This is a genomic window from Aliarcobacter faecis, assembly GCF_013201705.1.
Classification (GTDB): Bacteria; Campylobacterota; Campylobacteria; order Campylobacterales; family Arcobacteraceae; genus Aliarcobacter; species Aliarcobacter faecis.
The window spans coordinates 288,358-1,211,103 of the sequence record NZ_CP053837.1 but is presented as its reverse complement, the minus strand read 5'-3'; the positions used below and the strand labels follow the sequence as shown (position 1 = coordinate 1,211,103).

Annotated in this window: 894 protein-coding genes, 36 tRNA genes, 12 rRNA genes, 2 other RNA genes, 1 pseudogene and 2 riboswitches (2 of these 947 cut by a window edge); of the genes and pseudogenes, 331 read left to right on the top strand and 614 right to left on the bottom strand. The window is 27.3% G+C overall.

Going from position 1 to position 922,746, the window contains the following annotated elements; genetic code table 11:
* Nucleotides 1-1,935, top strand: partial view of a TonB-dependent siderophore receptor gene (locus AFAEC_RS06140; protein ID WP_172658633.1) — the 3' portion only. It extends 162 nt beyond the left edge of the window; only the last 1,935 of its 2,097 coding nucleotides appear in the window; its start codon lies beyond the left edge, outside the window; its stop codon occupies nucleotides 1,933-1,935.
* A gap of 39 nt (nucleotides 1,936-1,974) precedes the next feature.
* Here the strand turns inward: AFAEC_RS06140 and hemN are convergent, their stop codons facing one another.
* Both hemN and argF read right to left on the bottom strand, forming a co-directional pair.
* Nucleotides 1,975-3,342, bottom strand: a complete 1,368-nt coding sequence (hemN, locus tag AFAEC_RS06135; RefSeq protein ID WP_026805683.1) for an oxygen-independent coproporphyrinogen III oxidase — start codon at nucleotides 3,340-3,342, stop codon at nucleotides 1,975-1,977.
* Complete coding sequence (gene argF, locus AFAEC_RS06130; RefSeq protein WP_026805682.1) at nucleotides 3,342-4,268, bottom strand: ornithine carbamoyltransferase; 927 nt, start codon at nucleotides 4,266-4,268, stop codon at nucleotides 3,342-3,344. The genes hemN and argF overlap by 1 nt, the downstream gene beginning before the upstream one ends.
* Nucleotides 4,269-4,448: 180 nt before the next feature.
* Here argF and AFAEC_RS06125 point away from each other — a divergent pair, with 180 nt between their 5' ends.
* Genes AFAEC_RS06125 through AFAEC_RS06115 form a run of 3 tightly spaced genes read left to right on the top strand, consistent with a single transcriptional unit; the run spans nucleotide 4,449 to nucleotide 7,381 of the window.
* Nucleotides 4,449-6,584: a ribonucleoside triphosphate reductase gene (locus AFAEC_RS06125; RefSeq protein WP_026805681.1), complete on the top strand. Its 2,136-nt coding sequence runs from the start codon at nucleotides 4,449-4,451 to the stop codon at nucleotides 6,582-6,584.
* Nucleotides 6,562-6,726 carry an anaerobic ribonucleoside-triphosphate reductase gene (nrdD, locus tag AFAEC_RS12280; protein ID WP_119173160.1) on the top strand — a complete coding sequence of 55 codons (165 nt, stop codon included), beginning with the start codon at nucleotides 6,562-6,564 and terminating at the stop codon, nucleotides 6,724-6,726. Before AFAEC_RS06125 ends, nrdD begins: the two co-directional genes overlap by 23 nt.
* Entirely contained in the window at nucleotides 6,704-7,381 is a 678-nt protein-coding gene (locus AFAEC_RS06115; protein WP_026805680.1) for an anaerobic ribonucleoside-triphosphate reductase activating protein, read from the top strand. Before nrdD ends, AFAEC_RS06115 begins: the two co-directional genes overlap by 23 nt.
* On the opposite strand, the gene AFAEC_RS06110 is transcribed toward AFAEC_RS06115, so the two are convergent.
* The 5 genes from AFAEC_RS06110 to AFAEC_RS06090 all read right to left on the bottom strand — a co-directional run bounded on the left by AFAEC_RS06110 (nucleotide 7,382) and on the right by AFAEC_RS06090 (nucleotide 11,200).
* Nucleotides 7,382-7,765, bottom strand: coding sequence for a heat shock protein transcriptional repressor HspR (locus AFAEC_RS06110; RefSeq protein WP_026805679.1), 384 nt, complete (start codon nucleotides 7,763-7,765; stop codon nucleotides 7,382-7,384).
* 14 nt (nucleotides 7,766-7,779) lie between these two features.
* On the bottom strand, nucleotides 7,780-8,646 hold the full coding sequence (locus AFAEC_RS06105) for a DnaJ family protein (protein WP_026805678.1): 867 nt from the start codon (nucleotides 8,644-8,646) through the stop codon (nucleotides 7,780-7,782).
* Nucleotides 8,647-8,714: 68 nt separating this feature from the next.
* A complete protein-coding gene (locus AFAEC_RS06100) occupies nucleotides 8,715-10,214 on the bottom strand; it encodes a PAS domain-containing sensor histidine kinase (RefSeq protein ID WP_026805677.1) in 1,500 nt (499 codons plus the stop codon).
* On the bottom strand, nucleotides 10,211-10,828 hold the full coding sequence (locus AFAEC_RS06095) for a chemotaxis protein CheC (RefSeq protein ID WP_026805676.1): 618 nt from the start codon (nucleotides 10,826-10,828) through the stop codon (nucleotides 10,211-10,213). The genes AFAEC_RS06100 and AFAEC_RS06095 overlap by 4 nt, the downstream gene beginning before the upstream one ends.
* A gap of 9 nt (nucleotides 10,829-10,837) precedes the next feature.
* Nucleotides 10,838-11,200 carry a response regulator gene (locus tag AFAEC_RS06090; RefSeq protein WP_026805675.1) on the bottom strand — a complete coding sequence of 121 codons (363 nt, stop codon included), beginning with the start codon at nucleotides 11,198-11,200 and terminating at the stop codon, nucleotides 10,838-10,840.
* Between the two features lie 86 nt (nucleotides 11,201-11,286).
* On the opposite strand from AFAEC_RS06090, the gene AFAEC_RS06085 reads away from it, so the two are divergent.
* Genes AFAEC_RS06085 through AFAEC_RS06075 form a run of 3 tightly spaced genes read left to right on the top strand, consistent with a single transcriptional unit; the run spans nucleotide 11,287 to nucleotide 13,417 of the window.
* Nucleotides 11,287-12,459, top strand: coding sequence for an FAD-dependent oxidoreductase (locus tag AFAEC_RS06085; protein ID WP_026805674.1), 1,173 nt, complete (start codon nucleotides 11,287-11,289; stop codon nucleotides 12,457-12,459).
* Complete coding sequence (locus AFAEC_RS06080; protein WP_026805673.1) at nucleotides 12,456-13,016, top strand: hypothetical protein; 561 nt, start codon at nucleotides 12,456-12,458, stop codon at nucleotides 13,014-13,016. Before AFAEC_RS06085 ends, AFAEC_RS06080 begins: the two co-directional genes overlap by 4 nt.
* Nucleotides 13,013-13,417 (top strand): hypothetical protein, encoded by a 405-nt coding sequence (locus AFAEC_RS06075; RefSeq protein ID WP_172658632.1) that lies wholly within the window; start codon nucleotides 13,013-13,015, stop codon nucleotides 13,415-13,417. The genes AFAEC_RS06080 and AFAEC_RS06075 overlap by 4 nt, the downstream gene beginning before the upstream one ends.
* 30 nt (nucleotides 13,418-13,447) lie before the next feature.
* Here the strand turns inward: AFAEC_RS06075 and AFAEC_RS06070 are convergent, their stop codons facing one another.
* The 4 genes from AFAEC_RS06070 to mltG form a co-directional block, all read right to left on the bottom strand.
* Entirely contained in the window at nucleotides 13,448-13,726 is a 279-nt protein-coding gene (locus AFAEC_RS06070) for a c-type cytochrome (RefSeq protein ID WP_026805671.1), read from the bottom strand.
* Nucleotides 13,727-13,821: 95 nt separating this feature from the next.
* The gene (locus AFAEC_RS06065; RefSeq protein ID WP_026805670.1) at nucleotides 13,822-14,112 is read right to left on the bottom strand and encodes a heavy-metal-associated domain-containing protein; all 291 of its coding nucleotides are present in this window, start codon (nucleotides 14,110-14,112) and stop codon (nucleotides 13,822-13,824) included.
* 108 nt (nucleotides 14,113-14,220) lie between these two features.
* Nucleotides 14,221-16,413 (bottom strand): NADP-dependent isocitrate dehydrogenase, encoded by a 2,193-nt coding sequence (locus AFAEC_RS06060; protein ID WP_026805669.1) that lies wholly within the window; start codon nucleotides 16,411-16,413, stop codon nucleotides 14,221-14,223.
* Between the two features lie 118 nt (nucleotides 16,414-16,531).
* Nucleotides 16,532-17,656 (bottom strand): endolytic transglycosylase MltG, encoded by a 1,125-nt coding sequence (mltG, locus tag AFAEC_RS06055; RefSeq protein WP_081754505.1) that lies wholly within the window; start codon nucleotides 17,654-17,656, stop codon nucleotides 16,532-16,534.
* A gap of 52 nt (nucleotides 17,657-17,708) precedes the next feature.
* Here mltG and AFAEC_RS06050 point away from each other — a divergent pair, with 52 nt between their 5' ends.
* The 15 genes from AFAEC_RS06050 to AFAEC_RS05980 all read left to right on the top strand — a co-directional run bounded on the left by AFAEC_RS06050 (nucleotide 17,709) and on the right by AFAEC_RS05980 (nucleotide 36,986).
* Nucleotides 17,709-20,486 (top strand): YhdP family protein, encoded by a 2,778-nt coding sequence (locus AFAEC_RS06050; RefSeq protein ID WP_162148367.1) that lies wholly within the window; start codon nucleotides 17,709-17,711, stop codon nucleotides 20,484-20,486.
* Nucleotides 20,487-20,571: 85 nt separating this feature from the next.
* Complete coding sequence (gene hpf / locus AFAEC_RS06045; RefSeq protein WP_026805667.1) at nucleotides 20,572-21,114, top strand: ribosome hibernation-promoting factor, HPF/YfiA family; 543 nt, start codon at nucleotides 20,572-20,574, stop codon at nucleotides 21,112-21,114.
* Between the two features lie 77 nt (nucleotides 21,115-21,191).
* Nucleotides 21,192-22,655: a ribosome biogenesis GTPase Der gene (der, locus tag AFAEC_RS06040; protein WP_026805666.1), complete on the top strand. Its 1,464-nt coding sequence runs from the start codon at nucleotides 21,192-21,194 to the stop codon at nucleotides 22,653-22,655.
* A 7-nt stretch (nucleotides 22,656-22,662) separates the two neighbouring features.
* Nucleotides 22,663-24,243: a SulP family inorganic anion transporter gene (locus tag AFAEC_RS06035; protein WP_026805665.1), complete on the top strand. Its 1,581-nt coding sequence runs from the start codon at nucleotides 22,663-22,665 to the stop codon at nucleotides 24,241-24,243.
* On the top strand, nucleotides 24,218-24,859 hold the full coding sequence (locus AFAEC_RS06030; protein WP_026805664.1) for a uroporphyrinogen-III synthase: 642 nt from the start codon (nucleotides 24,218-24,220) through the stop codon (nucleotides 24,857-24,859). Before AFAEC_RS06035 ends, AFAEC_RS06030 begins: the two co-directional genes overlap by 26 nt.
* A gap of 243 nt (nucleotides 24,860-25,102) precedes the next feature.
* Nucleotides 25,103-26,371, top strand: coding sequence for a phosphoribosylamine--glycine ligase (gene purD, locus AFAEC_RS06025; protein ID WP_026805663.1), 1,269 nt, complete (start codon nucleotides 25,103-25,105; stop codon nucleotides 26,369-26,371).
* Between the two features lie 4 nt (nucleotides 26,372-26,375).
* On the top strand, nucleotides 26,376-26,819 hold the full coding sequence (locus AFAEC_RS06020) for an RDD family protein (protein ID WP_026805662.1): 444 nt from the start codon (nucleotides 26,376-26,378) through the stop codon (nucleotides 26,817-26,819).
* Nucleotides 26,812-29,004, top strand: a complete 2,193-nt coding sequence (locus tag AFAEC_RS06015; RefSeq protein ID WP_026805661.1) for an LPS-assembly protein LptD — start codon at nucleotides 26,812-26,814, stop codon at nucleotides 29,002-29,004. Before AFAEC_RS06020 ends, AFAEC_RS06015 begins: the two co-directional genes overlap by 8 nt.
* Nucleotides 28,991-29,644, top strand: a complete 654-nt coding sequence (locus AFAEC_RS06010; protein ID WP_026805660.1) for a phosphoribosyltransferase — start codon at nucleotides 28,991-28,993, stop codon at nucleotides 29,642-29,644. Before AFAEC_RS06015 ends, AFAEC_RS06010 begins: the two co-directional genes overlap by 14 nt.
* Before the next feature lie 6 nt (nucleotides 29,645-29,650).
* The gene (locus tag AFAEC_RS06005; RefSeq protein ID WP_026805659.1) at nucleotides 29,651-31,795 is read left to right on the top strand and encodes a polyribonucleotide nucleotidyltransferase; all 2,145 of its coding nucleotides are present in this window, start codon (nucleotides 29,651-29,653) and stop codon (nucleotides 31,793-31,795) included.
* Nucleotides 31,796-31,921: 126 nt separating this feature from the next.
* Nucleotides 31,922-32,290 carry a response regulator gene (locus tag AFAEC_RS06000; RefSeq protein WP_026805658.1) on the top strand — a complete coding sequence of 123 codons (369 nt, stop codon included), beginning with the start codon at nucleotides 31,922-31,924 and terminating at the stop codon, nucleotides 32,288-32,290.
* A 12-nt stretch (nucleotides 32,291-32,302) separates the two neighbouring features.
* Nucleotides 32,303-34,372, top strand: coding sequence for a chemotaxis protein CheA (locus AFAEC_RS05995; RefSeq protein ID WP_026805657.1), 2,070 nt, complete (start codon nucleotides 32,303-32,305; stop codon nucleotides 34,370-34,372).
* 3 nt (nucleotides 34,373-34,375) lie between these two features.
* The gene (locus tag AFAEC_RS05990) at nucleotides 34,376-35,221 is read left to right on the top strand and encodes a CheR family methyltransferase (RefSeq protein ID WP_026805656.1); all 846 of its coding nucleotides are present in this window, start codon (nucleotides 34,376-34,378) and stop codon (nucleotides 35,219-35,221) included.
* Entirely contained in the window at nucleotides 35,218-35,895 is a 678-nt protein-coding gene (locus AFAEC_RS05985; RefSeq protein WP_026805655.1) for a chemotaxis protein CheD, read from the top strand. The genes AFAEC_RS05990 and AFAEC_RS05985 overlap by 4 nt, the downstream gene beginning before the upstream one ends.
* A gap of 20 nt (nucleotides 35,896-35,915) precedes the next feature.
* Entirely contained in the window at nucleotides 35,916-36,986 is a 1,071-nt protein-coding gene (locus AFAEC_RS05980; RefSeq protein ID WP_026805654.1) for a protein-glutamate methylesterase/protein-glutamine glutaminase, read from the top strand.
* A gap of 77 nt (nucleotides 36,987-37,063) precedes the next feature.
* On the opposite strand, the gene pckA is transcribed toward AFAEC_RS05980, so the two are convergent.
* On the bottom strand, nucleotides 37,064-38,644 hold the full coding sequence (gene pckA / locus AFAEC_RS05975; protein WP_026805653.1) for a phosphoenolpyruvate carboxykinase (ATP): 1,581 nt from the start codon (nucleotides 38,642-38,644) through the stop codon (nucleotides 37,064-37,066).
* Between the two features lie 342 nt (nucleotides 38,645-38,986).
* Here pckA and AFAEC_RS05970 point away from each other — a divergent pair, with 342 nt between their 5' ends.
* Nucleotides 38,987-39,643 carry a S24 family peptidase gene (locus AFAEC_RS05970; RefSeq protein WP_026805652.1) on the top strand — a complete coding sequence of 219 codons (657 nt, stop codon included), beginning with the start codon at nucleotides 38,987-38,989 and terminating at the stop codon, nucleotides 39,641-39,643.
* On the opposite strand, the gene AFAEC_RS05965 is transcribed toward AFAEC_RS05970, so the two are convergent.
* Genes AFAEC_RS05965 through mobB form a run of 5 tightly spaced genes read right to left on the bottom strand, consistent with a single transcriptional unit; the run spans nucleotide 39,640 to nucleotide 44,141 of the window.
* Entirely contained in the window at nucleotides 39,640-40,638 is a 999-nt protein-coding gene (locus AFAEC_RS05965) for a hypothetical protein (RefSeq protein ID WP_026805651.1), read from the bottom strand. The two genes, AFAEC_RS05970 and AFAEC_RS05965, sit on opposite strands and share 4 nt — an antisense overlap.
* Nucleotides 40,638-42,590, bottom strand: coding sequence for a methionine--tRNA ligase (metG, locus tag AFAEC_RS05960; protein ID WP_026805650.1), 1,953 nt, complete (start codon nucleotides 42,588-42,590; stop codon nucleotides 40,638-40,640). Before metG ends, AFAEC_RS05965 begins: the two co-directional genes overlap by 1 nt.
* Nucleotides 42,591-42,604: 14 nt before the next feature.
* Complete coding sequence (locus AFAEC_RS05955) at nucleotides 42,605-42,808, bottom strand: hypothetical protein (RefSeq protein WP_026805649.1); 204 nt, start codon at nucleotides 42,806-42,808, stop codon at nucleotides 42,605-42,607.
* Nucleotides 42,801-43,643, bottom strand: a complete 843-nt coding sequence (locus AFAEC_RS05950; RefSeq protein ID WP_026805648.1) for a class 1 fructose-bisphosphatase — start codon at nucleotides 43,641-43,643, stop codon at nucleotides 42,801-42,803. Before AFAEC_RS05950 ends, AFAEC_RS05955 begins: the two co-directional genes overlap by 8 nt.
* Entirely contained in the window at nucleotides 43,644-44,141 is a 498-nt protein-coding gene (gene mobB, locus AFAEC_RS05945) for a molybdopterin-guanine dinucleotide biosynthesis protein B (protein ID WP_026805647.1), read from the bottom strand.
* Between the two features lie 101 nt (nucleotides 44,142-44,242).
* Between mobB and AFAEC_RS05940 the strand changes: the two genes are divergently transcribed.
* Nucleotides 44,243-44,725 carry a hypothetical protein gene (locus tag AFAEC_RS05940; RefSeq protein WP_026805646.1) on the top strand — a complete coding sequence of 161 codons (483 nt, stop codon included), beginning with the start codon at nucleotides 44,243-44,245 and terminating at the stop codon, nucleotides 44,723-44,725.
* On the opposite strand, the gene AFAEC_RS05935 is transcribed toward AFAEC_RS05940, so the two are convergent.
* The 6 genes from AFAEC_RS05935 to bamA are packed head-to-tail and all read right to left on the bottom strand — an operon-like array spanning nucleotide 44,694 to nucleotide 52,557.
* Entirely contained in the window at nucleotides 44,694-46,361 is a 1,668-nt protein-coding gene (locus AFAEC_RS05935) for a lytic transglycosylase domain-containing protein (protein ID WP_172658631.1), read from the bottom strand. The two genes, AFAEC_RS05940 and AFAEC_RS05935, sit on opposite strands and share 32 nt — an antisense overlap.
* Before the next feature lie 6 nt (nucleotides 46,362-46,367).
* Nucleotides 46,368-46,640 carry a YggT family protein gene (locus AFAEC_RS05930; protein WP_026805644.1) on the bottom strand — a complete coding sequence of 91 codons (273 nt, stop codon included), beginning with the start codon at nucleotides 46,638-46,640 and terminating at the stop codon, nucleotides 46,368-46,370.
* Entirely contained in the window at nucleotides 46,637-47,938 is a 1,302-nt protein-coding gene (gene gltX / locus AFAEC_RS05925) for a glutamate--tRNA ligase (RefSeq protein WP_026805643.1), read from the bottom strand. The genes AFAEC_RS05930 and gltX overlap by 4 nt, the downstream gene beginning before the upstream one ends.
* Nucleotides 47,939-47,941: 3 nt before the next feature.
* Complete coding sequence (locus AFAEC_RS05920) at nucleotides 47,942-49,180, bottom strand: M16 family metallopeptidase (RefSeq protein ID WP_026805642.1); 1,239 nt, start codon at nucleotides 49,178-49,180, stop codon at nucleotides 47,942-47,944.
* A gap of 57 nt (nucleotides 49,181-49,237) precedes the next feature.
* Nucleotides 49,238-50,311, bottom strand: coding sequence for a dehypoxanthine futalosine cyclase (locus tag AFAEC_RS05915; RefSeq protein ID WP_026805641.1), 1,074 nt, complete (start codon nucleotides 50,309-50,311; stop codon nucleotides 49,238-49,240).
* The gene (gene bamA / locus AFAEC_RS05910) at nucleotides 50,311-52,557 is read right to left on the bottom strand and encodes an outer membrane protein assembly factor BamA (protein WP_026805640.1); all 2,247 of its coding nucleotides are present in this window, start codon (nucleotides 52,555-52,557) and stop codon (nucleotides 50,311-50,313) included. The genes AFAEC_RS05915 and bamA overlap by 1 nt, the downstream gene beginning before the upstream one ends.
* Before the next feature lie 106 nt (nucleotides 52,558-52,663).
* On the opposite strand from bamA, the gene AFAEC_RS05905 reads away from it, so the two are divergent.
* Nucleotides 52,664-53,494, top strand: coding sequence for a prephenate dehydrogenase (locus tag AFAEC_RS05905; protein WP_026805639.1), 831 nt, complete (start codon nucleotides 52,664-52,666; stop codon nucleotides 53,492-53,494).
* A gap of 16 nt (nucleotides 53,495-53,510) precedes the next feature.
* On the opposite strand, the gene AFAEC_RS05900 is transcribed toward AFAEC_RS05905, so the two are convergent.
* Genes AFAEC_RS05900 through AFAEC_RS05890 form a run of 3 tightly spaced genes read right to left on the bottom strand, consistent with a single transcriptional unit; the run spans nucleotide 53,511 to nucleotide 56,023 of the window.
* Nucleotides 53,511-54,506 carry a GGDEF domain-containing protein gene (locus AFAEC_RS05900; protein WP_026805638.1) on the bottom strand — a complete coding sequence of 332 codons (996 nt, stop codon included), beginning with the start codon at nucleotides 54,504-54,506 and terminating at the stop codon, nucleotides 53,511-53,513.
* Nucleotides 54,507-54,513: 7 nt separating this feature from the next.
* Entirely contained in the window at nucleotides 54,514-55,419 is a 906-nt protein-coding gene (locus AFAEC_RS05895) for a GGDEF domain-containing protein (protein ID WP_026805637.1), read from the bottom strand.
* Between the two features lie 4 nt (nucleotides 55,420-55,423).
* Nucleotides 55,424-56,023, bottom strand: a complete 600-nt coding sequence (locus AFAEC_RS05890; RefSeq protein ID WP_026805636.1) for an MBL fold metallo-hydrolase — start codon at nucleotides 56,021-56,023, stop codon at nucleotides 55,424-55,426.
* Between the two features lie 54 nt (nucleotides 56,024-56,077).
* Between AFAEC_RS05890 and AFAEC_RS05885 the strand changes: the two genes are divergently transcribed.
* Nucleotides 56,078-56,896: a ferritin-like domain-containing protein gene (locus AFAEC_RS05885; protein ID WP_026805635.1), complete on the top strand. Its 819-nt coding sequence runs from the start codon at nucleotides 56,078-56,080 to the stop codon at nucleotides 56,894-56,896.
* Nucleotides 56,897-56,969: 73 nt separating this feature from the next.
* Complete coding sequence (locus AFAEC_RS05880; protein ID WP_026805634.1) at nucleotides 56,970-57,173, top strand: hypothetical protein; 204 nt, start codon at nucleotides 56,970-56,972, stop codon at nucleotides 57,171-57,173.
* 20 nt (nucleotides 57,174-57,193) lie between these two features.
* Here AFAEC_RS05880 and AFAEC_RS05875 read toward each other — a convergent pair whose 3' ends face one another.
* The gene (locus tag AFAEC_RS05875; RefSeq protein ID WP_026805633.1) at nucleotides 57,194-57,784 is read right to left on the bottom strand and encodes a hypothetical protein; all 591 of its coding nucleotides are present in this window, start codon (nucleotides 57,782-57,784) and stop codon (nucleotides 57,194-57,196) included.
* Nucleotides 57,785-57,804: 20 nt separating this feature from the next.
* A complete protein-coding gene (gene dnaJ, locus AFAEC_RS05870) occupies nucleotides 57,805-58,914 on the bottom strand; it encodes a molecular chaperone DnaJ (protein WP_026805632.1) in 1,110 nt (369 codons plus the stop codon).
* Between the two features lie 110 nt (nucleotides 58,915-59,024).
* On the opposite strand from dnaJ, the gene recR reads away from it, so the two are divergent.
* From recR to AFAEC_RS05810, 12 genes are all read left to right on the top strand, one after another.
* Nucleotides 59,025-59,597, top strand: coding sequence for a recombination mediator RecR (gene recR, locus AFAEC_RS05865; protein ID WP_026805631.1), 573 nt, complete (start codon nucleotides 59,025-59,027; stop codon nucleotides 59,595-59,597).
* Nucleotides 59,598-59,602: 5 nt separating this feature from the next.
* Nucleotides 59,603-59,779 carry a hypothetical protein gene (locus AFAEC_RS05860; RefSeq protein ID WP_026805630.1) on the top strand — a complete coding sequence of 59 codons (177 nt, stop codon included), beginning with the start codon at nucleotides 59,603-59,605 and terminating at the stop codon, nucleotides 59,777-59,779.
* Between the two features lies 1 nt (nucleotide 59,780).
* Nucleotides 59,781-61,271: a PAS domain-containing sensor histidine kinase gene (locus AFAEC_RS05855; RefSeq protein WP_051487520.1), complete on the top strand. Its 1,491-nt coding sequence runs from the start codon at nucleotides 59,781-59,783 to the stop codon at nucleotides 61,269-61,271.
* A gap of 1 nt (nucleotide 61,272) precedes the next feature.
* Nucleotides 61,273-62,199, top strand: coding sequence for a dUTP diphosphatase (locus tag AFAEC_RS05850; RefSeq protein WP_026805629.1), 927 nt, complete (start codon nucleotides 61,273-61,275; stop codon nucleotides 62,197-62,199).
* Nucleotides 62,200-62,475: 276 nt separating this feature from the next.
* Nucleotides 62,476-63,711: a hydrogenase small subunit gene (locus AFAEC_RS05845; protein ID WP_026805628.1), complete on the top strand. Its 1,236-nt coding sequence runs from the start codon at nucleotides 62,476-62,478 to the stop codon at nucleotides 63,709-63,711.
* Nucleotides 63,711-65,435, top strand: coding sequence for a nickel-dependent hydrogenase large subunit (locus AFAEC_RS05840; RefSeq protein ID WP_026805627.1), 1,725 nt, complete (start codon nucleotides 63,711-63,713; stop codon nucleotides 65,433-65,435). Before AFAEC_RS05845 ends, AFAEC_RS05840 begins: the two co-directional genes overlap by 1 nt.
* A gap of 9 nt (nucleotides 65,436-65,444) precedes the next feature.
* Nucleotides 65,445-66,146, top strand: a complete 702-nt coding sequence (locus AFAEC_RS05835; protein ID WP_026805626.1) for a cytochrome b/b6 domain-containing protein — start codon at nucleotides 65,445-65,447, stop codon at nucleotides 66,144-66,146.
* A 33-nt stretch (nucleotides 66,147-66,179) separates the two neighbouring features.
* Nucleotides 66,180-66,767, top strand: a complete 588-nt coding sequence (locus AFAEC_RS05830) for a HyaD/HybD family hydrogenase maturation endopeptidase (protein WP_026805625.1) — start codon at nucleotides 66,180-66,182, stop codon at nucleotides 66,765-66,767.
* Nucleotides 66,751-68,247, top strand: coding sequence for a Kae1-like domain-containing protein (locus tag AFAEC_RS05825; RefSeq protein ID WP_026805624.1), 1,497 nt, complete (start codon nucleotides 66,751-66,753; stop codon nucleotides 68,245-68,247). Before AFAEC_RS05830 ends, AFAEC_RS05825 begins: the two co-directional genes overlap by 17 nt.
* Nucleotides 68,248-68,319: 72 nt before the next feature.
* Entirely contained in the window at nucleotides 68,320-68,796 is a 477-nt protein-coding gene (locus AFAEC_RS05820; RefSeq protein WP_026805623.1) for an RNA polymerase sigma factor, read from the top strand.
* Nucleotide 68,797: 1 nt separating this feature from the next.
* Nucleotides 68,798-69,760 carry a FecR family protein gene (locus tag AFAEC_RS05815; protein ID WP_026805622.1) on the top strand — a complete coding sequence of 321 codons (963 nt, stop codon included), beginning with the start codon at nucleotides 68,798-68,800 and terminating at the stop codon, nucleotides 69,758-69,760.
* A 350-nt stretch (nucleotides 69,761-70,110) separates the two neighbouring features.
* A complete protein-coding gene (locus tag AFAEC_RS05810; protein WP_026805621.1) occupies nucleotides 70,111-70,728 on the top strand; it encodes a hypothetical protein in 618 nt (205 codons plus the stop codon).
* On the opposite strand, the gene AFAEC_RS05805 is transcribed toward AFAEC_RS05810, so the two are convergent.
* A complete protein-coding gene (locus tag AFAEC_RS05805; protein WP_026805620.1) occupies nucleotides 70,729-71,070 on the bottom strand; it encodes a winged helix-turn-helix transcriptional regulator in 342 nt (113 codons plus the stop codon). It abuts the gene before it with no gap.
* A gap of 124 nt (nucleotides 71,071-71,194) precedes the next feature.
* Here AFAEC_RS05805 and AFAEC_RS05800 point away from each other — a divergent pair, with 124 nt between their 5' ends.
* Both AFAEC_RS05800 and AFAEC_RS05795 read left to right on the top strand, forming a co-directional pair.
* Nucleotides 71,195-71,725, top strand: coding sequence for an NAD(P)H-dependent oxidoreductase (locus AFAEC_RS05800; protein ID WP_026805619.1), 531 nt, complete (start codon nucleotides 71,195-71,197; stop codon nucleotides 71,723-71,725).
* A gap of 76 nt (nucleotides 71,726-71,801) precedes the next feature.
* Nucleotides 71,802-74,009, top strand: coding sequence for an endonuclease MutS2 (locus AFAEC_RS05795; protein WP_026805618.1), 2,208 nt, complete (start codon nucleotides 71,802-71,804; stop codon nucleotides 74,007-74,009).
* Nucleotides 74,010-74,040: 31 nt separating this feature from the next.
* Here AFAEC_RS05795 and AFAEC_RS05790 read toward each other — a convergent pair whose 3' ends face one another.
* From AFAEC_RS05790 to ccsA, 6 genes are all read right to left on the bottom strand, one after another.
* Nucleotides 74,041-75,366 carry a CNNM domain-containing protein gene (locus AFAEC_RS05790; protein WP_026805617.1) on the bottom strand — a complete coding sequence of 442 codons (1,326 nt, stop codon included), beginning with the start codon at nucleotides 75,364-75,366 and terminating at the stop codon, nucleotides 74,041-74,043.
* 77 nt (nucleotides 75,367-75,443) lie between these two features.
* Nucleotides 75,444-75,980 (bottom strand): hypothetical protein, encoded by a 537-nt coding sequence (locus AFAEC_RS05785; RefSeq protein ID WP_026805616.1) that lies wholly within the window; start codon nucleotides 75,978-75,980, stop codon nucleotides 75,444-75,446.
* Between the two features lie 83 nt (nucleotides 75,981-76,063).
* Nucleotides 76,064-79,051: a DUF748 domain-containing protein gene (locus tag AFAEC_RS05780; RefSeq protein ID WP_026805615.1), complete on the bottom strand. Its 2,988-nt coding sequence runs from the start codon at nucleotides 79,049-79,051 to the stop codon at nucleotides 76,064-76,066.
* A 69-nt stretch (nucleotides 79,052-79,120) separates the two neighbouring features.
* Nucleotides 79,121-80,701: an EAL domain-containing protein gene (locus tag AFAEC_RS05775; RefSeq protein ID WP_051487519.1), complete on the bottom strand. Its 1,581-nt coding sequence runs from the start codon at nucleotides 80,699-80,701 to the stop codon at nucleotides 79,121-79,123.
* Nucleotides 80,702-80,770: 69 nt separating this feature from the next.
* A complete protein-coding gene (locus AFAEC_RS05770) occupies nucleotides 80,771-82,060 on the bottom strand; it encodes a zinc-binding metallopeptidase family protein (protein ID WP_026805614.1) in 1,290 nt (429 codons plus the stop codon).
* Between the two features lie 64 nt (nucleotides 82,061-82,124).
* Nucleotides 82,125-84,869, bottom strand: a complete 2,745-nt coding sequence (ccsA, locus tag AFAEC_RS05765) for a cytochrome c biogenesis protein CcsA (protein WP_026805613.1) — start codon at nucleotides 84,867-84,869, stop codon at nucleotides 82,125-82,127.
* Nucleotides 84,870-84,992: 123 nt separating this feature from the next.
* Between ccsA and cmoB the strand changes: the two genes are divergently transcribed.
* Complete coding sequence (cmoB, locus tag AFAEC_RS05760) at nucleotides 84,993-85,907, top strand: tRNA 5-methoxyuridine(34)/uridine 5-oxyacetic acid(34) synthase CmoB (RefSeq protein WP_026805612.1); 915 nt, start codon at nucleotides 84,993-84,995, stop codon at nucleotides 85,905-85,907.
* Between the two features lie 16 nt (nucleotides 85,908-85,923).
* On the opposite strand, the gene AFAEC_RS05755 is transcribed toward cmoB, so the two are convergent.
* The 3 genes from AFAEC_RS05755 to AFAEC_RS05745 form a co-directional block, all read right to left on the bottom strand.
* Nucleotides 85,924-86,910 carry a DUF438 domain-containing protein gene (locus AFAEC_RS05755; RefSeq protein WP_034216345.1) on the bottom strand — a complete coding sequence of 329 codons (987 nt, stop codon included), beginning with the start codon at nucleotides 86,908-86,910 and terminating at the stop codon, nucleotides 85,924-85,926.
* A gap of 79 nt (nucleotides 86,911-86,989) precedes the next feature.
* The gene (locus AFAEC_RS05750; protein WP_026805610.1) at nucleotides 86,990-87,778 is read right to left on the bottom strand and encodes an exodeoxyribonuclease III; all 789 of its coding nucleotides are present in this window, start codon (nucleotides 87,776-87,778) and stop codon (nucleotides 86,990-86,992) included.
* Nucleotides 87,778-88,023, bottom strand: a complete 246-nt coding sequence (locus AFAEC_RS05745; protein ID WP_026805609.1) for a hypothetical protein — start codon at nucleotides 88,021-88,023, stop codon at nucleotides 87,778-87,780. Before AFAEC_RS05745 ends, AFAEC_RS05750 begins: the two co-directional genes overlap by 1 nt.
* A 95-nt stretch (nucleotides 88,024-88,118) precedes the next feature.
* On the opposite strand from AFAEC_RS05745, the gene AFAEC_RS05740 reads away from it, so the two are divergent.
* Nucleotides 88,119-88,832 carry a sulfite exporter TauE/SafE family protein gene (locus AFAEC_RS05740; RefSeq protein ID WP_026805608.1) on the top strand — a complete coding sequence of 238 codons (714 nt, stop codon included), beginning with the start codon at nucleotides 88,119-88,121 and terminating at the stop codon, nucleotides 88,830-88,832.
* Here the strand turns inward: AFAEC_RS05740 and AFAEC_RS05735 are convergent.
* From AFAEC_RS05735 to AFAEC_RS05695, 9 genes are all read right to left on the bottom strand, one after another.
* Nucleotides 88,829-89,572, bottom strand: coding sequence for an AEC family transporter (locus AFAEC_RS05735; RefSeq protein ID WP_225442406.1), 744 nt, complete (start codon nucleotides 89,570-89,572; stop codon nucleotides 88,829-88,831). The two genes, AFAEC_RS05740 and AFAEC_RS05735, sit on opposite strands and share 4 nt — an antisense overlap.
* Before the next feature lie 175 nt (nucleotides 89,573-89,747).
* On the bottom strand, nucleotides 89,748-90,977 hold the full coding sequence (locus AFAEC_RS05730; RefSeq protein WP_026805606.1) for a glucose-6-phosphate isomerase: 1,230 nt from the start codon (nucleotides 90,975-90,977) through the stop codon (nucleotides 89,748-89,750).
* Nucleotides 90,977-91,834, bottom strand: coding sequence for a UTP--glucose-1-phosphate uridylyltransferase GalU (gene galU / locus AFAEC_RS05725; RefSeq protein WP_026805605.1), 858 nt, complete (start codon nucleotides 91,832-91,834; stop codon nucleotides 90,977-90,979). Before galU ends, AFAEC_RS05730 begins: the two co-directional genes overlap by 1 nt.
* 1 nt (nucleotide 91,835) lies before the next feature.
* Entirely contained in the window at nucleotides 91,836-93,212 is a 1,377-nt protein-coding gene (locus AFAEC_RS05720) for a phosphomannomutase/phosphoglucomutase (protein WP_026805604.1), read from the bottom strand.
* Nucleotides 93,213-93,293: 81 nt separating this feature from the next.
* Nucleotides 93,294-94,436, bottom strand: coding sequence for a dihydropteroate synthase (folP, locus tag AFAEC_RS05715; protein ID WP_026805603.1), 1,143 nt, complete (start codon nucleotides 94,434-94,436; stop codon nucleotides 93,294-93,296).
* A 2-nt stretch (nucleotides 94,437-94,438) separates the two neighbouring features.
* Nucleotides 94,439-95,062, bottom strand: a complete 624-nt coding sequence (locus tag AFAEC_RS05710; protein WP_026805602.1) for a DNA polymerase III subunit delta' — start codon at nucleotides 95,060-95,062, stop codon at nucleotides 94,439-94,441.
* Nucleotides 95,063-95,064: 2 nt separating this feature from the next.
* Nucleotides 95,065-95,616, bottom strand: coding sequence for a HobA family DNA replication regulator (locus AFAEC_RS05705; RefSeq protein ID WP_026805601.1), 552 nt, complete (start codon nucleotides 95,614-95,616; stop codon nucleotides 95,065-95,067).
* 1 nt (nucleotide 95,617) lies between these two features.
* A complete protein-coding gene (locus AFAEC_RS05700; RefSeq protein ID WP_026805600.1) occupies nucleotides 95,618-96,829 on the bottom strand; it encodes an aspartate kinase in 1,212 nt (403 codons plus the stop codon).
* Nucleotides 96,830-96,848: 19 nt separating this feature from the next.
* Nucleotides 96,849-97,343, bottom strand: a complete 495-nt coding sequence (locus AFAEC_RS05695) for an RNA pyrophosphohydrolase (RefSeq protein ID WP_034216344.1) — start codon at nucleotides 97,341-97,343, stop codon at nucleotides 96,849-96,851.
* Between the two features lie 55 nt (nucleotides 97,344-97,398).
* Between AFAEC_RS05695 and hemW the strand changes: the two genes are divergently transcribed.
* From hemW to AFAEC_RS05670, 5 genes are read left to right on the top strand one after another with little or no spacing between them, the layout of a single operon-like run.
* The gene (hemW, locus tag AFAEC_RS05690) at nucleotides 97,399-98,490 is read left to right on the top strand and encodes a radical SAM family heme chaperone HemW (RefSeq protein ID WP_026805598.1); all 1,092 of its coding nucleotides are present in this window, start codon (nucleotides 97,399-97,401) and stop codon (nucleotides 98,488-98,490) included.
* A 9-nt stretch (nucleotides 98,491-98,499) separates the two neighbouring features.
* The gene (gene prmC / locus AFAEC_RS05685; protein WP_026805597.1) at nucleotides 98,500-99,327 is read left to right on the top strand and encodes a peptide chain release factor N(5)-glutamine methyltransferase; all 828 of its coding nucleotides are present in this window, start codon (nucleotides 98,500-98,502) and stop codon (nucleotides 99,325-99,327) included.
* Between the two features lie 15 nt (nucleotides 99,328-99,342).
* A complete protein-coding gene (locus tag AFAEC_RS05680) occupies nucleotides 99,343-101,307 on the top strand; it encodes a M3 family metallopeptidase (protein WP_026805596.1) in 1,965 nt (654 codons plus the stop codon).
* Between the two features lie 55 nt (nucleotides 101,308-101,362).
* On the top strand, nucleotides 101,363-101,845 hold the full coding sequence (locus AFAEC_RS05675) for a hypothetical protein (protein ID WP_026805595.1): 483 nt from the start codon (nucleotides 101,363-101,365) through the stop codon (nucleotides 101,843-101,845).
* Between the two features lie 7 nt (nucleotides 101,846-101,852).
* On the top strand, nucleotides 101,853-102,131 hold the full coding sequence (locus AFAEC_RS05670) for a hypothetical protein (protein ID WP_026805594.1): 279 nt from the start codon (nucleotides 101,853-101,855) through the stop codon (nucleotides 102,129-102,131).
* Nucleotides 102,132-102,141: 10 nt separating this feature from the next.
* On the opposite strand, the gene AFAEC_RS05665 is transcribed toward AFAEC_RS05670, so the two are convergent.
* The 22 genes from AFAEC_RS05665 to AFAEC_RS05570 all read right to left on the bottom strand — a co-directional run bounded on the left by AFAEC_RS05665 (nucleotide 102,142) and on the right by AFAEC_RS05570 (nucleotide 115,188).
* A complete protein-coding gene (locus tag AFAEC_RS05665; protein ID WP_026805593.1) occupies nucleotides 102,142-103,194 on the bottom strand; it encodes a tyrosine-type recombinase/integrase in 1,053 nt (350 codons plus the stop codon).
* Nucleotides 103,195-103,391: 197 nt separating this feature from the next.
* A complete protein-coding gene (locus AFAEC_RS12275) occupies nucleotides 103,392-103,523 on the bottom strand; it encodes a hypothetical protein (RefSeq protein WP_258237465.1) in 132 nt (43 codons plus the stop codon).
* Nucleotides 103,524-105,029: a hypothetical protein gene (locus AFAEC_RS12185; protein WP_191996940.1), complete on the bottom strand. Its 1,506-nt coding sequence runs from the start codon at nucleotides 105,027-105,029 to the stop codon at nucleotides 103,524-103,526.
* Between the two features lie 94 nt (nucleotides 105,030-105,123).
* Nucleotides 105,124-105,522, bottom strand: a complete 399-nt coding sequence (locus AFAEC_RS05655; protein ID WP_026805592.1) for a hypothetical protein — start codon at nucleotides 105,520-105,522, stop codon at nucleotides 105,124-105,126.
* A gap of 266 nt (nucleotides 105,523-105,788) precedes the next feature.
* Nucleotides 105,789-106,163, bottom strand: a complete 375-nt coding sequence (locus AFAEC_RS05650) for a hypothetical protein (RefSeq protein ID WP_026806901.1) — start codon at nucleotides 106,161-106,163, stop codon at nucleotides 105,789-105,791.
* 13 nt (nucleotides 106,164-106,176) lie between these two features.
* Complete coding sequence (locus AFAEC_RS05645) at nucleotides 106,177-106,554, bottom strand: hypothetical protein (RefSeq protein ID WP_026806902.1); 378 nt, start codon at nucleotides 106,552-106,554, stop codon at nucleotides 106,177-106,179.
* A 50-nt stretch (nucleotides 106,555-106,604) separates the two neighbouring features.
* Nucleotides 106,605-107,345 carry a hypothetical protein gene (locus AFAEC_RS05640; RefSeq protein ID WP_026806903.1) on the bottom strand — a complete coding sequence of 247 codons (741 nt, stop codon included), beginning with the start codon at nucleotides 107,343-107,345 and terminating at the stop codon, nucleotides 106,605-106,607.
* Nucleotides 107,346-107,399: 54 nt separating this feature from the next.
* Nucleotides 107,400-108,158: a hypothetical protein gene (locus tag AFAEC_RS05635; RefSeq protein ID WP_172658630.1), complete on the bottom strand. Its 759-nt coding sequence runs from the start codon at nucleotides 108,156-108,158 to the stop codon at nucleotides 107,400-107,402.
* A 1-nt stretch (nucleotide 108,159) separates the two neighbouring features.
* A complete protein-coding gene (locus tag AFAEC_RS05630) occupies nucleotides 108,160-109,194 on the bottom strand; it encodes a hypothetical protein (RefSeq protein ID WP_026806895.1) in 1,035 nt (344 codons plus the stop codon).
* Nucleotides 109,184-109,306, bottom strand: a complete 123-nt coding sequence (locus AFAEC_RS12270) for a hypothetical protein (protein ID WP_257119377.1) — start codon at nucleotides 109,304-109,306, stop codon at nucleotides 109,184-109,186. The genes AFAEC_RS05630 and AFAEC_RS12270 overlap by 11 nt, the downstream gene beginning before the upstream one ends.
* A 4-nt stretch (nucleotides 109,307-109,310) precedes the next feature.
* Nucleotides 109,311-110,519 (bottom strand): hypothetical protein, encoded by a 1,209-nt coding sequence (locus tag AFAEC_RS05625; RefSeq protein ID WP_026806894.1) that lies wholly within the window; start codon nucleotides 110,517-110,519, stop codon nucleotides 109,311-109,313.
* A gap of 2 nt (nucleotides 110,520-110,521) precedes the next feature.
* Nucleotides 110,522-110,755, bottom strand: a complete 234-nt coding sequence (locus tag AFAEC_RS05620; RefSeq protein ID WP_026806872.1) for a hypothetical protein — start codon at nucleotides 110,753-110,755, stop codon at nucleotides 110,522-110,524.
* Nucleotides 110,755-111,204 carry a glycoside hydrolase family protein gene (locus AFAEC_RS05615; protein ID WP_026806873.1) on the bottom strand — a complete coding sequence of 150 codons (450 nt, stop codon included), beginning with the start codon at nucleotides 111,202-111,204 and terminating at the stop codon, nucleotides 110,755-110,757. The genes AFAEC_RS05620 and AFAEC_RS05615 overlap by 1 nt, the downstream gene beginning before the upstream one ends.
* A complete protein-coding gene (locus AFAEC_RS05610) occupies nucleotides 111,201-111,386 on the bottom strand; it encodes a hypothetical protein (protein ID WP_026806874.1) in 186 nt (61 codons plus the stop codon). The genes AFAEC_RS05615 and AFAEC_RS05610 overlap by 4 nt, the downstream gene beginning before the upstream one ends.
* Nucleotides 111,386-112,738 carry a hypothetical protein gene (locus AFAEC_RS05605; protein WP_026806875.1) on the bottom strand — a complete coding sequence of 451 codons (1,353 nt, stop codon included), beginning with the start codon at nucleotides 112,736-112,738 and terminating at the stop codon, nucleotides 111,386-111,388. The genes AFAEC_RS05610 and AFAEC_RS05605 overlap by 1 nt, the downstream gene beginning before the upstream one ends.
* Nucleotides 112,739-112,853: 115 nt before the next feature.
* The gene (locus AFAEC_RS05600) at nucleotides 112,854-113,249 is read right to left on the bottom strand and encodes a hypothetical protein (protein WP_172658629.1); all 396 of its coding nucleotides are present in this window, start codon (nucleotides 113,247-113,249) and stop codon (nucleotides 112,854-112,856) included.
* Nucleotides 113,250-113,409: 160 nt separating this feature from the next.
* The gene (locus AFAEC_RS05595) at nucleotides 113,410-113,622 is read right to left on the bottom strand and encodes a hypothetical protein (protein ID WP_026806877.1); all 213 of its coding nucleotides are present in this window, start codon (nucleotides 113,620-113,622) and stop codon (nucleotides 113,410-113,412) included.
* A 12-nt stretch (nucleotides 113,623-113,634) separates the two neighbouring features.
* Entirely contained in the window at nucleotides 113,635-113,940 is a 306-nt protein-coding gene (locus tag AFAEC_RS05590; RefSeq protein WP_026806878.1) for a hypothetical protein, read from the bottom strand.
* A 1-nt stretch (nucleotide 113,941) separates the two neighbouring features.
* Nucleotides 113,942-114,151: a hypothetical protein gene (locus AFAEC_RS05585; protein WP_026806879.1), complete on the bottom strand. Its 210-nt coding sequence runs from the start codon at nucleotides 114,149-114,151 to the stop codon at nucleotides 113,942-113,944.
* A gap of 1 nt (nucleotide 114,152) precedes the next feature.
* The gene (locus tag AFAEC_RS05580) at nucleotides 114,153-114,365 is read right to left on the bottom strand and encodes a hypothetical protein (RefSeq protein WP_026806880.1); all 213 of its coding nucleotides are present in this window, start codon (nucleotides 114,363-114,365) and stop codon (nucleotides 114,153-114,155) included.
* A 17-nt stretch (nucleotides 114,366-114,382) separates the two neighbouring features.
* Nucleotides 114,383-114,604 carry a hypothetical protein gene (locus tag AFAEC_RS05575; RefSeq protein WP_026806881.1) on the bottom strand — a complete coding sequence of 74 codons (222 nt, stop codon included), beginning with the start codon at nucleotides 114,602-114,604 and terminating at the stop codon, nucleotides 114,383-114,385.
* Between the two features lie 2 nt (nucleotides 114,605-114,606).
* Entirely contained in the window at nucleotides 114,607-115,188 is a 582-nt protein-coding gene (locus AFAEC_RS05570; RefSeq protein WP_026806883.1) for a MarR family transcriptional regulator, read from the bottom strand.
* A gap of 143 nt (nucleotides 115,189-115,331) precedes the next feature.
* Between AFAEC_RS05570 and AFAEC_RS05565 the strand changes: the two genes are divergently transcribed.
* From AFAEC_RS05565 to AFAEC_RS05475, 19 genes are all read left to right on the top strand, one after another.
* On the top strand, nucleotides 115,332-115,901 hold the full coding sequence (locus AFAEC_RS05565; protein ID WP_026806882.1) for a hypothetical protein: 570 nt from the start codon (nucleotides 115,332-115,334) through the stop codon (nucleotides 115,899-115,901).
* Nucleotides 115,902-115,903: 2 nt separating this feature from the next.
* Nucleotides 115,904-116,125, top strand: coding sequence for a hypothetical protein (locus tag AFAEC_RS05560; RefSeq protein WP_026806881.1), 222 nt, complete (start codon nucleotides 115,904-115,906; stop codon nucleotides 116,123-116,125).
* Between the two features lie 17 nt (nucleotides 116,126-116,142).
* Complete coding sequence (locus AFAEC_RS05555) at nucleotides 116,143-116,355, top strand: hypothetical protein (protein ID WP_026806880.1); 213 nt, start codon at nucleotides 116,143-116,145, stop codon at nucleotides 116,353-116,355.
* A 1-nt stretch (nucleotide 116,356) separates the two neighbouring features.
* Nucleotides 116,357-116,566, top strand: coding sequence for a hypothetical protein (locus AFAEC_RS05550; protein ID WP_026806879.1), 210 nt, complete (start codon nucleotides 116,357-116,359; stop codon nucleotides 116,564-116,566).
* 1 nt (nucleotide 116,567) lies between these two features.
* Nucleotides 116,568-116,873, top strand: coding sequence for a hypothetical protein (locus AFAEC_RS05545; RefSeq protein ID WP_026806878.1), 306 nt, complete (start codon nucleotides 116,568-116,570; stop codon nucleotides 116,871-116,873).
* 12 nt (nucleotides 116,874-116,885) lie between these two features.
* Complete coding sequence (locus AFAEC_RS05540) at nucleotides 116,886-117,098, top strand: hypothetical protein (RefSeq protein ID WP_026806877.1); 213 nt, start codon at nucleotides 116,886-116,888, stop codon at nucleotides 117,096-117,098.
* Between the two features lie 160 nt (nucleotides 117,099-117,258).
* Nucleotides 117,259-117,654 (top strand): hypothetical protein, encoded by a 396-nt coding sequence (locus AFAEC_RS05535; RefSeq protein ID WP_026806876.1) that lies wholly within the window; start codon nucleotides 117,259-117,261, stop codon nucleotides 117,652-117,654.
* A gap of 115 nt (nucleotides 117,655-117,769) precedes the next feature.
* Nucleotides 117,770-119,122 carry a hypothetical protein gene (locus tag AFAEC_RS05530; RefSeq protein WP_026806875.1) on the top strand — a complete coding sequence of 451 codons (1,353 nt, stop codon included), beginning with the start codon at nucleotides 117,770-117,772 and terminating at the stop codon, nucleotides 119,120-119,122.
* The gene (locus AFAEC_RS05525) at nucleotides 119,122-119,307 is read left to right on the top strand and encodes a hypothetical protein (protein ID WP_026806874.1); all 186 of its coding nucleotides are present in this window, start codon (nucleotides 119,122-119,124) and stop codon (nucleotides 119,305-119,307) included. Before AFAEC_RS05530 ends, AFAEC_RS05525 begins: the two co-directional genes overlap by 1 nt.
* Nucleotides 119,304-119,753: a glycoside hydrolase family protein gene (locus AFAEC_RS05520; RefSeq protein ID WP_026806873.1), complete on the top strand. Its 450-nt coding sequence runs from the start codon at nucleotides 119,304-119,306 to the stop codon at nucleotides 119,751-119,753. Before AFAEC_RS05525 ends, AFAEC_RS05520 begins: the two co-directional genes overlap by 4 nt.
* Nucleotides 119,753-119,986, top strand: a complete 234-nt coding sequence (locus AFAEC_RS05515) for a hypothetical protein (RefSeq protein WP_026806872.1) — start codon at nucleotides 119,753-119,755, stop codon at nucleotides 119,984-119,986. The genes AFAEC_RS05520 and AFAEC_RS05515 overlap by 1 nt, the downstream gene beginning before the upstream one ends.
* A 2-nt stretch (nucleotides 119,987-119,988) precedes the next feature.
* Nucleotides 119,989-121,197 (top strand): hypothetical protein, encoded by a 1,209-nt coding sequence (locus AFAEC_RS05510; protein WP_026806890.1) that lies wholly within the window; start codon nucleotides 119,989-119,991, stop codon nucleotides 121,195-121,197.
* 121 nt (nucleotides 121,198-121,318) lie between these two features.
* Nucleotides 121,319-122,353, top strand: coding sequence for a hypothetical protein (locus AFAEC_RS05505; RefSeq protein ID WP_026806891.1), 1,035 nt, complete (start codon nucleotides 121,319-121,321; stop codon nucleotides 122,351-122,353).
* Between the two features lies 1 nt (nucleotide 122,354).
* Complete coding sequence (locus AFAEC_RS05500; protein WP_172658628.1) at nucleotides 122,355-123,113, top strand: hypothetical protein; 759 nt, start codon at nucleotides 122,355-122,357, stop codon at nucleotides 123,111-123,113.
* 54 nt (nucleotides 123,114-123,167) lie between these two features.
* A complete protein-coding gene (locus tag AFAEC_RS05495; RefSeq protein WP_026806898.1) occupies nucleotides 123,168-123,908 on the top strand; it encodes a hypothetical protein in 741 nt (246 codons plus the stop codon).
* 404 nt (nucleotides 123,909-124,312) lie between these two features.
* Complete coding sequence (locus tag AFAEC_RS05490) at nucleotides 124,313-124,765, top strand: hypothetical protein (RefSeq protein ID WP_026806900.1); 453 nt, start codon at nucleotides 124,313-124,315, stop codon at nucleotides 124,763-124,765.
* Nucleotides 124,766-125,016: 251 nt separating this feature from the next.
* A complete protein-coding gene (locus AFAEC_RS05485; protein ID WP_026805592.1) occupies nucleotides 125,017-125,415 on the top strand; it encodes a hypothetical protein in 399 nt (132 codons plus the stop codon).
* Nucleotides 125,416-125,509: 94 nt separating this feature from the next.
* On the top strand, nucleotides 125,510-127,015 hold the full coding sequence (locus tag AFAEC_RS12180; RefSeq protein ID WP_051487517.1) for a hypothetical protein: 1,506 nt from the start codon (nucleotides 125,510-125,512) through the stop codon (nucleotides 127,013-127,015).
* A complete protein-coding gene (locus AFAEC_RS05475) occupies nucleotides 127,016-127,153 on the top strand; it encodes a hypothetical protein (protein WP_154656350.1) in 138 nt (45 codons plus the stop codon).
* A 164-nt stretch (nucleotides 127,154-127,317) separates the two neighbouring features.
* Here AFAEC_RS05475 and AFAEC_RS05470 read toward each other — a convergent pair whose 3' ends face one another.
* Genes AFAEC_RS05470 through AFAEC_RS05450 form a run of 5 tightly spaced genes read right to left on the bottom strand, consistent with a single transcriptional unit; the run spans nucleotide 127,318 to nucleotide 130,750 of the window.
* Nucleotides 127,318-128,349 (bottom strand): bifunctional 3,4-dihydroxy-2-butanone 4-phosphate synthase/GTP cyclohydrolase II, encoded by a 1,032-nt coding sequence (locus tag AFAEC_RS05470; RefSeq protein ID WP_026806974.1) that lies wholly within the window; start codon nucleotides 128,347-128,349, stop codon nucleotides 127,318-127,320.
* A gap of 31 nt (nucleotides 128,350-128,380) precedes the next feature.
* Entirely contained in the window at nucleotides 128,381-129,106 is a 726-nt protein-coding gene (lptB, locus tag AFAEC_RS05465; protein ID WP_026806975.1) for an LPS export ABC transporter ATP-binding protein, read from the bottom strand.
* The gene (gene tsaE / locus AFAEC_RS05460) at nucleotides 129,099-129,515 is read right to left on the bottom strand and encodes a tRNA (adenosine(37)-N6)-threonylcarbamoyltransferase complex ATPase subunit type 1 TsaE (RefSeq protein WP_026806976.1); all 417 of its coding nucleotides are present in this window, start codon (nucleotides 129,513-129,515) and stop codon (nucleotides 129,099-129,101) included. The genes lptB and tsaE overlap by 8 nt, the downstream gene beginning before the upstream one ends.
* A complete protein-coding gene (gene trpD / locus AFAEC_RS05455) occupies nucleotides 129,515-130,501 on the bottom strand; it encodes an anthranilate phosphoribosyltransferase (RefSeq protein ID WP_026806977.1) in 987 nt (328 codons plus the stop codon). Before trpD ends, tsaE begins: the two co-directional genes overlap by 1 nt.
* Entirely contained in the window at nucleotides 130,502-130,750 is a 249-nt protein-coding gene (locus tag AFAEC_RS05450) for a S4 domain-containing protein (RefSeq protein WP_026806978.1), read from the bottom strand. It lies immediately after the preceding gene.
* A gap of 98 nt (nucleotides 130,751-130,848) precedes the next feature.
* On the opposite strand from AFAEC_RS05450, the gene AFAEC_RS05445 reads away from it, so the two are divergent.
* Complete coding sequence (locus AFAEC_RS05445; RefSeq protein WP_026806979.1) at nucleotides 130,849-132,084, top strand: argininosuccinate synthase; 1,236 nt, start codon at nucleotides 130,849-130,851, stop codon at nucleotides 132,082-132,084.
* A gap of 34 nt (nucleotides 132,085-132,118) precedes the next feature.
* Here the strand turns inward: AFAEC_RS05445 and AFAEC_RS05440 are convergent, their stop codons facing one another.
* The 4 genes from AFAEC_RS05440 to AFAEC_RS05425 form a co-directional block, all read right to left on the bottom strand.
* Nucleotides 132,119-133,555, bottom strand: a complete 1,437-nt coding sequence (locus tag AFAEC_RS05440) for an AMP-binding protein (protein WP_026806980.1) — start codon at nucleotides 133,553-133,555, stop codon at nucleotides 132,119-132,121.
* A complete protein-coding gene (locus AFAEC_RS05435; protein WP_026806981.1) occupies nucleotides 133,552-134,691 on the bottom strand; it encodes an MBOAT family O-acyltransferase in 1,140 nt (379 codons plus the stop codon). The genes AFAEC_RS05440 and AFAEC_RS05435 overlap by 4 nt, the downstream gene beginning before the upstream one ends.
* A 151-nt stretch (nucleotides 134,692-134,842) precedes the next feature.
* Nucleotides 134,843-135,970 carry a D-alanyl-lipoteichoic acid biosynthesis protein DltD gene (locus AFAEC_RS05430; RefSeq protein WP_026806982.1) on the bottom strand — a complete coding sequence of 376 codons (1,128 nt, stop codon included), beginning with the start codon at nucleotides 135,968-135,970 and terminating at the stop codon, nucleotides 134,843-134,845.
* Entirely contained in the window at nucleotides 135,967-136,197 is a 231-nt protein-coding gene (locus AFAEC_RS05425; RefSeq protein ID WP_026806983.1) for an acyl carrier protein, read from the bottom strand. The genes AFAEC_RS05430 and AFAEC_RS05425 overlap by 4 nt, the downstream gene beginning before the upstream one ends.
* 139 nt (nucleotides 136,198-136,336) lie before the next feature.
* Here AFAEC_RS05425 and AFAEC_RS05420 point away from each other — a divergent pair, with 139 nt between their 5' ends.
* Nucleotides 136,337-136,837 carry a gamma carbonic anhydrase family protein gene (locus AFAEC_RS05420; protein WP_026806984.1) on the top strand — a complete coding sequence of 167 codons (501 nt, stop codon included), beginning with the start codon at nucleotides 136,337-136,339 and terminating at the stop codon, nucleotides 136,835-136,837.
* Here AFAEC_RS05420 and AFAEC_RS05415 read toward each other — a convergent pair.
* From AFAEC_RS05415 to hypB, 13 genes are all read right to left on the bottom strand, one after another.
* A complete protein-coding gene (locus AFAEC_RS05415; RefSeq protein WP_051487529.1) occupies nucleotides 136,788-137,486 on the bottom strand; it encodes an energy-coupling factor ABC transporter ATP-binding protein in 699 nt (232 codons plus the stop codon). The genes AFAEC_RS05420 and AFAEC_RS05415 overlap by 50 nt on opposite strands.
* A complete protein-coding gene (locus AFAEC_RS05410) occupies nucleotides 137,483-138,127 on the bottom strand; it encodes an energy-coupling factor transporter transmembrane component T (protein WP_026806985.1) in 645 nt (214 codons plus the stop codon). The genes AFAEC_RS05415 and AFAEC_RS05410 overlap by 4 nt, the downstream gene beginning before the upstream one ends.
* Complete coding sequence (locus AFAEC_RS05405) at nucleotides 138,124-138,582, bottom strand: hypothetical protein (RefSeq protein ID WP_034216904.1); 459 nt, start codon at nucleotides 138,580-138,582, stop codon at nucleotides 138,124-138,126. The genes AFAEC_RS05410 and AFAEC_RS05405 overlap by 4 nt, the downstream gene beginning before the upstream one ends.
* Nucleotides 138,579-139,181, bottom strand: a complete 603-nt coding sequence (locus tag AFAEC_RS05400) for a CbiM family transporter (protein ID WP_026806987.1) — start codon at nucleotides 139,179-139,181, stop codon at nucleotides 138,579-138,581. The genes AFAEC_RS05405 and AFAEC_RS05400 overlap by 4 nt, the downstream gene beginning before the upstream one ends.
* A gap of 3 nt (nucleotides 139,182-139,184) precedes the next feature.
* Nucleotides 139,185-139,910 (bottom strand): DUF4198 domain-containing protein, encoded by a 726-nt coding sequence (locus AFAEC_RS05395; protein ID WP_026806988.1) that lies wholly within the window; start codon nucleotides 139,908-139,910, stop codon nucleotides 139,185-139,187.
* Nucleotides 139,911-140,002: 92 nt separating this feature from the next.
* Nucleotides 140,003-140,344, bottom strand: coding sequence for a hydrogenase/urease nickel incorporation protein HypA (hypA, locus tag AFAEC_RS05390; RefSeq protein ID WP_026806989.1), 342 nt, complete (start codon nucleotides 140,342-140,344; stop codon nucleotides 140,003-140,005).
* Between the two features lie 104 nt (nucleotides 140,345-140,448).
* Nucleotides 140,449-141,444: a hydrogenase expression/formation protein HypE gene (gene hypE / locus AFAEC_RS05385; RefSeq protein WP_026806990.1), complete on the bottom strand. Its 996-nt coding sequence runs from the start codon at nucleotides 141,442-141,444 to the stop codon at nucleotides 140,449-140,451.
* Nucleotides 141,445-141,801, bottom strand: coding sequence for a nucleotide pyrophosphohydrolase (locus tag AFAEC_RS05380; protein WP_026806991.1), 357 nt, complete (start codon nucleotides 141,799-141,801; stop codon nucleotides 141,445-141,447).
* A 9-nt stretch (nucleotides 141,802-141,810) separates the two neighbouring features.
* Nucleotides 141,811-142,659 (bottom strand): NAD(P)-dependent oxidoreductase, encoded by an 849-nt coding sequence (locus AFAEC_RS05375; RefSeq protein WP_026806992.1) that lies wholly within the window; start codon nucleotides 142,657-142,659, stop codon nucleotides 141,811-141,813.
* Entirely contained in the window at nucleotides 142,656-143,366 is a 711-nt protein-coding gene (locus tag AFAEC_RS05370) for a hypothetical protein (protein WP_026806993.1), read from the bottom strand. Before AFAEC_RS05370 ends, AFAEC_RS05375 begins: the two co-directional genes overlap by 4 nt.
* Nucleotides 143,367-143,455: 89 nt before the next feature.
* The gene (hypD, locus tag AFAEC_RS05365; RefSeq protein ID WP_026806994.1) at nucleotides 143,456-144,580 is read right to left on the bottom strand and encodes a hydrogenase formation protein HypD; all 1,125 of its coding nucleotides are present in this window, start codon (nucleotides 144,578-144,580) and stop codon (nucleotides 143,456-143,458) included.
* Nucleotides 144,564-144,827 (bottom strand): HypC/HybG/HupF family hydrogenase formation chaperone, encoded by a 264-nt coding sequence (locus AFAEC_RS05360; protein ID WP_026806995.1) that lies wholly within the window; start codon nucleotides 144,825-144,827, stop codon nucleotides 144,564-144,566. Before AFAEC_RS05360 ends, hypD begins: the two co-directional genes overlap by 17 nt.
* 4 nt (nucleotides 144,828-144,831) lie before the next feature.
* Nucleotides 144,832-145,641: a hydrogenase nickel incorporation protein HypB gene (hypB, locus tag AFAEC_RS05355; RefSeq protein ID WP_026806996.1), complete on the bottom strand. Its 810-nt coding sequence runs from the start codon at nucleotides 145,639-145,641 to the stop codon at nucleotides 144,832-144,834.
* A gap of 110 nt (nucleotides 145,642-145,751) precedes the next feature.
* On the opposite strand from hypB, the gene AFAEC_RS05350 reads away from it, so the two are divergent.
* Nucleotides 145,752-146,393 (top strand): hypothetical protein, encoded by a 642-nt coding sequence (locus tag AFAEC_RS05350; protein WP_026806997.1) that lies wholly within the window; start codon nucleotides 145,752-145,754, stop codon nucleotides 146,391-146,393.
* Between the two features lie 3 nt (nucleotides 146,394-146,396).
* Here the strand turns inward: AFAEC_RS05350 and AFAEC_RS05345 are convergent, their stop codons facing one another.
* The 8 genes from AFAEC_RS05345 to AFAEC_RS05310 form a co-directional block, all read right to left on the bottom strand.
* Nucleotides 146,397-146,702, bottom strand: coding sequence for a TFIIB-type zinc ribbon-containing protein (locus AFAEC_RS05345; RefSeq protein WP_026806998.1), 306 nt, complete (start codon nucleotides 146,700-146,702; stop codon nucleotides 146,397-146,399).
* A gap of 15 nt (nucleotides 146,703-146,717) precedes the next feature.
* Nucleotides 146,718-148,964, bottom strand: a complete 2,247-nt coding sequence (hypF, locus tag AFAEC_RS05340) for a carbamoyltransferase HypF (RefSeq protein WP_026806999.1) — start codon at nucleotides 148,962-148,964, stop codon at nucleotides 146,718-146,720.
* 20 nt (nucleotides 148,965-148,984) lie between these two features.
* A complete protein-coding gene (locus AFAEC_RS05335; protein ID WP_026807000.1) occupies nucleotides 148,985-149,866 on the bottom strand; it encodes a VIT1/CCC1 transporter family protein in 882 nt (293 codons plus the stop codon).
* 198 nt (nucleotides 149,867-150,064) lie between these two features.
* On the bottom strand, nucleotides 150,065-152,413 hold the full coding sequence (locus AFAEC_RS05330) for a TonB-dependent siderophore receptor (protein WP_026807001.1): 2,349 nt from the start codon (nucleotides 152,411-152,413) through the stop codon (nucleotides 150,065-150,067).
* Nucleotides 152,414-152,578: 165 nt separating this feature from the next.
* The gene (locus AFAEC_RS05325) at nucleotides 152,579-153,514 is read right to left on the bottom strand and encodes a FecR family protein (RefSeq protein ID WP_026807002.1); all 936 of its coding nucleotides are present in this window, start codon (nucleotides 153,512-153,514) and stop codon (nucleotides 152,579-152,581) included.
* Nucleotides 153,511-153,993 (bottom strand): RNA polymerase sigma factor, encoded by a 483-nt coding sequence (locus tag AFAEC_RS05320; RefSeq protein WP_026807003.1) that lies wholly within the window; start codon nucleotides 153,991-153,993, stop codon nucleotides 153,511-153,513. The genes AFAEC_RS05325 and AFAEC_RS05320 overlap by 4 nt, the downstream gene beginning before the upstream one ends.
* Before the next feature lie 198 nt (nucleotides 153,994-154,191).
* Nucleotides 154,192-155,211, bottom strand: a complete 1,020-nt coding sequence (locus AFAEC_RS05315) for a GNAT family N-acetyltransferase (protein ID WP_081754554.1) — start codon at nucleotides 155,209-155,211, stop codon at nucleotides 154,192-154,194.
* 9 nt (nucleotides 155,212-155,220) lie between these two features.
* On the bottom strand, nucleotides 155,221-155,655 hold the full coding sequence (locus AFAEC_RS05310) for an SRPBCC domain-containing protein (protein ID WP_034216907.1): 435 nt from the start codon (nucleotides 155,653-155,655) through the stop codon (nucleotides 155,221-155,223).
* Between the two features lie 238 nt (nucleotides 155,656-155,893).
* Here AFAEC_RS05310 and AFAEC_RS05305 point away from each other — a divergent pair, with 238 nt between their 5' ends.
* Nucleotides 155,894-156,166 carry a DUF2798 domain-containing protein gene (locus AFAEC_RS05305; RefSeq protein ID WP_034216910.1) on the top strand — a complete coding sequence of 91 codons (273 nt, stop codon included), beginning with the start codon at nucleotides 155,894-155,896 and terminating at the stop codon, nucleotides 156,164-156,166.
* 34 nt (nucleotides 156,167-156,200) lie between these two features.
* A riboswitch (FMN riboswitch) is annotated at nucleotides 156,201-156,345 on the top strand.
* Between the two features lie 75 nt (nucleotides 156,346-156,420).
* On the top strand, nucleotides 156,421-157,050 hold the full coding sequence (ribB, locus tag AFAEC_RS05300; protein ID WP_026807006.1) for a 3,4-dihydroxy-2-butanone-4-phosphate synthase: 630 nt from the start codon (nucleotides 156,421-156,423) through the stop codon (nucleotides 157,048-157,050).
* Nucleotides 157,051-157,065: 15 nt separating this feature from the next.
* Here the strand turns inward: ribB and mog are convergent, their stop codons facing one another.
* From mog to aroB, 6 genes are read right to left on the bottom strand one after another with little or no spacing between them, the layout of a single operon-like run.
* The gene (mog, locus tag AFAEC_RS05295) at nucleotides 157,066-157,593 is read right to left on the bottom strand and encodes a molybdopterin adenylyltransferase (RefSeq protein WP_026807007.1); all 528 of its coding nucleotides are present in this window, start codon (nucleotides 157,591-157,593) and stop codon (nucleotides 157,066-157,068) included.
* Nucleotides 157,590-158,105 carry a pimelyl-ACP methyl ester esterase BioV gene (gene bioV, locus AFAEC_RS05290; RefSeq protein ID WP_026807008.1) on the bottom strand — a complete coding sequence of 172 codons (516 nt, stop codon included), beginning with the start codon at nucleotides 158,103-158,105 and terminating at the stop codon, nucleotides 157,590-157,592. Before bioV ends, mog begins: the two co-directional genes overlap by 4 nt.
* A complete protein-coding gene (locus AFAEC_RS05285) occupies nucleotides 158,095-159,558 on the bottom strand; it encodes an AAA family ATPase (RefSeq protein WP_026807009.1) in 1,464 nt (487 codons plus the stop codon). The genes bioV and AFAEC_RS05285 overlap by 11 nt, the downstream gene beginning before the upstream one ends.
* Nucleotides 159,539-160,807: a tRNA (N(6)-L-threonylcarbamoyladenosine(37)-C(2))-methylthiotransferase MtaB gene (gene mtaB, locus AFAEC_RS05280; protein WP_026807010.1), complete on the bottom strand. Its 1,269-nt coding sequence runs from the start codon at nucleotides 160,805-160,807 to the stop codon at nucleotides 159,539-159,541. Before mtaB ends, AFAEC_RS05285 begins: the two co-directional genes overlap by 20 nt.
* Nucleotides 160,808-160,823: 16 nt before the next feature.
* Entirely contained in the window at nucleotides 160,824-162,482 is a 1,659-nt protein-coding gene (locus tag AFAEC_RS05275) for a mechanosensitive ion channel domain-containing protein (RefSeq protein WP_026807011.1), read from the bottom strand.
* Nucleotides 162,483-163,517 carry a 3-dehydroquinate synthase gene (aroB, locus tag AFAEC_RS05270; RefSeq protein ID WP_026807012.1) on the bottom strand — a complete coding sequence of 345 codons (1,035 nt, stop codon included), beginning with the start codon at nucleotides 163,515-163,517 and terminating at the stop codon, nucleotides 162,483-162,485.
* Between the two features lie 195 nt (nucleotides 163,518-163,712).
* On the opposite strand from aroB, the gene AFAEC_RS05265 reads away from it, so the two are divergent.
* Complete coding sequence (locus tag AFAEC_RS05265) at nucleotides 163,713-165,470, top strand: GGDEF domain-containing protein (protein WP_026807013.1); 1,758 nt, start codon at nucleotides 163,713-163,715, stop codon at nucleotides 165,468-165,470.
* Nucleotides 165,471-165,485: 15 nt separating this feature from the next.
* Here the strand turns inward: AFAEC_RS05265 and AFAEC_RS05260 are convergent.
* The 7 genes from AFAEC_RS05260 to metX form a co-directional block, all read right to left on the bottom strand.
* Nucleotides 165,486-165,561, bottom strand: a tRNA-Glu gene (locus AFAEC_RS05260).
* Nucleotides 165,562-165,623: 62 nt separating this feature from the next.
* A complete protein-coding gene (locus tag AFAEC_RS05255; protein WP_026807014.1) occupies nucleotides 165,624-166,067 on the bottom strand; it encodes a Sua5 YciO YrdC YwlC family protein in 444 nt (147 codons plus the stop codon).
* A gap of 2 nt (nucleotides 166,068-166,069) precedes the next feature.
* Nucleotides 166,070-169,312, bottom strand: a complete 3,243-nt coding sequence (carB, locus tag AFAEC_RS05250; protein ID WP_026807015.1) for a carbamoyl-phosphate synthase large subunit — start codon at nucleotides 169,310-169,312, stop codon at nucleotides 166,070-166,072.
* A gap of 70 nt (nucleotides 169,313-169,382) precedes the next feature.
* Nucleotides 169,383-170,006 carry a LysE family translocator gene (locus tag AFAEC_RS05245; protein WP_026807016.1) on the bottom strand — a complete coding sequence of 208 codons (624 nt, stop codon included), beginning with the start codon at nucleotides 170,004-170,006 and terminating at the stop codon, nucleotides 169,383-169,385.
* Nucleotides 170,006-170,683 (bottom strand): HesA/MoeB/ThiF family protein, encoded by a 678-nt coding sequence (locus AFAEC_RS05240; protein ID WP_026807017.1) that lies wholly within the window; start codon nucleotides 170,681-170,683, stop codon nucleotides 170,006-170,008. Before AFAEC_RS05240 ends, AFAEC_RS05245 begins: the two co-directional genes overlap by 1 nt.
* Before the next feature lie 81 nt (nucleotides 170,684-170,764).
* Nucleotides 170,765-170,959: an exodeoxyribonuclease VII small subunit gene (xseB, locus tag AFAEC_RS05235; protein ID WP_026807018.1), complete on the bottom strand. Its 195-nt coding sequence runs from the start codon at nucleotides 170,957-170,959 to the stop codon at nucleotides 170,765-170,767.
* Between the two features lies 1 nt (nucleotide 170,960).
* Nucleotides 170,961-172,064, bottom strand: coding sequence for a homoserine O-acetyltransferase MetX (gene metX / locus AFAEC_RS05230; RefSeq protein ID WP_026807019.1), 1,104 nt, complete (start codon nucleotides 172,062-172,064; stop codon nucleotides 170,961-170,963).
* Between the two features lie 167 nt (nucleotides 172,065-172,231).
* Here metX and AFAEC_RS05225 point away from each other — a divergent pair, with 167 nt between their 5' ends.
* On the top strand, nucleotides 172,232-172,495 hold the full coding sequence (locus AFAEC_RS05225) for a hypothetical protein (protein ID WP_026807020.1): 264 nt from the start codon (nucleotides 172,232-172,234) through the stop codon (nucleotides 172,493-172,495).
* 2 nt (nucleotides 172,496-172,497) lie between these two features.
* Complete coding sequence (locus AFAEC_RS05220) at nucleotides 172,498-173,592, top strand: YeeE/YedE family protein (protein WP_026807021.1); 1,095 nt, start codon at nucleotides 172,498-172,500, stop codon at nucleotides 173,590-173,592.
* Between the two features lie 24 nt (nucleotides 173,593-173,616).
* On the opposite strand, the gene ftsZ is transcribed toward AFAEC_RS05220, so the two are convergent.
* The 7 genes from ftsZ to AFAEC_RS05185 all read right to left on the bottom strand — a co-directional run bounded on the left by ftsZ (nucleotide 173,617) and on the right by AFAEC_RS05185 (nucleotide 181,454).
* Nucleotides 173,617-174,711, bottom strand: coding sequence for a cell division protein FtsZ (ftsZ, locus tag AFAEC_RS05215; RefSeq protein ID WP_026807022.1), 1,095 nt, complete (start codon nucleotides 174,709-174,711; stop codon nucleotides 173,617-173,619).
* A 50-nt stretch (nucleotides 174,712-174,761) separates the two neighbouring features.
* Nucleotides 174,762-176,141 (bottom strand): cell division protein FtsA, encoded by a 1,380-nt coding sequence (gene ftsA / locus AFAEC_RS05210; protein ID WP_026807023.1) that lies wholly within the window; start codon nucleotides 176,139-176,141, stop codon nucleotides 174,762-174,764.
* Between the two features lie 2 nt (nucleotides 176,142-176,143).
* The gene (locus tag AFAEC_RS05205) at nucleotides 176,144-177,607 is read right to left on the bottom strand and encodes a peptidylprolyl isomerase (RefSeq protein WP_026807024.1); all 1,464 of its coding nucleotides are present in this window, start codon (nucleotides 177,605-177,607) and stop codon (nucleotides 176,144-176,146) included.
* A gap of 88 nt (nucleotides 177,608-177,695) precedes the next feature.
* On the bottom strand, nucleotides 177,696-179,996 hold the full coding sequence (locus tag AFAEC_RS05200) for an AAA family ATPase (protein WP_026807025.1): 2,301 nt from the start codon (nucleotides 179,994-179,996) through the stop codon (nucleotides 177,696-177,698).
* Nucleotides 179,983-180,348 (bottom strand): hypothetical protein, encoded by a 366-nt coding sequence (locus tag AFAEC_RS05195; protein WP_026807026.1) that lies wholly within the window; start codon nucleotides 180,346-180,348, stop codon nucleotides 179,983-179,985. Before AFAEC_RS05195 ends, AFAEC_RS05200 begins: the two co-directional genes overlap by 14 nt.
* Nucleotides 180,338-180,694, bottom strand: coding sequence for an arsenate reductase (glutaredoxin) (arsC, locus tag AFAEC_RS05190; protein ID WP_026807027.1), 357 nt, complete (start codon nucleotides 180,692-180,694; stop codon nucleotides 180,338-180,340). Before arsC ends, AFAEC_RS05195 begins: the two co-directional genes overlap by 11 nt.
* Before the next feature lie 61 nt (nucleotides 180,695-180,755).
* The gene (locus AFAEC_RS05185) at nucleotides 180,756-181,454 is read right to left on the bottom strand and encodes a pseudouridine synthase (RefSeq protein ID WP_306459126.1); all 699 of its coding nucleotides are present in this window, start codon (nucleotides 181,452-181,454) and stop codon (nucleotides 180,756-180,758) included.
* 61 nt (nucleotides 181,455-181,515) lie between these two features.
* Between AFAEC_RS05185 and aat the strand changes: the two genes are divergently transcribed.
* The 3 genes from aat (at nucleotide 181,516) to AFAEC_RS05170 (ending at nucleotide 183,988) form a co-directional block, all read left to right on the top strand.
* Nucleotides 181,516-182,184 carry a leucyl/phenylalanyl-tRNA--protein transferase gene (gene aat, locus AFAEC_RS05180; protein WP_026807029.1) on the top strand — a complete coding sequence of 223 codons (669 nt, stop codon included), beginning with the start codon at nucleotides 181,516-181,518 and terminating at the stop codon, nucleotides 182,182-182,184.
* 115 nt (nucleotides 182,185-182,299) lie between these two features.
* Entirely contained in the window at nucleotides 182,300-183,460 is a 1,161-nt protein-coding gene (locus AFAEC_RS05175; RefSeq protein WP_026807030.1) for a TsoY family (seleno)protein, read from the top strand.
* A 99-nt stretch (nucleotides 183,461-183,559) separates the two neighbouring features.
* Entirely contained in the window at nucleotides 183,560-183,988 is a 429-nt protein-coding gene (locus AFAEC_RS05170) for a DsrE family protein (RefSeq protein ID WP_026807031.1), read from the top strand.
* A 178-nt stretch (nucleotides 183,989-184,166) separates the two neighbouring features.
* Here AFAEC_RS05170 and AFAEC_RS05165 read toward each other — a convergent pair whose 3' ends face one another.
* The 5 genes from AFAEC_RS05165 to AFAEC_RS05145 form a co-directional block, all read right to left on the bottom strand.
* Nucleotides 184,167-184,961: a hypothetical protein gene (locus AFAEC_RS05165; RefSeq protein WP_026807032.1), complete on the bottom strand. Its 795-nt coding sequence runs from the start codon at nucleotides 184,959-184,961 to the stop codon at nucleotides 184,167-184,169.
* Nucleotides 184,958-188,305 (bottom strand): type VI secretion system tip protein TssI/VgrG, encoded by a 3,348-nt coding sequence (tssI, locus tag AFAEC_RS05160; protein WP_172658627.1) that lies wholly within the window; start codon nucleotides 188,303-188,305, stop codon nucleotides 184,958-184,960. The genes AFAEC_RS05165 and tssI overlap by 4 nt, the downstream gene beginning before the upstream one ends.
* Nucleotides 188,306-188,440: 135 nt before the next feature.
* Nucleotides 188,441-188,815 (bottom strand): S24 family peptidase, encoded by a 375-nt coding sequence (locus AFAEC_RS05155; RefSeq protein WP_026805486.1) that lies wholly within the window; start codon nucleotides 188,813-188,815, stop codon nucleotides 188,441-188,443.
* Nucleotides 188,812-189,675, bottom strand: coding sequence for a sensor histidine kinase (locus AFAEC_RS05150; RefSeq protein ID WP_026805485.1), 864 nt, complete (start codon nucleotides 189,673-189,675; stop codon nucleotides 188,812-188,814). Before AFAEC_RS05150 ends, AFAEC_RS05155 begins: the two co-directional genes overlap by 4 nt.
* On the bottom strand, nucleotides 189,665-190,327 hold the full coding sequence (locus tag AFAEC_RS05145) for a response regulator transcription factor (RefSeq protein ID WP_026805484.1): 663 nt from the start codon (nucleotides 190,325-190,327) through the stop codon (nucleotides 189,665-189,667). The genes AFAEC_RS05150 and AFAEC_RS05145 overlap by 11 nt, the downstream gene beginning before the upstream one ends.
* A gap of 110 nt (nucleotides 190,328-190,437) precedes the next feature.
* Between AFAEC_RS05145 and AFAEC_RS05140 the strand changes: the two genes are divergently transcribed.
* Together AFAEC_RS05140 and AFAEC_RS05135 are read left to right on the top strand one after the other, a co-directional pair.
* Nucleotides 190,438-192,201 (top strand): Na/Pi cotransporter family protein, encoded by a 1,764-nt coding sequence (locus AFAEC_RS05140; RefSeq protein WP_026805483.1) that lies wholly within the window; start codon nucleotides 190,438-190,440, stop codon nucleotides 192,199-192,201.
* On the top strand, nucleotides 192,188-192,433 hold the full coding sequence (locus AFAEC_RS05135) for a hypothetical protein (RefSeq protein ID WP_026805482.1): 246 nt from the start codon (nucleotides 192,188-192,190) through the stop codon (nucleotides 192,431-192,433). The genes AFAEC_RS05140 and AFAEC_RS05135 overlap by 14 nt, the downstream gene beginning before the upstream one ends.
* 3 nt (nucleotides 192,434-192,436) lie before the next feature.
* Here the strand turns inward: AFAEC_RS05135 and AFAEC_RS05130 are convergent, their stop codons facing one another.
* From AFAEC_RS05130 to pgeF, 3 genes are all read right to left on the bottom strand, one after another.
* Nucleotides 192,437-192,904, bottom strand: coding sequence for a tRNA (cytidine(34)-2'-O)-methyltransferase (locus AFAEC_RS05130; RefSeq protein ID WP_026805481.1), 468 nt, complete (start codon nucleotides 192,902-192,904; stop codon nucleotides 192,437-192,439).
* Nucleotides 192,904-193,737 (bottom strand): formyltetrahydrofolate deformylase, encoded by an 834-nt coding sequence (purU, locus tag AFAEC_RS05125; protein WP_026805480.1) that lies wholly within the window; start codon nucleotides 193,735-193,737, stop codon nucleotides 192,904-192,906. Before purU ends, AFAEC_RS05130 begins: the two co-directional genes overlap by 1 nt.
* Before the next feature lie 183 nt (nucleotides 193,738-193,920).
* Nucleotides 193,921-194,595, bottom strand: coding sequence for a peptidoglycan editing factor PgeF (pgeF, locus tag AFAEC_RS05120; RefSeq protein WP_026805479.1), 675 nt, complete (start codon nucleotides 194,593-194,595; stop codon nucleotides 193,921-193,923).
* Between the two features lie 60 nt (nucleotides 194,596-194,655).
* Here pgeF and AFAEC_RS05115 point away from each other — a divergent pair, with 60 nt between their 5' ends.
* Both AFAEC_RS05115 and AFAEC_RS05110 read left to right on the top strand, forming a co-directional pair.
* Nucleotides 194,656-195,273, top strand: a complete 618-nt coding sequence (locus tag AFAEC_RS05115; protein WP_026805478.1) for a class I SAM-dependent methyltransferase — start codon at nucleotides 194,656-194,658, stop codon at nucleotides 195,271-195,273.
* Complete coding sequence (locus AFAEC_RS05110) at nucleotides 195,270-196,067, top strand: shikimate dehydrogenase (protein ID WP_026805477.1); 798 nt, start codon at nucleotides 195,270-195,272, stop codon at nucleotides 196,065-196,067. Before AFAEC_RS05115 ends, AFAEC_RS05110 begins: the two co-directional genes overlap by 4 nt.
* An 18-nt stretch (nucleotides 196,068-196,085) precedes the next feature.
* On the opposite strand, the gene AFAEC_RS05105 is transcribed toward AFAEC_RS05110, so the two are convergent.
* The 11 genes from AFAEC_RS05105 to rpmJ form a co-directional block, all read right to left on the bottom strand.
* Entirely contained in the window at nucleotides 196,086-197,633 is a 1,548-nt protein-coding gene (locus tag AFAEC_RS05105) for a sensor domain-containing diguanylate cyclase (protein ID WP_026805476.1), read from the bottom strand.
* 102 nt (nucleotides 197,634-197,735) lie between these two features.
* Complete coding sequence (locus AFAEC_RS05100; protein ID WP_026805475.1) at nucleotides 197,736-198,716, bottom strand: diaminopimelate dehydrogenase; 981 nt, start codon at nucleotides 198,714-198,716, stop codon at nucleotides 197,736-197,738.
* 132 nt (nucleotides 198,717-198,848) lie between these two features.
* Nucleotides 198,849-201,380 (bottom strand): methyl-accepting chemotaxis protein, encoded by a 2,532-nt coding sequence (locus tag AFAEC_RS05095; RefSeq protein WP_225442404.1) that lies wholly within the window; start codon nucleotides 201,378-201,380, stop codon nucleotides 198,849-198,851.
* A gap of 184 nt (nucleotides 201,381-201,564) precedes the next feature.
* Nucleotides 201,565-203,010 carry an IMP dehydrogenase gene (gene guaB, locus AFAEC_RS05090; RefSeq protein WP_026805473.1) on the bottom strand — a complete coding sequence of 482 codons (1,446 nt, stop codon included), beginning with the start codon at nucleotides 203,008-203,010 and terminating at the stop codon, nucleotides 201,565-201,567.
* A 17-nt stretch (nucleotides 203,011-203,027) separates the two neighbouring features.
* Nucleotides 203,028-204,383, bottom strand: a complete 1,356-nt coding sequence (gene gatA, locus AFAEC_RS05085; protein ID WP_026805472.1) for an Asp-tRNA(Asn)/Glu-tRNA(Gln) amidotransferase subunit GatA — start codon at nucleotides 204,381-204,383, stop codon at nucleotides 203,028-203,030.
* A gap of 162 nt (nucleotides 204,384-204,545) precedes the next feature.
* A complete protein-coding gene (gene rplQ, locus AFAEC_RS05080) occupies nucleotides 204,546-204,896 on the bottom strand; it encodes a 50S ribosomal protein L17 (RefSeq protein ID WP_026805471.1) in 351 nt (116 codons plus the stop codon).
* A 14-nt stretch (nucleotides 204,897-204,910) separates the two neighbouring features.
* Complete coding sequence (locus AFAEC_RS05075; RefSeq protein ID WP_026805470.1) at nucleotides 204,911-205,909, bottom strand: DNA-directed RNA polymerase subunit alpha; 999 nt, start codon at nucleotides 205,907-205,909, stop codon at nucleotides 204,911-204,913.
* 17 nt (nucleotides 205,910-205,926) lie between these two features.
* Nucleotides 205,927-206,553: a 30S ribosomal protein S4 gene (gene rpsD / locus AFAEC_RS05070; RefSeq protein ID WP_026805469.1), complete on the bottom strand. Its 627-nt coding sequence runs from the start codon at nucleotides 206,551-206,553 to the stop codon at nucleotides 205,927-205,929.
* 10 nt (nucleotides 206,554-206,563) lie between these two features.
* Complete coding sequence (rpsK, locus tag AFAEC_RS05065) at nucleotides 206,564-206,956, bottom strand: 30S ribosomal protein S11 (RefSeq protein ID WP_024775315.1); 393 nt, start codon at nucleotides 206,954-206,956, stop codon at nucleotides 206,564-206,566.
* Between the two features lie 9 nt (nucleotides 206,957-206,965).
* The gene (gene rpsM, locus AFAEC_RS05060; RefSeq protein WP_026805468.1) at nucleotides 206,966-207,334 is read right to left on the bottom strand and encodes a 30S ribosomal protein S13; all 369 of its coding nucleotides are present in this window, start codon (nucleotides 207,332-207,334) and stop codon (nucleotides 206,966-206,968) included.
* Nucleotides 207,335-207,339: 5 nt separating this feature from the next.
* Complete coding sequence (gene rpmJ / locus AFAEC_RS05055; protein WP_004509205.1) at nucleotides 207,340-207,453, bottom strand: 50S ribosomal protein L36; 114 nt, start codon at nucleotides 207,451-207,453, stop codon at nucleotides 207,340-207,342.
* Between the two features lie 254 nt (nucleotides 207,454-207,707).
* On the opposite strand from rpmJ, the gene AFAEC_RS05050 reads away from it, so the two are divergent.
* The gene (locus AFAEC_RS05050; RefSeq protein ID WP_026805467.1) at nucleotides 207,708-208,067 is read left to right on the top strand and encodes a hydrolase; all 360 of its coding nucleotides are present in this window, start codon (nucleotides 207,708-207,710) and stop codon (nucleotides 208,065-208,067) included.
* 6 nt (nucleotides 208,068-208,073) lie between these two features.
* On the opposite strand, the gene AFAEC_RS05045 is transcribed toward AFAEC_RS05050, so the two are convergent.
* From AFAEC_RS05045 to AFAEC_RS05035, 3 genes are read right to left on the bottom strand one after another with little or no spacing between them, the layout of a single operon-like run.
* Nucleotides 208,074-209,003: an exopolyphosphatase gene (locus AFAEC_RS05045; protein ID WP_026805466.1), complete on the bottom strand. Its 930-nt coding sequence runs from the start codon at nucleotides 209,001-209,003 to the stop codon at nucleotides 208,074-208,076.
* A 21-nt stretch (nucleotides 209,004-209,024) separates the two neighbouring features.
* The gene (leuB, locus tag AFAEC_RS05040; protein ID WP_026805465.1) at nucleotides 209,025-210,092 is read right to left on the bottom strand and encodes a 3-isopropylmalate dehydrogenase; all 1,068 of its coding nucleotides are present in this window, start codon (nucleotides 210,090-210,092) and stop codon (nucleotides 209,025-209,027) included.
* A complete protein-coding gene (locus AFAEC_RS05035; protein WP_026805464.1) occupies nucleotides 210,092-210,592 on the bottom strand; it encodes a 3-isopropylmalate dehydratase small subunit in 501 nt (166 codons plus the stop codon). The genes leuB and AFAEC_RS05035 overlap by 1 nt, the downstream gene beginning before the upstream one ends.
* A 151-nt stretch (nucleotides 210,593-210,743) precedes the next feature.
* Here AFAEC_RS05035 and rpoD point away from each other — a divergent pair, with 151 nt between their 5' ends.
* The 3 genes from rpoD to AFAEC_RS12265 all read left to right on the top strand — a co-directional run bounded on the left by rpoD (nucleotide 210,744) and on the right by AFAEC_RS12265 (nucleotide 213,758).
* Complete coding sequence (gene rpoD / locus AFAEC_RS05030; protein WP_026805463.1) at nucleotides 210,744-212,615, top strand: RNA polymerase sigma factor RpoD; 1,872 nt, start codon at nucleotides 210,744-210,746, stop codon at nucleotides 212,613-212,615.
* Between the two features lie 56 nt (nucleotides 212,616-212,671).
* A complete protein-coding gene (locus AFAEC_RS05025) occupies nucleotides 212,672-213,550 on the top strand; it encodes a DUF234 domain-containing protein (protein ID WP_026805462.1) in 879 nt (292 codons plus the stop codon).
* 82 nt (nucleotides 213,551-213,632) lie between these two features.
* Entirely contained in the window at nucleotides 213,633-213,758 is a 126-nt protein-coding gene (locus AFAEC_RS12265) for a hypothetical protein (RefSeq protein WP_257119360.1), read from the top strand.
* 78 nt (nucleotides 213,759-213,836) lie between these two features.
* Here the strand turns inward: AFAEC_RS12265 and AFAEC_RS05020 are convergent, their stop codons facing one another.
* The 8 genes from AFAEC_RS05020 to AFAEC_RS04985 form a co-directional block, all read right to left on the bottom strand.
* A complete protein-coding gene (locus tag AFAEC_RS05020) occupies nucleotides 213,837-214,394 on the bottom strand; it encodes a response regulator transcription factor (RefSeq protein ID WP_162148365.1) in 558 nt (185 codons plus the stop codon).
* Between the two features lie 227 nt (nucleotides 214,395-214,621).
* The gene (locus AFAEC_RS05015) at nucleotides 214,622-221,956 is read right to left on the bottom strand and encodes an autotransporter-associated beta strand repeat-containing protein (RefSeq protein ID WP_026805461.1); all 7,335 of its coding nucleotides are present in this window, start codon (nucleotides 221,954-221,956) and stop codon (nucleotides 214,622-214,624) included.
* A 129-nt stretch (nucleotides 221,957-222,085) separates the two neighbouring features.
* Nucleotides 222,086-222,316 carry a hypothetical protein gene (locus AFAEC_RS05010; RefSeq protein ID WP_026805460.1) on the bottom strand — a complete coding sequence of 77 codons (231 nt, stop codon included), beginning with the start codon at nucleotides 222,314-222,316 and terminating at the stop codon, nucleotides 222,086-222,088.
* Nucleotides 222,317-222,326: 10 nt separating this feature from the next.
* On the bottom strand, nucleotides 222,327-223,067 hold the full coding sequence (locus AFAEC_RS05005; RefSeq protein WP_026805459.1) for a peptidylprolyl isomerase: 741 nt from the start codon (nucleotides 223,065-223,067) through the stop codon (nucleotides 222,327-222,329).
* 217 nt (nucleotides 223,068-223,284) lie between these two features.
* Entirely contained in the window at nucleotides 223,285-225,156 is a 1,872-nt protein-coding gene (locus AFAEC_RS05000) for a sensor histidine kinase (RefSeq protein WP_081754498.1), read from the bottom strand.
* On the bottom strand, nucleotides 225,153-225,386 hold the full coding sequence (locus AFAEC_RS04995) for a hypothetical protein (RefSeq protein WP_026805457.1): 234 nt from the start codon (nucleotides 225,384-225,386) through the stop codon (nucleotides 225,153-225,155). Before AFAEC_RS04995 ends, AFAEC_RS05000 begins: the two co-directional genes overlap by 4 nt.
* A 421-nt stretch (nucleotides 225,387-225,807) precedes the next feature.
* On the bottom strand, nucleotides 225,808-226,827 hold the full coding sequence (locus tag AFAEC_RS04990) for an aldo/keto reductase (protein ID WP_026805456.1): 1,020 nt from the start codon (nucleotides 226,825-226,827) through the stop codon (nucleotides 225,808-225,810).
* Between the two features lie 42 nt (nucleotides 226,828-226,869).
* A complete protein-coding gene (locus AFAEC_RS04985) occupies nucleotides 226,870-227,844 on the bottom strand; it encodes an SLAC1 anion channel family protein (protein WP_026805455.1) in 975 nt (324 codons plus the stop codon).
* Nucleotides 227,845-227,896: 52 nt separating this feature from the next.
* Here AFAEC_RS04985 and AFAEC_RS04980 point away from each other — a divergent pair, with 52 nt between their 5' ends.
* Entirely contained in the window at nucleotides 227,897-228,103 is a 207-nt protein-coding gene (locus AFAEC_RS04980; RefSeq protein WP_026805454.1) for a hypothetical protein, read from the top strand.
* 79 nt (nucleotides 228,104-228,182) lie between these two features.
* Entirely contained in the window at nucleotides 228,183-228,692 is a 510-nt protein-coding gene (locus AFAEC_RS04975) for a SixA phosphatase family protein (RefSeq protein WP_026805453.1), read from the top strand.
* On the opposite strand, the gene AFAEC_RS04970 is transcribed toward AFAEC_RS04975, so the two are convergent.
* Genes AFAEC_RS04970 through rpe form a run of 3 tightly spaced genes read right to left on the bottom strand, consistent with a single transcriptional unit; the run spans nucleotide 228,681 to nucleotide 230,717 of the window.
* Complete coding sequence (locus AFAEC_RS04970) at nucleotides 228,681-229,493, bottom strand: 3'-5' exonuclease (protein ID WP_026805452.1); 813 nt, start codon at nucleotides 229,491-229,493, stop codon at nucleotides 228,681-228,683. The genes AFAEC_RS04975 and AFAEC_RS04970 overlap by 12 nt on opposite strands.
* Complete coding sequence (locus tag AFAEC_RS04965; protein WP_026805451.1) at nucleotides 229,480-230,073, bottom strand: phosphoribosylanthranilate isomerase; 594 nt, start codon at nucleotides 230,071-230,073, stop codon at nucleotides 229,480-229,482. The genes AFAEC_RS04970 and AFAEC_RS04965 overlap by 14 nt, the downstream gene beginning before the upstream one ends.
* 2 nt (nucleotides 230,074-230,075) lie before the next feature.
* On the bottom strand, nucleotides 230,076-230,717 hold the full coding sequence (gene rpe, locus AFAEC_RS04960; RefSeq protein WP_026805450.1) for a ribulose-phosphate 3-epimerase: 642 nt from the start codon (nucleotides 230,715-230,717) through the stop codon (nucleotides 230,076-230,078).
* A 113-nt stretch (nucleotides 230,718-230,830) separates the two neighbouring features.
* Here rpe and AFAEC_RS04955 point away from each other — a divergent pair, with 113 nt between their 5' ends.
* Entirely contained in the window at nucleotides 230,831-231,835 is a 1,005-nt protein-coding gene (locus AFAEC_RS04955) for a phospholipase A (protein ID WP_026805449.1), read from the top strand.
* Here the strand turns inward: AFAEC_RS04955 and AFAEC_RS04950 are convergent, their stop codons facing one another.
* From AFAEC_RS04950 to AFAEC_RS04880, 15 genes are all read right to left on the bottom strand, one after another.
* Nucleotides 231,836-232,294: a cytochrome c family protein gene (locus tag AFAEC_RS04950; RefSeq protein WP_026805448.1), complete on the bottom strand. Its 459-nt coding sequence runs from the start codon at nucleotides 232,292-232,294 to the stop codon at nucleotides 231,836-231,838.
* Nucleotide 232,295: 1 nt separating this feature from the next.
* The gene (locus tag AFAEC_RS04945; RefSeq protein ID WP_026805447.1) at nucleotides 232,296-232,877 is read right to left on the bottom strand and encodes an NUDIX domain-containing protein; all 582 of its coding nucleotides are present in this window, start codon (nucleotides 232,875-232,877) and stop codon (nucleotides 232,296-232,298) included.
* Nucleotides 232,878-232,936: 59 nt separating this feature from the next.
* On the bottom strand, nucleotides 232,937-234,103 hold the full coding sequence (locus AFAEC_RS04940; RefSeq protein ID WP_026805446.1) for a sensor histidine kinase: 1,167 nt from the start codon (nucleotides 234,101-234,103) through the stop codon (nucleotides 232,937-232,939).
* Entirely contained in the window at nucleotides 234,096-234,752 is a 657-nt protein-coding gene (locus AFAEC_RS04935) for a response regulator transcription factor (protein WP_026805445.1), read from the bottom strand. The genes AFAEC_RS04940 and AFAEC_RS04935 overlap by 8 nt, the downstream gene beginning before the upstream one ends.
* A complete protein-coding gene (locus AFAEC_RS04930) occupies nucleotides 234,752-235,252 on the bottom strand; it encodes a YajQ family cyclic di-GMP-binding protein (protein WP_026805444.1) in 501 nt (166 codons plus the stop codon). The genes AFAEC_RS04935 and AFAEC_RS04930 overlap by 1 nt, the downstream gene beginning before the upstream one ends.
* Before the next feature lie 13 nt (nucleotides 235,253-235,265).
* A complete protein-coding gene (locus AFAEC_RS04925; RefSeq protein WP_026805443.1) occupies nucleotides 235,266-235,652 on the bottom strand; it encodes a DUF423 domain-containing protein in 387 nt (128 codons plus the stop codon).
* Complete coding sequence (locus AFAEC_RS04920) at nucleotides 235,649-236,110, bottom strand: phosphoribosyltransferase (RefSeq protein ID WP_026805442.1); 462 nt, start codon at nucleotides 236,108-236,110, stop codon at nucleotides 235,649-235,651. Before AFAEC_RS04920 ends, AFAEC_RS04925 begins: the two co-directional genes overlap by 4 nt.
* Nucleotides 236,111-236,827: 717 nt before the next feature.
* A 5S ribosomal RNA gene (gene rrf, locus AFAEC_RS04915) occupies nucleotides 236,828-236,943 on the bottom strand.
* A 202-nt stretch (nucleotides 236,944-237,145) separates the two neighbouring features.
* Nucleotides 237,146-240,058 (bottom strand): 23S ribosomal RNA (locus AFAEC_RS04910).
* Nucleotides 240,059-240,408: 350 nt separating this feature from the next.
* A tRNA-Ala gene (locus AFAEC_RS04905) sits at nucleotides 240,409-240,484 on the bottom strand.
* 25 nt (nucleotides 240,485-240,509) lie between these two features.
* Nucleotides 240,510-240,586 (bottom strand) — tRNA-Ile (locus AFAEC_RS04900).
* A 105-nt stretch (nucleotides 240,587-240,691) separates the two neighbouring features.
* Nucleotides 240,692-242,209 (bottom strand): 16S ribosomal RNA (locus tag AFAEC_RS04895).
* Together the 16S, 23S and 5S rRNA genes with 3 tRNA genes alongside form the textbook arrangement of a ribosomal RNA operon.
* Nucleotides 242,210-242,495: 286 nt before the next feature.
* Nucleotides 242,496-242,570, bottom strand: a tRNA-Asn gene (locus tag AFAEC_RS04890).
* Nucleotides 242,571-242,750: 180 nt separating this feature from the next.
* Nucleotides 242,751-243,425 carry a response regulator transcription factor gene (locus tag AFAEC_RS04885; protein WP_026805744.1) on the bottom strand — a complete coding sequence of 225 codons (675 nt, stop codon included), beginning with the start codon at nucleotides 243,423-243,425 and terminating at the stop codon, nucleotides 242,751-242,753.
* The gene (locus AFAEC_RS04880; protein WP_051487539.1) at nucleotides 243,422-244,717 is read right to left on the bottom strand and encodes a PAS domain-containing sensor histidine kinase; all 1,296 of its coding nucleotides are present in this window, start codon (nucleotides 244,715-244,717) and stop codon (nucleotides 243,422-243,424) included. Before AFAEC_RS04880 ends, AFAEC_RS04885 begins: the two co-directional genes overlap by 4 nt.
* 97 nt (nucleotides 244,718-244,814) lie before the next feature.
* Between AFAEC_RS04880 and AFAEC_RS04875 the strand changes: the two genes are divergently transcribed.
* Nucleotides 244,815-246,092, top strand: coding sequence for a DEAD/DEAH box helicase (locus tag AFAEC_RS04875; RefSeq protein ID WP_323848059.1), 1,278 nt, complete (start codon nucleotides 244,815-244,817; stop codon nucleotides 246,090-246,092).
* Nucleotides 246,093-246,100: 8 nt separating this feature from the next.
* Here the strand turns inward: AFAEC_RS04875 and AFAEC_RS04870 are convergent, their stop codons facing one another.
* Genes AFAEC_RS04870 through AFAEC_RS04835 form a run of 8 tightly spaced genes read right to left on the bottom strand, consistent with a single transcriptional unit; the run spans nucleotide 246,101 to nucleotide 252,770 of the window.
* Nucleotides 246,101-246,955 carry a hypothetical protein gene (locus AFAEC_RS04870; protein ID WP_026805746.1) on the bottom strand — a complete coding sequence of 285 codons (855 nt, stop codon included), beginning with the start codon at nucleotides 246,953-246,955 and terminating at the stop codon, nucleotides 246,101-246,103.
* 56 nt (nucleotides 246,956-247,011) lie between these two features.
* Nucleotides 247,012-247,968: a FecCD family ABC transporter permease gene (locus AFAEC_RS04865; protein ID WP_026805747.1), complete on the bottom strand. Its 957-nt coding sequence runs from the start codon at nucleotides 247,966-247,968 to the stop codon at nucleotides 247,012-247,014.
* Nucleotides 247,965-248,666 carry an ATP-binding cassette domain-containing protein gene (locus AFAEC_RS04860; RefSeq protein ID WP_026805748.1) on the bottom strand — a complete coding sequence of 234 codons (702 nt, stop codon included), beginning with the start codon at nucleotides 248,664-248,666 and terminating at the stop codon, nucleotides 247,965-247,967. Before AFAEC_RS04860 ends, AFAEC_RS04865 begins: the two co-directional genes overlap by 4 nt.
* A complete protein-coding gene (locus tag AFAEC_RS04855; RefSeq protein ID WP_026805749.1) occupies nucleotides 248,641-249,489 on the bottom strand; it encodes an ABC transporter substrate-binding protein in 849 nt (282 codons plus the stop codon). The genes AFAEC_RS04860 and AFAEC_RS04855 overlap by 26 nt, the downstream gene beginning before the upstream one ends.
* Before the next feature lies 1 nt (nucleotide 249,490).
* Complete coding sequence (locus tag AFAEC_RS04850; protein ID WP_026805750.1) at nucleotides 249,491-251,323, bottom strand: TonB-dependent receptor plug domain-containing protein; 1,833 nt, start codon at nucleotides 251,321-251,323, stop codon at nucleotides 249,491-249,493.
* A gap of 19 nt (nucleotides 251,324-251,342) precedes the next feature.
* Nucleotides 251,343-251,513 carry a hypothetical protein gene (locus AFAEC_RS04845; RefSeq protein WP_154656342.1) on the bottom strand — a complete coding sequence of 57 codons (171 nt, stop codon included), beginning with the start codon at nucleotides 251,511-251,513 and terminating at the stop codon, nucleotides 251,343-251,345.
* A 31-nt stretch (nucleotides 251,514-251,544) separates the two neighbouring features.
* On the bottom strand, nucleotides 251,545-252,255 hold the full coding sequence (locus AFAEC_RS04840) for a sulfite exporter TauE/SafE family protein (RefSeq protein WP_026805752.1): 711 nt from the start codon (nucleotides 252,253-252,255) through the stop codon (nucleotides 251,545-251,547).
* Nucleotides 252,255-252,770, bottom strand: a complete 516-nt coding sequence (locus AFAEC_RS04835; RefSeq protein WP_026805753.1) for a hypothetical protein — start codon at nucleotides 252,768-252,770, stop codon at nucleotides 252,255-252,257. Before AFAEC_RS04835 ends, AFAEC_RS04840 begins: the two co-directional genes overlap by 1 nt.
* 292 nt (nucleotides 252,771-253,062) lie before the next feature.
* Between AFAEC_RS04835 and AFAEC_RS04830 the strand changes: the two genes are divergently transcribed.
* A complete protein-coding gene (locus AFAEC_RS04830; RefSeq protein ID WP_026805754.1) occupies nucleotides 253,063-253,698 on the top strand; it encodes an HAD family hydrolase in 636 nt (211 codons plus the stop codon).
* On the opposite strand, the gene rnpB is transcribed toward AFAEC_RS04830, so the two are convergent.
* Together rnpB and lolA are read right to left on the bottom strand one after the other, a co-directional pair.
* Nucleotides 253,688-254,010, bottom strand: an RNA gene (gene rnpB, locus AFAEC_RS04825) — RNase P RNA component class A. The two genes, AFAEC_RS04830 and rnpB, sit on opposite strands and share 11 nt — an antisense overlap.
* Before the next feature lie 33 nt (nucleotides 254,011-254,043).
* A complete protein-coding gene (gene lolA / locus AFAEC_RS04820; RefSeq protein WP_026805755.1) occupies nucleotides 254,044-254,571 on the bottom strand; it encodes a LolA-like outer membrane lipoprotein chaperone in 528 nt (175 codons plus the stop codon).
* Between the two features lie 56 nt (nucleotides 254,572-254,627).
* Here lolA and secA point away from each other — a divergent pair, with 56 nt between their 5' ends.
* Nucleotides 254,628-257,246, top strand: coding sequence for a preprotein translocase subunit SecA (gene secA / locus AFAEC_RS04815; RefSeq protein WP_026805756.1), 2,619 nt, complete (start codon nucleotides 254,628-254,630; stop codon nucleotides 257,244-257,246).
* Between the two features lies 1 nt (nucleotide 257,247).
* The gene (locus AFAEC_RS04810; RefSeq protein WP_026805757.1) at nucleotides 257,248-258,453 is read left to right on the top strand and encodes an ABC transporter permease; all 1,206 of its coding nucleotides are present in this window, start codon (nucleotides 257,248-257,250) and stop codon (nucleotides 258,451-258,453) included.
* An 82-nt stretch (nucleotides 258,454-258,535) separates the two neighbouring features.
* On the opposite strand, the gene AFAEC_RS04805 is transcribed toward AFAEC_RS04810, so the two are convergent.
* From AFAEC_RS04805 to AFAEC_RS04775, 7 genes are all read right to left on the bottom strand, one after another.
* The gene (locus AFAEC_RS04805) at nucleotides 258,536-259,846 is read right to left on the bottom strand and encodes a hypothetical protein (protein ID WP_026805758.1); all 1,311 of its coding nucleotides are present in this window, start codon (nucleotides 259,844-259,846) and stop codon (nucleotides 258,536-258,538) included.
* 246 nt (nucleotides 259,847-260,092) lie between these two features.
* Complete coding sequence (locus tag AFAEC_RS04800; protein ID WP_026805759.1) at nucleotides 260,093-260,605, bottom strand: 3'-5' exonuclease; 513 nt, start codon at nucleotides 260,603-260,605, stop codon at nucleotides 260,093-260,095.
* A 42-nt stretch (nucleotides 260,606-260,647) separates the two neighbouring features.
* A complete protein-coding gene (locus tag AFAEC_RS04795) occupies nucleotides 260,648-261,151 on the bottom strand; it encodes a glycine zipper 2TM domain-containing protein (protein ID WP_026805760.1) in 504 nt (167 codons plus the stop codon).
* Nucleotides 261,152-261,214: 63 nt separating this feature from the next.
* The gene (locus AFAEC_RS04790; protein WP_026805761.1) at nucleotides 261,215-261,553 is read right to left on the bottom strand and encodes a hypothetical protein; all 339 of its coding nucleotides are present in this window, start codon (nucleotides 261,551-261,553) and stop codon (nucleotides 261,215-261,217) included.
* The gene (locus AFAEC_RS04785) at nucleotides 261,541-262,734 is read right to left on the bottom strand and encodes a sensor histidine kinase (protein WP_026805762.1); all 1,194 of its coding nucleotides are present in this window, start codon (nucleotides 262,732-262,734) and stop codon (nucleotides 261,541-261,543) included. The genes AFAEC_RS04790 and AFAEC_RS04785 overlap by 13 nt, the downstream gene beginning before the upstream one ends.
* Nucleotides 262,691-263,359, bottom strand: a complete 669-nt coding sequence (locus tag AFAEC_RS04780; protein WP_026805763.1) for a response regulator transcription factor — start codon at nucleotides 263,357-263,359, stop codon at nucleotides 262,691-262,693. Before AFAEC_RS04780 ends, AFAEC_RS04785 begins: the two co-directional genes overlap by 44 nt.
* Entirely contained in the window at nucleotides 263,349-263,591 is a 243-nt protein-coding gene (locus AFAEC_RS04775) for a DUF1104 domain-containing protein (RefSeq protein ID WP_026805764.1), read from the bottom strand. The genes AFAEC_RS04780 and AFAEC_RS04775 overlap by 11 nt, the downstream gene beginning before the upstream one ends.
* Nucleotides 263,592-263,675: 84 nt before the next feature.
* Between AFAEC_RS04775 and AFAEC_RS04770 the strand changes: the two genes are divergently transcribed.
* Nucleotides 263,676-265,445, top strand: a complete 1,770-nt coding sequence (locus AFAEC_RS04770; protein WP_026805765.1) for an ABC transporter ATP-binding protein — start codon at nucleotides 263,676-263,678, stop codon at nucleotides 265,443-265,445.
* 47 nt (nucleotides 265,446-265,492) lie between these two features.
* Here the strand turns inward: AFAEC_RS04770 and AFAEC_RS04765 are convergent, their stop codons facing one another.
* Nucleotides 265,493-266,011: a lipocalin family protein gene (locus AFAEC_RS04765; protein WP_026805766.1), complete on the bottom strand. Its 519-nt coding sequence runs from the start codon at nucleotides 266,009-266,011 to the stop codon at nucleotides 265,493-265,495.
* 201 nt (nucleotides 266,012-266,212) lie between these two features.
* Between AFAEC_RS04765 and AFAEC_RS04760 the strand changes: the two genes are divergently transcribed.
* Nucleotides 266,213-266,629, top strand: coding sequence for an Hsp20/alpha crystallin family protein (locus AFAEC_RS04760; protein ID WP_026805767.1), 417 nt, complete (start codon nucleotides 266,213-266,215; stop codon nucleotides 266,627-266,629).
* A gap of 63 nt (nucleotides 266,630-266,692) precedes the next feature.
* On the opposite strand, the gene AFAEC_RS04755 is transcribed toward AFAEC_RS04760, so the two are convergent.
* The 11 genes from AFAEC_RS04755 to hemL form a co-directional block, all read right to left on the bottom strand.
* Nucleotides 266,693-268,072 carry an ABC1 kinase family protein gene (locus tag AFAEC_RS04755; RefSeq protein WP_257119357.1) on the bottom strand — a complete coding sequence of 460 codons (1,380 nt, stop codon included), beginning with the start codon at nucleotides 268,070-268,072 and terminating at the stop codon, nucleotides 266,693-266,695.
* Between the two features lie 176 nt (nucleotides 268,073-268,248).
* Nucleotides 268,249-268,512: a hypothetical protein gene (locus AFAEC_RS04750; RefSeq protein WP_026805769.1), complete on the bottom strand. Its 264-nt coding sequence runs from the start codon at nucleotides 268,510-268,512 to the stop codon at nucleotides 268,249-268,251.
* A gap of 64 nt (nucleotides 268,513-268,576) precedes the next feature.
* Nucleotides 268,577-269,284, bottom strand: coding sequence for a LytR/AlgR family response regulator transcription factor (locus AFAEC_RS04745; RefSeq protein ID WP_026805770.1), 708 nt, complete (start codon nucleotides 269,282-269,284; stop codon nucleotides 268,577-268,579).
* Nucleotides 269,281-270,276 (bottom strand): sensor histidine kinase, encoded by a 996-nt coding sequence (locus AFAEC_RS04740; protein ID WP_026805771.1) that lies wholly within the window; start codon nucleotides 270,274-270,276, stop codon nucleotides 269,281-269,283. Before AFAEC_RS04740 ends, AFAEC_RS04745 begins: the two co-directional genes overlap by 4 nt.
* A gap of 40 nt (nucleotides 270,277-270,316) precedes the next feature.
* Complete coding sequence (locus tag AFAEC_RS04735; RefSeq protein WP_026805772.1) at nucleotides 270,317-271,669, bottom strand: cryptochrome/photolyase family protein; 1,353 nt, start codon at nucleotides 271,667-271,669, stop codon at nucleotides 270,317-270,319.
* Complete coding sequence (locus AFAEC_RS04730; protein WP_026805773.1) at nucleotides 271,666-272,388, bottom strand: DUF1722 domain-containing protein; 723 nt, start codon at nucleotides 272,386-272,388, stop codon at nucleotides 271,666-271,668. The genes AFAEC_RS04735 and AFAEC_RS04730 overlap by 4 nt, the downstream gene beginning before the upstream one ends.
* A gap of 70 nt (nucleotides 272,389-272,458) precedes the next feature.
* Complete coding sequence (locus AFAEC_RS04725) at nucleotides 272,459-273,313, bottom strand: TIGR01777 family oxidoreductase (RefSeq protein WP_026805774.1); 855 nt, start codon at nucleotides 273,311-273,313, stop codon at nucleotides 272,459-272,461.
* A gap of 86 nt (nucleotides 273,314-273,399) precedes the next feature.
* Nucleotides 273,400-273,945: a hypothetical protein gene (locus AFAEC_RS04720; RefSeq protein ID WP_026805775.1), complete on the bottom strand. Its 546-nt coding sequence runs from the start codon at nucleotides 273,943-273,945 to the stop codon at nucleotides 273,400-273,402.
* Nucleotides 273,932-274,249, bottom strand: a complete 318-nt coding sequence (locus tag AFAEC_RS04715; RefSeq protein WP_034216405.1) for an AtpZ/AtpI family protein — start codon at nucleotides 274,247-274,249, stop codon at nucleotides 273,932-273,934. Before AFAEC_RS04715 ends, AFAEC_RS04720 begins: the two co-directional genes overlap by 14 nt.
* 4 nt (nucleotides 274,250-274,253) lie before the next feature.
* The gene (gene ppnP, locus AFAEC_RS04710; RefSeq protein WP_026805777.1) at nucleotides 274,254-274,568 is read right to left on the bottom strand and encodes a pyrimidine/purine nucleoside phosphorylase; all 315 of its coding nucleotides are present in this window, start codon (nucleotides 274,566-274,568) and stop codon (nucleotides 274,254-274,256) included.
* A gap of 8 nt (nucleotides 274,569-274,576) precedes the next feature.
* On the bottom strand, nucleotides 274,577-275,860 hold the full coding sequence (gene hemL, locus AFAEC_RS04705; RefSeq protein WP_026805778.1) for a glutamate-1-semialdehyde 2,1-aminomutase: 1,284 nt from the start codon (nucleotides 275,858-275,860) through the stop codon (nucleotides 274,577-274,579).
* A 195-nt stretch (nucleotides 275,861-276,055) separates the two neighbouring features.
* On the opposite strand from hemL, the gene AFAEC_RS04700 reads away from it, so the two are divergent.
* Nucleotides 276,056-276,817, top strand: a complete 762-nt coding sequence (locus tag AFAEC_RS04700) for an energy transducer TonB (RefSeq protein WP_172658626.1) — start codon at nucleotides 276,056-276,058, stop codon at nucleotides 276,815-276,817.
* Nucleotides 276,818-276,822: 5 nt separating this feature from the next.
* Here AFAEC_RS04700 and AFAEC_RS04695 read toward each other — a convergent pair whose 3' ends face one another.
* Entirely contained in the window at nucleotides 276,823-277,932 is a 1,110-nt protein-coding gene (locus AFAEC_RS04695) for an FtsW/RodA/SpoVE family cell cycle protein (RefSeq protein WP_026805780.1), read from the bottom strand.
* Nucleotides 277,933-277,951: 19 nt separating this feature from the next.
* Here AFAEC_RS04695 and AFAEC_RS04690 point away from each other — a divergent pair, with 19 nt between their 5' ends.
* From AFAEC_RS04690 to AFAEC_RS04660, 7 genes are read left to right on the top strand one after another with little or no spacing between them, the layout of a single operon-like run.
* Complete coding sequence (locus AFAEC_RS04690; protein ID WP_026805781.1) at nucleotides 277,952-278,938, top strand: RluA family pseudouridine synthase; 987 nt, start codon at nucleotides 277,952-277,954, stop codon at nucleotides 278,936-278,938.
* Nucleotides 278,886-280,148 carry a fibronectin type III domain-containing protein gene (locus AFAEC_RS04685; RefSeq protein WP_026805782.1) on the top strand — a complete coding sequence of 421 codons (1,263 nt, stop codon included), beginning with the start codon at nucleotides 278,886-278,888 and terminating at the stop codon, nucleotides 280,146-280,148. Before AFAEC_RS04690 ends, AFAEC_RS04685 begins: the two co-directional genes overlap by 53 nt.
* A gap of 16 nt (nucleotides 280,149-280,164) precedes the next feature.
* Nucleotides 280,165-281,358, top strand: coding sequence for a tRNA (guanosine(46)-N7)-methyltransferase TrmB (gene trmB / locus AFAEC_RS04680; protein ID WP_026805783.1), 1,194 nt, complete (start codon nucleotides 280,165-280,167; stop codon nucleotides 281,356-281,358).
* On the top strand, nucleotides 281,355-282,017 hold the full coding sequence (locus AFAEC_RS04675) for a cell division ATP-binding protein FtsE (RefSeq protein WP_026805784.1): 663 nt from the start codon (nucleotides 281,355-281,357) through the stop codon (nucleotides 282,015-282,017). Before trmB ends, AFAEC_RS04675 begins: the two co-directional genes overlap by 4 nt.
* Nucleotides 282,004-282,822, top strand: coding sequence for an FtsX-like permease family protein (locus tag AFAEC_RS04670; protein WP_026805785.1), 819 nt, complete (start codon nucleotides 282,004-282,006; stop codon nucleotides 282,820-282,822). The genes AFAEC_RS04675 and AFAEC_RS04670 overlap by 14 nt, the downstream gene beginning before the upstream one ends.
* Nucleotides 282,815-284,149, top strand: coding sequence for a murein hydrolase activator EnvC family protein (locus AFAEC_RS04665; RefSeq protein ID WP_026805786.1), 1,335 nt, complete (start codon nucleotides 282,815-282,817; stop codon nucleotides 284,147-284,149). Before AFAEC_RS04670 ends, AFAEC_RS04665 begins: the two co-directional genes overlap by 8 nt.
* Complete coding sequence (locus tag AFAEC_RS04660; protein ID WP_026805787.1) at nucleotides 284,146-285,090, top strand: hypothetical protein; 945 nt, start codon at nucleotides 284,146-284,148, stop codon at nucleotides 285,088-285,090. Before AFAEC_RS04665 ends, AFAEC_RS04660 begins: the two co-directional genes overlap by 4 nt.
* 8 nt (nucleotides 285,091-285,098) lie before the next feature.
* Here the strand turns inward: AFAEC_RS04660 and AFAEC_RS04655 are convergent, their stop codons facing one another.
* Nucleotides 285,099-285,692, bottom strand: coding sequence for a M48 family metallopeptidase (locus tag AFAEC_RS04655; RefSeq protein ID WP_026805788.1), 594 nt, complete (start codon nucleotides 285,690-285,692; stop codon nucleotides 285,099-285,101).
* 82 nt (nucleotides 285,693-285,774) lie between these two features.
* Between AFAEC_RS04655 and AFAEC_RS04650 the strand changes: the two genes are divergently transcribed.
* Nucleotides 285,775-286,944 carry a pyridoxal phosphate-dependent aminotransferase gene (locus AFAEC_RS04650; RefSeq protein WP_026805789.1) on the top strand — a complete coding sequence of 390 codons (1,170 nt, stop codon included), beginning with the start codon at nucleotides 285,775-285,777 and terminating at the stop codon, nucleotides 286,942-286,944.
* On the top strand, nucleotides 286,944-287,825 hold the full coding sequence (locus AFAEC_RS04645; protein ID WP_026805790.1) for a cation diffusion facilitator family transporter: 882 nt from the start codon (nucleotides 286,944-286,946) through the stop codon (nucleotides 287,823-287,825). The genes AFAEC_RS04650 and AFAEC_RS04645 overlap by 1 nt, the downstream gene beginning before the upstream one ends.
* 73 nt (nucleotides 287,826-287,898) lie before the next feature.
* Here the strand turns inward: AFAEC_RS04645 and AFAEC_RS04640 are convergent, their stop codons facing one another.
* On the bottom strand, nucleotides 287,899-290,475 hold the full coding sequence (locus AFAEC_RS04640; RefSeq protein WP_026805791.1) for a bifunctional aconitate hydratase 2/2-methylisocitrate dehydratase: 2,577 nt from the start codon (nucleotides 290,473-290,475) through the stop codon (nucleotides 287,899-287,901).
* Nucleotides 290,476-290,765: 290 nt separating this feature from the next.
* Between AFAEC_RS04640 and AFAEC_RS04635 the strand changes: the two genes are divergently transcribed.
* Nucleotides 290,766-291,524: a M48 family metallopeptidase gene (locus tag AFAEC_RS04635; RefSeq protein WP_026805792.1), complete on the top strand. Its 759-nt coding sequence runs from the start codon at nucleotides 290,766-290,768 to the stop codon at nucleotides 291,522-291,524.
* Between the two features lie 5 nt (nucleotides 291,525-291,529).
* Here AFAEC_RS04635 and AFAEC_RS04630 read toward each other — a convergent pair whose 3' ends face one another.
* The 5 genes from AFAEC_RS04630 to AFAEC_RS04610 are packed head-to-tail and all read right to left on the bottom strand — an operon-like array spanning nucleotide 291,530 to nucleotide 296,216.
* Complete coding sequence (locus AFAEC_RS04630; protein ID WP_051487542.1) at nucleotides 291,530-292,753, bottom strand: sensor domain-containing diguanylate cyclase; 1,224 nt, start codon at nucleotides 292,751-292,753, stop codon at nucleotides 291,530-291,532.
* Entirely contained in the window at nucleotides 292,750-293,265 is a 516-nt protein-coding gene (locus tag AFAEC_RS04625; protein ID WP_026805793.1) for a Rab family GTPase, read from the bottom strand. The genes AFAEC_RS04630 and AFAEC_RS04625 overlap by 4 nt, the downstream gene beginning before the upstream one ends.
* A 6-nt stretch (nucleotides 293,266-293,271) precedes the next feature.
* On the bottom strand, nucleotides 293,272-294,900 hold the full coding sequence (locus AFAEC_RS04620; protein WP_026805794.1) for an OmpA family protein: 1,629 nt from the start codon (nucleotides 294,898-294,900) through the stop codon (nucleotides 293,272-293,274).
* 7 nt (nucleotides 294,901-294,907) lie between these two features.
* Nucleotides 294,908-295,486 carry a hypothetical protein gene (locus tag AFAEC_RS04615; RefSeq protein WP_026805795.1) on the bottom strand — a complete coding sequence of 193 codons (579 nt, stop codon included), beginning with the start codon at nucleotides 295,484-295,486 and terminating at the stop codon, nucleotides 294,908-294,910.
* Nucleotides 295,487-295,505: 19 nt separating this feature from the next.
* Nucleotides 295,506-296,216, bottom strand: coding sequence for a YebC/PmpR family DNA-binding transcriptional regulator (locus tag AFAEC_RS04610; RefSeq protein ID WP_026805796.1), 711 nt, complete (start codon nucleotides 296,214-296,216; stop codon nucleotides 295,506-295,508).
* Between the two features lie 150 nt (nucleotides 296,217-296,366).
* Here AFAEC_RS04610 and AFAEC_RS04605 point away from each other — a divergent pair, with 150 nt between their 5' ends.
* The 5 genes from AFAEC_RS04605 to AFAEC_RS04585 all read left to right on the top strand — a co-directional run bounded on the left by AFAEC_RS04605 (nucleotide 296,367) and on the right by AFAEC_RS04585 (nucleotide 301,549).
* Nucleotides 296,367-297,113, top strand: a complete 747-nt coding sequence (locus tag AFAEC_RS04605) for an MlaA family lipoprotein (protein WP_026805797.1) — start codon at nucleotides 296,367-296,369, stop codon at nucleotides 297,111-297,113.
* A 1-nt stretch (nucleotide 297,114) separates the two neighbouring features.
* On the top strand, nucleotides 297,115-297,696 hold the full coding sequence (locus AFAEC_RS04600) for a Tgt2/MlaC family protein (protein WP_026805798.1): 582 nt from the start codon (nucleotides 297,115-297,117) through the stop codon (nucleotides 297,694-297,696).
* A gap of 2 nt (nucleotides 297,697-297,698) precedes the next feature.
* Nucleotides 297,699-300,179 carry an efflux RND transporter permease subunit gene (locus AFAEC_RS04595; protein WP_026805799.1) on the top strand — a complete coding sequence of 827 codons (2,481 nt, stop codon included), beginning with the start codon at nucleotides 297,699-297,701 and terminating at the stop codon, nucleotides 300,177-300,179.
* Nucleotides 300,176-300,739 carry an LOG family protein gene (locus tag AFAEC_RS04590; protein ID WP_026805800.1) on the top strand — a complete coding sequence of 188 codons (564 nt, stop codon included), beginning with the start codon at nucleotides 300,176-300,178 and terminating at the stop codon, nucleotides 300,737-300,739. Before AFAEC_RS04595 ends, AFAEC_RS04590 begins: the two co-directional genes overlap by 4 nt.
* A gap of 171 nt (nucleotides 300,740-300,910) precedes the next feature.
* Nucleotides 300,911-301,549, top strand: a complete 639-nt coding sequence (locus AFAEC_RS04585) for an HAD family hydrolase (protein WP_034216409.1) — start codon at nucleotides 300,911-300,913, stop codon at nucleotides 301,547-301,549.
* Between the two features lie 31 nt (nucleotides 301,550-301,580).
* On the opposite strand, the gene AFAEC_RS04580 is transcribed toward AFAEC_RS04585, so the two are convergent.
* From AFAEC_RS04580 to AFAEC_RS04510, 15 genes are all read right to left on the bottom strand, one after another.
* The gene (locus AFAEC_RS04580; protein ID WP_026805802.1) at nucleotides 301,581-302,054 is read right to left on the bottom strand and encodes a nitrous oxide reductase accessory protein NosL; all 474 of its coding nucleotides are present in this window, start codon (nucleotides 302,052-302,054) and stop codon (nucleotides 301,581-301,583) included.
* Nucleotides 302,051-302,878 carry an ABC transporter permease gene (locus AFAEC_RS04575; protein WP_026805803.1) on the bottom strand — a complete coding sequence of 276 codons (828 nt, stop codon included), beginning with the start codon at nucleotides 302,876-302,878 and terminating at the stop codon, nucleotides 302,051-302,053. Before AFAEC_RS04575 ends, AFAEC_RS04580 begins: the two co-directional genes overlap by 4 nt.
* Nucleotides 302,875-303,309: a hypothetical protein gene (locus AFAEC_RS04570; protein WP_026805804.1), complete on the bottom strand. Its 435-nt coding sequence runs from the start codon at nucleotides 303,307-303,309 to the stop codon at nucleotides 302,875-302,877. The genes AFAEC_RS04575 and AFAEC_RS04570 overlap by 4 nt, the downstream gene beginning before the upstream one ends.
* Nucleotides 303,296-303,934: an ABC transporter ATP-binding protein gene (locus tag AFAEC_RS04565; protein WP_026805805.1), complete on the bottom strand. Its 639-nt coding sequence runs from the start codon at nucleotides 303,932-303,934 to the stop codon at nucleotides 303,296-303,298. The genes AFAEC_RS04570 and AFAEC_RS04565 overlap by 14 nt, the downstream gene beginning before the upstream one ends.
* Nucleotides 303,931-304,824, bottom strand: coding sequence for a NapH/MauN family ferredoxin-type protein (locus tag AFAEC_RS04560; RefSeq protein WP_026805806.1), 894 nt, complete (start codon nucleotides 304,822-304,824; stop codon nucleotides 303,931-303,933). The genes AFAEC_RS04565 and AFAEC_RS04560 overlap by 4 nt, the downstream gene beginning before the upstream one ends.
* An 8-nt stretch (nucleotides 304,825-304,832) precedes the next feature.
* A complete protein-coding gene (locus AFAEC_RS04555; RefSeq protein WP_026805807.1) occupies nucleotides 304,833-305,270 on the bottom strand; it encodes a c-type cytochrome in 438 nt (145 codons plus the stop codon).
* The gene (locus AFAEC_RS04550) at nucleotides 305,271-305,828 is read right to left on the bottom strand and encodes a c-type cytochrome (RefSeq protein WP_026805808.1); all 558 of its coding nucleotides are present in this window, start codon (nucleotides 305,826-305,828) and stop codon (nucleotides 305,271-305,273) included.
* Nucleotides 305,825-306,553 (bottom strand): 4Fe-4S dicluster domain-containing protein, encoded by a 729-nt coding sequence (locus AFAEC_RS04545; RefSeq protein WP_026805809.1) that lies wholly within the window; start codon nucleotides 306,551-306,553, stop codon nucleotides 305,825-305,827. Before AFAEC_RS04545 ends, AFAEC_RS04550 begins: the two co-directional genes overlap by 4 nt.
* On the bottom strand, nucleotides 306,543-307,763 hold the full coding sequence (nosD, locus tag AFAEC_RS04540) for a nitrous oxide reductase family maturation protein NosD (protein ID WP_026805810.1): 1,221 nt from the start codon (nucleotides 307,761-307,763) through the stop codon (nucleotides 306,543-306,545). Before nosD ends, AFAEC_RS04545 begins: the two co-directional genes overlap by 11 nt.
* On the bottom strand, nucleotides 307,764-308,525 hold the full coding sequence (locus tag AFAEC_RS04535) for a hypothetical protein (RefSeq protein ID WP_026805811.1): 762 nt from the start codon (nucleotides 308,523-308,525) through the stop codon (nucleotides 307,764-307,766). It lies immediately after the preceding gene.
* Between the two features lie 67 nt (nucleotides 308,526-308,592).
* Nucleotides 308,593-311,151, bottom strand: coding sequence for a Sec-dependent nitrous-oxide reductase (gene nosZ, locus AFAEC_RS04530; RefSeq protein WP_371317636.1), 2,559 nt, complete (start codon nucleotides 311,149-311,151; stop codon nucleotides 308,593-308,595).
* 154 nt (nucleotides 311,152-311,305) lie between these two features.
* The gene (locus AFAEC_RS04525; RefSeq protein ID WP_026805813.1) at nucleotides 311,306-311,875 is read right to left on the bottom strand and encodes a TlpA family protein disulfide reductase; all 570 of its coding nucleotides are present in this window, start codon (nucleotides 311,873-311,875) and stop codon (nucleotides 311,306-311,308) included.
* A complete protein-coding gene (locus tag AFAEC_RS04520) occupies nucleotides 311,872-312,171 on the bottom strand; it encodes a hypothetical protein (protein WP_026805814.1) in 300 nt (99 codons plus the stop codon). Before AFAEC_RS04520 ends, AFAEC_RS04525 begins: the two co-directional genes overlap by 4 nt.
* Nucleotides 312,171-312,806 (bottom strand): DsbA family protein, encoded by a 636-nt coding sequence (locus AFAEC_RS04515; protein WP_026805815.1) that lies wholly within the window; start codon nucleotides 312,804-312,806, stop codon nucleotides 312,171-312,173. Before AFAEC_RS04515 ends, AFAEC_RS04520 begins: the two co-directional genes overlap by 1 nt.
* A gap of 60 nt (nucleotides 312,807-312,866) precedes the next feature.
* Nucleotides 312,867-313,259: a disulfide oxidoreductase gene (locus AFAEC_RS04510; protein ID WP_225442401.1), complete on the bottom strand. Its 393-nt coding sequence runs from the start codon at nucleotides 313,257-313,259 to the stop codon at nucleotides 312,867-312,869.
* Nucleotides 313,260-313,348: 89 nt separating this feature from the next.
* On the opposite strand from AFAEC_RS04510, the gene AFAEC_RS04505 reads away from it, so the two are divergent.
* The 8 genes from AFAEC_RS04505 to AFAEC_RS04470 all read left to right on the top strand — a co-directional run bounded on the left by AFAEC_RS04505 (nucleotide 313,349) and on the right by AFAEC_RS04470 (nucleotide 322,892).
* Nucleotides 313,349-315,874 carry a glycosyltransferase family 2 protein gene (locus tag AFAEC_RS04505; RefSeq protein WP_026805817.1) on the top strand — a complete coding sequence of 842 codons (2,526 nt, stop codon included), beginning with the start codon at nucleotides 313,349-313,351 and terminating at the stop codon, nucleotides 315,872-315,874.
* A 63-nt stretch (nucleotides 315,875-315,937) separates the two neighbouring features.
* The gene (locus AFAEC_RS04500; RefSeq protein ID WP_026805818.1) at nucleotides 315,938-316,408 is read left to right on the top strand and encodes an RNA polymerase sigma factor; all 471 of its coding nucleotides are present in this window, start codon (nucleotides 315,938-315,940) and stop codon (nucleotides 316,406-316,408) included.
* Entirely contained in the window at nucleotides 316,408-317,361 is a 954-nt protein-coding gene (locus AFAEC_RS04495) for a FecR family protein (RefSeq protein ID WP_081754509.1), read from the top strand. Before AFAEC_RS04500 ends, AFAEC_RS04495 begins: the two co-directional genes overlap by 1 nt.
* A 100-nt stretch (nucleotides 317,362-317,461) precedes the next feature.
* Complete coding sequence (locus tag AFAEC_RS04490; RefSeq protein WP_026805820.1) at nucleotides 317,462-319,828, top strand: TonB-dependent receptor; 2,367 nt, start codon at nucleotides 317,462-317,464, stop codon at nucleotides 319,826-319,828.
* A 13-nt stretch (nucleotides 319,829-319,841) separates the two neighbouring features.
* Nucleotides 319,842-321,449: a PepSY-associated TM helix domain-containing protein gene (locus AFAEC_RS04485; RefSeq protein ID WP_026805821.1), complete on the top strand. Its 1,608-nt coding sequence runs from the start codon at nucleotides 319,842-319,844 to the stop codon at nucleotides 321,447-321,449.
* Nucleotides 321,446-321,724, top strand: a complete 279-nt coding sequence (locus AFAEC_RS04480; RefSeq protein WP_026804831.1) for a hypothetical protein — start codon at nucleotides 321,446-321,448, stop codon at nucleotides 321,722-321,724. Before AFAEC_RS04485 ends, AFAEC_RS04480 begins: the two co-directional genes overlap by 4 nt.
* Nucleotides 321,721-322,560: a DUF3325 family protein gene (locus AFAEC_RS04475; protein ID WP_172658625.1), complete on the top strand. Its 840-nt coding sequence runs from the start codon at nucleotides 321,721-321,723 to the stop codon at nucleotides 322,558-322,560. Before AFAEC_RS04480 ends, AFAEC_RS04475 begins: the two co-directional genes overlap by 4 nt.
* Entirely contained in the window at nucleotides 322,554-322,892 is a 339-nt protein-coding gene (locus tag AFAEC_RS04470) for a hypothetical protein (protein WP_172658624.1), read from the top strand. The genes AFAEC_RS04475 and AFAEC_RS04470 overlap by 7 nt, the downstream gene beginning before the upstream one ends.
* A 371-nt stretch (nucleotides 322,893-323,263) precedes the next feature.
* Here the strand turns inward: AFAEC_RS04470 and AFAEC_RS04465 are convergent, their stop codons facing one another.
* Both AFAEC_RS04465 and AFAEC_RS04460 read right to left on the bottom strand, forming a co-directional pair.
* Entirely contained in the window at nucleotides 323,264-326,365 is a 3,102-nt protein-coding gene (locus AFAEC_RS04465; RefSeq protein ID WP_051487546.1) for an AMP-binding protein, read from the bottom strand.
* Nucleotides 326,366-326,427: 62 nt separating this feature from the next.
* Nucleotides 326,428-329,385: an autotransporter family protein gene (locus AFAEC_RS04460; protein WP_026805822.1), complete on the bottom strand. Its 2,958-nt coding sequence runs from the start codon at nucleotides 329,383-329,385 to the stop codon at nucleotides 326,428-326,430.
* A gap of 128 nt (nucleotides 329,386-329,513) precedes the next feature.
* Between AFAEC_RS04460 and AFAEC_RS04455 the strand changes: the two genes are divergently transcribed.
* Together AFAEC_RS04455 and AFAEC_RS04450 are read left to right on the top strand one after the other, a co-directional pair.
* Nucleotides 329,514-331,088 carry a transporter substrate-binding domain-containing protein gene (locus tag AFAEC_RS04455; protein WP_051489022.1) on the top strand — a complete coding sequence of 525 codons (1,575 nt, stop codon included), beginning with the start codon at nucleotides 329,514-329,516 and terminating at the stop codon, nucleotides 331,086-331,088.
* A gap of 47 nt (nucleotides 331,089-331,135) precedes the next feature.
* The gene (locus AFAEC_RS04450; protein ID WP_026805823.1) at nucleotides 331,136-331,822 is read left to right on the top strand and encodes a response regulator transcription factor; all 687 of its coding nucleotides are present in this window, start codon (nucleotides 331,136-331,138) and stop codon (nucleotides 331,820-331,822) included.
* 12 nt (nucleotides 331,823-331,834) lie between these two features.
* Here the strand turns inward: AFAEC_RS04450 and AFAEC_RS04445 are convergent, their stop codons facing one another.
* Nucleotides 331,835-333,460: a cation:proton antiporter domain-containing protein gene (locus tag AFAEC_RS04445; protein ID WP_051487550.1), complete on the bottom strand. Its 1,626-nt coding sequence runs from the start codon at nucleotides 333,458-333,460 to the stop codon at nucleotides 331,835-331,837.
* A 113-nt stretch (nucleotides 333,461-333,573) separates the two neighbouring features.
* Between AFAEC_RS04445 and AFAEC_RS04440 the strand changes: the two genes are divergently transcribed.
* From AFAEC_RS04440 to AFAEC_RS04415, 6 genes are all read left to right on the top strand, one after another.
* Nucleotides 333,574-333,882: a DUF6172 family protein gene (locus AFAEC_RS04440; protein ID WP_026805824.1), complete on the top strand. Its 309-nt coding sequence runs from the start codon at nucleotides 333,574-333,576 to the stop codon at nucleotides 333,880-333,882.
* 76 nt (nucleotides 333,883-333,958) lie between these two features.
* Nucleotides 333,959-335,221, top strand: a complete 1,263-nt coding sequence (locus AFAEC_RS04435) for a serine hydroxymethyltransferase (RefSeq protein ID WP_172658623.1) — start codon at nucleotides 333,959-333,961, stop codon at nucleotides 335,219-335,221.
* A 12-nt stretch (nucleotides 335,222-335,233) separates the two neighbouring features.
* Nucleotides 335,234-336,061 (top strand): bifunctional helix-turn-helix domain-containing protein/methylated-DNA--[protein]-cysteine S-methyltransferase, encoded by an 828-nt coding sequence (locus AFAEC_RS04430; RefSeq protein WP_026805711.1) that lies wholly within the window; start codon nucleotides 335,234-335,236, stop codon nucleotides 336,059-336,061.
* Between the two features lies 1 nt (nucleotide 336,062).
* Nucleotides 336,063-336,740 (top strand): endonuclease III domain-containing protein, encoded by a 678-nt coding sequence (locus AFAEC_RS04425; protein WP_026805712.1) that lies wholly within the window; start codon nucleotides 336,063-336,065, stop codon nucleotides 336,738-336,740.
* Between the two features lie 94 nt (nucleotides 336,741-336,834).
* Nucleotides 336,835-338,007 carry an EAL domain-containing protein gene (locus AFAEC_RS04420; protein WP_051487533.1) on the top strand — a complete coding sequence of 391 codons (1,173 nt, stop codon included), beginning with the start codon at nucleotides 336,835-336,837 and terminating at the stop codon, nucleotides 338,005-338,007.
* Nucleotides 338,008-338,100: 93 nt separating this feature from the next.
* Nucleotides 338,101-339,705, top strand: coding sequence for a YcaO-like family protein (locus AFAEC_RS04415; RefSeq protein WP_026805713.1), 1,605 nt, complete (start codon nucleotides 338,101-338,103; stop codon nucleotides 339,703-339,705).
* 72 nt (nucleotides 339,706-339,777) lie between these two features.
* Here AFAEC_RS04415 and AFAEC_RS04410 read toward each other — a convergent pair whose 3' ends face one another.
* Complete coding sequence (locus tag AFAEC_RS04410) at nucleotides 339,778-340,083, bottom strand: MerR family transcriptional regulator (protein ID WP_026805714.1); 306 nt, start codon at nucleotides 340,081-340,083, stop codon at nucleotides 339,778-339,780.
* Nucleotides 340,084-340,199: 116 nt separating this feature from the next.
* Here AFAEC_RS04410 and AFAEC_RS04405 point away from each other — a divergent pair, with 116 nt between their 5' ends.
* Complete coding sequence (locus AFAEC_RS04405) at nucleotides 340,200-341,270, top strand: isochorismatase family protein (RefSeq protein WP_034216390.1); 1,071 nt, start codon at nucleotides 340,200-340,202, stop codon at nucleotides 341,268-341,270.
* Nucleotides 341,271-341,283: 13 nt separating this feature from the next.
* Here the strand turns inward: AFAEC_RS04405 and AFAEC_RS04400 are convergent, their stop codons facing one another.
* The 3 genes from AFAEC_RS04400 to AFAEC_RS04390 are packed head-to-tail and all read right to left on the bottom strand — an operon-like array spanning nucleotide 341,284 to nucleotide 343,787.
* Entirely contained in the window at nucleotides 341,284-341,886 is a 603-nt protein-coding gene (locus AFAEC_RS04400) for a pyridoxamine 5'-phosphate oxidase family protein (RefSeq protein WP_026805715.1), read from the bottom strand.
* The gene (locus AFAEC_RS04395) at nucleotides 341,883-343,076 is read right to left on the bottom strand and encodes an aminotransferase class III-fold pyridoxal phosphate-dependent enzyme (RefSeq protein WP_026805716.1); all 1,194 of its coding nucleotides are present in this window, start codon (nucleotides 343,074-343,076) and stop codon (nucleotides 341,883-341,885) included. Before AFAEC_RS04395 ends, AFAEC_RS04400 begins: the two co-directional genes overlap by 4 nt.
* Nucleotides 343,077-343,085: 9 nt before the next feature.
* Nucleotides 343,086-343,787 (bottom strand): MOSC domain-containing protein, encoded by a 702-nt coding sequence (locus tag AFAEC_RS04390; RefSeq protein WP_026805717.1) that lies wholly within the window; start codon nucleotides 343,785-343,787, stop codon nucleotides 343,086-343,088.
* A 222-nt stretch (nucleotides 343,788-344,009) separates the two neighbouring features.
* Here AFAEC_RS04390 and AFAEC_RS04385 point away from each other — a divergent pair, with 222 nt between their 5' ends.
* On the top strand, nucleotides 344,010-345,182 hold the full coding sequence (locus tag AFAEC_RS04385; protein WP_026805718.1) for a benzoate/H(+) symporter BenE family transporter: 1,173 nt from the start codon (nucleotides 344,010-344,012) through the stop codon (nucleotides 345,180-345,182).
* Between the two features lie 41 nt (nucleotides 345,183-345,223).
* Here AFAEC_RS04385 and AFAEC_RS04380 read toward each other — a convergent pair whose 3' ends face one another.
* Nucleotides 345,224-346,975 (bottom strand): ABC-F family ATP-binding cassette domain-containing protein, encoded by a 1,752-nt coding sequence (locus AFAEC_RS04380; RefSeq protein WP_026805719.1) that lies wholly within the window; start codon nucleotides 346,973-346,975, stop codon nucleotides 345,224-345,226.
* Between the two features lie 104 nt (nucleotides 346,976-347,079).
* Nucleotides 347,080-347,658, bottom strand: a complete 579-nt coding sequence (locus tag AFAEC_RS04375; RefSeq protein WP_026805720.1) for a hypothetical protein — start codon at nucleotides 347,656-347,658, stop codon at nucleotides 347,080-347,082.
* Nucleotides 347,659-347,932: 274 nt separating this feature from the next.
* Between AFAEC_RS04375 and AFAEC_RS04370 the strand changes: the two genes are divergently transcribed.
* Nucleotides 347,933-348,121: a helix-turn-helix domain-containing protein gene (locus AFAEC_RS04370; protein ID WP_026805721.1), complete on the top strand. Its 189-nt coding sequence runs from the start codon at nucleotides 347,933-347,935 to the stop codon at nucleotides 348,119-348,121.
* Nucleotides 348,122-348,163: 42 nt separating this feature from the next.
* On the opposite strand, the gene AFAEC_RS04365 is transcribed toward AFAEC_RS04370, so the two are convergent.
* The 8 genes and pseudogenes from AFAEC_RS04365 to AFAEC_RS04335 form a co-directional block, all read right to left on the bottom strand.
* Complete coding sequence (locus tag AFAEC_RS04365; protein ID WP_034216392.1) at nucleotides 348,164-348,856, bottom strand: tetrahydrodipicolinate N-succinyltransferase N-terminal domain-containing protein; 693 nt, start codon at nucleotides 348,854-348,856, stop codon at nucleotides 348,164-348,166.
* A gap of 37 nt (nucleotides 348,857-348,893) precedes the next feature.
* Nucleotides 348,894-350,741, bottom strand: coding sequence for a primosomal protein N' (locus AFAEC_RS04360; protein WP_026805722.1), 1,848 nt, complete (start codon nucleotides 350,739-350,741; stop codon nucleotides 348,894-348,896).
* A complete protein-coding gene (locus AFAEC_RS04355; protein WP_051487536.1) occupies nucleotides 350,738-351,058 on the bottom strand; it encodes a hypothetical protein in 321 nt (106 codons plus the stop codon). The genes AFAEC_RS04360 and AFAEC_RS04355 overlap by 4 nt, the downstream gene beginning before the upstream one ends.
* A 42-nt stretch (nucleotides 351,059-351,100) precedes the next feature.
* Nucleotides 351,101-351,166, bottom strand: a pseudogene (locus tag AFAEC_RS12385) (prepilin-type N-terminal cleavage/methylation domain-containing protein); the annotation flags it as partial.
* Nucleotide 351,167: 1 nt separating this feature from the next.
* The gene (locus tag AFAEC_RS04350; protein ID WP_026805724.1) at nucleotides 351,168-351,377 is read right to left on the bottom strand and encodes a hypothetical protein; all 210 of its coding nucleotides are present in this window, start codon (nucleotides 351,375-351,377) and stop codon (nucleotides 351,168-351,170) included.
* A complete protein-coding gene (locus AFAEC_RS04345) occupies nucleotides 351,370-351,570 on the bottom strand; it encodes a hypothetical protein (RefSeq protein ID WP_026805725.1) in 201 nt (66 codons plus the stop codon). Before AFAEC_RS04345 ends, AFAEC_RS04350 begins: the two co-directional genes overlap by 8 nt.
* A 17-nt stretch (nucleotides 351,571-351,587) precedes the next feature.
* Nucleotides 351,588-352,007, bottom strand: a complete 420-nt coding sequence (locus AFAEC_RS04340) for a hypothetical protein (protein WP_026805726.1) — start codon at nucleotides 352,005-352,007, stop codon at nucleotides 351,588-351,590.
* Between the two features lie 64 nt (nucleotides 352,008-352,071).
* Complete coding sequence (locus AFAEC_RS04335) at nucleotides 352,072-353,307, bottom strand: BaiN/RdsA family NAD(P)/FAD-dependent oxidoreductase (protein ID WP_026805727.1); 1,236 nt, start codon at nucleotides 353,305-353,307, stop codon at nucleotides 352,072-352,074.
* 66 nt (nucleotides 353,308-353,373) lie between these two features.
* Between AFAEC_RS04335 and AFAEC_RS04330 the strand changes: the two genes are divergently transcribed.
* The 3 genes from AFAEC_RS04330 (at nucleotide 353,374) to AFAEC_RS04320 (ending at nucleotide 356,638) form a co-directional block, all read left to right on the top strand.
* Nucleotides 353,374-354,426, top strand: coding sequence for a polysaccharide deacetylase family protein (locus tag AFAEC_RS04330; protein WP_026805728.1), 1,053 nt, complete (start codon nucleotides 353,374-353,376; stop codon nucleotides 354,424-354,426).
* Between the two features lie 165 nt (nucleotides 354,427-354,591).
* A complete protein-coding gene (locus AFAEC_RS04325; protein ID WP_026805729.1) occupies nucleotides 354,592-355,683 on the top strand; it encodes a DUF808 family protein in 1,092 nt (363 codons plus the stop codon).
* 97 nt (nucleotides 355,684-355,780) lie between these two features.
* On the top strand, nucleotides 355,781-356,638 hold the full coding sequence (locus tag AFAEC_RS04320) for a hypothetical protein (protein WP_026805730.1): 858 nt from the start codon (nucleotides 355,781-355,783) through the stop codon (nucleotides 356,636-356,638).
* A gap of 56 nt (nucleotides 356,639-356,694) precedes the next feature.
* On the opposite strand, the gene AFAEC_RS04315 is transcribed toward AFAEC_RS04320, so the two are convergent.
* Both AFAEC_RS04315 and AFAEC_RS04310 read right to left on the bottom strand, forming a co-directional pair.
* A complete protein-coding gene (locus tag AFAEC_RS04315; RefSeq protein WP_051487537.1) occupies nucleotides 356,695-357,390 on the bottom strand; it encodes a DUF481 domain-containing protein in 696 nt (231 codons plus the stop codon).
* Entirely contained in the window at nucleotides 357,383-358,909 is a 1,527-nt protein-coding gene (locus tag AFAEC_RS04310; protein WP_026805731.1) for a B12-binding domain-containing radical SAM protein, read from the bottom strand. Before AFAEC_RS04310 ends, AFAEC_RS04315 begins: the two co-directional genes overlap by 8 nt.
* Before the next feature lie 88 nt (nucleotides 358,910-358,997).
* Between AFAEC_RS04310 and AFAEC_RS04305 the strand changes: the two genes are divergently transcribed.
* On the top strand, nucleotides 358,998-359,297 hold the full coding sequence (locus tag AFAEC_RS04305) for a DUF3817 domain-containing protein (protein ID WP_026805732.1): 300 nt from the start codon (nucleotides 358,998-359,000) through the stop codon (nucleotides 359,295-359,297).
* 19 nt (nucleotides 359,298-359,316) lie between these two features.
* Here the strand turns inward: AFAEC_RS04305 and AFAEC_RS04300 are convergent, their stop codons facing one another.
* From AFAEC_RS04300 to thiI, 3 genes are read right to left on the bottom strand one after another with little or no spacing between them, the layout of a single operon-like run.
* On the bottom strand, nucleotides 359,317-361,215 hold the full coding sequence (locus tag AFAEC_RS04300; protein ID WP_026805733.1) for a YdgA family protein: 1,899 nt from the start codon (nucleotides 361,213-361,215) through the stop codon (nucleotides 359,317-359,319).
* An 11-nt stretch (nucleotides 361,216-361,226) separates the two neighbouring features.
* Nucleotides 361,227-363,137: a hypothetical protein gene (locus tag AFAEC_RS04295; protein ID WP_026805734.1), complete on the bottom strand. Its 1,911-nt coding sequence runs from the start codon at nucleotides 363,135-363,137 to the stop codon at nucleotides 361,227-361,229.
* A gap of 12 nt (nucleotides 363,138-363,149) precedes the next feature.
* Nucleotides 363,150-364,613, bottom strand: a complete 1,464-nt coding sequence (thiI, locus tag AFAEC_RS04290; RefSeq protein ID WP_026805735.1) for a tRNA uracil 4-sulfurtransferase ThiI — start codon at nucleotides 364,611-364,613, stop codon at nucleotides 363,150-363,152.
* An 86-nt stretch (nucleotides 364,614-364,699) separates the two neighbouring features.
* Here thiI and AFAEC_RS04285 point away from each other — a divergent pair, with 86 nt between their 5' ends.
* Complete coding sequence (locus AFAEC_RS04285) at nucleotides 364,700-364,957, top strand: hypothetical protein (protein ID WP_026805736.1); 258 nt, start codon at nucleotides 364,700-364,702, stop codon at nucleotides 364,955-364,957.
* Nucleotides 364,958-365,032: 75 nt separating this feature from the next.
* Here the strand turns inward: AFAEC_RS04285 and AFAEC_RS04280 are convergent, their stop codons facing one another.
* Nucleotides 365,033-365,521, bottom strand: coding sequence for a hypothetical protein (locus AFAEC_RS04280; protein ID WP_026805737.1), 489 nt, complete (start codon nucleotides 365,519-365,521; stop codon nucleotides 365,033-365,035).
* Nucleotides 365,522-365,533: 12 nt separating this feature from the next.
* The gene (locus AFAEC_RS04275; RefSeq protein WP_026805738.1) at nucleotides 365,534-366,793 is read right to left on the bottom strand and encodes a putative Na+/H+ antiporter; all 1,260 of its coding nucleotides are present in this window, start codon (nucleotides 366,791-366,793) and stop codon (nucleotides 365,534-365,536) included.
* Between the two features lie 441 nt (nucleotides 366,794-367,234).
* Between AFAEC_RS04275 and uvrA the strand changes: the two genes are divergently transcribed.
* On the top strand, nucleotides 367,235-370,051 hold the full coding sequence (gene uvrA, locus AFAEC_RS04270) for an excinuclease ABC subunit UvrA (RefSeq protein ID WP_026805739.1): 2,817 nt from the start codon (nucleotides 367,235-367,237) through the stop codon (nucleotides 370,049-370,051).
* Between the two features lie 35 nt (nucleotides 370,052-370,086).
* Here the strand turns inward: uvrA and dgt are convergent, their stop codons facing one another.
* The 3 genes from dgt to AFAEC_RS04255 form a co-directional block, all read right to left on the bottom strand.
* On the bottom strand, nucleotides 370,087-371,532 hold the full coding sequence (gene dgt / locus AFAEC_RS04265; protein WP_026805740.1) for a dGTPase: 1,446 nt from the start codon (nucleotides 371,530-371,532) through the stop codon (nucleotides 370,087-370,089).
* 248 nt (nucleotides 371,533-371,780) lie between these two features.
* Entirely contained in the window at nucleotides 371,781-373,436 is a 1,656-nt protein-coding gene (locus tag AFAEC_RS04260; RefSeq protein ID WP_026805741.1) for a GGDEF domain-containing protein, read from the bottom strand.
* Between the two features lie 100 nt (nucleotides 373,437-373,536).
* Nucleotides 373,537-373,911, bottom strand: coding sequence for a hypothetical protein (locus AFAEC_RS04255; protein WP_026805742.1), 375 nt, complete (start codon nucleotides 373,909-373,911; stop codon nucleotides 373,537-373,539).
* Nucleotides 373,912-374,022: 111 nt separating this feature from the next.
* On the opposite strand from AFAEC_RS04255, the gene AFAEC_RS04250 reads away from it, so the two are divergent.
* The 4 genes from AFAEC_RS04250 (at nucleotide 374,023) to AFAEC_RS04235 (ending at nucleotide 382,051) form a co-directional block, all read left to right on the top strand.
* Nucleotides 374,023-376,377 carry an ATP-binding protein gene (locus AFAEC_RS04250; RefSeq protein ID WP_026805743.1) on the top strand — a complete coding sequence of 785 codons (2,355 nt, stop codon included), beginning with the start codon at nucleotides 374,023-374,025 and terminating at the stop codon, nucleotides 376,375-376,377.
* A gap of 278 nt (nucleotides 376,378-376,655) precedes the next feature.
* Nucleotides 376,656-379,187, top strand: a complete 2,532-nt coding sequence (locus AFAEC_RS04245; protein ID WP_172658622.1) for a type VI secretion system Vgr family protein — start codon at nucleotides 376,656-376,658, stop codon at nucleotides 379,185-379,187.
* A 12-nt stretch (nucleotides 379,188-379,199) separates the two neighbouring features.
* Nucleotides 379,200-381,038, top strand: coding sequence for a lipase family protein (locus tag AFAEC_RS04240; protein WP_026805826.1), 1,839 nt, complete (start codon nucleotides 379,200-379,202; stop codon nucleotides 381,036-381,038).
* Complete coding sequence (locus AFAEC_RS04235) at nucleotides 381,035-382,051, top strand: leucine-rich repeat domain-containing protein (RefSeq protein WP_051487552.1); 1,017 nt, start codon at nucleotides 381,035-381,037, stop codon at nucleotides 382,049-382,051. Before AFAEC_RS04240 ends, AFAEC_RS04235 begins: the two co-directional genes overlap by 4 nt.
* 175 nt (nucleotides 382,052-382,226) lie before the next feature.
* Here AFAEC_RS04235 and AFAEC_RS04230 read toward each other — a convergent pair whose 3' ends face one another.
* The 4 genes from AFAEC_RS04230 to AFAEC_RS04215 all read right to left on the bottom strand — a co-directional run bounded on the left by AFAEC_RS04230 (nucleotide 382,227) and on the right by AFAEC_RS04215 (nucleotide 385,413).
* Nucleotides 382,227-383,288: an AI-2E family transporter gene (locus tag AFAEC_RS04230; protein WP_026805827.1), complete on the bottom strand. Its 1,062-nt coding sequence runs from the start codon at nucleotides 383,286-383,288 to the stop codon at nucleotides 382,227-382,229.
* A 10-nt stretch (nucleotides 383,289-383,298) separates the two neighbouring features.
* Complete coding sequence (locus AFAEC_RS04225) at nucleotides 383,299-384,345, bottom strand: CNNM domain-containing protein (RefSeq protein ID WP_026805828.1); 1,047 nt, start codon at nucleotides 384,343-384,345, stop codon at nucleotides 383,299-383,301.
* Between the two features lie 64 nt (nucleotides 384,346-384,409).
* On the bottom strand, nucleotides 384,410-385,006 hold the full coding sequence (locus tag AFAEC_RS04220) for a YiiX/YebB-like N1pC/P60 family cysteine hydrolase (protein WP_051487553.1): 597 nt from the start codon (nucleotides 385,004-385,006) through the stop codon (nucleotides 384,410-384,412).
* Nucleotides 385,006-385,413 (bottom strand): DUF4878 domain-containing protein, encoded by a 408-nt coding sequence (locus AFAEC_RS04215; protein ID WP_026805829.1) that lies wholly within the window; start codon nucleotides 385,411-385,413, stop codon nucleotides 385,006-385,008. The genes AFAEC_RS04220 and AFAEC_RS04215 overlap by 1 nt, the downstream gene beginning before the upstream one ends.
* A gap of 128 nt (nucleotides 385,414-385,541) precedes the next feature.
* On the opposite strand from AFAEC_RS04215, the gene AFAEC_RS04210 reads away from it, so the two are divergent.
* Nucleotides 385,542-387,281: a L,D-transpeptidase family protein gene (locus tag AFAEC_RS04210; RefSeq protein WP_051487556.1), complete on the top strand. Its 1,740-nt coding sequence runs from the start codon at nucleotides 385,542-385,544 to the stop codon at nucleotides 387,279-387,281.
* Nucleotides 387,282-387,292: 11 nt separating this feature from the next.
* Here the strand turns inward: AFAEC_RS04210 and AFAEC_RS04205 are convergent, their stop codons facing one another.
* Both AFAEC_RS04205 and AFAEC_RS04200 read right to left on the bottom strand, forming a co-directional pair.
* On the bottom strand, nucleotides 387,293-388,426 hold the full coding sequence (locus AFAEC_RS04205) for a hypothetical protein (protein ID WP_026805830.1): 1,134 nt from the start codon (nucleotides 388,424-388,426) through the stop codon (nucleotides 387,293-387,295).
* 36 nt (nucleotides 388,427-388,462) lie between these two features.
* Nucleotides 388,463-389,368 (bottom strand): class I SAM-dependent methyltransferase, encoded by a 906-nt coding sequence (locus AFAEC_RS04200; RefSeq protein WP_026805831.1) that lies wholly within the window; start codon nucleotides 389,366-389,368, stop codon nucleotides 388,463-388,465.
* 85 nt (nucleotides 389,369-389,453) lie between these two features.
* Here AFAEC_RS04200 and AFAEC_RS04195 point away from each other — a divergent pair, with 85 nt between their 5' ends.
* Nucleotides 389,454-390,836, top strand: a complete 1,383-nt coding sequence (locus AFAEC_RS04195; RefSeq protein ID WP_026805832.1) for an MBOAT family O-acyltransferase — start codon at nucleotides 389,454-389,456, stop codon at nucleotides 390,834-390,836.
* 9 nt (nucleotides 390,837-390,845) lie between these two features.
* Nucleotides 390,846-391,838: a hypothetical protein gene (locus AFAEC_RS04190; protein WP_026805833.1), complete on the top strand. Its 993-nt coding sequence runs from the start codon at nucleotides 390,846-390,848 to the stop codon at nucleotides 391,836-391,838.
* A 25-nt stretch (nucleotides 391,839-391,863) separates the two neighbouring features.
* Here AFAEC_RS04190 and AFAEC_RS04185 read toward each other — a convergent pair whose 3' ends face one another.
* Complete coding sequence (locus AFAEC_RS04185) at nucleotides 391,864-393,021, bottom strand: acyltransferase family protein (protein WP_225442400.1); 1,158 nt, start codon at nucleotides 393,019-393,021, stop codon at nucleotides 391,864-391,866.
* A gap of 78 nt (nucleotides 393,022-393,099) precedes the next feature.
* The gene (locus tag AFAEC_RS04180; RefSeq protein ID WP_026805835.1) at nucleotides 393,100-393,798 is read right to left on the bottom strand and encodes an alpha/beta fold hydrolase; all 699 of its coding nucleotides are present in this window, start codon (nucleotides 393,796-393,798) and stop codon (nucleotides 393,100-393,102) included.
* Nucleotides 393,799-393,943: 145 nt separating this feature from the next.
* Here AFAEC_RS04180 and AFAEC_RS04175 point away from each other — a divergent pair, with 145 nt between their 5' ends.
* Nucleotides 393,944-394,138 (top strand): YgaP family membrane protein, encoded by a 195-nt coding sequence (locus AFAEC_RS04175; RefSeq protein WP_026805836.1) that lies wholly within the window; start codon nucleotides 393,944-393,946, stop codon nucleotides 394,136-394,138.
* 16 nt (nucleotides 394,139-394,154) lie between these two features.
* Here the strand turns inward: AFAEC_RS04175 and AFAEC_RS04170 are convergent, their stop codons facing one another.
* On the bottom strand, nucleotides 394,155-395,453 hold the full coding sequence (locus tag AFAEC_RS04170) for a M99 family carboxypeptidase catalytic domain-containing protein (protein ID WP_026805837.1): 1,299 nt from the start codon (nucleotides 395,451-395,453) through the stop codon (nucleotides 394,155-394,157).
* 161 nt (nucleotides 395,454-395,614) lie between these two features.
* Here AFAEC_RS04170 and AFAEC_RS04165 point away from each other — a divergent pair, with 161 nt between their 5' ends.
* On the top strand, nucleotides 395,615-397,306 hold the full coding sequence (locus tag AFAEC_RS04165) for a protein adenylyltransferase SelO family protein (protein WP_034216434.1): 1,692 nt from the start codon (nucleotides 395,615-395,617) through the stop codon (nucleotides 397,304-397,306).
* Nucleotides 397,307-397,316: 10 nt separating this feature from the next.
* Here the strand turns inward: AFAEC_RS04165 and AFAEC_RS04160 are convergent, their stop codons facing one another.
* From AFAEC_RS04160 to AFAEC_RS04150, 3 genes are all read right to left on the bottom strand, one after another.
* Nucleotides 397,317-398,156, bottom strand: a complete 840-nt coding sequence (locus AFAEC_RS04160; protein WP_026805839.1) for a hypothetical protein — start codon at nucleotides 398,154-398,156, stop codon at nucleotides 397,317-397,319.
* A gap of 96 nt (nucleotides 398,157-398,252) precedes the next feature.
* A complete protein-coding gene (guaA, locus tag AFAEC_RS04155; RefSeq protein WP_026805840.1) occupies nucleotides 398,253-399,788 on the bottom strand; it encodes a glutamine-hydrolyzing GMP synthase in 1,536 nt (511 codons plus the stop codon).
* A gap of 60 nt (nucleotides 399,789-399,848) precedes the next feature.
* Nucleotides 399,849-401,300 carry an L-aspartate oxidase gene (locus AFAEC_RS04150; RefSeq protein ID WP_026805841.1) on the bottom strand — a complete coding sequence of 484 codons (1,452 nt, stop codon included), beginning with the start codon at nucleotides 401,298-401,300 and terminating at the stop codon, nucleotides 399,849-399,851.
* 98 nt (nucleotides 401,301-401,398) lie between these two features.
* Here AFAEC_RS04150 and AFAEC_RS04145 point away from each other — a divergent pair, with 98 nt between their 5' ends.
* Nucleotides 401,399-401,830 (top strand): hypothetical protein, encoded by a 432-nt coding sequence (locus AFAEC_RS04145; RefSeq protein WP_026805842.1) that lies wholly within the window; start codon nucleotides 401,399-401,401, stop codon nucleotides 401,828-401,830.
* 17 nt (nucleotides 401,831-401,847) lie between these two features.
* On the opposite strand, the gene lipA is transcribed toward AFAEC_RS04145, so the two are convergent.
* Nucleotides 401,848-402,735, bottom strand: a complete 888-nt coding sequence (gene lipA / locus AFAEC_RS04140; RefSeq protein WP_026805843.1) for a lipoyl synthase — start codon at nucleotides 402,733-402,735, stop codon at nucleotides 401,848-401,850.
* 1 nt (nucleotide 402,736) lies between these two features.
* Complete coding sequence (locus AFAEC_RS04135; protein WP_026805844.1) at nucleotides 402,737-403,453, bottom strand: lipoate--protein ligase family protein; 717 nt, start codon at nucleotides 403,451-403,453, stop codon at nucleotides 402,737-402,739.
* Between the two features lie 106 nt (nucleotides 403,454-403,559).
* On the opposite strand from AFAEC_RS04135, the gene aceE reads away from it, so the two are divergent.
* The 3 genes from aceE to lpdA are packed head-to-tail and all read left to right on the top strand — an operon-like array spanning nucleotide 403,560 to nucleotide 409,339.
* The gene (gene aceE, locus AFAEC_RS04130) at nucleotides 403,560-406,232 is read left to right on the top strand and encodes a pyruvate dehydrogenase (acetyl-transferring), homodimeric type (RefSeq protein WP_026805845.1); all 2,673 of its coding nucleotides are present in this window, start codon (nucleotides 403,560-403,562) and stop codon (nucleotides 406,230-406,232) included.
* 10 nt (nucleotides 406,233-406,242) lie between these two features.
* Entirely contained in the window at nucleotides 406,243-407,898 is a 1,656-nt protein-coding gene (locus tag AFAEC_RS04125) for a dihydrolipoyllysine-residue acetyltransferase (RefSeq protein WP_026805846.1), read from the top strand.
* 10 nt (nucleotides 407,899-407,908) lie between these two features.
* Nucleotides 407,909-409,339 carry a dihydrolipoyl dehydrogenase gene (lpdA, locus tag AFAEC_RS04120; protein ID WP_026805847.1) on the top strand — a complete coding sequence of 477 codons (1,431 nt, stop codon included), beginning with the start codon at nucleotides 407,909-407,911 and terminating at the stop codon, nucleotides 409,337-409,339.
* 53 nt (nucleotides 409,340-409,392) lie between these two features.
* Here lpdA and AFAEC_RS04115 read toward each other — a convergent pair whose 3' ends face one another.
* The 8 genes from AFAEC_RS04115 to AFAEC_RS04080 form a co-directional block, all read right to left on the bottom strand.
* On the bottom strand, nucleotides 409,393-412,251 hold the full coding sequence (locus AFAEC_RS04115; protein ID WP_026805848.1) for a type I restriction endonuclease subunit R: 2,859 nt from the start codon (nucleotides 412,249-412,251) through the stop codon (nucleotides 409,393-409,395).
* 123 nt (nucleotides 412,252-412,374) lie between these two features.
* Nucleotides 412,375-413,370 (bottom strand): DUF3800 domain-containing protein, encoded by a 996-nt coding sequence (locus AFAEC_RS04110; protein WP_026805849.1) that lies wholly within the window; start codon nucleotides 413,368-413,370, stop codon nucleotides 412,375-412,377.
* 19 nt (nucleotides 413,371-413,389) lie between these two features.
* Complete coding sequence (locus tag AFAEC_RS04105; protein ID WP_026805850.1) at nucleotides 413,390-414,556, bottom strand: restriction endonuclease subunit S; 1,167 nt, start codon at nucleotides 414,554-414,556, stop codon at nucleotides 413,390-413,392.
* The gene (locus AFAEC_RS04100) at nucleotides 414,553-415,947 is read right to left on the bottom strand and encodes a Fic family protein (RefSeq protein WP_051487558.1); all 1,395 of its coding nucleotides are present in this window, start codon (nucleotides 415,945-415,947) and stop codon (nucleotides 414,553-414,555) included. The genes AFAEC_RS04105 and AFAEC_RS04100 overlap by 4 nt, the downstream gene beginning before the upstream one ends.
* A 9-nt stretch (nucleotides 415,948-415,956) precedes the next feature.
* A complete protein-coding gene (locus AFAEC_RS04095; RefSeq protein WP_026805852.1) occupies nucleotides 415,957-417,516 on the bottom strand; it encodes a type I restriction-modification system subunit M in 1,560 nt (519 codons plus the stop codon).
* A gap of 61 nt (nucleotides 417,517-417,577) precedes the next feature.
* Nucleotides 417,578-418,426, bottom strand: coding sequence for an aldose 1-epimerase family protein (locus AFAEC_RS04090; protein ID WP_026805853.1), 849 nt, complete (start codon nucleotides 418,424-418,426; stop codon nucleotides 417,578-417,580).
* A gap of 11 nt (nucleotides 418,427-418,437) precedes the next feature.
* Nucleotides 418,438-420,516, bottom strand: a complete 2,079-nt coding sequence (locus AFAEC_RS04085; RefSeq protein WP_026805854.1) for a heavy metal translocating P-type ATPase — start codon at nucleotides 420,514-420,516, stop codon at nucleotides 418,438-418,440.
* A gap of 2 nt (nucleotides 420,517-420,518) precedes the next feature.
* Nucleotides 420,519-420,860 carry an ArsR/SmtB family transcription factor gene (locus tag AFAEC_RS04080; RefSeq protein WP_026805855.1) on the bottom strand — a complete coding sequence of 114 codons (342 nt, stop codon included), beginning with the start codon at nucleotides 420,858-420,860 and terminating at the stop codon, nucleotides 420,519-420,521.
* A 110-nt stretch (nucleotides 420,861-420,970) separates the two neighbouring features.
* Here AFAEC_RS04080 and AFAEC_RS04075 point away from each other — a divergent pair, with 110 nt between their 5' ends.
* Complete coding sequence (locus AFAEC_RS04075) at nucleotides 420,971-421,348, top strand: DUF302 domain-containing protein (RefSeq protein WP_026805856.1); 378 nt, start codon at nucleotides 420,971-420,973, stop codon at nucleotides 421,346-421,348.
* On the top strand, nucleotides 421,348-421,815 hold the full coding sequence (locus AFAEC_RS04070) for a DUF2721 domain-containing protein (RefSeq protein ID WP_225442399.1): 468 nt from the start codon (nucleotides 421,348-421,350) through the stop codon (nucleotides 421,813-421,815). The genes AFAEC_RS04075 and AFAEC_RS04070 overlap by 1 nt, the downstream gene beginning before the upstream one ends.
* Nucleotides 421,816-421,836: 21 nt before the next feature.
* On the opposite strand, the gene AFAEC_RS04065 is transcribed toward AFAEC_RS04070, so the two are convergent.
* Nucleotides 421,837-424,059 carry a methyl-accepting chemotaxis protein gene (locus AFAEC_RS04065; RefSeq protein WP_026805858.1) on the bottom strand — a complete coding sequence of 741 codons (2,223 nt, stop codon included), beginning with the start codon at nucleotides 424,057-424,059 and terminating at the stop codon, nucleotides 421,837-421,839.
* Nucleotides 424,060-424,180: 121 nt separating this feature from the next.
* Here AFAEC_RS04065 and AFAEC_RS04060 point away from each other — a divergent pair, with 121 nt between their 5' ends.
* Both AFAEC_RS04060 and AFAEC_RS04055 read left to right on the top strand, forming a co-directional pair.
* Nucleotides 424,181-425,005: a ribonuclease HI gene (locus tag AFAEC_RS04060; RefSeq protein WP_026805859.1), complete on the top strand. Its 825-nt coding sequence runs from the start codon at nucleotides 424,181-424,183 to the stop codon at nucleotides 425,003-425,005.
* Between the two features lie 55 nt (nucleotides 425,006-425,060).
* Nucleotides 425,061-426,032 (top strand): aldolase catalytic domain-containing protein, encoded by a 972-nt coding sequence (locus tag AFAEC_RS04055; protein ID WP_026805860.1) that lies wholly within the window; start codon nucleotides 425,061-425,063, stop codon nucleotides 426,030-426,032.
* Nucleotides 426,033-426,079: 47 nt separating this feature from the next.
* Here the strand turns inward: AFAEC_RS04055 and AFAEC_RS04050 are convergent, their stop codons facing one another.
* Complete coding sequence (locus AFAEC_RS04050) at nucleotides 426,080-426,388, bottom strand: monooxygenase (protein ID WP_026805861.1); 309 nt, start codon at nucleotides 426,386-426,388, stop codon at nucleotides 426,080-426,082.
* A gap of 175 nt (nucleotides 426,389-426,563) precedes the next feature.
* Here AFAEC_RS04050 and AFAEC_RS04045 point away from each other — a divergent pair, with 175 nt between their 5' ends.
* The gene (locus tag AFAEC_RS04045; RefSeq protein WP_034216436.1) at nucleotides 426,564-428,051 is read left to right on the top strand and encodes an inorganic phosphate transporter; all 1,488 of its coding nucleotides are present in this window, start codon (nucleotides 426,564-426,566) and stop codon (nucleotides 428,049-428,051) included.
* Nucleotides 428,052-428,092: 41 nt separating this feature from the next.
* Here the strand turns inward: AFAEC_RS04045 and AFAEC_RS04040 are convergent, their stop codons facing one another.
* Nucleotides 428,093-429,361 carry a DNA polymerase Y family protein gene (locus AFAEC_RS04040; protein ID WP_026805863.1) on the bottom strand — a complete coding sequence of 423 codons (1,269 nt, stop codon included), beginning with the start codon at nucleotides 429,359-429,361 and terminating at the stop codon, nucleotides 428,093-428,095.
* Nucleotides 429,362-429,574: 213 nt separating this feature from the next.
* Between AFAEC_RS04040 and AFAEC_RS04035 the strand changes: the two genes are divergently transcribed.
* Both AFAEC_RS04035 and AFAEC_RS04030 read left to right on the top strand, forming a co-directional pair.
* Nucleotides 429,575-429,871, top strand: a complete 297-nt coding sequence (locus AFAEC_RS04035) for a c-type cytochrome (RefSeq protein WP_081754511.1) — start codon at nucleotides 429,575-429,577, stop codon at nucleotides 429,869-429,871.
* 16 nt (nucleotides 429,872-429,887) lie between these two features.
* Entirely contained in the window at nucleotides 429,888-431,174 is a 1,287-nt protein-coding gene (locus AFAEC_RS04030) for an NAD(P)/FAD-dependent oxidoreductase (RefSeq protein ID WP_034216438.1), read from the top strand.
* Nucleotides 431,175-431,199: 25 nt separating this feature from the next.
* Here the strand turns inward: AFAEC_RS04030 and AFAEC_RS04025 are convergent, their stop codons facing one another.
* The 9 genes from AFAEC_RS04025 to AFAEC_RS03980 form a co-directional block, all read right to left on the bottom strand.
* Nucleotides 431,200-432,450, bottom strand: coding sequence for a molybdopterin molybdotransferase MoeA (locus tag AFAEC_RS04025; protein WP_026805865.1), 1,251 nt, complete (start codon nucleotides 432,448-432,450; stop codon nucleotides 431,200-431,202).
* 2 nt (nucleotides 432,451-432,452) lie between these two features.
* The gene (locus tag AFAEC_RS04020; protein WP_225442398.1) at nucleotides 432,453-433,424 is read right to left on the bottom strand and encodes a cysteine desulfurase; all 972 of its coding nucleotides are present in this window, start codon (nucleotides 433,422-433,424) and stop codon (nucleotides 432,453-432,455) included.
* Nucleotide 433,425: 1 nt separating this feature from the next.
* Nucleotides 433,426-434,262, bottom strand: coding sequence for a formate dehydrogenase accessory sulfurtransferase FdhD (gene fdhD / locus AFAEC_RS04015; protein ID WP_026805867.1), 837 nt, complete (start codon nucleotides 434,260-434,262; stop codon nucleotides 433,426-433,428).
* A complete protein-coding gene (locus tag AFAEC_RS04010; RefSeq protein ID WP_026805868.1) occupies nucleotides 434,259-435,218 on the bottom strand; it encodes a cytochrome b/b6 domain-containing protein in 960 nt (319 codons plus the stop codon). Before AFAEC_RS04010 ends, fdhD begins: the two co-directional genes overlap by 4 nt.
* A gap of 10 nt (nucleotides 435,219-435,228) precedes the next feature.
* Nucleotides 435,229-435,825 (bottom strand): formate dehydrogenase FDH3 subunit beta, encoded by a 597-nt coding sequence (gene fdh3B, locus AFAEC_RS04005; RefSeq protein ID WP_026805869.1) that lies wholly within the window; start codon nucleotides 435,823-435,825, stop codon nucleotides 435,229-435,231.
* 11 nt (nucleotides 435,826-435,836) lie between these two features.
* On the bottom strand, nucleotides 435,837-438,635 hold the full coding sequence (locus AFAEC_RS04000; RefSeq protein WP_081754512.1) for a molybdopterin-dependent oxidoreductase: 2,799 nt from the start codon (nucleotides 438,633-438,635) through the stop codon (nucleotides 435,837-435,839).
* A gap of 27 nt (nucleotides 438,636-438,662) precedes the next feature.
* A complete protein-coding gene (locus AFAEC_RS03990) occupies nucleotides 438,663-438,887 on the bottom strand; it encodes a hypothetical protein (protein ID WP_026805872.1) in 225 nt (74 codons plus the stop codon).
* 80 nt (nucleotides 438,888-438,967) lie between these two features.
* A complete protein-coding gene (locus AFAEC_RS03985; protein WP_026805873.1) occupies nucleotides 438,968-439,564 on the bottom strand; it encodes a TorD/DmsD family molecular chaperone in 597 nt (198 codons plus the stop codon).
* Nucleotides 439,545-441,230 (bottom strand): 4Fe-4S binding protein, encoded by a 1,686-nt coding sequence (locus AFAEC_RS03980; RefSeq protein ID WP_026805874.1) that lies wholly within the window; start codon nucleotides 441,228-441,230, stop codon nucleotides 439,545-439,547. Before AFAEC_RS03980 ends, AFAEC_RS03985 begins: the two co-directional genes overlap by 20 nt.
* A gap of 139 nt (nucleotides 441,231-441,369) precedes the next feature.
* On the opposite strand from AFAEC_RS03980, the gene AFAEC_RS03975 reads away from it, so the two are divergent.
* From AFAEC_RS03975 to AFAEC_RS03955, 5 genes are all read left to right on the top strand, one after another.
* Nucleotides 441,370-442,512: an ABC transporter substrate-binding protein gene (locus tag AFAEC_RS03975; protein ID WP_026805875.1), complete on the top strand. Its 1,143-nt coding sequence runs from the start codon at nucleotides 441,370-441,372 to the stop codon at nucleotides 442,510-442,512.
* Nucleotides 442,509-444,074 carry a sensor histidine kinase gene (locus AFAEC_RS03970; protein ID WP_026805876.1) on the top strand — a complete coding sequence of 522 codons (1,566 nt, stop codon included), beginning with the start codon at nucleotides 442,509-442,511 and terminating at the stop codon, nucleotides 444,072-444,074. The genes AFAEC_RS03975 and AFAEC_RS03970 overlap by 4 nt, the downstream gene beginning before the upstream one ends.
* Nucleotides 444,071-444,730, top strand: a complete 660-nt coding sequence (locus tag AFAEC_RS03965; RefSeq protein WP_026805877.1) for a response regulator — start codon at nucleotides 444,071-444,073, stop codon at nucleotides 444,728-444,730. Before AFAEC_RS03970 ends, AFAEC_RS03965 begins: the two co-directional genes overlap by 4 nt.
* A gap of 75 nt (nucleotides 444,731-444,805) precedes the next feature.
* Nucleotides 444,806-445,360, top strand: a complete 555-nt coding sequence (locus AFAEC_RS03960) for a TetR/AcrR family transcriptional regulator (protein ID WP_026805878.1) — start codon at nucleotides 444,806-444,808, stop codon at nucleotides 445,358-445,360.
* A gap of 55 nt (nucleotides 445,361-445,415) precedes the next feature.
* Nucleotides 445,416-445,928: an HPP family protein gene (locus AFAEC_RS03955; protein WP_026805879.1), complete on the top strand. Its 513-nt coding sequence runs from the start codon at nucleotides 445,416-445,418 to the stop codon at nucleotides 445,926-445,928.
* Nucleotides 445,929-446,023: 95 nt separating this feature from the next.
* Here the strand turns inward: AFAEC_RS03955 and AFAEC_RS03950 are convergent, their stop codons facing one another.
* From AFAEC_RS03950 to AFAEC_RS03930, 5 genes are all read right to left on the bottom strand, one after another.
* Nucleotides 446,024-446,782, bottom strand: coding sequence for a DUF4198 domain-containing protein (locus tag AFAEC_RS03950; protein WP_051487559.1), 759 nt, complete (start codon nucleotides 446,780-446,782; stop codon nucleotides 446,024-446,026).
* 16 nt (nucleotides 446,783-446,798) lie between these two features.
* Nucleotides 446,799-448,904 carry a TonB-dependent siderophore receptor gene (locus tag AFAEC_RS03945; protein WP_026805881.1) on the bottom strand — a complete coding sequence of 702 codons (2,106 nt, stop codon included), beginning with the start codon at nucleotides 448,902-448,904 and terminating at the stop codon, nucleotides 446,799-446,801.
* 251 nt (nucleotides 448,905-449,155) lie between these two features.
* Nucleotides 449,156-449,434, bottom strand: a complete 279-nt coding sequence (locus AFAEC_RS03940) for a heavy-metal-associated domain-containing protein (RefSeq protein WP_026805882.1) — start codon at nucleotides 449,432-449,434, stop codon at nucleotides 449,156-449,158.
* Between the two features lie 3 nt (nucleotides 449,435-449,437).
* Nucleotides 449,438-449,764 carry a transporter gene (locus tag AFAEC_RS03935; protein ID WP_026805883.1) on the bottom strand — a complete coding sequence of 109 codons (327 nt, stop codon included), beginning with the start codon at nucleotides 449,762-449,764 and terminating at the stop codon, nucleotides 449,438-449,440.
* Complete coding sequence (locus AFAEC_RS03930) at nucleotides 449,761-450,855, bottom strand: transglutaminase-like domain-containing protein (RefSeq protein ID WP_026805884.1); 1,095 nt, start codon at nucleotides 450,853-450,855, stop codon at nucleotides 449,761-449,763. The genes AFAEC_RS03935 and AFAEC_RS03930 overlap by 4 nt, the downstream gene beginning before the upstream one ends.
* Nucleotides 450,856-451,081: 226 nt before the next feature.
* Between AFAEC_RS03930 and selD the strand changes: the two genes are divergently transcribed.
* Together selD and AFAEC_RS03920 are read left to right on the top strand one after the other, a co-directional pair.
* Nucleotides 451,082-452,119 carry a selenide, water dikinase SelD gene (gene selD / locus AFAEC_RS03925; RefSeq protein WP_026805885.1) on the top strand — a complete coding sequence of 346 codons (1,038 nt, stop codon included), beginning with the start codon at nucleotides 451,082-451,084 and terminating at the stop codon, nucleotides 452,117-452,119.
* A gap of 143 nt (nucleotides 452,120-452,262) precedes the next feature.
* Complete coding sequence (locus tag AFAEC_RS03920; RefSeq protein WP_026805886.1) at nucleotides 452,263-452,745, top strand: glycoside hydrolase family protein; 483 nt, start codon at nucleotides 452,263-452,265, stop codon at nucleotides 452,743-452,745.
* Between the two features lie 45 nt (nucleotides 452,746-452,790).
* Here the strand turns inward: AFAEC_RS03920 and AFAEC_RS03915 are convergent, their stop codons facing one another.
* The 6 genes from AFAEC_RS03915 to AFAEC_RS03890 form a co-directional block, all read right to left on the bottom strand.
* The gene (locus AFAEC_RS03915) at nucleotides 452,791-455,136 is read right to left on the bottom strand and encodes a TonB-dependent siderophore receptor (RefSeq protein ID WP_026805887.1); all 2,346 of its coding nucleotides are present in this window, start codon (nucleotides 455,134-455,136) and stop codon (nucleotides 452,791-452,793) included.
* Nucleotides 455,137-455,319: 183 nt separating this feature from the next.
* The gene (locus tag AFAEC_RS03910) at nucleotides 455,320-455,829 is read right to left on the bottom strand and encodes a tetratricopeptide repeat protein (protein ID WP_026805888.1); all 510 of its coding nucleotides are present in this window, start codon (nucleotides 455,827-455,829) and stop codon (nucleotides 455,320-455,322) included.
* Nucleotides 455,826-456,644 (bottom strand): tetratricopeptide repeat protein, encoded by an 819-nt coding sequence (locus AFAEC_RS03905; RefSeq protein ID WP_026805889.1) that lies wholly within the window; start codon nucleotides 456,642-456,644, stop codon nucleotides 455,826-455,828. The genes AFAEC_RS03910 and AFAEC_RS03905 overlap by 4 nt, the downstream gene beginning before the upstream one ends.
* A 79-nt stretch (nucleotides 456,645-456,723) precedes the next feature.
* Nucleotides 456,724-458,217 carry an HD domain-containing protein gene (locus tag AFAEC_RS03900; protein WP_225442397.1) on the bottom strand — a complete coding sequence of 498 codons (1,494 nt, stop codon included), beginning with the start codon at nucleotides 458,215-458,217 and terminating at the stop codon, nucleotides 456,724-456,726.
* Nucleotides 458,218-458,416: 199 nt separating this feature from the next.
* Entirely contained in the window at nucleotides 458,417-459,697 is a 1,281-nt protein-coding gene (locus AFAEC_RS03895; RefSeq protein WP_257119348.1) for a PhoH family protein, read from the bottom strand.
* Between the two features lie 203 nt (nucleotides 459,698-459,900).
* Nucleotides 459,901-459,999, bottom strand: a tRNA-Sec gene (locus tag AFAEC_RS03890).
* A 53-nt stretch (nucleotides 460,000-460,052) separates the two neighbouring features.
* Between AFAEC_RS03890 and selA the strand changes: the two genes are divergently transcribed.
* The 13 genes from selA to AFAEC_RS12200 all read left to right on the top strand — a co-directional run bounded on the left by selA (nucleotide 460,053) and on the right by AFAEC_RS12200 (nucleotide 472,184).
* Nucleotides 460,053-461,405 carry an L-seryl-tRNA(Sec) selenium transferase gene (gene selA / locus AFAEC_RS03885; RefSeq protein WP_026805891.1) on the top strand — a complete coding sequence of 451 codons (1,353 nt, stop codon included), beginning with the start codon at nucleotides 460,053-460,055 and terminating at the stop codon, nucleotides 461,403-461,405.
* Nucleotides 461,398-463,227, top strand: a complete 1,830-nt coding sequence (gene selB, locus AFAEC_RS03880; RefSeq protein WP_026805892.1) for a selenocysteine-specific translation elongation factor — start codon at nucleotides 461,398-461,400, stop codon at nucleotides 463,225-463,227. The genes selA and selB overlap by 8 nt, the downstream gene beginning before the upstream one ends.
* Entirely contained in the window at nucleotides 463,228-464,709 is a 1,482-nt protein-coding gene (locus AFAEC_RS03875) for a UvrD-helicase domain-containing protein (RefSeq protein ID WP_026805893.1), read from the top strand.
* 3 nt (nucleotides 464,710-464,712) lie between these two features.
* The gene (locus AFAEC_RS03870) at nucleotides 464,713-465,678 is read left to right on the top strand and encodes a hypothetical protein (RefSeq protein WP_026805894.1); all 966 of its coding nucleotides are present in this window, start codon (nucleotides 464,713-464,715) and stop codon (nucleotides 465,676-465,678) included.
* Between the two features lie 7 nt (nucleotides 465,679-465,685).
* The gene (locus tag AFAEC_RS03865; RefSeq protein ID WP_026805895.1) at nucleotides 465,686-467,791 is read left to right on the top strand and encodes a hypothetical protein; all 2,106 of its coding nucleotides are present in this window, start codon (nucleotides 465,686-465,688) and stop codon (nucleotides 467,789-467,791) included.
* 9 nt (nucleotides 467,792-467,800) lie between these two features.
* Nucleotides 467,801-469,906: a hypothetical protein gene (locus AFAEC_RS03860; RefSeq protein ID WP_026805896.1), complete on the top strand. Its 2,106-nt coding sequence runs from the start codon at nucleotides 467,801-467,803 to the stop codon at nucleotides 469,904-469,906.
* A gap of 9 nt (nucleotides 469,907-469,915) precedes the next feature.
* Nucleotides 469,916-470,662 carry a hypothetical protein gene (locus AFAEC_RS03855; protein ID WP_026805897.1) on the top strand — a complete coding sequence of 249 codons (747 nt, stop codon included), beginning with the start codon at nucleotides 469,916-469,918 and terminating at the stop codon, nucleotides 470,660-470,662.
* A gap of 71 nt (nucleotides 470,663-470,733) precedes the next feature.
* Nucleotides 470,734-470,808, top strand: a tRNA-Gln gene (locus AFAEC_RS03850).
* A 22-nt stretch (nucleotides 470,809-470,830) separates the two neighbouring features.
* Nucleotides 470,831-470,915, top strand: a tRNA-Tyr gene (locus AFAEC_RS03845).
* A 21-nt stretch (nucleotides 470,916-470,936) separates the two neighbouring features.
* A tRNA-Phe gene (locus AFAEC_RS03840) sits at nucleotides 470,937-471,012 on the top strand.
* A gap of 22 nt (nucleotides 471,013-471,034) precedes the next feature.
* Nucleotides 471,035-471,121, top strand: a tRNA-Leu gene (locus AFAEC_RS03835).
* Nucleotides 471,122-471,487: 366 nt separating this feature from the next.
* On the top strand, nucleotides 471,488-471,685 hold the full coding sequence (locus AFAEC_RS03830) for a hypothetical protein (protein ID WP_148294537.1): 198 nt from the start codon (nucleotides 471,488-471,490) through the stop codon (nucleotides 471,683-471,685).
* A 358-nt stretch (nucleotides 471,686-472,043) separates the two neighbouring features.
* Nucleotides 472,044-472,184, top strand: coding sequence for a hypothetical protein (locus tag AFAEC_RS12200; protein ID WP_225442396.1), 141 nt, complete (start codon nucleotides 472,044-472,046; stop codon nucleotides 472,182-472,184).
* A gap of 100 nt (nucleotides 472,185-472,284) precedes the next feature.
* On the opposite strand, the gene AFAEC_RS03820 is transcribed toward AFAEC_RS12200, so the two are convergent.
* The 23 genes from AFAEC_RS03820 to AFAEC_RS03710 form a co-directional block, all read right to left on the bottom strand.
* Nucleotides 472,285-473,064: an alpha/beta hydrolase gene (locus AFAEC_RS03820; RefSeq protein ID WP_026805899.1), complete on the bottom strand. Its 780-nt coding sequence runs from the start codon at nucleotides 473,062-473,064 to the stop codon at nucleotides 472,285-472,287.
* A 12-nt stretch (nucleotides 473,065-473,076) separates the two neighbouring features.
* Nucleotides 473,077-473,517 carry a DsrE family protein gene (locus tag AFAEC_RS03815; RefSeq protein WP_026805900.1) on the bottom strand — a complete coding sequence of 147 codons (441 nt, stop codon included), beginning with the start codon at nucleotides 473,515-473,517 and terminating at the stop codon, nucleotides 473,077-473,079.
* Nucleotides 473,510-473,959 carry an MOSC domain-containing protein gene (locus AFAEC_RS03810; protein WP_026805901.1) on the bottom strand — a complete coding sequence of 150 codons (450 nt, stop codon included), beginning with the start codon at nucleotides 473,957-473,959 and terminating at the stop codon, nucleotides 473,510-473,512. Before AFAEC_RS03810 ends, AFAEC_RS03815 begins: the two co-directional genes overlap by 8 nt.
* Complete coding sequence (locus AFAEC_RS03805; RefSeq protein WP_026805902.1) at nucleotides 473,956-474,750, bottom strand: thioredoxin family protein; 795 nt, start codon at nucleotides 474,748-474,750, stop codon at nucleotides 473,956-473,958. Before AFAEC_RS03805 ends, AFAEC_RS03810 begins: the two co-directional genes overlap by 4 nt.
* Nucleotides 474,751-474,827: 77 nt before the next feature.
* The gene (gene soxB / locus AFAEC_RS03800) at nucleotides 474,828-476,594 is read right to left on the bottom strand and encodes a thiosulfohydrolase SoxB (protein ID WP_026805903.1); all 1,767 of its coding nucleotides are present in this window, start codon (nucleotides 476,592-476,594) and stop codon (nucleotides 474,828-474,830) included.
* Between the two features lie 72 nt (nucleotides 476,595-476,666).
* Nucleotides 476,667-477,089, bottom strand: coding sequence for a hypothetical protein (locus AFAEC_RS03795; protein ID WP_081754513.1), 423 nt, complete (start codon nucleotides 477,087-477,089; stop codon nucleotides 476,667-476,669).
* Between the two features lie 11 nt (nucleotides 477,090-477,100).
* Nucleotides 477,101-478,015, bottom strand: coding sequence for a sulfur oxidation c-type cytochrome SoxA (soxA, locus tag AFAEC_RS03790; protein ID WP_026805905.1), 915 nt, complete (start codon nucleotides 478,013-478,015; stop codon nucleotides 477,101-477,103).
* Nucleotides 478,016-478,048: 33 nt separating this feature from the next.
* Entirely contained in the window at nucleotides 478,049-478,357 is a 309-nt protein-coding gene (soxZ, locus tag AFAEC_RS03785; RefSeq protein ID WP_026805906.1) for a thiosulfate oxidation carrier complex protein SoxZ, read from the bottom strand.
* A gap of 66 nt (nucleotides 478,358-478,423) precedes the next feature.
* A complete protein-coding gene (gene soxY / locus AFAEC_RS03780; protein ID WP_026805907.1) occupies nucleotides 478,424-478,876 on the bottom strand; it encodes a thiosulfate oxidation carrier protein SoxY in 453 nt (150 codons plus the stop codon).
* Between the two features lie 15 nt (nucleotides 478,877-478,891).
* Nucleotides 478,892-479,242 (bottom strand): sulfur oxidation c-type cytochrome SoxX, encoded by a 351-nt coding sequence (soxX, locus tag AFAEC_RS03775; RefSeq protein WP_026805908.1) that lies wholly within the window; start codon nucleotides 479,240-479,242, stop codon nucleotides 478,892-478,894.
* A gap of 10 nt (nucleotides 479,243-479,252) precedes the next feature.
* Complete coding sequence (locus AFAEC_RS03770) at nucleotides 479,253-480,437, bottom strand: c-type cytochrome (protein WP_026805909.1); 1,185 nt, start codon at nucleotides 480,435-480,437, stop codon at nucleotides 479,253-479,255.
* Nucleotides 480,406-481,740, bottom strand: coding sequence for a sulfite dehydrogenase (gene soxC / locus AFAEC_RS03765; RefSeq protein ID WP_026805910.1), 1,335 nt, complete (start codon nucleotides 481,738-481,740; stop codon nucleotides 480,406-480,408). The genes AFAEC_RS03770 and soxC overlap by 32 nt, the downstream gene beginning before the upstream one ends.
* A 211-nt stretch (nucleotides 481,741-481,951) precedes the next feature.
* Nucleotides 481,952-483,136, bottom strand: coding sequence for a cation:proton antiporter (locus tag AFAEC_RS03760; protein ID WP_026805911.1), 1,185 nt, complete (start codon nucleotides 483,134-483,136; stop codon nucleotides 481,952-481,954).
* 12 nt (nucleotides 483,137-483,148) lie between these two features.
* On the bottom strand, nucleotides 483,149-485,194 hold the full coding sequence (locus AFAEC_RS03755; protein WP_026805912.1) for an ATP-dependent helicase: 2,046 nt from the start codon (nucleotides 485,192-485,194) through the stop codon (nucleotides 483,149-483,151).
* Between the two features lie 244 nt (nucleotides 485,195-485,438).
* Nucleotides 485,439-486,662, bottom strand: coding sequence for an NnrS family protein (locus tag AFAEC_RS03750; RefSeq protein WP_026805913.1), 1,224 nt, complete (start codon nucleotides 486,660-486,662; stop codon nucleotides 485,439-485,441).
* A gap of 125 nt (nucleotides 486,663-486,787) precedes the next feature.
* Entirely contained in the window at nucleotides 486,788-487,033 is a 246-nt protein-coding gene (locus tag AFAEC_RS03745) for a hypothetical protein (protein ID WP_026805914.1), read from the bottom strand.
* A gap of 14 nt (nucleotides 487,034-487,047) precedes the next feature.
* Nucleotides 487,048-488,445, bottom strand: a complete 1,398-nt coding sequence (fumC, locus tag AFAEC_RS03740) for a class II fumarate hydratase (RefSeq protein WP_026805915.1) — start codon at nucleotides 488,443-488,445, stop codon at nucleotides 487,048-487,050.
* Nucleotides 488,446-488,572: 127 nt separating this feature from the next.
* Entirely contained in the window at nucleotides 488,573-489,283 is a 711-nt protein-coding gene (locus AFAEC_RS03735) for a tetratricopeptide repeat protein (RefSeq protein ID WP_172658621.1), read from the bottom strand.
* Between the two features lie 100 nt (nucleotides 489,284-489,383).
* Nucleotides 489,384-489,923, bottom strand: a complete 540-nt coding sequence (gene prx-suh, locus AFAEC_RS03730) for a thiol peroxidase Prx-SUH (protein WP_026805917.1) — start codon at nucleotides 489,921-489,923, stop codon at nucleotides 489,384-489,386.
* Nucleotides 489,924-489,987: 64 nt separating this feature from the next.
* Nucleotides 489,988-490,815, bottom strand: a complete 828-nt coding sequence (locus AFAEC_RS03725) for a CvfB family protein (protein ID WP_026805918.1) — start codon at nucleotides 490,813-490,815, stop codon at nucleotides 489,988-489,990.
* An 88-nt stretch (nucleotides 490,816-490,903) separates the two neighbouring features.
* Nucleotides 490,904-491,701, bottom strand: a complete 798-nt coding sequence (locus AFAEC_RS03720; RefSeq protein ID WP_026805919.1) for a metal ABC transporter permease — start codon at nucleotides 491,699-491,701, stop codon at nucleotides 490,904-490,906.
* Between the two features lie 9 nt (nucleotides 491,702-491,710).
* On the bottom strand, nucleotides 491,711-492,451 hold the full coding sequence (locus tag AFAEC_RS03715; RefSeq protein ID WP_026805920.1) for a metal ABC transporter ATP-binding protein: 741 nt from the start codon (nucleotides 492,449-492,451) through the stop codon (nucleotides 491,711-491,713).
* A gap of 46 nt (nucleotides 492,452-492,497) precedes the next feature.
* A complete protein-coding gene (locus tag AFAEC_RS03710) occupies nucleotides 492,498-494,381 on the bottom strand; it encodes a sensor histidine kinase (protein WP_026805921.1) in 1,884 nt (627 codons plus the stop codon).
* Nucleotides 494,382-494,505: 124 nt separating this feature from the next.
* Between AFAEC_RS03710 and AFAEC_RS03705 the strand changes: the two genes are divergently transcribed.
* Together AFAEC_RS03705 and pdxH are read left to right on the top strand one after the other, a co-directional pair.
* Nucleotides 494,506-495,015 (top strand): NADPH-dependent FMN reductase, encoded by a 510-nt coding sequence (locus tag AFAEC_RS03705; RefSeq protein ID WP_026805922.1) that lies wholly within the window; start codon nucleotides 494,506-494,508, stop codon nucleotides 495,013-495,015.
* Between the two features lie 50 nt (nucleotides 495,016-495,065).
* Entirely contained in the window at nucleotides 495,066-495,704 is a 639-nt protein-coding gene (gene pdxH, locus AFAEC_RS03700) for a pyridoxamine 5'-phosphate oxidase (RefSeq protein ID WP_026805923.1), read from the top strand.
* Between the two features lie 4 nt (nucleotides 495,705-495,708).
* On the opposite strand, the gene AFAEC_RS03695 is transcribed toward pdxH, so the two are convergent.
* Genes AFAEC_RS03695 through AFAEC_RS03685 form a run of 3 tightly spaced genes read right to left on the bottom strand, consistent with a single transcriptional unit; the run spans nucleotide 495,709 to nucleotide 499,800 of the window.
* The gene (locus tag AFAEC_RS03695; protein ID WP_026805924.1) at nucleotides 495,709-497,835 is read right to left on the bottom strand and encodes a sensor domain-containing diguanylate cyclase; all 2,127 of its coding nucleotides are present in this window, start codon (nucleotides 497,833-497,835) and stop codon (nucleotides 495,709-495,711) included.
* Nucleotides 497,836-497,890: 55 nt separating this feature from the next.
* On the bottom strand, nucleotides 497,891-499,255 hold the full coding sequence (gene dbpA, locus AFAEC_RS03690; protein WP_026805925.1) for an ATP-dependent RNA helicase DbpA: 1,365 nt from the start codon (nucleotides 499,253-499,255) through the stop codon (nucleotides 497,891-497,893).
* Complete coding sequence (locus tag AFAEC_RS03685; protein ID WP_026805926.1) at nucleotides 499,252-499,800, bottom strand: DedA family protein; 549 nt, start codon at nucleotides 499,798-499,800, stop codon at nucleotides 499,252-499,254. The genes dbpA and AFAEC_RS03685 overlap by 4 nt, the downstream gene beginning before the upstream one ends.
* A 248-nt stretch (nucleotides 499,801-500,048) precedes the next feature.
* Here AFAEC_RS03685 and AFAEC_RS03680 point away from each other — a divergent pair, with 248 nt between their 5' ends.
* The 6 genes from AFAEC_RS03680 (at nucleotide 500,049) to thiC (ending at nucleotide 506,171) form a co-directional block, all read left to right on the top strand.
* A complete protein-coding gene (locus AFAEC_RS03680) occupies nucleotides 500,049-500,912 on the top strand; it encodes a PAS domain-containing protein (protein WP_051489023.1) in 864 nt (287 codons plus the stop codon).
* A complete protein-coding gene (locus tag AFAEC_RS03675) occupies nucleotides 500,896-502,134 on the top strand; it encodes an EAL domain-containing protein (protein ID WP_323848058.1) in 1,239 nt (412 codons plus the stop codon). The genes AFAEC_RS03680 and AFAEC_RS03675 overlap by 17 nt, the downstream gene beginning before the upstream one ends.
* Before the next feature lie 21 nt (nucleotides 502,135-502,155).
* Nucleotides 502,156-503,556: a methyl-accepting chemotaxis protein gene (locus AFAEC_RS03670; protein WP_026805927.1), complete on the top strand. Its 1,401-nt coding sequence runs from the start codon at nucleotides 502,156-502,158 to the stop codon at nucleotides 503,554-503,556.
* Nucleotides 503,557-503,565: 9 nt separating this feature from the next.
* Nucleotides 503,566-503,964 carry a PAS domain-containing protein gene (locus tag AFAEC_RS03665; protein ID WP_026805928.1) on the top strand — a complete coding sequence of 133 codons (399 nt, stop codon included), beginning with the start codon at nucleotides 503,566-503,568 and terminating at the stop codon, nucleotides 503,962-503,964.
* 58 nt (nucleotides 503,965-504,022) lie between these two features.
* A riboswitch (TPP riboswitch) is annotated at nucleotides 504,023-504,121 on the top strand.
* A gap of 130 nt (nucleotides 504,122-504,251) precedes the next feature.
* Nucleotides 504,252-504,800: a spermine/spermidine synthase domain-containing protein gene (locus AFAEC_RS03660; RefSeq protein WP_026805929.1), complete on the top strand. Its 549-nt coding sequence runs from the start codon at nucleotides 504,252-504,254 to the stop codon at nucleotides 504,798-504,800.
* 9 nt (nucleotides 504,801-504,809) lie between these two features.
* On the top strand, nucleotides 504,810-506,171 hold the full coding sequence (thiC, locus tag AFAEC_RS03655; protein WP_034216447.1) for a phosphomethylpyrimidine synthase ThiC: 1,362 nt from the start codon (nucleotides 504,810-504,812) through the stop codon (nucleotides 506,169-506,171).
* Between the two features lie 24 nt (nucleotides 506,172-506,195).
* Here the strand turns inward: thiC and AFAEC_RS03650 are convergent, their stop codons facing one another.
* From AFAEC_RS03650 to AFAEC_RS03635, 4 genes are all read right to left on the bottom strand, one after another.
* A complete protein-coding gene (locus AFAEC_RS03650; RefSeq protein ID WP_026805931.1) occupies nucleotides 506,196-506,777 on the bottom strand; it encodes a hypothetical protein in 582 nt (193 codons plus the stop codon).
* 69 nt (nucleotides 506,778-506,846) lie between these two features.
* A complete protein-coding gene (gene htpG, locus AFAEC_RS03645) occupies nucleotides 506,847-508,754 on the bottom strand; it encodes a molecular chaperone HtpG (protein ID WP_026805932.1) in 1,908 nt (635 codons plus the stop codon).
* A gap of 150 nt (nucleotides 508,755-508,904) precedes the next feature.
* A complete protein-coding gene (locus AFAEC_RS03640; protein WP_026805933.1) occupies nucleotides 508,905-509,645 on the bottom strand; it encodes a tetratricopeptide repeat protein in 741 nt (246 codons plus the stop codon).
* A 19-nt stretch (nucleotides 509,646-509,664) separates the two neighbouring features.
* Nucleotides 509,665-510,249: a tetratricopeptide repeat protein gene (locus AFAEC_RS03635; RefSeq protein ID WP_026805934.1), complete on the bottom strand. Its 585-nt coding sequence runs from the start codon at nucleotides 510,247-510,249 to the stop codon at nucleotides 509,665-509,667.
* A 176-nt stretch (nucleotides 510,250-510,425) separates the two neighbouring features.
* Between AFAEC_RS03635 and AFAEC_RS03630 the strand changes: the two genes are divergently transcribed.
* From AFAEC_RS03630 to AFAEC_RS03595, 8 genes are all read left to right on the top strand, one after another.
* Nucleotides 510,426-510,620 (top strand): hypothetical protein, encoded by a 195-nt coding sequence (locus AFAEC_RS03630; RefSeq protein ID WP_034216450.1) that lies wholly within the window; start codon nucleotides 510,426-510,428, stop codon nucleotides 510,618-510,620.
* A 64-nt stretch (nucleotides 510,621-510,684) separates the two neighbouring features.
* Nucleotides 510,685-511,038 (top strand): Ntn hydrolase family protein, encoded by a 354-nt coding sequence (locus AFAEC_RS03625; RefSeq protein WP_026805936.1) that lies wholly within the window; start codon nucleotides 510,685-510,687, stop codon nucleotides 511,036-511,038.
* An 8-nt stretch (nucleotides 511,039-511,046) separates the two neighbouring features.
* Nucleotides 511,047-511,238 (top strand): hypothetical protein, encoded by a 192-nt coding sequence (locus AFAEC_RS03620; protein WP_026805937.1) that lies wholly within the window; start codon nucleotides 511,047-511,049, stop codon nucleotides 511,236-511,238.
* Nucleotides 511,239-511,242: 4 nt separating this feature from the next.
* Nucleotides 511,243-512,367: a hypothetical protein gene (locus AFAEC_RS03615; protein WP_026805938.1), complete on the top strand. Its 1,125-nt coding sequence runs from the start codon at nucleotides 511,243-511,245 to the stop codon at nucleotides 512,365-512,367.
* Between the two features lie 80 nt (nucleotides 512,368-512,447).
* Nucleotides 512,448-514,334: an invasion protein CiaB gene (gene ciaB / locus AFAEC_RS03610; protein WP_026805939.1), complete on the top strand. Its 1,887-nt coding sequence runs from the start codon at nucleotides 512,448-512,450 to the stop codon at nucleotides 514,332-514,334.
* Between the two features lie 58 nt (nucleotides 514,335-514,392).
* Nucleotides 514,393-515,055, top strand: a complete 663-nt coding sequence (locus AFAEC_RS03605) for a response regulator (RefSeq protein ID WP_026805940.1) — start codon at nucleotides 514,393-514,395, stop codon at nucleotides 515,053-515,055.
* Complete coding sequence (locus AFAEC_RS03600; RefSeq protein ID WP_051487563.1) at nucleotides 515,052-516,386, top strand: ATP-binding protein; 1,335 nt, start codon at nucleotides 515,052-515,054, stop codon at nucleotides 516,384-516,386. The genes AFAEC_RS03605 and AFAEC_RS03600 overlap by 4 nt, the downstream gene beginning before the upstream one ends.
* A gap of 86 nt (nucleotides 516,387-516,472) precedes the next feature.
* Nucleotides 516,473-516,850, top strand: a complete 378-nt coding sequence (locus AFAEC_RS03595; protein WP_026805941.1) for a YgiW/YdeI family stress tolerance OB fold protein — start codon at nucleotides 516,473-516,475, stop codon at nucleotides 516,848-516,850.
* Between the two features lie 32 nt (nucleotides 516,851-516,882).
* On the opposite strand, the gene AFAEC_RS03590 is transcribed toward AFAEC_RS03595, so the two are convergent.
* From AFAEC_RS03590 to AFAEC_RS03570, 5 genes are all read right to left on the bottom strand, one after another.
* Entirely contained in the window at nucleotides 516,883-517,365 is a 483-nt protein-coding gene (locus tag AFAEC_RS03590) for an ankyrin repeat domain-containing protein (protein ID WP_026805942.1), read from the bottom strand.
* A gap of 11 nt (nucleotides 517,366-517,376) precedes the next feature.
* Nucleotides 517,377-518,804, bottom strand: a complete 1,428-nt coding sequence (locus tag AFAEC_RS03585) for a catalase (protein ID WP_026805943.1) — start codon at nucleotides 518,802-518,804, stop codon at nucleotides 517,377-517,379.
* Nucleotides 518,805-518,897: 93 nt separating this feature from the next.
* Complete coding sequence (locus AFAEC_RS03580) at nucleotides 518,898-521,567, bottom strand: MlaD family protein (RefSeq protein ID WP_026805944.1); 2,670 nt, start codon at nucleotides 521,565-521,567, stop codon at nucleotides 518,898-518,900.
* On the bottom strand, nucleotides 521,545-522,141 hold the full coding sequence (locus tag AFAEC_RS03575; protein WP_026805945.1) for a paraquat-inducible protein A: 597 nt from the start codon (nucleotides 522,139-522,141) through the stop codon (nucleotides 521,545-521,547). The genes AFAEC_RS03580 and AFAEC_RS03575 overlap by 23 nt, the downstream gene beginning before the upstream one ends.
* Nucleotides 522,142-522,735, bottom strand: coding sequence for a paraquat-inducible protein A (locus tag AFAEC_RS03570; protein WP_026805946.1), 594 nt, complete (start codon nucleotides 522,733-522,735; stop codon nucleotides 522,142-522,144). It lies immediately after the preceding gene.
* A gap of 110 nt (nucleotides 522,736-522,845) precedes the next feature.
* Between AFAEC_RS03570 and AFAEC_RS03565 the strand changes: the two genes are divergently transcribed.
* Nucleotides 522,846-523,280: a globin domain-containing protein gene (locus AFAEC_RS03565; protein ID WP_026805947.1), complete on the top strand. Its 435-nt coding sequence runs from the start codon at nucleotides 522,846-522,848 to the stop codon at nucleotides 523,278-523,280.
* A gap of 33 nt (nucleotides 523,281-523,313) precedes the next feature.
* Here AFAEC_RS03565 and AFAEC_RS03560 read toward each other — a convergent pair whose 3' ends face one another.
* Nucleotides 523,314-523,817 (bottom strand): porin family protein, encoded by a 504-nt coding sequence (locus AFAEC_RS03560; RefSeq protein ID WP_225442395.1) that lies wholly within the window; start codon nucleotides 523,815-523,817, stop codon nucleotides 523,314-523,316.
* A 102-nt stretch (nucleotides 523,818-523,919) separates the two neighbouring features.
* Here AFAEC_RS03560 and AFAEC_RS03555 point away from each other — a divergent pair, with 102 nt between their 5' ends.
* Nucleotides 523,920-524,813 (top strand): DMT family transporter, encoded by an 894-nt coding sequence (locus AFAEC_RS03555; protein WP_026805949.1) that lies wholly within the window; start codon nucleotides 523,920-523,922, stop codon nucleotides 524,811-524,813.
* A 6-nt stretch (nucleotides 524,814-524,819) separates the two neighbouring features.
* Here the strand turns inward: AFAEC_RS03555 and AFAEC_RS03550 are convergent, their stop codons facing one another.
* The 3 genes from AFAEC_RS03550 to AFAEC_RS03540 are packed head-to-tail and all read right to left on the bottom strand — an operon-like array spanning nucleotide 524,820 to nucleotide 526,571.
* Nucleotides 524,820-525,017 (bottom strand): hypothetical protein, encoded by a 198-nt coding sequence (locus AFAEC_RS03550; RefSeq protein ID WP_026805950.1) that lies wholly within the window; start codon nucleotides 525,015-525,017, stop codon nucleotides 524,820-524,822.
* Between the two features lie 17 nt (nucleotides 525,018-525,034).
* Nucleotides 525,035-525,502, bottom strand: coding sequence for a Cys-tRNA(Pro) deacylase (gene ybaK / locus AFAEC_RS03545; protein ID WP_026805951.1), 468 nt, complete (start codon nucleotides 525,500-525,502; stop codon nucleotides 525,035-525,037).
* Nucleotides 525,486-526,571, bottom strand: a complete 1,086-nt coding sequence (locus AFAEC_RS03540; protein WP_026805952.1) for a DNA alkylation repair protein — start codon at nucleotides 526,569-526,571, stop codon at nucleotides 525,486-525,488. The genes ybaK and AFAEC_RS03540 overlap by 17 nt, the downstream gene beginning before the upstream one ends.
* A 292-nt stretch (nucleotides 526,572-526,863) precedes the next feature.
* Between AFAEC_RS03540 and AFAEC_RS03535 the strand changes: the two genes are divergently transcribed.
* Both AFAEC_RS03535 and AFAEC_RS03530 read left to right on the top strand, forming a co-directional pair.
* Nucleotides 526,864-527,082 carry a cold-shock protein gene (locus AFAEC_RS03535; protein ID WP_026805953.1) on the top strand — a complete coding sequence of 73 codons (219 nt, stop codon included), beginning with the start codon at nucleotides 526,864-526,866 and terminating at the stop codon, nucleotides 527,080-527,082.
* A gap of 202 nt (nucleotides 527,083-527,284) precedes the next feature.
* Nucleotides 527,285-527,425 (top strand): hypothetical protein, encoded by a 141-nt coding sequence (locus AFAEC_RS03530; protein WP_164467005.1) that lies wholly within the window; start codon nucleotides 527,285-527,287, stop codon nucleotides 527,423-527,425.
* Nucleotides 527,426-527,435: 10 nt separating this feature from the next.
* On the opposite strand, the gene AFAEC_RS03525 is transcribed toward AFAEC_RS03530, so the two are convergent.
* The 7 genes from AFAEC_RS03525 to AFAEC_RS03495 all read right to left on the bottom strand — a co-directional run bounded on the left by AFAEC_RS03525 (nucleotide 527,436) and on the right by AFAEC_RS03495 (nucleotide 537,091).
* Nucleotides 527,436-528,794, bottom strand: coding sequence for an efflux transporter outer membrane subunit (locus tag AFAEC_RS03525; RefSeq protein ID WP_034216455.1), 1,359 nt, complete (start codon nucleotides 528,792-528,794; stop codon nucleotides 527,436-527,438).
* Nucleotide 528,795: 1 nt separating this feature from the next.
* Complete coding sequence (locus AFAEC_RS03520; RefSeq protein ID WP_034216457.1) at nucleotides 528,796-530,766, bottom strand: MacB family efflux pump subunit; 1,971 nt, start codon at nucleotides 530,764-530,766, stop codon at nucleotides 528,796-528,798.
* Complete coding sequence (locus tag AFAEC_RS03515) at nucleotides 530,760-531,941, bottom strand: efflux RND transporter periplasmic adaptor subunit (RefSeq protein ID WP_026805955.1); 1,182 nt, start codon at nucleotides 531,939-531,941, stop codon at nucleotides 530,760-530,762. Before AFAEC_RS03515 ends, AFAEC_RS03520 begins: the two co-directional genes overlap by 7 nt.
* A gap of 355 nt (nucleotides 531,942-532,296) precedes the next feature.
* The gene (locus AFAEC_RS03510; RefSeq protein ID WP_026805956.1) at nucleotides 532,297-532,794 is read right to left on the bottom strand and encodes a hypothetical protein; all 498 of its coding nucleotides are present in this window, start codon (nucleotides 532,792-532,794) and stop codon (nucleotides 532,297-532,299) included.
* Complete coding sequence (locus AFAEC_RS03505; protein WP_026805957.1) at nucleotides 532,791-534,407, bottom strand: PepSY-associated TM helix domain-containing protein; 1,617 nt, start codon at nucleotides 534,405-534,407, stop codon at nucleotides 532,791-532,793. Before AFAEC_RS03505 ends, AFAEC_RS03510 begins: the two co-directional genes overlap by 4 nt.
* An 8-nt stretch (nucleotides 534,408-534,415) precedes the next feature.
* Nucleotides 534,416-534,721 carry a hypothetical protein gene (locus tag AFAEC_RS03500; RefSeq protein WP_026805958.1) on the bottom strand — a complete coding sequence of 102 codons (306 nt, stop codon included), beginning with the start codon at nucleotides 534,719-534,721 and terminating at the stop codon, nucleotides 534,416-534,418.
* 36 nt (nucleotides 534,722-534,757) lie between these two features.
* Nucleotides 534,758-537,091, bottom strand: coding sequence for a TonB-dependent siderophore receptor (locus tag AFAEC_RS03495; RefSeq protein WP_026805959.1), 2,334 nt, complete (start codon nucleotides 537,089-537,091; stop codon nucleotides 534,758-534,760).
* 174 nt (nucleotides 537,092-537,265) lie between these two features.
* Here AFAEC_RS03495 and AFAEC_RS03490 point away from each other — a divergent pair, with 174 nt between their 5' ends.
* Nucleotides 537,266-537,565 (top strand): hypothetical protein, encoded by a 300-nt coding sequence (locus AFAEC_RS03490; protein ID WP_026805960.1) that lies wholly within the window; start codon nucleotides 537,266-537,268, stop codon nucleotides 537,563-537,565.
* On the top strand, nucleotides 537,562-537,981 hold the full coding sequence (locus AFAEC_RS03485) for a type II toxin-antitoxin system VapC family toxin (RefSeq protein WP_026805961.1): 420 nt from the start codon (nucleotides 537,562-537,564) through the stop codon (nucleotides 537,979-537,981). The genes AFAEC_RS03490 and AFAEC_RS03485 overlap by 4 nt, the downstream gene beginning before the upstream one ends.
* Before the next feature lie 37 nt (nucleotides 537,982-538,018).
* Here AFAEC_RS03485 and AFAEC_RS03480 read toward each other — a convergent pair whose 3' ends face one another.
* Together AFAEC_RS03480 and AFAEC_RS03475 are read right to left on the bottom strand one after the other, a co-directional pair.
* Nucleotides 538,019-538,996, bottom strand: a complete 978-nt coding sequence (locus AFAEC_RS03480) for a FecR family protein (protein WP_026805962.1) — start codon at nucleotides 538,994-538,996, stop codon at nucleotides 538,019-538,021.
* Nucleotides 538,997-539,536 (bottom strand): RNA polymerase sigma factor, encoded by a 540-nt coding sequence (locus tag AFAEC_RS03475; RefSeq protein ID WP_225442394.1) that lies wholly within the window; start codon nucleotides 539,534-539,536, stop codon nucleotides 538,997-538,999.
* 57 nt (nucleotides 539,537-539,593) lie between these two features.
* On the opposite strand from AFAEC_RS03475, the gene AFAEC_RS03470 reads away from it, so the two are divergent.
* Nucleotides 539,594-540,655 (top strand): agmatinase family protein, encoded by a 1,062-nt coding sequence (locus AFAEC_RS03470; RefSeq protein ID WP_026805964.1) that lies wholly within the window; start codon nucleotides 539,594-539,596, stop codon nucleotides 540,653-540,655.
* Nucleotides 540,656-540,715: 60 nt separating this feature from the next.
* Here the strand turns inward: AFAEC_RS03470 and AFAEC_RS03465 are convergent, their stop codons facing one another.
* Together AFAEC_RS03465 and AFAEC_RS03460 are read right to left on the bottom strand one after the other, a co-directional pair.
* Nucleotides 540,716-541,579, bottom strand: a complete 864-nt coding sequence (locus tag AFAEC_RS03465; protein WP_026805965.1) for a virulence RhuM family protein — start codon at nucleotides 541,577-541,579, stop codon at nucleotides 540,716-540,718.
* Nucleotides 541,580-541,809: 230 nt separating this feature from the next.
* Entirely contained in the window at nucleotides 541,810-544,185 is a 2,376-nt protein-coding gene (locus AFAEC_RS03460; RefSeq protein WP_026805966.1) for a TonB-dependent siderophore receptor, read from the bottom strand.
* Between the two features lie 153 nt (nucleotides 544,186-544,338).
* On the opposite strand from AFAEC_RS03460, the gene AFAEC_RS03455 reads away from it, so the two are divergent.
* Together AFAEC_RS03455 and AFAEC_RS03450 are read left to right on the top strand one after the other, a co-directional pair.
* On the top strand, nucleotides 544,339-544,587 hold the full coding sequence (locus AFAEC_RS03455) for a hypothetical protein (RefSeq protein ID WP_026805967.1): 249 nt from the start codon (nucleotides 544,339-544,341) through the stop codon (nucleotides 544,585-544,587).
* Complete coding sequence (locus AFAEC_RS03450; protein WP_026805968.1) at nucleotides 544,584-544,868, top strand: type II toxin-antitoxin system RelE/ParE family toxin; 285 nt, start codon at nucleotides 544,584-544,586, stop codon at nucleotides 544,866-544,868. The genes AFAEC_RS03455 and AFAEC_RS03450 overlap by 4 nt, the downstream gene beginning before the upstream one ends.
* A gap of 14 nt (nucleotides 544,869-544,882) precedes the next feature.
* On the opposite strand, the gene AFAEC_RS03445 is transcribed toward AFAEC_RS03450, so the two are convergent.
* The 4 genes from AFAEC_RS03445 to AFAEC_RS03430 form a co-directional block, all read right to left on the bottom strand.
* On the bottom strand, nucleotides 544,883-545,848 hold the full coding sequence (locus AFAEC_RS03445) for a FecR family protein (protein ID WP_026805969.1): 966 nt from the start codon (nucleotides 545,846-545,848) through the stop codon (nucleotides 544,883-544,885).
* Nucleotides 545,848-546,315, bottom strand: a complete 468-nt coding sequence (locus AFAEC_RS03440; protein WP_026805970.1) for an RNA polymerase sigma factor — start codon at nucleotides 546,313-546,315, stop codon at nucleotides 545,848-545,850. The genes AFAEC_RS03445 and AFAEC_RS03440 overlap by 1 nt, the downstream gene beginning before the upstream one ends.
* Before the next feature lie 66 nt (nucleotides 546,316-546,381).
* Nucleotides 546,382-547,683: a 2-isopropylmalate synthase gene (locus tag AFAEC_RS03435; RefSeq protein ID WP_034216518.1), complete on the bottom strand. Its 1,302-nt coding sequence runs from the start codon at nucleotides 547,681-547,683 to the stop codon at nucleotides 546,382-546,384.
* Nucleotides 547,684-547,867: 184 nt separating this feature from the next.
* A complete protein-coding gene (locus tag AFAEC_RS03430) occupies nucleotides 547,868-548,647 on the bottom strand; it encodes a helix-turn-helix transcriptional regulator (protein ID WP_026805972.1) in 780 nt (259 codons plus the stop codon).
* Nucleotides 548,648-548,796: 149 nt separating this feature from the next.
* Between AFAEC_RS03430 and AFAEC_RS03425 the strand changes: the two genes are divergently transcribed.
* Nucleotides 548,797-549,213, top strand: coding sequence for a DoxX family protein (locus tag AFAEC_RS03425; protein WP_026805973.1), 417 nt, complete (start codon nucleotides 548,797-548,799; stop codon nucleotides 549,211-549,213).
* A gap of 58 nt (nucleotides 549,214-549,271) precedes the next feature.
* Here the strand turns inward: AFAEC_RS03425 and AFAEC_RS03420 are convergent, their stop codons facing one another.
* The 5 genes from AFAEC_RS03420 to AFAEC_RS03400 form a co-directional block, all read right to left on the bottom strand.
* Nucleotides 549,272-549,841 (bottom strand): superoxide dismutase, encoded by a 570-nt coding sequence (locus AFAEC_RS03420; RefSeq protein ID WP_026805974.1) that lies wholly within the window; start codon nucleotides 549,839-549,841, stop codon nucleotides 549,272-549,274.
* Nucleotides 549,842-549,915: 74 nt separating this feature from the next.
* Nucleotides 549,916-551,121: a mechanosensitive ion channel family protein gene (locus AFAEC_RS03415; RefSeq protein ID WP_026805975.1), complete on the bottom strand. Its 1,206-nt coding sequence runs from the start codon at nucleotides 551,119-551,121 to the stop codon at nucleotides 549,916-549,918.
* A gap of 109 nt (nucleotides 551,122-551,230) precedes the next feature.
* On the bottom strand, nucleotides 551,231-552,151 hold the full coding sequence (locus AFAEC_RS03410; protein WP_026805976.1) for a manganese-dependent inorganic pyrophosphatase: 921 nt from the start codon (nucleotides 552,149-552,151) through the stop codon (nucleotides 551,231-551,233).
* 101 nt (nucleotides 552,152-552,252) lie between these two features.
* Complete coding sequence (hemH, locus tag AFAEC_RS03405; protein WP_026805977.1) at nucleotides 552,253-553,194, bottom strand: ferrochelatase; 942 nt, start codon at nucleotides 553,192-553,194, stop codon at nucleotides 552,253-552,255.
* Nucleotides 553,184-553,777, bottom strand: a complete 594-nt coding sequence (locus tag AFAEC_RS03400) for an ATP-binding cassette domain-containing protein (RefSeq protein ID WP_026805978.1) — start codon at nucleotides 553,775-553,777, stop codon at nucleotides 553,184-553,186. The genes hemH and AFAEC_RS03400 overlap by 11 nt, the downstream gene beginning before the upstream one ends.
* Before the next feature lie 535 nt (nucleotides 553,778-554,312).
* Here AFAEC_RS03400 and AFAEC_RS03395 point away from each other — a divergent pair.
* The gene (locus AFAEC_RS03395) at nucleotides 554,313-554,603 is read left to right on the top strand and encodes a c-type cytochrome (RefSeq protein WP_026805979.1); all 291 of its coding nucleotides are present in this window, start codon (nucleotides 554,313-554,315) and stop codon (nucleotides 554,601-554,603) included.
* A 36-nt stretch (nucleotides 554,604-554,639) separates the two neighbouring features.
* Here AFAEC_RS03395 and ccoS read toward each other — a convergent pair whose 3' ends face one another.
* Both ccoS and AFAEC_RS03385 read right to left on the bottom strand, forming a co-directional pair.
* Nucleotides 554,640-554,861, bottom strand: a complete 222-nt coding sequence (gene ccoS / locus AFAEC_RS03390; protein WP_026805980.1) for a cbb3-type cytochrome oxidase assembly protein CcoS — start codon at nucleotides 554,859-554,861, stop codon at nucleotides 554,640-554,642.
* A 15-nt stretch (nucleotides 554,862-554,876) separates the two neighbouring features.
* Nucleotides 554,877-557,300 carry a heavy metal translocating P-type ATPase gene (locus AFAEC_RS03385; RefSeq protein ID WP_026805981.1) on the bottom strand — a complete coding sequence of 808 codons (2,424 nt, stop codon included), beginning with the start codon at nucleotides 557,298-557,300 and terminating at the stop codon, nucleotides 554,877-554,879.
* 105 nt (nucleotides 557,301-557,405) lie between these two features.
* Here AFAEC_RS03385 and AFAEC_RS03380 point away from each other — a divergent pair, with 105 nt between their 5' ends.
* Nucleotides 557,406-559,025, top strand: coding sequence for an EAL domain-containing response regulator (locus AFAEC_RS03380; RefSeq protein WP_026805982.1), 1,620 nt, complete (start codon nucleotides 557,406-557,408; stop codon nucleotides 559,023-559,025).
* Here the strand turns inward: AFAEC_RS03380 and gmk are convergent.
* The 9 genes from gmk to ileS all read right to left on the bottom strand — a co-directional run bounded on the left by gmk (nucleotide 559,018) and on the right by ileS (nucleotide 568,222).
* Nucleotides 559,018-559,632 carry a guanylate kinase gene (gene gmk / locus AFAEC_RS03375; RefSeq protein ID WP_026805983.1) on the bottom strand — a complete coding sequence of 205 codons (615 nt, stop codon included), beginning with the start codon at nucleotides 559,630-559,632 and terminating at the stop codon, nucleotides 559,018-559,020. The two genes, AFAEC_RS03380 and gmk, sit on opposite strands and share 8 nt — an antisense overlap.
* Nucleotides 559,622-560,455 carry a hypothetical protein gene (locus tag AFAEC_RS03370; protein ID WP_026805984.1) on the bottom strand — a complete coding sequence of 278 codons (834 nt, stop codon included), beginning with the start codon at nucleotides 560,453-560,455 and terminating at the stop codon, nucleotides 559,622-559,624. The genes gmk and AFAEC_RS03370 overlap by 11 nt, the downstream gene beginning before the upstream one ends.
* Nucleotides 560,449-561,132 carry an ABC transporter ATP-binding protein gene (locus AFAEC_RS03365; RefSeq protein ID WP_034216463.1) on the bottom strand — a complete coding sequence of 228 codons (684 nt, stop codon included), beginning with the start codon at nucleotides 561,130-561,132 and terminating at the stop codon, nucleotides 560,449-560,451. Before AFAEC_RS03365 ends, AFAEC_RS03370 begins: the two co-directional genes overlap by 7 nt.
* A 40-nt stretch (nucleotides 561,133-561,172) precedes the next feature.
* Nucleotides 561,173-562,216: a translation elongation factor Ts gene (gene tsf / locus AFAEC_RS03360; RefSeq protein ID WP_026805986.1), complete on the bottom strand. Its 1,044-nt coding sequence runs from the start codon at nucleotides 562,214-562,216 to the stop codon at nucleotides 561,173-561,175.
* The gene (gene rpsB, locus AFAEC_RS03355; protein WP_026805987.1) at nucleotides 562,216-563,013 is read right to left on the bottom strand and encodes a 30S ribosomal protein S2; all 798 of its coding nucleotides are present in this window, start codon (nucleotides 563,011-563,013) and stop codon (nucleotides 562,216-562,218) included. The genes tsf and rpsB overlap by 1 nt, the downstream gene beginning before the upstream one ends.
* Before the next feature lie 229 nt (nucleotides 563,014-563,242).
* The gene (locus AFAEC_RS03350) at nucleotides 563,243-564,526 is read right to left on the bottom strand and encodes a UDP-N-acetylmuramoyl-L-alanyl-D-glutamate--2,6-diaminopimelate ligase (RefSeq protein ID WP_026805988.1); all 1,284 of its coding nucleotides are present in this window, start codon (nucleotides 564,524-564,526) and stop codon (nucleotides 563,243-563,245) included.
* Nucleotides 564,504-565,100, bottom strand: a complete 597-nt coding sequence (locus AFAEC_RS03345; protein WP_026805989.1) for a hypothetical protein — start codon at nucleotides 565,098-565,100, stop codon at nucleotides 564,504-564,506. Before AFAEC_RS03345 ends, AFAEC_RS03350 begins: the two co-directional genes overlap by 23 nt.
* Nucleotide 565,101: 1 nt before the next feature.
* Complete coding sequence (locus tag AFAEC_RS03340) at nucleotides 565,102-565,377, bottom strand: NifU family protein (protein WP_026805990.1); 276 nt, start codon at nucleotides 565,375-565,377, stop codon at nucleotides 565,102-565,104.
* A 115-nt stretch (nucleotides 565,378-565,492) separates the two neighbouring features.
* Entirely contained in the window at nucleotides 565,493-568,222 is a 2,730-nt protein-coding gene (gene ileS, locus AFAEC_RS03335; RefSeq protein WP_026805991.1) for an isoleucine--tRNA ligase, read from the bottom strand.
* A gap of 182 nt (nucleotides 568,223-568,404) precedes the next feature.
* Here ileS and AFAEC_RS03330 point away from each other — a divergent pair, with 182 nt between their 5' ends.
* From AFAEC_RS03330 to AFAEC_RS03210, 25 genes are all read left to right on the top strand, one after another.
* Nucleotides 568,405-569,763, top strand: coding sequence for an FAD-dependent oxidoreductase (locus tag AFAEC_RS03330; RefSeq protein ID WP_026805992.1), 1,359 nt, complete (start codon nucleotides 568,405-568,407; stop codon nucleotides 569,761-569,763).
* A gap of 101 nt (nucleotides 569,764-569,864) precedes the next feature.
* Complete coding sequence (locus AFAEC_RS03325; RefSeq protein WP_026805993.1) at nucleotides 569,865-570,371, top strand: CinA family protein; 507 nt, start codon at nucleotides 569,865-569,867, stop codon at nucleotides 570,369-570,371.
* 55 nt (nucleotides 570,372-570,426) lie between these two features.
* Nucleotides 570,427-570,502, top strand: a tRNA-Lys gene (locus AFAEC_RS03320).
* Between the two features lie 18 nt (nucleotides 570,503-570,520).
* Nucleotides 570,521-570,595 (top strand) — tRNA-Glu (locus tag AFAEC_RS03315).
* 18 nt (nucleotides 570,596-570,613) lie between these two features.
* A tRNA-Val gene (locus AFAEC_RS03310) sits at nucleotides 570,614-570,689 on the top strand.
* A gap of 12 nt (nucleotides 570,690-570,701) precedes the next feature.
* Nucleotides 570,702-570,778: transfer RNA gene (locus tag AFAEC_RS03305), tRNA-Asp, on the top strand.
* An 18-nt stretch (nucleotides 570,779-570,796) separates the two neighbouring features.
* A tRNA-Lys gene (locus tag AFAEC_RS03300) sits at nucleotides 570,797-570,872 on the top strand.
* Between the two features lie 20 nt (nucleotides 570,873-570,892).
* A tRNA-Glu gene (locus tag AFAEC_RS03295) sits at nucleotides 570,893-570,967 on the top strand.
* Nucleotides 570,968-570,992: 25 nt separating this feature from the next.
* Nucleotides 570,993-571,068, top strand: a tRNA-Val gene (locus tag AFAEC_RS03290).
* 12 nt (nucleotides 571,069-571,080) lie between these two features.
* Nucleotides 571,081-571,157: transfer RNA gene (locus AFAEC_RS03285), tRNA-Asp, on the top strand.
* Nucleotides 571,158-571,230: 73 nt separating this feature from the next.
* Nucleotides 571,231-572,814 carry a sensor histidine kinase gene (locus AFAEC_RS03280; RefSeq protein WP_026805994.1) on the top strand — a complete coding sequence of 528 codons (1,584 nt, stop codon included), beginning with the start codon at nucleotides 571,231-571,233 and terminating at the stop codon, nucleotides 572,812-572,814.
* Nucleotides 572,795-573,457 carry a response regulator transcription factor gene (locus AFAEC_RS03275; protein WP_026805995.1) on the top strand — a complete coding sequence of 221 codons (663 nt, stop codon included), beginning with the start codon at nucleotides 572,795-572,797 and terminating at the stop codon, nucleotides 573,455-573,457. The genes AFAEC_RS03280 and AFAEC_RS03275 overlap by 20 nt, the downstream gene beginning before the upstream one ends.
* Before the next feature lie 72 nt (nucleotides 573,458-573,529).
* Nucleotides 573,530-573,790 (top strand): DUF4212 domain-containing protein, encoded by a 261-nt coding sequence (locus AFAEC_RS03270; protein ID WP_026805996.1) that lies wholly within the window; start codon nucleotides 573,530-573,532, stop codon nucleotides 573,788-573,790.
* A gap of 1 nt (nucleotide 573,791) precedes the next feature.
* On the top strand, nucleotides 573,792-575,534 hold the full coding sequence (locus AFAEC_RS03265; protein WP_026805997.1) for a VC_2705 family sodium/solute symporter: 1,743 nt from the start codon (nucleotides 573,792-573,794) through the stop codon (nucleotides 575,532-575,534).
* Nucleotides 575,531-577,348, top strand: a complete 1,818-nt coding sequence (locus AFAEC_RS03260; protein WP_026805998.1) for a DUF294 nucleotidyltransferase-like domain-containing protein — start codon at nucleotides 575,531-575,533, stop codon at nucleotides 577,346-577,348. Before AFAEC_RS03265 ends, AFAEC_RS03260 begins: the two co-directional genes overlap by 4 nt.
* Complete coding sequence (locus AFAEC_RS03255; RefSeq protein WP_026805999.1) at nucleotides 577,348-577,959, top strand: 3'-5' exonuclease; 612 nt, start codon at nucleotides 577,348-577,350, stop codon at nucleotides 577,957-577,959. The genes AFAEC_RS03260 and AFAEC_RS03255 overlap by 1 nt, the downstream gene beginning before the upstream one ends.
* 136 nt (nucleotides 577,960-578,095) lie before the next feature.
* Complete coding sequence (locus AFAEC_RS03250) at nucleotides 578,096-578,407, top strand: DUF485 domain-containing protein (protein WP_026806000.1); 312 nt, start codon at nucleotides 578,096-578,098, stop codon at nucleotides 578,405-578,407.
* Complete coding sequence (locus AFAEC_RS03245; RefSeq protein WP_026806001.1) at nucleotides 578,407-580,053, top strand: cation acetate symporter; 1,647 nt, start codon at nucleotides 578,407-578,409, stop codon at nucleotides 580,051-580,053. Before AFAEC_RS03250 ends, AFAEC_RS03245 begins: the two co-directional genes overlap by 1 nt.
* A 235-nt stretch (nucleotides 580,054-580,288) precedes the next feature.
* Entirely contained in the window at nucleotides 580,289-580,606 is a 318-nt protein-coding gene (locus AFAEC_RS03240) for a DUF485 domain-containing protein (RefSeq protein ID WP_026806002.1), read from the top strand.
* Complete coding sequence (locus AFAEC_RS03235) at nucleotides 580,606-582,273, top strand: cation acetate symporter (protein ID WP_026806003.1); 1,668 nt, start codon at nucleotides 580,606-580,608, stop codon at nucleotides 582,271-582,273. Before AFAEC_RS03240 ends, AFAEC_RS03235 begins: the two co-directional genes overlap by 1 nt.
* Nucleotides 582,274-582,325: 52 nt before the next feature.
* Nucleotides 582,326-584,167: a putative nucleotidyltransferase substrate binding domain-containing protein gene (locus AFAEC_RS03230; RefSeq protein ID WP_026806004.1), complete on the top strand. Its 1,842-nt coding sequence runs from the start codon at nucleotides 582,326-582,328 to the stop codon at nucleotides 584,165-584,167.
* Nucleotides 584,160-584,783: a 3'-5' exonuclease gene (locus tag AFAEC_RS03225; RefSeq protein ID WP_026806005.1), complete on the top strand. Its 624-nt coding sequence runs from the start codon at nucleotides 584,160-584,162 to the stop codon at nucleotides 584,781-584,783. The genes AFAEC_RS03230 and AFAEC_RS03225 overlap by 8 nt, the downstream gene beginning before the upstream one ends.
* A gap of 79 nt (nucleotides 584,784-584,862) precedes the next feature.
* On the top strand, nucleotides 584,863-586,053 hold the full coding sequence (locus AFAEC_RS03220; protein ID WP_026806006.1) for an acetate/propionate family kinase: 1,191 nt from the start codon (nucleotides 584,863-584,865) through the stop codon (nucleotides 586,051-586,053).
* Between the two features lie 242 nt (nucleotides 586,054-586,295).
* On the top strand, nucleotides 586,296-587,291 hold the full coding sequence (pta, locus tag AFAEC_RS03215; protein WP_026806007.1) for a phosphate acetyltransferase: 996 nt from the start codon (nucleotides 586,296-586,298) through the stop codon (nucleotides 587,289-587,291).
* Between the two features lie 23 nt (nucleotides 587,292-587,314).
* A complete protein-coding gene (locus tag AFAEC_RS03210) occupies nucleotides 587,315-588,523 on the top strand; it encodes an acetate/propionate family kinase (RefSeq protein WP_026806008.1) in 1,209 nt (402 codons plus the stop codon).
* Nucleotides 588,524-588,758: 235 nt separating this feature from the next.
* Here AFAEC_RS03210 and sppA read toward each other — a convergent pair whose 3' ends face one another.
* Genes sppA through aroQ form a run of 3 tightly spaced genes read right to left on the bottom strand, consistent with a single transcriptional unit; the run spans nucleotide 588,759 to nucleotide 591,344 of the window.
* Nucleotides 588,759-589,643 (bottom strand): signal peptide peptidase SppA, encoded by an 885-nt coding sequence (sppA, locus tag AFAEC_RS03205; RefSeq protein WP_026806009.1) that lies wholly within the window; start codon nucleotides 589,641-589,643, stop codon nucleotides 588,759-588,761.
* On the bottom strand, nucleotides 589,636-590,859 hold the full coding sequence (mqnF, locus tag AFAEC_RS03200) for an aminofutalosine deaminase family hydrolase (RefSeq protein WP_026806010.1): 1,224 nt from the start codon (nucleotides 590,857-590,859) through the stop codon (nucleotides 589,636-589,638). Before mqnF ends, sppA begins: the two co-directional genes overlap by 8 nt.
* Nucleotides 590,859-591,344 carry a type II 3-dehydroquinate dehydratase gene (gene aroQ, locus AFAEC_RS03195; RefSeq protein WP_026806011.1) on the bottom strand — a complete coding sequence of 162 codons (486 nt, stop codon included), beginning with the start codon at nucleotides 591,342-591,344 and terminating at the stop codon, nucleotides 590,859-590,861. The genes mqnF and aroQ overlap by 1 nt, the downstream gene beginning before the upstream one ends.
* 76 nt (nucleotides 591,345-591,420) lie before the next feature.
* Here aroQ and AFAEC_RS03190 point away from each other — a divergent pair, with 76 nt between their 5' ends.
* From AFAEC_RS03190 to mnmA (AFAEC_RS03175), 4 genes are all read left to right on the top strand, one after another.
* A complete protein-coding gene (locus AFAEC_RS03190; protein WP_026806012.1) occupies nucleotides 591,421-592,446 on the top strand; it encodes a M24 family metallopeptidase in 1,026 nt (341 codons plus the stop codon).
* Nucleotides 592,447-592,517: 71 nt separating this feature from the next.
* Nucleotides 592,518-593,003, top strand: coding sequence for a 2-amino-4-hydroxy-6-hydroxymethyldihydropteridine diphosphokinase (gene folK / locus AFAEC_RS03185; RefSeq protein ID WP_026806013.1), 486 nt, complete (start codon nucleotides 592,518-592,520; stop codon nucleotides 593,001-593,003).
* A gap of 47 nt (nucleotides 593,004-593,050) precedes the next feature.
* A complete protein-coding gene (gene mnmA / locus AFAEC_RS03180) occupies nucleotides 593,051-594,154 on the top strand; it encodes a tRNA 2-thiouridine(34) synthase MnmA (RefSeq protein WP_026806014.1) in 1,104 nt (367 codons plus the stop codon).
* Nucleotides 594,155-594,165: 11 nt separating this feature from the next.
* A complete protein-coding gene (gene mnmA, locus AFAEC_RS03175; protein WP_026806015.1) occupies nucleotides 594,166-595,203 on the top strand; it encodes a tRNA 2-thiouridine(34) synthase MnmA in 1,038 nt (345 codons plus the stop codon).
* Between the two features lie 34 nt (nucleotides 595,204-595,237).
* Here mnmA (AFAEC_RS03175) and AFAEC_RS03170 read toward each other — a convergent pair whose 3' ends face one another.
* Nucleotides 595,238-596,350 (bottom strand): Opr family porin, encoded by a 1,113-nt coding sequence (locus AFAEC_RS03170; RefSeq protein WP_026806016.1) that lies wholly within the window; start codon nucleotides 596,348-596,350, stop codon nucleotides 595,238-595,240.
* A gap of 253 nt (nucleotides 596,351-596,603) precedes the next feature.
* Here AFAEC_RS03170 and AFAEC_RS03165 point away from each other — a divergent pair, with 253 nt between their 5' ends.
* The 5 genes from AFAEC_RS03165 (at nucleotide 596,604) to AFAEC_RS03145 (ending at nucleotide 602,567) form a co-directional block, all read left to right on the top strand.
* The gene (locus AFAEC_RS03165; RefSeq protein ID WP_026806017.1) at nucleotides 596,604-597,536 is read left to right on the top strand and encodes a ribose-phosphate pyrophosphokinase; all 933 of its coding nucleotides are present in this window, start codon (nucleotides 596,604-596,606) and stop codon (nucleotides 597,534-597,536) included.
* A gap of 65 nt (nucleotides 597,537-597,601) precedes the next feature.
* Entirely contained in the window at nucleotides 597,602-598,627 is a 1,026-nt protein-coding gene (locus tag AFAEC_RS03160; RefSeq protein ID WP_026806018.1) for an OmpA family protein, read from the top strand.
* A 134-nt stretch (nucleotides 598,628-598,761) separates the two neighbouring features.
* On the top strand, nucleotides 598,762-599,823 hold the full coding sequence (locus AFAEC_RS03155) for an OmpA family protein (RefSeq protein WP_026806019.1): 1,062 nt from the start codon (nucleotides 598,762-598,764) through the stop codon (nucleotides 599,821-599,823).
* A 120-nt stretch (nucleotides 599,824-599,943) separates the two neighbouring features.
* On the top strand, nucleotides 599,944-601,731 hold the full coding sequence (lepA, locus tag AFAEC_RS03150; RefSeq protein ID WP_026806020.1) for a translation elongation factor 4: 1,788 nt from the start codon (nucleotides 599,944-599,946) through the stop codon (nucleotides 601,729-601,731).
* Between the two features lie 263 nt (nucleotides 601,732-601,994).
* The gene (locus tag AFAEC_RS03145) at nucleotides 601,995-602,567 is read left to right on the top strand and encodes a ComF family protein (RefSeq protein WP_026806021.1); all 573 of its coding nucleotides are present in this window, start codon (nucleotides 601,995-601,997) and stop codon (nucleotides 602,565-602,567) included.
* Here AFAEC_RS03145 and AFAEC_RS03140 read toward each other — a convergent pair.
* The gene (locus AFAEC_RS03140; RefSeq protein ID WP_026806022.1) at nucleotides 602,542-602,805 is read right to left on the bottom strand and encodes a hypothetical protein; all 264 of its coding nucleotides are present in this window, start codon (nucleotides 602,803-602,805) and stop codon (nucleotides 602,542-602,544) included. The two genes, AFAEC_RS03145 and AFAEC_RS03140, sit on opposite strands and share 26 nt — an antisense overlap.
* Nucleotides 602,795-604,543, bottom strand: a complete 1,749-nt coding sequence (locus AFAEC_RS03135) for a Na/Pi cotransporter family protein (RefSeq protein WP_051487565.1) — start codon at nucleotides 604,541-604,543, stop codon at nucleotides 602,795-602,797. The genes AFAEC_RS03140 and AFAEC_RS03135 overlap by 11 nt, the downstream gene beginning before the upstream one ends.
* A gap of 126 nt (nucleotides 604,544-604,669) precedes the next feature.
* Here AFAEC_RS03135 and hisH point away from each other — a divergent pair, with 126 nt between their 5' ends.
* The 3 genes from hisH (at nucleotide 604,670) to AFAEC_RS03120 (ending at nucleotide 607,932) form a co-directional block, all read left to right on the top strand.
* Nucleotides 604,670-605,275: an imidazole glycerol phosphate synthase subunit HisH gene (gene hisH / locus AFAEC_RS03130; RefSeq protein WP_026806023.1), complete on the top strand. Its 606-nt coding sequence runs from the start codon at nucleotides 604,670-604,672 to the stop codon at nucleotides 605,273-605,275.
* A 21-nt stretch (nucleotides 605,276-605,296) separates the two neighbouring features.
* Entirely contained in the window at nucleotides 605,297-606,004 is a 708-nt protein-coding gene (hisA, locus tag AFAEC_RS03125; RefSeq protein ID WP_026806024.1) for a 1-(5-phosphoribosyl)-5-[(5-phosphoribosylamino)methylideneamino]imidazole-4-carboxamide isomerase, read from the top strand.
* Between the two features lie 74 nt (nucleotides 606,005-606,078).
* The gene (locus AFAEC_RS03120; RefSeq protein WP_026806025.1) at nucleotides 606,079-607,932 is read left to right on the top strand and encodes a GGDEF domain-containing protein; all 1,854 of its coding nucleotides are present in this window, start codon (nucleotides 606,079-606,081) and stop codon (nucleotides 607,930-607,932) included.
* An 18-nt stretch (nucleotides 607,933-607,950) separates the two neighbouring features.
* Here the strand turns inward: AFAEC_RS03120 and AFAEC_RS03115 are convergent, their stop codons facing one another.
* The 7 genes from AFAEC_RS03115 to AFAEC_RS03085 all read right to left on the bottom strand — a co-directional run bounded on the left by AFAEC_RS03115 (nucleotide 607,951) and on the right by AFAEC_RS03085 (nucleotide 617,323).
* Nucleotides 607,951-608,550 (bottom strand): MarC family protein, encoded by a 600-nt coding sequence (locus AFAEC_RS03115; RefSeq protein WP_026806026.1) that lies wholly within the window; start codon nucleotides 608,548-608,550, stop codon nucleotides 607,951-607,953.
* Between the two features lie 62 nt (nucleotides 608,551-608,612).
* A complete protein-coding gene (locus AFAEC_RS03110; protein WP_026806027.1) occupies nucleotides 608,613-610,073 on the bottom strand; it encodes a Wzz/FepE/Etk N-terminal domain-containing protein in 1,461 nt (486 codons plus the stop codon).
* A 211-nt stretch (nucleotides 610,074-610,284) separates the two neighbouring features.
* Entirely contained in the window at nucleotides 610,285-613,239 is a 2,955-nt protein-coding gene (locus AFAEC_RS03105; RefSeq protein ID WP_026806028.1) for a MutS-related protein, read from the bottom strand.
* Complete coding sequence (locus AFAEC_RS03100) at nucleotides 613,236-613,658, bottom strand: heme-binding domain-containing protein (RefSeq protein ID WP_026806029.1); 423 nt, start codon at nucleotides 613,656-613,658, stop codon at nucleotides 613,236-613,238. Before AFAEC_RS03100 ends, AFAEC_RS03105 begins: the two co-directional genes overlap by 4 nt.
* Entirely contained in the window at nucleotides 613,659-613,985 is a 327-nt protein-coding gene (locus AFAEC_RS03095; protein ID WP_026806030.1) for a thioredoxin family protein, read from the bottom strand.
* A gap of 32 nt (nucleotides 613,986-614,017) precedes the next feature.
* A complete protein-coding gene (locus AFAEC_RS03090) occupies nucleotides 614,018-615,568 on the bottom strand; it encodes a 2-isopropylmalate synthase (RefSeq protein ID WP_026806031.1) in 1,551 nt (516 codons plus the stop codon).
* A 243-nt stretch (nucleotides 615,569-615,811) separates the two neighbouring features.
* Complete coding sequence (locus AFAEC_RS03085; RefSeq protein ID WP_026806032.1) at nucleotides 615,812-617,323, bottom strand: YifB family Mg chelatase-like AAA ATPase; 1,512 nt, start codon at nucleotides 617,321-617,323, stop codon at nucleotides 615,812-615,814.
* A 116-nt stretch (nucleotides 617,324-617,439) separates the two neighbouring features.
* Here AFAEC_RS03085 and AFAEC_RS03080 point away from each other — a divergent pair, with 116 nt between their 5' ends.
* Nucleotides 617,440-617,814 (top strand): hypothetical protein, encoded by a 375-nt coding sequence (locus AFAEC_RS03080; RefSeq protein ID WP_026806033.1) that lies wholly within the window; start codon nucleotides 617,440-617,442, stop codon nucleotides 617,812-617,814.
* 9 nt (nucleotides 617,815-617,823) lie between these two features.
* On the opposite strand, the gene def is transcribed toward AFAEC_RS03080, so the two are convergent.
* The 7 genes from def to AFAEC_RS03045 all read right to left on the bottom strand — a co-directional run bounded on the left by def (nucleotide 617,824) and on the right by AFAEC_RS03045 (nucleotide 624,965).
* Nucleotides 617,824-618,339, bottom strand: a complete 516-nt coding sequence (def, locus tag AFAEC_RS03075) for a peptide deformylase (protein ID WP_026806034.1) — start codon at nucleotides 618,337-618,339, stop codon at nucleotides 617,824-617,826.
* Nucleotides 618,340-618,355: 16 nt separating this feature from the next.
* Entirely contained in the window at nucleotides 618,356-618,940 is a 585-nt protein-coding gene (gene clpP / locus AFAEC_RS03070; protein WP_026806035.1) for an ATP-dependent Clp endopeptidase proteolytic subunit ClpP, read from the bottom strand.
* Nucleotides 618,941-618,954: 14 nt separating this feature from the next.
* Complete coding sequence (gene tig, locus AFAEC_RS03065; RefSeq protein WP_026806036.1) at nucleotides 618,955-620,256, bottom strand: trigger factor; 1,302 nt, start codon at nucleotides 620,254-620,256, stop codon at nucleotides 618,955-618,957.
* A 104-nt stretch (nucleotides 620,257-620,360) separates the two neighbouring features.
* On the bottom strand, nucleotides 620,361-621,494 hold the full coding sequence (ppk2, locus tag AFAEC_RS03060; RefSeq protein WP_026806037.1) for a polyphosphate kinase 2: 1,134 nt from the start codon (nucleotides 621,492-621,494) through the stop codon (nucleotides 620,361-620,363).
* Nucleotides 621,491-622,441 carry a polyphosphate kinase 2 gene (gene ppk2, locus AFAEC_RS03055; RefSeq protein WP_026806038.1) on the bottom strand — a complete coding sequence of 317 codons (951 nt, stop codon included), beginning with the start codon at nucleotides 622,439-622,441 and terminating at the stop codon, nucleotides 621,491-621,493. Before ppk2 (AFAEC_RS03055) ends, ppk2 (AFAEC_RS03060) begins: the two co-directional genes overlap by 4 nt.
* Nucleotides 622,442-622,457: 16 nt before the next feature.
* A complete protein-coding gene (gene nspC / locus AFAEC_RS03050) occupies nucleotides 622,458-623,600 on the bottom strand; it encodes a carboxynorspermidine decarboxylase (RefSeq protein ID WP_026806039.1) in 1,143 nt (380 codons plus the stop codon).
* 171 nt (nucleotides 623,601-623,771) lie between these two features.
* Nucleotides 623,772-624,965: a saccharopine dehydrogenase family protein gene (locus AFAEC_RS03045; RefSeq protein WP_026806040.1), complete on the bottom strand. Its 1,194-nt coding sequence runs from the start codon at nucleotides 624,963-624,965 to the stop codon at nucleotides 623,772-623,774.
* Between the two features lie 151 nt (nucleotides 624,966-625,116).
* On the opposite strand from AFAEC_RS03045, the gene ssrA reads away from it, so the two are divergent.
* Together ssrA and AFAEC_RS03035 are read left to right on the top strand one after the other, a co-directional pair.
* Nucleotides 625,117-625,516, top strand: a transfer-messenger RNA (tmRNA) gene (gene ssrA, locus AFAEC_RS03040).
* A gap of 198 nt (nucleotides 625,517-625,714) precedes the next feature.
* Nucleotides 625,715-626,962: a tyrosine-type recombinase/integrase gene (locus AFAEC_RS03035; protein ID WP_026806041.1), complete on the top strand. Its 1,248-nt coding sequence runs from the start codon at nucleotides 625,715-625,717 to the stop codon at nucleotides 626,960-626,962.
* 64 nt (nucleotides 626,963-627,026) lie between these two features.
* Here the strand turns inward: AFAEC_RS03035 and AFAEC_RS03030 are convergent, their stop codons facing one another.
* The 21 genes from AFAEC_RS03030 to AFAEC_RS02930 all read right to left on the bottom strand — a co-directional run bounded on the left by AFAEC_RS03030 (nucleotide 627,027) and on the right by AFAEC_RS02930 (nucleotide 643,805).
* Nucleotides 627,027-627,605, bottom strand: coding sequence for a transglycosylase SLT domain-containing protein (locus AFAEC_RS03030; protein ID WP_051489025.1), 579 nt, complete (start codon nucleotides 627,603-627,605; stop codon nucleotides 627,027-627,029).
* Nucleotides 627,602-627,910, bottom strand: a complete 309-nt coding sequence (locus AFAEC_RS03025) for a hypothetical protein (protein WP_026806042.1) — start codon at nucleotides 627,908-627,910, stop codon at nucleotides 627,602-627,604. The genes AFAEC_RS03030 and AFAEC_RS03025 overlap by 4 nt, the downstream gene beginning before the upstream one ends.
* On the bottom strand, nucleotides 627,873-628,217 hold the full coding sequence (locus tag AFAEC_RS03020; protein ID WP_026806043.1) for a hypothetical protein: 345 nt from the start codon (nucleotides 628,215-628,217) through the stop codon (nucleotides 627,873-627,875). Before AFAEC_RS03020 ends, AFAEC_RS03025 begins: the two co-directional genes overlap by 38 nt.
* Complete coding sequence (locus AFAEC_RS03015; protein WP_026806044.1) at nucleotides 628,207-628,473, bottom strand: hypothetical protein; 267 nt, start codon at nucleotides 628,471-628,473, stop codon at nucleotides 628,207-628,209. The genes AFAEC_RS03020 and AFAEC_RS03015 overlap by 11 nt, the downstream gene beginning before the upstream one ends.
* A gap of 2 nt (nucleotides 628,474-628,475) precedes the next feature.
* Nucleotides 628,476-628,817 (bottom strand): hypothetical protein, encoded by a 342-nt coding sequence (locus tag AFAEC_RS03010; RefSeq protein WP_026806045.1) that lies wholly within the window; start codon nucleotides 628,815-628,817, stop codon nucleotides 628,476-628,478.
* 14 nt (nucleotides 628,818-628,831) lie between these two features.
* Nucleotides 628,832-629,284, bottom strand: a complete 453-nt coding sequence (locus AFAEC_RS03005; RefSeq protein ID WP_026806046.1) for a hypothetical protein — start codon at nucleotides 629,282-629,284, stop codon at nucleotides 628,832-628,834.
* Between the two features lie 12 nt (nucleotides 629,285-629,296).
* The gene (locus tag AFAEC_RS03000) at nucleotides 629,297-630,283 is read right to left on the bottom strand and encodes a hypothetical protein (RefSeq protein WP_026806047.1); all 987 of its coding nucleotides are present in this window, start codon (nucleotides 630,281-630,283) and stop codon (nucleotides 629,297-629,299) included.
* Nucleotides 630,284-634,195, bottom strand: a complete 3,912-nt coding sequence (locus AFAEC_RS02995; RefSeq protein ID WP_026806048.1) for a phage tail protein — start codon at nucleotides 634,193-634,195, stop codon at nucleotides 630,284-630,286. It abuts the gene before it with no gap.
* Nucleotides 634,183-634,572, bottom strand: coding sequence for an NlpC/P60 family protein (locus AFAEC_RS02990; protein WP_026806049.1), 390 nt, complete (start codon nucleotides 634,570-634,572; stop codon nucleotides 634,183-634,185). Before AFAEC_RS02990 ends, AFAEC_RS02995 begins: the two co-directional genes overlap by 13 nt.
* Nucleotides 634,569-635,195: a phage minor tail protein L gene (locus tag AFAEC_RS02985; protein WP_026806050.1), complete on the bottom strand. Its 627-nt coding sequence runs from the start codon at nucleotides 635,193-635,195 to the stop codon at nucleotides 634,569-634,571. Before AFAEC_RS02985 ends, AFAEC_RS02990 begins: the two co-directional genes overlap by 4 nt.
* 1 nt (nucleotide 635,196) lies before the next feature.
* Nucleotides 635,197-635,526: a hypothetical protein gene (locus AFAEC_RS02980; protein WP_026806051.1), complete on the bottom strand. Its 330-nt coding sequence runs from the start codon at nucleotides 635,524-635,526 to the stop codon at nucleotides 635,197-635,199.
* Between the two features lies 1 nt (nucleotide 635,527).
* Nucleotides 635,528-637,756, bottom strand: coding sequence for a phage tail tape measure C-terminal domain-containing protein (locus AFAEC_RS02975; RefSeq protein WP_051489026.1), 2,229 nt, complete (start codon nucleotides 637,754-637,756; stop codon nucleotides 635,528-635,530).
* A 2-nt stretch (nucleotides 637,757-637,758) separates the two neighbouring features.
* A complete protein-coding gene (locus AFAEC_RS02970) occupies nucleotides 637,759-637,971 on the bottom strand; it encodes a hypothetical protein (protein WP_026806052.1) in 213 nt (70 codons plus the stop codon).
* Nucleotides 637,972-638,063: 92 nt separating this feature from the next.
* A complete protein-coding gene (locus AFAEC_RS02965; protein ID WP_026806053.1) occupies nucleotides 638,064-638,357 on the bottom strand; it encodes a hypothetical protein in 294 nt (97 codons plus the stop codon).
* A 9-nt stretch (nucleotides 638,358-638,366) separates the two neighbouring features.
* Entirely contained in the window at nucleotides 638,367-639,290 is a 924-nt protein-coding gene (locus AFAEC_RS02960; protein ID WP_026806054.1) for a phage tail tube protein, read from the bottom strand.
* A gap of 8 nt (nucleotides 639,291-639,298) precedes the next feature.
* Nucleotides 639,299-639,583 carry a hypothetical protein gene (locus AFAEC_RS02955; RefSeq protein ID WP_026806055.1) on the bottom strand — a complete coding sequence of 95 codons (285 nt, stop codon included), beginning with the start codon at nucleotides 639,581-639,583 and terminating at the stop codon, nucleotides 639,299-639,301.
* Nucleotides 639,580-639,855: a hypothetical protein gene (locus AFAEC_RS02950; protein ID WP_026806056.1), complete on the bottom strand. Its 276-nt coding sequence runs from the start codon at nucleotides 639,853-639,855 to the stop codon at nucleotides 639,580-639,582. Before AFAEC_RS02950 ends, AFAEC_RS02955 begins: the two co-directional genes overlap by 4 nt.
* Complete coding sequence (locus AFAEC_RS02945) at nucleotides 639,852-640,193, bottom strand: DUF2190 family protein (protein WP_026806057.1); 342 nt, start codon at nucleotides 640,191-640,193, stop codon at nucleotides 639,852-639,854. The genes AFAEC_RS02950 and AFAEC_RS02945 overlap by 4 nt, the downstream gene beginning before the upstream one ends.
* Nucleotide 640,194: 1 nt before the next feature.
* The gene (locus AFAEC_RS02940) at nucleotides 640,195-642,087 is read right to left on the bottom strand and encodes a phage major capsid protein (RefSeq protein ID WP_026806058.1); all 1,893 of its coding nucleotides are present in this window, start codon (nucleotides 642,085-642,087) and stop codon (nucleotides 640,195-640,197) included.
* A gap of 36 nt (nucleotides 642,088-642,123) precedes the next feature.
* Nucleotides 642,124-643,572, bottom strand: a complete 1,449-nt coding sequence (locus tag AFAEC_RS02935) for a phage portal protein (protein ID WP_026806059.1) — start codon at nucleotides 643,570-643,572, stop codon at nucleotides 642,124-642,126.
* Nucleotides 643,572-643,805: a hypothetical protein gene (locus tag AFAEC_RS02930; protein ID WP_026806060.1), complete on the bottom strand. Its 234-nt coding sequence runs from the start codon at nucleotides 643,803-643,805 to the stop codon at nucleotides 643,572-643,574. Before AFAEC_RS02930 ends, AFAEC_RS02935 begins: the two co-directional genes overlap by 1 nt.
* Before the next feature lie 197 nt (nucleotides 643,806-644,002).
* Here AFAEC_RS02930 and AFAEC_RS02925 point away from each other — a divergent pair, with 197 nt between their 5' ends.
* Nucleotides 644,003-644,275, top strand: a complete 273-nt coding sequence (locus AFAEC_RS02925; RefSeq protein WP_026806061.1) for a hypothetical protein — start codon at nucleotides 644,003-644,005, stop codon at nucleotides 644,273-644,275.
* Nucleotides 644,276-644,298: 23 nt separating this feature from the next.
* Here AFAEC_RS02925 and AFAEC_RS02920 read toward each other — a convergent pair whose 3' ends face one another.
* Nucleotides 644,299-645,153, bottom strand: coding sequence for an antA/AntB antirepressor family protein (locus AFAEC_RS02920; RefSeq protein WP_026806062.1), 855 nt, complete (start codon nucleotides 645,151-645,153; stop codon nucleotides 644,299-644,301).
* 272 nt (nucleotides 645,154-645,425) lie between these two features.
* Here AFAEC_RS02920 and AFAEC_RS02915 point away from each other — a divergent pair, with 272 nt between their 5' ends.
* From AFAEC_RS02915 to AFAEC_RS02900, 4 genes are all read left to right on the top strand, one after another.
* Complete coding sequence (locus AFAEC_RS02915) at nucleotides 645,426-645,644, top strand: helix-turn-helix domain-containing protein (protein ID WP_026806063.1); 219 nt, start codon at nucleotides 645,426-645,428, stop codon at nucleotides 645,642-645,644.
* 119 nt (nucleotides 645,645-645,763) lie between these two features.
* Nucleotides 645,764-646,636 carry a hypothetical protein gene (locus tag AFAEC_RS02910; protein WP_051489027.1) on the top strand — a complete coding sequence of 291 codons (873 nt, stop codon included), beginning with the start codon at nucleotides 645,764-645,766 and terminating at the stop codon, nucleotides 646,634-646,636.
* Between the two features lie 110 nt (nucleotides 646,637-646,746).
* A complete protein-coding gene (locus AFAEC_RS02905; protein WP_026806064.1) occupies nucleotides 646,747-647,595 on the top strand; it encodes a hypothetical protein in 849 nt (282 codons plus the stop codon).
* Nucleotides 647,592-648,029, top strand: a complete 438-nt coding sequence (locus tag AFAEC_RS02900) for a hypothetical protein (protein WP_026806065.1) — start codon at nucleotides 647,592-647,594, stop codon at nucleotides 648,027-648,029. The genes AFAEC_RS02905 and AFAEC_RS02900 overlap by 4 nt, the downstream gene beginning before the upstream one ends.
* 83 nt (nucleotides 648,030-648,112) lie before the next feature.
* On the opposite strand, the gene AFAEC_RS02895 is transcribed toward AFAEC_RS02900, so the two are convergent.
* The 10 genes from AFAEC_RS02895 to AFAEC_RS02850 all read right to left on the bottom strand — a co-directional run bounded on the left by AFAEC_RS02895 (nucleotide 648,113) and on the right by AFAEC_RS02850 (nucleotide 655,351).
* Nucleotides 648,113-648,460: a hypothetical protein gene (locus tag AFAEC_RS02895; RefSeq protein ID WP_026806066.1), complete on the bottom strand. Its 348-nt coding sequence runs from the start codon at nucleotides 648,458-648,460 to the stop codon at nucleotides 648,113-648,115.
* A 74-nt stretch (nucleotides 648,461-648,534) separates the two neighbouring features.
* Nucleotides 648,535-648,753 (bottom strand): hypothetical protein, encoded by a 219-nt coding sequence (locus AFAEC_RS02890; protein WP_026806067.1) that lies wholly within the window; start codon nucleotides 648,751-648,753, stop codon nucleotides 648,535-648,537.
* Entirely contained in the window at nucleotides 648,753-650,633 is a 1,881-nt protein-coding gene (locus AFAEC_RS02885; RefSeq protein WP_026806068.1) for a phage terminase large subunit family protein, read from the bottom strand. The genes AFAEC_RS02890 and AFAEC_RS02885 overlap by 1 nt, the downstream gene beginning before the upstream one ends.
* A complete protein-coding gene (locus AFAEC_RS02880) occupies nucleotides 650,630-651,292 on the bottom strand; it encodes a hypothetical protein (RefSeq protein WP_026806069.1) in 663 nt (220 codons plus the stop codon). Before AFAEC_RS02880 ends, AFAEC_RS02885 begins: the two co-directional genes overlap by 4 nt.
* A gap of 129 nt (nucleotides 651,293-651,421) precedes the next feature.
* Entirely contained in the window at nucleotides 651,422-652,090 is a 669-nt protein-coding gene (locus tag AFAEC_RS02875; protein ID WP_026806070.1) for a phage tail protein, read from the bottom strand.
* Nucleotides 652,091-652,933 (bottom strand): hypothetical protein, encoded by an 843-nt coding sequence (locus AFAEC_RS02870; protein WP_148294538.1) that lies wholly within the window; start codon nucleotides 652,931-652,933, stop codon nucleotides 652,091-652,093.
* Nucleotides 652,934-653,110: 177 nt separating this feature from the next.
* Complete coding sequence (locus AFAEC_RS02865) at nucleotides 653,111-654,499, bottom strand: DnaB-like helicase C-terminal domain-containing protein (RefSeq protein WP_051489028.1); 1,389 nt, start codon at nucleotides 654,497-654,499, stop codon at nucleotides 653,111-653,113.
* Nucleotides 654,489-654,686: a helix-turn-helix domain-containing protein gene (locus tag AFAEC_RS02860; RefSeq protein WP_034216473.1), complete on the bottom strand. Its 198-nt coding sequence runs from the start codon at nucleotides 654,684-654,686 to the stop codon at nucleotides 654,489-654,491. The genes AFAEC_RS02865 and AFAEC_RS02860 overlap by 11 nt, the downstream gene beginning before the upstream one ends.
* Complete coding sequence (locus AFAEC_RS02855) at nucleotides 654,673-654,834, bottom strand: hypothetical protein (RefSeq protein WP_154656343.1); 162 nt, start codon at nucleotides 654,832-654,834, stop codon at nucleotides 654,673-654,675. The genes AFAEC_RS02860 and AFAEC_RS02855 overlap by 14 nt, the downstream gene beginning before the upstream one ends.
* Nucleotides 654,827-655,351: a phage regulatory CII family protein gene (locus AFAEC_RS02850; protein ID WP_026806073.1), complete on the bottom strand. Its 525-nt coding sequence runs from the start codon at nucleotides 655,349-655,351 to the stop codon at nucleotides 654,827-654,829. The genes AFAEC_RS02855 and AFAEC_RS02850 overlap by 8 nt, the downstream gene beginning before the upstream one ends.
* Nucleotides 655,352-655,443: 92 nt before the next feature.
* Here AFAEC_RS02850 and AFAEC_RS02845 point away from each other — a divergent pair, with 92 nt between their 5' ends.
* Entirely contained in the window at nucleotides 655,444-655,677 is a 234-nt protein-coding gene (locus AFAEC_RS02845; RefSeq protein ID WP_026806074.1) for a hypothetical protein, read from the top strand.
* 198 nt (nucleotides 655,678-655,875) lie between these two features.
* Here the strand turns inward: AFAEC_RS02845 and AFAEC_RS02840 are convergent, their stop codons facing one another.
* The gene (locus AFAEC_RS02840; protein WP_026806075.1) at nucleotides 655,876-656,109 is read right to left on the bottom strand and encodes a hypothetical protein; all 234 of its coding nucleotides are present in this window, start codon (nucleotides 656,107-656,109) and stop codon (nucleotides 655,876-655,878) included.
* A 108-nt stretch (nucleotides 656,110-656,217) separates the two neighbouring features.
* On the opposite strand from AFAEC_RS02840, the gene AFAEC_RS02835 reads away from it, so the two are divergent.
* The 4 genes from AFAEC_RS02835 to AFAEC_RS02820 all read left to right on the top strand — a co-directional run bounded on the left by AFAEC_RS02835 (nucleotide 656,218) and on the right by AFAEC_RS02820 (nucleotide 658,573).
* Nucleotides 656,218-656,895 (top strand): S24 family peptidase, encoded by a 678-nt coding sequence (locus AFAEC_RS02835; RefSeq protein ID WP_026806076.1) that lies wholly within the window; start codon nucleotides 656,218-656,220, stop codon nucleotides 656,893-656,895.
* Nucleotides 656,896-656,967: 72 nt separating this feature from the next.
* Entirely contained in the window at nucleotides 656,968-657,804 is an 837-nt protein-coding gene (locus AFAEC_RS02830) for a DUF6694 family lipoprotein (RefSeq protein WP_026806077.1), read from the top strand.
* Between the two features lie 97 nt (nucleotides 657,805-657,901).
* Nucleotides 657,902-658,201 (top strand): type II toxin-antitoxin system HigB family toxin, encoded by a 300-nt coding sequence (locus AFAEC_RS02825; RefSeq protein WP_026806078.1) that lies wholly within the window; start codon nucleotides 657,902-657,904, stop codon nucleotides 658,199-658,201.
* Nucleotides 658,202-658,210: 9 nt separating this feature from the next.
* On the top strand, nucleotides 658,211-658,573 hold the full coding sequence (locus AFAEC_RS02820) for a helix-turn-helix domain-containing protein (RefSeq protein WP_026806079.1): 363 nt from the start codon (nucleotides 658,211-658,213) through the stop codon (nucleotides 658,571-658,573).
* Nucleotides 658,574-658,663: 90 nt separating this feature from the next.
* Here the strand turns inward: AFAEC_RS02820 and AFAEC_RS02815 are convergent, their stop codons facing one another.
* From AFAEC_RS02815 to AFAEC_RS02810, 3 genes are all read right to left on the bottom strand, one after another.
* Nucleotides 658,664-659,110 carry a terminase gpA endonuclease subunit gene (locus AFAEC_RS02815; protein WP_026806080.1) on the bottom strand — a complete coding sequence of 149 codons (447 nt, stop codon included), beginning with the start codon at nucleotides 659,108-659,110 and terminating at the stop codon, nucleotides 658,664-658,666.
* Nucleotides 659,111-659,525: 415 nt separating this feature from the next.
* A complete protein-coding gene (locus tag AFAEC_RS12260) occupies nucleotides 659,526-659,651 on the bottom strand; it encodes a hypothetical protein (protein WP_257119346.1) in 126 nt (41 codons plus the stop codon).
* Nucleotides 659,652-659,663: 12 nt separating this feature from the next.
* On the bottom strand, nucleotides 659,664-660,170 hold the full coding sequence (locus tag AFAEC_RS02810; RefSeq protein WP_026806081.1) for a hypothetical protein: 507 nt from the start codon (nucleotides 660,168-660,170) through the stop codon (nucleotides 659,664-659,666).
* 702 nt (nucleotides 660,171-660,872) lie between these two features.
* Between AFAEC_RS02810 and AFAEC_RS02805 the strand changes: the two genes are divergently transcribed.
* The 9 genes from AFAEC_RS02805 to AFAEC_RS02765 all read left to right on the top strand — a co-directional run bounded on the left by AFAEC_RS02805 (nucleotide 660,873) and on the right by AFAEC_RS02765 (nucleotide 668,344).
* Nucleotides 660,873-661,472, top strand: coding sequence for a ParA family protein (locus AFAEC_RS02805; protein ID WP_026806082.1), 600 nt, complete (start codon nucleotides 660,873-660,875; stop codon nucleotides 661,470-661,472).
* Complete coding sequence (locus tag AFAEC_RS02800; protein WP_051489029.1) at nucleotides 661,466-662,653, top strand: DNA cytosine methyltransferase; 1,188 nt, start codon at nucleotides 661,466-661,468, stop codon at nucleotides 662,651-662,653. The genes AFAEC_RS02805 and AFAEC_RS02800 overlap by 7 nt, the downstream gene beginning before the upstream one ends.
* 11 nt (nucleotides 662,654-662,664) lie before the next feature.
* Nucleotides 662,665-664,470, top strand: coding sequence for a ParB/RepB/Spo0J family partition protein (locus tag AFAEC_RS02795; protein ID WP_051489030.1), 1,806 nt, complete (start codon nucleotides 662,665-662,667; stop codon nucleotides 664,468-664,470).
* Nucleotides 664,460-664,675, top strand: coding sequence for a hypothetical protein (locus AFAEC_RS02790; protein WP_026806083.1), 216 nt, complete (start codon nucleotides 664,460-664,462; stop codon nucleotides 664,673-664,675). The genes AFAEC_RS02795 and AFAEC_RS02790 overlap by 11 nt, the downstream gene beginning before the upstream one ends.
* Nucleotides 664,676-664,749: 74 nt before the next feature.
* Complete coding sequence (locus AFAEC_RS02785) at nucleotides 664,750-665,193, top strand: hypothetical protein (protein WP_026806084.1); 444 nt, start codon at nucleotides 664,750-664,752, stop codon at nucleotides 665,191-665,193.
* A 92-nt stretch (nucleotides 665,194-665,285) separates the two neighbouring features.
* Complete coding sequence (locus AFAEC_RS02780) at nucleotides 665,286-666,515, top strand: KAP family P-loop NTPase fold protein (RefSeq protein WP_026806085.1); 1,230 nt, start codon at nucleotides 665,286-665,288, stop codon at nucleotides 666,513-666,515.
* A 10-nt stretch (nucleotides 666,516-666,525) separates the two neighbouring features.
* Nucleotides 666,526-667,065, top strand: a complete 540-nt coding sequence (locus AFAEC_RS02775) for a hypothetical protein (protein WP_026806086.1) — start codon at nucleotides 666,526-666,528, stop codon at nucleotides 667,063-667,065.
* Between the two features lie 32 nt (nucleotides 667,066-667,097).
* The gene (locus AFAEC_RS02770) at nucleotides 667,098-667,853 is read left to right on the top strand and encodes a DUF2971 domain-containing protein (RefSeq protein WP_026806087.1); all 756 of its coding nucleotides are present in this window, start codon (nucleotides 667,098-667,100) and stop codon (nucleotides 667,851-667,853) included.
* A 284-nt stretch (nucleotides 667,854-668,137) separates the two neighbouring features.
* Complete coding sequence (locus tag AFAEC_RS02765; protein ID WP_034216477.1) at nucleotides 668,138-668,344, top strand: helix-turn-helix transcriptional regulator; 207 nt, start codon at nucleotides 668,138-668,140, stop codon at nucleotides 668,342-668,344.
* 426 nt (nucleotides 668,345-668,770) lie between these two features.
* On the opposite strand, the gene AFAEC_RS02760 is transcribed toward AFAEC_RS02765, so the two are convergent.
* The 4 genes from AFAEC_RS02760 to AFAEC_RS02745 all read right to left on the bottom strand — a co-directional run bounded on the left by AFAEC_RS02760 (nucleotide 668,771) and on the right by AFAEC_RS02745 (nucleotide 671,318).
* Nucleotides 668,771-669,295 carry an Hcp family type VI secretion system effector gene (locus AFAEC_RS02760; protein WP_026806088.1) on the bottom strand — a complete coding sequence of 175 codons (525 nt, stop codon included), beginning with the start codon at nucleotides 669,293-669,295 and terminating at the stop codon, nucleotides 668,771-668,773.
* Between the two features lie 83 nt (nucleotides 669,296-669,378).
* A complete protein-coding gene (locus AFAEC_RS02755; RefSeq protein WP_026806089.1) occupies nucleotides 669,379-669,915 on the bottom strand; it encodes a hypothetical protein in 537 nt (178 codons plus the stop codon).
* A gap of 14 nt (nucleotides 669,916-669,929) precedes the next feature.
* Nucleotides 669,930-670,709 carry a M23 family metallopeptidase gene (locus AFAEC_RS02750; protein ID WP_026806090.1) on the bottom strand — a complete coding sequence of 260 codons (780 nt, stop codon included), beginning with the start codon at nucleotides 670,707-670,709 and terminating at the stop codon, nucleotides 669,930-669,932.
* Between the two features lie 147 nt (nucleotides 670,710-670,856).
* Nucleotides 670,857-671,318 carry a hypothetical protein gene (locus AFAEC_RS02745; protein ID WP_026806091.1) on the bottom strand — a complete coding sequence of 154 codons (462 nt, stop codon included), beginning with the start codon at nucleotides 671,316-671,318 and terminating at the stop codon, nucleotides 670,857-670,859.
* Nucleotides 671,319-671,489: 171 nt separating this feature from the next.
* On the opposite strand from AFAEC_RS02745, the gene AFAEC_RS02740 reads away from it, so the two are divergent.
* Both AFAEC_RS02740 and AFAEC_RS02735 read left to right on the top strand, forming a co-directional pair.
* A complete protein-coding gene (locus tag AFAEC_RS02740) occupies nucleotides 671,490-671,924 on the top strand; it encodes a hypothetical protein (protein ID WP_051487567.1) in 435 nt (144 codons plus the stop codon).
* Entirely contained in the window at nucleotides 671,921-673,111 is a 1,191-nt protein-coding gene (locus AFAEC_RS02735) for a fibrobacter succinogenes major paralogous domain-containing protein (protein WP_026806092.1), read from the top strand. The genes AFAEC_RS02740 and AFAEC_RS02735 overlap by 4 nt, the downstream gene beginning before the upstream one ends.
* 27 nt (nucleotides 673,112-673,138) lie before the next feature.
* On the opposite strand, the gene AFAEC_RS02730 is transcribed toward AFAEC_RS02735, so the two are convergent.
* Nucleotides 673,139-673,774, bottom strand: a complete 636-nt coding sequence (locus AFAEC_RS02730; RefSeq protein ID WP_034216480.1) for a hypothetical protein — start codon at nucleotides 673,772-673,774, stop codon at nucleotides 673,139-673,141.
* A gap of 118 nt (nucleotides 673,775-673,892) precedes the next feature.
* On the opposite strand from AFAEC_RS02730, the gene ccoG reads away from it, so the two are divergent.
* Nucleotides 673,893-675,209 (top strand): cytochrome c oxidase accessory protein CcoG, encoded by a 1,317-nt coding sequence (gene ccoG, locus AFAEC_RS02725; RefSeq protein ID WP_026806094.1) that lies wholly within the window; start codon nucleotides 673,893-673,895, stop codon nucleotides 675,207-675,209.
* Here ccoG and AFAEC_RS02720 read toward each other — a convergent pair.
* Both AFAEC_RS02720 and AFAEC_RS02715 read right to left on the bottom strand, forming a co-directional pair.
* Nucleotides 675,206-676,525, bottom strand: a complete 1,320-nt coding sequence (locus tag AFAEC_RS02720) for a sensor histidine kinase (protein ID WP_026806095.1) — start codon at nucleotides 676,523-676,525, stop codon at nucleotides 675,206-675,208. The two genes, ccoG and AFAEC_RS02720, sit on opposite strands and share 4 nt — an antisense overlap.
* On the bottom strand, nucleotides 676,515-677,192 hold the full coding sequence (locus tag AFAEC_RS02715) for a response regulator transcription factor (protein WP_026806096.1): 678 nt from the start codon (nucleotides 677,190-677,192) through the stop codon (nucleotides 676,515-676,517). The genes AFAEC_RS02720 and AFAEC_RS02715 overlap by 11 nt, the downstream gene beginning before the upstream one ends.
* Nucleotides 677,193-677,234: 42 nt before the next feature.
* Here AFAEC_RS02715 and AFAEC_RS02710 point away from each other — a divergent pair, with 42 nt between their 5' ends.
* From AFAEC_RS02710 to AFAEC_RS02685, 6 genes are all read left to right on the top strand, one after another.
* Nucleotides 677,235-677,759 carry a methylated-DNA--[protein]-cysteine S-methyltransferase gene (locus tag AFAEC_RS02710; RefSeq protein ID WP_026806097.1) on the top strand — a complete coding sequence of 175 codons (525 nt, stop codon included), beginning with the start codon at nucleotides 677,235-677,237 and terminating at the stop codon, nucleotides 677,757-677,759.
* Nucleotides 677,756-678,472: a carbon-nitrogen hydrolase family protein gene (locus tag AFAEC_RS02705; RefSeq protein WP_026806098.1), complete on the top strand. Its 717-nt coding sequence runs from the start codon at nucleotides 677,756-677,758 to the stop codon at nucleotides 678,470-678,472. Before AFAEC_RS02710 ends, AFAEC_RS02705 begins: the two co-directional genes overlap by 4 nt.
* 79 nt (nucleotides 678,473-678,551) lie before the next feature.
* Nucleotides 678,552-679,049 (top strand): transglycosylase SLT domain-containing protein, encoded by a 498-nt coding sequence (locus AFAEC_RS02700; protein WP_026806099.1) that lies wholly within the window; start codon nucleotides 678,552-678,554, stop codon nucleotides 679,047-679,049.
* Nucleotides 679,050-679,187: 138 nt separating this feature from the next.
* Entirely contained in the window at nucleotides 679,188-679,523 is a 336-nt protein-coding gene (locus AFAEC_RS02695) for a DUF2325 domain-containing protein (protein ID WP_026806100.1), read from the top strand.
* Entirely contained in the window at nucleotides 679,523-680,278 is a 756-nt protein-coding gene (locus tag AFAEC_RS02690) for a hypothetical protein (RefSeq protein ID WP_026806101.1), read from the top strand. Before AFAEC_RS02695 ends, AFAEC_RS02690 begins: the two co-directional genes overlap by 1 nt.
* A 15-nt stretch (nucleotides 680,279-680,293) precedes the next feature.
* Complete coding sequence (locus AFAEC_RS02685) at nucleotides 680,294-680,791, top strand: flavodoxin (RefSeq protein ID WP_026806102.1); 498 nt, start codon at nucleotides 680,294-680,296, stop codon at nucleotides 680,789-680,791.
* A 22-nt stretch (nucleotides 680,792-680,813) separates the two neighbouring features.
* On the opposite strand, the gene AFAEC_RS02680 is transcribed toward AFAEC_RS02685, so the two are convergent.
* A complete protein-coding gene (locus AFAEC_RS02680) occupies nucleotides 680,814-681,257 on the bottom strand; it encodes a Fur family transcriptional regulator (RefSeq protein WP_026806103.1) in 444 nt (147 codons plus the stop codon).
* Between the two features lie 147 nt (nucleotides 681,258-681,404).
* Between AFAEC_RS02680 and AFAEC_RS02675 the strand changes: the two genes are divergently transcribed.
* Together AFAEC_RS02675 and feoB are read left to right on the top strand one after the other, a co-directional pair.
* Complete coding sequence (locus AFAEC_RS02675; protein ID WP_026806104.1) at nucleotides 681,405-681,629, top strand: FeoA family protein; 225 nt, start codon at nucleotides 681,405-681,407, stop codon at nucleotides 681,627-681,629.
* On the top strand, nucleotides 681,622-683,532 hold the full coding sequence (gene feoB, locus AFAEC_RS02670) for a ferrous iron transport protein B (RefSeq protein ID WP_026806105.1): 1,911 nt from the start codon (nucleotides 681,622-681,624) through the stop codon (nucleotides 683,530-683,532). The genes AFAEC_RS02675 and feoB overlap by 8 nt, the downstream gene beginning before the upstream one ends.
* 2 nt (nucleotides 683,533-683,534) lie before the next feature.
* On the opposite strand, the gene AFAEC_RS02665 is transcribed toward feoB, so the two are convergent.
* The 3 genes from AFAEC_RS02665 to trpA all read right to left on the bottom strand — a co-directional run bounded on the left by AFAEC_RS02665 (nucleotide 683,535) and on the right by trpA (nucleotide 685,465).
* Entirely contained in the window at nucleotides 683,535-683,900 is a 366-nt protein-coding gene (locus AFAEC_RS02665; RefSeq protein WP_026806106.1) for a hypothetical protein, read from the bottom strand.
* An 86-nt stretch (nucleotides 683,901-683,986) separates the two neighbouring features.
* Entirely contained in the window at nucleotides 683,987-684,724 is a 738-nt protein-coding gene (locus AFAEC_RS02660; RefSeq protein ID WP_026806107.1) for an arginyltransferase, read from the bottom strand.
* Nucleotides 684,725-685,465, bottom strand: coding sequence for a tryptophan synthase subunit alpha (gene trpA / locus AFAEC_RS02655; protein ID WP_026806108.1), 741 nt, complete (start codon nucleotides 685,463-685,465; stop codon nucleotides 684,725-684,727).
* A gap of 103 nt (nucleotides 685,466-685,568) precedes the next feature.
* Here trpA and panB point away from each other — a divergent pair, with 103 nt between their 5' ends.
* Genes panB through AFAEC_RS02640 form a run of 3 tightly spaced genes read left to right on the top strand, consistent with a single transcriptional unit; the run spans nucleotide 685,569 to nucleotide 688,432 of the window.
* Nucleotides 685,569-686,378, top strand: coding sequence for a 3-methyl-2-oxobutanoate hydroxymethyltransferase (gene panB, locus AFAEC_RS02650; protein WP_026806109.1), 810 nt, complete (start codon nucleotides 685,569-685,571; stop codon nucleotides 686,376-686,378).
* A gap of 3 nt (nucleotides 686,379-686,381) precedes the next feature.
* Entirely contained in the window at nucleotides 686,382-687,401 is a 1,020-nt protein-coding gene (gene ruvB, locus AFAEC_RS02645; RefSeq protein WP_026806110.1) for a Holliday junction branch migration DNA helicase RuvB, read from the top strand.
* Nucleotides 687,398-688,432 carry an AI-2E family transporter gene (locus AFAEC_RS02640; protein WP_026806111.1) on the top strand — a complete coding sequence of 345 codons (1,035 nt, stop codon included), beginning with the start codon at nucleotides 687,398-687,400 and terminating at the stop codon, nucleotides 688,430-688,432. The genes ruvB and AFAEC_RS02640 overlap by 4 nt, the downstream gene beginning before the upstream one ends.
* Nucleotides 688,433-688,479: 47 nt before the next feature.
* Here the strand turns inward: AFAEC_RS02640 and AFAEC_RS02635 are convergent, their stop codons facing one another.
* Entirely contained in the window at nucleotides 688,480-689,655 is a 1,176-nt protein-coding gene (locus tag AFAEC_RS02635) for a peptidoglycan-binding domain-containing protein (RefSeq protein ID WP_051487569.1), read from the bottom strand.
* A 117-nt stretch (nucleotides 689,656-689,772) separates the two neighbouring features.
* On the opposite strand from AFAEC_RS02635, the gene AFAEC_RS02630 reads away from it, so the two are divergent.
* On the top strand, nucleotides 689,773-690,252 hold the full coding sequence (locus tag AFAEC_RS02630; RefSeq protein ID WP_026806113.1) for an OmpA family protein: 480 nt from the start codon (nucleotides 689,773-689,775) through the stop codon (nucleotides 690,250-690,252).
* A gap of 42 nt (nucleotides 690,253-690,294) precedes the next feature.
* Here the strand turns inward: AFAEC_RS02630 and ftsH are convergent, their stop codons facing one another.
* The 12 genes from ftsH to AFAEC_RS02570 form a co-directional block, all read right to left on the bottom strand.
* Nucleotides 690,295-692,334 (bottom strand): ATP-dependent zinc metalloprotease FtsH, encoded by a 2,040-nt coding sequence (gene ftsH / locus AFAEC_RS02625; RefSeq protein WP_034216553.1) that lies wholly within the window; start codon nucleotides 692,332-692,334, stop codon nucleotides 690,295-690,297.
* 5 nt (nucleotides 692,335-692,339) lie between these two features.
* A complete protein-coding gene (locus AFAEC_RS02620; RefSeq protein ID WP_026806115.1) occupies nucleotides 692,340-693,155 on the bottom strand; it encodes a 50S ribosomal protein L11 methyltransferase in 816 nt (271 codons plus the stop codon).
* Between the two features lie 78 nt (nucleotides 693,156-693,233).
* The gene (locus tag AFAEC_RS02615) at nucleotides 693,234-694,166 is read right to left on the bottom strand and encodes a tRNA dihydrouridine synthase (RefSeq protein WP_026806116.1); all 933 of its coding nucleotides are present in this window, start codon (nucleotides 694,164-694,166) and stop codon (nucleotides 693,234-693,236) included.
* Nucleotides 694,166-695,179 (bottom strand): hypothetical protein, encoded by a 1,014-nt coding sequence (locus AFAEC_RS02610; RefSeq protein WP_026806117.1) that lies wholly within the window; start codon nucleotides 695,177-695,179, stop codon nucleotides 694,166-694,168. Before AFAEC_RS02610 ends, AFAEC_RS02615 begins: the two co-directional genes overlap by 1 nt.
* A 61-nt stretch (nucleotides 695,180-695,240) precedes the next feature.
* Complete coding sequence (locus AFAEC_RS02605; RefSeq protein WP_026806118.1) at nucleotides 695,241-695,696, bottom strand: 23S rRNA (pseudouridine(1915)-N(3))-methyltransferase RlmH; 456 nt, start codon at nucleotides 695,694-695,696, stop codon at nucleotides 695,241-695,243.
* Complete coding sequence (locus AFAEC_RS02600) at nucleotides 695,686-696,297, bottom strand: thiamine phosphate synthase (protein ID WP_026806119.1); 612 nt, start codon at nucleotides 696,295-696,297, stop codon at nucleotides 695,686-695,688. The genes AFAEC_RS02605 and AFAEC_RS02600 overlap by 11 nt, the downstream gene beginning before the upstream one ends.
* Nucleotides 696,298-697,167, bottom strand: a complete 870-nt coding sequence (accD, locus tag AFAEC_RS02595; protein ID WP_026806120.1) for an acetyl-CoA carboxylase, carboxyltransferase subunit beta — start codon at nucleotides 697,165-697,167, stop codon at nucleotides 696,298-696,300. It abuts the gene before it with no gap.
* 30 nt (nucleotides 697,168-697,197) lie between these two features.
* Nucleotides 697,198-698,403 (bottom strand): methionine adenosyltransferase, encoded by a 1,206-nt coding sequence (metK, locus tag AFAEC_RS02590; RefSeq protein WP_026806121.1) that lies wholly within the window; start codon nucleotides 698,401-698,403, stop codon nucleotides 697,198-697,200.
* A gap of 178 nt (nucleotides 698,404-698,581) precedes the next feature.
* Nucleotides 698,582-700,384 carry a glutamine--fructose-6-phosphate transaminase (isomerizing) gene (gene glmS / locus AFAEC_RS02585; protein WP_026806122.1) on the bottom strand — a complete coding sequence of 601 codons (1,803 nt, stop codon included), beginning with the start codon at nucleotides 700,382-700,384 and terminating at the stop codon, nucleotides 698,582-698,584.
* A 48-nt stretch (nucleotides 700,385-700,432) separates the two neighbouring features.
* Complete coding sequence (locus AFAEC_RS02580) at nucleotides 700,433-701,206, bottom strand: inositol monophosphatase family protein (protein ID WP_026806123.1); 774 nt, start codon at nucleotides 701,204-701,206, stop codon at nucleotides 700,433-700,435.
* A 206-nt stretch (nucleotides 701,207-701,412) separates the two neighbouring features.
* Entirely contained in the window at nucleotides 701,413-703,221 is a 1,809-nt protein-coding gene (locus tag AFAEC_RS02575; protein ID WP_026806124.1) for a sensor histidine kinase, read from the bottom strand.
* A gap of 3 nt (nucleotides 703,222-703,224) precedes the next feature.
* Nucleotides 703,225-703,953, bottom strand: coding sequence for a response regulator transcription factor (locus AFAEC_RS02570; protein ID WP_051487571.1), 729 nt, complete (start codon nucleotides 703,951-703,953; stop codon nucleotides 703,225-703,227).
* Nucleotides 703,954-704,009: 56 nt separating this feature from the next.
* Here AFAEC_RS02570 and AFAEC_RS02565 point away from each other — a divergent pair, with 56 nt between their 5' ends.
* Complete coding sequence (locus AFAEC_RS02565; protein WP_026806126.1) at nucleotides 704,010-704,573, top strand: YkgJ family cysteine cluster protein; 564 nt, start codon at nucleotides 704,010-704,012, stop codon at nucleotides 704,571-704,573.
* A gap of 42 nt (nucleotides 704,574-704,615) precedes the next feature.
* Here AFAEC_RS02565 and groL read toward each other — a convergent pair whose 3' ends face one another.
* From groL to panD, 5 genes are all read right to left on the bottom strand, one after another.
* Complete coding sequence (gene groL, locus AFAEC_RS02560) at nucleotides 704,616-706,247, bottom strand: chaperonin GroEL (protein WP_026806127.1); 1,632 nt, start codon at nucleotides 706,245-706,247, stop codon at nucleotides 704,616-704,618.
* Nucleotides 706,247-706,504 (bottom strand): co-chaperone GroES, encoded by a 258-nt coding sequence (groES, locus tag AFAEC_RS02555; protein WP_026806128.1) that lies wholly within the window; start codon nucleotides 706,502-706,504, stop codon nucleotides 706,247-706,249. Before groES ends, groL begins: the two co-directional genes overlap by 1 nt.
* A 122-nt stretch (nucleotides 706,505-706,626) precedes the next feature.
* Complete coding sequence (locus AFAEC_RS02550) at nucleotides 706,627-707,499, bottom strand: polyprenyl synthetase family protein (RefSeq protein ID WP_026806129.1); 873 nt, start codon at nucleotides 707,497-707,499, stop codon at nucleotides 706,627-706,629.
* Nucleotides 707,500-707,820 carry a YbaB/EbfC family nucleoid-associated protein gene (locus tag AFAEC_RS02545; RefSeq protein ID WP_026806130.1) on the bottom strand — a complete coding sequence of 107 codons (321 nt, stop codon included), beginning with the start codon at nucleotides 707,818-707,820 and terminating at the stop codon, nucleotides 707,500-707,502.
* Nucleotides 707,813-708,196 carry an aspartate 1-decarboxylase gene (gene panD, locus AFAEC_RS02540; RefSeq protein WP_026806131.1) on the bottom strand — a complete coding sequence of 128 codons (384 nt, stop codon included), beginning with the start codon at nucleotides 708,194-708,196 and terminating at the stop codon, nucleotides 707,813-707,815. The genes AFAEC_RS02545 and panD overlap by 8 nt, the downstream gene beginning before the upstream one ends.
* 78 nt (nucleotides 708,197-708,274) lie before the next feature.
* Here panD and AFAEC_RS02535 point away from each other — a divergent pair, with 78 nt between their 5' ends.
* Nucleotides 708,275-708,823 carry a peptidylprolyl isomerase gene (locus AFAEC_RS02535; RefSeq protein WP_026806132.1) on the top strand — a complete coding sequence of 183 codons (549 nt, stop codon included), beginning with the start codon at nucleotides 708,275-708,277 and terminating at the stop codon, nucleotides 708,821-708,823.
* A 10-nt stretch (nucleotides 708,824-708,833) separates the two neighbouring features.
* On the opposite strand, the gene AFAEC_RS02530 is transcribed toward AFAEC_RS02535, so the two are convergent.
* From AFAEC_RS02530 to AFAEC_RS02425, 22 genes are all read right to left on the bottom strand, one after another.
* Nucleotides 708,834-710,030, bottom strand: a complete 1,197-nt coding sequence (locus tag AFAEC_RS02530) for a response regulator (RefSeq protein ID WP_026806133.1) — start codon at nucleotides 710,028-710,030, stop codon at nucleotides 708,834-708,836.
* Between the two features lie 8 nt (nucleotides 710,031-710,038).
* On the bottom strand, nucleotides 710,039-710,518 hold the full coding sequence (locus AFAEC_RS02525; protein ID WP_026806134.1) for a chemotaxis protein CheW: 480 nt from the start codon (nucleotides 710,516-710,518) through the stop codon (nucleotides 710,039-710,041).
* A gap of 57 nt (nucleotides 710,519-710,575) precedes the next feature.
* Entirely contained in the window at nucleotides 710,576-711,763 is a 1,188-nt protein-coding gene (xseA, locus tag AFAEC_RS02520; RefSeq protein ID WP_026806135.1) for an exodeoxyribonuclease VII large subunit, read from the bottom strand.
* Nucleotides 711,764-712,474: a bifunctional demethylmenaquinone methyltransferase/2-methoxy-6-polyprenyl-1,4-benzoquinol methylase UbiE gene (gene ubiE / locus AFAEC_RS02515; RefSeq protein ID WP_026806136.1), complete on the bottom strand. Its 711-nt coding sequence runs from the start codon at nucleotides 712,472-712,474 to the stop codon at nucleotides 711,764-711,766.
* Nucleotides 712,475-712,500: 26 nt separating this feature from the next.
* Nucleotides 712,501-712,740 (bottom strand): hypothetical protein, encoded by a 240-nt coding sequence (locus tag AFAEC_RS02510; RefSeq protein ID WP_225442393.1) that lies wholly within the window; start codon nucleotides 712,738-712,740, stop codon nucleotides 712,501-712,503.
* Between the two features lie 5 nt (nucleotides 712,741-712,745).
* A complete protein-coding gene (locus AFAEC_RS02505) occupies nucleotides 712,746-713,537 on the bottom strand; it encodes a P-loop NTPase family protein (protein ID WP_026806138.1) in 792 nt (263 codons plus the stop codon).
* A 95-nt stretch (nucleotides 713,538-713,632) separates the two neighbouring features.
* On the bottom strand, nucleotides 713,633-714,367 hold the full coding sequence (locus AFAEC_RS02500) for a ferredoxin-thioredoxin reductase catalytic domain-containing protein (protein ID WP_026806139.1): 735 nt from the start codon (nucleotides 714,365-714,367) through the stop codon (nucleotides 713,633-713,635).
* A 646-nt stretch (nucleotides 714,368-715,013) separates the two neighbouring features.
* Nucleotides 715,014-715,129 (bottom strand): 5S ribosomal RNA (gene rrf, locus AFAEC_RS02495).
* Nucleotides 715,130-715,331: 202 nt separating this feature from the next.
* Nucleotides 715,332-718,244, bottom strand: a 23S ribosomal RNA gene (locus AFAEC_RS02490).
* Nucleotides 718,245-718,594: 350 nt separating this feature from the next.
* Nucleotides 718,595-718,670: transfer RNA gene (locus AFAEC_RS02485), tRNA-Ala, on the bottom strand.
* Nucleotides 718,671-718,695: 25 nt separating this feature from the next.
* Nucleotides 718,696-718,772: transfer RNA gene (locus tag AFAEC_RS02480), tRNA-Ile, on the bottom strand.
* Nucleotides 718,773-718,877: 105 nt separating this feature from the next.
* Nucleotides 718,878-720,395: ribosomal RNA gene (locus AFAEC_RS02475) — 16S ribosomal RNA — on the bottom strand.
* A 286-nt stretch (nucleotides 720,396-720,681) separates the two neighbouring features.
* Nucleotides 720,682-720,756, bottom strand: a tRNA-Asn gene (locus tag AFAEC_RS02470).
* A gap of 147 nt (nucleotides 720,757-720,903) precedes the next feature.
* Nucleotides 720,904-721,941 (bottom strand): uroporphyrinogen decarboxylase, encoded by a 1,038-nt coding sequence (gene hemE / locus AFAEC_RS02465; protein ID WP_026806351.1) that lies wholly within the window; start codon nucleotides 721,939-721,941, stop codon nucleotides 720,904-720,906.
* A 14-nt stretch (nucleotides 721,942-721,955) separates the two neighbouring features.
* The gene (locus tag AFAEC_RS02460; RefSeq protein ID WP_026806352.1) at nucleotides 721,956-722,468 is read right to left on the bottom strand and encodes a YqhA family protein; all 513 of its coding nucleotides are present in this window, start codon (nucleotides 722,466-722,468) and stop codon (nucleotides 721,956-721,958) included.
* Nucleotides 722,469-723,506, bottom strand: coding sequence for an aspartate-semialdehyde dehydrogenase (locus AFAEC_RS02455; protein ID WP_026806353.1), 1,038 nt, complete (start codon nucleotides 723,504-723,506; stop codon nucleotides 722,469-722,471). It lies immediately after the preceding gene.
* 1 nt (nucleotide 723,507) lies between these two features.
* Nucleotides 723,508-726,084 (bottom strand): DNA gyrase subunit A, encoded by a 2,577-nt coding sequence (gene gyrA / locus AFAEC_RS02450; protein ID WP_026806354.1) that lies wholly within the window; start codon nucleotides 726,082-726,084, stop codon nucleotides 723,508-723,510.
* Nucleotides 726,085-726,229: 145 nt separating this feature from the next.
* Nucleotides 726,230-726,445 carry a YdcH family protein gene (locus AFAEC_RS02445; RefSeq protein WP_026806355.1) on the bottom strand — a complete coding sequence of 72 codons (216 nt, stop codon included), beginning with the start codon at nucleotides 726,443-726,445 and terminating at the stop codon, nucleotides 726,230-726,232.
* Nucleotides 726,446-726,502: 57 nt separating this feature from the next.
* On the bottom strand, nucleotides 726,503-727,684 hold the full coding sequence (argJ, locus tag AFAEC_RS02440) for a bifunctional glutamate N-acetyltransferase/amino-acid acetyltransferase ArgJ (RefSeq protein ID WP_026806356.1): 1,182 nt from the start codon (nucleotides 727,682-727,684) through the stop codon (nucleotides 726,503-726,505).
* A complete protein-coding gene (locus tag AFAEC_RS02435; protein WP_026806357.1) occupies nucleotides 727,684-728,811 on the bottom strand; it encodes a potassium channel family protein in 1,128 nt (375 codons plus the stop codon). The genes argJ and AFAEC_RS02435 overlap by 1 nt, the downstream gene beginning before the upstream one ends.
* Before the next feature lie 22 nt (nucleotides 728,812-728,833).
* Nucleotides 728,834-729,022, bottom strand: coding sequence for a 50S ribosomal protein L28 (rpmB, locus tag AFAEC_RS02430; RefSeq protein WP_026806358.1), 189 nt, complete (start codon nucleotides 729,020-729,022; stop codon nucleotides 728,834-728,836).
* Nucleotides 729,023-729,086: 64 nt separating this feature from the next.
* The gene (locus AFAEC_RS02425) at nucleotides 729,087-729,959 is read right to left on the bottom strand and encodes a glycosyltransferase (RefSeq protein ID WP_026806359.1); all 873 of its coding nucleotides are present in this window, start codon (nucleotides 729,957-729,959) and stop codon (nucleotides 729,087-729,089) included.
* 90 nt (nucleotides 729,960-730,049) lie between these two features.
* Between AFAEC_RS02425 and gmhB the strand changes: the two genes are divergently transcribed.
* The 5 genes from gmhB to AFAEC_RS02400 all read left to right on the top strand — a co-directional run bounded on the left by gmhB (nucleotide 730,050) and on the right by AFAEC_RS02400 (nucleotide 735,588).
* Nucleotides 730,050-730,565: a D-glycero-beta-D-manno-heptose 1,7-bisphosphate 7-phosphatase gene (gene gmhB / locus AFAEC_RS02420; protein ID WP_026806360.1), complete on the top strand. Its 516-nt coding sequence runs from the start codon at nucleotides 730,050-730,052 to the stop codon at nucleotides 730,563-730,565.
* Between the two features lie 2 nt (nucleotides 730,566-730,567).
* A complete protein-coding gene (rfaD, locus tag AFAEC_RS02415) occupies nucleotides 730,568-731,575 on the top strand; it encodes an ADP-glyceromanno-heptose 6-epimerase (protein WP_026806361.1) in 1,008 nt (335 codons plus the stop codon).
* Nucleotides 731,572-733,002 (top strand): D-glycero-beta-D-manno-heptose-7-phosphate kinase, encoded by a 1,431-nt coding sequence (rfaE1, locus tag AFAEC_RS02410; protein WP_026806362.1) that lies wholly within the window; start codon nucleotides 731,572-731,574, stop codon nucleotides 733,000-733,002. Before rfaD ends, rfaE1 begins: the two co-directional genes overlap by 4 nt.
* On the top strand, nucleotides 732,992-733,594 hold the full coding sequence (gene gmhA, locus AFAEC_RS02405) for a D-sedoheptulose 7-phosphate isomerase (protein WP_051489044.1): 603 nt from the start codon (nucleotides 732,992-732,994) through the stop codon (nucleotides 733,592-733,594). The genes rfaE1 and gmhA overlap by 11 nt, the downstream gene beginning before the upstream one ends.
* A 95-nt stretch (nucleotides 733,595-733,689) precedes the next feature.
* Nucleotides 733,690-735,588, top strand: a complete 1,899-nt coding sequence (locus tag AFAEC_RS02400) for an LTA synthase family protein (protein ID WP_026806364.1) — start codon at nucleotides 733,690-733,692, stop codon at nucleotides 735,586-735,588.
* A gap of 9 nt (nucleotides 735,589-735,597) precedes the next feature.
* Here the strand turns inward: AFAEC_RS02400 and AFAEC_RS02395 are convergent, their stop codons facing one another.
* The 7 genes from AFAEC_RS02395 to AFAEC_RS02365 form a co-directional block, all read right to left on the bottom strand.
* Entirely contained in the window at nucleotides 735,598-736,290 is a 693-nt protein-coding gene (locus tag AFAEC_RS02395; protein ID WP_225442392.1) for a phosphatase PAP2 family protein, read from the bottom strand.
* Nucleotides 736,274-737,881: a phosphoethanolamine transferase gene (locus tag AFAEC_RS02390; protein WP_034216665.1), complete on the bottom strand. Its 1,608-nt coding sequence runs from the start codon at nucleotides 737,879-737,881 to the stop codon at nucleotides 736,274-736,276. Before AFAEC_RS02390 ends, AFAEC_RS02395 begins: the two co-directional genes overlap by 17 nt.
* Nucleotides 737,882-737,983: 102 nt before the next feature.
* Entirely contained in the window at nucleotides 737,984-738,934 is a 951-nt protein-coding gene (locus AFAEC_RS02385; protein ID WP_026806367.1) for a glycosyltransferase family 9 protein, read from the bottom strand.
* A 37-nt stretch (nucleotides 738,935-738,971) separates the two neighbouring features.
* Nucleotides 738,972-740,042 (bottom strand): hypothetical protein, encoded by a 1,071-nt coding sequence (locus tag AFAEC_RS02380; protein WP_026806368.1) that lies wholly within the window; start codon nucleotides 740,040-740,042, stop codon nucleotides 738,972-738,974.
* A complete protein-coding gene (locus AFAEC_RS02375; RefSeq protein WP_026806369.1) occupies nucleotides 740,035-740,955 on the bottom strand; it encodes a glycosyltransferase family 9 protein in 921 nt (306 codons plus the stop codon). The genes AFAEC_RS02380 and AFAEC_RS02375 overlap by 8 nt, the downstream gene beginning before the upstream one ends.
* A complete protein-coding gene (locus AFAEC_RS02370) occupies nucleotides 740,952-741,716 on the bottom strand; it encodes a glycosyltransferase family 2 protein (RefSeq protein WP_306459124.1) in 765 nt (254 codons plus the stop codon). Before AFAEC_RS02370 ends, AFAEC_RS02375 begins: the two co-directional genes overlap by 4 nt.
* Nucleotides 741,709-742,458 (bottom strand): lipopolysaccharide kinase InaA family protein, encoded by a 750-nt coding sequence (locus AFAEC_RS02365; protein WP_026806371.1) that lies wholly within the window; start codon nucleotides 742,456-742,458, stop codon nucleotides 741,709-741,711. The genes AFAEC_RS02370 and AFAEC_RS02365 overlap by 8 nt, the downstream gene beginning before the upstream one ends.
* A gap of 108 nt (nucleotides 742,459-742,566) precedes the next feature.
* Between AFAEC_RS02365 and AFAEC_RS02360 the strand changes: the two genes are divergently transcribed.
* Nucleotides 742,567-743,634, top strand: coding sequence for a glycosyltransferase family 4 protein (locus tag AFAEC_RS02360; protein ID WP_034216666.1), 1,068 nt, complete (start codon nucleotides 742,567-742,569; stop codon nucleotides 743,632-743,634).
* Nucleotides 743,628-744,248: an acyltransferase gene (locus AFAEC_RS02355; RefSeq protein WP_026806372.1), complete on the top strand. Its 621-nt coding sequence runs from the start codon at nucleotides 743,628-743,630 to the stop codon at nucleotides 744,246-744,248. The genes AFAEC_RS02360 and AFAEC_RS02355 overlap by 7 nt, the downstream gene beginning before the upstream one ends.
* A 382-nt stretch (nucleotides 744,249-744,630) precedes the next feature.
* Here the strand turns inward: AFAEC_RS02355 and AFAEC_RS02350 are convergent, their stop codons facing one another.
* The 22 genes from AFAEC_RS02350 to AFAEC_RS02245 form a co-directional block, all read right to left on the bottom strand.
* Nucleotides 744,631-745,794 carry a hypothetical protein gene (locus AFAEC_RS02350; RefSeq protein ID WP_026806373.1) on the bottom strand — a complete coding sequence of 388 codons (1,164 nt, stop codon included), beginning with the start codon at nucleotides 745,792-745,794 and terminating at the stop codon, nucleotides 744,631-744,633.
* A gap of 9 nt (nucleotides 745,795-745,803) precedes the next feature.
* Nucleotides 745,804-747,267 carry an MBOAT family O-acyltransferase gene (locus tag AFAEC_RS02345; protein WP_026806374.1) on the bottom strand — a complete coding sequence of 488 codons (1,464 nt, stop codon included), beginning with the start codon at nucleotides 747,265-747,267 and terminating at the stop codon, nucleotides 745,804-745,806.
* 35 nt (nucleotides 747,268-747,302) lie between these two features.
* Nucleotides 747,303-748,433, bottom strand: coding sequence for a hypothetical protein (locus tag AFAEC_RS02340; protein ID WP_172658619.1), 1,131 nt, complete (start codon nucleotides 748,431-748,433; stop codon nucleotides 747,303-747,305).
* A gap of 10 nt (nucleotides 748,434-748,443) precedes the next feature.
* Entirely contained in the window at nucleotides 748,444-749,904 is a 1,461-nt protein-coding gene (locus AFAEC_RS02335) for an MBOAT family O-acyltransferase (protein WP_026806377.1), read from the bottom strand.
* Nucleotides 749,905-749,909: 5 nt separating this feature from the next.
* Nucleotides 749,910-750,836 (bottom strand): glycosyltransferase family 2 protein, encoded by a 927-nt coding sequence (locus AFAEC_RS02330; protein WP_026806378.1) that lies wholly within the window; start codon nucleotides 750,834-750,836, stop codon nucleotides 749,910-749,912.
* A 7-nt stretch (nucleotides 750,837-750,843) separates the two neighbouring features.
* Nucleotides 750,844-751,806 carry a glycosyltransferase family 2 protein gene (locus tag AFAEC_RS02325; protein WP_051487617.1) on the bottom strand — a complete coding sequence of 321 codons (963 nt, stop codon included), beginning with the start codon at nucleotides 751,804-751,806 and terminating at the stop codon, nucleotides 750,844-750,846.
* The gene (locus AFAEC_RS02320) at nucleotides 751,799-752,689 is read right to left on the bottom strand and encodes an O-antigen ligase family protein (RefSeq protein WP_162148370.1); all 891 of its coding nucleotides are present in this window, start codon (nucleotides 752,687-752,689) and stop codon (nucleotides 751,799-751,801) included. Before AFAEC_RS02320 ends, AFAEC_RS02325 begins: the two co-directional genes overlap by 8 nt.
* A 370-nt stretch (nucleotides 752,690-753,059) precedes the next feature.
* Entirely contained in the window at nucleotides 753,060-753,905 is an 846-nt protein-coding gene (locus tag AFAEC_RS02315) for a glycosyltransferase (RefSeq protein ID WP_034216668.1), read from the bottom strand.
* Nucleotides 753,895-754,926 (bottom strand): dTDP-glucose 4,6-dehydratase, encoded by a 1,032-nt coding sequence (rfbB, locus tag AFAEC_RS02310; RefSeq protein WP_026806381.1) that lies wholly within the window; start codon nucleotides 754,924-754,926, stop codon nucleotides 753,895-753,897. Before rfbB ends, AFAEC_RS02315 begins: the two co-directional genes overlap by 11 nt.
* Nucleotides 754,916-755,803, bottom strand: a complete 888-nt coding sequence (gene rfbD, locus AFAEC_RS02305) for a dTDP-4-dehydrorhamnose reductase (RefSeq protein ID WP_026806382.1) — start codon at nucleotides 755,801-755,803, stop codon at nucleotides 754,916-754,918. Before rfbD ends, rfbB begins: the two co-directional genes overlap by 11 nt.
* The gene (gene rfbC / locus AFAEC_RS02300; protein ID WP_026806383.1) at nucleotides 755,796-756,371 is read right to left on the bottom strand and encodes a dTDP-4-dehydrorhamnose 3,5-epimerase; all 576 of its coding nucleotides are present in this window, start codon (nucleotides 756,369-756,371) and stop codon (nucleotides 755,796-755,798) included. Before rfbC ends, rfbD begins: the two co-directional genes overlap by 8 nt.
* Nucleotides 756,372-756,373: 2 nt before the next feature.
* Nucleotides 756,374-757,264: a glucose-1-phosphate thymidylyltransferase RfbA gene (rfbA, locus tag AFAEC_RS02295; RefSeq protein ID WP_026806384.1), complete on the bottom strand. Its 891-nt coding sequence runs from the start codon at nucleotides 757,262-757,264 to the stop codon at nucleotides 756,374-756,376.
* A gap of 37 nt (nucleotides 757,265-757,301) precedes the next feature.
* Entirely contained in the window at nucleotides 757,302-758,306 is a 1,005-nt protein-coding gene (locus tag AFAEC_RS02290) for a glycosyltransferase family 9 protein (protein ID WP_034216669.1), read from the bottom strand.
* A gap of 15 nt (nucleotides 758,307-758,321) precedes the next feature.
* Nucleotides 758,322-758,675, bottom strand: coding sequence for a diacylglycerol kinase (locus AFAEC_RS02285; protein WP_026806386.1), 354 nt, complete (start codon nucleotides 758,673-758,675; stop codon nucleotides 758,322-758,324).
* Nucleotides 758,665-759,450, bottom strand: coding sequence for an RIO1 family regulatory kinase/ATPase domain-containing protein (locus AFAEC_RS02280; protein ID WP_026806387.1), 786 nt, complete (start codon nucleotides 759,448-759,450; stop codon nucleotides 758,665-758,667). The genes AFAEC_RS02285 and AFAEC_RS02280 overlap by 11 nt, the downstream gene beginning before the upstream one ends.
* Complete coding sequence (locus AFAEC_RS02275; RefSeq protein WP_026806388.1) at nucleotides 759,447-760,361, bottom strand: LpxL/LpxP family acyltransferase; 915 nt, start codon at nucleotides 760,359-760,361, stop codon at nucleotides 759,447-759,449. Before AFAEC_RS02275 ends, AFAEC_RS02280 begins: the two co-directional genes overlap by 4 nt.
* Nucleotides 760,354-761,358, bottom strand: a complete 1,005-nt coding sequence (gene waaC, locus AFAEC_RS02270) for a lipopolysaccharide heptosyltransferase I (protein WP_026806389.1) — start codon at nucleotides 761,356-761,358, stop codon at nucleotides 760,354-760,356. Before waaC ends, AFAEC_RS02275 begins: the two co-directional genes overlap by 8 nt.
* Complete coding sequence (locus AFAEC_RS02265) at nucleotides 761,355-762,824, bottom strand: Ppx/GppA phosphatase family protein (protein ID WP_026806390.1); 1,470 nt, start codon at nucleotides 762,822-762,824, stop codon at nucleotides 761,355-761,357. Before AFAEC_RS02265 ends, waaC begins: the two co-directional genes overlap by 4 nt.
* A 1-nt stretch (nucleotide 762,825) precedes the next feature.
* On the bottom strand, nucleotides 762,826-763,080 hold the full coding sequence (locus AFAEC_RS02260) for a YfhL family 4Fe-4S dicluster ferredoxin (protein WP_024775455.1): 255 nt from the start codon (nucleotides 763,078-763,080) through the stop codon (nucleotides 762,826-762,828).
* A 38-nt stretch (nucleotides 763,081-763,118) separates the two neighbouring features.
* Nucleotides 763,119-763,847: an inositol monophosphatase family protein gene (locus AFAEC_RS02255; protein ID WP_172658618.1), complete on the bottom strand. Its 729-nt coding sequence runs from the start codon at nucleotides 763,845-763,847 to the stop codon at nucleotides 763,119-763,121.
* A 2-nt stretch (nucleotides 763,848-763,849) separates the two neighbouring features.
* The gene (locus AFAEC_RS02250; protein WP_026806392.1) at nucleotides 763,850-764,683 is read right to left on the bottom strand and encodes an EI24 domain-containing protein; all 834 of its coding nucleotides are present in this window, start codon (nucleotides 764,681-764,683) and stop codon (nucleotides 763,850-763,852) included.
* 43 nt (nucleotides 764,684-764,726) lie between these two features.
* On the bottom strand, nucleotides 764,727-765,578 hold the full coding sequence (locus AFAEC_RS02245; protein WP_267313854.1) for a radical SAM/SPASM domain-containing protein: 852 nt from the start codon (nucleotides 765,576-765,578) through the stop codon (nucleotides 764,727-764,729).
* 127 nt (nucleotides 765,579-765,705) lie between these two features.
* Here AFAEC_RS02245 and AFAEC_RS02240 point away from each other — a divergent pair, with 127 nt between their 5' ends.
* Nucleotides 765,706-766,029, top strand: a complete 324-nt coding sequence (locus AFAEC_RS02240; protein WP_026806394.1) for a hypothetical protein — start codon at nucleotides 765,706-765,708, stop codon at nucleotides 766,027-766,029.
* Here the strand turns inward: AFAEC_RS02240 and AFAEC_RS02235 are convergent.
* The 11 genes from AFAEC_RS02235 to ribH all read right to left on the bottom strand — a co-directional run bounded on the left by AFAEC_RS02235 (nucleotide 766,026) and on the right by ribH (nucleotide 769,153).
* Complete coding sequence (locus AFAEC_RS02235) at nucleotides 766,026-766,748, bottom strand: hypothetical protein (RefSeq protein ID WP_026806395.1); 723 nt, start codon at nucleotides 766,746-766,748, stop codon at nucleotides 766,026-766,028. The genes AFAEC_RS02240 and AFAEC_RS02235 overlap by 4 nt on opposite strands.
* A gap of 54 nt (nucleotides 766,749-766,802) precedes the next feature.
* Nucleotides 766,803-766,877 (bottom strand) — tRNA-Gln (locus AFAEC_RS02230).
* Between the two features lie 17 nt (nucleotides 766,878-766,894).
* Nucleotides 766,895-766,971: transfer RNA gene (locus AFAEC_RS02225), tRNA-Thr, on the bottom strand.
* A gap of 17 nt (nucleotides 766,972-766,988) precedes the next feature.
* Nucleotides 766,989-767,065, bottom strand: a tRNA-Met gene (locus AFAEC_RS02220).
* Between the two features lie 17 nt (nucleotides 767,066-767,082).
* Nucleotides 767,083-767,159 (bottom strand) — tRNA-Met (locus tag AFAEC_RS02215).
* Nucleotides 767,160-767,192: 33 nt separating this feature from the next.
* Nucleotides 767,193-767,269: transfer RNA gene (locus tag AFAEC_RS02210), tRNA-Gly, on the bottom strand.
* A gap of 71 nt (nucleotides 767,270-767,340) precedes the next feature.
* Nucleotides 767,341-767,417, bottom strand: a tRNA-Ile gene (locus AFAEC_RS02205).
* A gap of 2 nt (nucleotides 767,418-767,419) precedes the next feature.
* Nucleotides 767,420-767,509: transfer RNA gene (locus tag AFAEC_RS02200), tRNA-Ser, on the bottom strand.
* A 76-nt stretch (nucleotides 767,510-767,585) separates the two neighbouring features.
* On the bottom strand, nucleotides 767,586-768,284 hold the full coding sequence (gene pyrF, locus AFAEC_RS02195; protein WP_081754539.1) for an orotidine-5'-phosphate decarboxylase: 699 nt from the start codon (nucleotides 768,282-768,284) through the stop codon (nucleotides 767,586-767,588).
* Nucleotide 768,285: 1 nt separating this feature from the next.
* Entirely contained in the window at nucleotides 768,286-768,681 is a 396-nt protein-coding gene (nusB, locus tag AFAEC_RS02190; RefSeq protein WP_026806397.1) for a transcription antitermination factor NusB, read from the bottom strand.
* 1 nt (nucleotide 768,682) lies between these two features.
* Nucleotides 768,683-769,153 carry a 6,7-dimethyl-8-ribityllumazine synthase gene (gene ribH, locus AFAEC_RS02185; RefSeq protein ID WP_026806398.1) on the bottom strand — a complete coding sequence of 157 codons (471 nt, stop codon included), beginning with the start codon at nucleotides 769,151-769,153 and terminating at the stop codon, nucleotides 768,683-768,685.
* Nucleotides 769,154-769,280: 127 nt separating this feature from the next.
* On the opposite strand from ribH, the gene cas9 reads away from it, so the two are divergent.
* The 3 genes from cas9 (at nucleotide 769,281) to cas2 (ending at nucleotide 774,121) form a co-directional block, all read left to right on the top strand.
* A complete protein-coding gene (gene cas9, locus AFAEC_RS02180; protein WP_026806399.1) occupies nucleotides 769,281-772,793 on the top strand; it encodes a type II CRISPR RNA-guided endonuclease Cas9 in 3,513 nt (1,170 codons plus the stop codon).
* Nucleotides 772,794-772,897: 104 nt separating this feature from the next.
* Complete coding sequence (gene cas1, locus AFAEC_RS02175; RefSeq protein ID WP_026806400.1) at nucleotides 772,898-773,641, top strand: type II CRISPR-associated endonuclease Cas1; 744 nt, start codon at nucleotides 772,898-772,900, stop codon at nucleotides 773,639-773,641.
* 165 nt (nucleotides 773,642-773,806) lie between these two features.
* Nucleotides 773,807-774,121: a CRISPR-associated endonuclease Cas2 gene (gene cas2, locus AFAEC_RS02170; RefSeq protein ID WP_119173170.1), complete on the top strand. Its 315-nt coding sequence runs from the start codon at nucleotides 773,807-773,809 to the stop codon at nucleotides 774,119-774,121.
* A gap of 383 nt (nucleotides 774,122-774,504) precedes the next feature.
* Here the strand turns inward: cas2 and kdsA are convergent, their stop codons facing one another.
* Nucleotides 774,505-775,302, bottom strand: a complete 798-nt coding sequence (gene kdsA, locus AFAEC_RS02165; RefSeq protein WP_026806402.1) for a 3-deoxy-8-phosphooctulonate synthase — start codon at nucleotides 775,300-775,302, stop codon at nucleotides 774,505-774,507.
* 10 nt (nucleotides 775,303-775,312) lie between these two features.
* Nucleotides 775,313-776,191: a DMT family transporter gene (locus tag AFAEC_RS02160; protein WP_026806403.1), complete on the bottom strand. Its 879-nt coding sequence runs from the start codon at nucleotides 776,189-776,191 to the stop codon at nucleotides 775,313-775,315.
* 102 nt (nucleotides 776,192-776,293) lie between these two features.
* Between AFAEC_RS02160 and murA the strand changes: the two genes are divergently transcribed.
* The 3 genes from murA to AFAEC_RS02145 are packed head-to-tail and all read left to right on the top strand — an operon-like array spanning nucleotide 776,294 to nucleotide 779,232.
* Nucleotides 776,294-777,562: a UDP-N-acetylglucosamine 1-carboxyvinyltransferase gene (murA, locus tag AFAEC_RS02155; RefSeq protein ID WP_026806404.1), complete on the top strand. Its 1,269-nt coding sequence runs from the start codon at nucleotides 776,294-776,296 to the stop codon at nucleotides 777,560-777,562.
* Nucleotides 777,562-778,626 (top strand): HdrB C-terminal domain-containing protein, encoded by a 1,065-nt coding sequence (locus tag AFAEC_RS02150; protein ID WP_026806405.1) that lies wholly within the window; start codon nucleotides 777,562-777,564, stop codon nucleotides 778,624-778,626. Before murA ends, AFAEC_RS02150 begins: the two co-directional genes overlap by 1 nt.
* Nucleotides 778,627-779,232 carry an HNH endonuclease gene (locus tag AFAEC_RS02145; RefSeq protein WP_051487620.1) on the top strand — a complete coding sequence of 202 codons (606 nt, stop codon included), beginning with the start codon at nucleotides 778,627-778,629 and terminating at the stop codon, nucleotides 779,230-779,232.
* Here the strand turns inward: AFAEC_RS02145 and AFAEC_RS02140 are convergent.
* Nucleotides 779,219-780,715 carry a type II secretion system protein GspD gene (locus tag AFAEC_RS02140; RefSeq protein ID WP_081754540.1) on the bottom strand — a complete coding sequence of 499 codons (1,497 nt, stop codon included), beginning with the start codon at nucleotides 780,713-780,715 and terminating at the stop codon, nucleotides 779,219-779,221. The two genes, AFAEC_RS02145 and AFAEC_RS02140, sit on opposite strands and share 14 nt — an antisense overlap.
* A gap of 30 nt (nucleotides 780,716-780,745) precedes the next feature.
* Complete coding sequence (locus AFAEC_RS02135; RefSeq protein WP_026806407.1) at nucleotides 780,746-781,318, bottom strand: YigZ family protein; 573 nt, start codon at nucleotides 781,316-781,318, stop codon at nucleotides 780,746-780,748.
* Nucleotides 781,319-781,421: 103 nt separating this feature from the next.
* Here AFAEC_RS02135 and AFAEC_RS02130 point away from each other — a divergent pair, with 103 nt between their 5' ends.
* The 8 genes from AFAEC_RS02130 (at nucleotide 781,422) to AFAEC_RS02095 (ending at nucleotide 787,917) form a co-directional block, all read left to right on the top strand.
* Nucleotides 781,422-781,895 (top strand): hypothetical protein, encoded by a 474-nt coding sequence (locus AFAEC_RS02130; RefSeq protein ID WP_051487623.1) that lies wholly within the window; start codon nucleotides 781,422-781,424, stop codon nucleotides 781,893-781,895.
* Nucleotides 781,892-782,599 carry a 23S rRNA (cytidine-2'-O)-methyltransferase TlyA gene (gene tlyA, locus AFAEC_RS02125; protein WP_026806409.1) on the top strand — a complete coding sequence of 236 codons (708 nt, stop codon included), beginning with the start codon at nucleotides 781,892-781,894 and terminating at the stop codon, nucleotides 782,597-782,599. Before AFAEC_RS02130 ends, tlyA begins: the two co-directional genes overlap by 4 nt.
* A complete protein-coding gene (locus AFAEC_RS02120) occupies nucleotides 782,568-783,404 on the top strand; it encodes a bifunctional riboflavin kinase/FAD synthetase (protein ID WP_026806410.1) in 837 nt (278 codons plus the stop codon). Before tlyA ends, AFAEC_RS02120 begins: the two co-directional genes overlap by 32 nt.
* Nucleotides 783,405-783,424: 20 nt before the next feature.
* On the top strand, nucleotides 783,425-784,132 hold the full coding sequence (gene cmoA, locus AFAEC_RS02115) for a carboxy-S-adenosyl-L-methionine synthase CmoA (RefSeq protein WP_026806411.1): 708 nt from the start codon (nucleotides 783,425-783,427) through the stop codon (nucleotides 784,130-784,132).
* 122 nt (nucleotides 784,133-784,254) lie between these two features.
* Nucleotides 784,255-784,767 carry a thioredoxin-dependent thiol peroxidase gene (bcp, locus tag AFAEC_RS02110; protein WP_026806412.1) on the top strand — a complete coding sequence of 171 codons (513 nt, stop codon included), beginning with the start codon at nucleotides 784,255-784,257 and terminating at the stop codon, nucleotides 784,765-784,767.
* Entirely contained in the window at nucleotides 784,767-785,750 is a 984-nt protein-coding gene (locus AFAEC_RS02105) for a plasminogen-binding N-terminal domain-containing protein (protein WP_026806413.1), read from the top strand. Before bcp ends, AFAEC_RS02105 begins: the two co-directional genes overlap by 1 nt.
* Nucleotides 785,747-787,135, top strand: coding sequence for an FAD-binding oxidoreductase (locus AFAEC_RS02100; RefSeq protein WP_026806414.1), 1,389 nt, complete (start codon nucleotides 785,747-785,749; stop codon nucleotides 787,133-787,135). Before AFAEC_RS02105 ends, AFAEC_RS02100 begins: the two co-directional genes overlap by 4 nt.
* Before the next feature lie 2 nt (nucleotides 787,136-787,137).
* The gene (locus AFAEC_RS02095) at nucleotides 787,138-787,917 is read left to right on the top strand and encodes a YihY/virulence factor BrkB family protein (RefSeq protein WP_225442391.1); all 780 of its coding nucleotides are present in this window, start codon (nucleotides 787,138-787,140) and stop codon (nucleotides 787,915-787,917) included.
* 1 nt (nucleotide 787,918) lies between these two features.
* On the opposite strand, the gene AFAEC_RS02090 is transcribed toward AFAEC_RS02095, so the two are convergent.
* Nucleotides 787,919-789,622: a sensor histidine kinase gene (locus AFAEC_RS02090; RefSeq protein WP_026806416.1), complete on the bottom strand. Its 1,704-nt coding sequence runs from the start codon at nucleotides 789,620-789,622 to the stop codon at nucleotides 787,919-787,921.
* Nucleotides 789,623-789,699: 77 nt separating this feature from the next.
* Between AFAEC_RS02090 and AFAEC_RS02085 the strand changes: the two genes are divergently transcribed.
* From AFAEC_RS02085 to AFAEC_RS02065, 5 genes are all read left to right on the top strand, one after another.
* Nucleotides 789,700-790,383 carry a response regulator transcription factor gene (locus AFAEC_RS02085; protein WP_026806417.1) on the top strand — a complete coding sequence of 228 codons (684 nt, stop codon included), beginning with the start codon at nucleotides 789,700-789,702 and terminating at the stop codon, nucleotides 790,381-790,383.
* Nucleotides 790,384-790,469: 86 nt separating this feature from the next.
* The gene (locus tag AFAEC_RS02080) at nucleotides 790,470-792,599 is read left to right on the top strand and encodes a TonB-dependent siderophore receptor (protein ID WP_026806418.1); all 2,130 of its coding nucleotides are present in this window, start codon (nucleotides 790,470-790,472) and stop codon (nucleotides 792,597-792,599) included.
* A 53-nt stretch (nucleotides 792,600-792,652) separates the two neighbouring features.
* Complete coding sequence (locus AFAEC_RS02075; protein ID WP_026806419.1) at nucleotides 792,653-792,958, top strand: hypothetical protein; 306 nt, start codon at nucleotides 792,653-792,655, stop codon at nucleotides 792,956-792,958.
* Nucleotides 792,959-792,966: 8 nt separating this feature from the next.
* A complete protein-coding gene (locus tag AFAEC_RS02070; protein ID WP_026806420.1) occupies nucleotides 792,967-794,550 on the top strand; it encodes a PepSY-associated TM helix domain-containing protein in 1,584 nt (527 codons plus the stop codon).
* 13 nt (nucleotides 794,551-794,563) lie between these two features.
* On the top strand, nucleotides 794,564-795,058 hold the full coding sequence (locus AFAEC_RS02065; RefSeq protein ID WP_026806421.1) for a hypothetical protein: 495 nt from the start codon (nucleotides 794,564-794,566) through the stop codon (nucleotides 795,056-795,058).
* A gap of 965 nt (nucleotides 795,059-796,023) precedes the next feature.
* Here the strand turns inward: AFAEC_RS02065 and rrf (AFAEC_RS02060) are convergent.
* From rrf (AFAEC_RS02060) to AFAEC_RS02025, 8 genes are all read right to left on the bottom strand, one after another.
* Nucleotides 796,024-796,139: ribosomal RNA gene (gene rrf / locus AFAEC_RS02060) — 5S ribosomal RNA — on the bottom strand.
* Nucleotides 796,140-796,341: 202 nt separating this feature from the next.
* Nucleotides 796,342-799,254, bottom strand: a 23S ribosomal RNA gene (locus tag AFAEC_RS02055).
* Between the two features lie 350 nt (nucleotides 799,255-799,604).
* Nucleotides 799,605-799,680: transfer RNA gene (locus AFAEC_RS02050), tRNA-Ala, on the bottom strand.
* A 25-nt stretch (nucleotides 799,681-799,705) separates the two neighbouring features.
* A tRNA-Ile gene (locus AFAEC_RS02045) sits at nucleotides 799,706-799,782 on the bottom strand.
* 105 nt (nucleotides 799,783-799,887) lie between these two features.
* Nucleotides 799,888-801,405 (bottom strand): 16S ribosomal RNA (locus AFAEC_RS02040).
* A 571-nt stretch (nucleotides 801,406-801,976) separates the two neighbouring features.
* On the bottom strand, nucleotides 801,977-802,480 hold the full coding sequence (locus AFAEC_RS12195) for a c-type cytochrome (protein ID WP_026806520.1): 504 nt from the start codon (nucleotides 802,478-802,480) through the stop codon (nucleotides 801,977-801,979).
* Nucleotides 802,481-802,543: 63 nt separating this feature from the next.
* A complete protein-coding gene (gene clpA, locus AFAEC_RS02030; protein ID WP_026806519.1) occupies nucleotides 802,544-804,754 on the bottom strand; it encodes an ATP-dependent Clp protease ATP-binding subunit ClpA in 2,211 nt (736 codons plus the stop codon).
* 3 nt (nucleotides 804,755-804,757) lie between these two features.
* On the bottom strand, nucleotides 804,758-805,057 hold the full coding sequence (locus AFAEC_RS02025) for an ATP-dependent Clp protease adaptor ClpS (RefSeq protein ID WP_026806518.1): 300 nt from the start codon (nucleotides 805,055-805,057) through the stop codon (nucleotides 804,758-804,760).
* Between the two features lie 75 nt (nucleotides 805,058-805,132).
* On the opposite strand from AFAEC_RS02025, the gene bioD reads away from it, so the two are divergent.
* From bioD to AFAEC_RS01990, 7 genes are all read left to right on the top strand, one after another.
* Nucleotides 805,133-805,771 (top strand): dethiobiotin synthase, encoded by a 639-nt coding sequence (gene bioD, locus AFAEC_RS02020; RefSeq protein WP_026806517.1) that lies wholly within the window; start codon nucleotides 805,133-805,135, stop codon nucleotides 805,769-805,771.
* Nucleotides 805,772-806,038: 267 nt separating this feature from the next.
* A complete protein-coding gene (locus AFAEC_RS02015; RefSeq protein ID WP_225442390.1) occupies nucleotides 806,039-807,187 on the top strand; it encodes an HpcH/HpaI aldolase/citrate lyase family protein in 1,149 nt (382 codons plus the stop codon).
* 18 nt (nucleotides 807,188-807,205) lie between these two features.
* On the top strand, nucleotides 807,206-809,725 hold the full coding sequence (locus AFAEC_RS02010) for an aldolase/citrate lyase family protein (protein WP_026806515.1): 2,520 nt from the start codon (nucleotides 807,206-807,208) through the stop codon (nucleotides 809,723-809,725).
* 10 nt (nucleotides 809,726-809,735) lie between these two features.
* A complete protein-coding gene (locus AFAEC_RS02005; protein ID WP_026806514.1) occupies nucleotides 809,736-810,794 on the top strand; it encodes a MaoC family dehydratase in 1,059 nt (352 codons plus the stop codon).
* Between the two features lie 33 nt (nucleotides 810,795-810,827).
* Complete coding sequence (locus tag AFAEC_RS02000) at nucleotides 810,828-811,811, top strand: HpcH/HpaI aldolase/citrate lyase family protein (RefSeq protein WP_034216700.1); 984 nt, start codon at nucleotides 810,828-810,830, stop codon at nucleotides 811,809-811,811.
* Between the two features lie 175 nt (nucleotides 811,812-811,986).
* A complete protein-coding gene (locus AFAEC_RS01995) occupies nucleotides 811,987-813,486 on the top strand; it encodes a fumarate hydratase (protein WP_026806512.1) in 1,500 nt (499 codons plus the stop codon).
* A 143-nt stretch (nucleotides 813,487-813,629) separates the two neighbouring features.
* Nucleotides 813,630-814,466, top strand: coding sequence for a DUF5718 family protein (locus tag AFAEC_RS01990; protein ID WP_026806511.1), 837 nt, complete (start codon nucleotides 813,630-813,632; stop codon nucleotides 814,464-814,466).
* 12 nt (nucleotides 814,467-814,478) lie between these two features.
* Here the strand turns inward: AFAEC_RS01990 and AFAEC_RS01985 are convergent, their stop codons facing one another.
* The gene (locus AFAEC_RS01985; protein ID WP_026806510.1) at nucleotides 814,479-817,397 is read right to left on the bottom strand and encodes a methyl-accepting chemotaxis protein; all 2,919 of its coding nucleotides are present in this window, start codon (nucleotides 817,395-817,397) and stop codon (nucleotides 814,479-814,481) included.
* Nucleotides 817,398-817,605: 208 nt separating this feature from the next.
* On the opposite strand from AFAEC_RS01985, the gene mscL reads away from it, so the two are divergent.
* Nucleotides 817,606-818,034, top strand: a complete 429-nt coding sequence (gene mscL / locus AFAEC_RS01980) for a large conductance mechanosensitive channel protein MscL (protein ID WP_026806509.1) — start codon at nucleotides 817,606-817,608, stop codon at nucleotides 818,032-818,034.
* A gap of 8 nt (nucleotides 818,035-818,042) precedes the next feature.
* On the opposite strand, the gene AFAEC_RS01975 is transcribed toward mscL, so the two are convergent.
* From AFAEC_RS01975 to AFAEC_RS01815, 33 genes are all read right to left on the bottom strand, one after another.
* The gene (locus AFAEC_RS01975; protein ID WP_026806508.1) at nucleotides 818,043-818,240 is read right to left on the bottom strand and encodes a hypothetical protein; all 198 of its coding nucleotides are present in this window, start codon (nucleotides 818,238-818,240) and stop codon (nucleotides 818,043-818,045) included.
* 4 nt (nucleotides 818,241-818,244) lie between these two features.
* Nucleotides 818,245-818,808: a flavin reductase family protein gene (locus AFAEC_RS01970; RefSeq protein WP_225442389.1), complete on the bottom strand. Its 564-nt coding sequence runs from the start codon at nucleotides 818,806-818,808 to the stop codon at nucleotides 818,245-818,247.
* Nucleotides 818,809-818,887: 79 nt separating this feature from the next.
* Nucleotides 818,888-820,072 carry an MFS transporter gene (locus tag AFAEC_RS01965; RefSeq protein WP_026806506.1) on the bottom strand — a complete coding sequence of 395 codons (1,185 nt, stop codon included), beginning with the start codon at nucleotides 820,070-820,072 and terminating at the stop codon, nucleotides 818,888-818,890.
* 75 nt (nucleotides 820,073-820,147) lie between these two features.
* On the bottom strand, nucleotides 820,148-822,262 hold the full coding sequence (gene flhA / locus AFAEC_RS01960) for a flagellar biosynthesis protein FlhA (RefSeq protein ID WP_026806505.1): 2,115 nt from the start codon (nucleotides 822,260-822,262) through the stop codon (nucleotides 820,148-820,150).
* Nucleotides 822,263-822,282: 20 nt separating this feature from the next.
* A complete protein-coding gene (flgL, locus tag AFAEC_RS01955) occupies nucleotides 822,283-823,416 on the bottom strand; it encodes a flagellar hook-associated protein FlgL (protein ID WP_026806504.1) in 1,134 nt (377 codons plus the stop codon).
* Complete coding sequence (gene fliI, locus AFAEC_RS01950; RefSeq protein WP_026806503.1) at nucleotides 823,413-824,717, bottom strand: flagellar protein export ATPase FliI; 1,305 nt, start codon at nucleotides 824,715-824,717, stop codon at nucleotides 823,413-823,415. The genes flgL and fliI overlap by 4 nt, the downstream gene beginning before the upstream one ends.
* The gene (locus AFAEC_RS01945; RefSeq protein WP_026806502.1) at nucleotides 824,714-826,711 is read right to left on the bottom strand and encodes a tetratricopeptide repeat protein; all 1,998 of its coding nucleotides are present in this window, start codon (nucleotides 826,709-826,711) and stop codon (nucleotides 824,714-824,716) included. The genes fliI and AFAEC_RS01945 overlap by 4 nt, the downstream gene beginning before the upstream one ends.
* A gap of 4 nt (nucleotides 826,712-826,715) precedes the next feature.
* The gene (gene flhB / locus AFAEC_RS01940) at nucleotides 826,716-827,765 is read right to left on the bottom strand and encodes a flagellar biosynthesis protein FlhB (RefSeq protein ID WP_026806501.1); all 1,050 of its coding nucleotides are present in this window, start codon (nucleotides 827,763-827,765) and stop codon (nucleotides 826,716-826,718) included.
* A 10-nt stretch (nucleotides 827,766-827,775) separates the two neighbouring features.
* Nucleotides 827,776-828,525 carry a flagellar biosynthetic protein FliR gene (locus AFAEC_RS01935; protein WP_026806500.1) on the bottom strand — a complete coding sequence of 250 codons (750 nt, stop codon included), beginning with the start codon at nucleotides 828,523-828,525 and terminating at the stop codon, nucleotides 827,776-827,778.
* Complete coding sequence (locus tag AFAEC_RS01930) at nucleotides 828,525-830,606, bottom strand: flagellar hook-length control protein FliK (RefSeq protein ID WP_051487630.1); 2,082 nt, start codon at nucleotides 830,604-830,606, stop codon at nucleotides 828,525-828,527. The genes AFAEC_RS01935 and AFAEC_RS01930 overlap by 1 nt, the downstream gene beginning before the upstream one ends.
* Before the next feature lie 9 nt (nucleotides 830,607-830,615).
* The gene (gene flgC / locus AFAEC_RS01925; RefSeq protein ID WP_026806499.1) at nucleotides 830,616-831,080 is read right to left on the bottom strand and encodes a flagellar basal body rod protein FlgC; all 465 of its coding nucleotides are present in this window, start codon (nucleotides 831,078-831,080) and stop codon (nucleotides 830,616-830,618) included.
* A 15-nt stretch (nucleotides 831,081-831,095) separates the two neighbouring features.
* Nucleotides 831,096-831,401 (bottom strand): flagellar hook-basal body complex protein FliE, encoded by a 306-nt coding sequence (gene fliE, locus AFAEC_RS01920; protein ID WP_034216696.1) that lies wholly within the window; start codon nucleotides 831,399-831,401, stop codon nucleotides 831,096-831,098.
* 9 nt (nucleotides 831,402-831,410) lie between these two features.
* The gene (locus AFAEC_RS01915; protein ID WP_026806497.1) at nucleotides 831,411-831,740 is read right to left on the bottom strand and encodes a hypothetical protein; all 330 of its coding nucleotides are present in this window, start codon (nucleotides 831,738-831,740) and stop codon (nucleotides 831,411-831,413) included.
* Between the two features lie 53 nt (nucleotides 831,741-831,793).
* Entirely contained in the window at nucleotides 831,794-832,612 is an 819-nt protein-coding gene (locus AFAEC_RS01910) for a P-loop NTPase (protein WP_026806496.1), read from the bottom strand.
* Between the two features lie 3 nt (nucleotides 832,613-832,615).
* Nucleotides 832,616-833,761, bottom strand: coding sequence for a flagellar biosynthesis protein FlhF (gene flhF, locus AFAEC_RS01905; protein ID WP_026806495.1), 1,146 nt, complete (start codon nucleotides 833,759-833,761; stop codon nucleotides 832,616-832,618).
* On the bottom strand, nucleotides 833,758-834,153 hold the full coding sequence (locus AFAEC_RS01900; protein ID WP_026806494.1) for a hypothetical protein: 396 nt from the start codon (nucleotides 834,151-834,153) through the stop codon (nucleotides 833,758-833,760). The genes flhF and AFAEC_RS01900 overlap by 4 nt, the downstream gene beginning before the upstream one ends.
* Nucleotides 834,137-834,514, bottom strand: coding sequence for a hypothetical protein (locus AFAEC_RS01895; RefSeq protein ID WP_026806493.1), 378 nt, complete (start codon nucleotides 834,512-834,514; stop codon nucleotides 834,137-834,139). The genes AFAEC_RS01900 and AFAEC_RS01895 overlap by 17 nt, the downstream gene beginning before the upstream one ends.
* A gap of 8 nt (nucleotides 834,515-834,522) precedes the next feature.
* Nucleotides 834,523-834,822, bottom strand: coding sequence for a rod-binding protein (locus tag AFAEC_RS01890; protein ID WP_026806492.1), 300 nt, complete (start codon nucleotides 834,820-834,822; stop codon nucleotides 834,523-834,525).
* 1 nt (nucleotide 834,823) lies between these two features.
* On the bottom strand, nucleotides 834,824-835,690 hold the full coding sequence (locus AFAEC_RS01885) for a FliM/FliN family flagellar motor switch protein (RefSeq protein ID WP_026806491.1): 867 nt from the start codon (nucleotides 835,688-835,690) through the stop codon (nucleotides 834,824-834,826).
* A gap of 9 nt (nucleotides 835,691-835,699) precedes the next feature.
* Nucleotides 835,700-836,008 (bottom strand): flagellin, encoded by a 309-nt coding sequence (locus AFAEC_RS01880; protein ID WP_026806490.1) that lies wholly within the window; start codon nucleotides 836,006-836,008, stop codon nucleotides 835,700-835,702.
* Between the two features lie 67 nt (nucleotides 836,009-836,075).
* Entirely contained in the window at nucleotides 836,076-838,073 is a 1,998-nt protein-coding gene (locus tag AFAEC_RS01875; RefSeq protein WP_026806489.1) for a tetratricopeptide repeat protein, read from the bottom strand.
* 8 nt (nucleotides 838,074-838,081) lie between these two features.
* The gene (locus AFAEC_RS01870; RefSeq protein WP_026806488.1) at nucleotides 838,082-838,411 is read right to left on the bottom strand and encodes a hypothetical protein; all 330 of its coding nucleotides are present in this window, start codon (nucleotides 838,409-838,411) and stop codon (nucleotides 838,082-838,084) included.
* Between the two features lie 60 nt (nucleotides 838,412-838,471).
* Nucleotides 838,472-840,535, bottom strand: coding sequence for a flagellar hook-basal body complex protein (locus AFAEC_RS01865; protein WP_026806487.1), 2,064 nt, complete (start codon nucleotides 840,533-840,535; stop codon nucleotides 838,472-838,474).
* 78 nt (nucleotides 840,536-840,613) lie between these two features.
* Nucleotides 840,614-842,092 (bottom strand): flagellar hook-basal body complex protein, encoded by a 1,479-nt coding sequence (locus AFAEC_RS01860; RefSeq protein ID WP_026806486.1) that lies wholly within the window; start codon nucleotides 842,090-842,092, stop codon nucleotides 840,614-840,616.
* A 9-nt stretch (nucleotides 842,093-842,101) separates the two neighbouring features.
* Nucleotides 842,102-842,788, bottom strand: coding sequence for a flagellar hook assembly protein FlgD (locus AFAEC_RS01855; RefSeq protein WP_026806485.1), 687 nt, complete (start codon nucleotides 842,786-842,788; stop codon nucleotides 842,102-842,104).
* A 10-nt stretch (nucleotides 842,789-842,798) separates the two neighbouring features.
* Nucleotides 842,799-843,086: a FliM/FliN family flagellar motor switch protein gene (locus AFAEC_RS01850; RefSeq protein ID WP_026806484.1), complete on the bottom strand. Its 288-nt coding sequence runs from the start codon at nucleotides 843,084-843,086 to the stop codon at nucleotides 842,799-842,801.
* A 60-nt stretch (nucleotides 843,087-843,146) separates the two neighbouring features.
* Complete coding sequence (locus AFAEC_RS01845) at nucleotides 843,147-843,806, bottom strand: FliH/SctL family protein (protein ID WP_026806483.1); 660 nt, start codon at nucleotides 843,804-843,806, stop codon at nucleotides 843,147-843,149.
* On the bottom strand, nucleotides 843,806-844,810 hold the full coding sequence (gene fliG, locus AFAEC_RS01840; RefSeq protein WP_026806482.1) for a flagellar motor switch protein FliG: 1,005 nt from the start codon (nucleotides 844,808-844,810) through the stop codon (nucleotides 843,806-843,808). The genes AFAEC_RS01845 and fliG overlap by 1 nt, the downstream gene beginning before the upstream one ends.
* Nucleotides 844,811-844,813: 3 nt before the next feature.
* A complete protein-coding gene (gene fliF / locus AFAEC_RS01835) occupies nucleotides 844,814-846,559 on the bottom strand; it encodes a flagellar basal-body MS-ring/collar protein FliF (RefSeq protein WP_026806481.1) in 1,746 nt (581 codons plus the stop codon).
* Between the two features lie 12 nt (nucleotides 846,560-846,571).
* Nucleotides 846,572-846,976: a flagellar basal body rod protein FlgB gene (gene flgB / locus AFAEC_RS01830; RefSeq protein WP_026806480.1), complete on the bottom strand. Its 405-nt coding sequence runs from the start codon at nucleotides 846,974-846,976 to the stop codon at nucleotides 846,572-846,574.
* Nucleotides 846,976-847,695: a flagellar hook-basal body protein gene (locus AFAEC_RS01825; protein ID WP_026806479.1), complete on the bottom strand. Its 720-nt coding sequence runs from the start codon at nucleotides 847,693-847,695 to the stop codon at nucleotides 846,976-846,978. The genes flgB and AFAEC_RS01825 overlap by 1 nt, the downstream gene beginning before the upstream one ends.
* A gap of 15 nt (nucleotides 847,696-847,710) precedes the next feature.
* Entirely contained in the window at nucleotides 847,711-848,613 is a 903-nt protein-coding gene (locus AFAEC_RS01820; protein ID WP_172658617.1) for a hypothetical protein, read from the bottom strand.
* A 19-nt stretch (nucleotides 848,614-848,632) separates the two neighbouring features.
* A complete protein-coding gene (locus AFAEC_RS01815) occupies nucleotides 848,633-849,004 on the bottom strand; it encodes a response regulator (RefSeq protein ID WP_026806477.1) in 372 nt (123 codons plus the stop codon).
* A gap of 164 nt (nucleotides 849,005-849,168) precedes the next feature.
* On the opposite strand from AFAEC_RS01815, the gene flgG reads away from it, so the two are divergent.
* Genes flgG through AFAEC_RS01800 form a run of 3 tightly spaced genes read left to right on the top strand, consistent with a single transcriptional unit; the run spans nucleotide 849,169 to nucleotide 851,258 of the window.
* The gene (flgG, locus tag AFAEC_RS01810; protein ID WP_026806476.1) at nucleotides 849,169-849,957 is read left to right on the top strand and encodes a flagellar basal-body rod protein FlgG; all 789 of its coding nucleotides are present in this window, start codon (nucleotides 849,169-849,171) and stop codon (nucleotides 849,955-849,957) included.
* Nucleotides 849,958-849,973: 16 nt separating this feature from the next.
* Nucleotides 849,974-850,348 (top strand): hypothetical protein, encoded by a 375-nt coding sequence (locus AFAEC_RS01805; RefSeq protein ID WP_026806475.1) that lies wholly within the window; start codon nucleotides 849,974-849,976, stop codon nucleotides 850,346-850,348.
* Nucleotides 850,341-851,258: a hypothetical protein gene (locus tag AFAEC_RS01800; protein ID WP_026806474.1), complete on the top strand. Its 918-nt coding sequence runs from the start codon at nucleotides 850,341-850,343 to the stop codon at nucleotides 851,256-851,258. The genes AFAEC_RS01805 and AFAEC_RS01800 overlap by 8 nt, the downstream gene beginning before the upstream one ends.
* Before the next feature lie 4 nt (nucleotides 851,259-851,262).
* On the opposite strand, the gene rimM is transcribed toward AFAEC_RS01800, so the two are convergent.
* The 19 genes from rimM to rpsL all read right to left on the bottom strand — a co-directional run bounded on the left by rimM (nucleotide 851,263) and on the right by rpsL (nucleotide 869,987).
* On the bottom strand, nucleotides 851,263-851,790 hold the full coding sequence (rimM, locus tag AFAEC_RS01795; RefSeq protein WP_026806473.1) for a ribosome maturation factor RimM: 528 nt from the start codon (nucleotides 851,788-851,790) through the stop codon (nucleotides 851,263-851,265).
* Nucleotides 851,791-852,030 carry a KH domain-containing protein gene (locus AFAEC_RS01790; RefSeq protein WP_026806472.1) on the bottom strand — a complete coding sequence of 80 codons (240 nt, stop codon included), beginning with the start codon at nucleotides 852,028-852,030 and terminating at the stop codon, nucleotides 851,791-851,793.
* A gap of 16 nt (nucleotides 852,031-852,046) precedes the next feature.
* Nucleotides 852,047-852,274, bottom strand: a complete 228-nt coding sequence (gene rpsP, locus AFAEC_RS01785) for a 30S ribosomal protein S16 (RefSeq protein ID WP_024775527.1) — start codon at nucleotides 852,272-852,274, stop codon at nucleotides 852,047-852,049.
* Nucleotides 852,275-852,355: 81 nt separating this feature from the next.
* The gene (gene ffh / locus AFAEC_RS01780) at nucleotides 852,356-853,708 is read right to left on the bottom strand and encodes a signal recognition particle protein (RefSeq protein WP_026806471.1); all 1,353 of its coding nucleotides are present in this window, start codon (nucleotides 853,706-853,708) and stop codon (nucleotides 852,356-852,358) included.
* Between the two features lie 148 nt (nucleotides 853,709-853,856).
* Nucleotides 853,857-854,609: a pseudouridine synthase family protein gene (locus AFAEC_RS01775; RefSeq protein ID WP_026806470.1), complete on the bottom strand. Its 753-nt coding sequence runs from the start codon at nucleotides 854,607-854,609 to the stop codon at nucleotides 853,857-853,859.
* Nucleotides 854,600-855,748, bottom strand: a complete 1,149-nt coding sequence (gene waaA, locus AFAEC_RS01770; RefSeq protein WP_026806469.1) for a lipid IV(A) 3-deoxy-D-manno-octulosonic acid transferase — start codon at nucleotides 855,746-855,748, stop codon at nucleotides 854,600-854,602. The genes AFAEC_RS01775 and waaA overlap by 10 nt, the downstream gene beginning before the upstream one ends.
* Nucleotide 855,749: 1 nt before the next feature.
* On the bottom strand, nucleotides 855,750-856,478 hold the full coding sequence (locus AFAEC_RS01765; RefSeq protein WP_026806468.1) for a zinc ribbon domain-containing protein: 729 nt from the start codon (nucleotides 856,476-856,478) through the stop codon (nucleotides 855,750-855,752).
* Nucleotides 856,471-857,226, bottom strand: a complete 756-nt coding sequence (locus AFAEC_RS01760; protein ID WP_026806467.1) for a Nif3-like dinuclear metal center hexameric protein — start codon at nucleotides 857,224-857,226, stop codon at nucleotides 856,471-856,473. Before AFAEC_RS01760 ends, AFAEC_RS01765 begins: the two co-directional genes overlap by 8 nt.
* Nucleotide 857,227: 1 nt before the next feature.
* Nucleotides 857,228-858,112, bottom strand: a complete 885-nt coding sequence (glyQ, locus tag AFAEC_RS01755) for a glycine--tRNA ligase subunit alpha (protein ID WP_026806466.1) — start codon at nucleotides 858,110-858,112, stop codon at nucleotides 857,228-857,230.
* Between the two features lies 1 nt (nucleotide 858,113).
* Nucleotides 858,114-858,344, bottom strand: a complete 231-nt coding sequence (locus AFAEC_RS01750) for a glutaredoxin domain-containing protein (protein WP_026806465.1) — start codon at nucleotides 858,342-858,344, stop codon at nucleotides 858,114-858,116.
* The gene (gene purE / locus AFAEC_RS01745) at nucleotides 858,344-858,838 is read right to left on the bottom strand and encodes a 5-(carboxyamino)imidazole ribonucleotide mutase (protein ID WP_026806464.1); all 495 of its coding nucleotides are present in this window, start codon (nucleotides 858,836-858,838) and stop codon (nucleotides 858,344-858,346) included. The genes AFAEC_RS01750 and purE overlap by 1 nt, the downstream gene beginning before the upstream one ends.
* 39 nt (nucleotides 858,839-858,877) lie before the next feature.
* Nucleotides 858,878-860,134 carry a hypothetical protein gene (locus AFAEC_RS01740; RefSeq protein ID WP_026806463.1) on the bottom strand — a complete coding sequence of 419 codons (1,257 nt, stop codon included), beginning with the start codon at nucleotides 860,132-860,134 and terminating at the stop codon, nucleotides 858,878-858,880.
* An 11-nt stretch (nucleotides 860,135-860,145) separates the two neighbouring features.
* Complete coding sequence (locus AFAEC_RS01735; protein ID WP_026806462.1) at nucleotides 860,146-861,435, bottom strand: peptidase U32 family protein; 1,290 nt, start codon at nucleotides 861,433-861,435, stop codon at nucleotides 860,146-860,148.
* Between the two features lie 114 nt (nucleotides 861,436-861,549).
* Nucleotides 861,550-864,417 carry a methyl-accepting chemotaxis protein gene (locus tag AFAEC_RS01730; RefSeq protein ID WP_026806461.1) on the bottom strand — a complete coding sequence of 956 codons (2,868 nt, stop codon included), beginning with the start codon at nucleotides 864,415-864,417 and terminating at the stop codon, nucleotides 861,550-861,552.
* Nucleotides 864,418-864,485: 68 nt separating this feature from the next.
* The gene (locus AFAEC_RS01725; RefSeq protein WP_026806460.1) at nucleotides 864,486-866,015 is read right to left on the bottom strand and encodes an AAA family ATPase; all 1,530 of its coding nucleotides are present in this window, start codon (nucleotides 866,013-866,015) and stop codon (nucleotides 864,486-864,488) included.
* Nucleotide 866,016: 1 nt separating this feature from the next.
* Nucleotides 866,017-866,883, bottom strand: a complete 867-nt coding sequence (locus tag AFAEC_RS01720) for an NAD(+)/NADH kinase (RefSeq protein WP_026806459.1) — start codon at nucleotides 866,881-866,883, stop codon at nucleotides 866,017-866,019.
* Between the two features lie 122 nt (nucleotides 866,884-867,005).
* Nucleotides 867,006-869,114: an elongation factor G gene (gene fusA / locus AFAEC_RS01715; RefSeq protein ID WP_026806458.1), complete on the bottom strand. Its 2,109-nt coding sequence runs from the start codon at nucleotides 869,112-869,114 to the stop codon at nucleotides 867,006-867,008.
* A 9-nt stretch (nucleotides 869,115-869,123) separates the two neighbouring features.
* Nucleotides 869,124-869,591, bottom strand: coding sequence for a 30S ribosomal protein S7 (gene rpsG / locus AFAEC_RS01710; RefSeq protein WP_026806457.1), 468 nt, complete (start codon nucleotides 869,589-869,591; stop codon nucleotides 869,124-869,126).
* A 15-nt stretch (nucleotides 869,592-869,606) separates the two neighbouring features.
* The gene (gene rpsL / locus AFAEC_RS01705) at nucleotides 869,607-869,987 is read right to left on the bottom strand and encodes a 30S ribosomal protein S12 (RefSeq protein WP_024775543.1); all 381 of its coding nucleotides are present in this window, start codon (nucleotides 869,985-869,987) and stop codon (nucleotides 869,607-869,609) included.
* Between the two features lie 209 nt (nucleotides 869,988-870,196).
* Between rpsL and AFAEC_RS01700 the strand changes: the two genes are divergently transcribed.
* Together AFAEC_RS01700 and AFAEC_RS01695 are read left to right on the top strand one after the other, a co-directional pair.
* Nucleotides 870,197-870,952, top strand: a complete 756-nt coding sequence (locus AFAEC_RS01700; RefSeq protein WP_026806456.1) for an alpha/beta fold hydrolase — start codon at nucleotides 870,197-870,199, stop codon at nucleotides 870,950-870,952.
* A gap of 57 nt (nucleotides 870,953-871,009) precedes the next feature.
* Nucleotides 871,010-872,155 carry an MFS transporter gene (locus tag AFAEC_RS01695; protein WP_026806455.1) on the top strand — a complete coding sequence of 382 codons (1,146 nt, stop codon included), beginning with the start codon at nucleotides 871,010-871,012 and terminating at the stop codon, nucleotides 872,153-872,155.
* Nucleotides 872,156-872,188: 33 nt separating this feature from the next.
* On the opposite strand, the gene AFAEC_RS01690 is transcribed toward AFAEC_RS01695, so the two are convergent.
* The 26 genes from AFAEC_RS01690 to mraY all read right to left on the bottom strand — a co-directional run bounded on the left by AFAEC_RS01690 (nucleotide 872,189) and on the right by mraY (nucleotide 896,795).
* A complete protein-coding gene (locus AFAEC_RS01690; protein ID WP_026806454.1) occupies nucleotides 872,189-872,890 on the bottom strand; it encodes a peroxiredoxin in 702 nt (233 codons plus the stop codon).
* Nucleotides 872,891-873,034: 144 nt separating this feature from the next.
* Entirely contained in the window at nucleotides 873,035-873,436 is a 402-nt protein-coding gene (locus tag AFAEC_RS01685; RefSeq protein WP_026806453.1) for a hypothetical protein, read from the bottom strand.
* Between the two features lie 9 nt (nucleotides 873,437-873,445).
* A complete protein-coding gene (locus AFAEC_RS01680) occupies nucleotides 873,446-875,515 on the bottom strand; it encodes a TonB-dependent receptor plug domain-containing protein (protein WP_026806452.1) in 2,070 nt (689 codons plus the stop codon).
* Between the two features lie 135 nt (nucleotides 875,516-875,650).
* Complete coding sequence (locus AFAEC_RS01675) at nucleotides 875,651-876,619, bottom strand: ABC transporter substrate-binding protein (RefSeq protein WP_026806451.1); 969 nt, start codon at nucleotides 876,617-876,619, stop codon at nucleotides 875,651-875,653.
* Between the two features lie 24 nt (nucleotides 876,620-876,643).
* A complete protein-coding gene (locus AFAEC_RS01670; protein WP_026806450.1) occupies nucleotides 876,644-877,876 on the bottom strand; it encodes an NnrS family protein in 1,233 nt (410 codons plus the stop codon).
* Nucleotides 877,873-878,637 carry an ABC transporter ATP-binding protein gene (locus AFAEC_RS01665; protein ID WP_034216689.1) on the bottom strand — a complete coding sequence of 255 codons (765 nt, stop codon included), beginning with the start codon at nucleotides 878,635-878,637 and terminating at the stop codon, nucleotides 877,873-877,875. Before AFAEC_RS01665 ends, AFAEC_RS01670 begins: the two co-directional genes overlap by 4 nt.
* Nucleotides 878,625-879,407 carry an ABC transporter permease gene (locus AFAEC_RS01660; protein ID WP_026806448.1) on the bottom strand — a complete coding sequence of 261 codons (783 nt, stop codon included), beginning with the start codon at nucleotides 879,405-879,407 and terminating at the stop codon, nucleotides 878,625-878,627. The genes AFAEC_RS01665 and AFAEC_RS01660 overlap by 13 nt, the downstream gene beginning before the upstream one ends.
* Nucleotides 879,408-879,669: 262 nt before the next feature.
* Entirely contained in the window at nucleotides 879,670-879,957 is a 288-nt protein-coding gene (locus tag AFAEC_RS01655; RefSeq protein WP_026806447.1) for a YciI family protein, read from the bottom strand.
* A gap of 39 nt (nucleotides 879,958-879,996) precedes the next feature.
* A complete protein-coding gene (locus AFAEC_RS01650; protein WP_026806446.1) occupies nucleotides 879,997-880,380 on the bottom strand; it encodes a hypothetical protein in 384 nt (127 codons plus the stop codon).
* A 28-nt stretch (nucleotides 880,381-880,408) separates the two neighbouring features.
* Nucleotides 880,409-884,935 (bottom strand): DNA-directed RNA polymerase subunit beta', encoded by a 4,527-nt coding sequence (rpoC, locus tag AFAEC_RS01645; protein ID WP_026806445.1) that lies wholly within the window; start codon nucleotides 884,933-884,935, stop codon nucleotides 880,409-880,411.
* Nucleotides 884,928-889,073, bottom strand: a complete 4,146-nt coding sequence (rpoB, locus tag AFAEC_RS01640) for a DNA-directed RNA polymerase subunit beta (RefSeq protein ID WP_026806444.1) — start codon at nucleotides 889,071-889,073, stop codon at nucleotides 884,928-884,930. Before rpoB ends, rpoC begins: the two co-directional genes overlap by 8 nt.
* 167 nt (nucleotides 889,074-889,240) lie before the next feature.
* Nucleotides 889,241-889,609, bottom strand: a complete 369-nt coding sequence (gene rplL, locus AFAEC_RS01635; RefSeq protein WP_026806443.1) for a 50S ribosomal protein L7/L12 — start codon at nucleotides 889,607-889,609, stop codon at nucleotides 889,241-889,243.
* A 48-nt stretch (nucleotides 889,610-889,657) separates the two neighbouring features.
* Nucleotides 889,658-890,146, bottom strand: coding sequence for a 50S ribosomal protein L10 (gene rplJ / locus AFAEC_RS01630; RefSeq protein WP_026806442.1), 489 nt, complete (start codon nucleotides 890,144-890,146; stop codon nucleotides 889,658-889,660).
* Between the two features lie 163 nt (nucleotides 890,147-890,309).
* Nucleotides 890,310-891,008, bottom strand: a complete 699-nt coding sequence (gene rplA / locus AFAEC_RS01625; RefSeq protein ID WP_026806441.1) for a 50S ribosomal protein L1 — start codon at nucleotides 891,006-891,008, stop codon at nucleotides 890,310-890,312.
* 88 nt (nucleotides 891,009-891,096) lie between these two features.
* Nucleotides 891,097-891,522 (bottom strand): 50S ribosomal protein L11, encoded by a 426-nt coding sequence (rplK, locus tag AFAEC_RS01620; protein WP_026806440.1) that lies wholly within the window; start codon nucleotides 891,520-891,522, stop codon nucleotides 891,097-891,099.
* Between the two features lie 96 nt (nucleotides 891,523-891,618).
* Nucleotides 891,619-892,146, bottom strand: coding sequence for a transcription termination/antitermination protein NusG (gene nusG, locus AFAEC_RS01615; RefSeq protein ID WP_026806439.1), 528 nt, complete (start codon nucleotides 892,144-892,146; stop codon nucleotides 891,619-891,621).
* A gap of 9 nt (nucleotides 892,147-892,155) precedes the next feature.
* Nucleotides 892,156-892,338, bottom strand: a complete 183-nt coding sequence (secE, locus tag AFAEC_RS01610; RefSeq protein ID WP_026806438.1) for a preprotein translocase subunit SecE — start codon at nucleotides 892,336-892,338, stop codon at nucleotides 892,156-892,158.
* 78 nt (nucleotides 892,339-892,416) lie between these two features.
* Nucleotides 892,417-892,492, bottom strand: a tRNA-Trp gene (locus AFAEC_RS01605).
* Nucleotides 892,493-892,526: 34 nt separating this feature from the next.
* A complete protein-coding gene (rpmG, locus tag AFAEC_RS01600; RefSeq protein ID WP_024775591.1) occupies nucleotides 892,527-892,697 on the bottom strand; it encodes a 50S ribosomal protein L33 in 171 nt (56 codons plus the stop codon).
* An 8-nt stretch (nucleotides 892,698-892,705) separates the two neighbouring features.
* The gene (gene tuf / locus AFAEC_RS01595; protein WP_026806437.1) at nucleotides 892,706-893,914 is read right to left on the bottom strand and encodes an elongation factor Tu; all 1,209 of its coding nucleotides are present in this window, start codon (nucleotides 893,912-893,914) and stop codon (nucleotides 892,706-892,708) included.
* Nucleotides 893,915-894,125: 211 nt separating this feature from the next.
* Nucleotides 894,126-894,202 (bottom strand) — tRNA-Gly (locus AFAEC_RS01590).
* A 9-nt stretch (nucleotides 894,203-894,211) separates the two neighbouring features.
* A tRNA-Tyr gene (locus AFAEC_RS01585) sits at nucleotides 894,212-894,296 on the bottom strand.
* Nucleotides 894,297-894,353: 57 nt separating this feature from the next.
* Nucleotides 894,354-894,430, bottom strand: a tRNA-Thr gene (locus AFAEC_RS01580).
* Between the two features lie 12 nt (nucleotides 894,431-894,442).
* Nucleotides 894,443-894,518, bottom strand: a tRNA-Phe gene (locus tag AFAEC_RS01575).
* A 42-nt stretch (nucleotides 894,519-894,560) separates the two neighbouring features.
* A complete protein-coding gene (gene murD / locus AFAEC_RS01570) occupies nucleotides 894,561-895,730 on the bottom strand; it encodes a UDP-N-acetylmuramoyl-L-alanine--D-glutamate ligase (protein ID WP_026806436.1) in 1,170 nt (389 codons plus the stop codon).
* Nucleotides 895,731-895,733: 3 nt separating this feature from the next.
* Nucleotides 895,734-896,795 carry a phospho-N-acetylmuramoyl-pentapeptide-transferase gene (gene mraY / locus AFAEC_RS01565; RefSeq protein WP_034216686.1) on the bottom strand — a complete coding sequence of 354 codons (1,062 nt, stop codon included), beginning with the start codon at nucleotides 896,793-896,795 and terminating at the stop codon, nucleotides 895,734-895,736.
* A 69-nt stretch (nucleotides 896,796-896,864) separates the two neighbouring features.
* On the opposite strand from mraY, the gene gpmI reads away from it, so the two are divergent.
* The 3 genes from gpmI to AFAEC_RS01550 are packed head-to-tail and all read left to right on the top strand — an operon-like array spanning nucleotide 896,865 to nucleotide 901,020.
* Entirely contained in the window at nucleotides 896,865-898,340 is a 1,476-nt protein-coding gene (gene gpmI, locus AFAEC_RS01560; protein WP_026806434.1) for a 2,3-bisphosphoglycerate-independent phosphoglycerate mutase, read from the top strand.
* The gene (locus AFAEC_RS01555) at nucleotides 898,337-899,026 is read left to right on the top strand and encodes an ATP-binding cassette domain-containing protein (RefSeq protein WP_026806433.1); all 690 of its coding nucleotides are present in this window, start codon (nucleotides 898,337-898,339) and stop codon (nucleotides 899,024-899,026) included. The genes gpmI and AFAEC_RS01555 overlap by 4 nt, the downstream gene beginning before the upstream one ends.
* Nucleotides 899,027-899,031: 5 nt before the next feature.
* Nucleotides 899,032-901,020: a transglycosylase domain-containing protein gene (locus AFAEC_RS01550; protein WP_026806432.1), complete on the top strand. Its 1,989-nt coding sequence runs from the start codon at nucleotides 899,032-899,034 to the stop codon at nucleotides 901,018-901,020.
* A gap of 100 nt (nucleotides 901,021-901,120) precedes the next feature.
* On the opposite strand, the gene glnA is transcribed toward AFAEC_RS01550, so the two are convergent.
* From glnA to AFAEC_RS01530, 4 genes are all read right to left on the bottom strand, one after another.
* Nucleotides 901,121-902,548, bottom strand: a complete 1,428-nt coding sequence (glnA, locus tag AFAEC_RS01545) for a type I glutamate--ammonia ligase (protein ID WP_026806431.1) — start codon at nucleotides 902,546-902,548, stop codon at nucleotides 901,121-901,123.
* Between the two features lie 85 nt (nucleotides 902,549-902,633).
* Nucleotides 902,634-903,449: a histidinol-phosphatase HisJ gene (gene hisJ / locus AFAEC_RS01540; protein WP_026806430.1), complete on the bottom strand. Its 816-nt coding sequence runs from the start codon at nucleotides 903,447-903,449 to the stop codon at nucleotides 902,634-902,636.
* Nucleotides 903,446-903,895 (bottom strand): molybdopterin synthase catalytic subunit, encoded by a 450-nt coding sequence (locus tag AFAEC_RS01535; RefSeq protein WP_034216685.1) that lies wholly within the window; start codon nucleotides 903,893-903,895, stop codon nucleotides 903,446-903,448. Before AFAEC_RS01535 ends, hisJ begins: the two co-directional genes overlap by 4 nt.
* A 1-nt stretch (nucleotide 903,896) precedes the next feature.
* Complete coding sequence (locus AFAEC_RS01530; RefSeq protein WP_026806428.1) at nucleotides 903,897-904,118, bottom strand: MoaD/ThiS family protein; 222 nt, start codon at nucleotides 904,116-904,118, stop codon at nucleotides 903,897-903,899.
* A gap of 72 nt (nucleotides 904,119-904,190) precedes the next feature.
* Here AFAEC_RS01530 and AFAEC_RS01525 point away from each other — a divergent pair, with 72 nt between their 5' ends.
* The gene (locus AFAEC_RS01525) at nucleotides 904,191-904,865 is read left to right on the top strand and encodes an MqnA/MqnD/SBP family protein (protein WP_026806427.1); all 675 of its coding nucleotides are present in this window, start codon (nucleotides 904,191-904,193) and stop codon (nucleotides 904,863-904,865) included.
* Nucleotides 904,862-905,629, top strand: a complete 768-nt coding sequence (locus tag AFAEC_RS01520) for an undecaprenyl-diphosphate phosphatase (protein WP_026806426.1) — start codon at nucleotides 904,862-904,864, stop codon at nucleotides 905,627-905,629. The genes AFAEC_RS01525 and AFAEC_RS01520 overlap by 4 nt, the downstream gene beginning before the upstream one ends.
* Here the strand turns inward: AFAEC_RS01520 and AFAEC_RS01515 are convergent.
* Both AFAEC_RS01515 and AFAEC_RS01510 read right to left on the bottom strand, forming a co-directional pair.
* Entirely contained in the window at nucleotides 905,626-906,654 is a 1,029-nt protein-coding gene (locus tag AFAEC_RS01515; RefSeq protein WP_026806425.1) for a UDP-N-acetylglucosamine--N-acetylmuramyl-(pentapeptide) pyrophosphoryl-undecaprenol N-acetylglucosamine transferase, read from the bottom strand. The two genes, AFAEC_RS01520 and AFAEC_RS01515, sit on opposite strands and share 4 nt — an antisense overlap.
* A gap of 1 nt (nucleotide 906,655) precedes the next feature.
* The gene (locus AFAEC_RS01510; protein WP_034216684.1) at nucleotides 906,656-907,882 is read right to left on the bottom strand and encodes an FtsW/RodA/SpoVE family cell cycle protein; all 1,227 of its coding nucleotides are present in this window, start codon (nucleotides 907,880-907,882) and stop codon (nucleotides 906,656-906,658) included.
* 28 nt (nucleotides 907,883-907,910) lie between these two features.
* Between AFAEC_RS01510 and AFAEC_RS01505 the strand changes: the two genes are divergently transcribed.
* Both AFAEC_RS01505 and AFAEC_RS01500 read left to right on the top strand, forming a co-directional pair.
* Nucleotides 907,911-909,764: a peptidoglycan D,D-transpeptidase FtsI family protein gene (locus tag AFAEC_RS01505; protein WP_026806423.1), complete on the top strand. Its 1,854-nt coding sequence runs from the start codon at nucleotides 907,911-907,913 to the stop codon at nucleotides 909,762-909,764.
* 13 nt (nucleotides 909,765-909,777) lie between these two features.
* Nucleotides 909,778-910,284 carry a peptidylprolyl isomerase gene (locus AFAEC_RS01500; RefSeq protein WP_026806422.1) on the top strand — a complete coding sequence of 169 codons (507 nt, stop codon included), beginning with the start codon at nucleotides 909,778-909,780 and terminating at the stop codon, nucleotides 910,282-910,284.
* A 395-nt stretch (nucleotides 910,285-910,679) separates the two neighbouring features.
* On the opposite strand, the gene rrf (AFAEC_RS01495) is transcribed toward AFAEC_RS01500, so the two are convergent.
* The 8 genes from rrf (AFAEC_RS01495) to AFAEC_RS01460 all read right to left on the bottom strand — a co-directional run bounded on the left by rrf (AFAEC_RS01495) (nucleotide 910,680) and on the right by AFAEC_RS01460 (nucleotide 918,828).
* Nucleotides 910,680-910,795: ribosomal RNA gene (rrf, locus tag AFAEC_RS01495) — 5S ribosomal RNA — on the bottom strand.
* A gap of 202 nt (nucleotides 910,796-910,997) precedes the next feature.
* Nucleotides 910,998-913,910, bottom strand: a 23S ribosomal RNA gene (locus AFAEC_RS01490).
* 350 nt (nucleotides 913,911-914,260) lie between these two features.
* Nucleotides 914,261-914,336, bottom strand: a tRNA-Ala gene (locus tag AFAEC_RS01485).
* 25 nt (nucleotides 914,337-914,361) lie between these two features.
* A tRNA-Ile gene (locus AFAEC_RS01480) sits at nucleotides 914,362-914,438 on the bottom strand.
* 105 nt (nucleotides 914,439-914,543) lie between these two features.
* A 16S ribosomal RNA gene (locus AFAEC_RS01475) occupies nucleotides 914,544-916,061 on the bottom strand.
* Between the two features lie 385 nt (nucleotides 916,062-916,446).
* Nucleotides 916,447-917,061 carry a hypothetical protein gene (locus AFAEC_RS01470; RefSeq protein ID WP_026806591.1) on the bottom strand — a complete coding sequence of 205 codons (615 nt, stop codon included), beginning with the start codon at nucleotides 917,059-917,061 and terminating at the stop codon, nucleotides 916,447-916,449.
* Nucleotides 917,058-918,194, bottom strand: a complete 1,137-nt coding sequence (locus AFAEC_RS01465; RefSeq protein WP_225442388.1) for a hypothetical protein — start codon at nucleotides 918,192-918,194, stop codon at nucleotides 917,058-917,060. The genes AFAEC_RS01470 and AFAEC_RS01465 overlap by 4 nt, the downstream gene beginning before the upstream one ends.
* Before the next feature lie 64 nt (nucleotides 918,195-918,258).
* Nucleotides 918,259-918,828, bottom strand: coding sequence for an anthranilate synthase component II (locus AFAEC_RS01460; RefSeq protein WP_026806593.1), 570 nt, complete (start codon nucleotides 918,826-918,828; stop codon nucleotides 918,259-918,261).
* Between the two features lie 169 nt (nucleotides 918,829-918,997).
* Here AFAEC_RS01460 and AFAEC_RS01455 point away from each other — a divergent pair, with 169 nt between their 5' ends.
* The 4 genes from AFAEC_RS01455 to AFAEC_RS01440 form a co-directional block, all read left to right on the top strand.
* Nucleotides 918,998-920,005, top strand: coding sequence for a Fe(3+) ABC transporter substrate-binding protein (locus AFAEC_RS01455; RefSeq protein ID WP_026806594.1), 1,008 nt, complete (start codon nucleotides 918,998-919,000; stop codon nucleotides 920,003-920,005).
* 68 nt (nucleotides 920,006-920,073) lie between these two features.
* Nucleotides 920,074-921,564: an ABC transporter permease gene (locus AFAEC_RS01450; RefSeq protein ID WP_119173175.1), complete on the top strand. Its 1,491-nt coding sequence runs from the start codon at nucleotides 920,074-920,076 to the stop codon at nucleotides 921,562-921,564.
* On the top strand, nucleotides 921,561-922,493 hold the full coding sequence (locus tag AFAEC_RS01445; protein ID WP_026806596.1) for an ABC transporter ATP-binding protein: 933 nt from the start codon (nucleotides 921,561-921,563) through the stop codon (nucleotides 922,491-922,493). The genes AFAEC_RS01450 and AFAEC_RS01445 overlap by 4 nt, the downstream gene beginning before the upstream one ends.
* An 11-nt stretch (nucleotides 922,494-922,504) precedes the next feature.
* Nucleotides 922,505-922,746, top strand: partial view of a helix-turn-helix domain-containing protein gene (locus AFAEC_RS01440; RefSeq protein WP_026806597.1) — the 5' portion only. 730 nt of this gene lie beyond the right edge of the window; the window shows 242 of its 972 coding nt (coding positions 1-242); the start codon lies at nucleotides 922,505-922,507; the stop codon falls past the right edge of the window.

Below are 922,746 nucleotides of genomic sequence, written 5' to 3'. Positions count from 1 at the left end.
TGGGATAAAAGAAGTTTACAAGACACTCCATATCAAATGAGTGTAATATCACAAGAATTAATAGAAAATACAGCAAGTGGAATAGATCAAATTTTTAAAATGAATCCAGTTGTTCAAGTAACAAGAACTTCAACTACTTCAGGTAGCTGGAATACCCCAGAAATAAATATAAGAGGTTTTGGTGCTTCAGGGAATCATATTTTAGATGGTATTCCTTTTTCTTGGGTGGAAGGTATCACAACAGAGGAACTTGAAAGATTAGAGATATTAAATGGATTATCAGGATTCTTGTATGGTGTAGGATATGTTGGTGGAGCAGTAAACTATGTAACAAAAAGACCAACTCAAGAGAGACTTACAAATCTTACTATTGGAAGTACTGGTAATCAAGCTTTTTATGGGCATGTAGATTTAGGTGGAAAGATAGATGAAAAAGGAAAATTCTCTTATAGATTAAATGCTGTAAAACAAGATGGAGAAACTTCTATTCATGATCAAAATATAGATAGAGAATTAATTACGGGTGCATTAGATTGGAGAGTTAATGATAATTTAATTTTTACAATTGATGCTTCTCATAAAAAAAATAAAATAGATAAATTAACTGCTTCTGTTTTTAGTAATCAATCAGCAAGTATCTTAGACCCAAAACAAGGTTATGCTCCTGATTGGACATATTCTGATTCTTCTCAAGATAGATTAGGATTTAAGTCTTTATGGCAAATTAATGATAATGTAAAACTTAGAACAGGATATATTCATCTTGACCATGAAAATGATATGAATATGCCTTATGTATATGATAATTATGATGGAACATACAGTTTAAATTATTATAAAACATGGCCTCATACATCAAAAAGTGAAGGTGCTTATGTTTATACAGATATTGATTTTGAGACTTTTGGAATTGGTCATACTTTAACTATAGGTGGTTCTGGAAATAGAACTAAAAGTAAAAGTATAGATGGAGCTTGGGAATGGGTTAAAGTAGGAGATTTTACTTTAAATCAATTAAATAATGCACCCAAACCAATATATATAGGAAGTTCAAATAATAAAAGGTATGTATCTGGACGCAATGAGAAAACAAATCTTATGATAGGTGATGATATTAGATTTAATGAGCAATGGAGTTCTTTAGTTGGATTCAACTATGCAAAAGTTGAAGAAAAAAATTATAATTTAAATGGAGATAGAACAGGTGGTTATGATGCAGATAAAATAACTCCAAGTATATCTTTAATATATAAACCATTTGAAGATTTAACAACTTATGCAACATATATAGAGTCTTTAGAAAATGGTTTAAAAGTTGAGTGTGCAAATTGTAGTAATAATGGTGAAGTTCTTGATCCTTATGTAAGTAAACAGTATGAAGTTGGAGCAAAATATTCAGTTTCTGAAAATCTACTTTTAAGTTCAGCTCTATTTAGAATAGAAAAAGCACTTAGATATGATAAAAACCTTTTAAATGGAATGAAAGAAGTAACTCAAGATGGTTTAGAAATTCATCAGGGATTAGAATTAACAGCGACTGGAAAATTAACTGATAATTTTACAGTTATAGGTGGTGGAACAATTATGGATTTAAAAATAGATAAAGCTAAAGAAAATGTAGGAAAAAAACCAACTGATACAGCTTCTAAAATGGCAAAACTATATGCAGAGTATGATATTCCAATGTTAAAAGGTTTAACTATAACAGGTGGTGCATACTATACAGGTAAATCATATAGAGATGGTGAAAATACAGATGTTATTCCCTCTTATACAGTTTATGATGGTGGATTTAGATATAAAACAAAACTTGATAAATTTCCTACAACTTTTATAGTGAATGTTACAAATTTAACTAATAAGACATATTGGATTGGAAATTCAGCTTTTGGAGAGCCTAGAAATCTTGCATTTTCTATGAAAATGGAGTTTTAGAAAATTTATAGAAAGAGAGTTTTAACTCTCTTTTTATTTTTAAATTGTTTTAGAAAATCTTCTTTTATCTTCAGGTATTTTATTTAAATAAGCATCAAATGGCATACAAATATTTCTTATAAGCATAGTTCCAGTTTGAGAAACTTCTATCTTATCATTTGATATAGAGATTAATTCTGCTTCTTCAAACTCTTTTAAAGCTTCTAGTGCATCATTAAAATAGTTTTTAAATTCTATTTTAAACTCTTCTTCTACTTTTCTTATATTTAGTGAAAAATTACTCATAAGCTCCATAATTACATATTGTCTAAGTATATCATCATCACTTAATTTATACCCTTTAAATACTGGTAAATCGTTATTATCTATTGCCTTTTCCCATTCCTCTAAATCTTTATAATTTTGGGCATAGTAATCAACACCATTTCCTATAGATGTAACACCAATTCCTATTAAATCAGCTCCACCTTTTGTTGTATATCCTTGGAAATTTCTATGAAGTTCACCTTTTTCTATAGCCTTAAAAAGTTCATCTTCAGGTTTTGCAAAGTGGTCCATCCCAACCATTTTGTAGCCATTTGATGTAAAAAAGTCTATTGTAAACTTTAACATTTCTAGTTTTTCATGTGGAGTTGGAAATGTTGATTCATCAAACTTTCTCATAGTTTTCATAAGCCATGGAACATGAGCATAGTTAAATACTGCAAATCTATCTGGGCTTAAAGTTATCATTTTTTCTAAAGTTGTTTTAAAACTATCTTTTGTTTGATGTGGTAAACCATATATTAAATCGGTATTTATAGATTTTATTCCAGCATTTCTTGCTATATTTATAACATTTTGAGTTAATTCAAATGGTTGAACTCTATGAATTGTTTTTTGTACATTTTCATCTAAATCTTGTACCCCAAAACTTAGACGATTTACTCCACCAGCTTTAAGCACATCCATATGCTCTTTTGTAAAGTATCTAGGATCTACTTCACAAGAGATTTCAGCATCATTACTAAAGTTTGGAAAAGTCTCTTTGATTTTAAAGATTAACTCTTCTAATTGACTAGGTGAAAAAAATGTAGGAGTTCCTCCCCCAAAGTGCATTTGACTAACAACTCTTGAAGTGTCTAAATGCTTTTTTAAAATATCTAACTCTTTTTTTATATAGTTAATATATCGTACTTTTTTATCCTCTTTTGATGTAAAAATAGTATTACAACCACAAAAATAACAGGCACTTCTACAAAATGGAAGATGGAAATATAAAGATAAATTTCTATTACTATCTTGATTTTTAAAGTAGTTTTTTAAATCTTCTTGAGTAAAACTTTCACTAAACTCAGGAGCAGTTGGATATGAAGTATATCTTGGTCCTGGTTTTGAGTATTTTACAAATTTGGCAAAATCTATCATTATTTATCTCTTCTTTGATCTAACCAAACCATAATCCCTTTTTGTGCATGAAGTCTATTTTCAGCTTCATCAAATACACGGCTTTGAGCTCCTTCAAGTACAGCTTCACTTACTTCATAATCTCTATAAGCTGGTAAACAGTGTAAGAATATTGCTTTTTTATCTGCTAAACTCATTAAAGCTTCATCTACAATAAATCCTCTGAACTCTTTTATTCTCATATTTTTTTCAGCCTCTTGTCCCATTGATATCCAAGTATCAGTTGTAACAACTGTTGCATTTTTTACTGCCTCTTTTGGGTCAAATCCAACTGTTATTTTTGCTCCACTTTTTTTAGCTTCTTCTAAAGCTTTTTCTAAAATATCTTTATTTACTTGATAAGCTTTTGGAGTTGCAATTCTAAGTTCAAATCCTAATTTAGAAGCTAGATTTAACCAAGAGTGAGCCATATTATTTCCATCTCCAATATATGTAACAACTAAATCTTTATCTAATCCTTCTTCCATAATTGTTAGATAATCAGCCATTAATTGAACAGGGTGAAATTTATCTGTAAGACCATTTATAACAGGAACTTTTGAGTATTTTGCGAACTCTTCAAGTTTCTCTTGTTCATAAGTTCTAATCATTACCATATCAACCATTCTTGATATTACTCTAGCAGTATCTTTCATAGGTTCACCTCGACCTAGCTGAATATCATTTGATGATAAAAATAGTCCAACACCACCAAGCTCATAAATACCTGCTTCAAAAGATACTCTAGTTCTTGTTGAACTTTTTTCAAAAATCATTCCAAGTATTTTTTTAGGCATATAATCTTGGTGTTTTCTTGCTTTTGCATCATTTTTTATTTTTTTTGCAAGAGTTAAAATATCCAAAATCTCCTCTTTTGAGAAGTCCATTAAACTTAAGAAGTGTCTCATAATATTTCCTTTTTATGGATTAAAAGTGAACATTTTAGTTAATTTATCTTTATAAACACTTAAGTTTTAGCTTAAAGATTTTTTAAAAATTTTATAAAATGACACTTTAGTGACAATTCTCGTTATTTGCAATTAAGAGCATATTTCCTAAAATTTTGAGGTTTTAAAAAAGGACGAGAAATGCAAATAGATATTTTAAAAAGAGATGGAAAAAAAGAGAAATTTGAGGCTTTTAAAATAGAAGATGCTATTAAAAAGGCTTTTAAAAGTGTAAATGTTAAATATGATAAATCAATATTCTTTTCAGTTTTGTTTGAAATAAAATCTTCTTCATCACTCTCTTTGAGAAAAAATTTAAAGGCTGTTGAAGATATTCAAGATGTAATAGAAAAAGAGTTATTTAAAAGTGGATATTTTGATGTTATGAAAAGTTTTATGCTTTATAGACATCTTCATAAAATTCAAAGAGAGCAAATTTTAGGGTTAAATGATGATACAACTTATGTAAATTCAACTCAAACTATACAAGAGTATATTGATGGTGAGGATTGGAGAATAAAAGCAAACTCAAATACAGGCTACTCTCATGCAGGACTTATAAATAATAGTGCAGGGAAATTAATAGCAAACTATTGGTTAGATAAAATATATACAAAAGAGCAAGGATATGCTCATAGAAATGCAAATATCCATATTCATGATTTAGATTGTTTGAGTGCTTATTGTGCTGGTTGGAGTTTAAGAGTTCTTTTAGATGAAGGGTTTAATGAAGTAAGGGGAAGAGTAGAGAGTAAAGCTCCAAACCATTTTAGAGAAGCTTTAGGGCAAATGGCAAATTTTTTGGGAATTCTTCAAAGTGAATGGGCAGGAGCTCAAGCTTTTAGCTCTTTTGATACATATTTATCGCCTTATGTTTTTAAAGATAAATTGGAGTTTAGTGAGATAAAAAAAGCTATAAGAAGTTTTATTTATAACTTAAATGTTCCTGCAAGGTGGGGACAAAGTCCATTTACAAATATTACTATTGATTGGACAGTTCCAAGTGATTTAAAAGATCAAATTCCTACAAGAAATCAAAAACATCTTTTTTCTAATTTAAATGATGAAATACTTTTAGAAGAGGCTAAAAATAGGGGCGTAAACTCTTTTGAAGAGCTTACTTATAAACATTTTCAAAAAGAGATGAATGCTATAAATAAGGCATATTATGAGATTATGACAGAAGGTGATAAAACAGGGCAACCATTTACTTTTCCAATTCCAACAGTAAATATTACTGAAGATTTTGACTGGGATGGAGAAAATACAGATATTTTATTTGAAAACAGTGCAAAAATAGGAAGTAGTTATTTTCAAAACTTTATAGGAAGCCAATATAAAAAAGATGAAAAAGGGAATTTAATTGAAAATAAAGAGGCTTATAAACCAGGGCATGTAAGAAGTATGTGTTGTAGGCTACAATTAGATTTAAGAGAGCTTTTAAAAAGAGGTGGTGGGCTTTTTGGAAGTGCAGAGATGACAGGAAGTATAGGGGTTGTAACTATTAATATGGCAAGGCTTGGATATTTGTATAAAAATGATATAAAAGGCTTATATAGTAGGGTTGAAGAGCTTATGGATTTAGCAAAAGATAGTTTAGAACGAAAAAGAGTTTTTATACAAGAGATGTATGATAGAGGTCTTTATCCTTATACAAAAAGATATTTACCACACTTTAATAATCACTTTTCAACTATTGGTGTAAATGGAATGAATGAGATGCTTAAAAATCTTTTTGATGAAGATATAGATTTATCTACTCAAAAAGGAATTGATTTTACATTAGAGTTGTTAGATTTTATGAGAGCAAAGATGGTTGAGTATCAAGAAAGAACAGGAAATTTATATAATCTTGAAGCAACTCCTGCTGAAGGGACAACATATAGGTTTGCAAAAGAGGATATAAAAAGGTACAAAGATATTATTCAAGCAGGAGTTGATAAAAATATATACTATACAAACTCATCTCAACTTCCAGTAGATTATACAGATGACCCATTTGAAGCATTGAGCTTACAAGATGATTTGCAATGTAAATATACAGGTGGAACGGTTCTGCATTTATATATGAAAGAGAAACTTTCAAGCCGTGAAGCTTGTAAAAAACTAGTAAAAAATGTAATAACAAATTTTAGATTGCCATATATTACAATTACACCTTTATTTAGTGTATGTCCTATTCATGGCTATTTGGTGGGTGAACATGAGTATTGTCCAAAATGTGATGATGAAATTTTACAAGAGGAGTTAAAAGATGGAAAAAATAAAATTGCTTGAAAAAAATATGGAAAAAAGAAGTAAATGTATAGTATATACTAGAGTTATGGGTTACCATAGACCAGTTGAGAGTTTTAATATAGGAAAAAAAGGTGAGCATAGACAAAGAGTTAAATTTGTTGAGCCAAAAGATAGTTTATAATTATACAAAATTTACTACAACAGACTACATAGGAGAAATCTCTTGTGTGGTTTGGCATATCTCATGTAATTTAAGATGTAAATATTGTTATAATGATAATATAGTTTTTAGTAAACAAGGATTATATTCTCATAAGGATGTTTTAGAGTTTTTGAAAAGACGAAAAGGTTTATTAACTGCTGTTGTATTAAGTGGTGGAGAAGCTACAATGCACGATTTAAGACTCTTTTGTAAAGAGTTAAAAAAAATGGGTTTTAAGATAAAACTTGATTCTAATGGAGTGAATTTTGAAAAAATAAAAGAACTAATAGATGAGAATTTATTAGATTTTATTTCACTTGATTTTAAATCTACAAAAGAAAAATTTAAATTTATAACTTTAAAAAACTCTTATGATAAATTTTTAAAAACTTTAAAGTATCTAATAGAGATAAAATTTCCTTTTGAGTTAAGAACAACTGTAAATGCTGATTTATTAGATGAAAATGATATAAATTCTATGATAAATACAGCTTTTAGTATAGGTTATAAAGATATTCTTTATATACAAAATTTTCTACAAACAGATTCGAATATTGGAAATATCTCTCAAAAAGAAGTTTTAAATAGAAGTTTAATAAGAAAAGATTTACTAGATATTGAGTTTAGGAACTAACTATTTCTTTTCTAAAACTACTATTTCAAGTGAACTTTTTTGAATAACTAAAGCTTTTTTATCTGGAACTACAGATAGATTTGTTGTTGTTTGAATTCTACTTTTTAAATTAAGTACATCATTTTCTAGCTCTTCTATTTTTTGATTTAGTTGTAAAATAATATCTACACCAGCAAGATTAACACCTAACTCCCTTGTAAGTGTTAGTACATACTTTATATGATTTATATCTTTTTGAGAATATAGTCTTATTTTCCCATTTGTTCTTGAAGGTTTTATTAAACCTTCTCTTTCATATTGTCTTAGAGTTTGTGGATGAATATCTAAAATCTCTGCAACAGCAGAGATTAGATAAACAGGTTCTATATAGCTATTTTTTTGCATTTTTTAAACTCCTATTAATCTTTTAGCTCTTTTCCTAAAAGAGTTACTAATTCTGGGCTTAAATCTTCAAGTTTTGGTAGAATAATATTTGCTTCTAAATATAAATCTCCTCTTACTTTTGTTTTTCTATTTAGAACTCCTAACTCTTTTGCTCTAAATTTTTGATTTTGTTTTGTATTTTGTGGAACTTTTAGAGTAATATCTTTATGAATTGTTTTTATCTCTACTTTTCCACCAAATAAAGCAGTTTTTAAAGGTAAATCAAACTGTTTTGTAAGAGTTGAACCATCTCTTTTATATTCAGGGCTAGGAGCTATATTTATTTTTAAAATTAGATCACCTTTTTGTCCTTGATAAGATTTTCCTTTTCCTTTTGCTCTTATTTTCTGCCCATCTTCAATTCCTTCAGGAATTTTAATATCAAATGAATCATTGCTTAAAGAGATGTTTTGTTTTCCACCTAAAACTGCAACATCAAATGGAATAGTAACTTGAGCATTTGTATCTAAATCAGGTGTATCAAAACCAAATCCACCTCCAAAATTACTTCTTCCAAATCCACCTCCAAATCCTGCAGCTCCTCCACCAAACATCTGTCTTAAAATCTCATCTAAATCAACTCCACCACCTTGGCTTCTAGCAAAATCACTAAAATTTTGTCCACCAAACATAGAGTCACCATATTGATCATATTGCTGTTTTTTTGTAGCATCACTTAAAACTTCATAAGCTGCATTTATCTCTTTAAATTTATCTTCAGCTTTTGGGTCTTTATTAACATCTGGATGATATTTTCTTGCTAATTTTCTATATGCTTTTTTTATCTCTTCAGCTGTTGCATTTTCATTTACTTCTAGTGTTTCATATAAACTTTTTGCCATTTTTTGTCCTAAATTATAAAATATTTAAACTTTTTAATTATAATTATATCACAAACCTTGAGTCAAAGTCAATCAAGGTTTAAAGGAAGAGTTATTGTAAATTTTGCACCAAAATATTGAATACTATTATGTTTAAAGTAAGAATTTTCAGCATAAATTTCACCTTTCATACTAGTAGTAATAATTTGCCTAGTCATATAAAGCCCTAATCCTGTACCTTGATACTGATGTTTTGTAGTAAAATAAGGCTCAAATATTTTATTAATAATACTTTTTTCGATACCAAGAGCATTGTCTAAAATATTAATCTGAATATTTTTATTAGTTTTTTTAGTTTTTATTTTTATAAGTCTTAATTCATTATCTTCTATATTTTGAATTAAAGCATCTTTTGCATTATTTAGAATATTTATAAATGCTTGTGAAAACTCATTTGCTACACCAAAAATATAGATATCTTCTTCTAAATCCAATAAAACTTCTATATTAAACTCTTTAAAAAATGTATTAATCAATAAAATATTATTTTCTATATTCTCTTTTAAATTAAATAGAATTTTCTCTTTATTTTGTTTAAAAAAATCATTAAAAGTATCGATAGTATTTGATAAATACTCTGTTGTTTTTAAAATTAGTTTTAGAGATTCATCTAAATTTTTTTCATTTAGTTGTCCTAAATCTTTTTTTAGATTTAAATTTGATGCTGTGATTGATATAATATTTAATGGTTGTCTCCATTGATGAGCAATATTACCTATCATCTCTCCCATTGCTGCTAATTTTGATTGTTCGGCTAATAAAGACTCCTTTCTTTTTATCTCTTCTATATCAACGATAGTTAATATTTTAACAATTTGATTATTTATAAAAGTATCTTTTATATTTATAATTGCTTCAAATTTACTATTATCATCTCGATAAATTGTTGTTTCAATAGGATTATTACTTATAGTTTCGATAAATTTTCTATTATAAATAATTTCACTAAATTTTTTACCAAGTAGCTCATCTTTATTCTCTTTTTTAAATAAATCAAGAGCAATTTTATTGCAGTTTATTATTTTTTCATCTTTAAATACAATAATTGCTTCCATTGTTGTATCTAAAATTAGAGACATCTCTTCATTTCTTTCTAATAACTTATCTTTTGTATTTTGAAGCTTATAATTTATTTCACAAAGCATAGTTACATCGTAAACATATAAAATAACTAAACCATTTTCTATATCTAAAGGAGTAATAGTAATACTTTGTCTCATATGATCAAAAACTTTATTTACAATTTTTGATAACTCTATATTTATTAGAAAATTATTTGTTTGTGGGGTATAAAATGTTGGAGAGTTAAGTTTTAAAGCAGTAACTATTTTTCTATTTAATCTTTTTTCATCAATGTTTGTATAAAAATCAGCCAGTTTTTTTCCTACTATTTCAGTAGCCAAAATCCCTGTTCTAATCTCAAGCCATCTATTCCAAAATTCTACTTCTAAGTTTTTATTTAATAATATAATTCCATTATCTACAGTACTACAAATTGCATCAAATTTACTTAAGGATATATTACTCAAAGTTCATCCAAAATTTTATTTAATTTCTCTTTTATAAAAAGGATAGAGTTATCTGTTGTTAAAATAAATAGTTCACCACTTATATTTAAATCAATAAATTCAAGTTTTGTAGAGATAATTATTACTTTTTCATATTGGCTTATAAAAATATTATTTAATTCATCTATTGAATTAATGATTTTTATAGTTGGAGCAGAAAAAGATACATTCGTATCTATATCTTCAGCCAATTTACTAATAGTTGAAGATGATAAAATATTTGTAATTTCTAAAGTGATATCACAAATTTCATCTTGATTTATCTCATCATCTGTTAAACCAAATTTATGTGCCATATTTGTTGCAGATTTTTTATCTATTACAAACATATTTTCACCACTTAAAGTTCCATTTATTTGTTGTAATGCTACTAAATGTTCTTCATTTAGATTTAGTTCATTAGATAAATATGGTTTTAAATCTTCTGTATTTATTATTTGAATTTTAGGAATACTAAGTTTTGCAAAAGCATCTAAAATCTCTGTAATAGCTGCTGTTGCACTTCCATAAGCCATATTCATAAGTTCTTGAAGGCAATCTTTTTCATCTTCTGTTAATACTATTGTTTGACTCATTTTTACTCTTTATGAGATTATTTTATTTAATATTTGTTGCATTTTTATTGCATCAATTGGTTTTTTTATAAAATTAATGGCACCTAATTCTAAAGCTTTTTCTATGGCTTGTTTTTGTATATCAGCTGAAATTACAACAATATTTGCATCTTTTTCAAACTCTTTTATATGTTTTAGTGCTTCAAAACCATCCATTACTGGCATAGTTAAATCCATAAAAACTAAATTTGGTTTATGAATTTTATATAAATCAACTGCTTCTTGACCATTTGTTGCTTCGAAAACTTCATAATCTATATTTAAAGTATCTTCAAGCGTTTTTAAAACCATTTTTCTTGCCATTTTTGAATCGTCTGTTATTAAAAATTTCATTTTTAAGCCTTAGAGAAAAAGATAATGATTATTTTACCTATATTATTTTAAGAAAAACTTTTATTTAATAATAATATACTAATGTTATGAAAAAGTATGATTTTATAATAATTGGTGCAGGAATTTCTGGTTGTTCATTGGCATATTTTTTGAATAAAAATTCAAAAAATATTTTATTACTTGAAAAAAATTCTGATGTTGCTTTTGGAGCAAGTGGTGCAGCTGGGGCTTTTTTATCCCCACTTTTAGGAATTGAAAATAAATTTAAGAGTTTGGTTACTACATCTTTAAAATTTTCAATAGATTTTTATAAAAATAATTTTCCAAATTTATTAAATAATTGTGGAACAATAAGAATACCAAAAAATAGTATTGATGAAGAGAAATTTCAAAGTTATATGCCATTTATGGATTTTGATTTTGAAGAAAAAGAGAGAGGTTATTTTTTTCCTATTGGAAGTACAGTTAAACCTTATGAGATTTGTAAAGCTTTGAGTAATGATATTGAAAAAGTTTTTGATTATGAAGTTAAAAATATTGAGCAAATAGATGGTTATTGGAAAATAAATGATGATTTATTGGCTTCAAAACTATTTTTATGTACAGGTGCAAATATTAGTTTAGTAAAGGAAAGTTATTTTGATATAAGAGCAGTTTGGGGGCAAAAAATAGATATTCTAAGCTCTACAAAATTGGAATTTAATTATCATAAAGAGTGTTCTTTATCAAAAAGTGTTGAGCAAGCTGGAAAACAAAAAATCTCAATAGGAGCAACTCATAATAGATTTTCAGAAGATATGAGTGATACTTCTTATAATTTAAATCTAAAAAATATAAATCTTTTATCTCATAATGGTAAGAGTTTAAAGATTATAGAAGAAGATATAGAAAAGCTATTAAATAAAGCAAAAGATATAAAGAAGCTTGAAGATATTGAAGTTATTGATATAAAAATTGGTGCAAGAGCTTCTAGTATTGACTATTTTCCTATGGTTGGAAGTTTAGTAGATAGTAAAAGTAGTTTTTTTAAATATCCACATATAAAAAATGGAACTCATATAAAAAATGAAAATTTAGAATTAATTCCTAATTTATTTACTCTAAATGGAGTAGGGGGGCGAGGTTTTGTATTAGCCCCATATTTAGCAAATGTTTTAGTAGAATCTATAATAAATGGTAAAAAAATGCCAGAAGAGATAGAAAATTTTAGACTATTTTCTAGATGGGCTAAAAAATTAAATAATAGAGGTAAAGATTGAAAAATATTTTAAAAGTAGTTTTATTAGGAGCTATAGGATTTGGCTTTTTAGTCTATCTTACTATACCAAAAGAGAAAAGTCAAAATAAAAATATAGTAGAAAGAACAATAGTAAATCTTCCAAAACATTTTGAACTTATTGGAAAAGATATTAAAAAAGATGAGCTTTTTCAAAAAAATAGTTATATTGTTTTGTTAAATCATGATGCTTTAGTAGTTTTTAAGGATTTATATAAAAGAACTAATAAAAATATAGTTTTATTTGCAAATATTTCAAATACACCTTGGCTTATAAAAAATATAGCAGTTGATGGTGAACTAGAGAATTTATATAAAGAGTCAGAAATTCCTTTAATAAACGATTCAAATGGAAGTTTTAGAAGTTTTTTTGGGATAAATGATGATGCCCAAAATATATATATTGTCTATAAAATTTTAGAAAATGGTAAAATAGAGCAAATTTATCAAGGAAGTGTAAAAAAAGGTGCATTACAAGATGGAATTACACAGGCTCAACAAAATAGTAATTTAGAAGATTTTTTAGAAAATTTAAAATGAAAAAAATTATAAAACTTTCAATAAATAAAGAGATATTTGAAAAAATATTATCAAAAAATCTTTATTTTTTTGAAAAAGAAGCTACTAATTATTGGAAAAAAGAGCTTTTTGAAGCAAAAATAGATGAAAAAAATATAGTATATAATCTTTGTAAATTTGATAAAATTATTTTAACAAACGGTTTAGGCGATGATAAACCTCAAATAACAGTAGAATTAGAAAATTTAGAATATGATAAAACTAAAGGAGTTTTTGTATTTTATTTTGGGAAAATTTTAGAACAAAAAAATATATTAAACCTTGAAGATGATAAAGATATTTTAATTAAAAAATTATTAGATGAAAAAAAAGAGCTCATAAAAATAATAGATGAGATAAAAAAGATCAATATTTTAAGATAGCTAAGAGTATTCCTAGCTATCTTTAAAAAATTATTTTATGATAAGATCAGCAATCTCATTCATAGTTGCTTCATCCATACCTTTTACTTGACCAACCATTAAACCTTTTTGTGCTCCACCATAAGTTCCATCTTGATAACCTTTAAGTGCTGCAACAAAATCTGCTTTTGTCATATCTTTAATAATTTTAGATTTCCCTAATGCAACTTTTTCTCCATTTGCACCATGACAGCTAACACATTTTGCATATGGGTTAGCGAAAGCACATGTTGCTGCTAAAATCGTTGTTGCAATAATTATTTTTTTCATAAAATTCTCCTTTTGAAATGAATTGAACAATTCTAATATAAAGAATATTAATATATATTGATTTTAGTCAATAATATTTATTTATTCATAAAAATTTATTTATTTATAGCAACATCTATTTTTCCAATAGCACAAGATACAAAACTTTTTGCAGTTGTCGCCGCTTTTTCAAAACCACTTAACTCATCACTTGTTAGAGGATAACCTAAGCCTCTTAATTTTAATTTTAACTGTTCAATTTTATTATCTTCTATATTTAAAGTTATTTGTCTTGGATGAATATCTAAATTTACTTCTACTATCCCAAAATCATCTTTTAAAGATTTTATTAAAGTATTTGCACAACCTCCACATTTTACATTATGTACTTCAAATGTTTGTTTCATTTTTAGCTCCTATAAGATATTTATAGGGTATTTTATAATTAATTTTATTTAAAAGAGATTTTAATGACTTATTTTAAGAAACTAGGACTTTTAAGTCCTAGTTAAAAATTATGCAAGAATTTTATTAAGAGTTGCTGATGGTCTCATAGCAGCTGATGTTTTTGCATGATCTGGTAGGTAGTATCCACCCATATCAACAGGTTTACCTTGAACTTGCGTAAGCTCTTTTACTATTTGTGTTTCATTTTCATTCATAGCTTTTGCAATTGGAGTAAATTCAGCTTTAAGTTCAGCATCATCATTTTGTTTTGCTAACTCATTTGCCCAATACATTGCTAAATAGAAATGACTTCCTCTATTATCGATGCTTCCAATTTTTCTAGCTGGAGATTTATCATTAATAAGGAAAGTTCCTGTTGCATCATCTAAAGTTTTTGCTAAAACAGCAGCTTTTTTATTATTTTGAGTATTTGCTAAATGATCAAATGAAGCAGCTAAAGCCATAAATTCACCTAAACTATCCCATCTTAAGTAGTTCTCTTCTTGGAATTGTTGAACATGTTTAGGAGCAGAACCTCCAGCACCTGTTTCAAATAGTCCTCCACCATTCATAAGTGGAACAATTGAAAGCATTTTAGCACTTGTTCCTAATTCTAAAATAGGAAATAAGTCAGTGTTATAATCTCTAAATACATTTCCAGTAACTGAAATAGTATCTAAACCTTTTCTCATTCTATCAAGAGAGTATTGAATAGCATCATCAGGAGCTTGGATAGATATTTCTAAACCTGTTAAATCATACTCTTTTAAGTATTTTTCAACTTTTGCAATCATTTGAGCATCATGTCCTCTATTTTTATCTAACCAAAATACTGCAGGAGTATTTGATAATTTTGCTCTATTAACTGCTAGTTTTACCCAATCTTTAATTGGTTCATCTTTAGTTTGGCACATTCTGAAAATATCACCATTATCTACATCAAAGCTAAATACAGTCTCTCCTGCACTATTTGTAACTACGATTTTCCCATCAGCTTTAGCTTGGAAAGTTTTATCGTGGCTTCCATACTCTTCTGCTTTTTTAGCCATTAAACCAACATTTGGAACACTTCCCATAGTTTTTGGATCTAAAGCTCCATGTTTTTTACAATCTTCAATAACAACTTGATAAGTTGTCGCATAGCATCTATCTGGAATCATTGCTAAAGTATCTTCTTCTTTATCATCTTTATTCCACATTTTCCCACCACCTTTAATCATAGCAGGCATAGAAGCATCAATAATAATATCAGAAGGAACATGTAAGTTTGTAATACCTTTTGCAGAATTTACCATAGCAAGTCTTGGTTGTTTTGCATAAATTGCATCTATATCAGCTAAAATTTCAGCTTTTAAAGAAGCATCAACAGAATCAAGTTTAGAGTATAAATCTCCTAAACCATTATTGAAGTTTACACCTAATTTATCAAATGTACTACCATGTTTTGCTATTAAATCTTTAAAATATACTTTAACTGCAAATCCAAACATAATTGGATCAGAAACTTTCATCATTGTAGCTTTTAAATGTAAAGATAATAAAACATCTCTTTTTTTAGCTTCATCTATTGATTTTTGATAAAACTCTTGTAAAGCTTTTGCAGACATTTTAGTTGCATCAACAACTTCACCATTTTCTAAAGGTAAAGATGCTTTTAAAACTGTTTCTTTTCCATCTTTTCCTATAAAAGAGATTTTAAAATTATCCTCTTTATTTAAAGTTGTAGAAACTTCAGTACCATAAAAATCACCAGAATTCATAAAAGTAACATCAGTTTTAGAATCTTTTTTCCACTCTCCCATTTTATGAGGGTTGTTTTTTGCATAGTTTTTAACAGCTCCTGGAGCTCTTCTATCAGAATTTCCTTCTCTTAATACTGGATTTACAGCACTTCCTAAAATTTTAGAGTATCTAGCAATTGTATCATCACTCTCTTCATAATTTGGAACTTTATAACCTTTTGCTTGTAGTTCAGCAATAGCTGCTTTTAATTGAGGAATAGAAGCAGAAATATTAGGTAACTTAATAATATTTGCATTTGGATCTTGAGTCATCTCACCTAATTCAGCTAATGCATCACCAATTTTTTGTTCTGGTGTTAAGTTTTCAGGGAAAGCAGCAATAATTCTTCCTGCTAATGAAATATCTTTTTCTACCATTTTAATACCAGAGCTTTTTGTAAAAGCTTCAATAATTGGTAAAAAAGAGTATGTAGCTAAGGCTGGAGCCTCATCAACTTTTGTGTAAATAATTTGTGCCATGTTTTATCCTAAATTTTGAATTTTGATATGCGTGGATTGTAACTTTTATTTTATTTAAAATGATTGAAATTGTGTAATTTAAGTAGTGTGAATATTTGATTGTTTCAAATATTCACACCTAATTTATACTATTAAATAGGTCTTTTATTGAAGGAGTTTTCTGTTTTGTAATATCAGTTTTCATAATATCTTGAGCTTGAGTATCAATTTGTGTCTCTTCTTCTTTTAGTTTTGTATATGTTTTTTCTACGCCAATATTTGCATTAATATTTGCTTGATGTTTTTCATATGTATTTGAAAATTTATGAAGACCAGTTTTATTATCTCTTACAAAATATATATATTCACTTTTTACAGGGAATATTCCAGCTTTAATTGAATCAAGACTAACTGCACAAACTGGATCTTTGGGTAAGCCTTTATATTTATAAGTGTTATATGAGCTTTCATCATTTCTTATTCTTTCTGCTGTAATAACAGAGTTTGAATATTTACCATAGTTCAATGTTCCATCCATTTGTAAAGCCATATTTTTTTTGAGTCTATTATGAATTACACTTGCAACTATTGGCATTTCATTTGTTGTTGCAGCCTCTTTTTGAATAATAGAAGCTAAAGTTATATAGTTATACCACTTTTTTTTATCATAAGAACCAAATATTTTAGTTGAAAACTCCTCATATTTCTTATCTGTTTGTGAAAATAAGTATAAAATAATATAATCTTCATTCATTCCTATTGGTAAAGAGTAAGTATCAGCAAGAATATTTCCATCTAATTTATATGCAAATTCATTATAAACCTTAAGTAACTTTTGCTCATTTAAATCAAACTCTTTTGCTAATTTTTTTAAAAAGACATAATATGTTTCACCAGGAATTAAAGTTATACTTTTCATAGCAGCTTTTGAGTTTACTAATCTATTTATAAAATCCATTTTTGTAAGTTTTGTTTCACCTATATCAATCCAACCGCTTTGTATAAAGCCTGTTGCTTTTATTACTATTTCATCTAGTTTATTCATCTCATAACCAGTTTTATTTAAGTAACTTATGATATTATTGGTACTACCTTTTGGGATAAAAAGGATTTTTGATGATGTCATTGGTAGAGTCAAATAGTATAAAAGAACAATTGTAAAAATAAGGATACTTTCAATAATGCTAAAAGCTATAAAAGCTCTACTTCTTTTTCTATTTTTATCTATAATAATATTATTTTCAATTCTATTTTCAGGTATCAAAATAAACTCTTTTTCCTTTGCTAATTTTTTTGTCTCGCAATTCTATATAAAATTGGATAAAAAACTCATTGTTAGAATTGATAAGATAGATTTTACATCTAAAAAAAGTGAAGTTAAATCTTCAATAGAAGATATAAAAAAGAATATTGAGCTTTTCCCAAAATTAATAAACTTTTTTCAAGAAATTGATATAAAAAATCTAAAAATAGATGGAAATGAGTTCTCTATTTTCATAGATAATGATGATTTGTACTTAGACAATAAATTTGTAAATTTAGTCTCGACTATAAATAGAGCTTCAAAACAAGTAGAGTTTGATATAAAATCTCTATATTTAAAAGATTACAGTGTACTTTTTCAAGGTTTAGTTAAACTTGATTATTTTAAAAATGAAATTAAATATTTTGGAGATATCCATTATGAAAATTTAATTCTTAAAGCAAATATTGATATTTCAAAAGATAGATTGAAGTTTTTTACAAGAAGTGAATATTTTGAAAATCTTAATTTTCTAAAAGAAATTCTTGATTTACCACAAACAGCTAATGAGTGGATGTATGATAATGTAACAGGAAACTTTAAATTAGATTGGTTTTATGGAGAGTTTGATTTAGAAAAAAATGAAATTATTGAAAAATCCTTACAAGGAGAAGCCCATATAGAAGCTGCTAATATAAGGTTTCATAAAAATATCAATAAAATTATTACACAAAATGTAAAAGTAAAGTTTAAAAATGACACTTTACATTTTGAATTAGTTAATGCAAAATTTAAAAATAAAGAGCTTATAAATTCTTATATAACAATAAAAAATTTAACAGATGAGATAAATGGTGTTGTAGATGTAAATATTGAGACCAAAACAAAACTAGATAGTGATATCTTAGCTATTCTAAAGGCTTATGATATAGATTTACCAATTTTACAAAAAAGTGGAAATACTAATGCAAAACTTCTTTTAAGTTTTCCATATGATGAAAAAAAGAGCTTAACTACAAAAGGCGAGTTTATTGTAGAAAATAGTGAAATTTCAATAGATAGTTTTAATTTTAAAAGTAACAATGCAAAAGTTAAATTAGAAGATAATATGGTTTTTGTAGAAGATGCCAGTTTTCTATTTAATGATATGATAGATGCAACAGCTAATATAAAAATTGATACAAATACTCTAAAATCTTCTGGAATAACGCAAATAAATAGAATTTTTATAAAAGACAATGAAAATAATGAGATATTAGATATAAAAGATTTTACCACTTCTATAAATATGGATTTCTCAAAAAATATAGATATTGATATAGAGGCTTTACATACAAAAATTAAATTTGAAAATAATCTTTTTATAATAGTTGATGATTTAAGTAAAATTTATGATTACTCAAAACTTTTAAAAGATTACTCTATAAAATCAGGAAATTTAGTTTTAAAAATATTTGATGAGAAAAATATTGATTTTGAGGCTTTAATTGCTGGATTTGATTTTCCACTTTATAAAAATGAGGTTAAATTATCTGAGCTTTTTGTAGAAGGATTTATAAAAGAGAATGATATAGCAATTAGTTCAAAAGATAAAGATTTTAAAATTGAGATAAAAGATAACATAGATATTTTTCTAAAAGATTACAAAATTATTGATACTTTTTCAAATAATAAGAATAAAAATTTTGATAAAAATATAAATATAATTTTAGAAAACTGCTCTTTAGAGCAAGAAGATAATATTTATAGTTTTAAAAATGCAAAAGTCTTTATAAACAAAGATGAGACAAATTTTGAAGCATCTTTAAAAGAGCTCACTTTTCCTCTAAAAAAAGATGGTATGGATTTACAAGAGTTGGATATTAAAGGAAATATTAAAGATGATATTACAAAAATATCTAGTATTGATGATAATTTAAAAGTTGAGTTAAGAAATGATTCTTTAAAATTGGAAATTAAAAATTTAGATGTGGATTTAGATTTTAAAATAGCAAGTAAATTAAGCTATAAAAAATTACTTATAAATGCAATTAATTCAAATATAACTATAAATAATGAGTATAAAATTTTAGCAGAAAATTATATTTTAAATTTAAATGATAAAGAGAGGTTTGTTTATTTAAAATATAAAGATAGTGAACTTAGTTTTCGAGAGTATGAAGATGAAAAAATAGATATCTTTGCAGCAAATTTAAGTGAAGAGTTTTTAAATTCTCTTTTAGCTAAACAAATAATAAATGGTGGAACCATAAATTTATATGCAAATGGAAATTATAATCTATTTGGTGGAAAACTTTTAGTGAAAGATAGTAGTATTTCGAATTTATCAATATTAAGTAATCTTTTAGCTTTTGTTGAAACAACTCCTGCTTTAGCAACACAAATTATAACCTTGCCTTTTAATCCTCTCTTTGCATTACCAACGGCTGGAATTGGACTTAAAAATATTGGAGTCTATACTTTAAAAGAGGGAAATATGGAGTTTACATATAGTAAAGATGAAAATATTTTAAAAATAGATAATTTAAATACTATTGGAACTGGAATCGATTTTGAAGGTTTTGGAGTTATAAATTTAAATAATTTTACAATAGATGCAAAGATAAATTTGATATTTTTAAAGGATTATACAACATTTGTACGATTTATTCCATTGGTAAATTATATTTTATTAGGTAATGAAGAGAGAGTCGAAACTTTGGTTGATATTTATGGAGATTTAAGTAATCCAAAGATTTCTACAAATCTTTTAAAAGATAGTTTTTCTGCTCCAGTTAATATATTTAAAAGAGTTTTTACTGCTCCTGCAAATATTTTTAATGGTTTAAATTTGGATTATTCTACAAAGTGATTTGATAAAAGGTTGAAAAATATCGGTTATACTGATTTTATAATTTTTATGTTAGAATATCTTGATTACAATATAAGGAGTTATTATGAATACAAGTATCGTTGGAAGACACATTAAATTAACAGATGCTATAAAAGATTATGTAAATAGTTCTATTAGTGCATTTGAAAAATATAACTTAGATATTATCTCTGTGGCTTCAATAATTAGTGCAGATGAAAAACAGGGTAAAAATGTTTTTACATTTGAGTTTACATTAAATATTGCAAATATCGATACTGTTGTTGTAAAACAAAAAGATAAAGATTTATATGCTGCTATTGATATAGCTGTCGATAGGGTATCTAAAGTTTTAAGAAGACATCATGATAAAGTTGCAACTCACAAAGCTACAAAACTTAGTGAAGTTGAATTAAATGAAGTTGTAGATAATGTTGCAAAAGAGCTTGAAAAATTTGAAGATGAAATAATCCCACAAAGACTTACATCTTATAAACCAATTGATATTGAAGAAGCTTTAGAAGAGTTGAAAAATTCAACTGCTCAATTTAAGGTTTTTTACGATAAAGATGATAATATGAGAGTTCTTTATAAGGCAAATGCAGCTGGAAAATTTGGACTTTACTAGGAGTTTAGTAAAGTAGAAAAAAGGTATTAGCTTTAGGCTAATACCTTTTTTAATTTATATAATTAGGATAAATATTTATGGAAAATAATTTAAAAAAAGTTGCATTAATAGGGCAACCAAATGTTGGAAAATCATCACTGTTTAATAGACTTGCAAATAAAAGAATAGCAATTGTTTCAGATATTGCTGGGACTACAAGAGATATTAAAAAACATGAAATAGAGATTTTAGATAGATCAGCACTATTACTTGATACTGGTGGAATTGATGAAACAAATGATGAAATTTTTTCAAGTGTAAAAAATAAAGCTATAAAAACTGCAAAAGAGGCTGATATAATACTTTTTATGGTAGATGGAAAAAATATTCCTGATGATAATGATAAAGAACTATTTTATGAGCTTCAAAGACTAGGAAAAGAGCTTGCTTTAGTTGTAAATAAAATTGATAACGATAAAGAATTAGAGAGACTTTGGGAGTTTTTTGAGTTTGGAATAAGTGATGAAAATCTGTTTGGAATATCAGTTTCACATAATCGTGGAACGAAAATGCTTTATGAGTGGATTTATAAACAACTTCCAGAAAACCCAGAGACTGTTGCTAAACTTGAAGAGGAAAAAAGAAGAAAAGAGCTTGAAGATGAATTTTTTGATGAAGAGTTTGATGAGAATGAAGATTTTTCAACTGAAGGTTTAGAAAAACTAGAAAAGGAAGAGATTGTAGATGATACTTCTATAAATGTAGCCATTATAGGTAGAGTTAATGTTGGGAAATCTTCTATCCTAAATGCTCTTGTTGGAATGGAAAGATCTGTAGTATCATCAATAGCAGGAACAACAATTGACCCAGTTGATGAAAAATTTTCATATAAAGATAAAGATATAACTTTTGTAGATACAGCAGGGCTTAGAAGAAGAGGAAGTATTGAGGGAATAGAAAAATATGCTCTAATGAGAACAAAAGAGATGTTAGAAAAGGCAAATGTTGCTTTAGTTGTTCTTGATGCTTCAAGAGAGCTAACAGATTTAGATGAAAAAATAGCTGGGCTTGTAGATGAATATGGATTGGGAACAATTATTGTTTTAAATAAATGGGATGAGAATATGGATACTTTCCAAAAAATTGAAGAAGAGGTAAGAAGAAGATTTAGATTTTTATCTTATGCTCCAATTATTGCTGTTTCAGCTAAATCAGGAAGAAGTATAGATAGATTAAAAGATAAAATTGTAGAAATTTTTGATAACTATACTCAAAGAATTCCTACTTCTCAACTAAATAAAGTAATCGAAGAAGCAGTTATTAGACACTCTCTTCCTAGTCCAAATGGAGCATATTTAAGAATATATTATTCAACACAATTTAGTTCACGACCTCCAAGAATAGCTTTAGTTATGAATAAACCACAACTTTTACACTACTCTTATAAAAGATATTTAATTAACTTTTTAAGAGAAAAATTTAATTTTGAGGGGACACCTATTCATGTTATTGCAAGAGGTAAAAATGATAAAATGGGAGATGAAGAGTATTTAGAAAGGTAAGGTTTTTGTGAAGTTAGTTACCATAAAAAATGATATCTTAGCAGGAATTACAGTTGCAATAGTTGCTCTTCCTCTAGCTTTAGCTTTTGGAGTTGTAAGTGGTGCAGGTGCAATTTCTGGGCTTTATGGAGCAATAATTTTAGGTTTCTTTGCAGCTCTTTTAGGTGGTGTTTCTGTTCAAGTTTCAGGACCTACTGGTCCTATGACTGTTGTTACAGCTTCAGCTATTGCTGCTTTTCCAAATGATTTCCAATCTGTTATGGCAGTGGTATTTTTTGCAGGACTTATTCAAATATCTTTTGGTATTGTGGATTTAGGAAAATGGATAAAGTTTATTCCTTATCCAATTATCTCTGGTTTTATGTGTGGAATAGGTGTTATTATCATATTTTTACAAATAAATCCACTTTTGGGTGTTGAAACAAGTAGTTCAATTATTTTTATAGTTACAAATCTTTTAGATACTTTAAAGAATATAAATTATGAAGCACTTTTTGTTGGAGTTTTAACAATACTTATAATGTTTTTTACTCCAAAAAGAGTAACAAAAATTGTTCCTGCTGCTTTAATTGCACTATTTTTTGTAACAGTTTTATCATACTTTCTAAATTTAAATGTAGTAACAATAGGAGAAATTCCTTCTGAGTTACCAGATTTTGTTATTCCTTTACCTTTTGATATTTTACATTTAAGTACTATATTGACTTTTGCTATTACTTTAGCTGTTTTGGGTTCAGTAGATACTCAATTAACTTCTGTTTATGTTGATTCAAAGCTTAAAACAAATCATAATTCAAAAAAAGAGTTAATTGCTCAAGGTATAGGAAATACAATTTGCTCTTTTTTTGGTGCAATTCCAGGAGCAGGAGCAACTATGAGGACTGTTGTAAATATGAAAAATGGAGCAACAACAAGAATATCAGGAATAACACATGCTATTGTATTACTTTTAGTAGCTCTTGTTTTAGCACCAATAGCTTCTAAAATTCCCCTTGCTCTTCTTGCTGGAATATTAATTAAAGTAGGTTTTGATATTTTGGATTATAGATTTTTGCAAATTATAAGAAAAGTATCAAAAGATGAACTTTTAGTTATGGTAACTGTATTTTTAATGACGGTTTTTGTAGATTTAATTATGGCAGTTGCTGTTGGAGTTACTATTGCTTCTATTATGGCGGTTTATCAAATTTCAACAAAAATAAAAATGAAGCATTATAAAACAAAAATAAAAATAGATAATAATACAAAAAGTATTGATGTAATAAGAGTAAATGGGGCTCTATTTTTTGCAACAGCAACACTTCTTGAAAAAGTTCTAAATAGAGTAAAGTTTAGTGATAAAATAGTTATTGATTGTACCGAAGTAAACTATTTGGATATATCTGCTATATTTAAATTTGAGGATATTATAGAAAAATATCGAGATAAAGATATTGAAATTATATTGGTTATAAAATATAGTTTTAAAAGAAGGCTATTAAAAATAGCTAATATTTTTAATAGTATAAAAATATATAGAACATTTGAACATGCTAAAATACATATTAAAGAAGAGTTGAAAAATGGCAAAAATCTATCTTTTAAATAGTCAAAAATTTGATAAAGTTGTAAATCTTGAAGTTTTTAAAGTACAAAGTTTAAAATTTGAAGTAGATTTAAAACTTTATGATGCTTTAGTTTTTACCTCTAAAAGTGCTATTTATGCTCTAGAAGAGAATAAAATAGATTGGAAAAATATACCCTCTTATCTAATTGCAGAAGCTACTTCAAAAATAGCAAAAGATTTAGGTGCAAATATAGTTTATACAGGAAAAAGTGGACATGGAAATGATTTTGCAAATGAATTAATACATCTTTTAAAAGATAAAAAGGTTTTATATGTAAAAGCAAAAAAAACTGTATCAAATCTTCAAAATATTTTAAGAGAAAATCAAATTGATATTGATGAATTAATATCTTATGAAACAGTTTGCAATAGAAGTTTAAAAGAGGTTGATTTAGAAGAGGGATCAACTATCATTTTTACATCTCCTTCAAGTGTTGAGTGTTTTTTTAAAAAATTCTCTTGGAATAGTAGTTTTAAAGCTATTGTTATAGGAAAAACAACAGCTTCTTATCTACCAAAAGAGATAAAAAACTATAAAATTACTCAAACTACAAATGTAAAAGAGTGTGTATCTCTAGCTATGTTAGATTTTAATTAAACATAATTTTAAAGATAATTTAGATAAAATCTATCTTAATATACACCTAAGTAGTTCGGGATTTCCATTGACGCGGGTCCGATAATTTATTTTTGTAGGCAATTTGTAGTTATATAGTGTGCAGCGTTTCATTGCGTTTACGCTCCTAAAATATGCTCTTACCTACTGTCCTGACTTTTCAGGGCCATTTTTATGGTAACGGCTACTTGGGTCTTTTTATAAATTTTTTAAAAGGAAATAATCGTGAATATATTAATACTTGGAAGTGGTGGTAGAGAGTACTCTATTGGTTTAGCAATATCAAAAGAAAAAGCTCATAATTTATACTTTATGCCAGGAAATGGTGCAACTTCAAATTTGGGAACAAATATTAATATAAAAGATTATACAAAACTTGTAGAATTTGCAAAAGAAAATAAAATTGATTTAACAATAGTAGGACCAGAAGCTCCTTTAGTAGATGGTGTTGTTGATATATTTAGAGAGAATAATCTTACAATTTTTGGACCAACAAAAGCTGCGGCTAAACTTGAAGGTTCAAAAGCTTATATGAAAAATATTTTAAAAAAATATAATATACCAACAGCAGCGTTTATAGAAACATCAAATGAAAAAGAGGCACATAATTTTATTGAAAATATGAGTTCAACTCCAATAGTTGTAAAAGCAGATGGACTTTGTGCAGGAAAAGGTGTAATTATCGCTCAGAGTAAAGATGAAGCAAAAAAAGCTGTAAGCGATATGTTAAGTGGGGAGAGCTTTGGTGATGCAGGAGCAAATGTTGTAGTTGAAGAGTTTTTAGATGGTTATGAATTATCAGTATTTGCTATTTGCGATGGAGAAAATTATAAAATTTTACCTGCTGCTCAAGATCATAAAAGAGTAGGAGATGGTGATACTGGACCAAATACAGGCGGAATGGGTGCTTATGCTCCAACTCCTTTAGTAAATAATGATATTTATAAAAAAATAGAAGATAGAGTTATAAAACCAACTTTAAAAGGAATGCAACAAGAGAATGCTCCTTTTGAAGGTGTTTTATTTATAGGTGTTATGGTTGTAAAAGGTGAGCCAATTATTCTAGAGTACAATGTTAGATTTGGTGATCCAGAGTGTGAGATTTTAATGCCACTTTTAGAAACTCCTGTATCTGAATTATTTTATTATGGAGCTACAAAACAACTAGATAAATTAGATATTAAAATTAAAGATGAATTTGCAGTTGGTGTTGTAATGGCAAGTGAAAACTACCCTTATAGTTCGAGTAAACCAGCAGAGATTATAATAGATAAGATTGTAGATGAAGATTTGAAAAATAATTCTCATATCTCTTTTGCTGGAGTGGAAAATATAGATGGTAAACTTATGGCAACTGGAGGAAGAGTTCTTGTTTGTGTTGGAACTGGGAAATCTATAAAAGAGGCTAGAGATAGAGCTTATAATTTATGTGGTCAAGTTCATTTTGCTGGTAAAAAATGTAGAACTGATATAGCTTATCAGGCTTTAAAGTAATTTTATGCAAGAGCAAATAGATATATCAAAGCTTCAATTAGCATCTATGAGAAGTAGGGCTTTTGCTTTTGTAATAGATGATATAATAGTTACTCTTTTAATAATGTTTGCCTATTGGGATACTATTGTTGCAGCTAGTAATAGTAGTGAAGAGTTAATCTATTTAATGCAAACAAAATTAGTTGTTCCTTTAATGTTTTTAAAAGTTATTTACCATACTTTTTTTGTTTGGTATAGTGGACAAACTATTGGTAAAAGAGTTGTAAAAATAAGAGTGATTGATGCTGATAATTGGGGTTCAGTAAACTTTATACAAGCATTATTAAGAAGTTTTGGAAGAGTAGTTTCTGAGATGTTTTTTTATATTGGTTTCCTTATAGGATTTTTTAATGATGGAAGAAAAACATTCCATGATTTTACAGGTAAAACGTTGGTAGTAAATGCATAAAATAGTAGCCTCTTTAGTAATAACTTCATCAATATTGTTTGCAGCTGAAATAAATAATGAGAAATATCAGTTAATTGCCGAAAATGTAGATACAAAAGATAATATTATAACTGCAACAGGAAATGTTGTAATATATTCTCCAACTTATTATCTAAGTGCAGATAAGGTTGTCTTTCATCAAGATAGTGAACATTTTGAGTTATTTGATAATGTTTTAATAATTAAAGAAAATAATATCCAAACTCAAAGTAATTATGCTTATGTAGATTTGAAGAATGATATTTTTAATCAATCTCCAACTTTTTTAATGGAAAATACAAATAGTATTTGGACAAATGCAAAAGAGTCAAGAAAGAATAAAGAGATAGTAAAATTAGATGGTACAATAATCTCATCTTGTGATTGTATAGATCCTGATTGGAGTATTAGAACTTCAAGTGCTGATTATGATACAGAAAATATGTGGATAAATGCCTATAATCCAAGACTTTATTTTAAAGATGTACCTGTTTTTTATCTTCCTTATTGGGGATTTCCTACTGATACAACAAGAAGAACTGGATTATTACTTCCTTTAATTGGTTATTCAAAAGGAGAAGGACTTTATTATTCTCAACCAATATTTTTTGCACCTGCACATAATTATGATATAGAGTTAATTCCTCAAATCAGAACTTTAAGAGGAAGTGGAGCTTATTCATATTTCAGATATGCAGATTCTCCAGATTCTATACTTAAATTAAAGACAGGATATTTTAAAGAAAAACCTAAATATAAAGAAAAAGAGGGACTTGAAAATTCTGAACACTTTGGAGTAAATTTAGATTATGAAAGAAGAGGAATTTTAGCATCTAAAGAGAATCATGAAGATGGTTTATATGCCTCTTTAAAATATTTGAATGATGTTGAATTTATTACACTTGAAGATAATGATAATGAAATTACAACTGATAAGAAAGTTGAATCAAAATTAAACTATTTTTATAATACTCCAAACTATTATGGTGGAGCTTATGGAAAATATTATAAAAATGTAGGTACTATTAAAAATAATAATACTGATAGATATGAACAAATATCAAATAAAAATACTTTACAAGAGTTACCGCAACTTCATGGACATATTTATAATCAAGAGCTATTTTTAGATAGTTTAGTCTATTCATTAGATACTAAATTCTACAATTATACAAGAAGAGAAGGGATAACGGCTAATATTTATGAGTTAAATCTTCCTATTTCTTATAGTAAAAATATTTTAGATGATTATATGTATGTTGGAGTTGAAAATAGGTCAATTTTAACTCAATACAATTATGATAATTCAAAATATAAATATGATAATGGAACTCTTTTACAAAATACAACATCGTTTTTTATTGGAAGTGATTTAATAAGACCATATACAGACTATATTCATACAGTAAATTTAAAAGCAAGTTATAATATTCCAGAAAATATAAGAAAAGATGGAGATATTTATGGAGTTACAGTTAAAAAAATAGATAAACCAATAACAGTTGAAGAAAAAGAAAATAATGCTAGATATAATGAACTAAAAGATTTCCCAGCTATTCAAGATAATAAAACTATAAATTTAGATTTAAATCAATCTATTTATGGTAAAGAGAGTTTAAAACAAATTGTTAATCATAAAATGAGTCAATCTATAATTTATGATAGTTTAGATGATCCAAAAGCTCAAGATTATGAAAACTACTTAAAATTTAACCATGATTATGGTTCTATTTCTGGGAAAGTTGTATATAATATGCAAGATAAAACAATAGTTGAAAAAAGTGCTAGTAGTACATTTAATTATGAGAAGTTTACTTTAACTGCGAACTATAATAATACTAAGAAAACAGAGAATGAATTTAATAATAGAGATGATTTAGAGTCTTATGGATATTCAGTTTCATATGGATTTGCTAAAGATTATTCTATTAAATATCGTGAAAATTATAATTTAAAAGATAAGGTTAGAAGTAGACAAGGGATAGGATTAAATATTGATGATAGTTGTTGGAATTTAGATTTGTTAGTAGAAAAAGATATCCAACCACAAACAGGGAATAATCCAAATAAAGAACAAACTATACTTTATGCCTTCTTAACTTTAAAACCAGTTGGCGGGATTAGACAAAAATATAGAATTGATGATAACTCAAATGACTTTAGATAGAATTTATTTTAAAAATAGAACAGATGCAGCAAATAAACTAGCTGAAGTTTTACCAATTGATAGTATGAGGCTTGAAGAGTGGACGGTAATTGCAACTTCAAATGGTGGATATGAAATAGCAAAAATTATTGCTAAAGAATTAAATGCTAAGTTTGATATTATGTTTAATGAAAAAATATATGCTCCAAATAATGAAGAGTGTGAAATTGCTGTTGTTACTGAACTTGAAGAGGTTTTAATACATGAAGAGCTTATAAAATCTTTTGATATAGATTTAAATTATATCTATTCTAAGTCAAAGAGTATTTATGAAGATATTTTAAAACCAAAGATATCTTTATTTAGAGCTGGTAGGCGACTTGATAATTTAGCTGGTAAAAATATTTTAATTGTAGATGAAGATATCAATATTGGTTTAGTTATGATGGCTTGTATAAAAACTATTATAGATCAAAAAGTAAAATCTATAAGTGTTGCAACACCAATACTTTCAACTGCAAGTATTCCAGCAATTGATTCAATTACTGATGATTTGTTTTATATAAAGAGTTTAGACCATTTTGTTGAAGCAAATCACTATTATGAAGAACTCAATGAAATTAGTATGGAAGATTTAGAAAGAATTAAAAAAGAAGGATAAAAAAATATGTCAATAGTTTGTGAATTAACACTAAATAATAAAAAAGAAATTTTTGAGTTTGATAAGGTTGCAAAACAAGCAAATGGAGCTGTTTTAGCAAAAATGGGGAATGCTGTAATTTTAGCAACAGTTGCTTGTGAGTTCGATAATCCTGTAAGTGAAGATTTTACACCTTTAACTGTTCAATATATTGAAAAAACTTATGCTAGTGCAAAATTACCAGGTGGGTTTATAAAAAGAGAAGGAAAACCTAGTGATTTTGAAACATTAACTTCAAGAGTAATTGATAGAAGTTTAAGACCACTTTTCCCAAAAGGGTTTGTATATCCAACAACAATTACAGTTATGGTTCTAAGTGCTGATAAAGATATAGATTTACAAACAATGGCTTTAAATGCAGCAAATGCAGCTTTATATACATCAAATCTTCCAATAAAAAAATCAGTTTGTGGAGTAAGAGTTGGAAAAGTAGATGGACAATTAGTAATAAATCCAACAAGTGAAGAGTTAAATAATTCTATTTTAGATTTATATATAGCAGGTTCAAAAGATGAGCTTTTAATGATTGAGATGAAAACTATTTCATCTTTAAATGATTCTTGCCATTATGCAAATGAGATGGAAGAAGAAGTTTTAATAGAAGCTATTGCTTTTGGACAAGAAGCATTAAAAGAGGCAAATATAGCATATGAAAATAATTTTGAGAAAGCTTGTAAAGATATAATAAATATTGAGTTAGTTGAGTTTACAATTCCTAAAATAGTTATTGATTATGTAAGAGATAATTTTTCAAATGAGATTAAATTAGCTATTAAAAAATTAGCAAAAAGTGAAAGAGCAGTTGAATTAAAAGAGTTGTCAAAAGAGATATCAAAAAATGATTATTGTATTACAAATGAGATAGAACTTAGTACTATTTATGAAGCTGTTGGTATTATAAAAAGAGAATTAGTACGAGATATGATTGTAAATGAGAAAATAAGAGCTGATGGAAGAGGACTTAAAGATGTAAGACCTATATCAATAGAGACAAATCTTTTACCTTCAGCTCACTCTTCTTGTTTATTTACAAGGGGAGAGACTCAAGCCCTTGTTATTGGAACAATTGCAGGTGCAAAAGATGGACAAATGTATGAAGTTTTAACGGATAAATCAACATCAATGGAAAACTTTATGGTTCATTATAATTTCCCTGGTTTTAGTGTTGGGGAAGCAAAACCAATTTTTGGTGTAGGTAGAAGAGAGTTAGGACATGGAAATTTAGCTAAAAAAGCACTTGAAGCTACAATAGATAAAAACTATAAAGAGACTTTTAGAATAGTTTCGGAAATTTTAGAATCAAATGGTTCATCATCTATGGCTACTGTTTGTGGAGGCTCTATAGCACTTAAAGCTGCACGAATTCCTATTTCTAATTTAGTTGCTGGAGTTGCTATGGGAATGGTAGTAGAAGGTGATAAATATTCTATTTTAACAGATATTATGGGACTTGAGGATCATGATGGAGATATGGATTTTAAAGTTGCAGGAACAAAAGATGGAATTACAGCTTTACAAATGGATATTAAATTGGGTGGTATTGAGTTAAATGTTTTAAAAGAAGCATTAATACAAGCAAAAGAGGGTAGAGAACATATTTTAAATATTATGGAAGACGCTACTAAAGAGATTGTTTCTAGTCCTGCTTTACCAAAGTCTGAAGAGTTTGATATTGATAGTTCTAAAATGATGATAGTAATTGGAAAAGGTGGAGCTACAATTAAAGAGATTATTGAAAAATATAGTGTAAATATAGATTTAAATAGAGATAGTGGAGTTGTAAAAGTAAGTGGTGATGACTCAAATAAAATAACTGAAGCTAGTAATTTTATAAAAGATTTAGTAAATAGTTCAAATTCACAAAAAGCACCAACTAAAATAGATTTCGAAAAACTTTATAGTGTAGATGAAGTTGTATCAGGAAGAGTTGAAAGAGTAGTTGATTTTGGAGCATTTATTCTTCTTGAAAAAGGTGGAGAAGGTCTTTTACATATATCAAAACTTTCAAAACAAAGAGTAGAAAAAGTAAGTGATGTTTTATCTGTTGGACAAGAAATAGAGGTAAAAGTTCTTAAAGTTCAAAAAGATAAAATAGAATTAGGTTTAAATTAATCCTTTTGGATTAGTTTTTCTATTCCAATCTTAATAAAATAACTGACAAATCTAATCATAAATTAATATTTCTTACGATATTATAGTAAAAATAATTTTTTAAAATGTAAACTTTAAGGGGTTTTTATGGCCAAACTTTTAATAGTAGATGACTCTACAATGCTAAGAGATATGTTGAACTATGCTTTAAATGAAGGTGGTTATACTGATGTAGTTGAAGCAATTGATGGAGTCGATGGTTTAGCAAAAGCAAAAACAGCTGATTTTGATTTAGTAATTACTGATGTAAATATGCCAAATATGGATGGATTAACATTAATAACTGAATTAAGAAAATTATCAGCATATTCAAAAAAACCAATTTTAGTATTAACAACTGAAAGAAGTGATGAGATGAAAGCAAAAGGAAAAGCTGCAGGAGCGACAGGATGGATTGTTAAGCCATTTGTTCCAGATCAGTTATTAAAAGCCGTAAATATAGTATTAAGCAGATAAAAAGGATAAATCATGTCATTTGATATTTCTAAATATAGAGAGATGTTTTTAGAAGAGGCTTCAGAACTATTTGAATCAGCTGATAATGTATTACTTGAAGCTGAAAATAATGGTACATTAACTGATGATGAGATGGGTCAACTATTTCGTGATGTTCATACATTAAAAGGGAGTGGGGCTTCTGTTGAATTAGCTTTTTTTGCAGAGTTCACTCATGATGTAGAGAACTTAATGGATAAGTTAAGAAGTCATAAAATAGAGTTTATTCCTGAAATGGCAGAGACTCTATTGGATGGTCTTGATGTTATGAAAGAGATTTTAGATTTAGAAATTTCAAATAATATAAATAGAGAAAAATTTACAGAGATGACATCAGCTTTACTCGAAGAGATTAGAGCATACTCAAAAGGAGAAATTGTTATAAAACAAAAAGCAACTCCTGTTGTAGAGAAAAAAGTTGAAACTACAAAAGAGATAAATGAAGATTCAAAAGAACATTTTGGATTTTTTGATGATGATATGAATAGTATAAGAGATGAAGAAAATCCATCTTTTGGTTTATTTATGGATGATGAAATAAATGAAGAACATAAATCTTATGGATTTTTTGAAGATGATTTAGAAAAAATATCAAAGCTTGTTGAAGATGAACCAGAAGAGATAAAAGAAGAGAAAGAAAATTTTGGTTTCTTTGATGATGTTCCTTCTATTACTCCAAATTCTATAATGAAATCAAATGATGTAGAAGATGAAAAAGTAGTAATATCTTCTACAAAAGAGATAAATGAAGAGCCAACAAAAACGGTAACTAGAAAAGCAAAAGTATTAGAGCAAGATGAAGATGGTAAAAAATCAATAGCAAATAATAACAATAATAGTATTAGAGTTAATCTTGATAAAATTGATTTATTAATGAATAATGTTGGAGATTTAGTTATTACAAATGCTATGCTTACTCAATTCTCTTCTTCAATTGAAGAGACAAAAACAAGAGCTTCTGTATTAGAAAGATTAGAACTTCTTGAAAGACATATACGAGATATGCAAGATAGTATTATGAGTATTAGAATGGTTCCTATGGAGTCTATTTACTCTAAATTTCCAAAAGTTGTAAGAGATATTTCAAGAAAACTTAGTAAAAAAGTTGAGTTTAAACATTATGGAGATAATGTTGAAATTGATAAAGCAATGATTGAAGGATTAACAGATCCATTAATGCATATTATTAGAAACTCTTTAGATCATGGTATTGAGATGCCAACAGATAGAGAAGCAGTTGGAAAGCCTGAGACAGGATCTATCTCTATTAGTGCAGAACAAGCAAATGGTCAAATGATTATTACTATTGAAGATGATGGTAAAGGTATTGATTGTGAAAAAGTTGCTCTAAAAGCTTTAGAAAAAGGGCAAATAGATGAATACCAATATAGTAATATGACTGAAAACGAAAAAGCTATGCTAATTTTCGGTGCTGGAGTTTCAACTGCTGACCAAATTACAGATATTTCTGGACGAGGTGTAGGAATGGATGTTGTAAAAACAAATATCTATAAATTGGGTGGAGCAATTAAACTTGATAGTAAAATAGGTGTTGGTACAACAATTACAATTATGCTTCCTTTGACTCTTGCTATATTAGATGGGTTAGATATAAAAGTTGGAAATCAAAAATATATTTTACCACTTAGCTCTATTGTAGAATCACTTCAACCAACATCAGATATGATTAAAAAAATTGGTGATGGAAGTAGAGATTTATTGATGCTAAGAGAGGAGTTTATTCCTATAGTTAGACTTCATCAACTATTTGGATTAAAAGATAGTTTTGAACATTTAGAAGATGGTATGCTAATTGTTGTTAAATCTGGAAATACAAAAGTTGCATTATCTATTGATGAGTTTTTAAATCAACACCAAGTTGTTGTTAAACCTCTTGATAAAAACTTTAGAAGTGTTCAAGGAATTGGTGCTGCTACTGTAAGAGGAGATGGAAGTATAGGTCTTATTTTAGATGTTGTTGGTATTATAAATGCTCAAATAAAAATTGAAAAAGATATGCATTCAATAAAAAAGGCTTCGTAAGACATGTCTTATTCAGTAGATGATGTACATAATAGGGTAAAAAAAATTCTTTATTCTCTAACAGGAATTACACTTACAGAGAATAAAGAAATTATGATTTCAAATAGAATTGATAAGTTAAAACGAAATTGTAAATTTTATGGAGATATTATGGAGTTGCTCGACTTAGTTGAGCAAGGTAAATATGAAACAGATTTTATAAATACTTTTACTACAAATAAAACTCATTTTTTTAGAGAGGATTTTCATTTTGTAGATTTAAGAGATAGAGTTTTACCAAAGTTTGCTCAAAGTGGAGAAAAAATTTCTATGTGGTGTTCAGCCTCTTCAACAGGAGAAGAGCCATATTCTATGGCAATTACTGTATATGAAGCTATTGAAGATTGTGGAAGAAATATAAGTGCTTCTATAATAGCCACAGATATAGATACAAATGTTTTACAATACGCAGCAGATGGAATTTATAGGTATTCTAAATCATCTAAAGAGTTTCCTTCTTGGATAAAACCACAAAAATATTTTAAAAGAAGAGTTCAAAAAACACTATCTGGTGATGAAGTTTTAATAAAAGCAAATGATGAGTTGAAAAAAATGATCTCTTTTCGAGAGTTAAATTTAAATGATTCATCATATAGTTTTTCAAATAATCAGTTTGATGTAATATTTTGTAGAAATGTATTAATATATTTTTCAGTTGAAGATCAAAATAAAATTTTAAAGAAACTTTTTAGACATCTTAAAATTGGTGGAACACTATATCTTGGTCATTCTGAAAATCCTCAAGATTTGATTAATTATGTAAAAAGAGTTGGGCAAAATATCTTTATAAAAGAAAAAGAGATTATATGATTATAATTGGTCACAAAGATGGAAGTATCGAGAAGGTTTCATCTTCTAGATTCACACAACAAACTAAAGGATACAATACTCATACAGTTATTGGTGGAGAGTTTGCTGTTGGAAGAGATGAAGATGAAGTTGCTTTTAAAACACTTTTAGGCTCTTGTGTAGCTTTGATGTTTTATGATAAAGATAAAAAAATAAAAGCTATGAATCATTTTTTATTACCAAAAACAGAGAATACAATAGATGATATGAAGTATGGTCTTTATTCTGTTGAGGCTATGTTGAATGAGATGTATAAAATGGGTTGTAAAAAACAAAATATGGTCGCAAAAATATCAGGTGGTGCTGATATTATGCAACTAAATTTAACTAATACATCTATTGGACAAAGAAATGTAGAGTTTGCAAAAGAGTTTTGTAGATCAGAGGGATTTAAGGTATTATCAGAACATACACGAGGAGAGCATGGAAGATTAATTCTTTTAGCTGATGATTTTGATACATTTATTAAAGTTACTCAAAAATCTGATACAGATAGTAAAATTCTTTCTGATGAGAAGAAATTACAAACAGAGATTACAAAAGCTCCTGTTATCAAAGAATACAGTGGTGCTGTGGAGATTTTTGGATCTACTAATAAAGAAGTTGAACCACAAATGGAAATCGAACTTTTTTAAAATATATTTAGGGTTAAGATATGTATACTGTTTTGATTATTGATGATTCTGCTTCTATGAGAAGAGTTTTGAAAGATATGATAGGTTCTATTGATGAGTTTGAGGTTATAGGTGTTGCAAATGATGCTTATGAAGCAAGAGAAAAAATTAAAGAGTTTGAACCAGACCTTGTAACAATTGATATAAATATGCCTAAAATGGATGGAGTTACTTTTTTAAGAAATTTAATGAGACTTCATCCAATGCCTGCAGTAGTAATTTCGGGTGAAAGTGTAAGAGGAAATGATATTTTTGATGATGGTGCAGTTGGATTTATACCTAAACCTGAAATGGGTGAAGCTATGGACTCTTTTGCAGATAGAATCAAAGATACTCTTTTAAGTCTTACTTTTTTATTAAAAAGATATACTCTTAAAAAACCAAGAGCATTAAAACAACCTACTATTTCTTATAATGTTGATTATAAAGTTCATCCTGATGAAGTTATTCCACTTAGAGCTTCAAAATTTCCTGGCTCAAAAGTAGTAGCTATAGGTTCATCAACAGGTGGAGTTGAGTCTTTACTTAGAGTTTTTAAGAAATTACCAAATGACCTTCCTCCAATATTAATAACTCAACATATACCTTATGGTTTTTCCAACTCTTTTGCACAAAGATTAAATGATAATTCAGATGTAGAGGTTTGTGAAGCAAAAGATGGAATGATACTTGAAAAAGGAAATGCTTATTTAGCTCCAGGAAATATGCATTTAACTATTGAAAAATATGGAAATGAATTAAGAACAAAACTTCTTGATACAAAAAAGGTAAGTCAACATAAACCAAGTGTTGATGTTCTTTTTAGATCTGTAAATAATAGTGTAGGTGGTTCTGCTATGGCTGTTATGATGACAGGTATGGGAGATGATGGGACTATAGCTATGAAAGAGTTATTTGATAATGGTGCATATACTATTGCACAAAATGAAGCTACTTGTGTAGTTTTTGGAATGCCTATGAAAGCTATACAAGCAGGTGCAGTTAAAGATATAGTTTCTTTAGATGAAATTGCTGATTATATTATTGCTTTTTCAAGAGGTAAAATTAGATAATCTTTTTATTTATAAGTAATTAAAAAAGGGTAAGGATTTTTATATCCTTACCCTTTCTTTTATAAAAAGATTAATTTTTAATCTAATCTAGGTCCAGCAGCTGTAAAATCATATTCACTCTCTAAAGTCAAATATTTTTTAAAGTTTTCAATATACATTTCTGCTAATTTTCTTTTTGCTTTATCATATTCTAATGGATCTGACCATGTATATCTTGGAGTTAATACATGTGTATCTACACCTTTTAAAGTTTTTGGAATTTGAAGATTAAATATTGTCATATTTTGGAATTCTGAGTCATTAATAGAACCATCTAAAATAGCATTTATACATGCTCTTGTATTTTTAATACTCATTCTTTTTCCAACACCATAAGGACCACCAGTCCATCCAGTATTAACTAAGTATACATTTACATTGTGTTCATCTATTTTTTTACCTAAAAGTTCAGCATAAACAGTTGGGTTTAAAGGTAGGAAAGCTTCTCCAAAACAAGAAGAGAATGTTGCTATTGGTTCTGTAATTCCTCTTTCTGTTCCTGCAACTTTTGCTGTATATCCACTTAAGAAATAGTACATTGCTTGTTGTTTATCTAATTTTGCAACAGGAGGTAATACACCAAAAGCATCTGCACATAAGAAGATAATATTTTTTGGATGTCCACCTCTCATAGAAGGAGTATGGTTTTCTATATGGTCTATTGGATAAGAGACTCTTGTATTTTCTGTTTTTGATTTATCACTATAATCAACAACTCCATTTTCATCAGCAACAACATTTTCTAAAATAGCACCTTTTTTAATAGCACCATAAATTTCTGGCTCACTATCTGGATCAAGATTGATTACTTTCGCATAACAACCACCTTCAAAGTTGAATACTCCATTATCATCCCAACCATGCTCATCATCACCAATTAAAGCTCTATTTGGGTCTGTTGAAAGTGTAGTTTTTCCTGTCCCAGAAAGTCCAAAGAATAGAGCAGTATCTCCATCTTTCCCAATATTAGCTGAACAGTGCATTGGAAGTTTTCCTTCAAGTGGAAGCCAGTAATTCATCATAGAGAATACACCTTTTTTCATTTCACCAGCATACCAAGTACCACCAATAATAGCTTGATTCTCTTCAACATTGAATATTACATAAACTTCAGAATGTAAACCATGACTTACATATGCCATATCTACAGTTTTACAAGCATTTAATATTGTAAATTCTGGCTTAAAGTTATCTAATTCCTCTTTTGTAGGAATAATAAACATATTTTGAATAAAATGTGCTTGCCAAGCAACTTCAGTTATAAATCTTACAGCTCTTCTTGAATCCAATGATGAACCACAATAAACATCAGTTACAAAAACATCTTTATTACTTAGTTGTTTTTTTGAAGTTTTTAATAGATCTTCATAAACATCTTTAGAGACTTTTCTATTTATATCTCCCCAAGCAATATATTTATTTGATGGGTCTTGATTAACAAAAAATTTATCTTTAGGGCTTCTTCCTGTGAATATCCCAGTGTCAATCATTAAAGCACCTGTTGAAGATATTTTAGCACCTTCATTTTTAATTGCAAAATCGATTAAAAAATCAATATCCGAATTTCTAAATACCGTACCAACGTTTTCTAAACCTAATGAGTCTTTAATATTAGACATAATTTAAATTCCTATCCTAATTTTTAATGCGAAATTTTATCCAAAAAAATATAAAACTTTCTGAAATATGAGTAATTTTTACTAAAAAATTATATTTTCTTTGTTTTTTTAAAAAAATTACCACTAGATTATCTATTTTATAGTATCTTATCACCAATTTTATATATTAAACCATCAATTTTTCTTAAAAAATCAATAAAACTTTTTTTAGTTTCTACTATTCTTTTTGACATTTTTAAATCCTTAATAAAATTTCTAAAATCTTACAATATTTTTTAAAATTACTTGAAAAATATTGCAAATTGTAATATAATTTTAAAAATTGCTAAAAAAGGAACTATTATGTTTATTGTTGATGAAATTATTAACAAATTAAAAAATATATTAAATACAGATAATAATGGTAAAAAAATATTTGATAAAGATGTTGCAGAGTCTTTAGAACTATCTCAAGCAAATTTTGCAACTATGAAAAATAGAGGCAAAATTCCATATTCAAATATTTTAAATTTTTGTGCAAAGAGAAAAATATCTATAAATTGGCTTTTATATAATCAAAATCCCAACTCTTTAATAGATAGTACAGACAGATATTGGATAAAATATTATCCTAGTGTTAGTGTTAGTGCAGGAGGGGGTGCCTATGAAAATGAGGATAATTACGAAAGTTTAGAACTTCCAGATAGTTTTTTAGCTGTTTTAGGAGGAAAAGAGAATCTTAAAAATATAGAAGCTATAAATGTAATTGGCGATTCAATGGAACCTACATTAAATTCAAATAATATTATTTTTATAGATAAGACAAAGAGTGATATAAGTAAAGATGGAGTTTATGCTTTTACAACAAATTATGGACTCTTTGTAAAAAGAGTTCAAAAAAGAGTTGATGGGAAGTTAGATATTATTTCAGATAATAAGGATTATCCTGTACAAATTTTAAATAAAGATGAGTTAAATGTTTTAGGAAAAGTTATAAGCTCTTTTGGAAAGATATACTAAAAAAGAGTATTGGTATTTTGAGATTTTTGGAGATATTCAAAAATCTCTTTATGATTAAAGCCTATAATATAAGCACAATTAAAAGATGATTTTTTTAATATATTTCTTAATTCATTAATATTTTCAATAACTATTTGTTCAGCTCTTTTTAAATTATTAATATAATCTTTTGTTATAAAAATAGTTTTTGCATATTTAAACTCTTTCTTAAGATAATTTATCTCTTCTTCAATTAGATTTAGATTATTTTGACATATTATGAAACTATCACTTTTTCCAAACTCTATTGGTTCAAAATTTTTATCTATAAATATTGCTTTAAAATTTGAATAAAGTTTTAGTTTTGAAATATCTATTTGTCTATCAAAAAAATTAAATATATTTAAAAAACTATTTAAATATAAACTTGATAATTTAAGTCTTGAAAAATAGCTGTTTTCATAAGAGAAACTTAGTTCAAAAAGTGAGTGTTTTGTTAAATTTGTTAGTTTACTACTCTCTATATCTTTTTCAAAAATTTTATTATTTGGATAGATGCTATTTAGAAGCTCATAATTTTTTGAGATTATTATATCTTCATCTTTTATATCATCAATAAATTTAAAAATCTTTTCTATATTTTTAGGAATTAAAAATATAGGTTTAGTGTGATAATTTTGGTATAGTTTTATCATATCAAAACTTTCATCTTTACAAAAATAAGCCTCTAGTCTAAGACTTGATAATTTAAATCTAATTAATTTAATAATAGCTAAATATAAATTTTTTACTTTAATAAAGGCAATTTCATTATCAAAAACATCAATATTATCTTCAAAAATTATTGCATAAGCCCCATTTTGTACTGCTATTTCTAAATCTTCTTTATTTTTAGCAATAAATAAATCTGAGATTTTTACTTTTTTTGGGTCAGTTTTTATACCATTTATAAAAGAGATTGATGGAGAGTTTAAAAGTTCTCCATCTACTATATCAACTATTGAAGAGATTTTCACTAGCTTATTTTTGTTCCGATTTTTTTTGGTTTTTCAGGTCTTATTAGACTTAAACCATTTTCATCTTTTGCTGCAAGAAGCATACCTTCACTAACATATCCCATTAATTTAGCAGGTTTTAAATTTGCAACAACACAAGCTTGAGTTCCTATTAAATCAACTGCTGAATAGAACTCTTTTATTCCTGCTAAAATTTGTCTAGGTCTATTTTCTCCTAAATCAACTTTTAATAAAAGAAGTTTTCCTGATTTTGGAACCTCTTGAGCTTCAATAATTGTTCCAACTTTTATTGTAGTTTCAAAGAATTTATCAATAGTTATAAGATTATCTTCAATATCGAGTTTCTCTAATTCTACTTTACTATCACCATCTTCAGTTTTTGTAACATCACTAGTTTGTGGTTGAGCTAATAAAATATCTTCAACTCTAGGGAATAGGGCATCTACTTTTGTAATTTTTACATCATTTAAAAATTCTTTATTTAAAATTAGCTTATTATAGTTTTCTGTAGAAATCTCAACTCCTAAGCAATTAGCAATATCTTTTATTTTATGAGGCATAACAGAGTCTAAAAGTAATGCTACTTTTGCCATAATATTTGTTATTAAAGCTACAAGAGCCATAGCTTGATCATTTTTCCCATCTTTAATTAAATTCCAAGGCTCATAATCATTTATTGCTTTATTTGCTATTGTTAATATTTTCCAAATCTCTTCAAGATATCTATTTATTTGCATATTATAAATATAATTTTCAAGAGAATCAACTATAGAATTTACCTCTTCTATCTCTTTTTTGTGGAATTTTTCTACATCTTTTGAAGATACATTGTAGTCAAAATATTTTCCACTCATTCCTATAATTCTATTTAATAAATTTCCTAAATCATTTCCTAAATCAGAGTTTATTCTATCAATTAAAGCTTTTTGTGAAAAATCTCCATCTTGCCCAAATGGAACTTCTCTTAAAAGAAAATATCTAAAGGCATCAAGTCCATAAGCATCAGCTACCTCTTTTGGATTTACAACATTCCCTTTTGATTTACTCATTTTTTCACCATCTCTAGTCCACCAACCATGAGCTGCTATATGTTTTGGTAAAGGTAGATTTAAACTCATTAAAAATGCAGGCCAATATATTGCATGAAATCTTAAAATATCTTTTCCTACTAAATGAATATTTGCTGGCCAAAAATTCATATTTTTTTCATCAGTTCCATAACCTAAAGCAGTTGTATAGTTTAAAAGGGCATCTAGCCAAACATACATAACATGTTTTGGTTCATTCATCTCTTTTGGAAGTTTTACTCCCCAATCAAAAGATGTTCTTGAAATTGATAAATCTTTTAAACCATTTCTTACAAAATTTACAATCTCATTTTTTTTAGCTCTTGGTAAAATACAATCAGGATTTTCTTCATACCATTTTAAAAGTTTATCTTCATAAGAACTAAGTTTAAAAAAGTAGCTTTCTTCTTTTACGACTATTGTTGCTCTTCCACACTCAGGACAGAATTGTTCATCTATTAGTTGAGATTCAGGATAAAAAGTTTCACAAGGTACACAATAAAAACCTTCATATTCACCTTTATAAATATCACCATTTTCATACATTTTTAAAAAAGCTTTTTGAACACCAATTTTATGCTCTTCATCTGTCGTTCTAATAAATTTGTCATAAGTTATATCAAATTCATCCCATAAACTTCTAAATTTACCAGATATTTCATCTGCATACTCTTTTGGAGTTTTATTTCTAGCTTCTGCACTTTGAGCTATTTTTTGCCCATGTTCATCTGTTCCTGTTAATAAATAAGTGTTATGTCCAATAAGTCTTGAATATCTTGCTAGCATATCAGCAATAATTGTTGTATAAGCATGACCTATATGTGCCACATCATTTACATAATAAATTGGAGTTGTTATATAAACATTTTTACAAGAGTTTTGCATCTTTTCCCTTCTTTTTAAAATTCAAATCCACCGCCAGAGCCTTTATTCATTGACTCATAGACAGCAACTACATACTTTTTTCTTAAACTGCATTCAAAAAATTCACTACAAGGTTTACAAGAGTTTAAATTTTTTGAATTTTGGCAAGATTTAAGCTCTTTTAAGACCTCTTCAAGTTTTTCTTCCCACTTATCTAAAATTTTAGTTTCTTTAGACATTTTTACTATAAACTTCTAAAACTCTATTTATTTCACTATTTGAACCAAAAAAGCAAGGAGTTGTATCATGAATATGAGTAGTAGTTATATCTAAAACTCTTTGATATCCATCAATAGCCATTCCACCAGCTTTTTCAAAAGTTAATGCAAAAGGGAAAACTTCAAATAATTGTCTTAATTTTCCTTTTGGTTTATCACTTGTTCCTGGATATGAGAAAAGTCCACCACCTTTTAATAAAATTTGGTGTAAATCAGGGACCATACCACCACTATATCTTAATCTATATCCATCATTAAAAATATCATCAATTAATTGTTTATGAAATGGTGCCCAGCAGTTTTGAGTAGAACCAGGGGCATTTAATTTCCCTTTTTCATTTAGTTTAATATTTTGAATAAATTTAAATTCACTATCTAATAATCTATACATTTTTACATCATCTGTAGTTACAACCATTTCAACTCTTGGACCAAAAACGATATAGACTGAAGCTACTATATTTTGAGCATTAAATTCATTTTTATATATTCCGAAAATAGAACCTACACTTAAGTTTACATCAACTAAAGATGAACCATCAAGCGGGTCATAAGCTATCAAAAACTCTCCATCTTTATTTATATTTTTAATATTATCTTGCTCTTCACTAACTATTGCTTTAATAGTTGGAATTTTTGAAAAAATAGCTTCAATAATCTCATCACTTTGAATATCAAGTTTTAATTGAGTATCACCAGTGCTATTTTCACTTTGGCTTTTCTCTGTATCACCTGTTTGTATTAAATGTTTTATTTTTATTGCTGATTCTTCTATTGCTTTTATTATCTCTTGCATTTATACCCTTTTTGCATTTTTATCTATCCACTCTATAATCTCTTCTGGATTGTTTAAATCTAAAATATCTAAACTTTTAGGAATCTGTTTTTTATTAATACTATCATCAACTGCTAAAGCATTAGAAACAGTAAAATAGCTCTCATCAAGTTTATCTCTAAAAATAGAAATTCTAGGAAGTTCCAAAGTTTTTAACCCTTCAACTAACAAATAGTCAAAATCATTAAAAATAGAGATAAGCTCATTTACACTTGAAGTATCTTTTTTAAATATTGTTGTTTTATTTGGGCTTACAACAGCAACATCAGCTCCTGTTTGAGAGAATTTAAATGAGTCTTTTCCTTCTCTATCAAATATTGCTTTATCTTTTGGATCGTGTTTTATAATACACACCTTAAAATCACTATCTTGTAAAATACTTGCAACTTTAACAATAGCTGTTGTTTTTCCACTATTTGATGGACCTGAAAAGGCCACTACTAATCTTTTTTTATTCATAGGCTGGATTTTATCTAAAGAATTGTTAAACTCTATTTATATAAAAATATTTTTTAAAGGCTTTGTAATGTACAATATTCGGCAATTTCAAAGGAGAATTTATGTATAAATTTCTATTTTTATTAGCAATTCCACTTATATTTGTAGCTTGCACACCAAAAAATAGTGCTTTTAGATTTTTTGATAAGGGCTTAGAAGAGACTAAGGCAGTTAAATATACTAAAAAAGCTGATATTGTAAAAGATAAAGAAGTTGATGTTATTTTTATGGCAACATATTTAAATATGGTTGATAAAAAGTTAGATTTAGCAAAAAAAGAGCAGTTTTTAGTTTTTACATATTTTGCTAAAGAGCAATCACAAGATATGGAGAAAAATGGATATACTATATATTTAAATCAAAAAGAGCCTATACTTTTTGAAAAAATTGAAAAAGATGATGAAAAATATAAAGATTATATGCTTAAAAATCACTGGGGAACTTACTATTTAGTAGAATTTGAAAATTTAAATAATATTAAAAACTTCTCTTTGGTTTTACAAAACCAAGAGTCTAATAAGGCGACACTAAGCTTTGTAAAATAGTAGATAGTGAGATTTTATTCTCACTATTTAAATAGTTATTATAAATATAGTAGTTTGTTAAAACTTTTTTTCCATAATCTTTTGTTTCATTATATGAAATCATCTCCATACTTAAAAATGGCTCAAATCTATTTTTTTCTTTAAATAAGCCTTTTTTTAATTGAGTTCTTGTATAACCAGCTCCACCATTATAAGCATAAGCTACAAAAAGAGGATTATTATCAAATTGTCTATTTAATTTATCTAAATGATAACTTGCAAACTCTATATTTTTTCTAGGATTAAACTGTTCATAAATATTATAATTTTGACCTAGTTCTTTAGCTATATCTTTTGATAAAAAAGGCATTATTTGCATCATCCCTTGAGCACTTGAAAATGAGATTGCTGATGGAATAAATCTACTTTCTTGTCTTGCTATTGAATAGATTAAGACTTGTTTATCTATATCATAATTTTTTAAAATCTCTCTATAAGGAGTTATATAATATTGAGTTTTATATTTTTCAAATCTTTCTAAAATAAATGCCATATGTGGTTCTGTATCTTTAGAAGAAAAAATATTATAATATTTTTGAAGTTTAATTTCATCTAAATTTTTCTTTGTATCTTCTGTAACTTCATCCCACAAAAAAGGGTTATAAACATCATAAGAAGTTGCTTGATTTTTTAATTCTATACTATAAAAAACATTGTCAATTTTTACATTTAATAGCTCTTTAGCATATAATGAATAAATATTTATATCACTACTTTTTGCTAATTCATCTAAAAAAGAGTTATCATTTGAAGTTAAATATAACCAATATAAAGATTTGTCTTTATCGGATTTTAAATATGAATTATTATAAGATTTATTGAAAAAGTCTTTTGCTTTTAGTAAATCTTTATTATTTATTGCATTTATACCTAGCATAAATGATATTGTAGAAGATAGAGTTATATTTGTATTTAAATTATCTAAAGATCTTTGAATACTTTTTAAATCTTTACTATATATTACATATCGTAAAAATTTTTCAAAGTCTTTATTTTTGGATAGTTCATTTAAAAAATTTATATCTATATTTTTATTTAAATATTTATTTCTATAACTATCACTTACTTCAAAAAATATTTTTAAAAATCTTGTAGCTCCACTATCTCTTAACTCTTCATAAACTTTTGTTGAGGCAATTGTTTGTAAATCTTTTTTTAGTGTTGGATAGGAGTCTAATTTTGATATAAAAAAATTCAAATCATTTTTTGATAAATCAGAAGCTTTTTTTAAAGAGGCTAAACCTAAAGCAATACATTTAGAGCTTGAAGATTTTAGCTCTAAAATAGAGGCATTATAACAAAATCTATCTTCTGGACTTATCTTTTCACTAAATTTTTGTTTAAAGGCTCTATCTAAAGTAGCATTATTTCCTTTTCTCATATCATAAGCTTTTTTTGCTATCTCATAAGTTAAATTTTCGTCTTCTAAAAATTGTAAGATAAAAAAGTCTTTTGCACTTGATTTAGGTCTATTTTCTAACCAATCAAGGGTAACTTTAAAATCTTTTTGCATAAAATCAGCTTGTGGGTTTTCAAGAGCAAAAAGATTAAAAGATAGAGAAAAAATTAAAGTAAGTTTTAAAATACTTTTTATCATAACAACTTACATTAAAATTTTTTGTAAAAATGTCTCTAGGAATATAAGAGCAAAAATCAAAATAAGTGGAGCTAAATCCATTCCACCAAAAGTTGTTGGAATTACTCTTCTTATTCTTGCATAAACAGGCTCTGTTAATCTATAAAGCATTTGAACTATTGGATTATATGGGTCAGGTCTTACCCAGCTTAAAATTGCAGAGATTATCACAACCCATTTATAAAGGAAAATAATACTAAAAAAAACAGTTAAAATTGAGCTAAATAATGCATCTATCATCTTACAATCTCTCCTATATAATTTTTAATAAATGGATAAATATCAGCTAAATTTGGTCCATTTTCAACACCAGTTAATATATATCTAAGTGGTTTAAATAGATTTTTACCTTTTAAGTTTGTATTTTCAACTACATAATTTTTTAAATCTTCATAATTTTCAAAATATGGTGCATTTTGTAGAGTATCTTTGATTTTTTTACTCTCTTCTTCAAAACCTTCTAAAGTAGTTTTTAAACTAAAAATATCATCTAACTTAGCTTTTATATCTTTTATTGTACTAGCTTCTTCTAAATATAGTTTTGCTAATTTTCCTATACTTTCATCTGCAAAACCTAAAATCTTTGATAATCTCATATCTTCAAGTAGTTCTATATGTTTTCTATTTATAAATCTTAATTTATCAATATCAAATTTAGCTCCACTTTTTGAAATATTCTCTATTTTAAACCACTCTATGGCTTCTTCAAGAGTGAAAATTTCTGTTGGTGTCTTATTTCCAATTAAAACTAAATAGTTTGCTATTGCACTTGGTAAGAAACCTTGTTCAATTAACCATTTAACGCTACTAGCATCATCTCTTTTACTCATTTTTTTACCTGTAATTGCATTCAAAATGATTGGTAGATGAACATATTTTATCTCTTTTGTATATCCTAAACTTTCTCTAATATGTATTTGCTTTGGTGTATTTGAGATATGGTCTTCTCCCCTGATAACCATTGAAATATCCATTAACATATCATCAACACTACAAGCATAGTTATATGTTGGAGTTTTATCTTGTCTTAAAATAATAAAACTATCAACATCAAAAGGTGCATAATCAAAATCACCTTTTAGTAAATCTCTAAATTTTATATTGTGTTCAGGTTTTTTAAGCCTTACTGTAAAAGGAGCATTTGTATTTAAAACTGTTTCATCATTTAAAGTTTCACAAAATCCATCATATCTAAAAGGAATACCTTTTTTTATACTCTCTTCTTTTAACTCTTCAAGTTTTTCATCACTACAAAAACAAGCAAATGCCTTTTTTTGAGTCATTAATTGTAAAGCCATTTTTTGATGATATTTTAAATTTTCACTTTGATAAAAAACATTTTTATACTCAATTGAAAAAAGATTTAAAATCTCTAAAATCTCTTTATCTTTTCCTTCAATATTTCTAGCCTTATCTGTATCTTCAATTCTAATAATAAGACCTTCATTTAACTGCTTTGATACTAAATAGTTAAAAATTGCAACTCTTAGGTTACCTATATGCATATCTCCTGTTGGACTTGGTGCAAATCTTAGCATAAATTATTTCCTTACAATAAAAAATGTTAAATTATTTAACTCTGTATGAGTTTTTATGTAGTTGTTTAAATCTTCTAAAGTTAAATTTTGGATTTTTTCAAGTTCAATTTTTGGGTAATCTTGACTTAAACCTCTAAAATCTAGCATAAAAGCTCTATTTAATCTTTGAGCCAAAGTTTCTGTTCTAAGTGGTTCACTTCCACTTAAAAAGTTTTTAGCAGCATTTAATTCCTCTTTTGTTACTCCATTTTTTACAAACTCTTCAACCAAAGATATTACAATATCTTTTGCCTCTTTATAGCTTTCATTTTTTGTTTGTAAATAACCACTAAAGCTAGAATAAGACCTATTTATATTTATATTTGAGTAAGCACTATATGCTAAACCTCTTTTAACTCTTATTTCTTCCATAAGTCTTGAACCAAATCCAGAACCACCTAAAATAAATGAAGCAACTTTTGCTTTATAATTATCTTCATCTTGACTATTTGCATTAAAGTTTGAACCAAAATATATATAAGCTTGTTCTGTTGGTTTTAAAAGCTCTTTCTCTTGTTTTTGTGAGATAAACTCTATCTTAGAATTTTGCTCTTTTTCTCCAATCTTTAAACCTTTTAGAATAGGAGATATAGCTTTTTCAAGCTCTTCAAAAGCTATATCTCCTCCTGCTACAATAACTAAGTTATTTAAAACTAAAGAGTTAGATAAAAACTCTTCTATATTTTTTAAATTAATTTTAGAAATAGATTCAATTGTTCCACTAGCAGGATTTGCTAAAGGAGTTCCACTATAAAGTAGGGCATTTAAACCTTTACTAGCTACATCATCAAAATCATTCTCTTTTCTTTTAATACTTCCTGTAACTAAAGTTTTTACCTTGCTTAAAGCTTCATTTGAAAAATTTGGAGATTTTAAAAGAGTATTTAATAATTCAAGCGCTAAATTTGATTTCTCTTTTAAACTTGAAAGTTCTATAGTAAGAGTTTCTAAACCAATAGCACTATTAATAGTTATGGCATTATCATCTAGTTTTTCTGCAAACTTTGTAGCTCCTAACTCTTTTGTACCTTCATTTAAAATTTTTGAAGATAGATTTGCCAAACCTAAATTATTTTTATCTTTTATGTAACCAGCATTTTTGAAAATTAGTTGTAAATTTAAAATTGGTAGTGATTTTTGTTCTTCAAAAATTACTGGGATATCAATATTATTTATATTTATATGCTTTATCATTGCACTCATCAAACTTCCTTGTAATATTAAAAAAATATATAAAATATATCTTATTTTCATCTTTTATTAAAATCTCTCTATTATATTGTAAGCTGTGTCTCTTTTTGCTGGAAACTCATCTATATCTTTGATTAATCTTATCATTTCATCTTGATTCATTCTATTTACTGCTCCTGCTGCTTTTACAACATTCTCTTCCATCATTGTACTTCCCAAATCATTTGCACCAAATTTTAGAGCCATTTGACCAATATATGAACCTTGAGTAACCCAAGAGCTTTGAAGATTCTTAAAATTATCTAAATATAGTCTTGAAACTGCAAGAAGTCTTAAATACCTATTTGAAGATTGAGGTTTAATATCGGGAATTTCCTCTAAAAGTTCAGTATTTTCTCCTTGAAAACTCCACATAATAAATGCTCTAAAACCACCTGTCTCATCTTGCAATTTTCGTATTAAATCCCAATGTTCAATAATCTCTTCATCTGTTTCAACAGTTCCAAACATCATAGTTGCTGTTGTTTTCATACCAATACTATGTGCAGTTTTATGAACTTCTAGCCATTTTGCAGTATCAAGTTTTTTAGGAGCAATTATATCTCTTACTCTATCACTTAAAATTTCAGCTCCAGCACCTGGAACTGAACTTAAACCTTTTGCTTGAAGCCTTTTTAAAACTTCTAAAATAGATATTTTTGATACTTTTGCTATAAAATCAATTTCAATTGCTGAAAAACCATGAATTGTAATTTGTGGATATTTTGTATGAATGTGATTTACTAACTCTTCATAATAATCTATTTTTAAATTTGGATGAACTCCACCTTGAAAAAGAATTTGTGTTCCACCAATAGCAAGAAGTTCATCAATTTTTTTATCAATTTCATCAAATTTTAAAACATAGCTATCATCATCTTTTTTGTGTCTATAAAATGCACAAAATTTACAATCAACCCAACAAACATTTGTATAGTTTATATTTCTATCTACTATAAAAGTTGTTAGTTTTTCACTATGAAGTTCTAGTTTTTTTGCACTTGCAAGACGACTTAACTCTAATAAAGAAGTATTTTTGATTAAATCAAGAGCTTCTTCTTTACTTAATCTTTTATTTAAATTAACTTCTACTTTTTTTGTCATTAGAAGCTTGCTCCGAATGAGAACTCAAATGAAGATGTATCATCTCCTGGTTTTTTACCAATTGGTTTAGCAAAGATAAGTTGTAGAGGACCCATAGGTGAAACCCACTCTAAAAGTGCTCCTGTTCCTGATCTTTTTGTTTCATTAAAAGAATCTTGTCCTATCATACCATAATCATAAAATACTCCCCATCTCATTTTTGCACTAGGAACTAGAGGAAAACTAATTTCAAATTGGTTTGACCACATTTTTTTATATGGATCTGTTTTTTCTCCAGTTTCATTAGTAGGGAATGCATAAGACTTATACCCTCTTAGTGTTCTAGGACCCCCAAGATACAGTGAATCTCCTTGATTTATTTGACCATTATCTATTAAAATTCTAGCTTGTGTTTTAAATCTTAAAATCCAATCTAAATCAGTTAAATCCTCTAAAGAATAGAAATATCTAAAATTAGCACTTGGTTTTATATATTTTGAATCTCCACCAACTCCAGCATATTCAGCTGAAATATTTGATCTCCATCCCTCTCTTGGAAAATAAAAATCATCTGTATTATCAAAATTAACATAAGGAGTAATTGAACTGTTTATATAATCTTGGTCTGTAAATCTCTTTTGCTGAGAAACTATACTATCTATTGGATAATCATAATTTTCTTTAATAAAATCAAGTCCATATTTAGCTCCAACATAAGTATCTCTAATTACCTCTTTCCCTGCTCCAATAGAAAACCCTTTTGTTCTTACATCAGAGTCATATCTACTTCTTCTAATCTCATTTTTTGTCGAGTGAACTTCAACTTCTCCATTATAATCGCTATCTCTTATAGCTGGATTTTTAAGGCTAAGCTCAAATCTACTTGATCTTTTAGATAAGTCAGCACTTAGTCCAAGCGCGAGCCCTGAACCAAAAATATTTGCATCACTAATAGACCCATTTACCATAAATTTATCGTAAGAACCATATCCTCCACCTAGCATTAAACTTCCTGTTGGTGCTTCAGTTACTTTTACAACAATATCCATTTTATCATCACTAATTCTTTTCTCTTCAATTTGTACATCTTCAAAGAATCTTGATCTTTTTAGTTTATTTGTAGAGTCCTTAAAATCTGTCATATTATATAAATCACCAGGTGCTAAATAGACATCTCTTCTAATAACTCTATCTAAAGTTCTAGTATTTCCAGAAATTTTTACATCATTTATATATACTTTTTTTCCTGGAACTACACTAAATACAACATCAACAGTATGTTCAGCTTCATTTTTTTTCAAATCAAATTTAACATCAGCAAAGGCATAACCTTGATTTGCTACTTGAGTTTTAATATACTCTTGATCTTGTCTTAATTTTTTAATATTGAAAGTTTTATCAACTTTTAGCTTTAATTCTGGATAAATATCATTAGGATTAACAATTGAAGAGTCTAAAAATATTTTAATATCAGTAGTTGTATATTTTTCTCCCTCTTTTACAAAAAAATCTAATTTTGCTTGGTTTGATGCAAAATCAATATCTAAAAATGGCTCTTTAACATCTGCATCTAAATAACCTTTCTCAAAATATAGGTCATTTATTCTTCTTGCATCATATTTTAATTGATCTAGTTTTAATTCACCTGTATTTTGTCCAAACCACCAAGAAGCAAACTCTTTTTCTTTATTTGCAGTTACATCATCAAAATCACTTTGACCTAAATTTTTTGCTCCATGATATTGAGCATTATTAATTATAATCTCATCACCTTTATTTACATAAAAAGTAACTTTTTTTGCATTCTCACCTAAAGTTTCTACTTCTGTTTCAACAACTGAGTTTATAAAACCTTCACTCTCTAGCATACTTAAAAGCTTATTTTCAGCCTCTTTTACTCTTTTTTCAGTATACATAGACCCTTTTTTAAATTTAATAATATTTTTTATATTATCAATATCTTCACTTCTAGTCTTATACCCTTTAATATCAACACTAGCAACTGAAGGGTTTTCTTTAAATTTAAATAATAAATTTCCACCATTATTTGAAACTTCAACATCTTCAAAATAACCATATTTATAAAATTTTACAACAGCTTCATTTAGTTTATTTTCATCTAGTTTGTCTCCAACTTTCATATCTATTGTTTCAGCTAAAACCTGAGGAGATAATTTATTTACATCTTTATATTCAATAGATTTGATTGTTGTTGCACTAAGTAATGTTGCACAACTCAATGATAAAAGTATTACTTTGTTTTTCACAGGTGTCCTTAATTTGGATAATAAAGCAATAATATATCTAAAAATAGTTTATATAAATCTAAAGTAAGATATAATTTTGCCCAATTTATTTATAAAAGGTTTTATTTTGAATATAGGAATTATAGGTTTAGGACTTATGGGAGGCTCTTTAGCAAAAGCTGTAAAAAGATATGGAATTGCCCAAAAAGTATATGGATTTACAAATAGCGAAAAAAATAAAAAAGATATTTTGGAGTTAAATTTAGTTGATGAAGTAGTTGATTTAGAAACTTTAAAGAAAGTAAGTGATGTAATTATTTTATCTATACCTGTTGATGCAATTATTTCTATGTTTCCAAACTTTTTGGATATAGATGAAAAAACAACTATTATTGATATGGGCTCAACAAAAGAGTATATTGTTAAAAATATTCCAGCAAAAATAAGAAAGAATTTTATAGCTGCTCATCCTATGACGGGAACAGAGAAATCTGGACCAAAAGCTGCAATAGACAACCTTTATGAAGGGAAAACGGTAGTTTTATGTGATTTAGAAGATAATGCAAATATTCATGTAAATAAAGCATTTAAAATCTTTCAAGAAATTGGAATGAGAATTGTTGTTATGGATAGTAAAGAGCATGATATAAATGCTTGTTATATCTCTCATTTACCTCATTTGATCTCATTTTCATTAGCTAATACAGTTATGAGTCATCAAAACCCAAAAGAGATTATAGCTCTTGCTGCAGGTGGATTTAAAGATATGAGTAGAATTGCAAAATCAAGTCCACGAATGTGGGGGGATATTTTTAAACAAAATAGAGAGAATATGCTTCTTAGTATAAAATCTTTTGAAGAGCAGATGAGTATTGCTAAAAAAATGATTGAAGATGAAAAGTATGAAGATCTAGAAAATTGGATGAAAAAGGCAAATACTTTACATGAAATTTTATAAATTAAAAAATTAGAGCTTAGAAAAGCTCTATTGATTCATCGAAGATTTCAATTCCATCAGCTGCTGTTAAATCATTATATTTTAGAAATTGTGATCTTCCTTTATTTTTTGCTTCATAAAGTGCAATATCAGAGTGTTTTATTGAGTCATTTATTGTTTTTTCTGAATTTAAAACAAATTTATCCATTCCTATACAAATTGTTTTTTTCAAAACTTGTTTAGTCTGTTCATTTACAATAATATTAGTATCTGCAAAATCATCAATTATCTTTAGAGCTAAATTTTCTATATCATTTTCATTTGAGTTACTTAAAATAGATACTAAGAACTCATCAGTTCCAAGTCTTCCTACTAAATCAAAACTATCTATATTTGAATGTATAACTCTTGCAAGTTCAACTAAAACTTTATCAGCAGTATCATAGTCAAACTCATCAATTACAGCTTTAAATCGATCAATTCCTATCATTAAAAAGAAAATCTCTTCTTGATTTTTATTTGATAATCTAAGATGATTTGTAAGATTTTGAATTAGATAAGTTCTATTATAAACATTTGTAACTGAATCTAAAGAAGATGATTCTATAAAGTTTTTCTTTAAAATTAAGCTTTGAATAATAGGCGAAATTTGAAAAAAAGCAACTTGGATAGTCTCATAATGATCTTCTATCATTTTGTGATGGAGTTTAGAATTTGCACAAAAAGAGACTGTTGCATTTAAACTTATATGAGTGTTAATTATAAAAAAATGAGAAAGTTCATCATCTAAATAGAACTCTTCCCCCTTTGAAAAAATCTTATCTTTACTATTTTTATTTATATCAAATAAGCAAAATTCCATATTTGTAATCTTAAATTCATAGCTTAACCAGTTAAAAATATCTTCTGCTAATTGTTTTAAATTTGTAGAATAAGATAGTTGTTCCTGAAGAGAAAATATACTTTCCAAAGAGTGATATATAAACTCATTTGTAGTAGAAGATTTTATTAATTCCATCATTTTATATTTCATATGTTTCCTAAAATAGATCTATTTTATTTGTCTCTTTATCATTAAATAAAAAAACTTTTCCCCGACCTCTGTTTCTTGCCTCATAAAGTGCAATATCAGATTTTTTTATTATTTCATCTATTGTTGTTGCATTATCTGGAAAAATTGATATTCCTCCACAGATTGTTTTCATTAATATTTGTTTAGTATCTTCTTCTACAACAACACTCTCTTTACTAAAGTTATTTATTAATTTTTCAGCTATCATAATAGCATTTGTATTTGAAAGAATATTTAGTAAAATAACTAAAAATTCATCATTTGATATTTTTATTACAATATCAGATTCTCTAATACTATTTTTAAGAGAATTTGCCAATGCCTTTAATACTTTATCTCCAATTTCATAATCAAATTCATCAATTACAGCCTTAAATTGGTCAATTCCAATTTTTATAAAAGCTACTTTCTTTTGCTCTCTATTTGAAAGACTTAATAAATTTGAAACATAGTTATTCAAATAAGTTCTATTATATGTTCCTGTAACAGAGTCTATTAGAGATAAATCTTTTATAGCTTTTTCTATATATTTATTGTATAAAGATTGAGAAAATATATTTAAAGAAATTTTTATTTTATCTGATTGCTCTATAAGTTTATTTTTCTCATTTTCATTCGCTACCAGAAAAATAAATATAACTTTTGTATCAATATTTTGGGGGAAGTCTAAAGAAAACTCTAAATAATTTTTATCTAAATCAAATAAGGAGAATATATTTTCTTCATCACCATCTTGTTTTAAAATATTAATTTTAATAGCTTGAACATCATGATGTATTTTTAAATATTCAAAAATATTTAAGGCACTTTTATCTAAGTCTGAAACTTTTAATTTATCATTTTCATTCATTATTAATTCACAAGAGTAACTCATATTTTTATGCCTTTATCTGTCTTTCCCATAGTTTTAGTGTATCTATTTCGTTGTTTAAAGTAGTTTTGGAACCATGTCCTGGATATATATGATAATTATTTTTCCATGTTAATATTTTTTGAAGACTATTTTTCATATCTTTTGGATTTGACATAGGAAAATCAAATCTTCCTATTGTACCTTTAAAAATAAAATCTCCACTAAAAAGAGTTCCATTTATCTCAATCATACTACAACCTGGAGTATGCCCTGGAAAATGGTGAAATTTTATTTTAACTCCAAAAATATCTAGTTCTTCATCTGGATTTACTAAAATATCAGCATATGATGGAGGCATTCCTAAATTATAAGGGTTTAATGTTAACATAAATTCGTCATCTTTTGGAGTATAAAGTTTAATATTAAAAAACTCTTTTAGTTCTTGATTTGACCAAATATGGTCAAAATGACCATGAGTATTTAGTATTGCAACAGGATTTGTACTGTTTTGTTTAATCCAAGAAGTTGCACCAACACCTGGGTCTATTATAAAATCTTTTTCATCGATAGTCACAATATAACAATTTGTGGCATAATCCCCCATAGGATGAACTTTTATATCCATTTTAAACCTTACTTTGCTAAAATTTAATTCATTATATCAAAAAAAGGTTAATTTATGGATTATTTTTCTACCTTAGAAGCTATTTTACTAGAGAATTTACCAAAAAATAAGTTTAAAATGTTTGATAACTTTTATAAAAACTTTTTAGAAAACAGTATTAGTTTTGATAATAGTTATAAACCTTTAATATTAACTAGTCCCTCTTACGAAAGTTTTTTAAATATTGTAAAGCCAACTGCTTTACCGCCAATTAAAAACTTTAAATCAATAGAAGGTAAAAAATATCTAGTTCATACAATTTTACATATAGAATATAGTGCTATTGATTTAGCTTTAGATGCTGCTTTGAGATATCAAAATATGCCAATAAAATATTATAAAGATTGGCTTGAAGTTGCAAGTGATGAGATTAGGCATTTTTTAATGTTAGAAGAGTTATTAAAAGAGTTAGATGGATTTTATGGAGAGTTTGATGTTCATAAAAATCTTTTTGAAGTTATGCAACAAACACCAGATTTTTTAAGTAGAATGGCCTGTGTTCCTAGATATTTAGAAGCAAATGGTTTAGATCAAAATCCAAAAATAATGGAGAAACTAAATTCAAATAGAGATAAGTTTAATATAAAATTTGTCAAAGCCTTAGAAATAATATTAGAAGAAGAGGTTGATCATGTTAAAAAAGGTGATTTTTGGTTTAAATATGAGTGTGAAAGATTACAATTAGACCCAGTAAAAACCTATTTTGAAGTAATTGAAAGAGTTTTTCCTGGAAGTACAAAAAGGAAGATGGATTTAAATTTTATTGCTAGAAAAGAGGCTGGTTTTTCTTGTGATGAGTTGAAGTTTTTATCAAAAAAAGAGGATTGTTTTTAGTTGATTTAAGTTAAGTCTTAAATATTTTTGTTTTGCTAAAATTTAAATATAATTTTAAAGATTAGAGGAAAAAATGGAACTTACAAATATAACTCAAGTTGTAATTTTTTTTATTTTCGTTTTAGCACTTATGGCTTTTTCACTATCTCCTGCCATATATATTAGCGAAAAATTAGCATTGAAATCGACTTTTGTAGAGAAACACTCAACAAAATTTTCCATTATTTTTTCAATATTTTTTGCAACTCTTGCAACAATTTTTATATTTAAGTTTTAAATCTATAACCAAAATTTTGATTATAGACTTGTAGTAAATAGAAGGTGAATATTACCATCTTTTTCATATGTAGTAAGATTAGAATTCACTTTCTCAGCAGATAAAACACCTTGTAATGTTTTTAATGTATGCCAAAATTTTTCATTAAATGGAATATCTAATTTTTTTATTTTTTTATTTCTAATTAAATTTGCAATATTGTAAATAGCACTATAATAAAAAATTTTATTCTTTGCTCTATTTATTCTATAATCTTTCATATATTTAAGATTATTTAGATATATGTTTTTTTCTATTTCAGACAAGTTTTTTCTATTTTCTATCTCATTATGCTTTATTTCTATTTGTTTTTTATACTCTTCTAATTTAGAATTTATATCCTCTTTTAAATTTGGATTTAAAGCTAATAGTTCTTTATAAAGTTTATCAATATTTGATTTATCAATTTTAATAGAGTATGAGTGGCTTTTATTTACATCATAATCACTATTAACTGTATCTAAAAGCTCATAAGCATAGGGTAAATAAATATATTTATCATCTTTCCCTTGTTTAAAAGAGATACCTTTTTGGCTTATAATTGGTCTAAATCCTATATACTCAAATTTCATTTTTTCCCTTATTATTTAATTTATGAAAACCATTTTTTAACCTTATCAAACATTCCTTCAAATTTTGTTTCATGAGGAGTACTTTCTACGCCAAAGCTCTCTTGAAGTTTTAAAAGTAACTCTTTTTGTTCTTCTGTTAGAGTTTTTGGATATTCAATTTTTACTTGAATAATTAAATCACCTTTTCCATAACCTTGAGCTGATTTCACACCTTCGTTTCTAAAAGTAAACTGTTGTTTGTCTTTTGTTCCTTTTGGAATTTCAAGCTCTAATTCTCCTCTTAAAGAAGGAACTTTAATTTTAGCTCCCAATGCTACTTGAGTGAAGAAAATAGGGGCTTCAAAATATATATCATCATCATGTCTTACAAAATGAGAATCCTCTTTTACTTTTATTTGTAGATATAAATCTCCTCTTTGACCATTTGGTGCTATATTTCCTCTATTTGAAACTCTCATTCTCATTCCATCATTTATACCTTCAGGAATATCTACTTTAAAGTTATCTTTTTGTTCTTCATATCCAGAACCAGAACATGATTTACACTCATTAGTTTTTGCTTTTCCACTTCCAGCACAAGTAGGACAAGTTTGTGCAAATGTCATAAATCCTTGTCTTGAATGAACTTGCCCTTGACCACCACAAGTTCTACAATTTTCTAATTTACCATCTTTTGCACCTGTTCCACTACAAGATTTACAAGCTGTTTTATATTTATAGTTTATCTCTTTTTTACACCCAAAAACAGCTTCATTAAATTCTAAAGTTAAATCAACAACAATGTCAAGATTGTAACTATAAGTTTTTCTTTCTCTTTTTTGACTTCTTCCAAATCCAAACATCTCTTCAAAAATAGAACCTAAGTCATCAAAACCACCAAATCCGCTACCTCTTTGACCATGACCTTCAAGCCCAGCTTTCCCATATCTATCATAAATGGATCTTTTTTCATCATCACTTAAAACTTGATAAGCTTCGTTTATTGCTTTAAATTTCTCTTCAGCTTCAGAATCTCCTGGGTTTTTATCAGGATGATATTGCATAGCTAGTTTTCTATATGCTTTTTTTATAACTGTTTTGTCAGCACTTTTTTCTATCTCTAATAGCTCATAATAATCTATCTCTACCAAAATCAATTCTCCATAATAATAAATAATTAAATTTTTAAAGCCTGAATTCTATCTAAAAAGATAATAAATTTAAATTAATTGATTAATTTTTATTTAGATATAATCTTAAAATGAATAGAGGATTAGAAAAATTTTATGAATTAGTTGAGGCATTTGAGTCTCTTCCAACAATTGGAAAAAAATCAGCATTAAGATTGGCTTATCATATTGTAATGAATGATAACTATTGTGGAATAAAACTCTCACATAGTATAGAAAATGCTCTTAAAAATATTACAAAATGCAAAAGATGTGGTTCTATGAGTGAGCATGAAATTTGTGAATTTTGTTTAGATGAGAGTAGAGATAATGAAAAACTTTGTATAGTCCAAAGTGCAAAAGATATTTTTATTATAGAAGATTCAAAAACTTTTGATGGAAGATATTTTGTAATAGATGAATTGGAAATTGATAAAATTAATCTGCTTCAAAAATTTATAATAAATAATAGTGTTAAGAGTATACTGTTTGCTATAACACCATCTATTGCAAATGATGCTTTTATCCTTTTTATAGAGAGTAAATTAAAAGAGTATGATTTACAATTTACAAAAATAGCACAAGGTGTTCCAACTGGAGTTAGTTTGGAAAATGTAGATATATTATCACTATCAAAAGCTATACAAAGTAGGGTAGAGATTTAAAAGTTATGGAAAAAAGAGTTATTTGTCAAAAGTGCATCTACTATTATGTAACTTGGGAAGCAGGGCGTGGTCATGGTTGCAAAGCTTATGGTTTTAAATCAGGACAAATCCCATCAGTTGTTGTAAAAAGAAGTAGTGGACAGGATTGTAAATTTTATAGACTAAAAAATTTTGAGGAGTAAAATGGAAGAGTTTTTAAAACAGATAGAAAAAAATAAGATCTCATTAATTAGATTGTGGATCTCTTCAGCTAGTGTTTTAGAACTTATCAAAAAGTACTCTTTAGATGAGAATTTATTAATAAAAAGATATGCTTTTGCCTTACTTGAGTACTATATTTTAGTTGTAAGAAATAATGAAAAAAGTAAGAGTAATTACGCAATTATTGATTTTATTAAATATTTAAAAAAACATAATATTAAAATAAATGAGTTTTTCCTTCTATTTTTGGCTTTTAAAGATGCTTTAATAGATTTTGCAAATAATGAAAAAATAAAATCATCTTTTTTAGAAAAAAGAGTTGATTTTTATTTTAAGACTATACTTTCTGAACTTTTAGATATCTACTCAAAATCTATTGAGCAAGTTGAAAGTGCCTTAAATAAATCAATTGATATTGTTGATAAATATGTTTTAATGATTAGATGTGATATTGAAGGTAAAATTACATCTATTTCTACTGCTTTTTGTAAACTTACAGGATATGAAGCTTTTGAATTAGTAGGAGAGAATTTTGATATTTTAAACTATCCTAACTCTCAAAAAGAGAAGATAGAAGAGTTGAAAAATACTTTAAAATCAGGGCAAATGTGGAGTGGTGTTTTAAAAAATGTTAAAAAAGATGGAGAGATTTTTTGGCTAAAAACTACAATTCTTCCAACTTTTGACTCAAACTCAAATATTATAGGGTATGACTCTATAAATGAGGATATAACTTCTAGTATAGAGCTTAAAAATAAACAAAAAATATTAATAGAACAATCTAAATCGGCAGCTATGGGAGAGATGATTAGTATTATTGCTCATCAATGGAGGCAACCTTTACAAGCAATTTCTATACTAAATCAAAAGCTTCCTATGATAAAAATGTTAAAAGGTGAAATTAGTGATGATATTTTAGAAGATGTAACAAATGGAATAAATTTACAACTTGATTATATGTCAAAAACAATAGATGATTTTAGAGATTATTTTAAACCAAATAAGAGAAAAGAAGAGACAAATATTGAAAATATTTTAAATAAATCAATAGATTTTTTATCATATTTATTAAAATTAAACTCTATAAAAATAAATTTTATAAATAGCTCTAACTCAAAAATAGAGGTTTTTTTAAATGAAATAGTACAGGTATTTATAAATTTAATTAAAAACTCTTGTGATATTATGATTGAGAAAGATATTGAAAAAAAAGAGATTTTGATAAATAGTTTTGAAAAAGATGGGAAACTTTTTGTAGAATTTGAAGATAATGGTGGCGGAATAAATATTAAAATTATGGATAAAATATTTGACCCATATTTTTCAACAAAAAACAACAAAAATGGAACAGGTTTAGGTTTATATATGAGCAAAATTATTATTGAACAATATAGTTTTGGAAAAATATATGTAGAAAATAGTGAAAATGGAGCAAAATTCACTATAGAATTACCATTAAAAATAGGAGAATAATTTGATTTATAAAGATTTTAAAGAGGGCATTAAAAGTTTAGGTTTTATAACAATTGAAGATTTTATAAAATATTCTGGAGTTAGTTCTGATGATATTTTATCTTGGGAGACAAAAAATGAAGTTCCTTATACAATCTCTTTGTTACTACATATTTTAAAGGGAGAAAAAGATGTTCTTCCTACAAATTGGGCTTTACAAAATATAGTTGAAGAGTGTTTACCTTTAGCTACACTTTTGGAAGAGGCTTCATCTTTTCCACATAAATTAGAAGAGATGTTTTTACTTCAAAAACAGCTAAATGATTCAACAAATGGAAAAAATTGGGAGTTAGGTGTAAATAAGTTTGGTAAAGATATAAATTGGTTAAGATGTATACATATGGAAGTTTCAGAGCTTATTGAATCAACTCCTTGGAAGCATTGGAAAAATATAAATTCAAATCCAGATATGAATAATATTCATGTTGAATTAGTTGATATTTGGCACTTCTTAATGAGTTATATTCTTCAAGAAACAAATGTACCTAAAGCAGTATCTTTAGTAAATACTCATTGTATTTATGAAGCTTCTTCTGATATTGATATAAAGTTTATGGTAAAAGAGGCTGAAAAATTATCTTATATTGCTTTAGCAATTGATACGGGGAATATGCCATCATTTAGTGGTGTAGAGAGATTTATCGACCAATTTTTTAGATGTTGTAAAATTTCTGGTTTATCTTTTAATTGGCTTCAAAAATTGTATATTGGTAAAAATTGTTTAAATCAATTTAGACAAGATAATGGCTATAAAGAGGGAACTTACAAAAAAATATGGAATGGAAAAGAGGATAATGTTGTAATGGTTTCTCTTTTAGAAAAAATAGAAAATGTAAGTTTTGATGAATTATATAATAATCTAAAAATTGAATACTCCTTAGCAAAATAGTAGTTTAATACTACTTTTTTGTAGAAAATAATTTTTATAAACTATTAGATTTAGTGTAAAATCGTAACAAAATTAAAAAAAACTGAAATTACTTTACTCTTATATATTTTTAGAACAGTTTTTCAAAAAGACTCTCTAGAAAATCGTAAACTTTTTTTTACCTTTTTAAAAAACACTCTGAAATAATCGATTTTTATTAAAAAACTTTTATGCGATTATAAGCTTATTTGGAATACTTTTACTATGAATATTTACTTTTAAGTAGGAGGAGCAAATATGAATGATAATATAGAAAGAGTAAGAGAAGTTTTTACTCAAAAATCTATTAGAATTGATACAAATAAAGGTGATGAATTTTATAACTCTTTATTTGAACAATCAAAAGCAAGACTTAAATCTTTAAGAGAACAAGAACCTCTTAAAAATATTGATATGATGGATATTTTAGAGGGAGAGGGTATAAATAGAAGGGATTTTATGAAGTGGGTTAGTGCAACAACTGCTACACTTATGCTCCCTCCTATGTTTGCTCCACTTGTTGCCGAAGCAACTGAACTGATGAATAGAGTTCCAGTTATTTGGATAGAACTTCAAGATTGTGCTGGAAATTCTGAAGCACTTTTAAGAAGTTCTGCTCCAACTGTGGATGATTTACTATTTGATGTTTTAAGTTTAGAGTTCCAAGAGACTCTTCAAGCAGCAGCTGGTCACGATGCAGATAAACAATTGGAAGAAGCAGTTGAACATTTTAAAGGCAAATATCTTCTTTTTGTTGAAGGTGCAATTCCAATGGCAATGAATGGTCAATATGGAACTATTGGAGCTATGGGAGAGACTTTTTATGACCATTTAATAAGAATGTCAAAAGATGCTGCTGCTGTTGTTGCTGTTGGAACTTGTGCTACATTTGGTGGAGTTCCAGCAGCTGCTCCAAACCCAACTGGTGCAGTTGGAGTTATGGATTTAGTAAAAGGAAAACCAATAGTAAATATTCCAGCCTGTCCTGCAAATCCAGCAAATATGGTAGGAGTAATTTTACACTATGTTTTAACTGGACAAGTTCCAGAACTTGATTCGCTTTTAAGACCAAAATTTGCTTTTGGGTATAGAATTCATGATAATTGTGAAAGAAGAGCTCACTTTGATGCAGGAGAGTTTGTAGAAGAGTGGGGAGATGAAGGTGCTAAAAATAACTGGTGTTTATATAAAGTTGGCTGTAAAGGTCCTATGACATTTAATAACTGTTCAATTATTAGATATAACGAAGGTACAAACTGGCCAGTTGGTGTAGGAAGAGGCTGTATTGGCTGTAGTGAGCCTGATTTTTGGGATAAATATGCATATGAAAGACCTATGGCAAATGCTAGGATAAAAGCACCAACTGGTGGTGTTGAAAAAACAGTTGATGAGTTTGGTTTAGGACTTTTAACTGCAACTGCTGTTGGTATTGGAGTTCATGCAATTGCAAGTGTTGTTGCTGGTAAGAAATCAAATGAAAATGAGGAGAGATAATGACAAAGAAACATTTAGTAGTAGATCCAATCACAAGGATTGAAGGGCATCTTAGAATTGAAGCAATTATAGATGAAAACAATGTTATAACTGATGCTTTTTCATCTTCTACAATGTTTAGAGGAATAGAAGAAATTTTAAAAGGAAGAGACCCTAGAGATTGTGGATTACTTGCTATGAGAATTTGTGGAGTTTGTACAGGAACTCACTATCAAAGAAGTATTGAAGCTGTTGAAAATGCTTTTAATGTAACTATTCCCAAAAATGCAAGATTAGTTCGAAACCTTATTCAAGGTGCTTTATATCTACACGACCATGTGGTTCATTTTTATCATCTTCATGCTCTTGATTGGGTTGATATTACAAAAGCTTTAGAAGCTGACCCAAAAGCAACTGTTGCTGAAGCTCAAAAATGGGCTAGTGTAAGTGGACAAAGAGCTTGGAATGCAAGTGAAGATGTATATATTCAAGTAAAAGAGAGAGTTGTTAAATATATAAAACAAGGAAGACTTGGAATTTTTGGAAATGCTTATTGGGGAAGTGAAGGGTTTAAACTAACTCCTGAACAGAACTTAATAGGACTTTCTCACTATCTTGATGCTCTTGAACTTCAAAGAGAGTTAGCAAAAATGATGGCTATTTTTGGAGGGAAAAATCCTCATCCACAATCTTTTGTTGTTGGTGGAGTTACTTGTGTACAAGATATTAAAAATCCTGCAAGAATTGCTGAATTTAAACAACTCTTAAAAAAAGGAAGAAAATTTATAAAAGAGGCTTATCTAAGTGATATTTATATGGCTGGAACTATGTATGGTGAAGAGGCATTAAATGGAACTGGAGGAGGATTAGGAAACTATATGACTTATGGTGGATTTAATCTTGATGATTTACCATTTTATAAATCAAAAAAATTATTCCCTACAGGAATTGTAAAAAACAGAGATTTAAGTAAAGTTTATGAACTAGATGAGACAAAAATCACTGAAGATGTAACTCATGCTTGGTATGAGGGAAATACAAATCTTCACCCATTTGATGGAGTTACAAAACCAAACTATACTGGTTTTGGAAAAAAAGAGAATAATATTGCTTATTTAGATACACAAAATAAATACTCTTGGATTAAATCTCCACTTTACAATGATGAGAGAATGGAAGTAGGTCCACTAGCTAGAATGATTGTTGGGTTTGCAAGTAATGATGAGAGAATTAAAAAATACGTTACAAATTTTCTAACAAATGCAAATCTTCCAGCAACAGTTCTATTTTCAACAGTTGGAAGAACAGCAGCAAGAGCAATAGAGAGTGAATTAATGGCTGATATTATGATGGAGTGGGTAGATGAATTAGCTTTAAATGTTGCAAATGGAGATCTATCTACATGGACAGAGTTTGATTTTAATACAGTTGCAAAAGATACAAAAGGTTTTGGACTTGAAGAGGCTCCAAGAGGTGCATTAGGACATTGGGTAAAAATCAAAGATGGAAAAGTAGCAAACTATCAAACAGTTGTTCCTTCAACTTGGAATGCAGCACCAAGAGATTATAAAGGAAGAATGGGAGCTTATGAATCTGCTTTAATTGGTACAAAAGTAGCAAATGTTGAGCAACCTTTAGAAATTTTAAGAACTATTCATAGTTTTGATCCATGTATTGCTTGTGCAGTTCACCTAATTGATACAAATGGTAAAGAGCTTGGTGTTTATAAAGTAAATCCAATTTAAGGAAGAACCATGTCTAAAAATAGAGAAATAAAAAGAATGACTGCAACTATGAGAATAGTTCATTGGGTAACTTTCTTTAGTATGATTATTGCAGTAATTACAGGTTTATATATAGGACATCCATATTACCAAACATTTATAGCTGATCCAGCAGTAGATAAATATGTTATGGCTTGGAATAGATGGGCTCACTTTATAGTAGCAATTATTTTTGATGTAACTGCTATTTTAGTTGGGTATTTATACTTCTTTTCAAGATTTGAAAAACCATATAAAAAATTAATCCCTACAAAAACAAATCTTGTAGAGTTTTTTGAGGTATTTTTAAATCTAATTACACTTAATAGAAGAAAAAAGTTTGACTCAAGCCATAGTGATAGTTTTAATATTGTATTTTTTACAATATTTCACCTATTATTGATATTTATGCTCTTTACTGGACTTCAACTTTATGTTCATGGACTTGCAGCTGGGCTTAGTTCAATTGGAGCTTGGTGGCCAGCTATGCTTCACTTAGTAACTGATTGGACTTTATATCTTTTTGGTGGAAATATGGGAGTTAGAGTTGCTCATCACTATGCTATGTATTTTATATTAGTTTGGGTAATGTTTCATATTTACTATCAAATTTGGCGAACAGTTTTTTGGAAAGAGGGCGATATTGCCATTGTTTTTGGTGGAAGTAAGTTTGTAAAAGAAGAGGAGAAATAAGGTTTAAGCAAAAGCTTAAACCTTTAAATATTTATGAAAGATACAATTATTATTGGTGTTGGGAATATGCTCTTTAAAGATGAGGGTATAGGAATTTATGCAAGTGAATATATAAAACAAAACTATGAATTTAGTGATAATTTAGAGATAATTGATGGTGGAACATTGGGATTTAAACTAATGGCATATTTTCAAGAGTATAAAAATGTCATTATTTTAGATACTGTATCTATCAATGATGAGGCAGGAAGTATATTTAGACTTCCTAGTGATGTTTTATTGGGACTTGGAAAATATAGAAAAACAGCTCACGAAGTTGAAATTGTTGAGATGTTAGAGATAGTTTCAGTTTTAGACTCTCATGCAAATGTAACAATTATAGGAATAGTTCCACAAGATATACAAAGCGTTGAAATAGGGCTTACAAAACAAATGGAAGAGAAATTCCCACTTTTTATAAATACTGCTTTAAAAGAGATAGAAGATTTAGGCTTTAATCTTACTAAAAAAGATGATTTAAATGTTGAAAATATTGTAAAGAGTTTAATTGGAAGTTACAATGGCTCACATCTAACTAGAATTCCAAATGAAGAAGATTTTACTCATGAAACTAATCTATAAAATAGAGTATGATTCAACATCTTTTTATTTTAAAAGATTAATAGATGAGCTTATAATTACTTCAAAAATAGAAGCAAATACAAAACAATATTTTGGATTTATCTTAATTTTTATAGATGATGAACTAGAAAATATAGAAAAATTTTTCTTAAATTTAGAGAAAAATCTTCCATACTCTATGTTCTTAAAAAAGTCATATTTAATTGAAGAGTTAAATGAAGATATAAAAGAGCTTGAAGATAAAAATATAAAAGAGAGTTTTGAAATTTTAACAAATCAAAAAGTTAAAGAGATTTTACAAAACTCTAATTTTGATTTTTTAAGTCAAATTGTAAGCTTAAGTCGTGGGGAAATAGTTGATTTTGAAGAAAAAAATCTATTTTTACCAAATAAAACTTTACTAGAAGAGTTTGAAAATAGCGATTTAGAAGTAAAACTACTACTTACAAATAGTCAAATTTTAAGTGATTTTTTCATAATTGAAAATGAAGAGTTAAATCTTTTATGCTCAATAGAGCGACCATTAGTTAAATTAAAACTAAAAAATATAGATGAAAATATCTCAAAAAGTGGATATATTTTTACAAGACTTGTAAATTGTACAAAAGAGATTGAACTTTCTAAAGCCTTTAAAGAGCAAAAAATTGATTATATTTTATATACAACTAAAAAACAGGAGTTAAAAGCTTGTAGTTTTGAAGAAAATAGTATTATTATTTACGATGATAAAACTTTGTATCCAAAATATGATTATAGAAAAGATAAAATTTTTAACTCTTCAAAAGAGTATTTAGACTCCTTTTCAAATATTTATCAAGCAGTTTTATGCGAACATAATCTTTTAAATATAAACTCTATTGGAGTATATTTTTCACTAAATTCAAAAAATAGTTTTGTAGATATAAAAACTTTAAATGAAGAAAAAAGAGTTATTTATATTCCTGATATTCAAACAAATATAGACTCAATATTAGAAGATATCTCTTCTATGGATGAAAATTGTAAAAGATTAGTTGATAATTTTTTAAAGAAATTTCCTTATGCAAAAGAGATAAAACTATCTTCAACTAATGGTTTTGCAACAATTATAGAAGCAATAGCAAAACTTTTAAATCTATCAAATATAAAAGAGTTTGAAGAGTTAGCACTAAATAGTGGATATGTAAATGCTCTTCAAATAGATATGAAATTAATCAAAATTGATAATAAAAACTATTTGGATTATAGAAAAATTATTCAATCAATTATGTCATACAAAATGGCAAATGTAGATAATGAAACACTTAGTTTCTCTTTTTATGAGTTTTTAGCAGAGTTTTTAATAGATTATTTAAGAGAAATAGCAAGAAAAACTGAGGCAAAATATATTGTTTTTTGTGGAGATATATTTGTAAATAGACAACTCTTTCATAAGGTTTATAAAGAGCTTAGCAAAAAATATAAAATAATCCTACCAAAACAATACCCTATTGACTACTAAAAATAGGGTACTTGGGAATTCTTAAAACTAATTTTGATAGTATAAATCAAAAATAAGAGAAAAATTATTAAAATGTTAAGATACTATAAAGAGTTACTTTTATATGTTCAAAAAATGACAAAAGATAAACAACAAGCTTTAGAGATAATACAAGAAACTTATACAAAAACTTTAGAGGCACAAAAAAATATAGTTATAGAAAATGAAAGAGCTTTTTTATATAAAGTTGCTAAAAATTTGACTTTTAATGAATCAAGAAAGATAAAAAATAAAGAGTTTATCGAATATGAAGAAGAGAAGTTTTTTTGCTCAAAAGATGAACAACCAGATGAAATTTTATTAGAAGCCAAAAAAGAGGAGTTACTCTTAGAAGCTTTAGAGAGTTTACCAAAACATTTAAAAGAGGTTTTTGTTTTACATTTCTTTGATGGATATGATAAAAAACAAATAGCAACTATCTTAAATCTCAATTTAAATACAGTACAAAAATATGTTATAAATGCTACTACACAACTTACAAAGTATATAGAAGAGAAAGAGTGGAATTAAAATGAAAGAAAGTATAGAAGAAAAAGCAGCCTATTTTTTTACCTGTAAAAAAGATGGTTTTACTAAAAATCAAGAAAAAGAGTTTCTCTTTTGGATAGATGAAAATATTGAACACAAAAAAGCTTTTGAAAAGCTAGAAAGATTACAACTTTTATGCTCTTCTTTATCAAAAAGTACAAAAGAGAGAATCTCACAAGAGGTTCATCAAAGTATAAAAAGTAGAAAAGCTCTAAAAAAAACAAATCTTTTAAAAATTGTAGCTTCTGTTATTTTTATATTAGGAGCAACTCTATTTACTATAAATGAATACTTAAATTTTGGTATAAAACATATATATACAAGTAACAAAGAGCTAAGAGATATAGTTTTACCTGATGGTTCAAAAGTGATTTTAGATGCAAAAACAAAACTGGATATAAAATATTATAGTGATAAAAGAGAGGTAAATATCAGTGAAGGGAAAGCTCTTTTTGAAGTTTCTTCAAATCCAAATAAACCTTTTATAGTTAATGCAGATATGATAAAAGTAGAGGTTTTAGGTACAAATTTTGAAGTAAAAAATGAAAAAGATAAAATAGCTGTTGATGTAATAAGTGGAAAAGTAAAAGTAGAACAAAATAAAAATGATGAGTTTCAACAACTAGCAATTTTAACTCAAGGTAAACATATCTCTTTTGATAAACAAAGTAGCAAAACTGTATTGAAAGATATAGATATAAAAAATATTGCTTCATGGAAAGATGGAGTTCTATTTTTCCAAGACTACTCTTTACAAAAAGCTATAGATGAGTTTAAAAAATATAAAGACATAGATATCGTAATTCAAAAAGATATTCAAAAATATTCTATAAGTGGCTCTTTTGGAATAGATGATATAGATAAATTTATATTTGCTTTATCAAAAATATATCCTATAAAAGTCGATAAAAAAGGTAATTCTATCTATATTTATAAGAAGTTCTAAATATTCCTGTTTTATCCAAAATATCAAGATATAAATTTCACTATTTATACAAACAATATCTCAAAACAACTAAATTTAGATTTCCAAAAATATAAAATCCAATATAAAAATATAGAGTTAAAAACCTTTAAAAATTCTCATGATAGATTTATAATTATAGATAAAAAAGAGATATATCATATAGGAGCAAGTTTCTTGTGCTTTAGCACTCTCTTTGAGAAAGGATTTAGGTAAAAAATGGTTTGCTTTTTCTAAAATTAATTTAAATATAGATGAAATGCTAAATAAGTTGATTTAATAACTCTTTTTGTTAGAATGGAACACAATAATTCTGAATAAAAGGAAAACTTATGAATATAAAAAAACTAAAAGAGTTAGAAGAGAGTTTTTTTGAGTATTATCCTAAAGGTTTTGAAGATGAAAAATTAATAAAAACTTCAAAGCTATTTAATACACCAAAATTTCATAAGTTAGCTAAAAATAGTTTTGAACTTAAAAACTTTTCAAATATCGAACAAATTTGTGAGGATTTTTTTACAATTTTATTAAAATCTCCACTTATTTCATTTTATGAAGGTGATATTTTAAAAAAAGCTTTAAAATCTTTTACAAATTTTGAAAAAGATATGTTAAGTATATATTTACAGGATATTTTACATAATGATATAGAAAGTAGTTTTGAAGATTTTATAGAGTTACTCTCTTCTAAAAATCTTGCCAAATGGCAAATAATCACTCTAATTCCATACTATTTTGAGCCAAATAAAAACTACTTCTTAAAACCATCTACTACAAAAAATATTATAAAATATTTTGAAATAGAAGATTTAAAATATAACTCTAAACCATCTTTTGAATTTTATAAAAACTATATTAAGATTTTAGAGATTATGAAAAATAGTGTAAGAAGTGAACTAAGAGATGATAATGCAAGATTTACGGGATTTTTACGAATGGCAATGAAATAATTAATCTATTTTTGCTCCCATCTCTTTTGCATACTGTTCTCCCCACTTACTCATTATTTCAAATACTTCTAGCAATCTTTTTCCATGTATTGTTAAAGAATATTCAACTTTTGGTGGAACTTCAGCAAAGACAACTCTTTTTACTAAAGATACTTTTTCTAAATCTTTTAATTTTCTACTAAGTGTTCTTTGAGAAATATCACTTATTTTTTCAGCTAATTCACTTATTCTTAAATCTTTTGTTGATAAATTCCAAAGTATTAAAAATTTCCATTTATCATCAGCTAAATCCATTGGAATTTGACTTGGACATTCATATATTTTCCCATTTAATTCAATCATATTATTCCTTTTTTGAAGTATAACTAAAAATCTATAACAATACAATTATGACAAAAAAGTCTATACTTGACAAAAATGTCAATATTGTGTAGAATTTGACAAATTTAAATAAAAAGGTCAAAAAATGAAAAAAGTTTTAATCAACGTAGTTCATCCAAAATTAGAAGCAGAATCAAGAGTAAATAAAACTTTAATTGATTTCGTACAAAATGAATCTGAAATAACAGTAAATAATCTTTATAGTAAATATCCAGATTTTAAAATAGATGTTGAAGCTGAACAAAAGCTTTTATTAGAAAATGATATTATTATTTTTCAATTTCCAATGTATTGGTTAAGTTCACCATCACTTTTAAAAGAGTATTTTGATGTGGTTTTTACATATAATTTTGCATTTGGTGAAAATTATAAATTAGAAAATAAAACTTTTGTAGTAACAACAAGTGTTGGAAGTGGAACAGCACAATATAGTAAAACAGGAAGTAATAAATTTACAGTTGAAGAGATTTTAAACTCATTTGAAGCAACAGCAAATTATGTGAAAATGAACTATAAAAAACCATTTATTGTTTATGAATCTTTCGTAATAAGTGATGAAAAACTTCAAGAATCAGCAAAAGATTATTTAACTTATATTAAAGAATTATCAAAATAGTTAAAAAAGGTTAGAAATAACCTTTTTTTTATACAATTTTTATAAAATTAAAGCCCTTTAAGATATAATCCACCCCATGGAAAATTTAATAAAAAAACTAGACTTAAATGACTATATTACAAGCTTTTCTAAGCTTTTTGCAAGAGAGAAATCTATTATTCTTGAGGGTGATATAAATATTCACTATAAAATTATTAGTGAGTTATCAAACTACAATTTTAATCCTCCAAAAAATGTAATAACTCTAGATTCACAACTTATGCATATACAAAAACAGGGTGTTCTAAGAGTATATGAAATTTATGAATTTATAAAAATAATAAACTATTTTTTATATCTAAAGAGATTTAATTTTGAAGGAAAATTGCTTGAATGGATGGAAAAAATAGTAATTCCAAATGATATTATAAAAGTTTGTGACTATTTTGATGAATATTCAAAGTTGAAAAGTGGAATAAATGAAGATTATGACAATATAAAAGAGGCTATAAATAGGAATAAAGAAGAGATAAAACAAAACCTCTATAAACTTGTAAACTCTTCTAAATTAAAACCTTATTTAGTTGATATGCAAGTTCATTTTATAAACCAAGAAGAGTGTTTATTGGTTCGAGGTGGTTTTAATCATGCCTTAAATGCAAGTGTTATAGACCGTTCAAATGCAGGATTTTTCTATGTAGTTCCACATAGTATTAGTGAGTTAAAACAAAAAAGAAGTGATTTAGAAAATAAACAAGAGGAGATTTTATATAAGATTTGTAAAGACATTTCTCATATTTTTGAAAAAAATCTTCTATTTTTAAAGTTTATAAATAAAGAGTTTGATAAATTTGACCATTACCAAGCTAGAATATTTTTTGCTCAAATTGGTGATAAAAACTTTATTTTACCTTCAAAAGATAATATAAATAGGCTTGTAGATTTTTCTCATCCAGCCCTAGCAAATGCAAAACCAATAACAGTTGATTTTTCGAAAAAGGTTATTATGCTAACAGGTGTAAATGCTGGTGGAAAAACTATGATGTTAAAATCTATTTTGAGTGCTATTTTTTTATCAAAATATTTACTTCCTTATAAGGCACATAAATCTACAGTTGTAAGTAATTTTAAATCAATAAATGCTGTTTTAGATGACCCTCAAAGTGTTAAAAATGATATTTCAACTTTTGCAGGAAGAATGCTAGAGTTTTCTAAATTTTTTGAACTAAAAAATGCAATAGTTGGAGTTGATGAGATAGAACTTGGAACTGATTCAGATGAAGCTGCAAGTCTATTTAAAGTAATTATTGAAGATTTAATAAAAAATGATATAAAAATAATTATTACAACTCACCATAAAAGATTGGCAGCTTTAATGGCTGCAAATCCTGATGTAGAACTAATAGCAGCACTTTATGATGAAGAGAATCAAAGACCAACTTATGAGTTTTTACAAGGAACTATTGGAAAATCTTATGCTTTTGAGACTGCTTTAAGATACAAAATTCCAAAAGGAGTAGTTCAAAGAGCAAAAGAGGTTTATGGAGAAGATAAAGATAGATTAAATGAGTTAATCGAAAGAAGTAGTGAACTTGAAAGAGAGTATAAACAAAAAATTATAAAACTAAATAGTGAAATAGATACTTATCAAAGATTGTCAAATAATCTAAAAGAGCAAAAAGAAGAGCTTGATACTCATATTTTAAAAGAGAAATCAAAACTTCATAAAGAGTATAAAGATGCAAGAGATGAGGCAAAAAAAGCTATAAAAACAAAACTTATAGAAGATTCCCATAGACATTTAAATATTTCACATAAATTAGTTAGTCAAATTGAAGTTGAAAAAGTCGAAGATGATACTCTTGCTTTGGAGCTAAAAGTAGGAGATAGAGTAAAATATAGAAATACAAAAGGAAATATTTTATCAATTAAAGGTTCTAAAGCTTTTATACAAAATGATGATGGAATAAAAATGCAAGTGCTTTTAACTGATTTAAAAAGAAGTGGAAATCCTCCTCCAAAACCAAAGAAAAAGGTAAGTGTAAATATCTCAAAACCTCAAAGTGGTGATATAAAACTAGATTTACATGGGCAAAGAGTAGAAGAGGCTATGGAAAATCTTGATAAATTTTTAAGTGATGCTTTATTAGCTGGATTTGAAGAGGTCTTAGTTTATCATGGGATTGGAGCTGGAAAACTAGCTCTTGCAACTAAAGAGTTTTTGAAAAAGCATCCAAAAGTAAAAAGTTTTGAAGATGCTCATCCAAGTAGTGGTGGGTTTGGGGCAAAGGTTGTAAAACTTTAAAATAGTATGATTAAATAATTTAATCATACTATTAGCTATTTTCCTGATTTTCAACTACTTTTTTACTACATAAAATTTTTTTAATACGATTGTTATTAATCTCTAAAATTTTATAGATACAATCTTTATCTTCTATTGTCTCTCCAGCTACTGGTAACTGTCCTATAAGATTTAAAATCCTTCCACCAATTGTTATAGAAGTCTCATTTTCATCAAAGTTTATATCTAAAATCTCTTCAACTTTTTCAATATTTACCATACCATCTAGTTCATAACTATTATCATCAATTTTTAAAATAGACTCATTCTTTGGGTCATGTTCATCTGTTGTTTCCCCAATAATTTCTTCAATAATATCATCAAGAGTAATTAAACCAGAAGTTCCACCATACTCATCAACAACAAGAGCTAGATGTATTCTACTTTTATTCATTCTTGTTAAAATATTCGAAATAGAAGTATTTTCTGGAACCATAATAATTGGTCTAACAAATTTTGATATATCTATATCTTTTCCCTCTAAAGCATTATTTAATAAATCTCTAGTATGAATCATTCCTGTGATATTATCTTTCCCACCATGACAATATGGGTATCTTGTATGTCTTGTAGAAGTTAATCTTTGTATATTTTCTTCAAGACTTTTTTCAGAATTTATACAAACCATATCTTTTCTTGGAGTCATAATCTCTTTTGCAACAGTTTCCGAAAAATCAACTGCATTTTTGATAATTTCACTCTCAATTGAATCAATATGACCACCTTTAAAGCTCTCATTTACAATAATTCTAAGTTCTTCTTCAGAGTGAGCTAACTCATGTTCTGTTGCTGGTTTTACACCTAATACTCTAAGAACAGAAGCAGCAACAATATCAAAGAAACGAATTAATGGATAAAAAACTACCCAAAAAAGATATAAAGGTCTTGCAATATATAAAACCATAGATTCTGCTTTTGCAATAGCAATAGATTTAGGAACAATTTCACCAAAAACTACATGTAAAAATGTAACTATTGAAAAAGCAAATATAAAGCTAATAGAGTGTAATAAAACTGGATTATTTGCAAGAAAAGATACATTTGATTCTATAAGTTTTGCTAAAGCAGGCTCACCAATCCAACCTAAAGCAAGAGAAGAAAAAGTAATTCCTAATTGAGTAGCACTTAAGTAAGTATCAAGAGAATTAGACATTTTTAGAGCTAAAACAGCACTTTTTTTACCTTGTTTTACAAACTCTTCTAATTTAGTTTTTCTAACTTTTACAATTGCAAACTCAGAAAGAACGAAAAAACCATTCAAAAACACTAATAATAGTGCAACAATCAACATCAAAATGGATTGTATATCGGGATCCAAATATTTTCCTTTAAATTTAAATTTATTTTAGAGTGATAATATAAGAAATATTGACTTAATTTTTGCTTTTAATAATTTTATATTGATAAAAATGACTCTATAACACAATTTATTCTAGTTTTTATATCACTAAGATCTGTTTTCATATAATCTATTTGAATTTTATATAAAATTTCACCCTCAAATTTAAACTCAAAAACTAAGTAACCTGCATAAAGTAAAGCATCTTTATTCTTTTTACCTTTATCTTCTTTATCATTTTCATAAATATAATAAGAAATCATAAGTTTATTATCATATTTTTTATCACTATTTTTAAAGCTATTTAAAACTTCTATTAAAATTTTATCACTATCTTTTGAGCTAAAAACTCCTTCTAAATTACTTTTCATATTTTTAGAATACTCTATTTTTGACTCTATTTTATAATTTGAACTTAAAATAAACTCTTTTGTAAAATCTAAATCTTTTGTAAAAATCTTTTCAAAAGTTGTAACACTATTTTGACAAGCAACTCTTTTTGCTTTTGGGTCATAAGTTTTTTGCTTTATTGCTCCATAAACAATAAAGCCTATAAATAGAGCTATAAAAAGTAGATATATTTTTGTTTTCATTAGAAAATCCTAATAATATTTTAGCTATATTATCTAAAATATTATTAATATAAGTTATGTATAAATATAAGTTTAATTTATATTTATTTTATTACTTCAATATTTAAATTAATATTTGGAGATGATTTTTTAATATCTTTTTCTAAAATAATCTGTTTTGGATTTATACTTTTCTCTTTTAATAAATACTCTTTTATATTTTCAGCTCTTTGCTGTGCAACTTTTTCTTTCTCCTCTTTTTCATTAAAAGAAGGACCAAATTTTATAGCAATCTCCTCTTTTTTCCCTAAAATTAAGGCAATTTTATCTAAAGTCTCTTTTTGAATAGGAGTTATTTCACTCTCTTTTAAATCAAAGTTTACACTTTTTATCTCATCTTCACTAAAATTAAATAGACTTCCAATAAGTGAAAAAGGTGAAGTTATAGCTTTTGTTATTAAATTTACAAAGGCTTTCCAAATTATAGAACCAACAGAAAATTGAGGGTCATCAACATTTCCTGAAACAGGAAGATTGATATCAATAATATTTGAACTATCTTCTAATAAAGTAATAGCTAAATCTAAAGGTAACGATATAGCATCTGCACTTTCTACTTTTTCTCCCAATTCTAATTTTTTGATGATAATACTATTTTTTGCTTTTAAATTTGAATCACTAATATTGTAATTTAAATCAAGTTCAAGTTTTCCATCTTTTATTGCACGTCCAACAAATTTTGCTGTATAAGGTGTAAAACTTTTCATAGCAATATTTTGGAATTTCATATTAATATCTGTTAATATTTTTAAACTATTTGGATTTACAACACCTGTTATTTTTGCAACCCCATACTCATCAACAACACCTTTAATTTCAAGTTGAGATGTACTTTCTTCTTTATTTTTTATCTCTGAAACTTGACCATTTAATTTTGAAATTGTTGTTTTAAATGGAATTGGAAGATTTTTATCTTCAAAATCAAGTGTAAGATTTTTTATATCAACTGGTCCTAGATTTAATCTAAATTTATTTTCCTCTTTTTTAACAACTTGATTCTCTTCTATTTTATTTGTATGAATAGAGTCATTTTTTGGAAGAACTATTGATATATGAGGATTTAATAGATCTGTTTTTTCAATTCTAAAAAAGTTCTCTTTACTTATTAATTTTTTTAAAGCTAAATCAATATTTTTAGCATCAATTTTTAAATTTGATTGTGTATTTAAAATTTGTAATTCAGGCTCTAATAGTTTTATCGAACCTAAAATTATATTTCCTTTATTAAATTTAAAATTATTTAAATCCAAAGAAAAATTTTTAGCATCAATTTTTAAGTTATTTTGATTATCTAATAGATTTATTGTTGGTTTTGTTAATTTCAAACTTTCTAAAGAGATATTTGTATCTTTTGAAATTAATAGATTTTTTGAAGCTAGATTTATATCTTTTGTGTTTATTGATAATTTATTATTTAAATCTTCAAAATGAAGGTTTGGATTTTTTAGATTTATTGTCTTAAAAATAGTATTATTTTTACTATCAAATAAAAATCCAGTTGTATTTAACTCAATATTTTTTGTATCTATTTTTAACTTATTTATCTTATCATTAAAATTCATATCTTTTAGCTTTAAATTATTTAATTCATAAGAGATATTTTCTTTAATTTCAAGATTTTTTAAAGAACTTTCAACTTTTTTTGAGTTTATATCAAGATTTAAATTTCCCTCTTTAAAAGCTAAATTATCTTTAGCTAACTCAATATTTCCTATTTTTACTTCACTATTTATTACACTTAAATTATCCAGTTTTAGATTTGTATTTGTTGATTTTATATCTAAATTATTTTGTTTATCTAGATAAGTGATATTAGAAGTTTTAAGATTTGCATTATTTAAATATATACTTGAATCTACTATTTTTAAATCATCTGTATTTAAAATTATTGATTTTATATCAGTTTTACTATTTAAAGAGATATTATTAAAATTATAATTTGCATTTACATTTATATTTTTAAAATTAATTTTCCAAGGTTTTTCATCTTTAATATCACTTTTAATCTCTTCTTGAGTATTATTTGTATTTACTAAATTTGCAAAATTAACTCCAGATTTATCCATAATCATATTTATATTTAAACCATCTATATTTATATCATTTAAATCAATATTTTGCTCTTTTAAATCAAAATTAAATCTTTTTATATCAAGCTTTTTTAAATTTACAATTTTATTTTTATTTTGAATTAAATCAAGATTGTTTACTTCTAAAACTTCACTATTTAAATTTAATAAAAACTCATTTGAGTTATCAATATTATAATTTAAAGCAAGATTTATATTTGCATCTTCATTTATACTAAAATTAAAAAAACTTTTATCAAACTCTAAAAAATCTTTTACTCTTAAATCTTTAATTTCTACTTTCCCATAGGCTTTAAATGGGTTTATATTAAATGCTCCTTTTATAGTTACATCTGTATTTTTATTTATTTGAAAGTTTAAATTGTTCGAAGATAAGAAGTTTTTATAAGTTCCTAAATCATAAATTGTATAGTTTATATCTTTTAAATTTAGATTAAAAGGCTCTTTTTGTAGATAACTTGTAAAATTTAAATTTGTATTTTTTAAATCTAATTTTGCAATTAAAAATGCTAGTTCATTTGATGGTTTTTCTTCATTTTTTGGTTTCTCTTCTACACTAACATTTTGTTTTAAAAGTTGTGCTAAGTTTATATTTCCATTTTCTGTTTGAATTAAATTTACAAAAAGTTCATCAAGTAGAATATATTCTACTCTAAAATGGTTCTGTTCAAGAGATTTTAATATTCCAAGAGTAATTTGTAACTCTTTCAATTTTATAAGTTCTTCATTTTCTAATGAAATAAGTTTGAAATTATGGACTTTTAAATCAAAAGTTAGTGGATTAAACTCTATTTTCTCAATAGTTGATTTTGCATTTAAATTTTCATCAAGATTTTTTACAAGCTCTTTTTTTAAAATATATGGAACCAGTAAAAATCCAGCTAAAATATAAATAGAAATAAGTGATATAAAAGTATAAAAAAGTTTTTTAATAATCCCCATAATAAACCCCTTTTTTTAATAATATTAATTATATCATTAAAAAAATAAAAGCCTAAAAAATATTTAAAATTATTTAAAGTTTGGTTCAGCAATTGGAGGACTAAAGTAGTACCCTTGAGAGTAGTCAGCTCCTAACTCTTTTACAATATTGAAAATCTCTTCATTCTCTACATATTCGGCTATTGTCTTTAAGTTTAAACTTTTTGCAAACTCTATTATAGTTTTTGTAATTTTATATGAGTTCTCATCTTTTTCAATATTTTTAATTAAAGAAGCATCAATTTTTAAGTAATCTGCATTCATTTTTAAAATATGTTCAAAATTTGAGTATCCAGTTCCGAAATCATCTATTGCAACTTTACACCCTAAACTTTTTATCTCATCTATAAATGATATTAAATAGGTATAGTTTTTAATATTTTCATCTTCAAGAATTTCAAAAATAACTTTATTTTGTACATTATATTTTAAAAGCATCTCTTTAATAAAATCGAGGAAATCATCTTTTTCTATATCATCATAAGAGATATTTACTGAAAATTCATAAGGTAGATTTGAAAACTTTTTAAATGCCTTTTCTATTACAACTCTTGTTAATTTTGTATATTGATTTGACTTTTTTGATATCTCAAGAAAGAAAAAAGGTGAAATTACTTTTCCATCATCTTCAATCATTCTTACTAAACACTCATATTTATGAACTTCTTTTGTAATATTGTCAATTAGAGGTTGATAAAAGACTTCAATACTATCTTTTATAAAAGCATTTTTAAGTTTTCTTGTCCAAAGCATATTATTTTCATACTCTTGGAATTTATCTAACTCCTCATAGAAAATTTCATAATTTTTATTACTTTTTTTTGCCGTTTGAAGGGCTATATCAGCAGTTATTAATTTATTATTTTTATCTGAAAAAGATATTCCAGCTCTTATATTTACATCAATCTCATGATTTTCAAAATAGAAAACTGTATTATTAATATTTTTTATAATTTTCTCAACTAAGTTTATTAGATCCTCTTTTTTGTATTCTAAATTTAAAATACAGTAATTATCAGTTGGAAATTTATAAAATTTAATACCTTTCAAATCCTTTAGGTAATCATTTATTAAATTTGAAACAGAGATTAAAATTTGATCACCAGCTTTATGTCCATAAAAATCATTTATCTCTTTAAAAGAGTTTATATTTAATAAAACTATTGATTTTGGAATAAATTTTTCATTTTGTAAAGAGTCTATTAATTTTGTTCTATTTGAAAGTTTTGTTAAATTATCGGTAAAAAGAAGTTTGTTTAACTCTTTTTTATGCTCTAATTCATGACTAATATCATGTAAAATAATTGAAAATATATTATTATTTAACTCTAAAATTTGGATTTTAAAGTATCTATTATTTATATGAATTTTTATATCATTAGGCTCTTTAGAGCAAAGATTATCAAATTTTAAAGGATTTCCATCTAAACAAATAAAAATATCTTCAATATTTTGATACTTTTTTTGTAAATCTGAAATATCTCTACATAAAACTGTATCTAGGAAATATCTGTTTGCAAATATTATTTTCCTATCTTCTATTAAAAAGATAGGACAGTTTATACTACTTATAATCTCATTTGATAAATTATTTAGAAAATTGTTATCCACTAAGAACCTTTTACTACTTTAATATAAGTTATATCTAAAAATTGATTAAAAACTATTTGTTAAAAAGAATTAATTTATACTATAAGCTATTTTTTTAACTATTTCAAAAACTCTGTTTATTGAGTCTTTATAAACTATCTCTTTTTTTGAATGAGGAAATTTTATAGTTGGCCCAATAGAGGCTATTTTTAGATTTGGAAATTTCTCTTTAAAAATTGCACATTCAAGCCCAGCATGAATTGCTCTTAATGAAGCATTTTTATTTGTATTTTTATAAATATCTAAAATAGTATTAGTAAAACTATTTATATCAGGACTCCAAGCTGGATATTTTCCATAAGTAGTTACTTCAAAATTACTATTTTCTAAATCTTTTTTTGTTTTATCTTTTAAATTCTTTAAATTCTCATTACACATAGATCTAGCACTAAATTCAACTATAATTTTGTCTATTTTTGTATTTATTAAGGCTAAATTTATCGAGTCTTGAACTACATTTAACTCTTTATTTAGCTCTCTTACTCCATTTTCAAAATCATATAAAAAATCAATAAGCTTATTATCATAAACTGTTAAATGTTCACTTTTTGTATCAATCTTTTCTATTTTCATATTTGAAATTATTTCTTTTGGTACTAAGTTAGTAGCAATTATAGCTTTTACATTTGCAGGAATAGAGTTTATTCTCTCTCCACCATTTATATCTAAAATCTTTCCATTACACTCTTTTATTACTTGAATTAAAAGTTTTATAGCATTTGGAATATTTTTATCTATATCAACTCCACTATGTCCTCCAGCTAAATTTGAAATAGATATTTCGTAAAGTTCTAAATTCTCATTATTTGAAATGATTTTTTTATCTTTAAAAGAGGCTTTTATATCAACTCCACCAGCACAACCTATGCAAATTTCACCTTCTTCTTCACTATCAAGATTGAGCATAAATGAAGCATTTATAGGAAGGTTTAAGCCATTTGCACCAATAAGTCCTATCTCTTCATCACTTGTAAATAAAAACTCTCCATCAAAGTTTTCATACATTAAAGCTATCATATATGAACAGCCAATTCCATTATCTGCACCCAAAGTTGAATCAACTGCTTTTAAACTCTCATTATCTTCAATAATTTGTGGTACACAATTTTCACTTAAACAAACAATATCATAGTGAGATTGGAAAACTATTTTTGCTTTAGAATTCTCTTTTTTGCATAAAATATTAAAAACATCATCAATTAAACATATATATCCAAGCCTTTGACTTAAATCTTGCATATATTTTATAAATGCTTCATGATTTCCTGAACATCTTTGAAGTTTTGTAATCTCTTTAAATATCTCTAAAATTGTTGGCAATTTTTGTCCTTTTTAAATTTTTTATTCTAAATTAAAAAAGGGCTTGAAAATCAAGCCCTTTTTCCTAAAGTGTATCTTTTAAATCTCTATTTCTATAAGCTAAAATTATAGCAAGTAGGGCGGTTGCAACTGTTACATAAGCCCAAGTAGGAATAGGAACAGGATCTCCTGTTGCATAAGAGTGCATTCCTGATAAGTAGAAATTTACTCCTAGATATGTCATCATAATAGAACTAAACCCTAATAATGAAGCTGTTGCTAATACATAAGGAGTATTTAAAGCTTTTATAAATCTTAAGTGAAGAACTATTGCATAAACAACTATTGATACATAAGCCCAAGTCTCTTTTGGATCCCATCCCCAGTATCTTCCCCAAGACTCATTTGCCCAAACTCCTCCAAGAAAGTTTCCAATTGTAATAAATGCTAATCCAATTATTAAAGATATCTCATTAATTGCACTAACATGTTTTATAATATCATCTAAGTGAGCTCTATTTTTTCTAAAAATAAACATAACTAAAGTTAAGAAACCTAATATCGCACTAAGTCCAAAGAATCCATAAGAAGCTGTAAGTATCGAAACATGAATAGTTAGCCAATATGATTTTAAAACTGGAACTAGATTTGTAATTTGAGGATCCACATCTGTTAAGTGTGCTGTAAACATAAAAATTCCAGCAATAATTGTTGCAGCTCCTAAAGCTAATAAAGAGTTTCTAAAGAAGATAACTCCTGCAAAAACAGCAGACCAAGAGATATAAATTAGTGTTTCATAAATATCACTCCATGGTGCATGTCCAGATAAATACCATCTATATCCCATACCAAAAGTTTGAATTATAAAAAGTAGGGCTAAAATAGAAAATATTATTTTTGTTGTTTTCTCTGGTTTGAAGCTAGGTTTAAATATTACTACAAAAGCTAAAACAATCATAATAAAACCTAAAAGAACATAGGCTAGTGTAAGATTAAAGAAAATATCTAATTTATTGAAAATTATTTCAGCATTTACTTTATTCTTAGATGGTTTTATATCTGTTCCTACTTTATCTTGATATAAAGCTGTCATATCTATAAAATTATTTGCTGCTTCCCAGTTATGTTCTGCTAAAGCTGACATAAGTCCTTTTATAACACTTTGAATTGCTGCTTGATTTTGTCCTGTAAAATTTTGCATAGCATCAAGTGGAGAGTACCATTTAAAGTTATCATCCGCACTTTTTTGGTCATAAACTTTTGGAAAGATATTTAATAAAGAACCATTAAATACAGAGTAGATAATATTTAGTTTCTCATCAGTTTTTATAATATCTTTTTCGTAAGTTCCTCTTTCAATTGGTTTTGTTTGAAGAGCTTTTTCAGTTTCAGCTGCTAAAAGATACTCACCATTTTTATTAAATGCTTCAGAAAAAGATATATAATTCTCTTCTAAAGGAATATTTAAGAATTTTTTTAATTTTGGTGTCTGAATTTTTATAATTTTTACATCTTTCCAAACATCAGGATTTGATAACATTCCTAAAACTAATTGATTTGCATCCATTCCCAAAAATGTTGCTCTACCACTTAATTTTTGAATAATTTCTCTATTTAATGTTGCAAGAGGTTTCATTCTTCCACCATTACTTTGAACTATTAAATGCCCAAATTTATCAGCTGTAATTTTTGACTCATCTTTTAATTTATTTAAGTATTCAACAGTTTGCTCAACTTTATCAGTTTGTTCTACTTTTTGTTCATTAGCTTTTAAAGATGGACCAAAGCTAATACAGAGTGCTAAAATAAAAATTGCTAAATTTTTGTTACTTACAAATTTTATAAGCTTTCTAAATCTTGATTTTTTATCAAAAAAGTTTAATAATAATCCAAGAGTTAGTAAAAAGTATCCAAGATATGTTGGCCATTTACCAGGGTCATTATTTACTGATAATACAGTTCCACTCTCATCAGGGAAATATGAGCTTTGGAAAAATAAATAATTTCCTTCACTTAAAGTTCTATTCATAAAAATCCTATAATCATAAGTTTTATCATCTTTTATAACTGTAATTTCAGAAGCATATGATGAAGGACTCATACTTCCAGGGTATCTTTCTAATTGAAACTCATTTAATCTAATAGAAAAAGGAAGTTCCATATATTTTGAACCATATTCTAAAACAATAGTATATTTATCAAATTTAAGCTCTTTTGGAACTCCAATTTGTCCTCTTAATCCAGGAAGTCTTATATCCTCTTTTTGATCATTGTATTGAACTTCAAGAGTTAAAAGCCCCATACTTGCACTATCTTTTTTTGCAAACATAAAATCTTTATAGTATAAATTTAAAGTTTGATTATCGAAATTAAGAGTATATGAAAAGTGATTATAAATTGGAAATAAAGATGTAAACTCTTTTTGATACTCTTCATAGGCTATAACTTCATCACCATCTTTTACTGTAACTTGCAAATATGGCTCTAGTGATAGCATCTTATTTGTAGTTACACCTTGAGGAATTTGCATAATTCCCTCATAACCAATATATCTAGTAATTATCGCACCTATTAAAATCACAACAAATGAGAAGTGAAATAGAAATCTTGGTAGATTTTTCCACATTTTAAATTTATAGATTATACCTATAAGGTTGATTGTTGTTAAAACCATTACAACTTCATACCAAATATTATTATAAACCAAAACTCTAGCGCTTGATGTTCCAAAATCATTTTCTATAAATGTAGCAACACCTGCTCCTATAGCTAATAAAGCCAATAAGAATAGTGTAGTTTTAAAAGAAAACAAAAAATTATTAATTCTCAAAATAGTCCTTTTTATTTAATTAAGTTTTTTCGTCAGATTCTATTATTTAGAAATTAACCTATTGTTAATAGAGTGATATATTATCATAAGCTTGTTTAAGATTTAAACTCATATAATTCGCTTATGAATTTAGAAATATTACAAAAGAAAAAAGAAGAGTGCAGAACTTGGAAAAATGTTGAACCTTGGTTTTTACAACTAAAAGAGGCTTGTAAAATAGAAAAATCAAATTTAAAAATAGATTATGGAGATTGGTTTAGTGTTGGGAAAAAAGAAGATTTAAATGAAGCAGAGTATGAAATCATTGTAGAAACTGCTAAAAAACTAATACCTTGGAGAAAAGGACCATTTAAGATTTTTGATTTAGAAATTGATAGTGAATGGCAAAGTAACCTCAAATACAACCTTTTAAGACCATATTTTAATCTAAAAGATAAAGTTGTAGCTGATATTGGCTGTAATAATGGCTACTATATGTTTAGAATGCTAGAGGATAAACCAAGAAGATTAATTGGTTTTGACCCATCTCCTCTTACTCTTCATCAATTTGAGTTTATAAATCATTTTGTAAAATCTGATATTATTTATGAGATGTTAGGAGTAGAACATTTAGAGCTTTATAACCATAAATTTGATTTTATTTTTATGTTAGGAGTTTTATATCATAGAGCTGATCCAGTAGGAACTTTAAAATCTTTAAATAGAGGTTTAAATAGTAAAGGAGAGATTATAATTGATACTTTTATGATAGATGGAGATGATGAAATTTGTCTTACTCCAAATCAAAGATATTCAAAAATCCCAAATATCTATTTTATTCCTACAATTCCTGCTCTCAAAAATTGGCTAATTCGTGCGGGATTTGAAGATATTGAAGTATTGGCAACTGTTGTAACAACAAAAGATGAGCAAAGAGCTACAAAATGGTCTTTTGATGAGAGTTTAGAAGAGTTTTTAGACCCAAATGATAATTCAAAAACAGTTGAAGGATATCCAGCTCCCAAAAGAGTATATATAAAAGCTAAAAAAGTTCAATAATAGTAGAAATCTACTATTATTTCCAATCTAAAAGTCTTTTTTCTCCTTCTAAAGCTCTTATTTCAGTTACATCTTGAGACATTTCAATTACACCTTTATAGTTTCTTTTTTCATCTCTAATAGCAAAATATCTTATGTGTACAAATTTTCCTTTAAAATTTATCCAAAAATCAGCTACATCTTGTCGTCCTGCTTTAAACTCTTCAAGAATTTTCAAAACCTGATCAACACTTTTTGGAGGATGACAAAATTTTACCTCTCTTCCAATAATTCCTGCACTTCTAGGAAAAACTCTCTCATCACCACGGTTATAAAAAATAACTCTATCATTTTCATCTACATAAGTTATATCAACTGGTAAAAATTTAAAAATAAAATTAACTTGTTCAGGTGTTAAATAACCTTCATCATAGTGTGTTCTATCTTCTAAAGAGAATGGTAATTTTCTCTTTTTTTTATCCATACTAGGATGAATATACTCTTGCTCTTCCTCTTTTAATGCTGGATATCTTACTGGTGGAGTTATAAACATCCATCCAATTTCACTATCTCCTTCATACATCTCTTCCCAATCTTCAGGTTTTAAAAGTTGTAAGGCATTTGGAAAAAGTCTATTCTCTTCTACACTTATTAAATGAGTTAAACTATTGTAAACATTTATAGTTTTTTCTAAAATATTCTCAAAATCTCTATTTTCAACTACTACTCTTGTATCTTTTATTAAAGCTCTAATATCATCATGAAAAGACCACATTCCTTGAGATGGTCCAGTCCAACCATATTTTTCAAGATAAGGAAAAAGTTGATTCTCTTTTCTAGCAAAATGCTTTTCTACTTCACAAATTTGATTAAAAATATTATAAAATTTTTGAAAATCTTCTTTAGGATTTATACTAAAAGCCTCTTGGAAAAGTTGTTTTATTAAGATATTCTCTTCTAAATATACCCTTACTGGGTGACCTTTGGGAAATTGTTCTAAGTTATTTGATAGATTAGTAATCATAAAAATCCTTTTAAAATATAGGACAAAGTTTATCCTATATTAAAAAAATACAAAATGATATATATCAAGATATTAAAGGCTAAATCTCAATTTCTAAAGCAATAGGGCAGTGATCACTTCCAAAAATATTATCTAAAATGTAAGCATCTTTTACAAAATCTTTTAAATCTTCACTTATATAAAAATAATCTATTCTCCAGCCAACATTATTCTCTCTTGCATTTGCTCTATAACTCCACCAGCTATATTTATCTTTTATATCACCATTTATTAACCTAAAAGTATCTATAAACCCATGATTCAAGAATTTTGTTATCCAATCTCTTTCCATTTTTAAAAAACCACTAGTATTTTCATTTGCTTTAGGTCTTGCTATATCAATTTCAGTATGAGCTGTATTTACATCACCACAAACAATTATTGATTTATTCTCTTTTTTTAAATTTTCACAATGCTCTAAAAATCTATCATAAAACTCCATTTTATAATCTAGTCTCTCTTGAGAGCTTTGCCCATTTGGAAAATATACATTAAAAAAAGCTATATCTTTAGTTCCTAAGCTAAAATGAACTTCATTTATTCTTCCCTCATCTAAAATATCTACACTAGGGCAAGTACACTCAAAAGTTATATTAATATCTGTAAAAAGTGCTGTTCCACTTCTCCCTTTTATTTTCGATTCACTAGCTGTTGAAAAAGCAAACTCTTTATTAAATATTGATTTAGGGATTTGATTTTTTTGTGATTTTGTCTCTTGAACTCCAAGTAAATCAATATTTACATCATCTATCCATTTTAGAGCATCTTTTTTATCAACTGCTCTTATTCCATTTACATTCCAAGAAATAAATTTATATCTTTTTGTCATTATTTTTTATCTTCCTTTTTATTTTTTTGTTCATCTTTTATTAAGTTTTCTGGAGCTTTTGGAGGAGTTGGTTTTATTATTCCAATATCATTTAAACCTTTATTTGATAATGAATTACCTTTATTTATTAAATTTTCACCTTTTCCACCATGCATATCTATTTTTCCACTATTTTCACCTGTATAATTATAATTTGCGAACAAAAAATTTGTAAAAATAAGTGTTACAATTAGTAGTTTTTTCATAATTCTTCCTTTTTTTTAAAGTTAAATTATATTTAAACTTTAATAATAAAGCCTTTATTTGGTATTTTACACAATCTTTTTGAGGAAAAATATTTATGACAGAGTTAATTTTAGGGTTTATTACATTTTTTACTTCAGTTATCGCTGCGGTTGTTGGGATTGGAGGAGGAATGATGTTAATAGCTATTTTACCATCATTTTTACCAGTAAATGCACTTATTCCAGTTCATGGACTTACACAAGTTTCAAGTAATCTTAGTCGGGCTTTTTTTGGATATAAAGATATTCAATATGAAGTAATACCTAAATTTTTAATTGGCTCTGTTTTAGGAATAGCAATTTTTGCAGGGATTTTAACTTTTATATCTTTGGAATATGTACCACTTTTTATAGGAATTTATATTTTACTTTCACTTTGGAGTGAAAAATTTAATGAAAAAATAAAAAGGTATGAGAACTACTATTTAGCAGGATTTTTCCAAACAGGTTTATCTATGGTTGTTGGTGCCACAGGACCACTTACTATGACACTTTTATTTAAAGACTATAAAGATAAAGATAAAGTTGTATCAACTGGAGCTGCTTTAATGAGTATAACTCATTTACTAAAAGTTGTTGTATTTATCTACTTTGGATTTCTATTTTTTGATTATATTTGGATTATTAGTGCTATGATTTTTGGTGCCGTTTTAGGTAGTTTCGTAGGAACAAAAGCTAGAAATTTAGTTGATGGTAAGAAATTTGCAATTATTTTAAAAATTATGCTTACAATTTTAGCAATTAATTTAATATTAAAAATTATTTTTTAAAAATATATTTGTAAAAATATTATAAAAATTGGCATTGATACTAAAGTTTGAATAGTAATTATTGCTCCCATTAATTTAAAATCACCACCAAGTTGTCTTGCTAAAATAAAGGCACTTGTTGCTGTTGGCATTATTGAAAATAGAATTAAAATAGGAACAATTTTTTCATCTATATTTAAAATCTGACAAAAAAATAGAGTTAAAATAGGAAAAATAATAAACTTTGAAAAGCTTGCATTAAATATCTCTTTAAAATTACTTTTAAAATCATTTAAGACTAAACTAAATCCTATAGACAAAATACCAAAAGGAAGTGCTGCATTTGATAATATTTGTATACTCTTATTCAAAAAAATTGGAATAGAAATTTCAAATATATTTATAAAAATTCCTAAAAGAGAAGCTATTATTAAAGGATTTTTAAAAATAGATTTAAAAAAGTAATTAAAATCTATCTTTGATAAATCTTGATAAATTAAATAAAAAGTAATATTTAATATATTTAGGAAAATTATTGTAAAACTAAGTATTATTGAAGCAATTTCAAGACCAAAGCTACCATATAATGAGCTACATAAAGCCAGAAATATATAAGTATTAAATCTAGTAGCACCTTGCAAAATAGATGTAAAAGAGTTATTTTGTGTAGGAATAAACCTATTTAAAATTATTAAAAAAAATGATACAAAACAAATAGGTAAAATTAATGACAAAATAAGATTTATATCAAGAAGTTTCAAATTTGCATCTTTTAATGAAAGTACTAAAAGAGAAGGCATTAGTATAAAATAAGTTAGTTTATCAGCAAAAGGCCAAAAATTATTCGAAGGGAAGGATATTCTTTTGAAAAAATATCCTAATAAGATTAAAAAAAAGATAGGAATAATACTAGAATTTAGTAGTTCCATTACTCTATTATTTTTCTTGAAGCATTTTTTTAAGAATTATTTTACCACCTTCAACACCTGGTTGATCATAAGTATTTATTCTTAAAAACTTTCCAACTATTGAAGTTAATAATTCATAATAAAATAGTAATTTTCCTATTTCAAACTCACTTATCTCTTCAATTTCTATTAAATCTATTGGAATATCTTTTTTATACTCTTTAACTGAAGCAATTGTTGCATCTGCTTGAAGATTTATTAGCTCTTTAAAATTAAGACCATTTATATAATCTAATTCTTCTAATCCTTGTAAAGAGATAGGAGCTATTTTTGTATCATCTTTAAAATCTTTTATTTTTATAAATGTTACAGTTTTATCTCTTTTACCTTCAACGATTAGTTGTAAAAAAGAGTGCTGATCAACTGGTCCTAAAAGCCCAATTGGAGTTAAACCCTGATTTGTATGGTTTGCATCAATTTTTCCAAGACTCTCTCCCCAAAGTTGGATATACCATTTATTGAAACCTTCAAGTAGTTGAGAATATGAAAAAATAGCATTTATATTATAAACATCTTTATACTCATAATATGTTCTTGCTTTTTTTAGAAGTTGATTATATAACTCATTTTGTTCAAAAAACGAAGTTGATATCTTTCTAGCTCCTTTTAAAAGTTCATCAATATCAAAACCTGCTAAATATAGTGGAACTAAACCTACATTTGATAAAACAGAAAATCTTCCACCAACATTTTTAGGTATCTCAAAAGTAGAAATTCCATTTGTATAAGCAAAAGAGTTTAATTTACTATCATCTTCTGTGATTACTAAAAGATTTTGGCTATTCATCTTTACTAGAGAACTTAAATATTTAAAAATTGATACTGTTTCAATAGTAGTTCCTGATTTAGAGATAACTATAAATAAAGTATCTTCAAGATTTAACTGACTTATTGTTCCATTTAAATTTATTGGGTCTGTACTTTCAAAGAAAAAAAGCTCTTTTTTTAGAGTTTTATTTCTTTGTTTATTATATTTTAGAAAATTATAAATTGCAAAAGTACCCAAAGTACTTCCACCAATTCCAATAATTGCTATTTGTTTTTGTTTAAAATCAAGATTATCAAGTCTTGCTTTCATATTTGAAGTATCAGCATACGGCAAAGAGTAATATCCGATATCTTCTCTTTCTTTTTTTATTTCACTAAAAATATCTTCATCACTTAAAGATACAAAAGGGTAATAAAGGTTATTTTTCACTATTTTTTCCCACTAGCTTTTTTTTCTTCTTTTATTGATTTATCATAAAAGTAGTTCGTAGCTTTTACAAATCCATCAATACTTCCACAATCAAATCTTTGCCCTTCAAATTTATATGCTAAAACCATACCTTTTTTTGCTTGAGTTAAAAGTGCATCTGTAATTTGAATTTCTCCACCTTTTCCTGGTTTTGTATCTCTAATAATATTAAAAATATCTGGAGTTAAAATATATCTTCCTATAATTGCTAAGTTTGAAGGAGCAACTTCTGGTTCTGGTTTTTCAACCATATCTTTTACCATAAAAATTCCTGGTTCTATCTCATTTCCAGCAATAACTCCATATTTATTTGTATCCTCTTTAGGAATCTCTTCAATAGCAACTATTGAACAGTGATATTTTTTATATAAATCAACCATTTGAGATAAAACACCTTTTGAGTTTGAATCACATAAATCATCTGCTAAAAGTACAGCAAAAGGTTGATCACCAATTAAATTTTCACCACATAAAATAGCATGACCTAAACCTTTCATTTCAATTTGTCTAGTGTAAGAGAAAGTACATTTTGTAATAACACTTCTAATCTCAGTTAAATAGTGTTCTTTACTTGTACCTTTTATTTGGTGTTCAAGTTCATAAGATATATCAAAATGATCTTCAATTGCTCTTTTTCCACGCCCAGTTACAATAGCCATATTTTCAATACCAGCAGCTAATGCCTCTTCAACTCCATATTGAATTAGTGGTTTTGTAAGCACTGGTAACATCTCTTTTGGTGTTGCTTTTGTTGCAGGTAAGAATCTTGTACCATATCCAGCTGCTGGGAATAAACATTTTTTTATTGGATTATTCATATTATTTTCCTTTTAAAGTATTAAATAAATTTATTAGTGCATCTTCATAGATTTTTGCATTATCTTTTGTATTAGCTTCAAATCTTGTTACTAATTTTGGAGTCGTATTACTAGCTCGAACTAATCCCCAACCTTTTTCAAAAATAACTCTTACACCATCAACAGTGATAATATCTTTTATTTTTGGAAAATCTGAAGGAGGATTTTGTAAAGCCCCTTTTAAATCTTCAATAATTTTAAACTTTGTCTCTTCAGTTACAGTTATATTTATCTCAGGAGTCGAATAAACTTCTGGTAAAGCTTCATACTCTTTATCAAAATCAAAACCTTGATCAATTAACTCTAATGCTCTAAATGTCGCATAAATAGCATCATCATAACCAAAATATCTATCATTAAAGAACAGATGTCCAGAAACTTCAGCAGCAAAAGATGCATTTGTCTCTTTTATTTTTACTTTTAGATTAGAATGACCAGTTTTATACATAATAGCTTTACCATAAGAGTTTATAGTATCATACATAACTTGTGAACATTTAACTTCACCAATAACTGTTGGATTTTTTATATGCTTAGAGAAAAATATTGCTAAAATATCACCTTTAAAGTTATACTTTTGAGAAAGTAAAGCAATTCTGTCTGCATCTCCATCATAAGCAAACCCAAAATCAAACTCTTTAGTTGCTAACTCTTTTTTAATATCTTCTAAAGTGTGTTCATCACTTGGATCTGGATGGTGATTTGGGAAATTTCCATCTGGTTGTTCAAATAAAATTTTATGTTGAATGTTTAATTTTGTTAAAATTTCACTTAAAACAACTCCAGCTACACCATTTCCACAATCAAAAACAAACTTTTTATTTGTTAATTTTAAGTGTGAAAAATGGTTTACAATATAATCTATATATCTATTTTTACAATCTATCTTAATAGTTGTTTCATTATCTACTATAGTTGAATTATCAGCTAAAATTTCTCTTCCTAAAGCATAAATATCTTCACCAAAAAAAGGGTATTTATTTAAAGTAATTTTAAATCCATTATATTCTGGTGGATTGTGTGAACCTGTAATCATTACTGAACCATCACATTTTAAACCATCAAACTCTGTAAAGTTTGCAAAATAATTCGCTGGTGTTGGAACAAGTCCCATATCAAGAACTTTTAATCCAGCTTTATTTATTCCTGAACTTAACCAGTTCTTTAAAGTAGGGGAATGAAGTCTTGCATCATAACCAACTGCCATATAAATAGCATTTGGAACTCTTTTTAATAAAGCTTTTGCCAAATAAAAACCAATTTTTTTTACAATATTTTCATTTAACTCTTTTTGAAAAATTCCTCTAATATCGTACTCTCTGAATATAGATGCACTCATTTACATATATCTCCTACTGTATAATTAAAAAATTGTGAAATTTTATCTAAAAATTGTTGAATAATTGTAATAATGGGGATTTTATTTATAATCTTGATTTATAGCTTCAAAAACTTTAATAGCTTGAAAGTGTTCTTTTACATCATGACATCTAATAATACTTGCACCATTTCTTAAAGACTCTAAATGAATAGCCAAAGTTCCACTAAGTCTATCTTCAATAGCAGTTGGAGTTATCATATTTATCATAGATTTTCTACTAGCACCTATTAAAAGTTCATATCCAAAGTGTTTAAAATGTTCAAGATTTTTTATAAGTGTTAAATTATGCTCTAAATTTTTTCCAAAACCAATTCCAACATCTAAAATTAGATCTTCTATTCCAAAACTTTTAGCTTTTTCAACTCTTTTATTAAAAAAAGTATCAATTTCGAGCATAATATTTTCATATTTTGGCTCATTTTGCATAGTTTGTGGATCATTCTGCATATGCATAATTATAGCTTTTGCACTATATTTTTTAGCAAGTTTACAAACTTCATCATTTTCTAAACCTGTAATATCATTTACTATTTTAAATCCGCTATTTAAAGCATACTCAATAGTTTTTGGTGAATATGAATCAATAGAAAATTCTACTTTCTCAAAATATTTTCCCTTATAAATTAAATCAATAATATCTTTAACTCTTTTTAACTCTTCATCTTCTCCTACATAAATACTTCCAGGGCGACTTGAAACACCACCAATATCTATAATATTAGCCCCATCTTCTATCATCTTTTCAATTCTAATTAGAGCACTAGAGTTATCAAATCTACTATTTTTGAAAAAAGAGTCTTCATTTGCATTTAGAACACCCATTATTTTTGTAGGATAGTTTTGCTCTTTTATAAAATCTTTTAAATTTTTTGCTAACTCTTTTAGTCCAAAAGGTTGGGCTAACTCTTTTTTACTTAGAATCTCAATATGTTTTGTTGTTCCTATTAGTAATACATCTACATATTTATCTCTTGCAACTACAACACCTTCAGGAACAGCTAAATCAGCACCAATAGAAAGAGCATCTTGTTTTAGAATATTTGCAGCTCCAACATGAAGATTTTTTATAAATAGAGTATGAATTTTTGTCTTTTTAGACATTATTTTAACTCCACTTTTATCACAATTTAGTTTTGTTAAAAAATTATTAGCATCATTTAATGAAATTTTATAAATTTGCATAATTAAATCTTTTTATTAAATAAAGTTAAAAGAAGAAGGGTTAAAATATTTATAGGTTTTGAATTTAAATCAAGAAGTTTTACAGATTTTGAGAAAACTTCAAGTTCTTTCTCTTTTAACTCAATTTTTTCATTCTTTACTTTTATTAAAATCTCTTCAAGAACTATTTTTGTTTCATCTTTTGAAATTTTTTGATTATCTTTTAAAAAATTATAAATATCTTTTAAATCCAATCTTTTAATATCTAAAGATGATTCATTCTTTAATTCAAAACTTCTTAGATTTTTATATGGTAATCTTGAATAAATTGTTGGAAGCAGGGTGTTTTTTAAGTTTGTTAATATAATAAAAACAATATTTAATGGTGGCTCTTCTAAAATTTTAAGTAAAGCATTTTGTGCTTCAACTCTAAAAGTTGCTCCACACAAAAAAAGATATTTTATTTCACTTGTTGCAATATAAGCCTCTTTTATAGCCATTTGAGCTTGGGCTATTTGAAACTCATCTTTTTCCTCATTTTTAATAACTCTTATTGAGTGTTTTGGATAAAGAGTTATTTGTTTATTTAAACTCTCCTCTATATCATCTACAAGTAAAATATGAGATTTAAAAAAGAACTCTTGCAAGATTAATTTTCCACATTTATTTGTGCAAAAAGTGCAGCACTTAAAGTTTTATTATATAATCTAAACATTTGTAAAAGCTTCATATCTAAAGCTTCATCATTTGATTTTAGATTAAAAGCATCTTGTTTCTCTTCATCAAAAAGCCAAAGAAATGAATTTTTTGACATTTTAGCAATATTTGCTCTATTATCTTGGCTTTTACCTATATACCAAAAACTATATCCATTTGGAAAAGAGATATTTAACATATCTCTTATATTTGAGATATCATCATCAGATTTTACACCATCAATATATCTATAAAAAGATCTAAAATCATAAAATGGTAAAAAAGGTCTATTTAGTTTTGAAGAGTTTATATTTGACAAAATATAACTTAAAAACCACTCTCTCTCTTTATCAGTTATTACAATAATAGAGAAGTTTTTATCCAAAATATTTGTTATATTTCTAGCAACTATTGGAGTCCACTCAAATTTTTTCTCTTCCAACCAAGGAGATATAAGTCTATCTTCCCTGATTGTATCAACTGTCCAATTTAAAAATTCTTGCAAATTATTTATCCAGTTCGTATGCGTCGTGTAAAGCTCGTACAGCTAATTCAGCATATTTTTCTTCAATAATCATAGATATTTTAATCTCACTTGTAGAGATAATTCTTATATTTATATTTTCATTTGCTAAAGCAGTAAATGCTTTTGAAGCGACTCCTGTATGAGATTTCATACCAACACCAACTATTGAAACTTTACAAATTGCTTCATTATAGTCAATATTTTTTGCTTGTAGGCTAAACTGTTCCATAACTTTTTTACAAATTTCTAAATCAGTTGTTGGAACTGTAAAATCTAAATCAGTTGTTCCATCAAGTCCTCTTGTTTGAACTATCATATCTACATTTATATTTGCATCAGCAAGTGCTGTAAATATTGCACTAGCAACACCTGGTTTATCTATAACTCCATACATTCCAACTCTAACTTGATTTTTATCTAAAGCTATTCCACTTACTATTGGTTTTTCCATAATTTCCTCTTCATTTGTGATTAATGTTCCCTCTACATCAGGTGTAAAGCTACTTCTTGATACTAAATTTACATTCAATTTTTTTGCCATTTCAACAGATCTATTTTGTAAAACTTTTGCTCCTAAACTTGCAAGTTCTAGCATCTCATCATAAGAGATTTTTTCTAGTTTTTTTGCTTTTGGCTCAATTCGTGGATCTGTTGTATAAATACCATCAACATCTGTATAAATCTCACAAACATCAGCTTTTATAGCTCCTGCAATAGCAACAGCAGATAAATCACTTCCACCTCGACCCAAAGTTGTAATTCTTGAACCATCAAGAGTTACTCCTTGAAATCCTGCAACTATAATAGTATTTCCCTCTTTTAAAGCTTTTTGCATATTTGAAGTATCAATTTTTTCTATTCTTGCTTTTGTGTGAGAGTTATCTGTTAAAATTCCAGCTTCTCTTCCACTCATAGAGATAGTTTTATACCCCATACTATTTAATGCAATTGATAAAAGTGCAGAAGTTACTCTTTCCCCAGCACTTAAAAGCATATCCATCTCTTTGGGTTCAGGAGTTTTTGTATAATATTCAGCATACTCTATCAACTTATTTGTTTCACCACTCATTGCTGAAACAATAGCAATTACATCATGTCCTTCATCTTTCATTTTTTTGATGATATTTGCAACATTAGCAATTCTATCCAATGCTCCAACACTTGTTCCACCAAATTTAAGTACTTTTAACATCTAATTTTCTTTCCTTTTCTTAAATATATCCCTCATCTTTAAAATACTTTAAAACTTGTTTATAAACAGTTCTTTTAAAAAAAGTTATATATTCATAAATCTCTTTTGTTGGTACAAATTTATACTCACTAAACTCTGGAATTTCTGTGTTTATATTGATTTTTGCACCTTGTTTTAGTTTTACTAAATAGTATTTTTGTTTTTGCCCATCATAAGGGTACATTTTTTGAGCAATTACTGGAGGGAATTCATAAGAGACCCAAGTTGGATACTCTGCAATTATCTCAACATCTCTTGTTCCAATCTCCTCTTCAAGTTCTCTAAACAAAGCCTCTTTAGTACTTTCGCCCTTATCAATTCCACCTTGTGGGAATTGCCAAGCATTTGTTATATCTGTTCTTGAAGCTATGAAAATCTCACACTTAGCTGGATATTTAGATGATAATATAATAGCTGCAACATTTGGTCTAAAATTCTTTTTCTCTTTTTTAATAATCTCTTCTTTATCAGTCATAAATATACTTTTCCTTATAATTAGGTGGATATTTTAATAAATATAGGATTAAAAATTGCTTTTATACATACATATACCTTTTTGTGATAGTAAATGCTTCTATTGTGCTTTTAACTCATATACAACAAAATTTAAGTTAAAAGATGACTATATGGAAGCTTTAAAAAAGCAATTAGAAGAAAATTTAAAAAAACATATTATTAATAAAAATAGAAAGATAAAAACTGTTTTTATTGGTGGTGGAACTCCATCAACCATAAAAGCTTCAAGTTATAAAGATATTTTTACCTTAATAAGACCATATTTAGAAGAGAATGCTGAAATTACAACAGAAGCAAACCCAAATTCAGCTACTTTTTCTTGGCAAGAGGAGATGTTTAATCTTGGTGTAAATCGTATTAGTTTTGGAGTTCAAAGTTTTGATGAACAAAAATTAAAATTTTTAGGTCGAGCTCACAGTAGCCAAAGTGCAATCGAAGCTATAAATAGTGCAAAAAAAGTAGGATTCAAAAAAATAAGTTGTGATATTATTTATGGTACTATAAATGATAGTTTTGAGAGTTTAAAAAAAGATTTTGATATTGTAAAAAATTTAGAAATTAACCATATTAGTGCCTATTCACTTATAATTGAAGAGAATACAAAGTTTTATTTAGATGAAAAATCTCTTCAAAAAAGTAAAAAAAGTTTAAAAATAGATGATGAAGACTTAAGTTATGAAATTTTTGATTATTTAAATAAGTTAGGATTTAAGCAATATGAAATAGCAAATTTTGCTACTAATGAAGAGTTTGAATCAAAACATAACTATGGATATTGGGAATATAATGAATATATGGGGATAGGTTCTGGTGCAGTTGCTTGTATAAAAAATGTTAGAGAATATAGTCAGAAAAATATAGAGAAATATATAGAAAATCCTCTACTTGTCGAAAAAGAAGAGCTGAGTAGCGAAGATATAAAAGCTGAAAAAGTTCTTCTAGGATTTCGATGTAAGTTTGGTGTGGATTTAAAGCTTTTAAATGAAAATGAACTAAAAAAGGCAGATGATTTACTCTTTGAAAAAAAGCTAGAATTAAAAGAAGATAGACTTATTAATATTAACTATTTACTTGCTGATGAATTAGCTTTATATATACTAGATTAAGGAAAAAATTTGACAATAAAAGATTGTGTAAAAAAATATAGTAATGATTTAAAACTTGTAACTCATATTCCTGCAAAAGAGATTGAAATTTTAATAATGTTTTTACTTGATAAAAATCCAATTTGGCTTCACTTAAACTACAATAATGAGTTTGAGAAAGAAAATGAGCTACAAACATTGGTAAAAAAGAGAGCTACAAACTATCCACTTGAATATATTACTAAAAAAGCCTCATTTTATGGTGAACAATTTATTGTAAATGAAGGAGTTTTGATTCCACGACCAGAGACTGAATTTTTAGTAGAAAATGCTTTTAATATTTTAAAAGAGCAAAAAGAGTCTAAAACTGTAGTTGAAATTGGAACTGGAAGTGGAATAATTTCTGTTATGCTAGCACTTTTAATAGAAAATATTAAAATAATAGCCGTTGATATAAATCCTAAAGCTTTAGAGTTAGCAAAACAAAATGCCAAAAAATTTGGAGTTTTAGAAAAAATTGATTTTAGACTTAGTAATTTATTTGAAAATATTTTTGAAGAGAATATTTTTATGGTAGTTTCAAATCCACCATATATTGCAAATGATTATAAATTACCTAAAAATGTAAAGTTTGAACCATCAAACGCACTTTTTGGAGGAGTTCTTGGAGATGAGTTATTAAAAAATATCATTAAAGAAACAAATGATAAGAAAATTCAATATTTATTATGTGAAATAGGATTTGATCAAAAAAAATCACTAGAAGAGTATTTTAAAGAGTTTAATGTAGAATTTCACTCTTTTTATAAAGATTATGAAAATTTTGATAGAGGATTTACTCTAAAATTTAAAAAATAATAAAGGATTAAAAATATGTTTTGTGAATTTAATTTAGAAAATTTAGAAAATTCAAGTATTGAATTAGAAAAAATTTTAAATGATAGTAGAAAAAAAATAGAAGAACTTTTAACTATTGAAAATAAAACTTATAAAAATTTTGTGTTGCCATTTCAAGAAATAGGGGAGAGTATAAATGAATTTATAACTCCAATTTTTCATATTGACTCAGTTAAAAATTCAGAAATCACTTCAAAAGTTTATGAAGATTGTCTTCCTATAATCTCAAAATATGAGAGTGAAGTAAGTCAGAATGAAAATATATATAATGCTTTAAAATATATACAGTCTAATGAAAATAGTACTTTAAATGATATACAAAAAAAAGTATTAGAAAATGAGATAAGAGATTTTGAATTATCTGGTTGTAATTTAGAAAAAGATAAAAAACAAAGACTTGAAGAGTTAGATCTACTTTTGAGTGAGTTATCACACAAATTTTCACAAAATTTATTAAAAGCTACAAACTCTTACTCTTTAATAGTTGAAAATTTTGAAGATGTAAAAGATATTCCTCAATCAGATTTAGAACTTGCAAAGTTTGAAGAAGATGGAAAAACTAAATATAAATTCACTCTTCAAATGCCTTCTTATATAGCTTTTATGACATATTGTAAAAATAGAGAGTTAAGAGAAGAACTATATAAAGCTTATACAACAAGAGCTAGTGAGAATGGAAAAATCATTGAAGAGATTTTAACTTTAAAAGAGGAAAAGGTAAAAATATTGGGATTTGAAAACTTTGCACAATACTCACTTGCAACAAAAATGGCAAAAAGTGAAGATGAAGTTATTAATTTTCTAAAAGAGCTTGGATATAAAGCTAAACCAAAAGCTATAAAAGAGTTTGAAGAGTTAAAACAGATGGCTTTAGAAGATGGAATTAGAGATTTTAGGGCAAGTGATACAAGTTTTTATAGTGAAAAGCTTAAAAAAGCTCAATATGATTTAGATGAAGAGTATTATAGACCTTATTTTGAACAAAACTCTGTTCTTGAAGGTTTTTTTGATTTCTTATATAAAATGTTTAATATTAAGTTTGTAAAAACTGAAGCTAAAGCTTGGGATGACAAAGTTCAAGTTTATAATTTGAGTGAAAATGAAAAAATTATTGCTAGAATTTATATAGATTTAGAAGCAAGAGCTGATAAAAGAGGTGGGGCTTGGATGAATAACTGGCACTCATATTATAAAACTTCAAATGATGAGATAAAACTTCCAACAGCTTATATAGTTGGAAACTTCCCTCAATCTACAAAAGATATTCCATCACTTTTAAGACATAGTGATGTTGTAACACTTTTCCATGAAATGGGACATGCTTTACACCATCTTTTAAGTAAAGTTGATGAACCAAATGTAAGTGGGATAGCTGGAGTTGCTTGGGATGTTGTTGAGTTTCCATCACAATTTTTAGAGTATTTTTCTTATGATAAAGATGTTTTAAAATTATTTGCAAAACATTATCAAACAGGTGAAGTTCTTGATGATGAGGCTATAAATAGACTTATTAAAGCTAAAAATTTTCAATCTTCTATGGCAACTGTAAGACAAATTGAATTTGCATTGTTTGACTTTAAACTATATCAAGAGCTATACAAAAAAGAAGAAGATATTCAAAATTTACTAGATAGTATTAGAAAAGAGTTTGCGGTAATAATTCCACCTTCATATAACAAGTTTCAAAATGGATTCTCTCATATCTTTGCTGGTGGTTATAGTGCAGGGTATTACTCTTACAAATGGGCAGAAGTTTTAAGTGCAGACGCCTTTTATATGTTTATTGAGAGTGGAAATATTTTTAATCATGAACTAGGATTAAAATATAAAGAGTGTGTTTTAAGTAAAGGTGGTTCATACAATATGGATAAGCTTTTCTACGATTTTGCACAAAGAGAACCAAAAATTGATTCATTATTAAAAATTGATGGAATAATTTAGCAAAAATTTGTAATAATACTATATCAATTATATAATATTTAAGGATTTAATAACTATGACAAATGCAGAAACAATTACAAAATTAAATAATGCTTTACAAACGCTAATTAAAGCATACGAAGAGTTACAAGAAAAAAATAATAATTTAAAAGAGAGAGTTGCTGAACTAGAAGATGAAGTTTTAAACCTTGAATTGGCAAAAGAAGGCTTAGAAAAAGAGGTAGATAGCTTCAAATCAAATACTGAACAAGATAAAACAAATATTTACTCAATGCTTGGAAAAATTGAAGATATTTTAAATAAAAAAGATGCTAGCTTAGATTTTGTTTCACCTGTACCAAAAGTTGAAAAAATAGACAAAGTAGTTAAAGAAGAGATAAAGCAAGAATTAGAAGAAGATAACGCTATTAATGAAAGCGAAAATCTTCTTAGCTCTTTTGAAAATGTTTTAAATAAAAAAGAAGAAGAAAAAGAGCAAAAAGAGGATAATAAACTTGATCTTTCAAGAATGTCTTCTTTATTAAACGGCTTTAATTAAAAATAAAATGGTTTTCTCTTTAGATAAAGAGTCTATCTATAATCTTTTTGGTGCAGATGATTTTTTTTCACTAGAATCTATTATAGATAATATTGCTCCATCGTTACTTGATTACCATTTTAGCAATTTTTGTAACAATGCTCAAGAAGTGGAGTTTTTTAATAAAAGAGAGGTAGAAAATAGCTTTTATTCAGGGATATATAGCCTTTTTTTAGACTATAATCAAAATCTTTTTTTAGAAGTAGATGATGTAAAAGAAGATGATTCTACATCATCTTTTTGGTAAATAGAGTTAATTAAAAAATTTCTGTTGTTTTTCTAAGTCTATCTTTATCAAAATGAGTATAAATACGACTTGTATTTATATCTGCATGACCTAGTGCCTCTTGAACAAGTATCAAATCATGGTGTTTTGAATAAAGTAAAGTTGCAAAAGAGTGTCTTAGCATATGAGCACCGTTTTTCTCTTTTCTTATGCCTGCACTTATTAAAATATTTTCAACAATTCGGCTAACATAAGCTTGAGTTAATCTATCACCTTTTTGATTACAAACTAAAATATCACTATTACAAACTCTGATATTTAGCCAATTTTGTAAATCATTTTCTATAATAGATTTTTTTATCATTACAACTCTTGGTTTATTTCCTTTACCTCGAATTTGTAACATATAAACATCTTTTTCATTGAAAATATCTTTTAGTTTTAAATTCAACATTTCACTAACTCTAATACCAGTATAAAGAATGATTTTTATAATAAGCCTATTTCTATATGCTATATTATCTGTAAACTCATATTTGTCAATAGCTTCTAAAAATCTATTAACTTCATCTTGATTCATAAAAGAGGGGAGTTTAGTACCACTTTTCCCACTTAATCCACCCCAATTTTTTAACTCTATTTTAAACAAATATGAACTTCCATCTTCATTTTCATTTTGCTTATCTATATATGAGAATAAAGATAGTAGGGCAATACGATGGTTCTTTTTACTTGCATCAGATAAAGAGCTAGTTTCACTAGCTAAGAAATCACTTAAAAGCTCTTCATCTATCTCTTTCATTGATGCTAATCCTAAGTTTGAAGTATAATTGTATAGCTTTAAAAGAGGATTAAAATATGTATTTATTCCGTTCAAACCAATATTTCTTGCTTCTTTTACAAAAACTTCTAACTCTTCAATAGATTTTGTACCTTTTACTAATTGTTGAATTATAAAAGCTAGTTTGTTTTTATCTGATACTTGTCTATTTGATAAACTTGTTAATTTATTTCTTACAAATCTCTCTATCCAAAAAAGCATAGTAGTATCAAAACTATTTTTAAAATCTAAATTGTATCTCATAAAAATTCCTAAAAAAAGTATATATGGATTATATCAGAAGAGATATTAATAATAGTTTGAAAATTATAGTTGTCAGCACCATAAAATAGGGCTTTGTAAGCATTTTGTTATAAGTCTAACTTATTTAAAAGTTAGCCGAAATTAAACAATAAAAAAACTTAATAGAAGCTTAAATAAAACAATAAGATTAACTCTTACTATTTTTGTTTAGTTTCTAAAATTGTTAATCTTTTTTCTATTGCAAAGGCAAATTTAAAAACAGGGTACAAAACCAAAGTATTTAACAATATCAAAAATTGAGATATATTATTTATTATTTCTAAATTCATTTAATTAACCACTATATCTTTTTTAAAAAGATTTAAATGAGTTTCGTCTTTTGAAACAACAGTATTTGGCACAGTAATATACTTATTGTCTTTCATGATTGAAACTTGAAAAGTTTCAAATGGGTAAACCCTGTTTTGAGTTGTTTTATCTTTAAAATCAAGATAGAAAGCCACAACTAAATCATCATTTTTAATAACGGTTGCATATTCAACTTCAATATTCTCAGGCGGAGTACCATTATCATATTTAAAAACTAAACCATTATAGTAATCAGAAGCAACAGTAAGAACTAATGACCCCTTTAAGCCTTGTGCATTATAATATAGAATTGATATTACATCTCCAATATTAACAGAAAGACCAAAAACAAAATAAAATCTATTCTTTAACAAAGCTCCATCTTGATACAACAAATTCTTATTTTTTAAATATTCAAATTTGTACTCTATATTTGTATTTTCTCCACTATTATCTTCACCGCCTTGATTGTTTTCTCCATTATTGTTTTCGCCATTATCTTCACCACCTTGAGAAGAAGCAAGAACAAATACACCACTGTTTTTTATATTATTTTGTATAAGTTCAACAAAACCATCAAACCCAGTATAAATACCATTGTTTACTAAATATCCCAGAAAATCTAAATCATTCCCATTTTTACCTATTAATGAAGCAAGATACTCATGTTCCGTTCCTGAAAAACCATTTTTTAAAGCTAATTCATAAGCTGATAATCCATTTTGACCTTTTAAACTATCTTTTTGAGATTGTGTTAAATCTTCAAAATTCCCATTTTGTCCTTTTAAAGAGTCTAAATATTCCTGCTCTGTTCCTGAAAAACCATTTTTTAAAGCTAATTCATAAGCTGATAATCCATCTTGACCTTTTAAGCTATCTTTTTGAGATTGTGTTAAATCTTCAAAATTCCCATTTTCTCCTTTTAAAGAGTCTAAATATTGCTGCTCTGTTCCTGAAAAACCATTTTTTAGTGCAAGTTCATAAGCTGATAATCCATCTTTACCTTTTAAACTATCTTTTTTAGATTGTGTTAAATCTTCAAAATTTCCATCTTTTCCTTTTAAAGAATTTAAAAAATCTATTTCATTACCCTCAAACCCATATCTTTTAGCTAATTCATAAGCACCATCTCCTTTATCTCCCTTATCTCCTTTAACTTTTAAAAACTCTTTTTGTTCAGGTGTTAAAGTATCAAATTCTATTTTTAAAGTATTTATCTCTAAATTTGTTAAAACTGAATTTAATTGCTCTAATTTTTGATTAAAAGTAACTTTCAAGGCTTCAAGTTCTGCAACTGTGTAATTTATAGTTTTATTTGATAACTGATTTAAAACATTATTGATATCAGATATCTCTTTATCTATATCTTTTGCTTCACTTGGTGTCAAATCTGATGACTCTAATCTATCCAAAAAGTACTTGCTTTGTTTTTGTAAACCTAAAAGCAAATTTTGTAAGATTGATTGTTGTAATTCTGTATTATCCATACTTTATCCTTTTTTTTATTTTTTATGTAAATTAAAAAAGGCTAGATAAATCAATATCTAACCTTTGTATTTTTTTGTTATCTATAAATAGATATTAAAGTAAACCAAAGTTTGCAGTATCTAATGAAACATCTTTTGGTGTATCTGCACTATATGGAGCAGGGAATGGTTTGCAAGACATTAAATAAGCATAAACATTTGATATTGGAGTTTTAAACACTATAGGTCTTCTACTACTATTTGCTACATAAATAGGAACGTGTACACCGTGCTTAATAAGTACTCTATCACTAGCATTTACTGAACTTGTAGCAGTTGAAACACCTGTAACAGATAAAGTTAAATTTTGCTCATATACTTCAACCTCGCCTTCTAAAAGAGCGATATATCCAGCAATCTCAGACTCATCAAGTTGTATTGTTGATGTTCCTGATTTTTCTCCTCTTCCACCCCAGTTTGTTTTTTGTTTAATTATAAATTTTTTTTGAGCCATTTTATTTTTTTTCCTTTTAATTTTAATTTTGTTTTTTTTATAATCCTAGTTCTTTTAAAAATCTTCTTTTTTATTTTTTTGAGGTTTTGCAAGACTTAAAAGCTATTGATTGATGAAATTAAAGAGTTTTTTAAAAAGGTTGTCAATAGTTCCGTTTTTTTCTTATGAAGTTCGATTTTATAGGCATTTTAAAGAGAAAAACGGAAATAGGCAATTTTTTTGGGTTTTAAAAGTTGTTAAAAGTAGGGTAGTTTATAGTATTTTTTTTAATCACTACTTTTTTTAATAGATACTACATAACCTATAAAAGATTTTTGAGAAGTTAAAATATTTTTAATAAAATCTTCATTTGTCAAATAGTATTCAACAGAACAAATCAAAAAATCATTTATACTTTTTATTGCTTCATTTGAATAATCATTTGATTTATTTATTTTTAAATCATAATAAGATAATTTTTTATTATCAAAACCTATTTCAAAATTAAAATCTACTTCTAAATGTTCTTTTAATCTTTTTGAACAATGTTCATATATATATATTCCATTTTTCTCATTTTCTTTTGTTTTAATTCTAAAATATCCATCTTTAGCAAAAGATATATTTAAAAGTAATATCAAAACTATTATTATTTTTTTCATTTAATTTTCCTTATTAAATAAAAATTGTCATAATCAAATCTTTATAAGTAAAAAAAGTATCTCCAATATTTTTATCTTTTTTTAAATCTTCTAAAACTTTAATCAAAATATCTTCGTCAAACTTTGAAAGATTATTTTTTAAAATAAATTTTATATCATAGACATCATTAAAACTAACTATCAAATCTATTCTTTTTTCTTTTTGAATATTCATAGTATGATAATAAACAAGCGATTTAACTGCATCAAAAAAATATTTAGTTTTAAACCTTTCTAAATCATTTAAACCTTTTGGATAGCTTCTTGGAATATAATCTTTATTATATACAATATTTTCAGATGAAAAAAGCAAAGAGCTTAAAAACAATAATATTAATAATATTTTTTTCATTTAATTTTCCTTGTGTATTTATAAAAATTAAGTTTGAAGTATATATAAAATCATTTTAGATAAAACTTTATCTTATCTTTCTCTATTCTTTTATTTCTGAACTTTAGAGTTTCGATAATAGCATTTTGAATTACTTTAAAATCTTTATGCTTTTTGATATTTGGAATAAAGCTGACCATTTGTAAGTTACCATCATAAATCTTAAAGCTTAACCTTTTAAAATAGTTTCCATCATCTTTTTTAATTGCTACATTTACATATTCAAACTCTCTTATTTCTATTAATTGACCTGAAACAAATTTATCAAAAAAGTTTTTTAATTCTTGTACATTATTAGAATAAAAGTTTTCTGTATAAGTTCTACTATTATATTTATACACTACTTGGAAGAGATTTTGGTCAAGTATAGTTTCGTCTTTTATATCAACTCTTACATCATCATAAAAACCTATTATAGGCTCATCTACAATCAATTGAGTTTTTAAAAATTTTTCGATATCTTCTTTTGTAGTGGTAGGCTTTAGATTATATAAATCAATTTGCTTTGAATGATTATTTGAATAACAAAAAAATGACCATTTATAAATTCCATAATCTTCACTTGGGAATCTATCTATATTATCATTAGTACCTATTTTAAAATTTTTAGAATAGATAACTTTTTTAATATTTAATATTTCAGCTTCTGAAATTTCAGTAATTAAATTAAAACAATCGTTATAGTTATCAGCTTCAAGGAAGAAGCTATCAACCCTACCTAATTGAGTAGAGATATGGTATATATTTGACATAATTATCCTTTATTTTCTTTTTAGTACCATAACGGGCGAAGCCCTTATGGTTAATTACTTAACAACTCCCGAACGATTAACAACTTTAAGCAATGCTTCCGTTAGGTTAAATATTTCGCCCTCACTATTTTTTGCAAACTCTGAATATTGATTTAATTTTTCAACAAGTTTACTCCAACTTTCCGCACTACTATCTGTTATTTTTTCGCCCGTTACTCTCTCAAAAAGTTTCTTATCTACATTTGTATTTTTCCAAGTGCTAGTTTTAGTTTTATGAAGATATAGATTAAAATTCTCTTGACTTGAAACTCCTTTAATTTGTGAAGCTTTACCGCCCATATCTAAAAGCCTATTTTCCATATTCATACGAATATTTTTATCTTGATAAATCTTATTATCAATATGATTTAAATTATCATTTATTATTTTTGCTACTTGTATTCTTTCGCCAGTTTTATCAGCACCGATTACAGCAGTAGCAAGTCTTAATCCTTTTTTACCAATTTTCGAAGTAGGTTTAAGTTTTTTAATTTTTTCTTTCATTTTTCCAGCAACAATATAAGCCCAAAGCATAGTAAATCTAGTTCCTGCTTTTCTTATATATTCCATTATGTGCATATAAGCATATAATGTAAGACCCATTGATAAAGTTGTAATAAAGTTTTGTACAGCTCCATCGAAATCACTATCGCTTTCAAAATCTTTTTTTACGGGTTCTGTATATTCTCTCATTTTACGAAAAAGAAAAGATGATACAAAATCATCTATTCCATCTTCTACACTATTACCTAAAATATTTCCTAAGCTTTGCATATTAAATTTCTCCTACACTTTTAATATTATATTTAGTTTTTTTCTCTTTAAAATCTTCCGTAAACTCATCTTTTAATTTATTTAAAATGACTTCAAAAGGGTTATAATCTAAGTCAAAACCATCGCTAAAGATATCTTCTATAAAATCAACTATATCCTCCATATTAAATGAGTTTTCATCTTTAGAGCCTTTTAATTGCTCTACATTTTTAAAATTCTCTATCTCTTGTGGACTATAATCTTTCCCCTCAAAATTAACAGTTTTAGCAGTTAGATTTTTATAATAAGTATCTTGTGTTTTTAAAATATTATTAATACTTTCTAAAGTCTTATTTTGTTGCTCTAAAATGGGCTTTATACTATCAGATATTTTATTTCCTAAAACTTCCGCAAACTCTTTATCAAATGTATTTGTTATATTTGCAGTATTTTTAAATGTTGTTTCTTTTTTAGATATTTTTTCTTGAATAGCTAAATTTTTACTTTCAATTTCTAATTTTTGAGCTTCGATTTTTACTAAACCTGCATTTGATTGAAATATTTTTTTTAAAGTTTCTGTTTGTTCAATCATTTCTTTTGTTCTAGCCAGATTTAAAGAACTATCATATTTTATTTTTTCGTAATTTAAATCAGAATTATATTTATTAAGCAAATGAGAAAATTGAGAAGCCATAAGCAAATCAGTAGGAACAACAATATCTTTTTTTACATCTTTATATTTATCTTCTGGATAAGAGATTTTAGCACCTGGAACATTTGAAAATGAACTACTTAACTTTTCTTCTCTATCTTTTTCTGCGTCTAAAGAGAACGAAACATCTTTATCACTACTATCCATAACACCTTTTAATTTCTTAAAATCGTTAATTGTGCAGACAGAATTTATAATCATAAAACCCTTATTAGAACGAACTCCACGAACTAAAAAATCATTATGTAACCAATCCCCCGTTTCCATAAAATCATTATTTTTATTAGGGTGGCTTTCATCAGAACAATCACTGTAACAAACACCATATAATTGTTTATGAGCCATTTGCTCCCCCTAATATTTTTAAGATAGCTTTTAAAGTAGTATCAATGCTTTGTAATAGTGTTTTACAATCATCTATTACTACAATTTCCTCATATTCGTTTTCATTTTCCATTTTTTTAACCTTTATTTTTTAAGCAGTCTAAAAGACAACACTTATATTTTATTTTTACTTTATTACCTAAAAGTTCAAGAGCTCCATAAAATTTCTTAAACTTTTCACCTTGTTCAACACCTTTTAAAAATGCAATATGAATAGTTATCGTATCGCTAGATTTTATTTTTATTTGTTCCTCTTGTCTCTCATTTACATATATTCCGTCATAGATATGTTTTTGAGTATAAAAAAAATATGCAAAGTAATCTTGAATTACAAGAGTAGAAGAGAATAGGGGGAATTGAAAATTTTTATAATTTTCTTTTAAGTATTTACTTAAATGATATTGCCTTTGCCCTAATCCAGAAATTAGATAAGAGTTTGCATTACTTGAATTTATATTAAGTAGTTCAAAAAGTAGATTAAAATCTTCTTTTTTAATTTGTTTTGAATAAGAAAATATCTCTTTAAAATCAAACAAAAAAATATTTTCTTCGACATATGGACGATGAATACTTCCTAAATAGTCTATCACTTCAGTTTCGAGATATTGAATACCTTTATAAAAATTTAATTTACCAACATTTAAACTAAATTTATTTATAAAAGTAAAAAAATTTTTATTGTATTCCCAATTCAAAAAGTGTTCCATATATTCAACAATCTTTTTAAAATTACTATGATTTCTTCCATAATGCACATCAATATTAAAAAATATTCTTTCCATGTAATCGGGGATTATTTGAGTATGTAGTGCGATAGGAGAAATATAATCAGGATAAGTTGTAAAGGGCAAAGAATAAGATTTATAATAATCATATTCTTTTAAAATATAAAATTCATTTATTTGCTCTTGGCTAAAATATTTAGCAATATTTGGAGCTTCAGAATAAATTTTTATTTCATATTTTTCATTATCTAAAATAAATAGATTTTCTTTTGTGAAGCCTTTATAATTAACATTTAATTCTGTAACTGCTGAAAACTCATTAAAAAGATAATTTCGAGGGATATCAATATATGGAAAAGCTTCTAGTACTTCCGTTGTTTGACCATCATTATCTGTTTTAGAGACATATTGCTCATAATATGGAGCTATAAATTCAACATTAGGATAACTTAATTCTTTAAAATCACCTATAACAAAATCAAAATTATTACTATTAAATTTATAGATATCCAAAGGATAACGACCTCTTGGATAGTTTTCCAAATCTACAATTTGAGACATAATTAAGCCTTAGATTTTTGGCAAGTAATCATATTACAATTACTTAAAGCATTTGAAATCTCTTTTGTAATTGTATTATTACTTTGTTCGGCAAGATAATCAATAGCTAGTTTTGAAACTTCTAGCAATTTATCATCTTTTTTTGTATCAGTTGTTTTAATATATTCACTTATTGTTTTAGTTGCAACTGGAATAAGCAAATTTATAAAAACTTGTTTTAAAATTGTTAGTAACATTATATAAATTCTCCTTTTCGCATTTGTAAAGCTAATTTATAGCTTCTTGTTTCTTTTTCATTTTTATCTTTTCTTAGAGCCACAAAGTCTCTATGCCATTTACTATCTAACATTTCTTTTGAAGCGGTTTCATAATCCCTTTCATTTACCGCTTTAATCATTTTTTGAAACTTTTTAAATCCAGTTTCGCCAAGATTAAAAACCATTTGAATTAATACATTTTTAACGCAGTCATCCACGTAGTAAAAATGATCAAAAAAACCATATAAAAATAAATTACATCTTTCTATATCTTCATCTAACATTCTAAGGGCTTCATCTTTTGTTATTCCTCTTGTTTCTAAATTTCTACCCACTCCTATAGTTTGATATCCAGCTGGGCAAGTGTAAACCTTTAATTTTAAGCCCTCATTTTCAATAAGGCTTTGTTTTAATTTTTCATAATTCATTTTTTTAACTCCATTAATCTTTTAATATTTCTTCTTACAGCGTTGTAAGAAATCCCACATCTTTTAGCTATTGTAAAAGCTGATATATTTATTTTTTTCTCATTTTCTATATTATCTTGTACAAGTTCACACATAGCATTTAAAACAAGAATTTCATTTTGTTTAAAATATAATCTACTCATTAAGCTATCCTTTTTCTAAACTCTTTAAATGTTGTAATATTTGAGCTATCTGTATCTAAGAAAGTAAAAAGGCAATCAAGATTATTTTTTAAATCTTTTTTATATTTATGAATTTCAAGCACATCTATTCCTGAATGATTTAAGAAATCTTCCGCCCTTGTACAAAAATCAAGAGTTTTAAGTCTTGCATTATCAACTAAGCCTAAATGTTTAGTTTGTTGCAGTTCTTTATCGGCATTTAGTAAAATTTCTACGAGTTCAGAAGCATTAAAAGAGCCTCTTTTTAATTTAATAAATGTTGATAAAACAGCTTTGAAAGCATTTTTAACATACATCACAGCGGGTTTACTTACATCTCTTATTTTTTGTAGTTTCTCTACTATATTGCCTTTAAATTCAGACATAAAAAGCCACAAAGGGTGTATAACTGCTCTTTGAAATCTCTTTTTAATTGCTTCTTGACTTAAGATGATAATTTCATCATCATTGATTTTATATCCTGATTGTATCTCTTGACACTCTTTATTAGAGAAGTCTTTTAAAACAAAGGTATTTATTAAATAGTTCCAAATACTAGAGATTGATTTTAATAAGCTATCTAAGTTTTCAATAAGACCAAAAGAGCTACAAAGTTCTTTTAACTTTTCTCTTCTTAATTGAAATTCAATTCGCCAAACTGTTTTTGTATCATCATATTTTGGGTTCTGCTCCCACGATAGATATTTTACAAATGCAGTTTTTTTATCTTTTTCAATTTTGTGAGTTTTATTATAAATTCTCAACATTTCAGCACCTTTACCAATAGAAAAGCCCGTAAATTTTAAGCCACTAAAAAATAATTCTGTATCTTGATTATGAATTTTTCTAAGTTTTTTTAATGTTTTTAATCTATAAAAATCTAGTATGTTAAAGTTATAACCTTGTATATCCTTAGCCAAATGAAGTTCTGATACTTTAATGAAATAGTTTTTTAACAAAGAGCCTACATATTCAACAACTGTTTTAATGGCTCTTGTATAACCATTTCTTAAAAGAAATTCACTCCTAAATTCAGCTTTTACAACGGGGTTTTTATGTTCACTTATTTTTCTAAAAGATAGGGTAAAATCAGCATTTTGACAAACAACATTAAAACCATTTTGAGACGAAGCCATAACACGAAGCTTTATTCCATTAAGATTTACAGAGACATATCGCTCTTGACTATCTTCGTTTTTAATATCCATAGCTTTTCTTTTTGCTACTAGAAAGATATCTACAAAAGCATTAAATATCATTTTGTCCGCTTCTATATCAGCTGGATAAAATTGTAATTTTAAAGTATCTACTAAATCATTCAAACATACATACATTTTTTAAAGTTCCTTTTTTTCTACTATTTAGGGTAGGGGTGCTTATTTTGTCCCTTTTAGCCCCCCTTGTTAATCTAGCAGGGGACTAAGATTTTTTTTTCTTTTTTTTTAAGTTTTATAACTCCACAAATTGCGAGAAAATAGGCTTAATTAAAGTATTTCCAAACTCTTTAACTTCTCCTAATCTTCCTACAGCTAAATATCTACAATCTATTTTTAAATCTTCAAAATCTTTTTGCTTAATAGGAGTTTCTATCTCTCCACCAATAAATGATATTTTTGCAGTATATTTATTAGGGTAAAATGCAGGTATTCCGTTATTTTCTTTTTGTATTCCAGTTTCTTTATCCATTATTGGTTTACCTGGTATCTCTACAAGCTCAACAACCTTGCAACCTAAAGAGATTTTGTTTTCTTCTCTTTGTTTAAGTTTAAAATCAAACTCCTCTTGTTGTTTTTGAAGAGCAAGAGCTATTTTTTCATCTATACTTAATTCTTTATTTTTTTTCATTGGGGTAATCCTTTTTTTTATTTATTTTAAGTTCCTAAGAACTTAAAGAAGTTGTTAAAAAAAACAACTTTCTTAAATTCTCTCTTTTCAGCCTAACGGCTAAGAATAGCTCTCTTTAAGCCTTAACGGGCAAAGCCCTTAGGCTTAAGGCTTTTTTCTTTTATTTTAATTTCCAATAAATGCCCCCAAAATTGATATAAAATACCTTTCCCATATCTACGATTTTTTCAAAATCGTTAAGAGTGCTTTGCACTCCGCTTTTAGAGGTAAAATTATCAAGTTTACTAAGAAGTTCATCTTTAGTAACATATTGGACTTTTTCCATTTCTTCTATTGGAAGTTTATTTTTAAAGTAGATTTCACAAGCTGACATTTTTATCCTTTCCTATATTTCAACATCTAAAGCTAAAAGCTTTAAATCAAAATTCATTTCTGACTTAAGTTCTTTTTCTATTTGCATAACTTCTATTTTTGCTTTAAACAAATCAATAACTAACTTTAATCTTTTAATATCCATTCCTAAATCGAACTCTTTATCTATCAAATCATCATAATTAAATGAATTTGTTTTATTTTGCTTTTGTAAAAGTGTCATATTCTCAATTACTTTTAAAAGCTCTTGATTTTTCTCAAAAAGCTTATTTTGACAATCAATCATTTTTTTAGTTAAATTTTCTATTTCTATTTTCATTTTAAAACCCTTCTAATTCTTTAGAAATAGCAATTTTATTGCTCAAACTATTTTCTATTTTTATAATTTCTTCTTTTATTTTTTCTTTATCAAAAGAAGTTATAAGAATGGAATTTAATTCATTTATAAGCTTTAAATATTTTTTTGAAAGTTCTGATATTTCAACAACTATCATAAATTTATTTTGATTTTTAAATTGTTGTGGTGTCATATTAACACTCCGAAACAAGATTTTCTAAAGCTTTAAATCTGTTAGAAAATTTTTCTTCTATTGCTAAAATATCTTTATTCATTCTTTCTTTTTTAGAAACACTAAATAAATCAAGAGTTAAAAGATGTAACAAACTTCCATATTCTCTATCTAAATCATTACATTGATAGATAAGCTTTCTTTTTTTATTATTCTTTTTTATTTGTAAAATCATTTTATAAGCCTTTCTAATTATGAACATTTAAGATTATTTGCTAAAGAAAACAATCTACTTTTTAATCTATTTTGAGATTTATTCTCAAAGCCATTATTTTGTATTTTTTTTAATAATCTATTCTCAAAAGCTGAGAAAAATTTTTCTATCTCTTGGCACTCTAAACTACAATATTGTTTAGGGCGACCTTTTTTATTTTCTTCAATTTTTGAGAAACAAAGAGGGCAAATCAATTTCATTATTAAGCTCCTTTATTAATTCTAGTTAATGAAATTAACTCTTGAATATTTTTTCTTAAAAGGATAGGGCGGTTATATTTCTTCTTTAACTCTTCATTTTCTGAAATAAAATCAATGATTGTTTTAATTTGTTCAAAAGTAAATTTGTCATAATTAAGAAGTAAATCAACAGCTTTATAATTCTCAAAATAAGCTATTTTTTTAGAAGTAGGGATTAATTCAAAAAAGTAATTATAAAGGCTTGAAGTATCTTTAAAATATGAATTTATAGAGTTATTATGATTTTTATGTACATTCAAATTTTTAGTAAGTACAAGATAATTATAAGAACTAACATTTTTTATTTTTTTAGTATGCTTAGAAACTTTCTCAATATACTCAAGTTTTTCTAATTTCTTAAGTGAAGATATAACAACGCCAAGTGAAGAAATTTTTAAATCTTTACTTAGCTTTTGTTGTGTAAAATTATCATTAAAATACACATAACATAAGACTCGAAAGTCTTTTACATTTAAAGAAGTATCAAGAGTAGCAAATTCAAGAAGTTGAACAAAGTCTGAATAATCAAGCTTTAAATTTTCCATTTAAATAATCCTTTTTATAAGAAACAAAAAAGCAAAGATTAAAGATTTTTTATTTATAATTTAGTATTGAAAACTATAATTTTCAAACTGTTGTCATTATTATAAAAATTGGTCTTGTAGGTAAACATTTAAGGTGGTTATCTATGAACGACTCAATAAGTAAAGATTTTTTACAAACTATTCAAATTGCATTGATTGATAGTGAAATAAAATCTATTGATTTTAGAATATTATCTTATATAGCTCTAAAATCGGACTTCTTATTAAAAGATATGAAAGAAGAATTAAGTATCTCTTCTTTTAATACTCTTTCAAAATCTTTAAAAAATCTTTTAAAAAATGGTTATATTGTTAAGCAAAATAAAAATGTAAAAAGCGAAAAAAATATAAGTAGTTATCAATATTTAGTAACTGTTAAAAATAAGCAATTACTAAAAAGTGATAATAGCTTTGTAAATAGCCCTCTTTCATCTGCTTCGGAATTATATTGCTATTTTTTTGAGAAAATTCCTTCTAAAACTAAAGTTAGTAAATCTACTAATTTAAAATCTATTTTTTTAATGCTTGAAAACTATCAAGAGATATTAATAAGAAATATCATTGATTTTATTTCAGAAAATGAAGAGTTAAAGAAGAAATATAACCGCCCTATCCTTTTAAGAAAAAATATTCAAGAGTTAATTTCATTAACTAGAATTAATAAAGGAGCTTAATAATGAAATTGATTTGCCCTCTTTGTTTCTCAAAAATTGAAGAAAATAAAAAAGGTCGCCCTAAACAATATTGTAGTTTAGAGTGCCAAGAGATAGAAAAATTTTTCTCAGCTTTTGAGAATAGATTATTAAAAAAAATACAAAATAATGGCTTTGAGAATAAATCTCAAAATAGATTAAAAAGTAGATTGTTTTCTTTAGCAAATAATCTTAAATGTTCATAATTAGAAAGGCTTATAAAATGATTTTACAAATAAAAAAGAATAATAAAAAAAGAAAGCTTATCTATCAATGTAATGATTTAGATAGAGAATATGGAAGTTTGTTACATCTTTTAACTCTTGATTTATTTAGTGTTTCTAAAAAAGAAAGAATGAATAAAGATATTTTAGCAATAGAAGAAAAATTTTCTAACAGATTTAAAGCTTTAGAAAATCTTGTTTCGGAGTGTTAATATGACACCACAACAATTTAAAAATCAAAATAAATTTATGATAGTTGTTGAAATATCAGAACTTTCAAAAAAATATTTAAAGCTTATAAATGAATTAAATTCCATTCTTATAACTTCTTTTGATAAAGAAAAAATAAAAGAAGAAATTATAAAAATAGAAAATAGTTTGAGCAATAAAATTGCTATTTCTAAAGAATTAGAAGGGTTTTAAAATGAAAATAGAAATAGAAAATTTAACTAAAAAAATGATTGATTGTCAAAATAAGCTTTTTGAGAAAAATCAAGAGCTTTTAAAAGTAATTGAGAATATGACACTTTTACAAAAGCAAAATAAAACAAATTCATTTAATTATGATGATTTGATAGATAAAGAGTTCGATTTAGGAATGGATATTAAAAGATTAAAGTTAGTTATTGATTTGTTTAAAGCAAAAATAGAAGTTATGCAAATAGAAAAAGAACTTAAGTCAGAAATGAATTTTGATTTAAAGCTTTTAGCTTTAGATGTTGAAATATAGGAAAGGATAAAAATGTCAGCTTGTGAAATCTACTTTAAAAATAAACTTCCAATAGAAGAAATGGAAAAAGTCCAATATGTTACTAAAGATGAACTTCTTAGTAAACTTGATAATTTTACCTCTAAAAGCGGAGTGCAAAGCACTCTTAACGATTTTGAAAAAATCGTAGATATGGGAAAGGTATTTTATATCAATTTTGGGGGCATTTATTGGAAATTAAAATAAAAGAAAAAAGCCTTAAGCCTAAGGGCTTTGCCCGTTAAGGCTTAAAGAGAGCTATTCTTAGCCGTTAGGCTGAAAAGAGAGAATTTAAGAAAGTTGTTTTTTTTAACAACTTCTTTAAGTTCTTAGGAACTTAAAATAAATAAAAAAAAGGATTACCCCAATGGAAAAAAATAAAGAATTAAGTATAGATGAAAAAATAGCTCTTGCTCTTCAAAAACAACAAGAGGAGTTTGATTTTAAACTTAAACAAAGAGAAGAAAACAAAATCTCTTTAGGTTGCAAGGTTGTTGAGCTTGTAGAGATACCAGGTAAACCAATAATGGATAAAGAAACTGGAATACAAAAAGAAAATAACGGAATACCTGCATTTTACCCTAATAAATATACTGCAAAAATATCATTTATTGGTGGAGAGATAGAAACTCCTATTAAGCAAAAAGATTTTGAAGATTTAAAAATAGATTGTAGATATTTAGCTGTAGGAAGATTAGGAGAAGTTAAAGAGTTTGGAAATACTTTAATTAAGCCTATTTTCTCGCAATTTGTGGAGTTATAAAACTTAAAAAAAAAGAAAAAAAAATCTTAGTCCCCTGCTAGATTAACAAGGGGGGCTAAAAGGGACAAAATAAGCACCCCTACCCTAAATAGTAGAAAAAAAGGAACTTTAAAAAATGTATGTATGTTTGAATGATTTAGTAGATACTTTAAAATTACAATTTTATCCAGCTGATATAGAAGCGGACAAAATGATATTTAATGCTTTTGTAGATATCTTTCTAGTAGCAAAAAGAAAAGCTATGGATATTAAAAACGAAGATAGTCAAGAGCGATATGTCTCTGTAAATCTTAATGGAATAAAGCTTCGTGTTATGGCTTCGTCTCAAAATGGTTTTAATGTTGTTTGTCAAAATGCTGATTTTACCCTATCTTTTAGAAAAATAAGTGAACATAAAAACCCCGTTGTAAAAGCTGAATTTAGGAGTGAATTTCTTTTAAGAAATGGTTATACAAGAGCCATTAAAACAGTTGTTGAATATGTAGGCTCTTTGTTAAAAAACTATTTCATTAAAGTATCAGAACTTCATTTGGCTAAGGATATACAAGGTTATAACTTTAACATACTAGATTTTTATAGATTAAAAACATTAAAAAAACTTAGAAAAATTCATAATCAAGATACAGAATTATTTTTTAGTGGCTTAAAATTTACGGGCTTTTCTATTGGTAAAGGTGCTGAAATGTTGAGAATTTATAATAAAACTCACAAAATTGAAAAAGATAAAAAAACTGCATTTGTAAAATATCTATCGTGGGAGCAGAACCCAAAATATGATGATACAAAAACAGTTTGGCGAATTGAATTTCAATTAAGAAGAGAAAAGTTAAAAGAACTTTGTAGCTCTTTTGGTCTTATTGAAAACTTAGATAGCTTATTAAAATCAATCTCTAGTATTTGGAACTATTTAATAAATACCTTTGTTTTAAAAGACTTCTCTAATAAAGAGTGTCAAGAGATACAATCAGGATATAAAATCAATGATGATGAAATTATCATCTTAAGTCAAGAAGCAATTAAAAAGAGATTTCAAAGAGCAGTTATACACCCTTTGTGGCTTTTTATGTCTGAATTTAAAGGCAATATAGTAGAGAAACTACAAAAAATAAGAGATGTAAGTAAACCCGCTGTGATGTATGTTAAAAATGCTTTCAAAGCTGTTTTATCAACATTTATTAAATTAAAAAGAGGCTCTTTTAATGCTTCTGAACTCGTAGAAATTTTACTAAATGCCGATAAAGAACTGCAACAAACTAAACATTTAGGCTTAGTTGATAATGCAAGACTTAAAACTCTTGATTTTTGTACAAGGGCGGAAGATTTCTTAAATCATTCAGGAATAGATGTGCTTGAAATTCATAAATATAAAAAAGATTTAAAAAATAATCTTGATTGCCTTTTTACTTTCTTAGATACAGATAGCTCAAATATTACAACATTTAAAGAGTTTAGAAAAAGGATAGCTTAATGAGTAGATTATATTTTAAACAAAATGAAATTCTTGTTTTAAATGCTATGTGTGAACTTGTACAAGATAATATAGAAAATGAGAAAAAAATAAATATATCAGCTTTTACAATAGCTAAAAGATGTGGGATTTCTTACAACGCTGTAAGAAGAAATATTAAAAGATTAATGGAGTTAAAAAAATGAATTATGAAAAATTAAAACAAAGCCTTATTGAAAATGAGGGCTTAAAATTAAAGGTTTACACTTGCCCAGCTGGATATCAAACTATAGGAGTGGGTAGAAATTTAGAAACAAGAGGAATAACAAAAGATGAAGCCCTTAGAATGTTAGATGAAGATATAGAAAGATGTAATTTATTTTTATATGGTTTTTTTGATCATTTTTACTACGTGGATGACTGCGTTAAAAATGTATTAATTCAAATGGTTTTTAATCTTGGCGAAACTGGATTTAAAAAGTTTCAAAAAATGATTAAAGCGGTAAATGAAAGGGATTATGAAACCGCTTCAAAAGAAATGTTAGATAGTAAATGGCATAGAGACTTTGTGGCTCTAAGAAAAGATAAAAATGAAAAAGAAACAAGAAGCTATAAATTAGCTTTACAAATGCGAAAAGGAGAATTTATATAATGTTACTAACAATTTTAAAACAAGTTTTTATAAATTTGCTTATTCCAGTTGCAACTAAAACAATAAGTGAATATATTAAAACAACTGATACAAAAAAAGATGATAAATTGCTAGAAGTTTCAAAACTAGCTATTGATTATCTTGCCGAACAAAGTAATAATACAATTACAAAAGAGATTTCAAATGCTTTAAGTAATTGTAATATGATTACTTGCCAAAAATCTAAGGCTTAATTATGTCTCAAATTGTAGATTTGGAAAACTATCCAAGAGGTCGTTATCCTTTGGATATCTATAAATTTAATAGTAATAATTTTGATTTTGTTATAGGTGATTTTAAAGAATTAAGTTATCCTAATGTTGAATTTATAGCTCCATATTATGAGCAATATGTCTCTAAAATAGATAATTATGGTCAATCAACGGAAGTGCTAGAAGCTTTTCCATATATTGATATCCCTAGAAACTATCTTTTTAATGAGTTTTCAGCCGTTACAGAATTAAATGTTAATTATAAAGGCTTCACAAAAGAAAATCTATTTATTTTAGATAATAAAAAATATGAAATAAAAATTTATTCTGAAGCTCCAAATATTGCTAAATATTTTAACCAAGAGCAAATAAATGAATTTTATATTTTAAAAGAGTATGATTATTATAAATCTTATTCTTTGCCCTTTACAACTTATCCTGATTATGTTTCACCTATCGCACTACATACTCAAATAATCCCTGATTATATGGAAAGAATATTTTTTAATATTGATGTACATTATGGAAGAAATCATAGTAATTTTAAAAAGATTGTTGAATATATGGAACACTTTTTAAATTGGGAATACAATAAAAGATTTTTTACTTTTATAAATAAATTTAGTTTAAATGTTGATAAATTAAATTTTTATAAAGGCATTCAATATCTCGAAAGTGAAGTTATAGACTATTTAGGAAAAGTTCATCGTCCTTATATTGAAGGAGATATTTTTCTGTTTGATTTTAAAGAGATATTTTCTCATTCAATAGAAATTAAAAAAGAAGATTTTAATCTACTTTTTGAACTACTTAATATAAATTCAAGTAATGCAAATTCATACTTAATTGGTGGATTAGGGCAAAGGCAATATCATTTAAGTAAATACTTAAAAGAGAATTATAAAAATTTTCAATTCCCCCTATTCTCTTCTACTCTTGTAATTCAAGATTACTTTGCATATTTCTTTTATACTCAAAATCATATCTATAATGGAATATATGTAAATGAAAGAGAAGAGGAACAAATAAAAATAAAATCTAGCGATATGATAACTATTCATATTGCATTTTTAAAAGGTGTTGAAGAAAGTGAAAAGTTTAAGAAATTTTATGGAGCTCTTGAACTTTTAGGTAATAAAGTAAAAAAAAAATATAAGTGTTGTCTTTTAGACTGCTTAAAAAATAAAGGTTAAAAAAAATGGAAAATGAAAACGAATACGAGGAAATTGTAGTAATAGATGATTGTAAGACACTATTACAAAGCATTGATACTACTTTAAAAGCTATCTTAAAAATATTAGGGGGTAATTAAATATGGCTGTTCCTATTGCTCTTGCTGTTGGTTCTTATATTAGGTCTGCTATTCCCACAATATATAGTAAAGCATCTGCTTTTTTAGGTGTTGGTGTTACTGCTACTGCTATTGCTATAGATGAGCACAATAAATTAGATGTTGGGTTAGTAAAATATTATAAAACTGAAAGTGATATTTTTAATAAAAAATCTATTGAATTGGTTGAAGAACTTGAAGTTGGAGGAAAGTTTATAAGTGAAAAACTTATGGATTATTATGCTACTTTACCTAAAGCTGCAGATATTCCTATTGCTCCAACTGTTGTAAATACTACAAATTTATTATCTGTATTAAGCGAAAATTCTTTAAGAATTGAAAAACAATTAGAATTTTTAAATAAATCTATTATAGGGATAAATACTCATTTATCTTCTTTAGTTGAGTCTGTGTCTATTTCTGGTTTAAATTCTTTCGCAGAACAATCTAAACAAAATAATATTTTATCTTCAATTGCTGTTAATATTTCTGCTTTATCCAAAGTTTTTGAATATTCTAATGATTTAAGTTTCTCTAATATCGCAATGAATGGTGTAGTAGCTGAAAATATAGAAAATGTTGAAAAAGCCACAAAACAAGGATTTAAAGATTTAGCAAAATCTACCGAAGAAAGTGGAGATATTATTAGAACTGCGGTAAGAGGTGTAACTACTCAATTAACTAATTCCGATACTTCTAAAGGTTTAGAAGCAATTAATAAAACTTTAGAAAAAACTAATGCTATGGAAGACGAGAAAGATATAACATATAATGGAACTAAAGTAAATAAAAGAGAATTGGAAGTTATTAGATTAAAGGAAGAGATTGAAGCCTTAAAATCTGAAAACTCTTTTGATATGGACGATATAACTGATTTTGTTGAAGATATGGTTAGCGATGGTTTTGACTTAGATTATAACCCTTTTGAAGTCATTTTAAATAGATTAAAAGATGAGTTTACGGAAGATTTTAAAGAGAAAAAAACTAAATATAATATTAAAAGTGTAGGAGAAATTTAATATGCAAAGCTTAGGAAATATTTTAGGTAATAGTGTAGAAGATGGAATAGATGATTTTTTATCATCTTTTCTTTTTCGTAAAATGAGAGAATATACAGAACCCGTAAAAAAAGATTTTGAAAGTGATAGCGATTTCGATGGAGCTGTACAAAACTTTATTACAACTCTCTCAATGGGTCTTACATTATATGCTTATATGCACATAATGGAATATATAAGAAAAGCAGGAACTAGATTTACTATGCTTTGGGCTTATATAGTTGTTGGAAAAATGAAACAAAAAATTAGTAAATTAAAAACATCTTCAAAAATAGGCAAAAAAGGTCTTGCTTTAGCTTCCGCTGTTATTGGTGCTGATAAAACATCAGAAAGAATACAAGTAGCAAAAATAATAAATGATAATTTGAATCACATTGATAATAAAATCTATCAAGATAAAAATATTCGTATGAATATGGAAAATAGACTTTTAGATATGGGTGGTAAAGCTTCACAAATTAAAGGAGTTTCAAGTCAAGAAAACTTTAACTTGTATCTTCATAAAACGAAAACTAGCACTTGGAAAAATACAAATGTAGATAAAAAACTCTTTGAAAGAGTAACGGGCGAAAAAATAACAGATAGTAGTGCGGAAAGTTGGAGTAAACTTGTTGAAAAATTAAATCAATATTCAGAGTTTGCAAAAAATAGTGAGGGCGAAATATTTAACTTAACGGAAGCATTGCTTAAAGTTGTTAATCGTTCGGGAGTTGTTAAGTAATTAACCATAAGGGCTTCGCCCGTTATGGTACTAAAAAGAAAATAAAGGATAATTATGTCAAATATATACCATATCTCTACTCAATTAGGTAGGGTTGATAGCTTCTTCCTTGAAGCTGATAACTATAACGATTGTTTTAATTTAATTACTGAAATTTCAGAAGCTGAAATATTAAATATTAAAAAAGTTATCTATTCTAAAAATTTTAAAATAGGTACTAATGATAATATAGATAGATTCCCAAGTGAAGATTATGGAATTTATAAATGGTCATTTTTTTGTTATTCAAATAATCATTCAAAGCAAATTGATTTATATAATCTAAAGCCTACCACTACAAAAGAAGATATCGAAAAATTTTTAAAAACTCAATTGATTGTAGATGAGCCTATAATAGGTTTTTATGATGATGTAAGAGTTGATATAAAAGACGAAACTATACTTGACCAAAATCTCTTCCAAGTAGTGTATAAATATAATAGTAGAACTTATACAGAAAACTTTTATTCTAATAATGTACAAGAATTAAAAAACTTTTTTGATAAATTTGTTTCAGGTCAATTAATAGAAATAAGAGAGTTTGAATATGTAAATGTAGCAATTAAAAAAGATGATGGAAACTATTTTAAAAGAGTAAGCTTTAAAATTTATGATGGTAATTTTCAAATGGTTAGCTTTATTCCAAATATCAAAAAGTATAAAGATTTTAAAGTAATTCAAAATGTTATTACCGAAACTCTAAAGTTCAGAAATAAAAGAATAGATAAAGATAAAATAAAGTTTTATCTAAAATGATATATACTTCAAACTTAATTTTATAATATACAAGGAAAAAATTAAATGAAAAATGATGATTTAAAAAACTATTGGGAAGATGACAAAAAACTCAATAAAGCATTTAAAGAAATAAAAACAGAAAATGAACATTTAAGATTAAAGGAATATGAAAAAATAGAAAATTATAAATTTAATGTTAATTTGATAATCTTTTTTTCATCTTCTCTCTTTACTTTTTTACTTTTTAATATTTATAAAAGCGATTATCATCAATTTATTTATTTTAATTTTATTTTTTTCTTTTTAGCTGTCTATAGAGTTGTTAAAGATGATTATCCAGATAAGTTTATAAATATATTTCTTTGTTTAGTCCCTTTTCTTAATATTGTTATTTTTTTTTCAAAATTCGAGAATAAAATTAAATGAAAAATGATGATTTAAAAAACTATTGGAATGATGAAAAAAAAGTTTTAAAAGCTGAAAATGAAGCTTTAGAAGATGAAATAACATATAAGACAATTAAGTCAAAAAATAATACTAATATAAATAATCAAAAGATAGACTCTTTAAATTCTAAAACTTCTCAAAAAGTTATAAATATAAATTCAAATAATAATAAAGAAAATGAAATAGATTATTTATTTTTAAATATTCAAATTTTTCTTCATATTTTCGGTATTTTCTCTATTCTTATAAATGAAACATTATCTATTATTATGGGTTTATTTATAATATTGAATTTTTGCATTTTATGGATATATGGAATTTATAAAATTTTTACAAACACTAAAGATAAGACATTTTGGTTATTGTGCTTTATTTTTATTCCATTTATTGCTGTTTATGTTTATCCCTTAAAAAATCGTAATCTATAAACACCCTACTTTTAACAACTTTTAAAACCCCAAAAAATTACCTATTTCAATTTTTTTCTTTAAAACACCTATAAAATCGGACTTCATAAGAAAAAAATTGAACTATTGACAACCTTTTTAAAAAACTCTTTAATTTCATCAATCAATAGCTTTTAAGTCTTGCAAAACCTCAAAAAAATAAAAAAGAAGATTTTTAAAAGAACTAGGATTATAAAAAAAACAAAATTAAAATTAAAAGGAAAAAAAATAAAATGGCTCAAAAAAAATTTATAATTAAACAAAAAACAAACTGGGGTGGAAGAGGAGAAAAATCAGGAACATCAACAATACAACTTGATGAGTCTGAGATTGCTGGATATATCGCTCTTTTAGAAGGCGAGGTTGAAGTATATGAGCAAAATTTAACTTTATCTGTTACAGGTGTTTCAACTGCTACAAGTTCAGTAAATGCTAGTGATAGAGTACTTATTAAGCACGGTGTACACGTTCCTATTTATGTAGCAAATAGTAGTAGAAGACCTATAGTGTTTAAAACTCCAATATCAAATGTTTATGCTTATTTAATGTCTTGCAAACCATTCCCTGCTCCATATAGTGCAGATACACCAAAAGATGTTTCATTAGATACTGCAAACTTTGGTTTACTTTAATATCTATTTATAGATAACAAAAAAATACAAAGGTTAGATATTGATTTATCTAGCCTTTTTTAATTTACATAAAAAATAAAAAAAAGGATAAAGTATGGATAATACAGAATTACAACAATCAATCTTACAAAATTTGCTTTTAGGTTTACAAAAACAAAGCAAGTACTTTTTGGATAGATTAGAGTCATCAGATTTGACACCAAGTGAAGCAAAAGATATAGATAAAGAGATATCTGATATCAATAATGTTTTAAATCAGTTATCAAATAAAACTATAAATTACACAGTTGCAGAACTTGAAGCCTTGAAAGTTACTTTTAATCAAAAATTAGAGCAATTAAATTCAGTTTTAACAAATTTAGAGATAAATACTTTAAAAATAGAATTTGATACTTTAACACCTGAACAAAAAGAGTTTTTAAAAGTTAAAGGAGATAAGGGAGATAAAGGAGATGGTGCTTATGAATTAGCTAAAAGATATGGGTTTGAGGGTAATGAAATAGATTTTTTAAATTCTTTAAAAGGAAAAGATGGAAATTTTGAAGATTTAACACAATCTCAAAAAGATAGTTTAAAAGGTAAAGATGGATTATCAGCTTATGAACTTGCACTAAAAAATGGTTTTTCAGGAACAGAGCAGCAATATTTAGACTCTTTAAAAGGAGAAAATGGGAATTTTGAAGATTTAACACAATCTCAAAAAGATAGCTTAAAAGGTCAAGATGGATTATCAGCTTATGAATTAGCTTTAAAAAATGGTTTTTCAGGAACAGAGCAGGAATATTTAGACTCTTTAAAAGGACAAAATGGGAATTTTGAAGATTTAACACAATCTCAAAAAGATAGTTTAAAAGGTCAAAATGGATTATCAGCTTATGAATTAGCTTTAAAAAATGGTTTTTCAGGAACGGAACATGAGTATCTTGCTTCATTAATAGGTAAAAATGGGAATGATTTAGATTTTCTGGGATATTTAGTAAACAATGGTATTTATACTGGGTTTGATGGTTTTGTTGAACTTATACAAAATAATATAAAAAACAGTGGTGTATTTGTTCTTGCTTCTTCTCAAGGTGGTGAAGATAATGGCGAAAACAATAATGGAGAAAACAATCAAGGCGGTGAAGATAATAGTGGAGAAAATACAAATATAGAGTACAAATTTGAATATTTAAAAAATAAGAATTTGTTGTATCAAGATGGAGCTTTGTTAAAGAATAGATTTTATTTTGTTTTTGGTCTTTCTGTTAATATTGGAGATGTAATATCAATTCTATATTATAATGCACAAGGCTTAAAGGGGTCATTAGTTCTTACTGTTGCTTCTGATTACTATAATGGTTTAGTTTTTAAATATGATAATGGTACTCCGCCTGAGAATATTGAAGTTGAATATGCAACCGTTATTAAAAATGATGATTTAGTTGTGGCTTTCTATCTTGATTTTAAAGATAAAACAACTCAAAACAGGGTTTACCCATTTGAAACTTTTCAAGTTTCAATCATGAAAGACAATAAGTATATTACTGTGCCAAATACTGTTGTTTCAAAAGACGAAACTCATTTAAATCTTTTTAAAAAAGATATAGTGGTTAATTAAATGAATTTAGAAATAATAAATAATATATCTCAATTTTTGATATTGTTAAATACTTTGGTTTTGTACCCTGTTTTTAAATTTGCCTTTGCAATAGAAAAAAGATTAACAGTTTTAGAAACTAAAGATAAGTTAAAATAAGAACAATTAAAATTAATTGTTTTTTAAGTTTTATTTTGTTTTAATTACAAAATTAAAAAAATACTAGAAACAAAAAAAGCAAAATTTAAAGCTATATTTAAGTTTATATTGATTATTATAGTTTTCAATACTAAATTATAATGCTAGTAATTTAAAACTAGCTTTTAAGACTCTATTTGTATCTCTTCAATAATTTCTAATCCAAAACCATTTAATCCAACAAATGAGTGTTTTCCTCCACTTGTCATTAGTTTTACTTTTTTAATATTTAATGAATTTAATATTTGTGCACCAATACCATAATTTTTCTCTATCTCTTGGTTTTTATTTTCATTATTTAAAAATATTAAAACACCACCTTTACTTTGTAGAAAATTTATAGTTTTTAACATTGAATGAAGTTTATCATCATTTAAAAAGATTTTAATATCTGGTCTTATTGTATGAAATTTCACATGAGTTAAATCTTTTATCTCACCAAATATAATAGCTGTATGGATATTATTTAAATGGTCTTTAAACTCTTTTTTTAGGACTTCTTGCCCAAAAAACTTACTTTGAGTACTTGAAACATCATTTATTAGTTTTTCATGAGATAATCTATATTCAACCAAATCAGAGATGTAAATCTGTTTTAAATTATGTTTAGTAGCAAAAATATCTAAATCATCTCTTCTTGCCATTGTTCCATCTTCTTTTAAAATTTCACAAATAACTGCTTCACCTTTTAATCCAGCTAGTTTACATAGATCTATACTTCCTTCAGTATGTCCAGTTCTTACTAATACTCCACCATCTTTTGCAATAAGTGGAAAAATATGTCCAGGACGAACCAACTCAACAGCTTTTGATATAGGATTTGCTAGAATTTTTATAGTATTATCTCTTTCTACTGCACTAATACCTGTTGCTGCATTTGCATCATCAACAGAAACTGTAAATGCAGTCTCATAAGATGATGTATTTGTAGTAACCATTGGATAAAGTTCTAATCTTTTTGCAGTCTCATTTGAAACACTAACGCAAACTAAACCTTTTGCATGTGTTACCATAAAATTAACATGCCAAGGAGTACTAAGAGCTGCTGAGTAAACTAAATCACCCTCATTTTCTCTATCCTCATCATCAAGCATAATTACCATATTACCTTTTTTTATCTCTTCTATTGCTTCTTTAACTCTTATTATTGCATTCATTTTTTATCTTTCATAAATTATTTATATTTTATTAATTAAATTTAAAATCATCACCTAAATAGTGCTCTTTTACTCTAGGATCATTTTTAATCTCTTCAGAAGTTCCACTTGCTAGTAAACTACCACTTTTCATAACATAAGCACGATGACAAATTTGTAAAGTTTCTCTTACATTATGATCTGTTATTAAAATTCCTATTCCTATTTTTGTAAGTTCATTTATTAGGTCTTGAATGTCTTTCACTGCAATTGGATCAACTCCAGCAAAAGGTTCATCAAGAAGTAAAAATTTTGGTTTTGAAACCAAAGCTCTTGCTATTTCTGTTCTTCTTCTCTCTCCACCTGAAAGTGAAACACCTTTTCTTTGTCTTATTGGTTCAATATCAAGTAATTCTAAAAGCTCTTCTACTCTTCTATTTTGCTCATCTTTATCTTTAAACACAATTTCAGCTGCTAAAAGGAGGTTGTCTTCAACACTTAAATCTTTAAAAATAGATGATTCTTGAGGTAAATACCCTATTCCTTTTAAAGCTCTTTTATGTAAAGGTAAAGATGTTATATCTTCATTATCAAAAAAAACTTTTCCACTACTTGGTTTTACCAAACCACAAACTGTATAAAAAGTTGTAGTTTTCCCTGCTCCATTTGGTCCTAAAAGACCTACAATTTCACCAGAATTAACTTCAAGAGAGATACCATGTAAAATTTCAGTTTTTTTAATACTTTTTTTAATATCAACAATTTTCAATTTATTCATATATTTTATACAACCTTTTATCATCTTTTTTTAAAATATCTATAACTAAAACATCAAATCCATAATCACACAAGATATTTTCTAGTTTACTATTACCCCACTCTACAAAATGAAGTCCACTTTTCTCAAACTCTTCAAGCATTCCTAAAGCAATAAACTCTTCTAGGGATTTATTATATAAATCATAGTGAAAAATATTATCACCATAAACCACTTGAAGTGAAAAAGTTGGGGAATTTACTATATCTTCTAAACCAAGAGATTTTACAAAGTATTTTACAAGTGTTGTTTTCCCACTTGCTAAATCTCCTCTTAAAATAACTATACAATCTCTATCTTGTAAAATATTTCTAAGATAAGAAACTACAATATCTATTTGGGTCTCTTCTAGTAAAAACTCTTTACTCATCAACAACTAAGCCTTTGTGAAAATTTTACTATCTCTTCTAATTTTCTTTTTGCATTTCCACCATTTATAGCATCTCTTGCTATTTGTATGCCCTCTTTTAAATCTCTAGCTTTTTCATCTACAACCAAAGTTGCTGCTGCATTTATTAAAACAATATCTAACTTTGCACCTTTTTCTTTTCCAGTTAAGATATCTCTTGTAATTTGTGCATTAATTTCTGGTCCTTCTCCTACAATATCATCTTTTGAAGCTAATTTTAAACCATAATACTCTGGATTTATCTCTAAATCTGTTTGTTTCCCATTTTCTAAAAGTGTTGCATAAGTAATGCTAGAGATTGAAATCTCATCCATTCCATCTTTTGAAGATAAAACCATAGCTCTTTTACAATCTAATAAATCTAAGGCTGTTGCAATTTTATTTATAAAATCTTTATGAAAAACTCCAATTACTTGTTTTTTAACTCCAGCAGGGTTACATAAAGGTCCAATTATATTCATAATAGTTCTATGGTCTATTGTTTTTCTCACAGGTGTAATATATCTCATAGCAGGATGATGATTTGCTGCAAACATAAATCCAAAACCTGTCTCTTCTAGCATTTTAGCTGTATTTTCAAGACTAAGATTTAAGTTTATTCCCAAAGCTTCAAGCATATCTGCACTTCCACTTTTACTTGTAACACTTCTATTTCCATGTTTTGCTACAAAACATCCAACAGATGCTAAAAGAATAGAAACTGTACTTGAAATGTTAAAGCTATAACTTTTATCTCCACCAGTTCCAACTATATCAATAGCTTTTTCTCTTAACTCTTCACTTATTGGAAGAGGAATAACAAAATCTCTCATAGAACTAGCAGCTCCTGCAAGTTCTGAAGCTGTCTCCCCTCTTTCATAAAGAGCCAAAAAATAATCTCTTATTTCATCGTGAGATAGTTTATCTTCAAAAATTTCATCAAATTTTGCTTTTGTCTCTAAAAACATCTAATTTAACCTCTCTACATATTCATCTATTTTTGATTTTGGTGTTGATTTTGTTGTTGGAATTTGAAGAATTTTGAATTTTTCACTCTTTTCAAGATATTTTATCTCTATAATATCTCCAACTTTTACCTCTTTTGCTTTTTTTACTGCAATATCATTTAAAAACACAACTTTGTGTTCCAACATATCTTCAGCTACGGCTCTTCTTTTTGTAATATTTACTGCATTTAAAAATTTATCTATTCTCATAAGATTGATTATAACGAAAATTTTCTAAAAGTGCTTAAAATTCTTTATAGTAAAACTTAGGTAAAATCCACAATAATTTACTAAAAATAGGATATAAGATGAGCAAAAAAGATATTAAAAAAGTAGTTTTAGCTTATAGTGGAGGATTAGATACTTCTATTATTTTAAAATGGCTTCAAGATGAGTACAATGCAGAAGTTATCACTTTTACAGCTGATTTAGGACAAGGTGAAGAGGTTGAACCAGCACGAGCAAAAGCAATAGCTTGTGGAATTAAACCTGAAAATGTATATATTTTAGATGTAAAAGAGGAGTTTGTAAAAGATTATGTTTTCCCTATGTTTAGAGCAAATGCTATTTATGAAGGAGAGTATCTTTTAGGAACAAGTATAGCTAGACCTTTAATTGCAAAGAAATTAGTTGAAATTGCAAATGAAAAAGGTGCTGAAGCTGTATCTCATGGAGCAACAGGAAAAGGAAATGACCAAGTTAGATTTGAACTTGGAGCATTAGCACTAAATCCAGATTTAAAAGTAATTGCTCCTTGGAGAGAGTGGGAGTTAAATTCAAGAGAAAGTTTACTTGAATATGCTAAAAAACATGGTATAGAAATAGCTCAAAAACATGTTGATGAAAATGGAAATCCAAAAATCAGCCCTTACTCTATGGATGCAAATTTACTTCATATCTCTTATGAAGGTCTTCATTTAGAAAATCCAGCAAATGAGCCAGAAGAGTCTATGTGGTTATGGACAACATCTCCTGAAAAAGCTCCAGATAAAGCTGAAATTATTGAAATTGAGTACAAAAATGGAGATCCAATTGCACTAAATGGAGAAAAACTCACTCCTGCAAATCTTCTTTTAGCACTAAATAAACTTGGAAATAAACATGGAATTGGAAGAGTTGATATAGTTGAAAATAGATATGTTGGAATGAAAGCAAGAGGTTGTTATGAAACTCCAGGTGGAACTATTATGCTAAAAGCTCACAGAGCTATTGAATCTTTAACTTTAGATAGAGAAGCAGCTCATTTAAAAGATGAATTAATGCCAAGATATGCAAAACTAATTTATCAAGGGTATTGGTTCTCTCCTGAAAGAGAAATGCTTCAAGCTGCTATTGATGCAACTCAAAAAAATGTAGAAGGTAAAGTAAGATTAAAACTTTACAAAGGAAATGTTATGGTGATTGGAAGAGAGTCATCAAAATCTTTATATGATGATGCTTACTCTACTTTTGAAAAAGATGAGGTTTATAATCAAAAAGATGCAGAAGGGTTTATTAGATTAAATGCTTTAAGACTTGTAATTGCAGGTAAAAAACAGAAATAATCTAACTTTAAATTGGGCAAAACCTTTGCCCAATTTATAAACTCTTATATATATTAATTAACTCATTTTTATCGATTTTATGGTTTGCATTATATGGAAAACTCTTTACTGCTACAATATCAGAAGGCACCATATAATAAGGAAGATTTTTTGAGATACTATTTTTTAACTCTTCACTATTTATCTTATTTTTACAAATAACAAAAGAGATTAGTTTAACTACTTCTGTACCCCTTTTTAGAGCTATTGTAATAGTATCTTCTATATTTTTATTTGCTAAAATCTCTTTATCTATTTCACCTAACTCTATTCTATATCCATGAAGTTTTATAAGCTCATCTTTTCTATTGGCAAAAAAGAGTAGATTATCTTCAAAATATCCAAAATCTCCTGTTCTAAAACTTCGTTTAGAGTATTTTTTCTCAAATTTTTGGCTATTTAACTCATCATTTTTAAAATATCCAATAGATACATTATCTCCTACTATCTCCATTTCACCAATATTTTGTTCATCAATATTTAATAAATTTATAGTAGTTTTATCTTTTACATAACCAACTGGTAAACTTTTTGGGTATTTTTCTAAAATCTCTTCAGTAATTTCAACTAAAGTTGTTGCAACTGTTGCCTCAGTTGGTCCATAAGAGTTTAAAACCTTTGATGTTGGAAAACTATTTTTTATTCTTTTAACACTGTTTACTGGTAAAACTTCTCCACAAAATAGGAAAGTTTTTAAAGCTTTTAAATTATCTTCATTAAATAAATCAGATAATAAAAGTTTACTTATAAAAGATGGTGTTGATACCCAAACATCACAAGAGTATTTTTTTAATCTTTCAAAATATTCAATATGATTTTCTATTGTCTCTTTACTATTTAAAACAATAGTTCCTCCTAAACTCAAAAAACCTATTAGCTCATAAACTGATAAATCAAAACTAAAAGGTGCTTGATTCATAAAAACACTATTTTTAGAGAATCCAAAATCACTTTCAAGCCATTTTTGAAAATCTAAAATAGAATTTTGTGTGATTTGTACACCTTTTGGCTCTCCTGTACTTCCTGAAGTAAAGATTATATAAACTATTGGGTCAGGCAAAAAATATGTTGTAGAGAGATTTTTATCATTAAAATCTATTTTTTTCTCTATAGCATTTATAGTAATAGCTGATTTCACAATTTCTACTATTTTATCAACTCTTGATTTTGGATATATTGTATCAATAGGAATATATGGGAAACCTAAACTCATACTTGCAACTATACTTACAATAAAATCTGACTCTTTATGACCATAAATAACAATAGGATGACCTTTTGGAAGATTGTATTTTAGAAGTTTATCTTTATAAATTTCAACTTCATTTTTAAGTTCACTCCAAGTTAAATCTTTATCACTTCCACAAACTGCTAATTTATCGCTATCTTTCTCACACTCAACAAAATCCATAAGTTTTAAATCAAATCTCATAAAGGAACTCTCCCACTAAAAAAATATAAGGCAAAAACTGCACCATTAATCATCAAAAACCTTTTTATATTTATACTTAATCCTTGTGGAAATATAGAAAAATAATCAAATCCACCTTTTTTTACATATAAAACATAAGAGTTATGAATACTAGAATAAACTCCAAATAAAAACCCACTAAAGATAAAATACCAAGTTAGTCCATTCCACATTCCCATAAGTAAAAATGTAGAAGTTATAGCTAGATTTTGTATAAGTAATTTTCTACCTTTTAAAAAAGAAAAATTGTGAAGATATTTATATAGAGGTTTAAAGAAGTAATCATTTAACCAACTTCCTAATGTAATATGAAATCTTCTCCAAAAATCCTGTGGATTTGGTGCTAAATAAGGATGATTAAAATTCATAGGGATAAAAATTCCAATCATAATACTAAGACCAACAGCCATTGCACTATACCCAGCAAAATCAAAAAACAGATAAACCGTATAAGAGTAAGCACTATTTATCATATCCACTAAAGCTGTACTATTCTCATCAATTTTTGAAAGCCAAAACATATAAACAAGTTCTGCAAAAATAAATTTAAATAAAACTCCAACAACTAAAATTTCCCAACCTTTTAAAATATTTGAAAAAGTAAGATTTTCATACCCTTTTTGTAAATCTTCTTGAAATCTATATGATCTATCTATTGGACCAGCAAGAAGTGTTGTAGGGAATAGTAAAAATGAAGTAAATTCAAAAAAAGACAATTTCCCATAATTTTGGCTATCAACAATAGCTTGAATAGTTCTAAATGTAATATATGAGATACCTATTATTTTAAACATAGGATTAGCTATATCAATTTTATGTAATATCATAGGAAAAGCTATCACAATCATAGGGAAAATTGTCTCTTTATACTCATTTTTAACAAAAATATAGTAAACAATATAAACATATAAAAGTAGTAAAAAGAGTTCATAAGATTCTGGTATACAAAAGTATATATAAGTAACAACAACAATAAATATCAAAGTTTTATATGTTATAAATTTATTCAAAATATTTTTAAAAAGATGTAAAAAAAGAACAAAAGCAAAACTTATTATAAAAAAACCTAGTCCAGAAAAAGGTAAAAAGTCTTGCATTAAAACTCCTCATATACAAATTCAACAGTAGAATCCACATCATTTCCACTTAAATCGCTTATATTCTCATTAGCTAATATGTATATAAACCCAACGATTAGCATTAAATATATGAGAAAAAATTTAAAAAAGTATTTCAAGCAAATTTCCTTTATTTCATAAAATGTTCAATGATTTTTTCATTAACTTTAACCCAGCCTAACTCACCTAAATGTACAATGTCCGTTAGTGTACCCATCTCATAATCATCTTTTTTATATGTCCACATATCCATATACTCAAAATTATGCTCTAATACTTTTAATTTTATAAGTCCCATTAAATTATTTGCTTCTTCTCTATTTTTAGCAAAAACATAAGGATTTAAATCTTGCATTATAAAAAGTGGTTTTATTTTATAACTTTTTAGAAAATCAAGTAAAACTAAAAAATCTTGGAACTCTTGATTTTTATCAATTTCTGGAGGTATTATTATAGAGAATGGAAAATTGTTTTTCGCAATTTCAGGCTCAATATACTTTGAATAATATTCACTATTTACTCCAAAACTATTATTTGAAGTAGGAGTCTCTATAGTTTTTGCTTTGACTTTTAACTCATCATAGTTCAATACTGGTTTAATATAATTTACTAATTTTAAATCTATATTTTCATCATCAAAATTTTGAATTATAAACTTTTTAATTTCGTTATTTAAATAATCCTCTTCTAAAATATTTAAAGGATATTTATATACAAAAGTTGGGTCTTTAATTAAAGATATATTTTTTTGAATATAATCGCTTATTAAATATCTATATTTATCATTTGTATCACTTTCAAAATAGAGTTTATTCATCATTCCAGGATACATAAATTCTAAAAATTTTGGCATTGTTAGTCCATTATCACTACTTCCAGTAAACCAACTAGGAGATAAAAGTACAACAACTTTTGCATTTTCTCTTACTATTTGATTATCACAAGCAGCTAATTGAGACATTATTACAAAAGTTTGCTGACCTTCATTTCCTTGAGCTCTTAATGGTAATTTTAAATCATTGTTAAAATAATTTTGTGGTAAAAATTTTTGATTAGGATAAATTAGTAATTCAGAAGAGCCAAAGAGCACGATTTTTCCAGTTTCTAAATCACTTTGTAAACTTACCGTTTTTTGTTGAGTCTCTTTTAAAGAAGTTGTAAAATAGTCAAAAATTTCATCTTTGAGTAAAAATAAACTTATAAATATGACTAATAGTGCCAATAAAAGAGAGAATATATTTAAAAATAATCTATTCACTCAACTCTGCTTTTTATATAGTTTACCAATTTTTCAATACTATCAAAATTACTTTCTATAATATCTCTTGTATCTATTTTAATACCAAATTCTTCTTCTAACATCATAGCTAAATCAACCGTTCCCATACTATCAATCAAATTTGAAGTGTATAGTGGTTCATCAACTTCCACCTTTTTAAAAGCTATCTCTTCAACCAAAGGTTTTATTCTATTTATAATATCCATTTAACTATCCTAATTTTTATCTAAAAAACAAATAGAATTATATAAAATAATTTCGATTATTCATCAAAAAAATCAAAAATATTTGTAATTTTATTGCTATTTTTCTTAAGTATAATAAAAAAATAATTAAGGAGAGTATATGATACTAAAATTTAAAGAGTTTTATCCCGTAATTCATCCATCTGCTTGGATAGCTCCAAGTGCAGATTTAATAGGAAATATTGAAATTGGTCAAGATTCATCTGTTTGGTTTGGATGTGTAATCCGTTCTGATGTAAATGAGGTGAGAATTGGTAAAAATACAAATATTCAAGATTTATCATGTATTCATACAGATACAAATACAAAAACTATTATTGGAAACAATGTTACAGTTGGGCATAAAGTTATGCTTCATGGCTGTATTATTGAAGATAATTGCCTAATTGGAATGAGTGCAACTATTTTAGATAATGCAGTAATTGGGCAAGGAAGTATAGTAGGAGCAAATTCACTTGTAACTTCTGGTAAAGTTTTTCCACCTAGAAGTTTGATTATGGGGAGTCCTGCAAAAGTTGTAAAAGAGTTAAGCCTTGAAGATGAAGAGAAATTTATAGCTCATGCCAAACACTATGTTGAGTATAAGAATGAGTACCGATAGGTTCCTCTTTTAAAGTTTTATTCTCTAATTTATAGATTTTTGAAACTAATTTTTGTATGAAAGATTTATGATGAGAAACTATTATCATAGATTTTTCTATACTATTTAAAATATTTAAAACCTTTTTCTCACTTTCATCATCTAAAGCATTTGTTGGTTCATCTAAAAGCAATATTTTTGGCTCTTTTACTAAAATTCCTGCAAGAGCTACAATTTTTTGCTCCCCTCCACTTAATTCATAAATCACCCTATTCTCAAGGTGTAAAATATCTAAACTTTTTAATATCTCAAGACTTTTTTTGTAAGCTTCATCTTTTTTTATTCCTAAAGTTCTTAAAGAAAACATAATATCCTCTATTACAGTTATACAAAGAAAGAAACTACTTACATCTTGTGGTAAATATCCTATCTCATCTCTATATTTTTCAAAATCTTTTTTTGTTTTTATAGGATTATGAAAGAGTTCTATCTCTGCTGTTGTTGGATCTTTTAATCCAGCAATAATTTTAAGTAGAGTTGATTTTCCAACACCATTTTGACCAATAACTGCAATCTTTTCTTTATGACCTAAGTTTAAATTGATATTCTCAAATAGAAATTTATCATCTTTTTTATATGAAATATTTTTTAAATTTATTGAACAGCTCATAAAATAACCTTTAATAAAAATGTAAAACCTAAAAGAGTTAGTAAAATAAAATCAAAGATTTTAAAACTATTATTATAGTTTAAAAATATCTCATCTTTAAAACCTCTTAAAATAAAGCTCTCTTTTAAACTATTTGATTTTGTAATAGTTTTTAAAAATAGTATCCCAAAAATATTTCCATAGGTTTTATAGGTAAAGATATCTGTTTTTGGTTTAAAATTTCTTGCTTTTAGAGAAGTTTTTATATCTCTTAACTCAAGATTTAACTCAAATATTAGTTTGACACTAAAATATAAAGAGGAGACAAACTTTTTTGGAAATCTTAATATTTGAAATCCTTTTACTATATCAAAACCATTTGAAGAGAAAAACAGTAAAAGATTAAATAAAATAATCAAATTTATCTTAAAAGAAAGGTTTAGTGCTTCAATAAAATTTGTTTCAAAATAGAAAAATATAGATAAAACAACTATAAAAAAGTTTAGAAATAGTATTTTTTTTAGAATTTTTAATATATCTTTGGAATTTAAAAATATTAAAAAAACTACTGGTATTATAAAAAATAACTCAATTTGTGAAAAACTTAAAATTAAACTAAAAAAGAGTGCACTAAAAAGTGCAACAGCAGGATTTAGGCTCAATTTTTAACTCTTTTTATAAAAATAAAGATTAAAACTATTAAAAGTAATCCAAAAACAATTTTAAATAGTTCAAAATAGTTTAGTTGCTCTTCTAAAACTTCAATTTTATGCTTTAAAGCCCTATTTTCTTCTAATAAACTATTATCTTTAAACTCTTGTTTTTCATTTTCATTACTATTTTTTATCTCTTTACTTACAATATGCCCAGCTTGGGCATCAACAATAACTTTTAACTCTTTTAAAGAAGTTTTATAATTATATTCGCCATTTTTATCTAAAATATCTTCAAATAATACTTTATTATTTGATTCAATCTGAAATTTACAATTAATACAAGGTTTTGCATTTGCAAAATATGAGTTTATATATAAGTTTTCATCTTTTAAATCTAAAAAAAGATTAATTTTATGGGCAAATATAAGTATTGGTAAACAAAGTATTAAAAAAAATCTCATATATTTGATTCCTTTAGTAAATTTGGCATAGTTTTTTTGATATATAAAAATAGAAAAAGAGTTACTAAACCTTCTAAAATCATTGTTGGAATATTTACTATTAAAATTGAGTAAGCAACTTTTTTATACTCCTCTTTTGAAAAAATCAGAAGAAAAAATAGAATAAAACTAGAGATAAATACTCCACTAAAACCAATTAAAAAAAACTTTATTTTCTCATTTAATCTTTTAAAAATCTCTAACTTAAATAGTAAAAATACCAAATATGAACTAACTCCCATAACTAAAATATTTGCTCCAATAGAGCTAAGCCCTCCAAATCCCAATAGTAAAGCTTGTAAAATTAAAGCTAAAGATATAGAAAATATCGCAACACTTCCTAAAAACATCCCTATAAATCCTATTAGCATTAAATGAATTTGAGTTGGTCCAAAAGGAATATGAATAAAAGAAGTTACAAAAAATAGAGCACTAAAAGCAGAAGCTAATGCTATTTTTTCATTTGAAAGGTTTTTAAAAGAGTAAATAAAAAAGCTAAAAGCAACAATAGAGCTAACTATTGCTACTTCAAGACTTAAAATACCATCACTTATATGCATATTCTAATATGCCTTTAACCACAATAATGCACCATTTTCAATAGGATATTTTTTACCATTTAGCTCTTTTTCACCATCTTCAATTAATGCAGCAAATCCCCACCAACCTTTATGGTTCATAACAAAAGAGAAAACTCCATTTGAATCAGTTTTTACACTTTGAGTAATATGTGAGCTAGTAGCTGCTTTTAAACCAAACTCATTATATAGTTCAACTTCTACTTCAACATCACTTGCAGGTTTTCCATCTTTTAAAACTTTTCCTTGAAAGATATTATTTGAGTAAATAGCAAATGGTTTAGTAAGTGGCACAATCTCATATTTTAAGCCAATTGGCTCATCCCAACCATCTTCAACTCCAAAAGCACTAACTATTACTTTTGGAACATGACTTATAAATAGCTCTTCGCTAGCTTCAAAATATGGTTGTGGTTGGACAAAAAACTTATAAACTCCAGGTTTTTTTATCTCATAACTTGCACTCCAAGCTTTTTCATTAAACTTTTTTGTTTCAACTAAGTTTAATGATGTTTTTGTGTCATTTACATAAATACCTATTGGTTTTTCCATATTCATTCCAGTTTGTTCAAAAGGATGAATAAACATAGTATCTATTTTTAAATTTGCCTCTTTTTTATCTTCAATATTATCGCTACTTGGAAGTAGTGTTAAAAAGTGTGCATTTGCTAAAATTGCTGTACAACATAAGGTAAAAAGCGTTTTCTTCATAATAATCCTTATAATTTTTAGAAATTATATTTATCTTAAATTTAAGTAAAATAAATTTTACTAATTCTTATATATTTTTAGAACATATAAGCTTAATCCATCTCTAAACTCATCAAATACATATCTTCTCCATCGGTTACTTTTAAATTTATACTTTGACAGTTTGGACAAGAGAACTCATGCTTTTGTAAAGTTGATTTAATATTACAATCATTACATAAAATCTCTATTTCTTGAAGATTTATAATAAATTCTGCATCATGGCAAATGGTTTGTTCTTTAAAAGTATCAAAAGCCGTTTGAAGTAAATCAGGCTCAACTCCACTTAAAACTCCTATTTTTACAACTACTTTTGTAATTTTATTAGCTTCATTTTGACGGGCTTGTTCTTCACAACTTTCTAATAATGATTGAACAATCGAGTATTCATGCATAATAGTTTCCTTTTTCATATAAACTTTTCTTTTTTAAAATAGAAATAAATTCTATTAAAAAAAAGCAAAAATTCTAAAGAGTGCAACGAGTTGCACTTGATTAATCAACATATTCTAGGAAGTAATTCACCAGTTGGAGTATCTAAAAATCTTTTTGTACCAAAAGAGCTGTTTATTACTACTTTTTGTGGATATTGAGAAGTTACTTTTCCAATTATACAAGCATTTTTTGATTCAGAAAATCTTTGTAAAATTTCAATAGTTTTTTTTGCATCATCTTTATTTATAGCCAAAACAAATGTTCCTTCATTTGCTAAATTTGTTGCTTCAAAACCAAGCATTTCACAAACTCCTTTTACCTCATCAGATATTGGAATACTATCTTCATCTACTTCTATACAGATATTTGATTGTTTTGCCCACTCATTTAAAACAGCACTTAAACCACCTCTTGTAGCATCTCTTAGCGCTGTTATTTTGATATTTTCATCAATTAAAGCTTTTACAAGAGGAAATAAAGAGGCACAATCACTTTTTAAATTTGAATTTAACTCTATTCCCTCCCTTGCTGTATATATTGTAGCACCATGAGTTCCTATATCCCTACTTACAAGAATTAAATCATCTTGAGTAATACTGTTTGAGCTAATACCACGATAAAGCACTTCACCAATTCCCGTGGTATTTATAAAAAGTTTATCAACAGAGCCTTTAGGAACTACCTTTGTATCACCACTTACAATAATAGCTTCATTTTTAGCTAACTCTTCTTTCATAGAGTTTACTATGATTTCAAGCTCATCAAAAGAAAATCCCTCTTCAATTATAACACTACAAGTAAGATATTTTGGTTTTGCACCCATCATAGCTAAATCGTTACAAGTTCCACAAATTGCTAACTTTCCAATATTTGCACCATTAAAAAAAAGTGGACTAACAGTAAAACTATCTGTACTAAAAGCAAGTTTTCCATCTTCAATAATACTAGCATCTTCACTTTTTTCTAATATCTCATTTTTGAAAGCTTTATAAAATATTTTAGATATTAGTTCATTATTCTCTTGTCCACCATTTCCATGTGCTAAAGTTATACTCTTCATCTATTTATCTTCTCTACTTTTACTATATTTTTTATTTCCACCAAAAGAAGTTTCTACTGGATATTTTGCTTCATTTTTTGTCATTTTACTTAAAATGGCATCTTCAAGATTTATATCTAATTTCATACAAATTCGTATAAGATAAATAGCAATATCAGCAACTTCCTCTTTTGTATGAGTTAAAACATCATCAGGTAAGTTTAAAGACTCTTCAAAATTTAACCATTGAAATATCTCATTTAACTCTCCAACTTCTCCATTTAATGCCATAACTAGATTTTTTGGATTGTGAAACTCTCCCCAATTTCTATCATCGCTAAACTTTTGTATTCTATTTTTTATTTTTTCTATATCCATAAATAGCCTTTATTCATAATATTTGCAAATAGCTTGAGTTCCTAAATCACCATCGCCATTTTTTTCCAAAGTTTCATACATCTCTAAAACATCATTTAATACTTTTAGATTTGGAACTTCTTGGGAAGCAATTTTTAAATCTTTTATCATATGTTTTATATAAAAACCTGCTTCAAACTCTCTTTTTAGCATTTTAGGAGCATTGTTTGTAAGATGAAAACTTTGTGCTGCACCATTACTTATACTTTTTAGCATAGTAGGTAAATCAAGCCCTACTTTTTTACCATAAGCTATTGCTTCACTAACTCCTGCCATAACTCCTGCTATTGCTATTTGATTTGCCATTTTTGTATGTTGTCCACTTCCAGCAACTCCTTCATAAACAATAGTTGTTCCTAAACTTTCAAAAATAGTTTTACAAGAGTTAAAATCTTCTTGCTCTCCTCCAACCATTATAGATAAAGTTGTATTTTTTGCTCCAATATCTCCACCTGAAACTGGTGCATCTAAAGCTTTTAATCCTTTTTGTTTTGCAATTTTGTGGATTTTTATAGATAAACTTGGAGTGGTAGTTGTCATATCTATCAAATATGTACCTTTTGAAGCACTATTTATAATACCATCTGACGAGAAATATACCTCTTCTACATCTTTTGGATAACCAACTATTGTGATAACTGCATCTTTATTTTCTACACACTCTTTTATAGATTCACAAAAAATAGCACCCTCTTTTATAACTTCTTCTACTTTTTGTCTGTTTCGTGCATAGATACTTACTTCAAAACCTTTTTTTAAAAGATTTGAAACCATATATCTTCCCATAACCCCAACACCAATAAAAGCTATTCTTTTCATAAGTCTTCCTTTAATTTATTACTATGAATGATTCTTATTTTATTATTATCCTTATTAATTATTATAACTTTTGAAAAATCTTTTAATTCAAGAAAATCAAATTCATACTCTGTTAAATTATCATAGAATAAACAATCAATTAAGACAAGCCAATATTCACTAAAAATTGTCTTATCATTTAAAACATCAATTTTTTTTTGCTTATCTTTTATGCAAAATTGAATATCTTTTAAATACTGTTCTTCTATAAAAAAAAAGGGAAGTTGTATTGCATTAAATTTAAATTTCTTCTCACAATCAAATGAACCTTTTACAAGTGTCATATTTAAATTTTTATCTATATTATGGCTATTACTATTTGTATCACAAGTTTTCAAATAATTTTTTAGATTTTTGAATAATGATTTTTCATGGATAGTACTATTACTTTTTTTTATCTTAAAATCAATAAAATAAGTTACCTTAGTATCTTGTTGAATAGAATTTAAAATTTTATTTATTTCATTTTTATATTTACTATTTAAATTATCAACTTCTGGAATTTCATTTTCATATATATGATTTCTATTTAATCTTCTAACTTCCACACCTATTTCTCTATCTATCCCAAAATCAGGAAAAGTACTAAAACCTAAAGGTTCATAAGAAATATTATTAAAGCCTAATGAAGTTAAATATTCAAATACTATCTTTTCTTCTTTTTTCATTAATTCACTTTTTATTTACTCAATTAAATTTTTTAAAGAATACCTTTAATTAACAATTATTACTTTTAAATTAGAAATTTTTATCAATACTACAACAAATTCCCATATTTATAGTAAGCACTACAAGCACCTTCAGAGCTAACCATACAAGAACCTATTGGATTTGTAGGAGTACAAATTGTTCCAAAAAGTTTACAATCAAGAGGTTTTGCAACACCCTTTAAAATATCAGGACATCTACAAGCTTTATTCTCTTTTACCTCTTGAGTTGGTAATTTATCTTTAAAAACAATTTTTGCATTATATTTTGAGTATTCATCTTTTAACTCCCAACCACTATTTTCTACCTCTCCAACTCCTCTAAAGCTAAAAGGAACCTTTTTAAAATATCTATACATAAGCTCTTGAGCTTTTAAATTCCCTTCAAAACTAACAACTCTTTTATACTCAAGCTCTAAATCTGCTCTTTTTTCTTTAAACTGCTTAACTAACATATAAATAGACTCTATTACATCAACTGGCTCAAATCCACTTACAACAACGGGTTTATTATATTTTAAAGGAAACTCTTCATATATTTTACTTCCACTAATCACACTAACATGAGCTGGTCCTAAAAAAGCATCTATTTTTGATTCATTACTAGTTATTAAAACTCTCATAATTTCTGGAACAGTAATATGATTTATATGAAAAAGTATATTTTTTATATCTTGTTTAATCACTTGCTCCAATAAAGCACAAGTCATAGGAGTAGTTGTTTCAAAACCTATTGCAAAAAATATAACTGTTTTATTCTTATTTTCATCAGCAATTTTTAGACAATCAAGTGGAGAGTATACAAATCTTACATCAGCACCTTTTGCCCTTGCATCTTGTAAACTTCCACGGCTCCCTGGAACTTTTATCATATCACCCAAAGTTACTAAAATAACATCTTTTTGAAGGCTCAGTTCATAAGCACTATCAATTCTATTTTTTGGCATAACACAAACAGGACATCCAGGACCATGAATAAAATTTATCTTTTTATTTAAGATTTGAGGAAGCCCATATTTCATAATAGTATGAGTATGTCCACCACAAACCTCCATAATATTTATAAGCCCATCATAATCTTTTAACTCTTCATCAATTAAATTTTTAAAGGCTTTTATGGTTTTAGCATCACGAAAGCCATCATATAAATCTTTTAGCTCAAGTGTTTTTTTCATACTCTAAAGCCTCTTTCTCTTCTAATTTTTCTATTAATTCTGTATAGACTTTCAAAGACTCCAAAGCATCAACTTCATCTATTTTATTCATAGCAAAACCAATATGAATTAAAACATAATCTCCAACTTTTACCTCTTGATCTATTAAATCTAAACTAGCACTTCTTTCAACTCCCATAGTATCAACTATACAAGAGTTCATCTCTTTATCTATACTTTTTATTTTTGATGGTATTGATAGACACATATTTTTATCTCATTTTTCTTTTAAAATTTATCCAATCTACAACAGCTTGAAGGGAATCTTTATCTTTTGTAGAAACTTCCAAAATATCAACATTTGGTTTTAATTTTCTCAAAGATAGTTTCTCTTTTTCTAAATCATATTCAAAATATGGCAACAAATCGGTTTTAGTAAAAAGTACTAAATCAGCACTTCTAAACATAACTGGATATTTTGCAATTTTATCTTCCCCTTCAGGAATTGAAACAAGTACAATATTTAAATGAGTTCCTACATCATAAGAGGCTGGGCAAACTAAATTTCCAACATTTTCCACAAAACAGACATCAATCTCTTTTAAATCTATATTATGTAAAGCTTTATGTACCATAAAAGCATCCAAATGACAGGCACTTCCTGTTTGAATCTGAACTGCATTTATCCCTTTTGCTTTTAATCTATCAGCATCTTTTGAAGTCTCTAAATCACCCTCAATAACAGCAAATTTAAAACTACAAATATCTGCTAATTTTTCTAAAAGAGTAGTTTTTCCACTTCCTGGGCTTGACATTAGATTTATTCCTAAAACCTTATGAGAGTCAAAATGGCTTCTATTGTGAGAGGCTTCATGGTCATTTTTATCTAAGATTTTTTGAATAACCGAGATTGTTTTTGAATCATTTAACAAAGGATTGTTTTTTAAATTATCATTTACTGTTTTAAAAGTAGTTGTCTCATGATGATGGTGATGTCCATGATTGTGATGATCGTGGTCATGTGAGTGTTCATGATGGTGGTGTTCCATTCCTGCTATTGTACATCCGCAATCTTTACACATAGTAGTTCCTTATTTTAATTTTATTGAAGTCTAATCTAATTTCTTTTAAAACTCTTTGATATAAGCTAAACACCTATATAGTTTTAGAACCAATTTGCTAAAATCTTTTTATGATTTGTCCAAACTGTAAAAATATAGAGTTTTATACTCTTGCAAATAATTATATAAAATGTAAAAAGTGTACAAAAAAACTATCTTTAAAAAAGATTGAAAAAGATATTTTGATAACTCAAAAATTTTGTGAAAATAAAACTGCCTTTGAAGTCTCAAATGAACTTGATTTGAACTATAAAACTATAAAAGATAGATTTGATATTCTAAGACAAAAAATTGCAGTTTTTTCAGAAGATATTTATAATAGCTCAATCAAAGATAACACCGAATATGAAGAGTTTTACTATCTAAAAGAGAGAGAAAAGGCAAAAAAAAGAAAATCTTTAAGTGAAGCTATAAATATTATTGGTTTTTATTCAAATCAAAAAGTTTATACCCTTTTGATGCCCAAAATTGGTAATAGAGCTTTTGATGTAGAAGATGGTTTTATTCAATATCTAAGTTGGTATAAAATTCACTCACAAAATTCCCACCAAACAAAACTTAGTAAATTTTGGAAGTTTTTGGAAAAAAATCTAAAAAAACATAAAGGGGTAGATGAAGATAATTTCTTCTACTATTTAAAAGAGTATGAGTTTAAATTTAACTATAAAAAGTCTGAACAACTAGAGATTTTAAAATCTCTTAGTTTTTCATAAAAATTAGAAATCAAAATCAAAAATTTCAGATAAAAATCCCTCTTTTTTCTTTTTATAAGGAGTTTGCTGTTGTCTATTATCATAAGAGTTATATTGTTGATGATTATTGTACTTATTGTATGAATTTCTATCTTCATTTTTAGAGTAGTTTGATTGATTATTTGCTTGATAACTTGAGCTTTTTTCTATAATTTTATCCAACTCTCCTCTATCAAGCCAAACTCCTCTACAAGATGGGCAATAATCAATCTCAACACCTTGTCTTTCACTCATTATTAAATCTACATTTTTACATACTGGACATTTCATAATAATACCTTTAATTTAATTTTGTAATTGGAAATATACTTGACCTAAACTTATAGATTCATCATTTGGACTATATTTTTCTCCTAGATATATTTTTTTATTTGTTTTTTGAAACTCTTTTAGCAAAATTTCTACCAAAGTTTTGTTTTGAAAAACTCCACCACATAGAATTATCGGCATTTCTTTATGATTATTTGAAATATCAAAAACTATATTTGCAACTGTATTTATAAATTTTGAAGCGATTATTTTTCTATCTTTTTCTTTTACAATTTCTTTAATCATTGCTGAAAAATCAATAAGCTCATCAATAATTTTATAAGAGAAACTATCTTTGATATTTTCATCATATAAATTTTCAATATAAAGCCCTGTTTGCCCCTCATACTCTTGTATATGTAAAATATCTGATAAAGAAGAAATAGCATCAAAAACTCTTCCAAAAGAGCTAGTTAATGGAGCATTTAAACCTTTTTGCCAAAGATTATATAAAAGCTTTATTTGTGATTTCTCAAAAGATTTCAGACAAGCTAAATCTAAATTTAAAACCTCTTCTAGTGTAAAATTATCAAATAGTAAGGATAAAGCAACTCTTTTTGGCTCTTTTATAGCTAATTCTCCTCCTAAAAGTTTAAAATATTTTAGATGATAAGCTCTTTTGTACTCTTTAGAGTTTGCAATAAATACCTCTCCTCCCCAAATATTTGCATCATCTCCATAGCCTGTTCCATCAAAAACAAAAGCTAAAACCTCCTCTTTTAATGAATACTCAGCCATTACTCCCAAAATATGTGCATAGTGATGTTGTAATTGCACTAACTTTAGATTTGGATATTTATTTAAAAGTTCAAAAGCAAACTTCGTACTCTCATATTTTGGGTGTTTATCACAAACTATAATTTCAGGCGAAAAATCATAAAAAGAGAGAAAATTTTCTATTGTTTTTTTATAGTTTTCTATTGAAGAGATAGAGTCTAAATCTCCTAAATATGGAGCTGTAATAATCTTATTATCAAAAGCTATACTAAAAGTTGATTTTTGATTTGCCCCTAAACTTAAAATCTTTTTATCAAATCTTCCATCTATTTTTAAACTATTTGGAGCATATCCTCTACTATTTCGAAGTTTTATAATCTTATTATTTGCTACTTGTAGGATTGAATCATCACAACTATTTACTATATCTCTATTATAATCAAGCACAAAATCTATTAAACCATACAATTTTGAGAAAATATCCTCTTTTGTTGTAATTATTGGCTCTCCCTTTAAATTGGCACTTGTTGCGATAATTGGTTTAAACAAAGTTTTAAATAGCAAATAGTGTAAAGCACTATTTGGTAAAAAACAGCCAATCTTTTTGATATTTGCTGCAACAAAATTTGATAAATTTTCATTTTCTTTCTTATCCAATAAAACTATTGGTCTTTCCTTTGAAGTTAAAATTCTCTCTTCAAAAATATCTAATAAAGCATAATCTTTCAATGTTTTTATATCTCTAAACATAACTACAAAAGGTTTTGTAGCTCTTTTTTTAAACTCTCTTAATCTTTTTATAGCTTCATTGTTTAAAGCATCACAAACTATATGAAAACCTCCCATACTTTTTATTGCCAATATTTTTCCATCATTTATATATTGTGAAGCTAAATTTATAGCATCTATTTTTGTAGCAATTGGATTTTGTTTTATATCATATAAAAAAGTTGTTGGTCCACACTCTTCACATGATATTGCTTGAGCATGGTATCTTCTATTTGTTGGGTTTGTAAACTCTTTTTGACAATTTTTACAAAGTGGAAACTCTTTTAAAGAGGTATTAACTCTATCATAAGGAATAGTTTCTATAATAGAGTATCTAGGTCCACAATTTGTACAATTTGTCAAAGAGTAAGAAAATCTAAAATTATTTTCATCAAAAATATCATCTATACAATCTTGGCAAATTGCCATATCAGGAGAGATAGTTGTAGTTTTGTTTTTAGAACTAGAACTTTGTATAATTTGAAAATCTTTATACTCTTTTCTATTTTTATTTTCTATTTTTAAATCAGTTATTTTTGCTAAAATTGGTGGATTTGATTTGATTTCATCTATAAAATTTTGGATATTCTCTTTTGTGGAGTAAGCTTCTATTTCTACTCCATTTTCATCATTTTTAACCCAACCTTTTATATTATATTTAATAGCTAAATTATAAATATATGGACGAAACCCCACCCCTTGAACTGTTCCTAAAACAGATATTTTTTTACTTATCATTTTACTTCATTTATTTAAAACTATATCTCTATTCCAAAATAGTATTTCACTAAATACCCAATCAAAAATGAGATAATAGCAACTCCAAAAGTAATTGCCGACATTTGTAAAACTCTTTTTGTAAAACTCAAATCTTTTGCAACACTAATATAAAAATTATATGAAACAATAGCTATAAAAGCACAGATAAACATTAAAATAATAGAGCTAAAAATAGAACTAAATATAAAAAATGGTGCAACTAAAATAGCAGTTGTAAGAATATAAGAGACTCCAGTATAAAGTGAATATGTAACTGGTTTTACTAATTCATTTGGATTCTCTTTTGCTTCAAGATAAGCTGAACCAGCCATTGATAAAGAAGCAGCAATTCCCATAATAAGCCCTGTAAGTCCAACTACCAAACTTTTATCAAAAGCAAATGCAAGACCACTTAAAGTTCCTGTTAATTCTACTAAAGCATCATTCATTCCCAAAACTATAGCTCCAGCATAAACAAGCTTTTTATCATGTAACATATCTATTAAGGCAAATTCGTGTTCAGTCTCTTGTTCATATATTTTTTTTGCTTCTGGATAAAGATCAAAAAGCTCTTTATAGAACTCTTCTGCTCCCTCTTCTCTTTTTTCTAGTGTTTTTAAAGCAAAAGATGTACCAAATATTTTTACAAGAAAAATATAAAAAAGAACAACAAACTTTTGAGCTTTTAGTTGTTGGTTTGTTATTTTTACCCAAAAATCATAATGACTTTTCTCTTCAATTGCAATTTTTTCAAATATCTTTTTGTTATTCTCATCTTTTTGATAAAAAGCCAAAGATTGATAAATAGTATAGTCATTTATCTCATTTTGTTGCTGTTTTAAAGCTTTTTTTAAATTTGTTTTATTTGATGAAATATCCATTTTCTTCCTTTTTTATTCAACTAGGATTTTACTACAATAAATCTTTTATAATTTGAATAAAAACTTAAGTATGGATTTCAAAGTAAAAAAAGGAGAGTTTTTCTAGTTATTATTCGAAATTTTAATCATAATGAGAAAATACCTTGAAACCCATACTTAAATCTATAATAAAGAGAGAAAACTCTCTTTATTTTTTAATTAAAACTCCATTTTCATTGAAAATGCAACACTTCTTGGGTCTCCTAAGAAATTATTATTAGCCCAATAATCTTTTCCAGTTAGATTTGATACATTTATTAAAAATGTTGTTGGATATTTATCTAACTTAGTTTTATATCTAAGTCCTGCATCATATAAAGTATAACTTGCGATTTTATCAGTATTAAGTCTATTTCCATATTTCTCACCAGTGTAATATGCTCCACCAGTTACAGTTAATCCTTTAATCATAGGTATATTATACTCTGCATAAAGTTTTGCCATTTTAGTTGCTGCATTTGTCGGCTTTTTACCTTCAATTGCAGGATTATCTGCTTTTTCAACTTTGATATCCATCAAAGTTCCACCACCAAAAATAGTTAGATTATCTGTAACTTTTCCAGTTGCTGTAAGCTCAATTCCTTGATGGATTTGTTTACCATCTTGAGTTAATGTTGGTTTTGGTATTGTATCAACTTCATAAGAATTTGATTTTTCAATTCTAAATAAAGCACTAGTTAATAAAATATTCTCATTTAAGCTATATTTTGCTCCAACTTCATATTGTTTACTTTTATATGGATCTAAAATTTCACCTTCATTTTTATAATCCTCTCCTACAGGTTCTCCTGCTTCTAAACTTTCTATATAAGTTACATAAGTTGTTAAATCTTCAAAAGGTTTATACATCAAAGATAAAGTTGGTGTTAATTCTGATTTATCATATTTTGAATCTTTTACTCCATTATCATAACTTGTACTTATTGCAGTTGCATAATTTACTCCAACTAAAGTACTCCATTGGTCATTAAATACTATATCATCACCAATTAAAACATTTTTATACTGTGTTTTCCAATGAGCTAATCTTCCTCCATGTGGATTTGGATTTGCTGGAATAATAGTATTTTTTATTTCATCTAATGTTTTTCCAATTATCCAATAGTCACCAACATACCAATTTCTATCTCTTTTATATTTCATATAAGTTTCAGAATAACCTGTAGTTAAAAGATGATTTACTCCAAAAGTTTCAAATTTACTATCTAAATAAACATTTCCCGCATAACTATCAAATCCTTGCCCACCTTTTGGAAAACGATAAAGTAAAGCATTATATAAACCATCTGTTCTTGTATAAGCAAATGCATCACCAGTAATTTCTCTATCTGTTGTTTCATAAAGAAGTGAACTTCTAAGAGTAAAAATATCATTTATATCCCATTTTAAACTTGTCATCACTCTATCATTTTTTTCTTCACTTGATACATAATCTGGTGAATAATTTTTACTTACATCAAGCTTTGGACGAGCAGTATTTGAACTTACAGTAAAAGGAAGTTTTTGATTTGTTCTTTTCAAATCTCTATGAGCATAGTTTAAATCCATAGTAAAATTATCTGTTGGTTTATAGTCAAATGCTAAACTTACAAATTTTTGTTCTTTTCCTACATTTTCTACACTATCACCATCTTGATATAGGGCATTTATTCTATATCCAAAAACTTTTTTTTCATCTATTTGTCCACTTAAGTCAATATGTCCATAATATTGTTCTCCTCCATAGTTTCCTATTTTTATACTTCTTTTATCTTCTAAAGTTGGTTTTTTCATTACATAATTAACTGCTCCTCCAACTCTTCCACCACCATATAAAAATCCAGTTGCTCCACTTATAGTTTCAACTCTTTCTAAATCTTCCATAGTTGTAAAACTATAAAAATCAGCTAAAGGCATACCATTTACAACTGCGTTATTTGAAGAAAATCCACGAATAACTGTATTATAATTACCTGATGGCTGGTCTCCACCATCTTGTGTGATTGGATTCATCTTAAAAATAGGAGCCATATCATTAGCTTGTACATTTTCTATAAGTTCTTGAGAAATTACAGTCATAGAGTATGGAGTGTCTTGTAGGCTTCTTTGCCCCCAAATTCCAACACCAGTTATATCTTCTACTAAATATCCAGATTCTGCACTTCCATTTTTACTACTTTTACTATTTACAGAAACATCATCTAAAACATAAGTTCCATTGCTTAAAACTTTTACAGAAGGCACCTCTTTTATTAAAATTGTCCCATCTTCAATATCTGCTTTTAGATTTGTACCTTTTAAAATTTCATTTAGAGCATTTTGTACACCTTCTATATTTTTAATATTTGGTGCTTTTTTACCATCTAGTAGTTTTCCATCTACCATATATGGCATATTTGATTTTTTACTTATTTCCTCTATTGCTTCTTTTAAAGATAGATTTGAAACTGAAAATTGCTCTGCATTTAAACTTGTACTTAATAGTATTGCTAATGCTGGAGCAATTAGTGACGATTTAAATTTAGTCATTTTTTCTCCTTAAATATTAAGAACGATTATCGTAACCATTCTTTTGCTAATAAGACGTTTGAGTAAAAAAAATCAGACACTTTTTTTCAAAAAATTTTTAATTTTTTTAAATATTGGAATAAGAATTCTATTTTATTGTATTCTTTTAAACAATTTAATTTTCTATTATTTCTTTGAAAACTTCAAACTATTTTGATTTTTATCAACTGTTATAGAGTATATTTTTGGTAAAGCCAATAAAAATTTATCAAAATCATTTGTTGAAAACTTACCTGTAATTGGTATTTGAGCTACTTTAGAATTGTCATATTCTATATTTATATCTTCATATCTTGAAAACTCTTTTAAACTATCTTTTAAAGATGTTTTATCAAATACTAAAAAACCTTTCTCCCAACTTGCTATATTTTCAAGTTCAGTTTTTGCAAATTTTAGCTCTTTATTTTTATCTACAAATATTTTATCCCCTTGATTTAGATAAGTAACTTTTCTATCAAAAGATACTCTTACAGTTCCCTCTTTTACTGTTACACTTAAATTATCATCAAAATTTGAAACTTCAAAAGCTGTTCCTACTACTTCAATTTTTGCATCTTTTGTTTTTATGATAAATGGTCTTTCTTTATCTTTTGCTACATAAAAAACTGCTCTTCCATCTATAAAATCTACATTTCTACTACCTTTATAGTAGTTTATATTTAAGTTTGAATGTACATCTAAAACTATTTTTGAGTTATCAGGAAGAGTAAGAGTGTTTTGTAGCTGTTGAGCTGAAACAAAATTTTGTGAATAAACTGGAACAAAATAATAATCTGCTCCAAAACTAATACAGAGAAAAATAGAAGCAGCAATAGTAAACTTTTTAGTTCTTTCAATAAATTTAGTTTTTTTTGCCCCTTTATTTGCCTTTTCTAGTAATTTTTCTTTTGTACTATTTGATAAATTTGAAAATCTTTGTCTTAAAAGTTTATTTGTATCATAAGATTTTTTATGAGAAGGATTCTCTTCTAGCCAATATTCTAACTGCTCTTTTTCAATTTGGCTTAATCCCTCTTTCTCTTTTATAAGCCAAGATATAGCTTGTTCATCAATATTTTTCATAAATTATTTCCTTCAATACTATCTAACTTCTCTTTTATTTTTTCACTTGCACGAATAATGTGTTTTTCAACTGCAGCTACACTTATTCCCATTTTTAAAGCTATCTCTTTTCTACTTAAACCTTCAAAAATATGTAAAATAAATGCTTGTGCATTTTTGGGAGGAATTGTGTCTAATATTTGTAATAATAACTCTTGTTGATTTTCTTCTAAAAGTAGCTCTTCTGGTTGTTGATTTTTAGGGATACTATAACTCTCTTCTTCATATTCGATTGAAGCTGAATGTTTCTCTTTTCTTGATAAATCAAAAACAATATTTCTTGCTAATTTATACAAAAAAGCTCTCTCATTTTCTATTGGAGTAGCTATACTTACATCTAACATTCTGCTATAAGACTCTTGTACTATATCTTTAGCTTTATCCTTATCCCCTATCATTTTTTGTACATAATATACTAATTCTTGATAATATTGCACCATTAAAAAATAGCCCTTTAAAATATTTTGAGAAATAGTATCATAATTAAAATTGTGCTTATATTAAAATAATTTTACTTTTATAACTCATCTAAAGTAGGAATTCCAAAGTTTTGTTTAGTTTTAAACTCTATTTAAACTCATAATGATAAATTTACTTATCATTATGAAATATTTAGCTATAAATGTAAAGTAAATTTATCATTTTTCCATACTAAAATTTATTAACTCAATATTTTCTCTTAGCACTAGATTTTTTTTAACTTCTATAAATCCAAACTTTTCAAAAAATGGTTTAGCAGTGATACTTGTATCAACTTTGATTTTGTCTATATTTTCATTTTTTGCAAGTTCAAAAATATGATTTAAAAGTAATTTTCCTATACCACAATTTTGATATTTAAAATGAACATAAAAACAATCGATATATCCATCATAATACTCACAAAATCCTACAACTTCATCTTCTAAAATAGATAAATAAGGTTTTGATTTTTCAAATCTTTTTTCCCAAATCTCTAAATCAAAATTTGGATTTGCCCAAGCATTTAACTGCTTTTTTGTGTAATCTTTTTTATTTATATTATGAACTGTATTTGTAAATAGTTCAACTATCTGTTTTAAATATTTTTTATCATAATTAACTATCAAAAATGAAATATCAGGAAAAACATCCATCATTTCGTCATAAGTTTTATTTTTTTTCAAAGCTTCAATGACAACATCTAAAGGTTTAGAATAAATATTTGGTAAATCAAACTCATCTTTTTCTAGTTTAAAAGCAAGTTGTTCAAAAGGTGGATTAAACTGTGCATTCACACCTTTTTTATTTCCTCTTGCATCAACTTTATACCAACCAAATTCTTTTAAATAAATTGCATTTAATCCATGTAAACAATAAATATCTTTTTTATATTCACTGCAAGATAATCTTTGATAACAAAATCCAGTTGGAATACCGTTTGCTCTTAAAAGTGCTGCCAAAAGATGAGATTTTGCATAACACCAACCAGTTTTATATTTTAAAACATCACTTGCTTTATAAGTTGTAATTTCATCTTTAAAATCTCCACTATGATGAATATTATCTCTCACATACAAAAAACAGTTTTTTGCTATCTCTTCATCTGTTTTACAATTTTTTGCCAACTTTTTTGCAAGATTAAAAACCTCTTTATTTTTAAAGTCAATTATTTCTGTCTCTTCTAAAAACTCTTTCATTTTAAACTCTCAAACTCTTTCAACTCTTTTTCTTAACTCTTCATTCATAGCTTCAAAACCTTTTTTTGTCTTTAAAATCATCTTCCCAAAAAAAGGTATTAAAATTCCACTAAATTTTTCACCTTGAACAAATGTAGAAATTCCATCACTATTCTCTTTTATTAAGAAATAATGTTCTCCATCAAATATTCCACTAAATAGAAGTTTTCCAAGCCATCTTAGTTCTTTGTTTTCTTCACATTCTAAAACTATTGGTTTAAAAATCATAGTTTTTTCATCTATTTTTACTACTATTTTTATAGTTTTATTTTTTCCCAACTCTCCACTAATATCAATAATAGATGGATTCCAATTTTTATATTCATCAAAATTTGTAAGTTCTTTCCATATTTTATTTGCTGTTGAAGATATTTTTATAGAGGTCTCTATCTCATTTGTAAACATATTTTGTCCTATTAGATTTCAAAGATTTTAACAAGTATTTGCTAAATTAACTATTTTTATTTAAATTTAAGATAGTATCAAATAGAATTCCATCGCAAACTCATTTAGAGTGGCCGTGAGCATTAACGTCAATCAATGCGCTAAATTAAATATAGTACACTGGACAGAACTCCAGATATTTAACTATAAAATATAGATTAGCGTTTTGAAGCTGTTTAGTGTAGAAAAGGGTACTATTATGAGTAAAAATCTCAAAAAACAAACAATCTTATTCGGAATTCCAAAATTTCCTACAAAATCAAGTGCAGTTATTATGCCTTTTATTTTATCATCATTGATGACGCTTATTGTATCTTTTATAAGTACAATTAGAGTAATTGGTTTTCAAGAAACATTAATAACTTTATGGATGAGTTCATGGGTAATATCATGGTTGATTGCTTTTCCTGTTTTATTAATTATTCTTCCAATTGTAAGAAAATTAACAAACAGTTTAATAAAAAGTGAATAATAATTAAGAAAGTCTTAGTTACAATTTCACAAATTTATTTTCTCAGGGCAAGGTGAAATTCCTTACTGGTGGTAACTATTTTATAGAAGTCCACGAGCGCCTTATAAAATTATAAGGGACAAGCAGATTTGGTGAGAATCCAAAACCAACAGTTATAGTCTGGATGAAAGAGAAGATTAAACTTTATTATTTGTTAAAAAAATTAGGTTTATTGCCCTGATTCAATAAGTTTACTTTATAAAAAAAGGAAAACTATGAATCAACAAATGTCAAATTCACAAAAAAATATAGCAAATGCTATAAAAGCACTTCAAAATGGAACTGGTATTATTATCACTGATGATAAAAGTAGAGAAAATGAAGCAGATATTATCTTTCATGCAAATACAATCACAAATGAGCAAATGGCACTACTTATAAGAGAATGTAGTGGAATTGTATGCTTATGTTTAACTTCTCAAAAAGTAAAAGAGTTAAATCTTCCTATGATGGTACAATCTAATAACTCAAGATTTCAAACACCTTTTACAATCTCAATCGAAGCAAAAGAAGATATAACAACTGGAGTTAGTGCAAAAGATAGAGTAACAACTATAAAATCAGCACTAAAAAAAGATGGAATAAACCATATAATTTCTCCAGGTCATATATTTCCATTATGTGCAAAAGATGGTGGAGTTTTAGAAAGAAATGGGCATACAGAAGCTAGTATTGATATGATGAAGTTAGCAAACTTAGAACCAAATGCAGTTTTATGTGAGATAACAAATGAAGATGGAACAATGGCAAAAGGTGAACAAATAATAGATTTTGCAAAAAAATATTCAATGCCAATTATAAGTATAGAAGAGATTATTGAATATAGATTAAAAAATGAGAAATAAGAAGCTTAAAACTTCTTATTTTTTTGGTCTAAAAGCTTTTATAACTTCTTCATTTGTCTCTAAATATGGACCTTCCATCAAATCTATACAATATGGAATAGCAGGAAAAACTGCATCAAGACACTCCCTTATTGATTTTGGTTTACCTGGAAGATTTACTATTAAAGAAGTTCCTCTAAGTCCTGCTGTTTGTCTTGATAAAATCGCAGTTGGAACATATTGTAAACTTACACTTCTCATAAGTTCTCCAAAACCTGGCATCATTCTATCACATACAGCTTCAGTTGCTTCTGGAGTTACATCTCTAAGTGCTGGACCTGTTCCACCAGTAGTTACCACTAAACAACACTTTTCATTATCAATTAAATCTTTTAAAGTATCTTCAATAGTATCTTTATCATCACTAATACATCTATAAACTGGTTCAAAAGAAGATTTTAAATAATCTTTTAAAGTATCAATTATCGCTCGACCAGATAAATCTTCATATATTCCAGCACTTGCTCTATCACTTGTTGTTACAATTCCAATTTTTGCTATCACAGTAAGTGTCCTTTATCTTTAAAATAGTAAACCGTTGCAAAATCTTTAAAAAAATCTTTTGCTTCATTTGAGTCAATTATCAAATCTTTTGCACCTAAAAAAACCTCTATTTTTACACCTTTAGAGTTAAGTTTTTTTAAATCATCTTTACTCCAAACAAACTCTAAAAGCTCTTTTAACTCTTCAATATTACCTTTTTGAAAATATTTATCTATATCTTTATATATAGGTGATTTTACATTTCCTAAAAAGTTTTTTATATATTGTTCTTCATCTTTTTTAAAAAACATTAGTTGCATTTTTTTAAATTTTTCATCTTTAGTTTGAAAAAAAGCAGGTGAAAAGAGTTGAAGTTTATCAACTCTAGTTTCACTTTTTAAGGCTTTTTGAATAGCCTTTATAGCTCCATAAGAAAAACCACTTATTGTAAAATCATTTTTTTCTAAATAATCTAAAAAAAGTTCACACTCATTTGAAAAACAAAAACCACTAAAAAAGTTGTTACAAGTCATCTTTATTTATAACCTCATTTTTTAACATTAACTCTTTTAATCTATTTATCTCTTCAATATTTTGAGAAAACTCTAGTTTTAAACTCTCTTTTACACTAAAAATTATCTCATCAACACTTGTTGCCATTTTATATTTTTCTACCATTTCAAGAGCAATATTTTCAGCTCTTTTTATAGCATCTTCACCTATTGCAAACTTCTCTTTTTTAATTAATTCAAGTCCTACATTTCCTGCAAGTTCTCTTTTTATATTCTCTAACATTTCATTATATGATAGAAATACCTTATTTATTTTACTCACACTATCATCAAGAAGATTTACTTTTACTTTTGAGATATATGCCTTACAAGATTGATAGATAGCTAAAATCTCTTTTTGCTCCATATCAAGTATTTTATGCTGTTTTTTCCCAAATTCAAGTTTATTTTTTGCAACTTCCATATCACTTTCATCAAGAGTTGATTTTCTATTTTTAATCATATATAAAAGAGCCTCATTTACAAGAGTTGATAAACTAGCCGAGTTAAAACCAGCTGTAGTAATAGCCAATTTTTCTATATTTATATTATGATTTTTATCTTTTAAATATAGTTCTAAAATCTTTTTTCTATCTTCTATATTTGGTAATCCTACATACAATCTTCTATCAAATCTTCCTGCTCTTAAAAGAGCATCATCTAAAACCTCTATTTTATTTGTTGCAGCAATTACAATAACTCCACTATCACCTTCAAATCCATCCATTTGAGTAAGAAGTTCATTTAAAGTAGACTCTCTTTCATCATTTGATTTTCCACTTCTTGCTTTTCCAATAGCATCAATTTCATCTATAAAAACTATTGAAGGGGCATTTAACTTTGCACTATTAAATAACTCTCGAACCTTTTTTGCCCCCATTCCAACATAAATATGAACAAAACTAGCTCCACTTTGATAAAAAAATGGAACTTGGGCTTCACCTGCAACTGCTCTTGCAATCAAAGTTTTTCCAACACCTGGAGGACCTACTAAAAGGACACCTTTTGGAAGTTTCACATTAAATTTCTGAAAAATTGAAGGGTTATTTAAAAACTCAACAATCTCTTCAAGCTCCTCTTTAATCTCTTTTATTCCAGCAACATCTTTAAAACTAATATTCGATTTTACTGGTAAAATAGTAGAATCTAACTCATTTTTAGAAACTTTTGAAGAGCTTTTTGCTAATTCAGTATCAAAACTATTAATACCATCTTTATTTATAAGTTTTCTAATCTTCTCTTGCTTTAATTTTAAAACAAAAGCTAAAATCAAAAGAACAAATAAAAAACCAATCCCTAAATAATAAGTTGTTCCTTCAATTACAGTTTTACTTTTATAAATTGTATAAATAAATAAAATAACCAATACTAAAGCTGAAATAATCATCAGCTTAAAGTTTTTATCAATACTTTTGCTATTTAAATCTTGCTTCATTTTTTGTTATCCCTACTTTATAATCATCTAAATTTAACCAATCTCCAACCAAATCTTCTGAACTTGTTATTTCAATTTGATTAAAAAACTGATCAAAACCTAAATACTTTCCATTTTTCTCTTGCTCTACTAAAACTTCAAGTTTTGTTTTATTTTTCTTTCTAAACTCATAATTTTTTTGCTTTATTATCTCCACAAGTTCAATATATCTATCTTTTGCTATATCACCTTTTACAATATCTTTCATTGTTGCACTTGGTGTTCCATCTCTTTTTGAATATGTAAAAGCATGAATATGAGTAAGTGGAAAATTATGTAAATTGTTCATAGCTTCTTGCCAAAGTTGAGGAGTCTCTCCTGGATGACCTACAATAAAATCTGTTCCTAAAGCATAACCATTACTACTTAAAAATTCGAAAAGTTCTAAATCACTTAAAACTTTATTTCTTCTATTCATTATTCTTAACATATCTTTTGAAGTGTGTTGAAGTGCAATATGTAGATGTTTTGCCATAAAAGGCTCATTTATAAGCTCTTTAAATTCATCATCAATTTGTATAGGTTCAATACTCCCCATTCTAATTCTCTTCACACCTTTTATTTGTGCCATTTTTTTAAGAAGTTTTGCTAAAGAAGTGTGCATTTTTTTACCATAACTTCCTACATTTGTACCTGTTAAAATAAATTCACTAAATCCATTTTGTGCTAAAGTTTTAACCTGATTTAAAATAACACTCTCTTCATAACTTCTAGCATCTCCTCTTACATGAGGAATAATACAGTACGAACATCTAAAATCACACCCCTCTTGTATTTTTATAAATGCCCTACTCTTTCCTACAAACTCTTCTACAACAGTTTTATCAAGACTTTTTAAATCTCCTAATTTAAAAAACTTCTCATCTAACTTTAGAAGTTCATTTATATTCTCTTTTTCACTCGAACCAAAAAGTCCATCTATTTTTGACTCACCAAAAAGCTTTTCACCCTTTGTTCTTGTTCCACATCCTGTAAAAATTACTTTTGGTGAATTTGAAAGTTTTTTTAAACCATTTATATAGCTTCTTGCTGTTGTATCTGCACTATTTGTTACAGTACAAGAGTTAATTACTACAATAGAAGCATCTTTTTCATCTTGTGTTACTTCAAAATCTTTTAAATTACTCATCATAACTTGTGTATCAAAAATATTTGTTCTACAACCAAAAGTTTTAAAAAATACCTTTGGTTTATCTATACTAAAATTCATAAATTATCTATCCTAATTATCTTTTTGTAATGATATCTTCAATATCAACTTCCTCTTTTGGCATAGCTCTTGATGGTCCATAAGCGTTTGAAGTCTTATTTATATTTATTTGTTGAGTTGGATAAGCTATATGAATATCTTCTTCTTTCATCAAAGCTTCAATTATTTCAGCACAAATTGTACTTCTTAAAACTAAAGCAGCAAAAGAGTTTGTAAGATACCAACCAGAAACTACAACTCCATATGGCTCTATTAAAGTAAATACTCTTGGTTCTACTCCTGTTGCCCTTAGTTGGTACTTATTTCTCATTTTTGATAGCTGTTTTCTTGTAATATCACTATAACCTTTTGAGTAATGTTTTAAAATTTCACGAATTATTTTTTGAGCTTTTTTAAAGTTTGAATCAAATGTTAAAGTAATATCTATTCCATCCCAAACTGTTTTTAACTCAGAGTGGCTATAATTTGCAATAAGCTCAGAAAAAATATAGTTATTTGGAACAAAGAAAATTCTTCCAGCTCTTCTATTTTTCATATAAGAGACCATAGTTACATCTTCTTTTATAGTAATTTTAAATAGTGATATATCTAAAACATCTCCAACAGTTTCAACATCCCCTTTTGTAACTCTAATTCTATCTCCAACTTGAATAAACCCAGAAGTTACAATAACCATCCAACCAAAAAGTGACATAAACCAATCTTTTAAAGCAATCGCAATACCAGCAGATGCAAATCCAAGAATTGTTACAAGGTACGAAACATTGTCAATATATGAGAAAAGAAGAACCATTAAAATCAAAAATACTAAAGTAAAATTGATGATTTTATTTACCATATAATAGTTTTCATTTTGTGAAAAATATTTTTTAAGTGCTAATTTAACCAAAAATGAAATAGCAAACATAGTAAGTATTATTATAAAAATAGCCAACATTTTTTGAACTTGTTGAGTTATTTGGCTTTTTATTTCCAAAATAACTTGCTCTATTTTTCTACTATAAACCTCTTGTGTTGTAGTTACAATATCTAAAACTATCTCAAAATCTTTTTTTTGTTTTTCAAGATAAGTAATCTTCTCTTTATACTCATTTTTAGGCTCAATTTCATATAACTTTGTATAACTAATTAACTCTTCTTCTAACTTTTCTGTCAAAAAGACAATATCAGCTTCAACACTTGAAAACTGTTTTTTATTATTTTCTAGTTTTTTTATATTTGATAAAGCATTTATTATTCCAAATGGGTTTGTAATATTTTCAACTTTCTCTATTTCAGGAGGGTTCATTAAAGAACCAATAGCAGAACCTTTATACTCTGCAATTAACTCAAGCTCGTTTTCTTTTACTCTTATTTTATTTGAAAGTTGAAAACTCTCCTCTTCCCTTAAATTATTTTTTCTTTTTAAACTATCCTTTAAATTATCAAGTTCCGTAGAAATTTTTCCATAAGATAAATAGTTCGAATATCTTTTCAATAAAATATTATCTTTCAAACTAAGTTCTATTTTATTGATTTTCTCATTTAAAATATTTGCTTCAACAATATTTTCTATTTCAGAACTACTCTCTAAAGCTTTTTGTTCACTAATAACTTCATCTTTTTTTTCAACTTTATTTGCAGCATTCAAAAATAAAAAACTAACAAATATTAAAAGTAGAACTTTTTTAATCAATTAAAATCCTTTTAAAATTTCGCATACATCATCTTTTTTAATCTCATCAGTAATTTTACAATCCCCTATACCTAATGGTACTATGAACTTTATTTTACTATTACTTGATTTTTTATCTAGTAAAAAGTGTTCATAAAAATCTTCAATATCAGTTATTTTATAAGTTGTTGGGATATCATATTTTTCTAACAAATTTTTAACTCTTTGTTCATCTTGTTTAGTCATAAATCCGAGTTTAACAGCTAAAGCATTTGCCATACACATTCCAATTCCAACTGCTTCTCCATGAAGATAAGTTTTATAATTTGTAAGATTTTCTATTACATGTCCAAAAGTATGTCCATAATTAAGTGCCGCTCTAAGCCCTTGCTCTTTTTCATCAATACTTACAACATAAGCTTTTGTCTCAACTGATTTTTGTATAGCAATATCTATATTTTTTTCTTCTCTTAAATCATTATTTTCAAGCCAAATAAAAAACTCATTATTAAAACAAACAGCCATTTTTATAATTTCAGCAACTCCAGCTCCAAACTCTCTTTTTGGAAGAGTTTTTAAGAAACTAGAATCAATATATACAGCTTTTGGTTGATGGAAACTTCCTATTAAATTTTTACCAAATTTATTATTTATTCCTGTTTTCCCACCAACACTAGCATCAACTTGAGAAAGTAGAGTTGTTGGAATTTGAATAAAATCAATTCCTCTTTGATAAATTGAAGCAGCAAATCCAGTCATATCACCTATAACTCCTCCACCAAAAGCAACAAGCAAAGATTTCCTATCAAGTTTTGCCAAGAAACATGACTCTAAAATCTCTTCTAAAGTTTGCATATTTTTGTACTCTTCACCATCAGGAATAATACAAAAACTGAGCTCTTTTGCACTCAATTTAGATTTTAAATAATCTAAATGAAACCCTGAAATAGTAGGGTTTGTTACAACAACAACTTTTCTATCAAAGCTTAAACTTTGAAGCTTATCTATATAAATTTCATATGAGTTTTCATTTGAGAGGTCTATTTTTACAGTCATTTCTTATATCCAAAAAAGTTTTATTAAATTTATTGGATAATAGCTAAAAGTTACTGAAAAACTAAAATTTACTTTTTTAGAGTTTTTATATCATTTTCTAAAATAAAAATTACAATAAATTTTACTCCTAAAAATAGAGTTAATATTTTTAATATTATATTTGTTAGAATTCATTAACTATACACAAGGTAAAACATGAGCCAAGAAGTAATAAACAATAAAAAAATCTCTCTAAAGACTACAGTTTTATCTATCTTTACTTTTATGGCATTTTTATTAATAGCTATTTTAGGAGTTCAACTTTTTTATATAGATAAAGAGCTTTCTATAAAAAATATCGATTCAAAACTTAACTCAATCTCATATAGTGTTACAGCAGCAATTGAAAATAGTAAAAAGAATTATTTTAATACCATTGAGCTTTTAAGTATTGTAAATAAAAAAGATAAAAAAGATCAAGATGAAAACTTTAAACTATATATCAATACTTTAATGACACAAAATACTCTTTATGCAATTTATACAGGTTATAGTGATGGTAGTTTTTTTGAAATTATAAATTTAGATATTGACCCTAATTTAAGAAACTCCTACCAAGCTTCAAAAAATGACAGATGGTTACTAATAAAAATTAATGGAGAAAATATAAATAAAAGAGAGATTGTTTTATTTAATGAAAAACTACACATAACAAATGTAAGAGTTGAAAATAGTGACTACAATCCAACTTTAAGACCTTGGTATAAAGATGCGATTTCAAACAATGGGTCTATAAAAACTATCCCTTATAAATTTTCTCATATAGATACCTTTGGAATTACTTATGCAAAAGAGTTAGAAAATAGTAAAAATGTTGTATCTATTGATGTTTTAGTAGATGATTTTAGAAATATTTTTAATAATTTTATAGACAAAGAGTCTATGGATATATTTTTGTTTAAAAAAGATGGTTTTGCAATATCTTACATATCAAAAAAAGAGAAGTTACTTGAAACATTTTTAAAAAATAATAAGGATTTAAATGATTTTAAAAAAGCAAAAATTATTGATATAGAAGATAATAAGTATATTGTTCAAATTCAAAATCTAGAAAATCTATCAAATGATGATTTTTTAGTTCTTTTTGCTGATTATAAAAAGAGTATTGAACCATATAATGCCCAAACTTACAAACTAATCTCACTATTTTTACTTTCAGGGCTTATTATGATTCCAATAGTAATATATTTTTCGAGTATTATTGTAAAACCTATTTATAAACTAGCTATTCAAAGTAGAAAAATACAAAATAGAGAGTATGAAAAAATAGTCCAAATTGATAGCCCTATTTTAGAAGTCTCAATGCTTTCAAATGCTTTTAATGATATGTCAAAATCAATTTACGAGTATCAAACATCATTAGAAGATAAAGTAAATCAAAGAACAAAAGAGCTATCTTTAAAAAATAAAGAACTTTTAAAAATATCTATAACTGATAAATTAACAAATATCTATAATCGTGTAAAACTTGATAATTCCCTACAAGATGAGTTAAATAGAGCATTAAGATACAATAAAATATTCTCAATTATTTTAATAGATATTGATTTTTTTAAAAAAGTAAATGATAATTTTGGACATCAAATAGGTGATGATGTTCTAAAAGAGATTGCACAAATTTTAAGTAAAAATATTAGAGCAAGTGACATTTTAGGAAGATGGGGTGGGGAAGAATTCCTAATAATCTGTCCTGAAACTGATGTTCTAGAAGCTTATGAACTAGCAATTGAACTAAATCTTAAAATTAAGAATAATAAGTTTTGGACATATTTTGATACAGTAACTCTAAGTATGGGTATAGCTTCATATGAAAAAGGTATAAAAACATATGATACTATTATATCTAACGCTGATAAAGCTTTATATCAAGCAAAAGAGCAAGGCAGAGATAGAGTTATAATTTACTCTTCTTAATTATTTGAATTTATATGGCGACCCCAACAAGATTCGAACTTGTGTGTTTAGGAGGAAATCCTAACGTCCTTGGCCTCTAGACGACGGGGTCATAAAAAAGAATAACGATTATATTTAAATGTCTGTTTTGTTTTGCTTAAAATATGATAATATTTATCTTATTTTTTTTAATCTATTTTTACCTATTTTATAGATATTTGAAGAGTTAGTTTCAAAAAACCCTAAATGATTTACAACTTCAACATCTACATTTTTTATTGCAAATTGATAATCAAAGTTTTCTTTTGTTTTATTTGCAGATGTTGAAGATAAAACTTTAAATTTTCTTATAAATTCAAAAAAAGAAGAGTCTTGATTTATAATTCTAAAAGAGTACAAATTTGGATAGATAAATGTAGTTTTTTTACTATTTCTAACCATTTTTCTATGATTCTTCGGAACTCTTGAAAACTCTTTTAAAGTAGTAAAACTATCAACAGTTTTAAGAATCTTTTGATTTTTAGGTCTTTGTTTAATATTTGATAGCCTCTCATCATTTAATGATGAGAAACCAACAGTTGTATCTGTTTGTACCAAATATACTAAATTTGAGTTCATTTTTAGTAATTTAAATACTCTTGAATTGATTTTGGAGTTGAAACATCAGAAGTTTTTAACTCTTTTATAGCATCAGTAGCAGCAAAAGCAGCTGCAACAGTTGTAAAATAAGGGATACTCATTCTTAAAACAGCTCTTCTTATATCTTTTCCATCGTCTTTTGAAGACTCTTGCTCTCCACTTGTGTTTATAGCCATTGCAATATCACCATTTGTTAAAAGGTCAGTGATATTTGGTCTTCCTTCACTTACTTTTAAAACTTTTTCACAAGCTATTCCTGCTTCAGAGATAATTTTTTCTGTTCCACCTGTTGCTACTATACTAAATCCACTTTCAACTAAACTTTTAGCTATAGAGCTAGCAAATGGTTTATCTAAATCACATAGTGAAATAAATACTTTTCCAGCTTTTGGTAAAGAGTTTTTAGCAGCATTTTGTGATTTTGCAAATGCCATAGCAAAATTTGAAGCAATTCCCATAACTTCACCAGTAGATTTCATCTCAGGACTTAGAAGTAAATCAGCACCAGTTAATTTATTGAAAGGGAAAACAGACTCTTTAACTGCAACATGGTTTTTAAGTTTTGGTTTTAAAACTCCATTGTCTTCATAAACTATATCTCTATCATAAACTTTTAGAGCATCTCTTAAGCTATGTCCCCACATAACTCTAGTTGCAACTTTTGCTAGTGGAATTCCTGTTGCTTTACTTACAAATGGAACCGTTCTACTTGCTCTTGGATTTACTTCTATTAAGTAAATTTGCCCTTTATGAATAGCATACTGAACATTCATTAGTCCTACAACTCCAAGTCCTAAAGCCATCTCTTTTGTTTTTGTTTCAAGCTCTTTTATAAACTTATCTTCAATACTTATTGGAGGTAATGAACAAGCACTATCTCCTGAGTGAATACCTGCTTCTTCAATATGTTGCATAATTCCACCAATATAAGCCTCTTTTCCATCACTTATACAATCAACATCAAGTTCAATTGCTCTATCTAAAAACTTATCTATTAAAACTGGTGCATCATTTGAAACTGAAACTGCTTCATCCATATATTTTTTTAACTCTTCAGTTGAATAAACAATTTTCATTCCTCTTCCACCAAGAACAAAAGAAGGACGTACTAAAACTGGATACCCTATTCTTTCAGCTATTTTTATAGCTTCAATAAGTTCTACTGCTGTTCCATTTTCTGGTTGTAAAAGTCCAATTTTTTCAACAAATGCAGAGAATTTTTTTCTATCTTCAGCAAGATCAATTACATCTGCTGTTGTTCCAATAATTTTTGCTCCAGCTTTTGTTAAAACTTGTGCTAATTTTAATGGAGTTTGTCCACCAAAATGTACAATTACACCATCTGGTTGCTCTTTTTCAACTACACTTCTAACATGTTCAAAATCTATTGGTTCAAAATATAAAACATCTGAAGTATCATAATCTGTACTTACAGTTTCAGGATTACAATTATACATAATTGTTTTTACACCCATTTCTGCTAGTGCAAAACTTGCATGTACACAACAATAGTCAAACTCTATTCCTTGACCAATTCTATTTGGTCCACCACCAATTATCATAACTTTTTTATCATTTGATTTAGGAGTTTGCACTTTTGGAAGTTTTGAAACATTTGTAGTTGAATATAGATATTGATTTAAAGCTTTAAACTCTCCTGCACAAGTATCAACTTCATTGTATTCAAAATCTATATCTAAAGCTTTTCTAGCAGTATATACATCTTCTTCTGTTTTTCCTATAATATTTGCAATAAATTTATCACTAAATCCATTTGACTTAACTTTTCTTAAAAGTTCTTCATCCTTTAATATTGCTGGCGTCATAGCAAGTTCTAGTTCATACATCTCTCTAAATTTAGCTAAAAACCAAGGATCTATTTTTGATAGTTCAAATATATCTTCATTTGTAAGACCTTGTCTCATACCATCCATTAAGTATTGAAGTCTTTTATCATTTGGTCTTCTAATCTCTTTTTTAATTAATTCTAAATCTGTTGTAATACTATCAAAACCACAAATTCCAGTCTCTAATGAACAATAAGCTTTTTGAATACACTCATTAAAATTTCTTCCTATAGACATAACTTCACCAACAGATTTCATAGAAGTTGTTAAAGTTGAGTTTGCTTTTGGAAATTTTTCAAATGTAAATCTTGGAACTTTTGAAACAATATAATCAACTGCTGGTTCAAAACTAGCTAGTGTTCCTGTCATATCATTTGTAATTTCATCTAAAGTAAATCCAACTGCTAAAAGAGTAGAAACTTTTGCTATTGGATATCCTGTTGCTTTTGAAGCAAGTGCTGAACTTCTACTAACTCTTGGATTCATTTCAATAACTAGCATTCTTCCAGTATTTGGACACATAGCAAACTGAACATTTGATCCACCACTATTTACTCCAACTTCTCGCAAAATTGCAAAAGAAGCTTCTCTCATTTTTGCATACTCTTTATCTGTAAGTGTAAGAGCAGGAGCAATAGTAATACTATCTCCTGTATGAACTCCCATAGGGTCAAGATTTTCAATAGAACAAACAACTATACAATTATCATTTGTATCTCTAATAATCTCCATTTCATACTCTTTCCAACCTAAAACAGACTCTAAAATCTCAATTTCATTAATTGGAGAAGCATCAAGTCCAGCTTGAGCTAAAGCTTTAAACTCTTCCATATTATAAGCAACCCCACTTCCAGCACCTGCAAGGGTAAATGAAGCTCGGCTAATTACTGGAAAACCTATCTCTTTAGCCACTTTTAAAGCCTCTTCAAGATTATAAGCATTTTCACTTCTTGGTAGATCAAGACCAATTTTTTTCATAGACTCAGTAAAAAGATGTCTATCTTCACCTTTTTTAATAGATTCTGGATGAACTCCTAAAAATTTAATTCCCTCTAAAAGCCCTTTTGAATACATTGAAGTTGCAACATTTAATGCAGTTTGCCCACCCATAGTTGGTAAAATTGCATCAATATTCTCTTTTTTTATTATATTTAAAACAACCTCTTCCGTGATTGGTTCAATATAAGTTTTATCAGCAAATTCTGGATCTGTCATGATAGTTGCTGGATTTGAGTTTACTAATACAACTCTATATCCTAGCTCTTTTAAAGTTTTTGTTGCTTGAGTTCCTGAGTAGTCAAACTCGCACGCCTGCCCTATTACAATTGGTCCTGAACCAATTAACAAAATGTTTTTTATATCTTCTCTTTTTGGCATAACTTTCCTTTCGCTGATTTAAAAATTTGGCAAGTTTATCTAAAAAGTACTTAATTTTTTGTTATATAAATCATACACTAAAGAATAATTTAATAGCAATTAGCAAAAAAATAACTGCTACAAATTTATTTAAAACTGTTTGAAACTTTTGAGTTGATTTTAATCTTTTTGATAAAAATGATGCAAAAAGTACAATAGAGCTAAAAACCAAAATTGTTGAAACCAAAAATAAAAATGCCAAAATCAACATTTCTAAATTCTGATTTATCGAATTTTTGGATACAAATTGTGGTAAGAAGGCAAGAAAAAAAAGTGTTACTTTTGGATTTGTTACATTCATAAAAAGCCCTTTTAAATAAAGCTTTTTATAATTTATTTTTATTGATTTTTGTTCAATTTGATTAAAAATAGGAGCTTTATATATTTGAAATGCTAAATAAAATAAATAAATTGCTCCAATAGTTTTTAAAATAAAAAAAGCTGTTTGTGAAGATTGAATAAATAGTGCAACACCAAAAATAACTAAAAGAGTATGAAAAATCAAACCACTACATAATCCAAGAATCAAAGAGAATCCAGCTTTTTTGCCAAAATAAAAAGAGTTTGATAATAGATATATATTATCTGGTCCTGGAATTATGGCAAGTAAAGTAGAACTAAAAAAAAATATTATTAAAGTTTGTAATTCAATCATTATTTAGGTAAATTAAATTTTTTTATACCTAAAACACCATCTTTATCAAAAAATAAATAGTGTAAAATATCTTTTTGAACCTCTAATCCTGCCAAATATCGAATAGCAAAATTAGCTTGTAAAGAAGCTATATTCATAACAATTGGACAAGCTATTCCATTTGGTTTTCTATTTGTTATTTGAAAAACTGTTTCATAAGAAGCTTTTTCAAATAAGCAAACTTGTCCATGAAACTCTTCAACACTTCCATATAACCAAATTTGATTATTTTTTTGACACCAGCTATTTATAGCTGCTCTTGTAGGAAGATTATCTGTTGCATCAATTACTAAATCAAATTTCAAATCTCTTTTTATAAAATCATCAAAACTTTCAACATAAGCTGTGGCTTTTGTAAAAGGACAACGACTCTCAATTAACTCTTTTAAAACAACTGATTTATATTTTCCTTCATCGGCAACTTTAAAAGCTATTTGTCTATGTATATTACTAATACTAACTGTATCGAAATCTATTAAAGCAAACTCTCCAATTCCACTAGCTCCTAAAGCAAAGCCTAAACTACTTCCAAGCCCACCACTTCCAATTATTGCAACTTTTTTATTTTGAAGAGATTTTTGAATCTCTTCCCCCCAAAGATTTATTTGCCTATTAAAATATTCATTAAACTCTATCATATTTCCACCTTTATTATTACAAAAAATTATTATTTTTATTTGTAGAATTAATAATATCAGAAATTAAAAAAAAATGAGAAACTAAGACCTATTTTGTGTAGTAAAAATTAATTTTGCTTCTTCAAGTAATTTTTGTGCAACTTCTAGCTCTTTTAAGCCCTCATTATACAATTTTAGTGAATCACTTAAGGTAATATCACTTTTAGTTAGTTCTTCCAAAATCTCTTTTGCTTTTACTATTTTTTCTTCAAAATTTATATTTTCATTATCTTGCATTTTAATCCTTTAAAATCTCTTTTACATGCTCTTCAAACTTATCAACTTCAACGAAAAATGAGTCATGACCATTAGAACTATTTACTTGTAAATATGTAACTTGCTCTTTTTTCCCTATTTTTACCATAATATCTCGTATCTCTTCCATCTCTTGTGGAAAAAATAACATATCATCAGCAAAAGATATTAAGTGAAGTTTCCCCTCTATTTTCATAAAAGAGTCTTCTAATTTATCTTTGTTTCTTCCTGCATCAAAAATATTTATTGTTTTACAAATATATAAATATGATAAAGGATCAAAGAACTTTGGAAAGCTATACGAATTATGTTCAAGATATTTTTCTATCTCAAATCTTCCAAAAAGTTCATAAAGTCCATCTGTATCTACATAATCTCTTGCAAATTTTCTATTAAATAGTGCTGGAGTTAAATAAGCAATTAATCCAGCCATTCGTCCAACAGCAAGCCCAACTAAACCAGATACTTTTAAATCCTCTTTATCATACTCACCATTTTTAAAAGCTTTGTCATGTCTAATTGCTTCTATTCCTATTTTATTTAGGGCTATTACCCAAGGTCTTGTATAAGCTGTACATGCCATTGCAATATAATGTTTTGCAAAAGTTGGTTGCTCTATTGCATAACAAAGAGCTTGCATTCCACCCATACTTCCACCAATTACTGCAAGAGCATTTGTAATTCCTAACTTTTTATAAAGCTTCATTTGTGCATTTACAATATCAGATATTGTTAAAACTGGAAATTTTAATCTATACTCTTTTTTTGTTGAAGGATTAATACTAAGTGGACTTGTTGAACCATAAGAGCTTCCAATATTATTTGAACAGATTACAAAATATTTTTTAGTATCTATTGCTTTTCCATCTCCAATAAACTTATCCCACCAACCTGCTTTTGCTTCATTTTCATAACGACCTGCTGCATGATGACTTCCTGAAAGTGCATGGCAAATAATAATTACATTTGATTTATCTTCATTTAATGTCCCATAAGTTTCATAGATTATCTCAAACTCTTCAAGAAGCCTTCCACTCTCAAGATATAAAGGTTCATTAAATTTCTCTATTTTTGTCTCTATTTTCAAAATATTTTCCAAGTTCTCCAAATTTTTAAGTTTAAAGTTTATCTAAACTAAAATAAAAAAGCCTTTTAGTGACATAATTGTCTAAAAAATAATAGATTTAATTTATTATTTTAATAATTAAAAGTAATTTTTAATATAATAACTAAAATTTTAATAAAGGATATATTTTGAGTAAAATAAAAGAGCTTGAAACACTTTTAAAAACAGATGTTCTAATAGAAGTAGAAGAAGAGATAGTTGCAATAGAAAAACTCTTAGAAGAAAATAGCAACAATAAAAATCTAAAAATAGAGTTAGAATATATGCAAGATGTAAAAAAATTTTATAATGAAGCACTAAATCAAATAGATAAAAATTTATTAAGTGAAGAAGAGGCAAATAATATCTTACTTGATCTTGAAGATATGAGAGAAGATGAGGATGAAATATAGTTATGTTTGAATTAGAAACTTATTATTTGGTAAATATTCTAGGTCTAGCTTTAGGAGTTGTTTTTGGGTTTATCGCTCAACAAAAACAGTTTTGCTTTAGTGGAAGTATAAAAGATTTTTTACAAATAAAATCTACAAAAAGAGCTTCTAGTGTAATTATGGCAATGATTGTTGCTATTATATCAACTCAAGTTATATCAAATATTTTTGAATTAGATTTAACTCAAAGTGCATATTTTAAAAAAGATATTAATTATATTGCAATAATAATTGGTGGAGCTTTATTTGGTGCTGGAATGATGATAGCGGATGGATGTAGTAGTAGAAGTATAGTAAAATTTGCTCAAGGTGATTCAAATGCTTTAATTACTCTACTTTTTATAGCAATTTTTGCATATGCTACAACTAAAGGTATTTTATTCGAAATTGTAAATCCTTTTATAAACAATCCTACTTTAATAGAAGCCTCTAAAATAATAGATAATTTCCAATTAAATATCTATCTTGTTTTAACTATTTTATTTATACTTTTGTACATGTTTACAAAAAATTTAAAAAGAGTTTTTACTCTCTATGATGGTGCTATAATTGGACTTTTAATAGGTGCTTCTTGGTTTATTACTGGATATATTGGTTCAGAAAGTATGGAAAAAGAGATACCAATTCAGGCTATTAGTTTTGTATACCCTAGTGCAAAAACTTTAGAACTATTTACATACTATCAAGTAAATGAGTTTAGCTTTGGTGTTTGTCTAGTTATTGGAGCAATAATTGGAACTTTTATCTCAACTTTATTTAATAAAAAATATAGTTTTGGATGTACGGCAAATAAAAATATCAATAAAGTAAAATATAATATGATTGGTGGTGCTATGATGGGAGTTGGTGGAATTATGGCGATTGGATGTACTGTTGGTCAAGGATTAAGTGGACTTTCTACTTTAGTATTTAGTTCATTTTTAGCAATAATCTCTATTTTTGTATCTGGTTATTTTACAGGAAAATTCCTACTTAAAAGAGATAAACTAGCAATGTGTTTTATTTTTGAGTGGGAAGATAAAGAGAAAAAATCTAAAGAGATAGATTTTCAAATATAAAAAGGTTTTAAAACCTTTTTATATCTACTTTAAGATATATTGAATTTTATAATCTCTCATAAGAGGTGGTGTATCTAAATAGTTTTCACTATCAACAGGAACTGACTTTTGTTCATTCTCTTCACCATTTCCTTCTAATTGATCTCTATCTTCATTTTTTGAATCAAATCCAGTAGCAATAATAGTTACTTTAATCTCATCATTTTCTAAAGTTTTATCAGTAGTTGTTCCAAAAATAATATCTGCATTTTGATCTAACTTATCATGAATTGTACTCATAACACTTGAAATTGCAAAAAGTGTAATATTTGGACTCATACTAAAGTGAATTAATATTCCTTTAGCACCTTCAAGAGGAACTTTATCTAATAAAGGAGAGTTAATTGCATTATCAAGTGCATCTTGAACAGAATTTTCTCCTTTTCCTTTTCCAATTCCCATTAAAGCAATACCTTTATGCTTCATAATAGTTTTAACATCTGCAAAGTCTGTATTAATATCTGAATGTCCAGGATTTAAAATAACTTCACTCATTCCAATTACTGCTTGATATAAAACATTATCAACTATTTTAAATGAGTTTTTAAAAGTTAAACCAACATCAACAATCTCATTTAATTTCTCATTTGGAATAACAATTAAAGAATCACTTACTTTTTTAAGCTCTTCAAGTCCTAAATTTGCCAAACCTGCTCTTTTTTTACCTTCCCAAGCAAAAGGTTTTGTAACAACTGAAACAGTTAAAGCTCCAACATCTTTCGCAGCTTTTGCAATAATTGCGGCTGCTCCTGTTCCTGTTCCTCCACCTAATCCAGAAGCCACAAAAACAATCTCTGTTCCTTCTAGAACAGTTTTAATCTCTTCATAACTCTCAATAGCTGAATCTCTTCCAACTTCAGGATTCATTCCAGCACCAAAACCTTTTGTTAATTTTGGTCCTAACTCTATTTTTTTAGGTGCTTTAGAAGAGTGAAGAGACTGAAGGTCTGTATTTGCTACAATTAAATCTATCTTATGAGCCCCCTCTTCTATCATATGGTTTACCATATTACAACCACCTCCACCAACTCCAATTACTGCAATTTTTGGTTGATTGTTTGATAAAACTCTTGTTGGCATCTGCTCTGTTACTTTAATTTCAGCTGTTCCGAATAAGTTACTATTTTCCATTAAAACCACTCCGTTACTTTTTTAAATAATTTTCCAAGCCCCTCTTTTTTCTTCTCTTTTACAAGATGAGTCAAATCCATTCCTCCACTATCTTTTATAGAGTAAGAGTCTGCTTTTGGTTCTGCTATTTTATTTTGCATATTTTGCATATTTATCATATCAATAGCTCTCTCTTTTTGAAGAGGTCTTACAAGCTTTTTACTAGAATCTAATTGATAGCTTCTATTTTTTCCTAAAGAGTACTCTAAAAGACCAACAATAGTAGCCATATAGGCCTCATCAAAATTTACATCAAAACTATTTAAGATTGGTTTTGGTGCTGAAATACTAATAGGAATTCCTTCAAAAACCTTTCTCGTTAAATCTTTTATTCCATCAAGATAAGTCATACCACCAGTTAATACTATTCCAGAACCTGTACTATCCAAAAGTGCATTTTTTTTCAATTTTTTCTTAACTAAAACTAAAATCTCTTCAACTCTTGCATGAATTATAGTTTGAATAGAATCAAGTCCTATTTCAGAAGTGCTATTTTCATCACCAATTCTAGGAGTTTTTACTTTTCTATCTTCAAGCTCATTATTTTCTGAATAATTTTTAATTAAAGAACCATACTCTAGTTTTATATTCTCTGCAGCACTAGGTGGAGTATGAAGCATAATAGATAAATCTGTTGTAATATGATTTGAACCAACAGGAATAAATCCATTATAAACTATTGAATTTCCTTTAAAATAGACAAACTCTGTTGATGTTGACCCTAAATTTACAACAACTGCTCCAAATTTCTTTTGTTGCTCATCTAAAACGGCCAAAGCTGAAGCATAAGAATCTAAAACAAATTTTACATTATCTATTCCAGAAGTTTTCAAAGCAGATTTTATATTTGTTAGAGCTGTTCTTTTTGACATTACAATATTTACTGAAACTTCAAGTCTTGTTCCATTCATATTTAGTGGATTATCAACTTCAACACTATCATCAACTTTAAAAAACATAGGAATAACATGTACTACTTCATAATCTGGAACTATTGTCGCATTATAAAGGGCCATTTGCATAACTTGATTTATCTCTGTTTCAGAAATAAGTCCATTTGGAACATTAACAGAACCTGTACTTCTATGACTTTTTGAGTAAGCTCCTGAGATTGAAACAATAGTAGTATCAATTGGCTCATTTGTTGATTTTTTTGCCATATCAACGGCATCTCTTATACATTTTGAGGCATCTTCAATATTTATTATTAAACCTTTATTGATACCATTACTTACTTGTATTCCTGTTCCTAAAATATTTATATTATTTTCATTATCATGTTTTGCAATAACTGTAGTAATAGCGGAAGAGCCTAAATCAATTGCTAAAATATTATTCAATGTTACTCCTTTGTTTGTATTGATGTTTTGATTGTATACATAGTTTCTAATTTTTTCAATAAATTATTTATTAAATCACTCTCTTGAACTTGAATTGCTGCATTTTTTACTAATTCATCTTTTGATTTATCATAACTTGCCATTTTAGAGTCATTGATTCTATATAAAACAGCTTTATTTTCCAATCTAATAACACCCTCTTTTTTTGTCGAAGAGAATAATTGATTTAAAAAATTTGCTGCTTCTTGTTGCTCAAGATTAGTTATTTTTGAAATAGATTCTCTTGTAACATTATTAATATTATCTCCTGTAAATCCTTCTAAAGTACTATTTGCAATCTCATCAAGTTTTTTTGATTTTAACTCTTTTTCAAAATTAAGTGTAACTTTATCTTTTGCCTCTTCAAAACTAAGAGGAGCTGAAGGTTTTTTACCTACAAGTTTTACTATATAATAGTTCTTATTTTCAAAGAATGGTTTTGTAATATCTCCACTCTTTATTTCATTTATTTTCTCTATATTTTCAGCTAAAAAAGGAAGTTTTGATTGAACAAAATTCCCACTTTTATCAAACTTTTCTTCATCTTTTTTAAGTTTTAAATATAAGTTTAAAGCCTCTTTTTTTGTAAACTTTTCATCTAAGTCAGCAATTACTTGCTCTTTTGCTTCATCAAAAGATTTTATTCTTCCATCTTCAAATTTATAATCAGATTTAAATTTTTCATATTGTACTTTTATCTCATCTTCACTTGAATTTGAAGATATTAAAGGGATAGTTTTAATCTCTAAATCATAAGAAACTTCACTCATATAACTATTTTTATTTGCTTCATGATATGATTTTAACTCTTCAGGTTTAATCTCTACTTTCATATCATTTAGCGATAAAATTTTAATTGTAATATCATCTTCAATAAATAATAATTTACTTAAGTTTTCAATCTCTTTTAAACTAGGATTTAAAATAAATAAATTTTGAGTCTTTTGAAATAAAATCTCATTTTTTAAATTATCTTCAAAATCTTTTGGTGTCATTTTATTTTGATTTAAAACTTTTATATAAGTATCTTTATCAAACTTTCCATCTTTTTGAAAAACTTCATATTTTAAAAGCTCTTTTGCAACTTCTTCATCTGTTGCCATAAAACCAATAGAATCCCCATATGCCATAATTAGATTTTTTTCTAAAACTTTTTTAAATGCAATATCTTTTAATTTTAGTTGCTCTGCTAACTCTTTTGAAAACATTGGACCAAACATCCTAGCGTATTCACCATAAAGATTTGAGTACTCTTGTTGATACTCTTCAATAGTTACCTCTTTACTACCAACTTTAGCAACAACTCCACCTTTAGATCCATAATTATAAGACCCCCAACCTACAAATCCAGCTCCAACAAATGCTATTGTACTAATCCAAATAGTAATAACGAGCCATTTTTTATGCCTTTGCATCCAAGTTATCATAAAATAAAATCCTCTTAATTTTTTTAGAGGATATATTACAAAAAAATTGCTTTTATGTTATTTAAATAGTAACGATAGAACTATATGTTTACTCAATTTTATTATTTTTACTTAACAAATCATTTATAATTGATTCTCTTATTGTTACTTCTATTTTTTTACAAGCACTTTTAAAGGCTTCCTCTTCTCCAACAATAAAACACATTTTTTTAGCTCTTGTAATTGCTGTATATAAAAGTTTTGTATTATGCATAATATAGTGTGAAAAAGTCATAGGAATTAGAGCATTTTCATATTCCATTCCTTGAGTTTTGTGAATTGTTAGACAATATGCCAAATTTAAAAGATTATGAATATTATCAAAGTCATAAAATACAACCATATCATCATTTGGATATAAAACTATACATTTTTGCTCATCAAAATCAATCTTTATTATAAGTCCTAATTGTCCATTATAAACTCTTCTCTCCATAAATTCAGTGGAGTTTGATTTATACATACTCATAGTTTGGGCTTTCATATTTTCATTTTTTATATGAATTACTTTATCTGTTAATTTATACTCAAAATCTTTTATTTTTAAACTCTTTGTTTTTGTATGATTAAAGAGCCTTTGTAACTCTATATTTAAATTTTCAACTCCTAAAACACCACCTTTCATCGGTGTAATTACTTGAAAAAGAGTTAAAGCTTTACCAATATTTTTCTCTTTTATAAAATCATAATAGAGTTGAATATAATCACTTGCTATATTTAAAATATTATTTAAAATATATTCACTATTTTCACCTCTAATATTTGAAAATTCATTTTGACTCAACGAGTTTTTAATAGAATAATAATTTGAAATAGAGACATCAACAAATTTAAAATCCTCATAATCCTCTTTATAATTTGGTAATTCACCTTTTCTAATGTCATTTGCAATTATTGCAATTGCTTGATTTTCATTTTGTCTATAAATTTTTGTAAGTTTACATATTGGTGCAAGTTCAAATTTTATACTATCAGCTAATATATTTCCAGCTCCAATAGCTGGTAACTGGCCATCATCTCCGACAATTATAAAAATTGTATCATCACTTATTTTTGAGATAATTTGATAAAAAGTAACAGAATTTACCATAGATGCTTCATCAAGTAATATAACTTTATATGGGAAAAAATCTTTCTCTTTATGTTTTACAAGCAGACTTTGAATAGTACTTGAATTATAACCTGTTGTATCACTTATTCTTTGACTTGCAATTCCTGATAGTGCAATAGTTATAATATCATCATAACTCATTATCTCTTCCAAAAGTTCTAAAATAGCTCTACTTGATGTCGATTTTCCTGTTCCTGCATAACCTATTAAAAAGAGAGTTTTCTCTCCAGAGTTTATAAGTTCAACTGCTTTTTTTTGTTCATCACTTAAAGAAAAACCCAAACTTTCTTGTTTTTTACTTAAATATTCATCAAATTTTTCAATAATTTTTCTATTTTTATCATCTTTTCTTCTATTAAAAAACTCTAAAATATTTTTTTCTGCAAAATATAACATTGATAAAGCAACTCTATTTTGATTTGTGCTATAAATCTCCTCTTTTGCTAACATTTTTGTTAAAACATTTTCATAAAGTATCTCTTCATTTGAAAACCTCAAACTATCATCTAATAATTTATAAAGATGAAATTTATCTATAGATGAGTTTCCATTGTTATCACAAAATTCTCTTAAAGTATAATTTACACAAGCTCTTATTCTAAACTCTGATTTTAAGTCAATTCCTAAAGACTTTGCTATCTCATCAGCTCTTTTAAATCCTATTCCTTTTATATTTATTAGAATATATGGGTTTTGTTTAATTTTTTCTATTAAGTTATCAACTTCACTAAAAGTTGAATATATTTTTGTAATTAAATTTGAAGTTACACCAAATTTTCCTAAAAAAGCACCAAGTTCTCTTAAGTGTTTAAAAGAGTGCCAAGAGCTTAAAATTGTTTTTAATTTTTTCTCTTTTATTCCTTTAAAATTTAGTAGTTCATTTGGATTATTCTCTAAAATCTCTATCAATCCATCTTCACTATATTTATCTAAAATCTCATTTGCAAGTTTTTTAGTAAATCCTTTTACAATTTTTGTAAGAAAGAAAAAAAGTTCGTGCTCTTTTATTTGTAGAGTATCAAACTCAAATTGAACCCCATATTTATTATGAGTTGTCCAATCTCCACTCATTATTATCTCTTCACCTACTATTTTTTCAATATCAGCATCGAAATATGTTCCACAAATTTTTTGATTATTTTCTAAAACTGCAATAATATATTTTGTTTCATCATTTTTATAGAGAACTTTTTTCAAAACCCCACTTAAGTTATACTTTTTTTCACTAGTTTCCGTCATCAAATCTATCTTTTTTATGTTTATCTTTTTTATAAGTGCTCTTATTTTTCTCTTTTTGTAGTAAATTTGCATCTTTTAATAAAGTTGCTCTCTCATCTACAAAATCATCACTTGGATTTTTTATAAAATTGATAGTTTTTTCAATAAAACTATTTAAACCTGTATAATAATCTGAATAAAGATCTACTTTTGGAGTTTTATTTAGATCTTCATAGTTTTTAAATGTTCTTTTTATAAATAAATCTCTATTAAAATCATCTAATTTTAATAAAGATATAGTTCTTGTTAAAAATTTCTCAACTACTCTTATATATCTTATTCTTAACTGTTTTTCGTTTAGATTAAAGCTCATTTATTATATCTTCTATATTTTTTGGTGGTCTTGCTATAAAAGCTTTTTTATTGCCTATTAAAATAGGTCTTTGAATTAAAATTGGATTTTGTTCTATTATTTCTATAAGCTTATCTTCATCATCTATATTTTTTATATTTAGTTCAGAATATAAAGATTCACTCTCTCTAATTAAACTTTTTGCACTCATATTTAATTTTTTTAAAAGTTCCTTTATCTCATCTTTTGAAGGTGGATTCTCCAAATAATCCCTTATTTCAACTTGTACACCATTATCATCTAAAAAACATTTTGCACTATTTGATTTTGAACAAGCAATGTTATGCCACATTGTTATATTTTGCATTTTATCTCCAAAACTCTATTTTTTTAATTATAACCAAAACTTTTAAATTCTTATAAAAGCATTACAAATTGTAAGATTTTATATTGAAATCATCTATTATCTTAAAAGCACCTTCTTCCATCTCATCAACTCTAAAGCCTGAAAATTCCAATCTATGAAGTTTTATCACCCTATTTTTTGTATAAGCAAACATTCTTTTTACTTGATGATATTTTCCTTCAACTATTTCAAGATGAACTAAAGTAGGAGTAATCTCTTTTAAAATAGCTGGCTTTAGTGGCTTTTCTTCACCATTTAAAAGCACTTTTCCACTAGCAAATAGCTCTTTTTCATCTCCATTTAATGGTTTTTCTAAACTTACTTCATACACTTTTTTTACATCTTTTTTTGGACTTGTCAATTTATGATTTAACTCTCCATCATCTGTTAATAAAATAGCTCCTGTTGTATCAATATCAAGTCTTCCAATAGTTGATATTTTTGGATTTCTATTTTGATATCTTCTTGGAAGAAGTGAATATATAAGTTTTCCTGCATCATTATGTGAACATATATATCCACTTGGTTTATTTAATAAAATTAAAATTTTTTCACTATCAAGAGCTTCATTATTTACAAGAACATCACAATGATTTGCTTTAGAAGTAGGATTAAAAACTCTTTGATTTTTTATTAAAACTTCATTTTGTTTTAAAAATAACTTTGTCTCACTTCTGCTACAATATCCCAAATTTGATAAAAGTGCATCTAATCTTTTCATAAAATCTTTAATTCCTAATTAATTTTTTGGATATTAACATATTTTTAACTAAAATGCCAAAATGAAATTATTAGATAACAAACACAAAATATATTTACTTGATGATGATAGTTTTGATTTCCCAAATTTAGAACAAATGGGAGATGATTTAGTTGCTATTGGTGGAGATTTTCACCCACAAAGATTAGTAAATGCTTACTATAATGGTCTTTTCCCCTGGTTTATAGATGATTATGGTTATATAAACTGGTATAGTCCACAAAAAAGAATGGTTTTAAAACCTGATGAGATGAAAATATCAAAAAGCCTTAAAAAATCAATACTAAATAAAGGCTTTATTGTAAAATCAAATACAAATTTTCTTGAAGTTATAAAAAATTGTTCAAATGTAAAAAGAAAACATGAAAGTGATACTTGGATAAGTGATGAGTTTATTTATGCCTATACACAATTATATAATTTAGAAGTTGCAAATAGTATTGAAGTTTATCTCAATGATAAGCTTGTTGGTGGGCTTTATGGACTTATTATTGGAGATGTTTTTTGTGGAGAGAGTATGTTTAGCCTTGTAAATGATGCTTCAAAAGTTGCTTTTTACCATTTATGTCTTTGGGCTAAAGAGAATGAAATAAAACTTATAGATTGTCAAGTTTATAATTCTCATCTTGAAAGCTTGGGAGCTTATGAGATAAGTAGAGAAGAGTATTTTAAAATACTAAAAAACAATTAACTACTATTTTTAGGAGCAACTCTAATATTATTCATAATATTTACTTATTTATATTTCATAAGTTTTTAATATATTATTCCCTACAATATTTTAAAAATTTAACAAAGGATTATAAATGATTTTAAGAGAAAGATTTTCTCCAACTTGTTTTTTAAGTGCTTTAGGCGCAGGTGGACTTAGTGTCTCATTTTTTATGTATTTAATGTTTTTAGTTCCTCATCCAACTACTCCAATGGCAACTTTTGAATATATTTTTCAAGCCTTAGAAAAAGGTGATTATATTAGCTTTATAACTGCTTTTTCTTTAGTATTTATTTTTGCATTTGCTTTAATTCATTTTAAACTTCTTATTTGGAATACAAAACAGTTTTTATTATATAAAAAAAGTGAAAGTTATAAATCTTTAATAACATCAAATGGGCAAATTAGTCTTATGACTCTACCTTTAACTTATACAATGAGTATAAATGTAGCTTTTGTTTTAGGTGCAGTTTTTATACCAAAATTATGGAGTATAGTTGAATATCTATTCCCTTTTGCTCTTTTAGGATTTGCAATAAATGGCTATTTTGCTTTAAAAATATTCTTTGATTATTTTTCAAGATTAATTATAAAAGGTGATTTTGATTTTACAAAAAACAATAATCTTACACAAATGATTTCAATTTTTGCTTTATCTATGGTAGCAGTTGGATTTGCTGCTCCTGGTGCTATGAGTTCAAATATTATTGTAAATTCTATTGGAATATTTTTTGCAATTTTCTTTGCAAGTATTTCTATAGTTTTAATTTTTATAAAAATTATTTTGGGCTTCAAAAATATGTTTGAACAAGGAATTAATATTGAAACAGCTCCTTCACTTTGGATTATAATTCCTATTTTAACACTTCTAGGAATTACTTTTATAAGACTTACTTTTGGACTTGAACACAATTTAAATGCTACAAGTGATAAACCTTCTCTTTTTGTTTTAACTTCTACTATTTTAAGTTTACAGATAATTTTTGGAGTTTTAGGTTATCAAATTATGAAAAAACTTGGATATTTTGAGAAATTTATCAAATCAAATGAGAAATCAGCTCTAAGTTTTGCTCTTATTTGCCCTGGTGTTGCTTTTTTTGTTTTTGGAATGTTTTTTATAAACATTGGTCTTGTTCATAATAGTATTATTGATAAATATTCAATAATCTATTTTATACTTATGATTCCTTTTATCTATATTCAAGTAGTTACAATTAAACTATTTTTTAGGCTTTACAAAAAATTCTCATTCTAAAAAGAGCTTTTGCTCTTTTTATCTATAAATAAGTATTAATTATATAAAATCAATAACTTTTAATTATTAATTAAAAGAATTATATAAAAGGATTAATTTATGAAAAAAATATTATTAAGTTTAAGTGCCATTTTAATTTTAGGAACTACTGCAAATGCAAATGATAATAGTGCAAAAGGGTTAAATGTACTATTAACTTCAGAAAGTGCTGAAACACAGATGATGGGAATGGTTTTAAGTGCAATGACACTAAAAAAGGGGAAAGAGATAAACATGGTTTTATGCTCTCATGCAGCAAATCTTGCTTTAAAAGATAGCTCTAGTCCAAAATTAAAACCTCAAGATAAATCTCCCAAAATGATGTTAGAAGAGCTAATAAAAAATGGTGCGAAAGTTGAAGTTTGCCCACTATTTTTACCAAATGCTAGTAAAACAGAAGCTGATTTAATAGAAAATGTAAGTGTAGCAAAACCACCTGTTGTTGCTGATAGACTTTTAGATAAAGATTACCAAAATTTAAGCTACTAAACCTAAAAAAAGGAGCTATTTAGCTCCTTTTTTTCATAATTGGTTCTAAAATATAACTATAAAATTAATTTAATAAAAAAGTAATATTTTCAATAGTCTTACTAAATAAATATATTAACATAGTAAAAACTTTGTGCAAATATTACATAATATCAAACTTACCAATTTATTGAGTTTTCTATCTATTTTTATAATATTTATCTAGTATAGTTGGATTGCTATCTTTTTCTACATAATCCCAATCACTTATATAATAAGATTTTACATATAAAAGTGGTTTTGCACTATTTGCATCTATTACAAATGAGTTTATATAAAGGTATTTATCATTCTCTTCTTCTGTAAAAAAGTTTATTACATAAACTTGCATTGGGAACTTTAGATTATTTATATCATTTCCATAAAAATTATGCTCTTTTACAAGTTCTTCCCAAAAAATTTCTCGTACAGATAAACCATCAGCTATATCTTCAAGTCTATCTATTTTTTTTCTTTTTATATATGTTCCTTTTTTATCTTTCCAATATTTCCTATGTAAATCTATATTTGGAAACTCTTTTTTAAATATATCTAATACTTCACCTAATTGGATTTTATAATCATCATCTGCATTTATTGTTTTTACTATATTTCCCTCTTTATCAAAATGGAGTTCTTTTATAAAATACCCTCTTGCCCAAAGCTGATAACGTTTTATTTTTCCATTTTCATCATACTCTTTATATTCAGATAAAAATGAGGGTTTAGGATAAGTTCTCCTTTGGGCATACTCATTTTCATGTCGATATTGACTCCACTCTATTTTAAATCCATCTTTATCTGTAAAAAAGTAATCTTCTCCATTTGGACTTTTCTCTTTAAACTCTTTAATATTAAATACTTCAGACATCTTTTCTCCTTTTATCTCTTTATATAAATTATCTGCAAAGCTTATAGTAAAAAGTAAGCTTAGACTTATTAATAGTTTTATCATCTCTCTTTCCTTACTGATGAATTATTTTGCATAGTTCTCCATTGATAGTGCCAAGAGAAGTTTTTAGGTGTAGCATTAAAATAATCCATTATATTTAGTGTTAAATATTTTTTAAAATAGTATTTATTTTCTTCACTAAAAGTGTGATGTAATCCTAAAGCATGCATTAATTCATGACTTACTCTTCTATCACTCCCTCTTTTCCCAAATATTGTTGCACTTTTAACTCCAATTCCATCTGCTAATCCATAATATTCATTATGTAAAAGTTTAGCTTCTTCTTTTGTAAAAAATATCTTTATATGATTTTTATATTGTGGGTAGGCTTTATCAAATCTTGGTAAGATATAATCATTTGGGTCGGGAAGAATTTGAAAATATCTTTTATTGCTAGTAAAAGTATAATCTTCAAGCTCTTTATCATTATTAATAGTAAAAGAGTTTTCTAATATAGTAATATTTGCTTTTATATAGGCTTGTCCTAAATGTCTTTTTATCTCATCTTCTATATTTAATTTTTTTAAATAGTTTCCATCTATCTCTTTTTCTCCATTTAAAAAAGTTTTTAATCCTACAAATATAATATCAACTTCATATCTATTAGCTTTACTATTTGCTAAAAGCTGTACTTTCCCTACTGTTTTTCCATTTCGTTTTGCTACTATATATGCATCACTACTTATCTCCCCTTTTGTACCAAAAGATATAGTTTGATTACTATTCTTTTTTACTATTAAGTTAGGGTTTGTTGATTCAAACTCTACTTCTTCATAGTTATTACAATATATCTGTAAATCTGCTGGAGTTTTTGGGTAGAGTGTCATCTTTGGAATATAATACTCATAAGATTTCCCACTATCTAAGTTTATAATTTCATTATTATAATCTTCTTTCATTTTTTTATATTGGTCAGCTTTATTTATTCCTTCTTTATCTTCCAATATTTTTTCATAATCTCTTTCAAAAATACTTGAAGTTTCATTTTGTCTTAACCAATCAAAACCATATTCACCTATATAATTTTCTTTTGGTCTAAAAAATACTATTCCTACTGTATTCTCTTTAATTGTAGAGTTATTTGAGTAACTATCAGGGTCATTACTTTGCATATTTGCTGTGTTATTATCCATATCTACTTTTTCAACTTCATTAGCAAAAGCACCAAAGTAAATAGAGTTTGTATTTACCAAAGGAGCATTCATAAAAATACCATTTGGGTTTACTATTAGATTATTATTAGCACCTTTTAGGTTTACTTCTGTATCTGAAATTAACTCTATAGTTTGGGCTTCTATTTTAATTGTATTTGCTTTAGTGTGAAAGTTCTCTTTTACATCAATTCTAAAATCTTTATCTATTTGTTTAAAGAGATTTTGAAGGTATTTTAGTTTTACATCTTTTTCTACATGTTCTATTTTATTACCTTTTACTTTTTGTATAAAATCCTTTTCTATTAGTTGTTTTATTGTGTTTTTTACTCTTATATTTAAATCTTCATTAGCATAAATATTATAATCTTTATTTACAGTTGTTATTTTCTCTTCTTCTACACTTTGTGTTAGGTTTTTATTTACATTTATTGTATAGTCTGATTTTACATTTAAGTTTGAGTTATTATTTACATCTTCTTTTTTATCATTCTCTATTAGATTACTTTGATTATGTTTAACTATTTTTGTTTCATCATTTAGTATTAGAGTATTCATATCTTTTTGAGCTTGAATATTTAGTTTTTCATTTCCTTGAATATCATCAAAGAGTATTTCATTATATCCTTCATCATTTTCATATTGAGGAGTTGTATATGTTCTTATATAACTTTTTGTTTTATTAGCTGGAAGTGGGTAAGGTATTTTATTCTCACCATTATACAAAGTTCCTATTATTATTGGGCAATCTGGGTTACCATTTACAAAGCTTACTATTACTTCACTATTTACTCTTGGAATAAATTGTGAGCCATAATTATTTCCACTAGATAGATTTGATACTCTTAAGTAACAAGAGGTTGTTTTATTTCTTTCAAAATGAAACAGTACTCTTACTCTTCCTTCTTCATCTACATCTATACTATTTTGATTTTGGTTTATTGGTGAGTTATTTACATCTTGTGATGTTACTATTGCTGTTTGTACTCCATATATCTTTGGTTTTTTTATTGTAACTTTGGGTTTATATATTATATCTTTTGGGATTGCTTTAAACTCTACACTATATTGCATATTTGAGTTTATATCTTTTATATCATTTAGTTTTGAATACTCTTCTAAGGCATTTGGAAAGTATGCTTTATAGTTTACTTCTATTATTATTACATCTTCTTCTTTATTCTCTTTTTCACTTACTATTAAGGCATTTAAACTATCTTTTACTATTAATTCATTTGAAACTGCTTCTATTATATTTGATTGACTATACTCTTTATTTGTATCTATATTTGTGTATCTATTTAAATCTTCATACAAGCTTTCATTTAACAAGTTTAGTTTATCTCTAAAGCTCTCTTTTTCTATATCATTTCTTAATTGTTTACTACTTGCATTATCTTTTATCTTACTACTAGTTACTACCTTTGTTTTCTCTATTTTATACTCTTGGCTTGGATTATTCTTATCATAGTAATCTTCTATATGTTTACTTGCTTTAAACTCTATTTTATGATTATATGTACACAATATCTTACTATCTATTTTCTCTACATAATCATTTAATTCACACAATACTATTTTAAAGCTACTATTATCATCTTCTTTAAATATTAAAGAGTATCCCTCTTCTTCACAAAGCATTAAGATAAACTCTAAATCACTTTGATTATATTGGGTTGTATAATCTTTTATTGGATATTTTATATTATCTACTCTTATCTCTAATGAAATATTTAATAAGGCTCTATATCTTGTTACTATTTTATTTATAATATCTGTTGCACTTAGACTATGATATATCTCATATTTATTATTTAATCCCAAATAGTATATTGGATGTACTACTTCTATTTTATACATATATTTATTTGATACTATACTATCTTCACTAGCTTTATAAATCTTTCCAAAGATTGTTTTACAAGATTTTAAATTTACTAAATCCTCTAAAACTATCTCTACATCTGTATCTACTATATCTTCTACTTCTATTCTTTCATTACTTATAAAGGTTATCTCATATTCATATACTTTATTTACTCCACTTTTCCCTTCTAAATTATATATTGAATAATTCCCATCTGTATTTCCATATAAATCATTACTTTTATAGTTTAAAAGTTTTAACCTTCCTTTTATCTCTTGAACTTCTTTATTTATGTTTTTATTTATTAAGTCTATTGGAAAGTTATTCATGGAAAGCTCTTTATTTTAGTATTATCTATATATTTAATATTTCAAATTAGAAAATTAAATAACTAAAAATATTAGTATAAGATAATTTATAAAGATATTAAAGTTTGAGCTCTTTTTTATAATTTATTAAAAATATTAATTTGAAGTTTTAAAAGTTAAAAGAACTTTTGCTATAACTCTACAATCTTCAAGTTTATATTTAAGATGAGAATAGCTTGGATTTATAGAGACAAAATAGTTCTTATTTTCTATAATTTTTGCCTTTTTTATCCACATATTATTATCTTTATAAATCAAAAATATAGCATCAGCCAAAAAATCTTTTTGACTTAAATCAGCAACTACTAAAGAGCCATGTAAAATATCTGGTTCCATAGATTGCCCATCAACCATAGTTACAAAAAGAGAGTTTAAACTATATTTATCTTTTAGTAAATCTTTAGAAAACTCTAACTCTTTTTTTACAATCTTGCCATTAATATTTTGGTGATACTCTAATTTTAAACTCATAATTTCTCCTTTCTTAAAATATTTTTAAGATTAAGATTTATTTTTGTTCCATCTTTCAAGGTTTCAATATTTATTGATATTTTATACTTATCACAAAACTCTTTTACTATTGCTAAGCCCAAACCAAAGCCACTATTTTGTGAATCTTCTTGAAAATATCTATCAAAAACTAACATAATATTTTTCGTATCAATCTTCTCACCCTTATTAAATATTGATAAAATTGTATCATTTAGCTCAATTTTTATATATGGGTTTTCCTTATCATTATATTTTATTGCATTTGAAAAAAGATTATCAAAAGCCATCAAAAAACCATTATAATCACAATATAAAAGAGGATTTTGAATGTTTGTTTCAATTATTGTATCTTTTTTTATATCTTCAAATTTATCCAAAGATATTTTTATAATATCCTCTAAATAAAACTCCTCTAGCTCTATTTTATCAATCTCTTTTTTAAATTCATACTCCAAATTTTCATACAATTTTAAAAGATTTTCATTTGCTTTGCTTATTCTTTCAACTCTAACTAAATTTTTCTCCTCTTTTAAACTTTTTTTCAAAAGCTGAACATTCATTTTTATCGTTGAAACTGGTATATTTAACTCATGAATAGTATTTTTTATATCTTTTTCTAACTTTTCATCACTTTTGAAAGTATATTTTATCAAAGAGCTTGAGAAAAAAAGAAATATAAGAACTCCTATAAAAAGTAAAAAAAGTTCAAAAACTAAATATTGTTCATTTGTAAAATAGATTGTAGAAGTAAAATAATAGTTCAAATATAAAATAATTGATAAAGAAAAAATAAAAACTATAGAAATAGAGATTAAAAAATCAATTTTTTTAGAATTCAAGTTTATACCCTATTCCTTTTATATTTATTATTGCATCTTTATTATCAAATAATTTTTTGACTTGATTAATATAAACCCTAATTGAACCCTCACTATAACTTTGACTTGTACTCCAGAGTTTTCTTATTATCATATCTTTTGAGACAATTTCATTTCTATTTTCCAAAAATAACTCCAGTAACTCTAAAACTTTTATTGGTAAATTCATATCAATTTCTGATTCAAAAACTCTTTTTGAAATAGGATTAAAAACTATATTTTCTCTCAAAGTTATCAAATTAAACTCTTTTTTATTTCGTTTAAAAATAGCCTTTATTCGTAAACTCAACTCATCTAAATCAACTGGTTTTTTTATATAATCATCACAACCTTTTGAATAAGCATCTTTTAAAGTATCTTTATCTTTATATGATGTTAAAAATATAGTTGGTGTATTATCATTGTTTTCTCTAAGAGATTTTAGAAGTTCCAAACCATCTATTTTTGGAACATTTATATCAAATATATATAAATCATAGTTAAAATCATAATTTAAACTAAGAGCTTCTTCTCCATCTTTTGCAATATCTACATTAAAGCCCTCACTACTTAAAAAATCTTCTAAAGTTGAAGCAAAAAGTAAATCATCTTCTAAAACCAAAATTTTATACACAAAACTCTCCTAGAAATATAAGATTATAAGATATTATCTAAAATCTACTTATTAAATAAATATTAGTTATAATCTAATATTATATACATTAGATTTTGGGGGCATTTTCTGTGCAAAAAAATATTATTATTTTTATATGTTTATCTATTTTAGCATTTATAGTAGTAAAATATCAAAATTTTACCGTTATCTTAAGTGGAATTGCAATTTTTATAATTGGTATGTTCTTTATGCAAGATGGGTTTAAACAACTTTCTGGTGGGCTTTTAGAAAAACTTTTACAAAAATTTACACACAATAGTTTATACGCCATTATAACTGGTTTTGTTGCAACTTCAATAGTTCAAAGTTCAACTATTACAACACTTCTTACAATATCATTTGTTGGAGCTGAGTTAATTACACTTGTTCAAGGAATTGGAGTAATTTTTGGTTCAAACCTTGGAAGTACAACAACAGCTTGGATTGTTTCAAGCCTTGGAATAGATGTTAAAATCTCAACTTATGCCTTTCCTATGATTGTTTTTGGAGTAATTTTAAGATTTCTAAAAACAAATGCTATGAAAGGTAGTGGAAATGTCTTATTAGGGCTTGGTTTTATTTTTCTTGGAATTGCATATATGAAAGATGGATTTGATGTAATAAAAGATCAAATTGACCTTGCAAGTTATGCTATGGATGGATATACTGGAATATTACTTTATATTTTAATTGGTTTAGTTATTACAATAGTTATTCAATCAAGTGCAGCTACATTAGCTATTATTATTACAGCTTTAAATGTAGAAAGTATTACTTACATAAATGCTTTAGCTCTTGCTATTGGAGCAAATATTGGTACAGTTTTAACAGCTGTTTTAGCCTCACTTACATCAACTCAAGATGCAAAAAGGGTTGCTGGTTCACATGTTATTTTTAACTTTGTAACAGCTGCAATTATTACAATATTTATTTACCAATTTAAAGATTTTGTTGATTTCTTAGCTCCATATTTTGGGATTGCTGAAACAAATAGTGGAATGAAATTAGCACTTTTCCATACAATTTTTAGTTTAGTTGGAATTATTGTACTATTCCCTTTTATTCCTCTAATTGCTAAACTTTTGGAAAAAATTATTCCTCAAAAAATATCTTCTGCTTCAAAACCCAAATATCTATCTCCAGTTGTTTTAAATAGCCCGGATGCTGCACTTGTAGCTATTAGAAAAGAGACTATAAATTTGTATGAAAATTGTCAAAAAGCTATGCTACATGCATTAAATCTTCATACAACAGGTCTAACAAAAGAGACTTTAAAAGTACGATTAAATGATGAATTATCAATAATTGATACAAATATAGATGAAATTTATCAAAAAAATCTAAAATCTCTTTATAGTGATATTGTAAAATTCTCATCATTTGCTCAAGAGCATATGTTTGATTTTCAACATAAAGAAGCAGGTGAATTAAAAAGAGCTGCATCTATAATAGTAGAAGTTTTAAAAGATACAAGAGATATACAAAAAAATTTAAACTACTACTTAAAAAGTAGGAATGAGTTTATTAAAGAGGAGTATAATATATTAAGAAAAGAGTTAGCTGAAATTTTAATAGATATCAACACTCTTTCAACTTTGGAAAATGATGCAGACCAACTAACACAATTAGAGGTGATAAAATCTGAATTAGCTCAAAATGACCTAGCAAGTAGTGAAGAGATAGATGCACTAATTAGAGAAGATAAGATAAAAGCAACAATGGCAACATCATATATGAATGATAGTGCTACTGGTTATTCTATACAGAAAAAACTTGTAGAAGTTGCAAATATTTTATTTGTAAATAGTGATTTAAATAAAGATTTAGGAGAAGTAAAAAATGAAACTAAGTGAAATTATTGAAAAAATCCAAAAGTATCTAAAAAAAGACAAGCTAAAAGAGAAAAAAGAGCAAAAACTTCTAGCTCTTATTGAAGATTTAAAAGATAAAAAGATAAAAATAAAAAACGATATCAAAGAGCTTAAAAAAGCAGATATTGAAAAAAAATTATCTTTACAAAAAAAGTTAGTAGCTATAAATAAACTTATTAAAAAAAGTACAACTTTAGTAAAATCTAAAGATTAATCTTTAGATTTTAAAACTAGAGAAATTTTGTCTTAAAGCTTCATAACAAACAATTGAAACAGAGTTTGCAATATTTAGGCTTCTTGCATTGTTTGTCATAGGAATAGTAATGCAAGTTTTTTGACTTTTTTCTAAAATCTCTTTTGGTAAACCAGCATCTTCCCTTCCAAAATAAAAATAGTCCCCTACTTCAAATTTTGTCTCAAAATATAGCTGTTTTGTCTTTGTTGTAGCAAAAAAATGTCTATTAGAAAATGAATTTTTTGCCCAAAAATCATCTATATTTTCATACTCAAAAACTTCTAAATCATACCAATAATCAAGTCCTGCTCGACGAACCTCTTTTTCTGTTATCTCTCCAAATCCATAAGGTTTAATTAAATGAAGTTTACAATTTAGAGCAAAAGCCAATCTTCCAATAGTTCCTACATTTCCAGGAATTCTTGGTTCGTGTAAAACTATATTAAACATTATAAAATTACCGTTTTATTTCTATGAATAAAAACTCTATCATTTAAAAGTAGTTCAAAAGCATTTGAAAGCACTACTTTTTCAACATTTCGTCCAGCATTTCTCATATCTTCCCAAGAGTATGAGTGATCAACTCTTACAACATCTTGAAAAATAATTGGTCCTTCATCTAAATCATTTGTAACATAATGAGCAGTTGCTCCAATGATTTTCACACCTCTTTCATGAGCTTGTTTATATGGGTTTGCACCAATAAATGCTGGTAAAAATGAGTGATGAATATTTAAAACTTTTCCTTCATATTTTTCTACAAATTTTGGTGTTAAAATTCTCATATATTTTGCAAGAACTATTAATTCTGGGTTAAATTCATCTATTTTTTGAGAAACTAACTTTTCATGTTCATCTTTACTTAAATTTTCAGCACTTATACAAAAAAATGGAATATCAAATTTCTCAACTAAACCTTTTAAATCATTATGGTTTCCAATAACTGCTTTTATATTTGCATTTAACTCATTTGAAGTATATCTGATAAGTAAATCACCTAAAACATGAGACTCTTTAGTTACCAAAAGAATACAATCTTTTTTTGTTTTTTTATTTAATCTTATGTTTGCACCACTTGGTAAAACCTCTTTTAGCTCTTTTAACAAAATTGTTTGCATAACTTTTCCGCTAATTATAGTTCTCATAAAAAACTCTTTTGTATCAGGATCTACATATTCAGCATTTTGTTCAATATTTAAATTATTTGCAAAAAGAACTTTTGAAATATTATAAATAAGTCCTTTAGCATCTTGTGTAGAAATCTTTAGTATATATTCGTCCATTTTTTATCCATTTTTAAACTTTAAAGCCCAAATAATACCATTTTATATATTAAATACATTTTCTTAAATTTAATAAAATAGATTGCGTAAGTAACTCTAAATGCAACTATAGATAAAAGAGTTAAACTTGTTTCAAATTATCTTAAAATATAAGTAAGATTATAAAATTAAAAAATCACTAAACTATTTTAAAATTATAATTCCTGCAAATCTTCCAGTTTTTTTCTCTTTTCTATATGAAAAGTATGGTTGATTTGAACATTTTGTACAAATAGGAGAAACTTCTATATTTTTTACTCCTAAATCCTCTAATAATTTTTTGTTTATTCCTTGTAAATCTATATTTCTATTCTCTACAAACTCTTCTCCAAAAGAATTTTTAACTATATTTACTAATTCCAAACTCACTTCATAACAACATTTTTGTATAGACGGTCCTAAAATAGCTTTCATATCTTCTACTTTACAATCAAACTCTTCTATCATTTTTAAAGCAGTAATTTGAGCAATTTTTAAAAAAGTTGAGTTTCTTCCTGCATGAATTGCACAAATTACACCTTTTTTTTCATCAAACATTAAAACAGGAATACAATCAGCAACCATTACCATCAAAGGAAGATTTTTTCTATTTGTAATAATTGCATCACAATTATCTATCATTTTAGGAGAATTTTCATCTACAACTACAATATTTGCACTATGAATTTGATTCATATAGACTAAATTCTCATTTTTATATCCAATTTTTAGTGCTAAATTTTCTCTATTTTTTATAACATTCTTTTCATCATCACCAACATGAAAAGCCAAATTTCCATCATTTGTAGTTGTAAATGTATAAATTATCTCATTTTTCATCTTTTCTTCTTTTTATTTGCTTTTGATATAATTTAGCCAAAATTTCTTTAAGGATAAGATTTGAGTAGATTTGACGAAAGAGCAAAAGATTGGGATAAGAAGCAGTTAAGTTTGGAAAAAACAGAAGGTTGTATAAAACACTTAAAAGAGACTTTGGATTTCTCAAAAATAAAAGATATCCTTGATTATGGTTGTGGAACAGGTTTGATAGCTTTTGAACTTGTAGATGAAAACAGAGAAGTTTTAGGACTTGATAGCTCTACTGGAATGGTTGAAGAGTTCAATAAAAAATCCCTAGAAAAAGGTTTAAAAAATATAAAAGCCCAAAAACATGATATTTCAACTGATGATTTAGCTGAAAATAAATTTGATTTGATAGTTATTTCTATGTCACTTCATCATATAGAAAATCTTGAAGTTTTCTTTGAAAAAAGCTATAAAGCTTTAAAAAATGGTGGATATATCTGTGTAAATGATTTAGAAAAAGAGGATGGAACTTTTCATAAAAAACATAATAATGCTGGAGTTTATCATTTTGGATTTACAAAAGAAGAGTTAGAAAATATCTGCTCTAAAATTGGTTTTAAAAATTATATCTATGAAAGAGTATTTATTTACCAAAGAGATTATGGAGATTTTCCACTATTTAATTTCTATGCAAAAAAGGAAAGTAGATGAAGAAGTTTGTAATATTTGGAGACCCTGTTGTTCACTCAAAATCTCCTCAAATGCAAAATGCGGGATTTAAACATATAAATTTTGATGCAGTTTATGAAAAGTTTCATTTAATAAATGGAGATTTAATAAAAGATGAGTTTATTAAAAATGGTTTTAGTGGAGCAAACATAACAGTTCCACACAAAGAAAAAGCTTTTAAAAATGCAGATATAGTAAAAGGAATAGCACAAAAAATAGAGGCTGTAAATAGCTATATTTTAGAAGTTGATAAAGTTATAGCTTACAATACAGATGCACCTGGCTTTTTAAAAGCTATAGAAAGTTTTGGAAAAATAAATAGTGTTTTACTTTTAGGTGCTGGTGGAACAGCAAAGGCAATAGCTCTAGCTTTGCAAGAGAATAATATTGATGTAACAGTTTTAAATAGAAGTAAAGAGAAACTAGAATTTTTTAAAAATTATCAACTAAAAGCCTTTAGTTTTGATGATTTTGATTTTAAAGTAGCTAAATTTGATTTAGTTGTAAACTCTACAAGTGCAGGTTTAAAAGATGAATTTTTACCTGCACCAAAAGAGTTACTAGAAGAAGTTTTAAAAAATAGCTCTTTTGCTTTTGATTGTATTTATGGAAAAGTTACTCCATTTTTGGCTTTAGCTCAAAGCTTAAATAATAAAATTAAAGATGGTGAAGATATGCTTTTATATCAAGGTGTTTTAGCATTTGAACTTTTTACAAAGACAAAAGCCGATAATAGCTTAGTTGAAGCTATGAGAAAAGGGTTAAAAGGAGAATAATATTCTTCTTTTTTAATTTTATAACTCTATACTAACTCTATTTCTTCCAGATTTTTTAGATAAATAAAGAGCATTATCAGCTTTTCTTATCAAATCATTTTTCTCAATTTTTTCATTTGGAATGATACAAGAAAGCCCAATACTAATGGTAACAACATTTGAAGTTTTAGAATCTTCATGAAGAATTTTTAGATTCTCAACTTCCACTCTTAATCTTTCACAAATTATTTCTGCATTTTCAATATTAGTATTTGGTAAAATACAAATAAACTCTTCTCCACCATATCTTGCTACAAAATCATGAGAGCGATTTAAATTATCATCTAAAACTCTTGCAACCATTTTTAAACACTCATCACCAGTTTGATGACCATATTTATCATTATATAGTTTAAAATTATCAATATCTATTAAAGCTATAGATAAATTCATTTTATTTCTTTGACAATATCTCCACTCTTTATCTAAAAACTGCTCAAAATATCTTCTATTTGCAATTTCAGTTAAACTATCAATATAAGCATAATTTTCAAGTATTTTTCTCTTCTCTTCATCTTGTTCTATCTCTTGTAGTCTAGCAAAATATCTCTTTTTTTGAAGAAGAAATAGACCAAAAACTGAACTTAATATTAAAATTAACATCAAAACAACTACTATATAGTTTTCATTTTTTATATTTATATATAAAGCATTTAAATCTCTACTAACTGTTATATATAAAGGTGAATCAATATCAATATTTTGAGGTTTTACAGTATAAAAAGCGACTAATCTTTCATCATTTGATATATAAGATGTCCCTTTATAAACACTAGTTAATTTATTTCCTAGTTTATGTTTATATAAAAATGAATTTTCACTATCAATTTTTTTACCTAATGCTTCATCATTTTGTGGAGCCATTAAAAAGAGAGTTCCATCTCCATGAATTATAGAGCTTCTCATATCACTTGCATAAAAAACTGATTCTAAATTCTTCAAAAGTTCTAATGGTTCAAAAACTGCTAAAACTATACCATTAAAATTACCTTTTTCATCATTTAGCATTAAGGCTAAATTTATAGTCCAAGTTCCTAACATTGTTTTATAAGGAGTATTTATATAGATCTTAGTTCTAGAAGGGTTATTTTTAACATTTAAAAAATAATCCTTTGTTGAGTGGTTAAATTCAGAAATATCTGTTCTATTTGTAGCTGTAACCTTTCCATTTTTATCCAATACTACAAATGTTCTTAAAGTAGGAATTACTTTTATAAACATCTTTATATGCTCTTCTAGATGCTCTTTTGATTTTTTATCTTCTAAATCACCTCTTTCAACCCCTTCTCTTGTTAGTAAAAGGGCTTGGTTTATTGAGTTAATCTGATTTAATAAATTATCATTTAAAATTTTTGCTTGAGTTGATAATCTCTCTTCTTCTCTTTGTAAAATATTTTCATTTTTATTAAAGATAATAAATGATACAAAAATACCTAAAGCCAAAAGAAAAAATATAAGAAATATCCATTCAAGGAAAAAATTTCTTACATCAAGATTTAAAAGATAGTTTTTTGATTTGTTATACAATATTTTGCCTTATTAATATTGTAATATAATATCTAAAAATTATTTAAAACTTATAATAAAAATTATTAACAAGTAAAAAACTTCCCAAAAAGGGGAAGAATTTTATAAAATTTCAGTTATTAAATCTAAAGAAGTTTTAGAAGATAGTAAATTTGGGGCAACATCAAATATTGTTTTTGCTCCAAAATCACCTTTTAAAGCCATTTTATATGTAGCTCTAGCATAAGCAACTAAAACACTTGCTGTAAATTCTGGGTTACTATCAAGTTTTAAAGAATACTCAATTACTTGATTAACTCCCTTACTACTAACTCCACTTCTTATTACAAATCCACCATGAGGCATAGTATTATGATTTTTATTAAACTCATCTTCTGAAATAAAATTAACTGTTGTATCATAAGGTTCAAAGTAGTTTGGCATAGTTTTAATCTCATTCTCTACTTTTTTAGCATCTGCTCCATCTTTTAATACTACAAAACACTCTCTTTTATGTTTATCTTTTGTACTTAATTCTGGTCTTGCTCCACTTCTTACTTTCTCAATAGCTTCAGTTGATGGAATAGTATATTGAACACCATTTTTTACACCTTCAACTCTTCTAATTGCATCTGAGTGTCCTTGACTTAAACCTTTTCCCCAAAATGTATATGTATCTCCATCTGGTAATAAAGTTTCACCAAAAAGTCTATTTATAGAAAACATTCCTGGATCCCAACCAATAGAAATCATTCCGATTTTATTATTTTTTGAAGCTACTTTATCAACACTTGCAAAATACTCTGGAATTTGTGCGTGATTATCATAACTATCAACTATATTAAAATGTTCTACAAATTGTGGTCCTTGAATAGGTAAGTCATCTTTTGAACCACCACATAAAATTAAAACATCAACTTTGTCTTTAAATTCTAAAATATTATTTATTGAATAAACTGGAGTGTTTATCGTAGTTACACTTTGTGGATCTCTTCTTGAAAAAACCGCCACTAAACTCATATCAGGATTTTTTGAAATAGAAAGTTCAACACCTCTTCCTAAATTCCCATATCCAACAATCGCAACTTTTATTTGATTATTCATACTAAACGCTCCTTTTGAATTTAATATTTTTTGTATTTAACAAAAAAAATCGGGAACGATTTTACTCTTTTTTTTATTGTATACAACTTAAATCAATTTTTAAGCTATAGAAAGAATTTCTATAGCTTAATATTATAAGTTTCTGCAGTTTATCTCTCTTATTTTATTTAACATTGTAAATACAATATCAGTATTTTTTTCTATCTCATTTGTAACAGAGAAGATTTCACTATTTGGTTTTGAGTTTGAATATAAACTTATTGTATCTTGAACCAATTTATGTACTAAATCATGAGATGTTACTAACTCTTCCCACTCTTTAGTTTTTGCAAAATCTTTATTTGAATTTGAAATAATCCATTTTCCTAAATTACACTCTTTTGAACTAGTAACTGTACAAGTAGCCCCATCTTTACAAGCAGCAAAATTATAGTTTTTGAAATTTATATGATCTGATTTTAATTTATTTATCTCAATAATCATACTTCCATCACAAATTCTTTTATGTGCCTCTTTATCAAAGCTTGTTTGATGAATTGTCTCATCTAAATTAACTGCTAATTGTGAAGTTTTAGTTGCCATATCATTTATAGTTGTAGCTAAAACTGCATTTTTTTGTGTTGCTTGATCAAGACTATTTACTGTATCATTTATTTGACTCATAGCCTGTTGTTGCTCTTTACTTGCTGTTGCCACATCTTCTATTAGTTTAATTGTAGTATCAATATTCTCTTTTAATTCATTGAAACCTTCAATCATATTTGATGTTATTGTTTTCCCATTTTTAGCTTTTAGTGTTGCCATTTCAACTATTTTTTTAATCTCATTTGCAGCATCTGCACTTCTTGTTGCTAAATTTCTAACCTCTTGTGCTACAACCGCAAATCCTTTTCCAGCTTCTCCTGCTGTTGCTGCTTCAACTGCTGCATTAAGTGATAAAATATTTGTTTGGAATGCAATATTATCAATTATAGAAATTGCTTCATTTATTTGTATAACCTCTTTATTTATTTCATCCATAGAGATTGCTGTTTGTCTAGCTAATTCTATTCCTTGATTTGTAGATTCAGTAACATTTAGAGCATACTTAGCCATATTTGAAGCATTTTGACTACTTCTTGAAATAGTTGAACTAATCTCTTCTATTGCTGCTGCTGTCTCTTCAAGACTAGCTGCTTGAATATTTGAAGATTCACTTAAACTTCGTGAAGCTATTGCTAACTCTTTTGAGCTTCTTGTTAAATCTATTGTTGATTTCTCAATTAAACACATAATCTCATTTATACTTGATTGAGTAACTTTAATTCCACTTAAAAGAGAAGCTATAAGCCCTGTTACATTTGAGATAACAGGAACTTCATAATCAAACTTTGCATGAGAAAGAGCAATTAAAGAATCGCTAACTAAAGTTAAATTACTTTGAGTTTTTGCAATCATACTATTTATTTCAACAACTAAAGAAGCAACTCTTTTTGAGTTTGCTTTTCCTTTTATACTATCATTAAATAGTCCTGCATTCACTTTTTCAATAATATCTTTTGCTTCATCTATTACTATTTGATCTTGAATTAAACCTTTTTCTATTGAATCTAAATAGTTATTGAAACTTGTTACAACATCTCCTATCTCATCTTTTGATGTAACTTTTATTCTTGTAGCTTCTGATGATCTTTTTGTGATATCATCTATTGTATTTTTAAGATTTAAAATAGGATTTAATATCTCTCTTTTCATACTAAATAGAGTATTTATCATAGTAAAAAGTAAAGCTAAAGTTAAAATAATTAAAGCAGCATAGATAATATTTGATGCTTGTGAAATAGATTGTTCAACATTTGATATTGGTTCAGCAACAAGTGCGATACCAAGTTTTTTACCACTAAAATCTGTAACATTTATATATGTATAAAAATAATTCTGAGAGATCAAAAATTTATCTTTTAAGAGTTTAGAAAAATCTATAGTTTTAACATCTGCCATAAAATTGTCATTTCTAAATTTTTGAGAGATTAAATAGTTATTTAATTTATCTTCTTCTTTTATTTTAGCTGTTGCCAAGCTTGTATCCATTAAAAGTAAGAATCCTCTTTTCTCTTTATCAAAATCAATAGCAACAGAGTTTATTCCTTGCATAAATTCTAATGATCCAACATGATTTTTATCTTTAAATATAGGTACAACTGCTCTTAAACTTAAACCATCATTTCCTATTTCAAAACCATTTATAGCTTTTTTTTCACTATTTACTTTTACAACACTTGTTCTAAAAGAGCTTAAATCATCTCCAAAATCTGTTGGTTTCCATGATCTCAAGAAAGAGTGATTATTTAATGTATGAATATGAATTTGAATATTTTTAAATGGAGTTTGTTCTTTCATTGTAGAACTTAAACTACTAAGAGTTTTTATAGCTAAATCTCTATTATTAGAGCTTAATGCCTCTTGAATATTTGAATCATTTGCTATTGAAGTTGCATTTGATATACCAACATCTAGTTTTGAACCAATTCTAAGTTCACTAAGGGAATTTAAATTTAAAATAACATCATTATAAATTTCATCTCTTAAATCATTTTTATATTTATTTAATATAAAAAAACCAATAATCAAAACAACAATCGTAACAATAACATTTGTTAAAGTAAATTTTCTCCCAATAGTCATATTCTCCATCCTACTTTTTAAAAAAATAATATTTATTTTATTCAAAAAACTTATAATACTTTCTTAAATATAACAATTTATTTTATAAGATAAAAAATATAATTAAAATAATTGGTAATATCTGATTTTAAAAGAAAAAAATCAGATTAAATAAAAAACGGCGTAAATACCGTTTTTTATTTAATTATACATGATAGTTTGGTGCTTCATTTGTAATAGTTACATCGTGAACATGAGACTCTCTAAGTCCCGCACTTGTAATCTCTACAAACTCTGCTACTTCTTGGAATGTTTCTATATCTTTTGAGCCTAAATATCCCATAGAACTTCTAAGCCCCCCTACAAATTGATGAATAATATCTGATATACTTCCTCTATAAGCTACTCTTCCTTCAATTCCTTCAGGTACAAGTTTATCAGCAGCTGTTCCTTCTTGGAAATATCTATCTGTACTCCCTTTTGTCATAGCGCCAATACTTCCCATCCCTCTATAAGTTTTAAATTTTCTTCCTTGAAAAAGTACAACTTCACCTGGACTTTCATCAGTTCCAGCTAATGCACTTCCCATCATAACACAACTAGCCCCAACTGCTAAAGCTTTTGCTACATCACCAGAATATTTTATACCACCATCTGCAATAATTGGTATTCCAGTTTTTTTAGCTTCAATAGCACACTCATCAATAGCACTCATTTGAGGAACTCCAACCCCTGCAACAATTCTAGTTGTACAAATACTTCCTGGACCAATTCCAACTTTTACTCCATCAGCACCAGCAATAATTAAATCTCTTGTAGCTTCAGCAGTAGCAACATTTCCAGCAATAAGTTCAACTTTAAGTTCTGCTTTTATAGCTTTAACTGTATCTAAAATCCCTTTTGAGTGTCCATGTGCTGAATCAAGAACCAAAACATCAACTCCAACAGCAACTAAAGCTCTAGCTCTATCTAATTGATTTACACCAATAGCAGCTCCAACTCTTAATCTTCCAAACTCATCTTTACAAGCATTTGGATACTCTATTTTTTTATTTATATCTTTGATTGTAATAAGTCCAATTAGTTTATTATCATCATTTACAATAGGGAGTTTTTCTATTTTATTTTGGTGCATAATTTCTGCAGCTTGTTCAAGTGTTGTACCCTCTTTTGCAGTAACCAAAGGCATTTTCGTCATCTTTTCATAAGCTTTAAATCTATAATCTTTTGTAAATCTCATATCTCTATTTGTTAAAATACCAACTAAAATATTATTATCATCAACTACTGGAACTCCTGAAATCTTATATGTAGCCATAATATCTTCAGCATCTTGTAAAGTTTGATCTGGTTTAATAGTTATTGGATCAATTATCATCCCAGATTCAGATTTTTTTACTTTCTGACACTGTAAAACTTGAGATTCAATATCCATATTTTTATGAATTATTCCAATTCCACCAAGTCTTGCCATTGCAATTGCTGCTTGATATTCAGTTACAGTATCCATAGCAGCACTTACAAAAGGAATATTTAATTCAATGTTTTTAGTAACTTTAGTTTTTGTACAAACTGCTTTTGGTAAAATTTCTGATTTTGCAGGTACAAGTAACACATCTTCAAAAGTTAAAGCTCTTTTTCTTATTCTCATTTTAAAATCCTAATAAATTATATATATTTTACAGCTTTTTCCATAGATAAAGCACCATCAAATAAAGTTTGTTCTTCAAAACTATTTGCTATTAATTGAAGTCCTATTGGAAGTCCTGAACTATCTTTTGCAACTGGTAAACTAATAGCTGGAAGTCCTGCAAGATTTATAGAAATTGTATATAGATCTGATAAATACATCTCTAAAGCACTTGTATATGAACCAAATTTAGGAGCTGTTGTTGGAGCAACTGGTGATAAAATCAAATCGGCAGTTTCAAAAATTTTATCAAATTCAGCTTTTATAATAGATCTTACTTTTTGAGCTTTTATGTAATAAGCATCATAATAACCAGAACTTAGTACAAATGATCCTAACATAATTCTTTTTTTAACTTCATATCCAAACCCTTGAGTTTTTGTATCAATATACATATCCTTTAGTCCACTATTTGAAGCTCTAAAACCATATCTTACTCCATCATATCTAGCTAAGTTCGCACTAGCTTCAGCTGCTGAAATAATATAATATGTTGAAATTATTTTACTTGAATCAATCATATTTGTATGAATAATTTTATGTCCTTGCTCTTCTAAAAGTTTAATACTATTATTCAAAGCATCTTTTATATCTTGTGAAGCTTGTTCAACAAAATTATCAATTACGGCTATTGTAAATTTTCTATCACTAGTTAAATTTGGAGTAACTTTTGTATAATCTATATTTGCACTTGTAGAATCTTTTTCATCATATCCAGCTAAAATATCGTATAAAATTGCAGCATCTTCAACATTTTGTGTAATTGGTCCACATTGATCAAGAGAAGATGAATAAGCAGCTATTCCATATCTACTTACTCTTCCATAAGTTGGTTTCATTCCAACAACACCACAATAGGCAGCAGGTTGTCTAATACTTCCTCCTGTATCAGTTCCTAATGCAGCAATTGCTAAACCTGCAGCAACAGCAGCAGCACTTCCTCCACTACTTCCACCTGGAATTCTTGAGTTATCAACTGGATTTAATGTTTTTCCATGACAAGAAGATTCTGTACTACTTCCCATGGCAAACTCATCCATATTTGTAAGTCCAAATGGACTTAATCCTGCATTTTGTAATTTTTCAATAACAGTTGCATTAAAAGGAGCTATATAACCTTTTAAAATATTACTAGAACAAGTAAGCTCCCAGTTTTTTACATTTATATTATTTTTAATAGCTATTGGAATACCATTCCCACAACTATATACATCTTTATTTTCTAATTGCTCAATATAAGCACCAATATTGCTATTTTTAATCTTTGTATTTAAATCATCTCTTAATTTTTGTATATCATCACTATTTAGTTTTAGTGCTTCTTTTAGAGTCATAAATTAGGTTCTCCTATGTTTTGTAGGTATAGTAAACGGCTGATTATATCAAAAAGTTGTTTAAAAAAAGGGTAAGTAAATTTGATATGGGATTTTTTTAAAAAATTTAGAAAATAATTTTTAGGAATAAAAAAAGGGATAGTTTCCTATCCCTTGAAAGATTTAGATGAAAGAGATGAATGCCATTGGTGTAGCATCACCTTTTCTTATTCTTGTTTTAATTATTGAAGTATATCCACCATTTCTACCTTCGTATTTTGGGGCAATTTCATTAATTAATTTTTTAGTAGCCTCTTTACATTGTAAAGCAGCAAATACATATCTATGTGTATTTAAATCAGCATTTCTTGCAGATGTTACTAATTTTTCTATAAATCTTTTTAATTCTTTTGCTTTTGGAACAGTTGTTTCGATTTTCTCTCTTTCAATAATAGCAATTGCTAAATTTTTTAACAATGCTTTTCTATGAGCAGAAGTTCTATTTAACTTTCTATATCCGTGCTTATGTCTCATATTAAACCCTTAATTTATGCTTTAAGTTGCTCTAATTTTCTTCTTAATACAGAAGCAACATTCTCTGGAAGTGTATTTTCAACTGGGTATCCTAATGACTCTAGTTTTTCAGCTATTTCATCATAAGATTTTTTACCTAGATTTTTAATATTTTTAACTTCAACTTCACTCATAAGTACTAGTTCACCTAAATATTTAAGTCCCGCTCTATCTAAAGAGTTGAAACTTCTAGCACTTAAATTTAGTTCTTCAATTCTTTGAACTAACTCTTTAATCTCAACAGACTCTTCACCTGATTCACTTACAGTTATTTCTGATAAATCAAATACTTTATTAAATACTGACATTTGAGAATACATAACACTAACTGCTTCTTTAAATGCAGCTATTGGTGTAATTTGACCATTTGTCAATACTCTAAATACAGCTTTTTCAAAGTTAGGATTATCTTCAACTAACATTTTTTCAATATCGTAAACCACTTTTTTTACAGGTGTAAAGAATGCATCAATTGGTATATAATCAGGCCCAACAATATCTCTAATATCTTCAGAAGGCATATAACCAATACCTTTTTGAATAATAACAGAGAATGTTAAGTTACAATCGCTATTAATTGTTGCTAAATGTGCATCTTTTGAAACAACATCAACTTCAGAGTTAATTAAATCTTCACCCTTAATATCTCTTGGTCCATTAAATGTATATTCAACAACAACTTGTTTTTTATCACCATTAATTTTAAACTTTATGTTTTTTAAATTAATAACAAAAATAGCTACATCTTCTAACATACCCCTTAATGAGTCAAACTCATGAGTAGCACCCTCTATTTTCACAGCAATTGGAGCATATCCAACTGATGAGCTCAAAAGAAGTCTTCTTAAAGGGTGTGCCAAAGTAATTGCAAAACCATCTTCAAATGGGTATGCTGATATTTTAGCCTCATTTTCGCTGATAGCTTCTATCTCAACTTCAGTTGGTAAAAATGGAGTTTCTGCAAATTTTTTCATTAGCTACCTTTTATTTATTATTTAGAATATAACTCTACGATTAATCTCTCTTCAACAGGAATAACTATCTCTTCTCTAGCAGGTATTCTTGTGAAAATTCCAAATACTTTATCTTTATCTACATTAACCCAATCAACCATTCCAGTTTGATTTGTTAACTCTAAAGCTCTTTTAATTTGAGGATTATTTTTAGATCTCTCTTTAATCTCAATTTTTTGTCCAGCTTTTACTAAGTATGAAGGAATATCAACTTTTTTTCCATCTACTAAGATATGTCCGTGAGTTGTTATTTGTCTAGCAAATGCTCTAGTTGTAGCAAATCCCATTCTATAAATAACATTATCTAATCTTTGTTCAATTAATGAAATAAGAATAGCTCCTGTATTTCCTTCTCTTCTTACTGCTTCTTTGAAATAATTGCTAAATTGTTTTTCTGAAACACCATACATGAATTTAACTTTTTGTTTTTCTCTTAATTGTAATCCATATTCAGAAATTTTAGCTCTTCTTTGTCCATGTTGTCCTGGAGCAAATGGTCTTTTTTCTAAAGCACTTTTACCTGAAAGTCTTCTCTCACCTTTTAATCCAAGGTCTGCTTCAAGTCTTCTTTCGATTTTTTCTACTGGTCCTCTATATCTTGCCATATTTTACTCCTTACACTCTTCTTCTTTTAGGAGGTCTACAACCATTATGAGGTAATGGTGTAACATCTTTTAACCAAGTAACTCTAACTCCGTTTATAGCACCAACTGATTTAACAGCAGTATCTCTTCCAGAACCAGGACCTTGAATTTTAATTCCTACATTTTTAATACCATGCTCCATTGCTTTACTCATAGCATCTTCAACAGCAGCTTGCGCAGCAAATGGAGTTGATTTTTTAGAACCTTTAAACCCTAAGTTTCCAGCACTTGACCATGCAATAACATTTCCTGCATTATCTGTAACTGTAACTAACGTATTGTTAAAACTTGCAGCAATATGGATGATTCCATCAGCAATATTTTTTCTTACAATTTTTTTTCTAGTAACTTTTCTTTTTGCCATCATCTATCCTTATTTAGTCGCTGCACCGATAGTTTTCTTTTTACCTTTTCTAGTTCGTGCATTAGTTTTAGTCTTTTGCCCTCTACAAGGTAAACCTTTTCTATGTCTTAAACCTCTATATGAACCTAAATCCATTAAAGCTTTAATGTCCATTGCAACTTTTTTTCTTAAATCCCCTTCTACTAGGTAGTTTTCTTGGATCTCTTTTCTAATTAAAGCAGCTTCATCTTCTGTTAATTCAAATGCTCTTTTATTGAAATCAATTCCAGTTGCATTTAAAATAAGTCTTGAATTATGTAATCCAATTCCAAAGATGTATGTTAAAGCATACTCCATTCTTTTTTTATTTGGTAAATCAACACCCGCGATTCTTGCCATGTGTCTTATCCTTGTCTTTGTTTATGTTTTTTGTTTTCGCAGATTACTCTTACGATACCTCTTCTTTTGATAACTTTACATTTATCACACATTTTTTTAACTGAAGCTCTTACTTTCATAAGTCTCGTCCTTCTTATCATTTGTGTTTTAATTTCCACTTTCAACAGGAAAAAGCCTTAAAAAATAGTACTTTTATTTTTAAGCTTTTACCAACTCTTTATAAAATATCAATCTATTTTATAAAAACTTCTTCTATTGGTTGAAAAAATGGAACTGGATTATATTTAAAAATAGCTTAATTCTTGTTGAAAGTATAATATTTTATTTTATATACTTTATTGTACTATTGCAAAATATATTTTGGAGAATAAAAATGGAAATATTTAAAAATGAACTAATAAAAATAGAGATTGAAAAAAGTGAAATTCCTTGGCTTAAAATATTTACTATAGAAAATATTAAAGAGTTTTCAGAATGTAATTTTAAAACAAAACAAGAGATATGGAAATATCTTGACATCATAGAAAAATTTATGCTTGAATACTACAAACCTGAAAAAATAAATATAGCTTCATTTGGAAACTATGTTCCTTGGGTACATTTTCATATTATGGCAAGATTTAAAGAAGATAGTTATTTCCCAGAACCAATGTGGGGTGTAAAACAAAAAGAGAGTAATTTAAATCTACCCTCTTTTGAAACTTTTATAGATGAGTTAAAAAAGAGATTTTAATCTTTTTTAAGCATCTTGATTTATCTGTTTAATTAACTCTTCTAAAACTATATTTGATTTATCTGTATCAATTTGACAACCTCCAGCAGCCAAATGACCACCTCCTCCATATTTAAGCATTAGTTCACCAACATTTGTTTTTGAAGTTTTGTTAATAATAGATTTTCCTGTACTAAATACAACATTTTGTTTATCTTTTCCCCAAACAACATGAATAGAAATATTTTGTTCTGGGAAAAGTGCATAAACTAAAAACCTATTTCCAGGATAGATAATCTCTTCATCTTTATAATTTATTATTAAAAGGTTTTTCTCAACTTTTGTACATTTCAAAAGTTGTTTTTTAAACTCTTCTTCATACTTAAAATATAAATCCACTCTCTCTTTTATATCTGGAAGTTCTAGAATTTCATCAATACTTAAATTTACACAATGGTCAATTAAATCCATCATAAGAGTATAATTAGAAATTCTAAAATCTCTAAATCTTCCTAATCCAGTTCTTGAATCCATTAAAAAACTGAGCAATGCCCAACCTTTTGGCTCTAAAATATCTTCTATTGTAAAATCTGCACTATCGGCTTTATTTGCCCAAAGCATCATATCATCAAAAGTTGAAGGGAAAACTTCTTTTGCTCCATAATAATCATATACAACTTGAGCTGCACTTTTTGCATTTGGATCAATTATATGATTATCATATTTTTCATTTCTTAAAGTTTCAGAAAAGTGGTGATCAAAAGCAAGATTTACACCTTTTACATATGGTAAGTTTGTTGTAATATCATTTTGAGAAATCTCTATTTTTCCATCTTGCATATCTTTTGGATGAACAAAACTAATCTCATCTATAACATTTAAATACTTCAATAAAGTACCGCATACAAGACCATCCATATCACTTCGTGTAACTAATCTATACTTTTTTTCACTCATTTTAAAGCCTTATTTTACTATTTATCTATTAATATATTCTACTATTTTATCACCCATAGAAACGCAATTTAGAACCTCTTTTGCATCGAAAGAGGCTAAATCTTTTGTTCTATATCCATCTTTTAGAGCATCTTTTATCGCTTTTTCAATTAAAGCAGCAGCTTTTTCTTCATTTAAAGTATATTTTAGCATCATAGCAGCACTTAAAATTGTAGCTATTGGATTTGCTATTCCAAGTCCAGCAATATCAGGAGCACTTCCATGAATTGGTTCATAAATAGCTGTTTTATCTCCAGTTGAAGCACTTGGTAATAGACCAATTGAACCAACAACCATAGAAGCTGTATCTGAAAGAATATCTCCAAAGATATTTCCTGTAACAACTACATCAAACTGCTTTGGATTTCTAACTAACTGCATAGCTGCATTATCAACATACATATGAGAAAGCTCTACATCTGGATAATCTTTTGCCAATTCATTCATTGTATCTCTCCAAAGTTGAGATACTTCAAGAACATTTGCCTTATCAACAGAACAAACTCTTTTACCTCTTTTTCTAGCTAATTCAAAAGCTGTTTTACCAATTCTTACAATTTCTGGTTTTGTATAAACCATTGTATTAAATGCTTTAAATCCATCATTTTCTCTAGGTTTTCCAAAATAAATTCCACCTATAAGCTCTCTTACAACCATAATATCACAACCTTTGATAACTTCAGGTTTTAAAGTTGAGGCATTTACAAGTTCATCATAAACAATAGCTGGTCGTAAATTTGCATAAACACCCATTTTTTCTCTAAAAGTTAAAAGTCCAGTTTCTGGTCTTAACTCTCTTGGTAAAGTATCCCATTTTTCACCACCAATTGCACCAAATAAACAAGCATCAGAGTTTAAAACACCTTCAACTGTCTCTTCTGGAAGTGGAACTCCTGTTGTATCAATAGCAATTCCACCCATTAAATACTCTTTATAACTTAGTGTAAAATCACATTTTTTAGCAACTGCATTTAAAACTTTAATAGCTTCAGTCACAATTTCAGGACCAATTCCATCACCTTTTATTATCGAAATATTATAATTTTTCATTAGTTTACCTTTTTCATTTCATCTATTGCATAATTTATTAAACCGCCACTTGCTATTAACTCTTGCATAAAAGGAGGAATAGCTATAAATTTATAAGTTTTTTTAGTTGTATTATTTATAATCTCTCCATTATCTAAATCAATACTAATCTCTTCACCCTCTTTTATTTCAAGTGATTCTGGAAGTTCAAATATTGGTAATCCCATATTAAAAGCATTTCTATAAAAAATTCTTGCAAATGATGGTGCTACAACAGCAGCTATTCCAGCAGCTTTTAAAGCTATTGGAGCATGTTCTCTACTACTACCACAGCCAAAATTCTCTCCTGCAACAATAATATCACCTTTTTTTAATTTTTTTGGAAAATCTGGATCGGCATCTTCCATAACATATTTTGCTAAATGCTCAGGGTCTGAACTATTTAAATATCTAGCAGCTATAATAACATCTGTATCGATATTTGCTCCAAAATTCCAAACTTTACCTGTAATTTTACTCATATTTTTATCCTTGATATTTTTTAGACAATAATTAAGGAATTATTTTACCCTAATTTATAGTAAACTTTCTTTAAATAAAGCATTTTAAACTATTATTTAAACTATTTGGGTATAATATACCACTATTTAATGAGGAGGATTTCCTAAGGCAATGAGTACAAAAGATATAAATAAAGTAATTGAACAACTTATAAAAGAGTATAAAGACTCTGTTCTAACATATGAAAAAATTATTAAAATTTTTCCAAAAGCACCAACTGGCGCAACTATCAAAAAAATTCTAGCTCTCGTTCAACTATATAATGTAACAGTTATAAGTTCTCAAGAGCAAGCAAAACTTCTAAATGATGAAGAGGCTAAAAAAAGAAGAGAACAAAGAGAAAAGCTAATTGAAAGTGAAGATGATGAGTTTGATTTACTAAAAAACAAAGAGCTTCTTGAGTGGTCAAGATCAGATTCTCCTGTAAGAATGTATCTAAGAGAGATGGGGCAAATTCCTCTTTTAACAAAAGATGAAGAGGTTGAAATATCAAAAAGAATTGAAACAGGAGAAGATATTATTCTTGATGCTATTTGCTATGTTCCATATTTAATAGACTTCATTTTAGAGTATAAAGAACCTCTTGTAAATAGAGAAAGAAAAGTAAAAGAGCTCTTTAAAAACTTTGATGACGAAAATGAAGAGGATGAAGAAGAAGAAATTGATGAATATGAAGATGAAGAAGAGTATGATGGCGACGATGATGAGAAAAAATTATCTGGTGCAAAACAGAAAAAATTAGATAAAAGAGCTCAAACTATCATTGAAGCATTTAAAAATTTAGAAAAAGCAAAAAAAGAGTGGTTAAAATTTCAAACAAAAGAGACTGCAAAATCTGATGATGAAACAGACTTAATGACATTTAATCTTGCAACTGCATTTAAGAAAAAACAGTTAAAAGAAACTCTTTTAGATTTAGGACCAACTTCAAAATTAATAACTGAAATAGTAAAAGCTATGGAAACTTCACTAAAAAGTGAAGATGGATTTGAAGATGAATTAAAAAGATTAGAGTATAGATTACCTCTATTTAATGAGACTTTACAAAAAAATCACCAAAAGATTTTAGACAATATTGTAAATTTGTCAAAAGTTCAAATAACTGCAATGGTTCCTGAGGCTACAATGGTTTCAACTTATATGGAGATTAAAAAACTTTTCCAAACAGCAGAAGCATCTAAAGATGGTTTTGATTTAACTCCTGAAGAGTTAAAAGCAGTTTTAGAACAAATAAAAAGAGGTAAACAAATAACTGATACTTCAAAAACTAGAATGGCTCAATCAAACTTAAGACTTGTTGTATCTATTGCAAAAAGATATACAAATAGAGGTCTTCCTTTCTTAGATTTAATTCAAGAAGGAAATATTGGTCTAATGAAAGCTGTTGATAAGTTTGAATATAAAAAAGGTTATAAATTCTCAACTTATGCAACTTGGTGGATACGACAAGCCATCTCTAGAGCAATTGCTGACCAAGCAAGAACTATTAGAATTCCAATTCATATGATTGAAACTATTAATCGTATCAATAAAATTATACGAAAAGGTGTTCAAGAAAATGGGAAAGAGCCTGATGTTGAAGAGATTGCAAAAGAGGTTGGATTACCTGTTGATAAAGTAAAACAAGTAATTAAAATCACAAAAGAGCCAGTTTCACTTGAAGCTCCTATTGGAAGCGATGATGATGGTAAATTTGGGGATTTTGTACCAGATGAAAAAGCTCCAACTCCAATTGATAACATTATGAAAGAGGATTTACAAGGTCAAATTGATCAAATTCTTGGACAATTAAATGAAAGAGAACAAGCTGTTATTAGAATGAGATTTGGTCTTATGGATGATGCAAGTGATAGAACTCTTGAAGAAATAGGTAAAGAGCTTTCAGTTACGAGAGAAAGAGTAAGACAAATCGAATCAAGCGCTATTAAGAAATTAAAACACCCAAAAGTTGGGAAAAACCTTAAAAATTATGTAGAAAGTTAATCTTTCTACATAAATTCTTATAAAATTCTAGCTTTAAAAAAAGGCATAAATACAAAATGATTATATTAGATAAATCAATAAAAGAGCTATTTCAGATTTTTTGCAAAGAAAATAGTATAAGTGATATGCAAATAGCAATAAAATACTTTACAGTATTTGGTGGGCTTGATATAAAAGTAGATATAACAAAACCTATTTTAGAGCTAATAGAGATACATATTTTAAACAATTACTCATATCTAAAAAGTGAAATAAACTATCTAACGGGTGGTTACTCTGTACATCATGCCGTTCTTTCTGGGATTGCCTTAGGTGATAGAAAAACGACAAATGCTTTTAAAAGAGCTTTTATTAGCTTTGAAGAAGGAATGAAATGTGTTGATTTTTTATATGAAAAAGAGATTATTGATATAGATTCCTCTGAACACTTTTTACTAGGAAGAAGAAATGATTCAAAAGTAGCGAAAAAACTACTATTTATAAATCCTTTTCTTAGATTTTGGTTTGCTTTTGTCTCTCCTATTTATAAAGGAATAAAAGATGGAAATTATGAAGAGTTTAGAGTAAAATTTCAGAATAGAGAATCTGATTTTAGTGATTTTATATTTGAAGAGTTAGCTTTATCTTTTGTAAAAAATAGCTTTCTTGGTGAAGAGATAAAACAGCATGGACAATATTGGGATGAAAAAATTCAAATTCCAATAGTGGCAAAAACAGTATCAGGAAAAACCATAGTTGGCTTTTGTAAATATAGTGACAATAAAATCAAAAAAAGTGAATTAAATAAATTTTTAGAAGATTTAAAAAGTGAAAATATCTCTTATGATATTGTAGTTATTTTTACAAAAAATGGTTACTCAAATGAAATAAAAAATCTAAAAAGTGAATCACTAAAACTTTTTAATGCTAAGAGCTTAAAAGCTTTGATTTCTTAAGAAATCAAAGCTAACAGATTTACTTTATCACAAATTGAGTACAATAGAAAAATACTTGTTGTTGGAAATGAAAATTTTGAGGATGGAAAAATATATATCTTTAACAAAAATTAGTAAAGTTACAGCAGTTAGAGATATAACTCAACTTGTAGAATTTGGATGTATAGAGAGTACGAGTAGAGTAGTGAAGTTATGTAAAAATACATAAAATAATTAAAAGCTAACTCGTAAATTTACACCGTTTATTTTTCAGGCTCAGCCTAAATGAGAATATAAAGAATTATTTTCATTCAAATTGTTTTTTAAAGAAATATCCCAAATTATTATAATTTTGTATCACATCTTTTCCTATTTTTTTTCTTAATCTATATATTATATTTTTAATTGCTTGTTCACTTTTTATCTCATTTAAAGATAAATAAGATTGAATAGTTTCTATTGAAATAATAGCATTTGCATTTTTTATTAATAACTCAAATATAACTATTTCACTTTTAGATAATTTTCCTATTACATTTTTTTTATCATTAAATATTTCTTTAGTTAGAAAATTATAATTAATTTCAGAGTTAATTTCGAAATCATAAAGATTATACTTTTTATGTTTTTTTAACATTTTTTCCAAACAAATCATTAAATCTTTATAACTAATTGGTTTTAGAAGATAACTTGTCAATTCTAAATCAATTAATTTCATTAATTTTTCTTTTTCTGAAAAACTGCTTATAATAGATATAGGTATTTTATGGCAATCTATTCTTATTTGTCTAGAAAATTCTTCACCATCCATTAAAGGCATGACATAATCTGTAATAATCATATCAATTTTATTTTGTACTAACATTTCCATAGCTTCTATGCCATTTTTTGCAATAATCACTTTAAAAAAAAAATTGATAATGTCTGAGATAAGCTATCTCTTAATTCTTCATCATCTTCAACAAGAAGTATTGTTAATCTTTTAAGCAAACTCAAATCAGAAGTCACTTATTTCCCCTTCTTTTTATATCTAGATACAAAAAGATTTCTATATTTTTATGAAATCTTAATGTATCCAAAGTAGTTAATTATTTAAAATTTGTATGTAAATGATAAGTTTGTATTATATCCTACATTAGATTTACCTATTTCATTAACACCTGCATCAACTGATATACTCATATTGTCTTTAATTTTATATTTTGCTCCTGCATCTAATCCTAAAGAAGTTTGTCCCATTCCTGGATTTTCAACATTAAACATTGTTTCTTCTGATGATACTTTTGCTTTTACATTAAAATTATCCGCATCTGGCATATATAGTGCGTTTATACCTGTTTTTAATTCTAATTTCTCAGTAACATTTGAAGAAATTGATGCTTTTGCTTGATATGCCATTCCATTTTGTTTTTGTTTATCAACAGATAAAGCATCAAGTTTATTAGTATTACTCTCTTTAAATGAATCTACATTTACATTATAATATGAAGCATCAAGTGAAAAATCAAAAGTTAATGAATTGTGATCTTTTGTATAGCCTAATCCTAATCCACCAATTATTCCATCAGAGTTTACACTTGCACTTGAATCTGTTGTATAAGTTTCTCTTTTAGTATCATTTTCATCTTTCATATATCCAATATGACCTCTTAAGCTCAATCCTGGTGCTAAAACTTCTTTAGCTAAACCTATACTAACATCATATCCACTTCCATCTGCTGTTAGATAATCACTTTTAATTTTTCTATCATTTTTACCTACAGAAACAGCTAAAGCAGTATCTTTTGTTAAATGTAGATATTCCAATTTAACTGAAGTATTATCCATATCATATTTAGACCAATCACTACTATTACTTGTTGATTTAGAACCAAAATTTGTATTTACAGTTAATCCTTCTTTTGCTTCTTTAAAATTAACTGGAAGTTTTACGATACTATCAGTTACTGATAATCTAGCTTGATCAATTAAACTAGCATAAGCTTCTGGTGATGATAATCTAAAAATTCTATTAATTTCAGAATTATTTCCATATGCACCTGCTAATCTTGATACTAAATTACCTCCATAAAATTGAGATACTCCCCCATTATTTTCAACTTTTAAACTATTAAGCATTGATTTTTGATTTTTTGTTTTAGCAACATTATTTTCAAAATCAGTAGATGAAACACCACCTAAACCTACAACTTCACCACTTGCAAGATTTAAAATAACATCATCAGCATAAGTAGAAGTTACATTTCCAAAATTACCACTGATAGCTCCTGGTGTGAAATTAAATATTTTGATACTTTCTCCCATATTAAGTTCTCTTGCATTAATATCTGCTGTATATTTTGATATATTAAGATTACTTCCTTCTTTAATTGTAAAATTTCCTGTTGTAGTAATTTGGTCAAAATGAACACCTGCGATTCCTGATGTAACTATTTCCATATCAGTAATTGAACCAGATTGTAAATCTAATGAACCAAGTGTTAAAGTACCAGGAGAATTCCCAGGAGCAATTGTTCCTCCACTATAAACAGTAGTTGGACCATTTATAGTTCCTGTTCCATTTAACTTTCCATAAATTGAAACATTTGAAGTATTAACTACACCATCAATATTATTAGCTGCATCTCCTAAATGAAGTGTTCCATTTTTATCAACAAATAAACCATCAGAAGCAGAAGCTTTACCAATAATATCTAGAGTTCCACCTTCTTTTACATTAATTTTAGGGAAATTAAGCTCAGCATTATCAGCAATAGTTGTTGTAGCTCCTTGTGCAACATCAAAAGTTCCTGTTGTTGAAGTAATATTGTCAACAATATTAAATCTACCACTTCCAATATATAATGTTCCACTTCCTGTTACAGTTCCTGTAAATTCTCCACCATTATTTACATAAAGAATATTTGAACCTAAATCAATTAAACCTTTTCCACCTAAACTATCAATCGATTGATTTCCAGTAATAAGTTCCAATTCACCATCTTTAGATACAATTACATCTAAATCAGCATCAAATATATTATGACCATCTAGTCCTATTTTACCATTTTCAATAGTTAATACACCAGCAATATTAACTAATGCTCCATATAAAGTTAAAGTACCTGTGCCTGTTTTAACAAAATTCCCTGCTCCTAAAATCTTACCACTATATGTTGTATCTCCTGATTGATTCAACGTTAAAGTCGTACCTGTATTATTTACATTAATAGTACCTATTGTTGCACCAGATAATCCACTTTCTGTTGTTATTGTTCTATCTGCTGTTAAAGTTGTTGTTCCATTATTTACAAAATCAGTCCCTATCGTTAAATTTGCATTTAAAGCCAATGTTCCATTATTTATAAAATCACCTTGTGTTGTTATATTTTCATTCATTGTAAACAGACCTGCATTACTTCCTGTTCCTATAGAATCAACCAACACTGAACCTACTGTATCTTCTACTCCTGCTATAAATGTTGAATCTTTAGCTACATGTATTGCTAATATATCTGCTAATGTTCCACCAGGTAATGTTCCAGCAGCGGCTAATGTCTCAAATGTTCCACCTGTTACATTTAATCCACCTGTGAATGTTTGAGCATCTGATATTTTTAATGTACCTAATCCTGTTTTCTCTACTGAACCTGAACCTGCAATACTTCCATCAAATGTTGATATTCCACTTTGATTGATTTTTAGGTTATTTGAACCTAATGCTACAGTTGCATCACCTGTTAAAGTTTCTGTATTTAATACTCTTGTACCATCTACAACATTCCAATTTCCATTCATAATTGCATTTATTACTCTTATATCTGCATCTTGATTAAACTCTGCATATACATTATTTGTTAATATTCTAACTATAAGATTATCATCTAAGTTTACAATTCCACTATTTGTAATAGTATCTACACTTTGAGAACCTGTTTTAATATGTAATGTTCCATCTGTATTTACTGTAATATCTTGATCTGTAGCAAGTACATTTGCTAAAGTTGTTGTTAATGTTCCCTCATCTACAACTACTCCTTCATCTAAATCAATATTTCCAGCTGTTCCGTTTAATGTTAAATTACCTTTTCCTGTTTTAACAAAATTCCCTGCTCCTAAAATTTTACCACTATATGTTTCATCTCCTGATTGATCTAATGTTAAAGTTGTGTCTGCACCATTTACATTAATAGTACCTGTTCCAGATAATCCACCAGTTGTTGTTATTGTTCTATCATCTGTTAGATTTGTTATTCCATTATTTACAAAATTAGTACCAGTTGTTAAATCTGCATCTAAAGTCAATGTTCCATTATTTGTAAAATCTTCTTCAGTTGTTATATTTTTATTCATAGTAAACAGACCTTCATTATCCACAGAACCAACTGTATCTGCTATTCCTGCTATAAATTCTGAAGCTTCAGATATATATATTGCTAAATCATCTGCTAATGTTCCACCAGGTAATGTTACAGCAGCGGCTAATGTCTCAAATGTTCCACCTGTTACATTTAATCCACCTGTGAATGTTTGTGCATTTGATATTTCTAATTTACCATCTCCTGATTTTGTAAATACACCTTTACCAGTAATATCCCCTTCAAATTTTGAGTCTCCACTTTGTTCGATTTCTAAATCACCATTATCAATATTAAATGTTCCATTTCCAGTTAGTGTTACCAAAGAGATTGTATTTTTCACAGAATCTTCATAATTTACAAAACTAGCTACTCTATTCATAATTTGTTGTTGACCAGAATACCAAATTCCATCATTTGTTAATCTAGAAGTTAAAGTTATATTATCTTGTTGTTGCCAAGTACCATTATTTTTTATATTGTAAGCAGAAATTGTTCCTATTTGATTCCATAATGTAGTAGTTGAATCGATAATACTATCATTTATAATATCTGCATTTACTATAATATTTCCACCATTTGCAAATTGTCCATTATTTGTAATATCTTTTTCAAAAGTTCCTGTATTTACTACAAGTTGCCCATCATTTGTTATTGTATTATCTACACTTAAATCTTTATTACTAACAAATAAAGCACCTTGATTAATTGAGATACTATCTAAAGTTTCAGAATTTGATAAAATTAATTTTCCAGCATACATTTTAACAACAGTTTTTGAACTACTATCACTAATTTTTCCACTTCCTGATGTAGCTGTAGTTCCATCTAAAATAGTTAACTTATTTAATTTATTAGTTCCTGTTAATATCAAATTACCATCATAATTATCAGCTCCTACAAGTAGCTCATTTCCAATCCAATTACCAGATAAAATAGCACTACTTGAACCAAGATTATCTTCTAAGTTTGTATTATAAACAGCAACTCTTGCAATATTTGAACCAATATTTACACCATTTTGAAAATCAACAGAACCTAAAGAGTGTTCAGATCCAAAAGTTAAAACTTTATCAGAAGCTCCTGATTCAAAGAAACCATTACTTCCCCATACCAATGATTGTCCATTAGATGGAGTTATTTGACCAAAATTAACTACTATACCATCTTCAACTCCAGAAGCAATACCTCCTGAACCTTCCCATGAAACATCTATAGCTCTTTTTCCTACTCTTTTACTTGTTAAATCTTCAGAAAGTAATAAAGTTCCAACTGTTCCTAAATTTAAATTATCTGCATATACAGTTGGACTTGTTACAGATGATGTACCTGCTCCATTAAAAACAATTTTAGAATTATCATTTATCCCTATACCTAATGTAGCACTTAATGTAGCACCCTGTAAATATGTTTTCCCTGAATATGTATTTTCCCCATTAAATTCTACTAATCCACCATTACCTTTAATATATATATCAGCTCCAGCTCCAGAAGCATAAGATGCACCACCATAACTTGATGCACTATCATCAGCTATCGTGTCATTGAAAATAATAGTATTCCCTTTTCCTGGCATTAAATTAACCATAGATCCTTTCATAATAAAAAGTGCTGTTCCAGCACTTTCTCCTGCTGAACCACCATTATTACTTGACCCTGCCATAACACTATTTTCTTCAAATAAAGTATTACCAGTAATATTTAATGTAGCACCTTTTCTAACAAAAACAGCTCCACCAAATCCAGAACCACCATTTCCATATAGTCCATCTCCATCACTACCAGATCCTCCACCAAATCCAGCCTTTCCACCATCTCCGGCTTCACCATCTTCAGCTCCACCTGTTGAACCAGCTATTCCACCAGCTCCTCCAGCTCCTCCTCCAGCTCCAAATCCAGCATCACCACCAGCTCCTCCTTCTCCACCATTTCCTCCATCAGTATGGTCTAAAGCACCTTCTCCACCATTTCCACCAGTTCCACCAGCTCCTCCACCAAAGAATTCATCACCAGCTCCTCCTTTTCCACCAGCTCCTCCTTCTCCTCCCATTCCTGCAAGACCAGCATTCAGATTTTTTGCCCAAAATACTGTATTTGCTATTGCTGTTGCTAAATCAATACTTGCTGTAGTAACATTAATTATAGCACCAGGGATATCTGCAATTTCTGGCATAGGAATAGGTGCTCCTTCAGGAACAAAAGCCACTGCTAAATCATTAACAGCTTCCTGAAAGTCTCCCGTTGCTCCCCAAAGTTCAGTCATAAGTTGTGGATTTACAGCTAATCCATCAGAGCCGTTTCCTCCATTCCCTCCTTTTCCTCCAGCTGCTCCATCACCATCTTTAGCAGCATATCCTCTTGTTCCCTCTTTTCCTTCCCCTTCATTAAAAAATGAAGAATAATAATTTGCATCTATTCCATTTTTCCCATTAGCTCCTAATGTTCCTTTTGAAGCCAAATTATTCATAGAACCACCTGTTTCTAATGTATCAACAACAAAAATTTTTGAGTCACTTGATAATGAATCTGTAGAGCCAGAAAGTTTTAGAGTAATTTTTCCATTTGATGATGAAACCTCTTCAATAGTTAAATCCGTACCTTCAATTAGCATACCAGTTGAAAAATTTTGACCTTTATCTAATAAAGTTATAGAGTTACCTGAAAGAGAAACCGTATTAACTTTTAATGTTAATAACTCACCATCATCTTCAACTTTACTTTTTGATGCAGAATCAATAGCATTAGACAAGGTAATAACACCTGTTTCCTTATTATAATTAGAAATACCATAATCTGTTCCATTTATATTTATAGAACTTGCTCCAACTAAATCAGGATTCGGAGCTGATAGTTTAATTTGTGTATCTGATATAAAAGGAGAACTTTTCCCTGTAATTGATGTAGCACTTGTCAATTTAGAAGTTGTATTATCTACAGTTAGAGTATAAACTCCATTTTGCTCTGAAACAGCTGTAATTTTTGCACCTGTTGAATCTCCTTTTTCATCATAAAGAATCATTCCAGCTTTAAAACCTCTCGTAGCTCCAGTAACTATAATTGTATTACCAGCTATTTCATAAGGTTTTGTTTGAAATTTTGAAACTGGAATAACATCTAGTGATGTAGTAGCATTAACTGTAAAACTACCAATATCACTATCTAATTCAAATGATTTTATACTTCCATCAGTATTATAATCAACTTTTGATATTGTTTTTGTAGAGATATTTCCATTAGTATCTCTAAATGAAATTTGTCCACCATAAGTGATATTATCTTTAACTTGATTTACTAAAGCTGTATCAACATATGTAATAGTTGGATTTGAAGAATCTGTATAATTATAATTCAAAGTTACACTCTTCCCATCTACTGAGAAACCTGTATTTGTAGTTACATTAGTAGTTATTGTTTTAATATCTGAAGCATTTATGCTTATTTTATCAGCTAAAGTTACAGATGATTTATCAACTGAAGATATCTTTCTACTAGTATTATCTAATTCAGAAAATGTAATACTTGAACCTTCATTTAGTAATGTTGTTCCTGTAGCTATTTTTATAGTATCAAAAGAGTACTTACCATTGCTATAAGTTAAAGTTGGAGTAATTGATAATTGTTCAAATCCAGTTAATCCCAAACTAAGTTGATTTATATTTATAGTTGTATCTTCTATAACTTGGGCAGGTAAAGATCCTCCCTCTCCACCTTTTGAAGTATTAAATTTAAATACAGTATTATTTAAAGTCAATGTTGAACCCTTATCTACAAAGAATACTCCTCCTAGTCCAGCTCCTCCACCTGAACCAGCTCCTCCTTCTGTATAGTAATTTGTAAATACTGTTGTATCAGTTGAGTTACCTACTGTTAAATTTGTTTGTGAATTAGCTGTTGCATTAGTTAAAGAAGAGTAATTACCATAAATATTCCCAACAAAAATACCAGTATTTCCATTACCATCATAAGTCACTGTATTTGCACTCAAAGTTGATTGAAACATTACTCCAAACATCATTAAGGATGCTGCAAGTCCTATTTTCCCACCCTTCAAAATTCTAAATCTTAAATCTTTAATTCTAAATGAATTCATAATAATCCTTCTAATAATTTTAGTTATTTTACTCATTAGAAGTCACAAAAAAGTCCCATTTTTAATTTATTTGGTGATTATAAGAGCAAGGAGATTAAGAATTTTATATTTTGTAATATTAGTAGAAAATTATTTTTTTAGAAACTCCGTATAACATTCAATAAATTTATCCATTTCAAGATTCATACAATTATTTAAATCTAAAGCATAAAACTCAAAAATTCTATCTTTTGCATTAAATTTAAAATTAACATATTTATTTATAAAATCTTCATTTGTCAAATAGCCCTTTTTCTGGGCTATTTCCAAAATTATATGTGTACTATTAATATCTAAACACAATCCTGAAACAAATTCCACTTTACCCTCCCTATTTTAATAAACTATCAACCTTTTTTCTTAATTCTTGTTGTTTTGCCAATTTAGTTAAAAACTCTTTAGATTCTTTAAAACTCACTTCTTTTGCAGGTTTATAATCAGCTATTAATAATATTTGCCATCCAATATTTTCTAAAGGAGCTATTAATATATCATTTGTATTTTTATCTTTTATTTTTTCTTGAATATTTTTATCTAATTTTTGTATTTCTATCCAACCTATATTTCCATCTTTTTTATTAGAAATAAAATCTTGAGAATTAATTTTTACTTGTTTTTTAAATTCATTTAATCTTTCAGTTTTAGGAAGTTTTTCTATAGTATCAAATAAATTTTCAGCTTTTTCTTTATCTGTTATAAAAATATTATAAAGATTATAAGTTGGAACTGTTTTAGGTTTTTCTTTATTATATAACTCTTTTAATACTTCATCACTTATTTTTAAATTTTGCATATATTTTTGAGACCATACATTTACAGCTATTAAATTTTTTGCTGCTTTATAAGCTGCTTTATAATCTGTATCATTTTTTACATCATTAGAAATTAAAGCCACTAATCTAATTGTATCTTCATACTCTTTTTTTAATTTATCTTTATTTTCTTGAGTTTGAGTGTCGTAATCTACTTTATATTTTTGAGATACAAAAGAACTCAATTCATTTTGTAATAGAGTTGCTGCATTTAATGTCAGCATCGCTGGGATTATTAAAGAAAGTGCTATTTTTTTCATTATTATTTTCCTCTTAATTTTTGAATGTTTGATAAAGATATTAAATGTGCAGTTATTAATGGTATTACATTTTTATACATTTCTTACTCTTTAAAAATTTATCTTTGTATTATTTTATTAATAATAAATCTCAAAGAAGTTTCATTTATGAGAAAAATCATTTTTTATCACACTTTAAAGGAGTCTTTTTTTAATATTATTAATAAAATTTTAGTTTTTAAATAATTATCTTAAACAAGGCACCTTTATCTGTGTTTTTAACACTAATTGTTCCATTTAATTTCTCATTAATCAAAAGTTTAACAACAGCAAGACCTATACCTGAGCTTTTACTATCTTGTTTTGATGAGACAAAATAATCAAAAACTGCTTCAATAGGTTTGATTGTTATTCCACCTGCATTGTCTTCATAAGTTATTACTAATTTTTGATTTATATTTTTTACACAAATTTTTATACAATTATTATTTTCTGCTTTAAAAGCATCTAAAGAATTATTTATTAAAACTAAAAAAATATTTGAAATAATGTGTTCATAACTATGTACTTTTAAATTCTCTTCTATTTTATATTCAATATTTACTTTTCTCAAAATTATTTTAGAACTCAAAATTTCTATAATATTTGAAATAGTCTCTAGTAGTAAGAAATCTTCTTTTTCTAATTTTGTTTGATAAAAATTAGAAAATTCATCAATTGACTTTTTCATCAAATTTATTGATTTTGTCATTAATGGTAAATGTTTTTCAAAAGTTGAAATCAACTTTTTTGAATCATGGTTGTAAATTACTTCAAGTAAAGTTAAAGATGTACCTACACTAGTGAGTGGAGTTTTCCATTGATGAGAAATATGACCTATTGCTTGTCCAATAGAGTTAAATCTTGATTGTTCCATCAACATAAGTTGAGATTTTTTTAAAATTTCCTGCTCTTTTTTATTTTTTAAATATAATGCAATAACTAATAATAATAAATCAATCATATATGCAAATGGTATTGAGAATTTTAGAATATTTTCATAAGGTATAAAATTAAATAATCCTAAAGTATGAAGAAATATTATCAGAAAAAGTGTTCCTTCTCTTATAAAATAATAGACTGAACCTATCTCTTTTTTTAAAAGAGCATATAAACCAAATAAGAATAGATATAAAGTACTTACTAATATAACCACTGTAATAAATTGTGTATATTCAAAATAATCTTCATTAAAAAATTGAGCATAAATAGTAAATATTATTAACACAATATAACAGATAATAAAAAATATAGTAGCATAAGAAGCTTTTTTATACTTACTTTTTTGTTCAAAAAAGTAATAAACAAATAAAAGTAAAAATATTCCACCAAAAGAAGGAGCATTCCAAGTTATTGCAGTGATAAGTTCTAAATTTATATTTATATCAAGAAAATAGATAATCCCATGAAATCCATATTGATAAGCCCCTAAAGAAAAAGCAATTCCACAAATAATGAGATAAGATTTATTTTTGTATAAAATAAAATTTATGATATTATAAATACAAAATAGAAGAATTATTCCTCCTAATAACCCAGCAAAATAGGTTTTACTACTATCCATTTTAAAATATTCAGAAGTTTTTAATATATTCCAACCAATATTATAAACATAAAAATTTTCTATTTTAGAAATTATAGTAATTTCATCTTTTGGATTTAGTGTTAAATTAACATTTGAATAACTACTCAAACTTTCTCTTTTATCTTGACCTCTTAAATCTCCTAAGTAAAAAGTATTTAATAAATAATTATTTTTAAGTATATAAACATCAATTTTATTCATACCAGATAAGGGGTTATATAAAGTTATATTTTCAATTTTATCTGAATTATTAACCAATGTTAATTTTGTCCAGAATGGTCCTTTTGCAGCTCCAATATGCATAATTTTAAGTGTTTCTAAATCTGCTTTTGAGTCTATATCCTTATATGAATAGATATTATTTTTATCATTTATAAAATAGATATTATTCGTAACATTTACACCATTTAAATTCGATACATCAAGACTATTTGGAAAAAGATTTGAAGATAAAAATAACAAAAAGAATATAACTTTTATCATCATAAGCCATACTTTAAAATATATCCAATACCTTGTATATTACGTATTGTATTTTTTGCTAATTTTATTTTTAACCTATAAATTATATTTTTTATAACCTGTTCTCTTTTATATTCATTTATTTTATCATTTAAAATCTCTGATAAAAACTGTTTTGCCAAACTTGGAAATAGTGATTTTATACCACTAAAAATTGTAAAGTTTTTTATATCATCAAAATTTAGTTTTTCCAAAACATACTCTTTTTAAGAGTAATATTTCTGCACTTTTTTCATTGCTAAATAAAATAATCTTGTAAAATCTTGCTCCATTATTCTTGTTGATACTCCAAACTCTTCGGCTAAAGATTCAATAGTTGTTGATAATTTGTCATACTATAAAATTATTTTTATTGTCTATAATCAAAAGTATTTTAATATATTACCAATTACAAGATACTTAATTAAAGATAATAAGGATTATAAAATATTATTTTAAAATATAGTTGAGAATTTGATATTTATATCAATAATAAGGATAGATTGATTTCAAGTATTACAAAAGATTTAGGGTTAAATAAAGAGAGATTAACTTTGTGGGAAATGAATATAAATCTAAAAATAATTTGTTGCTTGTAATAGCTAATTATAGTTAAAAAAATTTAACTATAATTCATCACCCCATAGGATACAAAATATCTTTTTGAATTTCCTCTATTTTTTTAAGTAATTCTTCAGAAATTTTAAAATCAAAAGCTTTAAAACTATCTTCTAATTGTTCTAATTTTCTAGCTCCAATTATTGTAGAAGCTATAAAATCAAAATGTTTAGAGTAAGCAATAGCTAAAGTTACTGGTGAAACTTGATACTCTTTTGATAAATCTAAATATCTACTTGTAGCTTTTAATGTTTTTGAGTTTACAAATCTATGTGCCATTGCTTGAACTCTTTTATTTTTATCTTTTAAATATACGGCAAACCTTACATCTGGTGCTATAAAATCACCATTATACTTTCCACTTAAGACTCCACCAGCCATAGGAGAGTATGGAAGAAGTGAAATATTCTCTCTTCTACAAACATTTGCTAGCTCATCATGAAATCTTGGATTTAAAAGTGAGAAATTATTTTGAATAGATTCAAATCTTGCAAAATTTCTGTTTTTTGATATCTCATTTGCTTTTGTAAGCCCATAAGTACTATCATTTGAAGTTCCAATATATCGAACTTTTCCTTCACGAACTAACTCATCAAAAGCTTTTAAACTCTCTTCTATTGGTACAATAGTATCTGGCCAATGCATTTGGTACAAATCTATATAATCAGTTTCAAGCCTTTTTAAACTTCCTTCTATTGCTTTTTTTATATGAAAACTATCAATTGCAGTTAAACCATGTCTTACTGGTGGTACAAACCATCCAGATGCAGCTCCTGCTATTTTTGTAGCTAATATAATAGAGTCTCTAGGTTTTGTTTTGAGCCATTTTGCTACTATTTTTTCAGTTAATCCAAATGTCTCTTTTTTGGGACTTACTGGATAAAGTTCTGCTGTATCATAAAAATTTATTCCTCTATCATAAGCACAATCAAGTATTTTAAAAGCCTCTTTTTCATCTGTTGTACTTCCAAAAGTCATAGTACCCATACAAATAGAACTAACTCTAAGTCCACTTTTTCCAATATATCTAAATTCCATAAATAAAAATCCTTTTCAAATATTTAAAGAATCCATTATACCCTATTCCATAATACAAATCTCTTTTTTAAACATATGTTTTATAGTAGCAATTGCAACTAAAAGCACAATTAAAGTTGTAATTGTTGCTAAAATATAAGACAAATAAATATAAAAATCTTTTTTTGTAAGTTCATACATTAATATTGAACTTAAAGTTACTGCTGCCATAGGAAAGGTAAATGCCCACCAAGAGATAAAAAATTTAATTTTTACAAAATTTTTATACATAAAAGCTACAAGTATAGTAAAAAATAGAGCTAAGCTAAATAAAATTTGAGCAAAAAAGTCTAAATTTCCTGTTAATTTTATATAAGAGATAAACCCTATAGCAGGTGGTGCTATTAAAATAAACATTGTTGGCATAAATTTTGGTGCAAATGGATTATGAAAAATAACTCTATTTAAAATAATTGAAAATAGTATTATCCAAAAAAACATTCCTATAGAGAAATAGAAGATTAAAATTGAGTTATCCCAAAAACCAACTCCAGCAATAGGAACTATCAAATTTCCAACAATAGGAATAAACCAAGCTGGATTTGAGTGTACTATTTCTAAATTATTATTTATCCAAAATCGAATAGTATAATATGTTAAAAATAGATGTAAAATAGCCCCACAATAGAAAAATACCAAAGAAGTTTCTATACTATACTCTTTATAAGCAGCTGATAAAATAAGCATTGATATAGAACTTGCTGCAAAAAAATTAATTCTTATTGGATGTTTTAACTCTTTTTTTACTTCATCTATATATTTTATTATTTTAAATAAATAAGTCAGACATATTAGAAAAAACATAATAGTTGTAATAGTTATTAAACCTGTAGCAAAAAGACTAGGAAAATAAAAAAAATGGTTTAATCTTTCAAAAACTAAAGTTAAACCCCCTAGACCCATAATTGTAGCAAACATCATAATTGGAAAATATTGCAATCTATTTGAGGGAATTGCTTTTATACTCTCTTCATTCATACTTTTAATCCTATTTTAGTAAAATTATCGAAATATATTTTAGGATTTAATTTTGGCAAAGAAAAAATTAATAGATTTAAGAGACTCTAATCTTGAATTTATACAAAAAGATGAGACCATAAAGCTCTTAAGTTTTAATTTTGAAAAGATGAGTCTAGAAATAGCTATTTTTAAAAATAACTCTTTTATAAAAAATAGCACAATGGTCTTTGCACATCTTCCAAAAAATTTAAAGGCAAAATTAAATCCTAAAAAGTGATTATAGCAATATAATTTTTAAGAATTAATTGATAAAAAATAAGTTTTTATTATATTTAAAAATAAGGATACTTTATAATATGAAAGAATTAGTTTTAATTAGACATGCAAAATCTTCTTGGAAAGATACCTCTTTAAATGATTTTGATAGACCACTAAATAAAAGAGGCAAAAATGATGCACCCAAAATGGCAAAATTTTTAAGAAAAATGATAGTAAATAGTCCTGATTTAATTATCTCATCTCCTTCAAAAAGAACAAAATTAACACTAGACTTTTTTTTAAAAGAGTTTGATTTAGAAAAATCAAAAGATGATAATATAATTTTTGAAGAATCAATTTATGAAGCACCATATACTAATCTTTTAAAAGTTATTAAAAATATAAATGAAAATAAGAATATAGTTTTTCTCTTTGGACACAACCCTGGTTTAAATGATTTAACTAACTATTTAATAGGTAACTTTAAAGAAAATATCTCAACAAGCGGTATTTTAAAAATAAATTTTGATATTAATCTATGGAGTGAAATAGAAGAAAATAGTGGGAAATTAGAGTTCTTTAAATATCCTAAAATATTAGATATTTGATTTTATAATATTATTTGATTTTGAAAAAGCTATTAAATCTTCAGTAGATTTTATCTTTTCTAAATCAATATTTTTTAGACAATTTTCAAAAATAATTTTTGTAGTAAGAGCATCATAATATGCTCTATGATGATTTTCAACATCTATATTTAAAAGCTCTTTTAATGTACTAAGTCCATATTTAGAAGAGGGAATTGTTCTTCTTGCTAAATCAATAGTACAGATTTTTCTATTTAAAAGTTTTCCTAAATTATATTTTTCAAAGCTATCAGAGACAAAGGTATAATCAAATTTTATATCATGAGCCACAAAAACATCATCACCTAAAAACTCTTTAAAATCTTTTAGAACTTTTTCAAGTCTTGGAGCCGTTTCTAACATTTTTAAAGTTATATTTGTAACTTCTTGAATATATGGTGGTATCTCTTTTGCAAAAACTAAAGAGTCAAATTTATCAATTATTTGCCCATTTTTATATTTTACAGCTCCCAATTCTATAATCTGATAACCTTTTTTAGGACTTCCACCATTAGTTTCTATATCAACAAAACAAAATCCTTGCTCACTTAAAATATTTTGTGTTGTCTTTAAATATACAAAATTATTTTTAATATCTAAGGGCAAACCATTTATCAAAAGTAGTTCAAACTCCAATTCACTATTTTCATAAAATTTATCACTAATTTGTTCTAAAAGCTTTAAAAATTCATTAAACTCTATAGGCTCTTTTTTTAATCTTCTTAAAATATCTAAAAATGTTGGTTTAGGTTTTAATACATATCTTCTTTTAGGCGATTTCATGAGCTACTTTCACAAAATCTATCATTTTTTGCTTATCTTTTTTACCTTTTTCTTTCTCAACTGCACTACTTACATCAACTCCAAAAAAACCATATCCCTTTAACTCTTTTAAATTTTCACAACTTAATCCACCTGCAAGAATATACTTATAGCAATCCATATCATTAAACCACTCCAAAGCTACTCTTTTTCCAGCTCCACCAAACTCCTCTACAAAAGCGTCTATCAAATAGTATTCATCTTTTAAATTTTCTAAACTCTCTTTATTTTTTACTCTTAATACTTTTAAATATTTTATATTCAATTTAGAAAAATCAACTATATTTTCATCATCAATTATCTGAGCCAATTGCATTTTTGTTTTTTGACAAATTTCATTTATAAACTCTGTTGTTTCATTTACAAAAAGAGCTACAGTTTGTACAAAGGGTGGTAAATTTTCAACTATTTTTAAAGCTTCAATAGGGTTTATATATCTAGGAGATGGTTTATAAAAAACAAATCCTAAAGCACTTGCACCGGCATTTACAGCATCTAGTGCATCTTGTAAATTTGTAATTCCACAAATTTTTACTCTCAAAATTAAACCTTTAAACTATCTATTGCTTTTTTATAATCGCCACTTCCAAAAACATAACTACCTGCAACAACAATATCAACTCCTGCATCTTTTAACTCTTTTATATTTTTATCACTCACTCCACCATCAACTTCAATTAAACAGTTTGGATTTCTTTTATTTATAAGCTCTTTTAATTTTTTCACTCTTTCAATAACTGTTGGAATAAATTTCTGCCCACCAAATCCAGGGTTTACAGACATCAATAAAACCATATCTAAATCTTGTAGTAAATACTCTATATCTTCAACTTTTGTATGTGGGTTTAGTGTAATTGCTGGAGATATTTCTAAACTTCTAATTTTTTGAATAAGTCTATGAGGATGTTTTTCACTCTCTAAATGAAAAGATAAATATTTAGGTTTAAGAGGAGCAAATAAATCAACAAAAAAGTTGTTATTTTCTACCATCAAATGAATATCAAGTGGTTTTGTACTAGCCTTACTTACAGGTTCAACAACAACTGGTCCAATAGTAAGATTTGGTACAAAATGACCATCCATAACATCAACATGGACCAAATCACAACCAGCATCACAAATAGCTTTTATATCTCTTTCTAAATTCCCAAAATCAGCCGATAAAATAGATGGAGCAACTAACATTTCTTACCTTTTTTATAAAAATCAGGCAAAAGTATATCACTTTGAGGCTTTTATAAAGTATAAACCAATTTTTAGATAAGATTGACAAAAAATTTTATGGAACTATTTTATAAATGAAAAAATTTTTATCAATTTTAGCTTGTACTTTTTGCTTTGCTTCAACTGAACAAATACTTCTTGAAGCCCAAAAATTAGAGAATGAAGGTAATTTTAAAGAAGCTATGCTTTTATACAAAAAAGCTGCAACTATAAATAACAATAAAGAAGAAAAATATTTAAATGAAATAAATAAAACTTCACAAGAAAAAGGAAAAGAAACTAATTTAAAAAGAGCATTTTTTGAAAGACATATAGATAATGTTGATGATAATGAAACAGAAAAGAATTTAGAACAACTTGTAACAAAAGATTTTGGAATATATCCTTACAAAAAAAACTATATTCTTCCAACAACTTATACATTTAATAATATAGAAGATAGACATAATTTAGAAACCTCTTTTCAAATAAGTATAGAAAAACCTTTAGCTGAGAATTTTTTAGGACTAGATGAAACAGTTAGTATAGGATATACTCAAAAATCATTTTGGCAAACTACAAAACACTCATCTCCATTTAGAGAGACAAATTATGAACCTGAAATCTTTATTCAAATGCCTGTTAAAGACAATGACCATTTTAAACTTCTAAAAGCTTCATTTATGCACTCTTCAAATGGTAAAAAAGATGAGTTAAGTAGATCATTAAATAGAGTATATTTAGAAGGTTATTTTCAATTAGCAAATCTCTTTGTAGTTCCTAGAGTTTGGTACAGAATTCCTGAATCAAGTAAAGATGATGATAATCCTCATTTTACTAGATATTATGGATATGGTGACTTAAATTTTTTATATGCCTATAAACAACACACTTTTGAATTACTTTTAAGAAATAACCTAAGATTTGATAAAACAAATAAAGGTGCTGCTGAATTTAACTGGACTTTCCCCCTTCCAGAATTTATGGCATCAAAAAATAGTTATGGGCTTTTTCAAATTTTTCATGGATATGGACAAAGTTTAATTGATTATGATAGAGAGCTTACAAATGTAGGAATAGGTGTTGCTTTTTCAAGATAACTATTTTTTAGTTTTCATATTTTGAATATAGTAATAAATAGCCTCTATCTCATCTTCAACCAAAAAATATGTAGGCATAACATTTGCTTGATAAATAAGCTTATCACAAACCTGCTCTTTTTCAAATTTTAAATTTTCATTCTTTTTAGAGTTTATTTTTTTTGAAAAGATATCATATTCAACATATTTTATATCAGGGGCAACCAAACTACAATTAAACTCTTTTTTATTATTTGTTGTATGTTCATTTATTATATGTTTAAATTCAACTATTTTTTTCCCTCTAGCATCATCACCATGACAATTATTACAACCAATTCCTCTTGGATTATTAAATAACATTTTTCCATACTCATATTTAGTAATAAATGAGTTATTTATATCTAGTTCTTCTGGATTTATATTTTCTTCAGCAAATAAACTTAGAGATATTATTAAAATTATAAAATATTTTTTCATGTTACAAACCTAAATTATCTCTATTTTTTAAAAACCAATAAAGAGAGAAAATTAATCCTGGCGTCTTTGCCTTTGTCTCATCAAAAATAAACTCATCAACACTATTTGTATCAAGAAAAAACAACTCAATTTGCTCATCATTTACTCCACCACCACTATGAATTTTTTGGCTTTCATCAATAGTAGCAAAAAACAAATACTGTTTTGCTCCACTAATTCCAACATTTGTAAAAAATGATGTGATTTTTTTTAGATCTTGTAAATCAACCTTATATCCACACTCTTCATCAATCTCTTCAATAGCTATCTCTTCAATAGTTTTATCTTTATCAACAAGCCCTGCACAAAGTTCAAAGGTAAATTTAATATTTTCATCATTTAAATAAACAGGTATTCTAAACTGTTTTACAAGTAAAAAAGCTTTTTTTTGTGTATGATAAAGCAAAATTGATACACTATCATGACTTCTTACAGCTTCCCAAGTTTTTCTAACACCATTTTGAGTAAATTTAACCTTTATTGGTTTTATATAATTTGTCTCTTTTAATTCACAAATTTCTAAATTTTCTATTATATTTATCATCTATTTTCTTATATTTTTCTATATTCTAACAAAAAGTTTATTAAGGTAATTTTTTCAAGCTATTTACAAACATTTGAAAAATCCACAAAAAACTTACTTCCAACATCTTTTTTTGACTCTAAATTTAAAGTCAAACCATACTCTTGAGAAATACTTTTAACAATATCAAGCCCTATTCCAAAACCACCTTCACTATTTTCACCCCTCTTATATCGTTCAAAAATCTCTTTTACATCTTCTTCTTTTATACCTATACCAAAATCCTCAACTATTAAAATAGAATTTTGCAAAAAAATATTTATTTTAGACTCTTTTTTACTATATTTTATGGCATTTGAAATAATATTATTTACAACTCTTTGAGCTTTTGTTCTATCCATTTTTACAATACAACTACTAAGACTTTGAGTTATCTCTATATTCTTTAAAATTGCAATATCAGCAAAAAAATCTATACTTTCAATCAATAAATCTTTTAAATCAAACTCTACAATATGGTTATTTTTAAACTCATTAAAAGTTGCAAATTGAATATCATTATATATTTGTGAAATTTGTTTTGAACTACTTAAAATATATTTCATCATTTTATCACTATTTTTTCCACTCTTTAACATAGAAACAGAACTTAAAAGAACTGTTATTGGAGTATTTAACTCATGTGCTGAATCTTTTATAAATTTGTCCATATCCAAAACTCTTTTTTTTATAGGTTTTAAAAGTATTAAAGATAATAAATAACCAACAAAGGCTATAAATATAATTGATAAAAATAGAACTATAAAAATAATATATTTTAAATTTTTAATGTTATTATACTCTTGACAACTCTCCATAACTATATATTTTATTCCTATTTCATCTTCATTTATAGTTGTTATAAAATAGTTATATTTTAAGTTTGAAAAACTTTTTTTAGAAAAATCTATATTAAATTCTTCATCTAAATATGAAAAAACAATATTCTTATCCTTATCAAATAATGCATATTTTACATCTATATTTTCTAATTTTGAAGGATTAAATTTTTCATTTTTCATATATTTATCAACAATTCCACTCTTTATCTGCATGGAAGAGTTATAAAGTTCCATACTACAACTATTTTTCAAAGATTTAATCTCATTTGTATAATAAATATATAAAATTATACTTAATAAAAAAATAGTAGAAATTATATAAATAGCTAAAAACCCAAAAAGAGCTTTTTTCTCTTCTTTATTCAAATTTATAACCGACCCCTCTTATTGTAACTATTCTATTCTTTCCAATTATTTCTCTTAAACTCTTTATATATACTCTAATTGTAGCATCACTAGGAACTTCATCATAAGTCCAAATATTTGAAAACAACTCTTCATTTGAAATAACTCGCCCTTTATGGTTTATAAAATATCTTAAAATATCTCTCTCTTTTTGTGCAATATGTATTATCTTACCATCTTTGATTATTTGAGAAAGCTCTGGTTTAAAAATAAGAGTATTATCTAAAATAACACTATCTTCTTGAAGTAAAAATTCTCTTTTTAATTTAGAAATTCTAATATTTAACTCTTCAAGGTCAAAAGGTTTTCTAATATAATCATCAGCCCTATTTTCAAATGCTTTTTTTAAGTTATTTATATCTTGATATGCAGTTATTATGATAATTGGAATATTATTTTTATATCTATTTCGGAGTTCTATTAATACTTCAAGTCCTGATAAACTTGGAGTATTAATATCTAAAATTGCTAAATCAAATCTATTTTCTATAAGATTTTCTAAAGCATCTTGACCATTTTCACATAAAGTTACATTAAAGCCATTATCACTTAAAAAATCATTTAAAATATCACTTAAAGCAATATCATCTTCAAGAAGTAGAAGTTTCATTATTTAAAATTATCAAATACTAATGGTGCTTTTAAATCCAAAGTTCGTAAATGTTTCATTATTATTTGTAAATCATCAATATTTTTTCCAGTTATTCTTATAGTATCACCTTGATTTACTGCACTTACTTTTAGTTTTAAGTTTTTTATCTCTGTTTGAATTCTTTTTGCTTCATTTTTTTCAATACTATCAATTATTTTATAAGTATATTTTCTATTTCCTCCACTACTATCCTCTTTTTTTACCTCTTCTAGTGAATTTATACTTATTCCTCTTTTATTCATTTTTGAAATCATAATATCAAGCATTGCATCAATTTTATTATCACTTGCACTAACTAGGGTTATACTTTTAGCCCCAATATTCAGATCAATATCTTTTGTAATACCTTTAAAATCATATCTATTTTCAATCTCTTTTTGTGCTTGAATTACTGCATTTTTCATCTCTTGCATATCAAGTTTTGCTGAAATATCCAATGAATGTTCTTTTACTGCCATAATAACTTTCTCCTTAATCTTTTAAAATTCCAAAACATAATAACAAATAAGCAATAATTTGTAAAGTTCCACCAATTGGAGTAATTGCTCCTAAAACTGGCATATTTAATATTGTAAGTAAATATAGTGAGACACTAAATATTAAAGTTCCAATTACAATTAAATATAGACTTACTTTTATTTTTTTTGACTCTTTTTTCAATATATAAATCAATGTTGCAAAAAATAGCCCAAAAGTATTATAAAATTGATACTCTACACCTGTATGAAATATCTTTAACATCTCAGGTTCAAGTATTTTTTTAAGCCCATGAGCCCCAAAAGCCCCTAACATTATAGCAGTTGCCATAAATAAAGTAGCAAGTGATAAGAAATTCTTAGCTTTATTATCTATTATCAAAATTTATCCTTTATATCTAAATCCACTTCCCAAAAAAATTCTATCCAAATATCTGTTTTATTTATACTAAAATCTGGTTTTACTAAAGACTTATCTTTATAAAAAAGAGTTGCTATTTTAAACTCAACTTTTGGATATTTCTCTTTTAAAAGCTTTAAAACTTCTTGTAATGTTTTTCCACTATCAATAATATCATCAACTATTAAAACCTTTTTCAATCCATCCAAATTTGGAATATTAAAAATTTCAACACTATCTTTTTGTATTTTTCTATCATAAGAGATTGTGTTTATTGTAAAAAGATTTCTTTGATTAAGTACTTGTGACATAAAATGGGATAAAGTTAATCCACCTCTAGCTATACCTAAAATTGCATCTTCTTTAAAACCTTTAGATAAAGAGGTTAATTTTAAAGTATCATTTTTAAACATTTCATAACTATAATATAGTTTATTCAATAAATATTCCTTAATTATTTTAAAAATTAATTATACAAAAGCTTTTACTACAAATAGGTTAAATTGAGGGGGGAAAAGCTTTTAAGATATAAAAGACTAAAATAGATATATAAGAAGGGATAAAAGTTTAATAAAAGAATATATAAAAAAGCAAATTCAATTTAACTCAACTTTATAAGAATTAATAAATGTATTAAAGCTATTAACGCAAAGGGATAAAAGATTTATAAAAGAATAAAATGAAAAATAAATAAGAATAAAAGAGGTGGCTAAAAAGGATAAGAAACTAAAATAGCTATTACAGTAAAAAAGGAATAGATAGTAATTTAGGTAGATAAAATATATGAAATGTATTAATAACTCAAAAAGAAGATATAGTTTTTTAGATTTTATAAGTCCAAATAAAGATGGGAGAATCTAAATAATATGTAAAATAAGAAAAGAAAAATATAAAAAGAGAAAAAAGAAACCTAAAAAATAAAGTTAAAAACATAAGAATAAAGGGATCGAGAAGAATAGTTATGATAAGAATAAAAGAAGTTGAAAAGCTAAAAAAGGGGAAACAAGTAGGCAAGTAAAGCAAATACAGACTAAAGAGAAAAACAACAATAAAATAAGGAAAGGGAATGAGAGGGGAGTAGGTAAAAAAAGCTTAGCACGATATACTGATAATAGTATAAAGAGCTAAGCTTTTGTGTGTATGTAAAAACTCAAAAGAGCTGGCGGCGACCTACGTTTCCACAAGGGGACCCTGCAGTATTATCGGCGATGAAGTGCTTGACTGCCAGGTTCGGAATGGTACTGGGTATTTCCACTTCTCTTTAACCACCAACAAATTTGAGTAAAAAAAGTTAAAGTATAAATGCTTAAAGAATATTGTAATTCTAAAAGGATTAACTCTTTCTACTCAAATTGTGATATTTGAGAATCTAATGCTAAAGTCTTTATGCTTTCATATTTGTATAACTACATATAAATCAACAAATTAAACATAAGTAAAATATGCTTAATAAGATAGTAAACCAAAGAAATGATTAAAATAAGCCAAACGTTCTATTAGTACTGGTCAGCTAAAGGGCTTACACCCATTACACACCCAGCCTATCAACCAGCTAGTCTTGCTGGGAACTTCAGGGAAAGTTCATCTTAGAGTTGGCTTCGAGCTTAGATGCTTTCAGCTCTTATCACATCCCAACGTGGCTACCCAACGATGCTCTTGGCAGAACAATTGGTACACCAGTGGTTGGTTCATCCCGGTCCTCTCGTACTAGGGACAAATCTCTTCAACTTTCCTACGCCCACGGAAGATAGGGACCGAACTGTCTCACGACGTTCTGAACCCAGCTCGCGTACCGCTTTAAATGGCGAACAGCCATACCCTTGGGACCGACTACAGCCCCAGGATGCGATGAGCCGACATCGAGGTGCCAAACCTCCCCGTCGATGTGAGCTCTTGGGGGAGATCAGCCTGTTATCCCCGGCGTACCTTTTATCCTTTGAGCGATGGCCCTTCCACGCAGAACCACCGGATCACTATGACCGACTTTCGTCTCTGTTCGACTTGTTGGTCTCACAGTCAAGCTAGTTTATGCCATTATACTCAACAAGCGATTTCCAACCGCTTTGAACTAACCTTTGTAAGCCTCCGTTACTATTTAGGAGGCGACCGCCCCAGTCAAACTACCCACCAGACATTGTCCTGAAAGAGGATAACTCTTCGCAGTTAGTAACTCAAATATTCAAGGGTGGTATCTCAAGGATGGCTCCGACTCTACTGGCGTCTAGTCATCATAGCCTCCCACCTATCCTGCACATGAATATCCAAGCTACAGTGTCAAGCTGTAGTAAAGGTGCACGGGGTCTTTCCGTCTTTCCGCGGGTAGGAGGAATTTTCACCTCCACTACAATTTCACTGGATCCCTCTTTGAGACAGCTCCCATCTCGTTACGCCATTCATGCAGGTCAGTATTTAACTGACAAGGAATTTCGCTACCTTAGGACCGTTATAGTTACGGCCGCCGTTTACTCGGGCTTCGATCAAATGCTTCGCGTGAGCTGACATCATCAATTAACCTTCGAGCACCGGGCAGGCGTCACACCTTATACATCCACTTACGTGTTAGCAAAGTGCTGTGTTTTTGGTAAACAGTCGGGAGGGACTCTTTGTTGCAACCTCTTTAGCTTTTTGAAGCAAGTTCATATACCAAAGTAGGCACACCTTATACCGAAGATACGGTGCTAGTTTGCAGAGTTCCTTAAAGAGGGTTCTTCCACGCGCCTTAGAATACTCATCCCACCCACCTGTGTCGGTTTACGGTACGGGCAACATATAATATACTTAGTGGCTTTTCTTGGCACGACAGTATCATCGATTCTCCATCTCCTCCGAAGAGTGTCAAGAGCCTGTAAGATCTCGGTCTAACGTTAAGCGGATTTGCCTACTTAACAACCTACATCCTTCGAGCCACACTTCCATCCGTGACCTCGATTAACTCTATGCGTCCCCACATCGCGCTTATATGTTGGTATTGGAATATTAACCAATTTGCCATCGTCTACCCCTTTCGGACTCGACTTAGGACCCGACTAACCCTACGATGACGAGCATCGCGTAGGAAACCTTGGGTTTTCGGCGAAGGGGATTCTCACCCCTTTTAACGCTACTCATGCCTGCATGCTCACTTCTATCCGCTCCAGCACTCCTTACCGGTATACCTTCAACGCTGAATAGAACGCTCTCCTACCACTCAATTAAAATTGAATCTAAAGCTTCGGTGTACATCTTAGCCCCGTTATATTTTCCGCGCAGAATCACTAGACCAGTGAGCTGTTACGCTTTCTTTAAAGGATGGCTGCTTCTAAGCCAACCTCCTGGTTGTCACAGTAACTCCACATCGTTTTCCACTTAGATGTAACTTAGGGACCTTAGCTGTTAGTCTGGGTTGTTCCCCTCTCGACGACGGATTTTATCACCCACCGCCTGACTCCTGTGATTCCACATATAGTATTCATAGTTTGATAGGGTTTGGTACCGCGGTAAGCAGCCCTAGCCCATTCAGTGCTCTACCCCTATATGCTACAACACAAGGCTATACCTAAATATATTTCGGAGAGAACCAGCTATCACGAAGTTTGATTGGCCTTTCACCCCTATCCACAAGTCATCCCAAGACTTTTCAACGTCAGCGGGTTCGGTCCTCCACTGGCTCTTACACCAGCTTCAACCTGCTCATGGATAGATCACTTCGTTTCGGGTCTGCAGCATCTGACTATGTCGCCCTATTAAGACTCGCTTTCGCTACGGCTTCGCACTTGGCTTAACCTTGCCAGACACCACAACTCGCAGGCTCATTATGCAAAAGGCAGTCCATCACCCTGATAAATCATAGGGCTCTGAATGATTGTAAGCTAATGGTTTCAGGTTCTATTTCACTCTGCTCGCTGCAGTACTTTTCACCTTTCCCTCACGGTACTTGTTCACTATCGATCTGTAAGTAGTATTTAGGATTGGAGGGTGGTCCCCCCAGCTTCAGTCAAAATATCACGTGTTCCGACCTACTCAGGATACCATTAAAGTTATTGAGAATTTTAATTACAGGAGTTTCACCTTCTATGCTACACTTTTCCAAGTATTTCATCTATCCTCTTTAATCTTATATCATGGTCCTACAACCCCCAATGCAAGCATTGGGTTTGTCCTAATCCGCGTTCGCTCGCCGCTACTTACGGAATCTCTTTTGATTTCTCTTCCTCTAGCTACTGAGATGTTTCACTTCACTAGGTTTGCTCCCCGTAGGGTAATATAATTCTCATTATATTGGGTTGCCCCATTCAGAAATCCACGGATCAAAGCTCTTTGGCAGCTCCCCGTGGCTTATCGCAGCCTAATACGTCTTTCTTCGCCTCTTACAGTCTAGGCATCCACCATTAGCCCTTAATAGCTTATATACGGAGCCTAAAAAAATCTTACGATTTTATTCAGGTTCCTTTTTTCTTGCCTATAAATATAATTTCTTATATTTATAAATTTGATAATATTCTTTGGCTACTATCTTATTAAACATATATATCTCTATATACTCTAATAATCTAGTTGTGTTATCTATAGTTAATTTAATATCTCTATTAAATTTTAGATATGAAATTTTTTTGTTTTAAAATTAAATATTTCTATTTAACCTTACGAAAAAAATTAAAAGACTTTAACATTATATTTTTAAATATCTTTAGAAACTTCTATTTAAAGCTCTAATATAAATCTTATATCTCTATAAAACTTATATTAAATCTCTCTTTAGTGGTGGAGAATAGCGGGATCGAACCGCTGACCTCCTGCGTGCAAAGCAGGCGCTCTCCCAGCTGAGCTAATTCCCCACTCTAATCTTTTAAGATTATTTAATGGTGGGCCTATCAGGACTTGAACCTGAGACCTCACGATTATCAGTCGAGCGCTCTAGCCAGCTGAGCTATAGGCCCATTTCACCTATTTATCAAATAATCTTTATAAACCGAATATATTATCTTGATTTTCTTTTTTTCTCTTTTGAATCATTAAGAAACAAATCTTAATTCTATTCTCTGAAAGGAGGTGATCCAACCGCAGGTTCTCCTACGGTTACCTTGTTACGACTTCACCCCAGTCGCTGAATCCACTGTGGAAGGTAGCTATTTTAGCATCCCCGCTTCGAATGAGTTCAACTCCCATGGTGTGACGGGCGGTGAGTACAAGACCCGGGAACGTATTCACCGTAGCATAGCTGATCTACGATTACTAGCGATTCCAACTTCATGTAGTCGAGTTGCAGACTACAATCCGAACTGGGAGGTATTTTATAAGATTTGCTCCACATCACTGTATTGCCGCTCTTTGTATACCCCATTGTAGCACGTGTGTAGCCCTGGACGTAAGGGCCATGATGACTTGACGTCATCCTCACCTTCCTCCTACTTGCGTAGGCAGTCTCCTTAGAGTTCTCAGCCGAACTGTTAGCAACTAAGGACGAGGGTTGCGCTCGTTGCGGGACTTAACCCAACATCTCACGACACGAGCTGACGACAGCCGTGCAGCACCTGTATGCAAGTTTCTGCAAGCAGACACTAATCTATCTCTAAATCATTCTTACTATGTCAAGTCCAGGTAAGGTTCTTCGTGTATCGTCGAATTAAACCACATGCTCCACCGCTTGTGCGGGTCCCCGTCTATTCCTTTGAGTTTTAATCTTGCGACCGTACTCCCCAGGCGGTACACTTAATGTGTTAACTGCATTACTGCAAGATCTAGTCTCACAACAACTAGTGTACATCGTTTAGGGCGTGGACTACCAGGGTATCTAATCCTGTTTGCTCCCCACGCTTTCGCATCTCAGCGTCAATAATGTTCCAGTAGATCGCCTTCGCAATCGGTATTCCTTCTGATCTCTACGGATTTTACCCCTACACCAGAAATTCCATCTACCTCTCCCACATTCTAGATTAACAGTTTTCAAAGCAGTTCTATAGTTAAGCTATAGGATTTCACTTCAAACTTATCAATCCGCCTACATGCTCTTTACGCCCAGTGATTCCGAGTAACGCTTGCACCCCCCGTATTACCGCGGCTGCTGGCACGGAGTTAGCCGGTGCTTATTCATATAATACCGTCATTATCTTCTTATATAAAAGGAGTTTACGCACCGAAATGTGTCATCCTCCACGCGGCGTTGCTGCATCAGACTTTCGTCCATTGTGCAATATTCCCCACTGCTGCCTCCCGTAGGAGTCTGGACCGTGTCTCAGTTCCAGTGTGACTGATCATCCTCTCAAACCAGTTATGTGTCATTGTCTTGGTAGGCCATTACCCCACCAACTAACTGATACAATACAGGCCAATCTCTTACCGATAAATCTTTCCCTTATTAACTTATGTTAATAAGGAGTATAAGGTATTAGCAAACGTTTCCATTTGTTATCCCTTAGTAAGAGGCACATTACCTATACATTACTCACCCGTGCGCCACTTAGCTGACAACTATAGCAAGCTATAGCCCGTTCTCGTTCGACTTGCATGTGTTAAGCACGCCGCCAGCGTTCACTCTGAGCCAGGATCAAACTCTCCATAAATTTTTTATTCTATATTTAAAGTATGTATTTATATACATAAAAATTAAATATCTTTTATCTTTTTATAGTGTTTGAAACTGACATATTTTATAATTACTCTAAATTTCTCAATTTATTGTTAGTTACAAAATTATCACTCAAATTTATAGACAAGAATTTACTTCTTGTTCTTTTTTATTTTTTTTGAATATCAAGTTTAACATATTCGGTTTACAAAGATTACTTCACTTCTTCTTTACAAACTTACTTATCCTTTTAAAGATCGTAATTTTTAATAAAATTTAAATGGCTCCGGCACCTGGGATCGAACCAGGGACCAAATGATTAACAGTCATCTACTCTACCGCTGAGCTATGCCGGAATTTTTTCTATCCTCTTTAACCCTCTGGTCAAATTGGACGGGAATTATAGTAAATTTTTATCCTATTGTCAAGGGGTTTATTATTAAATTTAGCTTAAATTTATATTTTTCGATAATTTTAATATATTTGACTACCTTAGAGTAAAAAATTATCAATAATATTAGAGTTCCTATTTTATCTCAATTTAAATTTATTTTATAGCCAATACCAGAGATATTTAAAATTAAAACATCTTCAAACTTATTTCTAAGCCTTTTTATAAGATTTTTTAATCCATCTAAAGTAGATATATCTGTATAAACTAAAAGTTCATCATATAGACAAATTTTATTTCTATTTTTAACTAAATATTCAAATAGTAATTGTTCTTTTTGTGTTAAATTTATCTCTTGATTTTTAAATTTTAGAATTTTTGTAGAAAAAGAGTAACTATAAAACTCTCTTAATATTATCTCTTCATTTAAAATAACTTCAAATTTCTTCAACTCACTAATGGCTAATTCAAAAGCCTCCTTTAAATCTTTTCTATTTACAGGTTTAAGTAAATATTTTGTAAGTTTAAGTCCCATGGCTTCAAGTAAAAAAGATTTTTCACTATGAGCTGTTAAAACTATTATTTTTGTCATTAAATCTTTCTCTCTAATTTGCCTAGCTACTTCTAAACCACTAATCTTTGGTATATTTATATCAAGCAAAATAATATCAACTTTTTTTGTTCGATATATTTCCAAAGCTTCTTCTCCATCATTTGATTCAAAAACATTTTCATAAAACATTGATAAATATGAGACAAAATTCTCTCTGGCTTGATTTTCATCTTCCACTACTAAAACATTATATGTATATTTATTCATTCTTTAACCCCTAATTTTATTTTAAATTTTGCACCCTCTTTTCCATTTTCAACACTCAAATCTCCATTTAAACTATTTTGTAAAATCATTTTTGCTAAATAAAGCCCGACTCCTGTTCCTTTCGACTTATATTTTGTAGTAAAATATGGATCAAAAATTCTTTCAATAATTTTTTCATCTATTCCTAATGCATTATCTTCAACTATAATTATTACTTCATTATTTTTAGAAATCATATCAAAAATAATTTTAGAGTTTACTATATTATTCATATCAAAAGCATCTATTGCGTTATTTATTAATACTAATAAAACTTGTTGTAACTCTTCTCTTTGTCCATAAATTTCTAATTCACTTGATATATTATTTACAATCTCAATATTTTTTAAATTTATATGTCCTTGTACAATATTTAATGCTCTTTGTATAGCATCTGATATTTTAAAAAGAGTTCTTTGTTTATTTGGATTAAAAAAGTTTTGAAAATCATCTATAGTATGAGATAAATAGCTTGTAACATCTTCTATTTGAGATATTCCTTTTTCTATCTTTTCATCCATACAATTTTTTTCATTTAAATAAGCATCTAAAAGCATCAAAGTTGAATTTATTTGTGAGAGTGGTTGTCTCCATTGATGAGCAATATTTTGTATCATCTCTCCCATTTGTACTAATTTACTTTGTTGCATTAATAGAGCTTGTTGTTTTGTACTTTTTTCTATCTCTTTTTTAATCCTTTTTTCTAAACTATTATTTAATTCTTCTAATCTATTTTTTGCAAATCTTAAAGTTAAACCATTTTGTTTTAATAAACCTTCATTTTCTATTTGCTCTGTAATATCATGCCCTATATGAATAATATCTCCATTTGGAAGAGTAATATTTGTCCATTTAAGAACTAAAATTTTTCCATCTTTTCTTCTTGGATACAATACTTTATACTCATTTTTTTCCATTTTTGAAGCAAGTAACTCTTTTTGTATTTCTTCATTTGTATAAAATAAAGAAATTGGATTTTCATATTTTTGGAGTTCTTCTAAAGTCCAACCAAAAACCTTTTCACACTCTTTATTCCATAATACAACTTTTCCATTTTCATCAAAAGCATTTAATAAAACAGGAGCAATATCAAAAAGTTCTCTATATTTCTCTTCACTTAATTCAAGTTCTCTTTGAAAATCTTGTTTTTTCTTTGTCTCATCTCTTAATTTAATTATCCAATAAATAAAAATTATAACTATTCCAAAAAATATATAAAATAATATAGTTGATTTTAAAAATTCTTCTTGCATAATAAACTTTCTTATAAAATTTTTGTCATTATATTAAAATTCAAATCTAATTTCAAATTTGATACAATAAAATCTTATTTAAACCAAAGGATTTCGTATAAAAACTTTTCATAATTTAAAACTAAACGAAAATATTTTAAAAGCAATTGATGATTTAGGGTATAAAACTCCAACTCCTATTCAAGAAAAAGCTATTCCAATAGCTTTAAAAAATAGAGATATTATAGGCGTTGCAAAAAGCGGAACTGGGAAAAGTTGTGCATTTTTGCTCCCTATTTTAGAAAATTTAATAGAAAAAAAAGATGAAAATAGTGTTTTAAGAGCCTTAATCTTAGTTCCAACAAGAGAATTGGCAAAACAATTAGTAAATGCAATTGATGATTACTCAAAATATTTAGATATAAAAAGAGTTGCTATTTTTGGTGGAATTTCAAGTAAAGAACAAGAAAAAAAATTAACAAATGGAGTTGATATAGCTGTTGCAACAACAGGAAGATTACTTGAGCATATAAAAAATAATACTATAAACCTTTCTAGTGTAGAAAAAGTTGTTATTGATGAGCTTGATACTATGCTTGATATGGGATTTTTAGAAGAAGTTGAAAAAATCCTACCAAATATAGGAAAAAATAGACAAATTTCAATGTTTAGTGCAACAATAAACTCAACGGTTAAAAAACTTGCAAAAGAGTTTTTAAATAACCCTGTTGTAATTGAAGTTACAAACCAAAGAGAGCATGTTGAAAATATTGAACATCAAATAGTTCTTGTAGATGAAGAAAAAAAAGCTGAACTTTTATCATATTTGATTGGATCCAAAAATATAGCTCAAACTTTGGTTTTTGTAAATAAAAAGGCCCAAGCTGATAGTTTGGTAGAAAATCTAAATCTTGATGACTTAAAAGCCTCTTGTATTCATGGAGATATAAGACAAAGTAGTAGGGCTTTAGCTTTAAGAAAATTCAAAGAAAAAGAATTAAGAGTTTTAGTTTGTACAGATATTGCGGCAAGGGGAATTGATATAGAAAATCTTCCTTGTGTTATAAATTTTGCTCTACCTGAAACTGTAAATGACTTCACACATAGAGTTGGAAGAACAGCAAGAGCAGGAAATGATGGAGTTGCCATTACACTTTTAAGTGTAAAAGATTATAAAATAATGGCTGAAATTGAAAAAGAATTAATACTTAAAATTCCAAGAGTTGAGTTAAAAGGTTTTGAGACAACAGAAAAAAAACCAAGAGTAAAACAATCAAAGCCAAAATCTTTAAAAGAGAAAAAAATCAACTCTAAAAAAAGACAAATTGAAGATAAAACAAAATCTTCAAAATCTACTAAAACAAACAAAAAAAGAAAAATCACAAAAAGAGGTTAAACCTCTTTTTAAATTATTTTTAACTGAATTAAAGCTAATAAGAGTATACAAACAATAGCTAGAATAACTCCATAAATAGACCATTTTGAAAGATTTTCTTTAAAATAACATTTACCAATTATTACTCCACCAACTATTACTCCCAAATTCATAGTAATAAATACTAAAGTTGGAGTTTGTGCAAATATTTTATGTGCTTTGATATAAAAATAGATATTTGAAAAATTTAGAACTCCCAATAAAAGTCCAAATAACAGATATTTTATCTCTATTTTTCCTTTTAAAATCAAAATATATAAAAGTGAAATAAATGAAGATAAAACAAAAATTACAAAAAGTAACTCTACAAAGTTTATATCTTTATTTGTCGCAATTAACTTAAATAAAGTATCAATAATCCCATATCCTAAAAATACAGCTATTAAGTATAAAAAATTTGTTGATTTATTATTTGATTTTTTTCCTAAAATCAAAAAAATACTAAGAAAAGTTAAAAAAATAACAAAAGCTTTTATATATGTAAAATTCTCATTAAATATAAAAAAGCTAAAAATTATAGGAATAATCAACGATAATCTTTGAAAAATATCTGTTTTTGCAAGTCCAGAAATCTCTAAAGATTTGTGTAAAAAATAAAAAATTGTTGGAAGTAAAATAGCAACACAAATCACTAATTTATAATCAAAAATTGCAAAATTTATAGTTGAAATTGATAAATTAAAAAGATAATAGCTAAGAAAACTAGCCATTACATAATTTGCAAAAACCAAGACAAAAAGGCTTCGTTTTGTCTTGATTTTTAGATATTTTATATAAAATCCAACTAGTAAGGATGATATTAAACTAAGAATTAATACACTCATTTTTTATGATTTCCAATATTTTTTGGGATTATATTATAAGAAAGATAAATCTCAAACTAACTTTTACTCTTTTTTATGAGCAAATACACAAAAAAAGGAGCCCCAATAAAAGCAGTAACTACTCCTATTGGAAGAGCTGAAGCTGTTGGCAAAACCCTAGAAATCAAATCACAAAACACCAAAAAGACTCCACCAAAAAAGAGTGTTGGGAAAAATAGTTTTGTTGCACTTTGTTTATAGATTAGTTTTACAATATGAGGAATTACAAGTCCTACAAAACCAATTGGTCCAGTGAAACTAATACAAATACCTACACAAATTGTTATAAAAATTAGAAGTATTAGGATTATTTTATTTACATTCAAACCTTTTAAAAAAGCAGTATCATTTGAAATAAGAAGTAAATTTATACCATTTTTCATTTTATAAATAAAAATTATAAGACAAATAGAAGTAATTCCAACTATAAAAGTTGGAATAAATCCTACAGTATCAAGGCTACCTAAGGTAAATCTTACAATTGAATAATTCTCTTGTAAGTTGCTTATAAAAAATACAAGCATTAAAGCTGAACTATAAAAATATGATAAAGCAATTCCTATTAGAAGTATTGAGTTTGTAGAGTTTATAAGTCTTTTAGAGTTTAATTTTCTTGAAATTATAAACAAAATTAGAATTGTAACTAGTGAACCAAAAATACTAGAAAAAAATAGAGGTATAAATGGTAAAAAAACTATTGAAATAGCAGAAAAAAGAGTTGTTCCACTTGCAATTCCTAAAGTATAAGGAGTAATTAACTCATTTTTAAAAACTATTTGAAAAACTAATCCACTTAAAGCCAAAATTGAGCCAACAAAAAAAGCTAAAATAACTCTAGGAACTCTTAAATCCCAAAATACCATACTTAAACTATCATCTAAAAAGAAAATCTCTTTAAAATTTATTAAAATCTCTCCTACAAATGGAGCAAAAAATATTAAAAGAATAGAAAATAGATATAAAAAAATTTTCATAAATCTAGTACCAAATGAGAGTTTAAAAGCTTTATACTTTTTCCATAAAATCTATCTAAATTTTCTTGAGTAAAAAAATCTTTATGCGAACCAAAAAATTTCAAAGAGCCTTTTTCTAAAAATAGCACTTTAAAATCTTTTAAAGCATAGGCAAAATCAAGGTTATGAGTAATTATAATTTTTTGTTTTAATAAATCAGATTTTAAAATATTAAAAACATCTTTTACTCTATTTAAATCCAAATTTGCTGTTAATTCATCAAAAATTGTAATTTTTGCACTGTGTAAAATTGCACTTGCAAGAAGCAATATCTGCTGTTCACCTGAACTCAAAACCGAACAAGAGCTTAATTTAAGATTTTCAAGTTTTAATAAAAAAATAATATCTTCTAGTTCTTTTATATTTTTTTCTTCTATAATAGATAACTTTAAATACTCAAAAACTGTCATATATTCATCAAAAATCGAAAAAATACTAGGAATATAGTTTATAAACTTTGCTCTATCTAAAGCTTTTATATTTTTTACATTTTGATTTTCAAAAAATAGGTTTGAAGATGACAAAAGATTTGATAAAACTTTTGCTAAAGTAGATTTTCCTGCACCATTTTCCCCTAAAATAAGCAGGTTCTCACCTTGATTTAAAATAAAAGATATATCTTTTAAAATAAAATTATTGTAGTTTTTTAGCTCTAACATCTTCTAAAATACCTCTAAAATCATCTATAAAATTTTTAACTCTATGACTTGGAATACCAGAATATAATTTATCAATTATATAAATATTTTTCTCTTTACTTGCACTAACTGGCAGTTTTTCCCACATTTTTATATATTTTTCTTGAGTTATTTTATCATTTTCTAAAAATGGGGCTAAAAGCACAATAATATCAGGATTTAAAGTGATTATTTTTTCACTATTTATTACTGGTTGAGATTTTATGCTACTTTGATAAGCATTTTTATTTTGGCTTTTTTTAATAACATCCTCAAAATATACAAAATTTCCTGCTACAAAAATCTGATTTGATAGAGTGTTTTGAGGGCTAATTACTATTAAAATCTTTTGATTTTTAATAATATTTTCAAGTGATTTTAGACTACTATCTATTTCATCATTTAATCTTTTTGCTTCTTGTGTTTTTTGAAAAATATCTCCTAAATCCTTTATTGTATATTTTATATCTTCGATATTATCACTTTTATAAACCAAAGTTTTAAAGCCCAATTTTTCTAAATCAGAATTTAGTTTTTTATCATAACTTTGATTTATTAATACATTTGGATTTAGTTTTACGACTTTTTCCAAACTAACACTTCCATACCCCCCTACTTTTTGTACACTTTTTGAAATATCTGGATAATCGCAAAAATCTGTATTTGCTACAACTTTTCCCCCTAAACCCAAAGCAAAAACTATCTCATTTATTGCTGGGCTTAAAGTGATAATCCTCTCATTTGCTCCTAAAATATTTAAAAAAGAAAAATTAAAAAAGAGTAGAAAATATAGAAGTTTTTTCATCTTAGAAACTAGCCTTTAATCCAACAAATGCTGCTCTTTGACTTGTTGCATAACCATCAACTATTTGGTAATCTTTATTTAAAATATTATCAAGTTTTACATAAGTTGAGAAGTTTTTATTTATATCATAATCAACTAAAGTATTCCAAATTGTGTAGTTTCCAGTTTTTGCACCTTGCTTATTGTTAAAATCATATCTTTCTCCAATATATTCACCATTTATATTAAAGTGGAAATCTTTTAAACCATAATAATCAACTCCAAAACCAACTTTATCATTTGGTCTTCTTCCAAACTCTTGTTCATCTTTATTTTTTGCACTAAGTCTAGTGTAATTTAGATTTAAGAAGATGTCATCTATAATTGAGTTTTTATAAGCAACTTCAACACCTTTAAATCTACTTTTACCTTCTACATTTTGATTCATTCCATCATAAGAACCTGGTCCAGTCCATATCCAATTAATTAAATCCTCAATTTTTGTATTAAAATAAGTTACAGAGAAACCTTTATATTCAACTCCAACATCATAAGTTTTTGTTTTTTCAGGTTTTAAATTTATATTACCACTAGAAGCATCATACAATTGAAAAGTACTTGGAATATTATATCCAGTTCCATAGTTTGTACTAATATTCAAATCATCAACTATATATTGCTTTAAACCAATTTTTCCTGTTGTTTTATTGTCGAAATCACTATATTTATCATATCTTAAAGCTTCAGTTATAATTGTTTTATCATCAAAAAATTTATTTGTATTTGATATAAAAATAGCTTTATTATTGTACTCTTTATCTATATTTGCTTTATTTTCAAACTTTTTATAATCAGCCCCTAAAACTAAATTTGAAGTACTATTTAAATAATCAATATTTGTATTTACACCATACTCATTAATACTTCCTTTATACTTAGAAGTACCATCTGTATATTCTCTTTTAATATCTGTATAATTCGTATATACTTTTGAAAGAGCAATATCATTTCTATTTTCATAAGTTACATTTGCTAAATGAGTTTTTGTTTTAGCTGTATCTGTATTATTTGGGTCTGGATTATAAAAAGTGTCATATCCGTCAATATCAACTTTTGAATCTATAAACTCATAAGAAGTTGAAATTCTATTATTTTCATCAAAGTTATAACCTAACTTTGTATTTATAGTTGTATTTTCATAGCCATCTTTTTCATAATCTTTAGCTTTACTACTTTTTGGTGACATAGCAGAAAATCCACTTGTATCAACTCTTACAACTCCTAATTTCGCATCAAAATCATCTGTTTTATGTGAAATATTTGCTTTTGCAATTTTACTATCATATCTTCCATACTCAAAACTTGCACTTCCACTAGTTCCTTTTTGAGCCGATTTTGTGATGATATTTATAACTCCAGCACTAGCATCTGCTCCCCAAATACTACTTTGAGCACCTTTTATTACCTCAATTCTTTCAATATCATTTATCATCAAATGTTCAAAATTAGCACCATTTCCACTTGGATCATTATATCTTATACCATCAATTAAAACTAAAGTTTTATTTGAATCCATTCCTCTTAAAAAAACCGAAGTTTGTTGCCCTATTCCACCACTTGGTGAAACTTGAACCCCTGCAAGAGTTTGTAAAGCTTCAGCTACAGTTTTAAACTTTCGAGATTCTATATCTTCAGAAGTTATAACATCAACACTAGATGTAATATCTTTTAGTTTTTGTTGTGATTTTGTAGCACTTGTAATTACAATTTCATTTAAATTTGTAGTTTCATTTGAGTAAAGATTTGTTGCTAATAAAAGTCCAGCAACTAAGCTTGTAGTTATATTTTTTTTCATTTCTCTTCCTAAGTTTTATTTATAAATTATTTGTTGAATATTGTTTTATTGGCTTTAGCTCTGTTCTTTGTAAGCTATTTCTTATACTTGGTAATTTTTCTAAATAGTTTTTCTGTTTTGAGTAAAACTTATTTAATACAGCATTTGAACTTGCCATTAAAATACCAAAAAAGCTAAAATATCTTTTCATTTCCTCTCCTTTACAAAATTTGATTTTTTACTTATATATGACAATTTAGTATTGACATATTTGGATCACTAATATACATATAACCTTTATAAGCTATATATACTCCAAAAATGATTACTAAAATAGAAGCAATTTTTATAAATATATCTCTTAAATTTGATTGTTTGAATATTCCTATAAAAAAACCCAAGAAAAATAGTGCTGGAATTGTGCTAAGTCCAAAAATAAACATAACAATAGCACCCCAAAAAGCACTTCCTGTACTAGCTGCTGTAATTGCAAAAACATATACAAAACCACAAGGTAAAAGTCCATTTAACATACCTAAAAGATAAAAACTAAATAAAGAGTTTGATGTTAAAAGATTTTTGAAAGTTTTTTGATAAAGTGGTGATTTTGAACAACTATGTTCTAAAATAGTTAAAAATTTAATTTTCCCTAAAAGAGAAAAACCTACAATTACCATTAAAAGACCTGTTATTAATAAAAAAATTCCACTTGTAGTATTTGAAAAAGTTACAACTCCTCCAACAAAACCAAAAATAGCTCCTAAAATAGTATAAGTTGTAACTCTTCCCAAGGAGTATAAAAGATGTGCAAAACTTTGAGTAGTTTTTGAATATTCACTTTTTATTTTTGTACTTGTATAAGCAACAACAATACCACCACACATTCCAATACAATGTCCAAAAGAGCCAAGAAGTGCAATAGTTATAATAGAGATTAAGCTAATAGTTTCCACTATTTATGCTCACTATGGTTATGTTCTTTAAAATTTGGGTTTGATAAAATCTCTTTTCTTAAAACTCTTAAAAGAACTTCATCAAAACTAATAAAATTTTCATTACTTTGTTCATATGCTCCAAAACCATATCTCATTGGGGTCTCTTCATTTGTACTAAAAAAAGCATTTTTTGCCTCAATATATTTTTTACTATCTTTTGTCATAACAAAAATTTTAATATTATTTTTAAATTTTTCATCTTTTTGATTTAACCAATTAGCCATTCCCCCATGATCATGAAAAAACCAAGTTTTTCCATCATTTGATACAACTTGAGAAGCAAAAGTTAAATCATTTATAACCATACCACAATCACTATCTTGATACTTACCTAAAACTACCTCTAATGGAATTTGAGAAATATTTCCCTCTTTTATAACTACCATTTTTTGTTCTTTTGCCATAGATAAAAATATTATTACAACTATTGCAACTATTAAAATTACTGTTAAAATTTGTAAAAGTTTTTTCATAAATCTCCAAAATATATATTTGAAATAAAGGTAGATTGTATCTTTTTTGGCATAAAAAAAGGCTTTACAGAGGGAAAAACTGTAAAGCCTATATAATAAATTCATTTCAAAAAAAGTATAGGATACTATTAAAAATTGTATTTAGTAGTAGGAGGATTTAATACAAATATCCTATGAATGCAATTATAATACTCCTAATATTAAAATAAGATAAAATTTGTCCTATTTTAATTAAATTTTTACTAATTTTAAAACTATATAATACAAAACTTAATTTAAAAGGCAATTTTTTATGAATATGATTATTTTTGATATGGATGGAACTGTTATAAATAGTGGATTTGCAATAGCAAATACAGTTAATTATGTAAGAGAAAATTTAGGATTAGAAAGTTTAGAAAAAGATTTTATTTTAGAAAATATAAATGATATAAATATAAATAGTGCAGAATTTTTTTATAATGAAAAAGTTTTTACGCCACAAATTCAAGAGCTATTTGAAGACTATTATAGTAAAAATTGTTTAGTTGATTTACACATTTATGATGGTATAAAAAAACTTTTAGATAACTTCAAAAGTGATTTTAAATTTTGTATTGCTACAAATGCAAACTCAAATTATGCAAGAAAAATGTTAAATCATTTAGAAATAGATAAATATTTCTCTTCTATCTTAGGTTATAATGATGTAGAAAAACCAAAACCAAACCCAGATATGGTTAATGTTTTACTAGATAAATATAGTATAAAAAAAGAGAATGCTCAACTTGTAGGTGATTCAACAAAAGATACTATAGCTGCTTTTAATGCTGGAATAGACGGTATTTTAGTAAATTGGGGATTCTCAAACTATGACAATGAAAAAGGAGCATTAAATAGTGTTGAAGAACTTGAAAAAAAGATTATTGAAAAATTTTATAGTAGGTAAACAATAAGCCGCGTTTTGTCAAGGACAATAATTTATCTAGGTGTTAAATTACTTTAACACTCTTGCGAAGACCAAAAAATGTGAAGTAAATACCAGATCTTCTTGCTGCAGGTTGGGTTTACAAAGCCAAAAAAGTTACTTTTTTTGCTGGTAAGCTCTTACCTTACCGTTTCACCATCACCAATAAATTGGCTGTCTACTCTCTGTTGCACTATCCCTTAGATTACTCTAGCCATTATTTAAATGGAACCATACTTCACAGCAGCCCGGACTTTCCTCTTGAAAATTTCAAGTTATTGTCTTGTTTACCTATTCAAATTATAGCTATTTTTACTTAAAGTAATTCTACTTTCTAATCACATCATAATTACTAGGAATTATAAATTTAAAAATTTCATCAGAAATATCACCATTTTGAACAATATTTAAAAAGTTAATTGCCACAAGATTATCTAATTCATCTTTATATGCTATTTTTGAGATTTTATCACCACTTACTTTTATACTATATTTTATTCCATTTATTGTTGAAATATAATTTTCATTATCAACTTTTTTTGCTTCATTTAGAAGCTTTATAATATTTATCTCATTATCAAGTTTTGTAAAAATTGCTTGTTCTAATTCTGGTTCATCAACTATTGCCATACTATTATCTATATATACATTTTTCTTAATTGGTGTCTCATATTGCCACAAAATTTTTCCACTTTTTTTAATAAAAACTTTTCCATTATACTCAATAACACTTTTTGAATCAGAAGTAATTGTCTGTTTAAAATTTCCAAAAAAACTATCCAAATTTTTAATATCATTCGCATTTAAAAAAGATAATGTAAAAAAACCTAAAATAAAAAAAACTCTATAAAACATTTTTAACCTTTTTTTCTATATAATCTTCCTCATTATAACGAAAAGGAACTAATTTTATGTTAAATGTTTTTTCAAAAGTTTTTGGTACAAAAAATGATAGAGAAGTAAAGAAATATAGAAAAAGAGCGAATGATATAACTCTTTTAGAAAAAAAATATCAAGAGCTAAGTGATGATGAACTAAAAAGTGAATTTAATAAGTTAAAAACTGCTGTACAAAACGAAGAAAAAACACTAAATGATGTTTTAAATGACTCTTTTGCAATCACAAGAGAAGCTAGTAAAAGAGTTTTAAATATGAGACCTTATGATGTTCAACTTATTGGTGCTATGGTTTTAAATGATGGAAGAATTGCAGAGATGAAAACAGGAGAAGGAAAAACTCTTGTTGGTTCTATTGCTGTTTGCCTAAATGCACTTAGTAAAAAAGGTGTACATGTTGTAACTGTAAATGATTACCTAGCTAGCCGTGATGCAAATGAACTTAAACCTTTATATGAATTTTTAGGCTTTAGCGTAGGTGCTTTAACAGACTCAATAAAAGATGATTCTGAAAGAAGAGAACAATATAATTGTGATATTACTTATGCTACAAATAGCTCTTTAGGATTTGACTATCTAAGAGATAATATGGTTTATGACCTAAAAGATAAAGTTCAAAGAGGACACAATTTTGTTATTGTAGATGAAGTAGATTCAATCTTAATTGATGAAGCTAGAACTCCTTTAATTATCTCTGGTCCAACAAATCACAAAAACTCAAACTATGTAAAGGCAAATGAAATAGCTTTAAAACTAGTTCGTGGTGAATTAATAGAGCCAAAAAATCCAGCTGATAAGCCTATAACAACTGGTGATTTTATTGTAGATGAGAAAAATAGATCAGTTATTTTAACAGAGCAAGGACATGAACAAGCTGAACTTCTTTTTGGAGTTGAGAATTTATATTCAATTGAAAATGCAATGCTTTCTCATTCACTTGACCAAGCACTAAAAGCAAACTATATTTTTCAAAAAGATGTTGATTATGTTGTAAAAGATGATCAAATTATTATTGTTGATGAGTTTACAGGAAGACTTAGTGAAGGAAGAAGATTTAGTGAAGGACTTCATCAAGCACTTGAAGCAAAAGAGAAAGTTGCTATTCAAGATGAGAGCCAAACTTTGGCAGATACAACTTACCAAAACTACTTTAGAATGTATAAAAAACTTTCAGGAATGACAGGAACTGCTCAAACAGAAGCAACAGAATTTGCTCAAATTTATAATTTAGATGTTGTATCTATCCCTACAAATTTAAGAGTTCAAAGAGCTGATAAAAGCGATTTAATCTATAAAAGTGAGAGAGAAAAATTTGAAGCTGTTTGTAATAAAATCAAAGAGTATCATGAAAAAGGACAACCTGTTCTTGTAGGAACTGCAAGTATTGAAAAAAGTGAACTTCTTCATAAAATTTTAGCTGATAAAAAAATCCCTCACACTGTTTTAAATGCAAAACAACACGAAAAAGAAGGAAAAATTATCGCTGATGCAGGACAAAAAGGTGCAGTAACAATTGCTACAAATATGGCTGGAAGGGGAGTTGATATTAAATTAACAAATGAAATTTTAGCTCTTGGTGGATTAGCAATCATAGGAACAGAAAGACATGAAAGTAGAAGAATAGATAATCAGCTTCGAGGAAGAAGTGGAAGACAAGGAGATGTTGGAGAATCTCAATTTTACCTAAGTTTAGAAGATAATCTTTTAAGAATTTTTGGAAGCGATAAAATAAAAAGAATTATGGAAAGACTTGGAATTAAAGAGGGTGAATATATTGAGTCAAAAATGGTTACAAGAGCAGTTGAAAATGCTCAAAAGAAAGTTGAATCAATGCACTTTGAAAGTAGAAAACATCTTTTAGAATATGATGATGTTGCAAATGAACAAAGAAAAGTTATCTATGCTTTTAGAAATGATTTACTAAAAGAGGATTATGATATTGCTTCAAAAATAGATGAAAATAGAGTTGATTATGTAAAAAATCTTCTTGTAAGCTCAAATATTTTTCAAGGTATGAGTGAAGATGAGTTTGATTACTCACAAATTGTTGCAAGATTAAAAGATGAGCTTCACTTTATAATTGAAGAAAAAGATATAAAAAGTGAAGATTATGAATCTTTAGAAGATAGATTAATTACTATTTTAAAAGATGTTTATGAGAAAAAAATGAGTGTTGCTGACCCTAAACAAAAAAGTGAAATAGAAAGAATCTTATACCTTCAAATTTTAGATAATGCGTGGAGAGAACATTTATACTCAATGGATACTCTAAAAACTGGAATTGGACTTAGAGGTTACAATCAAAAAGACCCTCTTGTTGAGTATAAAAAAGAGTCTTATAATATGTTTATAGAGTTAGTTTCTAGCATAAAATTAGAGATTATCAAAATACTTTTTGCAGTACAACTACAAAGCAAAGAAGATAAAGAAAAAGAGCAAGAAGCACTAGAAAGAATGAAAGCTTCTATGGAAAAAGCAACAGAGCATCAAACTACAAATAAAGCAAGAGAAGCTGTTTTAGCTAGTGATAAAAAAATTGCAAGAAATGACCCTTGTCCATGCGGAAGTGGTCTTAAATATAAGCAATGTTGTGGGAAAAGTGGTCCAAAAATAGGACTTGCAGCAGGAAATTAATTTGAATAAAACTTTAGTAAATTTTATTGTAAAAAAATATTTAAGATTTGATAAAAAAAATCCATTTATCTCTATTAGTGCTATTTTGGCCTTTGTTGGAGTTGCTATTGGGGTTATGGTTCTAATTTTATCAATGGCAATTATGAATGGAACAGCAAAAGAGTTTGAAAGAAAACTCTTTACTATGAATTATCCTCTTACAATATATCCAAAAATGGCAAATAGTGTAAATGAAGAGCTTTTAAATAAACTTATAAAAGAGTACCCAAAACTTAAATTCTCTCCTTTTGTATCAACTCAAGCAATAGTTCAAAATGGTGATAATATGAGTGGAGGTATGATTTTTGGTGTAATTCCTCAAAATGAAGCCGAAATAAATCCCATTTATAAAGAGGCTGTAAAAGATCAACTTATAAATAAATTTGATTTAATAACAGGGATTGGAATAAGTGATAAACTTCTTCTAGCCTATGATAGTAAAGTAACTTTATATTTTACAGAATTAAATCCAGCTGGTTTTTCTTTAATGCCAAAAATGAAAAGATTTAACTATCTTAGTTCATTTCGTTCTGGTTTAAATGCCTATGATAAAGCATATATGTACACTACTATTGAAGCGTTACAAACATTACTTCAAAAAGAGCCAAATGTTTATGATGGAATTCATATCTTATCAGATGATGCATTTACAGATATAGAAAAATTAAGAGTTACATTAAAAGAAGATGGTGTAGGAGTTGTTGGTTGGTGGCAACAAAATGGAAACTTTTTTGCTGCTATGAAGATGGAAAAAACAGCACTATTTATAGTTTTAATGCTAATTATTTTAGTTGCTTCATTAAATATTATCTCATCACTTCTAATGACGGTAATGAGTAGAAGAAAAGAGATTGCCCTACTTTTATCAATGGGAGCTAGTTCAAAAGAGATTAAATCAATCTTCTTAAGGGTTGGTACAATTATTGGTTTTGGTGGGATTATTTTAGGAATTATTCTAGGATTTTTTGGTTACTTTTTACTAGATACTTTTGATATTGTATCTCTTCCAGCAGATGTTTATGGAAGTGCCAAATTACCTTTAGATTTAGCTCTTAGTGATTTTATCTCTATTATTGTTGGAGCTGTTATAATAGTTCTTTTATCATCTTATTATCCTGCTAGTCGTGCTACAAGAATAGATGTAATTGATGTATTAAGAAATGAGTAAACTTTTACTTATTTCTTAAAGTTTTAAATTAGTCAAATTAAAATTAATAAAACTACAATTTACATATAAATCATTTTTATATTCATTCTTTAGCATCATTAAATTCAATTGGTGTTTTAAATTCTAAAGTTACTATTTTAGGCTTTCCTTCGGGATCTCCATGGTGTATTGTCTGTTGGATAATTTGCTTTTTTGTAAGATAATTTGTACTTATCATTTCTCCAGTTCCATCAGCTCTACTATCATGAAACTCTTCTGTTCCTGCCAAAATCAATTTATTATTTCTATATATAAATTGATATCTCTTATTTCCCTGTCCCCAACCACCAGAACTACACCAATAATGAGTATATAAAAATAGGCTCCCTTTCTTTATCTCAATATTATCAAATGAATCATCACAATTTGTACTTTCATTTGAATATATTAAACTACTATTTTTAGCAACTAATTCATATTTATCATTACTATTTAAAAATACTAACCATACTCTTTCATTTATATTAGAAGAATCAAAATAATAGTTTCCAATTTCTATTTTATTTGGTTCAACAGTCTCAATAACTAAAGATATATCATCTAAACCATCTTTATTTAAATCACCTTGAGTTATATCTAAAACCTGATATTTTTCTTTTTGTAAATTGTTAAGTTCAATTAAAATATCTATGTACTTTGAGTATCTATACATCAACTCTTTTGGAATTTCTGAATCTCTTTTATCATATAGCATTTGAGCTATATAACTAAGATAATGTTTATCTATACTAGTTTCATTTATATAATATATATCCTTTTTATCTAAAAGCTTTTCCATACTTTTGGCAAGTTTATAGTGGTCTTTTGTACGATTAGTAAAATATTCTAAAATATCTACTAAAATTTCCATAGCTTGTTGATATTCATTTATCTCATAAAAATAATGTGCTATATTACTATAAATTTTAATATTTTTAATATTCATCCTAAATTGACTTTGTAAAGAATTTATAGGGAAATTATTATATTTTTCTATTGATTTTACATCTTTTAATAATACTTCAAAAGCTTCTAATGAAGTTATACGACTATATTTAACATCATTTTGATTAACTTCATCTTTCATAAAAAAGGAGTCTATATTTTCAACAACTGCCGTTTTTGTAAAGTTTACATTTTTTTCATCATCATTATAGTTAAATATAAGATATACTTTTTCATCTTTATTTAAAACCTCTATTTTGTTATCAGGTTTAGGATATTCAGACCTTATAAAAGTAAAATAACTCTTATCAACACTATTTCTTATCTCTATTACTACATCATCAAGTTCATTTATATAAAGCCCTTCATTTAATGGATATTTAGCAAATAGTGAAATTACTAAAAGTAATAACAATTGTAGAATTTTCATATTTTCTCTTTTATATTATTTAATTTATTAAAGCATTTTTTGGTATCCAAGATTTTATCTCTTTATTATCTTTTGAAATATATAAAATATAAATCCAATCTTCTTTTTCTTCAAGTATTTCTATAATCTTCTCTAAATTGTTATTTTAATTAACTGAATAAATTTTTGTCTACTTTTTTGGAATCATTCCATATTCATGGAAAGCTCTTTATTGAGATTAATATTATTTTTTAAGAAAATTCAAGCTTAGATTGATGATATTCTTTTTAAAACCTCATAAGTTTTACTAACATCATAGGTTGCACTATGATATTTTGAAGAGTCAAACTCTATTCCAAAATAGTTACAAGCCTCATCAAGTTTTGGATTTTTTAATCTTCCATCTTTTCCGTATGATTTTACAAGATTTTTACTCTTTTGCATAGTACAAATATGATTTTGAAAAATTACTCTACTATTTATATGCCTCAATTCAAAACTTATATTATGTGCTACTAAAGTAGAACTTCCTTTACAAAACTCTTCAAAGTCTAAATCTTCACTAAAATATGAACTATATGTTTTATCTTTTCTATAATCCATTATTAATTCGGGAGTTAATCTATGAACAGCATATGAGTAGAAATTTAAAGGGTATCTTGAAAGATAATATCTATGAAATTTATCTAAAATATTAAAATTTTTATCTATTTTAACAGCTGCAACTTCAAAAACATCACCTATATTATGTGTATTTGTCTCAAAATCTAAAATTATCATTTTTTATTTTACAATATTTTAACTCAAAGCAAAGGCTTTGAGTTATCTTGAATGTGAGAAACCACCATAAACAGTAGTCTTTCCATTATTAGGTCTATGATGTCCAGGTCCATAATGTGGTTTATAGTAAGGTCTTGGAGCAAAATGGGGAGGTCTATAATATCCTCTATCATAAAACCCTCCAACATAATTTATTGAAATTTGTGGATTTGCTCTATAATATGGGTCATTATAGTAGTAATTATTTATAACTGTATTAGTTTTTTCATATTCAGGATCATAATAACCATTATTATATTGAACATTATTTGGATTTCCATAATAGTTGTTTGAAACATAGTTCTCATTTGCTCTTGTACTATTTGCTACAACTGCACCCAAAATCCCACCTGTAACTTTAGCAGTATCTTTTCCACTTCCATGCCCTATTTGATTTCCAATAGCAACACCTAAAGTTGCACCTATTACAGTATCTAATCCTATAGAATTATTATTAGCAAAAAGAAAAGAACTTGAAATTAAAAATATTGATACAACTTTTTTCATAAATTATCCTTGAAATTTTAATTATGAAAGATTATCTTTGATTTGTGAATATATTGTGAAAAATTATTTTAATTTTCCAAAAAGATTATATTCATTCCAATAAATATCTAAAGCTTCTCTCAATGCTTCATCACTTAATTTTGTCTTCTTTTTTAAACCAAATCTTTTTATAAGTGATTCTGACATCAAACTCTTCTCTAAAGTGGGTTTTTTTATAAATTGGAACATTGCTTCTTTTACATCTTTTTCACTACTATATTCAAGCAAATATCTATAAAAATATTTATCTATACTAACAGGAATTCTATTATGACAAGCTACACAATTTTTTTCATAAATATTTTTCTGATTTGAAAAGCTAAAACTAACTATTAAACATAAAAAAACTACTACTCTTGCCATCTTATTTTTATCCTTGTTCCAACATTTAATTTTGAGATTACATCTATTTTAAAGTTATACTCTTTTGCTATCATCTGTACAATATTAAGCCCTATTCCAAAGCCACCTACACTTTTATCAAATCTTTTATACCTTGTAAATAGACTTTTCAAGTTCTCTTTACTAAGCCCTTTACCACTATCTTCAATAACTAAAAGATTATCTTTCAAACTAACTTTTATAAAACCTTGAAATTTATTATATTTTATTGCATTTGATAAAATATTATCTATTAATTTTGATAGTTTCTTAACATCACAAACTATAAAAATATCTTCTTTGATATCCAATTGAAACTCAACTTTTTTACTATTTGCTATGGCTTTAAAAAAATCAACTCTTTGTCTTAAAATCTGTGATAAATTCAATTCTTCATTATTTGAAATTATCTGATTATTTAAAGAGATAAATGTCAAATCTTCATAAATATTTGAAATAGTTTTTGCCCCTATTTCTATACGATTTATTTTTTTTGCCAATTTTTCATCAATACTATTTTTATCAATCATTTGTATATTTGATAAAATTGCTGCTACTGGAGTATTTAACTCATGAGTTGTATCTTTTATAAATCTATCTAGCATTAAAATAGATTCTCTCATTGGTCTTAAAAATAGTTTTGCAATAAAATAACCAATCAAAAGTAGAATAAAGAATGCTATAAAAAACCAGAAAATTATCTTATATTTGATTTTTATAAACCAAATATTATCATCTTCTATTTCAACAATTACATATTTTGAACCCAAATAGTATGATTCTGGCTCTTTTATTAGATGAATATAACCATCTTTTAAATATATAACTTCATCTAAATTTACATCATTCATAATCAAAGTTGAAAAAATCTTTTTTTTTGAACTATCAAAAATAGCCGAATTAAACTTTTCATCTCTTGGATAAATATTTGATTTATCAATATTTATATGTAACTCTTTTAAATTTGATATTTGATTATTTGAGTAATTTTGTAGAGTTTGTCTTTTATCTTGAAGCATTAAATCTTTTTTAAATTGATAATATAAAAAAGAGATAACTCCCAAAATAACCAAAACTAAAATTGAGTAGATTAAACTAAACCCAATAATAGTTCTAGTTTCACTCTTGGATAAATCTATACCCGAGTTTTTTAAGGCTAACAATTGTATCTTTTCCTAAAATTTTTCTAAGATTTTTTATATAAGTTCTTAAAGAGTTATCACTATACTCTTCATCATAATCCCATACAAAGTCATAAATTTTATCATGAGATAGAAGTTCATTTGGGTGTTGTAAAAATAGTTTTAAAAGTTTTAACTCTTTTAAATTTAATTTTATCTCTTCATTATCACATTTTAGTTCATTTGAGATAGAGTTAAATGTAATATTTGGGGCAATTTGGATTATTTCATTCTTTTTTGAAAACTCTTTTTTGATTAAAGTTTGAACTCTAAGTTGTAGTTCTTTTAATTCAAATGGTTTTCTAATATAGTCATCACAACCACTAGTAAACCCTTCTTCTAAAGAATCCATTGAGTTTAAAGATGTTATAAATATTGCTGGAGTTGTTTTACCATTTGCTCGTGCTTCTTTTAAAACTTCAAAGCCATTTTTATTTGGAACATTTACATCTAATAAAAATAGGTCAAAAGTTTGTTCATATATTTTAGCTATTGCTTCTTCGCCATCATATACACAAACTACATCAAAACCTTCATCAAGAAAGTACTCTGCAACAGTCTCACTTAGATTATAATCATCTTCTAATAATAAAATTTTACTCTTCATCTTCAATTATCTTTCTTTCTGGTATCTCTTGTAATCTCTTTTCATATTGAGCTTTTTCGTTTAGACTCATCTTTGGAAGCCTAAATTCAAGCTCTTTTTGAAAAGCAACTCTATCTTTTTCATCAACAAAACCAATAATCTCAATTAACTCTTGAGTACTCATTTGACTATAGTTCTCTTTTGCAAAAGTAAATCCAAATAATAATAAAAATAATAAAAAACCTCTTCCCATAAAACCCAACTTTTTTTATTTTAATACTATAAAAGAACTGTATAATAATTGTTGATTATAGCCAAAAATGGATATAATAAATCCATGAATGAAAAAATATCTTTAAAATCTATATATAAACTTCTATTAAATAACAAAAAATCTCTTATTTGGGGACAAATTTTTACTATTATTGGAATATTAATTAGTGTTCCAATTCCACTTTTACTTCCTTTATTAGTTGATGAAGTATTATTAAATAAACCAGATTTTTTTGTAAATAATATAGATAAATTTTTTGGAAGTGGTAGTGCTTTCTACTATGTTGCTATTGTTACAGTTGTTGTTATTGTTTTAAGAGCTTTACACTTTATTTTTGGAGTAATTAATACAAAAATATTTACAAAAATATCAAAAATAGTAATTTTTGATATTCGAGTAAAACTTTTAAATCATCTAAAAAAAGTAAATATGAATGAGTATGAAAGTATTGGTAGTGGGAAAATTGCAGCAAATCTAATAACTGATGTAAATACTTTAGATAGTTTTATTGTAAATGTTTCAAGTAAACTGATAACATCAACTTTAACTCTTTTAGCTGTTGGTTTTGTAATTATTAAAATAGATCTAATTTTAGGTTTAATGATACTTTTAACACAACCAACAATTGCAATAATTTCAAGAAGAATAGCAAAAAAAACAGGTGAACTAAAAAAAGAGGAAAATGCAGCAATTGAAACTTTTCAAAATAATATAAATGAAACTCTTGACCTATTTTCACAAATAAAAGCAAGTAACAAAGAAAAAAGTTTTTTTGATACTTCAATACAAAAAGCACAAGATATAAAAGTAGCTTCAAATGAGTTTAACTATAAAAGTGTAGCTTATGAAAAATTTTCTTACACTATTTTTCTTTTTGCTTTTGAAATATTTAGAGCAACTGGACTTTTATTGGTAGCTTATAGTGATTTATCTATTGGTCTTATGTTTGCTATGTTTGGATATATTTGGTTTATTATGACTCCTGTTCAAGAGATTTTATCTATTCAATACTCACTTGCTAGTGCAAAAGCTGCTATTACTAGAATAAATAAAGTTTTAGATTTACAAACTGAAAAAGATGGAAAATTAGAGATAAAAGATAAAAAAGTCGATATAACATTAAAAAATCTAAGCTTCTCTTATACAAAAGAGAAAACTACTTTAAAAGATATTAGTTTTTCTATAAAAAGTGGTGAGAAAGTAGCAATTATTGGAGCAAGTGGAAGTGGAAAAACAACCATTTCACAACTAATTGCTGGATTTTATGCAAAAAGTGATGGAGATATTTTATATAACAATATAAGTATAGATGAAATCTCAAAAAAAAGCTTAAGAGAGCATATCTTTTTAGTTCTTCAAATGCCAATATTATTTAATAACACTTTACGATTTAACCTTACAATGGGTGAAAATATAGAAGATGAAAAAATTATAGAAGCTTTAAAAATTGCTGAATTATCTACTATGCTTGAAAACTTACCAGATGGTTTAGATACTGTTGTTGGGAAAATGGGGATAAGATTAAGTGGAGGTCAAAGACAAAGATTATCTATTGCTAGAATGATTTTAGCAAATCCAAGTGTGGTTATTTTTGATGAATCAACTTCAGCACTTGATGTTCATACTGAGACAAAACTATTTAAAAATCTAGAAGAAATCTTAAAAGATAAAACAGTTATTACAATAGCTCATAGATTAAGTACAGTTAAAAATGCTTCAAAAATTTATGTTTTAGATGATGGAAAACTTGTACAAAGTGGAACTCATAATGAGCTAGAAGATAAAAAAGGTCATTATATGGAGTTTGTAAAACATCAACTTACAAATAATTAACCCTTAATTTAAATCGAGGGTTAATTTTACTTTTCAAAATATATAAACTATTCTTGTATTGTATATATAAGTTTAGATTTATCAAATCCTAAGCTCGTAATTTTTTCTAATAATTTATTTAAAAGCTCATCATTCATAATTTTTTCTCTTGAAAGTATCCATAAATACTCTTTTGATGGAGTCCCAATAATTACATATTTATAATCTTTATCTAAATCTAATATCCAATAATCACCATAAAATGGTCTAAAAAAACTAACTTTTAACTTACTATTTGTCTCATCAACACTATATGCAATAGCTTTTGCATCTTTAAACTCATTTGTAGAAATTTTTGTACAACTATTTACAACTTGGATTTTTTTATCCTCTCGTAAAGAGTAGTTTGCTTTTACATTTTTACAATCTTTTTGAAAAGAGTGTTCATATCTAGCTATTTCATACCAAGTACCAAGATATCTTTCTAAATCAACTTTCTCTACAGTTTTTAAATCAGTTTGTTTCGTACTGCAAGATGTAAAAAACAAAGATAAAAAAACAACTCCAAATAAACTAAATATTTTCATAAATTTTCCTTACATTTAATTTTAAATCTTTTTATTTATAAATTTATAGGAAACAAAAGATTTTTTGTAGTTATTTTTTGTTAGTTTATATATTTATACAAATATTAGCACTCTATCTTGACAAGTGCTAATATTTTTGATAATATTTCAATACTTGATATAAATACTATCAAGTTATACATATTTTAAAAGGAGTTCACAATGTTTTTAACAAAATTTGACCCATTTAAACAGTTAAAAGAGATAGAGAAAAATCTCTACAATCAAGTTAGTAATAATGAAGGAGTTACAGCTTTTGTACCTATTGTAAATACAAGAGAAGATGAAAAAGGATTCTATGTAGATGTTGATTTACCAGGTGTAAAAAAAGAGGATATTAAAGTTGATATAAATAAAGGTATCTTAACAATTAGTGGAGAAAGAAAAACAAAAGAGGAGATAAAACAAGAAGATTACTATAAAGTTGAAACATATTTCGGAAAATTCTCAAGAAGTTTTACACTACCTGATAATGCCGATATTGAAAATATAGAAGCAAAAAATGATAATGGAGTTTTAGAGATAGTCATTCCAAAATTAAAAGAGGATATCTCAAAAAAATCTATAGAGATTAAATAATAGCCTTTAGTTCAAATCTATGCACTCTTTACTTAAAATAAGCTTCTAAGTTTTCTTAGAAGCTTATTTAAAAAATATCACTCTTAAAAATCCAAAAGAGACTAAAAACAAAGCAATATTTTTCAAATTTTCATCATAAAAAATCAAAAACAGTCCAAATAAGATTAAAGCAAAAAGCTTAAAATAAGAGCCAAAATACTCTTTTAAATCTTTTTGTACAAACTCTAATTGCTCTTTATTTAGTAAAACTTCAAGTTCACCTTTTGAACTCTTAAGTACCATCTGTTTGAAAGATTTTATAAGCTTTGGAAAACTTTCAAGTTCATCAATAATATTTTCAGTAATTGTTGTTTTATAACCCAATGCTTTTGGAATATTATCTTTTAAAATTGGTAAAATATCTTTTACACCATTAAAATTTTCTATATAAGTTGTTCCCAGTCCTTCAATAATAGCGCTAACTCTTAATATATAAACAGCATCACTAGGAAGTTTAAAAGGTAAATCTCTTGTACTTTCTAAGACTTCAAAAGCTAGTTTTTGCATAGATTCACTAGATAAATTATCATTTGAAAATATATCAAACATTTTTTGGCTAAACTCTACCATCAAACTTTCTGGAGCCTCATAACTAATAGTTCCTAATCTCTTATTTGCTCTTACAAAAGTTTCAAAATCTGCTCTATTTGCACCATCAATTAACTCAATTATTGAGACTCTTGTATCATTTGAGATATTCTTTACCATTCCAAAATCAAGTAAAATCAGATCTCCATTTTGGTTTACAAGCAAGTTTCCAGGATGTGGGTCTGCGTGGAAATAACCATTTATTAGCATTTGTTCTGTATAAAAATTCACAAGTTTTGAAATAATTTCTTTAAAATCTATATCATATTTTTCTAAAGAGTTTTTATCATCAAATCTAAAACCTTCCATATAACTCATAACAATAGCATCACTACTACAAAACTCTTCATAGGGCTTGGGAAATAAAATTCCACTATTTTCATAAGTTTTAGAGAACTTCTTTAGATTTTCAAGCTCAATACTTAAATTCGTCTCATCTTTTATCATACTTGAAAACTCATTTATAACAGCATCTATTGAATTTTTTGTATAGTATGAAAAAAGTGGTCTAAAAACTCTATTAAAGAAATTTAATATTTTTATATCAACTCTTACTTGTTTTTCTATATGCTTTCTTCTAAGTTTTACAGCAACTTTTGTATTATCTTGTAAATATGCAATATGAACTTGTCCTATTGATGCACTTGCTATTGGTTCATTCTCAAATTTTTTAAAAAAGTGTTCTTTAAAAGAGTCTCTAAAAACTACTTCAAAATCATCTTTAGACATCTTTGGAAGCTTATCATGTAGCTCTTTTAGCTCATCTAAATACTCTTTTGAGAAAAAATCAGACCTAGTTGCCAATACTTGTGCCAATTTTATAAAACTAGCTCCCAAATAAAAAATAGTCTCTTTTAGTTTTTTTGGTTTTAAAGGTTTAATAAATAAAAAGCTATCCCTTTTTTTAATAAGTAAAAAAAGAGATAGTAAAAATCTAAATATTAAATAGACTCTAAGAGGTGAAAAAAGTTTTAGATATATAAAAAAAGTTTTTATTTTAAATCCTCTTTTAACTTCTCTAAATCTGCTTTTGTAGCAACTCCTAATTCATCTAAAACCTCTTTAAAGATATCTTTTATCTTTGCTTTAATTCTCTCATCTTCATCTTTTCCTTTTTGCTCTAATGACTCTAAAAAACTCTTTGCATCAGAAGTTTTGATTTTACCCTTTTCTTCAAGAGCTTTTAACTCCTCTTCTACTTTCTCTTTTAAAAGTAATGCTCCACCAAGTCCTGTATATATAATCTCTTTTAACATCTTTTCTCCTTTTTTTTAAATTTTATAAGAATTAATAAATATCTTGTATCTATTTTTTTCCAATTTATATACTTTTTTTATCCAAATACTCTCTAAACTCTTTTGCCCCATCTTTTGAACTAATGATAAACTCATCAACTCCACTAAAATATATCTCAAGTTTAGATTGCTCAATACTTTTTATAGATTTTATCTTATCAACATTTACAATATATGAACGATGAACTCTAAAAAAGTTTTTATCTTTTAAAATCTCTTCAACATCCCCTATTTTTTTCTTTGCATAGACAAAATTATCTTTAGTTCTAATAATAATCTCATCTAAATCAGCTTTAATATAAAAAATCTCATCAATTTGGACTAAATAAATTTTATCTGAAACTTTACCCAATATCTTTTTTGATACATTTTTCTCCTCTTTATAAAGAGAGATTTTTTCTAAACTTTTCTTTAATTCACTATTTTCAATAGGTTTTAGCAAATAACCCATGCCACCTTTTTTAAAGGCATCTAAAGCATACTCTTCATAAGCCGTTTGAAATACTATAAAAGTTTTTGGTTCAATATTTAGTATAAATTCTGCTAACTCTAAACCACTAAAATTTGGCATAGAAATATCTAAAAAAGCTACATCAAATTTTGTTTTCGATAACTCTTTTATAGCAAGAAGTGGGTCATTAAACTCCATAATATCAAAGATATTATTATCATTTAAAAGCCTTTTTAGTCTTGCTAGTGCTAAATTTTCATCATCTACTATTAATACTTTCAAATTTTATCCTTTAAAATAATACAAAAAGCCATATTTTCATCATCTACTAAAAATTCCAACTCCCCAATATTCAATAATCTCAATCTATTTTGTAAATTTAATAAACCTGTTTTAAATTTTATATTTAAACTTTTTTTACCATCATTTGAAACTTTTATAGAATTTTTACTAAATTTTATAAATATATTCAACTCTTTACCTAAATATCCATGTTTTATACCATTTTCTACTAAAAGTTGAATTGAGAATTTTGGTATTTTTACAAATTTCAAATCTTTAAACTCATCTATATGCAAAACTATTTTATCATCAAATCTAATATTTTCAATACTCACATAGGTTTGTACCATAAAAATCTCATTTTCAAGGGTAACTAAACTCTCCTTATTTATGGCATTTCTTAAAAATTTTGATAGCTGTAAAACTGCATTTTCAGCCTTTTGTTTATCAATATATATTAGTTGAGATACTGAATTTAAAGCATTAAATAAAAAATGAGGGTTTAACTCATTTTCTAAAGATTTTAGTTTTGATTCTAAAATCTCTTTTTCTATTTGACTATTTTTATTTTTCAAAAATACAAATTGATGCAGAATCAAAGCTATTAAAAGAGTTAAAAATCCAATAATAACTGCCAAATTTAACCAAAATGGAGTTACTAAAATTATGATTTCAAAATTTGAATCAAGAAAAATAAAAAAAACTAAAATAAATCCAAGAAATCCAGATAAAAAAGAGAAAAAAAGGCTAAAAATAGTCCAAAATCTTTTATCAATCTTTGGAAGAATATATCTATTTGAAAAGCTAATTAAAATTATTGCAAAAACTGTTATAAAAAAAGCTGTGCTAATACTAAAAATTGTTGTAGAAAAAGTTTGTAAATTTTTATTTAAAAAATAGAGTATCAAAGATTGAAAGAAACCAAATAATATTGCTATTATTAAAACATTTATCCAATCTTTATAAGATATTTTTAGTTCATTTTTAAGCATCTAAAACCTTTAAACATTTTTGTCCTATTCAAATTTGAGTTTAAAACTTTTCACTATTTGCTCTTTTAAACTCTAAAATAGCCCTATTTCTTGAAGTTGAGATTCCAATAATCTGTTTTGGGTAATCTAAAAAAATATTTTCTTGAACCCCATTTTCTATATGTATTAATTTTACTGGAATATCTTTTAACTCTTTTAAAATACTTTTTATAAAAACTGCATTAGCATCAAATTTTTTTGATTGTAAATAGGGATTAAAAACTCTAAAATATGGTACTGCATCAACTCCTGTACTTGCAGCCCATTGCCAAGAACCAATATTTGAACTTTTCTCATAATCTAAAAGTTTTTGTGCAAAATAGTTCTCACCTTTTTTCCAGTCTATTAACAAATTTTTAACTAAATATGAGGCTACTATCATTCTTAGACGATTGTGCATAAGTCCTGTATTATTAAAATATCTCATAGCAGCATCTATTATAGGAACTCCTGTTTTTCCTTCACACCATTTTTTAAAGTTTTCATCATTTTGACTCCAATTTACCTCTATCTTATTTAAGTTTTCAAACTCACTTTGTGGGAAATGGTACAAAATATAGTTATAAAACTCTCTCCAAATAAGCTCTCTTATAAAAAAATTTATCTCTTTTTTACTTACTTGTAGTTTTTTTACTCTATTAAAAATCATTTTAGGTGAAATTAATCCAAATCTTAGATGTACTGAGAGCTTTGAACCTGCATCTAAATATATATAATCTCTATTTTCTTGATAAGAGTTAAGTTTTTTTGAAAAATCCTCTATCAACTCATCTGCACTTTTATATAAAAAATCTGGTAATTTTTGTTCTATAAATCCCAAATCTTCTAAAGTTGGAATAAAGCTATAATCAAAATCTACTTTTTTTATATTTTTAGAGATTTCAAACTCTTTTATAGAATTTGATTGATGTAAAGGTTCTAAAGAGTTATAAAAAGGGGTAAAAACTTTATATGGTGTTTTATCACTTTTTAAAATATCTTTTGGATCAATCAAAAATGAATCTAAAAATCTTCTAAGAGGTAAAATCCTCTCTACTTCTTCATCTCTTTTTTTTGCATAAAAGTCAAAATCAATAGAGGTTAAAATTTCACTAAACCCCTCTTGTTTTAATTTTGTAAAGACATTTTTAGGTATATCAAAAAATATTGCTAAATCAAGCCCAATCTTTTTCAAACTCTCTTTTAGTTCATTAACACTTTTATAGATAAATGTAACTCTTTTATCTTCTTTTGAGAGTTTTTCTAAAATATTTTTATCAAAAATAAATATTGGTAGCACTTCACCTTTTGCATTTGCCAATATCTCACTATCAACTACTCTTAAATCTCTTCTAAACCATAAAATTTGTTTCATTTATAAGCCTTTAAATCACTTCTTAATGCAAGTTTTGCAGGATATGGGTTTAAAAATTTTTGATTCATTAGATAGGATATATTAAATCTATTTATATAAATATTGAAAATTTTTATTACACTAATTAATGGAATTACTCTATTTTTAAAGTCATAAATACTCTCTAAAATATCTGATTTTTCCTCTTTTGTTATATGTTTTTTGAAGTATCCAAAAATATGAAGCAAGATATTATAAGTTTTATTTAGAGTAGATTTTGTAGCTATTGCTTTTAAAAACTCCTCTTCATACTTTTTATATAACTCATCAATATCTTTTTTTCCCTCATTTGCTACTATTTTTCCTAAAATTTTATAAGAGGTATGAGATTTTGAGTAGATTAAATACTTATAAGAGGTATGAAACTTCACAAGAGTAGAGATTTTTTTCTCATTATTTAATAAAATTTTTAAATCATTATATGAATAAACTTGCATTAAAAAGTTCTCTCTAAGCCACGCATTATTTAATCTTTTCTCCTTTTCTAGTGGAAGATTTGGCATTTTTTCTTTTAATTTTTTTACAAAAATTCCTACACCATTTTTAATTGAGGGCTGATTTAAAGGTTCATAAAATTTAACCCTTTCCATTAAACTATCAAAGACAAACTCATCTTTTACACTATGACCATCATATCTACATAAATTACCCAATAAACAAGATGAAACTCCCAAAATCACAATAAAGCCTTTTTATCCCCATTTTATAATAGAAAAAAGCTTTTTTGTAGCTCTTTTTTATAACTTTATACTACTTTTTACAAATCTCTTTTAAACACTCTTCTATATTCTTATACTTAAACTCAAATCCACTATCTAAAAGTTTTTTAGGAACTGCACTTTGCCCATCACTTAAAACTTTTGCACCTTCACTAAATATTAGTTTTAAAACAAACTCTGGAACTGGAAAGATTGTTGGTCTATTTAGAATTTTTCCAAAAGTTTTTGTAAACTCAAAATTTGTTGTTGGAGTTGGAGCTGTAAGATTAAAAACTCCATCTAGCTCTTTTTCTATTACAAAAGAGTAAGCTTTAATTAAATCATCTATATGAATATAAGAAAAATATTGTTTTCCACTTCCGATAACTCCTCCAAGCCCTAGTTTAAATGGAAGCATCATTTTACTTATAGCTCCTCCATTTTTTCCTAAAACTATTCCAAATCTAAATATTGTAACTTTTGTAAAATCATTGTTTACTTTTTTTGCCTCTTTTTCCCACTCTTGGCAAAGAGTTGATAAAAAATCATTTGAATAAGAGCCATCTTCATCATAGGTTGTTTTATTATCATAAATCCCAACAGCTGAAGTTGAAATAAACATTTTTGGCTTATTTTGAACTCTATTTAAACTCTCTACTAAACTTTTAGTTGTATTGATTCTGCTACTATATAAAAGCTTTTTATACTCATCGCTCCATCTATTTATAATATTTGCACCACTTAGATTTATAAGTACATCACAACTTTGTATTTGCTCATCTAATTTTGAAGGCTTATTCAAAATCTCTCTTTTTATTTGTACTACTTTATAGTTTTGTTTAGAAAAAAACTCAACTAAACTTTGCCCAACAAATCCACTAGCTCCAGATATAACAATAGTTTTCATAAGTTTTCCTTCATAGTATTTTTTGATAGTTTATAATAGATAAATGTTTTCTTGTAGATATTCTTTGATAGTTTTATATAAAAATCTTATTTTTTTAAAAATTTAGTAATTAAAACTCCTAAAGGTACTATGCTAAGACCTATTATAAAAGCAAGAGGAAGAAATAATTTATTATTATTTAGTGCAAAAAATCCAAAAATCAGAAATCCATATCCCAAAACTCTATATATAGATACAAATCCCCCTGCACTAAAAAGTGTATTTTTAAAACTATTTTGTTTTACCTTTTTTTTCTCTTCATTTATTATCTCTCTTATTTTTTCAGGAGTCAATTCCTCTTCTGGTATCTCTTCATATTCACTATACAAATCATAAGGGTCATCAATCTCATCAATTTTATCTCTTTCATTACTACTTACTTTATTGAGTTCCAAATTTTCCAGTCTATTTTGAATATTTTTTCTATATGACAAAAAAGAGGCTAAAGTTACAAATAACGAAGCAAAAAATGCAACTTGTAAATTTAATAACCAAGTTGTATTTTGAAAAATTATTGCATAAAAGCTTAAACAAAGATTTATGGCTAAAAAAACCTTTGCAAAACTTAAAATATCTTTATCAATCTTCATCATCAAAAGCTTTATCACCATATTTTGCTCTATGTGCATATCGTGGGTCATTTTCCATACCTTCATACACCTTTTGAGCTCTTTTATAAGCCTTATAAACATTTAATCCTGCAGCTGCAATTCCCCAAAAAATACCAACCCAAAGAGTCCAAGTATATCCAGTAAGATATTTAAGTCCTAATCCTATACCAACTCCAATAATAATAGCAGCAACCATAGAAATACCAACAGATAAACTATCAAGGGCCTCTATTTTATCTCTATGTTTTGGCTTTGTTTCTTTTGTTTCTTCTATATTTTTTTCCATAAAACTACTTTATATAACTACAACAATAATCACTTATTGTTTTTACTTTTATATCAAAACTTGAATTGGAAGGAATAGAAAAAGAGCTTCCACTTTTATAAGTTTTCCACTCCTCTTCTCCTTTTAATTTAACCTCTACTTCACCTTCTATAATCTCCATAATTTCAGCTTCCACAGTACCAAAAAGATACTCTCCAACCATCATAATTCCAAGAGATTTTTTATCTCCATTAGAGTCTATAAAAGTTCTACTTGTAACATTTCCATCAAAGTAAATATTTGCTTTTTTTATTAGTTCTACATCTTTAAAGCTTTGCATTTTTAACCTTATTTTAAATTCTTCATAACAGTTGCAGCTGCTTTTATACAATCATCTATCATATCATTTGTAATTTTTGTACAAATAAATCCAGCCTCATATTGACTACAAGCAAAATAAAAGCCTCTTTTTAACATCTCATGGTGGAATGTTGCAAATCTTTTGAAATCACAAAGCCCTACTTCTTTAAAGTTTTTAGGCTCATTTTCACAAAAGAAAAATCCAAACATACTTCCTCTTGTATTTACTTGAAGAGCTATACCATTGTCTTGTGCGACTTTTTGAAGTCCATTTACCAATCTTTTTGCTTTTTTACTTAACTCATCATAAATTTTTGGATTTGCTTTTAATTTTCTAAGGCTTTCAAGACCAGCCGCCATAGCAACAGGATTTCCACTTAAAGTTCCAGCTTGATAGATTTTTCCTTCAGGAGAAAGTTGACTCATAATCTCTTTTGAAGAAGCAAAAGCACCAACTGGCATACCTGCACCAATTACTTTTCCAAATGTAAGAATATCAGCTTTAATATCTAATATCCCACTAGCACCTTTTAAACTTGCTCTAAATCCACTCATAACTTCATCAAATATTAATAAAGCTCCATATTTATCACAAAGCTCTCTACAAGCTATTAAAAATTCATTTGAAGCAGGAACTAATCCCATATTTCCAGCAATTGGTTCAATAATTATACAAGCAATATTACTACTTTGCTCAAAACATTTTTTAAGTTGCTCTACATTGTTATATTCACAAAGTAATGTATGTTTTGTCAAATCTTCAGGAACTCCTGGGCTACTTGGACTTCCAAAAGTTGCCATTCCAGAACCTGCTTGAACTAACAAAGAGTCAGAATGCCCATGATAACACCCCTCAAATTTTACAATATCATTTTTATTTGTAACACCTCGTGCTAATCTAATAGCACTCATAGTTGCTTCTGTTCCAGAGCTTACAAATCGTACTTTGTCAATATTGTCATACATTTCAACAATCTCTTGAGCTAATTTTGTCTCTAAAAGAGTCGGTGCTCCAAAACTTAAACCATCTTTTACAGTTTTAATAACTGCTTTCTCAATATCTTTATCACAATGTCCAAAAATTAGTGGTCCCCAGCTTTGTACAAAATCTAAATATCTATTTCCATCAATATCATACAAATATGCACCTTTTCCTTTTTTTATAAAAGGAGGTGTTCCACCTACACTTTTAAATGCTCGAACTGGTGAATCAACCCCACCAGGAATTACTTCACAAGCCTTTTTATAAGCTTTTATAGATTTTTTAAACATCTTTCATCCTAAAATTATTATTAAGTAAATATTCTACAATAAACTATATAAGCAAAAGGTTATTTTTATTTTAGTTATCCCAATTTTGATATATCAAATTAGACAAAAATCATATAAAATAGATGGCTACATATCTTAATTTTCAACAAACTTTACTATAATTCGCGAATGAAAAAAATATTTTTATCCTTACTTTTGTCACTGTTAATACATTTTTTATTTCTTTTAAACTATAAAACCGAACAAAAAAACCATAATAAACAAGATAACAAAAAAATAGAAAAAACAGATATCAAACTTGTAAAGCTAAAAGAGATAAAAGAGCAAAAAACTACCAAAATTGAAGAACCAAAACTTGAACAAAAAATAGAGAAAACAGTAGAAAAGAAAACTGAAAAAGTAGTAGAAAAAAAAGTTGAAAAAGTAATAGAAAATAAAATAGAAAAGCCAAAAAATATTGAGCAGAAACCAAAAAAAGATGAGATAAAAAAGGCAAAAGAGTTTCAAAACAGAGTTTTAAAAGAACAAATTGTGGAAAATAAACCAACAATCCAAGATAAAACTTTAGAAAATTTTTTAAATCAAAAAGAGCCAGTTGATAAAAAGATATTAACTGAACTTGAAAAACTTTATGGTCAAGAGTATGATACTTTCACAAAAGTTCAAAAGGCTTATTTAGAAAAAAATTTAAATAACTTTCAAGCAATTACTCAAAAAGTTTTAAATCGTATGGGTTACCCAAAATTAGCAGCAAAACTACAAATTGGTGGAGTAAATATTGTAGAGTTTATGTTTCATCCTGATGGAAGTATTACAGGACTTAAAATCACTAACTCATCAGGATATACAATACTTGATGATTATAGCTTAGAATTAATAGAAATAGCCTACAAAGACTATCCCAGACCTACTGAGAAGACAAAAATAAAGTTTCAAGTATTTTATAGGATGTATTAAAATAGCTACAATTTCCTATCATAACTATATAAATCCATATATCTAAATGCTATTAAGTTTTCTAAAATTGCAAAAGTTACTATAAAATTTATAAATGAACTTCCACCATAAGAAAATAGTGGTAAAGGAATCCCAACAACAGGTGCAAAACCAATAACCATTAAGATATTTACACTCATATTTAAAAATATTAGTAAGCCAAGCCCTGAAGCAAAAACTTTGACCACATAATCATCTTTAAAAAAATAGTTTATAGATAGAAGATGAAATATCAAAAGAAAATATATAACTATCAAGCCAATAGCGCCTATGAATCCATATCTTTCAACCAAATAAGCAAAAATAAAATCACTTGTAGAAATAGGTAAAAACTTTAGTTGAGTTTGAGTAGCTTCATCACTCTCTTTTCCCGAAAGACCTCCTGAACCAATTGCAATAATCGATTGTTGAACATGATAACTTGGTTTTTCAGCAACTATAAAATCATGAATTCTCTTTTTTTGATAATCTTTTATTCCATAAGTATAGATAAATGGTGAAGTAACTCCTAAAAAAATAATTATACTAGCCCATATTTTCCAATTTACTCCAACTAAAAATAAAATTCCATAACCAACCAAAAGTAAAACTAAAGCTGTTCCTAAATCTGGCTCTTTTGCGATTAAAACAAAGGGCAATAAAATATAAAAAGAGAAATATAAAAAATCTTTTAATCCATATCCATTTTCTGGTGGTTGCCTAAGTTGTATCAAATACCCTAGCATTAGAATAAATATTGGTTTTATAAGTTCTGATGGCTGAATTGTTGCATGAACAAATGGTAATTCTATCCATCTTTTAGCTCCGAGTTTTGAGACTCCAAAAATCTCAACTGCAACAAGCAAAATAATTCCAATCCAATATAACATAGGAATAATTCTAAGCCTTCTTCTAATTGGTAAAAAAAATACAATAAAAAAAACAACTAAAGAAAGGGAATAATACATAAGTTGCTTATTTGCTAGAAATTCGTTTGTTTCACTAATTAAATGGTATGATAAAATTATCAAAGGTAAAACAAATATTATTAACAAAAAATCAAAGTGTGAAATAATTCTTTTATCTAATAAACGCATAACAAAAGAGTATCATAATATGTATAAATATTTTATTGCAACAAACATAGAAAGAGTTGATAAATTTCTAGCTTCAAATATTGATGCTTCAAGAAATCAAATAGAGCAATTAATCAAAAAAGAGTTTGTAAAAATTGATGGGAAAATTGTAAATAAAACTGGATTTAAACTAAAAGAGAACCAAAAAATTGAAGTCTTTTTTCCTCAAATAGAGTTTTCAGAAATAAAAGATGAAAAGTTTATAAAAGAGTCTTTAAAAGATAAGAATATAGAAATAATCTATGAAGATGAAGATATTTTAGTATTAAACAAACCATACAATCTAACAGTTCACGATGCTCCTAGTGTAAAAGATGCAACACTTGTTGATTGGTTGAAGCTAAAAAAAATTTCACTTTCAACAATAAGTGGAGAAGAAAGACATGGTATTGTTCATAGACTTGATAAGGGAACAAGTGGTTTAATCGTAATTGCAAAAACAAATGAAGCACATACATCTTTAGCAAAACAATTAGAAGATAAAAGTATGGGAAGGTACTATCTTGCTATTATTGATATGCCTTTAAAAGATAATTTAATCATAGAAAAACCCATAGGAAGAAATCCAAACAATAGGCTAAAAATGGATATTATTGAAAATGCTAGATATGCAAAATCAGCTTTTTTAAAACTATCTTTAAGTAATAATGAGAAATATGAATTAATAGCTGCTAAACTTTTTACAGGTCGAACTCATCAAATAAGAGTTCATCTAAACTCAATAAATAGGCATATCTTGGGAGATACTTTATATGGATTTAAGGGCGAATTAAATAAAATAAATAGATTTTTTTTGCACGCTTATATCTTATATCTAACTCATCCAACAAAAAATATAAAGATGAGCTTTTGTGCAAACTTACCAGAGGATATGAGTAATTTTTTAAAAACTAATTTTTCTAAGGATTTTACAAATGAAGAAATTAATACAACTAACATCATTAACAATTTTGCTAATTTTTGCTAGTGGATGTAGTAATGTTTTAGACTCTCTTTCTACAACAACTACACCAAAAATAAATCAATCAGCACCAACTGTAAACTACTCTTCAATTAAATCTCTTCCAGATATGACATCTATTGGTTTTGAGTGGCAAAAGGTAGATGATCCAAGAGTTATTGGGTATAACTTTTATAGAACTGAAATAAGTAAAGGTGAAACTACTTTAAAACTTATTGCAAAAATTGATAGTAAACATGCAACGCACTATGTAGATAGAGAATTAGAACCAAAAACTAAATATGCTTATCAAATCTCTTCAAGATTAAGTGATGGAAGTGAATCTCCTACAACAGAGGCTTATATAGCTGAAACTCTTCCTAGAATAAAACCTGTTGCTTTTGCTCAAGCTATATCAAATCTTCCTAAAAAAATAAAACTTCTTTGGGAACCACATCCTGATCAAAGAGTAAGCTATTACAGAGTTGAAAAGTACAATACAACTTTAAATGAATGGATCTATTTAGCAACAATAAACCAAAGATTATCAGCTGAATATATTGATACAGGACTTAGTAATGCTTCAAAACATAAATATAGAGTAAAAGCTTTTACTTTTGATGATGTTGAATCAGCACCTACAAATGTTTTAGAAGCAGTTACAAAACCAGCTCCAAAAAGTGTAAGTGGAGTAAAAGCATCAAACAATATTCCAAAAAAGATATTTTTAACATGGAGTGCATCTCCAACAAGTGATGTTGTACAATATGAGATACATAGAAGTAGTTATGAATCTTTTGGCTATAAAAAAATAGCAACTATAAATGCCTCTATTTTAGAGTACACAGATGAGCTAAATGAAGATGGTTTAAAATACTATTATAAAATTATCCCTATTGATAAAGATGGTTTAGATGGAATTTTTGATATTCCTGCTATAAAAGGAGAAACTTTAGGAAAACCAACTAAACCAAATCTTACTCAAGCTTCTATTCAAGGTGGAGTTGCTGTTTTAAATTGGAGTAGTTCTCCTAGAGCTGTTTCATATATTGTGACTAAAAAAACTAAGCAAAACTTTTTTCAATATAAATCAACAAAATTTGAAAATATAAGTGGAACTAGTTTTCAAGATAGTGATGTTGTAAGTGGAATTGATTATAAATATAGTGTTCAATCAGTTGATGAATTTGGAGTAGTTTCAGAATCTTCAAATGAAGTAAGTTTAACTAGAAAATAATTACCTAAGAGGAATAATGCCACACATACTATTTGAAAAAAAAGAGTTAATAAGTACACCATCTTTTATTGATGGTGTAGATTTCAAGTTCATTGCACAATCTTATGATTTTTCACAAAACAATAGAAAAATAGAGTATAGAGTTGCTACAAAATATAAGGATAAAGAGTTTTTATTAGCAATAAAACCAAAAGATGAAAATTTTATGATTAAAGCAGATAAGGTTACAAGACTATCTCCTGTAAGCCTTATAAAAGATGGTCTAAATGCCTATGTTAAAGAAAATGGTGCAAAAGTTCTATTTTCAAATACAAATAGTTTTAAAATAGAAAAAGAGGAAAAACACAAATATTTAAAAGATATAAACTATTTTGTTGATGAGTTCAAAACACAAAATGAAATTCAAATAGAGATTGGTTTTGGAAGTGGAAGACACCTTTTATATCAAGCAAAAACAAATCCAAATATTCAATTTATTGGTCTTGAAATACACTATCCTTCAATAGAACAACTCTTAAAACAGTTAGAACTTCAAAATATAACAAATGTTTTAGTTGTAAATTATGATGCAAGACTTTTTATGGAGTTTATAGAGTCAAATCAAGTTGGAAAAATATTTGTACATTTTCCTGTTCCTTGGGATAAAAAACCACATAGAAGAATCTACTCAAATGAGTTCGTAAATGAAGCTTTAAGAGTTCTAAAAGTTGGTGGAACTTTAGAACTTAGAAGTGATAGCAGAAACTATTTTGATTTTTGCTTAGAACTTCTTACTAATTTACCAAAAGCAAATATCTCTATTGATATAAATAAAGATTTAGAAGTTACAAGTAAATATGAAGATAGATGGAAAAAACAGGGTAAAAATATTTATGATTTAGTTTTAACTTCATTAAATGAGGATAAAAACATAGATTTATCTTTTAATTTTTCATTTGAAGATTCTATTAATTTTGACGAAATAATCACAAAAATTCCACAAAAAGCTACTATATTCAAAAACTTTTTTGTACATATAGAAGAACTTTATACAATTTTAGGGAAAAATAACTCTGGTTTAATAAAAGTTACAATGGGAAATTTTGATAGACCAGTTACAAAATATATTATAATAGAAGAAGGAAAAGCATCATATTATCAAGGAAATCCACTTCCAACAAGTTCAAATATTGATGCACATAAAAATTTAAAAGAGATTTTATTTAAATGATTGAAGCAACAAATATCTATTTAACTTATGATGACAATAAATATATTATAAAAAAAGGGAATTTCTCTATAAAACCAAAAGAGTTTATCTTCATTGGTGGAAATTCTGGAAGTGGAAAATCTACACTTTTAAAATCTTTTTATGGAGAGATTCCTATAAAACATGGTAATTTAAGAATTGCAGGGCAAGAAGTTTTTGGAATTGGTGGAAAAAAGTTAAGACTTCTTAGAAAGAATATAGGAATAATTTTTCAAGATTATAAACTTGTAAATGAGTTTACAATTGAAGAGAATATAATGATTCCACTAAAGATAAATGGTTATTCAAATGAAGTTTCAAAAGAACAAGCAAATAAACTTTTAGCTCATGTAAGACTAAGCCATAGAGCTGGTTATTATCCAAATGAACTAAGTGGAGGAGAGCAACAAAGAGTTGCAGTTGCTAGAGCATTAGCTCACAATCCTAAAATTATTATTGCAGATGAACCAACTGGAAACCTTGATGATTATTCAGCTGATTTAGTTTGGAATTTACTAAAAGGGGCAAATGAACAATTAGGTATAACTGTTGTTGTAGTAACTCATAGAGTTCCAAGAAATTTGGGTATAAAATTTAGACAATTATCAATTGATGATGGAATTATTTATGAAGTCTCTTAAAAATATTTTTGCCTTTTTAATTCCTTTATTATCAATGTTAATTGCTTTTACAATATATTTATTAATTAATAATGTTGTTGCAAACTATCAAAGTAAAATATCAAAAGATTATTCTATTATAGTAGTATCCACTTCGGTTTTAAGTAAAGAGAATATGTCAAAACTTGCAGGTATAAATATTGAATCTATTCAAGCTTTACCAAATGATAAAATTATTGGAAATATAAAAACAAATCTTTCTGAAAACTCTATTGAGCTTTTAAAACAAAAACTCCCAAATTTTTACCAAATACATTTAGAGATATTTCCAACAAGCACTGAATTAGAAGAGATAAAAAATATACTTTTAAAAAATCCTGATATTAAAAAAGTAGAAGTTTTTTATAAAAACCATAATCAAATCTATCTTCTTTTACTTTTAATAAACAGTGTTTCTTTTATTCTATTTTTTATTATTACTATTTTTGCAATAATTATTATTGCTAAACAGATTAAACTTTGGTTTCACGAACACCATATTAGAATATCTATATTAAGGCTTCATGGAGCTTCTATAATATATAGTGCAACATCTATTTTAAATTATGCAATGCTTAGTGCTTTTTTATCTTTTATTATAAGTTCAATTTTTCTATACTATGTTTCACATAATATGGAGATTCTATTTCCTCAAGAGTTACACGAAATTGTTGATATACAAATTGATTTAGGTTTAGAGATTGTTAAGCTATTTTTATTATCTTTTTGTATATCAATCTTTACCATTTTTGGTGTTTTATTAAAGTATAAGATTAATAATGATTAAGATGATTTTGACTCTATTTTTAAGTTTTTATTTTATAGAAGCTTCAACTATTGATAAAAAAATACAACAAAATAAAAAACAACTCGACACTACAAAACAAGAAGAAGAGACAAAAAATATAAAAATAAAAGAATTAGCAGACAAAATAGAGGCTCAAAATAGTAATATATCAAATTTAGAAAAAGATATAATGCAAGTAAATAAAGATATAGATGAACATCAAAAACTACTTGAAGAATCAAAAAGTAAACTAACTGAATTAAAAACAAAATCAAATAAATTAATTCAAGAAAAAACAACAAATGAAAGCCAAATAGTAGATACGATTGTAGAAGAGTTTTCTATTTCAATTGCATTAAATCTTGCTTCTGAAAACTCTTTACAAGAGTTAATAGACAATGAAATATATACTCTTTTAGCTCAACACTCAAAAGATAAAGTTGCAAAAATAAACAATAACTACAACACAATCACAAATGACTCAACAACAAATCAAAAAGATATAGAAAAAATTTCATCATATATAAATGATAGACAAAAGACAAAAGATAAATTAACAACTCTAAAGAAACAGCACTCAAGCTCTTTAGGTGATTTAGAAAAACAACACAAAGCTTATCAAGAAGAGCTAAATAAAGTTGTAAAAAGCCAAGAAAACATAAAAAATCTTCTTTCTCAACTAAATATCCTAAAGCTAGAAGAGGTTAAAAAAGCTGAAGAACAAGCTAAGGCTAAAGAAGAAGCGGAAAGAAAGAAAAAACTCGAAACTTTAATGAGTAAGAAAAATGAAAACAATCAAAAAGATGAGAGTTCATCTTCAGATGAAAATGAAGTAGAAATGCAAACAGCAGATACAAGAAATCAAAAATTTGCAAAAAATTTAAACCTTGATGTAAAAAAAATTGGCTCTTCAACAGATGGAGTTACAATTACAAAATATAAAGGAGAAAAAACTATAGCTCCTTTAAAATCTTTTAAAATTGCAAAAAATTTTGGAACATATTATGACCCTGTTTATAAAATCAAACTATTTAACGAATCAATTGTTTTAAAAAGCACTGAACCGCAAGCAAAAGTTGTTTCAGTACTAAGTGGTAAAGTTGTTTATGCAAAAAAAAATGCAGGAATGCTTGATAATGTTGTGATAATTCAACATGAAGGTGGATTACATACAATTTACTCTCATTTAGATGATATAGCCCCTACTTTAGTGGTAGGAAAATGGGTACAAAAAGGTTCTGTTGTAGGAAGAGTAAATGAAAGTTTATCTTTTCAGGTTACAAAAGATTCATCACATATAGACCCAAAAGAGTTATTTAACATATGATTCTAAAAAAAATCATTATAAAAGACCAAAAAGAGCTTTATAGACATAAGAACTATCTTTTATCTTTAGATTTAGAGTTTAATAGTGTAAAAAAAGAGTACTCAAATAGTAGTCATTTAGAGTATGATATTGAGTTTGAATTAATTGAGTTTTTAAATAATCATGAGTTTAAATATAGTTTTGTTAATGAAGAGATTAAAGATTTTAAGAAAATTATTTTAGTTTCATATAAAACTATTTATATAGATGAAAACACTATTTTCATTGTAGAGAAAAAAAGTAATGAAAAGCTCTATCTTTTACATAAAGATAATAAAAATATTTTAATTATTGATTTAAAAAAACAACTTCTAAAATCTTATAAAATCCTATATAAAGATGAAAGAATTTCAAAATTAAATATTCAAGTTCTTGAAATTTTAGCTTCAAATCAAGATGATTTTAAAGAACTTTTTACTATTTTCTCTATCTTAGAAAACCAAAATAGCCAAGATTTACTTCTACAAGATAAACTAAAAAAATTTAAATATTTCTGTATTACTAAAGTAAAAGAGTTACAAAAAGATATGTTTTTATGTAACTGTGTACCTGGATTTTTTCCAGAAACAAATTTTTTTATAAAAGGTGATAGGATTTACTCTAGTTATACAGATTTCTTTTTATCTTTTGATTTAGAGATGAAAGTTTGGAAATATTTATATCACAATAGAGCTTTTATTGGAGTTTATAAAGAGCCTACTTTACAAGAGCTTTTCTTAGGAAGAAAAATATATACAATAGATGAATTTTCTCAAAAAGTTAAAAGATTGATTGTAAATGCTTATTATACAGAAAATAATAATATTCAAATTACACTTTCAAATGGAGTTACAACTCAAAAATTATCAAAAGAGTTCACAAAAGAAGAGCTTCTAAGAAGAGTTATAGAAGCTAGAGATTAGTTATTAACTTATAAAAGTAATTTAAAAGCTTTTTCTATCTCTTTGTAATTTGGACAAAACTTTTCAACTAAAGAGTAAAAACTTTTAGAGTGATTTTTATATTTTATATGAGCTAGTTCATGAACAACTATATACTCCATAATATAGAGTGGATAACGCATTAATAAGATATTAAAGTTCAACTCATTTTTATAGTTACATGAGCCCCAAGTTCTCTTATTTTTTCTATATGAAATTTTCGTAGGAAATAGTTGCATAAGATTTGAATATTTTTCTACTAAAGTTGGAATAAATTTATCTATCTCTTTTTTATAAAAACTATCTAAATTTTTTATTTTTAAATTTTCTAATTCTCTTTTCTCTCCCAAATATAAGAAATATCCATCTTCTAATATTTTATTTTCTACTCTTTTTATATTTTCTAAAATCCACTCTTTTTTTCTAATAATTAATTCTTTGGCATCATAAATTGTAAAATATCTATTTGCTTTTATTTGTAATAAATCTTTACTTAAAACTCTTAAATAGCAATGCTTTATATGTTTCTTATTTTCCAATTCAACATTTATTAAACTATCATTTAAACTAATTTGAAAATTCAAAAAAAACCTTTAAGTAAATTTTGGATAAAATCCGCCCGATTATACCATAAGTGTAATGATAATTTAATTGAGGAAAACTATTATGAAAATTGCAAATAGAATGGAGAAATTAGCTCCATCACTTACTTTATCTATAACAGCTTTAGCAAATGATTTAAAAGCTCAAGGTAAAGATATTCTAAGTTTTAGTGCAGGTGAACCAGATTTTGATACACCACAAATTGTAAAAGATGCAGCAATAAAAGCAATTAATGAAGGAAAGACTAAATACACAGCTGTTGAAGGTATTAAAGAGACTAAACAAGCAATTATTAATAAGTTAAAGAAAGACCACAATTTAGATTATACACTAGATAAAATAGTAATTAGTAATGGAGCAAAACACTCCTTATTTAATCTAGCTCAAGCACTAATTGATGAAGGTGATGAAGTTATTATTCCAAGCCCATATTGGGTTACATATCCAGAATTAGTTGTTTATAGTGGAGGGATACCTGTATTCATTGAAACAGATGAAAATACAGATTTTAAAATCACTCCGAAACAACTAAAAGAGAAGATAACTTCTAAAACAAAAATTTTAATGTTAAACTCTCCATCAAATCCAACTGGTTCTATATATTCAAGAGAGGAATTAGTAGCTATTGGTGAAGTTTTAAAAGGTACAAATATTATTGTTTTATCAGATGAAATGTATGAAAAACTGATCTACAAAGGTAAAAAATTTACTGCAACAGCTGAAGTTTCAGAAGATATGTACAATAGAACAGTTACTATTAATGGTTTAAGTAAATCAGTTGCCATGACAGGATGGAGATTTGGATATGTTGCTTGTCCTAATGCAAAATTAGCAAAAGCTATGTCAAAACTTCAAGGACAAGTTACATCAAATGTAAACTCTATGACTCAATATGCAGCTATTGTAGCTCTTGAAGGAGAAGCAAATAAAGATATTGAAATGATGAGAGTAGAGTTTGAAAAAAGAAAAGATTATGCAGTAAAAGCAATAAATGATATAGAGAAACTATCTTGTTTTGACCCAGATGGTGCTTTTTATCTATTTATAAATATCAAAAAATTCTCAAATGACTCTATGAAATTTTGTGCAAACTTACTTGAAAGTAAAGGAGTGGCTCTTGTTCCAGGTCTTGCTTTTGGTATGGAAGGATATGTAAGACTATCTTTTGCTACAAGTATGGAAGCAATTAAAGATGGAATAAATAGAATAAAAGAGTTTATAGAAAACAACTAATGTCTCCACAAAAGAAAGCAACTGCTGTATCATCTACCGTTGCAGCAGTTCTTACTCTTCTTAAATTAGTTATAGGGCTTTTTAGTGGTTCTGTCTCTGTATTAGCATCTGCTGTTGATTCTATTTTAGATATGTTTGTATCACTTTTTAACTATTTCGCAATTTCAAAATCAGAAAAACCAGCAAATAAAGCTTTTAACTATGGAAAAGGAAAAATTGAAGCATTAGCTTCTGTTATTGAAGGTGTAATTATTACACTTTCAGGGCTTTTCTTACTCTATCAAGCATTTTTAAAATTTAAAAGTGGTGAAACTTCAAATTATTTAAATATATCAATCTATGTGATGATTATCTCCTTAATAATTACTATTTTTTTAGTTTTATACCTTAATACAATTGCAAAAAAGACAAATAATATGGTAATAAAAGCTGATGCTCTTCACTATAAAACAGATATTTTTAGCACTTTTGCTGTTTTATTATCTCTTCTATTAGTATATTTTACAGGTTATGAGCTTTTTGATGTAATAATTGGAAGTTTAATAGCTTTATACATTATCTATTCCTCTTATAGTTTAATTTATGATGGAGTTATGGTTTTACTTGATAGAGCATTAGATGAAAAAACTGTAGAAAAAATAATTTCAATAATTTTAAAATATGAAGAAGTACATAGTTTTCATCAATTAAAAACAAGAGAAGCTGCAAATAAAGTTTTTATAGAAGTTCATCTAGTTTTTAAAGATATATCTATATCTTTAATAAAAGCTCATCAAATTAGTGATTTTATAGAAGAAGAAATAGAGAAATTAGACTCTAAAAAAAAGTGGTATATTACAATTCATCTTGACCCTTATAATGACTCAAAAGTTTTGATGTAATTTAAAATATTTAAATTTTTACTAAGAAAAAGCCCAAGAGATTTAAATCTCTTGGGCTTTTATATTATAGATATTATCTTGAAGTTAAAAGAGTACTTAAGTGATCAGAACTTACTTGGTGGAAGTTTAAGTATTTATAAACTCCATCTTTATTACTATCATTTATTTTTTTAGCAACAATTGTTAAATACTCTTCAACTGTTGGTAGTTTTCCTAAAAGTGCAGCAACTGCAGCAACTTCAGCAGAACCTAAATAAACTTTAGAGTTTTTACCAAGTCTATTATCAAAGTTTCTTGTAGATGTACTAAATACTGTTGAACCTTCACTAACTTGTGCTTGGTTACCCATACATAATGAACAACCTGGAATCTCTATTCTAGCACCAGCTGCTGCAAATGCTGCATAGTATCCCTCTTCAGTTAATTGAGCTTCATCCATTTTTGTTGGAGGTGCAACCCATAGTTTTGCTTTAGCAACACCCTCACCTTTTAATACTTCTCCTAAAGCTCTGAATAATCCAATATTTGTCATACAAGATCCAACAAATACTTCATCAATATTTTTTGGTCTATTATCATCTGCTAAAATTTCACTTAAAGTAGCAACATCATCTGGATCATTTGGACAAGCTAAGATTGGCTCTTTAATATCATCTAAATTAATCTCAATTGTTGCTAAATACTCAGCATCTGCATCTGGCTCTAAAAGTTTTGGATTTTTAATCCACTCTTTCATTTTATCAGCTCTTCTTTGAAGAGTTTTTGCATCTTCATAACCCTCTTCAATCATTTTTTCAATTAAAGCGATATTTGAAGATAGGTATTCAATAATTGGCTCTTTATTTAATTGAACTGAACAAGCTGCAGCACTTCTTTCAGCTGATGCATCAGATAATTCAAATGCTTGCTCTACTTTTAAGTCTGGTAACCCTTGAATTTCAATAATTGTTCCAGCAAAAATATTTTTCTTATTTTTCTTAGGAACTGTTAATAATCCTTGTTTAATTGCATAATATGGAATAGCATTTACTAAATCTCTTAAAGTAATTCCTGGTTGCATTTTTCCAGAGAATTTAACTAAAACAGACTCTGGCATAGTTAAAGGCATCATTCCTGTAACTCCAGCAAATGCAATAAGTCCTGATCCAGCTGGGAACGAAATACCAATTGGGAATCTTGTATGTGAATCTCCACCTGTTCCTACAGTATCAGGTAAACATAATCTATTTAACCATGAGTGAATAACACCATCACCTGGCTTAAGAGTAACTCCACCTCTTGAGTTAATAAAATCTGGTAAAGTGTGTCTTAATTTAATATCTGCTGGTTTTGGATAAGCAGCTGTGTGACAGAATGATTGCATAACCATATCAGCACCAAAAGATAATGCAGCAAGTTCTTTAATCTCATCTCTTGTCATTGGTCCTGTTGTATCTTGGCTTCCTACAGTTGTAGCGATTGGCTCAACATACATACCTGGTTTTACACCTTCAACACCACAAGCTTTTCCAACCATTTTTTGTGCTTGAGTATAACCTTTTCCATTGTTTGCTGGTTGCTCAGGAGCTATAAATTTATCACTAGCACTTAATTTTAAAGCTTCTCTAGCTTTAGCAGTTAAACCTTTTCCAATAATTAGTGGAATTCTTCCACCTGCTCTCATCTCATCTGTTAAAGTATTTGGGCTTAATTTAAATGTAGATACAACTTTTCCATCTTTTAAAATTTCACCAGCATAAGGTTTTAAAATAATAACATCTCCAGTATCAATACTATCAACATTTGCTTCAATTGGTAAACATCCTGAATCTTCTGCAGTGTTAAAGAAGATAGGTGCAATAATAGAACCAATTACAACTCCTCCTGTTCTTTTATTTGGAACACCAGCAATATCTCTTCCCATATGCCATTGAACAGAGTTGATACCTGATTTTCTTGATGAACCAGTTCCAACAACATCACCAACATAAGCTAAAGGATAACCTTTTTGTTTTAATTCAGCCATTTTTTCTAAAGGTTTTTCCATTCTTGATTGTAACATAGCAGTTGCGTGTAATGGAATATCTGCTCTTGTAAATGCAACAGTTGCAGGAGATAAATCATCTGTATTTGTCTCACCTGGGATTTTATAAACAGTTAAAGTAATCTCTTCTTCAAGTGCTGGTTTATTTGTAAACCACTCAGCATTTGCCCAAGACTCAATAACTTCTTTAGCTTTTGCATTTCCAGCATCCATTAAAGCTTTTACATCATTAAATGAGTTATATACTAGAATTGTATTTTTTAACTCTTTAGCAGCAGCATCAGCAACTTCAGCAATTTTTAAAGCTTCAACAAGTGGTGGTACATTATATCCACCCATCATTGTTCCAAGAATTTCAATAGCTTCAACTTTTGAAATTACAGAACATGCAACTTTACCTTGAACAATATCATTTAAAAAAGCAGCTTTAACATAAGCAGCATCATCAACACCTGGATTAATTTTATTTTTAAATAAATTTAATGCAAACTCTGCATCTTCTACTTTACTAGCTTTTAAAAGCTCTACTAAATCAGCAGTTTGAGCAGCTGTTAGTGCAAGACCTGGTAATCCACCTTCACTTGCTCTTTGTGCTTCATGTGCTTTATAATCTTGTAATAAACTCATTTTTTCTCCTATTAAATTTAAGAATTTGGAAAAATTATATCACAAAGAGTTTAATTATCTTGTACAGTTTCTGTAAAGATTTGTACAACTTTATTTTTTGTAAATAAAAGTTACATATCGCAACTAATAATGATTTTTAATTGGGTTTTAAACAAAAAATTATATTTACATCTTGTACAATTATTGTACAAATATTTATATTATAGTTCATCTATTTTTTCTAATAAATTAAGTACTTACTTATTAAAACTACAATAATATAATATAAATTATTACTAAAAAGGCTAGAAATGATTCGTTCAAAACAAACTATTTTATTACTATTAAGTACATTTATTTTTATAGGTTGTTCTAGTAAAACTCCTTATACAAATAGGTCTCAAATGATATTTGTTTCATCTAGTGAAGAGATGGCTCTTGGTGAAAAATCTTACAAAGAAGCTTTAAGTGAAGCAAAAGTTATAACTAATACAACAGATGCAAAAAGGGTAAAAAATATTGGACAAAAAATAGCACAAGTTGCTAATAAGCCTGATTTTAAATGGGAGTTTAATTTAATTGAAGATAATCAAGCAAATGCCTTTTGTTTACCTGGTGGAAAAGTTGTAGTATATACAGGAATTTTAAAATATGCTAAAAATGATGATCAACTTGCAACTGTAATTTCACATGAAATTGCTCATGCCCTTGCAAGACATGGAGCTGAAAGAATGAGTCAAAGTATGATTCAACAAGGTGTTGGTATGGTAGGAAATATTGTAATTGGAACAGCTGCTCCACAATATCAAAATGCTTTTAATCAAGCCTATGGTTTAGGATCAAATCTTGGAATTATGCTTCCTTATGGAAGAATGCAAGAGAGTGAAGCAGATGAAATTGGAATTCATTTAATGTATAAAGCTGGATTCAATATAAATGAAGCAATAAAATTTTGGCAAAATATGAGTGAAGGAAAAAGTGATGGAACAGATTTTTTTTCAACACATCCAAACTCAAATACAAGAGCTAGTGACATACAAAAGGTTATAAATAAAATAAATACTAAATAAAGAGCTTAAAAAGCTCTTTTTTTACTCTCATACATATTTTTATCTGCGATATCAATTAAAGTATCAATATCATTTCCATCATAAGGATAAACACTAATTCCAAAACTAAAAGATATTTCAATAGTTAATTTCTCATTATAGTGCATTGGACTATTTTTTGAAACCTCTTTTATTCTATTTATAGTTCTATCTAAATACTCTATAGAATCAAGATTTTTAAGAAGAATTATAAACTCATCTCCTCCTAGTCTTGCAACTACATCATTTTCTCTAACAACTCCTTGTAGCACATCAGCTAAATGTTTCAAAAGCATATCACCAACATGATGTCCATAAGTATCATTAACTTCTTTAAATTTATTTAAATCAATAAAACAAATAGCAAAAATCTCTTTGTCTTTATTATATCTTTCTATACAAGATTCAAGTTTTTTCTTTAAAAATAGTCTATTAGGTAACCCTGTTAAACTATCATGATTTACAGCATATTCGAGTTCTGTCTCTATTTTTTTTAAATATGTAATATCTTGACAAATTACAATCTTTTCGGATTTAGTTTTAGATGAAATTGGAATAATATCAGCATGAAAAAATATCTCTTTATTTGCAAAATTTATTGCTCTAAAAATATGGCTATTTGCACTTATATTTACTTTATTTTCTCTTGAAAAAAAATAATTAGAGAAATGCTTTCCGATTAAAGCTTGTTTATCTACTCCTAAAAAGAAAGAACAAGCATTATTTACTTTTGTAATATTTCCTAAATGGTTAATATTAAAACTAATTAATTTCTCATTAATAAGATTATAATACTTCTGTTTAGACTCCTCTTTATAATATTTTTCCAAATTATTTTGATTTATTTTTTGTATTGTTTTTAAATAATTTAAAGAGTTACTTAACTGTTTTGAGAACATTGCAATAAAAACTTTATTATTAGATATTTCACAAAGCTCTATATTTATATCATAAAAAAGAGAATTCCTTGATATTAATGGAATATGAATATATCTCTTTTTTAAATCTACCAAATTCTTCAAATCATTTTCTAACCCTACAAACTCCCAAAAAATATCTCTTATATCTGTATTTAACTCTATTTTTAAATCATCTTCAACAAACTCTCTCATATTTAAAGAAAAATCTAAAATTTTAAAATCTTCATCAAAAATAATATAAGAGAGATTATATTTTCTAGAAACTATTGGAAGTAAAATATCTTGTTTCATTTTATTGTCCCTTCAATAATTTTTAAATTTAATATCTCAAAAATATCATTTACTAATTTATCCTCTTTTGCTGAAGTTTTTAAAACATTAATTATATTAGGAGATAGATTTTTTATATTTTCTAAATTTATATCTATATGTTCTAAATCACACTTATTTAATGCAATAATTATTGGAGCATTTACAACAGTTTTTTCACAAAGTCTTATATGCTCTTCTATAGAATTTATACTATCCATTCTACTTAAATCTGCAACTATTATAAAAGCTTTAGCACCTACTAAATGATAAGAAAAAATTGATTTAAACTCTGTTTTTCCTTCTATATCCCAAATCATCATAGTAGAATCATAAATTTCATCATTTAACTCTTGCTTTAATAATTTTTTTGAAATAGATACACCTATACTACTTTTATACTCTTCACTAAAACTATTATCAACAAATCTTCTTACAAGACTTGTTTTCCCTGTACCAAAATCTCCAACTAATACTATTTTATAGCTAAACATTATTCCCTACTTTTTCCACTTGAATACTACTTTTCTACCTTGCTCTGGATACTCTTTTTCATCTATATCTTTTGGAACTTCATTTAAACCTATACTAACCAATTTTTGAGAAATATTTCCTTTTAATTTTAAATATTTCATAATAGTTTTTGCTCTTTCATTTACTAAAGCTTCATTTCTCTCTAAAGTTCCACTAAAATCTCTAAAACCATAAATTTCTAGAACTAAATCATCATCTAATTTATGAAGTAAATTTATAATATTTATAAGTTTATACTCTTGATTTGGCGAAATTTCAGAAGAGTTTAAATCAAAATGAATAACTTCATCTATATTAGGTGGAATAATCTTTATGTCAAAATCAATACTATCTAAACCTTCAATAAAAGAGAATTGACTCTCAACATATTTTTTCTCAGCCTTACTAATAACTGAACCAAATATTTTTAAATTTGGATAATTATAACTATACTCTATTTTATTTCCATCTTTTTGATTTAGTGCCATTCGTAAATATGTAACTTTGTCATAAATATCTTTTGGATTATTTATATAATCTATAACTTGAATATTGTTTTCTATATTTTTTACTTTATCCAATTTTTTTATCTCATTAAAGACCATATCTTTATAAATAGTGTTTGGAACAACTCCATTTATAAAAATATCTCGATTTTTAACCTCTGCTTCAAGCCTATAAATTGTTAGAGAAGGATTTTTAAAAAGTAGCTCATTTGCCTTTTTTTCTAAATTACTATCAATAATATAGTTATAAATAAAATAAGAGATTATAATTAATATAACTATTGGAAAAATATAAATTATTGGATGAATTTTTTCATTTTTCTCAATATACTCTTCATAACTCAAAAGTGGTAATAAAACTTTATTAATATTTTCTAATGGTAAATCATCTAAATTTCCATTAAAATCTCTTATTTTACTTCCATATTTAGAAACAATTGAAGCTAAAGCCTCTTCTATTTTTCTATAAGTATCTTTTGTAATAGCTCCATCAACAATAGTGGCTAAATAACAAGTTGTTGCCGTTTCAATAATAATCTTACTTCCACCATAATCAATAGTATTTAGCTCTTTATTCTCTTCATTTTGTTTAATCCAATCATTTACAAAACTTCTAATAGCTGTAAGCATCGAAGCAACCATTTCAGGTTCAATAATAGTGCTATTTTTATTCTCTAAAGTCGTTAAAACAACTCCACTATTTTTATCTATTAAAAAAACTGTTTTTATATATGCTTTACTATTCTCTTTTATTAAAAGCTCTGTTTCACTAATACCTTGTGCTTTTGCTCTTAATTTTCTACTAATTGCTTTAAAAGAGAATCTATTTCTAATTTGATTATTAATAGAGTTAATCATATCTTCAAATGTTCTTGATACATACTTTGTAATCATATTTCCTATAATAGGATATAAGCTATCAACAACATCATCTTTTGAGGATTTTATACTCTCTTTTATTGCTGTTGCAACAACAGGAGATATTTTTTCTTTTATATGCTCACTACTATTAAACTCAAAGTCTAATTTTTTTAATTGTTTTTTTAACTCATCAAAATCTTCAAGCTCATTTTTTAATAAAAGCTCTTTTAATTTTTCTAGTTCATTCATTCTTAAACTACTCTTGTAGCTGTGGCTCTTCAATTAAATTTAATTGACTTTGAATATTATTTCCTTTAATTCTTAAAGCTGCTTCCATAATAATTTCAGCTGCATCATCTCTTGAAAGTTTAATATTGTTCATTTGTGCTAATTTTTCTTCAATAAACTCAAAAACTTCTAATTTTAGAAAATTCAACTCTTCACTTAAAGATTTTTTACTATCATTTTGATCTTTAGTAAGTTGCTCTATTTTTACACCTATCTCTTCATTTAATAAATCAATATTGTGCTGAATTCTTTTCTCTTGTTTTAAGTTACTATCCTTTATATCTGCTAATTCATCTTGCTGAGTTGTTGTTAGATTTTTAATTCTTTTTGATATTAACTCAACTTCATTTTCAAGTTTTTGATTAAACTCTTTTTGACTAAATTCAATTTTTGATTTTAAATCATCAAAAGACCTTTTAATATCAACTTCCAGCTTTTCAAATCTTTTATTTAGCTCTCTTGATTGAGAACCAAATAAAATCTCTCTAATTTGATCAACATTTCCTAATTCACTAGTTTCATTTGACACTTTTTTATTCTCTTGCATATTTAATCTCCTTAAAAATCTAAGCTATATTTGTATAAACTGCTTGAACATCATCATCTTCTTCAAGCTTTTCTATTAATTTCCCAATATCTTCTTGTTGAGCTTCACTAAACTCTTGAGGATTATTTGGAATTCTTTTTAATTCAGCTTTTGTAAGTTCAATTCCTAACTCTTCAAATTTATTATTCATATTTCCAAAATCTGTGTAATTTGCATAAGCAAGAACAACTCCATCTTCCTCTTCAAGCTCTTCAAGTCCAGCATCAATTAACTCCATCTCTAAATCTTCAAGTTCATAATTATTTGGTTTATTAAATTCAAAAATAGCCTTTCTATCAAAGAAAAACTCTAAAGAACCTGTAGGTACAACTTGCCCCTGTGTTTTATTAAAATACATTTTAATATTTGCAACTGTTCTAGTATTATTATCTGTTGCTGTTTCAACAAAAATTAGAACACCATGTGGTCCTTTACCTTCAAAATTTACTTCAGAAAAGTTTGCTGCGTCTTTTCCTGTTGCCCTTTTTATTGCTGCATCTATATTTGCTTTTGGCATATTTTCAGCTTTTGCATTTAAAATTGCAGTTCTTAAAGCTGAATTCATTTCTGGATCAGGAACACCTGTTTTTGCAGCTACTTCTATAGCTCGTGCCAATTTCGGAAATACTCTTGACATATTTCCCCATCTTTTCATCTTTGCTGCTTTTCTATATTCAAAAGCTCTACCCATAAAACAACTCCAATATAATTTAGTAAAATTAGCTTTTATTATAGCAATATTTTAATAATTTTTTGGTAAATCAATTTTATAATAAATTTCTATTAAAGTTACTTTGTACCAATTTTATATATAATGTTTGTTTTATTTTAAAGGATTTTTATGAAAAAACTATTTTGTATAATACTTTTTATATCTTCTTTTGCTCTTTATAGCAATGCTTCGCAAGATGATTTTGCAGATGATATAGAGAGTGAATTTAAGCCAATGAATAGTGTAGTTTTTGACCCATTAAGTGGTTATAATAGAGCTATGACATCTTTTAATGACGGATTTTATACACATATTGCTTCTCCTGTTGCAAAAGGTTACGCCTATATTATGCCAGAAACTGCAAGAACAGGAATAAATAACTTTTTTACAAACTTAATGTTTCCTATTAGATTTGTAAATAATCTTTTACAATTTAAATTTCAAAATGCTAGTAAAGAACTAGGTAGATTTATGGTAAATACTGTTTTTGGACTTGGAGGCTTTATGGATCAAGCAACAAATACTTTAGGAATGAAAATTTATAGAGAAGATTTTGGACAAACTCTTGGATATTGGGGAGTTGGTCAAGGATTTCATATAGTTTTACCAATTCTAGGACCTTCAAATTTAAGAGATGTTGTAGGTCTTAGTGCTGACTTAGCTTTAGCACCAACAAGTCAATTAGCACATAATACAATACCTTATAAAATACCTCAAGATAGCCTACAAGAGCTAGGAATTGATATTTTATTTAAAACAAATGAGTACTCTTTCCATCCGGATTTCTATGAAAAAATCAAAGCAGATGCTATTGATTTATATCCATTTTTAAGAGATGCTTATACTCAAAAAAGAGAAAAAGAGATAAAGGAATAATATGTTAAAAAATAATTTACTAAAGATTTCAATACTTTTAACCATACTCTTTACAAATAGTTTTGCACTAAAAAAAGATGAAATAAAAAAAGAGATGGAAAACAAAATCGATAGTGTTTTAATCATTTTAAAAGATAAAAGTATCTCAAAAGATGATAAGAAAAAAGAGGTTATAAATATTGTAAGTGATAGTTTTGATTTTGAACTTATGGCAAAAATAGCTCTTGGAAAAGATATTTGGGCAAGTTTAAATGAAGAGAAACAAAAAGAGTTTATAAAAACTTTTGAAGAGAAATTAAAAAAATCTTATAGTGATAAATTGGAACTTTACAATGACCAAAAAGTTAAAATCATATCTTTAGAACCTTACAATAATACAAGACTCCAACTCAAAACCGAACTTGTAGGTAAAGAGGGAACTTATAGCATTAATTACAATTTCTATGAAAAAAATGATGAATGGTATATATATGATATTGATTTAATTGGTGTTAGCATTATTCAAACATATAGACAACAATTTGCAGGACTTTTAAAAGAGAAATCTTTTGATGAAATGTTTGCTCAATTTAAAAATCAATAAATATGTATAAAAAATTTTATGATACTTTAATTTTTAAGTATCCAGTACTATTTTTAATAATAGCCTCAATTTTTGTAGGCTATTTATCTTATAATGCAAAAAATATGCAAATTGATGCAAGTGCTGAAACATTACTTTTAGAAGATGATGAAGATTTAAAATTTTTTAGAGAAAGTTTTAAAAAATATGAAAATTCAAATTTTTTAATAGTTACTTTTTCTCCTAAAAAAAACCTTTTAGATAATGAAACTTTAGAAAGTATAAAAAGTATCTCTAATGATTTCTTAAAGGTAGAAAATATCGCTAAAGTTGATTCTATTCTTACAGTTCCTCTACTTCAATCGCCTATTCGTCCTATTTCTGATTTAGTTGCTGGAGTTGATAGCTTAAGTACAAAAGAGTTTGATAAGTCTTTAGTAGAAAAAGAGTTTTTAAACTCTCCACTATATCAAAATGCTCTTGTTAGTTCTGATTTTAAAACAACTGCTTTAATACTTCATTTAAAAGATGATACAGAATATTTCAAGTTTATTGATAAAAGAGATAAGCTTTTAGAGAAAGAAAAAAATGAAAATTTAAGCCAAGAAGAGAAAAAAGAGTTAGAAAAAAATAACTTAGAATTTAAGGAATATCGAGAAAAAGTAAGAGTAAATGATAGTAGAAATATAGAAGAGATTAGAGAGATTATAAAAAACTATGAAGGTGAAGCCAAAATATTTTTAGGTGGAGTTAATATGATTGCAAATGATGCTGTTCATTTTGTAAAAAACGATCTATTAATTTATGGTTTAAGCTTAATTGTCATCTTTATATTTGTTTTATACTATATTTTCAAAAGTATTAGATGGGTTTTTATAGTCCTTTTTATCTGTTTTATCTCTATTTTAAGTACTGCTGGAATTTTAGGTCTATTTAACTGGGAAGTAACAGTTATATCATCAAACTTTGTAGCACTTCAACTAATAATTACAATGTCTATGGTAGTTCATTTAGTTGAAAGATATAAAGAGTTATATTTTAAATATAAAAATGCTAGCCAATATAAACTTACGATAAATACTGTTTTATCAAAGTTAATTCCATCTTTTTTTGCAATTATTACAACTGTTGTTGGATTTTCTTCACTTGTTTTATCAAAAATAGAGCCTGTTATTAATTTAGGGCTGATGATGAGTGTCGGAATAATGGTATCTTTATTTTTAACTTTTATATATTTCCCAATTTTTTTAATATTTATTGGTAAAAAAGATGAAATAGAGAAAAAAGAAAAACTAATTTCTTTTATTCCAAAACTACCTAATATAGTTTTAAATCATGGTAAAAAAATAATTTTTATAGCAATATTAACTACAATTTTTTCTGTTGTTGGAAGCACTAAAATATTTGTAGAAAACTCTTTTATAAACTATTTTAAATCTAATACAGAAATTTATAAAGGTATGAAAGTAATTGATGAAAATTTAGGAGGGACAACTCCTCTTGATGTAATTATCAAATTTAAAGATATAGAACCTCAAACAAAAAGTGAACAAGCTTCTAATTTTGATGATTTTGAAGATGAATTTAAACTAAATAAAGATGATAAACAATATTGGTTCTCTCAAGATAAAATGCAACTTATCACAAAAATTCATGACTATTTAAATAATATCCCTGAAATAGGAAAAGTTCAATCTTTAGCAACACTTTTAAAAATAGGAAAAACCTTAAATAATAATCAAGATTTAGATGGGATAACTCTTGCTCTAATTTATAAACAACTCCCAGAAGATTATAAAAAACTTATTTTAAGCCCTTTTGTAAATATAGAAGCAAACGAAGCTAGAATTACTATGAGAATTATTGATTCAAATGATAATTTACGAAGAAATGAGCTAATCAAAAAAATAAATCATGATTTAGAAGAGATTATCACAAATAAAGATACAACTTTTAGACTTACAAATCTTATGGTTTTATATAATAATATGTTGCAATCTTTGTTTGATTCTCAAATATCAACTGCTGGTGCTTCTATTTTAGTTTTAGCTATTATGTTTTTAATACTATTTAGAAATTTTAAAATGGTGATTATAGCTTTAATTACAAACTTAATTCCAATTTCACTTGTTTTTGGGATTATGGGATGGCTTTCTATTCCACTTGATATTATGACAATTACAATAGCTGCTATTGCTCTTGGAATTGCAGTTGATGATACTATTCACTTTATGCACAGATTCGATTTTGAGTTTAAACAAAGCCATGGAAACTATGCAGTTTCTATAAATAAAGCTCTAAATACAGTTGGCCATCCTATGTATCATACAACTATAATAATAGTAATTGGGTTTTCAATTTTAATGCTATCAAATTTAGTTCCAACTATATATTTTGGACTTTTAACAGCTGTTGTAATGATAAGCGTATTAATAGCAAATTTACTACTTTTACCAAGATTATTAATTATTTTAAAACCATTTAAAAAGGAGAAAGCTTTATGAATGTAGCAATTTATTGTGGTTCTGCTTTTGGGAATAAAGATATTTATAAAGAACAAACTATAAAATTAGCAAAAAAACTTGCACTTAATAATATAAATATTGTTTATGGTGGAAGTAAACAAGGACTTATGGGAATAATCTCAAATGAATCTTTAAAACAAAATAATAGAGTAATTGGTGTAATAACTTATGATTTAGCATCAAAAGAACTTGAGAATATGGATATTACATCAATTTATAAGGTTGAAACTATAAACCAAAGAAAAGCAAAAATGGAGGAGCTAAGTGATGCTTTTATAGCACTTCCTGGTGGTTATGGAACTTTTGATGAGATTTTTGATGTAATATCTTCTGCTCAAATAGGTCATCATCAAAAACCATCTGTTTTTTTTAATATAAATGGTTACTATGATAAATTAATTGAGTTTTTATACTCTTGTGTTGAAAATGGATTTATTGCACAAAGATTTGTTGATATGCTAATAGTTAGTGATGACATAGATGAAATAATAGAAAAAATAAAAACTTATAAAGCTCCAAAAGCTAAATGGGAGAAATAAGACAAAAATTATCTTGTTTACTTTTGATTAATAGTTTATTTAAATAATATTAATCATAAACACTTATAATCACCTTGTAAGTTGATAATTTTTTAACTTAAACTCCTCCTATATTCTTAAGGAAGCTTTTAAAAAGCTTCCTTTTTTTTTACTCTATATTTAAGGATATTAATGAAAAATTTAAAAAAATATATTCTTTTTGATAATGATGGTGTTTTAGTAGAGACTGAAAAATGGTATTTTGAGGCAAATAAAAAGGCTCTTGCTCTATTAGGATTAAATCTTGAAATGGATTTTTATCAAAAAATTATGATAAAGGGTGGAAGTGCTTTTGAATTAGCACAAATTAATAATATAGAAAAAGATATCATAGAAAAACATAGAAGTATAAGAGATAACTTTTATCAAGAGTTTTTACAAACAAAAGATATAACAATTCCAAAAGTAAAAGATATTTTAAAAGAGTTATCAAAGAGATATAAAATGGCAATAGTAACAACTTCAAGAAGAGTTGATTTTGAACTAATTCATAAAAATCGACAAATTATAGATTTTATGGATTTTATTCTTTGTGTAGAAGATTATGAAAGAGCAAAACCACATCCTGAACCCTATTTAAAAGGCTTAGAAAAATTTAATGCAAAAGATTTTGAAGCAATAGTTGTAGAAGATTCTCAAAGAGGGTTACAAAGTGCAAAAAGTGCAAATATTGATTGTATAGTTATTAAAAATGAGTTTACTACTTCTCAAGATTTCAAAAAAGCTGATTTTTTCATAAATAGTTTTGAAGATTTAGAAAACTTACTTTAAAGTATCTCCAAAAAAAGGGATAAAATCCCTTTTATCTCATATCTAAATAGTTAATAAAATTCTCTGTCATTCTATCAAATCTATATATCTGTTTTCCATGTTTTGTATCAAAAAACTCTTTAGCATCAGACTCTAATTCAAAAGGGATAACATCATCTCCACCAACACTCATAAGATTACTCCCAAAAACATAATAAGCTGTTTTTGCATCAATTATCTTTTTTGTTTTAAAATCTGTTACATAAATAGCTTTAATATTCTCATTTTTATTATGATTTAACTCTTTTAAATAGTAAGCAAAACTATATTTAGGAGAGCTAAGAGCTATTATTTTTCCATCATTAAACTCTACATATCCCAACCAATCTTTATGTTTTTCAATAGGTACATTTTTTACGGGACACATATCTTGTTTAAGATTTAAATCTTTATACTCTTTTGATAAAATATCAGCACCAAAAATTGATACACAAATAAAAATAAGTAAAAAAAATATCTTTTTCACACTAAATCCTTTCTTTTAAAAATAAAATATCCAAAAATACTAAATAAAAATCCAACAATAGCTGGATAAAAAATACAATATATTGCTATTAGCTCTTTTCCAAACTCATCAAGAATAAAATAACTAGCTGGTCCAATAACAGATAACTCTGGGTCAAATAGAGTAATAGCACCTATTCTAAATACTTGTAATGGATTTATTAAAGCTATTGAGTAGATTAACTCTGGATTTGCTGTAGTTTTTATTAAAAATCCAATTAAAAGTAAATCTATTAAAGCAAGTAAAAATAACCAAACAAAAAAAGCAATTCCTAAGGCAACTTCTTGAGTTTTAACTATTGAAGATATAAAAAAACTAAGCCCTAAAAAGCAAATATTAACTGCAATAATCAATCCCATATAATAAAAAAATATCCCCCAAGGAACAGTTGCACCTTTAAAAAGACTCCAAACTAAAGCTAAAACTAAAGCACCAATTATTGGTAAAGTTACAACAAAAAGTTTTCCAAAAAACTTTCCAAAAAAATACTCTTTTAGTGAAATTGGAAAAGATAACATATACTCTAAAATATTACTATCTCTCTCACCTGCAATTGTTCGTACTGTATTTATCAAAATAAATATAGGAACAATTACTATACAAATTTCAATAAAAATTAGTAGTAATCTACTAAGACCACTAAAACCTTGAATTCTTGATTCAGTAATACCTGTTATAAAAAACAAAGCTATAATTCCACCAAAAACTAAAGTATAAACTAAAAACCATTTGGACCTTAAAGCTTCACTTATATCAGTTTTAAAAACTAAAAATAGATTTTTCATCTATTTTGTCCTAATATTTTTTCTCTAGTATAACTATAATCATAATTTTCTACACCATCTTGTCTTTGTTCATAAGCACTAAATCCAAAATCCATAGGAGTAGTTGCTCCAAAAGTCCAAAACGCTTTTTTTACATCAAGCCATTTTCCTGTTTTTGCATCTGTTACATAAATAATTGCCTCTTTTTCCCAAGTTATACCATTCTCTTTAAACCATAAAACTGCACAACCTATGTCATCATGATAGTACCTTTTACCATCATTTGGATTAATTATTTGAACTGCATAATTTCTATCACTAATAATCATCTTACATCTTTCACAAATCTCTCTATCAAATTTTACCTCTTTTGCTGTTGTATCAATTTGTGAATCACAAGCTGTAAAAAATAAACCTAAAACAAAAATTAACAAAAAACTAAATTTTTTCATCTAAAACAACCTTTCCTAAATCAAGTTCAATTCTTCTATTTACGATATTAGAAACCTCTTCTATACGATGGCTTATAAATATACTAAGTCTATCTTTTTTATACTCTTTTATTATCTCATAGAAACTCTCTCTTCCTTTTGGGTCAAGATTTGCTGTTGGTTCATCAAATATGAATATATCAGGATTTTTAGCTATTGCTATAGAGATTAGAAGTTTTTGTTTCATTCCACCAGAAAGTTTAAAAAAAACTTTTTTAAAATGCTCTTTTATATCCAAATCCATTTTGGAACAAAGAGTAATTACCTCATCTTTACTTATATTACTAGATTTTACTGCAAAATTTATAAGCTCATCTACAGTTAATTTAATTGGTGGTGGAAGTTGAGGAACAAAACCTATTTTAGAGATTGTATCAACTCTATTTTTAAAAGGGTTTATACCAACAACCTCTATTTTGCCACTTGTAGGAATATATTGTCCTAAAATACTTCTTATTAAAGTAGTTTTTCCTGCTCCATTTTGTCCCATAATTATAATACTATCCCCTTTTTTTAACTCTAAAGAGATATTATTTAAAGAGATTTGAGTTCCAAAAACTTTTGTAAGGTTTTCTATTTTTATCATATTAACTTCTTTAATTTAGTTTCAAATTTTAGTGAATCATTATGACACACCTCAACACATCTTCCACAAAGTGTACAATCTCCACTAATAACTGTCTGCTCTTTACTATTATTTATATTTGCATTTTTCTTTGTGATATCTAAAACATGTGGAACTAAACAAACATTTGCACAAACCCTACAATGATCACAACTATCATCCCAAACTATTTTTGTTGTACTTCCCCATCCAATAAAACTATATGTTGTTCCAATAGGACAAACATATCTACACCAAAATCTTTGAGAAAAAAATGTATCAACTAAAAAAACAGCTACTACAAAAGCTATTGCCACACTATAACCATATATTAATACTCTTGAAATTATTCCAACTACATTTATTATCTCAAATACCAAATATCCACTAATAAAAGAGAGAAATAAAAATATTGCCCAAAATATATATTTAATATTATGATTAAATTTATATGATTTTACAATCTTTCTCTTTTTTAAATATCTATGTAATTTTTCTGAGATTTCACCCAAAATAGTATAAGGACAAACCCAAGAGCAGTAAGCCCTTCCACCTATTAACATATATACTATTACAATAGTTAAAGTACCAATTATTAAATTTATTGGTATATGATGCGTACTAGCAAAAACTTGTAAGGCAATAAAAGGATCTGTTAAATGAAATCCTAAAAATCTAGAACCACTTAAATCTCCCTCCAACATTTGTAAATCTATATAATATGAAAGAATAAATAACAAATGTACAAAAATAACCACAAGCCATCTATAAAATCTAATTCCAAGCTTTTTTTTACCATCTTTTGTTGTAGTAATAAATGTATCAAAAAAGCCAGTATCTTCTATAGTAGCTCTTGTATTATACTTATCCATAATATCCTCTATTTAAAGTTTGCAATCTCTTTTGCTAAAATTTTTAAATCTTCATCACTTGTATTGTTCAATAAACCTTTCATTAAAGAGTTTACTACTCTATCATTTTTATAATCATCAAGTTTTTCTACAATATACTCATAAGATTTCCCAGCAATACTTGGAGCAACTTTTGTTCCTTCTCCAGATTTTCCATGACAAGAAGAACAGGCTGTTTTATAATATTTACTAACTTCATAATCAGTTTTTGCTCCAGCTTGTTTTTTTAAATCTTCTAAATATTTCTCCTCTTCACTTTTTTCCAATTTTGGCTCAACTTTAGAAACTTTTTCTTCCACTTTCTCTACAACTTCAACTTTTTTAGAGCTCTCTTGAGAAAGAACTAAAAACAGTAAAAACAGAATTACTACAATAAGGATTATCCCAACAATATTTTTTGCTTTCATCTATTTATTCTCCCTTACTTCTTTATTTAATTGTGCAATTTCACTAGCCAAACTTCTAATTTCACTATCTGGCATTTTTGAAATCAAATCTTTCATAAGCACATTTTTCTTTTCTCCCGTTTGATATACCTTTATAGCTTGGAATATCTCATCTTCACTTTTATCTAATAAAGATGGTCCAATAACTCCATTTGCATAGTTATCATGACAAGCTGAACATTTTTGCATATAGTTTTTGCTAAGTCTTTGAGAGAGTATTTTTGCATTTAATTTTTCATAACTATTTTTGATAGATATTAATGCTCCTAACTCTTTTGTAAGAGCTGTTTCCTCTCCATCAGGTGAAATTCTAACAACCCTATTCCCATCTAAATCATAAGAGATAAATGGATTCTCTTTTTCAATAGTAGTATTGTTTTCTGTTATAGTAATTTTTTGATTTGAAGTAGTTTTTACCTGCTCTTTTGTTTGTTCATTTTTAAGCTCTTTCTCTTTTTTATTATCACTACAAGCAATAAACAAAGATGCAATAAGTAAACTTATTAATATTTTTTTCATGAATATATCTCCTCATATTTAACTCTAGGTATAATTACAATAGCAGACTCACCACTTACAGGGCAAAGTTCTTCACAAACTCCACAACCAACACATTGATTTCTTACTTCTGGATAAAAATTACCTTTATTATCACTAACCATTGCTATTGCTTTATCTTTTTGTGGATATGGGCATAAATCAGCACAAATAGTACAAGGTTTACCTACATACTCTTGTAAATCATCAAGCACTTTTTGTTCTCTTTCATTTTTATTTGAATGAGTTAAAATAGAAGCTATATCCTCTTGTTTTACATTTTGTCCTAAAAGAGCTAAACATTTATTTGGGTTTTTAAGCATAGCAACTCCCATTTCTACTTGCTCCGCTTTTGTAATATCATGATTTAATGAACCACTAGGACAAGCTAATACACAAGGGAGTAAATCACATAAATAACACCCTCTAGCTCTTGCATCTACATAAGGTGTTCCTATGCTATTTCCATAAGTTATATCTAAAAGTGATAAAGTATGATAAGGACAAACTTGTACACATTGCCCACACTTTATACATGTAGATAAGAACTCTTTTTCATCTAAAGCACCAGGTGGTCTTAAAAGTCTCTCTCTTGCATTTAATCTTGGAGCTAAATACACTCCTGCTCCTATTAATGAGCCAAAAAATAGTGCACCTGCTCCCAGTTTTACAAAATCTCTTCTTTTTTCATCATTTTTACTTTGCAATTTTGTACTCCATCATTGGTTTATTATCAACTGCTAAAAGTTCTGGCTCTGAAAATGGAATAAATTTTGCTAAGAAATTTAATAAATCCATAATAACTGAACCATAAAAGAACTTTACATTTGGGTTATAAAGCCACAATTTATCAGCATAAACATAGTGTTTATATGGAATATCTCCATAACCATCTCCATTTTTATCAAATCCTTCATACATATCCCAGTAATTTGCATTCCAGTCATTTATTGAAAGATTATTTCTAGGAGTATCACTTACAACTGCTTCAATATTTCCTTTAATAACATTTTCATTAAAGATACTTCTCTCTCTTGATACTTGAAATTGAATCCCACTTGAATTGTATAAAATATTATTTCTTTCAAAAATATTTACAGTTCTTGGATGATAAGGAGATTGGTCAAGATACAATCCTCTTGGATTATAAATAAGATTATTTTCAAGAAGTGTAAAGTTTGAAGAGTCTTTCATACCAATTCCAACTCCAAATGCTCCCAAAGAGTTTTTTACAGTATTAGAAATAGCAATTGTTCCACTACTATACATAAAAAATATTCCTACTGAGTTATACTCAAAAAGGTTATTTCTAACCATATTTCTTCCAGCATACATAAAATGCAAAGAGTATCTATTGTAGCTTCCATAATTATTTTCTATATTATTTCCACTTGAATACCAAAGTACAAAATCTCTTGATTTATAAATTCTATTTGATAAAAGTTGATTATCATGAGAACTCCAAAGCCTAATTGCATCACCTCTAATACCCAATTCTAAATCTTTTGAAGTAATAAAATTATCTATGATTTTAGATCTATTTACTTGCTCAAAATTTACACCAAACAAACTATCCGAAATATGGTTATTTTCAATAGTAATATTATTTACCTCTTTTGCAAATATCGCACTATCTATATTTTCTACACTAAAACCACTATTAAGAATAGTTAAATTTTTAATAACAACATTTGAACTTTTTATAGTAATTACACTACTATTTCCATCACCAATTATTTTTGCTTTTTTATCTACTCCATCAATAGTAAGTGGTTTGTTTATTACCAAATTACCATGATATTCTCCTTGGGCTAAAGTTATTTTAGAGCCAATAGGAGCTTTATCTATTGCCTCTTGAAGTTCAAATGCAAAAATAAAATAGCTAGAAAAAAGTAAAAGTAAAATTAGTTTTTTCATCTAATTTTTTTGCTCTTTTCTTTTTGAAAATATAGCTAATAGACTTAAAACACTAACCGCAATTAAGATATAAAACCCTGTATGTGGATAAGAGTGAGTTGTAAATTGTGCAACTTTTCCATCACCAAATACTGTTGGCATAAATGGTTTTACTTTGAAAGCTCCCCAATCTTGCATATTATGTCCATACCAATATAGCCATCCTGAATAATCAATTAAAAAAGCAATTGGTAAAACAACAGGAATTATCATAAGTAACCATGAGGCTTTTCCATCATAATATAAAAATCCTATCATCATTAGTGTAAGAGCCAAAAAGAAATAAGGTACAACACTTCTTTCAAATTGACCACCATGCTCCATTGGATACATTCCAATATAATGGTTTATTGTATTCATCTCTTGTACATCTCCACTATAACCATCAAAATGAAAATATACGGGAATTCCATCAGGAAAAGCCTCTTTTGGATAATTTGGAGCTTCAAGTGAAACTCTCCATACAGGCATACTAGCAACGCCTATTTCAGCCTTTAATTCCATCATCTTTTCAAAAGACCCAACTGCACTTTTGGGAGTATTTGGACTTACATATTGAAAAGAGTGATAAAAATCCCAAATTTTTGCTACATAAGTTGGAATATCTTTTGTATCATGATTCTTTATTCTTTCCATTATCCCATTAAATCCAATAACTGGAATTGTATAACTAAAAGTTAATAGTAATAGAGCAACAATAGTAAAAATTTGATATTTTTTCATAATATATAGTCTCCTAATCTATAATAAGATTAAAGTAAGGAGAAAAACTCCTTACTTTATTTGCTAATTATTGTAAATCAGCGTTTTCATCAATCCATTTTAAATATTCAATAATATTTTTAACCTCTTCTGGTTTCATATTTTGATTTGGCATTCTTAGATTAAATGTTTTAATCATAGCATCTATATATGGTTCATTGTAGTATTTTGCTGGATCTAAAATAAAGTCATAAAGGAATTTTTCTCCATTTTCATGTCTTAACAAAGCTCCTGTTAAATCTGGTCCTGAACTCACCTGCCCAATTACGTGGCAACCATTACAACCACCTCTTAAATAAGCTTCTTCTCCAAGTCTTGCTTTTTCACTCATAGGAGTTGCCAGCTCTTTAGCCAATAGATTTTTAGCTCTTAAACCAACATCTGCTGTTTTAACCATATATTGCCAAACTTGGTTTTCCCAAAGAATTGCTGTATTTAAATCTCCAGCTTTAAATGCCTCATCTGCTTTTGCTTTTTCATGAGAAATTTTATTATATTGGTCTAGGGCATCAGTTACTAAAGATTTAACTTGAGGATATTTATCAAAACCTTTATCTTTTAAGAATTTAACAACACTTTGAATTACATCATCAGTTGCTTTATTTGTTGCAACAATCTTGTCATACTCTTTTTGTAACTCTTCAGGAGTCATTTTAGAAACTTTAGCAGCCTTATAATCTGGATACTGTTTTTTAGGGTCTTTAATTTTTAAATATCCCATCATCTCTAAGTGTAAAGCTGAACAAAACTCTGTACAATAATATGGATAAACTCCCTCTTCTTCAGCAGTAAATGTAACTGAAGCAGTTTTTCCAGGCTCAACTGAAGCATGAACATTTAATCCAGAAAGACCAAAAGCATGAGTCTCATCTTGAGCTCTTTCAAGGTTTGTAATATAAATTGTTACTTCATCACCTTTATTAACTGTAATATGTTCTGGATTTAAGTGGCTTCTTACAGCTGTCATATAAACTTTAACCTTATTCCCATCTCTTTCAACTCTCTCTTGACCTGCTAATGTTGCACCTTCGTGAGCATTACCAGTTCTACTATTTGTTCCCATTTGGTCATAAGTTTTTTTAGGTTTAATTTTACTTGCATGAATTGAAACAACATCATGTGGTTCACCTAAACCTATTGGCATATCATAAATTAACTCCATTTTATCGCCATTTAAATCAATTAATTGATGATTTTGAGGATGAAGTGGACCAACAGGTAAGAATCTATCAATAGATAGTTTATTTAAAGCAATTCCATATTTACCTTTTGGTTTAGTTGATTTCCCTTCCATTGAATCAAGATGTCCAATATTATAATGAACATTTACTCTATCAAGAAGTTTTAAATCTCTAAAATTCCATTTCACAACTTGTGAATCAACATAAAGTGAAGTATAAACTATCCCATCTTTTTCATCAAAAGTATTATGTAAAGGTCCTAGTCCCAACTCTAATTGACCATGAAGTGCTTTTTTGAAATCTAAAATAGGAATCCCATAAGGATCTTTTGAAGTAAACTCTTTTTTATCAATTTGCTCTTTAATTTTTGCAAAATCAAAAATTGTTACATGAGTATCAAGTTTTCCACCAATAATTATATATTTACCATCTGGAGTAACATCAACACCATGTGGAGATTTAGCTTCTGGCAATAAGAATAATGCTCCTGCTTTAACAGCAGCATCAATTGTTACAACTCTATGTCCATTTATAACTTTTGTATTTTTTGGATCTTTTGCAAGTTTTTCCAAAATTTGCCAGTTATAAATATGTAAAAAGTCCGTATCATTTCTACTCATACCTGCTTCAAATGGAGGAAGACCTTTTTCTATTCCACCTGTGTACATCTCTGAGTTAAAACTATTTGTAAATGCCCAACCATGAGATGGACCTTTTCCAGCATCACTTAAATCTTGCATATATGGAGGTAATTCTAATGTAAAAGACTCTTTTTCATTAATTAACCCTTTTTCATAATCAAATTTCCAAAGAGTAACCCCACCTCTATATTTCTCTTCATAAGCTTCAATAGGAACCCACTCATTTTCAAGTGGTGCAGCATATTGACAAGCATCTACAATATATTCAGTATTTGGAGTAACAAAACTTCCACCATGAGTACTTTTTAAGACTGGATTTACGACAATTTGAGTAGTTTCAAAGTCATGTAGATTAATAACAGCAACTCTAGGATTTGCTTTATCATTTATAAATAGGTAATCACCTGCATATTCACCATTTTTTTCACTAAAGTTAGGATGGTGAGTATCTCCCCATTTAACCTCTTGACCTCTTATCTTTCCACTATCAAGGATTTTTTTTGATTCATTATCAAATCCATACCCTTGCCATGGCTCTGGTGTAAATACACCAATGTATTTTAAAATTCTCATAGATGGAACACCATAAACAATTACTTGTCCTGATTGTCCACCTGAACTAAATACATAATATTCATCTTTCATACCTGTTGGAGTATAAGTTTTAGCAGCTGCCAAAACATCTCTTTCAGTAAGACCTCTATCTTTCATAACTTTTTGCAAATCAGTATTTGCTAATACTGATGTAACAGAAAAAAGAAGCATCGAACTTAAAATTGATACTTTTTTAAACATTTTAACCTCCTACAAAATTAAATGTAGGTTATGTTAACACATAATTAACAGTAGTTTATTGTCTTATATCAACATTATTAAAAAATTTGAAATTTTAATTATTACAATAAGTTATATTTAAAATTTAGTTTTGAATTGCTATTTCAAGGTATTTTTCAAGCTCTTCTTTAGAAACTTTACCAACAAATTTATGTACAAATTTCCCACTTTTTGAAAATAAAAACATCTCAGGAACTTTTTTTACACTTAATTCATCTGCTAGTTTTTGATTATCACTTCCCATTGTTATTGGATAATTTATTTGATGCTCTTTAATAAACTCTTTCATCTCTTCAACAGTTTTTGGATCTTGAAAAAGTACAGATACAATCTCTAAATTATCTTTATTATTCTCTTTTATCTCTTTAAGCATTGGTAAAGACTCTATACAAGGCGGACACCATGTTGCAAAGATATCAATAATAACTGCTTTTTTATTTTTAAATTCATCAAAGTCTAAGCCCTCTTCTGTACTTGTAAAACCTATAATTTTCTCATCTGTTGTAATTAAACTATAAGTTTGTGATTCAAACTTTGGTCTCTCTTCATTTATTTTCGTTTTTGAAACTGCATTTGCTGTTATTGGTGATTTTGAATCACAAGCCGTAAATCCTAAACCTAAAAAAGCTAAAGATATAAATAAAATTTTTCTCATATACACTCCATTTTTGATAAATTTTCTAAAATTTTTCTTGACTCTTCTTTGTCAAAAAATATATTCATTGCCAACTCTTGATTTACTCTTTTTAAGAATTGAACTTTTTTTTCTATTTGTAAAGCCCTATTTTCACCACAAGAGTTTAAAATCTCTTTTAACTCATCTTCATATGCTTTTATAATTTCATCTTTTTTCATAACCTTTGGTTTTGGTATAAAACTATTTTTATTTTTAAAGTAAAAATATAAAAAGGTAAAAATAGCACCAAAAATTAAAGCTAAAAAATATTCCATTATTTATAAATCTCTTTCTCAACTAAATCAAATAAAGCTTTATAACTTAAATTTTCAAGTTGAACTCCATTTACAAATATTGTTGGTGTTCCTCTAACTCCTAAAACAGTTGCATCTTCTCTATCTTGTTTAATAATTTGTGCTATTTTTGGATTTTTCATATCAACTTTTAATTTTTCAATATCCAAATTAGTAATCTGTTTTAAAAATTCCCATAAAAGTTCTGGTTTTTCATTATTATGTTCAGCCCAGTAAGGAAGTTTCTCAAAAATCACATCTAAAACTTCATTATAAAGATTTTGTTCTCTTGAAGCTTCAAGAATTTCAATAGCAAATTTTGAGTTTTTATGATTATCTAAATATTTTACAACAATTAAAATATCATCGCTATACTCTTTATAAAGCTTTTTCATAACAGGATTAAATATCCCACAAGATTCACACTCAGGGTCCAAAAACTCAACAATTGTTATATTTTTTTTATTTAATCCTTTTTTATAAGAGTAATCTTTTAATAACAACTCATCAATATTTGTTCTACTATTTGAAACACTATCTTTATAAAAATATACTGCTCCTATAAATAAAGCTAGAACAATAAAAATAGAGATAAAAACTAAATTTTTATTCCGCATAACATTCCTTTTGTAATTTTTTCGTACTTTAGCCAAAAAAGAATAATAGATAATTAAAGCCTATCTTCCCTTTTTATAGATGATTAAAGATATAAAGATAATAAAAAATGCTAAAAAAGATAAAAGTGGTATTGTAATAAATCCAAAATAATTCAAATAATCAACACTACAAGGAACACCACTAACACAAGGAGATAACTTTTCTGGAATTATTTTTAATATCAAAAGATTATGATAAATTGAGATAATTAAACCTACAACTACAAGAGGAAAACTATATTTAAATACGCTTTTATCGGGATATAAAAGATTTACTAAAAATATAAAAACTAGTGGATACATAAAGATTCTTTGATACCAACACAAACTACAAGGGACAAAATTCATTATTTCTGAAAAAAATAGACTACCAAGAGTAGCTACAAGAGAAGTTAAAAAAGCAAAAAAAAGCAAAACAATTATCCTTATACCGATATTTAATAAGTTTCATTGTAACAAAAAAATGTTAATATTCCCAATTATTTTTAAAAAAGGAAAACGAGTTGAGATATATTATCTTAGGTCTTATTATGGCTGGACTTTTTCAAGTCTTTTTTTGGATTACACAGGATAACTTTGTAACATTAAAAGATAGCTCTATGGACAAAATAGAGTCTCTTTCTTACTCTCCATACGAGGGTTATGAGAAAAAACTTTTGTCGAAACAACAAATTTCTGATGATGTAAATTTATTACAAAACTTTACAACAAAAATTAGAACTTATGCAACTAAAGAGGCCTATGAAATATTGGAAGCTTCAAAAGATAGCACTATGCCAATAGATTTAGGGCTTTGGATTAGTGGAGATCATCAAGAAAACTACTTAGAAATCCAAAGAGCTCTACAAATTTTGGAAAAATATCCTTCCAGAGTTGAAAATGTAATAGTAGGAAACGAGGTTTTACTAAGAGCTGATATAAATGAAGAGGAACTTTTTGCTTATGTTGATTTTATGAAAAGTCGTACAAATAAACCTATAACAGTTGCTGAAACTTGGGATGTTTGGGAAAGAGTTCCAGATCTTGCAAAACATGTTGATTTTTTAACAATTCACATTTTACCTTATTGGGAAAAAATCCCAATTGATAGATATAATGAGTTTTTACTAGAAAAATACTTAATAGTTGAAAAAATCCATCCAAATAGAAAGATAGTAATTGGGGAAACTGGTTGGCCTAGCCACGGATATAATAACAATAAAGCTGTTCCAAATATCAAAAATCAAGCACAAGCTATTAGAAGTTTTATAAATCTTGCACATGAAAAAGGTTGGCATTACAATATAATCGAAGCCTTTGACCAACCTTGGAAAGGATATGATGAGGGAAATGTTGGACAATATTGGGGAATATTTGATATAAATAGAGCTTTAAAATTCCAATTAATTGGTAAAGTTGAATTAAATCAATATTGGCTATATCAAATGATTGCTGCCATTTTAATTGGAGCATTACTTACAATTTTTGGACTTAGAAATCAAAAAGTAAATATTAGCCATGCTTTTGCTTATGCGATTGCTGCTCAAGGTATGGCATTTGGTATAGTAATGGCTGCTATATATCCATTTATAAACTATATGAATTTTGGTATGTGGGTTATGTGGGGAATGGGAAGCTTTTTGATGATTCCTCTTGTAATCATCACTTTAGCAAAAGCAAATGAGCTATTTCGTTCAACTATTGGTGTAACTCCAACTAGACTTGTTCCTCTTGATTTAAAATCACAAAATGCACCACTTGTATCAATTCATGTTCCTGCATATAAAGAGCAACCTCATGTTTTAGCTGAAACTTTAGAGAGTCTTTCAAAACTTACTTATCCAAATTTTGAAGTTTTAGTTATCATAAATAATACTCCAGAAGATTATTATAAAACTCCAATAAAAGAGCTCTGTGAAAAACTAGGAGATAAATTTAAATATCTTGATATAAAATGTACTGGATTTAAAGCAGGAGCTTTAAATACTGCTCTTGAATATACAGATAAAAATGCTGAAATTATTGCTGTTATTGATGCTGATTATAAAGTAGAATCTCCTTGGCTTGTTGATTTAGTTCCACTTTTTGATGACCCAAAAGTTGCAATCGTTCAAGCACCACAAGACCATAGAGATGGAGATGAAAGTATAATTAAAGCAGCTATGAATGCAGAATATGCTGGTTTCTTTGATATTGGAATGGTTGATAGAAATGAAGAAAATGCGATAGTTGTTCATGGAACTATGGTAATGGTAAGACTTAGTGCTATGATGGAAGTTGGTGGATGGGGAACTGACACTATTGTTGAAGATAGTGAATTAGGTTTAAGACTATTTGAAGCTGGATATATAGCTCATTATACAAATAGAAGATATGGATATGGACTACTTCCTGATACTGTTGAAGCATTTAAAACACAAAGACATAGATGGGCTTATGGTGCTATTCAAATTCTTAAAAAACATTGGAGAGAGTTTAAACCAAGTTCAACAAAACTTAGCCCTAGACAAAAAAATAAATTTGTTACTGGTTGGTTTTTCTGGTTAAGTGATGCTATGGGTCCAATTATGGCTGTTATGAATATTATTTGGGTTCCTGTTATCATTTTTGTTGGGGTTACAATTCCTACTATTCCTCTTACAATTCCTATTATAACAGCATTTATAGTAAATATTTTACATACTTTTATACTTTATCGAACAAAAGTAAAAGCTACTTTTAAAGATATTTTCTTAAGTTCTATAGCCTCTATGAGTTTACAACTAATCATTTTTAAAGCCGTATTTGATGGATTTATAAAAGATGGTTTACCATTTAAAAGAACTGAAAAGGGTGGAAAAGCTAAAAAAGGTTCAAGCCCTATAAAATATGAGATGATTTTAGGAGTTTTACTTTTAATTGCATTCTTTGCTCTAATATTTACAAACCATACAGGTATTACAGAAATCTATGTATTTGCAGCAACAATATTTATTCAAACAATTCCTTATATCTCTGCAATTATTATGAGAATGCTAGAACTTTACTCTTTAAAAAATCAGAAATCTTAAAAGGTTTCTGATTTTTTTTAAATTAGTTCATCAATTTATTTAAAATATAAAGAGAACAAAATAATGTTAGATTACTATAAAGAGTTACTTTTATACATAAAAAACAAAGTCTCAAACAAGGATAATGCTCAAGATATTGTTCAAGAAACTTATGAAAGAGTAATAGCTATAAGTAATACACAAAAAATTGAAAATGAGAGAGCTTTACTTTACAAAGTAGCAAAAAATCTTATTATAGATTTATCAAGAAAAAACAAAAATATAACTGAAATACCATTTGAAAAAGATACTCATATTGAAAAATATCTTACAGAAGATGAAGTTATAAAACAAAATCAACAAGATATCTTAATGCAAGAACTAAAAAAACTCCCTGCAAAAAGAAAAGAGGCTTTTGTACTACATATTATAGAAGGATATACAAAAGAAGAAGTAGCAAATATAATGAATATCTCATTTCAAGCAGTTGAAAAACATATCTCAAGAGCAACTATTGAACTAAAAGAAAAAATTAGAAAAAAAGAGGAACTCTAATGGCAAAAAATAATATACAAGAACAAGCAAGCCATTGGGTTAGTTTAGAAATAGATGGGAAAGAGTTAAAAAACAATAAAGAGTTTAATATTTGGATAGAAACTTTAGAAAATAAAACTGCTTTTGAAGAACAAAAAGATTTAATAAATGAGATAAAATCTCTACCTAAAGATTTTTTAGATGAATTAAAAAATGAGGTAAAACAAAATAGAGAGATTGAAAATAGAAGAAAAATATTTCTAAAAAGAGTTACTCCTTTAGTTGCAGCATCTATTTTAGCTATTTTTTATATATCATTTTTTGTAGAATTCCCAAAATATTCAAAAGAGTATTTAGTTTCAAATAAGATACAAAATAATATTTTACTACCTGATAACTCTAAAATTTCACTAGATGCAAATACAACTATAACTGTAAAATATTATAAAAACAGAAGAGTAGTAGAACTATCTAAAGGAAAAGCTATATTTGATGTAAGTTCAAACAAAGAGCAACCTTTTATAATAAATACAGAGAAAATAGATATTGAAGTTTTAGGTACAAAATTTGAAGTTGTAAATTTTGAAAATAAATTACAAGTAAATGTTTTAGAAGGAGTTGTAAAAGTATCTAAATCAAAAGAGAAAAATAAAGAGTTAGCTATTGTGGAAAAAGGGCAATCTTTACAACTTGATAATAATGCAAATATAATTAGCCAAAATAGTTTAAATATTGAAAAAATGTTGCAATGGAATGAAGGTAAATATAATTTTCAACAAACAAATTTAGAAGAAGTTTTTAATGAATTCTCAAAACATTTAGATATAAATATAATTTATGAAAAAGAGAAAGCAAAAAGATATCAAATAAGTGGAAATTTTGATGTAAAACATTTTGATAATTTTTTAAATGTTTTACCAATGATTCATCCAATAAAAATAGTAAAACAAGATAAAACAATTGTTGTAAAATAAAATTTATAAAAATTTTCAAAATTTAATGTCAGGAATAGTAAAATTTTTCGTCTTCTTTTATTAGAGAGTAATTCTCATAATTAAAATTTAAGGAGAAAAAGTGAGACTATTAAATAGAAAATCATTAATAGCACCTAGTTTAGCCCTACTTTTGGCTACAAATATCTATGCAGCTTCATATACAGTAGATACAACAAATGCTACTTTAGCTATAGAGAAGATTTCAGAACTTGTAAATATACCTTTTTTGGTGGATACAAATATTTTAAAAGGTAAAAAAACAAATAAAATAGAAAATTTGCAAAATTTAGAGGAAGCTTTAAAACAGATGTTTGAAGGAACTGGACTAGAAGCAATTATAAAAAACAATACTATTGTTATAAAAGAGATATCTTCTGTAAAAGTTTTAAGCAATGGAACTTATGTTTTAGATGATGTATCTGTAAGTGGTAAAGGTAGTAAAAATGGAAGTGCAGAATCTGGATATTTAGTAGAAGATGTAAAAACTCTTGGAGTTTGGGGAAATTTATCTCTTCAAGATACACCATATTCAATGAGTGTTATGTCATCTGACTTTTTAGAAAATACAATCACTTCAAATATGAACCAAGTTGCAAAAGTAAATCCAGTGATGAAGAATAATGAAAATGCTTCACAAAATGGAGAAATTTCATCAGCTATTAGAGGATTTGGTGTTTCGCAGGCTCTAATAGATGGAATACCACTTCCATATTCATTTTTTGGTACAAGTACAAATGAAGTAGATAGAATAGAGGTAATTTCTGGGCTTAGTGGGTTTTTATATGGTGGTGGAAATGTAGGTGGAACTATAAACTATGCTTTAAAATATCCTACTTTAAAGCCAATTACGAAAATATCCGTAGGAAATAATGGTGGGAAAAACTACTATACAAGTGTGGATACTTCTCAAAATATCAATGATAAATTAAGTGTGAGAGTATTTGGTAATTATCAAGGTGGCGATACAGCAATAGAGAACTATGAAGATAAAGAGAAACTAATAGGTGTATCATTTGCATATAAACCAACAGATAATCTTGATTTAGGACTATATTATGCTCATAGAGAATCAACAACAGGAACAAAACCTATGTGGAATATAACAGGGAAAAGACCTGATGCTTCTAGTTTTGATACAAAAAAAACTTATGCACCTGATTGGGCTAATGTAGATGTAGATTCTGATAAAGTAGAGTTAAAAGCAAATTATAGTTTTAGTGATAATTTAAGACTTAGAACAGCATATATTTATAAAGATGCCACTAGAGTAAGACCATATTTTTATAATTTGGTGAATACAAATACAAATAGTTTTCAAAGAGGTTTATATTGGTTTTATAAACAGCAAACTAAAAACGATGGAGCTTATGTTTACTTAGATGGAGATTTTAATACAGGTTCTGTTCATCACTCTTTAACATTTGGTGGTTCTTTTGGAAATGAAAAGTTTTATAGTCGAAGTGATCACAGTACTTGGGGTGATTCTCTTGGTAGTACAAATTTCTCTGATTATAACAACTGGAATTATACAATTCCTAGTGGTACAGTAAAAAAAGGTTTAGCTAGAAAACAATTTAAGTCAAATATTGTTTTAGGAGATAATATCACTTTTAATGAACAATGGAGTGCTCTAGTTGGAGCAAATTTAGCTAATGTTCAACAAGATACTTGGAATACAAGTACTAAAGCAAAAACAGGAAGTTATGATAAAGATGCTTTAACACCTACAATATCGCTTATTTATAAACCAATAGAAGATTTAACAACTTATATTACATATATAGAATCACTTGAAAATGGTTCAGTTATAGATGAACCTAAAGATACAAATGATGGAAAAGTTTTTGACCCACTTACAAGTAAACAGTATGAGGTTGGTGTAAAATACTCTATAAATAAAGATTTACTTTTAAGTACGGCACTATTTAGAATAGAAAAAGCAAATAATATGACTGAATATTTCGCTAATAATGGTAATGGTAAAACACAAACAACAACTCAAGATGGTGAACAGATAAATCAAGGAGTTGAAGTTTTAGTAACTGGAAAAGCAAGTGATAGTTTAACTTTAATGGGAGGAGTTACTTACCTTAGTCCAAAAGTAGAAAAAACTACAAATAAAACACTTCAAGGGAAAGAGTCTCAAAATGTAGCAAAATATCAAGCAAAAATATATGCAGAATATCGTCTTCCAGTAGAACCTAAAATCTTTCTAAATGGTGGAGTTTACTATACTGGAACTCAATGGGTTGATAATATGAATACTCAAAAACTAGATGCTTATAAAACATTAGATTTAGGGGCTAGATATGAGACAAAATTAGATGGATACGATACTACATTTAGAATTTATGCTTCAAATCTAACAAATGAAAAATATTGGGCAAATACTTCAACTTTAAGCGACCCACGAAGTGTTGCTTTTAATGTAACAGTTAAGTTTTAAGAGTTAATTGTAAATGAAAAGTGATTTTAATACAAGTATGAGTTTAACTCATACTTGGGTATCTTTGATAGTTGGCTGGGCAATATTTTTTATACTTGTTACTGGAACTCTATCTTTTTTTAATTATGACCTTACTAGATGGTTAGAGCCTGAGCGACCACTAGAAATAAACCTTTTACAAAAACCACAAGATAAACAAATTGAGGCTATGTTTGATTTTTTGAGTAAAGAATCACAAGAAGCAAAAGAGTGGTATATAAAACTTCCACATATAAAAAATCAGACTCCAAATGGTGCTAGTAGAACAGAAATTGTTGCAAGAAGCTCCACGAATTGGGCTAAATATTGGTATTTTGACCCATTGACTTTAGAAGAAGTAAAGCAAACAGAAGTTAGACAAACAGAGGGTGGAGAACTTTTTATAGATTTACACCATAAGTTTTACTATATAGATGAAACTTTAGGGATTATTCTTACTGGGTTTTTGGCATTTTTTACTTTGGTTGCTGTTGTAAGTGGAGTAATAATCCATAAAAAAGTGTTTAAAGACTTTTTTACTTTTAGAGCAAATAAAAAACAGAGGTCTTGGATAGATATGCATAATATCACAGGGATTATAACTTTGCCTTTTGTGTTGATGATATTTTATACTGGACTTGTTTATTATAGTCCACACTATGTAACTATTCCTTATAAAATGATAGAAGATAAAAAAGAGCAAAGAAAAGATGAGAAACAAGCTTTACTAGATAATAGTTCTCTTCCTATTATGGAGAAACCAACAGCAAATATAGAAAATATGATAAGAGAAGCTGAAAAAAAATATGGTATTGGAAATATAGCTTATATAGAAGTTGGTAAGAATAATACACAAGGTTTATATATAGAGTTAAAACCACCTTTTGGTAGCGAACTTACTCGTAGTGAATCAGATGATACAGTTATGAGATTTAGTGGAGTAAGTGGAGAAAAACTAGAAATTACAAACGAATATAGCACAGGAACAAAACTTTTTAGAAGTTTGGTTTCACTTCATGAAGCTTGGTTTGCTTCTTACCCATTAAGATGGCTATATTTTATCTGCGGAGTATTAGCTTGTATTATGACAGCAACAGGGATGATACTATATACAGTAAAAAGAAAAGAGAAGTTTGAAAGAGAGAGTGATAAAAAAAGTCTAGTTTTAGAAATAGTTGAAAGATTAAATATTGGTATGATAGTAGGACTTTTAGTAGGAATTTCAGCTTTTTTTATAGCAAATAGAACTCTTAGTGTGAATATGGCAGATAGAGCCGAATGGGAAGTAAATATACTATTTCTAACTTGGGCTTTTATGATTGCTTTTGCCTTTTTTAGACCAATTAAAAAAGCTTGGATTGAAAGTTTATATATAGCTAGTATATCTTTAGCTTTTATTCCAATACTAAACTATTTTACAACTAATAAACATTTAGGAGTTACTTTAAAAGAAGGAGATTTTGTATTAGCCTTTGTTGATATAACTATGCTTTTATTTGCTTTAGTTTTTGCTTTTCTTGGATTTAGACTTAAAAAGAAATGGAGTAGAAAAGATAAAGAAGATAATGAAAATAAAGAAGTTTTAATAGGAGAGAAATTATGAAAAATATGGATATGTTTTTTAGAATATTAGCTTCTACTTTTGGAATGTACTTTTTATCTTCTGCAATTACTACTTTTGTATTGGTTCTTTTAGAGATAAATCCTGAAATTCAAGAGATGGTTGAAGCTATAAAAATAGAGTTTATTTTAGGTATCTTTATAGTTCTTTGGGTTTTTTATACAAAAAATATAGCTAGAGCTTGGTTTTATATGATAGCTCTAACAGTAATATTTTTTGCTTTAAGTTTCTATTTACTTAAAGGAGGTGTTTTATGATGCCTAATGTTTCAATCCTTTGGTATGGTTTAGTAACTATTTTAGCCATAATTGGTTTTTTACTCTTAGCAATAACAAGAAAAAGAGAAGGTGTAGTTTTACTAAATAGAGAATTACAAGAGAAAGAGAAAACTATATTTAAAACCTTAGGTTCTCTTTTTTTAATAATCTCTTTTGTATTTTGTATATATCTTTGGAAATTTAGCTTTGGAATAGTTTTGTACTTTGGAATTTTAACTTTTGCTATTTTGTTTGTGATATTTCCAATATCTTATTTAGCTTATAAAAAAGCTAGAGTTAAAAATATAGTTTCTAAAAGTAAAGAAGAGATAAAAGATAAAGTACCATTTAAAAAACTCTATCTTCTTTTTATGATACTTATTCCTCTTTATGCTATTTATAGTTTAAATAATACTCCACCAAAATCAGTTTTAAGAGATGATGTAATCAAAGATAAAATAGGAGAGTTTGAGTTTGTTTTGGCTGAACACGATAGTGGAGAGTTTGAAATGGCAGATAATGGAATAGCTTTTATGACTTTTAATATTAGATTTTGTGAAGAGTGTGATTTAAAAATAGATGATGTTTTTATAACAATAAATAAACCTTTTATCCAAAATAACTTTGGTATGCCTTTTGGTGGAAATTATTGGGAAAGAATTGCTAGTGTTCAAATACCTTTTTCTTTAGATGAAAAGAGTGAACTATACTTAACTGTTGTAAGTAGAGATAAAAAAGTTTATCAAAAAACTTATAATATAAAAGAGAATTTCCAAACTACTTTTGAAGAGTTTGAAAAATATTCTAAAAATGCTAAATTGGAGATACAATGGTAATAAAATTTAAAAGATATTTTACTTTGATAACTTTGTCTCTTTTTCCAATAATGGCTTTTTCTCATGGTGCTACACCAACTGCTTTTTTAGTTTGTAAATATAAAAGTGAAAATATAGTTTGTGTTTCTGGATACTCAAATGGATCTCATGCAAAAGGAAATAAGATAAGCTTGGTAAAAGTAGAGAATAATGAAGTTTTAGAGAAAAAAGTGTTTGATAAAAGCTCTAAAGTTGTTTTTGAGAATATTCCTAAAGATGATTTTTATATCTTGATGCAAAGTGCAAATGGTAAAAGTAGTATTGAAGTTGGTAAAACTGAGATTTTAGAATAGGAATGGAATATATTGGAACTGGGACTCTCTTTTAGAGTACTAAAAGCATAAGTCCCAGTTCTAAAATAAGTTTAAGTATGGGTTTCAAGGTATTTTTCTCATTATGATTAAAATTTCGAATAATAACTAGAAAATCTCTCCTTTTTTATACTTTGAAATCCATACTTAAGGTTATAATAAATCAATAGGCTTTCAAAGATATTTTCTTAAGTTCTATTGCCTCTATGAGTTTACAACTAATCATTTTTAAAACCGTATTTGATGGATTTATAAAAGATGGTTTACCATTTAAAAGAACTAAAAAGGGTAGGAAAGCTAAAAAAGGTTTCTGATTTTTTTAAATTAGTTCATAAAAAAGTTTTAATAATTACTTAACTATAAGAAAAAAGAACTTCTGCTTCATTTAATGAAAAAATCACTATAGCATCTACATTTTTATTTAATAACAAAGCTTTTAATTTTTGTCCCAGAGTATAGTTTCTAAAGATAACTACTCTTTCTTCACTATCAAAAACATCTTCTTCACAAATCAAATAACACCTAACTTTATTTGAAATAAGCTCTTTTTGTTTATCTAAAGCCTCTTTTTTATTATTATATAATTCTATAGGGATTTTTCCATCACCTTTTAAAAGTAAATCTAAAAACTTCCCTATATTCTTTTTTGAGATATCTCCACCACCAAGCAGTGGAGCAAAGTTTACTTCATTTATAATTGCATTTGTTTCATACCAAGGCTTTGATATATCAGAAGTAATAATATCAATTCCTGCAACTTTAAGTTCAAAAAGCTTTGTAGCTTGTAGTGCAATTTTTATATTCTCAATATGAACTAACTTTGTTACATCTTCATCATATCCACCCCATTTTGTAGATTCAATATCTCTTAAAGGAATTAAAACTCCTTTTTTAGGTGTTGATTTAAGACTATATGAAGTATCTTTTATGAATTTTAAAGCTAATTCATCATTTGGAAAAAACTGTTTTGAACTATCCCAAGGTGTTTTTAAATCCTCTTTATCATTTGCTTTTTTTATTAACTCTTCAATAGAACTTTTACCATCTGCAAACACACAAATAGGCAATCTTTTTACACAATAAAGCAACTCCTTACCGACAATAAAAAGCCTATGGCATACACCAACTACTTGTTTTTCTATAATAACTTGCTTTTTCTTTGATAAATTATAAGCTAATTCAAATGCTTTGATTAAACTCTCTTCATCAAAAATATTTACACTAACCCCCTCTCCTCTATCTAAATCTATAGGTTTTACAACAAGTGGATATTTGAGTATTTTTGCCATTTGTAAAGCTTCATTTTTATCATTTGTTACACTATGAATTGGGGCTGGAAGTCCTGCTAATCTTAGTAAATTTGCAGTAAATAACTTATTTTGTGATAACTTAGAACCCATAGCACTATCACTATCTATAGTACTTCTATCAATTTTTCTACTTTTACTTCCCCAACCTAATTGGTAAACACCATCTCCTAAATGAAAAAATGGTATATTTTTTTTAGTAGCCTCTTTTAATATATGTATTGTAGATTTTCCAATTGGCATTTGAAATAAAATTTGATTTATTAAATTAAATATATTATCTAGTAAAAGTTTTTTATTCTCGAGTGTTATTTGATTTTGTGCCATAAATAAAACATAGTTAAAAGAGTTATCCAATATTTTTGTATAGTGTTGTATTGAAATAGAATCCACATATTCATAAGAAACAGTTAAGATAAATCTATTTTTTTGCACTTCATCTACACTTAAAGAGTTTATTTCAATATCTTTAAAAATAGGAATTTGACAAGCTTGGAATAAAGATGTAACTAATTTTATAACATATTTTGATATAAATAAAATATAATTCTTTTCTTTTATTTCCAAAATATCTAAATTTAAAACTTCTATAAACCATTGTCTTAAATAGTTTAGATTAATCTCTTTTTCTATTCTAAAATTAATATTATAGTTTCTAATATTTCTTCTTTCAATTTGTTTTAAAAATATTTTTTGCTTTAATTTGGATTTTATAACTTTTCCCTGTTCATTTTTAGGAATTTCATCTAAAAAAACAATATCCTTTGGACTTAAAAAACCCAATCTTTCTACACAATAGTTCATCAACTCTTCTTTTTTCACTTTTTTATCATCTTTTAATACAATAGCACATATTGGTATATCTTGATGGATTTTATGTTTAAAACCAACTACACAGAGATCTTTTACAGCTTTATGAGAGATTATTTGATTTTCTATTTGTGTAGAATAGATATTTATTCCATTCATTATCATCATATCATCAGATCTTCCACAATATATAAGCTCTTTTTCTTTTGTAAATTTACCCAAATCCAAAGGATAGTACCAACCATTTTTAAAAGCTTTTTTTGTAGCCTTTTCATCATTTAAGTATCCATCTATCATACCTAAATTTTTTACTCTTATATATCCAACTTCTCCTATTTTTAACTCTCTATCCTCTTCATCTACAATTTGTACTAAAACATTATTTAAAGCCTTACCAACGGTTTGAGATATATCAAATACACTTTCTTTATTCGCACAAGTTATACCACCAACTTCATTTGTTCCATAAGTAACATATAAATTTGAAGTTAGTTTCTCTTTTATTCTTTTTCTTAAATCATCACTTATATTTGAAGCTCCAATAGATAAAACTCTTAAAAAACTAAAACTCTCTTTTGATATATTTGGAAATGTTTTTAAAATACTCTCTATATGAAAAACTGTTGTAAAAAGTATGCTTATTTGATACTTTTTACAAAAACTTACAAAATCATTATCTTTTTTATCCCAAATCACATAAGAAGCACCACTATAAAGTGTCATAAGAAATCTTATTTTTGTACTATTATATAAAAGTTCAAGAAGAGAAAGCACTCTATCACTACTTATTGTCTCTATTGAACTTTGAGATATTTTAACTCTTTCAAACTCCAATTTATGACTTACTTCAAAAAACTTAGCTTTTCCTGTCGTTCCTGAACCAATAACAACTTGCCAAATTAAACTAGAATCAAACTCTTTTTCATCTTTGTAGATACTATTTTTTAAAGAGTTTAAAGTTTCGTTTGTAAAAATCAAACTTTTCACTTTAAAATCTAGTTTTATATCACTACTATTACTTAAAATATATTTGGGAGATAAAAGATTTTTTATCTCATTTAGTTCATTCTTTGGACTATTTTTTGAAATACTTACTAAACAAGCACCAATCTTTGCCAATGCCAACATAGTAACTGCAAGTAAAAACTCATCATCAAAATAGTGTAAAACTACATCTTTTGGTCTAATATCTTGACTTTTCAAATAATTTGCTATTTTACAAACAAACTTTTCTAGTTCAAGAAAAGTAATAGTTGAATTTTTTGTATATATTGCTATTTTGTTTGGATTGTTTTTTGCTTGAAAGCTTAAAATATCTGCTAAGTTTTTTATAAGCACTTTTTTCCTTAACTTCTAAAGTTTGATAAAATCTCAAGAATAAATCTTGAGATTCTAAGTTTTTAAAATTTCAATACATATTTAGCAGAAATTACATTATTACTGAAATCTGTCCCTTGACCTTGGTAATCATATGAAATATTAATATTATTTGTTTTATTAATATCTAGTTCATATCCTATTCCTGCTTCATATGACCATCTTCCATTATCTATTCCATTTGTATCAAAGCTTGTTCCTACATTTCCTTGATAAGATGAAGTCACCATTTGGTTTTTATCTTGTAAATCATAACCTACATTTAAGTTTCCTATTAGTTTTTGATTATCACTTATTTTATAGTGAGCAAGAGTTCCTAATCCTAGGATTAATTCACTTGTTGTAAATTTATCTACATTTAGATTTAAAGCTCCCGCACCATTTTCACTATAAGCAGGGTTTGTAAAATGTCTATAAGTAGCATTTACAATAGGTTGAAGTAATAATTTATCAGTTACATTTACATCTCTCATAAGTTTTAAATCCAAAGATGCAACTTTACTTGTATATTTTGACTCAGCTGTTTGCCCCGTGAATATATCTCTTTTCGTATCTGTTTTTTGCCAAGAGTATCCAGCTTGATATAAGAAATTTGTTTTATCATCAATTATTGGTACATTTCCATATACTAAAGTTGTAAATACATCTAAATCTGCTTTTTGACTAACATTATTTATATCAACATTTCCATTTGTATAGAAAAATGCCAATCCCAGTTTTGAATTGTTTTTTATTTCTGTATCAGCTCCAAATCCTAAACCATAAGTTTTTAAATCAAATCCATTTATTCCATCTTTATTATTTTGTTTACCAATACTTCCAAATGGTTTTATCCAAAGATTATTTTCACTAAACATTCCATCACCTGAGTTTAATCCACCTAAAATATTTGCATTTTGTCTTTGAGTTACGATAGTAGAAATACCATTTGATATTTGAGTACCTGCTGTTACAGTTCCGTTTGTTACTACTGGAGTTGTACTTTCTACTGCTTTTGCAACTGCACTATCTGTTGGAAGGTTATTAAAGGCACTTGCTACATTTGGATCTATATCATACAAGCTTTGTATAGCTTTTGCTGCATTTTGATCATTTTTATTTCCACCACCCAAAATAGTACTATCTACAATATTATTTTCAGAAGCTTTAACTACATTTAAATGAATTGCTCCATCTTCTCCATTTACCCAACCATCACTTGTTTCATACTCAAAATTAAGCAAGGCTGAATTATCTGTGATCTTTATCTTATCATCTATTGTTAAGCTATTAGCAGTAACAACATTTTCAAGTTTATTTCCAGCTAATGATGCTTGATTTGTAGAACTATTTAATACATTTACATCTATTGTTGAACCAGTTTTAAATGTAGTATTATTCGTTAAAAGTTGAGAATATTTTGTACCATCTATTGTCCCATCTGTTTTTAATCCAATAATTAATTGTCCAGTAGCTTCATTTGTAAAATTATTAATATACGCAACACTTTCTTCATCCATAACATTAATTTCTTCAACCATAGCATTGTGTGCTAACTCTATTTTCCCACTATTTGTTAGCGTTCCATCAACAAAAATATTTCCTTTTAGTATTCCACTATTATTTACATTATAACTTCCAGATTCACTACCTTTTTGCAAATGTAGAGAATAAGCATTTTTATCAAGTTCATTATTTATATAAGCTGCTATAACTCCATTTGCTTCATTTACTATTTCAAGTTCATTTGAATCATTATAAGTAGAAATACCAGCAGCCAGTGTAAGAGAATCTTCATAGTTAGATGTATCTATGTTTACCTTTATGTTTCCACTATTTGTAAGAACTGTAGGTATTTCATAAGCAGTTTCCATATCTAATTGGATACCTGCAGCCAAGACAGAACCTGTTCCAATACCATCTATTAAAATATTTCCACTATTTGTAATAGTCGAATCTGAAACATTACCTTCCGTAAATATACCAAATAAGCGCGTCTGACTGTATTCACCAGTTAGAGATGAATGCACCTTTATAGTTCCTGTATTTTGAATATTAGATCCGTGTAATTCATCAAAGCTCATACCTATAGCAGAAAACTCATTACCCATACTATAATTATTATAATTTTCAAAAGAACCTGATTCCCCTTCCAGTACAGCCTCAATTGTCCCACTATTTATAACATCACTATTATATGTTCCATATATGTTTATTCCTGTCGCATTTGCATAAGAATTATTGGTATTACCCGCACGAACATACATTGTTCCACTATTTGTAACTGTAGAATTATCCATATTACCTACAAAAATACCTGCACTTTGTGCATAATAATTACCTGATGATACAACTTCTAACTCACCACTATTCTCAATACTTGAATCTATAGAGTTCTCCATTAGTATAGCAAATGATTCTCCTTCTGAAGAAACATTTATTTTTCCACCATTTATTATACTTGCACTATCTTCTCCACTTTCCAGAAGAATACCATAAGCATATGAATTATTTTCTGATGAGTCTAATGATTTTACATCGATAAACCCATTATTTTGTATTGTTCCACCATCTAAATATGAAATAGCTATACCAAGGGCTCCTCTTTGAGAAGTTGATTCAATTTTATTTTGGTTAATTATATTTCCATATATATAATAATCCTTATCATAAATAGCATAAGCATCTTCTCCTCCAGAATTTGTAATTCTAATTAATCCTTCATTATCAATTTTCTTATCACTAGATAAGTTACCCATTATATAAATAGCTGCCTCAGAATCAGTAACATCAATACTTCCTGTATTAGAGATATCTAAATTTTCTGAATTACCACTATTAAAAGGATAAGTTGTAGTTTGATTATTTGTTATCACTACTGCATTAGAAGTATTTATTATACCTCCAACTAACATAGCACTAACAACTAGTGAAACTTTCCCTCCTTTTAAAATTCTAAATCTTGATTTAAAATCAAATTTATCTATATACCTACTAAACATTTTTTCCTCCAAATAAAAATTATTTTAAAATAATATACAACTAATATCATTTTAATATCACAATTTTATTTTTTTATTTTTAAACTATATTCTTATATAATAATATTAAGATAATCTTTTAGGATAATATGAAAATCATCTATTTATGTATTTGTTTATTATTTGTCTATTTATTTTTTACACCCTTACAAAATATTATTTTAAATGAAAAAGAGATCTCTTATTTAGAAACAAAAAAAATTATTACTATGTGTATAGATCCAAATTGGGAACCTTTTGAAAAGATTAATAAAGATGGAATACACGAAGGAATTTCAGCAGATTTAATAAAACTTATAAAAAATAAGCTACCTATAGATATAGAACTAATCCATACTAAAACTTGGGATGAAAGTATCCAATTTTCAAAAGAGAAGAAATGTGATATTTTAAGTTTTCTCAATAAAACTTCAACAAGAAATGAGTGGCTAATATTTACCAAGCCTATTTTTACAGATCCAAATGTACTTGTAGGAAGAAATGATAAAAGTTATATAGAAGATATCTCAAAAGTAAATTTATCTATTGCTCTTCAAACACAAACAGCAATGATTGAAAAATTCTCAAAAGATTTTCCAAACTTAACAATCATTCCAACTCAAACAGAAGATGAAGCATTTAAACTAGTAGAAGAGTATAAAGCTGATTTAACTTTGCGTTCTATGATTGTTACAGCTTATACTATTAAAAAAAATGGTTTATATAATCTAAAAATTATAGGGGAACCAAAAGGTTATGAAAATAATCTTAGAATTGGAATAAGAAATGATGAACCAATACTAAGAGATATTTTAGATAAAGCTATTCTTACTATTACTCAAAAAGATATTGATAATATAGTAAATAAATATATAACAATAGTTGTAGAGAAAAAAACTACTTTTACTATTGCACTTTGGATTTTAGTAGTTTTAATTTTTATTATTTTTATTATCCTTTTATGGAACTATTTACTAAATAAAAAAGTAAAAATAGAACTTAAAAAAAATAAAGAACAACAACTAAAACTAATTGAACAAAAAAGAAAAGCTCAAATAGGAGAGCTTTTAGGTAATATTTCTCATCAATGGAAAAATGGACTTACTCAAATATCATCTTTAAATCTTGAGATGATTTTAATGTATAAATTAAACCAAAATCTAAATAACAATAAAGAGTTTTATCAAAGACTAGAAGATACAGAAAATGCTATAAAATTTATGGTTGAAACTATGGATACTTTTTTGCAATACTACAAAGAAGAAAAAAAATATATCACCTTTAGAATTAAAGAAAATATAGAACAAGTTATGAGATTAATAGATATCGAAATAAAAAATTCTAATTTAAAAATAGATATTATAAATAATTTTGATCTAAAAATTAGTGCAAATAGTAATGAATGGATGCATATTTGGTTAAATCTAATAACAAATACAATCAAAGCTTCCAAAACTCACAATATTATTCCAAAAGTAAAAATAGTAATAAATGAAAATAATATTATTTACGCTGATAATTGTAAAGGTTTAGAAGAAAAAATCTTAAAAAAGATTAAAAATGGTACTCAAGACGGTTTAGGACTAAGAATGACTAAAAAAATTTTAGAAAAAAACAATTTATTATTTAATATTGAAAACTTTAATAATGGTATAAAAATTATATTTTATCAGGGAGTAATATAAATTGTATTACTATTTTATGTTTTTTATTATTAAAAAAAAGGCTTAAATTGTTAAAAAATTTAAATATATTAAAATCTCTAACTATACTTTATGCAGAAGATGATTTAATCATCCAAGAGAGTATTTCAAGAATTCTAAAAATATTTTTTAAAGAGGTATTCGTTGCAAATGATGGAAATGAAGCTATCAAGATTTTCAGAAATAATCAAATAGATATTTTAATATTAGATTATGTAATGCCAAATTTAAATGGATATGAAACTTCTAAAATAATTAGAAAAACTAATAAAAAAATCCCAATAATTATAACTAGTGCATATACAGATAAAGAAAAACTTCTTAATGCAATAGAGTTAAATCTTATAAAATATATAGAAAAACCTATTTTACGCGAAGATTTAGTAAAAGTTTTTGATACTATCATAAAATATATGGATGAAAATAATTTACTTCAAGTAAAGTTAGATGAAAATTTATACTACTCTTTTATTAACAAAAAAATTACAAAAAATAAAAAAGAGATAACTCTAACAAAAAATGAAGTTATATTTATAGAACTACTACTTAATACCCCAAACCAACTAGTCTCTAAAAATATTATTGAACATAACATTTTTAAAGGTCATGTTGATGAAAATACTCTTAGAAATATGGTTTATCGAATTCGTAAAAAACTTGATTTAGATATTATATATACAATTAAAAATCTAGGATATTCAATAAGTATCAAATAATAACTAGAAAAATTAATCATATCTATGTAAATTCAAATCACAACAATGTGTAGCTTCCTCAACTAACAATCTTCCAACTTCAGCATGAGCATGTACAAATTTCTTAATTTTCAAATCAATTAAAAGGTGTTTCTCTTCTAAAGATTCATATTTTAAAATAATATTTGCTTCAGGACAATATTTAAGTATAGCATCACAAATAAGGATTTTATCATGAGTTTCTGTAATAGTTACAATAACACTTGAACTCTTCTCAACTTTTAAAGCCTCTAAAACCGACCTCTTTTCTAAGTGTCCAAAAAAAGCTTTATATCCCATTTTTGTAGCAACTTGAATTTGTCTTAAATCATTTGAAACTACTACAAAAGGCATATTTCTATCTGCTAAATCTCTTGCAACAATTCTTCCTAAAATAGAAAAACCACAAATAATAATATGATTTTGTTCATCAATTGGTTGAATCTTATCTGATTCATATAAATCTTTTGCTAAAAGACTAGAGATTTTATAGATATTATTTAGAAAAAATGGTGTTAAAATCATAGACATTACTGAAATAAGTGTTAAAAAATTTGCAGTTTGCACTGGAATTACATGCTGACTTGAAGCCAAAGTAAATATGGCAAAGGAGAACTCTCCAACTTGACAAAGAGCTATTGCACTTTTTACAGAAGTGTTTTTATCTGATTTTCTTCTAATAATTAAAAATACCACTAAACCTTTGATTAACATTATTAGTAAAAATAGTCCAACAATAATATGAGTATTTTCTAAAAAATATATAATATCTATTTTAGTTCCAACAGTAAAAAAGAAAGTTCCTAAAAGTAAATCTTTAAAGTTTGAAATATCCGATTCAACTTTTATTCTAAATTTTGTATCAGCAATAATCATACCTGCTAAAAAAGCCCCTAAAGAGTATGTAAAGCCCAAATATTCTGCCATTAAAGAAGCACCAATAACTATAGAGAAAACTGCTCCAATAAATAACTCTTCAAGTCTAGTATTTGATGAGAATTGTAGTAACCAATCAATAATTCTTTTCCCGAAAACAAACATAAAAACAGTAATAATAACTGCTGATATAAAAGTATTCCAAATAACTTGACCAATAGATAAAGTCTCATTCGTTAAAAATGAGATTAAAAGTAAGATAGGAATTACTGCTAAATCTTGATAAATTAATATTGCAGTAGTCTTTTCACCATAAGGTGTATAAATATCTTTTGATGATTTTAAATATGGTAAAACAATCGCTGTTGAAGATAAAGAAAAGGCTAAAGATACTATTAATGATACTTCAATAGTTAAATGAAAAATAAAATATGTAACTAAAAATATTAATACTGCACTAATATGAACTTGTAAAAAACCATTTAAAAGTAAAATTTCTTTCATCTTTTTAATTTTATCAAAGCTTATTTCAAGACCTATTGTAAACATTAAAAAAACTATTCCAAACTCTGCTATTGCATCTAAAGAGGCTATATCTGCACCCTTAAAATGAAAACCGTAAGAGATTATTATTCCTGTTAATATATATCCAATAATTTGAGAAATACCAAATTTTTTAAGGATAATATTTATAACTGTAGCCAAAAAAATTGCTAAAAAAAGAGTTGATAAAAAGTGCTCCATAAATACTTCTTTGTGTAAGATTTGCGATTATAACAAAAAAAATCTTGATTTTTATAAATCAAATAATTTTTTATTTATCTTTGATATAATCAATTTTTTAAAAGGATAAAAAGATGAAAAAAATATTTCAAATTGATGTTTCAAATAAAACTAGAGAGAGACAAATCGATAGTATAAAAAATGAGATTAGAAAATATATAAAAAGAGAAAAGAGTAAAAAACTAGCAGATGGTTTTAACTCTTGGTTTTTTGATTGTAAATTTGGACAAACTCAAGAGGTTGCAAAAGAGATAAATTTTGCTGATATTATAAAAAGTGTAGATTTCGCACAAAGTGAAAATTTTGATAGTTTTTATATAGAGATTGTAGCAAGACCAGTTTTTAAAGATAAAAAATCTTTAAATGAAGATGAAATTTTATAAGATTAAAATAGCAATTTTTGGATTGTTTAAGATTTCAATTTTAGTTAATATTTACAAATAATTTTAAGGAGAAAAAATGAACTATATAACAAACGAAAGATTAGAAGAAGCAGATAAAGAGGTATTTGATATTGTAGAAGCAGAATTAGCTAGACAAACAAATCATCTTGAAATGATTGCTAGTGAAAACTTTACAAGTCCTGCAGTTATGCAAGCTATGGGTAGTGTATTTACAAACAAATATGCTGAAGGTTATCCTTATAAAAGATATTATGGTGGTTGTGAGCAAGCTGACAAAGTTGAGCAATTAGCTATTGATAGAGCTTGTCAAATTTTTAATTGTAAATTTGCAAATGTTCAACCACATAGTGGTAGTCAAGCTAATGGTGCAGTTTATGCAGCATTACTTAAAGCTGGTGATAAAATCTTAGGTATGGATTTATCTCATGGTGGACACTTAACTCATGGAAGTAAACCAAGTTTCTCTGGTCAAAACTACTCTGCTTTTTATTATGGTGTTGAACTTGATGGAAGAATTAATTATGATAAAGTTGAGCAAATTGCAAAAACTGTTCAACCAAAAATCATTGTTTGTGGAGCTAGCGCTTATGCTAGAGAGATTGATTTTAAAAGATTTAGAGAAATAGCTGATAGTGTTGGTGCTATTTTATTTGCTGATATCGCTCATATTGCTGGTCTTGTTGCTGCTAATGAACATCCTAGTCCATTCCCTCATGCTCATGTTGTAACTACTACTACTCATAAGACTTTAAGAGGTCCTAGAGGTGGTATGATTATGACTAATGATGAAGAGATTGCTAAAAAAGTAAATAGTGCTATTTTCCCTGGTCTTCAAGGTGGACCACTTGTTCATGTAATTGCTGCAAAAGCTGTTGCTTTTAAAGAAATCTTAGATCCTAAATGGAAAAATTATGCTGTACAAGTAAAAGCAAATGCTAGAGTATTAGGTGAAGTATTAATCAAACGAGGATATGATATAGTAAGTGGTGGAACAGATAATCACTTAGTATTAGTAAGCTTTTTAAATAAACCATTTAGTGGAAAAGATGCAGATGCAGCACTTGGAAATGCAGGGATAACTGTAAATAAAAATACAGTTCCAGGAGAGACAAGAAGTCCATTTGTAACATCAGGAATTAGAATAGGAAGTCCTGCATTAACTGCTAGAGGAATGAAAGAGAAAGAGTTTGAGTTTATTGCAAATAAAATTTGTGATGTATTAGATAATATTGAAAATACAGAGCTTCATGCTAAAATTAATAAAGAATTAGAAGAACTTGCTAGCAATTTTGTTATTTATAGTAGTTCGACTTATTAAGATAGGTTAAAAATGCCTACATCAAATACAACTTATAAGCAAATAGAAAAAGCTATAAAATATATTGATGAGAATTTCAAATCTCATCCAAGTATTGATGAAATAGCAAAAAATATAGGTATGAGTAAGTACCATTTTATAAGAGTATTTAAAGAGTATGTAGGTGTTACTCCTAAACAATTTTTGCATTGTGTAACTTTAAACTATGCAAAAGAGCATATAAAAGAGTCCAAATCCATTCTTGATAGTAGTTTGGATATTGGACTATCTAGCACTAGCAGACTTCATGAACTTTTTGTAAATTTAATAGGAGTTACTCCTAAAGAGTGGAAAGAAAAAGGTAAAGATGTACAAATCACTTATGGTTTTGGACAAACTCCTTTTGGTGAAGCACTTATAGGATTTACTGATAAAGGGATTTGTTATTTAGGTTTTATAGATAATAATAAAAAAGATATTTTCCAAAGATTTAATGAACTTTGGGAAAATGCAAATTTAATTTTTAATCAAAAATTAGCAAATGAGTATTTGGAAAATATCTTTGTAAAAAATAAAAAATATCCACTTTTAGTAAAAGGGACTAATCTTCAAATAAATGTTTGGAAAGCACTTTTAAACCTTCCAAATGGAGTAGTTGCAACATATAGTGATATAGCAAACTATTTAGATAAGCCAAAAGCTGTAAGAGCAATTGCAAGTGCAATAGGACAAAACCATATTGGGTATTTAATTCCTTGCCATAGAGTAATAGCAAAAAGTGGAGCTATGAGTGGTTATAGATGGGGAATTGAAAGAAAAAAGATTTTAATAGCTTACGAATCTATAAAAGAAAATAGCTAAAATGAATAAAATATTTAATATTTATAACAAGCTTTATGAAACTTATGGTCCTCAAGGTTGGTGGCCATTTATGGATTTAAAAGAGTATTATCACAAACTTGATTATAGTTATCCAAAAGATGAGAATCAAATTTTTGAAGTCTGTTTAGCCTCTATTTTAACTCAAAATAGAAGTTTTAAACAAGTTGTTCAAAGTTTAAATAACTTAAAGAATGCTAATGTTTTAAACTACAAAAAGATAAAAGCTTTACCAATAGATGTATTAAAAGAGCTCATAAAACCATCAGGTTATAGTAACCAAAAATCAGAATATATACTAAATTTTATTAAAGTTTTTGAAAAACTAAATGGTAAAATTCCCACTCGTGAAGAACTTTTAAGTATTAAAGGAGTTGGAGAAGAAACTGCTGATAGTATGCTTTTATATGGTTTTAAACAGCCTCATTTTAAAGTAGATGCTTACACAAAAAGATTACTTATTCATAATGGAATAATAGATGAAAAAGTAAAATATATAGACATTAAAAACTATTTTGAAAAAGAGTTACAAAAAAAGATTAAAGATAGAGAAGGACTAGTTATTATTTATCAAGAGTATCACGCTTTAATAGTTTGCCACTCAAAACTTTACTATTCAAAGCAACCATATGGAAATGGGTGTTTTATAAAAGAGCTTTAAATTCTAAAATAATCTATATTAATACTAATTATTAATATTTGGTTAAGTAAAATAATTCTAATATTTCCATAATTTATAGTTTAGGATTAAGTTTATGTCTTATCAGTTACATAGAGATGCTGTTAAAAATTTGGATTTTGCATATCAACCTATAATTGATTTTAAAGATGGTAGAACATTTGCATTTGAAGCATTACTTAGAAATTGTGAGAGTATAGATGATTTTTTTGATAAAGCTTATAATGATAAAACTCTATTTGGTATTGATATAGAACTAAGAAAAAAAGCTATGTCTAAACTTTTACCATTTTATGAAAAGAATCCAAATATCTTTCTATTTTATAATCTTGATAACCGAATTTTGGAAATGGATGATTACAAATCAGGAATTACAAATGCAATGCTTAATTGTTTTGGACTAGATAAACAATTTGTTACTTTTGAGATTTCTGAAAAACATCAATTTAGTTCAATAAAAGATGCTGAAGAAGTTTTAAATTCATACAAAAATCAAGGCTTTAGTATAGCAATTGACGATTTTGGAACAGGCTACTCAGGTTTAAAAATACTTTATCATCTATCTCCTGATTTTATAAAAATTGATAGATTCTTTATTTCAGATATTGTAAATGACAATAAAAAGAAATTGTTTGTTGCAAATGTTATAAATATAGCACATCAAATTAATATAAAAGTTATTGCTGAAGGTATAGAAACTTTGGAAGAGTATATGGCTTGTGTGGAAATAGGTTGTGACTTTGGACAAGGTTATTTTATACAAAGACCAACACAAAATATAGATGATTTAAGAAATTTTTATTTGATTGACTATAAGAAGAATCTTGATTCAAAAATTACAGATTTCAACCTAAATAATGTCTATTATACTTCAAATAACTATCTTGAACTTATAGATAAATATATAATTGCTTCTGCAACAAATGCTAAAGGAAAAATAACTAGTGTTTCGGAAGCTTTTTGTTATTTAAGTGGATATGAAAGGTATGAATTATTGGGGCAATCTCACAATATAGTTAAAAATCCACAAAATAGTAAGAAATTCTTTAGTAATCTATGGAAAACTATAAAAAATGGAAAAATATGGTCTGGTGAGATTAGTAATAGAAAAAAAGATGGTACAATTTATTGGATTTATGCAACTATAATTCCCAATTATTGTAATAATGGAGAATTACTTGGATTTACCTCTTTAGGGCAAAATATTACTGAAAAGAAATATTTAGAAAGTGTAATGATAAAAGATTAGATAATCTAAATTTTTCAGCAAACTCTTTATATAAAAGTTTAAATAATCAATCTTTTTGGCTATACTTTGCAAAATTTTTAAGAAAGAAATAATATGAACCTACTATCAAAAGATGCTCCACTAGAAATCTCAATAGCAAAAATGAAGAAAATACTAGATGATTTTGGATATAAAATAAAACTCTCAAAAGAGAAACATCCTGTAAAAAATACATTTTCTATAAATTTAAGTTTTGAAGGAGCAAACAATTTTATCTTTTCAAATGGAAAAGGAAGCCTTTTAAACTCTTGTTTAGCAAGTGCTTATGGTGAATTTATCGAAAGATTACAAACAAATCTATACTTTAATGATTTCTATTTAGAAGATAGAAAGTTTTTCTCTGATCAAAAAGAGTTTGATTTAAATGAAGATTTTTTAGGTGGTGAACTTAAAAAATATTATCGTATGGAAGGTCTTGAAAAAGAGGATTTCTTAGATTTTAATTCAGATAATTTTGAAAAGATAGTCTCTCTTCCTTTTATAAATCAGACTTCTCAAAAAGTTGTATATTTTCCAACAAGTATTTTATCAAATCTATATGCTAGCAATGGTTTATCAACAGGAAATACAAAAGATGAGGCAAAAGTTCAAGCCTTATGTGAAATTTTTGAAAGATATGTAAAACTAAAAGTAATAAAAGAGGGACTTGCTCTTCCAGAATTTCCAAAAGAGATATTAAAGAATTTTCCAAAAATAATTGAAGATATAAAGACTTTAGAGGAAAATGGCTTTAAACTAAAAGTTTATGATGCCTCTTTAGGTGGACTTTATCCAGTAACTGCAATAGCTTTTATAAATCCAAAAAACAATACACTATTTTTATCTTTTGGAAGCCATCCTATTTTAGAAGTTAGTATAGAAAGAACTTTAACTGAACTTTTACAAGGACGAGAAATAGATGAACTAGATAGTTTTGAAAGACCAACTTTTGACCTACTAGAGATTAGTTCATCATCAAATTTAGAATCACATTTTGTAGATTCAAATGCTAAAGTAGCTCTTCAATTTTTAAGTACAAAAAAATCATTTTCATATACTCCTTGGAAATTTAATATAGAAAATAGTTCTGAACAATTTATATTTTTAAAAGAGATTTTAGATAGAGAAAATAGAACAATATATTTAAGAGAGTATGACTATTTAGGTTTTTATTCTTGTCATATGATAGTTCCAAATTTCTCTGAAATTTACCCTCTTGAAGATATGATTTACAACAATAAAAATCAAGGAAAACTAATACGAAATTTTATTTTAAATAAAGATGACTATGATTTAGAAGAGTTACTTGATGAGTTAAATGGCTTTGATGATTCTGTAAATGTTGGTGCATTTATTGGGGTTATTTTCAAAAAAGATTTCTCTTTATTTGAATTTAAAGCAGATATTTTAATAAAACTAAAAGAGTATGAAGAAGCTATATTTTATCTTGAACAATCAAACAAACCTTTTAACTATATTTTGGCACAAGTTTTAAGAGTGTATGAAGAAAATTTAGATTTAGAAGATTATTTAGAAGCTCTTTATGAAGTTTTTGGAAAAGATGAAATAGAAAAAGCTATAAATATTGTACAAGGAAAATCATCTTTGATAAACTTAGAGTTTGCAGATGAATATAAAAATATTCTAGCTCTATTTGATTCTAAAATTGGAATGATTTAATTTCTAAAATTTAAGCTCCGAACACACTAAAATGAAATCTTTAAATATAGTGTGTTGGAGTTTATAGAAATTTTACTCTTGCTTCTCTTTTAGCTTATTAAAAGCATTTTGTAATTTTTCTACTCGTTCTTCTACTTTTTTAACTGAAGCTTCAAGAGTAAACCCCTCATCCATAAGCTCTTTAATCAAAAGTATTTTTTTAATATTTATATAGTCATATTTTCTTGTAGTTCCATCTTTTTGGCAAGATGATTGGATAATTCCTTTATCTTCCCAATATCTAAGTTTTCTTTGTGGAATTTGTGTAACTTCTGAAACATCACCAATGGTTACCAGTAGTTTTGATACTAAATTTGGATCAAACAACTCTTCAAACATTTTATCTCCTTAAATTGTAGTATATTGTACATATTTTGTAATTAATCTACAATTAAGGAAGATTATCTTAAATTTTCAGCAATTATTGTAACTAATCTACAAAAAAGGAAAATAAAATGACAAAAATAGTTCTACTAACACTATTATTAGTGATAAATCTATATTCAAAGGAGAATAAAATGCAAGAGATAGATATAAAAAATTCAGCTTTATTGCTAATAGAGTACCAAAATGAGTGGCTAGATGAAAAATCTAAACTATACAGTTTTATGAAAGATAAAAAACAGTTTGAAGAGTCAATAAAAAACTCTAAAGAGGCTTTAGAGTATGCAAGAAAAATAGGTATGAAGGTAGTTCATATACCTTTGGTTTTAAGCGATGATTATAAAGAGTTTGGAAATGGGCAATATGGCTTAAGAGCAGTTATTCCTCAAGTTAAGACTTGGAAAGGAGAAAACAAAGATTTTCATAAAGATTTTATACCAAAAGATGATGAATTTGTTATAACTGGAAGATTAGGAGCTAGTGGATTTGCTGGTTCAAATTTGGATACTGTTTTAAGAAATAATGATATAAAAACTCTATATATGATGGGATTTGCTACAAATGTTTGTGTAGAATCAACTTTTAGAGAAGCTCATGACAAAGGCTATAATGGAATAGTGATAAGTGATGCAACAAGTAGTTTTACAAAAGAAGAAAAAGAGTTCTTTCTCAAAAATATTGTCCATCATTTTGGAGAGAATATCTCTATAAAAGAGTTCTTAAATACTAAAGTGAATATCGATAAAAAAGAGATTGTAAAAGGGTTTTATAAAGCTTTGGGAGAAAAAGATATACAAAAGGCTTTAAGTTTTGTAAATGAAAATATAGAGTATTTAGCTGTAAAAGATTCTAGTCCTACTTTACCAGAGCTATATGGAAAATATCAAGGTAAAAAAGAGCTAATGAACTTTTTTTCTCATCTAAATGAGTATTATAAAACTTTGAATTTTGATATTCAAACTATTGGAGAAGATGAAAGTAAAGTTTTTGTAAAAGGTTACCTAAAATATGAGATATTGAAAAACAAAGAGATTTATGATACTGATTTTATGGCTTTTATAGAGATTGAAGATGGTTTGATTAAAAAATATCAGTTTTTTAAAGATACTGCACTTTTGGAATATTCATATAAAAAAGAGTAGAAGATAAAATCTTCTATTTATTGTAAAACTTCATCTGTTTTACAGTTTGCTTATCTACTTTTGAAGCCCTATTTTCAAGCTTTTCTAAAAGTTTTTCTCTCTTTTCATCATTTAAGTTTTGTCCAACTTTAATTTTACAAGATATATTTTGTGGTTTTAACTGAATTACAGTAACTTTATCTATCATTTTTGTATACATTGCTTTATCATAAACTATTTCTTCATAACCACCCTCTTTTTGTAGTTTTTGCATCAAAGCATTTAAAACTAGAGCTTTTCTATCTCCATTTTCTACAAAACTTAAAGTTCCTTCAAGAAAAACTGAAGCAAAAAATTGTGTTGCAGGACAAGCAGCAATCGTATCAAAAAAATGAGATGGAATAGTAGAATATGGTTGAACTACTAAAAAAGCACCATTTGGATTCTCTTTTATAGTATCTATTTTTTTACCCTCATTACTTCCATGAAAATAAATAGAACCTTCAAAATAGACAAAATTTAAAGCTGCACAATATGGTTTATTGTTACTTATAAGGCTTAAAGTTCCATATTCACAAATTCCTAAAACTTCATTTATACTTTTTTCATCTTTTACATCAAATTCTACTCTTCTCAAATTATCTCCTTTTTTATATAAGATAAGTTTAAAATCGCATCTTCAAATCTTTGAAAACCTTCTTTTATCTCTTTTTTTGAAATAATAATTGGTGGCAAAAATCTAATAATATTTTTTCCAGATTTCAAAACTAAAACACCTTTTTCTAGTGCAAAATTCACTATATCATTTAAATTCTTTTCATCTTTTAAAACAAGCCCTTGCATAAATCCAAAACCATTTTTTTGTAAAAAGATTTTTGGATATTTTTCTACAAAATATTGTAAACAACTATTGAAATAGCTTATATTCTCATCAAGTTTTCCACTATTTTGATATTCTTCTAAAATTTCTAAGACCTTATTACAAACTGCTGTTGATAGATGATTTCCACCAAAAGTTGAACCATGATCACCAAAAGAGAAAACATTTTTCAAATTTGTCATCATAACACCTATTGGAATACCACTTGCTAATCCTTTTGCTAAAGTTACAACCTCTGGCTTTATTCCAAAATATTGAGAAATTAGAAAATTTCCACTTCTATAAACTCCTGTTTGAACTTCATCTATTATTAAAAGTAGTTTTTTCTCTTTTAAGATTTTTTCTAGCTTTTGTACTTCAAAAATATCTTGCATAAAAATACCACCCTCACCTAAAACTAGCTCTAGCATAACTGCAACAGTAGTATCATCTATCATAGAAATAGCTTCATTTATATCATTTGCATAAATAAAACCATCAGGATATGGAGCAAAATATTTGTGTTTATCCTCTTGAGCTGTTGCTTTTAGGGTCGCAATTGTTCTTCCATGAAAAGAGTTTTTTATAGTAATAATCTTATATTTAGGAGTATTAAATGCTATATTTCCATACTTTCTAGCAAGTTTTATAGCACTCTCATTTGCTTCTGCTCCACTATTACAAAAGAAGCACTGCATATCATAATTACTTAATTCTACTATCTTTTTAGCACACTTCTCTTGTGGTCTTATATGATAGATATTTGAAGTGTGTACAACTTTTTTTGCTTGTTTTTTTATAGTTTTTACTATCTTTTTATTTGCATAACCAAGACTATTTACTCCAACTCCTGAAGCAAAATCTATATAATCTTTTCTATTTTCATCATATAAAATAGATTTTTTACCCTTTATAAATGCTATATCCAATCGATTATATAAAGGTAATATATATTCATCTGTTTTCATTTTTATTCCTTAAGTATGATAAGCTAAAAACTGCTCATCTTTATTGCCAAGTTCATATCTTTTTTCTAAAGAGTTCTTAAATTGATAACCTAAATCTTTACAGTTTAAAGCTTCCAAAGTTAAATTCTCATCAATCATTGGATTTAATATTAATTGATTTAATTTTTCAATAGTTAAGTTAAAATTTTTCCTACTTTCTAAAAAAACTTCATCATTCTTTGCTATTTCACCCTCTTTTAAAACTTTTGCATAAAATCCTGTAAATCCACTCTCAAAAATAAATTTGGTCATCTCTTGTTGATTTGTATTGATACTTAATTTATAACAAGGTTGCCTTGGTTGAGTTATTTGCACTTGAGTTTGCCCAATATTTAAAATATCTCCTATACAAATATCTTTTTCACAAATTTCATCAAGGATTAGATTCTCACCAAAATATGCCATATTTGACATATCAAAAATATTTCCAAAATGTAAATTTATCTTCTCATAAGTTAGTTTTGAAAATAAAAATAGTGCCTTATTCTCTCCACCATGATGAAGTAAATCAGCTTGGAAATCATTAGAAAAACCAGTTTTTGTAAGATAAGATTTTGAAACTGGATATTTTTTTATACCAGAAACCAACTCTTTTCTCTTTTGGTTTCCAACTTTTGTTGTTGTAACCACTCCAACTTTTAAATATAAAACTGTTGATATTTTTGTAGCCATTTTCTATACTTCCAATTTTAATTTTTTGAAAGTATAGAAAAATAAATTTTTTTTTACAATCCATAAATTGCTATTTACTATAAATATATAAAATAGTAATAAAGCCCCTTAAATACGAAACTGTATTCATACATTTATAATATTCTAAAATCAGCAATTATCAGATTGATTAAAAGCTTTTCATTTTTCTATACTTCACTATCTTATTTTAGGAGAAGAAAAATGGATAAGAAAGTATCAAATATTTTACCACCAATAATAGCGGGATTAATCTCGGTTATTGTTAATTATGGTGGTACCTTTATTTTAATCTTTCAAGCTGCAAAAATTGCTGGACTAAGTCCCGAACAAACTGCTTCTTGGGTTTGGTCTATCTCTATTGGAGTTGGGATTACTGGAATATTACTTAGTTGGCACACAAAAGAGCCAATTATAACTGCTTGGAGTACACCAGCTGCTGCATTTTTAATAACTGCTCTTGTAACAATTCCTTACAATGAAGCAATAGGTGCTTATTTACTATCAGCTCTTGCATTTATTATATTAGGAGTTACTGGATATTTTGAAAAATTAATTAAATTAATTCCTATTAGTATAGCTTCTGGTCTACTAGCAGGTATTTTATTGCAGTTTGGTATCTCTGCTTTTTTAAATATGACAATTGACCCATTATTGGCAGTTTCAATGTTCTTCGTCTACCTTCTAGCAAAGAAATTTTCTGCAAGATATGCTATTGTAAATGTTTTGATTTTTGGATTTATCTTTTTACTTCTTCAATCACAAATTGATTTTACAAATTTTGAGTTAAAATTAGCATTTCCAATTTTTACTGAACCTGCTTTCTCATTAAATGCAACTTTAAGTGTTGCTTTACCACTATTTTTAATCACACTAACTGGACAATATATGCCTGGTTTATTAATACTTAAAAATGATGGATTTAAAACTAATGCAAAACCTATTCTTGCAATTACTGGTTTAGGTTCACTTTTGATGGCACCTTTTGGATCTCATGCTTTTAATCTCGCAGCTATAACTGCAGCTATTTGTACAGGAAAAGAGTCTTGTGAAAATCCATCAAAAAGATATATTGCTGGTATTGCAGCGGGAATATTTTATATTATAGTTGGTATATTTGGAGTTACACTTGCAGCTTTATTTTCAGCTTTTCCAACAGCATTTATTAGTACATTAGCTGGACTTGCCCTAATAAGTACAATAGCTGGAAGCCTTTCAAATGCAATAAGTGATAGCAGTACTAGAGAAGCTGCTATGATTACATTTTTAGCAACTGCTGCAAATATAAATATGTTTGGTATTGGTGGAGCATTTTGGGGATTAGTTTTAGGATTGATTGCTTATTTTGTATTAAATTATAAATTAAAAAAAGGTTAAATCATTTAAATTTTCCAAGCCTTTAGCTTGGAAAATTTAGCTTAAAGCTCACTCATCTTCTCTTCAAATTCACTATTAATACTCTCTATTTTTTGCATAATCTCCAAAATAGAGTTTTCAACTTTTGTTTTATCAATTCCAAAGAGTGTAGAAGCTTTCTTTTCTAACTCTTCAAGCTCTGCTTTTAAAGGTTTTAAATCTTGGCTTTTTTTAGCCACAAGTTCAGCTCTTAGTTTTTTACTCTCTTTCTTATTTATCTTTGGTTTATCACTTTTAATCTCTTTTTTAGCTGGTTTTTTATCATCAATATCATCACCCCAACCTATTTTTTCTAAAAACTCATCATAAGTTCCATTAAAATAATCTGCACCATCATTTGTAAATACTATCAATCTATCACAAACAGCTCTTAATAATTCTTCACTGTGTGTTACAATAATACTTGAACCTTGGAACTCTTTTATAGCAGTTGTAAGTGCTTCTATTGACTCAATATCAAGGTGATTTGTAGGCTCATCAAGGAAAAGTAAATTTACATCTTTTGCAATAATTTTCCCTAACATTACTCTACTTTTTTCACCTCCAGATAAAAGTGATATTTTTTTCTTTGCATTATCTCCACTAAACATCATAATTCCACAAATATTTCGTATAACTGGCTCTGGAATTTTGTTATTTACACTTTGTATCTCTTCAATAATTGTATTATTTAGATTTAAATGATTTATATTTGTCTGTCCAAAATGTCCAAAAACTGTACTTGGATGATAATCTACACTACCACTTTGTGCTTTTAATTCTCCGGCAATTACATTTAAAAGTGTTGATTTTCCTTTACCATTTTTCCCAATAATTCCTAAAGTTTCACCTCTACTAAGTGCAAAAGTTATATCTTTAAATAGAGTATTATCTTTTGTATATCCAAAACTTAAATCTTTTACTTCAACTAAGAATTTAGCACTTGTATCTTTATAATTAAAATCAAAGCTTAAATCTTTGTCGTACTCAATATCTTCTAAAATATCCATTTTCTCTAAGATTTTTACTTTTGATTGAGCTAAAGTTGCTGTTGCTGCTCTTGCTTTATTTTTAGCTATAAACTCTTCAAGGTCTTTAATTTTTTTCTCTTGAGCTATTTTTTGTTTTTCATAATGCTCCTCATTTGCACTTAACTGCTCAAAAAACTTGCTCGTACTACCTTGAATAATAAAAGCATTTTTTCTAATAATCCCCATAGTATGGGTACAAACACTATTCATAAAATCTCTATCGTGAGTTATAAGTATAACTTCCCCGTCAAAACTTTTTAAAAACTCTCTAAGCCATCTTATAGATAAAATATCCAAGTAGTTTGTAGGCTCATCAAGAAGTAACATATTTGGTTCAGTTAAAAGTAGTTTTGCTAGATTTATTCTTATTTGGTAACCACCTGAAAAACTTTTTGGCTCTTTTTGTAAATCCTCTTCACTAAAACCAAGACCAAATAATATTTTCTCAGCTTTGTAAATATTGTACTTATCATCTTCACCAAGGGCTAATGCTGTTTCATCTACCAAAGTTTTTTCAGTGAAATCAAAATATTGCTTTAAAGCACCTATTTTATAGTTTTTTGGAAGTGCGATATCCCCACTATCAGCTTGTTCTTCACCAAGAATAAGTTTAAAAAGTGTTGATTTTCCTGTACCATTTCGCCCAACTAATCCAACCTTATCACCTTTATTTAACCGTAAGTTTAAATCTTGATATAAATCTTGTGTTGGATATGATTTTTTTATATTTATTAGCTCTATCATTTTTATTTATCTCTTTGCTCTTTTTCTGATTTTGTAAAATTAAAGGCGAGATTATAAGATATTTTGATTTATAGCTTGGTTATATTCAAATAATTTATAAATAATCAAAAAGATTTATACTCTTTTTTTATAAAATCTATCAAAAAAACTAAAAAAATGGACAGTACTAAACTTGAAATAAAAGTTACTAAAACTATAAGCTTTTTTTTAGGTTTATTAATTGCATCATCATCTATTTTAATATCTTCTATTTGTTTTGTCATAATAACATTTTCATAAAATAAAGTATCAGATTTATGTTTTTCTATAATATAATTTTTTATATTTGTTAAACTCTCTTTTATTTTATCTTTGTTTTCATTTTCTAAAACAATTTCTATAATTTTATTTTTTGTTTCTTTTGGAACAACTGCTTTTACATTAAACTTTAAATTTAATATATATGCCAAATCATTAGCATTTTCAATAATAGTTGGTTGAAAATTTCTATCTTGAATATGACCAATTTCAATAAAAAGTTTTCCTTTATAAATTGGTATTGGATTTTTTTGTATAACATAGATAATAGATAAGCTAGTAATAAAAGCTACAAATATAACTATAACTTTTTTATATATCAAAATAGTTTTAAAAAGTTCTCTTAAATCTATCTCATCTTCATAATTAACTCTTTTATCGTTCATTATCTATCCTAAAATAAATGATTATTAAAGATAAAATAGAGATATAGTATTAAAACTATAAATGTGATAAGAGCAGCTAAACCATTTGCAGAATTTCTTTTCATATACTTCCTTTAAAGAAAAATATTTTCCTTTTTTTATAAATTTCAGAAAGTATTTTATCCTTTTATTTTTAATACTAGTTAAATATTTTCTCTTTATTACATAAATAAGTTAATATTTAATTAGTTGAACTGTTAAATAATTTGAGTTAATTTCTTTAAAAAGGAATTTTATGACTCAAAGAGATATGGCTGGATATATTGGAGTAACTCCTGTAACATTAAGAAACTGGCGAAGAGAAAAACCAAAACTGTACGAAATTGTTATGAAAGGTTTTGCATTTGAAGAAGCAGTAAAAAAGGCACAAGAAAATGCAAATGAATTAAAAGCTTTGGAAGAGAAATTTAAAGTAAAAAAATGATATTAATAAATTGATTAAATAGCAAAAAATCTTGCTATTTAACTATTTTAATAAACTAGCCTTACAAGCAGTTTCATTATTTTCAGGGATTATATGTTTTAAGAATTTAGAATATTTTCCAACATAATCTATTTTTGGAAATTTATTAGCAACTTTTAACAAAATCTCATTCTTTCTTAACCATTCAAGTTCAACAGGAACACTATCAATCCAAGCACAATTTGTAAGAATATCTTCAATTCCTTCAAGATTTGGTTCATCTACTTTTTTACTATGTTTTGAAATAAGTTTTAAATAAATAGCTTCAACACTTTGTGGTTTCTTATCTTCAAAAATAAATACAACTCTAAAATCATCAGGATTTAATCCACTATCTATTGGTAAAGATGCTAAAGTTGATATTAATTGAAGATTTTTATGTTGCTCTTTCTCTTCATAAAAAGGTTTATAGGCTTCAATACAAAATGTCAAAAAAGTATCTGTCAAAGGAAAAATAGCTTCACTTTTACTTGTATCTATCTCAAATCCACTCTCTTTTATGGCTTTTAAAAAAATTGCTCCACTTCCACTATTTTCATTCCAATTTACAACTGGAAAACTAGCTTCAAGTATAAGATTTTTATCTAAAACTCCACAACTCAATCTTGCAATTCCAAAAGCTAAAGGTTTTTTATACCAATTTTGTTTCTCTATATCTAAAACAAGCTCTTTAAAATCCTCTTTTGTGTTTATCATTTTATCTTCCTTAGTTTTTTAAGATTTTACTAAATAATTAATAAATTGTATCCATATCTATTAAAATATGTGCTGATTTTATTGAGTGAAGTGCTTTTAAAAGCTCTTTTGAATTTTTTGAACGAATCAAAATTTCATACCTATATTTATTTGCTATTTTAAAAATTGCACACTCTCCAAAACCTACAACTTCAATATCTTTTATAGTTTTTAAATATTTTACAATTTGGCTTAACTCATCTTTTATTTTTAAACCATTTGTTGAAGAGAGTACCACTCTTGCCAATTTTACAAAAGGTGGATATAAATCCTTTCTAAACTCTAATTCACTTTGTAAAAACTCTAAATAATTTGACTCTTCTAAATAGTGTTTGAAAAAATCTTCATTTTTTGTCTCTATTAATACCTCTCCAAAACCATTTCTTCCACTTCTACCAGCTATTTGAATAAGTAAAGATAGAGCTTTTTCTCTTGCTTTGTAAGAGTTCATATTTAGTAAACTATCAATTCCTAAAACAACAGCTAATTTTACATTATGATAATCATGCCCTTTTGAAAGCATTTGAGTGCCAACTAAAACATCAATTTTATTCTCATTAAACTCTTCAAGTGTTGTTTTTAAAATTTTTTCATTTTTTATCGTATCTGTATCAAATCTTTTTATAACATTTTTAGGGAACTCTTCTTTTAAAATCTCTTCTATTTCTGCAGTTCCAACCCTATGATTTTTAATAATCCCAGTTTTACAAGATGGGCAAAATTCTGGAATTTTTTGGGCAAAACCACAATAATGACACTTTAAAGCTAAATCATTTTTATGTAAACTCATAGAAACACTACAAAACGGGCACTCAACACTTTTCCCACAATCAAAACAGATTTGATGCTTAAAATTTGCTCTTGTTGGTAAAAAAACTATTGTTTGATTACCATTTTTTATTGTATCTTCAATCTTTTTAAGTGTATTTTGTGAGATTTTTTGGCTTAAGTTTTCAAAAATATATCTTTTTTGTGTTTCATAAAAAGTTTTATCTAGTTCAAAATATGCTATCTTATGAAAACTATTTATAGAAGGTGTTGCACTTCCTAAAATGAGTTTTAAATCAAATTTTTTAGCTATAAAAATACTCAAATCTTTTGCATTATATCTTGGAGTTTGATCACTTTTATATGAATCATCATGCTCTTCATCAACTATAATTAACCCTAAATCTTTGTATGGTAAAAAAAGTGCTGATCTAGCTCCTGCGATTAATTTTATTGTTCCATTTTGAAGATTTTGTAAAATCTCTTTTCTCTTTTTAACTCCTACTTTTGAGTGCCAAATTGCAATACTGTTTCCAAAAACCTCTTCAAGTCTTTTTTGCATTTGAGGAGTAAGAGAGATTTCTGGCATCAAAAAAACAGCTTGTTTATCTAAACTTAAAATCTCTTTTATAGTTTTTATATATATTTCAGTCTTTCCAGCACCAGTTTTTGCAAAAAGTAAAGATTGTTTTTTACTATCTAAAAACTCTTTTGCTTCTTGCTGAAAACTTGATAAACTTATCTCTTTTTTAAACTCTATTTTTCTATTTTCATACTTGATATTTTTGTCAAAGTATTGAAAAATAGATAAACTTTGCCCCAAAGAACAAACATAATACTTACTTATAAAATCTGCTATTTCTAACATAAAAGAGCTATAATAGAAATCTGTTACTTTTAAAATATCACTACATTTAAACTCTGGTTTTTCTACTTTTTTTATAATAACAGCTTGATTTGAGTTTTTTCTATTTGCTAAAATAACTTCAACTAAGTCTCCCTCTTCTATAAAATCTTCACTTTGATAAGTAAGATTTTCTAAAGGAGATTTTAAAATAGCTACTTCATAATAGTTCATTCTATCTCTTTACATAAAATTTCATTACTAACACAAAGAAATTGGTTATTTTCAAAAATAAACTCAAAAGTTTTACTTTGTGTAAAAAATAGATACTTTTTATCTGATATTTTTGCCCAATGTCCATATTCTTTATCATTTATAGTTGTAGAAAGTATAGCTTTTGGCAAAATATTTTTAAAAAGTTCTTCATCTTCTATATTTATTTTTGCACTATCTAAAGAGTTGATATTTACTTGGTTTTGAAGTAAAATATCTCTATTTTTTGCCTTTGTAATTGCTGATTGTATTAGAGCATATTGTGATTTTAAGGTCAATATATTTGAGTTTTCATTAAGATTATTGAATTTAGGAATAGCAAAAGATAAGATTAAAGCTAGTAGAACTATAGCTATTATTATTTCAAGTAAAGAGAAAGCTTTTATTCTAAAATCCTGATAATTTTTCTGTTATTTCTTCAACATTTTTTCTAAATACTCTAAACTCTTGACTTAAATTTAAATATGCTATCAAAAGCTCTTTTGTATCATTATTTTTAGATAAATCTAAATATTTGCAAAGCTCTTTTTCCAACTCTTCATCAACATTTATAGTATAAGCTAAATTATTTATATGAAACGTTATATCTTTATTCAATATTTTTACCTCCAATTAATGCCAAAGTACTATTTATTTCCAAAATCATATCTTGATTATTTTTTATCAATTCATCATTTTCATTTTTAAGTTTATCTAACTCTTGTATCAAAGCAATATTTTCAAGTTTTAATTTTTCATATTCATATAATAATTTTTCAATTTTACTATCTAAATTATCTATTAGCTGCATTAGAATTTATCCTAAATCTATTCAAGATTTCTATCTCTATCATCAATGAAAACTTTTGCAACTTCATAAAGCATTGCAACAGATTTTCCCCATTGAGAATAATCATCTAAGTTTTCAAGCTCCAATCCAAAATTTCGAGAAATTTTATCTATTAAAATCTGTTCATTTATATTGAAACTTCTATCAATATGGATTAAAATCATAAGCTCTAAAATAACTATTTTCTTACTTCTTTCACTTTTAAAATTTTTTAAAGTATCTTCAAGACTAAAATTTTTCACATCAAAAGAGTCTAAGTTCTCGATTCCCATCTCAGCACAATACTCTAAAATAATCTCTTCTTCACTCTTCCCGAAATCATTATCAATTCTTGCTAAATAGTGTGCTAGTTGTAAAAAGGCAAATTTTTCTCTTGCTTGAAGTTTCATTAATAACATATTATAAATCCTATTTTTTTGATTAGTTTACTATTATATTATATTTTTGCTAATTTGTGCTAATTTAATTTCTCAATTTCCCAGCTAAATATCCACTTGAAAAAGACCATTGTAGATTATATCCACCACAAGGTCCATCAATATCTACAAGTTCTCCACAAAAATAAAGCCCTGATACAATTTTACTTTGCATAGTTTTTGAGTCTATCTCTTTAAGACTTACTCCACCTCTTGTTATCATAGCTTGTTTAAAACCATCATGCCCGATAATTGTAAAAGGTGTCCAAGCCAAAGTTTTTACAAGCTTTTCTCTTTTTACTCCCTCTATTTGTTTAAACCTAAGATTTTCATCAATTTGACAAATATTTAAAATCTCTTTTGCAACACTTGAAGCTAACAAAGTCTCAAGATTTTGCAAAATTGTATTTGTAGGATTTTTTGATATCTCATTTTTTATATGTTGAAAAATATCCTCTTCGTTTTTACCTTTTAAAAAATTTATAAGTAATGGAACCTCATCATAACTAGCCAATATAGGAGTTATCTCTCTTGCAAAATCTAAAATAACTGGTCCTCTAAGCCCCTCTTTTGTAAAAATCAAATCTCCAACAAGTTTTAAATTTTTATATTTTGGAATATTTACTTTTAATATTGCTTTTGCAATTGTATCAGCCTTACAAGAAGCAAAATTTTTCTCCTTCGTAAAAAGGGGCATCATAGCTGGATGTGTTTTTGTAATAATATGTCCCAAAGACGAAGCAAAAGTATAGCCATCTCCTGTCGCTCCTAAAGTTGGATAGCCTAAACCTCCAGTTGCTAGAACTAAATTTTTTGATTTAAACTCTTCATTTTCAGATTTTATATTAAAAATATTTTCAGATTTTTTAATTTCTTCTATCTTTATTGCTGTTTTTACTTCAACTTCCAATCTTATAAGTTCATTCAATAAAGAGTCTAAAATTATAGTTGAACTATGATTTATGGGGAAAATTCTAAAACCATCTCTTGCAATAGTTTCAACTCCAATAGAAGCAAAAAATTCCAATAAATCATCTCTTGTAAAACTTTCTAATGCATCTTTTATAAATCTTCCACTTTTACCAAATTTGGCTATAAAATCATCTTTTGATAAAGTATTTGTAAGATTACATTTTCCACCACCTGTTGCTTTTAATTTTAGTGCAATTTGTGGCATCTTTTCTAATAGTAAAACTTTCTTTTTATCTTTTGCAGCACTTATACTTGCCATTATTCCTGCTGGTCCTGCACCAATTACTATTAAATCATAAATTTTGTTCAATTTTTCGCTTCTTTTAATGAGTTTTTTGTATTATACCGAATTGAATTTAAGCCTTTAGGGAATTTTGTGTTTTACTTCTATCGTAATTTTTTAATTTTAATCTATTTATCAATAAATCTATTTTCAAATGATGAATTTTATACAATATCTATTTGTAGCAATCAATACTATAAAGATGCTGTTTATTGTAAAGATAGCTTACTAAAAGAGCATAAATATGATATTACTATTACAAAAGAAAAAGGGAATTTATATAGAACAAACTATGGAATCTTTAGTTCAAAACAAGAAGCTATTGATATAAAAGAGAGTTTAGATGATAATCTAAAAAAATATCATCCATTTATCTTAAAATTAGATAATCAAATTTCAAAATTTGAGTTATATGAGATTTATCCAATAAACCAAAAAGTAAAAAATATAAAACAAAAAATGCCAAAAGTGGCATTTTTAACTTTTGATGATGGTCCACTAAAAGCAACAAAAAATATTATTGAAGTTATAAATGAAGAGAATATTCCTATTACTATGTTTTTTATAGGTTCTCAAATAAATAGTTTTAAAACTATTTATGAAGAAGCTTTGAGTTTCTCAAATATAACTATTGCAAATCATACATATTCACATGCAAATAACAGATATAAAAAATTTTATAGTGATCCTATTTTAGTAGTAGAAGATATAAAAAATGCAAACTCTATAATATCAAAAGATAGAGTTTCAAAAACATCATCAGCTTTTTTACCTGTTAGGCTTGCAGGTCGAAATGTTTTTAGACTTCCAAATATACAAAGAGATGATAATATGATACCTTTTCCTCAAAGAGAAACAGAGATTATAGGTTATGATAATATTTTTAAAGAGGGTTACTACATCTATGGTTGGGATCTTGAATGGCCATATGAATCAAATGGAAAACCTATGCAAACAGCTGAAGAGATTTTTGAAAAGATGGAAAAAATATATAAAAACAACTCTTCAATTAAGGAGAATAAAGTAATTTTATTGATGCATGATTTTATGTTTTCTCAAAAATTTAATGGAAAAGAGAATTTACAAACATTAATCCAACTCTTAAAAGATAATGATTGGAGTTTTGAAAATATTGAAAATTACTAAATCTCAAAATCTATTTTATAAAATATGTATTAAACATATCAGCTAAAATATATAACACTAAAAGTGCAAAAATAATTTTACTATAATTCAAAAATTTTCCTTTTTATTATTTAATTAGTAAATCTTAAATAATATTCTAATTTAAAAACTATAAAAAGGAATTTAATGGCTGGAATCTTAGGCTATTTATCTATTTTAGCAGATGATATTGGTTCACTTGCTGGAAAAACTATGGCAACAACTGCAAAATCTCTTGCAACTTCTCTTGATGATATAGGATTACTTTTTGATGATATTGCAACATATACAAAACTCGCTAGTATTAAATCAAGTGGTCTTTTAGTTGATGACTTAGCAGCAATTGCAAACTTTACAAATGAAACAACTTCTGAAATTCTAAAAAAAGAGTTAGAAAAAGCAAAATCTCTTGAAGAGTTACAAGAAAATATAAAAAAATTAGATGAAAAAGCTCAAAAAGAGATTATTAAAGAGCTTGAACATATAAGAGAAGTAGCAATACTTGAAGCAAAGAGAAAAGCAGCTTTAAGAGAGTTACCAATAGTTTATAAAATTGCTAAAGGGAGTTTTATAAATAAATTTATCATTATTCCTATCGTTTTACTTTTAAGCTATCTTGCACCTTGGGCCATTGCACCTATTTTAATCATTGGTGGAGCATATTTAGCCTATGAGGGAGTTGAAAGTATTTTAGAAAAATTTGGGCATCATAGTGAAGATAGCCTAGATACTAATTCAAAAGAACTTTCAAACGAAAACTTCGAAAATGAAAAAGTAAAAAGTGCTGTAAAAACTGATTTTATCTTATCTTTTGAAATTATAGTAATAAGTTTAAGCCTACTTGATAATAGTGATTTTATAACTAAACTTATAGTTTTAATCTGTGTTGGAGTTTTAACTACAGTTTTTGTTTATGGAATTGTTGCTTTTATTATAAAACTTGATGATATTGGTTTTTATCTACAAGAGAAAAAAAGTTTGCTTCTAAAAAGAGTTGGGAATAGTTTTGTAAAATCTATGCCTTATATAATAAAAACTATTGGTATTTTAGGAACTATTGCTATGCTTGCAGTAGGTGGTGGGATAATTGCTCATGAAACACATATTTTACAATCTTTTGATGAAACTATAAAAATTATTCCTCTTGGTGGATTTTTTAGTGAAATATTATTAGGTGCAATTGTTGGTTATATTGTAGTTTTAATAGTACCAATATTTATTAAAATATTTAAAAAATAAAATTAAGTAAGTAATTTTACTTACTTAACAATCTAAATTAGAATTACTTATTTTTATGAAACCTTTTGCTACAATTTCAGGTTAAAAAGGATTTTATATGGAAGAATTTATAGACATATACAATAAAAATCAAAAAAATATAGAGATTTTTATAAAAGAGAGCATTTATAATATAGGTGATTTAAAATCCAAATCTGACAACAACTACCAACAACTTTTCAAGCTATTTCCATCTTTAGAATTGCTTTATATTTGTGATATATCTAGTTTAAATCAAATTTCACCAAATATCTTTAGAAATAAAATTGTGAATAAACCAATTGGTAGAAATAGACAATATCTACTAGATAATATCAATTTAGAAAATGAAAAAGTAGCTATCACACGACCTTATATAAGTAGTGCAACTGGTAAAACTTGTATCACAACTATAATAAAATTAAATGATGTTATTGTATTTTTAGATTTTAATTTAGAATCTCTTTTAAAGAAACTTGGCTTTTTAGAAATAAACAAAAATTTTAATTTCTTAAGTAAAAGTTTTTATATTATTGTCTGTTCAATAATGATTACTTTGGCACTTTTTACAATTTTTTACTCTCTATACGATTTTATAAGCTCTTTTATAAATCACAATTTATCAATAGACTATATTTTTAAGCCAATTATTGCTTTAACTTTAGGGTTAGCAATATTTGATTTAGCAAAAACCATTTTAGAACAAGAAGTTTTATTTAAAAGTTACTCTAAAAATGAGAAATCAGAATATAAAGTTTTAACAAAATTTATCATTACAATCATAATAGCCCTTTTTATAGAAGCTCTTCTTGTTGTATTTAAAATAGCAATAAATGATTATAATCAAATGATAAATGCCCTATATTTAATATTAGGTGTAGGATTTATAGTTTTATCTCTATCTATTTTTATTTATATAACAAAAAATAGAAATTGATATTTTCAATAAATAATATTTATAACTCAGACTCTTAAAAAAGTCCAAGTTATAAATTAAAAATCATATATTAAAGAAGTTAAGAATTTTCTATCTAATTTCTTTTTTTCAGTTTGATTTACATAATCCAATCTATAATTAGCACCCAAAGACAGATTCTCAACCATCTTTACAGCAACTCCTGTTTCACTCGTAAAGAAATACTTTTTACTATCTTCCATTGAGACCAAATAACTCAACATCTGTTTGAATTCAATATTTTCTTTAATCTTATATTTATAGTTAAGTTCTGTTCTTGGAGCAACATATTCATCTTTACTACCATCTTCAAACTTATCAACCGCATAATCAAGTCCACCTTGAATATCTAAAAGTTCATCATCTGTATAGATAAATTTATATCCAAGTCCAGGTCCAATATTTAATCTTGAATCATAATCAGAAAATTCATCATTTATATAATAAACTCCCATATAAGTATAAAGTCTATCTCCTATCATATGATTATAATCTACATCTAATTCATATTTATTTGCTGATTTTTCATTATTATCTTTACTTCTAAAGATATTAGCTTTTGCTTTTACCTCTCTATCACCAAAATTTACTTCAGTTAAAATAGATCCATTTAGAGAACTAGTATTTGTATTCCCACTACTATTTACATAAGATAGTTCTGCACGATTTTCTACTTTAGTTTCAGCATGTAAACTAGAATATAAAAGTGCAAAAATCAATATTTTTTTATTCATTATTTTCCTTTCTTAAAATTTGTCTTTTATTCGATTTATTCTGTTCTATTTGTATAAAATCTTTCTCATATTTTTTATACTTTTTCAAAAATGGTGGGATTTTTCTTCCATCTATTACCATAACATCATCTAAAATTGTTTTTATGATTAGCTCTTCATCATACATTTTACTTAAATACTCAAATAAGTATTCTGCAACTCTATCAAGTGAAATTTTATGTGTACTTTCACTTCTTTTATAAATCCATTTAGAAAAATCAAAGAAATTATCAAAAATCTTTCCATCTTTAAAAAGAAGTTTAGAAGTTTTTATAAAATTTCCACTATTGTAAACAATATCCCAAAACCTAGCAAATCTTTTCATATCTTGCATAAGTGAGAAATCTATAAGATTATTTCTCAAAATATCATAAGGTGGATTTGGATTATAAACCATTCCATAAATTTCATCATGCCTATTTAATGTAGTTCCTGAAAGTTTCTTTAAAATTCCTATTTGTATTTCACCACTACTTAATGTATAAAGTAAATCTAAATTTGCACTAAAACTCTCTATATTCTCACTAGGAAGTCCTACAATTAAATCTATATGAACATGTGCTTTTGTCTCTTTATCTAAAAAAGCAAGATTATCTTTTATTTTATCAATTCTTAAATTTCTATTTATATTTTTTGCAACCTCTAAATTTAAAGTTTGAATACCAACTTCAAGTTGTAAACTTCCAGCCTTAAACTGTTTTAAAAGCTCTCTTAGCTCTTGAGGGAAGTTATCAGGAATTACCTCAAAATGTAAAAAACAATCCTCATCTTTTGCTAAGAAATATTCTAAAATAGCTTTTGCATAAGATATTTTTAGATTAAAAGTTCTATCTATAAATTTATAGTTCCTTGCACCCCTATTCCATAATTTATCAATCTCATTTAGAAAAACATCAATGGGCAAATATCTCATAGTTGAATCAATAGAGGATAAACAAAACTCACAAGTAAAAGGACAACCTCTACTACTTTCTATATAAATATGTCTATTTTTTATATCAAAATCTGTATAGTAGTCATAAGGAAGTGCAATTTTATCAAACTCTACTGGTTTTGCCTGAATTATTTTATCTTTTGGTCTAATTCCACCTAAAATATTTTTACATAAATTATATAAAGATACTTCACCCTCTCCAAATATAAAATAGTCTGCACTTTCAAAATCAACTCTATGTGGAAGATGACTAATCTCTGGACCACCTAAAATTACAATAGTATTAGGACTAATCAATTTTATATATTTGACAATTTGTGCTACATCACTAGCATTCCAAATATATGTAGAAATTCCTACAATTTTTGGTTTATAAAGTAAAATCTCTTCAACTATTGTTTGGTTTTGACTATTTATTACAAACTCTAAGATTTTTGCACTATCTTTTAGCTCTTTTAAGTTTGCAAAAAGGTATCTTAAAGATAAACTTGAATGTGAAAATCTTGAGTTTAAGGTTGTTAAAATTATATTTTTCTCTTCTATCATAGGGCGGATTTTACTTAAAATGGTGTTATACTAAGCTTTTATATAGTTTTATTTACTATAATTTAGCAAAAAAATTATAAGGAATAAGATGCTTAGAACAAAATTTTCTCAATTTAGAACGATTTCCATTATTGAAGGATTATCATATTTGATATTGGTATTTTTTGCAATGCCCTTAAAATACTTTTTTGCTGAACCACAAGCTGTTAAGATTTTTGGAATGATGCATGGAATATTTTTTATTCTTTTTTGTATTGCATTATATGGAGCTATGAAAAGATATAAGTGGAGCTTTAGTTTTAGTTTAAAACTATTTATCTACTCTTTAATTCCATTTTTATTTATTTTAATAGAAAAAAATATTATGAAAAAAAGAGAAAATATTTAGGCAAAATGCCTAAATATCTCTATTTAAATTTAGCTTTCTCTTTTTGTAAATCTATATCAGCAATTTTTATATAGTATGCTTGTTGATCTTTTGTATCACTAAAATTTGGTAAAAGTTCATAATTTATTCCATCAGTAGCAGTTGAATATCCTCTTAAATTCATCTCTAAAAAATCATCCATTTTTGATACATCGATATCTAAAGTAAACTCTTTTTCTATATTTATATCTTTCCAGTTTTCATCAAAAGCTTCTATCATTAAATATTCAGCAACTATATTTTTATTTAATAAACCACTATAAAGAGTATCTCCTTTTTTAAAAACATCTAATTTTTTAAAGTTTTGAACTGTTTTTGTCTTTATATTAGAATCATCATTAAATTGTGGGAAAGATACAGATATTCCACCATTTGAAATAGAAGGTAAAGAAGTTTTATATTTAAAATTTACTCTTAAAGTATCTTTATCAATCATTTTATAGTCATAAGAGATATTTGAATCATCTTCAATAACTTGTGGATAATCTTCTGCTTCAAGATCATCTACATAAGAGTTTTCTATCTCTTTTTTTGGAAATTTCAAAACAGCTTTTGGCAAAGTTAAACTATTATTTACATAAATTCCATCTTCTTTTAATTCGGCTTTAAAAACTTTAAATTTTTTATCTTCTGAATCAACTAAATTTATATTTGCTTGATTTAATCCTAACTCTTTATAGATAGTCTCAGCTGAATTATTATCAACTTTTAACTCTATACCTATAGTTTCAAAAATATCATCAAGACCTTCAAACTTCATATTTGATAAATTTTTATTTAAATTAAAGTTTGATTTTAAATCAATCTCTTTAAACCACTCTTTATGAAGTGCACTAAACCCTTTTGAATTCGCATTTATTTTTATCTCAATACCAGCTTTTGAAATATCTTGAAAAAACTCTTGTGCTTTTTTTGAGAAGTTATCTAAATTCTCCTGATTATCAGATAGCGAATAGTAAGTATCAAGAAACTCTTCATATTTTGTAAATGGAATTTTACTTAAACTCAATTCAATAAAAGAGTTTTCTATAGTTGTATTTAAATTATCAAAATTTTTAAAAGATAAAGAGTCAAAAGCTATTTTTGTATCAGCTTCAAGTAAGTCATTTAGTACTTTTTGAGTAGATAAAGTTTTTAAACCCTTCATATCAAAATTAAATTTACTATCAATAACCTTTATGTTTTCTATATTAAATTTTGAATCAATAGCTTTATTTGGTTTTTCTTCATAAAAACTTTTTATTCCTTCAAAAGAAAATATAAAGTTATCTTTTTTAGCATCAAATTTGATTAAATCTATATTTAAATTCTTTTTATCTCCTCTCATTCCTTGAAAACTAATAGTCCCTTCCGCCGGAACAACATAATTTATATCTTTTATTTTATAGTTTGAGTTTTCATCAACATTTATCTGAAAATCTCTATTTTTTAACATAGCTGATAAACCTTTTGTCTGGTCTTCTGATGATAAAACTTGCATTAAACTATTTGAGAATTTTGTTAAATATAGATTTAAATCAAGTTTTGAGCTTAAAAGATTTATATTAAAATCATAATCAAAACTAACTCCTAGTAAAGCTTGTTCAATCATCTGCTTATCTATAACTTTTACAACTTTTTCAAAGCTCTTTTTAAACTCTCCTTCATCTTGAATTTTAATCAAATAATCAAGTGCTTTTTGAGAATCAGAAATCTCTATTTTTCCTTCAGCTTCTATTTTTAGTGGAACATCTTTTTTATTATATGTTACACTAAAACCATTTGTTTTAAGCTCCTCTATCTTTGCATCTATTTTACCATTCACATTACTTCTAAGAGTAAAACAAACAGCAAGTATAATTAAAACAATAGCAACAAGCCCTAATAATATTTTTTTCATATATTTCCTTTTTATTTTTTATTTTTCAGTGTATATAAATCTATATCTGCAATTTTTATATAATATGATTGTTGATCTTTTGTACCACTATTTTGTTCTGTTGGTAAAAGCTCATAATCTATCTTATTTGCAGCAGTTGAATACCCTCTTAAATTTATCTCCAAATAATCATCCATTTTTGATACATCAATATCTAAACTAATCTCTTTTTCAATATTTGTATCTGTCCAATTTTCATCAAAACCTTCTATCATTAAATATGTTGCTTGTAAATTTTTATCTAATAAACCACTATAAATAGTATCTCCTTTTTTATATACATCTAACTTAGCAAAATTTTTACTTGTTTTTGCTTTTATTTTAGAGTCATCAGTTAATTGAGGAAAAGATATTGCTATTCCTCCACTAGAAAGAGTTTCAAGAGAAGTTTTATATTTAAAATTAACTCTTAGAGTATTTTTATCCAACATCTCATAATTATAAGAAATTTTTGAATCATCTGTATAAACACTTGGTGAATAAGCTGTATCAAAAGAGTTTTTTGGGAATTTAAGTTTATCTTTTGTAAATGTTAAAACATCATTTACATAAAGCCCATCCTCTTTTAATTCAGCTTTAAAAAGTTTAAAATCTTTATTTTGAGAATCTACAAATTTAATTTTATCCTTCATTTCATCAATACCATTTTCTAAAGCCTTTTGTGCAGATTCACTATCTACTTCAACATCAAACTTTAAAACACTCAAAATATCATTTAAAGTATCAAACTGCATAGATGCTAAATTTTTACTTAATTCAAAATTTGAACTAATTTTTAATTTTTTATACCAACTATTATTTTGAATACCTAAATTCTCAGATTCCCCAAATAGAGTTAAACTCATATTTGATTTTGAAAGAGCCTCTAAAAACTCTTTTGTTTTTTCTAAAGATTTATCAAAATCTAAATTAAAAGATTTTATAAACTCTTTATATTTTTCATAAGGTAATTTATCATACTCAAAAGCTAATGAAGTATTTTTAACATTTATAAAATCTTTTTTATTTTTATTAGTTGAACTATATGAGTAATCAAACTTTTTACTATTTAACTCTTCAAAAGATATTTTTGTATCACCTTTTAAATCATCTCCAACAGGTATAGAGTAAGAAGATATTTTTAAATTCTTTATATTAAATTCTTCATCAAGATTTTCATAATAAAAAGTCCCTATATCTAACTTAGAATCAATCTTCTTATTTTTATCTTCTTTATAGTAAAAAGTTGTATTTTCAACTAATATTTTATTATCTAAATAACCTGAATTTGCAAATTCAACTTTCATAAAAGGGATATTTACTCGATTTATATCTCCATTTATACCTCTAAGAACAAATATCCCACCAGCCGAGATAAAACTAATATTATCAACTTTAAAGTTACCTTTTTCATCTATATTAATCTTTAACTCTCTATTTTTTAATATATCATTAAAATTTATAGTGCTATATCCATAATTGTATTTTGTTAGTTCTTCATATCTATATTTATCTGATAAGCTAACCAAATATAAATTTAAATCTAATTTAGAGCTAATATTAGACAAACTAAAATCATATTCAAAAGTCAATCCATCTAATAAATCATATTTTGAATCATTTGGCATAATTTTTAAAAGTTCTTCAAACTGTTTTTTAAATTCACTATCATCTTTTTTACCAAGTAGATACTCAATAACTTTTAAAGGGTATGCAACTTCAATCTTCCCTTTTCCTTGCGTATTTAAAAACTTATTGTTTTTTTCAATATTTACATAAAACCCATTTTTATTTAATTCATCAATTTTTGAATCAATTTTTGAATTAATAGTAGATTTTAAGCCAAAGCAAGTAGCAATTAATATTAGAATTACTACTAAAATACCAATAACTATTTTTTTCATTTTTTTCCTTTTTTAATTTGGTCTATAAACTTTTATATTTGTAAATTTCTGCTCATCTTTTAGATATTGTCCATGTAATTGACTCATTACACCTTTATCACAATATAAAAGATAAGTTTTCTCTTGATTTAGCTTTTTGAACTCTTTTTTTAAATCATAAAATGGTATTTTTAAAACTGTACAAGGAGCTTTTAAAGTATCACTACTTTGTCTAATGTCAATTATAACAGAATCATCTTTTAAATTATTTACAATCTCTAAAGTTCCGACTTCACAAATATCATCTAAAACTTCATCAATATTTTTTATCTTTGCATTTTTAATAGCTTCATCTAAAACTCTATAATCAAAAGCTTTAGCCTCTTTTTCAACTCTATCAAAACTTCCAGCAGTTACTGGATTTTGAGATATTACTCCACAATATTCTGGCATTGCTTCAGCAAACTTTTTTGTACCAATTTTTGTTGCAATATCTATAATTTCAGGCTTAGACATAAAAGCAAGTGGTCTTAAAATCAAAATATCACTTGCCTTATCTATTAAACTAAGATTTCTTAAAGTTTGACTTGAAACTTGTGCTACACTCTCTCCTGTAATTATTGCATCTATTTTTAACTCTTTTGCAACTCTTTGAGCAGCTTGAATCATCAATCTTTTTAACATAACTCCCATATATGATGGGCTTATATCTTTAAATATTTGTCCTACAACATCTTCAAAAGGAATAGTAATAAATGAAACTCTATGAGAAGTAGCAAATTTATTCCACAAATACCAAGATACCTGTTTTACACCAATTTCATGTGCTACTCCACCTAAATTAAAGAAAATATAATGCGTTTTTAAACCTCTTTTTATAGCTAAATATGAAGCGACTGTTGAATCAAATCCACCAGACATTAAAGATAAAATTTCTCCTTGTGTTCCTAGAGGAAATCCTCCTAAACCATAATGTTTTTTCGTAATAATATTTAATTTTGCATGCTCTAACTCTAAATTTATAGTAACTTCTGCTGTTCGTAAATCAACACCTTTTGTTTTTGGATTACAAGCAAGCATATATCCACCAACAGTTTGTTCAATGTTTGTAGATTTAAAATCTTGAGTTCCTACTCTTTTTGCTCGTACTACAAAAGTTTTATCTACTATTGTATGAGCCATATATCTATTAACTTCTACTTTTATATCATCTAAAGTATACATATTATCTATTTGAATTGCTTCTAAAACTTGTTCAATTCCAGAAGTTTGAAGTAGTTTTTCTCTTAAAGCATCTGCAAATTCTTGTGGACAAACCAATTCAATCTTATCAAAAAACTTTTTAATTTTTATATCATTTGAGATTTGATTTGATATTTTTTGAAGATTAAAATAGAGTTGATTTATCATCTGTTTTTTAGCACTATCTCCTTTTATCATTATCTCTGTAAAATATTTAACTATAAATTTCTGGCTTTTTATATTATTTTCTTCCATTTTTTTACTACCTGTTTATTTTTTAAGTCGGAATTATATCATTTTTTGAGATAATATAGCTTTCACAAAATTTTAAAAGGTAACAAATGAAGATAGAGACTTTGGAGGATTTAGCTAAAGAGTTAAAAAATGACAAAAACAAAAATGTTTATAAGATTTTTGACGATTATGCTAAAAAAAACAATTTAAGTGATGAAGAATTGGAGCAAAAATTATCAAAAGAGTATGATTGCTTTAAATGTGATAGCTGTGAAAAGTTTTACTGCTATGATGAATATTCATTCTTTGATGAAGAGTGTATCTACTGTTTTGATAGTGAAAGCGATGATGAAGAGGAGTACTAAAACTCCTTATCATTTATACTATCTTTGAAAATTTACTACTATAATTGCTCTATATCATTAAAAAAACTTAAAATCTTATTCATCAAAATTTGATTCTAACTCATCTTGAATTATTAAAGCATCTATTGCTCTTGTTTTTAAATTTAAGACTTTTGAACCACCTTGACAATCAACAACAATATTATTTCCAACTTTATTAAATATAACTTCTCCAGCACTTTGAATAATATAGTCTGAAAAAAGCCTATTTGCAACTCTTTTAAAAGAGAATTTTTTAGGAAATATAACAAACTTTGAAGAGGTCATTATATATCTAGATTCTGTTTTGAAAATTTCAAGTAATCTATTTTTTATATCTTCATTTGTTTTACCTGATACTAAATCGCACTTCAAATCTTCATGTAAAAGACAAATTCTATCATCATTTATTTTTACAAAACCAAACTCATTTGGTTTTACTCTAGTATTATAGAAATGTTTAAAAACCTCTATATGATCTAAAGAGTTTGAAAAAACTATCAAACTTTTATTTGTTCTTGCAAATTTCGCAAAATTTGAAACCATTTTTTTATATCCTTATAAAATTATAAAACATAAACTTGCTATTAATGTAGGCACTAAGGCACCTAAAAACAGATATCTAGGATCTATTGAATTATCTTCAAAATGACTTTTAAGAATTGCAGCTCCTGCTGGGTTTGGTGCATTTGCAATAATAGTTAATCCACCACCACAAACTGCTCCTGCAACTAAATAGTATTTAAACTCTGCACTTAAGCCTTCAACTAAAGATCCTAAATATGTAATTGCTGCATTATCTGTAAATGCTCCCAATGTTATAGCTCCAACAAAAGCTTCAGCATTACTCATACTTGAAATAATACCTTTAAGCCACCACTCTTGCTGACCTCCTAAAATAACTAATCCTCCTAAGAAAAAAGCAACTAAAAGCCCTTCTCTTAACATCAATCTATCTTGATACTGCTGATAAGCATAAGTAACTCCTAAAAATAGTAAAAAAATACTCATAAAAAATGCTGGATAATGTCCAAAATATACAACTAAAAAAAGAAAAATAAAGTGACTCAAAACAATTGCAAATGGAATTTTTTCTCTATCACTTACTGTTGTTCTAATAGTTATTGCTGATAACTCTTTATAGAAAAGTAAGATTATCAAACTTGTATTTATAAATATAGCAATCATAGCTTTCCAACCAAAAGTTGTAAACATAAAAGTACTACTCCAATCCCAAGTTTGAGCAACCATTAATATTGGCGGTGCTGCAAAATTTGTTAAAGTTCCACCTATAGAGACATTTATAAATAAAGTTCCCAAAGTCATATATTTGAGTTTTTTTGAAATTCCTTGAGAGAACAGCTTATCACCTAAAATTAAAGCTGCTAGTGTCATAGCTGCTGGTTCAGTAATAAGTGAACCAAAAAGAGGAACAATAGCCATAACAACAAAATAAAAACCAATTGCACCTTTTTTAGGTAAAGCATTTGATAATTTTTTTACAAGTGAAATAACACTTTGTAAAATAGGTCTAGTTCCAGCTATTACCATAATTACAAAAACAAACATAGTTTCAATATAGCTTCTTGAATTTACATAGTCAACAGTTTCATGTTTCCCTAAAAAAATAAACATAAAAAGAACTAAAATCATAGCCCAAATTCCAAAAACAACCTCAATTTCTCCTAAAAGATGGAAAACTCCAGAATGTTTTTCACTTCTATGTGCTAAGTGTTCAAAGTATTTAACTGAAAATATATGAATAATTGCAATTGCAAAAATAATAGCTGCAATAATCTGTAAAGTAGTAGGTGGCATAAATGCTCCTTAATATTAAAATTTTATTATAAATAATATTCATTTTACAAAATTCGTGCTTAATTTATTAAAATCTATTTTTAAGCAATCTCAACTCTCTTGATTTTATTTATAAACTACTATTTATTTAATTATATTGTATAATCTTTAATTAAATCATAACAATATATAAATTTTAAATAGTATTAAATGTTATAAATATATAGAATGAAAGTATTATTTGATATTTTAAGATTCCATTTTATATAAGATATTAATAATATTAAGATATATACATATAAAGTTTTAAAAAGCTTATAAAGTTTTAAATATATCTGATTGTTTCTTATTTATATTATTTAAAATTATACAATAGATAAAAAATATTAGCTAAAAATTTACTTTACTAACTTATTATTAAAATTATCATATAATCTATACTTTAATTTTAAAGGTAATTTAATGAGTGATACAATAAAAATATTTAATGCAAAAGAGAATAATTTAAAAAATATAAATTTAGAAATCCCTAAAAACAAGTTAATTGTTTTTACAGGACTTAGTGGTAGTGGAAAATCAACATTAGCTTTTGATACACTATATGCAGAAGGTCAAAGAAGATATATTGAGTCTTTATCTTCTTATGCTAGACAATTTTTAGATAAGGTTGGAAAGCCTGATGTTGAAAGAATTGAAGGTTTAACTCCTGCAATCGCAATAGACCAAAAAACAACTTCAAAAAATCCTCGTTCAACAGTAGGAACTATTACTGAAGTTTATGACTACTTTAGGTTACTTTTTGCAAGAGTTGGAAAGCAACATTGTCATCAATGCCATAAACCAATATCTCAAATGAGTGCTTCAGATATTATTAATCAGGTTTTATCTTTACCAAATGAATCTAAACTTGTAATTTTATCTCCCTTAATTAATCGTAAAAAAGGTAGTTTTGCAGATCTTCTAGAGAGCCTTAGAGCAAAAGGTTATGTAAGAGCTATAATTGATGGTGTTATGGTAAGACTTGATGAAGATATAGAATTATCCAAAACACAAATGCATACAATAAAAGTGGTAATAGACAGAGTTACAGTAAATGAAGCAAATAAAGATAGAATTGCTCAAGATGTTGAAAAAGGTCTAAAAGAGAGCTTTGGAGAACTTGAAATAGAAATAGCAAATTACGAAGAATTAGGAGTAGAAAAACTTATACACTATTCGGAACATATGGCTTGTTTTGATTGTAAAATATCTTTTGAGCCATTAGAACCTCTTAGCTTCTCTTTTAATTCACCAAAAGGTGCTTGTAGCTCTTGTGATGGACTTGGTATTAGATATGCTCTTGATATGAAAAAGATTATAAATGAAGATTTGGATATTGAAAATGGGGCTATAAAGATTATATATGGGTTTAATAAAGGTTACTATTTTAAAATGCTTATGGCATTTTGTGAAAGTGCAGGAATTAGTGTAAAAGTACCTTTTAATGAATTAGAAGATCATCATAAAAAAGCAATACTTCATGGAAGTATTGATGAGTTCTCATTTTTTTGGAAAAAACACAAACTTACAAGAAAATGGGAAGGAATAGTAAAATTAGCCTATGATATGATAAAAGATGAAAAAGAGATGGCTGAATATATGACAGAAAAGAGATGTGATTCTTGTAATGGTAATAGATTAAAACCATCTAGCCAAGCTGTATTTGTAGCACAAAAAACAATTCCTGATATTTTAAATATCCCTATTGAAGAGGCTCATAAATTTTTCCAAGATGAAAATAATTTCTCTTACTTAAGTGAACAAAATAAGATGATTGCAGCTCCAATTTTAAAAGAGATTAAAGAGAGAATTTTCTTCTTATATGATGTTGGTTTAGGATATATAACTCTAGGAAGAGATGCAAGAACTATAAGTGGTGGAGAAGCCCAAAGAATAAGAGTCGCTTCTCAAATTGGTAGTGGTTTAACAGGGGTTATGTATGTACTAGATGAGCCATCTATTGGGTTACATGAGAGAGATACAAGTAAACTAATAAAGACTTTAAGAGCATTACAAGAGAAAGGAAACAGTGTTATAGTAGTTGAACATGATAAAGAGACTATTATGGCAAGTGATTTTATAGTTGATATTGGACCAAATGCCGGTAAATTTGGGGGAGAAGTTGTATTTGCTGGAACTTTAAAAGAGATGAAAAAGGCAAAAACTTTAACTGCTTTATATATAACGGAAGCTAAAAAAATAGATTATCTACATAACAGACCACAAGAAGATTTTATTGAAATAAAAAATGTAAATATAAATAATATAAAAAATCTTGATGTAAAAATCCCACTTAGAAATCTAGTTTCAATTACAGGAGTTAGTGGAAGTGGTAAATCTTCACTTATACTTCAAACACTACTTCCTGTTGCTCAAGAGCTTTTAAATCGTGCAAGAAAAGTAAAAAAAGTAGATGGAGTAGAAATTGATGGTTTAGAAAAACTTGATAAAGTTATCTATCTTGACCAAAGCCCAATTGGTCGAACTCCAAGAAGTAATCCAGCAACATATACAGGATTAATGGATGAAATAAGAGACCTTTTTAGTAAGACAAAAGAGGCTAGTCTTAGAGGGTATAAGATTGGACGGTTCTCGTTTAATGTAAAAGGTGGAAGATGTGAAAAGTGTCAAGGAGAAGGAGAGATAAAAATCGAAATGCACTTCTTACCAGATATTATGGTTAAATGTGATGATTGTCACGGACATAGATACAATGCTCAAACTTTAGAGATTTTATATAGAGGTAAAAATATCTCTGATGTTTTAAATATGAGTGTAGATGAAGCTTTAGAATTTTTTTCAAAAGTACCAAAACTTCATGCAAAACTAAAAACTCTAAGTGAGGTAGGGCTTGGATATATAACTTTAGGACAAAATGCTGTAACTTTAAGTGGTGGAGAAGCCCAAAGAATAAAACTAAGTAAAGAGCTAAGTAAAAAAGATACTGGAAATACTCTATATATCTTAGATGAGCCTACAACAGGACTTCATTTTGCTGATGTTGATAGACTTACAAAAGTATTGCATCATCTTGTAGAGCTTGGAAACTCTGTACTTGTAATTGAACATAATCTTGATGTTATTAAAAACTCTGATTTTGTAATAGATATTGGTCCAGAAGGTGGAGATAAGGGTGGAAAAATTGTAGATATGGGAACACCTGAATTTTTAGCAAAAAATCACAAAAATTCTGGTTCATACACTGGATATTATTTAGATAAAGAGATAAATAGTAAGTAAATTTACTATTTATCTTAAAAAATAAAAATACATTTCTATTTTATAGCAGATAAAATTTTATACTCTTCCAAAGCAAAATCATCAGTCATTCCACTAATATAGTCAATTATCAGTCTAACTCTATAATAAAACTCTAAAATATTAAATTCTTCAATATTATTGATATCTAGTTTTTCAACATCATTTTTATAAGCTACTATTTGTTTTGAAGAGACTCTTTTTATCAATCTTTTTGAGATAAAGCACTCTATTTTTTCATCTTTTAAAAGTTTCGAGAAATCATCTGTTTTCAGTTCTAAAAGTGGTTTATAAATATCAAATAAAAAGTTTAAAATAGTATAAGCTTGAAGTTCCAAAGTTTGCACTTCTTTGTTTTGATAAATATATTTAATTGAAATATCTTTTAAGACTTTTAAAGCTTTATAGTATTTACTCTGTTTATCATACTCTAAAAGTGCATAGTTGAAGCTTCCTTCAAATATCTCTTTATGATTTTGTATAAACACACTTGATACATGTCTTACAAAACTTGTAACCAAACCAACTCTTAGAAATGTAAAAAACATATTAAATTGATATGGTTCTTCATCTTTTTTTGCTTTTTCATACTGTTTTTCAATAATTTCTAAAAGAAACTCTTCATTTTGTTTTTCACACTCTGTTTTAATAATATTATAAACTTCATCTAAAGACAAAATACCTTTTTCAACACTATCTTCCAAATCAGCAGTCAAATATGAGATATCATCTGCTGCTTCCATAATATAGGTTATAGGGAATCTATGCCCTACTTTTATATTTAAAGTATCTTGAATTTTTTCAACTAACTCTTTTTCACTATAATAAAATCCTGGTTTTTTCTTAAGATAATTCAAACTATCATCATCTTTTGGTTTATCTTCAAAAGCTCCTCTTGTATATTTTAAAACAGCAATTATTTGAAAGTATGAGAGGTTTAATCTTTGGAGCTTTGTGATAATTCTTATAGCTTGAGCATTTCCATCATAGTTACAAATATCTTTTGATAAAAGCTCTTTTAAATCTTCCAATTCTTTTGTTGTAACCTGGAAACTAGCTAATTTTGGTAAAACATTTATTTTTAGCCATTTGTTTATTGTCTCTTCTGCAAAATGTCCAAATGGTGGATTTCCTATATCATGAATCAAACTTGTCATCTCAGAAGTAGAAATAAAAGCATTTTCCAAGCCATCTAAACCATAAGTTTCGAGTCCCTCTTTTTTTAATTCATCTAAGATAGTTCTAGCAATATATCTTGCATTTTGCCCTACTTCAAGAGAATGAGTAAGCCTTGAACGAATAGAAGCATTAAGTTCCAAAGCAAAAACTTGAGTCCTTTTTTGTAACCTTCTAAATGCAGCTGATGAAAAAATCCTTCCTCTATCACTTTCAACTGTTATTTCAATATCTTTTGATGGATTAAGCTCTCTATCTAAAGTAAATTTTTCTTTATAATCTATCATATATGTTCCTTTAAATTTTCCTAAAATATTCAAAATCAATAATATATAAAGTTTACAATAATAGTATCTAAAAGCCAATATAGAAGCTTAATTTGGTTTAGAACTTTTATACTTCTCTGGAAATAGTGTAGAAAAGAATATAGAAATATCAAAAAGTTGGTTTAAAAAAGCTTGTGATTAGCTTGAGAATTTAAATCATTTAAAATAAAATAATATCAATTTATAATTTTAAACTTTATAAATTAACTCTAAACTACATATTCAACTCTATTTTTACCTTTTGACTTGGCACTATACAAAGTATCATCTGCCCTTGATAAAAGCTCTGTTATAGAGTCATTCTCTTTAAAACCTGTTACACCAAAACTTGCTGTTTTTTTACCAATTATTCCAAAATCAAGATTTGATATTTTATCTCTTAAATTCTGCGCTAATTTTACAGCATCTTCAACTTTTGTTTTAGGACAGATTATAATAAACTCTTCACCACCCCATCTTCCGACTACATCTGTTTGCCTTGTAAATTTTGTAAGAATAGAAGCTATTTCAATAAGTAACTTATCACCTTCAAGATGCCCATAAGTATCATTAACCAATTTAAAATCATCTAAATCTATTAAAATTATGGAAAAAGCATCTTTATATCTTAAAAAAATACTCTCATTAAAATTTAAAACTGTATCTATCTCTTTTCTATTATTTAACTTTGTTAAATGGTCTATTTTACTTAATTTAAGTAGCTCCTCTTTTGCTTCTTCTAACTCTTTTGTATAATTTAACCTATCTTGTATAGAGTAAGCTAATAGTAATAAACATATAAATACTACTATATCACTTGGATACTCTTCCCACGAAACTACTCCATAAGCTATCAAACTTGAATATAACCAATATAAAGAGATAAGAAAAAAACTAAAAGTTATTATCTTGGTTTGTCTATCTCCTTTAAAAAAAAGATAAATAATAAAAATTGTCAAAATTGGTAAAGTTATAAAATTATAAACTATATCAAAATATTCATAAGCTAAAGGCAAAGTAAGAATACCCAAAATAGAACCTAAAAATGCAACAACTAAATATATTAAATGAAACTGCCAAACTCTTTTTATAATATTAAAAGGTGATTTAAAAGCTATAGATTTATCAATAAAATAAGCAATTCCTAAAGGAAAAAAGAAAAATGAGAAAGCTAGAATATATTGATTTAGTAGTGGAAAACTAAAATATAAAGTGATAATTTTTACTGAACAAAATACATTTAAACCTTGAGATAAAAATAGTAAACCTAAAATAGATAACTCTTTACTTCTAAATTTTGATATAAATGCTAATAAAAATAAAATAGATACAAAAATCGATATTGAACCAACAATAATTTTAGGAATATCATAATTCAAAAGTCTTTCATAAATATTACCTTTTGAATCAATTAACACCTCTCCCCATAAACCTATATCTGTATAGTCTGAATATATTCTAAAATATAAATATTTACCTGCACTATTAGAATCTAAAGAAATAAGATGCCAAGGCCAACCTTCAAATTTACCTTTTCCTTTTTCATCAAAAGTTCCAAATTGATATATTTTTTTACCATCAAGATAAGTTTCAAAAATAAAATCTATACTAAAAATATATAAATTTGGGTCATCTGGTAATATATCAGGAAGTTTTACCCTATACCAAACATTTGTTTGCTCATCTCTATTTGGAGGATTACTTGGAAAGAGTATCTCTTTCCATTGGGTATTATCATCTTCCAATGCCCATAAAGGAGTATTGTTAGAAAAAGGAGAATCTCCCCATCGATACTCCCATTTTTCATTTGATAAATTTATTGTTTTTGGTTCAGAGGCAAATAAAAAGCTTATCAGAAATATAAGAAGAGTAAATAGTTTTAACATAGGTTACTTTTGGATAATTTTTATTAATTAAATTATTCTATCTAACTTATAGTTAATACAAAATTATAGTATAAATTAAAATTAAATTCCCTATTATTAATCAACTATTGCTATTTAAAGCTGCTTCTTGCATACTCAACATATAAGCTTTTACTCTCATCATATCTTCAGTTGGGTATTGATTTTCAATATTTCCCCTCTCAACTTTTACATAAAAATCCTTAGATTCTCTGTTATAACCAAAATTCAAATTAGAAATTAAAACTTCAAATTTAGCTGCTAATTTTACAGCATCTACCTTTACTTCCGAAGTTTCTTCCCCTTTTTTTGCTTTTTCAATTATAGTTTGTTGAATTTGTTCTAAATCTTTTTTATTATTAATCGATGCCGAATCTGAAGTAGATTTCACTTGTTGCATCTCTACATTTTTATTATCTTTGTATTGATCCATTCGTGGAATGATTCCTATTTCCATATCTGACCTCCCTTAGAATTTTACTATCCTTATTATACCCAAATAAAATAATTTTTGTATTCATCTTTTTTTTGATATAATCGAAATTATTTTCAATTTAGAGGTCAAAAAATGAATAAATTTGATTATGAGAGCTTAAAACTTTTTTACATAGGAAAACAAAAAGTAGAGGGGCAAACTATCCCTTTAGTTTATCAAAATAAAGATTTACTAACTCATGCAGCAATTATAGGGATGACAGGAAGTGGTAAAACAGGACTTGGAATAACTCTACTTGAAGAAGCAGCAATAGATAATATTCCTTCAATAATAATCGACCCAAAAGGTGATATGACAAACCTACTTCTTACTTTTCCAAATTTAGAAACTAGTGATTTTGAACCTTGGATTGAAGAGCAAGAAGCTATTAATAGCGGAAAAACGATTCAAGAGTTTGCACAAAGCCGTGCAGAACTTTGGAAAAAAGGATTAGAACAAGACTTTCAAGAAGTTTCAAGAATAGAAAAATTAAAAAATTCTGCTGATTTTACAATCTATACTCCAGGAAGTGATGCAGGAGTTCAAATATCAATTCTTAGCTCTTTTAAAGCCCCTAGTAAAGAAGTTTTAGAAGACAATGAACTTTTAGTCTCTCTCATAAACTCAACTGTAAGTTCAATTTTAGCACTAATTGAAGAGAAAGCTGACTCAAACTCAAAAGAGTCCATTTTACTATCTTCGATATTTTTAAATCTATTTAAAGAACAAAAAGATTTAACTCTTGAAGAGTTAATAAATTTAATAGTAACTCCACCATTTTCAAAAATTGGAGTTTTTGATTTGGAGACATTTTTCTCTCAAAGTGATAGATTAAAATTAGCATTAAAACTAAATGGTATAATAGCAAATCCAGCATTTTCAACTTGGATAGAGGGAGAGACTTTAGAAATCTCAAAACTACTTTATGATGAAAATGGGAAAGCAAAAGTAAGTATTTTTTCAATTGCTCATTTAAATGATAATCAAAGAATGTTTTTTGTAACTATTTTACTAAATCAAATGGTAGCTTGGATGAGAAGACAAGAGGGAACAACATCATTAAAAGCCCTACTTTATATGGATGAAATTTTTGGATATTTTCCACCATCTTCAAACCCACCATCTAAACAACCAATGCTAACACTTTTGAAACAAGCAAGAAGTTTTGGAATAGGAATAGTTCTTTCAACTCAAAATCCAGTTGATATTGACTACAAAGGTTTAGCAAATATTGGAACTTGGTTTTTAGGAAGGCTTCAAACAAAACAAGATATTGATAGAGTAATAGATGGCTTAAGTAGTGCTAGTGAGGGTATAAATAAAGCTCAAATTAGTAATCTTTTATCAAATTTAGAGAAAAGAAACTTTATTTTAAATAATATAAATAATGATGGAATAAAAGTTTTTGAGACAAGATGGGCATTATCATATCTAAAAGGTCCTATTCCAAAAGAAGGAATAAAAAGATTGATGAGTGAAAAAAAATCTGCTAAAAATCTACAAAAATCAGTTTCTACTCAAGATAATACAAATATTAATATAACAAAAAGTATTTCAAAACCAATTTTAACAAGTAATATAAATGAACTTTATATCTACAATTCACAAAATAGCAACTACTATTTGCAACCTTATCTTTTATGCTCAGGTTCAATTAGATTTGTAAATACAAGTAAAGCTATTGATGTTGAAGAGAGTATAAAATATAAGTTTTATCTTGATGAAAATATGAAAGAGATAAATTTTGATGAAAAAGAGGAACTACTACTTGAAACAAAATTTGAAATAAAAGAGAAAGCTAATTCAAACTACTATGAAGTTCCTAACTTTATTAAAAATGAGAAAGATTTAAAACAAATAGAGAAAGATTTTACAGACTATTTATATAGAAATTCAAAACTCTCTTTATATAAAATTGACTCTTTAAAACTATCATCAAAACAAGATGAAACTCTACAAGATTTTAGAATTAGAGTTCAAGATAGATTAAATGAAAAAGTTGATTTAGAACTAGAAAAAATAAAAGCAAAATATCAAAAAGAGAATGATTCTTTAGATTTAAAACTATCAAAACTATATGAAAGACTAGACAAAGAGAAAAGAGAAGCAAATGCTTCAACTACTGATACTATTTTAAATATAGGAACTTCTATTTTAGGTGCATTTTTTGGAAAAGGAACAGTATCTTCAAATTTAGGTAAAGTAGCAAGTGGAGCAAAAGGTGCAAATAAAATCTTAAAAGAGAGAGGTGATGTAAAAGTAGTAGAAAATGAGATAGCTTTTTTAATAGAGCAAAAAAATTCACTTCAAACTACTTTGGAAAACGAAGTTTCAAAAATAAAAGAGCAAAATAGTATCTCAAATCTTCAAATTGAAGAGATTTTTATCAATCCAAAAAGATCTGATATTTTTAATGTAAAACTAGAACTTCTTTGGCAAGAGCAATGATTTAGAAACTGAGACTAAAGTCTCAGTGTAACAAATATTCATAATCTTAAACTATCTTAAGAATGAGTTTAAACTCTTTTTTGTAAAAGAAAACTGATTTATAAAGTAAATATTATTCGCCATATAAATCATTTATTTAATAAAATATATAATATTTCTAATAAAAAGTAAAAATATCTCAACTTTAATATCTTTATAAATTATCTTATACTAATATTTTTAGTTATTTAATTTTCTAATTTGAATCATTAAATCATAATCCAAACTAAGAGTAACATATGCAAAATCTAAATTTTCTAAAAGATCAAATAAAAGATATCAAAGATACGATAATGAATAATCAAAAAGAGATTCAAGAGATAAAAGGAAGGTTAAAACTTTTAAACTATAAAAGTAATGATTTATATGGGAATACAGATGGGAATTATTCAATCTATAATTTAGAAGGGAAAAGTGGAGTAAATAAAGTATATGAATATGAGATAACCTTTATAAGTAATGAAAGAATAGAAGTAGAAGATATAGTAGATACAGATGTAGAGATAGTTTTAGAGGATTTAGTAAATTTAAAATCTTGTAAAACAATCTTTGGAAAGATTTATAAAGCTAGTGAAGATAGTATAGTATCAAATAAATATATGTATAAAATAGAAGTGGTACATCCAATATACTATTTGGGATTAAATAATAAATATGAGATATATCATAGTCTAAGTGCAACAGATATTATAAATAAAATAGTAACAAGATATAGAGCCTTATTAAATATTTCATTAGAGATAAGAGTAGATAATATAAAATATCCAATAAAAGATTATACAACCCAATATAATCAAAGTGATTTAGAGTTTATCTTAATGCTTTGTGAAGAAGAGGGATACTCTTTAATATTTAAAGAAGATGATAATAGTAGCTTTAAAATAGTATTGTGTGAATTAAATGATTATGTAGAGAAAATAGATAGTAAGATATTGTGTACATATAATCATAAAATAGAGTTTAAAGCAAGTAAACATATAGAAGATTACTATGATAAGAATAATCCAAGCCAAGAGTATAAAATAGAGAAAACAAAGGTAGTAACTAGTAGTAAGATAAAAGATAATGCAAGTAGTAAACAATTAAGAAATGATATAGAAAAAGAGAGCTTTAGAGATAAACTAAACTTGTTAAATGAAAGCTTGTATGAAGATTTAAATAGATACACAAATATAGATACAAATAAAGAGTATAGTCAATCAAATATAATAGAAGCAGTTTCAAATGAATTAATAGTAAAAGATAGTTTAAATGCCTTAATAGTAAGTGAAAAAGAGAATAAAGAAGAAGATGTAATAATAATAGAAGTAAACTATAAAGCATACTTTCCAAATGCCTTAGAAGAGTATTCAAAACTAAATGATATAAAAGATATAAACTCAAATATGCAATATAGTGTAGAGTTTAAAGCAATCCCAAAAGATATAATATATAAACCCAAAGTTACAATAAAAAAACCAAAGATATATGGAGTACAAACAGCAATAGTAAGCTCTCAAGATGTAAATAACTCACCAATAAACCAAAATCAAAATAGTATAGATGTAGATGAAGAAGGAAGAGTAAGAGTTCTGTTTCATTTTGAAAGAAATAAAACAACCTCTTGTTACTTAAGAGTATCAAATCTATCTAGTGGAAATAATTATGGCTCACAATTTATTCCAAGAGTAAATAGTGAAGTAATAGTAAGCTTTGTAAATGGTAACCCAGATTGCCCAATAATAATAGGAACTTTGTATAATGGTGAGAATAAAATACCTTACCCACTCCCAGCTAATAAAACAAAAAGCTATATAAGAACATATACAACTCCTCAATATGAAAATGAGGAAGGATATAATGAAATACTCTTTGAAGATAAACAAGGAAATGAAGAGTTAAATATAAAAGCTCAAAAAGATATGAATACTCTAATACTAAATGATGAGACAAAAATAGTTAAACATAATCAAAGTAATCTAATAGAGAATGATAAAAAAGAAGATGTAAATAATAACTCAAACTTAAATGTAAAATCAGACTATACAATAAATGTAAATAAAAACCTAATACAAACTGTAGAAGAAGAGAAAATAACAACTGTAAATAAAGATTATAATATCTATGCTAATAAAGATTTTAATATTTTAGTAAAAGATAATCTAAATATCTTTGTAGAAGAAAATATAACAACTACAATAAAAAATATACTACATACTTATGTAGAAAAAAATAAACAAGATAAGTTTTTGCAAAACCTATACCTAGAGATATTAGAAGATTATGGATTGGAAATAAGTAATAGTCTTCATATAACATCAAATCATGTTAAATACGAAGCAAAAGAAGAACTAGACCTAGATGCTTATAATGAAGTGGTATTAAGATGTGGAAACCATTCACTTTCAATAAATAGTAGTGGAGTACATTTTCATACTTCAAACTACAATAGTAATAGTCCTTATAGTGGGGTGGTGGCTAATGAGGTTGGAGTTGAAGGAGAAGTTATAAATTTAAGATTGAATAATGAAGAAGATGAATTTATTTCAAAATATATTAAAGATAGTGGTAAAGTAAAATTAAATGCAGATACTACATTAAAAGAAGGAAGAAATGTACAAACTACTTTATTTATATTAGACAATAATAAAAATATATTAGCAAAAGAGACTCTTTTGGCAACTGTAAAAAATACAAAAATTAGTAAAGATTTTGATATAGAATCTCTTATAAAATCACATAATATTGACTTTAAAGATATAGATAAAATTTATGGAGAAATAGAATGGTAAAAAGGGCTTATAATGGCAAAAAGTGATAGTAATAATCTTGGAGCAATAGACAATTCTTTACATATTTTAGTATTAGTTGCAGGAACAACAGACCCCATAAATGCAACTACTTCAACTAGTAGTCGAGCTATAAGTTATGGTACATCTTCGCAAGATATGGCTTTACAAAAAGATAGAAGCTATACTCAAATTCCTGTAAATTATTGGGATAAAAGATTTAAAATAGACATTGAAGCTTTTGATAAAAAATATGTAAATTTAGTTTTATTCCCTTTTCATGGATGGACAGGAGATAATAGTATAGAAAATAGAGAGATTGCTGGACAATATTTAGTAAATAGACTTTGTGGTGCAAATGGTGAAAAACCTTACTATGAAAAGACTTGGCAAAATAAAGAGATAACTTTTCATCTATTAGGACACTCTCATGGTGGAAATGTAGTAAATGAGATGACTAAACAAATAAGTCGTCTTGGTTCAAAATGGCCAGAAAAATGGAAGATAAAATCTTTGATATATCTTTCAACACCATTTTTCAAAAAGATTCATCAAGTAAAAGTTGATAAAAGCTTTTTCCATGATGAGGCAGAGGTTTTTCATATGTTTAATAAATATGATTTAACTCAAAGAATGTTGGCTGATTTTTCACTAGAATCATTAGCTGAAGCTTTAGAAAATTTAGGAACGAAAGAGCTAAAAGATGCAATAGAAAACACTGTAAAACTAGCAAATGAGATACCATTTGGTAATTTAAAAGAGTTTCATTTTGAATATGCTGGAGCTAGATTTATGAGTCATGAAAATGGTTTGGCACTATATCAAAGTACCATTAATTTTTTTAAAATGCTAGATGATAAAGGAACAAACGGATTAATAAAAATATTTGAAGAGTTAATAGTTTTATGCGATAAGTTAAATCAAGATTACACTTTTGATAATATAGAGTCAAAAATAAAAGGAAACTCTCAGACCAAACCAATAAATCAAAGAAAGATATTAAGTGATGCAAATCATCAAAGATTAACAAATATATTTAAACTACTAATATCTGATATAAATATTGTAATAAGTACTTTAACTAGAACTTTAAATAGAAAAATAGAAGGGGGTTCTTCTTCAAAATTTGATAAAGCAGATTACTTCTCAGATTTATTTAGTCTTGACTCTTTTGTAAATCATTTAATTGATTTATTAGATATAAACAGTAAATTCTTAATCTCATATAATCCAAGTTTATCTTTATGGGATAGTTTATATTTGGTATTACAAGATAATATAAAAATGTTTGATAATACATATGTAAATCCAGATATACAATTTAAAGGAACATTTTTAGAGAGTAAAATAAGCTATAAAGATGTAACAAAAGATGATTTATATAACAGTGCCTTTAATAGTAAAAATTATGATAGATTTATAAATAGAATAGAAAATATAGAAAATAGATTTGAAACAAGCCCAAGTAAAACAAACCTTTTAGATTTACTATTTACCCTTTTAGCAAATGATAAAGCAATTTATACTTTGATTAAAGAACTTGCTTCTTGGAATAAGTGGATAAATATAGGTGAAGTTGCTGTTACAGGTAAATTAGATACAAATCTAAAAAGAGTAAGAAATCTTTTTAGTAATCTTGAAAAGATTTTTGATGATAGACATTTTGATTTATTAGATAGTTCACATAAATTAAGTAAAGAACAAATACAAAATAATAGTGATGACAATCCATATAATGACACTTTACAAAGAGGAAGTTTGATGTATTTTTTAGTTGAATCTCACTCAACAAGTAGAAGATATATGCATAAAGAGTTAAAAGAATTTTTAGAGAAAGTAGGAACAAATAGATGAAAAAGATACTTTTATTGTTAAGTTTTTTATCAAGCTTTTTATTTGCACAAAGTGATTTTATGAAGATTTGTGAAAATCCCACTCTTGAACAAGCTATTGTATTAGATAGAATTATGGGGGAGAAACATAACTTAGAAAATTGTCTTAAGTTTGAAAAAGAAAATAAATTAAATAAAAATAATCAATATAAAACTAGAGGTTTTGCAAGATATAAACATGAAGAAAGTAAAAAAGTTCTTTCTGACATATCACCATTTGTAGTATTTGTTAATCTTGAAGAACTAACTATCCAAAATAATAATATCAAAGATATAAACCCCCTAAAAAATCTAAAAAACTTAAAAAAACTAGATATCACATATAATCCAATAGATAATATAGATGATTTAAGTAATTTAACAAATTTAGAAGAGTTAAGTTTAGACCAAAATAATTTAAAAGATTTAAAACCTTTGGAAAATTTAATTAATTTAAAGAATTTAAATATTTTAAGTTATAAAACTAATGAAGAATTAGATATATCAGCTATTTCAAAACTATCAAATCTAAAAAGCTTATTTTTTACAGTAGCACCTAAAGATATTTGTGTCTTAAATAATTTAACTCAATTAGAAGAATTAATAATTCAAAATAAAAAAATTACTGATATATCTTGCTTAGATAAATTGACAAATTTAAAAAGTTTAGAATTATATTCTAATTCAATAGAAAATATAGATATATTAAAAAATTATAAGAAATTAGAAACCCTAAAAATTGAAGATTCTCAAATCAAAAATATTGATGCACTAAAAGATTTAGAAAATCTTCATACTGTATATGTAAAAAGAAATCCAAAACTTGAAGATACAAGTGCAATTAGTTATAAAGATTTAGGTAACTATGAAGCATTTGATAATCCAAAACTAAACTGGTGTTCTCCAAAAACATATGAAGATATGGTAAAACATAAATCTTGTTATGAAAAAGATGGAACACTAAAACCACTTTGGAAAAGAGTATTAGGGATTTAAAAAGAGGAAGTTTGATCTATTTTTTAGTTGAATCTCACTCAACAAGTAGAAGATATATGCATAAAGAGTTAAGAGAATTTTTAGAAAAAGTAGGAACAAATAGATGAAAAAGATATTTTTATTATTACTTAATACAAAGTTATTAAGATAATAGATAAATCCTAGATTTCAAGATTTACTTATTTCTTACAATATCTCCATTTTCAGAAATTAAAATAGCTAATTTTTTTGTACTTTCAAATTGTGATAGAATAATCAATAAAATCATCATTATAGGAATAGCCAAAAACATTCCAATAGTTCCCCACATAGCGCCCCAAACAACTAAAGATAAAATTACCACAAATTGAGAAATATTTAATCTATTTCCCATTAGTTTTGGATAGATAATATTTCCTATTACGAATTGTATTATTACTAAAGCCATAAATATAGATAAAATATCTCCTAAATTATCTAACTGAATAAAAGCAAAAACAGTAGGAATTAAAACAGCAATAATAGTCCCTATTGTAGGAATAAAATTTAAGATAAAGGCAACAAAACCCCATAAAATAGAACCTTGTAATCCAAAATATTGACATATAACAAAAGTTAAAACCCCTGTTACTAAACTTACAACTGTTGTGATTAAAATATAAGTTCTAATACTTTGAGATATTGTTGATAAAATATTTTGTGCTTTATCTTTATTCTCTTTTTTTGGAAAAAGTGCATTTAATTTCAAATTAAAAAATCTCTGGTCAATCAATAAAAAAAGAATATATAAAAAAATTTGCATCATATTACTTAAAATTGAACTAAAAGCCATAAAAATTCTATTTAACAAAGTTCCAACATTAAACTCTTGAAAAAATTTGCTTAAAGGTTCTTTTAAATCTATTGAAGTTAATGTAGATATTTTATCTATAACTATATTTATTCTTGAGTCAAGTTGTGAAACAACAGAGCTTAACTCCATCATACTTGAAGTTATGAAAGTCCCTATTTTTATCATTGAGTAGATAATTATGATTAAAGATAATGGAGTTGCTATAAAATCTAGCACTTTTTTATTTATAAATGGAATTTTTTTAATCTCATTTGCAAAAGCATTTATCAAAAACCAGATAAAAAAAGCTATTGCAATAGGAGTTAAAATAGAACTTAAACTATTAAAAGTAAAAACTACCAAAAACATAAAAGCAAGAAAATAAAATGCACTAGCAAAATACATATCTTTATTTAAATTCTGCAAAACAACTCCTTTATACTGTTGTAATATTCTTCAATTTTTTACTTTTAATCTTTGCAAACTCTTGCATATCTGTAACTTCATCCATTTCATCAACAATTTCAACACCCAAAAGTGTCTCTAAAGCATCTTCAAGTGTTACAACACCACTTGTTTGTCCATAACTATCTTGAACAATAAATAAATGTGATTTTCTTCGTAAAAAAGAGTCTATTAAAACTGATACTGATAAACTTTCTGAAACCTTATGAACAGGTATCATAATCTCATCTAAAGTCTTATTTTTCTTCTTTTTTAATCTCTGTTCTAAAATAGTTTGACTAAAAACAACTCCTACAATATCATCTATTGTCTCATTAAAAACTGGAATTCTTGAGTGAATATATAACTTTTCATTATCTACTGCTTCTTTTATTGTAGTTTGAGAATCAAAGGCAAAAACTACACTTCTTGGAGTCATAATATCTTCTGTCTTTATACTTTTTAACTTAAATAAATTCTCTATAAAATCACTCTCTTTTGCTTGAATACTCCCCTCTTTTTCACTTAGAGTGACTAATGCCATAATTTCATCTTTAGAGAAGTTTATCTCATCTTTTTTATTTTTTTGAATATAGTTTGTAATTTTTGTTCCAAACCAAATAAATGGATATGTTACTTTTATTAAAAATGAGATTATATAAGCTGTAGGAACTAAAAATCTTTTCCAATACAATGCTGCGTAAGTTTTTGGATATATTTCAGTTATATATAAAACCAAAAGTGTAAGAATAAATGCAACTAAACTTTGCCACTGTTCACCAAACACAATAGCAGCTTGAGCACCAACACCCGCTGCTCCCATAGTATGAGCAAAAGTATTTAAAGTCAAAATTGCAGCTATTGATTTATCAATATCACCTTTCATCTCTTTTACCAAATTTATACTTTTTTGACTATAACTATCTTTGTCCATACTCTCAATATATGAGTGAGTAGAAGATAAAACTGTTGCTTCTAAAATAGAGCAAAGAGTTGAAAAAAATAGTGCTAAAAACAGATATAAAAATAGTAATGTCATCTCTTATTAGTTCCTTAAATATATGTATTTGTTGTTTTATAATACCACAATCTATCCCAAATTCTTAAAACTGCAATTCATATCTTTTTTCTAAATTTGTATTTTTCAAAATACTATTTATAGATATTCCTTGAAACCCTTGAAAATCAAATAAATATGTATATAAGTTTTCATTAAAAAGTTTAAAATATATCTCATTTATAAACTCTGTACAGTATAAAGTATCATTATCTAGCATAAAATAGTAATCAAATTTAATCTTAGATTTTTCATAATCCTCTAATATTTTTTTTAAATTTTCCTCTTCAAAACTATTTTTAACTCGATATACTGCGATTTTTTTTGCATTTTTTGTGAAATCTAAAACAGATTGTATCTTTAAATCATCACTTTGTTCATCTGCTTCCATATGATAAATTAAAGTTTTTTCATCAACTTTTAAAACAATCCCTATATGAGAGTAAGGAGAATTATCAATATTTGAGAACATATCACTTAAAATATTTGCCTCTTTTCTAAAAATAATATCCCCACTTTTTAGTTCAACTAGAGTTCTAATATTTTCACTGCTTAAATCATTTTTATTTTTATCTAAAAATTTCATTACCTCATAATAAGCAAAAAATAGTAAAAATATTAATGCTATAAACCTAATTTTCATTATTTTTTAATACTAACTTTCCATTGTTCATCTAATTTTTGAAGTTCAAGAGTATTATTTTTTACACCATCTTTTGTTTTTTCTTCAACTATTACAGTTGCACTTACTTTATTATTATCCTTCACATCAAGCACTTTAAAACTACTCATATCTTTAAAAATATCTTTCATACAAGCTGATAATTCACTCTCTTGTTTTAAATCTTTATTAAAACATCCCATAGTAAAAGTTAATCCCATTAATCTTTGAGTTGTTTCTGTAGAATATTTTTTATATGTCGCTACATCTCCATTTTTTAAAGATGTATAAAATTTTTCTGTTGCTTCTTTTGGACTTTCTGTTCCACAAGCTGTAAATAAAACAGTACTTGCAACTGCTAAAATTGAAGCTTTTAAACCCCTTCTCATATTTTGCCTTTTTGTTTATTTATAGAACAATATCAAAAATTTACTTACATTTAAAATTTTATCTATAAATAAAAGTAGTTTTTAATTATTTTTTTGATATTTTATCACTTTATTTTAATGGAGATATAATGTTAAACTATAAATTTATGATACCTATTTTGTTATTAAATAGTTATCTTTTTTCTTCAAATATCAATTTAGAGCTAAAAAACTCTCTAAATAAAAGTGTGAATTCAACTTTAATAAAAGCAGATAGGCTAAAAAATTATTATTCAAATAATGATATTAAAAGTTACTGGGTAGATGAGAATGGCTTAAAAAAAATATCTTTGGAATTTATAAATTTAGTAAAAAATGATCCTGTTTATAAGCCAAAAGTAAATGAACTTTTTAAAATAAATGAACTTGAAACAAAAATTTCTAATTTAGATAAATCTCTATCTTCTTATAATAAGGATTTATTATATATTGAATTATTATTGACTGAAATTTATGATAAATATACAAATTTCTTATTAAAAGGTTCAATTAATTGGGAAGAATTTAAAGAAAAATTAAAAGAGTTAAAATTAAAAGATATTGATGCTCAATGGGATAGAGTATTTATAAAAAAAGATAATAAACAGATATTAAAAGAGATGATAGATACAAATAACATTTCAGTAATTACAGAAAAAGTAGATACAAATTATCCAGGTAAAAAAGAGTTAATTGAGGCTATTTCAAATTTAGAAAAAGTTATAGAAAATGGTGATTATAAAAAACTTCCTAAATTTAAAACTCTAAGAGCTGGAGATTATGGAGAAAATGTAAAATCTCTAAGAGATAGATTAATTCAAAGTAATGATTTAGCAAAAGCCTGTCAAAGCGTTGTGAATGTTGAAACTTTAGTTACAAATAGTATAAAAGATGAACAAAATCCAGATATACAAGAGATAATAGAAGAGAAAGTTTCTAAAGAGATTCCTTGTGAAGAGTATTTTGATGAAGATTTAAAAAATGCTGTTATTAATTTTCAAAAACAGCATGGTCTAATGGCTGATGGAATAGTTGGTTATTCAACACAAATATTTTTAAATAAAAGTGCAAAAGATAAAATAAAACAGATTAGATTAAATATAGAGAGAATGAGATGGCTTCCTAGAGATTTTGGAGAAAAATATCTATTGATAAATATTCCTGAATATAATCTAAAAATGATTGAAGATAATCAAATAAAACTTGATATGGCTGTAATTGTAGGAGATGTAAAATTCCCTACTCCTGTTTTCTCAGATAAAATGTCTTATGTTGTATTAAATCCAACTTGGAATATACCTACAAGTATAGTAAAAAAAGAGGTAATTCCAAAATTAATAAAAGATCCAAACTATCTAAATAGTAAAGAAATTAGTGCATTTGGTAATTGGAGAGATGAAAGTGAAGCTATTAGCAATAAAGATTTAATAGATAGTATAATATTAGAAAATCCAGAGGCCCTAGAAGGGTTAAGATTAGCTCAAGCTCCAGGAACTCAAAATCCACTTGGAAGAATGAAGTTTATGTTCCCAAATAAACATGCTGTATATTTACATGATACTCCAAATAAATATCTATTTGCAAATGCAAGAAGAGCTTATTCTCATGGTTGTGTAAGACTTTCTAAACCTAATGAGCTTTTAAATTTACTTTCAGAAAATAATCAAAATATAGACCAAAATAAAGTTACAGAAATCTTAAAAGAGAATAAAGAAAAAGCAATAAATTTAAATCAAAAACTTCCAATTCATATTATATACCTTACTTCTTGGATTGATAAAGATGGTACTTTGCAGTTTAGAGAAGATATTTATAACTATGATAAATTACAAAGAGAGCTACTTTTTTAAGCTCTCTTCTCTCACTTTATAATAGAAATATTTTTTAATATATGTTTTATATTATCTACTGTTAATCTATGACTCTCATCTAAAACTTTCATAAAAAATCTCACTTCAGCATTTGTAAAACCATCTGGTTCTTTCTCTTTTATAGATACTTCATCATTACCACAAAGTCTTACTCTTTGTAATTTTTCATTTGTCTCTTTTACATAATATACTATATCTATTTCTGATTGATTTATTTTTTCTAAAGTTACAATTACTTTATCCTCTTTTACAATATAACAAAAATCACTAAATAACTCTTTAAAGTCACTACTATTTATATATCCTATATAAAGCTTTGTATAAATATCAAAATAAAGAGACATTTTAGGGCTTGAAAAAAATCTTAAATCAACTTCAAATTTTGGGTGCTTTCTTGCTACATTTAAAATCCACTCCAAAGTTGGGAAATATGGGAATTTCTTATATTTTATACTATAAGCTTCTATAAATTTACTATTTTCTGGAGCTTTTAGTGTTTGAAGCTCATTTTTTACCTTTTTTGCAAATATTATTTTTTCTATCAAATCATTATCAGTTAAATCATTTGTTAGCCAAATAGTTGCATATGATGGAAAATTTTTAACTCCTGTTGAACCTTTTGTTAAAACTATTAAGGACTTAATCTCTAAAGTAGGAAAAATAATTTTTAAGAGTGCATATTTCTTTGCCAATCTTTTATTTAAACTTGCAGTTTTTTTTGATGTACTCATCTCTACAAAATATAAACTATCTTCTGTAAAAAACAGTGCATCAAATTCACTGATATCTTTATATGCAGATTTATAAACTATTTGTGAACTTCTATCTATTAAAAGTCCACTTTTTATAAATTGGTTCTCTTTTGCTTGATATGGTCCTTTTAGAACAAAACTTTTTATCTCATCTTGCTCTTGTACATATTTTAAAAGTAACTCATAAATAATATTTTCATAAATCTCCCCAACAAAACTACTATATGCTGTTATATATGAAACTTCCTCTTTTGAAATATTATTTTTAACTAAAGCTTTTAGAGTTTTACTATCATAAGAGTAGTGTAAAAGGTTATCTTTTATATCATCTATTTCTAAATTTTTTATCTTTTCTGTAATCTTAAATTGCATTTCTTAAATCTTTTTTTTATAATTTACTTAATTATACTAAATCTTTTCAAAAATTAATACTTTTAATCCGTTTTCATCGCTACTTGAAATAAACTCTTTTGGATTTTCTACTCTTTTTATAAATTTAAAATTTAAAGCAAACTCTTTAAATATATCTTTTAAATAAGAACTAGTTAAAAATGGGTCATTTAAACAAGCAACAACAAAACTTCCTTTTTGTGTAAAAGAGTCTAATCTTTTTATAATTTTTGCATAATCATTTGTTGCAATAAAAGAGCCTTTCTGAAAAGATGGTGGGTCAATTATCACAATATCAAAAGGGGATTGCTGTTTTATTTTTCCAAAAGATTTTAAAATGTTATGCGGGAAAAATTTTACATTTTTTGTATCTAAATTGTTCAAATGATGATTTAATCTTCCAATATTTAAACTATTTTTTCCCATATCAATATTTACAACCCTAGAAGCACCTCCAAAAATAGAGACAACAGAAAAAGCACAAGTATAAGAAAAAAGATTTAATACACTTCTATTTTTTGAAATAGATTTTATATACTCTCTTGTATTTTTCATATCAAAAAATAGCCCAATATTTTTATTTCTAAAATCAATTTTATATTTTAGACCATTTTCAATAACAAAAAAATCTTCAGGAATATCTCCCAAAATAGCTTCAAAGAAATCACTATTTTTATATTTTCTCTGTAAAATAAGATTTCTAAAATCATTTTTTATTGCAATATTTTTTAAAATTTTAATTATCTCTACTTCAAGACTATTTTCTTCATAAAAAGTTGTAAAAAGAGTGTCATTTAAACTATCAATAGTTAAAAATGATAAATTTTCATAAAAATTTCCACGACCATGAAATACTCTTTTTACTTCAATAGTTTTATCTTTTAAATTATTAATTATTATATTTTCTAATTTTTCTAAATTCATAGAGCTGATTATAGCCAATTTTACACAATTATTTCATAATTTTTTTATAAGTTCCGCCCAATTTATCATATTAAAAAAGGTTCGCATGCTTTTTAATAGTTATGAGTTTTTACTCATATTTTTACCAATTACTTTAATCTTATATTTTTACCTAAACTCTATAAGAATGGTAACACTAAGTAAACTAATGCTCGTACTTGCTAGTTTATTTTTCTACTCATGGTGGAATCCTATTTATTTGATTCTAATTTTAGGAAGTATGATTTTCAACTTTTTAGTTGGAAAATCTTTAGGAAAAAGTGCTTCAAAATCTATACTTACCTTTGGAATTATTGGAAATGTTGCACTTTTAGCATATTTTAAATATGCAGATTTTTTTATAGAAAACTTTAATTGGGCATTTAATAGTGAAACACCTTTACTTCATCTAGCCCTACCATTAGCAATTAGTTATTTTACTTTTCAGCAAATTGCCTTTTTAGTTGATAATTATAGAGGAGAAGTAAGAGAGTTTAGTTTTTTAAACTATTCACTATTTATAACTTTCTTTCCACAACTTCTTATGGGTCCAATAGTTCACCACAAAGAGATGATGCCACAATTTGCTCTAAAATGGAGAAGCATTTTAAGATGGGAAAATATATCCTTAGGACTATTTATTTTTGCAATAGGATTAGCAAAAAAGACTTTAATAGGTGATCCACTAACTGATTATGCACAATATGCTTTTGATAATGCCCAAAAATTAACTATGATTGAAGCTTGGTATGCTTCAACTTCTTATGTTTTATCATACTATTTTGACCTTTCAGGATATGCTGATATGGCTATAGGTATTGCAAAAATGTTTAATATTGATTTACCAAAGAACTTTAACTCTCCATATAAAGCAAGAAATTTTGCTGATTATTGGAGAAGATGGCATATGACACTAAGTCGATTTTTAGGGGACTATATCTACAAAAGTTTAGGTGGAAATAAAAATATCGTTTGGATTATATACTTAAATATTATGATTACATTTTTTATATCTGGATTTTGGCATGGAGCTGGTTGGACATTTATTGTTTGGGGATTATTAAATGGTATTTTTGTAGTAATGGCTCATATTATGAAAAAAGCAAACCTTCAGATGAACTTCTATGTAGCTTGGTTTTTAATGTTTATTGGATTGATTATAACTAGAACTCTATTTGTTGCAAAAGATTTTAATGATGCTTGGTATGTAACAAAAACTATGTTTAATCCTATGAATCTAAAATTTGAATCTCTATATCATATTGACCCAATTTATCAAAGTTTTTATATAGTTGTAGCTTTGATTTTAGCTTTAGGATTTAAAAATAGTGGTGAAATTGCTGAAAATTTCAAACCAAATTTAAAATATACTCTTTATACAATAGTGCTTTTAAGTGCTAGTTTATTCACTTTTTCAAGTGCAAAAGAGTTTTTATACTTTCAATTTTAGGAAAAAAAGATGAAAAAACATAAAATTTATATCTTTGCTTCAATATTTTTCTCTTTTTTAATCTTTTGTTTGGGAATTGGTATAAAATATATTATTGACCCTGTTGGATTAAATAATAGGTTTGATACAGGGCTTTATAAAGATGTTGCTTTAGCGTATAGAACTCAAAAATTTGTAGAACTAAACAATTTTAAACCAGATACTTTAATAATTGGTGGGAGTAGAGTTCACTATTTAGATAATAATGACTTAGAAAAATATACTCAAGATAGAGTTTATAATTTGGGTTTTAGTTTTTCAACTTTGGAAGAGCAATACTACTATTTAAAATACTCTTTGGAACATTTTCCTATAAAAAATATTGTAATTGGGCTAAATTTATATCCATTTAGTCAAAGATTAGAGGATAATAATAGCGATTTTGACAAAGATTTGCTTGAAGATGGTTTTACGATATTTAAACAAATAAAACACTATGTTGAAGTACCACTTTTTAAATACCTTAAATATGTTTTAAATAATAAAAATATAGAAGCAACCTATAAAGATGGTGGAATAACAGCATATCACCAAAGTATAGTTATAAAAAATAATCCTAAAGAGCCTATGTGGGAAAATACTTTAAAAGGTTATAAAGAGAAATATGAAAACTTTTTAGAGTGGGGAGAGGATAGTTTAACTTACTATAAAATGATAGTTGAACTTTGTGAAAAATATGATGTAAATCTAAAAGTTTTTACAACAGCTGTTCAGTCTGATTTATTAAAACTTCTTCAAGAAACAGATAAAATGGATGTTTTCTATATTTGGAAAGAGGAGTTAGCAAAAATCTATCCTTATTGGGATTTTATGTATGAAAATAGTATTACAAATAATAAAGATGCTTATATTGACCCATCTCATTTAAAACAAGAGTATGGATATTTATATTTTGCAAGATTATTTAATGATAAAAATGTGGAAGTTCCAAAAGATTTTGGAGTATATATAAAGAAAAAGTAGAGAAAATCTCTACTATTTCATATAACTATTTTGTAATTTTATCTATAAAATTACTTACAGGTGTTACTAATTTTTGTAAAAGCATACTTACAAGAATAAATACAACCATCCAAACAATTACAGCTGCCCAAGAAGGTAAATAATCAAAGAAAATATCATATCTTCCCATTAAAGGCCAATGGATTAAATAAACTTCATATGAAAATGCTCCATAAATAGCTAAAAATCTACTCTCAACTTTTTTAAGTACAAAAATCACAACAAATGCCATCATAATAACTATACAAGCTAATTGTTCAACTAAATAGTTTTCTTTAAAAATAGATTTTAACATAGGCCAATCTTTTCCACTTGTATGTTGAGAAACATAAGCTACAACAACTGCCATAATCAAAATAACTATATATCTAGGAATATTTGTATTATCTCTAAAATTTTTAATAGACTCAACTAATTTATTTGTCTCATTTGGTTTTATAGCTAAAAAATAAGCCATTAAAATACCAATAGAAAATGCTACTGAGTGGAGTCTATGAAGCCAATTACTTCCTAAATCTAGTGGATTTGTTCCACCAATAATTAAAGCAATAACAGCTAAGATAATAGCAGTTAGCCAAGGTGCTTTTTTGATAAAAAATAGTGGAAAAAGAATATAAAACATCATCATCCAAGTAATATACCAAAATGGTGAGTTTACATCAGCAAAACCATCAGCAGTTGGGAAAAACCCTAAAGCAGATTTTAACATATACATAAATCCATAATTTTTATCTAAGAAAATAAAATCAGCAATAAACATAATAATTAAAGCTATCCAAAATGGAATAAAAATTTTAATTACTCTTTTTTTATAAAACTCCAAAGTTCCCATTGGTCTTTTCATCATTCCAACAGTTAATCCAAATCCAGACATAAGTAAGAATAGGTCAACCCCAACTCCAGCTATTGTAGAAAGAGGATATAAAAATTCCCAATTATTTACTTTCATATAAGTAAAATGAGCAAAAACGACGGTTAAAATCCCCAAACCTTTTAACTCATTTGTAACACTAATTGGAAAAACATCATTGTGAGAAGTTCTTCTTAAAGTCAAAAATGTAACAAGCAAAAATGCAACAATTACAATCTGAGTCGCTAATTGAACATCATCTGTAATCTTAAATGTAACCTGCCCCAAAGCCATTGGCTGTCTCCTTTTGAAATAAATATTTTAATATAATATCTTAAATATATTTATTTATAACTTTGTTAAATAAATAGTTTAGTTATCCATCCATTTTTTTATATTTATTATCAGTTCATTTGGAAATTCAAGCGAAATATTATGACTACTACCTACTCTTTTTATCAAATTTATATTATGTTTTTCATTCTCTAATTTCACAATAGCTTCTTTATCTAGCAATCTATCATCACTACTATAAAACATTGTTACAGGAACTTTTAACTCTTTTAACTCTTTACTTAAATCAACTCTATAAAAAGTACTTTCAAGTTGTGATATAAACTCATCTTTACCCATTTCATTGAACATTTCAACTATAGTTTGTAACAAATCTAAATCATCTATATTTTGTTCTTCAACTAAAGTTTTTGCCTTTTGCAAATCTAAACTTATCTCATTATTTACTTTAGCAAATTCTAACTTCTCTTTTCTTCTAGCTAACTCTAAATCTGAAGTTTTTGCAGGAGTTGCACTTAACATAAAAAGTTTTTTTACTCTTTGTGGAAACTTTATTGTAAAATATGAGGCTATGTAACCACCCAAAGAAAAGCCTAAAAGATTGATTTTCTCATCTTTTATCTGTTCACATAAAATCCTATTAATCTCATCAAAATTAGTACTTCTTGGAATTTTTATATGAATAATCTCATAATCTTTTTCCAATTCTGGCAAAACTCTTTTCCATAATTTTTCATTTGTCATAAGCCCTGGTATAAAATATATTTTTTCTTTCATTTTATAAAACCTTTTAAATTTTTACAAATTTTACACAAAGCCAACTTAATGAGCTAATATTATATATACAAATAATAAGTTTTACTTATTTATATAAAATTAAGTAATCTTATATAATAATCTCAAAAAATTTATGGAGAAAGATATGAATACATTTGATAAAATAAGAGCTTTTTGTAGACCATTTAGAATTATTATAGGATTAGTTTTGATAGCTATTGGATATTTTACATCAAATAGTTGGTTTTATTTAGGGGTAATTCCATTGATAGCTGGGATTATGAACTTTTGTCCACTTTGTAGAATTAGTGGAAAATGTACACCAAAAATTAAAAAATAGAGTTTAAGAAGTAAAATTACTTCTTAAATTTAATTGTTAGCATTCCACAAAATTTATTATCTTTATAAAATTCTGTTCTATATTCACTATTTTTTGTATCTATTGAATAAGAGTTTTGTATATCATCTTTTCTTAATAAAATATCATCTTCACTATCAACTCCATCTTTACTAAAACCTATGATATTTACTCTATAAGGAGATTTTTCTATCTTAAAACTATTTTCTACTTCTATAATCTGCCCTAATTTTGTTTCAACTATTTTTCCATCAACCTCTAGTTTTATCTTATCTTTTGGCTCATAAATTTCAAAAATTTGTGGTGTTAAAGTAGTAACCCTTTGATTCCCAATATAAACTTCAAAACCATTTTTTACACTTTTTACATTTCCTATACTATGTTCAAAATCAAAACTATTTTTTGAAGCTTTCATAGGAACAAATCTAAGTTCATTTTTTATATCTGATAAATCAAATTTTATATTGTTATTTATTGTTAAAGTTCCAAATTCAAATAGTAATTTTTGAACAGTATCATAACTATTTAAGTCAAAATCTCTTTCAAATTCAATTTCCATAACATTCATAAACTCTTCAATTGATTTTAATTGATAAATTACTTTATGAACAAGATCTGTTATATTTTTACTTGTTTCTATTGCAAAGGCTGGTTTATTATTTGTTACGGCAAAATATGTAAGTGATAATTGTTGCTCTTCATCTTTTGCTTTTGTTTCAGTATTTTTTACACCAAAATAGTGAAAATCTTGAAATAACTTATCATTATTTAAAGAGTCTCTTACTTTTGAAGCTATCTCATCTAAATTTCCAAACTTCTCTAAAGAGTGTATTTTTTCTTGATCAATAATTGTTGCTTGTCCCCAAGCATTTGGATTAAAAATTGAATTTTCATACTCTTTTCTATAAAAACCGTGTCCATCATGTAAATTTAAAACCAATTCAACTTTTTTATCTGTAATTATATTTTTAATTTTTTGAATATTTACAAAATCTGGATCATTTTTATCAATAGTACTAAATTTCCTATTCATATCTTTATAAAGACCTCTTGTATTTGCAACCATACTATCAATATTAACACTAGGTGCCACCCAAACACTACCTTTTATTATTTTATAATGTTTTTGAAAAAATGCTGGTGCAAAGTAACCACCTGGCTCATCTCCATGAATTCCACCAATAATTAAAAGAGTGTGACCTTTTTCTACTCCATCTTTTTTATATAAAGTAAAATCTTTGTTTGTATCTGCATAAATATTTGTTATAAAAAATAGAATAAAAATAAAAAACTTCATATTTCTCCTAGATTGTGCTAAAAATTATAAAAAATGGTTTGTATAATATCTAAAGAGTTGTTAGAGATGAATTAAGATTATATTTTATTTAGTTTCTATATTTAAGTACAAATTTACTATATTAAAATATTAATAAATAAAAAATATGGATAAAGAAAATAATGAATAAAAAAACTATAAAAATATTTGATGAACTTATACAATTAAGCAATTATTCTTTTGTAAATAATCTAAATAGTGACCCCGATGCAAAATATAATGGAGATAATAAATTTTCAAGAGAAGTTTTTAGTGGGCATTATATTCCTGTACAGCCAACTGCTATAAAAGAGCCTATATATATTTCTCACAGTAAAAACTTTTTTGAAGAATTAGGTTTTAGTGAAGAATTAATAAAATTGAGCGATTTTATAAAACTATTTTCAGGAGATATGGAAAATATTTCTAATTTAAAGCAAAATATAGGTTGGGCAACTGGATATGCACTATCTATCTATGGTACAGAGTATTATGCCCAATGCCCTTTTCAAACTGGAAATGGCTATGGAGATGGTAGAGCAATTTCTGTTTTAGAAGCAATAATAAACGGTAAAAGATGGGAGTTTCAATTAAAAGGTGCAGGAAAAACTCCATATTGCAGAGGTGCAGATGGAAGGGCAGTTTTAAGGTCAAGTATTAGAGAGTTTTTAGCTCAAGAGCATATGTATTCCCTTGGAGTTCCAACATCTAGGTCTTTGACTCTATTTACTTCTAAAAAAGAGCAAGTAACTAGACCTTGGTTTAGAGATAATTCTTACTCAAAAGACCCTGAAATTAGCATTGAAGAAGATGTTGCCATCACTACTAGGGTTGCATCCTCATTTATAAGAGTTGGGCAACTTGAACTTTTTGGAAGACGAGCTAGAAAAAATGAACATAAAGATGCTTTAAAAGAGTTAGAAATGATTGTTTTGCATTTGATTGATAGAGAGTATAGTGAAGAAATCAATCAAGATTTAAGTTTAGATGAAAAAATAATATTACTTGCAATTGAGTTCCAAAATCGTCTTACTTCACTAGTAGCTAACTGGATACGAGTTGGATACTGTCAAGGAAATTTTAATAGTGATAATTGTGCAGCTGGAGGTTTTACTCTTGATTATGGGCCATTTGGATTTATAGAAATGTTTGAGCCAAAATATCAATCTTGGACAAATGGAGGAATGCACTTTTCATTTTTTAATCAGCCAATTGCTGCACAAAAAAACTTTAAATCATTTTGTAGTTCTCTAAAACCATTAATTAATTTAAATAAAGAGGCTTTAGAAGAACTAGAAAAAATTGAAAATAACTTTTTAAATGTTATGCAAGAAAAGATGCAAAATATGTGGGCTAGTAAGTTGGGATTAGAAAATTTTGATTTTGAACTTTTTGAGGAGCTTATAAATCTTATGATTTATACGAAGGTGGATTATACAATCTTTTTTAGAGAGTTATCAAATATTCCTGATGATGTTAGCGGTCTTGAAAAAAGCTTTTATGGAAGTTTGGAAGATGAAACTATAAAAGCTAGATGGAATAGTTGGCTTGAAAATTGGAAATCACAAATAAATGTAAATGATAAAGAAACTAAAGAAAAACTTTCAACGAAAATGAAACTAACTAATCCAAAATATACTTTAAGAGAATGGCATCTTGTTCGCGCATATCAAGAAGCACAAAATGAAAACTATGAACCAGTAAATGAACTACAAGAGATAATGACAAATCCATATGAAGAACAAAGTAAAGAGATAGAAGAGAAATACTATGCTAAAAAACCAAAAGACTTTTTTGGAATAGCTGGTATTTCACATGTTAGTTGTTCGTCTTAAATAATTATAATTAATTTGATTGAATATTTTTAGGTATTAACTTTTTTGGAAATCTGTTTCTACTTTTCCATAATATTGAAGAAAAAATGATAGGAATTAAAGTATAAACAATACCAACTATTATAAATATTTTTTTTATATTTTCACTGCTATTTATTAAATCATTATAAGGCTTAAATATATTAAATATATTTTCATTAATTCCAATTAAAATTATAAAAATACCAAATAAAAACATTAAAAAATTTACTAAGTATTCTTTTTTCTGAAATAAAAAGCACTTGAATTTATTTTCACAATTGCTAATATTTGTAAAATTGAAATTTCCATAATTTTGTATCCCTTCTGGTATGCCTTTTATACTTCCTTTTATAGTAGGATATACATTTTCTCCAGTATGAATTATTTCAAAAATCATACCATCATGGTTATCTAAATAATCAAATCCAAAATAAGCTATATTTTGGTTATCTTCTGAAATTTTTATAAATGATTGATTAATTTCTCTAGTTTTACTAATAATTTGTGCATTTAAAATAATGGTATCTTCAGAAAATTCAAACCTTAATAAATCCTTACTAACTATATTTTCTTTTTTTAAAGTATCTTTCCCTTCATTCCAAAAAACAATTTCAATTTTAGTCAGGTTATCAACTGCTTTGTCGTTGTAAAGTATTTTAATATCTTTTGATAATTCTAATTTATTTTTTCTAATAATTTCCAAAAAATGTATTTGATAAGCTGGTATAGTTTTTCTAATAGAAATTTTGTATAATAAAAAAGACATAACAATACCTATTATTATACCAACCCAACCTTGATTAATGAAAATTAAAAATGCATCTATCATTTTAAAATATCCTTGTGTTTATTTATAAAAATAGTTGAAAATTTTAAAGTTGTTTAATGTAATAAAATATTTTAAACAACTTCATTTGAGATTAAATTATTCCCACTCAATAGTTGCAGGTGGTTTTGATGATATATCATAAACTACACGATTAATTCCATCAACTTCATTTATTATTCTTCTACTAATTGTTTCAAGTATTTCGTGTGAAATATGAGAAAAAGTTGCTGTCATACCATCTGTTGCATCTACTATTCTTACACAAACTGTATTATCATAAGTTCTATTATCTCCCATAACACCAACAGATTTTACATTTAATAAAACTGTAAATGCTTGCCAAGTTTTTTCATAGTAACCAGTTGAGTGTAAAACATCTAGTAAAATTACATCAGCTTTTCTTAAAAGATCTAAATCTGGTTTATTTACATCTCCCATAACTCTAATTGCAAGTCCAGGTCCAGGGAAAGGATGTCTATTTATCATATTTCTTGGTAGCCCTAATTCTAATCCTAAAGCTCTTACCTCATCTTTAAAAATCTCTCTTAAAGGCTCAACCAGTTCAAATTTCATCCAATCAGGAAGCCCACCAACATTATGATGAGATTTTATAGTTTTAGAAGGTCCTTTAACCGAAACAGATTCAATAACATCTGTATAAAGTGTTCCTTGTGCTAAGAACTCAACACCTGAGTGTTTTTTTGCTTCTTTATCAAATACTTCTATAAAAGTTTCTCCAATAATTTTTCTTTTTCTCTCAGGATCAGTTACACCAGCAAGTTTACTTAAAAACTCTTCACTTGCATCAATAGTTATTAAATCTATTCCTCTACTTTTAAAAATAGTCTCAACTTGCTCTCTTTCATTTGCTCTTAAAAGACCATTATCAACAAATACTGGAATTACTTGATTTCCAATTGCTTCAAAAAGTAGTGTTGCAACAACAGAGCTATCAACTCCACCTGAAACAGCACATAAAACTTTTTTATCTCCAACTTGTTTTTTTACTCTAGCTATTTGCTCTTTTGCAAAACTTCCCATATTCCAAGTGCTTTCACAACCACAAATATATTTTGCAAAGTTTTTAAGAAGTTTTGCTCCTTCTTCAGAGTGATAAACTTCTGGATGAAATTGAAAAGCATAGATATTTCTACTAGTATTTGCAATAGCAGCATATGGTGAATTTTCACTTATTGCTATTTTTTCAAATCCTGTTGGAATCTCTTCAACTCTATCTCCATGGCTCATCCAAACAATTTGCCCATTAGAAGTATCTTTAAAAATCTCATTTTCACCAACAAAATCTAATTTTGCTTTTCCATATTCATGGCTACTTGCAGGAACTACTTTTCCACCAAAATGTTGAGCAATTAGTTGCATTCCATAACAAATTCCTAAAATTGGAAGTCCTAAATCAAATATTGTACTATCTGGATGATATGAGTCAGTAGCATATACAGAAGCTGGTCCACCTGAAAGAATAATTCCTTTTGGAGTTCTTGCCATAATATCTTCAATCGATTCATTATAAGGAACAATTTCAGAATAAACTCCACTCTCTCTTAATTTTCTAGCAATAATTTGTGTATATTGACTACCGAAATCTAAAACAACTATTGGTACATGTTTCATAAAGTTTTTTACCTTTCTTTTACGCTTTTTTTAATTATTTATTCTATCTAAAAACTCTTTTTAATCTTCTTTTATAAAATGTGCACCCAAAGATTTTTCCCTTTTTAAACTAGCTTTTAATATAGTTCTTGCAGTTAAAAGCCTTAAATATAGTAGTCTTCCAACATCAAGTTTTAAATAACTCTCTATTTTTTCTAAAGCCTCTTTTAACTCATTTTTAGTTCTTACAATTCCTGCATTTTCCCACATTATTTTTCGTAAATCATCTTTTATCTCTTTATCTATACTTTTATTTCTAATATAGTTTTTTATCTCTTTTTTATAGTTATCTATCTCTATTTTAAAATTTGTTTTTAAAGATTTAGAAACTGCAATTTTTGAAAAAACGAGCCCTTCTAATAAAGAGTTTGAAGCCAATCTATTTGCTCCATGAACCCCATTACAAGCAACTTCTCCAATAGCATAAAGATTTTTAAAACCTTTTACTAAACCATCTAAATCAACTTCAACTCCACCCATACAGTAGTGAAAAGCAGGACTTATTGGAACATTTTCAAAAGGGAGTTCATATCCTAAATCTTTTATATTTTCATAAATATTTGGAAATCTTTGTTTAAATGCTCTTTTTTCAAAATTTTCAAAAGATAAAAATACCCCTAGTCCAGTTTTTTTATTGTAATCAAAAATAGCACGACTTACAATATCTCTTGGTGCTAATTCTCCATCTTCATGATAATCAAACAGAAATCTTTTACCATTTTCATCTACAACAAAAGCTCCTTCGCCCCTTAAAGCTTCAGATAAAAGTGGTTTTCTCGCAAAAGTTGTACCTTTTAAAACTGTTGGATGAAACTGAGTCATCTCCATATCTTTTAAAGTAATATTTTTTTCTGTAATAATTCCATGAATCTCTCCAGCATTTGCTGTTGAGTTTGTATGATATCTATATATTGATCCAACTCCTCCACTTGCAATAATTGTATTGTGAGAATAAGCTACTTTTTGTTTATATTCACTTGTAAAATATTGAACTCCATAACAAATATCATCTTGTATTAATAAATCACAAACCACAGCTTGAGTCACTATTTCATGAGGACAATGTTCAAGTAAAAATATATGAATCTCTCTTCCTGTTGCATCTCCACTTGCATGTAAAATTCTATTTCTACTATGAGCTGCTTCTTTTGTATATGCTAGTGTTCCATCAGCTTTTTTATCAAAATTCATACCTGCATTTATAATCTCTTTTATTGTAGGAATTGACTCTTTACTTAAAAGTTCAACGGCTTGAAGATTATTATAGTTTGCACCAGCTTCAAGTGTATCTTTTATATGTAGAGGAATATCGCTCTCATCAACAGCACTTGCAATTCCACCTTGAGCCCAAAAAGTGTTTGAATTCCAAGTAGACATCTTGCATAAAATCAAAACTCTTTTATCTTTTGGTAGAAGTCTAGCAGCATTAAGCCCTGCTATTCCAGCTCCAACTATAATATAATCGTATATCATTGTTGTGTCGTTTGTTGTTTATCATTTGGTTTATAAACTGGATCAGCTTTATAACCACAACCACTAAAACTAAATAAAACTCCTGCTATAATTAGCGTATGAAAAAAGTTAATGACATTCTTACTCATCTTAAAGATAACTCCTCTTTTGAAAAAATTGATACTTTTTTAGAAATAAAAAGATTTATAAATATACTACCTTTAAAATTAAAAAGTGGAATAAAATTTGCATATATAAAAAACAATACACTAATTTTTATGCTAAAACACCCGCAGTTTAAGGCAGAGTTTAAATATTCTAATAATATTTCTGATTTAAAAGCCCTACTTAAAATGTCAAACTTAAAGCACATTCAAAACTTTGAATTTTATGTATCAAACAGTATAGATAAAGTACAAGAAAGTGATGAAATTAACGATATAAAATACAAAGAACGCTCTTTAGGAATCTTTGAAAATAGTATAAAAGATGAAAAACTTTTTTTAAAATTTGAGAATATTAGAAAGATTATAAAAGAGTTAAGAGATTAAATCTTAACTCTTTTTATTTACAATGCACTTGCCATATTTAAGTAGTGATGAGCCATATATGAGCTTCTTGCATATGGACTTGCTTTAACAAACTCAAAGCCCATTTTATAAGCTATCTCCTCATATTTTTTGAACTGTTCTGGTTTTACATACTCTATAACTTTTTCAAAATCACCACTAGGTGCAAGATATTGCCCTATACTTAAAAACTTACAACCAACATCAAGTAAATCTTGAAAAACTTGTATCATCTCATCTTCAGTCTCACCAAGACCTACCATTAGAGCACTTTTTGTCTGTACTTTATCTCCACCTAGTTCTTTTAATCTTCTTAAAACTTCCAAACTTCTTCCATAAGTTCCATTTCTTCTAATTCTATATAGGCTTGGAACTGTCTCTACATTGTGTCCAATAATTGTAGCTCCTGATTCTATAACTCTTTTTAAGCTATCATCATTTCCTTTAAAATCAGGGATTAAAATCTCAACTTTTGTTTGTGGAGATTTTTCTATGATATCTCTTGTTACTTTATAAAACTGCTCTGCTCCACCATCTTTTAAATCATCTCTTGCAGGACTTGTAATAACCACAAATTTTAAACCCAAAGTTAAAACTGAAGTTGTAACTTTTTTTATCTCACTCTCATCTACTTTATGTGGCATTCCTGTTGTTACATTACAATATGTACATCTTCTTGTACAAATATTTCCTAAAATCAAAAATGTAGCATTTTTATTTGAAAAACATTCACTTATATTTGGACATTTTGCCTCTTGACAAATAGTATGAAGCCCTCCAACATCTTTTAATAAAGTCTCCATTTCTACTTGAGCATGTGGAGTTAATTTTTTTCTTAACCATTCAGGTTTTTTATAATTTATTGTTGTATCTAATGCTTGTGTCATCTTAATTTTCCTCTTCAAATTTTTTTAAAATATTTTTCTCTTCTTCATTTAAATCATCATTTATAAAATCTACTTCAAAAACCTCTTTAAAAGCTTTTATTAAACCATCTTTTGCCTCTTCAAAACTTAAACCTATTCCAAAATCTTGTAATGAACTTCCAAAAACTTCATCATTTGATTTAGTAAAAAGTGGAATAGAACCATGTTGTAAAATACAATTTTTTGCTCTTTTTTGTGCATTTCCACCTATTTTTTTACCATTTATTATAATATCATAAGCTTCAAAACCAACTTGACAAAATGGGCTTTTACTTAAAACTATCTCTTTATCATCCTTTGCAAAATGTGGTTTTAAGCCCAAATTCTCATAAAATTTTATTAAAAATTGGCAAATTAAAAAATATGTCTCTTTGACATCACAATTTTCTATTGTTTTTGGGTTTACTAAAATAGTATATGAAATATCATGTCCATGAAACAAAACTCCACCACCTGTTACTCTTTTTCCTACATTATCTTTATACTCTTTTAGTAAATTTGAATAATCTTCTATATTTTGCCCTGCCCCAAAAGTGATACCATCTTCCCAAGAATAGAGCCTTAAAATAGCTAGACTATTGTTATTAAAAGTTTTAAATAATGCTTTATCAATATTTGAATTAACTTTTGCGTTAAGCTTTTGTGTTATAATCAATCTAAATTTATTGTTAAACTTCATCGATTTTTATCCTAAAAAATATTTTATATAAGTGAATTATAATTCAACTTATATTAAAATTGCAAATTAATTTTAAAAATTAAGAAAACTTTTATAAAGGAGATTTATGACAAAGTTAAATTTAGAAGATATTAACCCTCTTGAAACAAAAGAGTGGATGGAAGCTTTAGAGGCTGTTATAGAAGAAGAAGGAGTTGAGAGAGCTCATTTTCTACTAGAAAAATTAATAGATAAATCAAGAAGAAGTGGAGCTCATTTACCTTATAGTGCAACAACTGCATATATAAATACAATTTCTCCTTCTGAAGAACCAAAAATGCCAGCAAATATGGATTTAGAAAGAAAAATAAGATCAATTATTAGATGGAATGCACAAATTATGGTTCAAAGAGCTTCAAATAAGCATTTAGAACTTGGTGGTCATATAGCATCATTTCAATCATCAGCAACACTTTATGATGTAGCTTTTAATCACTTTTTTAGAGCACCAAATGAGAAAGATGGTGGAGATTTAATATTTTTCCAAGGACACATTAGTCCAGGTATCTATGCAAGAAGCTTTTTAGAAGGAAGATTTACACAAGATCAAATGGATAATTTTAGACAAGAAGCATTCAATGATGGATTATCTTCATATCCTCACCCAAAATTAATGCCTTCATATTGGCAATTCCCAACAGTTTCTATGGGACTTGGACCTTTACAAGCAATCTATCAAGCAAGATTTTTAAAATACCTTACAAATAGAGGAATAAAAGATTGTAGTGAGCAAAAAGTATATTGCTTTATGGGAGATGGAGAGACAGATGAACCTGAATCTTTAGGTGCTATTGGAATGGCTGCAAGAGAAGGTTTAGACAATCTTATTTTTGTAATCAATTGTAATTTACAAAGATTAGATGGTCCAGTAAGAGGAAATGGAAAAATTATCCAAGAGCTTGAAGGTGAGTTTAGAGGAGCTGGTTGGGAAGTAATCAAAGTTATTTGGGGAGGTCTATGGGATAGTTTACTAGAGAAAGATACTTCTGGAAAACTTCTTGAGTTAATGGAACAAACAGTTGATGGAGAATACCAAAACTTCAAACAAAAAGGTGGAGCATATACAAGAGAGAATTTCTTTAATAAATTCCCAGAGACTGCAAAATTAGTTGAAAATTTAAGTGACAACGATATTTGGAAATTAAATAGAGGTGGTCATGACCCTGTAAAAGTTTATGCAGCTTACAAAAAAGCAAATGAGACAAAAGGAAGACCTTCTGTTATTTTAGCAAAAACTGTAAAAGGTTACGGTATGGGAAGTGCTGCTGAAGGTATGAATATCGCTCACCAAGTTAAAAAAGTAGATGTAAATCATCTAAAACAGTTTAGAGATAGATTTGATTTACCAATAAGTGATGAAGAAGTTGAGTCTTACTCTTATTATAAACCAGATGAAAATTCACCTGAAATTAAATATTTAAAAGAAAGACGAGCAGCTCTTGGTGGATTTGTACCTCAAAGACTTGAGAAATTTACAAACAAACTACAAATTCCAGCTTTAAGTGATTTTGAAGCAATAACAGCAGGAAGTGGAGATAGAGAAATCTCTACAACAATGGCATTTGTAAGAGTTTTAAATGCTTTATTAAAAGATAAAAATATAGGTAAAAATATTGTTCCAATAGTTCCTGATGAAGCTAGAACATTTGGTATGGAAGGTATGTTTAGACAATTTGGTATCTACTCAAGTGCTGGGCAAAAATATATTCCACAAGATAAAGACCAAGTTGCATTCTATAAAGAGGATATTAAAGGGCAAGTTTTACAAGAAGGAATTAATGAACTAGGAGCTATGAGTTCATGGATAGCAGCTGCTACATCATATTCAATAAATGACTATCCAATGATTCCATTTTATATTTTCTACTCTATGTTTGGATTCCAAAGAACTGGTGACTTATGTTACGCAGCAGGTGACCAAAAAGCTAGAGGTTTCTTAGTTGGTGGAACAAGTGGTAGAACTACACTAAATGGAGAAGGTTTACAACACGAAGATGGGCACTCTCATATTTTAGCAAATACAGTTCCAAATTGTATTACTTATGACCCAACTTATGGATATGAAGTTGCTGTTATAGTACAAGATGGTATTAATAGAATGTATGGAGAAAAACAAGAAGATATTTTCTACTATATTACAACTTTAAATGAAAATTATGCTCAACCAGCAATGCCACAAGGTGTTGAAGAGGGAATTATAAAAGGAATTTACAAAGTAAAAACTTTTGAAGCAAAAAATGATTTTAAAGTTAAACTTTTAGGTTCTGGATCAATCTTCCAAGAAGCAATAAAAGCAGCTGAAATTTTAGCTAGTGAATATAATATAAAAGTAGATATTTACTCTGTTACTTCATACAATGAATTAACAAGAGAAGCACAAGATATCGAAAGAGAAAATTTACTAAATCTTGATAAAACTCCTCTTATACCTTATGTAGAAAAAGTTTTAGGAAGCAATGAAGATAATATAATAATTAGTGCAACTGATTATATAAAAGCATATTCAGAGCAACTAATCCCTTATGTAAAAGGAAGTTTCAAAGCTTTAGGAACTGACGGTTTTGGAAGAAGTGATAGTAGAGCAAATTTAAGAAAATTCTTTGAAGTTGATACAAACTTTATAGTTTATACAACTTTAGCTCAACTAGCAAAAAATGGGAAAATAGACAAAAAAGTAGCTATTGAAGCTAAAAATAAATATGAGATTGATTCAAATAGAATCACTCCAAGAAATGCTTAAGGAGTAAAAAATGGCAAAAATATATGAAGTTTTTATTCCTGATTTAGGTGCAGATAAAGATGTTGATTTAATTGACATAATGGTAAAAGTTGGTGATGTTGTAGAAGTTGAAGATGGTCTTATTACTTTAGAGACTGAAAAAGCTTCTATGGATGTTCCAACTCCTTATAAAGGAAAAATTGTTGAGATTTTAGTAAAAGTTGGAGACAAGGTAAATAGTGGAGATTTAATAGTAAAAGTTGAAGCTAGTGATGAAATATCAATAGATGAGCCAAAAGTTGAAGTACCAACTACTCCAAAAGCAGAAGAGAAAAAAGTTGAAGAATCAGTTATACAAACTCCAACACAATTTGTAAAAGAGCAAACTATAAAATCTGTTCTTGAAGAGGTAAGAGTTCCTGATTTAGGTGCTGAAAAAGATGTAGATTTAATAGATGTTATGATTCATGTAGGAGATATTATTGTAAAAGATTATAGTATTATCACTCTTGAAACTGAAAAAGCATCTATGGATGTACCAGCACCATTTGGAGGGGAAGTTATTGAGATTCTTGTACAAAAAGGACAAAAAATCAATAGTGGAGATTTAATAGCAAAAGTTATAAAAACTGTTGTTATTGAAGATAAAGTTCCAACTCCTTTAGCAAAAACTACACAAGAACCAAAAATAGTTGAAAAAGTAGCAAACTCAACACCAACTATTCAAGAAGTAGCTGCTAGACAAGTTGAAATTGAAGATAGTAAAGTACTATCAAAAAAAGCAACAAAAGTTTATGCAAGTCCTAGTGTAAGAAAAGTTGCTAGAGAGTTTGGTGTTGATTTAGGTTTTGTAAAAGGTAGTGGAAATAAAGGAAGAATTTTAGTTGAAGATATTAAAGCTTATGTAAAAGAACAACTAAATAAACCTGCAAGTGCTACTGGTGTAGGATTTGGATTTAACTTACCTGAATCAAAAGAGATAGATTTCTCACAATTTGGAAAAATTCAAAGAGTTGAACTTAGTCGTGTTCAAAAAGTTTCTGGACCATTTTTACATAAAAACTATCTATCAGCACCTCATGTTACACAATTTGATGAAGCTGATATTACAGAGCTTGAAGAGTTTAGAAAAGAGCAAAATAGTATTGCAAAAGATTTCAAACTTTCACCACTAGTGTTTATCATAAAAGCAGTTGAAAAAGCTTTAAAACTTCACCCTAAATTTAACTCTAGCTTAAGTTCTGATGGGCAAGAGTTAATTATGAAAGAGTATTTCAATATTGGAGTTGCAGTTGATACTCCAAATGGGCTTTTAGTTCCAGTTATAAAAGATGTTGATAAAAAAGGTTTCAAAGATATTGCTATTGAATTAGCAGAGCTGTCTAAAAAAGCAAGAGATGGAAAACTAACTAGCTCTGATATGAGTGGTGGTTGCTTTACAATTTCAAGCCTAGGTGGAATTGGTGGAACATATTTCACTCCAATTATAAATGCTCCTGAAGTTGCAATTTTAGGTGTTTCAAAATCTTCTATTAAACCTGTGTTTGAAGCAAATGAGTTTAAACCAAGACTAATTTTACCACTAAGTTTGTCTTATGACCATAAAGTAATAGATGGTGCTGATGGTGCTAGATTTACAACAACTTTATCACAACTTTTAAGTGATATTAGATTGTTAAGTTTATAAGGAGTTATTTATGAATGAAGTAAAAACTCAAGTTTTAGTAATAGGAGCAGGTCCTGGTGGATATTCTGCTGCCTTTAGATGTGCAGATTTAGGTTTAGAGACAGTTATAGTTGAACGACACCCTACTTTGGGTGGAGTTTGCCTAAATGTTGGGTGTATTCCTTCAAAAGCTTTACTTCATGTAGCTAAAGTAGTTGAAGAGGCAAAACATATAGAAAAAGCTGGTATTTTTTATGAAAGCCCAAAAATAGATATTAAAAAAATAGCTGAGTATAAAAGTGGTGTTGTAAAAAAACTAACTGGTGGTTTAGATGCAATGGCTAAAATGAGAAAAGTACAACATATTCAAGGTGTTGCAAAATTCTTAGATGAGCATAGTGTTGAAGTTGATTTAGCAAATGGCGAAAAAACAAAAGTTACTTTTGATTATTGTATTATTGCAGCTGGAAGTCAAAGCTCAAAAATGTCGTTTATACCTCATGAAGACCCAAGAATTTGGGATTCTACAAATGCACTAGAAGTAAAAGAAGTACCAAAAAAACTTTTAATCTTAGGTGGTGGAATAATTGGACTTGAAATGGGTACAGTTTATTCAACATTAGGAAGTCAAGTTGATGTTGCAATCAGAGGTGAACAACTAATGACTGGAACTGATAGCGATATAATCAAACTTTATACAAAAGCAAATTCAAATAGATTTAATATTATGACAAAAACTCAAACTCAAAGCATAATTCCAAAAAATGAAGGAATTTATGTAGAGTTTAAAGGAGACAATGCTCCAAAAGAGGGAATTTTATATGATGCTGTTTTAGTAGCTCTTGGAAGAAGTGCAAATGGGAATAAACTTGGACTTGAAAATACAAATGTAGAGGTAAATGAGCAAGGACTTATCAAAGTTGATAATCAACTACGAACAAAAGTTCCTCATATTTTTGCTATTGGAGATATTATTGGTCAACCTATGCTTGCTCACAAAGCTGTTCATGAAGGTCATGTAGCTGCTGAAGTTATTGCAGGACATAAAGTATTCTTTGAACCAAAACAAATTCCATCTATTGCCTATACATTCCCAGAGATTGCTTGGGCTGGAATGACTGAAATTGAAGCTAAAAAAGCTGGAATCAACTATGAAGTTTCAACTTTTCCATGGAGTGCAAGTGGTAGAGCATTAGCAAGTGATGTTGCCTCTACTGGTATGACAAAACTAATTTTTGACAAAGATACACACCAATTAATTGGTGGTGCAATAGTTGGAGAAAATGCTGGAGAACTTTTAGGAGAAATCTCACTAGCTCTTGAAATGGATTGTGATGCTGAAGATATAGGTCTTACAATTCATGCTCACCCAACATTGCATGAGTCTATTGGTATGGCTGCTGAAATTTTCGAAGGAACAATCACAGATTTACCAAATGCAAAAGCTATAAAGAGAAAATAATTTCTCTTTTAGCTTTAATTTACACAGTTTCTACATTATTATATAAAAATAGATTAACTAAAATTATAAAACTTATCCACAAACTCCACGATTCTATCCAAAACCCTAGGTATTATTTTTTTTCTCTCCAATAGTTTTGGTTTTACTAAAAGAATATTTACAATATCATCACTTAATGGTTTTCTACTATCATAAAGATAGTTTTCTATCAAACTTTTTGTTTTTTCAATCTCTAGTTTCTCTTCTTCACACAAAATATGAAAAGCTTTCTCTTTTTTAACATCTATAAATTTAAAAAACTCATCTTCAATATTTTCAATATCAATTCCACTTAAAGCACTATTTATAAACTCATCAATAAGCTCTTTTTTACTTCTTAAAATTGGGTTTGAATTTATAAGATTGTTTATATTCTCTTTTTGTTTTGTTTTGTCTTTTGTTTTTGATTGGCTATATTTTGCTAATAATTTTAAAATATATGAAACATTTATCTCATCTTTATGAATTAGCTCTAGTTCAAAATCAACATCTTTTAAAATAGACACTTTCCCCTCATTTTGGCTATTTTCTCTTTTTATCTTGTCATATAAATCTAAATATTTTGATTTATAATCCTCAAATTGTTGTTCACTCATAGATAAATCAAACCATTTAAAATCACTAAATCCTTCCAAAATATTTTTAACTCGAATCAACTCTCTAAAAGTTTTTATAAACTCTAGCTGTATATTTTCATCTATTATACTATCCACACTACTTACACTAGGAGCTATTTGTAAAAGTTTTATAAAAATCTCATTAAACTTTTCTACATAATACTCATAAGACTCCATCAAAACTTTATCTTCATTCTCTTGATTTGAAAAAAGTGCTATTGCTTCATCTGTTTCATTTTTTAAGTTCCTAAAACAAACTATATTTCCTTGAGATTTTTTCTCATTTAAAATCCTATTTGTTCGTGAAAAAGCTTGTATAAGCCCGTGATATTTTAAATTTTTATCTACATATAAAGTGTTTAAAATAGGTGCATCAAAACCAGTTAAAAACATATTTACAACAAGTAAAATATCTATCTCTTTTTTCTTCGTTCTTCTTGAAATATCATCATAATATAAATAAAAACTTTTTGTATCTTTTGTAGTGTAATTTGTATCAAATAGTTTATTATAATTGCTTATATACATTTCTAGTTTATCTCTTGAGTGCTGATTTATATTTGCTTCATCAATCAAAATATCACTATCATCTAAAGCATAAATTCCATTTGCATCTTTGTCCTCTTCATTTGCACTATATGAAAATATTGTTGCGATTTTTAAATCTTGATTTTTCTTTTTAAAAGCTTCATAATATTTACATAAAACCTCAACACTACTAACAGCAAAAATAGAGTTAAACTCTTTTGAATGAGTTTTTCTATCGTGATTTGCCAAAATATAATCAACTATTTTTTCAATTCGCTCATTGCTTTCAAGCAACTCTTTTGTATCAATTCCCTCAACTTCAATATCTATCTCATTTGCACTATCTTTTTTCTTATATCTTCCTACATATTCAACTGAAAATTTCAATACATTTTCATCTTTTATTGCATTTGTTATGATATATTTGTGAAGTCTTTCCCCAAAAAGTTCTGCTGTTGTTCTTTTACCAAACTTATTTCCCAAAGCATTATCTTCAAATATAGGAGTTCCTGTAAAACCAATGAGCTGTGTATTTGTAAAAAACTTAACAATATTTTTGTGTGTTTCTCCAAACTGGCTTCTATGACACTCATCAAAAATAAATACTATTTTTTTATTTTTTAGACTTTGCATATCTTTTAAATATCTTTGATTATTTATAGCATTGTTTAGTTTTTGTATAGTTGTGATGATAAGTTTGCTATTTTTTAGCTCTCCTTTTTTATCTTTGTAAACTCCTAAAAACTGCTTTACTAAAGTTTTTGTATTGTCTGTACCATCTACACTTCCTTCACTAAAACTATTGAACTCTTTTGTAGTTTGTGAGTCTAAATCTTTTCTATCTACAACAAAAACCACTTTTTCAACTTCACTAAAGTTTGTAAGTATTTGTGAAGCTTTAAAAGATGTCAAAGTTTTTCCACTTCCTGTTGTGTGCCAAATATAGCCATTTTTATTTGTATTTTTTACTCTATTTATGATAGCTTCAACAGCCCAAAACTGATAAGGTCGTAAAACCATAAGTATCTTTGAAGTTTGGGCTAAAACTATATATCTACATATCATTTTAGATATATGGCATTTTTCTAAAAATAGTTTTGTAAACTCTCTTAGTTCTGTGATATTGTTATTGCTTTCATCTGCCCAAAAAAATGTTTGTTTAAATGACTGTTTTTTATTGTTTGAGTAATATTTTGTATTTACTCCATTTGAGATTACAAAGATTTGAATATATGAAAATAAAGCACTATTAAAACTATATGAGTGTCTTTGGTAGCGATTTATCTGATTGAAAGCCTCTTTTAACTCTAAACCTCTTCTTTTTAACTCTATTTGCACAAGTGGTAAACCGTTTATAAGAAGTGTTACATCATATCTATTTTTATATTTTCCTTCAATTGTTACTTGAGAAGTAACCTGAAAGATATTTTGACACCAATTTATACTATCTAAAAACTCAATATATACGGTTGTTTTATTATCATCTTTTAAAAGTGCATATTTATCTCTTAAAATCTTCGCTTTTTCAAATATATCGCCTTTGTTTAGATGATTTAACACTCTTTGAAACTCTGCTTGGCTTAAAGTTGTTTTATTATGAATTTCAAGCTGTTTTTTTAGATTTTCTAAAAGCTCTTTTTCATCTTTTATATAAACTCTTTCATAATCCAAACTCTCTAATTGTTTGATTAAATTTTCTTCTAGTGTTGCTTCATCTTGTGTGTTCATATTTCTACCTTAAAATTTAATTAATCCGTATTTTTTAAAAAATTATGTTATAATTCTCTTGCAAAGGTTCCCATCTACCAATAAGACTCCAAGGGAGGCTTCCGTAAGGATAGGTAGAATGGGTCATTTTTCATAATAGACTTCTTTTCTATCTTTTGTCATTTCATCAACTTTTATCAAATATTTTTCAATTCTTTTATAGTAAGTTTCATCATTTCTTTCAAACTTTCTAAATATAGCCCAACAAATATAATCAGCAATTTGTAAATTTGTACTTGAAGCACTACAATGATGAAAAATATCATATCTAAGTTGCTTATCTAAATTTTTACTTTTTAAATACTCTTTAATCCCTTTTTTCAAAGCACCTATTTGTTTATTTTTATTACTTTGAACAGGAAGTCTATCTGTAATAATTATAAAGTTCTTATTTATATTTAACTCGCCTAAAAGCTTTTGTATTGCAAAACTTAAATTATCTATATAAAACCTATCTTTGTGATTTCTTTTTTCTGGATTAACTTTTGGTTTTTCCAAAATATAGGAATATGCTTTTACACTATTTTCATCAAAAGTTGAAATTATATTAAAAAGTTCATTTTTAATATAATTATTGTCTTCACAAGCATGAAAAGCTTCAATATCTAATCTTTTTTCCACAAGTGGGTCTAAATTTCTTTCAAGCAAAGAATATCTATAACTTGCAATATATTCGTGTAAATTAAAAGGTCTTTTTTTAACTAAAAAAGTAAATAGATAATGTTTAGAACCATTTGATGAAAAATCAAAATCTCCTGCTTCATCAACAAAAATATAAATAGTATCACTTATAGTTTCAATATTTACTTGAGTGTTAATAGAAAATCTTATTGAATTTATTTCATAATAATCATGAGGTAAAGCATTAAAAAGTTTTATTAACATATTTCTTGAATCATCATCAATTGTTTCTAACTCTAAAAAATAATTAGGATTAATAGAAATTTCAATCTCTCCTATACCACCATTCCAACCATCAATTAAATGATCTTTATAAACTGCATTTTCAAGCTTAATAGCTAAATCATATTTATTTTGTTTTTTTAAGATATTTTGAATTATTTTTATATTTTCAGTCATAATTTTTCCTCATACAATATTACACAAACATCTGTTGTAAAAGAGCTTTTTTGAACTCTTTTGCTTTTTCTAACAGTTTTTGATTTTCTTCTATTTTATCATCTATACTAGATAAAAAGTTTGCTATTTTATCTTGTTCTTCAATGCAAGGTAATAAAATTTCAAAATTAACAATATCACTTTTTTGGATATTTGGAAGTCCCGAACCAACTCTTAAATTCATAATTTGACTTTCATTATATTTTAAATATTGAAACAAATATCTATTTTCTATATTTTCTTTTAAATTTTGTAAAGAATAATTATGTCCACCTGACCAAAAATTTGTTTTAATAAAATTCACATATCCACAAGAGTTTCCACCCTCACTTATTGTTATTGTATTTTTTAAAGTATTCCATTTATCAGTAAAACCTGATGGATTTATTCCGCCATTTATAGCTGGATAATCTCCTATTTCTGTTAAATTATCTTTATTTAATTGCTCTCCTTTGATGACATCACAAATATTTTTTAACTTTTTTTCTTCCCACTTTGGAAACTCATTTTCTTTATCATCTTTAAATCTAATCTCTTGAGAAAATATTTTTTGCATAATAGATTTTTTATATTGTTGTAAAAGTTCATCTTTTTTTGTAAGTTTTTCTATTTTCTCATCAATACTACTTAAAAATATAGCAATTTTTTCTTGTTCTTCTTTTTGTGGAATTTTTATTTTTAATGTTGAAATATCATTTTTAGTAAATCCTTTTATTGAAGTACCTTGATTAAAACTCTCTAAAATACTTTTTTTAGATTGAAATAAATAACCTAAATAATAGCTATTTGTATCTTTTGAAATAAAATTTGTAAAATCTTGACTTGTGCATAATTCATCTTGATTAATAGCCAATTTACCAACTCCAACTCTTGAAACAAATAATATACTATTTTTAGGAATAAGTTTTGTAGCTGATTCTTTTATAGATATAGGATTAATAAATCTACTTATATTTATTTTGTGTATATTATCTTCTAAAATATCAGAACTAGAAATCCAAGGAATATTACCTCCCCAATAAGATTCATTACTTTTACTAGGAGTACCTCCACCTAAAAAAGTACCTAAATCATTTAGTGTTTTTTCTTCCCACTCCCCACTAAACTCTTTAAATCTTAAATTTGGTACATTTATATTTTTATTCATTTTAGTTTCCCTAACTCCAGTAAAATATTTTTCCCAAGTTCTGTTAATCTATACTTTTGTTTTGAGCTTGTTGGTTTATCTGGAATAGTTAAAGCTACAAGTTCATCTTTTATAACAGGTTTTAAATACATTTGCATAAAATTTTTTCTATCATTAAGCCCTAAAATTTCCATAATTTCATCTCTTGACATCTCTTTTTTTAGTATACTTAATATATTTTTAACTTGTGGGGTAACTTGTGGGGTAACTTGTGGGGTAACTTGTGGGCTTAAGTCCTTATGTTTTTTTGCATAAAATACAATATCAAAACCACTTGTAATACTAATCGTTGGCACTTTTCCACTATATTTTTTTGAATTTTCTATAATAGTATCTATTCCTCTTCCCCAACTTTCTATATATCCAGCTTTAAAAAAAGCATTTGCAATATCTGGATTGTGTGGCTCAGAACGATGAGAACTCAAAAGTTTATCTATATCCAAATTATTTGGCAAAATAGCAGAGTTGTAAATATAAAGTTTATCTTGAAAAACTCCTATTTGTATTGGTGTACCACTTGAATAATCTTTGTGTACTATTGCATTATGAATAGCTTCTCTAAGAGCATTTTCATCATAATCAAAATTCTCAACCCTACTTACTCCAACATAAGAGATAATTGCTTTTAAATATTTTGTGAAAAGCAAATCAACTGTTTTTTCTACTTGATTAAAAAGGTTTCCTTCTATTACATCTTGATATAAAATATTGCTAGGAGAAGAAAAATATCCTATTTTTATATAAGCACCCGAAGTTGGTATTTTATTTGATTTCCCAAAAAGCAATAAAGCAGCTCTTTTTATATACCCATTTTCAATAAGTCGTAGTTTATCAAGTAGTTCTTTATAATCTTTTGGAATATCATTTTTATCTATTCTTTTAGAGTTTAAAGCTTTTTCTTTAAAAAGTTCAAAAGTAATTGGGTCTAAATCATCGATTGTAGAATGTGGCATTTCTACACTATCCCAAGTTTTTCCATAGTGTTTTAATAAAAAACTATTTAACTCACTTCCCTTTAAAAGTTGATTTGTAGCACCACTTCTTTTATAGTAGTAACCTTTGTAATTTATTGGATTTGTTTGATAAGGTACGACTATTTTTATAATCTCTTTTTCTTCAAATTTCTCTAAAAAAATATCTGGAATAATTCCTAAAATATCATTTATCTTATTTGGTAAATCTTCAAGAAGTTTTTTAGCATTTGATACTCCTACAATATTGCTATTGTCATCAACTCCTATAAAAATAGTTCCACCATTTGAGTTTGCAAAACCACAAATTTGTTTAAGATATTCATCTTTCCAAATCTCTTTAAACTCAATGTTTTGTGATTCTTTAATTTGTAATTTCATAATTTTCTCCTAAAACGGTGTAGAAATACCAAGTTCTTTACAAAAAGTTGCTATTGTTTCATCTGTTTTTTTTATACTTTTTTCTAGCTCTTTTAATTCATAGCAAACTTTGTCTAAATCAATAATCTCTTCTTCTTCAAATGTATCTACATATCGTGGGATATTTAGATTGTAGTCGTTTTCTTTTATCTCTTGTAAACTTGCAAGATGAGAATATTTTTCTATTTGTTTTCTATTTCTATAAGTATCTATTATTTTTTGTATATCTTGTTCTCTTAAAAAATTTTGATTTTTTGCCTTTTCAAAATCTTTTGAAGCATCAATAAAAAGTATATTATCACTATGAACTCTACACTTTTTAAATACCAAAATACAAGTAGGTATTGAAGTACCATAAAAAATATTTGAAGGAAGCCCAATAACAGCATCAAGATAGTTCCTATTTTCTATTAAATATTTTCTTATATGTCCTTCACTAGCTCCTCTAAATAAAACTCCGTGTGGTAACACAACAGCCATAGCTCCATTATCATCAAGATGGTGTATCATATGAGTTACAAAAGCAAAATCAGCCTTGCTACTTGGTGCTAATTTCCCATATTGGCTAAATCTATCATCATTTAAGTGAATTGGATTTGCAGACCAATTTGCACTAAAGGGAGGATTTGCTACTATTGCTTCAAACTTCATATCAAAATGTTGTGGGCGTTCTAGTGTATCTTCTTGTTTTATATCAAACTTTCGATAATGAATATCGTGCATTATCATATTCATTCTTGCAAGATTATATGTAGTTCTATTTAACTCTTGTCCATAAAAGTTTGATACATCTTTTACCTCTTTTGATACTCGTAAAAGTAAAGAGCCACTTCCACAAGTTGGGTCATACACAGATTTCAGTCTATCTTTTCCAACAGTTACAAGTTTTGCTAAGATTTTAGAAACTTCTTGTGGAGTATAAAACTCTCCTGCTTTTTTTCCTGCACCTGCAGCAAATTGTCCTATTAAATACTCATAAGCATCACCTAAAACATCTCTATCGTGGTTTTTTAGTTCAAAATTTACTTTCTCTAAATGAGATAAAACTTTAGATATTAAACTATTTCTTTGCTCAACAGTTCGCCCTAATTTTGTACTAGTTAAATCCAAATCTTCAAAAAGATGAATAAAATCATCTTCACTTTCAGTTCCCATAGTTGAAGACTCTATATTTCTTAATATTTTTGTTAAATCATCTAATATAAAATTATTTGTTTCTTCATTTCCTCTTTTTGCAATAGAAGAAAATAGTTCATCAGGTTTTAAAAAATATCCAAGCTTTTCTATTGCTTCACTTTTTATATCTTCTAAATACTCATCTTTATCTTTTAAGTTAAGAATATCAAGATAAGTTATATTATCATTTTGTAAAATCTCATTTGCATAATCAACCATTTTTTCAGATAGATATTTATAAAAAATAAATCCTAAAATATAATCCCTAAACTCATCTGCATCCATCTTCCCTCTTAGGGCATTTGCTATATTCCAAAGTTGCTGTTCTAATATCTTCTTTTGTTCTTCACTCATTATTTTCTCTATATTTATATATTATGTAGATATTTTATCTAAAACTATATAAATGCTATTATCAAACTTCAACACTATAAAAACACTCAAACTTTTCATCTTTTTGTAAAGATAAAATTCCTTCTTTTTCTTCTATTTTTTGATTTGTATTTTTGTCATCAGCTATCCCAAACCAAGGTTCAATACAAATAAATGAAGATCCATTTGATTTAGACCAAATACCTAAATATGGAAAATTATCAAATTTTACTTTTACCCTACTTTTATTTTCTATATTTTTTAAAGTAACTTGTTTTATATTTTTATCATTGAAAACTAAAGCATCATCAATAAAAAGTTTCTCATCTAAAAATAGCTTACTATCTTCAAAATTCAAATCTTCATTTTTATAAATTAAACCTTTATCATCTAAAAAGTATCTTTTTGTAGTTTTTATATCTTCAAATTCTAAAAAATCACCATTTAAAGTATTAAAAGCAGGATGAGCACCTATTGAAAAAAACATCTTTTCATCACTTTTATTTTTAACTTTATACGCGATAATCAACTTTGATTCTTCTAGTTTATAACTAATATTTAACTCAAAAAAGAAAGGATAAACTTCTAAGCTTTTTTCATCATTTTTTAGTCTAAATTCTATATAGTCTATTTCATTTTTTACAATCTCAAACTCTTTGTCTCTTGCAAAACCATGCTGAGACATACCATATTTCTGGTTTTTATAAATATAACTATCATTTTTTAATCTACCAACTATTGGAAATAAAATGGGTGAATGCCTAGCCCAATATTTACTATTTGCTTGCCAAATATACTCAAAATCTTCATCACACTTTTTTAAGCTATTAAGTTCTGCTCCAAGAGATTTTATTTGTGCTTTTATAAAATCATTTTTTATCTTATAGTTCAAAATATTTTTCCTTATTTTTTTATCTCTCTTAAAATCCTCATAGAGTTAAATATTGCCAAAAGTGCCACTCCCATATCTGCAAAAATTGCCTCTTTCATTCCAATTAAAGCATCTGCCCCTAAAACTAAAAATATAACTTTTATAGCCATAATAAAAATGATATTTTGATATACAATAACTTTTGTTTTTTTAGCAATTTTTATAGCATCACTTATTGCATTTAAATTATCATTTAAAACTATTACATCAGCAGATTTTATAGCTAAATCACTCCCTATTCCACCCATAGCAAAACCTATATCTGAGTTTGCCAAAGTTGGAGCATCATTTATTCCATCTCCTACAAATGCTGTAACTTTTCCTGTTTTATATTTTATCTCTTCATATATTTTTAGTTTATCTTGTGGTAAAAGTTCATATTTTACTTCATCAATTCCTATATCTTTTGCTACTTGTAAAGCAACCTCTTTTTTATCTCCTGTAAGCATATAAGTTTTAAATATATTTAACTTTTTAAGCTCATTTATAAACTCTTTTGCTTCAGGTTTTATAATATCACTTAAAACAATATATCCAGCAAATTTAGAATCAATTGAAATATATACAATATTTAAATTTTTCTCCATATTTTGTATTTCTACACCAAATTTGTTAAGTAATCTTTCATTTCCAACTAAAATATCTTTTCCATATATTTTAGCTTTTATTCCTAAACCACCAAACTCTTCACAAGAAGTTACATCTTTTGGATTTAACTCATTTTTATAAGCTTTCACTATTGCTTTTGCTATTGGATGTATTGAAAAACTCTCTACTAAAGCAGCATATTTTAGAAGTTCATCTTCATTGATAGAAAAACTCTTCACCTTTGTAACTTCAAAAACAGCTTTAGTTAAAGTTCCTGTTTTATCAAAAACAATATTTTCTATCTGCGTTAATTTTTCTATATAGTTTTCACCTTTTACTAAAACACCTCTTTTTGAAACTGCTCCAATAGCACTAAAAAAAGATAGTGGTACAGAAATAACCAAAGCACAAGGGCAAGAGATAACCAAAAATACTAAAGCTCTCTCAATCCAATCAGAAAATATTGCACCTTCAATAATTAGTGGTGGTAAAAATGCTAAAACTAAAGCTAAGAAAACAACTATTGGTGTATAAACTGTAGCAAATTTTGTAATAAACTTTTCTGCATTTGCTTTTTTTAAACTAGCATTTTCAATTAATTCTATAATTTTTGCAATTGTTGAATCTTTATAAAGTGATGTTACTTTTATATATGAAGCATTTGAAATATTTATAAAACCACTTAAAATTTCATCATCTTTTTTTAAACTTTTTGGTTTAAACTCTCCTGTGATAGCACTTGTATCAAAAAAACTATTATCTAATAAGACTCCATCAACAGGTACTTTTTCACCAACTTTTACTAAAATAGTATCTCCTATTTTTACCTCTTCAGGAGTTTTTTGAACTATTTTTTCACCCTCTTTTACAAAAGCAAACTCAGGCTTTATATTTACCAATTCATTTATACTATCTCTTGAGTTATTAACTGCAACTTTTTGGAACATTTCACCTATTTGATAAAAAACCATAACGGCAATACCTTCAACAAAATCGCCTAAAGCAAAAGCTCCAATAGTTGCTATTGACATCAAAAAATTTTCATCAAACAGTTTTCCATTTACCATATTTCTAAAAGCTTTATTTAAAACATCAAAACCAACTAATAAATAAGCTATTAAAAAACCTGCAAATTTTAAATAACTATTTTCTATATAGTTATAAGAAATATAGGTTAAAACGAGAGAAATTATAGTAATATGTAAAAGTTTTTTATCTAAATTTTGCCAAAATGTTTTTTTAACTTTTATCTCATCTTTTACAATAATTACATCTTTTTCTATTTTTTGAATCTCTTTTTCTATCTTTTCTAAAATATCTTTTTTGGTATTTTGCTCAAAAGTTAAAGTTGAAGTTGAAAAATTTAACTTTACATTTGATAACTCTTCTAAATTATTTAAACTTTTTTCAATTTTTAAGGCACAAGATGCACAATCTAAATTTTGTAGTTTTACTTTTTTCATATTTAACCTTTTGTGATATGCTCTAAGCCCATATCAAAAATCTTTTTAATATGTTCATCATCAAGTGAATAATAAACCATTTTCCCTACTTTTTTTGACTTCAATATTTTTGCATTCTTTAGTACTTTTAATTGATGAGAAATAGCTGATTGACTTATATTTAAAAGCTCACTAATAGCTCCAACACAAAGCTTCTCCTCTTTTAAAGCAGAGATGATTTTTATTCTAGTCGTATCAGCAAAAGCTTTAAAAAGCTCTGCTACATCATATAATATTTCATCATCTATTAAACTCTCTTTTACTTTATCAAACTCTTTTGAGTAGTCACAACATCTAGTAATCATCTATTATCCTTTATATGAATATATGAATGAATAATCATATAAATAAATATATTAAAGTTTTATAAAAATTAATTCGTTATAATCAAGAAAATATTAAAAGGAAAAAAAATATGCAGTATATTGAAGTTTCAAACAAAAGTGTTCAAGAAGTAGTTGATAGTATCAAAGAGATTGCACCAAACCATAAATTTGGAGTATTACATATACATAATATAAAGGAGACTTTACAATCTAAAGGGAAAAAATTAAATGAAGATTGTCAGGTTTTAGATATTTGCAGTCCAAATGTAGCCGAAGCTTTTTTAAATGAAGATATAACTTTATCTTGTATTATGCCTTGTAAAATTGCTGTTTATACTCAAGATGGAAAAACAAATATAGCTTTAAACTCTGTTGCTCAATTAGTTGATGATATAAATCCAGATTTAATTGAATTAGCTCAAACAACTCAAGAAGATCTTTTAAAAATTATTGATGAAGCGAAATAGTGATAACTATAAATGAAATAAACTCAATTTCAAGTATGATTCAACTCTCTGTTGCACCTGTTTTTTTATTAGCAGGTGTAGCTGGACTTTTAAATGTTTTTACAGGAAGATTAGTTCGAATTATAGATAAAGTTGATAAACTAGATAAATTTGAAAGCGATAAAAAAGAACAAGGATTAATAGATAACGAACTCTCAGCTATGATAAAATCAAGAAGAAATTTCTTAACTATGAGAATGAATAATACAAATCGTGCTATATTTTTTGGAACAACAACAGGACTTTTAGTGGCTCTTGTAATTATCACAATATTTTTTAGCTCATTTTTCCATTTTGAATATACTTTTTTAATAGCAATTCTATTTATTTTAGCTATGAGTTGTTTGGTTATTTCATTAGTTTTATTTTTAAGAGAACTTTTTTATACAACAAAATTTATAAACAATAAAGAGAGTTATATTCCATAAAATCAACTCTCTTTTTTTTAACTATTTTCCTTCAAACTCTTTTGAATTTACTTGCTCAATAATCTCTTTAGATATTTTTAGTGTTTGTTGTGCAATATCATTTGCAACTCCTGCATTTTGTGCATTTCTTTGAGTTATTTGATCAAGATTATTAACAGCATCATTTATTTGAACCATTCCAGCTGATTGCTCCTTAGAAGCAAGAGTTACATTTTGAATTAAATCTATTGTTGTTGAAATATTTTCATTTAAATTTTCATATCCACTAATCATCTCATTTGCAATAAGACTCCCCTCTTTTGTTTTAGTTGTTGCTAATTCAACTATCCTTTTTATCTCATTTGCAGCTTCAGCACTTCTACTTGCTAAATTTCTCACTTCTTGGGCAACAACTGCAAATCCTTTTCCTGCTTCTCCTGCTGTTGCTGCTTCTACTGCTGCATTTAAAGATAAAATATTTGTTTGGAATGCTATTTGGTCAATTACTGTAATTGCTTCACTAATTGATAAAGCTTGTTTATTTATATCTTCCATAGAAGCAACAGTTCTATTTGCCAAATCTTGACCAATTTTTATAGCCTCTTTAACTTTCTCTCCATAACTTGCCATTTTTGAAGTTGTTTGAGTATTATTTGTAATATTTGAAGTTATCTCTTCTAAACTTGCTGCTGTCTCTTCAAGGCTAGCTGCTTGAGAGTTTGCAGCAGTTGCAATATTTTGCATATTTGAACTTAATGTCAAAGCATTTTGACTTAATGTCAATCCAATATTTTTGTTTTCTACTAACATTTGAGTAATTACATCTCTTAGAACATTAATATCTTTTTCAAGTTCTTCTATAATTCCTTCTAAATCATTATCAGCCAATTTTGGTCTAAAATCAAATTTTGAGTAAGAAGTTAAAACTTTTAAAATATTAGAGATATTTGTATTTAAAGTTCCTAACATTTCATTTATAATATCTTTTAAATCATTTAGTGCTGGATTATTTGAACCTAACTCTATTTTAACATTCAAATGACCTTTATTTATCTCATTTGCAACTCTAATAGTATCAGCTATTAAAGCTCTATCTTTTTGAATATTTGCTTTAGTATTTTCAATATTTTCATTAATAATTCTTGACATCATTCCTAATTCATCTTTTGAATCAACATTAATTAATTTAATATCATCTTTCTCAAAATTAATAAATGCAAAGAAATTTTCAACTCCACTTCTAACACTAGCAACATCAATTAAAATTGTAAAAGCTATAGTTCTTGCAAGAATCATTGTAATTCCTATACCAAAAATACTTAAAAGACCAAAAATAATCATATTCTTATTTGCAATTGCAAGCTCTTTTTCAATCTCAACTACCAAATGATTTGATACAAAATCTTCAACTTGTTTGAGTAAATTAATTTTTAAAGTTATTTCATTAAACCATAAATTTGGATCTACATTAAAATTCTCTTCTATATTTTGATAAAGTGCCACTTTTCTCATCTCTTGAACAGCTTCTATAGATTTCCCAACAACAGTTTTATCATAAAAATCTGTTGATTCTTTACTACTTATTTTAAAAAACTGGTTTGTATATACATTTTGTTCTGCTATAACTGTATAAAATTTTGCTTTTAAACCTTCTGTAAACTTATTTTGTGCAAAAGTATTTGTTCCAACAGCTCTTTCAATTCCAGTTTGCTCTTTTGCTTGTAAAATACTCATATAAGAGATTAACTCTTTTGAGATATTTGCATTATCTGAAATTTTTATAACAGAACTTAAAATATTTAATAAATAGGCATTTGTAGTTGTATAATACTCAATAGCAACAGGAGCTTTTATAGAAAAACTATTTACATTTTTTCTAATCTCTTCTATCTTTTCTAAATTCTTTAAACTATTTTCCAAATTACTTATAAAATCACTTTTATAGTTTGTTTTATCAAATATAGATAAAAAATTATTCAAATCTTTTAATCTCTCATCAACTAAAGTTCTTTGAGCAGGAAGTTCTGTTTTAAATTTTTCACCTTTACTTCCAATAAATCCTGCTGTCATTCCTCTCTCCTTTTGAGTTTCATGAACTAATGCACCAACTTTTGTGGATAAAACAACAACATCATCTAAAGCTTTAAGATTTTTTGCACTTAAATAAGAATCTAGTGATAGTTTTGCAGCTAATAAAATAACTACAACAAGAGGAATTAGCATAATTAAAATTAGCTTCTGTTTTATAGAGAGTTTTGACAACATTTTTTCTTCCTATATTTTGTTTTGTTTAATATATTAACTAAATTAAATCTATTTAGAAAGCCAAAAATATGCAAATTTTTTGTAGAATAATTTTTAAAAATTTATTATAAGAAACATTATTATGAAATTAGACAAAAACTTTTTAGACCTTATCGAAAATAACGGTACTTTAACACAAAGTCAATTTGAGATTTTAGAAATCTTTGGTGAAGATATAAAAAACTGGAAAAATATAGCTTTACAAAAAGATGTTACAAAAAATAACAAAAATCTTCTTATGCTTTTAAAAAGTATTGAAAATATTGAAATATGCAATAAAATAATCAATAACTATCATATGGTTTTAGAATACAACAACATAAATGCAAAAGTTTTTACACCCAAAAATATTAAAAATAACGAAATAAAAGATGAAAATAAAAACTTAGAAGATGAAGAAACTTTACATATTTATTGTGATGGAGCTTGTAGTGGAAATCCTGGACCTGCTGGAAGTGGAATAGCTATTTATTCAAATAAAAATAGACCTGTTTTACTCTATGGTGCTTATGTAGAAAATGGAACAAACAATATAGCAGAATTAAATGCCTTATATCAGGCTTTAATTATAGCTTCACAAAGTGGATTTAAAGAGCAAATTTATATTTTTAGTGACTCTAAATATGCCATAGATTGTATCTCTACTTGGGCATACTCTTGGAAAAAAAATAATTGGAGTAAAAAAGGTGGAGAGATAAAAAATCTTGAGTTGATTATTGAAGCTCACACTCTATATGAAAAACTAAAAAAACAGCTTATTTTAGAGCATGTAAAAGGGCATAATGGAGTAGAAGGAAATGAACTAGCAGATAGAATGGCTGTAAATGCTATAAATGAGAGAGTAGCTGATTTTCATATTTATAGTTATGAAAAAATAGAAGATGTTTTAAAGCTTAAATCATATTAATAAAAATTTTTGTTACATTAGGATAAAATTTATCATTAAAAATTTAAGGAAAGATATGCTAGAAAAAAAAGGGACAATTTTAAGCGTAAGAGAAGATTTAAAAGTTTTTGACTGTACTATTAGAGATGGTGGACTTGTAAATAATTTTCATTTTACCGATGAATTTGTAAAAGCACACTATGAAATGTGTGTTGCTAGTGGTGTTGATTACATGGAGATTGGTAAAAATGTATCTCCTACACTTATGAGTGAAGATGAGTATGGTCCTTGGAACTTCTGTAAAGAGCAAGATATTAGAAGAATTGTTGGAGAAAACAATACAAATTTAAAAATTGCTGTTATGAGTGATATTGGAAGAAGCCTAAAAGAGGAGCTTCGACCAAAGAGTGAGAGTGTTGTAGATATGATTAGAATTGCTACATATATTCATCAAATCCCAGCAGCTATTGAATTAATAGAAGATGCTCATGCAAAAGGCTATGAAACAACTGTAAATATTATGGCTATTTCAAAATCTTTTGATGATGAACTTGATGAAGTTTTAGAGCAACTTGCAAAAACACCTGTTGATGTTATATATATTGCTGATAGTTTTGGTTCATTTTACCCTGAACAAATTAGAAAACTAACTGAAAAATATCTAAGTTTTGCAGAAAAATCAGGAAAAAAAGTTGGAATTCATGCTCATAACAATCTTCAACTAGCTTATGCAAATACTTTAGAAGCCATGATTTATGGTGCAAGTTTTCTTGATGTTACAGTTTCAGGATTAGGAAGAGGTGCTGGTAATTGTCCACTAGAACTTCTTTTAGGATTTTTAAAAAATCCAAAATATAAACAGATGCCTGTTTTAGAGTTTATAGAAAATTATATAGTTGATTTAGAAAAAAAACTTGATTGGGGATATAGTATTCCATATATGATAACAGGTCAGCTAAATGAACACCCAAGAGCTGCTATGAAAGCTAGAGATGAAGGGGATACAAAATATAGAGAGTTTTATAAAACTATCTCTTTTATGGAGTAGTTTTAATTCTATTTTGTCAAAGGATATGTTTTAAACATATCCTTTTTTTATTTAATAAAATCTGCCTTACAAATTTTACTTAAAGATAAATTCACATCAAAAATTTTTGCTCTTATATCTTTATATCCAAAATCTTCTAATCTAGCTTTATGTTTATCCAAATATCTTTTTGCATCATTTTTATTTGAAAAAAGATATATTCCACCTGCACTCTTTTCATCTTTATTTTCAGTCCAAATTTTCCATAAAAGTCCTTCCTCTTTTGCAATGTCATTTGCCAAATCTATAAATGCTTTTGAAAATTCTTCACCAAAAATTCCATCATGTGGAAAATCTACTTGTAAAATATATGCCATAATTTTTCCTTTATCTTTTTATGTTTAATTTTAGAGTTTATAAGCTTTATATTTAGTTATTATACAAATAAAATCAAAAAATGAAAGATTTAAAAGTTAAACTAGAATATAATATTGTTCTTTTAGTTTTTTAATTAAAACTAAACATATTTTTACTTAAATTGGGGATATCCAAATGTCTGTCTTGTGGGATGCTTTAAATAATATTGATAACTTTGCAATAGTTTTATTACTCTTGTCCTTGAGTATCGCATTATTTTATGAAATGATTAATGGTTTTCATGATACAGCAAACGCTGTTGCAATGATTATATATACTAATTCTATGAAAGCTGGATACTCTGTTATTATGGCTGGAATTATGAACTTTTTGGGAGTTGTTTTAGGGGGAATTGGTGTTGCTTATGTCATTGTACATTTATTACCACTTGATATAATGGTATCTTCAAATCAAAATGCTACTTTAGTAATGATTTTTTCATTATTAATATCTGCTGTTATTTGGAATTTAGGAACATGGTATTTTGGTTTACCAGTTTCTAGTTCACACTCACTAATTGGTTCAATAGTAGGTGTTAGTATTGCTTTTGGTATGATGAATGGATTTACTTTTTCTCAAAGTGTAAATTGGAAAGTTGTTTATGGTATTTTAACTGCTTTAGCTCTTTCTCCTTTATTAGGTTTTGGATTTGCTTTCTTAATTATGAAACTTTCTAGAAAGATTGTTAAACATCCAAAGTTTTTCAAAACACCTAGTGCAGATAAAAAAAAGAAACCAAATTTTTGGATGAGAACTGGAATTATAGCAACTGGTGCAGGAGTTAGTTTTGCACATGGTTCTAATGATGGGCAAAAAGGGATAGGTCTTATTATGATTATTCTTATTGGAATTTTGCCAACTTATTATGCTTTAAATATGGAAGCTCACCAATACAAAATTATGCAAACTAGAGATAGTGCAGCAAATCTAGCAAAATTTTATGCAGATAATAATGACACTCTTACAAAACTTTTAGATGAAAAACGACTTATTAGTGCATTAAAAATAAAAAATAAAATTGCAGAGTGTAATGTTAATCAAGTATATAACACAACACTAGAAATTTCTAAAAAATTAGATGGATTAAAATCATATTCTGAACTTTCAAAAGAAGATAGATGGAAAATGCATACAGCAGTTTTATGTTCTGATAACTTCTTTGGGCAAGTTGAAAGAGCTTATAAATTAATAGATAAAGACAAATCTGATTATATTGCAGATCAAAGAAAACAGATGATTACTTCAACTGAATATGTACCATTTTGGGTAATTTTTGCAGTTGCATTAATGCTAGGAATTGGAACTATGATAGGTTATAAAAGAGTAGTTCTTACTATTGGAGAAAAAATTGGTTCTAAACCAATCAATCATATGCAAGGTGCAGTATCTCAAGCAATGGCAATGGTAACTATTTTATTAGCAAACTTTGCTCATGCCCCTGTTAGTACAACACATATTGTTTCTAGTGCTGTTGCTGGAACTATGGTTGCTGAACCAGATGGCGGAGTACAAAAAAAGACTATTAAGACAATTTTAATGGCATGGATTTTTACTTTACCTGTTACAGCTTTAATGGGAGCAGGTATTTATATAGTTCTGAGTTATATTACAAAAGTTGGTTAATTTCAAATAAAATATTTGAAGGATTTTATCTTTCAAATATTTTACTTTCTAAGTTCATAAGCACTTTTTACAATATCTACACCAAATTTTTCTCTAAGATTTTGCATCTTTTGTCCTAAAACATCTTTTTTTAAATCATCTTCATATTCAAAAAGATTAAAAGTATGTTCATTTTTCTTTGTAAAATTAAAAACTGTTATATAAAGCTGTATTATTCCATGATTTTTATGTTTATCAGCCTCTTTAAATAATCTAAGCATTGAAGATTTAAAATCAAATTCATTAAAAATCTTATTTGTATTTTCTTGAGCTTTTAACAAAATATTTGAATCATATCTTATTTGAATTTGATATGAAAGTGGATTTTGTCTCTCCTTTTTTACTATAAAACTCAAATATCTACTTAAAATAATAACTCTTCTTTTAATCTCTTCTCTATTGGAAATAGTATCAAAACTTCGCCCTATTCCTAAAGATTTTCTCTCTTTATTTATAGTTAATTTATTATCTCTAATTCCACAAACTCGATTATAAGTATCCATTCCTATTTTTCCAAAAGAGTAAAGAAGCTTTTGATTCTTTCTAATATCTCCTAAAGTTTTAATATTATAACCTCTTAATTTTTCACATAAAGATTTTCCAATCCCTGTAAAATTTTCTATTAAAATATCTTTTGTAAAATCTTCAATATTATCTTTTTTTAAAAGTTTTACACCATTTGGCTTAGCAAAATTTGTCATTAACTTTGATAAATATTTAGTCGGAGCAACTCCAATTGAAGCTGGTAATCCTAATTTCTCAAAAATTTTCTCTTTTAAAACTTTCGCAAACTCTAAAGCTTCATCTTCTTCTACAAAACCACTTAAATCTCCAAAAAATTCATCTATTGAAAATTGTTCAATTAGAGGTATTTCAAACTCTAATAACTCTTTTAATTTATTTGATAAATTATCATATAACTCATAATTTGGAGCTATCATTTTTAGATGTGGACAAATTCTTAAAGCTTCATTTACACTCATAGCAGTTTTTACACCAAAAGCTCTTGCTTCATAAGATGCTGTAGTTATTATTCCTCTAATTCTTCCATTTTCATCAATAAAATAATCTTTATCATTTTTTATATTTGAACTAATTATTTTACTTGAAAAACTAGCTCTATTTATTGAAACTTTTCGGTTTAATCTCTCAGTTGAAAAAATATCATTTCCATTTCTTCCTCCAACAGCAACTGCAATATTTAAAAGAGTTTTATCAAGTATTCTATGAGCTGATACAAAGTAGCAATCTAAATCTATATGGATAAACATAGTAAAATTATATTATAAAATTTTATAATTTATCAAAAATATTACAGAATGTAATATAATAATTTTTCTATAATCTTATATATAAAAAATGAGTAATTTTGTTACATAAAAATAGTTTAGTTTTTCTTATTATTTTTCAATTATTTTATTAAATAGCGATTAAGTTTATACTTCTTAATATAAATTCTAGGAAATTATTTTAGGAGAGAAAAGATGAAAAAACTCGCATTTTTATTTGTTTGTTTATCTAGCTTATCTTTTGCAGTAGATTATAATCCTGTAAGAGGTGAGATGTTATCACTATCATGTGCAAATTGTCATGGAACAGATGGAAAATCAACAAGTGCAATTCCAGTTATTGCAGGACTTGATAAAAACTATATGTATCAAACACTGCTTGATTATAAAGCTGGAAAAAGAGTTGATACTTATATGATGCAAAAGCACACAAAAGGTTTCACTGATGAAGAGCTTGAGCAACTATCTTACTACTTTTCAAAAGTTAAATAAGTAAAAAGGATAAATTATGTTAAATAGAAGAGATTTTGGAAAAATAGTTTTAGGAGCAACTGCTCTATCTTTTGCTGCTTGTAGTGGTTTATCAAATAGTTTAGCAACAATTCCAGCTAATAAACAAAGAGTTGTTATTGTTGGTGGTGGTTTTGGTGGAGCAGCTGCTGCACGATATTTAAGAAGATTTGATACAAATGTAGAGATTGTTTTAATCGAACAAAATAAAGAGTATTACACTTGTCCATTCTCAAATGCTGTAATAGCTGGTATGGAAAAAATAGATTTTATAAAACAAGATTTATCAACTTTAGAAAAAAAACATAATATAAAAGTTATATATGCAAAAGTTAAAAAGATTGATGGAGCAACAAACAGTGTAATTTTAGAAAATGGTTCAATTATCAGCTATACAAGAGCTATTGTAAGCCCTGGAATTGATTTTAAATTTGAAAAAGGTTACACAGAACAAAATCAAAAATTAGCACCACATGCAGTAAAAGCTGGAGAGCAAACAATAATTTTACAAAAACAACTTGAAAATATGAAAGATGGTGGAACTTTTGTAATGGTTGCTCCTGCTGATCCATTTAGATGCCCTCCTGGACCATATGAGAGAGTTTCACTTGTAGCTTATTATCTAAAAACACATAAACCAAACTCTAAAATTATCATTTTAGATCAAAAAGATAAATTCTCTAAACAAGTTCTATTTACAAATGGTTGGAAAGAACTTTATGGAGATATGATTGAGTGGAGAGCAGCTCAATTTGGTGGAAAAGTAATTAGTGTTGATCCAGCTAAAAAAGTTGTTGTAACAGAAGATGAAGAAGTTGTTGCAGATGTTTTAAACTATATTCCAAATCAAAAAGCATCTCAATTAGCATTTGATTCTGGATTAGTTGAAGGTGATTGGTGTCCAATTCATCCAAAAACATTTGAATCAAAACTTGTAAAAAATGTACATGTTATTGGAGATGCTTCAAATGCAGCACCAATGCCAAAATCTGCATTTAGTGCAAGTACACAAGGGAAAGTTGTAGCAATGCAAATAGCAAGAATTTTAGCAAATAAAGAGATAGTAAACCCTCCAAAACTTGCAAATACTTGTTATAGTTTATTAAGTCCAAATTATGGAATTTCTATAGCTGCTGTTTACAATGCTCACGATGATAAAATAGAGAGTGTAAATGGAGCTGGAGGAGTAAGTCCTGAACAAGATCCAGATGGACATATAAGACTTCTTGAAGCAAAATATGCTTATGCTTGGTATGAGAGCCAAACAAAAGATGTATATAAATAGAAATTAGGAGATTTTCTCCTAATTTTTAATTTAGAAAATTGATTTTCTCACCTACAAACTTTTTATTAAACTCTAAAACTTTTATAAATTCACTCTCTTGTATTTCACTTTTAGCTCCACTTGATAGCATTAAAGCATTACTTTCATATATTGCACTTATCATTGCTGAACCATATTTATTATCTCTTGTAACTTCAAAAACTCCATTTGTTACTCTTCCTAAAATAGATTCAACTCTTTGCTCTTTTACTTTAAAACTTTTTTTGTTTTTACACTCTATAAAATCGTGATAAATATTTGTTTCACCTTGAAGTTTTTTTAGTAGAGGAAGAAGAAAAATATAGGCATTTATAATGCTGGCTAGTGGATTTCCAGGAAGTGCCACAACCAAACTTTTTCCCATAATTCCAGTCATCATAGCACGACCTGGTTTTATATTTACTCCATGATAAGCAATTTTTAAACCACACTCTAAAAAAGCATTTGCAAGAAAATCTGCATCTCCCATAGATATCCCACCACTTGTAATAATCACATCAAAATCTTTTAAACTCTCTATAAAATCAACACTTTTAGAAAAATCATCTGGTACAACTCCACAATAATTTGAACTAAAATGGTGCTCTTGTAAAAATGATTTTAGAAAAAAAGCATTTATATTATAAATCTCATCTTCATTTGTCATTTCCCAAGGCTCTTTTAACTCATTTCCACTTGAAATAATAGCTATTTGAATTTTTCTATAAACTTCTATTGCCATAATTCCTTGCGAAGCCAACATTGCAATATGAGAAGATGTGATTTTTTCACCTTTTTTTAAAAGAGTACTACCCTTTTTTTGCTCTTCTCCTTTTAATCTAATATTTGAACCAATTTTGATATTTTCTGGTATTTTTACACTATCTTCTAAAGTTTCACAAATTTCAAAAGGAGCAATTAAATCAACATTTTTAGGAACTTTTGCTCCTGTCATTATTTTATAGCACTCCCCACTTTTAAGCTCTTCTAACTCTTTTTTATCTCCTGCAAAAATAGTATCTTTTATCTTTAAAAATTTTCCAAGATCTTCTATCCTACAAGCAAATCCATCCATAGCAGAGTTATCAAAAGATGGAAGATTTTTTATACAAACAATATCTTTATATAAAACTCTTCCCAAAGAGTCTAAACTAGAAATTATTTCACTTTTTTCTACAGACTTTTCTATACTACTGCAAAGTTCTAAGCTACTTTTACAAGCTTCGCTAAAATCGACATAATTTAATCTCTTTTTCATATTCACTCCTCAAAACTTCTTATTTGTAGATATTTTTTATATATTGTATCTACTATAAAATCTATTTTTTCTTCACTAAAATTTTCATTAAAACTAAAACTTAGAGCATTTCTACTTTGAGGTTCATCATATCCCATCTCCAAAATAACTCTTGAAGGTTTTGAAACTCCTAAACTACACCCTTCCCCATTTGATAAAAAAATATTTTCAAAAGCTAAAGTTCTTATTAAATCTCTTGCTTTTATACTTTTTAAAGCTATATGAAAAGAGTTATTTAAAGTTTTACTATTATCTACAAAAAAATAGATATTCTCTTTAAATTTCTCTTTTAGTTTATTTAGAAAAATATCTTTTATATTAATATCTTTTTCTATATTTTTATATGACTTAAAACAAGAATAAATTGCCAAGCTATCTGTGAAACCTATAAACTCTTGAGTAAAACTATCATCATTAAAAAATAGAATTGAACTCAAAGAATAACCACTTAATTTATAATTATCAAAATATATAATATCACTCAAAGGGCTAAAATCTGCACTCGCATTTGAAATAATTTTTGCATTTGAAATATTTTTTACTTCATTTAAATCTATTTTTAAAAATGTATCCATAATATATGAAGAGATAAAAATATAGTCAAAGTCATCATTTTTAAGCTCATTTAAATCTATACTTCCATCTTTTTTTAAATTTAGATATGTAAGATTAAATCCTAAATCTTCATATAATTTAGCTGCTTGAATTAAAGCTTCACTTTCACCTCTGCAAATAGCAATTCTTTTATCTCTTAAAGATAGAAGTAGAGTTAAAAATCCCTCTTTTGAAAAAGAGAAAGTTTTTAATTTTTTAAAGCCAAAATGGTTTAAAAAATCTTTACAAAGAGCTTCAAATTCTAAATTTGAAACTAAACTATCCAAACTTAGATTTTGATTTAAATCCAGTTTTATTGGATTATATTGTAAAAAATTCAACCTAATCAATCAAAACTCTTCCACTATGAGTATAGACATTCATTCTATGCTCTCTTGCAAATCCTATAAGTGTAACTCCATGCTCAGAAGCTGCTTTTATACCTTCAAAAGTAACAGCTGCTTTTGATACAACTATTGGAATTTTGTGCATAACACACTTTACAACCATCTCATTTGATAATCTTCCAGTTACATATAAAACACTCTTTTTTAAATCTTTTTTACTTAAAGTTACAAGACCAATAACCTTATCAATAGCATTATGTCGTCCTATATCTTCTGTTTCAAAATAAGTTCCATCTTCTAAAACAATTCTTGCTTTGTGCACACATCCTGTATCATCAAAGAGCTTTGAAGATTTATTAAATTCACTCATTTGCTTTAAAATTTGAGTAGATTTTAGACTATATTGTGTTGATATAAAAGAACAATCAAAAGCTTTTTCAGCATTTCCAGTAACTCCTACACAACAACCTGAAGTCAATGTTTTTTGTTTAAATAAGTTTTCATAAGCGATATTTGAAATATCTGCTTTAACAAAAACACTCAAACCATCTTCACTAATTTTTAATGATTTAATATCTTCAAAGCTAGAAATTACTGCTTCACTTAATAAAAATCCTATAATATGAGCATCTTGATGCTCTTTTATACTCATTACTGAAATTAGCTTTTCACCATTTAAATAAAAATCTATCTTCTCATCTTTTATAACAAAATCTTCAAAACTCTCAAAACTATCTTCAAAAAATTTCTCAACAATAACTTTTTTTGTATTGTTATTCTCTTTTTTCAAAAAGGCTGAGGCTAAGGCCTCAGTTCTTAAAAGAGCAGTCATCTATTTTCCTTCTCTTTTTTTTCTATATCTTCTAATACATCAGGTGCTAGTTGTTCTAAAAACTCTCTTGGATATTTTCCTGTAATTAAACCTTTTAAATTACCTTTTATGGCAACTAAAGTTGAATATACAAAATCCATTAAAAAGAACATAATTAAAACACTAGAACCAAAATGAACATATAATAAAGCTCTTTTAAACTGAATATAGTGGGCATTTGTATAAGCATCTGGATGAATAAACCAAATTAAAAACCCACTAAACAGTAATCCAGCTCCCATAGCAACAAATACTATGTATATAATTCTCTTCATAGGTTTATATTTCCCTGGAAGAACTATTTTAGCTATTAAACTATTTCTTGATAAAATTTTTAAATCTTTAAATGCAATAATAGTCATTAATAACCAAATTGGAAACCATAAAAGACCAGTTACTTCATGTGTTCCTCTTAAAATAAAAGGAATATATCCACCCTCACTTCTTAAACTCCAAGTTATATTAAAACCTGTAATAATTAAAGCTATGATAATAAGTACATTTAACCAAATTATAGCTCTATGTACAACTGTAAATACTTGAACCTCATCATTTGGTTTAGTAATAATTGCCTCTTTTCTTCCATAAACTGCATACATATAACAAAATATTGCAATTTCAGCAACAAAAACCCACCAAATATAAAGTTGTCTTTCATTACTAGCTCTTATAATTTCAGGAGCAATTGCCCTATATTCTGGTCCAAATGCTTTATTTACCATCTCTTTATAGTGAGTATCTGCTGGAACTATAATACCATCAATACTTCCACCTGTTAAAACATGAATTGTGTACTTAAATAAGTATCCCCAATCCATAATCATCATAAAATTTACAAATACAAACCCTACAAGTCCAAGACCTAAAAGAGTATATATATACGCTCCATTTCTTTTCATAAATGAGCTTTTTTCCATAAATTATTCCTTACCAACCATATGAAGGAGTAGCTAATCCTTTTCCTTTTGATACTGCTCTATATGTTTTAATTTTAGCAATTTCATTGGCATCACCAACAAGTAAAGCTTTTGTTGAACACATTGAAGCACACATAGGAACTTTTCCTTCACTAATTCTATTTTGTCCATATTTTTTATACTCAGTAGGTGTATTAGTCTCTTGTGGACCTCCTGCACACATTGTACATTTATCCATTTTCCCTTTTGTACCAAATGCACCATCTTGAGGAAACTGTGGAGCTCCAAAAGGACAAGCAAATAGACAATATCCACAACCAATACACTTATCTTTATCGTGTAAAACAATTCCATCTGTTCTTATATAAAAACAATCTGTTGGACAAACCTGCTGACAAGGAGCATCATCACAATGCATACAAGCCATAGAAATAGAGAACTCTTTTCCAACCATACCTTCATTTACAGTTATAACTTTTCTTCTATTTACACCAACAGGAACTTCATGTGCCTCTTTACAAGCAACAACACAACCATTACAGTGAATACAAAGGTTTTCATCACAATAAAATTTCATACTTGAAAAATCTACATTATTATTACTCATGACTACTTCCTTTACGCTTTTTCAATTCTAACTAAAGAACATTTTGTCTCTGGACAAGCTGTTTGTTGGTCAAATCCATAACTTGTAACTTGTGTTGAGTTTTCTCCTAGTGCATACGGTGCTGTACTATCTGGATACCTATATGCTAAGTTTTCTCCACTCCAAACTCCAGAGAAGTTTTGAGGTAAGAATACTGAATCTTCACCTACTCTTAGACTAACTTTACATTTAATCTTTATTTTTCCACCTTTTGTTCCATAAACCCACATCATCTGCCCGTGTTTAATTCCAAGTTTAGCAGCTGTATTTGGGTGTAACTCCCCATACATTTCTCCACTTAACTCTGCTAGATAATGAGATGCTCTTGTCTCTGTTCCTGTTCCCATATGTTCAACAACTCTTCCAGAAACAATATTTATAGGGAAATCATTTACCCAAACTTGTTCATTTTGTCTTGACTCATAAGGAACATCAACTCTCCAGTGATTTGTTTTATCTTTAGTCGCTGGATATCTCTCAATTAAATCTGGTCTAAATGAGTGTAATGGTTCTCTGTGTTTTGGAATTGGGTCTGTAAATGATGGAACAATAGTCATAGCTCTTGCATTTCCATAAGGTACAAGTCCTGCTTCAATAGCATATTTTACTAAAAGCCCACTATCATCATTTTTCCAATTTTTACCTTCAACTAATTTTTTCTCTTCTTCACTTAGAGTAATTCCAGCTAAACTTTCAATATTTGCTGCTGTTATCTCAGCATATCCACCTTTAATTTTTGAATCTTTTGGATAACTTCCTTCAGCTGCAAGTAAACTTACTCCATCTTTTTCAAGTCCAAAATTTGCTCTAAATCCCATACCACCTTGGCTTACTGGTAAATCTATATTATATAAAACAGGGCTTCCTGGGTGTGAAGTTGTCCAACATGGCCATGGTAATCCATAATACTCTTTACTAAATTCTCCTGTTCCTTGAAGTGTAGTATTATTAAATAGATGCCAGTTCTCTTGCTGTTTTTTAATTCTTTCAGCTGTAACACCTGTCATTCCAATAGTTTTTAAAGCTTTAGCAATCTCATTTGTCGCATCTTCTGGCCATTGGAAATTATCTCCTTTACCCATACCTGCAACAAGTTCATTATAAAATCCCATTCTTTTTGCAAAATCAAATAAAATCTCATGGTCTGTTCTTGCTTCATATAAAGGTTCAACTACTTTACTTCTCCATTGAACACTTCTTCCTGTATTTACAACAGTTCCTGAAGTCTCTACTTGTGAAGCAGCAGGTAACAAGAATAGATTATCTGTTCTTGTTGTAATAACAGCAGCATCATTTACATAAGGATCTATAAATACAACTAAATCTAGTTTATCTAGTGCATCTTTTATTCTTTTTACATCTGTTACTGTAGAAATACCATTTCCTATACAAACAAGTGCTTTAATTGGACTTCCACCATTATATTTTGCATTCTCTTCTTTTAAAACTCCATCAGCAAAAAGTGAAAGTGTATTTCCTCTAGCTTCCATAAGCTCTTTTGATTTGAATCTTCCTTTTAACCACTCATAATCAACTTTCCACTGTTTTGCAAAATATTTCCAAGAACCTTCAGCTAAACCATAATATCCTGGTAATGTATCAGCTAAACATCCAACATCTGTTCCACCTTGAACATTATCGTGTCCTCTTAAAATATTACATCCACCACCTGGTTTTCCAAGATTTCCTAAAATTAATTGCATAATTGAACCAAGTCTTGTATTTGAAGAACCAATTGTATGTTGAGTCCATCCTTGATTCCAAATCAAACATGCAGGATCTGCACTTGCTAGAAGTGTTGCAGCTTGAATTAAACTCTCTTTTGGTAATCCCGTTATATTTTCAACATGTTCAGGTGTGTACTCTTCGCACTCTTTAAATATCTCTTCAACACCATAAACTCTATTTGCTAAAAATTTCTCATCATACCATCTATTTTCTCTGATTAATCTAATCATTCCGTATAAGAATGCAATATCAGTTCCTGTTCTTATTCTACAATATAGGTCTGATTTAGCAGCAGTTTTTGTAAATCTAGGATCAACTACAATAATTTTTGCATTATTTTGCTCTCTAGCTTTTAAAATATGTTGCATTGCAATTGGATGATTATCCGCAGGATTTGAACCAATAATTATAATGGCTTTAGATTTATGCATATCTCCTAAGTGATTTGTCATAGCTCCATATCCAAATGTATTTGCCACACCGGCAACTGTTGGACTATGTCAAATTCTAGCTTGGTGATCTATATTATTTGTTCCAAACATTGAAACAAATTTTCTAATATAATATCCTTGCTCATTACTTGTTTTTGCTGAACCTAAAAACATTACTGAATCTGGTCCAAATTTCTCTCTTAACTCTAAAAGTTTATTAGAGATTTTTGTCATAGCATCATCCCATGATACTCTATTCCATTTTCCAGCAATTTTTTGTGTTGGATACTGTAATCTATTTGTTGATCTGATTTTATCAATCATATCAGCACCTTTACAACAGTGTCCTCCTCTACTAATTGGGTGATCTTGAGCTACTTCTTGTCTTACCCAAACTCCATTATGAACTTCAGCAATTACACCACAACCTACTGAGCAATGTGTACAAATAGTTTTTACAAGCTTTGAACCAGGGAATGGATTTCTAACCTCTTCCTCTGTTGCATCTCTTAAAACTTTATTTGTATTTGCAAAAGCAGATGTAGCTGTAAAAGCAGTCGCTAGTGAAGCCATTTTTAAAAATGTTCTTCTACCAAAGCTATTTGCTCCCATACTATCCTCCTTTTTTAAATTTTCCTACTAGTGTGCAGCTTTATAAAACTCTTCCCAAGCCGCTGATTTTTTGTATAAAATCTCTTTTTTATTTGATCTTCCTACAACTACACCGTTACCTTTGTTGCTGTTTGCACCTCTGTCTTGTCTTTCAGTCGTAGCAGCAGTTGCAACAACAGATCCAGCTAAAACAGTAGCAGCTATACCAGCTCTTTTGATAAATTGTCTTCGTTGTTCTAATTCATCTGCCATGATAACTCCTTTGTTTGATTTAGGGTAAAAAGCCCCTTTAAAAACTCTTTAAGTTTTTAAAGGGACTTTTTATAAAAAGTCTAAACCTCTAAATAACCTTTTTCAAAATTATAAAAACTCTCTAAAATCAACCCAACTTTTGAATAAATATCAGATTTTGTAGCCATTAGTCGAAAAAAGAATTTATCAAGATATGGATTTATTACCTCAATAAAAAGCTCTTTTTGTAAATCCTCTTTGATCTCTTCTTTTAACTGTCTTTCAAGTAAATAAGAGCTAAGAGTAAAGATAAATCCAAAATGATCCTCTTGTGCTGTAAAAAAGTTTTCATCTCTTCTTATTTTTGTTTTTGCTAATACATCTTTTACTTTTAGTTGCATTATTCCACCCTCTCTTTGTTCGTGATACCACGAAACACTAAGAGATATAAACTCTCCAAAAGGTACTAAAAAAAGCTCTTGATATTGGTTGAAAATCTCACCTTTTCCCTTTTTAGAAATTATTTCTAAAATCTCTTTAGAAGAGTTTTCTACAATATCGCTAAAAGCATTTTTACTTAAAATCTCAAGATTTTTCACTATCTCATCTTGCTTTGTTTTTGTATACTCCTCTACAAAAAGTAGTGATAAAAGATTATAGACGAAAAGTCTAGCTTGGTTAATTTGTATATTTTGCATTTTTACTTAACTCCTCCATTATCATAACTTTTGGTTTACAATTTGCACAACAATATAAACTTCTAGCTTTTGCTGGACTTTGTTTTGCAAATATAGGCTCCATCATACGAGCAATTTTTTCAATAGCTTTTGTTGTAGCAAACTCAACTCCACACTCAACACAAGCAAAAAGTTTATCTTTTGCCAAAATAGACTCTTTAAACCAAGTAGGATTTAACTCTAACTCATCATAATTTATAGTTAGACAGTCAGTTTCAGGGCATACAGCTTCACAATATCCACAAGCTGTACATAAACTTGGATTTACTCTTAATGTAAAATCAGATTCATTTGCAAATAAAGCATCAACATTACAAGCTCCCACACAAGATAGACAAAGTGTACAGTTTGCTTCATTTACCAACACTCTTCCATAATGAATATGCTCTCCTGTTTTAACTACTCCTAAATCATCATTTCCTACAAGATTTTGAAGTCTATATGAAAAAATTTCTCTTTTTTTCATATCACTTTGATTAAAGTTATAGTAAGAGTTTTCAATAAACTCTTGTTTTTCTAAAGCATCTTCAAGCTCATCAATATTTTTTACTAAATAGACAGCTATCTTTCCATATTTTTTCATATAAATATCATTTATTATTCTGATACTTTCAAAAGTTCCTTTTGAGATATCATTTGAAAAATATATCAATTGAGAACCACTTACTTGAAGATATGTTAAAAACATAGCCTCATCAAAAATATCTCCAATAATAGAAAGTGGAAGAACATTTATTTTTAAAGCTACATTGATATCTTTTATATTAGATTTTGAAGATATTATTAACGGTTTTGTTTTTTTATAAAATTGACTTATCTCATATAAGCTATCTCTTGAAGTTGCGGCACTACTCAAAGCACCGCTAGGACAGGAACTAATACACTCACCACAAGTAATACAATCAACTAATGAAAAAACCAATCTTCTATTCTCTTCATCTTTTCTAATAGCATTTGTAGGACAAACTTCTTCACATTTTGAACAAATTTCATCTTTTCTTTCGTGATATTGACAAATCGATTTATCGTAAGTTATTGTTTTTCTAAATGAAAAACTATCTATATTCTCTCTTAAAGATTCCAATATCTCTTCTATAGAGGTTAAACTTGGGTCAAAAATACCTTTTTTTACTTTTTTTAGTTTTTGATTAAACCAAACAATTTGAGATGTATTTAAAACTATTTTTTTATCATTACTATTTACAATAACTTCAAAATTCCCAATACTATTTTTAATCTCTTTAATTAGTTTCTCTTCAACTCGATAAAGTTCAAATTCATCTTTTTTTAGATTTTTTACAAAATTATTATAATCTTCTACATTTTCATAAACTACCATTAAAGAGTTTGAAATATGTAAATCTTGAGAGATATCTTGTGCAAAATCAAACTTAATACCATTTATCTCATATAGTTTTAAAACATTTGATATTTTGTCTGAGAAATTATCTTGTGAATTTTTAATGTAAAAATCAATCTCATTTGCAATAAATTCACTTTTTAGTTCATTTGAGTTTGATATCAGAAAGCTCTTTCCTTCTAAATCATCTAAATTTGTAGTAACTTGGATTTTTTCACTCAAAGGGAAATCCAACCCATTTTTATTATAGTAGATATATTCTTGCATAACCTATGCCCTTATTTTTTTAGTAAAAAATATTTTACCATATTCTATAGACACAATTATTAAATTATACTTAAATAGTTAAAATATAATCTTTTTTATAAATTTAAAACATTTAATCTACACTTTAGTAGAATGTATTATGTTAAAAAAGATTTTACCAATAATCCTTATTCTTTGTTCCTTATATTTTTTTCTAAAAGAGGAAAGATATTCACAAAAAGAGATTAAGATAGCTTCATCTATGCCACTTAGTGGACTAATGCAACCTTGGGGAGATGCTGTTTTAGAAGCTACAAAAAGTTATTTTTCATATACAAATGATAATAAACTATTGGAAAATAGAAAAATAGAGTTTATTGCTCTTGATGATAAATATGAACCTGATTTAACTTATGAAAATATGGAAAAATTAAAGCAACAAAAAAATATTTTTTCATTTTTTGGAATGGTTGGAACACCAACAATAAAAAGGATACTTCCAATAATTTATGATGAAGATATTCTATTCTTTTCACCATTTTCTGGTGCAGAATTTTTACAAGATGAAAGTTTAACTACTCTAATAAATTTTAGAGCCTCTTATAAACAAGAGTTAGAGAATCTAATAAGCTATTTAAAGAAAAGAGAGATAAAAAACATTGCCATATTTTATCAAAATGATGATTTTGGAGAAGAGGGATATCTCTCTAGTTTAGAGATACTAAAAAAAGAGAATCTAAACCTTGTTGCAACAGGAAGCTACAAAAGAAATACACTATCAATAGAACATGCTTTTAGTGAAATAAAACACTCTAAACCTGAAGCTATTATTATGATTGGAGCTTATAAAGCAAATAGCTTTTTTATACAAAAAGCAAAAAATGATGAGATTTTAAAAGATACAATCTTTTGTAATATCTCTTTTTCTGACGCAAACTCTATTGTAAATGAATTAAAATCTACAAATACAGATAAAAAAAATATTATTTTTTCTCAAGTTGTGCCAAATTATAATGATAAAAATCTAAAAATCGTACAAGAGTATCAAGAAATTATGCAAAAATACTCTCCAAATTCAAAATTAGGTTTTCTATCTTTTGAGAGTTTTTTAGCATCAAAAGTTTTAGTAGATGCTATAAAAAGAGCAAATCATAATTTAACAAAAAAAGAGTTTATAAAAGCCCTAAAAAATACACCAAATAATCTTTTATATGAGATAAAAATAAAATACCATAATAAAATATTATTAAATCAAACCTATCTTTTTGAATATTTAGATGATAGTTTTAAAGAGTTAAAATGAAAAATCTATTATTTAAAATAATAAACTACTTCAATAGTCTAAAATTCTCCTATAAAACAAACTTTTTAATTTTTATTATTGCAGGGGGAATGCTTTTTATAATTATTCTATCTCAAATCTCCATTTTTACACTAAAACACGATTTTGATATCCTATTTGAAAAAAGAACAAAAGGCTTAATAGCTTTAGAAAATATAAAAGATACTTATAAAATCAACATCAAAGATACTTTAAATAGTTTTGAGGAAAAGAGTTTAAACTATAATCAAACTATTGAAGTTTTACAAATTGCAAAAGAATTAATTTCAAGAAATTGGCAAAATTATAAAATAGGACTTAACTTAGAAGAGAAAATTTTTATAATAACTATAATAAAAAAGTTCATTTTAAACTCAAATAACTTTTATGAAAATCGTATTTTGCAAGATGATATTATTAAAAATATTGATATAAAAATGGATCAGATTTTTATTTTAACAAAAAATCTAAATGACACAAATAGTGATTTCTTACAAATTAATTTTGAAATAGATGCTATTTCTGTATATCTTGCAAGTTTAATAAATTATGATTTAACTTTAGCAATAAATGAAAAAAGAGACACAGACAATATTTTTAATATTGTTACAATTTTCTCATTTATCTCTATTTTTTTAGTTCTTCTATTTACTCTTATTTTATCACTTTTTATAACTGTTCATTTTAGAAAAATTCATGAAAGCCAAGAAAAAAGTGTAGAAGAGAAGACAAAAGAGTTAAAAGAGCTAAATAGTATGCTAGAGTTAAAAATTGCTCAAGAGGTTAATAAAAATAGGAAAAAAGATATTATTATGTTTCAACAAGCAAGATTTGCAAGTCTTGGTGAGTTATTAAATAATATCGCTCATCAATGGAGACAACCATTAGGAAGTCTATCTATGATTATTCAAAGTTTTCAAATCAAAATGAAATTTGGGAAATTGACAAATGAATTTGTAGAAGAGAAAACTAAAGATGCCCTACTTTTAGCTCAAAATATGTCAAATACTCTTGATGATTTTAAAAACTTTTTTGACCCTAGTCGTGCAAAAAAAAGATTTTTTATTAAAGATTGTATTGAACACTCTATAGAGCTTTCAAAATATTTTTTAAATAAAGATAGTATTAAATTAGAGTTAATTATCAAAAAAGATATTGAAATTTTTAGTTACTATAATGAACTTTCTCATGTTTTTTTAAATATTATAAGTAATTCAAAAGATGCTTTAATAGCTAATGTTGATAAAAATGATAGAATAATAAAAATAGTTGTAAATAGTAAAAAAGATTTTTTATTTGTAAATATTATAGATAATGGTGGTGGAATTCCAGTTGAAATTATGCCAAAAATCTTTGAGCCATACTACACAACAAAATATAAAAGTGCAGGAACTGGTATTGGACTTTATATGTCAAAACAAATTATTGAAAGACATTTAAGAGGTCAAATATCTTGTAAAAATATAAAACATAAAATAAAAGATGAAAGAGTTTTCTCTTGTACTTCTTTTACTATAACAATACCATTAAAAGAGGAAAAATGAGTAAAAATTTAGATATTTTAAAAAACTTTAATATTTTATATATCGAAGATGATGAAAAATTACTAAAACATACAAGTGATATTTTAGAAGATTTTGTTGGAGAACTTTATAGTGTCAAAACAACAATAGAAGCTATGCAAATAATTTTAGAAAAAAATATAAATGTAATAATAAGTGATATCTTACTTGAAAATGAAAATGGAATAAATTTTTTAAAATACCTTAAAAATAGAGATATAAATATTCCTAGTATTCTTACAACAGCTCACACTGATACTGATTATTTACTTGAAGCAATAAAACTAAAAGTTGAAAACTATATAGTAAAACCTATTAATATAAATGAACTTTTAGAAACTTTACACGATATTTTACTACCAAAAGTTCAAGAAAAAGAGCTTAAAAAAAATCAAAATATTGTAAAAACAATCGGAGCAATAAGTGATGGTAAACAAGTCGAAATTATAAAATATATCTTTAATAATCTTGATAAAAAAAATCAATTTTATGCTTCATATAGTGAAATAATGGAACAATTTTCTATCTCTAAACCAACTTTGATTAAACTTTTTAAAGATTTAGCCGATAAAAGTATATTAATAAAAGTGGCACATAAAACTTATAGATTTGAGGAAGAAGCTTTAGAAAATATTTAAAACTTATATTATTTATAAGTTTCCTCAAAGTTTAATATAACTACAATTTTATCAAACAATCGTTTGGATAAAATTATGGCAATAAAAAAAACATCAAAAGAAGAGATTTTACAAGAGTCTATAAAACTTTTTAAAACAAAAGGCTATTACAACTGCTCTATGGCAAATATAGCTGAGGCGTGTGGGCTTATAAAAGGAAGTATTTATCACTATTTTAAAAGTAAAGATGAGATAGGAATAGAGTCTTTAAAATATATTCATAACTATTTTGTAGAAAATATTTTTGCTGTTGCTTATCAAACAAATTTAAGTGATTTAGAAAAAATAAAACTTTTTGTAAAAAAAACTGATGACTATTTTCTAAATAGCGAAGGTGGTTGTTTATTAGGAAATTTAGCTTTAGAAATTGGTAGTGAAAATTTGGAGTTCAAAGAAATTATTAAACTCTATTTTAGTGCTTGGGAAGATGCTATTACAAAAATAGTTGAAAATAGATATAGCAAAACTGAAGCAATAAATATTGCAAAAGAGTATGTTGCATTGACTCAAGGAGCTATTATGATGATGAATTTATACGAAAATCCACAGAACTATCTAAAAGTTGGTGAAAAATTGATTAGTTTAATCTAATCTTTTTTTTTAATATATTATTCAAACAATCGTTTGGTTTATAAAAAGGTAAATAATGAATAATTACTTAAAAAAGTTTGCTGGACAAAATGAGAAATCAGCACCAATACCAAGTTTAAAAAAGATATTTTTTGCTTTTATCGGTGGATTTATAGCAATAGCAACTCTTGGTTATTTAACAAAAACTTATGACAATCTTTTAATTATGGGTTCATTTGGTGCTAGTTGTGTTTTATTATTTGGTTTTCCTAAAAGCCCTTTCTCACAACCAAGAAATATTATCTTTGGGCATTTTATCTCTTCACTAATAGGACTATTTTTCTTACATTTTATAGGGGATAATTATATAAGTATGGCTTTAGCTTTAGCAAGTGCAATAGCTTTAATGATGGTTACAAAAACTGTTCATCCACCAGCTGGTTCAAATCCATTGATAATATTTTTATTAGGAGCATCTTGGGATTATCTGATATTTCCAACTTTAGTTGGTACAGTTATTTTAGTGCTTATTGGTTTGTTTTATAATAATTTAGATAAAAATAGAAACTATCCACAATATTGGTTTTAGCTTTATTTTAGTTTGATAAGAAAATGGCTATTTTGAACTCCCTTATATGAAACGAAAAAGAGAACAAAAAGAGAAGTTTCTCTTTTTGTAGATTTTTATTTAACTTGAAAACTTAAAGTTGAAGAGTAAGATATTTTGTCGCAATCTTCATTTTCGTATGGTTTAGTAGCTTTAGTTAATAAAATCCATTTCCCACTTCTTAAAGGTAAAATCTTAATTTCTCCTTTTGAATCAGTAGTTCCATAAAATGCAAATTGTCCTTCCGTAAAGTTTTCAAAAGTACCTTTTACTTCTACTGTTTTTGCAGGTTCTCCATCTAATAAAACTTGTACTTTAAATGGAACTCCTACTTTAAAGTTTGAAGGATTATCTAAAGGTACAATCTCAAGATTTTGTCCTATTGGTTTAGTAACAAAATCATTTTTATCATCTCCTATATTTACAATACCTTTTGCAAACCTTGAAGTCTGTTCACAATATTGAGCATTTTGAATATCTTTTTTTGTTTTTCCCATCTCCCACTTATTATCTTTTGTTTTTGTCCAAAAAGTAGGTTTATATGAACTTTTTAAAATATAAGTTCCATCATCTAATGCTTGTTTTGAGCTATATTGATAGTTTTCTCCCTCATTTATCAAAGTTGTACTTTTTAAATCTTTATCTACAATAACAAGTGGTTCAAAAATATAAACTCTATCTTTTGCTATTTTTTCAGGAACAAAAAAATAATGTGCATATCCTAAATACCCTTTAAATACTGAACTATTATAACCATCAACCCAGAAATCATGAGCTAAGCTTTGAATTGTTAAAACTGTGCTAGATAGTACTACTAATGCTATTTTTTTAATCATTTTTTATCCTTTATTTTTAAAATTTATAATTCATACTAAGCATAAAACTTCTTGGATTACCTGGATTTAGCCAAGAGTAATCATAACTACTCTCTATATACTCCTTATCCAAAACATTTTCAACATTTAATTGAAAAGTCAAATCTTTTTTATATTTATAGTAAGATATTAACCCAACTTTCGTATAACTTGGCAGTTTAAAACTATTTGTATCATTACCTTGTTTACTTCCTATATAAGAGATACTTCCACCTAAACCATAAGAGCTATTTTGAAATATATTCTCTTCATACATAGCTAAAAGAGTAGCACTATGTTTTGGAATATTTCTAAGCTCTTTTCCTTGTAAACCTTGATTATCTTTTGTAATCTCTGTATTTATATATGAATAGTTTGCATTAAGCTTAAAATTATCTGTTATTTTTCCATTTATATCAAACTCTATTCCCTTACTTTCAACCTCTCCAGAAGCTACATTAAAGGTATCATCTAATAAATCTTTTGTTAAAACATTCTTTTTTGTTATTTGATAAGCAGATAGTGTAGCTCCATATCTTTTATCTTCTGCTTCATATTTCAATCCTGCTTCAAAAGATAGTCCCTCTTCAGGGTCAAAACTATTTCCATTTCTATCTAAACCACTATTTGGTCTAAAAGATGTTCCACTTGTTGTATAAATAGACCATTCTTGGTTTATTAAATATGTAATTCCAACTCTTGGTAAAATAGCATCATCATCTTGTTTTGTAGTTTTAGATGTTTTATAATCTACAGTTTTCATATCAACTTTATCATATCTTAGACCTGCAAAAAACCTAAAATCCCCAATAGCTAACTCATCTTGCACAAATAGTGCTGTACCATTTTGTTTTTCATATCTATTTGTATTTAAAGTTCCTAAACCAGTTTTTAAAATAGTATAAGTTGGATTTGATTGTATATTATCAACTCTTATTGCATTAGAATTATTGTATAAAAGAGAATTTAATTTAACTCTATATGCTTCAACTCCGAACAAAAGAGTATTTTTTGCACTTCCTACATCAAATTCCCCTTTAATATCACTTTGAAATTGAATATCATCTGAACTATAATCTCTATATCTTGTTCTAAGATTTACACTATCTGTCGTAACATAAGTTGATGGAATTATCTCTGAACCATATCCTTTAAAACTATTATCTTTATAAGCTATTCCACTTCTACTAACCCAATCATCATTAAAATAGTGTTCTAGCTTTATTTGATTTGTATAGTTTTTTAAAACAATATCACCATCATTTGGATTTCCAATATAAACATCTTTTTTTATAGCTTTCAAATCTCCATTAATAGCAACTATTCCTCTATCTAAAGGTTGTTCTTGTCTAACAAAATCTGCATTATATGAAATTGATGTATTATCACTTAAAAGCCAAGTTAAAGCAGGTACAACAACATATCTTTTACTCTCAACATACTCTCTGAAATTACCTTTTTTTTCAGCTACTACATTTAATCTATAAGCAATATTTTCACTAATTGGTGCTGTTGTATCTAAAGATGTTCTATAAAAATCATAACTCCCAGATGTTAGTTTTACACTGTGTTGTGGTTTAAATTTTGGTTGTTTTGTAACAATATTTATAGTTCCACCAGGCTCACTATTTCCATATAAAGAGCCTGATGGACCTTTTAAAAACTCTATATTTTCTATTATTGCACTATCTCTAGGGGCATTATAACCTCTATTATCAGCAAATCCATTTTTTAACATACTCATTCCATTGTTATCATTCCCAAAAAAACCTCTAATAGAAAAATTGTCCCATGTTCCACCAAAATTATTTTGTCTATCAACACCACTTACATAATCAAGTACATTATCCATTTTTACTGCACCAATATCCTCTAAAGTATCTTTTGTAATAATTTGAATAGATTGAGCAGTCTCTTTAATAGGAGTATCCATTTTAGTACCACTAAAAGATAATGTTTGATAATAGTTTTCATTAGATAAAGAAAATATTGAATCTTCTTCAACTTTTATCTCTTCAAGTTTTATTGTTTCATTTGCATTTAGTAGATTTATTCCTCCTGTAAAAAGTATTGTAGCAAGTGAAATTGCTAGTTTTATCCTCATGTTTTTCCTTTTTATAGATATATTTGCAACTTAGTTGCATTAAACTTTGCAATTCTAATAATAATTAACTTTTATGCAACTTAGTCGCATAATATTTTTTATCTTTTTAATAAAAATTGAATATCAAAAATAAAAAGGCTTTATACATATGAGTCAATTCAAGTAAGATATATTTTTAAAGTAGAAATTTATAAATATAATAAAAGTTTAGTTTAGGAAAATTTGTTAAATTTTATATATAAAAAGAGTATTCACTCCTTATATTTAGAAGTAGTTAATTCTACTCCTTCATACGAAGTTGTTTTTATAGCATTTAAAATATCTTCTATTTTTACCTTTTCATCATAAATAACTGTTACCTCTTTTGTATTTAATCTAGCACTCACTTTTTCAATACCTTCAACTTTACTAATAGCTTGTTTTATGGCTGTTGTACAAAGTGGACAGTGCATACCCTCAACTTTAAAAACTGAAATATTTGAAGAAAAAGCAAAATTAAAAAACATAAAAAGAATGAAAAATATTTTCATAAACTACTCCATAAATAGTGGGATTATCTCAGGATAAAAAAGCAAAAGCAGTATAAAAATAAAAAACAAAGAAAATAGTAAATAGTTTTTTATCTTCTCTTTTTTACTATATTTGCAAGAGATTTTCCTTTTAAAATTAAAAATTGCAAAAACAAGAAAAAAAATTGTCAAAAGTAAAAGTGGAACTCTTGTAAACTCTAAAGTTGTAAAAAAACTAAGAACTCCACTTGAAATACCAAAAAATAGAAAAAGAAATGCAGGTAAACAACACAAAGTTGATAATAGCGCAGTAAAAACTGCACCAATTATCGCAAAATTACTTTGTTTCATAAAATCTCTTGAGCTGTATAACTATAAGAGAAAGTTTTAGGATTGTAGTAATCTTTTGCATCTTCACCAACTTCAGCATAAGGATAACCCAACATATTTAAAGGATATTGTGTAGGTTTTGGCTCTAAGATAAAATCTCTTGCACTATTAAACGCAGCCCAATTCATCTCCCATGAACCAAAGAAATAGTTTTTTACCTCTTGAAGTTTTTTATCATCATTTGCTAATTTTTCAGCAAGCTTTACTTTAAGAACATCAGCAGGATCACAAGGAACCCAACCAATTCCGTCTATATAAAACTCTGCTCGACAATGTTGAGCTCCTGTAATATTTGCAAAACCTTTTTCATCTGCTTTTCCACAAGCATTTGAGATTTTTGATTGCCCTACTCTAATTCCAAAAGTCTCTCGTGCAGGAATTTTTGCATTTCTAAGCAGACAAACAAAAACAGAACTTATATCTGTACATTTTCCACCATATATTTTCTCTTCAATAGATTTTTGTGCATCACCAATTCCGCAACCAACAACACTTTCATCTCTATACATAGTTGTAGTTGTCCAATTATAAATAGCTTTTGCTTTTTCAAGTGGTGTAGTAGCATTTTTTGTAATCTCATTTACATACTTTGTAAGTTTAGGAGTTACAGGAATATGCTCTGTTCCTTTTAAATAAACTTCTACATCAGATGGATAATTTGTATTTGATGTAGCTTTAGAAAAATCAGTAGTTCTCTCTTGCATAATAACTGCAAAATCTATATCCAAAGTTGGTTGTTTTACATCTTTATCCCATCTTACATATAAAACCCTTGTGTCATAAGGATTTTTCACTACTTTTGCCTCTGTAAAGTTTCCTTTATAATCAAAATTTACAACTTTATGATATACCTCATCTTTTGGAAGTGGTACCCAAAGTTGTGTTGCTTCATTGCCTTGTTCAAAGTTATAACTATTTGTTACTTGAAATTTTCTTGGAGTTTTTGTAATTCCAAATGGATTTTTCTCTTCATTTGCAAAAACAAAATTTGGAGATAAAACTATAGCACTAGAGAGTGCTGCTGTAGTTTGTAAAAATGTTCTTCTTTTCATAATATAACTCTTATAGTTTTTTGTTCTATCAAGAGATAAAGTAGAGGAGAAAGCTCTCTTTATGTCAAAGCATAACCTATGCTCTATGAACTAATTAGGGTTTCATAATAGTAAATCTTTTATAAACTGCACCTTAAATAGTAAAATATTTTTTACTTTAATTTAACTAAATTTTTAAAATTGCTTAAGTATAATGTTTTCAATTTATAAAAAAAGAGAGTTACAAATGAATAATGAATACAAACTAACAAAATTTGTTCAAGCTGCTGGTTGTGCAGCAAAAATGGGACCAGGAGAGTTAAAACAAACTCTTTGTAACTTAAGTTATAAAGATGTTAAAGTTTTAGTAGGTTTTGATACAAGTGATGATGCAGGAGTTTTTCAAATAGATGAAAATTTAGCACTAGTTCAAACATTAGATTTTATAACTCCTGTGGTTGATGACCCATATGTTTATGGACAAATAGCAGCTGCAAATGCTTTAAGTGATGTTTTTGCTATGGGTGGAGAGGTTAAAACTGCATTAAATATTGTTGGATTTGATAGCAAAAATGTTCCAAAAGAGGCTTTAGTAGAGATTTTAAGAGGTGGAAATGATAAAATAAGAGAGTGTGGTGGAGCATTAATTGGTGGACATACTATTCAATCGCCTGAGATGTTCTATGGAGTTAGTGTAACAGGAGTTATAAATCCAAAAGATATAAAAAGAAACAATGGAGCAATTGCTGGTGATGTTTTAGTGCTTACAAAACCAATAGGTATGGGTATTATGACAACAGCTATTAAAAGAGATTTAATAGAACTTGATTTAATCAAACATTGTGCAGGAATTATGTCCACTTTAAACTATTTACCTTCAAAAATTATGAAAAAATATCGTGTTAATTCTTGTACAGATATAACAGGTTTTGGGCTTTTAGGACACTCTTTTGAGTGTACAAATGAGAATATTAGCTTTAAAATTCAAGCTTCTAATGTTCCTTTTATAAAAGAGGCTTTTGAACTTTGTCAAAATGATGTACTACCAGGTGGAACAAAAAGAAATGCAAAATTTGTAGAAGATAAAGTTTCGTTTAAAGATAGTGTAGATCAAACTTTAAGAACAATACTTTGTGATGCACAAACTTCTGGTGGACTTTTAATAGCTATGAACAAAGATGATGCTAAAGAGTTTGTAAAAGAACTAGAAGAGTATAGTCTTGGATATGCAAGTATCATAGGAGAAGTAATTCCTAGAGGTGAAAAACCTATCATTGTGGATTAAAAAAGAATAAAAATAGTTCAAAGTTTTTAAATTTAAGTTGGTATAAATACTTACATCCAATCAATTGGTTGTTGTTATATTTTACCTACACAATCAGTTAGTTATTGTATTATTCAATAAAATAAAGAAGGTGGATAGAAAATATGTCAGTAATAGAAATTGTACTACCTTTTACTATGCAAAGTGAAGGTTTTAATAAAACAGTTTATAAATCCCCTGAGGGATTTGATACCATAGGATATGGAAGAAATATAGAAGTAAATCCTTTAACTCAAGATGAGTTAAAAAGTATCGGTGCAACTACTAGTACTTCAAAAACAAGCTATCAACTAAGTGAAGAAATAGCTAAAACTTGGTTAAAAAAAGAGCTTGAAAGAGTTAAAAATTCTTTATCAAAAGAGTTACAATTTTTTGATAAACTAGATGATGTAAGACAAGCTATTTTAATAGATATGGCTTACAATATGGGAATAAAAGGGCTACTTAGCTTTAAAAATACTCTTAAATTAATAAATGATGGAAATTATGTAGAAGCTTCCAAAAATATGGAACAAAGTAATTGGTATAAACAAGTAAAAATTAGAGCTAGAAAACTTTGTGAAGCTATGAAAAGTGGAAAAATTTAGCTAAATTAGAAATATAAAGAGAGAAAAATCTCTTTATATTTTATATTAAAACTCCATTTTCATAGAAAATGCAACACTTCTTGGGTCTCCTAACATTGAACTACTAGCCCAATAATCTTTTCCAGTTAGATTTGATACATTTAATAAAAATGTAGTTGGATATTTATCTAACTTAGTTTTATATCTTAAACCTGCATCATATAAGGTATAACTTGGGATTTTATCTGTATTTGTTGTATTTCCATATTTTTCACCAGTATAATATGCTCCTCCCGTTACAGTTAAGCCTTGAATCATAGGAATATTATACTCTGCATAAAGTTTTGCCATTTTAGTTGCTGCATTTATTGGTTTTTTTCCTTCAAGTGCTTTATTATTTGATTTTGCAACTTCTATATCCATCAAAGTTCCTCCACCAAATAAAGTTAGATTATCTGTAACTTTTCCTGTAAGAGTAAGTTCAAAACCTTGATGAACTTGCTCTCCATCTTGAACATATTTTGGCATTGGAGTGGCATTATCTGAGTATTGATTTGCTTTTTCTATTCTAAATAAGGCACTTGTTAATAATAATTTATTATCTAATAAATTATATTTTGCTCCCGTTTCATACTGTTTACTTACTAAAGGTGATAAAATTTCACCAGCATTTGAATAAGTATTTCCTACAATAGTTCCTTGTTCTAAACTTTCTATATAAGTTACATAAGTTGTTAAATCATCAAATGGTTTATACATCAAAGATAAAGTTGGTGTTAGTTCAGATTTATCATATTCTGAACTTTTTACTCCATTGTTATAACTTGTACTTATTACCGTAGCATAATTAAATCCAACTAAAGCACTCCATTGGTCATTAAATACTATATCATCACCTATTAAAATATTTTTATATTGTGTTCCAATATATGGTTTTCTTTCATTATTTGTAAAGGTTCCAGGAATATAAGAAGCATTATTTTTTACTTCATCCAATGTTACACCAGTTAATGTATCATTTAATACATACCAATCAACTGTTCTTGAATATAAATATTTATTTGCTGAATAACCAGTAGTTAAAAGATGATTTACTCCTAAAGTTTCAAATTTACTATCTAAATAGATATTTCCTGAATAATTTTCCATTTTTTGTCTTTCAGGATTGTATTGATATAAATCTACATCATATAAACCATCAGTTCTTTTATATGCCAAAGGTCCTACATTACTTCCTTGAATAGCTTTTTCATATAAAAATGAACTTCTAAGAGTAAAAATATCGTTTATATCTAATTTTAAATTTGTAGTTATTCTATCATTATCTTCTTTCCCTTTAGTATATTCGGGAGAATAGTTTTTACTTGTATCTATAGTTGAACGCTCTGCTCCTGAGTTTAAATATATAAAATATTTTTGATTAGTTCTTTCTAACTCTCTATGAGCATAATTTAAATCTAAAGTAAAGTTATCAGTTGGTTTATAGTCAAAGGCTAAGCTAACAAATTTTTGCTCTTTTCCAACATCTGCTACACTATCACCATCTTGATATAAAGCATTGATTCTATATCCAAAAACTTTCTTTTCATCTATTTGCCCACTTAAATCAATATGAGTATAGTATTGTTCTCCACCATAATTTCCAAAAGTAAGACTTCTTTTATCTTCTAAAGTTGGTTTTTTCATCACATAATTAACTGCTCCTCCAACTCTTCCACCACCATATAAAAAACCTGTTGCTCCACTAATTGTTTCAATTCTTTCTAAATCTTCCATAGTTGTAAAACTATACCAATCTGCTAAAGGCATACCATTTATAATAGCATTGTTTGAGCCAAATCCACGAATAACTGTATAATAGTTTCCTACAAATTGGTCTCCACCATCTTGTGTAATTGGATTCATTTTAAAGATTTGTGCCATATCATTGGCTTGTACATTTTCAATTAAATCTTTTGTGATTACAGTCATAGAGTATGGAGTGTCTTGTAGGCTTCTTTGTCCCCAAAGCCCAACACCAGTTATATCTTCTACTAAATATCCACTCTGGGCACTTCCATTTTTACCATTTGAACTATTTACAGAAACATCATCTAAAACATAAGTTTCATTACCTAAAACTTTTATAGAAGATAACTTTTTTATGATAATTGTCTGATTTTCAATTGTTGCTTCAAGACCTGTATTCTCTAAAACTTTATCAAGTGCATTTTTTACACCTTCAATATTCTCTATTTTTGGAGAAGTTTTACCTTTTAGAAGATTTCCATCTACTAAATATGGCATATTTGATTTACTTGCTATTTGTTTTATAGCATCTTCTAAGTTTTGTTTTTCTAAGTTAAAACTATCTTGTCCATATAAACTCAAAGATAAAGCTAAACTTAGAGCAATTTGTAAGTTGATTTTCATATTGTCCTTTTCCTATGATTAATTATGAGAATTACTTTCTCTAAATAGTAAGACAATTTAAATTAAAAAAATGGATATGTTTTTATAAGAAATTTTGAAATTTGTATTAAAAGTGCGATTTTATGGTGATTTTAAATTTTGATATTTTTATTATATGTAAAAAGTAGCTATTAAGCAAAACTTTTAGTTTTGCTTACAAACCTCTGGTTTTGTATCACAGATTAGTTCTATAGAGTATTTTGCTTCACTAAATCCCTCTTTACTTGCCTTTGAAAACCAACTTAAAGCCTCTTTATAATCCTCTTTTACAAGAACTAAACTAGGTTTTATATCATCTTTTTCATCCATATATTTACTACAACTTGTAGGTTTTCCACCATCATTTGTATCTTTTATATTATCTTCACCTAAATAGTAAATGAGACCTAAATTATATTTTGCTTCAGTATGCCCTAAAGCAGCAGCTTTTTTATAATACTTTACAGCTTCACTGATATTTTGCCTAGCCCAACAACCATAATCATAAAGTCTTGCTAACTCAAATAAAACATTTTTATCTTGCTTTTTTTCTAAAGATTTTAAAATAGTAAAAGCTGTTTTATAATCCTCTTTTTCCAAAGCTTTTAAAGCATCATCAAAATTTTTGGCATTTAAACTCAAAACCAACATAAAAAATAAAACTATTTTTTTCATATACCCTCTTTATCGTTATTTAAATATTCACTCATCCAAAATTTGGCAATTTTCAAATCTTTTTCAACACCATATCCTAACTCATACATAGTTGATAGATTTTTTTGAGCCTCTTTTAAACCTTGATTTGCGGCTTTTTCATACCATAGAACGGCTTCTTTGTAGTTATCTTTATAATACTCTTGTAATCCCATTTCATATTGTGCATTTTTATTTCCTGCATTTGCTGAAATCAAAAATAGTTCAAAAGGCTCAATATTATCAGGTTTTCCTTCAAAATCAAAATATTCACAAATATATCCAATATAAAATAGTGCATCAGTATTATTTTTTTTGGCTATTACTTTAAAAATATCTAAAGCTTGTAAAAAATCCCCTTTTTGGAAAAGTTCTATCCCATCTTTTAATGTAAGTTCTATTTGATTCTCTTCAAACAGATTTAACATATTTTTGGCTTCAAGATTTCCATTTATAATTGCTAAATCAATATAATCTTTTGCTATTTCATCATCTTTTTCTACACCTTTTCCTCGATGATAAATCATAGCTAATGCAAAAGCTGCATCTGCATGATTTTTTTTGGCTGCTTCTTCATAGTAAAAAATAGCTTTATTTATATCTTTATCAACAAAATCAGCTTTCTCATACATTTTCCCTAAATAGTACTGTGCTTCTTTGTTTTTATTTGCAAATTTTTCAAGAATTTTGAAAGCTTTTATATAATCGAACTCCTCATATGCTTTAATCCCCTCTTCAAGCTTTGAAGATAAAATAGGAGTAAAAAACAAAGCTAACTTTGATATAAAATCTCTCAAAATAATCCTTTAAAAATATATTTTACTATTATACAAAATAGCTTTATAACAATCCTTTAAATGATTTTATTAATTATTTCTAAAATATATTAAATAGCATTGATTTTAAATCTATCTTCATTTCAGCAGATAAAATCTTTTTATTTGAATATATATAAAAAGGGACAGTATTTCGCATAGAGTGTTTTAATCTTTTTCTTAAAGTTGAAATTTCATCTATGTTTATTAACTCTTCACCATCAAATAAATAAAAATCTTTTGAAATACCTAAACTAAAAGATACTATTTGATATTCAAAAAAGAGTTCTTCATTTTCATATTTTTTTATAAAATCATCTAATGCAATTTGGAGACTATTTAACCTGTTTGCTGTAATAAAGCCAAAACTCTCTCTAAATTTATATCTCTCAACTGTTGTAAAATCAAGAACTTTATAGAATTCATTTAAATTTTTCCAAGGACTTTTAAATCTCCTTCTACCAAATAATACCTCTTCAAAACAGTACATATATTTCATATCTTCTTTTGACAAAATATCTTTATTTTTTATATCAAAATATCTATTTTTAAAAAGTGATATTAACCAATTTTCATCAAGCATTGATATTGTATCAAGCTCTTTTTGTCTATTTAAATTTTTAAAATTCCAAAGCATAGAGATAGAATTTGATAATTTTTCTTCATTTTCTTCATCTTCAAAATATTTACTAGCTAGATACTGAACAACAGTTTCAAGTAAAGTATCTGTTTTTGCAATTCCATGATTAAAAATAACTTTTTTATAAAGATTAAATCTCATTTCAAGCATATGTTCAATGTCAATTAAACTCATATCATAAAAACTCAAATAAAAATTACTCTCTTTTTCTACCAAAACAGCTTGTTTTGTAATTCTTATATGGTCATTTGGTCCCGTTATATAACCACTTGCTAACATATCTCTATTTATATAATCTAATCTATCAGCATCAACTGTACTATCTATAAAATTATGTAAAACTTTAAAATCAAAACCTTCAAAAGTCTGTTCCTCTAGAATTAGAATAGATAGCTTTTTTATTAGTTTTAAATACTCTTTTTCTTGTTCTTTTGTAACCAATTCATCTAGTTCATAATCAAAAAGTAGTTTTAAAAGATTTTCTCCAATAGCTTCATGTAAAACCTCTTTCCCATGATTTGTAATATCTTCATAATTCTCTTTAAATCTAATCTCTTTTTCATAAAGTTTATCTTGATTTTTCTCTTTTTGTTTTATTTTATTGTAAACCTTTTTTAAAGCATACTCTACTTGATGAGAAAAAGGAAGATGCCCAACATCATGAAGTAAAGCAACTATTCGTATAGTTTGTAAAAAAATAATATAAGTTGCTCGTTGAGATTTTGATTTTGTGGGAATTGTAAACTGAAAAAGTGCTTTATTATCAAAATATTCTATTTCATTTATATTTATTTTTAAATTTTCTTCTTTAATCACTTGTAAAATAACTCTTTTTAATATTAATAAAAAACTATTTTTTGTTTTTCTATCAGCATTTAAAAGTGCATTCTTAAATAAAAATGCACTTAAATGCATAGTTCCTAAACTATGAATAAATCTTTTAGTTGTAATTGATGGATAAGAAAAATATGCTAAGGCATTTTGAGTAATGAATTGAAGCCTATTTACAATCTTTGTTTGGAGTATTTTATCTTCAAGTTTTGTATATTCTATATGATTATAAATAGTATCGTTTATTAATCTATTTTGTATTTTTAATCCTTTTTAATTTAAATTATTGTGTTTTATTTTCAAAAATTCTCTCTGTAAACTCTGCAAATTTACCACGAACAGCTTTCTCAAGTTCTATTGCAAACATTTTAAGTTCAGGATGAGCATTTGAAGTCTGTTTTAAAAGACTTGTTAATCCATTATTATATTTATTTAAATATAAATTATCTATTTGTCTATTTGAACCAATAATAATAGCCATACAACTTTCATCTAATCGTGAAAGTATTAATTGAGTTGTCTTCTCACTACTATTTTGCCATTCATCCATAATTACTATTGAACCACCCAAAGTTCGCCCTCGTGCCTCTCCAGGCCATAGTGTCTCAATATAATATTTTGATTTCAACTCTTCTATTTTTGAAGTTATAGACTCTTGTTTTTCCCTATTTTCACTCTTTTTTAAATGTTTTTTTGCAATAAACTCTAAAGTATCATATAAAGCCATATTATAAATTCTAAATTTCTCTTCATTTCCAGCTAAAAATCCAACCTCAGCACCTTTATCAAGGGATTCAATAGAATTTCTTACATATACAATTTTGTCATATAATCCTAAATCAATTAATCTCATAGCACTTACTATTGACATCAAAGTCTTTCCACTTCCTGCTTTTGCATCAATTACGAGTAAATCAAACATATTTGATAAAATAGCTTTTGTAAAAAGTTTTTGTTTTATATTTACTGGTTTTATATTTAAAGCTTTAAAATCATTCTCTTTTAAAATATGAATTTTACGATTTGCTATTATTGAATACTCAACATTACCATCATCGCTTTCAAATGAATACGAAAAATTTTCTAATTCATAATTATCATCTATTAAAGTTATATCTTTATTTTCTAAACTATTAAATATTGAAGAGTCAATTTTTAGGCTTTTCACAAAATTAAAACTTGGAATAATCGACTTATCTTCATATAAAGTCTCTGTTTTTATCCCTTTGAATAAGGCAAATGTTCTAGCATAAACATCTAATGATAAAAAAATAGTTTGACAACCCTTATAATAATCTTGTGCAATTGATGCAACTTCAATAATTCTTTTATCATTTGATTCAGAAATATGAATTTGCTCTATTTGTGTATCATATTTGTCTTTTGAGATAATGTTAAGATTTAGATCTTCATTATAAAGTTTTACAACTTTAAATCCAGTTTTATAATCAACTTCTCTTATTTTCATCTTTGCTAGTAATCTTGCAAACTCTCGTGAATAATAACCTAATTCATTAACTAACTTCTTTTTATCCTCTAATTCAAGAAGTACAGTCTCAGGTATAACAATATGATTAGTTTTATTGTCTGATATTTTGAAGATTTTGTAAGATAATATTTGTGTCTAAAACATATACTTTTTCTTTCATAAGAAAATTCTATCATAAGTTGGTAACAAAAAGGTTACAGGATTCAAATGTAAAAAGGTTTATATTAAAAATGACTATAAAATTAAGTTGTTATATTAACTACACATATGTAGTTTTATGGCGAGAAGGTAGAGGAATCGAACCTCTCACGGTGTTTACACAAAAACCGTCAATCAGGGTTGAAGCCTGTGGTGCTCACCAGATACACAAACCTTCCATAAAGGTTAAAATAGTATAATAGTTACCTTTAAATAACTATTAAAGGTAAAAATTATGTTACTTAAATCCATTCCAAAGGTTGATAAGTTTATCACAAACAAGGCTTTTGAAGGATTATCAAAAACTTTGATAACAAAAATTACAAAAGAGATTTTAGAAAAACTAAGAGCTGATATTTTAAATAATAAAATAGATAAGGTTGATGAAGATTTATTAATCTTGGAAATTTTAAACTCTTATACAAATCTTACTTCATCATCACTAAAACCACTTATAAATGCAACTGGAATAATAGTTCACACAAATTTAGGAAGAAGTTTACTAGATGAAAAGATATTTAAAAATGCAATAAGAATAGCAACTTCTTACAACAATCTGGAGTATGATTTAAAAAAAGGCAAAAGAGGAGAAAGATATGAACATATCACAAAATCTCTAAAAGCCCTAACTTCTTGTGAAGATGCTTTAGTTGTAAATAACAATGCAAGTGCTGTTTTTTTGATTTTAAATACCTTTTGTAAAAATAAAGAAGTAGTTGTAAGCAGGGGAGAGTTAGTTGAAATTGGTGGTAGTTTTAGAGTTCCAGAAGTTATGAGCCAAAGTGGAGCAATACTAAAAGAGATTGGAACTACAAACAAAACTCACTTAAGAGATTATGAAAATGCAATAGATGAAAATAGTTCAATGCTTATGAAAGTTCACAAATCGAACTACTCTATTGAAGGTTTTTCAAGTGAAGTAAGCTTTGAAGAGATTTCAGAAATGGCTAAAAAACATAATTTAATAGACTATTTTGATATGGGAAGTGGACATATTTTTGATTTACCTTACAATTTAAGTAAAGATGAACCATCTATTTTAGAACTTATGAAAAGTAATCCTAGTTTGATTAGTTTTTCAGGAGATAAACTTTTAGGAAGTGTTCAAGCTGGAATAATTTTAGGTAAAAAAGAGTTAATAGAAAAATTAAAGAAAAATCAACTTTTAAGAATGTTAAGAGTAGATAAAATCACACTTGCACTTTTAGAAGAAAGTTTAAATTTATACTTAAAAAATGAGCTTGACACTATTCCTACTCTTAAAATGCTAAACACGAAAATAGAAGTTTTGGAAACTCGTGCAAATATTTTAAAAGAGAAAATAGAAGATTTTATGAATTGTGAAGTTTTAAAAACTTCTACAATGGTAGGTGGTGGTACAACTCCAAACAAAAAAATCCCATCAATAGCTTTGAGTTTAGAGTTTAAAGATTTAAAAGCAAATAAAATAGAAGAAATTTTAAGAAAAAATCTAATCATAAGTAGAATCGAAAATGACAAAGTATTACTTGATTTTAGAACTATAAAAGAGGATGAGATAATACAAATTGAAGAGATTTTAAAAAAAGAGTTTAAAAATGTCTAATATTATAATTGGAACAGCTGGACATATCGACCATGGAAAAACTGCACTAATAAGAGCATTAAATGGTTTTGAAGGAGATAGTACAAACGAAGAAAAACAAAGAGGAATAACTATTGATTTAAGCTTCTCAAACCTATCAAGAGCAGAGAGAAATATAGCTTTTATTGATGTTCCAGGACATGAAAAACTCATAAAAAATATGATTGCGGGAGCTTTTGGTTTTGATTATGTAATGTTAGTTGTAAGTGCAAAAGAATCACTTATGCCACAAACTATCGAACATATCGAAATTTTAGAACTTTTAGGGATAAAAAATCTTATTTTAATTATCTCAAAAAAAGATTTAGTAGATGAGCAAACTTTATCCATTCAACAAAATAAAATTTTAGAGTTTTTAAGTAACTTTTCATTTAATATAAAATTTGTAAAAGCGATATCTATTTTTGATGAAAAATCTATACAAGAGTTAAAAAATGCCCTATTTTCAATAAATAGTAGTACAAAAGAGGAAGAAAACTTCTTTAGATTTTATATAGATAGAGTTTTTAGTGTAAAAGGTATTGGAACAGTGGTTACTGGAACAGTTTTAGGAAAAAAGATTGAACTAGAAGAGAAAGTTTTTTTACCACACTTACAAAAAGAGACAAAAATAAAAAATATTCAAGTTCATAATCAAAATGTCCTTAAAGCAAATATCTCAAATAGAGCTGCATTAAATCTTGCACAAATAGATGTAAACTCTTTACAAAGAGGAGATATCATCACAAAAAAAGGTTTTTTGAGAGGTTTTGACACTATTGATATCTCTTTTAAATGTTTAAAAGATAAGAAGTTAAATCACAATCAAACTTATACACTATTTATTGGTTCAAAAAAGCTTGATGTAAAAGTTTTACTTTTTGACTCTCTAACAAGCCTTGAAAATGGTTTTGCTACAATAAAAGCAGATGAAAAACTATACTCAATTTTTGGAGAGAAGTTAATTTTACGAAGCTCAAATGATACTATTTGTGGTGGAATTGTACTAAATCCAATCTATGACCCTATGAATAAAAATCAAAAAAAAGAGTTACTTCTAAATTTAAATAAAAAAGATTTTAAATCTAGTTTCAAAATCCTTTTAGAAGCTCACAAAAGAGGACTAGGAGTAATCTCTTCAACTCAAAGATTTGCTCTTTCTCACGAAGAGTCTTTAGAGTTTGCAGACTCTTTAGATGATGTTTTTATAGATAAAAAAGAGCTAGTTGTCTATCCTAGTTCAACAAAAAATGAGATAAAAAAATTTATAGAAAATATCTACAATAAAAACTCTTATGCCCTACTTTCAAGCTCATCTATAAATTTAAGGCTTCCTTGGGCTAGTATTGAGTTTATAAATAGTGTTTTAGATGATTTAGTAAATGAGAACTTTTTAGTAAAAGAATCTCAACTATATAAAAGTGCAAATATTAAAGAAGATATTACAAAAGAGTTAGAAAACATCTTTTTAGAAAGACTGAAACTTGAAGATATCACTCCAACAGCCCCATATAATATCTATGATGAGCTTGATATTGATAGAAAACTAGGAGATAATATTTTAAAATCTCTTACAGCAAAAAAAGATGTTATAAGGCTTCAACACAACCTTTTTATACATAGCCAAAGTCTAAATAAAATAATAAAAGCTATGAGAGAGATTATAAAAGAAGATGGTTTTATAGAAATTTCTAACTTCAAACAAAAGTTTGATTTAAGTAGAAAATATCTAGTTTGTTATTTAGATTATTTAGACAATTTTAGTGATATTAAAAAACTTGAAAACAAAAGAGTATTTGCTTAAATGATTTTAACACAAGAGCAGAAAAGTATTGTAAATAGCTCTTTAGAGTCATTTAAGATAAATGCCGTAGCAGGAAGTGGAAAAACAACAACTCTACTTCTTTATGCACAAAAAAATCCACACTTAAAGATACTCTATCTTGCATATAATAAATCTTTGCAAGTATCAATTTTAGATAAATTAAAAACTTTTAAACTTTCAAATCTTCATACAAGCACAATTCACTCTTTAGCATATAATAAAACAAGAGCATACAATTACAACTTAACAAATGAGCTAAAAGCACATATTTTGGATAGATTTTTAAGTTACTATGAACTTGATAATAACCAAAAAACATTTTATGCTTCAAATTTATATCTAGCAGTATTAAAAGATTTTATAAACTTTTATTGTAACTCTAGTTTAGTTGCTCTTGATGAAAAATTAATTGATAGTTTTATAAAACAAAGTGATTTTGAAGCACAATATTTAGAACTAATAAACAAAGAGAAAAAACAACTCTTAATTCATCTAAAAGCAGTTTTAGGTGCAATGAAAAATGGTCATTTAGAAGCAACTCATGATTTTTATTTAAAGATGTATTTTTTAAATAAAAGTTTGAGTAAAAATATAGATTATGATTTAATTTTAATAGATGAAGCCCAAGATATAAGTGATGTTATGATTGCAATAGTTGAAAATTTTGCTAAGAAAAGAGTTTATGTAGGAGATAGTTTTCAACAAATTTACTCTTTTAGATATGCCTCAAATGCTTTAAATAAGATTGATTTACCTTCATACAATTTAACAACAAGTTTTAGATTTTCGAACTCTTATGCTAAAACTTTACAAATTTTATTAAATAGAATGTATGAACAAAATAGTGGAAAAACATTAAATATAAATGGAGTTGAAACTACAACAAAAATAGGAATTGAGTTTATAGATTTTTCAAAACCTTTTACAGTAATTTCACGAACTTCATTTGCTCTTATAGCTGAAATTGTAAAATATATACTCAACAAAAAGAAAATTTATTTTGAAGGTGGTTACTCATCTTACTCTTTTATGAATCAAACTGTTTACTCTATTTTTTATCTTAAAAATAGAAAAAATGAGAAAATAACTGTTGAAGAGCTGAAAAATTTTACTTCTATTTATGAACTTGAAGCTTTTGCAAAAGAGACAAAAAATCAAGAGTATTTAAATATAATAAAATTTATAAATACCTATGGAGATAATATTTTTGAGATAAATAAAAAAATTAAAGATTTAGTAACCACTTCAAAAGAGGAAGCAGATATTATTTTTACAACAACTCATAAGGCAAAAGGTATGGAGTATGAGCAAGTTATTATGACCGATGATTTTATTACCAAAAAAGATATTTTAAATACAAAAAAATCTCTAAGTTTTAATCAAATCAATGAAGAGTTAAATATTTTTTATGTTGCAAGTACAAGAGTAAAAAAAGCAATAGCACTAGCTAGTTTGGAGTAAATTATGAAAAAATCTTTTATTTATATAATATTTTTTATACTATCTATTTTTATAGCCTTTATAGTTTTTTCTATATTTAATTCTTCAAATTCTAGTAAAAATAGAGAACTCTTTTTTTCATACTATTTTTGGGAAAATAGCTACAAAGAAAAAATTGAGAATGAAAAACTATATATAAAAATTCTAGATATAAAATACTCAAATAAATTAGAAATAATAAAAACAAACTTTATAGAAAAACCACCAAAAGATTTTGTTCCAGTAATATATATCACAAATAAAACTATGCAAAACATTGATTATGAAGAGTTAAATAGTAAAATTTTAGAGCTTTTAAAAAGTTTAAATTTTACTTTTAATGAACTTCAAATAGATTGTGATTGGAGTAATAGTACAAAAAATAACTTCTTTTTATTTTTAAAAGAGCTAAAAAATAGTCTAAATAAAACAATCAGTGCTACAATAAGGCTTCATCAAATAAAATATTTTGAAAAGACAGGTGTTCCCCCAGTTGATTATGGAGTTTTAATGTACTACAATATGTCATCATTAGGTGATTTTAAAACAAAAAATTATATTTTAGACAATGAAAGTGCAAAAAAATATCACTATAACTTTGATAAATACCCACTAAAATTAAAATTAGCTCTTCCTCTTTATTCTCAAGCCGTACAATTTAGAGATAAAAAGGCTATAAATCTATTTGAAAATGTTGAAGAAAATGATTTTTTTAATGAAAACTTTGAAAAGCTAGAAAATAATAAATATAAAGTATTAAATAGCCACTATTTCAAAGGAAAATATATTTATAAAGATGATGTTTTAAGATTTGAAAAAGTAGAAGAGAATGAGCTAAAAATAGCTCTTAATGATTTTATAGGTTTAAGTAAAAACAGTTTTGATGAAGTAATTTTTTACACAATTAAATATAAAACAAAGTATAATTTAGAAAATTTATTGAAAAACTAGGAATATTATGATTTTAAGAATATTTTTTGCCACTTTAATTTTAAAGTTATCTCTATTTTCTTGTGCTGATTATTGGAATCCAAATAGTATAAAATATATGTTTTTAGAAAAAAAAGATAATCTTTTTCTAAAATTTAGTGAAGATTTAAATGATCCTTCAATTTATAATGAAATTATCTATTTATATGAACAAGAGAGCAAAAAAGAGAATATAAAAGAGTGGAAAAAAGAGTTAAATGATGTTTATACAGCTGAAGAGATAGAAGATTTTATCTATAATAAAAATCTTACAAATCTAAAAGATCTTGAAGCAAAAGATTATATAAACTTTGTTTATCAGCAAGAAAACTGCACAACTGCAAATTTTGAAGAATCAAAACCTTCAAGATGTACAAATTTTATTCCAAAAGCATTAAAAAAACTAGAAGAGGCAAAAACAGATTTTTACAAACAAAGATACTTTTTCCTAGCTCTTAGACTAGCTCACTATCACAAAAAAAATCCACTTGAAATATATAAAAAATATTACTATTTAGTTCAAAATTCAAACTCAATCGTAAAAGATTGGATAGATGCTTTATACGCAGGAGCTTTAATAAAAAAGGGAGAAATAGCAAAAGGTGTTTATCAATTTTCTAAGCTATTTGATGAAGCTATAAACTCACATTTAGCACTATACAATTTTTTCTATATAAGAGATCAGAAAAATTTTGATTCACTTTTAAATCTTGCACAAAATAGTGATGAAAAAGCTAAATTTTATACATTAAGAGCATTAGATAGTTCAAGTAATGCTATAGAAGAGATGAAAAATATTTACAATCTTGATAAAAATTCAAAATGGCTCCAATTTTTACTATATAGAGAACTTCTAAAATCTCAAACTTTTTTCAATGAAGATATTTACTTTGAGAATAATTTTGAGGAAGATACTATTTTTTATACAAAATATATAGATTTTCTAAATAGTTTAGAGATAGAAAATAGATATTTAGTTGATTTAAGTTTAGTATATTTCAATTTATATACAAAAAAATTCGAAGAAGCAAATAATATTTTAAATAAACTCTTAAAAGATTATCCTAACTCTCATGAAGTACAAACAGTAGCATATCTTTTATATCTACAATCTTTAGAAAAAATAGATAGCCAAACTGAAAATATTATTATTGATAAAATAGAAAAGTTAATTGATGAAAACCATACATCAAATACAATTTATGAATACACTTTAGAAGTTTTATCAAAACTATATAAAAAACAAGGTTTAGATTTTAATCTATTTTTGGCACAAAACTCTTCTTATATTAATTACACTATTTTAGATATGAAAAAATTCAAAACATTTGAAGAGTTTTTAGTAAAACCTCAAGACTCAAAATTAAAAACATATTTACAAAAAAAATTCCAAACTCTAATAGATAATGATGGGGAGTTTGCCTATGCAAAAATATCACTTTTAATAAATAATCTAAAATTCAAAGAAGCACTAGATACAAATTTAGCTATTCTTAATTCAAGTTTAGAGTATAACCCTTTTAATGGTTTAATAAGAGGTAACAATAGAAATGGTAAACAAAATGATTTAACTATAAAAGATTTTTTAGAAAAAATTTTAGAAATAAAAAATGTTCTTAAAGAGAATCCAAATAGCACTATAGATAATTTTCTTTATGCAAATGCTCTATATAATCTAAGCTATTATGGAAACTCTTCGAAAGCTACAACATCACATAGAAGTGTTGTTTTTGTTCATACTCCAGAACTTCAAGAGGAAAAATTAAATCTTGCACTAAAACATTATGAAATAGCTTTAAATAATAGCAATGATAAGGAATTAAAAGCAAAAATAACTTATCAAATATCAAAAACAAAATTAGCACTTTTTGATCTAAAATATGAAGAATATCCACAACAAGGTAGCTCATTTTGGAGAAACAATACACAAAAATATTTCTATGGATTAAATGACGAATTCTATGAAAAATTTTTAAAACTTGATGGTGCAAAATATTTTGATGATTTAGAAAAAAATTATAAAAATACAAAATACTACAAAGAGCTATTAAAAGAGTGTGGCGATTTTAGAACTTATATAAATTCGAAAAAATAGGAGTTTATTGTGTTTTTTAAAGTTCTCCTATTTACAATTTTTATAAATTCATCACTTTTTTCTTGTGGTTTTTGGATAGACCCTCAAGAAAAAGAGTTTGTTTTTGTTGAAAATAGAGATTATTTTTTCCTGAATTATTCTGATTTAAGTCACCCAGCTGATTATAACTCACTTATATATAATTATGATACTATAAATAAATTAGCAAATCTTGCACAATGGCAAGAAGATTTAAAAAATCAATATAGTATTGAAGAACTAGAAGAGTTTATTTACAAAAGAAAGAATCTTGAAAAAATAAAAGATAGTGAACTCTTAGAGTATATAAAATTTGTAGAAAAACAAGAAAATTGTGTAGTTTCAGATTACTACAATTATAGAATACCTTCAAATAATTGTAATATAGATACACTTATTCCAGAAGCTTTAACTAATCTTAATAATTCAAATTCAGAGTATTTAAAACTTAGATATTTTTATTTAGCTCTTAGACTTGCTCACTACAATTTTAAAGAGCCTTTAAAAATATATGAAAAATATAAATATCTTCTAAAAAATGATAAAGAAACAGTATTAAAAGATTGGATTCAAGCTCTTTATGCTGGAGCTTTAGTAAAAAATGAGAAAACTATTGAAGGTGTTTATGAGTTTTCTAAACTTTTAGATAAAAAAGCTATAAATTCACATTTAAGCTTCTATAATTTTAAATATATAAAAAGTGATGAACAATTTAATGCTCTATTAAAACTAGCAAAGAATAATGAAGAGAAAACAAAATTTTATCTTCTTCGGTCTTTAGATAGTTCTAGTAACTCTTTAGAAGAGTTAAAAAATATTTACAATATAGATAAAAATTCACAATGGTTTGATCTACTTTTATTTAGAGAACTTTTAACTTCTCAACTATTTTTCAATCAAAATGTAGAGACTCAATTTGAGTTCCCCAAAGGGTATGTAGAGTTTTTAAAAACTATAAAAAAAGATAATATGTATATGGTTGATTTAAGCCTTGCATATTTTAGTATTTATGAAAAAGGTTTTGAGCAAGCAATAAAATCTACACAAAAACTATTAAATGAGTACCCAAATTCACACGAAGTTCAAACACTAAACTATATTTTATATTTAAACAAACTAGAAATTATAGATATAAAAACTGAAAATGAAATATATGAAAAAATGCAAGAACTAACAAAAGATGAACACTTTTCAACATCCATTCACGATTACACTTTTAGAGTAATCTTAAACAAACTTTATGAAAAACAAAATGATAAATTAAATGCCTTTTTAGCACTAAATATCAACTATTTAGATTTTGGAGAGTTTGATTTAGAACTAATTCAAAAATTTGAAGCTTTTATGAATGAAAAACCAAATTCAAAAATAAAAGAGCATTTCCAAACTAAATTTAAAAATAGAATAGAAGAGTCAAAAATATATATTGAAAACTCATTTGAAACAGCAAAAACAAAAGCTCTTATAAATAATCTAAAATTTAAAGAGGCTTTGGAGACAAAAAATCCTATTTTAAATGAAAAAATGGAATTCAATCCTTTCAACTCATTTATAAAAGGAAATAATAGAAAAGGTTCTAATAACTCTATGACTATAAAAGAGTTTCTTGAAAAAACAATTTCTATTAAAAAAGAGTTAGAAAAAAATCCAAAAAGTGCTATGGATAACTATCTTTTGGCAAATGCTTTATATAACTTAAGCTATTTTGGAAGTGTTGATAGAGTAACTGTAATTTACAGACACTCTTATAGTATCCAAAGTAAAGATTTACAAAATGAGAAACTAAATCTTGCTTTAAAACATTATAATATTGCTTTAGAAAATACAAAAGATAAAGAGTTCAAAGCAAAAATAATCTATTCCATCTCAAAAACAAAATTAGCACTTTTTGACTTAAATTTAGAAGAAAATTACTTCAATAAATATACAACTTATAATAATGAATGGAATTATGGTCAGATTTACTCTGGTTTTATAAAATCAAGTGGAGCAAAATATTTTGATACACTTCAAAAAGATTTTTCAGATACAAAATACTACAAAGAGCTACTAAAAGAGTGTGGCGATTTTAGAACTTATATAAATTCAAAAGATTAAAGGAGAATTATGCAATATTTTGGAGAGATAGAAACAAAATATGAAGAGGTATTTTTAACAAAAAGTTATATGTATTTCAATAAAGAAGATGAAGAGATTAGCCCTAAAGAGCTAAAAAGTTTAATAAAATCAAAAGATGATAGAAAAAAGAGTATCATAGGTACAGTATTTATCTATAATCCAGTGGTTACCCCAGTTGGTTTTGATTCAAATAAAGAGCTACTAAAACAAGATTTTGAAGAGTTTGGTTCACTAATAGAGTTAAAATGTGAAAACTATATAACAGCATTTAAACAAGCCATGAGTGAACATTGTAGCGGAAAAATTGTAGAGGTTAAAAACCTATTTAATCTAATTGAACCACATGTTGATTCAAGTACACTTCTATCAAAATTTAATGAAGATTTAGAAAAATATAACTCTAGTCAAAATACAGAATTTGATAGAGATATTATGTATATAGATGCACAAAACTATATTCCAAATGGTAAATTTGTATATTTTTGCTGGGGAGATAAAATAAATGAAAAAGAGTTTCCAAATATTTTTAGTTATGCAAAAACTATCTATGAAAATAGTGTAAAAAGTGGTAAAAAAATCGCTTTTGTATATAAAAAAGAGAAAACTGCTGATGAGTCTATAAAATATTTACAATTTTCAAACCCTATGCAAAACCATAAGAATAGAAATTCTATAACTTTTGCTTTAAAAAGGTCATTTGATACTTTTCCTCCAATTCCAGCCTTTTATGAGTAATCTCATAAAAGGCTTAGAATTTTAGCTAGTTTTAATAATTACAATTATATAATTCCGTCCACTTAAATTAATGGGGTATCGCCAAGCGGTAAGGCAACGGTTTTTGGTACCGTCACTCGAAGGTTCGAATCCTTCTACCCCATCCAAAAGTTTAAGTTTTTTTATTATGGTGAGGTTGGAGAGTGGTCAAATCCTGCGGACTGTAAATCCGCCGCCTACGGCTTCGAAGGTTCAAATCCTTCTCTCACCACCACTTTTTTAAAATTCACAAAATGGTTCGATAGCTCAGTCGGTAGAGCAAAGGATTGAAAATCCTTGTGTCGACAGTTCGATTCTGTCTCGAACCACCATTTGTGTTTTATTCACACTTGTGCGAGTGTGGCGGAACAGGTAGACGCGCGGGACTTAAAATCCCGTTCCAGTTTTGGAGTGTGGGTTCGATTCTCACCATTCGCACCACTTTTTATATTACACTTTATACTTCAATTAATGTAAATTTATTTTCAATATTATTTATTTTTATTTTTCCTAGTTATATATAGTAATATAAGTTAAAAAACAAACTTCATAGTTAATATTATCTCAAACTTGAATAAAATACAATATAATTCACCTACTATTATTAGAAACTTATATCATTATAAGCTCCAATAAGCATCTTCTTTATTTTGCTTTTTTTGCCTATTTTTCGAATCATTATCTTTATTATCTATAGTTAATTGCTTATAATTTCTATCATCTTTAGTTATATTTATAATAAAGTTTTCCTTATCAACTACACCTTTTAATATTGTAATATTATATGCTATACCTGAAATTAATAGTATGATGAGAGAAACAATTATTCCAAAAGGACCTATAAGAAAAGATAAAGGAGTAGAAGAGATTATAAACCAAAGAGAAAATTTCCCAAATGAAAAAAACTTTTCTTCAATTACAAATCCCTCTTCATTATCATTTATAAGTTTCCATCCATTAGCTATTGAACCATTAATATACTTTTCTTTTTTTATTTTTAATTGAGCTAATTTTTGTGATATTTCATTAACTTGCTTTTGTACAGATAATTTACCATTCAGTTATTGAAAAATTCTTCTTCTCATTTTCTCTTGTTATTAATGTTCCAGTACCATTACTAGAATCATATGTTAATATCTTAGCTTCCATTAATACCTCTTTAGATTTATATAACCAGTAGGTTGTAACATAAAAATAATCTTATCACTAAATTGTAAAAATAAACTTAACCAATAGGTTACAATAATGCAATTTTATATAGAACTTAGTAATGAAGATATAGAAAAAGTTTATAAGCGTATATCCGCCAATATTAAAGCTATAAGGCAATCTAAAAAAATATCACAAGAGCATAGCTTTATCTATGGGGTTTACTACAGCTACTTTTTACACTAATGCGGAAAGTTTAAAAAGAGGTAAACATTTTAATCTTGAACACTTAATTAGAATAGCTCATATATTAGAAGTTGATATTAAAGAGTTGTTTAGTGATGATTTAAATTAATCTATCTCTTATAAAAGAGATTTACACCACTTTTAATCAAAAAATAGATTTTATTTGTTTTTTAAGTAAGGATAAAATCCCTACTTTTAATATTTAAGCCTTATTCTTCAAGATATTTTTCAATAATCTCTTTAGCTTCTTTTGTCATCTCAAGTTCCATATGTGGAGCATCTTTTGCTTCAACAAGCTCAACATTTAAACCTTTTTTCTTTGCCAGTTCATAAAATTCTTTACTCATTTGAGGAGTTGAAATATCATCTTGTGTTCCGTAAACAATAGCTATTTTTGTATCTTTTGAGATATTATCTATTACATCAATTACACTTATTAAACTTTTATCTTCTGGAACTTTTTTATGAATATCATAAACTCCACCAGCACAAACTAAATTATCCACTAAATTTGGCTTAAGTCCAATAGCTGTTGCACTTAACATACAACCTGCACTATGAGCAATAATAGTTATTTTTGGATTATCAAATTTCTCTTTTAAAGCTTCAACTAACTCAACAAAAAATTCAGCATACTCTTTTTTTGCAGCTAAATTTTTTTCTGTTTTAGAACCAATAGCTTTTAAACTATTTGATGAACTTTTTGAGTATCCTGGAAGGGCAAGAGCTAAAGTTGTAACTTCACTACTCATTGAAATATCTTCAGCAAAAGGTGAATACCTTGCAATAATATCTGTCCCTTCATCCCAAGTTCCATGAACTATTATATTTAATCCACTCTTTTCACCTTCAAACTCTTTAAAGTTTATGCACTCATTTTTTGCAAAGATAAAATCTTCACCTTTCTTTTCACAATCCTCTTTTGAGATATTTGCAAAAGCTATATTTGCAAATAAAATTGATACTAAAATTAACGATTTTTTTAACATTTTCTCTCCTTTTTAATAAGCTGTAATTCCAATATATCCATCAACTTGTCGTTCAATTACTTCAACAATTCCAGCTTGAGTATAAGAGATATTATCTATAAAATCACTCTCTTTCCAACCCATTGTCTCCATAGTATTTCTACAAGCAACAAACTCTACATCATACTCCATAAGTGATTTAATTCTATCTTGAGTAGCTTTATCATAATCTTTTTTTAAAGCTCTAAGTCCTTTTCCATAAGCAACAACTACTATTTTTAAACTCTCAGATGGATACTCTTTTAAAATATTATACATAGAACCAATTGTATGGCTAACAGTATTAACATCTCCTACATAAAGTGAATAAACCACTTTTCTTGGAGCTTCAAAACTAGGTTGTGGTTCACTAAATTTTGTCTGACTAAAAGCAAATCCAACTAAACATAAAATCAAAAACATTTTTTTAAACATTATAAATCTCCACTTTCATATTTTTTTCTATCATTCCTGATTTTAAAATCTTACAATAAACTCCCCTATGCCCTTTTAAAAGATTAGGTAACTCTTCGGCAAAAACATTAAGATGATTACAAACGGTACAAATTTGTGTTGTTTGAATCAAAGCATTCCCTATTTTAAATATAGTTCCAACTTCAAAATTATGAGGATCAAAATCCAATAAAATATTTTCACCAAGACTTCCAAAAACTAACTCAATACCACTATATTTTGCTATTTCATAAGATTTTAATCCCACAATCATAACTGTTTGGTCTAGTTTTTTACCTGCAAATTTATCAAACTCTATTCCATAATCTTCTATTAAATTTAAGTTCTCAACCTTTGGTCTAGGAAGTCCACTACTATCTTTTGTAGCACTAAAAATTTCTATAACTCTTCCTATATTATTCATCTTACATTCTTTTTCAAAATATCTATATAATCTTTTTTTGACCAAGACCCAGGATATTGATTATTTAAATTTCCATTTTCATCTACAATAAAAAAACTAGGTGTTATCTTTTTATAATTTTTTTGTAAATCAAAAGGTAAAGATGAATTATCCATATCAACCTCTATAAAAATATAGTTTTTATCACTAAAATCTTTTACTTCACTTAAAGATAAAACATCTCTATCCATCTTTTTACAGAAAAAACAAGTTTTTGAAGTTGCATAAACTATAATTTTTTTTGCTTCATTTTTTGCTTTTTCTAAAAATTGCCTCTCTTCATCACTTTTAAATAAAGGCTCTTTTACAACTAAATCCTCTTTTAAATTTGTTTTGTAATCCAAAAAGTAGTAACTTAAATCAATATAATCTTGATTTGTCAATTCACCTTTCATAGAAGGTTTATTATCATAATAGCTCATAACTGTATCATCACAAATTGAGTTAAATCTATCTGGATTCTCTAAATACTCTTTTAAAAATTTCTCTATTTCTAAAACTTGAATATCAGGTTCATTTGGATCTCCAATTTTATTTGGTCCATCCATCATAGCCCAAACTATCATATTTGCTGTTGGAGTTTTTAAGTTCAATAAGCTATTATCTTTTTCAAAAAAATTCTCTTTTATTAAATTTAAAGGTATATACTCTTTATGGCAAGAAATACATTTTTCTTCAAAAACTTTTCTTCCATCTTCATAACTTGCATATAAACTTAAAATAAAAACTAAAAATATAAAAATAAATCTCATAAACTCTCCTTTTTTCCATTTAAAAAATATATTTTATACCTTTTAAATAGAAAAAGGCACAATTTTTGTGCCTTTTATCAAATAATCCCAGGATTTCCCTTAACTCCAACAATATCAGGAGTATCAATTTTAAGATTACTAATATTTTTAATATTTTTCAAATATGTTTCAACAGTTTCCCAAACTGGTTCACCTTCAGATTTTGATCCAACAGTAGACCAACCAGAAACTTTATAAGATTTAGAAGCATCTATTTTTTCTCCAGTTTTTGTTAAAACGATATCAGAAATTCTACTTCCCATTTTAGCTTTTGGATCTATTTTATATGATATTCCACCTGTTCTTACCATATCTCCACCTTGTTGATAAAATGGATCTTCATTAAATAAGTTATCAGCAACATCTTCTAAAATATCTTTTAAATCACTACCTTTTATATCTCTTACATAAGTTTCAGGATATGTCATAGCTGTTTGTGTCATTAAATCATCAAAAGTAATAGTTTGACCTTTTAAAACTGATGTTCCCCATCTAAATCCAGGACTTAAAGAAATTTGTGCACCTTTTACTTCAATTAAAGCATCACAAATAATTTGATCCCAAGAACCATTAAAGTTTCCTCTTCTAAATAGAGTCTCTTCAGTTGTTGCAATTGGTCTTGTTAGCTCTTTTAAATATGGTAATCTTACATCTTCAATATATTTTTTCATCTCTTTATCTTCAGGAACTAAATCAGAAAAAATTGGAAGAAGTGTAAATTTGAAATCTTTAATTTTTCCATTTTGAATATCAAGGTCAAGGACATTTAAGAATTTACCATTAGATCCTGCATTACAAACATAAGTTACACCTTTTGAATTTGTAACTGGAACTGCTTCAGGAACACCATCATGAGTATGTCCACCCATAATAAAATCTATACCTGTACAAACTTCTGCCATTTTTTTATCTGTATCAAAACCATTATGAGAAAGTACAATTACAGCATCTGGTTTCTCTTCATCTCTTATTTGATCAACTAATTTTTGCATACTATCATCATAGATACCAAAAGTCCAATCAGGAATAAATCTTTGTGGATTTGCAATAGTTGTATATGGGAAAGCCTGTCCTATAATAGCAACTCTTGCATTACCCATTTGTTTAATAGTATATGGTTTAAAAGCATGCCCTGTATCTTCATCAAAAGCTGGAGCATCATTCATTAAAGCATCTTCTTTTACAAAAACATTTTGCGCTAAGAATTCAGCTTTTAACGCTTTAACATTTTCTAAAACCTCTTCAGCTGTATAAGTAAACTCCCAGTGTCCAACACAAATATCAACATCAAGTAAATTTAATGCTCCAACCATATCTTTACCTCTAGTCCATAAAGATGTAGCACTTCCTTGCCAAGTATCCCCACCATCTAAGAATAGAGTTTTATCTTTTCCAAAACTATCTCTTAAAAAATCAACTACTGTTTTAATTTGAGCAAAACCACCTGTTTTCCCCATAACTTTTGCATTTTCTTCAAAATTCACACATGAAAGTGCATACTCTAATCTTTTATTCCCTTTAATTCCATAATAATCTAAAAATTTCTCACCAACAATATGAGGTGGTTTTCCTAAATTAGAAAATAGACCTAAATTTACACTAGGTTCTCTAAAATATACAGGTAAAAGCTGTGCATGGCTATCTGTCATATGTATAAATCTTGCATTTCCAAATGGTTTTAATTTATAATAATCTTCAAGTTTTTTTGAAGTCTCTACCATTCTTGTATGTGAATTTGCAAATACAGGAGCAGCTCCTAAGATTGCCATCATATAAACAAACTCTCTTCTACTTAGTTTACTCATTTTCTATTCCTTTTTATAAATAAAAAAAGTCAAGATTACTCTTGACTTTTTAAAATTTCTTAAGAGTTTTTCTTAATACTTATAACCATCACTAGGACTAGCTAATTTCCAGTTCTCTTTTGATTGTATCTCTTGTGTTAAAGCACTAATTGCAAAACTACAAGATCTCCAAGCAGCGAACTCTATAGAAACCATCTCTCCTGTTGGCTTAGCTTTTTCATCAACTATTGCTATCTCTTTAGCACCATTTTTTAAAGCCTCTTGTGTAGCTTCAATATATTGACTAGCTTTCATACCTAATCTCATAAATTCAACTTGATGCTCTTTTGCTATAGCATTATATTTAGCAGCTGTTTGGATAACTTTTTCAACACCATTTGCCTTAACATCACACTCTTTTTTTACATCTAATTTTGAGAAATCTTCAGCACCTAAAGTTGTAAGAGTTAAAGATAATATTGCAGAAATTACTGTAATTTTAAAAATACTTTTCATAATAAATCCTTTTATTTTCTTACATCTGGACCATCAACTGGCATACCATTTGACATATAAGCTAAGAAATATAGTAACTCAATCATAGTTTGACTCTCATCTTTAGGAGGAACTTGACCTTGATCTACAACACAACCAGATAATCTTCTTTCAACTGTTCCAATATCTGTCCATTTAAGTCTTAAAACAGGGAAATGTGTAACTTGTCCTACAAGTGGAGATAAAATCTCATTTCTAACTCTTTGACCAGCACCTTGAACATGGCAAGTTGCACAAGAGAGTTTTAAATAACCTCTTTGAGTATAGTAATATTCTTTTCCTCTTTCATAAGCATCTTTTTCAGCTTGGCTATTAATTTTTATATCAAAAATTTTACCAGCTTCTTTACTTTCATTTACCCAATAAGCTTGAAACTCAGCTAAAGGACCTTTTTTAGTATCCCACTCTTTCTCTCCATTTGCTCTTAAACAGTCATTTATTGTAGATGTTAAAGAGACCATTTTTTTACTTTTCTCATCAAAATATGGATATGTTCCTGCATTTGTTAAATCAGGGAAACAAGTTTGTAATGAATTACCATTTGCAAACTTTTTAGTATATAACTCTTCACCTTTATCAATTGCATAATCATATGGTGGCATCTCTTTTAGTTGCTCATATTGAAATTTTGCATCTTTTGAATATGCATAACTTCCAATATTGAAATCCATATGTTTAAGCCCTTTATCATATTTTGTTGCCAACTCTTCCTCATCTGAATATGGAAAAAATCTATTTAAATTTTTTGCTGGATCTTCAAATTTTGCCTCAAAATATTTAATCATTTCAAGTCTATCTTTTTCTGCTCCTGCATTAAAATTTGCAGCACTTAAAGTAGTTGCTGCAAATAGTAAAAATGTAGTAGATTTAACTATTTTTGAAAACATGTTACCTCTCCTTTTTATTTTTTAATCAAAAAATTATTTGATTACTTCGCTACTTGTATCTGTATTACCTTTTAAATCTTTCCATGTCATCTCAATAGTATCACCTTTGTTTACACCTTTAAATGAAAATTTAAAGTAAGGATCTTTTGATAAAAATTGACTTGTAGATGCTTCATAAACAACTTTATCTCCAACTTTTGCAATTACATAAGTAATAAAATTTGGCTCTTTTTTAGCTCTTTCAGCCTCTTGATAACTTAGCATTTCATGAGATGCTAATGCTTTAACCTCAACAACACCATCTTTGTCTAATTTTGCTTTAATTTTTGTAGTTCCTGCCATTTTATATCCTTTATTATTTTATATTATATTTATTTTTAAAATCTATTTGTGAATTGTTGAATAATATCAACCTCCACATCCACCCATTGTAACTTTAATCTCTTTTGTAGCTGAATGTAATTTTCCACCAACATCTGCAACTACTGTTACTTTACCTGTTTTTGCCATTTTAATTCTAAATGCATAATCTAAAACCATATTATCATTTACAGTAAATACTGCAACAGCACTCTCTGGATTTGCATCTTGGAATACTGCAATTTTACTTGCTTTTAATTCTGTATCAAAAGATATAGGAACAACTGCACCATTTTCAGCAATTTCTGGAGCTTTTAAATTAATTCCACTTTCTGTTGTAGCATTAGTTCCGAAAATCTCTTTAATTGCCTCATCAACTTTTGTAGCAGTCCAAGCTTTTGGTTTACTTACTCTAAAATCTTCAGCACTTAATTGTGCAGGAACTGTAGCAGCGGCTAATACACCTAATCCTAATCCTAAAAAATTTCTTCTATTTAACATATTTTATCCTTTTTATTAATTTATTGTTTTTAAATAAGCAACTACTGCTTTTATTTCATCAGGGCTTAACCAACCATTTCTTCCAAATGCAGGCATAGCTGTAATTGGATTTGATGTTGATGGATCAAAAACTTTATCATATAAAGCTTCTTCTGGCCATAATGCTAAAAACTGGAGTTTTGGACCCATATTTCCTGGACCATCAATAGCTTTACCATTTGCAGCATGACAAGCCAAACAATTTCCTTTTGTATTTGTCATAAAAATCTTTTCGCCTTTTTTTACTAATTCATCATCGGCATTAGCACCAATAACAAATAAAGAACTTAAAGCTAAAACAGTTGCTATATTCTTGAATATATTCATAGTCTCTCCTTTACTTACTAGAATTAATCATATAATCGACAATCTCTTTAAATGTTTCATCGCTTATATCAGCTCCACCTTTAGGTGGCATAGCATTTATACCATTTATTCCGTTAGAGTAAACTTTCTCTAAACCTTTTTCAGTAACTTTTGCCCAAGCATCTTTATTTCCAACAACAGGTGCACCAATTGCTGCATTTGCATGACAAGCCGAACAACCAGAGTTTTCATAACCAACCTGTCCTGGTATAGTTTTACTTGCATCAATTTTTGGTAAATCTCTTGCAGTAGAAAGTGGCTCATTTGCAGTTTTTGATAAATCATCTTGAATTCTAAGAACTAAATTATCAATCCCACCTTTAACACAATCCTTCATACATCTTGTACCTTTTCCATATATAGTTGGATCACTTAAAAGTTTAGTCATATTTTCTACACCTTGCTTTGGATTATTTGGTGTATTTGTTTGAGGATAAAATCCATCTACATTTGGCATTACAATTTTTAAAAACTTCTCTTTATCTAAAACATAATCATCATCAAGCTCTTCACCATCAATTGTAATATTATTTAATGACAATAAATAAGCTGTTAAAGCATAAGTTTCACTATTTGTTAAAGTTTTTGGATTATTAAAAGGCATTGATTCTTGAATATACCAAAAAAGTGTACTAGCATATGGCCAATAAGATCCTATAGTTCTATCAGGGCTATCAGGATTTGGATGAGCATCTGCTGGATTTAATCTTTGATTTTTAAGTGAAGCTACTGTTCCACCTGCTAATTTTGGATAACCTTTTCCACCACTTCCAAAATCTCCATGACACATAACACATTGTGCATCATAAAGTTCATTTCCTAACTCTACACTACCTTGTGCTTTTTTTGGCTTTCCATCTTCATCTAAAACTACTTCACCATGTTTCATATCAAACTCTGGCAAACCTGTTCCATCATACATTACATCTAAATTCCAAGCGGCAATCTCTTTAGGAGTTGCTTCTCGACCAAGATTAAAACCTTTCATACTTTGAGTATTTATATGATATTGTGTATATTTTCCATCTTTAATTGGATATTTAACAGCACCATCAACAGAAGAGTCAGCAGCATAAACTGAATTTACTAAAAGTGTAGCTAAACCAATGCTTAAAACAGTATTTTTAAGCTTTGTGATGTTTTCTAATATGAACATTATTACACTCTCCTTTTTCTGTTATTTCCCAAGTTACAATTGCATTTCTGTGATAAACAGATTCAACTCCAACTGCGCTTGTCTCTTCATCAATTGTTGGTTGAATATTTCCAAAATCATCATAAGCTCTACTTGATAAGAATAGAGGTTTTCCATCCCATTTATAAATATAACTAAATCTTGTCCAAGATTTTGGTAGAACTAGACCTTTAAGTTTTGCTTCAACCCAATTATTTCCACCATCAAAAGAGATATCAACTCCTTTTATAGTTCCATGTCCACTCCAAGCAATCCCTTCAATCTCTACCATATCACCTTTTTTAAGATGTGTCCATGGTTTTTCAGGACAGGGCTTAGTAATTACAGAATTTACCTCATTTACCCAGAAAAATCTAATAGCTTTTCCAGATTTTTGAAGCATTGTATATTTTGAAGTCTCCTCTTTTGCATGCCAAGGTTTATCACTAAATTCAAGTCTATTTAACCATTTAGTATTTAAATTTCCTTCCCAACCTGGAACTACAAGTCTTACAGGATAACCTTGCTCAGCTCTTAAAGCTTCACCATTTTGTCCCCAAACAACCATAACATCATCAAGAGCTTTTTCAACAGGAATCGTTCTTGGATTTGAAGCATTATCACTTCCAACAGCTAACATCCAAACAGCATCTTTTTCTAAACCAATATCATCTAATATTGTTTTTAGCATTACTCCTGTCCATTGAGCACAACTCATCATTCCTTTCATAAACTGTAAGCTATTAAATTGTGGTGCTCTCCATTCAGGACTTCCATTTGCAGGACACTCAATAAAATATGTTCTAGTTTCGCTTGGATATCTTTTTAAATCCTCTAAAGTTAAAACAACCTCTCTTTTAACTTTACCATGAATCATCAATCTATATTCATTTGGATCAATTTGTGCAGTTCCACCATGGTTTCTTGTAAAGAATAAGCCATTTGGAGTTGTTATCCCTTCTGATTCATGAATAGGACACATTGAAATTGAGGCATAAGCATCACCTGAAGATAATAGGTCATGTGTTCTTCTAATATTATTATGTTCATAAAGTGATGGCATACCATATGGATTTTTATTTACTACATCACCTAACTTTTGTCCCCAAGGTGCATCATTGATTATTGCAGGATCATCTGCTCTAAGAGAAACAGGTGATAATACAGATGCAGCACTTAAAGCACCAGCTGAGTAAATAGCAGTTTTTTTAAAAAAATCTCTTCTACTTGTAGCTTCTACAACAGATTTCTCTTTTGTAGTTTTTAAAGCTTTACTACTATCCAAACTAACCTCCTATAAAATTTTGACTATTTTTTAATTCTAATGTCATATACATTATAGAGCCTATAAGATAAAATAAAACTTAAAATATTAAATTTTCTTATAAGAAAATTACTAAAATACTCAATAAAATAGCATAAAAATAGCATTTGTTACCAAATGATTTTTATCAATATTCTTTAGTTATAATAATAAAAAGAGTAGCTTATACTTCTTATCTTTTTAATATTTCTGTATCAGATTTTATATCTAATTTAAAATATTTATATAATTTTCTAATAATAATCATTAATAGTAATCCATCTAACATACTCGCAATAATAAATGAGAAATATTCATCTTCAGAAATTAATCCATAATTATATGAAAGCATTGCAATCGCAACCATAAAAGTAAGTGGCATAGAATCACTTAATGCAAAAAGTGTTGTCTGTTTTAGTTTTAAATAGTTTAAGAAAACTAAATATGAACTAATAATTCTAATACAAATAATTGTAAACATAATAAAAAAGGCATGTTGTAAAATATCAATTGTAACCATATCAAGTTTTACTGTTGAACCCGTATAGATAAAAAATATTGGTGCAAAAAACCCAAAACCAAAAGACTCTATTTTATGAAGTAACTCTTGCTTTTGATTAAAAAACATTTTAAAGAACAACCCTGCTGTAAAGGCTCCTAGAACTACATCTATTTTTAAAATAAGCATAATTGATACCAAAATTAAAAGTAGTGAGATTGAGAATCTTATATCTTGATCGTGTTTATCATCTTCATTATCTGGAATAAGATATTTTTTAACTTCTGGAAACCACCAAAATATCATATATGAAAATCTAAGGAGTAAAATAGTAACAACTACAACAGCTATAATTGTTAGTATTGAAGTAAAAAATTTACTACTCAATCCAAATTCAGTCCATCCACCAAATAAAGTTAAAGCTAAAATACTAATAACTTCTCCTACAACTCCTATAGATAAAGCAAGATTTAACCAAGGTTCATCTTTTCCATACTCTTTAATAAGCATCATCAACATTCCTAAAGAGAAAATAGGAAGTGCAACAAAATATGTTAAACCTAAATCAAAAAACCAACAAACAGCACCTGCAAGTGTATATAAAAGTACAAAATATAATACTACATTAACAGCTAATGTAGCTTTTATGACCTTTACAAGCTTGAAATTTATCTCTAAACCTGCCAAAAACATAAGATAGATAAATCCAAATTTAGCTACAAGTTTTAAAGTCTCATCAGCATAAATAAGTCCTAAATAACCACAAATTAAACCTAAACTTATCTCTACAACAACTACAGGTATCTTTAAAATCTTTGCTACAATTGGAGCTGCCATAATTATCATACAAATTGTTATTATTAAAACTATTTTTTCCATATTTTCCTATACTTACTGTTGTGGTTCATCATCTGTTTTCATTCCAGCTTCTGTTAAAAAAGGGCTTGCCACAAAGGTTAATTTCTTTATTTTGTCATATTTTGCATAAGATAGATATAAAATATCTTTTGCTCTTGTAACTGCAACATAAAAAAGTCTTCTCTCCTCTTCCAAACTTCCACCTTTACTCATAAGTTTTCTATTTGGAAATCTTCCATCCATTAAATCTATTACATAAACTTCTTTAAACTCTAAACCTTTACTTGCATGTATTGATAAAAGATTTACTCCTTCACCTTCACTAAGTTCACTTCCACCCAAAATCATAGAGTTTATAAACTTTGATAAATCAGAAAAATTTTTAGCTAAATTTTTAAGTAACATAGCTTTTCTATTTATCTTTGCTAAAGCCTTTGTTTTTTGTATAGGATTTACTTCTCCATCTTTTTGTGTAGCTCTTTTTGTCGATAACATATCTTTTATTTTTGAATAAGCCATTGATGAACTTATCATAGAGAGTAAATTTTCAGGATTTTTTGTTCTTCTTAACTGTTTAAAAAGTAAATATATATCATAAATATATTTTGCACCATCAATATTTAGTTTTGGATGTTTTAAAATAGGATTTGCTAAAAAACTCTCTTCAAAATTACAATCTTTAAATTTAGAAATACTTCCAAGCTCCATAAAATCATCAAAAAGTCCAAGTTGCTGGTTCTTTACCCTACTCTCATAGGGATTATTTATATTTTGATTTGGTTGAAAAAAACCATTTAATAAATTACCCTCTCCTAATTTTATAAGTGCATCAAAAATATCTTTTGCTATTGCTTTTCCTATTCCTTTTCCATGCTCAATTATATGAATAAATGCCATCATATCATTACTTGAAATTTGTAAAACTAAAACATCAAGAAGAAATTTAACCTCAATAGCATCGAAAAAGCTCATTCCGCCTTTTCTTTTTGCAGGAATTGAAAACTCTCTTAAATTTGCCTCTATTCCATCTGCACTTGAGTTATTTCTATAAATTATTGCTATTTCACTATGAGGAGTTGTTGATTTTGATATTAACTCAGAAATATACTCATATTGTGAAAAGAGTTCATTAAAAACTAAAAGTTTTGGCTGATGAATATTTTGTTCTCTTACAACTTCTAGTTTTTTAGGATAAACTCTTTCATTAAACTCAATAACTTTAGTAGCTAAATCTAAAATAGGTTTTGTAGAACGATAATTTCTTTTAAGAGTAAAAACATTTGCATCATTATATCTTTTTGCAAAAGTAGAGATAATTCCAATATCAGAGCCATTAAAAGCATAAATACTTTGATCATAATCTCCAACACAAAAAAGAGATTTTGGTCTAAAAGCATCTAAAAGTCGTCCTTGTAAAGGATTTGTATCTTGATATTCATCTACAAGTATCTCTTTAAAAGCAAAATCTTTATCTTTTAAAACTTCAAGCATAGTTGTAAGTAAATCATCAAAATTTACATAACCATACTCTTTTTTTAGAGTATTAAACTCCTCTATAACATCTTCATAAATTAGAGTATATGTTTCATGAGCTGGACTTTTCTCTTTTATCCAAGAGGTAAAATCTTCACTATTATTTGAATTTAAATATAAAGAGTAAATATCATATAAATATCCACCATCATAAGGATTTGCTTCCTCATTTCTATCCATAAAAACTCTTTTTTCATAAATAGATTTAAATAGTGTTTTAAGCTCATTTGGTTGTTTTAAAGTAATATTTACTTCCAACTCTTTTAAAAGTTTATATGAAACAGAGTGAAAAGTTCCAGCCATAATCTCTTTTGCTATCTCTTTTGAGAAAATTTTAGAGACTCTATTTATCATCTCAACTGCAGCTTTATTTGTAAAAGTAAGTAATAAAATCTCTTTTGGTTTGACACCATTATTTATTAAATGTGCAATTCTTCCAACAATTGTTGATGTTTTCCCAGTTCCTGCACTTGCAATTATTAAATTATATCCACTTTGGCAAGTTGCTGCAGTTAGTTGTTCTTCATTTAGATTTGATAATGGCATAAATAAGGCTTATATATTTTGTTTAAAAAGTAAAATCATTTTGAAATAGTATTATAATGGGAGTTAAATATAGATAAAAAAAAAGAGAGTCGCCTAGGGGAAGCGACTCTCTTCATACACAAGGAAACATAAAAATTATCTATTTAAGAAACTTATCTTAAAAAAATATTTTCTATAAATTAAGTTAATTAATCAACTTAACTTATATTGAAATTATATACAAAAAAGATTAATCGAAAATTAATCAAGCTTTCCATTTTGGTTTTTCTTCTACTTTTTTTTCATTTTCTACTAAAATTACTACATATCTACTAGACCAAATAATTAAAGTTGCTACTAATAAAAGTGCTGTAACATCAATTAATAATGTATAATTTAGATTTAAATTAGAGCTAATTGAAGTAAAAATTCTAAAAAAAGCCAGAATTTGTACAGAAATAAAAATTATTATTGAGAAATTATCTGTCTGTATTTTTCTTCCAGAGTGTCCTAAAATAACTCTTGTTCCAAATCCAATTAAAACTGTTACAAAATATCCAATAGCTAAAGTATGAATTACAGCTTTTTCAAAGAAAAACTCTGGGTTTATAAATACCATAATACCTTCAATAATAGAGATTAAAAAGGCAATAGGAATCCAAAAAAGACCTAAATGTAAAATCCAAACAATTGGTGGCATTTGGAAAATAGGAAGTTTCCATCGTATTAACTCTTTAGAAATAAAAATAAAAAGTGGAATATCTGCTATTAAATTTAATTTTGGATTATCAAAACTTAATAAAAAAACTTTTAAAATAAGTAATAAACAAAGAATATCAAGAAGTTTTGGAGTTTTATTTATAATATATTCTGGAGCCATAACTCTTGTAAAAAAGGGGATCATTCTTTGAGAAATTGTAAAAATAATCATAAATAAAAATAGATAAAATCCACTATTTATTGCAATTCTTGAAACTAAATAAGATGAACTAAAATCAAACTGTGAAACTATAAATAACAAATGAGATACAAGTCCAGCTGCAAAAGAGATTAAAACCCATTTTGTATCAGTTTTATCTTGCATAATACTTTTTTTATGAATAGAATAAAGTAGCTTAAAACTCAAAACTTGTGCAAATAAAAGTAAAATTTGGAATAAAAAAACAAATTTTGGGAAAAAGATTATAGAGATAAAAATTCCAATACTTCCTATAAAATATATATGAAATTGGTTCATATACTCTTGAACTTCTATTTCACTTTGCATCAAGAATTTTGGGAAAACTACAAATAAAAATCCTAAAAAGAACTGAATAAATACAACAAAAATTAAACTATATGCATGATAAGTTAAAAGATTTAAATCTAAATCCAAAATATTTGAATAACTCAAAAAGAATAAAAGCATAAATAGTGTAAAAAAAAGAATTCCATTTGTAAAAAATGGTTGATGTGGTTGTGATGAAAATTTTTTATACCACGAACTCATAAAAATCTCCTAAATTTAAATTATTTGATTTTAACCTTTTATTACAAAATTTTACTTGATTTTGGGCAAGAAAGCCTTATTTATAGATATTTGATAAAAGAAGCAACAAAAAGTTGCTCCTTTCTTTAATTATATTTTGAGTGTTTAAGAAGATTTACATACCAATCTTCACTAGCATCTTCATCTTCTAAATCTTTTAAGACAATTTCTAACTCATTATCTATCATATTTAGCTCTTCTATTTTATCTTCAGGGATAAAAAGAACTTCTATACAATAATCAAATAGTTGTTCATCACAAACAACTATCTCCTCCATTCCCCAACCTTCCTCAAACTCATCAACCAAGAAAACTTTTTCTAACTCTTTCAATCATATCTCCGTAATTATAAACTAGGTTTAATCATATCTTCTGGTTTTACATAAGAGTCAAACTCTTGCTCACTTAAAATTCCAAGATTTAATGCTTCTTGTTTAAGTGTTGTCCCATTTTTATGAGCTGTTTTTGCAATTAAAGCTGCTTTTTCATAACCAATATATGGATTTAATGCAGTTACAAGCATTAAAGAGTCATTTAAATATTTATTTATATTTGTTAAATTTGGTTCAATTCCAACTGCACAATTATCATTAAATGCAACCATTGTATCACTTAAAAGTCTAATTGATTGAATTATATTTAGAGCAATAACAGGTTTAAATACATTTAATTCAAAATTTCCTTGACTAGCAGCTATACTTATAGTTGAGTGATTTCCCATAACTTGAACAGCAACCATTGTCATAGCTTCACTTTGAGTTGGATTTACTTTTCCAGGCATTATTGAACTTCCTGGTTCATTTTCAGGTATAGTAATCTCTCCTATTCCACATCTAGGTCCACTTGAAAGCCATCTTATATCATTTGCAAATTTCATTAAATTTGAAGCAAGGGCATTTAAAGCTCCACTTAAAAATACTTCTCCATCATGAGATGTTAAAGCATGAAATTTATTTGGATGAGATTTGAAAGCATATTTTGTTTTTGTTAAATCATTTAAAGCATCACAAACCATTGGTGAGAAATCTGGATGTGAATTTAATCCAGTTCCAACAGCAGTTCCTCCAATAGCAAGTTCAACAATATATTTCATTGAATCATCAATTTGAGCTAATGCTTTATCTAACATATCAACATAAGCTGAGATCTCTTGCCCTAAAGTCAAAGGAGTTGCATCTTGAAGATGAGTTCTTCCAATTTTTACAATATTTTCAAACTCTTTTACTTTTTTCTCTAAAGTTGTTTTTAAAATATTTATAGCTGGAATTAATCTTTTTTGTACTTCAAGAACAAAAGCAACTCTCATTGCAGTTGGATAAGTATCATTTGAACTTTGACCTTTATTTACATCATCATTTGGATGAATAGGTTTTTCAACTCTAAAATCTTTTCCTAAAAGTTCACTTGCTCTTGAAGCGACTACTTCATTTATATTCATATTTGATTGAGTTCCTGATCCAGTTTGCCAAACAACTAAAGGAAACTCTTTTGATAAATCACCTTTTATAACTTCATCACAAGCCTTACAAATAACATCAGTTTTAACATCATCTAATCTTTTTAGTTTATTATTTACAATTGCACAAGCCTTTTTTAGATAAGCAAAACCTTCAATAATTTCTCTTGGCATTTTTTCATCACCAATTGGAAAATTTTCCAAACTTCTTTGAGTCTGAGCTCCCCAATATTGATTATTTGGAACTTTTATCTCTCCCATAGTATCTTTTTCTATTCTATAATCCATTACACTTCCTATTTATATGATATAAGTTATCATTATTATATATTATTTCTTAAATCTTCATTTATCTAAATAATTTTTAGAAAATTTTTTTACATAAAATGTATAAAAAGACATTCCTATTTAAAATTTAAAGTTTATTAGACTCTTCACAAGCTTTTTCATTATTCAAAGAACAAGCTTTATCAAAATAAAATTTTGCTTGACTTTTATTTACAGCAAAAAACTTTCCATCCAAATATGCAACACCTAAATTAAAACAAGCATTTGAATATCCTAAATCACAAGACTTTTGATATAAATTCACAGCTTTTAAAGGTGATAACTCCACACCCTCTTCATTATAATATTTAAAAGCAAGATTATAACAAGCCTTTGCATGTTCTAAATTACAAGCTTTTGTAAGGAAATCTACATTTTTAAAATTATCACCTTGATTTTCAAAAATAGCTGATAGGTTAAAACAAGCACTAGCATTTCCTTCTTCACAAACTTTACTATATAGACTCATTGCTTTATCTACATTTTGATTTACTCCCAAACCTTTCTCATCCATAAAAGCAAGATTAAAACATGCTTGATTATGTCCTTCATTACACGCTTTTGTAAAAAATTCATAAGCTTTTGGATAATTTTTGGCAATATTATTACCTTGAAAATACATCAAACCCAAATTATAACAACCAGCAAATGCACCTTTTTGACAAGCACTATTAAATATATTTGCTGCTTCTAAAACATTTCCTTTTTCAAGTTCCAAAACCCCATCTTCAACCATTGAAGCATTAGAAAATGAGAGACTTAACATTAAAACAAACATAGATTTAATTATTTTTTGCATAAACAATCCTTTCTTTGGAGATTTAAACAATATTACAACTTTTTAATTAATAATAGATAAAAAAAGAGTTTAGGCAAGAAAATCTTGCCTAAAAGTTTTATTAGTGGCAGCTTCCACAACAAGCTGTTGATGTAGCTTCAAGAGCTGCAACTAAAACTGCATCATAATTTGGCTCATCTGTAATTTCAGGAACAATCTCTTTATAAGTAATTTTTCCTGAAGGATTTACAATAAATACTGCTCTTGCAGTTAATCCAGCCAATGGTCCATTTGCTTGTAAAACTCCATAAGATTTTGCAAATGCTTTTGCTCTAAAATCTGAAGCAACTTTTACATTTGTTGTTCCTTCTGTTGCACAAAATCTTTTCATAGCAAATGGTAAATCCATAGATACAATAATTATATCAGCATGAGAAATTTTTGCTGCTTCATCATTAAATCTTTTTGCCTCTTTTGCACAAACACCAGTATCTAGTGATGGAACTGCTAAAATAATTTGAGCCTTTCCTTGTTGTCCACCAATTTGAATATCACTTAAATCAGCAGCAACTCCAGTAACTACTGGAGCAATATCACCCACATTTAACTCTGTACCACTTAAGTTTACATCAACTTCACCGTGAAATTTTACTGTTGCCATAAAATATATCTCCTTTTTTAATTAAAATATCTTGTAATTATATTCAATTAGGATAAAGTTTGTCTTAATTAAAAAGCTTAATTTTATCCTCTTCCAAAATAATCTTTTTCTCTTCCAAAAGCTTTGTTAATGTTGCTTTAAAAGACTTTTTACTCATAGCAAAAACTCTTTTTATATCTTCTACATCACTTTTATATGTAAAATTTATACTTCCCCCACTATTTTTTAAAATTTCAATAATTTTATTATCATCTATTTTTTGCCCTATTTTTTGCAAACTAATATCTAATTTATTATCATCTCTTACTTTTTTAACATAAGCTCTTTTTTTATCACCAATTTTTAGATTTTCAAAAACTTCAGAGTGGAAAATCATACCCTCATAAAGATTATTTACAATTACTTTAAATCCTAGTGGAGTTTTTGAGTATAAAATTATCTCTACTTCATCATTTTGTTTTAAATTTTTTGGCTCTTTTTCTAAAATATATTTTTCACTTGCAATTAATCTTTTTGTTTTTTCATCAAACTGCATTTGTAAAACTTTATATGCACCAACACTAAAACTTCCTTTTTGCCTATTTTTTGGAACTAATAAATCTTTTGCTAAACCAATATCAACAAAATATCCAAATTTTGCACTATCAACTATTTTTAAATTTGCAAACTCATTTAGATATAAATATGGTTTTAATGTAGTAGCTACAAGCCTATCTTCACTATCAGTATATATAAAAACATCAATTAAACTATCTATTTGCATAGTTTTATTTACATAAGCATTTGGTAATAGAACTTCTGTTTCATCACCACTTATTAGATAAATTCCAGGTTCACTAACCCTATTTACTTTTAAAGTATTTATAACACCTTGTTCTATTTTTTGATCTATTTTTTTCATTGGTTTTTCCGTCTTTCATTTTTATTTTTTTAATATTTTATTTATTGACTCTTTTTATTATAGGAGTATAATCTATAAATCAACTCCTTTTAAAAAGCTTTACAATAGCCAAAGCAACAACGCTAACCATTATTATACTAGCTCCTGAGCTAATATCATATACATAAGAAATAACTAGCCCATATAGTGTAAATATTGTAGCTAAAATTGAGCTAATAATCATCATATTTGATAATTTATTTGCAAATGTTTCTGCTAAATATGTTGGAATTGTAAGAAGTGCAATAACCAAAATAAGTCCAACTGCTTTAATTGCAGCAACAACACATAAAGCTGATAAAATGAGTATTAATGTATAAAAAAACTTTACATTTATTCCTCTAAGTCCTGCAAACTCACTATCATAAGATACTGCTAAAATCTGTTTATAAAAGAATAGAACTATTACTATAATAAAAATATCAAGCAAAGTCATATAAATTAAATCATCATTTGAAACTGCAATTATACTTCCAAACAAATAACTCATTAAATCTACATTATATCCTGGACTTAAGTCTATAAAAACTATCCCTATTGCCATTCCACTTGCCCACATCATACCAATTATTGCATCTATTCGGCTCTTATTTTTTAATGTAATAATTGCAATTAAAATAGCTGTAATACAAGCAAAAACAGTAGCTCCAAATAGAACTGGTATTCCTAAATATATTGCAATTCCAATCCCACCATAAGCACTATGAGCAATTCCACCTGTAAGAAATGTAACCTTATTTACTACAACCAAACTTCCAATAATTCCTGCTGCAATTGAGATTAAAATCCCTGCAAGTATCGCATTTTGTATAAAATCATATTGTAAAATCTCAAACACCTTTTACCCCTAATGAATATGATTACAACACATTTGTGTTTTTCCTAAAGCTGATAAAAGTTCAACTTCACATAAATGATCATCACTAAGTGTAACATCTCTTTGAATATCTTTTAAACTATGATAAACCAATGACCTATTTACATGAGCAACATCTTTTGCATAATTTAAAAGTATCGATAAATCATGGCTTACAACAACAATTGAAATAGATTTATTTAAATTTTTTAAAAGTTCATAAATATCTTGTTGCCCTTGGACATCAATACTTGCTGTTGGTTCATCTAACATTAAAATCTTAGGACTTGAACATAAAGCTCGTGCAATAAATACTCTTTGTCTTTGACCTCCACTTAAAGTTCCTATTTTTTTATTTGCAAAATCTTCCATTCCAACTTGTTTTAAAGAGTTTAAAGCACAAGAAATATCCTCTTTTGCATATCCCAATAACTTTCTTTTTCTCTTTATATGTCCCATTAAAACTACTTCCAAAGCAGTTATAGGAAAATCTATATTTAAATTTGTATTTTGAGGTACATAACCAACTTCACTATTTTTTATATTTTTTATTAATTTTCCATTTTGAAGGGGTAATAACTCTAAAATAAGCTTAAGAAGTGTTGATTTTCCTCCACCATTTGGTCCAATAATAGCTAGAAAATCACCATCTTTTATTGTAAGATTTATATTTTCTAAAGCCTTTGTATTTCCATAAGAGTGTGATAAATTTTCTATTTGTATTAAATTCATATTAACCTTTTTCTGCAACTTGGTTGCAATATTATCAGAAAATTAATTAAAGATTTAAAGTAATAGTAAATTCAGCCCCTCTATACTTCTCTTTATTATAATTAAAGTCAACATTTCTCACACTTATTTCACCATTTAACTGTAAAATAATCTCTTGAGTTATATAAAGCCCTATTCCTGTCCCTTGAGTTTTCTCTTTTGTTGTAAAATATGGGTTAAATATTTTAGATAAATTCTCTTTTCTTACACCACCAGCATTATCTTTTATCACAATTTTCAACTGATTATTATTTTTATTTATATCAATAAATATATATTTATCATAATCTTTATTGATTAACTCATCTCTTGCATTATTTAATATATTAATCAAAGCTTGAATTAACTCATTTTCATAAGAAAAAACTTCAATATTTTGAACATCTTTTATAATAAAAATATCTTTTGTATTTAGTTGAACAGATATTAAATCCAAAGTTTTTGATAGAGTATGAGAAATCATAAATTTCTCTTTCTCTTTATTTGGACTGAAGAAATTTCTAAAGTCATCTATCGTTTGAGATAGATATGAAGCCGAACTATTTATTTTTTTTGCACTATTAACAAAAAACTCATCAGTTAAATTTCCCATCTCTTTTTGTATCAGCATTCCACTTGTTGCTGCAGTTATAACTGATAGTGGTTGCCTCCATTGATGAGCAATATTTCGTATCATCTCTCCCATAGTTGCCATTTTTGATTGCTGAAAAAGTAAAGCTTGCCGACTTCCTAATTCATCTTTATAATCTATAAATTTTTTCTCAATATATTTTGATACATAAAAAGAGATAATTAATAAAAATATTATTAAAATAATACTAGCTAATAAAATATTTTTTAAGTTTATATCAAAATCACTATCAAGCCTTTTTTTCATCTCAATTATTTCAAAATTTACATCATCTTCATAAAATGAGGAACCTATAATCCAATTCCATCCAGAAATAGCCTTTACATAGCTAATTTTATTTACTTTATAATCTATATTTGAATTATTATATCTCTCTTCATACCTATAAAAATTATCATTATTCGAATTTGCAATTTTTATCATAGCTTCAATATTATCTTCTCTGGAAGCTAAAATATCCTCCATTTTATATTTTGTATGTACAATTTTTTGCTCTTCACTTAAACAAATCCCATCATTTGTCATAATAAATATATAACCATTTTTACCAAATTTTATACTATTTACATAATCAAGAACTCTTTTTTGGACATTTTCATTGTACTCATCAAAATACTCTCCTGTTCCAATCGCAAAATTTAATGGTTCAAAATATTTATAGAAGGCAATTTTTCTTGAAGATAGATTTGTAACTGGATTTTTCCAATAATATTCATCAAATCTTTCACCTTTATTATCTATTGTGTCAACAATTGTTTTTACAAAAGCATATCCTTTATCATCTACATGATTTAGAAAGTTTTTTCCTTCATCTTTCTTATCAAGTGGTAATAAAAGTTTATTACCTAAAGCATCATCAATATAAAAATAACCTCTTCCATCGTTATATCTTATCTTCTCAAGAGAAACTTTTATAAGTTCAAGAATTTCATCTTTACTTTTTATATTTTTATATTTTTCATATAGATTTGAAGCTATTGCGTGAGCTTCATAAACTCTACTTTTTATACTATTTTTAAGATTATTTTCTGCATTCTCTTGAATATATTTTATATAAAAATAAGCTCTATTTACTTCATCTTTTATTAAATCTGCATTTTGTAAATAAAATTTTTGTTCCAACTCTTCTTTAGAATTTAAAAATACTCTTTTATTTTCTAAGTATAAAAAGAATACTAGAACAGAAGTTATAAAAAGAATTAAAACTATAGGTGAGTATTTTATTATTTTTAAAAGCTGTTCTTCTTTTTCTTTGTCCATTTCAATGTTTCCAAGTATATAATTTAGTTATCATTATATATTATTTTTTATAAAACCTACTTTATTATTTAATTTATCTTAATAGGTTATAATCATTTTTTAAAAATTTTATAAGGAAAATAGTATGTCAAAAATAGGAATTATAGTTTCAAGTTCAAATAATAATTTAAAACTAGGTTTAAAATTTCAAGAATTAGCAAAAGATTTAAATATAGAAACAGATCTTATAAATTTGGTTGATTATAATCTTCCACTTTATAGTACAAATGAAGAAGAAAAAAATGGAATTCCAGAATCTGCTTTAGATTTAGCAACAAAAATCATGGATTTAAAAGCTTTTATTATAATTGCTCCTGAATATAATGGTGTTATGCCTCCTGTGTTAAACAATGCAATGGCTTGGACTTCAAGAGCAACAAAAAATTGGAGAGATGCTTTTAATGATAAAGATGTAGCTCTAGCTACTCATAGTGGTGGAGGTGGACAAAAAGGACTTCAAGCCATGAGAATTATGTTCCAACACTTAGGAGCAAATATTCTAGCAAGAGAGATTTTAACAACTTACGAAAAATCATTAAATGAAGATAATGCAAAAACAATTTTGATAAAACTAGCAAAATTATCAAACTCATAAGAGAAAAACTCTTATGAGAACAAATATTTTAAATCCTTAAAGGAGATAGCATGGATATTACAAATATTAGAGGAAAATATACTACTAAAGATTTTGATATAAAAGATTTAGATAAAAACCCATTTAAACAGTTTGAACTTTGGTTTAATGATGCAATAACAGAAAATCTTCCTGAACCAAATGCCTTTACCCTTGCAACAACTGGTTTAAATATGATGCCTTCAGTTAGAACTGTCTTACTAAAATATTTCAGTGAAAAAGGTTTTGTATTTTTCACAAATTACGATAGTAAGAAAGCAAAACAAATAGATGAGAATCCAAATGTTGCAGCTCTTTTTACATGGCTCGTAATGGAGCGTCAAATAAAGATAGAAGGAAGTGTTGAAAAAATATCAAAAGCAGACTCTTTAAAATATTTTTTAAGTCGTCCAAAAGGTAGCCAACTTGGAGCTTGGGTTTCAAGACAAAGTGAGGTTATAAGTTCAAGAGCTCTATTAGAGCAAAAATTCAATGAAATGAAAAATAAATTCTTAAATAAAGAGATACCTTTCCCATCTTTTTGGGGAGGATATATCATAAAACCTATAAGAATTGAATTTTGGCAAGGTGGAGAAGATAGACTTCATGATAGATTTTTATATGAACTTCAAGAAGATAACTCTTGGCAGATTAAAAGATTAGCACCCTAATTTTTTAATCTTCGAAAAGCTCAATAGAGTTTTTCCCTTGTTTTTTAGCCTCATACATAGCTGTATCAGCTTGTTTTATTAAATCTTTTACACTAACACTATCATCATTAAATAAAGTTATTCCTATACTTGGAGTTGAAATATTTATATGTCCTTCAATATACTCTATACTATTTAGAGCATTTTTTATTTTTGTTGCTAAATATTTAATATTTCTTCGAGCTTCATCTTTTGTAGAACCTAAATTATCAAGTAAAATTACAAACTCGTCTCCACCAACTCTTGAAACAGTATCCTCTTCTCTAATACTCTCTTTCATTTTCTTTGCAACATTTATTAATAAAACATCTCCTATATCATGTCCTAAAGTATCATTTATAACTTTAAAATTATCCAAATCTATAAAAATCAATCCTCCAATTATCTTATGCCTTGTAACTTTTCTAATAGCTTGTTCTATTCTATCTGTTAATAAAAGCCTATTTGGAAGTCCTGTTAAATTATCATGTGTTGCTTGATACTCTAAAACTTTCTCTTTATCTTTTATCTTTCCTATATCAAAATATTGACCTAAATAGTGAGTAGTTTTTCCATTTTTATCTTTTATAGCTGTAATAGTTCCTTTTAATGGAATTATCTCATCATTTGCTTTTTTATTATATAACTCTCCACTCCAAAAACCATTAATTCTTAAATTATTCCACATATCTTCTATAAATTTATGATCTTGATGAGGAGTTTTAAAAATCCTTGGATTTATTCCCATTAACTCATCTTTTGTATATCCCATAATAGAACAAAATGCCTGATTTACTCTTACTATATTACCTTTTATATCAGTTATTAGCATAGGTTCAGCCACATCAAAAGAGTAAGAAGATAATCTTAATTCATCATCTTGAGCAACCCTTTGCTCCTCAAATTTAATCTTTTCTAAACAATGGCTTATATCACCTACTAATTTTTCAAAAAGCCCCTCTATCTCTTTATCAAAGAAATTCTTCTGTTTTGAATAGATAATCAATGCTCCAACAACATTATCAAACTCTCTTATAGGGAAAGTTGCCATTGATTTAATATCAAGCTTTCTTGCTTCATCATAAAATATTGATAAATTCTTTCTTTCAAAATTATTTATTATGATATTAGATTGCCACTTTATTGTTTTAGATACTAAATTTTCATGAGAAAGATCTTTATATTTATCCACTTGAGAGACTATTGTATCTTTAAACTCACTATTCTTTGCTGTTATATTTTTTTCAATAGCATCATAAAAAAATACAAATTTAAGATTTTCATTTTGAGCTAAAATTTCACAAATATTTATATAAAAATCTTTTTTATCATAGATTCTAATTAAAAACTTATTTACTTGACTTAAAATTTTATATATATCTTTATAATTCTTAATTTTTACAAAACTCTCTTCCTCTTTATGTACAATATTTTTTAAAACATATAAAATAGAAAAAAGAGTAATCACACTAATAATTAAAAAAATAAAACTAAAAAGTCTATCACTATAAACTTTTTCTACTTGGATATTTGAATCTGCTTCAAACAGTTCTACAACCCTTGTTAAAAAATCTTTTGTGTAATTTAGATTTGAATCTTCGCCTAAAAATTTAATAATCTTATCCATATTTAATCGTGAACTATTTAGGTAGATAAATTGTTTTGGTGAAAAGATTGAAGATAAGAAAATCTCTTTTGTTCTATCGTAATTTTCAATAACAAGCTCTGTTGTTAAATCATTTTTATCTACTCTATCTCTTATATATGTAATTAAATTTAGATTTATATCTTTACTTTCAAATTTCAACTCTAATTTTAGCTCTTTTAATAGTTTTAAAACTTCATTATAAGCTAAAGAAGTTTCTGAAAAAGCGACCTCTAATTTATCTTTGTTTCTCTGCTTTAAATAATCTAATACTGTATGTTTCTCTTTTTCTAGGGCAAAGAAAACATCTTTTGATGCTTTTACTAAATTTGCTGTTTTTTTATAAATAATTGCTTGTTTAAGTGTCTCATTTTTTTCATAAAGTATATAAGAACTATAAATTAAAATAGCTAATACAGGTAAAATAAAGATTGATAAAATTTTTAAAAAGAGCTTACTTTTAAACAAAGTCTTCCTTTAGTTATTTTTTTGATATAATACTGTTAATTCTTTAAAAATATTATTATTTCTCATATATATTATAATATTTACCTTTAATTTTTGTTTTATTTAACTTATTTAAAATAGTATCCAATTTCTCTTTATTTACTGCTACATAAGAACAAAAATCAAGAACATCTATTTTACCAATATCATCTTTATGTAAACCAATTCCAGCAGTTAAAGCTCCTAAAATATCTACTTTTCTAATTTTATGTTTTTTTCCACCATTTATAAAAATAGCTCTCAAACCTAAATCTATCTCAAAATTTGGGTTATCACGAATATCTTTTAGCTCTTTAAACTCAATATCGCTAAATATCTCTTTAAACTCTAAAGCTCTATTTTGTTCATTATTTGTATAAAAAGATATAGAAACTCCACCTTTCCCTGCTCTTGCTGTTCTTCCTATTCTATGAGTATGAATTTTTGAATTTAATGCTAAATCATAATTTATAACCAAATCTACATCATCAATATCAAGCCCACGACTTGCAACATCACTTGCAATTAAAATAGGATAAGTTTGATTTGAAAATAGAACCAAAGTTTCATCTCTTTGTTTTTGTTCCAAATCACTATGCATTGTTAAAACATCAAGTCCATCTTCAAATAAGATATCTGCTAATTTTTCACAAGTAATTTTTTGATTACAAAATATAATTGTAGATTTAGCTTCAAAACTTCTAATTAGTTTTTTAATATTTTGTGCTTTTTGGCTATCTTCTAAAGCATAAAAATCTTGCTTTATAATATTTTTCTCTTCGTTCTCAACTTCAATAAAAAGTGGGTCATTTAAAATATTTGAAGCTAAAAGTTTAATATCTTCTGTATATGTTGCAGAAAAAAGCATAGTTTGTCTATTTTTTGGTAAAAACTTTGAAACCTTCTCTATATCATCAAAAAATCCCATATCTAGCATTTTATCTGCTTCATCAAGTACAAAAGTTTCCACAAAATCTAAATTTAAATTTTTTTCATCTAAATGTTTTAAAACTCTTCCTGGTGTTCCTACAATAATATGAGCTTGATGATTTAACGAAACAACTTGAGGTTTAAAAGGAACTCCTCCACAAAGTGTAAGAATCTTTACATTATGAATATGTCTAAATAATAACCTTAAATTTTGAGCTATTTGATTTGCTAACTCTCTTGTAGGAGCTAAAAGTAGAGCTTGAACTTTAAACTCTTTGGCTCTTAATTTTTCAACGATTGGCAGAGAAAAAGCAACAGTTTTTCCACTTCCTGTTTTGGCACGTGCAATTAAATCTTTTCCTTCTAAACTACTATTTAAACTTAGTTCCTGAATCGGTGTAAGATCTATAAAACCTTGATTTTCAAGATTTTTTATAAACTCTTTACTTATATTTAATTGAGAAAATTTCACTGTTTTTTCACCTTTTTTTTACCTTTAAAACTATAAATTAAAATACCTAATACAATTAAAACTGTAAATATACCTATATACTTAAAATCATCAGCAAAACTCAAAAGAATTTTTCCTGCTGTAAAACTAAGATAACCAATAACAATAGCCCATAAAATTGAAGCAATAGCATTTAAAATCATAAATTTAAAAGGATTATATGCTGAAATTCCCATAATTAAAGGTACTAAAGTTTTAATTCCATAAATATACTTTTGAATAAATATCATAAAAGAACCATATTTTTTAAGTAAAGCTTTTATCATTGCAACTTTTCTTTTATGTTTATTTACCGTTTCATCCATATATGATTTATTATATTTTGCAAAATAGAACAAAAATTGACTACCTATAAAGTTTGAAGTAGCAGCAACTATAATAGTTATAAAAATATTTAAATCACCTGCATATGAAAAGGCTCCTGCAATAGCAAGAGCTAAAAAACCACCACCAAAAGAGTATAAAAAAAGAGCTATATAACCCCAATCTTGAATAAACTGTTCCATAAATTTCCTAATTTTTCTATAAAGTTTATATTCTATCTAAAAAGGTATAAAAATATTATTTTTTCCATTTTCATAATTTTAAAATATATTTTAACCAACATAAAAATTTTAATTATTTATTGACATTTTTCAATAAAAATAAACTTAATTTTACTATTAATTAGGATTATTTATAAAGATTTTTTTGTTATTTTGATATTATTCTGATATTATTTTAACTTTATTTATATGAAAGTGAGAAATAAATTATGAAAGATAATTATCAAATTGAAGATTTAAAAATATTTAAATATAGTTTTTTAAATTCTAGAGATGCTATGATTGTTTTTAATAATCAAGAATTTATTGCCTGTAACTATCAACTTGCAAATTTTTTAGAACTAAAATCTATTGAGGATTTTAAAGATTTAAATCCTTTTGAAATAATTCCTGTTTATCAACCTGATGGAGTACTATCTCATATAAAATTCAAAGAATATTTAGAAACTTGTAAACAAAATGGTGAAATAAAATTTGACTGGTTATATAAAACAATAACTGGTAAAGATTTATTCACTGAAGTTCTACTTAAAAAAATAGATGTTAATGGTAAAGAGTATTTTTTAGCAAAATGGTTAAATAAAAATGAGCTAAGAAAACTTGAAAAAGAGTTAAAGAAGAAAAACTCTCAAATAAAAATGAAACAAGCTTATTTAAATGAAATAGAAAATATTTTTAAAGAACAAAATATAAATAAGGAGGAATTTGCAGATACTCTATTCTTACTAAATGAGTATAAAAATGCAATAGATGAGAGTTCAATTGTCTCAAAATCAAATAAATCAGGGAAAATAACCTTTGTAAATGATAAATTTTGTGAGATTTCTGGTTATAGCAAAGAGGAACTTATAGGTAAAAATCATAACATAGTAAGACACCAAAGTATGCCAAAAGATTTTTTCAAAAATCTTTGGACAACTATATTAAATAAAGAGATTTTTAGAGGTGTAATAGTAAATAGAAAAAAAGATGGTAATCCTTACTATGTGGATACTACAATTGTTCCAATTGTTGATAAAAATGGTGAAATCATAGAGTTTATTGCTGTGACACGATATAACACAAATTTATGAAAAAGAGAAAATCATTCAAGAGCAATATATTGATGAATTAACAAAATTACCAAATAGACAAAAATTAATTAGTGATTTAAAAGATACAAAAAATGCACATCTTGTTTTAATAGATATCTCAAAGTTTAAAGATATAAATGAATTTTATGGTTATGAAACTGGTGATTTAATTTTAAAAGAATTTGCAAAAATTTTACAAAAGTTTGAAATATATGGATTAAACTACTATAAACTTTCAAATGATATTTTTGCTATTTTAGTTTTAAAATATAGTTTAATGGATTCTATTTCAAATGTATTAAACTACATTTTAGAGGAGATTGAAAATACAAAGATAGTTGTTGAAAAAGATGAGTTTTTACTACAAATATATATGGCTGTTGTAAATACACAAAATTTTGACAAACCTCTAGTAGCAGTTGAATTTGCTCTAAATTTATCAAAAAATTACCGTAAAAAAATACTATTTTTAGAAGAACATTTGGATGAATATGAAAAAATTCAGAAAAATAAAGAGTTAGTTCAAGAAATAAGAGATGCTATAGAAAATAATAATATTTTAGTTTATGGTCAAAAAATTGTAAATAATAAAACAAATAAAGAAAAATATGAAACTCTAATGAGATTAAAAACAAAAAATGGTAAAATTTTATCTCCATTTTTCTTTCTTGAAGCTTCTAAAAAGGCAAATTTATATCTTGATTTAACAAAAATATTAGTAAAAAAAGCTTGTTTCTTTTTTGAAAATAAAAATATAGAGTTTAGTATAAATCTTACAATTGAAGATATAAAAGATAAAAACACTATAAAAACTATTTTTGAAAACATAAAAGAGACAAATACAGCTTCACAAATAACTTTTGAAATAGTTGAAAGTGAAGCAATAGATGATTTTAACTTAATTGCCAGTTTTATTAAAGAAGCAAAGAATTTGGGGTGTAAAATTGCAATAGATGATTTTGGAACAGGATATTCAAATTTTGAATATATTATTAAACTTGATGTTGATTTTATTAAAATTGATGGTTCACTTATAAAAAATATAGCAAGTGATAAACATATAGAACTAGCTGTAAAAACTATAAATAGCTTTGCAAAAGTCTTAAAAATAAAAACTGTTGCTGAATTTGTACATAATGAAGAGGTTCTAAAAAAGGTTTCTGAACTTCAAATAGATTACTCACAAGGATTTTTCTTGCATGAACCTGAGTTTTTAATTTAAATTTATAAGTAGGAGAAAAAAATGTTTTTACATACATCAACAAAAAATAGGTTATATATACTAATGTTTCTTAGCCAAATAGGTTTTGCAGTTATTAGTACAGTTGCTATTTTAAGTGAACATACAATTTGGGCAATAGTTATAGTAAATATTGTATTTGCAATATTAGTTGCCTTTATTACTTATATCTTTATACAAAGAATTGTAGGTGGGATAAATAGAATAAAAGAGTACTTAGGAGATTTAATGAACTTTGTATTCTTTAAAACGAACTATATCAGAATTGCCGAATACTCAAAAAATGATGATATTGGCTTTATTTTAAGGGAATTAAATGATTATGTAGCAAAATATGATAAGGTAAGAAAAGATGATATGCATATATTAGGAGAAATAGTAATTGCTCTTGATAAAATAAGTCAAGGAATATACACAGCAAAAATCAATGCATCAACTACAAATCCTATGATTTTTACTCTTAAAAATATTGTAAATAACATGTTAGAAAAAGCAAATAAGAATATGGAAGATTTAGTTGAAATTGTTGGACTTTATGCAGATAAAGATTATAGAAAACAGATGGATATTAATCCAAAATTAAAAGGGAAAATGCTTTTAACTATGCAAAGATTAAATCAGTTGGGTGCTGAATTAAACAATAATACAAAACAAAATCTTGAAAATGGAAAACTTTTAGAAAGCTCTTCAATTCAAATGAATCAAAGTGTAAATAATCTAGCAACAAAAGCCAATGAACAAGCCAGTTCTCTTGAACAAACAGCTGCTGCACTTGAGGAGATTACAGGAAGTACAAAAAGCAACACTCAAAATGCTTCTAAAATGGCAAATTTAAGTAAAGATGTAAAAAGCTCTGTAGCAATAGGTGAAGAACTAGCAAATAAAACAGCCTCTTCTATGGAGGAGATAAATTTAAAGGTTACAGCTATAAATGAAGCTATAAGCATAATTGATCAAATTGCATTTCAAACAAATATTTTAAGTCTAAATGCTGCTGTTGAAGCAGCAACTGCTGGAGAAGCTGGAAAAGGTTTTGCTGTTGTTGCTGGTGAAGTACGAAATCTAGCAGCTAGAAGTACTCAAGCTGCTCATGAAATAAAAGATTTAGTTGAAAATGCAACTTCAAAAACAAATGAAGGTAAAAAGATATCTGATGAAATGATTAAAGGCTATCAAAATTTAAATAATCTAATCTCTGAAACAATAAATATTATTCAAAATGTAAGCATGGCTTCAAATGAACAATTAAGAGGAATAGAACAGATAAATATTGCTATAAATCTACTTGATAAAACAACTCAAGAAAACGCAGCTGAAGCATATAATGTATCCTCTATTTCACAAAATACTTTAAAAATGGCTCAACTTTTAGTAGAAGATGTAAAAACAAAAAAAGTAAATTAAGGAGAGTTTATGTCAATAAATAATAATTCAAAAGAGATAGTTTTAAAAGACCATGCATTTTTAGTAAGTGAAACTGATGAAAAAGGAATTATTACTTTTGCAAGTGATGATTTTTGTGAAGTTGCAGGATATAGTGTAGAGGAGCTTATTGGAAAACCACATAGTATTGTAAGACATCCTGATATGCCGAAAGAAGCTTTTAAAAGTTTATGGGAAACAGTAAAAAAAGGAGAAGTTTGGACTGGATATGTAAAAAATGCAACAAAAGATGGAAATTTTTACTGGGTATTTGCTACTGTTTATCCAACAATTACAAGTGAAGGGAAAAAAGGTTATCTATCTTGTAGAAGAAAAGCTACTACAAGTGAGATAGAAAAAGCTACTATTTTATACAAAACTCTAAAATAAAAGGGCTTTAATAAATTTAAAATTAATACCCTTTTAAATTCTTTATGCTAGAATACTCTTTTTATTGCGGGGGGACGCTAAAAGCGTTGAGAAGGTAAAACCTGACCCTTTGAACCTGTTGGTTAAGACCAGTGAAGGAAGCGAATTTTTAAAAATTAAATTTAATAAACTAAGTTATAGATAATCTAAATTTAATAAAAAAGGTGCTTTCAAACGAAAGTACCTTTTTTTTTACCCAAAAATCTAGCTGACAATAAAAAAAATATATCAATCTAAAGGATTTTAAAATGAAAAATAGCAAAATATTTGCTGAAATGATGGTACATATACCACTTTGTACACATATTGAAGCCAAAAATGTTTTAGTTATTGGTTCAATTAATGATGAATTAAAAAATGAGACAAAAAAACACTCTAGTGAGTCAAATTTTGAGTTTTCAGATTTATCGGCACTTGAAACTAAAGAGGATAAAAGTGTAGATATTATAATTTTAACTAATATGCGACCTGATTTAAAAATAGTATCAAATATCTATAGAGTTTTAAAAAATGATGGAATAGTTACATTTGTTTCAGAATCATTTTCAAAAAATAGTGAAGAGTTAAAAAAAGATTTAAAACTCATTGGTGAAAAATTTTGGATAGCTATGCCATTTAGTTTTGATCATACAACAACTATACTTGCTTCAAGAAAATATCATCCAACAGCTGATTTAAATCTACAAAGAGCAGATTTTTTGGAAGATATGGATTATTATAGTGCTGAAATTCATTCAGCTTCTTTTGTATTTCCAGCAAAAATACATAAAGAATTAACTGGTATTGCAAAAAGATAAGGAGAAAAGATGCAAAATATTCAAAAATTTTTAGAAGAGCATAAAAACGATAGTGTAAGAACTCAAATGTACTATGCAAAACAAGGAATTATAACTCCACATATGGAGTTTGTAGCAAAAAAAGAGAACCTTAAACCAGAGTTTATAAGAAGTGAAATAGCAAGAGGAAGACTTATAATTCCTGCAAATGTAAATCATATAAATCAAGAACCAATGGCTATTGGAATTGCATCTTCTTGTAAAATAAATGCAAATATTGGAAGTTCTGCAATAGTTAGTGATGTTGATGGAGAGATTGAAAAAGTAAATGTTTGTCTAAAATATGGAGCTGACACTATTATGGATTTAAGTACTGGTGGGGATTTAGATTTAATTAGAAAAGCCGTAATAAATCACTCAACAGTTCCTATTGGAACAGTTCCTATTTATCAAATATTACATGATGTAAAAGATAAAATAGAGGATTTAAGTATAGAAAAAATGCTTGAAGTTATCCAAAGACAAGCTGAACAAGGTGTTAGTTACTTTACTATTCACGCAGGATTTTTACTAGAATTTATGCCACATATTGCAAAAAGAAAAATGGGTATAGTTTCAAGAGGTGGAAGTTTAATGGCTGCTTGGATGATGCATTATCATAAAGAAAATCCATTTTATACTGCTTTTGATAAAATCTTAGATATTTGTAGAAAATATGATGTTTCACTTTCACTAGGAGATAGTTTAAGACCTGGTTGTTTAGCAGATGCTTCAGATGAAGCTCAACTAAGAGAGTTAAAAGTTTTAGGTGAACTAACACTTAGAGCTTGGGGAAAAGATGTTCAAGTTATGATTGAAGGACCAGGACATGTTCCATTAAATCAAATTGAAAGAAATATGAAAATAGAAAAAGAGTATTGTCATGAAGCTCCTTTTTATATTTTAGGTCCACTTACAACAGATATTGGAGCAGGATATGACCATATTTCTAGTGCTATTGGTGCTGCTGTTGGTGGATGGCATGGTGCATCTATGTTATGTTATGTAACTCCAAAAGAGCATTTAGGTTTACCAAATGCTGAAGATGTACGAAATGGAATCATTGCATATAAAATAGCTGCTCATAGTGCTGATATAGCTAGAAATAGAAAAGGTGCAAGAGATATTGATGATGCTATGAGTGATGCAAGATATGCTTTTGACTGGAATAAACAGTTTGAATTAGCACTTGATAGCGATAGAGCAAGAGAGTATCATGATGAAACTTTACCTCAAGATGTATTTAAAGAAGCAGAGTTTTGTTCTATGTGTGGACCAAAATTTTGTTCATATAAAATAACTCAAAAAATCGTACAAACTCACGGAGTTGCTATAGAAAATATGGCTGGTTAAAAAATTTAAGCTAAAGCTTTTGCTTTAGCTTGAAGTTACTTTAAAATAGTTATTTGTTGCATTTTTCTTTACTAAACTAAAACTAAAATCTAAATCTAAATTAAATTTTTCATCAAAAGTAAAAGTATAATTTTTTTTAAAATTTCTTAATAATCCTTGAAAAAGTGAAAACTTTTTATCTATTATAAATATCTCTTTACTATTTTCATAAAGATAAATAATATTTAAATAGTAACTATTATCAACAAAATATGTTCTAAACTCATAATGATTAAACTCATAACTATCAACTAAATCAAAGTTTTTTGCAAAAATATTCTCTTTTAGTAAAGATAAAAAATGCCCTAAAGCTTGACCATTCCAACTAGCATCATAGTATATATGAATATACTCAACATAAATCTCTTTTGTTTTTAAAGTGTAAGCATCTACAACATAGGCATCATGCCTTGTTTTTGTTTCTATATTTGAAATAGGAAATTTATAACTATACTCACTAGTAATTTTAAATTTTAAATCATTTTCTTCAAGACTAAAATATGGAATAGAAAGTTTTGTAACTCTTTTAAATATAAATTTCAACCCCTCAAACAAAGCCCCAAACATATTTTAACCTTTATAATTTTTTTGTAAATTATCTAAATTTTGGAGCTTTGTCAAGTTTTTTACTAAACTTTAGATAGCAAGAGAAGTTATCTTTGTAAGTCTTTTTGTAAATGAAACTCTATCACTTACATCAACTCCATCACTAATTTTTGCTAAATCTAGTAAAATCCAAGATACATCTTCGATTAAATCTTCATCTTTTGAAGCTTGTAGTTTTTTTACTATTTCATGATTTGGATTTATCTCTAAAATTGGTTTTACTTCAGGTACACTTTGTCCCATTGCTCTAAACATATGTGCCATTGCAGCCATTTGTGCATCTTGACTATCTTTTGTGATACAAGAAGCTGATTCAGACAATCTTGAAGTAATTTTTACATCTTTTACTTCATCTCCTAGTTTTTCCTTAATTTTTGAAACTATATCTTTAAATTCTTCTTCAACTTTTTTATTTTCTTCTTCATTTACCTCTACTTTTGGAGCTTCAGCAGTTGTAACATCTGTAAATTGCCACTCTTTAAATGCTCCAATAGTTGGAGTTATAATCTCATCTATCTCTTTATCATCAAGTATTAAAACCTCAATACTGTTTTTCTTATAACTTTCTAAAAGAGGAGAGTTTCTTAAAACTTTTTCATTCTCACCAACAATATAATAAATAGCTTTTTGTTCAGAGTTTGCTCTATTTTTATAATCTTCAAGAGAAGTTAGTTTTTTATCATCATTTGTTGATTTATATCTTAAAAGCTCTAAAATAGCCTCTTTATTTGTGTAGTCTTGATAAACTCCCTCTTTTAAAGCTCTATTATACTGCCCTATAAACTTAGAGTATTTCTCCTCATCTTTAGAAAGCTTTTTAATCTCACTTAAAATCTTTTTAACACTACTTTGTTTGATATTTGCTAAAATTCTATTCTCTTGTAAGATTTCTCTACTTACATTTAGTGGTAAATCTTCACTATCAATAATTCCTCTTACAAATCTAAGATAAGTTGGAAGTAACTCTTTATCATCATCTGTGATAAACACTCTTTTTACATATAGTTTAATTCCACTTTGGTAATCTGCTCTATACATATCAAATGGAGCATTTTGCGGGATATAAAATAGTGTTGTGTACTCATTTACTCCTTCTGTTTTTGTATGAATTGTAAGCATTGGGTCATTACTATCTTGAGAGATTGATTTATAAAAATTATTATAATCTTCCTCTTTTAATTTTGCTTTTGGTTGAATCCATAAAGCTGTTGCTTCATTTATTTGTTCATGTTTTCTTTCAATTTTCTTCTCTGCTTTTTTACCAGCTTTTTCATCTTCTTCACTTAATTCTTGCATTACTTCTTCATCATAATTTAAGAAAATAGGATAAGCTATATGATTTGAGTATTTCTCTATAATATTTTTTATTCTATATTTACTTGCAAATTCTGATACTTCTTCATCTTTTAGTTTAATATAAATAACTGTTCCATTTGATTCTTTTGTACAAGGTACTAAATCAAACTCTCCTGTTCCCTCTGAACTCCATTTATAAGCAGTTTCACTACCAGCTTTTTTAGAGATAACATCTACTTTTGAAGCCACCATAAATACTGAATAGAATCCTACTCCAAACTGTCCAATAAGATTTGAATCTTTTTTTGCATCACCTGTAAGAGCTTCTACAAAAGATTTTGTTCCAGATTTTGCAATAGTTCCAATAGAGTTTATCATATCCTCTTCATTCATACCAATACCATTATCCATAATAGTCAATGATTTATCTTTCTCATCAAAAGAGATATTAATTTCACCTTTCCAAGAAGCAAAACTCTCTTTTAAGCTCTCATCTGTAAGTCTTAAATAGTTTAGTTTATCTATTGCATCACTTCCATTTGATACAAGTTCTCTTATAAAAATCTCTTTATTTGAATATAAAGAGTGTGTCATTAGGTGTAATAACTGCCCTACTTCTGTTTGAAATTGATGTTTTGCCATCTTTTTTATCCTCTCTTATTTTAATATTTTTATAAATTTTGAATTTCTTAAAAGAGAATTTTAATAAGAACTTGATTAAACTTGGCTAAAGTTTTTAAGGAATTTAGCACTTTTATATATTAAGTGCTAAAAATTGCAAAGTCTAATAATTTAATACTTCCATAACTGATATTTTTCATAATATTTTGAGGCTTCAGGGCTTCCACTATCTCTTGATTTTTCTATATAATATTTTGCTTTTTTCATATCTTTTTCTACACCTTGCCCTTGATAGTAGATAATTCCAAGAGCATTCATAGATTTATAATCGCCCAAAGTTGAAGCTTTTTCAAAATACTCAATAGCTTTTTTATAATCTTTTTTCTCATCACTTACATAAATCATCCCTAAATTGTGTATAGCTTGATGAACACCCAAATTTGCTGATTTTTCATACCATTTTATTGCTTCATCTATATTTTTATCTACCTCATCTCCAGCATAATATTTATTTGCTAAATTATACATAGCATTTGCATTTCCAAGATTTGCCGATTTTGTATAAAATTCAACTGCTTTTTTGCTATTCTTTTCTACTCCCAAACCATCATCATACATAACTGCAAGATTATACATAGAGTTAAAATCACCTTTATTTGAGGCTTGTTCATAACAAGAAAAAGCTTTTTTGTAATCTTTTTCTACACCAATTCCACCTGAATATATAAGCCCTAAATTATACATAGCTTTTTTATTTCCAAGTTTTGCTGATTTTTCATAGTTTTTTATGGCTTGTTTGTAGTTTTTATTGTTGTAATCTCTTACTCCTTCATCAAAATAGTAGGTTGCACTATCCCTAGCAAATAAATTTATTGATATAAATATCATCATAATAAGTAGTTTTTTTAGCATTTCTTTAATCCTTTTTTTATTAATTTTCTTTTGATTTATCTAACCAATATTTTGATTTTTTTTCATCCTTTTGTACACCATCTCCATTTTTATACATTAAACTTAAATTGTACATTGCTTCCTGAACTCCTAAGTTTGCAGACTTCTCATATAAATCAAAAGCTTTTTTTATGTTTTTTGAAACACCATCACCCAAATAATATTTACTCCCTAAGTTATAAATTGCTATTGCATTTCCATAATTTGCAGATTTTTCATAAAGTTCAATGGCTTTTTTCTTATCTACTTTTACACCTAAGCCATTATCATACATTACACCTAGATTATATATAGCTTTTTTATCTCCTTTATTTACAGCTTTTTCAAACCAGTAAAAAGCCTTTTCATAATCTTTTTCTATTACACCATTTGAATAAATAACTCCTAAATTAAACATAGCATCAATATTTCCTCTTTTAGATGCTTGTTCATACAACTTAATAGCTTTAGCGTAATTTTCATTTTTATACTCTATTACTCCATCATTAAAATAACTTGCTCCAAAATCAGAAGCTAGCATATTAAAAGATATTAATATCATCATAATAAGTAATTTTTTTAGCATTATTTTTCCTTGAATATTTATATATTCCATATTTTTATATAATAATATAGAATAATTACCATAACTTCAAAATACTATGGAATTTTTCATTATATATAACTTAATATATAGAATTATTACATAGTTGTTTTATCATTTGTTACAAAGTAAATTCTTAAATAAAAAGGTATTTACTTATGAAAATGACAAAAAGAGATATTGCAGGATATTTAGGAATAGATTATAAAACACTATTTAACTGGAAAAAAGATAGACCAAATCTTTATAAAACTGTTATGTTAGGACTTATGGTTGATGAGATTATAGAAAAATCAGAAAAAAGCTTGGAAGAGTTAAAAGAACTAAAAAAAGAGTTTGAAACTAAGAAATAGTTATTTTTTTAGCTTTTATTGTTGTAATTTTGTTATTATACATGTAAATTATAAAAGGACTAATATGAGTATAATTATTTCAGCCATGTATCAAGGTTTTGGCTTTATAGTTTCAGATAAAAGATTATCTTATTTAGATAGAAGATATCAAGATAATTTAAAAAAAATTTATCAAATCGGAAATAAAAAATTGTATTGTGGTATAACAGGAGTAACTGATTATGTTTTCGATTTATATGATCAAATTAATAAATTTTCAGAAAATAATATAAACTATATTTTAGAAAAAGCTGATGAGATTATTCAAATCTCTGGCATAAAAGCAACTATACTCTTATTGGAACTGATGAAACAAATAAATTTTTTATTTGGTCAAAAAATAATGCAGGTGAAAAAATTTATAAAAAAGAACCGATAAAAGGAGATTTGATTTATAATATAGCTTCAACAGATAATATTGATAAATTTAATACCTATTTTGAAACAAAAATAATAGAAGGTTTAAATATTAAAGATTCAATAATTAATACTATTAAATATGCTTCTAATATTGATAAAACTATTTCTGAAAAATTTGATTTATATATTATTCAAAAAGAACAAAATGGGAAGGGATAAATAAATGCCACAAATAAATAATAGTGATTTAAAAGAAATTTTAGAAATTATAATTTCAGAGGATGATGAAAGAAAATTTGATTTTGATTATCCAGTGGAATCTTTACAAGATGGTTATCTTCATACATTTAAAGAAAGAATGGACGAATATTTAAAAAGAATTAATAGTTTTCCTAGAACTAATATCTTTGGACAAAAAATATTTAATGAAATTAACAAAATTTCTAATTTAAAAGATGAAATAGAAAATATCATTTTGGTGTATTTATCTGGTAGAAGTAAAGAAGCTTTTGAAAAATTCTCAAATATGATAAACGATTATCGTACTTATATTGAAAAACTCTCTTTTAAGTATGAAGAAAATAGTAAATTTTATAGAATGAGGATTTCTAAAGATAAAAATGTTAATAAACTAGGAGAAATATTTCATATTTCTTTTGATAAGAGATATTTAGTTTCAACTCAGAGATATTCAGTTGCTGGAGTACCTAGTTTATATTTAGGAAATTCTTTATATGCTTGTTGGCAAGAATTAGAGAAACCAAATTTAGATGATACTTTTATATCGGAATTTAATTCTACCCAACAAATAAATATTTTAGATTTTGCTATAACTTTCAATATATTAAAAAATAGTTTAGATACAGAACAAGCAATAAAAGAAGAAGAAAAAATTTTATCTTTTTTTATTTTATACCCTTTGATTTTTGCTTGTAGTTTTAAGAAACAATATAAAAATGCAAATTTCAATATTGAATATATTATTCCAAATATGATACTACAATGGTTAAGTAATGAAAAAGATCATTTTCATGGAATTAGATACTTTTCAACTAAAATGAATCATAAAGATTTTAACTCAAAAGGTATAAATATAGTATTACCACCTAAAGAAAATAAAAATAGTTTAAGAAATGAGTATTGTCCAAGATTAAAAAGTTTATTTTCATTAACAAAACCTATTCATTGGACAGTTTTAAGTTCTTTACAATTTCTTTCATTATATATGAGTGGAGAAACTGTAATTTACAAAGATATTGAAGAAGCATTATTAAAAGAGTATGAACAAAGTCTTTTTGGACAAAATGAAGATAAATTAAATAATTTTCGGAAAGAACTAATTCATTAATATAAAATTTTGTAAGCATTTAAAACTGAAAAAATCTAGCTTTTGATATAATACGAACTTCAAAAAATAAAGGCTAAACTATGACAAAAGAACAATTTTTAAATGATTTACAAAAGATATATGACTTTTTAGAAAATCAAAAATCAAAAACAAATGAACTTATAAAATATTTAGAAAATGAAGAGTTTGATAAACTAACACTTATAAATGATTTTGCAAAATCTTTAAATCTTGAAATGAGTAGTGATTTAAGATTTGCACTTGTTACAAGAGTTGTAAACTTACGAGATGATAGTTTAGTTCAAGTTCTAAAAAAACTTGAAAAGAATGAAAAAGAGATTATCGCTTATCAAGAAAAAGCATACCAATTTGTAAAAGAGTATTGGCATGATATTCACACAAAATTTATAGATTTTATCGTTCAAAATTCACTTCTAAACCAGTTTTATAGAGAAATATTTATAGGAGTTTATAATATAGGACTTCAAATGTCATCTTGGCAAACTTCTTGGACAGCTCATATTATAAATGGTATAAATAAAGAGTTAATGCTTAGATTTGATGGCGATGAAGCAAAAATAATGAAATATCTTGAAGATGAAAAACTTTTTGATTTAGGACATGCTGGAATAACTGCTGATAGATGTTATTCAGCTTTAGTAAAAGATGGTGAAAAATACAAATCTCAAGCCTATATAAAAGCTTTCAAAAAAGAGACAACAGAAGTTGTAGATGCACTTGAAGAGTTTGCAGATAAACTAATTGAACTTGAAGATGAAATATATAACCAAAAATGGGATTATATTTTATATATACAAGCACTTATCAAAGCTTTTAGTGAAGATAGAACAAATGAGTTAGTTTCAAAATGGGCAGATGTAGATAGAGCTTGGATGAAAATAAAAACTCCAATTCAAATAGGACACCCCTTAGAATATTATGAAGACCACTTTAGAAAAGCAGTTGCCCTAGAGTGGGATATAAGAGTTACAAATCCAAAATTTGCACAAAATGACCATAGAGTAAATAAGATAAAAAGTGCATTTAGCAAAATTTATAGTAGTTTTGAGGCAAATACAAAATATAAAAAAATCTATGATTTTAGTTTCGCTTCACTTGATAAAGTTCAACTTTATGTTGGACGACCAGCACTATTTTTTGGTGCAGAATTAAATGGACTTTTTTCAGCCCAAGTTGTACCAAATGATGAAGTAGTAAGTTTAGAAGAAGGTAAAAAAATATTTGCATTCTCTGATGAAATTTTACAAAGTAGTAGAGCAAAACCATTTTTAAAACTAAGCCTTGAGATTTTTGGACAAGAGTTATTAACAAAAGATAGAACATTTTTATTTAATGAAACTGCTTCTTGGCATCAAGTTTATGATATAAGTACTATTGGGCATGAATATGGGCATATTTTATGGTGTGATGAAGAGACAGAAAGCTTTATGAATAAAACTGGAAATTTCAAAAATATTGAAGAGTTCAAAGCAACAACAGGTGGATTAATCTCATATTTACTGGATGTTGAAAATGATGAAAAGCACTTAAAAGAGCAAGTTTTAATAGATTTAGTAAAACGAAGTGTTGGATTGATTGGTTGGATGGAAGTTGATGAAGTTCAACCATACTATTGTGAAGGATTAATTCATTTAAGTGGATTATTTGAAAGCAGAGTTTTAGATTGGGATAATGAAAACAGAAAACTAAATATAGATATAAGTGATAAAAAATTTGAAAAATTAAAGGCTTGGTATATTGAAAACTACACTGCTTTAGCTAAACACTATTTAGAAAAACTAGATGCAACAGAGTTTTTAAATCGTTATGCTACAAAAAAAGAGAAATATTTTATGCCAAATGATGAAAATATCAACTCTTTTGTAAAGTACTATTTCAAAAGATACCAAGAAATAGGTCAAGAATTAGATACTATTGACAAAAAAGAGAACTATATAAAAAATTGATTATTAATTTTTTACTAATATTCTTTTGATATAAATAGTAAAAACAAAAAGATGATTTATGAAAATTTTACTTATTGAAGATGATAGTTTAATTGGTGATGGGATAGTAGCAGGTTTAAAAAAACTTGGATTTACTGTGGATTGGTTTGAAGATGGTCTTGATGGAAAAGATGCTTTAATGATGGCAAATTATGATGCTGTTATCCTTGATTTAAGCCTTCCTAGTATGGATGGTCTTGATATTTTAAAATTTTGGCGAGAAAAGAAGATAAAAACTCCTGTAATTATACTAACTGCAAGAGATGCCATAAATCAAAGAATTGAAGGCTTAAACAAAGGTGCAGATGATTATCTTTGCAAACCTTTTTCTTTAGCTGAATTACAAGCAAGAGTTAGTGCATTGATTAGACGAAGTTATGGTGAAGTTGCAGAGTTTATAGAAGTAGCAGATATAAAACTCTATCTAGCAGAACAAAAAGTTACAAAAAATGGTAAAGAAATAGATTTTACAGCAAAAGAGATAAAGGTTCTTAAAATTTTTATGTTAAATAAAGGGGTGGTTTTAAGTAGAGAGACTATTAGTGAAAAACTTTATGATTTTGACAAAGAGCTAAATTCAAATACCCTCGATGTTTTTATACATGCTATTAGAAAAAAACTTGGAAATAGCTATATAAAGACAATTTATGGCGCTGGATATAAATTGGAAGATAAAAAATGAAAAATCTAAGTTTAAGATTAAGATTAGCTTTTATTTTACTTTTTTTATTTATTATAGCTTCATTTATTGCCACTTCTATTAGTATGTATCAAACAAAAAAATCTTTAATTGAAATGTTTAATACAGAGCTTTTTCATTTTGCACAAAGGCTTTCTAACTCAAATATTGGAATTCTACAAAATCAATCAAAACAAACTCTTGATGATATGGAAAAATATATGTCAGTTGATGATGATGCTCTAACTTTTTCTATCTTTTCAATAGATGGAAATATACTATATACAGATGGAGAAGATAGTAAAAATTTTCTATTTAATCCTTCCATACTAAGTAGTAAAGATGGAGTTATTTTTGAAGAAAATAAAAAATTTAGAATTATTTGGATGTTAAGTAACAATAAAAAATTTGTAGTTGTAGTTGCTTCAGAAAAAGAGTTTATTGATGATTTGATATTTGATATCTTAGAAGATTTAATATACCCTTGGCTTTTTATACTCCCTTTTTTAATTATTATTACAATACTTTTAATAACAAAAGAGCTAAAACCTTTAAATAAATTGTCAAAGGATTTAACTTTAAGAGATGCAAAGGATAGTTCAACTTTAGATGAAAATAGTACAAAAGAGTTAAAACCAGTAATAAAAGCTTTAAATTCACTATTTATAAAAACAAATACTATGATAGAAAAAGAGAGACGATTTACTTCAAATGCAGCACATGAACTTAAAACTCCACTTACAGCAATAAAAATCCAAACTGAAGTTGCAAAACTATCTTTAGATGATAAAGATTTACTTTTAAAATCTCTAAATAATATTGAAATAGGTGTAAATAGAGCAACAAGAATGATAGAGCAACTTTTAGCACTTTCAAGATTAGAATCAATCAATGAGTTTGAAAATATATCTAAAATAGATTGGATTGAAATTATAAATTCAACCATTAAAGAGTTAGAGTTTAAAGCAAAAGAGAAAAATATATCTATAAATTTTTTACACAAAAATAATATTAAATCCATAAATGGAGAAGATTTTGTTTTATCTTTACTTATTAGAAATTTACTTGATAATGCTATAAAATATAATGAAAATGGAACTAATATAAAAATTGAATTAGAAAAAAATAGTTTAATTATTGAAGATAATGGAAAAGGGATAAATTCTGAAATTTTAGAAAACATAGGAGAAAGATTTATACGACCAACAGGTCAAAAACAAATAGGAAGTGGGCTTGGTTTTTCTATTGTTATGCAAATTGCAAAACTTCATAATCTACATTTAAATTTTGAAAATATCACTCCAAATGGATTTAGAATTACTATTTATTGGTAAAATTTATAAAAAAGCTAAAAAATTAATTTTTTGCTAATAATTGTTTGTTTTAATTACAATATACAAACAATTAAAAGGAGTTCAAAATGAAAAAAAGTATTATAATGGCTAGTTTATTATTTGCTTCAACATCAGTTTTTGCTGAATTTGTAGGACAAACTTCACAAACAATACAAACAGAGCAAGGTGGATTTAATGGTCCTAGTATTTCAAAAACAACTGTAGAGAAAGTAAAAACATCTAAAGATGATATGCCCGTAGTTTTAGAAGGTAATATTGTTCAACATTTAGGAAAAGATAAATATCTATTTCGTGACCAAACTGGAGATATTACAATAGAGATAGATAATGATGATTGGAAAGGTGTTACTGTTACACCTAAAGATAGTGTTACAATTTATGGTGAAGTTGATAAAGATTGGAACTCTATTGAAATAGATGTAGATTCTGTTGTAAAAAAATAGATTTTAGAGATTAAAAAGAGTTAGAGATTTTACTAACTCTTTTTTTTGAAAAATTTAATAATTTTTGAAAACCAAAAATAGAGTTTTGATTTAAAACTTTTATTAATATCTTTCTCATTTAGATATTTTACTATTTCAGTATTTCCAAACATACTAGCAAACATTAGTGGAGTTGTACCCATTCCATTATTTTCATGAATATTTGCACCATTTTCCACTAAAACTTTTACAATTTCCAAATAACCTTTAAAACAAACACCAGCAAGTGGCGTTTGTCCTCTATCATTTTTTCTATCAACATCTGCACCAAAATCTACTAGCATTTGTGTAGTTTCTAGATTTCCATTATATGAAGCTAACATCAAAAGAGTATTTCCTTTATGATCAGTCAAATTCAGACCCATTCCAGCTTCAATCATTGCTTTTAAATTTTCTGTTTTTCCAGTTCTTGCAAAATCAAGTGCAAGAACTTGCAACTCTTCATATCGTTTTAACTCTTCTTGTGAAACTTCCATATTTTTCCTATTTATATACCTAAAGCTTTTTTAACACCAGCTGCATAATCACTATGAACTTGCTCAAATAATGCAATTTGTCTATCTATAATATTTCTTGGAACTCCACCCATAGCTTCAGCAATATTACTAAATAGTTGCTCTTTTTGATTTTGACTCATAAGCATAAATAGTGCTCTTGGTTGAGAAAAATCATCATTTCCAATTCTATGGTTATATCTTTTAGCAATATCTCCAACTTCTAAATCTGGCTCTAAGAAACTTGCATCTTCAACTGGTCCATCAAAACTATTTGGCTCATAAAATGCTTTTGTTGGCTCTTTTACTTGGAAATTCATACTTCCATCAAGGTTATATGTATTTACTTCAACAATTGGTTTATTTACAGGCAACATCTCATAGTGTGTTCCAACTCTATATCTTTGTGCATCTGGATATGAGAAAATTCTAGCTTGTAACATTTTATCAGGTGAAAAACTAATCCCTGGAACAATATTTGATGGACTAAATGCTGCTTGTTCTACTTGTTGGAAGTAGTTTTTTGGATTTTCATTTAGAGTCATAGTTCCAACTTTTATCATAGGATAATCACCATGTGGCCAAACTTTTGTTAAATCAAAAGGATTAAATGCACAGTTTTTTGCTTGTTCTTCTGTCATTATTTGAATCTCAAAGCTCCATTTTGGAAAGTTTCCTGATTCTATATTTGTAAATAGATCTCTTTGATTTGACTCTCTATCTTTTCCTACAATAGCTTCTGCTTCTTTGTTTGTAATAGTCTCTATTCCTTGAAGAGTTTTAAAGTGGAATTTCACCCAAAATCTCTCATTGTTAGAGTTAATTAAACTATATGTATGCGAACCATATCCATTTATATGTCTTAGTGATTTTGGTAAACCTCTATCTGACATCAAAATAGTTACTTGGTGTAAACTTTCAGGACTTAATGACCAGAAATCCCACATTGCAGTATTACTTCTTAAATTTGATTGAGGATCTCTTTTTTGAGTATGAATAAAATCAGGGAATTTTATAGCATCTCTTACAAAGAATACTGGTGTATTATTTCCAACTAAATCCCAATTTCCCTCTTTTGTATAAAATTTAAGAGCAAATCCTCTTACATCTCTTTCGGCATCTGCCGCACCTCTTTCTCCTGCAACTGTTGAAATTCTTAAAAGAAGTTTTGTTTTTTCACCCTTTTGTAAAACTTTCGCTTTTGTATATTTTGATATATCTTCAGTTATTTCAAGTTCTCCAAAAGCTCCACTTCCTTTTGCATGAACTACTCTTTCAGGAATTCTTTCTCTATTTTGATGAGCTAATTTTTGAATTAATTGATAATCTTGTAATAAAACTGGTCCTCTTTCACCTGCTGTGATTGAGTTTTGATTATCTGCGATTGGATTTCCACCTGTTGTTGTCATTATTTTTTTCATACCTATCTCCTAAAATTAATTTATAAAGGATAAAAATTATCCTTTGATAAAATAATTATATAGGTATTAATCTTAAATTTTACTTAAAAAATATCATTTAATACTAGGACTTATTATTTTCCAATCATCTCTTAAAGTTTTATTTAAGTTAAATCTATCATTAGTTGTAGCTATCTCTTTATAATCATAAGGAGTTACTACAACTAAACCACCTTTTATGATACTTGTAATTGTATTTGACTCTATTTTTGAACCACTAAAGATAGAAAATTCCATTTCAAAGCCACTAATATCATAAAACTCTGAATTCTTTCGCACAAATTTTTTATACTTATCTTGTATCAAACAATCAATAATTACTCTTGAAGCATCTTCACTTAAATCAACTTTTAGAACTTTTCCTATTTGTACATTTTTATAATAAATTGGAGAATCAACATTTACACTTGAAGCTGTTTTATCCTCTACTTTTATTATAGTTCCAAAGTGAGAGTTTACTGCTGGTTCTTTATCACTTCCAATAAAACTTGTTTGATATCCACTCTTTTCATTTTTATCATTTTTAATTACACCTATATTTACAGCCATAATAGTTGAACCTACATTTGCTACTTCTTGTAGAGAAATTCTAGGTTTTTTTAGATAGTAAATAGTTCCCTCTTTTGCAAACTCATTAAAGTCTCTATCAATTATAGCTTTTACTTCTACTTTTTGATTTTTATTTAAAGATATTTTTTTAACTTTTCCAATATTTGCACCCTTATAAACTATTTTTGAGAAATCCTCTTGTAAACCTTCTACATCATCAAATACAATAGTTACCATATTTGTAGCCATTTGCATTTCATCAAAACTAGCATATATTTCATGATTTCCTAAAGGAGTTTTTGAGCTATTATCTAGTTCTATTGAGCCTTCTAAAAATGAGCTAAAATTATCAACTTCAAATATAACTCCACTAAGACTTGCTTTGAAATCTATTTTTGGTTTTTTAAAAAATCTACTTGTATTTTTAATATATTGCCTAAAATCTTCATAAACAAAAAACTCCACTTTTGATACTATATTGTCAAATTTTATATTTTTTACAAAACCTATCTCTTGATTTTTATAAACAAGTGCCATATTCTCTTTTATTATAAAACTATTATCAAACTCTGTATAAACTATAAAACCACTATTTTTATCTCTATTGATTTTTTCTATATCTTTATACGATGGAAATAAAGTAAACTCTTTTTTATTTAATTTAGCCTCATTTTTATTTGAAACCAAACCAATTGCTCCATTTAAAACAGACTCTAAACCACTATAATTTACATTCATATCAAAGTTTTTTATCTCTACAAGTTTTGAACTCATATCATAAAATTTACTATTGTCATTTATCAAATCTTTATATCTTTCATCTATTAATATTGAAATTCTAACACTCTTATAATCTTTACTTAATTCATAACTATCAACTCTTCCAATCTCAATATTTTTGTAATATATTTTTGACCTATCATTTATAGAGTTTAAACTATCCGCTACTAAATCTATTTTTATAGTATCTAAACTCTTTTTTAAATCTTTTTTAGAAACTCCTGAAAATTTATCACTAAATTCCCCTTCTTTATAATCAAGAGATATATAGTTTCCTTTTATAATATTTCCTAAATTTTTTATGCCCCCAAATGAAATAGTTGGCTCTTCTACAAAAAATCTTGAATTTTTTGTTAGTAAATATTTATACTCTTCATAAACATAAGCTTTTGCACTTAAAATATCTTCATTTAATTTAATATTTGTAACTCTTCCTATCTCAATTCCTTTAAATAAAATAGGTGTTTTCTCTTCTATTTTTGCATCATTAAAATCCAATGAAAAATATATCTTTTTCTTTAAATCATCTTTTGAAGCATACAAAATTTGTATATCATCTTTAGATATTTTATCATCATCTTTTGCAGTTGTAACAACAGTAATTCCACCAATAATAGCTGAATATAGTGAGCCAACTTCTATGTTTAATCCACTTGCACCATAACTTACTTTTAAAGCTTCATTCATAATAAATTTTGAACTTTTATTTACTAAATAGTTATATTTATCATAGATATAAGCACTTGCATATACCTCTTCACTTTTAAACTCTTTTGATATAATCTCTCCAATTTGGTACTTATTATAAAATATTGGTGTTCCTACATCAATATTATCTTTATCATTTGCCAAAAGAGTAACATAGTATCCATTCTCTTCAAACTCTTCATCAGGTTGAGAATCAAGCCCGTCAAAATACCACTTATATTTAATATTTTTTAAATCTTCTTGATTTTTTAAACTTGTTGATAACTCAATTTTATATCCACTTATAAGAGTATTAAGCCCTGAAACTTTTGTTAAAGATACAGTTGGTTTTTTTATCCAAAATTTTGAGTTTTCATTTGCTACATAGTTTGCCACATCACTATTTACCAAAATATTTACTGCAACACTTTTTAAATCTTCATTCATAGAGATTTTTGTAACTTTTCCAAGAGTCAAACCTTTATACTCAAGTGGTGTTACATTCTCTTTTAAACCTTCAGCACTTTTAAAATATACGATAATATTTGTACCTTTTTTTGAATAAGATTCGTAAGCTATATATCCTAAAATTCCTAATATTACTAAAGGTAACAACCATACAAAAGAGAACTTCTTTTTACTCTCTTGTTTTGCTTGATAAACTACTGTTTCATTTAAATTTTCATTATTCACTATCTCTTTGCTCATCCCAAATTATCCTTGTATCAAATCTATTTGCTGCAAAAATTGTAATTATTACCATTAAAGCAAAAGATGTTGCAGCAACTCCACCTTTTATATTAAACAACTCATCAAGCTGAACTATTGAAGCCATTAAGGCAACTACATAAATATCAATCATAGACCATTTTCCAATAGCTTCAATATATTTATATAATAAAATCTTTGTTCTATTTTCCATCTGTACATTTATTTTTAAAGATAAAAATATAAAAAATAGTGCAAAAAGTTTTAGTATTGGAATAGCAACACTTGCTACAAAAATAACAGTTGCTACAAAATAGCTTTTATACTCTAAAAAACTAATAATTCCTTCAATTATTGTACTTTCTTGATTTACACCAAATTGAGTAACTATCATCATAGGATAAAGCATAGCTGGTATATATAAAAGCATTGCACAAATTGTAAGAGCTAATGATATTTGTAAAGAGTTTTCTACTCTTTTTCTCACAATATGATTACATCTTTCACACTTAAATGGTGCATAACTCTCTTTTTCATATACTTTTTTACAATTTTTACAAGATATTAAAACCATTTAATCATCCAAAATAGCACTTGCATCAAACTTTATATTTGACATAATAAAACAAAAAACATAAGCCAAAATAATAAAAAACCCTATATCAAATTTTGTATTACTCACCATTCCAACAAGTTTTATATAAGTTACTATTAAACTAATAATAAAAACTTCTATAAATCCCCACTCTTTAAAAAAGTGATAAGCATCATATAAAAAAGACTTTTTAAAAATATCAATATTTAATTTTAGTTGTAAAAAAACTAAAATAATTACAATAGAGTTAAAAATTGGGGCTAAAATTATTGTAAAAAGAACTAAAAAAGAGACAAGATAAAAATCTTGTTCAAATAAAATATAAACTGTTTTTAAAATATTTGCATTTAACTCTTGCCCATTTAGACTTAAACTTATTATGGGATATAAAGATAAAATTAAAAATAGCATTAAACTTGAAATTGCATAAAAAAGTGAGTCAATAGAAAAATTTTGTTTAGTTTCTAGCCTGCTTTCACATCTAGGACAACTTTGTTTAAATCTTTTATCCTCGCTTTTTTCTACAAAAAGTCCACAACTATAACATTCTGCTACTTTTGTTAAATCTTTCATCTTTTGCCTATTTTAAAATTAGTAAATATTTTATCATATCTTAAATAAAGCTATTAAAATAAGATTTATTGTAGAATAAAAACTAATATATATAATTTAAAGGTTTTAAAATGCAATTTAATATTTCACAAGCACAATTTGGAATAAGACCAAGTGTAACTCTTCCAAATCCAGAATTTTTAAGAGTTTTAGGAGAAGAAGGAATTAGAAAATTAATCAGTGACCATTATGATTTAATCAAACAAAGTTCAATTTATGAAATTTTTCCTCAAGATGAAAAAGAGTTTGAACAAGCGAAAATAAACTCTAGTGATTTTTTCATACAAATTTGTGGAGGGAAAAAATATTTTAATGAAAATAGAGGTGCCCCTATGATGGTAGCTCGTCATCAACCATTTAAAATTACTCCAAAAACTAGAATAGTTTGGCTTGAATGCTATATTGAAGTTTTAAAAAAGCTTGATATTAATGAAAATCTACTAAAATCATTTTGGAATTATTTAGATATTTTCTCAATTTGGATGATAAATAGTAAAGAAGATTAATATCTTAAGAGATTTAAGAGCAAAATTTAGCTCTTAAAATCCAAATCTTACTCCTAAACTTGCTGTATCATAATCATAACTATGATTACTTTTGCTCATATTCATAGTTTTGTAAGAACCTTCTAAAGATACTAAAGAGCTAATTCTATACTCTAAAGCTCCACCATATCCAAGCCCTGTATATGTACTATTATCATAATATTGTATTGCACCTGTTCCAATAGCATAGGCTCTTAAATTTTCAATAAATTCATAACCTAATTTTAGATCTAAATCTAATGTTGTTGCACTAAGACCTGTTTTAACTCTTCCATAACTAAGAGTATTTGAAAAAGCAAAAATTATATCATTATCAAATTTTGTACTTGAATTTTGTCCTATATTATACTGTGTATAATTATGTCCATCAACTTTTGCTGCACTAACTCCAGCATAAAACTTTGTATCCATTGCAAATGCAGAAGAAAAAAGTCCAACAAAAATAGTTGTTAATAGACTCTTTTTAGCTATAAGCAAGATTTTATTCTGTTTCATCATTTTTACTCCTAAAATTTAAATATAAATTATATGAAAATATCTCTTAAACCCTAAAATAAGAGTTCTTAGAGTAAAATCCTAGAAAAAATCTAAAGGTTAATTTTGACACTACAAACAAAAGGGATTCTTTTTGCAATAATCTCAGCAATAGCTTATGGTACAAATCCATTAGGAGCTTTGATGCTATATAGTGAGGGTTTAAATGTAAACTCTGTAATATTTTATAGATTTAGTTTTGCTGTTATAACTTTATTATGTTTTATGCTATTTCGTAAAATATCTTTTAAAATATCATTAAAAGAGCTATCTATTTTACTATTTTTGGGATTTCTATTTGGAGTTTCAGCATTGAGCCTTTTTAACTCATTTTTATATATGGATGCTGGGCTTGCTTCAACAATCTTATTTACCTATCCAATCTTTGTAGCAATAATTATGGCTCTATTTTTTAAAGAGAAAAACTCAACAATTACTATTTTATCTATAATTTTTGCTTTTTTAGGAGTGGTTTTACTTTATAAAGGTGATGGAGCAAATATTAGCTCTTTTGGAGTTTTTTTAGTATTTATATCATCTTTATGTTATGCAATTTATATTGTAATAATAAATCAATATCTAAAAATGGAAGCTTTAAAAGTTACTTTTTACTCTATGCTTTTTTGTACCCTTACAATATTTATTCACTCATTTTTTAAAGAGAGCTCAAATATTATGCCTTTAGTAAACTTTAATATGTGGTTTTATACCCTATTTTTAGCACTTATTCCAACAATTATATCTTTACTTCTTCTAGTTAAATCAATTCAAATTATAGGTTCAACTAGTGCATCTATTTTAGGAGCATTAGAACCATTAACAGCGGTTATAATTGGAGTTCTAATATTTGGAGAAAAGATATCGTTTGCTTTGATTATAGGAATATTTTTAATACTTTTTGGAGTTTTTTTAATAGTCTTAAAAGATTATTTGGAAAAAATATTTAAAATAAGAGGTTAAAACCTCTTATTTTGCTGGGATTTGTGTTTTTTGTTCTATCACTTTTCCCTCTTCAACATTTGGTTGTTTTAAATATGTTAAAACTGCTCCAAAAACTAAAAGTAAAATCACAATTAGTCTTACAGTATTTCTTTTTTGTTTTGATTCATTTCCATTATAATCATCAATTTTTTCTAAACTAGGTTCACCTTTATTTTTTGTCATAATAACTCCTTTTGTTGTTATAAAGTTATTCTACCAACTTTTGCTTTTAAAATCTCTTCTAAATCTTTTGGATTTACTTCAATATCCAATCCTCTTTTTCCACCACTTATAAAAATCGTCTTAAAATCTCTTACACTTTCATCTAAAACTGTTCGTAAAACTCTCTTTTGTCCTAAAGGAGAAATCCCTCCAAGCAAATATCCAGTTACTTTTTGTGCTTCATCTTTTAAAGCCATTTGTGCTTTTTTTACTTCAAAAATAGTTGCAACTTCTTTTAAACTTAATTGATTTGCAACAGGTAAAACACAAACAACCAACTCTTTTGGACTTAATTCTACAAGCAAAGTTTTATAAACTTGGTTTGCATTTAGCCCTAGCTTTTCAACTGCTTCATTTCCAAAATTTGTACAAGCTGGGTCATGGTCATATTTGTGTATTTTAAAATCATATTTATATTTTTTTAATAGATTAATTGCTGGTGTCATAAACAGAAAACTCCTCTTTTACAAACTCTTCACCATTTATCAATAAAGAGATAAAATGTTTACCTACATAATGTTTTCTTGTTGTCATATTTTTAATATTATGTTTTTTTATAAATTTTTTAGAACTTGATTTTATCTCATTTTGACTTATCATAAAAACTTTTCTAAAGTAACTTTTGTTTAATTTTAAATAATAAATCACATATTCAACTCTAATATTTCCAATAGTTTTATTTGAATTTAACTCAAAAGAAAAATTTAAACTTTCTCCTAAACTTACATCTTTATCACAACTAAAATTTGTGATATTAATATGATTTGCTTTTTTCAAATCAAAAAGTTCTAAAATTTTTTCATTACCAAGTTTAAGTAAAGTTCTACTTCCATGCTTACAAATCCAATCAAGTTCTTTCGAGATTCCAAGATTATTTTTTACAAACTCTATTACTAGTTCTGGATTATCTTTTGAAATATCATTTAGATTATTTGCTACTGATTTTTGAACATATTTTGATTTATCATTTTTTAGAAGTTCTATTATCTCAAAACTTTTTGATGGATTTTCTTTAAATTTAGGTAAAGCAATAGCCCAAGGAAGTCGTGGACGACACCCTTCACTTGCTAATCTTCTTATATGCTCATTTTTAGATTTTGCCCAAAGTTTCATCTGATTCATAGTTTGGTTTTCATATTTTAAAATAAACTCTCTAATTGCAAATTCACTACTTGAGTTTATAGTAAAAACTTCTAAAGCTTTTAAAGACTCTTCTATATCATCTAGCCCAAAAACCTCAACAAAATCTTGAAAAATCATAGCTTCAAGTCCACCAAAATCTTCTTTTACTTCTTTTAAAATTTCAAGTTGCTCTTTATATATAAAAGGTAAAAATCTATCTAAAGTTGTAGAGATATGTCTCATTCTAGCTTTTAACTCTAAATTTTCCCATGTAGAATTAAAAATATTATCAATAAACTCTTTTTTCTCAAATTTTGGATAAATTAAATAAGCTCTATTTGATAGTTTTTCAATAAACTCTTTTGAATATAAATTTTTTAAAAGTTCTGCCATATAAATATCCTTATATTTTTTTGTATAAAACTATTTTTACATATATAAATAGATTTTAACATAGAATAAAACTATAATTTATTAATTTTATTAAATATAACTTGCTTTTATTTTTTTATTCAGTTACAATTTGGTTCTTAAAGATGATTTAGGGTTTTTGACTACATCTTTTTTGTTTGCTTTTATTGATAACTATAAATTAATACTAACTTACTTAATAAAAAAATTAAAACTCCTTTAAACTTTACAGATTACTTTTTAAAAGTAGAAAAATTAATTATAAGGAAATGCCATGGCAGATCAAAATATTGGAACAGTAAAATGGTTCAACTCAGAAAAAGGTTTTGGATTTATCCAATTAGAAAATGAAAATAAAGATTTCTTTATTCACCATAGTGAAATAAATCATTCAGGATATGGAAGAGCTTCTTTAGATGAAGGACAAAAAGTATCTTTTGAAATAGGAAGAAATGAAAAAGGTCCTCAAGCAAAAAATGTTAGAGCAATATAACTTTATTAAAAAAATCTAAAGTTCATTCTATAAAATAGCAAACTAGCTTTTTCTAGTTTGTTATTATTAATTATATATCTATTCTGATTTTAATCATCTCAATTTATTTAATATAATCATCATTTTTCAAATAAACTATTATAAAAATTTAATATCAAAATATAATTTGTTTATTTAAACAAAAAATATATAAAGGAAAAAAATGTCAATAAAAAATATAAGCATAAGTATAAAACAGCTAGTTTTATTAAGACTTATAAATAGTGGAGAGTCTTTAATAGATGCCTCTTCAAAAGCTGGTTTATCTATTAGACTTTCAAAAAACTATTTAAATATAAAGTGAGATAATCTCTTTATATTTTCCAACCTCCACCTAAAGCCTTATAAAGTTCAACACTCAAAAATAGTCTTTTTAATTTAAGTTCAATAGCTATATCTTTTGCACTATATAAATTTCTTTGAGCATCAAGTAAATTTAACAAAGTTTCTGCTCCTACTTCATATTGTGTAACTGCAAGATTTAGTGCTAATTGAGTCTGTTTTAACTCTTGATTTTGTAACTCTATTTGCCTATTTATATTTTCTATATTATTTAAAGCTATTTGTACTTCCCAAAAAGCATTTATAATTGTTTGCCTATAATTTATCAACATCTCTTCATATTTAGATTTTGTTAAATCATAATTTGCATCAAGTCTTCCACCATAAAAAATAGGGATACTTAAAGCTGATACTAAAGTATAAATTGGTTTATCAAAAATATTTGAAAAGTTTTTTCCACCCGTTGCTAAATTAGTTTCTAAATTTAAACTAGGTAATAAATTTGCTCTTGCTACTTCAATATTTGCATTTGCACTCTTCATTAAAGCTTCCATTCTAGCAATATCTGGTCGTCTAACTAAAAGTTCAGAAGGAAGTCCTAAAGCTATTGTAGGTATTTGTATCTTATCTAAAGATATTTTTTCAAATTGAGTATTAGAAGTTTTTGCTAAAAGTATCCCTAAAGTTTTATTTGCCTCTTCTAGCTCTTTTTCTAAAATCACTAAAACTCTTTTTTGTTGTAAAAATATTATCTCTTGAGAAGTTAATTCTAGTTGAGTTGCTGCTCCTAGAGTATATTTTGATTTTACAAGCTCAAATAACTTCTGTGCGGTTTGTAAATTTAGCTTTGCTATATCAATCTTATCATTTAAGGCTAAGATATTTAAATAAACCATAGCTACATTTGAAACAATAGTTAGTTCCACTTCATCTTTTTGAAACATTGTAGCTTTCAAATCTTCAGCAGCACTCTCATAAAAAGCTCTATTCTTACCCCAAAAATCTACTTCATAAGCTATATTTAAACCTGAATTAAAACTATTTGTATTTCCACTATGATTTATTTCCCCTTTTTTTGAAGCACTAATTCCTGCACCAATTTGAGGATACAAATCTGCTCCAGCTATTTTTGCACTTGCTTTTGCCTGTTTTACTCTATTTATTGATACTTGTAAATCTAAGCTATCTTCTTTTGCTTGAGTTATTAAACTATTTAGTTCAACACTTCCAAAACTTTGCCACCAATTTTGGCTAATCTCCTCTTTACTATTCTCAAAATCTCTATTCCACTCTTTTGGTAAATCCAAAATTTTTGTATCTTTTATCTCATTTTTAGAACTACATCCAATAAAAAATAAAGATAAAATAATCATATAAAAATATCTAGCCATCTTACTCTCCATTTAGTGCAACAACTGGGTCTAATTTTGAAGCCTTACTTGCAGGAATATATCCAAAAAATAATCCAGTAATCAAAGCACTAAAAAATGCTATTAATATAGCTTTTATTGAAAAAATAAGTTCTATATTAAAAGAGATTAAAACTGCTCCTATAAAAATTGCTACAACAACACCAGCAATCCCACCAATAAAAGATACCAAAACAGCTTCTGTTAAAAACTGTCTTTTTATATCACTTTGCCTTGCACCAGTTGCCATACGAATACCTATCTCTTTTGTTCTCTCTTTTACAGCCATCAACATAATATTCATAATTCCTATTCCACCAACTATTAAAGAGATACTTCCTATTAAAGTTATTAAAAGATTTTGTTGTTTATTTGCCTCTTGTTGAGCTTGAATTTTTGAAGGATTATTATTTATACGAAAATTATCTGTACCTTTTATATCTTTTAGTGTTCTTGTCATATCTTCTACCGTTTCATTTGCAAGATTATAATCTTTAATATATAACTGAATAGATTTAGGGTCTATCTTATTTGCTAGTTGTCTATTTCCAAGAGTAAAAGGTAAAACCACCATATCATCATCTTCTGCATCTCCACTATAAACTGCCATCTCAGACAATTCTCCAACGACTCTAAAAGGGATATTGTTTATAAGAATATATTTACCTATAGCAGAATCATTTGCAAAAAGTTTTTCTTTTATAATTTTTCCTATAACAACAACTTTTGCTAAATTATTTTCATCTTCTTTAGTAAAAAATTCACCATTTTCTATTTCCCAATTAAAGATTTTTAAACCATTTTCATTTGTCATTAAGGCAAAAGCACCTAAATTTACATTTCCAAATTTTATAGATACTGAAGTACCTCGTGCAGGACTCACAAACTCAACATTATCTAATTTTTCTATTGCTTTAACATCATTTAGAGTAATAGTTCCTACTATTCCAGTAACTTTATCTATATCTGGAAAAATAGATATTCGATTAACATCACCAAAAGTTTCCATCTGTTTTAAAGCTTTTTGACTTGTAGCCTTTCCAACTCCCATAAGTACAATTACAGAACAAACTCCAATAATAATTCCCAAAAGTGTGAGTAAAGTTCTAAAACGATTTACCCAAAGTGTCTTCCAAGCACTAATAATCGCTTCATTAATATCTGCTATAACTGAACTATCTTTTTTTACTCCCTCTTTCATATGCTCAATAAAATCCCTTTTTTCAAAAGAATTTTTAGAATTTACTATCTCATAAGAGCTATTTTTACTATCATCAATAATTAGCCCATCACTAATACGAACTACTCTTTGAGCTTGAGAAGCTACTTGAGAATCATGCGTAATTAAAATTATCGTATGTCCAGCACCTGCTAACTCTTTTAAAAGTTCCATAACTTCAATACCACTTTTGCTATCTAAAGCTCCTGTTGGTTCATCTGCTAAGATTATATATCCTCCATTTACCAAAGCTCTTGCAATAGAAACTCTTTGTTGCTGACCACCTGAAAGTTGGTTTGGATAGTGATTTTTTCTTTGCTCTAAACCAAGCCTATTTAAAAGTTCATCTGTTTTTTTCTCTCTATCTTCAAAATCTGTTCCTTTATATATTGCTGGAACTTGAATATTATGATTTGTATCTAGTGTAGGTATTAGATGATAACCTTGAAATACAAAGCCAAAAGCTTCTCTTCTCAGATATGCCAACTCATCAGCTTCAAAATTAGATATATTTTTTCCAGCAAATAAATACTCTCCACTACTTGCTTTATCCAAACACCCTAAAATGTTCATCAAAGTAGATTTCCCAGAACCTGAAGTTCCTACTATAGCTACAAACTCTCCTGTATATATAGATAAATCTATCCCATGTAAAACTTTATGTATTGGTGTTCCATCTTTTCCACCATAAAATTTACAAATATTTTTAAGTTCTATTAAGGGAGTTTCTACCATTGCAATCTCGTAGAGGCTTTTTGTTCTTCAATTTTTGTAATAATTTTTTCATTCTCTTTTATACCATCTAAAACTTCACCATAAAGTCTATCTTTTATTCCAATTTTTACAACTCTATTCTCTATTTTATTATTTACCAAAACTTTTGCTAGATAAGTACCATCTTTTTGCTCTTTTAAGGCATACAATGGAACTAATAAAACATCATTTGCAAAAGATTCAACAAAAAATACTTGAGCAGACATTTGACTCATCAAACTATTATCTTCATTTTCTATATCAAAAAGTGCTGTATATACTACAACTTTTGTTGTTGAAGACTCTTTTTGTTCACTATTTTCATTAGTAGATACAGGAGCAGGTGCAGGAAGTATCTGTTGTAATTTCCCTTTCCAAGTACGAAGTTCACCTCTTTTATCTTTTAATCCTAAAGTTGTAAAATATATATCCATACCAATTTTAAGTTTTCCAATATCAGCTTCAGAAACCTCAGTCCAAACAGTCATTTTAGATAAATCTGCAACTCTCAATAATTTTGGTGTTTGATATGTAGCATTTAAAGTTTGTCCCTCTTTTGCAATTAAAGATACAACTGTTCCATCCATCGAAGCATAAATTTTTGTATATCCAAGAAGTGCTTCATTTCCTTGTAAAGTTGATAATGCCCCTTTAATTTGTGCTTCCAAACTTTTTATTCTTGCTTTTGCAACTTTTAAATTTGCTTGAGCTGTTTGTACATTTTCAAGTTTTGTAGCATCATTTTTTAAAAGTTGTTCTTGTCTTTTTGATTGAAAATTTGCTAATTCAAGGATAGCTTCTTGCTCTATTAATTGGGCTTTTAAATTTGATAAAGTTGCTTGATTTGTTTGAACTGTTGCACTTTGCAAACTAGGGTCAATTTCAACTAATAAATCACCTTTTTTTACTATATCTCCAGCTTTTACATGAATTTTTTCAATTTGCCCTGAAACTTGAGCTCCAATATCAACATATTTATGTGGCTGTAAAACACCTAAAGCAGATACAACATTTCTAATATTTCCTTTTACTATCTCTTCACTTTTTACTACTTCTACCAAACGGAAAAAGCTATACCAAACAAAAAAAGATAATAAAAGTAAAATTGTTGAAAGAACTAATAATAGCTTTAACTTTTTAAAAGATTTTTTAGGCATTTTATTTATAATTTCCTTTATTATAATTATGAGAGTTATTCTCTATATAGTAAGACGAATAAATTAAAAAAAAAGGACATAAAATAAGAAAAACTTTTAAATTTATAGAATTTTATATTTAAAAGTAGATATTTGTAACATAATTAAAGAATTTGTTCTATAACAAACTGGTTAAAACAATATCTAAACTATAAAAGATTATTGGTTTCTCTATAAACTTAAGTATGAGTTCCAAAATATTAAAAAGGAAAGTTTTTCTAATTATTATTTTATTCGAAATTTTAATCATAAGAAAAATATCTTGAAACTCATATCTAAATCTATAAAATAGAGAGTAAAACTCCCTATTTATAGATTACTCTCCACTATTTTGTTTTACCATCTCTAAAATCTTTTTACTACTTCTACTACTAAAATACATAGTTAAAAATATAAGTAAAAAAGCTAAAGAATACAAAGTTATATTTAAATTATTCCATTCACTCTTTTCTGTTTGTGTTTTACTAATTTTATCCATAATATCAGCTTTTATCTCTACTGTTTGAATATCTGATTTATCACTTAGTAAAACTCCATTTTTTACCAATTTTTCATCTGGACCAGTTACTAAAACCACTTGATATGGTTCATTTGGAATAGCTACATTCATCTGGCTACTTTGAGAAAATCTTTGTTTAAATAAAATCTCACCAGTTTTCAAAGACTCAAATCTTATCATAGCCCCTGGTATTTTTTGCCCACCAGTTATAGTTACACTATTATCTGCATTTGCTTTTACATCTAAAATAAATCTTGTCTCATTTGCAAAAAGTGATGAAACTATAAAAACCAACATATATATAAATTTTTTCATCTATTTTCTTCTCCTTTATTTAATCTTTTAGTCCAAAATTCTTGAACTTTTTCTCTATTTACTGGCAATTTTTTAGCCACATAAAGTAAAACTACTCCCAAAATAAATAACCCAATATCTACTCCCAAAATAGCATACATCTCTCCACTTAAAAGTTCTATTGGAGAAAAACCACTATTTATACTATGAACTATTGGACTAAGTAAAAACAAAATTCCACCAAGAGTTAAAAACTCTTTTGCTACTTGATAAGTATTTAGTCTATAAAAAGACCAAGTTAAAGTTCCAAGCCAAATTAGAATAAAAATCCCTTTTTGAAGGGTAACTCTATTTTCCATATCAATAGGAAATAACCATTGACTTACAAATAAAAATCCAGTTGCAGGAAGAACTCCTAACATAACACTTAAAGACAATCTTCCCATCCAGTCAAAAGTAGGAATATGCAAAGGAATTTTTCTATTTTTCTTCTCTAAGTAAAGTAAAACTCCAAAACCAATAGCAACTAAAGATAAACTCATCAAAGTTGCAATCAATAGTTTTATCCATACATTAACACCCCATAAAAAGTGAAAAAAGAAGATAGCATTTTGAAACAATCTACTCCAATGTGCATCCATAACTTTATGCTCTTTTATCAAACTTCCATCAACTGCACTTAACATAACACCTGGAAAATTATATATCCCATTAAAAAGTATCAAAGGCTGGTTATAACCATAAAAATATGCAGTAGCAGTTATATCTCCCCAATTATTTAAAGCTATCATGGCATAAGTTGTATCTGGTGCTATCTCTTTTGCTTTCTCAAATAGTTCATTTATACTCAACATTTGTGCAGGGATATTTTTTCTTTCAAATTCTGGCATCTCAGATTTTTTTTCAACTTGATCAATTAATTGACTTACTTTATAAGCTTCTCCTTTTGATACAAGTTTTGCCATAACAGTTGAACCAGAAAATCCAATATTTATCAAAGCTCCTGTTAAAGTAATAAGTATAAAAGGGGCAAATGTCCAAACAAAAATCTTTCTATGGTATTTTGAAAATTTACTTGTAGTAGTATTTGAACTGTTTTTATATTTTATTTTTAAAACCAATAATATCCCACTAATTCCCAAAAACAAAACAGCAGTAGCCATAAATCCAAAACCATAAAATCCAATTTCTCCTAGTTCTGCTCCAAAGTGCATACTATTTAAAAACTCACCCATCTCTGATTGTTCATCCTCATCTTGAATCATCTTTTTTGTATGAGGATTGAAGTAGTAAGCTTCATCTATATATCTTGTCCAAAATACTCCTGTAGTATTTCCATGAGTTCCAGGAAGTCTAATACGAATAAGATTCTCTTTTGGAAAATTTGAGTCTGCTAAAACAGGCTCTACAATAGCTCCATAGTCTATTTTCATAGGGTCAATCATCTTTATATGTTGAGATGGTTTCTCCCAAGGAGTAATATAGTCAAGTAAGATTGCAAATATTCCAAAAAATACTGCAATATACATAAATAAAGCAAAGATTATCCCCACAGATTGGTGTACTCTTTGGAGCCTTTGTTTAAATAGTTTACTTTTTTCTTGTTCTAAATCTTTTATTAATTCATTTGTCATATCTATCCTTAACTATTATAATAAACTAAAACTGGAACTAAAAATAAGATAGTTGGCACAACACTTCTTAAAATAGCACTTAGTTTTGTATATGCTAAACTTATCCATAAAGCACAGCTAGCCCAAGTTAGGGTATTAAGCACAAGTGGTAAGATGGCATTTTCTACTGGAATTCCAGGAAGTATAAGTACAAGTAAAGTCATACCAAAGTATGCAACACTAAGCCCACCAAAGATAGAACAGAGTATTCTAAATAGCCCTATTTTTTTCCCACTGATTTCGGGAGTTGATAAAATTTTGATTAATTCTTTCATAAAAATTTCCTAATTAAAGAGAGTTAAAAACTCTCTTTAAAACTTAACACTTACATTAAAAGCAACACTTCTTGGAGTTTCTGATAACATATTACTAGCTGCCCAATAATCTTCTCCTGTTATATTTGTTGCATAAATTCTAAATGTAGTATCCAAACCATCTAGTTTTGTTTCATATCTAGCACCCAAATCAAGAGTTGTATAAGCATCTAGCTTTTCACTATTTATAGCATCTCTCCATTGAGTTCCAGTATGATAAACTCCACCATTTAAAAAGATTTTTGGAGAAACTGGCAATTTATATTCTGCATACATTTTTGCTTGAACTCTTGCTCTATTTGCTGTTTTTTTACCTTCTATTGCTTTATTTGTAGCTTTTTCTACTTTTGGACTTATATATGTAACTCCACCCATTAAAGTTAAACTATCTGTTGCTTTTCCAGTTAGTAAAACTTCAACTCCCTCATTTATCTGTTCACCATCTTCTGAGGTTTTTGTCATACCATTTGGAAGATTTTCAGTCATACTATTTGCTTTTTCAATTCTAAAAAGTGCTGTACTTAAAAGTAAATCTTGGTTTATAGAGTATTTAGCTCCCATTTCATATTGTGTACTTACTCTTGGTTTAAATACTTTTCCATTATTTACATCATTTGAGTTCTTAACAACTGTACCCTTTTCAAGTGATTCCATATAAGTAACATAAGTTGTTAAATCTTCTATTGGTTTATATATAAGCGATAAAGTAGGAGTAAGTTTAGACTCATCATAACTTCCACTCCCAGTTATCCATTGGTCTACTGTGGCATAATTAACCCCAACTAATGCACTCCAATTTTCATTAAAAGTAATATTATCACCTAAAACAACATTCTTATTATTATATTTTAAATTTAAATAATTACCTGTAGTTAATGAATTAGCTACATTCCAAGTCATTAAATCATTAATATTTGTATAAGTATTGTTATCCAAAGTATCAATAAAATCATCACTTTTAACTTTTGCTTTTCCTAAAGAACCACCAAAAGTCAAAGTATGATGAATAGAACCTGTATCAAACTCTCCATCTAAATAAGCATAAGCACCATGATTTGTAGTTACTTCTTTCCCCATATCTCCAAATTCTCTATTAAAAGTCCCATTATTTGCATCATATCTATTTATAAACCAATGTGCCAATCTATCTGCATTTTTATAAAGATATGCTGTTCTTAATCTTATATTTTCAGTAAAATTATAGTTTGCTTTTAACTCCAGTTTATCAGAATCTATATTGTTTTTACTCCAAGTAGGAGTATAAGATTTACTTGTATCAAAAGCTTTTGGCATTTTTCCTGTAACCACCCATAAAGGAGTTACTCCATTTATATGAGATTCTCTATGTGAGTAATATAGTCCTAAATCAAGATTATCAGTAGGTTTATAGGCAAATGATACACCAAGGAGTTTTTCTTCATTTGAGTTATTATCTTTTGCAGTATCGCCATCTTGATAGCTTCCAAATACTCGCACACTTAATTTATCAGTTATATTTTGTGAAGTATCAACTGAAGTATAGTAGTTTTCTCCACCATTATTTCCAATAGATATTTCTGTAATTGACTCTTTTTTAGGATATTTTAAAGCATAGTTTATAGTTCCACCTACATTTCCACTTCCATATAAAAACCCACTAAGTCCAGAGATAACTTCTACTCTATCAACTTCTTTTAAACCAACTCCAAAATTTGATGAAGGAATAGGAATACCATCTACTAAAGCTGTACTAATAGCAAATCCTCTGATACTATTTCCTAACTCACCATTATAAGAAGCATTTCCATTACTTTGTATAACTGGAGTTTGTTTTGCAACTTGTGCCATATTTGTTGTAATTGTATTTTCTATAAAATCACTTGATACTATACTCATAGAGTATGGTGTATCCTGAAGAGATAAATTTCCCCAAACACCAAGAGTTTTTACATCTTCTACTAAATAGCCACTCTGTGCACTTCCATTTTTACTGCTTTTACCACTTACAGATACATCATCTAAAACATAAGTTCCATTGCTTAAAACTTTTACAGAAGAAACTGGTTTGATGATTATTGCTCCATCTTCTATTATGGCTTCTAAACCACTATTTTTTAGCACTTCATCTAAAGCATTTTGTGTACCATTCAAATCTTTTATGGCATTTGCAGTTTTACCATCTAGTATTGCACCATTTGTGATATAAGGTTTATTTGCTTTTTTTGAGATTTTTTCAATAGCATCTTTTAAAGATTGTTTCTCTAAAGAGTATGTAATATTATCAGCAAAAGCACTTGAAGATATAAGCAAAGCAACAACTGGGCTTAATATCATTTTTCTAAATTGATTCATTATTTTCTCCTTTTTTAGCATAAAACAATTTTGATAATTGTTTTTAGTACTCTATAAGAGTAAATAATTATTAAAAAACGGACATAAATTTTTAGAAATTTTGGAATTTTGATTTTTTTATAAAATTTGTTATACTTTATACCACTTAAATTTTATAAATATTTGGAGTTTATTATGATTAATTTAGATTTAGGCACTATTCAGATAAATAATCCTGAAATAGAGAAAAAATCAAAAATTGAAATAAAAGAGTTATTAATAAATTTCTTAAATAATTTCTCTTCTACAAAAACTAATAAAAAATCTTGGGAAGAGATAGAAAATGAGATAAAAAAATTAAAAACTTTAAAAAAAGATAGTTCCAAAAATTTGGAAGAAGCTTTTGATTTTTTAAATAAAGAGTTTGTGAATAATGGAAAAGTTCCTTATGAAGAACTAAAAGATAACTATTTATCTAAAAAGCTTCAAAGATGATAAAAATTTATATTGATACAAATGTTTTTATCAATGCTATTGAAAATAGAGATAATAATATTTCTAAAAAAGTATTGATATTTTTGGAGAACATTAAAGATATAAATATTTATTTAAATGATTTATCTATTATTAATATCCACTATATTGGAAGGAAATCAACTGAAAAATCTGAATTAAACAAAACTTTAAAAACTATAATAAATAGCTATAATTTAATCTCTATTGATAAAAATATTATAGAAGATGCACTAAATAGCAATTTTAAAGATTTTGAAGATGGAATTCAATACTTTTGTGCAAAAAAAGTTGAAACAGATATTATTATAACTTCAAATACTAAAGATTTTAAATCTTCTAGTATAAAAATCTTATCTCCAAAAGAGTTTTATGATAAATTTATAATGGAAAATTAAATAGAAAAAGATAATAAATTCTCTTTGAATTAATTTATTATCTCTTAGAAATTCTTAACTCTTTCTCTTTTTTATCTATTTTTATCGGATATATTTTTGTAACTGTCTTTAAAAATATATCAAGTTGAGTTGAATTAAACTCACCAGTTATAAGATAATCTTCAATTTCTTTTGATGAAAAAACAACTGAAACATCGCTATATTTTGAAAACTCTTCCAAAGCCTCTTTTAACTTTGTTTTATCCAAAAGAACTCTATTTTCCGTCCAAGGAGCTATTGTATCAGCTTTTATTATTGATATTTGGTTTGTTGAGCCATTATCATTTGAATAAGTTAAACTATTCTCTTTTGTAAGAAATATTTCATTTTTCTTATCAAAAAAATGTCCCAAATGGTATGTTTTTACTCTACCTTCTTGCACATTTATAGTTGTAGTATCTTTTTTGTGGATTACTTCAAATTTTGTCCCAACTACCTCAATATTTACATCATCACTTTTTATAATAAAAGGTCTATTTTCATCTTTTTCTACTTCAAACATAGCCCGTCCATCTACTAAATATACCACTCTTTTGTCATTAAAAAATTCTATATTTAGATTTGTCTTAGCATCAATTAAAATATTTGAGCCATCAGGAAGTTGCTCTTTTATAGTTTTTGTATCTGTTAAAAGGCTTTTTGAAAACTGCACTTTAAAGCTATTTTCATAAACTTTAAAGGCGAAAAAACAGAGTATTAATAAACTAGCAGCTAGAGTAGAAAATGATTTTATTTTTTTAAAAAATCTATCTTTACTTATTTGTTTATGAGCTTCTTGGCTTAAAGTTTGAGCATTTTGTTTTGATAAAGATTTTGACATATTATGTACAAATTTCATTCTATTAAAAACTTTTTGATGGTTTTCATCTTCTAAAAGCCAATTGTGGAACTCCTTTTTTTGATTTTCATCTAAGCCCTCTTTTTCACACATTACCCAATAAATGGCATCTTCTTTGATTTTAGCTTCATTATTCACTTAAAATCCCCTCTTTTGTAATTCTTCTTCTACTTTTATACTTGCTCTTTTGATAAGTTTTTCCACTGCATTTGATGTAATATCTAACTTTTGTGCTATCTCTTTTCTACTATATCCATCAATAGTATATAAAATGTAGGCTTCTTTGGTTCTTGGTGGTAACTCATCTATTATTTGCATAAAAATTTTTTCTTGATCCTCTTGAATCAAAATCTCCTCTGGTTGCTCATATTCTGGAGCAAAACTTAGATTTTCTTCATAAATTGTGCTTTGAAGTTTCTGATTTTCTAAAGCCTCTTGTACAACAATATTTTTTGCTATTTTATATAAATATGCTCTTTCATTATTTATTTCATATTTACCTTTAATCTCAAGAAATCTACTGTAAGCTTCTTGTATCACATCTTTGGCTTTTTCTTTATCGCCAACTAATTTAAAAGAGAAATATAAAAGTTCATCATAATATTTCAACATCAATTTGCCTGATTTTTTTTGAGAAATATTATCATAATATTTCTTCATTAAAAAAGATATTGACATATTGCCTTATTTAGTCTATAATTGCTAACTTTCAAAAAATTATATTTAGGGAAAATTATGTCATATAGAAGTTTAGAAGAAGAGATAAAAGTTTTAGAGCTTGGTCTTCCACCACAAAAAAGTGATGGATTTTTAGGTGGAAGATTAGACCCCAAAGATGCAAGTTTAGTTTTACTTCCTGTTCCTTGGGAAGCAACTGTTTCATTTGGAGAGGGAACTGCAAATGCACCAGATAAAATTAGAGTTTCAAGTCATCAATTAGATGTTGAAAACTACCACTATAAAAAGCCTTATAGTGCAGGAATTGCTATGCTGGAAACAAATAAAGAGATAGCAAAATTAAGCCATAAAGCAAGAAAAAAAGCTATAAAAGTAATAGATGCTTTAGAAAATGCAAAAAGTGATAAGAAATCTTTAAAATTTGTAAATGAAGCTTCAAATGTTTTAAACTCTTTTGTATATGAAGAGTCTTTAAAACTACTAAAAAAAGGTAAATTTGTAGCTGTTGTTGGAGGAGATCACTCTTGCCCACTAGGACTTATAAAGGCTTTAAGTAAAATCTCAAAAGAGGAGTTTGGAATACTTCATGTAGATGCTCATCACGATTTAAGAGAAGCTTATGAAGGCTTTACTTACTCTCACGCATCTATTTTTTACAATGTTTTACAAGAGTGTAAAAAAGTTTCAAAACTTGTACAAATAGGGATTAGAGATTATAGTAAAGAAGAATCTCAAAGAATGGTTGATTTAGGTGAAAAAGGAGCATGTTTGTATGATACAGCTATGCAAAGTAGCCTTGCTAGTGGAAAATCATTAGAAGATGTTTTTACTCCATATATTGAAAAATTACCACAAAATGTATATCTATCTATTGATATTGATGGTTTAGAGCCATTAAATTGTCCAAATACAGGAACTCCTGTTCCAGGAGGCTTAAGATTTGGAGAACTTGAACACTTAATATTTATGATAGTAAAAAGTGGAAAAAATATAATTGGTTTTGATTTATGTGAAGTTGGAGATAGTGAAAATGGTTGGGATGCAAATGTTGGTTCAAGAGTTTTATATCAACTTTGTGGAGCATTATTGGCTAGTCAAGGGAAAATTGAGTTTATATAAATTTTTTATATCAATATTTTGGAAATTGGACTTTCTTAAAGAGAGTCCAGTTTCTATAAACTAAAGTTTTCTCAAAATTTCATCTATATCCAAACCAATTTTAGAAAAGGCAAACCATTTCTTACCCAAATCCTTTAAACTTGCTCCTATATGATATATCTCTTTTTTATCTAAAATTAAAAATCTATCATGAGAATTTTTAAAGGTTTTTAGAGAGAGATTTTTATACTGTTTTTGATACTTTTCAAAATCTAATTGAAGTTGTTTTGAAATATTGTTTGTATAGATAATAAAATTTATATCTTGATATTTTGAAAATAGAGTAAAAACTGTATCATCTATATAATTATCTATTAAGATAACTTCTTCTTGTGCTAATTTTAATAAATCATTTATAAAAGAGTAAGAATCAAATATCTGTCCATCATAAAATATTCCTTGATTAGTTTCTAATTTATTATTTTTTACTAAAGATTTCATTTCAAACATTTCAGATTTTAAGACATTTACATCATTTTCAAGATTTACAAATCTTTCATTTGTGATTTTTTCTCCATTTATCACATAACCATTTTGAATATAGTTTCTTAAGACAGTAGTTGCCCATTGTCGGAATTTTGTAGCTGTAATAGAATTTACTCTATATCCAATAGATATAATCATATCAAGATTATAGTGTTCAACATTTCGTTCAACAGCTCTATTACCCTCTTTTTGAACTATTAAGAAATTCTGAATAGTTCGGTTTTTTATTAACTCATTATCTTTATAAATAGCTTTTATATGCATATTTATATTTGGTATAGTTACACTAAAAAGCTCTGCTATTTGCTTTTGTGTCAGCCAAATAGTTTCACCATCTACCGAAACTTTAAGTTCCAACTCTCCATCACTATACATAACCATATTTGAAAGATTATCCATATCAAATCCTTACTTTTATAATTTAAAAAATTATATCATAAGATAAAAATATAGATTAAAAGTATTACAGAATGAAAGATTATTAAATGATTATTGATTTATTATAACCTTAAGTATGAGTTCCAAAGAAAAAGGGAAAGTATAAAATCAATTTATCGAAATTTTGAGAAAATAAAACTACTTTGGAACTCACACCTAAAGATATAAAGAGAGAAAATTCTCTTTATATTCTAAAAACTATATTTCATACTAACCATAGCATTAACTGGATCACCATAATTATAACTAGAAGTACCATATCCAATATAATATGTTTTATCAAATAAGTTATTAATATTTAATTGTGTAGATAAATTTTTACTAAATTTATATGAAGCCATTAAATCAACAACCGCATAAGCATCTTGTGTAATTTCTCTTGTAGCAGATTTACTATAACCCTTACTTTTCCAATTTACTCCTGCACCTATACTAAAATCATTTATTCTATATTTTGTAAAGATATTTATATTATTTCTAGGAGTTGTAGTATTTACTTTATTCTTATTTGCATCTTTTGCTTCAAAGTGAGTAAATCCTGCACTTAAATCCCAATTATCAGTAATTTCTCCACCAATTTCAAGTTCTATTCCTTTTGAAGTAACACCTTTCATACTTTTATAAGCTTGTTCAGTTCCATTTGAACCATCAACAAAAACACCATTTATTGCTTCAGCAACATTATCTTGGTCTAATCTAAATAAAGTCAATCCTGCATTTAATTTTTTATCAAAATATTCACCTTTGATACCAACTTCATAATTATTCCCTTCTTTTGGATCTAGGATAGTTCCACTTTTATCTTTAACATTTCCTTGTGGTAAAAATATATCTGTATAACTTGTATAAATAGAGTGATTTTCATTTATATCATAAACTAAACCAACAAAAGGTGTAAATATATTATTATGGTCATATTTAGTTCTTTTATTTGAATCATAGCTATAACTATCGTATTCCCAAGTTGTAAGTCTTGAACCAAGGATTAGTTTTAAATCATCAATTAATTCAAACTTTCCTGTAAGATAAGCTGATTTCTGTTCTGTATCTGCATCTTGTCTCAAAATAGATTTTCCCATATTTGGTTCAGAGGTAAATTCACTACCATTTTGAGTAAAGTAATTACTGATATTATATTTGTTTGAAAATTCTGGTTTATATTTTTTATCATTTTCTTTATTATATTGAACTCCAACAATAATTTCATGTTCTTTTTTTGCCAAGGCAAAAGGAATAGAAGAATAAATATCTATACTATCTTTTTTTATTTTTTCTGGATATTTCCCATAACCAGCAGTCAAACCTGAACCATCTTTATTTAAACTACCTTGAATATTTGTGAAATTTCTATCTTTTGTATGAATTTCATTGTGTGAATATGAAGCATTTAGTGAAATATCATTATCAAAGTAGTGTTTTACATCTGTAAAATATGAAGTTATACTTGTATTCCACTTACTCCAATCAAACATATAACTTTTTGAACGATCAAAATTTGTTCTAGTTCCATCACTATAAAATGCAGGTAAAGAAGCTCCCCCTCCCATAATACCATCTCTATTATTCTCTTCATAGCTAATACCTGCTGATATTGTAGTATTATCTACTATATCTGCGTCAACCACACCATAAACTAAGCTATTTTCTTGACTTGTTTTATCAACAAAAGAGTCTTTATCTTTATAACTTGCTACTAATCTTGCCCTAACACTTCCATCTTTATTTAAAGGAGTTTGAATATCTGTTTTAATTTTATACATATCCCAAGAACCAGTACTTGCTTCTATATCTGCTTTAAATACTTTACTATTTGCATGTTTTCGTATCATATTTATAGAAACTGCTGGATTTCCTGCTCCTACCATAAGTCCATTTGCACCTTTTACAATTTCAACTCTATCAAATGAATCCATATTATAATTGTTTATTGTATACCAATTTTGTGTTACAGGAAGTCCATCTAATAGGTAGTAATCAAGGTCAAATCCTCTTGAATAATAAGTTGCTCTACCATCAAAACCTTCACTTACAGATACACCTGTTACTTTTTTTATTAAAGTATAAAATTCATCAGTTTTTCTATCTTCTAACATTTGTTGAGTTATAACAGATACAGATTGTGGAGTTTCTCTAATTGACAAATCAAGTTTTGTAGCTGTTCTCATACTTCCCGTAGTATATGAATTTGTATTTTCTGTTGAACTTCCTAAATATCCACCTTTTACAGATACATCATCTAAAACATAAGTTCCATTTATTACTTTTGTAGCTCCTTGCACTTTTACTATTACTATTGATTTATCATCAATTATAGCTTTTAAGCCCGAACCTTCCAAAAGCTTGTCTAAAGCTTGTTGAGTTCCTTCAACATTTTGGATACTATTCGTATGTTTTTTCTCCAATACCTCATCATTTGCAATATAAGATAAATTTGCTTTTTTTGATATAATCTCCAATGCCTCTTTTAAAGTTTTATTTTGGATAGTATATACTTCATCGGCAAATGAATTCATACCCAAAAATAACAATAAACTTGAGGTAACTAATGAATATTTTGTTCTCTTCATCTCTTTCCTTTTTCAATTTCTATTTTGAGAATTGGTATCTCTTTATATTAAACGAATAAAAATTAAAAAACGGACATCAGTTTTTAAAGAATTTCAGAATTTGTGATTTTTATAGTTTTTTGTTAGAATTATAAAAATATAGTAGGATTTATTATGAAAACTTTAACTTTAAAAGTTCAAGATGGTTTTATAGATGATTTTCTGAATATTATTGAAAAATATCAAGATAAAATTCAAATTCAAAAAGATAAAAATTTGGAACTTGATCCATACTTTTATGAAAGACAAAAAAGCTTACACAAAATAAAAGAAGATATAGAAAATGGTAGTATTAAAATGATAGAACATAAAGATATATGGTCTAATATAAAAAATCATTTAAATTCTATTGAAAATATATGAGAATTATTTATAATTCTAATTTTGAAATAGAATTGATAAATATTATAGACTATATAGCTATTGATAAACCAAGTGCAAGTATAAATTTTGCTTTAGAATTAGAAAAACTAATTTTAGAGATACTAAATTTTCCATATAAGTATAAAAAATCTATATATTTTAATAATAAAAATATTAGAGATATGACATATAAAAAATATACTATAACTTATATTATTAATTTAGACAAAAACTCTATAGAGATACTAAAAATATTTAATAGAAATAAACCAGAAATATAAAAGAAGCTTTTTGATTACTTCTTTCCAACCCTTACAACATTTCCACTTTTTTCCACTTTTATAGGATAAATCATCTCTATTGATTTTAAAAAGCTATCATAGTGCAAAGTTGAGAATTTCCCAGATATTTTTAACTGCGAAAACTTATCATTTTCAAACTCCATTTTTATATTTGAATACCTTTCAAATATCAAACTTGCATCTTTTAAACTTGTTTTATTAAAATATATTTCATCATCTTTCCAAGAAGCTATCTCATTTATATTTATTTGAGTTTGAGTAAAATTTTTTTCTTCATTATCTAAAGTAAAAGATTGAGATTTCTCTAGTTTAGCCAAAGTTTGAGTTTTAAAAAAGTTTGATATATAACTTACTTGTACAAGCCCTTCTAAAACATTTATTTTTGTTTTATTATCATAATTTATCACTTCAAATTTTGTTCCTAAAACTTCTATTAAAGTATCTTTTGTTTTTATCAAAAATGGTCTATTTTCATCTTTTGTTACAGAAAACATAGCATTTCCATCTTCTAAATCTATAACTCTTTTTGTATCATAATAACTTATTTTTATTTGTGAATTTTTATCCAAATCTATTGTAGAGCTATCAGGTAGTTTTATATTTAGAACTTTCTCATCTACACTTACAAAATTTTGAGTAAAATTTGGGATAAAATTTCGATTTACTTCATATCCACCAAAGGCGATAAAACAGAGAAAAACAACTGAAGCTGCAAGATATTTAAAACTAAAAGTTAATCTCTTTTTAGTATTTACTGATATTTCATCTTCTAGCTCTTTTATAAAATCTTCATCTAAATCTAAGAAATCATCTATTAATTTTCTATTTTCATCATAAACTTTTTTATGATTCTCATCTTTTATCCAAGTTTCAAACTCTTTTTGTTCATCTGGTGATAATTTCTCTTTTTGCCTTATAAGATAAGAGTTCGCTTGTTGTTCTATATTATTTAATTTCATTAATCATCTTTCTTCATATCTTCTTTGATTTTTGATATAGCTCTACTAATATTTTTTTCAACTGCATTTGTACTTATATTTAAAATAGAAGATATCTCTTTTCTAGTTAAGCCTTTATAATAAAACATTATAAAAGCCTTTTTCTGTTGTGGCGGAAGATTTTTTATAGACTCTTTTAACTCTTTTTTTCTTAACTCTTCAAGTAGTATCTCTTCTGTCTGTTCTTCAATTCGAATAGAATGTTCATCTTCATTGTAAGAAGTTTGTATAATTAAGTTATCTTTTCTTACCTTATCTATAACTAAATTCTTAGCTATTTGATAAAGGTAAGCTTTTTTGATATTATTTACTGTTTTACTTAACTCCAGAAACTTTGTATAAGTCTCTTGAGTTAAATCTTTAGCTAAAATTTTGTCACCTGTAAGTCTTTGCAAATATAGATTTATCTCTTTGTAATATTCAATCATTTAAGATAATTTCACCATAATATTTAATTTTGATAACTATAATCTATCTTTGCTTAAGTAATCTTACTAAAATAAAGAATTTTTATAAAGCTCGATTATCTCATCTTTATTTAACTCCCTTTTTAACCTATCTGATTCCTCTTTTATAATTTGTCCAAATTTTATAGTCTCATCTTTACTCATATCAACTCCAAAGAATTCACTTATTATAAAACTTACTCCACCTTTTCCTGATTGTGAATTAATTCTAATAATATTCTCATATCCTCTTTTAATATCTTTTGGGTCAATCAATAAATATGGTACATTCCAGATTTGACTTTTGTTTTGTCTATAAAAATCAATCCCTTTTTTTATAGCATCTTGATGCCCACCACTAAAAGCTGTAAATATCATATCACCAACATAAGGATGTCTTTGATGTACTTTTAAATTTGTTTTCTCTTCATACATAGCTTTCACTTCATCAATAATTGATAAATCTAATTTTGGATCAATTCCTTGGGAATAGATATTAAAAGCAAAATTTACTATATCTAAGTTCCCTGCTCGTTCCCCATTCCCAAATAAAGTGCCTTCAACTTTTTGTGCACCTGCAAGTATGGCTAATTCTGCACTTGCAACAGAAGTTCCTCTATCATTGTGAGGATGAACACTTACAATTAAAGCATCTCTATTTTGTAAATTCTTACACATATACTCTATTCTATCTGCATATACATTTGCAGTACAAGCTTCTAAAGTATTTGGTAAGTTTATAATCATCTTATTATTTACTGTTGGTTTTACTACATTTATCACTTCATTGCATATTTTTATAGCAAAATCTAAATTAGTTTGAGAAAAACTTTCAGGTGAATATTGATAAGTTACATTCCCTTTAAAATCTTTTGTAAGTTCAACTAAATATTTCATAGATTCAACTGCCATAGAAATTATCTCTTCATCACTCTTTTGAAACACTACTCTTCTTTGAAACTCATTTGTTGGATTATATAAGTGAAAAATACCATTATTTACACCTTCCATAGCTTCCACACTCTTTTTTATAAGCTCTTTCTTTGCTGGAACTAAAATTTGAATAGCTACATCAGAAGGGATTAAATTTTCTTCTATTAATTTTCTTGTAAAATTAAAATCCGTCTCACTAGCACTTGGAAAGCTAACCTCTATTTGTTTAAATCCCATTCTTACTAAATAAGCAAAATACTCTAATTTTTGCTCAACTGTTAAAGGATTTATCAAAGCTTGATTTCCATCTCTTAAATCCACACTACAATAAATTGGTGCTTCAGTTATTGTTTTATCTGCCCACTCTCTTTTAAAATTCTCAATTCTTGGGTACTGTTGATATTTTGTAAAACTCATAGGTTTTCCTTTTTTTATATTTTGATTTTTGTAAATTTATTTTGGTTGATTAAAGATTTAGAAGAGGAAGAGGATAGAAAAAGAGATGAAAATTCTTACAATATTTACACTCATAATAAACTCCTATTTTTAATTTTGCATATTATAACTTTTATAAAATATTAAATCTTGTACAAAATTAACATTATTTAAAAATATTGTTTTGGTACTCTTTGGGTGTGATTTGAAAGATTCTTTTAAAACTTCTATTTAAGTGGCTTTGGTCAAAAAAACCACTATTTTGTGCAACTTCAATTATTGGTATATTTGAAGCTATTAACTCTTTTGCTAGATGAACTTTTTTATTTAAAATATAAGAGTGTATTGGAAGTCCAAACTCTTTTTTAAATACTCTTATTAGATGAACAATACTTAAATCAAACTTCAAAGCTAACTCTTCTAAAATAATCTCTTCTAGATAACTTTTATCTAAATATTTTTTAATATCTAAAGCCAAAGTTGATTCTTCTTTAAAATCTTTTTCTTTTTGTTCGAAAGAGAAAAAAGATAGACAAAATAGATAAAAACTCTCCTCTTTTTCTATTAAAGATAGTTTAATATCTAGTAAACAATCACATAGTTTTATAAAACTTTTATAGATATTTTTTTGTTTTATTATTTCATAAGATGAGAAAAAATCAAAATCTATTTTTCTTAAATACTCTTTTTTTAAATATAAAACATAACCATCTTTTGACTCTTTATTTAGTGTAGCACAATGAGGAATTTGACTATTTATAATAGCTATCTCATTTGGTTTTAATTCCATTGAAGAATCATTAAAAATAAGATTTAATGAACCTTTTTTTATTGCTGTTATTGTAAGTTCTTCGTGTAGATGCATTTTTATACAGTTTTCAATATCTTTTACATATCGTAACTCTATAAAATCTAATTTTGGGTTTTTAAATATCCCATTTTTCATCTTTTATACTCCAATAGACCTAAATAATATTAAATTGTATCCAAGAAATAATAAATACTCTAAACTATCTTTCAAACATTATTACTAATTAGTAGTTAGTTTAATCATAAAAAAGTTAGAATTCACAAAATTTATATAAAAGGATTATTATGAGAAGTTGTGAAAATAAATTATCTTGTGTATTAAATGAAGATATTGGTAAATTAATTTTAAGAGTAAGTATAGCAGGTCTTATGTTATTTCATGGTTTTTTTAAACTTTTTAATGGAATAGATGGAATTAAAGGTTTAGTTACAAATGCTGGACTACCAGAGTTTTTAGCCTATGGTGTATATTTTGGAGAGATTATTTTTCCTATTTTAATAATTATTGGATTATATACTAGAATTTCATCACTCTTTTTTGCTTTAACAATGGTTTTTGCTATCTTTTTAGCTCATGGAAATGATCTATTTTCATTAGGGAAAACAGGAGCCCCTGTTATTGAACTTGCATTAATATATCTATTAACTTCTATTTCTATTATGTTTATTGGAGCTGGAAAATTTAGTTTTGATAAAAAATAAAATTTTATGAAGATAGTTTTATAAAAGTATGAGAAACCATACTTTTATAATAAGAAAATTAAGCTAATTTACTAGCTACAACATCCCAGTTTACAAGTTGCCAGAAGTTTTCTAAGAATTTTGGTCTTGCATTTCTTGTATCAATATAGTATGCATGTTCCCATACATCACATGTTAAAACTGGTGTTAAACCATCAGTTATTGGACAGCCAGCATTTGAAGTTGTAACAATTTTTAACTCACCAGCACTATCTTTTACTAACCAAGCCCAACCTGAACCAAATTGTCCAATAGCTTTAGCTGTAAACTCCTCTTTAAATTTATCAACTGAACCAAAAGTTTTTGTTAAAGCTGCATCAACTGATGATGGAATTGCACCTTGATTTGGAGTTAAACCATTGAAAAAGAAATCATGATTAAATACTTGTGCTGCATTATTAAATACTCCACCTTCAGAACTTTTAATAATATCTTCTAAACTCATATTTTCATATTTTGTTCCAGGAATAAGATTATTTAAGTTTGTAACATAAGTATTATGGTGTTTTCCGTGGTGATACTCTAAAGTCTCATCAGACATTAGTGGGGCTAAACTAGCATATGGTAATTTCATTAATTCGTGTTTCATATAATATCCTTTTTTATAAATTTTAAAAACTATATAGAATACAATTTTTTTAATTTGCTTTGACTTAAATATAGTTAGTTATATTGATAAGACTTTATGTCAAAATCACCTAAAACAGAGTAAATATGGTCAAAAATATCTGATTGGATATTCTCATAATCTATCCAAACTGTTGTTGCTGTAAAACAGTAAATTTCAAGTGGTATTCCATACTCATTTGGAGCTAATTGTCTAACCATAATTGTCATGTTTTTATTTATATTTGGGTGATTTTTTAAATATGTTTCAAGATATGCTCTTAAAGTTCCAATATTTGTAAGTCTTCTTCCATTTACCCTAACACTTAAATCAAAATTATTTTTTTCATTATACTCTTGAATTTCATCTTGTTTTTTCTTCAAATATGGTGCTAAAAGATTTGCCCTCTCAAGCCTTTTTATATCATTATCATCTAAAAACTTTATACTATTTATATCAATTTTTATAGCTCTTTTTATTCTTCTACCACCTGATTCTCTCATTCCTCTCCAGTTTTTAAAAGAGTCTGAAACAAGTGCATAAGTAGGAATTGTTGTAATAGTTTTATCAAAATTTCTTACTTTTACAACATTTAATCCAATATCAATAATATCTCCATCTGCACCATATTTTGGCATTTCTATCCAATCCCCAATTTCAACCATTTTATTTGTAGATAATTGTAATCCAGCAGTAAATCCTAAAATTGTATCCTTAAATACCAACATTAAAACAGCTGACATAGCTCCAAGTCCACTTAAAATAGCAACTGGTGATTTATCCATTAAAATAGAAATAACATATATAAAACATATAATCCCAAAAACTAATTTAATACTTTGAATTACAGTTTGCATAGCAAAAAATGGTGTTTGTGTTTTAATATAAAGTGTTTTAAAAATCTTATCAATTAACGAATATGTAGCTAATAATCCAAAAATACTTATCCAAACAAGAGATATAGTAAGTAGTGTTTCATACATATATCCATCTTCTACCCAAATAGTTGTTTGCCAATATACAACTAAACCTTGAAAAACTAAAGCCAATCTTTGGAATAAGTTTGATTCTAATAAACTTGAAGTTATAAAGTTTCTATTTTTTTTATCAATTTTTTTTATACTTTTTAAAATAATTTTATGTAATATGATATGAATAGCTATTGCTGTTATAGTAATAATTAGTAGAATTGAAATACTCATTGTTAAAAAGGTTGGTTCAATTCCAATATCTTTTAAAAATTGTATTAAATGTTTTTTCATTTTTTATCCTTTTTTTAAAGATTCCTTAAAAAGTAGCAAAAACCTAAAGAGCTTCAAGAATGAAGCTAAAGGTAGTTTAAAAAATATAAAGCCCAAAAGGCTTTATATTTTAAGCAAATGCAGGTTCTAAGAAAGGAATAATCTGTTTTTTTCTTGATAAACAACCATCTAACCAAACTTTTCCATCTTCAAGTTTACAGTTAAATGCCTTTTCAAAGATTGAAGTATCATCACTAGTCACTAAAACTTCACTTCCCTCTTTCATAATATCAGTTAATAAAAGTGCTACTGTATGAAGATTACTCTCATCTTTTACCCTTTTTATATCTGCCATTAACTCATCTTTAATAGAGTCAAATACACTTCCATCTACAACTTCTAATTGTCCAACTCCAACTTTACTTCCATGCATATCAAAGTTTTTGTAATCTCTCATTACTAAATCTCTAATTGGAGTTCCAATAACTTCTGATTTTACTTTAAACATCTCCATACCTAAAGCACCAAAATCTTCAATTCCACAAATTTTTGATAACTCACGTACAACTTGAATATCAAGAGGTGTACATGTTGGAGATTTAAAAATAACTGTATCAGATAAAATTGCACACATCATTATTGCAGCAATATTTTGTGGAATTTCAACTTTATGATAATCATACATCTCTTTTACAATTGTATTTGTACAGCCAACAGGTCTAATCCAACATTCAAGTGGTGCTGAAGTTGTAATATCACCTAATTTATGATGATCAACTATTCCAACAACTGTTGTTTTATCTAACTCTTGTGGAGCTTGTGCAATATCTGAATAATCTGTAATAAAAAGCTCATCCCCTGCAAAAGAAGTTTTTAAAACTGGTGCTTCAAAACCAAATTTATCTAAAATAAATTTTGTCTCTGGATTTAATTCTCCTTGTCTTGCAGGTGTTGCTGGACGACCAATTTTATTTAATAAATATGCTAATGAAATAGCTGAACAAACTGAATCTGAATCTGGGATAATATGCCCACATGTATATAATGCCATAAATGTATCCTTTTTTGATTCCCCGAGAAAGGGAAACCATTCTTTATAAATTTTTGTGGATTTTAGCTAAAAGTAGGTAATTTTTCTTTTAAATTAAAATATCAGCTATTTTTTATAATATCTCTTATAGCTTCTACAAAATTATCACTATCATTTACACATTTACAAACTTTATACTCTTTTATTCCAAACTCTTCTGAAATATGTCTATACTCTATATCAAGTTCAAAATCTGTTTCTGAGTTATCAATAATAAATGAGAGTGGATAAATCAACACTTTTTCATCTTTAAAATTTTTCAACATATCCTCAAGTGAAGGCTCTAACCACTTTAATGGTCCAACTTTTGATTGATATGCTAAGTTTATAGATTTAAATTTCAATCCTTTATTTTCAAGCATTTCACTCAAAATTCCAACATGCTCTTTCATCTGTTTTTCATATGGGTCACCATTATTAACTATTTTTTGAGGAAGTCCATGAGCTGAAAAGATTAAATTAAAATCACTATTTTCTTTTATATTTTTCTCTATTTCATTAACTATACAAGAGTTAAAGATACTATTTTTATAAAAAGTTTCAATATATCTTATATTTTTACCAAAACTATATGGTAAAAAATCTATGAAATCTTCAACTGATGATTTTGTAGTAGTTGTAGAGTATTGTGGATATAAAGGAAGAAGAACTATCTCTTCCATTTTATCATTTAAAATCTCTTCTATTACATCTTTTGCAAAAGGTGGAGTATATCTCATAACTTGATATGTTTTATACTCTGTTAATTTTTCATTACATTTTTCAACTAAATTAACAGTTAAAGGATTTATAGGAGAACTATTTCCTATTAATTCATAATTACTCCAAGCATCATTTAATCGTTTTGTTGTAATTATAAAAGCTATAAATTTTCTTAAAATATTGCTATTTATTGTTAAAATATTTTTATCATTAAACATATTTGTTAAAAACATTTTTAATTCATCTTTATTCCTAGCTCCACCCATATTTAGTAGAACTAAAGCTTTTTTTCTATCTTGCATCTTCTAACCTTATTATTTCATTACTACACCATAAAGCCATATCCATATCGTGAGTTACTAGTAAAATTCCACAACTATCAAGCAAAGAGATAAGAAGTTTCATTGTTTCATAAGCTATTATATTATCAAGAGCTGATGTTGGTTCATCTACTAAAAGCAAATCTGGTTTTAGTAATATTGCTCTTAAAATAGAACATCTTTGAAGTTGTCCACCACTTAATTCATATGGTTTTTTATACAAAAGTTCCATTTCAAGGCTTAATTTTGACAAAATGGTATCAAGTTCACCTTTAAAATCTCTTTTTAGAATATCTTTTATCTGCTCATAAATAGTATATGTTGGATGAAAAGAAGAGAAAGGGTCTTGAAATATAATAGCAGTTTTCTCTCTCTTTATCTCTCCAGTTTGTGGTTTTAGATTTTCTAAAATCAACTCAAAAAGTGTAGTTTTTCCACTTCCACTTTTTCCAAAGATTGTTTTTAACTCACCTTTTTTAAGCTCCAAATTAAAGTTATTAAATATTGGTTTACTCTTTTTATAAAAAAAATTTAGATTCTCTATTTTTAATATATTTTCACTCAAATTTATCCTTTTTAAAAATTATTTCATCTAATATTTATCCTTTACAAATATTATACAATGATAAGTTAAATTTTAGAATTATTAAAAAATTATCAAAGTTTATTAATTTTTTTTGATTATCTTTCAAAATCGTTATTTTTTGGATTTGTTTCTTTTTTTGTACATTCCAAAACTATCATTTTTCAAGTTTTCCGTATTGTAATGTCTAATGTAATATTTCATTTTTCCAACTCCCTTACTCTAATATTTAATTATAAAAAGTATTTTGAAAAATGTTAATTTTTAATAAAAATTTTCTTTAAACTTTTTTTATACGATTTGAGAGTAATATTACAAAATTGTATGATACAATTTTAAAAAAGTATGATACAAAAACTTATTTACCAAAGGTAAAAAGTACGATAAAAGGGAGTTTTTGTGTTGGAATAATAGAAGTAAAACTTCTAATTGCAATAGCACATTTAAAGAAAAATATTAAGCATAAAAAAAGAAAAAAAAGCTAAAATACTTTTCTTAATTTTTAATGGAGAATACAATGAAAAAAATAGTTTTAGCAACAGTAGCATTAACAGCTTTCGCATTTGCAGATGCACCAGCGGCTTACGCTACATGTAAAGCATGTCATGGGGTAAAAGGTGAAGTAAATGTTACGACTCAAAGTAAATCACATGTTCCAGCAAATTTAGCAAAAGCTGATATTGAAAAAGCTTTACATGGGTATAAAGATGGTTCTTATGGTGGACCAATGAAAGCTCTTATGAAAGGTCAAGTAGCTAAATTAACTGATGCTGATATTAAAGCATTAGCTGATTATATGGGTAAATAATTAAAATTATTTTTCTAAATAAAAGAGGAGGAGTTTTTACTTTTCCTCTTTTTTTATCTCTTTTTTCGCTTCTTTTATAGAGGTCTCTTTTTTTATTGCATCATTTAAATCTTCAACACTATCAAAAAGTAGACCATTTGTAACCTTAGAAGAGTCATCAAACTGTCCCGATTTTGCAGCCCAAATAAAGAGCATTAACATTCCAGCTGATATTATTAATCCAACAATCAACATAAAAAATAGTGTATCATCTATCATAAAATAGTTATTCCCTTATTTTAATTTTATTCTTAAAGAGTTAAATACTACCACTAAAGAACTTAAACTCATTGAGAGTGCTGCAAATAATGGAATTATAAAACCAGCCATAGCAATTGGAATAGTAATAGCATTATAAAACAAAGAGAAACTAAGATTTTGCTTTATATGCTTATATGTTTTTTTAGAGATTATAAAAGCATCTTTTAGTGATTTTAATTTTGAGCTTAAAAGTACAATATCTGAAACCATCATAGATATATCAGCAGAATTTCCCATAGCAATTGCAACATCACTAAAACTTAATGCAACACTATCATTTACTCCATCTCCAACCATAACTACTGTTTTACCACTATTTTTTAACTCTTTTATAAAATCTGCTTTATCTTGTGGACTAAAAGAGGCTCTATAATTTGTAATTCCCAGCTCTTTGGCAACATTTGAAGCTACAAAATTATTATCACCAGTAAGCATTACTGTTTGAATATTTTGCTCTTTTAGATAATCTATAAGCTCTTTTGCATCATCTTTTATCTCATCTTTTAACTCAAAACTAGCAACTATTTTTTTATCTTGTGCAAAAATATATTGTGTAGTTTTTGAGTTAAATTCAAAATTTATTCCAAAATCTTTTAATAATACTTCATTTCCACCTAAAAGCTCACTATTTTCATATCTAGCACTTAATCCTTTAGCTTCTATATTTTTTATATCTTCCAAGATTAAATGTTCTACTTTATAGTTTTCTATAATATACTTTTTAACAGCCTTACTTACAGGATGAGTTGAACTATCAAGTAAAGAGTAAAGAAGATTTAAACTATCTTTACTTTCTTTAAAAAATTTTGCACTACTAACTTCTAATTCACCTTTTGTAAGTGTTCCTGTTTTATCAAAAACTACAACATCTGCATTTGCTAAAGTCTCTATAAATTTTGCCTCTTTAAATAGTAAAGATTTTTTTGCTAATTCACTAATTCCTACTAAACTAGCCATTGGTGTTGCAAGAGCTAAAGCACAAGGACAAGCAATAACAACAACAGAAACAGCAGTTATAAATGATCTTTCAAACTGATTTGTTCCCTCAAAATAGAAACCTAAATCAACTCCCAAATAGTACCAAACCAGAAATGTAACAAAAGCAATAGTTAAAATAGTTAAACTAAATCCTCGTGAAAGCTTATTTGCTAAAGTTTGAATCTTTGGTTTTGAATTTAAAGAATCCTCTAAAAGTGTAACAATAGATGAAAAAGTTGAGTTTTTAAAATCTTTTGTAACTTCAAATAAAATAGTAGAATCCAAAATAATCGTTCCACTGTAAAGAGTATCACCCTCTTTCTTATAAATTGGTATTGATTCTCCCGTTAAGCTAGATTCATCAAAAGTGGCACTTCCAAAAGTTATTTTACCATCTACTGGAACTTTTTCACCAATTTTAAGCTCAACTATATCCCCTACTTTTACTAAATTTAGTGCTTTTGTCTCTTTTTTTCCATCTTTTATTATTACTGCTTCAAGGGGAAGAGTAGATTTTATCTTATCTAATGTATCAACAGCTGATTTTTTTCCAATTACTTCAAGATATTTTCCGACTAAAACAAAAGTTATAATCATAGAAACCGAATCAAAATAGCTCTCTCCTTTTGCTCCAAAAAGAACTGTTAAAGAGTAGATATAGGTCATTGTAGCACCTGTGCATACAAGTAAATCCATATTAACCATACGATTCTTTATTCCATAAAATGCACCCTTATAAAATACAAATCCACTAAAAAAAAGAACTGGTGTTGTAAGTAAAAACTCTGCTAAATGGATCATATGCTTTACTTCATTACTCATTCCAGTAAAAAAGCCTGTATATTTTGCAACACTTAGCATCATAATATTCATAGTACAAACAACAGCAACCATCATTCGTACAAAATAGTCTTGTTTTGCTTTAGTTGCCTCTTTATCAGCTATACTAGAATCATAAGCATAAGCATTGTAACCTATACTTCTAATTTTTTGTATAATCTGACTAAGCTTTAAAATATCACTATTAAAAATAACTCTTGCTTTATTTGTTGTAAAATTTATATTTGCTTCAACTACACCTTTTGTATCATATAAAATTTTCTCATTTAACCAAACACAAGCTGCACAATGTATCCCTTCTAAGATTAAATCTATTTGTGTAAATCCATCTTTAGTGAGTGTTGTATAATTATTTAAAAAATTTTCTGAATCAAACTTTGCTAAATCATCATTTGAAACTTGTAAAGGAGCACTTATAGTTTTGTTTCCAAGCTTTTCATAAAAAGAGTCGAGATTTTCACTTTTCAAAATATGATATACATTTTGACAGCCACCACAACAAAAATTTAAATCATTCTCTTTTATCATTATTTTTTCATCAAATGATAAATGACAATGATTACACTCTATTACTGACAAAAAATCTCCTTAAACAGTGGCTTAAAAAATTATTTATTTATAAAATTACTTATTTTTTAAGTTTTTTTGTGTATTATATCCTATTATAATTCAAAGAGTGTTTTAATGATAGATAATATTGATATACTAAAAAATGTAACTATTTTATATGCAGAAGATGAAGCCGATTTAAGAGATGTAACTTCATCTATTTTAAAATCTTTCACAAAAAATCAGTATATTGCTACAAATGGTAAAGAGGCCTATGAACTTTTTTTAAATCATGAAGATGATATTGATTTAATTATAACTGATATAAATATGCCTATTTTAAATGGTTTAGATTTTATAAAAAAAGTAAAACAGATAAATTTAAATATTCCAGTTATTGTAACAACAGCATTTTCAAACAAAGAGTATCTATTGAAAGCTATTGATATTGGTGTTGATAAATATGTTTTAAAACCAATAGATATTACAAAACTACTTCAGGCTATGAGTCAATCTTTAATTTATCATGAATTAAAAGATTTATATACAGATAAATTAACAACTCTTCCTAATAGAAATAAACTAAAAAAAGATTTAGCAAAAAATGATTTTGATTTAGTTGCTTTAGTTGATATTGATGAATTTTCAACAATAAATGACTTTTTTGGAGAGGCTATTGGTGATAAAATTTTGTATGAATTTACTCTTAAATTAAAAGATTATTTTCTTACAAATGAGTACTCTATTTATAGAATTGAATCTGATAAATTTGCAATTTTATCAAAAGATGGCTCATCAACAGATGATTTTTATAATTTTTGTAGAGCATTTATTGACAAAGTTGAACTTGAGTCTTTTTATGTTGATGAAAATGAGATTGATATAAATATCACTATTGGTATTGCAAAAAGTAAAGGATTACTAGCTTATAAATATTCTCAAAGAATTATTAGTTATGCTAGAAAAAGATTCCAAAAAATTATGATTTATGACGAATCTTATAAAATCCAACAATCTTTTGAAGAGAATATAAAATGGATAAAACAGTTAAAACAAGGATTTAAAGAGAACCTTCTTCAAGCATTCTTCCAACCAATTTTAGATACAAAAAGCCAAGAAATTGTAAAATATGAGGCTTTAATTAGATATATATCTCCTGAAGGTGTAGAATTTGGACCATATAACTTTTTACAAATCGCCAAAAAAACAAAAATGTATCCAAATATTGTACAAGTTATTTTAGATGATGCTTTAAAATTGATTAAGAATAAACAAAAAAGAGTCTCTATAAATATATCTTATGATGACTTATCAAATGAAAAAACAACAAATTACATCTATAACTATTTAGAAAAGCATAAAGAGTTTACCTCTTCTTTAGAGTTTGAAATTTTAGAATCTGAAGAGATTTCTGATTTTGATTTAGTTGAGAAATTTATTAAAACTGTATCAAACTATGGTTGCTTAGTAGGAATTGATGATTTTGGTGCTGGTTACTCAAATTTTCATCTTCTTTCAAGACTCAATGTTGATTTCATAAAAATTGATGGCTCTTTAATTAAAGATATTCATAACTCAAAAGATTTAGAGATAATTGTAAAAACAATATCAAATATTGCAAAAGAGTTTAATATTAAAACTGTTGCTGAATTTGTATCAAATGAAGAGATTTATAATAAAATAAAAGGATTAAATATAGATTTAGCTCAAGGTTTTTATTTTTCAAAACCTCTAAGCTACAAAGAGATTATTTAGACCAATAACCCACTAAACTCTCTTTATCAAAAAGCTTTGTTTTAGCTCTTGCAATATTTGCAATTGCTAAAATCTCTTTTGTTGATTTTTCTAAATCATCATTTATAATTAAATAATCATACTCTAAAAAAGAGTTTATCTCCTCTTTAGCATTGCTTAATCTTTTTTCTATAATATCACTACTATCGCTATTTCTACTATATAATCTATCTTTTAAAATAGTTAAAGTTGGTGTTGTAATAAATACTGATGTTACTTGAGAATTTAATTTCTTTCGTACAATCTTGTGTCCTTGCACATCTATATCAAAAATTACAAGTTTTCCATCATTTAAGGCTTCTACAATTGGTTTTAAAGATGTTCCATAATAGTTATCATGAACTTTCGCCCACTCAAGAAAATTCCCAGCTTCTATATCTTTTTCAAATTCATCTTTACTCACAAAATAGTAATCAACTCCATCTTTTTCACCAACTCTAGGACTTCTTGTTGTTGTAGAGATAGAAAAATAGTAGTTAGATATATTTTTATAAATCTCTTTTAAAAGGGTAGATTTCCCACAACCACTAGGTCCTGAGAGAATTAAAATGGCACCCTTATTTTGCATTTCCACTCTCCTTTAAACTAATCTTTACATCCACAGTTTCCCCATTAACAAGCCTATTTATAACAGTTTGATCAAACTTTTCTAAAAATGGTCTTAACTCTTCAATATTAAATTTACTTAATATTAAATTATATGTTTTTAACTCGTTTTGAGCCAAATCAAACTCATATTCTCTTACTTCATCTAAAGCATCATCAATAATTGAAGAGATATCTTTCCAATCACTCTTTTCAAGTTCTATCTCATTTTGAATTTTCTCTTCTTTTAGAATATTATTTATTTTATTTAATTCATTATTATCTAGAATTCCACCATTATTTAGTGAAGTTATATTTACTAAACTCTCATCAATAAAATCAAATTCATCATCACTTTGATCTTCAATTATCTTTTGGTTACTAAAAATTGAGTTATTCCCTAAAACTGTATTTTTTTGAACAATAAAACTTTTATCCTCGTCATCAAAACTATTATATTTAGCCTCTCTTCTACTATAATTCAACTCATCATCATATAAAGTCTCTATTTGCTCTTTTAAAATAGTTTCCAACTTAGTAGGTAAAAATGGTCTTGGAATAATAAAATCTCTAGCTTTACTAAAAGATAGCTCTTCTGAGGATATAGCTCCTAATCTTTTTGTATATTGTTTATAGTTATTGAAATTATCATCAATAAAAGGCTGATCAACTATTATAAAGTCATACTCTTCATTTACAATAGTAGATTTCTGAATAGTCAAATCTATACTCATTTTTTTGCAAACTAATGCAAAAATATGTTCAATTATTGTTGTATCACAAATTAAAAGAACTTTTTTTAGCATTTTAGCTCCACAAGTTTTAAATCAACTAATTTATAAACTTTATCACACTTAAAAGCTAAATCCTCCTCATGAGTTACTAAAATAAGCCCTGCATCACTCTCTTTTATATATTTAAAAAGAGTATTCATAACTACATTTGCAGTATCTTTATCTAAGTTTCCTGTTGGTTCATCTGCAAAAATAATTTTTGGTTTCTTCATAAGAATTCTTGCTATTGAAAGTCTTTGTTGCTGACCACCACTAAGCTCTCCCACACCTTGATTTATTACACGCTCAATATCTAACTCTTTTAAAAGTTTTAAGTCTAAATCTGTATGACTTAGAAGAGTTGCTATATTTAAATTTTCTATTGCTGTAAATCCTCTAAATAAATAGTGTGCTTGAAAAATAATCCCAAAATCATCTCTTCTTATTTTTAAAAGTTCATTCTGCTTTAAAGAGTATAAATCTTTACTTTGAAAAACAACATTTCCTGTTGTTGGCTTTAAAAGTGAAGATAAAATATTAAGTAATGTTGATTTTCCACTTCCACTTGTACCAATAATTGCTATTGACTCTTTTTTATGTAAGCTTAAATTGATATTATTGAAAAGTTCATAATCAAAGTTATGTGATAGATTTTTTGCTTCTAATAGAATGGATGCAAGGAGTGGCTTATTATCTAATTTTTCACTCATTGCATATCCTTTTTTTATATATAGTTTTAAAAACTATATATTATTTACCCATTTGTTTTGCAACTTCAGCTGCGAAATCTTCTTCTTTTTTCTCGATTCCTTCACCAAGTTCAAATCTAATGTAACCTGTAATTTCAATTGAAGCATCAACTTCTGCAATTGCTTGCTCAACTGTTTGTTTATCATTCATTACATAAGCTTGAGATAAAAGTGCAAATCTTCCATCTAATTGAGTATTATCCGTAATAAATCTCTCAATTTGTCCAGGAATAATATTTGCCCAAATTTTTTCAGGTTTTCCAGCTGCTCTTAACTCATCTTCGAATCTAGCTTTTGCTGCTGCAATTGCTTCATCTGTCAATTGAGATTTAGAAACAAACTCTGGAATTTTCTTTAATGGTTTTTTTAATCTTGCTAACTCTTCATTTTCAGCTTCAATCTCAGCTCTAATAGCTCTATTTTCAGACTCAACAAAAGCTGAATCTAAATCTTTGTATGAAATAACTGTCGGTTTCATAGCACTTGCATGCATTGCAATATTTCTTAATAAAGCAGTTGCTTTATCTTTTACACCTTCAGCACATTTTGCTGCTAAAACAACCCCAGTTCTTCCAGTAACATGTACATAACCATTTACAACTTGACCTTCAACAGTAGATAATTTTCTAGCTACTAAGTTTTCACCAATAGTTGCAATTTTCTCTGCAAGGAAAGTTGGGAAATCTTGTCCATTAATAGTTGAACTATTTAAAGTTTCAGCATCATTAATATTTAACGTTAAAGCATGAGAAGTAATCTCTTTTGTTAAGTTAATGAAGTTCTCATTTTTAGCAACAAAGTCTGTTTGAGAGTTTAACTCTAAAATTACAGCTTTTGTGTTATCACTATTTATTTCAATAGCAACTAAACCTTCAGCAGCAACATTTCCAGCTTTTTTAGCAGCTTTTCCAAGACCAGCTTCTCTTAAAGCTTGAACAGCTTTTTCAATATCTCCACCAGTTTCGTTTAATGCATTTTTGCAATCCATCATCCCTGCACCAGTTAATTCTCTTAACTCTTTAATTAATTGTGGAGTTACTGCCATTATGCATCCTCTCCATTTTCAAAGTTAAACTCTTCACCTTCAGCAACTGCTTCAGCTATAAGCTCATCTTTCTCTACTTGAGAGATAGCTTCTACTACTTCTTCTCCATTTGCATCAGCTAAAGCTGCTTTTCCTTCATTCATAGCTGCAGCCATTTCGTTGCAGAATAAGTGAATTGATCTAATAGCATCATCATTTCCTGGAATTGGTAAATCAACAACATCTGGATCACAATTTGTATCTAAAGGAGCAACAACTGTAATTCCTAATCTTCTAGCTTCAGCAATAGCAATTTTCTCTTTAACTGCATCAAGAACAAACATCATATCTGGAAGTTTGTGCATCTCTTTAATACCACCAAGATATAACTCTAATTTTTCTTCTTTTCTAGTAAGCATTAAAGCTTCTTTTTTAGTTAAAAGGTCTAATTGCCCTTCTTCTCTCATTTTTTTAATAATTTCTAATTTTCTAATTGATTTTTTAATTGTTCCAAAATTTGTAAGCATTCCACCTAACCATCTGTGGTTTACATATGGCATTCCACAAGATTCAGCAGCTTTTTTGATAGTTTCACTAGCTTGTTTTTTAGTACCAACAAAAATCATTGTTTGACCTTCAGCAGCTCTATCTCTTACAACATTATATGTATATCTGAAATATCTTAATGTTTTTTGTAAATCTATAATATAGATATTTTTTCTAACACCGAAAATGAATTTTTTCATTTTTGGATTCCATCTTCTTGTTTGGTGTCCAAAGTGTACACCACACTCTAATAGGTCTTTCATAGTAACCATGAGTAATTCTCCTTGAATTAATTTGTTTTGTTTTTTTATACAGGGTTTAGCCTCTGTGTCCCTTAATGCTAACTTATATAACACAACCCGTACAAGGATTGACACATGTGAGGTTCTAAATTCAAAATATTAAAAATAGAAAGGCGATTATATCCAAAAATTATTAAGATTTGTTTAATGAGATATTTTTGTTACCTTTCTTTATATAAAGAGAAATAACAAAAAAATTTTATGAATTTAAGATTTTAAGAATTTCCTCTTTATCACTAAAAGGGAGTTTCTGATCATAGATAATTTGTGTTGCTTCATCACCTTTTCCAAGAACTAAAACTACACTATTTTCATTTTTCGCCAATAATATTGCCTTTTTAAGAGCCTCTTTTCTATTTATCTCTACTTCAAAACTAATATTTTTTGGAATTCCAGCAACAATATCATTTATAATTAAATCTGGATCTTCAAATCTTGGATTATCACTTGTAACAATAATATGCTTAGAGTATTTTGCGGCAACTTTTCCCATAAGTGGTCGCTTTAAACTATCTCTATTTCCACCTGCTCCAAAAACACAAATTATCTCTTTTTGTGGAAAACTTTTTAAAACCTCTTCCATACCATCAGGAGTATGAGCAAAATCTACAATTACAAGTGGTTCAACACTTATAATTTCCATTCGCCCACTAACTCCTCCAAAATTTTCTAAAGCTTTACAAATATCTTCTAAATTATTGTTTGTTACTAAAGATACCGCTGCTACACTAGCTATTAGATTATAAATATTAAAAATTCCCATCATTAAAGATGAAAATGTATAAGGAGTTTTATTGTGATTGAACATCACATGCATACCTTTATTAAAAGAGTAAGCATCAACTTTGAAGCTTGAAAATTTATCTAAAGAGTAAGTGTAAGCATTTTTAGGATTGAATTTCACAACTTTATCATCTACATTAATAAGTTTCAGGCTCTCATCACTTAAGAATGAATTTTTAACATTTATATACTCTTCTATTGTTTTATGATAATCTAAATGGTCTCTAGTTATATTTGTATGGATTTTTAGTGCAAACTCTAAACCCTCAACTCTTCTTTGTTCAATTGCATGAGAACTTACTTCCATCACAAAAAATTGACAACTATTTTCTAAAGCTTTTTGAATATTTGCAAAATTTCCAAGCTGAACAGGAGTCGTTAAAGAGTACTCTTCTATTTGAGACCCATTTATAAAAAATCCTCTTGTTCCTTGAAGAGCAACTTTATATCCTAAATCAAGTAAAAGAGAATAAATAGCAGCAGCTGTAGTTGTTTTTCCATTTGTTCCAGTTATTCCTATAATTTTTATAGAACTCATATCCAAATAATTTTTTAGTTCACTTGCATTTACTATTTCAAAACCACTATTTATAGCAATATCTTTAAACTTTTCATTTTGTTTTGAAACTACAAAAAATGAATCTTTTTCCAATTCATTTGTATTATCTGTAAATATTCTACCGTTTATGTTTAGCTTCATTTTGTTTATCTTCCAATTTTTTATATAGTTTTACTATCTCTTTATCATAATTAAAATATTCATTAAATCCATCAAGATAGTTGTATGCTGTATTATCAAATCCATTATCTATTAATTTTGTAACAAAATCATAAAAATCTTCTCTATTATCAATTGCTACTTTTGTTGAAAACATAATATCCTCAAAAGCAAGTTTAAAAGAACCTCTTTGCTCCACTGTTTTATTGAAATCACTATAGTTTATAGCTTCAAGGCTATTTATATTTTGATTTGCTATCTCTTCCAATAAGCTCATCATTTTTTCTATATCACCATCATAAGCACTTATGACATCTTCTACATACTCTATTGCTTCATTTAATCCATCTTTTTTTAAAACAGAAAAATAATCAAATAAAGATATAGCTTTACTCTCATCTTCAAGAGATATATCACAAAAAAGGGCATAAATAGGATACTCTTTATTTTGTGGAAAATTATCTATTAATAAAGAGTAATAAAATAGAGCCTCTTCAAATTTTCTTTGGGTAAATAAAGAGTTTGCACTCTCAAATACTCTATTTTCGTTTATCAAATTAATCCTCTAAGTAATCAATTTTTCCAATAGGAACATTGATTATTATTAAATCTGGATGTATTGCACTTTTTAACTCTTTTTCCACAATATATTTTAATGTACTTCCACTTGCACTACATCCAACACATGCACCTTTTAATTGTATATAAACTTTTGAATTTTTAATTTCAAGTAGTTCTATTGCTCCACCATCTCTTGCTAACATAGGAGATATCTTTTTTTCTATAATATTGTTTACAGGCTCTTGTAAATCTTCATCACTAAATGGAAACATAATATTTACCTCTTTTTTTGTTTCTTTTTTACAAAAAATATTCCAATAGCAGAAAGCAATATAATCACTCCTATTGTTTGAAATATAAATGTAAGTGTAACCTGATTTTCAAACATTAATTTACCACTTCATTACATCTAAAGCATAATTCATCTTCTTTTGATGAAGTATATTTCCAACATCTAGGACATTTATGTCCACTTGCTTTAAATACTTTAAATTCACTATTATCTATTTTAAAACTTCCTAACTCTTTCTCATTTGAATTAATATTTGAAACCTTACTTACTAAAAACCAATCACTTGACTCTACATTATCTAAAGATAAAAATTCTGTACTATTTGTAACTATTTCTAACTCTAGTGTTGATTTAATTATCTTTTCTTTACTTAAACTATCTTTAATTTCAGAGAATTTCTCTTTTGCTTCTACAAAAAACTCATCACTTATAGATGATTTAATTTCTGGCAACTCAAATTTTGCAAAATCAAAAATATCTTTTGCTTCACCTTTTATAATATTTGGTGCAAAATCAAGTAATTCATCCATAGTATAAGTTAAAATGCAAGCTAATGTACCTATTAGTTTTTTAGTAATCATCGCCATTGCTGTTTGTGAAGCAGTTCTATGAATATCATCTTTTTTATCACAATATAATCTATCTTTACAAACATCAAGATAAATTCCTGATAAATCTACAACTAAAAAGTTATTTAATTTATTTAAACCTTTTGAAAACTCATAAACTTTAAATGAAGCTTCTATCTCATCAAAAACTCTTTTCGCCTTTGCTAAAATCCACTTATCTAACTCTCCAAGCTTTTCAATCTCTACTAAACTCTCAAGCCCATCTATATTTGCCAGTAAAAATCTTGCTGTATTTCTAATTTTTCTATATAGTTCCCCATTTTGTTTTAAAATATTATCTGAAATTTTTAAATCACTTTGATAATCACTCATAGCAACCCAAAGTCTTAAAATCTCACTTCCATACTCTTTTAAAACTTTATCAGGAGCAACAACATTTCCTTTAGATTTACTCATTTTCTCACCCTTTTCATCAACAGTGAATCCATGAGTTAAAATTGATTTATAAGGTGCAACTTCGCTACTTGCAAGTGTTGTTAAAAGTGAAGATTGGAACCAACCTCTATGTTGATCACTTCCTTCAAGATACATATCAGCAGGAAATGTTCCAGCATCATAATTTCCACTTCTTAAAACTGCATTTTGTGTACTTCCACTATCAAACCAAACATCTAAAATATCTAAAGTTTTCTCTAAATCATCTGGGTTTAAACCACTTGCTGGATTTAGTAAATCTTTAATCTCCATATCATACCAAGCATCACACCCGTGAATTTCAAAAATCATAGCTGTAAAATTTAAAACTTTTTCATCAAAGATTATCTCATCAGTTTTTTTATTTCTAAAAAATGCAATTGGAACTCCCCAATCTCTCTGTCTTGAAATACACCAATCTGGTCTTCCCTCAAGCATTGCTTTTAATCTATTTCTTCCCCACTCTGGATAAAATCTCAGATTTTCTACAATTTGAAGAGCATTTTGTCTTAAAGTTTGATTCTTTTCTCCATACTCATCATCAATAGAGATAAACCACTGTTTTGTAGCTCTAAATATAATTGGTGTGTGAGTTCTCCAACAGTGTGGATATGAGTGTCTTATATCACTTTTTTTTAGCAATGCACTTCCCAACTCTTCCAAAATCAAATCATTTGCTTTAAATACATTTAAACCTAAATATTTAGATGTATCTTTAAAAAGTTTTTCTCTTACAATTGTTTCATCATATTTTCCAAAAGCATCAACAGGCATTATTACTTCAATACCATATTTCAAAGATACTTTATAGTCATCTTCACCGTGTCCTGGAGCTGTATGAACTGCTCCACTTCCAGCACTCATTTCAACATGTTCACCAAATATAACTCTTGAATCTCTACCATTTAATGGATTTATAGCATTTGTATTTTCTAGTTTTAAAATATCTATTGTTTCAACTATAGTTCCTTTTATAACCTCTTGCTCTATTAAAGAGTTATAAAGTTTCTTTGCAACTATAAATTTATCACTTGTAAGAACATACTCTTCATCTTTATTTAAAGCAATTGCTTGATTTGCTGGAAGTGTCCAAGGTGTTGTAGTCCAAATAATCAAACTTGCATCAATATCTTTGTGTTTAAATGCTACAAATATAGATGGAGAAGTTTTATCTTCATACTCAACTTCTGCTTCAGCTAAAGCTGTTTGTGCTGCCCATGACCAATAGACTGGTTTACTTCTTTGAACAAGTAATCCTTGTTTTGCAATAGAGCAAAGTTCTCTATAAATATTTGCTTCAAATTTAAAATCCATTGTTAAATAAGGATTTTCCCAATCAGCTATTACTCCTAAAGATTTAAACTCATCTTTTTGAATATTTACAAACTTTGTTGCATGCTCACGACAAAGCTCTCTTAATTTTGATTTAGCTAATATTTTTTTCTTTTCGCTTCCAATTTTCTCTTCAACTTTTTGTTCAATAGGAAGACCATGACAGTCCCAACCTGGAGTATATCTAATACTTTTACCATCAAAATAGTGAAATTTATTTATAATATCTTTTAGAATTTTATTTAAAGCATGACCAATATGAATATTACCATTTGCATACGGAGGTCCATCGTGAAGTGTAAAAGTAGGTTTTCCTATTCTATTACCTTTCATTTTTTCATAAACTTTTGTTTCATCCCACTTTTTATATCTTAGTGGTTCATTTTGTGGAAGATTCCCTCTCATAGGAAAATCTGTTTTAGGAAGTAGCAAACTATCTTTATAATCCATTATATCACCTTAATTTTATTATTTCTCACATTATTTAAAGCTAAGATTGTATCTAAATTTCTTTAAATTCTTAATTTAATAGCTTAAAATAATATATAAATATAATAATTTATATAACATTTAAAAATTTATATGCTAAAATCGTTGTTAAATTTTGACATTAAAAAATATAGGATAGGAAAATGAGCGAAAAACACTATGAGGTCGTAATTGTAGGTGGAGGAATTTCAGGAGCTGCTTTATTCTTTGAATTAGCAAAATATTCTGATGTTAATAATATTTGTTTACTTGAGAAGTATGAAGAACTAGCAACTTTAAACTCTAAAGGTACTAGTAACTCTCAAACAATACATGTTGGAGATATTGAGACAAACTATACTTTTGAAAAAGCAAAAATTACAAAAAGAACTGCAAAAATGATTGAGAAGTTCAACTTAATGTATGACCTTCAAGATAAAATTATGTTTAAACATCAAAAAATGGCTTTAGGTGTGGGTGAGAAAGAAGTTCAATTTATCACTGATAGATATAACAAATTTAAAGAGATTTTCCCATACTTAGAGTTATGGGATAAAGAAGCTTTAAGAGAAAAAGAGCCTTTATTAGTATATTCAGATAAAGAAAGAACAAAAGATAGACCAGAACCAATTGTAGCTATGGGAACAAATGACCAATATACAACTGTTGATTTTGGAGCAATGACAAAAGAGCTTGTAAAAGCTGGTCAAAATGCAAATAGTGAAAAAATAACAGATGTTTATTTTAATTCAGAAGTTGAAGAGATTCAAAAAATTGGTGATAAATTTAAATTAACTACAACAAATGGTACAGTTTATACTGCTGATTTTGTGGTTGTAAATGCTGGAGCTCACTCACTATATTTAGCACATAAAATGGGATATGGAAAACATATGGGATCACTTTCTATGGCTGGATCATTTTATATTACAAATGGAACTTACTTAAATGGAAAAGTTTATATGGTACAAAATGATAAACTTCCATTTGCTGCACTTCATGGGGATCCAGATATTTTATGTGATGGAAAAACAAGATTTGGACCAACAGCTCTTGCACTATTAGTATTAGAAAGATATAAAGGTGGTAAATCTTTATTCCAATGCTTAAAAACTTTAAATTTAGATGGAAATATTATAAAAATTTTCTGGGATTTATTAAAAGATAGTGATATTAGAAACTATATCTTCAAAAACTTCTTATTTGAAGTACCTGGAATCAACAAAAAACTATTTGTTAAAGATGCACAAAAAATAGTACCATCATTAAGTGTTGATGATATTGAATATGCAAAAGGATTTGGTGGAGTAAGACCTCAAGTTTTAAATAAAACTGAACAAAAACTAATGCTTGGTGAAGCTTCAATTACAGAAGAAAAAGGTATTATCTTTAATATGACTCCATCTCCAGGAGCTACATCTTGTCTTGGAAATGCAGAGAGAGATATTAAATTAGTTTGTTCATACCTTGGAAAAAATTTCAATGAAGATCAATTCTTAGCTGACTTTACAGATGACAAATAATTTTTAGAAGAGTTAAACTCTTCTAAAAAACTTTCTTTTTAAATTTATCTCTATTTTATAAATATTCTTCTAAAATCCTTTAAACTATAAAAGGAATTTTTATGTACAACAATATATTTTCTACAAATAATATGATAGAACTTCAAGAACTTTTGAGAAAACACAATAAATCAATCACAACAGCAGAATCTTGTACAGGTGGATTAGTTGCTAGTATGATTACACAAATTAGTGGTTCAAGTGATATTTTTAATGGAAGTATTATTACATATTCAAATAAAATAAAAAATCTAGAGCTAAATGTAAAAAATGAAACTTTAGAAAAATATGGGGCTGTTAGTACACAAACTGTAAATGAGATGTTAGATGGTGTAATAATTAAATTTGATGCTAATTTTGCTATTGCAATATCAGGAATTGCTGGTCCCAATGGTGGAACAATAAATAAACCAATTGGTACAGTCGTAATTGGAATTTGTGATAATAAAGCCCATAAAATAGTAGAAACTTATCACTTTAATGGTAGTAGAATTGAAATCCAAAAACAAGCAGCAAAAACATCTTTAAAAGAAATTTTAAAATTTGCACAAAAAACTCTTGACAATTAAATTATTTTGCACTATAATTCCAGTCCATTTTAAGTAAAAGCTTAAAAAGGAAAACGACTTGTTAGCTCAGCTGGTAGAGCATCTCACTTTTAATGAGGAGGCCGATGGTTCGAATCCATCACAGGTCACCATTTTTTTGTTATATACTTGGCCCCTTCATCTAACGGTTAGGATTCATGGTTTTCATCCATGCCACAGGGGTTCGAATCCCCTAGGGGTCACCAAGGTCAAATATATAACAAGGTCGATTAGCTCAGTTGGTAGAGCGCTACCCTTACAAGGTAGATGTCATAAGTTCGAGTCTTATATCGACCACCATATTTATCTGGTGCGGCCATAGTTTAGTTGGTTAGAATGCCTGCCTGTCACGCAGGAGGTCGCGAGTTCGAGTCTCGTTGGCCGCGCCACTTTTTATTGTTTATTATGACTTGTTAGCTCAGCCGGTAGAGCATCTCACTTTTAATGAGGAGGCCGATGGTTCGAATCCATCACAGGTCACCACTTTTATTATTACATATCTTGGCCCCTTCATCTAACGGTTAGGATTCATGGTTTTCATCCATGCCACAGGGGTTCGAATCCCCTAGGGGTCACCAAGGTCAATATATGTAAATTCCCATAGGTCGATTAGCTCAGTTGGTAGAGCGCTACCCTTACAAGGTAGATGTCATAAGTTCGAGTCTTATATCGACCACCATATTTATCTGGTGCGGCCATAGTTTAGTTGGTTAGAATGCCTGCCTGTCACGCAGGAGGTCGCGAGTTCGAGTCTCGTTGGCCGCGCCACTTTTAAAATAATTTCTTTCTTATAAAAATATAGTTATCATTATCTTATATTTATTCAAGGTCACAAATTTAAATGTTAAAAGCAAAATCTCTTTATCACTTAATAGTTTATAGTATTGTTTTCATTATTATATTAATCTCATTTTTTACATTTATAATAATAAATAATGCTCATGAAGAGCTTCAAGAAAAGATACATACTTTAAAAACAGACTATACAAATAACCAAAAAGCTCTACTTAAAACTCACGTTGATTATGTTATTAAATTTATCGACTATTATCACAAACAAAATAAAGACTTAAAACCTATTAATGAGATAAAAAGAGATGTTATCCTTGCTATAAACCAATTAAAACTAAGTAATAATCCAAATGAATATATTTTTATTTATGATTTTGAAGGAAATGTAGTATTAAGCTCAACTGAAAGATTAAATATTGGAAAGAATTTTTTAAATATTAAAGACTCTTCTGGGAAATATCCAATTATTGAGTTAATTAAAGAGTCACAAAATAAAGATGGTGGTTATGTAAACTACTTTTGGACAAAACCAGAAGCTTCAAAAGAGACAAATAAACTATCTTTTGTAAACTCCTATGCTGAATGGAATTGGACAATAGGTAAAGGTGTATATCTTGATGAAATTGACAGGCTAATTAAACAAAAAGAGGAAGAGTATAATAAAAAAATCTCTAACTATACTTTACAAATTACATCTCTTACAATTTTACTTATTTTATACTCTATTTTTATCTATAAAAATGCAACTATCCTAATAGTAAATGATGTAAAAGAGATAGGAAATTACTTTAAAGAGTCTCAAAAAAGTGATAATCCAATAAATCAAAATAGAATTATTTTTGGTGAATTCAAAGTTATTGCAAATTATGCAAATGATGCTATGACAAATATGAAACTAAAAAGTTCTATGTTAGAAGAGTTAAACAAAAATCTAGAGATAAAAGTTAATGAAAAGACAAAAGAGTTATCTGACTTAGTAGAATCACAAAAACAATTTCTAAAAAATTCTGTTCACGAGATAAATACTCCTTTAGCAATTATAAGAACAAATATAGATCTGCTAAAAATGAAAATTCCAAATAACAACTATATTACAAATATAGAATCTGGATCAAAAACAATTCAATATATTTATGATGATTTATCTTACTTAATCAAAAAAGATAGAGTCACTTATGAAAAAGAGTATATTGAATTTTCACAAGTTTTAAAAGATAGAATGGATTTTTTTGAAGAGATTGTAAAATCAAACTCTTTATATTTTATAAAAAATATTGAAGATGATGTATATTTAAAATTTAATCAAACAGAACTTCAAAGAATTATTGATAATAACCTTTCAAATGCTGTTAAATACTCATTTAGCAAATCCCCTATTTTTGTAAAATTAATCTATTTAAATGATGATGAAATAGAGTTTAGTGTTACAACAAATTCAAAAAAGATAGAGAGTATTGATAAGATTTTTGATGATTTTTATAGAGAAAATAATGCAAGAGGTGGTTTTGGACTTGGTCTTAAAATAGTAAAAGAGATTTGTGATAAAAATTTTGTTATAATAGATATTCTATCTGATACAAAAGAGACAAAATTTATATATAGGTTTAAAATAAATGAAGATACTACTTCTTGAAGATGAATTAATGCTAAATAGTGCTATTAGTGAATATCTAAGAGGCATTGGACATATGGTTGAGAGTTTTATGGATGGAGCTGATGTTTTAAATAGCATTGAACAAGGATATGATTTACTTATTCTTGATGTAAATGTTCCTTCTATTGATGGATTTTCAATTTTAAATGAATTAAATAATAGAAAAATTCATATTCCAACAATATTTATCTCAGCTCAAATTGATATTGAAGATATTACAAAAGCCTATAATTTAGGTGCTAGGGAGTATTTAAAAAAACCTTTTCATTTGGGTGAACTTGGTATTAAAATAAATCAAATATTAAAAAAAGAGCAAAATAATACAAGTCATATTAGATTTTCTGAAAATTACTCTTACTCAAAAGATAAACAAACACTTTATTTTAATGGTGAACCTCAAAATCTTACAAAAAAACAGCTAGAGATTATTCATATATTAGCTTTAAATATAAATATGATTGTAGATTTTGAAAGATTTAGAGTTGATGTTTGGGATGCTGAAAATATTGATAATCCAACAATTAGAGCTGAAATTTCAAGGCTTAAAAAGAGCCTAAAAGAGGATTTTATAAAAAATATTAGAGGACTTGGATATAAAATAGATAGATACTACTCTGCTTAAAAAGAAACTTAACCTTTTGCTATTTTTTTGCTACTAAAAAACACTATAATCATATAATTTTAAGGAGTTATAGTGAATAAAAAATTAAATTTTGCACAACAATATTGGAAAGAGAATATTTTACTTATTGCAAAATTACTATTTATTTGGTCTATATTTACATTTGGATTTGCTATTCTTGGAGTGAATTTATTAAATAACTTTGAATTTTTTGGTGTAAAACTCGGTTTCTTTCTAGCTAATCAAGGTTCAATACTATTTTTTATTTTTATAATATTTATATATATCAAAAAAAGTTCAAAACTTGATGAAAAATATTCTATAAGCGAATAAGATGGAACTTCAATCTTTAATCTACCTTTTCGTAGGAATATCTTTTACAATATATTTTGGTCTAGCTTTATGGACAAAATCTAGCTCAACAAAAGATTTTTATATTGCAAAAAGTAGTTTTAGTCCCATTACAAATGGTATTTCTATAGCTGTAGATTTTATAAGTGCTGTTACTTTTGTAGCTCTTGCTGGGACTATTTCATATCTAGGTTTTAATGGTTCAGCTTATATTATGGGATTTACAGGAGGTTTTGTACTTTTAGCACTACTTATTGTTCCTTATTTAAGAAAATTTGGTAAATTTCATTTATGTGAATTTGTAGAAGCTAGATATTATTCAAAATTTGCTAGAAATTTAACAATATTTATAATAATAATTGTCTCATTTATCTATATTTCAGCACAAATGAAAGGAATAGGAATTGTATTTTCAAGAATTTTTCAAATAGATAAAGAGATAGCTTTGGTAGTTGCTATTTTTGTAGCATTTTTATACTCACTACTTGGTGGAATTAGACAAGTTACATATACACAAATAGCCCAATACATAATAATTTTATTCGCATTTATAACTCCTATTATATATCTTAGTTTAGAACTTACAGATGGTTTTATTCCTCAACTTGCCCTATTTTCAAAAACTACATTTGCTTTTGATACAGGAGTTAAAATAATTCCTGAAGGGACTTTCCTACTTCATGTTTTAGATAATAGTTTAGAAGATTTTGGATTTACTTATACAAAAGCATTAGGAGTTTTAGATCTTTTTACAATATCTCTATCTTTAATGCTAGGAGTTGCCATATTACCTCATATTTTAGTAAAATTTATATCAACACCTAGTATAAATGATACTAGAAAATCTGCTTTTTGGGCATTAGTTTTTATTGCCATTATTTATACTGCTATATCTCCTTTAGGAGTATTATCAAAAATAAATAATATTAAACATACACAAAATGTAGAGTATGAAGCTTTTATCAATGATGAAGTAAAAAATCAAAATCATATAGTAAATAGTGGAAAATGGCTTCAAATTTGGCAAAATATTGGAGAGATAAAATATTTTGAAAAAAACAATGATGGAAAAATACAAATAAACGATTCTCTTTCAAATGAACTTTATATAAATCCAGATATTCAAACTCTACTAAATCCAGAAATTGCAAATTTACCAAACTGGACAATAGCATTAATACTTGCAGGGGCTTTAGCTGCAGCTTTATCAACTATGACTGGGTTAATTTTAATAAGTACAAACTCTATACTAATCTTTTTTGAAGAGAAACAAATAGCTCATAATAGTATAAAATATAAAGTTTTATCAAAAATTTTTATTCTAATAATTATATCTTTAGCAACATTCTTTACAATTCCTTATTACACAATAATAGAAACTATTTCAATCTCTTTTACCATTTTAGCAGCTACACTTTTTCCTACAATTGTTCTTGGGATTTTTAATAAGAATATTACTAAGGAAGGTGCAATTTCAGGTTTAATTATTTCTTTAATCTTTATTTTAACTTATATAATATATTTTTGTTTTATAAATAATAGAGTAAGTTCATTTGATGACTACTTATTTGGTATTATGCCAACAGCAATTGGCGTTATAGGTGCTATTATAAATATTTTTATTACTATCATTATTTCAAGATTTACACCAAAAGTACCAGAAGAAGTTCTTTTACTAATAGATGATTTAAGATCACCATCAATAAATAAAAAGGAAAGTTTATGAGTATTCAAGATCAAGAGACATTTCTATCAAATATCCATCCATTTGGACATTTAACTCCTAGTCAAATGTCTATGTGCCTACAACATATGGATATTGCATACTATCCAAAAGATACAATTTTAATTAGCCCAAATAATATTCCAAATACATTTTTTATAATTATAAAAGGTTCTGTTTTTGAATATAGTAAAGATAATAATTTAATTATGGATTACCAAAGTGAAGACTCCTTTGATTCAAATTCTCTAATATATGGAAAATGTGAACATACTTTTAAAGTTAATGAGGAACTAATCTGCTATGAAATAGATAAAAAAGCTTTTTTATCTTTAATAGAAAAAAATCAAGAGTTCAAAGATTTCTTCTTAAAAGATTTAGTAAATAAAATAAAAACTCTAAAAGATAAAGAGTATACATCAGAATTATCATCTTTTATGATAGCAAAAGTTCAAGATACTCTAATTCACGAAGCTTGTATGGTTGAAGAAGATACAAAATTAATAGATGCAATAAAAAAATCTATGCAATTTAAAACATCAACAATTATTATAAAAAGTGAAACTTTAGGATATGGGATTATTACAGATTCTCTTTTAAAAGTTAAAGTCCTTTTAGAGGGTAGAGATTTAACAATTCCCGTAAAAGATATTGCTATTTTTCCACTATTAACTATACAAAAAGATGATTATTTATTTGAAGCTTTAACTATTTTAGTAAAAAGAAATATAAAAAGGGTTGGTGTTGTAAATAGTAGTGGAGAAATGGTTGGAATATTAGAACAAATAGATATTTTATCTCATTTTGCAAACCACACTTATGTTATTGAATCAAAAATCAAAAATGCAAAAAATGTACAAGATTTAAAAAATGCAAGTAAAGATTTCCTTGATATTATTATAAGCCTTCAAGCAAAAGGTGTAAAAATTCACCATATTTCAAGCCTAATAGGACAATTAAATACAAAAGTTTATCAAAAATTATATAGCCTTATTCTTCCAAAAGAGCTTCAAGATAGTGCTTGTTTAATAGTAATGGGTAGTGAAGGAAGAAATGAGCAAATAATTAGAACAGACCAAGATAATGCTTTAATTGTAAGAGATGGAGTTAATGTAGAACAATATAGACCTTATATGCAACAACTAACAAATGATTTAATAGAGTTAGGATATCCTCCTTGTGAAGGGAATATCATGGTTTCAAATCCTACTTGGTGTAAAAATTTTAATGATTTTAAAAATGAAATCATTAAATGGATAAATAATCCTGATATGAAAGGTTACTTAGATTTAGCAATATTTATAGACTCTTTTGCTGTTGCTGGAGATAAGGAACTTCTAATTAGCCTAAAAGAGTTTCTATTTAATAAAGTGCAAAATGACCTATTCTTAGCATATTTTGCAAAATCAACAACGGCTTTTGAAACTCCAACTGCAATATCTAGTTTTATTGGTAAAAATAACTTAATAAATATAAAGAAAGCTGCTATTTTCCCAATAGTTCAAGGAATTAGAAGTTTAAGTTTAAAAGAAAAAATAAAAGAGACAACAACTGTAAAAAGAATTAAAATTCTTGAAGACAGAAAAATTATTGAAAAAAATATGGCTGCTGAATTAATTGAAGCATTTGAAATAGTAAATACACTAAGATTAAAACATCATCTTGATGCAATAAATAATGGAAAAGCTATTTCAAATGAATTTAATACAAATAACTTAGGAAAAATAGAGAGAGATCTTTTAAAAGAGAGCTTAAAAATTGTAAGTGAATTTAAAAAATTTATCTCTTACATATTTAAATTAGATAAGATTTACTAATGTTTAAAAATATTTTACGAAATTTAGAGAAAAAAAAATTAAAAAGTAAACGATTTGAATCTCTATTTGAGACACCTCCACCAAATGAGTATGTTAGTCTTGATTGTGAAACAACTGGTTTAAATCCAAAAAAAGATGAAATCCTCTCTATTGGTGCCGTATTAATCAAAGATAATAAAATTTTAATGAGACAAACCTTTAATATTTTTGTAAAACCATCAAAACTTATAAACCCTGAATCTATTAAAATTCATCATTTAAGACAAACTGATTTAGAAAATGCACTTGAACCTGAAATTGCAATTTTTCAACTTCTAAATTTTATTGGCTCTAGACCAATAGTAGGTTACTACATAGAGTTTGATATAGCAATGATTTCAAAATATACAAAAAAAATCATTGGAGTAAAGCTACCAAATCAATCTATTGAAGTATCTGGAATATATTATGACCATAGAAAAAAAATAGCAAATAATGGCTTTTTAGATTTAAAATTTGATACTATTATGAAATATCTAAATATCCCTTTTTTAGGGAAACATGATGCCTTAAATGATGCAATCATGACTGCTATGATATTTTTAAAACTAAAAAATTTGTCAAATAAATAAAAATCTCAAATCAAAAATAGCGATTTTATCGCTATCTCTACAATTATTTCACTTTTTCATAATTATTTTTTAAAATGCTATGTTTTTGCAACTAAGATATTTTACTATTTCAATGAATCTTATTTTAGGAGAAAAAATGAATAAAGAATTAGTAGAAAGGATTAAAGCTAATCCTAAATACCATGAACTTATTTCAAAAAGAAGTTCGTTTGCTATTAAACTAGCAATCTTTGTTTTGGTAGTTTACTATGGTTTCGTATTAACTATTGCATTTAATAAAGAGTTTTTCGCTACAAAAGTTGGTGAAGTTATGACTGTTGCATGGCCTATTGCTGTTGCAATCATCTTAATTGCATTTATTACAACTGTAATTTATGTTGTAAGAGCAAATGGTGAGTTTGAAGACTTAGAAACTTCTATAAAAAATGATGTAAAGGATATTTTATAATGTTAAAAATACTATCTTTATTAGGATTATCATCATTAGCATTATTTGCATCTGATGGTGGAGCAGTGAATATTCCTGCTGTTATTATGTTCTTTGTATTTATAGTTGCAACTATGGGTATTACAAAATGGGCTGCTAGTAAAACAAAATCTGCTTCAGATTTCTATACAGCAGGTGGAGGAATTTCAGGGTTCCAAAATGGTCTAGCAATTGCTGGAGATTATATGTCAGCTGCTTCATTCTTAGGTATTTCTGGAATGATTTTTCTACATGGTTTTGATGGTATGATTTATGCTATTGGATTCCTAGTTGGTTGGCCAATTATTCTATTCTTAATGGCTGAAAAATTAAGAAATTTAGGTAAATTTAACTTTACAGATATTGCTGCATATAGATTAGATGAACAAAAAATCAGAATTCTTGCTGCATTTGGTTCTTTAACAGTTGTTACTTTCTATTTAATTGCTCAAATGGTTGGAGCTGGAAAATTAATTGAATTATTATTCCATATTCCTTATGCTTGGTCAGTTATTATTGTTGGTGCATTAATGATTGTTTATGTAACTTTTGGTGGAATGTTAGCTACAACTTGGGTACAAATTATCAAAGCTGTATTACTTTTATCTGGAGTAACATTTATTGCAATTATGGTTCTTTCACACTATGGTTTTTCATTTGGTAACTTAGCAGCTCAAGCTGTTAGCATGCACCCAAAAGCTGAAGCTATTTTAAAACCAGGTCCATTCGTATCTGATCCAGTTTCTGCTGTTTCTTTAGGACTTGCTTTAATGTTAGGAACTGCTGGATTACCTCATATCCTTATGAGATTCTTTACAGTTGGAAATGCAAGAGAAGCTAGAAAATCTGTTGTTTATGCAACTGCATTTATTGGTTACTTCTATTTAATCATTGGTGTTGTTGGTTTAGGTGCTGTTGTTTTCTTATTAAGCCCTGAAGGTGCTGTTTACTTTAAAGATGGTGTAATTGACTTTAAAGGTATCATTGGTGGAGCTAATATGGCAGCTGTTCACTTATCACAAGCTGTTGGTGGAGATATTTTCTTAGGATTTATTGCGGCTGTTTCATTTGCTACAATCTTAGCGGTTGTTGCTGGTCTTACACTTGCTGCTTCTAACTCTATTGCACACGATTTATATGCAATCGTTATAAGAAAAGGTCAAGCTACAGATGCTGAAGAGATGAAAGTTTCAAAAAGAACTGTTTTAGTTATTGGTATTGTTGCTATTCTTTTAGGATTTGCATTTGAAAATCAAAACATTGCATTCATGGTTGGTCTAGCATTTGCTATTGCAGCATCAGCTAACTTCCCAATATTAATTCTTTCAATCTACTGGTCTAAATTGACTACTAGAGGAGCATTTATTGGTGGATTCATAGGTCTTATTACTGCTATTGCACTAGTTGTACTAAGTAAAACTGTATGGGTTGATATTTTCCATTTTGAAAAAGCTATATTCCCTTATACACAACCTGCATTATTCTCTATTATTGCAGCATTTGTGGGAATTTGGTTCTTCTCTATTACAGACTCTTCTGCAAGAGCAAAAGAGGATAAATCTGGATTTGAAGCTCAAAGAATTAGAGCAGAAACAGGTATCGGAGCTGATGGAGCTGTTGATCACTAAAACCTTTACTAAAGAGATTTATCTCTTTAGTGATCTTTATAAAATAAAACTTAAGAAATATAATTAATTTTAATAATTAAAATATTATTTTTCTGTTACTATTTTACAATTCTTACACAATTTATAAACAATTCTCTGAAATAAAATTTCCCAAAACTCTAATAAATTAGTATAATTATTTATCTTTTGTTAACTATTCTTTCATAGTTACAAAAAGTCAAAAAAAGGTCGGAGAATGAACGAAAAATTAGTAGATAGGATTGAATCAAATCCTAAATATCAAGAGTTGGTTTCAAAGAGAAATAGTTTTTCATTGAAACTTGGAATTTTTGTTTTAGTTATGTTTTATTCATACATAACTATTATTGCTTTTAATAAAGAGCTGTTTTCTGCAAAAATAGCTGAAGGATATGTTACAACTATTGCATTTCCTATTGCATTAGCTATTTTGGTTATTAGCTTTATTACTACTTTAATCTATGTAAAAAGAGCAAATACAGAGTTTGAAGATTTAACTAACCAAATAAAAAGAGATGTAAAGGATTTATTATAATGTTAAGAGTTTTAGCACTACTATCTATTTTTGCATTATGGGCATTTGCTGCTGGTGATGCAACTTTTGAAGGGAAAAGAGATTTAAATATTCCTGCGATTATTATGTTCTTTGTATTCATTGCAGGAACTTTAGTAATTACTTATTGGGCAGCTAGAAAAACAAAATCAGCAAATGATTTTTATACTGCTGGTGGAGGAATTACAGGATTTCAGAATGGTTTAGCAATTGCTGGAGATTATATGTCAGCAGCAGCATTTCTAGGAGTATCTGGTCTTATTTATATGAATGGATATGATGGAGTTATTTATGCTGTTTCATTTTTAGTTGGTTGGCCTATTATTTTATTCTTTATGGCTGAGAAATTAAGAAATTTAGGTAAATTTACTTTTGCTGATATTGCTGCATACAGATTAGGACAAAAAGAGATTAGAACTTTAGCTGCATTTGGTTCACTTTCAGTTGTTGTTTTATACCTAATTGCACAAATGGTTGGAGCTGGTAAATTAATCCAAATCCTTTTTGGAATGGAGTATATCTATGCAGTATTTTTAGTTGGAGCATTAATGATTATTTATGTAACATTTGGAGGGATGCTTGCAACTACTTGGGTACAAATTATAAAAGCTGTTTTACTTCTTTCAGGAGTTTCTTTTATGGCTATTATGATTTTATGGCACTTCAACTTTAACTTTGAAGCATTAGCAAGCCAAGCTGTAGAATACCACAAAAAAGGGGAAGATATTTTAAAACCAGGTGGTTTCTTATCTGATCCAATTTCTGCAATATCTTTAGGTATGGCTTTAATGCTAGGAACTGCTGGTTTACCTCACGTTTTAATGAGATTTTTTACAGTTGGAAATGCAAAAGAAGCTAGAAAATCTGTTGTTTATGCAACTGGATTTGTTGCTTATTTCTGGGTTATTATTACAATCGTTGGTTTTGGTGCAATTGCATTTTTAAATACAGATGCAGGTGCACAATATTTTGATAAAGGTCTTGCTTATTTACAAGGTGGAGCTTTATTTGGTGGAAGTAATATGGCATCAGTTCACTTATCACACATGCTAGGTGGAAATGCCTTTTTAGGATTTATTTCAGCTGTTGCATTTGCTACAATTTTAGCTGTTGTTTCTGGTCTTACATTAGCAGGAGCTTCAGCTATATCACATGATATTTATGCAAATGTTATAAATCCAAATGCAAGCGATGAAAAAGTTGTAAAAATATCTAAAATTACTGTTGTTATAATAGGAATTATTGGAGTTGTTTTAGGAATTGCATTTGAATCACAAAATATTGCATATATGGTTGGTTTAGCATTTGGAATTGCAGCATCTGCAAACTTTCCAATTCTATTCTTATCTATTTATTGGTCAAAACTTACAACAAGAGGTGCATTTATTGGTGGTTTTTTAGGATTAATTACTGCTGTTGCACTTGTAATTTTAGGACCAAATGTTTGGGTACAAATTTTAGGAAATAAAGAGGCAATTTTCCCTTATGCTCACCCTGCACTATTCTCAGTAGCAGTTGCATTTGTTGGAATTTGGTTATTTAGTATTACTGATAACTCTCAAAGAGCAAAAGAAGATAGAGCTAAATTTAGAGCTCAAAATATTAGAGCAAATACAGGAATTGGATCTGCAGGAGCAGTTTCACACTAAGATAAAGGGGAAATACCCCCCCCTTTATTTTGTAATCTTTTTAGGAGAAAATATGAGCTTACAAGAACAAAAGAAATTTATCTCTTCAATTCACCCTTTTGAAAATCTTACTTTAAATGAACTTGATGATATTGCTGAGGCTTTAGATATTGTATATTTTAAAGAAGGTGCTACTGTTCAATTAGGGCAAAGTGAACCACAATTTTTATATTTTATTCTAAAAGGATTAATTCAAGAAAAGAATGAAGATGAAGTTTTAGCTGTTTATTCTAAAAATGAAATTTTTGATTCAGCTTCACTAATTAAAAACTTTTCAAAAAATAGTTTTGTAACCGCTCAAGAGAGTATCTGTTATACTCTTCCAAGAGAGCTATTTATGACAATTTTAAGTCAAAACCAACAACTAGAAAACTATTTCTTTCAATCAATTTCTGAAAAATTAAATAATAATATTTTGCATGAAAAAAACAAAGATATGGCAAATATTATGATTGCAAAAGTAAAAGATGCAAAAGTTCATAAAGCTGTAATTGTTGATAGTAAAACTTCAATATATGAAGCAGCAAGAATTATAAAACAAGAAAAAATTCCAACTCTTCTTTTAAAAGATGAGCAAGGAGAGATGTATATAGTTACAGATTCTGATTTTAGACAAAAAGTAATTTTAAATAGAATGGATTTTGATGAAGAGGTTATAAAAATAGCTTCAAAAGGCTTAATTTATATAAATGAAGATGATTTTTTATTTAATGCTCAACTTCAAATGGCAAAATATGGTTTAAAAAGAGTTGTTGTAAAAAATGATCAAAATCTTATTGTAGGAATACTTGATCAAATCTCTTTATCATCATTTTTTGCAACAAATACTTTTGCTGTTTCAAATCAGATAGTAAAAGCAGAGACCCTAGAAGAGTTAAAAGAAGCTTCACTATCTTTTATAAAAATAATAAAATCCTTAAATGCAAAAGGTGTAAAAATAGAGTTTATTTCAAAACTAATAAACCAATTAAATAAAAAACTTCTTGATAAACTCTATAAACTGATGGCTCCTCAAGAGTTAATTGATAAATCCTGTTTAATAGTAATGGGAAGTGAAGGAAGAGCTGAACAAATCTTAAGAACTGACCAAGATAATGCTTTAATAATTTCAGATGATTGTACAATCACTGATGAGAAATTAAGAGAATTTACACACAATTTTACAGAGACTTTAGTTGATTTTGGATTTCCTAGATGTGATGGAAATATTATGGTTTCAAATCCCTATTGGTGTAGAAGACAAAGTGATTTTAAAGAGTTAATATATAAATGGGTAAATGAACCAAATGGTGATCATTTTATGAATATTGCAATTTTCTATGATGCTTTATGTGTATCTGGAGATATAAAAATGATAAAAGATTTAAAAAACTATCTATTCAAAATCTCTTCAAATTCTCAAAGTTTTTACTCTAATTTTGCAAAAATAATAAATAGTTTTGATGTACCTCTAGGATTCTTTGATGGATTTGTATTTAATAGCAAAGATGAAAATCATAAAGATGAGATAGATATAAAAAGAGGTGGGATTTTTATACTTGTTCAAGGAATTAGAGCCTTAAGTTTACAAAATAAAATTCTAAATACAAATACAATTAAAAGAGTAAATGCTCTAACAGAATTAGGTTTTTTTGAAAAAGAGACATCAAAAGAACTTATTATGGCTTTTAATTTTTTAACAAGCCTAAAATTAAAATCTAACCTTGAAAAACTTGATAGAAATGAAAAAATAGATAACTATATAAATCCAAATAAATTAAATACAATGGAAAAAGATCTTTTAAAAGACTCTTTTAAAATTGTAAATAGACTAAAAAAACAGCTAGAATTCCACTTTAAGCTTAACTATGTTTAGAAATATAAAAAATTATTTTAATAAAAAGAATCTAAAAATTGAAAAATATTCATTTCTATTCGATGAACCAATTCTTAATGAATATATCTGCTTTGATTGTGAAACAACAGGATTAGATCCACAAATTGATGATATTGTATCTATTGGTGCAGTATTAATAAAAGATAATACAATAGTTTCAAGTAAAAGGTTTGTAAGGTATGTAAAACCAAAATCTTGTTCTTTAAGTGAAAATTCAATCAAAGTTCATCATATAAGAGAGTGCGATTTAGAAGATGCTTTTGATATAGAAGATGTTGTATTGGAATTTTTAGATTTTATTGGAAATAGAACTTTAGTTGGTTATTTTTTAGATTTTGATATAAAAATGGTAAATAAATATTTAAAACCAAAAATAGGAATAAATTTACCAAATAAAACTATTGAAGTTTCTGAAATTTATCATGATTTTAAAATAGAATTAATTCCCCAAGGTTTTATAGATTTAAGATTTAATGCTATTTTGAAAGAGCTTGATATCCCATCTTTTGGTGTTCACGACTCTTTTAATGATGCCTTAATGACTGCTATGATTTTTCTTAAACTCAAAAATACACCAAATGTAAAAATCAAGTAAATCTTTAAGTTTTAATCTGATATTATTTCAAAAAATTAATTAAAATTTTTAATAATATATTAAGATTTAAAGGATTTATATGTTAGTTTTCGTTTTAAATGCTGGTTCTTCTTCTCTTAAATATCAATTAATTGATACAAAATCAAAAGAGTTAAAAGCTAGTGGATTAGTTGAAAGAATAGGAATAGATGGAATTTTAAAACACGAAATAGGTGAAAATAAAAAACTTACTTATGAACTTCCTATTCCTACTCATCAAGAAGCTATTGAATTAGTTTTAAGAATTCTTACAAATGATGAAACAAAAATTATAAACTCGATTGATGAAATAAAAGCTATTGGACACAGAGTTGTTCATGGAGGAGAATATTTCAAAGAGTCTGTATTAGTTGATGATGAAGTTATTAAAAAAATTGAAGAGCTAATTCCACTAGCTCCTTTACATAATCCTGCAAATATAATGGGTATAAAAATATGTAAAAAGTTAATGCCAAAAGTTCCAAATGTTGTAACTTTTGATACAGCTTTTCACCAAACAATGCCTATTGAAAACTTTTTATATGCTGTTCCCTATGCTGATTATACAGAACATCATTTAAGAAAATATGGTTTTCACGGAACTAGCCACTACTATGTTTCAAATGAAGCTATTAAACTTTTAAATAAAAAAGATTCAAAAATTATTGTTTGTCATCTAGGAAATGGATCTTCTGTTTGTGCAGTTAAAGATGGAAAATCTATTAGTACCTCTATGGGATTAACTCCACTTGAAGGTTTAGTAATGGGTACAAGAAGTGGAGATATTGATGCTGGGGTTATCCCTTATTTAATGGAGAAAAAAGGTTTATCTCATATCCAAATTATAGATTATTTAAACAAAAAATCTGGGATACTAGGTATTTCAGGAGTTAGTTCTGATTTAAGAGAAGTTATAAAAGCAGCAAATGATGGAGATAAAAGATCTAAAATAGCAATCACAATGCTTTGTGATAGAATAAAAAAATATCTATGCTCTTATGCTGGACTTATGCATGGAGTTGATGCTATTTGCTTTACAGCTGGGATTGGAGAAAACTCTGATTTAATTAGAGAAAAAGTTTGTGAAGGTTTAGAATTTATGGGTATAGAACTTGATTGTGATAAAAACTCAAAAAGAGAGAAAGGAAACAGAGAAATAAGCTCTAAAAACTCAAAAACAAAAATTTATGTAATTCCTACAAATGAAGAGCTTGTTATTGCAAATGATACTGATAGGCTTATAAGAAAATAGTAAATTGTTACAAAAAAGAACTTTTAAATAATTTAGCATTTCATATAATATAGTTATATTTAATGCTAAATCTCTCCTATTTTTATAAATCAAATAGCTAAAAGTCCTAAAATTATATATTTTAGAATAAATATCATCGAAAGAAACCTTTATTAAATTAGAAATCTTGCTATTTTGTTGCTATGCTTCTTAATTATAATCTTCCCTGTAAAGTTTAATTTTAGAAAGGAAAATTTAGCAAAATGAGTTTAATTGATAGTATAAAAGCTAAAGCTAAAGAAAATTTACGAACAATCGTTCTTCCAGAATCTGAAGATGAGAGAGTTCTTAAAGCAACAGAACAAGTTTTAAATGACAAAACTGCAAAAGTTGTTTTAATAGGTAATGAGGAGACAATCAAAGCAGATGCTCTTAAATGTGGTGCAAAAATAGATGGTGCAACTATTGTTGATCCTAAGAAATTTGCAAATATAGATAAATATATTGATGAATTGGTTGAACTTAGAAAAAGTAAGAACCTTTCAAGAGATGAAGCTACAAATTTAATGTTAAATGAACCAAGATTTTTTGGTTGTATGATGGTTAGATTAGGAGATGCTGATGGACTTGTTGCAGGGTCTAATTCACCAACAGCAGATGTTTTAAAAGCTGCTATTCAAGTAATTAAAACAGCACCTGGAATAAATACTGTATCTTCAACTTTTGTTATGGAAACAGCAGATAAAAAATTTGGAGATAATGGTCTTATTTTATTTGCAGATTGTGCTGTTATTCCTGAGCCAAACTCTGAACAATTAGCTGATATTGCAAGTGCAACAGCTGCAACAGCTGCTAGTGTTGTAGGACTTGAACCAAGAGTTGCTATGCTATCTTTCTCTACAAAAGGAAGTGCTTCACATCCATTAGTTGATAAAGTTACAAAAGCTTGTGAAATTCTAACTTCAAGAAATGTAAATTTCCAATTTGATGGAGAACTTCAAGCTGATGCTGCAATAGTTGAATCTATTGGAGTTAAAAAAGCTCCTAATTCAAAAGTAGCTGGGAAAGCAAATGTTTTAGTATTCCCTGATTTACAAGCTGGAAATATAGGTTATAAACTTGTGCAAAGATTTGCAAATGCAGAAGCACATGGACCAATTATTCAAGGTTTAAATAAACCTGTAAATGACCTATCAAGAGGTTGTTCAGTAGAAGATATATCAAACTTAGTTGCAATAACAGCAACACAAATTAAATAATTAAATATATAAAAGGGAAAAATATGCTAGTTTTCGTATTAAATGCAGGAAGTTCTTCAGTTAAGTATCAATTAATGAATCCAGTTATTAAAAAAGTTTTTGCAAGTGGAATTTGTGAAAGAATTGGAATTGACGGTGTTTTAAAACATGAATATGGTGATGGTAAAAAGTTAGTTCTAAAAGAATCAATGCCTACACACAAAGAGGCTATAAATGCAATTTTAACTACTTTAACAAGTGGTGAAGGAAAGGTTATTGATTCTATTAATGATATTGAAGCTATTGGACATAGAACAGTTCATGGTGGAGAAGAGTTTGCAAGTTCAGTTTTAATCACTCCTGAAGTTATTGATGCTATGAAAAGATTATCTCCATTAGCACCTTTACATAACCCTGCAAATATTATGGGAATTGAAATTTGTCAAGAGTTAATGCCAGGAAAACCAAATGTTGGTGTATTTGATACTGCATTTCACCAAACAATGCCTGATTATGCTTATATGTATGCCTTACCTTATGACCAATATACTAAACACGGTATTAGAAAATATGGTTTCCACGGTACTAGCCACTATTTTGTTTCAAATGAAGCAAGAGCTATGCTAGAGAAAAAACACAATACTAGAATTATAGTTTGTCACTTAGGAAATGGTTCTTCAGTATCTGCTGTTTTTGATGGAAAATGTATAGATACATCTATGGGATTAACTCCTATCCAAGGGCTTATGATGGGTACTAGAGTTGGAGATATTGGAGCTGGAGCAATTCAATATATGATGAAACAAGAAAACCTTGATATTGACCAAGTTCTTGATTTAATGAATAAAAAATCAGGAATTTTAGGTATTTCTGGAAAATCTTCAGATCTTAGAGAAGTTTTAGAAGGTATGAGCCAAGGTGATGATAGATGTAGATTAGCAGTTGATATGGTTGCATATAAAATCAAATCTTATGTTGGAGCTTATGTTGCAGCACTAAATGGTATTGATGCACTTTGCTTTACAGGTGGAATTGGTGAAAATGCAGCATTAATTAGAGAAAAAGTTTGTGCTGGACTTGATGCTATGGGACTTGTAATTGACCCAACAAAAAATAATAAAAGATCAAGTGAACCTAGAGATATCTCTACAAATGCATCACCTGCAAGAATTTTTGTAATCCCTACTCAAGAAGAGTATGTAATTGCAAATGATACTTACAATATAGTTTCTGGTGGAGCTAGAAGAAAATAATCTTCAAATTTAAAAGGCATTTTGCCTTTTAAATACCTTTTTTATATAACTTTTTATACACAAACAATCTATTTTTTAAATCTTTTATTGCTTTTGCTGGTAAATATTATAATAAATCTAAAATTTCTCTTATCTCTTCTGGATATTTTAAATTATTTCCACTTGCATACTCTCTATATAAAACTCAAAAAACTTTTATTTAAAAATAGATTATAATTTCACTTCAAAAGGCTATTTAAATAGCCTTTAAAGAGTTTGAAAAACTCATAAGTACTTTTGAAATAGCTTGACTCATAAGCTTATCCATAAATTTCTCAAATCTATCCTCTTTTTTCCAAACAGGTTTTTCTACTTTTGCCAATTTTTCTAAACTATCTTGGGCAAAACTAAGTGTAGCAACCTCATCAATTAGCCCTACTTCTTTTGCCTGTTTTGAAGTAAAAATTTTTGCATCTGCAAAACTTGTATGATTTTTAATATCAAGTTTTCTAGCCTCTGCAACATCTGTTATAAACATATTATAAGTATCATCAATCACACTTTGAAGTTGTTTTTCTTCAAAAGGAGTCCATTTTCTTGTAGGAGTCCCTGATTCTTTATATTTTCCAGCTTTTACAGTTTGAGTTTGAATTCCAATTTTATCAAGTAATTCACTAAGCTCAAAACCTTGCATAATAACCCCAATAGAGCCAACCATACTTCCAGGATTTGCAATAATTTTATTTGACCAAATAGAAGCATAGTAACTTCCACTAGCAATCGTTCCACTTGCATATGTAACAACAGGTTTTAACTCTTTTAACTCTTTAATTGCATAAGCAATCTCAACCGAAGGTGCAACAGAACCACCAGGGCTGTCCACTACAAATAAAACACCTTTTATATTTTCATCTTTTTTAGCTTTATTTATATTTTCCAAAACTTTAGAAACATCTACTATTGGTCCATTTAACTCAATCTTTTGTAAATTTGCAAACTCTTTTTTTATCCCTTCTTCATTAGGATTACTAAAAAATATAAAATAAATAATTGTTAAAAAAACAATAGTTTTAAAATATTTTGTAATAAAATCTAATATTGCAGTTATTGGTGAAAACAATTTTCTAAAAAAATCAAACAAACTCTCCTCCTATTATTGTTTTATCTACATATTTTGTATGTAGTATAATTTGCATATAAATATCTTCTAAATCTTCTATATCATCTGGTAAAGTAATAGAAATTATATCAGCATCAAAACCTTTTTCTAATCTTCCTTTATTCAATCCCAAAGCCCTAGCCCCAATAACAGTAGCAGAATTTAAAAGGGTTTTTGAGAACTTAATAATATTTTTCTCATAATGAATATTTAAAGTTGCTCTTAATTCATCAAACATACTTAAAGAGTTATTTGAGCTAAGTCCATCAGTTGCTATACTAAAAGGTATCTCATCTAAAGATTCAAGGTTTAATCTACTATTATTTAAAAACCTATTTGAAACTGCACAATGATTTATTATTGCATCTAACTCTTTTATTTTTGATAATTCCTCCTCATTTGCCTCTACACAATGTGTAAAAGATAGAGTTTTAACTCCTTTAAAAAGATTTAAAAATTCTAAAGGTTTACTTGTAGCCTTTGTCTGATTTAAAAAATTCCTAAAAAATTCTAAGAAACTACCTTCATCTTTACTCAGCCACTCTTTCTCTTCATTTGATTCCATAAAATGTGAAGTAACTACTAAATTTTCATCTTTTGCTATATTTAAAACTTCTCTTACTAAAAAAGGGTGAACAGAATATGGAGAATGAATAGCAATTCCTGCTTGAAAGTTTTTGCTATTATATTTTTGAGCATCTTTTAATCTTGCTTTAAAATCAGCAAACAAAGTATCTATCATATCAGCTTTAGAACCAATAACTTCACAAAAAAAGACTTTATTTATTGGACTATTTAAAACTGCTTGTAAATCAAAAGAGTATGAAGATATTGCCCCAATAGTTGTAGTTCCTGTTTTTAAAAGTTTTTTTAATTCAAGCTCAATTAAAGAGCTATTTGCTTTTTCTATAAGATTTTCTCTACTTTTTATAACAGAATTTAACCAAGAGTAGAAATTTCCATATTTTAAAGTTGTTTTATTTGCACTAAACTCTAAGTGAATATGCGGATTTATAAGACCTGGCATTAAGATAGAATTATCTTTTAACTGTATAATCTCAAGAGTTGGATATTTGTCTTTTATATATTCAAAAGTTGCAACTTCAATTATTTTCTCATCAAAAACAATAGCACCATTTTTAATGATGCTAAAATCTTCATCAAATGTTAAAACATAAGATGCACTTAAAATTTTCATTAGCTTATTTGTTCAGCAGATTGTGCATTTCTTGCTTCATTTAGAGCTCTTAACTCACCAATCATCTGCATTAAAGCTATTAATCCCATATGATAACCAAATCCTCCAAATCCAGTAATTACACCTGTACTTGCACCTGCTGTAACACTTTTTTGTCTAAACTCTTCTCTTCTATAAATATTTGAAATATGCACTTCAACAACTGGCATATTAACTGCAGCCAAAGCATCTCTAATTGCAATTGAAGTATGCGAATATGCAGCTGGATTTATCATAATCCCATCAACTGTACCTAAACACTCTTGAACTCTATCAACTATTTCCCCTTCAAAATTTGATTGAAAAAACTCTAATTCTATTCCATTTTGATCAGCTGCATTTTGAAGTTGAGCATGAATTTGTTCTAAAGTTATCCCACCATATATATGTTGCTCTCTAATTCCTAGCATATTTAAGTTTGGTCCTTGAATAACTGCTATTTTCATATTATTTTCCTTTTAATAAATTTTGGTAAGATTATAATTAAACTTTTGTTAAATCATCTAAAAAAAGGCTATTTTAGTGGAAAACTTTATATTAAAAAATGAAAATGCAATATATTACGAGTGTAACTTCTCTTGTGACAATGTAATATTTTTAAATCTTGGTAGTGAAAAATTTTTTATAACTGATGCAAGATATACTATTGAAGCACGAGAGTATGCAAAAAATTGTGAAATTATAGAAAGTGCTAATCTAATAGAGAGTGCTAAAGAGATATTAAAAAAGAACCATATAAAAGAGTTAACTTTTGACCCAAATGATTTCACTTATTTAACATATTCAAACTTCATAAAAGATTTAGATACTATTTTTAAAGAAGAAATAAACTTTTCAAAAATGAAAAGATTAATAAAAAGTGAGAAAGAGATAAAACTCCTTAAAAAAGCTGCAAATTTAGGAAGAGAAGGTTTTTCAAATTTTGCAAAATTCATAAAGAAAAATGGTGAAAAAAGAAGTGAAAAAGAGCTTTTTTTTGAAGCTTTCAAAAATATGACACAAAAAGCAAAATTTGATGTATCTTTTAATCCAATAGTTGCTATAAACGAAAATGCAGCAAAACCTCATGCCCTTCCTACAAATAAAAAACTAAATAAAGACAATTTACTTTTAGTTGATGCTGGAATAAAATATAAAAGATATTGTTCAGATAGAACTTGTACAAGTGTAGTTGATTTTAATAATTTTAGCTTTGAAAGAGAGCAAAAATTTAAAAATAAAAAACATCAAAAAATCTATGATATAGTTTATAAAGCTCAAACTCTAGCTATTAAAAAAGCAAGAAGTGGTATGAAGGCTTCAGAAATTGACAAAATTGCTAGAGATTATATCACTAAAGCTGGATATGGAGAGTTTTTTGTACATAGCACAGGTCATGGAGTTGGTCTTGATATTCATGAATTTCCAAATATAAATAGTAGAAATGATTTAATTATTGAAGACCATATGGTATTTACAGTTGAACCTGGTATTTATCTTCCAAATGAATTTGGAGTTAGAATTGAAGATACAGTCTATATGAAAAATGGTAAAGCAGATATTTTATAAAACAAAAGATATTAAAAAATAATCATAACTTATTCACTAAGTTAGGATTATTTATAAAAAAAGAGAGAAATTTGAAAAAAAATTTAAGCAATAATTTAACACTTTTCTATTACCCAAATTTTCCAAAAAAGTTTAATACAACTTCAAATAAAAAATATAGTGTAACTATTGGAATTGGAGGGAATATTGGAAATACAAAAAATATATTTGATAATTTAATCTTATGTTTAAAAAAAGATTTGAGATTTACTTTACTTATGAGCTCACCTCTTTTACGAAATCCTCCTTTTGGATTTTTAGAACAAAGCCACTTTTTAAATGGTATAATCACACTCAAAACAAATCTTTGTCCTAATGACTTTTTGAAAGCCATGCAAAGATATGAAAAAAAATTTGGAAGAAAGCGATCCTTTCAAGATGCGCCTAGAACCTTGGATATAGATATAATATTTTTTGATAATAAGAGAATAGATACAAAAAATCTTATTATTCCTCACAAAAATTGGGCAAATAGAGAGTCAGTGATTATTCCTTTAAAATATATTAAAAACAACTAAATTGTTGTAAATACAGTTCTAAAAAAAGAACTTTTTAAAGGTAAAAAATGAGCAAAAATAAAAAAATTGTTGTAGGAATGTCAGGCGGAGTTGATTCATCTGTTACTGCATTATTATTAAAACAACAGGGTTTCGATGTTGTTGGATTATTTATGCGTAATTGGGAATACGGGATCAAAGGAAGCCTTTGCCCTAATCGTATAGAATTTGAAGATGCAAAAAAAGTTGGTGCATTAATAGGAATAGAGGTAATTGGAAAAGACTTCGTTAAAGAGTACAGAGATAGAGTTTTTGATGTATTTTTAGAAGGTTTAAAGCAAGGTCTAACACCAAATCCAGATATTTTATGTAACAAAGAAATAAAATTCAATGTATTCTTAAATGAAGCAAAAAGTATGGGTGCAGATATGATTGCAACTGGTCATTATGCAAAAATTGCGCAATACAAAAATCATTTTGTACTAGATACTCCAAAAGACAGTTCAAAAGACCAAAGTTATTTTTTACACGCATTATCAAGTGAACAATTGTCACATGCTATATTTCCACTTGGAGATTTAACAAAAAAAGAAGTTAGAGAAATAGCTAGAATTAATAATCTACCAGTTAGTGATAAAAAAGATAGTACAGGAATTTGTTTTATTGGTAATCAAAAATTTGATGAATTTATTACACAACATTTAAAGGCTATTCCTGGAGATATTTTAGATGAAAATGGAAAAGTTTTAGGAAAACATAAAGGTCTAGTTTGTTACACATTGGGACAAAGAAAAGGTATTGGTCTTGGAGGTATTAAAGACAATGAAAGTGAAAACAATACTCACAAACCTTGGTATGTAGCTTCTAAAGATGTAGTAAATAATACATTAACAATTGTTCAAGATACAAATCATCCTTTACTTATGAGCAAAAATGTAGAAGCATACCATATGCATTGGGTATTAGAAGAAGCACCTAAAGTTGGTGATAGATTAATGGCACAAGTAAGATACAGACAACAAAAACAAGCTTGTACTGTAGTTGAAGCAAATAATGAAAAAGTAGTGGTTGAGTTTGATAATCCTCAAAGAGCTGTAACACTAGGACAAAGTCTTGTTTTATATTCTGGTGATTATTGTCTTGGTGGTGGCTTTATCAGTTACTACAAATAAAAAGGTAAAAGATGAGTAAAAAAAAAGTTATGGTTGGAATGAGCGGTGGAATTGACTCATCAGTAACAGCATATATGCTTCAACAACAAGGTTATGAAGTTGAAGGAATTTATCTAAAACTTCATAATAGATCAGATGGTTATCACGAATCAAATTTAGGTTATATTGATGGTGTTGCAAAATTTTTGGGTGTAAAATACCATATTTTAGATTTAACTAAAAAATTTAGTGAAGAGGTTTATGACTATTTTGTAAACTCTTACTTAGAAGGAACTACTCCAAATCCCTGTGTTAAATGTAATAGAAATATAAAATTTGGTGCTATGCTTGATTTTGCAAAAGAGCAAGGTGCAAGTTTTCTCGCAACTGGACACTATGCAACAACAGATGGAGAATTTTTTTATGAAGCAGATGATAAATCAAAAGACCAAAGCTATTTTCTATCTCAAATAAAAAAAGAAGCCTTACCTTTTATGATGTTTCCTCTTAGCACTTATAAAAAAGAGGATATCATAAAACTTGGAGCAAATCTTGATGTTACATACAAAAAAATAACTGAAAAAAATGAGTCTCAAGAGATTTGTTTTGTAGAAACAGTTTATACCGATGTTATTAAAAAACATGCAAATATTGATATTGAAGGTGATGTTTTAGATCAAGCTGGAAATGTTGTAGGAAAACATAAAGGTTATGCACACTATACAATAGGAAAAAGAAAAGGATTTACTGTAAAAGGAGCTCAGGATCCACACTTTGTTACAAAATTAAATCCAAAAGATAATACAATTGTTGTAGGAAAAAAACCATCATTAAAGATAAATGAAGTTTTAGGAGAGAATTTAAATATGTATATTGATGATAAAGAGTTCTCATGTGGAGTGAAACTAAGATATAGATCAAATACAACACCTTGCAAAGTAAGAATTGAAGATAATAAAGCTTACATTTTACTAGAAGAACCAGCTTTTGGAGTTGCAAGTGGACAACTTGCAGTTTTCTATGACAACAATAAAGTAATAGGAAGTGCTTTTATAGAAAGTGCAAAATAAAAAAAGAAAGAGAGTAAGCTCTTTCTTATAAAAATTAGAAACTATATTCAACAGCTAATAAATATTTATCATAGTCCGTATCTTGAGAATTATTTGTATCAACATTTACCCACATTACACCAGCAGTTAAACTATCTGTAATTCCATAAGCAACACTTAAATTAAGTTCTTTCTCTTTAAAATTATCTTCACTATATTTTGTAGCTCCATATAAAGCACCTAATTCAACTTCAGCAATTGAGTAACCTAAATTTAGATAAGTAGTTCTTGCATCTATATCATAAACATAATTTCCATCTTCAAAAGGAGAAATATTATCACCATAAGTAGCTATTTGTACTGCTCCACCTTTTTTACTAGTTTTAATGTATCCTAAAGAAGCTGTAAAATCTTCTATTTTTAAAGTTCCTTCAATATGTGCAATATATCCATCTTCATCATCTAAAGCTTTCTCATCTGCACTACTTTTAGCATATTGAGCAATAATTCCAAAATAATCTGTATCAATAATAGTTTTTAAACCATAAAATCTTCCAAAATCTGGCATTTCATAAAAATATGGATTAAATATAATATTTTCTAGACCCTCATTTTGAATATCTACAAAATAGACACCTTTTTCACTAGCTTTGTAAAAATCTTCACTTAAATCTATTCCTGATTCAGATTTTTTGTTTGAGTAACCTATAGCTACAACTGTATTAGGAATTGGTAAAATCTCTAAAACAGCTCCTTGTTGATAATCAGAAAGCCACTCATACTCTCCTTCATATCTTCCACCTCTAATAGAAATAACATTATCTAGCTCATATTGTAAATATGCTTGTGTAAATAAAGCACTATTTTCAAAAGGTGCATTATCTTTCCAATCATGTTTATGTTGCTCACCTAATTTTACATTTCCTTTAGCTTCAACTTTTGCATTAAAACCATAAAAAGAGTCTGTTGTATAAGCAAGACCTAAATGTCCATTTCCATAAGCTAAATTTCTTTCAATATCTTGATCTTTATTCTTCTTCTTTTGACCATAAAGAGCAATTATTCCTTCAACTTCTCCATTTTTAAAAGCATCATCAATAGTTAATGAATCAGCAAAAACTGAACTTGTTAACACCATAGCCGAAACAACTAAACTCACTTTTTTCATTTTTTCTCCTTGCTTTTATGATGATACCCATTATTACATCGGATGGAAATTTACAACTTTTTTTATTAATTTTTAATTAACTTTCTATTAATTTAAAAAAACTTTATCATTTGCAACTTAGTTGTGAATAAAATACAATCTTATTTCTTTTAGACTTAATTATTTATTAAATTTTAAATCTTATAAAAAATTTATTAAGTACTTTTTTGCTACTATTTTAGCTTACAAAAATCAAGAAATTAGAGGAATTTTTATGTCTACTTTTAAACTCTTTAGTGGAAGTGCAAACCCTGAATTTGCTAAAAAAGTTGGAGATTATTTAGGAATGAATGTATCTGACGCAACATTAAATAAATTTAGTGATGGTGAAATATCTGTTCAAATAACTCAAAGTGTGAGAGGACAAGATGTTTATATAATCCAACCTACATGTGCTCCTGCAAATGATAATTTAATGGAATTATTAATAATGGTAGATGCATTAAAACGTTCAAGTGCAAAAAGTATAAATGCTGTTGTTCCATATTATGGATATGCAAGACAAGACAGAAAAGCTGCTCCAAGAGTTCCAATTAGTGCAAAATTAGTTGCAGATTTACTTGAAGCTGCTGGAATTGATAGAATCGTAACTATTGATTTACATGCTGCTCAAATTCAAGGATTTTTTAATCTTCCTGCTGATAACTTATTTGGTTCAATATTATTTATTAATTATATAAAAAGCAAAAACCTTAAAAACCCTATTATTGCAAGTCCAGATATAGGTGGAGTAGCACGTGCTAGGCAGTATGCAGATAAATTAGGATACGATTTAGTAATTGTTGATAAAAAAAGAGAAAAAGCAAATATTTCAGAAGTTATGAACATAATTGGAGATGTAAAAGGTAAAGATGTAATATTAGTAGATGATATGGTAGATACTGCAGGAACTTTAGTAAAAGCAGCAGAAGTTCTAAAACAAAAAGGCGCAACTTCTGTTATGGCTTGTTGTACTCATGGAGTTTTAAGTGGTCCTGCTTATGAAAGAGTTGCAAATGGTGTTTTAGATGAACTTGTAATATCTGATACTATACCAACAAAAGAGAATGCAAAAAAAATCACAGTATTAACAGCTTCTGCGATGATAGGAGAAGCTATTAGAAGAATTCATAATAATGAATCTGTAAATTCTATTTTTAATAGTTAATTAATATAATATTAATAAGAATTAGATATAATTTTACGGATTATAATTTACAAAAAGGAAGAAAAATGAAAAAAATTTTATTATCAACATTAGCTTGTGCTTCTTTAGTATTAGCTGCAAATAGTGACTACAAATATGAAATCACACCATTAATTGGTGGTGGATTAGCTGAAGGTAACCATAATTTAGAAAAAAATTATGTAAACGCTGGTTTAGCTTTAGGATTTAACCAAGAAAATTCAATTATAGATCAATTTGAATTAGGGTTTTTAAGAACTGTTAAAGATATTAATGCTAAAAGAGGTCACTCTGGAGATTCTTCAATTACTAGAGTATTTGGTAACTTAGTTAAAGATTATAGTTTAACAGATGATTTATCTTTATATGCATTAGCAGGGGTTGGAGTTGAATTCTTCGATCATGAAATTACTAAACACCAAAAAGATGGTGCATTCGGAAACTACGGTCTTGGTCTAAAATATCAATTAATTGATAGTTTAGCACTTAAATTTGATGTTAGACATTTAATTAACTTCAATTATGGAGATAATACAATGTTATATACATTAGGTTTAGCTGTTCCATTTGGAGAGAGAACAAAAGCTGCTCCAGAAGTAGTTCCTGCTCCAGCTCCAACACCAGTTCCTGCTCCTGTTGCTGTAGATAAAGATAGTGATGGAGATGGAGTTATTGATAGATTAGATAAATGCCCAAATACTCCAAAAGGTGCAAAAGTTGACTCTGTTGGGTGTATTACTCTAATTAACTTAAATGTTAATTTTGATACAGATAAATCTGATATAAAAGATATTTATAGTACAAGAATTCATGAATTTGCAAAAGTTATGAATGTAGATAAAAGATTAAAAGCTGATATTGAAGGTCATACAGATTCTGTAGGAAGTGTTGCTTATAATCAAAAATTATCTGAAAGAAGAGCATCTTCAGTTGTTAAAGCTTTAGTTGGTTTAGGAGTAGAAAAAGACAGAATTAAAGCTGTTGGATATGGTAAATCTAAACCTATTGCTTCAAATGAAACTGCTGAAGGTAGAGCAGAAAACAGAAGAGTTCAAGCTGTAATGGTTAAATAATTATAGTTTCACTATAAACTTAAAAAAGGTTTGGGATTATTTCCCAAACCTTTTTTTAATTTAATAATATATTAATATACTTTATATATTTTTTAAGTTATAATATCCAAAATTATTTATAATAAGGAAAATATATGAAAAAAATCGTACTATCATCTACTTTATGTATTGCTTCACTTTTTGCAGCACACGATTCTAGCAAAACTTATAGTTATGAAGTAACTCCTTTCGCTTCAGGAATTTTAACTGATAGCAAAGCAGGAATTAAAAATGACCACTATGCAAATCTTGGAATCTCGTTAGCAAAAAATTTCGATACAGACTTTATTAATCAAATTGAATTAATGTATATAAGAAGTGATATTCTTAAATATTTAGATTCAAGTAAAACAACTCATGTTAATAAAATCCTTTTAAATGCTATAAAAAGATTTGATATAACTGATAATTTTGCAGCATATGGATTTGTTGGAGCTGGTTATCAAGATGTAACTAATCCAGTTTTAAAGCATAAAGATTCAGCTTTATTGAATTATGGGGTTGGTTTGAGATATGATATTCCAAATTATGGAATGGCTATCAAAGGTGATGTAAGACATATTTACGCAACAAGAGAAGGTCAAAATGACTTTATGTATACTTTAGGTATTGGTATGCCTTTAGGTAAAAAATCTTATGAACCAGTTGAAGCAAAAGTACCAGTTGTTGATAATACTTCTACACCAGAGACTATTACTCAAGAAAAAGTAGTAACAAAAGAAGAATGGGCAAATGATGACGATAGAGATGGAGTTCCAAATCATTTAGATAAATGTCCTAATACAAGTCCTGGTGTTAAAGTAAATAAAGATGGTTGTGTTGAAACTGTAGATTTAAAAATAAATTTCGATTATAATAAATCAGATATTAAACCACAATATGACTCTATAATAACAAATTTTGCAAATATTATGAAACAAAATAGAGCTTTTGAAGCTAGAATAGAAGCTCATACTGATTCAAAAGGAAGTGATTCTTACAACCAGAAATTATCTGAAAAAAGAGCATTCTCTGTTGTAAATGCTCTTATTTCTAAAGGTGTAGATAAATACTCATTAGAAGCTGTTGTTTTTGGGGAATCTCAACCTATTGCCACAAATGATACTGAAGAAGGAAGAGCTCAAAATAGAAGAGTTGTTGGATATATAAACCAATAAACTTTAGAAGGAATTTTAAATTCCTTCTTCCTTAAAAATATGATTAACAAAAAACTTACTATTTTTTAGATATAATCTTTCACTTTTTAAATAAAATACTCAAAATTAATAGGAAAAAACTTGCAAAAAAATATTAGAAACTTTAGTATTATTGCACATATAGATCATGGAAAATCAACACTTGCTGATAGAATTATTCAAGAGTGTGGAGCAATTAGTGATCGTGAAATGACTTCACAAGTTATGGATAATATGGATATAGAAAAAGAGAGAGGTATAACTATAAAAGCCCAAAGTGTAAGGCTAAACTATACTCTTAATAAAGAAAAATATATATTAAATCTTATTGATACTCCAGGTCATGTCGATTTTTCTTATGAAGTTAGTCGCTCTTTAGCTTCATCTGAAGGGGCTTTGTTAATTGTAGATTCGACTCAAGGAGTTGAAGCTCAGACTATAGCAAATGTTTATATTGCAATGGATAATGACCTAGAACTTCTTCCTGTTGTAAATAAAATAGATCTTCCTAGTGCAGACCCAATGCGTGTCCTAGCTGAAGTTGAAGAAGCCATAGGATTAGATTGTACAGAACACAATCTAATTAGTGCAAAAACTGGTTTAGGAGTAAAAGATTTAATTGAGTCAATTATAAAAAGAGTTCCTGCACCAGTAGGAGATGAAAATGCTCCTACAAAAGCCCTTATTTATGATAGTTGGTTTGATAACTATTTAGGAGCTTTAGCCCTCGTAAGAGTTTATGATGGAAGTATAAAAAAAGGGCAAACTTTAAAAATGATGAACACAAAAGTCGAACATCAAGTTCTAAGTTTAATGTATCCACATCCAATAAAAAAAGAAGATACTTTAGAAATAAAAACTGGAGAGATTGGAATAGTTGTTTTAGGGCTTAAAACTCTAGATGGAATAGCAGTTGGCGATACAATGACAGATGCAAAAAATCCAACAAAAGAACCAATTGATGGATTTGAACCTGCTAAACCATTTGTTTTTGCTGGACTTTATCCAATAGAAACAGATAAATTTGAAGATTTAAGAGAAGCTTTAAACAAACTAAAATTAAATGACTCATCTATCTCTTTTGAACCTGAAAGTTCTATGGCTTTAGGAAGTGGATTTAGAACTGGATTTTTAGGTATGCTTCATATGGAAGTTATCAAAGAAAGGTTGGAAAGGGAGTTTGATTTAGACTTAATAGCAACTGCACCAACAGTTGTTTATGAAATTTTGAAAAGAGATGGAAATAGAATTGTTATTCAGAATCCATCAGAGTTACCTGAACCAAACTATATAGACACAATTTTTGAACCTTATGTAAAAGCTACTATTTTAGTACCTGATGAGTTTTTAGGAAATGTTATAAAACTTTTAAATGACAAAAGAGGAATTCAATTAAAAATGGATTATATAGGAACAAGAGTTCTTTTAGAGTATGATATTCCTATGAATGAGATTGTTATGGATTTTTATGATAAGCTAAAATCTACAACAAAAGGTTATGCCTCTTTTGATTATGAACCAGTTGGATTTAGAGCTGGAAATTTAAAAAAACTTGATGTTAGAGTTGCAGGAGATGTAGTTGATGCACTTTCAATCATAGTTCCTGAAGATAAAGCGGTTACTAGGGGAAGAGAGTTTGTAAAAGCACTAAAAGAGCTTATTCCTAGACAACTTTTTGAAGTTGCTGTGCAAGCTAGTATTGGAAGTACAATTATTGCAAGAGAAACTGTAAAATCTATGGGGAAAAATGTAACAGCTAAATGTTATGGTGGGGATATTACAAGAAAAAGAAAACTTCTTGAAAAACAAAAAGCTGGTAAAAAAAGGATGAAAGCCATTGGAAAAGTAAATGTTCCACAAGAAGCATTTATGGCTGTATTAAAAATATAAAACTTTTAAGTTTTAAAATAGTTCTGAAACTAAGAAAAAAGGTGAAGATTATATGAAAAAACTCTTTTTAACTTCATCTTTTAGTGATGTAGTAGATATCTTTTTAGCTTTTAAAAAGATTTAAGAAACAATACTTTAATATATTTCTGGTGGAAATACTTTTTTTTACTACAAAAGTTTTATTGGTTAATAAAGATAAGATAATCTAAAATCTAATTTAAAGGGTTTATAAATGAATACTTTATTTTTATCATTTTAGCAATATGCTTTGTCTATCTTGTAATAAACTATCTTTACAAATTATTTGTAAAACTTGTCAAACTACACTTCTTGAGCCAAATTTTCATAAAAAAGAGTTAGAAAAGGATTTTTTTGTTTACTCTTTTTATGATTATAAAGATTTAGAAGATTTAATCCAAAGTAAATATTATTTTTATGGAGATAGAGTCTTTAATATTTTAGCAAAACTTAGTTTTAAAAAGTTTGCTACTAATTTCACTTTTACTCACCCTATTTTAGCAATTGCAATAGATGATCATACAAGACATGATTTTTCCCAAACTGCAATATTGTCTAAACATTTAAAATCAGAGTTTATAAAACCTATTTTTAATACCTTAAAAGCTTCAAATATTGTCAAATATGCTGGAAAGAATTTGGAGTTTAGACAAAAGAATCCACGAAAATTTATATATAATGGAATAAAAAACTGTGATGTGATTTTAGTTGATGATGTACTTACAACAGGTACAACTCTATTAGAAGCTAGAAAAGTTTTAAAAAAACATAAAGTAAATGTACTCTTTGCTCTTACTCTATGTTCTTTTTTAAATTAAGTTTATTTAGCTCTTTTTCAAGTTTTTTAGTAATCTTTTTCTCTAACTCTTTGACCATATTTAACTTGTTTTTTAAATTCTCTTTATCATCATCTTTAAAATCTTCATCTTTTAGTTTTTTTAAAAGCTTTACCCTTTTTTCTTCAAGTTTTCCTAAAGCATCCTGTAAACTGCTAATCTCTTTTTTATTTTTCATAAAAAATACTTCGATACTATCTAAAAACTTTTTAATTTTCATCTTCTTCATCCTCATCTAAAAGTAAACTATCTTCAATAAAAATAGTTGTAGTAATATTAATTAAATTTTGACACAAAAGTATTGCAAATGATACATCTTTTATAATTTTTGTAGTTTCTATTGCATCTAATTTTTTTTGAGCAAAAAACTCATCAACTCTTTTAGTACTTAAGTTATCTAAAGAGTTTAGTTTATGTTGTAAAGTTTTTGTTTTGTAGATTTTATCAATATCATCAATAGTAAGATTTTGTGATATATTTTCAAGCTCTTTTATACAAATTATGAAAATTTCCTTTATAAATATATACTCTCTACTAATATTTGGATTTTTACTTTCTACTCCGATATTTATATTTTTATAAAAATTCCTAATTTTTTTCAAAATTTTATACATATCTTTTGTAAGTATTTTTTGACTATCAAATAATTTTAAATCATCTTCGTTAATATTTTTATTTGCAAATGATATAAAATCCAAAATCTCATCATGTAAATTCTTAATTTTCTCTTTATATATCTTATCAATTTTAGAGTTTTGTGGACTTTTTTTATCCTTATGCTTTTTATTCCAGTAGATATCTTCATCATTTATTAAAAGTTGATGTTTTATAGCTTTTATTAATTTATTATATAAAACAATATTCTCTTTCTTAAGTCCTACAACTATTGATTTTGAAGATTCCAAAGCTTCATTATCCAAAAACTCTAGTTTTGACCAAGATTTTATTTTTGGAATAAACATTTTCTTAAGTCTTTCTACTAATTTTGATAAAAATGGAATTACTATTAAAACTGCACTTAGATTAAAAATTGTAATAAAAATAGTAAGTTTTATAGCATCACTTGTAATTGCAAATTTTAAAGATAAAAACTCTATAAAATTTACAATTGGAACTAAAAATAGTATTCCAAAAATTGTTGCAATAAGATTTAGAATAAACTGTGCAAAAGCTAATCTTTTTCCATTCGAATTTGAATTTAAACTTCCTAAAATTGTAGTTGTTGTGCTTCCTATCTTTCCACCAATAACCAAAGCTATAGCATTTAAATACAATATTTGACCACTAGCAAGTGCAACTAAAGTAATAGCAATACTAGCTGAACTTGATTGAACAATAAAAGTCATAATTGCACCCAAAATAAAAAATAAAACCATAGTTAAAAAACTATCATTTGAATAAATAGATAAATCAACACTCTGTTTTAATTCTTCAAAACCAACTACCATATAAGAAATTCCCAAAAATATAAAACCAAGACCTAAAAGAATATTTCCAAAACCTTTTTGTTTTTGTTTTTTTGAAAAGCTAAAAAATATTCCAAAAGCAATTATTGGCATAGCATAGTGTGATATTTTTATTTTTAATCCAAATAGAGCAATAATCCATGCTGTTGTAGATGAACCTAAACTAGAACCTAAAAGTACATAAACTGCACTTTCTAAAGCTATTAAAGATGCTCCTAAAAAAGAGATTAAAATAACACTTGTAAGAGATGAACTTTGAAGAATAGAAGTTATTAAAAAACCATTTAAAATACCTTTTGGCATACTATTTGTAAATTTCTCTAAAACTCTTTCTAAAAATCCTCCTGAAAATAGTTTAAAACCATCTTCCATAAAATGCATACCAACTAAAAATATAGCAATTCCAGCTATTATCTCTTTTGCACTCTCATAACTTAGAACAAAATAAGCTAAAACTAAGAATAATAAAGGAAATAAAATTTTTTTAATCATATTATAATCCTACCCTTGTTTTTTTTCATTTTATCAAAAAAAATATTGTTTCTCCTAAAATTCATAAAAATTTAGGAGAAACAAAATTCAAAAAAGATATAATTTTCGCTTTATTAAGGAAAGTTAATGCTAGGAATTATTGATTATAATATGGGAAATTTAGCAAGTGTTTATAATGCTTGTTCAAAGTTTACAAAAGATGTAAAGATTATAAAAAATCCAAATGATGTACAAAATTTAGACAAATTAATTCTTCCAGGAGTTGGAGCATATAAAGATGCTATGGAACATTTAGAGCAAAGTGGCTTAAAAGACCCTATTTTAGAGTTTGCAAAAACAGGAAAACCACTTTTAGGAATTTGTCTTGGAATGCAACTACTTTTTGAAAGTAGTGAAGAGTTTGGGCATACAAAAGGTTTAGGTTTAATTGAGGGAAAAGTTGTAGCCTTTGATAAAGATAAAATAGAAAAAGATTTAAAAATTCCACATATGGGATGGAATAAATTAATAAATAAAGATAATCCTCTTTTTAGTGGTCTAGAAAATCCTTATTTATATTTTGTACACTCTTTTCATGCTATAACAAAAGAGAATTATATTATTGGAAAAACAACATATGGCTACACATTTGCAAGTGCTGTAAATAAAAATAATATTTTTGGATTTCAACCACACCCTGAAAAATCACACAATAATGGACTTAAAATTTTAGAAAATTTTATAAACTTATAATATACTAAAAAAGGATAAAAGATGGACATATTACCAGCAATTGATTTAAAAGATGGAAAAGCTGTAAGACTAAGTAAAGGGCTTATGGATAGTGCAAAAATCTACTCTGATGAACCTTGGCAAGTGGCACTTAGATTTGAAGAGTTAGGTAGTAATTGGGTACATATTGTTGATTTAAATGGAGCATTTGAAGGTAAACCAGCAAATTTAGAACAAATACGAAAGATTAGAGAAAATTGTAACTTAAAAATAGAGCTCGGTGGTGGAATTAGAGATGAAGAGACTATAAAAATGTATTTAGAGTTAGGAGTAGATAGACTAATTCTTGGTTCAATTGCAGTTAAAAACCCACAATTTGTAAAAGATATGGCAAAAAAATATCCAATAGCTGTTGGAATTGATGCAATTAATGGAATGGTTGCAGTTGAAGGATGGGCTGAAGTTTCATCTATGAAAGCAACAACTTTGGCAAAAGAGTTTGCAAATGCGGGAGTACAAGCAATAATTTGTACAGATATAAGTAAAGATGGTATGCTTTGTGGGGTAAATGTAGAATTTACAGAAGATATTGCACTTGCTAGCAATATTTACACAATAGCAAGTGGTGGAGTAAAAGATATAAATGATATAAAAGCTTGTAAGAAAAATGGAAATATTGGTGGTGTAATTGTCGGAAAAGCTTTTTATGAAGGAACTTTAGATTTAGAAGAAGCCTTTAAAATTTTATAATTTAAATAAAAACTTCATCATAAATAAATAATTTTATGATATGATGATTGCTATTACTTTCAAAGGTAACACTTATGAGCTCTAATAAAAAAATAACTTTAATAATCTTCTCAATGATTACAATTTTAACAGTAATCATTGTTGTCCTAGTTGCTATTGGTTCAAGACAAACTGGCTATGAAGGTGTCAAGAAAAAAGCTTATTTAACTGCAGATATTGTAAAAAAATCTCTAACAAGTCATATGGTAAATGGAAATATGGACCAAAGAGATATATTTTTAAACAGTATTAGCCAACTTGATAATGTAAAAGATTTATGGGTTATTAGAGCAAAAAGTGTAAGCGAACAGTTTGGGAAGTCTAGCCTATCAAATGAAAATCCAAGAGATAATATAGATATAGAAGTACTCCAAACCGGAGTAGAAAAAACAGTAATAGAAGAGTCTTTATTTAATGCAAATTTAAGAGTTACTATCCCTTATACTGCTTCATCTATGGATAAACCTAATTGTCTATCTTGTCATAATGCAAAAGAGGGAGAAGTTTTAGGAGCAATATCACTTAGCTTTGATATTAGAGAAGATAGAGTTTCAAATATTGTTGTTTTACTTTATATAATTGGTACTATAGCTATATTCTTAGTTATTATTTTAATCTATATAAGAAAAAAAATTACTCCTTATACTAGCTCTTTTGATGAAATAACAAAGACTTTAAAAAAGGTTCATGAGGGTAATTATAGTATTAGAGCAAAAGATGGTGTCTTAAAAGAGGATAAAGAGGCTTCTATTTGGCTAAATGAGCTAATAGATAAACTAGAAACTGTATTAACAGGGATTGAGAAAAATTTAACTTCATTTGTTCATAATAGAACTAGTAATGTAAATCTTGATAAACTAATTGCAAAAGAGATAATCGAAGATATTAGTGAAATTTACCACTATAAAAAAACAATCGAAAATGATTTAACAAAAGATGATATCTATTATAGATTAATAAGTGTTCTAAAAAATAAACTGCAAATTAAGAACTTTTTTATTTTTGAAACAGATTTAATAAAAGATGAAAGAAAAACTATATTTGCCTCTAAAGATGTAAGCCCTTGTTGTAATTTAATTAAAAACATAAAAGAGTCTTGTAGAGCTGAAAGAACAAACAGTATTATTGCTTCTGAAAATTTCCCTGAAATTTGTAGAATTGCATCTTGTAAAAATGGAACTGAACATATTTGTATTCCATTTTTTATAAATGAACAAACAAATATTGTAATTCATATAATCACAAAAAATAGTGAAGAGTTAAAACATATAAAATACCAAATTGGTATAATTAAAAAATATCTTGAAGAGACTAAACCTATTTTAGAAAGCAAAATTTTAATGGATGCTTTAAGACAAAAGAACCTAACAGATGCACTAACAGGTCTTTATAATAGAAAATATTTAGATGAATTTATAGATAAAAAACTACCTCTTGAGATAAAAGATGGAACAACTTTTGCAATAATGTTTCTTGATATTGACTACTTTAAAATGGTAAATGATACTTATGGACATGATGTTGGAGATGATATTTTAAGAAAACTTGCAATTACTATGAAAAAATCAATTAGTGAAAATGAATTTATAATAAGATATGGGGGAGAAGAGTTTTTAATTTTAATGAGAAATCCAACAGAAGAATCAGCTTATAATCTAGCACTAAAAATAAATAGTGAATTCTCAAAATTAATATTTAATTATAATGGAGATACATTTACAAAAACTGTAAGTATTGGGTACTCTTTTTATCCAAATGACACAGACCAAATCTATAAATGTATCAAATATGCAGATATCTCTTTATATGAAGCAAAAGAAACTGGAAGAAATAAAGTTATAAGATTCTCAAAAGATATTCTTAAAAATGGAGATAAACTAGATTATTAAAATCTAGTTTATAAACTTTTATAAATTAAAAAAACTTTTTATTCCATCAAATATTATTTGAGCAGAGAGTGCTGCTAAAAAAAGTCCTGTAATTTTTGAGATGATTAATAATCCATCTTTCCCTATAAATTTCTCAATTAAACTTGATAAATAAAGCATCATACCAATAAAAAATATTGCACAAAGTAAAGCTAAACTTCCTAAAAATAGTTTTGAAAAACTATTAAATTCAGCTCCCATTAAAAGTAAAACTCCAATAGTTCCAGGACCTATCGTAATGGGAAGAGCCAAAGGTACAACTGCTAAATCAGATAGATTTTTATCTGTTGGTTTTTGACCATCTTTATTTCCATATATAAGCCCAACTGCTGTTAAAAAGAGTAATGCTCCAGCTCCTATTTTAAAAGCATCAAGAGTTATTCCAAAAACTTTAAAAATATGTTGTCCAAAAAAAAGTAGCACTAAAGATATAACTACAACAGATAAGGTAACTTTAACTGCTAATTTTCGCTTTTCATTTAAAGTTGCCTCATTAGTAATAGTTATAAAAACACTAAGTACAAAAAATGGAGTCATAATAAAAAAGATTTTTATAAAAGTTGATATAAAAAAATCCATATAAAATCCTAAAATAAGCTAATTTATAGGCTTATTCTAGCTTTTATATTTTAAAATTGAGTTTAATCTTTTCTAATAAAATTTAAGAAAAATACTATAAAAATTGATAAAATAAATCCCGTTACAAAAGAGACTGCAATAATCAAAGATTTTTTTGGCTTTATAGGAAAATCATTTACAATATACTCACCTATTAGTTTTGTATTACTAAGATTTTGTTCTGTTTTTTTGAAACTTAAAGTATCAATCTCTTCATTCATTTGAGAAATCTTCGTTTGAAGTTCAATATTTATTTTATCTTCTAATTTTCTAATTTTTTCATTTGAAACATTCAATTTCTGATTTTCTAAATCTTTAATATCTACATTTAAAATATTTGCCTTTTTATGTTCTAAATCTTTTATTTTTATATTTAAAATATTATCTTTCTCATTTAATAAGTCTTTAATATCTACTGTTAAAAGATTTTGCTTTCTATTTTCCAAATCTTTTATTTTTATAGTTGTAATATTTTCTAAGCTATATTTTAAATTTGGAATAGTTTCATTTTGAATAACTTCAATTTGTAACTCTAAATCTTTAATTTGATTTTGTGCATTTGTAATTAGATTTTGATAATTTAACATTTGAACAGAAGCAACCATAGAAGTTGAGCTATCTGCCTTATCTATATTTTTATTCAAAATATCTAACTCTTTTATATATTTATCTAAACTTTTTGTATAAAAAGAGATTTTATCTTCCAAAGATTTTATTTTTGAGTTTGATAAAAAATTTATTTGATTCTTTATTCTTGGTATCTCTTGACTCTTTAATAAATTTATCTCTTTGTTTATATTTTCAATATTTTGACTCTTTAAAATATTAATCTTTCTATCAATATTTGATAAATCTTGAGATTTGATATTTAAAATCTCTTTCTCAATATTTTTTATATTTTGACTTTTTAATATCTCTATCTGTCTATCAATATTTTTAAGTTCTTGCTCTTTTAAAATCTCTATTTCAGCTTTTATATTTTTAATATTTATCTCATTTATAAAATCTATTTCTCTTTTTTTATTTAAAATTGTATTATCTAAAATAACCTTATACTGCTCTATACTCTCTTGAGAAGAGTCTTGAATAAATTTTAAAACATCTTGATTTTTACTCAAAGCTGCATCATTAGAAAAAGCCTCAGTTGTAATTTCTAAAAAATTTTTTACACCTTTTATCTGTTTTATTGAACTTACTACTCCTTTTACAAAACTATCTTCTTCATATCTTGGATTTTCAACACCAAAAATAACTTTTAGTTTTTGCTCTAAAGCATCAACATCTTCTATTCTCTCTTTATTTATATACCCTATTTCTATATAAGATTTTACTTCATATATTGGGGTTTTGCTATATGCATAAAAACCAGCTAATATAGTTATAAATATAGTAAAAAGTATAATAAATAATTTTTTCTTCCAAATTATTAAAAATAGTTCTTTCAAATCTATCTCATCTTCAACTAAAACTCTATTTTCTTTCATCTAGTTTCCTCACCCTATTATAATATTAAATATTATATACAAAAATAATATTAAAATCATTAAAGTTATAATAAGAAGCATAAAAATATAAACTTATTCGTTTATTTATCTATACTCTTTCTTTTATTTCTTGAAAGTATAGTGTTTTATTACTTTAACATTTATTATCATTAATAAACTATTATAATTTTAAATTTTCATTCAAATAAAGTTATTCTTCTATCATAGTATAATGCAACTCTAAACCTTTAGAAGTTGCAACAAAACCATTTACATTTATTTTTCCATCATGAACCATTTTATGGTGAAGTTTGCAAAGTGGTATGAGATTATATTTATGATTTGCATTTATATGTCCTATAAATCCATCTTTATTTGCCTTAGATTTCTCTTTTATATGATGAACCTCATCACAAGTCCTACCACAAATTATACAAGTGCTTGTATATAAATTACTATTATATTTTGAACTATTTTTTTGTGAAATTCTCTCAATTTTTGTATATTCATCACTTAATCTTTTTCTTATATCATTTGCAATATTTAGAAATTCTCTATCCATATGTAAAGATTTTGCAAACTCTAAACCATATATAGATGAACCACTTCCAAAAGCCAATTTTCTATTAAAAACTAGCTTATCCTCTTCATCTACATACATAACAGCTAAATGAAGACAAATTATATTTTTTAATTTTTCAATCTCAGGAATTTGTGGCAATTGATGTAAATGTGTAGCAAAAACAAAAAGTGATTCAAGTTTAGCTAATTTTAAAATAGCACTTGCAACAATACTTAAACCACTTAAAGTCTCTGTACTATGACTTATTTCATCTCCTAAAATAAGTGATTTTTTTGTTGCTCTATTAAAAATATTTTTCAAATCCATCATCTCAACAGCAAAACTAGATAATCCTTTTGCAATATTATCAGCTCCACTAATTCTCGTAAATATTGAGTCGAAAATAGAAAATCTCATACTTTTACAAGGGACAAAAAATCCAGCTTGAGCTAAAATCACACTAATTCCAATAGCTTTCATTAAAGATGATTTTCCAGAAGAGTTTATCCCAAAAAGTAAAATTCCATGCATTTTGTTATTCTGAATATTTATAGGATTTGAATTTTTTACTATTATATTATCACTATACTCTTTTGAAGTAAAATTAAGTTCACCCAAAATAATATCATTTGGTACATATATTCCACTCTCTTCATTTGCTTCAATTATTGGATGTCTTAAATCAATTAACTCTAAAAAGTTTTCATCATCTTTTGTTTTTACTATATTAGGACAAGTATAGTTATATTTTTTACTAGTTTTTATATTTGAAACTGTAAGATCAACTTCAGCAATAAACATAACTAAATCACTTAAAAGTGAAGTAAAATTTCTCTCATACTCTAAAAGTTTTTCTTTAAATACTAATTTATTTATCTCAACTATTTTTCTTAGATTATGTACATATTTATCTGAAATTTCATCTGTTAAGTTACAAGATATTTTTACACTATTTGTTTGAGTTTTTATAGAAAAATCTTTAAATAAAAGTAAATCATCATCTATTATTAGGTGAGATTTTAAAAGCTCCTCTTTTATTAAATTAAATCTATTTTTTGTAAGGCTTAAATAAAATCCTTCTTTATCAAGCCTATGCACAGATACATAAGAGCTATCATCACTTTTTATAAAACTTAAAATATGTGTTTTTAAAATCTCTAGTTTACTATAAAGCTCTTCGTTCTCTTTATTTAACTCATCTATTTGAAGATTTATTCCACTTGTTATCATATTTGTATCAACATCTTTTAGCATAAATCTTCCACTTATGCTTAAATCAAAAGTACTACTTATAGATTTTATAAAACTATCAATTTCCAAGCTACTACAAGGAGGAGAGATAAACTTATAATTTTCCATAAACTTTACAATCTCTTTTATACTTAAAAGTGAATCATACAAATAGTTTAACTCAAAAGGGTGAAGCCTTACAAGTTTTATTCTTCTTGTAAGCCTCTCAATATCATAAATATTGGCTAATTCATTCTCTATTGGAGCATGATAATCATATAGCTCATTTGAAAGATTATACCTTCTTAAAAGCTCTTTTGCATCTTTTATAGGATTTGTAAGTCTCTCTTTTAAAAGTCTTTTTCCCATAGCAGTAGAAGTGCTATTTATAAGTTTTATTAAACTTGGATTATGAGTTGTATCTATTATATTTAATTGCTCTAAAGCATTATTTCCAAGATAAATATATCTACTAATATCAAGTTTTATTGGAGTTGATAATTTTTGAATAATTGCACTATCATGAGCTATTACAAAATCTATTAAAACTGCCATTGATTCACTAGCAAGTGGTGCTCTTTCCATATCTAAATGCTCTATTGGAGTAAGAAGAGACTCTATATTAAAAACATTTTTGAAAAGCTCATTTTGATATGTAATTTTTGGTCTAAAATTTCTTAAATGATAACTTTTAAGATTCAATTCTAAATAATCAATAATCTCTTTTTGATTTATACTCTTATCTGCAATTGTAAGAATTACTTCACTAGTTCTATGCATATTCATATAATTAAATACTTCATCAAGAGCAAAAAATTTGTCTTCATTTGTACCAAAGATTTCATTGTAATAACACTTTGCAGTTGTTACATCTATTGCACTATAACCTATTAAATAATTTCCTCTTATTTGATCAACAACTATTGAAGTAATAAAATTATCATCTTGATCAACTACAAAATCAAAATTTGTTCCTGGACTTACAACAACATCAAGATATCTACTTACATTTGGAGGAATACCTTTTTGTCTTATTATGGCAATTGTATATTTTTGCTCTGCTATAATTCGTGCTAAATGTTTCTCAAAAGAGATAGCTGGAACGCCAGCCATAATTGGATTTTCTTTAGAATTTTCTAAAATTGATTTATTTTTTCTTGTTAGTTGTATATTTAGAAGTTCTGCTATCTCCTTTGCTTTTCCAATCTGCTCTTTATCATTATTTACTTCATAAACTTCAAAAAAAGTTCCAATTTCCATAAGAACTAAAGTATTTTTCCCATACTTCTTTTCAAATAACTCTTGAAGCTTAAAATATGTAATTGTTAAAAGTTCATTTCGATTCTCTAAAAGTTCAGAAACTTCTTCTCTCACTTAGCTCTTACTCCTGTCCAATCTCTTATAGCTTCTCTTTGCTCTTTTGAAAGTTTAGCATCTTTGTGAACCCAAGCATAAGAAGGAAGAGGCATAGATGAATATACTGTTCTATAAATTGCCTTTAACTTCTCCTCTTTTTGAACATAATTATATTTTTCCCAATTTGAAAAATTTAAAGCTTTTACACCCTCTTTTGTATGATTTATAACTACCCAAGAAAATGGAGCTATATTTGAATACCAAGGATAATCTACTTTATTTGAATGGCAATCATAACAAGCTATTTTTAAAACCTCCATAGTTTTAATATCAGTTTTCAATTCATAAGGACTATTTTCTATATACTCAACTTTATCTGGTCTTATAAATTGCATTACAATAAAAACCAAAAATATAATTAAAAGTGCTAATCTCATTTAAAATACCATCTCATATAATCTTTTTATTTCACTATTAAAGATATTTAAACTAATATTTCTTCCATATCGCTTAAACTCTTTACCTTGAAAAAATATTAAAATAGTTGGTGCTGAAAATACATTAAAATATGAAGCTATCTCTAAATTTTCACTACTATTTATATAAATTTGCTCTATTTTTGAAAAGTTTTTAGAAATCTCAGCTTCAACCTTTGGTTTTAAAACTTCACAAACACTACAGTTTATTGCTCCAAAATATAGCAATACAGCATCAGAATTTTCTAAAATCTCTAAAAGCTCTTCTTTGTTAGTTATCTCTATCATAATTTTAAAAAGATAGGAATTTTCCTATCTTTTTATACCTGATGCCCACAGTTTTTTGTAAGTCTATTTTTTTGAGAAAGATATGAATTTAAAGCTCCAATATAAGCATTTGCAGTTGCTAGCATAGTATCAATACTTAAACCATGTCCTACAAAAGATTGACTATTTTCAAAGCTAACTCTTGTTGTTACTTTTGCTAAAGCATTTTTCCCTTCACTAACAGAAATTACTTTATAATCTTTTAACTCTCCACTATATCCTGTAAGTCTATCAATCGTTTTAAAAATAGCATCCATTGTACCATCTCCCAAACCTGCATCTTTGATAATTTTATCTTCAAATTTTATGCTTACTGCTGCCATTGGCATTCCACTTGAACAGTCACTTATTTGTAAACCAACTAACTCATAGATTTTATCATGATTCAAAGCTTCATCAGTAATTAACATTCTTACATCATCATCTGTTATATCTTTTTTCTTATCAGCTAAAACTTTAAATCTCTCAAATGCACTATTTAACTCTTCATCACTAACACTATCAAAACCTAATTGTGCAATTTTATCTTTAAATGCCGCTCTTCCACTATGTTTTCCTAAAATCAAAGTACTATCTTTAATAACTCCAACATCTTCAGGTCTCATAATTTCATATGTTTCTTGATGTTTTAAAACACCATCTTGATGGATTCCACTTTCATGTGCAAAAGCATTTTTCCCAACAATAGCTTTATTTTGTTGTGGCTCAACACCTGTAATTGTAGCAACCAATCTTGAAGTTGCATAAATTTCTGGTGTATTTATATTTGTATATAAATCTCCAAATACATCTTTTCTCACTTTTATAGCCATAACTGCCTCTTCTAAAGCAGAGTTTCCAGCTCTTTCTCCTAAACCATTTATTGTAACTTCGATTTGTCTAGCTCCATTTAAAACTGCGGCTAAAGTATTGGCCGTTGCTAAACCTAAATCATTGTGATTATGTACAGAAATAATAGCTCTATCTTTCGCATATTCACTTAACTCTTTAATCATAGCCCCTAATTCTGTTGGTAATCTATATCCAACAGTATCTGGTAAGTTTATTGTTTTTGCACCTGCACTTATAACTGCATCCATAACCTCTTTTAAGAAAGATATTTCACTTCTTCCAGCATCTTCGCAGCTAAATTCTACATCATCTACAAAAGTTTTTGCATACTCAACTGCATGTATAGCTCTTTTTATAACTTCTTCTGGACTCATTTTTAACTTATATTTCATATGGATTGGTGATGTTGCTATAAATGTATGAATTCTATGTTTTGAAGCACTTGCAACTGCTAATCCAGCTTGTTTTATATCATTCTCAACAGCTCTACTTAATGAACAAATAGTTGAATTTTTTACAATTTTTGCTATTTGAGTAACAGCATCAAAATCACCAGGACTTGCAGCTGCAAAACCAGCTTCTATAACATCAACTCCCAATTTTTCTAACTGCAATGCAACTCTTATTTTCTCTTCAGTATTCATAGAACAACCTGGACTTTGTTCTCCATCTCTTAAAGTAGTATCAAATACAATAATTTTATTTTTATCCATAATATTTACCTTTTAATTTAACATTTGATTATATCTTTTTTTAAATAAAAAAAGAAAAACAGATTTTTTTAAACTTGATTTTAACTATAAAGTTATAATTAGAGTGAATAGTTGAGAAGAAGAGTTGAGTTTACACTTTTAATGAAATTGCTTTTAAAAATATCAAATATTTTCATATTACTCTCCTTTTTTTAATTAGACTAGAAGTATATTTATTTTTTTACCTTTTGTCAAGGATAATTTTTATCTTCTTCTAAAATTTAAACTTTTTAATAGATCACTTTTTGTAATAATCTCATTTCCATTTATATCAGCAATTGTCCTTGCTACTTTTAAAACTTTATTTATACTTCTAAAAGATAGTGCATAATTTACTCTAGCTTTTTCTAAAATATCCCTACTTTCCTCATCAAGTATGCAATATTTTTTTATATCCTCATCACTTAATTTCCCATTTAATTCAGTTTGACCTCTTTGTTTTTGTCTAATAAATGCTTCAATTACACTTTTATGAAGTTCAGCAGAAGTTACAATATTTTTATTATCATTAAAACTATCATTCATCACTAAATATAAATCTATCCTATCTAAAAAAGGTTCACTAAGTCGGTTTTTATATCTTTGAATTTCCAATTCATTACATCTACACTCTTTTATACTTGAAAGTTTATTTCCACAAGGACAAGGATTCATGGCAGCTACAAAAATAAACTTTGTACTATACAAAACTTTACTATTTACCCTTGAAATTAAAATTTTATGATCTTCAAGTGGTTCTCTCAAAGCTTCTAAAATATTACTGGGAAAATGTGGCAATTCATCAAAAAATAAAATTCCACTGTTTGATAAAGCAACTTCCCCCATTTTTGCATTAGAACTTCCACCACCAAAAATAGAAGATTTTGTACTTGAATGATGTGGATTTCTAAAAGTTCTTATTGGTGTAAAATCAACATCTTTATAATCAAGTGCTTGAAGTTTTGCTTTTTCCAATATCTCATCTAAACTCATTGGAGTTAAAATATATTGAAGTCTTTTTGAAATCATAGATTTTCCACAACCAGGACTTCCTTCCATAATTAAATTATGGTTTCCAGCAGCACTTATTAGTGCTGCATATTTAGCCATATCTTGTCCTAAAACATCTTTAAAATCTTCTAGATAATTTGTATCATAAAAATATTTTTCATCAAATATTTCAATCTCTTTATATTTCTTTTGCTCTTTTTTATAAATAAACTTCTCTTTTTCATCACTTTTTACAAACTCTATTGCACTATTTAAACTATTTACAACATAGAGATCAATATTTCGAATATTTGCCAATTTCTCAGCACTTTGTTCACAAACTACAACCTTTTTTAAAACTAATTTTTTAGCTAAAGATAACACTATTGCGAAAATATGGCTTGTATCTTTTATTGTTCCATCAAGAGCCAACTCTCCAAAGAAAAAATAGTCTCCAAACTCTAATTTTTGTTCATCAAATAGTGCAATTTGAAGAGCAATTGCTAAATCAAAATGCGTTCCTTTTTTACTTATTTCTGAGGGTGATAAATTTATTGTTATTTTTAAAGGTGGAAATTTAAAATCATTTATTAAAAGTGCTGATTTTACTCTATCTTTTGACTCATTTATATTTGTACTTACCATTCCTACTATTGTAAAACTAGGCATTCCTTTTGTAAAACTAGCTTCAACATCTATAACTGTTGCATCAATTAATTCTTGAACTGCCGATTTTATAATTTTCATAAATATATCCAAAATAATTTATTTTATTATATATAATTATTTATAAAAAATTGTATATTTAAAATGATTCATTTAAAACATTAGTTGATATAATAAACAAAAAATTAGGATTTTATATGTCATCACTTATGAATTGTCCTGATTGTAAAGCCAAAATTCTATCTAGGATGGGAACAATTTGTCCAAATTGTGGTTTTACAGTAGGATATTTTAATGGAACAACAAAAAGAAAAAAATATGGTAAATTTTTTGCTCTTACAGTTTTTGCACCATTCTTTTCTTTTCTAACAATTCTTTTTGCCCAAGTAAATATTTATAGTTTTTTAATTGCCATTGCAATATTTTTTTACTTGACAATAAAAGCTTGTCCTTATAACTTTAAAGATGTTTTTGCCTCAAAATTTGAAAAGGTATTTTTCTGGATAGTTTGGGGGTTTATTAATGGATTTTTATTAATTTTAATTATAAATATACTTAAAAAAGGTGTATAAAAGAGAAAATTATTTTTTCTCTTTTAATTTTCTCTTCCACTCTTTTTCAAACTTTTGTCTTTTTGTAAAAGATAGATTTTCTATAAAAACATGACCTTCTAAATGCTCCATCTCATGTTGCCAAGCAACAGCTAAAAAGCCTTCAGTTTCCATAACTTGTTTTTCACCAAATCTATTAAAATATTCAACAATAATATGATTTGCTCTTGTAATATCTTCATAATATCCAGGGACACTAAGACATCCCTCTTGATAAACTTGAACTCCATCTTTATGAGTAATTTTTGGATTTATTGCCTCAATTAACTCATTTTTATCTTGAATATCTTCTTCATTTGGAATATTTATAATTAAAATATTAAGTGGAACTGCAACTTGAATAGCAGCAAGTCCCACACCTTTTGCAGAAATCATAGTTTCATACATATCATCTAAAAGAGTATGAAGTTCTTCATTAAAAACTTCTACATCTTTAGATTTTGTTCTAAGAAGTTTATTTGGATATGTAATTATTTCTCTAATCATCTTTTATCTTGACTCTTTATTTATGTTTTTCAATAACTTCATCAATAAGACCATAAGCGCAAGCTTCAGCTGCACTCATAAAATTGTCCCTATCTGTATCTTTTTCAATAGTAGCAAAATCTTGACCTGTTTGACTAGCTAAAATAGAGTTTAAACTATCTTTTAACCTTTGAATCTCTTTTGCTTGAATTTGGATATCTGTTGCTTGTCCTCTAGCTCCACCTAATGGTTGATGAATCATAATTCTTGAATTAGGAAGAGAGTATCTTTTACCTTTTGTTCCTGAACTAAGTAAAAAAGCCCCCATAGATGCAGCTTGTCCTATACAAATAGTACAAACATCCGGTTTAATATAGTTCATAGTATCAAAAATTGACATACCACTAGTAACTACTCCACCTGGAGAGTTTATATATAAATAGATATCTTTTTCAGGATCTTCAGCTTCTAAAAATAGAAGCTGAGCCACAACAGTTGAAGCAACGGCATCATTTATTTCACCACTTAACATGATAATTCTATCTTTTAGAAGTCTTGAATAAATATCATAACTTCTCTCTCCTCGACCAGTTTTTTCAACTACATATGGTATATAACTCATTTTCTATCCTAAAATTATTTTGCTAATTTCTCATCAAATAGTTTAGAGATAACTTTCTCTTCAATAATTGACATTTTAATTGCAGGTAAATATCCAGCTTCTTGGTATTGTTTAATAACATTTTGTGGATTTTGTCCCATTTGTAATGCTTCAAAATATAATAGTTGAGTAACTTCTTGATCACTTACTTCAACTTTTTCAGCTTTTGCTAAAGCATCAATAATAAATGTAGCTTTTACAGAGTTTGTAGCATCAGTTTTTAACTCTTCCCTTATTGCTTCAACTTTAGAAGCATCATCTTTTAACTCATTGATTTGCTCTTCACTCATAGATCTAATTTTATTATTTAGTGCAAAATTAACTTCTTGATCAACTACAATTTTTGGTAATGCAAAATTGATTTTCTCAACTAGAGTCTCTAAGAAAGTTGGTTTTAACTCTTCTCTATAATATGTTGCTTTCTCAGTTGCTACCATTTGTTCTTTAATTTTTTCTCTTAAAGTATCAAGTGTTACATCTTTTTCATTTGGTAACATTTTTTGTGCAAATTCATCATTTAATTCAGAAGGTACTCTTTCTTGAATTTCATGTAAAGTTACTTTAAATACAGCCTCTTTTCCAGCTAAATCTTTTGCTTGATACTCTTTTGGGAAAGTTACAGTAATATCTTTTTGCTCTTCATATTTCATACCAATAACTTGTTCTTCAAATCCTGGAATAAAAGAGTTTGAACCTAATTGTAATGGATATTTTTCAGCTTTTCCACCTTCAAAAGCTACACCATCAACAAATCCTTCAAAATCAATCACTGCATAATCACCCTCTTTTGCAGCTCTTTTTCGAGAGATTTTTTCTAACGGTGCTGATTGACTTGCAATTTCAGTTAATCTTGCATCAATTTTCTCAATCCCAACTTCAATCTCTTTTACTTCAGGAACTAATGTTTTATAATCTCCCAAATCTATTTTTGGTTTACAAGCTACAGAAATCTCTAATTCAACACTTCCATCATCTTTTTTATCAAATTTAGAGATACTTGGCTCACCTATTAAATCATCATTTTTAAGCTCGAGTAATTTTAAACCTTCATTTAAAACTTTTCTAACAGCCTCACCTTGTGCATCTTCAAGTAACTTATCTGCATATCTTTGTTTAACAACAGCAACAGGAACTTTCCCTTTTCTAAATCCTTGAACATTCATAGTTTTTGCAGCAGTTTTTGCTACATTATCTAAATTTTTTTCAATTAATTCTTTTGAAAGTGTCGCAGTTATTTCAACATTTGCTTCATCAACTCTATTTGCTTTAAATTCCATCAAATTTACTCCGAATTTTAATTTTAGCAAATATTCTATCTAAATTTAAATAAGGCTTTTCTTTAAGCAATTTTTTGTAGATTTTTAAAATAAAAAACAAAAGATTAATAATCTTTTGTTTTTCTCATTTGTAGTAACTCTCTTTGAACAGAGATATTTATCTCTTCATTTGCTTCAAAGTTGAGAGAATAATTTCTTCCATCATAATCAACAGAATTTAATATAATTTTAAGTGCTTCAAGCCTTGCTAAATGCTTATTATCACTTCTAATTATATGCCATGGTGCACTTCTTGATGTTGTTCTTCTTAGCATCTCATATTTTTTTTCAGAAAATTCATCCCATAAGTCTTGTGCTTGCATATCAACTTCTGAAAATTTCCATTGTCTTAGAGGGTCATTTATTCTTCTATCAAATCTTCTTTTTTGCTCCTCTTTTGAAACAGAAAAATATAGTTTAATTAAAATCATTCCTTGTCTTACCAAATCTTGTTCAAAATTTACAATATCTTCCATAAAAATTTCATGCTCTTCTGGTGTACAAAATCCAAAAATTGGCTCAACCATAGCACGATTATACCAAGACCTATCAAATAAAACCACTTCTCCACCAGTTGGAAAGTGTTCAATATATCTTTGTAAAAACCACTGATTTCTTTGTGTTTCCGTTGGTTTTCCAAGTGCTACAACTCTATAATGTTTATTATTCATATATCTTGTAATTCTACGAATTGCTCCTCCTTTTCCAGAAGCATCTCTTCCTTCAAAGATAATAATCATTCGCTTATTCTCTTTTTCTAACCAATTTTGAAGTTTAATTAACTCTATTTGATAAGGTTTTAAATCTTGTAAATCATAAATTTTTTGAATTCCCTCTTCTAAAGCATCTGGACTCAATTTTTTATAATTTTTTAATAAAGATTTTAAAAATTTATTTTCTTCTTGTATAGCTTTTAAAGTATCACTTATTTTTATATTTTCAGAGATATCTTTTGTTAATTTCTCTTTTTCTAAAGAAATCTCTTCCTTATAACCTGTAACTTTTGATCTAAAATCTTCAAATAATCTTACAGCTTTTTGTAAAGTTAAACTATCTTTTTTAACATATCCTAAAACTTTAACATATCTTTTTTTATCATGTTGAAATCTTGCTATATATTTTTTTCCAAAGATTGGATGCTCTTCTTTAGAAACATAAAGCCCTACTTGAGATGTTTTATCAAATTCATTTAAATTCATTTTTCATCCTTCTTTATTTTTGAAGCTTGATGTTTTTGTTCCATATTCTCAAGCTCAACAGAACCATTTATAATAATTTTCTTATCTATTTTAAAAAGAGTTTTATCTTTTGACTTTTTATCATAGTTAATACTATTTAAAATATATCTCATACAATTTAATCTAGCCTTTTTATTATTATCACTTTTTACAATTATCCAAGGTGAGATTGGAGTATGCGAAGCCATTAACATTGAATATTTTGTAGCTGTATATTGATCCCATAATTTTTGTGATTGTTGATCTATTGGTGATAATTTATACTGTTTTAATAAATCTGTTTCTCTTTTTTTAAATCTTTTTTCTTGCTCTTTTTTAGAAACAGAGAAATAAAACTTAAAAAGTATAATTCCAGATTCAACAAGCATTTTCTCAAAATCAGGGACATCTCTTAAAAATTGCATATGTTGTTCTTTTGTACAAAACCCCATAACAGGCTCAACTCCAGCCCTATTGTACCAACTTCTATCAAATAATACTATCTCTCCTGCACTTGGAAGGTGTTGTATATATCTTTGAAAATACCATTGTGTCTTTTCAACATCACTTGGTTTTTCTAAAGCAACAATTCTAGCTCCTCTTGGATTTAAATGCTCGGTTACTCTTTTTATAGTTCCACCTTTTCCTGCAGCATCTCTTCCTTCAAAAATAATTAAAACTTTAAGTCCATTATCTTTAACATAATTTTGTAATTTTAAAAGCTCTATTTGAAGTAGTGTTAGTTCCTTTTGGTACTCTAAAGTAGCTTTTTTAATCCAAACTTGAACTTTTTGTTCACCATCTTCAATCTTCTCATCTAACTCTTTTCTTTTTCTTTTTTTATCTTTCCCATGTTCAATATCTTCAAATGTATCAATTACATCTTTATCTTCAAAAGTATGTTTTAATAAGCTTCTATCATGTCCCATTCTCACTCCTAATTTTTTATGAAAGCCTCATTTTATAATCTTCATATCCAAAGTTTTTTATTATTTTATAACTGTTTTCTTTAGTCTTTATAACTATTGATGGTAATTTTATACCATTGAATGTTGTCGTTTTTACCATTGTATAGTGAATCATATCTTCTAAAATTATTTTATCCCCTACTTTTAAAGGCTCATCAAAAGAGTAATCACCAATAATATCTCCAGCTAAACAAGTATTTCCACCTAATATATATGTATATTTTTTTTCAAATGCCACTCCACTATTTCTAATCATTGCACGATATGGCATAGCTAAAGTATCTGGCATATGAGCCTCTGCACTTGTATCAAGAATTACTAAATTCATTCCATTTTCAATAATATCAAGAACCGTTGCAACTAAATAACCAGTTTGCCAACCAACAGCTTCACCTGGTTCCATATAAACCTCTAAATGAGGATATCTAGCTTTAAAATCTTTTAAAAGTTTGATTAAACCTTCCACATCATAATCAGCTCTTGTTATATGGTGTCCACCACCAAAATTTACCCATTTAAGTTTAGAAAAATATTGGCTGAAATTTTTCTCAAAATTTGCCAAAGCTCCTTCAAGTGCATCTATATTTTGTTCACAAAGTGCATGAAAATGAAAACCTTCTAAAAATTCTAGTTGAGTTTCATCAAAATTTGCTTTTGTAATACCTAATCTTGAATTTGGTGCACAAGGATTATATAAATCTACCTCAACGCTTGAATATTCAGGATTTAATCTAACTCCTAAAGATACTTTACCAAAAGCTTTATCTTTATATCTTTTTAGTTGATTAAAAGAGTTAAAAACTAAATGATTAGATAAAGAGATAATTTCATCAATCTCTTCATCTTTAAAAGCTGGGCTATAAGTATGAACTTCTAAGCCAAACTCTTTTTTTGCTAAAAGAGCCTCATGAAGTCCTGAAGCACAACAACCTTTTAGATATTTTCTACATAAATCAAAAGTTGAGTGCATAGCAAAACCTTTTAGAGCTAAAAGAATTTTAATTCCTGTTTCATCTTGAATTTTTTTCAAAAGTTTTAAATTTTTTTCTAAAAGCTCTTCTTCACAAACATATGCTGGACTTGGAAGCTCTTCAAAAGAGTTAATAATTTGCTTTGTCATATATTTTTCCTAATGTTTAAAATTTTTATCTATTTTCTACTAAAAACAGATAAAAGTTTAAGAGATTTTTTTCAAAAATAAGGCTAAAAAAGTAAGAATTTAGAAATTTATTTTTTATAAATAACTAAATTCTTATCTCTTTTGTAAACAAAATTTTTCTAAAATCTGATTTTATAATTCAATAATTTTCCAAGGAAGACCTTGTGTCATTAACTCATCCATAAATGGTTTTGCATCAAACTCTTCAATATTAAATACTCCTTGATTTTTCCAAATACCTTTATAAAGTAGTTTAGAACCAATCATAGCTGGAACTCCTGTTGTATAACTTACTGCTTGTGCACCTGTTTCTCTATAACACTCTTGATGATCACAAACATTGTAAATATATACTTTTTTTAGTTTTCCATCTTTTATACCTTCAATTATACAACCAATATTTGTTTGCCCAACTGTTCGTGGTCCTAAACTAGCAGGATCTGGTAATAAAGTTTTTAAAAACTCTATTGGAATAATTTTTTGTCCTTGGTGTTCTACTGGCTCAATTCCAAGCATTCCAACATTTTGTAAACAATTCATATGTTGAATATAACTATCTCCAAAAGTCATAAAGAATCTAATTCTTTTTAAACCTTTAATATTTTTTGCTAAAGACTCTAACTCTTCATGATAAAGTAAATAAGAAGCCTTTACTCCAATTTCTGGATAATCGTGATCTACTCTAATTTCAAGAGGTTTTGTCTCTATCCATTGTCCATTCTCCCAATATCTTCCATTTGCAGATACTTCTCTAAGATTTATCTCTGGATTAAAATTTGTTGCAAATTTATAACCATGGTCACCTGCATTACAATCCATAATATCTATATAGTGAATTTCATCAAATAAATTTTGTTGAGCATATGCACAAAATACTCCTGTAACACCTGGATCAAAACCTGAACCTAAAAGTGCCATAATTCCAGCTTCTTTAAATTGCCCATCTCTTGCCCACTGCTCTTTATATTCAAATTTAGCTTCATCAGGATGTTCATAATTTGCAGTATCTACATAATCAACCTTACATTTTGTACAAGCATCCATAATTGTCAAATCTTGATAAGGTAAAGCAACATTTAATACTAATTTTGGATTCACTTTTTCTATTAATTTTACTAATTCATCTACATTATCAGCATCTACCGAAGCTACATCTATCTTTACACCTTGATTTTTTAAAATATCAGCAGCAATTGCTTCACACTTTGAAACTGTTCTTGAAGCTAGTGTAATTTTTTCAAATGTATCAATATTCATAGCACATTTAACAGTAGCAACCCTACTTACACCACCTGCCCCAATAATTAAAATACCTTTTTTGCTCATTTATTCACTCCATTATATTTTTATATAAAGATTATACAATTTTAAACTAAAAGAAAAAGTGAAGTAAATAAAAATTTATTATTAAATAACATTTTAATTACAATTAACAAGCTTTTAATAATTACTTATGTAAACTTAACTTTTAAGTTATGGGGATGACTTGGTATCGATTAGAGCAGTGAGTATTAGTTGCATGTCGGCCTGAACATGCCGTTACGCGGTTCATTTTTTTTAGACGCAAACAATACAAATTACGCTCCAGCTTACGCTAAAGCTGCGTAAGTTTAACAACTTACTGACTCGCCTTCGGGCTTGAGTCTAACGGAGACTTGCACTACAGATTCTATCTATGTAGATAAATGCAGGTTCACAATAGATAGATTATCTTTTAAGAGTTGATTTGGCTTAAAAGAGAAAATTTAAAATCTTAGTTTTACGATTGCTTTTGGAAGTTGAGTTGTCATAAAATGAATTTTTTCAACTTCGCTAAGCATGTAGACGCTAATATAAGCTGTTTTAAGACTGCGGTTCGATCCCGCACATCTCCACCATAAATTAATCTCTTATCATATCAAATAATCTACCAAATGACTGTTTTATCGATAATTTAAAAATAATTTTAATCTTTTATAGTCTTATATAATACCCTATAATCTTTAAATCTTTGTTACCTTTTATGTTACCTTTGTTATAATTTTTATGTTACATTTATTTTATGAAGTAACAAAAATGAAATAAAGAATATAAAAATGCCAAAAATTCCAACTCCTCTAACAGATACAAAAATATCAAATTCTAAACCAAAAACAAAAGAATACACATTAAGTGATGGGCAAGGATTACATTTACTTATAAAAGTAAATGGTAGTAAAATATGGGAGTTTGTTTATGTTTCACCTACACTTAAAAAAAGACGAAAAAAATCTTTAGGAATTTATCCAACTATTAGTTTATCTAAAGCAAGAGAGTTAAGAGCCAATTTAAAACAAACTATTTCTAATAACATAGATCCAATAGAACAAGAGAAAAATATAAAGAATGAAGAACAAATAAACAATAAAGGTTTATTTCAAAATGTTATGGAAGAGTGGTTTATTAGACAAAAAAAGACACTTGAAAAAGTAACATATGATAGAAAATATAATCTCTTTTTAAACTATGTTTTACCAAGATTTAAAGATAGAAATATAAAAGATATTACAAAATTAGAATTATTAAAACTTTTAGAAGATAAAGAAAAAACAGCAAAAGAGACGGCTTCAAGACTTTTTAACTATCTTCAAAATTTATGGGCTTTTGCAGTTTTGAAAGATTATTGTGAATACAACTATTTAGCAAATATAAATAAAAATGATGTTCTTGTAGAAAAGAGAGTTAGAAATAACTATGCAAAAATTACAGATGAGGATATTTTTAAAGAACTTGTAAATAAAGTATATGGATATAATGGAAGCATATCTATAAAAAATGCTTTAAAATTTGTTTTACATATACCCTTAAGAGCTTATAATTTATGCTTTTTAAAATGGGAATATATAGATTTTGAAAATAAAATTTTAACTATTCCAAGAAATTTAATGAAAGTTAAAAATCATAATTTACAAGATTTTATGTTACCTTTGACAGATGAAGTTATAAACATTTTAAATGAACAAAAAGAGTTTTCTTCAAGATATACAAACTTAAAAGAGTTTATATTTATAGGAACTGATAATATAAGTCCTATTAATAGGGAAAGCCCAAACCAAGCTTTAATAAGATTGGGATTTACAGCAGAAAAAAAACAATCTTTACATAGCTTTAGAGGTAGCTTTAGAACAATCACTGAAGAGAAACAAGATATACATAAAATAGATACTAGAATAATAGAAAGTGTGCTAGACCACCATAAAGAAGGAAAAGTTGAACTATCTTATAAAAATAGAATAGTATATCTTGAAAGACAAAAGCCTTTAATGAACTGGTGGAGTAACTATATATTAAATTTAAAATATTAAAAAATAAAAATAATCAGCAATTATTAGGGACTAACTGCTGATATAAAATTATAAAATATTTATACTAAAAATCAATTTTTTGCATATCTTTCATAATATTAGAATACCCTATAATATTATTTATATAACCCAAAGTTTCATTACTATATTTTCCAGTTACTTTAACCAAAGAGCCTTTTATATCTTCCCAATTTCTCTTATCACCCGATATTTTTTGAGCTTTTATGATATTTCCTAATCCAGCATTGTAAGAAGCTAAAGCTAATTCAAATCGTTGAAATGTTGTTCTTTCTAACTTCCAACTTTTACAAAGATTATTCATATAAAAAACTTGAGCATAAACAGATTGAATTGAATTTTTAGGCTCAAACCCATTTTTAAACAGATAATGTCTGCTTAATCCTGCTCCTACTTCTCTTGCAGTTTGTGGCATAAATTGAGCTATTCCCAAAGCTCCAACTGGACTTACTGCTTCAGAATGAAATCTGCTCTCTTGAACAGCTTGAGCTATAAAAAAATATTCAACTGGTAAACCATTTATAACCGTATCAAATTGCCAAAAAGATTTAACAGCTTGTTTATAATGTCCTAAATAATCTTTTAAGCCTATTTCTATAGCCTCTTTTACACTTCTTAATTTCATTTTTCATATTCCTTTGTTTTTTCCCATGGGAAATTTTTATCTAACTCTTTTTTACAAAACTCATTATATCTATCTATTTGAGATTCATAAAAATTTATATTTCCTTGTAACTCATTTGACCTAGCAACAAATAAATCTAAATCATCTTTATGAACTCTAATATCTACCTTTTCACTTTGCTCTACTTTTTGCATATCAAAGCAAACCATTTTATTTTTAAATATTACAGGTGGCTCTTTTGTAGAGCAACCTATAAATAAAATCAAACTAAAACTTAGTAACAATAAAATCTGAATTTTTTTCATCTTTTACCTCCCCTCTTTTGATTACTTCCTCTTTTACTTTTGAAGCAGCTCTTACAACATTCTCTTTTTCTTTTAAAGTAGTTGTTTCAAAAATTGCTTTATTTTTTTCAAAATCAAGTTGTTTTTCATATTCTTGCACAGCGATATTAAAAGATATTTCTAACTCTTTATAATCTTTCTCTTTTTTATTTAACTTTTCTTTTGTACTATCTAAACTAGAACTTATAAAATAACTATATACACCTACAACAACAATAATTCCTAATAAAATATTTGTATTAAACTTTGAAATTAAATTAGTGAACATTACAAGTCCTATTTATCAAAATTTTTTTATATGTAGATCTAATAGATATAAATATCAAAAGCCCTGTTATTAGCAAATAATGTATCTGTTCAAATAGCTCTTTATCAAAATAATTTATAAATAAATGATAAAAAACAACAGATAACATCACAACTAAAACAGTTATAAAGCCTGTTATATTGGTTTTATACATTTTTACTTTTATTGCAAAAACAAAACACATAAGAGAAGTCAATTGAAAAATTGTAAATATCATTTTCACTCCTTTGTCGCTAAAATAGTCATTTTTCTTTTTACAAGTAAAATCATCTCTTTATAGAAAAAAGGTATAGTGATTGAAATAAATACATTTATCCATCCTTTAAGTTGTACAGATATACCAAATATCATAAATTGTATTTTCATTTCTTCAAGTGTTACCCAACAAATTGTTCCTACAATTGCAGCAACTAATGTACTAGTTGTTGTTAAAAAAAATAAAACTTTTCTACTTTTTGTTTTATAACTTTCATCTTCTATCATTTCTTCAATTTTGTATAAAAATGTTAGAAAAAATATTAATCCAAATATATACCAAATTTCTATATTTCTAAAATCCATAACTTCCCTTTTTATTAAATTTTATTTGCTTCAACAAACATACTATCTATTTGTTCATCTGTTAAATTAAAACTATTTTGAATAGCTTCAACTATAAAACTATCTCTTTTTACTTCTATTGCATATTCCCACTCAATTTGCCATTTTCTGTTTTGAGCAATAATCTCTTCAACAGCATCTAATAAATCTATATTAAGTAAATATAGTCTAGCTTGTCTCATAGTTATAGAGTTTGGAACTATTAAGAGCAGTTTAGGCTCTATATAAGGTGATATCTTTTGTGTTTTACAATACTCCTCTAGTAGATATTCTTTTCCTTTCTTATCAACAAAGATATGTATATCTTCGGTATCAACTAAATTAAGAGTTATAGGTATTTCCCCATACTCTTTACATGTAACTAATAAATCAATAAGTGAGTTATCAGCTGTAACATATTTTAAATCTCTTATTTCTGTAAATCTCATTTTTATCTTCCTTTATGCTATTCTTAAAAACAATCCAAAAAAATAATCATTTCTACCAAGATACTTCCAAGTACCTGTAAAATTTCGTGTACTACTTGTTCCATTTATATGATAAACGGATAAATTACTACCAGCTACAGTTTGACCATAAGAAAGTGTTACTTCATTAAAAAGGTTCATAAAAGCATAACTACCAACAGAACCGTTACTTAAACTAACTATAGCTGTTCCTATAGCAGTTGTTGTAACTACTGTATTGGCTTTATTTAAAGCTTCAACTCCTTTATTATACGCTATATTAACAGCTGTTGCACTAGCACCTATAGTAGAACTTTCCGTAGATACTGAGTCAGTAATACTTCTCCATGTATTTGTATCAGTTATTGATACTCCAATACTTGCAAGCCAAGATTTAAAAGCATCACTAGACATAAATCTCATATAATTATCATTAATAGCATCATTTCTAAAACAAATATCTGCAGTTATTGCTGGAGCTGATGTTTGTTCAGCATAAGTACTTCTAAAAAGCCTTGCATAAAAATCTCCAGAAGCATCTCTTAACCCTATAGTAGTTGGATTAGTTGCCATACTTGGAGAATAACCTGTTAATTTTGCACTATCACTAGCTTGTGCTGATTTACCAAGATATGCACTATCATGATTATGTCCTACAAGGGCATAATCACTATGTGTATGATTTAAAGCTGCATAACCTGTGTGAGTATGTGATGCTATTGCATAATAAGTAGCAGCTTGTCCATTTAATTTATCACTATCTCTTACTTTTATTTCATAAAGAGTAGATAAATCACTCCAAACACTACCATTATATTTCTCCCATTTATTTCCACTTGTATTCCAGCGTTTAGCACCTGATGGAAGATTTGATGTAGTCGTTCCATCAAGCATTTTTATAATATCTTCATCTCTTTGCTTCATTTGTGTTAAAAAATCTGCATATGTTGTTACTAAAGTTGGTAAACTAAAATCTGCCATTTAATATCCTTCCGCTGACCAAGTAAAGTCGCTATTTATTCTATTTCCATTCATATCGTACATATACACTTTAAAAGAAGTTGGGTTAGGAACATCTGTAAAATCACAAACAAATGTTTTTCTTGTAGTTCCAAGAGGAGTAATTGTGATATTTACAATATCTACAAATGTCTTATTAAAATAAACAACTGTTCCTGCTGTATCAGTAGATAATGAAGTAGCCTTTCCATTATCACTCTTAATTTTACTATCAAGCTTTACCTCCATTGTATTAATTATAAATGCATCCTTTATACTCCCCACAAAACTTACTTTTACTTTTACATATCTAAAATTTGAAGATGTTACTTTTGAAGTATCACTATTTAAATTCCAACTCGTTCCATTAGAACTTGTAGAAATATCTATTTTAAACCCTCCAGAGCCTACTCTTTCATAATCAAGTGTTACTGTAACTGTGGTTGATGGCAAAATAGTTCCATAATCAAATATCTCTTCATAGTATGAAGTTGTTGCAAATGGTTGAGCATATAATAAATACCCTGCATTTACTTGAGCTTGTGGTGTAGTCCAACTATTTGCAGTAAAATGTGCTTGAAAAGTCTCATTTTTAATACCAAGATACAATTTCCCATTATCAACAAAAGCATTACTTTTTGTACCTCCAAAACTACTAATCCATTGAGCATTTAATACATAATCTGGTGGCTCATTTACAAGTGCTGTTGTACTTAAACTTTGACCTTTATTTCCTGCTGTATCAATAGGAGTAATCCAATAAGTGTAATAAGCACTTTTTGATTCAAAAAGATTTGCAAAAGTTCCACTATTAGTTCCTATTGATTCTGCAACTGCAAGAGTTTCACCTTTTTTAATTTCTACATATGATATTGGTAAAGTTTTTGCAATTTGTTTCCAATAAAGTAAAACATTGTTATCTATTACTTTTGAAGTAACTTCAGTTGTTTGTGGAACTGTTATTTCACTTATTACAGTTCTAAGAGTTGATACATTTCCTACTATATCTACAGCTTGAATTGATATCTTATTTGAAGCCCATGAAACTTTTGTGGTATATGTTGTAGTTTTTGCATAAGTTACTAAACCATCATGGCTTATAATATAGTGTTGTATAGGATAAGTAGAATTTGACTCTTCCCATTTAACAACAACATTTTCACCTTTGTAACTTACTTCAACATTAGGAGAAAGAGGAACTTCAACTGTAATATTTATTTCAACTACATCACTTGGTTTTAATGCAACATTTAAAGCTTCAACTTTAAAGTTATGTATTCCATTTGATAAAAGTTTATAATTAAAAGTAGTTGATTTTATGTTATTTTCAATTACCACATCATTGTGATAAATCCTATATCCAACTGCAAAAGGAACTTGTGTCCACGAAATAACTGTATTTGTAGATAATAATTCTACTTCTAAATTTTTAGGAGTTGAAACTTTTTTCAATAATCCTTCAAAAATATGTACTATAGTCTTCTCATTTACTCTTATTTCATACTCAACACCTCTAGTAAGTCTATTTTCAATTTCAAAAGAGTTTGTTGAAGTAGTCCCTATTTTTTTGCCATTTAAATAAACTGTATTTATTAATTTATTACTGTTAAAAGATACTACTAATATTTCAGAAACTGTATTATCATTTTTTTGAATTAAAACTTCTTCAACTTTTAAATTTGTTGTGTTATTCAATATCATCACAGGCTCTACATCTATAATTACATTATCATTATAAACATCTGGGTTATATTCAATAGCTGTAATCTTTCTTTTTAAATCATTAGCTCTTGTAATACTTGTAACTCTATAAAGATTAGTAGCCTCTGTATCAAGTCTTCCAAGAGCATATACATCAAATTTATTAATTTCCCGTGGGAAATTTCCTACAAAAATAGTATTAGTTACAATGTCACTATTAACCTTTGGAATAGTAATAGTTATAATTTCATCATTTAAACATCTAATTTGAATTTCATAATCTTCATAAGCTAAAAGTTCGACTTCTTGATCAATATATAAAATACCATTTTCACTTCCCAAAATTCTTCCATCTGCTAAAGTATTTGTCATATACTTAACGCCTACTTTTATTACATCTCCTACATTACAAGCAATTGCATCTACAAAGGCAGTAAATGAGACCGTTTCAGAAATATATCTATTTTTATTTAGTAAGAATTTTGCATAAGAAGATGCCATTTCTCTTTTTGTACAACCATATAAATTGATTGAAGATTTAATCTCCATTGTTTTTGAATCAAAATCATGAGATTGTACTTGAACTGTTTTTGCTTTATAACTATCATTTTCATCATAATATGTAATTTCAACAGTATTACTTCTTTCATTGTAAGGAATATAAGATATTGAAAAAGAGCTATCAATTATATTTCCACTTGTAAATAAAAAACCTTGAGTTGGGATATCTACATTTTTATCTATTATAGGAGTAAATATACTTCCAAATTGAACAACTATAGCACGACCTAAAACTGATATTAAATTTAAAGCTGATTGCAGTTCTTGTTGAGAATCTAAGTATAATCCAACAGTTAAACCTTTATTTACACAATAGTCTGCCCATTCTTGAAACTTTGTAATATCTATATCACTATCTGGAATCCCTTCTCTTTTTAGTAAATCATAACAAGCCCATGCTGGATTTGATTTTAATTTTATTGAACCTGTATTATTTACTAGACAAGTAATAGTTGGAAAACTACCATTTAATTGGTCTGTTGCCATTGCATTAATTGAAAGTAATGCAACACCAGGATAAGAAAAATCATCATAAACAACTTCATTTATATACTCTAAACTCAACCCATTTGCTACTCTTGTATTTGTATCAAAACCACTTATTCTTTTTACTTTTACATCATAAGAATCTGATTCAAGATTTTTAAATCTATAACTCAATCTTTTTATAGTTTTATAAGTATTTGAAACTGTATAAGATTGAGTTATCCAAGTAGAACTTCTACTCTTTTTATAACTTATCTGAAAGCTCACAGATTTACTTGCATAGTTGCCACTATCTTCAATTATAAAAAGACCATTAGGAAAAAGCATAATAACTTCTAATTCATTTATACTATTTCCAATTGTTGTATAAGAAGTTTCATAATTTAATTCATTCAAATTTCTATTTAATGAAATAGTCGTTGCAGTATCTCTAAAATTTCCAATAACTGTTTGATTTGTTGTACCTAAAGTTGTATAGTAATTAACTTCATTAAAATTTGATATTGCTTGACCATTTATCTCTATATCACTTATACTATTTACTATTCCATCATTTACAGCCATTAATATATTTAAATGTTGTTTATCACCTTCAAGTGATAAATAACTAGAAATAATAGGGGGAGTTACTCTTGCAACTCCTAACATAATTGGTAAAACTGTTCCTACTTCTCTTGCATTTGAACCACCACTATAAGCATAAGTTGGTGAAACTTCATTTAAAGCTGTAGAAGTGGAAATAGAAGGAGTAGCAGTTGGTAAAAGAGCATTTATTAAAAGCCCTCCTCCAATCATAATTGCACCTGTTGCAATATAATAAGCAGTTTGAGATAAACCAAATCCTATACTAGAACTAAGAGCATATCCTAAATGTGGAGCTGCAATACTTAATGCTACCATTGCTACAAGTTTAATTATATTTTTACCACCACCTCCACCACCAGCAGGAATTGGAACTACTGCTAAAAAATCATTTTCTTTTAATCTATACTCATAATTTTCTGTAATTTCTCCATTTAAACTAACTACAAATTCTATATCTTCACTATATGGAGCTAAACATTCCCAAATAAAACAATTCTCTAAAGTTTTAACTATTTTTTCATTTGGATTAAAAGGATTTAATATTGTTGTTAATGTTGCCATTTATAAAATCCTTTTATTTGATTTTTTACTTTTTCATCATCAATACTTGTAAGATATGAACTCATATTTTCCCTAGTATCAATAAATCTCTTTTCATCAATCATAACTGCAAAGTGAGTTACTAAACTGGGATGTTCAGCATTTACAGCCATTGCAATAACTACATTTTTTGAAGGATTTGTTAAAGACCAATTTTTTGAAATCTCATTTAAATAATTTGCAAAGGTTCTTCTTGGTTGATCTGCAGTAATTATAGTTTCTGGAATTTCTATATTTAGAACCTCTTTATAATAAAGTTTTACAAGACCATAACAATCGCACCCTTTAAAACTTCTACCTCTTGAAACAAAAGGTATTCCTATGAATTTATCTATCATATTGACACCCCTTTATTTCCAATTGCAGGAAAACCACCAAATCTTTTTGAATTCAAAAGTTGCCTACATCTTGATAGTGTTTTATTACACTCTGTTTCAGGTCCTGTATATCCACAAAGAGAAGATTTAAACTTAAACCTACAAGAGTTTGGGAACATTCTTATTTGAGGAGCTCTAGCACGGAATAAATTTCTAGCACTTACAGTAAAACTCACTTCTATATGATTCAAACTTGAAGTTGTAAGTATTAGATTTGTACTATATATCGGAGTTACATTTGCTAAATCTTTACTATTTACAATATATAAAACTACTGTAATTGGTTCAAATCCATTAACCTTTATATAGTTATCATATTGTCTTATATATTGTCCAATTATATTTTTTACATTCCCTACTTTTATTTGAAATTGACTTATTTCAGCATTTGCTGATTGAGAAATCTCATCAAGTTCAAAAGGAAATCTAAGCCATGTTTTATCTCTCCAATTAATATCTTCATTATTATTTACAATTCTTAAAACCTCTGCTACTGATGGAATATTTATTTCTAACATACTAAGCCAAACTGAATTACTTGCTAGAATATTTTTTTCTATTTTTATTTTAGTTGATAATTCCATCTCACACCTCATAAAGAATAATTGATGTACTTCTATAAAGTGGTGATTCCCACTTTATTTTCAATTTTTCTTCTTTAAATTTCACTTCATAAGTTTTATAAGTTAAAGGATGAATAAAAGAAAAACTAATACCTTTATGCAAAAGTAGAAAATTTCTTATTTCAGTTGCCTTTTCAACAGTTAAAGAAGAAAATGTCATATAAAAAATTTGTGGATTTCTAGAAAACTTTGATACTGTTTGTTCATATCCTCCATTAAAGCTTACTCCATTTAAAGGAATATAATCATCTTCTTCAAAAGAATTTGGTGCAATCTGAGGGAAAATAGCCATATTACATACCTCCTTTAAATAAATCTCTAAGTTGCATAGTATTTCTATTGTATGCATCCATTATTATTGATATAATTTCTATCTTTTTCCCTTCACTATCTACTTTTGTTACTTGACTAATTTGACTAGCATCTATAGATTGTCCTGTTTTATTTTCAATATTTAATACAATATTTGTACCACTTTGATTATTTTTCATAGTAACAGGAATTGTTCTTCCATCAGGAAGTGGAACATAAGCTTCTGGCATTCTACCTTCACCAAAAAGAGCAAGTTGTGGAGTATTTGCAATACCTCCATTTGAATATGCTTTAAGTGAAACAGCTCCTTGGTTTGTCATAATTCCTCCATTAGCAAATGAGAAGCCAGAAAACATAGAGCCCCAATCAATTGAACTAGCTGCAGTAGCTAAAGGCTTTGTAATATTTATTTGAATCATCATTCTTATAAAATCTTCTGCTATAGAATTTATAAAATCACTAAAACTAGATTTCCCAGTTTTTATAAAATCAACTAAAAAATCTTCCATTCCATAAAGTGCATTTGAAAATAGATTATTCATTTGTCTATAACTATTACCTGCATGCTGAATATAATCATCAAAAGCTTCTTTTATACCATCTAAGCCATTTTTTTCAATATCTACTCTACTTTGTTGAATTTTTTCAAATTCAGATTCATACCAAATATCAAGTTTATTTTTATCTTCAACATATTGTGAATATTCTTCTTTTTGCTTATTTAACTCATAAATTTGATATTGAGATTGAGTCATTAGTGATTTATTAAAATCATCCTCAAAATATCTATTTGCTCTTTTTTTATCTTCTAAAAAATCATAATAAGCTTTTATATGATTATCATACTGTTCTGTATTATTTTTTTCTTTTGGCTCGTTTTTAGTTTTTGTTCCAGAGCTTTTATTTGAACTATTAAATTGAAACTGCCCATCTAAAGCACCATTTACTGTAGGCTTTATAGAATCAACTAATTTATCAGTTTCATTTTTTATTTTGGAATAATTATTCATAAGACTTGCATTAAATGATTCTGCAATTCCTGTTGCTGATAATCCATCTTTCCAAGCATCAGAAATATCAGTTAAATCTTCTTTTATAGACTCTTTTATTTTATTTATATTTTCAGTTTGATCATTAAATCTAATCTCAATAGGATCTAAATTTAATATACTCGCTCCCTCATTATAAGCCTCTATAACAGTATTTACTCCCTTTGAAAGAAGTGATATACCAGCTAAAATTGCTCCTACAGAAGTTTTAAAAGCTACAGTAATAACATTAAAAACTATTTTTAAAGATTTAAAACCTTGATATACTATTGCTAAAGACTCAATAGTTGTTTTAAAACCTGAAATAAAAACATTAGTTAAACCTTCATATCCACCAGAAACAAGATTAAAACTTTGAGTAAAAGATTCTGTAAATGTTTTAATAAAAGCTTTTATGAAAGCAAATAATCCAGCATCCATAAAGTCTTTTTTAAATTGAGCCCATTGGTCCCTTAAGTTTGAAATCATTCCATCATATATACTCATTTGATTTTGCATAGCATCTTGATATTTACTATTAAAAATACTTTCTAATGTACTTTCTATAATTTCACTATTATTTTTAATAATTACATGCTTTGCTTTACCACTAGAATCTGTCCAATTATAGGCAATCTCATCACCTTTCATAGAAGCTCTAATTCCAAACTCTTTTAATCTTTCATTTTCTCCTGTCATTGCATCAGCCATTGCTTCAACTGCTTGCATAATTGGTTTATTCATAGCACTTGCAGCATCACCTAAAGATCTTAAAGAACCATTAGTTGGATTTAATCCATAAGCTCTCATTTGAACAAAAGCTTCAGTTACTTGAGATAACTCATAAGGTGTTTTTTTTGCAAAATCTTCAATCCATTTTAAAGACTCTTTTGCTTTTACTGAGCTTCCTTCTATTGTTTCTAAAGTTGAACCATATTTTTCAAATTCACTAGCAGTATTTGTAAAATCTTTTGCAGCAAAAATAATCGCATCAAATCCCTGCTTTATTGTATATCCTATTGCAGCATATCCAGCAATACTTTTTAAAGTTTGACCAAAAGATTTTGCAGAATTAGAACTTTTATCTATAAGTTTTGAAAGTTTTCCAAACTCTTTTTGAGTAACAATAAGTTCTCCAGTATCTGAATCAATTTTTAGTTTTATTCTTAAATCTTTTGACAAACTCACACCTTACTATTTTGAATCCAAATCAATCCCATATTTAAAACTATAGGAGTCCAATACTTTTTATCAAGACCATTCCATGATAAATAATCTTTAGTAGCTTGATAATTCTTCCCAATAGGTCCAAAAGGTCCATATTCAAAAGGAATTATCAAAAAAATATTTATTAATTTTAAAATTTCGATATCTTCAAAAAAAACTATTTTTGACATAAGATTTTCTTTTAGTTCTTCTATATCTTCAATAGTTAAAGATAATTCTCCAACACCTTTTGCATTTTGTTCAGCCCAAAGATAGAGTTTTTCTATCTTCTCTTTTTCTGCTTTCCCAGTTCAATGTCTAAAATCTCTTTAAAATCAAAAATATTTGTATCTTTTTGTTCTTCAATTACTTTTTCAACATTTGGACCTTTAATATTTTCTTTCAATAAGGAAACTGTAAAATCTAACTGACCTTTTACATCATCTTCTTTAATTAAAAAAGCTTTCTCAATTTGGTTTGATGTTGTTCCAAAATATTCTAACTCTTCTACTGTTCCATCATCAAATTCATATTCAAATTTAATAGAAGCTCTATGTTTCTTAAGTTTTAATGGCATTTATATCTCCTATGACCAAATTATTTCAAATTGATTTTGACCTGTACTATCCCCTTGTAAATCAAAAGTTCTAGTAAAAGCAACTGTTCCATCATCATCATTTTCTTCCATATCACTTGTTTTTGATTGAGAAGCTACAATAGTTAAAGTTTTACCTATTCCACTTCCTAAAACAATTTCAATTTCTCTAATTTCATCTGAAGTTAAATCACTCCATGCAGTCTCATCACCTTTTATTTTTACTCCTGTTAATTTCATTTTTGGAGCAAAATCTTTTCTAACAAATTCACCCATATTCGTTGCATAATCTAGTTTAATTTCATTATTTAAACTTAATTCAAAACTTGTAATATTTAAGATATCTCCATCTAAAGTAATTGCAGTTACTTTACTAACAATCATCAATGAATTATCATCAAGTGTTACTGTTGGATTTACCTCAATTATTGGAGCAGGAACAGTAAAACCTTGTACTGTAAAAGTTGCTTTTGCAGCTTCTCCAACAGTTCCAGAGATTTTCATATCACACATAACACCAGTTATTATTCTTTTAGTATCATCTTGAAAAACACAACAAATACTTGGTTCAACATAATTGTGGTTTGGTTTATAAGAAATATTATCAGCTCCTACAGTTTCTATTAATCCACTAGCTTTTAATAATTCAGCAATTTTTGGTGCTGTTATAGGAGCAACTCCTGTTTTATCATTTCCTCTTAGTAATATTTCTAAGTCAAAAGAAGTATCTGTTTGATGTTCATCTATGTAAGTTTTTTGATTACCAAGTTTACCTGTTCCTACATCTTTATAGGTTTTACTTTTTATACTAGGTTTTACAAAAGGTACATTCGATGTTGTAACTGCATTTCCATTTGTAGGGGTTGCATTGTATTTAAAAAGTACTACCGTTTTATCAGTTAATGATTTAGCCATTTTTATCCTTACCTTAAATTTATTTCTGCATTAATAAGTAAAATATCAAAATCCATATCTTTCATATTTAATTGGGTTTTCTCAATTTTAAAATTATCATTTCCACTTTCAATCATTGAAACAATTTTTTCAATAACAACATCATCAATCAAACCTGTTTTAGAGATAATTCCAAAAATAGCTATATATTTTGAAATACCTTGAAATTGTCTTTCAATTAATTTTATTTCATAACTATTTTCATCTAGCTCTATTGCCTCTATAATTTTTTGTTTAGCTTCTTCTAATTTCATATTTCACTTATTACTATAGTCGTTTGAGAATCATCATTTTTAAAGTGTAAACATTTATAGTTTTTATTATTTATTGTTATTTTGTCACCTATAGATAAATCACTAACTTCAAATGTTCTAACTCTTATAACCTGTTCTTTAATATTTTCAATTTCTATATCTTTTCTAAAAAGAAGAGAGATCTCTCTTCCTTTTATTAAACCTTTGAAAGCAAATTCATTGGAATCATAAAAAACTCCTAAGTCTGCTTCTAAATCATCTTTAAAACTCATACATTTATCTTTACTTCTACTACACCAGCAACTGCACCTTTAGAGCTTATAGCTCTACCTGCATAAATATTGTCTGTTTTTTCTAAAGTAAGCTCTTTGTTTTCATCATCCCAATATAAAGTATCACCAAGATTTATAACATCTTGTGTTTTTGCTTTGATTATCCAAACTTTCTCAACTTCAACACTTATTTCTTCACCAACTAAACCACTATTTACAGCAATTCCTATCATACTTACACCAAGAGGAATCACATCCCCTACAGTAACTGTTTTCGTACAAGTATAAGTAATAACCCTACCATCATATTTTTCTATAGCTTGTTTTTGTACACTCATATTATGCTCCTAAATTTTTATATAGACCTCTAAAGTCTTCAACCACTAAACCAAAATCAAATAAACAATCATATTCGATACCTCCACCACTTCTAAGTCTTTCTTGAACAATTGGTTGTCCACCAGTTCCAGCTAAAGTTCCAGTTTTTATAGTTTTTCTAGCAGCTGCTAAATACCAAGGATTTGCATCTAATTCACTCTCAATAATTACGGTTAAAGAGTTTTTATGAATATTTGTAACTCCACTATTATTTCCTGTTGGGTCTGCTTCACTTGTTAAGATTCTCAATGCTGTTGCTTCATTTTCTGGACTTACTATTAAATATTTTGGGTTAATATTTAAAGCTATTTCTCCATCCATTTGTCTTCTCATTCTAACTCTTGCAGCACTTAAAGATTCACTAGATAAAGTTGCTCCATTATCTAAATTTTTATGAGAAGTATCAAATAAAGGTTTATTGTCATTCATTTTATAGTTTGCAAAATCACCTTTTTTTTGTAATAAATCATAAACTCTACCATTTGCAGTTCTTTTTGCCATCTGTCCAAACTGTGCAACAATATTTGTAAATGCCCCTAAATCATCATTTATAAGCATCTGTCTTGTAAATGTAAATTTATTTCCAAAGCTTTCTAACTTCCAAGCTTCTCCATTTTCATCTAATTCAAGATTTTCTAACTCACCTTTTTCTTTTAATTTAGCAAGTCTTCCATTTGGGTTTTTGATACTTACATCATTTTGAATTTTAAAATTTGGTAAATCTACATTTGAAGTCCAAAGATGATAAGTTCCTTCTTGCTCTTCAAAATTTGAAACTAAAACTCTATTTGCTACATTTCCAAGTAAAAGTGCAAACTGATCATTACTCATAGATCTTTGTGCAATATCTAATCTATCCATAGAACTTACACCTAGTAAATGTCTTGCCATATCAGTTAAAGATGCACCTCTAAAATAATTGTCTTTTAACTCAACTTGTACTCCACATCTAGCAATGATTGAATCTTCAATACTTCTAACCATACTTTCTGCATCAGGAGTTCCACCTACAACAACAGTTTGAGAAACTCTTGTTTTTTCATCAATAATTGCTTTTCTAACTTCATCAATAGACGCACCAGTTTTTACAAATTCACTAGCTCTTTCAAGTGTTAAATGTCCAGCAGTTGTTAAATCCATAATTTCAGCTGTTCTTGTTTGTTCATTTTTAAAATTATTTGAATCCATTGCTCTTTTTGATTCTTCTTCCATTTTTTCCAACTGAACTTTTCTCGTTTGTTGTTCAGCTGTTAAACCATCTACAATAGATCTTAACTGCTCTAACTCTTTTTTTAACTCTTCATTCATAGAATCATCTCCTTTATTTAAATTTAATTCTCGACCTACAGTCGCACCTCTATCAAAACCAACTCCAACTGCACTAAGTTCAAATATCTCATATTCTGTTACAGTTACAAGTGTTGGTTCACCTTTTCTCTCTTCAATTTTTGTAGATAAGATTCGATAACCAATTGAACAATCAGTTAAAATCCCATCTACATACTTTCTAAAGATTTTTTCACTTGCTTCATCAGTTCCAAAAACTACATCTGCTTTTAGTTTTCCATCTTCTACTCTTACATTTTCAATTTTTCCTATAGCAGAATCAACACTTCTATTGTGGTCTTTGAAGAATGTTTTAAGTCTTTCAACTTTAGCTCCATTAACATCTAGTTTCTCAATAAAAACTTCATCTTTCCACCAGTCATATCTTTCACCCTCATTTTGTTCAGAAACAAGGATAAAAGATATAGTTCTACTCTCTTCATTTATTGCATTTTTATCAACAATAAAATTTCTTTGAGTATCAAATCCAGCTAATTTTCGTTGTATATCTTCTTTTTTCTTTGGCACATTTCCTCCTTTTTTTAGATTTTCCCGCGGGAAAATTTACTCTTCAACTAAAACTGGTTCAAGTCCAGCTTTTTTTCTTTTTTCAGCAATCAATTTTTCTTCATTTATCTGCTCTTCAATAATATCTTCAAAATTTCTACCTTTTCCAGCAGCTGCTCTTGTACGACTGTTTAATCCAAGTTTTATTTCAGATTCTATTGATTTAATATCTTTTAGTGGGTCCACCCACTCTCTAGTTGGCATAATCCAAACAGCTTTTATATATTTTTCTTTATTTGACCAATAATCATTTGGTACTTGCAAAGCACCACTTAAAACTACACTATCTACAAACATTTCAAACATTGGATTTAGTGCGTCCTCTACAAGTAATATTTGCTCATCATCAAATCTTTTGTTATCTTGAATCAAACTAGCTCTTGCACTTGAAAAATTAACTTGTGAGTAATCTCTAATAGCAAGTTCATAAGATATATCTCTTCCTGCTGATATTATTCGAATAGTATTTTTTATAAAATCGTTGTAACTATTTCCTAACTGATTTGATTGCACAGTTGCAACTTCTTCTCCAGGGCGAAGATATTTAATCATCCCTGCTGTTATCTCTTTTATAGGGTCGCTACTTCCTGATTTCTCTGCTAATTTTTTATCTCCAAAAATATTCCCTCCAACATTTGAAGTTTTTATAAATGTTGCAAAAGAGGCTAAAACTCTATTTTTAATAATTTCACTATCGTTATATGCTTGAAAATCTTTTAAGTTATTGATAGTTTGTGCATATTCTGATATTCCACGATATTGAGTAACTCTTTCAGCATCGTAAAAATGAATAATATTTTTTGCATCAAATCTTTTTGAGGAAAAACTATTTACTTCTGTTTTTAAGTGATAGGCTATTGGTTTTCCAAAACTATCTATTTCAACTCCACTAAAAATAGTGTTATCATTATTTCTCTTTTTTGAAATATCAAGTTGATCAACTTCTATAAGTTGAAACTTCAAAGGGAATTTTTTATCTTTAGTCCAAATACAATTTATTAAAGATTCACCATCTACAAGTTTTGCTTTTACAAGCATTTTTTGAAATTTTCTAAAAGAAGCTCTACCTGTTACATCAAAGTTCTGTTTTTTAATGAACTCATTCCACAAAGTTTCTATTTTATTGTTAAAATCTTCTGCATTTTTTACTTCATTTTTATTTATCCTTGATTGCAAAGAGATACCATTTCCCACTACATTTTTTATAATTGAGTTATCTATACTTTTACAAATAGGATTGTTCGCACTTAGCCATCTAGCTCTAGCTCTTAGCATATCTCTATCTGCTGAAGCTTGTAATTCAAAGTGATTGTTTTGGATATTAAAATCTCTATTTAGTCTAGTTTGTTTTGCACCTTCATAAAATGCTCTTTCATAAACTTTCCTAACTGCACCAAAAGTTAGTACATTTGAAGTCCATAGTAAAGTTTGTGCTATTTTATTCATTATGCAAAACTCACTAAAGAAATATCACCAATTGGTGCTGTATTTTGTCCTTCGATATAGTTTCTACCATATTGTTCAATTTTTTCTAAAAGTCTATTTCTCTCAGCATAAAGTGTAGAAAGTTGTCCACGAGTAAGTTGTGCACCTGATTCAGTTTGATAAGATTGTGATTCTTGTGTTTTTTCAATTTGAAAAAGAATTGAATCGTAAAGTTCACCTATTGTTCTTGCCATCTTTTGCACCTTTTTATTTTTCTTGGTGCAATTTTGACAAGATTTAGAATATTTTTTTAGGGTAGGATTTTCTACCCTACCATTTTTTTTAAAATTATGGTATATAGGTTGTAGTTTTTTAAATAGTAGTAAAAAGGTTGTAAAATATCGGTTTTATACTTGATAAAACTATAAATTAACAATAAAGGAAATTAATTATGAAATTGTTTTTTACAGAATCGGATATAAATGATATATTAGTAATAATTCAAGAAGATTCTCCTTCTTTTAATAAAGAATATTCACCTTATTTTGAAATAAAGTATAAATACCTTAGTAAAATTTTTGATGTTATTCAATCTGAAAATATAATTACTTTAAAATATATAAGAGAAAAAATATCCTTAGACGATAGATCAGCATTTATTTTTATTTTAGAGGGTTTTGAAAAACAGGTTATGGATATATTAAAAAATAACACTTCTATTTAATATAAAGCCTTTTTGGCTTTATATTACCCAAAATCAACCATATTCATTTCTTTTTCTATTTCCATATCAAAATCCACAATATTTTTAGCAATTTTTTGCAAATCTGATATTTTATTTAATGTTTTTTCATATCTATATTTCATTTTATATAGCTCTTTTTCAGCTTCAACTCTTCTTTTTTTCTCATTCTCAAATTGATTTATAGCCCATCTTTGAAGTTCAGTACCATCTGTTCTTAAGATTTCAAGATATTCACCATAAAAAACATTGTGTTCTTGTAGCCATTTGATAAAAGTTTCTCTATTAAACTCATTTGCATTTCTATTTAAAATCTCTTTATTTCTTTTAAATAGTAAATCTAGCTTTTCATCAAAACTTTTATGAGTGATTAAAAACTGTTTTGATTTTAGTTCATCAACATCATCTTCAAGATTTTCAAATCTCTTTTTAGAGTTTTTCTTCAATTTATCAAGCTCTTTTCTCAATTCATTGTTTGAACGAGTAAGTCCACCAACTCTTCCACTTAGTTCGTGAATGTTTGGGTTTTGCATCAATAGTTCATATTGTTCTTCTATTTCTACAAAATAATCCCTTACATTTTCGGCTTTTTTACCTTGACTCATCATTGCAATATGTTTTGCACTTCTTGCATCAAGTATATATTCTTTTCTAAAAGAAAAACCATTTCCAGCTTCAACCTTTTCATCAAAAACAATATAATCTATATTTATTCTTAACCCTGTTCTTTGGATTTGAACTTTTATCCAATCTGTAAAAGGTTTTATAATTCCAAGAGCCTTATGTAAATCTCTTGCTTTTACACTATTTATCTTTTTAATTCCTATAATTTCACTTGATATTTTTATAATTTCGCTCATGATACAAACTCCCATCTTTCAAATCTATCTACAATTTTTATCATAGTTTCAAAACTATCAACTCTTAAAACTCTACTTCTACCACTTTTATTTATTGCTTTTATACTCATTTTACATTCCTTTGATGTTTTATATTAAAATATTACATCAAATAAATATATTTGCAAGCACTAATACATCTTTTAAATATATTATGATAGAATATTACATCTATTTAATATAAATTTGGCGTTTCACTTTTAAGTGAAATGCTTATTTTATGGGGATTACAAGTGAATAAACAAGAATTTACAGATTTTTTAAAGAATATTGATTTAAGTAAAAAAGATTTTGCAGAATTATCAAATATCTCATATAATACAGTAAATAACTGGAATGATACAAATAAACCTGTTCCACCTTGGGTTAAATCTTGGTTGGATAATTATGTGAAAGCTAAAAGTTATAATGATGTAAAAGATAAAGTTCTTGAAATAGAAGGGATTAAATAAAATGTTACCATCTCATAAATATCTGATTTTTAAATTAAAAGTATCATTAGTTTTTACTTTAGTTTGTATTGTTGGATATTTTGTTTATGATTTATTGAAAAATTGAAAGGAAATTGGAAATGTTATCTAATAATAAAATAAGAATTATTGTTTATTCAATTGCTATATTGTTAATATTATCTGGTCTAATGTCAATATCTACAGAAATAATAAAATCAGTATATTTAACTCATCGTAGTATAGTTGAAGAAAACATATTTTTAGGAATATTATTTATTATATTTGGAGCAATGATTTTTGGATATTACTATTTAGTAAATAATTCAGAAAAACTTAAGGAAAAATCTCCAATTGAAAAATATAAAAATGAAATTAATTTATTTGAAGAAAAAATAAAAGTTCTGAAAAACTTAAACTTTTCTACATCTATTAATGAAAAAGAAGAATTAGAAAAAACGCTGAAATTATATTCACTACAACAATCTTTAATAAATGTAAAAATAAGATTAGAAGATGAAGTATCTAATTTGAGAAGAAGAGCTATTGTAAATCTACTTATAGGTGGAGGAATAACACTTGTTGGTTTGTCAATTTTAGGATTATCGGTTTTATCAATATCTGATGCTAATAACCTATCAAAAGAAATTAATTCAATCTTTTTATACTATACACCAAGAGTTTTATTAGTCTTATTTATGCAAATATTTGCATATTTCTTTTTAAGATTATATAAATTTACTCTTGATGAAATAAAACATTTTCAAAATGAACTCACAAATATAGAATCAAAACTTGCAGCTATAGAAATTGCTCATGCAACAGGCAATGATGAAGCTATGAAAGATATTATTAGTGATTTATTACAAACCGAAAGAAACTTTATACTAAAAAAAGGTGAAAGTACAATAGAACTTAAACGAGAAAAAATGGAATCAGACAATATAAAAAATGTCTTAAAAGAGATTTCTAGTTATTTAAAAGATAAATCTTAGTTGAATAATTTTATGAAAAAAACATCATCAAAGTTATTAAAACTGTTAAGCAATAAATTAAATAATTTTAATATAATTATTTAATTTTACTATTAAGGAACTAACAATAAATGAAAAATATTAATTTTAATCTATATAGATATCAAATATTGCCAACAAATAGATATTTTCAAGGTGATTTATTTGGTGAGATAACTAGTATAGAAGACTTAATTGCAAAAAAGAATATTTTATTTTATGAAGCAATTAAATCAATAAAAGATTGGAAAATTCAAAATAATTCATTATTAGGTTTCCTTGTTTATAATAAAAATGATTTCTTACTTTTTAGATTTGCTCCTAAAAGAACTACAAAGATTGAAAATGATAACTTTGAAGAAGAACATTTGGAAGATTGGCCATCAATCTTTATTGGTATATGGAATCATCCCGATAAACAAATAATTGCTATTCAAGATAGAAAAAAATCTTTTTCACATACAAAATCTGTTTTAAAGATTTTAACAGAATCTATAAACAATGCTTTAGAACAAAGACAATTAAGTTTTTATGGTGAACCAATATTCCATAAAGAAGCTTTTTGGAATATTATAGAAGAACACGATAACAAAATTCAAAATATCAAATTTGAGTTAATTACTCCAAATATGGCAAATATTTCTCAATCTCTTAGTGATGATGTCAAGAATTTAGCTAAATTAACAAATACAGCTAAAACTAACATAGAAATTGATTCACACGATAGTTCAACACTTCGTGTAGATAAAGGAATCAAACAAATCAATGATTTAGTTGATTATGCAAGTGAAGGGGGAGGAAATATCTCTATAAAAATAAAAGGGATTAAAAAGAGAGTTCAAACAGCAAATGATATAAAACAAGTTGAAATAGCTGAAGTGGAAATATCTTCTGATAATATAAATAATATAGCAGAAAGTTTAAAAAGTATTTTAGAATGAAAAATGATATAGTTTTCAATATCTTACTTTCAATTGTAGTTGGGTATTTATTAACTCAATTACAATTATTTTTAGGAAGTCTTTATTTAATAAATTTTTTAAAACAAAATCTTATTACACTTTTAGTTGCATTGATAGCTATTAATTCTGCTACGTTAAGTATATTATTAACAAAAATAAGAGAACTGATAGATAAAACAGGTCAAATAAATAGTTTTAACAGTACAAAAAAACAAATGATTTTATCAATAAAAGAACAAGTTAGTATAGTATTTGTTGCTATTTTATTTTTAATTATTCAAGATTCTTCTTTTATTAAATTGCATAATGAATTTGAATTATTTTTAAATGTATCTATTACAGGATGTTTTATCTATGCATTACGTATATTATATGATACGGCAAAAAGTGTATTTATTATTTTGGATTATTAAAAATTCAATTGAATACATTAAATGAAAAAATTTCAATTAGCAAATACCATATATTTACAATATTTACTAATGATTAATTCTAATTATTTTTTATAATCACCATAAATTAAAACTTTATATGGGCCATGTTTAGGAGTTTTATTATCACTTATTATTTCTAAAATATTTTTATCTTTATCATATTTATATTTAAGAAATTGTGCTCTAAAACCTGTATGATATATATCACTGTCTAAACTAGATATAGAAATATCATCACTATATTCTGGATGATTAGTATTAAAAATTATTTTTTCTTCCCCTTTAAGCTTTAATTTGTTATCTATATAATATTCTATAAAAAAATTATCTGCACATAGCCCACTACTATAATCTTTCTTATTTGCATCAAGAAAGTTTTTTACCAAACCATAATTATTTTCTAAAGTCATTATAAATTCCTCATATATTTATTTTTAATAAACTAATTATATAATTCTCTATATTTTATTATGATTAATTATTTTTATTCTATATCAGGATAATCACTCTTTAACTTTTCAAGAGTTTCTTTATATAGATTTGGAGTAGTCATAAGCTTTTCTATCACTATTCCAAGAGCTAGTTCTTCTTCACTCATTATATAATCTATCACATGCAAAGTTCTATTGCTCAAAGATGGTTTGTTTTTTAGATTATCTCTTTTATTCCACCAGTTTCTATTTATTAAATGATTTACAGACATTAGTAGTTATCTCTCCAATCACTAAAAGAATTATGCTCTACTATCTCTTTTTCTACTTTTCTTACTATATTTAGCTCTTCTTCTACTCTTGCATTAAACTCTAGTTCTATATCATCCCAGTCTATACCATTTGGATAGTATTGGTTTTCAAGTATTCTAAGTGTTGCCATAGCATATACTCTTAAATCTAGTGCTTCATTTCTAGCTCTAAACTTTTTCCATCTTCCAGTTGTTTTATCTTTTGCTTCACCTGTAAGCTGCTTAAAATGTTCTTCATTATACTCAGGTTTTTTTGGATAGTGCATATATCCTGGACCAACTTCTTTTGTAGTAAGTTGTCCATAAACTACATCTTTAGCACTATTTACTCCTATCATATAAAGTCGTAAGCTTCCATCTTTATTTTTTGATATTCCAGATTTTAAAATTGGAGTTTCTACAGAGTTATCACCTTTCATACAAAATACATTTTGCTCTACTCTTGTTTTGCAATAGTTGTAAACATAATCTGTTCTATGCCCTCCACTATCTATTCCTAATCCCAAAATCTTCATATCTATACCACTTTCGTGTTTGTAACTGTTCTCTAAAACATTATCTAGCTTTTGCCAAACTCTTGGGAATTTTGGATCACCTTCAAGAATTAATTTTGCTATACTCCAACTCTCTCCATATTTACCCCACCCTACAACTTCAACTTCTAATCTATCATCTTGAGTATCAACTCCTGCAGTTAATATATATGCTCCATTTGGAACATCAGCTGCATAATCTTCATGTCTATTTAAAAACTCTTGTATATCAAGTTTTTCAATCTTTTCTTCCCAAACATTAGCATCTTTTGTATTTACCCAACCAGCCATTTTTATTGAAATCTTTTTTTGCTTTTGCTCTTTTCTTGCATCTAAAAAGCTTTGAAATATTTCATTCCACTTTGCAAATGGTGAATAATAGCTAGGCACTCTATAACCTTTATGTTCTCGTTCAGGAAATTTATGTACATATCTAGCACCATTCTCTTTTTTCATCATCTCATATTTTTGGTGTTCTTCTATTATGCAACCATTGTTTAGACATACAAAAACTACATCATCTGTAAGCCTATACTCTTCATCATAAGAGAATTTAAATCCATCTCTTTCAAATACTATATCTTCACCACAATGTGGACATTTCATAGTATAAAGTGCTTGTGATGATGATTCATATTTTGGCAATATTTTAGAGTTGTGTTTCTTTCCTGGACTTGAATTGTAGTAAATCTTTTTGTTGTTTGGAAATGCTTCAGCTCTATTTTTTGCCAAATCAAGAGGATCACCTCCCTCTATTTCCTCTCCCCATCTATCAATATCATCACAAATTACAACTCTCCTACTCATTGAAGCAAATGTTGCAGCTGAATTGGACCAACCAAGAGCTATACTCCCACCTCTAAACAAAAGTGATGTAATACTTGAACCATCTTTTGATTTTCTAGCACGAAATAGATTTTTAAGTCTTGGAGTTACTTTTATAGAAGCCCAAAGTTTTGAAGAGGAGTGAGTTCTAACAGCTGATTCTGTTGGCAAAATTTGAAGCATAGGACAAGGATATAAATCTGCATAGCAAAATAGCATATTATTCCCTAGTTCTGTAAAGCCTAGCTGTGTGCCTTTTATAACAGTTATTTCAGCTGTTGGGCTTTGTGGAGATAATTCATAAGCAATCTCTTCTAAATAAGGCATTCTTTCAGTTCTGTATTGCCCAGGTTCACTAGAACTTTCACTAGGTAATACTCTATAAGCATCAGCCCACTCTGAAACAGTCATAAGTGGATCAGGTTCAAAACCTTTTTTTAGAGCTTCTAATAATTTAGAGTTTATATGTGGATTTACACTCATCTTGATAAATTCCCTAATATATATCTAATTTCATCATTTATTATTAACTCAATCTCTTTAATATCTTTTTTTCCTACTACTCTCATAGCCATTTTATTTGGAAGATTTAAAAGCATATCTCTAACTTTTCTAGCTTCTTCAAAAAAAGTTTGTTCTACTTCAACTTTTGGAACAAGTTCTCCAAGTTTTACTTTGGTGTCGATTTCTGCTATTTTTGATAGATAATGCTCTCTTCTAGCTTTTGATTTTGTATAGTTATATTCAGTTAGGTCATCATCTTCATCTAAAATTAGATTTTTATTTCTAGCTTCTTGTTCTTTTAATTCCAATTCTCTAAGAGCTTTTTGCTCCTCTTTTTCTTCTAACTCTCTTTGCTCTTTTTGCTCTTTTGTTTCAGTTGCTCTTGATGGCTGATCTTTCATAGCCTCAAAAAGAGTAATATCTTTTTTATCTTCTACTTTTTCAGTTTTAAAAGATCCACCATTTTTTAATTTATTATTCTCATCAAGTAAATTAAAATCTCTTAATCTTTGCAAAGAACTATCCAAATCAAGCTTTTTATCAACTCCTACTTCCAATATACCTTTTTTTATAAGTTTTGAAATATTTTGTTGGGTACACCCTACTTCTTTTGCGAACTTACTTTGATTAAATCTCATATCTATTTACCCTTACTACTACAACTTAAAAATAAAAAACCACAACCACTTTTAAAATTGTAAAACTCCTTATTCCTTGGGTGCTCTGCCACCCTCATCCACTCTATATCGGCAGGAGAACCTATATAATTATTTCCAATAACCATTACTTAACCTCTCTAAGTTATGAAAAAATCTACTCAACATTTTTTCATCAAAATCTTTTTCTAAAATGTTTTCAAAATCAACTTGTTTAAACATTGATTGAGGAGTAATTGTTCTTTTTTCAAGTATTGGCAATCTTTTACTCCCTAATCTTTCAAAGATACCAATATGCCCATTCTTCATTGTTGCAACAAAAGCACTTTCAAGAGTTGTTATCTGAGACTTAAGAATATTTACTCTAACTTTATTTTTATTTAGCTTATCCATGTTGTGCATTTTTTTAATAACTTTCATAGCTGATTTAAATGTTTTTTTTGCTTCAATTTCTTGAGTCCAAGTAAATTCAAATAGTGAAAGGTTTAAAGGAGTTCCTGATATATCCAAAATAATGTATTTATTATTTACATTTGCTCTTGTTAATTTCATTCTTCCATTTCTTTTATTTGTTTTTCCTGTTGATTTATTTGCAAATACCCATTCTTTATTCTCTTGTTTAATATCAATATTCCATTTCTTTTTAATTTGAGTTCTAGTTTTTGAGAATGAATTATTAAATATCTCATTTACAGTTGCTGTAAAGGTTTTATTAAATACTTCTTTTGAAATATTTTCTTTTAATTTTTCAAGTTCTTTATAATCAATCTCTATTTTCATTTAAGCTCCTATATATCCAAACCTTTTATTTTGAATATGTTCTGCAATATTTGCACTCTCTAACTTCAAATTTAGCTGTTCATCGCTTACAAATCTATTTTCACTATCATAAAACCAACCAATATGTTTATTTTTATTCTTATCTACTATCCAAGCTCTCTTAGGTACAAAGCTATCAATCAAACCATTTAAAAACCCATCAAAATCTTTTAAGTAAGTTAAATCAATGGAAGATTTATATTTATCTACAGCTTCAATCATTATTTTAATATCAGTATTTTTCCATCTTCTATTATAGATAGTTTGACTTCTACCTTTATTAGAGGATTTTTTATCATATCTGTTCCATAGTATTTCAAAGTTTGCACTATATTTATTATTGTTTTTAGAAGATGATTGATTTGTAGATTCGTTAGAATCTGCATTTATATTATTAGATAAAGAAGCATTTAATCCTTTGTTCATTTTGTTTTGTTCAGATTGTTCAATACTTATACTTAAAGTATTGATATTATCATTATTTGTATACTCTTTTTCATTCACTTGCTTTTGTTCATATTGTTCATTCTCATTTTTTGCATAGCTATAGTGTCCATCACTTCTAAGCTGTCTAGTGGCATAATATTTATCTATCTCTACTTTAAAATCATCTATCCAACCATGAGCAGTACCAACAGCAATATTCCAACTCTTTGCATAGAATCTAACACTATTATGCTCACCTAAATCCATATCATCATAATATTCCATAAAAGCCCTAGCCTTAGTTCTATTGTTTTTTTTAAATTTAAGTTCGCGATAATAATCACTAGGAATGTAAATTCCATGTTGTCTAGGCTTCATTGGTTATACCTACCTTTTTAATTGTTATATCTTGACCAAAGCCTTTTATACTTAGACTTGGTAACTGGCTTTTATAGAAATTCATCATTAAAGGATTACAGTATTTAAGTATCTCTTTCAACTGTTTTGGTGTATTCACTTCTATTTTTTCCTTTATTTTAAATTTTTCAATTACCATTACATAAGTATCTCTGGAATATCAGCATTTAAAGGCTCTTGATATTCCCTATCCTTTTGTTCTTTATGTGCATATTCTATAATTGGGAAACTCCCAAAAGTTGTTGTTGGTCCTTTATATTGAGTTTTAATCACACCACAAGGACCATTTCTATTTTTATCAACAATTATAATTGCATCATTAACTGGATTTTCAATAATATTTTTCTCTTTAGATTCATAGTATGAATCTCTATGGGGGAAAACTATATAGTCTGCATCCTCTTCAAGGCTACCTGAATCTTTTAAATCACTCATTTGTGGTTTATTTTTAGCTAAGCCTTTTCTATCCGTCACAGTTCTATTTAACTGAGATAAAACAATAATAGTTATACCTAACTCTTTAGCTAACTCTTTGAGCATTTTAGAACCAATACTTAACTCTTCGTGCCTTTTAAATTTCCAGTTTGTTTTTACATATCCAATATGATCAATTATCCAAACATTAGTTGGAAGTCCAGTTTTATCTCTTGCTCTTTTAATTTTTAGAAATTTTGATTTGAGTTGATTAAAAGTCAAAACTTTATCATCTATGTGTAGATATTGATTAGAGCTAAAATAGTTTAATGTTTTTTGAAAGCTATCAAAATCTTTTACAAGTCCAGATAATAAATCAGTTATATCTTCTTGGCTCTCTTGAGCTACCATTCTCATAATTAAATCTTCAGCACTCATCTCTAAACTATCTACAATAACACCTTTTTGTCTTTTTATATTTGTAAGAGCTATTTGAAGAGCCAAGGAAGTTTTACCCATAGATGGACGAGCACCAATAATTACATAGCTACCTGGTTCAAATCCTTTAAATTTATTATCAAAGTTAGTTATACCTATTTTAATAAATCTACCTAAGCCCTCTTGAGTTCCAGCTAATTTATGTTTTTGTTTAAAAGACTCAACTATTTGTGAGATATTTCTACTCTTATATGTTTTTGTAGTATCTGTTATCTTATACAGTTCATCTTCTACTGTTGCAACTGCTTGTGAAGCATTTACATCATCTTCAATACTTACTTTTTTTATTGTTGTAGCTAAAGATATCAATTCTCTTTTAATTGAACTATCTTTGATATCTTTTACATAAGCTTTTATATTTGTGATAGGGTTTGCAGAAAGTATTTCAAGAAAGATATTATCATTCAAATCTTTTATATTTTTTCTTATAAAATCTTCATCTATTGGCATATCTTCACTATGAAGTTTTAGCATAGCTTCATATATTTTTTGATGAGCAGGAAAATAAAAATCTTTTGGAACTAAATACTCTTTAGCTATGTAGATATTTTCATAATCAAAAAATATGGAGCTTAAAACTGCTTTTTCAATATTTATATTATTTTTATCTTGCATTATCTATCCAATATCTTTTACTTTGAGTTCCCTCTATCTTTTCGCTTAAAATAGTTATACCTTTTTTCCTAAGCTTCAAGATAACAGCTGCTAAACAATAACAGTTAAACTCTTCTGCTGCAATAGCTGGAGTGATACTATTTCCATTTTTTAGATATTGATGAATTTCATCTTTAATACTTGCCATTTTTAACACCTTTTTTAAGATTTTCAAGATATTCCTTAGTATCTTTAATAATTGTCTGCATATCTTTCATATTTGAAATATCAAGTTTATTTAACTTGTAATTTTTTTGAGATTTAAAACTTTTTAGTATATGTAGAGCTTCATTCATCTTCATCATCTTCTAAATCAAAAGGTTTTATTTTTCTTATTGCTTCAAGTTGCTCTTTTAGTTTTTCAAGAGCTTCCATACCCTCTTTTAGCATATTGTTTTTCTCTTCAACAGATATTTTTTTATCTTTATTTGCTATTTTTGTAACTGCAAAAAATTCATTTGATTCTATTTGTGCTTCATCTGTTATTTGATTTAACTGTTCTACTGTTATATCTTCTTCAGGTTCACTACTAACCATCACAAAACCAAACATTTCATTTAAGTATTTAAGCGGTTCATAGTTTGAAGTTATTTCTGTAATATGTATAAGCTCAGTAATTGTTATATCTGTATCTTCTCTACTTTTTTTGAGTTTATTCAAAAGAGAGTTTTCACTTGCAAGACCTATTTTTATGGCAAAAGAAGTTTTATCAATATTGCTTTTTTTACAATACTTAACTATTGATTTATTGATAGTTACAAGTAAACCATGCTCTTTTTGTCTTTTATTTCCAATATGTAAATATTCAGCCATTTTTTAACCTTTCTTAGAGTTTCACTCTAAAGTGTCCTTTATTTGATATAATCTTTTTGCCACAAAAAATACACAAAAAAGGACACATTACAATGAAATATTTTTATAAAACAAAATTTGGTACATTTTTTATTATTCCTTCTTATGATGGAGTTGAACTATGGATAAAAGAACCCTCAGGCTCTGAGGAAAAACTAGGGAGTTATCCAAATGCTGATATGGCTGCTGATGATGTTTATATGTGTGCAACTGGTTACACTGATTGGGATTTACAAATTGATGTTGATGAGCCTTATGATTTAGAAGAGTGGTCAAAACTTCAATAGTTTTATTTAATCTTGAAATATGCCCTCTATGATTTCTTTGATTAAGAGTCAAAGTCTCGTAATCTACTATGATTAAATTATTATTCAATAATTGAGCATATTTCTCTCTTCCAATTATTTCAAGAGATTTTAAAGTTGCTCTATCTTTTTTATTAATATATCTTTGAGGCAATGGCAGTTTTATAATTTTTTTCATAGTTATACCTCGTACTTTTGTTTTATTTTTTGGACTTCATCTATACTTACAGAAGTTGATATATTTTCAGCTAGATAAGATTTGATATTTTCCCAAGCAAGAATTGGAATATTAAAATCTTTATTTAGAACTATTCTTTTTTCAATTGAAGGTTTCATTCTTCCACAAAGAATAGACTTAATACTATCTTTTGAATAGTGTTTTAATAATATTGTTTTTAATTTTTCTCTTTTCATAAAAAGAAGTGTAATATTATTACTCTTAAATAAAACTTAATGAGTGTAATTCAATAACACTATAAAAGTGTATAATTAATGCACTCAAAAAATATATAAGGCTTTTATATGACATTTAATGTAGAACTATTTTCAAAACTTATAGAAAGTAAAGACTATACAAATCAAGATTTGGTTGATATTCTAAAAAATAAATATGATATTGAAATCACAATAGATACAATGAAATCTTATAGAAGAAAAAATGGTAAAAATGCAACTCCAACACTTGATAAATTAAATGCTTTTTCTGAAATATTAAGTACAAGCATAGATGCATTAAGCGGAAAAAAATTAGAAACAAATGTTAAATCTGTTCCTGTTCTATCAACTGCATCATGTGGTAGTGCCCAAATAAATTGTTTGCAAGATGAAAAAATGAAAACTTTTATTCACGAAGATGAATGGAACAAAGACTTATATGCAGTTATTGCTTGTGGTGATAGTATGGCAACTGAAATATATGATGGAGATATAGCTATCATAGATCCATCTGCAAAATTCCAAAATGGAGATATGGTTTACTATAAAATAGATGAAGAGAGTGCTATAAAGGTATATTTTGAAGATGAAGATAACTATCTTATAAACTTTATACCATTTAACACAAATGATAATTTCAAGATAAAAACTATAAGAAAAGATGATAAAGAAACAAAAGATAAGTTAATTTGTCATAAGGTAGTTCATGTTGTAAGTTCTAAAAAAAACAATAGAGCAGCTAGACTCAAGATGATAGGTAGATAAAATAAATTTATTTATAAAAAAGAGTAATTTAACTATTATAATAATTATATATCTATTATTCTAGGAGTTGAAATGTTAAAAATCTCATTATCAAGTATATTACTTGCTTTATTATTAATCGGTTGTGGAACACCAAGAATTGATACATCAAATGATGAAAAAATGAAAAGTTCTATTCAGGAAGTTAAAAAGTCTTTAACAGTAGAAAAACAAAAAGAATTTGATGAAGCATTACAAATTATACTATTCAGTCAAATTAATTTTAAAAATATATTATTAAACATGTCTAGTATAGATAATCTTAATAATGATGTAAAAGTATTATTAAATAATAAAACTGCAGATGAAGTAATTCAAGAAGCTACAAAAATACGTGTTGCAAAAATTGAAGAAGAAAAGAAAATCAAAGAGGCAAAACTAGAAGAAGAAAAAAAAAGAGCTTTAGCTAAAATTAAAGAACTCGAAGAAAAAAAGTTAAATATTGAAAAATCAAAAGAAATACTAAAAAAAATTGAAATTTTAAGTGCATCATTTGAACAAAAAACTATACAATATTCAAATCTTAAAGAACCAATAATCAATCTTCAAGTAAAAAATTCTACAGACAAAGCTATATCAAAAATTTATTTTGAAGGAACTGTAAAATCTATTGGAAGAGAAATACCTTGGATAACAGAAACTTTTAATTATTCCATTCCTGGAGGCCTTGAAGTAGGTGAAATTGCAAATTGGTCTTTATCTCCAAACATGTTTTCTAAATGGGGAAATGTTGAAACTCCAAAAGATGTAATTTTAGAAGTAGAAGTTCTTAAAATTAATGGAGCTGATGAAAAAGAAATTGCTTCAATAATAAAATTTACTAGTGAAGATGAAGAAAAACTTAAAACTTTAAAAGAAAAATATAACTAATTAGTAAAAGAGTTAGATACTAAGTATCTAGCTTTTTCTCAAATTTTTCTGATAAAAATTATTGACATATTGTCAATAATTAGCTAATATTCTACCTATGAGAGTTATTTCCAAAAAAACAATAAAAGATTTTTATGAGCAAACTATATATCAAGATAGTAAAGAGCCACTAGAGGCTTGGCATAAAGAGACAGTAAAAGCTAACTTTAAAAATCCAAATGATATAAAAGAGCAATATAGAAATGCAAGTATAGTAGGAAATAATAGAGTTGTTTTTAATATCCACGGAAATAAGTATAGACTAGTAGTAAAAATAAACTACTTTGCACAAGTTATGTATATAAGATTTATTGGTACCCACAAAGAGTACAATAAAATAGATGTAACACAGATTTAGGAGTAAAAAATGATAAAACCTATAAGAAATGAAGCTGATTATGAAGCTACTTTAAAAAGAATTGATGAGCTTATGGAAGCTGTTCCTAACACACAAGAGTTTGATGAACTTGAAGTTTTAGTTACTTTAGTAGAGAGCTATGAAGAGAAACACTATTATATAGAAGCACCTGATCCAATAGCTGCTATAAAATTTAGAATGGAACAGGAAGATTTAAAACAAAAAGACTTAGTACCAATCATCGGAGATAGTGCAATAGTATCAAAGGTTTTAAAAGGACAAAGAAAACTAACAGTTGAGATGATAAAAAATCTACACGATAAACTACAAATCCCTTTTGAGAGCCTTTTTGGGAAAATGGCTATAAACTAGCCTATAAATTTCCCACGGGAAAATCAAAAAAAGGAAAAAATAAAAGAGTGGATAGAAAAGATAAGAATTAATGAAATAATATAGCCTCGATTATTTTAAAGAGGCTATTTCTTTTGATATGACAGCTAAAGCAAATATATCGTTTACTTCAATTTCAACCTTATTTATATCAACCAATCTTCTTTTTGCATTTCTAAATGCTACCATATATAATTTTAAATTTTGCCTTACTGTTGTTACACTATCTACTATCTTATCTGAAGATGGACAGACTCCTTTTATAGCAAATATTTTTTTATATTTTTCACAAAAAGTATAAACATATTCTGTTTTATGTCCTCCACTATCTATTGTAGTTACATCTACTTTGAATATTTTAAGCATTTTTTTTAATATTTTTTGAAAATCTTTACTTTCAAAATCTCCATTTATTTTACCACTAGCTACTATTTTAGAAATAGATTCATCGGTCCAATCTACAATAAGATATTCAATACCCCAATCAAATACATCTACACCACAAGTTCTTAAAATCATCTTTTCACCTTTTATTAATTTTCTCAAAATTATATCACAAAATTTATATTAGTGTAATATTATTACTCTAATTAAGTTTTATTTAAGTGTATATTTATTACACTTTCAAACAAGCTTATCAATTTTGCTTTAGGCGAGAGCCTTGATTCAAGTTGAATCAAAATGAGCCACTAAACTAGATAGAAATTAGTGAAGTCTCTAGGGGTTGAGAGTAATCCATAAACTCGATTTGGTCATGTACTGCATACCAAGAAAAGAAAACTGCAGGAACTATTTATATTTAAGTTACCAATTTTGGTGATTTAATAGTAAATAGGAGAAGATTATGTCTGATGAATGGTTTTGGTTTCTATGGCTAGTTTTTACAACAATTTGGCTTTTTGATGAGTAATGCCAAAAGGCAAATAGCTGTGAACTATTTACCTTGTTTTGTTGGTGTTGGTTTATTTGGTGTTGGTCCTTTATATTCACTTTCTGCAGTTTTCCCAACAGTTGGTCTTGTAGTTGGTTGAGTTGGTTTAACACTTTTATCTGATGACATATTTACCTCCTTTCATAAATTTAAGTGTTTAAGCATAAATGAAATGATAATAAAAAATATAGAAAATAGAGTAAACCAAGTTGCTATATGCATTAATTTACCACGATTTACTAAAACTTTTCTGTTATCTATTATAGATTCTTGTAGTGCATGAAGCATATCAATCAATCCTTGAGATTTAGTCCATTGGTTTACCTTTATTTTGTTCATCATTTCTAAATCATCATTTACACCATAAGATTTAGTTCTATTGCTTAACATAGCTATTAAAACAACAACAATAGATAAACTTGAAAATATAAAAAAAGCAATAAATGTATTAGATAGAGGAAATTTCTTTATAAATTGGGTTATTAAACCTATCATTAAAATATTAATCCAAAGTATAGTTTTCATATTTGATAGTTGATTTGGTAATGAGTTTGCCAACAATATATCTAGTTCTTTTCTTTTTGCTTCATAGTGAAGCTTTAGATTATGTTCATAGCTTTCAACTTCTAACTTTTCATTTTCATTCATAGATAATCCTTAAATTTATATTTATATTTAAGCCCTTATATTTATTGTTTTCCTACAAAATAGTATCAAATAAGGGCTTAACCGTGAATATTTAAATTAAGAAAGGTTTGAAGATTATATTAAAAAAAAGCAAAAAGAGATTTAACTCTTTTATTCCATCTTCCATTGCAAAGTGTCCTTATTTTTGTTTTTTCTATCTTAAATTTTAGCAAAAAAAGGACACTTTAGAGTGGAAACTCAAAATTTAATAAAGGAATAATATGGATAACAAGTCTGAAATATATCCAGCTGAGATAGATTAATGCCTAATTTGAGTCAAAATTTATTATAGGTTTAAAAAAGAGCAAGATTGTTTATGTGTGTGAAATAGTCTTAAAATTTTGTTAAAAAATATCCAAAGAATTAGCTTTAGATAGTTGGTGTCTTGCTCTTTCTTAAATCTATATATCGGTGCAAAAAGTCGAGCCGATAGCCCATTTGCTCCCCTTGTGTTTAGAATAAAATGCTTAATTCGACTTGAAATTAGAATCAGTAAAAGAAAAGTTTTTTGTAAAGTATAAAACTTTAGAATCAAAAAGTAGCTACTCCTTTTTTCGATATCTCTTGGAGTAGCTACTATAAAAATTCATATAAGAACAATAAATAGAATTTATTCTTTCATATTTTTAAATGAGTTTTTTAAAAATCAACAAAGGAATTAAGATGATTATAACAGTAGCACACTCAAAAGGTGGAGTTGGAAAATCAACTTTAGCTTGGAACTTAGCAAATGCACTTTTACAAGAAAATAAAAAAATAAAAATAGCAGATATAGATTTTCAGCAAACTTGCTATTTTTTAAATTTACTAGCTGAAAATAGGTTTGAAGTTTTACAGCCACAAACTGGAGCTGAACTTTTAGAGATTATTTCAAATATACAAGATGATGAACACTTGATTATTGATACAGGTGGATTTGATATAGATATAAATCGTCTTGCAATTCAAAAAGCAAATAAAGTTTTAGTTCCACTTAGTGAAAGCCCTATGGACATTATAGGATTTGAAACATTTAAAGCTATCTTATCAGAGTCAAATATTCAAATAAATGTAGTTTTAAATAATGTATTCCATTCACAAAAAGATTTTAGTTCTATTACTTCAATTTTAGATTTTAACTATATGAAACTTTTAGATACAAAAATTATTCAAAGAAAGATTTATAAAACTGTTTTAGCAAATGGTGGTAGTGTTTTTGAGTCTAATAATTCAAAAGCAAAAAAAGAGATAAAAGCTTTACTAAATGAGTTGTTAAAATGCTAAAAATAGCAACAGCATTTTCAGGTGGACTTGCTGCAGTTGAATTTGCATTAAAATATGAGAATATAAATCATGAAATAGTATTTGCTTGTGAATTTGACAAATACGCAAGACAGCAATATCTACACTTCCACAAAGAACCAAAAACATTTTATGAAGATATTAGAACTTTAAAAGCTACAAAGTATTTAAACCAAATAGATTTGTTTGTTTGGGGTAGTCCTTGTCAAGATTTATCTATTGCAGGAAAAAGAAAAGGTTTTAGTGGAGAAAAATCATCACTATTTCGTGAGGGTGCAAGAGTTCAAGCTGAAATGAAACCTAAAATATTTATATTTGAAAATGTAAAAGGTTTATTATCTAGCAATGGTGGAGCAGATTATAAAGAGGTTTGCGACACTTTCAGAACTCAAGGTTATCATATAGTAACTTTGCAGATGAACACTAAAGATTATGGTATTCCACAAAATAGAGAAAGAGTTTTTATAGTTGGATTTTTAGATATAGAAAAATATCATAGATACAAAGAGCCAAAACCTTTTAAACTAACAAAAAGATTAAAAGATCTATTGGATTTAAAAGTTGATAAAAAATATTTCTTATCCCAAAAACTAATAAATGGCTTTATAAGAAAAGAAAACAACTTTAAAGGTAGTTTCAAGGCAAAAGATTTAAGTAAAGATTTTGTTGCCAATTGTCTTGGTACTTTAAATGGTTGTAGAAGAACTGATAACTATATTAAAGTAGGATATATAAATCAAGATACTCAAGCAAGTCAAGTTTTCTCTTCCCTGGGAGTAGCACCAACATTAAGTGCAGGAACTAAAGGCTACTCTCAAGGTTATATAGAAGATATAGGATTGATTCAAGTTGGAACACTAGATATTAAAGGACACGAAAGTCTAAGAAGAGTTTATGGAGACAATGGAATAAGTCCATCTTTAGTTACAAAAAGTGGTGCGAATACTATTCCTAAAATTCAAACTAAAACAAATATTAGAAGACTTACACCAAAAGAGTGTTTTAGGCTTCAAGGTGTAAAAGATGAAGATATAAAAATAGTTGTAAGCGATACTCAAGCTTACAAGATAACAGGGAATGCAATAAGTGTAAATGTTATGCAGTATTTACTAAAAAGCCTTTTTGTAGAAGATTTACAAAAAGAAAATTTATTTGATTTTTAAAAGGAAGTTAAATGGACTTATCAAAAATAGCTAATATAACAGCTGGTAAAACTAAAACAACTGGAATTAGTGCATTTAGTGAACTTGAAATATTAAAAGTTTATCCAAATCCAAACCAACCAAGAAAAGTTTTTGAAGATATAGAAAGTTTAGCAAGTACCATAAAAGAGCATGGATTACTTCAACCTATAACAGTGGTTAAAAAAGATGATGGATATATAATAGTTTCGGGTGAACGAAGATATAAAGCTCATCTTTTTAATAAAGCTAAAACTATAAAAGCTTATATTTTAAATGTAGAAGATGAAAAAATAGAAGAGCTTACTTTGATTGAAAATATACAAAGAAATGATTTAACAGATTTTGAAACAGCTAAATATATAGTTAAGCTTTGGGAAACTAGAAGATATGAAAAAAAACAAGATTTAGCAAAAATCTTAGGAAAAAGTGAAAGTTATATTTCAAAAGCTTTTAGTTCTTTGAAACTAGATGATGATATTTTGGAAGATATAGAAACAAATAAACAAGCTATTCCAATATCTGTTATGGATGAAATATCAAGGGTAAAAGATAAAGATGTTCAAAAAGAGGTTTATCAAAAATATAATGCAGGTGAAATTACCAGGGATGATATAAAAGAGTATAAAAAACCAGTAAATTTAAAAACTGAATATTTTGGAAGCTTTGAATTTATCTGCGAAAATCATTTTATGAAAGACGAGTTAGAAAATTTATTAGATATAAAACTAAATAAACTTTTGAGTTCAAATAAAAATTATAATTGTATAGTTGAAAAAATCAATAAAAAACAAGATTATTTTCAATCCGAAGAAAGATTAGTATTTACATTAAAAACTAGTAAAAAGAATTTAGAAGTTTTAAAAGGTTTTGGGAAAAATTGGTTTAGAGTATCAAACAGTTTTTTAGAAAACAAACTATATAGATTTACAATTACATTATCAGCTTTTCAAGAAAAAGAGATAAAAGAGACTAAAAATGAAATTGAAATAAAAAGAAAGCTTTTAAATACTTTTATTTACAATGAACCTTTAAGATGGGAAGATGGAACTACAATACAAAGTAAATTTATTGATAAAAATTTACCTTTTGAAGATATAAATGTAACAGGAAGAGGTTATCATGGAAACAAAGGTGCATTTACTTTTAATGAAATAAATGCTTGTTTTGTTTTTATAGGTATTAAAGTTGGAGATTATTGTATAGTTTCTGATTCTAACGAACAATATAATCTGACTATTACAAAAGTAGAAGAATTAGAAGATAATTTATTATTAGAGAATGAGTTAAGTGTAATAGGAGAAGTTCATCCTGAAAGTTTTTCTTGTTTAGAATTTAAAAAAATAAATGCTTATTTTTATTATAACAATTTAAAAAATCCAGATAATTTTCAAGGTTTTAGAAAAGGAGAAAAATATAAGCTAGTTCTTAAAGAAATTGAAACTAAAAAAGAAGAAATAAATCACACATTAGAAAGATTTGAAGAAGCTGAAAAAGATTTAGTTGGTCAAGCAAAAACTTTTACTAAAAATTTTCCCACGGGAAATTTAGAAGCAACTTTTAAAGTTGATGATTTAGTTCAAGATAAAGAGTTTATTGATACAGATAATAAAATACCAAATACAACTTTTGAAAAAATTATTGATTATGGTGTGATTGATGATTTTGAATACTCTTTAAAATTTAATTATATCGATGCTAACTTTTATTTTACTAGACCACGAAATGGTGTAACACCTAGATTTGACAAAAATAAAAAATATAAAATTACAATTGAAGAGGTAGAAAATGCTAAATGAAGTAACTAGACTATGCAAAGGTGATTTTAGTGGCTTAGTCAAAGAGTATCAAGTTTATCAATGGGATTTATATGCAGGTGGTTGGGTATTAGCTACATTTGAAACAAAGCATGAAGCTGAACAGTTTAAAACAAATAAAGAAAATGAATCCAAATGCATACCTTGTAAATATACAGCTTTTAGTATTGAAGAAGTGAAATATTAATAAAAGATATTTTACAGAATTATAGTATTGTGATAAAATAATCAAAACTATTAATAAAAGGTAAGATAAATATAATGGTTAACACAGAATATTTAGAAAAAAATTCAGCTAATATAGAAATATCAATCATCAGAATAAATCATGAAATAAAAGCTATAAAAAAGAATTTCCCAGAAAATTATAAAAACAATCAAGATTATATTAAATTTGAAAAAAAGTTAATGGAGAAACTGGAACTACTAAAAAAAGTTGATTATAAATCCTATTTGAAATATTATCTAGATATTGATGAAAATACTAGAAAAATATTTAATAATACTAATACATACAATAATCTAGGACTAAAAGAAAAAGAGTTAATAAAAAAACATAATTATGACTATAAAAAAGACCCTTTAAAACTTTTTACAGATTCACCAACTCCTTCGACAATCACTACGGAATGGCAAGTTTTACTAACTATAAAAAACTCAATGTCTCCAAAACAGTTCTATGATAACAGAGATTGGAATTCATAAAATCTATTTTAAATTTATAATTTTAATATAACTAGCAATTTATAATATTTCTATTTTGATATAATATAAATAAAAAATATAGGGGATTAATAATGAAAATAAAAAATTTCACATTTAAAAGTGATAATAAAGATTTTATAGATGAATTAGACAGAGAAAATATAGCAGAATTGTATGTAAAATTTATAAATACTTTAGATGGACACCATGTTATTGGACTAGATGCACCTTGGGGAAGTGGTAAATCAACACTTATAAATTATATGTGCGAAAATTTTGAAAAAAACCAAGATGCCTTTGTCAAGTATAATGCTTGGGAAAATGACTACACAAAAGAACCACTTATCTCACTTATGAGTGATATTTTTACAGAGTTTCAAGATAAAAAATATATTGGTATAGATAAAATGAAAAATCAAATATCAAAAATATCAAGTATAGGCAAAAAAGGAGCTACAGCGTTAATAAAAGGAGCTTCTAGAATATTATTAGGAGAAAGTGGCTCAAATGATGCTATAGCCGCTGTAAAAGAAACTGGTAAGATTTTTGTAGAAGATAATATTGATAACTTATTTAAAGATATAGATGAAAGCAAAAAATCAAGAATAGAATTTAAAGAAGAATTAATAAAATATACAAATCAAATTCTAAAAGAAAAAAATAAAGATAAACTAATCATCATCATAGACGAACTAGATAGATGTCGCCCTACTTTTGCTATAGAACTTCTTGAAAATATCAAACATCTTTTTGATATAGAAAATATAGTATTTTTTATAGCTGTTGATAGTAAGCAACTAGCAGAGTCTATAAAAGAAGTTTATGGAAATGGTTTTGATGCAGATACATATCTACATAGATTTTTTGATTTTGAGCTACATTTAAAAAGAGATTCTATAGGCTTTTATTTTTATAAAAATATAGAAAAACATCTTATGAATAATTTTATAGAGGTAGAGCAATTTGCAGAAGAATCTTCTATAATTTTTAACCTTACAATACGAGATATAAATAAAATTATAAATGAAGCATATATATTAAAGAAACTATTTAGTCAAGCAAATCAACATATAGGAGGTGGTACCATAAATTTTCAACCAAAAATATTTTTATTACTTTTGATACTAAAATATAAAAATCAAGATTTATATAAATATTTAAAAGAAGCTAAAAAAAATTTAAATAATCAAGATTTTATAAATAAATTTAGCGAAAAAACAGATATTATAAGATTTATGGGGACATATATAAATTTAGAAAAAGATTCTGAAAATATAATTTTAATATTAGAAGCTATTAGAAGAATAGAAGAAACTATATAAAAGGTAAACAATGAAAACAAAATTTGAAGCACTTGACTTAATCATATATGTATTATGGGCATTAATCATTATATTTATTCTTCTAAATTTATGTTTTGATTCTGAAAACTTCATCTTAGTTGGATTAGCTGGTCTTTTAGCTTCAGCTTCTGTTATGAAAAATATTGAAAATACAAATAAAATTGAAAAAGAAAAAATAAAAAGAGAATTATTCAAGCAAAGAGCAGAAATTATATTTACAATAGAAAATATGACAAATATTATTAACGAAGATTTACATATATCAACAATTGACAATATTTCTAAAATTATAAAAGAATCTACAGAAAAGATAATTTATGCAGAGTATATATTTGAAAAAAAAGATTTTAAATATATAAAACCTATTTTAGAAGCTTCAATTAAATATAAAAATCTAAAAGATTTAGAATTAATAGATAGAAGAAATCCAACTGAAATTTATGCTAATGAAATGGAATTAAAAAAAGAGATTGTAAATTCATCAAAAAATATTTCAGATAATCTAAAAGATTCTGTAAAATTAGTTTAATATATTTAAACATTAAAAAAGGAAAATCTAAAATGGACAATCCACCAGAATTTTTATATAAATATCGAAACTTTGAAGATAAATTTATGAAAGATATAATAATAAACTCTTATTTATATTTTTCTCAAGCAAAAAAATTTAATGACCCTTTTGATTTAAAATTAGATTTCAAAAAAAGCTATAGAAAGCAAGAAAGAGTATATTTTATAAAAAAATTATGCAAAGAAAAAAGACTCTCTTTTGGAAAATCTAGAAATTTAAAAGATATTGCAAAAAACAATAATAATTTCTTAAATCATTTAAATAAAGCAGTTAAAACAACTCTAGATAAAGTAGGTATACTATCATTATCAGCAAATCCTAAAAGCATTCTTATGTGGTCACATTATGCCAACAATCACACAGGATTAGCTTTTGAATTTAAATATAAAGAATCCAATTCATATTTAAAGTTAGCTTCTCAAGTAAAATATCAAGATAACTATGAACCTTTATCTTATATTAATATTGATAATTTAAAACCTAAAGAGATAAATGAAATGCTTATAGCAAAATATACAGATTGGCAATATGAGGAAGAATACAGAATAATTATGAATAAATATCATGGAACAAAACCATTCGATAAATCAGACTTAACTTCTATAATATTTGGATTAGAAGCTACAAATAAAAATATTAAAGAAATAAAAACACTATGTACTGAAAATGGATTTGGACATGTAAAGTTCAGAAAAATGGAAAGAGTATATGGAAAATTTGAACTAAAAATTGTGGATTTAAAATAATACATAGCAAGAGTGCCTAATTCTTGCTATACAAACGAGATACTACGACCGTTTAAATAGCCATTCTTTTATTTCTTCTTAAAAAAAATCAACTTATCTTACAAGAACAAGAAGATGAAAATCCATTTAAAGGTTTTTTACACTCCAAACTGGACTTCTAGAAAAAAAAGAATGAGTATACTTAAATACTACTAATAAAGACTTTTTCTAAATGAGTGCTAAAAAACAAAGCAGAAAATACACAAAACAATTAACTTATTAAAAACAATATCAAAGGAGGAATTATGAGTGCAGTTGATAAACCAAAATATTTAAGAGCAAAAGATTTATCAAATTATTTAGGAATAGGATTAAGCACATTGTGGAAATATGCAAAACAAGGAAAAATCACTCCTAAAAAAGTTGGTCCTAAAATTACAGTTTTTGAAGTTGCAGAAGCAGAAAAAAATCTTATTTTTGACAGAATTCAAGAACCAAACCGTAATCCCTAATGATAATTTTTATTTTATGTTACTTCTTATGTTACTTTTTATGTATAAAATAAATTTAATACTCTATTAAATAGGTATTTATATTAATATACTAGAAGTAGCACATCTCCACCAAGACTTTTTAAAATTTTCTAGAAACTTCAATTAAATCAAAATTCAATATTATAAGTCATTCTCTATACTATTCAAATGTATTTCTTAAATACCTTTTTCTAAGATTGAAAAATCTTTTATCTATAAAGAAATTAAATATACTTTAAAGTAAAAGTTTAACTTAAATAAGAATAATATTTATAACAAGAGATAAAATATTTAAATATATTGAGATGCATTATAATTCATAGGAAATTTAGTATAAAAAAAGAAAGTTATAAAAAATATTCTTTATAATTAATTCAAAGATGTTTCACATCCTTGAATTTTTACTTAAGCATTTAAACCTACTCCTATTCTCCAATCATCTTCTCCTGAAGTACTTGCTACTTCATGTCTCCAAGTAATTTTTCTATATGCTAAAGATATTTTTTCTAAAGGTGAAACTTGAGTTTTAGATGCATCGATTTCCATATCCATAAACATATCAATATTAACAATAACTGCATCTTCTAATACAATTGTAAAATAGTGTTCTGGTTTACCTGCATAACTAGTTCTATACCATTTTAATTCAACAGTAGGTAAAGTCTCTCCTTTTGTTAAAGCATTATATAAAAGAGGTGAAGATTTATCTATTAACTTTGTTACTACAAATGGTTCATGAACTCTTTGCCCAGATGGTTGTCCTGATTGTGGATCTCTTGGGATTTTAATATTATGATTAAAAGATTTTACTAAAGCTTCATTTTCATGTCCTCTTTGATAAGAATTACCTACAGATTCTGCAGTAAATGCTCCTTCAGTTATTAAACCTTGTGTACTTCCTTTTATAGAAATAAAAATTGGATTATTCATCCTTGCTCCTTTTAAATTAAATAATATAAAATTGTATTATATGATATATAAATTTATTATTAAAGAATAATAAAATATTTGATTTATAAATTTTCTTTTTTTATAAAACAATCTTTTTCTTCTGATCCATCTTTCAAAATAAATGTAAATCTATCTTTATACAATTTACCTTTTATTTCGACTGTATAGGGAATTTTATATATTTTATCTTCGTTTATACAATAATAAGGTGTATCTTTTTTTATAATGGGTTTTATATTCTCAAAATTCTCATTGATTACAATATCTTCTTTTCTTAATTCTAAAATTGAATCATCTTTTACAATATTTATTTCTTTTCTTATTTCTTTATCTATATTTACAGAGTTATCATTAGGTATCATAAGTATAAATACAAAAGATAAAAGACTTAAGAATAAATTAAAGCCAGTAATACCATATAATATTAAAATTTGTTTTTCATTATTTTTATTTAATAAAGTCTGCATACTTTTTTCAAGATTTGATAATTTAGTATTTAAATCTTCTAACTTATTACTATCACTTAAAAAATTTTGTCTATTTAATTGATGAATTTGTTCTAATAAATTTTGATATTTCTTTTCATCATTGTTGAACATATAGTTATCCTTTTTTATTTTAATGTAGATATTAAATTAGACCATTTTATATGGCTATTAGTATAAAAAATCGAATTAAAAGTTTTTTTATTCCAATATATAAAGTCGATTGGATTTATATGTTTATCCATAAATTTAACTTCATAATGTAAATGAGGTCCTGTTGATCTTCCTGTATTTCCAGAGTATCCTATTAAACTATTTTTTGAAACAAAATCACCTTCTCTTACTAAAATATCATCTAAATGTGCAAATAGTGTTGAAAAACCAAAAGCATTTTGAATTACTATATATTTACCATATCCATTGTTATCATTATTTACAGCTTTAATTACAATTCCACTAGCAGTTGAATATACATCATCTCCAATTTTCGACTTTAAGTCTATTCCTGTATGTAAAGTTTCTACTAGAGTAACAGGATGTATTCTATAACCATAATTTGATGTTACTTGAATATCCTTAATAGGAAAACCATTGGGAACAAAAGTGAATAAACTATCTACAATTTTATCTTCAGTAAGTAATTTTGATTTAATTTTATCTTGAGAATTTATTGTTAGACCTACATTCATAATTCTATGTAAATCATTTATTTGTTGTGTTAATCCCATTATTTCATCAATTCTATTATTTATTTGAATGGAATAGATATTTTCTTGGCTTTTTATATTTGATTTTAAATCAAATATTTGAAAATTTAAATAGAAAATATAAATAATTAAAATAGAAAAAACAGATAAAAGTATAGATAAAATTTTTCTTTCAGTTGAATTTAGTTCAAAAATAAACAAATATCTCTCTTTTTTTAAAATATAATAATTTATATTATTGCTTAAAAAATATTAATACTAATTTAAATAAAAAAGTAGCTATATCAAATTTAATATGCAAAGATTTTAAAGCAAAGAGGAATAAGCAATATTTTTATAAAGGCAATTTTACTTAAACTTATCACTAAGTTCTTTAAAATTTTTTAAAGTATTTAATATATTTTCTAAAAAAGGTTCAGGAGCATATACGAATAAATCATTTATTGACTTAATAATATCGTTATCATTTTTCTCAAATTTATTAATATCTTTTGAGTTTAATTTATTAATTAAAAAATTATATTCTTGCAAATTCATATCTTCTAAAATATATTTCAATATTTTCATTCGAGCCTTATCACTTTCATCAAATAATATTTGCTCAGGAATATCTAATACTTCAGCAATATAGGGTATTAATTCAACTCTTAAAGATACATCTCCACTTAAATAAGAGTATAAAGCATTAATTGTTGGTGTTTCTCCAGTATTTCTTAATTTGGGTTCTAACTCAATAATTTTTAAAGAAAAAGATTTTTTTGATAATTTCTTCTTTCTAAGAATTTCATTTATTTTCTCATAAACTTCCATAAGTAAATCCTTTTTTTAGAATTATACTAATTTGGATTTCATCAAAAACGAAATTACTAAAGCAAAATATATATATAACATATAATAATTTATTAATATCAATTATTTTATTCATAATATTTTTATTTAAAATAAAATATAATACCTTAAATAAAATATTTAAGGTTTCATTTGGAGATATCTATCAATTTTAATCAGATTTTTGAAAGAAGACTAATTTTCTATACTTTATATAAGATTTATTATATTCAGAATAAAAATTCTATGTTTAATGATATTTCTATAAGTTTAAGAGACTCTCTTATAAATAGAAAATATAAAATCATCCATGAGATTATTTATGAAAATGAAAAACCAATAATAAAAAAATTATTAAATTGTTCCTTTAAACAAAAAATAGTACACCATTTAACATATTTTTATTCTAGTAAAATTGATTTAAATAAAAAAGAAATTATCTCTATAATAAAAGGTGATTTAGCTTTTATCCATAAATCTTTTGAACTCTTAAAAAGAAATAGACCAATTAGCATAATTGAATATAAAATTATATATGAACTAATAGAATATATTTCTAACTTAATAAAAGAAGAAGTTGTAATATGAAAAAAACGATATATATTCTTTTAGCTATTCTTTTATTATGTGGTGTTTACAAATATCTTAAGTCGCAAGAGAAAATAAAAGATTATTTTTCAAATACATTTATAAAAGAGAAATTAACATTTTATATAGTTTCAATCAATGATAAATCATATAATATAAACATTGAAGGTAATATAGAAAATACAATAGATGTTAAAATACCTTATAAAATAGATAATTCAAAAAAAATAGATTTAGAAGCTTATGAACAAACTATATTACTAAATGAAGAGAATTCTAAAGAAAAAGAAAAAAATGCTAAACTAACTTTTTCTTATCCAAAACAAATAGGATTAAGAGGTGAAGGTTATATTAATGCAACACTAAAAATTTATGATAAAGAATCAAATATTCCTGATGATAGGTTTAAAACAAGACAATTAGAAATAGAAAAAGAGGACGAATATACTCTTGCTGAATTTCTTTATCCAAGAAATTTAAAATATAAGCAATATGGAATATTGGAAATAAAAATTATTTCTGGAATAAAAGATAGAATGTTTGACTCTAAAGAACATTCAAAAAGAAATCAAAAATATATTTATTATCCAATTATGAGTCCAATAACTGGTAAATATTGGCTAAATAATAATTTAGGTTCTTACTATTCAAATATTATTAATGATTATTGGAAAAAGAATCCATTTCAACAAGCAAAATCAATTACTGATAAAGATGCTTATGGAAATTTATTCCAGTGGGGAAGAAAAAGTGATGGACATGAAATAAGAGGTAAATTTGAATACAATGGCTTTACAAATTTAAAATCTGATAATCCAAAACATAAACTGCATATAGTTTCAAGTAACTATCCTTACGACTGGAGGGAAAAAGAAGACAATAGTTTATGGCAAGAGAATAAAGAGAACAATAATGTTTGCCCAATAGGATGGAGAGTTCCAACTAAAAAAGAGTTCCTTGATGAATTTATAAATAGTTCTGTAGAAAATAACCATCTAAAATTAACTTTAGCTGGTTATAGACTAAATATTGACAATTCTATATTTTCTGAAAATTTATATGGCAATTACTGGACAAGTGATATAGAAGATTCTTATGCAAATTTTTTATTAATAAATCATCAAAATATAAAAACTAGTCTTATTTATAAATCAGCTGCTTTCTCTGTTAGATGTATAAAAAATTAAATTTATTAAAATAAAGGGTCGAGAATTTTAAAATTCTCCTTCTCCCTCTTCATTTATAATAATCTCATCCATTTGCTTAACTGGAAAATTTGGTAATTTAAATTTATCATCTTTAATATCTACATTAAAATTTGCAATCTTAGCTTCTTGCATCTGCATTCCACTTGATGACTTACTAATTTGTCTTAAAGGAACTGCATTATATGTCCAAATTCTATCATCTCCTAGTTGCCAAATATCACATTTATAACCTAATATAGTCTCATTTCCAATCCAAGAAGCACCCATTTTCTGAAGATTTTCTTTATTTAAAATAAGCCTACTCGAACCATTCTCATCTGAAGCTATTTTTGAAGAATAGATGATTTCATCGTCAAAATCAACTGTAAACATACTTTCTTTTGAGATTTTCACGATTGTTCGCTCTTTCTCTTCTTCATCAAAAATCTTTTGAACCATAGTTGTATCACTAATTTCTAAATCTCCAAAATCTTTAAAATATAACTTACTACTTCCCTTTATATAATCTTTATTATTTTGGTTTTCGGCAACAATTGCATATTCAATAATTCCCGATTTAACTTCATAAGCCTTACTTGAAGCAAAAACATTTGCAACAGATAAAAGAACTCCAACTAATAATAATTTTCTACCTTTATACATAATTCCTTCCTTGAAGTTTTTTGGAATTATACAATATTAAAAATAATTAACAATATATTATATACCACCAAATGAACACTATTTTTCTCTAAGATAAAAAAAATAAAAAGGAGAATTTATGTCATATTCTAAAAAAAGATATTTTATATATCTATTCATCACGATTTTTACGATGCTTATTCCATTTATAACTATAAATGATAATCATCTTTTACTTTTATCCTTTGATAAGTTGCAATTTCATTTTTTAGGTGTTGCTTATAATGTAAATGAACTTTATGTTATGCCATTTTTATTGATGTTTTTATTTATTGGAATATTTGCAATAACTTCAATTTTAGGAAGAATTTGGTGTGGATGGGGCTGTCCACAAACTATTTTTAGAGTAATTTATAGAGATTTAATTGAAAGCACAATTTTAGATTTAAGAAGAGTAAAAAATAAACAAAAAGATATAGACTACACAAAAACAAAAAATAGAGTAAAAAAATATATATCCCTAATTTTATGGTTAATTATAACTTTAATTATATCTTCAAATTTTATGCTCTATTTTGTACCACCTGAAGATTTTTTTGTATATTTACAAGAACCTCTTGAACACAGTTTTATGATTATTTTTATAATAAGTGTTGCACTATTTTTATTTTATGATATTGTTTTTATGAAAGAGAACTTTTGTGTATATATTTGTCCATATTCAAGAATACAATCAGTTTTATATGATGATAATACAAAACAGATAACTTATGATTATAATCGTGGTGGTAAAATATATGAAAATGGTGAAAAAACTATTTTTTCAACTAAACAATGGAAAAGCAGTGAAGAGTGTACAACTTGTGACCTTTGTGTAAAAATTTGTCCAACACATATCGATATTAGAAAAGGTTTACAAGTTGAGTGTATAAACTGCCTTGAATGTAGTGATGCTTGTAGTACAGTTATGGGAAAACTTGGAAAAGAGAGTTTAATAAATTGGGGAAGTACAAATAGAGTTTTAAATAAAAAAAGAGTTTCACTTTTTACAAAAAAGAATATCACATATTTTGTTTCACTTTTTATCTGTATATTTTTGGCATTTTACTTCTCTCTTGAAAAAGAGCAGTTTTTAGTAAATATAAATAAGACAACAGAGCTTTACAAAATAACATCTGATAAAAAAATAGTAAATAACTATGTTTTAACAATACAAAATAGTCAAGATGAGACTTTAACTTTTAATATAAAACTTCAAGATGAACAAAATTTTAAAATAAAAAGAGCTCAAGATTCTACTATTGAAGCAGGGAAAAGAGCTAAATTCGTTTTAATTATAGAAAGTATAGATGAACTTAAAAATATTGAAGCAAAAAATATACCTATTTTTATAGAGATTTATACAAAAGAGAAAGATTTAAGAGTTATAAAAAAACTGATTTTTTCTAAACCTTAAATAGCTTTTTCTATAAAGATGGAGAACTTTACTCCATCTTTTATATTACAAACTTCCAATTTGCCACTAAAACTCTCTTCTATTATAAGCTTTGATAAATATAATCCCAAGCCTGTTCCTTCTTCTTTAGTTGAAAAATATGGCTCAAAAATCTTTTTTAAATTTTTAGCTTTTATTCCTCCTCCATTATCCAAAATTTCTATTATAACCTCAGCACTAGAAGATAAGATATTTATAGATATTTTTGGAAATTCTTTACTCTTTAAAACATCTATCGAGTTAGAAACTAAAGATAAAATAACTTGTGAAAGCTCATTTTTTACACCAAAAACCTTTATATTTTCGTAAGTTTCAAAATTTAATTCTAAAGCTATATTATGTTTTTGTAAAGCAGAACTTAAAATTGTAATAGCATTTGAAATAGCCTCTTTTACTAAAAAATCATCTTTTTCTTTCTCTTGTAGATAAAACTCTTTAAAATCATCCACTGTTTTTGATAAAAAATTCAACTGTTCATTTACTTGATTTACCTTTTTTTCAAAATAAACTTCATCTAATTTTTGATTTTCAAACCTTTTTTTTATATTTATCAAAATATATGAGATATTATTTAGTGGTTGCCTAAATTGATGTGTTATATTTGCTATCATTTCACCAGATTTTACAAACTTTGATTGTTGTAAAACCATCTTTTCAAACTCCATATTTTGTTTTTTCAAATCATTATATTTATATGCTATTGAGATTGTAAAAAGCATAGCTTCAAGTGCAAATACAACTAAAACTAAATCAAAATAACCTCTATTTATATAAAAATCTTTAAAATCAAAAATAAAAAGTAAAATACAAAAGATAGACCAACCAATAACATAAATCATTGTTGGTTTAAAACCTTGTTTTATATTAAAAACAGTTGAGATAAATAAAACTGCATAAATAATAGTATATGGGAAATATTCAAATAAAAGATAGTGATAAAAGGCAGTTAAAATTACAACATTCAACAAAAAAGTATTCAAAAATAGCTCTTTATAATTTGTAATCTTAGGTAAAAATTTTCCTTCATAGTAACTTATTGCAAAAAAGAGTGCAAATATCGAAGCCAAAACTAAAGATAACTCTTTAAAAAAGTTATTTGTAAAATATAGCTTACTATATAAAATAATATAAATCAAAGAGAAAATTTGCATAAAACAGTAACTAATATAAAAGGCCTCTTTTGAGTATAAATATCGTATAAAAGTATAAACTATTGTCATTATTAAAATACCAAAAGTTACTCCATAAAATAGGATTAAATTTATATCAAATTCCAATTTTATACCCAATATTTGTAAGATTTAATATCAAATCTTTTGCTATCTTCATTTTTATATTTTTAACCAAAGTTTTTAAAGCATCTTTTGTCATAACACTATCAAACCAAATATAACTCTCTATCTCTTCATAACTTACATATCTATTTTTATTTTTGATTAAAAGCTCTAAAAATAAAATCTCTTTTGCTCTTAACTTTATGATTTGATTATTTACGACTAAAGTTCTATTAAAAGTATCAAAATATGACTCTGCATCAAGTTTTACAATATTTGAAATATCCTCTTCTAAGGCATTTATACATAAAAACAAAGCTTGTTCAAAATCTTTTTCATTTACTGGTTTTACTAAATATTTTACAAGTTGTAGCTCAATTGCTTTTAGTAAATACTCTTGATGACAAAATGCAGTTATTACAATAACTTGTACTTTTTTATCTTTTTGTCTAACTCTTTTTACAAACTCTAAACCATCTATCTTTGGCATTTGTATATCTGTAACTATAATATCTGGTTTATATTTTTCATATATTTGTAAAGCACTTACAGCATTTGAAGCTTCGTAAATATGGGTAAAAAAGTTCTCTAAATACTCTATTGCATTTTCTCTAGCTATATCATCATCTTCAACATATAAAATTTTTATATTTTCATATTTTTTTAACATTTAAAATTATATCTTATATACGATTATGCTAAAATTTTTACTATGAAAGATAACACTATTTATACAACAATTATTCAAACTCCTATACTATCTATATTTACAGCTAGTTTTAAAAATGAACTTATACTTTTTATACCTTATGAAAAAGATTTTTGCAAAAAAAAACTAGAAAGTTTAAAAAAGATTTTAAAAGCTTCAAATATTATAGAAGATAGTACTAAATTTGATAGATTAAAATTAGAATTAGATGAGTATTTTAAGAAAAAAAGAGAGATTTTTACAATTCCACTCAAACTAATAGGAACTCCTTTTCAAATAAAGTGCTGGAAAGTTTTACAAAAAATTCCATATGGCAAAACTATTAGCTATAAAGAGGAAGCAAAAAATATAGGAAATGAAAAAGCTTACAGAGCTGTTGCAAATGCAAATGGAAAAAACAATTTTAGTATTATTATTCCTTGTCATAGAGTTATAGCAAATGATGGAAAACTTGGTGGTTATACTGGTGGAGTTTGGATAAAAGAGTTTTTACTAAATTTAGAAAAAAATAAAAAAGGAAAGAAATGAATCTAATTTCACTTCAAATAGAAACAAGTCCCAATTTTGAAAAAAATCTTGAAAATTTAAAAAATTTAATCATATCTTGTGAAAAAAACTCTTTAATCCTTGCTCCTGAACTTGCCCTTGTTGGTTTTGCGTATGATAGAATGCAAGAAGCCGCTACTTTTAGTCAAAAAGTAATAGCCGAAATTAAAGAGTTATCAGATGATAAAATCATAGCATTTACTACAATTATAGAAGAAGATGAAAAGTTTTATAATAGGCTTTTTATCTTTTCCAATAAAAATATTGTTCATACTCAAGATAAAATAAAACTCTTTCCTTTAGGAGATGAAGATAAATTTTTTGCCCCTTCAAAAGAGAAGAATATAAAAATAGTAGAGATAAATGGTATAAAAATTGCAACTTTAATCTGTTTTGAACTTAGATTTCCTACTATTTGGGAACAGATAAAAGGTGCTGATATTATATTAAATCCAGCTATGTGGGGAATAAAAAGAAAAGAGCACTATGAAAGTATAAGTAAAGCTTTAGCACTAATTAATCAAGCTTTTGTAGTTGCTTCAAATAGTGCAAATCCTAATATGGCAAAAGGAAGTGCTATAATAGCTCCTTTTGGAAATATAGTAAAAAATGATGAAAAAGAGATTATAAAAGCAAAATTTGATAAAGATGAAATAATAAAAGTGAGAAGATATATAGATATAGGATTAAGTTAAAAAATTTGATTTTACAATTATTTCACAATTTTAAAATACTATCCAACCTTATTCTAAAAATTCAATAAGGAGAAAAGCATTGAAATTTAGGTTATTTATACTAATTTTACTATTCATTTCTAATGTCTTTGCATCTGAAATAGATATTAAAAATTTAACACCTGAGCAACTAGAGACTCTCAAAGAGATAAAAAAAGAGGGAGATGTTCATGGTCTTGGTTACACTTTAATGGCAATAGCAATTAAAGAATCAAAACTTGGTGAATATATGATAAATCTTGATACAAAAGATTTTGGTTTATATCAAATAAATATAAAATCTGCACTAAATAGAAACAATATGAAAGATACAACTTGGAATAGAAATGTTTTAGCTTCAAAATTAGTTTCTGATTTTAGTTTTGCTACAAAAAATGCTATAGATGAACTTGCATATTGGCAAAAATTTCATAAAAATGACTGGTCAAAAATTTGGGGAAGTTATAATGCTGGATTTAAATTTAACAGCAAAGAAGCTAGAGCCTACTCAAAAGATATTGCATCAATTATTGAAAAACTAAGAAAAATTGATGTATAAATGACAGCTAGTTTTTACTAGTTGTCCTCTCAAAATATTAAAATTCAAAAATATTGATACTTATTATCAGATTTTAATTAGAATCTAAGGTTTACTTTTATATTATAATGATATCAATTATTATTATAGAGGTTAAAAATGAGTGTTTTAATTATTGGCGGTGACCAAATATCACAAATCGCATCAATGCTAACAGATTTAGGTGCAAAAACCATAAATCATTGGGATGCAAGAAAAAAATCTTCTGCTCCAAAGAAAAAAGTTCCACAAGATACTAATTGTATAGTTATGCTTACATCTTTTTTAAATCATAATACTATGCTTAAATATAAAAATGAAGCAAAAAAAAGAAATATTCCATTCATATGTGCAAAAAGATCAATATCTTGTGTCTATGATGAGTATGTAAAAATTATGGGAATAAAAGATTGTAGTCAATGTTATGCAAATTGTAGTAACAAGGAACTAAACTAATGTTAATAGAAAATGACTTTATAGGATTTTCAAATAATATAGAGTATTTACCAAAAGATTTCGATCAATTTAACTCAAAATATAGATTAAGACAACTATTTTTATATCTTAGTAATTATATTTTGAAATCTTACTGTAACTTCTCAAAATATGAGCAAAAAACATTATCAACAATACCTTTAAAAGAGGCTTTTTCATATAAAATAAAAAATATGTTACCAGTAAGTTTTATAAAAACTAAAAAAGAGACAAGTATGAAGTTTAATCTGTGTATTAACTCTACAAAGATAATAAATAACTATCTAAGTAGAGGTAAAAATAGTTATATCTCTTCAAATAGTTTAATTCCTGTCGCAAAATTGATATCTATTTGTTTTATACAAAATAGTTTTCAGTTGCTAATTGATAAAAATATACTATTTCATGAATTTGTTTTAGATAAAATAAAGAGACTTCATGGTAAAAAAAGAGTTATTGATTTAGGAGACTCTATTTGCATAAAAACAGATAACTCTATAAGAGTTAAAATTTATACATTTTGGAAACATATAGAAGCAAATAGTCCAAATATAAAAAATGAATTAGATAATGCAATAAAATCTATAAAAAAGGGTGAATTTTATCAAATATATTTAGCTTACCCTAAAAATGACCAATTTACAAAACATATACCAGTTTATGTAGATGAGTTAAAACATAGAGAGTACCAAATAAAAGCAATACCGTACTCTTTTAGATCAATTATAAAAAATTAAAAAAGGATAAATAAAATGGCAACAGCAATATTTTTTGGAAGCAATACTGGAAATTGTGAATATATAGCTAAAAAAATAGCTAAAAAATTAGGTGAAATAGATATTTATAATCTTGACAAAACAAAAATAAGTAAAATAAATGATTATGATAAGATTATTTTAGGTGCTTCAACTTGGGGAGATGGAGAGTTAAATGATGATTGGGAAAGTGCTTGGGATGATTTTCAAGAGCTTAATCTTTCAAATAAAACAATAGCACTTTTTGGATTAGGTGATCAAGAAAGTTATTGTGATGAATTCTCAAATGCAATAGGGATTATTTATGATCATTTAAAAACAACAGATGCAAAAATTGTTGGTTTTACATCAACAGAAGGTTACTATCATGACTACTCAAAAGCTCAAATAGATGATAAATTTGTTGGTTTAGTAATAGATGAAGATAATCAAAGTGATTTAACAGACAAAAGAATTGATGATTGGATAAATGATATAAAATCAGAAATTTTATAAAATAAGTAGTATAAAATACTACTTATTTTTGGCAAGATTCACAAATACCATATAATTGCATTGAGTGATCAGTTATTTTAAACTTATTTACTTTTGCAATTTTTTCTTGTCTTTTCTCAATTTCTTCATCTACAAACTCTACTATTTTTCCACAATCTGTACAAATTAAGTGATCATGGTGAGATTTAGTATTGCTTTCATATTTTTTACTATCAGTTCCAAAATTTATTGAAGCAATTAAATCAACTTCTTCTAAGAAATTTAATGCTCTGTAAACTGTAGCAATTCCAACATTTGATCCTGGATAATCTTTTTTTATCTGATTATAGATCTCTTCAGCTGTTAAATGTCCATTAGCATGAAGTAAAATACTAAGAACTATCTCTCTTTGTTCTGTATATTTAAGCCCTTTTTGCTTAACTATTTTCTTTAACTCTTCTATTATTTCATCGTAATTATCTATCATTAAATACACCTTTTAAAAAATAATCAGTTTAGTATATCTAAAGTTTGTAAAAAATTCAAATTTTAATTGGCTTTATTGACTTATCTTAAGAGAATTTAAACAAAGTTAATTTACAATAATCATTATTGATATTTAAAAGGTTGCATTATGAGTATAAATGATTTAATTACAGACAAACCAGCTAAAATTACAGATATTATCTGTGATGATGTACTAAGAAATAGGCTTTATTCTTTTGGAATTATAAAAGGTTCAACTATTTGTGTAACTGCTAAATCAATGGCAAAAAAAACTATTGAAATAAAAGTAAATCAATCAAAAATTGCGTTAAGAGATTCTGAAGCTTCAAAAATAAAGGTATCTCATGAATAATCAAACTATAAGGATTGCTCTTGTAGGACAACCAAATGTTGGTAAGTCTATGCTTATTAACTCTATTTCTAACTCTAAATTAAAAGTTGGAAACTTTTCAGGTGTTACAGTCGAAAAAAAAGAGGTAAAATTTACATATAAAAATTACAATATTGAAATTGTAGATTTACCAGGAACTTATTCACTTACAAACTACTCAATAGAAGAAAAAATTGTAAAAAACTTTTTAAATAAAGAGAAATATGACATTATTTTAAATGTTATTGATTCAACAAATCTACAAAGAAATCTTCTTCTTACAAGTGAACTATTAACTTTAAATAAGAAAATGATAATAGCCTTAAATATGGATGATGAAGCACAAAAAGAGAATATATTAATAGATGAAAAAAAACTTTCAACTTATCTTAATAAACCCTGTATTAAAACAAGTGCAGCAAAAAAAGATGGTATATCTAAACTTTTAGATGAGATTATAAATACTTATATAAATGTTCAAGAACCATATAAACAATTTTTCTCAAACTCTAAACCAAATAATGACGAAATTTTAACTCAAAGATTTAATTTTGTAAGTAAAATAGCAAAAGAGTGTATGAGTATAAAAAAGCAAACAAAAAAGACAACTACAGAAAAGATAGACTCTATTTTAATGAATAAGTTTCTTGGTCTTCCAATTTTTTTATTTTTAATGTGGGGACTATTTCAACTAACATTTACTTTAGGTGAAATTCCTATGGATTATATTGATAGTGGATTTGCAAGTTTAATAGATCTAGTAAAACAAACTCTAGGTGAAAACCAACTATCTTCACTATTAGGTGATGGAATAATAGCTGGAGTTGGTGCTGTTATTCTATTTCTACCAAATATTATAATACTATTTTTTGGAATAGCTCTACTAGAATCGACTGGTTATATGAGTAGAGTTGCTTTTTTGCTTGATGGTATTTTACACAAATTTGGACTTCATGGAAAATCATTTATCCCATTAGTTACAGGATTTGGTTGTTCAGTTCCAGCTTATATGGCTGCAAGAACTCTAAAAAATGATAGAGATAGATTATTAACACTATTTATTATTGGGTTTATGTCTTGTGGAGCCAGACTTCCTATATATGTACTTTTTGTTGGAGCATTTTTTGAGCAACAAAATGCTGGAAATATCCTATTTTTAATCTATATTAGTGGTGCTATTTTAGGGCTATTTGCTGCAAAAATATTAAGAGTTGTAATTTTCAAAGGTCAAGATGAACCTTTTGTTATGGAGATGCCAAAATATAGACTTCCATCAACAAAACTAATATATAATGCTGTTACACTTAAAGCTTTAATGTATCTAAAAAAAGCTGGAACTTTTATCCTTGCTGCTTCAGTATTAATCTGGTTTATGAGTAACTATCCAAAGTATCCTGATATTGAAGAGGAGTTTAACCAAAAAATTGAATTAGCTATAAATGATGAAGATAAAGCCAACTTAGAAAATGAATTAAGCTTATATAATCTTGAAAACTCTTATTTAGGGAAACTAGGGAAAGTTAGTGAACCATTTTTTGCTCCATTAGGATTTGATTGGAAAATGGCAGTTGCTTTAGAAACAGGACTTGCAGCAAAAGAAATTGTGGTTTCAACTCTTGCAATTTTATATGGATTGGGAGAAGACAATGATGAAAACTCTTCTACTTTAATAGAGAATATCAAAAATAATATTCCTAAAGAATCTGCAATTGCATTTATTGTTTTTGTGATGATTTATATCCCTTGTTTAGCGGCATCTATGGTATTTGTAAGAGAAGCTGGAGGGTGGAAATATTTAGCATATCTATTTATATTTACAACTACTAGTGCGTGGATTATGTCATTTATTGTTTATCATATTTCAAAAGTAGTTCTATCTTTATAGAACTACTTTATTTCAAAACTATTTGTATACTCTTTATCTTTATAAATTATTTTAAAATTCCAAATACCTTTTTCTCTTCCATCTAAATATCTAAAATCATAAGCTGAACTATCCCCTGCTGGTATTACAATATCTCTAGTTCTTGATATTTCATCATTTGGATTTACCCATTTTAAAGAGATAGTTTGATCCTCTTGGGGATCAATTATTACCTCAAATTTACATAAAATAGAGTTTTCATCTTCCAAAACTAAACATTCAACTTTTGGACTATAACTTATATAATCTTCCGTTATCTTCTGTTCAGCTTGATTATCAAGAGAAAAAAGGCTTGTTGCAATTAGCATTATAAACAGATATTTTAACATTTTTCTTCCTAATTATTTTTTTACAATTTTATTCAAAAATTATATTTTATTATATAAAAAATATAAAATATAAAAATAGATTTATATTAATGTTTATATTTTTCCCAAATAGGCTCTTCATTTAAAGATGCCCTATTCTTCAATATTTCAAAAGGTTTATACTCCTCTTTATATCCCATTGAATGATGTTTATCTATCCAATATCCCAAATAAATATAAGGAATATTTAACTCTTTTGCTATTTTTATTTGGGCTAATATAGAGTATTTTCCAATTGATAAATAATCATATTCATGGTCATAAAAACAGTATATAGCAGAGATAGATTCTGGTAAAATATCAACTAATGCAACTCCAATTAATCTATTATCCCGCATATACAAAAACTCTTTTGCAAATTTAACATTACCATCAACATAAGATTTAACATAATCATCAATATCAATTGGGTTATAAGGCCATAATTTTTTATCATGCATAAAACTATGATATTTATCATAAAGTTCTATATGCTCTTTAGTAACTGTTGGTGGTCTTATATATAATTTGGTATCTTTGTTTTTTGACAAAACTCTTTTTTGTGATTTTGAAAACTCAAAATTTTTCACATCAATTCTCATAGATATACATTTTGTACAATTTCTACACTCTGGAACAAAGTGTACCTTACCAAATCTTCTCCAACCTCGTTCAAGTTTTTTTTGGTAATCTTCAATATTACAATGATTTAAATACCGATATCTCATATCTGATATCTCATTCTTAAAATATGAACAAGTACGGTTTTCTTCAAAAAATTCTAAATCTTGATTTAAAATATGCATCTATTCGTTTATCTTATTTTTAATTTCTAAAGCTAAATTTGAAATTTTTTTAATTTTTTCACCATTACTTAAACTATCGTCTAATAGATATTTTACAAAGGCACTTCCTACAATCACTCCATCTACATCTTTTGCTTTATCTTTACAAGTTTTTTCATCTACTCCAAAACCAATATATAGTGGAGTTTTTGTAAACTCTCGTACATTTTTTATAATATCACTTAAATCTTCACTTCTTCCACTTCCTGTTATTCCAGCATAAGCAACCATATAAATAAATTTTTGTGAGTTTTCTACAATCATTTTTATTCGTTCTTTTGGTGTTGTTGGAGCTACAAAAGTTATATTTGTTTTACTATATTTTTTAAATAGTGGTTCATATTTTTGTGCCATTTCAAAAGGTAAATCAGGAATTATAGTTCCAGCTATATTAAATTCATCTGCCTTTTTCAAAAACTCTTCAACTCCATAGTGATAAAAAGGATTCATATACCCCATCCAAAGAGTATCAATATCTTTTCCTATTTTAGAAGATATTTCAAATAAATCTTTTAATTTAAAACCATTTTCTAATGCTTTTAAATTAGCTTTTTCTATAATTGGTCCATCTGCAACTGGATCAGAAAAGGGAATTCCTAACTCCAAAGTATCAACTCCACTCTCCTTTAAATTATATGCTAAATCAATCGTAAAATCGTTGTTTGGAAATGATGTTGTAATATATGCAACTAATTTTTTCAAAATAAAAATCCTATTTAAATTTTTTTCATTCTATCTAATTCTACTTTAAAATTTATATTTCGATATAATCTAAAATATTTTAATAATTTTTAGGATTTTAAAAATGAGTATAATTGTAAATAGTTTAGAAAAAATGAATATAACAAAAATAAAACAAGCAAAAAATCAATATAAACTTACAGTAATCACTGCTTATGATGCTCTTTTTGCAAAACTTTTTGAAAAAAGTGCAGATATGATACTAGTGGGTGATAGCCTAAATATGAGTTTTGCAGGTAAAAAAGACACCCTAAGTGCTACATTGGAGCAGATGATTTATCACACAAATGCAGTTTGTGCTGGTGCAAAAAATGCTTTTGTAATAACAGATATGCCCTTTGCTACTTATATAAATAAAGATGAAGCTCTAAAAAATTGTGCAAAAGTTTATCAAGAAACAAATGCAAGTGCTGTAAAAATAGAGGGTGGAGAAGATAGAGCTGACATAATAAAACACTTAACATCTAACTCTATTGCCGTTATGGGGCATATTGGACTTATGCCACAATATGTAAGAAGTGAGGGTGGATATAAAGTACGAGGAAAAACAAAAGATGATGAAGAACAACTAATTCGTGATGCTATTGCTGTTGAAAAAGCAGGAGCCTTTGCTATAGTTGTTGAAGGTGTTATGAGTGATGTTGCAAAAAAAATCACACAAGCAGTTAACATTCCAACTATAGGAATAGGAGCAGGAAAAGATACAGATGGGCAAGTTCTAGTTTGGTCTGATATGTTAGGATTTTTTGAAGAGTTTAAACCAAAATTTGTACGACACTATTTATCTGGAGCAACTTTAATAAAAAATGCAGTTGAACAATATAGAGTTGATGTTCAAACACAAAATTTTCCAAATAAAGAAGAAGAGTATTAAAATATGCAAAGATTAGTTGAAGTTGAGTCAGTATCTTTTGAAGAAGAGTCAAATGAACAAAGCCTTAGACCCTCTTCTTGGGAAGATTATATAGGACAAGAAAAAATCAAGAAAAATTTAAGAGTATTTATAGATGCTTCAATAAAAAGAAAAGAAGCACTTGACCATATACTCTTTTACGGACCTCCTGGTCTTGGGAAAACTACACTTTCATATCTAATCTCAAATGAGATGAACTCAAATATAAAAGTAACTGCTGGTCCTATGATAGAGAAAAGTGGAGATTTAGCTGCTATTTTAACAAACCTTGAAGAGGGAGATATCCTATTTATAGATGAAATACATCGTTTAAGCCCTGCAGTTGAAGAGATTTTATATCCTGCAATGGAAGATTATAGACTTGATATTATTATTGGTTCTGGTCCTGCAGCACAAACTGTCAAAATTGATTTACCACGATTTACACTAATAGGAGCAACAACAAGAGCTGGAATGCTATCAAACCCTTTACGAGAGAGATTTGGAATGCACTTTAGAATGCAGTTTTATACACATGAAGAGTTAGCAAAAATTATTCAAAAAGCTTCAGTAAAACTTGGAATTATTTGTGAAAATGATTCAGCATTAGAGATGTCAACAAGGAGTCGTGGAACACCAAGGGTTGCATTAAGACTTCTTAGAAGAGTTCGAGATTTTTCACAAGTAAAAGGAGAAAAAACAATACTTCTAAATACTTGTAAATACGCTTTAGATGAGCTAGGAATAAATGAAAATGGTTTTGATGAGATGGATATAAATCTTCTTGAACTTCTTATTTCAAATAAAGGTAGACCTATGGGGCTTTCAACTATGGCAGCAGCTTTAAGTGAAGATGAAGGAACTATTGAAGATGCTATTGAACCCTATCTATTAGCAAATGGCTATATAGAAAGAACAGCTAGAGGAAGAGTTGCTAGTATTAAAACTTATGATATGTTTAGATTAACTCCACCAACAAATAAAGATCAAGGAACCCTCTTTTGAAACCAGCATATTTTTTAATCTCTATTGCTTTAGTTTTATTATTTTTTTTAGTTGAACTTTTTAATCCTTTTTTAAAAGCAATAATTGTCTCTATTCTACTTACAATTTCAACTAATACCTTAACCTTAAAAATTGAAAGAAACATTAAAAATAGAGTTTTTGCAACAACAATAATGACATTAGGAATGACTGCGCTATTTTTTATTCCCATATTATATTGTATCTTCTCTTTTGCTACTTTTTTTAATCAAGTAGATCAAGCCCTACTTATTACAAATTTAAATGAGATAAAAAATACAGCTCATTTAATGATTATGGAATTCCCATTTTTAAATGATTTTTTTAAAAATATTGTTTCTCAAATAGATATTGGAAAAAGTGTTCAACAAATTGTATCTATTAGTACTTTTTTAGGTAAAAACTCTGCAAAATTTATGATTGATATGATTCTTATTTTACTATTTTTCTTCTTTTTTACTCTATATTCAACACAAATAGCAAAGTTCTTAAAAGATCTTTTACCTATAAAAAATGAAGATTCTACAATACTTTTTAATGAATCTTCAAGTGTAATGAGTGTTGTTTTCTACTCAATTTTAGTAACTGCAATTTTTGAAGGTTTTTTATTTGGAGTTTTTTTAAAGTTTTTTGATTATGATGGACTTTTATTTGGAGTTTTATATGGCTTTGCTTCTTTAATTCCTGTAATTGGTGGAGTTATTATGTGGCTACCTATTTCTATTTATGAATTAACAACTGGCTCTTTTTCAAATGCTTTAATTATAGCAATTTATTCTATTGTAGTAATTTCTATAATTGCAGATACTTTTATAAAACCATTAATAATAAATTATATAAATAAAAAAGTTATAAAGAATCCAACAAAAATCAACTCTTTACTTATCTTTTTTGCGATAGTTGCTGGTCTTTCAACATTTGGATTTTGGGGAATGATTATTGGACCTGCTCTTTTAAGTCTATTTATCTCAATTATGTACTTACTTAAAAAATATTCAGACGATTTAAAGTAAAAATATATATAAAGATTTTTAAAAGGTAAAAAATTACCTTTTAAAATTTATTGAAGATTTAAATGTTTTAAAGTCTCTATAGTTAAAACACCTTTTACAAGATTATTATACTCTTGATAAGAGCTAACCGCTTTTTGTGTCTCTTTATTATATATACCATCTATTTTAGAGATTTTATAACCTTTTTCTTTTAATTTTGATTGTAAACTAGAAATCAATTCTGGAGTAGAGTTTGTTTCACATAAAATTGGCTCCCATTTGAAATCTGGTTCAGAAACTTTAACTTCTGTTTTTACAGTTGTATAAACTGCTGGGATTTCTGTTTTAACTTCTTTTGCAGGAGTATCAATCTCTTCAATATCTACCATTTTACAAATAGCAGGAATTTTTACCTCTTTTGTTGTTGCTGGTGTATCAATTACCTCTTTTTCCACTGTTGTATAAACTGCTGGTATTTTTACCTCTCTTGTTGTTGCTGGTACATCAACTACTCTTCTTTCAACTGTTTTATAAATTGCTGGTATTTTCACCTCTTTTGTTGTTGCTGGTGTATCAATCACTGTTCTTTCTACTGTTTCATAAACAGCTGGAACTTCAACTAAACAAACAATCTCTCCTGTTAGAGTGTCTATTTTCTCAATTTCTCCTCTTCCTCTTTCCCAAGTAGTATAAGCTGGTTTTACTAATACTTGCTCCTTAATAGTTTTATATGTTGCAGGTATCTCTTCTAAAATAGTCTTTTCTGGTTCAACCATAATATTTTCTATCTCAGTTTTATATGTTGCAGGTACCTCTTCTAAAATAGTCTTTTCTGGTTCAACCATAACTGTTTCAGTTTCAATTTTATATGTTGCAGCAACTGGAATAACTTTTACAGATTCTGCTCTTACTTGAACTTTTTTTTGTACAGTTTTATAAGTTGCAGGGATTATCTCAATTTTTGTATCAGCTTCCTTTAAAAGTTGTTCTATCTCCTTTGTTTGGTACTTTGCAGGTATAATAACTTTTGTATAACACTCTCCTGCTTTTGCATTTGGAGGTAAAAGAGTATCTTTTGTTGCACTTTGTTCTAATTGTGAAATTTTTGCATCTTTACTCTCTATTTGTTTTTGTAATTGAACAATTTTCTCATTTGCCTTTGTATCTTCCTTTACAGCACATCCACTCAATCCAAGAATTAAAGTTGCTGTTACTATAGTTCCTAATTTCAAATTCTTTAACATAAACTTTCCTTTAAAATAAAATAACTTCTAATATTTTATCTTAATAAGAATAAATATTACTTTAGGCTAAAGTTTGTTATGTTACAATTTATAAAATTTCAACAAAAGGAGTTAATTTTGAAAAAAATTATTACTACATCGCTTATTGGCATTCTTACAACACTATCTTTAAATGCTGAAGATTGTATTATTGCAAAAGATTTAAATGTTCAGTTTAAAAATGACTCTACTATTTATCAAACAAGTTTTGAATATGATAAAGTAAAAGAGTATGCCGAATTTTTAAAAGAGACAGATTTATATGCTATTATTGAAGGGCATACAAATAATAGTGCAACTGCTAGACATAATTATGAACTTTCAAAAAATAGAGCAGCAAAAATAAAACAAGATCTTATAAATTTAGGTGTTGATTCATCTAAACTTCAATCTTTAGGATATGGTGAGTCTAAACCTAAATTTGATAATTCTACAAATGAAGGTATGGAAAAAAATAGAAGAGTAATTTCTGATGTATTTAATACAATGGAGGAGTTAAACAACTATTATGTTAATGCAAAATCTTATATTGATAAAAATAAGTTTATTGAACAATAGTTTTAAGGTCTAAAATTTTAGAAGCAAAATAGCTTCTAAAATTTATTTATCAGAATTCTCTTTGTTTTCTTCTACAACTTTTTCTGAATTTTCTGCTTTTGTTTCTATAATTTCATCTTTTTTCTCATTAGATTTTTTTAAAGCTTCAGTATGTAAATCTTCATCTTCAAAAACAGTTCCACCATTTTCTTTTATAATTTCTCGTACTCTTTCTCCTGTAATTACTTCTATATCAAGAAGCTCAGCTGTCATTTGTTCTATTGCTACACTATTATCTCTCAAAGATTGAAGTACAATTTGGTATCTTTCATTTAAAGTTTTTTTAACATGATCATCAAGCTCTTTTGCCATTGCATCTGAAAAATCTTTTTGAGTTTGACCACCTAAAAACTGATTTGTTCGTCTTTCTAAAACCATAAGTCCAGCAATATCACTCATCCCATAAATAGTTGCCATAGATTTTATAATATTTGTAGCTCTATCTAAATCATTTCCAGCACCTGTACTTATCTCTCCAATAAATACCTCTTCAGCTGCACGACCACCTAAAAGGACATCAACTTCAGCAATTAGTTCATGTTTTTGCATTAAATATTTATTCTCTTCAGGAGTATTTAAAGTATATCCTAAAGCTGCTAATCCTCTTGGAACAATAGATACTTTATTTACTTTTTTTGCACCTTTTGTAATTTCAGCAATTAAAGCATGTCCACTCTCATGATATGCCACAATTTTTCTCTCTTTTGGAGATATTCTTCTAGATTTTTTTTCAAGTCCAGCTATTTGTCTTTCAACTGCTTCTTTAAAATCACTACTTTCAACCTCATTTTTATTTGCACGACCTGCTAATAATGCTGCTTCATTTATTATATTTGCTAAATCAGCTCCAGCAAGACCTGCTGTCATTTTAGCAACCTCTTTTAAATCTACATTTTTAGCTAATTTAACATCTTTAATATGTACATTTAAGATCTCAATTCTTCCCTCATAATCAGGTTTATCAACTAAAACTTGTCTATCAAATCTTCCTGGTCTTAAAAGTGCAGGATCTAATACCTCTGGTCTATTTGTAGCTGCAAGAACAATAACTGGTGCTGATTCAGTAGAGAAACCATCCATCTCTGCTAGAAGTTGATTTAAAGTCTGCTCTCTTTCATCATTCCCACCCATAGGTCCACCACTAGCTCTACTTTTTCCAATAGCATCAATTTCATCAATAAAGATAATAGCTGGTGCTACTTTTTTTGCTTGTTCAAACAAATCTCTAACTCTACTTGCTCCAACTCCTACAAACATCTCAATAAATGCAGAACCAGAAACACTTAAAAACTGAACATCAGCCTCTCCAGCAACTGCTTTTGCTAAAAGAGTTTTTCCAGTACCAGGAGGTCCTACAAGTAAAACACCTTTTGGAATTTGAGCACCAAGTCTTACATATCTATCTGGAGATTTAAGGAAATCAACAACTTCCTGAACTTCCTCTTTAGCTTCTTTATTTCCAGCCATATCATCAAACTTTACATTTGGTTTTTCAGAGTTTATCATCTTTTTAGATGAACCAATTCCAAGAATTCCTCCAGAGCCTCCACCCATAGATTTTTGCATTCTTTTAACCAAAAACATCCAAATAGCAAAAAATAAGAATATTGGTAAAACCCATCCAAAAAGGATATCTGAAAGAAGATTCTCTTCATTTATTCCACCATAACCTATTCCATTTTTCTCTAATTCAGGAATTAATGTCTCATCAGGTACTACTCTTCTAGCTGTATAAGTTATATTTTGTCCAGCTTCACCCTTACTTAAAGCTCTTATTTGAGTATTTCCAATACCAACATACTCAATTTTTCCACTAGATATTAATTTTTTTAACTCTGAATAAGGAATAGTTCTATTAGAAGAAGATCCCATTGTCTGACCACTTACACTCATATTAGAACTCTGTTCTTCTGGAAAAATTGCTTTGAAAGCAAGAATAGTAACGATAGAGAATAGAACAAATACTAAAATTGGATTATTATTAAAAAAGTTATTCCCATTAGAATTTGGATTTTTATTATCATTTTGTTTCGGTTTATTTATCAAATTTACCCCTTAATATTTTTAAAGATCATAGTTACCCACTCATTTTTGTGAATAATTTTAAGCTCTTTTAAATCACTAAATCTATTTAATACTCTCTTTTCATGTTTATCTAAAATCCCTGAAAGTATTAAAATTCCGCCATCTTTTGTAGCATTTTTTAAATCATTTGCAATCATAACAAGGACATCTGCAATGATATTTGCAACTACTACATCATATTTTTTTTCTGCTTTATTTACAGAACCAACCCATGAATAATTTATTTTTTCACTATTTAAAGCAAAATTCGATTGAGTACTCTCTATACATATCTCATCTGTATCACAAACATCTACTATAGCACCTTTTTTTGCTGCCGCAATTGCAAGAATTCCACTTCCTGTTCCAACATCAAGTAATTTATCATCTTTAGTTACAAACTCATCAATAGCTAAAAGACAAGAAGAAGTTGTTTCATGGTGACCTGAACCAAAAGCTAAAGCAGGATCTATTAAAAGATTTATTTTATCTTTTTTTTCATCACACCAAGATGGTCTTACATAAAAACTACCAACTTCAACTGCTTCAATAGAGTCTTGATATTTTTTTATCCAATCAATACTCTCTTTTTTCTCATAGTTTATTTCACATTTTATATTTAAAGCTTTAGAAAATTTCTCCAAAGGCTCAAGGAAATCTTCAAGTTCATCTTCACTTCTAATAGTAATTACTCCCTCATTTTCCTCAATTGCATCTTGCGTTAAAGACTCAACTAAATCTAAAAAAAGTTCATAATGATTTTCTGGTTTGATAGATAATTCAAAATAGTATTCAGTCAAATATTACCTTCTTAATTTAATAATTTTTATTTACTTATAAAAAGTGTAATATTTTATCCAAATAACTTTTGAATTTAATTAAAAAAAGCTATCTATTAAATCTCTCATAATTTTTGTATCACTAATACCATTTACAAGCTCTCTAAATTCGTTAGCTCCTGTATAGCCTTTTGAGTAAGCATGAAGAAGTTTTCTAAAAATTACTGCTCCATAATTGCCGTGAAATTCCAACATTTTGTCATAATGTTCTAAAATAATCTCTTTTTTTATAGAGTTATCTATATCTTCAAGTTCGTGTTTTAACTGATAAAATACCCAAGGTTTTCCAATAGCACCTCGTCCTATCATAACTCCATCAGCTTTTGTATACTCTAAAACCTCTTTTGCTTTTTTATAATCTTTAATATCTCCATTTGCAATAACAGGTACGCTAATAGCCTCTTTCATTTGTTTAATTGCATCATAATCAACTGGTGCTTTATATTTCCCTGCTCGTGTTCTTCCATGTACAGATACAAAATCAACCCCACAAGCTTCAACTACTTTTCCTATTTCAACAGGTATTTTTTCATTTACTCCAAGTCGTACTTTTGCACTTGTATACTCTTTTTTTGAATATTTTTTAATCGTACTTAAAATCTCTTCAAGTTTTTTTAAATCTCCAAGTAAATTTGAACCTGAACCATGATTAAAAACTTTTGGAGCTGGACATCCACAGTTTAAATCAATCCCATCAATTCCCTCAACATCATTTAAAATCAAAACTGCTTCTTTTACCAAATCTACACTATTTCCAGCTATTTGTACAAAATATGGGTCTTCACTAGGAGATTTTTCAACCATTTTCAAAGTTCTTGCACTTTTATAAACCAAAGCATTTGAACTAATCATCTCTGAAATAGTTAAATCTGCTCCAAACTTTTTAACAACACTTCTAAATGGTAAATCTGTATAACCTGCAAGTGGAGCAAGCACTACAAGTGGCTTGCTAAAATCTAATTTCTTTTTCATTATTTATATGATAGATTTTCTAAATTATAATGCTTTCCAGCATCTTTTAAATCAACTAATGCTTTAAATGAAATAAACTCATTTTCATTTGTATTTAACAAAACTTCTCTTAGTTTATCAATCATCTCAAACTCACTTAAAACATATAAATATGCTGTCATTGCTTCTTCATTTTGATTTGAAAGTTTTTCAAATAGATCGATTATTTTATCTGGATTTAAAGAAATTCTATAATTTCTTGCCATCTCAACATAATCATTTTTTGTAAACTTAATATTTTTAAGAATATCTAAAATCTCACTATTTTCAAGACCAAATTCACTATTTTCTCTATCTTTCTCAAATAGTTTACAAGCTAACTCTTTATCAAAATTTATATTTTTATAAACTTTTTTAATTGTTGTCATACTTTTTTCACTTAAAACTTTTAAAAATGCTGATTTTACAACATTTGTATCATAATTTTCAGCTTTTTTCACAATATCTAAAGCAAAATCAACTTGTTCATTTATTTTATTTAATAAATTTTGTTTAGCTAAATTAGAATTCTCTTGTGGTTTTATAATCTTCTCACTTACATATTTCCCACTATTTATATTTTGAATAGAATTAACAACTTTATTTAACTCCTCATTTGATGAACTAAAAATATCTTTTGAAGTAGAAAATTCCAACTGATTTAAAACATTTGATAACTCTTTAAATCTTTTTGTTCTAAAACCACTTTTTTGCTCTTTTCCTAAAAGTTTTGCTTCAATTAAAGAAAATACTGAATCAATATCTGAATCTAATGCTTTTAATTTAAAGTATTTTACAAGACCATAAAAAATAATATGTAAATATGTAACAACAGCCAGTAAAGCTAAAGGTAATATAACCCAAAGAGCAACTGAAAGAGTTAAAGAGTAATCAAAAATAGAAAAAGTGTACTCTCCCAACTCTAAACTATGTACAAATCCAAACACCAAAATTATTAAAAGTATTGATGCAATAATATAATTCTTAAGACCCATTCTCTTTCCTTTATTAAAAAGTTATTTTTACAATTTTACATTATACAAAAATGTTTATAAATTATTTATGATATGGATGATTGTTTTGTATACTTAAGGCTCTAAATATCTGCTCACTTAAGACTAAGGTAGCAACTTTATGGGCAAAAGTAAGATTACTCAAAGAGATTATATTATCACATTTATCTAAAAAAGATTTTTCAAATCCATAAGCTCCACCAATAAAAAAATTTATCTCATTTTTATCTTCAAGAAGCTTAGAAAAAGCAAAACTATCAACACTCTTTCCCAACACATCTAAAGCAATATTGTAACCTTTTAAATATGGTAAATATGTCTTTGTATATATCTCTTTTGCTTCAGTTTCTCCAATAGCTTGGGCTTTTGCTATCTCTTTATTGAATATATAAAAGACTTCAACTTTAGCATATTTACTTGACATTTTTATAAAATCTTTTATAAGTTTATCAAAATCATCTGAACTAGGTTTTACAATAGAGTAGATATTAATTTTCATTTAAAATAGCACTTCCAACACAATTAAAATATACATTTTCTATTGTATCTTCAACTTTTACTCCACCAATTGCACAAACAGGGTATTTTGAAATTTTTGCTAAATAGCTAAGTTTATCTCCTAAAATATTTGAAATATCCTTTGTAGCTGTAGTTCTGTAAGCTCCTAATCCTATCATATCAAGTTCTAAACTATTTGCTTCAAGAATTTCTAATTCATTATGAGTTGAAAGTCCTAAAAGCTTATCTTTAATTTTAGCCCTTATAAGTTTTATTGCGATTTTTTTATCGTTATGAAATTTGGAAAAATCTTCTTGCCCTAAATGAAGCCCATCTACATAATCTATTAACTCTATTTTATCATTTACTATAATTGGAATATTTAAATTTTTTTTAAGAAAAATAAGATTTTGTTTTTGAATTTCTAAACTTGAGATTTTATCTCTATATTGTAAAAGTTTAATATCATACTTTTTTAGAATTTCTAAATATTGTTCAAAAGTTATATTTTTTTTTAAAAGTGTTTCATAATCACATAAAACATATAAATAGTTAAAAGCTTCAAGATTAAATCCTAAAGCTTTTTCTAAATTTGAAGACATTTAAGAGATTTTCTCTTCATTTTTAAGTATAGTTAATAAATCACTAAGAGTTTTTTTCATCTCTCTTCTATTTACAACCATATCAATAGAACCTTTTTCTAGTAAAAATTCGGCCCTTTGAAAACCTTCAGGCAAATCTGCTCCAATAGTTTGTTTTATTACTCTTTGCCCTGCAAAACCAATTAAAGCACCTGGTTCAGCCATAATAATATCTCCTAAAAAAGCAAAAGAAGCAGAAACTCCACCCATTGTTGGATCTGTTAAAATAGAAATATATGGTAATTTATGTCCATCAAGTTTTTTAAGTGCTGCACTTGTTTTTGCCATTTGCATTAATGCAAAAGTTGATTCTTGCATTCTTGCACCACCTGATGCTGATACAATAATAACTGGCTCCCTCTTTTTTATTGCTCTATTTACAGTTCGCACTATTTTTTCACCTTCAACACTACCTAAACTTCCACCCATAAATGCAAAATCAAAAACAACTAGTTGAACAGGAATAGAGTTAATTGTACACTCTCCACTAATCACACTAGAGACTCTACCAGTCTTTTCAAAGCCCTCTTCTACTCTTTTTTTATATGAAAGTTTATCCACAAATTTTAAAGGATCATTTGGTTTTAAATTTGAATCAAATTCAACAAAACTTCCCTCATCACTAAGAATTTCTATTCTTCTTTTTGCTCCAACTCTCATATGAAAACTACACTTAGGGCAAACATTATCTTGGTTTTCAACCTCTTTAAAGAACATCAAAGCACTACAATTAGGACACTTTATCCAGTGACTTGGAGCATCTTTTTTTGTTGCTTGCTCTTTATTTTTGTTATCAAATGAAATTTTGCTAAATAGGTTTCTTAAATCCACAACTTCTCCTTTTATAAAGATATATTATAATTAAATATTTTTAAATTTATCAAGCTCGTCCAGTTTTTCCCATGGATAATCAGGTTGTCCAACTTGCCCTCTTGCAGCAACATCAGCATAAAGAAATGTTGTAGCACTTGGTTTATCTAAATTAAATTTATTTGTAATCCATTTTGGAGTTAAAGCAAAATTATCCATTACAAATTGTGATAATACATCATCATTATGTTTTGTATAAGTTCCCATTGTATCAACTGCAACAGATGTTGGTCTTGCAACTCCAATAGCATAAGATATTTGAACTATTGCTTTTTTTGCTAATCCTGAAGCAACAATATGTTTTGCAATCCATCTTGCAGCATAAAGTCCACTTCTATCAACTTTTGTATAATCTTTACTACTTTGAGCTCCTCCACCAATTGGTGCATAACCTCCAAAACTATCTACAATAAGCTTTCTTCCTGTTAATCCACTGTCATGTAATGATGAGTGATTTACATATCTTCCTGTTGGATTAATATGAATAATCGTACTATTTTTATCATATAATTTTTCAGGTAATCCTGAATTATCAATTAAATTTTGAATTATTTCTCTTACTTCTTCAATTTTTAAACTTTCAGTTGAAGGAGCCGAAACTACAATTGTATGAATTTTTCTAGGCAAACAATTTTCAAAGTTCTCTTTTGTCTCATAATCAACAGTAACTTGAGTTTTAATATCAACTCCAAATTTATCTTTATTATTTAAAGCATAATTATAAACTGTATCACAAAGTCTTCTTGCATAAACTATTGCTGCTGGCATAAATTCTGCTGCTTCATTTGAAGCAAAACCAAACATAATTCCTTGATCACCAGCTCCTATTTCTCCTGTTGTTTGATCAACTCCTTGAGAAATATCAGGGCTTTGTTGATTTAATAGAACTTGAACTTTTACATCATCAGGATGTAAAGCTTGCTCTTTTGTAAAAGCACTTTTACCATCGTAACCTATTTTTGCCAAAGCATCTTTAACCAAATTTTCATAATCTTCTTGACTTAATTTTGCATTTGATTTAACTTCGCCACCAATAACTACATGCTTTCCAGCTACAAAAACTTCACTTGCAACTCTACTATTACTATCTTCAATTATTAATCTATCAACTATACTATCAGCAATAATATCAGCACATTTATCAGGGTGTCCAGGGCTTACAACTTCACTTGTAAACAGGTATTGAGTTTTTTTCATTTTGTTTTCCATCCTTTGTTTTCCACAAGCCTTTGCTTGAGTTGTTTTCCATTCTTTGTTTTCCATTTTTTCTTTTTTAAAAATATAAGAAATTAAAATAAAATATAAAGAAATCTATTTCCCCAAAAAGGGGAAAAAGTTTTTTATTTTAACTAAATTTTACTTTAATTTTATAAGATTATTCAACAGTTACAGATTTTGCAAGATTCCTTGGCATATCTACATCATTTTTTAGACGAATAGATATTTCCATAGATAAAATTTGAAGAACAACTAACATCTCAAAAAACTCTAACATATAATGAGAAGTGTCATTTATTTTTATAAAATCATCTGCCAATTCAAAATTTTGTGAAGATATTGCACAAATTGTACTATCTCTTGCACTTAACTCTTCTACATTTGATTTTATCTTGTCATAAAGCATATTTTTTGGCATTAATGCAATAGTAAAAAGTTCTGGATCAGCAAGTGCTATTGGACCATGTTTCATCTCTCCTGCTGGATAACCCTCAGCATGTAAGTATGAAATCTCTTTTAATTTTAATGCACCTTCAAGAGCTAGTGGATAAAAAACATCCCTTCCGATAAAGAAAAATCCATGTCCATGAAGATATCTTTTTGATAATCTTTTTGCTTTTTCATGAATATTTTCATAAACTTTAAGTGCAAGAGGAACTTCTCTTAAAGTATTTATCTCATCTTGTAATTTTTGCTGTTGTATTGTATTTCTAACTTTTGCAAAATAGAGACTTAACATCCATAAAACAACTGTTTGAGTTGAAAATGCTTTTGTTGAAGCTACACCTTTTTCTATTCCTGCTCTTGTTAAAATTGTAAAATCAGCAACTCTTGTCATTGAAGAACTATCAACATTACAAATAACCAAAGTTTTTAATCCTGCACTTTTTGCCATTTTTAAAGCTTCTAAAGTATCTGCTGTTTCACCACTTTGAGAAATTACTACAAAAAGAGTATTTTGAGTTAAAAGTGGCTCTTTATATCTAAACTCACTTGCAACTTCAACAGAGCATTTTATTTTTGCTAATCTTTCAAACAAATATGAAGATGTAAGTCCTGCATGATAAGAAGTTCCACAAGCACAAATTTTTATCTCTTCTATTCCATCTAAAATTGAAGCTTCAATCTCATCAAAATTTACTTCATTATCTTTTAATCTTCCTAACATACTATCACTTACAACAATACTTTGCTCATAAATCTCTTTTTCCATAAAGTATCTAAATCCATCTTTTTGAGCATACTGTTTTGAAGTTGGAAGTTTTGACCAAACTATATTTTTTGAGAAGAATTCAATCCCTTTTTTACTTGCAACTCCACCAACTCTATCATCAAGATATACAACATCACTAGCAAGTCCAATAAGTGCTGAATCTGAAGAAGCGAATAAAACCTCATCTGGTTCTATACCTTTTCCTACAATCATAGGGCTTCCAAGTTTATAAAAATAGATATTTTCTGGCTCATCTTTCGTAATCAAAAGTATTGCAAAAGCTCCTTCAAGTCGCTCTATAGTCTTTTGAAAAGATTTTTTTGCATCTTTTAATTTGTTATTATAATGTTCAAATAGATGAACAATAACTTCTGTATCTGTTTGTGAAACAAAATTATGTCCTAAAGAGATTAATTCATCTTTTAACTCTTTATAATTCTCAATTATCCCATTGTGAACTACATAAGAGTACTCTCCTAAATGTGGATGGGCATTAACCTCTGTTGGTTTCCCATGAGTTGCCCATCTTGTATGTCCAATTCCTAAATTATAACTCTCTTTTTTGCTCTCATTTACTTTATCTTCAAGATTTATAAGCTTTCCAACTGCTTTAAAAACATCAATTCCTTTTTTATTTAATACAGCAATTCCAGCACTATCATATCCTCTATATTCAAGCTCTTTTAATCCATCTAATAAAATTTTTGTTGTATCATACTTTCCTATATAACCTACTATTCCACACATAAAAAATTCCTTGTTTTTTTAAAAGTTAAAGATTTTAACAAAAATATTCTAAATATCAAGTTTAGATAAAAGTTCATCATGTATCTTGCCATTTGTAGCAACTATATATTTATCTTTAAACATATCAAAACTATTACCTTCAATATTTGATATTTTTCCACCTGCTTCACTTAAAATTATAATCCCTGCTGCAACATCCCAAGGTTTTAAATTCATCTCATAATATCCTTCAAAAACTCCTTTTGAAACAAAACATAAATCAATAGAAGCACTTCCTAATCTTCTTAAATCTTGGCAATGAGGTAAAATATTTTCTATTTTTATTAAAACATCTTTCAAATCTTCATTATTTGTACCACTACTATATGGAAAACCTGTTGCTAAAAGTGATTTTTGTAAAATTTTTTCTTTACTTACTTTCAATTTTTCACCATTTATAAATGCTCCTTTCCCAACCTTTGCAAAATAGAGTTCATCTAAAATTGGGTTGTAAACTACCCCGATATAAGGCTTTTTGTCTTTATAAACTCCAACCGAGATAGCAGTATGAGGAACACCATTTACAAAGTTTGTTGTTCCATCTATTGGGTCAATTATTATTGAATTATTAAACTCTATATTTGAATTATCTGACTCTTCAGCAATAATATTAAACTCTTTAAAATATTTACTGAACTCCTTTTTTAAATAATTTTCTACTGCTATATCATATTTTGTAACTAAATCTTTTTTTGCTTTAAAAGATACAGATTTATTTGAATAAAACCCTTTTTTTAAAATCTTTCCAGCTCTTTTTATAATCTTTATTAATTTTTTTTGCACAATTTCTCCATGATTTTTTTGCTAATTGTATCTAAATTGAGTTTTTTTGAGTATAAATAAAAAAGGCACCTTAAAATTTAAGGTGCTTCGCAAAATTAAGTAAAATAAATCTTTCCCTATTAAACTATATAATATAGATAATTGTTCTTGTGATTTGAAAATATACAAAACCATTGTAAGATAAATGTAAGATTTTTTAAATTTTATTAAATATTTTCTATTTTTAAAATATATTTAAATATATTTTGTCCCTCTTTATATGAGACTTCATATTTTATATCATATTTATTACAAATATTACTAACCATAAAAAGCCCCAATCCTAAACCTCTTTTAGCTTCATCCTCTCTATAATTTTTGTGAAAGATTTTCTTTTTGTTTTTTATCTCATTTCCAAAACTTATAAATTCTAAAATAGCAAAATCATATTCTTTTCTTAAAATTATATGTATATCTTTATCTTTAAAGGCATATTTTATTGCATTTGAAAGGTTATTATCTATTAATCTTTCTAATTCTATATCATTTATATTTATAAAAATATCATCCTCTAATTTTTCTTTAATAATTTTAAAATTAACCTTACTAATAGTAGTAAAGAATTTTATTCTATCTTTTAAAGCTTTAGTTAAATCTATATTTTTTGGTTTATATTCTATTGAATTTGAAGTTATTAAATATGCTAAATCTTCATAAGAGTTTGAAAGCATATTAATTGAAGCATCAATTTGCTCAATAAAAACATCCATAGATTTATCTTTTTGGAATTTTTTTATCATCTCTCCATTCATCATAATATTTGTAAGAGGTGTTCTTATTTGATGCACAGTATCAGCAATAAATTTCTTATTTTCCTTTAAAAGATTATTATTTGACTCTAACTCTTTTGAAAATTTATCATATAAGATATTATATTTATTTGCTATTTCTGATAATTCATTATTATAATTTAAAAGCTCTTCATCAACTTTCTTTGACTCTTTTATACTCTTTAGAATAGATTCAATTGGTTTTGTAAATCTATTTTGAATAAATGTAAAAATTAGTAGCAAAATAAAAAAAATAACAATTAAAGAGCTTATAAAAAGTTTTTTTATATCATTCATAAACTCTATTTTTTGACTTAAATCTATTTTTAGCTCTATTACAACATTTTCATATCCTAAAATAGTAAACATATTTTTATCAAATATAGGGGTAGTTATAGTTAAGATATTATCTTCTAACTCTTCAATCTCTATAAAATTTATTCCTGAATGAATAATACTATTTTTAAAAATCTCATCTTTATCTATAATTTCCAAAGATTTAAAAAACTTCTCTTTAGTATCAGTTTCTATACCTTTTAACAAATTATAATATGAAAAACCATTTTGATTTTTAAAAACATTATAAACTTTTACAGTACTTGCTGATTTCAAATTTTGAACAAGAGAGGTCATTGAAGTATTTGATATTTGATTATTTATAAAAGATATTTGTAAATAATCTCCATCTGAAATTTTGGCATAAGAGTATAGTTTATATTCTAAACTAAGAGGATCACTAATAATAAATTTTGAAAAGTATATATTTCCATCTGAACTCTTATCTAAAAAATTTTTGGCATCTTTTATATTTTTTAAATCAAAATTCAAATCTTTTTTATATGTAGTTCTATAAACCTTATAAGAATTATCTATTAAATATAGTTCAAAATCAAAACCTTTTAAATTATATTTCGAACGTAAAACACTTTTTAAAGCACCTAAATTTAAGTTCTTATCTTTTTTTAATAAATCTAAAGCATCTTTAGAAATATTAAAAAAAAGCTCTTTTTCTTGTTCAAAACCACTATCTCTAGTTTGAATTGAAGATAAAATTGCCTTTTTATGTAACCTTATTTCACTATTAACAAAGTTTTTTAAATCTTTTTCATATTGATTTTTATAAGAGATATAATTTAAAGTTAAAACTAAAAATAAAATAGTAGATAAAAAAAGTAAAAAAAGATATAACTGATACCTTAATTTCATCCATTAACTCTTTTTTACTTCAAATCTATAACCAATTCCAACCTCGGAAAAAATGAATTTTCCTTCTGCATCAAAATATTTTCGTAAATCATTTACAAGTTGTCTTAAAGGATAAGAATCTTTTATCTCATTCTCCCAAACATAATTCTCTAAAGTTTCAGTTAAAACCGTTTTATTTATATTTTGTAACAAAATTGTCAAAAGTCTTTTCTCTTTTTTTCTAAGCCTTTTTATCTCTTCATTAATCCTCAACTCTTCACAATCTATATCATAAAAAATATTATCTGAAATTTTAATACACTCTTTTTTATCACTTTGACTACAAAATTTATCTATTTTTATCTCTAACTCTTCAAGATAAAATGGTTTTTTAATATACTCATCACAACCATTTTTATATGCAATTTTTAAATTCTCAAGCTCTAAAGAAGCTGTAATTATAATAATTGGTGTTGTTAAATCTTTTTGCCTAATATACTTTAAAACCTCTAAACCAGAAATTTTTGGAATATTTATATCTATAATATACAAATCATAAAAATTCTTATCAATATAAATCAAAGCTTCTTCTCCATCTTCAACTGATGTAGTTTCAAATCCTTTATAGTTCAAAAAGTTTGTAATTGTGGTATTCAGCTGAATATCATCTTCTATAATTAAAATCTTCATACTACCATTATAGTTAAGTTGTGTCAGAAAAGTGTCAGTTTTTGATTTTTGTATATTTTTCATCTGATTATTTTACCTAAAAGCAATTAATTTAACACCAAAAGTGATAATATTGCTCCATGAAAAATTTTGTAAAATTAGAAAATAGAGAACTATATTTTGGAAATTGTAAAAATTGTGAAGCAAGATGCTGTAAAGGAAGTTTTGGAACACTTTATTCACAAATTTTAAAAGAGGAGTTTGAAGAGGTTTATAAAAACTTTCCTATTTTATTTATATTTGGTTCTTTAAACTTCATAAAACCTATAATTTTACTTTCAAATGGATTTGATAGTTGTCCATATTTAGAAAAGAACATTTGTACAATCTATGAAAATCGTCCAAATGTTTGTAAAACCTATCCACTAAGTCCAAATTTAGATAATCAAATATATATTGACAACTCTTGCCCTGAAATCTTTAAGGGTGAAAATATTTTGGATATAAAAAATGAGATTTTTATAGAGTATCAAAAAAAATATATAGACACTCACTTTGAGTTTGAAAAGCTAAAACCAAAAGATTTTGAAGAACAGTTTTCTATAAAAGGTATGAAATTTTATAGATATATTGGAGATGAAAACTCAAGTTTTCTAAATTATCATAAACTCTCACTTGAAAATCTAAAAAAATTTATAATTTAGATTAGTTTATTTAAAGATAAAAAAGTGGCTTTTGCCACTTTTTTACATCATTCCAGGCATACCACCCATACCACTCATATCTGGCATTGCAGGAGCTTTGTCCTCTTTTATCTCTGTAACTGTTGCTTCTGTTGTAAGTAGAAGTGAAGCAACTGAAACTGCATTTTGCATAGCAACTCTTTCAACTTTTGCTGGATCAACAATCCCTGCTTCAAACATATCTACATATTCACCTGTTGCTGCATTAAATCCTAAATTATCATTACTAGATTTTTCAACTTCATTTGCTACAACACCAGCATCATACCCAGCATTTAATGCAATTTGTTTTAATGGTGCTTTAATAGCTCTTAAAACAATATTTGCCCCAATTTGTTCATCACCACATAAATCAAGTTTTACTTTGGCAGCAGCTCTTATAAGTGCAGCTCCTCCACCAATTACAATTCCCTCTTCAACAGCAGCTCTTGTAGCACTAAGTGCATCATCAACTCTATCTTTTTTCTCTTTCATTTCAGTCTCTGTTGCAGCTCCAACTTTGATAACAGCAACTCCACCACTAAGTTTTGCAAGTCTTTCTTGAAGTTTTTCTCTATCATAATCACTTGTTGTATTAGAAATTTCAGCTCTTATTTGATTTACTCTTCCTAAAACTGCTTCTTTGCTACCATTTCCATCAACTATTGTAGTATTATCTTTATCAATTACTATTTTAGTAGCAACTCCTAAAGCACTTAAATCAGTAGTTTCAAGTTTCATTCCAAGCTCTTCAGATATAACTGTTGCACCTGTTAAAACTGCAATATCTTCAAGCATTGCTTTTCTTCTATCTCCAAATCCAGGAGCTTTAACAGCAGCAATTTGTAATGCACCTCTTAATCTATTTACTACTAATGTAGCTAATGCCTCACCATCAACATCTTCAGCAATAATTAAAAGTGGTCTTCCTGCTTTATTTACACCTTCTAAAATTGGTAAAAGCTCTTTTAATGAAGAGATTTTTTTATCATAAAGTAAAATAAATGGATTATTAAACTCTGTTGTCATTTTTTCAGGATTTGTAACAAAATATGGACTTAAATATCCTCTATCAAACTGCATTCCCTCTACAACATCAAGTTCATCAGAGATACCTTTTGCTTCTTCAACAGTAATAACTCCATCTTTTCCTACTTTTTCCATAGCTTCAGCAATCATTTTTCCAATTGCACTATCAGAATTTGCTGAAATTGTAGCAACTTGTTCAATTTCTGTTTTATTTGCAACAACTTTTGAAGCTTTTTTTAACTCTGCTAAAATAGCTTCTGTTGCTTTATCCATTCCTCTTTTTAAAGAGATTGGATTTGCTCCAGCTGTTACATTTCTAAGACCCTCTTTAAAAATTGAGTGAGCTAAAACTGTTGCAGTTGTTGTTCCATCACCAGCCTCATCAGCAGTTTTACTAGCAACTTCTTTAACTAATTGTGCTCCCATATTTTCTATAGTATCTTTTAACTCAATCTCTCTAGCAACACTTACACCATCTTTTGTAATAGTTGGTGCACCAAAAGATTTTTGAAGTAGTACATTTCTTCCTCTTGGTCCCATTGTAACTTTTACTGCATCTGCTAGTTTTTCAACACCTGCATATAATCTATTTCTTGCACTATCACTAAATATAATCTCTTTACTCATTACATAACTCCTATAACATTTTCAATATTTAAAATAAGATAATCTTTTCCGTCTAATTTAATTTCAGTTCCTCTATATTGTTCAAACACTATAGTGTCTCCTACTTTTACATCTTCAACTTTACTTCCAATAGCTACAATTTTTGCAGTTTGTGGCTTCTCTTTTGCATTATCAGGAATTATAATTCCACTTGCAGTTTTATTCTCTACTTCAGTTCTTTCTACTAGAACTCTTTCACCTAGTGGTTTAAAATTCATTCTTCTTCCTTTTTTATAATTTAAATTTTATAATTTAGCTTAAAAATTAGCACTTACTATTTTTAAGTGCCAAATTTTATACAATTTTTTCTTTTTTGTCAATAAACCTTTAGTCAAATAAACTAAGAGTTGAATTTTTTATGTCTATTTATATATGTAACTAATAACTCTTCAAGAGAATTTCTTAAATTTTCATCAAAACTATCTAAAATATCTAAACACTTTTTAGCCAAAATATCAGCACTATTTTTTGCACCCTCTAGTCCTAATAAATTAACAAAAGAGTTTTTAGAACTATCATTTTGTGTAGTTTTTCCAGCTATTTCACTACTTTCAAGTTCATCAATAATATCATCTTGGATTTGGAAAAGCAAACCTAAATCCAAGCCAAAACTATATAACTCTTCTTGTATTTTTTCACTATAATTTGCAATTACTGCACCCATTTTAAGACTAGAAGCTATTAATTTTGCTGTTTTATTTGTATGTAAAAACTTTAGTTTTTCTAATTCTAATTTTTGTTTCTCAAAATGGCAATCTATTGCTTGTCCTATTATCATTCCATTTAATCCACCATTATGTGCCAAAAGTTTGATTAATTCTATTTTTACATCATTATGAAAAGATGAACTTGCAATTAGATTAAAACTCTCACTATTTAATGCATCTCCAACTAAAATAGCCGTAACTTCGTCATATTTAGTATGAAGAGTTGGAAAACCTCTTCGCAAACTTGCATTATCCATAGCTGGTAAATCATCATGAATTAATGAATATGTATGTAAAAACTCAACAGCAAGAGCCACTTTTAAACTATTCTCAATTAAAAGAGGTTTCTTTGATTTTACAACACTTAAAAGTAACATTGGTCTAAATCTCTTTCCACCTGCTTTTAACATTTCAGACATAGCATTTTGAAAATGTGGGTGAAAAGTATCAATTTTAGGAAGATTATTTGTTAAATAATCTTCAAATTTTTTCAAAAGTTCATTCATCTATTTTTGACCAAAATTCCCTAGATTTCCCATTAGACTCATAGCCATTCTTTTTTTGTTTTCTTCACTTTGTTTTATAATATCATTCATACAAGAAATTAATAAAATTTGTAAAGAGTCCTTATCTTCAAGTAAAGAGTCATCTATTTTTAAATCAACAACTTCAGAATTTCCATTTATTGAAATTTCTACCATTCCACCACCAGCTTTTGCTGTAAATAGAGTTGAAGCATTTTTTTCTTCTTGCTCTTTTGCCATATCTTGAAACTTATTTATCATATCCCCAAGATTTAAGTTTTTTAAATCAATTCCATCAAACATAATCACTTCCCACTAGCTCATTTGTAATAAGCTCAATATTATTTTTATCATCAACCAATACAACAGTTGGTTTATAATTTTTTAGTTCTTCTTCATTATAAGTTGCATAAGCAATTACAATTATTTTATCTCCAATAGCAACTTTTCTAGCAGCTGCTCCATTTAAACACATATCTTTTTTTCCAAACTTACCTTTTATTACATAGGTTTGAAATCTCTCACCATTATTTATATTTACAATATCAACTTTTTGCCCAACTCGTAAATTCGATGCAAGCATTAGTTCTTCATCAATAGTTATTGAGCCAACATAGTTCAAATTTGCATCACTAACAGTGGCTCTGTGAATTTTGCTGTATAACATTTCAAAAGTCATTTAGAAAATCCTTTATTATTTTTTCAAAGCTATTATACTATACTAATTTATTATAAAACTAAATTAAAAGGAAAAATTATGCAAAAAATATTATTTCTCTTTTTCTCTTTTGTAATTATTTTATTTGCAAATGAAAATATAGAAAAAAATCCAGTTGCAGTTTTTGATACAAACAAAGGTATCATAAAAGTTGAACTAAAACCAAAAATGGCTCCAAAAGCAGTAGAAAATTTCATAACTCACTCAAAAAATGGCTATTACAATGGACAAATTTTTCATAGAGTTATAAAAGGATTTATGATACAAGGTGGTGATCCAACAGGAACTGGAATGGGTGGAGAATCTATTTGGAAGAAAGATTTTGAAGATGAATTTGCACCAAATGCCGTTTTTGATAAACCATTTATTTTAGCTATGGCAAATAAAGGGAAAAATACAAATGGTAGTCAATTTTTCATAACAACAGTTCCAACTTATTGGTTAAATGGAATGCACACAATTTTTGGATATGTAATTGATGGAACAAATATTGTAAAAGATATTGAAAATGTACCTACATCTGGAAAATATGGTGGAGATAAACCAATAGATGATGTAGTTATAAATAAAATAATAATAGAAGAGTAAAGTTTACTCTTTAATTAAAAATCTTCTCTATAATTGCAGGTTCAACATTTGCAATTATAGATTTTTCTAAAATCTCTAGTTTTTCACTTTCTTGCTTTGATCTTTGTTCCCAATATTCAAGCTTTTCTTTTAAAATCTCACTTGAATCATTATTTAAAAGCATTTCATTTAATCTATCTATTTCTGCCTCAAGGTACTTTATACGCTGATTTAAAACTTCTTTTTCATCTTCAAAATTTTTTATTGTATTATCTTTTACTTTTTGATTATTATTTTGTTGTTTAAAAAGATTTAACTCTTTTTTTGTATCTTCAAGCTCCTGTTTTATCTCATTTATAAAACTATCTTGTTCTAAGTTTTGCTCTTTTATTTTTTGTAAATTTAAACTTTTTTCTTTGATTAAAGCTAATTGCATCTGTCTTTTTAGTTCTTGTTCTTTTGTAGTATCATAAGCTACTAAAATAATACCTTGTATATTTAAATTATCATCTAAATCAGGGATAATATTGCTTTTTGTATCTAAAATAGTTTCATCTTTTCTTTTTATTTTTAAATTTCCATCCCATGACTCTTTATTTAAAAGCTTTTTATAAATATCTTCAAAAAGTTTTTTTGCACTATTATTATGTCTTAAACTATTTAACTCTTGCCCTAATAAATCCTCTTTTTTATACCCTAATGTTTTACAAAATAACTTATTTACATATATAATTTTAAAATTATTATCAAGTTTTAGAAGTAGATTATTTGTATCTAATATATTTTTAAATTTTAGAAGCTCTTCTCTTTGTTTATTTAAAACTCTTTCAAATTCTAAAGTTTTAGCAATATCTTCAATAAAAATTAGAAGTTTTTTTATATCAAGTGGTTTTACAATATACTCTTTTACTCTTAGTTTAATAGCTTCTATTAAAAAATCACTATCTGAATGAGCTGTAGCAAAAACAACAGGAACATCATCTTTTATCTCTCTTATCTTTTTAACCATATCAATACCATTTAACTCTGGCATATTAATATCGCTTAAAATAATATCTATATTATCTTGATTAGTAAGGTATGTTCTAAGCCCTTCTTTACCATTTGGGACAACTATTACTGATTTAAAGAAGTTTTCTAAAAGTGAAGATAATTCTGTTCTTATTACATCATCATCTTCAACATATAAAAGAGTATATTTTTTAAGTAGTTCACTATTTATATTCATAGATTATTTTAATCTTCAAGTTCACTTTTTGCTACAACTTTTTCAATATCCATAATTACTAGCATCTGATTATTATCAAGTCTAATAAAACCTTTTAAATATTTTGCAGGAATCCCTGAACCCATTTCTGAGACAGTAGCTAAAAGTCCAGTATCAAGTTTTTGTACATCATCAACTTTATCAACAACAATTCCAATCATTCTTTTATCTTCAGTTATAACAGTAATAATTGTTGTGCTTTCATTATAAACAATCTCTCCTGTATGAAACTTTATTCTTATATCTAAGATAGGAACAACTTCTCCTCTTGAGTTAATTAACCCTTTTACCCAATTTTCAGTGTTTGGTAAAGTTGTAATATTATCAGGATAAGTTAATATCTCTTTTATTTTTGGAAGTTCTATTGCATATTTCATCGCACCAAGTTCAAATGTCATAAATTCAGTTATATTTGACGAATTTGTAACTTTTGTCTCTTTATTTTCCATGATATTCCTTTTGTACAACTATATTTTTCTCTATTTTATCAATTGTAAACTTAAACTCTATTTTTGTTTTTTTAAACTTATTATTTTACAACTTGCAATAGTTTTTGCTGATTGAAGTTCTAAAACATCATCTATTTTCAAGCTTTCTAAAGAAATTATTTTATTCTCTTTAGAGATCTGAACAAAACCTATTTTATCTTTATTTTTTGGATTATTTAGAATATAGTTCTCTTTTAAACTATCTATAGTGTTTTGAAATATCTGCAATTTTTGAGAAAAAGTTCTATTAAACCCCTCTTTTAAAATTTTAATTTGACTCTCTATAAAACTAAATTTTGAATCAATAGAGTTTTGTACAAATAGCTTTTTCATAGAATTTAATTCATTTTCTTTTGCTAAAAAAATATTTTTTAACCTATTATCAAACTCATTCATAAATGAAGCTAAATATAAAAGATGCTCATTTCTATCAGGAAGTGCTATTTCCATAGCATTTGAAGGAGTTGCAGCACGAATATCTGCTACAAAATCAGAAATTAAATAATCTATTTCGTGCCCAACTGCTGAAATAATTGGCGTTTTAGCTTCATAAATAGCTGTTGCAACTTCTTCACTATTAAATGCCCACAAATCCTCAATACTTCCACCACCTCGTCCTACAACAATAATATCACAATTTAAACTATCAGCAAACTTTATATTTTTTGAAATATCTTCTATACTTCCATTTCCCTGAACTAATGTAGGAATTAAAATTAATTCACATAAACTCCATCTAGAACTTGCAACTTTTTTCATATCTTCTATTGCAGCTCCTGTAGGGCTTGTAATAATAGCTATTTTTTTTGGATATTTTGGAAGAGATTTTTTAATACTTGCTTCAAAATAGCCCTTTGCTTGAAGTTTTGTTTTAAGTTGCTCAAAAGCTAAAGCTAAACTTCCAATTCCATCTGGTTCTATTTTTGTACAAAGGAGTTGATAATTTCCTCTTGGAACAAAAACTGTAATACTTGCACTTATAACTACTTTTTGTCCATTTTCAAGCTGAAATTTAAGATATTTTGTATTTCCTTTAAACATAACACAAGATATTGTAGAACTTTCATCTTTTATTGAAAAATAAATATGTCCAGAGCTATGAAATACAAGATTTGAAATTTCTCCAGAGACTAAAACTTGCATAAAAGTTGTCTCTAAAAGAGATTTTATTTGAGTATTTAAAGTACTTACACTAATTGCATTCATCTATATCTTTTTTGCAATAATTAGTGTTGAAATTTTCATAGAAAAAGCCTTTGTATAAATTGGTTCTAAACCAGCATTTTTAAGCTCTTTTTGCAAATTTGCAGTTGTCAAAAATTCATCAATACTATCTGGTAAGTATCTATAGGCCTCTTTATTTTTAGAAATTACTCCACCAACAACTGGTAAAATCTTATTCATATAAAAATCTGTTAAATAATCTATTGGTGTCTCTTTTTGATTTTTTGTAAACTCACTAATTACAACCAATCCACCTTTTTTTAACACTCTTGCAAACTCAACAAAAGCCTCTTCTCTTTGTACAACATTTCTAATACCATATGAAATTGATATAATATCAGCACTCTCATTTTCTAAAGGCATAGAAGTTGCAAAAGCTTCAATAAATTCAACTTCTGGAAGCTTTTTCTTTCCTACTTCCATCATTCCAACACTAGGATCAATTCCTACAATATTTCTTAAAATTATCTCTTTTTTCTTTGCATTTTGTTTCCAAAAAAGTATCATATCTCCAGTTCCACAAGCAACATCAACTATTTTTTCTATCTCTTTTTTACCATATAGTTCAAAAGTTTTACTACAAGCTTTATCTCGCCAACTTTTATCTATTCCCATAGACATTACTCTATTTGCTTTATCATAAGTTGGGGCAATATCATTAAACATTGATACTATTTTTTCTTGTTTTTTCATTATTTATCACTTCTCATTTTTTATTTTTATATAAGATATTTACCTATTAAAATACCTATAAGTAGACCTATATTCAAAGCAACTGCTATGCTCATAATAGATAATTTTTTATCAGCATTTGGTATTTTGTTTAAAATTTTTTCTTGTTCTTTTAAAGTTTTTTCAAAATTACTACTAGCACTCTCCAAATTTACTAATGCCTTATTTAATGCAATTTCAGAAAATTCCATTCTCTCAACAAGCTCTTTAGCTTGTTTAAAGCTCATATCACTCATTTTTTGATATCAATCCATCTATCTAAATCACAAAAAATTCTATTTAAAGTATTTAAAACATAATCCTTTGCCTCTGTTTGAATTCTTCTAAAAAATAGATATTTTCTAGCAGATTCAATATCTCCTAACTCTTTTGCTTCAATAGCTTTTTTTGCAAAATCAGTATTATTATAAGCCATTTCCCAAACTGTACTTCCTAAATATCTGCTCATTGTTATTATTTTATCATTTTGAACAGGGAAATATTTGGGAGTTTTTAAGAAATCACAAATAACAGAATTTGAATCCAAATATTTATGACCAAAAAAGTTTATAAACTGTTCACTATAATAATCTTCATCCATAGAAATAGACCTTGTTAGTGCAAAAATCATATTATCCTCTGGATTTTTCTCTATTTTTTTTATCTTTTTCATAGTTGCAATAGCATTTTTCCCATCAAGTTCACCATCACCTAAAGGAATAATCCACTTAACATTTCCAAAGCTTCCAACTTTTTTTATCTCATCAAGAACTAGTGAAGATGTTTTATTTCCACCAACATCAACAATAACCTCATGATTGTCATCCATTAAAATAAGCTCATCAAGATCTGTTATTTTATTTGTTCCCAGCATTCTTTTATCTACAATTTCAGTTCTTGTAAAAGATTTTGAATCATTATTCTCATCATCTATTTCAATATATGTAATTTTTTTGCCATGTTTTTTATATAAATATGGTGCAATAACCTGCATAGCAACAGTAGATTTTCCAACACCACCTTTTGTTTGCGGAATTATAATCATAATAATTAAACCTTTGATTTCTAAGCTATAAGAGTACCTATTTTATCAAAACTATCATTAATTCTTAATCGTAATTTTATATGAAAAAAAGTATTTCACTCTTCTCCACTAATAATCTCTCCAGAAAAACTCATAATTCCATAATCAAGATTTGTAACACTTTTATAACCCATATTTAGCATTATTCTTTGACAATATGCACTTCTACTTCCACTATGACAATATACAATTATTGGAATATCTTTTTGATTATTAAGAAGTTCAAGAGAGTTATAAAAACTTGTAGTTGGAATTAAATAATCAACTCCTTTAATTCTAGAACCTATCCACTCCATCCACTCCCTTGTATCAACAAGATTAAATTTTACATAACCTATTTCTCTAGCTTCCAAAAGTGCTTCAAGTTCAAGTGAACTAATTTCATCTTGAGATAACAACTCCTCACACTCATCCTTTGTTAAGCCTCTACTATGAGTTACTATTGCCTCTTTTGTATCAATATGTGAAAGTAAGTCTTGAACTTTATCTTTTGTACAGTAAATCCCACAATGGCAAGAACCATTATTCGGTATCTCTACTTTTAAAGCTGGTTCACAAGGGCATAATCTATTTTTTTCAGTTTCACTCTCTTCAATTACCATAAAACAGGGACAATACCTTTTACCATATATAAGTTTATTTCTTGCCAATCCCATTTGAATTGATTCATTTACTTCATTATTTGGATTGTAAAAAAGGTTATATTCTTCTAAAACTTTATCTGTGAACTGCCTTGTAAGCTCAAATTCAAGCTGAAACTCTTCACTATTTATATCAATTTTTCTTATCATTTTTTAGCCTTAAATTATTAAAAGAGGGATTATATAGAAATAGTTAGAAAGATAGGCTGAAATAGATTAGTAAAAGATAATAAGGAATAAACTTGGCTTAAAGAAAAATGGAAGAAGTTAAATAATATATAAAATAAGAAAAGAAACATATAAAAATCAATAAATGTATTAAAGCTAAAAGATAAGAATAACAATAAAGGGGATAAATAAGAATAAAAGAAGTGGCTAAAAAGGATAAGAAGCTAAAATAGCTATTACATTAAAAGGAATAGATAGTAATTTAGGTAGATAAAATATATGAAATGTATTAATAACTCAAAAAGAAGATATAGTTTTTTAGATTTTATAAGTCCAAATGAAGATGGGGGAGGAAGCTAAAAAAGGGTAAATAAGCTAATGAAAGTAAAACAATAATAAGCATAAAAGAAGTAAAACGGAAGAAAGGTAAACAAGTGTAGGCAAGTAAAGCAAATACAAGTAAAAGAGAAAGAATAACAATAAAGGGATCTAAGATAAATAGTGGCTGAAATAGATTAGTAAAAGAAGGGAAGGGGAATGAGAGGGAGTAGATAAAAAAAAGCTTAGCACAATATACTGATAATAGTATAAAGAGCTAAGCTTTTGTGTGTATGTAAAAACTCAAAAGAGCTGGCGGCGACCTACGTTTCCACAAGGGGACCCTGCAGTATTATCGGCGATGAAGTGCTTGACTGCCAGGTTCGGAATGGTACTGGGTATTTCCACTTCTCTTTAACCACCAACAAATTTGAGTAAAAAAAGTTAAAGTATAAATGCTTAAAGAATATTGTAATTCTAAAAGGATTAACTCTTTCTACTCAAATTGTGATATTTGAGAATCTAATGCTAAAGTCTTTATGCTTTCATATTTGTATAACTACATATAAATCAACAAATTAAACATAAGTAAAATATGCTTAATAAGATAGTAAACCAAAGAAATGATTAAAATAAGCCAAACGTTCTATTAGTACTGGTCAGCTAAAGGGCTTACACCCATTACACACCCAGCCTATCAACCAGCTAGTCTTGCTGGGAACTTCAGGGAAAGTTCATCTTAGAGTTGGCTTCGAGCTTAGATGCTTTCAGCTCTTATCACATCCCAACGTGGCTACCCAACGATGCTCTTGGCAGAACAATTGGTACACCAGTGGTTGGTTCATCCCGGTCCTCTCGTACTAGGGACAAATCTCTTCAACTTTCCTACGCCCACGGAAGATAGGGACCGAACTGTCTCACGACGTTCTGAACCCAGCTCGCGTACCGCTTTAAATGGCGAACAGCCATACCCTTGGGACCGACTACAGCCCCAGGATGCGATGAGCCGACATCGAGGTGCCAAACCTCCCCGTCGATGTGAGCTCTTGGGGGAGATCAGCCTGTTATCCCCGGCGTACCTTTTATCCTTTGAGCGATGGCCCTTCCACGCAGAACCACCGGATCACTATGACCGACTTTCGTCTCTGTTCGACTTGTTGGTCTCACAGTCAAGCTAGTTTATGCCATTATACTCAACAAGCGATTTCCAACCGCTTTGAACTAACCTTTGTAAGCCTCCGTTACTATTTAGGAGGCGACCGCCCCAGTCAAACTACCCACCAGACATTGTCCTGAAAGAGGATAACTCTTCGCAGTTAGTAACTCAAATATTCAAGGGTGGTATCTCAAGGATGGCTCCGACTCTACTGGCGTCTAGTCATCATAGCCTCCCACCTATCCTGCACATGAATATCCAAGCTACAGTGTCAAGCTGTAGTAAAGGTGCACGGGGTCTTTCCGTCTTTCCGCGGGTAGGAGGAATTTTCACCTCCACTACAATTTCACTGGATCCCTCTTTGAGACAGCTCCCATCTCGTTACGCCATTCATGCAGGTCAGTATTTAACTGACAAGGAATTTCGCTACCTTAGGACCGTTATAGTTACGGCCGCCGTTTACTCGGGCTTCGATCAAATGCTTCGCGTGAGCTGACATCATCAATTAACCTTCGAGCACCGGGCAGGCGTCACACCTTATACATCCACTTACGTGTTAGCAAAGTGCTGTGTTTTTGGTAAACAGTCGGGAGGGACTCTTTGTTGCAACCTCTTTAGCTTTTTGAAGCAAGTTCATATACCAAAGTAGGCACACCTTATACCGAAGATACGGTGCTAGTTTGCAGAGTTCCTTAAAGAGGGTTCTTCCACGCGCCTTAGAATACTCATCCCACCCACCTGTGTCGGTTTACGGTACGGGCAACATATAATATACTTAGTGGCTTTTCTTGGCACGACAGTATCATCGATTCTCCATCTCCTCCGAAGAGTGTCAAGAGCCTGTAAGATCTCGGTCTAACGTTAAGCGGATTTGCCTACTTAACAACCTACATCCTTCGAGCCACACTTCCATCCGTGACCTCGATTAACTCTATGCGTCCCCACATCGCGCTTATATGTTGGTATTGGAATATTAACCAATTTGCCATCGTCTACCCCTTTCGGACTCGACTTAGGACCCGACTAACCCTACGATGACGAGCATCGCGTAGGAAACCTTGGGTTTTCGGCGAAGGGGATTCTCACCCCTTTTAACGCTACTCATGCCTGCATGCTCACTTCTATCCGCTCCAGCACTCCTTACCGGTATACCTTCAACGCTGAATAGAACGCTCTCCTACCACTCAATTAAAATTGAATCTAAAGCTTCGGTGTACATCTTAGCCCCGTTATATTTTCCGCGCAGAATCACTAGACCAGTGAGCTGTTACGCTTTCTTTAAAGGATGGCTGCTTCTAAGCCAACCTCCTGGTTGTCACAGTAACTCCACATCGTTTTCCACTTAGATGTAACTTAGGGACCTTAGCTGTTAGTCTGGGTTGTTCCCCTCTCGACGACGGATTTTATCACCCACCGCCTGACTCCTGTGATTCCACATATAGTATTCATAGTTTGATAGGGTTTGGTACCGCGGTAAGCAGCCCTAGCCCATTCAGTGCTCTACCCCTATATGCTACAACACAAGGCTATACCTAAATATATTTCGGAGAGAACCAGCTATCACGAAGTTTGATTGGCCTTTCACCCCTATCCACAAGTCATCCCAAGACTTTTCAACGTCAGCGGGTTCGGTCCTCCACTGGCTCTTACACCAGCTTCAACCTGCTCATGGATAGATCACTTCGTTTCGGGTCTGCAGCATCTGACTATGTCGCCCTATTAAGACTCGCTTTCGCTACGGCTTCGCACTTGGCTTAACCTTGCCAGACACCACAACTCGCAGGCTCATTATGCAAAAGGCAGTCCATCACCCTGATAAATCATAGGGCTCTGAATGATTGTAAGCTAATGGTTTCAGGTTCTATTTCACTCTGCTCGCTGCAGTACTTTTCACCTTTCCCTCACGGTACTTGTTCACTATCGATCTGTAAGTAGTATTTAGGATTGGAGGGTGGTCCCCCCAGCTTCAGTCAAAATATCACGTGTTCCGACCTACTCAGGATACCATTAAAGTTATTGAGAATTTTAATTACAGGAGTTTCACCTTCTATGCTACACTTTTCCAAGTATTTCATCTATCCTCTTTAATCTTATATCATGGTCCTACAACCCCCAATGCAAGCATTGGGTTTGTCCTAATCCGCGTTCGCTCGCCGCTACTTACGGAATCTCTTTTGATTTCTCTTCCTCTAGCTACTGAGATGTTTCACTTCACTAGGTTTGCTCCCCGTAGGGTAATATAATTCTCATTATATTGGGTTGCCCCATTCAGAAATCCACGGATCAAAGCTCTTTGGCAGCTCCCCGTGGCTTATCGCAGCCTAATACGTCTTTCTTCGCCTCTTACAGTCTAGGCATCCACCATTAGCCCTTAATAGCTTATATACGGAGCCTAAAAAAATCTTACGATTTTATTCAGGTTCCTTTTTTCTTGCCTATAAATATAATTTCTTATATTTATAAATTTGATAATATTCTTTGGCTACTATCTTATTAAACATATATATCTCTATATACTCTAATAATCTAGTTGTGTTATCTATAGTTAATTTAATATCTCTATTAAATTTTAGATATGAAATTTTTTTGTTTTAAAATTAAATATTTCTATTTAACCTTACGAAAAAAATTAAAAGACTTTAACATTATATTTTTAAATATCTTTAGAAACTTCTATTTAAAGCTCTAATATAAATCTTATATCTCTATAAAACTTATATTAAATCTCTCTTTAGTGGTGGAGAATAGCGGGATCGAACCGCTGACCTCCTGCGTGCAAAGCAGGCGCTCTCCCAGCTGAGCTAATTCCCCACTCTAATCTTTTAAGATTATTTAATGGTGGGCCTATCAGGACTTGAACCTGAGACCTCACGATTATCAGTCGAGCGCTCTAGCCAGCTGAGCTATAGGCCCATTTCACCTATTTATCAAATAATCTTTATAAACCGAATATATTATCTTGATTTTCTTTTTTTCTCTTTTGAATCATTAAGAAACAAATCTTAATTCTATTCTCTGAAAGGAGGTGATCCAACCGCAGGTTCTCCTACGGTTACCTTGTTACGACTTCACCCCAGTCGCTGAATCCACTGTGGAAGGTAGCTATTTTAGCATCCCCGCTTCGAATGAGTTCAACTCCCATGGTGTGACGGGCGGTGAGTACAAGACCCGGGAACGTATTCACCGTAGCATAGCTGATCTACGATTACTAGCGATTCCAACTTCATGTAGTCGAGTTGCAGACTACAATCCGAACTGGGAGGTATTTTATAAGATTTGCTCCACATCACTGTATTGCCGCTCTTTGTATACCCCATTGTAGCACGTGTGTAGCCCTGGACGTAAGGGCCATGATGACTTGACGTCATCCTCACCTTCCTCCTACTTGCGTAGGCAGTCTCCTTAGAGTTCTCAGCCGAACTGTTAGCAACTAAGGACGAGGGTTGCGCTCGTTGCGGGACTTAACCCAACATCTCACGACACGAGCTGACGACAGCCGTGCAGCACCTGTATGCAAGTTTCTGCAAGCAGACACTAATCTATCTCTAAATCATTCTTACTATGTCAAGTCCAGGTAAGGTTCTTCGTGTATCGTCGAATTAAACCACATGCTCCACCGCTTGTGCGGGTCCCCGTCTATTCCTTTGAGTTTTAATCTTGCGACCGTACTCCCCAGGCGGTACACTTAATGTGTTAACTGCATTACTGCAAGATCTAGTCTCACAACAACTAGTGTACATCGTTTAGGGCGTGGACTACCAGGGTATCTAATCCTGTTTGCTCCCCACGCTTTCGCATCTCAGCGTCAATAATGTTCCAGTAGATCGCCTTCGCAATCGGTATTCCTTCTGATCTCTACGGATTTTACCCCTACACCAGAAATTCCATCTACCTCTCCCACATTCTAGATTAACAGTTTTCAAAGCAGTTCTATAGTTAAGCTATAGGATTTCACTTCAAACTTATCAATCCGCCTACATGCTCTTTACGCCCAGTGATTCCGAGTAACGCTTGCACCCCCCGTATTACCGCGGCTGCTGGCACGGAGTTAGCCGGTGCTTATTCATATAATACCGTCATTATCTTCTTATATAAAAGGAGTTTACGCACCGAAATGTGTCATCCTCCACGCGGCGTTGCTGCATCAGACTTTCGTCCATTGTGCAATATTCCCCACTGCTGCCTCCCGTAGGAGTCTGGACCGTGTCTCAGTTCCAGTGTGACTGATCATCCTCTCAAACCAGTTATGTGTCATTGTCTTGGTAGGCCATTACCCCACCAACTAACTGATACAATACAGGCCAATCTCTTACCGATAAATCTTTCCCTTATTAACTTATGTTAATAAGGAGTATAAGGTATTAGCAAACGTTTCCATTTGTTATCCCTTAGTAAGAGGCACATTACCTATACATTACTCACCCGTGCGCCACTTAGCTGACAACTATAGCAAGCTATAGCCCGTTCTCGTTCGACTTGCATGTGTTAAGCACGCCGCCAGCGTTCACTCTGAGCCAGGATCAAACTCTCCATAAATTTTTTATTCTATATTTAAAGTATGTATTTATATACATAAAAATTAAATATCTTTTATCTTTTTATAGTGTTTGAAACTGACATATTTTATAATTACTCTAAATTTCTCAATTTATTGTTAGTTACAAAATTATCACTCAAATTTATAGACAAGAATTTACTTCTTGTTCTTTTTTATTTTTTTTGAATATCAAGTTTAACATATTCGGTTTACAAAGATTACTTCACTTCTTCTTTACAAACTTACTTATCCTTTTAAAGATCGTAATTTTTAATAAAATTTAAATGGCTCCGGCACCTGGGATCGAACCAGGGACCAAATGATTAACAGTCATCTACTCTACCGCTGAGCTATGCCGGAATTTTTTCTATCCTCTTTAACCCTCTGGTCAAATTGGACGGGAATTATAGTAAATTTTTATCCTATTGTCAAGGGGTTTTTGAATAATTTTTAAAATTTATTCAAAAAAATATTTTTATACCCAATTTATAGTAGGTAAAATACCCACTATTTCTTACTAACTCTCTGACACTCTTTAACAAAGTGTATTGCATTTTCAACTGGAACATCAGGTAAAATACCATGTCCTAAATTAAAAATATGTCCTTCACCTTTCATTATACTTTGTATAGCTTCGACACATTTTGTTGTCTCCTCTTTTGAGTATAATCTACAAGGTTCCATATTTCCTTGAAGTACATATTTACTTCCAAGTTTTTCTTTTGCTAGTGCCATTGGAGTTCCCCAATCTACACCAAATACATCAAAGTTTCCATAAACAAGCCCTCTTTCAATAAAAGCTGCTACTCCTTTTGGAAACATAATAACTGGAATATGTGGATATTTTTCTTTTAAATACTCAGCAATCTCAACCATATATTTCCATGAAAATTCATCATAACGACTAGGTTCAATTGCAGCAGCCCATGAATCAAAAATTTGAACAACATCAGCACCAGCAAGTATTTGTTTTTCTAAATAAAGTTTTATTACATCTGTTAATTTTTTCAATATTTTATGTAAAAATTCAGGATTTGAGTACATAATTTTCTTACATAAACTATATGTCTTTGTTCCTTGTCCTTCTATCATATAAGTAGCTAATGTCCAAGGAGCACCAGTAAATCCAATAAGAGCTTTATTTTCTGGAAGTTGCTCTTTTAAAATTTTAATTGTTTCATAAACATAAGTTAATTTAGAAGCAGCTTCTTCTCCACCAATTAACTTATCTAAATCTTCTTCATTTTTAATAGGCTCTTTAAATACTGGTCCTTCACCTTGTAGAAAATCTAAATGCATTCCCATTTCATTTGGAATAACTAAAATATCACTAAACAAAATAGCAGCATCAACTCCTACTATATCAAGTGGCTGAATAGTAACTTCAGCTGCAAGTTCTGGATTATGGCAAAGATTTAAAAAATTACCAGCTTTTTTCCTTACTTCCATATATTCTTTTAAGTATCTACCTGCTTGTCTCATCATCCAAACTGGTGTATATGGTGTTGGTCTTCTAAAACAAGCATCTACAAAAATTTTTGACATAATATATTCCTTTATTAATGTTTTCCTACTTTACCTATAAAGTAAAGTCCAACGGCTAATGCCACAATAGCTAATGCAAAATACAATAATTCTAATGGTGTTTGATAATTTGTATGAATTACTCTTTGAAAATAATTTACAACTAAAACCATAATAATAACTTTTGCAATTTTATCTTTTAGTTGATCTAATGAATTTATATTTAATATAGAGTTACAATCTTCTTGGCTACAAGCAGCATCTATTTTAGATATAAATAGTTCATAAATCCCAAAAGCAAAAATCAATAGTACAACAGCAATAAGATATAAATCAACAGCCCCAATAATTCCAGCAACTATATCTTCATGAAAATGTTCAGGATGAGAACCTTCTAAAAAAGTAGTAATTACAAATTTTGCAACATTTATCACATCAATGCTTGCAACTATAAATAGAATTACTGCTCCCATGAAGCCAAAAATTACAGCAAGAATTACAATAAATCTACTTTTCCATAAACCATTTTCTATAATTTTTTCAAGCATTTACATATCGCTTTCTAATTCAATCCATTTTAAACCAATTCTAACTGCATTTGTAGCAGCACCAACTCTTACTTGATCAGCCACATTAAAGTAATGAACTATATTTGGTGAATAAACATCTTTTCTAATTCTTCCTACATAAGTATAATCTGTATCAGTTGAGATTATTGGCATTGGATATTTTTTATTTGGTAAATCATCAATAACTTTAACATTTTCAAAATTTTCTAATGCATTTCTTATCTCATCTACATCTACATCTACACCTTCTTTAAATGTTACAGTTAAAGACTCACTATGACTTCTTAAAACTGGAACTCTTACACAAGTTGCAGCAACTTCAAAGTTTTTATGCATAATTTTTTGAGTTTCATTCACCATTTTCATCTCTTCTTTTGTAAAACCGTTATCCATCGCAACATCTATTTGAGGAATTACATTTAAAACAATTTGGTGTGCAAATGCTTTTATTTCACTTTCATCAAGTCTAAATGCAAAAAAATCTTGCATCTGTTGAACTAACTCTTCCATACCTTTTTTTCCAGCACCAGAAACTGCTTGATATGTTGAAACATCAACTCTTTTTATTCCATAAAGTTCATCTAATGGTTTTAAACTTTGTACCATTTGAATTGTTGAGCAATTTGGATTTGCAATAATTCCAGTCTCTCTCCAAAGTCTAATATCTTCTGGATTTACTTCAGGAACAACTAATGGTACTTTTGGATTCATTCTAAAGTGGCTTGTGTTATCAATTACAACTGCCCCTGCTTCAACTGCATATTTTGCAAACTCATCAGAAACACTTCCTCCAGCACAAAAAAATGCTATTTCAACCTCTTGTTCTTCAAAAACAGTAGGAGTTAATTCTAAAACTACAATATCTTTATTTCTAAACTCTATTGTACTTCCAGCACTTCTAGCACTAGCAAGTGGAATAACTTTATTTACTGGGAAATTGAGCTCTTCCATAACTCTAAAAACTTCTTCTCCAACTGCTCCTGTAGCACCAACTACTGCAACATTAAATTTTCTCATTTTATTCATCCTCACTATTTTCTATGTTTTCATTATTTTGTATTAAACTTAAAAGGTTTGAATCTTTCTCTTCATTTTCAATTATCTCACCATCTTCATTGTATCTAATTACATTTCCATTCTCATCAAGTTCTATCTCTTCATCTTCTTTTGGACATTTTGCAATAGATACAACTTTATCATCTTTATCAACATTTACAATTATTACTCCACTTGTATTTCTTCCAGCTTTTCTAATTGTTTGCATATCAACTCTAATCATCTTTCCAATAGAAGTTAAAAGCATTAAATCTTGAGTATCATCAACTAAAACTTCACCTACTATATTTCCAGTTTTAGTAGATAGTTTCATAGCAATAACACCTGAACCGGCCCTATTTGTAAGTCTATACTCTTCAACTGTTGTTCGTTTTCCAATACCTTTTTCAGAAACTGTTAATATTTCTTGTTCTTCAGAACTAATAACATCAGCATCAACAACAAAGTCTGTATCAATTTTAAATTTAATACCTCTTACACCTCTTGTACTTCTTCCTTGATCTCTTGTTTTTTCAAGTTCAAATCTAATACATTGACCAAGACTTGTAAATATCATGATATACTGAGTTTCTATATCAGCAATTTTTGCTGTCACAATTTCATCAGCATCATCTAAAACGATAGCTCTTACTCCATTACTTCTTATATTACTAAATTCATTTAATGATGTTCTTTTTATAACTCCATTTCTTGTAAAAAATACTAAAGATTTACTCTCATCAAAATCAGGTGTTGGAATTATTTCCATAATTTTTTCATCAGGTCTTAAATTAATCAAGTTTACAACTGCTTTCCCTTTTGCAATTCTACTACCTTCAGGAATTTTATAAACTTTTAACCAATATAGTTGTCCCATATTTGTAACAAACATTAATGTATCATGAGTATTACTCACAAAGAATCTCTCTATAAAATCATCATCATGAGTTGTTACTGCAACTTTTCCTTTTCCACCTCTTTTTTGTTTTTCATAAGCTTTAATTGGAACTCTTTTTACATATCCATTATGAGTAATTGTTACAACCATTGGCTCATTTGGAATTAAATCTTCAACATCAATTTCATCATAAGAATCTTCAATTTCTGTTCTTCTTGGATTCGAAAATTTCTCTTTTATCTCTATTAATTCATCTTTAATAATTTGATTTAATTTCTCTTCACTTCTTAAAATAGATTCTAGTTCAGCTATTAAAATCATAAGTTCTTGATATTCAGCTTCTAATTTATCTCTTTGAAGTCCTGTTAATCTTCCTAATCTCATATCTAAAATTGCTTGAGATTGAATAGCACTTAAATCAAATCTAGTCTCAAGTTTCTCTTTTGCATCTGCATCATTTGAACTTGCTCTTATAATTCTTACAACTTCATCAATATTATCAACAGCAATTTTTAGACCTTCTAAAATATGTGCTCTTGCTTTTGCTTTTTCCAAATCAAAGATTGTTCTTCTAATAATCACAGTTTTTCTATGTGATAAGAAAATATTTAAAATTTCTGGAAGATTAAATACCTTTGGTTCCTTATTATAAACTGCAAGTAAAATAATCCCAAAAGTTGTCTCCATTGGAGTTGATTTATAAAGATTATTTAAAACTATTTCAGCCATTGCCTCTTTTTTCAGTTCAATTACAACTCTAATTCCTTCTCTATCAGACTCATCTCTAACTTCAGAAATTCCTTCTATTTGCTTATCTTTTGCTAAATTTGCAATAAGTTCTATAAGTCTAGCTTTATTCACTTGATAAGGTAATTCATCAATTACAATAATCTCTTTTTTAGCTCTTGTTTCGATATGGTGTTTTGCTCTAATTCTTACTCGCCCTCGACCCGTATTATAAGCATCGATTATTCCTCTTCTTCCAAATATTGTTCCACCAGTTGGAAAATCTGGACCTTGAACAAACTCCATTAAATCACCAGCAACTGCTTCTGGATTATCAATTAAATATAAAATTGCATCTAAAAGTTCCCCCAGATTATGTGGTGGAATTTTTGTAGCCATACCAACAGCAATCCCTTCACTTCCATTTAAAAGTAAAGTTGGAACTCTTGTAGGAAGAACTGCTGGTTCTTTCATAGTATCATCATAATTTGGTACAAAATTTACTGTATCTTTGTCTAAATCTCTTAAAACTTCTTCCGTAATTCTTGTCATTCTAGCTTCTGTATATCTCATAGCAGCAGCATTATCACCATCAACAGAACCAAAGTTTCCTTGCCCATCAACCAATGGAGCTCTCATTGAGAAGCTTTGTGCCATTCTTACAAGAGCATCATAAACAGAAGTATCTCCATGAGGGTGATACTTTCCTATAACATCTCCAACAATTCTTGCTGATTTTTTATATGCAGCTTTACTTGTAACATTTAAATCATGCATTGCATACAAGATTCTTCTATGAACGGGTTTTAATCCATCTTTAGCATCAGGTAATGCTCGTCCTATAATAACACTCATTGAATAGTCTAAATATGAAGCTTTTACACTATCTTCAATATTTACATTTATAATGTCTTGATTTTCGAAAAGGTTTTCCATAAAAAAAGGCCTTTGTTAAATAAAATTAGGAAGATTTTATCTAAACTTGGCTTAGTAATAGTTGTAATAAGATTTTAAATTATACAATCATAAAAAAAGGGTTAGAAGAAAACTTCTAACCCTTTTTAATAAAGCTTTTAAAAAATTATTTTTCAGCTTTAAATTTTACTATCATAGAGTAAATTTCATCTTTAAGTTTTAATTTCTCTTTTTTCTTAGTCTCAATTGTAAATTGATCCGCATGAGCATTCTCTAAGTTTGTAATTTCATGATCTAAATCATTATGTTTATCAAAAACTCTAGCAAAATGTACATCTTTTTGTCTTAATTCAGCTATTGCATCTCTATGTTCGTGAAGCATTATCTATCCTTGGTTAAAATTTAAATTTATAAGATTATATATAAAAAGTTCTTAAAATTAACTTCTATAATCTGCATTTATCTCTACATATTTATAACCTAAATCACAACCATAGGCAGTGAAACTCTCTTCTCCTAAACCTAAATCACAAATTATTTTATATTTATCTTTTTTTAAAACATCTGCTGCTTTTGCTTCAATTTGTGCATCAAAACATATTTCACCCTTGTTAAATACAACAACATCATTATAAGAAATTACTAATTTTTCATCATCACAAGCAACTTGAGAAGCACCTATTGTTGAAGCAATTCTTCCAAAATTTGGATCTTCTCCAAAAAGTGCTGTTTTAACCAAAAGAGAGTTTGATAAAGCTTTTGCAGCTTTCATAGCATCCTCTTTTGTAGCTGCATTTCTTACTTCAAAAGCTGCAACTTTTTTAGCTCCTTCTCCATCAGCTACCATTAACATAGCCATATCATGCATAACCAATCTTAAAGCCTCACTAAAAGCATCTTTATCATAAGTATTTGATTTTCCATTTGCTAAAACCATAACTGTGTCATTTGTCGAAGTATCTCCATCAACAGAAATAGCATTAAAAGTTGTCTCTTTATTTTTATTTAATGCCTCTTTTATATCTTCAAAAGGTACTTTTGCATCTGTACAAATAAAACAAAGCATAGTTGCTAAATTTGGATTTATCATTCCAGCACCTTTTGCAACTGCTCCAATTTTAAATGAAGTTCCATTTTCAAGTTTTACTTCATACATACAAGTTTTAGGATAAGCATCTGTTGTCATAATAGCTTTTGATAAATTCTCTCCATTCTTAGCACTTAAATCAAATCTTTTTGCACCATTTAGAAGTTTTTCTATAGGAAGTCTATTCCCTATAACTCCTGTACTACTCATAATAGGATTTACTAAATCAAAATTTAATTGTGAAAAAAGAGTATTTATATCTTCTATTCCTTTTCTACCTGTTAGTGCATTTGCATTTTTTGAATTTATTAAAATAAAGTTTGTTTTAAATCCCTCTTCATATGCTAAAAAATGTTTTAAAGGAGCTGCTTGAAATCTATTTTCAGTAAAAATAGCAGCAACAGTACAAGCATCTTTTGTATAGATAAATCCTAAATCATTATTTCCATTTGGTTTAAGTCCAGCATGGATTCCATCACAAAAGAATCCATCGATTTGATCTATAAAACCTTTAATTGGTAAAATTGTAAACATTATATATCCTTTGGTTGATTTGTTAAATTTAGAACTCTTTTTGCTCTTGATAAACCTCTTTGAGAACCAACTATTAAAAGTTTTGAATTTTCTTTTATTACTTTATCCCCATTTGGTAGTTGAACAAAAACTCCGCTAGCTTCAGTAATTCCAATAACCGATATTTTTAAAGTATCTCGAAAATTTAACTCTCCTAAAGATTTTCCTACAATCCAAGAGTTATCTTTTATCAATAAATCTTCCATAGTTATTGGACTATCTTTTTTATATAAAAACTCATCTAAGATATTCTCCATATCAGGACTTATAGCCATAGCACTTACTCTTTTTGCCATAAGAGATGGAGTTGCAACAACTTTATCTGCTCCAAGTTTTTTAAGTCTTATTTTCTCATTTAAAGTCTCTGCATTAGATATAATCAAAAAAGGTGTTCTTTCAAGCTCTTTTTCATAAAGCCTAACAGATGCTATTAAAGTAATATTATCTGAGATATTTTTAGATAGTGAAATAGCACCTTTTGCAGAACTTAAATGTGATTTTAAAAATGCAATCTCTTTATATGGTTCTTCTTTTACAAAATATGGATAACCATTCTCTTTTGCTATTTGTTCAATATTATCACTTGGATCAACAACCACAAAGGGTATATGATTTTCTCTAAACTGTCTTGCAACTTGAGCTGTATATTCATTGTGATAACATAAAACAAAGTGTTTTCTTAGCCTTGCTATTTTAAAAAGCATTCTTCTCTCCCTTAATAGTTCTCTTAAATTACCATTTGTAAAAACATCAATTACAATTCCCACCGCAAAAATAAGACTTGAAAAACCAGCAATCATTAAAAAAACAGTGAATATTATAGTCTCATTTTTAAAATTTGATTCATTTAATGCTCCAAAACCAGTATTTGTAAGAGTATAAGCAGCTTGAAAAATTCCTTGCATAATAGTATAGTTTTCAAGATATACATAGCCTAATGTTCCTATCATCATTAAAAGCTGAATAAGAATTAAAGGTAATCGTAAAGGTTTTAGTTTTGAGTAAATTATTGGGTCTAAATCATATTGAGGTCTAGTGGCTCTAAATTCCCAGCCAAAATTTTTTTTAAACCTCGTTAAGAAGCTCATATAAGCACTTTATGTGCTTAAATTATGAGTGTTTTTTAAGAGTTCTTAACTCTTTTGCAGAAATTCTTAGCTTTGTAGTTGTTCCATCTTCTAATGTAACTCTTACAGTTCTAATATTTGGTAAAAATCTTCTTTTTGTTCTATTTTTAGCATGACTTACGTTGTTTCCAACCATTGGTCCTTTTCCAGAAATTGCACATTTTCTTGACATTTGTCTTCCTTTTTTTATAGTGAAAAATATTCGGGTATTGTATCTAAAAAATCTTAAGGTATATTTAAATATTTAACAAAATCTCATCGAATTTTTCAATATTTCTATCTAAACTCATCTGTATAGCTATACTACTATTTTGTTTTTTTATATTTTTTAGTTCATTCTCATCAAATAAAACTGCATCTATTTTAAAAGAAGTACTAGGATCTTTTGGATGTTCCATTGTTGCATAAATATCAATTATCTCTTTTGCATCATTATTCATAGTTGTAAATACAACACACTCACAAAACATAGCCTTTATAACACTTGAGGCTATGTTTTTATTATAAGTTGGAAGTAAAAAAATATCACTCATTAAATATAAGTCATCTATATTCTCTTTCTCTTCATCTACTTTTATAATCTTATCTTCTAGCTTTCTATACTTTGTTAAAATAAAATCTAAAGAGCTTAAATTCTGTTTACTACCAGCAATAATAATTTTAAACTCATTATAAGTTAGATTTGAGCAAATATCTAAAAACTCTTTTATTCCACTTGTTTTAAAATTTTTTGCTGTAAAAAAAAGTAATTTTGTATTTAAAGGGATAGAAAGTTTCTCAATATATTTTTGTTTTACCTCTTTTTGTTCTTTATATTCAACATTAACACTAGGATAGATAACTTTTATTTTTTTATAATCTACTTTTGTTTTTTCTAAAATCAGATTCATAGATGAAAAAGAGTTTACAATAGTAATTTTTGAATTTTTTATTCTATTTATAGAATCTTCATCTAAAGAACCACTATGAAAATAGATATCTGAATAGCTCTTTTTCCCAAAGAATTTAGCTATAGCAGAACCTTTTTTCAATATTTTTATATCAGCTCTTGTTTTTATACTATTTATCAAACTATTTTCTGTTTTAAAATATATGGTTTTTTGACTCATTTAAACTCTTTATTCTCATTTTTTAAAGCATTATTATAGTTAAAAGAGCTTTATGATATTATTTAAATGTATAAATAAAGGATTTTAAAAATGCAAAAAAGAGTAATCTATCTTGATAGAGATGGAGTTATAAATGAAGATTTTGGATATGTTTATGAGATTAGCAAATTTAAGTTTATATCTGGAGTTTTTGAAGCGTGTAAAGAGTTTTTAAATTTAGGCTATGAAATAATTATTATTACAAATCAGTCTGGGATTGGAAGAAATTATTATACTAAAGAGGAGTTTGAAACTCTTACAAACTATATGCTAGAAGAGTTTAAAAAACAAGATATTAATATTTTAAAAGTCTATTTTTGTCCTCATAGCCCAGAGGAAAATTGCTCTTGCAGAAAACCAAAAGAAGGAATGATTTTACAATCTTTAAACGATTTTAAAATAGACTTAGAAAACTCTTGGCTTATTGGGGATAAAATAAGTGATATAGAGTGTGCAAAAAATGGTAATATTGCAAATAAAATTTTGATAGATAAAAAAGAGAGTTCAAATAAAGATTTTTTTGTAGCAAAAAGTTTAATTGATAGTTTAAAATATATAAAAGGATAGATATGAAATATAATAATATAAATTTTAATAAAAAGACAATTTTAATTACTGGTGGAGCTGGATTTATAGGTTCAAATTTAGCTTTTTATTTCCAAAAAAACTATCCTGAAGCAAAAGTTGTAGTTTTAGATTGTTTTAGAAATGGTGAGACTTTTTCAAATGGAAATTTAAAAAGCTTTGGTCACTTTAAAAACTTAATTGGATTTCACGGAATTGTAATAAGTGGGGATATAAATGACAAAAATCTTTTAAAAAGTTTAGAAAAAGATTATAAGTTTGACTATATTTTTCATCAAGCTGCAATCTCTGATACAACTGCACTTGAACAAGATATTATGATAAAAACAAATGTAAATGCCTATGAGGATTTACTAAAAATTGCAATAAAACATAAAGCAAATATGATTTATGCCTCATCAGCTGCAACTTATGGAGATAGTGATAGATTTGAGGTTGGATTTGAAAAACCAAATAATGTTTATGGATTTTCAAAAGTTATGATGGATAATATCACTTATGAGTATCTAAAAAAAGATTTACCAATATCTATTGTAGGGCTAAAATATTTTAATGTTTATGGACCAAAAGAGTTTTTCAAAAACAAAACAGCTTCTATGGTTGTACAATTTGGACATCAAATATTAAAAGGTCTTACTCCAAAACTTTTTGAAGGAAGTGATAAAATCTTAAGAGATTTTATCTATATTGAAGATATTATCCAAGCAAATATTAAAGCTTGTAAACCTAAAAAATCTGGGGTTTACAATGTTGGAACTGGAAATGCTAGAAGCTTTGAAGATATTGTAAATATTTTACAAAAAGAGCTTGAAATCAATAATGGCAAAGAGTATATTCCAAATCCATTTATTGGTTCATATCAATTTTTTACAGAAGCAAATATAGAAACTACAAAGAAATTTTTAGATTATAAACCCAAATACTCTTTAGAAGATGGGATAAAAGCCTATATTGTAGAAATTAAAAGATTATTTAAAGAAGAAGTTAAATGAAAAAATTGGATAAAAAACCAAATATTTTAGTAATTGGTGATTTAATGATAGATCATTATTTATGGGGAAATTGCGATAGAATCTCACCAGAAGCACCAGTTCAAATTGTAAATGTAAAAAAAGAGAGCTCAGTTCTTGGTGGAGCAGGAAACGTAATAAATAACCTTGTTACTCTAGGAGCAAAGGTTGATGTTATAAGTGTAATTGGAGCTGATAATGTAGCAAATGAACTAAAAACCCTACTAGAAAAAATAAATATTTCAACTTCAAATTTAGTAGTTGAAGTGATGCGAAAAACATCTAAGAAAAGCCGACTTATTGCTTCTCAACAACAAGTTTTAAGATATGATATGGAGAGTATTGATGATATTGATGAAAATAGCCATAAAGTAATAGTACAAACTTTAAAAAATAGTATCAAAAAATATAGCTCTATTATATTATCTGACTATGGGAAAGGCGTTCTAACAACTAAATTAACACAAGATATTATAAAAATAGCAAATGAACACGATGTAAAAGTTTTAGTTGATCCAAAAGGAAAAGATTATAGTAAATATAAAGGTTCTTATACTCTAACCCCTAATAAAAAAGAGGCTATGGAAGCTACAAATATAGATATAAAAGATGAAAACTCTTTGATAAATGCCTTAAAAAGTTTAAAAGAAAAATGTGATTTAAAAGTTTCACTTATCACTTTAAGTGAACAAGGAATTGCTATATTTGAAGAGACTCTTAGTATAAAACCAACTGTTGCTAGAGAAGTTTATGATGTAACAGGTGCGGGAGATACTGTTATAGCTTCTATTGCTTTTGCTTTAGGAAATGATTTATCTATAGATAAAGCTATTAATTTTGCAAATTTAGCTGCTGGTGTTGTTGTAGGAAAAATAGGAAGTGCAACAGCAACTCTTGATGAGATTTATGAATATGAGTATAGTTTACACAAATCAAACTCAACAAGCCATATAAAAACTTTTCAAGAGATTGAAGAGTTAGCTTCTAAATTTCATAAACAAGGCAAAAAAATAGTTTTTACAAATGGTTGTTTTGACATACTTCATGTTGGGCATGTAAAATATCTTGAAAAAGCAAAAAGCTATGGAGATATCTTAATTTTAGGTTTAAATGCAGATAGTAGTGTAAAAAAGCTAAAAGGAGAAACAAGACCAATAAACAATCAAGATGACAGAGCTTATATTTTAGCTTCACTTGAAAGTGTAGATTATGTAGTTATTTTTGAAGAAGAGACTCCTTATGAATTAATCAAACTAATCAAACCACATACTTTGGTAAAAGGTGGAGATTATGAGGGGAAAGAGGTAGTTGGACAAGATATAGCAAATGAGCTAAAACTTGTACAATTTGTAGATGGAAAAAGTACAACAAATACGATAAAAAGGATAAAAGAAAATGATGGAAAATAATGAAATTTCGCCTTGTGCGAATAAAAATGCAATAATTAAAGAGTTTTTAGCACACCAAGAAATAATATCAAAAGTTATAGAGACTATGCAAGAACCTCTTTTAGAAGCTTCAAAAATTGCAGTTGAAACACTAAGAGCTGGAAATAAAATACTACTTTGTGGAAATGGTGGAAGTGCAGCTGATGCACAACATTTTGCAGCAGAATTAACGGGAAGATATAAAACTGAAAGACGAGGACTTCCAGGTATTGCACTTACAACTGATACAAGTGCATTAACAGCTATTGGAAATGATTATGGATATGATAGAGTTTTTGATAGACAAGTTGAAGCTTTAGCAAATAAAGGTGATTTAGTAATAGGAATCTCTACTTCTGGAAACTCTGCAAATGTTATAAATGCCTTAAAAGTGGCACGTGAAATGGGTTGCAAAACTATTGGATTAACAGGGCGAGATGGTGGAAAAATGAATGAACTTTGTGATATAAACTTAGTTGTTCCATCAAATGATACTCCAAGAATACAAGAGATGCACATACTTTTTGAACATACTATTTGTCAAATTATAGACAATGAAATAACCAAACTCTAATAAAAAGGGATATTAATACTAAGATTCCTATCTTAAATAAAGCTAAATGAGTAAAATCATTTAGCTTTTCTTTACTTTATTTTCAAAGAGGTTTTATGGCAATTTTTCGGGAACTTTTAAAAGTTTATATAGTTTTTGGTGCTCTTTTTTTTATAGGAAGAACTTTTTTTTATCTAATATATTTTAATAGGTTAAGTGATATTTCATTAGAAGAGTCCTTATTAACATTTATCTATGGTTTAAGAATGGATACAATAGTTATCTCTATAATTCTTATTATTCCAACTATTCTTTTAACACTTTCTCCAAAAATATTTTCAAAATATATCTCAAATTTTTTAAATTTTTATATTTTAGTTTTCTTAGTTATTGCACTATTTATTGAAAGTGCTAGTTTTCCATTTTTTGCACAATATGATTTAAGACCGAATTATCTATTTATTGAGTATTTAGCATATCCTAAAGAGGTATCTTCTTTACTCTTTAAAGATTATAAATTAGAATTTATCGGTGCATTTATTTTGATATTTATTGTAGCTAGAATATATCTAAAATCAAATTTTATAAAGTTTGAAAAAGTTTTTGAACAAAGTTATTTTTCAAGAGTAATACTACTCTTACCTATTCTTTTAGTTCTATTTTTAGGTATTCGTTCATCTTTAGGTCATAGACCTGTAAATATCTCTGATGCTTTATATAGTACAAATAGAGTTATAAATGAAATTACAAAAAACTCTATTCACTCTTTAGGTTATGCCTATTATTCAAATATAAAAAGTGAAAATGATATCTCAAAATATGGAAAAATGAGTGTTGAAGAGGCTTACAAAGTGGCTTCAAAAACTTTGGGAATTACTTATAAAAATGAAACAAAACCTTTTTATAGAGAGGTAAAAACTCATTTAGAGAAAAAAGAGCAAAAAAATCTTGTAATTTTTATACAAGAGAGTTTAGGAGCTCAATTTACAGGATTTATAGGGAAACAAAATTTAACTCCAAATTTGGATAATTTAGCAAAAAATTATATATCTTTTACAAATCTTTACTCAAATGGTACAAGAAGTGTTAGGGGCTTAGCTGCACTTACAAGTGGAACTTTGCCTATTCATAGTGTTGAAGTTTTAAAGAGAAATAAGTCTCAACATGACTACTTTACAATTGCTAATTTACTAAAACCTTATGGTTACAAATCAAGCTTTATTTATGGTGGAGAAGCTAGATTTGATAATATGAAAAGTTGGTACTTGGGAAATGGTTTTGATGAAGTAATTGAAGAAAAAGATTATATAAATCCTATTTTTAAAAGTACTTGGGGTGTAAGTGATGAAGATTTGGTAATCAAAGCAAATGAACAGTTTAAAACATATTCTAAAAATAAAGAAAATTTTGTAAGTGTAATGTTTAGTTCATCAAATCATATGCCTTTTGAACTTCCTGATGGAAAGATAGAATTTGATAAAAACTTTCCAAGAAATAGTGTTGAAAATGCTATAAAATATGCTGATTTTGCAATAGGAAAATTTTTTGAACTAGCACACAAAGAGGATTATTTTAAAAATACTGTATTTGTTATAGTTGCTGACCACAATGTAAGAGTTTATGGAGACCAAATAGTTCCTATTGATATGTTCCAAATACCTGCTGTTATCATAAGTGATGGTATTTCTCCTCAAATATTTAGTAGATTAAGTTCTCAAGCAGATGTTTTAGCAACAGCTTTAGATTTAATAGGAATTGATTTATCTTATCCAATACTTGGGAACTCTATATTTAAAGATAATAAGCAAGATATAAATTTGATGTTATTTGATGAAATTTATGCTTATAGGAAAGGAGATATAATAACTATTTTAGTTCCAAATCTACCCACTAAAACTTTTGAATATAAAGATAAAAAATTAGTAGAAATTCCAAATAATGAGGATTTACAAAAAGAAGCTTTGGCTTTGATTTATATTTTAGATGATATGTATAAAAATAAATCTTACAAATAACTAGAAGAGTTAATCTTCTAGCTTTTTTATTTTATTTACTAATTTAACAATCAATAAAATAACTAACCAAACTGCTAACATAGTAACTAAAGTATGACTTAAAAAATGATCTCCAATTAATATCTTATAGCCCCCAGTTAAAATTCCAATAGTTATTCCCACACCTAAAGCAATATTTCTATTTCTTTGTGTTTTAAATAGAAAATATAGTGCCATTAGAGAAAATCCCATTGTAGCATGACCAGCAGGCCAACATCTATGTTTTGACTCTTGAATATAATCTTTTGGATAACTTTCAAGGATTTTTACATCTATTGAATTGCCACCAAACTCTATAATATTAGTAGGACAAGGAACATTTGTAATACTTTTTAATCCAGATAAAGAAGGAACTAGAATGAGTGATAAAGATAAAATTAGTAAACCTTTTTTATACTCTTGAAAAAAAATAATTTTCTTGAAAAATGAGAAAATAGTTATTAATACAACTAAAATTGAAAAACCAATAAATAATTTCTTAAACCCACTATAAAAGATTAAATCTGCTATTACTTCATCTTTTGATATAAACCAAGTTTTATTCTCAAAATTATAAAAAAACTTTTGAAAATCTATATCAAAATTTGTAAACTCAAAAATTAGAACCACAAATATAAATAAGAAACCTGTAATAATAATTTGCCTATTAATCGTTTCTTGCATCATTTAAAATATCCATATCCTTTTTATAAACTTCAGTTTCAACTTCAAAAAGCCCTAAAAGAGTATGGAATAGATTATCCTGAGAGAACTCATTATCTTTAATAAGTTTAACTTTATCTTTATCATATTCATGTTCCATAGCACCATCTCCTATCCAAAGTAAAGAAGCAACATTTTTTTGCTCTTTTGGAGCTATAGCATAAGGCATTCCATGAAGATAAATTCCATTTTCACCTAAACTCTCACCATGATCAGATACATACATCAAAGCTGTTTCATGGCTATTTTCATATTTTTTTAAGAAATTTATAGCTTTTGATAAAAAATAATCTGTATATAAAATCGTATTATCATAAGTATTACTTATCTCCTCTTGTGTACAACTCTCTAACTGATTTGTTTGACAAACTGGTGTAAATTTTTCAAACTCTTTTGGATATCTTTTATAATATGCTGGTCCATGACTTCCCATTTGATGAAGAACTATTAAAATATCTTTTCCCTTATTTTTCTCTACATAATCTTCAAGCCCTACAAGCATTCCTTCATCTCTACACTCATCATCTTCGCATATTGTATTTGTAGCAGAAGTTCTAAAATCTTCATAATCTACTCTTAATGCTACTCCTTTTGAATCAGAATTATTATCTCTCCATAAAATTGCAATATCTTGAGTATTTTTTAAAACATCTAAAACATTTTGAGTTGAAATACCTTTTTTATAACTATAGTCATCTTTGTCATAAACAGAAAACATACAAGGTACAGAATGAGCAGTCGAAGTTCCACAAGAGTACATATTTGGAAAGCTTATAACATTTTCTTTTTTTAAAAGAGGATTTGTCTCTTTAGAATAACCATTTAGTGAAAATCTATCAGCTCTTGCCGTTTCACCAACAACTAAAACAATCAACTCTTTTGGCTCTTCTATTGGTTCAACTACTTTTGAATCAAGACCAATTTCTTTAAGTTCTGTAGGAGCTGTATCAAAAGTTTTATTTAGATAATTTGCTATACTATATATCCAATATATAGGGTTTACATTATATCTTAAAGGTTTATGTTCTCTTGCAAAAGAGGTATAAAATTTTGAAAAACTAAAAATTATCACCAAAATTATGATTAAAGATAAAACTATAATTTTTACTCTTGAGAATAGTTCAACTTTCAAAGATTTATACTCAATTCTTACTTTATATATAAAATATACTGGGAGAATTGCTAAAAAAACTACATATAAAATCAGTTTAAAACTAAACAAATCCATAGACTCTTTTAAATTTGTTTGTAAACTATTTCTTATCATCTCTGTATCAATTACAATGCTATATGTATCCATAAAATAAGCTGTAAATGCCGAAACTACAAAAAGTAGAATAAAAAGTGGTTTTATTATATATTTTGAACTAAAAAATGAAAATATAAAACTCATCAATGCTACAAGTAAAATTGCTGTTGATAAAAAATATAAAAGATTTAAACCATTAAAACCATAAGCTAAAAACATATCTTTAAAAAATTTAAAATTGTAGAATAGAGTAAAAATAATAGAAAATATGATAATTAATCTATTTGTAGAAATTGCTTTCAAAGAGAATATCCTTGTGATAATTTTTTGAAATAATATTCCTAAATAATTAATAAAGAATAAATATCTTACGAGTAAATTGTAATCAAAATATGAATTATATTTTTACTTTGAAATATCTTCTAATTTTTCTAAGCCTTTTAAAACATCACTAGCTGTTATTTGCTTCATACAATTATGATGTTTTAAAGGACAAACCCTTTTCATACAAGGGGCACAAGAGAGATTCTTCGTAATAATCAAGCCATTTTCATCATTATGCCACTGATTTGTTTCTGTAAATTTCGTAGGTCCAAATATTGCAATAGTTTTTACTTTATAAGCAGCCGCAATATGCATAGGACCACTATCATTTGTAATAAAGAGATCAAGTCCAGCTATTTTTTCTATAAGTTCAGGAATTGTAGTCTTTCCAGCTAAATTTTGATAATTTGAAATACCATTTTTAATTAACTCATCTTCTATATCTTTTGCAATATCAGTTTCAGTTGGTCCTCCAAAAATAACAATATCATATCTATTGGCTAAAGATATAGCAACCTTTGCAAACTCTTGTGAATACCATCTTTTTGCACTTCCATATGTTGCACCAGGATTTATTCCAAGAGTGGCTTTAGAGTAAGAAAATGGCTTAAAATAAAGTTTCAAATCCCCTACTTCATTACTTAAATTTAAAACTTTATTTATAAAATCATTGTATCTTATAGCTAGATGTATTTCTTTTTTTGTAAGTCTTTTATAGTTAAATTTTTCCTTCGCTTTTATAAAAAACATCATAAATTTAGAAGAAAAACTTCTTCTAAAAGAGATTGCTAAATCAACTTTTCCTATACTTTTTGCTAAGGAGACAAGAGCTTTATACCTATTCTTTTCTTTTTTTGTATTATCTACAATTACCCTTTCTATATTTGAATATCCTTCAAATGCTTGTGTAGATACAAATGAACCTAAGAGTATAATTTTAGCTTGAGGATAAGTTTTTATCAAATTTTCTATAGCTGGAGTTGCCATGATAGCATCACCTAACCAAGAGGGAATTTCTATAAATATTTTCATTTATAACTCTTTTTTATATTTATTTTGTTTTCTAAAACTAAAGTCTTGCTTCCAACAGTTCTTTAAAAGCATAAAATTGTGGATATTTGATAATTTTTCCATCTCTATTATCAACCAAACCATAACCAGGTGCAATTAATTGGTGCCAATAAACTCTTTTTATTTTATAACTATTTTTTGCTATTTTAAAATAATCAATCATATATTTTGTATAATCTTCATTTGAAACACACTCTTTCTCGCTTGTTGGTGCATAAGGAGCTGTATTTTTTATAGGCCAATTTACTTCTGTTATATAAATATCATCTGTGCATTTCGGACTTAATTTTACCAATGAAAAAAGTAAATCAATTTTATTTTTTAAATCAAAAATACCATATTGTCTATTTTGTGGACTTCCCCTTCTATCTACATATAGTTGTGCTGAGACAATATCATATTTAATTTTCCCTAGATTAAACATTGCTCGAACATTATAATAGTATTCAAAATCTATCACAGATGGTCCTAAAAGCTTTATATTTGGGAATTTTTCTTCTTTTAGATTTTGTGCTATTTTATAAAATTGAAAATACTCTTTTACACTAAAAAAACCCCATTTCGCACGGTTTATAGTTGTAGCTATTTGGTACTCAAAAACAAAACTAGAAAATTTTGTAAAAATAAGCTCTAAACTTTGTTTTAAAAACTCTAAGTTTTCTATATTTTCTCTATCTTGCATAATATTTAAAAGTATATTTTTAGGGCTTTTTTCATTAAAGCTTTTCACAAAATCTACATATAAATCAATGTTTTGTATATCCCAAAGTGGTAAACGAATAATTAAATTTTTAACTCCAAGTTCCTCAACTAACTCTTGTTGAATATTTTTTCCATCATCTTTATCAAGATTGACTCCAAGCCCTATAAAATCTCTATTTGAGGTTTCCACTTTTCCTCTAAAAAACTTCATAAATAAAATTGCTATTGGTAAAATAAAAATAGAACTAAAAAGAAGCTTTATATAATCTTTTATATGTTTTTTTCGCATACTTTTTTTATAAATTTTATCTTTTATAACTTGTGGTTGGTCTGAGTAGTTATCCCAAAAAAAAGGCTCTTTATTCACAAATTATCTCTTTTAATCTACTCTCTATCTTTAAATAGTCATCTCTTGTATAATTTTTATCTAGCATAAAATTATTTTGTAAACTCTCATCACTTATTGTTGCCCATCTTTTACTACTTGCAAATAAGGAGCTCCCAAAGAATGTTAAAGTTTTTGTATTACTTGCCCCTGCAAGATGCATAGGTCCAGTTGAAGTACTAACAAATAAAGAACTACTTGCAATATATTTAGCAAATTCAACTAAAGTTCCCTTTGAATCGTAAATTATAACTTTGAAATCAAGATTTTCTTTTATATACTCTTTTGATTTTTCATCATCTGGTCCAAAACTAAAAACTACTTCATAATCACTATTTTTTATACTTCTAGCTAAATTTATATAGTCATTCAAAGTTAAATTTCCATCACTACTTCCACCAAATCCTGCATGAAAAATGACTCTTTTCTCTTTTTTTACATCAAATTTCAAAAGTGGTCTTGTAAAATCAAGTTTTATATTAGGAAAAATTGCCTTTGCCAAATCAAGATTATATTGCCACTCTGTTTTTTCAACCTTACTTCTTCGCTGTTTTATTCGCTTATTAAAAAAGAATTGAGCCAATTTTGTAGCAGGAGCAACTCTCTTTTTAATTCTACTTTTAAATAAAAGTTTTCCTAAATTAGTATCAATATATGCACTAAGACTTATATCAAAATTTCTACTTTTTATATCTTGCAAAGTTTTTTCTAAATCATTTTTATTATATAAAATTACATCATCTATAAAATCTAAACTTTTTGCAAACTCAAAATTTATCTTTGAAACAAGAGCCGTTAGTTTTGTATTTGGATATTGTTCCTTTATAGCTTTAAAAAGTGGTAAAGTTACTACAAAATCCCCTATTTTATCATGTCTTGTTATAAGTAGATTCATCTTTTACTCTTCTTTAATTCAAGATTTAGCTCATAAAGTTTTATATACTTATAAAAGTTTGTAACCATATGAGAGAATGCAATAATTAGTCCCACATAGCCATCCCTAAAACCTTGTTTTAAAATATAAGTCCTAAAAAATGAATAAAGTGCATTAAAAAAAGCTTTTATTGGACTTGAAGATTTTTTTCCTGCATTATTTTTTGCAAAAAGAGAAGAATATCTATCTGCTTTTATAATAAATTCTGAAATTGAATGATAGCTATAGTGATTAATACTACCTTCTAAAACTTCTTCTTTTAAACCATCAGATAAAATATGTTCATGAACTTCATCTTTATCATTAAAAGATGTTATATTTTTATTATATAGCCTTTTAACTGTTAAAGTCCAACCACAATATTTAACTCTTATATCTTTATAAAATCCATTTGAATTGAGCCTATAAACTGTATTATTGTCTAACTTCTTCGCTTTTAAATATTCTAGTAAATTATTATTTACAACTTCATCACTATCAATAATCATAACCCAATCATTTTTTGAATAAGAGGCCGCTTTATTTTTTGTCCAACCAAAACCTTTAAACTCGCCTTGAATTAAATTTACATTTGAAAATTTTTTTGCTATTTGCATAGTATTATCCGTTGAACCATTGTCATAAACAAGAACTTCTTCAAAAGAGACCAAACTATCTAACGTTCTTTTTATAGTAAATTCACTATTTTTTACTATAATAACTACACTAATATGTTTAATCAACAACTTTCTGCCCTTTCAATCTTTTTTTGAAATTTTTTCTAGCTTTTAATGAATGAGAATATGATATAGCTTTATCTATGACTAGAATTTCATCTATTTGAGCGATTCTTGCATACTCTTTTATAATAAATTCTAAATCTTCATCTTTTGCCCAAAGTTTTGAAAAATTTTTCATTCTTAAATTTGTATCTAAATTTAAAAATCTCATTCTATTTATATCTACAATTTTAAATACAAACTCATCTTCAACTTTTTTTATCAAAATATTTCCAGGACTATAATCAAGATGATAAATCCCTGCTTCATGTAAAGAGTAAGTAAATTTTGCAAAAGATTTAAAAATCTGCTCTTTTTGTAGAAAATCTTTGATTAAAAGAGGCTCACGAATAGTAAAATCATAATCAAATTTTTCACTTATAAAATAGCTATCTTTTAATAAAGAACTTTCATAAAACTCTATATATCCTATTGGTTTTGGTGTAAAATCACCTATTTTTAAAGAGTAATCATAAGACTTCTTTGCTTTTGTTTCACGAAAAAAAGTATAAACAACTCTATTTAAAAGATTTGGAACTTTAAAGGATTTTACAACAACATCAATATTTTGATAGTTTATTACTTTTATCTCATTTCTTGCTTTATGAATAATATTTTTATTTTCTTGAAAATAACTTTTTATATTTAATAAAAACTCTTTGAAATTTTTGAACTCTTCATTTATTATAAATTTGAAATTTAACAAATTTTAACCTTTTTTATATACTGAACTAGATTTTATCGAAATCTTGCTTTTAATTTATATTTAACTAAATATAAAATAGAATAGTGACTTAATTTTTTAAGGGAAAATATGAAAAATATCTTGGAAGTTTGTCTATCCCCTGATTTAGGTGGGCTTGAACTATATATGAAAAATATTACAAAATATTTTCAAACAAAAGCTATAATAAATAAAAAATCAAAATTAAAAGAAGTTTTTGATAATGAAAAAATGAATTATTTTGAAATTTCAAAATATAGTTTTTTCAAATTAGCAAAGATTATAGATAAAGAAAATATTGATATAGTACATATTCACTGGACAAAAGATATTTTAACTGTTGTCTTAGCAAAACTATTTTCAAAAAGAAAACCAAAAATTATTCAAACACGCCATATGCATATGACAAGATTTAAAAATGATTTTTACCATAAATTTTTATATAAAAATATTGATATGATAGTTGCTGTTACAAATTTAGTAAAAAAACAACTTGAAAAGTTTATACCAAAAGAAATCAGACCAAAAGTTCAAACTTGTTATATAGGAGCTGAAACTCCAGAAATATTATTATCTGATGAAAAAGAAATCCTAAAAACATCCTTAAATATCACAAATGAATTCGTGGTTTGTATAGTAGGAAGAGTAGAAGAAGCAAAAGGACAACATATAGTTTTAGAGACTGTTGATAAATTAAGAAAGAGTAATATAAATATAAAAACATTAGTTATTGGTCACTATATGGATAAAAATTATTTTGACAATTTGAAAGCTAATTATCCAAATGACATCTTTACAGATTTTGTAAGTAATCCAACTGATTTTATGCAAATTTCTGATTGTGTAGTTTTAGCAACACAAAAAGAGACTTTTGGACTTGTATTAATAGAAGCTATGAAATGTGGCATTTGTGTACTTGGAAGTAATAGTGGAGGTCCTCTTGAAATAATAAATGATAAAAAGACTGGGCTATTATTTAAAAGTATGGATAGTGATAATTTATATGAAAAAATTAAAATGATCATAGAAAATCAAGATTTTAGAGAAAAACTATCTAAAAATGGAAAAATTAAAGTTGATAAATATTTTGATAGTACAAAACAATTTGAAGAATTAAGAAATATTTTTTTATCAATATTAAAAGAAAAATCATGTTAAATTTTTCACATTTTATTCAAATTAAACATTACTTTAAAGTAAAACAAAATAATAATATCAATATCACAAGTAAATTAAAATCATCCAAAATAAATATAAAAGGCAAAAATAACTATATAAAAATTGAAAACTCTAATATTAAGAAATCAAAAATAGGTATTTATGGAGAAAACAATATTTTAGAAATTCATCATAATTGTTTTATAAGAAATTTAGATCTTATGTTAATAGGTAATAATTTAAAAGTTATTATTAAAAATAATTGTGAAATTGGTGGAGCAATTATTGTTTGTGCAGGAGAAAATAGCTCAATACTAATAGAGGAGAATTGTCTTCTTGCTAGTAACATAGAAATTAGAAATAATGATGGGCATACTATTTTAGATAATTCTAATAAGATACTAAACAATAGTAAAAATATTTATATATCAAATAATGTCTGGATTTGTCAAAATGTAAAAATTTTAAAAGGTGTAAGCATTGGTCCAAACAGTATCATTGCTTTAAATACTTTAATCACACAAGGTAATTATCCTTCTAATGTTATTTTAGCTGGAAGTCCAGCTAAAATAATAAAAGAAAAAATTTATTGGAAAAAAGATTTACCTAAATAATTTAAGATTAATTATTTAATTAACTTACTACTTAGTTAAATAATTATAACCTAAATTTTAGTTAAAATTTATTCGCATTTAATAAGGTTAATATTAGATAAGAAAATCTCACCCAAACAAACTCTTCATTAAATTTCCAAGATCTATTCTACTGTTTTAGACACTTGTATCATAAATGAAATTTGCTGGTATTTAATTATATTTTTACAGTAAATAGATTTATTATATTTATCTACTAACTTTGTAAAGTTTATCTATGGTACATATTCTTTAAAAAAAATGACTTCTTGATCTCATTCTAAAGCTATAAGTTGACCTCTATAATCTCTAAAATTTTAAATCTTTTTAATTCTGTTATCATTTTTTTACTGAAAAATAAAATTTAATCAAATATTTTCTGAAAAACATTATTTTCTATAATTGTTTTACTAGCTTTATAATTCCAATGTGTATCATCTACAAAATAAATATCTTTTTCACCTTTTTCAATCTCTTTTGATAAGATATCTTTTGTATTTATAAATATATATTCTTTTGGTAAAGTTTCTAAATATTCAAAAAATATACTCTCTTGATAATCATTACTTATAATATAAGGTCTATATAGATTATATTTGTCAACTGCTGGCATAAAAATCAGTTTTATTCCTTTTTTTGACAATTCATTTGCTAATAAATTAAAATTATTATTTAACAATTCAACATTATCTTTAGTTTCTAATTTTAAATACTTTAAATCCTCATCATAAAAAAGTAATTCATCAGATATTTTGGTTGAAAATAAATCTTTATTTAATTTCTCTCTATAAACATGTGAAGACATCTTTCCATAACCTTTAATTTTAAATGTTAAATTATACTCTAAAGCATTCAAATTCAAATTATTTATAACACTCACTTCATCATCAGATGATTTGGCAAATAAATTTTTCAATACATATTGTAAAGATATAGAATCTTTCTCAGTTTTTAATAAGTTTTCATCTACTTTACGATTGAGGAGATTCTTATTTTTTGATATTAAAGTTGAAAATTCTTCTATATTATTTAAATTAGTATCTATGTTATCAATAGCAAATCTTTCTAAGGATCTTCTTTGAACAGATTCTATTAATATATATTTTACTCCTATATTTTCTAACTCTCCGGAATTTAATAAAGCATATATTGTTTCTATATAATTTTTACTATTTTTAAACATTTTTATATCTAAAACAGATAAATTATATATATTTGATATATAATCTTGATAATATGGATTTAATCCTCCAGCAGCTCCTGCTGAAAAGGAATCTCCAATAGTTAGAAAATCTACTCTCTCTCCTTTGTATTCATAAAATTGAATATGTTTATTATGTAAATTATTCTCAGTTTTTCTATCAGTAAGAAGATCTACAGAATAAGTCATTCTTGCTAAATCTCCAACAATAGTAGAATCTTTTGGAAAAACTTTCCCTACATATAAATAATAAATTATTGGATGAAAAGAAATGACAACTAAAGCTAAAAAAATCCATATATAAAATATTTTTCTGAATTTACCCATAGAAATAACCTAAAAATTGAAATATAAGAATTCAGTATATTTTGACATATTTGATATTGTGTAAAATGTTACTAAAACTAAAACTATTGTATATAAATAGGGTTTTTTTAAAAAAATTGTCCTAAATTCCATACTATTTTTAAAAGCAAGAACAATAATAAACCCAACAATGATAAACACTGTTGTATTACTTTTCCCTAATATATTATCATATACTTCTCCAAATCTAAAATATATCTCATTATATTGACTTAAGAATTTAAAATATTTCTCTGGTAATACTATATTATTCAAACTAAACATACTACTTAATACTTTCATTGCACTCTCAAAATCTTTTGCTCTAAAAAATATCCATGTTATATTTATAAAGTTAAATGTTATAAACCATGCTAAGATTTTATTCATTCTAAATCCTAAGCTTTGCCAAAACCTATGTATTGCTAATGCTATACCATGTAGCAATCCCCAAATTATAAATGTCCATCCTGCTCCATGCCATAGTCCACCTAATAAAAATGTTGTTATTAGATTTACATATGTTCTAATATTCCCTTTTCTATTTCCTCCAAGCGGTATATATAAATAATCTCTAAGAAATCTACTTAAAGTCATATGCCATCTTCTCCAAAAGTCTTGAATAGATAATGCTTTATATGGTGAATTAAAGTTAATAGGAAGTTTTATATTAAACATCAAACTTATACCTATTGCCATATCTGTATATCCTGAAAAATCAAAATATAATTGAAAAGTATATGATAAAGATGTTGCCCATGCTTCTATTAAATTCAATGTTGTTGCTGTATCAAATCCAGCATTTGCCCATACTGCAAATGTATCTGCTATTACTACTTTTTTAAATAATCCTATAGAAAATATAAAAAGTCCTAATGCTATATTTCTATAATTCTTTATATAGTTATATTTAGAAGCAAATTGTGGCATCATCTCTTTATGATGCAAAATTGGACCAGCTAGTAAATGTGGAAAATATGTTACAAAGAGCATATAGTTAAATATATTATACTCTTTAGCCTCTTTTTTATAAGCATCTACTAAAAATGCTATTTGGGTAAAAGTAAAAAAACTAATCCCTAAAGGAAGTATTATATGTGGTAGAGGAATATTTGTCTCAAATATCCCATTAAAGTTCTCTAAGAAAAAATCTGTATATTTAAAATATCCTAATAATCCTAGATTAAATACTATCCCAAAAGTAAGAATAGTTTTTGAAGATAATTTTCTTATTTTATCACTATTCACTAAACTTATCCCTACTCCGTAGTTCACAAATATTGATAATAATATTAATGGTAGATATATTATATTCCAATAGCTATAGAAAAATAAACTTGCTAATACTAACCATATCTTTGCACCTAAAACCATCCTTTTACTATTTAAGTAAAAGTAAACTATAAATACTATTGGTAAAAATGCAAATATAAATTCATAACTATTAAATAGCATTTATGCTCCCAATTATTTTTAATTTTAATATATATTTATTCACCAAAAACCTCTTTAATATACTCTTTTGTATCAATAAATTTTATTCTATCATTTCTTAATTTTTCTAAATGAGAATCTATATTCTCACTATTTATAATTACTCCAAAATCTTTATACTCTGATTTATCTAAAAGTCTATCTAAAACTATATTACCTAGAGACTTCTTGTAATGACTACCTTCAAAATGATATTTCATTTTAATTTTTGGATCAACTGGCACTTCTTCTGCAGTAAGTTTATGATATACTGAAAAATCAACAATTCTAAAAGGTTTTTTATGTTGTTCTAATGCAACTCTTTCTACATTTAAAACAACATCCTTTTTCCACTTTAAAAATGTTTCATATTGATTATAATAAGCAAATGCTTCCCATTGTCTAATATGAGATGGTCCAAAAATAATATCAAGTTTTATATTATTCTTATAACACATCTCCAAAATCTCCTTAAAATCATTAAAACTATTAAGATTTGTACCTTTATAAAAATTATTATTTGCCGATATAAATTTATAATAAAATTTTTCTTCTTTTTTCATTAAAGCTAAATGTCCTCCTACATTATCTACATAAGCTATCATATGAGAATCATTTAATAATCCATTTTTAAAATACATATTTTTAATAGTTTGATTTTTTATAGTATAAAAACTATCTTCTAAAGTTTTATAATTTAGTAAAAATTTATACTTATTATAATCTTTAAAATATGTTTCAAAATCTGAAGACTTTTTAATAGTATCATTAAACATTCTCCAATCTGCTACAAATAATATATTTTTTACTCCTAGTTTAATAGCTTCTTTTATATAATATTTAGCTTCATAAATAGACAATCCTGCATTAGAAAGATTATAAGATGGTTTTACAAAATATTCATGTTCTGGGTCTATTGCCATATCAGCCCTTGAAGTACCTATTACAATAGAAATAGGTTTTTGTTCTCTAACTTCAAATAATTTAGCTAATCTACTATGTACAGCTTGTTTTGGTTTACTATCAAAAAAATTAGTTTTATATAAACCATACGGATCAACAACATAATTAAATGAACATACTAAAACAACGATAGTAAGTATAAAACTTACTAAGATTTTTACCCAAATATTACTCTTTATATTCATTTTATTTGCCTTAAAAATTAAAATATAAAAATTCAGAGATTTTATTTAATTGGAAAATACAATATATTATAAAACTAAAAGATAAAAATAAATTAAAATAATTTGCTTTAAAATTAATCATATTTTCCATACTATTTTTAAAAGCAAGAACAATAATAAACCCAACAATGATAAACACTGTTGTATTACTTTTCCCTAATATATTATCATATACTTCTCCAAATCTAAAATATATCTCATTATATTGACTTAAGAATTTAAAATATTTCTCTGGTAATACTATATTATTCAAACTAAACATACTACTTAATACTTTCATTGCACTCTCAAAATCTTTTGCTCTAAAAAATATCCATGTTATATTTATAAAGTTAAATGTTATAAACCATGCTAAGATTTTATTCATTCTAAATCCTAAGCTTTGCCAAAACCTATGTATTGCTAATGCTATACCATGTAGCAATCCCCAAATTATAAATGTCCATCCTGCTCCATGCCATAGTCCACCTAATAAAAATGTTGTTATTAGATTTACATATGTTCTAATATTCCCTTTTCTATTTCCTCCAAGCGGTATATATAAATAATCTCTAAGAAATCTACTTAAAGTCATATGCCATCTTCTCCAAAAGTCTTGAATAGATAATGCTTTATATGGTGAATTAAAGTTAATAGGAAGTTTTATATTAAACATCAAACTTATACCTATTGCCATATCTGTATATCCTGAAAAATCAAAATATAATTGAAAAGTATATGATAAAGATGTTGCCCATGCTTCTATTAAATTCAATGTTGTTGCTGTATCAAATCCAGCATTTGCCCATACTGCAAATGTATCTGCTATTACTACTTTTTTAAATAATCCTATAGAAAATATAAAAAGTCCTAATGCTATATTTCTATAATTCTTTATATAGTTATATTTAGAAGCAAATTGTGGCATCATCTCTTTATGATGCAAAATTGGACCAGCTAGTAAATGTGGAAAATATGTTACAAAGAGCATATAGTTAAATATATTATACTCTTTAGCCTCTTTTTTATAAGCATCTACTAAAAATGCTATTTGGGTAAAAGTAAAAAAACTAATCCCTAAAGGAAGTATTATATGTGGTAGAGGAATATTTGTCTCAAATATCCCATTAAAGTTCTCTAAGAAAAAATCTGTATATTTAAAATATCCTAATAATCCTAGATTAAATACTATCCCAAAAGTAAGAATAGTTTTTGAAGATAATTTTCTTATTTTATCACTATTCACTAAACTTATCCCTACTCCGTAGTTCACAAATATTGATAATAATATTAATGGTAGATATATTATATTCCAATAGCTATAGAAAAATAAACTTGCTAATACTAACCATATCTTTGCACCTAAAACCATCCTTTTACTATTTAAGTAAAAGTAAACTATAAATACTATTGGTAAAAATGCAAATATAAATTCATAACTATTAAATAGCATCTTTCTTATTCCTCCACATCTCTTAGTTGTTGTAAATACCTTAAACTATTTTTCTTTGAAAATCCACCCATAAAAGATAAAAATATCTTTAAGCCATTCTTTTTCTTAAAAATTCTAAAAAATAATTTAATTAATAAAGAAAACTTTAGTAATATCTTACTACCTATAAAATAATACTTATCTAATAAATGATAATAAGATATATAAAATTCTCTCTCCATTTCAAAATTTTTAGAAGAACTTCCTCCTGATTTATGATAAATTTGAGCATTAGGTACAAAATATACTTTTTTACCAAAATCCCAAACTCTTTTACAAATATCTTCTTCTTCACAATACAAAAAAAAGACTGTATCAAATCCCCCTATTTGTTTAAAAATATTTGAGTCAAAAAACATACAAGAACCACTTATTACTTCAACTTGGGAGTTTATTTGAAGATTTATTTTATTACTAGGAAATTTATTTTTTGAAATAATCCTTTGAATACTATTTCCAAATAACTCTTTTATCAAATGTGGGAACTGCTTATATGATGAAGAGAATCCTCCTTTTTCATCAAGCACCTTCCCTGTTACTAATGCAACATCATTATTTTCTTCTAAAAAATCTTTTAAAATTTTTGCACTATTATTTAAAATTTTACAATCATTATTAATAAAAAAATAGTATTCCCCACTAGCACTATTAACTCCCAGCATATTGCCACTTGCAAAGCCACTATTAATCCTATTTTCTACTAATTTTATATCTTTTATTTCTTTTATAAACTCTTTTAAATTATTCAAATCTTCATACTTTGAAGCATTATCAACAATTATAATTTCATATTTTATATCTTTTGTTTGAATTAAAATACTATTAATTAATTCTATAGTAAAAGAAGAAGAGTTGTAGTTTATTGTAATAAATGAGATATCTATATTTTTCATTATTTACCTAAATTGAATAAAAAAATATTTTTAATAATTTATTTTTGAAATAATATCTTTTTATATATCTATCTCTTGTTTTTTCTCTTTTTATAGCAAATAATTCATTTTTATATTTTTTTAAATAATCTCTCATTTTAAGGTTAAAATAACCTTTATTATAATTTGAGTAATGTCCTATAAAAATATCTAAAATATTTTTCATATCTTCATCTATATTTTTTACTTTTGCAAATTCTTTACAATAATTTACTAAGTTTTCTGCATGAAGTAAATATGATTTTTCTTTCTTTTTTAATCTATCAGAAATTGTTTTATACTCTTTTTTTGAGTCTTTTGTAACTTGTTCACTATATCTTCTATAATATGTCATTGCCTCTTCTGTAAAAGTAATAGTACCAATTGTAGAAGCAATAAATGCTATCCAAATATCATGAAATGTAATTTTCTCTGGTATAGGTAAAATATACTTTATTAATTCTTTCTTAAACATTAAAGTATTCCCAGAAACACAGTTATAAAATATAAAAGCTTTATTACATTTTCCTTCTACTAAATTACCATTTGGTCTAATTAATTCTTTTCCTATCTCTTTTGAATATTGATCTATTAAAATGGCATCTGAATAAATTAATAAATTATCTCCTATATTTTTAATAAAAACTTCAATCTTATCCTTTTTCCAAATATCATCTTGATCTGCAAGAGCAATATAATCTCCATTACATAAACTAATAGCCTTTTCAAAATTTTTTACAAAACCAAGATTTTTATCATTTTGAAAGAATTTTACTCGATTATCTTTTTTTACATAATCTTCTAGTATTTTTATAGTATTATCATTTGAACCGTCATCAACAATAATTAATTCAAAATTTGTATAACTTTGAGATAAGATAGAATCTATTTGTTCTTGAATAAACCTTTCCCCATTATAACTACACATAGCAATAGATACTAAGTTATTCATTAATTTTCTCCTTTTTATTATTTGTGGTTGTATAAATAATTATAGATATAAAAATAGCACTCAATAACATCACTTCTTTTTGCCAAAAAAGTTCTGATGAAATACCACCAAATGATATAACAAAGAAAAATGAATATCTTATATAATTTATATACCCATCTTCTATTTTAAGTGTGAATAGATAATACCAAAGAATTAAGAATATTATTATTCCTACAAAACCTGTTCCAGCAAGTAGCGCAATATAAGTATTGTGTAAATGCCCAAATGTTCCTTCCATGAAAGTACCAATTTTTTTAATTTGTATATCTTGAATTATTCTATCTTTTTCACAATATCCCATTCCATAGAATAGATTAAATCTTTCATCTTTTATAATATCTGGAATAATAATATAAGAAGTCAATCTAATGCCAAAACTTGTATTATAATCTTTATTTTCAATCAATTTAATAATATCTGAATAGCCTTGTTGTAATCTTGTATTAGTATTTGAACTAAAATTAAATGCAAGAATAAATACAGAAAATATAGTTACAAAGCTTAACATTATATATTTTATATTATGTCTAAAATATATTATTATTAAAAATATTATGGTCATTAATAAAGTAAATTGTCCTGTCCTTCCGGTAGTTATAAACAAATTTATCGTCATTGTAGTAATAAATAAAGATAATAATACTTTTAAAAATTTACTATTTATAGTAAAAATAGAAAACAAAGAGACAATAATAGTAAATGACAAAAATAATGTATATTCAATATGAGATGTCAAAAAAGGAACAGGATTAAACTTATTTCCTACAATATTAAATCCTAAAAAACTATTTTGTATTAACTCAAAATATATTCCATATGATATTAATTCATTTATAAACATACCAGCTAAAAAAGCACTTATAATGTATTTTATATGCTCTTTTTTTATTGTTGTAATAATGATTAGTATAGGTAATAAAAAATATTTAATAAAATTATCATAATTATAATAATTTGTTGTTGGTATTATTATAACAGTGAATGTTATCCATAAAAAAAATATTATTATAAATAGAAATATTTTATTGTTTTTAAGATAAAAAAAAATATTTTTAAAATTTAAACTAATTAACCAAATATAAAACATATTATTTACAAGGTACTTTCCAACCACGGGATGAAAAGATACGAAGAAAGAAAAGCACAAAATAAATAATATCAACAATTTATCTGCAAAACTACTTATTTTAGAATATTCAATATTTTTTATATTAATTATCATTTATTTTTTTAATTCCATTTTCACAAAAAAATTTATTTTGTGCATGATTTTTCCATAAAATTGCATTATTTATCTCACCTTGAGTATTATTAAATCTCTTTTTATGATATAAATGTACTAAATTTGCATTATGCCTACAGGATTTAAGTTCTATTCCTAATCCTCTAAACCTCCAGCCTAAATCAACATCTTCACCAATAGAAGGTAAAGTATATGTTTCATCAAAGCCATTTATAGCTAATATGTCTTCTTTAAAAACTGACCAATTACAGCCTATAATATAATTTACATCTCTTTTCATAAAAGGAGCCCAAAATGATTTATATGATATATGTAAAATATCTTCTAAATGTCTAGTTTTATCTTTAATAAGCTGAGGAGCATAAGACCAATAATTTTTAGTTAATTTTGAAACAGATAATCTTCTAGAGCGAATTTGATTTGTAATATTTTCACCTAACTCTACTCTTTTACCAGATAAAACTATCTTTTTTTCAGCTTGCATTACATGATTTTCAATAAAATTATCAAAAGGTACACAATCTCCATCTATAAATATTAAATATTCATATTTTGAAGCAAGAATTGCTCTATTTAATGCCCTATTTTTTCTCCATCCAATATCTTCTTGAAAAAGATGAGTAATATCAAGGTCTTTATATTTATCTTTTGCAATATTTATATAATCTCTCATCTCTTCACTTTGACAATCTTCTGAAATTATTACTTCATTAGGTATAATTGTTTGATTTGATAAGGATTCTAAAATTAAATCTAAACTATCAGTATCTTTATAAACAGATATTATTATTGAACATTTTGGATTATTTTGCATTATACTTCCCTAAATACCAATTAATAGTTTTAACTATACCTGTATCAAAGTTCTCATCTGCTTTCCATCCAAGTTCATTTTCAAGCTTTGTTGCATCTATTGCATATCTTCTATCATGCCCTGCTCTATCTTCTACAAAAGTGATTAACTTCTTATATGAACTCTCTTTTGGAACTTCTTGGTCTAAAATAGTACAAATTCTATCTACTATTTGTAGATTTGTTCTTTCATTTCTTCCACCAATATTATATGTCTCACCTTTTTTACCTTTATGATAAACAAGATCTATTCCTTTACAATGATCAAGTACATATAACCAATCTCTTATATTTTTACCATCTCCATATATTGGTATTGGATTTCCTAAAAGAGCATTTCTAATAATTGTTGGAATTAATTTTTCATCATGTTGTTTTGGTCCATAATTATTTGAACAATTTGTAATAACTGTATTTAATCCAAATGTCTCATGATAAGCTCTTATTATCATATCAGATGAAGCTTTTGATGCACTGTAAGGTGAATTTGGAGCATAAGGAGTTATTTCAGTAAACAAATCATTTGGGTGAAGACTAAGCGTTCCATATACTTCATCTGTCGAAATATGATGAAATCTACAATCTTGATAATTTGATTTATAAACAAACGGTTTTTCCATCCAATATTTTTTTGCAACATCAACCAAAGTATATGTTCCATTTACATTTGTTTGTACAAATACTCCAGGATTTTTAATAGAGTTATCCACATGAGATTCAGCTGCAAAATGAATAACTCCTCTTATATCAAATTCACTAAATATAAACTCTACAAGTTCTCTATTACAAATATCACCTTTTATAAATTTATATCTTGGATTATTTTCACACTCTTTTAGATTTTCTAAATTTCCTGCATAAGTTAAAAGGTCTAAATTTATAAGATTATAGTTAGGATATTTTTCTAAAAAATATGGAACAAAATTTGAACCTATAAATCCCGCACATCCTGTTACTAATATTGTTTTTGAGTTATTCAACACTATTTATTTCTCCTAATCTTTTTAAACAATCATCTAAACCATCTTTCCAATATGGAATTTCAATATTAAACATTTCTTTTATTTTTGCTTTATTTAACACAGAAAAATGTGGTCGTTTTGCTGGTGTTGGATACTGAAAAGTCTCTATTGGATTTATTTTACAAGATAATTTAGCCATTTTTATTATCTCTTTTGCAAAATCATACCAAGAAAGAACTCCTTCATTTGAATAATTATAAATATCTACTTTTTCATTATCTATCTGTGGAATAATATCAAGTATAGTTTTAGCTAAATGTACAGCATAAGTCGGAGTCCCTACTTGGTCAAAAATTACTCCTAGAGACTCTTTTTCTTTTCCTAAACGAAGCATCGTTTTTACAAAATTATTTCCATAATAAGAATAAACCCAAGAAGTTCTTATAATTAAAGAATTTTTTGGATTTATATTTATAAATTCAAGTTCACCCTCTAACTTTGTTTTACCATATACACTTTGTGGGTTTGTTTGAAACTCTTCACAATATGGTTTAAAGTTTTTACCATCAAATACATAGTCTGTTGAGATATGAATTAGTTTTATATTTAGTTCTTTAGAAACAAGAGCAAGTTTTTTTACAGCTTTTCTATTTACTAAGTCTGCATTTTCTATATCAGTTTCAGCTTTATCAACTGCAGTATAAGCTGCACAATTTATAATTACATTTATACTATTTATTTGACAAAAGTTTTTAATACTCTCTTTATTTGTTATATCAATATCATCTCTAGTTATAAAAAAGAAGTTATAAGAGTAATTTGAAGACAACTCTTTTATTTCATTTCCCAGTTGTCCCTTTGAACCAGTAACTAAGATATTAAAAGTATTATTAAGCATAATAATCTACTCCATATTCAAACAAATCATTTGTTTGATTTAATTTTGGTTGTTCTGTATCTTTAGTTGATAAATTTAATTCTTCTTTTTTTAAAATCCAATCTATATTTAGTTCCTTATCATCAAAGGCAATTCCTCTATCACACTCTGGACTATAGTAGTTATCTACTTTATATGCAAATATTGTATCATCTTTAAGTACTACAAATCCATGTGCAAATCCTCTTGGAACTAATAATTGCTTTTTATTTTCATCACTTAAAAGAACTGCAACATGTTGTCCAAAAGTTGGAGAATTCTTTCTTATATCAACTGCAACATCAAGTACTTTCCCTTTTATTACTCTTACTAATTTTGTTTGAGAGAATGGTGGAAGTTGATAGTGAAGTCCTCTTAAAACTCCTTTAGAACTTTTTGATTCATTATCTTGGCAAAATTTTATCTTATATCCTAGAAATTCTTCAAGTTTATCTGCACGAAAAGTTTCTACAAAATATCCTCTATTATCTCCATGAATTTTTGGTTCAATAATTACAACTTCTGGAATTTGCGTTTTAGTAAATATCATAATTATTTCATCCTTCTTGGTTGATTTGCTCTAGAAATTAAGTATTGTCCATATTGATTCTTTTTCAAAGGTTCTGCTAGTTCTAAAAGTTTTTCTTTTGTTATATATCCCATCTCATAAGCTATCTCTTCAAGGCATGCAACTTTTAGACTTTGTCTATTTTCAATTGTTTGAATAAAAGAACTTGCTTCCAACAAACTTTCATGAGTTCCTGTATCAAGCCAAGCATATCCTCTTCCCATAAGTTCTACTTTTAATCTATTTTCATTTAAATAATCTTGATTTAAAGTTGTGATTTCTAGTTCACCACGATTACTTGGTTTTACATTTTTAGCTTTTTTTACTACATCATTTGGATAAAAATACAGTCCTACAACAGCATAGTTTGATTTTGGCTCTTTTGGTTTTTCTTCTATACTTATTACATCACCATTTTCATTAAATTCTGCTACTCCATATCTTTGTGGATCACTTACATAGTAACCAAATACAGTTGCTTTATTTTCATCTTTAATATTTCTTATACTTTTAGCTAATAACTCTGTTAATCCATGTCCATAAAAGATATTATCTCCAAGTACTAGACAAGCATCATCACCATCTAGAAATTTTTCACCTAAGATAAATGCTTGGGCTAAACCATCTGGGCTTGGTTGAACTACATATTCAAATCTCATACCTAAATCTTTCCCATCTCCTAAAAGGTTTATAAAGCTTGATTGATCTTGTGGGGTTGTAATAATAAGCACTTCTTTAATTCCTGCTAACATTAAAACTGACAAAGGATAATAAATCATTGGTTTATCATAAATTGGAACTAATTGTTTACTTACTCCTTTTGTGATTGGGTACAATCTTGTTCCACTCCCTCCTGCTAGTATTATCCCTTTCATCTGCTCACCTCTTATTATTGGATATTTTAATATTTTACTATATATTAGATAAAATCTTATTTATAACCATTTTAGGGCTTATATTCTTCATACAAATATTATCTTTACATTTTTTCATAATTTCTGTCTTATAACAAGGAGAACAATCTAATTTTAAAGAAATTGGATAAACTTTATTATATGGTGTAGAATAAGGAGAATCTGTAATAGTATTATTTGGTCCCATTAGAACAATTACTGGTGTATTTGTTGCTGCACTAATATGTCCAACAGCTGAATCAGTACATATTACAATTTTTGCATATTTTATAACCGTATTTAATTCTGATATATTCGTTTTTCCAACTAAATCAACAACATTTTTAGGATAAGGTTTTAATAAATTAAAAAAATTATCTTCACTTTTTGCACCTAAGACTACTATTAAAATCTTTTTTGATAAATAATTGATTAATTCAATCCAATAACTATTTTCCCAAGCTCTATAATTTATCCCTCTTCTATTAACATGAGAATTACTAGGAGCAATTACTATATATTCATCTTCTAAATTAAACTTTCCTTGAATATCTTTAAAGTCTAATATAGAAACTTTAGGGTAAGACCTTTCTAGATTATATGTTGAAACAATAGATTTATAAAAATATTTTTGTTGTTCACCACGATTTAATTCAAAAGGAATATCAATATTTTCATTAAACCAACCAACTTTCTTATTCGCTACAATTTTTTTAACTAGACTTTGAAATGGCTTTCCCATTTCAAAATTTATTAAAATATCATAAGGCTCTTTTTTTGAATAATTGATAATAGCTTTTTTTTGAGAGCTAAAAAATATCGGGATTTTTTTATGTTTTAAATGAAAAACTTTATTAATTCTCTTATCACTTTCAAAAAGTTTTGAAGAACCAGGAGTTGATAAATAATCAATTATTATATCTTCTCCATATTCAAATCTTAAAGCCTCTATTACAGAAGTCGAATAAACTAAATCACCCAATGCTCCACATCTTATAATTAATATTTTTTTAATACTTTTCATGCTTGTTATCTACCTTTAATTAAATAGAATCCAAACCCAACAAACAATATGCAATCCAATAGAAAACATAACAGCAGTTGAGCCTATATCTTTTGCATTTTTTGCTAGTGGGTGTATCTCTTTTGTACATAAATCAACTACATTTTCAATAGCTGAATTTATAAGTTCAACAATCAAAACTAAAATACCAGTTATCAGAAGTATTAGTTTATTTGTCAAACTTGTATCTATATATAAAATTCCTATGATTATAAAAACTGCACAAAAAAGCTCAAGTTTAAAAGAGCTTTCTGTTTTTATAGCAGTTATTAAACCATCAAGAGCATATTTCCAATTTTTCAGAAAACTATATTTTGGTTTATTTTGCATTTTTATCCATTCTATTTAAAATCTCTATTAGATCTAAGAAGTAGATTACATCACTTCCTAATCTCTTTTTAATAAACTCTTTTTTAGAAAGCCAAACAAAAAAAATAAATCTTTTTGCAAAATTCTTAAGATTAATTATAAACTCTTTATTGTTTGAAACTTCTAAATATTTATCTATTATATAGCTATAATTTACTTTAAATTCAACTCCTTTTATCTTTGTAAAAGACAAAATAAAAAGTAAAAAATCCCTATATTGTAAAGTTTTTATATCTATATTTTTATCAAAACTCTCTTCAAAATCTATTACAAAAACTTTCTCTTCTTTATATGTAAAATTTCTTATTTGACTTCCACCATGAAAAAGTCCCAAATTATGAATTTTTGCCAACTCTTGTAAAACTAAATCCACATAAAAGTAGAATTTCTTTTCACTTATATTTTTATTTCTTAGAATTGCATTTATATTCTCTCCACTATCTTCTAGTACAAAAAAATCTTCATTTTTATAACTAACTTTTGGAACATTTATACCTAAAGTCTCAAATCTTTTAAGCTTAGAACTTTCAAATTCTAAAGCTTCTTTAGAAGTTTTATATAATGAAGGAATTAATAATTCAAATGGGAAAAACTTATGAAAAAATGTTTGGATTTTATTTGGTTTTGTCTCTCTTGCTTTTTTTATCCAATACTGTTTTTCTTCAAAAATAAAAGGAAAAATCTCTTTATTCGAACTTTCGAACTCTTTTTTTGCTAGTTCTTCAAAACTACTCAACTTAGCTTCTTTTTATAAATATCATTATTAAAGGCTTTAAATCTTTTATGTTGCCAAAGCCAAAAATCTGGTTTATCAAAAATTTGCTTTGAAACAATATCATTTTGAATTTGAGTTAGCTCTTTTATCTTATCATCAGTTTTAAACTCAAAAGTTCTTACATCTATAGGCTCTTTTACCTCGATAGTCCAATCTCTAAAACCATTATTAACTGTAAATATAGGAATAATTATCGCATCAAATTTTAAAGCCATTCTAGCAGTTGAATCTGTTGCTAACTCTTTTTGCCCCAAAAATTGAACTTCCACTCCACTTCCAATATGTTGATCAATTACAACAGCAATACTTTTATTATCTTTAAAAGCTTGAATCATACCTTTTGCAGCACTTTGTTTTTCAAGCATAGTAATAAGATTTTTACTTCTAGCTTTTGCATATTTTTCTTGAATATGTGGATTATCCATCTTTCTATTTACAACTGCAATTTCTCCAAACATCAAAGCAATATAAGGTAAAGTTATCTCCCAACCTCCATAATGAGCAGTTACATATATAATTTTTCTATTATCCTTAAAAGCCTTTTCTATTATCTCTTTATTTAAAATATTTGCTTTTTTTAACATATTTTCTTTTGTAATATTCTGATTTTCTATAAACTCATACATATTAAAAACCAAAGATTTATAAGAGCTATAGATAATCTGCTCTTTTCTCTCTTCACTTATACTATTTTTATAAACTAAATCCAGATTTGCTTTGGCAATTTTTTTATGTTTCTTATTAAATTTATAAGCAAAAAATGCCATAAATTGCAATACTCTTTTCATTAAAAAATTTGGAGTAATTAAAAATAAAAACATAAAAGTGTTATATAAAAAAAGTCTAAAATAATCTTTAATTTTTCTATACATCTAAAAGTTCCTTTGCCATTTTTACTATCTCATTTTCATCTATATCTTGAATTGAAAAATCATTTTTATCTAGTTTATAAGGATTTACATCACTTGCTGATTTTATAGTTTTATTTAACTTTGTTACATAAGTATTTCTATATGCTGGAGTATTTCCAAAAAGTGTAATAGAAGGAATATTTAAAGCCCAAGCCATATGAGTAGGACCAGTATCATTTCCTATTACTAAATCAACTTTAGAAATCAACGCTTTTAAACTATTTAAATCTAATTTTGGTAGAGCTAAAGCTTTTGAATTTTGTGTAATAAAATCTGCTATAGCTTTTTCTTTCTCATTTCCCCAAGCAATTAAAAAATTTCCATCTAAACTAGAAACTATTTTAGCAAACTTCTCTTTAGAATACATCTTACTATCCCAACTAGCACCAACTACAAGTAAGATATTCTTTTTATCTTCTTGTAAATAATCATAAATTCTTTTATCTTCATCTTTATAAAATAAAAATGGTTTTTTATTTAAAATATCCTCTTTTTTTATTTCAAAATTTAAAGCTTCTCCAAATAAATAACAGTTTCTATCTATTACATTTTGACTATACTCTATACCTACTTTTTTTGAATAAAAAAAACTAGCTATACCTTCTCTTGTTGATTTTCTACAAAATCCAGTAATATTTTTACCTAAAACTCTTGCAACTAAGCTAGATTTTATAAGCCCTTGTGCATCTATAATTAAATCATATTTCTCTTTTTTAAAACTTCTTACAAAGCTTAATTGTTTAAAAATATTTTTTTTTGATTTTTTTATAGATTTTAGATTTAATTTTATTATTTTATTTATATTTGGATTATTTTCTAAAACAGAACTAAATACCTCTTCTACAAACCAATCTATAAGTAAATTTGGATAAGCTTTTTTAATAAATTCTAAAACTACCATAGAGTGAATAATATCACCCATAGCCGATAGCTTAATAATAGCTATCTTTTGCACTATAAAATCTCTATAAATAGTTTTTGTGGTAATTCTAGCTTTTCAATGTAAGACTTCACTAAAAATGATTTATTTGGCAAATTTAGTTGTAATATATTTTTATCCAAAAAGTACTCTACTTTTGGGCAACTAAAATCTATATTTATTGCTAAATTTAGTGCTTGCATAAATGCCAACCATTGCATAGTTTCAAGATTTGGTAAAAGTTCTTTATACTCTTCTAAATCTTTCTCTTTTGGTAAAGATTTTTTTGATAATTTTAAAATATGTGCTACAACAACCCTTGAAGAGTGTAAAAAATCATAATTTAAACCATTTAATATAAACTCAAAAGCATTATCATTTAACTTATAAAAATTAAGTGTTGTACCAATAGAGTGAAGTTTTGAAGCAACTACTAAAAGAGTAGCAAATTTATCATCAAGATTGTGAAGAGGTTTTAATTTTTCAAAAATCTCTCTAGCATTTTTTCCTAAATAAGCACTTTGTTTTGGGCAAATTTGAAACCTATCAAGTAAAGATCTAACACTTACATTAAAATTTGCTGGAAATTTATGATTTTGTGTTCTTAATAAATCAGTTAAATAAACACCTTCTCTCACTCCAACTCCAGAAGTTACAACAGTCTTTATTTTTAATTCATCAAGAATTGTTTTAAATATAAAAGTTCCTTCTTTTATAGTATCAAACCTATCTTTTTTTACTCCAAGAACTTCTAAATCTTCAACAGTTCTTGTATTTAGAATATCTAAAAATAAATTTTGTTCATCTTTTACACTATATGTAAAACCATGAATTGCATCTAGGGGATAGAGATTTTTTTGCATTATTAATTTCGATAAAAATCTAATACTTCCTCCAATTCCTACAACCTTTGAAGGAATCTCAACTCCTAAATTAAAAACCTTTTTTAAATTCTCTAAAATATAATTTTTTGCACCATCAAGATTATCTTTGTTAAAATATAACTCTTTTAATCTTACAGTTCCAATATCTAGTGAAATCGATTTTGTTATTTTTCCATCTTTTACAAAACAAAACTCTGTACTTCCACCACCTATATCAACTGTTACAAAATTATCATCATGAAGCAAATTTGAAGTAGCAACTCCACCAAAATATGCCTCTTTTTCACCTTCAATAACTTTTATATTCAAACCTAAATTTTTCTTAACTCTATTCAAAAAAACTTTAGAATTTGGAGCATCTCTTAAAGCTGAAGTTGCAACACATAAAATTTTTCTTGATTTTAAAGCATTTGAGATATTTAAAAAAGATTTTAAAGCTTCATAAGCTCTTTGCATAGGAAGTTCTTGAAGATTTCCACCATTTTCGTAGCAACCTTCAGAAATTTTCACCTTACTTTTGGTCTCATTTATAAGACTAAATGCAAACCTACTACTCTTTTCTAAAACAACCATTCTCATTGAGTTTGACCCAATATCGATGATTGTTGTAATTTTTGACATATTAATTTTCTTCTTCCATTAGTTGTTCATACTTGAATTTTAGTTCCTCTAATGTCTCTTCATTATCTGGATCCAAAATAATACAATCCACTGGACAAACTTCTACACATTGTGGTTCTTCATAATGTCCCACACACTCCGTACAGCGATCAGGATCAATTACATATATTGGATCACCCTCTTCAATAGCATAGTTTGGGCACTCTTCTCTACAGGCATCACATGCTATACATTCATCCATAATTATTAAAGCCATATATTTTCCTAGTATAATTTATTATCTTGGAGTTATACCTAAAATTGATTAATATTTTCTTTAAAATAATCAAACGTATCTTTATATTTTGTTATAAAAATCAGATTTTCATTCTTATAAATATATAAATCTCCACTTATAAATAAAGCAGCTTCTATATCAAAAACTCTTAAATCACCAATAAATAGTACAAATAAAGCATCTCTTGCATTTGCTAAAGAAAGAGCTGTCGCTCCTAAAACTCTAAATTTAAAATTTTTATCATCTAAGATTTTACAAATATTTGGATATTTATAACCTCTTTCAAAAATAGCAACTTTTGAGCTATGATTTTCTATTTTGTTAAACTCTTTTTTGCTTTCTAAACAAAAATATCTAATATCTTCACTTAATATCCTATAAACAACCGTTTTACTAGCTAAATTTGCTACAAATCCAGCAATAGTAATATCATCTTTTTTAACAGCAACCGATGTACCAAAATATGGAATATTTGAGAAAAAATTATTACTTCCATCAAGTGGGTCAATTATAAATGTAATATCTTTTTGATTATCTATATATCCACACTCTTCACTAAAAATATTTCCAAAATCTTTTAAATTTTCAATAAATATCTCTTCCAAAATAGCATCAATTTTAAGTGTTTTATCACCACCAAAGCCTATTTTATTTGTATATAAAAAATCATTTTTTTTCAAACTATTTTTTATATAACCCAAAATTTCTATATTTGATTTTATTATTGCATTTTTAATATTTTCCAAAATTATAAACTCTCTTTATGCTCTATTTTATTTAACTCAATATCTTCATCTATATCTTTACTCTTTATTAGTGAAATCTTCTCAAGTTCTATGAAATAAGCATGAGATAGATAAATTGTATAAAAAACTGCTACAAAAAGAGTAATAAACGGTATTGTAGAGATAAAATACAAAAAAAGAGTTCTCATTCTAAAAGAGCTTCCATTTTTTGAATATATCTGCTTATACTCTTGCTTACTTAAAATTGTAGAAGATACATCATAATTTAAAAGTTTATGAAAAAAATAGTACAAAGGTAGATAAAAAGCTATTATATTTATCAATGGCACAAAATATAACGGTACTAGCAAAACATACAAAAATATCATTACAAAAAGAGCTTTTAAAAATACCCAAAATGCTCCCAAAATAGTTCCATAAGGTTTTAAATCTAAATTCTTATAATGCACCTTTTCCAAATAATTTACAACAAAAGGAGTTAAAAGACCAATTACCAATAAAGTTATTATAACACTTAAATGAAAAATAAAAATTGCCCCAACTGTATAAAATAAAGTTGCAGCTAACCATGAAGTAATTGAGTATTTAAATAAAAAAACAGTTAAATATGTAAGCCAAACAAAATAAAATGGTGCTTTATCATCAATTACAACCTCACCTGTTGCTTGTGAAGTTTCAGCAACAGTTCTTAAAGCTTCTATTCCATAGCTTGCCATTCCAAAAAATATCATATACATTAGTAACATTGTTACAAGAAGTGGAATTAAAGCTAGTTTTAGCATTGATGAACTAAAAAAATCTCTTACACTTCTTCTTAAAATCTCTATTTCATTCATTTTTCATCTTTTTTTCAAATTTTATTATTCTACCTATAAACAATTAAAAATCAAACCTTGTTCTATATTCACACTTTTGGCAAAGTTCCTCTACTAAAATAGAATTTTTAAACCCTTTTATCATATTTTTCGCTCTATTAGTTTGCAAAATATCTTTTACAGTTGATTGATGAATATTTCCTAAATTTATATTTGCATCCAAATCCAAACAACAAGGAACTACAGTTCCATTTGATAAAATCCCAAAATGTGAAGTTAAACCATAACAAAAACCTTTTTGACTTACAATCTCATTTTTAAGGTTTGGCCAAACAAAATATTCATCAAAATTTATAAAAATTTTTCTATCAACTCTTATATTTTTTGGTTTATTTTTATAAATCTCATCTATATATAAATTTGAACCAAAAAAAATATTTATTTTATCAAAAACTTTTTTATTAAATTCAAATGCTGTTTTTTCTTCATCTAAATTCCAAATTCTAAAATTTATAAAATATTCATGTTTCTCTTCTTGTGCAAACTTTACAAACTCTAAAATTGGCTCTAAATACTCTTCAAAGCTCTTTTTATGTGAATTTGCATTATATGAATTTAAAGAAAAATTTATCTGTTTTATAGAAGAATTTATCAAAGCTTTATAGTGCTTTTGACTAATATTATTTGCTGTTGTTGTAATATTTACTTTTAAATTATGTTTTAAACTAATATCTAAATACTCTTCTAAATTTCCTAAAACAAGTGGGTCTCCAACTATATGGTAAGCTAATTCTTTTGTAAACTCTTTTAATTGAGCATTTAATATATCAAAAGTGCTTAAATCCATAATTTTGTTTGGAAATAGTTTTGGTGGGCAAAATGTACATTTTAAATTACAAATATTAGTAAGTTCTATATGTACTTTTTTAAACTTTTTTATAATATTTCCTTGATTTTTTTTGTGATTGTAACCAATAATTACAAAATAATCGATTACTAAAAGTAGTTTAAATATAATTTGAAAAAAATTAGAAGGTTTATTAATGGAAATGATCTTAAATGAAGATGATATGGTTGTTGGTGCTAGATTTGAAAATGGAACAATTCAAGATTATATAGATAAAAATAATAACTATGGTCTTTTAAGAGTTGAAGATACAACTTGCAATTGGTTTTTATTTAATAAAGTTGAAAGTGAAGATGAAATACAAAAACTATATGAAGAAGTTACAAAAAAAGAGCACTTCATTCAAAATGATTTTGGAGAAGAGATTGTAATTTTTAATAAAAATGGAGATATATCTTTTGAAGAGTTAGCAAAAAAAATAGATGAGTATTTAGGCGACGAATTAGGAAATTTCATCTAATTCATAAATAATTTTTTATAAATATTATCAAAATTTTGGATAGGCTTTGGATTAAACTCCTCTTCTTTTTCCAAACTCCAAAATAGATGTTTATTTCTAAATCTATCAATACTTGGTTTAAAACTTATATTATAAGCTGTAGCAATTACAATATTATTTAATTTATCTCTAAATAAAAACTCCTCTTTAGAATAAATTGTTGAAAAAAAGCTCTTTATCTCTTTCTTTGTAACTTCGAATCTTGGTTTTTCATCTAAAATTCTATTATTTCCGTTTAAATATACTCTTTCAATATCAAAAGTGTGTCGATTAAATCGTGTAGAATAAGTGCTTATATCTATAAATTTATCAATATATTTTTCGTGTACTTTAGAAATATCATATCTATCATCTAAATTTAACATTCCAGAATTTCTTAAAGGATAAACATAAATCTCTTTTAAATCTAAACTATCAATTTTCCCATTTAAATTTTTTTGTGCTTTTATTAATATTTTACTATCCATTTTAAATAATATATGATAAGTTCTAACTACATATTTTAAAAATATATCTCCATAAAATAAGCTACTAATTAAACTTAAAGTTATAAAAAATATTAAAAAACTTCTAAAAAGTTTTGCAAAAATAAAACTAATAAAAAAACAAAATGAGATTAATGAAATATTTGAAAAGACAAACAGTAATTTTTCTGGTAAAACTAACTCAAATGTTGGCATATAACTACTTTATTAAGAAATTATTTTGTAATAGAAGATTGTTTTTTGATTTTGTGGATGGGGTAGAAGGATTCGAACCTTCGAGTGACGGTACCAAAAACCGTTGCCTTACCGCTTGGCGATACCCCAGAAGGATTAAATAAAAGTGGAGCTGGTGAAGGGAGTCGAACCCCCGACCTGCTGATTACAAATCAGCTGCTCTAGCCAACTGAGCTACACCAGCACTTTTACTTTATTTTATGGTGTCAAAAGAGAGACTTGAACTCTCGACCTCCGGCTTATGAGACCAGCGCTCTAGCCAGCTGAGCTACTTTGACTTAAAAATTAAATAAATTGGTTGCGGAAATAGGATTTGAACCTATGACCTTCGGGTTATGAGCCCGACGAGCTACCTAGCTGCTCTATTCCGCGATAAAAAAATAAAAGAACTTCACTTTAAAAAAGTGGAGCGGGAGACGAGACTCGAACTCGCGACAGTCTGCTTGGAAGGCAGAAGCTCTAGCCAACTGAGCTACTCCCGCATGAAACCCTTTTCTAAAAGGATTGGAATGATATCTAAAAAAATATTAAAAAAAACTTAATATCTTTTAGCTGGTGGGTCGTGAAGGACTCGAACCTTCGACCACTCGGTTATGAGCCGAGTGCTCTAACCAGCTGAGCTAACGACCCAGTGGCGGACAGTGAGGGATTTGAACCCTCGGTACCGTTGCCAGTACGTCTCCTTAGCAGGGAGGTGGTTTCAGCCACTCACCCAACTGTCCGAAATCTGATTTCAATAAATCAGGACGGGAATTATAGTAATCTAAGGCTTAATACTAACTTAAAAATATATAAACTTTAAATATTTGCTAATATATTTTTTACAACAACTCTAGGATTCTCACTTTTATATATAGGTCTTCCTACAACAATAAAATCTACTAAATTCTCTTTTGAAAAACCAATATCAGCAACTCTTTTTTGATCACCACTATCTTCACCAAAAGGACGGATTCCAGGGCATAAAGTTATAAACTCTTTTGAAGTATTATTTTTAATATCTAAACTTTCAAATGCTGAACAAACAACACCATCAAGCCCCGCTTCAAAAGTCTCTTTAGCAAACTCTCTAGCTTTTTTATCAATATTTTCACCATAAATTTTTTTGAAACTATCATTATCAAAAGATGTAAGTGCAGTAACAGCTAAAACTAAAGGTCTATTTGGAATATCTTTTAATCTTTGCATAACTGTCTGCATAGCAAATTTTCCTGCACTTGCATGAACATTAAACATATCAACAAGTCCAAAATTAGAAATATCTTGTGCTGCATCAGCCATAGTATTTGGAATATCATATAGCTTTAAGTCCAAAAAAATTTTAAAGTTTGGATTTATAGCTTTTATATCTTCTAAAAACTTCTTTCCATCTCTTAAATATGTCCTAAAACCTACTTTCAACCATACATCAAAATCTTTTATTTTTTCAACAAGAGCCAAATTCTCTTTTGAACTCTCTAAATCTAAAGATACACAAAGTTTCATATCTTTTTTCATTTTAGCCCTTTTTTACCTGATCTAAAATTGCATTTACAAATTTTGGTGCACCATCACTTGCTAATCTTTTTGATAACTCAATAGCTTCATTAATAATAACTGCTTTTGGTAAATTTTCAAATAAAATTTCATAAATAGCAAGTCTTAAAATAGACTTTTCAACAGAACCTATATCTTCAAGATTTCCTTGAGTTATAAAGGCTTTTATTTGGTCATCAATTGTGCTTAAATTTTTTATTGTTCCATTAAATAAATTTAAAGCAAACTCTTTTTGATTATTTCTTATTTTTTTCTCTTCAAGTATTTCATCAACAAATTTTGTAATCTCATCATTTCCTAAATCATAGGCATATAAAAGCCCAATTACAGACTCTCTAGCTTGTGTTCTTGTTGCCAAATTATTTTCCCATTTCGCTATATAAATCTAGCATTTCAATTATTGTAACCATAGCTTCTGCACCTTTGTTTCCAACTTTTGAACCAGCTCTTTCAATTGCTTGCTCTATTGTATCTGTTGTCAAAACACCATTTGATACAGGTTTTCCATATTTTAAAGCTACTGTTGCTATACCTTTTGTTGCCTCTGCACTTATATAATCAAAGTGTGGAGTTGCTCCTCTTATAACAGCTCCAACACAACAAACCGCATCATATTTTCCACCTGATAGTGCTTTATCCAATGCAAATGGTATTTCAAAAGCTCCTGGAACTAATATCAAATCTAAATTATCTTCATTTCCGCCATGTCTTTTAAAAGCATCTCGTGCTCCTTCAACTAATCTATCAGTAATTATATGATTAAATCTTCCATTTATAATAGCTACTTTTTCATTTCCTTTTAATCTTAAAATACCCTCTATTATTTTCATTTTTTCTCCAAATTTCTTTTCAATATTCTTTTATTATACATAAAAATATCTTAAGATTTTCAATCTTCTATTGTTAAATAGTTTTGTAGTAAACTCTATAAATATAATCACTTTCAAAGGCAAGGAAATGGAAAGAATTTTAGGGTTAGATTTAGGTACAAATAGCATAGGATTTGCACTAAATAAAGTAGAAGAGAAAGATAGTATTACAATTTTTAATGAACTAGCTTCAAATAGTATAATTTTTAGTGAATATGTTCCATCTACTGATAGAAGAGCTTTTAGAAGCGGAAGACGAAGAAATGAAAGAGCTAGTAGAAGAAAAGAGAATATTAGAAAACTTTTTTGCTATTTTAATCTAGCTTCAAAAAATATATTAGATAATCCAATAGAGTATTTTAATAATCTTACGAAACTTTACAAAGAGCCATATAGTTTAAGAGAAGAAGCAATAAAAGGTAAAAAATTATCAAAAGATGAGTTTACATTTGCTCTTTATACAATAATCTCAAGAAGAGGATATACAAATCTTTTTGCAAAAGAAGAAGATGAAAACAAAGCAAAAGAGAGTGAAAAGATAAATAGTGCGATTTTAAATAATAAAAATATTTATAAAAATAGTAACTATACACTTCCTTCAAAAGTTTTAACACTGAAAAAAGAAGAATTAGAGGAAGATGGTTTTATAAATATTGCGATAAGAAATAAGAAAGATAATTATAATAATTCACTTGATAGAAAACTTTGGCAAGAAGAAGCAGAACTTTTAATAGAGAGTCAAAAAAATAATATAGAACTTTTTAAAGATATAAAAACTTATGAGGATTTCAAAAATAAGTTTATAAATGGTGTAAATAAAAATTCAAAAGGAATTTTTGAACAAAGAAATTTAAAAAGTGTTGAAGATATGGTAGGTTTTTGTAGCTTTTATAACTTATATTCAAAAGAGCCTCAAAAAAGAGTTATAAATGCACATATAAAAGCTATTGAATTTGTTTTAAGACAAAGAATTGAAAACTCTATTTTAGGAAATTTGATTTTAAACAAAAAAACTGGTGAGTTTGTAAAAATCTCAAAAGAAGATATAGAAACTACTATTAATTTTTGGCTATATACTCCCAATGTACAAACAATAACTGCTAAAAATATCTTCAAAAATGCTGGACTTAAAGATTTAGAGATACAAACTTCAGATAAACAAGATGATACAGTTCAAGATATATCTGTACATAAAGCACTTTTAGAGATAGTTGATTTTGAAACTATTTTGAAAAATGAAGAATTTTACTCAAAACTTTTGGAAGTTTTACACTATTTTGTAAGTGAGCAACAGATAAAAGATGAGATTAAAAAGCTAAATAAAGAGAATATTTTAAGTGAAGAACAAATAGATAAAATAGCAAATATAAACAAAGCTAAAAGCTCTTATTTATCATTTTCTTTAAAATTTATAGATGAGATTTTACAAAAGTTGAAAAATGATATATCTTACCAAACATGCCTTGAAGAGTTAGGATATTTTAAAAGATATACTCAAATGGAAGCTTATAATTATCTTCCACCACTAAATCCTAGTATTGAAGATATAAAATGGCTAGAAAAAAATGTTAAAAATTTTAAATCAGAACAACTATTTTATCAACCACTTATTAGTCCAAATGTAAAAAGAGTAATCTCAATTTTAAGAAGATTGGTAAATGAGCTAATATCAAAATACGGAAAAATAGATAAAATCATAATTGAAACAGCAAGAGAACTAAACTCAAAAAAAGATGAAGATAAAATCAAAAAATCACAAGAACAAAGCAATAAAGAGATAAAAGATGCCCAAACTTTACTAAAAAGTGGAAATAAAGAGTTAAGTAATAAAAATATTTTAAGGGCAAGACTTTTGAAAGAACAAAAATCAAAATGCCTTTATAGTGGAGAGGGTTTAACTCTTGAGGAAGCTTTAGATGAAAATATAACAGAGATTGAGCATTTTATCCCTAGAAGTAAAATTTGGATAGATAGTTATAAAAATAAAATATTGGTACTTAAAAAATACAATCAAAATAAATCAAACCAACACCCAGTAAGCTTTTTGAAATCTATTGGTAAGTGGGAAAATTTTGTAGGTCGTGTAGATGAGTTTATAGCAAATAAAGATAAAAAAATTTGCCTAACAGATGAAAAAAATATCCAAAAAATTTGGGATAATGAAAAATTAGAAGATAGATTTCTAAACGATACAAGAAGTGCTACAAAAATAGTTGCAAACTATTTAGAACACTATTTATTTCCAAAACAAAATGAGTATGGAAAAGGTGAATCAAACGATAAAGTAATAAGAGTCACAGGGAAAGCTATAAATGAACTAAAAAAACTTTGGGGAATAAATGAAGCACAACCAAAGAACGAAGAGGGTAAAAAGGATAGAGATACAAACTATCATCATACAATAGATGCTATTGTTATTTCACTTTTAAATAACTCTTCAAAAAAGGCTTTAAATGACTTTTTCAAACAAAAAGAGGATAAATTTAAAACAAAAGCTATTTTAGAAAAATTAAAAACAAGATTCCCAATTTCAAAAAATGGCAAATCTTTATTTGAATTTGTAAAAGATAAAGTAGAGAAATATGAGAAAAATGAACTATATGTTTGCCCTTATATGAAAAAAAGAGAAAATATTCGTGGTTTTAAAGATGGAAATATAAAACTTATTTGGGATAAAGAGCTAAATAACTTCTCTCAAATAGATAAAGTAGAGATTAATAAAAAATTACTCTTAAATAATTTTGGAAAAGATTTAAAAGATGATGAAGTTAAAAAAGAGTTTGAAAAAATAAAAGATAAGCTAAATCTTCCAAAACAAAACAATATAAAAATAGCTTTAGAAGAGTATGAGAAAAGACTACTAGAAATAAGAAAAAAAATAAATAATATAAGTGAAGAGATAAAACAAGAACAAAATAATCTTCCAAGAGATAAAAAAGCTATTGAAACAGTTGAAATTTTGGAAATAAAAAATAGAATAGAAAAATTGGAACAGACTAAAAAAGAGTTTGTAAAAGAGCTAGAATTTCCTTGTTTCTTCTATACAAAAGATGGTAAAAAACAGATAGTTAGAAGCTTAAATCTAAAATCAAACTCTGTAACAAAAGCTGATAGTATAATAATCACAGATAAAAAGCAAAAAAATAGAGTACAAAGATTAACAAAAGAAGTTTATGAAAATTTAAAATCTTCTAAAACACCTTTTGTAGCAAAATTAAATGATAACACCTTGAGTGTAGATTTATATAACACTTTAAAAGGACAATTAATAGGTCTAAACTATTTTTCTTCTATAAAAAATGATATTTTGCCGAAAATTGATGAAAGAAAGATAAAATTAATATCAAATTACGATGATAAAATAACTGTATCAAAAAATAATATTATAGAAATTGAAGATTTAAAAAATGGTACAAAGAATTATTATACTTGTAATGGTGGTGGAGAAATAGGTAAAGGAAAAAATGTTATTAAAGTAGATAACATAAATACAAAAAATAAATCAGTAATTCCTATTCAAATAGCTGATTATAGAATTGTAAAACCAGTAAAAATAAATTTCTTTGGAAAGATTTCTTATGAAGAGTTTAAGAAAAATTAAGATACCATTTTCCCATATCAAATGGGGATTTGATAGTCTGATTAAAACAAGGGGCGATTTAGCCCCGCTAAAATTTTATAAACTCTTTTTTGGGAGTTTATAAAATGTCTTTTCAAAAACTTTACATAAAAAACAAAGCCTACTTAAGCTATACAAACAACCTAATCAAAATTAAAACAGAAGATAGCGAAAACACAGTTTGTTTTGATGATATAGATACTATTTTAATAGAAAACTATCATACTACTATTTCAACTGCACTTTTAGCTCAACTATCAAAAGCAGATATTAGTGTGATATTTTGTGATGAAAGATTTATGCCTAGCTCAATTTTATTAGGAATAAATAAAAATAGCCGTACAACAAAAATACAAAAAGCACAAGTTCTTTTAAGTAAGCCAAAACTAAATCAAATTTGGCAAAAAATAGTTTATTCAAAAGTAGAAAATCAGTCAAAAATTTTAAAAATTTTTAATATAAAAGAGAATTATTTAGATAGCTTACTTCCAAGAGTAAAATCAAATGATAAAGAGCATATAGAAGCAGTCGCTGCGACATACTATTTTAAAGAACTTTTTGATAAAGATTTTAGTAGAAACTCTTTACTTGATGGTAGAAATGTAGCATTAAATTTTGGATATACAATTTTTAGAAGTTCTATTTGCAGATATTTAATAGTATATGGATTAAATCCAGTTTTTGGGATACATCATAGTAACGAGTTAAATGCTTTTAATTTAGCAGATGATTTTTCGTCCAATAGTAGATTTATATGTAAAAAGAAATATAAAAAAAGATACCCTAATTTCAAGTTCTATGAAAATAGAGCTTTTAAAACTATTAGATGAGATAATAATATATGATAATCAAAGAGTACAAGTATCCTATTGTATGAGACAAATAGTTGCAAACTATCAATCTATTTGTTTAGGTAAAAGTGAAGAATTAAAACTTTTTAAACTATGATAAAAAGTAAAAAAGATAAGAATCAAGAGATAAGTAGGTATAGGAAAATGGTACTTTTTGCAATGTTTGATATGCCAACAGAAACAAAAGGCGATATTAAAAAATATACAAAATTTAGGAAAAAACTTTTAGAAATGGGTTTTATAATGTTTCAGTTCTCCATTTATGTGAGATTTTGTAACAGTTTGGAAAATGCTCAAAAATATGAGAAAAAAATAAAAGAAATTCCACCTACAAAAGGTTCAATAAGAGTATTAAAAGTAACAGAAGCACAATATAAAAATATGATTATTATAGAAAATTATCGTGAAAAACCTGAAAAAAAAGTAGAAAAACAGACACAAACTGTACTTGTTTTTTAAGTATAAAAAGCTTTTAAAAGCTCTATATACAGGGTTTTAAGCTACCCTATTATATCAAATGGGGATTTGAGAGTAGATTAAAACCTTTTAGAACTTATCCTGATTATGTTTCACATTATATCAAATGGGGATTTGAGAGTAGATTAAAACACGATTAAAGAATGATAACGATATTAAAGATTATATCAAATGGGGTTTTGAGAGTAGATTAAAACTGTGTCTTTTCCTAAAAATAAGCTCATAGATTATATCAAATGGGGATTTGAGAGTAGATTAAAACCATTTTGATAGAAAAATATATTAGAAATTAAAATATTTGAAGAGAGTATAGAATTAAATAAAATTAGTAAAACTAATTTTTTATAAACAATTTCAAAAAAGCTTTAGTTTCCTAAAGCCTCTTTAATAGCAAAAATATCATTCATAGTTTTATATAAGGTATCAATATGAAGCATATTTGGTCCATCACTTTTTGCTACACTTGGGTCAATATGTGTCTCAAAGAAAAAGCCATCTACTCCAACACTAGCAGCTGCTCTTGCCATATATGGAACAAATGAGCTATTTCCACCTGTTGTTCCTCCAGTACTAGGAATTTGTACACTATGAGTTGCATCAAAAATAACTGGTGCATATTGTCTAAGTAAAATCAAGTTTCTCATATCTACTACTAAAGCTCCATATCCAAAAGTATTTCCTCTTTCACAAAGCCAAACTCCAGCTTTTTGTGAATTTTCATAAGAAACTTCACTTATTCCTCTTGTATTTAATACCTTTTCAACAGGATGTTTCATAGCATCTGCTGCTAAAAATTGTCCTTTTTTAATATTTATTTTTGCAGGTGTTTTAGCTGCTGCTACCAATAAATCAGTCTGTCTACATAAAAATGCAGGAATTTGAAGTATATCCATAACTTCTCCAGCTGGAGATGCTTGATATGATTCATGAATATCTGTTACAACTTTATATCCAAACTCTTTTTTTATTTTTTCAAATATTTTTAATCCCTCATCAAGTCCAGGTCCTCTAAATGAGCTTAAACTTGTTCTATTTGCCTTATCAAAACTAGCTTTAAAATAAAAATCAACTCTTTTATCTTCGCTTAAAGGTTTTAATTTCTCAGCTATTTTTAAAACTGTATCCATATCTTCTAAAACACAAGGTCCTGTCATAACTACCATATAAATTCCTTTATTTTTTACTTACTAAAATTCCACTAATTACAATCAAGATTATACCTAAAACTATTATAAACGAAGGAAAACTATCTCCCATAAATAAGCCCAGAATTATTGAAAAAACAATATTACTATATGAAATAGTTCCTATAATTCCAGCTTTTGCAAAAGAGTAAGCCTTTGTCATATAGATTTGTGCATAGGTTGAAAAAATTCCTAATAAAACTATAAAAATCCAATCTTTGTTTGTTGGAAATATAAACTCTCCCAACATAAAATCTAAATTAGAATTTACATAAAATTCACTAATTATCATCAAAATTAGTGGACAAATCGTTCCAACAGCCATAAAAGATAAAACTATCGCCCGACTATCATAATATTTTCGTAATTCTCTAATTGAAGTATATGCTAAAGCTGCTCCAACACCTGATAAGATTCCTAAATAATCTGTTTTTTTTAAACTTGAACCATCAAATTCAGTAATAAATAAAATCCCAATAAAACCTATAAATACTCCAATCCAACCTTTAAAACCAATATGTTCTTTTAGAAAAAAATATGCTAAAAGGGCAGTAAATATAGTAGAAGTCTTTGAAAAAGTCATAGCTTCACCCAAAGGAATATTTGCAATATTATAAAAGAAAAACAAAAGAGCTATAAATCCAGCAGTTCCTCTAAAAATAAGTAACCAAAACTTTCCTCCCATTTGATTTAACGGGCTTTTATAAATAGAAAAAAGTATAAAAAACACTCCAAAAACATTTCGAAAGAATACAATTTCTATTGAACTTAAAGTTGAACTAAGCTCTTTTGCTGTAATTCCCATAAGTGCAAATAAAAATGAAGCAATAAGCATATATTTTATACCTTTGTTTACATTTTCTTCCAAATTTGCTCCTTTTTTAAAAAAGCAATAGTATAGTAAGATTACTAAAATAAAGCAATTTTCAGGTAAAATCTTTCCTATTTTAAAACATTATTTAGGAAATTTATGGATTATTTAAAAATTGTTGGAAACAAAAAATTAAGTGGTGAAATATCTATTTCTGGTGCAAAAAATGCAGCTCTTCCTTTGATAGCAAGTACAATATTAGCTAAAAATGAGACTATTATAAACAATCTTCCAAATGTTGCTGATATTAATACTTTTTTAAAACTTATAAAAATGCTTGGTGGAAGTTTCATAAAAGAACAAAATAGTGCAAAAATTGATACTAGTTCAATAGACAATACAACTGCAACTTATGATATTGTAAAAACTATGAGAGCTTCTATTTTAGTACTTGGTCCTTTACTTGCACGATTTGGACATTGTGAAGTTTCACTTCCAGGTGGTTGTGCAATAGGTCAAAGACCCGTTGATTTACATCTAAAAGCACTAGAGCAAATGGGTGCAAAAATAGAGATTTTACAAGGGTATATAAAAGCAACTGCACCAAATGGATTAAAAGGTGCAAAAATAGTATTTGATAAAGTAACAGTTGGGGGAACTGAAAATATTGTTATGGCTGCTGCTTTAGCTTCAGGTGTAACAACAATAATAAATGCAGCAAAAGAGCCTGAAATAGTACAACTTTGTGAAGTAATTCAAAGTGCTGGAGTAAAAATTGAAGGTATTGGAACATCTAAAATAATCATTGAAGGAACAGGTGGAAAACTGCTTGATATTAAACCTTTTAGCGTAATTCCTGATAGAATTGAAGCTGGAACTTATATGTGTGTAGCAGCAATTACAAACCAAAAATTAACTATAAAAAATATAATCCCTGCTCATTTAGAAGCAATCACTTCAAAACTAGAAGAGATGAATTTTGAAATAGATGTAAAAGAAGATGAACTTACAATTTTTCCAACATCAAAAATTTTACCTGTAAATATTATCACAACAGAATTTCCAGGATTTCCAACAGATATGCAAGCTCAATTTATGGCTCTTGCAACTCAAGCAGAAGGTACAAGTACAATAGATGAAAGACTTTTTGAAAATAGATTTATGCATGCAAGTGAGCTTAATCGTCTTGGAGCTGAAATACATTTAAATGGAAATATCGCAACAATTATTGGAAAAAAAGGTGGTCTTAGTGGAACAGATGTTATGGCAACAGATTTAAGAGCCTCATCTGCATTAGTTTTAGCAGCACTTGTAGCCAATGGAGAGACAAATATACATAGAATTTATCATCTTGATAGAGGATATGAGGATTTAGAAGGAAAACTTCTAAAAATTGGAGCTAATATTCAAAGATTAAAAGAGAATTAATGAAACTAGAGATATCTCTATTTAGGTTCGATAAAGATAGCGATTATCTTCCATACTATACAAAACATTTTATAAATCTAAAAGATGAAAAGAATCTTTTAGATATTTTAAGAACAATTTATAAAAATGAGAAATTTTCATTTTTCGATTCACAAAATAGCCTTTTTGTTGTAAACAATATCTTTATGAAAGCTTCAACACTTTTGGAAGATATCATAAAAAGTTTTGGAAAAGATTTAAAAATTGAGCCAATTTCAATAAAAAGAGCATATAAAGATTTTTTGATAAATGAAGATGATTTTTATACAAAATTTAAAATTTTAAAAGAGTTTTGTTCTTTAGAAGATAGAGATTTTTATAACAATCAAAAACTATTTTATTATGCTTCAAATACACTAAATTACAAAGAATCTTATATTGGTGATGCCCTACTTCTTTTAGCATCTAAAAAGATAAAAGATACTCCAAATAAAAAAGATGAAATTTTTAAAATTTTAAAAGAGCAAAAATATGGAGCTAATTTTCATACAAGCTTAAAAAATAGAGTTTTTAACTTTGATTTGCAAATAGAAAGAGATATCAAGGAACTTCAAAAAGAGTTAGGATTTATAAAAGATTTTAATGAAAGAACTATAATTTTTGAAGAACTTGGAACAGATTTAAATATAAAATATACTTTTAAAAATTTTAATATTGCTTGTTTTAATAGAGATTTAAAATTTGATATATTTTTACAGAAATTAGAAGCAAATTTTTTAACTTTAGAAAACTTTGATTTAGATTTGGCAAAAGATAGTTTTTTTATAAATCCTAAATTAACATATTTTATAGCTTCCCAAATTTTATTAACTGCTTTTGATAGTGGAGCTGATTTTTTAGTTGTTTTTAATAGTGAAGATTTTTTTATTTTTAATAACAAATTAAAAGAGATAGAAAAAATCTCAAATAGAGAAATCCCTCTTCCAATTATCCATATAAATGAGCTACAAATGTTAGCAAATGAAGATTTTGAAAAAGCAAGAAAAAGTTTTAAAAATCACAAAATTAATCCAAAGATTATATAAATGGAAATTTTAATATATACTCTTAGCTTTTTATCTATATTAGCTTTTATACTTTTCTTGCTAAAAAAACCAAAAAAACTTAAAAAAAGTGATAATAAATTTGAATTTTTCCTAAAAAATATACAACTTTATATAAAAAGATACCATCCCAAAATAGAGATAAACTATAAAATAGTAGAATTATCAAAAGATGAAAAAAACTTAAAAATAAGACAAACTTTAATTATTCAAGATATTGTAAATCAATTTTATAACTATAATTTTATCAAAAAATCTCAAGAGCCAATACCAAAAGAGAAACTTTGGCCAACATATATAGACAATCCCAAATGCTCTTCATACCCAAATGATTGGCTTCAAAGAAAAGAGTTCGCATATACAAGAGATAATAAATCTTGTAAAAGATGTGGAAAAAATCTACTAAATTTAAATGAAGTTTATAGCTCCTTTGTAAGACCTATAAAAGATGGTGGAAGCTTCAATTTTGAAAATATTTTAACTCTTTGTAGTGATTGTAACAAAATTTTAGATTCAAATTTAGAAAAATCATCACTCATAAATTCTTTAAAGCTTTATGATGATTTACTAAAATTTATTGAGGATTAAGACTATCAAAAATCTCTTTTGCCCTATTTTCAGCTGATATCCCAACTTTTTTTGTAGCTTCTTTATTTTTTATATCTGCTAGTTTATTATCCAACTCTTTTAGTTTTTCAGAAGCTTTTTTACTATCTTGCTCTTTTTTTAAAGCCTCCTCTTTTACTCTTATTAAACTATCTTGAAGATATTTATCTTCAAGATTTTTAAGCTGTGCTAACTCATTTCGAACAAAGGTTATATCCTTTGATTTTGGTATCATATAAGGAGTTACAATTACAACTAAATTACTCTTTTTACTCAAATTTGCATCATTCTTAAATATATTCCCAACAACTGGAACATCACCTAAAATAGGAACTTTTTGTTCTATTTGTTCATTTTTATTCTCTATTAAACCTCCAATTATTACACTCTCACCATTATTTAATATAGCCGTTGTTTTTATCTCTTTTTTCAAAGTATCTGGATTTTCACCTGCTCCAACTGATTTTGTTTTTATCCCTTCAAGTAAAGTATTTATCTCTAAAGTTACCTTTGTATCACTAGAAATTCTCGGTTTCACTTTTAAAGTTAATCCAACATCTTCTCTTTGAAAATTTGTTCTTTGTGTTCCACCATCTGTTACACTACTTGAAGTTTGAATAGAGATTTTCTCTCCAACATAAATTGAACTCTCTTTATTATTTATGGCCAAAATAGATGGTTCAGAAACAATATTTAAAGCACCATTTTGCTTTAACAAATTTAAACTTGCTCCCAAAGCCAAACCAGAAGTTATATCAGGAATTTTAAGATTTAAAATATCCTTTACAACATTTGCTGAATTACTTCCACCATTTAAACTAGCTGAGAAAGTAGAAAGATTGTGATTTCCAACTTTACCACCAAAAATTCCATAAGAAACTCCTATATTTTCTAACATCTCATCATTTAGCTCAATAATTCTAGCTTGTACATAAACTTGTGATTGCTCTTTATCTAAACTGCTTATCAAAGTTATTAAATTTTCTAATTCCTCTTTACTTCCCATTAAAACAAGAGAATTTGACTCTATATCTAAAGTTATTATTGGTTTTTGAGTTCCCTCTTTATAAACTCTTTTATTTACTAAATCTTCTAAAATTTTTAATATATTTACTCCATCAACATTTTTTAGATTTAAAATCTCTGTAATAAGTGGTTTTTCTTCAATTTCATTGATTTTACTAAGTTTAAAAAAGCCTTTTTCTTCTTTTAATATATAACCTTTTTGTTTTAAACTAAGCTCTAAAATATTTAGAAGTTCATCTTTTGATAGTTTTTTATTGGAAGAGAAATTTATAGTACCTTCAAGTGGCTCATTTATAAAAATATTTTTATCTAAAATCTTAGAGACAATTGTTACAAACTCATCTAATTTTAAATTTTCAAAATTTATATCAATTAACTCTTTTGAAAAAAGATTTGAAGATAAAACAAATAAAAAAAGAAGTTTAAAAATAGTTTTCATAAAACAACTCAATAATAATTTATTAAGTTATTATAGTATCTTAATTTCTCTTGGAAGTAAAGTTTTTAAATGGATAAATTCATCTTTTGAAAGAGAAATATCTACTCTAACAGTTAAGTTAAAATCTTTATTTAAAATAGCTATATTATTTTGATTTAATAGGTACTCCAATTGTGATAATAAACTATATTCACACTCCAAAGAGTAGCCTTCTTGCTTTTTGTAAGAAGAAAACTCTGCAATTTTTATCACTTCATTTACACTATTTCCATAAGCTCGAACCAAGCCACCAGTTCCAAGCTTTACCCCACCAAAATATCGCACAATAATAACTGCACTATTTATAATCTCGGCACCACTTAAAACTGCCAGTGCTGGTTTTCCACTCGTTCCTTTTGGTTCTCCATCATCACTTGAATTTTCTACAATTTGTTCAAATTCATTTAAATATCTATAAGCATATACAAAATGTACAGCTTTTAAATATTCAGCTCTTAATCTTTGCATAGTTTTAGAAAAATCACTAAAAGGAAACAAATAAGCTATAAATTTTGATTTTTTTTCTTCTATAGTAAAAGTAAACTCTCTATTTACAAATTTCATTTTATATCTATTATCTTTTTTTATATTAAATTCATTTTATAACATTTAAGCTAATATTGTTATAATTTTTCAAAATTTTAATTAATTATTAAAAAGGTATTTTATGGAAATTTCAATAAATAATATCTCTTCTGTAAATTCAAATATAACTTTAAACTATGAAAATATGGATTCAGTAACAAAAGAGAAAGAAAAAGATGTTTTTGATTTATTCTTAGAAAAACTAGAAATAAAGAAAACTGAAGAAAAAGAGCAAGAAGCTCTTTTAGAGAATTTGGATTCTGTTGCAAAAACTGGTTTTACTAAAGATGAGCTAGAATTAATAAAACAGATTTTTGAAGAGTTACAAAAGCGTAGAGCAGAATCTACTCAAACATCAAAAAATCCTGAAGATTATATTAAAGATTTACAAAATGATTTACAAACTGCAATTTTTAAAGCTACAGGGAAACAAGTAAAGTTAGATAAAGATTTTGTGAATAGCTTTTTAAATCAACAAAATAATAACACTGAACTTTTAGCAAAACCAACTATAGATGAAGAGCTAAGATTATTATATAATCTTAAAAAAATATGAGATTAGATTTATACTTAACTACAAACTTTAATATTCAAAGTAGAAACAAAGCAAGTGAACTCATAAAATCCAATAAAGTAAAAATAGATGGAAAGATTATATCAAAAGCTTCATTTATAGTTGAAGAAGATATGAATATAGAGCTACTTGAAGAGGATTTTTATGTTTCAAGAGCTGCTTATAAATTAAAATTTTTTCTTGATGAAATAAAAATAGATTTGAATAATTTTATAGCTCTTGATATAGGAAGTAGTACAGGTGGTTTTACACAAATTTTACTTGAAAATGAAATAAAAAAGGTTATTTGTGTAGATGTTGGAAGTAATCAACTTCATGAAAGAATTAAACACAATAGTAAAATAGAGTTTTTTGAAAACTGTGATATAAGAGATTTTAAAAGCGAGATTTGTTTTGATATTATAACTTGCGATGTCTCTTTTATCTCAATATTAAATATAATTGAAACTATAAACTCTTTAAATTTTAAAAGAATAATTATTCTTTTTAAACCACAATTTGAAGTTGGAACTGGTATAAAAAGAGATAAAAAAGGTGTTGTTAAAGATAAATTTGCAATAGAAAAAGCAAGAGATAAATTTTTAAGTAAAACTTTAGAATTAAATTGGAAATTAGAAAAAAATAGCATTAGTAAATTGCAAGGAAAAGATGGAAATGATGAAGAACTCTTCTATTTTAGTAGATAAAAAAAATATTAAAAGTATAGCAATTGGTGGATTTGATGGTATGCATATTGCTCATCAAGAACTTTTCAAACACTTAGAAAGTTTTGGAGCAATTGTTTGTATTGAAACAGGCTATGCAAACCTCACGCCAAAAAGCTTCAGGCAAGAGTACACAAACTACCCAATATACTATTACATTTTAGAAAACATTAAAAAACTAGATGGTTTAGAATTTATAAAACTTTTAAAACAAGAGTTTCCAAATCTTAAAAAAATAGTTGTTGGTTTTGATTTTTGTTTTGGAAAAAATCGAAAACATTGTATAGAAGATTTAAAAAATCTTTTTGATGGAGAAGTTATAATTATAAAAGAGATAAAAATAGATAATTTTCCAGTTCATTCAAGATATATAAGAGAGTTCTTAAAAGATGGTGAAATAAAAAAAGCTAACAAATTTTTGGGGAAAAACTATAAAATTTATGGAACTTCTATAAAAGGTCAAGGTTTAGGAAAAAGTGATTTTGTACCAACAATAAATTTAAGAGTTGATAACTTTTTATTACCAAAAGATGGAGTTTATATCACAAATACTATAATTGATAATATAGAGTATAACTCTGTAAGTTTTATAGGAAATAGAAAAACAACAGATAATAATTTTGCAATAGAGACTCATATTTTAGAAAAAAATATAGAGTTTGAAAATCCCCATATATCTATTAAATTCATTGAAAAAATAAGAGACAATAAAAAATTTGATAACTTTCTTGAACTAAAAAATCAAATCTTAAATGATATAGATATTGCCAAAAAATACTTTTATTAATTTTTAGATAAAATATAAGAATGATTGATAAAGTATTTAATAAAACTATTTCAAAACAGTTCGAATTTGATGAAGAAGTGGCTTCAGTATTTGATGATATGCTAGACCGTTCTGTTCCATTTTATAAAGAGATGCAAAGATTAAGTATTATTTTTGCAAATAATTTTTTGCAAAATGGTTCAAAAGTGTATGATTTAGGTTGTTCAACTGGTACAACTCTAATCGAATTGTCAAAAAATTGTAATAAAGATTTAAAACTAATAGGAATTGATAATTCAAAAGCTATGCTTCAAAGAGCAAGTAAAAAAGCAAAAGCCTTTGGAGTAGATATCAATTTTGTTTGTAATGACATTTTTGATGTAGATTTAAAAGGTGCAAATGCTGTTTTTTCAAACTATACTTTACAATTTATAAGACCTCTACAAAGAGAAAAATTGGTAAAAAAAATATATGATAGCTTAGAAGATGGTGGAGTTTTTATATTTAGTGAAAAATTAGTTTCCCAAAATAGTACTTTAAATAAACAATTTATTGATGAATACTATAATTTTAAAAAAAATCAAGGTTATAGCGAATTTGAAATATCTCAAAAAAGAGAAGCTTTGGAAAATGTTTTAATCCCATATACAGAAGATGAAAATAAAAAAATGATAAAAGATGCTGGATTTACTCACTGCGAAATGGTTTTCAAATGGGTAAATTTTGCTACATTTATAGCAATAAAATAACAAAGGCTTTATTTTTAAAGCTCTTTAGAGTTTACCTCTTTAAAAGGAAATTCTTTCTTTTAAAGAAGTTAAAAAATAATAGTTCCCTTTCAAATTAGGGAGCTAATTTGAAAGGAGAATATATGCTAAAAATTGGAGATAAAGCCCCTACTTTTTGTGCTTCAAACCAAGATGATACAGAGATTTGTTTAAGAGATATTGTTGGGAATTGGATAGTTCTATATTTTTATCCAAAAGATTTAACACCAGGTTGTACAACACAAGCTTGTGATTTTACAAATAATCAATTTTTATTTGATAATTTAAATGCAACAATCATTGGTGTAAGCCCTGATGATAGTGATAAACATAGAAAATTTATTGAAAAATATGATTTAGGAATTACACTTTTAGCAGATATTGATAAAAAAATGTGTCAAGATTATGGAGTTTGGCAACTTAAGAAATTTATGGGTAAAGAGTTTATGGGTGTTGTAAGAACAACTTTCATTATAAATCCAAAAGGAGAGATTGCTTATATTTGGGATAAAGTAAGTGTGAGAAAAACAAAGAGTGTAAAAGGTGAAAAAATTGAAGTTTTACATGTAGATGAAGTAAAAGAAAAATTAGAAGAGTTACAATCAAAGGAAAAATAATGAGAAAATTTTTAAATAAAGTTTTATTAATTGGTGCTTGCACACTATTTGCAAACAACTTATTTGCTCAAGAGACAATATGCTATAAAAATGGAGTAACTTCTCCTTCAGAAATTGAAACAACTCCTTTAAATGGAGTTGTTTGTCAAAATCAATTATCAGTAAATGATATGAAAAAAGATGGTTGGAATATTTTAGATATTCAAATTGCAACAGTTGATGGAAAATTAAACTATTCATACTATTTCTATAAAACAGATTCTTTAAGAGCAACTCCAGAAATTAGTCCAGTAAATCAAAAAGCTGAATTTTCAACAAGACCAATTGGTACAAAAATAACAAATATAGAGAGTAACAAAAGTACAATTGATATTGGAAACTTAATTATTGGACAAACTGGAATTGTTGTACATATTTACGATAATGATAAAAGATCTATTGTTGCTAATGCAAAAGTTATAAGCTCAAATCAAAATTCATCTGTTGTTGAATTTTTTAGCTTTGATGATTTAAAACAAGATGCTCTTCCAATGACAAATAGAGGAGTTGCATTAAATGATGTTTTAGTTTTAAACTATATGTATAACTCATCTCTTTTAATTACTCCAAACTTTGATACTTTTCAAGCTGTAAGAAATGAATTTAAAGAAAATAACTTTATTCATTCAGATATTTTTGCAGCAAAATTAAAATATAAAAATAGACCTTATCCATCAAAAGAGGATATTCAAGAGTTTGCAATTGAACAAAATTTAGGAACAATTTTCTTTGTATTAGATGGGAAAATCTTTGTTGTTGATTCTAAAACATTTACTATTCTAGACTCGTACAAATTTGTATTTGACCAAAAAGAGCAACAAATCCCTTTTTATACAAGAGTTGAAGATATAGAAAGTCCATTTTATCAAATTGCTTTTATCTTTGGAGATGAAAAATTAGCTTACAACGATTACTATAAAAAAGTTTTAGGATTAAAAAAATGATAGATAAAAAACATTTAGAATATATTACTTCTATTGTTGGAGATGAAAATATAAAAACAGATAGAGCTCATTTAATTGCTTTTTGCTATGATGCAACAAGAAGTAGATTTGAACCAGATGCTGTTGTTTTTCCAAGACATGAACAAGATATAAGTGATATTTTAAAATATTGTAACGAACATAAAATTGTAATAGTTCCAAGAGGAGCAGGAAGTGGCTTTACTGGTGGAGCATTACCATCAAATGGTGGAATTATTTTAAGTTTAGAGCGACATATGAATAAACTTTTAGAAATTGATATGCAAAATATGGTTGGAGTTGTTCAACCAGGACTTATAAATATGCAATTTCAAAAAGCAGTTGAAGAGGTTGGGCTTTTTTATCCACCAGATCCAGCAAGTGAAGAGTACTCAACATTAGGTGGAAATGTAAGCGAAAATGCTGGTGGTATGAGAGCTGCTAAATATGGAATAACAAAAGATTATGTTATGGCATTAAGAGCTGTTTTACCAAATGGAGATATTATTGTTGCTGGTAAAAAAACTATAAAAGATGTTGCTGGATACAATACTGCTGGAATTTTAATAGCAAGTGAAGGAACTTTAGCAGTTATTACTGAAATAACTTTAAAATTAATTCCAAAACCAAAATTCAAAAAGACTTATATGGGAGTTTTTCCTAGTGTAAATAGTGCTATGACAGCTGTTTTTAAATCTTTAGCAGCTGGAGCGAACCCTGTTGCTATGGAGTTTTTAGACTCTTTAGTAATAAAAGCTTTAAAACAAAAGTTTCCTCATATTAGTTTACCCCAAGATGCAGGTGGAATTTTAATTGGTGATGTAGATGCTAGTAGTATTGCTGAAATTGATGAACAACTAAATATCTTAAAAGAGTCATTTAAAGAAAATGGCTCTATTGATTTTATAGTAGCAAAAGATGAGGAAGAAGGTAAAAAACTATGGTTTGCAAGAAGAAATGCAAGTCCAGCAACTATGGTTTTTGGAACAAAAAAACTAAATGAAGATATAAGTGTTCCTAGAAGTAAGCTTCCAGAAGCTCTTGATGAGATTTATAAAATCGGTGAAAAGTATGGTTTCCAAGTTCCTTGCTTTGGACATGCAGGAGATGGAAATATCCATGTAAATGTGATGGTAAAAGATAAAACAAATGCAAAAGAAATGGAAGATGGACATAAAGCTATCGAAGAAATTTTCCAGCTTGTTGTTGATATGGGTGGAACTTTAAGTGGAGAGCATGGTATTGGAATATCAAAAGCTCCATTTATGAATATAGCATTTACTGAAGCTGAGATGAATCTATTTAGAAATATCAAAAAAGCTTTTGACCCAAACAATATTCTAAACCCTTTTAAAATGGGATTATAATCTTGAAAAGTGGTGAAATTGGAATTTTAAAAAAAATAATAAGTAGTGTAGATTCATTTTTCAATGATGACACTACTTATTATGCAGCAAGTTTAAGCTTTTTTACCATTTTCTCAATTTTACCAATAATTGCGCTTGGAATTGCAATTATTTCAAGTTTTCCAGAATTTAATTCCTATTTAGAAATTTTTAAGAATTTTTTATTTGACTTTTTAAATCCAACTCACTCTAACGAAATAGTTGAAACTCTTAAAAACTATATTTCAAACTCAAATAAATTAGGGTTTATCGGAATTTTATATATGCTTTTTGTATTTATAATGTTTTTTAAAGATTATGATTATATAGTAAATAAAATCCATAAAACACAAAGAAGAGCAATTTATAAATCATTTTTTATATACTTAATTCTTTTTATTGTTTTTCCAGCTATTTTTGTAGTCATTACTTATGCAAACTCTTTGCATGATAACAATATTTTTAAATTTATCTCTAGTTTTGTATTTACGTGGTTTATGTTTTTTGCCCTATTTAAATTAAGTATTAATAAAAAATTATCTATAAAAGCAGTTTTAATTTCATCATTTCTAACTCTTTTTGTACTTTCAATTACAAAAAATCTTTTTGTCTATTATGTAGTTTATAACAAAACATATACAACAATTTATGGCTCTTTAGCAACTCTATTATTTACATTTTTATGGATATACATCTCTTGGATTATATATTTATATGGAATAAAAATTTGCCATAGAATTAATCTAAAAGAGCTAAAAAGTTAGTTTAAACCTTTATTAAAAAAGTAGCTCCAAAATCTCTATTTTCAACCTCTATTCTCCCTTTAAAATGAGACTCTATAATCATTTTTGACATATAAAGCCCTATTCCACTACCTTTTTGTTTTGTAGTAAAATATGGATCAAAAATTAAATCTATATTCTTTTTCTCTATTCCTCCACCATTATCCATAACTAAAACTATTGAAGTTTCATCTTTTATATCAAGAACTATTTTGATTTCTGGGTTTTCTATATTTTTTGCTATTAATACATCCTTTGCATTTGTTAAAAGGTTTAAAATAACTTGTGAATATTCATTTTCATAAGAGTTTAACTCTTTATCATTTTTTATTTCAAACTTAAAATCTATTTTCTTATCTTTAAAAATAGGTTTCATAATATCTATAGCTTTTTGTATAGCAATACTTATATAAAATAGCTCTTTCTCTTTATTTGGTTTATAAAAATCTCTAAAATTATCAATAGTTTTTGACATAAAATCCAATTGTAGATTTGACTCCTCTATCTTATTTCTTATATAATCTTTATCTAACTTATCATCTTCTAAATCCAATTGTAAATTCATATTTATAAATCCTAAATGTGTCAAAGGTTGTCGCCATTGATGAGCAATATTATTTATCATCTCTCCCATAGAAGCTAATTTACTTTGATGAATTAGAAGTTTCTCTTTCTCATTCTTCTCTTTAACAAGATTATGTAACATATACCCCAAAGCAAAACTAAAAATTAAAGACTCTAACGGTGTTCCAATATGTACAATATAAATTCCACTAATAGGAGTTATATAATATTCAGCTAAATAGATAAAAATAGATACAACCATCCAGCCAAGTGTATATATTATTGCACTTTTATCTCCTTTAAATATAGTTATTACTCCAGCAATAGCAGGTATTAAAATACCTATATAAAAAGGCATATAAATATATAAAATAGAATATTTATATATAAAAATTGCTATTAAATCTAAAATATTTAATATAATAAAAATATTTAAAAGAATATGAACATTAGGTACTCTTTCCTTAGTTTTTAGAATAGCTTGAGCAAATAAAAGGGTAAATAAGAAACTAAGAGTTTCAGCAATATCAACTAAAGCTTGAACTGTAATTGTAGGGTGTGACTTATAACTAAAATAGACAAATCCAACTAAAGATAATAAAACAAAAAGTTGCATTAAAGAGTAATACAAAAAACATCTCATTTTTGTAGAAAAATAGATAATCAAATAGTATAAAAAAGCACAAAAGATTATCCCATAAGCAACTCCATATAAAATACCCTCATATCTTAATAAATAGTTGTATTCAAAATCTGTTATATATTTCCAACGAAACTCAGCAATCTTTGGCTCTTCATACTTATATTTAAAAAATATCTCATTTTTTTGATATTTATCTAATTTCACAAATATAATATCATTTATAATCTCATAATTGACATTTGTATAAACTAAACTATCTTTATTAGAAACTATTTGTAAATAATATACATCATCTGCTAATCGTTCTAAATCTAACTCAAACTTGATAGTAAATTCTTCTAAGATTTTATCTTGATAATCTCTAAATCTAAGCTCTTTAAAATGTATATGATCTTCTGCTACATAATCTTTAATAAACCATTCATATTCATAGCTATAAAGATTTGATATAAATAAAATAAAAAATATAAGGTGTTTCATTTTATCATTATATCAATAAAACATTTAATACTGATATTAATTATTAGATTTATACATTTTTTTAGTATAATTCTTCTATGAGTAAAAATGAGTTTAAAAATATAAAAGTTCTGTTTGTTGAAGATGAAGATAACATTCGTATAAATGCTATTTCTTATCTAAAAAGGTTATTCGATGAAGTTTATGAAGCAAAAGATGCTTATGAAGCTTTTGAAATAGTTGAAGATAAAAGACCACATATCATAATAACAGATATAAATATGCCAAATATAAATGGTTTAGAGATGATAAGAAAGATTAGACAAAAAGATAGTAATACTAAAATCATAATTTTAAGTGCTTACACAAAAACAGATTATCTACTTGAAGCAGTTGAACTAAATCTTGAAAAATATCTAGTAAAACCTATCCGTCATGATACTTTATTCCCTATTTTAAATAGTTGTGTCGAAAAACTGCAAAATAAAGGTAAAAATAAAAAATATTTTTCAGAAAATTGCTATTTTGATATATTAAATAAAAATTTATATAAAAATGGAAAGTTAATAAAATTATCAAATAAAGAGTTAGATTTTTTAACATTCTTTTGTGAAAATGCTAATACCCTAATTGATTATGAAACTATTCAATCCTTAGTTTGGAAAAACTCTAATATGAGTGAAGATGCACTAAGAGCAGTAGTAAAAAAGCTAAGAAAAAACCTACCTGAAAACTGCTTGGAAAACTTCTCAAAAGTTGGTTATAAAATAAATATTATATAGAGGACATTTTTTAGACATTTTTTTTTGTTACAATTCTTTTCTATTCTATATTAGTAATAGTTATTATAATTAAAAGAAGGAAAGAGATGAAAAGCAAAAAAACAATAATTCCATTATCACTTTGTGTAATAATGGCTTTAGGAACACAACTTTTTGCTGAAACTATCAAGCTAGATGATATTACAGTTTCAGAAAATAGAGGAGGAGTACTACTCTCTGATGGTATTACAGAAAACACAGACTCATATACGACAAAAAGTATGAATACCGCAACTAAATTAGAATTAAGTCCAAGAGAAACTCCTCAGACTTCATTAGTTTTCACTAGACAAAAACTAGATGACCAAAACATAACTTCATATCAAGATTTATTAGCAAAAACTCCAGGAGTTACACTAAATAAATGGGATGAAAGAGTATATCCAACAGCAAGAGGTTTTTCTATAGATTATAATCTATATGATGGAATGCCTACTTATTCAATAGCTGATTATGGAGCAAATGATACTGATTTAATAATTTATGATAGAGTTGAAATAGTAAAAGGTGCGAATGGACTTATGACAGGTGCAGGAAACCCTGCTTTAGGTTTAAATTATATTAGAAAACATGCAAATAGTAAAGTATTTACTGGAAATATAGATTTATCTGCTGGTTCTTGGGATAATTATGGTAGTTCAGTAGATATTTCAACTCCATTAACTACTGATGGAAAAATTAGAGCAAGATTTGTAGCTAAACATCAAGATAAAAAATCATATATGGATAATTATGAAAAACAAACAGATGTTTTCTATGGTGTAGTTGATATGGATTTAACAGATACTACTTACCTATCTTTAGGTGCTAGCTATGAAAATATTCAAAGAGATGGAATTAGATGGGGAGGAATGCCAGCTTTTTATAGTGATGGAACGAGAGCTACTTTTGATAGAAAAAAAACAATTTCAGATGATTGGACATATTGGAACAATAAAACAAAAGCTTATTTTGTAGATTTTAAACAATATGTTTATAATAATATCTCTTTAAATTTAGCATATTCAAATAGAACAATGGATTCAAAAACAGCATTAGCATATTATTGGGGAACAGTTAATAAATCTACTTTAATGGCTGAAACAGGTGGTGGATTATATAACTATGAGAGTGAAGCAAAAGAAAAAGAAAATAATTTAAATATTTATGCTTCTATACCTTTTGAATTAGGAAAACTAGACCATGAAATAATTACTGGTTTTGGATACAACAAATATGATTTTAAAAAGAATAATTTTGAAGGAACAGGTTATATTAGTGCTTCATCTTTAAACTTTAATAATATAAATATTACAAATCCTAATCTAAGCCCAAATACTCCTACTTTAGAACTTCCTAGTAAAACTACACAAAAAGGTTACTATTTAGCAGGAAAATTCTCTTTAATGGAAGATTTAAAACTTATAACTGGACTTAGAGTTTCTTCTTGGGAATATCAAGCTAATAATGGAAATGGTAATAGAAATTTTGACAATGAAATAACACCTTATGCAGGCTTAGTTTATGATATAGATGATAATCACTCAATTTATACAAGTTATACAAGTATCTTTAAACCAACAAATAGAAAAGATATAAGTAATAAATATTTAGACCCTGCAGAAGGAAAATCTTATGAAGCAGGTATTAAAGGAGAGTATTTTGATGGAGATTTAAATACCTATTTATCTATTTTTAGAATAGAGCAAACTGGATTTAGAGACACAGGAATACCAATTCCTAATAATCTTAGTAATGCCTATGAAAGAATCGATGGTGTTGTAAGTAAAGGTTTTGAACTTGGAGCTTCTGGAAATATCACTGATAATTTTAGTTTAGATTTTGGATTAGCAAATTTTGAAGCAAAAAATCCTGATGGTAGTAAATATAATACAGACTCTTCAAGAACAACTGCAAATTTATGGGCTAAATACACTATTAATGATTATAGATTTGGAGCAGGATTAAATTATAAAAGTAAACAATATATTAAATCAAATATGTTTAACACAAATATTACTCAAGATTCTTTTATAACTGCTGATTTAATGGCTGGATATAAAGTAACTAAAAACTTAGATTTACAATTAAATATAAATAATCTATTTGACAAAAAATATTATGAAGGTATTGGAGATAACAGTATGGTTTATGGAGACCCTATAAACTTCACTGCTGGAATGAAATATTCATTCTAATTTAGAACTGGGAATTTATTTCCCTATTCTTCAAAAAAATAAAAAGGAGTAAAATGATAAAACAGTTAAAAATTCTAAGTGTACCTGAACAAAGTGGTAAAAAAATAGGTCTATTTAGAACAATTTTATCTATTTTTGGTGGGTTATTAGTTGCATACTTAAGTATGACTACCCTTATTTTCTTAATCCCTGGAAGTGCAGGAGAATCTATAGTTGTTCCTCTCCTTTTAAACACTCTAGTTTGGGCATTTACTGCTTTATGGATTAGTTTAGCTTACAGCAAATTAAGTGCGATATTAAGAGTTGTTATACCAACTTTTATATTTTCAATCTTACTAGCTATTTTATATAATATTTAGAGAAAAAAATGAATCAAGAATTATCACAACAAGAAAAAAAGAAATTATTTAATCAAAGACTTCAAAGAGTACATACAACTACAGGAGTAAGTTTTTCACTTCTTATGTATTTAGCTCTGTTTTTTGGAATGTTTGCTATTTTACTTCCATATATTCAAGTTTGGGAAAAACCTTCAAGACACTTTAAAATGGCTGATATTACAACTATTGACTATACAGCTATGATAGATCCTGTTTTAGCTAATCCAGACTATCCAAAAATAAATCCAATCACTATAAATTTTCCTGGATATATGCAAGACCCTGCGTTGAAAATATCAACACAATTTGTAAAAACAAAAGTTTTTAATCCAAATACAAATTTAGAAGTTCAAAATGAAGATGATTTATCTGAACTTGCTTGGTTTTTAAACTCTATGCACTATGGACGACCATTTAAAGAAATTGGAATTTATACTTTTGGATTTATGGCTGTGGGTGTTATGTTTTTAGTTATTGGTGGAGTTTTATTAATCCTCAAAATAAAATATAAAAATAGTACAACTTCTAAAACAGGATTTTTCTCAAAATATCATAGAAAAATCTTTATCTTCACTTTTGCACCTTTTATAATCATTACCTTAACTGGTGCTTTAATGAATATAGGATATAAAGGTTCAGTACCTATGACTTATCTTGCTTCAAAAGGTGAAACAAGTGAGATTTTTGATTTGACAGGACCAGTTTTATATCCAAAAGAGCCTACACTCGAACTAAAAAATGATAATATTCAAATGCTTCCTATAAATGAGTTATTAAAAAAAGCAAAACAAATAGCTCCTCAAATTGATTTCCAAAGAGTAAAAATTATAAATTGGAATGATAGTAGTGCAATAGCAAAGTTTGAAGGTTACAATCCTTATATGCCATTTTTAAATGGTATTTCAAATAAACCAAGTGTTACTTTAAGTGGTGTTGATGGAAGCTTAATCTCACAAAAAACTGTTATGGATAAACATTGGAGTGGTCTATTTTATGATAGTATCTTCTTTTTACACTTTTTATTTGGAGTGGATAACTTTACTAGATTTTTTATCCTATCTTTAATGATTTTATCTACTTTTGCTATTGGATTTGGGGTAATGTTATTTTTAGAGAAAAAAGCTAGAAAACTTCCAAGTGATACTCCAACTTATCAAGGTTTCGGAAAACTATCTTTAGCTGTTATGATAGGAGTTATTCCTGCAACAGGTTTATTATTCTTTTTACAATGGCTATTACCTTTTGATATGGAAAATAGAGTAATAATTCAAAAAGGACTTTTTGCTTGCTTTTGGGTAGGAACTTTTGCTTACTCATTTTATAAATTAAACTCATATCAAACAGCAAAAGAGTTTTTGTATATAGGTGGATTTTTATTTATACTTAGCCCAATAGTTCACTTTATAAATAGTGGATTTACCCCAATAGAGTTATATTTAGAGCAAATGTATACTATTTTAGGTGTTGATATAGCTCTATTTATATTTGGTTTAATTTTACTTTACATAGCTAAAAAATTACCTGTCAATAAAGAACAAATCCAAAAATTTTGGATAAAAGAGATAAATTAAAAAAGGAAAAATATTGAAAAAGTTAATACTTATATTACTAATATCATTTACAGCACTAATAGCTCACGAAGATCTTACTTTAGAGCTAGTTGATAATAAAGATAATACTATTACAATAATAGGAGATGAAGAACATCATCAAGGACTTGCAGGAGCTTTAATAAAAATAGAATCTCTTATTTCAGGAGAACTTCTTTTTAAAGATAGATTACCAAAAGATAGTAAAATGACTATTCCTATTCCTAAAGAACCATATCAAGTAGTTCTTGATACTACTGATGAAGTTTTAACAAAAATTGGAATTGCTCCAATAGAGGGATTTAAACAAGAACATCAATTAAAAGCAGATGAAGTTATAGCAAAACTCTCAAAAGAGTCTCATGATGAAGATGAATGGGATAGTTTAACTATCTTGTTTTTTAGCTTATGTTTGATTATGTTTATAATAGCAATTTATTATAGTAATAAAAATACAAATAGACTCTTAAATAAACAAAAAGACAATTAAAAATTTCTAATAAAAGTGTCTATAATATTGAAATAACAAGAGTTTCAGTAAGTATTTACTGAAACTTTTATTATATTTCTTTAAATATTCATTATTGTAAAATAACTTTAAGTATGAGTTTTAAGGTATTTATTTATCATTATGATTAAGTTTCGAATAAAAAATCAGATAAAATATTTCCTTTTTGAATACCTTGGAACTCATACTTAAACTTATAAAAATTAAAAAAGCCAATTATAATATCTACAAGACTCAAATACAATTTCAAATTTTTTATTCTTTTTAACTCAAATTCGATTTAACTCAACTTTATAAGAATTAATAAATATATTAAAGCTAAGAAATAAAGAAGAATAGTAAAAAAAAGGGGGGGGTAAAAAATAGGAGCAATTTAAAGAACTAAAAAATAGAAAAGTCAAAGAAAAAAGTATCTATTAAGAAAGTAAAAAAGAGTAAAAACCTAAAAGATAAAGTTAAAAACATAATAATAAAGGAATCGAGAAAAAATAAAACCTAAATTATTCTATAAAAGAATTATTACAAAACATTTCTTAAAATTAGATTAATTATACAAAAGCTTTTACTACAAATAGGTTAAATTGAGGGAAAAAGAGCTTTTAATGGATAAAAGAATAAATAGATAAGAAAATAACAATAAAAGAGGTGGCTAAAAAGGATAAGAAGCTAAAATAGCTATTACATTAAAAAGGAATAGATAGTAATTTAGGTAGATGAAATGTATTAATAACTCAAAAAGAAGATGGGAGGGGGAGGAAGCTAAGAAATATAAAGTATGAATAAAAAAGGAATATGATTTAAACTAGAAAGAGAGGATAGAATAAAGTTTTGTCTAGAGCTTCGATAAATTGCAATGTGAAAAAAAGTAGGTAAAAAAAAAGCTTAGCACGATATACTGATAATAGTATAAAGAGCTAAGCTTTTGTGTGTATGTAAAAACTCAAAAGAGCTGGCGGCGACCTACGTTTCCACAAGGGGACCCTGCAGTATTATCGGCGATGAAGTGCTTGACTGCCAGGTTCGGAATGGTACTGGGTATTTCCACTTCTCTTTAACCACCAACAAATTTGAGTAAAAAAAGTTAAAGTATAAATGCTTAAAGAATATTGTAATTCTAAAAGGATTAACTCTTTCTACTCAAATTGTGATATTTGAGAATCTAATGCTAAAGTCTTTATGCTTTCATATTTGTATAACTACATATAAATCAACAAATTAAACATAAGTAAAATATGCTTAATAAGATAGTAAACCAAAGAAATGATTAAAATAAGCCAAACGTTCTATTAGTACTGGTCAGCTAAAGGGCTTACACCCATTACACACCCAGCCTATCAACCAGCTAGTCTTGCTGGGAACTTCAGGGAAAGTTCATCTTAGAGTTGGCTTCGAGCTTAGATGCTTTCAGCTCTTATCACATCCCAACGTGGCTACCCAACGATGCTCTTGGCAGAACAATTGGTACACCAGTGGTTGGTTCATCCCGGTCCTCTCGTACTAGGGACAAATCTCTTCAACTTTCCTACGCCCACGGAAGATAGGGACCGAACTGTCTCACGACGTTCTGAACCCAGCTCGCGTACCGCTTTAAATGGCGAACAGCCATACCCTTGGGACCGACTACAGCCCCAGGATGCGATGAGCCGACATCGAGGTGCCAAACCTCCCCGTCGATGTGAGCTCTTGGGGGAGATCAGCCTGTTATCCCCGGCGTACCTTTTATCCTTTGAGCGATGGCCCTTCCACGCAGAACCACCGGATCACTATGACCGACTTTCGTCTCTGTTCGACTTGTTGGTCTCACAGTCAAGCTAGTTTATGCCATTATACTCAACAAGCGATTTCCAACCGCTTTGAACTAACCTTTGTAAGCCTCCGTTACTATTTAGGAGGCGACCGCCCCAGTCAAACTACCCACCAGACATTGTCCTGAAAGAGGATAACTCTTCGCAGTTAGTAACTCAAATATTCAAGGGTGGTATCTCAAGGATGGCTCCGACTCTACTGGCGTCTAGTCATCATAGCCTCCCACCTATCCTGCACATGAATATCCAAGCTACAGTGTCAAGCTGTAGTAAAGGTGCACGGGGTCTTTCCGTCTTTCCGCGGGTAGGAGGAATTTTCACCTCCACTACAATTTCACTGGATCCCTCTTTGAGACAGCTCCCATCTCGTTACGCCATTCATGCAGGTCAGTATTTAACTGACAAGGAATTTCGCTACCTTAGGACCGTTATAGTTACGGCCGCCGTTTACTCGGGCTTCGATCAAATGCTTCGCGTGAGCTGACATCATCAATTAACCTTCGAGCACCGGGCAGGCGTCACACCTTATACATCCACTTACGTGTTAGCAAAGTGCTGTGTTTTTGGTAAACAGTCGGGAGGGACTCTTTGTTGCAACCTCTTTAGCTTTTTGAAGCAAGTTCATATACCAAAGTAGGCACACCTTATACCGAAGATACGGTGCTAGTTTGCAGAGTTCCTTAAAGAGGGTTCTTCCACGCGCCTTAGAATACTCATCCCACCCACCTGTGTCGGTTTACGGTACGGGCAACATATAATATACTTAGTGGCTTTTCTTGGCACGACAGTATCATCGATTCTCCATCTCCTCCGAAGAGTGTCAAGAGCCTGTAAGATCTCGGTCTAACGTTAAGCGGATTTGCCTACTTAACAACCTACATCCTTCGAGCCACACTTCCATCCGTGACCTCGATTAACTCTATGCGTCCCCACATCGCGCTTATATGTTGGTATTGGAATATTAACCAATTTGCCATCGTCTACCCCTTTCGGACTCGACTTAGGACCCGACTAACCCTACGATGACGAGCATCGCGTAGGAAACCTTGGGTTTTCGGCGAAGGGGATTCTCACCCCTTTTAACGCTACTCATGCCTGCATGCTCACTTCTATCCGCTCCAGCACTCCTTACCGGTATACCTTCAACGCTGAATAGAACGCTCTCCTACCACTCAATTAAAATTGAATCTAAAGCTTCGGTGTACATCTTAGCCCCGTTATATTTTCCGCGCAGAATCACTAGACCAGTGAGCTGTTACGCTTTCTTTAAAGGATGGCTGCTTCTAAGCCAACCTCCTGGTTGTCACAGTAACTCCACATCGTTTTCCACTTAGATGTAACTTAGGGACCTTAGCTGTTAGTCTGGGTTGTTCCCCTCTCGACGACGGATTTTATCACCCACCGCCTGACTCCTGTGATTCCACATATAGTATTCATAGTTTGATAGGGTTTGGTACCGCGGTAAGCAGCCCTAGCCCATTCAGTGCTCTACCCCTATATGCTACAACACAAGGCTATACCTAAATATATTTCGGAGAGAACCAGCTATCACGAAGTTTGATTGGCCTTTCACCCCTATCCACAAGTCATCCCAAGACTTTTCAACGTCAGCGGGTTCGGTCCTCCACTGGCTCTTACACCAGCTTCAACCTGCTCATGGATAGATCACTTCGTTTCGGGTCTGCAGCATCTGACTATGTCGCCCTATTAAGACTCGCTTTCGCTACGGCTTCGCACTTGGCTTAACCTTGCCAGACACCACAACTCGCAGGCTCATTATGCAAAAGGCAGTCCATCACCCTGATAAATCATAGGGCTCTGAATGATTGTAAGCTAATGGTTTCAGGTTCTATTTCACTCTGCTCGCTGCAGTACTTTTCACCTTTCCCTCACGGTACTTGTTCACTATCGATCTGTAAGTAGTATTTAGGATTGGAGGGTGGTCCCCCCAGCTTCAGTCAAAATATCACGTGTTCCGACCTACTCAGGATACCATTAAAGTTATTGAGAATTTTAATTACAGGAGTTTCACCTTCTATGCTACACTTTTCCAAGTATTTCATCTATCCTCTTTAATCTTATATCATGGTCCTACAACCCCCAATGCAAGCATTGGGTTTGTCCTAATCCGCGTTCGCTCGCCGCTACTTACGGAATCTCTTTTGATTTCTCTTCCTCTAGCTACTGAGATGTTTCACTTCACTAGGTTTGCTCCCCGTAGGGTAATATAATTCTCATTATATTGGGTTGCCCCATTCAGAAATCCACGGATCAAAGCTCTTTGGCAGCTCCCCGTGGCTTATCGCAGCCTAATACGTCTTTCTTCGCCTCTTACAGTCTAGGCATCCACCATTAGCCCTTAATAGCTTATATACGGAGCCTAAAAAAATCTTACGATTTTATTCAGGTTCCTTTTTTCTTGCCTATAAATATAATTTCTTATATTTATAAATTTGATAATATTCTTTGGCTACTATCTTATTAAACATATATATCTCTATATACTCTAATAATCTAGTTGTGTTATCTATAGTTAATTTAATATCTCTATTAAATTTTAGATATGAAATTTTTTTGTTTTAAAATTAAATATTTCTATTTAACCTTACGAAAAAAATTAAAAGACTTTAACATTATATTTTTAAATATCTTTAGAAACTTCTATTTAAAGCTCTAATATAAATCTTATATCTCTATAAAACTTATATTAAATCTCTCTTTAGTGGTGGAGAATAGCGGGATCGAACCGCTGACCTCCTGCGTGCAAAGCAGGCGCTCTCCCAGCTGAGCTAATTCCCCACTCTAATCTTTTAAGATTATTTAATGGTGGGCCTATCAGGACTTGAACCTGAGACCTCACGATTATCAGTCGAGCGCTCTAGCCAGCTGAGCTATAGGCCCATTTCACCTATTTATCAAATAATCTTTATAAACCGAATATATTATCTTGATTTTCTTTTTTTCTCTTTTGAATCATTAAGAAACAAATCTTAATTCTATTCTCTGAAAGGAGGTGATCCAACCGCAGGTTCTCCTACGGTTACCTTGTTACGACTTCACCCCAGTCGCTGAATCCACTGTGGAAGGTAGCTATTTTAGCATCCCCGCTTCGAATGAGTTCAACTCCCATGGTGTGACGGGCGGTGAGTACAAGACCCGGGAACGTATTCACCGTAGCATAGCTGATCTACGATTACTAGCGATTCCAACTTCATGTAGTCGAGTTGCAGACTACAATCCGAACTGGGAGGTATTTTATAAGATTTGCTCCACATCACTGTATTGCCGCTCTTTGTATACCCCATTGTAGCACGTGTGTAGCCCTGGACGTAAGGGCCATGATGACTTGACGTCATCCTCACCTTCCTCCTACTTGCGTAGGCAGTCTCCTTAGAGTTCTCAGCCGAACTGTTAGCAACTAAGGACGAGGGTTGCGCTCGTTGCGGGACTTAACCCAACATCTCACGACACGAGCTGACGACAGCCGTGCAGCACCTGTATGCAAGTTTCTGCAAGCAGACACTAATCTATCTCTAAATCATTCTTACTATGTCAAGTCCAGGTAAGGTTCTTCGTGTATCGTCGAATTAAACCACATGCTCCACCGCTTGTGCGGGTCCCCGTCTATTCCTTTGAGTTTTAATCTTGCGACCGTACTCCCCAGGCGGTACACTTAATGTGTTAACTGCATTACTGCAAGATCTAGTCTCACAACAACTAGTGTACATCGTTTAGGGCGTGGACTACCAGGGTATCTAATCCTGTTTGCTCCCCACGCTTTCGCATCTCAGCGTCAATAATGTTCCAGTAGATCGCCTTCGCAATCGGTATTCCTTCTGATCTCTACGGATTTTACCCCTACACCAGAAATTCCATCTACCTCTCCCACATTCTAGATTAACAGTTTTCAAAGCAGTTCTATAGTTAAGCTATAGGATTTCACTTCAAACTTATCAATCCGCCTACATGCTCTTTACGCCCAGTGATTCCGAGTAACGCTTGCACCCCCCGTATTACCGCGGCTGCTGGCACGGAGTTAGCCGGTGCTTATTCATATAATACCGTCATTATCTTCTTATATAAAAGGAGTTTACGCACCGAAATGTGTCATCCTCCACGCGGCGTTGCTGCATCAGACTTTCGTCCATTGTGCAATATTCCCCACTGCTGCCTCCCGTAGGAGTCTGGACCGTGTCTCAGTTCCAGTGTGACTGATCATCCTCTCAAACCAGTTATGTGTCATTGTCTTGGTAGGCCATTACCCCACCAACTAACTGATACAATACAGGCCAATCTCTTACCGATAAATCTTTCCCTTATTAACTTATGTTAATAAGGAGTATAAGGTATTAGCAAACGTTTCCATTTGTTATCCCTTAGTAAGAGGCACATTACCTATACATTACTCACCCGTGCGCCACTTAGCTGACAACTATAGCAAGCTATAGCCCGTTCTCGTTCGACTTGCATGTGTTAAGCACGCCGCCAGCGTTCACTCTGAGCCAGGATCAAACTCTCCATAAATTTTTTATTCTATATTTAAAGTATGTATTTATATACATAAAAATTAAATATCTTTTATCTTTTTATAGTGTTTGAAACTGACATATTTTATAATTACTCTAAATTTCTCAATTTATTGTTAGTTACAAAATTATCACTCAAATTTATAGACAAGAATTTACTTCTTGTTCTTTTTTATTTTTTTTGAATATCAAGTTTAACATATTCGGTTTACAAAGATTACTTCACTTCTTCTTTACAAACTTACTTATCCTTTTAAAGATCGTAATTTTAACCCTCTGTGGTCAAATTGGACGGGAATTATAATAGGTTTTTTCCACTTTGTCAAGAGGTTTCTTATTAAATCTAGCTTAAATTTGCGGATTTGTCGCTTTTAACATAAAATACTCGATTCTTTGGGCTTTTATCACTTAAAATTATTTACATTAATTGAAAATTTAATAGGAACTTAAAAAATAAATCCTCTATTTTAAGTATTAAGTATAAGTTTTTTATAAAGAAAAGAAAAAAGAGAGCTTGGACTCTTGTGCTTTAAGATTCTCTTTGAGAAAGTCCAAGTTCTAAAAATATTTTAAAGTTTTGAGATAAAATCTGCTAAAGCACTAATTTGTTCAGGAGTTTTTGACTCAACATGAGGCTTCATAATACCTTTCATAACTCCTCCATAACTTCCATCTTTGTAACCATTTAATGCTTTGATTACTCTATCTTTATCCCAACCAGCAATTACTTGAGATTTTCCTAAAGCTTCTTTTTCAGCTTTTTGTCCATGACAAGATGTACATGTTTTAAATAAAGCTTCTCCATCACTATCATTTACTACTGCTATAGTTTGTGTTACTTCCTCTTTTTTAGTTTCAGCAGCTTTTGCTTCTTCTAGCTTTTTTTCTTCATCTTTTGGAGTTTCTACTTTTTTTTGTTCTTCTACCTTAATCTCTTTTTGTTTTACTTCTTCAGCTTTTTTTTCATTAGTTTGAACAAGCTCTTGTTTTGATGTCGTTTGCTCTTTTTTCTCTTCAGTACAGCCAACAAATAGCAATAGTGCAGTTGCAGTAATAACTAAACTCTTTTTCATATTTTCCCTTTATATTTTATTTAATTTAAAATTGTATCAAAGTGATTGTAAAAGAATTGTGTTTCATAAACTATATTCAAATACAAACTCATCTTTAAAATCTATTTTTACTAAACCACCTTTTTTAAGCTTTCCAAATAAAATCTCATCTGTTAATGGATTTTTGATTTTATCTGATATTACTCTATTTAAAGGTCTTGCTCCCATTGTTTTATCGTATCCCAATCTTGCTAATTCATCTTTTGCTTTTTTACTTATTTCTATTTTAATTTTTTTAGTTTCTAATTGCTTTTCTAAATCTTCAATAAACTTTCCAGCAACTTTAGAAACAATATCTAAACTTAAACTATCAAAACTAACAACTGCATCAAGCCTATTTCTAAACTCTGGAGCAAAAAATTTATTTATAGCCCTATTTTCATTTAATTTTTCATTTTTTGCAAATCCCATAACATTTGCTTCAGTAACTCCTAAATTTGAAGTCATTATTAAAATAACATTTTGAAAATCTGCTTTATTTCCACTATTATCTGTTAATTCTGCATTATCCATAACTTGAAGTAAAATTGACATTAAATCTGGATGAGCTTTTTCTATCTCATCAAGCAGTAAAACTGTATGAGGATGTTTTCTTATACTTTCAGTTAAAAGTCCTCCTTGCTCAAATCCAATATATCCAGCAGGTGCTCCAATAAGTCTTGAAACAGCATGAGCTTCCATATATTCACTCATATCAAATCTTTCAAAATGAATTCCCATTTGTAAAGACAACTCTTTTGCCACTTCAGTTTTTCCAACTCCTGTTGGTCCAGTAAATAAAAAACTTCCTATTGGTTTTTTATCAAGACCTAGTCCCGCTTTATTTATTTTTATTGCCTGAACTATTGAATTTATAGCTTTATCTTGTCCAAAAACTCTTTTTTGCATATTTTTTTCTAAATTTTTCAGAAGAGATAAATCAGATTTTGTAGCACTTCTTGCTGGAATATGTGCCATTTTAGAGATAGTTTCTTCTACATCTTTTGAACTAATTGTAATGTTTGTATCATTTTTTACTTTTAAAGTTTTAGATAACTCTATTTTTTTACTAGCTCCTACCTCATCTATAACATCTATTGCACAATCTGGTAGAAATCTATCTTGAATATATTTTTTACTCAATTCAACTGCACTTATAATAGCACTCTTAGAGTATTTTACTTTATGATACTCTTCATATTTTGACTTTAACCCCTCTAAAATCAAAATAGAATCTTCAATAGACGGCTCATTTATATCAACTTTTGCAAATCTTCGACTAAGTGCCTTATCTTTTGCAAAATCATTTCTATACTCTGCAAATGTTGTAGCTCCTATACATCTTAACTTTCCATTTGCTAAAAGTGGTTTTAATATATTTGAAGCATCCATAGCACTTCCACCAACACTTCCAGCTCCAACAATAGTATGAATTTCATCTATAAATAAGATTGCCTTTGGAATTTTTGAAATCTCTTTTAAAAGTGATTTTAATTTTTTCTCAAAATCTCCTCTATATTTAGTTCCTGCTAACATTGAACCCATATCAAGTGAAAATATTTTTGAATCTTGTAAAAAATCTGGCACTTCATTTTTAGCAATTTTTAAAGCTAATCCTTCAGTAATTGCTGTTTTCCCAACTCCTGGCTCTCCAACTAAAAGTGGATTATTTTTCTTTCTTCTTCCTAAAATTTCTATAACTCTTTCTAACTCTTTATCTCTTCCAATAACTGGGTCTATTTGAGATTTTTTAGCAATTCCTACAAGCTCACTTGAATTATCTTCTAAAACCTTATCACTTTTATCATCTTTTTGCTCATCATTTTGTTCTTCTGGTTTATGAGAAATCTCTTCTAATATATCAACTCTTTGAATTCCCAATTTTTTCAATAAATATGTAGCATAAGCTTTCTCATCTTTTAAGATTGCAACAAACATATCTTCAACATTTGCCTTTGTTTTTCCACTACTTTGAGTATGTGCAACCATATACTCAATAGTTGAAGATAGAGCCAAAGTCTCTATTGGTTCATCTATAATTCCATCTGGAAGTCTTGGAGTATTTGCTTCAATATATTTTTTTAAATCTTCAAACAAAACCTTTGTATCAACTCCTAAATCAATAAACATATTTTCTATTGTTACATCATTTATAAGCATCAAAAAAATATGTTCTAATGTTAAATATTCATGTTTATTTGTTTTTGCATAGCTAATTGCTTGTGCAAAAATATGTCTTAACTCTTTACTAATCATTTTTTACTCTTCTTCCATTATAGCTTTTAAAGGAAAGCCCTTTTCTCTTGCCAAACTTTTTACTTGTGCAACTTTTGTACTTGCAATTTCAAAACTATAAACCCCGCAAAGACCTTTTCCATTATTATGAACACTTAACATTATTGCTTCCGCTTCACTTATTGTTTTTCTAAATACTTTTATTAATACATCAATTACAAAATCCATAGTTGAATAATCATCATTCAATAAAAAAACATTATACTTTTTTGGTTCTTGTACTTCTAAATCTTCATTTAGTTCTATTTCTATCTCATTACTCACATAAAACCCTTATTATTTTTACTATGATAAAATCATTTTTTTAAAGATACAAATTATAACCAAAAAGAGATTATTATGAAAATTAACCCAAAAGAGTATATAGGAAAAACAATCTTTATAACAGCAACAAATACAAATGTAGGGAAAACTTATGCTTGTAAAAAATTTTTAAACTACTTTTCAAATTCCAATTTAAAAGTTGGTTATTTTAAACCTATTGAAACTGGTGTAGAAAATAATACACCATTAGATGGAACAAGAATGCTTGAACTTACAAAAAAACTAAATCCAGATTTTGAAAAAGTATCTATAAATGATTGTGTTCCTTATCAATTTACACTTCCTGCTTCCCCTTATGTTGCAAAAGGAAACACATATATAGATATTGAGTTTTTAAAAGAGAAGAAAGAGTATTTACAAAATTTTTGTGATGTTTTAATAATTGAAGGAGCTGGTGGACTTATGGTACCAATAAAAAAAGAGTATTTTATGATTAATTTAATAAAAGAGTTCAAGACAAAATGCTTTTTGATAACTCCTTCAAAATTAGGTTCTATAAATGATACCCTACTTTCAATTGAAGCTTTAAAAAATAAAAATATAGATTTTGAGTTTTTTATAAATTTATATGAGGATATAAATAGTTTTGAAAAAGTATCAAAACCTTTTTTAATAGACTATTTTGAAACACTAAATTTTTTACAAGATTTATAAAAAAGAGAAAAAACTCTCTTTTTTTATAAAAATCATCCCTACTTTATCTTAATTTATCTATCCAATTTCCTTGTTAATCCCATTCTTTATAATGTTTTTTAAGTTTTATTTCCCTAAAATTGGTAGTTGTACGACATTTATTATAATAAACTTAAATTTATTTACTATATTAAAAGATATAAAATTTATTCATTTTAATTTGTGTATAAATTCTTTGTTAGTTTTTATGTGTAATAAACTCATTGTACATAAAACAAGTAAAAAAATATGAAAGGTTTAAATATGATGACTTCTGCGATAGATTTATCTAAATTAACAGCAAATGACGATTTAACACCAGTTCTTGGTGGTTATTGGCCAGGTATTCAAATATACTATCCACCAATTAAATATAATCCACTAGATGGGTCTTATGAAACAATGGAACAAGCGAAACTAAGACTACAAAAACATGCTTATAAAACAAAAGCTCATACTGTTTTATTTGATTTAGAAGATGGTTGTAGACAAAAAGCTATGAGTAGAGAACTTTTAATTCAAGAATTACCAAAATTCCCTGAAAGAGATTTTCAAATAGCTATAAGAATAAATCCATTTAGAACAGAAGAGTATGAAGAGGATTTAAAAATGTTAAAACAAATTCATCAGTATATTGATGTGATTGTTTTAGCTAAAGCTGGAGAAGTTTATGGAAGTGCAGAGATTAGAGATTTAAGCTCTTGGTTAATCTCTATTGGAAGTAAACTTACAATTCAACCAATTATTGAACATCCAAAATCACTTCAAATTGCAGATAGATTAATGGAGCATTCAACAGTTAAACATATCGTATTTGGAATTCACGATTTTTCAAAAGCTATGGCTTATAAAATTACTCCAAAAGGTTGGATTGATGAACTTGAAACTTTCTTTAATATTCTTACAATGGAAGCTAGAATTAAAGGTAAAGGGGTAATTGGAGGGGTTGAAGTTCTTTTAACACCACATTCTCTACCAGATAGCTGTGTTGAGAAAAAAGATATTAGAAGATGGTTAGATTTACATGGAGATGAAGCTAGTAAACATGTTTATGCTCATGCTTTAAGAGAGACTGCAATGGGATTAACAGGTAAACAAGTTATTACTCCAAACCATATAAATATCTGTAAAGTTGCATTTACTCCATCTCCTTTAGAAATAGAGAAAGATGTAGCTATTTTAAAAGCTGCTATTGAAGCTGATGCACTTTTAAGTGGGGCTATTAGATATGAAGGAGAGATGTTAGATCCACCAATGTTTGGAAAATCTTTACAAAATATTTTAAGAGCTTATGCCTTAAATAGTTTATCAAAAGAAGATGAGTTATTTGCACTTTCTGTGTTAAATAAAATGCCTTTACATACATTTAAAGAAAACTGGCCATATGGTCAATTGTAATATTCTAAGGAGATTAAAATGAGTCAAACAGTTAAACTAGAAGTTCCTGAATTTTTAAATATAGGAGTTGCTTGTACTTCATCATGGTTAGGAACTAATAAAGAAAATAATGTTGCTATGATTATTGAAGATGATAAATTAGGTACAGATACAATAACTTATAAAGAGTTATCAACAAAATCAGATCAAGTAGCAAATTTCTTTAGAGGAATTGGACTTGAACCAAGAGATAGAGTTTTAGTTTGTCTAAAAAACTCTTTAGCTTATCCAATATCGTTTTTTGGAGTAATGAAAGGTGGAATGATTGCTGTTCCTACTTCAACACTTTTAAGTGGTAGTGAAGTTAAATATTTAGCTGAAGATTCTCAAGCAAAAGCCATTGTTTTATCTGCTTCTATGTATGAAAATTTAGTTCCATATTTAGAAAATCTTGATAATTTAAGAACAATTGTTGTTGCGGGTGTTGATAATGTTGAAGATTTAAAAAAACCAAAAGATATAAATGTTTACTCTTTAAATCAAATTTTTAAAGATACAGACACTAAAGCAAATCACTATAACTCAAAATCAGGAGAACCTGCATATTTAGTATATACTTCTGGAACAACTGGTTATCCAAAAGGTGTTTTACACTCTCATAGATCGCTAGTAGGAAGAAAACCTGCAACTGATTATTGGTTTGATTTTAAAGAGAATGACAGAATTATGCACTCTGGAAAATTTAACTGGACTTATGTTTTAGGTTCTGCACTTATGGATCCATTATATAATGGTCATACAGTTATTGCTTATGAAGGTTCAAATGATGCTTCAACTTGGATTGATTTAATCAAAAAACATGAATGTACTATATTTATTGGAGTTCCAACAATATATAGACAAATTATTCAAAAAACAGATTTCACACTTGATGATTGCCCAAGTCTAAGATATTGTATGAGTGCTGGTGAGCATTTAAGTGATGAGATGTTAGGACTTTGGAGAGAGAGATTTAAACAAGATATTTTTGAAGCTATTGGAATGAGTGAGTGTTCATACTACATTTCACACTCAAAATTCAATCCAATAAGACCAGGAAGTGCTGGTTTCCCACAACCAGGACATATTGTAAAACTTTTAAACCCTGAAACACTAGAAGAAGTAGGAGTTGAAGAAGAAGGAATGATTTGTATTGGAGAAGATGATCCAGGACTATTTTTAGAGTATTGGCAACTTGAAGAAGAGACTTTAAAATCAAGACATGATGGATATTTCTTTACAGGAGATTATGCAAGAAAAGATAAAGATGGATATATCTGGTTTATTGGAAGAAAAGATGATATTATCAATACTTTTGGATTTAGAGTAAGTCCACATGAAATTGAAAGAGTTGTAAAAACTCATCCTGATGTTGCTGATTGTGTTGCTTTTGGTTTAGATATTGAAAAAGACAAAACTCTTGTTGCTATTGCAGTTGTTGGTCATTCTCCTTTAAATAAAGAGAAAGAGGAAGAGATTTTAAAATTCTCTCAAGCAAACTTAGCTAAATATAAAGCTCCTAAAAAAATATTTACAATGAGTGATTATCCAAGAACAAAAAATGGAAAAGTTCTTAGAAAACAACTTGTAAAAGATTTACATGATTTAGAAAGAGCTATATCTAAAGGTGAAGAAGTAGTTGAGTATAAAGCAAGAAGATCTATGCTATTAGTTCCTTCATACAATAAACACAATGTAGAAAAAGCAAAGACTGTTTTAGCTGATACTGTTATTTTTGATTTTGAAGCAATCTTAGAAGATCAAAGAGAGTTAGGAAGAGCTACTTTAAAAGAAATTTATACTGAACAAGGTCCAAGTTTTGGAGATAGTGAAAGAATTTTAAGAATCAATAATCTTGGAAGTGAAGATCTGAAAAAAGATTTAGCTTTAGCAAAAGAGATTGAAATTGATGGTTTATTATTCTCTAAAATTGACTCAAAAGAGGATGTTTTAGAAGCTGTTAAATTAATTGAAGAGATAAATCCAAAATTAACTTTAATGATTATGATTGAAACTCCAATGGCTGTACTTAATATTAAAGAAATTTGTGCAGCTAGCCCTAAAGTTGAAGTTGTTGTTGTTGGTTCAAATAAATTAGCAAATAGACTTCAAATTGATATAAAAAGAGGTTCAAAAGCTATAGTTACATATTTAGCTCAAATAGCACTTGCTGCAAAAGCTTATGGAAAAACTGTAATTGATGGTCCACATTTTGATGTTCATGATGAGTTTGCTTGTGAAGACTCTACAAAAGATGCCTTTAATCTTGGATTTGATGGAAAATCACTTATTCATCCAATTCAAATTGATTATATAAATGATATTTTCACTCCAAAACAGTCTGAAGTTGAAGATTATGAAGATATGATTGCAAAATATGAAGAAGCATCAAGAGAAGGGAAAGAAGTAATCCTACATAACAATAAACTTGTTGATTCTTCAAGAATTAAATGGGCAAGAAAAATGATAAAACTTTATGAGACTTATAAATCTTTAGGTCAAAATCTATTTAATAAATAAGGAGTTTTGTTTGTCAAAAATAAATTATGGTAACTATTTTGAAGATTTTAGTATTGGACAAAAAATAATCCATCCACTCCCTAGAACAGTAAGTGAAGGTGATGTATCTTTATACATCGCTTTTACTGGTTCGCGATTCTCACTACATTCAAGTGATATAGTGGCAAAAGAGATTGGATATAAAAAAAGACCAATTGATGATATTTTAATGTTTCACTTAACATTTGGAAAAAGTGTTCAAGATATATCTTTAAATGCTATTGCAAATTTAGGTTATGCTGAAATATCTTTTCCAAACCCTGTTTTTGTTGGAGATACTGTTAGTATGACTTCAACAGTAATTGGATTAAAAGAGAATTCAAATGGAAAAAGTGGAGTTGTTTATGTTCACTCTATTGGAATAAATCAAGATGGAAATGAAGTTCTAAACTTTAAAAGATGGGTAATGGTTCATAAAAAAGACCTCTCAACTTTAAGTGAAATAAACATTGTTCCCACTTTTGAAAAAACTACACCAATTTTAGACAACATCAATATCCCAACTATTGGTGCTATTGATGTTAATGCTAGTGGTGGAGAGTATTTCTTTGAAGATTATGAAGTAGGAGAAAGGTTAAATCATCCTGAAGGAATTACAATAGATAATAGTGATCACACACTTGCAACAAAGCTTTATCAAAATAATGCGAAAGTACACTTCAATGAGCATATGATGAAATCTACTCCTATGGGACAAAGATTAATGTATGGTGGAATTATCATCTCTATGGCAAGAGCTATCTCTTTTAATGGGCTACAAAATGCTCAATGGGTATATGCTATAAATAGTGGAAATCATTGTAATCCAACTTATGCGGGGGATACAATCTATGCTTATACAGAAATTTTAGAGAAAATAGAGCATAAAAGAGAGGATATTGGACTTTTAAGATTAAGAACTATTGCTCTTAAAAATCAAAATCCAACAGAGATAGAAAATGCAAAAGGTGAAGATGGTAAATATCTTTCAAATGTTGTACTAGATTTAGATTATACTGTTGTAATCCCAAAAAAATCTACAAAAAAATAAAAAATTAAATTCAACAAAAAAGGAAAAAACAAAATGACACACCCAAAAGAAGCTTTATTTGAATCTGGTAAATCTTTACCAATTATTCCAACTTGTGAACACTTTGCAGGAAGTGAAAAACTAATCCTAAAAGGTTTTGAAATGCAAAAAAAACTGGGACCAGTTTTTGACATTACTTGCGATTGTGAAGATGGTGCAGAGACAGGAAAAGAAGTTGAACATGCTCAAATGATAGTAAGAGTTGTAAACTCTGAAGCAAATCCATATAAAATGGCTGGTACTAGAATTCACGATCATTCACACCCAGATTGGAGACAAGATGTTGATATCTTAGTTCCTGGTGCTGGAGAAAATTTAGCATACATTACTCTACCAAAATCAACTTGTTATGAAGATGCAAAAACTCAAATTGAGTATATTCAAGAAGTAGCAAAAAAAGCTGGAATTAAAAAAGAGATTCCAATTCACGTTTTAATTGAAACTCATGGAGCATTACAAGATGTTGAAAAAATCGCAACTTTACCTTGGTTACAAGTTTTAGATTTTGGTTTAATGGATTTCGTTTCAGGATATCAAGGAGCAATTCCAGCAATAAATATGAGAAGTCCTGGGCAATTTGACCATAGATTAATCGGAGCTGCAAAAGCAAAAGTTGCACAAGCTGCTATTCAAAATTGTGTAATCCCAGCACATAATGTAACTTTAGATTTAAAAAATCCATACCAAACATATAAAGATGCTGAAAGAGCAAGAAATGAGTTTGGATTTATGAGAATGTGGTCAATTTATCCAACACAAGTTCAAGCTATTGTTGATGCAATGAGACCAGATTTTACAGAACTTGAAGCTGCACAAAATATCTTAATCAAAGCTCAAGATGCTGAGTGGGGACCAATTCAATATGATGGAGAGTTACACGATAGAGCAACTTATAGATATTTTTGGGAATTAGTTCAAAGAGCTAAATATTCAGGTGTTAAATTACAAGATGAAGCAGAAAAAAGATTTTTTGCTTAATATTTAAGAATTCAAAAAAAGCTACTCTTTTTTTTAGAGTAGCTTTTTTTATGTAAAAGCTATTTCTAAACTAAACATTTTTTTAAAATATCTATCTTTTTAGTTTACAAAAAGCCTATTTTTAAAACCGCATTGATATAATTTTAGAATTTCTAAACAAAAAAAGGAAAAACTTATGAGTAAAAAAATTACAGAACAAGATATTATAGATTCAGTTGCTTCAGCCTGTCAATACATCTCTTTTTATCATCCAGAAGATTTCGTAAAAGGAATGGTTGAGGCATATGAAAAAGAACAAAGTGAATCTGCAAAAAATGCAATTGGACAAATTTTAATTAATTCAAAAATGTGTGCTATGGGTCATAGACCCCTATGTCAAGATACAGGAAGTGTAAATATTTTTGTAAAAGTTGGTCTAAAAGCTAATTTAGATTTAAGTAGAAATTTAGAAGATGTTTTAAATGAAGGTGTAGCAAAAGGTTATACAGACCCTGATAATACTCTTAGATTTTCAGTTGTAGCTGATCCAGCTGGAAAAAGAACAAATACAAAAAACAATACTCCTGCTGTTATTCATACAACTACTGATAACTCAGATACTATTGAAATAACAGTTGCAGCTAAAGGTGGAGGAAGTGAAAACAAATCTAAATTTACTGTTTTAAATCCAAGTGATAGTATTTATGACTGGGTTATGTCAAATGTAAAAGATATGGGTGCAGGATGGTGTCCTCCTGGTATTTTAGGAATTGGAATTGGTGGAAACCCTGAAAAAGCTATGCTTCTAGCAAAAGAGTCTTTAATGGGACATGTTGATATTCATGAGCTAAAAGAAAGAGGAGCTCAAACTCCACTTGAAGAGTTAAGATTAAAACTTTATGAAGATATCAATAAACTTGGAATTGGAGCTCAAGGACTAGGAGGACTTACAACAGTTTTAGATGTTAAAATTTTAGATTATCCATGTCACGCCGCTTCATTACCTGTTGCTATGATTCCAAACTGTGCAGCAACAAGACATATTCATTTTGAATTAAATGGTAATGGAGCAGCTAAGTTTGATAAACCTGATTTAGACCTTTGGCCAGATATTAAACTTCCAATGGATACTATAAAAAGAGTAAATATTGAAGATTTAACAAAAGAAAATCTATCTCAATTTAAATCAGGAGATACTCTACTTTTATCAGGAAAAATCCTAACAGCAAGAGATGCTGCTCATAAAAAAATTGTTGAATACAAAAATGCAGGAAAACCTCTTCCAAATGGTGTTGATTTAAAAGATAGATTTATCTACTATGTTGGACCAGTTGATCCTGTAAGAGATGAAGTTGTAGGACCTGCAGGACCAACAACATCTACAAGAATGGATAAATTCACAAAAGATATGATGGAAATTGGTATCATGGGAATGATTGGAAAAGGTGAGAGAAAACAACCTACTATTGATTTAATAAAAGAGTACAAATCTATTTATCTAATCGCAACTGGTGGGGCTGCATATTTAATCGCTCAATCAATAAAAGGTGCAAAAACTTTAGCATTTGAAGAGCTTGGAATGGAAGCTATTTACGAGTTTGAAGTAAAAGATATGCCTGTAACTGTGGCTGTTGATACAGAAGGTAACTCTATTCATACAACAGGTCCAGCTAAATGGAGAACTATTAATAAGTAAGTTTTATTTTACAAAGGGCTTTGCTCTTTGTAAATATTTTTCTTAAAATACCCTTAACTACACAAACTATATTCCTTTTTTGACTTTTATAATAACTTTTTTTGATAATATTTCACTTCAAATTATAATAGGATTTAATAATTATGAATTTAATAGAAGATTTAAAAGATTATTTAGGTTTTGCAGTTGCTGGGAATTTTGCAAATCACTTAGGTGAAGCTGGAGAGGCTGATGAATTTTCTGTAATTAAAACTAAAGAAAAAGATGCTCCAAAAGGTATGTTCCCCTTTTATATAAAAGGTCATAATAGTTTTTTAGGAACTTATCCTATTTGTGATGAAGTTATTTTAACTCACGGAAGAGAAGATGAAAAACTACAAGTTGAAGCCGAAGTTGCACTAATTTGTGATTTTGTCTATGAGAACGAAAAAGTAGTTGATATTGTTCCAAAATATTTTGCAGCTTTTAATGACTGCTCAATTAGGGTTCAAGATGGAAATAAACTAAGCACTAAGAAGAATTGGGGAGCTAAAACAAAAGGAATTTCTCAAGATATTATTCCAATAGATGATTTTAGTGAAAAAGGAATCTTGAGCAAATATCATATCTCTTCATTTATTAAAAGAGATGGTATAGTTTGTGATTATGGAACAACAAGTGCTGTTAAATCTTATAGCTATTTTTTTGAAAAATTAAAAGATTGGATGATTGATATTTTAAATTGTCAAGAAGATTGTGGACCACTTGAAGAATTAGGGCAATTTTTAAAAGAAGCACACAAAGCAAAAGGTATTTTAATAGCAGCAGGTGCAACAGCTTATACAGATTTTGGGAAGAAAAATTTCCTAAAAAAAGGTGATGAAATTTTTGTATATGTTTACAATGCACATGCTCACAGTTTCCAAGATATTATGAATGATATGTGTGGAATGGATACATATTTAGGTCAATGTTCAAAACTTCATCAAATAGTTAAGTAAAAAGTAGTTCAACTACTTTTTCTTATTTCTTGACTCTAAATATAAAATATCATTTAAACTATCAAAAACTTTTATAGTTTCATCTTCTATTTGATTTGCTGTTTTTCTTAAAGTTTGGTTTTCAACTTTATCTCTATTTTGCGTAATATACTCTTGTAGTTTATTATGTACATTTTTATGATTCTCTTTTAATTGTTTCCACTTAATATCTTCTATAAAAAATTCTTTTTTATCTTCACAAAGAGTTATCCACTTACCTAAATTACAACTCTTACAATTATCAACTATACAATGTTCAAAACTATCTAAAGTTTTAAAATATCTTTTTTTAAAGTTTATATGGTCATTTTTATAAATAGAAACTTGCTTTATTAATTCAACATTTTCAACCATTTCATAATAGTTTTCATCTATTTTTGAAGAAGATGTAATTTGAAGTAATTTATTGGATAGTTTTGATACTTCATTTGACAAAGTATCAATATTTAAAGCTGTTTGGGCATTTTTTTGAGTTTCAGAATCAAGCTTTGAAACAGTTTCATTTATCTCTATAATACCTAATTCTTGCTCTTTACTAAAGATTGTTACATTATTAATTATCTCTTTTGTCTCTACAATTTTTGAAGCTAATTTTTCATAACCTTTTATCATAGTATCTGCAATATTTTTTCCCTTATTTGTTTCAAGATTTGCACTATCAACTAAATCTTTTATCTGCTTTGCTGCTTTCGCACTTCTAGTTGCAAGATTTCTAACCTCTAAAGCAACAACAGAAAACCCAATACCAGCATCTCCTGCTGTTGCTGCTTCAACTGCTGCATTTAAAGATAATATATTTGTTTGGAATGCTATTTGTTCAATTACACTTATTGCTTCATTTATAGCATCAACTTTTTTACTTATCTCTTCCATAGAACTAAAAGTTTGAGTTGCTGATTTACTTCCAATAGTAGCTGTACTATTTAATTCATCTGCTATTTGTAACATTTTATTCATATTTTCATTATTATTTTTCAAATTCTGAGTTACTTGTTCTAATGCAACTGAAGTCTGTTTTAAAGACACAGCTTGATTTGAAGAAGAAATAGCCAATTCAGAAGATGAAGTTGTCAATATTTTTGTATTACCTTCCAAATTTTTTCCAGCATTTGAAATCATTGCAATTAATTGTGAAGAAGTTTGACCTAAAAGGGTAGTAGAATTACATAATATTCCAAAATCTCCATACATTCCTTTCTTATGAGTTTCATCTAATTTAAATTGATAATTACCTTGAGCATAACTATTTAACAACATATTTAAACTATCTATCTTTAATCTTGTTCTATCTATCATTTTATTTATAATATCAACTAAAGTTTGTAACTCTTTTGTAGATGGCTTCTCTTTTATAGAGTATTCAAAAAAACCATTATTTACCTTTTCTATAATATCTGTTATCTCTAATATAACTTTTTTATCATTTTGGGTTATCTCTTCTATTTTTAGAACTTGTTCATTCATATTTTTTGTCATTAAAGCAAATTCATCTTTTCCTTCAAGTTGGTTTAACTTTATCTCATCTTTCTCTTTCATTGAATAAGAGAAGAATTGAGATAAATTATCTTCAAACTTTCTAATAGATTTTGTAACTTTACTTGTCATAATTATAATTACAATAAAAATTAATAATATCAATAAGATTAGTAAAACAAAAAATAAAATTATTTGAATATCCAACTCTTTTACATTTTTATCAATATATAAAAGTGTATCTTCCACTATTTTCTCTTTTATCTCTTCAAATATAGATATTTTCTTTGAAGTAAGTTCTTCCCACTTTTGGCTATTTGAACCATAAATATTTTTTGATAAAAGTTCTAAAGCTTTTAAAGTTTTTAAATCTAGTTCTTTAATATCATCTAAATACTCTTTACTATAAGCTTTTGATAAATATATATCTATGGCATTTTGTATATCATCTAAAAGCCCTTCTTCATCTTTTAAAAGTTTTAGTTTTTTATAATCTTTAATTGCTCTTAAAATTTTTGTATGACTTTTTTGAATTTGATTTAAAATATTTTCATCACTTTTTAAAGTAAAATCTTTATATAAATGAATTAAACCCCCATAACCAAGAGCCTCTTTTATACTATTTAAAAGTCTCTCTTTCTCTATTTTTAAAAATATCAACTCTCTAAAATTCTCTATATCTTGAAAAATTATATTATCTAGCTTTAGATTAAAAAAGTCTAACTGCTCTTTTGTTAGATTTTTTCTTAGTGCAGAAATATCTGCATCTTGGAATACTATTAAAGAGATAAAACTATTATAATCTACATTTAAAACCAAATTGTAATCAAAAATATTTTTTACTAAATCCTTTTCATTATATGATTTCTCTATTATATTTGTTATTGAAATATAATTTTGTGAAGCCTTTAATAACTCTTTACTATTTGAATATACCAGTAATTCATCATAAAATAAGATTAAATTTGTAATTATTTCATCATAAAACTGTTCTAACTCTTTATTATTTATATTTAAAGATATTGTATTATTTCGTTTTTCATCTATTGTAAAAATAGTAGATTTTAAAAGTTCAAGTTTCTCTAAAAGATTATTATCATTTTTAATTAATATAAAATTATCTACAAAATTCTCCAAATTTTTTTGAGATATTACGCTACTACTTATCTGTTTTTTCAAATCATCTTCTTTCATTTTTCCATAACTATTTAGATATATAATTGATAACTCTCGCTCTTTTTGTAAAGTTGCTATAAATTTTGATATTTCGACTGTAAAATTAATATAACTAGATGTTCTATTCATATTTTTAACTTTTTCTATTTTTTCAAGAATTAAAATAGATGACAACATGAAAATTACTAATATTGGAAGAACTAATATTAAAAAAATTTTATTTCTTAATCTTAAATTATTCATTCTTTTTCCTAAATTTATATTTTTGATAATATATTATTTGTAAATTAAATAGAAGTTATATATTTTAGCTTGTAATTAAGTTGTAACTTAATTGTAATTAGACTGTAATTTAAGAATTATTTCTTAATTATTTCATACAAAATAAGTTAATTTATTATCTATAAAAGATAAATTAACTATAATACGAAAAAAAATCAAGGACAAAATTATGTTAAAAGAGTTTAAAAAGTTTCTAATATCTGGAAATGTTGTAGATATGGCAATTGGTTTTATATTTGGTGCAGCTTTTGCAACATTTGTAAAATCTCTTGTAGAAAATGTTGTTATGCCTCCGATTGGTTTATTACTTGGAAAAGTAGATTTTTCACAACTATTTATTCCTTTAGATGGTAATAGTTATGCAACTTTAGCTGATTTGGAAAAAGTGGGAGCACCTGCAATAAAACTTGGAGTTTTTCTAAATGATACAATTTCATTTATAATCTTAGGGTTTGTAGTATTTATGTTTATAAAATCTTACAATAAACTAAAAGGTGAAAAAGCTCCTGCTCCTCTAACAAAAACTTGCTCAGATTGTGCTATGGATATTCCAGTTCCTGCAAAAAAATGTGGACATTGCGGAAATACAGCAGTTTAATTTAAAGCTTAAGAGTTCTTCTTAAGCTTTTTTCTTACAAAAACAGATATATCTTTTACTATTAAAACTACTGAAATAAGAGTTAAAACCAACATGATATATCCAACTTCTACTTTTAAATAAAATTGATAAAAAAGTGTATATATAAATATTGGATATTTAAAAAAATAGAAAAAGATTATTAAACTTCCATATATTTTTTTCATACTCTTATAAATCAACCATAGCTTTAAAAGTAACTCCTACTCTTCCAATACTCTCTATTTTTGTATGATTTCTCTCATTTATTCTACCATCTTCAATATATTGAAAATTTATTTTTAAAATAACTGGTGTTGTATCACCTTCAACTTTATAAGTATCATAATATTCACAAAATAGTGCTGTTTGAGTTGAACTAATAATTGGTGGATAATCAGCTAACTCTTTTTTTACATCTATTTCAAATTTTTCTATTTCACTTTGATTTTTTGGAAGTTGAGCTGCACACTTTTGAACTTGCTCAACATTATTTTGATTTGGAAAACAAATTGTTGCTTTTTTTGTTTTTAAAATATTTACCAAACTATCTTTAGGGCTTCCGTCATCTTTTTTTCCAATAGCTACAATTACAAGTGCTGGATTTGTAGAAATTGGAATAAAATATGAAAAAGGAGCGGCATTTAAAACTCCATCATCATCTGTTACTATCCATGCAATTGGTCTTGGGACTATACTCCCTGACATTATTTTATATCTATCTAAATCATTTATATCTTTATAATCAAGTATCATTTTTTCTCCTTTTAAATCATTCCCATTAAAGAGGAACTTTATCATATAAATTTTGAAGGATTATACCATAAAGCTATTTTTAAAATTTTGTATAAACTTTTGTATAATAAAAAGCATATAGCAAAAATGCAACTCCAAGAGATATTGTTATAACTGTTGTAGTAGTAATATGTGCCATAGTTCCAATAAACAGAGTCGTTGCTACATTTGCAAACATAAAAAACATATCATTATATGATATTACTCTTCCAATATATCTCTTTTCACACCTATTTTGTAAAAGGGCATAAGTGTATGACCATAAAAATGCTGTACTAAATCCTACAAAAAATAGAGCTACTAAAGAAGCATAAAAATTACTTTGAACAAATGCCCAAATAATTATTGTAACTCCTTGAAAAACTAAAAGATATTGAAGATTCTCTTTTTTTATTATTCTATTTAATATTAACGGTCCAATCATTAGGGCAACTGCTCTAACAGAGTTTGAAAGTCCAATAGCAAGTGGAACTGCAATTAGTTCTTTATACTCATTTTTTGCCAAAATAGTAATAAGTGCATCATAACTTGTAAGCCCTACACTAGCATGCAAAAAGATTAGATGTAAAATTATCTTATTATTTTTAATATATCTTAAACCATCAAACATAAGCTCTAAAATCTTCTCTTCTACTTTTTTGTATTCAAGATCTATTTTTATTTGTACAAAAACTAAAAAAGCAACTATAAAGATAATAACATCAATTAAAATTGCAGTTTTTGCTCCATATAAATTTACAACAAATCCACTAATAGCCATACCAACAGCATAAGTAAAAGACCAAATAATTGATTGTATCTCATTTGCTGTTTGAAGCTCTTTTCCACTTGATAACTTTGCTAAGAGTGACATTTCACTTGAAAAAAACATAGAAGCTGCACTCATTCTAATAAAAATAAAAAGTAGAAGTAGCCACATATCATTAACACTTGAAATTAGTAAAAAACAAGCTGTCATAAGAAGTTCAATAAAAAGAAGAGAGACCATTAAAGGCTTTATTTTCATTCTATCAATAATTGCTCCACTAAAAGGAGCTATTATAATTGCTGGAATAAAGTGCATAGCAGTAACTATTGAAATTGCTAACTCACTTGAACCAAAATCTACAATCATTGTATAAATTGCAACAGTCGAAAACCAAGCACCAAAAGATGCTATAAAATTTACTAAAGACAAACCTCTAATTGTAGGATTGTCTCTTAAAAAAAAGTAATAATATTTCAAAAAAATCCTTATAAAATATATAAAATAAATTAGTTAAAAAACAGTCTTTAAAAAGTATAAAATTAAAATTTAGTGTTAGAACTCTAAAGTTCCTTCAATTGCAAAATTTGCTTTTGAATCAAGTTCAGCATGAGATAAAACAGGCATAGATAAACCAAATTTCTCGTATATTTCAGATATTCTTTTTCTTAAAACTGGATCTACAACCATACAAACTTTTGTAAATCCTTTTTTCTCAACTTCATCTAAAAGATGTTTTGTTTTTGTTACAAGACTATTTATCTCTGAAATACTTAGCATTAGTTGAGAAACTCCATGATGTTCTTGAAGCTTACTCATAAATTGCTGTTCCAACTCTGGTTTTATAGTTAAAATATGTAAAACCCCATCTGTATCTTTAAATTTTTGAGTAATTAATCTATACAATTTTGATCTTACATGTTCAAGAAGTATTTCAGGGGCTTTTGTAAACTCTGCTATATCCGCTATTGCTTCAATAATTGTTAGCATATCAACAATTGGAATTTTTTCATGAAGCAGATCTTTACACACTTTTAATAAACTTCCATAAGAAGTAACTTTCATAGCCTCTTCCACAACAATTGGGAAATCTTTTTTCAATCTATCAACAATATCAACAATATCTTGTCTAGTTATAATATCTTCAGCATGTCTTCTAATAATCTCTGAAATATGAGTTGAAATAATAGAAGGAACATCTACTACTGTAAATCCTTTCATTAAAGCATCATCTTTTTGGTCAGGATTTATCCAAATAGCATCAATATTAAATACTGGTTCTTTTACTTTTTGACCAGCCAAATTCTCTCCAAAACCACCCATAGCAAGAAGTTTATCAACTTCAACTCTTCCTTTTGCTATTGGAATTCTTTTTAGATTAAATACATACTCATTTGCACCCAAAGCTGAATCATCTGAAATTCTAATTTGAGGAATAATAAATCCTAGCTCAGCTGCAATAGTTTTTCTAATAGCTTTAATTTTATCTAAAAGTTCAGAATTTCCTTGAACAAGCTGTAAAAGCCTAATTCCAAGTTTAAGTTCAAGAACTTCAAGTCTCATAATATTTTCAATATTTTGACTCTCATCAGGAACAGTAGCTGCTTTTTTCCTATCTCTTAACTCCTCAGGTTTTCCACTAACTTTAGATTTAGCCTCTTTAGATTTAAACAATCTTGTAATAGAGTTATCCTCTCCTTTTTCAATCATTACAATTGTGTACCCCATAGCCATCATCATAATACCCATAGTACTTAATATTCCTGTTGGGAAACCAGGAACAAAACCAAATAATATTAAACCAATACCAACAAGAATTAAAGATTTACTATCTTTAATAAGCTGATTAACAGCTTTTGAAGCAAATTTCTCGTCATCTGTATTTGACCTTGTTATTATAATTGCAGTTGCAGTTGAAGTTAAAAGAGCTGGAATTTGAGTAACAAGACCATCACCAATAGTAAGAATTGTATAAATTTCTCCTGCTTCATTTATAGATAAATCATGCTGAAAAATACCAACTAAAAGTCCACCTACAATATTTACAGCAGTAATAATAATACCTGCAATTGCATCACCTTTTACAAACTTAGAAGATCCATCCATAGCTCCATAAAAGTTTGCTTCAGTAATAAGTGCTTTTCTTCTCTCTTGTGCCTCTTTATCATCAATAAATCCAGCATTTAAATCTGCATCAATTGCCATTTGTTTTCCAGGCATAGAATCAAGTGTAAACCTTGCAGTTACCTCAGCAACTCTTGTAGCACCTTTTGTTACAACCATAAAGTTTATCAAAACTAAAATTATAAAGATAATAACCCCTATAACCATATTTCCACCAACAACAAACTCCCCAAAAGCTGAAATAATGGTACTTACAGCATCTGGTCCATTATGTCCTTCGCTCAAAATTGACCTTGTTGTTGCAATACTAAGAGATAATCTAAAAATAACCAAAATTAGAAGTAAAGTTGGAAATGTGGTTAAATCTGCTGGTTTTTGAATATATAAAGAGATTAAAAGAATTAAAAATGAAATTGCCAGCGAAAGAGAAATGAAAAAGTCGATTGCAGTTTGATTTAAAGGAACAATAATAATAGCAAGCATTGCTAAAAATAGCGCAACTGCTATTAAATCTCTAGAAAAAAAGCTCCTTAAATCAAACTTCATAAAATATTTAAAACTTTATTTTATTTCATAAAATTAACTAATGATAATTCATTAGTTTTTGCAATAGTTGAATACATTGCTGTATATGTAAGCTCTAAGGCTTTTATTTTAATTGAAACTTCTGTTAAATCAGCACTACTTAATGTTTCTTCAAGTTTCTTATATTGAGTTAATTTAGAATTTAAAGATTCTAAAGATGTTTCAAATACCTTATTTTTAGCTCCTAAATCAGCATGTGTTATATTTAAACTATCAAAAGATTTATCAATAGAATCAATCTGTTTTGATAAATTTGCTCTTACATCTTCTCTTGTTATTTGATTTCCAGAGTCATCAACCATATTTAGAGTATTAATAATATTATCCATCAAATCAAAAATATTTGATTTTGCTTCAAATCTTGCCCCATTTGTATTTGGAACAGTAAAACTATAAGTTTGTGTCGCACTATCAAATGAAGCTGACATTGTATCACTTGTTATATTTCCATCTAAATCATATTTTGTTAAAACATTTGTAGCACTATCAAGCTTCCACTCATTTCCATCTTGATCTAAAATTCTATCACTTTGAGAAAAAGTAAAACTCTCTCCTTTATAAGCAAGAGAAGATGTAAACATCATAGCATCAAAACCATTTACTCCTCTTTCTCTATAAGAACCCTCTTCAACTGCTATTTTTCTTAACTTATTATCTCCAACATAAGATATTTTTCCATCAGCATCTTTTACAAATGGTTTAACAGAGGAATCACTTCCACTAAATAGATACTCTCCTTCTACTTGAGTATTTGCCAAACTAAATAGATTTTCTCTAGTTCCTGCTAGTGCAACTGCTATTGATTTAAGATCAGCATCTCCTGTTGTATCTGTATTTGCTTTCATCAACTCTGATTTTACATATTCTAAAAGAGTTTTTGCCTCTTTTAAACTTGAATCAGACATATTGTTTTGAACTTCTGTTCTTTCAACTGAAGTTTTAATACCTTCATAAGTTCTAACTTTATCCTGAGCTGAAGTTATTCTTCCAAATAAAATAGAATCATCACTTCCATATTCAAGCTGTTGTTTTGAACTAAGTTGATAATTTAATTTTTGTTGGGTTTTATCAAGATTATTTAATCTATACATTGTTTGTTCAATTTGACTAATCATTCTAAAGCCTTTTTAAATCTTTGCAACATATCATCATAAGGTACTATCTCCTGAGAATCTTGTGTTAAAAAATCTCTAATCTTCTCTTTTTTTGACATAGCTGCATCTAATTCCAAGTCCATACCCGCTTTGTATGCACCAACTCTTACTAAAACTTCATTCTCTTTTATTAATGATAATACTCTTTTTAACTTTAAAAAATCATTATATTGTTCTTTTGTAATTACCTTATCAATAACCCTTGAAGCCGATTTTAAGATATTTACAGGTGGATAAAATCCTTGTTCTGTTAAATCTCTTGTTAAAACAATATGACCATCTAGGATAGATCTACTTTGATCAGCAATTGGGTCATTTAAGTCATCTCCATCAACCAAAACTGTAAAAAATGCTGTAATTGAACCTAATTGATTATTTCCAGCTCTCTCCATTAATTGTGGCAAAAGAGCAAAAACAGAAGGTGGATATCCTCTACTAACAGGAGGTTCTCCTGTACTTAATCCTATCTCTCTTTGAGCCATCGCAAATCTTGTAACACTATCCATCATAAGAAGTACATCATGACCTTTATCTCTAAAATACTCCGCTATACTCATAGCAGTAAATGCTCCATATTTTCTCATCAAAGCTGATTCATCTGAAGTTGCTGTTACAAGTACAGTATTTTCTAAGTTTCCTCCAAGGTTATAGTGAATAAACTCAGGAATTTCCCTTCCCCTCTCTCCAATTAATGCAACAACTTTTATTTGAGCTTCACACCCTTTTACAATCATTCCCATTAAAGTAGATTTTCCAACTCCACTTCCTGCAAAAATACCTACTTTTTGACCTTTTCCACAAGTAAGCATAGAATCAATTGCTTTTACTCCTGTTGCAAACTTTTTATCTATAATTCCTCGTTCTAATGGAGACATTGATAATTTATTTATAGAAGTATATCCTTCTATATCTCTTATCTTTCCTTTATCATCAATTGGCTCACCTAAAGCATTTATAACTCTTCCTAATAGCCCATATCCACACTTAACAGTAAGTCCATCTCTTTGCAAAAATATTTTATCATTTATCTTAAATCCATCAATAAAAGAAAAAGGTACTATTGTAAAAAAAGCTCCATCTATTGTTGTAACCATTCCTAATACACTATATAATTTTTGAACTGATTCAATTCTAACAATATCTCCAACTGCTACTTCAAGTCCTGTTCCTGTTAGTGTAATAGCTGAAATATGTGTAATTTTACCAAAAGCAATAGTAAGATTTGTTGGATCAATTTTATTTAAAATATCATCTATATTCATTTCATCTCATCACACATTTTTTTATATAAACTATCTTGAGTATTTTCTACTTTCTTACACTTATTTATATACTCTTCCTTTTTAGATTTATTTCCTAAACTATCATATAGATTTAAAATATCATAGTAAATTTTCACCTCATCATTTGGAACTATTTTTCTAGCATTATTTAAGGCATTTAAAAGTAAACCTAAAGCTTTTTCTTTATCATTCTTATCTTTTGCAATTTTTGCTAGCTCAAGTTCTACAAAAGGTGTATATATAAAAGCCTTAAAATCTTTCTGCTTTAAATATAGTTTTTCTAAAATCTCATTTGCCTTTTTTTCATCATTTTTTGAGAGCAAATATAAATAGTAATCATGATAGAAATCTATAATAGCTGGATTATTTTCACTTTGTTTAAGTAATTCTGGATTATAGTTTGCATAAATAAAAAGCTTTTCCATCAAATTTGGATTATCTTTTGCTTTATAGATTTGGTATCTTACTATAAACTCATTTGCCAAAGCCTTTTTGTCATTTATCATCTCAACTTTTGCCGAAAAATCTAAAGCATCATCAAGTTTATTTAAGGCTAATGCCATTCTTTCGAGATATAAATATATATTTGCATCTTTACTTGAGTTAAAAATCTCTTTTAACTGATAATATATTTTATCACTTGAAGTCTCAACTAAACATTCAAAAAAACTATATTTCAAAGACTCATCTTCTATTATTTTTTCAAAAGTTTCATTTGTAGCATTTTGCAAAATTGTACTTAATTCTGAACACTCTTGAGTTTTTATCTTATCTTTAATTATCTCTAAATCAATTTCGCTAAAAACTTCATCTAGATTCTTATATCCAAATCTTCTAACAACCTCATTCGATATCTTTTTATAAATAGATTGAGTTTTTAAAATATTTTCATATTTTTTATCTCTTTTATCAATCATTAACTCTTGCATCAAAGCTTTTTGTTGCATCTCTTCACTATCTTTATATTTTTCAGCAATTACAGCAGGAGAGATACTACCTTGTCTCATTAAAATCTCATCTAAAAACATAGCTGAGCTTTTTGAGTATAAACCATTTTCATAATCATCTAAAATCTCTTTGTAAAGCTCTTTTGCTTTTTCTAAATAGTAGTTTGTTTTATCATACATTCTCATATAAGTATTTGCTAATTTATATTTATAATCTTCTATTTGTTCCTCTTTTGTAGTAGTATTTAATAGTTCAATTAAAATCTCAGCAGCATGTTCTGGCATATTTGAATTTAGAAGTTTATTTATTTTTTTATTTGCAAGATATGTATCAACAGCATAAAATTCAATATTTGTTTTTAATACTTGACTTATAAGTTCATTTGCTTTTTTTGTATCTCCAGCTAAAATATAGATATCAAAAAGCTCGTCTGCTACAAGAGTGGCAATAGTTTTATCCTTTGTTGTTGATAATATTTCAAGTAAATATGAGGCTGATTTTGTATAATCTTTTTGATATTTAAAAACTTTTGCAAGAGCTATTTTCCCATAAGTTTTTGTAAAAGTATTATCAAAATTATCAATTATAATTTGCGCAAAATATTTTGCATCATTTATCTTATTTATAGATAGTTTTAAATCAACTAAAAGCATATAAGCTTTTGCCAAATCAGCTTCATTTATTTGTGAGGAGTTTATAGCTTTTTCTAACTCATCACTAGCTTCTAAAAGAACTCTTTTTGAATCTTTTTTTAAAACCAATTCAGAGTATAAAATAATAATATCCGAAGTTAATATCTTAAGTTTATTTTTCTCTTTTAACTCTTTTATCTGTGCAAAAGCCTCATCAATTTTATCATTTCTTGAAAGGTATCTTATATTTTCTAAAATATCAAAACCATCTTTTATTGTCTGCTTTGTCTCTTCTGAAATCTGTTTACCATTTGAATCAATAAAACTATAATAAAAATCTTTTTGTGCATTTAAAATATTTAAAAAAACAGTTAAAATTAATAATATTTTCAAATTTCTACCTTTTTCTTTTTAATTCATAAACATAAGAGAAAATTTCAGCCATAGCCTTATAAAATTCATTTGGAATCTCTCTATCAAGTTCTATTTGTTCATATAAACTTCTTGCAAGTGCAGGGTTTTCAATAATAGGAATATTATTCTCTCTTCCTACTTCTTTTATTCTAAGGGCTATAAAATCTATCCCTTTCGCAATAACTAAAGGAGCTTTATTTTTTACATTATCATAACTTAAAGCAACTGCATAATGCGTTGGGTTTGTAATAATAACATCTGCATTAGGAACATTACTCATCATTCTTTTTTGTGCCATTTGCATCTGAATTCTTCTAATTCTTCCCTTTACTTGAGGATCTCCCTCCATATTTTTATACTCATCTTTAATCTCTTGTTTACTCATTCTTAAAGATTTCATATAATAAAATTTGCTAAAGTAAAAATCCATTATAGCAAAAACAATAATAATAAAAAGAATTGTCAAAATAAAATATATGCTCAAACTAATTATTGTTTGTAAAGTTGCATTTGTATCTTGATTCATCATATATAAAATATCTTTATATGTAAGAGAAAATAGTAAAAACATTACAGCTACAATTATTGTTAATTTAGCTGTTAATTTTAAAGCTTCCAAAAGTTTTTTTAAACTAAAAATATTTTTAAATCCTTTTATTGGGTCTAGTTTTTGTAAATCAATTTTTAAAGGAACTGATACAAAACCAAATTGCATCCAATTACTAGCCAAAACCAAAACAAATACTAATATAAAAAGAGGTGCTAAAGCTTTTAAAAGAGTCATTCCAACTGTATAAACAATAGTAAAATATAAATTTGAATCTATCTCTTCTCCTATGAAACTATAAGAAAAAAGCATAAGTTTTTTTATCTCAATAAGAGAAAATGATGAAAAAAATAGTAAATAAATTGAACCAAAAAGTAAAATAGATGCACCAACAACCTCTGTTGATTTACCAACATTTCCTTCATTTTTAGCATCTTCTATTTTTTTGGATGTGGGTTCTTCGGTTTTTTCTTCATCATCAGCCATATTTTAGCCCTTATTGAAATTTATCTATAAAATAGTTAGTAAAAGCGTCTGTAAAAATCTCCATTCCCAAAATTAAAAATATAAAAATAAGTGCAAATTTAAGCTGAAAAGTTATTATAAAAGGTGAAAATGCTGGCATAGATTTTGTACCATATCCATAATAAACATCCATTATAAAACCTATAAAAAATAGAGGTAAAGCAAAAGCAAAAGCAAAAGCAAACATTCTTTTTATCTCATCAATAGCTAATTGAATTCCATGATATGAAAAAATATCAAAAGTACCTAAATGTATCATAGAAAAACTTTTTACTAAAATAACCAAAGTCATCTCATACATTCCTGTTTGGAAAAATAGAACAATTGCTATCCAAAATAGCATCTTTGCTACTAAACCCTCTTGAGTTCCAGTTGATGGATCAAACATTGCAGCCATAGATAAAGCTGTTGAATACTCAACAAACTCACCAATTATTTTAACTGCTGAAAAAATAATATTTACAAACATAGCAGCAACTAAACCTAAAGTAATTTCTGAAAATAGAGATAATAAAAAATTATCTTGATTTATACTATTTTGTATATCAACTAAAGGGTATATAAAAAAGGTAAAATATAGGGCTAAAGAGACTCTAATTGTTGCACTTATTGCAGTATGTCCAAAAACTGGCATAAATGCCAAAAAAGCTAAAACTCTAGCAAAAAGAAGTAGAAACTGAAATAATACAGTCTCATTTAATAATGATAGTAAAGCTTCCATTACATATAATCAAATTTATCATCAATTTCTTTATTCTCTTCTTGAAGTTTTAAAATTGTTTGTGTATCAATATGTTCATCTTGATTTCGTTGTTCTTCTTGTTTTTGTTGTTGATTCGAGTCAGGATTTCTATCACTAGAGTTAAAATCTAAGTTAAATTTTGTATTTTCATCAAAAGTTTTATTTAGTGAATTTCTAAGTAAACTTTGATTCTCAATTAAAGCATCAAGAGTAGCTTGACTTGAAACACTCATACTAATAGAAACATCACTATTTTTCTCACTCTTCATCATAATAGCAATAGTTCCTAAATGCTCAGGATGTAAATTAATTCTAAATACAGTAACTGGTGGCTTATAGTTTTCATACATCTGTTTTGCAATATCAGACATCATATTTGACATCTGTTGTCTTGCACCAATAATTTTTGTTTGAATATTAAAAGATAGTGGAGAATTAACACTTACAAGCTTATCTTCTTCAAAATTTAGTTTATTTTCAAACAAAGCAGTACTTGCTTCTACAGATTTTGTTATCAAATTTCTTACATCAACACTTCTTATATTTTTTTCATTTAATAAACTATCCAAAATCTGTTTTCTATCATTTAAATCTCTTAAATTATTTTTTTTAGTTAGTTCATCTAAGCTAGAAGTTTGTTCAACATTAACATCATCTAAACCTAAATCTAGAATTTTTGCACTTTTTTGAATATCTTCTAAACTTGCACCCTCTTTTAGAAGTTTCATAGCTTCTGTTTTATTAAAATTAAGTTGAGTATTTAACTGGTTTTTTTGCTCACCTAAATATATATTTGAAACAATCTCTTTTGCTTTTGTATCAATTTGTGTTAAATCAAAATTTTTAGATGTAAACTCTTCTTGTTTTTTTATACTATTTTGTATTAATGCATCCATAAGAGATTTTGGCTTTTCAACAATAGCTTTTTCATCAATACTCTCTAAATTACTATTTTCTAAAAAGTTTGTAGTTTCAATTGGATTTTGATTTACAATAATAACCTTTTCTTGAGTCTTTGTAAAAACTTGTTCTTTGATTATATTATTTGACTCATCAGTAATAATATCACTTTTAACAATATCTGTTATAAGTACATCTTTTATTACTGTTTGCTCCACACTCCTAGAAGTTTGTATATTTTGTTGCTCTTTTAAGCTATTTTTATCTTCAATTATTTTATTTTTCGCATCAACTATTAATTTATCTAAAAGTGAAGTTGGAGAGTTGTTTTGTACTTTTATTTCACCTTTTGTCTCTTCTTTCACCTCATCTACTAACTCATTTGTTACTATTGGATTTTCTATAATCTTTTCACTTAAATTAGTTTGTGTTTTTTGTGCTACATCTTTTGATAAAATATCTTGTTTTGCATCAACTATTAATTTATCTAAAAGTGAAGTTGGAGAGTTACTTTGTACTTTTATTTCACCCTTTATCTCTTCTTTTACCTCATCTACTAACTCATTTGTTACTATTGGATTTTCTATAATCTTTTCACTTAAATTAGTTTGTATTTTTTGTGCTACATCTTTTGATAAAATATCTTGTTTTGCATCAACTATTAACTTATCTAAAAGTGAAATTGAAGAGTTGTTTTGTACTTTTATTTCACCCTTTATCTCTTCTTTTACTTCTGAATTTGTTTCACTTTTCAAGTCCAATTTTAAGTCAGCTTTTTCACTACTATTTATCTTTTCACTTAAAATTGAATCTTTTAAAGTATCTATAAATTTAGAACTATCTTCTAAAGTATTTTTATTTTGTGATTCAATAACTGGGTTTTCGGCTATTATCTCTTTTGCTTCAACAATTAATCTATCCAAAAGTGAATTTGAACCTATTGCTGTAGCTATATTTTCCATACTATTTGTTACCATTTTTGTTGTATTTGGAATTGAATTTTCAACTTTTACATCTAAACCATTTTTTAACTCTATACTACTTTTTAATATTGAATCAAAAAGAGAAGCCCCATTTTTTTGATCTTTTTGCCCACCTAAAAGTGAAGTGCCACTCTCAAGAGAAGAGCCCTCTTGTGTAAAAATATCTATTGCATTCATCTTTTACTCTTAAGAATTTAATATCTCTAAAGTTTTAGAGTCAATTGCTTTATGAGTATTAAAAGCACTAACATTTGCTTCATAAGATCTCATAGCTTCTATTAAATCAACCATTTCAATAACAGGATTTATATCTGGATATGCAACATAACCATTTTCATTTGCATCTGGATGAGTTGGGTCATATCTTAAAACTGGTTTTGCATCACTTTCAATAATAGATTTAACACCTACACCTCTTAAAGATATATCTGAACTTTTATTATTTGTAGTTTCAACATCATTTGAATTTGTTTTTTGTTTAGAGTTAGCAAGTAAAATATCATGAAAAACAACTTGTTGTTTTTTATATGGACCACCCTCTTGTGTATGTGTTGTTTTTGCATTTGCAATATTTGCACTTACTACATTTATTCTTGTTCTTTGAGCCGTCATTCCTGAGCTTGAAACATTATATCCATCAAAAAAACCCATAATTTGCTCCTTTTACTAAATTTGCATTCTTGTAATTTCTCTATATGCACTTATTGCTTTATTTTTAACTTCTAGTGCAAGTTTTAAAGAAAGTTCTGCTTCTTCAATTCTCTGAACAGCTTCTTGAAGATTTGTAACCTTCCCTGTTGCTATTCCTTGCATAGCATTATATCCTTCAATTTGTTCATTGTTTAGCTCTTCTAGTGAGTCATTTAACAACTCTTGGAAAGATTTTGAATTACTTGAAATTGGTTCACTTATTTTATTTGCTTGATCTAATTTTACATCATTTAAAGAGTTTATAATTGATGATATATTCATATTTTACTCCTATTTCTTACTATCTTTTTCATTTGAATCAATAACATCTTTGACTACAAGTTCATTTAGCATTGCATTTATCTTATCTTCATTATATTTAAATTCAAACTCTTTTCTCTTATTCTCTAAACTAAATAAACTAATGATTAATGATATCATAATATTACTCAAACCTTTTAAAAGTAAAGTTATAAATACTATTCCAACTATCATTTCAATTGGAGTAAAAAGTTCAGAATTAAAAAGAAAAAATAATAAAGTTGCAAAAAAACCAGTAGCTATATATGTCTTAAATAGTCCACTGTTTATTAAGTTTTGTGAAAATCTCTCTATTACCATTTTTTACCAACAATATAAAAATAATAAAAAATATTTTTAAACAAAACAAACCTTCATTCAATATTTAATAATAAATTTCTAAGCACTAATTCCATTTGTAAACTAATTTCATCATTTCTAAACTCATTTACAAATACTTTTCTAAGCCTACTTGTTGTTGCAATATTTGAACAACTTGAAATATTTCCTAAATATTTTACCATAAAATCTGATTTTAAACTATTTTTTTTTGCTAAAGTTATTAGAGAGTTACAAATATTCTCTCCTATTTGATAGTTTTTTGTATGATTAAAACATAGCATTAACTTTCTTTTATTTAAAGAGAGCATTTTCATTAAAGCATAAACATCTGTTAAAGCACTTGGATCTGTTGAAGTAATAGCCAAAATATTATCAGAAATCGCTAAAAACTCTTTTACATAATCATTTAATCCAGCCCCTGTATCAACCAATAAAAAATCAAAACTATCTAAAGATAAAATATCTTTTACAAAATTTGAGAAAACAAAACTATTTTTAAAAGAACTATATTCAAATGAGCTAATTCCAGCAAATAAATAGATATTTTCATAAGGAGTTTTTGTAATAGTCTGCTGTAAAGAACACTTTCCCTCGATATAGTCAAAAAAACTATTTTGTGGTTTTACATCAAATAAAACTTGTAAATTTGCTAAACCAATATCAGCATCTAAAACAGCAACTTTATACCCCTTTTTACTAAGTAATATTGCTAAATTTGATGTAATTGTAGATTTCCCAACTCCACCTTTTCCAGAAGTTATTGTTACTATTTTTGTCTTATAAGAGTTTTTTTTTACTCTATTAGCCAATTCTACAAGCTTACTTGCTTGTAATGAGATATTATTATACAAAACCTATCTTCTTATACATCTATTATTCATAAAACAATCTATCAAAAAATTTGAATCAGATACTATTAAATCATCAGGAACATTTTGCCCAATAGAAAAATATGTAATAGATTTTTTTGTTTTATGTGAAAATGAGATTAAATTACCAAAACTTTTCGTTTCATCAAGCTTTGTAAATGTCAAATAATCAATTCCCAATCTTGTATAAGTTTTATAAATCTCTAATAAATCACTATATTTTACATTTGCAGGAAGCACCAGTATTTTTTCAATATTCAACTCTTCTACTCTTTTTTGATACTCATTTATAAGTTCAATTTTATCAATATCATATTGACTTGAACCTGCTGTATCTATAAAAATATAGTTACAATCTTTTAATCTTAAAAGTGCTTCTGAGAAATCTTCTGGGTTTCTTACTATCTCTAAAGGAAGTCTCATAATATTTGTATATGCTTGAAGTTGTTCTATTGCACCAACTCTATAAGAATCCAAAGTTATAACTCCAACTTTATAATTTTGTCCTAATTTATAAGCATACCTAGCAGCTAATTTTGAGATAGTTGTAGTTTTTCCAACTCCTGTTGGTCCTACCATCATAATAACTTTTCTTTGAAATTTTCTTAATGGAACTTCATGTTTTATAGGAATTACTCTTCGTAAAATTAATCTAAAAAAATCATCTATTTTCTTTGGATTTGATTTAAAAGCTAAAGGAAGTTGTTTTATAGTCTTTTTCATAATTGTATAAGTCATCTCAGCATCAAACTCATTTTGCTCAAAAATATTATACATAGATGCAAATTCAGGAGGAATTGTCAAATCATAAAGTTGACTTTTTGGATTCCAAATAGATTTTTGAACCTGCTCTAAAGCTGATTGCATTTTTAAAATCTCTTCTTTAAAATCGTATACTTTCCCACCACCATAAGTTTCGACACTTTTTTTACTAATTACTGGCTTATCTTTTATCTCTTTTTTCTTAAAATTATCTTCAACTGCAACAACTATTTCATACATATCTTGCCCATTCTCCAGAGCATTTGATACCTTTTTTGTTGATAACACTATAGCATCTTCTCCACACTCTTTTTGTGCAAGTCCTAGTGCAATTGTAGGTGTTTCTCCTAAGAAAGAGAGCATATTCATTTTAATCTTCCATCTTTATATATTTGCTCAATTGTGCCATCAAGGTTTTTAAATCTAATAAATTCACTATTTTCATAGATTATTTTTCCTTTTTTTTCTATTTCAAGACCACCAAAACTAAAAACTATAGTCTCATCTTGAAACTTTTTTATATCTTTTTTACAAATTATTGTATTTTTATTTATATAATGAGTTGCTACATAAACCTCAGTTTGTATCTCTTTTAAAGTTATTGGCTCACATGATTTATTTACATTTGATATATTTTGTACTCTTAATTTTGTAGCAACAATTTGTTCATCAAGTTTAATAGCCTCTTTAGATACAACAACACTAGTAGCCAATAGTGTGATATTTAATAGTATAGTTAATAAACTAAGCTTTAATATCAAATATTCTTCCTCCATTTACACTACTAAACTCAGCTACAAGCTCTTTATACATATTTTGAATAGGTAAAATAATAACTGAAAGTTTTCTATTTAATTCATATAAATCTTTAAGATTATTTTCTAATTTATCAACTTCTGCTCTATAAATATTTACATCAACCCCTTTTTCTAACTCTTTTATTAGCTCTTTATTTAATTCTGCTTTATAAGAAATAATATCATCAATTAAAGTCTGTTTTATATCATTTCTTTTTAAAAGATTTTCATGTTTTGCATCTTTGATATCTTGTATATCTTCATTTATAGATTGCTTTAAACTATCTATTTTTGAATTCATTTGTAAAATAACATTTTCTATCATATTTTTCCTTATTTATTATTCTTACTTAAAAATTCAAACAACATATCACTAATTCCAAAAGTTCCAGAAGAGGCATCAGAAATAGCTTGAATATACATACTTTTTACAATATCACTTCCTGCTTCTTCTCCTGCTATATTTGTATTTCTTAAAGATACATCCATAATTTGATTTATAAAAAATGACTCAAAATCATTACTAATCTCTCTTAGTTTTTTCTCATCATCTATGCCATCAGTTTTTAAATCATCAAATTTCTTAGTATTTAAAATGTCTTTATTAATTAAATTATTACTATTTATTTCCATTTCACAATCCTATTTGAGCAAGTTTTAACTCTTCATTTCCAATTCTTTTAATCTTTAAACCAAATTTACCTTCAACAATCACAGCTTCACCTTCCCCTATTTTTACACCATTTACTAAAACTTCTAAAGGCTCATTTACCATCTGTTCTAACTCTATAATCTCTCCAACATCCCATCTTAAAATATCTTTTAGTAAAACTACTTTCGTTCCCAACCTTACACTTAGTTTTAATTTTACATTTTGCAAAAGTTCAAGATTTTTTGAAACATAAGGGATTGAATTATGAGTTGGTGCTAGTGTATGAACAGGTGCTTTTATTTTTGGTTCTTCTTCTACTATAGCTTTAGAAGAAGCTCCTGTAATTTGTGAAAAATATGGAGAAATTTCATCTTCAAAAGATATTATTATAGAATAATTTGAACCCTCTAAATCCATAATAAAATCAAAACTATTTGACTTAGGAACTATATTTAATTCACTAATATCTTTATTTTTTATCTCAAATTTTATACTTCCAATATCAGAAAATCCTTGTGCATTTGTAACTGTACAAAAACTTCCACAAACATTTGAAACTATTTCATTTAGGGCATCTAAAGTCTCATCATCTAAATTATCTTTTAAATCTCCCATTCCACCTAGCATTAAAAATTCAAAGTTTGTTGCACTTTTTGTTGGAATAAAAAACTTTATAAAAGATGAAATATTTTTAAAATCAAATTTTGTTTCACAAAATATTACTTGTTGCCCTTCAAAATTTGAAATTTCAAAAGGATTAATATTACTAACTTTTGCTTTTTTACCCAATAATTGTTCTAAAGTATTTGATAACTCTTCTTTTAAGATATTTGATAAATCTGATGCCAAATTTGTGCCTTATATATTATTTTTTTCAAGCTCTTCTAGTAAATATGCTTTTAATCTCATCATATCCTCTGTTGGAAATTTTCTTTCAATATCACCTCTAGTTACTTTTACAAAAAAATCTTTTGATTCTTTGTTATAACCAAACATAATATTGTCTAAAATAACCTCATTTTTATCAGCTACTTTTTCTGATATACCTTTTTTATACTCATCTTTGTCAATAAGTTTTGTCTCTGTTTTTATCTCTTGTACTTTTTGACTTTTTTCTATTACATTTTCTTTTGCATTATCTATAGATGCTATCTTCCCAATTTGCATAATAAACCTCCAAAAATAACGATTATAGGTTATTATATCTAAAAATTATTAAATAAATTTAGCTATTTTATAAAGATTCTAAATACTCATCAAATCCAACTAATCTAAAATCAATTAAAGAGTCTAAATATGGTTTATTTAAAAACTGTTTTGCACTAAAAATTTTTAAATCTTGAATAAGTTGTATTGCAGTTAAGAAATCTGCATCTTGGTCATTTAAAAGTGATTTTATAAGCGTTATTTGAATAGAAGCATCATTATATCTTCCTGCCTCAAGTAAAGCAGCAACAATTAAATACATAGTATATTTATCTTCTAAATTATACTCATTTTGTAAATATTCCAAAGTTTTAATTGTCTCATTTGGAAGATTGTAATGTAGATCTCTAATAGCTTTTGTTCTTAAATAAGAAGGAGATTTTCCCCCAATTATTTTCATATCTGCCTTATTAAATATTCCCAAAGATTTCAAAATATCCATATAATATTTTGTAACTACCAAAGGTCCTTCTAAAAAATAGTTATTTAGCGTAAGTGGTATTGTATCTTGAAGCCTTGCGTAATAATCAAAATCACTCTCTTTTGGTTTTCTTTGAACAAGTCTTATTAAAAGAGTAAGGGGGTCTTTTATATACTCATTTAAAAGTGGATGTGCAACTAAATTTTTTTTATCATTCATAGCTTTTAAAAAATCTAATGCTTGGAAAAAAATTGTATTTTCAAAATTTTCTGCCCCATCATTAAAAACAAATTGGGAGTTTATAAATTGTTTATAAACCTCTTTTCCAAAATAATTATACATTCCACTATTTGATTTCATAGAATTTTCTATATATTCTTTGTCTTTTATTGTTGCATTTATTTTATTAGCAGATACTAAATAAAGTGCTAAATATAATTTATTTCCTGGATTAAGTTTATATGCTTTTTCAAAATATTTGTAAGCATTATTATAATCATTTATTTGAGCATATGAAAGAGCTAAATTATAATAAATATATGATTTTGTATCATCTTTTAACATCTCTTTTAACTTTACAACTCTTAAGATGGGATCACCTTTTACTAAAGCTAAAAATTTTGCATTATACTCAACCATTCCCTCTAAATTTAAAATATTATCCTTATCATTATATATAAATCCCTTTATACTATCATAAATAATCTCCTGAGAATCAGAAAATACGAAAGGGGCAAAGTAGAAAAGGAAATCAACTTTTCTATCATTATCAAAAGTTAAAACAGAGTTCAAATATTCATTTGATGTAAATTTACTTTGATTAAAATACATCTCCAAAGGTAACTCCAAATTTGCTTTAAAAGTTAATCTTCTACTATTAATCTGGTCTAAAGTCTCTTTTAATTTATCAAGCCTATTTAATTTTAAATCAACAAAAGAACTAATCCACAATATCTTATCAATTGTATTTGGGTTTTGAGTCTTCTCTTTTGCTTGATTTAATAGTAAAGATGCTTTTTCATAATTTTTTAACTTTATATTTAAAAGTGCCTTTTTTAAATCAACATTAAAATCAATTGTATTTAAAACTTCTAAAGCAGCTTCATAATCCTTTAAAATTACATAAGTATCTGCTAGCATTCTTTTTGAATGACTTGATAAATTTTTATCTTTTCTTGCAACTCTTACTATAGTATCTAAATACTTATTATCTTTTGAAATTTGGTAAAGATAATAACAAGCCGATAAATAAGAGAAGCTTTGAGTCTTTGAAATATTTTCATTTTCATAAATCTTATTAAGGTATAAAATCGCTTTATCTATATGATTTAGTTTAAAATATGCAATTCCCATATTTAAATAAGAGGGTACTTCAAGAATTTTTGCAGTTTTTAAAAAAAGCCGAATAGCCTCTTCATACTCTTTTTTATTTAAGTGTAAAACAGCTTTATTAAAATCCACTTGTAAAGCTAAATTTTCTTGAGATTTTTTTAATTTCTCAAACTGAAACAAAATCTCAGGTTGAGACTCTATTAAATCATTATTTGCATATAAAATATTTATAAAGAAAAAAAAACTTAGAACTATTTTATATATAAATTTCATAAAAAAACCTAAACCATAACATTTACTTGAGCATACAACTCTTCATTTCGTCTTTCTAACTCATCTACCCTATTTTTTAAGTTCATATTTTCAACTCGTACTTCTTGTAAATCATTTCTTGCAACTTCAAGATTTCCTTGACTATTTTTTAATGTATTAGCACTAATTTTTACCTGTTTTTCATATCTATCAATGATACTTTCAAGCCTTGCCATATCTTCTTGTATAATATTTTTTTCTTCATTTACTTTTTTATATAAAGATTTATAAATACTTGCTGTTGAAAAGAAATAGAGTAATAATATACCCAAAACTGCTATTAATAAAAAATTTTCCAAAAACCTCTTCCTAAAATAATTTCTTAATAGAAGAGAAAATCTCTTCTATTAAACTTTTAACTATCTCTTTAAATTAATAAGAGTATTTAATAACTCATCTGCTGTTGTAATAGATTTTGCATTTGCTTCAAATGCTCTTTGAAATATCATAAGATTTACTAAGCTATCACTTAAATCTGCATTTGAAAGCTCTAGTGCTCCACCTCTTACTTCTGCTGTTTTATTATTATTTAAATTATAAATTGGATCACCTGATTCTGTTGTTTTTGCAAAAAGGTTATTTCCTTGTGCCTCTAATCCTCTATTATTATTAAATCTTGCTATTGCTACTTGCCCTATTGCAAACTCTGCTCCATCTTGTTTCATAGTAATTAACCCTGTACTATCTACAGAAAATGTACCAAATGGAGAATCAGATATATTTAAAGTATCTAGTCTTAATTGAATACTTCCTTGTGATGCTGTTTGATCTACTATTGTTTTTATCTCTAAAAATTCAGCCCCTGCTCCCTCTCTTCCTGAATAATTCTTATTTACTTCTATTGGAGTTGTTCCTGACATTAAATTTCCACTAAATTCAACATCATAGTTATCATCTCTTGTTTGAATTACTAAATTTCCATTCACATATCTAGCTTCAACATATTTTGATAGGTTAGGATCTGCATTTATTAGAGCAATAATCTGATCAATACTTCCACCAGAAACATCCACAGGATCTGCAACTGGAGGATTTCCATTATCATTTGGAATTGGAATATTCATTCCTAACTCTTTATCATAAATTGTAATTGAATATTCAAAAGCTGTATTTGTATCAATCCCCAAATCAGTAGGAGTATAAACATCTTGTTGCTTACCACTAATCAATCTTGATAATGCATCTTTTGCTGTATTTACTGCTGCTATCCCTGACCCTTGTGATGCTAATGATGTTGATTGATAGTTCCCTTGTACTACTTGTCCTGCACTTGATTCCGATACTTCTGTTATTTTAAACTCTTGTCCTGGGATTAATGATTTTATTTGTATTATCCCTTTCATCATATCCCCTAGATATGTTGATGTCTTATATGTCTCATTTATATTAAATGCTCCTGATTCCCCTCCGTCTATTGCCATTGTTGCTTCTACTGGCAATTTACTTGATATCTGATCTGCTAATGCTTTATATGTCTCTATTTTCCCTGCTGCTTTATCATATGCTGCTATTTGTGCTGGAGTTAATGTCCCTGTTGGATCTACTAATCCTTCTGTATTAGGATCTGTTCCTTTATCGATTAATTCATTCCACAACTCCTCTCTAAACCCTTGTGTTGAGTTTGTCAATATAAAGTTCTGTGATATTGTTTGTCCATTTATTACTACTTTTATTTGGCTCCCATCATTCCCTATTATAGAGTCTGTCCCCGATTTAAAATCTATTTGTGATACTTGTGCTATTGAGTTTGATGATGGTCCATCTGGCTCTTCTTGTAGTTTTTGAAGCCATGCTGTATAATTCTTTATTGCTTCTTCTATATCTGATACTTTTGATGATTTACTTTTCGCTCCATCTCCGCTAAACACTGTTGTTGAATCACTTTTTGCTGTTGTATTATAATCTGTTGATTTTGCTGTTACTGTCTCTACATATGTCCCATGTCTTATTATCTTTGAACCTAACATTTTATTATATTCATTTGTGAACACACTTGTATTTGGGTTTGTACTTGTTACATTCTTTTGTGTATCTATTGGTTGCATAATCCAACCTTGTACTTCATTCCCTCCTGCATCTTGTAATGTTCCATTATCTCCCATACGGAAATTACCTGCTCTTGTATAAAATGTCTCTGCTGTTCCTAAGCTATTCTTATTTATTACTGTAAAAAATCCATCTCCTTCTAGCATCATATCATACTCTACTCCTGTTATTTTTGTGCTACCTTGAGTATATATCTTCTCTGCATCTTGTACTATAGATCCCTTCCCTATTTTACTTTGATACATCTGATCTGCAAATGATATTCTTGATGATTTATATCCTACTGTATTTACGTTTGCTATATTATTTGATTCATTATCTAATGCTTTTTGTTGTGATGATAATCCTGATACCCCTGTCCATAATGCGCCTATCATTTTATATCCTTTGTTTTAAGGTAAATGAACTTAAAGTTCATATCTTTATATTAAAATTTTAATACAAAAATATAGACTTTATTTAATCATATTAATAGCCGTTTGTAAAAACTCATCAGATGTTGTAATTGATTTTGAATTTGATTCAAAAGCTTTTTGATAAATCATTAACATACTTAAGGTATCAGCCATATTTACATTTGCATTTTCTAAATATTTTGATACTAATTTATTTGTACTATCTGCATTTGTTGCAGGTCCTGACTCTTTTGTAGATGAATATAAATTATTTCCTTCAGCTTTTAATCCAACTTCATTCTTAAAATTTGCAGTTCCTATTCGCCCAACTAAAAAATTATTTCCTTCTACACTTACAAAAACAAAGCCATCATCACTTATATTTATATCACCTTTTGCATCTTGAACTAAAGTTAAAGCATCTAATCTTGTATTTAGTCCACTATTATCAAATCCAGCATTTATACCATAGGATAAAATATTTGTAACTTCTAAAAACTTTGCATCTGCTCTTTCAAGAGCTTTTTTTAAAGCATCTCTAGCAGATTCAACCATTCCTAAACCACTTCCTTGTTTCGCTTCTTGTATTTTTGTAGTGCTAACTTCACTTAAACTTATATTATCATTTACTATTGCATCATAAACTCTAAACTCTTTACCCATAACAAGATTTTCAATAGTAAAAACACCTGTTGATGTATCTACAGTTGAAGAAAACCCTTTAAGATTTGAAATCTGGTCTGATAATTTTTTTAATGTTGTCTCTATATCTGTATCAAAATTTTGTCTAATTACATTATTATCTATGCTAAGGCTTATAAAATCATTTTCATCTTGTAAATCATTTAAAACTTTTGAATAATCTACTTTAGATATTTGATTTATTGAGAAATCTGATTCTGTATTTGGATTTGTTTGAAAAAGTTTTAACTTATCACTATAATCATATAAAAGAGCATCTACATCATTTATTTTTGAGCTAGAAGTTTTATAATTATCTCCACTTAAAACTTCATCATCACTTTTTGCACTATTTATATAATTTGTTGCTCTAGAATTTATATTATAAGCAACACTATTTGAATTTATTGTTATAGAACTAAGATTCTTCATATACTCATCTGTAAAAATAGTTTCACTAGGGTTTGAGGAGATTACCCTTTTTTGTTGAGGAGTAAGTCCCATAACATTTAAATTATCTTGAGTCTTTAAAAATCCATCTTCTGCTTGAATAAAATTTCCAGCCCTAGTATAAAAATTTTGTCCATTTTTATCTTGAACTATAAAAAATCCTTTCCCATCTATTCCTACATCAATATTTGAATTTGTTGGTTTTAAATTTCCTTGTTCAAACTGTTTTGAAATAGTTTGTGTATTCACACCTTTTCCATAGCCATATGTATATAGAGCATCTTCAAAAGTTATTAAATCTTTTTTGTGTCCAACTGTACTTATATTTGCAGCGTTATTAGACTCAACATTAAGTCCTTTTTCATAACTTACAATTCCAGACATTCCATTCCATAAAGCTCCTATCATTTTAAATCCTTAAAATACAGCAGTTATCGAAGTAAATGGAATTTGTTCAATCTGATCAGAATATACAGGAATTGTTGAACCAGTTAATTTAAAATCATGTTCTTTAACTTCATTTCCATCTTGATCTAATATTACAGGTTTCCCATCTTTTATAAGTGGATTTCCAATACTTTCTAAAGCTATTGTTTGTCCTGTTTTATTACCATCATCATCATAAATATAACCTGCAGCATCATAATTTATAATCTTTGTTTTAGAAGAATCTTCTGGATCAGGTATACTTACAATTTGCTCCAAATATAATAATCTTTGAGCACTTAAATAAATTTCTCCGTCTATATTTTCAATAGAATTTACCCTAAATGCTTTGTTTGAAACTCCATCTTCTGCTAATGTTCCATTTTCAACATGTTTTCCAATTACTCCAACTGCTGTTGAAATTGAAGATTGTGCAAATGATTTTTGTATTGATTCAAGTGTTTTTACCATACTTAAGTTTGAATTTAATGTACTCATTTGCATTTGAGTCTCAAGCATTCTTGATGAATCCATAGGTTTTGTCGGATCCTGAAGTTTAAGCTCCTCAATCATCAATTTTAAAAAATCATTCGTTGTTAAGGAATCATTACTAACACTACTTGTATATGTGTTACCATCAATACCTGTACTTGTATTTACACCACTGATTTCAGCCATTTTATTCTCCTTATATTATATGCTCTTCAAAGAAGTATCTAACAACATTATCTGAATCCATAGCATCTTGAACTCTAACTGCTAGTTTATCATCCATAACAATAATATCGCCTGTTCCAATAATTCTTGAATTTACATAAATCTCACCACCAGAACCACCTGGTTTATGTAATGAAACTATGTCACCTTCTGTTAGTTTAATAAATTCGCCAATACTTATATTTGTACTTCCTAGCATAACATCTACAACTATTTCAGTATCTACAAGTAAATCGTAATCTCTTTCACTAATTTCCATTTAAACTCTTTTATAAAAACTTTATAGATTATATCATAAATTTTGTTATTTAAGTAAATTTTATATTACCAAATCCAAAGTTTCGAGCATTGAAGATACCTTAGATTCAATACTTCCATCAAAATTTCCTAAATCACTCGCTATTACAACACCCCCTGCAATAACATTTGCATCTTTTAACAATTCAATAAATGGTTCCAATTTTAACTCATTTTTTAATATCTCATAATCTTTTGGATTTAGATGAATTTGTACCTTTGATGCTGCTTTAATCTTTTCTAGTAAGAAAGTTATTGTCTGTTTCGCTATCTTTGTTGAATTCTCTCCAACTTCAATAGAGATTATTTTTTGAGCTAGAGCTATTGAAGTTTTTAATAATTTTGTCTCCATTTGAAAAGTTGCTTGTTCAAAAAAAGAGGCATACTGTTTTAAATCTTTTATTGCTTGAATAACTTGGACATCTATATCTCGCCCCTTAATACCATCATTTTCAATATTTATAATTTTTTGTGAAATTTGATTTATTTTCTCATTCAAATTCCTAATCTCTATTAAAACAGGATCAACTTTTCCATTGATATCTCTATCATTTAAAACAGTATTTGTATTTTCAATAATATTTGATTCAACATTACTATTTATAAAATTTCCTAACTGATATTTTTGGATATTTTCATCATTATTTATAACTTTTGCATTTGAATAAACATTATCAGCCATTAGTTAGTCTCTCTTTCAATAATACCCTCTTCTATCATTTTCTGAGCAATATCAAGCATTTTTCTTTGTGCTGCTTCAATATCTTTTATTTTTACTTTTGTAAGCATTTCACTCTCTTCTATAAATCTCTCTTTTACCCTTTGAGACATAGCACCTGTTACTTTTTCTATCTGCTCTTCTGTTGTATTTTTCATAGCAATCGCAACTTCTGTCGATTCAACACCTTGTAATATTTTCATAATATACTCTGAATCTAAATTTAATAAATCTTCAAATACAAACATATTATCTTTTATTCTACTTGCTAATACTGTATCAATACCATTTATATTTTTAAGTATATCTTGTGCTTTTGGACCCATTTTGTTTAACATATCAGCAACAACTCTAACTCCACCCACATCAACAATAGAAGATAAAAGTGATTCCAATTTTTTCTCTAAAACTGAAGATATTGTTCGTACAACATCAGGAGAAACATCTTTTATTGTTGCAACTTGAATTGTAACTTTTACTCTTACCTCTTCATCTAATTGCATTAAAACATCTGAGGCTTTAGAAGGGTCCATATGTGCTAAAATAACTGCTATTGTATGAGGAGATTCGTCTTTTATAAAATCACTCAACTGTTTTGGATTTATTCCATCAAGATATGCAAAAGCTTGAGAAGCTAACTTCATTCTTGAAAGTTTTGCTAAAACCTCATCAGCTTCTTCTTTTCCTAATGATTTATATAAAATATCTTTTGCAAAATCATAACCACCAGAACTAATAAAACTTTTACTTCTAGTATAAAGATGAAACTCCTCTAAAACAGCTAAAGATACATCTTTATTTATTGAAGAAATTTGAGTAATGGCAGTTGAAATAGATTCAACTATATCTTTTGGTAAGTGCTGAAAAATTTTTACAGTAGAATCTTCTCCAATAAGTACAAAAAATCTTGCAACTTTTTCCAACATTGACATCCCTTTTAGAATATCATCTTCAAGCGCTCTTGCCATTATCTACCTTTTTTTAAAATTATTATTTCCTTCAGTTAATAACAATTCTATCATTCTTGCTACTTCTGCTGGATTATTATTTATCTCTTTATCAAGCTCTTCAATAAATACCTCATACTTTGCAGCTGATTCTTCATCAAGTCCATCAATATTATTTAGGATTTGACTTTTTACTTTTGATTTTAATCTTCCTTGAGCACTACTTAATTCAAACTCTTGTTCTAGATTTGATAACATATCATCAACTAATCCATCATCATTTGATTGATTCTTTGATCCAGCTTTTCCTTTAGAGTTTCCAACACTATCTCCTAAAACAACTATCTCATTTGAAGCTATAAATTTTTTATAGAAAATAAATAGTAAAATTGCGGCAATCAAATATTGAATATAATCCCCAAACTCTTGTAAAAATGCTTTTATTTGACTCATTGTATCAAAAGAGCTAGAATCTTTTATTATTACATTACCATTCTCATCTATTGTTTGTTCAACTTGTTCAAGTGGCTTTACACCAATAAATTTAAAATCTTTAACAGTAACTTTATCACCTCTAGCTTGATCATAACCTATTGTATTTTGAACAATAGACTCTAAAGATGCTATAAACTCATCTTTATTTGGAATATCTTTCAAAACACTAGAATCAAAAGTAACCGCAGCAGTAATTCTCTTTATATTTGTATAGTTATAATCTTTTTGAGAAACAACTTTTCTTGATATTTCATAATTTGTAACGGTATTTGTTCCTTCATTATTTGAAGCAATATTTGAACCACCAGATGAACTGCTTGGCTCTTGAATATTATTATCAGCTCCTGCAACTCCTCCACTATTATTTGGCATACCTTGAGCTGAACTTGTATTTTCTATAACTTGTTGAGATCTTATAGTTCCCTCAGGATTATAAATCTCCTCTTCTATATCTTTTTTAATAAAATCTAGTGCTAAAGTAACCTTTGCAACGACTCTTCCAGCTCCTACAAAGGGCTCAAGAAGAGCAACAATTTTTTTAGAATAATCCTCTTCTAAACTATCTTTATATTTTGTTTGTGTTACTGATTTTTGATTACTCTCATCTTCACTTGAAAGTTCAAGTAAGTTTCCATCTTGATCAATTAACTGAATATTCTCTTGTTTTAAATCTGGAACTGCTGAAGCTATAAAATTTTTAATACCATCTATTTGTTTTTGTGTTAAAAAAATTCCTGGTTTTACTGAAAGAATAGCTGAAGCTGTTGTTTGACCTTTTTTCTCTGTAAATATAGTATCTTTTGGAATAGCAATTTTAACACTTGCTTTTAATACTCCATTTAAAGCCTCTAAAGATCGACTAAGCTCTCCTTCTAAAGCTCTTAAATACTTTACTTTATTTTCAAAATTTGTAGTTCCTAAAGATGATTTTTCAAAAATCTCCCAACCAACATGCTTACTTGTAGCAGCTTCACTTGTTACTAACTTTATTTTTGCAATATTTACGAACTCTTTTGAAGTTTTTAAAGTTAAATTATTTCCACTTCCAATAACTGAGAACTGTATTCCTGCTGCTTCAAGCTCTTCACTTGCTAACATAACTTGAGATTTTGTAAGGTTAGAAGCTATAGTATAATTTAACTTTTTATCTTCAGCTTTAATATTTGAATAAACTAAAAAACCAACTAATACTATAAATAATACAGAGAAACCTCCAATTATTACTGCTCTTTGAGCTGTATTTAAATTATTTACAAACTTTAAAAGTTGATCCATAAATACCCTATATTAATTTTTTGAAGATGACTCAATCATATTTCTAAATAATCTTGAATCTCTTTTTATTGCTGATTGAATTGCATCAATTATCACTTTATTTTTAGATTGTTCACCTAATTGTGAATCTAAATTTACATTATTTCCATCATTTTGTTCTTGTAAACCTTTTACTTCAACTAACCTAGGATTTGATAAATTTGAAGCTATATCTACATTTTTCATATGTTTTGTATTTGTTTGATTCATTTGTAAAGAGTTTTTCATAGATAAATTTAATTCATCATCAAAAACTAACTCTTTTGTTTTATAATTTGGAGTATTTATATTTGCAATATTACTAGATATTACTTTTTGTCTTTCTGCTCTAAAATTCAACTGTTCAAAAAGAGTGCTTGATATATTACTTGCGTGCATTATCTAGTATTTCCTCCTACTTTTTCAATTAATCCTGCATTTATCTCATCTATACTTTTTATAGCCTTTTGAGATTGTTCAAACCTTCTATGTGCATCAATTAACTCAACCATAGCAGTTACAGAGTTTACATTTGAACTTTCAACTGCACCTTGAACTATCATATTATCATTATTATCAAAAACTTCTAATTCATTTGCATTTTTTGGTAAATAAGTATTATTCCCTATTTTATCAAGGTTTGTATAAGCTATTTTTGTAACTCCTATTTGAGCAACAAATCCATCTTCAATAACAACTGGTTCATTATCTTGGTTTAAAACACTATTTCCATTTCCATCTACCAAAAAACCGTCAAGATTTTTAAATGCTCCATCCCTTGTATATACAATATCTCCTTGTTGATTTTGAACTTTGAAAAATATATCAGAAGCATTTAATGCAAAATCTAAATTATTTCCAGTCATAACAATTGGACCCATTTCACCATTTATATATTTTGAATCAATTTTTGGAATATTATTTGTCACAATATTTTCTTTTGTAGGAGTCTGATTTGCTTCTTGAACTCTTTTTAAATAGTAATTAAAAGTAGTTTCAGTAGTACCTTCTTGTTTAAAACCATAAGTATTTGTATTTGCTAAATTGTTACTTATTTGATCAATCCTATTAATTTGATTAATCATTGAAGCTGTTAATGGATAAACACCTTGATTCATACTACCTCCTACTAATTATTTTTTAGAAAACTCTTCTATTAATTTATCTAAATCATCTCCTGCTAAATCCTCATTTTCATCACCATGAATATGTTTTGCAACCATAATCTCTTTTGAACTTCCATCATCTTCAAAAAGATTATTTAAATATAGAGATAATTTTCTAATTACAAACATTACTCTTTCAATTTTTTGTCTATTTATATCATTAAACTGCATCAACTCCATTGCTTGGAAAATAGAATTATCTTCATCATTTAAAATATTCGTTAAATTCTTAAGTGAAGCATACATCTTATTTATATTTTCTAAATGCTCAGAAAAAACTTTGATATTTGGAAACTTTTGACTTAAACTATTAAGTAATAAAATTTGAGAAGTTAAAGATTTCTCACACTCTTTAAAACTATCTCTAATCACACCATTATTATCTAAAGCTAGACTTAAGACATCAAATATCTTTGAAACTTTTTCTTCAGAATCATTTGCAACTTGAGTTAATTGACTAACAACCTTTGTATCACTTTGAGCAGGAGTTGGAATTATCCCTTCATTTATCTTAGATGATGTCCAATTTTTCACAATATCATCCTCATTTATTTGGTTGTCTTGCTCAGAAAAACCCTCAAAATTAACATTTGTATCAAAATCTTCTATTGTTTCTATTACTTTTTCTTTATTCTCAAATACATTTGTGGATTCAATATCTTTTAAAAGATTTTCTATTTCATCTGTATTTGTTAATACCCTATTATCTTCTTCTTGATTATCTATCTCTTTTGTTTGAGATATTAACTCTTCAATCTCTTTTGTATCTACTTTTACAGGCTCTTCAATCTCTACTAATTCTGGTTTTGACTTATCTTCATCTACGATATCTAAACCATTCATCAAAGCTTCGATTTCTTCTTGACTCATACTCATAATAAAACCTTAATTATTTTTTTAAAACCCCATCTAACTTCTCTTTTAGAACCTCTGCACTAAAAGGTTTAACAATATAGTTATTAACTCCTGCTTTTAAAGCTGTAATAACCTCACTTTTACCACCCTCTGTTGTAATCATAATAATAGGAGTTTTTTGATGAGTTCCTTCACCTCTTACTTTTTTAACAAGCTCTAATCCATTCATATTTGGCATATTCCAATCTGTTAAAATAACATCATAATGAGCTTCAGTCAGAAGTTTCCAAGCTTTTAGTCCATCTTCTGCTTCATCAAAATTATCTTTTCCAAATCCTAATTGCATAACTACATTTCCGATAATTCTTCTCATTGTAGAGCTATCATCAACTATTAGAATCTTCATTCTTTTTTCCTCTGTTTGTTTTAAATATAATTTTCAATAAGTATGCATTATATAGAATTTGTTTTAAATTTTTACTTAATATTATTAAAAATAATTTATCACTTTATCAACTTTTAAACATTGCTAAAATATAATTAAAAGATATGTAATAAAAAGGATTTTCTATGATTAGAGGATTATACACAGCAGCTACAGGAATGAACTCAATGCAACATCAAATTGATGTTACTTCAAACAACATTGCAAATGTTAATACAACAGGATTTAAACAAGATAGAGCAGAATTTCAAGATTTAATGTATGAATCATTGAACTATACAGCAGGTCAAACAACACAAACTACTTTAAATCCAACAGGAATTGAGGTAGGACTTGGAGTAAGAATTTCAAATATTCAAAAAAACTTCACTACAGGTGATATGAAATTAACTTCAGGAACACTTGATGTAGCTATTCAAGGAAAAGGATTTTTTCAAATCACTCTTCCTAGTGGTGAAATAGCATATACAAAAAATGGAAGCTTTAAACTCAATCCTGATGGAACTATAATAAATGGAAACGGATATACTTTATCTCCAGAGATTGTTGTACCTGATAATACTAGAGATTTAACTATTGGAAAAGATGGTCTTGTAACAGCAACAGATGCTCAAACTGGAGATACAGTTGAACTAGGTCAAATAACTTTAGCAGATTTTATAAATCCTGCAGGATTAATTCCTTTGGGAGAGTCATTATTTATGCAAAGTGATGCTTCTGGTGATGCTTTAGAAGGAAATCCAACAGAAGATCAATTTGGAAGTCTGCAACAAGGAATGCTTGAAGGTTCAAATGTAAAATTAGTAAATGAAATGGTTGACTTAATAACAGCACAAAGAGCTTATGAAGCAAACTCTAAAGCAATTACAACTGCTGATAATATGTTAGATATTGTAAATAGACTTAAAAATTAATTTTTAGTTTAAAAAGATGAATTTAGAAGAGTTAAAAAAAAGAAGAGAAGAAAATTTTCTAGCTCATAAAAAAAAGAAAAAAGCTTATTATCAAAAAAGTAAAATTAAAAAACAAGTATTTGATTATGAAGCTGAATTAAATAGTGATAATTTCTTAAATAAAATCAAAGAAATAGCTCATAAGCAAAAAAATTATATTGACAAAAGAAAAGATGCAATTATAAAAAAGATTGCCAAATATAAAGAGTCGAAAAAAGAGTATTATGAACAAAATAAAGAGAAAAGACTCCAATATGATAAAGAGTATAGAGAAAGAAAAAGAGAAGAATTAAAGCTCTATAGACAAGAATATTATAGAAAAATGAAAGAAAATAAGCAAACAAGTGAGTAAAAATATGGCACAAGAAAATCAAGAGAGACAAGTAGATGAGCAAGTAGAACAAATAGCACCAGTAATAAATGAAAAAAAGAAGTTAAAAAAACCTTCTTTAAAAATTATACTTATATCAATAATTGCTTTTTTAGTTTTACTTTTAATTATTGGATTTTCTATAATAATTTTCTCTTCAAAAGAAGAAGCCCCTGTTGAAGTTAAAGAAGAAGTTACAGTTAAAGAGGAAGTTGTAGAAGAGAAAGAAGCTGAAGTAAAATTTGATTTAAGTAGTATAAATTCACAAAAGCTAAATGAACAACTAGCTAATCTTACAAATAAAAATCTTCAAAAAGAGCCTGAAAATATAAAAGAAAATGAAGAGAGTAGAAGAGTTTTAGAAGAACAAAAAAGAATAGAAGAGGAATCATTAAAAATAGAAGAAGATTTAGTTCTTAAACAAAAAGAGTCACTAGAAGAAAAAAAAGCTGAATTAGAAATTGAGATGCAAAAACTTGAAGCTTTAAAACAAGAAGCAGTTATGGCTAGAGAAGAGTTACTAAAAGCCCAAAATACAAATCAATCACAACAAAATGAGCTAGAAAAAGAAGATAATAGTCCTAAAATAGTAAAAAAAGAAGAGCCTAGTAAAGAATCTATAGAACAAAATAGTGGAGAGTTTTTACAGCTAATAAATGTTGCAAAAATTAAAGGTGTTTTATATAAAAAATATCTTGATAAAGCTACAAGTATAGACTCAAACATTCTTATTTGTAGAGATGATTTAAATAGAATTGAACTTTATTATGGACCATTTACAAGTAATGAATTAAGAGAAACTCTATTAAATAGACTTTTAAAAAATGGATTCTCTCAAGCATATGAAGTTGAAATGACAAAAGATGAGTTTGATAAAAGATGTAATTATTAAAATATTAAGAATTTTCTAAAATATCAAAAGCGTTTTTTACAAAAATCTTTTTATTTTCTATCTCAATTTTTTCGATAAAACTATCAAAAATATGAGGTATTAAAAATATTTTTGGTAAATTTTTAGCTATAAGTTCTGGAGTTGTTTGAACTTCTAAATAATCATTTAGTGGGTATCTGTGAATATCTTTTACAGTTCCTAATTTTAAATCATTTTCAAAAATCTCACAAGATATTAAATCAAACCAAAAAAATTCATTCTCTTTTAGTTTACAATACTCTTTTGTAGCTTCTTGAGTAGTAAAAAGTTCACTATTTGTAAGTTTTCTTGCTAAATCTACATCTAAATACTCTTCAAATCTTATTAGCTCTTTATTTGAATTATATTCAAGAACTTTTAGAGCTAAATTTCTATTTGTTGTAAAAACAGCACCTTTTTTAAATTGCTCAGGAAAATCAGAGTCAATAAAAAGCCTTAAATGACCTTGAAGACCAACTGCTTTCCCTAATTTTGCAACATAAACTTTATTCATCTATTTTGTAACTACTTGTATTTTATAAGATATTCCATCTTTTGCTTTGCAACCATTTGCAATTGTTTTTAAAGCATTTATCATATTTCCGTTTTTTCCAATAAGTTTTCCTATATCAACACTATTTACACTTATTGTAATTTCAACAAAATTTTCATCTATTTGCTCTTTTGTAACAACAATATCTTCTGGAACTGCAACAATTAGTTTTGCATAGTTTTCTATAAAATTTATTATCATAATTTAGTCTAGACTATTATCTTGAAGCTAGTTTTTTAACTTTTTCAGATGGTTTTGCACCAACACTTAGCCAGTAGTTATATCTATCTTCATCAATTTTTAAAACTTGTGGTTCAACAACTGGGTTAAAATAACCAATTGATTCAATCCATCCTGAATCTCTTCTTTTTCTTGAATCTGTTACAACTATTCTGTAAAATGGTTTTTTGTTTCTTCCCATTCTTGTTAATCTAATCACTGTCATGTTTTCTTTCCTTTATTTAAATTATAGTATTGAATTCTAAACTCTATTAAGTTCACAACTCAATACTACTTAATAGTATATTTATCTAGGGATTTTTGGCATCCCACCAGCACCCATTTGGCTCATCATATTTTGTAAGCCTTTCATTCCACCTTTAGTTGAAAGTTGCTTTGCCATCTTTGAAGCACTTTTAAACTGTTTTAAAATCTTATTTACTTGAACCTCACTAAGTCCTGATCCAGCAGAAATTCTCTTCTTTCTACTAGGGTTTAATAAATCTGGATTTTCTCTCTCTTTTGGAGTCATCGAACCAATAAGAGCTTTTATTCTAACAATCTCTTTAGAGTTTTCAAAATCCATATCTTTTAAAGCAGGAGCCATAGCAGACATTCCAGGTATCATTCCAATAATTGATTTTAAACTTCCTAATTTACTCATCATCCCTAATTGCTCTAAAAAGTCATTAAAATTAAATTCACCTTTTTTAATTTTTTTGCTAACTTCTTTTGCTTTTTTCTCATCAATTATTGTTGCTGTTTTTTCAGCAAGTCCAGCAATATCTCCAAGCCCTAAAAGTCTTGAAACAATTCTATCTGGAAGGAAAACTTCTAAATCTGGCATTTTTTCACCAATACCAATAAATCTTAAAGGAACTTCAACTTGGCTAGCAATACTTAGTGCAACTCCACCTTTTGTATCACCATCATATTTTGATAAAATAACTCCATCTATTCCTATTTTCTCTTTAAATGTCGTTGCTGTTTTTGTAGCATCATGTCCTGTTAGTGCATCTGCAACATAGAAAATCTCATTTGGATTTATCGCATTTTTAATATCTTTTAGCTGAAGCATTAACTCTTCGTCAATTGCTAATCGTCCAGCAGTATCAACTAAAAGAACATCATAAAGCTCTTTTTTTGCTTTTTCAACTGCAGCTTTTGCTATTTTTATTGGATCTTTTTCATTATCATCAAAATATATATCAACATCAATTTGTTTTGCTATTTGTTTTAATTGTTCAACAGCAGCAAGTCTTTGTAAATCGCAAGCTGCAACTAAAACTTTTTTCTTTCTAGTTTTTAAATAGTTTGCTAGTTTTCCAGTTGTTGTTGTTTTTCCACTTCCTTGAAGACCTGTCATTAAAACAATAGTTGGTGGAGTAGAAGAGAATACAAAACCTTGATTTCCATTTGCAGTTAAAACTTTTTCTAACTCTTGTTTTAATACTTTTATGAAGTTATCTTGACCAATTCCTATTTTTTTTGTCTCTAATTCAATAGCAGTTAAAAGGTCTTTTGTAGTTTTATGATGAACATCAGCTTTTAAAAATGCTTTTTTTAGTTCACTTAAAGCTCTGCTTAGTGAAGCAACATCATCTTGATGCCTAATTTTTCCTATTATTCCTCTAAGTGAGCCTGTTATTGAATCAAACAAAATATTTCTCCATATTTTTTATTTTAGGATTTTATATAAATTTTACTTTAAATAAGATTAAACCAAATATCTTATTTAAGTTTTTTTTTAGCTTATGTTTTTTTAAAAAGCCTATAAAATCGCTATTTATTTTTTTATAAACTTAATTCTAACTAAAATCGTACACTTTAAACTCTTTTGGCTCACGAGCTTCAAAAGTATAATCAAAAATTTTAGTAATTTTTGAATGAAGTAAAACTCTATTTACATTTGAAGCTGTTCTTCCATAAATAGCATCTCCAATAATTGGTAATCCAACCGAATTTAGATGAACTCTAATTTGATGAGTTCTTCCACTTTCAATTACTAGTTTTATTTTTGATTTATTTCCCTCAACAAGAAGTGGATAAACAGTTGTTTTTGCACTTTTCCCATTTTTATCAATTTTAGATTTAGCTACACCTTTATCTTTTATAGTAATAATAGGTTTATCAATAACTATCTCTTCAATTACTTTTCCTTCAACAATAGCTACATACTCTTTATAAACTCTATTTTGTGCAAACTCTTTTATAGCTTTTTTTTGAAAATCCTCATTCTTTGCAAACATCATAACACCACTTGTCTCTTTATCAAGTCTATTTAAAAGTATTGCATTTTTGAAAGTTTTTGCAACTTCATCAGCTGTTATAAAAGCTGGTTTATCAACAACTAATATATTATCATCTTCAAAAATAACTTTAGTTTTTGCTAACTCTTTAACACTAAATTTAGTATCAACTTTAATCTCTCCTCTAGCAATCATAACCTTTTTATCACCAACTTTTACTAAACCTCTATCAATTAAATCTTTTGCTTTTGCATTTGAAATTTTCTCTTGAATTGCTAAAAGTTTATAAGCTTTATCATATTCTACTGCCATTTTTTTATCTCCTTAATTATAGGCTCAAATGAACCCTCTTTTGTTAATTTTGGTTTTAAAAGAGTATTTGCTTTTTCTAAATACTCTTTTAACTCACTATTTTCTATCAAATAATAGTTTTTTATACATTCAAAAAGTGATTTTTGATTAAAAATATTTTTTCCACTTATTATTACATTTCCAAAAAAAGCTGGCTCTATTGGATTATGTCCACCAATATTTGCAAATGCTCCACCTAAAATTGTAATATCACTTATTTCATAAATATCATTTAAAATTCCCATTTTATCAACTAAAACTATATCACTTAAAAAATCATCTTTAATACTATATTTATGGTAACTCAACTCTTTATTTTTTATAAAATCTTTTATTAGCTCATCAACTTTTGAGAATCTCTCAGGATGTCTTGGAACAATTATTAATTTACCAAACTCTTTTTTATAAGCATTTAAAACTAACTCTTCTTCACTCTCATGGGTACTTGCAGCTGTTATGATAACTCCATTTGGTTTTTCAAAACTTTGCTTTTTAACTGGAAGTTGAGCTAATTTTATATTCCCAATAACCTCAACATTTGTAGCTCCTAACTCTTCAAGCCTTTTTTTATCTATTTGGCTTTGTGCAAAAACCTTATCTATATTAGCAAATATCTTTTTATAAAAAAAACGAAATCTAAGATAAGATTTATAAGATTTATCTGAAATTCTTGCATTTATAAGTAAGGTTTTTGCACCTCTTTTTTTAGCAAATAAAAAAAGCATATACCAAAGTTCTGCTTCCATAACAACTAAAACTTTTTGCTTTGTTATCCAAAATGGTAAAAAAATCTCAAAAGGTAAAAATCTTACATTAGAACTTATAGATTTTGCTTCTTCAAAACCTGTATTTGTTATTACACTAATATTTATTTTATCTTCAAACTCTTTTATAAGCGGTTTTATTGCCCTTACTTCACCCATAGAACAAGAGTGAAACCAAATACCATTTGAAGTAAATTTTGGATTATTTTTTAAAAAGAATTTTGCAGGAATTGCATCTTTATATTTTTTGTTTCTTGATTTATATAATAAATAAGGGATTAAAACTATATAAGCAATAGTTAAAACAAAATTATAAAAAAGAGCAAAGAGGCTCAAATTAAGCCTCTAATGTAGCTATTTCTTCTTCACCTTTATAAAGAATTCTTCCACAGTGAAGACAATTTACAATCTCTTCCCCTCTTAAAACTTCAGCATAAGTTTTGTCATTTATTTTCATAAAACATCCATAACAAGCCTGTTTTTTCACAGGAACTACTGCTGTATCTTTTGCCCATCTTTTTATTTTTTCATAGAAAGTTAAAATTTTGTTATCAAACTGACCTAAAAGTTCACTTCTTTTTGCATAAACTTCATTTCTTTCATCATTAATTTGTGCTATTGTATCTTCAACAATAACTCTAATCTCTTTAATATCTTCTTCTTCAGCTTTTAATTTTTCTTGAAGTTCTTTTAATCTCTCTTCTTTAGCAGCTGTTAATTTATCAAGTCTTTCAATCTCTTCATTTGCAAAGCTAACTTGCTCTTTTGCAATCTCTTCTTCAAGTTGTAAAGCTTTTAACTCTTTTTCATTCGTTACATCTTTATTTTTCTTAGCAATTGAATCTAATTTTGATTTTAACTCACTTAGATGTATATTATTTTTTGTTCTTTTTGATTTTAAATCATCTATTTCCAAATAAGTAGAATTTATACCTACTTTAATAGCTTCAGCTGTTTCAACAAAAGTTGCTAATTTTGATTTTTGATTCTCAATTTTTGGTTCAAATTGGCTAATACTTGTATCATATTTTGATAACTCGATTAAATCCTCTAAATATTTATTCAATGTTTTCTCCTTCTATAAAAAACTCAAATGGATTTTGTGAAGCTGTTATTATAGCTTTTAATTTATTTTTTTTCAAATACTCTTCTAATAGTTTTTCTAAAAGTATATTAAAATAGTTTTCACTCTCATAATGTCTAATATCAATTAAAGACAAACCTCTAGCTTTTGCCTCCATTGCATCATGATATTTTATATCACCTGTTATGAAACAATCAGCTTTTACCTCATCTATTAAACTCATAGCGGATCCTGTACAAATTGCTAAAGTTTTAATATTATTTTTTGTTTTTACAAACTTTATATTCTTTAAATTTAACTTTTTATTTAAATGCTTTAAAAGATCCTCAAAACTCATATTTATAATGCAATTTGCAATAAATTCATTTTGATTTTCTATTTTAAACTCTAAAATTTCCTCAACCACAAACCTATTTAAATGTGTTTTATCTATATTTGTATGCATAGAGATAAGAGTTATATCTTTTTTTATAAGCTCTTTTAAAATTTTTGTAGAGTATGTATCATAATTCACTCTTTTCAAACCACTAAAAATAAGTGGATGATGAGTAATTACAAGTGAGTTTGCTTTTAGAGTTTTTACTAATTCTAAATCCAAATCCATACTAAAATATAAATTTTCAAAACTATCATCTAAATTTCCAACAAGAAGTCCTGAGTTATCCCATTTTTCTTGTAATTCAAAAGGACTAATAGAGTTTAAAACTTCATAAATATCTCTTACTTTCAAATTATAATCTTCCAACTCTTTTTAATCTATTACTCTCTTGCTCTTTATACATCACTGCACAAGCTTGTGCAAGTTCTCTCACTTTTAAAATATAGTTTTGTCTCTCTGTTACACTTATTGCTTTTCTAGCATCTAAAGTATTAAAAGCATGACTTGCTATCATACATTGATCATAAGCTGGAAGTGGAAGCTCTGCATTTAAACAAGCTTTACATTCATTAAAAGCTTCATCAAAATCTCTAAATAGTTTTGTTGTATTTGCTACTTCAAAATTATATTTAGAAAATTGATATTCTGCTTCTTTATGAACATCAGCATAAGTTGTTTTTCCAAATTTATTCTCATTCCAAACAATATCAAAAACAGAATCAACCCCTTGTAAATACATAGCAAGTCTCTCTGTTCCATAAGTTATTTCAACAGCAACAGGATCACAAGGTAAACCTCCTACTTGTTGAAAATATGTAAATTGAGTAACTTCCATACCATCAAGCCAAACTTCCCAACCAAGTCCCCAAGCACCTAAAGTTGGAGATTCCCAGTTGTCTTCAACAAATCTAATATCATGTTTTTTTAAATCTAGTCCTAAATACTCTAAAGATTTTAAATATAAATCTTGAATATTCTCTAAACTTGGTTTTATTAAAACTTGAAATTGATAGTAACTTCCCAATCTATTTGGATTTTCTCCATATCTTCCATCAGTTGGTCTTCTTGAAGGTGCAACATAAGCAACACTCCAAGGTGTACTATCTAAACTTCTTAAAAGTGTTGCTGGATGAAAAGTTCCAGCACCAGCAGGTATATCATAAGGTTGAACTATATTACAACCCTCATTTGCCCAAAACTCTTGAAGTTTTAACAACATTTGTGAAAAAGTAAGCATCTTATTTTATTCCTAACTCTTTATTTAATTTCTCCTTGTCAAAACCACAAATCCAGTTATTTCCAATTAAAAAAACTGGAGCACCTGAACATCTTTTTTGACAATCTCTTAAAGCATTTTTGTCTTTTGTTAAATCTATTTGATTAAATTTTAGTTTTTTACTTTTTAAGTAGATAATTGCCTCTTTGCACCACTTACAATTAGGAAGTGTAAATAGTGCAATTGGCTTCATTATAGAATTACTTCAATATCTTTAGAATCACTCTCAACAGCTTTAGCTTTAACCATTCTATCTTCTTTTAATTTAACAGCTAAATCTTTATCACTAATTGCTAAAATTTGCATTGCCAAATAAGCTGCATTTATAGCTCCTGCTTTTCCAAGTGCTACTGTAGCAACTGGCATACCTGCTGGCATTTGAACAGTTGAAAGCATAGCATCCATACCATCCATTGCTCCACCTTTCATTGGAACTCCAATAATTGGCTTAGTTGTTGTAGCTGCTAAAGCACCAGCTAAATGAGCAGCCATTCCAGCCGCAGCAATAAATGCAATAGCACCTTTTTCTTCAGCCTCTTTTACATACTCTTTTGTTCTTTCAGGACTTCTATGAGCAGAAGAGATAATTAACTCATACTTTACATTAAATTGTTCAAAAGTATCAGAACAGTTTTTCATAATTTCATAATCAGATTTACTACCCATAATAATCGAAATAAATTTCATTTTTTTACCTTTTAAATTTTAAAATAATTCAAGATTATATCAAATTTTTTCTAATAACTTTATAATCTTCGATACCTTCAAGCTTTTCCAAGCCTCTAATTTATAAATTGTTAAGGCTTCATTTTCATAAATAAATTTTGATAAACTTTTTGATTTATCTTTTAAATAAATAGATTTATTGTATTTATAATATTTACTTAAAGTTTCAAAATTATCTTCAACAAAAAATGTAATTGTCGGTATCATAAAAGCATCACTTATATGAAAAGCTGATGTATTTGTAGTAATAATTTTATCCATAGAAGAGATAATATATATAAAATCATTTATACTTCTTGACTCCTTTGATAAATCTAACAAATTATCAGCTTTAATTTTTGGATCAATTTGCAAAGTTGTAACAATAGTATAATCTTCTAATTTTAAAAGTAACTCTTTTAATAAATCAATTGCTATTGTCTGAGGAATAGATTTATTTATATTTGCACTATATGGATGAAAGAGTAGAAGTTTTCCCTTTCTTTTTGCCTCAGAAATCTTATTTTTTAAATTATTGTCTATATTAAAATGTTTTGTTTCTAAATAGTTATATTTTTCGTCATCACTAATTTTTTTATAATCAATTCCAAATTTATAAAGCCAAGCATCTACATAATTTAAATCTAAAAGCTTTGTAAAATCAACACTATTATCAATAAAATAATCATATTCACAAAGCTGTTTTGTATTTATTCCTAAAGGTAAAATTTCATTTAAATAATCTTGAGTTTTATAAATATCTTTATCTCTTGAGAAATAACTATTATTTGAAGCACTAATATATAGATCTATTTTCACACTTTTGAATATTTCACTTAATTTTTGATGTAAAATTCTTAAAGCTGTACAAGAAGCAATAGTTTTTCCAATACCTGAAGACATTCCACCAATTATTGCAATTTTTATATTGTCTTTATTTAGATATTTTACTTGTCGATACAAATCAACTGGGCTTAAATCTAAAAACTCTTCAACTCTTCTATTTTTATATATATCAAATTCAAACTTTGTAGAAATCCCTAGTTCTACGGGGAACTCTTTATTTGCTCTTATATTCTCTTCATTTAAAACTTTTGTAAAATATTTACTCTTATCTATTCTTTCAAAAACTCCATTTAAATCGGAAAAATCATCATAACTTGAAACATAAACAGTCTCATTTGGTAAACTAGCAGGTGCTTTAAATTTAAAATATTTTACTAAAGAACCATCTGTTGTTTTAATATTTATATTATTTGTAACTCTAAAAAAAATCATTTCAATAAGACTTAATCTATATTTATTTCTAAATTTTCTACTCTAAACATTGTTAAATAAGGTAATTTACAAGGGAGTTGTATTTTATTTATATTTCCACTATGAACACTTTCTAGCTCTTTATTTGTATCAGTTAGAATCTTTTTAAAATTTATATAATAAAGCCCATCTTCTTTTTTAAAGACTTTTCCTATCTCATTATCACAAAGTTCTATTACCGTATTGTGAGGTGTAAAAATCTCAATATCTTCATTTGGATAAACTTTATATTTACAATAAAAATGTTTTTCATCTTCACATACAAGCCCTGTTACTTCAAATGAGCCTTTACTTAAAGCATAATCATGGTTTTGTGAGTCCGTTTTTTCAAATGGCTTATGAATTAAATAAGCATCTGTAAAACCTCTATTTTTAGTGGTATGTAACTCTTTTTGATATTTTTCTGGTTCAAATTTATCAGCATAATAGTCATCAATAGCCTCTCTATATGCTTTTGCTGTAACTGCTGCATAATATGGAGATTTTGTTCTTCCTTCTATTTTTAAACTATCAACTGCTCCACTATCAAGTATCTCTTTTATATGTGAAGCTAAATTCATATCTTTTGAGTTAAAAATATAAGTTCCTACTCCCTCTTCCTCTTCAAGTCTAAATAGTGTTCCATGATCATCATTTCCAGCATAAAGAGTATATTCAAATCTACAATCATTTGCACAACTTCCTCTATTTGGAACTCTTCCCATTTGAACAGCACTTATTAAACATCTTCCAGAGTATGCAAAACACATAGAACCATGTACAAAAATCTCTATCTCCATATCAGGAAGATGTTTTTTTATCTCAATTACATCTTTTAATGATATCTCTCTAGCAACAACTATTCTTCTTACACCCATATCCCAAAAAACTTGTGCATCTAAATAGTTTAAAACATTTGCTTGAGTTGAAAGATGTATATCAATCTGCGGTGCTATCTCTCTACAAAGTCTTACAACCCCAGGTGCTGCAACTATAAAAGCATCTGGTTTAAGTGCTGCCATTGTAGCTATATGTTTTTTTAAAAGCTCTATTTGAGCATTAAAAGGAAAACCATTTATTGTTGCATAAACTTTCTTACCTCTAGAGTGAGCATATTCAATCCCTTCTTTAAAAGTTTCAAATGTAAACTCTTTACTAGCTCGTATTCTTAGACTAAAGTGACTAACACCAGCATAAACGGCATCTGCCCCATAATTTATAGCTATTTTTAATTTTTCTAAATTTCCAGCAGGTGAGAGTAACTCAACTTTTTGTTTACTCATAAAATTCCTTTAATATATTTTTTATAAATTTTTTTGAATTAAATTAAGTTAGATTATATCTATTTTTTAATAAATATTTAGTTTGTAGATTTTATAAAGAAAATATGGAGGAGCTTAAAAGCTCTCCCACTCATCATCAGAAGATTTTTGAGTTATCTTTGTAATAACTTTTTCTTCTTTTTTCATTTCAAATTTAGGCTCCTCTTTAGAAACCTTTTTTTCTATTTTTGAAACAACTTTTGACTCATAAACATTATCTTTTTTTAATTGGTCTAAAGATTTAAATACTTCAAAAGTTGCACGATCTAGCTCTTTAGATAAACTATTTAATAAATCATTATTTACATTATCTCTACAATCTTCATTTATATAGTTTTGAACACTACTATGAACTATTTCATGATTTGATTTTAGATTTTTCCAATTTTGAGTTTTTGTAAATGGATTATTTGCATTTTCTTGTTCAACTATCCATTTTCCTAAATCACAATCTGTTGGTTTTGTAACACTCCAAACTGTTTTTGTTTGTCCTACTTTATCAAAGTTTACAAGTTTAAATCTAATATGGTCATTTTTTAATTTTGAAACTTTAAAAACCAAATCTATATCTTCTATCTCTTTAGGGCTAAACTCTTTAAATTTTGCACGGTCAGCTATTTTTAAAAGATTTGTAGATAAATTTGCAACTTCACTTGCCAAATCACTAATAACAGTAGCTTGATTTGCATTTACTTGAGTAGCTTTATCTAGAATATTTATTGTATCATTGATTTGAATGATTCCTTTTTCTTCCTCTTTACTTCCTTGAGAAACATCTTCAATTAAAACTATTGTTTCATTTATTTTTGCATTTAAAGTTGTATAGCCATTTATCATCTCATTTGCAATACCTTTTCCTTCATTTGCTTTTGATGTTGCAACTTCAACTATATTTTTAATATCTTTTGCTGCCTCGGCACTTCTACTTGCTAGATTTCTTACTTCTTGAGCAACAACTGCAAATCCTTTTCCAGCTTCACCAGCAGTTGCAGCTTCAACAGCAGCATTAAGAGAAAGAATATTTGTTTGGAATGCAATTTGGTCAATTATACTTATAGCTTCATTTATAGATTTAACTTGTTTATCTATCTCCTCCATTGCCTGATTTGTTTTAGAAGCAAGGGCTTCTCCATCTTTTGAAGAAGCTTGAAGATGTTTTGCCAAAATAGACATTTGAGATGTTTTTTGAACACTTGATTTAACAATAGATGTAATCTCTTCTATTGCTGCTGCTGTCTCTTCTAAAGAAGCAGCTTGTTCATTTGCTGAAGAAGACAATCTATTTGCAGCTTCTGAGAGAGTATTTGTATCACTATTTAGTTGTCTTCCACTACCAATAATCATAGATAAGAATTCAGAAACCGTAACTCCAATTAATTGTGTACTAGCAGCAAGTGATGATATAATTCCATTTACTTTTGATGTATCTATTTTTGAATCACTTATAGCAAAATTTGAATTTCCATACTCAATTAAAATATTATTTAACCCAACTAAATTTTGATTTGTTCTTTCAATCATTGTGTTAATAGAATCTCTTAATTTTATAATTTGTGGATTTGAAGAAGTTGCTTCAACTTTATAAACATAAAAACCATTTATTACTTTATCAATTATCTGTTCTACATTTTCTATAACTTTTGAATCTTCAATATAAGCATCTTTTAAAGAAGCAATATAAAGATTGAAACTATCAACAACTTTACCTATTTCATCATTTGATTTTTTTTCAATATGATCAGTAGTTCCATCTTTATTTTTTATTTTTATAATTGCTTCATCTAAATCTTCTAAAGGTCTAATTAAAGTTTTTCTTATAAAAATATTATAAATTATTAAAGCAACAATTATTGAAATTAGAGTGAACAAAGATATGCTAAAAATAATACTATTTATCTCATTTTTAGTATTTTGTTCCATAGAAGCAATCTGAGCTTCAATATCATCCACATAAGCCCCTGTTCCTATAATCCAATCCCAAGGACCAAATTTTTGAACATAAGAGAATTTTGCTTTTGGATCATTTGGTTTATTTGGCTTATCCCAATAATATTTTACAAGTCCTCCTTCAGTTTTTTGATTTGCAATTTTTGACATTTCAATAAAAAGTTTTGTTCCATATGGATCTGCATAAGTACTTAAATCAGCTCCATTTAATTTTGGATTCATAGGATGCATAATCATTTTAGGATTTGAATCATTTATCCAAAAATAGTCATTATTCGCATATCTCATTTCAGAGATTGTTTTTAAAGCCTCTTCTTGAATTTTTGTTGTTAAATTATCAACATACTCTCCTGTTCCAATTACCCAATTATATGGCTTAAAAAGTTTTACAAAAGATACTTTTTCTTGTGGTTTATCAAATCCTGGTTTTGGCCATACATAATCAACAAATCCCTCTTTATCCTTTTTTGCTAAATCTGCAAACTCTTTAAATATCTGTTTTCCATTTGGATCTTTATATTCATACATATTTTGATTATTCAATTTTTGATTTATTGGATGAATCAAAACAACTGCATTGAAATCATTTATCCAAAAATACCCAGTTTTTCCATATCTTGTTTCATTTACAATAGCTTTTAATCTATCTTTTAAAGCATCTTCAGAAAGTACACTTTTATTTCTTTCATACTCAGCTTCTAAAATAGAAAATAAGAAATTTGTCTGTTTTACAAGTTCATCTTGAACTTCAAGCTTTAACTTATCAGATGATGTCCTAGAATAATAAGCCTCAACAGTTTTTATTGCTAAAGATACATAATTTTGTAGCTCTTGCTCTTTTTTTGCATACGCCTCTTTTTTATAGCTTTCAATACTTTCATTTGAAAAACTCTTAATTGAATTTATAGCATCAATTGCAATTGCAAAAGATATCACTATAATTGTTATAAATGAAAGAATTAAAACTTTTAGTTTTAATGACAAGTTTTTAAACATCGTTTCTCCAGATTTTTTGGTCTAGTTTATATTTTACCTAAAAATGTAGAAAAGTAAAGTTTATAATATTATTTTAAAAGATTCTTTGCAAATTTTATAGCCTCATTTGTTACATTTTCGCCACTAATCATTCTTGCGATTTCTATTATTTTATCATTATTATTTAATAATTTTACAATTGAAATACCATCTTTCTTATCTACTAAAAAGTGCTGATTTGCACTTGATGTTAATTGTGGCTGATGAGAAATTGCAAAAATTTGATAATTTTTACTAAGAGATATCAAAACCTTTGATATAGCATCACTCTCTTTTCCACTTAAATTTGCATCAATCTCATCTAAAAATAGAACTCCATTTTCACCAATATCAAACTCACTAATTGCACTTAAAAGAGCTAATCTTAATCTATTATATTCACCTGAGCTAATAGTATCAATAGATACTTGATTTAATTCAAGATAAAACTCATCAATACCTAAAGCATCTAAATTTTTCTCTTTTAGTTCTAATGTTACATTACTTAAATATAAAAATTTTAAATAATAATTTATCTTCTCTTCTAGTAAAAATAAACTCTCTTTTCTAAAAGAACTTAACTCTTTTGCTAATTGTTTAATATCCTCTTCTAAAACTAAATAATCTTTTTCAAGTTTTGTTTTAGAAAAAGAGATATTCATATACGCCTCAAGTTCGGCTTTTTTTTCATCTTTGTACTCTAAAGCCTCTTTTATTGAACCAAATCTTTTTTGTAGAGCAGAAATCTTTTCAATTCTATTTAAAACTTCTTCAATATTTATATCTTCTAACTCACTTAAACTATCATTTGATTTTTCAAAAATATTATTAAGTTCATTCATAGTCTCGTCAAAAAAAGTGCTATCTACTTCTAAAAGTTCAAGTAAATCATTTACACTACTATTTAATTCAAAAATAGCACTTGCTTTATTTATTGCTTTTTCTATTTTCTCTTTTTTCGCTAGAGATTTTTTTATAGAATTTAATTTATCATACTCATCTTCTTTAGGATCAATCTCTTCAATTTTTGCTATCTCAAACCTAGCAAATTCTTTTAAATCTTCTATCTTTTTTTCATCTTCGTAAAGTTTTTCTAGCTCTTTTCTTATATTTGAAAACTCTTTAAATTTACTATCAAAACTATCTTTTACTCTTTGAAACTCTAAACTATTTTTAGTAGATAATCTATCTAAAAACTCTATTATTTTTTGACTTTCAAAATCACTTGTATCTTTTAAATTTAGTTGTTTTATCAACTTAAAAGAGATATTTTGAAGATTTTTTTTAGATATTGATTGATTATTTAAAAAATATCTAGCTTTCTCTTTTTTGATATTCTTAATTATTAAATCTTCTCCTAACTCTATTCCATAAGCTTCATCTTCAAAACTACTATTTGAAAACTCCAACTCACTTAACTCACTTTTTACCTCATTAAAAGCAAATAAAGCTAAAATTTCCTGCATGAGTATAGATTTTCCTGCTCCTGATGGACCACTAAAAATATTTAAGCCTTTTTGAAACTCTAAATTAACCTCTTTGAAGCTAAGACAATTTTTAATATAAACTCTATTTATCAAACTAATTTCCCCATCTTAATTTTTCACTTAAAACTTCAAAAAAATCCCTACTACTTCTATGAAGCATTTTTGATTTTTTTGTAGCAATTTTTATCTTTATAATCTCATCTTTTTCTAAATCATATAACTCTTGCCCATCAATAATTACTATAGCACCACTATCTTTTGTAACTTTAAACTCTATTTCAAATTCAGCAGGTACAACAATAGGTCTTTGAGTGAGTGAATGTGGTGCTATTGGAGTTATTATAAAAGCATTTGTAAGAGGATAAACTATTGGTCCTCCAACAGATAAGTTATATGCTGTTGAGCCACTAGGAGTTGAAACAATCAAACCATCTCCAAAATATGTATTAAAAGCATTTTTATCAATTTTTGCTCGAACTTCAAGCATTGAAGAGAGATTCTTTCTTGATATTACTATATCATTAAAAGCTATAAATTTCTTACTTTTTATTTGTCCTTCAATTATCATTCTTGGACTAATTTTATAATCATCATTAATTAAATCATCAATAAATTTTGGAAGCTGTTCCATACTCAAATCTGTTAAAAATCCTAAAGTTCCTAAATTTATTCCAAGTACGGGTAAATCATATTTAAAAGCTTTTCTAGCAAGTCCCAAAAGTGTTCCATCTCCACCTATACTTATTAAAAAATCTACTCTTTGGCATAAAGTATCAAAATTCACTCCACTTTTTCCTATCATTTTTGCAGAATCTTCTTCTAGCATTAAATTTATATTTTTCTCTAAAAAAAGCTTCTCTATTTTGAAAAATATATCTTTTAAATCAGGACTATGGGGTCTAAGAACAACACCTATATTTTCAATTTTATCTAGATGTTTACAACTTTTTTCTAATCTCAATACTTCCTCTTTTATTTAAATTTATATAAAAAATCTACTTTAAAATTTCTCATATAAATCTAAAAAAAAAGGGATATGCAAAAGCACATCCCCCCCATTTTTAAGAAAACTGTAAAAACTTATTACCCATTTCTTTTTTTCATAATCTCTTCAGAAACATTTTTTGGAACTTCTTGATAAGCATCAAAAATCATAGAATATGTCGCTCTTCCTTGAGACATAGATCTTAAATCTGTAGAGTATCCAAACATTTCAGATAATGGAATCATGGCAGTAACAAGTTTGATACCTGCTCTATCATCCATAGAATTAACTTGTCCTCTTCTTTTGTTACAATCTCCAATAACATCTCCCATATACTCTTCAGGAGTTTCGATTTCAACTTTCATAATTGGCTCAAGTAAAACTGCACCTGCAGCTGCACTTCTACAACCTTGTTTAAATCCCATTGAAGCAGCTAATTTAAACGCCATTTCAGATGAATCCACTTCGTGGTAGCTTCCATCATAAAGTGTAACTTCAATATCAACCATTGGATAACCAGCAAGAATTCCACCTTGCATTGCTTCAGAACAACCTTTTTCAACCGCAGGAATATACTCTTTTGGTACAACCCCACCTTTAATATCATTATTAAATTTGAATGTTGGTTCACTTCCAGAAGCCATTGGTTTAATCTCTAAGTAAACATGTCCATATTGACCTTTACCTCCAGATTGTTTTGCATATTTATACTCTTGCTTAACAGCATTTTTAATAGTCTCTCTATATGCAACTTGTGGAGCTCCAACTTCAGCTTCAACTTTAAACTCTCTTTTCATTCTATCTACAAGAATTTCAAGGTGTAATTCACCCATTCCAGAAATAATAGTTTGACCTGATTCTTCATCAGTATTTACTCTAAATGATGGATCTTCTTCAGCTAGTTTTCCTAAAGCAATTCCCATTTTCTCTTGGTCAGCTTTAGTTTTTGGTTCAACCGCAACACTAATAACTGGATCCGGGAAATCCATTCTTTCTAGGATAACTGGGTCTTTTTCACTTGCTAAAGTATCTCCAGTGATTGTATCTTTAAGACCAACAACTGCTCCAATTTCTCCAGCATAAAGTTCTTTAATCTCTTCTCTAGAGTTTGCATGCATTTTAAGTAATCTTCCGATTCTCTCTTTTTTCATTTTTGTTGAGTTTAATACATAAGTTCCAGATTCTAAAACCCCTCTATAAACTCTTGTAAATGTTAATTGTCCAACAAATGGGTCAGTCATAATTTTAAATGCTAATGCTGCAACTTCACCTTTATCAGTTGAAGGAACAATAACAGCTTCACCATCTTGAGTTTCACCTTTAATATCAGCAACTTCTGTTGGAGCTGGTAAATACATAGCAACTGCATCTAATAATGGTTGAATACCTTTATTTTTAAATGATGTTCCACAAACCATTGGAGTAACTTCCATAGCTAAACATCTTTTTTTAATTCCAGAAACAATCTCTTCTTCAGTTAATTCCTCACCACCAAGATATTTATCCATTAACTCATCACTTGATTCAGCAGCAGCTTCTATAAGTTTTTCTCTATATTCATTAGCTGTATCAACTAAATCAGCAGGAATCTCTTCAATTTTATACATCTCTCCAGCTTGTGCATCAAGAGTATAAGTATAAGCTTTCATTTTTACTAAATCTACCATTCCTCTAAATTGGTCTTCTGCACCAATTGGAATTTGAAGTGGAACTGGATTTGCTTTTAATCTATCTCTTACTTGGTTCATAACATTAAAGAAGTTAGCCCCTGTTCTATCCATTTTATTTACATAGATAATTCTTGGAACTCCATACTTATTTGCTTGTCTCCAAACAGTTTCACTTTGTGGTTGAACCCCTCCAACTGAACAAAATACAGCAACAGCACCATCAAGAACCCTCATAGATCTCTCAACTTCAATAGTAAAGTCAACGTGACCTGGAGTATCAATGATGTTTATTTGTAATTGTTCATTTGTTTTTGGGTGGTTCCAGAAACAAGTTGTAGCAGCAGAAGTAATTGTAATACCTCTTTCTTGCTCTTGTTCCATCCAGTCCATAGTTGCAGCACCTTCGTGAACTTCTCCAATTTTATGAGAAACTCCTGTATAGAATAAAATTCTCTCTGTACTTGTTGTTTTTCCTGCATCAATATGTGCAGCAATACCAATATTTCTTACTCTATTGAGTGGTATTTTTCTTGCCATAATTTTATCCTACCATCTGTAGTGTGCAAATGCTTTATTAGCCTCTGCCATTCTATGTACATCTTCTTTTTTCTTATAAGATGATCCTCTTTCGTTTGCAGCTTCGAATAACTCGTTTGCAAGTCTTTCTACCATTGTTCTTTCATTTCTTTTTCTTGAAGCATCAATTAACCATCTTAAAGCTAAAGTTTGTCTTCTTACAGCTCTTACTTCAACAGGAACTTGGTATGTAGCTCCTCCAACTCTTCTACTTCTTACTTCTAAAAGTGGTTTAACATTTTCGATTGCTCTTTCAAACAGATCAAAACCTTTTTCTTCACCTCTTTTATCAAGATTTTCTATTGCACCATAAAGGATTTTTTCTGCAACAGATTTTTTACCATCTAACATAATTGCGTTTACAAATTTTGTGATCACTTTACTATTGTAGATAGGATCAGCCATAATTTCTCTAACTGGAGCTTTTCTTCTTCTCATTTTCTATCCTTCTACTTATTTTTTAGCTTTTGGTCTTTTTGTACCATATTTAGATCTAGATACAGTTCTGTTGTTTACTCCAGCTGAATCTAACGCACCTCTTACGATGTGGTATTTAACCCCAGGTAAATCTTTTACTCTTCCCCCTCTTACTAACACTATTGAGTGCTCTTGAAGGTTATGTCCTTCTCCACCGATATATGAAATAACTTCAAATCCAGTTGTTAATCTAACTTTTGCAACTTTTCTTAAAGCTGAGTTAGGTTTTTTAGGAGTTGTTGTATATACTCTTGTACATACTCCTCTTCTTTGTGGACATTTTTTTAATGCTGGTGATTTTGATTTTTCAATCACTTTTTTTCGCTCGTTTCTTACAAGCTGATTAATTGTAGGCATCTCTTTCCTTTTCTTAATTTGGTTTGAGTAGCTATAGCCCTACTCATGCTTCTCGTAATCTTCAAAATTTTTTGAAGCGATACTACCATTCTAGGAAACTATATAGTGTTTTCTAAAAAAGTTTTGCATTATATCTAAATGCTCTTAATATTTGCTTTATTACCTTATTATCTCTTTTTTATTAAAATAGCCTATTCAAAAGGATCTAAATGGAAATATTAAATTATAAAAATTTTGGAGAAGGTCAAAAGAAAGTTGTTTTTTTACATGAACTATTTGGAGATTGTACAAATTATAAAGCTTCTATTCCTTATTTAGATAAAGAGAATTTTAGCTATTTTTTCATAGATTTAAGAGGTTATGGAAAATCTAAAAATATTTTTGGAGAATATAGTTTAGAAGAAGCTAAAAATGATGTAATAAATCTTATCTCTTCTTTAAAAATAGATAAGTATATTTTAGTAGCTCACTCAATGTCTACTATGATAGCTCAACATATATCTTCTAGTGATGAGAGAGTAAAAAAACTTATTTTAATAACTCCCATTAGTTATAAAGGTGTAAAAAGTACCCCTAAAGCAAAAGAGAATTTATTATCACAAATGTCAAAAGATAGTTCTAAAATAGAAGAAGTTGTAGAGCAATCAAGTAAAAGATATAATCAAACTTGGAAAAATTATCGTATAAATCTAGCTTTAAACTCTTCAATATTGGAAGCAAGATTAGGATATATGAGTATGTATTTAAATATAAATTTTGAAGAAGACAAAAAAATAAAACTTAATATTCCAATTAAAATTATTACTGGAAAATATGATTTAAGAGTATTTTCAAAAAATGAAGTACTAAAATATTTTCAAGAGTTTGATGATATTGAGATTATAGAGTTTGAAGAAGCTGGACACTATCCTATGATAGAGTCTCCAGTACTTTTTACTTCTCAATTAGAGAGTTGGTGCAAATAGCCTTTTTAACCTTTTTTGTATAAAATGCCAAGAAAATAAAAAAAGGGTAAAATTTTTATGACAAAACAACTACTTCCTTTAGCTATTGGTGGATTGGCTATTGGAACAACAGAATTTATTATTATGGGACTTTTACCAGATGTTGCAAAAGATTTGGAAGTATCTATTCCAATAGCTGGGCATTTAATCTCTGCTTATGCTTTTGGAGTTGTTATTGGAGCACCTATACTTGTAGCTTTAAGTTCAAAATTTCCACCAAAAAATATTTTAATAGTTTATATGATTCTATTTTCACTATTTAATGCTTTTACTATAATTGCTCCAGATTATAATACTTTACTCATGTCAAGATTTTTAGCAGGTCTTCCACATGGAGCTTTCTTTGGAGTTGGAACAATAGTTGCAATTAAACTAGCACAAAAAGGTAAAGAGGCACAAGCTGTTTCCTCTATGTTTTCTGGGCTTACTCTGGCAATTTTACTAATGGTTCCATTTCTTACATATATTGGGCATAAATTTAGCTATAAATGGGCATTTTTTGCTGTTAGTATACTAGGTGTTTTGACAATTTTAGCTCTATTTAAATTTATGCCAAAACTAAAATCACTTAAAACTGTAACTTTCAAAGAGGAGATAGAGTTTTTTCTTACAATCAAAGCTTGGCATATTATTTTAATTGTTGCTATTGGTTTTGGTGGACTTTTTGCTTGGTTTAGTTATATTGCACCTCTTTTAATTAATGTTTCAAAATTTGAACCTAGTTCTATTTCATATCTTATGCTTGTTGCAGGAGTAGGAATGGTTTTAGGAAATATTTTAGGTGGTTATTTAGCAGATAAAAAAGATCCAATAAAAGTTGCAATTTATCTTTTGAGTTTAATGGTATTTTTTCTTATCCTAGTTTTTTTCTTATCTGAAAATAAGTTTTTATCCTTAGCTTTAACCTTTATTTGTGGAGTTTTTGCTATGAGTATTGGAACTCCTATAAATATGGTAATGATAAAAAGTGCAAAAAACTCTGAAATGTTAGGAGCTGCTTTTATGCAAGCTGCTTTTAATGTAGCAAACTCTTTAGGAGCTTTATTTGGTGGAATTCCACTTTTATATGGATTAGGATTTGAATATCCTGCTCTTGTTGGAGCATTTATGGCATTTTTTGGGCTTATTTTGTGTATGATTTTTTATAAAAAATATAGAGTTTAAAGAGACAAAGTAATACTTTGTCTCTTTAAGATATTAAGATAGTATCTCTTCTAAAGTGATATAATCTCCAACTCTTCCTGTCATCTGCTCAACATCAGTATTTACTGGAAGTGTTTTCTTACCTGGTCTCCAACCTGCTGGGCAAACTTCACCAGTTTTACTTGCATGTTGCCAAGCTCTAACTTGTCTTAAGAACTCATTTACATTTCTTCCAACACTATCTGCTTGAACTTCTTGAGCTACACAAATTCCATCTGGATTAAATAAAAATCTTCCTCTTAAAGCAACTCCCTCTTCTTCTAATAATACACCAAAATCAGAAGCTACACTTTTAGTTGTATCAGCACCAATTGTAAGTTTTAATCCTTTTAAAATAGGCTCAGTTTCAGCAAATCTTTTATGAGAGAATTTCGTATCAGTAGAAACTGGTAAAATCTCAACTCCAAGCTCAGTAAACTCATCATATTTTGCATTCATAGCAGCTATTTCAGTTGGGCAAACAAAAGTAAAATCTGCTGGATAGAAACAAATTACTGTCCATTTTCCTTTATAATCTTCACTTGAAACTGTTGTATAGTGTCCTGTTGCTGCATTATATGCACTCATTTTAAATTCTGGCATTCTTCTTAAAACCATTGTAGAACTCATTTTTTTATCCTTTATTATTTCATTTGAATTTTCATTTTTAACTATTTTTTTATCTTCTCTTGCTTTTATAGATGTATCACAAGCCATAAAAAACTCCTTAAATTTTTTACAAAGAATAATATTTATCCTTTGATAAATAGAATACTATTTGAATAATTATTAAAACATCCTTAAATTATAATATAAATTTATTTAAAAATAATAAGTTTTACTTATGATTATATATTTTATTTAAATATATTGAGAAAAAATAATAACTAAAAGTAGTAATGAAAAATAAAAATAGTGGAAAAGTATTGTAAATTTAGGCTTTGTATTGATTTTTTCTAAAAACTTTGGAATACCAAAAAATGCCAAAGCTAAAAGTAATCCTAAAATTGCTTTTATTATAAGTATCAAAGAGGCACTTTTCATATAAAATAGTGTATATAATAAAATTCCAGAGATAATAAGGATAGAGTTATTTATCCTTATTATTTTTCTAGCTTCATTTCCTAAAAACTTTTGTATTTTCATACTCTCTTGTTTCTCATAAATCTTTGATAATTTAAATAAAACAAATGTTCTAAAAAATACAGTTCCTACAAATAAAACAATAGTTATTATGTGTATAGTTTTTAAGAGTTCATACATAAAATTCCTTTAAAATTTTGCTCTAAGTCCAGCAAAGTAATATGTTCCTACATTTATATCTACATTTTCATTAACTTTTTTATCAAAGATATTATCAACTCCTCCATAAAGAGTAAAAATTTTATTAATATCATAAGATAAACCTAAATCAACCAAAGTATAATCATCTACTTTATTTCTATTTAATTGATCTTCATACTGTTTTCCAATATATCTAAGAGCTAAATTTGAAGATAGATTATCTAAGATTTTATAATTTAGATTTAAAGATGCTGATAAATTTGGAGTATATGTAAGCTCTTTATTTGTACTTTTATCCTTTGTATCAAGATATGTTAAATTAAATGTAGTATCAAAACTATCATTAAATTTATAATCTAAATTAACCTCAACTCCATTTATATCAACTTTATCTAAATTCTCAGATGTATAGTATTTACTCCCTCCTGTGCCATAAGGAACACTCTCAATTTTATCTTTTACAATAGTTTTAAATAATACAATTTCAGAGTTAAAATTATTAAAACTATTTACAAGTGCTAATTCAAAAGTATCTGATTTCTCTGGTTTTAAATCATAAGCAGAAGTTTTAAAAGCATTTATAACTTCTGAACCGTATCTTTTACCATCTTTAAATAATGGAGCAACAACATAAAGCTCTGCAATATCAGGAGCTCTATAACCACTCGCATAATTTGCTCTAATTCTTGTATTATCACCTAGTTTTTGCACAACTCCTGCTTGAAAAGTAGCTTTGCTATCAGCATTTGATATATCATCATATCTTGCACCAATTGTTGCATTTAAACTATCTGTTAATTCTATCTCATCTTGTAAATAAACAGATTTATACTCTATAGTTTTTTGTACAAATTCACTTGATTGTGGATTTGGATTTATTGCAGCACTATCTCTTGTCTCTTTTCTATAATCAAGACCAAAAGTAAGTAAATTTGCGTTATTTAAAGCATAAGTTGTAATTGATTCAATATTATCTATCTTTACATTTGCACTAAATTTTTTATTTACTGGACCTGCAAAATTTATAGGAGTTGTTTCATTTCTTTTTTTATAATATGACTCATAAAATCTTAAACTTGTAGATAAATCATCATTTACATAATATTTTGCAAAAGCTGAATAATCAACTCTACTATTATCATCTTTTGATTTAACTGGTGTATTTAAAATCATTCCATTTAAATTCGTTCCTTGAGATGAACCTAAATATTGTCCCTTTCTATCCTCTTTAAAGTAGTTAAAATCTACTCCTAAAGTTAAATTATCTGTAACATTTTTTTCTAAACTAACTCCTGTTGTATTTACAGTTGATTCATCTCCATAAGTAACTCCTAAAACTCCACTTTTTCCACTTTGAGGATTACCTGCTGGTAGAATTTCTGCTCCTGTATTTGGATTTATAACTTTTTGTTTATAAGCTTTATCTATTTTATAAGAAGAAGTATCAAGAGTTGAAGCATAAGCTTTATATTTAAATCCATTAATATTTCCCATAGTTGAGAAATTTGCATTTTTTTCTCTTGCTTGAGAGTAGGCATTTGAACCATATTTCACATCTAAAGTTGTTTGGTATGTACCAATATTTTTTTTAGTAATAATATTAATTACTCCACCTATTGCATCTGAACCATAAAGTGTACTCATAGAACCTTTTACTATCTCTATTCTCTCTATCATAGAAGCTGGTATTCTACTCATCTCATAAGGAGACTCTGTTTCACCACTTAATCTTTTTCCATCAAGTAAAATTAAAGTTCCATTTGCTCCAACACCTCTTATTGAAATTGACCCCTTTGATAAAGCACTTGCGTGTGGAAATCTTCCAAATTGTGAGTTAATTGAAGGAACTTTATCTAAAACATCTTTTAGTGTTGTTGCACTAATTTTTTCTATATCCTCTTTTGTGATAACAACAATAGAAGCACTAACACCATCTATACTTTTTTGAGTTTTTGTAGCAGTTGTAACTAAAATCTCTTCTAGTTTTACCTCATTTGCATTTAAACTTTGTAAAGCAAAAAATGAAGCTATTGTTGAAATAATAATTCTCTTATTCAAAACCTTTCCTTTATATAATAATAATGAAAATCATAACATATAAATATAAAAAACTTATTGACACAAATCAATAAGTTTTTATAATATACTTATATAATTTTTATTTATATATATTTTGAATAAAATCAGAATTTATTACTCAAAATAAAATTTACTATCAGGAAGCTTTCCACCTATTAGTTTTGGATCATTTTGCATTAAAACTTCAAAAAAGAACTCTAACTCTTTTTTACTATCTTGTGCTGTTACATTTGCAAAATTCACATGTTCTATTGAATCAGCTAAACCTTCAACTTCTAACATAGGAAGAGTTTTAACTACAAGTTCACTAGCTTCTTGTTTATTCGCTCTATACCAATTTAGTGCTTTTTCATACTCTTCTAAAACTTTTTTTATAAGCTCTTCTTTTCCTTTTGTATCTCCAATAATAGCAAGTCCAGCTTGAGGGATTTTAGCTTCAACTCCATATAATCTTCCCCATTCCTCTTGTAAGTTAACACTTCTATATAAATCTGGCGCTATTAATTTTACAGGAAAAGAACCTGTTTTTCTTAAAGCTATAGAAATAGCAGGTTCAGCTAAAAGTGCATGGTCTGCTCTTCGTAAAATCAACATCTGCATAGCATCAACAGGAGTTGCTACATAATTTATTTTAAAATCTTTTTTAGGGTCAAGATTTGATTTTTTTATAAGAGATTGAAGAACAATATCTGGCATATCTGCTCTAAAAGGTACAATTATCTCTTTATTTTTAAAATCCTCTATTGTTTTTAAATCTTTATCGCGACTTACTAAGCCTAATATTCCCCAAGTTGAAACATTTAATAGTTTTAAATCTACACCTTTATTATATAAGTTTGCAGCAACATTTGTAGGAAGTGCTATAAAATCAACCTCTTTTTTTAAAATTAAAGCTCTTAATTCATCTGGATTATTCCAAAGTTTAAACTCCAACTTTTTACCCATATCTTTTAAAACATTCTCTTGAACCATATATAATATTGGGTGTGAAACACTTGCTATTGGTCCAGCTATTACGATACTATTTTCATCTTTTGCGAAAATATTACTAAATATAAATAGTATTAATAAAAGTTTTTTCATAAATATCTTTCCTTTTTGTAAATTTTAACCTTTTATTCCATCTGCTCTTGGTTTTAGCAAAAATGGAAAAAAAGTTTTCATATAAATTATAAATGGTATTGCCCAAAGAATTGAAGACAATATATATAAAACCATACTATACTCCAAATAAAATGGAATAAAAGCTCTAATAAATGTAGAAATTATTATTAAAATAAGTCCAAATGTAAGAGCTAGATTTGTAAAAATTGCTCTTCCTGTATGAATTGTAGATACTATTATCATAATGACATAAAAAACCATACCAAAAGTTCCTGTTGTTAAAAAATGTCTAAAATGATTTGTAACATTTAACTCTAATAAATAGTTAAAACCTAAAAAGAAAAATCCAATACTTGTAAGTAAGATTATACTTATGATATATAAAACAAATGGTTTAAATAAGATATTATTATCTTTTAAAACAAAATCATTTAAAATCCCAAGTATTGCCGCTCCACAAGCAAAACAGATATAAGCTAAAGTTGAATTAGCTGGAAAAAAGAACTCTACAAAACCATATAAAAGCAGACAAAAAATTGCAAGGTTATATCTAAATGATTTTGCTAAAAATGTCTCATCAATATTTTCTTGTTCAAGTAGTTCATTAATTGACTCCATACTAACTCTTCTTAAAGCCAAAAGAATTAAAACTAACATCAAAGATAGAGATAAAATAAGAACTTTAAAAGAGTCTAGTTCTACAATTTTTGCCTCACTTACAAAAAAAAGTATTTGAACCAAAACTATTGAAACCATAGAGTAAGCTAAAGATACATGCTTTTTATTTCTATCTTTAAAAGCAGGAATTGCAGCTAAATATGAGATATAAGCCATCAAACTTACATTTATAAATCCTACAAAAAGAACTCCAAAATAGTCAATAAACCAAAAAGAAAATCGCCCTAAAACCCACCAAGCTACAATATATGCTAATTTCTTTCCAACAATTGGCACAACACTAGGAAAAAGCTCTGGTAAACCTGTAAGGAAAAATGCCACAATCATAGCAGTCCCTACTCCAAAAATCATCTCATATATATGCCAATTTAAGGTATTTTCTATTGGTAGATTTATATATCCTGCAAATACAAATGCCCATAAAACAATACTTAATACAATATATGGAGCTAGAAGTAAAAATATAGGTCTAAATCCATATGCTAAATAAACTGGAAAATCACCTTTTGGATAGTATAAATAGTGTCTTGAAGCATATTGCTTCTCAAATTCTGTCATTTTAACTCCAATTCAAAACTTGAAATGATATCTTTGTCTTTTAAAATCTGAGCTGTTTTATTGTAAACAAATTCATCATCTCTTTTTATTTGTGCTTCATCTATAGTAAAAATCTTTTTAATATGCCCAACTGGTTCAGCTTTTAAAACAATTATCTCATCACTTAATCTTATTGCTTCCATCAAATCATGAGTAATAAAAAGTACACTTAAATTTTTATCTTCAATATCTTTTATAAGAAGATTTTGAAGCTCTTTTTTAAGCCCAATATCCAAAGCTGAAAAAGGCTCATCTAAAAATAGTAAGCTAGGATTTACAACCAAAGCTCTTGCAAAAGATACCCTTTGTTTCATTCCACCACTTAAATCTTTTGGGAATTTTATAAAATCATCTTTATCTAATCCAAATTTTAATGCTATTTTTTCTGCTTCCTCTATACAAACTTTATATTTTAAACCTTTTGCTCTAAGCCCCAAAGCAATATTATCTATTACATTTTTCCAAGGAAGCAGTCGTGGCTCTTGAAAAGCAAAAGAGCTTGAAGAGAAACTATTTTTTATACTCCCTTCATCAAGTTTTAAAAGTTTTGAACAAAGATGCAAAAGTGTAGTTTTTCCACCACCACTTGGACCCACAATAGAGATAACTTTCCCTTTTTTTAAAGTGAAATTTATATCTTTTAAAATCTCTTTAAAACCAAAAGAGAAATTTACCTCTTTTACAACAAGCTCTTCAATAGCTTCTTTGTCTAATTTCTCCATGCTTCAAGCTCCTTTTTTATTGGCTCTAAAATAAGATATTCAATTAAAAGTAAACTTCCAATCATTATACTTACAAGTGCCAAAGCAGTAGATGTTTCAAGCTGACTTCTTGCAATAGCAAGGGCTGAACCTAAACCATCACTTGTTGCTAATAGTTCAGCCATTACAACAATTTTCCATGACATTCCTAATGCACTTATATAAGCAGGAAATATATAAGAGAAAATATGTGGTAAATATAAATCAAAAAGTTTCATAGAAAATGGTAGATGAAAACTATCTGCCATCTCTTTTAAATCTCCTTCAATTGTTCTAGTTCCTTGTAAAGCTCCAACAAAAACAATAGGGAAAGAGGCAATAAATACTGTAAAAATAACGGTTGTATCCCCCATTCCAAACCATATCATAGCAAGAACTATCCATGCAATTGGAGGCATTCCAAATAGTATTGTTACTATTGGACGACTCATAATTGATGCTGTTATAAAAAGCCCTGCAAGAAGTCCTAATACTGAACCAACTAAAATTGCAATTCCAAAACCAATTAATGCTCTTTTTATAGTAATTAATATCTCATTTTGCATAGAAGAGTCTTGTAATATAGAGCTTAAAGCAATAAAAGTATCTTTTGGACTAGGAAGAATTAAATCACCATATACTTGATGACCAAAATCCCATAAAGCAAAAAATAAAAAGATAGAAGCGACCGAACCCCAACCACTCCAAAGGTAGCTAGGAAAATCTTTTAGAATTTTTATAAAAAATTTCATTTTAATTCCCAAATTAAGTTTTTTTTATTATATAGGAATTGATATTAATTATTATTGACTTAAGTTAAGTGTAGATAAAATCAGCTAAGTATCTTTATTTATACTCATACAAATTACTTTTGGTATCCTTAGTATTTTAAGATGCTTATTTTTTATTTATCTTTCTTGTAGTTAAAAAATATTTGATTTTATTTAAATTTCTATATTTTACGATTTCATAAGTAGTATAAACCCTATAAAAAGGGCTTATTTGAGTTAGTTTCTAATTCTTTGGAAGTAACTTAACAGGAACTATCTGTATCTCTTCCAAATTCCAAACTTTATTTTGAACATAAGGTTCATTTTCAAGCCAAGCATCAAGCTCTTCATCATTTTCAAAATCAACAAATAAAGATGAACCAACCATTTTATCATCTTCAATTAATGCACCAGCAGTTATTATTTTTCCCTTAGCCATAAGTTCTCTTGCTGCTTTTACATGCTCATCTCTAGCTTTTAATCTTCTTTCAAGAGCATCATCATAATCATAAGCTATTATTAAATATTGCATTTTTTTCCTTTGTAAAATTTTTTGATTTTATCACAAAACTTATAAAGCTGTGGCAAATAAAAAGCTTAATGGATAAATTAAAACATTCAAATATCTTAAAACTGGCGAAATATTCGCATTAAAAGGAATAATTTCTTCTAAAGTTAAACCATTTGATAATTTCTTCATAATAGATAATTTTAAACTAATATCTAAAAATTTTAAAACAATAATAGAACTCATCCAAAATCCAAAATTATTTAAGGTAAAGCTTAAATAAATTGTATAAAAAAATGATAAGTGTAAAATAAAGTATAAAAATACACTTTTTCTAAAAGCCAAAAAATTATTTTCTAGTAAACCATATAAAGTGTCAGATTTTTGCCAATTTGTCTCAAAGAGTTCAATAGCAATAAAGATAAAAAAAAGATAGATTATTTCCATATTATAAGTTTAATAGGGCAAAGCCCTATTATTTTTCTTCTGAGAATTTTACTTTTTGATCTTTGTATATACCTGTTCCAACAGGAATTGTTCTTCCTATTACAACATTCTCTTTTAGATCTTCAAGCATATCCATTTTCGCACTAATTGCTGCTTCTGTTAATACCTTTGTAGTCTCTTGGAAAGATGCTGCTGAGATAATACTATCACTTGTAACAGCTGCTCTTGTAATACCAAGTAAAACTGGTTCAGCAATCGCTGGATGTCCACCCATTCTTACAATTTTTTCATTTTCAAGTTTAAATTTCTTTTTAGAAACCATATCTCCAACTATAAATTTAGTATCTCCACCATCAAGAATAGATACTTGTCTTAACATTTGTGATGTAATAACCTCAATATGTTTATCTGCAATATTAACCCCTTGAGATCTATAAACTTGTTGAACTTCAGAAACAATAAAGTAGTGAAGAGCTTTTTCTCCTAAAATTCTTAATACATCATGAGGAGAAACTTGTCCATCTGTTAATGCCTCTCCAGCATGTACAAACTCACCTTCATGTACTAAAATATGTTTACCTTTTTCTACTAAATACTCTGTAGTATTTCCATTTTCATCTGTAATTACAAGTTTTTGTTTATTTCTTAATGGTTTCCCAAATGTTATAATTCCATCAAATGAAGCTAAAATAGCGATATTTTTTGGTCGTCTAGCCTCAAATAGTTCAGAAACTCTAGGAAGACCTCCTGTAATATCTTTAGATTTTTGAGTAGCTTTTGGTGTTTTTGCTATAATATCCGCAATCTCTACTCTTTTTCCTTCAGCAATATTTAGAGATGCTTTTGGGTCTAAAGTATATCTTATTATCTCACTATCATCAGTTGCAATAAGAATCGTTGGTTTATATCCACTTGGAATATACTCATTAACAACTAGTTTTGAACTACCTGTTAGTTCATCAAATTGTTCAGAAACAGTAACTCCTGGTATAATATCTTCAAAACTTATAACCCCTGCTTTTTCAGCAATTGTTGGATTTGCATATGGATCCCATTCTGCAATCACAGTTTGCTCAGAAACAGTTGGAGATGAAATAAGAGAATCTTTTTCAACCTCACTATTATCATTTAAAACTATTGAAGAACCTCTTGAAATATAGTGTCTTATAGCTTCTCTATCATCAGAATCAGCAACAACAGCAAAAAGACCTTTTTCTACAACTTTATCACCTGCTTTAATATCATGTCTTCTTTCTAGATAATCCCCAGTTAATTTATAATATTTAACTATTCCTTTTGCTCCTGCAATAACTTTAGAAGTAATAGGAGCTCCATCAGCAACCTTTAATTCAGATGCATAAGGAATTCTATTTGGAACATTCCACCCATCTTTAATAATTTCTACTATTGAATCATTATAATCAACTTCAAAACCATCTTTATATGGTAAGTACAATTTACCTTCAATTTTCCCAGAAATTCCAGCAAGTTCATTTACTTTTGCAACATCACTTTTTCTTAAATAATATTTTTTAGTCTCTTTCTCATTTGTAATTGTTAATTCAACTTCTTCATGAATAGTTTCAACTGTAATTTTACCCTTAAATGGTGCATTGATTTTTGGTTCTACTAATAAAATTCCAGCATTTCTTCTATTTGCAACAATAGATTTTCCATTTGAAGTATCATATTTTTTGATATTATAATATCTAATAAATCCTTCTTTATCAGCTTTTAACTCACGTTCAGTCTGAGTAGCACTTGCTGTTCCTCCAACGTGGAAAGTTCTAAGTGTCAGCTGAGTTCCTGGCTCTCCAATAGATTGTGCTGCAACAACTCCAACAGCTTCTCCTGGTTTTGCTTTTCTTTGCTCTCCTAAGTTTAATCCATAACATTGTGAACATAAACCATTCTCAATTTTACAAGTTAATGGAGTTCTAATAATTACAGATTTAACCTCCGCTTCAATAACTGTTTTAGCATACTCTTCTGTTATTAAAGTCCCTTCTGTAAACAAAATTTCATTTGAAACAGGATCAATAATATCTTCTGCAATAACTCTTCCAGTAATTCTCTCTTCTAAAGACTCAATTAACTCATTTCCAGATGTAATATCTGTAATTTCTATACCTTCATGAGTTCCACAATCTTCAGCCGTAATTCTAACATTTTGAGAAACATCTATTAGCTTTCTTGTTAAATATCCAGCATTTGCTGTTTTTAAAGCTGTATCTGCAAGTCCTTTTCTAGCTCCGTGAGTAGAAATAAAGTACTCAAGAACATTTAATCCCTCTTTAAAGTTAGAGATAATTGGAGTTTCAATAATAGTCCCATCAGGTTTAGCCATAAGACCCCTCATACCAGATAATTGTCTAATTTGAGTTGCAGATCCTCTTGCTCCTGAATCAGCCATCATATAAATAGAGTTAAATCCATTTTTATCACCTTTTACAAGTTCCATCATCTCAGAACCTAATTTATTATTAGTTTCTGTCCAAATATCAATTGTTTTATTATATCTTTCTTGCTCTGTTAAAAGACCTTGAAAGAACTGTTTTTGAACTTCAATTACATCTTTTTTAGATTTAGTAATATGTCCTACTTTACTATCAGGAACTCTAATATCATCAACAGATATTGAAATACCTGCTTTTGTTGCATATTTGAATCCAAGATTTTTTAAGTTATCCAAAAATCTTGGAGTTACTTCATATCCAGCTTCTTTATAGATATAATCAACTAAAGCTCCAATATCTTTTTTCTTAAGAATTTTATTCCATAAACTCATAGGTACAAAAGATGGTAAAATTTCATGAATAATTAATCTTCCAACTGTTGTTTGAACTATTTTATTATCAAGTTTTGTTCTAATCTTTGCATGTAAATCAATTTGATCCATCTCTAAAGCAATTTTTACCTCATTTACATCTGTAAATAGTTTATGCTCACCTTTTACACCATCTTTAACTAAAGATAGATAATAAATACCTAAAATCATATCTTGAGAAGGAACAGCAATAGCTCTACCAGATGCTGGTAAAAGAATATTCATAGAACTCATCATTAAAATTTTAGCTTCAGCAACTGCTTCTTGAGAAAGAGGCACATGCACAGCCATTTGGTCTCCATCGAAGTCCGCATTAAATGCAGCACAAACAAGTGGGTGTAATCTAATAGCTTTTCCATCAATTAATACTGGATGGAATGCTTGAATTGAAAGTTTATGAAGAGTTGGTGCTCTATTTAATAAAATTGGATACTCATCAACAATCTCATTTAAACATTCCCAAACTTCATTAGTTTCAGCTTCAATCAATCTTTTTGCAGCTTTTAATGTAGTTGCATAACCTTTTTCTTCAAGTTTAGCCATTAAATGTGGTTTAAATAACTCTAAAGCCATTTTTTTAGGAATACCACATTGATCCATATTTAAATTTGGTCCAACAACAATAACAGATCTTCCAGAAAAATCCACCCTTTTACCAAGTAAGTTTTGTCTAAATCGTCCTTGTTTTCCTTTAATAATCTCACTTAAAGATTTTAAAGGTCTTTTATTTGCACCTTTAACTGCATTTGCTGTTTTACCATTATCAAATAGAGCATCAACTGCTTCTTGAAGCATTCTTTTCTCATTTCTAATAATAATTTCAGGAGCATCAAGTTCTGTTAATCTTTTAAGTCTGTTATTTCTATTAATAACTCTTCTATATAAATCATTTACATCTGAAACTGCAAATTTTCCACCATCAAGTGAAACAAGTGGTCTTAAATCAGGTGGAAGCACAGGAAGTTGAGTAAGCATCATCCATTCAGGTCTATTTCCACTATTAATAAAGTTTTCAACAATTTTTAATCTTTTAATAATAGTTTTTCTTTTTGCTTCACTCTTAGTTGATTCCATCTCATCTTTTAAAAGTGTTAAAAGCTCAAATAAATCTAACTTCTCTAATAGAACTTTTATAATTTCTCCACCCATTTTTGCTTCAAAACCAGTGTGTTCAAATAAATCAGCAACAGTTCTATATTGCTCCTCATTTAAAATATCATATTTTTCTATTTTTTTCGTTCTTTCACCATCATAATATGCTTCACCTGGCTCATTTACGATATATGCTTCATAATATAATACTCTTTCAAGATCTTTTAATTTAACACCTAAAAGTGTTCCAATTCTTGAAGGTAAAGATGAAACCATCCAAATATGAGCAACAGGAGAAACAAGTTCTATATGACCCATTCTATGTCTTCTTACTTTTGAAGAAGTTACTTCAACCCCACATTTTTCACAAACAACACCTTTATATCTCATCTTTTTATATTTACCACAAAGACACTCATAATCTTTTACTGGTCCAAAGATTTTCGCACAAAATAGTCCATCTCTTTCAGGTTTTAATGTTCTATAGTTGATTGTTTCTGGTTTTTTAACCTCTCCACAAGACCATGCAAGAATCTTCTCAGGACTTGCAAGTCTTAATTGAAACGCTGAAAAATCTTGTGGTCTTTCTAACTCTTTTATCTCTATTGGTGCTAGTACTGTTTCATTATTACTCATCGTTTTCTACCTCTTGAAAAATCTCTACATCTAAAGCTAAGGCTTTTAACTCTTTTGTTAAAACAAAGAATGTCTCTGGAACTCCAGAATTTGGAACATTTTCTCCATTTGCAATAGCTCTATAAGCTCTTGTTCTTCCTTCAACATCATCAGATTTTGTTGTAAGCATCTCTTTTAGTACATTTGTTGCACCATAAGCTTCTAATGCCCAAACCTCCATCTCTCCAAATCTTTGTCCTCCAAATAGTGCTTTACCACCAACTGGTTGTTGAGTTACAAGTGAGTATGGCCCTGTACTTCTTGCGTGAACTTTTTCATCAACTAAGTGGTGAAGTTTCAGCATATACATATAACCAACATTTACCCTTTCTTTCATTCTTTCACCTGTTTTACCATCAAATAAAACAGATTTACCATCACTATCCATTTTTGCTAATTCAAATAATCTTATAAACTCTTCAGCTTTAACCCCATCAAATATTTGTGTAGCAAATTTTACACCTTTTGCCCAATCTTGTGCATATTTGATTAGCTCTTCATCTTCAAGTTTATTTAAGAAATCTTTTGCATTCATCAGTTTTGCAACACTTGCAATTTCAATCATTTTAGCTCTTAATTCAGATACGAATTCAGCTCTTTTTGCTTTAAAAATATGTTGAATTTGTTTTCCTAGTCTTCTTCCAGCAAGTCCTAAGTGAACTTCAAGAATTTGACCAATATTCATCCTAGAAGGAACCCCTAGTGGATTTAATATAACATCTACACTTGTTCCATCTTCTAAATATGGCATATCAACTTTTGGAACTATATTTGAAACAATACCTTTGTTTCCATGTCTTCCAGCCATTTTATCACCAACTTTTATCTTTCTTTTTGTTGCAATATAAACTTTAACTTGAGAAATAACACCACTTGGTAAAATATCATCATGCTCTAAAATTTGAAGTTTTTCTTCATGCTCTTCCCTTAAACTTGCTTTTTGTCTAATAAAATACTCTTTTGTATCGTTATATGCTTTCTCAACCTCTCTAGGATATGAAGATACAACTTTTTTCATTGCAAATCTATTAACACTATTTAAAACATCAATACTTAAAACTTCTCCCTTTTTATAAGTTACTTCATCTAGCTCTAAATCTTTTGCTAAAGGTGTTTTTAATAGTAAATCATTGATTTTTAAAGCTTCTTCTCTATCAAGCATCAATAATTTATCATGATGTTTTTGATTTAATTCTGCTTTTTCTAAATCAATTTCGGCTATTGCTCTTTCACATTTTTCATAACCTTTTTTAGTGAAAACTTTTACATCAACAACTGTTCCTTCCATTGATGTTGGACATACTAATGATTTATTAATAACATGCCCTGCTTTTTCACCAAAGATAGCTCTTAAAAGTCTCTCTTCAGGAGTTGGTTTAATCTCTCCTTTTGGAGTTACTTTTCCAACTAAAATCATTCCTGGAGTTACATAAGTTCCAATTTTTACAATTCCTGAAGCATCAAGATGAGTAATATTTTCTTCTTTAACACCTGGTAAATCTCTTGTTATCTCTTCATTACCATGTTTTAATTCTCTACAATCAATCTCTTTTTCATAAATATGTACAGAAGTAAAAGCATCTTTTTCTATAAGTCTTTCACTTAAAATAATAGCATCCTCATAGTTATAACCATTCCATGGCATAAACGCAACCATAGCATTAATTCCAACTGCAAGTTCACCTTTATCCATAGAAGGACCATCAGCAATTACTTGTCCTTTTTCAACTATATCACCTGCTCGTACAATAGTTCTTTGTTCAAAGTCTGTATTATTATTTGTTCTTACATTTTTATGTACTTCATAATGGTCAATAAATGCACCATTTTCATCATCACCACTAATATAGATATTTTTTGAATCAGCTTTTTCTACAATACCAGCTCTTTTTGCTTTAATTGCTTCCCAAGAATCTCTTGCAACCGTTTTTTCTAATCCAGTTCCTACTATTGGAGCTGTTGGCTTAATTAATGGAACAGCTTGTCTCATCATATTTGAACCCATTAATGCTCTATTTGCATCGTTGTGTTCTAAGAATGGAATAAGGCTAGCAGCTACTCCCATAACCATTTGTGATGAGATATCAATTAAATCAACACTATTTCTCTCCATTAAAAGGATTTCACCATCTTTTCTAACTTCAATTAGTGGTTCAATAATTTTTCCATTTTCATCTACTTTTGTACTTCCTGGAGCAATTACAAGTCCCTCTTCTTGAGTAGCTGTATAGTATGTAATCTCATTTGTTACAATACCATCAACAACTTTTTTATATGGAGCTTCAATAAATCCTAAATCATTAACTTTAGAGAAAGTCGATAAAGTATTGATAAGTCCAATATTTTGTCCCTCTGGAGTCTCAACTGGACAAATTCTTCCATAGTGAGTTGGGTGAACGTCCCTTACTTCAAATCCTGCTCTCTCTTTTACAAGACCACCCTCTCCAAGAGCTGATAATCTTCTTTTATGTGTAACTTCTGATAATGGATTTGTTTGATCCATAAATTGTGATAATTGTCCACTTGTAAAAAACTCTGTAATTGTTGAAGTAATCATTTTAGAGTTTACTAAATCATGTGGCATAATATCTTCTAAAGTACCAGATAAAGTTGTCATCTTATCTCTGATTGCTTTTTGCATTTTTATAAGACCTGCATGAAGTTCATTTGCTAAAAGTTCCCCAATAGCTCTAATTCTTCTATTACCTAAGTGATCTCTATCATCAATATGACCATTTCCTGATTTAACTTTCACTAAATATTGAACAGTTTTAATAATATCTTCATAAGTTAAAGTAGTAACATATTCAGGAACATTTACTCCTAACTTATGATTCATTTTCATTCTACCAACTTTTGTTAAGTCGTATCTTTCTGGATCAAAGAATAGTTTTTTAATGAAATCTTTAGCTGCTTCTTTAGTAACAGGTTCTCCTGGTCTCATAACTTTATAAATTCTAATAGCAGCTAAATCATTTTCATCATCTATTTGCTCTGTTTGTTTTAAAAGTTTTAAAGACTCACCATCAGCTTTAAATGCATTAATTATAGAATCATCAACATTTGGAGATAAGTCATTTGCAATATCAAAAGATTCAAACCCTAAATCTAAAAGTTTTTTAAGTTTTATCTCATCAAGATTTGTTAATGCATCAAATAAAACTTCTCCTGATTCTGGATCATAAATTGTATTTGCAGTATATCTATCCATTAATAGTTCGAGTGGATACTCAATTAGTTTTAAACCACCTTCAATTAATGCTTTAGCTTTTCTTGCTGTTAATCTTTTACCAGCACCAATTACAATATTTCCTTTATCATCTTTGATATCGTACTCTATTCTTCCCATAAAGTCATCAGGATTAAACTCTGTTAAGAATTTGTTATTTTTAATCTTAACATTTACTATTGGATAGAACATTTTAATAATGTCCTCTTTTGAGTAACCTAATGCTCTAAATAGAATTGTAATTGGAACTTTTCTTCGTTTATTAATTCTTACATATAATACATCTTTTGCATCATACTCAAAATATAACCATGAACCTCTATCAGGAATTATTTGTCCTGTATATAAAAGTTTACTATCTGTTGTATTTGATTCATCTTCTTTGAAAATAACACCTGGACTTCTATGTAGTTGATTAACAACAACTCTTTCAACACCATTTACAATAAATGATGTTCTTTCAGTCATTAAAGGAATTTCTCTAATAAATAAAGATTGCTCTTTTATATCCTTAACACCTATTTTTTCACCAGTTTTCTCATCTAGATCCCATAGTGTTAATCTAATATTAATTTTTAAAGGTATTGAATAAGTCAATCCTCTAACCATTGATTCTCTAACATCATATCTAGGTTTTCCAACTTCACTACCTAAGTAATCTAAAGTTAGCCTATTTTGAACATCATGAATAGGGAATATTGTTTTAAATACTTTTTCTATACCAGCAGTTGATCTATCTTTTTGATCAATCATCAAAAAAGTATCATACGAAGTTTGTTGTAATTGTAATAAGTTAGGAATTTCGATTTTTTGCGGATTTTTTGCGAAATCTACTCTGAGTCTATTACCAGATTTTAAAGAGTTTAACATTTGACACCTTGTTATAAAATTTGGTTGAGTTTGCTTTAAATATTATAAAGCACAAAAGCATCCATAAAGGATAAGGTTAAAATTCCTATAAAAAACTTTAACCTTAGCCTTCAAAGATGCCCAAATATATAGGAGAAATCTCCTATATACCAAAGAGTTAAATAAAATTATTTAACTTCTACTTTTGCTCCAGCTGCTTCTAATTGAGCTTTAATTGCTTCAGCATCAGCTTTAGAGATTCCTTCTTTAATTGTAGAAGGAGTTTGCTCAGCAGCATCTTTAGCCTCTTTTAATCCAAGACCAGTAATTGCTCTGATTTCTTTAATAACATTGATTTTTTTATCTCCTGAATCAAGAATAATAACATCAAATTCAGTTTTTTCTTCAGCAGCTTCAACAGCAACTGCAGCACCAGCAACTGCTACAGGTTGAGCAGATACTCCAAATTTTTCTTCAAATTCTTTTACTAATTCTGATAATTCTAATACAGATAAACCAGAGATAAATTCTAAAACGTCTTCTTTAGAAATTGCCATAATTTTTCCTTTATAATTTTTTATTTAAATATTTGTTAGCTTAAATAATTAAGCAGCCGTCTCTTCTTTTTTTCTTTTAAGAGCATCAAGACCAATAGTAAAGTTTCTAACAGGTCCCATCCATACAGATGCAAGCATTCCAAGAAGCTCTTCTCTTGATGGTAATTTAGCAAATGCATTAACTCTATTAACATCTGCAATTTGACCTTCAATAATTCCTGATTTAATAGAGAATTTATCTTTTGTAGTAGTTACAAATTTATCAGCTACTTTACAAGCTGAAATTTGATCTTCTGACCATAAATAGATATTTGTTCCACTTAAATCAATATCTCCTAAATCTGCAGCTTTAACAGCCTTAGTAACTAAAGTATTTTTTATAACTTGAACTTTAGTATTATTAGCTTTTGCATCTTTTCTTAAAGTTTCTAACTCTTTATGAGTAAGACCTTTGTAATCACAAACAACAACAGCTAAAGAGTTTTTAAACTCAACAGATAAAAAGTTTATAATTTCTAATTTTTCTTGTCTAGTCATTATATTTTCCTCCTTTCAAAACATCATCCTAGGCGGGACTTACAAAAGAGTAGGAAAATACTCTTTTACCAGCTGTCTTCAGTTTTATTTCAGTGCTTTGAACACTCAAAAATATTGAAATATTTTCAACACTTTTGAATGCTAAAAAGATAAGGAAATCTCCTTATCTAATCTCTAATAATTCTATATTATCTAAAATAATTGATGGGCTCATTGTTAAGCTAATTGCTGCATTAGTAATATATCTTCCTTTTGCAGTTGATGGTTTTGCTTTATTGATAGCTCCGATAAATGCTTCAGCATTTTCTTTAATAGCTTGAGCTGAAAAAGAAACTTTTCCAATAGCAGCTTGCATATTACCTTTTTTATCAACTCTATATGTTACTTGACCACCTTTAGCATCATTAACTGCTTTTGTAACATCCATTGTAACTGTTCCAGTTTTTGGATTTGGCATTAAACCTTTTGGTCCAAGAATTCTTCCTACTTTTCCTACAATTCCCATACAATCAGGAGTTGCAATTAAAACATCAAAATTAATTTTTCCAGCTTGAATATCTTCAGCTAAATCATCATTTCCAACAATATCAGCACCTGCAGCTTTTGCTTCATCCATTTTTACACCTTTTGCAAAAACAGCAACTCTAACAGTTTTTCCTGTACCATTTGGAAGAACAACTGCTCCTCTAATCATTTGATCTGCATGTCTTGGATCTACATTTAAATTAAGTGCAATTTCAACACTTTCATCAAATTTAGCAGATTTTAAATCTCTTACTTTTTCACAAGCTTCAGCTAAAGAGTATTTTCTCTCTTCAACTTTTGCACTTAACGCTTTATATCTTTTTGAAACTTTTGCCATATTCTTCTCCGCAATTTTATTTTTTTTGCTACCACTTAAATTAAAGGCTAGTGGTTATACCCTTATTCATTTTAATTCAAATATAGAATTATAACTCTGTATCAATTCCTATAGATCTTGCACTTCCTGCAACAATTTTTGCAGCAACTTCTCTATCATCAGTATTTAAATCTTTGATTTTCATATCAACGATTTCCATAATTTGCTCTTTTGATAGTTTTCCGACTTTTTGTTTAAGAGGATTACTACTTCCTTTTTTAATTCCAGAAACTTTTTTAATTAATTCTGTCATTGGTGGTTGTTTTACTTCAAAAGTAAAGCTTTTATCTGTATAAATTGTAAGAACAACTGGTAATCTATATCCAGCTTTATCTTTTGTTTTTTCATTAAATGCTTTACAAAATTCCATAATATTAACACCTCTTTGACCTAATGCAGGTCCTACTGGTGGTGATGGATTTGCCGCTCCTGCTGGTATTTGCAGTTTTAAATATCCTTGAACTTTCTTAGCCATGCTATTCCTTTAAAAATTAAATGATTTTAATGATTAGACATTAGGCAAAAAAACTAAATTGAAGCAAGTTTCTTTGCCTAATGCCTAAATTAAAACTTAAACTATTCTCTCAACTTGAGTATAAGAGATTTCAACTGGTGTATTTCTTCCAAATATAGAAACATTTAATTTTAATACACCCGAAACCAAATCAAAATCTTCAACAATTCCATTGAAGTTTGCAAATGGTCCTTCATTTATTCTTACCATTTCACCTTCATCAAAAGAGATTTTTGGTTTTGCTGCAGCTTTATTTTTAGCTTTTTCCAAAATAAGATTGATATCTTTATCACTTAAAGCAGTTGGTTTTTTTGATTCACCAATAAATCTTCCAACCTTTGGCATTGATTGTATTCTATGCCAAAGTGCTGTATCTAAATCAATTTTTGCAAAAGCATAAGCAGGATATAAAGGTCTTTCAATAATTACTTTTTTACCTTTTTTTACCTCAATTAAATCTTCTGTTGGTACTAAAACTTCAGCAATTTTCTCATCAGCCATCTCTTCAGCTAGCTTTAGTAAAGCTCTTTTAACAGTAAGTTCACTTCCTGAATATGTCTGTATTGCATACCATTTATGTGCCATTTATTTTCCTTAATTAATAATTGAAGATAAGCTAATTGACATAATTCCATCAATTAAAGCTAAAAATAGAGCTATTACTGTAACAACAATAAATACTGAAATATAAGCAGTTCTAATTTGCTCTTTTATTGGAAAAATCACTTTTGATAATTCTGATTTTACACTATTAAAATAATTCTCTACTTTGCTCACAGTTTACTCCATTTATCTACATATAGTAGTTTATAAATTCTTTTAAAAAAAGAGAAAACTTCTTTTAAAAAAATTTAGTGGCAGGCCAGGAGGGACTCGAACCCCCATCACTCGGATTTGGAATCCGATGCTCTACCATTGGAGCTACTGACCTATAAAGCTTGAGAAATTATCTCAAGCTTAAATTATCAAGATTTTAATTTTACTTCTTTATGAGTAGTATGTTTTTTTAATCTTGGACAATATTTTCTAACTTCAAACTTTTCAGTATGAGTTTTTGGATTTTTCCAAGTAGTGTAGTTAATATCTCCACTCTCTTGACATTTTAATCCAATTTTGATTCTTACCGCATTTGCCATAATAATCCTTATTTAATGATTTCTGAAACAACTCCAGCACCAACAGTTCTTCCACCCTCTCTAATAGCAAACTTAGTTCCTTTTTCAAGAGCAATTGGAGCAACTAATTGTACAGTCATCTCAACATTATCACCTGGCATAACCATTTCAGTACCTTCAGCTAATGTACAAGAACCTGTAACATCTGTTGTTCTAACATAGAATTGTGGTCTATATCCACTAAAGAATGGAGTATGTCTTCCACCTTCTTCTTTTGAAAGAATATAAACTTCACATTTAAATTCTGTATGAGGTTTAATTGTTCCTGGCTTACAAAGAACTTGTCCTCTTTCTACTTCTTCTTTTTTAACACCTCTTAAAAGAATACCGCAGTTATCTCCAGCTTGACCTTGATCCATCTCTTTTCTGAACATCTCAACACCAGTAACTGTTGTTTTTCTTGTATCACCAAATCCAACGATTTCGATCTCTTCACCAACTTTGATAGTTCCTAATTCAATTCTTCCAGTAACAACTGTTCCTCTTCCTGAAATTGAAAATACATCTTCAACAGGCATTAAGAATGGTTTGTCTGTATCTCTTTCTGGAGTTGGGATATACTCATCAACTGCATTCATTAAAGCAACAATTTTTTCAGCCCATGGTCCAACTGAACCAGCTTTAGCTTCTTCTAATGCTCTAAATGCTGAACCAGCTACGATTGGAGTATCATCACCTGGGAAATCATAAGTAGATAATAATTCTCTAATTTCCATTTCAACTAATTCTAACATTTCATCTTTATCTGCTGGATCTAATTGATCTTCTTTATTTAAGAATACAACGATATAAGGAACACCTACTTGTTTAGAAAGTAAGATATGCTCTCTTGTTTGTGCCATTGGTCCATCAGTTGAAGCAATAACTAAGATAGCTCCGTCCATTTGTGCAGCACCAGTAATCATGTTTTTAACATAATCCGCGTGTCCTGGACAATCTACGTGTGCATAGTGTCTTTTATCTGTTTCATACTCAATGTGAGAAGTAGCAATAGTAATCCCTCTTTCTCTCTCTTCTGGAGCGTTATCGATTTGATCGTAATCTTTCATCTCTCCACCATATTTTAATGCCAATACAGCTGAAATAGCAGCAGTTGTAGTAGTTTTACCGTGGTCAACGTGACCAATTGTACCGATATTTACGTGTGGCTTATTTCTTGAAAACTTTTCTTTTGCCATAGGAATTCCCCTTCTAAATTTATTTTACTTATTTTGCCCTCTGAGTAGATAAGCCTTCTTTGGCTTCTCTATTCAGAGGGGATTTGTTATTCACAAATGTGATGCGTATTATATTACTTAAATACTAAAAATTAAATTAATTGGGAGATATAAATGTAAAGAGTTATAAAAATAATTGCGTTATAACTCAGCTCCCAGTAATCAATAAATATGGAGCGGGAGACGAGACTCGAACTCGCGACAGTCTGCTTGGAAGGCAGAAGCTCTAGCCAACTGAGCTACTCCCGCAACATTGCGTGGTGGTGAGAGAAGGATTTGAACCTTCGAAGCCGTAGGCGGCGGATTTACAGTCCGCAGGATTTGACCACTCTCCAACCTCACCGTTGTAAAATTATTGTTCTGGTCAAGCGCTGTTTCTTAAACTTACGCAAGACAAATATGGAGCTGGTGAAGGGAGTTGAACCCCCGACCTGCTGATTACAAATCAGCTGCTCTAGCCAACTGAGCTACACCAGCACCAAATCAAAATGGTGGTTCGAGACAGAATCGAACTGTCGACACAAGGATTTTCAATCCTTTGCTCTACCGACTGAGCTATCGAACCACTGCAAATTGGAGTGCAATTATACAAGTAATAATATTAATATTAACTTAAATTATTTACAAATTTCTTAAATTCATCCCCTCTTTCTGCATATGATTTAAATTGGTCAAGAGAAGCAGCTGCTGGAGATAATATTCCTATACTATTTTCTTTTAAATTTTTATCTATATTTTTAACAGCTATTTCTAAAAATTGACACTCCATTACTTTGATATTATATTCTTTACAGTAATTCATAACTCTTCTCATATTTGAACCTATTGCATAAACAAAAATATCTAAATCCTTAATATTTTCAAAGAGAACTTCTAAACTAGCACCTTTATCATCACCACCTAATATTATATGTATATTTTTATCTTTATATGGAATAAGTGCATTTATTGTTGCATCATAATTTGTAGCCTTACTATCATCAATCCATAATCTATTTTTACTATCTCTAAACTCTTCAACTTTATGTTTATCAATTTTATAAGAGTTTATTAAATCATAATCTATATCATCAAAAATTATTTTTCTAGCAACAATTGCCATAATAGCATCTAATAAAAAAGGTTCATTAAACTCAATTTTATTTTTATCAATATTAAAATGTAAACATAAATCATCACTACAACTATAATATATAGTATGTGCATTAGTTTTAAAATCTTTAAACTCACTAGGAATTATTGCGACATCATTTTCATTCATTAATAATAGAGGTTTTAATTTTGCATTTTTATACTCATCAAAACTTCCATGCCAAGTTATGTGATCCTCAGTAATTGGTAAAAGAATATATATATTTGGTTTTGCTCTTTGTGTATAGTGAAGAGTAAAAGATGAAGTTTCAAGTATCCATATTTTCTTGTTTTTATCAAGACCACTTAAAGGAACTCCAATATTTCCACCATAACAAGAGTTAAATTTTTCTAATAAATGCTGACACATTTGAGTCGTTGTTGTTTTTCCATTTGTACCACTTATCCATATAGAAAAAGGTATATCATCATAAAACAGATCATAATCACTAGAGATATTTTTAGAGTTTAACACAAGCTTATTATGTGGTGGAATTCCAGGACTCACAATAGTTAAATCTTCCGAACTTTTATCAAAAACATCAAAATCATTGTCATCAAAAAGCTTTGCACTAGGAAATCTCTTTTTTAGAGCAAGAGCAGTTTTACCTTTTCCTAAAATTCTTAAATTTTCTAAATCTTTCATAAATTATCTCAACTTTAAACTAGATAGAGCAATAAGATTTGCCATAAATGATATTATCCAAAATCTCACAATTATTTTATTCTCTTTCCAACCTTTTTGCTCAAAATGGTGATGAATAGGAGCCATTAAAAAAACTCTTTTTTGTCTCAATTTATAAGACCCAACTTGAAGCATAACAGAAACCGTCTCTAAAACAAATATAAAGCCAATAGCTAAAAGAAGAAGTTCAGATTTTGAAACAATTGCTAAATATCCCATAAAAGCTCCCAATGGTAAAGAACCACTATCTCCCATAAAAACTTCAGCAGGATAAGCATTAAACCATAAAAATCCAATCAAAGCTCCACAAATAGCAGCTCCCATAACGGCTAATTCACCTGCGATACTAATACTTGGCATTAATAAATAATTAGCAAATCCAATATGTCCAACAACATAAACTAAAATAGATAAAGTAGTAAAAGCTAAAATAGAGGGAACAGTTGCAAGACCATCAAGACCATCTGTAAGATTAACTGCATTTGATGAACCAACAACTACAAACATCCAAAAAACTATTGCAAAAGCACCCATTTCAAAGATAGGATACTTATAAAATGGTGTATATAAATCACTTGTATGTCCAAAATAATATAACATTCCTACAACAATTCCTGCACTTAAAAATTGAAACAGAAGTTTCATTCTAGCACTTAGACCTGCACTATTTCTTGCTTTACTTATTTTTTTATAATCATCTTGAATACCAATTAATGAAAAAAGTGCTAAAGTTAAAAGTCCACCAACAATATAAAAATTATTTAATTTTGCTGTTAAGATTGTGGCAATTATTGTTGAAAAAATAAATATAACTCCTCCCATAGTTGGAGTTCCTGCTTTTATTTTATGAGCTTCTGGAGCTAATTCATAAATTGGTTGAGAAGCTTTCTTTGCCCTCGCCCATCTTATAAATTTTGGCATTAGATACATAGTTAAAACGAAAGCTAAAAAGAAGCTAATTCCTGCACGAACTGAAATATATTGAAAGATATTGATTTCTAAATGTCGGTAGAGCCAGTAAAACAAAATTAAACCTTGATTTTGATATAATAATCGCGATTATAATATATTAAAGATTTTAAAAGGTTTAAATAAATGAGTAATAAAACAGTATTAATTATCACAGATGGTATTGGGCATAACAGTTCAAATAATTTCAATGCTTTTTGTAATGCAAAAAAACCAACTTATGACTACCTTTTTTCGAATGTTCCTTATAGTTTAATTCATACATATGGAGAGTATGTTGGATTACCAGAAAATCAAATGGGAAATAGTGAAGTTGGGCATATGACTATTGGAAGTGGAAGAGTTTTATATCAGGATTTAGTAAAAATTCATTTAGCAATAAAAAATGATACATTAAAAGAGAATAAAATTGTAAAAAATACAATAACAAATTCAAATAATATTCATTTAATTGGTCTTGTTAGTGATGGTGGTGTTCACTCACATATTGACCATATTATTGCAATGGCTAAAATTTCACAAAGTTTTGGAAAAAAAGTTTGGCTTCATTTAATAACAGATGGAAGAGATGTAGCACCAAATTGTGCAAAAATTTATATTCAACAAATTTTAAATATTTGTAATGATGATATAAAAATAGCAACAATTGGTGGAAGATATTATGGAATGGATAGAGACAATCGTTGGGACAGAGTTGAAAAAGCATATAATTCAATGGTAAACTGCTCTCCTAAAACTTCACAAAATATCTTAGATTTTGTAGATACTTCATATAAAAATGAGATTTTTGATGAATTTATTATTCCTACTGCTTTTGATGGCTTTGAAGGAATAAAAGATAATGATGGAATAATTTTTTGTAACTTTAGAAGTGATAGAGCAAGAGAACTTTCTAGTGTTTTTGCAAAAAAAAATTTTAAAGAGTTTACTACAAAAAAATTAAATTTAAATTTAGCAAGTATGACTGAATATGATAAAAATGTAGAAATTCCTGTAATTTTCCCTAAAGATAATCCAACAAATACTCTAGCAGAAATTATCTCAAATGCTGGATTAACTCAACTACATACTGCTGAAACTGAAAAATATGCCCATGTAACTTTTTTCTTTAATGGTGGAGTCGAAGAGCCATTTTTAAATGAAACTAGAGTTTTAATTCCATCTCCAAATGTTGCAACCTATGATTTACAACCCCAAATGTCAGCACCAGAAGTAGGAGATGCTGTACGTACTGCTATGAAGAATGGAACTGATTTTATAGTTGTAAACTTTGCAAATGGTGATATGGTTGGACATACAGGAGTTTATGAAGCTGCAATAAAAGCTGTTGAAGCTGTTGATTATGAGTTAGGATTAATAGTTGAAGAAGCAAAAAATAGTAACTACAATATAGTTTTAACATCAGATCATGGAAATTGTGAAATGATGAAAGATGAAGATGGAAATACTCTTACAAATCATACTGTTGGAGATGTTTACTGTTTTGTTCTTGCACCAAATGTAACAAAAGTAAAAGAGGGTAGTTTAAATAATATTGCACCAACAATTTTAAAACTAATGAATCTTGAAATTCCAAAAGAGATGGACGAACCACTAATTTGATAGAGATAAAAAAGTTAAAAATTAGTTCAAATAGTAAAAATTTAGTTGATATCAATTTTACAATATCTACTTCCACTGCTTTAATTGGAGAGAGTGGAAGTGGAAAATCGCTAACATTAAAAGCTATTTTAAATTTACTTCCAAATTCTTTAATTATAGAAAAAGATATAAGTAGTGATTTTGAATTAAATTTTAATACTATTGGTTTTATTCCTCAAAATCCTTTTACTTCACTATCTCAAATGACAAAGATAAAAAATCAAATATTTTGTAGTGAAGAGAAAAAGAGAGAGGTTTTTTCACTTTTAAATCTACCCTTAGATATTTTAGAAAAATACCCTTCTCAAATTAGTGGTGGACAGATTCAAAGAGTTGTTATTGCCATTGCTATTAGCCGTAATATAAAACTTCTTTTATTAGATGAACCTACAACTGCTCTTGATTTTGAGAATAAAACAAATATTATAAATATTGTCAAAGATTTGAAAGATAAACTTAATATTAAAATACTTTTTGTAACTCACGATATAGAAACAATTAAAGAGATTTGTGATGATACAATTATTATAAAAAATGGTAAAATTATTGAATTTGGCGAAACAAATAATATTTTAAATAATCCAAAAGATGAATATACAAAACAACTTTTAAACTCAAGCTTTAAAAACAAAAAATTTAGGACTTAAATATGATGAAATTCTTTATAAAACTCTTTTTTGCAATATCAATTATTGTAGGTCTTGTTGCAACTATTTATTTATATGATTTATATGAAGAGATAAAAGATGATATAAATAGCGTTGTAAACTATCAACCAAAACAGAGTACTCAATTTTTTGATAAAAATGGAAAACTTCTTGCAAATACTTTTAAAGAAGAGAATAGAGAATATGTAAAATATGATGATATCCCTGCACGAGTAATTGAAGGATTAGTTGCTATTGAAGATACTCAATTTTTTGAACACTTTGGAATCAATCCAGATGCAATTAGTAGAGCAATGATTAAAAATATAAAATCTGGTGGATATAGTGAAGGTGCAAGTACATTAACTCAGCAACTAATAAAAGTATTAGTTTTAAGTAGAGAAAAAAAACTTATGAGAAAAGTAAAAGAAGCACTTCTCGCAATTAGACTTGAAACTATTCTTACAAAAGAGGAAATTTTAGAGCGATATTTAAATCATGTATATTTTGGACATGGTTATTATGGTATTAAAACTGCTGCAAAAGGATATTTTAAAAAAGAGCTATATGAACTTAGTTTAAAAGAGATAGCAATTTTAGTTGGACTTCCAAGAGCACCAAGTTTTTATGACCCTACAAAAAATCTAGAAGTTTCACTCGCACGTGCGAACCAAGTAATTACAAGACTTGATACTCTAGGTTGGATTAGTAAAGAGCAATATGAAAATTCTATGAATGAGAAACCAGTCATTTTTAATCAAACTTTAACTCAAAATGTTGCTCCCTATGCAGTTGATTATGCTATAAATCAATTATCAAATGATTTTCCTGACATACTATCGGGAGGTTATAAAGTATATTTAACTATAGATTTAGAAGCTCAAGAAATAGCAAATGAAGCTATCAGAAAATCTTATGAAGAGTCTAAAAAAAGAGATTTTGATATTAGACAAAACTCAAAAAATCCAACAAATGATGCTTTTACAAAAGAGTTAAATGCTGCTATGATAACTCTTGAAAATAGTACTGGTAAAATTTTGGCTCTTATAGGTGGAGTTGATTATCAAATTTCAGTATTTAATAGAGCTTTTCAATCAATCAGACAAGCAGGAAGTGCTATAAAGCCATTTTTATATCAAATTGCCTTAGATGAAGGGTATAATCCTGCAAGCCAACTTTTTGATATTGGAAGAACTTATACATATAGTGTTGGAGGTGTTCAAAAGAAATGGCAACCAAAAAATTCTGGTGGAAATTTTCAAGGGATAGTTAGCTTTAGAGACTCCTTAACACATTCAAGGAACCTTTCAACTCTAAATTTAGTTACAGATATTGGAATAGGAAAAGTTGCAAATGAACTTAAGAGATATGGATTTAAAAATGTAAATCAAGATTTATCACTAGCTTTAGGCTCTATGAACTTATCTTTAATTGAATTTTCTCAAGCATATACAGTTTTATCTAACGGTGGAACAATGGTAAAACCATATATTGTTGAACAAATTATAGATAAAGATGGAAATACAACAACATTTGAAACAGAAAAAGTAGAAATTACAACTCCTGAACAAGCCTACCTTACAACATCAATATTACAAGATGTTATCACAAAAGGTACTGGAAAAAGAGCTGCTGTTACAGGTATTGAACTTGCAGGAAAAACTGGAACAACAAATGAAAATGTAGATGCTTGGTTTTGTGGATATTCTCCATCTATTCAAACAATAGTTTGGTTTGGAAATGATGATAATACTCCAATGAGAAGAGCAGAAATGGGTGGAACAATAGCAGCTCCAGCGTTCTCATATTTTTATAAGAAATACCTTGAAATTCATCCTGAAATTCCAAGAACATTTACAAAACCAAATAATGTTTATAGTGGTGAAATTGGTGGAAAAACTGAACTTTATACAGATAAATCTCCACTGCCTGATGTAGATTCACAAATAATTATAGAACAATCTATTTCTGATCCTAATACAATGGAGTTTTAAAGAATTATTTTAAGCTCAGATTTTATCTGAACTAGTTTAAAAATAATAAAAAAAGGAGAGAGTATAAAACTCTCTCCTTTTTACTTAAAAATTATTTTTATTAGCATGAGTACATAGTTTTAAACTCAAAAGGTGTAGGTCTAGCTTCATAAGGCCAAACTTGAGTTGAAAACTTATAGTGTTGATATATATCTATCATTTTTTTAGTAAATACTGGTTTTAAGAACTCATTATCTCTTATTAAAGACTCTAAAGAACCTCTTAAAGTATGAGGCATTTGAGGAATATCTCGTTCTCTAATCTCATCTAAAGTAAGTTCATATAAATCATCATCCATAGGACCAATTGGTTCGTATTTATTTTTTATTCCATCAAGTCCAGCCATAAGCATAGCCGAAAATGCTAAATATGGACAAGCTGTAGAATCAGGGAATCTCATCTCTATTCTTGTTGATTTTTCAGTTGCTCCATAAGGAATTCTACAAGATGCACTTCTATTTTGAGAAGAATAAGTCAAAATTGATGGTGCTTCAAATCCAGGAATCAATCTTTTATAAGAGTTTGTTGATGGATTTGTGAATGCAGCAACAGCTCTTGCATGTTTAAATATACCACCTATATACCATCTTGCCATATCACTTAAATTTCCATATTCACCTTTTTTATAGAAAAGATTTTTACCATTTTTCCAAATACTTTGGTGAACATGCATTCCACTTCCATTATCTCCATAAAGTGGTTTTGGCATAAATGTTGCAGATTTACCATTTAAGTGAGCTACCATTTTTATTACATATTTTAGTTTTTGAACATTATCACTAGCTTCAATTAAATCTCCAAAAACAATACCAATTTCATGTTGTCCTTGAGCAACTTCATGATGCCCTAAAGTTACTTCAAGACCAACTTGCTCTAAAACTTGCATCATTTCAGCTCTTAAATCAACCCCATTATCAATTGGAGCTACTGGGAAATATCCACCTTTAAGTCCACTTCTATGTCCAATATTTCCACCTTCATAATCTCTTGCACTATTCCACTCGCCATCTTCACTATCAACCCTATAGTATGACTCATTTCCATGATCTTTTATTTTTACATCATCAAAAATAAAAAATTCATTTTCAGGACCAAAGTAAGCAACATCTCCAACATTTGCTTCTGCAAGATACTCTACTGCCTTTTTTGCTATTGATCTTGGACATTTTTCATACATTTTATTTTCATAAATATCATAAACATCACAAATAACAATAATTGTACTATCAGCTGTAAATGGGTCTAAAAATGCAGTTTGAACATCTGGTTTTAATATCATATCAGATTTGTGAATTGGTTGCCAAGCATCAATTGAAGAACCATCAAAAGGCATACCATTTGCTAATAAATCACTATTTATTGCTTTAAAATTATATGTTACATGATGCCATGTACCTTTCATATCAGTAAATCTAAAATCTACAAATTTTACTTCATTATCTTTAGAAAAATTAAAAAACTCTTCTATACTATTTACAAATTTTCCCATTTTTTTAACTCCAAAAAATTTAAGTTAAGATTTTATCTAAATTTTAAAAAAATATAGATAAAGCAAAAGATATTTTAAAAAATATTTAAAAATTCACAAATCTTTTATCTCTATTTTCAAAACTTACACACTTTGTGTACCCTACACTTTTTGCAAGAGTTGTAGCTTCAAGATAACCAAATCCTATATGTTCCACACTATGTGCATCTGAACCAAAAGTTATATCTATTCCTAAACTATAAGCCTCTTCTAAAAGCTCTTTTGATGGATAGGTTTGCTCTATTGGTTTTCGTAAACCTGCTGGATTTATCTCTAAAACCATATTTGCTTTTTTTATCTCTTTTAAAGCATCTTTTGCAATCAATCTAACATCTTTCTTTGGTAAAAATCTAAAAACTTTTATCAAATCTAAATGTCCAACAATATCAAAATAATTTGTTTTTGCCATAGATTTTATAGCCTCAAAATACTCTTCCCAAACTTTATCAATATCAACACTTTCATAAACACCAATAAATTCAGGGTTATCAAAGCCCCACATCTCATTTTTATTTTGCAAAAAATGTACAGAGCCTATTAGATAATCAACTTTTGCATTTAAAATCTCATCTAACATAAAACCTTTTAAATAATCAACTTCATAGCCTAAAAGAACTCTTATACTATTTTTATATTTTTCTTTTGCCTCATTTACCCAATTCTCATAAACTACTCTCTCTTCAAGTTTCATTCTATATTTTGGATCAAAATTCATAGGAGCATGACAAGCAAAACCATATTCATCAATTCCTAACTCTATTGCTCTTTGTAGATACTCATCAACTGTTCCACTTGCATGATTACAAAGTGTTGTATGATTATGTAAATCTACTCTTAAACTCTTTTTTTCTACTTCACTCATACTAAAATACCTGCTCCATCTATTTTTTGACTCCTATCTTTTGCATAAATTCTTTGTCCAGCTTTTAAATCATATTTCCAAATAGGAGCATTTTTTTTGAAATCCTCTACAAACTCATCAATTAACTCAAGAGCAACTCTTCTTTTTGGACTACAAACCCCTGCTATATATGAGCTTGTATGATTAACTACATCTCCACAACTATGAGCTAAAAAAACTATTGCACTTTGTTTTTTTGCTTTTTCTTGCCAAGAGTTAAACCAAGATTTAAGTATTGGTTCATAAACATCAAAAGAGAGTCCATCTATCTCATTTTCGTCTCTTATTATTCCTACAAATGTAATAAAAGCACCATAATTTAAATTTTTATATTTGTTGTACCAAGTATTATGAATTTTTTCTACTTCTAAACTACCATTATGTATTTGTAAATCTTCACTATACAAATCAACCCCCACAAACAGGAGGAAGAATACTAATTCTATCTCCACTTTTTAGTTCAAAATCTCTATTGTTTACAAGTGTATCATTTATAGCAACTGCACAAGATTCAAGCCAAGAAGAGATTTCTTTATCATTTTTTAAAATATTACTAAGTTCACTTAAATTTTTTATATCCAAACTCAAATCAGCTTTATTTATCGGACCTAAAAATTCGACTTTTACCATTTTTAACCCTCTCTTATTATTTTTATACTATTATATCAGCTTTATTTTAAAACAAATAAAGGCTTATATTTTATGATTTTTTCAAAGATAGACTTTATAAATTTATTACCTTTTCACATTTATATCAAAAAAAATATAAAATCAAATCAACTTAAATCAAGTATAGAGTATAAAAAATCTTATCCTTCAATTATTACAAATAACTTTAAAAAAAGGAAAGTTCATAGTGCTTTTATCTCTTCAATTGGTTCAAGAAATGAGAAATTCTTAGATTTTGGAATAATTGCAAGAAAAGAGGTTGATTCCGTTTTAATTTTACCAAATAAAAAGAGAAAAGATGATTTTCAATCAAAAACTTCAAATGCTTTGGCAAAAGTTTTAGAATTAAATGGTGAGGTAATCATTGGAGATAAAGCTTTAAAATTTTTTATTGAAAATAAAAACAATAAAGATGAAAAAATAATAGATTTAGCAAAATTTTGGCAAGATAAATACAAACTTCCATTTGTTTTTGCAACTTTATGCTACAACAAATATGAAAAAAGGCTCAAAAATCTTACAAAAAATTTTGATAAGAAAAAGATAAAGATTCCACAATATATCTTAGAAATCTACTCAAAAAGAAGTGGAATATCAAAAAATGAGATAGTAAAATATCTTACAAAAATAGATTACGATATTGGATATAAAGAGAAAAGAGCTTTAAAACTATTTTTAAAATTAACAAAAGAAAAAGGAATATTATGAGTATATTTGATGCTATATTTTTAGGAATAATTGAAGGTTTAACAGAGTTTATTCCTGTTTCATCAACTGGTCACTTAATAGTTCTAAGTGAACTTTTAGGTTTAGAACAAAATAATGTAAATAAAGCTTTTGAAATAATAATTCAATTTGCAGCAATTATGGCACTTATTTTTGTATATCCTTCTAAATTTACATTTAAACATATAAATCTTTGGTTAAAAATTGCCTTAGCATTTATTCCTATTGGAGCTATTGGATTTTTATTTGCAAAACAGATAAAAGATATGTTTAGTATTGAAATTGTTGCTTATATGTTTATTATTGGTGGAATCGTTTTTTTAATTGTTGAGAAATTTTATGATGAGAAAGAGAAACATATTTCTGATGTTGAAGATGTAAGCTTTAAACAAGCTTTTTATATTGGACTTGCTCAAATTTTTGCTCTAATTCCAGGAACAAGCCGTGCAGGAGCAAGTATAATTGGAGCTATGCTTGTAGGTCTAAATAGAAAGACTAGTGCTGAATTCTCATTTTTACTTGCATTTCCCGTTATGTGTGCTACAACTTTTTATGATATTTATAAAAATTATGAAGAAATTTTACAAGATGGAAATTTTTTAAATCTTGCTATTGGATTTATAGTATCCTTTTTAGTTGCTCTATTTGTAATTAAACTTTTTTTAAAATTTTTAGAAAAATTTACTTTTGTAGCTTTTGGTATTTATAGAATTTTATTTGGAATTTTAATTCTTTTAATGTTTTAATTCTCAGATAAAATATCATCAACAATTTTTTCTATAGCTTTTGGTTTAATGAAATCTTTTAAACCAAGGCTAATCTTCTCAAGATTTGCACTTTTTAAAATATCTAAAAACTCAATTTCATTTAACTCATCTTCATTTTGTAAAAAACATAAATTTTTATCTAGTAAAGCTTTTGCATTATAATATTGATGATTTGAAGCTGCATATTTAAATGGAATAAAAAAAGTTGGAAGATTATTTGCACAAAGTTCAAAAAGTGTAGAAGCTCCAGCTCTACTTACACAAAAATCTGACTCTTTCATCTTTTCTAAAATATCTTTTGTAAAATCAAAAACATCTGCTTTAACTCCTAGTTTTTCATACTCCTCTTTAACTCTTAGAAAATCATTTCTTCCAGCTTGATGAATAATTTTTATACCCATTTCATTTAATTTTGAAGCAATTTTTAGTGCAAAATTATTTATAGCAACTGCTCCTTGAGAACCACCAAAAAAAGCAATAGTTTTAAGCTCTTTTCTTATTCTTGCATTTTGAAAAAACTTTAAATCAACAGGATAATCTTTTACAGGTGAGAAATTGTGAAAAGAGGAATAAGCTTTTTTTGTATATTTTAAAGTTTTTTGATTTAACGCACCTATTTTTGAGTTTTGTTCATGTAAAAAAAGTTCACAATCTTTCTTAAATATTGTTGCAATACTAGCACTAGCAGCTGAAAATCCACCAACAGAAATAACTTTTTTAACTTCATATTTTTTTAAAATTTTTAAACAATAAAAAGCTTTATAAAAAATATTCAAAAGAGAAAATATTTTTTTAATGCCCTTTTTATTTACAACTCCACTTGTATTTAAAAAAATTATCTCTTTTATTCTTTTATCATTTTCAAACCAAGTTCTATCTTGTCCATAAGTAGAACCAATATAAATAACTTCAAAACCTCTTTTTACAAACTCATCGATAAAAACATCCGCTATTTTTAGATGCCCTCCTGTTCCTCCACCAGTTACTACTACAATATTAATCATTTTAGCCCTTAAAATTACTCTTCATAGTTCGACTTATAGATAAAACTAAACCTATTGCTATTGACATTGCAAGCATTGAAGAACCACCATAAGATAAAAATGGTACTGCAATACCTTTTATTGGTATCATTCCAGAAATACCATAAGAGTTTATAATAAAAGCAACAATTATCATCAAAGCAACACTAACAGTAAATAGATGGTAGATATTATTTTCAACTCTTCTACTTATTTTAAATATTCTCCAAATAATCATCAAAATAATAAAAGAGATAAAAGCTAAACCTAAAAGTCCTAACTCTTCAGTAATACCAGCTAAAACAAAGTCTGTATGAACTTCAGATAAAAAACCCAATTTTACATCTCCTAATCCTATTCCCTGTCCAAAAAAACCACCATTATTTATCGCTTTTAAAGAGTATGAAACTTGATAAGGTTCAGGTAAATCATCAATTCTTAAATATGTTTCAAAAGAAGAAGGCAAAACAGATAATATTCCATCTTGAACCATTGACCACCAAGAGTGAATCCTTTTTATTCTATGTGGCGCTGCAATAATCAACCCAACAACTCCAATTACAGCTAAACCTCCTAATGCTAAAAATATTTTAAAAGATCTATTTGCAAAAATAATTAAAACAACCAAAATTGCACCCAAAAGAACAACTTGTCCTAAATCTTTTTGTAAAAAAGCAATTATAAAAACAACTATCATAAAAAATAAAAAATATGGTGCAAGAATTATAGTATCCCCAATAAGTCCTTTTTTAGGCTGATTTAAAACTTTTCTATTAAAAGACCAAGAGATAAAGTAAACAAATCCTATTTTAAAAAACTCAACAGGAGATAAAGAAAAACCAGGAAGCCTAATCCACCTATTTGCTCCTCCTGATTCAGTTACTAAAAAACCTGGAAGAACAGGCATGACAACCATAAGAGTAAAGAAAAAAACAAAACAGAACATTCCTATTTTTCCCAAAATTTTTGATGGATCTTTTTTTGATAAATACCACATAATAAAAATAGAGGCTACTCCAACAACAAATTGTCTTAGAAAAAAATGGTATTTCTCATATCCAAAAAATTCAACTGTATAAACAGTTAATGAATATGAAAAAATCATACTCATTATTACTAAAATTGACACTAAAATAAACAGTGAGTAATCAGCTTGTGCTAAAATTGGGTTATTATTGTTTTGTTTAATATTGTTTTCGCTAAAATTCATATCTTATTATATAATATTGTGGATAAATATGTCATCAAATAAAATCTTTGAAATTGATAATACTAAAAAAATTATAATACTTTTTACTTTTATTTTCCTTTTTGTATTACTTCTTTTAACATCAATTTTTAGAACAGTAAACGATAAAAAACACACTATCTCTTTAAAAGCTGAAAAAAAAGAGCTTTCTGTAAGAGGTGATATTGTAAGCGATGATAATTTTAAAATTTCATCATCAAAAAAACTATATAGAGCAGAAATAGATACTAGGCATATTGACCCTGAAAAAAAAGAGTTATTTTTAAATCTTTTCTCTATTTATAGTGGTGTAGATTATAATATTTTAAAAGAAAAATTAAAAGAAGGGGAAAAAAGCCCTGGAAATTTAGTTTTATCTTATAATATAAACTCAAGATCAGCTAAAAACTTAAAAGAGTTAGATTTTAAACTTGGGCAATTAGGTGTCTTTACTGCTAGAATGGTAAATGGTTCAAAATTAGTAAAAAGATTAACTATTAGCGAAAGTGGAGAAAAAAGAGGCTTTGCCTATGGAAATACTTTAACTCCAGTTATTGGTTATATCTCAAAATTTGAAGCTGAGAATGGAAAAACAAAAGTAAATGGAGTAAAAGGTTTAGAAAAATTTTATAATACTTATTTAAACAATGTAAAAGATGGTATCTTAAAGGGTCAAAGAGATGTTATAAATTATGTAAATTTTGATAAAAACTCAGAAATGACTCAAAGAGTAGATGGAGCAACTTTAAATTTAAATATCCCTTTAAAATTACAAAAAAATAATGAATCAACTTTAGATAATCATAAAAAGAAACTAAATGCAGATGAAATAATTGTTGCAATTATGGAGAGCCGTACAGGAAAAATATTAACAATGGCATCATCAAACAGATTTAATCCTGAATCTATCAAACAAGCAGATATTCCAAATCTAAATGTAAATGCTGTTGAGTATCAATTTGAACCGGGTTCAGTTGTAAAACCTATTTCAATATCTCTTGCTATGGATAAAGGCTTAATCAAAAAAAATGAGAGTTTTCCTGCATATAATAGTGGTGGTGGAAAAGGTGCTTATCCTATTGGAAGATTTACTATTAAAGATGACCATAAATTCACAAAAAGCTATTTAAGTTTAGATGATATAGTAATATTTTCATCAAATATAGGAACTTTACAAATAGCTCAAAGATTAACTGGTCCAGAGTTTTTTGAAGGTATGAAGAAATTTGGCTTTGGAAGAAAAACAGGAATTGATTTACCTTATGAGAAAAAAGGTTTAATGCCAAAAATTTGGCAATTTTCTGCAAATGATAAAGATAAAAGAGATAATATTTTTAAAGCAACTGTTTCTTATGGTCAAGGTATGACTTCAACATTTATTCAACTTATAAAATCTTATTCCGTTTTTAACAATGATGGAGCTATGGTAACTCCAAGAATTGTTGATCATATAACTTATGATGGACAAAAATATAAACCATTTGATGATAAACCTGAACAAATTATATCAAAAGCAACTGCTTTGGAGATGAAAAGAATGCTTGTAAAAACTGTTGATGAAGGTACAGGAAGAAGTGCAAGAATACAGGGTCTTGAAATTGGTGGAAAAACAGGAACAGCACAAATTGCAAGAGGAGGAAAATATCTTAAAAAATATATATCTTCATTTATTGGTTTTGTAAATGATGATAAAGGAAACTCATATACAATTGGAGTTACAGTATTCAATCCAAACTCTACTGGACCAAACTGGTACTACTATTATGCTTCACAATCAGCCGTTCCTGTTTTTAAAGAGATTGTACAAAATTTAGTAAAATTAAACTACTTAGTACCTAAAGAGGGTATAATTCAACAAAATTAAAGAAAGGAAAATAATGTTTAGATTTAAAAAAGAATTAAAAGTTCATGACTATACAAAAGAGGAGTTAGCAAAATTTAAATTTGCAAAAATTACTACAAATAAAGGTGTAATTTGGATTGAGTTATTCAATGAAGAGACTCCAAATACTGTTGCAAACTTTGCAACTTTAGCAAATGATGGTTTTTATAATGGATTAAATTTCCATAGAGTAATAGCTGGATTTATGGCTCAAGGTGGATGCCCAGAAGGCTCAGGAATGGGTGGACCAGAGTGGGCAATTGCTTGTGAAATAGATGCTCCAAAACAAATTCATAATAGAGGTAGTATATCAATGGCACATGCAGGAAGAAATACAGGTGGAAGCCAATTTTTTATCTGCTTTGTTGCTTGTCCTCATTTAGATAGAAATCATACTGTATTTGGTGGAATTAATCCAGATGATACTGAAAGTTTTGAAGTTCTTGATAGTATTAAACAAAAAGATGAAATTATCTCTATTGAGATATTAGAAAATAGATAAATTAAGAAGAAGTAAATTTAACTACTTCTTTTTAATATTTTTAGAATTACAATCTCATATTAAAAATAATAATTTATAAGATAATATAATACTAGAGTATGTACCAATAATTTTCTCACATTTAAAAAACTTTTGATTTAATTGCCAATCTATATACTAAAATACAATTTCAAATTTTTTATTCTTTTTAACTCAAATTCGATTTAACTCAACTCCATAAAAATCAATAAATGTATTAAAGCTAAGAAATAAAGAAGTCAAAGATAGAATAAAGTTTTGTCTAGAGCTTCGATAAATTGCAATGTGAAAAAAAGTAGGTAAAAAAAAAGCTTAGCACGATATACTGATAATAGTATAAAGAGCTAAGCTTTTGTGTGTATGTAAAAACTCAAAAGAGCTGGCGGCGACCTACGTTTCCACAAGGGGACCCTGCAGTATTATCGGCGATGAAGTGCTTGACTGCCAGGTTCGGAATGGTACTGGGTATTTCCACTTCTCTTTAACCACCAACAAATTTGAGTAAAAAAAGTTAAAGTATAAATGCTTAAAGAATATTGTAATTCTAAAAGGATTAACTCTTTCTACTCAAATTGTGATATTTGAGAATCTAATGCTAAAGTCTTTATGCTTTCATATTTGTATAACTACATATAAATCAACAAATTAAACATAAGTAAAATATGCTTAATAAGATAGTAAACCAAAGAAATGATTAAAATAAGCCAAACGTTCTATTAGTACTGGTCAGCTAAAGGGCTTACACCCATTACACACCCAGCCTATCAACCAGCTAGTCTTGCTGGGAACTTCAGGGAAAGTTCATCTTAGAGTTGGCTTCGAGCTTAGATGCTTTCAGCTCTTATCACATCCCAACGTGGCTACCCAACGATGCTCTTGGCAGAACAATTGGTACACCAGTGGTTGGTTCATCCCGGTCCTCTCGTACTAGGGACAAATCTCTTCAACTTTCCTACGCCCACGGAAGATAGGGACCGAACTGTCTCACGACGTTCTGAACCCAGCTCGCGTACCGCTTTAAATGGCGAACAGCCATACCCTTGGGACCGACTACAGCCCCAGGATGCGATGAGCCGACATCGAGGTGCCAAACCTCCCCGTCGATGTGAGCTCTTGGGGGAGATCAGCCTGTTATCCCCGGCGTACCTTTTATCCTTTGAGCGATGGCCCTTCCACGCAGAACCACCGGATCACTATGACCGACTTTCGTCTCTGTTCGACTTGTTGGTCTCACAGTCAAGCTAGTTTATGCCATTATACTCAACAAGCGATTTCCAACCGCTTTGAACTAACCTTTGTAAGCCTCCGTTACTATTTAGGAGGCGACCGCCCCAGTCAAACTACCCACCAGACATTGTCCTGAAAGAGGATAACTCTTCGCAGTTAGTAACTCAAATATTCAAGGGTGGTATCTCAAGGATGGCTCCGACTCTACTGGCGTCTAGTCATCATAGCCTCCCACCTATCCTGCACATGAATATCCAAGCTACAGTGTCAAGCTGTAGTAAAGGTGCACGGGGTCTTTCCGTCTTTCCGCGGGTAGGAGGAATTTTCACCTCCACTACAATTTCACTGGATCCCTCTTTGAGACAGCTCCCATCTCGTTACGCCATTCATGCAGGTCAGTATTTAACTGACAAGGAATTTCGCTACCTTAGGACCGTTATAGTTACGGCCGCCGTTTACTCGGGCTTCGATCAAATGCTTCGCGTGAGCTGACATCATCAATTAACCTTCGAGCACCGGGCAGGCGTCACACCTTATACATCCACTTACGTGTTAGCAAAGTGCTGTGTTTTTGGTAAACAGTCGGGAGGGACTCTTTGTTGCAACCTCTTTAGCTTTTTGAAGCAAGTTCATATACCAAAGTAGGCACACCTTATACCGAAGATACGGTGCTAGTTTGCAGAGTTCCTTAAAGAGGGTTCTTCCACGCGCCTTAGAATACTCATCCCACCCACCTGTGTCGGTTTACGGTACGGGCAACATATAATATACTTAGTGGCTTTTCTTGGCACGACAGTATCATCGATTCTCCATCTCCTCCGAAGAGTGTCAAGAGCCTGTAAGATCTCGGTCTAACGTTAAGCGGATTTGCCTACTTAACAACCTACATCCTTCGAGCCACACTTCCATCCGTAACCTCGATTAACTCTATGCGTCCCCACATCGCGCTTATATGTTGGTATTGGAATATTAACCAATTTGCCATCGTCTACCCCTTTCGGACTCGACTTAGGACCCGACTAACCCTACGATGACGAGCATCGCGTAGGAAACCTTGGGTTTTCGGCGAAGGGGATTCTCACCCCTTTTAACGCTACTCATGCCTGCATGCTCACTTCTATCCGCTCCAGCACTCCTTACCGGTATACCTTCAACGCTGAATAGAACGCTCTCCTACCACTCAATTAAAATTGAATCTAAAGCTTCGGTGTACATCTTAGCCCCGTTATATTTTCCGCGCAGAATCACTAGACCAGTGAGCTGTTACGCTTTCTTTAAAGGATGGCTGCTTCTAAGCCAACCTCCTGGTTGTCACAGTAACTCCACATCGTTTTCCACTTAGATGTAACTTAGGGACCTTAGCTGTTAGTCTGGGTTGTTCCCCTCTCGACGACGGATTTTATCACCCACCGCCTGACTCCTGTGATTCCACATATAGTATTCATAGTTTGATAGGGTTTGGTACCGCGGTAAGCAGCCCTAGCCCATTCAGTGCTCTACCCCTATATGCTACAACACAAGGCTATACCTAAATATATTTCGGAGAGAACCAGCTATCACGAAGTTTGATTGGCCTTTCACCCCTATCCACAAGTCATCCCAAGACTTTTCAACGTCAGCGGGTTCGGTCCTCCACTGGCTCTTACACCAGCTTCAACCTGCTCATGGATAGATCACTTCGTTTCGGGTCTGCAGCATCTGACTATGTCGCCCTATTAAGACTCGCTTTCGCTACGGCTTCGCACTTGGCTTAACCTTGCCAGACACCACAACTCGCAGGCTCATTATGCAAAAGGCAGTCCATCACCCTGATAAATCATAGGGCTCTGAATGATTGTAAGCTAATGGTTTCAGGTTCTATTTCACTCTGCTCGCTGCAGTACTTTTCACCTTTCCCTCACGGTACTTGTTCACTATCGATCTGTAAGTAGTATTTAGGATTGGAGGGTGGTCCCCCCAGCTTCAGTCAAAATATCACGTGTTCCGACCTACTCAGGATACCATTAAAGTTATTGAGAATTTTAATTACAGGAGTTTCACCTTCTATGCTACACTTTTCCAAGTATTTCATCTATCCTCTTTAATCTTATATCATGGTCCTACAACCCCCAATGCAAGCATTGGGTTTGTCCTAATCCGCGTTCGCTCGCCGCTACTTACGGAATCTCTTTTGATTTCTCTTCCTCTAGCTACTGAGATGTTTCACTTCACTAGGTTTGCTCCCCGTAGGGTAATATAATTCTCATTATATTGGGTTGCCCCATTCAGAAATCCACGGATCAAAGCTCTTTGGCAGCTCCCCGTGGCTTATCGCAGCCTAATACGTCTTTCTTCGCCTCTTACAGTCTAGGCATCCACCATTAGCCCTTAATAGCTTATATACGGAGCCTAAAAAAATCTTACGATTTTATTCAGGTTCCTTTTTTCTTGCCTATAAATATAATTTCTTATATTTATAAATTTGATAATATTCTTTGGCTACTATCTTATTAAACATATATATCTCTATATACTCTAATAATCTAGTTGTGTTATCTATAGTTAATTTAATATCTCTATTAAATTTTAGATATGAAATTTTTTTGTTTTAAAATTAAATATTTCTATTTAACCTTACGAAAAAAATTAAAAGACTTTAACATTATATTTTTAAATATCTTTAGAAACTTCTATTTAAAGCTCTAATATAAATCTTATATCTCTATAAAACTTATATTAAATCTCTCTTTAGTGGTGGAGAATAGCGGGATCGAACCGCTGACCTCCTGCGTGCAAAGCAGGCGCTCTCCCAGCTGAGCTAATTCCCCACTCTAATCTTTTAAGATTATTTAATGGTGGGCCTATCAGGACTTGAACCTGAGACCTCACGATTATCAGTCGAGCGCTCTAGCCAGCTGAGCTATAGGCCCATTTCACCTATTTATCAAATAATCTTTATAAACCGAATATATTATCTTGATTTTCTTTTTTTCTCTTTTGAATCATTAAGAAACAAATCTTAATTCTATTCTCTGAAAGGAGGTGATCCAACCGCAGGTTCTCCTACGGTTACCTTGTTACGACTTCACCCCAGTCGCTGAATCCACTGTGGAAGGTAGCTATTTTAGCATCCCCGCTTCGAATGAGTTCAACTCCCATGGTGTGACGGGCGGTGAGTACAAGACCCGGGAACGTATTCACCGTAGCATAGCTGATCTACGATTACTAGCGATTCCAACTTCATGTAGTCGAGTTGCAGACTACAATCCGAACTGGGAGGTATTTTATAAGATTTGCTCCACATCACTGTATTGCCGCTCTTTGTATACCCCATTGTAGCACGTGTGTAGCCCTGGACGTAAGGGCCATGATGACTTGACGTCATCCTCACCTTCCTCCTACTTGCGTAGGCAGTCTCCTTAGAGTTCTCAGCCGAACTGTTAGCAACTAAGGACGAGGGTTGCGCTCGTTGCGGGACTTAACCCAACATCTCACGACACGAGCTGACGACAGCCGTGCAGCACCTGTATGCAAGTTTCTGCAAGCAGACACTAATCTATCTCTAAATCATTCTTACTATGTCAAGTCCAGGTAAGGTTCTTCGTGTATCGTCGAATTAAACCACATGCTCCACCGCTTGTGCGGGTCCCCGTCTATTCCTTTGAGTTTTAATCTTGCGACCGTACTCCCCAGGCGGTACACTTAATGTGTTAACTGCATTACTGCAAGATCTAGTCTCACAACAACTAGTGTACATCGTTTAGGGCGTGGACTACCAGGGTATCTAATCCTGTTTGCTCCCCACGCTTTCGCATCTCAGCGTCAATAATGTTCCAGTAGATCGCCTTCGCAATCGGTATTCCTTCTGATCTCTACGGATTTTACCCCTACACCAGAAATTCCATCTACCTCTCCCACATTCTAGATTAACAGTTTTCAAAGCAGTTCTATAGTTAAGCTATAGGATTTCACTTCAAACTTATCAATCCGCCTACATGCTCTTTACGCCCAGTGATTCCGAGTAACGCTTGCACCCCCCGTATTACCGCGGCTGCTGGCACGGAGTTAGCCGGTGCTTATTCATATAATACCGTCATTATCTTCTTATATAAAAGGAGTTTACGCACCGAAATGTGTCATCCTCCACGCGGCGTTGCTGCATCAGACTTTCGTCCATTGTGCAATATTCCCCACTGCTGCCTCCCGTAGGAGTCTGGACCGTGTCTCAGTTCCAGTGTGACTGATCATCCTCTCAAACCAGTTATGTGTCATTGTCTTGGTAGGCCATTACCCCACCAACTAACTGATACAATACAGGCCAATCTCTTACCGATAAATCTTTCCCTTATTAACTTATGTTAATAAGGAGTATAAGGTATTAGCAAACGTTTCCATTTGTTATCCCTTAGTAAGAGGCACATTACCTATACATTACTCACCCGTGCGCCACTTAGCTGACAACTATAGCAAGCTATAGCCCGTTCTCGTTCGACTTGCATGTGTTAAGCACGCCGCCAGCGTTCACTCTGAGCCAGGATCAAACTCTCCATAAATTTTTTATTCTATATTTAAAGTATGTATTTATATACATAAAAATTAAATATCTTTTATCTTTTTATAGTGTTTGAAACTGACATATTTTATAATTACTCTAAATTTCTCAATTTATTGTTAGTTACAAAATTATCACTCAAATTTATAGACAAGAATTTACTTCTTGTTCTTTTTTATTTTTTTTGAATATCAAGTTTAACATATTCGGTTTACAAAGATTACTTCACTTCTTCTTTACAAACTTACTTATCCTTTTAAAGATCGTAATTTTAACCCTCTGTGGTCAAATTGGACGGGAATTATAATAGGTTTTTTCCACTTTGTCAAGAGGTTTCTTATTAAATCTAGCTTAAATTTGCGGATTTAGCTTCTTTTTGTTTTAATTTATTCCACAAAACCCGTTTTTGACGATATTTCAACTTCAATAAATTTATTATTATTTGCTATAAATTTCATTTTACAAGGAGTTTTTATCTCATAAGCATACTGTTCATTAGTAAAGTTTGATAATTTAGAATATACTCTTCCATCATTTCCAAAAGATATTTGTCCTAAGGAGTCTGTACTATTGCAACTAATTTCAACTGTTTTAATATCATAATTTTTAGTAAGAAGTGTATATTTACTATTTTCTAAACTTTCTTTACAATAGTTGTTATTATAAATATATTTATTTGTAAGTGGATCTTTTAAACTCTCTTTTTGATTTGGTTGTCCTGTATCATTTTTTTCACTATAAATAGAAAAATATATCCCACCAACACTCTCTCGACATCTAAAAAACTTCATAGTCCATCTTCTTTTATGCCATAAAGCCTCTTCTTCATCATATTTATCATCTATTAATGCTTGATATCTCACTTGTTTTAAGTATAAAGTTATTCTATTTTTTAACTCTTCTAATCTATTTGTATTTGGTTTTGGTAGAAAAATTACATAAATTATAGAAATAAGCACTATTATTAGAATTAATTCAAATAAAATTGATGCCTTTTTCATTTTAATTTTTTAATATACACAAAAAATAAATCTTTACCTGAGTAGCTTATAACTACTTTTTCATCGTAATTATAAAACTCTTTTGTAGATAAGAAGTATTCATCTCCTATATATATTTCATAAAATCTAAGCCTTAAAGCTAATTCTTCATCATCTATAATAATATTATTTATACCTCTTTCTTTTAACTCTTTTGCCAACTCTTTTGCAAAATGGTATTGATAAACAAAATGTTTTTTTGGCTCTGGTAAGAAATAGTATAAAGGCTTATTTATAAAAGTAAAAAATATATTTATAAAAAGCATTAAAATAGTTAAAATTGCTAAGATATTATATGATTTTCTAAATTCTCTTAACCTAATTCTATAAGCATTTAAAAACATTTTTAACATTATAGGAAGGAAAATTACAACAAAAGGTGCAAAATCTTCTATATAAACTCTTTGTCTAAAAGATATCACTATTGATAAAATCAAGGCTGTAAAACTAATATACCAAACTAAATTTCTATCCTTAAAAAAGGCTACTTTATAAATAGCATATAAAAAGTATAAAAAAAGAACTGGAGAAAAAATAGCTGAATAGATTCCAACCGTATCTATTAAAAAACCTCTTGGTCTTCCATCTGTTGAAAAACCATATATAAATATTGATATAAAAAACAAAATTACACTTAAATATAAGAGTAATCGATCTTTTGTTTTAAAAGAGAAGAAGAACAAAGCCAAATATAAAATAGCAAAAGAGTTATCAACAAAAAGTAGAAATGGTAAAAGAATATATAGATGTTTTTGATGTTTATTATAGTAATAGATATAAAGCAGAGTAAAGAATGTAACAATTATTGCTGTATTTACTAATAAGGAAGCACTTAAAACACCTGGTAGCATCATAAATATTAAAATATTTATAAATCTATCTTTTTCATATTTAAAATAATTTTTTGTAATTTTATGCATTAAAAACGCACTTAAAACATATAAAAGAATAAAAGGACCTCGTAAAGCCAAATCATTGTGTCCAAAAAAATATGTAGAAATATTTGTAATAATAGATAAAATTGAGTGATTTACAAATAGATTTAAAGCCTCTTTATACGATATACTTAAAGAGTACTCAACTTTTAGTAGCAATAAACTTGTAATAAAAGTAAGAAATAAATAAAAGTAAATTTTAAATCTAATTTGATAAATCATATTATAATTTTAAAAAATTTCCTATAATTTTATGCCCATATTCACTCATAATTGATTCTGGGTGAAATTGAACACCATAAATGTTTTTGTCTTTTATCTCTAAAGACATAATCTCTTCATCATCTAAACTTTTTGATGTAACAATAATATCTTGTGGTAAATTATCTTTTTGAACAATTAAAGAGTGATATCTTGTTTGTATAAACTCTTTTGGCAGTGTTTCAAAAATTTTTGTATCTTTTAAAACTTCTATTTTTGAAGTTTTTCCATGCATCATATTTTTTGCTCTTACAACCTTTGCCCCAAAAACTTGAGCTATTGCTTGATGCCCTAAGCAGATTCCGAAAATAGGTACAACTCCTGCAAATTCTCTTATAACTTCAAGACAAACTCCTGCTTCATTTGGTGTTGCTGGTCCTGGAGAAATTATAATTTTACTAGGATTTAAAGCTTTAATCTCTTCTAAACTCAATTCATCATTTCGTATAACTTTTAAATTTGCTCCTAACTCTAAACAGTATTGCACAATATTGTACGTAAAACTATCATAATTATCAATCATTAAAATCATCTAAAATCCTTTTTAAAATTAGCTTATTATACCAATAAAGTTTTAAATCATATCTTTGACATTCTTTTGATAACCATTCTTAATATTAAGAGATATCAAAGTTAAAAAACTGTATGATTAGTTTTTTTAAAATTAGAATCAAAATATAAAATAATTTAAAAGGATAAATATGTTAAAAAAATTAGCCTTAAGTTCACTTTTACTCTCAAATTTTCTATTTGCAAGTAGTGAAGTAAATGTATATTCACAAAGACACTACGACTCTGATAAAATTTTATTTAAAGAATTTGAAGAGAAAACAGGAATAAAGGTAAATCTTATAACTGCAAAAGCTGAAGAGTTGGTATCACGACTCTCTATTGAAGGTGCGAATAGCCCTGCCGATATACTTATAACTGCTGATATTGGAAATTTATATGAAGCGAAACAAAGGGAACTTCTTCAAAGTTCAAGCTCTAAAACTTTAGAAGAAAATATTCCAGCTCACCTAAGAGATGAAGATGGAAAATGGTTTGCTCTTACAAAAAGAGCTAGACTCTTTGTTTATAATCCAAAAACTGTAAATCCAAAAGATTTAGATGATTATTTCTCTCTTACAAAACCACAGTTTAAAGGGAAAGTAATAACTAGAACTTCTACACATCCTTACAATAAATCTCTTCTTGCCTCTATAATTGCACATAATGGAGAAGAGAAAGCTTTAGAATTTGTTGAAGGATTAGTAAATAATTTTGCAAGAAATCCAAAAGGTGCTGATAAAGACCAAATTAGAGCAGTAGCTTCAGGTGAAGCTGATATTGCCATTGTAAACTCTTACTACTTAGGAGTTATGGCAAATAGTGGAGATAAAGTTGATGAAGAAATTGCAAAAGAGGTAAAAGTGTTTTTTCCTGCACAAAATTCAACTGGAACTCACATAAATATCTCTGGTGCTGGTGTTACTAAATTTGCTCCAAATAAAGATAATGCTATAAAACTAATTGAATTTTTAACAAGTGTTGAAGCACAAGGTGAATTAGCACAAGGGAACTATGAATATCCAGTAAATCCAAAAGTTAAACCAGCAGGAATTGTTGCTTCTTGGGGAGAGTTTAAAGAGGATAAAATTCCTTTAAATGAAGTAGGAAAATATACAAAAAAAGCTGTTGAAATAGCAACAAAAGGAAATTGGAAATAAAAACTCTAAAACTAAGTTTTGCCCCTATTTTGGGGCTTCTGATATCTTTGCCTATTTTAATACTAATAATGTATTTTCTCTTTACAGGCTCTTTAAATAAAGAGTTTTTACAAAGTAATTTTTTATTAGATTACACATTAAATACCTCTTATTTAATATTTGGAACTGCTATATTTGTAGTAATAATAGGTGTGATAACTTCATATTTAAGTGCTAGATTTGAATATTTTGGAAGTAAATTTTTTGCAATCTGTTTTGTCTTACCTTTAGCATATCCTGCATATATTTTTGGATATACTTATGTTGGTTTTTTTGAATTTCGTGGACTTTTATCACAAATTTTAAATGATACTTCTGTAAAACTTGACATTTTAAATATGAGTGGAGCAATCTTTATATTTACTATTGCTATGTTTCCATATGTTTTTATTTTAGCTCGTGTATCTTTTGGCTTAATTTCAAAAACAATTATAGAACTAATCTCTCTACAAAAATTAAATCCAATAAAAGCCTTTTTCAAAGTCTATCTTCCACTATCATATCCAGCTATTTTTGCAGGAACAATCTTAGCAATTATGGAAACTTTAAGTGATTATGGAACTGTTTTATATTTTGGAATTGAGACTTTTAGTGTTGGAGTTTTTAAAAGTTGGTTTGGTTACAATGATTTAAGTGGTGCTATAAATATTGCAATAGTTTTACTTCTTTTTGTATTTTCGATTTTATTGATTGAATATAATATTAGAAAAAAATTTAGATTTGCAAGTTCTACAAATAGCAGTCAAAAAGCTTCTAAAATAAAATTACAAGGAAAAGAGAATTTCTTTGCATTTTTAATATCTTTTATAATTGCAACTATCACACTTTTTATTCCAACAGGAGTTCTACTTTATTGGACTTATTTAGATATAAACACTCTTGATTTTACAGCTTTTGGCTACTTATTTAATACTTTAAAACTAAATATAGTTTCAAGTACATTTATAATATTTTTAGCCTTTTTTATAGCATATTTTTTGAGATTCTTTCCTACAAAAGTATCAAATTTTACTCATAAATTATCAATGCTAGGTTATTCAATCCCTGGAGCTGTTGTTGCAGTTGGATTACTTTTAATTGCAAACTATTTAGATAAAAGTTTGGGATTTATGTTTTTTAGTGGTTCATTTATAATTCTTGTTTTTGCTTATACTACAAGATATTTTGCTTCTAGTATAGGAAGTGTTGAAAATGGATTTAGCAAAATTAATAGTTCATTAGATGATGCTAGTAAAATATTTTGTAAAAGTGAAAAAGAGTCAATATTTAAAATATATCTTCCGCTTTTAAAACCATATTTAATAAGTGGATTTCTGATTTTATATATTGATATTGCAAAAGAGCTTCCAGCAACTTTAATTTTAAGACCATTTAATTATGATACTTTAGCAATTAGAGTTTATGAATTAGCAAGTAATGAGATGCTTTATAAAACAGGTTTTCCATCTTTAATCCTTGTTAGTTCAACTGCTATTGCTGTATTATTTTTAAATTTTAAACCAAAAAGAAAGATAAAATGAAAAAAATTGTTGAAATAAGAAATTTAAGAAAAACATTCTGTAAAGGTGATATTTGTGTTGCAAATAGTCTAAATTTACATCTGTTTGAAGGTGAAATTTTTACAGTTTTAGGAACTAGTGGAAGTGGAAAAACTACTTTTTTAAGAATGATTGCTGGTTTAGAAAAACCTGATAGTGGAGAAATTTCAATAGATAATAGAATAGTTTTCTCAAAAAATATAGATATTGAACCAAATCAAAGAGAAGTAGCTATTGTATTTCAAAACTATGCCCTACTTCCACATATTAATGTAGCTTCAAATATACTTTTTGGAAGTAATGCTACAAAAAAAGAGCTTGAAGATATTTTAGAAAAAACAAAACTAAAAGGGCATGAAGACAAATATCCTCATGAGCTTAGTGGTGGTCAACAACAAAGAGTTGCTTTAGCAAGAGCAATTATAAATAGACCAAAAATTTTACTTTTAGATGAGCCTTTAAGTAATATTGATACTGAACTAAGAAATATTTTAAGAGCTGAATTAAAAGAGATGATTAAAAGTTTAAATATAACTGCACTTTTTATCACTCACGATAAAGAAGATGCTTTTTTCCTCTCAGATAGAATCGCAATTATGCATGGTGGAGATATCTTACAAGTTGGGACTTCAAAAGAGATTTATAATAATCCAGCTGATTTATATTGTGCGAAATTTTTAGGGAAAGTTACAAAAATTGATGAAAAATCTTATATAAGACCTGAAAATATCAATATTTGTGAAAATGCGGAAAGAGAAGGAGTTATAAAAGATATTATATTTTATGGAAGTTTTTATGAAATTACTGTTCTTAGCAATAATCAAAATTTATTAGTTCATAGTTTTGATGATAATCTCAAAATTGGACAAAAAATAAAATTGAGCTTTGGAAATAAGATTTTGAAGTTTTAATAGGATATTTTATGGAAAATATTCAGAAAGTAAACTATCTTGATTTAATTGAACTTAGTAAAAAAATATCAAACCCTTTTTCAAGGGAGATATATATTGGAAAAATAAAAGAAGAGTTTGGAGATGGATTTACTATTTTTTATGACTTAGGAAATGGAATTGCGGTTTATGTTAGAAATTTCATTCCTAAAAAAGATATATTATTGATAGAAGAGTGTAATGTATCAGGTGGAAGTTTAATATTTAACCTATC

Excerpts from the sequence above, each read along its gene's own strand:
- AFAEC_RS01675 (WP_026806451.1), bottom strand. The coding sequence starts at position 876,619 with ATGAAAAAACTTTTATTAATACTATTTATATTTAGTAATATTTTCGCA.
- AFAEC_RS05625 (WP_026806894.1), bottom strand. The coding sequence starts at position 110,519 with ATGTCTCAAATTGTAGATTTGGAAAACTATCCAAGAGGTCGTTATCCT.
- AFAEC_RS04135 (WP_026805844.1), bottom strand. The coding sequence starts at position 403,453 with ATGAAGTTTAACAATAAATTTAGATTGATTATAACACAAAAGCTTAAC.
- AFAEC_RS04245 (WP_172658622.1), top strand. The coding sequence starts at position 376,656 with ATGCAAAATCTAAATTTTCTAAAAGATCAAATAAAAGATATCAAAGAT.
- nrdD (WP_119173160.1), top strand. The coding sequence starts at position 6,562 with ATGGAAAAAATAAAATTGCTTGAAAAAAATATGGAAAAAAGAAGTAAA.
- AFAEC_RS05240 (WP_026807017.1), bottom strand. The coding sequence starts at position 170,683 with ATGATAGAGTTTAATGAATATTTTAATAGGCAAATAAATCTTTGGGGG.
- AFAEC_RS03665 (WP_026805928.1), top strand. The coding sequence starts at position 503,566 with ATGTCAATAAATAATAATTCAAAAGAGATAGTTTTAAAAGACCATGCA.
- hemL (WP_026805778.1), bottom strand. The coding sequence starts at position 275,860 with ATGTTTAAAAAATCTATAAAAGCTTATAAAAAGGCTTGTGAAGTAATT.
- AFAEC_RS05515 (WP_026806872.1), top strand. The coding sequence starts at position 119,753 with ATGTTACTAACAATTTTAAAACAAGTTTTTATAAATTTGCTTATTCCA.
- AFAEC_RS05315 (WP_081754554.1), bottom strand. The coding sequence starts at position 155,211 with ATGAAAGAGTTTTTAGAAGAGACAGAAATAATTGACTTTAAAAATAAA.
- ubiE (WP_026806136.1), bottom strand. The coding sequence starts at position 712,474 with ATGAAAAAACAAGAAAAAATAGTATCAATGTTTAATGATATTGCCCCA.
- AFAEC_RS05830 (WP_026805625.1), top strand. The coding sequence starts at position 66,180 with ATGAAAGATACAATTATTATTGGTGTTGGGAATATGCTCTTTAAAGAT.
- AFAEC_RS04610 (WP_026805796.1), bottom strand. The coding sequence starts at position 296,216 with ATGGGTAGAGCTTTTGAATATAGAAAAGCAGCAAAGATGAAAAGATGG.
- AFAEC_RS05745 (WP_026805609.1), bottom strand. The coding sequence starts at position 88,023 with ATGAAAAAACTACTAATTGTAACACTTATTTTTACAAATTTTTTGTTC.
- nusG (WP_026806439.1), bottom strand. The coding sequence starts at position 892,146 with ATGGCACATAAATGGTATGCAATACAGACATATTCAGGAAGTGAACTT.
- AFAEC_RS05810 (WP_026805621.1), top strand. The coding sequence starts at position 70,111 with ATGAATATAAAAAAACTAAAAGAGTTAGAAGAGAGTTTTTTTGAGTAT.
- AFAEC_RS02905 (WP_026806064.1), top strand. The coding sequence starts at position 646,747 with ATGAAAAATATTAATTTTAATCTATATAGATATCAAATATTGCCAACA.
- AFAEC_RS05155 (WP_026805486.1), bottom strand. The coding sequence starts at position 188,815 with ATGAGTTTAAAATTAGAGTATCACCAAAATATTAATGGCAAGATTGTA.
- AFAEC_RS02990 (WP_026806049.1), bottom strand. The coding sequence starts at position 634,572 with ATGATAGATAAATTCATAGGAATACCTTTTGTTTCAAGAGGTAGAAGT.
- rpsL (WP_024775543.1), bottom strand. The coding sequence starts at position 869,987 with ATGCCTACAATTAATCAGCTTGTAAGAAACGAGCGAAAAAAAGTGATT.
- AFAEC_RS02400 (WP_026806364.1), top strand. The coding sequence starts at position 733,690 with ATGGCAATTTTTCGGGAACTTTTAAAAGTTTATATAGTTTTTGGTGCT.
- AFAEC_RS02455 (WP_026806353.1), bottom strand. The coding sequence starts at position 723,506 with ATGAGAAAATTTAATGTTGCAGTAGTTGGTGCTACAGGAGCAGTTGGA.
- tssI (WP_172658627.1), bottom strand. The coding sequence starts at position 188,305 with ATGAATAACTTTCCAATAGACTTAATAAATAAAAACATAAATAAAGAA.
- tig (WP_026806036.1), bottom strand. The coding sequence starts at position 620,256 with ATGGAATTTAAAGCAAATAGAGTTGATGAAGCAAATGTTGAAATAACT.
- AFAEC_RS02795 (WP_051489030.1), top strand. The coding sequence starts at position 662,665 with ATGGACTTATCAAAAATAGCTAATATAACAGCTGGTAAAACTAAAACA.
- AFAEC_RS03415 (WP_026805975.1), bottom strand. The coding sequence starts at position 551,121 with ATGAAAAAACATTTAATACAATTTTTAAAAGATATTGGAATTGAACCA.
- AFAEC_RS05130 (WP_026805481.1), bottom strand. The coding sequence starts at position 192,904 with ATGTTTAATATAGTTTTACACGAACCAAGAATTCCTGGAAATGTAGGA.
- AFAEC_RS03970 (WP_026805876.1), top strand. The coding sequence starts at position 442,509 with ATGAAAAATCTATTATTTAAAATAATAAACTACTTCAATAGTCTAAAA.
- gmhB (WP_026806360.1), top strand. The coding sequence starts at position 730,050 with ATGCAAAAAAGAGTAATCTATCTTGATAGAGATGGAGTTATAAATGAA.
- AFAEC_RS04480 (WP_026804831.1), top strand. The coding sequence starts at position 321,446 with ATGAAAAATATGGATATGTTTTTTAGAATATTAGCTTCTACTTTTGGA.
- ppk2 (WP_026806037.1), bottom strand. The coding sequence starts at position 621,494 with ATGAATTTAAATGAATTTGATAAAACATCTCAAGTAGGGCTTTATGTT.
- folP (WP_026805603.1), bottom strand. The coding sequence starts at position 94,436 with ATGCAAATTTATAAAATTTCATTAAATGATGCTAATAATTTTTTAACA.
- AFAEC_RS04955 (WP_026805449.1), top strand. The coding sequence starts at position 230,831 with ATGAAAAAATTTTTATCAATTTTAGCTTGTACTTTTTGCTTTGCTTCA.
- AFAEC_RS03590 (WP_026805942.1), bottom strand. The coding sequence starts at position 517,365 with ATGGAAGTTTCACAAGAAGAGTTAAAACGATATGAAGAGTTGCAAGTT.
- panB (WP_026806109.1), top strand. The coding sequence starts at position 685,569 with ATGAGTATAATTGTAAATAGTTTAGAAAAAATGAATATAACAAAAATA.
- AFAEC_RS04650 (WP_026805789.1), top strand. The coding sequence starts at position 285,775 with ATGAAAATTGCAAATAGAATGGAGAAATTAGCTCCATCACTTACTTTA.
- AFAEC_RS12185 (WP_191996940.1), bottom strand. The coding sequence starts at position 105,029 with ATGGATAATACAGAATTACAACAATCAATCTTACAAAATTTGCTTTTA.
- AFAEC_RS02765 (WP_034216477.1), top strand. The coding sequence starts at position 668,138 with ATGAGTGCAGTTGATAAACCAAAATATTTAAGAGCAAAAGATTTATCA.
- AFAEC_RS03640 (WP_026805933.1), bottom strand. The coding sequence starts at position 509,645 with ATGCTAAAAAAACTACTTATTATGATGATATTTATATCAATAAATTTA.
- AFAEC_RS04835 (WP_026805753.1), bottom strand. The coding sequence starts at position 252,770 with ATGAAAAAACTTTTACAAATTTTAACAGTAATTTTAATAGTTGCAATA.
- AFAEC_RS06015 (WP_026805661.1), top strand. The coding sequence starts at position 26,812 with ATGCATAAAATAGTAGCCTCTTTAGTAATAACTTCATCAATATTGTTT.
- AFAEC_RS05920 (WP_026805642.1), bottom strand. The coding sequence starts at position 49,180 with ATGAGTGCAATGATAAAGCATATAAATATAAATAATATTGATATCCCA.
- AFAEC_RS03155 (WP_026806019.1), top strand. The coding sequence starts at position 598,762 with ATGAAAAAAATCGTACTATCATCTACTTTATGTATTGCTTCACTTTTT.
- AFAEC_RS04695 (WP_026805780.1), bottom strand. The coding sequence starts at position 277,932 with ATGCGTTTATTAGATAAAAGAATTATTTCACACTTTGATTTTTTGTTA.
- AFAEC_RS04035 (WP_081754511.1), top strand. The coding sequence starts at position 429,575 with ATGAAAAAACTCGCATTTTTATTTGTTTGTTTATCTAGCTTATCTTTT.
- AFAEC_RS04720 (WP_026805775.1), bottom strand. The coding sequence starts at position 273,945 with ATGATGAAGATTGATAAAGATATTTTAAGTTTTGCAAAGGTTTTTTTA.
- AFAEC_RS03475 (WP_225442394.1), bottom strand. The coding sequence starts at position 539,536 with ATGTCAATATCTTTTTTAATGAAGAAATATTATGATAATATTTCTCAA.
- AFAEC_RS04475 (WP_172658625.1), top strand. The coding sequence starts at position 321,721 with ATGATGCCTAATGTTTCAATCCTTTGGTATGGTTTAGTAACTATTTTA.
- AFAEC_RS05815 (WP_026805622.1), top strand. The coding sequence starts at position 68,798 with ATGAAAGAAAGTATAGAAGAAAAAGCAGCCTATTTTTTTACCTGTAAA.
- rpsG (WP_026806457.1), bottom strand. The coding sequence starts at position 869,591 with ATGAGAAGAAGAAAAGCTCCAGTTAGAGAAATTATGGCTGATCCTATC.
- AFAEC_RS02510 (WP_225442393.1), bottom strand. The coding sequence starts at position 712,740 with ATGAGCTTTAAACAAGCTAAAGAGCTTGTTGAGAGAATGGAATTTTCT.
- AFAEC_RS02605 (WP_026806118.1), bottom strand. The coding sequence starts at position 695,696 with ATGAAAATTAATATCTACTCTATTGTAAAACCTAGTTCAGATGATTTT.
- AFAEC_RS05970 (WP_026805652.1), top strand. The coding sequence starts at position 38,987 with ATGTTTATTGTTGATGAAATTATTAACAAATTAAAAAATATATTAAAT.
- AFAEC_RS03950 (WP_051487559.1), bottom strand. The coding sequence starts at position 446,782 with ATGATTAAAAAAATAGCATTAGTAGTACTATCTAGCACAGTTTTAACA.
- AFAEC_RS04415 (WP_026805713.1), top strand. The coding sequence starts at position 338,101 with ATGAACCTACTATCAAAAGATGCTCCACTAGAAATCTCAATAGCAAAA.
- AFAEC_RS03810 (WP_026805901.1), bottom strand. The coding sequence starts at position 473,959 with ATGAATAATATAGGAAGAGTTATAGAAATTTTTAGTGCTACAAAAGAT.
- AFAEC_RS03535 (WP_026805953.1), top strand. The coding sequence starts at position 526,864 with ATGGCAGATCAAAATATTGGAACAGTAAAATGGTTCAACTCAGAAAAA.
- AFAEC_RS12200 (WP_225442396.1), top strand. The coding sequence starts at position 472,044 with ATGGGGTTTACTACAGCTACTTTTTACACTAATGCGGAAAGTTTAAAA.
- AFAEC_RS05840 (WP_026805627.1), top strand. The coding sequence starts at position 63,711 with ATGACAAAGAAACATTTAGTAGTAGATCCAATCACAAGGATTGAAGGG.
- AFAEC_RS02350 (WP_026806373.1), bottom strand. The coding sequence starts at position 745,794 with ATGGGTAAATTCAGAAAAATATTTTATATATGGATTTTTTTAGCTTTA.
- AFAEC_RS02615 (WP_026806116.1), bottom strand. The coding sequence starts at position 694,166 with ATGAAAAAGAAATTAGATTTTAGCAAGCCACTTGTAGTGCTTGCTCCA.
- AFAEC_RS04470 (WP_172658624.1), top strand. The coding sequence starts at position 322,554 with ATGGTAATAAAATTTAAAAGATATTTTACTTTGATAACTTTGTCTCTT.
- ccoS (WP_026805980.1), bottom strand. The coding sequence starts at position 554,861 with ATGATAGATGATACACTATTTTTTATGTTGATTGTTGGATTAATAATA.
- AFAEC_RS04195 (WP_026805832.1), top strand. The coding sequence starts at position 389,454 with ATGCTTTTTAATAGTTATGAGTTTTTACTCATATTTTTACCAATTACT.
- ppnP (WP_026805777.1), bottom strand. The coding sequence starts at position 274,568 with ATGCAAAGCTTTAAAGATGTAGAACTAATAAAAAAAGCAAATATTTAC.
- AFAEC_RS03940 (WP_026805882.1), bottom strand. The coding sequence starts at position 449,434 with ATGAAAATATTTTTCATTCTTTTTATGTTTTTTAATTTTGCTTTTTCT.
- rfaE1 (WP_026806362.1), top strand. The coding sequence starts at position 731,572 with ATGAAAAAATTGGATAAAAAACCAAATATTTTAGTAATTGGTGATTTA.
- AFAEC_RS05740 (WP_026805608.1), top strand. The coding sequence starts at position 88,119 with ATGACAGAGTTAATTTTAGGGTTTATTACATTTTTTACTTCAGTTATC.
- flgL (WP_026806504.1), bottom strand. The coding sequence starts at position 823,416 with ATGATTAGTCAAATTGAACAAACAATGTATAGATTAAATAATCTTGAT.
- AFAEC_RS02320 (WP_162148370.1), bottom strand. The coding sequence starts at position 752,689 with ATGTTTATAAATGAATTAATATCATATGGAATATATTTTGAGTTAATA.
- AFAEC_RS04970 (WP_026805452.1), bottom strand. The coding sequence starts at position 229,493 with ATGAAATCGCCTAAAAGAAGATATGTATTAAAACCTAAACCAACATTT.
- rpsP (WP_024775527.1), bottom strand. The coding sequence starts at position 852,274 with ATGACAGTGATTAGATTAACAAGAATGGGAAGAAACAAAAAACCATTT.
- AFAEC_RS02945 (WP_026806057.1), bottom strand. The coding sequence starts at position 640,193 with ATGAGTGTACAAAAACAAGCTATAGAAAAATATGATGGTAGGGTTATT.
- AFAEC_RS03650 (WP_026805931.1), bottom strand. The coding sequence starts at position 506,777 with ATGTTTGGGGCTTTGTTTGAGGGGTTGAAATTTATATTTAAAAGAGTT.
- AFAEC_RS05380 (WP_026806991.1), bottom strand. The coding sequence starts at position 141,801 with ATGGATATAGAAAAAATAAAAAATAGAATACAAAAGTTTAGCGATGAT.
- hemH (WP_026805977.1), bottom strand. The coding sequence starts at position 553,194 with ATGCAAGATAGAAAAAAAGCTTTAGTTCTACTAAATATGGGTGGAGCT.
- AFAEC_RS02260 (WP_024775455.1), bottom strand. The coding sequence starts at position 763,080 with ATGGCTTTAATAATTATGGATGAATGTATAGCATGTGATGCCTGTAGA.
- ribH (WP_026806398.1), bottom strand. The coding sequence starts at position 769,153 with ATGAAAATAATAGAGGGTATTTTAAGATTAAAAGGAAATGAAAAAGTA.
- AFAEC_RS02730 (WP_034216480.1), bottom strand. The coding sequence starts at position 673,774 with ATGTATAAAGGTAGAAAATTATTATTAGTTGGAGTTCTTTTATCTGTT.
- purU (WP_026805480.1), bottom strand. The coding sequence starts at position 193,737 with ATGGACGAATATATACTAAAGATTTCTACACAAGATGCTAAAGGACTT.
- AFAEC_RS02695 (WP_026806100.1), top strand. The coding sequence starts at position 679,188 with ATGAGTGTTTTAATTATTGGCGGTGACCAAATATCACAAATCGCATCA.
- AFAEC_RS01510 (WP_034216684.1), bottom strand. The coding sequence starts at position 907,882 with ATGAATTTTAGCGAAAACAATATTAAACAAAACAATAATAACCCAATT.
- AFAEC_RS03025 (WP_026806042.1), bottom strand. The coding sequence starts at position 627,910 with ATGAAAAAAATTCAGATTTTATTGTTACTAAGTTTTAGTTTGATTTTA.
- AFAEC_RS01805 (WP_026806475.1), top strand. The coding sequence starts at position 849,974 with ATGAATTTAGAAGAGTTAAAAAAAAGAAGAGAAGAAAATTTTCTAGCT.
- AFAEC_RS05785 (WP_026805616.1), bottom strand. The coding sequence starts at position 75,980 with ATGAAAACAAAAATATATCTACTTTTTATAGCTCTATTTATAGGCTTT.
- AFAEC_RS02085 (WP_026806417.1), top strand. The coding sequence starts at position 789,700 with ATGAGTAAAAATGAGTTTAAAAATATAAAAGTTCTGTTTGTTGAAGAT.
- AFAEC_RS06005 (WP_026805659.1), top strand. The coding sequence starts at position 29,651 with ATGTCAATAGTTTGTGAATTAACACTAAATAATAAAAAAGAAATTTTT.
- ciaB (WP_026805939.1), top strand. The coding sequence starts at position 512,448 with ATGACAAAAGAACAATTTTTAAATGATTTACAAAAGATATATGACTTT.
- AFAEC_RS04760 (WP_026805767.1), top strand. The coding sequence starts at position 266,213 with ATGTTTTTAACAAAATTTGACCCATTTAAACAGTTAAAAGAGATAGAG.
- AFAEC_RS02090 (WP_026806416.1), bottom strand. The coding sequence starts at position 789,622 with ATGAAACACCTTATATTTTTTATTTTATTTATATCAAATCTTTATAGC.
- AFAEC_RS04295 (WP_026805734.1), bottom strand. The coding sequence starts at position 363,137 with ATGAAAAAAATAGTTATTGGTATTTTAGTAGTAATTCTAATATTAATT.
- AFAEC_RS05630 (WP_026806895.1), bottom strand. The coding sequence starts at position 109,194 with ATGGCTCATAAACAATTATATGGTGTTTGTTACAGTGATTGTTCTGAT.
- AFAEC_RS03560 (WP_225442395.1), bottom strand. The coding sequence starts at position 523,817 with ATGATGAAACAGAATAAAATCTTGCTTATAGCTAAAAAGAGTCTATTA.
- rpsM (WP_026805468.1), bottom strand. The coding sequence starts at position 207,334 with ATGGCAAGAATCGCGGGTGTTGATTTACCAAATAAAAAAAGAATGGAG.
- AFAEC_RS04555 (WP_026805807.1), bottom strand. The coding sequence starts at position 305,270 with ATGAAAGCAAAAAATATTGTTGGGATAATCCTTATTGTAGTAATTCTG.
- AFAEC_RS05915 (WP_026805641.1), bottom strand. The coding sequence starts at position 50,311 with ATGACAAAAAAAGTAGAAGTTAATTTAAATAAAAGATTAAGTAAAGAA.
- AFAEC_RS02755 (WP_026806089.1), bottom strand. The coding sequence starts at position 669,915 with ATGTTCAACAATGATGAAAAGAAATATCAAAATTTATTAGAACAAATT.
- fliF (WP_026806481.1), bottom strand. The coding sequence starts at position 846,559 with ATGGATCAACTTTTAAAGTTTGTAAATAATTTAAATACAGCTCAAAGA.
- AFAEC_RS02805 (WP_026806082.1), top strand. The coding sequence starts at position 660,873 with ATGATTATAACAGTAGCACACTCAAAAGGTGGAGTTGGAAAATCAACT.
- xseB (WP_026807018.1), bottom strand. The coding sequence starts at position 170,959 with ATGCAAGATAATGAAAATATAAATTTTGAAGAAAAAATAGTAAAAGCA.
- argF (WP_026805682.1), bottom strand. The coding sequence starts at position 4,268 with ATGAGACACTTCTTAAGTTTAATGGACTTCTCAAAAGAGGAGATTTTG.
- AFAEC_RS05845 (WP_026805628.1), top strand. The coding sequence starts at position 62,476 with ATGAATGATAATATAGAAAGAGTAAGAGAAGTTTTTACTCAAAAATCT.
- AFAEC_RS04935 (WP_026805445.1), bottom strand. The coding sequence starts at position 234,752 with ATGAAACTTCTACTTCTTGAAGATGATATTGCTTTAAGTGATATTTTA.
- AFAEC_RS01735 (WP_026806462.1), bottom strand. The coding sequence starts at position 861,435 with ATGAGTAAACAAAAAGTTGAGTTACTCTCACCTGCTGGAAATTTAGAA.
- AFAEC_RS03135 (WP_051487565.1), bottom strand. The coding sequence starts at position 604,543 with ATGATTAAAAAAATTTTATTTCCTTTATTATTCTTAGTTTTAGCTTAT.
- AFAEC_RS03575 (WP_026805945.1), bottom strand. The coding sequence starts at position 522,141 with ATGGTTTTAATATCTTGTAAAAATTGTAAAAAAGTATATGAAAAAGAG.
- AFAEC_RS02130 (WP_051487623.1), top strand. The coding sequence starts at position 781,422 with ATGGAAATTTCAATAAATAATATCTCTTCTGTAAATTCAAATATAACT.
- AFAEC_RS02535 (WP_026806132.1), top strand. The coding sequence starts at position 708,275 with ATGCAAAAAATATTATTTCTCTTTTTCTCTTTTGTAATTATTTTATTT.
- pdxH (WP_026805923.1), top strand. The coding sequence starts at position 495,066 with ATGGATATTACAAATATTAGAGGAAAATATACTACTAAAGATTTTGAT.
- AFAEC_RS04855 (WP_026805749.1), bottom strand. The coding sequence starts at position 249,489 with ATGAAAAAACTTCTATATTTTCTACTCTTTTTTAATTTTTCTTTTTTA.
- AFAEC_RS02570 (WP_051487571.1), bottom strand. The coding sequence starts at position 703,953 with ATGAAAAATATACAAAAATCAAAAACTGACACTTTTCTGACACAACTT.
- AFAEC_RS03170 (WP_026806016.1), bottom strand. The coding sequence starts at position 596,350 with ATGAAAAAAGTGAGTTTAGTTGTTTCGGCTATGGTGTTAACAAGTTCA.
- AFAEC_RS02145 (WP_051487620.1), top strand. The coding sequence starts at position 778,627 with ATGGAAATTTTAATATATACTCTTAGCTTTTTATCTATATTAGCTTTT.
- AFAEC_RS05035 (WP_026805464.1), bottom strand. The coding sequence starts at position 210,592 with ATGAGTAAAATTACAGGTAAAGTTTGGAATTTTGGAGCAAATATCGAT.
- AFAEC_RS04250 (WP_026805743.1), top strand. The coding sequence starts at position 374,023 with ATGAATAAATTTGATTATGAGAGCTTAAAACTTTTTTACATAGGAAAA.
- AFAEC_RS04105 (WP_026805850.1), bottom strand. The coding sequence starts at position 414,556 with ATGAATAAAAATATAAATGTACCAAATTTAAGATTTAAAGAGTTTAGT.
- AFAEC_RS02660 (WP_026806107.1), bottom strand. The coding sequence starts at position 684,724 with ATGCATATTTTAAATCAAGATTTAGAATTTTTTGAAGAAAACCGTACT.
- AFAEC_RS06105 (WP_026805678.1), bottom strand. The coding sequence starts at position 8,646 with ATGGCAAAAAGTTTATATGAAACACTAGAAGTAAATGAAAATGCAACA.
- AFAEC_RS05185 (WP_306459126.1), bottom strand. The coding sequence starts at position 181,454 with ATGAAAAGATTAGATGCACTTTTATCAAATTTGGGATATTGTAGCAGA.
- AFAEC_RS04845 (WP_154656342.1), bottom strand. The coding sequence starts at position 251,513 with ATGAAAAGATATTTTAGCTTTTTTGGTATTTTAATGGCAAGTTCAAAT.
- AFAEC_RS02790 (WP_026806083.1), top strand. The coding sequence starts at position 664,460 with ATGCTAAATGAAGTAACTAGACTATGCAAAGGTGATTTTAGTGGCTTA.
- carB (WP_026807015.1), bottom strand. The coding sequence starts at position 169,312 with ATGCCAAAAAGAGAAGATATAAAAAACATTTTGTTAATTGGTTCAGGA.
- AFAEC_RS01690 (WP_026806454.1), bottom strand. The coding sequence starts at position 872,890 with ATGGCTTGTGATACATCTATAAAAGCAAGAGAAGATAAAAAAATAGTT.
- AFAEC_RS03865 (WP_026805895.1), top strand. The coding sequence starts at position 465,686 with ATGATTTTAAGAATATTTTTTGCCACTTTAATTTTAAAGTTATCTCTA.
- fdhD (WP_026805867.1), bottom strand. The coding sequence starts at position 434,262 with ATGACTGCTCTTTTAAGAACTGAGGCCTTAGCCTCAGCCTTTTTGAAA.
- AFAEC_RS04115 (WP_026805848.1), bottom strand. The coding sequence starts at position 412,251 with ATGAACACACAAGATGAAGCAACACTAGAAGAAAATTTAATCAAACAA.
- AFAEC_RS04570 (WP_026805804.1), bottom strand. The coding sequence starts at position 303,309 with ATGAAAAAATTTAGTTTTTTGTTAATTTTTGTTTTAGGTTTATTTTTT.
- rplK (WP_026806440.1), bottom strand. The coding sequence starts at position 891,522 with ATGGCTAAGAAAGTTCAAGGATATTTAAAACTGCAAATACCAGCAGGA.
- AFAEC_RS04185 (WP_225442400.1), bottom strand. The coding sequence starts at position 393,021 with ATGGCTTTGGGGCAGGTTACATTTAAGATTACAGATGATGTTCAATTA.
- AFAEC_RS03085 (WP_026806032.1), bottom strand. The coding sequence starts at position 617,323 with ATGAAAATTATAAAATCGGCAGTTCAAGAATTAATTGATGCAACAGTT.
- AFAEC_RS04560 (WP_026805806.1), bottom strand. The coding sequence starts at position 304,824 with ATGGATAAGTATAATACAAGAGCTACTATAGAAGATACTGGCTTTTTT.
- AFAEC_RS04495 (WP_081754509.1), top strand. The coding sequence starts at position 316,408 with ATGGCAAAAAATAATATACAAGAACAAGCAAGCCATTGGGTTAGTTTA.
- AFAEC_RS05450 (WP_026806978.1), bottom strand. The coding sequence starts at position 130,750 with ATGAGAATAGATAAATTTTTAAATGCAGTAAATATTACAAAAAGAAGA.
- flhA (WP_026806505.1), bottom strand. The coding sequence starts at position 822,262 with ATGAAGTTTGATTTAAGGAGCTTTTTTTCTAGAGATTTAATAGCAGTT.
- AFAEC_RS03760 (WP_026805911.1), bottom strand. The coding sequence starts at position 483,136 with ATGGAAAAAATAGTTTTAATAATAACAATTTGTATGATAATTATGGCA.
- thiC (WP_034216447.1), top strand. The coding sequence starts at position 504,810 with ATGCAAAATATTCAAAAATTTTTAGAAGAGCATAAAAACGATAGTGTA.
- AFAEC_RS03805 (WP_026805902.1), bottom strand. The coding sequence starts at position 474,750 with ATGAGATTTATTTTTATATTTTTAGTTTTTATTTTAAGTTTATATGCA.
- AFAEC_RS04075 (WP_026805856.1), top strand. The coding sequence starts at position 420,971 with ATGCAGTATATTGAAGTTTCAAACAAAAGTGTTCAAGAAGTAGTTGAT.
- AFAEC_RS03120 (WP_026806025.1), top strand. The coding sequence starts at position 606,079 with ATGAGCTCTAATAAAAAAATAACTTTAATAATCTTCTCAATGATTACA.
- mscL (WP_026806509.1), top strand. The coding sequence starts at position 817,606 with ATGTTAAAAGAGTTTAAAAAGTTTCTAATATCTGGAAATGTTGTAGAT.
- AFAEC_RS02875 (WP_026806070.1), bottom strand. The coding sequence starts at position 652,090 with ATGAAAATAGAGATTGATTATAAAGAACTTGAAAAATTAAAAGAAAAT.
- AFAEC_RS03165 (WP_026806017.1), top strand. The coding sequence starts at position 596,604 with ATGTCTACTTTTAAACTCTTTAGTGGAAGTGCAAACCCTGAATTTGCT.
- AFAEC_RS01460 (WP_026806593.1), bottom strand. The coding sequence starts at position 918,828 with ATGATTTTAATGATTGATAATTATGATAGTTTTACGTACAATATTGTG.
- AFAEC_RS05195 (WP_026807026.1), bottom strand. The coding sequence starts at position 180,348 with ATGAGCTTTAATCTAAACGAAAAACAGTTAAGAATAAGATATATAAGA.
- AFAEC_RS04850 (WP_026805750.1), bottom strand. The coding sequence starts at position 251,323 with ATGAAAAAAAATATAACTACAAGCTTAGTTGCTGGACTTTTATTAGCA.
- AFAEC_RS04190 (WP_026805833.1), top strand. The coding sequence starts at position 390,846 with ATGAAAAAACATAAAATTTATATCTTTGCTTCAATATTTTTCTCTTTT.
- AFAEC_RS05980 (WP_026805654.1), top strand. The coding sequence starts at position 35,916 with ATGTATACTGTTTTGATTATTGATGATTCTGCTTCTATGAGAAGAGTT.
- AFAEC_RS04095 (WP_026805852.1), bottom strand. The coding sequence starts at position 417,516 with ATGAGTGAAGAACAAAAGAAGATATTAGAACAGCAACTTTGGAATATA.
- AFAEC_RS01895 (WP_026806493.1), bottom strand. The coding sequence starts at position 834,514 with ATGATAGAAAATGTTATTTTACAAATGAATTCAAAAATAGATAGTTTA.
- rfbD (WP_026806382.1), bottom strand. The coding sequence starts at position 755,803 with ATGCTTAATAATACTTTTAATATCTTAGTTACTGGTTCAAAGGGACAA.
- AFAEC_RS05490 (WP_026806900.1), top strand. The coding sequence starts at position 124,313 with ATGAAAAATGATGATTTAAAAAACTATTGGAATGATGAAAAAAAAGTT.
- AFAEC_RS03015 (WP_026806044.1), bottom strand. The coding sequence starts at position 628,473 with ATGATATTTACAATTTTTCAATTGACTTCTCTTATGTGTTTTGTTTTT.
- AFAEC_RS05165 (WP_026807032.1), bottom strand. The coding sequence starts at position 184,961 with ATGATAAAACTATTAATAAGTCTAAGCTTACTTTTTACTATAAGCTTT.
- AFAEC_RS05525 (WP_026806874.1), top strand. The coding sequence starts at position 119,122 with ATGAGTAGATTATATTTTAAACAAAATGAAATTCTTGTTTTAAATGCT.
- AFAEC_RS04630 (WP_051487542.1), bottom strand. The coding sequence starts at position 292,753 with ATGAAACAAGATATTTTACTTCCAATAGTTTCTAGAAAATATAATCTC.
- AFAEC_RS02015 (WP_225442390.1), top strand. The coding sequence starts at position 806,039 with ATGAAAGGTTTAAATATGATGACTTCTGCGATAGATTTATCTAAATTA.
- AFAEC_RS04010 (WP_026805868.1), bottom strand. The coding sequence starts at position 435,218 with ATGGAAAAAAGCTCATTTATGAAAAGAAATGGAGCGTATATATATACT.
- lpdA (WP_026805847.1), top strand. The coding sequence starts at position 407,909 with ATGAATGAAGTAAAAACTCAAGTTTTAGTAATAGGAGCAGGTCCTGGT.
- AFAEC_RS01975 (WP_026806508.1), bottom strand. The coding sequence starts at position 818,240 with ATGAAAAAAATATATGGAAGTTTAATAATCTTTTTCTATTTTTTTAAA.
- AFAEC_RS01860 (WP_026806486.1), bottom strand. The coding sequence starts at position 842,092 with ATGATAGGAGCTTTATGGAATGGAATGTCTGGAATTGTAAGTTATGAA.
- AFAEC_RS04550 (WP_026805808.1), bottom strand. The coding sequence starts at position 305,828 with ATGAAAAAAATATTAATAAGTTTACTTATTGCATCTTTGTTTATTGCT.
- AFAEC_RS02715 (WP_026806096.1), bottom strand. The coding sequence starts at position 677,192 with ATGTTAAAAAAATATGAAAATATAAAAATTTTATATGTTGAAGATGAT.
- AFAEC_RS01470 (WP_026806591.1), bottom strand. The coding sequence starts at position 917,061 with ATGAAAAAGGCATCAATTTTATTTGAATTAATTCTAATAATAGTGCTT.
- AFAEC_RS01515 (WP_026806425.1), bottom strand. The coding sequence starts at position 906,654 with ATGATTAATATTGTAGTAGTAACTGGTGGAGGAACAGGAGGGCATCTA.
- AFAEC_RS03815 (WP_026805900.1), bottom strand. The coding sequence starts at position 473,517 with ATGTTTAAAAAAATGTTTTTGATTTTATGTTTAGTTGGATTTGCTTTT.
- AFAEC_RS06030 (WP_026805664.1), top strand. The coding sequence starts at position 24,218 with ATGGCAAAAATCTATCTTTTAAATAGTCAAAAATTTGATAAAGTTGTA.
- ruvB (WP_026806110.1), top strand. The coding sequence starts at position 686,382 with ATGCAAAGATTAGTTGAAGTTGAGTCAGTATCTTTTGAAGAAGAGTCA.
- AFAEC_RS05985 (WP_026805655.1), top strand. The coding sequence starts at position 35,218 with ATGATTATAATTGGTCACAAAGATGGAAGTATCGAGAAGGTTTCATCT.
- rpoD (WP_026805463.1), top strand. The coding sequence starts at position 210,744 with ATGAGTACAAAAGATATAAATAAAGTAATTGAACAACTTATAAAAGAG.
- AFAEC_RS02980 (WP_026806051.1), bottom strand. The coding sequence starts at position 635,526 with ATGGCTATTTTCCCTCAGATTGCACCAAATTCTTTTGAAGAAGATGAT.
- AFAEC_RS03710 (WP_026805921.1), bottom strand. The coding sequence starts at position 494,381 with ATGGACAAAGAAAAAGAAGAACAGCTTTTAAAAATAATAAAATACTCA.
- AFAEC_RS03395 (WP_026805979.1), top strand. The coding sequence starts at position 554,313 with ATGAAAAAAATAGTTTTAGCAACAGTAGCATTAACAGCTTTCGCATTT.
- AFAEC_RS04040 (WP_026805863.1), bottom strand. The coding sequence starts at position 429,361 with ATGTTTATCCATATAGATTTAGATTGCTACTTTGTATCAGCTCATAGA.
- AFAEC_RS03265 (WP_026805997.1), top strand. The coding sequence starts at position 573,792 with ATGGAACTTCAATCTTTAATCTACCTTTTCGTAGGAATATCTTTTACA.
- AFAEC_RS03380 (WP_026805982.1), top strand. The coding sequence starts at position 557,406 with ATGATAGATAATATTGATATACTAAAAAATGTAACTATTTTATATGCA.
- AFAEC_RS03255 (WP_026805999.1), top strand. The coding sequence starts at position 577,348 with ATGTTTAAAAATATTTTACGAAATTTAGAGAAAAAAAAATTAAAAAGT.
- AFAEC_RS05820 (WP_026805623.1), top strand. The coding sequence starts at position 68,320 with ATGTTAAGATACTATAAAGAGTTACTTTTATATGTTCAAAAAATGACA.
- AFAEC_RS04690 (WP_026805781.1), top strand. The coding sequence starts at position 277,952 with ATGTATAAATATTTTATTGCAACAAACATAGAAAGAGTTGATAAATTT.
- AFAEC_RS04930 (WP_026805444.1), bottom strand. The coding sequence starts at position 235,252 with ATGGCAGTAAAAGAACATTCATTGGATATTTCAGCAAAACTTGATATG.
- AFAEC_RS05005 (WP_026805459.1), bottom strand. The coding sequence starts at position 223,067 with ATGAAAAAAATAGCACTTTCTTTAATAATCCCAGCGATGCTGACATTA.
- AFAEC_RS03735 (WP_172658621.1), bottom strand. The coding sequence starts at position 489,283 with ATGCAAAAAATAATTAAATCTATGTTTGTTTTAATGTTAAGTCTCTCA.
- AFAEC_RS02240 (WP_026806394.1), top strand. The coding sequence starts at position 765,706 with ATGGAAATGATCTTAAATGAAGATGATATGGTTGTTGGTGCTAGATTT.
- AFAEC_RS05565 (WP_026806882.1), top strand. The coding sequence starts at position 115,332 with ATGAACGACTCAATAAGTAAAGATTTTTTACAAACTATTCAAATTGCA.
- AFAEC_RS05175 (WP_026807030.1), top strand. The coding sequence starts at position 182,300 with ATGATTTTAAGAGAAAGATTTTCTCCAACTTGTTTTTTAAGTGCTTTA.
- lptB (WP_026806975.1), bottom strand. The coding sequence starts at position 129,106 with ATGAATAAATTGAAAATTGTTGATATTAAAAAAAGTATTAAAAAAACT.
- thiI (WP_026805735.1), bottom strand. The coding sequence starts at position 364,613 with ATGGAAGAAAATAATATAAAAAGCCAGAAATTTATAGTTAAATATTTT.
- AFAEC_RS05900 (WP_026805638.1), bottom strand. The coding sequence starts at position 54,506 with ATGAAATATAAAATGATGGAATTAATAAAATCTTCTACTACAAATGAG.
- AFAEC_RS04590 (WP_026805800.1), top strand. The coding sequence starts at position 300,176 with ATGAATGTAGCAATTTATTGTGGTTCTGCTTTTGGGAATAAAGATATT.
- AFAEC_RS12180 (WP_051487517.1), top strand. The coding sequence starts at position 125,510 with ATGGATAATACAGAATTACAACAATCAATCTTACAAAATTTGCTTTTA.
- AFAEC_RS02575 (WP_026806124.1), bottom strand. The coding sequence starts at position 703,221 with ATGAAATTAAGGTATCAGTTATATCTTTTTTTACTTTTTTTATCTACT.
- ileS (WP_026805991.1), bottom strand. The coding sequence starts at position 568,222 with ATGGATTATAAAGATAGTTTGCTACTTCCTAAAACAGATTTTCCTATG.
- ppk2 (WP_026806038.1), bottom strand. The coding sequence starts at position 622,441 with ATGGGACATGATAGAAGCTTATTAAAACATACTTTTGAAGATAAAGAT.
- AFAEC_RS05505 (WP_026806891.1), top strand. The coding sequence starts at position 121,319 with ATGGCTGTTCCTATTGCTCTTGCTGTTGGTTCTTATATTAGGTCTGCT.
- AFAEC_RS03715 (WP_026805920.1), bottom strand. The coding sequence starts at position 492,451 with ATGAATTTAATACAAATAGAAAATTTATCACACTCTTATGGAAATACA.
- AFAEC_RS05890 (WP_026805636.1), bottom strand. The coding sequence starts at position 56,023 with ATGGATATAAAAGTTCATCCTATGGGGGATTATGCCACAAATTGTTAT.
- hypF (WP_026806999.1), bottom strand. The coding sequence starts at position 148,964 with ATGATAAGTAAAAAAATATCTGTTTTAGGAACAGTTCAAGGGGTGGGG.
- AFAEC_RS05475 (WP_154656350.1), top strand. The coding sequence starts at position 127,016 with ATGAATTTAGAAATAATAAATAATATATCTCAATTTTTGATATTGTTA.
- glyQ (WP_026806466.1), bottom strand. The coding sequence starts at position 858,112 with ATGCTTACTTTTTCACAAATGTTGTTAAAACTTCAAGAGTTTTGGGCA.
- AFAEC_RS02550 (WP_026806129.1), bottom strand. The coding sequence starts at position 707,499 with ATGAATGAACTTTTGAAAAAATTTGAAGATTATTTAACAAATAATCTT.
- AFAEC_RS02925 (WP_026806061.1), top strand. The coding sequence starts at position 644,003 with ATGAAATTGTTTTTTACAGAATCGGATATAAATGATATATTAGTAATA.
- AFAEC_RS03855 (WP_026805897.1), top strand. The coding sequence starts at position 469,916 with ATGCAATATTTTGGAGAGATAGAAACAAAATATGAAGAGGTATTTTTA.
- fusA (WP_026806458.1), bottom strand. The coding sequence starts at position 869,114 with ATGGCAAGAAAAATACCACTCAATAGAGTAAGAAATATTGGTATTGCT.
- aroB (WP_026807012.1), bottom strand. The coding sequence starts at position 163,517 with ATGACTGTAAAAATAGACCTCTCAAATGAAAACTCATATGAAATTTAT.
- arsC (WP_026807027.1), bottom strand. The coding sequence starts at position 180,694 with ATGCAAAATATAACAATGTGGCATAACATTGCTTGTTCAAAATCAAAT.
- AFAEC_RS02375 (WP_026806369.1), bottom strand. The coding sequence starts at position 740,955 with ATGAATCTACTTATAACAAGACATGATAAAATAGGGGATTTTGTAGTA.
- AFAEC_RS03035 (WP_026806041.1), top strand. The coding sequence starts at position 625,715 with ATGCCAAAAATTCCAACTCCTCTAACAGATACAAAAATATCAAATTCT.
- AFAEC_RS04395 (WP_026805716.1), bottom strand. The coding sequence starts at position 343,076 with ATGAAAACAGATGAATATATATTACCTTTATATAATCGATTGGATATA.
- AFAEC_RS04410 (WP_026805714.1), bottom strand. The coding sequence starts at position 340,083 with ATGTTTGAAGAGTTGTTTGATCCAAATTTAGTATCAAAACTACTGGTA.
- ccoG (WP_026806094.1), top strand. The coding sequence starts at position 673,893 with ATGTCATATTCTAAAAAAAGATATTTTATATATCTATTCATCACGATT.
- AFAEC_RS05720 (WP_026805604.1), bottom strand. The coding sequence starts at position 93,212 with ATGAGTGCATCTATATTCAGAGAGTACGATATTAGAGGAATTTTTCAA.
- ribB (WP_026807006.1), top strand. The coding sequence starts at position 156,421 with ATGAATCAACAAATGTCAAATTCACAAAAAAATATAGCAAATGCTATA.
- AFAEC_RS03470 (WP_026805964.1), top strand. The coding sequence starts at position 539,594 with ATGTCATATAGAAGTTTAGAAGAAGAGATAAAAGTTTTAGAGCTTGGT.
- AFAEC_RS05800 (WP_026805619.1), top strand. The coding sequence starts at position 71,195 with ATGAAAAAAGTTTTAATCAACGTAGTTCATCCAAAATTAGAAGCAGAA.
- AFAEC_RS05255 (WP_026807014.1), bottom strand. The coding sequence starts at position 166,067 with ATGAACTCAAATTTAGTATATTTGGTACAAACAGATACAACTGTTGGT.
- hypA (WP_026806989.1), bottom strand. The coding sequence starts at position 140,344 with ATGCATGAATACTCGATTGTTCAATCATTATTAGAAAGTTGTGAAGAA.
- AFAEC_RS05995 (WP_026805657.1), top strand. The coding sequence starts at position 32,303 with ATGTCATTTGATATTTCTAAATATAGAGAGATGTTTTTAGAAGAGGCT.
- panD (WP_026806131.1), bottom strand. The coding sequence starts at position 708,196 with ATGACTTTTGAAATGTTATACAGCAAAATTCACAGAGCCACTGTTAGT.
- AFAEC_RS04585 (WP_034216409.1), top strand. The coding sequence starts at position 300,911 with ATGAAAAATTTAAAAAAATATATTCTTTTTGATAATGATGGTGTTTTA.
- AFAEC_RS03460 (WP_026805966.1), bottom strand. The coding sequence starts at position 544,185 with ATGAAGAGAACAAAATATTCATTAGTTACCTCAAGTTTATTGTTATTT.
- AFAEC_RS01750 (WP_026806465.1), bottom strand. The coding sequence starts at position 858,344 with ATGAAGCCAATTGCACTATTTACACTTCCTAATTGTAAGTGGTGCAAA.
- prx-suh (WP_026805917.1), bottom strand. The coding sequence starts at position 489,923 with ATGGCAACAGTAAAATTTCACGGTGAAGTTGATGTAAACTTAAGTGGT.
- mtaB (WP_026807010.1), bottom strand. The coding sequence starts at position 160,807 with ATGAATTTTAGTATAGATAAACCAAAGGTATTTTTTAAAACTTTTGGT.
- hypE (WP_026806990.1), bottom strand. The coding sequence starts at position 141,444 with ATGAAGAGTATAACTTTAGCACATGGAAATGGTGGACAAGAGAATAAT.
- fliG (WP_026806482.1), bottom strand. The coding sequence starts at position 844,810 with ATGGCAAGAGCGCTTGAAGATGATATTCTAAAAGGGATGTCAATGTTG.
- AFAEC_RS04300 (WP_026805733.1), bottom strand. The coding sequence starts at position 361,215 with ATGAAAAAAATATTATTAGGGCTTGTTGCTATTGTTTTAATTATACTT.
- AFAEC_RS05795 (WP_026805618.1), top strand. The coding sequence starts at position 71,802 with ATGGAAAATTTAATAAAAAAACTAGACTTAAATGACTATATTACAAGC.
- AFAEC_RS02800 (WP_051489029.1), top strand. The coding sequence starts at position 661,466 with ATGCTAAAAATAGCAACAGCATTTTCAGGTGGACTTGCTGCAGTTGAA.
- AFAEC_RS03520 (WP_034216457.1), bottom strand. The coding sequence starts at position 530,766 with ATGGTAGAAACTCCCTTAATAGAACTTAAAAATATTTGTAAATTTTAT.
- AFAEC_RS12270 (WP_257119377.1), bottom strand. The coding sequence starts at position 109,306 with ATGGAAAATGAAAACGAATATGAGGAAATTGTAGTAATAGATGATTGT.
- AFAEC_RS04310 (WP_026805731.1), bottom strand. The coding sequence starts at position 358,909 with ATGATAGAAGAGAAAAATATAATTTTAACAACCTTAAACTCAAGATTT.
- AFAEC_RS02150 (WP_026806405.1), top strand. The coding sequence starts at position 777,562 with ATGAAACTAGAGATATCTCTATTTAGGTTCGATAAAGATAGCGATTAT.
- AFAEC_RS05610 (WP_026806874.1), bottom strand. The coding sequence starts at position 111,386 with ATGAGTAGATTATATTTTAAACAAAATGAAATTCTTGTTTTAAATGCT.
- AFAEC_RS03495 (WP_026805959.1), bottom strand. The coding sequence starts at position 537,091 with ATGAATCAATTTAGAAAAATGATATTAAGCCCAGTTGTTGCTTTGCTT.
- AFAEC_RS02135 (WP_026806407.1), bottom strand. The coding sequence starts at position 781,318 with ATGAAATTTGTAAATAGAGAGTTTACTTTTACTATAGAAGAAAAAAAA.
- AFAEC_RS03410 (WP_026805976.1), bottom strand. The coding sequence starts at position 552,151 with ATGGCATTATATACATGTGGGCATATTATCCCAGATTCAGATTCAGTT.
- soxY (WP_026805907.1), bottom strand. The coding sequence starts at position 478,876 with ATGTTAAATAGAAGAAATTTTTTAGGATTAGGATTAGGTGTATTAGCC.
- tlyA (WP_026806409.1), top strand. The coding sequence starts at position 781,892 with ATGAGATTAGATTTATACTTAACTACAAACTTTAATATTCAAAGTAGA.
- AFAEC_RS03340 (WP_026805990.1), bottom strand. The coding sequence starts at position 565,377 with ATGTTTCCATTTAGTGATGAAGATTTACAAGAGCCTGTAAACAATATT.
- AFAEC_RS03095 (WP_026806030.1), bottom strand. The coding sequence starts at position 613,985 with ATGATAGAGATAACTAACAAAGAAGAGCTTTTAGAGATTTTAGAAAAT.
- AFAEC_RS04045 (WP_034216436.1), top strand. The coding sequence starts at position 426,564 with ATGTCTGTCTTGTGGGATGCTTTAAATAATATTGATAACTTTGCAATA.
- AFAEC_RS03990 (WP_026805872.1), bottom strand. The coding sequence starts at position 438,887 with ATGGCAGATGAATTAGAACAACGAAGACAATTTATCAAAAGAGCTGGT.
- AFAEC_RS03935 (WP_026805883.1), bottom strand. The coding sequence starts at position 449,764 with ATGAAACAAAGTAATTTTGCGATAATTGGTGCAGTTTTTACTGCGCTA.
- AFAEC_RS03900 (WP_225442397.1), bottom strand. The coding sequence starts at position 458,217 with ATGCATTTAAGTGCATTTTTATTTAAGAATGCACTTTTAAATGCTGAT.
- AFAEC_RS02435 (WP_026806357.1), bottom strand. The coding sequence starts at position 728,811 with ATGAGCTTCTTAACGAGGTTTAAAAAAAATTTTGGCTGGGAATTTAGA.
- AFAEC_RS04985 (WP_026805455.1), bottom strand. The coding sequence starts at position 227,844 with ATGAATGAAGAGAGTATAAAAGCAATTCCCTCAAATAGATTGCAATAT.
- AFAEC_RS04430 (WP_026805711.1), top strand. The coding sequence starts at position 335,234 with ATGCCTACATCAAATACAACTTATAAGCAAATAGAAAAAGCTATAAAA.
- AFAEC_RS02675 (WP_026806104.1), top strand. The coding sequence starts at position 681,405 with ATGAGTATAAATGATTTAATTACAGACAAACCAGCTAAAATTACAGAT.
- AFAEC_RS02955 (WP_026806055.1), bottom strand. The coding sequence starts at position 639,583 with ATGAAATTAGAAGAAGCTAAACAAAAAATTATAGAGGCAATAGAGCTA.
- def (WP_026806034.1), bottom strand. The coding sequence starts at position 618,339 with ATGATTAGAGAAATAATTACATATCCAAATAAACTTCTTAGAACAAAA.
- AFAEC_RS04565 (WP_026805805.1), bottom strand. The coding sequence starts at position 303,934 with ATGATAAAAATAGAAAACCTTACAAAAGTTTTTGGAACTCAAATCTCT.
- AFAEC_RS03540 (WP_026805952.1), bottom strand. The coding sequence starts at position 526,571 with ATGGCAGAACTTTTAAAAAATTTATATTCAAAAGAGTTTATTGAAAAA.
- AFAEC_RS05570 (WP_026806883.1), bottom strand. The coding sequence starts at position 115,188 with ATGGAAAATTTAAAGCTTGATTATTCAGACTTTGTTCAACTTCTTGAA.
- AFAEC_RS01775 (WP_026806470.1), bottom strand. The coding sequence starts at position 854,609 with ATGGCAGTAGAATATGATAAAGCTTATAAACTTTTAGCAATTCAAGAG.
- AFAEC_RS01990 (WP_026806511.1), top strand. The coding sequence starts at position 813,630 with ATGAATTTAATAGAAGATTTAAAAGATTATTTAGGTTTTGCAGTTGCT.
- cas1 (WP_026806400.1), top strand. The coding sequence starts at position 772,898 with ATGTCTTTTCAAAAACTTTACATAAAAAACAAAGCCTACTTAAGCTAT.
- AFAEC_RS02830 (WP_026806077.1), top strand. The coding sequence starts at position 656,968 with ATGTTAAAAATCTCATTATCAAGTATATTACTTGCTTTATTATTAATC.
- AFAEC_RS04320 (WP_026805730.1), top strand. The coding sequence starts at position 355,781 with ATGGAAGAATTTATAGACATATACAATAAAAATCAAAAAAATATAGAG.
- flgB (WP_026806480.1), bottom strand. The coding sequence starts at position 846,976 with ATGCACGCAAGTAATATATCAAGCACTCTTTTTGAACAGTTGAATTTT.
- AFAEC_RS02075 (WP_026806419.1), top strand. The coding sequence starts at position 792,653 with ATGATAAAACAGTTAAAAATTCTAAGTGTACCTGAACAAAGTGGTAAA.
- AFAEC_RS03605 (WP_026805940.1), top strand. The coding sequence starts at position 514,393 with ATGAAAATTTTACTTATTGAAGATGATAGTTTAATTGGTGATGGGATA.
- AFAEC_RS03245 (WP_026806001.1), top strand. The coding sequence starts at position 578,407 with ATGTTAAAAATACTATCTTTATTAGGATTATCATCATTAGCATTATTT.
- AFAEC_RS03920 (WP_026805886.1), top strand. The coding sequence starts at position 452,263 with ATGTCAGTAATAGAAATTGTACTACCTTTTACTATGCAAAGTGAAGGT.
- AFAEC_RS05580 (WP_026806880.1), bottom strand. The coding sequence starts at position 114,365 with ATGATTTTACAAATAAAAAAGAATAATAAAAAAAGAAAGCTTATCTAT.
- AFAEC_RS04600 (WP_026805798.1), top strand. The coding sequence starts at position 297,115 with ATGTTAAAAAATAATTTACTAAAGATTTCAATACTTTTAACCATACTC.
- AFAEC_RS04860 (WP_026805748.1), bottom strand. The coding sequence starts at position 248,666 with ATGTTAGAGCTAAAAAACTACAATAATTTTATTTTAAAAGATATATCT.
- AFAEC_RS04640 (WP_026805791.1), bottom strand. The coding sequence starts at position 290,475 with ATGAGTTTATTACAAGATTATAAAGCACATGAAGCACAAAGAGCAAGT.
- hisH (WP_026806023.1), top strand. The coding sequence starts at position 604,670 with ATGCTAGGAATTATTGATTATAATATGGGAAATTTAGCAAGTGTTTAT.
- AFAEC_RS05755 (WP_034216345.1), bottom strand. The coding sequence starts at position 86,910 with ATGATTACTAATCTATCAAATAACTTAGAACAATTTCCCAAAGGTCAC.
- AFAEC_RS04945 (WP_026805447.1), bottom strand. The coding sequence starts at position 232,877 with ATGATAAATATAATAGAAAATTTAGAAATTTGTGAATTAAAAGAGACA.
- AFAEC_RS04170 (WP_026805837.1), bottom strand. The coding sequence starts at position 395,453 with ATGAAGTTTTTTATTTTTATTCTATTTTTTATAACAAATATTTATGCA.
- flhF (WP_026806495.1), bottom strand. The coding sequence starts at position 833,761 with ATGAATATGCTCTCTTTCTTAGGAGAAACACCTACAATTGCACTAGGA.
- AFAEC_RS02850 (WP_026806073.1), bottom strand. The coding sequence starts at position 655,351 with ATGGCTGAATATTTACATATTGGAAATAAAAGACAAAAAGAGCATGGT.
- argJ (WP_026806356.1), bottom strand. The coding sequence starts at position 727,684 with ATGTTTACAATTTTACCAATTAAAGGTTTTATAGATCAAATCGATGGA.
- hemE (WP_026806351.1), bottom strand. The coding sequence starts at position 721,941 with ATGTCAAAAATTTTTGTAGATGCTTGTTTTAGAAGACCAACACCATAT.
- AFAEC_RS05370 (WP_026806993.1), bottom strand. The coding sequence starts at position 143,366 with ATGAAAAAAGAAGAAAAGATAGTATTTGAATATTTAACTTCATTAGGC.
- AFAEC_RS01660 (WP_026806448.1), bottom strand. The coding sequence starts at position 879,407 with ATGAAATTTTTTATAAAAATTCTAAAAGATTTTCCTAGCTACCTTTGG.
- AFAEC_RS02705 (WP_026806098.1), top strand. The coding sequence starts at position 677,756 with ATGAATCTAATTTCACTTCAAATAGAAACAAGTCCCAATTTTGAAAAA.
- AFAEC_RS05550 (WP_026806879.1), top strand. The coding sequence starts at position 116,357 with ATGACACCACAACAATTTAAAAATCAAAATAAATTTATGATAGTTGTT.
- guaA (WP_026805840.1), bottom strand. The coding sequence starts at position 399,788 with ATGAAACATGTACCAATAGTTGTTTTAGATTTCGGTAGTCAATATACA.
- AFAEC_RS05940 (WP_026805646.1), top strand. The coding sequence starts at position 44,243 with ATGTATAAATTTCTATTTTTATTAGCAATTCCACTTATATTTGTAGCT.
- AFAEC_RS01820 (WP_172658617.1), bottom strand. The coding sequence starts at position 848,613 with ATGAGTCAAGAAGAAATCGAAGCTTTGATGAATGGTTTAGATATCGTA.
- AFAEC_RS05595 (WP_026806877.1), bottom strand. The coding sequence starts at position 113,622 with ATGTCAGCTTGTGAAATCTACTTTAAAAATAAACTTCCAATAGAAGAA.
- AFAEC_RS02425 (WP_026806359.1), bottom strand. The coding sequence starts at position 729,959 with ATGAGTCAAAAAACCATATATTTTAAAACAGAAAATAGTTTGATAAAT.
- AFAEC_RS04990 (WP_026805456.1), bottom strand. The coding sequence starts at position 226,827 with ATGGAATTTAGATATATTGGAAAAAGTGGACTTAGAGTTAGTTCTATT.
- AFAEC_RS04200 (WP_026805831.1), bottom strand. The coding sequence starts at position 389,368 with ATGAATTTAGAAAAATTAGAAAATATAATAATTAATAATTTAAAAGAT.
- AFAEC_RS01740 (WP_026806463.1), bottom strand. The coding sequence starts at position 860,134 with ATGATTTTTTTTAGAGTTACAAATAATATAAATATTAAAACAACAGAT.
- AFAEC_RS04615 (WP_026805795.1), bottom strand. The coding sequence starts at position 295,486 with ATGCAAGAGAATAAAAAAGTGTCAAATGAAACTAGTGAATTAGGAAAT.
- AFAEC_RS02565 (WP_026806126.1), top strand. The coding sequence starts at position 704,010 with ATGAAAAATTTTGTAAAATTAGAAAATAGAGAACTATATTTTGGAAAT.
- AFAEC_RS03565 (WP_026805947.1), top strand. The coding sequence starts at position 522,846 with ATGCAATTTAATATTTCACAAGCACAATTTGGAATAAGACCAAGTGTA.
- rimM (WP_026806473.1), bottom strand. The coding sequence starts at position 851,790 with ATGAATAAAGTTTATGTTGCAAAATTAGGGAAAGCAGTTGGTCTTCAA.
- AFAEC_RS03980 (WP_026805874.1), bottom strand. The coding sequence starts at position 441,230 with ATGCAAGAATATATCTACTATAATAAAAATGGGTTGGATTTCCCTTTG.
- AFAEC_RS04775 (WP_026805764.1), bottom strand. The coding sequence starts at position 263,591 with ATGGGAAGAGGTTTTTTATTATTTTTATTATTATTTGGATTTACTTTT.
- AFAEC_RS04805 (WP_026805758.1), bottom strand. The coding sequence starts at position 259,846 with ATGAAAATTCTACAATTGTTATTACTTTTAGTAATTTCACTATTTGCT.
- AFAEC_RS05310 (WP_034216907.1), bottom strand. The coding sequence starts at position 155,655 with ATGTTTACAAATGAGATAGAGACCTCTATAAAAATATCTTCAACAGCA.
- AFAEC_RS03585 (WP_026805943.1), bottom strand. The coding sequence starts at position 518,804 with ATGAAAAAAATAATGACAACAACAGGTGGAAATCCAATCGCAGATAAT.
- AFAEC_RS02870 (WP_148294538.1), bottom strand. The coding sequence starts at position 652,933 with ATGAAGCCTAGACAACATGGAATTTACATTCCTAGTGATTATTATCGC.
- AFAEC_RS03705 (WP_026805922.1), top strand. The coding sequence starts at position 494,506 with ATGTCAAAAATAGGAATTATAGTTTCAAGTTCAAATAATAATTTAAAA.
- cas2 (WP_119173170.1), top strand. The coding sequence starts at position 773,807 with ATGGTACTTTTTGCAATGTTTGATATGCCAACAGAAACAAAAGGCGAT.
- AFAEC_RS02080 (WP_026806418.1), top strand. The coding sequence starts at position 790,470 with ATGAAAAGCAAAAAAACAATAATTCCATTATCACTTTGTGTAATAATG.
- murD (WP_026806436.1), bottom strand. The coding sequence starts at position 895,730 with ATGAAAGATTTAGAAAATTTAAGAATTTTAGGAAAAGGTAAAACTGCT.
- AFAEC_RS02930 (WP_026806060.1), bottom strand. The coding sequence starts at position 643,805 with ATGGCAAGAACAATAGGTGAACTTTACGATTCAATTCTTTTTCAAATT.
- rpoC (WP_026806445.1), bottom strand. The coding sequence starts at position 884,935 with ATGAGTAATAATGAAACAGTACTAGCACCAATAGAGATAAAAGAGTTA.
- AFAEC_RS04525 (WP_026805813.1), bottom strand. The coding sequence starts at position 311,875 with ATGAGAAAAATTTTATTTATATCTTTAGCTTTTTTAGGTTTAGGATTT.
- AFAEC_RS02070 (WP_026806420.1), top strand. The coding sequence starts at position 792,967 with ATGAATCAAGAATTATCACAACAAGAAAAAAAGAAATTATTTAATCAA.
- AFAEC_RS03550 (WP_026805950.1), bottom strand. The coding sequence starts at position 525,017 with ATGACAAAAAATAAAGGTGAACCTAGTTTAGAAAAAATTGATGATTAT.
- AFAEC_RS02665 (WP_026806106.1), bottom strand. The coding sequence starts at position 683,900 with ATGTTAAAATATCTGTTTATAATGCTAATTGCAACAAGCCTTTTTTCT.
- AFAEC_RS02345 (WP_026806374.1), bottom strand. The coding sequence starts at position 747,267 with ATGCTATTTAATAGTTATGAATTTATATTTGCATTTTTACCAATAGTA.
- AFAEC_RS01700 (WP_026806456.1), top strand. The coding sequence starts at position 870,197 with ATGGAAATATTAAATTATAAAAATTTTGGAGAAGGTCAAAAGAAAGTT.
- AFAEC_RS02275 (WP_026806388.1), bottom strand. The coding sequence starts at position 760,361 with ATGTATAGAAAAATTAAAGATTATTTTAGACTTTTTTTATATAACACT.
- mnmA (WP_026806015.1), top strand. The coding sequence starts at position 594,166 with ATGAGTAAAAAAAAAGTTATGGTTGGAATGAGCGGTGGAATTGACTCA.
- AFAEC_RS04605 (WP_026805797.1), top strand. The coding sequence starts at position 296,367 with ATGAAAAAACTATTTTGTATAATACTTTTTATATCTTCTTTTGCTCTT.
- AFAEC_RS05205 (WP_026807024.1), bottom strand. The coding sequence starts at position 177,607 with ATGATAACTTGGATGCAAAGGCATAAAAAATGGCTCGTTATTACTATT.
- der (WP_026805666.1), top strand. The coding sequence starts at position 21,192 with ATGGAAAATAATTTAAAAAAAGTTGCATTAATAGGGCAACCAAATGTT.
- AFAEC_RS05860 (WP_026805630.1), top strand. The coding sequence starts at position 59,603 with ATGGAAAAAAGAGTTATTTGTCAAAAGTGCATCTACTATTATGTAACT.
- AFAEC_RS01915 (WP_026806497.1), bottom strand. The coding sequence starts at position 831,740 with ATGGTAATAGAGAGATTTTCACAAAACTTAATAAACAGTGGACTATTT.
- aceE (WP_026805845.1), top strand. The coding sequence starts at position 403,560 with ATGACAAAGTTAAATTTAGAAGATATTAACCCTCTTGAAACAAAAGAG.
- AFAEC_RS02325 (WP_051487617.1), bottom strand. The coding sequence starts at position 751,806 with ATGAATAACTTAGTATCTATTGCTATGTGTAGTTATAATGGGGAAAGG.
- AFAEC_RS03020 (WP_026806043.1), bottom strand. The coding sequence starts at position 628,217 with ATGTTCACTAATTTAATTTCAAAGTTTAATACAAATATTTTATTAGGA.
- AFAEC_RS05095 (WP_225442404.1), bottom strand. The coding sequence starts at position 201,380 with ATGACTATTGGGAGAAAATTTACTTTAACAAATGTTATTGTTACGATT.
- AFAEC_RS03500 (WP_026805958.1), bottom strand. The coding sequence starts at position 534,721 with ATGAAAGAATTAATCAAAATTTTATCAACTCCCGAAATCAGTGGGAAA.
- AFAEC_RS04665 (WP_026805786.1), top strand. The coding sequence starts at position 282,815 with ATGATTAAGATGATTTTGACTCTATTTTTAAGTTTTTATTTTATAGAA.
- AFAEC_RS02735 (WP_026806092.1), top strand. The coding sequence starts at position 671,921 with ATGAAAAAAACGATATATATTCTTTTAGCTATTCTTTTATTATGTGGT.
- AFAEC_RS01790 (WP_026806472.1), bottom strand. The coding sequence starts at position 852,030 with ATGATAATAAATTTTATAGAAAACTATGCAAAACTAATTGTTGCAGTT.
- AFAEC_RS03485 (WP_026805961.1), top strand. The coding sequence starts at position 537,562 with ATGATAAAAATTTATATTGATACAAATGTTTTTATCAATGCTATTGAA.
- AFAEC_RS05990 (WP_026805656.1), top strand. The coding sequence starts at position 34,376 with ATGTCTTATTCAGTAGATGATGTACATAATAGGGTAAAAAAAATTCTT.
- AFAEC_RS05000 (WP_081754498.1), bottom strand. The coding sequence starts at position 225,156 with ATGATGATAAAAGTTATATTCTTTTTGTTATTTTTATCTTCAAATCTT.
- AFAEC_RS03430 (WP_026805972.1), bottom strand. The coding sequence starts at position 548,647 with ATGAAAAATGGGATATTTAAAAACCCAAAATTAGATTTTATAGAGTTA.
- AFAEC_RS03435 (WP_034216518.1), bottom strand. The coding sequence starts at position 547,683 with ATGAGTTTTACAAAATATCAACAGTACCCAAGAATTGAGAATTTTAAA.
- gmk (WP_026805983.1), bottom strand. The coding sequence starts at position 559,632 with ATGCAAAATAAGGGTGCCATTTTAATTCTCTCAGGACCTAGTGGTTGT.
- AFAEC_RS03455 (WP_026805967.1), top strand. The coding sequence starts at position 544,339 with ATGAAAACTTTAACTTTAAAAGTTCAAGATGGTTTTATAGATGATTTT.
- selD (WP_026805885.1), top strand. The coding sequence starts at position 451,082 with ATGAATAATGAATACAAACTAACAAAATTTGTTCAAGCTGCTGGTTGT.
- AFAEC_RS02935 (WP_026806059.1), bottom strand. The coding sequence starts at position 643,572 with ATGAATAAAATAGCACAAACTTTACTATGGACTTCAAATGTACTAACT.
- AFAEC_RS02290 (WP_034216669.1), bottom strand. The coding sequence starts at position 758,306 with ATGAAAAGTATTAAAAAAATATTAATTATAAGATGTGGAGCATTGGGT.
- AFAEC_RS04455 (WP_051489022.1), top strand. The coding sequence starts at position 329,514 with ATGAAAATCATCTATTTATGTATTTGTTTATTATTTGTCTATTTATTT.
- AFAEC_RS04325 (WP_026805729.1), top strand. The coding sequence starts at position 354,592 with ATGGCTGGAATCTTAGGCTATTTATCTATTTTAGCAGATGATATTGGT.
- AFAEC_RS02960 (WP_026806054.1), bottom strand. The coding sequence starts at position 639,290 with ATGGCTAAATCATTAACTGATAAAACGGTAGTACTTTTTAAATACAAT.
- AFAEC_RS03110 (WP_026806027.1), bottom strand. The coding sequence starts at position 610,073 with ATGAAAGAAAATAGAGTTTTAGTTGAAGATGAGATAGATTTGAAAGAA.
- AFAEC_RS04100 (WP_051487558.1), bottom strand. The coding sequence starts at position 415,947 with ATGAAATTACAAATTAAAGAATCACAAAACATTGAGTTTAAAGAGATT.
- AFAEC_RS03530 (WP_164467005.1), top strand. The coding sequence starts at position 527,285 with ATGTCAATAAAAAATATAAGCATAAGTATAAAACAGCTAGTTTTATTA.
- AFAEC_RS05835 (WP_026805626.1), top strand. The coding sequence starts at position 65,445 with ATGTCTAAAAATAGAGAAATAAAAAGAATGACTGCAACTATGAGAATA.
- AFAEC_RS04515 (WP_026805815.1), bottom strand. The coding sequence starts at position 312,806 with ATGCGGAATAAAAATTTAGTTTTTATCTCTATTTTTATTGTTCTAGCT.
- AFAEC_RS01650 (WP_026806446.1), bottom strand. The coding sequence starts at position 880,380 with ATGGAAATAATCTATCTTTTTTTTATCTTTATTGCTATTGAACTCTTT.
- soxX (WP_026805908.1), bottom strand. The coding sequence starts at position 479,242 with ATGAATATATTCAAGAATATAGCAACTGTTTTAGCTTTAAGTTCTTTA.
- AFAEC_RS05510 (WP_026806890.1), top strand. The coding sequence starts at position 119,989 with ATGTCTCAAATTGTAGATTTGGAAAACTATCCAAGAGGTCGTTATCCT.
- AFAEC_RS01695 (WP_026806455.1), top strand. The coding sequence starts at position 871,010 with ATGACAAAACAACTACTTCCTTTAGCTATTGGTGGATTGGCTATTGGA.
- bioD (WP_026806517.1), top strand. The coding sequence starts at position 805,133 with ATGAAAATTAACCCAAAAGAGTATATAGGAAAAACAATCTTTATAACA.
- AFAEC_RS02785 (WP_026806084.1), top strand. The coding sequence starts at position 664,750 with ATGGTTAACACAGAATATTTAGAAAAAAATTCAGCTAATATAGAAATA.
- AFAEC_RS03230 (WP_026806004.1), top strand. The coding sequence starts at position 582,326 with ATGAGCTTACAAGAACAAAAGAAATTTATCTCTTCAATTCACCCTTTT.
- AFAEC_RS02545 (WP_026806130.1), bottom strand. The coding sequence starts at position 707,820 with ATGTTTGATGGAATTGATTTAAAAAACTTAAATCTTGGGGATATGATA.
- AFAEC_RS02690 (WP_026806101.1), top strand. The coding sequence starts at position 679,523 with ATGTTAATAGAAAATGACTTTATAGGATTTTCAAATAATATAGAGTAT.
- metK (WP_026806121.1), bottom strand. The coding sequence starts at position 698,403 with ATGAAAAAAACTCAATACCTGTTTACAAGTGAAGTTGTAAGCCCTGGA.
- AFAEC_RS04345 (WP_026805725.1), bottom strand. The coding sequence starts at position 351,570 with ATGCAGCTAATAGATAATTTAGATAGTAAAATTGAAAAATTATTATAT.
- AFAEC_RS02250 (WP_026806392.1), bottom strand. The coding sequence starts at position 764,683 with ATGAATGAAATAGAGATTTTAAGAAGAAGTGTAAGAGATTTTTTTAGT.
- AFAEC_RS04535 (WP_026805811.1), bottom strand. The coding sequence starts at position 308,525 with ATGAAAAAATATCAAATTTTTACTATTGTTGCTCTATTACTATTAACT.
- AFAEC_RS02995 (WP_026806048.1), bottom strand. The coding sequence starts at position 634,195 with ATGGCAACATTAACAACAATATTAAATCCTTTTAATCCAAATGAAAAA.
- AFAEC_RS04180 (WP_026805835.1), bottom strand. The coding sequence starts at position 393,798 with ATGAAAGAAAAAATATATTTTATACCAGGGCTTATGACAAATGAAAAA.
- AFAEC_RS02530 (WP_026806133.1), bottom strand. The coding sequence starts at position 710,030 with ATGAATATAAATAGTGAACTACTTAAAAAATATACTCTTTTATATGTT.
- pgeF (WP_026805479.1), bottom strand. The coding sequence starts at position 194,595 with ATGAAAAATGAGATAATTTATACATTTACAACTACAAATGATGGAAAT.
- AFAEC_RS04485 (WP_026805821.1), top strand. The coding sequence starts at position 319,842 with ATGAAAAGTGATTTTAATACAAGTATGAGTTTAACTCATACTTGGGTA.
- AFAEC_RS04145 (WP_026805842.1), top strand. The coding sequence starts at position 401,399 with ATGAAAAAAGTTAATGACATTCTTACTCATCTTAAAGATAACTCCTCT.
- gmhA (WP_051489044.1), top strand. The coding sequence starts at position 732,992 with ATGGAAAATAATGAAATTTCGCCTTGTGCGAATAAAAATGCAATAATT.
- AFAEC_RS06070 (WP_026805671.1), bottom strand. The coding sequence starts at position 13,726 with ATGAAAAAAATAATTATTGCAACAACGATTTTAGCAGCAACATGTGCT.
- AFAEC_RS03490 (WP_026805960.1), top strand. The coding sequence starts at position 537,266 with ATGATTAATTTAGATTTAGGCACTATTCAGATAAATAATCCTGAAATA.
- AFAEC_RS03795 (WP_081754513.1), bottom strand. The coding sequence starts at position 477,089 with ATGAAAAGTATTTTTAAAATTACAGTAATTTCTGCAATATTATCTTTA.
- AFAEC_RS03670 (WP_026805927.1), top strand. The coding sequence starts at position 502,156 with ATGTTTTTACATACATCAACAAAAAATAGGTTATATATACTAATGTTT.
- AFAEC_RS05075 (WP_026805470.1), bottom strand. The coding sequence starts at position 205,909 with ATGAAAAAATTTGCAGAAACTCCATTTTTACCAACTGAAGTTGAGATA.
- AFAEC_RS03010 (WP_026806045.1), bottom strand. The coding sequence starts at position 628,817 with ATGGATTTTAGAAATATAGAAATTTGGTATATATTTGGATTAATATTT.
- AFAEC_RS05015 (WP_026805461.1), bottom strand. The coding sequence starts at position 221,956 with ATGAATTCATTTAGAATTAAAGATTTAAGATTTAGAATTTTGAAGGGT.
- AFAEC_RS01730 (WP_026806461.1), bottom strand. The coding sequence starts at position 864,417 with ATGTTTAAAAACTTGTCATTAAAACTAAAAGTTTTAATTCTTTCATTT.
- AFAEC_RS04975 (WP_026805453.1), top strand. The coding sequence starts at position 228,183 with ATGAAAGAATTAGTTTTAATTAGACATGCAAAATCTTCTTGGAAAGAT.
- AFAEC_RS03875 (WP_026805893.1), top strand. The coding sequence starts at position 463,228 with ATGATTTTAACACAAGAGCAGAAAAGTATTGTAAATAGCTCTTTAGAG.
- AFAEC_RS04660 (WP_026805787.1), top strand. The coding sequence starts at position 284,146 with ATGATTCTAAAAAAAATCATTATAAAAGACCAAAAAGAGCTTTATAGA.
- AFAEC_RS04275 (WP_026805738.1), bottom strand. The coding sequence starts at position 366,793 with ATGCCACCTACTACTTTACAGATTATTGCAGCTATTATTTTTGCAATT.
- AFAEC_RS04645 (WP_026805790.1), top strand. The coding sequence starts at position 286,944 with ATGTCTCCACAAAAGAAAGCAACTGCTGTATCATCTACCGTTGCAGCA.
- AFAEC_RS01845 (WP_026806483.1), bottom strand. The coding sequence starts at position 843,806 with ATGGCTGATAATGTTTATTCAAATGCAAAAGTTATAAATAATGATGAA.
- AFAEC_RS02600 (WP_026806119.1), bottom strand. The coding sequence starts at position 696,297 with ATGTCTTCAAATTTAGAAAAAGCTTTAGGATTTAATCTTGAAGCTTTT.
- AFAEC_RS03365 (WP_034216463.1), bottom strand. The coding sequence starts at position 561,132 with ATGAGTGAAAAATTAGATAATAAGCCACTCCTTGCATCCATTCTATTA.
- AFAEC_RS01520 (WP_026806426.1), top strand. The coding sequence starts at position 904,862 with ATGAGTATATTTGATGCTATATTTTTAGGAATAATTGAAGGTTTAACA.
- AFAEC_RS01450 (WP_119173175.1), top strand. The coding sequence starts at position 920,074 with ATGTATTTTCTCTTTACAGGCTCTTTAAATAAAGAGTTTTTACAAAGT.
- AFAEC_RS05950 (WP_026805648.1), bottom strand. The coding sequence starts at position 43,643 with ATGCAAGAGATAATAAAAGCAATAGAAGAATCAGCAATAAAAATAAAA.
- AFAEC_RS05485 (WP_026805592.1), top strand. The coding sequence starts at position 125,017 with ATGGCTCAAAAAAAATTTATAATTAAACAAAAAACAAACTGGGGTGGA.
- flgG (WP_026806476.1), top strand. The coding sequence starts at position 849,169 with ATGATTAGAGGATTATACACAGCAGCTACAGGAATGAACTCAATGCAA.
- bcp (WP_026806412.1), top strand. The coding sequence starts at position 784,255 with ATGCTAAAAATTGGAGATAAAGCCCCTACTTTTTGTGCTTCAAACCAA.
- AFAEC_RS01500 (WP_026806422.1), top strand. The coding sequence starts at position 909,778 with ATGTTTAGATTTAAAAAAGAATTAAAAGTTCATGACTATACAAAAGAG.
- AFAEC_RS05955 (WP_026805649.1), bottom strand. The coding sequence starts at position 42,808 with ATGTCTAAAGAAACTAAAATTTTAGATAAGTGGGAAGAAAAACTTGAA.
- AFAEC_RS12195 (WP_026806520.1), bottom strand. The coding sequence starts at position 802,480 with ATGAAAAAGAGTTTAGTTATTACTGCAACTGCACTATTGCTATTTGTT.
- AFAEC_RS01930 (WP_051487630.1), bottom strand. The coding sequence starts at position 830,606 with ATGAATGCAATAGATATTTTTACACAAGAGGGCTCTTCTCTTGAGAGT.
- hpf (WP_026805667.1), top strand. The coding sequence starts at position 20,572 with ATGAATACAAGTATCGTTGGAAGACACATTAAATTAACAGATGCTATA.
- AFAEC_RS02685 (WP_026806102.1), top strand. The coding sequence starts at position 680,294 with ATGGCAACAGCAATATTTTTTGGAAGCAATACTGGAAATTGTGAATAT.
- AFAEC_RS02525 (WP_026806134.1), bottom strand. The coding sequence starts at position 710,518 with ATGGAAAATAAAGAGACAAAAGTTACAAATTCGTCAAATATAACTGAA.
- AFAEC_RS03930 (WP_026805884.1), bottom strand. The coding sequence starts at position 450,855 with ATGAAAAGAAGAACATTTTTACAAACTACAGCAGCACTCTCTAGTGCT.
- AFAEC_RS05500 (WP_172658628.1), top strand. The coding sequence starts at position 122,355 with ATGCAAAGCTTAGGAAATATTTTAGGTAATAGTGTAGAAGATGGAATA.
- hemN (WP_026805683.1), bottom strand. The coding sequence starts at position 3,342 with ATGATAGATTTTGCCAAATTTGTAAAATACTCAAAACCAGGACCAAGA.
- AFAEC_RS03330 (WP_026805992.1), top strand. The coding sequence starts at position 568,405 with ATGAGCGAAAAACACTATGAGGTCGTAATTGTAGGTGGAGGAATTTCA.
- clpA (WP_026806519.1), bottom strand. The coding sequence starts at position 804,754 with ATGATTAGTAAAGAGTTAAGACATATTTTTGCACAAGCAATTAGCTAT.
- dgt (WP_026805740.1), bottom strand. The coding sequence starts at position 371,532 with ATGATAGATTATAAAGAAAAATTTACTTTAGATAGAGAGCTTAATCCA.
- AFAEC_RS02285 (WP_026806386.1), bottom strand. The coding sequence starts at position 758,675 with ATGCAAAATAAACCAAAATATAGTTTTCTGAAAAATTGGAAATATGCT.
- AFAEC_RS02385 (WP_026806367.1), bottom strand. The coding sequence starts at position 738,934 with ATGAAAATATTTATAGAAATTCCCTCTTGGTTAGGTGATGCTATCATG.
- AFAEC_RS01825 (WP_026806479.1), bottom strand. The coding sequence starts at position 847,695 with ATGAATCAAGGTGTTTATCCATTAACAGCTTCAATGATTAATCAAATT.
- AFAEC_RS05680 (WP_026805596.1), top strand. The coding sequence starts at position 99,343 with ATGTTTTGTGAATTTAATTTAGAAAATTTAGAAAATTCAAGTATTGAA.
- htpG (WP_026805932.1), bottom strand. The coding sequence starts at position 508,754 with ATGGCAAAACATCAATTTCAAACAGAAGTAGGGCAGTTATTACACCTA.
- AFAEC_RS02860 (WP_034216473.1), bottom strand. The coding sequence starts at position 654,686 with ATGGCAAGTATTAAAGATGAAATTCATCAATATCTAAAAAATGGAAAT.
- AFAEC_RS03350 (WP_026805988.1), bottom strand. The coding sequence starts at position 564,526 with ATGAAGCTAAACATAAACGGTAGAATATTTACAGATAATACAAATGAA.
- AFAEC_RS05375 (WP_026806992.1), bottom strand. The coding sequence starts at position 142,659 with ATGAAAAGAATAGCTTTTATTGGTGTTGGGGTTATGGGAAGATATATG.
- AFAEC_RS02760 (WP_026806088.1), bottom strand. The coding sequence starts at position 669,295 with ATGAATAATCCAATTTTTATTTCTATAAAAGGAAGTACACAAGGTTTA.
- AFAEC_RS03210 (WP_026806008.1), top strand. The coding sequence starts at position 587,315 with ATGCTAGTTTTCGTATTAAATGCAGGAAGTTCTTCAGTTAAGTATCAA.
- AFAEC_RS06085 (WP_026805674.1), top strand. The coding sequence starts at position 11,287 with ATGAAAAAGTATGATTTTATAATAATTGGTGCAGGAATTTCTGGTTGT.
- soxA (WP_026805905.1), bottom strand. The coding sequence starts at position 478,015 with ATGTTTTCAAAAATAGTTAAATCTACTACATTTTTACTATTTGCAGCA.
- AFAEC_RS04030 (WP_034216438.1), top strand. The coding sequence starts at position 429,888 with ATGTTAAATAGAAGAGATTTTGGAAAAATAGTTTTAGGAGCAACTGCT.
- metG (WP_026805650.1), bottom strand. The coding sequence starts at position 42,590 with ATGCAAAACTCTTGTAAAAATGTTTATATAACAACTCCAATTTATTAT.
- AFAEC_RS04365 (WP_034216392.1), bottom strand. The coding sequence starts at position 348,856 with ATGATAAACACAAAAGAGGATTTTAAAGAGCTTGTTTTAGATATAGAG.
- AFAEC_RS02265 (WP_026806390.1), bottom strand. The coding sequence starts at position 762,824 with ATGTCAAAAATTACAACAATCATCGATATTGGGTCAAACTCAATGAGA.
- AFAEC_RS03680 (WP_051489023.1), top strand. The coding sequence starts at position 500,049 with ATGAAAGATAATTATCAAATTGAAGATTTAAAAATATTTAAATATAGT.
- AFAEC_RS03240 (WP_026806002.1), top strand. The coding sequence starts at position 580,289 with ATGAACGAAAAATTAGTAGATAGGATTGAATCAAATCCTAAATATCAA.
- mobB (WP_026805647.1), bottom strand. The coding sequence starts at position 44,141 with ATGAATAAAAAAAGATTAGTAGTGGCCTTTTCAGGTCCATCAAATAGT.
- AFAEC_RS04620 (WP_026805794.1), bottom strand. The coding sequence starts at position 294,900 with ATGAATGAACTAGAAAAATTAAAAGAGCTTTTATTAAAAAATGAGCTT.
- AFAEC_RS01865 (WP_026806487.1), bottom strand. The coding sequence starts at position 840,535 with ATGATAGGCGCATTATGGACAGGGGTATCAGGATTATCATCACAACAA.
- AFAEC_RS04050 (WP_026805861.1), bottom strand. The coding sequence starts at position 426,388 with ATGGCATATATTTTACAAGTAGATTTTCCACATGATGGAATTTTTGGT.
- groES (WP_026806128.1), bottom strand. The coding sequence starts at position 706,504 with ATGAATTTTAAACCACTAGGTGAAAGAGTTCTAGTAGAAAGAACTGAA.
- AFAEC_RS02445 (WP_026806355.1), bottom strand. The coding sequence starts at position 726,445 with ATGCTTCACGAACATAGAGATGCAATAGCTGAATTAAGACAAAAAGAT.
- AFAEC_RS02820 (WP_026806079.1), top strand. The coding sequence starts at position 658,211 with ATGATAAAACCTATAAGAAATGAAGCTGATTATGAAGCTACTTTAAAA.
- AFAEC_RS01505 (WP_026806423.1), top strand. The coding sequence starts at position 907,911 with ATGTCATCAAATAAAATCTTTGAAATTGATAATACTAAAAAAATTATA.
- uvrA (WP_026805739.1), top strand. The coding sequence starts at position 367,235 with ATGAGTGATACAATAAAAATATTTAATGCAAAAGAGAATAATTTAAAA.
- AFAEC_RS02505 (WP_026806138.1), bottom strand. The coding sequence starts at position 713,537 with ATGATTATAATTCCGCAAACAAAAGGTGGTGTTGGAAAATCTACTGTT.
- AFAEC_RS04790 (WP_026805761.1), bottom strand. The coding sequence starts at position 261,553 with ATGGCAAGAGTAGTAGTTTTTTTATGTTTAATAGTTAGTTTTAGCTTT.
- AFAEC_RS05020 (WP_162148365.1), bottom strand. The coding sequence starts at position 214,394 with ATGTTAGTACAAAATAAAATTGATATGATTATTACAGATTATGTCATG.
- gpmI (WP_026806434.1), top strand. The coding sequence starts at position 896,865 with ATGAGTAATAAAACAGTATTAATTATCACAGATGGTATTGGGCATAAC.
- AFAEC_RS03945 (WP_026805881.1), bottom strand. The coding sequence starts at position 448,904 with ATGAGGATAAAACTAGCAATTTCACTTGCTACAATACTTTTTACAGGA.
- fdh3B (WP_026805869.1), bottom strand. The coding sequence starts at position 435,825 with ATGAGTAATAATAATGTAGATTTTTCAAGTATGAAATTTTATTGTGAT.
- AFAEC_RS02235 (WP_026806395.1), bottom strand. The coding sequence starts at position 766,748 with ATGCCAACATTTGAGTTAGTTTTACCAGAAAAATTACTGTTTGTCTTT.
- AFAEC_RS03660 (WP_026805929.1), top strand. The coding sequence starts at position 504,252 with ATGAAAAATAGCAAAATATTTGCTGAAATGATGGTACATATACCACTT.
- AFAEC_RS05780 (WP_026805615.1), bottom strand. The coding sequence starts at position 79,051 with ATGGGGATTATTAAAAAACTTTTTTATACTTTTATATCACTTATTTCT.
- AFAEC_RS05440 (WP_026806980.1), bottom strand. The coding sequence starts at position 133,555 with ATGAGATTTGATTTAAAACTTATGGATTTTGTTGAGTGTGAGAAAGAT.
- AFAEC_RS06090 (WP_026805675.1), bottom strand. The coding sequence starts at position 11,200 with ATGAAATTTTTAATAACAGACGATTCAAAAATGGCAAGAAAAATGGTT.
- AFAEC_RS03445 (WP_026805969.1), bottom strand. The coding sequence starts at position 545,848 with ATGAAATTAAATAATATAGAACAACAAGCGAACTCTTATCTTATAAGG.
- AFAEC_RS03140 (WP_026806022.1), bottom strand. The coding sequence starts at position 602,805 with ATGAAAATTAAAAAGTTTTTAGATAGTATCGAAGTATTTTTTATGAAA.
- AFAEC_RS01985 (WP_026806510.1), bottom strand. The coding sequence starts at position 817,397 with ATGAATAATTTAAGATTAAGAAATAAAATTTTTTTAATATTAGTTCTT.
- AFAEC_RS03225 (WP_026806005.1), top strand. The coding sequence starts at position 584,160 with ATGTTTAGAAATATAAAAAATTATTTTAATAAAAAGAATCTAAAAATT.
- gyrA (WP_026806354.1), bottom strand. The coding sequence starts at position 726,084 with ATGGAAAACCTTTTCGAAAATCAAGACATTATAAATGTAAATATTGAA.
- AFAEC_RS05640 (WP_026806903.1), bottom strand. The coding sequence starts at position 107,345 with ATGTCAAATATATACCATATCTCTACTCAATTAGGTAGGGTTGATAGC.
- AFAEC_RS04285 (WP_026805736.1), top strand. The coding sequence starts at position 364,700 with ATGAAGATAGAGACTTTGGAGGATTTAGCTAAAGAGTTAAAAAATGAC.
- AFAEC_RS06065 (WP_026805670.1), bottom strand. The coding sequence starts at position 14,112 with ATGAAACAAACATTTGAAGTACATAATGTAAAATGTGGAGGTTGTGCA.
- AFAEC_RS04260 (WP_026805741.1), bottom strand. The coding sequence starts at position 373,436 with ATGTTAAAACTATTTACTCTTCTTATATTTCTGATAAGCTTTTTATTT.
- AFAEC_RS03090 (WP_026806031.1), bottom strand. The coding sequence starts at position 615,568 with ATGGATAAAAATAAAATTATTGTATTTGATACTACTTTAAGAGATGGA.
- rfaD (WP_026806361.1), top strand. The coding sequence starts at position 730,568 with ATGAAATATAATAATATAAATTTTAATAAAAAGACAATTTTAATTACT.
- AFAEC_RS04220 (WP_051487553.1), bottom strand. The coding sequence starts at position 385,006 with ATGAAAATTAGGTTTATAGCATTAATATTTTTACTATTTTTTGCTTAT.
- AFAEC_RS03000 (WP_026806047.1), bottom strand. The coding sequence starts at position 630,283 with ATGGCAGATTTTAGTTTACCAACTTTAGTAACAACATATGCAGATTTT.
- AFAEC_RS05245 (WP_026807016.1), bottom strand. The coding sequence starts at position 170,006 with ATGATTGAATTACAAACTTTAATAATATTTTTTTTTAGTTCTACTTTA.
- AFAEC_RS02900 (WP_026806065.1), top strand. The coding sequence starts at position 647,592 with ATGAAAAATGATATAGTTTTCAATATCTTACTTTCAATTGTAGTTGGG.
- AFAEC_RS05305 (WP_034216910.1), top strand. The coding sequence starts at position 155,894 with ATGAGTAAAAATCTCAAAAAACAAACAATCTTATTCGGAATTCCAAAA.
- fliI (WP_026806503.1), bottom strand. The coding sequence starts at position 824,717 with ATGAATATAGATGATATTTTAAATAAAATTGATCCAACAAATCTTACT.
- fliE (WP_034216696.1), bottom strand. The coding sequence starts at position 831,401 with ATGAATATATCATCAATTATAAACTCTTTAAATGATGTAAAATTAGAT.
- AFAEC_RS04210 (WP_051487556.1), top strand. The coding sequence starts at position 385,542 with ATGTTAAACTATAAATTTATGATACCTATTTTGTTATTAAATAGTTAT.
- AFAEC_RS02910 (WP_051489027.1), top strand. The coding sequence starts at position 645,764 with ATGTTATCTAATAATAAAATAAGAATTATTGTTTATTCAATTGCTATA.
- AFAEC_RS04635 (WP_026805792.1), top strand. The coding sequence starts at position 290,766 with ATGATTCGTTCAAAACAAACTATTTTATTACTATTAAGTACATTTATT.
- AFAEC_RS02840 (WP_026806075.1), bottom strand. The coding sequence starts at position 656,109 with ATGAAAAGAGAAAAATTAAAAACAATATTATTAAAACACTATTCAAAA.
- AFAEC_RS05330 (WP_026807001.1), bottom strand. The coding sequence starts at position 152,413 with ATGACTAAATTTAAATCGTCACTAATTGCTCCAGCATTAGCAATACTA.
- AFAEC_RS05875 (WP_026805633.1), bottom strand. The coding sequence starts at position 57,784 with ATGAAATTTGAGTATATAGGATTTAGACCAATTATAAGCCAAAAAGGT.
- AFAEC_RS06010 (WP_026805660.1), top strand. The coding sequence starts at position 28,991 with ATGACTTTAGATAGAATTTATTTTAAAAATAGAACAGATGCAGCAAAT.
- AFAEC_RS03595 (WP_026805941.1), top strand. The coding sequence starts at position 516,473 with ATGAAAAAAAGTATTATAATGGCTAGTTTATTATTTGCTTCAACATCA.
- AFAEC_RS05200 (WP_026807025.1), bottom strand. The coding sequence starts at position 179,996 with ATGACGGAAACTAGTGAAAAAAAGTATAACTTAAGTGGGGTTTTGAAA.
- AFAEC_RS05635 (WP_172658630.1), bottom strand. The coding sequence starts at position 108,158 with ATGCAAAGCTTAGGAAATATTTTAGGTAATAGTGTAGAAGATGGAATA.
- pyrF (WP_081754539.1), bottom strand. The coding sequence starts at position 768,284 with ATGAAAAAAGATATGAAACTTTGTGTATCTTTAGATTTAGAGAGTTCA.
- AFAEC_RS02635 (WP_051487569.1), bottom strand. The coding sequence starts at position 689,655 with ATGTTAAAGAATTTGAAATTAGGAACTATAGTAACAGCAACTTTAATT.
- lolA (WP_026805755.1), bottom strand. The coding sequence starts at position 254,571 with ATGTTTTATAGAGTTTTTTTTATTTTAGGTTTTTTTACATTATCTTTT.
- AFAEC_RS03275 (WP_026805995.1), top strand. The coding sequence starts at position 572,795 with ATGAAGATACTACTTCTTGAAGATGAATTAATGCTAAATAGTGCTATT.
- AFAEC_RS04420 (WP_051487533.1), top strand. The coding sequence starts at position 336,835 with ATGTCTTATCAGTTACATAGAGATGCTGTTAAAAATTTGGATTTTGCA.
- AFAEC_RS06020 (WP_026805662.1), top strand. The coding sequence starts at position 26,376 with ATGCAAGAGCAAATAGATATATCAAAGCTTCAATTAGCATCTATGAGA.
- AFAEC_RS05285 (WP_026807009.1), bottom strand. The coding sequence starts at position 159,558 with ATGAAGCAAGATTTAAATAGCAAAAGTATTGATAAAAACTTTAAGCTG.
- AFAEC_RS04055 (WP_026805860.1), top strand. The coding sequence starts at position 425,061 with ATGCTAGAAAAAAAAGGGACAATTTTAAGCGTAAGAGAAGATTTAAAA.
- AFAEC_RS03030 (WP_051489025.1), bottom strand. The coding sequence starts at position 627,605 with ATGAAATTAAGAAGTGTAAAAGAGGCTATAGAAATAGGCTTAAAAGAT.
- AFAEC_RS04340 (WP_026805726.1), bottom strand. The coding sequence starts at position 352,007 with ATGTTATTAATGAAACTTCAAGCAAGAGAAAAATTTGCCTTTTTACAA.
- AFAEC_RS04125 (WP_026805846.1), top strand. The coding sequence starts at position 406,243 with ATGGCAAAAATATATGAAGTTTTTATTCCTGATTTAGGTGCAGATAAA.
- AFAEC_RS02330 (WP_026806378.1), bottom strand. The coding sequence starts at position 750,836 with ATGAAAAATATAGATATCTCATTTATTACAATAAACTACAACTCTTCT.
- AFAEC_RS04315 (WP_051487537.1), bottom strand. The coding sequence starts at position 357,390 with ATGAATAAAAAAATATTGATTTTTGCACTTTTATATTCTAGTTTACAT.
- AFAEC_RS04375 (WP_026805720.1), bottom strand. The coding sequence starts at position 347,658 with ATGAACGATAAAAGAGTTAATTATGAAGATGAGATAGATTTAAGAGAA.
- AFAEC_RS05425 (WP_026806983.1), bottom strand. The coding sequence starts at position 136,197 with ATGGATATTATAAATAGAATAAAACCTTTGGTTGAAGAGATAGCTTTT.
- AFAEC_RS05110 (WP_026805477.1), top strand. The coding sequence starts at position 195,270 with ATGAAGAAGTTTGTAATATTTGGAGACCCTGTTGTTCACTCAAAATCT.
- AFAEC_RS02315 (WP_034216668.1), bottom strand. The coding sequence starts at position 753,905 with ATGCAAAATAATCCAAAATGTTCAATAATAATATCTGTTTATAAAGAT.
- cmoA (WP_026806411.1), top strand. The coding sequence starts at position 783,425 with ATGATTGATAAAGTATTTAATAAAACTATTTCAAAACAGTTCGAATTT.
- AFAEC_RS05360 (WP_026806995.1), bottom strand. The coding sequence starts at position 144,827 with ATGTGTCTATCAATACCATCAAAAATAAAAAGTATAGATAAAGAGATG.
- AFAEC_RS05435 (WP_026806981.1), bottom strand. The coding sequence starts at position 134,691 with ATGCAAGACTTTTTACCTTTTTCTGGACTAGGTTTTTTTATAATAAGT.
- aroQ (WP_026806011.1), bottom strand. The coding sequence starts at position 591,344 with ATGAAAATAGCAGTTATTCAAGGACCAAACTTAAATATGCTAGGAATT.
- AFAEC_RS04685 (WP_026805782.1), top strand. The coding sequence starts at position 278,886 with ATGAAGAAATTAATACAACTAACATCATTAACAATTTTGCTAATTTTT.
- AFAEC_RS05325 (WP_026807002.1), bottom strand. The coding sequence starts at position 153,514 with ATGAAAAATATTGATGAACAAGCTATATCTTGGCTTATAAAAGAGAAA.
- AFAEC_RS04725 (WP_026805774.1), bottom strand. The coding sequence starts at position 273,313 with ATGAAAACTATTGTTATATCTGGAGCTAGTGGATTTGTTGGGCAAAGT.
- AFAEC_RS03425 (WP_026805973.1), top strand. The coding sequence starts at position 548,797 with ATGAGAAGTTGTGAAAATAAATTATCTTGTGTATTAAATGAAGATATT.
- AFAEC_RS03160 (WP_026806018.1), top strand. The coding sequence starts at position 597,602 with ATGAAAAAAATTTTATTATCAACATTAGCTTGTGCTTCTTTAGTATTA.
- AFAEC_RS03280 (WP_026805994.1), top strand. The coding sequence starts at position 571,231 with ATGTTAAAAGCAAAATCTCTTTATCACTTAATAGTTTATAGTATTGTT.
- AFAEC_RS02985 (WP_026806050.1), bottom strand. The coding sequence starts at position 635,195 with ATGGAATTATCAACTAAAATAAAAATAGAAAAAAATATTCTAGCAAGT.
- AFAEC_RS02770 (WP_026806087.1), top strand. The coding sequence starts at position 667,098 with ATGGACAATCCACCAGAATTTTTATATAAATATCGAAACTTTGAAGAT.
- nspC (WP_026806039.1), bottom strand. The coding sequence starts at position 623,600 with ATGACAAAGCAAATTATTAACTCTTTTGAAGAGCTTCCAAGTCCAGCA.
- AFAEC_RS05540 (WP_026806877.1), top strand. The coding sequence starts at position 116,886 with ATGTCAGCTTGTGAAATCTACTTTAAAAATAAACTTCCAATAGAAGAA.
- AFAEC_RS01850 (WP_026806484.1), bottom strand. The coding sequence starts at position 843,086 with ATGGAAATTAGTGAAAGAGATTACGATTTACTTGTAGATACTGAAATA.
- AFAEC_RS04440 (WP_026805824.1), top strand. The coding sequence starts at position 333,574 with ATGAAAAAAATATTTCAAATTGATGTTTCAAATAAAACTAGAGAGAGA.
- trpD (WP_026806977.1), bottom strand. The coding sequence starts at position 130,501 with ATGTTTTTAGAGACAAAAGCAAAATTTGATGAAATTTTTGAAGATAAA.
- AFAEC_RS02335 (WP_026806377.1), bottom strand. The coding sequence starts at position 749,904 with ATGCTATTTAATAGTTATGAATTTATATTTGCATTTTTACCAATAGTA.
- AFAEC_RS03580 (WP_026805944.1), bottom strand. The coding sequence starts at position 521,567 with ATGAGCAAAGAGATAGTGAATAATGAAAATTTAAATGAAACAGTAGTT.
- AFAEC_RS05585 (WP_026806879.1), bottom strand. The coding sequence starts at position 114,151 with ATGACACCACAACAATTTAAAAATCAAAATAAATTTATGATAGTTGTT.
- AFAEC_RS06075 (WP_172658632.1), top strand. The coding sequence starts at position 13,013 with ATGAAAAAAATTATAAAACTTTCAATAAATAAAGAGATATTTGAAAAA.
- AFAEC_RS04675 (WP_026805784.1), top strand. The coding sequence starts at position 281,355 with ATGATTGAAGCAACAAATATCTATTTAACTTATGATGACAATAAATAT.
- AFAEC_RS02810 (WP_026806081.1), bottom strand. The coding sequence starts at position 660,170 with ATGAATGAAAATGAAAAGTTAGAAGTTGAAAGCTATGAACATAATCTA.
- AFAEC_RS01445 (WP_026806596.1), top strand. The coding sequence starts at position 921,561 with ATGAAAAAAATTGTTGAAATAAGAAATTTAAGAAAAACATTCTGTAAA.
- AFAEC_RS05590 (WP_026806878.1), bottom strand. The coding sequence starts at position 113,940 with ATGAAAATAGAAATAGAAAATTTAACTAAAAAAATGATTGATTGTCAA.
- AFAEC_RS04870 (WP_026805746.1), bottom strand. The coding sequence starts at position 246,955 with ATGAGTGTATTAATTCTTAGTTTAATATCATCCTTACTAGTTGGATTT.
- AFAEC_RS05530 (WP_026806875.1), top strand. The coding sequence starts at position 117,770 with ATGTATGTATGTTTGAATGATTTAGTAGATACTTTAAAATTACAATTT.
- hypD (WP_026806994.1), bottom strand. The coding sequence starts at position 144,580 with ATGAAAAAAACACTTGAGCTAAAAGATTTATATGATGGCTTTCGTGAT.
- AFAEC_RS05670 (WP_026805594.1), top strand. The coding sequence starts at position 101,853 with ATGGTTTTCTCTTTAGATAAAGAGTCTATCTATAATCTTTTTGGTGCA.
- AFAEC_RS05135 (WP_026805482.1), top strand. The coding sequence starts at position 192,188 with ATGAAACTAAGTGAAATTATTGAAAAAATCCAAAAGTATCTAAAAAAA.
- AFAEC_RS03505 (WP_026805957.1), bottom strand. The coding sequence starts at position 534,407 with ATGACAAATGAATTAATAAAAGATTTAGAACAAGAAAAAAGTAAACTA.
- rplJ (WP_026806442.1), bottom strand. The coding sequence starts at position 890,146 with ATGACTAGACAAGAAAAATTAGAAATTATAAACTTTTTATCTGTTGAG.
- AFAEC_RS04715 (WP_034216405.1), bottom strand. The coding sequence starts at position 274,249 with ATGGAAAAAAATATAGAAGAAACAAAAGAAACAAAGCCAAAACATAGA.
- clpP (WP_026806035.1), bottom strand. The coding sequence starts at position 618,940 with ATGAGTTATATACCATATGTAGTTGAAAAAACTGGTCGAGGAGAGAGA.
- AFAEC_RS03570 (WP_026805946.1), bottom strand. The coding sequence starts at position 522,735 with ATGAAAGATTTAACAAAAGTAGCAGAATGTTATAGTTGTGGACTTTTT.
- AFAEC_RS01855 (WP_026806485.1), bottom strand. The coding sequence starts at position 842,788 with ATGGCTGAAATCAGTGGTGTAAATACAAGTACAGGTATTGATGGTAAC.
- guaB (WP_026805473.1), bottom strand. The coding sequence starts at position 203,010 with ATGAGAATAAGAAAAAGAGCTTTAACTTTTGAAGATGTGTTACTTGTA.
- lipA (WP_026805843.1), bottom strand. The coding sequence starts at position 402,735 with ATGACACAAGCATTAGATACAACAATAAATTATAAAAAACCTGAATGG.
- AFAEC_RS02835 (WP_026806076.1), top strand. The coding sequence starts at position 656,218 with ATGACATTTAATGTAGAACTATTTTCAAAACTTATAGAAAGTAAAGAC.
- AFAEC_RS12275 (WP_258237465.1), bottom strand. The coding sequence starts at position 103,523 with ATGAATTTAGAAATAATAAATAATATATCTCAATTTTTGATATTGTTA.
- AFAEC_RS04385 (WP_026805718.1), top strand. The coding sequence starts at position 344,010 with ATGGATAAGAAAGTATCAAATATTTTACCACCAATAATAGCGGGATTA.
- AFAEC_RS03915 (WP_026805887.1), bottom strand. The coding sequence starts at position 455,136 with ATGAAAATCAACTTACAAATTGCTCTAAGTTTAGCTTTATCTTTGAGT.
- AFAEC_RS04025 (WP_026805865.1), bottom strand. The coding sequence starts at position 432,450 with ATGAAAAAGAGATTAAATTATGTCGATTTTAGCGAAGCTTGTAAAAGT.
- AFAEC_RS04305 (WP_026805732.1), top strand. The coding sequence starts at position 358,998 with ATGCTTAGAACAAAATTTTCTCAATTTAGAACGATTTCCATTATTGAA.
- AFAEC_RS04520 (WP_026805814.1), bottom strand. The coding sequence starts at position 312,171 with ATGGAATATTTTTTAGCTTTAATTTTTGGTGCTATTTTTACCTTTTTA.
- AFAEC_RS02880 (WP_026806069.1), bottom strand. The coding sequence starts at position 651,292 with ATGAGATTTAATCAAAGTAAGTTCGCAAAAGAAGTAGGGTGTACCCAA.
- AFAEC_RS06000 (WP_026805658.1), top strand. The coding sequence starts at position 31,922 with ATGGCCAAACTTTTAATAGTAGATGACTCTACAATGCTAAGAGATATG.
- AFAEC_RS02890 (WP_026806067.1), bottom strand. The coding sequence starts at position 648,753 with ATGTCTGTAAATCATTTAATAAATAGAAACTGGTGGAATAAAAGAGAT.
- AFAEC_RS05555 (WP_026806880.1), top strand. The coding sequence starts at position 116,143 with ATGATTTTACAAATAAAAAAGAATAATAAAAAAAGAAAGCTTATCTAT.
- AFAEC_RS04950 (WP_026805448.1), bottom strand. The coding sequence starts at position 232,294 with ATGAAAAAATATTTTATAATTTTAATAATATCTCTAAGTTTATTTGCT.
- bioV (WP_026807008.1), bottom strand. The coding sequence starts at position 158,105 with ATGACTTGTAACAACTTTTTTAGTGGTTTTTGTTTTTCAAATGAGTGT.
- hisA (WP_026806024.1), top strand. The coding sequence starts at position 605,297 with ATGGACATATTACCAGCAATTGATTTAAAAGATGGAAAAGCTGTAAGA.
- AFAEC_RS02745 (WP_026806091.1), bottom strand. The coding sequence starts at position 671,318 with ATGGAAGTTTATGAGAAAATAAATGAAATTCTTAGAAAGAAGAAATTA.
- AFAEC_RS02000 (WP_034216700.1), top strand. The coding sequence starts at position 810,828 with ATGACACACCCAAAAGAAGCTTTATTTGAATCTGGTAAATCTTTACCA.
- AFAEC_RS05100 (WP_026805475.1), bottom strand. The coding sequence starts at position 198,716 with ATGAATAATCAAATAAAAGTTGCGATTGTTGGATATGGGAATTTAGGA.
- rpoB (WP_026806444.1), bottom strand. The coding sequence starts at position 889,073 with ATGTTAAACTCTTTAAAATCTGGTAATAGACTCAGAGTAGATTTCGCA.
- AFAEC_RS04160 (WP_026805839.1), bottom strand. The coding sequence starts at position 398,156 with ATGATAGATGCATTTTTAATTTTCATTAATCAAGGTTGGGTTGGTATA.
- AFAEC_RS05350 (WP_026806997.1), top strand. The coding sequence starts at position 145,752 with ATGATTTGTCCAAACTGTAAAAATATAGAGTTTTATACTCTTGCAAAT.
- AFAEC_RS03830 (WP_148294537.1), top strand. The coding sequence starts at position 471,488 with ATGATGAGAGAAACAATTATTCCAAAAGGACCTATAAGAAAAGATAAA.
- rpmJ (WP_004509205.1), bottom strand. The coding sequence starts at position 207,453 with ATGAAAGTAAGAGCTTCAGTTAAAAAAATGTGTGATAAATGTAAAGTT.
- AFAEC_RS02815 (WP_026806080.1), bottom strand. The coding sequence starts at position 659,110 with ATGATTTTAAGAACTTGTGGTGTAGATGTATTTGATTGGGGTATTGAA.
- AFAEC_RS03005 (WP_026806046.1), bottom strand. The coding sequence starts at position 629,284 with ATGAGATTTACAGAAATAAGAGATTTAAAATATGTTACAGCTGATAAC.
- AFAEC_RS01550 (WP_026806432.1), top strand. The coding sequence starts at position 899,032 with ATGAAATTCTTTATAAAACTCTTTTTTGCAATATCAATTATTGTAGGT.
- AFAEC_RS04740 (WP_026805771.1), bottom strand. The coding sequence starts at position 270,276 with ATGCTTAAAAATGAACTAAAAATATCTTATAAAGATTGGATAAATGTT.
- AFAEC_RS03100 (WP_026806029.1), bottom strand. The coding sequence starts at position 613,658 with ATGAGATTAGCACTTTTAATTATATTTTTGGTTTTTATTGTAATGCAA.
- AFAEC_RS03145 (WP_026806021.1), top strand. The coding sequence starts at position 601,995 with ATGCTTTGTCTATCTTGTAATAAACTATCTTTACAAATTATTTGTAAA.
- AFAEC_RS05545 (WP_026806878.1), top strand. The coding sequence starts at position 116,568 with ATGAAAATAGAAATAGAAAATTTAACTAAAAAAATGATTGATTGTCAA.
- AFAEC_RS04670 (WP_026805785.1), top strand. The coding sequence starts at position 282,004 with ATGAAGTCTCTTAAAAATATTTTTGCCTTTTTAATTCCTTTATTATCA.
- AFAEC_RS06110 (WP_026805679.1), bottom strand. The coding sequence starts at position 7,765 with ATGCAAAAAAATAGCTATATAGAACCTGTTTATCTAATCTCTGCTGTT.
- AFAEC_RS05395 (WP_026806988.1), bottom strand. The coding sequence starts at position 139,910 with ATGAAGAAAACGCTTTTTACCTTATGTTGTACAGCAATTTTAGCAAAT.
- AFAEC_RS02360 (WP_034216666.1), top strand. The coding sequence starts at position 742,567 with ATGAAAAATATCTTGGAAGTTTGTCTATCCCCTGATTTAGGTGGGCTT.
- AFAEC_RS04765 (WP_026805766.1), bottom strand. The coding sequence starts at position 266,011 with ATGAAAATATTTAGTTTATTTGGAGTTGTTTTTTTATCTTTGTTTTTT.
- AFAEC_RS04380 (WP_026805719.1), bottom strand. The coding sequence starts at position 346,975 with ATGATAGAGCTAATAAATATAAAAAAATCATATCCAACACAAGATTTA.
- AFAEC_RS03420 (WP_026805974.1), bottom strand. The coding sequence starts at position 549,841 with ATGAAACACGAATTAATGAAATTACCATATGCTAGTTTAGCCCCACTA.
- AFAEC_RS06125 (WP_026805681.1), top strand. The coding sequence starts at position 4,449 with ATGCAAATAGATATTTTAAAAAGAGATGGAAAAAAAGAGAAATTTGAG.
- feoB (WP_026806105.1), top strand. The coding sequence starts at position 681,622 with ATGAATAATCAAACTATAAGGATTGCTCTTGTAGGACAACCAAATGTT.
- pta (WP_026806007.1), top strand. The coding sequence starts at position 586,296 with ATGAGTTTAATTGATAGTATAAAAGCTAAAGCTAAAGAAAATTTACGA.
- AFAEC_RS05320 (WP_026807003.1), bottom strand. The coding sequence starts at position 153,993 with ATGGTGCAATATTATCAAGAATTAGTATATTATGTACAAAAAATGATA.
- AFAEC_RS04795 (WP_026805760.1), bottom strand. The coding sequence starts at position 261,151 with ATGAAAAAAGTTGTATCAATATTTTTAATTTCAAGTTCTTTTCTTTTT.
- AFAEC_RS05335 (WP_026807000.1), bottom strand. The coding sequence starts at position 149,866 with ATGGATATTTCATCAAATAAAACAAATTTAAAAAAAGCTTTAAAACAG.
- soxZ (WP_026805906.1), bottom strand. The coding sequence starts at position 478,357 with ATGGCAGGAACTACAAAAATTAAAGCAAAATTAGACAAAGATGGTGTT.
- hypB (WP_026806996.1), bottom strand. The coding sequence starts at position 145,641 with ATGTGTAAAGATTGCGGATGTACAATAGCAGGAATGGAACACCACCAT.
- hisJ (WP_026806430.1), bottom strand. The coding sequence starts at position 903,449 with ATGAGTGAAGTAGAAAAAAAGAGTTTAAGAGTAGATTTACATAATCAT.
- secA (WP_026805756.1), top strand. The coding sequence starts at position 254,628 with ATGTTAAATGTTTTTTCAAAAGTTTTTGGTACAAAAAATGATAGAGAA.
- mnmA (WP_026806014.1), top strand. The coding sequence starts at position 593,051 with ATGAGCAAAAATAAAAAAATTGTTGTAGGAATGTCAGGCGGAGTTGAT.
- AFAEC_RS02610 (WP_026806117.1), bottom strand. The coding sequence starts at position 695,179 with ATGGGTCTTAAGAATTATATTATTGCATCAATACTTTTAATAATTTTG.
- AFAEC_RS02780 (WP_026806085.1), top strand. The coding sequence starts at position 665,286 with ATGAAAATAAAAAATTTCACATTTAAAAGTGATAATAAAGATTTTATA.
- AFAEC_RS02775 (WP_026806086.1), top strand. The coding sequence starts at position 666,526 with ATGAAAACAAAATTTGAAGCACTTGACTTAATCATATATGTATTATGG.
- AFAEC_RS02845 (WP_026806074.1), top strand. The coding sequence starts at position 655,444 with ATGAAATATTTTTATAAAACAAAATTTGGTACATTTTTTATTATTCCT.
- AFAEC_RS01670 (WP_026806450.1), bottom strand. The coding sequence starts at position 877,876 with ATGACAGAATTTGAGAAGCAATATGCTTCAAGACACTATTTATACTAT.
- AFAEC_RS05400 (WP_026806987.1), bottom strand. The coding sequence starts at position 139,181 with ATGCATATAAGTGATGGTATTTTAAGTCTTGAAGTAGCAATAGTTAGC.
- cas9 (WP_026806399.1), top strand. The coding sequence starts at position 769,281 with ATGGAAAGAATTTTAGGGTTAGATTTAGGTACAAATAGCATAGGATTT.
- AFAEC_RS03515 (WP_026805955.1), bottom strand. The coding sequence starts at position 531,941 with ATGCCTAAAAAATCTTTTAAAAAGTTAAAGCTATTATTAGTTCTTTCA.
- AFAEC_RS04085 (WP_026805854.1), bottom strand. The coding sequence starts at position 420,516 with ATGAAAAAAGTAAAACTACAAAATTTAGATTGTGCATCTTGTGCCTTA.
- AFAEC_RS03440 (WP_026805970.1), bottom strand. The coding sequence starts at position 546,315 with ATGATTGAATATTACAAAGAGATAAATCTATATTTGCAAAGACTTACA.
- AFAEC_RS05855 (WP_051487520.1), top strand. The coding sequence starts at position 59,781 with ATGGAAGAGTTTTTAAAACAGATAGAAAAAAATAAGATCTCATTAATT.
- rplA (WP_026806441.1), bottom strand. The coding sequence starts at position 891,008 with ATGGCAAAAGTTTCAAAAAGATATAAAGCGTTAAGTGCAAAAGTTGAA.
- nosD (WP_026805810.1), bottom strand. The coding sequence starts at position 307,763 with ATGAAAAAACTAATTTTACTTTTACTTTTTTCTAGCTATTTTATTTTT.
- rfbA (WP_026806384.1), bottom strand. The coding sequence starts at position 757,264 with ATGAAAGGGATAATACTAGCAGGAGGGAGTGGAACAAGATTGTACCCA.
- AFAEC_RS04060 (WP_026805859.1), top strand. The coding sequence starts at position 424,181 with ATGAAATTAGACAAAAACTTTTTAGACCTTATCGAAAATAACGGTACT.
- AFAEC_RS02105 (WP_026806413.1), top strand. The coding sequence starts at position 784,767 with ATGAGAAAATTTTTAAATAAAGTTTTATTAATTGGTGCTTGCACACTA.
- AFAEC_RS04885 (WP_026805744.1), bottom strand. The coding sequence starts at position 243,425 with ATGAATAAATATACATATAATGTTTTAGTAGTGGAAGATGAAAATCAA.
- AFAEC_RS03770 (WP_026805909.1), bottom strand. The coding sequence starts at position 480,437 with ATGTTCATATTAGAAAACATCACAAAGCTTAAAAATACTGTTTTAAGC.
- ftsZ (WP_026807022.1), bottom strand. The coding sequence starts at position 174,711 with ATGCCAACAAGAGTTTTATCAAACAATCAACCAAAAATTGCAGTAATT.
- AFAEC_RS02865 (WP_051489028.1), bottom strand. The coding sequence starts at position 654,499 with ATGCAAGATAAAAATAATATAAATATTGAAAAAGCAGTTTTAAGCTCC.
- rpsK (WP_024775315.1), bottom strand. The coding sequence starts at position 206,956 with ATGGCAAAAAGAAAAGTTACTAGAAAAAAAATTGTAAGAAAAAATATT.
- AFAEC_RS01815 (WP_026806477.1), bottom strand. The coding sequence starts at position 849,004 with ATGAAGATTCTAATAGTTGATGATAGCTCTACAATGAGAAGAATTATC.
- AFAEC_RS04080 (WP_026805855.1), bottom strand. The coding sequence starts at position 420,860 with ATGATTACTAGATGTTGTGACTACTCAAAAGAGTTTGATAAAGTAAAA.
- AFAEC_RS04770 (WP_026805765.1), top strand. The coding sequence starts at position 263,676 with ATGAATGAAAAAATATCTTTAAAATCTATATATAAACTTCTATTAAAT.
- AFAEC_RS01995 (WP_026806512.1), top strand. The coding sequence starts at position 811,987 with ATGAGTAAAAAAATTACAGAACAAGATATTATAGATTCAGTTGCTTCA.
- AFAEC_RS02340 (WP_172658619.1), bottom strand. The coding sequence starts at position 748,433 with ATGAATATAAAGAGTAATATTTGGGTAAAAATCTTAGTAAGTTTTATA.
- glnA (WP_026806431.1), bottom strand. The coding sequence starts at position 902,548 with ATGGGAAAATTTGTAAATAGTATAGAAGAGTTTTTTAATTTTTCTAAA.
- AFAEC_RS04405 (WP_034216390.1), top strand. The coding sequence starts at position 340,200 with ATGACAAAAATAGTTCTACTAACACTATTATTAGTGATAAATCTATAT.
- AFAEC_RS12265 (WP_257119360.1), top strand. The coding sequence starts at position 213,633 with ATGGAAAAATATATATCTTTAACAAAAATTAGTAAAGTTACAGCAGTT.
- AFAEC_RS04575 (WP_026805803.1), bottom strand. The coding sequence starts at position 302,878 with ATGAAAAATCTATTTTTAGTTTTTAAAACTGATATAAGTGAAGCTTTA.
- kdsA (WP_026806402.1), bottom strand. The coding sequence starts at position 775,302 with ATGGTAGTTATGACAGGACCTTGTGTTTTAGAAGATATGGATACAGTT.
- AFAEC_RS03965 (WP_026805877.1), top strand. The coding sequence starts at position 444,071 with ATGAGTAAAAATTTAGATATTTTAAAAAACTTTAATATTTTATATATC.
- AFAEC_RS03510 (WP_026805956.1), bottom strand. The coding sequence starts at position 532,794 with ATGAAAAAATTTATATATATGTTGGTTTTTATAGTTTCATCACTTTTT.
- galU (WP_026805605.1), bottom strand. The coding sequence starts at position 91,834 with ATGAATAATCCAATAAAAAAATGTTTATTCCCAGCAGCTGGATATGGT.
- AFAEC_RS04595 (WP_026805799.1), top strand. The coding sequence starts at position 297,699 with ATGTATAAAAAATTTTATGATACTTTAATTTTTAAGTATCCAGTACTA.
- AFAEC_RS03750 (WP_026805913.1), bottom strand. The coding sequence starts at position 486,662 with ATGAGTTCGTGGTATAAAAAATTTTCATCACAACCACATCAACCATTT.
- AFAEC_RS03600 (WP_051487563.1), top strand. The coding sequence starts at position 515,052 with ATGAAAAATCTAAGTTTAAGATTAAGATTAGCTTTTATTTTACTTTTT.
- AFAEC_RS06095 (WP_026805676.1), bottom strand. The coding sequence starts at position 10,828 with ATGAGTCAAACAATAGTATTAACAGAAGATGAAAAAGATTGCCTTCAA.
- cmoB (WP_026805612.1), top strand. The coding sequence starts at position 84,993 with ATGAATTTAGAAATATTACAAAAGAAAAAAGAAGAGTGCAGAACTTGG.
- AFAEC_RS01655 (WP_026806447.1), bottom strand. The coding sequence starts at position 879,957 with ATGCAATATTTAATAATAGCTTATGATTATGATGATGCTCTTGAAAGA.
- AFAEC_RS04235 (WP_051487552.1), top strand. The coding sequence starts at position 381,035 with ATGAAAAAGATACTTTTATTGTTAAGTTTTTTATCAAGCTTTTTATTT.
- groL (WP_026806127.1), bottom strand. The coding sequence starts at position 706,247 with ATGAGTAAAGAGATTATATTTAGTGATAGTGCAAGAAATAGATTATAT.
- AFAEC_RS04065 (WP_026805858.1), bottom strand. The coding sequence starts at position 424,059 with ATGTTGTCAAAACTCTCTATAAAACAGAAGCTAATTTTAATTATGCTA.
- AFAEC_RS05470 (WP_026806974.1), bottom strand. The coding sequence starts at position 128,349 with ATGAATGCAATAATAAGAGTTAAAGAAGCAATAGAAGAGATAAAAAAA.
- ybaK (WP_026805951.1), bottom strand. The coding sequence starts at position 525,502 with ATGACACCAGCAATTAATCTATTAAAAAAATATAAATATGATTTTAAA.
- AFAEC_RS03635 (WP_026805934.1), bottom strand. The coding sequence starts at position 510,249 with ATGCTAAAAAAATTACTTATTATGATGATATTAATATCTTTTAATATG.
- murA (WP_026806404.1), top strand. The coding sequence starts at position 776,294 with ATGGATTATTTAAAAATTGTTGGAAACAAAAAATTAAGTGGTGAAATA.
- AFAEC_RS12260 (WP_257119346.1), bottom strand. The coding sequence starts at position 659,651 with ATGTCATCAGATAAAAGTGTTAAACCAACTCAACCAACTACAAGACCA.
- AFAEC_RS03960 (WP_026805878.1), top strand. The coding sequence starts at position 444,806 with ATGGCAATAAAAAAAACATCAAAAGAAGAGATTTTACAAGAGTCTATA.
- AFAEC_RS03525 (WP_034216455.1), bottom strand. The coding sequence starts at position 528,794 with ATGGCTAGATATTTTTATATGATTATTTTATCTTTATTTTTTATTGGA.
- AFAEC_RS04175 (WP_026805836.1), top strand. The coding sequence starts at position 393,944 with ATGAATACATTTGATAAAATAAGAGCTTTTTGTAGACCATTTAGAATT.
- AFAEC_RS04150 (WP_026805841.1), bottom strand. The coding sequence starts at position 401,300 with ATGATATACGATTATATTATAGTTGGAGCTGGAATAGCAGGGCTTAAT.
- AFAEC_RS02120 (WP_026806410.1), top strand. The coding sequence starts at position 782,568 with ATGATGAAGAACTCTTCTATTTTAGTAGATAAAAAAAATATTAAAAGT.
- AFAEC_RS05415 (WP_051487529.1), bottom strand. The coding sequence starts at position 137,486 with ATGAGCTGTTCAATAAATTTAAAAAATATTTCATATAAAAAAGATGAT.
- AFAEC_RS05650 (WP_026806901.1), bottom strand. The coding sequence starts at position 106,163 with ATGAAAAAAATAATAATAGTTTTGATATTACTTTTAAATATATCTTTT.
- AFAEC_RS04435 (WP_172658623.1), top strand. The coding sequence starts at position 333,959 with ATGAACTATATAACAAACGAAAGATTAGAAGAAGCAGATAAAGAGGTA.
- AFAEC_RS04750 (WP_026805769.1), bottom strand. The coding sequence starts at position 268,512 with ATGTTAAAAGAGATTATATATACAGGACTTGGTGGAGCATTACTTTTA.
- AFAEC_RS03045 (WP_026806040.1), bottom strand. The coding sequence starts at position 624,965 with ATGAGCAAAAAAGGTATTTTAATTATTGGGGCAGGTGGTGTAAGTAGG.
- AFAEC_RS03450 (WP_026805968.1), top strand. The coding sequence starts at position 544,584 with ATGAGAATTATTTATAATTCTAATTTTGAAATAGAATTGATAAATATT.
- AFAEC_RS02355 (WP_026806372.1), top strand. The coding sequence starts at position 743,628 with ATGTTAAATTTTTCACATTTTATTCAAATTAAACATTACTTTAAAGTA.
- AFAEC_RS05535 (WP_026806876.1), top strand. The coding sequence starts at position 117,259 with ATGGAAAAAAATAAAGAATTAAGTATAGATGAAAAAATAGCTCTTGCT.
- AFAEC_RS01935 (WP_026806500.1), bottom strand. The coding sequence starts at position 828,525 with ATGGAAGCTTTACTATCATTATTAAATGAGACTGTATTATTTCAGTTT.
- tuf (WP_026806437.1), bottom strand. The coding sequence starts at position 893,914 with ATGGCAAAAGAAAAGTTTTCAAGAAATAAGCCACACGTAAATATCGGT.
- AFAEC_RS05495 (WP_026806898.1), top strand. The coding sequence starts at position 123,168 with ATGTCAAATATATACCATATCTCTACTCAATTAGGTAGGGTTGATAGC.
- AFAEC_RS05265 (WP_026807013.1), top strand. The coding sequence starts at position 163,713 with ATGAGCCAAGAAGTAATAAACAATAAAAAAATCTCTCTAAAGACTACA.
- AFAEC_RS03325 (WP_026805993.1), top strand. The coding sequence starts at position 569,865 with ATGTACAACAATATATTTTCTACAAATAATATGATAGAACTTCAAGAA.
- AFAEC_RS04225 (WP_026805828.1), bottom strand. The coding sequence starts at position 384,345 with ATGACATTACTATTTTTATATCTGTTTTTAGCACTATTTTTTTCAACT.
- leuB (WP_026805465.1), bottom strand. The coding sequence starts at position 210,092 with ATGAAAAATTATAATATTTCGATAATAAAAGGTGATGGAATTGGTCCT.
- AFAEC_RS04255 (WP_026805742.1), bottom strand. The coding sequence starts at position 373,911 with ATGGAAATAGGAATCATTCCACGAATGGATCAATACAAAGATAATAAA.
- AFAEC_RS01530 (WP_026806428.1), bottom strand. The coding sequence starts at position 904,118 with ATGGTAAAAGTCGAATTTTTAGGTCCGATAAATAAAGCTGATTTGAGT.
- AFAEC_RS01970 (WP_225442389.1), bottom strand. The coding sequence starts at position 818,808 with ATGATACTTGATTATAAAGATATAAATGATTTAGATAGATATAAAATA.
- AFAEC_RS05620 (WP_026806872.1), bottom strand. The coding sequence starts at position 110,755 with ATGTTACTAACAATTTTAAAACAAGTTTTTATAAATTTGCTTATTCCA.
- AFAEC_RS02950 (WP_026806056.1), bottom strand. The coding sequence starts at position 639,855 with ATGAGTTTTAAAGATGATTTAGAAGCAGACTTAGGAGTTTTTTATGAT.
- pckA (WP_026805653.1), bottom strand. The coding sequence starts at position 38,644 with ATGTCTAATATTAAAGACTCATTAGGTTTAGAAAACGTTGGTACGGTA.
- AFAEC_RS03465 (WP_026805965.1), bottom strand. The coding sequence starts at position 541,579 with ATGGATAATCTTTCAAATATGGTTATGTATAGTGATGGAGAGTTGGAA.
- gatA (WP_026805472.1), bottom strand. The coding sequence starts at position 204,383 with ATGACTCTAAAAGAAGCACTAAAACTAAATAGTGATGATATACAAAAA.
- gltX (WP_026805643.1), bottom strand. The coding sequence starts at position 47,938 with ATGCTAAGATTTGCACCAAGTCCAACAGGAGATATGCATATAGGTAAC.
- AFAEC_RS05825 (WP_026805624.1), top strand. The coding sequence starts at position 66,751 with ATGAAACTAATCTATAAAATAGAGTATGATTCAACATCTTTTTATTTT.
- AFAEC_RS02710 (WP_026806097.1), top strand. The coding sequence starts at position 677,235 with ATGAAAGATAACACTATTTATACAACAATTATTCAAACTCCTATACTA.
- AFAEC_RS05445 (WP_026806979.1), top strand. The coding sequence starts at position 130,849 with ATGAGCAAAAAAGATATTAAAAAAGTAGTTTTAGCTTATAGTGGAGGA.
- AFAEC_RS02920 (WP_026806062.1), bottom strand. The coding sequence starts at position 645,153 with ATGAGCGAAATTATAAAAATATCAAGTGAAATTATAGGAATTAAAAAG.
- AFAEC_RS04780 (WP_026805763.1), bottom strand. The coding sequence starts at position 263,359 with ATGAAGAGTAAAATTTTATTATTAGAAGATGATTATAATCTAAGTGAG.
- AFAEC_RS03260 (WP_026805998.1), top strand. The coding sequence starts at position 575,531 with ATGAGTATTCAAGATCAAGAGACATTTCTATCAAATATCCATCCATTT.
- AFAEC_RS05895 (WP_026805637.1), bottom strand. The coding sequence starts at position 55,419 with ATGAGTTACTCTTGTGAATTAATAATGAATGAAAATGATAAATTAAAA.
- flhB (WP_026806501.1), bottom strand. The coding sequence starts at position 827,765 with ATGGCTGATGATGAAGAAAAAACCGAAGAACCCACATCCAAAAAAATA.
- trmB (WP_026805783.1), top strand. The coding sequence starts at position 280,165 with ATGCCACACATACTATTTGAAAAAAAAGAGTTAATAAGTACACCATCT.
- AFAEC_RS05420 (WP_026806984.1), top strand. The coding sequence starts at position 136,337 with ATGATACTAAAATTTAAAGAGTTTTATCCCGTAATTCATCCATCTGCT.
- AFAEC_RS04240 (WP_026805826.1), top strand. The coding sequence starts at position 379,200 with ATGGCAAAAAGTGATAGTAATAATCTTGGAGCAATAGACAATTCTTTA.
- AFAEC_RS03975 (WP_026805875.1), top strand. The coding sequence starts at position 441,370 with ATGTTAAAAAAGATTTTACCAATAATCCTTATTCTTTGTTCCTTATAT.
- AFAEC_RS05025 (WP_026805462.1), top strand. The coding sequence starts at position 212,672 with ATGATTATATTAGATAAATCAATAAAAGAGCTATTTCAGATTTTTTGC.
- AFAEC_RS05605 (WP_026806875.1), bottom strand. The coding sequence starts at position 112,738 with ATGTATGTATGTTTGAATGATTTAGTAGATACTTTAAAATTACAATTT.
- AFAEC_RS05695 (WP_034216344.1), bottom strand. The coding sequence starts at position 97,343 with ATGACTGATAAAGAAGAGATTATTAAAAAAGAGAAAAAGAATTTTAGA.
- AFAEC_RS02680 (WP_026806103.1), bottom strand. The coding sequence starts at position 681,257 with ATGATAGATAATTACGATGAAATAATAGAAGAGTTAAAGAAAATAGTT.
- rpsD (WP_026805469.1), bottom strand. The coding sequence starts at position 206,553 with ATGGCAAGATATAGAGGACCAGTAGAAAAAATCGAAAGAAGACTTGAA.
- rpsB (WP_026805987.1), bottom strand. The coding sequence starts at position 563,013 with ATGGTTACTATGAAAGACCTATTAGAGTGTGGTGTACACTTTGGACAC.
- AFAEC_RS03370 (WP_026805984.1), bottom strand. The coding sequence starts at position 560,455 with ATGCTAAAAAAAGTTCTTTTAATTTGTGATACAACAATAATTGAACAT.
- AFAEC_RS02100 (WP_026806414.1), top strand. The coding sequence starts at position 785,747 with ATGATAGATAAAAAACATTTAGAATATATTACTTCTATTGTTGGAGAT.
- AFAEC_RS04445 (WP_051487550.1), bottom strand. The coding sequence starts at position 333,460 with ATGGAGCACTTTTTATCAACTCTTTTTTTAGCAATTTTTTTGGCTACA.
- AFAEC_RS04165 (WP_034216434.1), top strand. The coding sequence starts at position 395,615 with ATGAATAAAAAAACTATAAAAATATTTGATGAACTTATACAATTAAGC.
- AFAEC_RS04735 (WP_026805772.1), bottom strand. The coding sequence starts at position 271,669 with ATGAAACAAATTTTATGGTTTAGAAGAGATTTAAGAGTAGTTGATAGT.
- AFAEC_RS05050 (WP_026805467.1), top strand. The coding sequence starts at position 207,708 with ATGGAAATATTTAAAAATGAACTAATAAAAATAGAGATTGAAAAAAGT.
- rpe (WP_026805450.1), bottom strand. The coding sequence starts at position 230,717 with ATGTTAGTTGCTCCATCTATTTTATCGGCTGATTTTGGGAATTTAGAA.
- AFAEC_RS04360 (WP_026805722.1), bottom strand. The coding sequence starts at position 350,741 with ATGAACTATTATGAAGTAGCTATTTTAAAATCTCCTTTAGAAAATCTT.
- AFAEC_RS05045 (WP_026805466.1), bottom strand. The coding sequence starts at position 209,003 with ATGAGTGAAAAAAAGTATAGATTAGTTACACGAAGTGATATGGATGGT.
- rpmB (WP_026806358.1), bottom strand. The coding sequence starts at position 729,022 with ATGTCAAGAAAATGTGCAATTTCTGGAAAAGGACCAATGGTTGGAAAC.
- AFAEC_RS02500 (WP_026806139.1), bottom strand. The coding sequence starts at position 714,367 with ATGATAAGAAAAATTGATATAAATAGTGAAGAGTTTCAGCTTGAATTT.
- rpmG (WP_024775591.1), bottom strand. The coding sequence starts at position 892,697 with ATGGCAAATGCGGTAAGAATCAAAATTGGATTAAAATGTCAAGAGAGT.
- AFAEC_RS04625 (WP_026805793.1), bottom strand. The coding sequence starts at position 293,265 with ATGTTTAGCTATAAAATAGTATTAGTTGGAGATTTTGGTACAGGGAAA.
- tsf (WP_026805986.1), bottom strand. The coding sequence starts at position 562,216 with ATGGCAGTAACTCCACAATTAATTAAAGAGTTAAGAGAATTAACTGGT.
- AFAEC_RS03250 (WP_026806000.1), top strand. The coding sequence starts at position 578,096 with ATGAATAAAGAATTAGTAGAAAGGATTAAAGCTAATCCTAAATACCAT.
- AFAEC_RS01890 (WP_026806492.1), bottom strand. The coding sequence starts at position 834,822 with ATGGAAATAAATAGTAATAATTTAATTAATAAAGACATTTTAAATACT.
- AFAEC_RS05655 (WP_026805592.1), bottom strand. The coding sequence starts at position 105,522 with ATGGCTCAAAAAAAATTTATAATTAAACAAAAAACAAACTGGGGTGGA.
- glmS (WP_026806122.1), bottom strand. The coding sequence starts at position 700,384 with ATGTGTGGAATAGTAGGTTATATAGGAAAGTATGATACAACAAAAATT.
- tsaE (WP_026806976.1), bottom strand. The coding sequence starts at position 129,515 with ATGAGTAAAGAGTTTTTACTAGAAGAGACCCAAATAGATATTGTAGTT.
- AFAEC_RS05880 (WP_026805634.1), top strand. The coding sequence starts at position 56,970 with ATGGAACTTACAAATATAACTCAAGTTGTAATTTTTTTTATTTTCGTT.
- purE (WP_026806464.1), bottom strand. The coding sequence starts at position 858,838 with ATGAAATTTATTTCGATTATTATGGGTAGTAAATCTGATTATGAAATT.
- soxB (WP_026805903.1), bottom strand. The coding sequence starts at position 476,594 with ATGAGTAAACTAAGTAGAAGAGAGTTTGTTTATATGATGGCAATCTTA.
- AFAEC_RS01685 (WP_026806453.1), bottom strand. The coding sequence starts at position 873,436 with ATGTATGAACTCTTAAAAACTATACACATAATAACTATTGTTTTATTT.
- AFAEC_RS02965 (WP_026806053.1), bottom strand. The coding sequence starts at position 638,357 with ATGCCATTAAAACTTAAGAAACATAGAGCTTCTATTAAATTTGAATAT.
- AFAEC_RS02395 (WP_225442392.1), bottom strand. The coding sequence starts at position 736,290 with ATGCAAGAAACGATTAATAGGCAAATTATTATTACAGGTTTCTTATTT.
- flgC (WP_026806499.1), bottom strand. The coding sequence starts at position 831,080 with ATGGGTTTTTTTGATGGATATAATGTTTCAAGCTCAGGAATGACGGCT.
- AFAEC_RS03755 (WP_026805912.1), bottom strand. The coding sequence starts at position 485,194 with ATGCCATTATCAAATCTAAATGAAGAACAACTAACTGCAGCAACTTGC.
- AFAEC_RS01665 (WP_034216689.1), bottom strand. The coding sequence starts at position 878,637 with ATGGAGAAATTAGACAAAGAAGCTATTGAAGAGCTTGTTGTAAAAGAG.
- AFAEC_RS05935 (WP_172658631.1), bottom strand. The coding sequence starts at position 46,361 with ATGATAAAAAGTATTTTAAAACTTACTTTAATTTTTTCTCTATCTTTT.
- AFAEC_RS04500 (WP_026805818.1), top strand. The coding sequence starts at position 315,938 with ATGTTAGATTACTATAAAGAGTTACTTTTATACATAAAAAACAAAGTC.
- AFAEC_RS05405 (WP_034216904.1), bottom strand. The coding sequence starts at position 138,582 with ATGAGATTTTTTTTAATACTTTGTTTACCAATACTTATATTTGCCCAT.
- AFAEC_RS05675 (WP_026805595.1), top strand. The coding sequence starts at position 101,363 with ATGACAAATGCAGAAACAATTACAAAATTAAATAATGCTTTACAAACG.
- AFAEC_RS05575 (WP_026806881.1), bottom strand. The coding sequence starts at position 114,604 with ATGAAATTGATTTGCCCTCTTTGTTTCTCAAAAATTGAAGAAAATAAA.
- AFAEC_RS03820 (WP_026805899.1), bottom strand. The coding sequence starts at position 473,064 with ATGTTAAAAAAATCGTTAATTTTAGTATCAATTTTATTTGCAAATATA.
- AFAEC_RS04460 (WP_026805822.1), bottom strand. The coding sequence starts at position 329,385 with ATGTTTAGTAGGTATATAGATAAATTTGATTTTAAATCAAGATTTAGA.
- AFAEC_RS05645 (WP_026806902.1), bottom strand. The coding sequence starts at position 106,554 with ATGAAAAAAATATTATTAATATTATTGTTTTTAAGCTCTTTGCTTTTT.
- AFAEC_RS03955 (WP_026805879.1), top strand. The coding sequence starts at position 445,416 with ATGAATAATTACTTAAAAAAGTTTGCTGGACAAAATGAGAAATCAGCA.
- aat (WP_026807029.1), top strand. The coding sequence starts at position 181,516 with ATGAAATTATTAGATAACAAACACAAAATATATTTACTTGATGATGAT.
- AFAEC_RS04865 (WP_026805747.1), bottom strand. The coding sequence starts at position 247,968 with ATGAAAATTTTTTTATATCTATTTTCTATTCTTTTAATATTTTTTGCT.
- AFAEC_RS05600 (WP_172658629.1), bottom strand. The coding sequence starts at position 113,249 with ATGAAAAAAAATAAAGAATTAAGTATAGATGAAAAAATAGCTCTTGCT.
- mqnF (WP_026806010.1), bottom strand. The coding sequence starts at position 590,859 with ATGAAAATTTTAAGTGCATCTTATGTTTTAACATTTGATGAAGATTTT.
- AFAEC_RS04280 (WP_026805737.1), bottom strand. The coding sequence starts at position 365,521 with ATGGTTTCAAATTTTGCGAAATTTGCAAGAACAAATAAAAGTTTGATA.
- AFAEC_RS02140 (WP_081754540.1), bottom strand. The coding sequence starts at position 780,715 with ATGAAAACTATTTTTAAACTTCTTTTTTTATTTGTTTTATCTTCAAAT.
- AFAEC_RS04830 (WP_026805754.1), top strand. The coding sequence starts at position 253,063 with ATGAATATGATTATTTTTGATATGGATGGAACTGTTATAAATAGTGGA.
- AFAEC_RS05170 (WP_026807031.1), top strand. The coding sequence starts at position 183,560 with ATGAAAAAAATATTATTAAGTTTAAGTGCCATTTTAATTTTAGGAACT.
- AFAEC_RS02855 (WP_154656343.1), bottom strand. The coding sequence starts at position 654,834 with ATGAATGAAGCTCTACATATACTAAAAAGTTTTAAATCTCAAAAAAAT.
- AFAEC_RS03870 (WP_026805894.1), top strand. The coding sequence starts at position 464,713 with ATGAAAAAATCTTTTATTTATATAATATTTTTTATACTATCTATTTTT.
- AFAEC_RS03115 (WP_026806026.1), bottom strand. The coding sequence starts at position 608,550 with ATGGATTTTTTTATATCAACTTTTATAAAAATCTTTTTTATTATGACT.
- rfbC (WP_026806383.1), bottom strand. The coding sequence starts at position 756,371 with ATGATATTTACTAAAACGCAAATTCCAGAAGTTGTAATTATTGAACCA.
- recR (WP_026805631.1), top strand. The coding sequence starts at position 59,025 with ATGAATAGAGGATTAGAAAAATTTTATGAATTAGTTGAGGCATTTGAG.
- AFAEC_RS01525 (WP_026806427.1), top strand. The coding sequence starts at position 904,191 with ATGATTTTTTCAAAGATAGACTTTATAAATTTATTACCTTTTCACATT.
- AFAEC_RS02010 (WP_026806515.1), top strand. The coding sequence starts at position 807,206 with ATGAGTCAAACAGTTAAACTAGAAGTTCCTGAATTTTTAAATATAGGA.
- fumC (WP_026805915.1), bottom strand. The coding sequence starts at position 488,445 with ATGGATTATAGAATAGAAAAAGATACTATGGGAGAGATAAAAGTTCCA.
- rplQ (WP_026805471.1), bottom strand. The coding sequence starts at position 204,896 with ATGAGACATAAGCACGGATATAGAAAGTTAAATAGAACTTCTGCTCAT.
- AFAEC_RS03985 (WP_026805873.1), bottom strand. The coding sequence starts at position 439,564 with ATGCAAAATATACAAATTAACCAAGCTAGACTTTTCGTCTATAATCTT.
- AFAEC_RS05665 (WP_026805593.1), bottom strand. The coding sequence starts at position 103,194 with ATGAGATACAATTTAGATTTTAAAAATAGTTTTGATACTACTATGCTT.
- AFAEC_RS01880 (WP_026806490.1), bottom strand. The coding sequence starts at position 836,008 with ATGCAAATTGGGAAGATAGCATCTATAGATAATGCAAAAGAAAATGTA.
- AFAEC_RS04370 (WP_026805721.1), top strand. The coding sequence starts at position 347,933 with ATGACTCAAAGAGATATGGCTGGATATATTGGAGTAACTCCTGTAACA.
- xseA (WP_026806135.1), bottom strand. The coding sequence starts at position 711,763 with ATGAATGCAATTAGTGTAAGTACTTTAAATACTCAAATAAAATCTCTT.
- AFAEC_RS05520 (WP_026806873.1), top strand. The coding sequence starts at position 119,304 with ATGAATTATGAAAAATTAAAACAAAGCCTTATTGAAAATGAGGGCTTA.
- AFAEC_RS05345 (WP_026806998.1), bottom strand. The coding sequence starts at position 146,702 with ATGAAATGTCCAGTATGTAAAAATGTAGATTTAATAATGAGTGAAAGA.
- AFAEC_RS05615 (WP_026806873.1), bottom strand. The coding sequence starts at position 111,204 with ATGAATTATGAAAAATTAAAACAAAGCCTTATTGAAAATGAGGGCTTA.
- AFAEC_RS01455 (WP_026806594.1), top strand. The coding sequence starts at position 918,998 with ATGTTAAAAAAATTAGCCTTAAGTTCACTTTTACTCTCAAATTTTCTA.
- AFAEC_RS05560 (WP_026806881.1), top strand. The coding sequence starts at position 115,904 with ATGAAATTGATTTGCCCTCTTTGTTTCTCAAAAATTGAAGAAAATAAA.
- AFAEC_RS02825 (WP_026806078.1), top strand. The coding sequence starts at position 657,902 with ATGAGAGTTATTTCCAAAAAAACAATAAAAGATTTTTATGAGCAAACT.
- AFAEC_RS04880 (WP_051487539.1), bottom strand. The coding sequence starts at position 244,717 with ATGCAAGAAGAATTTTTAAAATCAACTATATTATTTTATATATTTTTT.
- rplL (WP_026806443.1), bottom strand. The coding sequence starts at position 889,609 with ATGGCAATTTCTAAAGAAGACGTTTTAGAATTTATCTCTGGTTTATCT.
- nosZ (WP_371317636.1), bottom strand. The coding sequence starts at position 311,151 with ATGCTTCTTTTTTCTGTTACATCAGTATTAGCAAATACTGATTTGCAA.
- AFAEC_RS04800 (WP_026805759.1), bottom strand. The coding sequence starts at position 260,605 with ATGATAATTTTAGATTTTGAGACAAATACACATAATATAGGTGATGTT.
- AFAEC_RS03235 (WP_026806003.1), top strand. The coding sequence starts at position 580,606 with ATGTTAAGAGTTTTAGCACTACTATCTATTTTTGCATTATGGGCATTT.
- AFAEC_RS02895 (WP_026806066.1), bottom strand. The coding sequence starts at position 648,460 with ATGACTTTAGAAAATAATTATGGTTTGGTAAAAAACTTTCTTGATGCA.
- AFAEC_RS01875 (WP_026806489.1), bottom strand. The coding sequence starts at position 838,073 with ATGAAATTTATATATAAAATAGTTCTAAGTTTTTTTTTCTTTATAAAT.
- AFAEC_RS03630 (WP_034216450.1), top strand. The coding sequence starts at position 510,426 with ATGAAAATGACAAAAAGAGATATTGCAGGATATTTAGGAATAGATTAT.
- selB (WP_026805892.1), top strand. The coding sequence starts at position 461,398 with ATGTCTAATATTATAATTGGAACAGCTGGACATATCGACCATGGAAAA.
- AFAEC_RS06060 (WP_026805669.1), bottom strand. The coding sequence starts at position 16,413 with ATGGCACAAATTATTTACACAAAAGTTGATGAGGCTCCAGCCTTAGCT.
- AFAEC_RS05930 (WP_026805644.1), bottom strand. The coding sequence starts at position 46,640 with ATGATAGATGCATTATTTAGCTCAATTTTAACTGTTTTTTTTAGTATT.
- AFAEC_RS05805 (WP_026805620.1), bottom strand. The coding sequence starts at position 71,070 with ATGATTGAATTAAATGGGAAAATATATGAATGTCCAAGTCAAATTCCA.
- AFAEC_RS04110 (WP_026805849.1), bottom strand. The coding sequence starts at position 413,370 with ATGACTGAAAATATAAAAATAATTCAAAATATCTTAAAAAAACAAAAT.
- AFAEC_RS05700 (WP_026805600.1), bottom strand. The coding sequence starts at position 96,829 with ATGTTAAAAGTACTTAAATTTGGTGGAACAAGTGTTGGAGCATTGGAT.
- AFAEC_RS05220 (WP_026807021.1), top strand. The coding sequence starts at position 172,498 with ATGTTTGAATTAGAAACTTATTATTTGGTAAATATTCTAGGTCTAGCT.
- AFAEC_RS02885 (WP_026806068.1), bottom strand. The coding sequence starts at position 650,633 with ATGAGTGTAAATCCACATATAAACTCTAAATTATTAGAAGCTCTAAAA.
- AFAEC_RS03910 (WP_026805888.1), bottom strand. The coding sequence starts at position 455,829 with ATGAAAAAAATAGTTTTATTTTTTATGTTGGTTTTGAGTTTAAATGCC.
- AFAEC_RS03080 (WP_026806033.1), top strand. The coding sequence starts at position 617,440 with ATGTCATCACTTATGAATTGTCCTGATTGTAAAGCCAAAATTCTATCT.
- AFAEC_RS02970 (WP_026806052.1), bottom strand. The coding sequence starts at position 637,971 with ATGTCAAAAATAGTTTTTTTTGAAGATATCGAAATTTTAAAATTAATA.
- AFAEC_RS05750 (WP_026805610.1), bottom strand. The coding sequence starts at position 87,778 with ATGACAAAAAGATATAAATTTATTTCTTGGAATGTAAATGGAATAAGA.
- AFAEC_RS03625 (WP_026805936.1), top strand. The coding sequence starts at position 510,685 with ATGAGTATAATTATTTCAGCCATGTATCAAGGTTTTGGCTTTATAGTT.
- AFAEC_RS04390 (WP_026805717.1), bottom strand. The coding sequence starts at position 343,787 with ATGGCTACAAAAATATCAACAGTTTTATATTTAAAAGTTGGAGTGGTT.
- AFAEC_RS05885 (WP_026805635.1), top strand. The coding sequence starts at position 56,078 with ATGGATTATTTTTCTACCTTAGAAGCTATTTTACTAGAGAATTTACCA.
- AFAEC_RS04215 (WP_026805829.1), bottom strand. The coding sequence starts at position 385,413 with ATGAGAAGGGGTTTAAAAGCTTCAATTTTAGCAGTTGCAAGTACTGTT.
- AFAEC_RS03615 (WP_026805938.1), top strand. The coding sequence starts at position 511,243 with ATGCCACAAATAAATAATAGTGATTTAAAAGAAATTTTAGAAATTATA.
- AFAEC_RS03220 (WP_026806006.1), top strand. The coding sequence starts at position 584,863 with ATGTTAGTTTTCGTTTTAAATGCTGGTTCTTCTTCTCTTAAATATCAA.
- AFAEC_RS03685 (WP_026805926.1), bottom strand. The coding sequence starts at position 499,800 with ATGGAACAGTTTATTCAAGATTGGGGTTATATAGCTCTTTTTTTATAC.
- AFAEC_RS04425 (WP_026805712.1), top strand. The coding sequence starts at position 336,063 with ATGAATAAAATATTTAATATTTATAACAAGCTTTATGAAACTTATGGT.
- AFAEC_RS02460 (WP_026806352.1), bottom strand. The coding sequence starts at position 722,468 with ATGCTTGAAAAAATTATAGAAAATGGTTTATGGAAAAGTAGATTTATT.
- AFAEC_RS04205 (WP_026805830.1), bottom strand. The coding sequence starts at position 388,426 with ATGCAATTTAAGATTACAGAAAAGATAAAAAATTTAGAAATAGATGAT.